The organism is Terrabacter sp. 01T434, assembly GCF_056398545.1.
The window spans coordinates 391,296-1,095,618 of the sequence record NZ_JBFTPP010000001.1; the positions used below are offsets into that span (position 1 = coordinate 391,296).

General features: G+C 71.2%; 644 protein-coding genes, 7 tRNA genes, 3 pseudogenes and 1 riboswitch (1 of these 655 running past the window's edge). Of the genes and pseudogenes, 425 read left to right on the forward strand and 229 right to left on the reverse strand.

Annotated elements, in window-relative coordinates; all coding sequences use genetic code 11:
• The 5 genes from AC1DIW_RS01925 to AC1DIW_RS01945 form a co-directional block, all read left to right on the forward strand.
• Nucleotides 1-177: the 3' end of a histidine phosphatase family protein gene (locus AC1DIW_RS01925; protein ID WP_478106266.1), read on the forward strand. The gene continues 363 nt to the left of window position 1, outside the view; only the last 177 of its 540 coding nucleotides appear in the window; the start codon falls outside the window, past its left edge; the stop codon is at nucleotides 175-177.
• Between the two features lie 67 nt (nucleotides 178-244).
• On the forward strand, nucleotides 245-1,330 hold the full coding sequence (ychF, locus tag AC1DIW_RS01930) for a redox-regulated ATPase YchF (protein ID WP_442280000.1): 1,086 nt from the start codon (nucleotides 245-247) through the stop codon (nucleotides 1,328-1,330).
• A 135-nt stretch (nucleotides 1,331-1,465) separates the two neighbouring features.
• On the forward strand, nucleotides 1,466-2,566 hold the full coding sequence (locus AC1DIW_RS01935) for a lactonase family protein (RefSeq protein ID WP_478106267.1): 1,101 nt from the start codon (nucleotides 1,466-1,468) through the stop codon (nucleotides 2,564-2,566).
• 143 nt (nucleotides 2,567-2,709) lie between these two features.
• On the forward strand, nucleotides 2,710-3,387 hold the full coding sequence (locus AC1DIW_RS01940; RefSeq protein ID WP_442279998.1) for a response regulator transcription factor: 678 nt from the start codon (nucleotides 2,710-2,712) through the stop codon (nucleotides 3,385-3,387).
• Nucleotides 3,384-4,493, forward strand: coding sequence for a sensor histidine kinase (locus AC1DIW_RS01945; RefSeq protein ID WP_442279997.1), 1,110 nt, complete (start codon nucleotides 3,384-3,386; stop codon nucleotides 4,491-4,493). The genes AC1DIW_RS01940 and AC1DIW_RS01945 overlap by 4 nt, the downstream gene beginning before the upstream one ends.
• 74 nt (nucleotides 4,494-4,567) lie before the next feature.
• Here AC1DIW_RS01945 and AC1DIW_RS01950 read toward each other — a convergent pair whose 3' ends face one another.
• Complete coding sequence (locus AC1DIW_RS01950) at nucleotides 4,568-4,771, reverse strand: cold-shock protein (protein ID WP_009777120.1); 204 nt, start codon at nucleotides 4,769-4,771, stop codon at nucleotides 4,568-4,570.
• A gap of 319 nt (nucleotides 4,772-5,090) precedes the next feature.
• Here AC1DIW_RS01950 and AC1DIW_RS01955 point away from each other — a divergent pair, with 319 nt between their 5' ends.
• Nucleotides 5,091-7,148, forward strand: coding sequence for a fibronectin type III domain-containing protein (locus tag AC1DIW_RS01955; RefSeq protein ID WP_478106268.1), 2,058 nt, complete (start codon nucleotides 5,091-5,093; stop codon nucleotides 7,146-7,148).
• A 94-nt stretch (nucleotides 7,149-7,242) separates the two neighbouring features.
• Nucleotides 7,243-7,833, forward strand: a complete 591-nt coding sequence (locus AC1DIW_RS01960) for a carboxymuconolactone decarboxylase family protein (RefSeq protein ID WP_478106269.1) — start codon at nucleotides 7,243-7,245, stop codon at nucleotides 7,831-7,833.
• A gap of 65 nt (nucleotides 7,834-7,898) precedes the next feature.
• On the opposite strand, the gene AC1DIW_RS01965 is transcribed toward AC1DIW_RS01960, so the two are convergent.
• Nucleotides 7,899-8,129, reverse strand: a complete 231-nt coding sequence (locus AC1DIW_RS01965) for a hypothetical protein (protein WP_442279994.1) — start codon at nucleotides 8,127-8,129, stop codon at nucleotides 7,899-7,901.
• A gap of 172 nt (nucleotides 8,130-8,301) precedes the next feature.
• Complete coding sequence (locus AC1DIW_RS01970) at nucleotides 8,302-9,066, reverse strand: DUF5995 family protein (protein WP_478106270.1); 765 nt, start codon at nucleotides 9,064-9,066, stop codon at nucleotides 8,302-8,304.
• Nucleotides 9,067-9,177: 111 nt separating this feature from the next.
• On the opposite strand from AC1DIW_RS01970, the gene AC1DIW_RS01975 reads away from it, so the two are divergent.
• On the forward strand, nucleotides 9,178-9,777 hold the full coding sequence (locus AC1DIW_RS01975) for a hypothetical protein (RefSeq protein ID WP_442279992.1): 600 nt from the start codon (nucleotides 9,178-9,180) through the stop codon (nucleotides 9,775-9,777).
• Nucleotides 9,778-9,783: 6 nt separating this feature from the next.
• Nucleotides 9,784-10,635, forward strand: a complete 852-nt coding sequence (locus tag AC1DIW_RS01980) for a hypothetical protein (RefSeq protein ID WP_442279991.1) — start codon at nucleotides 9,784-9,786, stop codon at nucleotides 10,633-10,635.
• 294 nt (nucleotides 10,636-10,929) lie between these two features.
• On the opposite strand, the gene AC1DIW_RS01985 is transcribed toward AC1DIW_RS01980, so the two are convergent.
• Nucleotides 10,930-11,766: a class I SAM-dependent methyltransferase gene (locus AC1DIW_RS01985; protein WP_478106271.1), complete on the reverse strand. Its 837-nt coding sequence runs from the start codon at nucleotides 11,764-11,766 to the stop codon at nucleotides 10,930-10,932.
• A gap of 191 nt (nucleotides 11,767-11,957) precedes the next feature.
• On the opposite strand from AC1DIW_RS01985, the gene AC1DIW_RS01990 reads away from it, so the two are divergent.
• Nucleotides 11,958-12,644 carry a winged helix-turn-helix transcriptional regulator gene (locus AC1DIW_RS01990; RefSeq protein WP_478106272.1) on the forward strand — a complete coding sequence of 229 codons (687 nt, stop codon included), beginning with the start codon at nucleotides 11,958-11,960 and terminating at the stop codon, nucleotides 12,642-12,644.
• A 51-nt stretch (nucleotides 12,645-12,695) separates the two neighbouring features.
• Here the strand turns inward: AC1DIW_RS01990 and AC1DIW_RS01995 are convergent, their stop codons facing one another.
• From AC1DIW_RS01995 to AC1DIW_RS02030, 8 genes are all read right to left on the reverse strand, one after another.
• Nucleotides 12,696-13,814, reverse strand: a complete 1,119-nt coding sequence (locus tag AC1DIW_RS01995; RefSeq protein WP_442279988.1) for an ABC transporter ATP-binding protein — start codon at nucleotides 13,812-13,814, stop codon at nucleotides 12,696-12,698.
• A gap of 67 nt (nucleotides 13,815-13,881) precedes the next feature.
• The gene (locus tag AC1DIW_RS02000; RefSeq protein WP_442279987.1) at nucleotides 13,882-15,021 is read right to left on the reverse strand and encodes an ABC transporter ATP-binding protein; all 1,140 of its coding nucleotides are present in this window, start codon (nucleotides 15,019-15,021) and stop codon (nucleotides 13,882-13,884) included.
• Nucleotides 15,018-16,019, reverse strand: coding sequence for an ABC transporter permease (locus AC1DIW_RS02005; RefSeq protein ID WP_442279986.1), 1,002 nt, complete (start codon nucleotides 16,017-16,019; stop codon nucleotides 15,018-15,020). Before AC1DIW_RS02005 ends, AC1DIW_RS02000 begins: the two co-directional genes overlap by 4 nt.
• Before the next feature lie 126 nt (nucleotides 16,020-16,145).
• Nucleotides 16,146-17,924: an ABC transporter substrate-binding protein gene (locus AC1DIW_RS02010; RefSeq protein WP_478106273.1), complete on the reverse strand. Its 1,779-nt coding sequence runs from the start codon at nucleotides 17,922-17,924 to the stop codon at nucleotides 16,146-16,148.
• A 51-nt stretch (nucleotides 17,925-17,975) separates the two neighbouring features.
• On the reverse strand, nucleotides 17,976-18,968 hold the full coding sequence (locus AC1DIW_RS02015; protein ID WP_442279984.1) for an ABC transporter permease: 993 nt from the start codon (nucleotides 18,966-18,968) through the stop codon (nucleotides 17,976-17,978).
• 255 nt (nucleotides 18,969-19,223) lie between these two features.
• Nucleotides 19,224-20,237 (reverse strand): hemolysin family protein, encoded by a 1,014-nt coding sequence (locus tag AC1DIW_RS02020; protein ID WP_478106274.1) that lies wholly within the window; start codon nucleotides 20,235-20,237, stop codon nucleotides 19,224-19,226.
• Entirely contained in the window at nucleotides 20,234-21,730 is a 1,497-nt protein-coding gene (locus tag AC1DIW_RS02025; protein WP_478106275.1) for a hemolysin family protein, read from the reverse strand. The genes AC1DIW_RS02020 and AC1DIW_RS02025 overlap by 4 nt, the downstream gene beginning before the upstream one ends.
• Before the next feature lie 161 nt (nucleotides 21,731-21,891).
• Complete coding sequence (locus tag AC1DIW_RS02030; protein ID WP_478106276.1) at nucleotides 21,892-22,200, reverse strand: 4a-hydroxytetrahydrobiopterin dehydratase; 309 nt, start codon at nucleotides 22,198-22,200, stop codon at nucleotides 21,892-21,894.
• Nucleotides 22,201-22,272: 72 nt separating this feature from the next.
• Between AC1DIW_RS02030 and AC1DIW_RS02035 the strand changes: the two genes are divergently transcribed.
• The 5 genes from AC1DIW_RS02035 to AC1DIW_RS02055 all read left to right on the forward strand — a co-directional run bounded on the left by AC1DIW_RS02035 (nucleotide 22,273) and on the right by AC1DIW_RS02055 (nucleotide 29,523).
• Nucleotides 22,273-22,713 carry a (deoxy)nucleoside triphosphate pyrophosphohydrolase gene (locus AC1DIW_RS02035; RefSeq protein ID WP_442279980.1) on the forward strand — a complete coding sequence of 147 codons (441 nt, stop codon included), beginning with the start codon at nucleotides 22,273-22,275 and terminating at the stop codon, nucleotides 22,711-22,713.
• Nucleotides 22,714-22,810: 97 nt separating this feature from the next.
• Complete coding sequence (gene typA / locus AC1DIW_RS02040) at nucleotides 22,811-24,709, forward strand: translational GTPase TypA (protein ID WP_478106277.1); 1,899 nt, start codon at nucleotides 22,811-22,813, stop codon at nucleotides 24,707-24,709.
• A 28-nt stretch (nucleotides 24,710-24,737) separates the two neighbouring features.
• Nucleotides 24,738-26,501: an ABC transporter substrate-binding protein gene (locus AC1DIW_RS02045; RefSeq protein ID WP_478106278.1), complete on the forward strand. Its 1,764-nt coding sequence runs from the start codon at nucleotides 24,738-24,740 to the stop codon at nucleotides 26,499-26,501.
• Between the two features lie 27 nt (nucleotides 26,502-26,528).
• The gene (gene mshB / locus AC1DIW_RS02050) at nucleotides 26,529-27,461 is read left to right on the forward strand and encodes an N-acetyl-1-D-myo-inositol-2-amino-2-deoxy-alpha-D-glucopyranoside deacetylase (protein ID WP_478106279.1); all 933 of its coding nucleotides are present in this window, start codon (nucleotides 26,529-26,531) and stop codon (nucleotides 27,459-27,461) included.
• A gap of 301 nt (nucleotides 27,462-27,762) precedes the next feature.
• Entirely contained in the window at nucleotides 27,763-29,523 is a 1,761-nt protein-coding gene (locus tag AC1DIW_RS02055) for a VanW family protein (protein WP_478106280.1), read from the forward strand.
• A 78-nt stretch (nucleotides 29,524-29,601) separates the two neighbouring features.
• Here AC1DIW_RS02055 and AC1DIW_RS02060 read toward each other — a convergent pair whose 3' ends face one another.
• Nucleotides 29,602-30,747, reverse strand: a complete 1,146-nt coding sequence (locus AC1DIW_RS02060) for a GNAT family N-acetyltransferase (RefSeq protein ID WP_478106281.1) — start codon at nucleotides 30,745-30,747, stop codon at nucleotides 29,602-29,604.
• A 65-nt stretch (nucleotides 30,748-30,812) separates the two neighbouring features.
• Here AC1DIW_RS02060 and fdxA point away from each other — a divergent pair, with 65 nt between their 5' ends.
• The 3 genes from fdxA to AC1DIW_RS02075 all read left to right on the forward strand — a co-directional run bounded on the left by fdxA (nucleotide 30,813) and on the right by AC1DIW_RS02075 (nucleotide 33,703).
• The gene (gene fdxA / locus AC1DIW_RS02065) at nucleotides 30,813-31,139 is read left to right on the forward strand and encodes a ferredoxin (RefSeq protein WP_478106702.1); all 327 of its coding nucleotides are present in this window, start codon (nucleotides 30,813-30,815) and stop codon (nucleotides 31,137-31,139) included.
• A 2-nt stretch (nucleotides 31,140-31,141) separates the two neighbouring features.
• On the forward strand, nucleotides 31,142-32,278 hold the full coding sequence (gene dapC / locus AC1DIW_RS02070; protein ID WP_478106282.1) for a succinyldiaminopimelate transaminase: 1,137 nt from the start codon (nucleotides 31,142-31,144) through the stop codon (nucleotides 32,276-32,278).
• Nucleotides 32,279-32,422: 144 nt separating this feature from the next.
• Entirely contained in the window at nucleotides 32,423-33,703 is a 1,281-nt protein-coding gene (locus tag AC1DIW_RS02075) for a citrate synthase (RefSeq protein WP_442279973.1), read from the forward strand.
• Nucleotides 33,704-33,827: 124 nt separating this feature from the next.
• Here AC1DIW_RS02075 and AC1DIW_RS02080 read toward each other — a convergent pair whose 3' ends face one another.
• Nucleotides 33,828-34,700 carry a hypothetical protein gene (locus tag AC1DIW_RS02080; RefSeq protein WP_442279972.1) on the reverse strand — a complete coding sequence of 291 codons (873 nt, stop codon included), beginning with the start codon at nucleotides 34,698-34,700 and terminating at the stop codon, nucleotides 33,828-33,830.
• A 112-nt stretch (nucleotides 34,701-34,812) separates the two neighbouring features.
• Nucleotides 34,813-35,745: a 2,3,4,5-tetrahydropyridine-2,6-dicarboxylate N-succinyltransferase gene (gene dapD / locus AC1DIW_RS02085; RefSeq protein WP_478106283.1), complete on the reverse strand. Its 933-nt coding sequence runs from the start codon at nucleotides 35,743-35,745 to the stop codon at nucleotides 34,813-34,815.
• 106 nt (nucleotides 35,746-35,851) lie between these two features.
• Here dapD and dapE point away from each other — a divergent pair, with 106 nt between their 5' ends.
• The 5 genes from dapE (at nucleotide 35,852) to AC1DIW_RS02110 (ending at nucleotide 40,588) form a co-directional block, all read left to right on the forward strand.
• Nucleotides 35,852-36,976, forward strand: coding sequence for a succinyl-diaminopimelate desuccinylase (gene dapE / locus AC1DIW_RS02090; protein ID WP_478106284.1), 1,125 nt, complete (start codon nucleotides 35,852-35,854; stop codon nucleotides 36,974-36,976).
• A gap of 22 nt (nucleotides 36,977-36,998) precedes the next feature.
• Nucleotides 36,999-37,772, forward strand: coding sequence for an LOG family protein (locus AC1DIW_RS02095; protein WP_442279969.1), 774 nt, complete (start codon nucleotides 36,999-37,001; stop codon nucleotides 37,770-37,772).
• On the forward strand, nucleotides 37,769-38,149 hold the full coding sequence (locus tag AC1DIW_RS02100; RefSeq protein WP_478106285.1) for a cell division protein DivIVA: 381 nt from the start codon (nucleotides 37,769-37,771) through the stop codon (nucleotides 38,147-38,149). Before AC1DIW_RS02095 ends, AC1DIW_RS02100 begins: the two co-directional genes overlap by 4 nt.
• Entirely contained in the window at nucleotides 38,146-39,360 is a 1,215-nt protein-coding gene (locus AC1DIW_RS02105) for a hypothetical protein (RefSeq protein ID WP_478106286.1), read from the forward strand. The genes AC1DIW_RS02100 and AC1DIW_RS02105 overlap by 4 nt, the downstream gene beginning before the upstream one ends.
• A gap of 253 nt (nucleotides 39,361-39,613) precedes the next feature.
• Complete coding sequence (locus AC1DIW_RS02110; protein ID WP_478106287.1) at nucleotides 39,614-40,588, forward strand: type IV toxin-antitoxin system AbiEi family antitoxin domain-containing protein; 975 nt, start codon at nucleotides 39,614-39,616, stop codon at nucleotides 40,586-40,588.
• 138 nt (nucleotides 40,589-40,726) lie between these two features.
• Here AC1DIW_RS02110 and AC1DIW_RS02115 read toward each other — a convergent pair whose 3' ends face one another.
• Nucleotides 40,727-41,539 (reverse strand): enoyl-CoA hydratase/isomerase family protein, encoded by an 813-nt coding sequence (locus AC1DIW_RS02115; RefSeq protein ID WP_478106288.1) that lies wholly within the window; start codon nucleotides 41,537-41,539, stop codon nucleotides 40,727-40,729.
• Nucleotides 41,540-41,690: 151 nt separating this feature from the next.
• Between AC1DIW_RS02115 and AC1DIW_RS02120 the strand changes: the two genes are divergently transcribed.
• Nucleotides 41,691-41,864 (forward strand): DUF3117 domain-containing protein, encoded by a 174-nt coding sequence (locus AC1DIW_RS02120; RefSeq protein ID WP_013493416.1) that lies wholly within the window; start codon nucleotides 41,691-41,693, stop codon nucleotides 41,862-41,864.
• Between the two features lie 111 nt (nucleotides 41,865-41,975).
• Here AC1DIW_RS02120 and AC1DIW_RS02125 read toward each other — a convergent pair whose 3' ends face one another.
• A complete protein-coding gene (locus AC1DIW_RS02125) occupies nucleotides 41,976-42,599 on the reverse strand; it encodes an O-methyltransferase (RefSeq protein ID WP_442279964.1) in 624 nt (207 codons plus the stop codon).
• Nucleotides 42,600-42,672: 73 nt separating this feature from the next.
• On the opposite strand from AC1DIW_RS02125, the gene AC1DIW_RS02130 reads away from it, so the two are divergent.
• The 7 genes from AC1DIW_RS02130 (at nucleotide 42,673) to AC1DIW_RS02160 (ending at nucleotide 50,441) form a co-directional block, all read left to right on the forward strand.
• Nucleotides 42,673-43,131, forward strand: a complete 459-nt coding sequence (locus tag AC1DIW_RS02130; protein ID WP_478106289.1) for a hypothetical protein — start codon at nucleotides 42,673-42,675, stop codon at nucleotides 43,129-43,131.
• Nucleotides 43,132-43,283: 152 nt separating this feature from the next.
• Complete coding sequence (gene sigE / locus AC1DIW_RS02135; RefSeq protein ID WP_442279962.1) at nucleotides 43,284-43,931, forward strand: RNA polymerase sigma factor SigE; 648 nt, start codon at nucleotides 43,284-43,286, stop codon at nucleotides 43,929-43,931.
• 18 nt (nucleotides 43,932-43,949) lie between these two features.
• Nucleotides 43,950-44,651 (forward strand): anti-sigma factor family protein, encoded by a 702-nt coding sequence (locus tag AC1DIW_RS02140; protein ID WP_478106290.1) that lies wholly within the window; start codon nucleotides 43,950-43,952, stop codon nucleotides 44,649-44,651.
• A complete protein-coding gene (locus AC1DIW_RS02145) occupies nucleotides 44,648-46,306 on the forward strand; it encodes a S1C family serine protease (protein ID WP_478106291.1) in 1,659 nt (552 codons plus the stop codon). The genes AC1DIW_RS02140 and AC1DIW_RS02145 overlap by 4 nt, the downstream gene beginning before the upstream one ends.
• A gap of 66 nt (nucleotides 46,307-46,372) precedes the next feature.
• Nucleotides 46,373-46,729 carry a twin-arginine translocase TatA/TatE family subunit gene (locus AC1DIW_RS02150; protein WP_478106292.1) on the forward strand — a complete coding sequence of 119 codons (357 nt, stop codon included), beginning with the start codon at nucleotides 46,373-46,375 and terminating at the stop codon, nucleotides 46,727-46,729.
• Between the two features lie 53 nt (nucleotides 46,730-46,782).
• Entirely contained in the window at nucleotides 46,783-48,615 is a 1,833-nt protein-coding gene (locus AC1DIW_RS02155; RefSeq protein WP_478106293.1) for an ABC transporter ATP-binding protein, read from the forward strand.
• Complete coding sequence (locus AC1DIW_RS02160) at nucleotides 48,612-50,441, forward strand: ABC transporter ATP-binding protein (RefSeq protein WP_442279957.1); 1,830 nt, start codon at nucleotides 48,612-48,614, stop codon at nucleotides 50,439-50,441. Before AC1DIW_RS02155 ends, AC1DIW_RS02160 begins: the two co-directional genes overlap by 4 nt.
• Before the next feature lie 62 nt (nucleotides 50,442-50,503).
• Here AC1DIW_RS02160 and AC1DIW_RS02165 read toward each other — a convergent pair whose 3' ends face one another.
• From AC1DIW_RS02165 to AC1DIW_RS02180, 4 genes are all read right to left on the reverse strand, one after another.
• Nucleotides 50,504-51,643: an Mrp/NBP35 family ATP-binding protein gene (locus AC1DIW_RS02165; protein ID WP_478106294.1), complete on the reverse strand. Its 1,140-nt coding sequence runs from the start codon at nucleotides 51,641-51,643 to the stop codon at nucleotides 50,504-50,506.
• 63 nt (nucleotides 51,644-51,706) lie between these two features.
• Complete coding sequence (locus tag AC1DIW_RS02170; protein ID WP_442279955.1) at nucleotides 51,707-52,258, reverse strand: DUF1003 domain-containing protein; 552 nt, start codon at nucleotides 52,256-52,258, stop codon at nucleotides 51,707-51,709.
• Nucleotides 52,255-53,562: a magnesium transporter MgtE N-terminal domain-containing protein gene (locus AC1DIW_RS02175; RefSeq protein WP_478106295.1), complete on the reverse strand. Its 1,308-nt coding sequence runs from the start codon at nucleotides 53,560-53,562 to the stop codon at nucleotides 52,255-52,257. The genes AC1DIW_RS02170 and AC1DIW_RS02175 overlap by 4 nt, the downstream gene beginning before the upstream one ends.
• Before the next feature lie 17 nt (nucleotides 53,563-53,579).
• The gene (locus tag AC1DIW_RS02180) at nucleotides 53,580-54,233 is read right to left on the reverse strand and encodes a hypothetical protein (protein ID WP_442279953.1); all 654 of its coding nucleotides are present in this window, start codon (nucleotides 54,231-54,233) and stop codon (nucleotides 53,580-53,582) included.
• A gap of 89 nt (nucleotides 54,234-54,322) precedes the next feature.
• Here AC1DIW_RS02180 and AC1DIW_RS02185 point away from each other — a divergent pair, with 89 nt between their 5' ends.
• Together AC1DIW_RS02185 and AC1DIW_RS02190 are read left to right on the forward strand one after the other, a co-directional pair.
• Nucleotides 54,323-55,438 (forward strand): HpcH/HpaI aldolase/citrate lyase family protein, encoded by a 1,116-nt coding sequence (locus AC1DIW_RS02185; RefSeq protein WP_442279952.1) that lies wholly within the window; start codon nucleotides 54,323-54,325, stop codon nucleotides 55,436-55,438.
• The gene (locus AC1DIW_RS02190; protein WP_478106296.1) at nucleotides 55,435-56,313 is read left to right on the forward strand and encodes an HpcH/HpaI aldolase/citrate lyase family protein; all 879 of its coding nucleotides are present in this window, start codon (nucleotides 55,435-55,437) and stop codon (nucleotides 56,311-56,313) included. Before AC1DIW_RS02185 ends, AC1DIW_RS02190 begins: the two co-directional genes overlap by 4 nt.
• 56 nt (nucleotides 56,314-56,369) lie before the next feature.
• Here AC1DIW_RS02190 and AC1DIW_RS02195 read toward each other — a convergent pair whose 3' ends face one another.
• Nucleotides 56,370-57,158 carry an alpha/beta hydrolase-fold protein gene (locus AC1DIW_RS02195; RefSeq protein WP_478106297.1) on the reverse strand — a complete coding sequence of 263 codons (789 nt, stop codon included), beginning with the start codon at nucleotides 57,156-57,158 and terminating at the stop codon, nucleotides 56,370-56,372.
• Between the two features lie 83 nt (nucleotides 57,159-57,241).
• On the opposite strand from AC1DIW_RS02195, the gene AC1DIW_RS02200 reads away from it, so the two are divergent.
• The 3 genes from AC1DIW_RS02200 (at nucleotide 57,242) to AC1DIW_RS02210 (ending at nucleotide 60,178) form a co-directional block, all read left to right on the forward strand.
• Complete coding sequence (locus AC1DIW_RS02200) at nucleotides 57,242-57,592, forward strand: hypothetical protein (RefSeq protein WP_478106298.1); 351 nt, start codon at nucleotides 57,242-57,244, stop codon at nucleotides 57,590-57,592.
• Between the two features lie 363 nt (nucleotides 57,593-57,955).
• Nucleotides 57,956-59,365 (forward strand): proline--tRNA ligase, encoded by a 1,410-nt coding sequence (gene proS, locus AC1DIW_RS02205; RefSeq protein ID WP_478106299.1) that lies wholly within the window; start codon nucleotides 57,956-57,958, stop codon nucleotides 59,363-59,365.
• A gap of 132 nt (nucleotides 59,366-59,497) precedes the next feature.
• Complete coding sequence (locus AC1DIW_RS02210; RefSeq protein WP_478106300.1) at nucleotides 59,498-60,178, forward strand: nitroreductase family protein; 681 nt, start codon at nucleotides 59,498-59,500, stop codon at nucleotides 60,176-60,178.
• A 121-nt stretch (nucleotides 60,179-60,299) separates the two neighbouring features.
• Here AC1DIW_RS02210 and AC1DIW_RS02215 read toward each other — a convergent pair whose 3' ends face one another.
• Nucleotides 60,300-61,082 carry a serine protein kinase RIO gene (locus AC1DIW_RS02215; protein ID WP_478106301.1) on the reverse strand — a complete coding sequence of 261 codons (783 nt, stop codon included), beginning with the start codon at nucleotides 61,080-61,082 and terminating at the stop codon, nucleotides 60,300-60,302.
• A 384-nt stretch (nucleotides 61,083-61,466) separates the two neighbouring features.
• Between AC1DIW_RS02215 and AC1DIW_RS02220 the strand changes: the two genes are divergently transcribed.
• The 4 genes from AC1DIW_RS02220 to AC1DIW_RS02235 all read left to right on the forward strand — a co-directional run bounded on the left by AC1DIW_RS02220 (nucleotide 61,467) and on the right by AC1DIW_RS02235 (nucleotide 67,717).
• Complete coding sequence (locus tag AC1DIW_RS02220) at nucleotides 61,467-64,793, forward strand: CHAT domain-containing protein (RefSeq protein WP_478106302.1); 3,327 nt, start codon at nucleotides 61,467-61,469, stop codon at nucleotides 64,791-64,793.
• Between the two features lie 62 nt (nucleotides 64,794-64,855).
• Nucleotides 64,856-65,731, forward strand: a complete 876-nt coding sequence (locus AC1DIW_RS02225; protein WP_478106303.1) for a caspase family protein — start codon at nucleotides 64,856-64,858, stop codon at nucleotides 65,729-65,731.
• A 148-nt stretch (nucleotides 65,732-65,879) separates the two neighbouring features.
• A complete protein-coding gene (locus tag AC1DIW_RS02230; RefSeq protein WP_478106304.1) occupies nucleotides 65,880-67,079 on the forward strand; it encodes an acyl-CoA dehydrogenase family protein in 1,200 nt (399 codons plus the stop codon).
• A gap of 41 nt (nucleotides 67,080-67,120) precedes the next feature.
• Entirely contained in the window at nucleotides 67,121-67,717 is a 597-nt protein-coding gene (locus AC1DIW_RS02235; RefSeq protein WP_478106305.1) for a YflT domain-containing protein, read from the forward strand.
• Nucleotides 67,718-67,763: 46 nt separating this feature from the next.
• Here the strand turns inward: AC1DIW_RS02235 and AC1DIW_RS02240 are convergent, their stop codons facing one another.
• Nucleotides 67,764-69,314, reverse strand: coding sequence for an aminopeptidase P family protein (locus AC1DIW_RS02240; protein WP_478106306.1), 1,551 nt, complete (start codon nucleotides 69,312-69,314; stop codon nucleotides 67,764-67,766).
• Between the two features lie 110 nt (nucleotides 69,315-69,424).
• Here AC1DIW_RS02240 and AC1DIW_RS02245 point away from each other — a divergent pair, with 110 nt between their 5' ends.
• The 12 genes from AC1DIW_RS02245 to AC1DIW_RS02300 all read left to right on the forward strand — a co-directional run bounded on the left by AC1DIW_RS02245 (nucleotide 69,425) and on the right by AC1DIW_RS02300 (nucleotide 82,840).
• Nucleotides 69,425-70,978, forward strand: coding sequence for a threonine/serine exporter family protein (locus AC1DIW_RS02245; RefSeq protein ID WP_478106307.1), 1,554 nt, complete (start codon nucleotides 69,425-69,427; stop codon nucleotides 70,976-70,978).
• A gap of 104 nt (nucleotides 70,979-71,082) precedes the next feature.
• Nucleotides 71,083-71,625 carry a MaoC family dehydratase gene (locus AC1DIW_RS02250; RefSeq protein ID WP_442279939.1) on the forward strand — a complete coding sequence of 181 codons (543 nt, stop codon included), beginning with the start codon at nucleotides 71,083-71,085 and terminating at the stop codon, nucleotides 71,623-71,625.
• Nucleotides 71,626-71,791: 166 nt separating this feature from the next.
• Nucleotides 71,792-72,697 (forward strand): PHP domain-containing protein, encoded by a 906-nt coding sequence (locus tag AC1DIW_RS02255; protein ID WP_478106308.1) that lies wholly within the window; start codon nucleotides 71,792-71,794, stop codon nucleotides 72,695-72,697.
• Nucleotides 72,698-72,805: 108 nt separating this feature from the next.
• Nucleotides 72,806-74,056 (forward strand): acetyl-CoA acetyltransferase, encoded by a 1,251-nt coding sequence (locus AC1DIW_RS02260; protein ID WP_478106309.1) that lies wholly within the window; start codon nucleotides 72,806-72,808, stop codon nucleotides 74,054-74,056.
• Between the two features lie 33 nt (nucleotides 74,057-74,089).
• Nucleotides 74,090-75,607 (forward strand): carotenoid oxygenase family protein, encoded by a 1,518-nt coding sequence (locus tag AC1DIW_RS02265; RefSeq protein WP_478106310.1) that lies wholly within the window; start codon nucleotides 74,090-74,092, stop codon nucleotides 75,605-75,607.
• The gene (locus tag AC1DIW_RS02270; protein ID WP_442279935.1) at nucleotides 75,591-76,595 is read left to right on the forward strand and encodes a winged helix-turn-helix transcriptional regulator; all 1,005 of its coding nucleotides are present in this window, start codon (nucleotides 75,591-75,593) and stop codon (nucleotides 76,593-76,595) included. Before AC1DIW_RS02265 ends, AC1DIW_RS02270 begins: the two co-directional genes overlap by 17 nt.
• 6 nt (nucleotides 76,596-76,601) lie before the next feature.
• The gene (locus AC1DIW_RS02275; protein WP_478106311.1) at nucleotides 76,602-78,326 is read left to right on the forward strand and encodes a class I adenylate-forming enzyme family protein; all 1,725 of its coding nucleotides are present in this window, start codon (nucleotides 76,602-76,604) and stop codon (nucleotides 78,324-78,326) included.
• Entirely contained in the window at nucleotides 78,323-79,303 is a 981-nt protein-coding gene (locus tag AC1DIW_RS02280; protein ID WP_478106312.1) for an NAD(P)H-dependent flavin oxidoreductase, read from the forward strand. Before AC1DIW_RS02275 ends, AC1DIW_RS02280 begins: the two co-directional genes overlap by 4 nt.
• Nucleotides 79,304-79,312: 9 nt before the next feature.
• Nucleotides 79,313-80,197: a RecB family exonuclease gene (locus AC1DIW_RS02285; protein ID WP_442279932.1), complete on the forward strand. Its 885-nt coding sequence runs from the start codon at nucleotides 79,313-79,315 to the stop codon at nucleotides 80,195-80,197.
• Nucleotides 80,190-80,831 carry a maleylpyruvate isomerase N-terminal domain-containing protein gene (locus AC1DIW_RS02290; protein ID WP_442279931.1) on the forward strand — a complete coding sequence of 214 codons (642 nt, stop codon included), beginning with the start codon at nucleotides 80,190-80,192 and terminating at the stop codon, nucleotides 80,829-80,831. The genes AC1DIW_RS02285 and AC1DIW_RS02290 overlap by 8 nt, the downstream gene beginning before the upstream one ends.
• Before the next feature lie 25 nt (nucleotides 80,832-80,856).
• Nucleotides 80,857-81,690, forward strand: a complete 834-nt coding sequence (locus AC1DIW_RS02295) for a ParA family protein (protein WP_478106313.1) — start codon at nucleotides 80,857-80,859, stop codon at nucleotides 81,688-81,690.
• Nucleotides 81,691-81,793: 103 nt separating this feature from the next.
• Nucleotides 81,794-82,840, forward strand: a complete 1,047-nt coding sequence (locus tag AC1DIW_RS02300) for an NAD(P)-dependent alcohol dehydrogenase (RefSeq protein WP_442279929.1) — start codon at nucleotides 81,794-81,796, stop codon at nucleotides 82,838-82,840.
• A 227-nt stretch (nucleotides 82,841-83,067) separates the two neighbouring features.
• On the opposite strand, the gene AC1DIW_RS02305 is transcribed toward AC1DIW_RS02300, so the two are convergent.
• Together AC1DIW_RS02305 and AC1DIW_RS02310 are read right to left on the reverse strand one after the other, a co-directional pair.
• Nucleotides 83,068-83,640: a pyridoxamine 5'-phosphate oxidase family protein gene (locus tag AC1DIW_RS02305; protein ID WP_478106314.1), complete on the reverse strand. Its 573-nt coding sequence runs from the start codon at nucleotides 83,638-83,640 to the stop codon at nucleotides 83,068-83,070.
• Between the two features lie 188 nt (nucleotides 83,641-83,828).
• Nucleotides 83,829-85,598 (reverse strand): DEAD/DEAH box helicase, encoded by a 1,770-nt coding sequence (locus AC1DIW_RS02310; RefSeq protein WP_478106315.1) that lies wholly within the window; start codon nucleotides 85,596-85,598, stop codon nucleotides 83,829-83,831.
• 237 nt (nucleotides 85,599-85,835) lie between these two features.
• Here AC1DIW_RS02310 and AC1DIW_RS02315 point away from each other — a divergent pair, with 237 nt between their 5' ends.
• On the forward strand, nucleotides 85,836-86,552 hold the full coding sequence (locus AC1DIW_RS02315) for a ferritin-like fold-containing protein (RefSeq protein ID WP_442280023.1): 717 nt from the start codon (nucleotides 85,836-85,838) through the stop codon (nucleotides 86,550-86,552).
• 54 nt (nucleotides 86,553-86,606) lie between these two features.
• Here AC1DIW_RS02315 and AC1DIW_RS02320 read toward each other — a convergent pair whose 3' ends face one another.
• The 4 genes from AC1DIW_RS02320 to AC1DIW_RS02335 all read right to left on the reverse strand — a co-directional run bounded on the left by AC1DIW_RS02320 (nucleotide 86,607) and on the right by AC1DIW_RS02335 (nucleotide 88,554).
• Nucleotides 86,607-86,879 (reverse strand): GlsB/YeaQ/YmgE family stress response membrane protein, encoded by a 273-nt coding sequence (locus AC1DIW_RS02320; RefSeq protein WP_442280024.1) that lies wholly within the window; start codon nucleotides 86,877-86,879, stop codon nucleotides 86,607-86,609.
• A gap of 192 nt (nucleotides 86,880-87,071) precedes the next feature.
• The gene (locus AC1DIW_RS02325; protein WP_442280025.1) at nucleotides 87,072-87,344 is read right to left on the reverse strand and encodes a GlsB/YeaQ/YmgE family stress response membrane protein; all 273 of its coding nucleotides are present in this window, start codon (nucleotides 87,342-87,344) and stop codon (nucleotides 87,072-87,074) included.
• A 242-nt stretch (nucleotides 87,345-87,586) separates the two neighbouring features.
• Nucleotides 87,587-87,808 carry a DUF3107 domain-containing protein gene (locus AC1DIW_RS02330; protein ID WP_478106316.1) on the reverse strand — a complete coding sequence of 74 codons (222 nt, stop codon included), beginning with the start codon at nucleotides 87,806-87,808 and terminating at the stop codon, nucleotides 87,587-87,589.
• A gap of 56 nt (nucleotides 87,809-87,864) precedes the next feature.
• Nucleotides 87,865-88,554 (reverse strand): TetR/AcrR family transcriptional regulator, encoded by a 690-nt coding sequence (locus AC1DIW_RS02335; protein ID WP_442280027.1) that lies wholly within the window; start codon nucleotides 88,552-88,554, stop codon nucleotides 87,865-87,867.
• Between the two features lie 101 nt (nucleotides 88,555-88,655).
• Between AC1DIW_RS02335 and moeB the strand changes: the two genes are divergently transcribed.
• Nucleotides 88,656-89,834: a molybdopterin-synthase adenylyltransferase MoeB gene (moeB, locus tag AC1DIW_RS02340; RefSeq protein WP_478106317.1), complete on the forward strand. Its 1,179-nt coding sequence runs from the start codon at nucleotides 88,656-88,658 to the stop codon at nucleotides 89,832-89,834.
• A gap of 9 nt (nucleotides 89,835-89,843) precedes the next feature.
• Nucleotides 89,844-90,590 (forward strand): MGMT family protein, encoded by a 747-nt coding sequence (locus tag AC1DIW_RS02345; RefSeq protein WP_478106318.1) that lies wholly within the window; start codon nucleotides 89,844-89,846, stop codon nucleotides 90,588-90,590.
• A gap of 49 nt (nucleotides 90,591-90,639) precedes the next feature.
• On the opposite strand, the gene AC1DIW_RS02350 is transcribed toward AC1DIW_RS02345, so the two are convergent.
• A complete protein-coding gene (locus AC1DIW_RS02350; protein WP_478106319.1) occupies nucleotides 90,640-92,364 on the reverse strand; it encodes an alkaline phosphatase family protein in 1,725 nt (574 codons plus the stop codon).
• A gap of 303 nt (nucleotides 92,365-92,667) precedes the next feature.
• Here AC1DIW_RS02350 and AC1DIW_RS02355 point away from each other — a divergent pair, with 303 nt between their 5' ends.
• Genes AC1DIW_RS02355 through AC1DIW_RS02365 form a run of 3 tightly spaced genes read left to right on the forward strand, consistent with a single transcriptional unit; the run spans nucleotide 92,668 to nucleotide 97,819 of the window.
• Nucleotides 92,668-93,633, forward strand: a complete 966-nt coding sequence (locus AC1DIW_RS02355) for an ATP-binding cassette domain-containing protein (protein ID WP_478106320.1) — start codon at nucleotides 92,668-92,670, stop codon at nucleotides 93,631-93,633.
• On the forward strand, nucleotides 93,630-95,024 hold the full coding sequence (locus tag AC1DIW_RS02360; RefSeq protein ID WP_478106321.1) for an ABC transporter permease: 1,395 nt from the start codon (nucleotides 93,630-93,632) through the stop codon (nucleotides 95,022-95,024). Before AC1DIW_RS02355 ends, AC1DIW_RS02360 begins: the two co-directional genes overlap by 4 nt.
• A 2-nt stretch (nucleotides 95,025-95,026) precedes the next feature.
• A complete protein-coding gene (locus AC1DIW_RS02365) occupies nucleotides 95,027-97,819 on the forward strand; it encodes a bifunctional YncE family protein/alkaline phosphatase family protein (protein ID WP_478106322.1) in 2,793 nt (930 codons plus the stop codon).
• Between the two features lie 66 nt (nucleotides 97,820-97,885).
• On the opposite strand, the gene AC1DIW_RS02370 is transcribed toward AC1DIW_RS02365, so the two are convergent.
• Nucleotides 97,886-99,205, reverse strand: a complete 1,320-nt coding sequence (locus AC1DIW_RS02370) for an FUSC family protein (protein WP_478106323.1) — start codon at nucleotides 99,203-99,205, stop codon at nucleotides 97,886-97,888.
• A 166-nt stretch (nucleotides 99,206-99,371) separates the two neighbouring features.
• On the opposite strand from AC1DIW_RS02370, the gene AC1DIW_RS02375 reads away from it, so the two are divergent.
• The 7 genes from AC1DIW_RS02375 (at nucleotide 99,372) to AC1DIW_RS02405 (ending at nucleotide 111,529) form a co-directional block, all read left to right on the forward strand.
• Nucleotides 99,372-99,800: a Fur family transcriptional regulator gene (locus AC1DIW_RS02375; protein ID WP_442280035.1), complete on the forward strand. Its 429-nt coding sequence runs from the start codon at nucleotides 99,372-99,374 to the stop codon at nucleotides 99,798-99,800.
• Between the two features lie 79 nt (nucleotides 99,801-99,879).
• Nucleotides 99,880-102,063, forward strand: a complete 2,184-nt coding sequence (gene katG / locus AC1DIW_RS02380; protein WP_478106703.1) for a catalase/peroxidase HPI — start codon at nucleotides 99,880-99,882, stop codon at nucleotides 102,061-102,063.
• A gap of 186 nt (nucleotides 102,064-102,249) precedes the next feature.
• Complete coding sequence (locus AC1DIW_RS02385; RefSeq protein ID WP_478106324.1) at nucleotides 102,250-102,768, forward strand: NUDIX hydrolase; 519 nt, start codon at nucleotides 102,250-102,252, stop codon at nucleotides 102,766-102,768.
• A gap of 123 nt (nucleotides 102,769-102,891) precedes the next feature.
• Nucleotides 102,892-106,122 (forward strand): ATP-dependent helicase, encoded by a 3,231-nt coding sequence (locus AC1DIW_RS02390; RefSeq protein WP_478106325.1) that lies wholly within the window; start codon nucleotides 102,892-102,894, stop codon nucleotides 106,120-106,122.
• On the forward strand, nucleotides 106,119-109,565 hold the full coding sequence (locus tag AC1DIW_RS02395) for an ATP-dependent helicase (RefSeq protein ID WP_478106326.1): 3,447 nt from the start codon (nucleotides 106,119-106,121) through the stop codon (nucleotides 109,563-109,565). Before AC1DIW_RS02390 ends, AC1DIW_RS02395 begins: the two co-directional genes overlap by 4 nt.
• 183 nt (nucleotides 109,566-109,748) lie before the next feature.
• Nucleotides 109,749-110,699, forward strand: a complete 951-nt coding sequence (locus tag AC1DIW_RS02400) for an ATP-binding cassette domain-containing protein (RefSeq protein ID WP_442280039.1) — start codon at nucleotides 109,749-109,751, stop codon at nucleotides 110,697-110,699.
• Nucleotides 110,696-111,529: an ABC transporter permease gene (locus AC1DIW_RS02405; RefSeq protein ID WP_478106327.1), complete on the forward strand. Its 834-nt coding sequence runs from the start codon at nucleotides 110,696-110,698 to the stop codon at nucleotides 111,527-111,529. The genes AC1DIW_RS02400 and AC1DIW_RS02405 overlap by 4 nt, the downstream gene beginning before the upstream one ends.
• A gap of 134 nt (nucleotides 111,530-111,663) precedes the next feature.
• Here the strand turns inward: AC1DIW_RS02405 and AC1DIW_RS02410 are convergent, their stop codons facing one another.
• A complete protein-coding gene (locus AC1DIW_RS02410) occupies nucleotides 111,664-113,127 on the reverse strand; it encodes a phosphotransferase (protein WP_478106328.1) in 1,464 nt (487 codons plus the stop codon).
• 119 nt (nucleotides 113,128-113,246) lie between these two features.
• On the opposite strand from AC1DIW_RS02410, the gene nudC reads away from it, so the two are divergent.
• Nucleotides 113,247-114,257, forward strand: a complete 1,011-nt coding sequence (nudC, locus tag AC1DIW_RS02415; RefSeq protein ID WP_478106329.1) for an NAD(+) diphosphatase — start codon at nucleotides 113,247-113,249, stop codon at nucleotides 114,255-114,257.
• 16 nt (nucleotides 114,258-114,273) lie between these two features.
• On the opposite strand, the gene AC1DIW_RS02420 is transcribed toward nudC, so the two are convergent.
• Entirely contained in the window at nucleotides 114,274-114,543 is a 270-nt protein-coding gene (locus AC1DIW_RS02420; protein WP_442280043.1) for a mycoredoxin, read from the reverse strand.
• Between the two features lie 83 nt (nucleotides 114,544-114,626).
• On the opposite strand from AC1DIW_RS02420, the gene ppk2 reads away from it, so the two are divergent.
• From ppk2 to AC1DIW_RS02450, 6 genes are all read left to right on the forward strand, one after another.
• A complete protein-coding gene (gene ppk2, locus AC1DIW_RS02425) occupies nucleotides 114,627-115,466 on the forward strand; it encodes a polyphosphate kinase 2 (RefSeq protein ID WP_478106330.1) in 840 nt (279 codons plus the stop codon).
• 14 nt (nucleotides 115,467-115,480) lie between these two features.
• Nucleotides 115,481-117,613 (forward strand): ATP-dependent DNA helicase UvrD2, encoded by a 2,133-nt coding sequence (locus AC1DIW_RS02430; RefSeq protein ID WP_478106331.1) that lies wholly within the window; start codon nucleotides 115,481-115,483, stop codon nucleotides 117,611-117,613.
• Nucleotides 117,614-117,729: 116 nt separating this feature from the next.
• On the forward strand, nucleotides 117,730-118,020 hold the full coding sequence (locus tag AC1DIW_RS02435; protein WP_478106332.1) for a hypothetical protein: 291 nt from the start codon (nucleotides 117,730-117,732) through the stop codon (nucleotides 118,018-118,020).
• Between the two features lie 287 nt (nucleotides 118,021-118,307).
• Nucleotides 118,308-118,595, forward strand: a complete 288-nt coding sequence (locus AC1DIW_RS02440; protein ID WP_442280047.1) for a WhiB family transcriptional regulator — start codon at nucleotides 118,308-118,310, stop codon at nucleotides 118,593-118,595.
• A 71-nt stretch (nucleotides 118,596-118,666) separates the two neighbouring features.
• The gene (locus tag AC1DIW_RS02445) at nucleotides 118,667-118,801 is read left to right on the forward strand and encodes a hypothetical protein (protein ID WP_442280048.1); all 135 of its coding nucleotides are present in this window, start codon (nucleotides 118,667-118,669) and stop codon (nucleotides 118,799-118,801) included.
• A gap of 213 nt (nucleotides 118,802-119,014) precedes the next feature.
• Nucleotides 119,015-119,221, forward strand: coding sequence for a hypothetical protein (locus AC1DIW_RS02450; protein ID WP_478106333.1), 207 nt, complete (start codon nucleotides 119,015-119,017; stop codon nucleotides 119,219-119,221).
• A 21-nt stretch (nucleotides 119,222-119,242) separates the two neighbouring features.
• Here AC1DIW_RS02450 and AC1DIW_RS02455 read toward each other — a convergent pair whose 3' ends face one another.
• The 3 genes from AC1DIW_RS02455 to AC1DIW_RS02465 all read right to left on the reverse strand — a co-directional run bounded on the left by AC1DIW_RS02455 (nucleotide 119,243) and on the right by AC1DIW_RS02465 (nucleotide 122,058).
• Nucleotides 119,243-120,574, reverse strand: coding sequence for an ABC1 kinase family protein (locus tag AC1DIW_RS02455; protein WP_442280050.1), 1,332 nt, complete (start codon nucleotides 120,572-120,574; stop codon nucleotides 119,243-119,245).
• A gap of 168 nt (nucleotides 120,575-120,742) precedes the next feature.
• Complete coding sequence (locus AC1DIW_RS02460) at nucleotides 120,743-121,705, reverse strand: hypothetical protein (RefSeq protein ID WP_478106334.1); 963 nt, start codon at nucleotides 121,703-121,705, stop codon at nucleotides 120,743-120,745.
• 191 nt (nucleotides 121,706-121,896) lie between these two features.
• Entirely contained in the window at nucleotides 121,897-122,058 is a 162-nt protein-coding gene (locus tag AC1DIW_RS02465; protein WP_020143053.1) for a DUF5679 domain-containing protein, read from the reverse strand.
• Nucleotides 122,059-122,247: 189 nt separating this feature from the next.
• On the opposite strand from AC1DIW_RS02465, the gene AC1DIW_RS02470 reads away from it, so the two are divergent.
• Nucleotides 122,248-122,799, forward strand: coding sequence for a M48 family metallopeptidase (locus AC1DIW_RS02470; RefSeq protein WP_442280052.1), 552 nt, complete (start codon nucleotides 122,248-122,250; stop codon nucleotides 122,797-122,799).
• A 72-nt stretch (nucleotides 122,800-122,871) separates the two neighbouring features.
• Here AC1DIW_RS02470 and AC1DIW_RS02475 read toward each other — a convergent pair whose 3' ends face one another.
• Together AC1DIW_RS02475 and AC1DIW_RS02480 are read right to left on the reverse strand one after the other, a co-directional pair.
• Entirely contained in the window at nucleotides 122,872-123,483 is a 612-nt protein-coding gene (locus tag AC1DIW_RS02475; RefSeq protein WP_478106335.1) for an NUDIX hydrolase, read from the reverse strand.
• Nucleotides 123,480-125,291 carry a zinc-dependent metalloprotease gene (locus AC1DIW_RS02480; RefSeq protein WP_442280054.1) on the reverse strand — a complete coding sequence of 604 codons (1,812 nt, stop codon included), beginning with the start codon at nucleotides 125,289-125,291 and terminating at the stop codon, nucleotides 123,480-123,482. The genes AC1DIW_RS02475 and AC1DIW_RS02480 overlap by 4 nt, the downstream gene beginning before the upstream one ends.
• Nucleotides 125,292-125,444: 153 nt before the next feature.
• Between AC1DIW_RS02480 and AC1DIW_RS02485 the strand changes: the two genes are divergently transcribed.
• Complete coding sequence (locus AC1DIW_RS02485; protein ID WP_442280055.1) at nucleotides 125,445-125,918, forward strand: molybdenum cofactor biosynthesis protein MoaE; 474 nt, start codon at nucleotides 125,445-125,447, stop codon at nucleotides 125,916-125,918.
• 14 nt (nucleotides 125,919-125,932) lie between these two features.
• Nucleotides 125,933-127,054: a YlbL family protein gene (locus AC1DIW_RS02490; RefSeq protein WP_442280056.1), complete on the forward strand. Its 1,122-nt coding sequence runs from the start codon at nucleotides 125,933-125,935 to the stop codon at nucleotides 127,052-127,054.
• Nucleotides 127,055-127,057: 3 nt separating this feature from the next.
• On the opposite strand, the gene AC1DIW_RS02495 is transcribed toward AC1DIW_RS02490, so the two are convergent.
• Nucleotides 127,058-127,588: a PPA1309 family protein gene (locus AC1DIW_RS02495; RefSeq protein ID WP_442280057.1), complete on the reverse strand. Its 531-nt coding sequence runs from the start codon at nucleotides 127,586-127,588 to the stop codon at nucleotides 127,058-127,060.
• Between the two features lie 185 nt (nucleotides 127,589-127,773).
• On the opposite strand from AC1DIW_RS02495, the gene AC1DIW_RS02500 reads away from it, so the two are divergent.
• The 4 genes from AC1DIW_RS02500 (at nucleotide 127,774) to AC1DIW_RS02515 (ending at nucleotide 133,343) form a co-directional block, all read left to right on the forward strand.
• On the forward strand, nucleotides 127,774-130,788 hold the full coding sequence (locus AC1DIW_RS02500; RefSeq protein ID WP_478106336.1) for a UPF0182 family membrane protein: 3,015 nt from the start codon (nucleotides 127,774-127,776) through the stop codon (nucleotides 130,786-130,788).
• A gap of 144 nt (nucleotides 130,789-130,932) precedes the next feature.
• Nucleotides 130,933-131,006, forward strand: a tRNA-Met gene (locus tag AC1DIW_RS02505).
• A gap of 460 nt (nucleotides 131,007-131,466) precedes the next feature.
• Complete coding sequence (locus AC1DIW_RS02510) at nucleotides 131,467-132,702, forward strand: hypothetical protein (protein ID WP_478106337.1); 1,236 nt, start codon at nucleotides 131,467-131,469, stop codon at nucleotides 132,700-132,702.
• 137 nt (nucleotides 132,703-132,839) lie between these two features.
• A complete protein-coding gene (locus tag AC1DIW_RS02515) occupies nucleotides 132,840-133,343 on the forward strand; it encodes a hypothetical protein (RefSeq protein WP_478106338.1) in 504 nt (167 codons plus the stop codon).
• A gap of 24 nt (nucleotides 133,344-133,367) precedes the next feature.
• Here the strand turns inward: AC1DIW_RS02515 and AC1DIW_RS02520 are convergent, their stop codons facing one another.
• Nucleotides 133,368-135,626: a glycogen debranching N-terminal domain-containing protein gene (locus tag AC1DIW_RS02520; protein WP_478106339.1), complete on the reverse strand. Its 2,259-nt coding sequence runs from the start codon at nucleotides 135,624-135,626 to the stop codon at nucleotides 133,368-133,370.
• A gap of 200 nt (nucleotides 135,627-135,826) precedes the next feature.
• On the opposite strand from AC1DIW_RS02520, the gene AC1DIW_RS02525 reads away from it, so the two are divergent.
• The 4 genes from AC1DIW_RS02525 (at nucleotide 135,827) to AC1DIW_RS02540 (ending at nucleotide 140,222) form a co-directional block, all read left to right on the forward strand.
• Nucleotides 135,827-136,837, forward strand: coding sequence for a substrate-binding domain-containing protein (locus AC1DIW_RS02525; protein ID WP_478106340.1), 1,011 nt, complete (start codon nucleotides 135,827-135,829; stop codon nucleotides 136,835-136,837).
• A 1-nt stretch (nucleotide 136,838) separates the two neighbouring features.
• Nucleotides 136,839-138,098 carry a sugar ABC transporter substrate-binding protein gene (locus AC1DIW_RS02530; protein ID WP_442280063.1) on the forward strand — a complete coding sequence of 420 codons (1,260 nt, stop codon included), beginning with the start codon at nucleotides 136,839-136,841 and terminating at the stop codon, nucleotides 138,096-138,098.
• An 82-nt stretch (nucleotides 138,099-138,180) separates the two neighbouring features.
• Nucleotides 138,181-139,365 carry a carbohydrate ABC transporter permease gene (locus AC1DIW_RS02535; RefSeq protein WP_478106341.1) on the forward strand — a complete coding sequence of 395 codons (1,185 nt, stop codon included), beginning with the start codon at nucleotides 138,181-138,183 and terminating at the stop codon, nucleotides 139,363-139,365.
• Nucleotides 139,362-140,222, forward strand: a complete 861-nt coding sequence (locus AC1DIW_RS02540; RefSeq protein WP_478106342.1) for a carbohydrate ABC transporter permease — start codon at nucleotides 139,362-139,364, stop codon at nucleotides 140,220-140,222. The genes AC1DIW_RS02535 and AC1DIW_RS02540 overlap by 4 nt, the downstream gene beginning before the upstream one ends.
• A gap of 102 nt (nucleotides 140,223-140,324) precedes the next feature.
• Here the strand turns inward: AC1DIW_RS02540 and AC1DIW_RS02545 are convergent, their stop codons facing one another.
• Complete coding sequence (locus tag AC1DIW_RS02545) at nucleotides 140,325-140,873, reverse strand: DUF1990 family protein (protein WP_478106343.1); 549 nt, start codon at nucleotides 140,871-140,873, stop codon at nucleotides 140,325-140,327.
• 53 nt (nucleotides 140,874-140,926) lie between these two features.
• Here AC1DIW_RS02545 and AC1DIW_RS02550 point away from each other — a divergent pair, with 53 nt between their 5' ends.
• Nucleotides 140,927-141,745 (forward strand): hypothetical protein, encoded by an 819-nt coding sequence (locus AC1DIW_RS02550; protein ID WP_478106344.1) that lies wholly within the window; start codon nucleotides 140,927-140,929, stop codon nucleotides 141,743-141,745.
• Between the two features lie 30 nt (nucleotides 141,746-141,775).
• Here the strand turns inward: AC1DIW_RS02550 and AC1DIW_RS02555 are convergent, their stop codons facing one another.
• Complete coding sequence (locus AC1DIW_RS02555; protein WP_478106345.1) at nucleotides 141,776-143,476, reverse strand: aminotransferase class V-fold PLP-dependent enzyme; 1,701 nt, start codon at nucleotides 143,474-143,476, stop codon at nucleotides 141,776-141,778.
• A 92-nt stretch (nucleotides 143,477-143,568) separates the two neighbouring features.
• The gene (locus tag AC1DIW_RS02560; RefSeq protein WP_442280069.1) at nucleotides 143,569-143,931 is read right to left on the reverse strand and encodes a hypothetical protein; all 363 of its coding nucleotides are present in this window, start codon (nucleotides 143,929-143,931) and stop codon (nucleotides 143,569-143,571) included.
• A gap of 121 nt (nucleotides 143,932-144,052) precedes the next feature.
• Here AC1DIW_RS02560 and AC1DIW_RS02565 point away from each other — a divergent pair, with 121 nt between their 5' ends.
• Nucleotides 144,053-145,351, forward strand: a complete 1,299-nt coding sequence (locus tag AC1DIW_RS02565; protein WP_478106346.1) for a M16 family metallopeptidase — start codon at nucleotides 144,053-144,055, stop codon at nucleotides 145,349-145,351.
• Entirely contained in the window at nucleotides 145,348-146,736 is a 1,389-nt protein-coding gene (locus AC1DIW_RS02570) for a M16 family metallopeptidase (RefSeq protein WP_478106347.1), read from the forward strand. Before AC1DIW_RS02565 ends, AC1DIW_RS02570 begins: the two co-directional genes overlap by 4 nt.
• Nucleotides 146,737-146,753: 17 nt before the next feature.
• Here the strand turns inward: AC1DIW_RS02570 and AC1DIW_RS02575 are convergent, their stop codons facing one another.
• From AC1DIW_RS02575 to AC1DIW_RS02595, 5 genes are all read right to left on the reverse strand, one after another.
• The gene (locus AC1DIW_RS02575) at nucleotides 146,754-147,362 is read right to left on the reverse strand and encodes a GNAT family N-acetyltransferase (protein WP_478106348.1); all 609 of its coding nucleotides are present in this window, start codon (nucleotides 147,360-147,362) and stop codon (nucleotides 146,754-146,756) included.
• Between the two features lie 55 nt (nucleotides 147,363-147,417).
• Entirely contained in the window at nucleotides 147,418-148,209 is a 792-nt protein-coding gene (gene hisN, locus AC1DIW_RS02580; RefSeq protein WP_442280073.1) for a histidinol-phosphatase, read from the reverse strand.
• A 65-nt stretch (nucleotides 148,210-148,274) separates the two neighbouring features.
• On the reverse strand, nucleotides 148,275-149,321 hold the full coding sequence (gene rsgA, locus AC1DIW_RS02585; RefSeq protein WP_478106349.1) for a ribosome small subunit-dependent GTPase A: 1,047 nt from the start codon (nucleotides 149,319-149,321) through the stop codon (nucleotides 148,275-148,277).
• On the reverse strand, nucleotides 149,318-150,676 hold the full coding sequence (gene aroA / locus AC1DIW_RS02590; protein ID WP_478106350.1) for a 3-phosphoshikimate 1-carboxyvinyltransferase: 1,359 nt from the start codon (nucleotides 150,674-150,676) through the stop codon (nucleotides 149,318-149,320). The genes rsgA and aroA overlap by 4 nt, the downstream gene beginning before the upstream one ends.
• Nucleotides 150,677-150,713: 37 nt before the next feature.
• Nucleotides 150,714-151,244, reverse strand: a complete 531-nt coding sequence (locus AC1DIW_RS02595) for a DoxX family membrane protein (RefSeq protein WP_478106351.1) — start codon at nucleotides 151,242-151,244, stop codon at nucleotides 150,714-150,716.
• A 146-nt stretch (nucleotides 151,245-151,390) separates the two neighbouring features.
• Between AC1DIW_RS02595 and AC1DIW_RS02600 the strand changes: the two genes are divergently transcribed.
• Genes AC1DIW_RS02600 through rsrA form a run of 4 tightly spaced genes read left to right on the forward strand, consistent with a single transcriptional unit; the run spans nucleotide 151,391 to nucleotide 153,976 of the window.
• Entirely contained in the window at nucleotides 151,391-152,245 is an 855-nt protein-coding gene (locus AC1DIW_RS02600) for an SOS response-associated peptidase (protein ID WP_478106704.1), read from the forward strand.
• A complete protein-coding gene (locus AC1DIW_RS02605) occupies nucleotides 152,245-152,883 on the forward strand; it encodes an alpha/beta hydrolase family protein (RefSeq protein WP_478106705.1) in 639 nt (212 codons plus the stop codon). The genes AC1DIW_RS02600 and AC1DIW_RS02605 overlap by 1 nt, the downstream gene beginning before the upstream one ends.
• Nucleotides 152,884-152,900: 17 nt before the next feature.
• Nucleotides 152,901-153,680 (forward strand): sigma-70 family RNA polymerase sigma factor, encoded by a 780-nt coding sequence (locus AC1DIW_RS02610; RefSeq protein WP_478106352.1) that lies wholly within the window; start codon nucleotides 152,901-152,903, stop codon nucleotides 153,678-153,680.
• On the forward strand, nucleotides 153,677-153,976 hold the full coding sequence (rsrA, locus tag AC1DIW_RS02615) for a mycothiol system anti-sigma-R factor (protein ID WP_442280078.1): 300 nt from the start codon (nucleotides 153,677-153,679) through the stop codon (nucleotides 153,974-153,976). Before AC1DIW_RS02610 ends, rsrA begins: the two co-directional genes overlap by 4 nt.
• Nucleotides 153,977-154,081: 105 nt before the next feature.
• Here rsrA and AC1DIW_RS02620 read toward each other — a convergent pair whose 3' ends face one another.
• Nucleotides 154,082-154,156: a 50S ribosomal protein bL37 gene (locus AC1DIW_RS02620; protein WP_369791897.1), complete on the reverse strand. Its 75-nt coding sequence runs from the start codon at nucleotides 154,154-154,156 to the stop codon at nucleotides 154,082-154,084.
• A gap of 456 nt (nucleotides 154,157-154,612) precedes the next feature.
• On the opposite strand from AC1DIW_RS02620, the gene AC1DIW_RS02625 reads away from it, so the two are divergent.
• From AC1DIW_RS02625 to AC1DIW_RS02635, 3 genes are all read left to right on the forward strand, one after another.
• Nucleotides 154,613-155,926, forward strand: coding sequence for an HD-GYP domain-containing protein (locus AC1DIW_RS02625; protein WP_442280079.1), 1,314 nt, complete (start codon nucleotides 154,613-154,615; stop codon nucleotides 155,924-155,926).
• Complete coding sequence (locus tag AC1DIW_RS02630; protein ID WP_478106353.1) at nucleotides 155,923-157,209, forward strand: HD-GYP domain-containing protein; 1,287 nt, start codon at nucleotides 155,923-155,925, stop codon at nucleotides 157,207-157,209. The genes AC1DIW_RS02625 and AC1DIW_RS02630 overlap by 4 nt, the downstream gene beginning before the upstream one ends.
• Nucleotides 157,210-157,381: 172 nt before the next feature.
• Nucleotides 157,382-158,554, forward strand: coding sequence for an NAD(P)-dependent malic enzyme (locus AC1DIW_RS02635; RefSeq protein ID WP_478106354.1), 1,173 nt, complete (start codon nucleotides 157,382-157,384; stop codon nucleotides 158,552-158,554).
• On the opposite strand, the gene AC1DIW_RS02640 is transcribed toward AC1DIW_RS02635, so the two are convergent.
• The 3 genes from AC1DIW_RS02640 to AC1DIW_RS02650 are packed head-to-tail and all read right to left on the reverse strand — an operon-like array spanning nucleotide 158,551 to nucleotide 160,602.
• Nucleotides 158,551-159,162, reverse strand: coding sequence for an energy-coupling factor transporter transmembrane component T family protein (locus AC1DIW_RS02640; RefSeq protein WP_442280082.1), 612 nt, complete (start codon nucleotides 159,160-159,162; stop codon nucleotides 158,551-158,553). The two genes, AC1DIW_RS02635 and AC1DIW_RS02640, sit on opposite strands and share 4 nt — an antisense overlap.
• A gap of 44 nt (nucleotides 159,163-159,206) precedes the next feature.
• A complete protein-coding gene (locus tag AC1DIW_RS02645; protein WP_442280083.1) occupies nucleotides 159,207-159,917 on the reverse strand; it encodes an energy-coupling factor ABC transporter ATP-binding protein in 711 nt (236 codons plus the stop codon).
• Nucleotides 159,918-159,924: 7 nt separating this feature from the next.
• The gene (locus tag AC1DIW_RS02650; RefSeq protein ID WP_478106355.1) at nucleotides 159,925-160,602 is read right to left on the reverse strand and encodes a biotin transporter BioY; all 678 of its coding nucleotides are present in this window, start codon (nucleotides 160,600-160,602) and stop codon (nucleotides 159,925-159,927) included.
• A 52-nt stretch (nucleotides 160,603-160,654) separates the two neighbouring features.
• Between AC1DIW_RS02650 and AC1DIW_RS02655 the strand changes: the two genes are divergently transcribed.
• On the forward strand, nucleotides 160,655-161,626 hold the full coding sequence (locus AC1DIW_RS02655) for a zinc-binding dehydrogenase (RefSeq protein ID WP_478106356.1): 972 nt from the start codon (nucleotides 160,655-160,657) through the stop codon (nucleotides 161,624-161,626).
• 13 nt (nucleotides 161,627-161,639) lie between these two features.
• Here AC1DIW_RS02655 and AC1DIW_RS02660 read toward each other — a convergent pair whose 3' ends face one another.
• Both AC1DIW_RS02660 and cofD read right to left on the reverse strand, forming a co-directional pair.
• Nucleotides 161,640-162,698 carry a coenzyme F420-0:L-glutamate ligase gene (locus tag AC1DIW_RS02660; RefSeq protein ID WP_478106357.1) on the reverse strand — a complete coding sequence of 353 codons (1,059 nt, stop codon included), beginning with the start codon at nucleotides 162,696-162,698 and terminating at the stop codon, nucleotides 161,640-161,642.
• Complete coding sequence (gene cofD / locus AC1DIW_RS02665; RefSeq protein WP_478106358.1) at nucleotides 162,695-163,690, reverse strand: 2-phospho-L-lactate transferase; 996 nt, start codon at nucleotides 163,688-163,690, stop codon at nucleotides 162,695-162,697. Before cofD ends, AC1DIW_RS02660 begins: the two co-directional genes overlap by 4 nt.
• 243 nt (nucleotides 163,691-163,933) lie before the next feature.
• Here cofD and AC1DIW_RS02670 point away from each other — a divergent pair, with 243 nt between their 5' ends.
• The 3 genes from AC1DIW_RS02670 to AC1DIW_RS02680 all read left to right on the forward strand — a co-directional run bounded on the left by AC1DIW_RS02670 (nucleotide 163,934) and on the right by AC1DIW_RS02680 (nucleotide 168,970).
• Complete coding sequence (locus AC1DIW_RS02670) at nucleotides 163,934-164,200, forward strand: WhiB family transcriptional regulator (protein WP_442280088.1); 267 nt, start codon at nucleotides 163,934-163,936, stop codon at nucleotides 164,198-164,200.
• Nucleotides 164,201-164,318: 118 nt separating this feature from the next.
• Nucleotides 164,319-167,507 carry a glycosyltransferase family 2 protein gene (locus AC1DIW_RS02675; RefSeq protein ID WP_478106359.1) on the forward strand — a complete coding sequence of 1,063 codons (3,189 nt, stop codon included), beginning with the start codon at nucleotides 164,319-164,321 and terminating at the stop codon, nucleotides 167,505-167,507.
• Nucleotides 167,504-168,970, forward strand: coding sequence for a DUF5719 family protein (locus AC1DIW_RS02680; protein WP_478106360.1), 1,467 nt, complete (start codon nucleotides 167,504-167,506; stop codon nucleotides 168,968-168,970). Before AC1DIW_RS02675 ends, AC1DIW_RS02680 begins: the two co-directional genes overlap by 4 nt.
• A gap of 12 nt (nucleotides 168,971-168,982) precedes the next feature.
• Here AC1DIW_RS02680 and map read toward each other — a convergent pair whose 3' ends face one another.
• Complete coding sequence (map, locus tag AC1DIW_RS02685; protein ID WP_478106361.1) at nucleotides 168,983-169,759, reverse strand: type I methionyl aminopeptidase; 777 nt, start codon at nucleotides 169,757-169,759, stop codon at nucleotides 168,983-168,985.
• 63 nt (nucleotides 169,760-169,822) lie between these two features.
• On the opposite strand from map, the gene AC1DIW_RS02690 reads away from it, so the two are divergent.
• Nucleotides 169,823-170,125, forward strand: coding sequence for a helix-turn-helix domain-containing protein (locus AC1DIW_RS02690; protein ID WP_442280092.1), 303 nt, complete (start codon nucleotides 169,823-169,825; stop codon nucleotides 170,123-170,125).
• Nucleotides 170,126-170,197: 72 nt separating this feature from the next.
• Here AC1DIW_RS02690 and AC1DIW_RS02695 read toward each other — a convergent pair whose 3' ends face one another.
• The gene (locus AC1DIW_RS02695; RefSeq protein WP_478106362.1) at nucleotides 170,198-170,632 is read right to left on the reverse strand and encodes a metallopeptidase family protein; all 435 of its coding nucleotides are present in this window, start codon (nucleotides 170,630-170,632) and stop codon (nucleotides 170,198-170,200) included.
• A gap of 126 nt (nucleotides 170,633-170,758) precedes the next feature.
• On the opposite strand from AC1DIW_RS02695, the gene AC1DIW_RS02700 reads away from it, so the two are divergent.
• From AC1DIW_RS02700 to ahcY, 7 genes are all read left to right on the forward strand, one after another.
• Nucleotides 170,759-171,175, forward strand: a complete 417-nt coding sequence (locus AC1DIW_RS02700; protein ID WP_478106363.1) for a DUF3499 domain-containing protein — start codon at nucleotides 170,759-170,761, stop codon at nucleotides 171,173-171,175.
• An 8-nt stretch (nucleotides 171,176-171,183) separates the two neighbouring features.
• Nucleotides 171,184-172,683 carry a phosphomannomutase/phosphoglucomutase gene (locus AC1DIW_RS02705; protein ID WP_478106364.1) on the forward strand — a complete coding sequence of 500 codons (1,500 nt, stop codon included), beginning with the start codon at nucleotides 171,184-171,186 and terminating at the stop codon, nucleotides 172,681-172,683.
• The gene (locus tag AC1DIW_RS02710) at nucleotides 172,680-172,889 is read left to right on the forward strand and encodes a Trm112 family protein (protein ID WP_442280096.1); all 210 of its coding nucleotides are present in this window, start codon (nucleotides 172,680-172,682) and stop codon (nucleotides 172,887-172,889) included. The genes AC1DIW_RS02705 and AC1DIW_RS02710 overlap by 4 nt, the downstream gene beginning before the upstream one ends.
• A gap of 5 nt (nucleotides 172,890-172,894) precedes the next feature.
• Nucleotides 172,895-174,043 carry an SIS domain-containing protein gene (locus AC1DIW_RS02715; RefSeq protein WP_478106365.1) on the forward strand — a complete coding sequence of 383 codons (1,149 nt, stop codon included), beginning with the start codon at nucleotides 172,895-172,897 and terminating at the stop codon, nucleotides 174,041-174,043.
• A gap of 95 nt (nucleotides 174,044-174,138) precedes the next feature.
• Entirely contained in the window at nucleotides 174,139-175,530 is a 1,392-nt protein-coding gene (locus AC1DIW_RS02720) for a mycothione reductase (protein WP_478106366.1), read from the forward strand.
• Between the two features lie 42 nt (nucleotides 175,531-175,572).
• On the forward strand, nucleotides 175,573-176,514 hold the full coding sequence (locus AC1DIW_RS02725) for a DUF808 domain-containing protein (protein ID WP_478106367.1): 942 nt from the start codon (nucleotides 175,573-175,575) through the stop codon (nucleotides 176,512-176,514).
• A 632-nt stretch (nucleotides 176,515-177,146) separates the two neighbouring features.
• Nucleotides 177,147-178,583 carry an adenosylhomocysteinase gene (gene ahcY, locus AC1DIW_RS02730; protein WP_478106368.1) on the forward strand — a complete coding sequence of 479 codons (1,437 nt, stop codon included), beginning with the start codon at nucleotides 177,147-177,149 and terminating at the stop codon, nucleotides 178,581-178,583.
• Nucleotides 178,584-178,670: 87 nt separating this feature from the next.
• Here the strand turns inward: ahcY and AC1DIW_RS02735 are convergent, their stop codons facing one another.
• Nucleotides 178,671-180,047 carry a hypothetical protein gene (locus tag AC1DIW_RS02735; RefSeq protein ID WP_478106369.1) on the reverse strand — a complete coding sequence of 459 codons (1,377 nt, stop codon included), beginning with the start codon at nucleotides 180,045-180,047 and terminating at the stop codon, nucleotides 178,671-178,673.
• A 223-nt stretch (nucleotides 180,048-180,270) separates the two neighbouring features.
• Nucleotides 180,271-180,717, reverse strand: coding sequence for a hypothetical protein (locus AC1DIW_RS02740; protein WP_478106370.1), 447 nt, complete (start codon nucleotides 180,715-180,717; stop codon nucleotides 180,271-180,273).
• On the opposite strand from AC1DIW_RS02740, the gene AC1DIW_RS02745 reads away from it, so the two are divergent.
• From AC1DIW_RS02745 to secA, 9 genes are all read left to right on the forward strand, one after another.
• Nucleotides 180,716-180,898 (forward strand): hypothetical protein, encoded by a 183-nt coding sequence (locus tag AC1DIW_RS02745; RefSeq protein WP_478106371.1) that lies wholly within the window; start codon nucleotides 180,716-180,718, stop codon nucleotides 180,896-180,898. The genes AC1DIW_RS02740 and AC1DIW_RS02745 overlap by 2 nt on opposite strands.
• 218 nt (nucleotides 180,899-181,116) lie before the next feature.
• Nucleotides 181,117-181,794, forward strand: a complete 678-nt coding sequence (gene mtrA, locus AC1DIW_RS02750) for an MtrAB system response regulator MtrA (protein WP_442280103.1) — start codon at nucleotides 181,117-181,119, stop codon at nucleotides 181,792-181,794.
• A 1-nt stretch (nucleotide 181,795) separates the two neighbouring features.
• A complete protein-coding gene (gene mtrB / locus AC1DIW_RS02755) occupies nucleotides 181,796-183,535 on the forward strand; it encodes an MtrAB system histidine kinase MtrB (RefSeq protein ID WP_478106372.1) in 1,740 nt (579 codons plus the stop codon).
• Complete coding sequence (locus AC1DIW_RS02760) at nucleotides 183,532-185,325, forward strand: LpqB family beta-propeller domain-containing protein (RefSeq protein ID WP_478106373.1); 1,794 nt, start codon at nucleotides 183,532-183,534, stop codon at nucleotides 185,323-185,325. Before mtrB ends, AC1DIW_RS02760 begins: the two co-directional genes overlap by 4 nt.
• A gap of 152 nt (nucleotides 185,326-185,477) precedes the next feature.
• A complete protein-coding gene (locus tag AC1DIW_RS02765; RefSeq protein WP_478106374.1) occupies nucleotides 185,478-186,338 on the forward strand; it encodes a ComF family protein in 861 nt (286 codons plus the stop codon).
• A gap of 270 nt (nucleotides 186,339-186,608) precedes the next feature.
• A complete protein-coding gene (hpf, locus tag AC1DIW_RS02770; protein WP_442280107.1) occupies nucleotides 186,609-187,259 on the forward strand; it encodes a ribosome hibernation-promoting factor, HPF/YfiA family in 651 nt (216 codons plus the stop codon).
• 133 nt (nucleotides 187,260-187,392) lie between these two features.
• A complete protein-coding gene (locus tag AC1DIW_RS02775; protein ID WP_442280108.1) occupies nucleotides 187,393-188,082 on the forward strand; it encodes a response regulator in 690 nt (229 codons plus the stop codon).
• On the forward strand, nucleotides 188,079-189,317 hold the full coding sequence (locus tag AC1DIW_RS02780; RefSeq protein ID WP_478106375.1) for a winged helix-turn-helix domain-containing protein: 1,239 nt from the start codon (nucleotides 188,079-188,081) through the stop codon (nucleotides 189,315-189,317). Before AC1DIW_RS02775 ends, AC1DIW_RS02780 begins: the two co-directional genes overlap by 4 nt.
• 200 nt (nucleotides 189,318-189,517) lie before the next feature.
• Nucleotides 189,518-192,349 (forward strand): preprotein translocase subunit SecA, encoded by a 2,832-nt coding sequence (gene secA, locus AC1DIW_RS02785; RefSeq protein WP_478106376.1) that lies wholly within the window; start codon nucleotides 189,518-189,520, stop codon nucleotides 192,347-192,349.
• A gap of 142 nt (nucleotides 192,350-192,491) precedes the next feature.
• Here the strand turns inward: secA and AC1DIW_RS02790 are convergent, their stop codons facing one another.
• Both AC1DIW_RS02790 and AC1DIW_RS02795 read right to left on the reverse strand, forming a co-directional pair.
• Nucleotides 192,492-193,034 (reverse strand): Rv3235 family protein, encoded by a 543-nt coding sequence (locus tag AC1DIW_RS02790; RefSeq protein ID WP_442280111.1) that lies wholly within the window; start codon nucleotides 193,032-193,034, stop codon nucleotides 192,492-192,494.
• Nucleotides 193,031-194,041: a LysM peptidoglycan-binding domain-containing protein gene (locus tag AC1DIW_RS02795; protein WP_478106377.1), complete on the reverse strand. Its 1,011-nt coding sequence runs from the start codon at nucleotides 194,039-194,041 to the stop codon at nucleotides 193,031-193,033. Before AC1DIW_RS02795 ends, AC1DIW_RS02790 begins: the two co-directional genes overlap by 4 nt.
• 99 nt (nucleotides 194,042-194,140) lie before the next feature.
• On the opposite strand from AC1DIW_RS02795, the gene AC1DIW_RS02800 reads away from it, so the two are divergent.
• Nucleotides 194,141-194,686, forward strand: coding sequence for a hypothetical protein (locus tag AC1DIW_RS02800; protein ID WP_478106378.1), 546 nt, complete (start codon nucleotides 194,141-194,143; stop codon nucleotides 194,684-194,686).
• 36 nt (nucleotides 194,687-194,722) lie between these two features.
• Here AC1DIW_RS02800 and AC1DIW_RS02805 read toward each other — a convergent pair whose 3' ends face one another.
• A complete protein-coding gene (locus AC1DIW_RS02805; protein WP_442280114.1) occupies nucleotides 194,723-194,950 on the reverse strand; it encodes a helix-turn-helix domain-containing protein in 228 nt (75 codons plus the stop codon).
• Between the two features lie 191 nt (nucleotides 194,951-195,141).
• On the opposite strand from AC1DIW_RS02805, the gene AC1DIW_RS02810 reads away from it, so the two are divergent.
• Entirely contained in the window at nucleotides 195,142-195,807 is a 666-nt protein-coding gene (locus AC1DIW_RS02810) for a CpaB family protein (RefSeq protein WP_478106379.1), read from the forward strand.
• A complete protein-coding gene (locus AC1DIW_RS02815) occupies nucleotides 195,804-197,297 on the forward strand; it encodes a CpaE/TadZ family protein (RefSeq protein ID WP_478106380.1) in 1,494 nt (497 codons plus the stop codon). The genes AC1DIW_RS02810 and AC1DIW_RS02815 overlap by 4 nt, the downstream gene beginning before the upstream one ends.
• Nucleotides 197,298-197,330: 33 nt before the next feature.
• Here the strand turns inward: AC1DIW_RS02815 and AC1DIW_RS02820 are convergent, their stop codons facing one another.
• Complete coding sequence (locus tag AC1DIW_RS02820) at nucleotides 197,331-198,665, reverse strand: hypothetical protein (protein ID WP_478106381.1); 1,335 nt, start codon at nucleotides 198,663-198,665, stop codon at nucleotides 197,331-197,333.
• Nucleotides 198,666-198,667: 2 nt separating this feature from the next.
• Entirely contained in the window at nucleotides 198,668-199,054 is a 387-nt protein-coding gene (locus AC1DIW_RS02825; RefSeq protein ID WP_478106382.1) for a hypothetical protein, read from the reverse strand.
• A 40-nt stretch (nucleotides 199,055-199,094) separates the two neighbouring features.
• On the opposite strand from AC1DIW_RS02825, the gene AC1DIW_RS02830 reads away from it, so the two are divergent.
• The 8 genes from AC1DIW_RS02830 to pruA all read left to right on the forward strand — a co-directional run bounded on the left by AC1DIW_RS02830 (nucleotide 199,095) and on the right by pruA (nucleotide 206,334).
• Nucleotides 199,095-200,516 (forward strand): WS/DGAT/MGAT family O-acyltransferase, encoded by a 1,422-nt coding sequence (locus AC1DIW_RS02830; RefSeq protein ID WP_478106383.1) that lies wholly within the window; start codon nucleotides 199,095-199,097, stop codon nucleotides 200,514-200,516.
• On the forward strand, nucleotides 200,516-200,956 hold the full coding sequence (locus AC1DIW_RS02835) for a DUF6912 family protein (RefSeq protein ID WP_478106384.1): 441 nt from the start codon (nucleotides 200,516-200,518) through the stop codon (nucleotides 200,954-200,956). The genes AC1DIW_RS02830 and AC1DIW_RS02835 overlap by 1 nt, the downstream gene beginning before the upstream one ends.
• 13 nt (nucleotides 200,957-200,969) lie before the next feature.
• A complete protein-coding gene (locus AC1DIW_RS02840) occupies nucleotides 200,970-201,488 on the forward strand; it encodes an NUDIX hydrolase (RefSeq protein ID WP_478106385.1) in 519 nt (172 codons plus the stop codon).
• Between the two features lie 50 nt (nucleotides 201,489-201,538).
• On the forward strand, nucleotides 201,539-202,150 hold the full coding sequence (locus AC1DIW_RS02845) for a TetR/AcrR family transcriptional regulator (RefSeq protein WP_478106386.1): 612 nt from the start codon (nucleotides 201,539-201,541) through the stop codon (nucleotides 202,148-202,150).
• A 350-nt stretch (nucleotides 202,151-202,500) separates the two neighbouring features.
• Nucleotides 202,501-203,250 (forward strand): alpha/beta hydrolase, encoded by a 750-nt coding sequence (locus tag AC1DIW_RS02850; RefSeq protein ID WP_478106387.1) that lies wholly within the window; start codon nucleotides 202,501-202,503, stop codon nucleotides 203,248-203,250.
• A 60-nt stretch (nucleotides 203,251-203,310) separates the two neighbouring features.
• Entirely contained in the window at nucleotides 203,311-204,024 is a 714-nt protein-coding gene (locus AC1DIW_RS02855) for an SGNH/GDSL hydrolase family protein (protein ID WP_478106388.1), read from the forward strand.
• 158 nt (nucleotides 204,025-204,182) lie between these two features.
• Nucleotides 204,183-204,581 carry a DUF4870 domain-containing protein gene (locus AC1DIW_RS02860; protein WP_478106389.1) on the forward strand — a complete coding sequence of 133 codons (399 nt, stop codon included), beginning with the start codon at nucleotides 204,183-204,185 and terminating at the stop codon, nucleotides 204,579-204,581.
• Nucleotides 204,582-204,705: 124 nt separating this feature from the next.
• A complete protein-coding gene (gene pruA, locus AC1DIW_RS02865; RefSeq protein ID WP_478106390.1) occupies nucleotides 204,706-206,334 on the forward strand; it encodes an L-glutamate gamma-semialdehyde dehydrogenase in 1,629 nt (542 codons plus the stop codon).
• 106 nt (nucleotides 206,335-206,440) lie between these two features.
• On the opposite strand, the gene AC1DIW_RS02870 is transcribed toward pruA, so the two are convergent.
• The 3 genes from AC1DIW_RS02870 to AC1DIW_RS02880 form a co-directional block, all read right to left on the reverse strand.
• On the reverse strand, nucleotides 206,441-206,938 hold the full coding sequence (locus AC1DIW_RS02870) for a DUF2505 domain-containing protein (protein ID WP_442280127.1): 498 nt from the start codon (nucleotides 206,936-206,938) through the stop codon (nucleotides 206,441-206,443).
• A gap of 67 nt (nucleotides 206,939-207,005) precedes the next feature.
• Entirely contained in the window at nucleotides 207,006-207,497 is a 492-nt protein-coding gene (locus AC1DIW_RS02875) for a hypothetical protein (RefSeq protein ID WP_478106391.1), read from the reverse strand.
• Nucleotides 207,494-207,799: a hypothetical protein gene (locus tag AC1DIW_RS02880; protein ID WP_478106392.1), complete on the reverse strand. Its 306-nt coding sequence runs from the start codon at nucleotides 207,797-207,799 to the stop codon at nucleotides 207,494-207,496. The genes AC1DIW_RS02875 and AC1DIW_RS02880 overlap by 4 nt, the downstream gene beginning before the upstream one ends.
• A gap of 213 nt (nucleotides 207,800-208,012) precedes the next feature.
• Here AC1DIW_RS02880 and AC1DIW_RS02885 point away from each other — a divergent pair, with 213 nt between their 5' ends.
• Together AC1DIW_RS02885 and AC1DIW_RS02890 are read left to right on the forward strand one after the other, a co-directional pair.
• Nucleotides 208,013-213,115 carry an NAD-glutamate dehydrogenase gene (locus tag AC1DIW_RS02885; protein ID WP_478106393.1) on the forward strand — a complete coding sequence of 1,701 codons (5,103 nt, stop codon included), beginning with the start codon at nucleotides 208,013-208,015 and terminating at the stop codon, nucleotides 213,113-213,115.
• 67 nt (nucleotides 213,116-213,182) lie between these two features.
• On the forward strand, nucleotides 213,183-214,670 hold the full coding sequence (locus AC1DIW_RS02890) for a sensor histidine kinase (protein WP_442280131.1): 1,488 nt from the start codon (nucleotides 213,183-213,185) through the stop codon (nucleotides 214,668-214,670).
• A 131-nt stretch (nucleotides 214,671-214,801) separates the two neighbouring features.
• Here the strand turns inward: AC1DIW_RS02890 and AC1DIW_RS02895 are convergent, their stop codons facing one another.
• The gene (locus AC1DIW_RS02895; protein ID WP_442280132.1) at nucleotides 214,802-215,050 is read right to left on the reverse strand and encodes a WhiB family transcriptional regulator; all 249 of its coding nucleotides are present in this window, start codon (nucleotides 215,048-215,050) and stop codon (nucleotides 214,802-214,804) included.
• A 346-nt stretch (nucleotides 215,051-215,396) separates the two neighbouring features.
• On the opposite strand from AC1DIW_RS02895, the gene AC1DIW_RS02900 reads away from it, so the two are divergent.
• The gene (locus AC1DIW_RS02900; RefSeq protein WP_478106394.1) at nucleotides 215,397-215,861 is read left to right on the forward strand and encodes a hypothetical protein; all 465 of its coding nucleotides are present in this window, start codon (nucleotides 215,397-215,399) and stop codon (nucleotides 215,859-215,861) included.
• 26 nt (nucleotides 215,862-215,887) lie between these two features.
• On the opposite strand, the gene AC1DIW_RS02905 is transcribed toward AC1DIW_RS02900, so the two are convergent.
• The 6 genes from AC1DIW_RS02905 to AC1DIW_RS02930 all read right to left on the reverse strand — a co-directional run bounded on the left by AC1DIW_RS02905 (nucleotide 215,888) and on the right by AC1DIW_RS02930 (nucleotide 224,823).
• On the reverse strand, nucleotides 215,888-217,582 hold the full coding sequence (locus AC1DIW_RS02905; protein WP_478106395.1) for a SulP family inorganic anion transporter: 1,695 nt from the start codon (nucleotides 217,580-217,582) through the stop codon (nucleotides 215,888-215,890).
• Between the two features lie 155 nt (nucleotides 217,583-217,737).
• Nucleotides 217,738-218,586 (reverse strand): GDSL-type esterase/lipase family protein, encoded by an 849-nt coding sequence (locus AC1DIW_RS02910; protein WP_442280135.1) that lies wholly within the window; start codon nucleotides 218,584-218,586, stop codon nucleotides 217,738-217,740.
• A gap of 4 nt (nucleotides 218,587-218,590) precedes the next feature.
• The gene (locus AC1DIW_RS02915) at nucleotides 218,591-218,767 is read right to left on the reverse strand and encodes a DUF6104 family protein (protein ID WP_442280136.1); all 177 of its coding nucleotides are present in this window, start codon (nucleotides 218,765-218,767) and stop codon (nucleotides 218,591-218,593) included.
• A 161-nt stretch (nucleotides 218,768-218,928) separates the two neighbouring features.
• Nucleotides 218,929-222,831: a multifunctional oxoglutarate decarboxylase/oxoglutarate dehydrogenase thiamine pyrophosphate-binding subunit/dihydrolipoyllysine-residue succinyltransferase subunit gene (locus AC1DIW_RS02920; protein WP_478106396.1), complete on the reverse strand. Its 3,903-nt coding sequence runs from the start codon at nucleotides 222,829-222,831 to the stop codon at nucleotides 218,929-218,931.
• 145 nt (nucleotides 222,832-222,976) lie between these two features.
• Nucleotides 222,977-223,780 carry an ABC transporter permease gene (locus AC1DIW_RS02925; RefSeq protein WP_478106397.1) on the reverse strand — a complete coding sequence of 268 codons (804 nt, stop codon included), beginning with the start codon at nucleotides 223,778-223,780 and terminating at the stop codon, nucleotides 222,977-222,979.
• The gene (locus tag AC1DIW_RS02930; protein ID WP_442280139.1) at nucleotides 223,777-224,823 is read right to left on the reverse strand and encodes an ABC transporter ATP-binding protein; all 1,047 of its coding nucleotides are present in this window, start codon (nucleotides 224,821-224,823) and stop codon (nucleotides 223,777-223,779) included. The genes AC1DIW_RS02925 and AC1DIW_RS02930 overlap by 4 nt, the downstream gene beginning before the upstream one ends.
• Nucleotides 224,824-225,022: 199 nt before the next feature.
• Between AC1DIW_RS02930 and AC1DIW_RS02935 the strand changes: the two genes are divergently transcribed.
• A complete protein-coding gene (locus tag AC1DIW_RS02935) occupies nucleotides 225,023-226,438 on the forward strand; it encodes a hemolysin family protein (RefSeq protein WP_442280140.1) in 1,416 nt (471 codons plus the stop codon).
• Nucleotides 226,435-227,472, forward strand: a complete 1,038-nt coding sequence (locus tag AC1DIW_RS02940; RefSeq protein WP_478106398.1) for a hemolysin family protein — start codon at nucleotides 226,435-226,437, stop codon at nucleotides 227,470-227,472. The genes AC1DIW_RS02935 and AC1DIW_RS02940 overlap by 4 nt, the downstream gene beginning before the upstream one ends.
• Before the next feature lie 63 nt (nucleotides 227,473-227,535).
• Here AC1DIW_RS02940 and AC1DIW_RS02945 read toward each other — a convergent pair whose 3' ends face one another.
• Together AC1DIW_RS02945 and AC1DIW_RS02950 are read right to left on the reverse strand one after the other, a co-directional pair.
• Nucleotides 227,536-228,153 carry an ASCH domain-containing protein gene (locus AC1DIW_RS02945; protein WP_478106399.1) on the reverse strand — a complete coding sequence of 206 codons (618 nt, stop codon included), beginning with the start codon at nucleotides 228,151-228,153 and terminating at the stop codon, nucleotides 227,536-227,538.
• A 97-nt stretch (nucleotides 228,154-228,250) separates the two neighbouring features.
• Nucleotides 228,251-228,322 (reverse strand) — tRNA-Arg (locus AC1DIW_RS02950).
• 160 nt (nucleotides 228,323-228,482) lie between these two features.
• Between AC1DIW_RS02950 and AC1DIW_RS02955 the strand changes: the two genes are divergently transcribed.
• The 13 genes from AC1DIW_RS02955 (at nucleotide 228,483) to prmC (ending at nucleotide 244,139) form a co-directional block, all read left to right on the forward strand.
• Entirely contained in the window at nucleotides 228,483-229,277 is a 795-nt protein-coding gene (locus AC1DIW_RS02955; protein WP_478106400.1) for a DALR anticodon-binding domain-containing protein, read from the forward strand.
• A 2-nt stretch (nucleotides 229,278-229,279) separates the two neighbouring features.
• Nucleotides 229,280-230,698 (forward strand): diaminopimelate decarboxylase, encoded by a 1,419-nt coding sequence (gene lysA / locus AC1DIW_RS02960; protein ID WP_478106401.1) that lies wholly within the window; start codon nucleotides 229,280-229,282, stop codon nucleotides 230,696-230,698.
• 84 nt (nucleotides 230,699-230,782) lie between these two features.
• Nucleotides 230,783-232,099 (forward strand): homoserine dehydrogenase, encoded by a 1,317-nt coding sequence (locus AC1DIW_RS02965; RefSeq protein ID WP_478106402.1) that lies wholly within the window; start codon nucleotides 230,783-230,785, stop codon nucleotides 232,097-232,099.
• Nucleotides 232,099-233,193 carry a threonine synthase gene (gene thrC / locus AC1DIW_RS02970; protein ID WP_442280483.1) on the forward strand — a complete coding sequence of 365 codons (1,095 nt, stop codon included), beginning with the start codon at nucleotides 232,099-232,101 and terminating at the stop codon, nucleotides 233,191-233,193. Before AC1DIW_RS02965 ends, thrC begins: the two co-directional genes overlap by 1 nt.
• A 4-nt stretch (nucleotides 233,194-233,197) precedes the next feature.
• Entirely contained in the window at nucleotides 233,198-234,175 is a 978-nt protein-coding gene (locus AC1DIW_RS02975; RefSeq protein ID WP_478106403.1) for a homoserine kinase, read from the forward strand.
• A gap of 283 nt (nucleotides 234,176-234,458) precedes the next feature.
• The gene (rho, locus tag AC1DIW_RS02980) at nucleotides 234,459-236,582 is read left to right on the forward strand and encodes a transcription termination factor Rho (protein ID WP_478106404.1); all 2,124 of its coding nucleotides are present in this window, start codon (nucleotides 234,459-234,461) and stop codon (nucleotides 236,580-236,582) included.
• Between the two features lie 166 nt (nucleotides 236,583-236,748).
• Nucleotides 236,749-237,102: a response regulator transcription factor gene (locus AC1DIW_RS02985; protein ID WP_442280485.1), complete on the forward strand. Its 354-nt coding sequence runs from the start codon at nucleotides 236,749-236,751 to the stop codon at nucleotides 237,100-237,102.
• A gap of 13 nt (nucleotides 237,103-237,115) precedes the next feature.
• A complete protein-coding gene (locus AC1DIW_RS02990; RefSeq protein WP_478106405.1) occupies nucleotides 237,116-238,174 on the forward strand; it encodes a HEAT repeat domain-containing protein in 1,059 nt (352 codons plus the stop codon).
• On the forward strand, nucleotides 238,171-239,619 hold the full coding sequence (locus AC1DIW_RS02995; RefSeq protein WP_478106406.1) for a glycosyltransferase family 2 protein: 1,449 nt from the start codon (nucleotides 238,171-238,173) through the stop codon (nucleotides 239,617-239,619). The genes AC1DIW_RS02990 and AC1DIW_RS02995 overlap by 4 nt, the downstream gene beginning before the upstream one ends.
• Entirely contained in the window at nucleotides 239,616-241,697 is a 2,082-nt protein-coding gene (locus AC1DIW_RS03000; RefSeq protein WP_478106407.1) for a sensor histidine kinase, read from the forward strand. The genes AC1DIW_RS02995 and AC1DIW_RS03000 overlap by 4 nt, the downstream gene beginning before the upstream one ends.
• A gap of 170 nt (nucleotides 241,698-241,867) precedes the next feature.
• Nucleotides 241,868-242,083, forward strand: a complete 216-nt coding sequence (rpmE, locus tag AC1DIW_RS03005; protein ID WP_442280557.1) for a 50S ribosomal protein L31 — start codon at nucleotides 241,868-241,870, stop codon at nucleotides 242,081-242,083.
• 98 nt (nucleotides 242,084-242,181) lie between these two features.
• Nucleotides 242,182-243,270 carry a peptide chain release factor 1 gene (gene prfA, locus AC1DIW_RS03010; RefSeq protein WP_442280489.1) on the forward strand — a complete coding sequence of 363 codons (1,089 nt, stop codon included), beginning with the start codon at nucleotides 242,182-242,184 and terminating at the stop codon, nucleotides 243,268-243,270.
• The gene (gene prmC / locus AC1DIW_RS03015; protein WP_478106408.1) at nucleotides 243,267-244,139 is read left to right on the forward strand and encodes a peptide chain release factor N(5)-glutamine methyltransferase; all 873 of its coding nucleotides are present in this window, start codon (nucleotides 243,267-243,269) and stop codon (nucleotides 244,137-244,139) included. Before prfA ends, prmC begins: the two co-directional genes overlap by 4 nt.
• A gap of 36 nt (nucleotides 244,140-244,175) precedes the next feature.
• On the opposite strand, the gene AC1DIW_RS03020 is transcribed toward prmC, so the two are convergent.
• Nucleotides 244,176-244,766: a TetR/AcrR family transcriptional regulator gene (locus tag AC1DIW_RS03020; protein WP_478106409.1), complete on the reverse strand. Its 591-nt coding sequence runs from the start codon at nucleotides 244,764-244,766 to the stop codon at nucleotides 244,176-244,178.
• 136 nt (nucleotides 244,767-244,902) lie between these two features.
• Between AC1DIW_RS03020 and AC1DIW_RS03025 the strand changes: the two genes are divergently transcribed.
• The 17 genes from AC1DIW_RS03025 (at nucleotide 244,903) to AC1DIW_RS03105 (ending at nucleotide 260,152) form a co-directional block, all read left to right on the forward strand.
• Nucleotides 244,903-245,580, forward strand: coding sequence for an NADPH-dependent F420 reductase (locus AC1DIW_RS03025; RefSeq protein ID WP_478106410.1), 678 nt, complete (start codon nucleotides 244,903-244,905; stop codon nucleotides 245,578-245,580).
• Between the two features lies 1 nt (nucleotide 245,581).
• The gene (locus AC1DIW_RS03030; RefSeq protein ID WP_478106411.1) at nucleotides 245,582-246,460 is read left to right on the forward strand and encodes an SDR family oxidoreductase; all 879 of its coding nucleotides are present in this window, start codon (nucleotides 245,582-245,584) and stop codon (nucleotides 246,458-246,460) included.
• A gap of 65 nt (nucleotides 246,461-246,525) precedes the next feature.
• Nucleotides 246,526-247,350 carry an L-threonylcarbamoyladenylate synthase gene (locus AC1DIW_RS03035; protein WP_478106412.1) on the forward strand — a complete coding sequence of 275 codons (825 nt, stop codon included), beginning with the start codon at nucleotides 246,526-246,528 and terminating at the stop codon, nucleotides 247,348-247,350.
• Between the two features lie 48 nt (nucleotides 247,351-247,398).
• Nucleotides 247,399-248,676 (forward strand): serine hydroxymethyltransferase, encoded by a 1,278-nt coding sequence (locus tag AC1DIW_RS03040; RefSeq protein ID WP_442280495.1) that lies wholly within the window; start codon nucleotides 247,399-247,401, stop codon nucleotides 248,674-248,676.
• A 44-nt stretch (nucleotides 248,677-248,720) separates the two neighbouring features.
• Nucleotides 248,721-249,818 carry a glycosyltransferase family 4 protein gene (locus AC1DIW_RS03045; protein WP_478106413.1) on the forward strand — a complete coding sequence of 366 codons (1,098 nt, stop codon included), beginning with the start codon at nucleotides 248,721-248,723 and terminating at the stop codon, nucleotides 249,816-249,818.
• A gap of 143 nt (nucleotides 249,819-249,961) precedes the next feature.
• Complete coding sequence (locus tag AC1DIW_RS03050) at nucleotides 249,962-250,435, forward strand: Cg1360 family ATP-synthase-associated protein (RefSeq protein ID WP_442280497.1); 474 nt, start codon at nucleotides 249,962-249,964, stop codon at nucleotides 250,433-250,435.
• 14 nt (nucleotides 250,436-250,449) lie between these two features.
• Nucleotides 250,450-250,743 carry an AtpZ/AtpI family protein gene (locus AC1DIW_RS03055; RefSeq protein ID WP_478106414.1) on the forward strand — a complete coding sequence of 98 codons (294 nt, stop codon included), beginning with the start codon at nucleotides 250,450-250,452 and terminating at the stop codon, nucleotides 250,741-250,743.
• Nucleotides 250,744-250,894: 151 nt separating this feature from the next.
• Nucleotides 250,895-251,677 carry a F0F1 ATP synthase subunit A gene (gene atpB / locus AC1DIW_RS03060; protein WP_442280499.1) on the forward strand — a complete coding sequence of 261 codons (783 nt, stop codon included), beginning with the start codon at nucleotides 250,895-250,897 and terminating at the stop codon, nucleotides 251,675-251,677.
• 127 nt (nucleotides 251,678-251,804) lie between these two features.
• Entirely contained in the window at nucleotides 251,805-252,014 is a 210-nt protein-coding gene (atpE, locus tag AC1DIW_RS03065) for an ATP synthase F0 subunit C (RefSeq protein ID WP_020142944.1), read from the forward strand.
• A gap of 56 nt (nucleotides 252,015-252,070) precedes the next feature.
• On the forward strand, nucleotides 252,071-252,649 hold the full coding sequence (locus AC1DIW_RS03070; protein WP_442280500.1) for a F0F1 ATP synthase subunit B: 579 nt from the start codon (nucleotides 252,071-252,073) through the stop codon (nucleotides 252,647-252,649).
• Entirely contained in the window at nucleotides 252,649-253,461 is an 813-nt protein-coding gene (locus AC1DIW_RS03075) for a F0F1 ATP synthase subunit delta (protein ID WP_442280501.1), read from the forward strand. The genes AC1DIW_RS03070 and AC1DIW_RS03075 overlap by 1 nt, the downstream gene beginning before the upstream one ends.
• 73 nt (nucleotides 253,462-253,534) lie before the next feature.
• Nucleotides 253,535-255,166, forward strand: coding sequence for a F0F1 ATP synthase subunit alpha (gene atpA / locus AC1DIW_RS03080; RefSeq protein WP_442280502.1), 1,632 nt, complete (start codon nucleotides 253,535-253,537; stop codon nucleotides 255,164-255,166).
• Between the two features lie 150 nt (nucleotides 255,167-255,316).
• The gene (locus AC1DIW_RS03085) at nucleotides 255,317-256,255 is read left to right on the forward strand and encodes a F0F1 ATP synthase subunit gamma (protein WP_442280503.1); all 939 of its coding nucleotides are present in this window, start codon (nucleotides 255,317-255,319) and stop codon (nucleotides 256,253-256,255) included.
• Nucleotides 256,256-256,285: 30 nt separating this feature from the next.
• Entirely contained in the window at nucleotides 256,286-257,746 is a 1,461-nt protein-coding gene (atpD, locus tag AC1DIW_RS03090; RefSeq protein WP_442280504.1) for a F0F1 ATP synthase subunit beta, read from the forward strand.
• 128 nt (nucleotides 257,747-257,874) lie between these two features.
• Complete coding sequence (locus AC1DIW_RS03095; RefSeq protein WP_478106415.1) at nucleotides 257,875-259,305, forward strand: NAD(P)/FAD-dependent oxidoreductase; 1,431 nt, start codon at nucleotides 257,875-257,877, stop codon at nucleotides 259,303-259,305.
• Between the two features lie 126 nt (nucleotides 259,306-259,431).
• On the forward strand, nucleotides 259,432-259,707 hold the full coding sequence (locus AC1DIW_RS03100) for a F0F1 ATP synthase subunit epsilon (RefSeq protein ID WP_344255666.1): 276 nt from the start codon (nucleotides 259,432-259,434) through the stop codon (nucleotides 259,705-259,707).
• Nucleotides 259,708-259,714: 7 nt separating this feature from the next.
• Entirely contained in the window at nucleotides 259,715-260,152 is a 438-nt protein-coding gene (locus tag AC1DIW_RS03105; protein ID WP_478106416.1) for a DUF2550 domain-containing protein, read from the forward strand.
• An 80-nt stretch (nucleotides 260,153-260,232) separates the two neighbouring features.
• On the opposite strand, the gene AC1DIW_RS03110 is transcribed toward AC1DIW_RS03105, so the two are convergent.
• A complete protein-coding gene (locus AC1DIW_RS03110) occupies nucleotides 260,233-260,877 on the reverse strand; it encodes a cob(I)yrinic acid a,c-diamide adenosyltransferase (RefSeq protein ID WP_478106417.1) in 645 nt (214 codons plus the stop codon).
• Between the two features lie 66 nt (nucleotides 260,878-260,943).
• On the opposite strand from AC1DIW_RS03110, the gene murA reads away from it, so the two are divergent.
• From murA to AC1DIW_RS03130, 4 genes are all read left to right on the forward strand, one after another.
• Nucleotides 260,944-262,230: a UDP-N-acetylglucosamine 1-carboxyvinyltransferase gene (gene murA, locus AC1DIW_RS03115; RefSeq protein WP_478106418.1), complete on the forward strand. Its 1,287-nt coding sequence runs from the start codon at nucleotides 260,944-260,946 to the stop codon at nucleotides 262,228-262,230.
• A 194-nt stretch (nucleotides 262,231-262,424) separates the two neighbouring features.
• Nucleotides 262,425-262,793 carry an STAS domain-containing protein gene (locus AC1DIW_RS03120; protein ID WP_442280509.1) on the forward strand — a complete coding sequence of 123 codons (369 nt, stop codon included), beginning with the start codon at nucleotides 262,425-262,427 and terminating at the stop codon, nucleotides 262,791-262,793.
• 103 nt (nucleotides 262,794-262,896) lie between these two features.
• Nucleotides 262,897-264,915: a protein meaA gene (locus AC1DIW_RS03125; RefSeq protein ID WP_478106706.1), complete on the forward strand. Its 2,019-nt coding sequence runs from the start codon at nucleotides 262,897-262,899 to the stop codon at nucleotides 264,913-264,915.
• Nucleotides 264,916-264,935: 20 nt separating this feature from the next.
• Nucleotides 264,936-265,283 carry a hypothetical protein gene (locus AC1DIW_RS03130; protein WP_442280510.1) on the forward strand — a complete coding sequence of 116 codons (348 nt, stop codon included), beginning with the start codon at nucleotides 264,936-264,938 and terminating at the stop codon, nucleotides 265,281-265,283.
• Nucleotides 265,284-265,340: 57 nt separating this feature from the next.
• On the opposite strand, the gene nucS is transcribed toward AC1DIW_RS03130, so the two are convergent.
• On the reverse strand, nucleotides 265,341-266,036 hold the full coding sequence (gene nucS / locus AC1DIW_RS03135) for an endonuclease NucS (RefSeq protein WP_478106419.1): 696 nt from the start codon (nucleotides 266,034-266,036) through the stop codon (nucleotides 265,341-265,343).
• An 85-nt stretch (nucleotides 266,037-266,121) separates the two neighbouring features.
• Here nucS and AC1DIW_RS03140 point away from each other — a divergent pair, with 85 nt between their 5' ends.
• On the forward strand, nucleotides 266,122-267,900 hold the full coding sequence (locus tag AC1DIW_RS03140) for a 3-hydroxyacyl-CoA dehydrogenase family protein (protein WP_478106420.1): 1,779 nt from the start codon (nucleotides 266,122-266,124) through the stop codon (nucleotides 267,898-267,900).
• Between the two features lie 16 nt (nucleotides 267,901-267,916).
• Nucleotides 267,917-268,225, forward strand: coding sequence for a hypothetical protein (locus AC1DIW_RS03145; protein ID WP_442280513.1), 309 nt, complete (start codon nucleotides 267,917-267,919; stop codon nucleotides 268,223-268,225).
• 12 nt (nucleotides 268,226-268,237) lie between these two features.
• Here AC1DIW_RS03145 and AC1DIW_RS03150 read toward each other — a convergent pair whose 3' ends face one another.
• Entirely contained in the window at nucleotides 268,238-268,816 is a 579-nt protein-coding gene (locus tag AC1DIW_RS03150; protein WP_478106421.1) for a TetR/AcrR family transcriptional regulator, read from the reverse strand.
• Between the two features lie 114 nt (nucleotides 268,817-268,930).
• Here AC1DIW_RS03150 and AC1DIW_RS03155 point away from each other — a divergent pair, with 114 nt between their 5' ends.
• Nucleotides 268,931-269,845 carry an NAD(P)-dependent oxidoreductase gene (locus tag AC1DIW_RS03155; protein ID WP_478106422.1) on the forward strand — a complete coding sequence of 305 codons (915 nt, stop codon included), beginning with the start codon at nucleotides 268,931-268,933 and terminating at the stop codon, nucleotides 269,843-269,845.
• 25 nt (nucleotides 269,846-269,870) lie between these two features.
• Here AC1DIW_RS03155 and AC1DIW_RS03160 read toward each other — a convergent pair whose 3' ends face one another.
• Entirely contained in the window at nucleotides 269,871-270,377 is a 507-nt protein-coding gene (locus tag AC1DIW_RS03160) for a DinB family protein (protein WP_478106423.1), read from the reverse strand.
• Nucleotides 270,378-270,436: 59 nt separating this feature from the next.
• The gene (locus AC1DIW_RS03165; RefSeq protein WP_478106424.1) at nucleotides 270,437-271,834 is read right to left on the reverse strand and encodes an AI-2E family transporter; all 1,398 of its coding nucleotides are present in this window, start codon (nucleotides 271,832-271,834) and stop codon (nucleotides 270,437-270,439) included.
• A gap of 170 nt (nucleotides 271,835-272,004) precedes the next feature.
• On the opposite strand from AC1DIW_RS03165, the gene AC1DIW_RS03170 reads away from it, so the two are divergent.
• Nucleotides 272,005-273,351, forward strand: coding sequence for a phosphoribosyltransferase family protein (locus AC1DIW_RS03170; protein WP_478106425.1), 1,347 nt, complete (start codon nucleotides 272,005-272,007; stop codon nucleotides 273,349-273,351).
• Here the strand turns inward: AC1DIW_RS03170 and ccrA are convergent.
• Nucleotides 273,329-274,669, reverse strand: coding sequence for a crotonyl-CoA carboxylase/reductase (ccrA, locus tag AC1DIW_RS03175; protein ID WP_442280519.1), 1,341 nt, complete (start codon nucleotides 274,667-274,669; stop codon nucleotides 273,329-273,331). The two genes, AC1DIW_RS03170 and ccrA, sit on opposite strands and share 23 nt — an antisense overlap.
• A 207-nt stretch (nucleotides 274,670-274,876) precedes the next feature.
• Between ccrA and AC1DIW_RS03180 the strand changes: the two genes are divergently transcribed.
• Entirely contained in the window at nucleotides 274,877-275,530 is a 654-nt protein-coding gene (locus AC1DIW_RS03180) for a DUF998 domain-containing protein (protein ID WP_478106426.1), read from the forward strand.
• On the opposite strand, the gene AC1DIW_RS03185 is transcribed toward AC1DIW_RS03180, so the two are convergent.
• Nucleotides 275,458-276,273 (reverse strand): polysaccharide deacetylase family protein, encoded by an 816-nt coding sequence (locus tag AC1DIW_RS03185; RefSeq protein WP_478106427.1) that lies wholly within the window; start codon nucleotides 276,271-276,273, stop codon nucleotides 275,458-275,460. The genes AC1DIW_RS03180 and AC1DIW_RS03185 overlap by 73 nt on opposite strands.
• A 114-nt stretch (nucleotides 276,274-276,387) precedes the next feature.
• Between AC1DIW_RS03185 and AC1DIW_RS03190 the strand changes: the two genes are divergently transcribed.
• A complete protein-coding gene (locus AC1DIW_RS03190; RefSeq protein ID WP_478106428.1) occupies nucleotides 276,388-277,641 on the forward strand; it encodes a glycoside hydrolase family 15 in 1,254 nt (417 codons plus the stop codon).
• Here the strand turns inward: AC1DIW_RS03190 and mce are convergent.
• Nucleotides 277,621-278,064: a methylmalonyl-CoA epimerase gene (gene mce, locus AC1DIW_RS03195; protein ID WP_478106429.1), complete on the reverse strand. Its 444-nt coding sequence runs from the start codon at nucleotides 278,062-278,064 to the stop codon at nucleotides 277,621-277,623. The genes AC1DIW_RS03190 and mce overlap by 21 nt on opposite strands.
• A 138-nt stretch (nucleotides 278,065-278,202) precedes the next feature.
• Between mce and AC1DIW_RS03200 the strand changes: the two genes are divergently transcribed.
• The 6 genes from AC1DIW_RS03200 (at nucleotide 278,203) to AC1DIW_RS03225 (ending at nucleotide 283,457) form a co-directional block, all read left to right on the forward strand.
• Nucleotides 278,203-279,408 (forward strand): acetyl-CoA C-acetyltransferase, encoded by a 1,206-nt coding sequence (locus AC1DIW_RS03200; RefSeq protein ID WP_442280524.1) that lies wholly within the window; start codon nucleotides 278,203-278,205, stop codon nucleotides 279,406-279,408.
• 20 nt (nucleotides 279,409-279,428) lie between these two features.
• Entirely contained in the window at nucleotides 279,429-280,394 is a 966-nt protein-coding gene (gene meaB, locus AC1DIW_RS03205) for a methylmalonyl Co-A mutase-associated GTPase MeaB (RefSeq protein WP_478106430.1), read from the forward strand.
• 100 nt (nucleotides 280,395-280,494) lie between these two features.
• Nucleotides 280,495-280,809, forward strand: a complete 315-nt coding sequence (locus AC1DIW_RS03210; protein WP_442280526.1) for a thiamine-binding protein — start codon at nucleotides 280,495-280,497, stop codon at nucleotides 280,807-280,809.
• 81 nt (nucleotides 280,810-280,890) lie between these two features.
• The gene (locus AC1DIW_RS03215; protein WP_478106707.1) at nucleotides 280,891-281,304 is read left to right on the forward strand and encodes an N-acetyltransferase family protein; all 414 of its coding nucleotides are present in this window, start codon (nucleotides 280,891-280,893) and stop codon (nucleotides 281,302-281,304) included.
• 213 nt (nucleotides 281,305-281,517) lie between these two features.
• On the forward strand, nucleotides 281,518-282,498 hold the full coding sequence (locus tag AC1DIW_RS03220) for a hypothetical protein (RefSeq protein ID WP_478106431.1): 981 nt from the start codon (nucleotides 281,518-281,520) through the stop codon (nucleotides 282,496-282,498).
• A 14-nt stretch (nucleotides 282,499-282,512) separates the two neighbouring features.
• A complete protein-coding gene (locus AC1DIW_RS03225) occupies nucleotides 282,513-283,457 on the forward strand; it encodes a co-chaperone YbbN (RefSeq protein ID WP_478106432.1) in 945 nt (314 codons plus the stop codon).
• A 96-nt stretch (nucleotides 283,458-283,553) separates the two neighbouring features.
• Here the strand turns inward: AC1DIW_RS03225 and AC1DIW_RS03230 are convergent, their stop codons facing one another.
• The 6 genes from AC1DIW_RS03230 to AC1DIW_RS03255 are packed head-to-tail and all read right to left on the reverse strand — an operon-like array spanning nucleotide 283,554 to nucleotide 293,122.
• Nucleotides 283,554-284,051 carry a hypothetical protein gene (locus AC1DIW_RS03230; protein WP_478106433.1) on the reverse strand — a complete coding sequence of 166 codons (498 nt, stop codon included), beginning with the start codon at nucleotides 284,049-284,051 and terminating at the stop codon, nucleotides 283,554-283,556.
• Nucleotides 284,048-285,694 carry a phosphoglucomutase (alpha-D-glucose-1,6-bisphosphate-dependent) gene (gene pgm / locus AC1DIW_RS03235; protein ID WP_478106434.1) on the reverse strand — a complete coding sequence of 549 codons (1,647 nt, stop codon included), beginning with the start codon at nucleotides 285,692-285,694 and terminating at the stop codon, nucleotides 284,048-284,050. The genes AC1DIW_RS03230 and pgm overlap by 4 nt, the downstream gene beginning before the upstream one ends.
• Nucleotides 285,691-287,970 carry a 1,4-alpha-glucan branching protein GlgB gene (gene glgB / locus AC1DIW_RS03240; RefSeq protein ID WP_478106435.1) on the reverse strand — a complete coding sequence of 760 codons (2,280 nt, stop codon included), beginning with the start codon at nucleotides 287,968-287,970 and terminating at the stop codon, nucleotides 285,691-285,693. Before glgB ends, pgm begins: the two co-directional genes overlap by 4 nt.
• Nucleotides 287,967-289,394: a maltokinase N-terminal cap-like domain-containing protein gene (locus AC1DIW_RS03245; protein ID WP_478106436.1), complete on the reverse strand. Its 1,428-nt coding sequence runs from the start codon at nucleotides 289,392-289,394 to the stop codon at nucleotides 287,967-287,969. Before AC1DIW_RS03245 ends, glgB begins: the two co-directional genes overlap by 4 nt.
• Nucleotides 289,394-291,100 (reverse strand): maltose alpha-D-glucosyltransferase, encoded by a 1,707-nt coding sequence (gene treS, locus AC1DIW_RS03250; RefSeq protein ID WP_442280534.1) that lies wholly within the window; start codon nucleotides 291,098-291,100, stop codon nucleotides 289,394-289,396. The genes AC1DIW_RS03245 and treS overlap by 1 nt, the downstream gene beginning before the upstream one ends.
• 3 nt (nucleotides 291,101-291,103) lie before the next feature.
• On the reverse strand, nucleotides 291,104-293,122 hold the full coding sequence (locus AC1DIW_RS03255) for an alpha-1,4-glucan--maltose-1-phosphate maltosyltransferase (RefSeq protein WP_442280559.1): 2,019 nt from the start codon (nucleotides 293,120-293,122) through the stop codon (nucleotides 291,104-291,106).
• Nucleotides 293,123-293,433: 311 nt separating this feature from the next.
• Between AC1DIW_RS03255 and glgP the strand changes: the two genes are divergently transcribed.
• The gene (gene glgP / locus AC1DIW_RS03260; protein WP_478106437.1) at nucleotides 293,434-296,022 is read left to right on the forward strand and encodes an alpha-glucan family phosphorylase; all 2,589 of its coding nucleotides are present in this window, start codon (nucleotides 293,434-293,436) and stop codon (nucleotides 296,020-296,022) included.
• A gap of 69 nt (nucleotides 296,023-296,091) precedes the next feature.
• On the opposite strand, the gene glgX is transcribed toward glgP, so the two are convergent.
• Entirely contained in the window at nucleotides 296,092-298,233 is a 2,142-nt protein-coding gene (glgX, locus tag AC1DIW_RS03265; RefSeq protein WP_478106438.1) for a glycogen debranching protein GlgX, read from the reverse strand.
• A 77-nt stretch (nucleotides 298,234-298,310) separates the two neighbouring features.
• Between glgX and AC1DIW_RS03270 the strand changes: the two genes are divergently transcribed.
• The 3 genes from AC1DIW_RS03270 to AC1DIW_RS03280 are packed head-to-tail and all read left to right on the forward strand — an operon-like array spanning nucleotide 298,311 to nucleotide 299,946.
• The gene (locus AC1DIW_RS03270) at nucleotides 298,311-298,835 is read left to right on the forward strand and encodes a YbjN domain-containing protein (protein WP_442280537.1); all 525 of its coding nucleotides are present in this window, start codon (nucleotides 298,311-298,313) and stop codon (nucleotides 298,833-298,835) included.
• On the forward strand, nucleotides 298,835-299,614 hold the full coding sequence (locus AC1DIW_RS03275) for an enoyl-CoA hydratase/isomerase family protein (RefSeq protein WP_478106439.1): 780 nt from the start codon (nucleotides 298,835-298,837) through the stop codon (nucleotides 299,612-299,614). Before AC1DIW_RS03270 ends, AC1DIW_RS03275 begins: the two co-directional genes overlap by 1 nt.
• 5 nt (nucleotides 299,615-299,619) lie before the next feature.
• Nucleotides 299,620-299,946 (forward strand): hypothetical protein, encoded by a 327-nt coding sequence (locus tag AC1DIW_RS03280; RefSeq protein WP_478106440.1) that lies wholly within the window; start codon nucleotides 299,620-299,622, stop codon nucleotides 299,944-299,946.
• Nucleotides 299,947-300,018: 72 nt separating this feature from the next.
• On the opposite strand, the gene AC1DIW_RS03285 is transcribed toward AC1DIW_RS03280, so the two are convergent.
• Nucleotides 300,019-300,813: an SDR family oxidoreductase gene (locus AC1DIW_RS03285; protein WP_478106441.1), complete on the reverse strand. Its 795-nt coding sequence runs from the start codon at nucleotides 300,811-300,813 to the stop codon at nucleotides 300,019-300,021.
• 228 nt (nucleotides 300,814-301,041) lie between these two features.
• Between AC1DIW_RS03285 and AC1DIW_RS03290 the strand changes: the two genes are divergently transcribed.
• Both AC1DIW_RS03290 and AC1DIW_RS03295 read left to right on the forward strand, forming a co-directional pair.
• Nucleotides 301,042-301,833 carry an electron transfer flavoprotein subunit beta/FixA family protein gene (locus tag AC1DIW_RS03290; RefSeq protein ID WP_478106442.1) on the forward strand — a complete coding sequence of 264 codons (792 nt, stop codon included), beginning with the start codon at nucleotides 301,042-301,044 and terminating at the stop codon, nucleotides 301,831-301,833.
• Nucleotides 301,834-301,866: 33 nt separating this feature from the next.
• Nucleotides 301,867-302,832 carry an electron transfer flavoprotein subunit alpha/FixB family protein gene (locus AC1DIW_RS03295; RefSeq protein ID WP_478106443.1) on the forward strand — a complete coding sequence of 322 codons (966 nt, stop codon included), beginning with the start codon at nucleotides 301,867-301,869 and terminating at the stop codon, nucleotides 302,830-302,832.
• A gap of 87 nt (nucleotides 302,833-302,919) precedes the next feature.
• On the opposite strand, the gene AC1DIW_RS03300 is transcribed toward AC1DIW_RS03295, so the two are convergent.
• Nucleotides 302,920-303,393, reverse strand: a complete 474-nt coding sequence (locus AC1DIW_RS03300; protein WP_478106444.1) for a hypothetical protein — start codon at nucleotides 303,391-303,393, stop codon at nucleotides 302,920-302,922.
• 118 nt (nucleotides 303,394-303,511) lie between these two features.
• Here AC1DIW_RS03300 and AC1DIW_RS03305 point away from each other — a divergent pair, with 118 nt between their 5' ends.
• Together AC1DIW_RS03305 and mnmA are read left to right on the forward strand one after the other, a co-directional pair.
• Entirely contained in the window at nucleotides 303,512-304,702 is a 1,191-nt protein-coding gene (locus AC1DIW_RS03305; RefSeq protein WP_478106445.1) for a cysteine desulfurase family protein, read from the forward strand.
• On the forward strand, nucleotides 304,699-305,880 hold the full coding sequence (mnmA, locus tag AC1DIW_RS03310) for a tRNA 2-thiouridine(34) synthase MnmA (protein WP_478106446.1): 1,182 nt from the start codon (nucleotides 304,699-304,701) through the stop codon (nucleotides 305,878-305,880). The genes AC1DIW_RS03305 and mnmA overlap by 4 nt, the downstream gene beginning before the upstream one ends.
• Here mnmA and AC1DIW_RS03315 read toward each other — a convergent pair.
• Complete coding sequence (locus AC1DIW_RS03315; protein WP_478106447.1) at nucleotides 305,855-306,760, reverse strand: GNAT family N-acetyltransferase; 906 nt, start codon at nucleotides 306,758-306,760, stop codon at nucleotides 305,855-305,857. The two genes, mnmA and AC1DIW_RS03315, sit on opposite strands and share 26 nt — an antisense overlap.
• Before the next feature lie 69 nt (nucleotides 306,761-306,829).
• Here AC1DIW_RS03315 and AC1DIW_RS03320 point away from each other — a divergent pair, with 69 nt between their 5' ends.
• Nucleotides 306,830-307,810 carry a uroporphyrinogen decarboxylase/cobalamine-independent methonine synthase family protein gene (locus tag AC1DIW_RS03320; protein ID WP_478106448.1) on the forward strand — a complete coding sequence of 327 codons (981 nt, stop codon included), beginning with the start codon at nucleotides 306,830-306,832 and terminating at the stop codon, nucleotides 307,808-307,810.
• 80 nt (nucleotides 307,811-307,890) lie between these two features.
• On the opposite strand, the gene AC1DIW_RS03325 is transcribed toward AC1DIW_RS03320, so the two are convergent.
• On the reverse strand, nucleotides 307,891-309,123 hold the full coding sequence (locus AC1DIW_RS03325) for a L,D-transpeptidase (RefSeq protein ID WP_478106449.1): 1,233 nt from the start codon (nucleotides 309,121-309,123) through the stop codon (nucleotides 307,891-307,893).
• 158 nt (nucleotides 309,124-309,281) lie between these two features.
• On the reverse strand, nucleotides 309,282-310,793 hold the full coding sequence (locus AC1DIW_RS03330) for a long-chain-fatty-acid--CoA ligase (RefSeq protein ID WP_478106450.1): 1,512 nt from the start codon (nucleotides 310,791-310,793) through the stop codon (nucleotides 309,282-309,284).
• Nucleotides 310,794-310,938: 145 nt separating this feature from the next.
• On the opposite strand from AC1DIW_RS03330, the gene ligA reads away from it, so the two are divergent.
• The 7 genes from ligA (at nucleotide 310,939) to AC1DIW_RS03365 (ending at nucleotide 318,629) form a co-directional block, all read left to right on the forward strand.
• Entirely contained in the window at nucleotides 310,939-313,086 is a 2,148-nt protein-coding gene (gene ligA / locus AC1DIW_RS03335) for an NAD-dependent DNA ligase LigA (protein WP_478106451.1), read from the forward strand.
• 241 nt (nucleotides 313,087-313,327) lie between these two features.
• Nucleotides 313,328-314,092: an ABC transporter ATP-binding protein gene (locus AC1DIW_RS03340; RefSeq protein ID WP_478106452.1), complete on the forward strand. Its 765-nt coding sequence runs from the start codon at nucleotides 313,328-313,330 to the stop codon at nucleotides 314,090-314,092.
• 58 nt (nucleotides 314,093-314,150) lie between these two features.
• A complete protein-coding gene (locus AC1DIW_RS03345; RefSeq protein WP_478106453.1) occupies nucleotides 314,151-314,843 on the forward strand; it encodes an ABC transporter ATP-binding protein in 693 nt (230 codons plus the stop codon).
• Between the two features lie 85 nt (nucleotides 314,844-314,928).
• A complete protein-coding gene (locus tag AC1DIW_RS03350; RefSeq protein ID WP_442280553.1) occupies nucleotides 314,929-316,173 on the forward strand; it encodes an ABC transporter substrate-binding protein in 1,245 nt (414 codons plus the stop codon).
• Nucleotides 316,174-316,295: 122 nt separating this feature from the next.
• Nucleotides 316,296-317,165: a branched-chain amino acid ABC transporter permease gene (locus AC1DIW_RS03355; RefSeq protein ID WP_478106454.1), complete on the forward strand. Its 870-nt coding sequence runs from the start codon at nucleotides 316,296-316,298 to the stop codon at nucleotides 317,163-317,165.
• A complete protein-coding gene (locus AC1DIW_RS03360) occupies nucleotides 317,162-318,181 on the forward strand; it encodes a branched-chain amino acid ABC transporter permease (RefSeq protein WP_478106455.1) in 1,020 nt (339 codons plus the stop codon). Before AC1DIW_RS03355 ends, AC1DIW_RS03360 begins: the two co-directional genes overlap by 4 nt.
• Before the next feature lie 157 nt (nucleotides 318,182-318,338).
• Complete coding sequence (locus AC1DIW_RS03365) at nucleotides 318,339-318,629, forward strand: hypothetical protein (protein WP_478106456.1); 291 nt, start codon at nucleotides 318,339-318,341, stop codon at nucleotides 318,627-318,629.
• A 54-nt stretch (nucleotides 318,630-318,683) separates the two neighbouring features.
• Here the strand turns inward: AC1DIW_RS03365 and AC1DIW_RS03370 are convergent, their stop codons facing one another.
• Complete coding sequence (locus tag AC1DIW_RS03370; RefSeq protein ID WP_478106457.1) at nucleotides 318,684-319,100, reverse strand: hypothetical protein; 417 nt, start codon at nucleotides 319,098-319,100, stop codon at nucleotides 318,684-318,686.
• 753 nt (nucleotides 319,101-319,853) lie between these two features.
• Nucleotides 319,854-320,411, reverse strand: coding sequence for a hypothetical protein (locus AC1DIW_RS03375; protein WP_478106458.1), 558 nt, complete (start codon nucleotides 320,409-320,411; stop codon nucleotides 319,854-319,856).
• 179 nt (nucleotides 320,412-320,590) lie between these two features.
• Between AC1DIW_RS03375 and gatC the strand changes: the two genes are divergently transcribed.
• From gatC to gatB, 3 genes are all read left to right on the forward strand, one after another.
• Complete coding sequence (gene gatC / locus AC1DIW_RS03380) at nucleotides 320,591-320,887, forward strand: Asp-tRNA(Asn)/Glu-tRNA(Gln) amidotransferase subunit GatC (protein WP_478106459.1); 297 nt, start codon at nucleotides 320,591-320,593, stop codon at nucleotides 320,885-320,887.
• A 120-nt stretch (nucleotides 320,888-321,007) separates the two neighbouring features.
• Nucleotides 321,008-322,537 carry an Asp-tRNA(Asn)/Glu-tRNA(Gln) amidotransferase subunit GatA gene (gene gatA, locus AC1DIW_RS03385; RefSeq protein ID WP_442279109.1) on the forward strand — a complete coding sequence of 510 codons (1,530 nt, stop codon included), beginning with the start codon at nucleotides 321,008-321,010 and terminating at the stop codon, nucleotides 322,535-322,537.
• A gap of 1 nt (nucleotide 322,538) precedes the next feature.
• Nucleotides 322,539-324,086 carry an Asp-tRNA(Asn)/Glu-tRNA(Gln) amidotransferase subunit GatB gene (gene gatB / locus AC1DIW_RS03390; protein ID WP_442278838.1) on the forward strand — a complete coding sequence of 516 codons (1,548 nt, stop codon included), beginning with the start codon at nucleotides 322,539-322,541 and terminating at the stop codon, nucleotides 324,084-324,086.
• A gap of 192 nt (nucleotides 324,087-324,278) precedes the next feature.
• Here the strand turns inward: gatB and AC1DIW_RS03395 are convergent, their stop codons facing one another.
• The 3 genes from AC1DIW_RS03395 to AC1DIW_RS03405 form a co-directional block, all read right to left on the reverse strand.
• On the reverse strand, nucleotides 324,279-324,965 hold the full coding sequence (locus AC1DIW_RS03395; RefSeq protein WP_442278839.1) for a DUF937 domain-containing protein: 687 nt from the start codon (nucleotides 324,963-324,965) through the stop codon (nucleotides 324,279-324,281).
• Between the two features lie 108 nt (nucleotides 324,966-325,073).
• Nucleotides 325,074-326,036, reverse strand: coding sequence for a PQQ-dependent sugar dehydrogenase (locus AC1DIW_RS03400; RefSeq protein ID WP_478106460.1), 963 nt, complete (start codon nucleotides 326,034-326,036; stop codon nucleotides 325,074-325,076).
• A gap of 321 nt (nucleotides 326,037-326,357) precedes the next feature.
• Nucleotides 326,358-327,017, reverse strand: a complete 660-nt coding sequence (locus AC1DIW_RS03405; protein WP_478106708.1) for an MOSC domain-containing protein — start codon at nucleotides 327,015-327,017, stop codon at nucleotides 326,358-326,360.
• A 74-nt stretch (nucleotides 327,018-327,091) separates the two neighbouring features.
• Between AC1DIW_RS03405 and AC1DIW_RS03410 the strand changes: the two genes are divergently transcribed.
• Genes AC1DIW_RS03410 through AC1DIW_RS03420 form a run of 3 tightly spaced genes read left to right on the forward strand, consistent with a single transcriptional unit; the run spans nucleotide 327,092 to nucleotide 329,459 of the window.
• Nucleotides 327,092-328,048, forward strand: coding sequence for a 2-hydroxyacid dehydrogenase (locus AC1DIW_RS03410; RefSeq protein ID WP_478106461.1), 957 nt, complete (start codon nucleotides 327,092-327,094; stop codon nucleotides 328,046-328,048).
• 14 nt (nucleotides 328,049-328,062) lie between these two features.
• Nucleotides 328,063-329,145 carry a WD40/YVTN/BNR-like repeat-containing protein gene (locus AC1DIW_RS03415; protein WP_478106462.1) on the forward strand — a complete coding sequence of 361 codons (1,083 nt, stop codon included), beginning with the start codon at nucleotides 328,063-328,065 and terminating at the stop codon, nucleotides 329,143-329,145.
• A 17-nt stretch (nucleotides 329,146-329,162) separates the two neighbouring features.
• The gene (locus AC1DIW_RS03420; protein ID WP_478106463.1) at nucleotides 329,163-329,459 is read left to right on the forward strand and encodes a MoaD/ThiS family protein; all 297 of its coding nucleotides are present in this window, start codon (nucleotides 329,163-329,165) and stop codon (nucleotides 329,457-329,459) included.
• 12 nt (nucleotides 329,460-329,471) lie between these two features.
• On the opposite strand, the gene AC1DIW_RS03425 is transcribed toward AC1DIW_RS03420, so the two are convergent.
• Nucleotides 329,472-330,086, reverse strand: a complete 615-nt coding sequence (locus AC1DIW_RS03425) for a TetR/AcrR family transcriptional regulator (protein WP_478106464.1) — start codon at nucleotides 330,084-330,086, stop codon at nucleotides 329,472-329,474.
• 58 nt (nucleotides 330,087-330,144) lie between these two features.
• Here AC1DIW_RS03425 and AC1DIW_RS03430 point away from each other — a divergent pair, with 58 nt between their 5' ends.
• From AC1DIW_RS03430 to ilvD, 4 genes are all read left to right on the forward strand, one after another.
• On the forward strand, nucleotides 330,145-330,828 hold the full coding sequence (locus AC1DIW_RS03430) for a hypothetical protein (protein WP_478106465.1): 684 nt from the start codon (nucleotides 330,145-330,147) through the stop codon (nucleotides 330,826-330,828).
• A complete protein-coding gene (locus tag AC1DIW_RS03435; protein WP_478106466.1) occupies nucleotides 330,825-332,888 on the forward strand; it encodes a YhgE/Pip domain-containing protein in 2,064 nt (687 codons plus the stop codon). The genes AC1DIW_RS03430 and AC1DIW_RS03435 overlap by 4 nt, the downstream gene beginning before the upstream one ends.
• Nucleotides 332,889-332,932: 44 nt before the next feature.
• Nucleotides 332,933-333,466 carry a SixA phosphatase family protein gene (locus tag AC1DIW_RS03440; RefSeq protein WP_478106467.1) on the forward strand — a complete coding sequence of 178 codons (534 nt, stop codon included), beginning with the start codon at nucleotides 332,933-332,935 and terminating at the stop codon, nucleotides 333,464-333,466.
• A 69-nt stretch (nucleotides 333,467-333,535) separates the two neighbouring features.
• Nucleotides 333,536-335,236 carry a dihydroxy-acid dehydratase gene (gene ilvD / locus AC1DIW_RS03445; protein WP_442278848.1) on the forward strand — a complete coding sequence of 567 codons (1,701 nt, stop codon included), beginning with the start codon at nucleotides 333,536-333,538 and terminating at the stop codon, nucleotides 335,234-335,236.
• A 12-nt stretch (nucleotides 335,237-335,248) separates the two neighbouring features.
• On the opposite strand, the gene AC1DIW_RS03450 is transcribed toward ilvD, so the two are convergent.
• Nucleotides 335,249-336,082 (reverse strand): helix-turn-helix domain-containing protein, encoded by an 834-nt coding sequence (locus AC1DIW_RS03450; RefSeq protein WP_478106468.1) that lies wholly within the window; start codon nucleotides 336,080-336,082, stop codon nucleotides 335,249-335,251.
• A 128-nt stretch (nucleotides 336,083-336,210) separates the two neighbouring features.
• Here AC1DIW_RS03450 and AC1DIW_RS03455 point away from each other — a divergent pair, with 128 nt between their 5' ends.
• Nucleotides 336,211-337,038: a phytanoyl-CoA dioxygenase family protein gene (locus tag AC1DIW_RS03455; protein ID WP_478106469.1), complete on the forward strand. Its 828-nt coding sequence runs from the start codon at nucleotides 336,211-336,213 to the stop codon at nucleotides 337,036-337,038.
• 5 nt (nucleotides 337,039-337,043) lie between these two features.
• Here AC1DIW_RS03455 and AC1DIW_RS03460 read toward each other — a convergent pair whose 3' ends face one another.
• Nucleotides 337,044-337,469, reverse strand: coding sequence for an SRPBCC family protein (locus AC1DIW_RS03460; RefSeq protein WP_478106470.1), 426 nt, complete (start codon nucleotides 337,467-337,469; stop codon nucleotides 337,044-337,046).
• Between the two features lie 9 nt (nucleotides 337,470-337,478).
• The gene (locus tag AC1DIW_RS03465; protein ID WP_478106471.1) at nucleotides 337,479-338,444 is read right to left on the reverse strand and encodes a GNAT family N-acetyltransferase; all 966 of its coding nucleotides are present in this window, start codon (nucleotides 338,442-338,444) and stop codon (nucleotides 337,479-337,481) included.
• 303 nt (nucleotides 338,445-338,747) lie between these two features.
• On the opposite strand from AC1DIW_RS03465, the gene AC1DIW_RS03470 reads away from it, so the two are divergent.
• The 3 genes from AC1DIW_RS03470 to ilvC all read left to right on the forward strand — a co-directional run bounded on the left by AC1DIW_RS03470 (nucleotide 338,748) and on the right by ilvC (nucleotide 342,215).
• Nucleotides 338,748-340,607: an acetolactate synthase large subunit gene (locus tag AC1DIW_RS03470; RefSeq protein WP_478106472.1), complete on the forward strand. Its 1,860-nt coding sequence runs from the start codon at nucleotides 338,748-338,750 to the stop codon at nucleotides 340,605-340,607.
• A 2-nt stretch (nucleotides 340,608-340,609) separates the two neighbouring features.
• Nucleotides 340,610-341,122, forward strand: a complete 513-nt coding sequence (gene ilvN, locus AC1DIW_RS03475) for an acetolactate synthase small subunit (RefSeq protein WP_442278854.1) — start codon at nucleotides 340,610-340,612, stop codon at nucleotides 341,120-341,122.
• A 64-nt stretch (nucleotides 341,123-341,186) separates the two neighbouring features.
• A complete protein-coding gene (ilvC, locus tag AC1DIW_RS03480; RefSeq protein WP_478106473.1) occupies nucleotides 341,187-342,215 on the forward strand; it encodes a ketol-acid reductoisomerase in 1,029 nt (342 codons plus the stop codon).
• 74 nt (nucleotides 342,216-342,289) lie between these two features.
• Here the strand turns inward: ilvC and AC1DIW_RS03485 are convergent, their stop codons facing one another.
• On the reverse strand, nucleotides 342,290-343,054 hold the full coding sequence (locus AC1DIW_RS03485) for an SDR family oxidoreductase (RefSeq protein WP_478106474.1): 765 nt from the start codon (nucleotides 343,052-343,054) through the stop codon (nucleotides 342,290-342,292).
• Between the two features lie 183 nt (nucleotides 343,055-343,237).
• Here AC1DIW_RS03485 and serA point away from each other — a divergent pair, with 183 nt between their 5' ends.
• The 3 genes and pseudogenes from serA to AC1DIW_RS03500 all read left to right on the forward strand — a co-directional run bounded on the left by serA (nucleotide 343,238) and on the right by AC1DIW_RS03500 (nucleotide 345,921).
• Nucleotides 343,238-344,821, forward strand: a complete 1,584-nt coding sequence (gene serA, locus AC1DIW_RS03490) for a phosphoglycerate dehydrogenase (RefSeq protein ID WP_478106475.1) — start codon at nucleotides 343,238-343,240, stop codon at nucleotides 344,819-344,821.
• A 142-nt stretch (nucleotides 344,822-344,963) separates the two neighbouring features.
• Nucleotides 344,964-345,317: pseudogene (locus AC1DIW_RS03495) on the forward strand (ATP-binding cassette domain-containing protein); the annotation flags it as partial.
• A 172-nt stretch (nucleotides 345,318-345,489) separates the two neighbouring features.
• On the forward strand, nucleotides 345,490-345,921 hold the full coding sequence (locus AC1DIW_RS03500; protein WP_478106715.1) for a hypothetical protein: 432 nt from the start codon (nucleotides 345,490-345,492) through the stop codon (nucleotides 345,919-345,921).
• 2 nt (nucleotides 345,922-345,923) lie between these two features.
• Here AC1DIW_RS03500 and AC1DIW_RS03505 read toward each other — a convergent pair whose 3' ends face one another.
• Nucleotides 345,924-347,219 (reverse strand): AI-2E family transporter, encoded by a 1,296-nt coding sequence (locus AC1DIW_RS03505; RefSeq protein WP_478106476.1) that lies wholly within the window; start codon nucleotides 347,217-347,219, stop codon nucleotides 345,924-345,926.
• A gap of 303 nt (nucleotides 347,220-347,522) precedes the next feature.
• On the opposite strand from AC1DIW_RS03505, the gene AC1DIW_RS03510 reads away from it, so the two are divergent.
• The 11 genes from AC1DIW_RS03510 (at nucleotide 347,523) to cimA (ending at nucleotide 359,722) form a co-directional block, all read left to right on the forward strand.
• Entirely contained in the window at nucleotides 347,523-347,603 is an 81-nt protein-coding gene (locus tag AC1DIW_RS03510; RefSeq protein ID WP_081633825.1) for a 3-isopropylmalate dehydrogenase, read from the forward strand.
• Between the two features lie 111 nt (nucleotides 347,604-347,714).
• A complete protein-coding gene (locus tag AC1DIW_RS03515) occupies nucleotides 347,715-348,779 on the forward strand; it encodes a 3-isopropylmalate dehydrogenase (RefSeq protein ID WP_478106477.1) in 1,065 nt (354 codons plus the stop codon).
• Between the two features lie 173 nt (nucleotides 348,780-348,952).
• Nucleotides 348,953-350,050, forward strand: coding sequence for a branched-chain amino acid aminotransferase (locus AC1DIW_RS03520; protein ID WP_478106478.1), 1,098 nt, complete (start codon nucleotides 348,953-348,955; stop codon nucleotides 350,048-350,050).
• A 13-nt stretch (nucleotides 350,051-350,063) separates the two neighbouring features.
• A complete protein-coding gene (locus AC1DIW_RS03525; protein WP_478106479.1) occupies nucleotides 350,064-350,918 on the forward strand; it encodes an HAD family hydrolase in 855 nt (284 codons plus the stop codon).
• 101 nt (nucleotides 350,919-351,019) lie between these two features.
• A complete protein-coding gene (locus tag AC1DIW_RS03530) occupies nucleotides 351,020-352,552 on the forward strand; it encodes an amino acid permease (protein WP_478106480.1) in 1,533 nt (510 codons plus the stop codon).
• Between the two features lies 1 nt (nucleotide 352,553).
• Nucleotides 352,554-353,306 carry a FadR/GntR family transcriptional regulator gene (locus AC1DIW_RS03535; RefSeq protein WP_478106481.1) on the forward strand — a complete coding sequence of 251 codons (753 nt, stop codon included), beginning with the start codon at nucleotides 352,554-352,556 and terminating at the stop codon, nucleotides 353,304-353,306.
• 9 nt (nucleotides 353,307-353,315) lie between these two features.
• Entirely contained in the window at nucleotides 353,316-354,683 is a 1,368-nt protein-coding gene (locus AC1DIW_RS03540) for a glutamine synthetase family protein (protein ID WP_478106482.1), read from the forward strand.
• A gap of 94 nt (nucleotides 354,684-354,777) precedes the next feature.
• Complete coding sequence (locus tag AC1DIW_RS03545) at nucleotides 354,778-356,160, forward strand: aldehyde dehydrogenase family protein (RefSeq protein ID WP_478106483.1); 1,383 nt, start codon at nucleotides 354,778-354,780, stop codon at nucleotides 356,158-356,160.
• 50 nt (nucleotides 356,161-356,210) lie between these two features.
• Nucleotides 356,211-356,978 (forward strand): 3-oxoacyl-ACP reductase, encoded by a 768-nt coding sequence (locus AC1DIW_RS03550; RefSeq protein ID WP_478106484.1) that lies wholly within the window; start codon nucleotides 356,211-356,213, stop codon nucleotides 356,976-356,978.
• A gap of 51 nt (nucleotides 356,979-357,029) precedes the next feature.
• Nucleotides 357,030-357,755 carry a gamma-glutamyl-gamma-aminobutyrate hydrolase family protein gene (locus AC1DIW_RS03555; protein WP_478106485.1) on the forward strand — a complete coding sequence of 242 codons (726 nt, stop codon included), beginning with the start codon at nucleotides 357,030-357,032 and terminating at the stop codon, nucleotides 357,753-357,755.
• A 386-nt stretch (nucleotides 357,756-358,141) separates the two neighbouring features.
• Nucleotides 358,142-359,722, forward strand: a complete 1,581-nt coding sequence (gene cimA, locus AC1DIW_RS03560) for a citramalate synthase (protein WP_478106486.1) — start codon at nucleotides 358,142-358,144, stop codon at nucleotides 359,720-359,722.
• Here the strand turns inward: cimA and bioD are convergent.
• The 4 genes from bioD to bioB are packed head-to-tail and all read right to left on the reverse strand — an operon-like array spanning nucleotide 359,701 to nucleotide 364,102.
• A complete protein-coding gene (gene bioD / locus AC1DIW_RS03565; RefSeq protein ID WP_478106487.1) occupies nucleotides 359,701-360,405 on the reverse strand; it encodes a dethiobiotin synthase in 705 nt (234 codons plus the stop codon). The genes cimA and bioD overlap by 22 nt on opposite strands.
• Nucleotides 360,398-361,696, reverse strand: a complete 1,299-nt coding sequence (locus tag AC1DIW_RS03570) for an 8-amino-7-oxononanoate synthase (RefSeq protein ID WP_478106488.1) — start codon at nucleotides 361,694-361,696, stop codon at nucleotides 360,398-360,400. The genes bioD and AC1DIW_RS03570 overlap by 8 nt, the downstream gene beginning before the upstream one ends.
• Entirely contained in the window at nucleotides 361,693-363,033 is a 1,341-nt protein-coding gene (bioA, locus tag AC1DIW_RS03575) for an adenosylmethionine--8-amino-7-oxononanoate transaminase (protein WP_478106489.1), read from the reverse strand. Before bioA ends, AC1DIW_RS03570 begins: the two co-directional genes overlap by 4 nt.
• Nucleotides 363,026-364,102 (reverse strand): biotin synthase BioB, encoded by a 1,077-nt coding sequence (gene bioB, locus AC1DIW_RS03580; protein WP_478106490.1) that lies wholly within the window; start codon nucleotides 364,100-364,102, stop codon nucleotides 363,026-363,028. The genes bioA and bioB overlap by 8 nt, the downstream gene beginning before the upstream one ends.
• A gap of 122 nt (nucleotides 364,103-364,224) precedes the next feature.
• Here bioB and AC1DIW_RS03585 point away from each other — a divergent pair, with 122 nt between their 5' ends.
• On the forward strand, nucleotides 364,225-364,779 hold the full coding sequence (locus tag AC1DIW_RS03585) for a TetR family transcriptional regulator (RefSeq protein ID WP_478106491.1): 555 nt from the start codon (nucleotides 364,225-364,227) through the stop codon (nucleotides 364,777-364,779).
• Between the two features lie 269 nt (nucleotides 364,780-365,048).
• Here the strand turns inward: AC1DIW_RS03585 and AC1DIW_RS03590 are convergent.
• The 3 genes and pseudogenes from AC1DIW_RS03590 to AC1DIW_RS03600 all read right to left on the reverse strand — a co-directional run.
• Nucleotides 365,049-365,351, reverse strand: a pseudogene (locus AC1DIW_RS03590) (3-methyladenine DNA glycosylase); the annotation flags it as partial.
• A 155-nt stretch (nucleotides 365,352-365,506) separates the two neighbouring features.
• A complete protein-coding gene (locus tag AC1DIW_RS03595; RefSeq protein WP_478106492.1) occupies nucleotides 365,507-365,923 on the reverse strand; it encodes an ester cyclase in 417 nt (138 codons plus the stop codon).
• Nucleotides 365,924-366,094: 171 nt separating this feature from the next.
• Nucleotides 366,095-366,979: a 3-methyladenine DNA glycosylase gene (locus AC1DIW_RS03600; RefSeq protein WP_478106493.1), complete on the reverse strand. Its 885-nt coding sequence runs from the start codon at nucleotides 366,977-366,979 to the stop codon at nucleotides 366,095-366,097.
• Nucleotides 366,980-367,085: 106 nt separating this feature from the next.
• Here AC1DIW_RS03600 and AC1DIW_RS03605 point away from each other — a divergent pair, with 106 nt between their 5' ends.
• From AC1DIW_RS03605 to AC1DIW_RS03645, 9 genes are all read left to right on the forward strand, one after another.
• Entirely contained in the window at nucleotides 367,086-368,621 is a 1,536-nt protein-coding gene (locus AC1DIW_RS03605) for a phospholipase D-like domain-containing protein (RefSeq protein WP_478106494.1), read from the forward strand.
• 49 nt (nucleotides 368,622-368,670) lie between these two features.
• On the forward strand, nucleotides 368,671-369,450 hold the full coding sequence (locus tag AC1DIW_RS03610) for a fumarylacetoacetate hydrolase family protein (RefSeq protein ID WP_478106495.1): 780 nt from the start codon (nucleotides 368,671-368,673) through the stop codon (nucleotides 369,448-369,450).
• Nucleotides 369,451-369,478: 28 nt separating this feature from the next.
• Nucleotides 369,479-369,658: a hypothetical protein gene (locus tag AC1DIW_RS03615; protein ID WP_442278877.1), complete on the forward strand. Its 180-nt coding sequence runs from the start codon at nucleotides 369,479-369,481 to the stop codon at nucleotides 369,656-369,658.
• Nucleotides 369,659-369,740: 82 nt separating this feature from the next.
• On the forward strand, nucleotides 369,741-371,366 hold the full coding sequence (gene gltX, locus AC1DIW_RS03620; RefSeq protein WP_478106496.1) for a glutamate--tRNA ligase: 1,626 nt from the start codon (nucleotides 369,741-369,743) through the stop codon (nucleotides 371,364-371,366).
• A gap of 10 nt (nucleotides 371,367-371,376) precedes the next feature.
• Entirely contained in the window at nucleotides 371,377-372,021 is a 645-nt protein-coding gene (locus tag AC1DIW_RS03625; protein ID WP_478106497.1) for a GNAT family N-acetyltransferase, read from the forward strand.
• Nucleotides 372,018-372,770, forward strand: coding sequence for an HAD family hydrolase (locus AC1DIW_RS03630; RefSeq protein ID WP_478106498.1), 753 nt, complete (start codon nucleotides 372,018-372,020; stop codon nucleotides 372,768-372,770). The genes AC1DIW_RS03625 and AC1DIW_RS03630 overlap by 4 nt, the downstream gene beginning before the upstream one ends.
• A 57-nt stretch (nucleotides 372,771-372,827) precedes the next feature.
• Nucleotides 372,828-372,899 (forward strand) — tRNA-Gln (locus tag AC1DIW_RS03635).
• Between the two features lie 91 nt (nucleotides 372,900-372,990).
• A tRNA-Glu gene (locus tag AC1DIW_RS03640) sits at nucleotides 372,991-373,063 on the forward strand.
• 134 nt (nucleotides 373,064-373,197) lie between these two features.
• Nucleotides 373,198-374,925: an alpha/beta hydrolase gene (locus tag AC1DIW_RS03645; protein ID WP_478106499.1), complete on the forward strand. Its 1,728-nt coding sequence runs from the start codon at nucleotides 373,198-373,200 to the stop codon at nucleotides 374,923-374,925.
• Here the strand turns inward: AC1DIW_RS03645 and AC1DIW_RS03650 are convergent.
• The 4 genes from AC1DIW_RS03650 to AC1DIW_RS03665 form a co-directional block, all read right to left on the reverse strand.
• Nucleotides 374,910-377,075, reverse strand: coding sequence for a bifunctional lysylphosphatidylglycerol flippase/synthetase MprF (locus AC1DIW_RS03650; protein ID WP_478106500.1), 2,166 nt, complete (start codon nucleotides 377,073-377,075; stop codon nucleotides 374,910-374,912). The genes AC1DIW_RS03645 and AC1DIW_RS03650 overlap by 16 nt on opposite strands.
• Nucleotides 377,076-377,172: 97 nt before the next feature.
• Entirely contained in the window at nucleotides 377,173-378,180 is a 1,008-nt protein-coding gene (fgd, locus tag AC1DIW_RS03655; RefSeq protein WP_478106501.1) for a glucose-6-phosphate dehydrogenase (coenzyme-F420), read from the reverse strand.
• A 64-nt stretch (nucleotides 378,181-378,244) separates the two neighbouring features.
• Complete coding sequence (locus AC1DIW_RS03660) at nucleotides 378,245-379,210, reverse strand: L,D-transpeptidase family protein (protein WP_478106502.1); 966 nt, start codon at nucleotides 379,208-379,210, stop codon at nucleotides 378,245-378,247.
• Between the two features lie 147 nt (nucleotides 379,211-379,357).
• Entirely contained in the window at nucleotides 379,358-380,110 is a 753-nt protein-coding gene (locus tag AC1DIW_RS03665; RefSeq protein ID WP_020142814.1) for an IclR family transcriptional regulator, read from the reverse strand.
• A gap of 152 nt (nucleotides 380,111-380,262) precedes the next feature.
• Between AC1DIW_RS03665 and leuC the strand changes: the two genes are divergently transcribed.
• The 3 genes from leuC to AC1DIW_RS03680 all read left to right on the forward strand — a co-directional run bounded on the left by leuC (nucleotide 380,263) and on the right by AC1DIW_RS03680 (nucleotide 383,404).
• Nucleotides 380,263-381,708, forward strand: a complete 1,446-nt coding sequence (gene leuC, locus AC1DIW_RS03670; RefSeq protein WP_478106503.1) for a 3-isopropylmalate dehydratase large subunit — start codon at nucleotides 380,263-380,265, stop codon at nucleotides 381,706-381,708.
• A 3-nt stretch (nucleotides 381,709-381,711) separates the two neighbouring features.
• A complete protein-coding gene (gene leuD, locus AC1DIW_RS03675) occupies nucleotides 381,712-382,305 on the forward strand; it encodes a 3-isopropylmalate dehydratase small subunit (RefSeq protein ID WP_442278886.1) in 594 nt (197 codons plus the stop codon).
• Nucleotides 382,306-382,591: 286 nt separating this feature from the next.
• On the forward strand, nucleotides 382,592-383,404 hold the full coding sequence (locus tag AC1DIW_RS03680) for an HU family DNA-binding protein (RefSeq protein ID WP_478106504.1): 813 nt from the start codon (nucleotides 382,592-382,594) through the stop codon (nucleotides 383,402-383,404).
• Nucleotides 383,405-383,483: 79 nt separating this feature from the next.
• Here the strand turns inward: AC1DIW_RS03680 and cofC are convergent, their stop codons facing one another.
• Nucleotides 383,484-384,344: a 2-phospho-L-lactate guanylyltransferase gene (gene cofC, locus AC1DIW_RS03685; protein WP_478106505.1), complete on the reverse strand. Its 861-nt coding sequence runs from the start codon at nucleotides 384,342-384,344 to the stop codon at nucleotides 383,484-383,486.
• On the opposite strand from cofC, the gene AC1DIW_RS03690 reads away from it, so the two are divergent.
• From AC1DIW_RS03690 to AC1DIW_RS03700, 3 genes are read left to right on the forward strand one after another with little or no spacing between them, the layout of a single operon-like run.
• A complete protein-coding gene (locus tag AC1DIW_RS03690) occupies nucleotides 384,343-384,480 on the forward strand; it encodes a hypothetical protein (protein WP_478106506.1) in 138 nt (45 codons plus the stop codon). The genes cofC and AC1DIW_RS03690 overlap by 2 nt on opposite strands.
• Nucleotides 384,477-385,277: a lysophospholipid acyltransferase family protein gene (locus tag AC1DIW_RS03695; RefSeq protein WP_442278889.1), complete on the forward strand. Its 801-nt coding sequence runs from the start codon at nucleotides 384,477-384,479 to the stop codon at nucleotides 385,275-385,277. Before AC1DIW_RS03690 ends, AC1DIW_RS03695 begins: the two co-directional genes overlap by 4 nt.
• Complete coding sequence (locus AC1DIW_RS03700) at nucleotides 385,274-386,272, forward strand: NAD(P)H-dependent glycerol-3-phosphate dehydrogenase (protein ID WP_442278890.1); 999 nt, start codon at nucleotides 385,274-385,276, stop codon at nucleotides 386,270-386,272. Before AC1DIW_RS03695 ends, AC1DIW_RS03700 begins: the two co-directional genes overlap by 4 nt.
• Nucleotides 386,273-386,454: 182 nt before the next feature.
• On the opposite strand, the gene AC1DIW_RS03705 is transcribed toward AC1DIW_RS03700, so the two are convergent.
• Complete coding sequence (locus AC1DIW_RS03705; RefSeq protein ID WP_478106507.1) at nucleotides 386,455-387,060, reverse strand: phosphatase PAP2 family protein; 606 nt, start codon at nucleotides 387,058-387,060, stop codon at nucleotides 386,455-386,457.
• Between the two features lie 84 nt (nucleotides 387,061-387,144).
• Nucleotides 387,145-388,215, reverse strand: a complete 1,071-nt coding sequence (locus tag AC1DIW_RS03710) for a trans-sulfuration enzyme family protein (protein ID WP_478106709.1) — start codon at nucleotides 388,213-388,215, stop codon at nucleotides 387,145-387,147.
• 76 nt (nucleotides 388,216-388,291) lie between these two features.
• Here AC1DIW_RS03710 and AC1DIW_RS03715 point away from each other — a divergent pair, with 76 nt between their 5' ends.
• Complete coding sequence (locus AC1DIW_RS03715; protein WP_478106508.1) at nucleotides 388,292-389,431, forward strand: D-alanine--D-alanine ligase family protein; 1,140 nt, start codon at nucleotides 388,292-388,294, stop codon at nucleotides 389,429-389,431.
• Nucleotides 389,432-389,464: 33 nt separating this feature from the next.
• Here AC1DIW_RS03715 and AC1DIW_RS03720 read toward each other — a convergent pair whose 3' ends face one another.
• Both AC1DIW_RS03720 and AC1DIW_RS03725 read right to left on the reverse strand, forming a co-directional pair.
• The gene (locus tag AC1DIW_RS03720; protein WP_442278893.1) at nucleotides 389,465-389,830 is read right to left on the reverse strand and encodes a hypothetical protein; all 366 of its coding nucleotides are present in this window, start codon (nucleotides 389,828-389,830) and stop codon (nucleotides 389,465-389,467) included.
• Between the two features lie 91 nt (nucleotides 389,831-389,921).
• Nucleotides 389,922-390,155, reverse strand: a complete 234-nt coding sequence (locus tag AC1DIW_RS03725; RefSeq protein ID WP_142177321.1) for an Lrp/AsnC ligand binding domain-containing protein — start codon at nucleotides 390,153-390,155, stop codon at nucleotides 389,922-389,924.
• 218 nt (nucleotides 390,156-390,373) lie between these two features.
• Between AC1DIW_RS03725 and thiL the strand changes: the two genes are divergently transcribed.
• Nucleotides 390,374-391,342, forward strand: a complete 969-nt coding sequence (gene thiL / locus AC1DIW_RS03730) for a thiamine-phosphate kinase (RefSeq protein WP_478106710.1) — start codon at nucleotides 390,374-390,376, stop codon at nucleotides 391,340-391,342.
• Between the two features lie 172 nt (nucleotides 391,343-391,514).
• Here thiL and rpmB read toward each other — a convergent pair whose 3' ends face one another.
• Together rpmB and AC1DIW_RS03740 are read right to left on the reverse strand one after the other, a co-directional pair.
• Complete coding sequence (gene rpmB / locus AC1DIW_RS03735; protein WP_020142801.1) at nucleotides 391,515-391,703, reverse strand: 50S ribosomal protein L28; 189 nt, start codon at nucleotides 391,701-391,703, stop codon at nucleotides 391,515-391,517.
• Nucleotides 391,704-391,871: 168 nt separating this feature from the next.
• Nucleotides 391,872-392,648, reverse strand: a complete 777-nt coding sequence (locus AC1DIW_RS03740) for a fructosamine kinase family protein (protein WP_478106509.1) — start codon at nucleotides 392,646-392,648, stop codon at nucleotides 391,872-391,874.
• Nucleotides 392,649-392,789: 141 nt separating this feature from the next.
• On the opposite strand from AC1DIW_RS03740, the gene AC1DIW_RS03745 reads away from it, so the two are divergent.
• From AC1DIW_RS03745 to mutM, 8 genes are all read left to right on the forward strand, one after another.
• Nucleotides 392,790-394,586 carry a DAK2 domain-containing protein gene (locus AC1DIW_RS03745; protein ID WP_478106510.1) on the forward strand — a complete coding sequence of 599 codons (1,797 nt, stop codon included), beginning with the start codon at nucleotides 392,790-392,792 and terminating at the stop codon, nucleotides 394,584-394,586.
• A gap of 1 nt (nucleotide 394,587) precedes the next feature.
• A complete protein-coding gene (locus AC1DIW_RS03750; protein ID WP_478106511.1) occupies nucleotides 394,588-396,849 on the forward strand; it encodes an ATP-dependent DNA helicase RecG in 2,262 nt (753 codons plus the stop codon).
• Between the two features lies 1 nt (nucleotide 396,850).
• Complete coding sequence (gene rsmD / locus AC1DIW_RS03755) at nucleotides 396,851-397,432, forward strand: 16S rRNA (guanine(966)-N(2))-methyltransferase RsmD (protein WP_442278897.1); 582 nt, start codon at nucleotides 396,851-396,853, stop codon at nucleotides 397,430-397,432.
• Between the two features lie 41 nt (nucleotides 397,433-397,473).
• Complete coding sequence (gene coaD, locus AC1DIW_RS03760) at nucleotides 397,474-397,962, forward strand: pantetheine-phosphate adenylyltransferase (RefSeq protein ID WP_478106512.1); 489 nt, start codon at nucleotides 397,474-397,476, stop codon at nucleotides 397,960-397,962.
• A gap of 89 nt (nucleotides 397,963-398,051) precedes the next feature.
• The gene (locus tag AC1DIW_RS03765; RefSeq protein ID WP_478106513.1) at nucleotides 398,052-398,627 is read left to right on the forward strand and encodes a YceD family protein; all 576 of its coding nucleotides are present in this window, start codon (nucleotides 398,052-398,054) and stop codon (nucleotides 398,625-398,627) included.
• A 1-nt stretch (nucleotide 398,628) separates the two neighbouring features.
• On the forward strand, nucleotides 398,629-398,823 hold the full coding sequence (rpmF, locus tag AC1DIW_RS03770; protein WP_030146690.1) for a 50S ribosomal protein L32: 195 nt from the start codon (nucleotides 398,629-398,631) through the stop codon (nucleotides 398,821-398,823).
• Between the two features lie 19 nt (nucleotides 398,824-398,842).
• Nucleotides 398,843-399,622 (forward strand): ribonuclease III, encoded by a 780-nt coding sequence (gene rnc / locus AC1DIW_RS03775; RefSeq protein WP_442278900.1) that lies wholly within the window; start codon nucleotides 398,843-398,845, stop codon nucleotides 399,620-399,622.
• Between the two features lie 6 nt (nucleotides 399,623-399,628).
• On the forward strand, nucleotides 399,629-400,489 hold the full coding sequence (gene mutM / locus AC1DIW_RS03780) for a bifunctional DNA-formamidopyrimidine glycosylase/DNA-(apurinic or apyrimidinic site) lyase (RefSeq protein ID WP_442278901.1): 861 nt from the start codon (nucleotides 399,629-399,631) through the stop codon (nucleotides 400,487-400,489).
• Between the two features lie 49 nt (nucleotides 400,490-400,538).
• On the opposite strand, the gene AC1DIW_RS03785 is transcribed toward mutM, so the two are convergent.
• Genes AC1DIW_RS03785 through AC1DIW_RS03795 form a run of 3 tightly spaced genes read right to left on the reverse strand, consistent with a single transcriptional unit; the run spans nucleotide 400,539 to nucleotide 403,980 of the window.
• A complete protein-coding gene (locus tag AC1DIW_RS03785) occupies nucleotides 400,539-400,871 on the reverse strand; it encodes a hypothetical protein (protein ID WP_442278902.1) in 333 nt (110 codons plus the stop codon).
• A gap of 13 nt (nucleotides 400,872-400,884) precedes the next feature.
• The gene (locus tag AC1DIW_RS03790) at nucleotides 400,885-402,645 is read right to left on the reverse strand and encodes a sodium:solute symporter family protein (RefSeq protein WP_478106514.1); all 1,761 of its coding nucleotides are present in this window, start codon (nucleotides 402,643-402,645) and stop codon (nucleotides 400,885-400,887) included.
• A gap of 60 nt (nucleotides 402,646-402,705) precedes the next feature.
• Nucleotides 402,706-403,980: an NAD(P)/FAD-dependent oxidoreductase gene (locus AC1DIW_RS03795; RefSeq protein ID WP_478106515.1), complete on the reverse strand. Its 1,275-nt coding sequence runs from the start codon at nucleotides 403,978-403,980 to the stop codon at nucleotides 402,706-402,708.
• Between the two features lie 23 nt (nucleotides 403,981-404,003).
• Between AC1DIW_RS03795 and AC1DIW_RS03800 the strand changes: the two genes are divergently transcribed.
• The 3 genes from AC1DIW_RS03800 to AC1DIW_RS03810 all read left to right on the forward strand — a co-directional run bounded on the left by AC1DIW_RS03800 (nucleotide 404,004) and on the right by AC1DIW_RS03810 (nucleotide 408,170).
• Nucleotides 404,004-405,299, forward strand: coding sequence for a hydroxyacid-oxoacid transhydrogenase (locus tag AC1DIW_RS03800; protein ID WP_478106516.1), 1,296 nt, complete (start codon nucleotides 404,004-404,006; stop codon nucleotides 405,297-405,299).
• A gap of 91 nt (nucleotides 405,300-405,390) precedes the next feature.
• Nucleotides 405,391-407,316: a M3 family metallopeptidase gene (locus tag AC1DIW_RS03805; RefSeq protein WP_478106517.1), complete on the forward strand. Its 1,926-nt coding sequence runs from the start codon at nucleotides 405,391-405,393 to the stop codon at nucleotides 407,314-407,316.
• An 11-nt stretch (nucleotides 407,317-407,327) separates the two neighbouring features.
• A complete protein-coding gene (locus AC1DIW_RS03810) occupies nucleotides 407,328-408,170 on the forward strand; it encodes an MOSC domain-containing protein (protein ID WP_478106518.1) in 843 nt (280 codons plus the stop codon).
• A gap of 25 nt (nucleotides 408,171-408,195) precedes the next feature.
• Here AC1DIW_RS03810 and AC1DIW_RS03815 read toward each other — a convergent pair whose 3' ends face one another.
• Nucleotides 408,196-410,220 carry an acyltransferase family protein gene (locus AC1DIW_RS03815; RefSeq protein ID WP_478106519.1) on the reverse strand — a complete coding sequence of 675 codons (2,025 nt, stop codon included), beginning with the start codon at nucleotides 410,218-410,220 and terminating at the stop codon, nucleotides 408,196-408,198.
• Nucleotides 410,221-410,327: 107 nt separating this feature from the next.
• Between AC1DIW_RS03815 and AC1DIW_RS03820 the strand changes: the two genes are divergently transcribed.
• A complete protein-coding gene (locus AC1DIW_RS03820) occupies nucleotides 410,328-410,642 on the forward strand; it encodes an acylphosphatase (protein WP_442278909.1) in 315 nt (104 codons plus the stop codon).
• An 18-nt stretch (nucleotides 410,643-410,660) separates the two neighbouring features.
• On the forward strand, nucleotides 410,661-410,963 hold the full coding sequence (locus tag AC1DIW_RS03825) for a chorismate mutase (RefSeq protein WP_442278910.1): 303 nt from the start codon (nucleotides 410,661-410,663) through the stop codon (nucleotides 410,961-410,963).
• Nucleotides 410,964-410,986: 23 nt separating this feature from the next.
• Here AC1DIW_RS03825 and AC1DIW_RS03830 read toward each other — a convergent pair whose 3' ends face one another.
• On the reverse strand, nucleotides 410,987-411,646 hold the full coding sequence (locus tag AC1DIW_RS03830; protein WP_478106520.1) for an MSMEG_1061 family FMN-dependent PPOX-type flavoprotein: 660 nt from the start codon (nucleotides 411,644-411,646) through the stop codon (nucleotides 410,987-410,989).
• A gap of 114 nt (nucleotides 411,647-411,760) precedes the next feature.
• On the opposite strand from AC1DIW_RS03830, the gene smc reads away from it, so the two are divergent.
• The 6 genes from smc to AC1DIW_RS03860 all read left to right on the forward strand — a co-directional run bounded on the left by smc (nucleotide 411,761) and on the right by AC1DIW_RS03860 (nucleotide 421,484).
• Nucleotides 411,761-415,339, forward strand: coding sequence for a chromosome segregation protein SMC (smc, locus tag AC1DIW_RS03835; RefSeq protein ID WP_478106521.1), 3,579 nt, complete (start codon nucleotides 411,761-411,763; stop codon nucleotides 415,337-415,339).
• A gap of 144 nt (nucleotides 415,340-415,483) precedes the next feature.
• Nucleotides 415,484-415,666, forward strand: a complete 183-nt coding sequence (locus tag AC1DIW_RS03840) for a hypothetical protein (RefSeq protein WP_442278913.1) — start codon at nucleotides 415,484-415,486, stop codon at nucleotides 415,664-415,666.
• 133 nt (nucleotides 415,667-415,799) lie between these two features.
• Nucleotides 415,800-417,014, forward strand: a complete 1,215-nt coding sequence (gene ftsY, locus AC1DIW_RS03845; RefSeq protein ID WP_442278914.1) for a signal recognition particle-docking protein FtsY — start codon at nucleotides 415,800-415,802, stop codon at nucleotides 417,012-417,014.
• 224 nt (nucleotides 417,015-417,238) lie between these two features.
• On the forward strand, nucleotides 417,239-418,705 hold the full coding sequence (locus AC1DIW_RS03850; protein WP_478106522.1) for an ammonium transporter: 1,467 nt from the start codon (nucleotides 417,239-417,241) through the stop codon (nucleotides 418,703-418,705).
• On the forward strand, nucleotides 418,702-419,040 hold the full coding sequence (locus AC1DIW_RS03855; protein WP_442278916.1) for a P-II family nitrogen regulator: 339 nt from the start codon (nucleotides 418,702-418,704) through the stop codon (nucleotides 419,038-419,040). Before AC1DIW_RS03850 ends, AC1DIW_RS03855 begins: the two co-directional genes overlap by 4 nt.
• Before the next feature lie 80 nt (nucleotides 419,041-419,120).
• Nucleotides 419,121-421,484, forward strand: a complete 2,364-nt coding sequence (locus AC1DIW_RS03860; protein WP_478106523.1) for a [protein-PII] uridylyltransferase — start codon at nucleotides 419,121-419,123, stop codon at nucleotides 421,482-421,484.
• 105 nt (nucleotides 421,485-421,589) lie between these two features.
• On the opposite strand, the gene AC1DIW_RS03865 is transcribed toward AC1DIW_RS03860, so the two are convergent.
• Nucleotides 421,590-421,991 (reverse strand): NUDIX hydrolase, encoded by a 402-nt coding sequence (locus AC1DIW_RS03865; RefSeq protein ID WP_478106524.1) that lies wholly within the window; start codon nucleotides 421,989-421,991, stop codon nucleotides 421,590-421,592.
• Nucleotides 421,992-422,086: 95 nt separating this feature from the next.
• Here AC1DIW_RS03865 and ffh point away from each other — a divergent pair, with 95 nt between their 5' ends.
• The 9 genes from ffh (at nucleotide 422,087) to trmD (ending at nucleotide 430,552) form a co-directional block, all read left to right on the forward strand.
• Nucleotides 422,087-423,733, forward strand: coding sequence for a signal recognition particle protein (ffh, locus tag AC1DIW_RS03870; RefSeq protein WP_442278919.1), 1,647 nt, complete (start codon nucleotides 422,087-422,089; stop codon nucleotides 423,731-423,733).
• Between the two features lie 117 nt (nucleotides 423,734-423,850).
• Nucleotides 423,851-424,825, forward strand: a complete 975-nt coding sequence (locus AC1DIW_RS03875; protein ID WP_478106525.1) for a S1C family serine protease — start codon at nucleotides 423,851-423,853, stop codon at nucleotides 424,823-424,825.
• A 33-nt stretch (nucleotides 424,826-424,858) separates the two neighbouring features.
• Nucleotides 424,859-425,722: an alpha/beta fold hydrolase gene (locus tag AC1DIW_RS03880; RefSeq protein ID WP_478106526.1), complete on the forward strand. Its 864-nt coding sequence runs from the start codon at nucleotides 424,859-424,861 to the stop codon at nucleotides 425,720-425,722.
• Between the two features lie 10 nt (nucleotides 425,723-425,732).
• Nucleotides 425,733-426,821: an amidohydrolase family protein gene (locus AC1DIW_RS03885; protein ID WP_478106527.1), complete on the forward strand. Its 1,089-nt coding sequence runs from the start codon at nucleotides 425,733-425,735 to the stop codon at nucleotides 426,819-426,821.
• A complete protein-coding gene (locus AC1DIW_RS03890) occupies nucleotides 426,811-427,749 on the forward strand; it encodes a GNAT family N-acetyltransferase (RefSeq protein WP_478106528.1) in 939 nt (312 codons plus the stop codon). Before AC1DIW_RS03885 ends, AC1DIW_RS03890 begins: the two co-directional genes overlap by 11 nt.
• 191 nt (nucleotides 427,750-427,940) lie before the next feature.
• Nucleotides 427,941-428,417 carry a 30S ribosomal protein S16 gene (gene rpsP / locus AC1DIW_RS03895; protein WP_478106529.1) on the forward strand — a complete coding sequence of 159 codons (477 nt, stop codon included), beginning with the start codon at nucleotides 427,941-427,943 and terminating at the stop codon, nucleotides 428,415-428,417.
• Between the two features lie 2 nt (nucleotides 428,418-428,419).
• Nucleotides 428,420-428,662, forward strand: coding sequence for an RNA-binding protein (locus AC1DIW_RS03900; protein ID WP_030146663.1), 243 nt, complete (start codon nucleotides 428,420-428,422; stop codon nucleotides 428,660-428,662).
• A gap of 127 nt (nucleotides 428,663-428,789) precedes the next feature.
• The gene (rimM, locus tag AC1DIW_RS03905; RefSeq protein WP_478106530.1) at nucleotides 428,790-429,317 is read left to right on the forward strand and encodes a ribosome maturation factor RimM; all 528 of its coding nucleotides are present in this window, start codon (nucleotides 428,790-428,792) and stop codon (nucleotides 429,315-429,317) included.
• 41 nt (nucleotides 429,318-429,358) lie between these two features.
• Nucleotides 429,359-430,552 (forward strand): tRNA (guanosine(37)-N1)-methyltransferase TrmD, encoded by a 1,194-nt coding sequence (trmD, locus tag AC1DIW_RS03910; RefSeq protein ID WP_478106531.1) that lies wholly within the window; start codon nucleotides 429,359-429,361, stop codon nucleotides 430,550-430,552.
• Nucleotides 430,553-430,564: 12 nt separating this feature from the next.
• Here the strand turns inward: trmD and AC1DIW_RS03915 are convergent, their stop codons facing one another.
• Nucleotides 430,565-431,323 (reverse strand): ABC transporter permease, encoded by a 759-nt coding sequence (locus AC1DIW_RS03915; protein ID WP_478106532.1) that lies wholly within the window; start codon nucleotides 431,321-431,323, stop codon nucleotides 430,565-430,567.
• A gap of 230 nt (nucleotides 431,324-431,553) precedes the next feature.
• Between AC1DIW_RS03915 and rplS the strand changes: the two genes are divergently transcribed.
• The 9 genes from rplS (at nucleotide 431,554) to AC1DIW_RS03960 (ending at nucleotide 438,981) form a co-directional block, all read left to right on the forward strand.
• Nucleotides 431,554-431,928, forward strand: coding sequence for a 50S ribosomal protein L19 (gene rplS, locus AC1DIW_RS03920; RefSeq protein WP_026863786.1), 375 nt, complete (start codon nucleotides 431,554-431,556; stop codon nucleotides 431,926-431,928).
• 42 nt (nucleotides 431,929-431,970) lie between these two features.
• Nucleotides 431,971-432,741 (forward strand): signal peptidase I, encoded by a 771-nt coding sequence (gene lepB / locus AC1DIW_RS03925; RefSeq protein WP_478106533.1) that lies wholly within the window; start codon nucleotides 431,971-431,973, stop codon nucleotides 432,739-432,741.
• A complete protein-coding gene (gene lepB / locus AC1DIW_RS03930; RefSeq protein ID WP_478106534.1) occupies nucleotides 432,741-433,628 on the forward strand; it encodes a signal peptidase I in 888 nt (295 codons plus the stop codon). Before lepB (AC1DIW_RS03925) ends, lepB (AC1DIW_RS03930) begins: the two co-directional genes overlap by 1 nt.
• 17 nt (nucleotides 433,629-433,645) lie before the next feature.
• Entirely contained in the window at nucleotides 433,646-434,416 is a 771-nt protein-coding gene (locus AC1DIW_RS03935; protein ID WP_478106535.1) for a ribonuclease HII, read from the forward strand.
• Nucleotides 434,413-434,733, forward strand: a complete 321-nt coding sequence (locus AC1DIW_RS03940) for a DUF2469 domain-containing protein (RefSeq protein ID WP_030146655.1) — start codon at nucleotides 434,413-434,415, stop codon at nucleotides 434,731-434,733. The genes AC1DIW_RS03935 and AC1DIW_RS03940 overlap by 4 nt, the downstream gene beginning before the upstream one ends.
• A gap of 146 nt (nucleotides 434,734-434,879) precedes the next feature.
• Entirely contained in the window at nucleotides 434,880-435,245 is a 366-nt protein-coding gene (locus tag AC1DIW_RS03945; protein ID WP_442278930.1) for a YraN family protein, read from the forward strand.
• Complete coding sequence (locus AC1DIW_RS03950) at nucleotides 435,245-436,801, forward strand: YifB family Mg chelatase-like AAA ATPase (protein WP_478106536.1); 1,557 nt, start codon at nucleotides 435,245-435,247, stop codon at nucleotides 436,799-436,801. Before AC1DIW_RS03945 ends, AC1DIW_RS03950 begins: the two co-directional genes overlap by 1 nt.
• A 66-nt stretch (nucleotides 436,802-436,867) precedes the next feature.
• Complete coding sequence (gene dprA / locus AC1DIW_RS03955; RefSeq protein WP_478106537.1) at nucleotides 436,868-437,974, forward strand: DNA-processing protein DprA; 1,107 nt, start codon at nucleotides 436,868-436,870, stop codon at nucleotides 437,972-437,974.
• Between the two features lie 56 nt (nucleotides 437,975-438,030).
• Nucleotides 438,031-438,981, forward strand: coding sequence for a tyrosine recombinase XerC (locus tag AC1DIW_RS03960; RefSeq protein WP_478106538.1), 951 nt, complete (start codon nucleotides 438,031-438,033; stop codon nucleotides 438,979-438,981).
• Between the two features lie 19 nt (nucleotides 438,982-439,000).
• Here the strand turns inward: AC1DIW_RS03960 and AC1DIW_RS03965 are convergent, their stop codons facing one another.
• From AC1DIW_RS03965 to AC1DIW_RS03975, 3 genes are all read right to left on the reverse strand, one after another.
• Complete coding sequence (locus tag AC1DIW_RS03965; protein WP_478106539.1) at nucleotides 439,001-439,543, reverse strand: murein hydrolase activator EnvC family protein; 543 nt, start codon at nucleotides 439,541-439,543, stop codon at nucleotides 439,001-439,003.
• Nucleotides 439,544-439,706: 163 nt separating this feature from the next.
• On the reverse strand, nucleotides 439,707-440,888 hold the full coding sequence (locus AC1DIW_RS03970) for a pyridoxal phosphate-dependent aminotransferase (RefSeq protein WP_478106540.1): 1,182 nt from the start codon (nucleotides 440,886-440,888) through the stop codon (nucleotides 439,707-439,709).
• Nucleotides 440,889-440,940: 52 nt separating this feature from the next.
• Entirely contained in the window at nucleotides 440,941-442,857 is a 1,917-nt protein-coding gene (locus AC1DIW_RS03975) for a DUF6541 family protein (RefSeq protein WP_478106541.1), read from the reverse strand.
• A 287-nt stretch (nucleotides 442,858-443,144) separates the two neighbouring features.
• Here AC1DIW_RS03975 and rpsB point away from each other — a divergent pair, with 287 nt between their 5' ends.
• From rpsB to AC1DIW_RS04045, 14 genes are all read left to right on the forward strand, one after another.
• Complete coding sequence (rpsB, locus tag AC1DIW_RS03980; RefSeq protein ID WP_442278937.1) at nucleotides 443,145-444,092, forward strand: 30S ribosomal protein S2; 948 nt, start codon at nucleotides 443,145-443,147, stop codon at nucleotides 444,090-444,092.
• 72 nt (nucleotides 444,093-444,164) lie between these two features.
• Entirely contained in the window at nucleotides 444,165-444,995 is an 831-nt protein-coding gene (gene tsf / locus AC1DIW_RS03985) for a translation elongation factor Ts (protein ID WP_442278938.1), read from the forward strand.
• 153 nt (nucleotides 444,996-445,148) lie between these two features.
• Entirely contained in the window at nucleotides 445,149-445,763 is a 615-nt protein-coding gene (locus AC1DIW_RS03990) for an antibiotic biosynthesis monooxygenase (RefSeq protein WP_478106542.1), read from the forward strand.
• 111 nt (nucleotides 445,764-445,874) lie between these two features.
• Nucleotides 445,875-447,122, forward strand: coding sequence for a type III sulfide quinone reductase, selenoprotein subtype (gene sqr, locus AC1DIW_RS03995; protein WP_478106543.1), 1,248 nt, complete (start codon nucleotides 445,875-445,877; stop codon nucleotides 447,120-447,122).
• A 21-nt stretch (nucleotides 447,123-447,143) separates the two neighbouring features.
• Nucleotides 447,144-447,458 carry a TusE/DsrC/DsvC family sulfur relay protein gene (locus AC1DIW_RS04000; protein ID WP_478106544.1) on the forward strand — a complete coding sequence of 105 codons (315 nt, stop codon included), beginning with the start codon at nucleotides 447,144-447,146 and terminating at the stop codon, nucleotides 447,456-447,458.
• A complete protein-coding gene (locus AC1DIW_RS04005; protein ID WP_442278942.1) occupies nucleotides 447,458-447,985 on the forward strand; it encodes a DsrE/DsrF/DrsH-like family protein in 528 nt (175 codons plus the stop codon). Before AC1DIW_RS04000 ends, AC1DIW_RS04005 begins: the two co-directional genes overlap by 1 nt.
• Before the next feature lie 84 nt (nucleotides 447,986-448,069).
• A complete protein-coding gene (locus AC1DIW_RS04010; RefSeq protein WP_478106545.1) occupies nucleotides 448,070-448,816 on the forward strand; it encodes a response regulator in 747 nt (248 codons plus the stop codon).
• Nucleotides 448,813-451,494, forward strand: coding sequence for a DUF4153 domain-containing protein (locus AC1DIW_RS04015; RefSeq protein ID WP_478106546.1), 2,682 nt, complete (start codon nucleotides 448,813-448,815; stop codon nucleotides 451,492-451,494). The genes AC1DIW_RS04010 and AC1DIW_RS04015 overlap by 4 nt, the downstream gene beginning before the upstream one ends.
• Nucleotides 451,495-451,513: 19 nt before the next feature.
• On the forward strand, nucleotides 451,514-452,641 hold the full coding sequence (locus tag AC1DIW_RS04020) for an aminotransferase class V-fold PLP-dependent enzyme (protein WP_478106547.1): 1,128 nt from the start codon (nucleotides 451,514-451,516) through the stop codon (nucleotides 452,639-452,641).
• Nucleotides 452,642-452,724: 83 nt separating this feature from the next.
• Entirely contained in the window at nucleotides 452,725-453,453 is a 729-nt protein-coding gene (pyrH, locus tag AC1DIW_RS04025; protein ID WP_442278946.1) for a UMP kinase, read from the forward strand.
• A gap of 87 nt (nucleotides 453,454-453,540) precedes the next feature.
• Nucleotides 453,541-454,098: a ribosome recycling factor gene (gene frr, locus AC1DIW_RS04030; protein WP_442278947.1), complete on the forward strand. Its 558-nt coding sequence runs from the start codon at nucleotides 453,541-453,543 to the stop codon at nucleotides 454,096-454,098.
• 47 nt (nucleotides 454,099-454,145) lie between these two features.
• Nucleotides 454,146-455,084, forward strand: a complete 939-nt coding sequence (locus tag AC1DIW_RS04035) for a phosphatidate cytidylyltransferase (protein ID WP_442278948.1) — start codon at nucleotides 454,146-454,148, stop codon at nucleotides 455,082-455,084.
• A 61-nt stretch (nucleotides 455,085-455,145) separates the two neighbouring features.
• Complete coding sequence (gene rlmN, locus AC1DIW_RS04040; RefSeq protein WP_442278949.1) at nucleotides 455,146-456,345, forward strand: dual-specificity RNA methyltransferase RlmN; 1,200 nt, start codon at nucleotides 455,146-455,148, stop codon at nucleotides 456,343-456,345.
• A gap of 84 nt (nucleotides 456,346-456,429) precedes the next feature.
• Nucleotides 456,430-457,578 carry a N(5)-(carboxyethyl)ornithine synthase gene (locus AC1DIW_RS04045; RefSeq protein ID WP_478106548.1) on the forward strand — a complete coding sequence of 383 codons (1,149 nt, stop codon included), beginning with the start codon at nucleotides 456,430-456,432 and terminating at the stop codon, nucleotides 457,576-457,578.
• Between the two features lie 14 nt (nucleotides 457,579-457,592).
• On the opposite strand, the gene AC1DIW_RS04050 is transcribed toward AC1DIW_RS04045, so the two are convergent.
• Nucleotides 457,593-458,597, reverse strand: coding sequence for a GlxA family transcriptional regulator (locus tag AC1DIW_RS04050; RefSeq protein ID WP_478106549.1), 1,005 nt, complete (start codon nucleotides 458,595-458,597; stop codon nucleotides 457,593-457,595).
• A 71-nt stretch (nucleotides 458,598-458,668) separates the two neighbouring features.
• Here AC1DIW_RS04050 and AC1DIW_RS04055 point away from each other — a divergent pair, with 71 nt between their 5' ends.
• A complete protein-coding gene (locus AC1DIW_RS04055) occupies nucleotides 458,669-460,036 on the forward strand; it encodes an MFS transporter (protein ID WP_478106550.1) in 1,368 nt (455 codons plus the stop codon).
• A 4-nt stretch (nucleotides 460,037-460,040) separates the two neighbouring features.
• Nucleotides 460,041-461,954: a propionyl-CoA synthetase gene (locus AC1DIW_RS04060; protein ID WP_478106551.1), complete on the forward strand. Its 1,914-nt coding sequence runs from the start codon at nucleotides 460,041-460,043 to the stop codon at nucleotides 461,952-461,954.
• A gap of 82 nt (nucleotides 461,955-462,036) precedes the next feature.
• Here the strand turns inward: AC1DIW_RS04060 and AC1DIW_RS04065 are convergent, their stop codons facing one another.
• On the reverse strand, nucleotides 462,037-463,146 hold the full coding sequence (locus AC1DIW_RS04065) for an LOG family protein (RefSeq protein ID WP_442278954.1): 1,110 nt from the start codon (nucleotides 463,144-463,146) through the stop codon (nucleotides 462,037-462,039).
• An 82-nt stretch (nucleotides 463,147-463,228) separates the two neighbouring features.
• Here AC1DIW_RS04065 and AC1DIW_RS04070 point away from each other — a divergent pair, with 82 nt between their 5' ends.
• The gene (locus tag AC1DIW_RS04070) at nucleotides 463,229-464,167 is read left to right on the forward strand and encodes an AEC family transporter (protein ID WP_442278955.1); all 939 of its coding nucleotides are present in this window, start codon (nucleotides 463,229-463,231) and stop codon (nucleotides 464,165-464,167) included.
• 89 nt (nucleotides 464,168-464,256) lie between these two features.
• On the opposite strand, the gene AC1DIW_RS04075 is transcribed toward AC1DIW_RS04070, so the two are convergent.
• Entirely contained in the window at nucleotides 464,257-464,982 is a 726-nt protein-coding gene (locus tag AC1DIW_RS04075) for a hypothetical protein (RefSeq protein ID WP_478106552.1), read from the reverse strand.
• A gap of 245 nt (nucleotides 464,983-465,227) precedes the next feature.
• Between AC1DIW_RS04075 and AC1DIW_RS04080 the strand changes: the two genes are divergently transcribed.
• Nucleotides 465,228-466,148 (forward strand): DUF1996 domain-containing protein, encoded by a 921-nt coding sequence (locus tag AC1DIW_RS04080; RefSeq protein WP_442278957.1) that lies wholly within the window; start codon nucleotides 465,228-465,230, stop codon nucleotides 466,146-466,148.
• 11 nt (nucleotides 466,149-466,159) lie between these two features.
• On the opposite strand, the gene AC1DIW_RS04085 is transcribed toward AC1DIW_RS04080, so the two are convergent.
• Together AC1DIW_RS04085 and AC1DIW_RS04090 are read right to left on the reverse strand one after the other, a co-directional pair.
• Nucleotides 466,160-467,599 (reverse strand): aspartate aminotransferase family protein, encoded by a 1,440-nt coding sequence (locus tag AC1DIW_RS04085; protein ID WP_442278958.1) that lies wholly within the window; start codon nucleotides 467,597-467,599, stop codon nucleotides 466,160-466,162.
• The gene (locus AC1DIW_RS04090) at nucleotides 467,596-468,108 is read right to left on the reverse strand and encodes an Lrp/AsnC family transcriptional regulator (protein ID WP_442278959.1); all 513 of its coding nucleotides are present in this window, start codon (nucleotides 468,106-468,108) and stop codon (nucleotides 467,596-467,598) included. Before AC1DIW_RS04090 ends, AC1DIW_RS04085 begins: the two co-directional genes overlap by 4 nt.
• A gap of 113 nt (nucleotides 468,109-468,221) precedes the next feature.
• On the opposite strand from AC1DIW_RS04090, the gene AC1DIW_RS04095 reads away from it, so the two are divergent.
• From AC1DIW_RS04095 to AC1DIW_RS04130, 8 genes are all read left to right on the forward strand, one after another.
• Nucleotides 468,222-469,670, forward strand: a complete 1,449-nt coding sequence (locus tag AC1DIW_RS04095; RefSeq protein ID WP_478106553.1) for a gamma-aminobutyraldehyde dehydrogenase — start codon at nucleotides 468,222-468,224, stop codon at nucleotides 469,668-469,670.
• A 100-nt stretch (nucleotides 469,671-469,770) separates the two neighbouring features.
• The gene (locus AC1DIW_RS04100; RefSeq protein ID WP_478106554.1) at nucleotides 469,771-471,012 is read left to right on the forward strand and encodes a polyamine ABC transporter substrate-binding protein; all 1,242 of its coding nucleotides are present in this window, start codon (nucleotides 469,771-469,773) and stop codon (nucleotides 471,010-471,012) included.
• Nucleotides 471,012-472,148 carry an ABC transporter ATP-binding protein gene (locus AC1DIW_RS04105; RefSeq protein WP_478106555.1) on the forward strand — a complete coding sequence of 379 codons (1,137 nt, stop codon included), beginning with the start codon at nucleotides 471,012-471,014 and terminating at the stop codon, nucleotides 472,146-472,148. Before AC1DIW_RS04100 ends, AC1DIW_RS04105 begins: the two co-directional genes overlap by 1 nt.
• Nucleotides 472,145-473,065 (forward strand): ABC transporter permease, encoded by a 921-nt coding sequence (locus AC1DIW_RS04110; protein ID WP_442278963.1) that lies wholly within the window; start codon nucleotides 472,145-472,147, stop codon nucleotides 473,063-473,065. The genes AC1DIW_RS04105 and AC1DIW_RS04110 overlap by 4 nt, the downstream gene beginning before the upstream one ends.
• A 35-nt stretch (nucleotides 473,066-473,100) precedes the next feature.
• Nucleotides 473,101-473,874 (forward strand): ABC transporter permease, encoded by a 774-nt coding sequence (locus AC1DIW_RS04115; RefSeq protein ID WP_442279113.1) that lies wholly within the window; start codon nucleotides 473,101-473,103, stop codon nucleotides 473,872-473,874.
• Nucleotides 473,875-473,893: 19 nt separating this feature from the next.
• The gene (locus AC1DIW_RS04120; protein ID WP_478106556.1) at nucleotides 473,894-475,141 is read left to right on the forward strand and encodes a saccharopine dehydrogenase family protein; all 1,248 of its coding nucleotides are present in this window, start codon (nucleotides 473,894-473,896) and stop codon (nucleotides 475,139-475,141) included.
• 58 nt (nucleotides 475,142-475,199) lie between these two features.
• Nucleotides 475,200-476,669: an NAD-dependent succinate-semialdehyde dehydrogenase gene (locus AC1DIW_RS04125; protein ID WP_478106557.1), complete on the forward strand. Its 1,470-nt coding sequence runs from the start codon at nucleotides 475,200-475,202 to the stop codon at nucleotides 476,667-476,669.
• A 57-nt stretch (nucleotides 476,670-476,726) separates the two neighbouring features.
• On the forward strand, nucleotides 476,727-477,743 hold the full coding sequence (locus tag AC1DIW_RS04130; RefSeq protein ID WP_478106558.1) for a DnaB-like helicase C-terminal domain-containing protein: 1,017 nt from the start codon (nucleotides 476,727-476,729) through the stop codon (nucleotides 477,741-477,743).
• Nucleotides 477,744-477,809: 66 nt separating this feature from the next.
• Here the strand turns inward: AC1DIW_RS04130 and AC1DIW_RS04135 are convergent, their stop codons facing one another.
• From AC1DIW_RS04135 to AC1DIW_RS04145, 3 genes are read right to left on the reverse strand one after another with little or no spacing between them, the layout of a single operon-like run.
• Nucleotides 477,810-478,178, reverse strand: coding sequence for a GYD domain-containing protein (locus AC1DIW_RS04135; protein ID WP_478106559.1), 369 nt, complete (start codon nucleotides 478,176-478,178; stop codon nucleotides 477,810-477,812).
• Between the two features lie 60 nt (nucleotides 478,179-478,238).
• Nucleotides 478,239-478,586, reverse strand: a complete 348-nt coding sequence (locus tag AC1DIW_RS04140; RefSeq protein WP_442278968.1) for a barstar family protein — start codon at nucleotides 478,584-478,586, stop codon at nucleotides 478,239-478,241.
• Nucleotides 478,583-479,041 (reverse strand): guanyl-specific ribonuclease, encoded by a 459-nt coding sequence (locus tag AC1DIW_RS04145; protein ID WP_478106560.1) that lies wholly within the window; start codon nucleotides 479,039-479,041, stop codon nucleotides 478,583-478,585. The genes AC1DIW_RS04140 and AC1DIW_RS04145 overlap by 4 nt, the downstream gene beginning before the upstream one ends.
• Nucleotides 479,042-479,144: 103 nt before the next feature.
• Here AC1DIW_RS04145 and AC1DIW_RS04150 point away from each other — a divergent pair, with 103 nt between their 5' ends.
• Together AC1DIW_RS04150 and dxr are read left to right on the forward strand one after the other, a co-directional pair.
• Nucleotides 479,145-479,666, forward strand: coding sequence for a pyridoxamine 5'-phosphate oxidase family protein (locus AC1DIW_RS04150; RefSeq protein WP_478106561.1), 522 nt, complete (start codon nucleotides 479,145-479,147; stop codon nucleotides 479,664-479,666).
• Nucleotides 479,667-479,699: 33 nt separating this feature from the next.
• A complete protein-coding gene (gene dxr / locus AC1DIW_RS04155) occupies nucleotides 479,700-480,899 on the forward strand; it encodes a 1-deoxy-D-xylulose-5-phosphate reductoisomerase (protein WP_442278971.1) in 1,200 nt (399 codons plus the stop codon).
• A gap of 67 nt (nucleotides 480,900-480,966) precedes the next feature.
• Here the strand turns inward: dxr and AC1DIW_RS04160 are convergent, their stop codons facing one another.
• Complete coding sequence (locus AC1DIW_RS04160) at nucleotides 480,967-481,884, reverse strand: hypothetical protein (RefSeq protein ID WP_478106562.1); 918 nt, start codon at nucleotides 481,882-481,884, stop codon at nucleotides 480,967-480,969.
• Between the two features lie 175 nt (nucleotides 481,885-482,059).
• Between AC1DIW_RS04160 and AC1DIW_RS04165 the strand changes: the two genes are divergently transcribed.
• From AC1DIW_RS04165 to AC1DIW_RS04185, 5 genes are all read left to right on the forward strand, one after another.
• Nucleotides 482,060-483,406, forward strand: a complete 1,347-nt coding sequence (locus AC1DIW_RS04165; protein ID WP_478106563.1) for a M50 family metallopeptidase — start codon at nucleotides 482,060-482,062, stop codon at nucleotides 483,404-483,406.
• Nucleotides 483,407-483,466: 60 nt separating this feature from the next.
• Nucleotides 483,467-484,627: a flavodoxin-dependent (E)-4-hydroxy-3-methylbut-2-enyl-diphosphate synthase gene (ispG, locus tag AC1DIW_RS04170; protein ID WP_478106564.1), complete on the forward strand. Its 1,161-nt coding sequence runs from the start codon at nucleotides 483,467-483,469 to the stop codon at nucleotides 484,625-484,627.
• 1 nt (nucleotide 484,628) lies between these two features.
• Entirely contained in the window at nucleotides 484,629-485,306 is a 678-nt protein-coding gene (locus AC1DIW_RS04175; RefSeq protein WP_478106565.1) for a nucleoside/nucleotide kinase family protein, read from the forward strand.
• A 113-nt stretch (nucleotides 485,307-485,419) separates the two neighbouring features.
• Nucleotides 485,420-486,286, forward strand: a complete 867-nt coding sequence (locus AC1DIW_RS04180) for a GNAT family N-acetyltransferase (protein ID WP_442278976.1) — start codon at nucleotides 485,420-485,422, stop codon at nucleotides 486,284-486,286.
• A 24-nt stretch (nucleotides 486,287-486,310) separates the two neighbouring features.
• Nucleotides 486,311-486,721 (forward strand): DoxX family protein, encoded by a 411-nt coding sequence (locus AC1DIW_RS04185; protein ID WP_478106566.1) that lies wholly within the window; start codon nucleotides 486,311-486,313, stop codon nucleotides 486,719-486,721.
• A gap of 4 nt (nucleotides 486,722-486,725) precedes the next feature.
• Here the strand turns inward: AC1DIW_RS04185 and AC1DIW_RS04190 are convergent, their stop codons facing one another.
• The 5 genes from AC1DIW_RS04190 to mmsA all read right to left on the reverse strand — a co-directional run bounded on the left by AC1DIW_RS04190 (nucleotide 486,726) and on the right by mmsA (nucleotide 492,721).
• Nucleotides 486,726-487,574, reverse strand: a complete 849-nt coding sequence (locus AC1DIW_RS04190) for a GNAT family N-acetyltransferase (protein ID WP_478106567.1) — start codon at nucleotides 487,572-487,574, stop codon at nucleotides 486,726-486,728.
• A 63-nt stretch (nucleotides 487,575-487,637) separates the two neighbouring features.
• Entirely contained in the window at nucleotides 487,638-488,441 is an 804-nt protein-coding gene (locus AC1DIW_RS04195; protein ID WP_478106568.1) for a methyltransferase domain-containing protein, read from the reverse strand.
• Nucleotides 488,442-488,596: 155 nt separating this feature from the next.
• On the reverse strand, nucleotides 488,597-489,700 hold the full coding sequence (locus AC1DIW_RS04200) for a substrate-binding domain-containing protein (RefSeq protein ID WP_442278980.1): 1,104 nt from the start codon (nucleotides 489,698-489,700) through the stop codon (nucleotides 488,597-488,599).
• A gap of 118 nt (nucleotides 489,701-489,818) precedes the next feature.
• Entirely contained in the window at nucleotides 489,819-491,120 is a 1,302-nt protein-coding gene (gene mmsB / locus AC1DIW_RS04205) for a multiple monosaccharide ABC transporter permease (protein WP_442278981.1), read from the reverse strand.
• A 53-nt stretch (nucleotides 491,121-491,173) separates the two neighbouring features.
• Nucleotides 491,174-492,721, reverse strand: a complete 1,548-nt coding sequence (gene mmsA / locus AC1DIW_RS04210; protein ID WP_442279114.1) for a multiple monosaccharide ABC transporter ATP-binding protein — start codon at nucleotides 492,719-492,721, stop codon at nucleotides 491,174-491,176.
• 408 nt (nucleotides 492,722-493,129) lie between these two features.
• Here mmsA and AC1DIW_RS04215 point away from each other — a divergent pair, with 408 nt between their 5' ends.
• From AC1DIW_RS04215 to AC1DIW_RS04245, 7 genes are all read left to right on the forward strand, one after another.
• The gene (locus tag AC1DIW_RS04215) at nucleotides 493,130-494,908 is read left to right on the forward strand and encodes a proline--tRNA ligase (protein WP_478106569.1); all 1,779 of its coding nucleotides are present in this window, start codon (nucleotides 493,130-493,132) and stop codon (nucleotides 494,906-494,908) included.
• Complete coding sequence (locus tag AC1DIW_RS04220; protein WP_478106570.1) at nucleotides 494,905-495,702, forward strand: HAD family hydrolase; 798 nt, start codon at nucleotides 494,905-494,907, stop codon at nucleotides 495,700-495,702. The genes AC1DIW_RS04215 and AC1DIW_RS04220 overlap by 4 nt, the downstream gene beginning before the upstream one ends.
• Nucleotides 495,699-496,481: a TSUP family transporter gene (locus AC1DIW_RS04225; protein WP_478106571.1), complete on the forward strand. Its 783-nt coding sequence runs from the start codon at nucleotides 495,699-495,701 to the stop codon at nucleotides 496,479-496,481. The genes AC1DIW_RS04220 and AC1DIW_RS04225 overlap by 4 nt, the downstream gene beginning before the upstream one ends.
• A 122-nt stretch (nucleotides 496,482-496,603) precedes the next feature.
• Nucleotides 496,604-498,025, forward strand: a complete 1,422-nt coding sequence (locus tag AC1DIW_RS04230; RefSeq protein ID WP_478106572.1) for a ferredoxin reductase family protein — start codon at nucleotides 496,604-496,606, stop codon at nucleotides 498,023-498,025.
• Nucleotides 498,026-498,085: 60 nt separating this feature from the next.
• Nucleotides 498,086-498,673, forward strand: coding sequence for an FMN-binding protein (locus AC1DIW_RS04235; protein ID WP_478106573.1), 588 nt, complete (start codon nucleotides 498,086-498,088; stop codon nucleotides 498,671-498,673).
• Between the two features lie 35 nt (nucleotides 498,674-498,708).
• Nucleotides 498,709-499,500: an FAD:protein FMN transferase gene (locus AC1DIW_RS04240; RefSeq protein ID WP_478106574.1), complete on the forward strand. Its 792-nt coding sequence runs from the start codon at nucleotides 498,709-498,711 to the stop codon at nucleotides 499,498-499,500.
• Between the two features lie 366 nt (nucleotides 499,501-499,866).
• Nucleotides 499,867-500,280 carry a hypothetical protein gene (locus tag AC1DIW_RS04245; protein WP_442278988.1) on the forward strand — a complete coding sequence of 138 codons (414 nt, stop codon included), beginning with the start codon at nucleotides 499,867-499,869 and terminating at the stop codon, nucleotides 500,278-500,280.
• A 29-nt stretch (nucleotides 500,281-500,309) separates the two neighbouring features.
• Here the strand turns inward: AC1DIW_RS04245 and AC1DIW_RS04250 are convergent, their stop codons facing one another.
• Both AC1DIW_RS04250 and AC1DIW_RS04255 read right to left on the reverse strand, forming a co-directional pair.
• On the reverse strand, nucleotides 500,310-501,131 hold the full coding sequence (locus tag AC1DIW_RS04250; RefSeq protein WP_478106575.1) for a response regulator transcription factor: 822 nt from the start codon (nucleotides 501,129-501,131) through the stop codon (nucleotides 500,310-500,312).
• Nucleotides 501,132-501,216: 85 nt separating this feature from the next.
• Nucleotides 501,217-503,187: a thioredoxin domain-containing protein gene (locus tag AC1DIW_RS04255; RefSeq protein ID WP_478106576.1), complete on the reverse strand. Its 1,971-nt coding sequence runs from the start codon at nucleotides 503,185-503,187 to the stop codon at nucleotides 501,217-501,219.
• Nucleotides 503,188-503,277: 90 nt separating this feature from the next.
• Here AC1DIW_RS04255 and AC1DIW_RS04260 point away from each other — a divergent pair, with 90 nt between their 5' ends.
• A complete protein-coding gene (locus AC1DIW_RS04260; protein WP_478106577.1) occupies nucleotides 503,278-503,901 on the forward strand; it encodes a sulfocyanin-like copper-binding protein in 624 nt (207 codons plus the stop codon).
• 8 nt (nucleotides 503,902-503,909) lie between these two features.
• On the opposite strand, the gene AC1DIW_RS04265 is transcribed toward AC1DIW_RS04260, so the two are convergent.
• The 3 genes from AC1DIW_RS04265 to AC1DIW_RS04275 all read right to left on the reverse strand — a co-directional run bounded on the left by AC1DIW_RS04265 (nucleotide 503,910) and on the right by AC1DIW_RS04275 (nucleotide 507,385).
• Nucleotides 503,910-505,298, reverse strand: coding sequence for an MATE family efflux transporter (locus AC1DIW_RS04265; protein WP_478106578.1), 1,389 nt, complete (start codon nucleotides 505,296-505,298; stop codon nucleotides 503,910-503,912).
• Nucleotides 505,299-505,412: 114 nt separating this feature from the next.
• Complete coding sequence (locus AC1DIW_RS04270) at nucleotides 505,413-506,381, reverse strand: aminoglycoside phosphotransferase family protein (protein WP_442278994.1); 969 nt, start codon at nucleotides 506,379-506,381, stop codon at nucleotides 505,413-505,415.
• Complete coding sequence (locus AC1DIW_RS04275) at nucleotides 506,378-507,385, reverse strand: hypothetical protein (RefSeq protein WP_478106579.1); 1,008 nt, start codon at nucleotides 507,383-507,385, stop codon at nucleotides 506,378-506,380. Before AC1DIW_RS04275 ends, AC1DIW_RS04270 begins: the two co-directional genes overlap by 4 nt.
• Nucleotides 507,386-507,517: 132 nt before the next feature.
• Between AC1DIW_RS04275 and AC1DIW_RS04280 the strand changes: the two genes are divergently transcribed.
• The 8 genes from AC1DIW_RS04280 (at nucleotide 507,518) to rodA (ending at nucleotide 516,599) form a co-directional block, all read left to right on the forward strand.
• Nucleotides 507,518-508,162: a ribosome maturation factor RimP gene (locus tag AC1DIW_RS04280; protein WP_478106580.1), complete on the forward strand. Its 645-nt coding sequence runs from the start codon at nucleotides 507,518-507,520 to the stop codon at nucleotides 508,160-508,162.
• Nucleotides 508,162-509,217 (forward strand): transcription termination factor NusA, encoded by a 1,056-nt coding sequence (gene nusA, locus AC1DIW_RS04285; protein WP_442278997.1) that lies wholly within the window; start codon nucleotides 508,162-508,164, stop codon nucleotides 509,215-509,217. The genes AC1DIW_RS04280 and nusA overlap by 1 nt, the downstream gene beginning before the upstream one ends.
• Before the next feature lie 104 nt (nucleotides 509,218-509,321).
• The gene (locus AC1DIW_RS04290; RefSeq protein WP_478106581.1) at nucleotides 509,322-509,582 is read left to right on the forward strand and encodes a YlxR family protein; all 261 of its coding nucleotides are present in this window, start codon (nucleotides 509,322-509,324) and stop codon (nucleotides 509,580-509,582) included.
• 179 nt (nucleotides 509,583-509,761) lie between these two features.
• Nucleotides 509,762-512,692: a translation initiation factor IF-2 gene (gene infB, locus AC1DIW_RS04295; protein ID WP_478106582.1), complete on the forward strand. Its 2,931-nt coding sequence runs from the start codon at nucleotides 509,762-509,764 to the stop codon at nucleotides 512,690-512,692.
• Nucleotides 512,693-512,879: 187 nt separating this feature from the next.
• Nucleotides 512,880-513,398: a 30S ribosome-binding factor RbfA gene (gene rbfA, locus AC1DIW_RS04300; protein ID WP_478106583.1), complete on the forward strand. Its 519-nt coding sequence runs from the start codon at nucleotides 512,880-512,882 to the stop codon at nucleotides 513,396-513,398.
• Entirely contained in the window at nucleotides 513,395-514,345 is a 951-nt protein-coding gene (gene truB, locus AC1DIW_RS04305) for a tRNA pseudouridine(55) synthase TruB (protein WP_478106584.1), read from the forward strand. The genes rbfA and truB overlap by 4 nt, the downstream gene beginning before the upstream one ends.
• A gap of 56 nt (nucleotides 514,346-514,401) precedes the next feature.
• Nucleotides 514,402-515,373, forward strand: coding sequence for a bifunctional riboflavin kinase/FAD synthetase (locus tag AC1DIW_RS04310; RefSeq protein WP_442279002.1), 972 nt, complete (start codon nucleotides 514,402-514,404; stop codon nucleotides 515,371-515,373).
• A complete protein-coding gene (gene rodA / locus AC1DIW_RS04315; RefSeq protein WP_478106585.1) occupies nucleotides 515,337-516,599 on the forward strand; it encodes a rod shape-determining protein RodA in 1,263 nt (420 codons plus the stop codon). The genes AC1DIW_RS04310 and rodA overlap by 37 nt, the downstream gene beginning before the upstream one ends.
• A 142-nt stretch (nucleotides 516,600-516,741) precedes the next feature.
• Here rodA and AC1DIW_RS04320 read toward each other — a convergent pair whose 3' ends face one another.
• Complete coding sequence (locus tag AC1DIW_RS04320) at nucleotides 516,742-518,454, reverse strand: HNH endonuclease signature motif containing protein (protein ID WP_478106586.1); 1,713 nt, start codon at nucleotides 518,452-518,454, stop codon at nucleotides 516,742-516,744.
• A gap of 273 nt (nucleotides 518,455-518,727) precedes the next feature.
• On the opposite strand from AC1DIW_RS04320, the gene AC1DIW_RS04325 reads away from it, so the two are divergent.
• Nucleotides 518,728-520,668 (forward strand): AMP-dependent synthetase/ligase, encoded by a 1,941-nt coding sequence (locus AC1DIW_RS04325; RefSeq protein WP_478106587.1) that lies wholly within the window; start codon nucleotides 518,728-518,730, stop codon nucleotides 520,666-520,668.
• Here the strand turns inward: AC1DIW_RS04325 and AC1DIW_RS04330 are convergent.
• Complete coding sequence (locus AC1DIW_RS04330; protein WP_478106588.1) at nucleotides 520,604-521,770, reverse strand: MBL fold metallo-hydrolase; 1,167 nt, start codon at nucleotides 521,768-521,770, stop codon at nucleotides 520,604-520,606. The two genes, AC1DIW_RS04325 and AC1DIW_RS04330, sit on opposite strands and share 65 nt — an antisense overlap.
• A 116-nt stretch (nucleotides 521,771-521,886) precedes the next feature.
• Here AC1DIW_RS04330 and AC1DIW_RS04335 point away from each other — a divergent pair, with 116 nt between their 5' ends.
• Entirely contained in the window at nucleotides 521,887-523,878 is a 1,992-nt protein-coding gene (locus AC1DIW_RS04335) for a TIGR03960 family B12-binding radical SAM protein (RefSeq protein ID WP_478106589.1), read from the forward strand.
• Nucleotides 523,879-523,938: 60 nt separating this feature from the next.
• Here AC1DIW_RS04335 and AC1DIW_RS04340 read toward each other — a convergent pair whose 3' ends face one another.
• On the reverse strand, nucleotides 523,939-524,472 hold the full coding sequence (locus AC1DIW_RS04340; protein WP_442279008.1) for an NUDIX hydrolase family protein: 534 nt from the start codon (nucleotides 524,470-524,472) through the stop codon (nucleotides 523,939-523,941).
• A gap of 335 nt (nucleotides 524,473-524,807) precedes the next feature.
• Here AC1DIW_RS04340 and ileS point away from each other — a divergent pair, with 335 nt between their 5' ends.
• The 11 genes from ileS (at nucleotide 524,808) to AC1DIW_RS04395 (ending at nucleotide 537,087) form a co-directional block, all read left to right on the forward strand.
• Entirely contained in the window at nucleotides 524,808-528,101 is a 3,294-nt protein-coding gene (gene ileS / locus AC1DIW_RS04345; RefSeq protein WP_478106590.1) for an isoleucine--tRNA ligase, read from the forward strand.
• 38 nt (nucleotides 528,102-528,139) lie between these two features.
• Nucleotides 528,140-528,700 (forward strand): GNAT family N-acetyltransferase, encoded by a 561-nt coding sequence (locus AC1DIW_RS04350; RefSeq protein ID WP_442279010.1) that lies wholly within the window; start codon nucleotides 528,140-528,142, stop codon nucleotides 528,698-528,700.
• The gene (locus AC1DIW_RS04355; RefSeq protein ID WP_442279011.1) at nucleotides 528,697-530,088 is read left to right on the forward strand and encodes a bifunctional folylpolyglutamate synthase/dihydrofolate synthase; all 1,392 of its coding nucleotides are present in this window, start codon (nucleotides 528,697-528,699) and stop codon (nucleotides 530,086-530,088) included. Before AC1DIW_RS04350 ends, AC1DIW_RS04355 begins: the two co-directional genes overlap by 4 nt.
• A gap of 37 nt (nucleotides 530,089-530,125) precedes the next feature.
• A complete protein-coding gene (locus tag AC1DIW_RS04360; protein WP_442279012.1) occupies nucleotides 530,126-530,572 on the forward strand; it encodes a hypothetical protein in 447 nt (148 codons plus the stop codon).
• 42 nt (nucleotides 530,573-530,614) lie between these two features.
• A complete protein-coding gene (locus AC1DIW_RS04365; protein ID WP_442279013.1) occupies nucleotides 530,615-531,034 on the forward strand; it encodes a DUF4233 domain-containing protein in 420 nt (139 codons plus the stop codon).
• The gene (ndk, locus tag AC1DIW_RS04370; protein WP_478106591.1) at nucleotides 531,031-531,459 is read left to right on the forward strand and encodes a nucleoside-diphosphate kinase; all 429 of its coding nucleotides are present in this window, start codon (nucleotides 531,031-531,033) and stop codon (nucleotides 531,457-531,459) included. Before AC1DIW_RS04365 ends, ndk begins: the two co-directional genes overlap by 4 nt.
• 18 nt (nucleotides 531,460-531,477) lie before the next feature.
• Nucleotides 531,478-532,512, forward strand: coding sequence for a rod shape-determining protein MreB (gene mreB / locus AC1DIW_RS04375; protein ID WP_478106592.1), 1,035 nt, complete (start codon nucleotides 531,478-531,480; stop codon nucleotides 532,510-532,512).
• A 4-nt stretch (nucleotides 532,513-532,516) separates the two neighbouring features.
• Nucleotides 532,517-533,362, forward strand: a complete 846-nt coding sequence (mreC, locus tag AC1DIW_RS04380; protein ID WP_478106593.1) for a rod shape-determining protein MreC — start codon at nucleotides 532,517-532,519, stop codon at nucleotides 533,360-533,362.
• Nucleotides 533,359-533,859, forward strand: a complete 501-nt coding sequence (locus AC1DIW_RS04385) for a rod shape-determining protein MreD (protein ID WP_478106594.1) — start codon at nucleotides 533,359-533,361, stop codon at nucleotides 533,857-533,859. The genes mreC and AC1DIW_RS04385 overlap by 4 nt, the downstream gene beginning before the upstream one ends.
• Nucleotides 533,856-535,865, forward strand: a complete 2,010-nt coding sequence (mrdA, locus tag AC1DIW_RS04390) for a penicillin-binding protein 2 (RefSeq protein WP_478106595.1) — start codon at nucleotides 533,856-533,858, stop codon at nucleotides 535,863-535,865. The genes AC1DIW_RS04385 and mrdA overlap by 4 nt, the downstream gene beginning before the upstream one ends.
• Before the next feature lie 85 nt (nucleotides 535,866-535,950).
• Complete coding sequence (locus tag AC1DIW_RS04395) at nucleotides 535,951-537,087, forward strand: FUSC family protein (RefSeq protein WP_478106596.1); 1,137 nt, start codon at nucleotides 535,951-535,953, stop codon at nucleotides 537,085-537,087.
• A 108-nt stretch (nucleotides 537,088-537,195) separates the two neighbouring features.
• Here AC1DIW_RS04395 and mctP read toward each other — a convergent pair whose 3' ends face one another.
• A complete protein-coding gene (mctP, locus tag AC1DIW_RS04400; RefSeq protein ID WP_478106597.1) occupies nucleotides 537,196-538,869 on the reverse strand; it encodes a monocarboxylate uptake permease MctP in 1,674 nt (557 codons plus the stop codon).
• Entirely contained in the window at nucleotides 538,866-539,171 is a 306-nt protein-coding gene (locus AC1DIW_RS04405; RefSeq protein ID WP_442279021.1) for a DUF3311 domain-containing protein, read from the reverse strand. The genes mctP and AC1DIW_RS04405 overlap by 4 nt, the downstream gene beginning before the upstream one ends.
• 174 nt (nucleotides 539,172-539,345) lie before the next feature.
• On the opposite strand from AC1DIW_RS04405, the gene lpdA reads away from it, so the two are divergent.
• On the forward strand, nucleotides 539,346-540,743 hold the full coding sequence (gene lpdA, locus AC1DIW_RS04410) for a dihydrolipoyl dehydrogenase (RefSeq protein WP_478106598.1): 1,398 nt from the start codon (nucleotides 539,346-539,348) through the stop codon (nucleotides 540,741-540,743).
• Between the two features lie 82 nt (nucleotides 540,744-540,825).
• Here the strand turns inward: lpdA and AC1DIW_RS04415 are convergent, their stop codons facing one another.
• The gene (locus tag AC1DIW_RS04415; RefSeq protein WP_442279023.1) at nucleotides 540,826-540,984 is read right to left on the reverse strand and encodes a DUF6131 family protein; all 159 of its coding nucleotides are present in this window, start codon (nucleotides 540,982-540,984) and stop codon (nucleotides 540,826-540,828) included.
• A gap of 242 nt (nucleotides 540,985-541,226) precedes the next feature.
• Between AC1DIW_RS04415 and rpsO the strand changes: the two genes are divergently transcribed.
• Together rpsO and AC1DIW_RS04425 are read left to right on the forward strand one after the other, a co-directional pair.
• Nucleotides 541,227-541,496 (forward strand): 30S ribosomal protein S15, encoded by a 270-nt coding sequence (gene rpsO / locus AC1DIW_RS04420; protein ID WP_030146552.1) that lies wholly within the window; start codon nucleotides 541,227-541,229, stop codon nucleotides 541,494-541,496.
• 168 nt (nucleotides 541,497-541,664) lie between these two features.
• Nucleotides 541,665-543,917, forward strand: a complete 2,253-nt coding sequence (locus AC1DIW_RS04425; protein ID WP_478106599.1) for a polyribonucleotide nucleotidyltransferase — start codon at nucleotides 541,665-541,667, stop codon at nucleotides 543,915-543,917.
• Nucleotides 543,918-543,987: 70 nt separating this feature from the next.
• Here the strand turns inward: AC1DIW_RS04425 and AC1DIW_RS04430 are convergent, their stop codons facing one another.
• The 4 genes from AC1DIW_RS04430 to AC1DIW_RS04445 all read right to left on the reverse strand — a co-directional run bounded on the left by AC1DIW_RS04430 (nucleotide 543,988) and on the right by AC1DIW_RS04445 (nucleotide 548,855).
• A complete protein-coding gene (locus AC1DIW_RS04430) occupies nucleotides 543,988-545,019 on the reverse strand; it encodes a cytochrome c oxidase assembly protein (RefSeq protein WP_478106600.1) in 1,032 nt (343 codons plus the stop codon).
• Between the two features lie 43 nt (nucleotides 545,020-545,062).
• Nucleotides 545,063-546,334, reverse strand: a complete 1,272-nt coding sequence (locus AC1DIW_RS04435; protein ID WP_478106601.1) for a YncE family protein — start codon at nucleotides 546,332-546,334, stop codon at nucleotides 545,063-545,065.
• Nucleotides 546,331-546,942: a polysaccharide deacetylase family protein gene (locus AC1DIW_RS04440; RefSeq protein ID WP_478106602.1), complete on the reverse strand. Its 612-nt coding sequence runs from the start codon at nucleotides 546,940-546,942 to the stop codon at nucleotides 546,331-546,333. Before AC1DIW_RS04440 ends, AC1DIW_RS04435 begins: the two co-directional genes overlap by 4 nt.
• A 302-nt stretch (nucleotides 546,943-547,244) precedes the next feature.
• Nucleotides 547,245-548,855, reverse strand: a complete 1,611-nt coding sequence (locus AC1DIW_RS04445; RefSeq protein WP_478106711.1) for an FG-GAP repeat domain-containing protein — start codon at nucleotides 548,853-548,855, stop codon at nucleotides 547,245-547,247.
• A 140-nt stretch (nucleotides 548,856-548,995) separates the two neighbouring features.
• On the opposite strand from AC1DIW_RS04445, the gene dapB reads away from it, so the two are divergent.
• Nucleotides 548,996-549,784, forward strand: a complete 789-nt coding sequence (gene dapB / locus AC1DIW_RS04450; protein ID WP_478106603.1) for a 4-hydroxy-tetrahydrodipicolinate reductase — start codon at nucleotides 548,996-548,998, stop codon at nucleotides 549,782-549,784.
• A 28-nt stretch (nucleotides 549,785-549,812) separates the two neighbouring features.
• Complete coding sequence (gene trhO / locus AC1DIW_RS04455; RefSeq protein WP_478106604.1) at nucleotides 549,813-550,676, forward strand: oxygen-dependent tRNA uridine(34) hydroxylase TrhO; 864 nt, start codon at nucleotides 549,813-549,815, stop codon at nucleotides 550,674-550,676.
• A gap of 28 nt (nucleotides 550,677-550,704) precedes the next feature.
• On the opposite strand, the gene AC1DIW_RS04460 is transcribed toward trhO, so the two are convergent.
• From AC1DIW_RS04460 to AC1DIW_RS04475, 4 genes are read right to left on the reverse strand one after another with little or no spacing between them, the layout of a single operon-like run.
• Nucleotides 550,705-551,061 carry an MmcQ/YjbR family DNA-binding protein gene (locus AC1DIW_RS04460; RefSeq protein WP_478106605.1) on the reverse strand — a complete coding sequence of 119 codons (357 nt, stop codon included), beginning with the start codon at nucleotides 551,059-551,061 and terminating at the stop codon, nucleotides 550,705-550,707.
• Nucleotides 551,062-551,065: 4 nt separating this feature from the next.
• Complete coding sequence (locus AC1DIW_RS04465) at nucleotides 551,066-551,380, reverse strand: AzlD domain-containing protein (protein WP_478106606.1); 315 nt, start codon at nucleotides 551,378-551,380, stop codon at nucleotides 551,066-551,068.
• The gene (locus tag AC1DIW_RS04470; protein ID WP_478106607.1) at nucleotides 551,377-552,081 is read right to left on the reverse strand and encodes an AzlC family ABC transporter permease; all 705 of its coding nucleotides are present in this window, start codon (nucleotides 552,079-552,081) and stop codon (nucleotides 551,377-551,379) included. Before AC1DIW_RS04470 ends, AC1DIW_RS04465 begins: the two co-directional genes overlap by 4 nt.
• Nucleotides 552,078-552,737: an N-acetyltransferase family protein gene (locus tag AC1DIW_RS04475; protein ID WP_478106608.1), complete on the reverse strand. Its 660-nt coding sequence runs from the start codon at nucleotides 552,735-552,737 to the stop codon at nucleotides 552,078-552,080. The genes AC1DIW_RS04470 and AC1DIW_RS04475 overlap by 4 nt, the downstream gene beginning before the upstream one ends.
• A 92-nt stretch (nucleotides 552,738-552,829) precedes the next feature.
• On the opposite strand from AC1DIW_RS04475, the gene paaA reads away from it, so the two are divergent.
• From paaA to paaE, 5 genes are read left to right on the forward strand one after another with little or no spacing between them, the layout of a single operon-like run.
• Complete coding sequence (gene paaA / locus AC1DIW_RS04480; RefSeq protein WP_478106609.1) at nucleotides 552,830-553,876, forward strand: 1,2-phenylacetyl-CoA epoxidase subunit PaaA; 1,047 nt, start codon at nucleotides 552,830-552,832, stop codon at nucleotides 553,874-553,876.
• Nucleotides 553,873-554,235, forward strand: coding sequence for a 1,2-phenylacetyl-CoA epoxidase subunit PaaB (gene paaB, locus AC1DIW_RS04485; protein WP_478106610.1), 363 nt, complete (start codon nucleotides 553,873-553,875; stop codon nucleotides 554,233-554,235). The genes paaA and paaB overlap by 4 nt, the downstream gene beginning before the upstream one ends.
• Nucleotides 554,232-555,083 (forward strand): 1,2-phenylacetyl-CoA epoxidase subunit PaaC, encoded by an 852-nt coding sequence (gene paaC / locus AC1DIW_RS04490; RefSeq protein WP_478106611.1) that lies wholly within the window; start codon nucleotides 554,232-554,234, stop codon nucleotides 555,081-555,083. The genes paaB and paaC overlap by 4 nt, the downstream gene beginning before the upstream one ends.
• On the forward strand, nucleotides 555,077-555,589 hold the full coding sequence (paaD, locus tag AC1DIW_RS04495; protein ID WP_442279037.1) for a 1,2-phenylacetyl-CoA epoxidase subunit PaaD: 513 nt from the start codon (nucleotides 555,077-555,079) through the stop codon (nucleotides 555,587-555,589). The genes paaC and paaD overlap by 7 nt, the downstream gene beginning before the upstream one ends.
• Nucleotides 555,590-556,744: a 1,2-phenylacetyl-CoA epoxidase subunit PaaE gene (paaE, locus tag AC1DIW_RS04500; protein ID WP_478106612.1), complete on the forward strand. Its 1,155-nt coding sequence runs from the start codon at nucleotides 555,590-555,592 to the stop codon at nucleotides 556,742-556,744.
• A gap of 71 nt (nucleotides 556,745-556,815) precedes the next feature.
• Here paaE and AC1DIW_RS04505 read toward each other — a convergent pair whose 3' ends face one another.
• Nucleotides 556,816-557,796 carry a type IV toxin-antitoxin system AbiEi family antitoxin domain-containing protein gene (locus AC1DIW_RS04505; protein WP_478106613.1) on the reverse strand — a complete coding sequence of 327 codons (981 nt, stop codon included), beginning with the start codon at nucleotides 557,794-557,796 and terminating at the stop codon, nucleotides 556,816-556,818.
• 172 nt (nucleotides 557,797-557,968) lie between these two features.
• Here AC1DIW_RS04505 and AC1DIW_RS04510 point away from each other — a divergent pair, with 172 nt between their 5' ends.
• The 5 genes from AC1DIW_RS04510 (at nucleotide 557,969) to AC1DIW_RS04530 (ending at nucleotide 563,236) form a co-directional block, all read left to right on the forward strand.
• Entirely contained in the window at nucleotides 557,969-558,784 is an 816-nt protein-coding gene (locus tag AC1DIW_RS04510; RefSeq protein ID WP_442279040.1) for a thymidylate synthase, read from the forward strand.
• Between the two features lie 28 nt (nucleotides 558,785-558,812).
• Nucleotides 558,813-559,292 (forward strand): dihydrofolate reductase, encoded by a 480-nt coding sequence (locus tag AC1DIW_RS04515; protein WP_442279041.1) that lies wholly within the window; start codon nucleotides 558,813-558,815, stop codon nucleotides 559,290-559,292.
• A gap of 203 nt (nucleotides 559,293-559,495) precedes the next feature.
• Entirely contained in the window at nucleotides 559,496-560,398 is a 903-nt protein-coding gene (gene dapA / locus AC1DIW_RS04520) for a 4-hydroxy-tetrahydrodipicolinate synthase (protein ID WP_478106614.1), read from the forward strand.
• Between the two features lie 65 nt (nucleotides 560,399-560,463).
• On the forward strand, nucleotides 560,464-562,149 hold the full coding sequence (locus AC1DIW_RS04525; RefSeq protein ID WP_478106615.1) for a ribonuclease J: 1,686 nt from the start codon (nucleotides 560,464-560,466) through the stop codon (nucleotides 562,147-562,149).
• A 1-nt stretch (nucleotide 562,150) separates the two neighbouring features.
• Complete coding sequence (locus AC1DIW_RS04530) at nucleotides 562,151-563,236, forward strand: endonuclease/exonuclease/phosphatase family protein (protein ID WP_478106616.1); 1,086 nt, start codon at nucleotides 562,151-562,153, stop codon at nucleotides 563,234-563,236.
• Between the two features lie 49 nt (nucleotides 563,237-563,285).
• Here AC1DIW_RS04530 and AC1DIW_RS04535 read toward each other — a convergent pair whose 3' ends face one another.
• Nucleotides 563,286-564,707: an aminotransferase class V-fold PLP-dependent enzyme gene (locus tag AC1DIW_RS04535; RefSeq protein WP_478106617.1), complete on the reverse strand. Its 1,422-nt coding sequence runs from the start codon at nucleotides 564,705-564,707 to the stop codon at nucleotides 563,286-563,288.
• Between the two features lie 36 nt (nucleotides 564,708-564,743).
• A riboswitch (SAM riboswitch) is annotated at nucleotides 564,744-564,869 on the reverse strand.
• A gap of 212 nt (nucleotides 564,870-565,081) precedes the next feature.
• Between AC1DIW_RS04535 and AC1DIW_RS04540 the strand changes: the two genes are divergently transcribed.
• Nucleotides 565,082-568,015, forward strand: coding sequence for an FtsK/SpoIIIE family DNA translocase (locus AC1DIW_RS04540; RefSeq protein ID WP_478106618.1), 2,934 nt, complete (start codon nucleotides 565,082-565,084; stop codon nucleotides 568,013-568,015).
• 290 nt (nucleotides 568,016-568,305) lie between these two features.
• On the opposite strand, the gene AC1DIW_RS04545 is transcribed toward AC1DIW_RS04540, so the two are convergent.
• From AC1DIW_RS04545 to kdpF, 6 genes are read right to left on the reverse strand one after another with little or no spacing between them, the layout of a single operon-like run.
• Complete coding sequence (locus tag AC1DIW_RS04545; protein ID WP_442279047.1) at nucleotides 568,306-568,983, reverse strand: response regulator; 678 nt, start codon at nucleotides 568,981-568,983, stop codon at nucleotides 568,306-568,308.
• Nucleotides 568,980-571,616, reverse strand: a complete 2,637-nt coding sequence (locus tag AC1DIW_RS04550; RefSeq protein WP_478106619.1) for a DUF4118 domain-containing protein — start codon at nucleotides 571,614-571,616, stop codon at nucleotides 568,980-568,982. The genes AC1DIW_RS04545 and AC1DIW_RS04550 overlap by 4 nt, the downstream gene beginning before the upstream one ends.
• A gap of 17 nt (nucleotides 571,617-571,633) precedes the next feature.
• Nucleotides 571,634-572,215, reverse strand: a complete 582-nt coding sequence (gene kdpC, locus AC1DIW_RS04555) for a potassium-transporting ATPase subunit KdpC (RefSeq protein ID WP_442279049.1) — start codon at nucleotides 572,213-572,215, stop codon at nucleotides 571,634-571,636.
• 5 nt (nucleotides 572,216-572,220) lie between these two features.
• Complete coding sequence (kdpB, locus tag AC1DIW_RS04560) at nucleotides 572,221-574,371, reverse strand: potassium-transporting ATPase subunit KdpB (RefSeq protein ID WP_478106620.1); 2,151 nt, start codon at nucleotides 574,369-574,371, stop codon at nucleotides 572,221-572,223.
• Nucleotides 574,368-576,014, reverse strand: coding sequence for a potassium-transporting ATPase subunit KdpA (gene kdpA, locus AC1DIW_RS04565; protein ID WP_478106621.1), 1,647 nt, complete (start codon nucleotides 576,012-576,014; stop codon nucleotides 574,368-574,370). The genes kdpB and kdpA overlap by 4 nt, the downstream gene beginning before the upstream one ends.
• Entirely contained in the window at nucleotides 576,014-576,100 is an 87-nt protein-coding gene (gene kdpF, locus AC1DIW_RS04570; protein WP_442279116.1) for a K(+)-transporting ATPase subunit F, read from the reverse strand. Before kdpF ends, kdpA begins: the two co-directional genes overlap by 1 nt.
• A gap of 102 nt (nucleotides 576,101-576,202) precedes the next feature.
• On the opposite strand from kdpF, the gene AC1DIW_RS04575 reads away from it, so the two are divergent.
• The gene (locus AC1DIW_RS04575) at nucleotides 576,203-576,946 is read left to right on the forward strand and encodes an ion channel (RefSeq protein WP_442279052.1); all 744 of its coding nucleotides are present in this window, start codon (nucleotides 576,203-576,205) and stop codon (nucleotides 576,944-576,946) included.
• A 45-nt stretch (nucleotides 576,947-576,991) separates the two neighbouring features.
• Here the strand turns inward: AC1DIW_RS04575 and AC1DIW_RS04580 are convergent, their stop codons facing one another.
• Nucleotides 576,992-578,212: a dipeptidase gene (locus AC1DIW_RS04580; RefSeq protein ID WP_478106622.1), complete on the reverse strand. Its 1,221-nt coding sequence runs from the start codon at nucleotides 578,210-578,212 to the stop codon at nucleotides 576,992-576,994.
• A 28-nt stretch (nucleotides 578,213-578,240) separates the two neighbouring features.
• Here AC1DIW_RS04580 and rimO point away from each other — a divergent pair, with 28 nt between their 5' ends.
• From rimO to AC1DIW_RS04610, 6 genes are read left to right on the forward strand one after another with little or no spacing between them, the layout of a single operon-like run.
• A complete protein-coding gene (gene rimO / locus AC1DIW_RS04585) occupies nucleotides 578,241-579,716 on the forward strand; it encodes a 30S ribosomal protein S12 methylthiotransferase RimO (protein WP_478106623.1) in 1,476 nt (491 codons plus the stop codon).
• Nucleotides 579,713-580,411 carry a CDP-diacylglycerol--glycerol-3-phosphate 3-phosphatidyltransferase gene (pgsA, locus tag AC1DIW_RS04590; RefSeq protein WP_442279055.1) on the forward strand — a complete coding sequence of 233 codons (699 nt, stop codon included), beginning with the start codon at nucleotides 579,713-579,715 and terminating at the stop codon, nucleotides 580,409-580,411. The genes rimO and pgsA overlap by 4 nt, the downstream gene beginning before the upstream one ends.
• Nucleotide 580,412: 1 nt before the next feature.
• Entirely contained in the window at nucleotides 580,413-580,997 is a 585-nt protein-coding gene (locus AC1DIW_RS04595; RefSeq protein ID WP_478106624.1) for a CinA family protein, read from the forward strand.
• A 10-nt stretch (nucleotides 580,998-581,007) separates the two neighbouring features.
• Nucleotides 581,008-581,310 carry a helix-turn-helix domain-containing protein gene (locus AC1DIW_RS04600; RefSeq protein WP_442279057.1) on the forward strand — a complete coding sequence of 101 codons (303 nt, stop codon included), beginning with the start codon at nucleotides 581,008-581,010 and terminating at the stop codon, nucleotides 581,308-581,310.
• Nucleotides 581,311-581,327: 17 nt separating this feature from the next.
• Nucleotides 581,328-582,203 (forward strand): serine hydrolase, encoded by an 876-nt coding sequence (locus AC1DIW_RS04605; RefSeq protein WP_478106625.1) that lies wholly within the window; start codon nucleotides 581,328-581,330, stop codon nucleotides 582,201-582,203.
• A complete protein-coding gene (locus AC1DIW_RS04610; RefSeq protein WP_478106626.1) occupies nucleotides 582,200-583,306 on the forward strand; it encodes a dipeptide epimerase in 1,107 nt (368 codons plus the stop codon). The genes AC1DIW_RS04605 and AC1DIW_RS04610 overlap by 4 nt, the downstream gene beginning before the upstream one ends.
• Nucleotides 583,307-583,366: 60 nt before the next feature.
• Here AC1DIW_RS04610 and AC1DIW_RS04615 read toward each other — a convergent pair whose 3' ends face one another.
• On the reverse strand, nucleotides 583,367-584,968 hold the full coding sequence (locus AC1DIW_RS04615) for a DUF3352 domain-containing protein (RefSeq protein ID WP_478106627.1): 1,602 nt from the start codon (nucleotides 584,966-584,968) through the stop codon (nucleotides 583,367-583,369).
• 155 nt (nucleotides 584,969-585,123) lie between these two features.
• Between AC1DIW_RS04615 and AC1DIW_RS04620 the strand changes: the two genes are divergently transcribed.
• From AC1DIW_RS04620 to AC1DIW_RS04630, 3 genes are all read left to right on the forward strand, one after another.
• On the forward strand, nucleotides 585,124-585,381 hold the full coding sequence (locus AC1DIW_RS04620; RefSeq protein WP_478106628.1) for a DUF3046 domain-containing protein: 258 nt from the start codon (nucleotides 585,124-585,126) through the stop codon (nucleotides 585,379-585,381).
• 231 nt (nucleotides 585,382-585,612) lie between these two features.
• Nucleotides 585,613-586,662: a recombinase RecA gene (gene recA, locus AC1DIW_RS04625; RefSeq protein ID WP_442279062.1), complete on the forward strand. Its 1,050-nt coding sequence runs from the start codon at nucleotides 585,613-585,615 to the stop codon at nucleotides 586,660-586,662.
• A 344-nt stretch (nucleotides 586,663-587,006) separates the two neighbouring features.
• Nucleotides 587,007-587,441: a regulatory protein RecX gene (locus tag AC1DIW_RS04630; RefSeq protein ID WP_478106629.1), complete on the forward strand. Its 435-nt coding sequence runs from the start codon at nucleotides 587,007-587,009 to the stop codon at nucleotides 587,439-587,441.
• A 100-nt stretch (nucleotides 587,442-587,541) separates the two neighbouring features.
• On the opposite strand, the gene AC1DIW_RS04635 is transcribed toward AC1DIW_RS04630, so the two are convergent.
• Nucleotides 587,542-588,147 (reverse strand): YceI family protein, encoded by a 606-nt coding sequence (locus tag AC1DIW_RS04635; protein ID WP_478106630.1) that lies wholly within the window; start codon nucleotides 588,145-588,147, stop codon nucleotides 587,542-587,544.
• Nucleotides 588,148-588,308: 161 nt separating this feature from the next.
• Here AC1DIW_RS04635 and miaB point away from each other — a divergent pair, with 161 nt between their 5' ends.
• The 4 genes from miaB to dapF are packed head-to-tail and all read left to right on the forward strand — an operon-like array spanning nucleotide 588,309 to nucleotide 592,417.
• Entirely contained in the window at nucleotides 588,309-589,883 is a 1,575-nt protein-coding gene (gene miaB / locus AC1DIW_RS04640) for a tRNA (N6-isopentenyl adenosine(37)-C2)-methylthiotransferase MiaB (protein ID WP_478106631.1), read from the forward strand.
• 42 nt (nucleotides 589,884-589,925) lie between these two features.
• Nucleotides 589,926-590,549 (forward strand): peptide deformylase, encoded by a 624-nt coding sequence (def, locus tag AC1DIW_RS04645; RefSeq protein WP_478106632.1) that lies wholly within the window; start codon nucleotides 589,926-589,928, stop codon nucleotides 590,547-590,549.
• Nucleotides 590,550-590,598: 49 nt separating this feature from the next.
• Nucleotides 590,599-591,564: a tRNA (adenosine(37)-N6)-dimethylallyltransferase MiaA gene (gene miaA, locus AC1DIW_RS04650; protein WP_478106633.1), complete on the forward strand. Its 966-nt coding sequence runs from the start codon at nucleotides 590,599-590,601 to the stop codon at nucleotides 591,562-591,564.
• A gap of 1 nt (nucleotide 591,565) precedes the next feature.
• Nucleotides 591,566-592,417, forward strand: a complete 852-nt coding sequence (dapF, locus tag AC1DIW_RS04655) for a diaminopimelate epimerase (protein WP_478106634.1) — start codon at nucleotides 591,566-591,568, stop codon at nucleotides 592,415-592,417.
• A gap of 89 nt (nucleotides 592,418-592,506) precedes the next feature.
• Here dapF and AC1DIW_RS04660 read toward each other — a convergent pair whose 3' ends face one another.
• A complete protein-coding gene (locus AC1DIW_RS04660) occupies nucleotides 592,507-593,118 on the reverse strand; it encodes a class I SAM-dependent methyltransferase (RefSeq protein ID WP_478106635.1) in 612 nt (203 codons plus the stop codon).
• A 123-nt stretch (nucleotides 593,119-593,241) separates the two neighbouring features.
• Between AC1DIW_RS04660 and hflX the strand changes: the two genes are divergently transcribed.
• The 3 genes from hflX to AC1DIW_RS04675 all read left to right on the forward strand — a co-directional run bounded on the left by hflX (nucleotide 593,242) and on the right by AC1DIW_RS04675 (nucleotide 596,056).
• The gene (gene hflX, locus AC1DIW_RS04665) at nucleotides 593,242-594,747 is read left to right on the forward strand and encodes a GTPase HflX (protein ID WP_442279069.1); all 1,506 of its coding nucleotides are present in this window, start codon (nucleotides 593,242-593,244) and stop codon (nucleotides 594,745-594,747) included.
• An 86-nt stretch (nucleotides 594,748-594,833) separates the two neighbouring features.
• Nucleotides 594,834-594,989: a hypothetical protein gene (locus AC1DIW_RS04670; RefSeq protein WP_442279070.1), complete on the forward strand. Its 156-nt coding sequence runs from the start codon at nucleotides 594,834-594,836 to the stop codon at nucleotides 594,987-594,989.
• Nucleotides 594,986-596,056 (forward strand): GNAT family N-acetyltransferase, encoded by a 1,071-nt coding sequence (locus tag AC1DIW_RS04675; RefSeq protein ID WP_478106636.1) that lies wholly within the window; start codon nucleotides 594,986-594,988, stop codon nucleotides 596,054-596,056. Before AC1DIW_RS04670 ends, AC1DIW_RS04675 begins: the two co-directional genes overlap by 4 nt.
• 67 nt (nucleotides 596,057-596,123) lie before the next feature.
• Here the strand turns inward: AC1DIW_RS04675 and AC1DIW_RS04680 are convergent, their stop codons facing one another.
• A complete protein-coding gene (locus AC1DIW_RS04680; protein ID WP_442279072.1) occupies nucleotides 596,124-597,827 on the reverse strand; it encodes a formate--tetrahydrofolate ligase in 1,704 nt (567 codons plus the stop codon).
• A 154-nt stretch (nucleotides 597,828-597,981) separates the two neighbouring features.
• Here AC1DIW_RS04680 and AC1DIW_RS04685 point away from each other — a divergent pair, with 154 nt between their 5' ends.
• A complete protein-coding gene (locus AC1DIW_RS04685) occupies nucleotides 597,982-600,222 on the forward strand; it encodes an ATP-dependent DNA helicase (RefSeq protein WP_478106637.1) in 2,241 nt (746 codons plus the stop codon).
• A 128-nt stretch (nucleotides 600,223-600,350) separates the two neighbouring features.
• Here the strand turns inward: AC1DIW_RS04685 and AC1DIW_RS04690 are convergent, their stop codons facing one another.
• Nucleotides 600,351-601,340, reverse strand: coding sequence for a prohibitin family protein (locus AC1DIW_RS04690; RefSeq protein ID WP_442279118.1), 990 nt, complete (start codon nucleotides 601,338-601,340; stop codon nucleotides 600,351-600,353).
• 64 nt (nucleotides 601,341-601,404) lie between these two features.
• Between AC1DIW_RS04690 and holA the strand changes: the two genes are divergently transcribed.
• Together holA and rpsT are read left to right on the forward strand one after the other, a co-directional pair.
• Nucleotides 601,405-602,364 carry a DNA polymerase III subunit delta gene (gene holA, locus AC1DIW_RS04695; RefSeq protein WP_442279074.1) on the forward strand — a complete coding sequence of 320 codons (960 nt, stop codon included), beginning with the start codon at nucleotides 601,405-601,407 and terminating at the stop codon, nucleotides 602,362-602,364.
• Between the two features lie 226 nt (nucleotides 602,365-602,590).
• Nucleotides 602,591-602,851, forward strand: coding sequence for a 30S ribosomal protein S20 (gene rpsT / locus AC1DIW_RS04700; RefSeq protein WP_478085219.1), 261 nt, complete (start codon nucleotides 602,591-602,593; stop codon nucleotides 602,849-602,851).
• A gap of 29 nt (nucleotides 602,852-602,880) precedes the next feature.
• On the opposite strand, the gene AC1DIW_RS04705 is transcribed toward rpsT, so the two are convergent.
• Entirely contained in the window at nucleotides 602,881-603,474 is a 594-nt protein-coding gene (locus tag AC1DIW_RS04705) for a type II toxin-antitoxin system PemK/MazF family toxin (protein WP_478106638.1), read from the reverse strand.
• A gap of 137 nt (nucleotides 603,475-603,611) precedes the next feature.
• On the opposite strand from AC1DIW_RS04705, the gene AC1DIW_RS04710 reads away from it, so the two are divergent.
• Nucleotides 603,612-604,850: an MFS transporter gene (locus AC1DIW_RS04710; RefSeq protein ID WP_478106639.1), complete on the forward strand. Its 1,239-nt coding sequence runs from the start codon at nucleotides 603,612-603,614 to the stop codon at nucleotides 604,848-604,850.
• Between the two features lie 36 nt (nucleotides 604,851-604,886).
• Here AC1DIW_RS04710 and AC1DIW_RS04715 read toward each other — a convergent pair whose 3' ends face one another.
• On the reverse strand, nucleotides 604,887-605,960 hold the full coding sequence (locus tag AC1DIW_RS04715) for a M48 family metallopeptidase (protein WP_478106640.1): 1,074 nt from the start codon (nucleotides 605,958-605,960) through the stop codon (nucleotides 604,887-604,889).
• A 209-nt stretch (nucleotides 605,961-606,169) separates the two neighbouring features.
• Here AC1DIW_RS04715 and lepA point away from each other — a divergent pair, with 209 nt between their 5' ends.
• Nucleotides 606,170-608,014 carry a translation elongation factor 4 gene (gene lepA / locus AC1DIW_RS04720; protein WP_442279079.1) on the forward strand — a complete coding sequence of 615 codons (1,845 nt, stop codon included), beginning with the start codon at nucleotides 606,170-606,172 and terminating at the stop codon, nucleotides 608,012-608,014.
• Between the two features lie 138 nt (nucleotides 608,015-608,152).
• Here lepA and AC1DIW_RS04725 read toward each other — a convergent pair whose 3' ends face one another.
• A complete protein-coding gene (locus AC1DIW_RS04725) occupies nucleotides 608,153-608,974 on the reverse strand; it encodes a tyrosine-protein phosphatase (RefSeq protein WP_478106641.1) in 822 nt (273 codons plus the stop codon).
• A 96-nt stretch (nucleotides 608,975-609,070) separates the two neighbouring features.
• Here AC1DIW_RS04725 and AC1DIW_RS04730 point away from each other — a divergent pair, with 96 nt between their 5' ends.
• Nucleotides 609,071-610,342, forward strand: coding sequence for an MFS transporter (locus AC1DIW_RS04730; RefSeq protein ID WP_478106642.1), 1,272 nt, complete (start codon nucleotides 609,071-609,073; stop codon nucleotides 610,340-610,342).
• A 39-nt stretch (nucleotides 610,343-610,381) separates the two neighbouring features.
• Here AC1DIW_RS04730 and AC1DIW_RS04735 read toward each other — a convergent pair whose 3' ends face one another.
• Entirely contained in the window at nucleotides 610,382-611,104 is a 723-nt protein-coding gene (locus tag AC1DIW_RS04735) for a peptidylprolyl isomerase (RefSeq protein ID WP_478106643.1), read from the reverse strand.
• Between the two features lie 55 nt (nucleotides 611,105-611,159).
• On the opposite strand from AC1DIW_RS04735, the gene hemW reads away from it, so the two are divergent.
• Nucleotides 611,160-612,395, forward strand: coding sequence for a radical SAM family heme chaperone HemW (hemW, locus tag AC1DIW_RS04740; protein ID WP_478106644.1), 1,236 nt, complete (start codon nucleotides 611,160-611,162; stop codon nucleotides 612,393-612,395).
• A gap of 23 nt (nucleotides 612,396-612,418) precedes the next feature.
• Nucleotides 612,419-613,873, forward strand: a complete 1,455-nt coding sequence (locus tag AC1DIW_RS04745; protein WP_478106645.1) for an aldehyde dehydrogenase family protein — start codon at nucleotides 612,419-612,421, stop codon at nucleotides 613,871-613,873.
• Nucleotides 613,874-613,892: 19 nt separating this feature from the next.
• Here AC1DIW_RS04745 and AC1DIW_RS04750 read toward each other — a convergent pair whose 3' ends face one another.
• Nucleotides 613,893-614,777 (reverse strand): DUF3097 domain-containing protein, encoded by an 885-nt coding sequence (locus tag AC1DIW_RS04750; protein WP_478106646.1) that lies wholly within the window; start codon nucleotides 614,775-614,777, stop codon nucleotides 613,893-613,895.
• Nucleotides 614,778-615,017: 240 nt separating this feature from the next.
• Between AC1DIW_RS04750 and hrcA the strand changes: the two genes are divergently transcribed.
• The 3 genes from hrcA to AC1DIW_RS04765 all read left to right on the forward strand — a co-directional run bounded on the left by hrcA (nucleotide 615,018) and on the right by AC1DIW_RS04765 (nucleotide 618,036).
• Entirely contained in the window at nucleotides 615,018-616,061 is a 1,044-nt protein-coding gene (gene hrcA / locus AC1DIW_RS04755) for a heat-inducible transcriptional repressor HrcA (RefSeq protein ID WP_442279088.1), read from the forward strand.
• 79 nt (nucleotides 616,062-616,140) lie between these two features.
• Entirely contained in the window at nucleotides 616,141-617,274 is a 1,134-nt protein-coding gene (gene dnaJ / locus AC1DIW_RS04760; RefSeq protein ID WP_442279089.1) for a molecular chaperone DnaJ, read from the forward strand.
• Between the two features lie 18 nt (nucleotides 617,275-617,292).
• Nucleotides 617,293-618,036 (forward strand): 16S rRNA (uracil(1498)-N(3))-methyltransferase, encoded by a 744-nt coding sequence (locus AC1DIW_RS04765; RefSeq protein ID WP_478106647.1) that lies wholly within the window; start codon nucleotides 617,293-617,295, stop codon nucleotides 618,034-618,036.
• Nucleotides 618,037-618,093: 57 nt separating this feature from the next.
• Here the strand turns inward: AC1DIW_RS04765 and AC1DIW_RS04770 are convergent, their stop codons facing one another.
• Entirely contained in the window at nucleotides 618,094-619,305 is a 1,212-nt protein-coding gene (locus AC1DIW_RS04770; RefSeq protein WP_478106648.1) for a Gmad2 immunoglobulin-like domain-containing protein, read from the reverse strand.
• Nucleotides 619,302-619,910: a SigE family RNA polymerase sigma factor gene (locus tag AC1DIW_RS04775; protein ID WP_442279091.1), complete on the reverse strand. Its 609-nt coding sequence runs from the start codon at nucleotides 619,908-619,910 to the stop codon at nucleotides 619,302-619,304. Before AC1DIW_RS04775 ends, AC1DIW_RS04770 begins: the two co-directional genes overlap by 4 nt.
• A gap of 102 nt (nucleotides 619,911-620,012) precedes the next feature.
• Here AC1DIW_RS04775 and AC1DIW_RS04780 point away from each other — a divergent pair, with 102 nt between their 5' ends.
• The 12 genes from AC1DIW_RS04780 (at nucleotide 620,013) to larC (ending at nucleotide 632,726) form a co-directional block, all read left to right on the forward strand.
• A complete protein-coding gene (locus AC1DIW_RS04780) occupies nucleotides 620,013-620,372 on the forward strand; it encodes a histidine triad nucleotide-binding protein (RefSeq protein WP_442279092.1) in 360 nt (119 codons plus the stop codon).
• Nucleotides 620,369-621,895, forward strand: coding sequence for a S10 family peptidase (locus AC1DIW_RS04785; RefSeq protein WP_442279093.1), 1,527 nt, complete (start codon nucleotides 620,369-620,371; stop codon nucleotides 621,893-621,895). Before AC1DIW_RS04780 ends, AC1DIW_RS04785 begins: the two co-directional genes overlap by 4 nt.
• 13 nt (nucleotides 621,896-621,908) lie before the next feature.
• Nucleotides 621,909-623,069, forward strand: coding sequence for a PhoH family protein (locus AC1DIW_RS04790; protein WP_442279094.1), 1,161 nt, complete (start codon nucleotides 621,909-621,911; stop codon nucleotides 623,067-623,069).
• Nucleotides 623,066-623,533 (forward strand): rRNA maturation RNase YbeY, encoded by a 468-nt coding sequence (gene ybeY / locus AC1DIW_RS04795; protein WP_442279095.1) that lies wholly within the window; start codon nucleotides 623,066-623,068, stop codon nucleotides 623,531-623,533. Before AC1DIW_RS04790 ends, ybeY begins: the two co-directional genes overlap by 4 nt.
• A gap of 19 nt (nucleotides 623,534-623,552) precedes the next feature.
• A complete protein-coding gene (locus AC1DIW_RS04800; RefSeq protein WP_442279096.1) occupies nucleotides 623,553-624,866 on the forward strand; it encodes a hemolysin family protein in 1,314 nt (437 codons plus the stop codon).
• A 19-nt stretch (nucleotides 624,867-624,885) separates the two neighbouring features.
• Nucleotides 624,886-625,815 carry a GTPase Era gene (gene era / locus AC1DIW_RS04805; protein ID WP_478106712.1) on the forward strand — a complete coding sequence of 310 codons (930 nt, stop codon included), beginning with the start codon at nucleotides 624,886-624,888 and terminating at the stop codon, nucleotides 625,813-625,815.
• 64 nt (nucleotides 625,816-625,879) lie between these two features.
• Entirely contained in the window at nucleotides 625,880-626,245 is a 366-nt protein-coding gene (locus AC1DIW_RS04810; protein WP_442279097.1) for a VOC family protein, read from the forward strand.
• Nucleotides 626,246-626,284: 39 nt separating this feature from the next.
• On the forward strand, nucleotides 626,285-626,428 hold the full coding sequence (locus AC1DIW_RS04815; RefSeq protein WP_442279098.1) for a hypothetical protein: 144 nt from the start codon (nucleotides 626,285-626,287) through the stop codon (nucleotides 626,426-626,428).
• Nucleotides 626,425-627,801, forward strand: a complete 1,377-nt coding sequence (locus AC1DIW_RS04820; RefSeq protein ID WP_478106649.1) for a hypothetical protein — start codon at nucleotides 626,425-626,427, stop codon at nucleotides 627,799-627,801. The genes AC1DIW_RS04815 and AC1DIW_RS04820 overlap by 4 nt, the downstream gene beginning before the upstream one ends.
• Before the next feature lie 198 nt (nucleotides 627,802-627,999).
• Nucleotides 628,000-629,742 carry a 2-isopropylmalate synthase gene (gene leuA, locus AC1DIW_RS04825; RefSeq protein ID WP_442279100.1) on the forward strand — a complete coding sequence of 581 codons (1,743 nt, stop codon included), beginning with the start codon at nucleotides 628,000-628,002 and terminating at the stop codon, nucleotides 629,740-629,742.
• Nucleotides 629,743-629,769: 27 nt separating this feature from the next.
• Nucleotides 629,770-631,389 (forward strand): glycosyltransferase family protein, encoded by a 1,620-nt coding sequence (locus tag AC1DIW_RS04830; protein WP_478106650.1) that lies wholly within the window; start codon nucleotides 629,770-629,772, stop codon nucleotides 631,387-631,389.
• Nucleotides 631,390-631,436: 47 nt separating this feature from the next.
• Nucleotides 631,437-632,726, forward strand: a complete 1,290-nt coding sequence (gene larC, locus AC1DIW_RS04835) for a nickel pincer cofactor biosynthesis protein LarC (protein ID WP_478106651.1) — start codon at nucleotides 631,437-631,439, stop codon at nucleotides 632,724-632,726.
• Nucleotides 632,727-632,751: 25 nt separating this feature from the next.
• On the opposite strand, the gene AC1DIW_RS04840 is transcribed toward larC, so the two are convergent.
• The 8 genes from AC1DIW_RS04840 to AC1DIW_RS04875 form a co-directional block, all read right to left on the reverse strand.
• Nucleotides 632,752-633,783 (reverse strand): Gfo/Idh/MocA family protein, encoded by a 1,032-nt coding sequence (locus AC1DIW_RS04840; RefSeq protein ID WP_478106652.1) that lies wholly within the window; start codon nucleotides 633,781-633,783, stop codon nucleotides 632,752-632,754.
• Entirely contained in the window at nucleotides 633,780-634,835 is a 1,056-nt protein-coding gene (locus AC1DIW_RS04845; protein WP_442279104.1) for a Gfo/Idh/MocA family protein, read from the reverse strand. Before AC1DIW_RS04845 ends, AC1DIW_RS04840 begins: the two co-directional genes overlap by 4 nt.
• Nucleotides 634,832-635,659, reverse strand: a complete 828-nt coding sequence (locus tag AC1DIW_RS04850) for a sugar phosphate isomerase/epimerase family protein (protein ID WP_478106653.1) — start codon at nucleotides 635,657-635,659, stop codon at nucleotides 634,832-634,834. Before AC1DIW_RS04850 ends, AC1DIW_RS04845 begins: the two co-directional genes overlap by 4 nt.
• A gap of 24 nt (nucleotides 635,660-635,683) precedes the next feature.
• Nucleotides 635,684-636,388 (reverse strand): nickel pincer cofactor biosynthesis protein LarB, encoded by a 705-nt coding sequence (gene larB / locus AC1DIW_RS04855; RefSeq protein ID WP_478106654.1) that lies wholly within the window; start codon nucleotides 636,386-636,388, stop codon nucleotides 635,684-635,686.
• On the reverse strand, nucleotides 636,381-637,319 hold the full coding sequence (gene larE / locus AC1DIW_RS04860; protein WP_478106655.1) for an ATP-dependent sacrificial sulfur transferase LarE: 939 nt from the start codon (nucleotides 637,317-637,319) through the stop codon (nucleotides 636,381-636,383). The genes larB and larE overlap by 8 nt, the downstream gene beginning before the upstream one ends.
• A complete protein-coding gene (gene gndA / locus AC1DIW_RS04865) occupies nucleotides 637,316-638,707 on the reverse strand; it encodes an NADP-dependent phosphogluconate dehydrogenase (RefSeq protein WP_478106713.1) in 1,392 nt (463 codons plus the stop codon). The genes larE and gndA overlap by 4 nt, the downstream gene beginning before the upstream one ends.
• 202 nt (nucleotides 638,708-638,909) lie before the next feature.
• Nucleotides 638,910-640,691 carry a beta-glucuronidase gene (gene uidA, locus AC1DIW_RS04870; protein ID WP_478106656.1) on the reverse strand — a complete coding sequence of 594 codons (1,782 nt, stop codon included), beginning with the start codon at nucleotides 640,689-640,691 and terminating at the stop codon, nucleotides 638,910-638,912.
• Between the two features lie 271 nt (nucleotides 640,692-640,962).
• Complete coding sequence (locus tag AC1DIW_RS04875) at nucleotides 640,963-641,934, reverse strand: hypothetical protein (RefSeq protein WP_478106657.1); 972 nt, start codon at nucleotides 641,932-641,934, stop codon at nucleotides 640,963-640,965.
• 327 nt (nucleotides 641,935-642,261) lie between these two features.
• Between AC1DIW_RS04875 and AC1DIW_RS04880 the strand changes: the two genes are divergently transcribed.
• A complete protein-coding gene (locus tag AC1DIW_RS04880) occupies nucleotides 642,262-643,332 on the forward strand; it encodes a LacI family DNA-binding transcriptional regulator (protein ID WP_478106658.1) in 1,071 nt (356 codons plus the stop codon).
• Here the strand turns inward: AC1DIW_RS04880 and AC1DIW_RS04885 are convergent.
• Nucleotides 643,236-644,582: a lactate racemase domain-containing protein gene (locus tag AC1DIW_RS04885; RefSeq protein ID WP_478106659.1), complete on the reverse strand. Its 1,347-nt coding sequence runs from the start codon at nucleotides 644,580-644,582 to the stop codon at nucleotides 643,236-643,238. The genes AC1DIW_RS04880 and AC1DIW_RS04885 overlap by 97 nt on opposite strands.
• Before the next feature lie 99 nt (nucleotides 644,583-644,681).
• Here AC1DIW_RS04885 and uxaC point away from each other — a divergent pair, with 99 nt between their 5' ends.
• From uxaC to AC1DIW_RS04905, 4 genes are read left to right on the forward strand one after another with little or no spacing between them, the layout of a single operon-like run.
• Nucleotides 644,682-646,109 carry a glucuronate isomerase gene (gene uxaC, locus AC1DIW_RS04890; RefSeq protein ID WP_478106660.1) on the forward strand — a complete coding sequence of 476 codons (1,428 nt, stop codon included), beginning with the start codon at nucleotides 644,682-644,684 and terminating at the stop codon, nucleotides 646,107-646,109.
• On the forward strand, nucleotides 646,106-647,545 hold the full coding sequence (locus AC1DIW_RS04895; RefSeq protein ID WP_478106661.1) for a mannitol dehydrogenase family protein: 1,440 nt from the start codon (nucleotides 646,106-646,108) through the stop codon (nucleotides 647,543-647,545). Before uxaC ends, AC1DIW_RS04895 begins: the two co-directional genes overlap by 4 nt.
• A complete protein-coding gene (locus AC1DIW_RS04900) occupies nucleotides 647,542-649,215 on the forward strand; it encodes a gluconokinase (RefSeq protein ID WP_478106662.1) in 1,674 nt (557 codons plus the stop codon). Before AC1DIW_RS04895 ends, AC1DIW_RS04900 begins: the two co-directional genes overlap by 4 nt.
• Nucleotides 649,216-649,263: 48 nt before the next feature.
• Nucleotides 649,264-650,745: a glycoside-pentoside-hexuronide (GPH):cation symporter gene (locus AC1DIW_RS04905; RefSeq protein WP_478106663.1), complete on the forward strand. Its 1,482-nt coding sequence runs from the start codon at nucleotides 649,264-649,266 to the stop codon at nucleotides 650,743-650,745.
• Between the two features lie 107 nt (nucleotides 650,746-650,852).
• Here AC1DIW_RS04905 and AC1DIW_RS04910 read toward each other — a convergent pair whose 3' ends face one another.
• Nucleotides 650,853-651,671: a maleylpyruvate isomerase family mycothiol-dependent enzyme gene (locus AC1DIW_RS04910; protein WP_478106664.1), complete on the reverse strand. Its 819-nt coding sequence runs from the start codon at nucleotides 651,669-651,671 to the stop codon at nucleotides 650,853-650,855.
• 14 nt (nucleotides 651,672-651,685) lie between these two features.
• Nucleotides 651,686-652,336: an alpha-ketoglutarate-dependent dioxygenase AlkB gene (locus AC1DIW_RS04915; RefSeq protein WP_478106665.1), complete on the reverse strand. Its 651-nt coding sequence runs from the start codon at nucleotides 652,334-652,336 to the stop codon at nucleotides 651,686-651,688.
• Nucleotides 652,337-652,459: 123 nt separating this feature from the next.
• Between AC1DIW_RS04915 and recO the strand changes: the two genes are divergently transcribed.
• Entirely contained in the window at nucleotides 652,460-653,188 is a 729-nt protein-coding gene (gene recO / locus AC1DIW_RS04920) for a DNA repair protein RecO (protein ID WP_478106666.1), read from the forward strand.
• Between the two features lie 56 nt (nucleotides 653,189-653,244).
• Nucleotides 653,245-654,018 (forward strand): isoprenyl transferase, encoded by a 774-nt coding sequence (locus tag AC1DIW_RS04925; RefSeq protein WP_442280928.1) that lies wholly within the window; start codon nucleotides 653,245-653,247, stop codon nucleotides 654,016-654,018.
• Between the two features lie 46 nt (nucleotides 654,019-654,064).
• Here AC1DIW_RS04925 and AC1DIW_RS04930 read toward each other — a convergent pair whose 3' ends face one another.
• The 5 genes from AC1DIW_RS04930 to AC1DIW_RS04950 all read right to left on the reverse strand — a co-directional run bounded on the left by AC1DIW_RS04930 (nucleotide 654,065) and on the right by AC1DIW_RS04950 (nucleotide 657,684).
• Entirely contained in the window at nucleotides 654,065-654,484 is a 420-nt protein-coding gene (locus tag AC1DIW_RS04930; RefSeq protein WP_442280929.1) for a Fur family transcriptional regulator, read from the reverse strand.
• On the reverse strand, nucleotides 654,481-655,527 hold the full coding sequence (locus AC1DIW_RS04935; RefSeq protein ID WP_478106667.1) for a metal ABC transporter permease: 1,047 nt from the start codon (nucleotides 655,525-655,527) through the stop codon (nucleotides 654,481-654,483). The genes AC1DIW_RS04930 and AC1DIW_RS04935 overlap by 4 nt, the downstream gene beginning before the upstream one ends.
• The gene (locus AC1DIW_RS04940) at nucleotides 655,524-656,369 is read right to left on the reverse strand and encodes a metal ABC transporter ATP-binding protein (RefSeq protein ID WP_442280931.1); all 846 of its coding nucleotides are present in this window, start codon (nucleotides 656,367-656,369) and stop codon (nucleotides 655,524-655,526) included. Before AC1DIW_RS04940 ends, AC1DIW_RS04935 begins: the two co-directional genes overlap by 4 nt.
• The gene (locus AC1DIW_RS04945) at nucleotides 656,366-657,331 is read right to left on the reverse strand and encodes a metal ABC transporter substrate-binding protein (RefSeq protein ID WP_478106668.1); all 966 of its coding nucleotides are present in this window, start codon (nucleotides 657,329-657,331) and stop codon (nucleotides 656,366-656,368) included. The genes AC1DIW_RS04940 and AC1DIW_RS04945 overlap by 4 nt, the downstream gene beginning before the upstream one ends.
• Before the next feature lie 62 nt (nucleotides 657,332-657,393).
• Entirely contained in the window at nucleotides 657,394-657,684 is a 291-nt protein-coding gene (locus AC1DIW_RS04950) for a DUF6703 family protein (RefSeq protein WP_442280933.1), read from the reverse strand.
• 78 nt (nucleotides 657,685-657,762) lie between these two features.
• Here AC1DIW_RS04950 and AC1DIW_RS04955 point away from each other — a divergent pair, with 78 nt between their 5' ends.
• Nucleotides 657,763-659,157: a glycine--tRNA ligase gene (locus tag AC1DIW_RS04955; RefSeq protein ID WP_478106669.1), complete on the forward strand. Its 1,395-nt coding sequence runs from the start codon at nucleotides 657,763-657,765 to the stop codon at nucleotides 659,155-659,157.
• 172 nt (nucleotides 659,158-659,329) lie between these two features.
• On the opposite strand, the gene AC1DIW_RS04960 is transcribed toward AC1DIW_RS04955, so the two are convergent.
• Nucleotides 659,330-660,169, reverse strand: coding sequence for a sulfurtransferase (locus AC1DIW_RS04960; RefSeq protein WP_478106670.1), 840 nt, complete (start codon nucleotides 660,167-660,169; stop codon nucleotides 659,330-659,332).
• A gap of 25 nt (nucleotides 660,170-660,194) precedes the next feature.
• Here AC1DIW_RS04960 and AC1DIW_RS04965 point away from each other — a divergent pair, with 25 nt between their 5' ends.
• Both AC1DIW_RS04965 and dusB read left to right on the forward strand, forming a co-directional pair.
• A complete protein-coding gene (locus AC1DIW_RS04965; protein ID WP_442280936.1) occupies nucleotides 660,195-660,923 on the forward strand; it encodes an alpha/beta fold hydrolase in 729 nt (242 codons plus the stop codon).
• 30 nt (nucleotides 660,924-660,953) lie between these two features.
• The gene (gene dusB, locus AC1DIW_RS04970; protein WP_442280987.1) at nucleotides 660,954-662,162 is read left to right on the forward strand and encodes a tRNA dihydrouridine synthase DusB; all 1,209 of its coding nucleotides are present in this window, start codon (nucleotides 660,954-660,956) and stop codon (nucleotides 662,160-662,162) included.
• 3 nt (nucleotides 662,163-662,165) lie between these two features.
• On the opposite strand, the gene AC1DIW_RS04975 is transcribed toward dusB, so the two are convergent.
• Complete coding sequence (locus tag AC1DIW_RS04975) at nucleotides 662,166-662,867, reverse strand: hypothetical protein (RefSeq protein WP_478106671.1); 702 nt, start codon at nucleotides 662,865-662,867, stop codon at nucleotides 662,166-662,168.
• A 45-nt stretch (nucleotides 662,868-662,912) separates the two neighbouring features.
• On the opposite strand from AC1DIW_RS04975, the gene AC1DIW_RS04980 reads away from it, so the two are divergent.
• The gene (locus AC1DIW_RS04980; RefSeq protein ID WP_478106672.1) at nucleotides 662,913-663,551 is read left to right on the forward strand and encodes a YdeI/OmpD-associated family protein; all 639 of its coding nucleotides are present in this window, start codon (nucleotides 662,913-662,915) and stop codon (nucleotides 663,549-663,551) included.
• A gap of 24 nt (nucleotides 663,552-663,575) precedes the next feature.
• Here AC1DIW_RS04980 and AC1DIW_RS04985 read toward each other — a convergent pair whose 3' ends face one another.
• Nucleotides 663,576-663,707 carry a hypothetical protein gene (locus AC1DIW_RS04985; RefSeq protein ID WP_020142547.1) on the reverse strand — a complete coding sequence of 44 codons (132 nt, stop codon included), beginning with the start codon at nucleotides 663,705-663,707 and terminating at the stop codon, nucleotides 663,576-663,578.
• A gap of 101 nt (nucleotides 663,708-663,808) precedes the next feature.
• Here AC1DIW_RS04985 and AC1DIW_RS04990 point away from each other — a divergent pair, with 101 nt between their 5' ends.
• The 4 genes from AC1DIW_RS04990 to AC1DIW_RS05005 all read left to right on the forward strand — a co-directional run bounded on the left by AC1DIW_RS04990 (nucleotide 663,809) and on the right by AC1DIW_RS05005 (nucleotide 667,758).
• Entirely contained in the window at nucleotides 663,809-665,038 is a 1,230-nt protein-coding gene (locus tag AC1DIW_RS04990; RefSeq protein ID WP_478106673.1) for a deoxyguanosinetriphosphate triphosphohydrolase, read from the forward strand.
• 51 nt (nucleotides 665,039-665,089) lie between these two features.
• Nucleotides 665,090-667,060 carry a DNA primase gene (dnaG, locus tag AC1DIW_RS04995; RefSeq protein ID WP_478106674.1) on the forward strand — a complete coding sequence of 657 codons (1,971 nt, stop codon included), beginning with the start codon at nucleotides 665,090-665,092 and terminating at the stop codon, nucleotides 667,058-667,060.
• The gene (locus tag AC1DIW_RS05000; RefSeq protein WP_478106675.1) at nucleotides 667,060-667,578 is read left to right on the forward strand and encodes a hypothetical protein; all 519 of its coding nucleotides are present in this window, start codon (nucleotides 667,060-667,062) and stop codon (nucleotides 667,576-667,578) included. The genes dnaG and AC1DIW_RS05000 overlap by 1 nt, the downstream gene beginning before the upstream one ends.
• A gap of 107 nt (nucleotides 667,579-667,685) precedes the next feature.
• Nucleotides 667,686-667,758 (forward strand) — tRNA-Asn (locus tag AC1DIW_RS05005).
• A gap of 86 nt (nucleotides 667,759-667,844) precedes the next feature.
• Here AC1DIW_RS05005 and AC1DIW_RS05010 read toward each other — a convergent pair.
• From AC1DIW_RS05010 to AC1DIW_RS05030, 5 genes are all read right to left on the reverse strand, one after another.
• Entirely contained in the window at nucleotides 667,845-668,774 is a 930-nt protein-coding gene (locus AC1DIW_RS05010; protein ID WP_442280942.1) for an amino acid ABC transporter permease, read from the reverse strand.
• A complete protein-coding gene (locus AC1DIW_RS05015; protein WP_478106676.1) occupies nucleotides 668,771-669,448 on the reverse strand; it encodes an amino acid ABC transporter permease in 678 nt (225 codons plus the stop codon). Before AC1DIW_RS05015 ends, AC1DIW_RS05010 begins: the two co-directional genes overlap by 4 nt.
• Nucleotides 669,449-669,537: 89 nt before the next feature.
• Nucleotides 669,538-670,371 carry a glutamate ABC transporter substrate-binding protein gene (locus AC1DIW_RS05020; protein ID WP_442280944.1) on the reverse strand — a complete coding sequence of 278 codons (834 nt, stop codon included), beginning with the start codon at nucleotides 670,369-670,371 and terminating at the stop codon, nucleotides 669,538-669,540.
• 85 nt (nucleotides 670,372-670,456) lie between these two features.
• Nucleotides 670,457-671,185, reverse strand: a complete 729-nt coding sequence (locus AC1DIW_RS05025) for an amino acid ABC transporter ATP-binding protein (RefSeq protein WP_442280988.1) — start codon at nucleotides 671,183-671,185, stop codon at nucleotides 670,457-670,459.
• Between the two features lie 235 nt (nucleotides 671,186-671,420).
• Nucleotides 671,421-672,749, reverse strand: coding sequence for a M23 family metallopeptidase (locus AC1DIW_RS05030; protein ID WP_478106714.1), 1,329 nt, complete (start codon nucleotides 672,747-672,749; stop codon nucleotides 671,421-671,423).
• 431 nt (nucleotides 672,750-673,180) lie between these two features.
• On the opposite strand from AC1DIW_RS05030, the gene AC1DIW_RS05035 reads away from it, so the two are divergent.
• Together AC1DIW_RS05035 and AC1DIW_RS05040 are read left to right on the forward strand one after the other, a co-directional pair.
• Nucleotides 673,181-674,593, forward strand: coding sequence for an MFS transporter (locus AC1DIW_RS05035; RefSeq protein ID WP_478106677.1), 1,413 nt, complete (start codon nucleotides 673,181-673,183; stop codon nucleotides 674,591-674,593).
• A gap of 80 nt (nucleotides 674,594-674,673) precedes the next feature.
• Nucleotides 674,674-675,624: an alpha/beta fold hydrolase gene (locus AC1DIW_RS05040; protein ID WP_478106678.1), complete on the forward strand. Its 951-nt coding sequence runs from the start codon at nucleotides 674,674-674,676 to the stop codon at nucleotides 675,622-675,624.
• Nucleotides 675,625-675,685: 61 nt separating this feature from the next.
• On the opposite strand, the gene AC1DIW_RS05045 is transcribed toward AC1DIW_RS05040, so the two are convergent.
• Entirely contained in the window at nucleotides 675,686-677,506 is a 1,821-nt protein-coding gene (locus tag AC1DIW_RS05045; protein ID WP_478106679.1) for an AMP-dependent synthetase/ligase, read from the reverse strand.
• On the reverse strand, nucleotides 677,490-678,908 hold the full coding sequence (locus AC1DIW_RS05050; RefSeq protein WP_478106680.1) for a wax ester/triacylglycerol synthase family O-acyltransferase: 1,419 nt from the start codon (nucleotides 678,906-678,908) through the stop codon (nucleotides 677,490-677,492). The genes AC1DIW_RS05045 and AC1DIW_RS05050 overlap by 17 nt, the downstream gene beginning before the upstream one ends.
• Nucleotides 678,909-679,147: 239 nt before the next feature.
• Between AC1DIW_RS05050 and AC1DIW_RS05055 the strand changes: the two genes are divergently transcribed.
• Nucleotides 679,148-679,450 (forward strand): hypothetical protein, encoded by a 303-nt coding sequence (locus AC1DIW_RS05055; protein ID WP_478106681.1) that lies wholly within the window; start codon nucleotides 679,148-679,150, stop codon nucleotides 679,448-679,450.
• Nucleotides 679,451-680,041: 591 nt separating this feature from the next.
• The gene (locus AC1DIW_RS05060; RefSeq protein ID WP_478106682.1) at nucleotides 680,042-680,749 is read left to right on the forward strand and encodes a hypothetical protein; all 708 of its coding nucleotides are present in this window, start codon (nucleotides 680,042-680,044) and stop codon (nucleotides 680,747-680,749) included.
• Nucleotides 680,750-680,950: 201 nt separating this feature from the next.
• On the opposite strand, the gene AC1DIW_RS05065 is transcribed toward AC1DIW_RS05060, so the two are convergent.
• Entirely contained in the window at nucleotides 680,951-681,082 is a 132-nt protein-coding gene (locus tag AC1DIW_RS05065; RefSeq protein ID WP_478106683.1) for a hypothetical protein, read from the reverse strand.
• A gap of 636 nt (nucleotides 681,083-681,718) precedes the next feature.
• On the opposite strand from AC1DIW_RS05065, the gene AC1DIW_RS05070 reads away from it, so the two are divergent.
• Together AC1DIW_RS05070 and AC1DIW_RS05075 are read left to right on the forward strand one after the other, a co-directional pair.
• Complete coding sequence (locus AC1DIW_RS05070) at nucleotides 681,719-682,483, forward strand: Ltp family lipoprotein (protein ID WP_478106684.1); 765 nt, start codon at nucleotides 681,719-681,721, stop codon at nucleotides 682,481-682,483.
• Between the two features lie 158 nt (nucleotides 682,484-682,641).
• The gene (locus AC1DIW_RS05075) at nucleotides 682,642-682,968 is read left to right on the forward strand and encodes a tyrosine-type recombinase/integrase (protein WP_442280952.1); all 327 of its coding nucleotides are present in this window, start codon (nucleotides 682,642-682,644) and stop codon (nucleotides 682,966-682,968) included.
• Between the two features lie 155 nt (nucleotides 682,969-683,123).
• Here AC1DIW_RS05075 and AC1DIW_RS05080 read toward each other — a convergent pair.
• Nucleotides 683,124-683,200 (reverse strand) — tRNA-Ile (locus AC1DIW_RS05080).
• Nucleotides 683,201-683,343: 143 nt separating this feature from the next.
• Between AC1DIW_RS05080 and AC1DIW_RS05085 the strand changes: the two genes are divergently transcribed.
• The 3 genes from AC1DIW_RS05085 (at nucleotide 683,344) to AC1DIW_RS05095 (ending at nucleotide 685,338) form a co-directional block, all read left to right on the forward strand.
• Nucleotides 683,344-683,685, forward strand: a complete 342-nt coding sequence (locus AC1DIW_RS05085) for a bifunctional 3-phenylpropionate/cinnamic acid dioxygenase ferredoxin subunit (RefSeq protein WP_442280953.1) — start codon at nucleotides 683,344-683,346, stop codon at nucleotides 683,683-683,685.
• A gap of 194 nt (nucleotides 683,686-683,879) precedes the next feature.
• Entirely contained in the window at nucleotides 683,880-684,395 is a 516-nt protein-coding gene (locus AC1DIW_RS05090) for a DUF3145 domain-containing protein (protein WP_442280954.1), read from the forward strand.
• Nucleotides 684,396-684,549: 154 nt separating this feature from the next.
• On the forward strand, nucleotides 684,550-685,338 hold the full coding sequence (locus AC1DIW_RS05095) for an LLM class flavin-dependent oxidoreductase (RefSeq protein ID WP_478106685.1): 789 nt from the start codon (nucleotides 684,550-684,552) through the stop codon (nucleotides 685,336-685,338).
• 130 nt (nucleotides 685,339-685,468) lie between these two features.
• Here the strand turns inward: AC1DIW_RS05095 and fabF are convergent, their stop codons facing one another.
• The 11 genes and pseudogenes from fabF to aceE form a co-directional block, all read right to left on the reverse strand.
• The gene (fabF, locus tag AC1DIW_RS05100) at nucleotides 685,469-686,719 is read right to left on the reverse strand and encodes a beta-ketoacyl-ACP synthase II (RefSeq protein WP_442280990.1); all 1,251 of its coding nucleotides are present in this window, start codon (nucleotides 686,717-686,719) and stop codon (nucleotides 685,469-685,471) included.
• Nucleotides 686,720-686,811: 92 nt separating this feature from the next.
• Nucleotides 686,812-686,907: pseudogene (locus tag AC1DIW_RS05105) on the reverse strand (acyl carrier protein); the annotation flags it as partial.
• 101 nt (nucleotides 686,908-687,008) lie between these two features.
• Nucleotides 687,009-688,064: a beta-ketoacyl-ACP synthase III gene (locus AC1DIW_RS05110; RefSeq protein ID WP_478106686.1), complete on the reverse strand. Its 1,056-nt coding sequence runs from the start codon at nucleotides 688,062-688,064 to the stop codon at nucleotides 687,009-687,011.
• Between the two features lie 137 nt (nucleotides 688,065-688,201).
• Nucleotides 688,202-689,134, reverse strand: a complete 933-nt coding sequence (locus AC1DIW_RS05115) for an ACP S-malonyltransferase (RefSeq protein WP_478106687.1) — start codon at nucleotides 689,132-689,134, stop codon at nucleotides 688,202-688,204.
• Between the two features lie 46 nt (nucleotides 689,135-689,180).
• The gene (locus tag AC1DIW_RS05120) at nucleotides 689,181-690,446 is read right to left on the reverse strand and encodes a PucR family transcriptional regulator (protein ID WP_442280958.1); all 1,266 of its coding nucleotides are present in this window, start codon (nucleotides 690,444-690,446) and stop codon (nucleotides 689,181-689,183) included.
• 91 nt (nucleotides 690,447-690,537) lie between these two features.
• Nucleotides 690,538-691,245: a class I SAM-dependent methyltransferase gene (locus AC1DIW_RS05125; protein ID WP_478106688.1), complete on the reverse strand. Its 708-nt coding sequence runs from the start codon at nucleotides 691,243-691,245 to the stop codon at nucleotides 690,538-690,540.
• 9 nt (nucleotides 691,246-691,254) lie between these two features.
• A complete protein-coding gene (locus AC1DIW_RS05130) occupies nucleotides 691,255-692,451 on the reverse strand; it encodes an ABC transporter permease (protein ID WP_478106689.1) in 1,197 nt (398 codons plus the stop codon).
• Complete coding sequence (locus tag AC1DIW_RS05135) at nucleotides 692,448-693,395, reverse strand: ABC transporter ATP-binding protein (RefSeq protein ID WP_478106690.1); 948 nt, start codon at nucleotides 693,393-693,395, stop codon at nucleotides 692,448-692,450. Before AC1DIW_RS05135 ends, AC1DIW_RS05130 begins: the two co-directional genes overlap by 4 nt.
• 97 nt (nucleotides 693,396-693,492) lie before the next feature.
• A complete protein-coding gene (locus tag AC1DIW_RS05140) occupies nucleotides 693,493-693,957 on the reverse strand; it encodes an SRPBCC family protein (RefSeq protein ID WP_442280962.1) in 465 nt (154 codons plus the stop codon).
• 37 nt (nucleotides 693,958-693,994) lie between these two features.
• Nucleotides 693,995-695,419 (reverse strand): argininosuccinate synthase, encoded by a 1,425-nt coding sequence (gene argG, locus AC1DIW_RS05145; protein WP_442280963.1) that lies wholly within the window; start codon nucleotides 695,417-695,419, stop codon nucleotides 693,995-693,997.
• 155 nt (nucleotides 695,420-695,574) lie between these two features.
• Nucleotides 695,575-698,346 (reverse strand): pyruvate dehydrogenase (acetyl-transferring), homodimeric type, encoded by a 2,772-nt coding sequence (gene aceE, locus AC1DIW_RS05150; RefSeq protein ID WP_478106691.1) that lies wholly within the window; start codon nucleotides 698,344-698,346, stop codon nucleotides 695,575-695,577.
• Between the two features lie 273 nt (nucleotides 698,347-698,619).
• On the opposite strand from aceE, the gene AC1DIW_RS05155 reads away from it, so the two are divergent.
• From AC1DIW_RS05155 to AC1DIW_RS05190, 8 genes are all read left to right on the forward strand, one after another.
• On the forward strand, nucleotides 698,620-699,036 hold the full coding sequence (locus AC1DIW_RS05155; protein ID WP_478106692.1) for a DUF3052 domain-containing protein: 417 nt from the start codon (nucleotides 698,620-698,622) through the stop codon (nucleotides 699,034-699,036).
• 108 nt (nucleotides 699,037-699,144) lie between these two features.
• Complete coding sequence (locus AC1DIW_RS05160; RefSeq protein ID WP_442280966.1) at nucleotides 699,145-699,672, forward strand: peroxiredoxin; 528 nt, start codon at nucleotides 699,145-699,147, stop codon at nucleotides 699,670-699,672.
• Between the two features lie 34 nt (nucleotides 699,673-699,706).
• Nucleotides 699,707-699,779, forward strand: a tRNA-Val gene (locus tag AC1DIW_RS05165).
• Between the two features lies 1 nt (nucleotide 699,780).
• A complete protein-coding gene (locus AC1DIW_RS05170; protein WP_442280967.1) occupies nucleotides 699,781-700,671 on the forward strand; it encodes a Nif3-like dinuclear metal center hexameric protein in 891 nt (296 codons plus the stop codon).
• Nucleotides 700,599-701,408, forward strand: a complete 810-nt coding sequence (locus AC1DIW_RS05175) for a zinc ribbon domain-containing protein (protein ID WP_442280968.1) — start codon at nucleotides 700,599-700,601, stop codon at nucleotides 701,406-701,408. The genes AC1DIW_RS05170 and AC1DIW_RS05175 overlap by 73 nt, the downstream gene beginning before the upstream one ends.
• A gap of 7 nt (nucleotides 701,409-701,415) precedes the next feature.
• A complete protein-coding gene (locus tag AC1DIW_RS05180; protein WP_478106693.1) occupies nucleotides 701,416-702,411 on the forward strand; it encodes a reverse transcriptase-like protein in 996 nt (331 codons plus the stop codon).
• A gap of 24 nt (nucleotides 702,412-702,435) precedes the next feature.
• A complete protein-coding gene (locus tag AC1DIW_RS05185; RefSeq protein ID WP_478106694.1) occupies nucleotides 702,436-702,849 on the forward strand; it encodes a rhodanese-like domain-containing protein in 414 nt (137 codons plus the stop codon).
• Nucleotides 702,846-704,027: an O-succinylhomoserine sulfhydrylase gene (locus AC1DIW_RS05190; RefSeq protein ID WP_478106695.1), complete on the forward strand. Its 1,182-nt coding sequence runs from the start codon at nucleotides 702,846-702,848 to the stop codon at nucleotides 704,025-704,027. Before AC1DIW_RS05185 ends, AC1DIW_RS05190 begins: the two co-directional genes overlap by 4 nt.
• Nucleotides 704,028-704,323: the final 296 nt, after the last annotated feature.

The window sequence follows — 704,323 nt, forward strand, 5'->3', positions numbered from 1 at the left end:
GCGACGGCGTCCTTCCTCGACGACGTGCGGCGTGACCATGACGGGGAGCGGTTGCTCGTCATCGCGCACTCGGCCAACCGATGGGCGCTGCAGCACCTGCTCGACGGCACGCCGCTCGAGCAGCTCGTCAGCGCGCCGTTCGGGTGGCAGCCCGGCTGGGAGTGGACGCTCACCTGAGCGCCCGGTGCCGGCATACGCCCTCGTGGTCGGCACCACGCAGGATCGCCACTAAACTCTTGTCCTCGTGGCACTCACCATCGGAATCGTCGGTCTCCCCAACGTCGGCAAGTCGACGCTCTTCAACGCGCTGACCAAGAACAACGTGCTCGCCGCGAACTACCCGTTCGCGACGATCGAGCCCAACGTCGGCGTCGTCCCGCTGCCGGACGCGCGCCTGGGCGCGCTCGCCGAGATCTTCTCCTCCGAGAAGATCCTGCCCGCCACGGTGAGCTTCGTCGACATCGCCGGCATCGTCCGCGGCGCCTCGGAGGGGGAGGGCCTCGGCAACAAGTTCCTCGCCAACATCCGTGAGGCCGACGCGATCTGCCAGGTCGTGCGTGCCTTCGAGGACGGCGACGTCGTGCACGTCGACGGCAAGGTCAGCCCCGCGAGCGACATCGAGACGATCCACACCGAGCTCATCCTCGCCGACCTGCAGACCCTCGAGAAGGCCGTGCCGCGTCTCGAGAAGGAGGCCCGGGTCAACAAGGACAAGAAGGCGGCCGTCGACCTCGCGCTCGCCGCGCAGAAGGTCCTCGAGGCGGGCGACACGTTGTATGCCGCGGGGCCGGCCGCCGGGGTCGACCTCGCCGAGGCCAAGCAGCTGGGACTGCTGACGACCAAGCCCTTCATCTACGTCTTCAACCTCGACGAGGAGCAGCTCGCCGACACCGAGCTGCAGGCCTCGCTGCGCGAGCTCGCAGCGCCGGCCGACGCGGTCTTCCTCAACGCCAAGCTCGAGATGGACCTCATGGAGATGGAGCCCGACGAGGCTCTCGAGCTGCTCCAGAGCTTCGGCGCCGAGGAGTCGGGGCTCGACCAGCTCGCCCGGACAGGCTTCCACACGCTCGGCCTGCAGACCTACCTCACGGCCGGTCCCAAGGAGTCGCGCGCCTGGACGATCGGCAAGGGCTGGACCGCCCCGATGGCCGCCGGTGTCATCCACACCGACTTCCAGCGCGGCTTCATCAAGGCCGAGATCGTCAGCTTCGAGGACCTCGTCGCGGCGGGGAACATGAACGCCGCCAAGGCGGCCGGCAAGGTCCGCATCGAGGGCAAGGACTACGTCATGGCCGACGGCGACGTCGTGGAGTTCCGCTTCAACGTGTAGAGCCGCAGGTAGAGCCTGATCAGTGGAGCAGGGTCGTTCTTACAGGCCTCTTACGAGCGGCGAGAGCACGGAGTGCCGGCCAGCGGACGGCGGTTGACTGGGACAACCCCAACCGCTACTCGAAAGGCACGGCTCATGAACACCACCCGCACATCGATCCTCGCGGCAGCCACCGCCGCGGCGGCTGCCGCGATGCTCGTCGGCGCAGCGGGCACCGCGCCCGCCGCCGTCCAAGCAACCGGGTCTCGGGCCGTCGTCGGGCACGTCTACGAGGCGACCAACGCGTCGGGGAACAATGCCGTCGCCGTCTTCGACCGCTACCGGGATGGCTCCCTGCACCCAGCCGGGACCGTCGCCACCGGTGGCGCCGGTGCCGGTGCATCGCTGCACTCCCAAGGAGGTCTCGTCCGTGACGGCCGAATCCTCTTCGTGGTCAACGCCGGTGACGACTCGGTGTCTGCTCTGGCGTCAACCGAGCACGGCCTCGTCCTGCGCGACCGGATCAGCTCCGGCGGCGATTTGCCGGTGAGCGTCACCGTCCGGGACGGGGTGGGCTACGTGCTCAACCAGGGCAACGACACCATCAACGGGTTCCGCTACGACGCAAGCGGGCACCTGAGCCGGTTGTCCGAATCCACTCGGCACCTGACGCCCAATCCCGCAGGTGGCACCACCGACGCGGCGCAGGTCTCGTTCACCCCCGACGGGCGCTCGCTCGTGGTGACCGAGAAGGCGGCCAACCGCATCGAGACGTTCGGCGTCGTCGGTGGCTCCGCCGGGCACGCGCGACCGCACGCCTCAGCAGGCACGACGCCGTACGGGTTCGACTTCGACCGGCGCGGGAGGGCCATCGTGTCGGAAGCTGTCACAGGGTCCGTCTCGTCCTACCGCGTTCGACCGTTCGGCGTGATCACCAGTGCCCTGCCGGACACGCAGCTGGCCGCCTGCTGGGTGGTCGTCGCCGGTGATCTGGCCTACGTCGTCAATGCTGCGAGTCCGTCGATCTCCTCGTACCGCATCGCCCCCGACGGCTCGCTCACGCTCGAGGCGGCAGTCGCCGCCACCACCGGTGCCGGCCCGACCGACGCTGCCGTCTCGCCCGACGGGAGGACCCTGTCGGTGCGACTCGGGGACGGGTCGGTGTCCTCGTTCGCCATCGGCGGCCACGGGCAGCTCACCCCCGCCGGAACCGCTGCCGGCACCGCATACGGCCCGGCCGGCCTCACCGCCGACTGACCGTTCGTCCGCGTCAGCAGGGTGTCCGCTCCACGAGCGGGCACCCTGCCCGGCACCCCGGAAGGCCCGAGCGGGCCCACCCTCGCAGCACTAACCTTTGAAGATGCCGGTCGGCAGTTCCCCTGCGGTGCAAGGAGCTGAGCGTGGCTGAGGTGCTCGTCGTCGACGACGACCAGACGGTGCGCGAGGTCGTCGTGTCCTACCTTCGGGCCGGCGGGCACGAGGTCACCGCGGTGGGCAACGGTGAGGCCGCGCTGTCGGCGATGCAGCGCCGTCGCGCCGACCTCGTGGTTCTCGACCTGATGCTGCCCGGGGTCGGTGGCCTCGAGGTGTGCCGGCGGCTGCGGGAGAGCACCGACGTGCCGATCATCATGCTCACCGCCCTGGGGTCCGAGTCCGACCGCCTGGTGGGGCTGCGGCTCGGGGCGGACGACTACGTCACCAAGCCGTTCAGTCCGCGCGAGCTGGCACTGCGGGTGGATTCGGTCCTGCGCAGGGTGCAGATGGGCAACATGCGCGGGGCGCGCGTGAGCGACGGCACGCTCGTGGTCGACCCCACCGCGCACGTCGTGACACGGGACGGGCAACCCCTTCCCCTGACGGTGCGCGAGTTCGACCTGCTGCACTTCCTCGTGTCCCATGCTGGTGAGGTCTGGACGCGCGAGGATCTGTTGCGCGAGGTCTGGGGGTGGTCCTTCGGTGACCAGTCGACCGTCACGGTCCACGTCCGGCGACTGCGCGAGAAGGTCGAGGCCGACCCGACGCGGCCGACGCGGTTGCTGACCGTCTGGGGGGTCGGCTACCGATGGGAGCCGTCGTGACGCACGACCAGCTCGTCATCGTCCTCATCGCGGGCGGCTGGTCCCTGGCGATCGGGCTGATCGGCGCGCTGGTCGGGTGGCGCACGAGGCGCGCGCCGATCCAGTGGTCGGCATGGCTCATCGCCGCCGTCGCGATCGGCGGAGTCGTGGCCGGGGTGGTCGGCACGGCGCAGGCGATGTTCCTGTCCCGGCACGACCTCGCCGTCATCGTCCTCGTGTGCGCCGTCTCGGGAGCGGTGTCGATGGCGTTCTCCCTGCTGTTGGCCCGGACGCTCGTGAGCTCGACCCTCCGGTTGCGGGCCATGGCCGCCGAGCTCGGAGCCGGGGAAGTCGTCATGCCGACGGGTGCCGAACCGCGCGAGATCCGGGCGGTTGGTGACGAGCTGGCCCGGAGCGGCGACCTGCTGCGCGCTGCCCAGGCGCGCGAACGTCAGCTCGAGCAGTCACGGCGCGAGCTCGTGGCGTGGGTGTCGCACGACCTCCGGACACCGTTGGCCGGACTGCGCGCGATGGCCGAGGCGCTCGAGGACGGCCTGGCCCCCGATCCTGCCCGGTACCACCACCAGATGCTCAAACAGGCCGACCGCATGACGGCCATGGTCGACGACCTGTTCGAGCTGTCCCGGATCCACGCCGGCACTCTCAACCTCTGCGTACAGCCGTTGGCGCTGCGCGACGTCGTGAGCGAGTGCATCGCCGGTGCGAGCCCGGTCGCCGCTGCCGGGCGCGTCGTCATCGACGGCGAGGTCGGCCCGGATCTCGAGGTGCGCGCCGACCCCGACGCCCTGTCGCGGGTGGTGGGCAACCTCGTGATGAACGCGATCCGGCACACGCCCGCCGACGGTGCGATCCTCGTGGAAGGGCGCCGGGACGGCGCCGCCATCGAGCTCAGCGTCACGGACGCGTGCGGAGGAATCCACCCGGACGAGCTCGAGCGCGTGTTCGACGTGGCCTGGCGAGGCAGCTCAGCCCGAACCCCGGAGACCGGGACCGGCGCGGGGCTGGGACTGGCGATCGTCCGGGGCCTCGTCGAGGCGCACCGCGGGACCGTGAGCGTGAGCAACCACGGGCCCGGGTGCAGGTTCCTCGTGCGGCTGCCGGCCTGACGCCAAACGCGAAACCCCCGACCGGATGGTCGGGGGTTTCGCTCGGGACCGAAGTCACCGGAGGTGTCTTGGGGTCAGATGCCCTTGACCTTCTCGGCCTGGGGGCCCTTGGGGCCCTGCGTGACGTCGAACTCGACCTTCTGGCCCTCCTGCAGCTCGCGGTAGCCGCCGCTCTCGATGGCCGAGTAGTGAACGAAGACATCGGCGCCGCCGCCGTCCTGCTCAATGAAGCCGAAGCCCTTTTCGCTGTTGAACCACTTCACGGTGCCTGTTGCCACTGGTGTTGCCTCTTCTTGTCAGCGAGGCCTCCCGTGTGGAGACCTCAGGCTGCCGATGGTCACGACGAGCGCGACACGCGAACCTTCGCGCGGTGGCTCAGTCGAGCCGAGTCCGTTCGTACGTGGACTCGGACGGCAACCGGGACTGACGGTAGCAGCCGCCGGCGTCTTTGCCCCGGTCAACCGCGTTATGGGACAACGCCATGACCAGCGATATGGGAAGAGCGTGGGGCATCTGGCGGTTTTGCGTACCAGCGACGGACCCCGCCCTAGCCTTGTCGCATTCGGGTCCAGGGTCGTCTCCCTCAAGGAGCGCAGAATGTTTGCTCGCGTAGCTGTTGTCCGGTCAGCCTTTGCCGGTGTCGTGGCTGTTGCGCTGGCGGTGGTGGCAGCAGCGGCGGCGCAGGCCGTCGTGCCGACCGCCCCGGCCCAGACCTGGGGGGTGGACGGCAGGGTGTCGGCCATCCTGCCCCTCCCCAGCGGCAGGGTGGTCGTCGGTGGGTCGTTCACGGCCGTGGTCGACAGCGTCGGGAACACCCAGTTCGCTGCCACCAACGTCGCCCTCTTCGATCCGGCCACCGGTCAGTTCGACTCAACCTGGCGCCCCAGCGTCAACGGTTCGGTGAACGCGCTGGCAACGGATGGCAGCAGGCTGTTCCTCGGCGGCACGTTCAGCAAGGTCGGTGGCGTCAACCGGGACAAGCTGGCTGCCGTCACGCTGAGCAGCGGCGCGCTCGAGCCCGGCTGGGTGGGCCCCAAGCTCGACGGCCCGGTCGACGTCATGCGGCTCAGCGCCGGCGCGCTCTTCGTTGGCGGCAACTGGAACACCGTCACGTCGGGCACCACGACGTATGCCCAGGCGAAGGTGGCGAAGGTCAGCGCCTCGACCGGTGCCTTCGACACGGCGTTCCGGCCGACCGCCAACCCGACCCCGAGCGACGTCCCTCCGAGCGGGCGGGTCTGGGCGCTTCTCGTGCTGAACAACGGCAACGTCGTGCTCGGCGGGGACTTCGGGGACATCAACGGTGTGGCATCCACACGGCGAATCGCCGTCGTCGATCCCAGCACCGGCACCCCGGTTCGAGGCTTCCTGTCCAAGCCCAACAACGGCACCAGCACGGCGACCATCCTTGACCTCGCCACCGACGGCACCACGATCTACGAGGCCGTCGCGGGCAGCGGGGGCGCCTGCACCGCGGTCGACGCGGCCACCGGTGCCGTCCGATGGACGTGGCACTCCAACGGGAACATGCAGTCGGTCCGAGTCGTCGGCACCACCGTCTACTGCGGCGGGCACTTCGGCGGAACCGCCTCGTTCGGCGACCAGACGCGCAACAAGATCGCCGCCGTCGACGCAGGGACGGGAGCCATCCTGCCGTGGGCCCCCGTCATCAACAGTGCCCTCGGGGTCTGGTCCATGGGATCCGACGCCACTCGGCTCTACCTCGGCGGCGACTTCACCAAGGCCGGCGGCGTGGCGCAGCAGCACTTCGCCATGTGGATCGACACCGCGTCGACGTCCGTCCCGGGAGCACCCGTGCTCAGCGGGACCGCGGGCGACGGCGTCGTGTACCTGAGCTGGCAACCTCCCTCGAGCGACGGGGGATCGACGATCCTTCGGTACAAGATCTGGCGCAAGCTGGCGAGCGCGACGACGTATCCCAACGCGGCGCTGGCCACCGTCTCCAGCGGGACGATCTACACCGACACGACAGTGACCAACGCAACCGCCTACTCGTACAAGGTGCTCGCCGTCAACGGTGTCGGTAGCGGCCCCTACAGCAACGAGCTCACGGTGACACCGGGGGCCACCGCCCCGGCGGCCCCGTCTGCGCCCTCGGCCCTGACCGCGACGTTGGACAGCTCGGGGGTCACGCTCAGCTGGACGGCGCCGACATCGCCCGGCAACCCCGCTCTCACGAGGTACGACGTCTACCGTGGCACGACATCGGGGCAACGCAGCCTCCTGGCCAGTGTGCCGGCAGGCACCACCACGTTCGGTGATGCCCTGCCCCCGTCAGGCACGACCTACTTCTATGCCGTGAGAGCGGTCAACACCGTCGGCTCCAGTCCCGACTCCAACGAGGTGAGCGCCGACAGCTCCTTGGTGGGTGCGCCGACCCAGCCCACCTTGAGTGCCACGACCGGGACCGCGAGCATCAACCTGTCATGGGTCGCGGGAGGCGGTGGCGGAGCTGCGGACAAGTGGATCATCCTGCGCGACAACGTCCAGCTCGCCCGGGTCACCGACCCCAACGCCAGGACCTACAGCGACACCACCGTCGTCTCGGGCACGACGTACACCTACAAGGTCAGGGCGGTGAACTCGGTCGGGAGCAGCCCCAACTCCAACCCGGTCACGGTGACGGCGCCCTAGCGTGGGCAGGCCCGGACGCCTGGTCAGGCCGACGGACGCCAGGGCTGGTGGTGGGGCTCTTCCCAGCCCATCGCATCACGGTGAGAATGGGGAGGTGTTCATCACACCCGTGAGCGAGGACGATGCTGCAGGCGACCTCGCCGAGTACTACCGCACCCAACGTGCCGCGTGGGGCTTCCTGCCCAACTACGCCGCAGCGTTCTCGACCCGCCCCGACGTGGCGCAGGCCTGGAACGCGCTCAACGCGACGATCCGCGACGGCATGAACCGGCGCCGCTTCGAGATCGCCACCATCGCTGCCGCCCGTGCGGTCCGGTCGACGTACTGCACCGCGGCCCATTCGAAGTTCTTGAGGGACGTCTGCGCCGACGAGACCACGATGCGCTCCATCACCGAGCACCCCGACGGAGCGGCACTCGACCTCCAGGACCGCGCCGTCTACCAGTTCGCGGCGAAGGTTGCCGCGGACGCGTCCTCGGTCGGTGCGGACGACGTCGAACGCCTGCGGACCGTCGGACTCACCGACGAAGAGATCGCCGATGTCGTGTTCGCCGCCTCAGCTCGCTGCTTCTTCACTGCCGTCCTCGACGGGCTCGGCGCCCAGCTCGACGTCCAGACCGCGGAGACGTTCCCGGAGGCCCTGCTGAGCTCCATGGTCGTCGGCCGACCCGTCGCAGAACCGTGAGCAGCCGACGTCACGGATCCTGACGCCCTGACGCGACCGGGTCGGGGGCCGTGCTGAGCCTGCACCTACGCCTCGTGCGGGTAGTCCTCGTCGTCCGCACCGGCCACCAGCTCGCGCTGCTCGAGCCGGTCCGCCTCGTCGGCCTCGTCGGCCTGGTCCGCAAGGGCCCCAGGGCCGGTGTCGGCGACGTCGACGATGGCCTCCTGGTCGGAGGGCGGTGGCGGGTCGACCGGGGCCTGCTGCTCGAGCCGGTCCGCCTCCGGGACCTCGTCGTGGCTGGGGTGCTGTGCGGTCACGGTCGTTCCTCCTCCGTCGCCGGCTGGTGCGCCCCGCTGCCGCCGTGGGCGCTCGCGGAGCCGCTGTGCCTTCGAACCCTGTGGTGCCAGCATCCCACGAGCCGTGCGTGAGGCCAGCGGAGACAAGGTCAGGTGTCACGCGTCGTCACCGGCCGCGAGCGCAGGTCGGGACTCAGCCCTCCGGGGGCAGCACGACGCCGAAACCCGCGATCGCCAACCGGAGCAGCACCTGACCCGGCGCGAGCAGGTCGGCGATGCGAGCGGCACTCAGCACCTCCAGCTCGGCGAGCCGGACGGCATACGCCTCCGGGTCGACGACGCGGGCCCGCTGGAGCTCCATGGTGTTGTGCCACACCTTCGTGCGGGCCTCGCGCAGGAACCGCGTCGACGCCGCACGGTTGAGCGGCGTCAGCACCCGGTCGAGCACGCTCTTGGCACTCTGGGCGCTCAGCTCGTCGTCCTCTGCCGCGACTCGGGCGGCGAGGACCCCGTCGATGCGCTCGTGGTCGCGCCGCCGTCTGTCGAGCAGGACCGGGTCGGTGAAGTCCGCGTCGCTGATGACACCGAGCAGAGCCTGCGGCAGGTCGTAGTTGATGTGGGCGTTGATGCCGAGGAGCACCTGCCTCAAGGGCGGCAGGGTCGGGGGAGCGTCGAAGGCGAGACGCCAGGGCCGGGGCGCCCGATGCCGCGGGTCGCCCGCGAGGTCGGCCTCGAGCGCGTCGAGGTAGAGGTCGGCGAAGACGACGTCCCAGGCCTCCACCCAGCCCGGGTCCTCGAACGCGGCGGCCTCGAGGGCCTCGGCGACCGCCCGCGTCGTGCGCTGGTAGGTGGCGAGGAAGGTGCGCCGCGCCGCCAGCTCCCGGGGCATCGCCGAGAGGGTCGCGGTCATCCGGGTGAGGACGTCGTCGATGGTCCGCCCGCCCACGGCCTCGGTCATCGCGTTCTCCTCACGCAAGCCGTCCCTCGCTCCTATTCTGGAGCGAGAGTCGCACGGCGTCAGTCGAATCCGGACGTCGTCGCGCGGGGCGCTCCTGGTCGAGGAGGCCGGATGAGAGCACGGACGCCTGGACCGAGGTCCTTCGATGCCGTGGCTGTCGGACGGCGCGAGACGAACGCGTGGGTGGCCTACTACCGGCACGAGTGGGTGATGTTCCTGCGCGCCTCGGTCGGGATGGTGGCGGCCGGTTTCGGCATGAACCGTCGCGACACGCTCCGCGGGGCTTGGCTCGTCCTGCGCGCCAACCAGGCGTGGGCACCCTTCCCGGACAACGACCCTGACCGCGCACGCGAGCTGATGCGAGAGTTCTATGCGCTCGTTGCGAGCAGCAGCGGGCTCGACCTCGATCCCACCCGGGCGGCGGAGCTCGAGGTCGAGTGGTGGCGCGTGCACCGCGCGCACCAGCACGACGACGACGTGACGACCGAGGATCTGGTGGGTGCGCTCAGCGCCCTCTACGCCTACGTCTACGCCGTCGACCCGCAACGTGTCCGACTTGCTGCGACGAGGCGTGTCGAGGCCATGGACCTGTCGGACGCCTGGGTTCGGCGCGGCTGCTCGATGTCGGATCCGCTGCTGTCCCGAGAGCGCCGGGCGCTCGTCGCGTCGTATGCCGCGCTGCTCGACGCCGTCGACCGGTCGAGGACGTGAGCGTCCGTGACACCGGCCGCCTCGCCGTCCCCGTCCGCGGCCCTGGCCCAGCGTGACGACCGGGTCCTGCCCGCCACGCGGGCCCTCGCCGTCGTGCTCGTGCCGATCCTTCTCACGGCCTTCGTCATCCTCTACGGGTTCCCGGCCGACACCGGCCGCCTCTTCGCCTGGACCATCAGACCGGACCTGACCCCGATGGTGCTCGCTTCCGCCTACCTTGGCGGTGCGTGGTTCTTCATCCGGGTCGTGCGTGAGCGGCGGTGGGCCCGGCTGAGCGCGGGGCTGGTCTCGGTCACCCTCTTCGCCGCCCTGCTCGGCGTCGCCACGGTGATCCACTGGGACCGCTTCAACCACGGCCATGTCGCCTTCTGGCTCTGGGCCGGGCTCTACTTCACGGCCCCGTTCCTCGTGCTCGCCGTCTGGGTCGCCAACCAGCGCGTGGCCGCGCCCCCACACCCGGACGAACTGCGCATCGGCCGGGTGGCCCGTGTCGTCGTCGCGGCCGGTTCCGGGCTGGCGCTCGTGCAGGGACTCGTCATGTTCGCGGTCCCGTCGGTGGTCATCCCCGTGTGGCCCTGGCTGCTGACCCCGTTGACGGCCCGCGTGGTCGGTGCGGTCTTCTGCCTGGGCAGCGCCGGTCTCGTCGTGCTCCGCGACAGTCGGTGGGTGCGCCTGAGGCTCATGGTCGAGGTCGAGGTGATCATGCTGACCTTGATGCTCGTCGGCGCGGTGCGGGCGCGCACCGACCTCTACACCGACCGCCCCCTGACCTGGCTGATGCTCGGTGGCTTCGTCGCCACGCTCGCGGCCTCACTGTGGCTCTGGCGCGCCATGGCGACGCGCGCTGAGGCCGGCTGAGTCACCTCGAACCGCAGGACACCGCCGAGCTCCCCGAGGCGAGTGGTGACGCGGTCGCGCGCTACCTCCGCGGACGCGACGACGACCAGACCGGCCGCTGACGATCGAAAGGGCATTCCGTCCGCCCGGCGGCCCCGCCGAACGCGGACGGATCGCTCTCTCGATCACGTCCGGACTCCCCCATCCCAATCGAAAGAGCATTCCGTCCGCCCGGCGGCCCCGCCGAACGCGGACGGATCGCTCTCTCGATCAGGTAAGGAGTCCCCTCGCGCGATCGAAAGCGCTGCGGTGACGTCAGGCCGTCCGCCGTGCGGTGACGAGGAGGTACTCCCAGCCCATCCGTCCGTCGGCATCGAGGTGACCGCGGGCCAGGTCGGCCAGGGCCGTGTCGAGGGCGGCGACCTCGTCAGGGTCGTCGGCGATGCCACGGTAGGTGGCGATCGTCGGACCGTAGGTGCGCTTGAAGAAGTCGCGGAAGTCCTCCGGACGGTCGAAATGCACTGGGAGCGAGCGCTTCTCGGCCGTGAAGCCCTCGACGCGGTCGCGGAGCAGGTCGCGTACGTGCGCCTCGTCGCCCCACAGCGGCGGGGGCTGGGCGCCGGGAGGCGGCGGCGCGGCATACGGCTTCATCGCCGCGAACATCTGCCCGATGAATCCCCCTGGGGTCCAGCTGGCGAGCCCGACGGTGGCCCCTGGGCGTGCGACGCGGACGAGCTCGTCCGCTGCCGCCTCGTGGTGCGGTGCGAACATGACGCCCACGCTCGACATGACGACGTCGAAGGATGCGTCGGCGAAGGGCAGGGCCTCGGCGTCGCCCTGCTGCCAGTCCACCGTGACCCCGGCGTCGGCGGCCAGTCGCCGCCCCACGTCGAGGAGCGCGGGCGAGAGGTCACAGGCGACGACGCGCGCCCCGGCACGTGCGGCCGGGATCGAGGCGTTGCCCGTGCCGGCGGCGACATCGAGGGCGTCCTGGCCCGCCGTCACCCGGCAGGCGTCGACGAGGACCCGCCCCAGCTCCGGGATGATCTCCCGGGCCACGGCGGCGTAGTCGCCGAGTGCCCACATGGCGGCATGCCGGGTCTTGAGTACAGCGTCGGCGGTGGTCTCCGGCGTCTGGGTGTGCGTGGTCATGCTGGTTCCCTCCATCGGTGGCGGGCCACGGTCTGGCCCGGAGGCCCACTGGGCCGTCCGTCTCCAGATTCCGCCGCCGCGGCTGCCGTCTCCAGTACACGTCGTGGACTGATGCGGTCCAGATCCGGGACCGATACTGGACGGTGTGGCGCGGCTCAGGACGGCTGCGACCGCCCGACCGGAGGTGGGACATGGGACGACACGATCCCGGCGCAGGCCAGTACTGCCCGATCTCGCGCGCGCTGGACGTCGTGGGGGAGCGGTGGTCGCTGCTCATCCTGCGCGACATGATGACCGGCACGACGCGGTTCAACGACCTCGCGCGTGGCCTGCCGGGTCTCTCGCGCACGCTGCTGACCAAGCGCCTGCGCCATCTCGAGCGCTTCGGCGTCGTCGGGCGCTCGGGAGCGCAGTACGTGCTGACCCCCTCGGGGCGGGCCCTCGAGCCGGTCGTCTTCGGCCTGGCGCAGTGGGGCGCCGAGTGGACGTTCGGCGACCCTCTGCCGGACGAGCTCGACGCGCAGCTGCTCGTCTGGTGGATGCACAGCCGTGTCGACACCTCAGGCCTCGTCGGCGAGCGTCACGTGCTCCACCTGCGTTTCGCCGACGACGCACGCCGCTTCTGGATCGTCGTCGAGCACGGCACCCCGTCGGTCTGCATGAGCGACCCGGGGTTCCCGGTGGACGTGACGATCAGCAGCGACGTCGCCTCGTTGTATGCCGTGTGGCTGGGCCGTCTGCCGCTGCCGGCGGCGCTCCGGTCTGGCCGTGTGCACGTCGAGGGACCCACGACGATGACCCGCCGGCTCGACGAGGTGCTGCAGCTGAGCCCGGTGGCCCCGTTCGTCGCCGCCGCGAGGCGGGCGGCCACGGTCTGACCCCTGCCAGGCCGCCCGGCCGGGCGGCCTGGCGGCCGGGCGGTCAGGCGGTCAGGCGGGAGAGTCCCCGCCCTCTCCCGAGGTGTCCAGGTCGGGCGTGACGGGAGCTCCGGCCGCAGCGGCAGGGGCTGACGGGGCGGCCGGGGGAGCGTCGACGTTCTCGGGGAAGTGGCAGGCGACCTGGTGCAGCGGCGCGAGCTCGACGAGCGGCGGCTCCTGCGTCTTGCAGATCTCCTGGGCCTTCCAGCAGCGGGTGTGGAAGCGGCAGGCCGGCGGCGGGTTGACCGGGCTCGGCACGTCGCCCTCGAGGCGGATCCGCTCGCGCTTGGTCCGGCGCTGCGTGTCGGGGACCGGCACGGCCGACAGCAGAGCCGTCGTGTACGGGTGCATCGGCCGGATGTAGAGCTCGTCGCGGTCGGCGACCTCGACGAGCTTGCCGAGATACATCACGGCGACGCGGTCGGACATGTGGCGCACCACCGACAGGTCGTGCGCGATGACGACGTAGGTCAGGCCGAACTCGTCCTGGAGGTCCTCCAGGAGGTTGATGACCTGGGCCTGGATCGACACGTCGAGGGCCGAGACCGGCTCATCGGCGATGATCAGCTTGGGCTTGAGCGCGAGGGACCGGGCGATGCCGATGCGCTGGCGCTGGCCGCCCGAGAACTCGTGGGGGTAGCGGTTGTAGTGCTCGGGGTTGAGCCCGACCAGCTCGAGCAGCTCCTGGACGGTGGCCTTGACGCCCTTCTCGGGCTTGATGCCCTGCAGGTGGAAAGGCGCCCCGACGATCGTGCCGACCGTGTGACGGGGGTTGAGCGAGCCGTAGGGGTCCTGGAAGATCATCTGGACGTCCCGACGCAGCGGACGCAGCTTGCCCGCCGACCAGTGCGTGATGTCCTCGCCTTCGAGCAGGATCGTGCCGGCGGTGGGCTCGAGCAGGCGCGTCAGCATGCGGCCCGTCGTCGTCTTGCCGCAGCCCGACTCGCCGACGAGCGACAGCGTCTCGCCTCGCGCGACGTTGAAGGTCAGGCCGTCGACGGCCTGCACCGCGCCGACCTGGCGCTGGAGCAGGCCCCGGCGGATGGGAAAGTGCTTCGTCAGGTCGGTGACCTGCAGCAGCGACTCGCCCGCCTGCTTCGACGCGGTCGGCTTGACGTGGGTGGTGGTCACGATGGGACTCCTGTGCTGAGGTCTCGCGGCGCTCGACCGGGCGCGGTGGGGACGGACGGTGCGGGCATCACAGCGTCGGCTTGATGTCGTTCTCCCAGATGGTGGTTCGCTCCTCGCGGGTGAGGTGGCACGCGGAGTAGTGCCCCGGGTGCGTCTGGGCGAAGGGCGGCCGCTCGGTCTGGCTGAGGCCTCCGGTGCGGTCGGCATACGCGCAGCGCGGGTGGAAGGGGCACCCCGGCGGCACGTTGATAAGGCTGGGCGGGGCACCCTTGATCGGGCGCAGTCGCTCGGTGCGGACGCGGTCGAGGCGCGGCATCGAGCTGAGCAGACCCCACGTGTAGGGGTGCTGGGGACGGGTGAAGACGTCGTCCGCGGTGGAGTACTCGACCGCGCGACCGGCATACATCACCATGATGTCGTCGGAGAGCTCGGCGACGACCCCGAGGTCGTGCGTGATGAGGATGACGGCCGAGTTGAACTCCGACTGCAGGTCGCGGATGAGGTCGAGGATCTGCGCCTGCACGGTGACGTCGAGCGCGGTCGTCGGCTCGTCGGCGATCAGCAGGTCGGGGTCGCACGACAGTGCCATGGCGATCATCGCGCGCTGACGCATGCCGCCCGAGAACTGGTGGGGGTAGTCGTCGACACGGCTGGACGGCTGGGGGATGCCGACGCGGCCGAGCATGTCGATGGCGTGCTTCTTCGCGACCGAGGCGCTCACCTGGTTGTGGATCCGGTAGGCCTCGATGATCTGGTGACCCACCGTGTAGAAGGGGTGCATCGCCGAGAGCGGGTCCTGGAAGATCATCGCCATCCGCTTGCCGCGCAGCTCGCGCACCTGCTCGGGCTTGGCGCCGATGAGCTCGGTGCCGTCCAGCTTGACCGAGCCGGTCATGCGAACCGTGCCGGGTTTGTGCAGGCCCATGATCGACATGCTCGTGACGCTCTTGCCGGATCCGGACTCGCCGACGATCCCCAGCGTCTTGCCGCGTGCGACGTCGAACGAGATGCCGTCGACGGACTTGACGATGCCGTCGTCGGTGGGGAAGTGCACGCGCAGGTCACGCACCGACAGGAACGCGTCCGGAGCTGGCGCGCCGAGGCCCCCGATGCCGTCGAGCGCGTTCGCCGGCCGGGCGGCGCCCTTGGCCCCGCGGCGGGGCTGGTCGTCCGGCCGGCTGGTCGTGTCGTTGGTGGACTGGCTCATGAGGTACGCACCCTTGGGTCGACGACGGCGTAGAGGAGGTCAACGACGAGGTTGGCCACGATGATGAAGCCGGCACCGAGGATCGTCACCCCGAGGACCTTGGGCAGGTCGTTGTTGGCCACGGCGTCGACGGCGTACTTGCCGATGCCGTTGAGCGAGAACGTCGATTCGGTGAGGATGGCGCCGCCGAGCAGCAGGCCGAGGTCGAGGCCGAAGATCGTGAGGATCGGGGTCAGCGCCGCACGCAGTCCGTGGCGGACGACGACGTCCCGCTCCTTGAGCCCCTTGGCGCGCGCGGTGCGGATGTAGTCCTCGTTCATCGTCTCCAGCATGCCCGCGCGGGTCAGTCGCGCGTAGGCGGCGGCGTAGAGGAAGGACAGCGTGATCCACGGCAGGAGCAGGTCGTAGGCCCACTTGGCGGGGTTCTCCTGGAACGGGGTGTAGGACCCGCCCTGCGCGGTCCAGCCGAGGCCGTAGCTGAAGATCGACAGGGCCAGCAGACCCGTGAAGAAGATCGGCAGGGAGACGCCCGCCAGCGCGACGCCCATCGCGGTGCGGTCGAGCGGACTGCCACGTTTGAGCGCCGAGACGACGCCGGTGGCCACGCCGCCGAAGAGCCACAGGACCGCGGCGCCGGCGGCGAGCGACAGCGTGACGGGCAGGCGGTCCAGCAGGTCGGGCAGCACGGGGTTCTGCGTGATGAAGGAGTAGCCCAGGCAGGGCGCGGGGCAGGACTCGACCGATGCGCCGGTGTTGTACTCCGACCCGACGACGAGGCCCTTGGCGAAGCGGCCGTACTGGACCCAGATCGGGTCGGTGAAGCCGAGCCGTACGGCTGCGGCGTGGATCTGCTCCTGGCCGGCGCTCTTGCCGACGTAGCGCGAGGCGAGGTCGTCGGCGGTTGCACCAGCGATTCGCGGGAGCAGGAAGAAGATGGCGAAGGTGATGGCGCTCACGACGAAGAGCAGCACGATGGCGCTGATCAAACGCCGAATCATGTACGTCAGCAAGGGATTCGGCCGGACGCGGTGGCGGTGGGACGAACATCGTCCCGCCGCCACCGGTCTGCGCCTTCACCTACTTTCGGGTGGGTTGGGGCAGGGTGCGGCGAACTGCTGGTGGTGCTACTGCTTGACGCCCATGGCGGCGTAGTCGTACATCGTGAAGCCGTCGTTGACGAAGACGTTGGTGATCGTGTCGGGACGGAAGAGCAGGCCCTTCGACCAGACACCCGGGATCACCGCAGCGGCCTCCATGACGGACTTGTCGACGTTGCCCCAGATGGCCTCACGCTTCGTGATGTCGTTCTCGGCCATGGCCTGGTCGATGCCCGCGTCCACCGCCGGCACCTTGATACCGAGGTTGGTGTTGCCGGACGGGCGGATGACCCGGCTGTCGACGATCTGCGAGAGGAAGCCGAAGCCGTCGGGCCAGTCAGCACCCCAGCCGTAGACGATGATGCCGAGCTTGTTGGCCTTGGCGTAGTCGGGCTTGCCGGCGTAGAGCTTCGTGTAGTCAGCCGTCGGGTAGGCCTTGATGTTGAGCTTGATCCCGACCTTGGCGAGCGACTGCTGCAGCGACTCGGCGGTCGCCTTCTCCTTCGGGCGCTCCGCGCGGTAGGAGATGTTGGTCTCGAAGCCGTTCGGCTGGCCGCACTTGGCGAGCTCGGCCTTGGCAGCGTCGGGGTCGCCCTGCGGCTTCGCCTTGAAGTTGTAGAGGTCGAAGTCGGCGTGACCCGGCACGCTCGGCGGCATGAGGCTGGTCGCGATCGCGCCACCGGTGTTGCCACCGTAGGCCCGCTGGTAGCCGGTCTTGTCATAGGCCAGCACGACGGCCTTGCGGCAGTCGATGTTGTCGAGCGGCGCGACGTCGCTGTTGAGGACCGAGAACCACGTGCGCGCGGCCTGGGCGTTGTCGGTCTTCGCCTTGAGGGTCGGGTCGGCGAGGATCTTGCCCTGCGACTCGGCCTGCACACCGGTGCCGGCGATGTCGACGTCGAGGCCGCCACTCTGGAGCCGGTTGTCGACGTCTGCGGCGTTGAGACCGAGCTCGACCGTCAGTTTGTCCGGCAGGGCCTTGCGACCAGACTCGGGGTCCGTCGCGGGGTCGTAGTTGGGGTTGCGGTCGAGCTCCATGTTCTTGCCCTGTGAGTAGGACACGAACTTGTACGGACCGCTCGAGACGACGTGCTCCTTGTACTTCGTGCCGGTGTCCTTGGCCGCCGGAACGGGAGCCGTGGCGGGCAGCTGCGCGAAGTAGTCGAAGCCGGAGAAGCCCGTCTTCAGCTTGAAGACGATCGTCTTGGCGTCGGGCGTCTCGATGGACTTCAAGTCGTCGAGGTTCTTGTCCTTGTAGACCGAGTAGCCGGCGGGGATGTCGGCGAGGAAGTCGTTGAAGTACGTCGGGCCGTTGGGGAACGTGTCCTTGTCGAGCTGGCGCGCGACGGCGTACTTGATGTCCTTGCTCGTGATCGGGGAGCCGTCCTCGTACTTGAGGCCGTCACGCAGGGTGTAGGTCCACGTCTTGTTGCCGTCGCTGGGCTTGCCGAGGCTCGTGGCGAGGTCGGGCACGAGCTTGGCGCCCTCTGCTCCGGGGGCCGCCTTGAAGACGACGAGGGTGCGAGCGTAGTTGCGCAAGAAGTTCCACGAGAGGCCGTAGTACGTGTCACCAGGGTCGACGGAGTCCCAGTCGCCGGCCATCCCGAAGCGGAGCGTCCCGCCCTTCTTGTCGGAGGCGTTGTAGATCTTGCCGATCGCCGCGTCCGCCGTTGGTGCGGCAGAACCACCGCCGCCCCCGGTTCCGTTCGAGCCGTTGGAGCCATTGCTGGCGCTTCCGCCACAGGCGGAGAGTCCCAAGGCCAGAGCGGCCGCGGCTGCGACCGCCATCATGCGGGTGTTCTTCATGGGTGAATGCGCTCCTTGCTTTCGGTCGAGCGAGACAGCAGGTCGCGGAGGTTACCGAGACCGTGGGTCGAGGGCGTCACGCAGACCGTCCCCGAAGAGGTTGAAGGCCAGCACCGTCACGAAGATGGCCAGGCCCGCCGGCAGCATGAACCAGGGGTCGATCTGGTACCACTTCGCGGCGTCCGCCAGCATGCCGCCCCAGGTGGCGCGTGGGGCCTGCACGCCGACACCGAGATACGACAGGGCCGCCTCGAAGAGGATGTTGCTCGGGATGAGCAGAGTCGCGTAGACGAGGATCGGCGCGACGAGGTTGGGCAGCAGGTCCTTGCGCAGGACGTAGGGCGCCTTGGCCCCCATGATGCGGGAGGCGTCGATGAACTCGCGCTCGCGCAGCGACAGGGTCTGGCCGCGGACGATGCGGCCGATGTAGGGCCAGTTGAAGAAGCCGATGATGAAGACGATGACGGCGATGCGCAGGGTGTCGCCCGACAGGCCGAAGGAGTTGTCCGGGATGACGCCGACGAGGGCGAGGGCGAAGACGATCAGCGGGAAGGCCAGGAAGATGTCCATCAGGCGGCTGATCGTCGCGTCGACGGCTCCGCCGAAGAAGCCCGCGACGACGCCCATGACGGTCCCGATGACGACCGAGAGCAGGGTCGCGAGGAACGCGATGAGCAGCGAGATCTGCGAGCCGTAGAGGATGCGACTGAACAGGTCCCGCCCGTTGACCGGCTCGAGACCGAAGAGGAAGTCCCGGGAGACGCCGCCGAAGGGTGCCGTGGGGACCTGGAGGTCCGGGTCGATGAGGTCCTGGTGGAACTCGTTCGGTGGGTGGCCCAGCACGTTGACGATGAGGGGCGACAGGATCGCGACCACTACAAGGAACACCACGAAGAACCCGCCCGCGAGCGCGATCTTGTCGCGCTTGAGGCGTGCCCAGGCGATCTGGCCGAGCGAACGCCCCTCGATCCGCTTCTCGCCCTCGAGCACTGCCTCTGGTGCCACTGACGCGGCTCCGGGCTCGGTCTCCAGTGGAGTGCTCATGGGTGCCGTCACCTCCGGGTCATGATTCGTGCCGGAGACCGGGTCGGCCCTCCAACATGCTTCGCAGCAGCCGCAACCTATCGCCCCCATGACTGCGCGCCCCATCATTCAGCGGCATGTCACGCTCAGCAACCGACTTGGCCGAATCGTGACGCGGTGGAGATCTTTCGGCGTCCTGCCCCGCGGGACCGGAAGATCGCCCGCACCGGACATTCCTCCCAGCAGGCGTTCAGGCACGGCCCCCGGGGGCTGTGGCTACGCGTCCGTCTCGTCGTCGAACCGACCGAGGACGCGCTCGAGCAGGTCTTCCATCGTCACGAGCCCGACCGGCGTGGAGCCGTCGTCCACGAGGACGAGCTGGGCGTGCTGGGCCCGCATCACCGACACGGCGTCGAGCAGGGAGAGCCCCGCGTCGACGTGGACCACCGGCGTCGTGACGGTCGTGACAGGGGCTGCGGGGGCGGCACGCACGATGTCGCGGACGTGGGCGATGCCCACAGCGTCGTCTCCCTCTCGGACGACGAGCCTGGAGCGGCCGCTGTCTCGCGAGACGGCCTCCGCCTCGGCGCAGGTGGTGGTCGTGGCGACCGCGACGAACGCCTCGACCGGGACGACGACATCGGTCAGCGGGGTCGTGTCGAGGTCGATGGCGCCAGCGAGCACCCGGTGCTCCGGCTCGGCCAGCAGGCCGTGGTCCTTGGAGCTGGCAATGAGCAGCTGGAGCTCCTTGGGACCGTGGACCTGGCCGAGCTCGTCCTGCGGTGTGACGCCGACGAGGCGAAGGCAGCCGTTCGCCATGGCGTTGAGCAGGCTGAGCGCAGGGCGCATGACCCACGCGAACCCGCGGAACGGCAGCGCCAGCAGCACCGCCGACCGCTCGGGGTGGGCGATGGCCCACGACTTCGGGGCCATCTCGCCGACGACCATGTGCAGGAACACGACGATCGCCACGGCCAGCACGACCGAGACGACGTATGCCGCCGCGTCCGGGATGCGGACGAAGGTGAACACCGGCGTGAGCAGCTCGGCCACGGCGGGCTTGGCCAGGGACCCGAGGCCCAGCGTGCAGAGCGTGATGCCGAGCTGCGCGCCGGCCAGCATGAGCGACAGCTCGCGACTGCCGCGCACGGCAGCCCGTGCCGCCACGCTGCCGCGCTCGGCGAGGACCTCGAGGCGGTGCCGCTTGCTGGCCACGAGGGCGAACTCCGCAGCGACGAAGAAGGCGTTGAGGACGAGGAGCAGGAGGGAGACCAGCAGGGCGGTGGTCATCGGCCGGCCTCCGTCCCGGCGTCTGCCGCGCGGTCGGTGTCGAGCGCCTGGAGATCCGACATGAGGTCGAGCACCTCGACGCGCACCGACGACGGGACGTGCCGCTCCACGGCCTCGACGGTGAGGCGCACCGACACCGGCAGGTGCCGGCTCTCGGGCTCGTGGTGGTGCTCGCGCGCGTCGACGGGTTCGCCCGGGAGGGACTCGCCCTTGCTGTCATCATGGTCGCCGGGGTGACGGTCCGGCGCGGCCTCGCGGCGCGCCACGAGGTGCACCTCGTCACCGACGAGGGCGGTGCGCCCGAGGTCCGCGAGGATGAGCCCGCTGATCGTCGAGTACTCGTCGCTGCTCTCGAGTCGCAGGTCGGTGGCGGTGTCGAGCTCGTCGAGCCGCAGGTGGCCGGGCACGCTCCAGGTGTCAGGGGAGGTTTCGACGACGCCGGGCTCGGGCCCGTCGTCCTCGTCGAGGATCTCACCGACGACCTCCTCGGCGATGTCCTCGAAGGTGACGATGCCGGCGAAGCCGCCGTGCTCGTCCACGACGACGGCGAGCTGCCGGTGGTCGGCCCGGATCTGCTCGAGGACGCGGGGGAGCGGAGCGCTCGTCGGCACGACGGTCGGGTCGGACACGACCGAACCGACCGTGGTCGTCGCGCGGCGGTCCGGTTCGACCGCGAGCACCTCGGCGATACCTGCGACACCGACGATGTCGTCGCCGTCGCGGCCGGTCACCGGGAAACGCGACCAGCCGCTGTCGAGCAGGCCGACGAGGTCGGAGACCATGGCGTCCGCGTGGACCGTCGTCACGCGCACGCGCGGCGTCATGACGTCTCCGGCGTCGAGCTCGCGGAAGCGCAGCCCACCCTCGAGGACGTCGGACAGGTCGTCGTCGAGCAGGCCGCCGGCGTGCGACTCGTCGATGAGGCGGGTCAGGTCCTCGGCCGTGGCGCCCTGCTCGAGCTCCTCCACCGGTTCGATGCCGACCGTGCGCAGCAGGGTCGTCGACGCCCGGTCGAAGAGGCGCACGAGAGGTCCGGCGAGCCTCAGGTACACGAGGGTCGAGCGGCTCAGCGACCGGGCGAGCGGCACGGTGCGCGCGATGGCGAGGTTCTTGGGCGCGAGCTCCCCGAAGACCATCTGCACGACGGTCGAGAAGACGAGGACCGCGGTGACCGAGAGGCTGAGGCGGGCGGCATACGACATCGAGGGGTCGAGCAGCTCGGCGATCCCGACCCCGACGAGGGGCTCGGAGACGTAACCGACGAGCAGGGCGGTCACCGTGATCCCGAACTGTGCGGCGGACAGGGTGAAGGACAGCTGCGACGTGACGCGGAGGGCGCGCTGGGCGGAGGCGTCACCGTCGTCGGCAAGCTGCCGCAGGGCGTTCCGGTCGACGGCGACGTAGGCGAACTCCTGGGCCACGAAGTAGCCCGTCGCCGCCGTCAGCGCGAGGATCAGCACGATCCCGAGGCCGATGCCCAGGGCGGTGCTCATGCGGTCACCACCCGGGTGGGCAGGCGGTGGGTCAGGGGTGGCCGGACAGGGTCCGGCCAGGGACTATGGCCCTCCCGGGACTCGGCGCGCGAGTCGGAGCGTGAGCGGGATCGCATGAGGCGATCCTAAGTTACGGGTGGGACCCGTCCTTCCGCGCGACGTCAGGTGGTCGCGGCGGCGCCCTTCCGGGCGGCCTCCTGGCTGATCTGGTGCGCGAGCTCGACGTCGAGCTGGGTGAGGCCACCCTCGGAGTGCGTCGAGAGGGCGAAGGCGACGGTGCGCCACCGGATGTCGATGTCGGGATGGTGGTCCATCGCCTCGGCCGCGGCCGCCACCTCCTGGACGAGCGCGATCCCGGTGAGGAACGCAGGAGCCTCGAAGGAGGCCCGGATGGTGTCGCCGTCACGCGTCCAGTCGGGCAGGTCGCCCAGCTGGCGCTCGATCTCCTCGTCGGTCAGCCGTCGTGTCATGCAGTCCAGTAAACGCCCGCCGTGCCCGCCCGGCCCGTCCGGACGCCCCGCTGTGGCACCATCGGGGGCGCCATGAGCAGCACAGACCTCCGCCCGCACCCGGTCCGCCTCGTCGTGGGGGCCGCCGTCGTCGACGACCTGGAGTGGCCGACCCGGCTCCTGGCGGCGCGGCGCACCGAGCCCTCGGCCCTCGCCGGCGGCTGGGAGCTGCCCGGCGGCAAGGTCGACGACGGCGAGTCGCCCCTCTCCGCCCTGCACCGGGAGCTGTTCGAGGAGCTGGGGGTGCGCGTGCGCCTCGGCGCGCACGTGCCCGGCCCCCAGCCGGGTGCGACGTGGCCCCTGGGCGATCGGTACGAGATGCTGGTGTGGATGGCGGAGGTCGTCGAGGGGACGCCCGAGCCCCTCGAGGACCACGACGAGCTGCGCTGGCTGGGGCTCGAGGAGCTGCGCTCCGTCGCGTGGCTGCCCGCCGACCTGCCCATCGTGGAGACGCTCGCGGCGATGCTGCGGTGACGCCCGGCTCGGGAGTCGACCGCCCGTGTGCACCCACGACGAACACCCACGACGACGTGGTCCGAACCACCCTCCAAACCCTGAGAGACTGTTCCTCATGCCCATGAAGACCCGCGCGGACATCCGCAACGTCGCCATCGTCGCCCACGTCGACCACGGCAAGACCACCCTCGTCGACAAGATGCTCTGGCAGTCCGGCGCGTTCGGCGAGCACCAGCACGTCGACGAGCGCGCGATGGACTCCGGTGACCTCGAGCGCGAGAAGGGCATCACGATCCTCGCGAAGAACACCGCGGTGCACTACACCGGCAAGGCCGCCCAGGACCGCGGCCTGACCGAGGGCGTCACCATCAACATCATCGACACCCCCGGCCACGCCGACTTCGGTGGCGAGGTCGAGCGCGGCCTGTCGATGGTCGACGGCGTCGTCCTGCTCGTCGATGCGTCCGAGGGCCCGCTGCCCCAGACCCGTTTCGTGCTGCGCAAGGCGCTCGCCGCGAAGATGCCGGTCATCCTCTGCATCAACAAGGTCGATCGCCCCGACTCGCGCATCGCCGAGGTCGTGGACGAGGCGTACGAGCTCTTCATGGACCTCGACGCCACCGAGGAGCAGATCGACTTCCCGATCGTCTACGCGTCGGCCAAGGCCGGCCGTGCCTCGACGGAGCGCCCCGACAACGGCGGCCTCCCGGAGGGCGAGGACCTCGAGGCCCTCTTCCAGACGATCCTCGAGACCATCCCCGCGCCGACCTACGACGACGAGGCGCCCCTCCAGGCCCACGTCACCAACCTCGACGCCTCCAACTTCCTCGGCCGCCTCGCCTTGCTCCGTGTCTTCAACGGCACGATCAAGAAGGGCCAGCAGGTCATGTGGTGCCGTCACGACGGCTCGCAGCAGCGCGTGAAGATCACCGAGCTGCTCATGACCGAGGCCCTCGAGCGCAAGCCCGCCGAGGAGGCCCGCCCCGGCGACATCATCGCCGTGGCCGGCATCCCCGAGATCACCATCGGCGAGACCCTCGCCGACCCGGAAAACCCGGTCCCGCTGCCGCTCATCACGGTCGACGAGCCGGCCATCTCCATGACGATCGGCACCAACACGAGCCCGATGGTCGGCCAGGTCCGCGGCTCCAAGGTCACGGCCCGCATGGTCAAGGACCGCCTCGACAAGGAGCTCATCGGCAACGTGTCGCTGCGCATCCTCAACACCGAGCGGCCGGACGCGTGGGAGGTCCAGGGCCGTGGCGAGCTGGCCCTCGCCATCCTCGTCGAGCAGATGCGCCGCGAGGGCTACGAGCTGACCGTGGGCAAGCCGCAGGTCGTGACGCGTGAGGTCGACGGCAAGGTCCACGAGCCGGTCGAGCGCCTGACGATCGACACCCCCGAGGAGTTCCTCGGCGCGATCACGCAGATCATGGCCGCCCGCAAGGGCCGCATGGAGCAGATGACCAACCACGGCACCGGCTGGATCCGCATGGAGTTCCTCGTGCCGAGCCGTGGCCTCATCGGCTTCCGCACCGAGTTCCTCACCGAGACCCGGGGCACGGGCATCGCCCACCACGTCTTCGAGGACTACGAGCCGTGGTTCGGCGCCATCACGACCCGCACGAGCGGTTCGCTCGTCTCCGACCGCAAGGGCGTCGTCACCTCCTACGCCATGGTCAACCTCCAGGAGCGCGGCACGCTGTTCGTCGAGCCGACGACCGAGGTCTACGAGGGCATGATCGTCGGCGAGAACTCCCGCGCCGACGACATGGACGTCAACATCACCAAGGAGAAGAAGCTCACCAACGTGCGGGCCTCCTCCTCGGACAACTTCGAGAAGATCGTTCCGCCCCGCAAGCTCAGCCTCGAGCAGAGCCTCGAGTTCTGCCGCGAGGACGAGTGCGTCGAGGTGACGCCCGAGTCGGTCCGCATCCGCAAGGTCGTCCTCGACGCCGGTGAGCGCGCCCGCACCGCGTCCCGCGCGCGTTCGGCGGCGAAGGCCGAGGGCTGACCGAGCGGTGCCTGTCGGAGGGCGAGGCGTGGTCCGTGGGCTGACCAGGTCGGTCGTCGCCGGGTGCGGCGCTGCCCTCCTGGCGGCGGCCGCAGCCGCGTGCACGGGCTCGGTCGAGTCCGGCGGCACGCAGGCGACGCTGGGCGACGCCCCGTCGGGGTCGAACGGGGACGCCCAGCGCGGCGGCTCCCTGCAGGTGCTGGTCGCGGGCACGGTCGCGACGTGGGACCCGCAGCTGATGTACGTCGGGCCGGAGGCGTTCTTCGCCCAACGCACCTTCGCCCGCGGCCTCACGGCATACGGCACGGGGGCCCACCAGCGCGACATCCAGGGCGACCTGGCCACCGACGCCGGCACGCCGAGCGACGGCGCCCGGACGTGGGCGTTCACCCTGCGTCCGGGCCTGACGTGGCAGGACGGCTCGCCGATCACGTGCGGCGACGTGCGCCACGGCGTGGCGCGCACCTTCGACCGGCGCACGCACATCGGCGGGACGAACTACGCGAGCTTCCTGCTCGACATCCCGACGCACGTCACCCCCGAGGGCCTCGAGAAGCCGGTCTACGCCGGCCCCTCGGACAAGGCGCACGAGGCGGACTTCGAGCGAGCCGTCTCGTGCAACGGCCGCACCATCACCTTCCGGCTGCGGGACTCCGAGCCCGACTTCCCGCGCATCGTGGCGCTCCCGGAGTTCGCACCGCGCAAGGCGTCCGCCGACACCACGAGCGACAAGGCGTCGTATGCCGTCATGTCGAGCGGGCCCTACCGGCTCGAGGAGCCGTGGGTGGTCGGTCAGGGCGGCACCTTCGTGCGCAACGAGCACTGGGACCCACGCACCGACCCCATCCGCCAGGCCTATCCCGACGAGATCCACGTGTCCTCGGGGCTCGGGGAGACCGCCGTCATCCAGCGACTGCTCAACCAGCAGGACGACGACGCCTACGCCGTCTCGTGGGTGCAGGCCAGCCCCACGCTGCGCAACCAGGCGGGGACCGGGCTGCAGGCACGGCTGACGTTCCCCTACACGGGCAACGTCGACTACCTCGCCGTCAACATGCGCAGCAAGGTCATGGCGGACCCGGCCGTGCGCAAGGCCCTCGAGCTGTCGACGAACCGCGCGACGTACGTGACCGCCACGGGTGGTGAGGGCGCCGGGACGCCGGCGTGGTCGATCCTGTCGCCGACCGTCGACCCCACGTCGGTGACGCCACCTCCGGGCGCCCGTGTCGAGGGCGACCCCGAGGGGGCCCGCCGGATCCTCGAGCGGGCGGGGGTGAAGCTGCCCGTCCCGCTGCGCGTCGTCTACGCCCGCTCGGTGCTCGGCGACAAGGCGTATGCCGCCCTGGCCGCCGGGTGGGAGCGCGCGGGCTTCGACGTGCAGCTCACGGGCGTGCCGCCCGAGGAGTACTACGAGACGATCGAGAAGCCGACGTCGGTCGCCTCCTACGACGTCTTCCGCGGCGTGTGGACGCCCGACTGGCCCTCCGCCGGTGGTGTCCTGCCCGCGCTGTTCGACTCGCGCATCAACATCGACTCGTCAGGCCCCGGTCAGGACGTCGGCTACTTCAGCAGCGACGCCGTCAACGCCCTCATCGACAAGGCCGACGCCACCGCCGATCCTGCCGCCCGCGCGAAGGTGTGGGAGCAGGCGGACGCCGCGGTGCGCGGAGCGGGCGGCTACATCGCCCTCTCGGCGACCAAGGCTCTCTACCTGCACGGCTCGGGCGTCCAGTCCTACGAGGACCACCCGGTCGGCGGGATCGTCGACCTCGCCACGGTGGCCGTGCGCTGACCATCCCCGATCCGAGAGGCCCCCACTGTGCCGCGACTGCTCTTCGTCCACGCCCACCCCGACGACGAGACGCTGACGTGCGGCGTGTCGATGGCGCACCACGTCGCTCGCGGTGACGAGGTCCACGTCCTCACCTGCACCCTGGGCGAGGAGGGCGAGGTCATCCCTCCCGGACTCGCCCACCTCGAGGGTGACCCGGACGACCGTCTCGCCCCGTACCGCCACGGCGAGCTGACCCGTGCGCTGTGCCGCGTCGGCGCGGTCAGGCACGTGCTCGGCGAGGACCCCGGGACGGGCCGGCTCTCCCGCTACCGCGACTCGGGCATGGTGGGCTCGCCGGCCGCGGCACGACCCGAGGCGTTTGCCGCCGCGGACCTCGACGTGGCGGGCGGTCTCGTCGCCGACGTCATGCGCGAGGCGCGGCCCGACGTCGTCGTGACCTACGACGCGCACGGCGGCTACGGCCACCCCGACCACGTCCAGACCCACCGCGTCACGCGGCGGGCGCTCGAGCTGCTCGACGACACGGACCGCCCGGGCCGCGTCTTCGAGATCCTCACCCCGATCGGCTGGGCGCGGGAGGACCGGGCCTGGCTGCGCGGCGCCGACCCGGAGCGGCTCGACACCTCCGCGTGGTGGGCCGAGCAGGAGCTGGGAGCGGACCGGCCGGCGGCGCCGAGCCTCGTCGTCCCGGCGACCGACGACCCGTTCCCGCCGTCGGTCGTCGACGACGGCCGTGTCACCCACGCCGTCGTCGACGGGCCGGCGCGCGCAGTCCAGAACGATGCCCTGCGCGCCCACGCGACGCAGGTCATCGTCGCGAGCGAGGACGTGCACGCCCTGTCCAACCTCGTGGCGGCGCGGACCACGGGCCGGGAGGGCTTCCGTCGCGTCGACCCGCTGACCTGGGAGACGCTCGGAGGAGCCGTCGAGCCCGGCGAAGCCGGCCTGCTCGCCTGACCCAATCGAAAGAGCAATCCGTCCACTCAGCCGGCTACGAGCCCTGCGCACCTGACGATCGAAAGAGCAATCCGTCCGCTCTGCAAGCCCGCGAGCCGGGTTGCAGAGCGGACGGATTGCTCTTTCGATCGGACTGGGGGCGCTCGGTCAGTCTCGGGCCCGTGGGCCCGCGCGGACGCGGAACAAGCGACCTCCAGTGCCCTTCAGTGTCGCGGCGCACCGGTGGCAGGACGGCTAGACGTTCGACCATGGCGATTCGGGGGTCACCTCTCGGGTTTGGTGACCGGCTGGCGTTACCGTCGTGCCACTCGATGTCCCCTTGCCCGGAGAGCCGATGGCCGACGACTGGTACGACGACACGCGCCCGGAGCGGCGCTCGACGCTGCTGCGCCTCTTCGTCGCTGCCGTCGTCCTCGGCGGAGGCTATGCCGGCCTGTGCGTGTGGTCCTCGGAGCACGTCCCGGCGACGGTGTCGGTGGGTGGCATCCAGATCGGCGGCATGACCCCCGAATCCGCCCGAGCAGCCATCGCGCGGGGCTCGCGCTCGTTGGTCGCGACGCCGATCGCGCTCGACGTGCCCGGGCGCGACAGTCCGGTGCAGGTGGTGCCGAGCGACGCCGGGCTCACCGTCGACGCCGACCGCTCGATCGACGGGCTCACCGGCTTCACTCTCGACCCCCGCGTGGTCTGGGGCCGGCTCACGGGCTCGGTCCGGGCGCCGTTGCTGACGAGCACGGACGACGACGCGCTGACCGCGTACCTCGACCGGATCGCGCCCACGGTGGCCGTGGCACCCGTCGAGGGCCGCGTGACGTTCCCGGGAGGTGCCGTAGCGGTCGACATGCCGGTCCCGGGGCACACCCTGGACGTGGCCGCGACGAAGATGGCCCTCCGCAGGGCCTTCCCCGACTCGACCCAGGCCACGGCGGTCCTCCGTGAGGCTCCACCGCGGGTGAGCAGCGAGATGGTCGAGCAGGTCGCGTCCGAGTTCGGCAGCACGGCGATGTCCGCGCCGCTGACCCTGGTGTCCGGTGCCAAGCGGGTCCAGCTCCCCCCGACCGAGTTCGCTCCGTACGTGTCAGTCGTCCCCGACGACTCGGGCCGTCTGGCGCCACGTTTCGACGAGGCCGCCCTCGCTCGGTTGGTGGCCAGCAAGCTGCCCGTGACGACGCGCGCTGCCAGCAGTGCACGCTGGGAGTTCGAGGCGGGCAACGGCAAACCCCGCCTCGTCCCGTCGGTCGATGGTCTCGCCGTCGACGAGGACGCGTTGGCCAAACGGGCTGTCGCCGCCATCTCCGGCACGAACCGGACGGTGGACGTGAGCGCCTCCGCGGCCCGGCCGCCGTTCACGACGGAGGACGCCCAGGAGGCGGGCGTCACCGATCTCGTCGTCGACTTCCTCTCACCGTTCCCCACGAACGACGCCACCCGCACGAACAACCTCGTCGTGGCTGCCAAGCGCATCAACGGCACGTACGTCCCGCCCGGAGGGACCTTCAGCCTCAACGGGATCCTCGGCGAACGCACCGAGGACAAGGGGTATGCCGACGGCACCGTCATCATCGACGGTCGCCTGACCCGTGGCACCGGCGGCGGCATCAGCCAGGTCTCGACGGTCGTCTACAACCTCGCCTACTTCGCCGGGGTGGACTTCCTCGAGTTCAGCCCACACGCGTTCTTCATCCCGCGCTACCCGGAGGGTCGGGAGGCCACGGTCTACTGGCCCACGATCGACAACAAGTGGAAGAACGACACCCCCCACGGGATGCTCCTGCAGACCTGGGTCGAGGGCGGCAACGTCCACGGGAGGGTGTGGAGCACCAAGACGTGGGACATCGCATCGGTCAAGGGTCCTCGTCGAAATGTCACGCCGCCCAAGACCATTCGCAACGACACCCTGAAGTGCTACCCGCAAGAGGCCAATCCGGGCTTCGACGTGACCGTGACCCGACAGTGGCGGCGTCCCGGGTCGAGCGCGCTCGTCAAGAGCGAGCCCGTGACGACGCACTACGTTCCCGAGGACCACATCATCTGCACGAACCCGCAGGCGACTCCGCCCTGACGCGGGGGCCACGACCGGCCACGGCCGGCCACGACCGGCCACGACCGGCCACGGCCGGCCACGACCGGTCAGCGCCGGTCAGGCGGACGGACGGGTGAGGTAGGTGTACTCGTGGTGCACGCCGAACCCGAGTCCCTCCCAGAACGCCACGCCATCGGTGTTGTCTGCCGAGACCTGCAGGTAGATCGCCGGCATGTTGTTCTCGCGCGCCACCATGGCGACGGCCGAGACGAGCGTCGTCGCGAGTCCCTTGCGCCGGTGGTCGGGGTGCACCCAGAGGCCGAAGATGCCGGCCCAGCCCGGATGGATCGCCATGCGGGCCACGGCGACGACGCGGTTGCTGTCCGGGTCGTTCACCGACAGGAAGAGCTGCCCGTCGCTGCCCGTGAGGACGGCCTCCGTGGCGCCCGGCACGATCGAGCGCTGTTCGGCGTAGGCCTGGAGCCAGTCCATCTTCAGCTCGGCGTCGGCGACGACCGGGGCCGAGGCCTCGGTGAGGGGCGGGACCGCGGCGGACAGGCCCGTCATGATCACCACCCGCTGCCAGTCGTCGCGACCGCCGCCGACGGCATAGCCCCGGTCCAGCAGTGCGGCGGCAACGGGCAGCTCCTCGACGACGAACCCGCGCTCGCCGTGCACCTGGAAGACCGGCGGGCGGCCGCGGTCGGAGTACCACTTCTCGACGAAGTCGATGGCCTTGTCGAGGGGCAGGCTCGGGTCGCCGACGACGAGCGCCGAGTTGGCGCGCCCGGTGAATCCCTCCGAGGCGCGCAGCACCCAGTCGCCGAGGCCGCCGCGGTCGAGGGCCTGCCAGCCCTTGGCCATGAGCTTCTCGAGGTCGTCGGCCGAGATGCGCTCGTGGGCGCGACCAGGACGGCTCGCCGGCGGCGGCACGTCCTTGGCGGCGATGACGTCGGCACGGATGAGCTTGACCCGTTCCGTCTTCGTGTCGATGACGAGGAAGTCCTCGTTGCGGGCCACCAGCTCGCCGAGGAAGTCGGTCGCGCCGGCCTCTGCGCCCTCAGCCAGTCGGTAGCGCACGACGACACGGCTCCCCACGGTCAGCGCAGCGCTGAGCCGGTGCCCGACGGTGTCGGTGAGCTCGCCGGCGTCCTCGAGGGGCCGGCCTCGGGAGCTGGTCTCGGAAGAGCTCTCGGACGAGCTCTCGGTGCCCGAATTCGGGTTGGTCTCATCGGTGGGGCCGTCGGTGGGCTCGCCGTTCATGTCCGGCATACTAGGCGGTGCAGCATCCGCTCCCGAACGCCTCACAGCAGGAGGTCCGCACCCCCATGACCTACGTCATCGCCCAGCCTTGCGTCGACCTCAAGGACCGTGCCTGCATCGAGGAGTGTCCGGTCGACTGCATCTACGAGGGCAAGCGCTCGCTCTACATCCACCCCGACGAGTGCGTCGACTGCGGTGCGTGCGAGCCCGTCTGCCCCGTCGAGGCGATCTACTACGAGGACGACGTCCCCGAGCAGTGGGCCGACTACTACAACGCCAACGTCGAGTTCTTCAACGACCTCGGCAGCCCCGGCGGTGCCGCCAAGCTCGGTGTCATCGACAAGGACCACCCCATCATCGAGGCGCTGCCGCCGCAGGAACACGACGAGTGACCGTGCCCGTCGTGCCCGGCGCGCCCGTGCGCGGGCTCGACCTTCCGGACTTTCCCTGGGACTCGCTCGCGCCGTACAAGGCGCGAGCGGTCGCGCATCCGGAGGGCATCGTCGACCTGTCGGTCGGCACCCCCGTCGACCCGACGCCCGAGGTCGTATGCCGTGCGCTGGCCGATGCGGCCGACGCACCGGGCTACCCGCTGACGGTCGGCACCGTCGACCTGCGTGCCGCGATCTGCGAGTGGTTCGAGCGCCGCCGCGGGGTGGCCGGGCTGACGGCCGACGCCGTCCTGCCGACGATCGGCAGCAAGGAGCTCGTCGCGTGGCTGCCGACGCTGCTCGGCCTCCGCGCCGGTGACGTCGTCGGCATCCCGGCCGTCGCCTACCCGACCTACGACATCGGGGCGCGCATCGCCGGTGCGACGAGCGTCGTCGCCCAGTCGCTGACGAGTCTCGGCCCGCTCACCGCTGCGACGACGCCAAAACTGTTGTGGCTCAACAGTCCCGGCAATCCCAACGGGCAGGTGCTGGGTGTCGAGCACCTCCGCAAGGTCGTCTCGTGGGCGCGTCAGCACGGCGTGGTCGTCGCGAGCGACGAGTGCTACGCCGAGCTCGACTGGCGCGAGGGGCAGGTCGGCACGGCGACGCCGAGCATCCTGCACCCCGACGTCTGCGACGGCGACCACACGGGCCTGCTCTCGGTCTACTCCCTCTCCAAGCAGTCCAACCTCGCCGGCTACCGCGCGGCGTTCGTGGCCGGGGATCCCGCGATCATCGGGACGATCCTCGAGGTGCGCAAGCACGCCGGCATGATCATGCCCACACCCGTCCAGCACGCCATGGCGGTCGCCCTGCGCGACGACACCCACGTGCAGGCGCAGCGGACGGCATACGCCAGGCGGCGTGAGCTGCTGCTGGCCGCGGTCGCCCGTGCGGGACTTCGGGTCGACCACTCCGAAGCCGGGCTCTACCTCTGGGCCACACGCGAGGAGGACTGCTGGGCAACGGTTTCCGAGCTCGCCGAGCGCGGGATCCTCGTCGCGCCCGGCTCGTTCTACGGAGCGGCCGGGAGCCGACATGTCCGGATCGCCCTCACGGCGACCGACGAGCGCGTCGCCGCCGCCTGCTCCCGGCTCTGACGGCCGGCCTCCGGCGCCGATCGGCCGCATCCCCGGGCGGTGGTGCGGAACAGGCCTGTTTTCTCCGTCGACCCGACGCTGGGGTAACGTCGCTCGCGGATACGTCCGGCGAGTTGGGCCGGAGTTACAAGAGGCGGAGGAACAGTGACGAAGGCAGTGGACGCGACACTCAGGGTCGCAGACAAGGAACTCACGTTCCCGGGCGTCGGCGCGGTCGACGGCAACGACGGGCTCGGTGTTGGCTCGTTGCTCAAGGAGACCGGCCTCGTCACCTACGACGTCGGGTTCGTCAACACCGCGTCGTGCAAGAGCGCCATCACCTACATCGACGGTGACGAGGGCATCCTGCGCTACCGCGGCTACCCGATCGCCGAGCTGGCCGAGAAGTCGACGTTCGTCGAGGTCTCCTACCTGCTCATCTACGGCGAGCTGCCGACTCCCGAGGAGCTGACGCGCTTCGAGGACTCCATCCGTCGGCACACGATGCTGCACGAGGACCTCCGCGCGTTCTTCAACGGCTTCCCGCGCGACGCGCACCCGATGCCCGTGCTCAGCTCGGCGGTCTCGGCGCTCGGCACGTTCTACCAGGACAGCCTCGACCCCTTCGACCAGGAGCAGGTCGAGATCTCGACCGTCCGCCTCCTCGCCAAGCTGCCGACCATCGCGGCCATGGCGCACAAGAAGAGCGTCGGCCAGCCCTACATGTACCCCGACAACTCGCTGTCGTTCGTCGAGAACTTCCTGCGGATGACGTTCGGCTACCCCGTCGAGCCCTACGAGGTCGACCCGACCGTCGCCAAGGCCCTCGACCTGCTCTTCATCCTGCACGCCGACCACGAGCAGAACTGCTCGACCTCGACGGTGCGTCTCGTCGGCTCGGCCCACGCGAACCTCTTCAACTCGGTCTCGGCCGGCATCCACGCCCTGTCCGGCCCGCTGCACGGCGGCGCCAACCAGGCGGTCCTCGAGATGCTCGGCAAGCTCCATGAGTCGGGCGACGACCCGAAGAAGTTCATGGAGAAGGTCAAGAACAAGGAGGACGGTGTCCGCCTCATGGGCTTCGGGCACCGCGTCTACAAGAACTACGACCCGCGCGCGGCCATCATCAAGAAGGCCGCCGACGACATCCTCGAGAAGCTCGGCCAGAACGACCCGCTGCTCGAGATCGCCAAGGGCCTCGAGGAGATCGCGCTGGCCGACGACTACTTCGTCGAGCGCAAGCTCTACCCGAACGTCGACTTCTACACCGGCCTCATCTACAAGGCCATGGGCTTCGAGTCGAAGATGTTCACCGTGCTCTTCGCCATCGGTCGCCTCCCGGGCTGGATCGCCCAGTGGCGCGAGATGATGACCGACCCCGAGACGAAGATCGGCCGCCCGCGCCAGATCTACACCGGCGAGCCCGAGCGGTCCTACCCCGCCTGAGCCGACTGGCTCGCACCACGTCGCCCGGACTCCGGCCCGTCCCGCACCAGCGGGGCGGGCCGGACGCGTTTCCCCGCGGGGTGAAGGGTGGGGCGCGGTCGGGCCCGGTCGTATGCCGTCCGTCTCAGCCGAGGTTGATCGTGACCGTCGTGCCGTCCGCTCCGGACGACCACCCGTCGTCGCCCGCCGAGCGGGTCCACGCGCGCTCGCCGATGGCAACCTTCGTGGCGCCGTAGAGGTCGGCGCGCGCCACCGCCCACTGGGCGACGGCCCACGCCGTCGTCGTGTCACGGGCGGTCACGGTCAGGTAGCGCTCGCCGGGGCGGACCGAGGTCACGCCCATCTGCTCGGCCAGATCGCTCGCGACGCGCTGAGGGGTCACGCTCGTCTTCACCGCGTCGAGCCGGCACTTGAGGCCGGCGGGGGAGTGGCCGGTCAGGTTCGAGGCGAGAATGCGGCCCTGCCCCTCGTGGTCACGGTAGGCCTCGGGGTAACCACTCTTCTGGACCCGCTGGGCGATCTTCGTGATGTCGGCCGTCTCGTAGCCCGGGTACTTCACCAGCGCGTCGTAGAAGGCGTTCGTCGCGTGCACGGGGTCGAGGATCTGCTCCGCCGTGCCCCAGCCCTGGCTCGGCCGCTGCTGGAAGAGTCCGAGGGAGTCGCGGTCGCCGTAGCGCAGGTTGCGGATCTTCGACTCCTGGAACGCCGTCGTGATGGCGATGGTCGCAGCGCGCGGTGGCATGCCGCGCTTGACCGACAGGGCTGCGATGAGCGCGGCGTTGCCGGTCTGCTCGGGGTCGAACGTCTCGGTGCTCCCCGCGGCAGTGATCGTGCACTTCGGACTGGCGACGCTCTGGATCAGGTACCGGGCACCGAACCAGCCGGCCGTGACGACGACGGCCAGCACGAGCAGCGCCGTGAGCCGGCGGCGTCGGCGTTGTGCTGCGGATCGTGGCCGGGAGTCGGCGAGGGTCGGGCCCGGTCGTTTGGTCGGCATGGGGTCTGGTCCTCAAGTGGTCCGGCTGCGGTCTGAACCGGGTCGGTCGGGGCAGGCGTTGGTGTCAGGCGGGGCGGGGTCGGTAGGTCGGTGTGCTTCCGTGTCAGCGGGTTCAGTCGTTGTCGTGGAGCGCGGCGTTCAGGGTGATGCCGGTGCCCTTGCGGTCGCGGGCCTCGACCGCACCGGTCACGCTGTTGCGGATGAAGAGCACGTTGCTCGACCCCGACAGCTCCTTGGCCTTGACCACGGTGCCGTCGGGCAGCGTCACCTTGGTGCCGGCCGTCACGTAGAGCCCGGCCTCGACGACGCAGTCGTCGCCGAGTGCGATGCCGATGCCACCGTTGGCACCGACCAGACAACGCTCGCCGATGCTGACGCGTTCCGTGCCGCCGCCCGACAGGGTGCCCATGATCGAGGCGCCGGCCCCGATGTCGGACCCGTCGCCGACGATTACGCCCTGCACGATGCGGCCCTCGACCATCGAGGTGCCGAGGGTGCCGGCGTTGAAGTTGCAGAAGCCCTCGTGCATGACCGTGGTGCCGGCGGACAGGTGCGCCCCCAGGCGCACGCGGTCGGCGTCGGCGATGCGCACGCCCTGGGGCACCACGAAGTCGGTCATCCGCGGGAACTTGTCGACGCCGTAGACCGCGACGTGCTGGCCACGGGCGCGCAGCCGCATCCGGGTCTGCTCGAAGCCGTCGACGGGGCAGGCGCCGGCGCTCGTCCAGACGATGTTGGGCAGTGCACCGAAGACGCCGTCGAGGTTGATCGTGTTGGGCCTGACGAGGCAGTGCGAGAGCAGGTGCAGGCGCAGGTAGGCGTCGGGTGCATCGGCCGGCGGAGCATCGAGGTCGATCTCGACCAGACGGACCTCGGTGCGCACGCGGCGTGCCTCGTCGGTGCCGACGAGTGCGTCCAGCCCCTCAGGGACGGCCGCGTCGGCGGGACGCTCACCGACCGCCGGCTGGGGGAACCACGTGTCGAGCACCTGCCCGTCGTCCGTGATCGTCGTCAGTCCGTGACCCCATGCGTTGCGCTCCGACATGGCCGCAAGGATATGGGGCTGCGGGGCGGCCGTGAAACGGCGACCCGCGGCGCGGACGCCCTTGCTGCAGCACTTCCCCGGGTCCCCTGCGGATAACCTTCCGCGTATGCCGTCGACCAGCCCCGCCGCCGACCCGACCACCGCGCCCGCTTCACGCGATGCCCGTGGTGCCGTCCTCGACCTCTCCGCCGACGTCACGTCGCTCACCGCGGCCGTCTGCGACATCGAGTCGGTCAGCCAGGACGAGGCGCCCCTCGCCGCCGCCATCGAGGCGGCCCTCCGGCCGCTGGCCCACCTCGAGGTGACCCGCGACGGCAACACGGTCGTCGCCCGGACCTCGCTCGGCCGCGACGAACGCGTCGTCCTGGCCGGGCACATCGACACCGTTCCCCTGACGTCGGTGCCCAACCTGCCCACCCGCCGCGCCGACGGCGAGCTGTGGGGGCGCGGCACCGTCGACATGAAGGGCGGCGTCGGCGTCATGCTGCGCATCGCCGCCCAGGTCACCGAGCCCAGCCGTGACCTCACCTTCCTCTTCTACGAGTGCGAGGAGATCGACGCGAGCTTCAACGGCCTCGCCCGCGTCGCCGACACCTCGCCCGAACTCGTGGCCGGCGACTTCGCGGTGCTGCTCGAGCCCACCAACGGCGCCATCGAGGGTGGCTGCAAGGGCACCCTCCGCGTCGAGATCGTCACCAAGGGCGTCGCTGCCCACTCGGCCCGGCCGTGGAAGGGCCACAACGCCATCCACGACGCCGGCCCCGTCCTGACGCGCCTGGCCGCCTACGAGGCCGAGACCATCACCGTCGACGGCCTCGACTACCACGAGGCGCTGCAGGCCGTCGGGATCAGCGGCGGCATCGCCGGCAACGTCATCCCCGACCGGTGCACCGTCACGGTCAACTACCGCTACGCGCCGGACAAGAACACCGAAGAGGCCTTCGCGCACGTGCGCCAGGTCTTCGAGGGCTTCGACGTGACGTTGAGCGACGCCGCCGACGGCGCCCGCCCGGGCCTGCACCTGCCCGCCGCCAAGGCCTTCATCGACGCGCTCGGTGTCACCGTCAACCCCAAGGAGGGGTGGACCGACGTCGCGCGCTTCTCGGCGCTGGGCATCCCGGCCGTCAACTTCGGTCCCGGCGACCCCAACCTCGCGCACATGGACGACGAGCGCTGCCCCGTCGAGCAGTACGTCGAGGCCGAGGCCGCCCTGCTGCGCTGGCTCGGCTGACCTCTCCGCATAGGGTGGCGCTGTGACCGACCACCAGCCTGCACCCGTCACACCAGGGAGTCCGTCCGAGAACCGGCGCCAGACCGGCCCGGTGATGCTGCGCCGTCAGAAGGTGCCCCGGACGACGACCGACCAGCGACTGCTCGAGGCGCGCCAGCCCAACGAGTGGTTGCACGCCGATCCCTGGCGGGTCATGCGCATCCAGTCGGAGTTCGTCGAAGGCTTCGGCACCCTGTCCGAGCTCGGGCTCGCGGCCGCCGTGTTCGGCTCCGCGCGCACGCAACGCGACGACCCGGCATACGCCATCGGGGTAGAGGTCGGCCGCCTGCTCGCCGAGGCGGGGTATGCCGTCATCACCGGCGGCGGTCCGGGCGCGATGGAGGCGGCGAACAAGGGCGCCTTCGAGGCGAGGGGGACGTCGGTCGGGCTCGGCATCGAGCTGCCCTTCGAGACCGGGCTCAACGAGTACGTCGACCTCGGCATCAACTTCCGCTACTTCTTCGCCCGCAAGGTCATGTTCCTCAAGTACTCCCGCGGCTTCATCGTGCTGCCGGGCGGGTTCGGCACCCTCGACGAGCTCTTCGAGGCGGTCACCCTCGCGCAGACGCAGAAGGTCACCGAGTTCCCGATCGTGCTCATGGGCGTCGCCTACTGGCAGGGCCTGATCGACTGGATGCGCGACACGGTGCTCGGCAACGGGATGATCAGCCCGTCCGACCTCGACCGGATCATCCTCACCGACGACCCGCACGAGGCCGTCCGGGCGATCCGCACCTACGAGGAGCCCCGCGCGTGAAGTGGTTCATCCTCGTCGTCGGGATCGTCGTCCTGTGCTTCGTCGTCGCCCTCGTCCTCGGCCTCGCCGGCGGTGGCCTCGGGCGGGGCACCACGAGCCTGAGCCACGAGCCGCTGCCCGACGAGCCGATCCGCGACGCCGACTTCGACGACCTCGTCTTCGACGTGGGTGTCCGCGGCTACCGGATGAGCCAGGTCGACGGGGTTGTCGACCGCCTCCGGCGCGAGCTGCGTGAGAAGGACGCGGAGATCGCGGTGCTGAGAGGTGACGAGGCAGCGGTCGCATCGGACGAGGCCGCCGATCCCGCCGAACCTGTTGAGCCCGGCGAACCGCTCGGGCAGTCCGATCCGACGGTCGGCCGCGAACGCACCACATGACCGAGGCGCTCGCCCTGCGGCCCCGCCGCGTCTTCGTCGGCTGGGTGCTCGCGGTCTACGCGCTGGCCCGGGTCGTCACCACGACGATCCTGCTGATCGTCATGCAGCACCAGGCGCCGTCCGGCATGACCGGCGGGGACGACGTGCCCGTGTCGTACTTCCCGTTCACCGCGCTCTGGGACGGCCAGTGGTACCAGACCATCGCGCAGCACGGCTATCCCTCCACGCTCCCCACGAGCGAGGGCGGGGCCGTCCAGCAGAACGCGTGGGCGTTCTACCCGCTCTTCCCCCTGATGGCTCGGGCCGGCATGGCGGTGACCGGGCTCGACTTCCCCGCCGTGGGGTCGACGATCGCGCTGGTGTGCGGCGCTGGCGCGGCCGTGCTCATGGGTCTGCTCCTGCGCGAGCGCATCGGCGACCCCGCGGCCTACCTCGTCGTGGCGCTGTGGGCGAGCTTCCCGGCGTCGGTGACGCTGCAGCTGGCCTACACCGAGTCGCTGGCGATGCTGCTGCTCGTGGGCTACCTCTACGCCCTGGCCCGGGAGCGCTGGCTCGTCGCGACCGTCGTGGCCCTGCTCGTGGGCCTCTCGAGACCGATCGCCGTGCCGCTGGGGCTGGTGACGCTCGTCGTGGTCGTCCTGCGCTGGCGCGCGCGCCGCGAGCGGCCCCTCACGGCGGGCACGTATGCCGCCATGCTCGCCGCGCTCGTCGGTTGCGGTGTCGCCGGGCTGCTGTGGCCCGCGATCGCGTGGTGGCGCACCGGGGTCCGGTCGGCCTACACCGACACCATGGCCACGTGGCGCGGATCGGGGACCGTCGAACCGTTCACGCCCTGGGTCGGGATGTCGACGTACGTCTTCGGCGACACGTGGGGCCCGGTGATGCTCTTCGTCGTGCCGCTGGTCCTCGTGGCGATGGTCGCCGGCCCGTGGGCTCGCAATCTTCGCGCCGACCTGCGCACGTGGACGCTGGCCTATCCGGCGTATCTCGCGGCCGTGCTGGACCCGTTCACGAGCATCTTCCGCTACCTCATCCCGCTCTTCCCGCTCCTCGTCGTCGGGCTCGGGGCCGGTTGGGCCGACCGTCGCGGCAACACGTGGAGGCGCTTGCTGTGGCGCTTCGTGCCGCTCCTGGTGCTCTGCATCGTCGGCCAGTACTACTGGACCGACATCCTCTGGCGCTTCATCCCCCCGAGCGACTACCCGCCGTGACCCAACCGGTCGCAGCACCGGTGGCACCCGAATCCGCCGGGTAGCGACGATCCGCAGACTGTCTGCCGGGGTCGTCCTGCGTCTGGGCGCGCCAGGACCCCTCGAGGTGCAGGACCATGGGGCAGACGACGAGCCGAGCGCCCCGCTGCGTCCCCGTTCCCGGGCGTCCACACCTCTTCGGCGTCTCGGGCACTTGTCCACAACGGGGACCTCCGGCCACGTCGGTGACGGAGCGGCCAGTCAGCCTGAGGCCATGCACCTACCGGACCCCGTACTTGCGCTCGCTCGGTCCCAGCACGGCGTCGTCACCCGTCGCCAGCTGCTCGAGGCCGGCGTGACACGCGACACGCTGCGGTGGCGCGTCGGGCGCGACTGGCGGTTGTTGCTTCCCGGCGTCTACGCCTTGCAGACCGGCTTGCCGACCCAACACCAACGACTCGTCGCTGCCCTGCTGTCCGGCGGGGACGGAGCCTGGCTGGCGGGCATGACGGCAGGGGCCCTGCACGGGCTCAGGTCGTGCTCGGTCGGTCCGCCCGTCCGCGTGCTGGTTCCCGCGCCCCGCAGATCACGTCGGATCGCGTGGGTCGACATCCGGAGCACCACGCTGACGGGCGAGCCCGTCCTCGAGCGCGACGGGCTGCGTGTCGGTTGCCTGGCGCGAGCGGTCGTCGACGCGGCGGCTGAGACCCCGGACGAGCGGACGGCCCGTGCGATGGTGATCGAGGCAGTGCAACGTCGCCTCGTGCGGCTCGACGACCTCGAGCACTGGGTCGACGCCCGGGGTCGTTCGGGAGCCGTCCGCCTACGGCACATGCTGGCCGAGGTGGCGGCCGGCGCGTGGTCGGTGCCCGAGTCCGACCTGCTTGCACTGATCCGTACCTCGCCCAGCCTTCCGTGCCCACTGGCGAATCCTGTGCTCACCGGGCCCGCAGGAGAAGAGCTGACCTCGCCCGACGTGTGGTTCGACGACGTCGGCATGGCGGTGATGGTGCAATCGCGTGAGTTCCACTCCGACGGCCTCGACTGGGACGTCACCGTCGAGCAGGGCTCCGACCTGTCGGCGGCACGGGTCGTGGTGGTCGGCGTGACACCTGCGGCCTTGGCCCGTGACCCGAGCGCCCAGCTGCGCCGGATCGAGCGCGCCCACGCCGGTGCCCGACGGTCCGGCACGCGCGCCCCGGTGACGGCCACACCGCGCCCGACCCTGCCGATCATGCGGGTGGGCTGAGGTGCGTCCATTCGTACGACGGATCGTCCTGCGTCCGGTGGCGCCAGGCCCCCACCAGACGCAGCACCATGCGCAGGTTCATCTGTCCGGCCGCGGACCACTCGGCACCCGACGCGCCGGGCCCGAGCTCCGGTGGGATCAGGCGCCGGTGTAGGTGGGCTCCTCCTTGGCGAGGAAGGCGTCGACGGCGGCCCGGTGGTCGCTGCTGCCACCCGTGAGCGCCATGAGCTCGGCCTCGTTGGCCAGCGCATCGGCCAGGTCGGCGCTCGCCGAGTAGGCCACGGCGCGCCGGATCGAGCCGTACGCCAGGGTTGGCCCGTCGGCGAGGGTCCGGGCCAGCTCGAGCACGGCGCTCTCCAGCTCGTCGTCGGGAACCACCTTGGTAACGAGCCCGAGCGCCAGGGCCTCGGCGGCCGGCACCGTGCGCGGGAGCAGCAGCAGCTCCTTGGCGCGAGCCGTCCCGACGAGCCGGGGCAGCGTCCACGACGCACCGGAGTCGCACGAGAGTGCGATGCCCGCGAACGAGGTGTTGAGGCCGGCTCGTTCCGACGCGATCCGGAAGTCGCAGGCGAGCGCGAAGCTCATCCCGGCCCCCGCCGCCACGCCGTTGAGCGCCGCGACGACCGGCTTGTTCATCGTCGACAGCGCGGTGACGATCGGGTTGTAGTGGTCGGTCACCGTCGTCGCGAGCGTCGAGGTCGGGTCACCGAGGCTGCGCACGTGCTCCTTGAGGTCCTGCCCGACGCAGAAGGCGCGACCGGTGCCGATGAGCACGACGCACCGGACAGCAGGGTCCTCGCCGACCTCCCGCAGCGCCGCCACCAGGGCGTCCTTGAGGGCGTTGTCGAGGCTGTTCATCGCCTCGGCACGGTTGAGCCGGAGCCACGCGATGCCGTCGGCGACCTCGACGAGCAGCGGTCCGGTGGCGGGGGAGTCGGGCGTCTGCGTCATGGGCGCCACTCTGTCCCAATCCGTCCGGCGGTGGAAGCACGGCTGGCCCGGAGAGCGCCGACGTGCCCTCTCTCACATCCCCAATTAGGTCTCGCAAACGAGACACGGAATAATGGTGCCAAAGACCGAGGATTCCTAGGGAAGGGGAACCATGGCAGCAATGAAGCCGAGGACCGGCGATGGCCCGCTCGAGGTCGTCAAGGAGGGCCGCGGCATCGTGTTGCGGATGCCCCTTGAGGGTGGCGGGCGTCTCGTCGTCGAGATGACCCCCGACGAGGCTGCAGCTCTGCGTGACGCGATCCAGGGTTGTGACGGCGTCAACTGACCCTTCCGCCTGATCCAGCTTCGACGGCCCCTGACCTCACGGTCGGGGGCCGTCTCGCATCCCCGCGCGGTGGTCAGGTATGCCGGGTGGCGCGCCACCCGGCATACGCGGTCAACGCTTGACGGCGACGAGAAGGCCCTCGCCGACGGGAAGCAGCGAGACGGTGAACTGGTCGTGGTCGCGGATGGTGCGGCCGACCTCGCGCAGCGTGCGGGTCTCGGCGTCGCGGTTGGCGGGGTCGGACTCCTTGTCGGACCACGTCATGGCGAGGGTGCCGCCGCGGCGCAGCAGCCGCGTGGCCTGCGCGAGGTAGTCGGGGTAGGCCTGCTTGTCCGCGTCGACGAAGACGAGGTCGTAGGCCCCGTCGGTCATGCGGGGGAGCACCTCGAGCGCGCGCCCGGCGATGACGCGGGTGCGCTGGTGGGCGATCCCGGCCGCGCCGAAGGCCTCGCGTGCTGCCCGCTGGTGCTCGGTCTCGAGGTCGATGGTCGTGAGGATGCCGTCGGCGGGCATGCCGCCGAGCAGCCACAGGCCCGACGCCCCCGCGCCCGTGCCGATCTCCATGACGGCCTTGGCCCCGGTCGCGGCGGCGAGCATCTGGAGGGCGGCACCCACGCCGTTTCCCACGGCGGGTGCTCCCAGCTCGTCGCCGCGGTGGATGGCCTCCTCGACCTGCTCGCTCGGGGTGACGAACTCCTCGGCGTGCGACCACGCGGCGACCTTCTGGGTGCTCATGTTCGTCACCCTACTGTGACGTGATGGGGCCAGTTCGCCACCCCGGCCCCCGATCCGGGCCAGAATCGGGGTCATGGACGAACAGGACCTGCCGATCCCCGAGCACCGCCGTCCGCACGGCGTGGACGATGCCACCGTCGAGGCTCTCGGCAAGCTGTCCGAGGCGTTCGAGGTCGTCGAGGACGCGCGCGGCCGCCTCTACGGCTTCCACCGGCTGACGGGGACCGCCGACCTCGCCCTCGGAGATGCCGTCGAGCTCTTCCGCAAGGCCGGTCACGAGGCCCTGGCCGACCAGCTCCAGACCGAGCTCGTCGGCCGGAACGTCATCCAGGGGCGGTGGACCTTCCAGATCGTCGAGGAGTACGACGACGACTACTACGCGACGTTCAAGCGTCTCGAGGCGTCGGCGCGCGACCAGCTCGTGGGCGGCCGGCGTCACCTCTTCGAGGCGGAGATGAAGGAGGACCGGCGCACGCACGGTCTCGCGCACCACGAGGCGGTCCCGCACGACGGCGGTGAGCAGGCCCCGTGACAAAGGCCTGTCCCGCCCACAGCGGAACCACAGGTTCCGGCTGGCGGCAGGACAGGTCGATCCGAGACGATGAGTGGGAACGAATCCCCTCCTGACGGCGTTCAAGTCGTTGACCCCCTGCGTGAAAGGCCCAGCCCCCAGTGAGCACCCCCGTGACGTCCACCTCTCCCACCTCGGTGGAGCAGGCCGACTCGACGTGGACTCCTCCGACGTGGGAGGAGATCGTCGAGCAGCACTCGGCTCGCGTCTACCGGCTGGCCTACCGCCTCACGGGCAACCCGCACGACGCCGAGGACCTGACGCATGACGTCTTCGTCCGCGTCTTCCGGTCGCTCCACTCCTACCAGCCCGGCACGTTCGAGGGCTGGCTGCACCGCATCACGACGAACGTCTTCCTCGACAAGATGCGCCGCAAGCAGCGGATCCGCTTCGACTCCCTCCCCGAGGATGCCGCCGGCCGACTGCCGAGCAGCGACAAGGGGCCCGAGCAGACCTACCACGACGCCCGGTTCGACGACGACGTGCAGCGCGCGCTCGACGCGCTCGCGCCGGAGTTCCGCGCAGCCGTCGTGCTGTGCGACATCGAGGGCCTCTCCTACGAGGAGATCAGCGCGACGCTGGGCGTCAAGCTCGGCACGGTGCGCTCCCGCATCCACCGCGGACGCGCCCAGCTGCGCGAGGCCCTCGCGCACCGCGCACCCGAGGTGGCTGCTGCCGCCCGTCCCGCCAAGCCCGGGTCGCGGGCCGCGCGCGCCGGTCTGCGTCTCCCCGGCCGCCGCGTCGCCGCGAGCTCGCGGTGAGGCCGTGGAGGTGATGTCGTGACGCCGCACCTCAAGGGACACGTCCGGGCGTACGTCGACCGCGCCCTGCCCCCGGCGATGCTGCACCTCTACGACAAGCACCTCGTCTGCTGCACCGTCTGCCGTGCGGCAGCCGACCAGGAGCGTCGCATCGTCGCCGCGCTGCGGTCGGACACCGGCGTCCCGATGAGCCTGCGGACCTCGCTCATGGGTCTTGCCGCAGCAGTACCGCCCGACGCGCGGCCGGTCCCGGGAGCCTCCGACGGGCCACGCGTGCCCCTGGCGCCGTCCGGCTTGCGTATGCCGTCCGTGCCCTCCTACGACCCCGTGCCCACGGTGCGCCCGACCGCCCCGGCCCTGCACCGCTCGCCGATGCGCGCCGCCGTCGTCGCCTCGATCGCCGCCGGTGCCTCGGTGGCGGCGGCCTGGGGCCTGGCCATCTCGCCGGTTCCCGGCTCACGCCCCGCGTCGGTCCGCGGGCCGGTGGCGAGCTTCGGCGCCAGCCACGTGAGCGCCGTGAGCTTCGGCGGCTCCGTGCTTCCCGGTGAGGGGGTCGCGCCGGCCGCGCGGGACGCACAGCCCTCGAACGGGATCGGTGTCGGCAGTGTCCCCACCTGGGTGGTCTCGACCCGCTCGTCGATCCGTGCGCTGGGCACGGCGTCGGGTGTCGTGGCCCCGGTTCGGATGAACACCTTCCGTTCGGCACAATCAGGTCCATGAGCGACGAGTCGAGGACGCCGGACCCCGAGCCGACGGCAGTTCCCGAGTCGACGGGGCCGCCCGAGCGGACGGGCCCCATCGAGGTCGCCGACTCGGCGCCGCCCACCGACCCGGGTGCGGCCCCGCAGCGCTCTGAGTCCTACCGGGAACCGGAGACGGAGCACACCGGCATCATCGACCTCCACGACACGCGCGCCATCCCCTCGGGCGCCGGGTCGGCGTCGTCCCGGGACGACGCATGGTTCGACGTCTTCGGCGGTGAGCACCCCACGGAGGGAGCGGGTGTCCCTGCGCGGGCCGACTCCTCGTGGGGCAGCGACCGGGCCGACGCCGCGGCCGAGCAGGCCCACCGGTCGGCCTACGCGCCGCCGGTCGCGGCCCCCGTTCCGTCGTCCGCTCCTGCTGACACGTCGGGTGCCGGGCCTGCGAGCCCGACCGACCCGGGCGCGGACGCGCAGGCGGGGGGCGACCACCCGGCATACGTCGGCCCCGTGCCCCACGCTCCCGCGGGCGAGCCGGGCCCAGACGCTGGATCCGTGCCACCCGGCGGCGTCCCGCTCACCGATGCTCCCGGCGCGCCTCGGCGCGGCCGCGGCAGGCTGGCCGCGCTCGTGGTCGGCCTGTGCCTGCTCTCCGGGGTCATCGGCGGCGTCGCCGGTCAGCTCGCGCAGGACCGCATCCACCTCGCCGGCACGACGCTGCCTGAACCCGGGCCCGGCGCCACGCAGCGCCCCGCAGGTTCGGTCGCCAACATCGCAGCCGTGGCGCTGCCCAGCATCGTCACGATCAAGGTCGACGCCGGCAGCGAGGGGTCGGCGACGGGCTCCGGCTTCGTCATCGACGGCAAGGGGCACGTGCTCACCAACAACCATGTCGTCGAGCCCGGCGTCAACGGTGACATCCAGATCGTGCTGAGCAACGGCGACACGGAGAAGGCCACCATCGTGGGGCGTGACGCGAGCTACGACCTCGCGGTCCTGAAGATCCAGCGCACCGACCTCACGCCGTTGCAGCTGGGACAGTCCGACAAGGTCGTCGTCGGTGACCAGGTCATCGCCATCGGAGCACCACTGGGGCTCGACCAGACGGTCACGACGGGCATCGTCAGCGCGCTGAACCGCCCGGTGACGCCCGGTGAGGGCAGCGAGGCCTCCTTCATCAACGCCATCCAGACCGACGCCGCGATCAACCCCGGCAACTCCGGCGGCCCGCTGCTCGACATGTCCGGCAAGGTCATCGGCGTCAACAGCGCCATCGCCCGCGTCCCCGGCACGACCGGCTCCACCGGGGGCAGCATCGGCCTCGGCTTCGCCATCCCGAGCGACCAGGCGCGGCGCACCGCCGACCAGCTCATCGCGACGGGCAAGGCCACGCACCCGGTGATCGGCGTCAAGCTCGACCGCACCTTCTCCGGGGACGGCGCCCAGGTCGTCGACAGCCCGGACGCCGTGACCTCCGGGGGGCCCGCGGCGAAGGCCGGCGTCCAGGCGGGCGACGTCATCGTCGGCTTCGAGGGCAAGCGCATCCGCACCCCCGACCAGCTCATCGTCTCGATCCGGGCGCGGGCCGTCGGCGACACGGTGAGCCTCAAGGTCCAGCGGGACGGCAAGGAGCTCGACCTGCAGATGACGCTCGAGGCCGACCCGGCCAAGTAGCTGTCAGGCAGGTCCCGGCTCGTGACCGTAGGATGACGCAGCCGGCATGCATGGAAGCGAGGAACTGTGTTCGACATCAACGGGTGGGAGCTGCTCCTGCTCGGTCTGTTCGCGATCCTCATCCTGGGTCCGGAACGGCTGCCCGAGTATGCCGCGAAGTTCGGCAAGTTCGTCCGCCAGGCGCGCAGCATGGCCGACCGCGCCAGACAGCAGCTCAAGGACGAGATGGGTCCGGAGTTCTCCGACGTCGACTGGCGGGCCTACGACCCCCGGCAGTACGACCCCCGCAAGATCGTGCGCGACGCGCTCGCCTCACCGCCCGACGAGGACTACGAGCCGTCTCCGGCCGTGGACAAGCCCGTGAGCACGCCCCGCGGTCACGACCCGTCGATCCCGACCCCCTGGGACAGCGAAGCGACCTGAATCTCTGACCCAGAGGCATCACTGTCGGACCGCAGGGTTATCGTCACTGCTTGATGCCTGCCGATCCCGCCTCCCAACCGCCTGCCTCCGTCCGTTCGCTGTGGCGCCTACGGGGCTACCTCCGACCCCACCGCTGGGCCCTCACCGTCATGTTCGCCGTGTCGCTCGCGGGCGTCGGGCTCTCCATCGCGATCCCGCTCGTGACCCGGGCGATCATCGACGGGCCCATCACGCGGCACGAGCTGGCCCCCGTGTTGCCGCTCGGTCTCCTCGCACTAGGGCTCGGCGTCCTCGAGGCGGTGCTCATCTTCGTGCGCCGGTGGGTCCAGTCCAACGCGGTCCTCGGTCTCGAGACGGACCTGCGCCGCGACCTCTACCAGCGCCTGCAGGCGCTGCCGATGAGCTTCCACACCCGGTGGCAGTCAGGCCAGCTGCTGTCGCGGGTCACGACGGACCTGTCCGCGATCCGCCGCTTCAGCGGCTTCGGCCTGCTCTTCCTCGTCGTCAACATCCTGCAGGTCCTCGTCGTCACGATCGTCCTGCTGACGATGTACTGGCCACTCGGTCTCGTCGTCGCTGCGACGGCCGCGCCGATCGTCTGGCTCTCGATGCGCTTCGAGAAGGCCTACGTCGTCGTGTCGCGCCGAGTCCAGGACCAGCAGGGCGACCTCGCGACCCAGGCCGAGGAGGGCGCGGTCGGCATCCGGGTGATCAAGTCGTTCGGCCGCAGCGACCACGTGGCACGGCGCTACGACGAGGCAGCGCTCGAGCTGCGTGCGACCAGCCTCGACAAGGTCCGGTTGTCGGCGCGGTTCTGGACCTTCCTCGAGGTCATCCCCAACCTCGCCGTCGTCGTCGTGCTCCTGCTCGGGGCCATCGGCGTCGGCCAGGGCGCCCTGACGCCCGGCGAGCTCGTCGCGTTCATCACCCTCCTGCTCTCGCTGGTGTGGCCGGTCTCGTCGCTCGGCGTCATCCTCGCCATGGCGCAGGAGGCCATGACCGCCGCCGCGCGGGTTCTCGAGATCTTCGACACCGAGCCCGACATCGTCGCCGGTGACCGGCAGGTCAGAGTGCCGCGTGGCCACCTGCGCTTCGAGCACGTCGACTTCGCCTTCCCCGACGCCCCCGACCAGCCGGTGCTGCGTGACGTCAACCTCGACGTGCCGCCGGGCGAGACGCTGGCCCTCGTCGGCGCCACCGGTTCCGGCAAGACGGCGCTCACCGCGCTCGTGCCGCGGCTGTTCGACGTCACCCGCGGCCGCGTCACGATCGACGGTGTCGACGTGCGTGACCTCGAGCTCGTCGCCCTGCGCAGTCTCGTGGCAACCGCCTTCGAGGAACCGACGCTGTTCTCGATGAGTGCCCGGGAGAACGTGACCCTCGGCCGTTCCGACGCGGCGGAGGACGACGTGCTCGCGGCCCTCGAGATCGCCCAGGCAGGCTTCGTCCACGACCTGCCGTGGGGTCTCGACACCCGCATCGGCGAGCAGGGCATGTCGCTCTCCGGCGGACAGCGCCAGCGGCTGGCGCTCGCCCGGGCCGTGCTGGCACGACCGGCCGTCCTCGTGCTCGACGACACGTTGTCGGCCCTCGACGTGCACACCGAGAAGCTCGTGGAGGAGGCCCTGTCGAACGTCCTGTCCGAGACCACCGGCCTCGTCGTGGCCCATCGCGCTTCGACCGTGCTCCTCGCGGACCGCGTGGCGCTGCTCGAGCACGGGACCATCACGCACATCGGCACCCACCGCGACCTGCTCGAGCGTGTGCCGGCCTACCGCGACCTGCTCGCCGCCGACGGTGCCGACCCAGCCGATGGTGCCGACCCCGCCGACCCCACCGATCCCGCCGATCCCGCCGCGCCGGCCGCCGAGGAGGTCCGCGCATGAGCTCCACCACGCAGCAGTGGCGCGGCGTCGCGGCCGACGACATCGAGGGCGACCTGACGGCAGAGACCTCGGCCCGCCTGGCCGGCCGCTCCCGACGGCTCCTGCGGGAGGTGCTGCGTCCCTGGCGGCGCGCCCTCTGGTGGCTCATGGTCGTGGTGGTCGTGGAGAACGCCGCTCGGCTGTCCATCCCGTACCTCGTCAAGGAGGGCATCGACACCGGCATCCCACCGATCCGGGAATCCGGCGACCTCGGGCCGCTGCTGCTCGTCGTCGGCCTCGTGCTTGCCGCGACGGTGATCCAGGCGGTCGCCCGCAACCTCTTCCTGGTGCGGTCCGGCGTGATCGGGCAGGACATCCTCCTGTCGATACGCCGACGCATCTTCCGACACTTCCAGGTGCTCAGCCCGGCCTTCCACGACCGCTACACCTCCGGTCGGGTGATCTCCCGTCAGACCTCCGACGTCGATGCCATCTACGAGATGCTCGAGTCGGGTTTCGACGGCCTCGTCACGGCGGCCCTGACGCTCGTCGGCACCTCGGTGCTGCTGCTCGTGCTCGACGTCAAGCTCGGCCTCGTCGCTCTGCTGTGCGGACCCGCCCTCGTGCTGCTGACCAACTGGTTCCGCAAGGAGTCGGCCAAGAGCTACCGGTCCACGCGCGAGAAGGTCGCACTCGTCATCGTCCACTTCGTCGAGTCGATGAACGGCATCCGGGCCGTGCAGGCCTTCCGTAGGGAGCCCCGCAACCAGGCGATCTTCGACGACGTCAACGACCAGTACCGCCGCGCCAACCTGGTGGCGTTCCGTCTCGTGGCCTGGTTCATGCCCGGCATCCGCCTGATCGGCAACGTCACGATCGCCGCCGTCCTGCTCTACGGCGGCTACCTCGCCTACCACGGCGAGGTCACGGTCGGTGTGCTCGCGGCCTTCCTGCTGTACCTGCGCCAGTTCTTCGAACCGATGATGGAGATCTCGCAGTTCTACAACACCTTCCAGTCCGCGTCGGCCGCCCTGGAGAAGCTCTCCGGGGTGCTCGAAGAGGTGTCCGACGTCCCCGAGCCCAGTGACCCCGTGCCCCTCGGCGCCCCCCGCGGAGAGCTGCGATTCGACGGGGTCCGGTTCGCCTACGTCGAAGGTGCGCCCGTGCTGCCCGACCTGGACCTCACGGTTCCCGCGGGGCAGACCGTCGCGCTCGTCGGCACGACGGGGGCTGGCAAGACCACCATCGCCAAGCTGGCGACACGGTTCTACGACCCGACCGCGGGAGCGGTGCTCCTCGACGGCGTCGACCTGCGCCGGATCGCCTCCGACGACCTGCGCCGCGCGGTCGTGATGGTGACGCAGGAGAACTACCTCTTCAGCGGCACCGTGGCCGACAACATCCGGTTCGGACGTCCGGACGCCACCGACGAGCAGGTCGAGTCGGCCGCCAGGTCCCTCGGTGCGCACGAGTTCATCGCTGCGCTGCCCCAGGGCTATGACACTCCGGTCTCCAACCGGGGCGGCCTGCTGAGCGCAGGGCAACGACAGCTCGTCGCGTTCGCGCGTGCCTTCCTCGCGGACCCGGCGGTGCTCATCCTCGACGAGGCGACGTCATCGCTCGACATCCCGTCGGAGCGGCTCGTGCAGCAGGCGCTCGGGACCATCCTCGCCGGACGAACCGCGGTCGTCATCGCACACCGCCTCTCGACGGTCGAGAACGCCGACCGCGTCCTCGTGCTCGAGCACGGCCGCATCGTCGAGGACGGTGCGCCGAGCGAGCTCGTGGCCGCAGGGGCCGGTCGCTACTCCGACCTGCACCGTGCCTGGGTGGACTCGCTGGCCTGACTCGCCCCCAGCAATCGAAAGAGCAGTTCGTCCGACGCGACGAACTGCTCTTTCGATCGAGGTCAGCGGCCGGCGGGGGTGAGTCCGAGTGAACGGCCGGCGAGTCCGCGGGCGCGTGACCCCAGGCTGCGCGCGATGCCGCGCAGCGCCACGGCAGCGGCGGTGTCGGGCGCCCCCAGCACGACCGGGGTGCCGGCGTCGCCACCCTCGCGCAGGCGCGTGTCGAGCGGGATCTGGCCGAGCAGCTCCACCGGGGCGCCGATGCTCCTGGTCAGCGAGTCGGCGACCGCTTGGCCGCCCCCGGACCCGAAGATCTCCTGACGGGTCCCGTCGGGCAGCTCGAGCCAGCTCATGTTCTCGATGACGCCGACGACGCGCTGGTGCGTCTGCAGGGCGATCGAACCGGCCCGCTCGGCGACCTCGGCGGCGGCCTGCTGCGGCGTCGTGACGACGAGGATCTCCGCCGTCGGGATGAGCTGCGCGACGGAGATCGCGATGTCACCGGTGCCGGGCGGCAGGTCGAGCAGCAGCACGTCGAGGTCGCCCCAGAAGACGTCGCCGAGGAACTGCTGGAGGGCGCGGTGCAGCATCGGGCCACGCCACACGACGGGCTGGTTGCCCGGGACGAACATGCCGATCGAGATGACCTTCACGTCGTGGCTGATGGGCGGCAGGATCATGTCGTCGACCTGCGTCGGGCGCTGCTCGACCCCGAGCATCCGCGGCACGGAGAAGCCGTAGACGTCGGCGTCGACGACGCCCACGCGCAGTCCCTGCTCCGCCATCGCGGCGGCGAGGTTGACGGTCACGGACGACTTGCCGACGCCGCCCTTGCCGGACGCGACGGCATACACCCGCGTGAGGCTGTTGGGCTTGGCGAAGGGGATCTCCTTCTCGGGAGCCCCGCCACGCAGCTGCGATCGGAGCTCCGCACGCTGCTCGTCGCTCATGACGTCGAGCTCGACCTCGACCGACGTGACGCCGTCGAGCGCCAGGAGGGCGTTGCTCGAGTCCTTGGTCAGGGTCTCCTTCATCGGGCAGCCCGAGACGGTCAGGAAGATCGCGAGGTCGACCTTGCCCGCCTCGTCGATCTCGACCGACTTGACCATGCCGAGCTCGGTGATCGGCTTGCGGATCTCGGGATCGTTGACCTTCGACAGCGCCGTGAGCAGGGCATCACGGCTCGGCAGTGCGACAGACATGTGTTCCATCGTATGCGTCGTGTCGAGGCTCCCGGACCACGGCCGGGGTGCGCTCGCTCACGGTCAGGTCCGGTCGCCGGCCCCGTCGTCGGGTCCGCGGACGATGGCGCGGTCCTCGAGCTCGTCGAGGAGGTTGCGCAGCTCCGAGCGCACGAAGTCGCGGGTCGCCTGTTCGCGCAGGGCAATGCGCAGGGAGGCCACCTCTCGCGTGAGGAACTCGGTGTCGGCCAGGTTGCGCTCGTCGCGGGCGCGGTCCTGCTCGAGGGCCACACGGTCGCGGTCGGCCTGGCGGTTCTGGGCGAGGAGGATGAGGGGCGCGGCATACGACGCCTGGAGGCTCAGCATGAGCGTGAGGAAGATGAAGGGGAACTCGTCGAAGCGCAGCCCGACGGGCGCGAGGACGTTCCAGAGGATCCACGCGGCGACGAAGACCGTCATGCCGATGAGGAAGCCGGCGGTCCCCATCAGTCGCGCGAACTGCTCCGAGAGGACCCCGAAGGCCTCCTGCGAGAACGTCATTCTCGGCAGGACCCGGGCGCGCTGCTCCTGGGGCTGGTCGAGCTTGTCGCCGCGCACGGCTCGGGTGCCGGTGCGCCGGTCGGCGCGTTCGCTCACGGGCCCACCTCGATCTCGTGCCGCTCTTCACGCCAGTCCTCCGGGAGGATGTGGTCGAGCACGTCGTCGACCGTCACCGCACCGATGAGCCGCCCGTCCTCGTCGACGACAGGCAGCGAGACGAGGTTGTAGGTGGCGAGGGTGCGGGTCACCTTCTCGAGGGAGTCGCTCGCGCCCACCGGCTCGATCTCCTTGTCGATGATCGACCCGATCGCGGCGTGCGGGGGCTCACGGAGCAGCCGCTGGATGTGCACCAGTCCGAGGTAGCGGCCGGTCGGCGCCTCGAGGGGCGGACGGCAGACGTAGACCATGGAGGCGAGGGCGGGCGCGAGCTCCTCGCGCCGCACCGTCGCGAGGGCCTCGGCGATGGTCGCCTCGGGGCCGAGGATGACCGGCTCGGTCGTCATCATGCCGCCGGCGGTGTTCTCGTCGTAGGCGAGCAGGCGTCGCAGCGGCGCGGCCTCGTCGGGCTCCATGAGCTGGAGCAGCTGCTCGGCCTGCTCGGGCGGCAGGTCGGCGAGCAGGTCGGCGGCGTCGTCGGGCTCCATCGCTTCGAGCACGTCGGCCGCCCGGGCGTTGGCGAGGCCGGCGAGGATCTCGACCTGGTCGTCCTCGGGCAGCTCCTCCAGGACGTCTGCGAGGCGCTCGTCGTCGAGCGCAGCCGCGACCTCGGCGCGCCGCTTGGGGTTGAGGTCGTGGATGACCTCGGCGAGGTCGGCGACCTTGAGGTCGTCGTAGGTCTCGAGCAGGCGTTCGGCGCTCTGGGCGCCCAGCTGCTCGTGCAGCCCCACGACGTCACGGATGTCGACGAGCATCGTCTTGCCCGAGCGGCGGCGGGTGAGGCGCGACATCGCCTTGGAGGCCGACGACACGCCGGTTGCGGCCTGCCGAACGAAGACCTTGACGCCGAGCCAGTCGCGCCGCGGTCCCTGCTCGATCGCGAGGTCCTCGACGAGCGCCGCGGAGAATCCGGCCTCGACCGCCTCTGGAGCGGTGACCGTCACGGTGCGGTCGAAGAGCTCGGCCGCGACGAGGACCTCGTTCGTGCGCTGCTCGAAGCGACGCATGTTGACGAGGCCGGTCGTGATGACGGCGCCGGCGTCGATCGAGGTCACGCGGGTCATCGGGACGAAGACGCGACGGCGGCCCGGCACCTCGACGACGAGGCCGATGACGCGGGGTTCGGGCCGGTTCACCGAGAACATCACCACGACGTCGCGGACGCGCCCGACCTGGTCACCGAGCGGGTCGAAGACGCTCAGTCCGGTCAGGCGCGCGACGAAGACGCGGGTGCTCGCACTCATGGGGCAAGGCTATGGGGTCAACGTCCACGCCGACGGGCGCCACGTCGCTGGCGCTTCTTGCGCAGCTTGGCCCGCTCCTTCGCGGCGCGCCGGGCGGCCTTGGCCTTGGCGCGGGCGCGCTTGCGGTCGGCCTTCGCCTCGCCGCGACCACGCCAGTGCCAGGGGCGCCACGACGTCGTCGTCGCGGCGGTGCGCGCGGGCGGCTCGCGATGGTCGTGGGCGGAATACGCCTCCGGCGACTCGAGCGGGTCGCCGAAGGGCACCAGCGCGGCGACGGTGCACTCGGCGGCCCACCGGGTCAGCGAGTCGTCGACCGAGTTGAGCCGCGAGGCGCGGAGCAGTTCGGTGGCGCGCTGCCACTCGGGCGTGCTCGGCTCGAGGACGTGCACGTGGGCGCGCACCGTGAGCAGGCGCCCACCGGTGTCCTTGCTGCGCAGGATCACCCGGACCTCCGGGGGAAGCCAGGGGAGGGGCTGCTCACCCGGCCCGCTGACGACGAGGGCGGCCCCGTCGTCCCACACGTGCCACGCGGGCCACGTGCGGTCCCCGTCCACCTCGATCCAGAGCAGGCCCGACTTCGTCATCGCCTCGCCGAGCAGGGCGGCGGCGAGCGCAGCGGAGGCGTCGGGGTGCTCGGGGACGGCCCCCTGTTCGGTCGCACGCTCGGTCACACCGCCACCCTAGTGATCCCGGCCTCACCGGTGGCACGCGTGACTGTCGTCATAACGTGGACCGGCCGGCCGTTGCTACGTTGGCGCGCATGCGCAGCGCCAAGGACTTCTTCCGACCGCTCGCGTTGGGGGCGCCGACGCCCCTGACGCAGGTGCCCGCCCGCCCGTCCCGGGTCATCCACTTCTTCGATCCGAGCAACCCGAAGATGGCAGCGAAGGTGCCCGACCTCGTCGGCACCGTCGACGTGCTGCTCGGCAACCTCGAGGACGCCGTCAAGGCCGACCGCAAGGAGGCCGCGCGGGCAGGGCTCGTCGAGATCGCGAAGGCGACCGACTTCGGTGAGAACACCCAGCTGTGGACGCGCATCAACGCGCTCGACAGCCCGTGGGCGCTCGATGACCTGACGACGCTCGTCACCGAGATCGGCGACAAGCTCGACGTCGTCATGGTGCCCAAGGTGCAGGGCGCCGAGGACATCCACTACGTCGACCGCCTCCTCGCCCAGCTCGAGGCCAGGGCAGGGCTCACCCGGCCGATCCTCGTCCACGCGATCCTCGAGACGGCGCGCGGGATGGTCAACGTCGAGGAGATCTGCGGCGCCTCGCCTCGCATGCAGGGTCTCTCGCTCGGTCCGGCCGACCTCGCCGCCGACCGACGGATGAAGACCACCCGGGTCGGCGGGGGACATCCGGGCTACCTCGTGCGGACCGACCCGGTCGACGGCGACATCTCCGGTTCGAGGGCCACCGCGCAGCAGGACCTCTGGCACTACACGATCGCCCGCATGGTCGACGCGTGCGCGATGCACGGGATCTACCCGTACTACGGCCCCTTCGGTGACATCAAGGACGTCGTGGCCTGCGAGGACCAGTTCCGCAACGCCTTCCTCCTCGGCTGCGTCGGCACGTGGTCGCTGCACCCGGTCCAGATCGAGATCGCCAAGCGCGTCTTCAGCCCGTCCGCCGAGGACGTCGCGCACGCCCGCCGGGTCGTCGCGGCCATGGGCGACGGCACCGGCGCCGTCATGCTCGACGGCAAGATGGAGGACGACGCCAGCTTCAAGCAGTGCCTTGTCATCGTCGAGCTCGCGGAGCGACTCTCGCAGACCGACCCGGAGCTCGCCGAGCTGTATGCCGACGCACGGGGGGCCACGCCCCCCGTGGGCCCCCCGACAGCTCCCGCAGCCCAGGAAGGTGCGCGATGACGCAGCAGACGGCATACCGCCCCCGCCGCTCGGTGCTCTACATGCCGAGCTCCAACGAGCGCGCCCTCGAGAAGGCGAAGACGCTCCCGGTCGACGCCCTCATCCTCGATCTCGAGGACGCCGTCGCTCCTGATGCGAAGGATGCCGCACGCGAGAACGCTTGCGTCGCAGCTCGATCCGGCGACTACGGTCGACGCGAACTGACGATCCGCGTCAACGGTCTCGGCTCGCATTGGCACGACGCCGACCTCGCTGCCGCAGCGACGGCAGCGCCGGACGCGGTCGTCGTGCCGAAGGTGAACTCGGCCGAGGAGGTGCGCGCGCTCGTTGCGGCGATGGAGGCTGCCGGGGCGCCCGCGCACACGCGCCTGTGGGCCATGGTCGAGACACCGGTCGCCGTGCTCCACGCCGAGGAGATCGCCCGGGCCTCCGACCGGCTCGCCTGCCTCGTGCTGGGCACCAACGACCTCTACAAGGAGCTCGGCGCCACCTTCGCCCCGGGGCGGGCCGCGATCCAGACCTCGCTCCAGCTGGCGATCCTCGCGGCCCGTGCTGCAGGGGTGGCTGTCGTCGACGGCGTCTACAACGACGTCAAGGACAGCGACGGCTTCCTCGATGAGGCGCGCCAGGGCCGCGAGCTGGGCTTCGACGGCAAGACCCTGATCCACCCGGGGCAGGTCGAGGCGGCCAACGAGGTCTTCGCCCCGAGCGAGGCCCAGGTCGAGGACGCGCGGGCCGTGATCGACGCCTTCGAGACGGCCCAGGCGCAGGGGCGCGGCGTCGCGACCCTGAACGGCCGGCTCATCGAGAACCTCCACGTCGACACGGCGAAGAAGGTGCTTGCGACGGCGGAGGCGATCGCTGCCCTGTCCTGACCGACCGACTGTCGACCGGCGCCGCGGAGGTGGCGCCTGGACGCGGGACGCGGCACTCAGAGGCGTGCGGCCGCCCAGGCCATCTCCGCCGCGACGTTGCCGCTCCAGAAGTCGTCGTCGTGGCCGCCGTCCGGGAAGTGGGCCTCCACCCCTGGCAGCTGCCGGGCCAACGCGCGGTTCGCCGCGATGAAGGGATCCGAGGTGCCGCAGTCGAGGCGGACCGGGATGCCCGCGAACCGGGACAAGCGGTTGAAGATCGAGTGCCGGTCGAAGTCGGAGCGCCCGTCGTAGGCCGCTGCCGGCGTCTGGCTGCCCTTCAACCACAGCGCCGCGCTTGCCGCGACGACCCCGCTGACCCGCGACCGGCCGAGGTCGCTCGCGAGCAGGAGGGCGCCGAACCCGCCCATCGACCAGCCGAGGAAGGTGACCCGCGAGGTGGGAGACAGTCCCGACGCGGACAGGGCCAAGGGCACGAGCTCTTCGCGGACCATGGCGCCGGTGTCGCTGCCGTCGCGCCGCGCGTGCCAGTACGTGTCGCCGCCGTCGACGGAGACGAGCGCCATCCGCGAGGTCTCGACGGCGTCGGCGAAGCCGAGGTTGAAAGCGTCGTCCGCTGACCCGCCGAAGCCGTGCAGGGCGACGACGAGGCCGCGCGGATGCCCGGAACGCGGCACCGCCATCCGCCAGCGCGGCGCGTCGAGACCGAAGCGGTCCGACAGGACGCCGTCGGTGAGGACGGGCCCGCTCGCGGAGGAGCAGCCGGTGACGGTCGACACGAGGGTCGTCGCGGCGACAGCCGCTCCGAGCATCACCGTGCGCCGTGACGGACCGCTTCCGGTGGGCATGGCGGGAGCGTAGCCCCGGACGCGGGACGATCGGGCGAAGCGGCTCGCGGGATCGGTGCGCCGCGCTCGCGCGTTGAGCAGTCATGAGCCGGGACCCGCGGGAGGACGAGAGCGGGCTCGGCCCACCAGCGCTGGACGGGCCACGTCGCAGACTCTCCCGACGTCGCGTGCTGTCGCTGGGCGCCGTCGGCGCGGTCGCCGCCGGGGCGTATGCCGTGTCGCGCGGGCCCGCACTGTCGTCCCTCCCACAGCTCTCCGGTCTGGACGAGCCGAGCCCGCCGGAGCGGCACCTCGATCCGCAACCGGTGGACTTCCGCGGCCTCCAGGCGCGGCAGCGCATCGGGTCCGCCGTCACGTCGGTCTGGCACCCGATGAGATCCGGTCGTACGGCGCCTGGCCCTCTACTGGCGCACCGCGGCAGGACTGCACCGTGAGTTCGCCGACGTGCTGACCTATCTCTTCGACGCCGCACACGGCAACCACATCCACGTCGACATCGGCCGGTTCGGGCCGGAACAGCCTCGCCTCATCCGCCGGTCCCACGCCCAGGTGCAGGCGGTCCAGGCCATCTGCCGCAACGTCTGGGGTCGCCGACGTCGAGGTCACCGGCGACTTCGACGACGTGACCCGAGACGCCACCACAGGCATACTCGAGCAGGCCGGTGGGCCGGGCGAGCTCGCCGACTCGCGTGAGGCGTGGCAGGCGTTTCTCGTCGCCACCATGGAGCACGCCTAGCCATGCTGCCGAGCGTTTAACGGCGCGCGGCGGGCTCCACACCGACCCTAGGATCGACGCCATGGCCAAGACCGTGCTCACGCCCCAGTCCGTGGACTTCCCCCGCTGGTACCAGGACGTCGTCGCCAAGGCGGAGCTCGCCGACAACGGGCCGGTGCGCGGGACGATGGTCATCAGGCCGTACGGCTACTCCATCTGGGAGCGGATGCAGGCCGACATGGACCGCCGCATCAAGGAGGCCGGCGCGCGCAACGCCTACTTCCCCCTGTTCATCCCGGAGTCCTACCTGAGCCGCGAGGCCGAGCACGTCGAGGGCTTCAGTCCCGAGCTCGCCGTCGTGACGCACGCGGGCGGCAAGGAGCTCGAGGAGAAGGTCGTCGTGCGACCGACCTCCGAGACCGTCATCGGCGAGTACATGGCCAAGTGGACGCAGAGCTACCGGGACCTGCCGCTCCTGCTCAATCAGTGGGCCAACGTCGTGCGGTGGGAGCTGCGCCCGCGAATCTTCTTGCGCACCAGCGAGTTCCTCTGGCAGGAGGGGCACACGGCGCACGCGACCGAGGAGGACGCGCGTCGCTACGCGAAGCGGATCCACGAGGAGGTCTACGCGACCTTCATGCGCGAGATGCTCGCGTTGCCAGTCGTGCTCGGCCGCAAGACCGCCCGTGAGCGCTTCGCCGGTGCGACGAACACCCTTGCCCTGGAAGCGATGATGCGGGACGGCAAGGCCCTGCAGATGGGGACGAGCCACGAGCTCGGACAGAACTTCGCGCGGGCCTTCGACATCGACTACCTCTCCGAGGAGGGCCGGCAGGAGACGTGCTGGACGACGTCGTGGGGCACGTCCACCCGCATGCTCGGCGGCCTCATCATGGGTCACGGCGACGACCAGGGACTGCGCCTGCCCCCGCGCCTCGCACCGGTGCAGGTCCTCGTCATGGTGGTCAAGGACGGCGAAGGAGTCGTGGAGGCCGCGCGCCAGGTCGTCGCCGACCTCGTCGCTCGCGGGGTCCGCGCCGAGCTCGACACCCGCGTCGACACGCCGTTCGGTCGTCGTGCGGTCGACGCCGAGCTCAAGGGCATCCCCGTCCGCGTCGAGGTGGGACCCCGCGATCTCGCCGACGCCTCCGTCACCGTGGCTCGCCGGATCGCCGGCGGCAAGTCGTCGGTACCGCTGCGAGCCGTCGTCGACGTGGTGACAGGCGCGCTCGAGGAGGACCACGACGCGATGTATGCCGCCGCGTTGGCCCACCGGGATGCCCACACCGCCGCCGTCGCCACCGAGGGGGAAGCCGCCGAGGCGGGCCAGACCGGCTGGGCGACGATCCCGTGGTCCACCCTCGGTCCGGAGGGTGAGGCGCGGCTCGCAGAGTCGGCGGTCACCGTGCGGTGCCTGACGATGCCCGACGGCTCGGTGCCCCTCTCGGAGCACGACGACGGGGTTCTCGCGGTCGTCGGACGCGCCTACTGAGTCTGGCAATCGAAAGAGCGATCCGTCCGGGCGCGCGTGCGGACGGATCGCTCTTTCGATTGTGGGGAGCGGGGACGTGGCGTTGCCGACACCGGTCGGCGGGAAGAGACGTGGGTCAGGCATGGTTGTGGTGTGCGTGAGGACGGTGAGCGCGACGTGACGGACGAGACGAAACTCGCTGGACGGCATACGCCCCCAGCGGTGGCCGCGCAGCCGGAGATCCTCACGCCGCTGCTGCGCGACCGCGAGAGCGTCATGGTCTACGACCGCTCGCACGTGCTCGGACCCGATGCGCTGCGCGCCATCCTCGAGGCGGCGCGCTGGTCGCCCTCGGCCGGCAACTCGCAGCCGTGGGGCTTCATCGTCGGCTTGCGCGGTGACGACACACACGCAGGCATGGTCGACGTCCTGTCGTCGGCCAACCAGGCGTGGGCGCCGTCGGCATCCGCGATCATCCTCACGCTGCACCAGGTCGCGACCGACGAGGACCACGAGATCTCCTACAGCGACTACGCGATGTTCGACCTCGGGCAGGCCGTCGCCCACATCACGGTGCAGGCACGCTCGATGGGCCTGCAGGTGCGTCAATTCGGCGGCTTCGACCACCGGGCCGCGACCGAGCGGTTCGCGGTGCCGCCACACTGGGTCGTCACGACCGGGATCGCGCTCGGGCTTCCCGCCGGTCCCGACGACGACACCGAGATGCCGGCGTGGGTGCGCACCCGGGCCAGGCTGCCCCGCTCACGGCTGCCGCTCGAGGCGTTCGTGCACTCGGGGAAGTTCGGCCACCCGGCAGACTTCCTCACCGACTGACGCCCGGTCGACGGACAGGGATGGAGGCCACCCCACGAACGGGTGGCCTCCACCTGACCTGTGGGCTCTTCAGCGTGACCCGACGTGACTCCGCGTGCCTGCGCGGGACGGCAGGCCGTCGTCACCAGCGGGACGTCGCCGCCGCCATGAGGTCACCGAAGAGCAGTCCCTCGTCAACCGCGTACCCACGACGAGCGAACCAGTCACACATGTTGTGGGTGTCGCGTTCGAGGAACTCGGGCCCGTGCGGGTTGCCGATGACGTCGACGACCTGCGGCCAGTCGATGAGGACGAGCCGCGCCTGCTCACCCTCGCCCTCGAGGAGCACGTTGTAGGGCGAGAGGTCACCGTGCGCCCAGCCGAGCTCGGCGAGCCGGAGCATCGCCTCGCGCAGCTGCTCGAAGAGCACCGGCAGCAGGTCGGCGTGGGGTCGCACCTGTGCGAGGCGTGGTGCAGCTTGTCCGTCGGAGGTGCCGATGAACTCCATCAGCATCTCGTCGTCGGTCATCTGCACGGGATAGGGCACGGGCAGCCCCTCGTCCCAGAGGCGCACGAGCGTCTGGAACTCGGCGAAGGCCCAGAGCCCGCTGATCAGCTCCTTGCCGAACGAGGTGCGGGTGCGCATGGCCCGCATCTCACGCGACTTCCGCACCCGCCGCCCCTCGAGGTAGCCCGAGTCGCGGTGGAACATGCGGTGCTTGCTCGACCGGTAGCGCTTGCCGGCCATGAGCACGTCCCGGTCGGGCGAGCCCGGCACCCACCGGCGCACCAGGTGGACGTCGGCCTCCTTGCCCGTCTTGAGGACCCCGAGGTCGGCATCGACCGCGCCGAGGTCGGTGATGACCCAGTCGGGCCGGGGCTTCGGGCCGTGGGTCGGCCCCGTCCCAGCTCGACCACCGCTCACCCTCGGGCGGGCCGTCGGGGCCGGTGTCGACCGAGTACTGCTCTTCCTCGAGGCCAAGGACGGTCCGGCTGGTCAGCCGGGAGCCGAGGACCTCGAGGTCGTCACCGTGAAATGCATTGAAAGACAAGAGAACTCCAAGGAAGAAGAAGAATCGTGGGCAGGCATGCCCGGAGCCGTGATCGACATGTCACCCTCCTTGGGTCGGTGCGTCGGTCGTCCACCGTCGCGGTCGTGTCCGAGCGTGACGCACTCGCCACGGGCGGTGCAACACATTTATCCGTCCCGTCGCGACCGTTTGGCGCAATCCGTGTCACCGGGGCGCCCAGCGGCTCTACCGTGACGAGGAGGTGCACGTCTCGAGTTCGTCTCGGAGGGAGCCCAGGTATGCCGTCCGCGTCCTTCGGCGGGGGATCGGTGCGCGTGCGCGCGCCCCGTGGGTATGACGCGTCAGCCGCCTCGGATCGCGCGGACCGCGACCTCCCCGGTGGTGGGGTTGGGGCGGCCCAGCGGGCGGCGTTGGTCGAGGCACTGCGTTCCGGCGACTTCGTGGTCATCGAACGAATCGACCTGACACCACAGCGGGGTCGCGATCTTGACGGCCGTGCGCCGGATGACCGGCGCGGCACGGTGACGCTCGACGTCGACGTCCCGGCCGGTCACGACGCGGTCGTCCTGCTCGAGCGCGACGGCCTCTACTCCTGGCACCTGCCCCTCGGCGCCGCCGAGCGCACGCGGTCGATCGATCCCGGGCCGCGAACCGTGTCCTTCGAGCTCTCGGTCCAGCCCGAGCGCCCCCGCCGTCCACCACCGCGTTCCCGCGCGCTCGGCGCCCCCTCGGCAGATGCCGACCGAGGGCTGCTCGGGGACCTCGCGCACGGCGCCCTCCAGGCCATCGTGCTCCGCTTCGCCGCACCGGTCGTCGTGGGCAAGGTCGTCGAGCACCTCGAGTCGGGCGTGCGCACCGGGCTCGTCCACGTCACGGGCGGGACGCTCGACGCGTGGAGACCGGTGGACACGCTGGCGGACGTCGGGCTCCCCACCGGCCGTGCGGCGCGCATCCTCCTGCTCGTCCACGGCACGTTCTCGTCGACGACCGGGGGCTTCGGGGCGCTGGCCGTCACGCCCGGGGCCGGGGGCTTCGTCGACACCCTCGTGTCTGCGTACGACGCCGTCCTCGGCTTCGACCACCGCACCCTCAGCGTCGACCCCGAACGCAACGCACGTGACCTGCTCGCGCTCCTCGAGCCCCACGACGGCGAGCTCGTCATCGACGTCATCACCCACAGCCGCGGCGGGCTGGTGACGCGGTCCTTCGTCGAGTCGGTGCTGCCCGGCTCGGGCCTCCGGGCTTCAGTGGACTCGATCGTCTTCGTGGCCGCCACCAACGGCGGCACCCACCTCGCCGACCCAGATCGCTGGCACGATCTCGTGGACCTCTACACGAACCTCGTCATGGTGACCGCGGCCGCCCTGTCGCTCGTGCCCGGCGGCACTCCGTTCGCGGCAGTCGTCAGCGGGGTCGTGCGCGGTGTCGGCTCCCTCGTGAAGTACCTCGTGTCGTATGCCGCGGGCGACGACGGCGTGCCCGGCCTGGCCGCGATGACGCCCGGCGGCCCCTTCGTGACGAACCTCAATCGCGACCAGCCCGGGCAGCCCCGACCGGGGACGAACTGGCACGTGGTGACGTCCGACTTCCACGTCTCCCTCTTCGACGACCACCACAACCCACCGGAGTTTCCCCGCGAGCTCGCGATCAAGCTCGCGGAGGGCTTCGTCGACGGGATCTTCCACGGGCACAACGACCTCGTCGTCGACACCGACTCGATGTCGGCGATCGGGCTCCCCGTGGGTGGCTTCGTCCGGGACACGTTCGCGCTCGGCACCAACGACCTCGTCTACCACGTGAACTACTTCTCCCAGCTGTCGGTCATCGGGGCGATCTCGCAGTGGCTCCCACTCGGGCTCGGAGCCTCCGACCCGGAGGCGCACGTGCCCGAGTGGATGACCGCTGGGCCCGTTCTCGACCACGGCGACGAGACCGGCGAGACCGGCGAGACCGGCGAGACCGGCGAGGTCGGCGGGGACCGCGGCCTGGAGATGGCTGACGCGCCGGTGCGCCGGCCGCCGTCACCCCCGCCACTATCACCACCATCACCACCATCACCACCACCACCACCGTCACGGCCGGCCATGGTCGAGCCGCCCACGACAGCGGCCGAGCTCGCCGCCGAGATGCCTTCGACGGTGACACCGGGCTCGGAGTTCACGGTGCGGGTGCGCCTCGCCCGCCAGGGGCTTGCCCCGACCGAGGGCACGGTCCATGCGGCGCAGACCGTCCACCTCGACGCCGAGCGTCCGGCCAGCGTGCAGGTCTACGCCAAGGACAACGTCCAGGTCCTCGAGACGGACGCCAAGGTCTTCGGGCTGCCTGCGGGGGACTGGGCCAGTGAGCTGACCTTCCGGGCGCGTGCCCTCGCGGCCGGGCCGGTGCGCGTGTCGATCGTGCTTCGCCAGGGCTGGGTGCCCGTCGCCACGCTGACCCTCGAGTCGACCGCAGCAGCAGCCGGTCTGGCCGCGCCCGTGCCGGTCACAGCTGCCGTGCACACCGGCATCGACGCACCGGAGCTCGACGGCCTGCCGTGCCTCGACATCGTCGAGGGTCGACGCGTCACGGGGGAGCGGGTCTACAGCTACGCGCTGCGGCTCGTGCCGGGGGAGCCCGAGCGCATCTTCGAGTCGGCCCCGATCATGGGCCGCGACGAGTTCGTGCGCGACCGGATCGCCGAGGTCGAGCGCGTCATCAAGGATCCCGATCTCACGCCGCGCCAACGGATGTCGCAGCTGCAGAACACCGGCACCATGTTGTTCGACCAGTTCTTCCCGGAGGACATGCAGGCCTACCTCTGGGAGCACCGGGACCTCGTGCACGACCTCATCGTCTACACCGACGAGCCGTTCGTCCCGTGGGAGCTCGTGCACCTCAAGCCGGCCCGTGGCAAGCGCGGCACCACCCCACGGTTCCTCGCCTCCGGCGGCCTCGTCCGCTGGCAGCTCGGCAGCTTCCCACCCCAGCACGTACGCGTGCGCCGAGGGCATGCGCGCTCCATCTGCCCGGTCTACGCCGACCCGATGTTCAAGAACGACGTCGGGGCCGTCGAGGCCGGCTTCCTCCGGGACCGGTTCGGCGCCAAGGCCGTGAGGGCCACCCCGACGGGCGTCGGACGACTCCTGCGCGGCGGGGGGTTCGACCTGCTCCACTTCTCGGGCCACGGGGCGGCACGTTCCGACGACATCGCCGAGGCGAAGGTGCTGCTCCAGGGGCAGCGGCGGGGCCGCACGGTGCGCCAGCAGTACCTCAGCGCGACCGACGTCTCCGAGAACCTCGACTGGACCGGACCCGACCGGATCGGCCCGCTCGTCGTCCTCAACGCGTGCCAGACCGGCCGCTCCGGCGAGCTCTTCACGACGGTCGGTGGCTTCGCCAAGGCGTTCCTCGACGCCGGCGCCTCGGCGTTCGTCTCGTGCCTGTGGTCGGTCCAGGAGGAGCCGGCACGCCTCTTCGTCCAGACGTTCTACGAGGAGCTGCTCCGGGGCACCCCGATGTCCCGGGCGAGCGCCCTCGCCCGGGCGGCGGCCCGGGACGCGGACGACCCGACGTGGCTCGCCTACGTCGTGTACGCGAGACCGGACGCCGTTCTCGAAACGGTGTGAAGCGGCATACGCCCCAGTCGAACCCGCTCACCCGAGGGGTTCTCGAGATGGAAGGAACGACCATGGCACGCAGGGCTCTGTGCGTGGGGATCAACGAGTTCGAGTCGTTGCCGCAGACGAGCTGGCTCGCCGGCTGCGTCAACGACGCCAACGACATCGCCAAGGCCCTGCGGCAGATCGGCTTCGCCGGGCGGGCCACGACGGTGCTCACCGACTCCGCCGCGACCAAGAGCGCCGTCATGACGGCCCTGACGAAGCTCGTCGACACCGCGAAGGCGGGTGACCACATCGTCTTCACCCTCTCGAGCCACGGCACCCAGGTGCCCAACGAGCCCGGCGGCGACTTCGAGCCCGACGACCTCGACGAGGCCTTCGCCTGCTACGACATCCGCCAGAAGGGCGACCAGTGGGACCGCGACACCGTCATCGTCGACGACGAGCTGCACGACCTCCTGGCCCGCGTTCCGGCCGGCGTCCTGTTTGAGGCGCTGCTCGACACGTGCCACAGCGGCACCGGCCTGAAGGACCTCGAGGAGATCATGCAGGCACAGCTCCTGGGTCGGAAGCCGCGGTTCCTGCCGCCGCCGACGCGCAAGGGCCTGGACCAGACGAGGGCGCTGCGGGCCCTCGCCCCCACGGGCCGTCCCGACCGCAGGGCGCTCGTCGAGCTGACCAAGAGCCGGTCGACCGCATCGAAGCCCGTGCTGTTCGCCGCGTGCAAGTCCGGGCAGACCGCCTCGGACGCGACGTTCGGGGGCCGCTCGAACGGCGCGTTCACCTACCTCTTCCTCAAGGCGCTCAAGGACCAGCCTGCCGCGACGCGCGCCGACCTGCTGCGCGCGGTCACGGTCGGTCTCAAGGACGGCGACTTCAGCCAGCGTTCGACGCTCGAGGGCCCGGTCAAGTGCAAGAAGGTCGGCTTCGGGCAGCCCTGGTAGCCGCGGCTCGGGCACAGCCGCCCTCCGGCCGGTGACCGACGACACAGGTGTCGACCCTCACATGCCGGGGCGGTGACCGCCATCCCGGCGCGACGGCATACTCGATCGCAGTTGACCGAGAGCCCAGACGCAAGGTGGCGATTCGAGCATGTCCCGACTGCAGCAGACCGACGGCCTCACCGAGGAGCAGAACGAGCTGGTCAAGCTCGTCCGTGAGTTCGTCGACGAGCAGATCCTCCCCGTCGCCACCGAGCTCGAGCACCGGGACGAGTACCCGCAGGCCATCGTCGACGGCATGAAGGAGATGGGGATCTTCGGCCTGATGATCCCCGAGGAGTACGGCGGCCTCGGCGAGTCGCTCCTGACGTACGCGCTGTGCGTCGAGGAGATCGCGCGCGGCTGGATGAGTGTCAGCGGCATCATCAACACCCACTTCATCGTCGCCTACCTGGTGCTCCAGCACGGCACCGAGGAGCAGAAGCAGCACTACCTGCCGAAGATGGCGACCGGCGAGATCCGTGGCGCGTTCTCGATGAGCGAGCCGGGCTGTGGCTCGGACGTCTCCGCCATCAAGACGAAGGCCGTGCGTGGCGACGACGGCGAGTGGTCGATCACCGGTCAGAAGATGTGGCTGACCAACGGCGGCTCGGCCAACCTCGTCGCGGTCCTCGTCAAGACCGACACCGGCGCGGACTCGGTCTACCGCAACATGACGACGTTCCTCGTCGACAAGGAGTCGGGCTTCGGAGAGACCGCACAGGGCGTCACCGTGCCGGGCAAGATCGACAAGATGGGTTACAAGGGCGTCGACACGACCGAGCTCATCCTCGACGGCCACCGCACGACCGACGCGCAGATCCTCGGGGGTGAACCGGGCAAGGGCTTCTACCAGATGATGGATGGCGTCGAGGTGGGCCGGGTCAACGTCGCCGCCCGCGGATGCGGTGTCGCGAGAAGGGCGTTCGAGCTCGGCGTCTCCTACGCCCAGCAGCGCGAGACGTTCGGCAAGAAGATCGTCGAGCACCAGGCGGTGCTCTTCCGGCTCGCCGACATGGCCGTCAAGGTCGAGGCCGCCCACGAGATGATGGTCAAGGCCGCCCGCAAGAAGGACTCCGGGGAGCGCAACGACCTCGAGGCGGGCATGGCGAAGTACCTTGCGTCGGAGTACTGCTCGCAGGTCGTCGAGGACAGCTTCCGGATCCACGGCGGCTACGGCTACTCCAAGGAGTACGAGATCGAGCGGCTCTACCGTGAGGCGCCGATGCTGCTCATCGGCGAGGGCACGGCCGACATCCAGCGGATGATCATCGGCCGTCGGCTCGTGGAGGACTACAAGCTCAAGGCCTGAGTGTCCGTCTCCGTCGCGGCGAGGGATGCGAGGATGGAGACATGAGTCTGCAACCGAAGGGTCCGGGGGGACGTCAGGGCTTCGCGACGCTCTCCTTGGAGTACCCCATGTCGCTCGGGGTGTTCGAGAAGTACGTCGATGCGCAGAAGGCCGTCGACACGCTGTCGGACAACCAGTTCCCGGTCGAGAACTGCCTCATCGTCGGCACCGACCTCAAGCAGATGGAGCGGGTGACGGCCCGCCTCACGTGGGGCCGCGTCGCCCTCGGCGGCCTGCTCTCCGGCGTGTGGCTCGGCCTCTTCGTGGGCCTGATCCTCTCGCTGTTCTCGCGCCCCTCCAACCCGATGACCCTGCTGCTCTCCACCGCCGTCTACGGCGCGGTCTTCGGGCTCATCTGGTCGCTCGTCGGCTATGCCTTCACCCGCGGCGCTCGTGACTTCTCGTCGGTGAGCCAGGTCGTCGCCACACGCTACGAGGTCTTCTGCGAGCACAAGTTCGCGCAGCAGGGTCGCCAGATCCTCGCCCAGGCGGGCATCCCGGTCAGCCACTCCGGCTTCGGCAGCGCGACGCCGCCGGCGCCGCCGACGCCTCCGGCGGCCGACCCGGGCCAGAGCGGCCCACCCCCGCCCGCCGTCTGACACCCACCCTCTGGACGGCAACACACCCGCGGAGGGGCGCTGACGGTCAGGGGCGCGCGGCCCAGATGCCGGCGATCCACTGCTCGACCTCGTCGGCGCTGCGCGGCATCGCGGCCGAGAGGTTCTCGCAGCCGTCGTCGGTGATGAGGACGTCGTCCTCGATGCGCACCCCGTTGCCGCGGAGCTCGACCGGGACGAGCTCGTCGTCCGCCTTGAAGTAGAGCCCCGGCTCGACGGTGATGACCATGCCCGGCTTCAGCTCGGCGTCGGAGTACTCCTCACGGGTCGCGAGCGCGCAGTCGTGGACGTCGATGCCCAGGTGGTGGCTCGTGCCGTGCACCATCCAGCGGCGGTGGTACTGCCCGTGGTCGGGGTCGAGCGTGCCCTCGACGTCGACGCCCTCGGGCAGCAGGCCCCACTCGTGCAGGTGCTCGGCGATGACGCGGATGGCGGCGGCGTGCACGTCGCTGAACTTGTTGCCCGGCTTGCAGGCGGCGATGCCGGCCTCCTGGGCGGCGTACACGGCGTCGTAGATCTTGCGCTGCGCCTCGGTGAAGGTGCCGCTCACCGGCAGGGTGCGCGTGATGTCGGCGGTGAAGAGGGAGTCGACCTCGACCCCGGCGTCGAGCAGGAGCAGGTCGCCGTCCTTGATGTCACCGGTGTTCTTGATCCAGTGCAGGGTGTTGGCGTGGTTGCCGCTGGCGCAGATCGAGTCGTAGCCGACGCCGTTGCCGTGGTGGCGGGCGTGCAAGCCGAAGATCCCCTCGACCCAGCGCTCGCCGCGCCCGCGACGAACCGCCTCGGGCAGGTCGGCGATGACGGCGTCGAAGCCCTGGTGGGTGCCGGCAACGGCGTCGCGCATCTGCCCGACCTCCCACTCGTCCTTGACGAAGCGAAGCTTCGAGAGGAAGGCGGCGAGCTGCTCGTCGGCCTCCCGCTGGTGGTCGAGGCGGGTCTCGGCCTCGGCCGCCTCCTGCGCCTCGGCCGTTGCGGCGCGGGCCTTGTCGACGCGGGCCGCCACCTCGGCATCGGCGTCGCGCACGACGCGGATCGTGACCTCGCCCGCGTCCTTCCCGACGGCCTCACCGAACTCGTCGATGTGGCGGGCGGTGAGACCGAGCTCGGACTCGATGTCGGCCAGGGTTGGACGGGCCCCGACCCAGAACTCGCCGTAGCGCGAGTCGCCGAAGAACTCCTCGGTGTCGCGGTCGGCGAGGGGGCGGAAGTAGAGGACGGCCTCGTGCCCTGCCGGGCTGCCGTCGGCCGCGTCGCCGGCGGACCGCACCGGCTCGAGGACGAGCACCGCGTCGGGCTCGCGGTCGCTGCCGAGGCCCGTGAGGTGGGCGAAGGCGCTGTGCGGCCGGAAGACGTAGTCGCAGTCGTTGCTGCGCACCTTGAGGCCACCGGCCGGGACGACCAGGCGCTCACCGGGGAAGGCGGCACTGACGGCGTCGCGTCGACGGGCTGCGTGGTCGGCGACCTGCGCCCGAGGGGTCACCTCGGTGCCGCGGGGCGCCCACCCACTCGCGACGAAGGCCCGGAACTCGTCGGTCGTCGGGCGCTTGCGGCTCGGAGAGGTCTGCTGCTCTTCACTCATCACCCGGCCATGGTGCCACGAAGGGCAGGCGCTGCCGAACCAGGTTTCGACGGGGCGGGGCACCCCGGTGGGGTACCACCCCACCGGAGCAGGTGGCATACGGTCTGTGGGTGGCCAGCACCGACCGAACCGCCCGGCCGACCACCGCCTACCGCAGCCTGCCCTCGTTGAGGGCGGGCACCCGGCGCGCCATGAGGCCGAGCGGGCCGCCGACCGACGAGATCCCGATCTGGACGACCCCCGACGGGGTCGACTCGGTGACGGCCCAGGCCGTCATCGACCTCGCGATGCGCGCCGGGGTCGCGATGATCGCCACCGGCGCGGCAGCCGCCGATGTCACGGCGACGGTGCTGACCCTGACCAAGGCGTACGGCCTCAGCTCGGTCCACGTCGACGTCACCTACACCTCGGTCACCGTCTCCTACCACCGCGGCCCGAACGCCGACCCGATCACCGTGATGCGCATCGTCCGCTTCCGCGTGCAGGACTACACGCGGCTCGAGCGACTGCGCAGCCTCATCGTCGACCTCTCGCAGGACCCGGTGTCGGTCGACGAGGCCCGGGTGCGCTTCGACGCGGTCATCACGGCACCGCACCCCTACCGCCGCTGGCTCGTCACCGTCGCCGGGGGCGCGCTGGCCGCGGGCGCCGCGGGCCTCGTCGGCGCGGGGCCGTTCATCATCCTGCTCAGCTTCCTCACCGCGACCGTCGTCGGCAGGGTGTTGGCGTGGCTCACGGGCGCGGGCGTCGCGGCCTTCTTCGCCCAGTGCGTCGGCGCGGCGATCCCGACCGCCGTTGCGACTCTCCTCGTCGTGGCCCAGTCGGCCGGCCTCACCTTCGTCGGCGACGTGTCGCCCTCGCTCGTCGTGGCCTCCGGCATCGTGCTGCTGCTGGCCGGGCTCTCGGTCGTCGGAGCTGCGGAGGACGCCCTGGGGGGCTACTACGTCACGGCCGGGGCCCGCGGCTTCGAGGTCATCGTGCTCTCGCTCGGCATCGCCGTCGGCATCTCGAGCGTCCTGTCGCTCGGCAAGCGGCTCCACTACCCGATCGCGATCACCTCGCAGACGCTGCTCAGCGACAACCTGGTCGTGCAGGTCGTCTGCGCGGTCATCATCTCCGTCGCCTTCGCGGTGCTCTCCTACTCGAGCGGCACCGCAGTCGTCGTGGCCGGTTTCGCGGGCGGTTTCGGCTGGGTCGTGCTCGCCCTGGCCGAGCGGACCCTCGAGCTCGGAGCCGTGACCGCCTCGGCCACCGCCGCCCTCGTCATCGGTTTCGCGGCGCGCCTCGTCGCCCGCTGGCTCACCATCTCGGCGCTCGCGGTGACGACGGCTGCGATCGTGCCGCTCCTGCCGGGACGGATGGCCTACGAGGGCATCTCGCAGCTCGTCACCAACCCGGACGGCAACGGGTTCGCGGTGGGCATCCCGATCCTGGTGCAGGCCTTCGGTCTGGGTCTGGGGCTGGCCGCCGGGGTCTCGCTCGGCACCTACTTCGCCGGGCTGCTCGTCGCCAAGCGCCAAGGCGTGCGTCCCCGTCCGGCAGCCGGGGCGACCCTGCCCACCGACCCCGACCCGATGGCGACCGGCAGCACTGCGCCCGTGCTCTCCGAGACGAGCGACCTGCCTGTCGTCCCCGACGACGCCCAGCGCGCGGAGCAACCGTGAGCAAGCACACGGCATACGACCATGGGCGTATGCCGTGTGCTCGGGCAGGCTGGTAGCCGCTCGTCCCAGCGGGGCCGGGTGATCACTCTCGACGAGGAGCGGGCATGCAGTTCGGACGCAGCTACGAGGAGTTCGAGGTCGGTGCGGTCTACCGGCACTGGCCCGGGAAGACGGTCACGGAGTACGACGACCACCTCTTCTGCCTGCTGACGATGAACCACCACCCGCTGCACCTCGACACGCACTACGCCGCCGGCTCGACGCAGTTCGGGCAGAACGTCGTCGTCGGCAACTACGTCTACTCGCTCCTGCTCGGCATGTCGGTGCCGGACGTCTCGGGCAAGGCCATCGCCAACCTCGAGATCGAGTCGCTGCGGCACGTCGCCCCGACCTTCCACGGCGACACGATCTACGGCGAGACGACCGTGCTCGACAAGTGGGAGTCGACGTCGAAGGACGACCGGGGCGTCGTGCACGTCGAGACGATCGGCTACAAGCAGGACGGCACCGTGGTGTGCATCTTCCGCCGCAAGGTGATGGTGCCCAAGGACAACTACCTCGAGGCGCGCGGCGGCGAGCAGCCAGGTCGACCGGTGCCGGTGCCCGACAGGAACTGGCCCGGCCCGAGCACTGCCTCGCAGACCTGAGCCTCGGGCGTCGCGGCCCTCCGCGTCGCCCGAACCCCGATCGAAAGAGCAGTTCGTCCGGACGAACTGCTCTTTCGATCGGGTGGTCCACCCGCGCGGTTGCCTGTTGGCGGGTGTGTTGCGGGGCAGCGACGACTGCGTGGCCTCCCGCCCCTACGCTGGGGGCGTGACACCGACCGGGACCGCGCACGGGGCGCGCACGCATCCGGTCATCGACCTGCACGCGCACTCGACGGCGAGCGACGGCACCGAGACTCCTGCCGAGCTCGTCGCGGCAGCGGCCGAGGCGGGGGTCGACGTGCTGGCCATCACCGACCACGACACCGTCGCGGGATGGGACGAGGCGGCCAAGGCGGCCGGCGTCCGCGGCGTCACCCTGGTGCGCGGCATCGAGATCTCGTGCGCGTGGCGGCACTCGTCGATCCATCTGCTCGGCTACCTCACCGACGCCGACGACGGGCCGCTGGCGCTGGAGCTCGAACGGGCCAGGGAGTCCCGGTCGACACGGCTGGAGCGGATGGTCGCGCTCATGGCGGCGGACGGCATACCCCTCGGGTACGACGAGGTGCTCGCCCAGGTGGGCCCCGGCGCGACCCCGGGGCGCCCCCACATCGCGGACGCCCTCATCGCCAACGGCACGATCGAGCACCGGGACGAGGCGTTCGAGTCCTGGCTCGGCAACGACTCGCCCTACTACGTCGGCCACTACGCGCCGGACCCCGTCCGGGCGGTCGAGCTCGTTCGGTCCGCCGGCGGCGTGCCAGTGATCGCGCACCCGTTCACCCGGACCCGAACGGGGGTCCTGGACGACGCGCTCATCGAGCGGATGCGCGACGCGGGCCTCGTCGGGCTCGAGGCCTACCACCGCGACCACGGCCCCGAGGAGGTCGCGCGGGCCACGGCGCTCGCCGGCCGGCTCGGACTGCTGCTCACGGGGGCGAGCGACTACCACGGCGCGGGCAAGCGCAACCGGCTCGCCGAGAACACCACGGCCCCGGAGGTGTTCGAGGCGCTCGAGGCCGCCTCGACCGGGGTCACCGAGGTCCTGAGGTCGGGGACCTCGTCGCCCTGACCGCGAATCGGTCCGGTCACCCCCGTGAGTCACTCTGCTTGCCGTAGTACCGTGCTGGGAAAGGGCAAGGCTGGGCACCGACGGGCGGCGTCGGGAGCGGAGGCGGACATGACGGCCGGCAGCCCGAGCGCGTCCCCGACGGGGGTCTGGGTGCTCGGTGGGTTCCAGACGGACTTCGCGCGCAACCTGACCCGTGAGGGGCGTGACGTCTCGGATCTCGTGGGCGAGGTCGTCGACGGCACCCTCGAGGCGAGCCACGTCGCCGCGACCGACGTCGACGTCATCCACGTCGGCAACGCCTTCGGCCAGCTCTTCACCGGTCAGGGGCACCTCGGCGCCATGCCCGCGACCGTCCGTGCCGACCTGTGGGGCCTGCCGGCCACCCGACACGAGGCCGCCTGCGCGTCGGGCGGTGTCGCCCTCCTGGCCGCCATGGCGGACCTGCGCGCCGACCACTACGGCTGCGCCCTCGTGCTCGGGGTCGAGCTCGAGAAGACGGTGCCCGGCGACGAGGCCGCGGCGCACCTCGGCGCAGCGGCCTGGGTGGGCCACGACGGCGAGGGCGCGCGTTTCATGTGGCCGCACGTCTTCAGCGCGATCGCCGACGAGTACGACCGGCGCCACGGCCTCGATGACGCCCACCTGCGCGCCATCGCGGCGCTCAACCTCGCCAACGCCCGACGCAACCCGAACGCCCAGACCCGCGGTTGGGACGTCCCCGACCTCGCCGGAGCGCAGGCGACCGACGACGCCCTCAACCCGGTCGTCGAGGGCCGCCTCCGCCGCTACGACTGCAGCCAGGTCACCGACGGCGCCGCCGGTGCGGTACTCGTCTCCGACGCGTGGCTGCGCGACCACCCGAAGCGCCGACCCGTCGCCAGCATCGAGGGCTGGGGCCACCGGACCGTGGGCCTCGGGTTGCGCCAGAAGCTCGAGCGCGACCGGGACGAGCTCTACGTCCTGCCGCACGTGCGCCGGGCTGTCACCGACGCCTTCGACCGGGCCCACGTCACGCTCGAGGACCTCGACGGTTTCGAGGTGCACGACTGCTTCACGCCGACCGAGTACCTCGCGATCGACCACATCGGTCTCACCGGGCCGGGCGAGTCCTGGAAGGCCGTCGAGGACGGCTCGATCTCGCCCGGCGGCCGCCTGCCGATCAATCCGAGCGGCGGCCTCATCGGTGGTGGGCACCCGGTGGGGGCGAGCGGCATACGCATGCTCCTCGATGCGACCAAACAGGTCAGCGGGACCGCCGGCGACTACCAGGTCGAGGGTGCGCGCACGTTCGGCACGCTCAACTTCGGTGGCAGCACCGCCACCACAGTCAGCCTCGTCGTCGGCGCGGTCGATGACTGATCGCGGAAACCACTGTGCGGCAAGGAGATCCGAATGGATGTAGAGATCGTCGGTCGGATGCTCTCGACCCTTCCCGCGGACGACGACCACCCTTACCGCACGGGTCCGTGGCAGCCGCAGACGACCGAGTGGCGGGCGGACGACCTCGACGTCGTCGAGGGGGAGGTGCCTGCCGACCTCGACGGCGTCTACCTGCGCAACACCGAGAACCCGGTCCACCCGTCGCTCAAGCACTACCACCCGTTCGACGGTGACGGCATGATCCACGTCGTCGGCTTCCGCGACGGGAAGGCCTTCTACCGCAACCGTTTCGTGCGCACCGACGGGCTGCTCGCCGAGCAGGAGGCGGGGCAGTCCCTGTGGGCCGGGCTCGCCGAGCCGCCCTACCTCGCCTTGCGCGAGGACGGCTGGGGTGCCCGGCGGCAGATGAAGGACGCGTCGTCGACCGACGTCATCGTGCACCGTGGCACGGCGCTGACGAGCTTCTACCAGTGCGGGGACCTCTACCGGCTCGACCCGCTGTCGGCCGAGACGCTCGGCAAGGCGACGTGGAACGGCCGGTTCCCCTTCGACTGGGGCGTCTCCGCGCACCCGAAGGTCGACGACCGCACCGGTGAGCTGCTCTTCTTCAACTACAGCAAGGAGGCGCCGTACATGCACTACGGCGTCGTCGACGAGGCCGACGACCTCGTCCACTACGTCGACGTGCCGCTGCCCGGACCGCGACTGCCCCACGACATGGCCTTCACCGAGAACTACGTCGTCCTGAACGACTTCCCGCTCTTCTGGGAGCCCGAGGCGCTCGCGAAGGGCGCGCACGTCGCGCGCTTCCACCGCGACATGCCGAGCCGCTTCGCCGTCATCCCACGGCGCGGGCAGACGAGCGACATCCGGTGGTTCGAGGCCGACCCGACCTACGTCCTGCACTTCGTCAACGCCTACGAGGAGGGCGACACCATCGTGCTCGACGGCTTCTTCCAGGGCGACCCGGAGCCCCAGGACAACGGCATGGGCAACCGGTGGGAGCGGGCCTTCCGCTTCCTCGCGCTCGACCGCATGCAGGCCCGTCTGCACCGCTGGCGGCTCGACCTGCGCACCGGCCTCGTCAAGGAGGAGCAGCTCTCCGACAGCATCACCGAGTTCGGCATGATGAACGGCGCCTACACGGGCGGGAAGTACCGCTACGCGTACGCTGCCACGGGCAAGCCCGCCTGGTTCCTCTTCGACGGCCTCGTCAAGCACGACCTCCAGACGGGCCTGGAGGAGCGGTACTCGTTCGGCGACAACGTCTTCGGCAGCGAGACCGCGATGGCGCCACGGGTAGGGAGCACCAGCGAGGACGACGGCTACCTCGTGACGCTGACGACCGACATGAACGACGACGCGTCGTACTGCGTGGTGTTCGACGCAGCGCGGGTCTCGGACGGTCCGGTCTGCCGGCTCCGGCTGCCGGAGCGGATCTCGAGCGGCACCCACTCGACGTGGGCGCCCGGATCCGAGCTTCGGCGATGGAGCACGGCGGAGACGGCAGCGGATGCGATCGCTCTCTGAACCGGTCGTCGACGACGCCGGCCCCGGCTCCGTCCCCACCGCGCTCCAACCCGGTTCGACGAATGCTGTCGGACGTATGCTCGGCCTGCTCGGCGACGAGTGGACCCTCCTCATCCTCCAGCGAGCACTGCGGGGGACGACGCGCTACGGCCAGTTCCTCGACGAGGTCGCCATCTCCAACGCGGTGCTCTCCGCGCGCCTGGCGACGATGGAGCATGAGGGGCTGCTCCGCCGCGTCGTCTACCAGGACCGTCCGGTCCGGGCCGAGTACGTCCTCACCTCGCGAGGTCGTGGCCTCTGGCCCGTCACGATCGCGATCTGGGACTGGGAGCGCCGGTGGGTCCCGCGGCACGCCCAGACGCTCCCCGCGATGCGGCACCGGCTGTGCGGGCAGGACTTCGCCCCGGTCCTGACCTGCAGGACGTGCCGCGAGGCCGTTCACTCCAGCGACGTGCATGCCGAGTGGGGGCCGAGCGGGTCCTGGGAGCGGTCCGTGCCGGAGTCGACGACCCGACGCCGGTCCGACCTGCGAGCCGACCGGTCCGCTGCGGGCCTCTTCCCCGAGACGATGTCCATCTTCGGCAACCGGTGGTCCTCGGCCCTCATCGGCGCCTCCCTGCGGGGGCTCACCCGCTTCGGCGACTTCGTGGACGCCCTGGGCGCGCCCCCCAGTCTCGTCGCCGAACGGTTGCGGGCGTTCTGCGACATCGGGGTGCTCGAGGCCCGGGGACGTCGCGGGCGCGGGCGCGTCGGGCGGGCGGAGTACCACCTCACCGAGAAGGGACACGCCTTCTACCCCGTCGTCGCGGTCGCCATCGACTGGGCGCAGCACTGGTATGCCGCCGCGGAGGGGCCGGCGCTCGTCCAGCAGCACGTGCCGTGCGGGGCGCCGCTCGTCGTGGCGCTCGCCTGCGACCAGTGCTCGACCGTCCTCCACGGCAGCGACATCGAGATCGTCCCGCGGTCGGCCCGTCGAGCGGACCGGTAGCCGGCCATGGCTGACACACGGGGACTGCACCCGGCCGAGAAGGTCGCCGACTACCGCGCCAGGGGGTGGTGGGGCGAGCAGACGCTCGACGGGATCTTCGCCGACCAGGTGGCCGCCCGCGGTGACGCGCTCGCCGTCGTCGACCCGGCCAACCGCGAGGCGCTGCTCGGGTCGCCGCCGCGCCGGCTGACCTGGCACGAGCTGGACGACGAGGTCACCTCCCTCGCCGCCCGCCTCCTGTCGCTCGGTCTGGGTCGCGGCGACGTGCTCGGGGTCCAGCTCCCCAACGCCGTCGAGCTCGTCGAGGTCTACCTCGCGGCGTGGCGGCTGGGGGTCGTCGTGTCACCGTTGCCCGTGCAGCTGCGCGAGCGCGAGGTGGCCACGATGTGCGCCCGAGCCGACGTGACGGCATACCTCAGCTGTGGGCGTTTCGGGGACCGTGCGCTGGCGGCCGATGCCGCCACGGCGCTCGCCGAGGTGGACTCGGTGCGCGCCGTCGTCGCGTACGGCCCCGAGGTGGAGAGTGCGGACGTGCCGATCGGCGTCCGCGTGTGGCATCCGGGGCCGGCCACCGCGGGCGACCGCGAGGCGGTGGAGGCGTATGCCGCGGACGACCCGAACGAGGCCAACGACGCGGTGACGATCTGCTGGACCTCGGGCACCGAGAGCGCGCCAAAGGGCGTGCCGCGCTGCCACATGGACTGGCTGGCCGTCGGCATCGCGACGACCGAGGCGCCGCAGGTCACGACCGACGACGTGCTGCTCAACCCGTTCCCGATGATCAACATGGCCGGCATCAGCGGGATGTTCCTGCCATGGCTGCTCACCGGGTGCGTCCTGGTGCAGCACCACCCCTTCGACCTGCCGACGTTCCTCGGGCAGGTCGCCGTGGAGCGCGCCACCTACACGTGCGCCCCGCCGGCGCTGCTCTGGATGCTGCTCGGCAACGAGGACCTCATGGCGACGGTCGACGTCAGCAGCCTCACGCGGATCGGTTCCGGCTCGGCTCCGCTGCAGCCGGCGATGGTGCGCGGCTGGCAGGAGCGCCACGGGATCAGCGTCATCAACTTCTTCGGGTCCAACGAGGGGGTCGGGCTGCTGTCGAGTCCGGTCGACTTCCCCGACCCCGACGTGCGGGCGCAGTTCTTCCCGCGGTTCGGCGCCCCCGGGGTCACGTGGTCGACGCGGGCCGGGGAGTGGACCGACACCCGGCTCGTCGACATCGTGACGGGCGAGGACGTGACGGTGCCCGGGCACGCGGGCGAGCTGCACATCAGCGGTCCGAGCGTCTTCGCGGGCTACCTCCACGGCGACGAGCTGCCCAGCCCCTTCGACGACCGTGGCTACCTGCGCACGGGCGACCTCTTCGAGATCGCGGGCGACCAGGGACAGTACCTCCGCTACCTCGACCGGGCGCGGGACCAGGTCATCCGCGGCGGCATGAACATCGCGCCGGCCGAGCTCGAGGGCCTCATCGGCGACCATCCAGCGGTGGCGGACGTCGCCGTCATCGGCGACCCCGACGAGCGGCTGGGGGAGCGCGTCGCAGCGGTCGTCGTCCTGCGTGCGGGGGCGTCCCTGACGCTCGACGAGCTCGTGGCCTGGCTGCGCGAGCGGAGCATCGCGTCGTTCAAGCTCCCGGAACGGCTCGAGGTGCGTGACGAGCTGCCGCGCAATGCCGTCGGCAAGGTGCTCAAGAGGACGCTGCGCCGGGGCGGGGCCCCGGGGTGACGCCGGGCGAGCTGCTGCGATCGCTGCGGCTGCCGATCGTCGCAGCGCCCATGTTCCTCGTGTCGGGGCCCGAGCTCGTCGTCGCCGCGGCCCGGGCCGGCATCCTCGGCGCGTTCCCGACGCAGAACTGCCGGACGCCGGAGCAGCTCGACGAGTGGCTGGGGTCCATCGCCTCGGGGGCGGGCACCGCGCCCTGGGCGGTCAACCTCATCACCCACCGGAGCAACACCAGGCTCGCCGACGACCTGGCCCTCGTGGCGGCGCACCGGCCGCCCGTCGTCATCACCGCCCTGGGCTCTCCCCGCCCCGTCATGGACGCGGTCAAGGGCTACGGCGGACTCGTCGTGGCCGACGTCATCGACCTCGTCCTCGCCCGCAAGGCGATCGACGCGGGAGTCGACGGGCTCGCCTGCATCAGTGCGGGGGCGGGAGGACACACCGGCCACCTGTCGCCCTTCGCCTTCGTGTCGGCCGTGCGCGACCTCTTCGACGGCCTCGTCACCGTGGGCGGTGGCATCGCGAACGGTGCCGGTGTCGCGGGCGCCGTGGCCGCCGGAGCCGACCTCGTCTACATGGGCACGCGGTTCCTGGCCACGACGGAGAGCCGGGCGGCCGAGGGTTACAAGCAGATGGTCGTCGACCACGGTCCTGACGACCTCGTCGTCAGTGACGGCATCACCGGTGCGGACGCGTCGTGGCTGCGCCCGAGCCTGAGCGCCCACGGCCTCGACCCCGACGACCTCGCCGGAGGCAGGGTGCCCAGCTATGACGTGGGCCAGTCCGAGGCCAAGCGCTGGTCGCAGCTGTGGGCGGCGGGGCAAGGCCTCCAGAGCATTCGCTCCGTGGCTCCCGTGGGCGAGGTCGTAGCCGAGCTCGAACGCGAGTTCCACACGGCTGCAGACCGGCTCGCGGTCGTTGCCCGCCCACGGCGCTGGGGTGGGGATGTCGTCGGACGTGGTGTCGGCCCCGCGTCGTAGGGTATCGGCGTGACGACCGGACCCGCGGAGCAGACGACGTTCGCCGGCATGCCCACACCGCTCTACTCCGGCTCGCCGTCGCGGTTGCTCGCGTGGCTCGACTGCCCGCGTCGCTACCGCATGCAGTACCTCGACCGTCCGCGGCCGCAGGCCCGCCCGCAGCGCGCCCACACCTCGGTCGGCATCGCGACCCACAACGTGCTGCGCGACTTCTGGGACCTGCCGGCCGGCCACCGCACGCCTGCGGGCGTGGCCGAGCTCGTCCGGACGTCGTGGATCGACGTCGGCTTCCGCGACCCCGAGCAGTCCGCCGCCTGGCGGCTGCGGGTGCGTGACGCGGTCACCGACTACCTCCGCGTCAGCGACCGCGACAACCAGCCTGTCGGCATCGAGCGGAGCGTGTCGCTCAAGACCGACGAGGTCGCCATCACCGGCCGTATCGACCGCCTCGACGACCGCGAGGGCGAGCTCGTCGTGGTCGACTACAAGACGGGGCGCCAGGTCCCCACCGACGACGACGCGCGCACGTCGCTGCCGCTGGCGTTGTATGCCGTCGCGGCCGCCCGCATGTTCCGTCGCCCCTGTCACCGGGTCGAGCTGCACCACGTGCCGTCGGGCACCGTCGCCGCGCACGAACACACCGACGAATCGCTGGCCCGCAAGATCGCCGAGGCCGAGTCGATCGCCTCCGACCTGCGCCGGGCCGACGCGGACTTCAAGGAGGTTGGCGTCGAGTCGACCCGGTTCGAGCCGCGCACCTCGGCGATCTGCTCGTGGTGCGACTTCCGGGCGCACTGCCCCGAGGGCCAGCAGATGGGCCCGGAGAAGTCCGACTGGGCCGGCCTCGAGCCTGCCGGCTACGACACCACCCCGACGGAGCGCGACCGTGCCTGACCTCGACCTCCGGCCGGCATTTCTGGCCGCGACCGACCACGTCATCTCCGTCCTGTCGCGCGACGACGTCGCCGCGGCCTGGTACCAGCCCAGCGCTCTGCCCGAGTGGGACGTCGGGGGACTCGTCGCCCACCTCGCGAGCCAGCCGCTCATCGCGCTCGACCTGCTGCGCGGCGAGCCGTCTCCCGAGGCGATCGCCCTCGACGAGCACTACGCGCGGTCAGCGTGGGTCTGGGGCGCCCTCGACGACGACGTCAACGTCTCGATTCGCTCCGGCAGCGACGCACAGGCCGAGGCCGGCCGCGACCCGCTCCTGGAAGCGGTCGTGGCCGCGCGTGCGGCCCTGCCCGACGTGCTCGCGGACCAGCACCCCGACCGGGCGGTGCTCATCCCGTGGACGGGGTGGGCGTTGCGCCGCGACGACTTCCTCACCGGCCGGATGATGGAGATCGTCGTGCACGGGGAGGACGTCGCCGCCAGTGTGGGTTTCACGTCGCCGCCGTTGCCCGACGACGTGCTCAGCCCCGTGGTCGCCCTGCTGACCCGACTCGCCGTGCGCCGGCACGGTCAGGGGGCGGTCGTGTCGGCTCTGTCACGTGCCGAGCGTGCCCCGCGGACGATCGCGGCGTTCTGAGCGCCCGACCTGACACACTGGCCGCATGCCGCCCCGCACTCCCACGAGCGACCGCTCCACCGCCACGCGCCACAGCGCGAGACGCACCACTCGTGACAGCGGCCCCACGACGATCGCCCTGGCGAACCAGAAGGGCGGGGTCGCCAAGACGACCTCCGTCGCGAGCATCGGTGCAGCGCTCGCCGAGCTCGGTCGGCGCGTCCTGCTCGTCGACCTCGACCCGCAGGCGTGTCTGACCTTCTCCCTCGGTGTCGACCCCGACACCGTCGAGAGCTCGATCCACGACGTCCTCACCGGCCGCGCCGAGGTCGGGGACGTCGTCGTCACGTGCGAGGAGGGCGTCGACCTCGTGCCCTCGACCATCGACCTCGCCGGTGCCGAAGCCATGCTCCTTCCGCGACCCGGTCGCGAGTACGTCCTGCGGTCGGCCCTCGAAGGCCTCGACACGGCATACGACGTCGTGCTGCTCGACTGCTCGCCGAGCCTCGGGGTGCTGACGCTCAATGCCCTCACGGCCGCCGACGCGCTGATCATCCCGATGCCGTGCGAGATGCTCAGCCACCGCGGCGTGGGGCAGCTGCTCGACACCGTCGCCGACGTGCAGAAGATCCTCAACCGCGACCTCGAGGTGTGGGGCATCCTGCCCACCCTCTTCGACGGCCGCAGCAACCACGCGCGTGAGGTGCTCGCCGACGTGGGGGAGCGCTACGACCTTCCCGTCCTCGAGCCGCCGATCCCCAAGACGGTGCGCTTCGCCGAGGCCCCGGCGGTCGGTCGCTCGATCCTCGCGACGGCTCGCACGTCGAAGGGTGCCCAGGCCTACCGCGACGTCGCCACGTCGCTGCTGGCGAGGCTGTGACCGAGTCGCACACGTTCGAGCGGACCCGTGGGCGGGGAATGAATCGGGGTGAGGCTGCGCTGGACCGAAGAGCGTCGCCACCCACCACGAAGGAGACACCCTCTTGATTTCCACCCCCGCCCTGGTCGCACCGAGCGCCGGAGCCGCCTTCGAGGCCCGGACCGTCGAGCACCGCGACCTTCGTGACGACGACGTCCTCATCGACGTCAAGTTCGCCGGCATCTGCCACAGCGACATCCACCAGGTCCGCGAGGAGTGGGGGAGCGCCATCTTCCCCATGGTCCCGGGCCACGAGATCGCCGGTGTCGTCTCGGCCGTCGGTGACGGCGTCACGAAGTACAAGGTCGGCGACCGTGTCGGCGTCGGCTGCATGGTCGACTCGTGCGGCGAGTGCGAGTTCTGCAAGGACGGCGAGGAGCAGTTCTGCTCCAAGGGCGCCGTCATGACCTACAACGGCAAGGGCTACGACGGCGAGCCGACCAAGGGCGGCTACGCCCAGCAGGTCGTCGTCTCGGAGCGTTTCGCGGTCGGCATCCCCGACGGCATCGAGCTCGACGTCGCCGCGCCGCTGCTGTGCGCCGGCATCACCGTCTGGTCGCCGCTCAAGCGCTGGGGCGCCGGCCCGGGCAAGAAGGTCGCCGTCATCGGTCTCGGCGGCCTCGGCCACATGGCCGTCAAGCTCGCCGCGGCCATGGGCGCCGAGGTCAGCGTGCTGAGCCGCAGCGACGCCAAGAAGGAGGACGGTCTCGCGCTCGGCGCGACGGCCTACCACGCCACCGGTGACGAGGGTGTGCTGGGGAGCCTCAAGGGCAGTTTCGACATCATCATCAACACCGTGAGCGCGGACCTGCCCATGCAGACCTACATCGGCCTGCTGCGCCCGCTCGGCGTCATCGCGAACGTCGGCCTGCCCGCCGGCAACTACGACTTCGCCCCCGGCGCCGTCGTCGGCGGCAGCCGTGTCGTCGCGGGCTCCAACATCGGCGGGATTCCCGCGACCGCCGAGATGCTCGCCTTCTGCGCCGAGCACGGCATCGGTGCGACGATCGAGAAGATCTCGGCCGGCGAGGTCGACGCCGCCTACGACCGTGTCGTGGCCGGTGACGTGCGCTACCGCTTCGTCATCGACACCGCGACGATCAACGCCTGACCATCGTCTGACGTGCGCCCGTCGTGGGCGTATGCGTTCGGCCGGGTCCTTCGGGACCCGGCCGTTCGTGTCCCCGGGGCCCGGTGCGGCCTCGGCTCGTCGCCGTGGCGCGTCGCCGGGTCCGCCGGGCCGATCGGCCGGATCGAGTGCCCGGAACCGGCCGTGGAGCAGGTTCGGTGGGTTCGCCCCGGCCGGTTGGACCGCGCCCTCGCCGGCAGGACGGTCCGTCAGCGTGGGACGTCAGGGGTCCGCGCGGCGTGGTCGAGGGCGGGGAGGCCGTCGATCGAGGTTGCGTTCTTCGACGCTCGATAGGTCGCCAGCCCGTCCTCGCCGCGGTTGTCCGCCCACCGGGTCAGCAGGTCGCGGTCACCGTCGTGCGTCATCAGGGGGACGGCATACCCGCACGAGTCGGAAACCCTCTGCACGTCGACCACGACGATGCCCCGGGCGCCGGGGTGCTCAGCGAAACACCCACGGTACGAGGCGAACTCGGCGTCGTGGAGGTCGACGTAACGACCCGTCCCATGCAGCCGCACGATGTTGGGCGCCCCTTCGAAAGCGCAGAACATGACGGTGATGCCACCGTTCTCGCGCAGGTGGGCAACGGTCTCGGAGCCGCTCCCGGTGAGGTCGAGGTAGGCCACGGAGTGCTCGTCGAGGACCGCGAACGTGCCGTCGAGACCCTTGGGGGAGACGTTGACGTGCCCGTCGGGTGACAGCGGGGCCGTCGCGACGAAGAACAGGGGCTGGGCCTCGATGAACGAGCGCAGTCGTCCGTTGATGCCGTCATGGAGCTTCATGGGCCGTCCTCCTCGGTGCCGCGTCTCCGGCCAGCCTAGGAGCGCGGGGCACGGGCGCCACGGACCCGCCCGCAGCGTGGACGTTCCGGACGCGCGAAGGCCCGGGCCGGACACCGTGTGGTGTCGCCCGGCCCGGGCCTGTCACGTGCTGGGTGCGGTGTCGGGCGCTCCCGCCCGACACCGCGAGGTCACTCGGTCGCGCTCGTGGCGGGAGCCGACTCGGTCCGACCGGCACCGCCACGCCCCGAGCCGCCACGGCGGCGTCGGCGCGGCGGGCGCGAGCCGCCCTCGGCGTCCGAGCTGCCCTCGGCCGGAGGCGTCGACCGGTTGCTCTCGTCGCCACCGGTCGCGGCGACGGCACCAGCTGCTGCAGCCCCGGCGCCGCGCGTGCGGCGGCGGTTGCGGCTGCGGCGGGGACGGCCCTCGCCGCCCTCCTCCGACACCGACGAATCGGCCGGCTCCGCGTCCTCACGGCCGCGCTGGGGCGAGCGCGCGTGACCGCGGTCGCCACCACGCTCACCTCGCCCGCCGCGACCGGCACCGGCACCGGCGCCGTACTTGCCGTGCCGCTTGCCCGTCTCACCGAGGTCCTCGATCTCCTCGGCCTCGAGGCCGGCCAGCTTCTGCTGCGAACGGCGCAGCCGGCCCTTGGCGTCGGTGGGGATGTCGAGGTCGGAGTAGAGGTGGTCGGAGCTGGAGTAGGTCTCCTGGGGCTCGGGGATGCCGAGGTCGAGCGTCTTGTTGATGAGCGCCCAGCGGTGCAGGTCGTCCCAGTCGACGAACGTCACCGCGACACCGGTGTTGCCGGCACGAGCCGTGCGCCCGATGCGGTGCAGGTAGGTCTTCTCGTCCTCGGGGCACTGGTAGTTGATGACGTGCGTGACGTTCTCGACGTCGATGCCGCGCGCAGCGACGTCGGTGGCGACGAGGATGTCGACCTTGCCGTTGCGGAACGCGCGGAGGGCCTGCTCGCGGGCGCCCTGGCCGAGGTCGCCGTGGATCGCGGCGGCCGCGAAACCGCGCTCGACGAGCTCGTCGGCGACCTTGGCCGCGGTGCGCTTCGTGCGGCTGAAGATGATCGTCAGGCCGCGGCCGTTGGCCTGCAGCATGCGCGAGAGCATCTCGACCTTGTCCATGGCGTGCGCGCGGTAGACGAACTGCTCGACCGCCTTGACGGTGTGGGCGTTCTCGTTCTCGTCACCCATCGCACGGATGTGCGTCGGCTGGGACATGTATCGGCGGGCGAGAGCCACGATGGCGCCCGGCATGGTGGCCGAGAAGAGCATCGTCTGGCGCGAGGCCGGCGTCAGCGACATGAGCGTCTCGACGTCGGGCAGGAAGCCGAGGTCGAGCATCTCGTCGGCCTCGTCGAGCACGACGGTGCGCGCCTGCGACAGGTCGAGGTGGCCCTGCTTGGCGAGGTCGATGAGACGACCGGGGGTGCCGACGACGACCTCCACGCCGGTCTTGAGGGCCTCGACCTGGGGCTCGTAGGCACGGCCGCCGTAGACGGTGAGCACACGGACGCCGCGCTTGCGGCCCGCGCGCTCGAGGTCGCTCGCGACCTGCACCGCGAGCTCACGCGTCGGCGCGACGGCGAGGGCCTGCGGCTTGCCGGGACGGGCGAGCGACTCGAAGGCCTCCTCGCCGGGCGGCACGACGCGGTTGAGGATCGGCACGCCGAAGCCGAGGGTCTTGCCCGTGCCGGTCTTGGCCTGGCCGATGATGTCGTGGCCGCCGAGGGCGACCGGCAGCGTCATGGCCTGGATGGGGAAGGGCGTGACGATCCCGTGCTCGGCGAGCGAGGCGACGATGTCGGGGTGGACGTCGAAGTCCGCGAAGGTGAGTTCGGGGGCGACCGTCTCGGCAGCCGTCTCGGCGACCGTCTCGGTGACGGTGGTCTCGGGCGCGTCCGTGGCGACCCCCGCGTCGGCGGGGATCTCGTGGGGCTGGGTCATGGGCATCTCTCGATCGGCACGAGCACCCCGCCTGTGCGGGAGCTCAGTGGCGCGTGACGGGCCGATCGGAGACTGTCAGGGACGGTGGGTGGCTCTCGCGTGGTGCGGGCTCCACCGGTGCGTGACGTCCGCGCGCACCACCTGGGCAAACCATCGGGCCGACCGGGCACCGAGTTGTCCGGCCCAGTCTACCGGCATGCGGGCAGAACGCCCGAACTCCATCACTAGATTGGGCCCATGAGTGAGGACGCGAAGCCCCAGACCACCGAGGACAGCCTGGGCGAACCGGGCGACGAGGCCGGCTACCTCGCGGCCGTCACCGACCTGCTCGGCGCGCTGGCCTACGGCGAGCTACGCGCCTTCAGCCAGCTGGCCAAGGACGCCGAGCTCGCGCCCACGCTGCGTCACAAGTCGGCGCTGGCCATGCTGGCCGCCCATGAGCTGAAGAACTACTCGGTCCTCACCGAGCGACTCCGGTCGCTCGGCGTGGAGCCGGAGACGGCGATGGAGCCCTTCGTTCCCGCCGTCGACGCCTTCCACGAGCGCACGAGCGCCTCGGACTGGCTCGAGGGCCTCGTCAAGGCCTACGTCGGTGAGGGAATCGCGCAGGACTTCTACCGCGAGATCTCGCGCTACGTCGACGAGGACACCCGCTCGCTCGTCGTCAGCGTCCTCGAGGACACGGGCCAGGCCGAGTTCGCCGTCACGGTCGTGCGGGAGGCCATCGCCGCCGATCCGCGCCTCGCGGGCCGGCTGGCGCTCTGGGGCCGTCGCCTGGTGGGTGAGGCCCTCACCCAGGCACAGCGCGTCGGCGTCGAGCGCGACGCTCTCGCAAGCATTCTCGTCGGGGCGCCCGGTCGCCCCGGCGCCGACCTCGCCGAGCTCGGGCGCATGTTCGCACGGCTCACGGACGAGCACTCCCGCCGCATGGAGCGCCTCGGCCTGTCGGCCTGAGCGGGCATGCAAAAGGGCCCGACCGGTTGGTCGGGCCCTTCCGCGACGATCAGGTCAGGCGTTGACCTGCTTGTGGCTGATGCGGCCGTAGACGACGATGAGGATCGCCGCGACGATCGCGCCGAGGATCAGCGGGATCCACGCGATGCCGCCGGACTGGTTGGAGTAGCCCAGCTGGCGCACGATGAGGGTCACGATGACGTTGGCGACGATGCCGATGACGATCGTCATCACCAGGGAGATGTTCTGCTTGCCGGGGAGGATGAGACGGCCCAGGGCGCCGATAATGGCACCCACGATGATGGCCGCGATGATGGTTCCGATCATGTGACTCTCCTTCTGGCCACCTCTAGGGCGACCGGTTGGTCCGCGAGGGGAGCGGACAACACATGCGACGAGATCAATGTCTCACCGCAAGGGGCTGGTGTGGTGGATGTGACGCCTGCCATTTCCGCGGGATTGCGGTGGGTCGACGGCGAAGGTGGCGAGATGGCCCGAATCGGCCCCTCACCTGCGGTCTCAACGCGTCTGGCGGCTGCCGGAGAGCATGCCGTAGCCCACGATGAGCGCGGCTGCGACGAGGACACCGATGAGGCCGGAGATCCAGTCGATCCCCAGGGTGTCGCTGACACCGGTGGCCTTGTAGTAGATGAACGCGCCGATGAGCGACCCGATGGCGCCGAGGACGACGGTGGGCAGAACGCCCAGGTCCTGCCTGCCGGGCAGCACCAGTCGGGCGAGCGGTCCCACGATCGCGCCCGCGACGAGGGCGGCAAGGATGGTTCCGATCACGGTTGCGCCTCCTCCTTCGAACCCGCTCGGCGGCGGTGACGAGCCGGCGGTTCCCGGCCCTTCCTCCACCCTGTACCCGTCCGGCGGCCACGAGCCACACCGGACCGCCCCGGGACACCGCCGGGACAAGACGAAGGCCGCCGACCCGTTCCGGTCGGCGGCCTTCTTCACTGCCTGGATCTCAGTCGTCACCACACGGTGACGGACGTGACCTCTTGCAGCACAACTGTTCTCGTATGCGTTCAGTGCGCGCCGAACCCGACGCCCGCCTTGCGCTCGGCACCCGTCGTCACGTAACCGATCGACGCGGACGGGACGATGACCCGTCCGCCCTTGTCGTCGGTCAGCTCGAGGACGTCTGACCCGAGCGCTGCCTTGACGGCGGCGTGGATCTCTTCGGACGACTGCGTCGTCTCGAAGGTGATCTCGCGCGCCACGTTCTGCACGCCGATGCGGACCTCCACGTCAAACCTGCTTTCTCCGTTCTGGTGGACACGGTCGACCGCGTCCTGTCGTCACCTTAACCAGCGGGCGTGCCGACGGATTCCCTTGCCGCGCCGCCGGGCCTGTCGCCCTCGCTCTTGTCGTCGGCGCGCCCGACGAGGGGGAAGGCGCCGAAGCCGCGGCGGATCAGGGCCGCCGTGATCCGGACGGCGGTCTCCTTGGAGACCTCCGCCTCGTGCGTCAGCCAGTGCCGGGCCGAGGTCTGGGCCAGGCCGACGAAGGCCACGCCGACGAGCACGGCCTCCTGCTGGTCCATCGAGGTCTCACTCCGGATGATCTCGGCCATCGCCTCGGCGCACGTGAGGTCGATCTGGTCGAGGCGCCTGCGCACCTCGGGCTCGTTGGCGAGGTCGGACTCGAAGATGAGGCGGAAGGCCGCGCCCTCCTGGCCGACGAAGTCGAAGTAGGCCCGCGTCATCGTGTTGATGCGCGCCTTGTTGTCCGAGAGGGCGAGCGCGTCGCGGACGAGCTGCTCCAGCTCTCCCGTGTGCTGGTCGATGAGCGCGAGGTAGAGCTCGAGCTTGCCGGGGAAGTGCTGGTAGAGCACCGGCTTGGACACCCCGGCGCGGCCGGCGATGTCGTCCATCGCGGCGGCGTGGTAGCCGTTCTCGACGAACACCCCCAGGGCGGCGTCGAGGAGCTGGGCGCGCCGCTCCGACCTGGGCAGCCGCTGCCCGCGTCCCGGCGGGGTCGTCTCGTCAACCATGCGGATCCTCTGTGCGTGTGGGCGCGTTGCTCGTCGTCCTCGCCGTCCACCCCCGCGGACGACCGTGTCCGTCTCACCATACCGAGCAGTACGGTGAGGGCATGTCGACGGATCCGCTGGTCAAGACGGGTCGGGCACTCAGCACGGCCGAGACGACGAGATACGCCCGACATGTGCTGCTGCCCGAGGTCGGCCGCGACGGGCAGGAACGGCTCAAGGCCGCTCGCGTGCTCGTCGTCGGTGCCGGCGGGCTCGGCTCGCCGGCCCTGCTCTACCTCGCTGCTGCGGGCGTCGGCACGATCGGTGTCGTCGACGCCGACGTCGTCGACCTCACGAACCTGCACCGTCAGGTCATCCACTCCGACGCCGACATCGGCCGCCCCAAGACGGAGTCCGCCGAGGCGGCCGTGCACCGGGCCAACCCGCACGTCACGGTCGAGCGCCACGACGTCGCGCTCGACTCGTCCAACGCGCTCGAGATCATCGGGCGCTACGACCTCGTCGTCGACGGCACCGACAACTTCCCGACCCGCTACCTCGTCAACGACGCGTGCGTCATGCTCGGCAGACCGCACGTCTGGGGCTCGATCCTGCGCTTCGACGGGCAGGTCTCGGTGTGGTGGGCAGGCCACGGACCCTGCTACCGCTGCGTCTTCCCCGAGCCGCCCCCGCCGGGGTCGGTGCCGAGCTGCGCCGAGGGAGGGGTGCTGGGCGTGCTGTGCGCGGCCATCGGCTCGGTCCAGTCGACCGAGGCGATCAAGCTGCTCCTCGGCATCGGAGAGCCGCTGACCGGTCGGCTGCTGGTCCATGACGCGCTGCGGCAGACCTGGGACACCCTGACCGTCCGCGCCGACCCGGACTGCCCCGTGTGCGGGACCGACCCGAGCGTCACCGAGCTCATCGACTACGTCGAGTTCTGCGGGGTGCCCGGCGCCGCAGCACCCGACGAGGACGAGCTTCCGACGGTGACGGTGCACGAGATGGCCGGCGAGCTCGCGTCCGATGAGCCGCCGCTGCTCGTCGACGTTCGCGGCACCGAGGAGCGAGCCATCGCCAGCATCCCGGGGGCAGTCGCGATCCACCTCGACCTCTTCCGCTCTGGTGAGGCGTTCGACGAGCTGCCCACGGACAGAAGGGTTCTCATCCTCTGCAAGGTCGGCGGACGATCGGCCGAGGCGACGCGGCTCGCGCTGCGCGCGGGGCTCACCGACGTGGCGAACGTCGAGGGCGGCATACTCGCCTATCTTCGGGAGATCGACCCGAGCCAACCCGAGTACTGAGGGGCCCCCGTGCCGCTGGAGGACCACGCCGAGCGCGTGCTCGATCTCGTCGCGACGATCCCCGAGGGGAGGGTGCTGGCCTACGGCGACATCGCCCGACGTCTCGGCGGGATGGGGCCGCGCACGGTCGGGACCGTGATGAGCCGTTACGGCTCAGACGTGCCGTGGTGGCGCGTCATCCGATCCGACGGTCGGCCCCCGCAGGGCCTCGAGGACGAGGCGCTCGGGCACTGGCGTGCCGAGGGGACGCCCATGGTGGGTGGTCTGGTCGACGGGGGCCGCGCAGACATGGCGCGGGCGAGATGGGACTTCGGGGGAGCGGTTGCCGGTTCCGGTGTGGTCGACGGCGCCGGCCCGCGGGGAGGTCTGCACCACGTCGAGATCTGGGTCGAGGACATCGCCGCGGCGGGGCGTGAGTGGGGCTGGCTGCTCGGTCGCCTCGGCTACCACCTGGGCGATGACTGGGGGCACGGCCAGGCGTGGGAGCTGGGCTCGCTCTACGTCGTCGTGGAGTCCGGGCCCGACGTCGTGCGGGGTCGGCACGAGCGGAGACGCCCGGGGCTCAACCACCTTGCCTTCCATGGCGGTTCGCGAGCAGAGGTCGACGCGCTCGTCGATGCGTGTGCCGAGGGCGGGTGGACGCTGATGTTCGCCGACGCGCACCCGTATGCCGGGGGCCCGAGTCACTACGCCGCGTACCTCGAGAGCGGCGAGGGCTTCGAGGTCGAGCTCGTCGCCACGGTCGCGCCCGGATGAAGGCCCGGCTGGCGTGAGCGCGTCAGCCGGGCCGTCGACGGCTCTCCGGTCAGAGCTTCGGCAGCGTCCTCGTGTGCTCGATCCGCACGGCCTGCAGCGCCCGGGGGTCGAGGCCCAGCAGCCTCAGGATCGTGGGCGCGATCTGGGTGGTCTGGACCGGGGTGGTGTCGACCGCGTGGCGGGGAGCGCCGGCACCGGAGACGACCAGGGCGACGTCACGGTCGTCAGGGGCGTCGCCGCCGTGCTCTGCGATCTTCTTGACGTTGCCGGTGTAGACGACGCCGTACTGCGCGATCCCGACGAGGTCGGGGGCGTGGCTGTCACCCCGGGGGGCGCCCATCAAGGTGTCGGCAGCCGAGCCGGTGTAGACCTTGGTCAGGCCCGAGGAATCCACGGTGGTGGAGTGGACGCCCTTGGGGTCGCCGGCCTTGTTCGCCGGGGCGGTGTGCGAGAGCAGGTATGCCTTGGCGAAGGCGAGCGCGGCCGGGCTGCGGTCCGAGAGCCACATGAGCATGCCGTCGTCGTCGACCGTGAAGGTCACGAGGGGCTCTGCGCCCGGGTGGGCGGCCTTCCACGCCGCGTTGATGCTGTCGACGATCTTGCCGTCGTCGACGCGACGCAAGGCGCTGAGGTCGGTCGGTGACTGGCCGTGCTTGGCGGACAGGATGATCGACGTGCTCGAGTCGAGACCGCGCTCGTGGATCTCGTTGCGCATGGCGCCGACCTGGGCATCGACGTAGTCCAGGGCTCGGGTGAGCAGCGGGCCCGGGGTCCCGTCCGCGTTGTAGCCGCCGGCGAGGCCGTCCGAGGTCGGCAGCTTCTCGGCCGTCGACACCGTCTGGAAGTTCATGCCGAAGACCGCCGGGGTGCCCACCGGGTGGGTGCCGGAGTGGTCCTTGCCGGCGATCTCGTTGAGGACGGCTGCGACCTTGGTGCTGTCGTACTCCTGCGTCAGTGCGTTGTCCGTCGACCAGTCGTCACCGGCGGCGTCGGCGACGCCGTTGATCTCGGGGGTGAAGAGGTCCTGGACGCCGGTTCCCGACGGACCCCCGAGGATCTCGTATGCCGGGTGCTTGTCCGACCACGCCGTGCGCAGCCCGTGGGCGCGCGCGACCTCGAAGACGGTGTTCACCTTGAGGTCGTCGTGCGGGTAGAGCGGGGTGCACGTGGCGGGGTTCACCGGGAGGGCCGCGGGGTCGATGAGGGCCTGCGGCGTCGGGGTCATCTTGAGGATGGCCTTGGTGATCGCAGCCGAGTTCGCGAGCGTCTGCGCGAGCGTGTTCGTCGGGATGCTCGTGAGCGCCGGATCGCCGATCTTCTGGCCGGCATCGAGGGTGATCGGGTTCTGCGACTTGTCGATCGCCTCGGTCCACGGCACCTCGGTGCCGGGTGCAGCCGTCGTGCAGTCGACGGTGCCGGGGGCGAGCAGGGCATGGTTGTACGTGTCGTCGTAGTACACGTTCGTGGCGCCGGGGCCGCCGCCCGTCAGCTGAGCGACCATGCCCGGGAAGGAGTCCGACGGGAAGGTCGCCCGTGCGTGCGTGTACGCGGTGCCGCCCGCGACGAGCGAGGCCAGCGCGGAGCGCGGATGCTTCACGACGTAGCGGGCCAGGTCGCCTTGGTGCAGGCCGTCCACCGACAGCAGGAGCACGTGCTTGGCGTGCCCCCCGTCGATGTGTGTGGAAGCGGTCGCACTGGCGGTGGCGAGAGTGGCACCGAGCCCGAGAGCGCCGATGCTGAGGCCGGCGGTCAGGGCGATGGAACGACGGTTCATGTTTCCTCCTCGGGGTGTCCACGGTGGACACCAGACGGGTCTATCAATGCTGGGTGCCGGCTCTGGAAACCCCTCGTGAACAAAGGTCTTCGCTGTTTCGTCGCTGATGCACGTCCACGTTCCCCATCGGGTGAGTGGTCCGGCGTGGCGTCGGTGACGGACTTGCTGACCATGGCCGGGACCCGCCGAGAGGTTTCGGCTTTTGGGGTAAAGGTGAGGTTTGCCCAGGGTTCAGACTCCCGCCGCCTTCGAACCCTCCGGCCTCCCTAGCGTCGAGCCGGTTCGACGATCTGGAGGGAAAGCATGGGCAGCTCGCTCGCGGTCCGGTCTCGGGGCACGACCAAGTACTTCGGCGACGTCGTCGCCCTCGACGGCGTGGACCTCGACATCCCGAGGGGCGAGATCCACGGCCTGGTGGGGCCGAACGGGGCCGGGAAGACCACCTTCCTGGCCCTGCTGCTCGGCCTCTCCGTCGCCGACGAGGGCAGCCTCGAGATCCTGGGCGCGCCGGTCGACCGGGTGCTCGGGGTGGCCGAGGGCGTGGGCGGTTTCGTCGACGGACCCGGTCTCTACCCCACGCTGACCGCCCGGCAGAACCTCGTCGCGCTCGCGAGGCTGCGTGGCCACGGGTCCGAGCGTGGCGCCGAGGTCGACCACGCCCTGGAGCAGGTCGGCCTCCTCGACGTGGCCGACGACCGGGTGCGCGGCTTCTCCTTGGGCATGCGGCAGCGGCTCGGCCTGGCGGCTGCTCTGCTGACCAAGCCGCGCCTGCTGGTGCTCGACGAGCCGTCCAACGGCCTCGACCCGGCAGCCAAGCGGCATGTCAACCGGGTTCTCGCCGACCTGGCCGCTCAGGGCGCAGCAGTCGTGGTCTCGAGCCACCAGATGGACGACCTCGCAGCGCTCTGCTCCGCGGTCACGCTCCTGGCGCACGGGCGCATCGTGTTCTCCGGGCCGGTGGCGAAGCTCGCTGCCGAGAGCGGACGGCTCGACTACCGGGTGCTCACCTCCGACGCGGACACCACCCGTCGGGTCATCGCGGGGCACCCGGCGCTCGAGCTGGTCCCCGCACACACACGTCTCCGGCTCGGGGAGGACGCCGTCGTCGTGCGCGGTCCGGTCAGCGCGGTCGACGACCTCGTCGTCCGGCTCGTCGGCGCGCGCGTCGCGGTCCGCGAGCTCGGTCCCGTGGTCCCACCTCTCGAGGCAGCCTTCCTCGCACTCACCGGCGCCTCCGACGTCCTCGCGACGCAGGGGGCTGCCCGATGAGCACGGCGACCGCGAGGCCGCCGGCAGCGGCTTCCGAGGCCGAGCCGGCGGAGATCGCTCGCGTGACGCGACCCGCCGGCCTCGGGCCCAGCGTGCGCTTCGAGCTGCTCAAGCTGCTAGCCCAATGGCGTGTGCGGATCGTCCTCGTCGCCTGCTGGGTCGCACCGGCCGGCTTCATCTTCGCCGCCAGTGGACAGAGCTCGCTGCCGAGCGACACCGTGTTCGGACGGTGGATGTTCGCCACCGGGTGGGCAGCCTCCCTCGTGGTGCTCAGCTTCGCCTGCACCTGGGCGCTCCCGCTGCTGACCTCCCTCGTGGCCGGCGACGTCTTCGCTGCCGAGGACCGCCTGGGGACGTGGCGCCACCTCGTCATGGCGGTGCGCTCGCCACGTCGCATCTTCGTCGCCAAGGCGCTCGCCAGCACCGCCGTGATCCTGGCGATGGAGGTCGGTCTTGCCGTCTCCAGCATCGGCGGCGGTCTTGCCGTGATGGGCAACCGGGATCTCGTCGGGCTGGACGGACAGCTCATCGACACGAGCCATAGCGCGCGGCTCGTGGTGCTCGCCTGGGCCTGCACGGTGGTCGCCTCGCTCGCCTTCTCGGCCGTGGGTCTGCTCGGGTCGGTCGCGCTGGGCCGCTCGCCGATGGGACTGCTCGTGCCGGCGGTTCTCGCCTTCGTGCTGCAGGCAGCCCAGCTGCTGCCCATGCCTGCGGTCGTCCGTCTCGCCCTGCCCAGCCAAGGATTCCTTGCCTGGCGGGGCCTGTTCAGCGATCCGACCCAGACGAGGCCGGTAATCATCGGCCTGGTCGTCAGCAGCGCCTGGGCCCTTGTCGCGACGGCTCTGGCATACCTCTTCTTCGTGCGGCGCGACTTCACCGACGTCGCGTACGACGGGTCGGGGAGGCGGTCCGTGGTCCTCGGGGTCCTCCCCGTGGCCGCCCTGGCGGCCGTGAGCGTCGCTGTCGTCGCGGTGGCGACGCCCGCGAGCGGCTCCGGGATCGACCGGGCCAAGGTCGAGCAGTCGCTGGCGAGGTCGTTCGCGCACCTCTACCGTCTGCAGTCCCGCGAGCTCCAGCGCCCGGACGTGACCGAGGAGCAGCTGCACACCAGCGCGTCCTGCTTCCGGGCCGGGTCGCCCGGCGACGACGAGGGAGCGGGCAACGACTGGCGGTGTGCCGTGTCGTGGCACATCCCCGGTGCCACGGCCGTCGGAACGGCCCTCTACCAGCTCGACGTCGCCGCCGAAGGGCGCTACGTCGCCGACGGTGACGGGCCCAAGGAGGTGAACGGCTACTTCCAGGTGCGGACCCCGAGTGGGGACGCAGCCAACCCCCTGTGGCAGATCGACAGCCTCGTCGACCTGTCGTCACGCAGTTCCTCGAAAGGATGATCATGCAGGTCACTCGCCACCGACGCTCCGGCTCCGAACCGGCTCCTGAGCGCCGTCGCACCACCCGCAGGATCCGTGTCGCCGCGGCCGGTACCGCGGCCCTCACCATCGTCGGTGGTGGCATCGCCACCGCCGCCACCGGGGCCTTCGGCAACCACACCGTCGGCACGCAGTACGCCAACGGGCTCCAGATCTCCGACAACCAGGTGATCAAGCCCATCGGCGACCGGATCATGACCCAGTACGGCAAGTTCATGGGCTCGACGGTCAGCGCCGACGGCCGCTTCCTCGCCGCGAGCAGCGCCGACAAGAAGGTCGTCCTCCAGGTCTTCGACCTCGCCGCCAACAAGCTGATCTACCGCGTCGGCAAGGCCGCCGGCGTCGACCAGACCCTCTCGGACGGCAGCGTCGGCCAGGAGGGCCCGACCTACTCGCCCGACGGCAAGTTCCTCTGGTTGTCCCAGCAGGACGCCCTGACCCGGTTCCCGGTCAACGCCGACGGCACCCTGGGCACTGCCACGCGCTTCCCGCTCCCGCAGGTCGACGGCCACTCAGCCCTTCCCGGCAAGTCGGTCTACTCGTCCGACGGGTCGACGCTCTACGTCGCGGTCAACGGCCAGAACACCGTCGTGGCCATCGACCCGGCGACCGGCACGGTCAAGCAGACCTGGAAGGTCGGCATCGCACCGAGGCACCTGACATTCGTCGGCGGCAAGCTCTACGTCAGCAACGAGGGTGGCCGCCACGCCAAGCCGGGCGAGCCCACGATCAACTCCTACGGCACCGACGTCCCGGCCGACCCCTACCTCGGCGCCTCGACGACGGGCACCGTCAGCGTCATCGACACCGCGGCTCCGTCCAGAGGCGTCAGGTCGATCGACGTCGGACTGCACCCGACCGCGCTGTATGCCGCGGGCAACGCCCTCTTCGTCGCCAACACCAACAGCGACACGGTGTCGGTCGTCGACACCCGCAAGGACGCCGTCGTCCAGACCATCGCGACGCAGCCGTGGCCCAAGGCCAAGGTGGGCTACGAGCCCACCGGCATCGCGCTGACCAAGGACGGGCATCTTCTGGTCACCCTCGGCCGGGCGAACGCGGTCGCCGTCTACCGCTACGCCGGGACGCCGCAGGCGCCGGTCAGCCACGTCGGCCTGCTGCCGACGGACTACTACCCCTCCGACGTGGCCACGGTCGGCAACCGGGTTGTCGTCACCAACACTCGCGGCATCGACGCCCGCGGTCCGGCCATCACGACGAACAAGGGCTACGGCGTCCCCGTCGTCAGCGGGCACGACACGCACAGCACGACCGCGTCCCTGACGAGCTTCACGATGCCCAGCGACAAGGAGATCAGCCGCTACACCGCGACCGTCTTCGCCCAGAACGACTGGGGCCACAACGACGTCAAGCAGGCCGAGGGCCACCGGGCCAAGGCGGTGCCCGTGCCCGTGCGGCTCGGGGACCCGTCGACGATCAAGCACGTCTTCATGATCGTCAAGGAGAACCGGACCTACGACCAGGTCTACGGCGACGACAGCCGTGGCAACGGCGATCCCTCGCTCGTGCAGTTCGGGCAGAAGGTCACCCCCAACCAGCACGCCCTGGCCAAGCAGTTCGGCCTCTACGACAACCTCTACGACATCGGCACCAACTCCGCCGAGGGCCACAACTGGATCATGCAGGGTGACAACCCGGAGTACACGGAGTCCAGTGCCGGTGAGTACGTGCGCAGCTATGACACCGAGGACGACGCCCTCGGCCACCAGCGCTCCGGGTTCCTCTGGACCGCAGTCCAGTCCGCGGGCAAGACGGCGCGCAACTACGGCGAGTTCACCCAGTTCCTGACCAAGCCGGACGGCGCGACGTGGCAGAAGTACTACTGCACCGCCAAGCAGGTCGAAGCCGGCGGCGACCCCAGCCTCCTGACGGACCCGTCCGTCAAGACGGACACCCAGTCGCCGATCCCGTCGCTCAACACGATCACCGAGCACGACTACCCGAAGTTCGACGTCAACATCCCCGACATCTACCGCTTCCAGCTCTGGAAGCAGCACTTCGAGAAGGACGGGCCGGCGAACTTCAACATGCTCTGGCTCTCCAGCGACCACACCGGAGGGGCGCCGGACGCCAGGGCTCAGGTCGCCGACGGTGACCTCGCTGTAGGCAAGGTCGTCGACGAGATCTCGCACAGCAAGTACTGGAAGGACTCGGCCATCTTCGTGGTGGAGGACGACAGCCAGGACGGCGCGGACCACGTCGACGGACACCGTGCGCCGGTGCAGGTCATCAGCCCCTGGGCCCAGCACGGCAAGGTCAACAGCACCTACTACTCGCAGATCAACATGGTGCGCACCATCGAGCAGATCCTCGGCGCTCAGCCGCTGAACCAGAAGCTCGCCGCGGCGACGCCGATGTTCGACGCGTTCCAGTCCAAGCCCGACCTGACGCCCTTCACCACGCTGCCGAACCAGATCCCGCTCACCGAGCAGGTCACCCCTGCGCCGGCGTGCGGTCAGGACACCACGCCGGCGGCGAGCGGCGCTGCGGCGCAGTCGAGCCCGGCCACCGTGCCGACGTCCGAGAAGGCCGTCGCGGCGCAGTGGGAGGCCTGGCGTGTCAAGCAGGGCTTCAACGGCAGCAACCCGTCCCCTGACACCGCGAGCCCCGAGCTGATGAACCGGTTCACGTGGTACCAGGCGCACAACTGGGCCGCCCCCTACCCGGGCGACTCGACGATCTACACGCCGTCGCAGGTCCCGGGCGGCTACATCCCCAGCGCTGACGCGCAGTGACCCCCAGCCAGGGGTAGCCGAGCGTGCGGGCCGGTCGACGGAGGTCGGCCGGCTCGCACGCCATTCTCATCGCCCGTCACGTGGGCGCCTTCGCCCCACGCGACCTCGCTGGAGGCCGCGCGGGTAGGGCCGGTCGGGGTGGGGGAGGACGTCGTCGACGATCCTCGGCAGCTGGGCCAGCCGGCGCCGCTGCTGCTGCTCCTTCCACTGCTGGTACACCCGGGCACGGTCCTCGAGGTTGAGTCGTGACAGCACCTGCTCCACGGCGGCCAGGATGGAACCGCGCAGCAGCCACGACGAGGTGTCCTCACGGGCACGCACGAGAATGAGCTCGGTGAGGATGGCCTGGGTCTCCCGAAGGATGTCGAGGCTCTGCGCCAACGCATCCTCGGTGTCCTCCTCGCGGCCCTCGGACTCGGCGATGACGAGGCCGCCGAACGCGCGCAGGCAGTCGGCGGTGTCGTGCAGGACGACCGCGAACGCCGAGCGCAGCTCGTCACCGTAGGGGTCCTCAGGCGCTGATTCGGCGGGCAGCTCGGCGAGCAGCAAGGTGAAGAGGGCACGGATGGCCAGCAGGCAGTGCTCGAAGGTGTCGAGGGCCGAGGCCAGCACGGGCTCGACATCGACGGTGCCGAGGGCCCGTGGGTTGAACCGTCGGCTGTCCTTGAGATGGCCGATCGTCTCGGTGGCCCGGGCGACCTCGCGGTTCGCCGAGCGGACCCTGTCGATCCACTCCCCGACCTGCTCGCGGGTCACCGGGCCCGCCTCGAGGGCCTCACCCGCGGCATCGAGGGCAGAGGCCGCGGCCTCGACCACGCGGAGCAGCGCCTGCCTCGCCGCCCCCGTCGGCATGGCCGGTGGGTAGACGATGCTGAAGGCGATCCCGACCGCGGCACCGATCAGGGTGTTGACGATCCGGGTCTCCGCGGCGATGTCGTGGTTGCTGACGCCGAGGATGAGCATTGCGCTGATGGGGGTCTCGAGGGCCTGGTCGCCGAGGCGCAGCACCTTGGCCAGCAGCAGGGACGCGGCGATGGCCGCGGCGAGGCTCCACCAGGTGAGCCCGCTCCAGGTCGACAGCAGCGTGGCCACGAGGATTCCCGAGAGCACCGCGCCGACCCGGACGGCCCCCATCTTGATCGTCGAGAAGGCCGTGGCCTGCACGACCAGCAGGGCCGTCAGGGGGCCGGTCAGGTCAGGGGTGCCGGGAGTGACCACCTGGGAGAGCACGTAGGCCGCCACCGCGGCCGCCGTGAGCCGGAAGATCGTCACCAGTGTGGGTCGCACGCGACGCGGCACGTCTCGCCACCGCGCGGGGTGGCTCGGCCAGACCCACGTGATCAGACGGTTCCACGGGGTCGCCCCGGAGCTGTTCTCTGGTGACATGCGCCGCCCTCGGGTGTGCGATGTGGTCACGGTCTCGCCGGGTCGGGCGAACCCTGCGCGCCACCCGCATCGTACGAGACGCAGGCCAGCACCTGCGGGAGCCAGCGGCGCGGGGAGTCCACCGAGAAGACTTGATTGTTTCCAGAAAGCGGGACAGACTCGGACCATGTCCGGTGCCGACCTCGAGGAGCAGCTGCGCGAGTCGGGGCTGCGTGTCACGCGTCAACGTCTCGCCGTGCTCACGGTGCTGCACGACCACCCGCACACCGACACCGACACGGTGATCCGGCGGGTCCGGGAGGTCGCGGGGGACGTGTCGCACCAGGCCGTGTACGACGTCCTGCGAGCCCTCACCGAGGTCGGCCTCGTGCGTCGGATCCAGCCGACCGGCTCCGTGGCCCGCTACGAGGTCCGCGTCGGCGACAACCACCACCACGTCGTCTGCCGCTCGTGTGCCGCGATCGCCGACGTCGACTGCGCCGTCGGAGCGGCCCCCTGCCTCACGGCATCCGCCGACCACGGATTCCTCATCGACCAGGCCGAGGTGACGTACTGGGGACTGTGTCCCGCATGCGCCGCGGCGGCCGCTTCCTGAATGCCCATCCCGAAGAAGAGAAGGACGTCCCGTGTCTGAGCAGCAGCACACCGCCAAGCCTGACGCCGAAGTCGGCGAGATGAACGAGCCGGAGGCCGCCAAGTGCCCCGTGCCCCACGACCGCGCCACGCGACCCGGCGGGACGAGCAACGAGGAGTGGTGGCCGAACCGCCTCAACCTCAAGGTGCTGGCCAAGAACCCTGCCGTCGCAAACCCGCTCGGTGACGACTTCGACTACGCCGCGGCCTTCAACAGCCTCGACCTGGCCGCCGTCAAGGCCGACATCGCGGCCGTGCTCACCGACTCGCAGGACTGGTGGCCGGCAGACTTCGGGCACTACGGCCCGTTCATGATCCGCATGGCCTGGCACAGCGCCGGCACCTACCGCGTGCACGACGGCCGCGGAGGTGCGGGCGCCGGACAGCAGCGTTTCGCGCCGCTCAACTCCTGGCCTGACAACGGCAACCTCGACAAGGCCCGGCGCCTGTTGTGGCCGGTCAAGAAGAAGTACGGCCAGAAGCTCTCGTGGGCCGACCTCATCGTCCTCACCGGCAACGTCGCCCTCGAGTCGATGGGCTTCAAGACGTTCGGCTTCGGCGGCGGACGCGCGGACGTCTGGGAGCCGGACGACGACGTGTACTGGGGCTCGGAGGCCGAGTGGCTCGGCGACGAGCGCTACACCGGGGACCGGGACCTCGAGAGCCCGCTCGCAGCCGTCCAGATGGGCCTCATCTACGTCAACCCCGAGGGCCCCAACGGCACCCCCGACCCGCTCTCCTCGGCCCGTGACATCCGCGAGACGTTCGGCCGGATGGCGATGAACGACGAGGAGACCGTGGCCCTCATCGCCGGCGGCCACACCTTCGGCAAGACCCACGGTGCCGCCGACCCGCTGAAGTACGTCGGCAAGGAGCCCGAGGGAGCCCCGCTCGAGGAGCAGGGTCTCGGCTGGAAGCAGTCCTTCGGCACGGGGAAGCTCCAGGACGTCATCACCTCGGGCCTCGAGGTCACGTGGACCCCGACGCCGACGCAGTGGGACAACACCTTCTTCGACGTCCTCTTCGGCCACGAGTGGGAGCTCTCCCACAGCCCGGCCGGCGCGAACCAGTGGGTGGCCAAGGACGCCGAGGCGACCATCCCGGCCCCAAACGCCGACGGCGAGAAGCGACTGCCCACGATGCTGACGACCGACCTGGCACTGCGGGTCGACCCGGCATACGAGAAGATCTCGCGACGCTTCCACGAGAACCCGGCGGAGTTCGCCGACGCGTTCGCGCGCGCGTGGTTCAAGCTGACCCACCGCGACATGGGCCCCCTCGAGCGCTACCTCGGTCCCGAGGTGCCCCAGGAGGAGCTCCTCTGGCAGGACCCGCTGCCCGCCGCCTCGGGCGAGCCGGTCAGCGCGGAGGACGTCGCCACGCTGAAGCAGGCCATCGCCGACGCCGACCTGACCGTCACGCAGCTCGTCAAGGCGGCCTGGGCGTCCGCCTCGACGTTCCGCAGCAGCGACAAGCGCGGCGGCGCCAACGGTGCCCGCGTGCGCCTCGAGCCGCAGAGCGGCTGGGACGTCAACGACCCCGCCGAGCTCGCCACGACCCTGCGGGCGCTCGAGGGCATCCAGGCCGACTTCAACGGCCGCGGTGGCTCGACCGTCTCGCTCGCCGACCTCATCGTCCTCGGCGGCAACGTCGCGGTCGAGCAGGCTGCTGCCGCAGCCGGATTCACGGTCGAGGTGCCCTTCCGCCCCGGCCGCGTCGACGCCTCGCAGGAGCAGACCGATGTCGAGTCGTTCGGCTACCTCGAGCCGAAGCACGACGGCTTCCGCAACTACCTCGGCAAGTCCGGGCGCGTCCCGGCCGAGTACCTCCTCGTCGACCGCGCCAACCTGCTCGGGCTGTCGGCACCGCAGATGACGGTCCTCGTGGGCGGTCTGCGCGTCCTCGGCGCCAACACCGGAGGCTCGACGACAGGCGTGTTCACCGACCGTGTCGGCACGCTGAGCAACGACTTCTTCGTCAACCTGCTCGAGCTCGGCACCACGTGGACCGCTGCGAACGAGGGCGCCGACACGTTCACCGCGACCAACGCCGCCGGCGAGCAGACGTGGACCGGCAGCCGCGTCGACCTGCTCTTCGGGTCCAACTCCGAGCTGCGCGCCCTCGCCGAGGTCTACGCCAGCGACGACGCGGCCGAGAAGTTCGTCCACGACTTCGTCGCGGCCTGGTCGCACGTCATGGAGGCCGACCGCTTCGACGTGAAGTGATCGGCTGACGCACGCAGTGGGCCCGGGATGGCGTATGCCGTCCCGGGCCCTTCGCGTGCGGGTGCGGATCGGTCCGCACCGTCGACGGAGACACCCGATCCGATGAGTGACCGCTGAACCCGCGTCGCTCGCGCCGCGGGCCGTGACCGGCTTGCGGCCGGCCGCTGACGGCCCGATCATCTGGGCATGAACGAGACGCCTGGCGCAGCGAGGCGCAGACATGCGGTCCGGGCGGTCATCCTGGACGACGATGACCGTGTCCTGCTGTGCCGCTTCAGCTTCCCGCATCCAGCCGTACCGGCGGACGCCACGGTCGTGTGGGCCGCCCCCGGCGGCGGCATCGAGCCCGGTGAGCTGCCGCTGGCGGCACTGCGCCGGGAGCTGCACGAGGAGACGGGGCTCGTCCTCGACGCCGACCCGACCCATGTCTGGCACCAGGAGGTCGCCGCTCCGGGCCAGGCGGACGGCTACGACGGGCTGGTCAACGACTACTTCCTCGTCCGCACCGCGCGCTTCGACCCGCGCGGCGCGCTGTCCGACGCCGACCTCGCCGTCGAGCACATCACCGGGATGCGATGGTGGCGGCTCGCAGACATCGCCGGTTACGACGGAACCGACCTGTTCTCGCCCCGGGACCTCGCGACACCGCTGGCGGCGCTGATCGCCGGTGACCTCCCGGGCACGCCGGTGATGCTCGGCCTGTGATCTCCCGGTCCTGACAGGTCCGCTGTCGTGGTCCGGCAGCACGGGACGCGGGCGCGTGAGGGGGCACACGGCATACGCGATCGCCTCGAGCGCGGTGTCGGTCGGGCGTGATGGAATCCTCCGGTGGTCATCCTCCGTCGCGCTCCTGCCCTCGCCCCCGTGCGGGTGCGGCTCGACGACCGCCAGCAGGCCGCTCTCGACTCGTCCGCACGCGTGCTCCGCGTCCTCGGCGGGCCCGGGACCGGCAAGTCGACCCTCGCGGTCGAGCTCGTCGTCGACGCCGTCCGACAGCAGGGGCTGCGCGCCGACTCGTGCCTCGTCCTGACGTCGAGCCGCAGCGCTGCAGCCGCGCTGCGCCAGCAGGTCACCGCGCGCCTGGGCGGCACGTCGACGGAGTCCCTCGCGCGCACCTGGCAGGCGTTCGGCTTCGGCGTGCTGCGCGCCGAGGCGGCCCTGCGCGGCGAACCACCGCCTCGCCTGCTCAACGGCCCGGAGCAGGACGTCATCCTGCATGACCTGCTCGCCGGGCACGCCTCCGGAGAGGTGACGGGGCCGGAGTGGCCCCACGAGCTCCGGGAGGCCCTGACGACCCGCGGCTTCCGCAACGAGCTGCGCGACCTGCTCATGCGGTCGGTCGAGCTCGGGCAGGGGCCCGACGACCTGACACGGCTCGCCGTCGAGCACGACCGGCCCGAGTGGGCAGCGGCGGCGCATGTGCTGCGGGAGTACGACCAGGTCACCTCGTTCACCCGGCACGGGTCCTACGACCCCGCCTGGGTGCTGACGGCCGCCGCCGAGCTGCTCGACGAGGACCCGTCGGCCCTCGACCGCCTCCACGAGCGCATCCGTCTCGTCGTGGTCGACGAGGCCCAGGAGCTGACCTCCGCCGCGGCCCGGTTGCTTCGCGTCGTGGCCCGTCCCGGTGGGCCGCGGGTCGTCCTCATCGGCGACCCCGACGTCGCCGTCCAGACCTTCCGCGGCGCCGACCCGCGGTTCCTCGCCGACGGGTGGACCGACCTCGCCGGCTCCGGGCGCGACCCGCGCTTCGTCGGCGGCCTCTTCGACCTGCTCGACGACCGCGACGAGGGCGAGACCGTCGTCCTGGACCGCACGCACCGGTTCGGGGCAGCCATGGCCGGAGTGGCCGACCGGGTGTCCCGCCGCATCGGGGCTCTCGGCGGCGGGGAGCAGCGACGGATGACGCCGGCGACGGATGATCCGGCACGCGGCACCGTCGAGGTGGCGCTGCTGCGGTCGGCCGCGCAGGAGACGGCGCACGTCGCGGCCCTGCTGCGACGCGCCCACCTCGTCGAGGGCGTGCCGTGGACCGACATGGCCGTCGTCGTCCGCGGTTCTGGGCGTGCCGACACGATGCGCCGGCTCCTCGGTCAGGCCGGGGTGCCGGTCGAGGCCGGCAGCGCGGAGGCCCCGGTGCGCGACGAGAGCGCGGTCAGACCACTCCTGCACCTGCTCGAGGAGAGCATCGAGATCGCGCGTGCCGACCATCGCGGCGAGTCCCACACCATCGACCCGGTCAGGGCGGCCGACCTGGTCCTCTCGCCGGTCGGCGGGTCCGACACCGTCGGACTGCGGCGGCTTCGGAGACTCCTGCGACAGGACGAGCTCGCCGCTGGTGGTGGACGGTCCAGCGACGAGCTGCTGGCCGAGCTGCTCCAGTCGCCGCCGCGGGCCCGGACGCTCGGGTCGACCGCGCGACCTGCCGAGCGCATCGCGACGGCGCTGGCCGCGGGTGCCGCTGCTGCGCGGGTGGACGACGACGGCCGCTGGGCCCGCGGGGTCACGGCCGAGTCCGTGCTCTGGGCCCTCTGGCAGGGTGCCGGGGTCGCCGAAGGCTGGCGCCGGCAGGCGCTCTCCGGCGGGGCGTCGGGCGAGCGCGCGGACCGCGACCTGGACGCGGTGCTCGCGCTCTTCGACGCTGCGGGGGCCTTCGTGGACCGGCTGCCCACCGCCGGACCCGACACCTTCCTCGAGCACATCCAGGGGCAGGACGTCCCCGGCGACACGTTGCTCGTCGGCGCACAGTCGGGCGGTCGCGTCGCGCTGCTGACGCCGCAGACCGCTGCCGGCCGACAGTGGCGCATCGTCGTCGTCGCCGGCGTCCAGGAGGGCGTCTGGCCCGACCTGCGCCTGCGCGGTTCCGTCCTCGGCTCCGAGGACCTCGTCGACGTCGTGGCGCAGCGACCCCTCGGCTTCCGGGCCGCGCAGGCCGCCGTGCGCTACGACGAGACGCGTCTCTTCCTCGTCGCCGTCACCCGGGCCACCGAGCGCCTTCTCGTCACCGCAGTCGGCAACGAGGACGAGCAGCCCTCCGTCTACCTCGACCTCGTCGATCCACCGGCGACGACCCGGCTCGCCGACGAGGTGCGCCCGCACTCCGAGGTCGCCCGCACGATGACCCTGCCGGGACTCGTCGGAGAGCTCCGCCGCGAGGCGGTGGACCCGGATCCGGCCGTCGCCGAGCCGGCCCTCAACCTGCTCGCCGTGGCGGCCCGTGAAGGGGTGCGCGGCGCCGACCCGAGGTCGTGGTGGGCGCTGCGGTCGGTCACGAGCGAGCGCCCGGTGCGCCGGCCCGACGAGCCCGTTCCCGTGTCTCCGTCGAAGGTCACCTACTTCTCCGAGTGCGGGTTGCGCTGGTTCCTCACCTCGGTCGGGGGTGAAGGGGTTTCCCTCGGCGCCGCGTCGGTCGGCACGTTCGTCCACGACATCGTCGCCGAGCTGCCCGATGCGCCTCTCGTCGAGCTGAAGCGCGAGGTCGACGAGCGCTGGGGCAGGCTCGGGCTCAAGCCGGGATGGGTCACCGACCGCACCCACCAGGAGGCGCACGACATGGTGGCCCGGTTCGCGGCCTACCGCGACGGGGCCGAGCGGGAGTGGGAGCGTGTCGGCATCGAGACCGGCTTCCGGGTCGAGGTCGGTCGGGCCGTCGTGGCCGGCCGCGTCGACCGCATCGAACGTGACGCCGAGGGGCGGCTGCGCATCGTCGACCTCAAGACCGGCAAGTCCAAGCCGACCAAGGCCGAGCTCGCCGAGCACGGACAGCTCGGCGCCTACCAGGTGGCCGTCGAGGAGGGCGGCTTCCCCGACCTCGGTGAGCGCAGCGCCGGGGCCGCGCTCGTCTTCATCGGCAAGGGCGGCCTGTCGGGACTCAAGCCGAGCGTGCTGCCGCAACCGCCGCTCGCCGGCAGCACCGACCCGACGTGGGCGCGGACCCTGGTCGAGGAGACCGCAGAGGGGATGGGCGCGGGGGAGTTCCGTGCCTCCCAGGGCAAGGCGTGCGAGACCTGCCCGGTGCGATCCTCGTGCCCGGTCCAGCCCGAGGGGGACGCGCTGTGACGACCATCGAGGCCTCGAACGCGACCGGCCGCGCGACGGCGGTGCAGCACAGCGCGCTCGACATCGCCACGGCGCTCGAGATGCCGCCGCCCACTGCTGAGCAGTCCGCCGTCATCGAGGCCGGCGCCCGCCCCCTGCTCGTCGTCGCGGGCGCCGGCTCGGGCAAGACCGAGACGATGGCCGCGCGCGTCGTGTGGCTCGTCGCCAACGGCCTCGTCGACCCCGACCAGGTGCTCGGCCTCACCTTCACCCGCAAGGCCGCGGCCGAGCTCTCCCAGCGCATCGCCAAGCGACTGCGCGGTCTCGAGCGTGCGGGCATCTGGACGCCGCCCGCTGACGACGGCACGGGCGCAGAGGTGCTCGGCGGCACCCCGACCGTCTCGACCTACCATGCGTATGCTGGCCGTCTCGTCCGCGAGCACGCGCTCCGCGTGGGCATCGAGCCGGAGTTCCGCATCCTCACCGAGGCCGGCGCCTGGCAGCTCGCCGCCGAGGCGGTGTCCCGGTGGGACGGCCCGATGGACGACGTCGTCAAGAGCGAGGCCACCGTCATCCAGGCCGTCATGGCGCTCGCCGGTGAGATGGCCGAGCACGTACGCACCCCGGGCGAGGTCATGGAGCACCTCGATGCCGTACTCGCCCGACTGGACGCGCTGCCCGACGGCGAGGGCCGCGGTTCGCTCACGGCCGCCCGCGACGCCGTGGCCGTGCTGCGCGAGCGGCGCACGGTTCTGCCCATCGTCGAGGCGTTCCTCGCCCTCAAGCGCGAGCGCGAGTCCCTCGACTTCGCCGACCAGATGGCCATCGCGGCGCGTCTGACCCGCTCGATCCCGGCCGTCGGAGAGACCGAGCGACAGCGGTTCCGGGCCGTGCTGCTCGACGAGTTCCAGGACACCTCCGAGGCCCAGCTCGAGCTGCTGCGCTCGCTCTTCCACCACCCCGGAGTCGCACTGACGGCGGTCGGCGACCCGAACCAGTCGATCTACGGGTGGCGCGGAGCGAGCGCGACGACGCTGCTGCGCTTCCCCTCCGAGTTCGCGGGCGATGCAGGCCCTGCCGACGTGCTCCCGCTCTCGACGAGCTGGCGCAACGACTCCCTCATCCTCGACGCGGCCAACACCGTCGCGGCGCCGCTCGCGACCGAGCACGTGCAACCGCTCAGGCCTCGCCCCGGCGCCGGTGTCGGCTCGATCGAGGTGGCCCGGCTGGAGACCGCGGAGGAGGAGGCCGACCACCTGGCCGGCTGGATCGCCTCGCACTGGTTCAGCCCCAGTGGGCGCCGCACCGGCCGCAGCGCCGCGGTGCTGTGCCGTCGGCGCTCGACCTTCCCGCTGGTCCTCGAGGCGCTGCGGCGCCGCCAGCTCCCCGTCGAGGTCGTCGGGCTGGGCGGCCTGCTCGTGACCCCCGAGGTCAGCGACCTCGTGTCAGCGCTCTGGGTCGTGCAGGACCCGACCCGGGGTGACCAGCTGATGCGCCTGCTCACCGGTCCTGTCGTGCGCCTCGGGGCGGCCGACCTCGCCGGGCTGTGGGCCTGGGCGCGCGAGCTGCACTCCAGGACCCCCCGCCCGGGAGCGGTGCCGACCGCTCCCGACGCGTCGGCGGTGCCGGAGCCGACGCCGTCGACCATGACGGAGCAGGCGGTCGACGCCCCGACGGCATCAGGCGCCGCCGATCCGGCCGCCGACCGCCGCGGGTCCGACCTCGCGGCCGACAGCGCCGACACGGCCACGCTCGTCGAGGCCCTCGACGAGCTGCCCCGGGCCGGGTGGACCGCCCGAGACGGCGCCCGGATCAGCGACGAGGCCCTCGGCCGCCTGCACGACCTCGGTGACGTCGTGCGGCGCCTGCGCCGCCTCACCGCGCTGCCGCTCGTCGACCTCGTCGCCGAGGCCGAGGTCGCGATCGGGCTCGACATCGAGGTGCTCTCGCGTCCCGAGCACACCGCGTCGACGGCGCGAGTGCACCTCGACGCCTTCGCCGACGTCGCCGCCCGCTACGCCACCACTGCCGATCGCCCCACGCTCTCCGGCTTCCTCAGCTGGCTCGACGCCGCGCGCGACCAGGAGCGCGGACTCGATGCCGGGCACGCCGAGTCCGACGCGGACGCCGTGCAGGTGCTCACCGTCCACGCCGCCAAGGGACTCGAGTGGGACGTGGTCGCCGTCCCCACCCTCGTCGAGGGCGTCTTCCCCGCCCACGGCGCGACCGCGGTGTCGCCCGTCGCGGACAGCGACCCCACGGCATACGCCTGCTCCGGCGACGTCAAGGACAAGGGCTGGCTCGTGGGGCTCGACTCGCTGCCCTACGACCTGCGCGGTGACCGGGCGGGCCTGCCGCACCTGGACTGGCGCGGAGTCCCGGACCGCAGGACGCTGAGCGCCGCCATCGATGCGTTCGTCCTCGAGGGCGGCCGCCACGCCGTCGCCGAGGAGCGACGCCTCGCCTACGTCGCGCTGACGCGGGCGCGATCCTCGATGCTGCTGACCACACACCTGTGGGGAGCTGCGAAGAAGACGCTGTCGGTGCCGTCCCGCTTCCTGACCGAGGTCGAGGACTCCCTCCCGGATGCCGTCGTGCGCACGGTCTGGGTTCCCGCACCCGAGCCCGTCGTGGACGACAAGGGCAAGGCGGCGGCACCGACCAACCCGCACCTCGCCGTCCCGGTCTCGCAGCTGTGGCCGCACGACCCGATGGGTGCCCGACGCGCCGCCCTCATCGACGTCCACCGTCGCATCATCTCGCTGGCCGAGGCCGGGCCCACTGTGCCGCAAGGAGATCCGCGGGTGGACGACCTGCGCATCCTCCTCGCGGAGCAGGCGGCACGGCGATCGAGGGGTGAGCCGGTCGTCGACGTCCCACGTCACCTCTCGGCCTCAGCGGTCGTGTCGTTGGCCCGTGACGCCGAGGCCTTCGCGATGTCCCTCCGCCGTCCGATGCCGAGCCCGCCGGCGGTCGCCGCCCGCCAGGGCACCGCCTTCCACGCCTGGATCGAGGAGCACTACTCCCGCGCCGCGTTCGTCGACCTGCTCGACCTGCCCGGCAGCGCCGATGAGGGCGCTGCCGACGACGGCGATCTCGACTCCATGAAGGAGCGTTTTCTCGCCAGCGAGTGGGCCGATCGCATCCCCGAGGAGATCGAGATGTCGATCGAGACGATCATCGACGGCATCGCGGTTCGAGGTCGTGTGGATGCCGTGTTCCCCCGCGACGACGGGGGGTGGACGGTCGTCGACTGGAAGACCGGTGCCCGGCCCACCGGGCGAGATGCCGCCGTCCGTGCCCTCCAGCTCGGGGCGTATGCCGTCGCCTTCGCCCGGCTGCGCGATGTCGACCCGTCGCTCGTCGACGCGGCGTTCTACTACGCGGGGGAGGGCGTCACCGTCCGTCCCGACCTCCCGGGCGAGGCGGCGCTCGTCGACCTCCTGCGCACCCTTCCCGACTAGGGACCTACGCGGGCGCCTTCGGTCCGCGCGGCCACAGTCTGCGCACAGGTGGATCAGGCACCCTGCGGGGGCCTGCCGGTTCGGTGGGCACTCTGCCGTGCGGGACCAGTCAGCGTGAGCATCAGGAAGCTCCTCGGATGCCTGGTCCTTCGGTCCACCAACCTGACGACGAAAGAGCTACCCATGATCGAGGCCCTGGGTCTCACGAAGCGCTACGGCCAGAAAACCGCCGTCGACGACCTCACCTTCACTGTGAAGCCAGGGGTGGTCACCGGGTTCCTGGGCCCCAACGGCGCCGGCAAGTCCACGACGATGCGCATGATTCTGGGACTGGACGCTCCCACCGCGGGCACTGTCCGCGTGAACGGGAAGGCGTACCGCGAGCACACCGCCCCGCTGCACGAAGTGGGCGCCCTGCTGGAGGCGCGGTCGGTCCACACGGGCCGCAGCGCGTTCAACCACCTGCTGGCCCTGGCCCAGACCGCCGGCATCTCTCGGGGCCGGGTCGACGAGGTGGTCGACCTGGTCGGCCTGCGCGAGGTCGCCAAGAAGCGGGCCGGGGGCTTCTCGCTCGGGATGGGGCAGCGGCTCGGCATCGCCTCGGCCCTGCTGGGTGACCCGCAGACCGTCATCCTCGACGAGCCGGTCAACGGTCTCGACCCCGACGGCATCCGCTGGATCCGCAACCTGCTCAAGTCGTTGGCCGCCGAAGGGCGCACCGTGTTCGTCTCCTCGCACCTGATGAGCGAGATGGCCCAGACCGCCGAGCACCTCATCGTCGTCGGACGAGGGAAGCTGATCGCGAACACCAGTGTCCAGGAATTCATCGCGAGCTCCTCGGGCAACCGGGTGCGGGTCCGCACGACCGACCCTCACGCGCTTGCGACGGTACTCGCCGGGCCAAACGTGACCGTCGAGAGCACCGGCGGCGACGCGCTGGAGGTGAGCGGGCTGAGCACCGACCAGATCGGTCTCGCGGCCGGCGGCGCCGGTATCACCCTGCTCGAGCTGTCCGCCCAGCAGACCTCGCTGGAGGAGGCCTTCATGGACCTGACCAAGGACGCCGTCGAGTACCACGGCGCCACGACCACCGAGGGCGGCAGCGCTCTCGAGACCGCCGGAGCGAACCGATGAGCACTGCAACCACGAGCAGCACCGCGCTGCGTCCACGCACGTCGCCTCAGAAGAAGGTCACCCAGGCGCGGGTTGTCCTGTCGGAGTGGACCAAGCTGCGTTCCCTTCGCTCGACCATCTTCTCCATGCTCGCCGCGGTCGTCTTCATCGTCGGGCTCTCCATCCTCGTGCCGTCCGTGACCGTCGCGCACTGGCCGCCACACAATCCTCGTGAGGCGGCCGGCTTCGACCCCACCTCGCGCAGCCTGGCCGGCATCTTCCTCGCACAGCTGGCCATCGGCGTCCTGGGTGTCCTGCTCATCACCGGTGAGTACGCAACCGGGATGATCCGGGCGACCCTTGCGGCCGTCCCGTCCCGTCTGCCCGTGCTGTGGGCCAAGGCCGCGGTCTTCGCCGCCGTGACGCTGGTGCTGACCGTCCCGTCGGTGCTCGGCGCGTTCCTGATCGGGCAGTCGATCCTGGGGGCCAAGCACCTGCAGGCCGGGTTGGGTGACCCGGGCGTGCTGCGTGCCGTGCTCGGGGCCGCGTTGTACCTGACCGTGGTCGGCCTGCTAGGCCTGGGCCTCGGCGCCCTGCTGCGCAACACCGCCGGCGGCATCTCCGCCCTGTTCGGCGTGCTGTTCGTCCTCCCGATCATCGTGCGCTTCCTGCCCGCGTCGTGGGCCGACCCGATCGACAAGTACCTGCCCAGCACGGTCGGGGAGGGCATCACCCACGTGCACGCCGACCCGGCCGCGTTGGCTCCGTGGGCCGGCTTCGCTCTCTTCTGCGGGTATGCCGCCGTCATCCTGGGCCTGGCCGCGATCCGCCTGCGGCGGCGCGACGCCTGACCACCTATGCCCACGGTGACGGCGAGGAGCGCGATCCTCCCGCGCAGTCGCTGGCCCGGCAAGCCTTCGGCGCGACCCTCGGGCTGATCGGCGACCGCGTCAACCGGGAACCGGTGTCGCACGGGCGTGCGTGTTCAGCCAGGGGGTTGATGGGCGTGATCGGGCTTGGGGACCGGCACGAAGTCGGAGGCGCCCTCGTGGAGGTCGAGCACTCCGTCCGCGTCCTCGGGCAGCGCCTCGACCTCGTCGATCTCGAATGGTGACGCGTCAGGGTCCGCCGCGACGACAGGGACGGGTTGCGAGTCCTCGAGGTCCGGGTCGTCGGTGTCGGTCACGGGCAACGCCGACTCGGCGCCGGCGCGTGTCGGCGCGGGGTCCGGCGTCGTCGTCCCCGACGGGTCGGTGTGGGCATCTGGCGGCGCGGCGGCAGATGCCTCCCCGGTATTGCCCTCGTCACCGCCCGCACGCCGGTCGTCCACGAGGTCCGTCATCGAGATGGCCTGGGTCTCGCCGAGCATCGGGAAGGGCGCGTGCGGCTGGGTGGCGTCCCACTCGGGTTCGGGTCGCTCAGCCCGCTGGCGGGCGGGGTCCTCGCGATCGAGCACGGGGGTGGCCTGCTCACGGGCCTGTCTGGTGCGCTCGCTGCGCTCGGCGTCCTCCCGGGCGTGACGGCGGTCGGCCGCCTCGACACGGGCGTCGAGAGTCCGCAGCTGCTCGGCGGTGCGCTCGACGACGTCCAGCCGTCCCGAGGAGAGGGCGTGCAGCAGGGCCCGGAGGGGCGTCATCTCGGCTGCGAGGCGGGCGCGCCGCACGAGGTGGACGTCCGGCCGTTCGATGCGGGAGGCGGCGTAGGCCTCGAGGACGGCGTCGAGCGTCGCCGGCGGGGCGACACTGGCGAGCTCGGCGAAGTCGTCGGCCGGGTCGCCGACGCGGCTCTCCTCCCACGCCAGGACTCCGCGGATGTGGCCGGTCGACGAGTCGCTGTCGTCGTCGAACGACGCGAGGACGTTCTGGCCGGTGAACGTGCCGTGGACCGCGCTCGGGGCGAAGCGCCACAGCGAGACGTCCTCGAGCGCGTGCTCCCAGCGGGTGAGCAGGCCGGTCGGCACGTGCCCCGTGGCGGCGGCACGGTCGAGCTCGGAGAGCTGGCGTCGGCGGTGCGCCTCGGCGTCGTACGACGGGCGACCGGCCTCCTCGAACAGCAGGTGCTCCACGTTGTGGATGTGCGCGAGCGTGCGGCCGACCTCGACCGTCAGGGGCCCCGGCGTGAGAGCGGCGAAGTCCAGCGGGCGGCCAGGGACGCGCAGGTACACGGTGGCCCGCCCCTCGGGCACCGGAGCGAAGCCCCGCACCATCGGCATGGCCACGTCGAGCCGACGCCCCAGCAGCCCGGAGAGCGCGGAGATGTCATCGAGCATCGCCCCCGCGGCGGCGGTGCACGGCGCCTTGACGACCCACCGGCGGTCCTGGCTGTCCTGCACGTAGGCGATCTCGAAGAGGTCGCCCGGCTCGCCCGGCACACCCTCCACCGTCACCGGATCGAGGCCCGGCACGGCCGAGCTCGCCAGGGCGGCGAGGAAGAGGGGGCTGCGTGTCACGACACCACCGTAGGTCGTACGACGCGCCCAGCGTGGGAGGCGAGGCGCGCCGTCGTCCGTTCGGCCCGCGGCGCTCGGCCCCTACAGGGTGACGCGAGCGCGCCCTCTAGGGTGGCCGTGTGGCACTGACCGACGAGACCCTGGCCGATCTGGCGCTCTCGCGCAGCGCGCTGGGCCGGGTGGCGCTCGAGCGCCGTCGTCCCGACATCCTCACCGAGCTGCTCGACGACCCTCGCACCCGAGTCGCCGAGATCCGGGGCGACCGGATGCGCGTGGCACCGTCGCGCGACGGGCGCGACGGGCGCGACGGGCGCGACGGCGCCACCGGCGACGGCCGTCTCCAGCTCGCGCTCCGCGCCCCCGAGGCCGCGGACCACGCCGGCCTGGGACTGCACCTGGGGCGCGACGCGGACGGCACGGCATACGTCGGCGTCGTGACCCGTGAGGTCGGCAGCGGTCCGGCAGACGGCGCGAGCGACCCGGCGGCCGATGGTTGGCTCACCCTGCGGCAGGCCGGGGAGGCCCTCGCGCCGCGCGACGCCGGGGTGTTCACGACCGCCCTGGCCCTGGCGAACTGGCACGCCACCCACCGCTTCTGCCCGCGTTGCGGCGCGCCCACGGAACCCACCCAGGCGGGCTGGGTGCGGCGGTGCGAGCGGGAGGGCAGCGAGCACTACCCACGCACCGACCCTGCTGTCATCATGTCGGTCGTCGACCCGGACGACCGTCTGCTGCTCGGTCGTGGTGCGCACTGGCCGGAGGGGCGGTTCTCGGTGCTCGCCGGCTTCGTCGAGCCGGGGGAGGCGTTCGAGGCCGCGGTCGCCCGCGAGGTCGCCGAGGAGGTCGGCGTCACCGTGGACGGGGCTCGCTACCTGGGCAACCAGCCCTGGCCGTTCCCGTCGTCGGTGATGATCGGCTTCGCCGCCACGACCCGGGAGACGGAGCTGACCATCGACCCCGTCGAGATGGCCGAGGCACGCTGGGTGACGCGCGATGAGTACCGTGACCTGCTGCTGAGCGACACGATCCGCACCCCGAGTGGCATCTCGATCGCCAAGCGGATCATCGAGCACTGGCTGGGCCAGACGGTCGAGTCCGTGCTGCCGCCCGGACGTGCGGGAGGGTTCTGAAGCCGCGAGGGGTTCGTCAGCCGGCGAGGCGGGAACGCACCTCCGCGAGCGACGGGTTGGTCGCGGCCGATCCGTCGGGGAAGACGACCGTCGGGACGGTGCGGTTGCCGCCGTTGACGCGCTCGACGAAGTCGACGTGCTCGGGGTTGGCCTCGAGGTCGATCTCGGTGAACGGCACGCCCTCGCGGGTCAGCTGGCCCTTGAGGCGCGTGCAGTAGCCGCACCACGTCGTCGTGAACATCGTGATCGAGCCCTCGTCGGGCCTGACCTGGCTGGTGTCTGGCATCGGTTCCTCTGTCGTCCTGTGCGCGGGGTGTCGCCTTGGGGACGGGGGCCACGGGCGTCGTCCCTCGGTGCAAGGATGACCCCATGGCCAAACGCCGTGCAAAACGACCCCGGAGGATGGACCTCGACGTCTACGAGACCGAGGTCCGTCGCCTGCAGGCGGAGCTCGTCGCGTTCCAGGAGTGGGTGCGCGCCACCGGTCAGCGTGTCGTCGTCGTCTTCGAGGGTCGCGACGCCGCCGGCAAGGGATCGGCGATCAAGCGGATCACCGAGTACCTCAGCCCGCGCGTCGCCCGCATCGCGGCGCTCCCGGCACCGACCGACCGCGAGAAGTCGCAGTGGTACTTCCAGCGCTACATCGCCCACCTGCCCGCCGCGGGCGAGATCGTGCTGTTCGACCGGTCCTGGTACAACCGTGCCGGCGTCGAGCGCGTCATGGGCTTCTGCACCGACGCGCAGTACTCCCGCTTCCTCGAGCAGGCGCCCGTCTTCGAGCAGATGCTCGTCGACGACGGCATCATCCTGCGCAAGTACTGGTTCAGCGTCTCCGACGTCGAGCAGGAGCGCCGCTTCCGCTCCCGCGCCAAGGACCCCATGCGCCAGTGGAAGCTCTCGCCGATGGACCTCGAGTCGATCACCCGGTGGGAGGACTACTCCGAGGCGAAGGACATCATGATGGCCGAGACGAGCACCGACCATGCGCCGTGGCACGTCGTCGAGTCCGAGGACAAGCGCCGCTCGCGGGTCAACGTCATGCACCACCTGCTCAGCTCCATCCCGCATGCCGACGTGGCCCCCGACGTACCCCGCGTCCCGAAGCGCCCGGCCCCGCGCGGTTACGAGCGCCCGCCGCAGCACGAGCAGAACTATGTGCCGGACCACGCCGCGCGCGTGCTGGCCACCTCGAAGGGTGATCACTCCTGAGCGCAGTACCCGCAGTGCCCACTGCCGACCAGATCCTCGACGGGCTCGACCCCGAGCAGCGCGAGGTCGCGATGGCCCCGCCGGGACCCTTGTGCATCCTGGCGGGCGCCGGCACGGGCAAGACCCGCGCCATCACCCACCGCATCGCGTATGCCGTCCACTCGGGCGCCCAGCAGCCGCAGCGCGTGCTCGCGCTCACCTTCACGGCGCGCGCCGCCGGTGAGATGCGCACGCGCCTGCGCGGCCTCGGGGTGCAGGGCGTCCAGGCGCGCACCTTCCACGCAGCCGCACTGCGCCAGCTCCACTTCTTCTGGCCGCAGGCGATCGGCGGCGCGGCCCCCGAGGTGATGAGCCACAAGGCGGCGGCCGTCGCCGAGGCGGCGAGCCGCCTGCGCATGCAGTTCGACCGCACCACCGTGCGCGACCTCGCCGCGGAGATCGAGTGGGCCAAGGTCAACCTGCTGACCCCGCAGTCGTACGCCGCCCGCGCCCGTGAGCAGCGCCGTGAGCCACCCGGCCTCGACCTCACGGCCATGGCGAGGCTCTTCGAGGCCTACGAGGACGTCAAGCAGCGGCGTGGGGTCATCGACTTCGAGGACGTCCTGCTCCTCACCGTCGGCATCCTCGACGAGCGCGAGGACATCGCCCGCACCGTGCGGGGGCAGTACCGCCAGTTCGTCGTCGACGAGTACCAGGACGTCAACGACCTGCAGCAGCGGCTGCTCGACCAGTGGCTGGGGGAGCGCAAGGACCTCTGCGTCGTCGGTGACCCTGCCCAGACCATCTACTCGTTCACCGGAGCCAGCCCCCGACACCTCGTCGGCTTCCCCCAGCGCTTCCCGGGGGCCCAGGTCGTGCGGCTCGTCCGCAACTACCGGTCGACGCCGCAGATCGTCGGTCTCGCCAACACGATCGTCGCCTCGGGCACGCAGGCGGCCCGCGAGGGCGCGGTGCGCCTGCTCGCGCAGTCCGAGCCCGGTCCCGCTCCCGAGCTGACGAGCCATCCCGACGACCCGGCCGAGGCCGCCGCCGTCGCGGAGCGCATCCGGGCACTCGTGTCCGGTGGTCATCCCGCCGCCGAGATCGCGATCCTCTTCCGCACCAACGCCCAGTCCGAGGCCTTCGAGTCGGCCCTGACCGACGCGGGCGTGCCCTACCTCGTGCGTGGCGGTGACCGCTTCTTCGCGCGCAAGGAGGTGCGTGACGCGATCCTGCTGCTGCGCGGTGCTGCTCGCAGCGACGACGGCGACAAGCCGCTCGGCGAGATCGCGCGCGACGTCATCACCGGGGCCGGCTGGTCGCACGAGCCGCCGTCGGGCGGTGGGGCGACCCGTGAGCGCTGGGAGTCGTTGACCGCCCTCGCCACGCTGGCCGACGACATCGCCGTGGCAGCACCCGAGGCGCGGCTGCCCGAGCTCGTCGCCGAGCTCGACCGTCGCGCAGCCGAGCAGCACGCCCCGGCCGTCCAGGGGGTGACGTTGGCCAGCCTGCACGCAGCGAAGGGACTCGAGTGGGACACCGTCTTCCTCGTCGGCGCCTCTGACGGTCTCATGCCGATCTCGATGGCCGACGGTCCCGATGCCATCGAGGAGGAGCGCCGGTTGCTCTACGTCGGGCTCACCCGGGCGCGCAAGCAGCTGTTCCTGTCGTGGTCCGGCGCTCGCACACCGGGCGCCCGCGCCACGCGGCGCGTCTCGCGCTTCCTCGCTCCGGCCTCCGACATCCTCGGTCAGGGCGCTCGCAGCGAGGCCCGCTCCGGTGGGTCCAAGCGGTCCGCTCCCAAGGTGGCGCGCCTCGCCCACTGCCGCGGATGCGGCGCCGAGCTGGTCTCTGCCGCGCAACGCAAGACCGGCCGCTGCGACGACTGCCCGCCCACCTACGACGAGGCGACGTTCGAGCGGCTGCGCGAGTGGCGGCTGGCCGTCGCGCGCGAGGCGAGCGTGCCGGCATACGTCGTCTTCACCGACGCGACGCTCACCGCGATCGCCGAGAGCGCGCCGTCCGACGAAGGCGGGCTCTCGCTCATCAGCGGGGTCGGCGCGCGCAAGATCGAGCAGTACGGCAGCGACGTCTTAGCGATCCTCGCCGGTGCGGACCCGCAAGAACTGATCGAAAGCCGTTCTGCGGCAAAGGAATCCGCCGAATAGCGGCGCTCCGCAAAAATAAGTTCCCAAAACTTCGTTAAATCAGTTGTTCGCCAGCGAGGCGCACGCGTACCCTTGACGAAGTCAAGCCCAGTGGTCTCGGTGGCCAGCTGGGGCCCGTGAGCAGAAGTGAGGAGGTCGGCCTGATGGACAACACCACGATGACGATGAACGCAGTCTCCTGCGTCCTTTCCGTGCGTCTGCGGCCGACCACCGGCCAGGTCCGCCTTGCGGCCACTCTCGCTCCGGAGCAGGGGACCACTGTGTCCGTCGCCGCCTTCATGGGTGGCCGTGTCGCCGACTTCCGCGCCCCGGTCCAGGGAGACGTCTCGGTCACGGGCCGCACGTCCGCCCCCGCCTACAAGATCCCCGATGTCGTTCGCTCCCGCTCTGGGAGGCCCCCGGTCTGACCAGACCCGAAGCCTCACCTCCAGGCCGCGAACCCGACATCACCGGGTCCGCGGCCTTCGTGTTTCTCCGGGCAGGTTCCCGGCCGATCGCCGCTCCACATGCACGAACCGACACCGCCAGATGAGCACCCGACCGGGTGCCTGACAGATCAGGGACACAGATGACTCCCCGGATGCCGAGCAACAGGACCGAGACGTGCACCACCGGTGCGGGCCTTCGGACCAGACCAGACACGAGTGAGCAGGGGCGCTCCACCACGGGTGCCCAGGAGACGGAGGTGAGAACGATGCAGCTGACCGAACTGATCGACATGCGAGCCGAGGCCGAGCAGGTCGGCGAGACCATTCCGTGTCGCGACTACGACGCGGAGCTCTGGTTCGCCGAGCGACCCGAGGACGTCGAGTTCGCCAAGACGCTCTGCGGGCTCTGCCCTGCACGCGTCCAGTGCCTTGCCGGCGCGCTCGAGCGCCAGGAGCCGTGGGGCGTCTGGGGTGGGCAGCTGCTCGTCCAGGGCGCCGTCGTGGCTCGCAAGCGACCCCGCGGCCGTCCGCGCAAGCACCCCGTGGCCGCCTGAGCCTGCGTGAGCACGCATGTCCCAGACGCCGATCCCAGCAGACCACCCTTTTCACAGACCAGGAGAACGTCATGAACCAGCTCGAGATGCTGGCTCGCGACCGGATCAACCAGCGCAGTCAGCGCCAGGAACGCAGCGGCATCCGTCGCAGCGCCCGGCTGATCGCCGAGGAGATCCGCGCCAGTCGACGCCACAGCACGAAGTGAACGACCGCGCCACGAAGCGCGTTGCAGGACAACTGAATCGAGTGAGCGAGCCGCGGGTGACGCGCACGTCACCCGCGGTTTCGCATGTCGAGGGGCGAACGCCCCTCAGCTGAACGGCCTCTCCGCGCCCCCTCTGAATCACGCGCGATCCGCGTGGCACCACGTCTGGCCCCCGGATCGGCGGATACTCGAGAGAGGAGAAGGGAGAAGCCCATGGACGCTTCTACCGGCACGTCGGCTCAGGGCCAGCAGCTCGTCTGCTCCAGCTGCGGCGCGACGCCGCCGACCGATGAGCAGGCCGCGGCCCGGCTCTCGTGGAGTCGAGGCTCTGACGGTGGGCGCACGACCTGGACGTGCCAGCGCTGCAGCCGCGAGAACCTGCGCTCGATCGAGGGCAAGCTCGACCCCGTCTGGTGGTGACGGGCCGCGACCGCCGGTGGGTCAGCCGGCGTCGGCGACCGGCGGCAGATCGGCGCCGGGAAGCAGCTCGTCGACGATGGCCCGTCCGTGGACGGTGCCGCCGAGCTGGCTGAGCACGCCGATGCCCCCACCCCAGACGCGGTGGATCAGGAGGTACTCGGGCGGCAGGTTGAGCTTGTACGCGACGGCGTAGTTGGGCTGTCGCGGGTCGTTGATGTGGGCGAAGACCCCCCGGAGCCAGTCCCGGCTGAAGGTGAAGGTGTCGGTGCGGAAGGGCGCCATGAAGGGCTCGAGGTAGTCGAGCAGCCGCTGCGGGTCGAGGTCGATGCGCTCCTTGACGAAACCGATCTCCCGCAGGCCCGCGAGCACGTCCTCGGCGCTGCCCTCGAGGCCGGTGGTCAGCAGCGGCCCGATCTCCGGTGGCATACCGTCGGGGAGCCGGTTGACGGCGCCGAAGTCGATGACGCCCAAGCGCCCATCGGGAGTGATGCGAAAGTTGCCTGGGTGGGGGTCGGCGTGCAGCAGGCCGGCGCGCGCCGGTCCGGCCAGCAGGAAGCGCAGGTAGAGCTGCGAGGCGGTGTCACGCTGCTCCTGGGTGCCCTCGGCGATGATCCGCGAGAGCGGCAGGCCCTCGAGCCACTCCGACACGATGACGTGCTCGCGGCCCTCGACGACGTGCGGCACGGCGAAGTCGGGGTCGCCGTCGAAGGCCGCGGCGAAGGTCGCCTGCGACTCGGCCTCGAGGCGGTAGTCGAGCTCCTCGGCCATCCGGTCACGCAGCTCGTCGAGGATCGGGCCCAGCTCGATGCCAGGGACCCAGCTGGCGGCGACCTTGGCCACCCGGCTGATCTGTCGGATGTCGCTCATCAGGGCGGCGCCGGCGCCGGGGTACTGGATCTTCACCGCGACGTCCCGGCCGTCCTTCCAGACGGCGCGATGGACCTGTCCGATCGAGGCAGAGGCCACCGGGTGGTCGTCGAACGAGGTGAACTTGCTGCGCCAGCGGGTGCCGAGGTCGGCACGGAGCACTCCGTGCACCGACGTGGTCGGCATCGGGGGCGCGCTGTCCTGGAGCTTGGTCAGCATCGCGCGATAGTGCACGGCGAGGTCCTCGGGCAGGGCCGCCTCGAAGATCGAGAGGGCCTGCCCGAACTTCATCGCGCCGCCCTTGAGCTCCCCGAGCACCTGGAAGAGCTGCTGGGCCGTGCGTGCCTGCAGCTCCGCCGCCACGATCTCGGCCGGCCGGCCCCCGAGGCGCTTGCCGAGGCCGAGGGCAGTGCGGCCGGCGAAGCCGAGCGGCACCGAGGCGAGCTTGGCCGAGCGCACGACGGCCTTGCGGGGCAGATCGGTCACGGCGGCACCTCCTCGGGCGGTTCGGCAGGTCTCAGGTGGGCCCGAGCCCGCTGCCACGGCGGTGACACGACTCCATCGCCAGGCGGCGGGTCGGCGCCCACGCTCGACTCTATGTGTACCCGCCGGCGCACGTTCACCTGACCTTCTGTACAGCCTTCGGTGTGCCGGTCACGCCCCGCGCTGCAGCGATCCGTCCAGGGAGCGGCAGTCGGTCGCTGGGCCCCCGGCGACTCCGGTCGTCGCCGTGCGAGCGGGATGCTCGGTGCAGAGCGGATGGGGCGGCCAGCGCCGGTGGTCCATCCGGGGCCAGGGGAGGCTGACCTCGACGGAGACGCCCGGCGGGGAGGGGTGGCCCTCGAGGACGCCCATGGCCAGCAGCGTCACGGTGCCGACGACGAGGTGCGCCAGTCCCGGGCTCAGCGCGTCGTGCAGGCCTTCGGGTGGGCCCGTCAGTGCGAGGGTGCGACCGGGTGCGGCCTGGCTCATCACGGCCGGCCAGGCTTCGTCGCGGTCGGCGCGGTGGCGTTCCAGGCACCACAGGCACGGCGCGCCGGGGGAGGCGTCGACGAGGGGCCCGACGAGGGTTCGCGGGCCGGCCGGGGCCACCGGCAGATGGGGCACGCCGTGTCGCAGCCAGAGCTGTCCACGACGTGGGTCGACCACCGGTGACCCGACGAGGACCACGAGGTCGGGTCGTGGTCGCAGCGGTGACGCCACGGCCCTGTCGACGGCAGCGCGACCGTGCACGACGGTCGTGCCCGTCTGCGCCAGCGCGTCCGCGATGCCGGAGGCCACCTCACCGCAGCCATCGACGACGACGCGTCCCGTCCCGTCGGGCCCCGAGCCGGGGACGGGCGGCGTGCGGTCGGTGAGCAGGCCCAGGTCGGTTGTCAGCTCGAGGAGGGCCCGCCACCGCGCCGGTGCGATCCCGGCCTCTGCCGCCACCAAGTCGGTCGATTCGAGGGGGAGCGCACCGTCGAGGCGGGCGAGCAGCTCGACCTCGGCGCCGGTGATCCCGGTGACGACAGGGCCGCCGGGCAGCACACCGAACTGGACCTCGCCGGGTCGTCGTACCAAGGGCCGGAGCCAGGCGGGCAGGCGCGGGTGGGGCGGGACGGCAGCTGCGGACATCGGACCTCCAGACCCGGTGGCGCCACCAACGGCCGCCACCCTCGGTCGTCAGGCTCGCAGCCGCCCCGGTCCGCGCGTGGGCGTCGTCCACAGCCGGAGTGCACGAGACCTGTCCGGGGACGTGCGAAAGGGCGGGACCGTGTGGTCCCGCCCCCTCGATGTGCGGCGTCAGTGACGCCGCCGTGACCTGGTCAGGCCTTGCCCAGAATGCGGTTCAGGTTGGTACCGCAGACGGGGCACTGTCCCTTGGCCATGCGGCGACCGTTGTCGGAAACGACAACCTTGCCCTCGGCCTCGCGCTTCTCCTTGCACTTCACGCAGTAGAACTCGCCCTTGTAGGTCTCGTCAGCCATTGGTGTCTCCTTGTAGATGGCACCCATCCGACGGGTGCCTCGACTCGTTCAACCCTAAGGCACGCTGAGCACGAATTCATGCTCATCCCCGCTTGGCGCGCCCGTGCGGGGTGCGGTATGACGCGCGAGCGCGGCCGTGTCGGGCGCGCGCTGCGGACCGTTGTCCCCACCCTGACCTACCCTGCCCTCATGACGACGGTGCGACGCGAGGTGGTGCACACGGTCGTCGACGGCGTGACCGTCGAGGTCCGACGCAGCGCCAAGCGTCGCCGCACCGTCTCCGCCTACCGCCAGGAGGGGCGGCTCGTGGTCCTCGTCCCGGCCCGGATGAGCCGCGCCGAGGAGGGGGAGTGGGTGCGCACCATGGTGGCCCGTGTCGCCGCCTCCGAGCAGCGCCGCCAGCGCAGCGACGGCGACCTCGAGCAGCGTGCGCTCGCCCTGTCCCGCGAGCACCTCGGTGGTCGGGCCGTGCCCGCGAGCGTGCGCTGGGTGTCCAACCAGAACTCCAGATGGGGCTCGTGCACCCCCGCGGAGGGCTCGATTCGCTTGTCCGACAAGCTCCGTGGCATGCCGGGGTGGGTCGTGGACTACGTCCTGCTCCACGAGCTCGCGCATCTGTTGCAGCCGGGGCACGGACCGGAGTTCTGGGAGCTGCTGCGCGGCTATCCCCGTCTCGAGCGGGCTCGCGGCTACCTCCAGGGTGTCTCCGCGGCCGCGGGTCTCGACCTCAGCGACGAGTGAACGCGACCGCCCGCGCCACCTGACGGCATACGACCACGTATGCCGTCACGCCGCGCCCATCCGTCCGCGCGGTCAGCGGGGGAGCCGGCGCCGGGCGGCGTCGACGAGCGGTCGCAGGTCGTCACCGGTGCCTTCGGGAAGGGCGTCGACCGGCCACCACCGCACGTCGATCGACTCGGCGCTGACGGCGGACGCGGCAGACCGTGCTGACACGGCCGCGAACCTGATGTCGAGGTGCTCGCGGCAGCGGCCGAAGTCGCCGGAGAGGACATGGCGATCGAGCTGGACGATCGTCGGAAGCACCGAGATATCGGATATGCCCGACTCCTCCCGGGCCTCCCGCCGCGCGGCGTGCCACACCGACGCGTCGCCCGGCTCGAAGTGGCCGCCGAACTGGAACCACTCGCGCGCCCGACGGTGCAGCGTGAGCAGGGCCGAGTCGCCCTCCTCGTCGAGCACGATGACGCTGCCGGTGAGGTGAGCCGGAGGGCCGGCCTTGCTCAGGGCGTCGGGGTGCGCGAGCAGGTGCTCGAGGAAGTCGAGGCGCAGTCGTTCCTGCTGGTCGTCGGGCGCCTCCCACGACTGCAGCCGGGCGACGGCGTCGGCGTGCAGGCGCTGCCACCCGGCTGCGTCGGCGTCCGAGGACCCCGACCCACCGAACGGGATCGAGCTCGAGCCCGTCACCGGGTGGGGCCTGCGTCGCCGTCGTCGCCGGACTGCTGCTCGTCGTCGTCGGAGCGGTCGTCGTGGACCGCTGAGCCGGGCGCCGTGCCTCGCTCGCGGTCAGCCTCCTCGAGGATGCCCTGCAGCACGGAGTCGAGGTCGTCGCCCAGCCCGGCACCGACGGCCTCGGGGGCGCCCACCACCCCGGCAGCACCCTCACCGGTGGCGCGCTCGACGTAGCCGATGAGGTCGTCGAGGTCGGCCGAGGTGGGAGCGAGGTCAGGGTGGGCCCAGCGACCGTCGCGCAGGGTGGCTCCGCCGGCGCTCTCGAGCGCGGCCCAGAGGTTCGCGGCGTCGCGGAGCCGGCGCGGACGCAGCTCGAGACCGACGAGCCCGGCGAAGGTCTTCTGCGCCGCGCCGCCGACGCGCCGGCGGCGGATCGTCTCGGCCAGGGCCGCCGACTGCGGCAGGTGCTGGGCCGTCGTGCGGTCGGTCACGTGGTCGACCCAGCCCTCGGCCAGGGCGAGGAGGGTCTCGAGGCGCTCGAGCGCGGCACGCTGGGCCGCCGTGGGCTGGGGCCGGAAGAGGTTGCCCTGCAGCGCCGAGCGCAGGGCTTCGGGGTCGGACGGGTCGATCGTCGACAGCGCGGACTCGATGGCCTCGGTGTCGATGGTGATGTTGCGGGCGTAGTCCGACACCGCCGACAGCAGCTGGGGCCCGAGCCACGGCACCTCGGAGAAGAGCCGGACCCGCGCAGCCTCGCGCACGGCCAGGTAGAGGCGCACCTGCGCGACGTCGATCTCGAGGGACTCGGCGAGCTGTGCGACGTTGCCGGGAAGCAGGGCGACGACACCGGGCTCGGTGAGCGGCAGGCCCACCTCGGTCCCGCTCACGACCTCCGTCGCCAGCGTGCCGACGGCCTGCCCGAGCTGGGCCGAGAACATCTGTCGGCTGAGGTTGCCGAGCATCGGCGCCCACTGCTCGACCATCTCCCGGGGGTCGAAGCCCTCGGGCAGACCCCCGGGCAGCGCTTCGCCGAACGCCTCGGGGCCCAGCTCTCCGACCTGCTTGCGCATGGCGTCGGACGTCGCGGCCGTGACGCCGTCGGAGACCGGCTCGATGAGCTCGAACCACCGCGGCATCGTCGCCTCGACCCACTCGGCGCGGCTGAGACCCGTCGCGCGCCAGACGGGAGAGGCCAGCGTGGTCTGCTCGTCGAGCCACAAGGTCGCGACGGAGACGGCGTCGGCGACCGCGCGGGCGGCCGCCTCGTCGTGGACGTCGTTGCCCTCGACGGTCATCACATGACGGCGGGCGACCTCGGTGGCCATGTCACGTGATCCGGTCGGCGACTCCTGAGCCGCCATGAAGGTTCCGAGCTGAGCCCGCATCGCGGCCTGTGTCGCAGGGTCGGTCGGGTCGACTCCCATGCTCTTCATGACCTCGGCGAGCTCGGGGTTGTCGGCGGCCTCGCCCAACACCCTCTCCAGCATCGCGCCGAGGTCGGAGGGGTCCATCCCGCCGAGGTCGGGCAGCCCCGGGAAACCCCCGCCCGGCCCGCCGCCGAAACCGGCGCCGAAGCCGGCAGGGCTCGAGCCGCTGCCGGGCGAGCCGGCGCCGGGACGGTTCAGGGGCAGCCCGAACGGGGACTCGCCGCGCGCCCGGCCCTCGTCGCCGGAGCCCGGGTGGTCGTTGGCTGCGCCCTGCTGGTCGGGGCCGGCCTGCTCCTCGCCGGGCGCGTCACCAGACAGGTCACGGGGAACCTCTCCGCCCTCGTCGTCCTTGTCGTCGCTGCGGTTGTCGTCACCGCGTCCACGGTCGTCGGCCATGCCTGCTCATCCCCAACTCGAACGGATCTCCTGCCGGCCGTGTGGCCGCACATCAAGACAACCACGGATGGACCCGGTTGGTTCCCCTGGATCAGGGCCCGACGGGGCGGCCGTGACACGTGGGCGTCGGCGGTGCAGCATACGATTGCGGGCGTGACGGTCACCCTTGTCGAGATCCGTGAGACACCCCTGTCTGTCGACGAGGTGCTCGCGAGCGTCTCCTCACCCCGGGCCGGTGGCGTGTGCCTGTTCGTCGGGACCGTCCGCGACCACGACGGGCCTGCGCCCGCCGACGTCGACGAGCCGGTCGACCAGCCGGTCGACCAGCCGGGCGACAAGACAGTGGCCGCCCTCGACTACTCCGCACACCCGCAGGCCGCCGAGGTGGCCCGCGCGCTCGCGGACCGCCTGGCGCACGACGGGCGCGCCGTCCGGCTCGCGGTCGTCCACCGGGTCGGCCACCTCGAGGTGGGCGACATCGCCGTCGTCGTCGGAGTCAGCGCGGAGCACCGCGGGGAGGCGTTCGACGTCTGCCGCGAGCTCATCGACGAGTTCAAGGCCACGATCCCGATCTGGAAGCACCAGCGCTTCGCCGACGGCGCCGACGAGTGGGTCGGGCTGCCGTGAGGACGATCAAGCGCGTGCCGGAGCAGCCCGCCGGCACCGACCTGCCGACGCGCGCCCAGGTGGCGGAGGGGGAGGACCTCGGCAAGCTGACGCGCGGCAACAAGGCCCTGCTCGCCGCCTTCTTCCTCTTCCTCGTCGTCGTGGTGCTCGGCTCCGTCATCCACCTGCCGTATGCCGTCATGAGCCCCGGGCCGACGCAGAACACCCTGGGCACCTCGGCCAACGGCAAGGGCACACCGATCATCACCATCTCGGGCCTGCCGACCTACCCCACCGACGGGGCCCTGCGCTTCACGACGGTGCGGGTCGAGGGCGGGCCGGGCTACCCCGTCAACGCGTGGGACGTCCTGCGGGCGTGGGTCGACCCGGCGCAGGAGGTCCTCCCGGTCGACCAGGTCTTCGACCCGCAGGTCACGCAGCAGCAGGTCTCCGAGGAGAACACCTTCCAGATGCAGGGCTCCCAGGAGGAGGCCACCGCGGTCGCGCTGCGCGCGCTCGGCAAGCCCGTCCCGACCCACATCGCCGTCATCGGACTGACGGCGGCCTCCAAGGCCAAGGGGCTGCTCGAGGCCAACGACCGGCTCGAGCGCATCGACGGCCAGCCGCTCCCCACGACCCAGGCCGTCCGCGACGTGCTCCAGAAGAAGAAGCCCGGCGAGACGGTGTCCATCACCGTCACCCGCAAGGGCAAGGAGCAGACCGTCGTCGTGCCGACCGTGGCGGGCCAGGGGGGCAAGACGGCCCTCGGCGTCCTGCTCGGCCTCAGCCACGACTTCCCGGGCAAGATCACCATCGACGCCGGATCGATCGGGGGGCCCTCCGCGGGGCTGATGTTCTCGCTCGGCATCTACGACAAGCTGACTCCCGGCCCCCTGGCCGGGGGGCGCCAGATCGCCGGCACCGGCACCATCGACGACCAGGGCCAGGTGGGGCCCATCGGCGGCATCCGGCAGAAGCTCGCCGGCGCCCGCGCCGACGGCGCGCAGTACTTCCTCGCCCCGGCCGACAACTGCGACGAGGTGGTCGGGCACGTGCCCGACGGCCTCGACGTCTTCAAGGTCGGCACCTTCGCAGAGGCCCGCACCGCCGTCGAGGAGATCGCCCGGGGCCAGACGGCCTCGCTGCCGCGCTGCTGAGGCTCAGTCCTCGAAGCTCGCCTTGAGGGCCTCGACGAGCCCGGGGGCGATGTCCTTGCCGGTCGCGACGGCGTCATCTGAGTCATGGTCGCGCTGGCGCAGCAGGCAGATCGACGCGCCGTCGCGCAGGACGGCCACCACGAGGCGGACGTCCTTGCGGTCCGGATGGGCCGCGAGGTGGTCGACGGCGTCCTCGCCGCGAGCCGGCAGCTCGCGCTCGGCCTCCGGCGGCACGACCATGCGCTCGATCGCAAAGGCGCAGCCGTCCACCTCGTCCGGCCACGCGAGCCGCCCGAGCAGGGTCTCGAGGGAGCTCGTCGTCGGCAGGCCCTCCTGCTCGATGGCGGTCAGGGCTCCTTCGGCGAGGTCGGAGGGCCCCATCTGCTCGCGCAGCTGCGGCTCACGCTGGAGCAGGTCGGCCGTGCGCACCAGCGCGAAGAGGCGGGCCGGCTGGTCCCAGCCCGCGGCGGCGACGTGGCGCTCGGTATCGAGGGCGGCGATGGCGAGGGGGTCGATGACGGGCTGCGAGTTCACGTGCCCATGCTGCCGTATGCCGCGAGCAGGGTCCGTGCGGACCCGCGCGTTCCCGTCCGGTCACGTTGCGGTATCACGCGGTGGGTGCCGCTGGACCGCGGGTTATGGTTGCCGCAGGCGGCCGGAGGAGGTCGCCCACGGGTCCGCTCGACCACCCGCCCGCCCCAGCACCCAAGGCACTCCACGTGAGCGACAGCAACTTCGGCCCCCCGCCGGGCAACTCCCACAACGACGACTCCGGCGCGCCCAAGCGTCCCGGCGCGGCCACGCTGCCGCCGACCCGACGTCCGCTCGTCACGGCGCTCGTCGTGACGGCCGTCCTGCTCGTGGTCATCGCCCTCGCGGCGCAGTTCTGGACCGAGGTGCTGTGGTACCAGTCGGTCGGCTTTGCGGGGGTCTTCACGACCCAGCTCGTCACGAAGATCCTGCTCGGTCTGGTCGGGGGTCTGCTGACGGCGGCGATGGTCTGGTCGAGCATCCACTTCGCCTACCGGAACCGTCCGATCTACGCCCCGTCGCCCGAGACGCAGGCCATGGACCACTACCGCGAGCTCGTCGAGCCGATGCGCCGCACCGCCACGGTCGCGGCGCCGCTCGCCGTCGGTCTCTTCGCGGGCCTCTCGGCGGCGACCCAGTGGGACACCTTCCTGCTGTGGCGCAACGGCAGCCCCTTCGGCACGACGGACCCCGAGTTCAAGCTCGACATCGGCTTCTTCGTCTTCGACCTGCCGTGGATCAACTTCGTCGTCGCGTTCCTGACGATGATCCTCGTCATCGGTTTCATCACGGCCGCGTTCACCCACTACCTCTACGGCGGCATCGTCGCCGGGTCCAAGATGCGCTCGACCCAGGCCGCTCGCGTGCACCTGTCGGTCATCGCGGCGGTCCTGGTCCTCGTGCGGGCCGTGGCCTTCTGGATCGACCGCTACAACCTCGCGACCGCAGAGTCGACGAAGATCACCGGCATCCAGTACACCGAGTCGCACGCGATCATCCCGACGAAGGGCATCCTGGCGGTCGCCGCCGTGATGTGCGCCATCATGTTCCTGACGACGATCTGGACCCGCTCCTGGCGCCTCCCGCTCGTCGGTGTCGCCGTCCTCGCCGTCCTCGTCGTCGCGGTCGGCGGCATCTACCCGGCGCTCGTGCAGTCCCTCAAGGTGCGCCCGTCGGAGAAGTCCCTCGAGGTCCCGTACATCCAGCGCAACATCAACGCGACGCGCGATGCGTACGGGCTGTCCGCCATGGACGTCAACCCCTACGACACGAAGACCGTGGCCGCACCCGGCCAGCTGCGCGGCGACGCGGCGACCGTCCCGGGCATCCGGCTCATCGACCCGAACATCGTGAGCCCGACGTTCAAGCAGCTCGAGGCGAGCAAGGGCTACTACCAGTTCGCCGACGTGCTCGACGTCGACCGCTACCAGATCGACGGCAAGTCCCAGGACACCGTCATCGCCGCCCGCGAGCTCGACCTGAACGGTGTGCCGGACGCGCAGCGCAACTGGCTCAACGACCACACCGTCTACACCCACGGCTACGGCGTCGTCGCCGCCAAGGGCAACACCCGTGAGCCCGACGGGCGCCCGACGTTCATCGAGTCGCAGATCGGTACGACGGGCGCGCTCGGGAAGTACCAGCCCCGCATCTACTTCGGTGAGAGCTCGCCGGAGTACTCCGTCGTCGGCGGCAACAAGCAGGAGTTCGACTACCCGGACCCGAACGGCACCGGGCAGATCAGCTACACCTACGCCGGCACGGGCGGCGTGCAGCTCGACGCGCTCAAGCGTCTTGCGTATGCCGTGAAGTACCGCGAGGTCAACTTCCTCCTCTCCGACGCGGTGACCAACGACTCGCGCGTCCTCGACCACCGCACGCCGCGCGAGCGGGTGCAGCGGGTCGCGCCGTGGCTGACCCTCGACGGCAACGCCTACCCCGCCGTCGTCGACGGCCGGGTGCAGTGGATCCTCGACGGCTACACGACGTCGGCGAGCTATCCCTACTCCGAGAACACGACCCTCGACATGGCCACCGAGGACGCCGTCACGAGCACCCGCACGGCCGTGCGCGCCGTGCAGGCCGGCCAGGTCAACTACGTGCGCAACTCGGTCAAGGCCACCGTCGACGCCTACGACGGCACCGTGGCGCTCTACCAGTGGGACGAGCAGGACCCCGTGCTCAAGGCCTGGATGTCGATCTTCCCCGGAACCGTGAAGCCGCTCAGCGACATCAAGGGCTCGCTCATGGCGCACCTGCGCTACCCCGAGGACCTCTTCAAGGTGCAGCGCAAGCTGCTGGAGAAATACCACGACACGCAAGCGAGCTCGTTCTACGGCGGCCAAAACTTCTGGCGCGTGCCCGACGACCCGACGCAGCCGGCCGACGCCCTCATGCAGCCGCCCTACTACCTCTCGCTCGCCATGCCCGACCAGTCGAAGCCGGCGTTCTCGCTGACGTCGACGTTCATGCCGACCGGTGACCGCAACGTGCTGTCGGGCTTCCTCGCCGTCGACGGCGACGCCGGGAGCCAGACCGGCAAGAAGTCGCCGGACTACGGCAAGCTGCGTCTGCTCGAGACGACGGGCGGCACGGTCAACGGGCCGGGGCAGGTCTACAACGACATGCGCACCTCGACGGTCACCTCCAACGACGCGTCGCTCGGCCGCCAGCTGACGCTGGCGCAGTTCATCTCGACGACCTCGTCGACGGGTGCCAGCGTCATCTTCGGCAACCAGCTGACGCTGCCTGTCGGCGGGGGGCTGCTCTACGTCCAACCGATCTACGTCCAGGCGCGATCGACGGGCTCGGGCACCTACCCGCGACTGTCGGCCGTCGCGGTCGCCTTCGGCGACAAGATCGCCTGGGCTGGCTCGCTCGACGCGGCGCTCAACGACCTCTTCGGCGGCTCGTCGGGCGCGCAGGCCGGCGACACCGGGACGACGCCGACGCCGACCCCGGTGCCGGGTGGCACACCGACGCCGACACCGTCGGGCACTGCGACGCCGCCTCCGGCGGGCAGCGCGGACTCCGCGGCGCTGTCCAAGGCGCTCAAGGACGCCCAGGCTGCCTACGTCAAGGGGGAGGCGGCTCTGCGCAAGGGCGACTTCGCGGCATACGGCCAGGCGCAGGCCGAGCTCAAGGACGCTCTCCAGCGGGCCGTCGACGCCTCGCCGCAGGCCAAGGCGACCGCCAAGCCCTGACCGGCTCAACATCCGAAGGCACTGTGGCAGCATGCGAATCACCCGCTGCCACAGTGCCTTTCGGCTTCTTGTGGCCTGGCTCGCTGCACCGCGCCACCTCGATTTGGTCTTGCAGGAGGTTTCGCGTAACGTTGCTCTTGCCGACGCGGGGTGGAGCAGCTCGGTAGCTCGCCGGGCTCATAACCCGGAGGTCGCAGGTTCAAATCCTGCCCCCGCTACTACGCAACATTGCGACTGTAGTGTTCAACGAAAGCCCTCCAGGTTCGCCTGGGGGGCTTTCGTCATCTGGTGGATTCGCGGACAGCGGTCGGGTGGCGCCACGAAGATCGATCCATGCCTCGCAACATCACGCGACCGAAACGCGTGCTCCCGTCGTCGCGCACCGTGGTCCTGGTGTGCCTTCTGGCAGCGGGGCCAGTCGTGGCCGCTTGCGACGGGGCAGGGACTGCAGCGCCTGTCGGCCCGTTCGCCCGCACCGTGTCCACGTCGGTCAAGGCGTCGGGGGCACGCCCGTCGACGTCGGCAGCGACGCCTTCAACGTCTACTGCTCGACCGTCGGCGTCTGCTGCCGCCCCCGTCGCCGCACGCGACATCTCACCGGTCCCCGTCATCCCGTCGGCACGCGTCCAAGCCCTGTTGGGGCACCTGCCGCTGACCCGGGACCGGTGCTCGACGAGAGTGCGGACGCCGGACGTCGAGGCAGCATGGCAGGCGCTCTTCGGGCATCGGGAGCGCACCGACCTGACGGTGGAGGAGCTGGCCGGCCGCGTCGAGGCGGCCGCGGCGGCCGTGACCCGGTTCCGGTCCGAGCACAACTTCATGCGGCTACCCCTCGCGGACTACGAAACCCTCGAGAGGGACGCCCTCGGCCCGCGGGCACTGCCGCTGGGCCGGTACGAGTCGTTCGCCGCCACGCTCCTGGCGGGCAGCGGGGCACGCGCGCTGTACTCGGTGCCACGCCCGACCGCGACGCCCGACCCGCAGCTCGGACTCGCCCAGGACATCGTGTGGAACGAGACACGGCCCGTGCAGGAGAAGAAGGTCGGCGACAACAAAGTGGTCCGCGCGACGATGCTCAACTCGCTCCGCCAGCTCTCGGTGACCCCACCGGACGAGCTGACGCGCTCCATCATCGCGTTCGTCGGGATCAACGCGCCCGACCAGGCCGGGAGCACGACCGGACCGAACGCCCTCGTTCTGGTGGACGTCGTCAAGGGGGCCGCCGACACGGACCCGGTGTACGCATACGTCGGGCACGGCCCCGATGGGGAGGTGGTCGCGCACGAGTTCGCCCACCTGATGAGCTGGCGGGTGTGCGGCGGGATGCTCGACGCCCAGGGGAACTGGGTCGACCCGCTCTTCACGTCGCTGGTGCCCGGGTTCACCTTCTCTGCGCAGGCGGAGGCGACGCTTCTACAGGTCGGGGTCTATCGCGGGTGGACCTCGTGGGAGATCCCGCAGAGCGCACCGGTCGCAGTCGCTCGGCCCTACGGCGCGCGCAACCCGGAGGAGGCGCAGGCGGTGCTCAACGGTGAGCTGCTCATGGACAGCCGTTTCGTGGGACGGCTCTACACGGACGCCCCGGGCGCTGACCTCGACGCGGTCAAGGTCCAGCTCGCCGTGTGGATGGCGCGACTGGCCAAGTCCCGGCCGGAGTCGTACGCGTACTACCGGCTCACCGCGGACCTGGCCCGGCTGCGTGCCACGCTTCGTCAGCGGCTCGAGCCCTTCGAGGTGCGGGCCGCCGAGCTCACCGGCCGGGTGGACACGATCTACACGTCGACGAACCCCGCCGTCCTCGCTCTGCGCCGCGGCGGGATGACGCGACTCAAGCAGGCTGAGGATGTCGCGACGATGGCGTTGACCGGGCTGCCGCAATATCCGGCCAGTGCCTTCAGCCAGTTCCGCGACTGAGGAGCCGCTGGAGGGACCCGGAGAGATCCGGGCCCTTCGTCGTGTCTGGCCCGAAGCACTGGCGCGATGCCGTTCCCTCGCGGCAGTCTTGGCCCCTAGGCTCCACGACCGGTGGAGCGCGACGAGGGGCCGACACCATGGCGGAGACGGTCAGGGAGCGGGCCGCGCGCCTCATCGCGCAGGGCAACCCGGCGGGTCTGCTCTACGGCGCCATCCTCGCCGGCGCCGTCATGAGCGCCACGGCGAACCACGTCCCGTCGACGGCTCGGGTCCTCGTCGCGGCGGTCTTCGTGCTCGTCGTCTACTGGCTGGCCGACATCTACGTGCGGGCCTTCTCCGAGCCGTTTCACGCCGGGCGGTCACCGTTGCCGAAGCGTCTGGTCGCTGCGGCACGTCACGAGTCCCGCGTGCTGGTCGGTGGTGTGCCTGCCCTGGCGCTGGTGATCGTGGCCTCACTGTTCGGCGCCGACACCGCCCTCGCGGTCAACCTCGCACTGTGGCTCACCGTCGCCGAGCTCGGGACGGTGGGCTACTTGTCGGCCCGCTATGTCGGGTCGAGCCCACGGACCGCCTTCGGGGAGTCGCTCGCCGCAGGGCTCCTCGGGGTCGTCATGGTGGCGGCCAAGACCTTCCTGCACTGAGGCGGCGCGCTGAGCCGGCGTCGGTCAGCCGCCGCCGATCAGTGCGCCGCGCGAGGCGTCGTCCGGAAGATCGTCCGGCAGGTCGAGGGTGAAGTCCGACGGCAGCCCCTCGACGGTCACGTCGCCGGACGTGTCCACCGTGACGGAAATGGTGGCCTCGCCGACGCGCAGGCCCTTCACCGTCAAGGCACCGAACGGCTGAGGCGACGGCGGTCGCACCTGCACACGGCGACCCGGCACGTCGACCGTGATCCCGAGCGCCACGGTGAGCATCGCAACGGCCGACGCGGCCGCCCACGCCTGGGGGCGACAGGATGCTGGGTACGGGGCCCACTGTCCGAGCGTCGCCGAGTCGGCGAAGAGCTCGGGGAGCCGGTAGTCGAACGCCTCCCCGACGTCCAGCAGCTTGCCCACGACCACGGCGGCTTGGGCGGTATGGCCCTCCCGTGCCATGCCCCAGGCACAGATGGCGGTGTCGTGGACCCACACCGATCCCGTGTGGTAACCGATGGGGTTGAAACCGCCGTTGTCGGTCGCCAGCGTGGCGATGCCGAAGTCACCGAGCATCGTCGAGCCCACGAGCGTGTCGGTGACCTGCTTGGCCTCGCTCGTCGTGAGCGCTCCGGTGCCCAGGGCATGGCCCATGTTGGACCCGACACCGTCGACCGGACGGGCCGTGCCGTCGATGGCCATCGCGAGGTAGCGCTCGTCGGGCGGTCCGACCCAGAACCGCGACCGGATGCGCTGTTGGAGCACGTCGGCCCACTGCTCGAGCTCCACCGCCCGTGCCAGGTCTGACGGGTTCGAGGGCTCCGACCTGTTCCCGTTCGACGCAGGTACGTCCATGCTGTGGTCACCGAGCGCCCGCAGAAGTGCAGCGGCGCCGACGGCCGCCTCGACGGCATACGCCTGCGCTTCGATGAGCGCGATGGGGGAGACCGCGATCGACCCGTCCCGGAACCGCATGGAGTCGCCCGAGTCCTTCCACCCCTGGTTGGCCAGGCCGTGGCCGCTCTCGTCGACGTACTTGATGAAGCCGTCCTCGTCGGGCGTGGCGAGGTCGGTCAGCCAGGACGTCGCCGCGCGCAGGTGCGGGAGGAGGGAGCGCACCTCGTCGATGTCCATGCCCCAGCGCCACGCGTCGTGCAGCAGGCAGATCCACAGAGCTGTGGCGTCCACCGTGCCCCAGTAGACCGGGGGCAGGCTGAAGTCCACGGACACGTCCTCGTATGCCGTGCGGCGCAGCTCGTGGGCGATCTTGCCCGGCGCTTCCGCCGTGTCGGCATCGCGCTTCGTGCCCTGACGGCGGGCGAGGGCTCGGAGCGTGCCGGAGGCGAGCGTCGTTCCCAGAGGCAGCATCATCCTCGCCGTCCAGAGCGAGTCGCGGCCGAAAAGCGTGAGGTACCAAGGGGTTCCGGCAGCAGCGAACACGTCGCGGTTGTCGGCGGGATCCCTCAGCAGCAGGCTGCGGAGGTCGGCCATCGACGCCTCCAGCAGCTTGCCGAGGCGCGGGTCGCTCGCGTCGACCTGGAGGCTCTCCGGCCAGTCGACGGCGTCCGAGCCGCTGTCGGCCGGGAAGTGGCTCTCGCGTCGGCGCTCGGTCTGCACCTCGACCTCGACCTCGCTCTCGGTCCCGGGAGCGATCGAGAGGGCGAAGGTGGCCAGCACGCCGTCCGGGCCGACATCGAGGTGGTCCGGGGCGGGGGAGAAGGTCACGCGAACCGACTGCGCCTCGCTCTGCCAGTGAGCGGCCGCGCCCTGGCCGACGGCCGGGCTCGCCCCGTCCCCGTGCCCCGGGTGGGCCTCGAGCAGCTCGCCGCTCGCGACGCCGGCCTTGACCGGGCCGATGTCCGCGCCGTCGCCACCGAGCCTGATCACGAGCGGGGCATCGACGACCCGGGAGGCTCTGGAGGCCACGGAGATTCGTTCGCGAAGGGTGCCGCCGGCCACGCGGCGGCGGCGGTGCAGCTCGACGGTGGGGTCCGGGCCGGGGTCACCGAGACCGCGGGCCGAGGTGAAGAACTCGCTGCGCGGGCCGCGGCTGGAGTGCGCCACCTTCACGAGCTGCGCCGCTCCGAGGCTCACGGTGAAGTGGGAGACGGACCGCTGGTCGTCGACGAAGAAGCCGTGTGCTCCGCGTCCCCGCATCGACCCGTCCGTCTCGCTGAGGGCCGTGCCGTTGCCGTCGACGCAGATGGCCAGGTCGTGCAGCCAGGGCTGTTGGCCCACCGGCGCCGTCGTCGGTTCTGCGCTCGCGGCGCCGTCCGTGCGGTGCGTGGTCATGGGCCCTCCAGCTCGTGCTCGTGCCTGCGACGTGTTCTGCGGAAGCGACGCGCCCTCTTGACACGGCCGCACGGGGAGCACAGTATCCGGATGGCCATAAATACGTTTAAATCGCCACGGTTTGAACGTTCCACTTCGGAGAGACGGCGTCAAGGGTGACTTCGAGTTCTTCTGCCACGCGGCGGACGACGATCAACGATGTGGCACGCGCCGCGTCGGTCTCCCGCCAGACCGTGAGCAACGTCGTCAACGCACCGGAGCGCGTCGCCGCCGACACGCTGGCCCGGGTCCAGGCGCAGATCGAGATCCTCGGCTTCCGCCCCAACCGAGCGGCTCAGTCGCTCAAGCAGGAGCGGGCCGGCGCCTGGGGCCTGGAGCTGAACTCCGCGGGCTTCGGACGGCTCGGCTCGATCATCGACACCTTCCTCATCGAGCTGACGGGGGGAGCCTCCGTCCGGGGATCGCACATCGTGCCCTTCACGGCGCCGGACCCCACCGAGCCGATCCCGTCCTACGAGCGGCTCGTCGCCAGTCGGGTCGCGGACGGCTTCGTGCTCCCCGACACCCGCCGCAACGACCCGCGACCCGGCTGGCTCGACGCCCACCACGTGCCGTATGCCGCGTTCGGTCGCGTGTGGGACGACCCGAGCATCACCTCCTGGGTCGACGTGGACGGTGCGTCGGGTATCGAGGCGGCCGTGCACCATCTCGCGGCGCAGGGCTACAAGAAGATCGGCTACCTCGGTTGGCCGCAGGGCTCTCCCGTCGGTGACGACCGTCGCTCCGGCTGGGCACGGGCCACCGCGGAGCTCGGCCTGGCGCACCCGGGGTGGCAGGCGACGAGCCCGCAGGCGCTGGAGTCCGCGTCCCGCGCCGCGGCCGGGCTTCTCGATGTCCTCGGACCTGGTGCCGCGATCGTGTGCGCCTCCGACGCGCTGGCCCTGGGTGTCTGGCGCGTCCTCGTCGAACGCCGGCTGTCGCCGGGCGTCGACGTCGGCATCGTGTGCTTCGACGACACGGACATCGCGCACGCGCTCGACCTCAGCAGCCTCCACCAGCCCCTCGACCGCGTTGCCGACCGCGTGCTCCACATGCTCGCAACCGGTTCCGACTCCCGCGATCCCGCGGGTGGTCTCCTCCTCACCCCCGAGCTCGTCGTCAGATCCAGCTCGAAACCTGCGGGCGACCGCATGACACGGAAAGAGAAGTGACATGAGAGCACCCAGCACGCGAGGTGCAGCCGCACTCGCGCTCGCAGCCACCGGCGCGCTCGTCCTGAGCGCCTGCGGCGGAGGCGGATTCAGTGGCAGCAGCAACAACGCGCCGCAGAGCACCGGCAAGGGCCCGGTCAAGCTGACGATCATGATCGGCAGCTCCGGCGATGCGGAGACCACGGCGGTCAAGAAGGCGGCCGACGCCTGGGCGAAGAAGTCCGGGAACCAGGTCGAGGTCATCGCCGCGGCAGACCTCGGGCAGCAGCTCGGTCAGGCCTTCGCGTCGACGACCCCGCCCGACGTCTTCTACACCGACGCCTCCAAGGTCGGCACCTTCGCCAAGGCGGGCAATCTCTACGCCTACGGCGACCAGGTGAAGGATGCCGGGTTCCTGCCGGCCCTCGTGCAGACCTTCACCTACGACAACAAGTTCTACTGCGCGCCCAAGGACTACTCGACCCTGGCCCTCGAGATCAACACCGACCTCTGGACCAAGGCCGGGCTCACCGACGCGGACATCCCCAAGGACTGGGCGGGCCTCGAGGCGGTCGCCAAGAAGCTGACGTCCGGGAAGGTGACGGGCCTCGTCCTCGGCAACGACATCAACCGCAGCGGAGCCTTCATCAAGCAGGCCGGCGGCTGGATCGTCTCGCCCGACGGCAAGACGATGACGGCCGACAGCGCGCCCGCGAAGGCGGGTCTGGCGCAGGTCCAGAAGATGATGAAGGAAGGCGTCCTGAAGTTCAGCTCCGACACCTCACCGGCCACCGGCTGGGGCGGCGAGGCGCTGGGCAAGGGTGTTGCCGCGATGACCATCGAGGGCAACTGGATCAGCGGCGCCAAGAAGGACTACCCGAACCTCAAGTACAAGGTCGTGGAGCTCCCCGCAGGACCGGCCGGCAAGGGCACCCTGCTGTTCAGCAACTGCTGGGGCATCGCCGCCAAGTCGCCGAACCAGGGGCAGGCGGTCGACCTGGTGAAGTCGCTCATCACGACGGACCAGCAGATGGCCTTCGCCGACGCCTTCGGCGTCATGCCCTCCACCGAGGAAGGGGCCAAGGCCTTCGCGGCCAAGTACCCCGAGTCGCAGGCCTTCGTCGCCGGTGGGCAGTATGCCCAGGGCCCGGTCAACCTGCCCGGCTTCGACGAGGTGATGGCCAAGTTCAATTCCGAGCTGGCCACCATGGGCAAGGGCGGCGACCCGAACGCGTGGCTCGCGGAGCTGCAGAAGAACGGCACGGCGGCGCTCGCCGGCTGATCCCCCCGTGTGGCGTCCGTCCGCCGCCCACCCGACGGGCGGACGCCACCCCATCGCGTCACTGATCCCACAGGAGGGCACCATGGCCCGCATCGACGACGAGCGTCCGGTCGAGGACCTCGTCACTCCCGCGGGGGCGCGGGCAGGCCAGGTGGCCTCGGCCTCGGCCGGCGTTCCGACCGGTCAGGCCGGCGTGCCGGGCGCTCGTCGCAGCCGCATCCGTGGCGGCATACGCGGTCGTGAGGGCACTGCGGGATGGATCTTCGTGGCCCCGATGATCATCATCCTCGGGCTCTTCCTCGTCATCCCCATCGGCATGGCGCTGTGGGTGAGCTTCACCAACTGGCAGGGCAACACCAACCCCTTCGCGGTCGGTCAGGGCACCGACGTCGTCGGTCTGAAGAACTACACCGACCTCTTCGCCCGGGACGGGCTGACCCGCGACAACTTCATGCAGTCCATCGGCAACACCTTCTACTACGTGCTGCTCGTCGTTCCGCTGCAGACCGTCCTCGCGCTCGGACTCGCCTTGCTCGTCAACAACTCGATGCTCAAGGGCCGCAGCTTCTTCCGCACCGCGTTCTACTTTCCATCGGTGACCAGCTCGATCGCGATCGCGACGGTCTTCCTGTTCCTCTTCTCCAACACCGGCGCCGTCAACGCGTTCCTCAGCTTCTTCGGGATCGACGGGCCGCAGTGGTTCAGCGACAGCCGGGGACTGCTGCACCTGGCATTCAACGCCGTCGGGGTGGACAACCCCGGATGGGCGCAGGGCCAGGTCCTCGGCCGCAGCATCTGGGACTGGCTGTCGGGCCCGTCCGTCGCGATGTTCGTCATCATCTTCCTCGTCATCTGGACGACGTCGGGCACCTTCATGCTGATGTTCATCGCGGCGCTGCAGGACCTTCCCGTCGAGATCGACGAGGCGGCCGCCCTGGACGGCACCACCGGGTGGCAGAAGCTCCGGCACGTGACGCTGCCGATGATCAAGCCGGCGCTCTTCCTCGTCATCACGCTCGGGCTGATCGGGACGTGGCAGGTCTTCGACCAGATCTACGTCATGGGCAAGGGCGCTCCGGCGGGGACGACGCTGAGCCCCGCGTTCCTGTCGTACCAGCAGAGCTTCGGCAACTTCCGCTACGGCTCGGGGGCGGCCATGGCCTTCATCGTCTTCCTCATCATCATCGTCCTCACGCGTGTCCAGCGACACGTGCTCACCGACAAGGACGAACGCAAGCCCCTCTTCGGACTCGGAGGCCGCAAGTGAACGCCCGCACGTCCAACCCCGTGAAGACGATCGTGCTGTACGCGGCGCTGCTGGCCTTCGCCGTCCTGTTCATCTACCCCTTCCTCATCCAGATCTCGACGTCGTTCAAGACCGACCCCGACGCGGCCAACAACCCGCTGTCGCTGGTACCCAACCCGTTCACCGCGCAGGTGTGGCAGCGGATCTTCGGCCAGACCGGCGACGCGTCGGTGCCGGTCACCACGTGGGTGCGGAACTCGGTCCTCATCACCATCGTCGTCACGGCGGCCCGGGTCTTCCTCGACTCGCTGGCCGGCTACGCGCTGTCGCGGCTGGACTTCCGCGGTCGCAAGGCCGTCTTCGCCGGTCTGCTCGCGGTGATGGCGGTCCCGGGCGTGGCCCTGCTCATCCCCAAGTTCCTCATGGTCAACTACCTCGGTATCTACGACACGTACACCGCCATGATCCTGCCCCTCGTCGTCGACGCCGCGGGCGTCTTCATCATGAAGCAGTTCTTCGACTCCGTGCCGGTGTCGATCGAGGAGGCCGCCCGCATGGACGGCGCGAGCATCTTCCGGACCTTCTGGTCCGTGGTGCTGCCCATGGCGAAGCCGGCCCTGATCACCCTGACCATCCTGTCCTTCCAAGGGTCCTGGAACGAGTTCTCCCACTTCCTCGTGGTGACCAGGGGCACCCCGGAACACCAGACGCTCGTCACCGGTCTGGCGAGCATGACGAGCGGCCAGCTGGGCGCCGGCACGCAATACCCGCTCAAGCTCGGCACCGCCTTGCTCACGACGATCCCCGTCGCACTCCTCTTCTTCGCCCTGCAGCGCTACTTCATCCGTGGCGCCAACGAGGGAGGCGTCAAGGGTTGAGCATGGCCCCGCGGCCCCGCGGCCCCGCGGCCCAGCGGCCCAGCGGCCCAGCGGCCCAGCGGCCCAGCGGCCCAGTGCCGCAGGTGGATCCGGGATCGCTGGTCACACCAGCGATCGCAGCGACCGCACGTAGCGGTCGGTGATGCGCTGCTGGACGATCCGCCCGACGGGCCCAGCGACTCGGGTCAGCATGCCGCCCGGGCGCGAGAAGGCCCGCACCGTGAAGGTCACGACGTCGTCGTCGCCGATCGACACGATGAAGGACTCCTCGCCCGACTCGGGATGTCCGGGCAGCGTCCCGTAGGCGAAGCCGCGACGGCGCGGCTCGTCGAGGACGGCGACGACGCGTACCGGTGCCCGAAGGGACAACGGCCCGAGGCCCATCCGCAGGTCTGCGACCGCGGCAGCGCGGACCTGCGGGCTCGACGGGAGCACCCGCAGACCGGCCCTGCGGTGCACGGCCCATCCGAGCAACGCCACGGCGGATCGCTCGAGGTCGTCGGCCCCCCGACCGATGACGGCCAGACGCCGCAGGTGGTGGTAGCCGGCGGGCAGGCCCTCAACGCCCAGCGTCGCACCCACCTCCGCATAGGTGAGCGGCGCGCGCGTGAGGTCGGCGAGCCGCTCGCCGTCGAGCAGCTGCGCGTCCATGCGCCCACCATGCCCGATCGTGATGGCCCGCGGCGGCTGCCATGCTCGTGCTCATGGTCCGATCGGTCGCCCCGTCTCCGCCGTCGTCAGGAGCCGCGACGACGCGGGGTCGCGCCATGTGGGTCTGGTGCTGGAGCGATGCCGGGTCGGTCGTCCGGTTCGCCCGGACCCATGCAGTGGGCACGCTGTTCGTCGCGGTGCCCGCCGACCTGACGACGAGCCCGAGCCTGACGAGGGTGCACGCCCTCGTGACGCAGGCCCGGTCTGCAGGTCTGCACGTCGACGCCCTCGGCGGCGACCCCGGCTGGGTCGACGACCCGACGTGGGCGGTCGACCGCTGGCTCCGACCGGCCGTCGCGACAGGGCTGTTCACCGGACTGCACGTCGATGTCGAACCGTGGACGACGGCCGCCTGGACCACGCGACGGTCGACGACGATCTCCGCGTACCTCACGCTGCTCGACCGGCTCGGGTCCGCGAGCGGCACCCTCCCGCTCGAGATCGACATCCCTTTCTGGTTCGACCGGATCACGGCACGTGAGCGGTCGATGCTCGACCGGGAGGCGATGAGCCGGGTCTCGGCGGTGACGCTCATGGCCTACCGCGACACCGCGGTCGGCACGGACGGCACCCTCGACGTCGCCGCGGCCGGGCTCGCCGCGGCCGCCGACCAGGGAAGACCGGCCCGCATCGGCCAGGAGACGACGCGGCTCGGGCTCGACCCGACCGAGGTCAAGCAGACCTTCCACGGCCATACCCTGACGCGGATGAACGACCAGCTCGCACAGGTGGATTCGGGAGCCAGCGCATACGAGACGTATGCGGGGGTCGCCATCCACGACTACACAGGGTTTGCCGCCATGACTCCGTGACGGATGCGGAGCACGGCTGAAGGGCGTCGCTCAGCGAGGCAGGCTGCGAATGGGAAGCTCGAACCACCGCAGGTGGTCGAAGTCCACGTTGACGTGGGCCTCGTCGCACGGCTCGGACGACGCCGCGGCGAGGATCGCGCGCGCGTCGGCCAGGTGTCGGGCGAGCGCGTCCTCGCCGGCCCGCTCGTGCTGCGCAGGGTAGGTGAGGTGGCCGTGCTCGAAGCTCACCTGGTGCAGTCGCAGGGGAGGCTCGACCGGACCGTCGTGGTGCTTCCACAGACCCGTCGCCGGCTCGAAGACGTAGTCGCCGAGCAGGCGCCACCCGTCACGGGCCACGAGCCGGACCGCCTCGATGACGTAGTCGGCGACGACGTCGGAGATGAAGTAGTTGAAGTTGACGCGCACCCAGCCGGGCTTGATTCCCTCACAGCCGCGCCCGATCTCGCGCTCGAACTCGTGGGAGCGCTCGAGGTCGATGCCGAGCAGGTAGTGGCCGTAGGGGCCGGCGCACGAACAGCCGCCGCGGGCCTGGATGCCGAAGAGGTCGTTGAGGACGGCGACGACGAAGTTGTGGTGCAGGTAGCGCTCGCCCTGGCCGCGGACGACGAACGACACGATCGACAGCCGCTCGGCGTCGAGGTTGCCCAGGATCTCGATGCCTGGCTCGTCCCGCCAGGCCGCCACGGCGCGCTGGAGGAAGTGGTCCTCCCGGGCGCGGATCGTCGGCGTGCCGACCGCCTGCTTGAGCTTGAAGACGAGACCCGCGCGGATCGCCTCGATGATGGCAGGCGTACCGCCCTCCTCGCGGTGGGCGGGATCGGTCAGGTAGGCGTGGTCGTCGGGGTTGACGTACGCGACGGTGCCGCCACCGGGCACGTCGGGCACCCGGTTGGTCATGAGCTCGCGGCGCACGACGAGGACACCGGGCGTGCTCGGGCCACCGATGAACTTGTGGGGGCTGAGGAACACCGCGTCCTTGTATGCCGCGGGGTCGGCCACTCCGGGTCCGCCACGGCCGTACATCTCGATGTCGACGTAGGGCGCCGCAGCGGCGTAGTCCCAGAAGGCGAGGGCGCCGTGCTCGTGCAGGAGGGAGGAGATCGCGTCGGTGTCGGTGACGATGCCCGTGACGTTGCTCGCGGCCGAGAAGGAGCCGATGAGGAGGGGGCGCTCGGCGTGCTCGACGAGGCGCCGCCGCAGCACCGTGATGTCCACGTGGCCGTCGAGGTCCTGCGGGATGACGACGACGTCGGCCACGCACTCACGCCACATGACCTCGTTGGAGTGGTGCTCATAGGGGCCGATGAAGACGACCGGGCGCTGGTCGGCGGGGACCAGGTCGCTGGCGTGCCAACGGTCCTCGAAGTTCGACGGGATGCGCAGTCCGAGGATGCCCACGAGCTTGTCGATGGCCCCGGTGCAGCCCGAGCCGGCGAAGACGACCACCGTCTCGTCGTCACCGCCGACGGCGTCACGGATGGTGCGACGGGCGTCCTCGCGCAGCCGGGTCGTCTGCAGGCCGGTGCCCGAGCTCTCGGTGTGGGTGTTGGCGTAGCGGGGGAGCACCTCGTCGCGGATGAAGTCCTCGATGAAGGTCAGGCCGCGACCCGAGGCGGTGTAGTCGGCGTAGGTGACCCGCCGCGGGCCGTAGGGCCCGTGCATCACCTGGTCCTCGCCGATGACCCCGGCGCGGATGGTGGCGAGAAGGTCGGTCTCCGCAGCTGCCTCCATGACACCGATCATAGCGGCTGGTGATGCTAATGCCAAAGAGCATAACCAAGTGTTAGGTCATATCCCGCCGATGCGGGGGGCAGGTCCGGCTCCTACTTGGGGTCGGCCACGCAGATGACCGTGCCGGTACCGCCCGAGGAGTCGGCGCTCGTGAAGGCGCCCCGGGCGCCGTGCGCCGAGCAGAGGCGAAGAGCGGCGGCCTCCTCGGTGGACACGTCCTTCTCGATGTAGGAGACGCTGCCGAGCGAGGTCGAGTCCTTGCAGTCGACCTTCTTGAAGTCGTCGGAGCCGACGGCCGCGACGCACTGACCGGTCTGGATGCCGTGGGTGCCGTCGTCGGCGGTGAAGGCACGGAAGAGGAAGAACGCGAGCATCGCCAGGAGGGGAACCGCATAAGGCTTGAGGCGCGAGAGGCGACCGCCCGGAGCGGCAGTGCGGTCGGGGCGGTCGGTCATGGGTGAGTGGCTCCTGACGGGTCGGTGGCGGGTGCGCCGAGCGCATTCTCCACGAAGGTCCGGCCTTGCGGGCGTTCGACGGCCCGTCATCTTCGCGCTCGCGTCGCATAGGGTCGAGCCCGTGACAGCCATCTCCTATCCACTCGCCGAGCGCACGCTCGCCAACGGCCTGCGTGTCATCGTCAGCGAGGACCACACGGTGCCCAACGTCGCGGTGAACCTCTGGGTCGGAGTCGGCTCCCGCCACGAGACGCCAGGTCGCACCGGGTTCGCCCACCTCTTCGAGCACCTGATGTTCCAGGGCAGCCGCAACGTCGCCTCCGGCGAGCACTTCTCGGCCCTGATGGACGAGGGAGCCCGGCTCAACGCGACGACGTGGTTCGACCGCACCAACTACTTCGAGACCGTGCCGACCGGCGCCCTCGAGCTCGCCCTGTGGCTCGAGGCCGACCGCCACGGCCACCTGCTCGACGCGCTGACGCAGGAGAACCTCGACAACCAGCGGGACGTCGTCAAGGAGGAGAAGCGCCAGCGCTACGACAACGTGCCCTACGGGTCGGCCCTCATCGACATCTACGCCACCGTCTTCCCTGAGGACCACCCGTACCACCACCCGACGATCGGGTCGATGGAGGACCTCGACGCCGCCACGCTCGAGGACGTCCACGCCTTCTTCCGGGCGCACTACGGACCCAACAACACCGTCCTCACCCTCGTCGGGGACGTCACCCCGGAGGAGGGCTTCGCCGCCGCCGAGAAGTACTTCGGACCCCTGCCGGCCATCGAGCTGAGCTGCCGTGCTCGACACCCGCAGCTGCCGCCGCTGGCCGAGCCCGTGCGGCTCGACCGGGTCGGTGACGTGCCCAACGACCGGATCTACGTCTCGTTCCGGCTTCCCGTCGACACCACTCCCGAGTACCTCGCCTGCCAGGTCGCCGTCGACGTCCTCGGCGGCCTCGCGAGCTCGCGGCTCGTGCGTCGTCTCGTCCGCACCGACGAGACGGCCGTGGCCGTGGGCGGCTGGACGATGGGCCTCGTCGACGGTTCCGGTCTGGGCACCATCACCGTGGACGTGTCCGCCGGCGCCGACGTCGACGAGGTCGAGTCCGCCGTGTGCGAGGAGATCCGTCGCTTCGTCGAGGAGGGGCCGGATGCCGCGGAGCTGGAGTCCGTCATCGCGGACACGGAGCGTTCGTGGCTCAGCGCCCTCGCCAGCATCGAGGAACGCGCCGACCACATCAGCCACCACGCGCTGCTGACGGGCGACCCGGCATACGTCAACACGTTCGTCGAGCGCATCCGCTCCGTGGCCGCCGAGCAGGCGCGCCTCGCCGCGGCGACCTGGCTCGACCCCGAGGCCCGGGCCGTCGTCCGCTACCTCACCGACCCGACGTCCCAGGACCCCGAGGAGGCCTCATGACCGCCGTCGCCCGCCCCGTCGTCGTCCCACCCGAGCCGTGGGAGTTCCCCGAAGGCAGCACCTACGACCTGCCCAACGGCCTGCGCCTGCTCACCTACGACGTCCCGGGGCAGTACGTCGTGTCGGTCCGGATCGGTGTGCCCGTGTCGTTGCGCGACGAGCCGCGGGAGCGTGAGGGCGTCGCCTCGATCATGGCGCGCACCCTCGACGAGGGCACGGAGAACCACACCGCCGAGGAGTTCGCGCGGCTGCTCGAGCGCAAGGGCGTGAGCTTCGGTGCGGGCATGGCGGACGCGGGCCTGTCCATCGACCTCGATGTCGTCAAGGGCAACCTCGAGCCGGCGCTGGACCTGCTGCGCCAGATCCTCACCGAGCCGACCTTCCCGCAGACCGAGGTCGCCCGCCAGGTCCGCACCCGGATCGCGGAGATCGAGCAGGAGCGCTCGAACGCCGCACACCGGGCCGGGCTCGAGTTCGTCCGCACCTTCTACGCGCCGGAGGACCGGTCGTCCCGACCCACCGGCGGCACCCGCGAGACGGTGTCGTCCATCACCCGCGAGGACGTGGCGGCCTTCCATGCCGAGCACGTCGTCGCTGCGGGCGTGACCCTCGTCGTCGCCGGCGACCTCCGAGGCCTCGACGTGCCGGTGCTCGTCGAGTCGGCTCTGGGCCGCTGGGCGAAGGGCCCCCGCCATCGGGAGCGCCACCTCCAGCACGCCGCCGCCCTCGCACCCGACCGGGGGCGCATCGTGCTCGTGTCGCGACCGGGTTCCGTGCAGACCGAGCTCGTCATCGGAGCGCCTGGTCCGGACCGGTCCGTCGAGGGCGGTTGGGCGCCCTACCCCGTGCTCGGCTTCGTCCTCGGCGGTTCGCCGAACGCCCGCATCGACGCGGTCCTTCGCGAGGAGAAGGGCTACACGTACGGCATCCGCTCGAGCTTCCGTCCCCGTCGCCGCGGTGGCGTGTTCCTCACCTCGGGCTCGGTGCGGGCGGACTCGACCGCGGAGTCGCTGCGGCTATTGGTCGAGATCCTCGACGGCGGCCGAGATGGCTTCACCGACAAGGAGATCCGCTCGGGCGTGGACTTCATCTCCAAGACCGCGCCGGGTCGCTACGCCACGGCCGACGCCATCGCCGACGAAGCCGTCAGCATGGCACTCGACGGTCGCACGACGGCCTTCACCACGGCCAACCTGCGTGACCTCGCGACGGTCGACCGCAGCCGTGTCGACGCGGCCTACGCGCGGTTTGCCGATGGCGCAGGCATCGGAGCTGGCGCTCCGGGCGCCGGGTGGACCATCGTCATGGTCGGGGACGCCACGGCGCAGCTCGACGCGATCAAGGCCCTCGACCTGGGCGAGGTCACCGTCGTCACGGACGCCTGAGCCGGCACGGGGGCCGACTAGGGGCGTGGGTCGAGGGCGCGCTCCATCACGTAGTCGTCCTCGTAGACACCGCCGACGAGGAACCGCTTGGTGCCGACGCGCTCGAAGCCGCTCTTGCCGTAGAAGCGCTGGGCGCGCTCGTTCTGCTGGTTGACGCCCAGCCAGACGCCGGCGGCGCCGGTCGCTCGCGCCCACTCCAGGGCCCGGGCCATGAGGAGCGCGGCCGCGCCCGTGCCGTGGGCCTGTGGCAGCACGTAGATCTTCGACAGCTCGACCGTCGGCCGGAGCCGGATCGTGGCCCGCACGTCGTCGTCCGACGGCTCGCCGCGGACGAGCATGGCGTAGCCCAGCACGGTCCCCCCGGTCTCGGCCAGGAGGACCTGCCGGGTGGGGTCGGCGACGTAGTCGGCGAAGCGCTCGGGGGAGAGGACCTCGTCGACGAACGCCTCGACCCGGTCCCGGGTCATCGACGGTGGGCACGCGAGCTCGAACGTCGCGGCCGCGACGGCGGCGACCGGAGAGACGTCCGCCGCGCCGGCAGGGCGGACCGTCGCTCTGGAGACAGGGACGGAGACAGGGACGGAGACGGGGACAGAGGCAGTGCTGTCGGTGGGTCCGGTGCTCATGCCGAAAGGCTAGGCCTGGCACGGTACCCCGCCCAGTGCCGACCACCCAGCGGTCTCAGGCCGGCGACGTGCCGATGCGTGAGAGCACCTCGTCGTGCAGCAGGCCGTTGGTCGCGAGCGCGTTGCCGCTCCAGCAGCCGTCCCGCCCGTCGAGGCCGGTGAAGCGGCCGCCGGCCTCCTCGACGATCGCGACGAGCGCCGCCATGTCGTGGACGGCGAGCTCGGGCTCGGCCGCGATGTCGGCGGCACCCTCGGCGACGAGCATGTAGGACCAGAAGTCACCGTAGGCGCGCGTGCGCCAGCAGTCGTCCATGAGGTCGAGGAAGTCGTCACGTCGCCCGCGCACGCGCCAGCCGGCCAGTGAGGAGTACGACAGGGACGCGTCGCCGAGCCTGCCGACCTGCGACACGGAGATGCGTCGGGCCGACGACAGCGAGCGGCCGGTCCAGGCGCCGGAGCCGGTCGCCGCCCACCAGCGACGCTGCAGGGCTGGCGCCGCGACGAGGCCGAGCACGGGCACGTTGTCGACGACGAGGCCGATGAGCGTGGCCCACACGGGCACTCCACGCACGAAGTTCTTCGTGCCGTCGATCGGGTCGATGATCCAGCGGCGGGGACCGTGACCGGTCGTCTCGAACTCCTCACCCTCCACGGCGTCGCGTGGTCGGGTGCGCTTGAGCTGGTGCCGGACGAGCTCCTCGGCCGCGCGGTCGGCGTCGGTGACGGGCGTGAGGTCCGGCTTGCTCTCCACGACGAGATCGGCTGCGCGGAAGCGTGCCATCGTCACCCGCTCGACGGCATCCGCCAGGACGTGGGCCAGACGGAGGTCATCGTCGTAGGAGGTCACCGGGTCAACCTAGCGGCATCGGCCCGAGCGGGGGAGCGCGGCCCGAGGGCGTATGCCGCTGCCCCTCAGTGATCCTCGGTCGTGCTCCGGCTGCTGAGCAGGCGACGCAACGACTCCAGCCGTGAGGCGCCGGCGGGCCCGGCGTGGCCCTCGGCGACCCAGGCGTCGAGCGCGCACTCCTCCTCGTCGTGGGTGCACCCGCGAGGGCAGCCTTCCGTGCCCGCTGCGAGGTCGGGGAAGTGGTCGATGATCCGGTCGACGTCGATGTGGGCCAGTCCGAACGAGCGGATGCCGGGCGTGTCGATGACCCAGCCGTCGTCCGAACCGTCGGCGCCGCGCAGGCGCAGCGCCACGGCATTCGTCGACGTGTGTCGGCCACGGCCGGTCGTGTCGTTGACGATGCCCGTCGCCCGCAGGGCTCCCGGCACGAGGCCGTTGACGAGCGTGCTCTTGCCGACGCCGGAGTGGCCCACGAGGACGGAGACCTTGCCGGAGAGCTTGGCGCGCAGGGCGTCCAGTCCGGAGAAGTTTCCGTCCTTCCACGAGGTCACGACGTGCTCGACCTCGAGCGGCGTGTAGTTGGCGAGGAACTCGGTGGGGTCCACGAGGTCGGCCTTGGTCAGGGCGAGCAGCGGCACGAGGTCGGCGTCGTAGGCCGCGACGAGGCACCGGTCGACCATCCGTGGACGGGGCTCCGGGTCGGCGAGCGCCGTGACGATGACGAGCTGGTCGGCGTTGGCGACGATGATGCGCTCGTAGGGGTCGGTGTCGTCGGCCGTGCGGCGCAGCACCGAGCGGCGCTCCTCGATGCGCACGATGCGCGCCAGGGCGTCCGGTCCGCCCGCGAGGTCGCCGACGAGAGCGACGTCGTCTCCGACCACGACGCGGGTGCGGCCGATCTCGCGGGCCTTCATCGCCGTGACGACACGCTCGGGTTCCTTCTTGCCGAGCGAGCCCTTGGGGATCAGGCACGTGTAGCGACCGCGGTCGACGCCGATGACCATGGCGACGACCGCGTCGACGTGGGCGGGGCGTTCCTTCGTTCGGGGCCTGGACCCCTTGCGGCTCGGACGGACCCGGATGTCACCCTCGTCGAGGTCCCGCCAGCTCATCGCGCCCGCACCGCCGGGCCGGAGCGGTCGAGCATGCCCTGCCACAGCCCCACGAAGTCGGGGAGGGTCTTGCGCGTCGTCCCGATGTCCTCGACGTGCACGCCCGGCACGCGCAGTCCGATGATCGCCCCGGCGGTGGCCATCCGGTGGTCGTGGTAGCTGCGGAAACGCCCGCCGTGCAAGGGCGCCGGCGCGATGCGCAGGCCGTCCTCGGTCTCGGCCACCTGCGCGCCGAGGCCGCTGAGCTCCGCGGTGAGTGCCGCGAGCCGGTCCGTCTCGTGTCCACGGATGTGCGCGACACCCCGGATCCACGTCGGAGTCGACGCGAGAGCGGCGAGAGCTGCGACCGTGGGTGTCAGCTCGGCCGCATCGTGCAGGTCGATGTCGATGCCGACGAGCTCCCCACTGCCGATGACGGTGAGCCCAGCGCGGTCGAGCCGCACGTCGGCGCCCATCGTGTCGAGGATCTCGCGGAGGAGGTCACCGGCCTGGGTGGTGTGCTGCGGCCACCCCGGTACGCGGACCGTGCCGCCCGCGACGAGGGCCGCGCCGACGAAGGGCCCGGCGTTGGAGAGGTCCGGCTCGACCGACACGTCGAGGGCGTTGATCTCGGACGGCTCGACGCGCCACCTGTTGGGCTCGCTGTCGTCGACGATCGCGCCGGCGTCGCGGAGGGTCTCGACCGTCATCAGGATGTGGGGCTCGCTCGGCACGGGCTTGCCGTCGTGGTGCACGGTGACGCCCTCGTCGTAGCGGGCTCCGGCGAGCAGGAGGGCGGAGATGAACTGCGAGGACGCCGACGCGTCCATCGTCACGTCACCGCCGGTCACGCGACCCCGACCGTTGACCGTCACCGGCAGGTGTCCGGCGTCGTCGTCGAGGTCGGCCCCGAGCACCCGCAGTGCGCTGATGACGGGCCCCATGGGGCGCACCCGTGCCTGCGGGTCGCCGTCGAGCCGGACCGGCCCATCGGCCAGGGCCGCCACCGCCGGCAGGAACCGCATGACGGTGCCGGCCAGTCCGCAGTCGATGCTGACGTCACCGGTCAACGTCTCGGGTGGGGTGACCACCCAGTCTGGGACCTCGCCGGCCACGGACTCGCCCTCCGCGGCGACGTCGTCGATGCGCACCCCCAGGGAGCGCAGCGCGTCGGCCATCAGCAACGTGTCGCGCGACCGCAGCGGCGCTCGCAGCCTTGAGCGCTCGGTCGCCAGTGCTGCCAGGACGAGGTAGCGGTTCGTCAGGGACTTGCTCCCGGGGAGCACCACCGTGGCATCGAGCGGACCGCGAGCGACCGGGGCCGCCCAGTCCGGCTCCGCCGTCAGGATGGCGCGGTCAGGGGGGCCAGTCGTCACGGACGTCGGGCGAGGGGATGGTTCTGCGGGACTCAAGTCAGCTCACGACGTCCTGGGCTCGGCGGGCCAGCAGACGGGCCTCGCGCTTGGCGGTCCGCTGGGCGTGGCGGGCTTCGCGACGGGTCGTCTTCGTGGCGTGCTGGGCGCGCCACGCGAGGCCCGGGCGCCCCTCCGTGTCGACGGCTGCGAGGAGCAGACCGCCCAGCAGGCCGACGTTCTTGAGGAAGAGGCTGCGGCTCTGTGCCTTGCGCGCGGGGTCGGTCTCCTCCCAGAACGCGTGCTCGATGGCCGTGGTCGGGACGATGGACGCCGCGAGCACGGTCGAGGCCAGACGCGGCATACGCCCCGTTGCGAGGAGGAGGCCACCGCCCAGCAGCGCCGCGCCGTTGACCCGGACGAAGAGGTCGGGATCCTTCGCGGCGACCTCGACCCCGGGGACCTGGTCGGGCACCTTCTGGAGCAGGTGGGCGGCCTGGTCGGTGCGCGCTGCGGGGTTGCGCAGCGCTTCCACGCCGGCGGCGACGAAGACGGACGCGAGCAGCGGACGGGCGAGACGGCGGACGATCATGCGATTTCCTCCTCTGGCCGCAGAGCGCCGGAGCGCGTCGTGGCCATCGTGGACGTGTGGGCACCTACGGTATCGACATACCCGCAGCACACGGGACGACGCCCACGCCCGTCCGCTCGAGGTCGCCCCGGCATACGCTGTGGCTCATGTGTGGGAGGTATGCCGCGAGCGCGCGGCCCGACGAGCTCATCGAGGCCTTCGACGTCGAGCAGGACCACACTGGAGAGCCCTCGCGCAGCGTGCTCAAGAACCCCCAGACCCCGTCCCCCGGAGAGCCCGACTGGAACATGGCGCCGTCCAAGCAGGCGCCCGTCGTCCTGACGCGCCGGCCACGGAGCGAGGACGCGAGCGACGACCACGGCGGGGAGGCCCACCCGCTCCGCCAGCTCCGTCTCCTCACCTGGGGGCTCGTGCCGGCCTGGTCCAAGGACGTCAAGATGGGTCTGCGCATGACCAACGCCCGCGCCGAGTCGGTCCTCGGCAAGGGCGCCTTCGCCAAGGCCGCGCTCTCGCGGCGGTGCATCGTCCCGGCGGAGGGCTGGTACGAGTGGCAGGTGTCTCCGACCGCCCTCGACTCCAAGGGCAAGCCGCGCAAGCAACCCTTCTTCATCCACCGGGCCGACGGGGCTCCCGTCGCGTTCGCAGGTCTCTACGAGTTCTGGCGCGACAGGGAGCTGCCCGACGGCGACCCTGGCGCGTGGCTCACGACGTTCACCATCATCACGACCGCGGCCGATCCCGGCATGGACCGCATCCACGACCGCCAGCCCCTCGTCCTCGAGCCCGAACAGTGGGAGCAGTGGCTCGACCCCGACGAGAAGGACCCCGCCTACGTCCAGGAGGTCCTCGGCTTCGCCGCACCCGGTCGCTTCGAGGCGCACCCCGTGAGTCGCGCCGTCGGCGCGACGCGCAACAACGGACCCGCCCTCGTCGAGCCCGTCCCCGAGTCCGAGCTCGAGGGCGTCGTCGACCCCATGACGGGCGAGGTGGTCGGCGCGTGATGGCCCCGATCCGGGTGTCGGTCCGCGAGATCGAGACGCCGGGCGGCCCCGGACGCGCCCACGTCCAGCGCCCGCCCGGCGCGCGCGGCACCGTCGTCCTCGGGCACGGCGCCGGGGGAGGCCTCGGCGCGATCGACCTCGCCCTCGCTCGTGAGGTGCTGGTCGGGGCGGGATGGGCCGTCGTGCTCGTCGAGCAGCCGTGGCTCGTGGCGGGGCGCAAGGTGGCCGGGCGACCACCGACCCTCGACGCCGCCTGGGTGCCCATCGTCGAGGCGCTCGTCACCGGCCGGGGACGGCTGCCGAGACCGCTCGTCGTCGGGGGCCGCAGTGCCGGGGCGCGGGTCGCGTGCCGCACGGCCGGGCCGCTCGAGGCCGACGCGGCGCTCCTGCTCAGCTTCCCCCTCCACCTGCCCGGGCAACCCGACCGGCTCCGTGCCCACGAGCTCGCCCTGGCGCCCGATCCGTCGTGGGTCGTGCAGGGCACGCGCGACGCCTTCGGCACCCCGGACGAGGTCCGCCCTCACCTGCCCCGTGGGACCGAGCTCCTCGAGGTGCCCGGCGCCCACAGCTTCCCCAAGAGCTCACGCAGCGCCCTCACCGAGGCGCTCACGAGGATCGCGGGAATGCTCCCCGGCTAGGTGTCGTTGCAGGGAGCATGGTCACCTGCCCCACCCGTGCGCCCGAGAGCAGCACGACCGCTGCCTCCGTGCGCGGTCTGCTCGCACAGCCCACCGGTCTAGGCTGGGAGGCGATGGCAAAGGACAAGAAGACCGATTCGAGCGCCGCCCTGCGGCTCGCGGACCCCGAGGACCTCGCCCGCGCCGACGCGAGCGTCGACGTGGCCAGCGAGAGTGAGACCCAGCGGCGGGCGCGCTTCGAGCGTGAGGCGATGCCGCTGCTCGACCAGCTCTACAGCGCCGCGCTGCGCACGACACGCAACCCGAGCGACGCCGAGGACCTCGTCCAGGAGACGTTCGCGAAGGCATACGCCGCGTTCCACCAGTACAAGCCGGGGACCAACCTCAAGGCGTGGATGTACCGCATCCTCACCAACACCTACATCAACAGCTACCGCAAGAAGCAGCGGCAGCCCCTCGAGTCGGACGCGGCGCAGATCGAGGACTACCAGCTGGCGCGGGCCGAGTCGCACACGTCGGTGGGCCTGCGCTCCGCCGAGGCGGAGGCGCTCGACCACCTCCCGGACAGCGACGTCAAGCGCGCCCTCCAGGCGATCCCCGAGGAGTTCCGTCTCGCGGTGTACTTCGCCGACGTCGAGGGCTACTCCTACAAGGAGATCGCCGAGATCATGGACACGCCCATCGGCACCGTCATGAGCCGTCTGCACCGCGGCCGGCGCCAGCTGCGAGAGCTGCTCTCGGAGTATGCCGCCGAGCGCGGTTTCGTCGCCGCAGGCACGGAAGGAGGCCAGTCATGAGTGACCAGACGACGGACAGGCCCGACCCGTCGGGGGGTGCGGGGACGCACACCGACTGCTCCGAGGCCCTGCTGCGCGTCTACGAGTACCTCGACGGCGAGCTCGGCCCCGACGAGGTGGCGAAGATCCAGGCCCACCTCGACGAGTGCGGCCCGTGCCTCAAGGAATACGACCTCGACACGACCCTCAAGTCGCTCATCAAGCGGTCCTGCGAGTCCGAGCAGGCCCCGGAGGCGCTGCGCCTGACGATCATGTCGCGCATCTCCATGACCGTCATCCAGGTCGACCGCGGCTGAAAGACCTGGTGCTCGTCACCGGCAGAACGGTTCGGGCAGCACGACCTCGGAAACGACGAAGGCCCGCCCCGAACTGATCGGGTGCGGGCCTTTGACGTCTGCGGCTCAGGCGTTGGGCTTGCGGCCGTGGTTGGCGGCGTTGCCCTTGCGGGAGCGGCGCTTGCGGGCGCGCTTGCTCATCGTCGGCTCTCCTTGGTCCTGCGGATGCTTCGCACCCGACGGGCACGAAGCCCCGATTCTTCCACACGGGCCCTCAACCGCCCAATTCGGAGACAGGGTTGCGTCCCCGACCGTAAAATCTTGGTATAGATCCGTCCGAAACGCGCCGGATGTACTTCCGTGCGCTCGCGCGGTTTGAGATTGTGGGGTAGAGGGAAACCTCAGTTGTTCTGTGCTGCCGCGAGCAACGCCCCTCCATGGCGCACGCATCCGGAACATCGACGCTATCTAGGAGCCCCCAATGTTCGCTGCCCTGCTGTCCGCCCTTGCCTCCAACGACTTCATGACCCGAGCGATGGCATCGCTCGCCAACACCTGGACGTGGGGCCCCTGAGGCACCCTGCTCTTGTCGCACCAGTTCGGTCCCGCTTCCCACCGCGGTTGCGGGACCGATCTGTTGTGTCTTACCTGTAGTCCGTGAAAGACACACCCGCCCAGCGAGCCTCGTCGCCCCGGCTGCTCTGCTACGTCGCCCTCGTCTGCGTCGTGTCAGTCGTCCTCGGGGTGCTGGCCTGGGCCTACGGCCGCCACCCTGAGGCCGGTCCGCTCCTGCTGCTGTCGGCCATGGGTGTGCTGAGCTACACCCTCCGCGAGCCCACAGTCACCTCGCGCATAGGCTTCTCGTTCCTGTCGATCATCCTGCTCGCCTCAGGAGCGATCCTCGGCCCCTTCGGCGCGTGGCTCGTCGGGCTCGCGTCACAGAGCATCGAGCGTGAGTCCCGCATGAGGTGGTACCACCGTGCCTTCAACATCGCGATGAACGGCCTCATCGGTGTGGCCGGCGCCATGGCCTACATCCTGTGCGGGGGCGTCGCGTCGCTCCAGTCGGTCAGCGGCTTCCCCGACCTGGTCAGGCAAGTGGGGCTGCCGCTCATCGTCGCCGACGTGGTCCAGTGCCTGACCAACGCGTTCCTCGTGGCCGGCGCCGTGACCTTCGACCAGCAGGTCCCGTTCTGGGTCTTCGTCCGCCGCATCCTCGTCAGCTCCGGGGTCGCCTACATCGGCTACGGCGTCATCGGGTTCCTCTTCGTCATCCTCTGGTACCCCGCCGGGCTCGGCGCGTTCAGTGCGTTCCTCGTCATGGCGCCCCTGCTCGCGGCCCGGTGGGCCTTCGTCCAGTTCGGTGAGGAGCTGCGCTCCCACGAACGGGTCGTCGAGACGCTCGTCACCGCGCTGGGCACCAAGGAGCCGGCCGCGGTCGAGCGGAGCGCCCGGGTCGCCCAGCTGGCCGAGTGGACGGCTGAGGAGCTCGGTCTGGGGCCCCGACAGATCGCCACCGTCCGCTACACGGCCACGCTCCACGAGGTGGGCCATCTCGGGGTGCCCGCGCGGCTGCTGAGACGGTCCCCTGAAGCCATCAGCGCGGCGGAGCGTCGCGCCATCGACCGGCACTGCGTCGCGGGAGCCCGCATGATCGAGGGCATCGACTTCCTCGAGGACGCCCGTTCCGGCATTCGTCACCAGCACGAGCGATTCGACGGCGGCGGTAGTCCCGACGGCCTCGCGGGGCAGGAGATCCCGGTCGCCGCCCGCATCGTGGCCGTGGCGGCTGCGGTGGAGGCCCTGATGCCGGGACCGGTGGACGTGACACTCCCGGCGCGCGTCGTCGATGCTGCACGCCTGCTCCGCTCTGATCCCGGTCGTTTCGACCCGGCGGTCGGGGCGGCGACGATCGAGGCCCTCGGGAAGCACGGCTGGCCCAGTGGTGTGGGCACCGGGGTGGCAACGTGAACGGCACCCTTCGTCGCGAGCCGGTCGCGCTGCTGGTCGGCCTCCTGGGCCTGGTGACGACCGCCCTGCTCACCCTGGTCGATCGCGACCTCCCCGAGGGCGGCGACGTCGGGGTCGTCTCCGTCTTCGCCCTCATGATCGTGCTGGGGGAGTGGTTCCGGCTGTCCGCTCCTGGCTTCCGTGGCTCGGCGCCCATCGCCACGGCCGCGGCGTTCGGTCTCGCCCTGACCACGGAGGTGCCGGCCGGGCACTTCGTCGGCTACGGGGCCGCCTTCGTCCTGGCCGTCACCGCCGTCGCCATGGTGATCGCCACGGCCACCCGGGTGCTGGCCGGGCGGGAGGTCAGTCTCGTCGAGACCACGGGCCGCTTCGTGGCCACTGCCGTCGTGACGGTCGTCTATCGCAACGTCTACCTGGGCCAGTCGCCCGGCACCGAGGCGCCCTCAGACGCGCTCCCGCCGTGGCAGCGGGCCGCCCTGATGCTCGGCATCTCGGTCCTTGCCCTCGTCGCGGACACGCTCTTCACCTCGGTGCTCCGCGCCCTGTCCGCGACCGCCAACCTCCGGCGCACGTTCGTCGAGGAGGTCCGCTCGTCGTTCGCGATGTCGATGGCGGTCGCCGTCACCGGGGTGCTCATCGCGCTCGCAGCCCCGCCCATGGGGATCGCGTCGGTGCCGCTCTTCCTCATGCCGCTCGTCCTCACCCTCTTCGCGTTCCGCCGTTACGTCAGCATCCGGGCCACCTACCTCCAGAGCGTCCGCACCCTCTCGCGGCTGACGGACGTAGCGGGCTACACCCCGGCGGGCCACTCCGAGCGGGTGGCTGCCCTCTCGGTCCGGGTCGGGCGCGAGCTCGGGCTCTCCGAGCGCGAGCTGCTCGACCTCGAGTACGCCGCCCTGCTGCACGACATCGGTCAGGTCGCCCTCGTCGAGCCGATCCCGGGCGGCGCCACGGTCCTCGCGGCACCGGCCGACCAGCGCCGCATCGAGGCCGACACGGTGGCGATCGTCCGCGAGACCGGTGTCTTCGACGGGGCAGCCCGGATCCTGGAGCACCAGACCACGCCCTACCGCCAGGTGCGCGAGCTCGGCGAGGAGATCCCGCTGACGAGCCGCATCGTCAAGGTCGTCAACGCCTACGAGGACCTCACGGCCGGTGCGCGCAGCGCACGGGCGCGAGAGGCCGCCGTCGAACGCATCTACCTCGGTCTGGGCTACGAGTACGACCCGCGCGTCGTCGATGCGCTGCTCACGTCGATCGGCAACGGGTCAGCCCAGGCCTGAGAGAGCCGTCACACCGCCGCGTCACCCCTTGGGTGGTGGCCGCTGGCGTGCCATCATGGCCACTTCGGGCAACCCCCGTCGCGAGAACGAGCATGCAGGCCAGACCCCCGGCGCTGTTCCACCAGTGAGGGCGCCTGCCCTCATCGTCTTCTGCGAACGAGGTGCTTCCAGCATGAGTGCGTTGCCCATCACCCGGCTCTTCGACCCGAGCGACCCGGTGTTCCGGGTCCACGAGGGCGGGAAGCTCGGGGTGCACGCCACGTCGGCCCTCCGGGACGCCGACGATCTCTCCCTCCTCTACACCCCTGGTGTCGCCCAGGTCTCCCGGGCCATAGCGGCCGACCCCGCGCTGGCCACGGTCTACACGAGCCGTCGCAACACGGTCGCCGTCGTCAGCGACGGCACCGCGGTCCTCGGCCTGGGGGACGTGGGTCCACTCGCCGCCATGCCGGTCATGGAGGGCAAGGCGGTGCTCTTCAAGCACTTCGCCGACGTCGACGCCGTGCCCCTCTGCATGGAGACCGGCAGCGTCGAGGAGATCGTCGACGCGGTGGTGCGGATCGCCCCGACCTACGGCGGCATCAACCTCGAGGACATCTCGGCTCCGCGCTGCTTCGAGATCGAGCGTCGGCTCCAGGCCCGTCTCGACATCCCGGTCTTCCACGACGACCAGCACGGGACGGCGATCGTTGCGCTCGCTGCCCTGCTGGGCGCCGTGCGGGTCGTCGGCAAGGACCTCGCGGACCTCACCGTCGTGGTGTCGGGGGCGGGGGCTGCCGGCGTCGCAGTGAGCCGCATCCTCGTCGCGGCCGGGGTGGGCGATGTCGTCGTCGTCGACTCGCGCGGCGTGCTCGGACCGGACCGCGAGGACCTCGTCGCGCACAAGCGGGAGCTGCGAGATCTCACGAACCGGCGTGGGGTCACCGGCACGATCGGTGACGCCCTCTCCGCCGCCGACGTCCTCATCGGCGTCTCCGGCGGCACGGTGCTCGAGCGCGACCTCATGCGGATGGCTCCGCGAGCCATCATCTTCGCCCTCGCGAACCCCGACCCCGAGGTGCACCCGGAGGTGGCTGCCAGCTTCGCCGAGGTGGTGGCGACCGGCCGCTCGGACTTCCCGAACCAGATCAACAACGTGCTCGCCTTCCCCGGGATCTTCCGTGGCGCCCTGGACTCGGGCGCGCGCCGGATCACCGAGGAGATGAAGCTCGCAGCCGCGTATGCCATCGCCGGGCTCGTCGACGAGCCGACCGCCGACCGGATCGTGCCGAGCGTCTTCGACGAGCGGGTGGCGCCGGCCGTGGCCGCCGCGGTGGCGGGCCAGGTCGCCGAGACCGCGCGCTAACCCGGCCGGGCGCTCCCGGTCCGACCCGGGCCGGGAGCGTCGTCACCGGGGTCGGTGAGCCCCCGCGCCGCCAGCGCCTCGCCGGTGGAGCGCGCGAACGCCACGACATGCACGACCGTCGGCACGACCACGGCTCGCGGGTTCCGGTCGAGGCCGCGGGCGCGGGCCGACTCGCGCACGCTCGAGAACGAGCCGGCCACCCAGGGCACCGAACGCACGACGACACCGAGCGTCAGTGCCACGACCTCGGGGTCGACGACACGGCGGAGCGGCCGCGCAGCGCGCACCGCGCCGTCGAGCAGGTCGGTGACCGGCGTCGTGGCGGTGAGGATCCCGGCCGCGACGAACGCGTTGACGATGCCGAGGACGACGCGAACGGCATACGCCAGGTCGTGGGACCACCACTGGAAGGCCAGGAGGAGGACGAGGACCGGCAGCAGGCCGCGCATCGAGCGCAGCAGGCGGCGTGCGGGCAGCCGGGTCACGACCACGACCCCTGCGAGCGCGGCCGTGACGAGCGCCAGGGGCCACACCGACGCAGCGACCCATGGCAGGACCCCGACGGCGAGGACGCCGGCGAGCTTGGCCCACAAAGGCATTCGGTGCACGACGGAGGCGCCTGGGACGTGGGCGGTGAACAGTCCCGGCTCTCTCACGGCTCGTCGACCAGTCGGACGTAGCGCTCCACGGCCGCTGCAGGGTCACCGTCGAAGACGACCTGTCCCTCGTCGACGACGAGGGTGCGCTCGGAGGCTGCGGCGAGGTCGAGGTCATGGGTCGCGAGAACGACGGTCTGGGGCAGGGCGTCGAGCAGCGCGTGCAGGCGGAGGGTGTTGCGGCGGTCGAGGAGGGTGGTCGGCTCGTCGAGCACCAGCAGGTCCGGGTCGGTCGCGAGGACGACGGCGAGGGCCATCAGCTGGCGCTCACCCCCGGACAGGTCGTAGACGCTCTGGTCGGCGAGGTGGGTCAGCCCGAAGCGCTCGAGCACCTGCTCGGCCGCGGCTCGACGATCGCTGCGTGACCGGTGCAGGCGCCGGAGCGAGAGCTCGACGTCCTCCCGGCCCGTCGGCATGACGAGCTGCGAGATCGGGTCGGTGAAGGCGAACGCCACGTGTCGGCGCACCCGTGCCCCGTCGCGCACCGTGTCGAGGCCGTCCACGGTGACCGCACCCGCGCTGGGGGACACGAGGCCGTTGAGCAGGCGGAGCAGGGTCGACTTGCCGGACCCGTTGGCGCCGATGACGGTGACCCGACGCTGTGTCAGGACGAGGTCCACGGGACCGAGGATGCGACGCGTCCGTCGGTCCGGGGAGCCGTCCACCGGCACGGTGACCGTGGCCCCGTCGAGCCGTACCTCCGTCACTGAGGGATCACGCGCGCGGGCGCAGGAGCACGTCCGAGAAGGCGCGGTGCACGGCGACCGCGGCCACGACCGCGACGACGTCCTTGACCAGGTCTCCGGGCAGGAAGGGCAGGTCGGCGCTCACCGCGGCCGAGAGCGGCAGCCGGAGGTTGACCATGAGTCCCACGATGCCGAGCGCGTGGACGACGACGACGGTGGTGGCGAACGACGCGACGAGCAACAGGGGCACCCAGAGCGCCTGGCGTGCCCGCCGGACGACCACCCGCGCCGCGAGCCCGACGACGAGGGCCGCCACGACGAACGACACGAGGTATCCGGCCGTCGGCCCGCTCAGCACCTGCAGGCCGGACTGGCCGCGGCTGAAGACGGGCAGCCCGACGAAGCCCAGGAGCAGGTACTGCAGGACCGCGAGGCCGCCGCGGAACGGGCCGAGCACGAGGCCGGTGAGCATCACGGCCAGGGTCTGCAGGGTGATCGGCACGCCGACCCCGCCGAGCGGGACACCGGGCACGATTGCAGCCGCCACGAGCAGCGCCGTGAAGACGGCCACGAGGGCCACCGACTGCGCATCGACGCCTCGACCAGCCGGACGGTCCGGGACGGACGACGAGGTCTCGGGTGCACGGCCGCGGGGCGCCGCAGGTCCCGGCTGTGCTGGGCTGCGCACGGGCGTGTTGTCTGTCACGGGCAGGACCCTACCGGTGTCCACGGCGGTCACCGGTCACTATGGTGCTGGGATGCTCGCTGCCTACGCCGTCAGTCAGTCCGCCGCCGACCCGCTCTCGGGCCTCGTCGTAGGTGAGCGGCCCGACCCGCAGGCCCGGCCGGGCTGGACCGTGGTCGACCTGCGCGCGGCCGCGCTCAACCACCACGACGTGTGGTCCCTGCGTGGGGTGGGCCTGGCGCAGGATCGGCTGCCGATGATCCTCGGGTGCGACGGAGCCGGGGTGGACGCCGACGGCAACGAGGTCATCGTCCACGCCGTCGTCCCCTCGGACGGCTGGCGGGGCGACGAGACCCTGGACCCGCGCCGCACGCTCCTGTCGGAGCTTCACGACGGGACGCTCGCCGAGAAGGTCCTCGTGCCCACCGGCAACGTCGTGCCCAAGCCCGAGACGCTGTCGTGGGAGACGGCCGCGTGCCTCTCGACGGCGTGGCTCACGGCATACCGCATGCTCTTCACCAACTCCGGCGTGCAGCCGGGCGGCACCGTGCTCGTCCAGGGTGCCGGTGGTGGCGTGGCCACCGCGCTCATCCAGCTCGGCTCGGCTGCGGGCTACCGGATGTGGGCCACCTCCCGCGACGAGGCGCGGGGCCGACGCGCGCTCGAGATCGGCGCCGACCGCGTCTTCGGCTCGGGTGAGCGCCTGCCCGACCGCGTCGACGCCGTCATGGAGACCGTCGGCGCCGCCACCTGGTCGCACTCGGTCAACTCCCTGCGCCCCGGCGGCACCATCGTCATCTCGGGTGCCACGTCGGGCGACGCCCCGGCCAAGGCCGAGCTGACGAAGATCTTCTTCAAGCAGCTGCGCGTCGTCGGGTCGACGATGGGCACCCGCGAGGAGCTGGCGCAGCTGGCTCGCCTCGTCGAGCAGCGCGGCATCGAGCCGGTGGTCGACTCGGTCATGCCGCTCGCCGATGCCCGCGACGGCTTCGCCCGGATGGTCGACGGTGACGTCTTCGGCAAGGTCGTCTTCACCATCGGCTGACGCCGCCCGGACGTCAGCTGGAGTGCGCTCCCGAGATGCGGACGACCACTGAGAGCCCGTCGGCCGACGGGCTCTCGGCCGCGCCGACCAGCCATTCGCACCACAGGGCGGTGCACAGCCGGGAGACGAGCTGCCCCAGCTCGTAGGGGCTGTCGGCGCCGAGGGTGACGGAGAGACGCCCCACATCGGCGGTGCCTGCCTCGACACCGTGCAGCGCGGCGCGCACCGCCCGCGACACCGCGTCGAGGCGGCTGTCGCCGGCGGCCGGCGCCACGCCGACTGCCACCGCCGACGGGCTGCCCGGTTCGATGCCCAGCGCCGCTCGCACGGCCTCGACCCGGCCGTAGCCGAACCAGTCGCCGGGCCCCGTGCGCACGAGGTCGCGTCCGCGTGGGTGCCTCTCGAGGGGCTCGTCGACGAGGACCTCCAGGACGCCGCGGAGCACCGCGGCTGGCACCGCCGCCACCTTGCCCTTGGCCAGGTCTGCCGCCGCTGCGATCTCGTCGGCGACCGCGCGCGTGGTCACCTCGAGCGGCTTGCCGTCGGCGTCGGTGCCCCCGCGCAGGTCGTCGACGACACGCAGACCGTGCGCCCCCAGCGCGAAGTCGATCTGACCCACCCGCCAGGCGCGGCCCGCGGTGTCGCTGAGCACGACACCCAACCGCACGCCGTGCCGGGCCACCAGGGCGTCGTGGAGCTGCTCGCAGATCCCGTCGGGGTCGTGGGGGAGGAGCAGCCACCCGCCGCGCTCTCCGGTGTTGGATCCGTCCACGCCGGCCGCCGCCATGATCGGGCCCGCCTTGGCTCGCACGATGCGCGTGACCCCGGCTCCCACCGAACGCTCGGCCACGACGTACTCGGTCTCACCGCGCACGACACGGTCCTTGTCGGGGTCGTGCGTGACGAGGCCGAGGGCCTTGCTCGCGACCTTGCTCGAGACGACGAGGACGTCGCCGTCGGCCAGACGCACCCCGGCGTGGTCGAGCCCGACCTGCACGACGTCGGCCAGGTCGTCGCCCTCGCGGACCTCGGGTATGCCGGTCAGCGGCGTGATCGTGATGGGCCCGGTCACGCCGGTGCTCGCTCCGCCCGCAGTCGCAGACCGAGGTCCAGCGCGGCGCCGGCCATCTCGGCCGCCGCGTCCACGGAGCTCATGAGGAGCGGACGACGGACCACCTCGAGACGGCCCCCGCCCGGCATCGGGTCGTCCTCGTCGACGAGCCAGCCGTCGAGGAAGTCGGAGTAGAGCCCGGCGACAGCGGCGCTCGTCTCGTCGACTCCGATGGTGCGCAGGCACACGTCCGCGTGTCCACGGACCGGTCGGCCGCCGACCAGGGGTGAGACCCCGACCACGGGGGCGCGAGTGCCGCGCAGGGCGTCCCTGACGCCCGGCACGCCGAGGATGATGCCGATCGAGACGACGGGGTTGCTCGGCGGCAGGATGACGACATCGGCCTCACGGATCGCGTCGAGCACCCCGGGGGCGGGCGCCGCCCGGTCGAGGCCCGCCACGACGAACCTCTCCGCGGGAAGCTCGGCCCGGTGCCTCACCCACCACTCCTGGAAGTGGATCGCGCGCTGCTCGCCCTCCTGCTCGACGACCACGTGGGTCTCGACGGGAGTGTCGGTCATCGGCAGGAGGCGGACACCGAGGTCTCCGAGCCCCCAGCGGGCGGAGAGCCGGTCGATGACGGCGCTCAGCGGCATACCCTGCCCGAGCAGCTGCGAGCGGTAGACGTGGGTGCCGAAGTCCTTGTCGCCGAGCGTGAACCACTGGGGCTCGGCGCCGAGCGCGGCGAGCTCCTCGGCGAGGTGGTGCGACTCGTCGGCCCGACCCCAGCCCTGGCCCTCGTGGATGCCGCCACCGAGGGTGTAGAGCAGGGTGTCGATGTCGGGACAGACCCGGAGCCCGAAGAGGGTGATGTCGTCGCCGGTGTTGCCGATCACCGTCAGGTGCACCGGATCGGAATCCGGCGACAGGAGCTGGGTCTGTCGGACGTGGTGGAGCAGGCCGCGGAGGAACCGGGCGCCGCCGACTCCACCCGCCAGAGCGGTGATGCGCATGCCCCGATCCTCTCAGCAGGCCGTCCCGGGCCGGTCGCGCGGGGTGGGTCCGGCGCTTCGAACCTGCAAATATCACCCGCGGGCTTGACGTGAGGCATATGACACGCATGTAATTCCATTGTTGTGATCGGTCGGGGACGTGGTTCTGGAACGAATGGACGTAATTGTCCGAAACCTCCAGAGAGCGGGCTCGCTCGGTGCGACAGTGCTGACACACAGTGCAGTCAGGGTCGAGGAGGGGTCATGCACGATTTGATGGTGGTTTGGTCGAACACGGGCGAGCAGGAGGGTGAGCTCTCCTGGCAGGAGCGCTCGCTGTGCGCCCAGACCGATCCGGAGGCGTTCTTCCCCGAGAAGGGCGGATCCACGCGCGAGGCCAAGAAGGTCTGCGTCGGATGCGAGGTGCGCTCGGAGTGCCTCGAGTACGCCCTGTCCAACGACGAGCGCTTCGGCATCTGGGGCGGACTGTCGGAGCGGGAGCGCCGCAAGCTGAAGAAGCGCGCGGTCTGATCGTGAGGTTCGAACCCGGCCCCTCGCAGGTGTCCGGGTGAAGGTAGCCACTGTGCCCGAAGCGCTTGCCGAAGACCTGAGCACCCCCGCCACCGCGGGGAGTGCGTCGTCTGCGTCGTTGTCCGCCCCTCCCTCCACGGGGCAACGGCCGAACGCGACCGTCGAGGCGATCGTCGTCGTGCACAACGGAGCCACGTGGCTGGCGCAGTGTCTCGACGGCCTCGCCGCCCAGACGCTGCCGCCGGCGCGGCTCATCATCGTCGACGTCGCGAGCAGCGACTCGTCGAACGCCATCGCCCACGCCCACACCGGCGTTCGCCGGGCGATCGAGTCCGTCGAGGTCATCCGCCTGGACGCCCGCGTGGCGATCGGCCGGGCCATCGAGCGCGGCATCGAGGCGCTGCCCGTGCCGGCGGACGCATCGTCGAGCTGGGTCTGGGTCCTCCATGACGACACGGTGCCCCGGGCCAACGCCCTCGCCCAGCTGCTCCAGGCCGGGCTGCGGTCCAAGTCCGTCGGGGTCGCCGGGCCCAAGCTCGTCAGCTGGGAGGACCCGCGGCAGCTCGTCGAGATGGGCATCCAGATCACGCGCACGGGACGCCGGCTCGGCTCGTCGGTCCGCGGCGAGGCCGACCAGGGCCAGTACGACACGCGCGCAGACGTCCTCGCCGTGAGCACGAGCGGCATGCTCGTGCGGCGCTCCGTCCACGACGACATCGGCGGTTTCGACCCCGTGTTCGTCGACCACGGGGCCGATCTCGACTTCGGCTGGCGGGCCCAGCTCGCGGGCCACCGCGTCATCGTCGTCCCGGGCGCCGTCGTGCGCGACGCGTCCGCGAGCCTCGAGGGGCGCCGACCCGGCGCCCCGGCCCCGCGCGAGCTCGAGCGCCGCGGCCGCCGGGCCGCCCGTCAGGTCACGTTGGCCCGGTGCTCGCCGCTCGCCGCCCCCTTCCTCGCCATCTGGATGGCGTTCTCGGCGATCGTCGCCTCCGTCACGCTGCTCGTGGCCAAGCGTCCCCGTCAGGCCTGGCGCGAGCTGACCGACGTGACCGCCCTGCTGCACCCGTTCGCGACGTTCGGCGCCCGCTGGCGCGGACGACGGACGAAACGTCTCCGCCGTGACCACCTCGGGACGCTCTTCGTCGCCCCCTTGGTCGCCGCTCGGACCACGATCGACCACATCCAGGACGCGATCACCCCGGAGCGCACCCGCGCGCGGCGCGAAGCGGCGGCGACCATCGAGACCGGCCCCGTCGCAGACGAGTCGGAGTCGCTGGACCACCTCCCGGCCTCCCTGCCTCGTCGCGTCGTCACCCACCCCGGCTTCCTCGCCATCGCCGCCGTCCTCGCCGCCACCGTGGCGGCGTGGCGTGGCACGATCCGCGCCGGCGCGCTGTCGCCCACGAACGCCGGTGTCGCCGGTGGCGAGCTGCGTCCCGTGACCACCGACTCGTCGGGACTGTGGCACGCGTTCCGCGACGCCTGGCACGGTGCGGGGCTCGGCACGGGAGCCGAGTCCGGTCCCCACCTCGCGGTGCTCTCGGCACTCACCTGGCTGGCCGAGCGCGTCCCCGGTCTCGCCGAGAGCCGGTCGAGCGCGGGCGTCACCATCGCCTGGCTGCTCTTCCTCACGCCCGCGCTCGCGGCGTGGTCCACCTACCTCGCGGCCCGCGTCGTCACCTCCTCACGGGTGGCCCGGGCCCTGGCCGCGCTCGCGTGGGGGACTGCCGGCGTGGCTGCGTCCGGGCTGGCCCAGGGCCGGGTGAGCGTGGCGGTCGTTCACGTGCTGCTGCCCTTCGTCCTTGCCGGGTTCTGCCTCGCGGCCCGTCGCGACGGCACCTTCACGGCCACCTTCGCGACGGCTCTCGCCACCGCCGTGCTCGGCGCCTTCGCGCCGCCGCTGCTCGCCCTGTCAGTCGTCGCGGCGCTGCTGATGCTCGTCCTGGCGCCGGGACTGCGACGGGCGCGAGCGCTCGTCCTGCTCACCGTCCCCGTTGCCCTCCTCGGTCCGTGGATGGCGCGCTTCGTGACCGACCCACGCCTGCTCCTGTCCGGACCCGGGCTCGTCGCGACCTCCGCCGACCGCAGCCCGTGGGGCGTGCTCACCCACGTGCTCGGTGACACCGGCGGCACCACGTGGGCCGCCTGGCTCGGGGCTCCGCTCGTCGTGCTCGGCGTCATCGGACTCGCGACGCGCGGGCGCTCTCGCGCCGAGTCCGTGGGCATGGCGGTCGGCGCGCTGCTGGCCGTCGGTGGGCTCGCCGGCGCGCTCGTCTCGGACCACCTCGTCCTCGGCTCGGCCGAGACCGGCGTGGGCCAGTCCGCCCCTGCACACCTCTGGGCGGGCCTCGGCGTGCAGCTGTGGTGGGCGGGCCTGCTCGTCGGCGTCCTGGCGGGCAGCCGTGCCGTGCTCGCCTCGTTGGGTCGCCCCGGCCGCCGGTGGGGCTTCGCCGCCGCGGTGGTCGCTGCGGCTCTCGCGGTTCTGCCGGTCCTCGCAGCCGCCACCGTGTGGGGGGTCCAGGGGATCGGCCGCACGCTGTCGGTCGGCCAGGCCACCCTGCCGGCCATCGCCGTCGAGCAGGGCGGCGGACCGCTCGGCAACCGTCTGCTGCTGCTGCGGCCCTCCGATGACGTCGTCGACTTCGTCCTCGCCGGGCAGGAGCCGGGTGAGCCCATGCGCGACCTCGACCACGCCCCTGACGCCGACGACGCCGCCCTCGTCGCCGCCGTCGCCAACATCGTCGGAGGCCGGGGCGCCGACTCGCTCGACTCCAAGGCGCTGGCCCGTCTCGGCATCGGTTTCGTCCAGGTGCGTGCGACGGCCGACTCCGCGCTCGCTCGGCGCCTGGACTCCTCGCAGGGCCTGAGCCGCCTCGGCTCGAGCCAGCTCGGCATCCTCTGGAAGGTCCAGCCGCTACCGGCTGCCCCCGGTGTCGAGGCGGCCACGTCGCCGTCCCGGGCCCGGCTCGTCGACGCCGACGGCGCGTTGCTGCAGGTCGTGCCCACGGTGGGGCCGCACGCCGCGGTCGACACGACGATCCGGGCCGGCGCCGCCCCTCGCCTCGTCGTCCTGGCCGAGCCCAACGAGTGGTCGCGACAGGCGCTCGTGACCTTCGACGGCCGTCAGCTCGAGCCCGTGGCCGGCGCAGCTCAACCGACGTATGCCGTGCCGACCACCGCGGGCGCTCTCCAGATCGACCTCGCGGCCGCTCAGCCGTGGTGGCGCCTGGGTCAGGCGGTGCTGCTCGCGTTCGTCGTGTTCATGGCCGTGCCCTTCGGCAACCGACGCTCGAGGAGGCGCACATGAGGAACGTGTCCGGCATCGTCCGGGCCGCAGCCGTGGCCGTGGTCGCCGCCGGCCTCGCGGTCGGCGCGACCCGGGTGAGCGGATCGGTGCAGCTGGCGACCCCGGGCGAACGCGTCGGCCTGCCCGAGTCGTCCAGCGTGCTCGTCGACGCCGCCTCGCTCGTGTGCCCCGGCCAGCAGCGCCTCGGCGCCACCGGCCTGCGCGACGTCCGGGGCACCGTCACGGTCGCTGCTGCGTCCCCGGACGCCGGGGTCGTCGCAGGCGCGCCTGGCAGCGGCCCGGGCAGCGTCCAGCTCCTCGGTGGACCGTCGTCGACGGGTCTGGCCCAGACCGCCGACCGTGGCGCGGTCGTCTCCGCCGGGGTGAGTGCCGCCGACGTCGTCGTCGCCAGGGCGAGCGGCATCCTGTCTCCCGGCCTCGTGGCCACCCAGGTGTGGCGACACACCGGTGACGACGACCGCGGCCTCACCGTGACGCCGTGCCAGCTGCCGTCGTCCGACGTGTGGCTCGTCGGGGGCGGGAGCGGGCCGTCGCGCACCGAGCGCATCATCGTCAGCAACCCCGGCGCGAATGCCGTCTCCGTCTCCTTCGAGGTCCTCGGGAGCTCCGGCCGCATCGACGCCGCAGCCGGTCGCGATGTCTCCATCCCGCCGCTGTCCCGCGAGGTCGTCTCGCTCGACGCCATCGCCCCCGACGAGGGTTACCCCGTCGTCCATGTCACCGCCACCGGTGGAGTCGTGTCAGCGGTGCTGGACGACCAGTGGATCCTCGGCGCCACGGGGCGTGGCATCGACGATGCGACCCGGGCCGCTTCCCCGGGCACCGACCTCGTCGTGCCCGGTGTCGAGACGGGCGGTGCGACGTCCCTGCGCCTGGCCAATCCCGGCGACACCGAGGCACTGGCCCAGGTGCGGCTGCTCACCGACAAGGGTGCGGTGCAGCCCGACAACCTCAGGGCGGTCCGCGTTCCGGCCGGCTCGACGCTCGACGTCCCGCTGCCCGCCAACCGCGCGGCCATGGGCCTCGGCATCCGCTCCGACCAGCCTCTCGTCGCGGCGGCCTGGGCCGAGCGTCGTGCGACCACCGCGGACCGGATGGGCGACTTCGCCTGGACGCCGGCAACGCCCGCCCTCCGGGGCGTGGCCGGAGTCCTCCTGCCCGGGCTGAAGGGAACGACGAAACGCCTTCTGCTGACAGGGGGTCCGGCGCCCGCCAGCGCCCAGGTGCGCCTCGGGACCGGGGGTGGGGCGAAGCTCTCGACCGTTGCCGTGCCGGCCGACTCGACCGTGGCCGTCGCCGTGGGAGACGCCGACGCGGTCTGGGTCAGCCCGACAGCCGGGTCGGTCCGAGCTGCCGTCTCGGTCGCCGGTGTCGACGGAGGAGTGCCGTTCTTCTCGGTGGCCTCGCTCACCGACGCGCCGGTCCGAGCCCTGTCGGTCCCGGTCCGTCAGGTGCGCAACTGAGCGACTCGATCATCAGGCGGAGGTGGGCAGCGTCAGGATCTCCGCACCGTCCTCGGTGATGGCGACGGTGTGCTCGCTGTGGGCCGTCAGGCAACCGGTCGCGCTCCGCAGCGTCCACCCGTCCGCGTCGGTGACGAGCTCCGCGGTGTCCGCCATGACCCACGGCTCGAGGGCGAGCAGCAGGCCCGGTCGCAGCCGGTACCCACGGCCGGGACGGCCCGTGTTGGAGACGTGCGGGTCCTGGTGCATCGTCGAGCCGACACCGTGACCGCCGAACTCGGTGTTGATGGCGTAGCCCGCCGCTGAGAGGACCTCGCCGATGGCGTGCGAGACGTCCCCGAGGTGGGCGCCCGGCCCGGCGGCGGCGATCCCGGCTGCGAGCGCCCGTTCTGTCGCGTCGATCATCTCGATGCTCCCCGGAGGTCGCGACTCGCCGACGACGAAGCTGAGCGCGGAGTCCGCGACGACGCCGCAGTGCGAGACGGCCAGGTCGAGCGACAGCAGGTCGCCGTCGGCCAGGACGTAGTCGCGGGGCAGGCCGTGGAGCACGGCGTCGTTGACCGACGTGCAGATGTAGTGGCCGAACGGCCCACGGCCGAAGGACGGTGCGTAGTCGACGTAGCAGGACTGGGCGCCAGCCTCCTCGATCATCTCCCTGGCCCACCGGTCGATCTCGAGCAGGCTCGTCCCGACCGTGCTGCGGCTCCGCAGCGTCTGCAGGGTGTCCGCGACGACGGCGCCCGCCTCGCGGGCCCGGTCCAGCTCGGCCGGGGTCAGGATCTCGATCATGCGGACCTCTCTCGTCCAATAACTATCCCGGCAATGTTATCCCGGTCGGCTAGGATTCGTTGCATGGTCAGGTTGCCCCTCACCCCTGCTGAGCTGGCGCGCGGACAGCGTCTCGGCGCCCTCCTGCGTCGCGCTCGGGGCGAGCGGTCGATGCTCGAGACGGCCCTTGAGGCGCATGTCTCACCCGAGACCCTGCGCAAGATCGAGTCGGGCCGGGTCGCCACGCCGGCGTTCCCGACCATCGCGGCGATCGCCGACGTCCTCGGCCTCTCCCTCGACGCGGTGTGGGCCGAGGTCAACCATTCCGGCCCCGGTGCCGAGAGCGACGGTGCGCGCCGGTCGCGCGTCAGCGACCTCGCCTCGTAGCCGGGGCCGACGCTCGACCGGCGACCGCCCCGACTGCTCCCACCGGGGGTCAGCCGCGGCCGGCCGCCCCCGTCACTCCCCGAAGCCGGGGTCCAGCTCCTCGGGGGCCACGCCGAGCAGGCCGGCCACCTGTTCGGTCACGATGTCGGCGACCAGTGCGGCGACGTCGCGACGGTCGGTGACCCGCGTCTCGACGGGCCGCCTGTAGACGACGATGCGCGCCGCGCGGGCGCTCGTCGCCGGGAAGAGCCGGCCGAGCGGGACCTCCCGGTGGTCCCACGGCGCCGGGCCGCGGGGCACGTCCTCGACCGCGAACTCGACTGCGGGGAAGGCTCGCCCGCACGTCGCCTCGAGCCGAGCGGCGGCATCGAGGACGAAGTCGTCGAACTCGTCACGGCGCGAGACCATGGCCGGGACCGGTGGCCACGCCAGTGGCCCGCGGCGGCCCCGTCCGTGACGGTCGCGTCGCCGACGACGCCCGGGAGTGCGGGGCGAGGCGGTGTCCACGACCCCACTGTAGATCGGCGGGCACGGCTCACGTCGCCGCCACGGCCGGCATACGCCCCCGTGATCTCACGCTCGGACGGCGTGGTGATTCGTCCTCTCGGTGAGGGCGGGCTAGAGTCCCGGATCGTGGGTCTGACACGTGGTTGCTCGAAGACGGGATGTGCGCGTCCAGCCGTCGCGACCCTGACCTACGCGTATGCAGACCGCGCCGTCGTCGTGGGCCCGCTCGCGACCTACGCCGAGCCGCACACCTATGACCTCTGTCTCGAGCACGCCGAGCGCATGACGGCGCCCCGCGGCTGGGAGGTCGTGCGCGTCGGTGGCGAGTTCCCCGAGCCCGCCCTCGCAGCCGACGACCTCGTCGCCCTGGCCGATGCGGTGCGCGAGGCCGGCCGCCCGCGCACCAACCGCCCGGCCGAGCCCCACACGACGGCCCGCACGACGCCCCGCACGACGCCCCGCGGCCAGGCGAGCGCCGAGGCCGACTCCGGCGCCGTGGAGTCCGGGCGCCGGGGACACCTGCGCATCCTCAGGGACTCCTGACCACTAGGGTGTTCCGCGTGCCCCACCTCGCAGACTTCGTCAAGGCCTACGACGTGCGCGGACTCGTGCCGGAGCAGCTGTCGCCCGAGGTGGCCCACGCCATCGGCGCCGCGTTCGCCGAGGTCGTCGCCGTCCCTGACGGTTCCGACGGCGTCGTCATCGGCCACGACATGCGTCCCAGCTCGCTCGAGCTCTCGGCGGCCTTCGCCGCCGGCGTGACCTCGCGAGGCGTCGACGTCACCGTGATCGGACTCTGTTCCACCGACGGGCTCTACTACGCCAGCGGCGCGCTCGACCTGCCCGGCGCGATGTTCACAGCGAGCCACAACCCTGCGCAGTACAACGGCATCAAGCTGTGCCGCTCCGCGGCGCGTCCGGTCGGCCAGGACTCCGGCCTCGCCGAGATCCGTGACCTCGCGCAGTGGATGCTCGGAGGCGGCTCGGGCCTGGCCCGTCCTGCCGGGGGTCCCGGGTCGGTGACGACCCGCGACCTGCTCGGTGACTATGCCTCCTTCCTGCGCGGCCTCGTCGACCTCTCGGGCTCGCGCCCGCTCAAGGTCGTCGTCGACGCCGGCAACGGCATGGGCGGCCACACCGTCCCCGCCGTGCTCGGGACGGGCGCGGGCCTGCCCCAGCTGCCCCTGGAGATCGTGCCGCTCTACTTCGAGCTCGACGGCACGTTCCCCAACCACGAGGCCAACCCGCTCGACCCCGCCAACCTCGTCGACCTGCAGGCAGCCGTCCGCGAGCACGGCGCCGACATCGGACTCGCCTTCGACGGGGACGCAGACCGCTGCTTCGTCGTCGACGCCGACGGTGAGCCCGTCTCCCCGAGCGCCGTGACGGGTCTCGTCGCCGTGCGCGAGATCAACCGGGCTCGCGCCGGCGGCGACACCACCGTGTCCATCGTGCACAACGTCATCTCGAGTGCCGCGGTCCGCGAGATCGTGCTCGAGGCCGACGCGACGCCGGTGCGCACCCGAGTCGGTCATTCGTTCATCAAGGCCGAGATGGCCCGGGCCGGCGCCGTCTTCGGCGGTGAGCACTCGGCCCACTACTACTTCCGCGACTTCTGGTTCGCCGACACCGGGATGCTCGCGGCCATGCACGTGCTCGCTGCCCTCGGCGAGCAGGACGCCCCGCTGTCCGAGCTCTGTGCCGCGTACGAGCGCTATGTCGCCTCGGGCGAGATCAACTCGACGGTGACCGACCAGGCTGCGGTCGTGGAGCAGGTTCGGGCCTGGGCCCAGGTGCGCGGGGCCACCACCGACGAGCTCGACGGGCTCACCGTCAGCAGCCCCCAGGGACAGCGGCCGATGTGGTGGTTCAACGTGCGGGCCTCCAACACGGAGCCGCTGCTGCGGCTCAACGTCGAGGCCGCCGACCGTGACACCATGCAGGACGTGCGCGACGAGCTGCTCGCCCTGATCCGGTCGGGCGCCGCCGGCGCCGACGCACCCGACGAGGGCGGTCCCGCCACCGCCCAGGACGCAGGAGACGCTTCGTGAACCAGAGTCAGCCGACCATCGAGCCGTGGCTGCGCGGCATCATCCGGTGCCCGCAGTGCAAGGGTGAGGTCATCGACGCGGTCGCCACCGAGGAGGCTGGTGCCGCAGTCACCGAGCTGCGGTGCCCCACCTGCCAGCTCGCCTACCCCGTCGAGGGCGGCGTACCCGTCCTCCTCGTCGACCTCGCCCGACGCACCGACGGCTGAGCCCGGTGGGCGCCGTGTTCGACGAGGCCCGCCTCGATGACGAGGGCGCCCTGGCGTCCCTCGACTCCGCCGAGACGCTCCGCGCCCTCGCCGGGGCCGGGGCGCAGGTGCGGCGCACGATGTCCGCCGCGGGAGAGGCCGGTCTCGACCGGCTGCGGGACGTCGAGCCACGCGGCGTCGTCGTCGCAGCCGCAGGCGGCTCCGGTGCTGTGGCCGACCTCTTCGAGGCCGTCTCGCGTGGCGCTGCCGCGCTGCCGGTCCAGAGCTGCTCGTCCGGTTCCCTGCCGGGGTGGGTGGGCGCTCTCGACGTCGTGATCGCCGTGTCCCAGTCCGGTCGCGCTGCGGGCACCCTCGTCCTCGCCGCCGAGGCGGCACGGCGCGGCGCGTTCCTCGTCACGGTCGGCGCCGCGGACTCTCCGCTCGCCGACGTGTGCGCGCGGTCCCACGGCGTGCACGTGCCGATCGCCGTCAGCGGGGCCTCGTCGCGGACGTCGGTGTGGGCACAGGCCACGCCGGCGCTGCTCGCCGCCGATGCCATGGGCATCGCCTCCGTCAGCCACGAGACGTTGTCGGAGCTCGCCGACCTCCTCGACCGCACGGCCACGGACGCGCGGCCGTCGTCCGAGTCGTTCGTCAACCCGGCGAAGATCCTCGCGACCGAGCTCGCCGAGTCGACCCCGATCGTCCTCGGCGAAGGCCCGTTCGGCGACGTCACCGCTCGCCGGGCCGCCGCGATGTTCGGTCGCACCGGTCGGGTGCCCGTCGCCCACGGCTGCCTGCCGGACGCCGCGAGCCAGATCGTCGCCTGCTTCGACGGGCCGTTGTCTCCCGGCCAGTCGGGCGGCGGCGGCAGTGACGACATCTTCGCCGACCCGTTCCTCGACGGCCCCAGCCGGGCACCGCTGCGGCTCATCATGCTGCGCGACACCTCGCCCGGCGACGGGCACGGCCTGGCCGACACTGTCGTCTCCGTCGCCGAGGACGCCGGCGTCCGGGTGTCGCTCGTCGACGCGCCCGCGGCCGACCCGCTGCTCCGCCTCGCCCACCACGTGTCGCTGACCGACTTCGCCGCGACCTACCTGGCGCTCGGTTTCGGCTTCGACCCGGCCACCTCACCCCACGTCCGCCTGCTGCGGGGCTTCCGCGGGGACTGACCGCTCGGGTCCACCGAGGGCGTATGCCGCCCAGCGGGCTGCCCGGCGCCATGCCGTTTCGGGGACGGCGGGCCGCCGCCACGTAGGCTGCCCCGGTGACGCAGCACTTCGACCTGGCCATCATCGGCAGCGGATCGGGCAACTCGCTCGTGACGCCGGACTTCGACGACAAGCGCGTCGCCATCATCGAGGGCGGCACGTTCGGCGGGACCTGCCTCAACGTCGGCTGCATCCCGACGAAGATGTTCGTCTACGCCGCGGACATGGCGCGTGACGTGCGCGAGGCCGGTCGCTACGGCGTCGACGCGACGCTCGAGGGCGTGCGCTGGACCGACGTGCGCGACCGCGTCTTCGGACGCATCGACCCCATCTCGGACGGTGGCCGGCGCTACCGCGTCGACGGGCCGAACACCACGGCATACCTCGGCCACGCGCGTTTCACCGGAGACCGCATGCTCACGGTCGCCCTCGGCGACGGCCGCGAGGAGTCGCTGACGGCCGACCAGGTGGTCGTCGCCGCCGGCGCCCACCCCGTCGTGCCCGACGTCGTCACCGAGTCCGGGGTGCCCTTCCACACCTCCGACACCGTGATGCGCATCGACGAACTGCCCGAGCGGCTCGCGATCATCGGGGGCGGCTTCATCGCCGCCGAGATGGCCCACGTCTTCGCCTCGTTCGGCGTGCACGTGACGGTCCTGGCGCGATCGTCGGTCCTGCTGCGGCACCTCGACACCGAGATCGCCCAGCGTTTCACCGACCTCGCCCGCGAGCAGTGGGACGTGCGCACCGGCACGAACGTCGTGCGTGTCGAGCCCGGCACCGGGGGAGCGGGGGTGCGACTCCACCTCGACAGCACCGCGGTCGTCGACGCCAACCTGCTGCTCGTCGCGACCGGCCGACAGCCCAACACGGCCGACCTCGGCGCCGACGCCGCCGGCCTTCGCCTGCTCGACGACGGACGGATCGAGGTCGACGACCACGGTCGCACGAGCGCCCCCGGGGTCTGGGCGCTCGGTGACGTGAGCGCTCCCTACCAGCTCAAGCACGTCGCCAACGCGGAGGCGCGGACCATCGCGCACAACCTCGCGCACCCCGACGACCTGCGCCGGCTGCCGCTCGAGCACGTGCCCTCGGGGGTCTTCAGCCACCCCCAGATCGCCACCGTCGGGCTGACCGAGCAGGAGTGCGTCGAGCAGGGACGCGCCCACGTGACGTATGTCCAGGCGTTCGGGGACACGGCATACGGCTGGGCCATGGAGGACACGACGAGCGTGTGCAAGCTCATCGCCGACCCGACGACCGGGCTGCTCCTCGGCGCCCACCTCATGGGACCGCAGGCCACCTCGCTCATCCAGCCGCTCGTGCAGGGGATGGCGTTCGGCACGACGGTCCACGACCTGGCCCGTGGGCAGTACTGGATCCACCCGGCGCTCGCCGAGGTCGTCGAGAACGCCCTGCTCGGACTGAAGGTCGACGGCCCGGTCTGAGCGCGTTCCCAGCCGACTCCCAGACCACCCTAGGATGACGCCATGGCAGGCGGACTCGTAGCCCTACTCGACGACGTCGCGGCACTCGTGAAGCTCGCGGCGGCGTCCGTCGACGACGTGGGCGCCGCCGCGGCGAGGGCGAGCGTCAAGGCGACCGGTGTCGTGGTCGACGACACGGCCGTGACGCCGCGCTACGTGCAGGGCCTGGCGCCCGAGCGCGAGCTGCCGATCATCAAGAAGATCGCGCTCGGCTCGCTGCGCAACAAGCTGCTCATCATCCTCCCGGTCATCATGCTGCTCAGCCAGTTCGTGCCGTGGCTTCTGACCCCGATCCTCATGGTCGGCGGTGCCTACCTCGCCTACGAGGGCGCCGAGAAGGTCTGGGAGATCGTCTCGGGCCACCGTGAGCAGGAGGCCGAGGTCGGCGAGGTCGACGAGAACGCCGTCGTCACGGGCGCCATCCGCACCGACTTCATCCTGTCGGCGGAGATCATGGTCATCGCACTCAACGAGGTCGACACCGAGCCGTTCCTCTCGCGCCTCATCATCCTCGTCATCGTCGCCCTGCTCATCACGGCGCTCGTCTACGGCGTCGTCGGGCTCATCGTCAAGATGGACGACGTCGGCCTGCACCTGGCCGGGCGCGACTCCGGCGCGGCGCAGCGCGTCGGACGTGGCCTCGTCAAGGGGATGCCGAAGCTGCTGTCGGTGCTGTCAACCGTCGGCATCGCCGCCATGCTCTGGGTCGGTGGCCACATCCTGCTCGTCGGGGTCGACGAGCTCGGCTGGCACGCGCTCTACGACCTCGTCCACCACCTCGAGGAGGGCGTGGCCGGGGTCGCGGGCATCGGCGGCTTTCTCACGTGGGTCGTCAACACCCTCGCCTCGGCGCTCATCGGCCTCGTCGTCGGCGGGCTGGTCGTCGCCGTCCTGCACGTCATCCCGCGCAGGACGAAGCACGACGAAGGCGCGGCCACGCACTGACCCGCACCGCTGGAGCCGGCCACGTGGCGTATGCCGTGTGCTGACCTCTCCTGCAGTCGCCGGGGGAGGCCGCGGGGTCGGGTCGCCCACCGGCCACGCCCGTCACAAGTCCGCCGGGGCGGATTAGGTGTGGCGGTCTGGGCCCGGCGACTGCAACTAGTCCGCCGGGGCGGAGTAGGTGCGGCGGTTTCGGGTCCGGCCACTGCCACAACTCCGCCGGGGCGGATTAGGTGTGGCGGTTTCGGGTCTGGAGACTGCCACAACTCCGCCGGGGCGGATTAGGTGTGGCGGTTTCGGGTCTGGAGACTGCGACAACTCCGCCGGGGCGGATTAGGTGTGGCGGTTTCGGGCCTGGAGACTGCGACAACTCCGCCGGGGCGGATTAGGTGTGGCGGTTTCGGGCCTGGTGACTGCGACAAGTCCGCCTCCGGCCGGGTCGGTGCGCCGAGACGAGGTGTGCGCTCAGACCCCGGGGAGTGGCGGGCGTGGCGGCGCAGGTTCGACACGGCAGTCGAGGTCGGGGCCCCGGCGCCGCTAGACTGGGCGACTGCCGGCGTGGGTGATGACCCGCCAGATGAGCCCAGAGGGGCGCGCCGGGTCTGCACACCGACGATCAAAGGAAACGATCACTCATGTCCTTCGACTACAAGGTTGCCGACCTGAGCCTCGCCGAGGCCGGCCGACACCAGCTCCGACTGGCCGAGCACGAGATGCCCGGCCTCATGGCGATCCGCGAGGAGTACGCCGCGGCCCAGCCCCTCAAGGGCGCCCGCATCGCCGGCTCGCTGCACATGACCGTCCAGACGGCCGTGCTCATCGAGACCCTCACCGCGCTCGGTGCCGAGGTCCGCTGGGCGTCCTGCAACATCTACTCGACCCAGGACGAGGCCGCCGCCGCCGTCGTCGTCGGCCCGAAGGGCTCCGCCGACGACCTCCAGGGCGTGCCCGTCTTCGCCTGGAAGGGCGAGACCCTCCCCGAGTACTGGTGGTGCACCGACCAGATCCTCACCTGGCCCGGCGGCGAGGGCCCGAACATGATCCTCGACGACGGCGGCGACGCCACGATGCTCGTCCACAAGGGCCGCGAGTGGGAGCAGGCCGGCCAGGTGCCGCTCACCACCGAGGAGGACTCCGAGGAGTTCGGTGTCTTCAAGGAGCTCGTGCGCCAGACGCTGGCCACCGACCCGCAGAAGTGGACGACGGTCGCCGCCGGCATCAAGGGCGTCACCGAGGAGACCACGACCGGTGTCCACCGCCTCTACCAGCTGGCCGAGGCCGGCGAGCTGCTCTTCCCGGCCATCAACGTCAACGACGCGGTGACCAAGAGCAAGTTCGACAACACCTACGGCTGCCGCCACTCGCTCATCGACGGCCTCAACCGCGCCACCGACGTCCTCATCGGCGGCAAGGTCGCCGTCGTCGCGGGTTACGGCGACGTGGGCAAGGGCTGCGCCGAGTCGCTCCGCGGCCAGGGCGCCCGCGTCATCGTCACCGAGATCGACCCGATCTGCGCGCTGCAGGCCGCGATGGAGGGCTTCCAGGTCGCCCGCCTCGAGGACGTCGTCGAGACCGCCGACATCTTCATCACGACGACCGGCTGCTACGACGTCATCACCGCCGAGCACATGACGAAGATGAAGAACAAGGCGATCGTGGCCAACATCGGCCACTTCGACAACGAGATCGACATGGCCGGCCTCGCCCGCGTCCCCGGCATCCAGAAGACCGAGATCAAGCCGCAGGTCCACGAGTGGACGTTCACCTCGGGCAGCTCGATCATCGTGCTCTCGGAGGGTCGCCTGATGAACCTCGGCAACGCCACCGGCCACCCGAGCTTCGTCATGAGCAACAGCTTCAGCAACCAGACGATCGCCCAGATCGAGCTCTTCACGAAGACGGGCGACTACGAGAAGCAGGTCTACACGCTGCCGAAGCACCTCGACGAGAAGGTCGCGCGCCTGCACCTCGACGCCCTCGGCGTCCGGCTCACGGAGCTGACCAAGGGGCAGGCCGAGTACCTCGGCGTCGACGTCGCCGGCCCGTACAAGCCGGAGCACTACCGCTACTGAGCGGACCCGGACGGGCTGAGCCCGCGCCACGAGAACGTATGCCGTCCCCCTCGCGAGGGGGACGGCATACGTCCGTCTCGGGTGACCTCAGCCGGTCGCGGCGGACGACCGGAGCAGCACGTAGGTCGAGCCGCGGGCGGCCACGGTCCAGTGGGCCTGCTGGACCATCGCCTCGACGACCGGCTGGTCCTTGGTCAGCAGCGCGTAGGTGCACCGGGTCCGCTGCAGATAGGCCTGCCAACCCGGCGCGGCTCGTTCGAAGTCGATGTGGTCCTTGACGTGGCCGGTGGCGTAGACCTCGACGCGCCCGTCGATGGTGGGGCGCACGTTCGGGTGGCGCCAGATGAGCCAGCCCCCGACGCCGTAGTCGTTGCACACGACGGTGTCCCGAGGCAGGGCTGCGAGGCGAGCGTCGAGGTCATTCGCCCCCCACGTCGGGACCGCGGCCTTGGTCGGCAGGATGAGGGCCGCGATGACGAGGCCAAGCGTCGTGAGGCCCAGGGTCAGCGATACCTCCCGCCGGCTCATCGGCTCGCGGTCGGGAGGGAGCAGCGCCTGGATGGTCGCCGCCGCGACGGGAGCGATGACGGCGGCGCCGACGGCGACCGTGCGGCTGTAGAGCAGGGCCAGGCCGATCGCCAGACCTGTCAGCAGGATGGCGGTCCAACGCGCGCGGTGCCGGGCCCGCGCCCAAACGAGCAAAACTGTGCTGGCGAGGACGAGGAAGGCTAGGAAGCCGGGTTGCCGCAGCGACGGGGGCATCCACTCCTCGATGTACTGCGTCGTCTCATTGACGGCGAACGGCGACAACAACAGCGCCGGCCCGGTGGGCGTGACCGCCGCCACCACCAACGAGCCGAGCGGCACGAGGGCGAGGCGCAGCAGCTCGCGTCTGGACACCGACCTCTCGAGCGCCATCCCGAGCATCGCGACAACACCGATGACGACGCCGAAGAACCACATGCCGTGCGCGCAGGCCCAGAGCCATGTCACAGGAATCAGCCACCAACGCGGACGGCCGTCGACGTCTGACCGAAGCCAGGCGGCGGTGAACGCCACAGCGAAAGCGAACGAGAGCAGTTGGGGGCGGAGCGACAGGCTCTGACTCATCGCAACAAGGGCGACGGAGGTCACGGCGGCGGAGGCGAGGAGCGAGGCCCGCGGCCTCGTGGCGCGCCACAGGGTGAGGCCGATGGCTGCGCCGCCGAGGGGGAGCAGCCAAGCGACGCCGGGCAGCCCCAGCACCTGCTGCATGAAACTCATGAGCAGCTCGGGGAGCCACTCGTGCAACCGCCACGGCTGGGTGGACATCGTGCTCCACGGGTCGGGGCCGTTGAAGGTCCACGTCTCGCGCAGACGGTCTCCTGCCGCGACGTGCCAGAACGTGTCGGGGTCGCTGACCGGCCGCGCGAGCTGCACGACCGCGACCAGCACGACGAGTCCGGGCAGCGCCTGACGCACCACGAGGGGGAGTGGGCCACGGCGTTCGAGTCGTGGTGCCGGTTCGCTGTCGCCGTCGGAGGCGATTCCGGGAGCCACGGCAGGGGTGGGGCCGGATGCCCTGTCCAGCTCTGGGGCAGGAATGGCTTTCCGCGTGTCGGTCGTCACCGCCCGATCATCCCCGCTGACTCGGGACGGCGGGGGCTTTTGGGTGGATTTGCGGCCGTTCCGGCCCGAGTGCCGCGTCTCAGCTGGCCTGCGCCGCAGCGATCGCCAGGGCGCGCACCGTGCGAGGATCGGGGGTGCCCACCGACCTTCCGTCTGGCAGGACCGACATGAAGAAGCTCCTGACCGGTGCCTTGGCACTGGCGCTGTCCGTCTCGCTCGCTGCCTGCTCGAAGGCCGTCGACCAGGCAGCGCCGCCGAGCACTCCGGCCGCCTCGACGTCGAGCGCGACCACCCCGAGCGGCACGTCGAGCGACACGCCGACGGGCACCGGCACCGGCACGAGCACCGCCGGCGCGACGGCGGGGCCGGTCGACCAGTCCACGCCGGAGGCTGCGATGACGTCGTGGCTCGGCGCCATGGTGGCCGGTGACGGCAACGCGGTCTGCGCGCTCATGGCCACGAAGGGCAAGGCCATCTCGAGCATCCCCGGCGCCGCCGCGACGTGTGGCAGGACGATCTCGCCCATGCTCGACCAGATCAAGGATCTCGGCGCCGCCTTCAAGGGCCTCAAGATCACCGGAGCCACCGTCAACGGCGACACCGCCTCCTTCGAGAGCGTCACGACCGAGCCGGCCCTCGCCGCCGACGTGGTCTCCAGCTTCAAGGCCGTCAGGATCGGCGGCAAGTGGTACGTCACGCAGGGCTGACGGTGCGCGGCTGACCCGTCTCGGCCACCTGTCTGCTCCGCCGTCCGCGCCCGACCACGTATGCCGGGTGGCGCGTCCCCGGGACGCGCGCGGACGGCATACGTCCTCCGGCGTGTCCCCGCGGGGACCGAAGAGCGTCAGCAGGCGGTCAGGCGTGTGTGATGATTTGGTCAGGACGTACGGGACGCGGGATCCGCGGTTCCGGGGAGGAGTGTGTCGTGAAGGGTCGGGTACTGGTCGTCGACGACGATCTCGCACTCGCCGAGATGCTCGGGATCGTGCTACGCAACGAGGGGCTCGACGTCACGCACGTGGCCGACGGCTCAGAGGCAGTTGGCGCGTTCCGTGAGTCGCGGCCCGACCTCGTGCTGCTCGACGTCATGCTCCCCGGTCTCGACGGCATGGAGGTGTGCCGCCGCATCCGCGCCGAGAGCGGTGTGCCGATCGTCATGCTGACCGCGCGCACCGACACCGTCGATGTCGTCGTCGGGCTCGAGTCGGGAGCCGACGACTACGTCGTCAAGCCGTTCAAGCCGCAGGAGCTCATCGCCCGCGTCCGCGCCCGGCTCCGTCGTGGTGACGAGCCGGCGCCCGAGCGGCTGTCGATCGGGGACCTCGACATCGACGTGGCGGGGCACTCGGTGAAGCGGAACGGCGAGTCCCTCTCGCTGACGCCGCTCGAGTTCGACCTGCTCGTCGCCCTGGCGCGCAAGCCCTGGCAGGTCTTCACCCGGGAGGTGCTGCTCGAGCAGGTCTGGGGCTACCGCCACGCCGGTGACACCCGGCTCGTCAACGTCCACGTCCAGCGGCTGCGCTCGAAGATCGAGCACGACCCCGAACGGCCCGAGATCGTCGTGACCGTGCGCGGGGTCGGCTACAAGGCGGGCCCCTCCTGACATGACGGAGCGCGCGGCCCGGAACGGACCCGCGGGCCTGGCCACGCGGGTCGGTTCGGTGCTGCGCGGCGCGTGGCGCCGGGTCCTGCACCTGTGGCGGGCCTCGCTCGGCTTCCGCGTCGTCATCGTGACGATGCTGCTCGGCATCCTCGTGCTCACCGCCGTCGGCACCTACCTCTACGGCTCGATCGCCCAGGGTCTCGTCGACAGCCGCCAGCGCATCGCCGCGGAGGACAGCCTGCGCGACGCCACCGACGCCCAGGGCCAGTTCGACTCCACCGACCAGACCGACACGCAGGACAAGCTGACCCAGTTCGCCACGACGCTGATCAAGTCCTACCGGCGCGACGCCGGCAACGAGACGCGCTACGTCGTGCTGACCCGGTTCGACGACAACCCGTCGCCGTTCATCGTCGGGCCGATCGAGAGCGGCAGCGTCGGGGTGCGCTTCATCCCTGACGAGCTGCGCCAGCAGGTCGCGGCACAGCCCGACCGGCAGCATCTCCAGGTCGCGACCATCGACGAGGGCGGCGACACCATCTCCGCCGTCATCGTCGGGCAGACGGTGGTCCTGCCCGTCGCCGGCAACTACGGCCTCTACTTCATCTACCCGATGGACCGCGAGCGCGAGATCATCAGCTTCATCGGGCAGACGTTCCTCTTCGGCGGGGCGGCCCTCATCCTGCTCATCGGCGCCATCGCCTTCGTCGTGACGCGCCTCGTCGCCGACCCGGTCCGGCGTGCGGCTGCCGTCGCGGAGCGCTTCGCCGAGGGCAACCTCAACGAGCGCATGCGGGCCAAGGGCGAGGACGACCTCGCCCGGCTCGGCACCTCCTTCAACGGCATGGCGGCCTCGATCCAGCAGCAGATCGCGCAGCTCGAGAACCTCTCGCGCGTCCAGCAACGCTTCGTCTCCGACGTCTCGCACGAGCTGCGCACCCCGCTGACGACGATCCGGATGGCAGGCGACCTCATCCACGACTCGCGCGGTGACTTCGAGCCCACGGTGGCGCGCTCGGCCGAGCTGCTGCGCGGCGAGCTCGACCGCTTCGAGTCCCTCCTCAGCGACCTGCTGGAGATCTCCCGGTTCGACGCGGGGGCGGCGGTGCTCGAGGTCGAGGCCAGCGACCTGCGTGCGTGCGTCGAGCGAGCCGTCGACGCCCACCGCACCCTCGCCGCCCGCAAGGGCACCCAGCTGGTCGTCAACGCGCCCTCGACCCCCGTCGTCGCCGACATGGACTCGCGGCGCATCGAACGCATCCTGCGCAACCTGGTCTCCAACGCCATCGAGCACGGCGAGGGCAAGCCGATCGAGATCACGATCGGCTCCAACGACAGCGCGGTCGCCGTGACGGTGCGCGACCACGGGGTCGGGCTCCGCCCCGGGGAGGCGGCCCTCGTCTTCACCCGCTTCTGGAGGGCCGACCCGGCCCGCGCCCGGACGACCGGCGGCACGGGCCTCGGGCTCGCCATCGCGCTCGAGGACGCGCGCCTGCACGCCGGGCGGCTCGAGGCCTGGGGCGCGCGCGGTGAGGGGTCGTGCTTCCGCCTCACCCTGCCGCGTCGGGCCGACGCGACGATCACCAGCTCACCGCTGCCGCTCAGCCCGCTCGCTGCCGAGGCGGCTCGCCTCCGTGGAGGCGGCGACGACTCGGGCAGCGACGAGCCATCCGGCCCGGTCCAGCCCGCCGACGACGACACGCTGCGCCTGCGCCGCATCGTCGTGGAGCGCGCACCGTGAGAGGCCGCCGCTTCGCAGGGCTGCTCCTCGTCGCGTCCACGGTGCTCGCCGCCTGCGGCGGCTTGCCGAGCACCGGCCCGGTCGTCGAGGGACGCGCCCTGGGCGAGGTCCTCAACGAGCCCGTCCGGGTCGTGGCCGTCGGACCCGTCGACGGTGCCAGCCAGGAGGCAGTGGTTCGAGGGTTCCTGCGCGCCGGCGAGGACATCGACGAGACCCATGCCACGGGCCGATTGTTCCTCGCGCCGCAGTCGGTGGACCTCTGGCGATGGTCGAGCGAGGACGTCGTGGTCTACGACGGGGATCTCACGGTCAAGCAGCTCCCCGGTGACGCCGTCGAGGTGAGTGCGGCCGGCATGGCCCGGCTGACGCCCGACGGACGCTACATCGAGCAGCCACCGGGGACTCGCGAGAAGGTCGTCTTCGGCCTGACCAAGGTCGGCGGCGAGTGGCGGGTCGAGCTGCCTCCGGGCGGGTTCGGGCTGTGGCTCGACAACGACCAGTTCAACCGGGTCTTCGTCAAGCGGTTCATCTACTACGTCGCCCCCAACGACCGGGACCTCGTCCCGGACCCGCGCTGGTTCCCGATCGGGACCCGTCTGGCCACGACCCTGGCCCGCGCCCAGCTCAGCTCAGTGCCCCCGCACCTGGCTGGCGCGGTCACCAGTGGGGTGCCGACGGGGACGCGCCTGGCGGTCAACGCCGTCCCGGTCACCGGCGGCAGGGCCTTGGTCAACCTCAGCAGCGAGGCGCTCTCCGCCGACCCCGCCGCCCGCGCGGCGATGTGGGCACAGCTGACGAAGACGCTGGGCCAGGTCGCCTCGGTCGGGTCGGTGTCGCTGGCTGTCGACAACACCCAGCTCGAGCTGCCGGGTGGCGTGACGTCGGTGGAGTCCGCCTCGGACCTCGGCTACGACGTCGCCGCCACCGCGGTCTTCGACACCGCCCTGCTGCGCGACGGCGATGCCATCCGGCGCTTCGACCCCCGCTACGTCCCCGACACGCAGGCGTCGAAGCGACCGGACCTCAAACCCAAGGACGGGGACATCGCCCGTGTCCCCGACACGTGGGGCAGTCTCGCGCTCTCCGTCGACGGCAAGCAGGTCGCGGCCGTGTCGGCGGACCGCCGCGACCTCTCGATCTGGCGGGCCACGGAGCCGACCAGGCCGGTCCCGTCGTTCGCCACGTCGCTGACGCAACCGACGTTCGACGCGAACGGCTACCTCTGGATCGCCGGTTCCGACGACCGGGGCAACGACCGCGTCTACGTCCTCGACTCCGTCTCGAGCGACCCCAAGTCCGCGCCGAAGCCGATCAGGACACCGTGGCTCGGCAACCGTCGCATCACGGCGCTCGCCGTCGCGGCGGACGGCGCCCGCGTGCTCGTCGTGACCACCGACCGCTCGGGGGGTGACGCGCAGCTCGGCCTCAGCGGGATCGTCCGGGCCACGAACAGCGAGCCCGAGGCCCTGTCGCCGCCGCTGCGCCAGGCCCAGTCGCTGACCCGCATCCAGGACGTCACGTGGCTGGACCCGGCGAACTACGCAGTCCTCGGCCAGGTGGGGGCGAGCGACGCCGTGCGCCCCTGGCTGGCCACGCTCGGTGCGGGCGTCGACGGGACCGCTCCGGGGATCGGTCGCCTCAACGCGGTCCCGGGCGCCGTGAGCATCACGACCGTCGGCGGACCCCGTGGCATCCTCATCGTCACGAGCGACCACCGCGTGCTGGCGCGAGCCGGGTCCAACTGGCCGCAGATCGAGCGGGGCAGCGACGTGCTCGTGCCGGGAGGCTGACCCGGGCCTGGTTGGTCAGGGCGGCGTGGTCCAGAGAGAGCGATCCAGCGGCTTGCGGTTCCGGGTCCACATCCCCCCGCGGCGACACGCCGTCGTCCCCAGACCCTGCGAACCGTCTCACGTCTCCACGTCCGATGCTGTCTGGTGGTCTCGTGGCTGGGCGTGGCGCGACCGGACCCACCGATCCGCGGAGGCGTCGTGACGTCGGGAGCGGCGTCGGGCGGGCCCTGTCGCGGCTGAGGGGCAGCGCCCTCGTCGACCTCGTCCTGCCCCGTGAGTGCGGCGGGTGCCTCCGCCCCGGCGCGGACTGGTGCGCGCGGTGCCAACGGGCGCTGCCGGGATTGGCCTTCGAGGCACCGGCCCGGGGCCTGCTGCAGCCGGGTGCGGCCCGGGCGACCGTGCAGGGGGCTGCGGTGGTCGAGCACGGCGGCGGCCCCTGGGTCGTGCCGCACCCGGCACCGGCCGGCATGCCGCCGGTGCACGCCTGGGGGATCTACGCCGACCCGCTCCGGGCTGCCGTGTCGGCATGGAAGGACGTGGGCCGGCGCGACCTCGAAGCCGTCCTGGCACCCCTGCTCGCCGCGTCCGTGGACGGCGCCCTCAGGGGCGCGGGCTGGGCCGACGGAGTGGTCGTCGTCGTCCCTGCACCGTCGTCGCGACGCGCCGTGCGCGAGCGCGGCGACACGCCGATGGCCGCACTCTGCCGCGCAGCCGTCGCGGAGCTCACGGATCGAGGCGGACCGGTCCTCAGAGTGGCGCCGGCACTCCGCCACGTGCGCCGGGTGGAGGACCAGTCCGGCTTGGGAACGGCTGAGCGGCGCGGCAACCTCTCCGGCGCCCTCTCGGTGATCCCGTTGTGGCACAGCGTGATCGGCGGACGCCGAATCCTGCTGGTCGATGACGTCGTGACGACGGGTGCGACGTTCGCCGAAGGCGCCAGAGCCCTGCGAGCCGCCGGTTCGGGCCCTGTCGTGGGTGCCTCGATGGCGGCCACCCAGCGCACTCGTGGCTGAAGACGCGACCTGTGGACCGGCCCTGCGGGTGCGGCGCGGATTGTTCCGGTCTGAGGGCGTTGCACGCCTTCCAGTGGACGCGCGGCGCAAGTAGGGTCGGGTCATGGACCCCGTCCCACGGGGTGCGGCCGTCCGGCCGTCGACCCGGGACGAGATCAACAGGAAGAGGTGGTGCCTGGATGACCGGTGGGCCCGGTCCAAGGTGACCAGAGGCCCAAAACCACTCTCACTGCACCGCACGAAGAAGACGTGCGCGATCAAGGAGGAACCGTGGAGATCGTCGTCACTGGACGTCACGTCCAGATCCCCGACCGATTCCGTGAGCAGCTCGACGAGCGACTGGCCAAGGTGCCCGCGCTCGCCCCCAAGGTGCATCGCATCGACGTCGTCGTCACCCACGAGCGGGTTGCCCGCGGGTCCGAGAAGGTCGAGATCACGTGCCATGCGAAGGGGCCTGTGATCCGGGCGGAGGCTTGTCTCGATGACAAGTTCGCCGCGCTCGACATGGCTGTCGACAAGCTCATGGACCGCCTCAGGCGGGTGCACGACAAGCGCAAGGTCAGTCGCGGACGACGGATCCCGGAGTCGGTCGCGCACGCGACCGCCCGCATCGACTCCCTGGCGGACGGGACGGCGCTGGCCGGCTCCGACGCCGACACCCGCGACGACCGGGTCGATGACCTCGAGCGTTTCGGTGCACTCGGCAACTCGCCCATCGAGGTCCGCGAGAAGATCCACACGGCAGCGCCCATGACCCTCGAGGACGCCGTGAACGAGATGGAGCTCGTCGGGCACGACTTCTTCCTCTTCCACGACGCGGACACGGACCGCCCGAGCGTGGTGTACCGGCGACGCGGCTGGAGCTACGGGGTCCTGCATCTTGAGACCGACGTGGACGCCGACGTAGCGGCCACGGGCTGAACCGCGACTCCCTGCACGCCGACACGTCGGGGCGTCCCCTTTTGAGGGGGCGCCCCGACCGGTCTTCACGTCCGAGTCGCGGCCACGCGGATCCGACGGGCGGTGTGACGGTGGTGTGCGCCAAGATGGGGGCGTGAACCCGCCGACAACCGACGTCATCCGTGTCCTCATCGTCGACGACCACGCGCTCTACCGCAGGGGCCTGCAGACCGTCCTCGCGGTCGAGGAGGGCATCGAGATCGTCGGCGAGGCAGCGGACGGGGTGGAGGCGGTCGACCGGGCCGAGGAGATCGTTCCCGACGTCATCGTCATGGACGTCGGCATGCCCAAGCGCGGGGGCATCGAGGCCTGCCGGGTCATCAAGCAGCGCGTGCCCTCGGCCCGCATCCTGATGCTGACGAGCTCCGAGGACGAGGCGAACCTCTTCGAGGCGGTGCGCGCGGGGGCCAACGGCTACCTCCTCAAGGACGTGCCTCCCGAGGAGGTCGCGGCCGGGATCCGCAGCGTCTTCCACGGCCAGTCCCTGCTCTCGCCGTCGATGGCCTCCAAGCTGCTCGAGGAGTTCAAGCAGATCAGCCAGCGCGATACCGCCCCGGCCCCGGTGTCCGGACTGGAGCTGCCGCGCCTGACCGACCGTGAGCTCGAGATCCTCAAGCTCGTCGCCCGCGGCCGGCTCAACCGGGAGATCGCGGGGGAGCTGTTCATCTCCGAGAACACCGTGCGCAACCACATCCGCAACATCCTCGACAAGCTCCAGATGCACTCGCGCATGGAGGCAGCGATGTATGCCGTCCGCCAGCGGCTCATCGACCCCGGCGAATGAGCGCCGCCACCCGCAGCCTCACGCGAGGGCAGGCCCGACGCGTCGCCATCGCCGCCCAGGGCTTCCTCGACCCGCGTCCCGCACCCTTCGCCGCGACGATGCGCCACGTCCAGCGCGTCGTCGACCGGGTCGGTGTCGTGCAGATCGACAGCGTCAACGTGCTCGCCCGCAGCCAGTACCTCCCGTTCTTCTCCCGGCTCGGGCCCTACGACACGGCGCTGCTCGACCGGGCCCGTGACCGGGCGCCCCGTCGCCTCGTCGAGTACTGGGCGCACGAGGCGAGTCTCGTGCCGCCCTCGACCTGGCCGCTGCTCGACTTCCGGATGCGCGCCGCCGCCGAGAAGGCTTGGGGCGGGATGCGGCGCATCCTCGAGGAGCGCCCCGACTACGTCGATCTGGTCCGAGCCGAGGTCGAGGCCCGCGGCCCGATGACGGCACGTGAGGTGGAGGTCGCCCTCGCCCACGACCAGCCCCGCCGCACCGACCACTGGGGCTGGAACTGGTCCGAGGTCAAGCAGGCACTCGAGTACCTCTTCTGGGCCGGGCAGATCAGCTCGGTCGGGCGCACCACTGCGTTCGAGCGTCGGTATGCCGCCCTCGCGACCACCGCGCCGCCGCCGCTGCGTGAGGCCTGGACCGAGCGTCCCGGCGCGGAGGCCGACCCGGAGCGTTTCGTCGAGCTCGTCCGCATCGCGGCCCGGGCGCACGGCGTCGGCACCGAGCTCTGCCTGGCCGACTACTTCCGGATCAGGCGCGAGGACGCCCGCCCGGCCATCGCGCGCCTCGTCGCAGACGGTGAGCTCATCCCGGTCACCGTGCCCGGGTGGAAGCCGGCCTGGCTGCACGCGGAGGCCCGGCTGCCCCGACGCGTCCACGCCGAGGCGCTGCTCAGCCCCTTCGACTCGCTGGTCTGGCAGCGCGAGCGCATCCGCGCGCTCTGGGACTTCCACTACCGCATCGAGATCTACACCCCCGCCGAGAAGCGCGTGCACGGCTACTACGTGCTGCCCTTCCTCCACGGCGACGCCCTCGTGGCGCGCTGCGACCTCAAGGCCGACCGGGCCGCGGGCGTGCTCCGATGCCATCGGGTCACGTGGGAGCCCCAGGCGCCCGCCGAGGCGCGCCCGGCACTGCTCGCCAACCTCGAGTCCATGGCGAGCTGGCTCGGACTCGGCCGCGTCGACCTCGCCGGCGATGCCGCCCTCGACCTCGCCGGGACGATGGTCAGCCGCTGAGCGTGCCCCGAGCACCCGGCATACGCCCTCGGGTGGCGCCAGACCCCTGTCCGAACGGCATCGGAACCGGACCACGCGCCGGTGCGTTGGTCGTTGTGTCCGCAAGGCGGCTAGCCTAGGCGGGTCCCGTGACCCATCACGGGCGATGGAGCCCGCCCACCGGGCGCGTCCACACGTTCAGTCGGGAGTGAGATCACCAGATGGCCGTCATCGAGAAGCTGCTTCGCGCCGGCGAGGGCCGGACCCTGAAGAAGCTCCAGGGCATCGCCAAGCAGGTCAACGCCCTCGAGGCCGACTTCGAGAAGCTGTCCGACGAGGAGCTGCGCGACGAGACCAAGGGTTTCCGCGAGCGTCTCGACAACGGCGAGACGCTCGACATGCTCCTGCCGGAAGCCTTCGCCGCCGTGCGTGAGGCGAGCAAGCGCACGCTGGGCAAGCGCCACTTCGACGTGCAGCTCATGGGCGGCGCCGCGTTGCACCAGGGCAACGTCGCCGAGATGAAGACCGGTGAGGGCAAGACCCTCGTCGCGACGCTCCCGAGCTACCTCAACGCCCTGTCGGGCAAGGGCGTCCACGTCATCACGGTCAACGACTTCCTCGCCGAGTACCAGTCCGAGCTCATGGGCCGCGTCCACCGAGCCCTCGGCATGGAGACCGGCTGCATCCTCAGCCAGATGACGCCCGAGCAGCGGCGCGCCGAGTACGCCAAGGACATCACGTACGGCACGAACAACGAGTTCGGCTTCGACTACCTCCGCGACAACATGGCGTGGGACCCCGCCGAGCTCGTCCAGCGCGGCCACAACTTCTGCATCGTCGACGAGGTCGACTCGATCCTCATCGACGAGGCGCGCACGCCGCTCATCATCTCCGGCCCGGCCGACCTCGCGACGAAGTGGTACGTCGAGTTCGCCCGCATCGCGGCCCGCCTCAATCGCGGCGAGGACGGACGCGGCGACTACGAGGTCGACGAGAAGAAGCGCACCGTCGGCGTCCTCGAGTCCGGCATCGCACGCGTCGAGGACCTCCTCGGCATCGACAACCTCTACGACACGGTCAACACGCCGCTCATCGGCTACCTCAACAACTCCATCAAGGCCAAGGAGCTGTTCAAGAAGGACAAGGACTACGTCGTCATGAACGGCGAGATCCTCATCGTCGACGAGCACACCGGTCGCATGCTGCCCGGCCGTCGCTACAACGAGGGCATGCACCAGGCGATCGAGGCGAAGGAGGGCGTCGAGATCAAGAACGAGAACCAGACGCTCGCCACGATCACCCTGCAGAACTACTTCCGCATGTACGACAAGCTCTCCGGAATGACGGGCACCGCCCAGACCGAGGCGGCGGAGCTCAACTCCATCTACAAGCTCGGCGTCATCCCGATCCCGACGAACCGTCCGATGATCCGCAAGGACCAGGCCGACCTCGTCTACCGAACCGAGGTCGCCAAGTACGACGCCGTCGTCGACGACATCGCGGAGAAGCACGCCGTCGGCCAGCCCGTCCTCGTCGGCACCGTGTCGGTCGAGAAGAGCGAGTACCTCTCCCAGCAGCTGAAGAAGCGCGGGATCAAGCACGAGGTGCTCAACGCCAAGCAGCACGAGCGCGAGGCCGCCATCGTCGCCGACGCCGGTCGCAAGGGCGCCGTGACCGTCGCGACCAACATGGCCGGTCGCGGCACCGACATCATGCTCGGCGGCAACTCCGAGTTCCGGGCCGTCGCGGAGCTAAAGCGTCGCGGGCTCGACCCGCACGAGACGCCGGAGGAGTACGAAGCCGCGTGGGACGAGGCGCTCGCCAAGGCCGAGCGCGACGTGGCGGCCGAGCACGAGGAGGTCACCGAGCTGGGCGGGCTCTACGTCCTGGGCACCGAGCGGCACGAGTCGCGCCGTATCGACAACCAGCTGCGAGGCCGCTCCGGTCGTCAGGGTGACCCGGGGGAGTCCCGCTTCTACCTCTCGCTCAACGACGACCTGATGCGCCTGTTCAACGCCGGTCTCGTCGACCGCTTCATGCAGACCGCCGGCATGGAGGACCACGTGCCGATCGAGAGCAAGATGGTGACGAACTCGATCCAGAAGGCCCAGGGCTCGGTCGAGGCGCAGAACTACGAGATCCGCAAGAACGTCCTCAAGTACGACGACGTCATGAACCGCCAGCGCCAGGTCATCTACGACGAGCGCCGTGCCGTGCTCATGGGCGAGGACCTGCACGAGCAGCTGCGCATGTTCGTCAACGACGTCGTCGGCTCCTACGTCGACGCCGCGACCGCCGACGGCTTCGCCGCCGACTGGGACCTCGAGAAGCTCTGGGACGCGATGCGCCAGGTCTACCCCGTCTCGCTCACCGTCGAGGAGGTCGAGGACATGGCTGGCGGGCGGCAGGCCATCACGGCCGAGCTCCTGCGCGAGCAGCTGATGTCCGACGCCCACCGTGCATACGACCAGCGCGAGGAGGCCCTCGGCTCGGGCACGATGCGCGAGGTCGAGCGTCGTGTCGTCCTGTCGGTCCTCGACCGCAAGTGGCGCGAGCACCTCTACGAGATGGACTACCTCCAGGAGGGCATCGGCCTGCGCGCCATGGCCCAGCGTGACCCCCTCATCGAGTACCAGCGTGAGGGCTTCCAGCTCTTCGAGGCGATGATGGAGGCGATCAAGGAGGAGTCGGTCAGCCACCTCTTCTCGGTCGAGGTGCAGGTCCCGGAGCCGGCGGCGGCTCCCGTCGGCGCCGCGCCGATGTCGGTCGGTGACCTCGTGGGTGGCCTCGCCGACCACGCCCACGTGGCCGACGACACGACGGGCGCAGCGGCGGGCGGCGAGGAGGACGAGGCCGTGGCGGCCGGGCGTCGACCGTTCGGGTCTGGCGTCCGCGTGTCCGGCGTGGACCTCGACACTGACGGCCAGCGCTCCGGTGGGTTGCGGTACACCGCCCCCGGCGAGGACGGCCGGGCGGTGGAGTCCGGCGACCAGCAGACGGTGGAGCGCAAGGCCGACCGCCGCGGCAAGAAGGTCAAGCGCAAGCGCCGCTGATCCACGTTCTTCCCGCACAGCGCGGGGCAGACGGCCCGGGCACCTACAGGGTGCCCGGGCCGCCGTTCGTGTCCGACAGGGAGCGTATGCCGGGTGGGCCGCCGACACCACGGGATGGCGCGCCCCGGCCTCGGCGCCACGGTCAGCCGATCGTGAGGGCGGTGACGAGCCAGCGGCCGTCGAGGCCTTCGAGCCGGAGTGCCAGGGCCCGGACGCGGCCGTGCGAGACGACGACCGCGCAGGCCTCGACGATCCCGTCGGCGGGCTCGCACACCCGAACTCGGCGCACGATCGCAGGTCGTCGTGGTCCGGGGGTCCGGCGGCGACCCGCGACCATGGCCTGGCGGGCGATGACCGAGTAGATGGTCGGGGCGGTGTGCCGGATGAGCTGCGGCGCCGGTCGCTGCCCCGAGACCACCTCGATGATGGCCTGTGCGAGGCGAGCCACCAGCGGCGCCGGTTCGGGCAGCTGGCTCGAGCGGGTGGGCTGGCGACCGAAGTCCTCGTCGTCGCGGGCGCCGAGGAAGTCGAGGGCGAGGGCGTCCTGGGCGTAGGGCAGTTCGCCGTGCCACGCCTCGTCGGCGCTGATGACCCGTGGCGCGGTCTGGGGGATGCGCCGCACGGTGAAGCCGGCCGGCGCGGGGGTGGTCGACAGGGCGGCTGTTGCCGCGGTGGCTCGCGTCATCGCGGGGCTCCTTGCTGGGCGGGCGCGCTCGTGAGGGTGCCGGCAGGCGTCCCGAGGCCAGGCGCGGAGGGGAGCGCCGCGGTCGCTGGGAAGGTCGCCGGCGGCGGTCGCAGCAGCTGTCCCGGCGTGAGCCGGTCGGGGTCGTCGCCCACGACGGCACGGTTCGCGGCATACCACCGTGGCCACTCCCAGGCGACCTCGGTGTCGGTGGCGCCCGGTCCCAGGTGTCGAGCCGCGATGGACCACAAGGAGTCGCCGCGGCGAACAGCTACGAGGTCGTGGGTCGCCGACGTCGGTCTGGGTGCCGGCGCCAGCAGTCGGGGGAGGTCGGTGTCGTGGACCGGTGGAGGAGCCGTCGGGACGTAGCCCGGGCCGGCAGGCGTCGAGGGGACTGCGGGCTCGACGAAGGGCGCGGGGGTGGCACCCTGCCCTCGGTCGACCGTCGGGGCGAAGCCGGGCGTCGGTTCGGTCGGTGCGAACCCCGGCGCCAGGTCGTTCGGCCTCGCGCTGCCGCCCGCCGGGACCCCGGGGTCCGTGGTTCGGGCGACCGGACCGGATCCGGCGACCGACACGGGAGTCGGCGGCAGGGCCAGTGAGCCGACCGAGGCCCCCAGCGTCAGGGCCAGGATCTTGCGCACCGCCAGCGGCGTGATGCGGTCCCCGACACTCGCAGCCGCGCGCCCGGCGGCTCCGGGCAGCAGCGCGGCCACCGCAAGCAGGGAGCCGAGCGCGAGCCAGGCTGCCAGCAGCACACCGACCCACCCGAGGAGCAGGAGCAGGACGTCGTCAGGACGGGCGGCCGCCGGGAGGGGCGCGCCCTGTCGGACGACGGTCATCAGCAGGGCCATGGCCGCGACGGCGACGCCGACGCCGACCAGGCCGCCCACGAGCTCCCGGAAGGTCGTCCCCGGACCGGCCCCCGCGCCCGGCCGGCGCCGGCGGTGTTCGTGCCGGGCTCGTGCTGGCCGCGACCCGGCGCGGATGGTTGATGCTGATCCCCTGTACATGCCTTCATTGAATGTCGTTTGCTTGCGTTTGGTCAAGTATGGTTTTGGTGAAGGGACATCGGGTGGCGCCCGATGCTTCGGCGAGGGAGGGTGGAGCGCATGCGGTGGGACCGACTCTTCGACGATCTCGAGGCGCAGCTGGCTCTCGACGACGTCCGTGAGCTCGAGGCAGAGGTCGCCGACCGCACCCGGCGGGAGCGAGCGCTGCTCGACGTGCACACCCGCCTGCTCGCCAACGTCGGGTCAGCACACGTCGGTCTGCGCCTGCCGGCACGCGTGGTCGCCGGCTGCCTCGTGGACGTGGGCCCCGACTGGGCGCTCGTCGAGACCGCACCGGGCCGCCCCGTCCTGGTGGCGCTCGCCGCGGTCCGGGCCGTGTCCGGGGTCGGTCCGGGAGCGCGCACTCCGTCGGTCGTGGCCCGACGGTTCGGCCTGGGGGCGGCCCTGCGCGCCGTCAGCAGGGACCGGGCGGTGGTGGAGGTGGCCGACGTCGACGGTCAGGGGGTGACCGGAACCATCGACGTCGTCGGCGCCGACCACCTCGAGCTCGCCGAGCACGCCTCCGACGAGGTCCGGCGCACGGCGAACGTCACCGGCCGGCTCCTGGTGCCGTTCTGGTCACTCGGGTCGGTCCGCCGTCTCTAGGTGCACGACCGTTCAGCCCGGGCACCCGGCCCGACCTCACTCCTCGCCGGTGCCGCCGAAGGGGTGGGCCTGTACGAAGGACTTCGTCTCGGCATACATCCGCTGGATGTAGCTCTCGAGCTCGGTGGCCTCGACGCGCCACTGGCCCCGTCCGCCGATCTTGATGGCCGGCAGCTCCCCGGAACGCACCAGCGCGTAGGCCTGCGCCGAGGAGATGTTGAGGATCTCCGACACCTCGGCGAGCTGCAGGAACCGCTGGGCCACCTTGACTCCTTCTCTGTCACCGCCTCGTCGACGGACGTCATCATCCTAGAGACCCGCCGCAACTGGCTCGCCCGTTGTCCCCACCTGTGCACGCTCGACGAGCGTTTCGCCCCCACGTGCTGCAAGATGTTGCCGCGTCGCCCGGTGTCTGCATCGAGGCGCACATCCGCCTACGGACCACAGGGGGTCCCATGACCGAGCTGGCCAGTCCCAGCGCCAAACGCTTGCAGCGACCGTCCTGGCGGGACAGCCGCCTCGTCGTGGGGCTGCTCCTCGTCGTCGTCGCCGCGACCCTCGGAGCCAAGGCCGTCGCCAGCGCCGACGACCGGGTGCCGGTGTGGGTGGCCGCGAGCAACCTCGTTGCGGGTGACAAGGTCGAGGAGGCGTCCTTCGCCCGTGCCGACGTGCGCCTCGCCGACGGCATGAACGGCTACCTCGCCGCCGACGCGCCGCCCCCGACGGGCTCGTTCATGCTCCGCGACGTGCGTGCTGGCGAGCTGGTGCCCGCCTCGGCCGTCGGTGGCGCCGACAGCGTCGACGTGCAGCGGGTGACCGTGCGGGCCGACGCCATGTCGACGACGGGACTGGCCCGTGGCAGCCGCGTCGACGTCTTCGTCACGCCGAAGACGTCGACCCAGAGCGACGCTGCCACGACGACGCGCACGAAGAAGGTCCTCGAGTCCGCTGCTGTGGCGGCGGTGCTGACGAGCACCGGTGGCTTCGGCTCGGGCTCGATGACCTCGGTGCAGATCTACGTCCCCTCCGACAAGGTGCAGCCGCTCGTCGAGGCGGTGGACGCCGACGCGAAGCTCACCCTGGTGCCGGCGGTGGGGGCGGCTGTCGGCGGCGGAGCATGACCGAGGTCCTGACCGCCCTCAGCCACCAGTGGGAGTCGGCGGTGGCCACGACCCTCGAGGGTGTGCGCGGGGTGACGGTGAGCCGGCGCTGCGCCGACGTCTCCGAGCTGTTGTCGGTGGCCGAGGCGGGTCTGGGCGACACCGCCGTCGTCTCCTCCGACCTGCGCGGGCTCGACCTGGCTGTCGTGAACCGCTTGCGGGCCAACCGGATCCGCGTCATCGGCGTCCACCCCGCCGACGACGAGGGCGCCGAGCGGAGGTTGCGCCAGCTCACCGTGACGACCACCCTGCCGGTCGACGCGGATGCCGGCCGGTGGACGACGTCTCTCGAGGAGGGTCCCAGCGCCGTCGACGAGCTCGGGGCTGCGCTCCAGGCGTCCGGACCGTCGGAGCCGTCCGAGCCGGGCGCCAAGGGGGCAATCGGGTCACGGGGGGACCTGCGGGCCCTTGGGGACGGCCGCGAGGCTGCCGATCCCGGCCCGGGATGGCTCCCCGCCGGTGCGGGTGACCGACCCTCGCCCGGCGATGGCGACGGGGCTGCCGATGCTGCCCGGCCCGTAGAGGGTGTCGGCGGCGAGAGCCCTGCGGCGGGCTCACGTCGCGGCCCGGCCCGGGCGCCCGTCGTCGCCGTGTGGGGACCCACCGGCGCCCCCGGGCGCACGACGATCGCGACGACGCTGGCCGCGGAGGTCGCGCGCCGTGGCATCGAGGTGCTGCTCATCGATGCGGACACCTACGGCGGCTGTGTGGCGCAGACCCTGGGGCTGCTCGACGAGGCGCCCGGGATCGCCGCCGCCTGCCGCGCGGCCGACCAGGGTCTGCTCGACCTGCCCGCCCTCTCGCGCATCGCGCCCACGGTCGTCCCCGGCCTGCGGGTGCTGACCGGCCTGCCCAAGGCCGAGCGCTGGCCCGAGGTCCGCGCGGCCGCCCTCGAGCGGGTGCTCGAGCTGAGCCGGTCGCTGGTGCAGGTCGTCGTGATCGACTGCGGCTTCTGCCTCGAGGACGACGAGGAGCTGAGCTATGACACCGTCGCTCCGCGCCGCAACGAGGCGACGCTGACCTCCCTCGCGGCGTCCGACCACGTCGTGGCCGTCAGTGGAGCCGACCCGGTGGCGCTCCAACGATTCGTCCGGGGCCTGCAGGAGCTCGGCACCGTCCCGTCAGGAGAGCCGGCGCCGGTCGTCAACCGGGTCCGCAGCGTCGCCGTCGGGTCCAGGCCGGAGTCGCGCATCGCCGACTCGCTCCTGCGCTTCGCCGGACTGACCTCGGTGCGCTTCGTGCCCGACGATCCCGGAGCGCTCGACGGGGCCCTCCTCGCCGGGCGCTCGCTCGTCGAGCACGCACCTGACTCCCCGGTCATCGATGCCGTCGCCGGCCTCGCCACCGCGCTGCTCCCGTGGACCGTCCCTGCCGGGCAGGGCCGTGACCGCCGCGAACGGCGGGGCCGCAGACTCTCGCGTCGCGGGTCCTCGGCCGTCGCCGGGGCCTGAGAGCGACGTCGGAGCCTGAGCGCGACGTCGGGGTCAGGGGGAGAAGAGGATCGTCAGGCCGCCCAGGGTGTAGACGATCATGACGGCCATGACCGGCACCTGACCGACCACGGCGGCGCGGCGGTCGAGCACCGTGATCGCGCGCTCGTGGGCGGCGAGGACGCCCAGGAGGTGACCGAGGACGATGCTCACCGCCTGGATCGTCGCGACGAGTGTCGGCTGGATGAGCAGGTCGCTCGGGGCGAGGTCGGCGGTGCCGAGCAGGTCCGCGCCGGTTCCGAGCGGGTCGGTCAACAGGCGCCACGCGTACTGGCCCTGGTAGACCCACAGCGACCAGTAGTGCGCGACGAGGTAACCCCCGGCGATCGGGATCAGCGACGGCGCGATGTCGCTGACGAAGGAGAAGGAGTGGGAGAAGGGCTCGCCGGAGAGTCGGACGGACACCGCCGAGGCCATCCACAGCGTCCCGGCCACCAGCCCGAAGAAGGCGAGCAGCGTCGCCGTCTTGAGCAGCGACGAGGGGATGGGCGAGGTCTGCACGAAGGTCGCCCATGACAGGTTCGCCGAGAAGCCGTCGTATGCCGTGCCGCCGAGCATGACGGCAACCGTGGGCACGAGCCCACGCTGGCCTCGCAGGCCGTTGACGCCGTGCAGCGGAGTGCGAAGCACCCACCGGCCGTCGCGACGCCGCCCGAGGGGCGAGAGCAGGCCGAGCAGGCGGGACCACACCTCGAAGGGGTCGGCCTGGTCGAACCACGTGCGGCCGAAGACGGCGGCACCGAGCAGCGACACGGCGAAGAAGCCGGCCACGAGGAACTGGAGGAAGCCCAGGGACGTGTTCTCCTCGGCGACGAGCTCGACCCACGTGAAGGTGCCGAGCCCGACCGCGGCCGGCCACAGGCCCCAGCGGTAGCGCAGCGCCGCGATGTCCGGTGGGACGCGGGCGAGCCGGAGCAGGCCGGCGTGCAGCGCCCGAAGCGGGTTGATGACGCGCCACACGGGCCCGAGGAGCATCGAGGAGAAGGCGAGACCGACCCAGAGCCACACGTAGACGACGTGCGGCACCGGGTTGCGCGCCGAGTCGGGGCCGAGGACGAGCGCGGCGAGCGTCCACACGGTGAGGACGGCCGCGAGCGTGCGGGCCACGACGCGGAGCCAGTGTGAGTCGAGCACGGCGGCGATCGGGTCCGGCAGCAGCCAGCCGTCGGTGTCGCGCAGACGCGGCTCGCGCCACAGCGTGCCGATGGCGACGAACGAGATGACCAGGGCCGCGACGGCCGCGATGACGAGGGCCGTGAACGGCAGCGGCAGGTCGCTGCGGCTGCCGACGCCGTGGGCCGGGGCGACCGCAGGAGCGAGGAGGGCCACGGTCAGCGGACGGCGACCGTGAGCAGCGTCAGGGCCGGGTCGTGCGTCTCGATCTCGTAGGAGCCGGCCTCCTTGCCGGTCAGCCTCAACGTCGTCGGCACGCCGGCCTTGAGGGACTCCTCGACGTCGAAACCGTGGGCGTGCAGCTCGTCGCCGTGGTCGCTCGTCACGACGAGCTCGAGCGTCGAGCCGAGCGGGAGGTCGACCTGCGCCGGGGCAGGTGTCACGGTCGTCCCCGTGATCGTCACCGCGAGGCGCTTGACGCTGCCGGTCGAGGTGACGCCGGAGGCGCCACCGGGCCCTGCTTGCGGGGCGGCGGAGGAGCAGGCGCCCGCGCCGGCGAGGGCGAGGGCGCACGCGGCATACGGAACGGCACGAAACGCACGCATGGCCCCGATCCTAGGCAGGGCGGTCTGGCAGAGTGTGACCATGTCTGACCGCCTGACCTCGCTCGACGCGTCGTTCCTCTACCTCGAGGAGTCGACCACGGCGATGCACGTCGGGTCGGTCATGGTGTTCCAGCCGCCGCGCGAAGGCTTCGACTACGACCAGCTCGTCCGGATCATCGAGAGCCGCATCGGGGCGATCCCGCGCTTCCGGCAGAAGGTCCTCGACGTCCCGGGCCGCATCGCCAACCCGGTGTGGGTCGACGACGAGGCATTCGACCTGGGCTACCACGTGCGCCGGGCGGGCCTGCCGCGTCCGGGCAGCGACCGGCAGCTGCAGGACTTCGTCGCCCGGGTCCAGCCGCGCAAGCTCGACCGCACCCGTCCGCTGTGGGAGGTCTACCTCGTCGAGGGCCTGCACGACGGCCGGTTCGCGATCGTCACCAAGACGCACCACGCCCTCATCGACGGCGTCAACGCCCTGGACATCGCCCACGTCATCGTCGACGCCGTCAAGGGTGAGGACCTCGACGACGTCGTGGCGCCGTGGGAGCCGAGCCGGGCGCCGTCACCCGTCGAGCTGCTCACGGGCGCCGTCGTCGACGCGGTGCGGCGTCCGACCCAGGTCCTCGACCTGGTCCGTGGAGGACTCAACGACGCCCTCAACGTCGGGTTGCGTGCCGCGGAGTCCGCCGGTCAGGTGCTCTCCACGGTGGCGCGCACGGCCGCCCGCCCGGCTCCCGACTCGCCCCTCAACGCCGAGATCGGCTCGGCCCGCCGGTGGGTCATGATCGCGACCGACCTCGACGACTACCGCCTCGTCCGCAAGCGCCTGGCCCGCGGGGCGTACGCCGAGGACGTGACGATCAACGACGTCGTCCTCGCGACGATCGCCGGCGGCTTCCGCACGTGGCTGCTCGGCCGTGGCGAGCCCGTGAGCCCGCACACCTCGGTGCGCGCCATGGTGCCCGTGAGCATCTACGGCGACGACCCCGCGGGGATGTACGCCAACCAGGTGATGGCGTGCGTCGTCAACCTCCCCGTCGGTGAGCCGGGGGCCTCGATGCGGCTGCACCAGATCGCCTTTGCCATGCGACAGCAGATGGAGGGCGGCCAGGCCGTCGGTGCCACGTCGCTGGCCAACCTCGCCGGGTTCGCGCCGCCGACCCTGCACGCCCTCGGCGCCCGGCTCGGCTCGGCGATGTCGCGCCGGCTCTACAACGTCATGATCACCAACGTGCCCGGCCCGCAGACCCCGCTCTACGCCGGCGACGCCGAGATGATCTCGACCTATCCCGTCACGCCGCTGGCCAAGGGGCAGGCACTCTCCATCGGCATCACGTCCTACAACGGGGGCGTCTACTTCGGCCTCAACGCCGACCGCGACGCGATGCCCGACGTCGACGTCCTCGGCCAGTGCATCGTCGAGTCGCTCGCCGAGCTGGCCAGCGGGAGGGAATCCTGATGCCGGTCGTGCGCGTCTACGTGCCGCTGGGTCGCACGGGCCTGGACGAGCTCGCCACCACGGGGTCGCTCGCTGCCGGTCCCGGCACCCCACGCACCGCGTATGCCGTGACGTCGGGGCTCGAGAAGGCCGCGCCGGGCCTCGACGTCGAGGACCTCGAGTACGCCGCCTTCAGCGATGCCGTCGAGGCTGCGGTCCGCCTGCGGTCGGCGCGCTCCGACCGCCGGGTCGTCGCGGCCGCGGACGCCGATCCCTCGTGGGTGTCGCCGAGCGACGGCGTGCCCGTGTCGAAGGTCGTGCTCACCGCACCGGTGCCGCTCTCACGGGTGGCTTCCTTCCACGTCGACGACGAGGTGACCGGCGGCGTCGACGAGGAGGCCGACGAGCTGCTCTGGTACGACGTGACCGAGCTCGACGACGTGCGATCCTTCTTCGGCTGAGAGCGGGCCCGACATGGCCGCGGACGAGGTGGTCGCCCTCTACGACGAGGCCGGCGAGGTGGTGGGGTCGGCACCGCGGTCGGTCATGCGGGCCCGCAACCTGCGCCACGCGGCGTCGTCGATCGTCGTGCGGGACCCGTTCGGCCGGATCTACCTGCACCGCCGAACGGAGACCAAGGACGTCTATCCGGGTCTGCTCGACTTCGCGGCCGGCGGCGTCGTCCTGGCGGGGGAGGACCCCGCCGCCGGCGCGGTGCGCGAGGTCGAGGAGGAGCTCGGCGTCGTCGGGGTCCCGCTCGAGCCGCTCGGTGTGGCGGACTACGCCGACGAGCACACGAGCTACCGAGCGGTGCGCTTCGTCGTCACGTGGGAGGGGCCGATCCGGTGGCAGCCCGAGGAGGTGTCGTGGGGCGAGTGGGTCACGCTCGAAGAGCTCGTGCGGCGCCTCGACGAGGAGGCCGAGACCCTGGTGCCCGACAGCGTCGCCGTGTGGTCGAAGACGCTGCGGTCGTGGCACGCGGACGGGGCCTGACGGGCGCCTGCCTTGTCCGACTCTTGTCACGACCGAACGATCGTGCTTTTATGGTCGACATGGGCAAGGGCGAGAGCACGAAGGTCGCGATCCTCGACGAGGCGACCGAGCTCGCCTCGCTCGTCGGGCTCGGTGGTCTGACGATCGGCACCCTGGCCGCGGCGACGAAGCTGAGCAAGAGCGGCCTCTACGCCCACTTCGCCTCGAAGGAGGCGTTGCAGGTGCAGGTGCTCCAGCACGCCCGTGACAAGTTCACCGACGTCGTCCTGCGGCCGACGGTGGCGGCGCCCCGGGGGGAGCCCCGGGTCCGTGCGTTCTTCGACCGCTGGATCACATGGCAGTCCACCGCGTTCGGCGGGGGGTGCATCTTCGTCGACGCGGCAAGTGAGTTCGACGACCAGGAGGGCCCCGTCCGTGACGCGCTCGTCCGCGCCGAGCGCGACAAGCTCGAGTCCCTGACCCTCATCGTCGGCACCGCTGTGAGCGAAGGTCACTTCCGCGACGACGTGGACCCCGAGCAGTTCGCCTACGAGCTCGAGGGCATCGTGCTCGCCCACCACCACGCCCGTCGGCTGATGCGCGACGGCACGGCCGAGGAGCGTGCACGCCGGGCGTTCGACCGGCTCGTCGACGACTGTCACCCCGCCGCGCTGTCGGCCTGACCCACGGCCTCGAGCGCGGATCGACCGTCGCCACCCACTCTGTGCACCAAGCTCACCCAGCCAGTCCCCACCCGCCCACCGCCGATGCAGGAGTTGTCATGGCACGGTTCTCATCACAGAAAAGCACGATCGTTCGGACTCTTAGCCGCAAGGCGTTCCAAGCCCTGGACCCCGTCTCGCCCGGCGTCGTCGCGCGTGTGGCCGAGGATCGCTGGTTCCGTCTGCCCGCGGCGCGCACCCGGGCCCTCGTGCCCGGCGCTGGCGTGGCTGTCCGGGAGTTGCTCGGATCGCCGTTCGACGTTCGGCTCCGCGGCCGCGCTGTCCGAGGATGGGCATGGGGCGAGGGACCGGTGGTCTACCTCGTGCACGGCTGGGGCGGGACGCTCGAGCAGCTGACGCCGCTCGTCGGGCCACTGCTCGACCGCGGGATGCAGGTGATCGCCTTCGACGGTCTCAGCCACGGCCGCTCGGACCCGGGCGTCCACGGTCCGGCTTCGAGTGACGCTGTCGAGCTCGGCCGGTCGCTCGACGCCGTCGCGACGCGCTTCGGCCCGGCGAGAGCCGTCGTCGCGCACTCGATGGGCGCCCTGAGCGCGCTCCTGGCGATCCGCGACGGCTGGCTCGCGGCCGAGCGTCTCGTGCTCGTCGCCCCGCCGAGCGGCATACCCGACCTGCTTGCCAGGCTGAGGAGCGAGCTGGGCCTGGGGGAGCGGACCATGCGACGACTGGTCGAGCGCGTCCGTGTCCGCACCGGCTACGTCCCCGACGAGCTCGACCTCGTGACGATCGCGTCCACCCTCGCGGAGCACGAGCGGCCGGAGCTGCTCATCGTCCACGACCTGCTCGACCGCGAGGTGCCGCACGGACCGTCCCGGCGTCTGCGGAGGTCCTGGCCGGGGGCCCAGCTGGTGTCGACGACCGGGCTGGGTCATCGGCGGGTGCTCGCCGACGCCGCGGTCGGGGGAGCGGTGGCACGGTTCGTCGACCGACTGCCCGTGGAGCCGAGCCTCCATGGCGAGGATCGACCGCAGCCCTTGACGTCAGAGGCAGGGTCCGACGAGGCCGTCGGCGGTGCCGGGTACCGCGCCGGGGCGGCCTGACCGTCCCACGTGCTGGTCCAGGGGACTCGCAGCCGGGCGATCCCTTGTTACGTTGCGCGGATGGACTTCACCGCTGACGAGTACGCCGCCCGCGATGCCGACCGCCTCCGGGAGATCCTCTCGGGGCCGCCTGTCACCTGGGTGTTCCTCGGCGACAGCATCACGCAGGGGGTCACCCACACGCACGGACACCGCGGCTACGTCGAGCACTTCGCCGAGCGCGTCCGCGGTGAGCTCGGACGACGCGGTGACACCGTCGTCAACTCCGGCGTGTCCGGCGCGACGACCGAGGACCTCCTGCCGGAGTTCCATTGGCGCGCAGGACGGTTCGCGCCCGATGTCGTCTTCGTGATGTTCGGCACCAACGACATGCTGGCCGGTGAGGACGGGGTCCGGGGCTTCCGTTACCGCCTCGACCAGATCGTCCAGCGCTCGCGCGACGTCGGCGCCACGGTCGTGCTCCAGACGCCCCCGGCGGTGCTCGAGGACGGTGGTCGCGGGCCCGGCCTCGTCGCCCTCTACGCCGAGGCGGTGCGCGAGGTCGGCCGCGATCTCGGTGTCCTCGTCGTCGACCACGCCGCCGCGTGGGACGCCGCTGCGACCGAGTCCGGTGACGACGTCGCCCCCGGCGGGTGGCTCGACGACACGTTCCACCCCGGCGCGCGTGGTCACCACGAGCTGACGCTCACGCTCCTGTCGGCGCTCGGCATCGCCGACGCGGACAGCCCCGTCTGCTCGCTCCAGGTCGACGACGCCGTGGGCGCCCGCGCCTGACGAACGGCCCACGAGGCGGCATACGACCCCCCGCCCCGTGGCGTGGCACGCCCCTGGCCCCGCCTCGGCTCCGGTCGTCTGGGGTCAGGGACCGGTCAGGGTCGGATCAGGGTGCTCCCCGGCAGCGCAGGAGACCCCGGACGCGCGACGATGGCGTCATGACACAACCGATCCCGAACCCGTACGGCCAGTCCCTCACACCGTCGAGCGAGGAACGCACGTGGGCCATCCTCGGCCACCTCGCCGCCATCGTCGCCGCCGTCATCTCCGTGGGCTGGCTCAGCTTCGTGGGCCCGCTGCTCATCTGGGCGATCTACAAGGACCGCAGCGCGTTCGTGCGCCAGGCCGCCGCAGGGTCCTTCAACTTCAACCTGGCCGTCTGGGCCGCCATCATCGTCGGCTGGGTCATGTTCTTCACCGTGATCCTCATCCCGGTCGCCATCATCGTGTGGATCGTCGCCGTCGTGGCAGGGCTGTGGTTCCACATCCGGGCCGCCCTGGCCGCCAACCGCGGTGAGTCCTTCCGCTACCCCTGGGGCATCCCGGTCCTGCACTGACGGCGTCAGCGGGACTGACGGGCACTGCGGTCGGCATGGAACGATGGGGTGGCTCCGCCCACSAGGCGGAGCCACCCCACCCGCCCCCATCGGGCGACCACCGTGCCAACCGCAGGAGAACTTGATGGACGCCGTGACCCACGTGCCCGCCCCGGCCAACGAGCCGGTGCTCGACTACGCGCCGGGCTCGCCCGAGCGAGCCGCGCTCGAGGTCGCCCTCGCCGAGCTGGGCGGGGCCCAGACCGAGCTACCGCACACGATCAACGGTGAGCGTGTCATCGGCACCGGCCGCCGGATCGCGGTCCGCCAGCCGCACGCCCACCGCAAGGTGCTGGGCACGATGCGCAACGCCACCGTCAAGGAGGGTCGCGCCGCCGTCGAGGCGGCCAAGGCCGCCGCCCCGATGTGGCGCGAGCTGTCCTTCGACGACCGCGCCGCCATCCTGCTCAAGGCTGCCGAGCTGCTCTCGGGACCGTGGCGCGCCCGCCTCAACGCAGCGACGATGCTCGGCCAGAGCAAGACGGCCTACCAGGCCGAGATCGACGCCGCGTGCGAGCTCATCGACTTCTGGCGGATCAACGTCCACTTCGCCCGGCAGATCCTCGAGCAGCAGCCCCCGCTCAACGCCAAGGGCATCTGGAACCGCTCGGACTACCGCTCGCTCGAGGGCTTCGTCTACGCGATCACGCCGTTCAACTTCACCGCCATCGCCGGCAACCTGCCGACCGCCCCGGCCCTCATGGGCAACACCGTCGTGTGGAAGCCGAGCCCGACGCAGCAGCTCGCGGCCCAGCTGACGATGGAGCTGCTCGAGGAGGCCGGCATGCCGCCCGGCGTCATCAACATGGTGACCGGCGACGGCATCAACGTCAGCAAGGCCGCCCTCGCCGACGAGGACCTCGCCGGCATCCACTTCACCGGCTCGACGCCGACGTTCAAGCACCTGTGGCACGAGGTGGGCACGAACCTCGAGCGCTACCGCACCTACCCGCGTCTCGTCGGCGAGACCGGCGGCAAGGACTTCATCCTCGCCCACCCGAGCGCCGACCCGGCCGTCCTGCGCACCGCGATGATCCGCGGCGCCTTCGAGTTCCAGGGCCAGAAGTGCTCGGCCGCCTCGCGTGCCTACGTGCCCGCCTCGGTCTGGAAGCAGATCAAGGGCGACCTCGTCGACATCACCAACTCCCTGACGCAAGGGGACGTGACCGACCTGTCGAACTTCATGGGCGCGGTCATCGACGACCGCGCCTTCGCCAAGCACAAGGACGCGATCGACCGGGCGCATGCGAGCCGTGGCATCGACGTCGTCGCGGGCGGCACCTACGACGACTCCGTCGGCTACTTCGTGCGCCCCACCGTCCTCGAGATCAAGGACGCGGCGGACGAGTCGTTCCGCACCGAGTACTTCGGGCCGATCCTGTCGGTGCACGTCTTCCCCGACGCGCAGTACGACACGGTGCTCGACCAGATGGAGCGCTTCGCGCCCTACGGTCTGACCGGCTCCATCGTCGCCCAGGACCGTCGGGTCATCGCCGACGCGACGAAGCGCCTGCGCTTCGCCGCCGGCAACTTCTACATCAACGACAAGCCGACCGGTGCGGTCGTCGGCCAGCAGCCCTTCGGTGGGGGCCGTGCCTCCGGCACCAACGACAAGGCCGGCGCCGCGCAGAACCTGCTCCGCTGGACGAGTGTCCGCTCCATCAAGGAGACGTTCGTCCCGCCGACCAACCACGCCTACCCGCACATGGGCTGAGTCCCCGAGGGCGTATGCCGCTGGGCCCGTCTCCGTCAGGAGGCGGGCCCAGCGTCGTGTCGGCGTGCGCCGCGAGGGGCGCGGCCCGGTGGGTCAGCCGCGTGGGTCAGGCCCGCTCGGACAGCCAGGCGTTACCGGTGCGCTGCTCGCTGCGGATCGCGTCGACGACGGCCGGGGCCGCAGCCTTCTCGACCTTGCCGCCGAAGAGCGGGATCGAGGCCTTGAGGTCGCCGTCGATGGTGATCTGCGTGCCGCTGCCCGCTGCCGCGAGTCGGACCGCCCCGCGCATGGCGACCGGGGCGCCGGCCACCTCGACCGTGAGGCTGCCCGAGCGCGACCCGTCGGCAGTGGCTGCGCCCCAGTCGTAGGTCTCCGTCACCGACAGGTTGGGGCCCACGATGGACTTCGCGAAGTCCGGCAAGTCGTCGGCAGGCAGGTCGCGCTTCGTGACGACGCGGGCGCCGTCGCCGGCGGGGCTGACCGAGGCCTCGTGGCGCTGCGCGCCGGCCTCGACGCACTTGCGCTCCTGGAAGGAACGGTCGGTGACCATGGCGTAGACGGTCTCGGGCGGGGCGGCATACGTGATCGTCTCGGAGATCTTCATGGCCGACACGCTATTGCACCGCGACCTGCACGATCAGGAGGTGTCCGCCGGCCGGGTCGGCGTCCGCTCAGGGGCCGGAGCGGGCTCGGTCAGACAGGGCTGCCAGCCTCGTTCCGGACGTCTCCAGCTCGCGGCGCAGCCGGGCGAGCTCGCGCGAGCGCCCGGCGGTCACGCGGTTGAGCAGCTCCTGGAGGCGCTCGCGTTCGGCCAGCCTCTCGGCGGGCTCGACCCGGCTCGGGCCCGAGCGCTCGACGACGAGCTGTCCGTCGATGACGAGGTCGCAGCGCGTGAGCGCCGGCTCGAGGGCGCGGACACGGGCTGTCGACTCCACGGCGGTGGTGGTCCACGACTGGAGCAGGGCTCCGACGAGGTCGAGCTCGGTGGCGGCACGTGTCACGAGGTCGCGCTCGCGTCCGGTGGGGTCTGGCGAGCCGGTGCGTCCCACGCGCCTCGCGGCCGCGTCGAGGTCGACGACGAGGTCGGCCAGCCGGGCCGCTTGCGTGCGCAGGGCGCCACCGAGAGCCGAGGTCGACCCGGCGTCCCCGGCCGAGAGGCTCACCGCGGACCACCCGCCCGGGTGGCCGATCCCCGTGTGCCCGAGACGAACCCGTCGTCGTCCGCGGAGTGGCTGCGCATCGATCCGAGCTCGAGGAGACGTTCCTCGAGCGCCTCCGACAGGGCCCGCAGGGTGTCGGCCGCCTGCTCGACCCACGCGTCGAGGGCACGCTGCGTGGGCAGGTCGCCGAGGTCGGGCAGGTGCGTCAGGAGGTCGTCGGACATCGTCCGCGTCGTGGAGCGGGCGGTCACCAGCGCCCGGAGGGTCGCTGGGTCCGCAGCGCCCGCCGGGCTCCCCTCGGTCATGGCACCACTCTAGGGACTGTGCCCTCCGTCACCTCGGAGTTCTCCACCGGGAGCCGGCCCCGTGTCCGGCGGGCCGGTTCTGGCGCACGGTCGGTCGGGGATAGGCTCACATCGTGAGATGCGGGGCACAGCGACGTGTCGCCGCACGGGCCGCACGGTGAGGAATCCGACTACCGCATGTCAGCGTCACTCGAACAGTCTCGAATCGACGTCATGAAGGCCGCAGCCGCGGCCGTGGCGCCTCCGCCTCGACGGGGACGGGGCCGATCCGGCGGGAACGGCCCCGGCGACATGGAGGAGTTCCTCCGCGCCTACTACCGTCTCGTCGCGACCGAGGACCTGCTGGCTCGCCCGGCGCGTGAGCTCGCGACGATCGCCACCGAGCATCGTGCCTTCGCCCAGCAGCGTCCGGTCGGCACCTTCAACGTGCGGGTCTTCAACCCGACGGCCGAGGACGAGGGGTGGTCGACGAGCCACTCCGTCGTGCAGATCGTCGTCGACGACATGCCCTTCCTCGTCGACTCCGTCGTGGCGGCCCTGGGCGGCTTCGACCGGGGCGTGCACCTCATCGTCCACCCGCAGATGACGGTGGCCCGCGACATCACCGGAGCGCTCCGGTCGGTCGTCACCGACGGGTCCACCACGGTCCAGTCGAGCTCGGTGGGGCTCGTCCGCGAGTCCTGGATGCACCTCGAGATCGACCGGCTGCCGGGCGACGCGCTGCCCGATGTCGAGGCCCACGTGCGCCACGTCCTCGAGAACGTCCGCGACTCGGTCGAGGACTGGCCCAAGATGCGGGCCCACGCGCTCACCATCGCGAGCGAGCTGCGTTCGGCGACACCGCCCGGCACCGACCCGCACCATGCGCGGGAGGCCGGCCGCTTCCTCGAGTGGCTCGCCCACAACAACTTCACCTTCCTCGGCTACCGGGAGTACTCCCTCACGCACGAGGACGGCAAGGACGTCTCGCGACAGGTCCCCGGCACGGGGCTCGGCCTGCTGCGCTACGACCGGCCTTCTGCCGGAAAGGGACTGGTGCTCACGCCGGCTGCCAGCCGGGCCGCTCGCGACTCCACCATCCTCATCATCACCAAGGCCAACTCGCGCGCGACGGTCCACCGCGACGTCTACCTCGACTACATCTCGATCAAGCGGTTCGACGCCCGCGGTGAGTGCGTGGGCGAGCAGCGCTTCCTCGGCCTCTACGCCTCGGCGGCCTACAACGACACGATCCACGACATCCCGCTGCTCGACGTGCGCGCCCAGGAGGTGCTCCGCCTGACCGGCCTCAGCGCCGACAGCCACTCGGGCAAGGACATCCTCCAGATCCTCGAGACCTACCCGCGCGACGAGCTCTTCCAGACGAGCTCGGCGCAGCTCGCCGAGATCGCGACGAGCGTGCTGCACCTGCAGGAGCGCCGCAAGACCAAGCTCTTCCTGCGCCGCGACGAGTTCGGCCGTTTCGTCTCGTGCCTCGTCTACCTCCCGCGCGACCGCTACAACACGACCGTGCGGCTGCGCATCGAGGCCATCCTGCTCGAGGCCTTCGGCGGCGAGAACATCGACAACACGACGCGCGTCAGCGAGTCCACGCTCGCCCGCCTGCACTTCGTCGTGCGTATGCCGACGGGCGCCGACATCCCCGACGTGGACGAGGCGGCCCTCGAGCAGCGCGTCATCGACGCGACCCGCACCTGGGACGAGGACCTCTCCGACGCGCTCGGCGAGGCGCGGGGCCTCGAGGGAGCGGCGCGGACGATGGCGGCCTACGCGAAGGCCCTGCCCGAGGCGTACAAGGAGGACTTCGACATCGCGACGGCGGTCGACGACCTCGACCGCATCGACGCGCTGGGCGAGGGCGACCGCACGACCGGGCTGCACCTCTACGACGATCCCGCGTCCGACGACCCGCGCGAGCGGCGCTTCAAGCTCTACCGACGCGCCGACCTGTCACTGACCCAGGTGCTGCCCCTCTTCACGCACCTCGGCGTCGAGGTCACCGACGAACGCCCCTACGAGGTGCCCGGTCCCGACGGTCGCACCCTGCACATCTTCGACTTCGGCCTGTGTGCCGACGCGCAGACGTGGGGCTCCGGTGACGCTGCCCTCGCGAGCGACGTCCGTGAGCGCTTCGAGGAGGCCTTCCGCGCAGTCTGGGACGGCCGTGCCGAGTCCGACGGCTTCAACGCCCTCGTGCTCGCGGCCGGGCTCACCTGGCGCCAGGTCGTCATCCTGCGCACCGTCGCGAAGTACCTCCGCCAGACCGGCTCGACCTTCTCGCAGGACTACGTCGAGTCGGCCCTCGCCGCCAACACCGGGATCGCCCGCAGCCTCGTCGAGCTCTTCGAGGCGCGCTTCGACCCCGACGCGTTCCCCGACACCGCCGCGGGCCGCGACAAGCGAGCGTCGCGCCAGAAGCACATCGTCACGGGCCTCAAGGAGGCGCTCGACGACGTCGCGAGTTTGGACCACGACCGCATCGTCCGAGGGCTGCTCGGCGTCATCCAGGCGAGCCTGCGCACGAACTTCTACCAGCCCGACGAGAACGGCCACGACAAGGCGTACGTCTCGCTCAAGCTCAACCCCAAGAAGGTGCCCGACCTGCCGGCGCCGCGACCGATGTACGAGATCTGGGTCTACAGCCCCCGCGTCGAGGGCGTGCACCTTCGGTTCGGCAAGGTCGCCCGCGGTGGCCTGCGCTGGTCCGACCGGCGCGAGGACTTCCGCACCGAGGTCCTCGGGCTCGTCAAGGCCCAGATGGTCAAGAACGCCGTCATCGTGCCGACGGGCAGCAAGGGCGGCTTCTACGCCAAGCAGCTGCCCGACCCGGCCGTCGACCGCGCCGCCTGGATGGACGAGGGCATCGCGTCCTACAAGCTCTTCATCTCCGGGCTCCTCGACCTCACCGACAACCTCGTGTCGGGCCACGCCGTCCCGCCCAACCGGGTCGTGCGCCACGACGAGGACGACACGTACCTCGTCGTCGCCGCGGACAAGGGCACGGCGAAGTTCTCCGACATCGCCAACGGCCTGTCGAGCGACTACGGCTTCTGGCTCGACGACGCCTTCGCGTCCGGCGGCTCGGCCGGCTACGACCACAAGGGCATGGGCATCACCGCCCGCGGCGCCTGGGAGTCGGTCAAGCGCCACTTCCGCGAGCTCGGTCTCGACACGCAGACCCAGGAGTTCACGGTCGTCGGCGTCGGGGACATGAGCGGCGACGTCTTCGGCAATGGCATGCTCCTGTCCGAGCACATCCGCCTCGTCGCGGCCTTCGACCACCGCCACATCTTCGTCGACCCCACCCCCGACGCTGCCACGTCGTATGCCGAGCGCCGGCGGATGTTCGACCTGCCGGGGTCGTCCTGGGCCGACTACGACGAGACGCTCATCAGCCAGGGCGGTGGCATCTTCCCGCGGTCGGCCAAGTCCGTCCCCGTCAGCCCCCAGATGGTCGCGGCCCTCGGCCTGCGCGCCGGCACGAAGTCGATGACGCCTGCCGACCTGATGAAGGCGATCCTCCTCGCCCCGGTCGACCTGCTCTGGAACGGCGGCATCGGCACCTACGTCAAGGCCGCCGGCGAGACCAACTCCGAGATCGGCGACCGCGCCAACGACTCCATCCGCGTCAACGGCAGGGACCTGCGCTGCAAGGTCGTCGGCGAGGGCGGCAACCTCGGGGCGAGCCAGCTCGGCCGGATCGAGGCGGCGCTCGCGGGCGTGCGCATCAACACCGACGCCATCGACAACAGCGCCGGCGTCGACACCTCCGACCACGAGGTCAACATCAAGATCCTGCTCACCGAGCTGACCCGCTCGGGCGAGTTGACGACGAAGCGCCGCAACGCCCTCCTCGCCTCGATGACCGACGAGGTCGCCGAGCAGGTGCTGCGCGACAACTACGAGCAGAACGTCCTGCTCGGCAACGCGCGCGCGCAGCAGCACGGGATGCTCGGCGTCCACGAGCGGCTCATCCAGTTCCTCGAGGCTGAGGGTGACCTCGACCGCTCGCTCGAGTTCCTTCCGAGCGACGCCGAGATCGCGCGCCGTCAGAAGGAAGGACTCGGGCTGACCTCGCCGGAGTTCTCGGTGCTCGTCGCCTACGCGAAGCTCTTCCTCAAGAACCAGCTCATCACGACGTCGCTGCCCGACGACCCCTGGTTCGCGGCGACACTGGCCGAGTACTTCCCGAAGCCGTTGCGCACCAAGTACGCCGCCGAGATCGCGGCGCACCCGCTGCGTCGGGAGATCATCACCAACGCCGTGGCGAACTCGATGGTCAACCGTGGCGGCATCACCTTCGCATACCGGGCCGGCGAGGAGACGGGCGCGTCCCCCGAACAGGTCGCCCGCGCGTACGTCGTCTGTCGTGAGGTGTTCGACCTCGCCGGCTTCGTGCGCCGCGTGGAGGCCACCGACAACGTCGTCAGCACCGCGGCGCAGACGGCGCTCTACCTGGAGTTCCGTCGGCTCATCGACCGCTCGGTGCGCTGGTTCCTCACTTCACGTCCCGCCTCGCTCGACATCGCGGCAGAGGTGGCGCGCTTCCGCCCCGGCATCGAGGCGTTCTCCGGTCGCATCGGTGAGCTGCTCCAGGGCAGCGAGCGGACCCGTCTGCAGCGCCGTGCCCGAGAGCTCGAGGGCAAGGGTGTCCCCGAGGAGCTGTCGCTCGGGGCGGCGTCCCTGCTCGACCTCTACTCCTTGCTCGACTGCATCGAGATCGCGGAGGACACGGGGGAGAAGCTCGACGACGTCGTCGGGGTCTACTTCCTGACCTCCGAGACGTTCTCGATCGATGCGATGCTGACGCGGGTCACGATGCTGCCCCGCGACGACCGGTGGGACGCCATGGCCCGCGGCGCGCTGCGCGACGACCTCTATGCGGTGCTCGAGACCCTGACGCGCTCGGTGCTCGAGGTCAGCAACGCACGCCACGACGCCGCGACCCGGCTCGCCGAGTGGTCCGACCTCAACGCCGACGCGCTCGGTCGGGCGAAGGGGGCGCTCGGGGGGATCGAGCGGATGAGCCACGCCGGCATCGCCGCACTCTCGGTCGCCCTGCGCACGCTGCGTACCGTGACGAAGCCGGCGGCCTCCGGCCTGGCGTCCCCGGTCGAGGTGGCATCGGCCACCGGCGACGAGGCTCCCATGACGAAGGCCGCCGCGAAGAAGAAGGCGCCGGCCACGGCCGGGACGCCGACGAAGGCTGCGGCCGCGAAGTCGGCAACCCGGAAGGCGGCGCCCCGGAAGGCGACCACGAAGGTGGCAACCAAGAAGGCGCCATCGAAGAAGGCGGCGCCCAAGAAGTCGGCCTAGACGTCCACCCGCCGTCCGGCCCGGGGTGCGGGCCGGACGCCGCGGTGTGGCTCACTAGGCTCGAGGCGTGGCAACCCTGAGCGAGCTCCTCCGCGGGCGCACGACCCTGCCCGACCACGACGTGGAGTGGCTGCACCTGCTCGTCGGTGACTGGCAGCTCGTCGCCGACCTCTCGTTCGCCGACCTCGTCCTGTGGGTCCGGTCCACCAGCGAGCAATGGGAAGCCGTCGCCCACGTCCGCCCGACGACCGGCCAGCTCGTCTTCGTCGACGACCAGGTCGGCCGGGTGGCGGATCCCGGGCGCACGCGCGACCTGCTCGACGAGGCCGCCGCCGAGCAGCGCATCCTGCGCGTGCGTCAGGTCGTCGTGCCCCATGAGCAGGGCCCGGACCAGGCGGTTCGCGAGGAGTACATCCCGGTGGTTCGCGGTGGCCACGTCGTCGCGGTGATGACGCGTCACACCAACCTGTGGACAACCCGCACGCCGAGTCGTCTGGAGCTGACCTACCTCGCCACGGCCGATGCCCTCTGCCGGATGGTGACGGGGGGGGAGTACCCGCACGGGGGAGCCCCGACGGGTCTGCGCCGTGGTGCGCCGCGCGTCGGTGACGGCGTCATCCGCCTCGATGTCGACGGGATCGTGACGTACGCGAGCCCGAATGCCGTCTCGGCCCTCCACCGCCTCGGGCACCTCGGTGAGGTGGTGGGGGCGAGCCTGGCGCAGATCGTCACCGACAACCTCCGCGAGTCCTTCCCGGTCGACGAGGGGCTGCCGCTCGTCGTGACCGGTCGCCAACCCTGGCGCACCGAGGTCGTCGCAGCCGGGACCACCGTCTCGATGCGGGCGATCCCCCTCACGGAGGCCGGCCAGCGGTTCGGCGCCATCGTGCTGCTGCGTGACGTCGGCGAGCTGCGGCGTCGTGAGCGCGAGCTCCTGACCAAGGACGCGACGATCCGCGAGATCCACCACCGCGTCAAGAACAACCTCCAGTCGGTGGCTGCCCTGCTGCGCCTGCAGTCACGTCGGCTTCCCGACGGCGAGGCCAAGGCTGCGCTCGCCGAGGCCGAGCGCCGGGTCGGGACGATCGCCATGGTCCACGACCAGCTGAGCCAGGGCTTCGACGAGACCGTCGACTTCGACACGATCGCACAGCGTGGGCTCAATGCCGTCGTCGAGGTCTCGGCCAACGGGGCCCCGGTCCACACCGTCACGCAGGGCTCGTTCGGGAGGCTGCGGGCCGAGGACGCGACGTCTCTCGCGATGATCATGAGCGAGCTCGTCCAGAACGCCATCGAGCACGGTCTCGGCGCCGCCGGGGGAGAGGTCCGGATCGGCATCGAGCGCGCGGCGGACGACCGGGGTCAGCCGACGGTCGTCGTCTCGGTCGAGGACGACGGCAAGGGCATCGACCCGGCCCGCCGGCCGGGCTCGGGACTGGGGACCCAGATCGTCCAGTCGCTCGTCGGCGACCTCCAGGGCCGCATCACGTGGGAGCCCGTCGTCCCGCACGGCACCCGGGCCCGGTTCACCGCGCGACTGCGCCCCATCAGCTGACGCGGTGCCGGACGGCCCCCACCCAAGGGCAACCAGACGGCATACGCGGGCACCCAAAAGCCCGGCGACCGTGACGGTCACCGGGCTCGCGGACGGTGGTCGAGCGGGGCCTCTGGGGCCTCGTTAGGGGCTCAGCCGGCGCGACGGGCCCGCGCGTTGCGGCGCTTCAGGGCTCGGCGTTCGTCCTCGGAGAGGCCGCCCCACACGCCGGCATCCTGGCCGGTCTCGAGGGCCCACTTGAGGCAGGTGTCGATGACCGAACAGGTCCGGCACACAGCCTTCGCCTCCTCGATCTGCAGGATGGCCGGGCCGGTGTTCCCGATGGGGAAGAACAGCTCCGGATCGGCCTCCAGGCAGGCAGCGCGGTCGCGCCAATCCATGTGGCGTGCTCCTTCATGTATGTCGGTTCGGCACCGACGTCCGGGTGTCGGTCGCGGTGCATGTGCTCGGGGCGCCAGCGTCGTTGTCGGAGCCAAGTCATGGTGTCGTCAGGTCACAGGGGATGACTCCCTGACCAACGGAAACGCGCACGAAGATGTTCCGTACGCGTTGCGGGCCATGATCCAGTGTGACCAGCAACCATGTCCGTGTTCAACGCCTAGGCCGCGGATCACACCAAGGATTGAGTCTATCGGCAGTCGGCTCCCAGTTCCATACCTCAGGGCCGCGGGTGGCGCCGAACCCCGGCCCAGACGCCCCTCGCGGCGCGATCGATAGGCTGAGGACGTGACCGAATCGACGTCCCCGGCAAGCACCGTGCGCGGATCCCACCGTGCGGCAGGGCTGCTCACGCTGGTCGAGGCCGTGGCCGTCCTGGGCTTCGCCCTCTTCTACGTCTACGAGATGGTGACGGGCGCCACAGACGACCTGGCCCGTGCAGCCACCTCCGGCGTGCTCATCCTCGTCTTCGGCCTCGGACTGCTCGCCCTGGCTCGGGGCTGGGCGCGTGCGGCGGACTGGCCGCGGACCCCCACGGTGCTCTGGAACGCGCTCCTGCTGCCCGTGGCGTGGTCGCTGCACGAGTCCGACCGCACCCCGCTCGCGCTCGCGGTGGGAGTCATCGCGGTGGCGAGCATCGCCGCTGCCGTGTCAGCTCCCGGCCGCCGTGGCCACGGGGACGGCAGTGGGGACAGCAGTGGGGACGGCAGTGGGGACGGAGACGGTCGTCACGGGGGAGGGGCTCCCGCCTGATCCGGGGACGGCTGCCCCCGAGGCGGTCACCCGGCCGCCTCCGCGCCCCTGGCCGAGCGGAAGGCGTCCACGGCATCCTCCACGGAGTCGAAGACGACATTCGCCGGGAGCTCGTCCAGCACGCCGAGGGTCGACAAGGTCGCGCGCAGGTTCGGGTCCGCCGCGGCCAGGGCGAAGGTCGCGCCGCGGGTCTGGACGAACTTCACCAGGTCCCTGAGGGCGGCCCCGGCGGAGAAGTCGACGTCCGGGATCGACGAGCAGTCCAGGATCAACCACCACACCGGATCGGGCGCACTCGAGATGAGCTTCTGCACGTTCTCGGAGAACTGGTTCGCGTTGGCGTAGAACAGATCCGCGTCGAAGCGGAACACGAGGAGGCCGGGTGAGCTCTGCATGCCGGGCTCGGCGCGCGCATACGTCTCCTTGCCGTCCCGGGTGACACTGACCACGAACTGGTGGGGCCGGTACTGGCGCCGGACCATCTCGACGAGAGACAGCACGACGGCGAGGACGATGCCCTGCTCCACGCCGACGGCGAAGACGGTGACGGCGGTGATGACCGCAACGTAGAACTCGCTGCGTCGGGCGGCCCAGACGCGGCGGAGACCGGCTACGTCGACGAGGTCGACGCCGATGAGGAAGACGATGGCCCCCAGCACCGCTTTGGGCATGTCGGTGAGGGCACCGGTGAGGAAGAGCAGGACTACGAGGACGACGACCGCCATCGTCATGTTGGCGACCTGCGACTTGCCGTGCTGGCCGTCGAGGATCTGGGTCTTGGTGGGGCTCCCGTTGACGACGAAGGTGCCGGTGAGGCCCGCCGCGACGTTCGCGCCGCTCAGCCCGACGAGGTCCTGGTTGACGTCGACTTGCTCGCCGTGCCGCGACGCGAAGCTCCGCGACGTGGCCGCGCTCTGGGCGATGATGAGCACGAAGCATGAGAAGGCAACCCCTGCGAGAACGGGGATGTCGGACCAGCCGACGCCCTGGGGCAGCCCGATCGGCGGGAAGCCACCCTGAACGGTCCCGACGACCGCCACCCCGTGAGTGGACATCTGCAGCGACGCCGACACGATGATCGACAGCACCACGGCCACGATGGCGCCCGGCACCGCCCGTGCGAACCTCCTGAATCCCAGGATCAGCGCCAGGGTGCCGATCGCGAACGCGAGGGTCGGCAGGCTCGTTCCGCCGAGATGGGTCAGCGTGTACCACTGCTGCTCGAACCAGTTCCCGCTGCCCTTCGAGATGCCCAGCATGTCCGGGATCTGTCCGGTGAACACCTGGATGCCGACGCCGGTGAGGAAGCCGATGAGCACCGACGCGGACAGGAAGTCTCCCAGGAACCCCAGGCGCAGCAGCCGGGCGAGGAGGAGGAGCGCTCCGCAGACGAGCGCCGTGAGGGACGTCAGGGCCAGCCACTGCGGTGTGTCAGGTACCAGACCGGCGATCCCCATCGCGGCCAGGCCCGAGGCGAGGATCGCAGCCGTCGCCGAGTCGGCTCCGACCACCAGGAGCCTCGAGGAGCCCAGCAGGGCGAAGGCCAGGGCGGGGAACAGGATCGTGTAGAGACCGGTGACCACGGGCACCCGGGCGATGGACGTGTAGCCCATCGTCTCCGGGATCGCGACGGCAGCCAGTGTCACGCCGGCCAGGACGTCGGACCGGAGCCACGTCATCCGGTACGCGCGCAGCGCCGGAGGTACGGGGATCACCGCCATCGGCACCGCCTTCATCGTCGGCGGCAGTCTGCCCAGAACCAGTAGGCATCGTGGCAGCACGGAGAGTCGCCACCCGTGGAGGGTGAAGTGCGAGGTGTCCTCATGACCGCGGACGCCTCAGCCGAGGTGGCGGCGGGCGGCCGAGCCGGACGGCGTCAGCTGAGGGAGAGCCAGTCGTTCCAGCCGTTGTGGAGCACGAGCCAGGCGATGAGGCCGTAGCCCGCCTGTCCCGGGTGCGCCCGGTCGGGGCTCGCCGCGAGGTCGGCCATCCACTGGTCATGGGTGGCCAGCGGGCGGTAGCAGTCGACATAGGTGATGCCCCGGCGTGAGCAGACGTCGGCCTGCGCCTCGGCCAAGGCCTCGATCTTGCGGTTCATCTCGGCGTCGAGGGTCGGTGTCAGCCCGACGACGAAGACGCCGATGCCCGCGTTGGTCGCCTCGTCGAGGACGTTGGCGAGGTTGAGCCGCGAGCGGGCCATCGTCATGCCCGTCAGCACGTCGTTGGTGCCCACGCTGAGCACGAGGCGGCGCTCCGAGCGCCCCTTCCAGCGAGGGTGGCACTCGGCGCCCCACCGCGCCACGACGTCGCCGGACGTGTCGCCGCGGACCCCGAGGTTGTAGGCCGTCAGGTCGAGGTCGGGGTGCTGCGTGCGGGCGACCACACGACCGACCCAGCCCAAGCCCTTGGGGTCGCCGTAGCCGGCCGTCAAGGAGCCGCCGATGAAGACCATGCCGACGTCGCGGACGCCCTCGGCGACCGTGAACTCGGCACTGGGCGTGTAGTAGGGGTCGTCCGCCGCGGCCGCGGACGTCGGTCCGTGCGAGGCAGTGGCAGGCGCACCCGGCGCCGCCGGCTCGGGAGCGGGTGCACCGGCATACCGCGCCGGGTTGTCGGTGGTGAACCGGGTGTGGGACGACGGGTAGGCCGGCCCCACGCCGTAGGGCTCCCTCGGCGCGTCGGTGTCCGTGTCGGCGGTGTCGCCTCGGTCGCTGCGGTCGCTCACGTGCTCAGTCCTCGTCGTCGTCCAGTCGGGCGAGCCACGTCGCGAGTCGCTCGACCGGCACCTCGAACTCGGGGTTGAGGTCGACGAACGTGCGCAGCTGCTCGGCAAGCCACTCGATGGTGACCTGCTCCTCGCCGCGCCGGGTCGCCAGCTCCTCGATGCCCCTGTCGGTGAAGTACACCTTGGGAGGCTATCGCGTGCAGGGGCGGGGCTTGCGCAGGCGGGCCGAGGACGTCGGTCCGATCTGGTCGGGGGAGACCGTCGCGGGCGTATGCCCTCAGCTGGGGATGCAGCGAGGGACCCCGCCGACGTGGCGGGGTCCCTCGCTGCACCGGCGCCGGCTCAGCGGCCGAAGGCGCGCTCCATCAGCTCGGCCTGCTCGACGGCGTGCTTCTTCGAGGAGCCGGTGGCGGGCGATGCCGCCGCCTTGCGGGCCACGACGCGCCACGGCCGGGTCTCGCCGAGGTCGCAGAGGTCCTCGTGGAGCCACTGGGCCATGAGCGGCCACGCGCCCTGGTTGCGGGGCTCGTCCTGGACCCAGACCAGCTCGGCGCCGGGGTAGCTCGAGGCCGCGTCGACGATCTCCTTCTCCGGGATCGGGTAGAGCTGCTCGACGCGGATGACGGCGGTCGAGGTGTCGCCGCGCTTCTCCCGCTCGGCGTCGAGCTCGTGGACGATCTTGCCGCTGGCGAAGAGCACCCGCGTGACGTCCTTCGTGACGCCGTCGTGGTCGGCGAGGACCGGCTGGAAGCCGCCCTGCGTGAAGGCCTCGACCGGGCTGGCCGCCGCCTTGCTGCGCAGCATCGACTTCGGGGTGAAGACGACGAGCGGCGTGCGCGGACGGGCGTAGGCCTGGCGGCGCAGCAGGTGGAAGTAGCTCGCCGCGGTCGACGGGTACGCGACCGTCATGTTGTTCTCGGCGCACAGCTGCAGGTAGCGCTCGATGCGGGCCGAGCTGTGGTCGGGCCCCTGCCCCTCGTAGCCGTGCGGCAGGAGCAGCACGACCGAGCTGCGCTGGCCCCACTTCTGCTCGGAGCTGGAGATGAACTCGTCGACGATCGTCTGTGCGCCGTTGCCGAAGTCGCCGAACTGGGCCTCCCACAGCACGAGGGCGTCGGGGCGCTCGACGGAGTAGCCGTACTCGAAGCCCATGGCGGCGTACTCCGACAGGAGCGAGTCGTAGACCCAGAAACGGGCCTGGCCCTCGCCGAGGTAGAGCAGCGGCGTCCACTCCTCGGCGTTGTTCTTGTCGATGAGGACCGCGTGGCGCTGGACGAACGTGCCGCGGCGGCTGTCCTGACCGGCGAGCCGGATCGGGGTGCCCTCCTTGAGCAGCGTCCCGAAGGCGAGCAGCTCGGCCATCGGCCAGTCGATGCCACCCTCGTGGACCATCTGGGCGCGCTTGTCCATGAGCTGCTTGAGCTTCGGGTGGATCGTGAAGCCCTCGGGCGGGCTCACGAACGTCTCGCCGATGTGGACGATCTCGCTGGCCGGGACGCCCGTCTCGGTGGCCGAACGGACCGGCGCGACGTCGTCCTGGACCTGCGCCGTCGGGCGCTCGAGACCGGCGTTGTCGGGAGCGTCGGAGTCGCGGTCACCGGCCGGGGCCGAGGCGCCGGCGGCCTGCGCCTTCTTGGCCTCGCGCGTCTCGACGAAGACCCGCTCCAGCTGCTGCTGGTAGTCCCGCAGCGCGGCTTCGGCGTCCTCGACGCTGATGTCGCCGCGGCCGATGAGCGACTCGGTGTAGAGCTTGCGGACGGAGCGCTTGGCCTCGATGAGGTTGTACATCAGCGGCTGCGTCATCGACGGGTCGTCGCCCTCGTTGTGACCGCGGCGGCGGTAGCACACCATGTCGATGACGACGTCCTTGTTGAACTCCTGGCGGAACTCGTAGGCCAGCTCGGCCACGCGCACGCAGGCCTCGGGGTCGTCGCCGTTGACGTGGAAGATCGGCGCCTGGATCATCCGCGCGACGTCGGTCGAGTACACCGAGGAGCGCGAGCTGCTCGGGGACGTCGTGAAGCCGACCTGGTTGTTGATGACGACGTGGATGGTGCCGCCCGTGCGGTAGCCGCGCAGCTGGGAGAGGTTGAGCGTCTCGGCCACGACGCCCTGACCCGCGAAGGCCGCGTCGCCGTGCATGAGCACGGGGAGCACGGTGAACGACTCGCCGCCGAGGTTGAGTCGGTCCTGCTTGGCGCGGACGATGCCCTCGAGCACGGGGTTGACGGCCTCGAGGTGCGAGGGGTTGGCGGCGAGGTAGACCTTCGTCTTGCTGCCGTCCTCGGAGACGAACTCGCCCTCGGTGCCGAGGTGGTACTTCACGTCACCGGAGCCCTGCACCGACTTGGGGTCCTGGGTGCCCTCGAACTCACGGAAGATCTGGCCGTAGGACTTGCCGGCGATGTTGGCCAGGACGTTGAGGCGACCACGGTGCGGCATGCCGATGCAGACCTCGTCGAGGTTCTCGCTCGCGGCGCGGCACAGGATGCGGTCGAGGAGCGCGATGACGGACTCGCCGCCCTCGAGCGAGAAGCGCTTCTGCCCGACGAACTTCGTCTGCAGGAACGTCTCGAAGGCCTCGGCGGCGTTGAGGCGGCGCATGATCCGCATCTGCTCGTCGCGGTTGGCCTTCTCATAGGGCCGCTCGACCTTGTTCTGGATCCACTTGCGCTGGTCGGGGTCCTGGATGTGCATGTACTCGATGCCGACGGTGCGGCAGTACGAGTCGCGCAGGATGCCGAGGATCTTGCGGAGCTTGAGGAACGGGTAGCCGCCGAAGCCGCCGGTGGCGAAGGTGCGGTCGAGGTCCCACAGCGTCAGGCCGTGCGTGGTGACATCGAGGTCGTGGTGACGGCGCTGCTTGTACTCCAGCGGGTCCGTGTCGGCCATGAGGTGGCCGCGGACGCGGTAGGCGTGGATGAGCTCCTGGACGCGCGCCACCTTGTTGATGTCGTCGTCGTGCGAGGAGTCGATGTCCTGGATCCAGCGGACCGGCTCGTACGGGATGCGCAGCGACTCGAAGATCTCGTCGTAGAAGCGGTTGTCGCCGAGGAGGAGCTGGTGGATGATCCGCAGGAAGTCGCCGCTCTGGGCACCCTGGATGATCCGGTGGTCGTAGGTCGAGGTGAGCGTGAGGATCTTGCTCACGGCGTTCTTGTTGAGCGTCTCGTTGCTCGCGCCCTGCCACTCGGCGGGGTAGTCGAGGGCGCCGACGCCGATGATGGCTCCCTGGCCCTTCATGAGGCGGGGGACCGAGTGGACGGTGCCGATGCCGCCGGGGTTGGTCAGCGAGATCGTCGTGCCCTGGAAGTCCTCGACCGTGAGCTTGTTGGCGCGGGCCTTGCGCACGATGTCCTCGTAGGCGGTCCAGAAGTGGACGAAGTCCATCTCCTCGGCCGACTTGATCGAGGGGACGACGAGGGTGCGGCTGCCATCGTCCTTCTGCAGGTCGATGGCGAGGCCGAAGTTGACGTGGGCTGGCCGGACGAGAGCGGGCTTGCCGTCCTTCTCGGTGAAGCCGTTGTTCATCTCCGGCATGAGGGCCAGGGCCTTGACCATGGCGTAGCCGATGAGGTGCGTGAAGCTGACCTTGCCGCCACGCGAGCGGGCCAGGTGGTTGTTGACGACGACGCGGTTGTCGATGAGCAGCTTGGCCGGGACGGCGCGCACGCTCGTCGCGGTCGGAACGGTGAGCGAGACCTCCATGTTGGCGACGACGCGTGAGGGCGCGCCGCGCAGGGGAGTCACGATGTCCTCGCTGACCGGGCCCGTGCCCTTGACGGCGGGGATGTCGCGCGGCTTCGGCGTCTCGGCCGTGGGCTCGCCCTTGGGTTCGGCCTTCGCCTCGGCTGGCTTGGCCGCGGGGGTGGCCTTGGCCGTGGGGGCCGCCTTGGCCGTGGGGGCCGCCTTGGCCGCGGGGGTGGCCTTGGGTGCCGCCTTGGCCTCGGGTGCCTTCGTGGTGCTGGCGCGGGTGGCCGCAGCCGAACCGTTGGTCGAGCCGTTCGCCGACCCGGTGCCGGCGGGAGCGCTCGCGGTCTGCGTCCGCGTCGCCGTCGCGGTCGCCGTGCGGCTCGGGGCCGCGCTCGTGTCGGCCTCACCCGGCCGGTAGTCCTCGAAGAACCCCCACCAGGCCTTGTCGACCGATGTCTTGTCCGTCAGGAACTGCTGGTAGAGCTCGTCGACGAGCCATTCGTTCGGCCCGAATGCTGCAATCGGGTCACCGGACGTGGACTGATCGGACACGGCGAATGCGCCTCTTTCGTTTGGCTCGGGTGCGTCGTTGCCTATACAGGGGTCAAGCCTAGCCCCGAGTGTCGCGATACCGGACGGCGGCACGGTTGTCGAGCCCGCGGTTCGACGAGGCTTTCGTCACGTCGCCCGGGCCCGGTCAGGTGATGTCGGAGCGCAGCGTCCGCCACGTCCCGAGACCGGCCATCACGGCGGCATACGCCATGAGCACGAGGGCGCCGGCCCACCAGGACAGCTGGTCGACCGGCTGCCCGTTGAAGCCCCCGCTCGAGGACTCGAGCATGGCGCTGGTGGCGCGGCTCGGCAGGTAGGGCGAGATGCTCTTGCCCCAGTCGGTCAGGGCGAGGACGAGGCCGAGCACCGGCTCGACGATCCACGCCACCGCGACCGAGATGAGCAGTGCCGCGACCTGGTTGGGGATGAGGATGCCGGCCCCGAGGCCGATGAGCGCCCAGAGGCCGAGGACGAGCAGGGAGAGGGCGAGCGTGCGCCAGATCGAGGTGTCGGCGAACGGGGCGATGCCCTTGGAGGTCAGCACCAACGTGCCCGCGCCGACGGCGCCGGCGAGGGAGAGCAGGCCGTAGAGCACCCCGATCGCGAGAAGCGAGATGACCTTGGCGGCCATGACGCGACCGCGCCGCGGGATCGCGAGGAAGGTCGCGGTGATCGTCTGGTGGCGGTACTCCGAGCCGATCGTGAGCACGCCGATGGACAGCGTCAGCAGGTAGCCGACCTGCAGGCCGCCGGTGAAGACCGCCTTGGCTATGGCCGCGTCGGTGCGCGGCGCGGCCGCGGCCTGCGGCCCCTGCACGACGTCGCTCGTGAAGACGAACGCGAAGAGGACGGCGAACGCCGCACCGCTGAGGAGCACGGCGATCGCCATGCCCCACCAGAGACGCGTGGTGAAGAGCTTGCGGAGCTCGGCTCGCACCGCCGCGGTCATCGGAGGTCTCCTTCGCGCTCGGGGTCGCCCGCGGGCGGGGTGGGCTCGGCGAGCAGGGCGGGGTCGATCGGCGGTCCGCTCGGAGGCGGCAGGTCGGCCGGGACGCGGCCCGACGGGCGAGCATCGAGGTTGCGGTTGCGGTGCTCCTCGCTCTCGGTGAGGTTGAAGAAGAGCTCCTCGAGGTGTGTCTGCTCCGTGCGCAGCTCGTGGATCGCGACGTCGCTGGCATGGGCAACGTCGCCGACGACCGCGAGGTCCTCGGTCGTGACCCGCAGGCCCTGCCCGCTCGGCGTCACGGTGAGGCCGCGGTCGCGCAAGGCCTGGGAGAGCCGGTCCGGGTCCGACGTGCGGACGTAGGCCGTGGGCTCGCCGCGCAGCTCTTCGACGGTGCCCTGGGCGACCCGCCGACCGTTGGCGATGATGACGACGTCGTCGACCGTCTGCTCGACCTCGGACAGCATGTGGCTGGAGATGAGCAGCGTCCGGCCCTCGTCGGCGAGGTGGCGCAGGAAGCCGCGCAGCCAGCGGATGCCCTCCGGGTCGAGGCCGTTGGCCGGCTCGTCGAGGATGATGACGCGAGGATCGCCGAGGAGGGCGCCGGCGAGGCCCAGCCGCTGTCGCATGCCCATCGAGTAGCCGCCGGCCCGCTGGCGAGCGGCGGCGGGGATGCCGACGAGCTCGAGCAGCTCGTCGACACGCGAGTCCGGCACCCCGGCCACCGCGGCCTGGACGCGCAGGTGGTTGCGTCCGGTGCGTCCCGGGTGGAAGTTCGTCGCCTCGAGTGCCGACCCCACGACGGTGAGCGGGTTGGGGATCTCGGCGTAGCGGTGGCCGTCGATGGTCGCCGTGCCGTCCGTGGCACGCACGAGACCGAGCAGCATGCGCAGGGTCGTCGTCTTGCCGCTGCCGTTCGGTCCGAGGAACCCGGTGATCCGACCCGGCTCCACCTCGAAGTCGAGGTGGTCGACGGCGGTGAAGGAACCGAACCGCTTGGTCAGACCGCGCACCGCGATGCGCCCGGTGAACTCCGGTCGTCCGTGCACCAGCCTGCTCCCTCCGTCGGCCTGCGCGAGCGCCGCGGGCCCCCGCCGTGATGGGCCCAACTCAACCACACGGCATACCTCGTCCCCGCGGAGGCGGAGCCGGACGATCCGGTCCGCCTGCCCCCTGCCGCGCTCCATATAGTGGGCGCACCATGACCTTCCTTCGCGACCGGCTCCCGGATGGACGGGCGGTTCTCCGGTGACCGAGTGGCTCCTCGTCCTCGGCGCCGTGCTGCTCACCGCGGGCACCGCGCTCTTCGTCGCCGCCGAGTTCTCCCTCGTGGCGCTCGACCGACCCACGGTCCAGAGAGCCATCGACGAGGGTGACTCCCGCGCCCGGGTCGTGCTCCAGTCGCTCAAGCAGCTCTCGACGCAGCTCTCGGCGGCGCAGGTCGGCATCACGATCACGACCCTCGTCGTCGGCTACCTCGCGCAGCCGTCCATCGGGGCGCTCCTCTCGGGTCCGCTGGCCGGGCTGGGGCTCTCCGCCGGTGCGGCCGAGGCGGTGTCGAGCTCCCTGGCCCTGCTGCTCGCGACGATCTTCTCGATGATCTTCGGTGAGCTGCTGCCGCAGTTCCTCGGCATCTCCGCGCCGCTCCCGACGGCGAAGGTCGTGGCGTTGCCCGTCCGCGTCTTCGCCGTGGTCGCCAAGCCGCTCATCATCGTGCTCAACGGCTCGGCCAACGCCTTCCTGCGTGGGCTGGGCATCGAGCCGCAGGAGGAGCTGTCGGGGGCGCGCACGCCCCAGGAGCTCGCGAGCCTCGTCCAGCGCTCGGCCGAGGCGGGCACCCTCGACATCACGACCGCACGCATGCTGACCCGCTCGCTCGGCTTCGGCGAGCGCACGGCGGACGACGTCATGACGCCGCGCGTGCGCTGCACCGGCATCCACCGCGACGAGTCCGCTGACGACGTGCTGCGGCTCTCACGGCGCACCGGCCACTCGCGCTTCCCGGTCCTCGGCGAGGACTGGGACGACGTCGACGGGGTCGTCCACGTCAAGAAGGCCATGGCCGTCCCGCACGAGCGGCGCAAGGACGTGCCGGTGTCGGCGCTGATGTCCGACCGCCTCGTCGTGCCCGAGACGATCCGCCTCGACCCGCTGCTGCGCGAGCTGCGCGAGGGGGGCTTCCAGATGGCCGTCGTCGTCGACGAGTACGGCGGCACGTCGGGCATCGTCACGCTCGAGGACGTCGTCGAGGAGATCGTCGGCGAGGTCTCCGACGAGCACGACCGCAGCCGCCAGGGGGGCCGTGAGCTCATCGACGGCTCGTGGACGGTGCCCGGGCTCTGGCGCCCCGACGAGGTGCGCGACGCCTTCGACGCCGACGTGCCCGACGGGTCGACCTACGAGACCATGGGCGGCTTCGTCATGACGAGCCTGGGTCGCGTACCCGTCGTCGGCGACGTCGTGCGGGTGCCCGGCTGGCGCATCAACGTCGTCGGCATGGAGGGTCGCCGGGTCGACCGCCTCCGTTTCGTCCCGGACCCCGAGTCCGCGCCGCAGGACGGCAGCGGGCACCACCGCGTCAGCGACAGCGGCCCCGCCCAGAACGGAGCCGCCGGACCCACCGGGCGTATGCCGTCCGCCGGGGGATCGGGGGACCCGTCGTGAGCGGTCCCTGGGTCTACCTCGTCTCGGTGCTCCTCCTCCTGGGCAACGCCTTCTTCGTCGGCGCGGAGTTCGCGGCCATGGCGGTGCGGCGCTCGACGCTCGAGCCGCTCGCCGACGCCGGGAGCAAGCGCGCCCAGTCGTGCCTGCTCGCGCTCGAGCGCCTCGGGTCGATGCTCGCGACCGCGCAGCTCGGCATCACGGTGTGCTCGGTCGGGCTCGGCGCGCTCGCCGAGGCCGCCCTGCACCACCTCTTCGAGCCGATCTTCGCCCAGTGGGGGCTGTCCGACGCGTGGGCGAGCGGTGTGGCCCTCGCGCTGGCGCTGCTCGTCGTGTCCTACCTGCACGTCGTCGTCGGCGAGATGATCCCCAAGAACCTCGCCATCGCCGGACCCGATCGCGCGGCCCTCGTCCTCGTGCCGCCGCTCTTCTTCATCGCGAGCGCCCTGCGCCCGATCATCCGGGCGATGGAAGGGGTCGCGAAGGCCCTCGTGCGTCTCTTCCGGGTCGAGCCGAAGGACGAGATCACCTCGGCGTTCACGGTCGAGGAGGTGGCCCACATCGTCGGCGAGTCGAGACGGGAGGGGCTCATCGAGGAGGAGCGCCACGGCCTGGTCGCCAAGACGCTCGAGTTCTCCGACAAGCGGGCTCGCGAGGTCGCGGTCGACGTGCGCTCCCTGACGACGGTCGAGCTCGGGGCGACTCCGGCCGACATCGAGCGCCTCGTCGCGAAGCAGGGGTTCTCGCGGTACCCGGTCCGCGACGCCGCTGGTGAGATCGCCGGCTACCTCCACCTCAAGGACATCCTCTACGCCGACGACGAGCGGCACGAGCAGCCCATCCCGCCCAAGCGCGTGCGCCGGCTCGCCACCGTGCGCGAGGACGACGACGTCGAGGACGTGCTCGCGACCATGCAGCTGACGGGCGCCCACCTCGCGCGCGTCATCGACGGAGATGGGGTCGTGACGGGCGTCGTCTTCCTCGAGGACGTCCTCGAGGAGCTCGTCGGCGAGGTCACCGACACGACTCAGCGCTGACCCGACGCTGACCTGACGCTGACCCTGCGCTGAACGGCGTCCCCCGCGGGGTAGCCCCGCCCGTCAGTCGTCGGCGCGCCCGAGCCAGTCGAGGTATGCCGTGCCGCGCGGTGAGAGCTCGTAGCCGACGTCGTGGCTGATGGTCAGGCCCAAGGCCTTGAGCTTGCGGATGTCGACCTTCATCGGGAGCAGCTCGACGCCGCGCAGGGCCGCGAGCTCCTTGGACACGACCCGAGGGTTCTCGCGGATCCACTCGAGGATCTCGCGCGTCCACGGACCTGTTGCTCGGGCGTCCAGCCGACCGAGCCGGGTCGCGATGTCGCGCATGCTCTCGTCGTCGGGGAGGCTCTCGCGCAAGGCGATCCGCGGGTCCTCACCAGCCCAGCTGAGCCTGATGCGATAGACCGTGTCGCCGCCCCGGCCGCCGCGGGCCGAGGGCTGGCGCTCCCTCGGCGTCAGGAACTTCTGGAGCGTGGCGAGGTCCTTGAGGCCGGCCCTCCTCGCGTCGCCCTCTGTGAGGCGGTCGGGGTCGCGGACCCGACTGACGCCGTCGAACCGGACGAGGCCGGCAGGGGTCAGCTGCAGGCCGCCGACCTTGACCCGCGGGGCGTCCCAGCGTCGAAAGGCCTGCGTGACCCTGCCGGCTCGGATGGCCTCGGCGACGGGCTTGGAGATCAGCACGACCTCATCGTGGCACGCGCGGATGGTGGCCGGGGGAGACGCCGAGGGGCGGTCGGCCGGCGCTCTCACGCTGGCGGACCGCCCCTCGGCGTCACAGTGCCCCCGGCAGGATTCGAACCTGCGCTCCCGCCTCCGGAGGGCGGTGCTCTATCCCCTGAGCTACGGGGGCGGCTCGCACTTTCGTGCGCTCGGTGAGATTAGCAGGGCCCGGCCGGGAACGCTGCATGCCCCCCGCGGTCAGGGAGCAGCTGCGGCGACGGCCGCCTGAACGGTCGAGGCGCGTCCGGGAGCCTGGCGAGGCGGGCTCGTCCGCCTCGTAGACTCACCGCATGACGCCGGACCAGCTGTGCGCCCTTCTCGAGGAGGTGGCCGCGCAGGCGGCCCGCACCGGCGACCTGCCCGACGAGGCGGAGGCGGGCCCTCCAGCGGGGCTGGTCTTCCGGCCCGCCGAGACCCGTGCCGCCGGCGTCGTCGCCGACTGGGTGACGCCCGTGGCGCAGCGCTGGGCTCCCCGGTTGGACCTCGGCCCCCGGGACCTCGCTCGCGTCCTGGCCCAGGGGCTGACGCTCCAGAAGCCGGTGGCGGCCGTCGAGGTCGCGCCGAGCGGCCTCATCGCCCTCACCCTCGAGGACTCGGCCCGCTCCGAGATCGTCGCTCGTGTCATCGAGGACCAGGACCACTACGCCCTCGGCGCCGGTGCGCAGCACGACGAGATCGTCGAGGCCCCCGGGAGCCGCCCCGCGGACGACCCCGTCCGCGGGGCCCAGCTCTCGCACGCCCGCCTGTGCCGGATCATCCGCAACGCCGAGGCCGCAGGGGTGGATCGCCGCCCGTCGGCGCGCCTCGCCGAGCTGACCCACGTCGGCGAGCGCCAGCTCCTCGTCGCCCTCGCAGACCTCCCTCAACGCCTCGAGAGGCATGCCGGCGACGAGGTCCAGCAACGTCGCGCCGTGACCGACCTCGCTGCGCTCGCCGACGCCTGGGACCACCCGGTACGACCGCTCGCCGTGGGGGCCCACCCCGCGCCGATCCACGGCGCTCGGCTCCTGCTCGCCGACGCCGTCCGGATCGTCTTGCGCAATGGACTGACGCGTCTCGGCGCGGCGGCCCCGGAGAGGATGTAGCCATGCGCGCACACGAAGCAGGAGCGCTGCACGCGGAGGGCTATCGCGGCCCCGCGTGGCTCCAGACCCCGGCCGACGTCAACACTCTCGTACCGGCACTCTGGGCGTCGTCCGTAGGACGGGGGAGCGACGGCGTCCTCACGGTCGGTGGGGTGAGCGTCACCGAGCTGGCACGTGACTTCGGCACGCCGGCATACGTCATCGACGAGGACGACTTCCGTTCGCGCGCAAGGGAGTTCAAGCAGACGTATGCCGAGGTGTTCGAGGGCCTGTCGGGTGGCGCCGACGTCTTCTATGCGGGGAAGGCCTTCCTGTGCACCGAGGTCGCACGGTGGGTCCATGACGAGGGCCTGCACCTCGACGTGTGCACCGGCGGCGAGCTCGCCGTGGCCAAGCGCGCCGGCGTCCCCGGCGACCGGATCGGCCTGCACGGCAACAACAAGAGCGTCGCCGAGATCCGCGATGCCCTCGACTACGGCGTCAGCCGCATCGTCGTCGACTCCTTCGACGAGATCGAGCGCGTCGCCACGGTCGCCGCCGAGCTCGGTGTCGTCGCGCCCGTCCTCGTCCGTGTCACCGTGGGGGTCGAGGCCCACACGCACGAGTTCATCGCGACGGCGCACGAGGACCAGAAGTTCGGGCTGTCGTTGTCCGGCGGGCACGCCTTCGAGGCCGCGCGCCGGATCCTCGCCAAGCCCGAGACGCTGCGCTTGCTCGGACTGCACAGCCACATCGGGTCGCAGATCTTCGACACCGCCGGCTTCGAGGTGTCTGCCCGGCGCATCATCGGCCTCCACACGCAGATCGCACGCGAGCTGGGCGTCGAGCTCCCCGAGCTCGACCTCGGAGGCGGCTTCGGCATCGCCTACACCACCGAGCACGACCCGATGCCGCCGAAGAACCTCGCCGCCGGCATGGCCGAGATCATCGAGCGCGAGTGCCGCGCCGACGCCGTGGCCGTGCCCCGCATCTCGATCGAGCCCGGCCGGGCCATCGCGGGCCCCAGCACGTTCACCCTCTACGAGGTGGGCACCGTCAAGCCGGTCGAGCTCGACGGCGGCGCCCAGCGCCTCTACGTCTCGGTCGACGGCGGCATGAGCGACAACGTCCGCACGGCCCTGTACGACGCCAACTACTCGTGCACGCTCGCGAGCCGGGCGTCCACCGCGGACCCGGTGCTCGCCCGCGTCGTGGGCAAGCACTGCGAGAGCGGCGACATCGTCGTCAAGGACGAGTTCCTCCCCGGCGACGTCGGCGCCGGCGACCTCGTCGCCGTCCCGGGCACGGGCGCCTACTGCCGGTCCCTCTCGAGCCAGTACAACCACACGCCGCGGCCACCGGTGGTCGCCGTCCGGGACGGGGTGGCCCGCGTCATCGTCCGGCGCGAGACCATCGACGACCTGCTCGCCCTCGACGTCTGATGGGCCTGCAGATCCTGCGCCGCCGATGTCCGGATCGCGAAACAATGACCGTCCGGCACGCGGACAGACGGCAGGATTGCCGCCGTGGACAGCGCCGTGAGTGACCCCCAGCCGTTGCGCGTCGCCCTGCTCGGGGCGGGTGTCGTGGGCGGAGCCGTGGCGCGCCTGCTCGTCGAGCACGCCGACGACATGGCAGCGCGCGTCGGCGCCCCCCTCGAGATCGTCGGCATCGCGGTGCGGCGCGCCGGCCGGGACCGGGCCGCGCTCGGCGTCGACCCGGCGTTGTTCACGACGGACGCCGAGGAGCTCGTCACGCGGGCGGACATCGTCGTCGAGGTCATCGGTGGCATCGAGCCGGCCCGGTCGCTCATCCTGCGGGCCATCGAGCACGGGGCGTCCGTCGTCACGGCCAACAAGGCCCTCCTCGCCGAGGACGGCCCCGCCCTCTACGACGCGGCTGCCCGTCACGGCGTCGACCTCTACTACGAGGCCGCGGTCGCCGGCGCCATCCCGCTGCTGAGGCCGCTGCGTGAGTCCCTGGCCGGGGACGAGGTGCGCAAGGTCCTCGGCATCGTCAACGGCACGACGAACTACGTCCTCGACAAGATGGACACGACGGGCGCCGGTTTCGCCGACGCAGTCGAGCAGGCCCAGGCGCTCGGCTACGCCGAGGCCGACCCGACCGCCGACGTCGAGGGCTTCGACGCGGCCGCCAAGGCCGCCATCCTCGCCTCGCTCGCCTTCCACACCCGGGTCTCGGGCACCGACGTCTATCGCGAGGGCATCACCGAGGTGTCGGCCGCCGACGTCGCTGCCGCCCGCGAGATGGACGCGGTCGTCAAGCTCCTCGCGATCTGCGAGCGCAGCGACAAGGGCGTCAGCGTCCGCGTGCACCCGGCGATGATTCCGCGCTCCCACCCGCTGGCCGGGGTCCGGGAGGCCTTCAACGCCGTCTTCGTCGAGGCCGACGCCGCCGGTGAGCTGATGTTCTACGGCAAGGGTGCCGGCGGTGACCCGACGGCCTCCGCGGTCCTCGGTGACCTCGTCGCGGTCGCCCGCCACCGCGTCGGCGGCGGGCTCGGTCCGGGGGAGTCGAGCTACGCCGACCTGCCCGTCCTCACGATGGGTGACGCGCAGACGAGGTACCACATCAGCCTCGACGTCGAGGACCGCTCGGGTGTGCTCGCCCAGGTGGCGGCGGCCTTCGCCGACCACGACGTGTCCATCGAGACCGTGCGCCAGCAGCTCGTCCCCGCTGGTGACGGCGAAGGCGCCCGGGCCAACCTCATCATCGTCACGCACACCGCCAGCGACGAGGCCCTCTCGTCCACGGTCGAGCGACTGCGCACGCTCGACGTCGTCCGTGGCGTCAACTCCGTGATGCGCGTGGAAGGTTCGTGATGGCCCACCAGTGGCGCGGAGTCATCCGCGAGTACGCCGACCGCCTCCCGATGCTCGAGGGTGCGCCCGTCGTCACGCTCCACGAGGGCGGTACCCCGCTCATCCATGCCGAGAAGCTCTCCGAGCGCGTCGGCGCCGAGGTCCACCTGAAGTACGAAGGCCTCAACCCCACGTGCTCGTTCAAGGACCGCGGCATGACGACCGCGATCAGCGTCGCCGCCCGCAAGGGTGCGAAGGCCGTCATCTGCGCGAGCACGGGCAACACGAGCGCGTCGGCGGCGGCATACGCCACGAAGGCCGGCATGACGTGCGGCGTCCTCGTCCCCGAGGGCAAGATCGCGATGGGCAAGCTGAGCCAGGCGATCGCCCACGGCGCGACGCTCCTGCAGGTCGACGGCAACTTCGACGACTGCCTGACCCTCGCGCGCAAGCTGGCCGAGGCCTACCCCGTCGAGCTGGTCAACTCGGTCAACCCGGCCCGCATCGAGGGTCAGAAGACGGCGAGCTTCGAGGTCGTCGACGCGCTCGGTGACGCGCCCGACATCCACTGCCTGCCTGTCGGGAACGCCGGCAACATCACCGCCTACTGGCGCGGCTACCGCGAGTACTCCGCCGACCCGGCGGTCAGCCACCAGCCCGGCCCGGCCACGCACCTGCCGAGGATGTGGGGTTTCCAGGCGGCCGGCGCGGCGCCGATCGTCCTCGGCCATCCCGTCGACCACCCCGAGACGATCGCCACCGCCATCCGGATCGGCAACCCCGCGTCGTGGGAGCAGGCCGTCGCCGCCCGGGACGAGTCCGGTGGCCGCATCGACGCCGTGACCGACGAGCAGATCCTCGACGCCCACCGTTACCTCTCCTCGCAGGAGGGGGTGTTCGTCGAGCCCGGCTCGGCCGCCTCCGTCGCGGGGCTGCTCGCGAGCCACGCAGCCGGCCTGGTGCCGCCCGGGGCACGCATCGTCTGCACCGTCACCGGCCACGGACTCAAGGACCCGCAGTGGGCCCTGCGCACCGCCGACGGGAACGAGGTCGTGCCGACCCGGGTCTCCGTCGACGCGTACTCCGCGGCCCAGGCGCTCGGCCTCGAGGGCTGACCGCGTGAGCCGGGTTCCGGCGGGCCGCTCCGTCCGCCTGCGCGTGCCCGCGAGCAGCGCCAACCTCGGACCCGGCTTCGACTCGATCGGGCTGGCCCTCGGCCTGTGGGACGACTACGTGGTCAGCACGTGCGAGCGCCCCGGACTCGTCATCGAGGTCAGTGGGGAGGGCGCCCAGGACGTGCCCACCGACGAGCGGCACCTCGTGTACGCGACGATGCTGCACACGTGGGGCGTCCTCGGCGTCGAACCGCCGACGGGTCTCCGCCTCGAAGCCGTGAACGGCGTCCCGCACGGCCGTGGCCTAGGCTCCTCTGCGACCGCCATCGTCGCGGGCGTCGTTGCCGCCCAAGCTCTCTCGTTCGGCGTGCTCGAGAGTGCGTATGCCGCGTGGCCGGCTCCCGGTGTCGCCGTCCCCGTCGATCTCGACCTGGCTACGCACCTGGCGAGTGAGCTCGAAGGGCATCCCGACAACGCGTCGGCGAGCGTGCTGGGTGGCCTCACGGTCAGCTGGATGCCTGACGGCACCGGGCTCGATCGCGGCGAGCGCACCGTGACGGCGCGCATCGAGCCGCACCCCGACGTCGACGTGGTCGTCTTCGTCCCGGAGACACAGCTGGCGACCCGCACCGCCCGCGCCGTCCTGCCCGCGCTGGTCCCGCTGGCGGCGGCGGCCGCCGGCGCCGGACGAGCGGCCCTGCTCGTCCACGCGCTGACGGCCGATCCCGGGCACCTGCACGCCGCGACCCGTGACTGGCTCCACCAGGAGGCGCGGCGACCTTCCTACCCCGCCACGATGGAGCTCGTCGACCTGTTGCGCTCGCAGGGGCATGCCGCGGTCGTGTCTGGGGCCGGTCCGAGCGTCCTCGTCCTCACCACCCGCGAGGCCGCCGCGGATGTGCAGGCGGGGCACCTCGCACCCCACTGGGAACGGCTGACCCCCACCGTGCCGCCGCACGGCGCCACGGTGCACGTTCGCTGAACACACGCCCGACCACGACCTCAGCGGCGCCTACCCGCCAGCCGGCGGTCCCCGAGTGGTACCCTGAGCGTGCACCACAGGCCGCGACAACGCAGGCTGGTGCACCACCCCCACACTGAGGCGATCTTCTGTGCCTCTCGGCGCGTTCTGCGCCGTCGTGGATCTCAGACGGCCAGGTCATCTGGTCCAAGTCCGGCCCGCTGGAGTCTCCCGGGCCGCAAACGAGGGGGAAGGATCCTTCGTGTCAGAAACAACCACCCGTCCACTCTCTGGCCTGTCGGCCATGAAGCTGGACGAGCTCAAGGGCGTCGCGTCGTCGATGGGAATCACCGGGACGACGAAGATGCGCAAGAGCGACCTCGTCGAGGCGATCAAGGCCCGTCAGGCCGGCGGCTCGTCGGCGACCGGCGCTCCGACGGCTTCGGCCGCTCCGACGGGGGCGACGGAGTCCGCGGGCTCCGCCGAGACCCCTGCTGCCCCTCCGGCGACGCGAGCCCGCGCAACGCGCCGGGTCAGCCGGCCGGCGGGCTCCGCTGCGACGGCTGAGCCGTCCGCAGAGGCACCGGCTGCCGCGACCGTCCCGGACCAGCAGCGCAACGAGGACCACAACGAGGACCGCAACGAGCGCAAGCCGGAGCGCGACGAGGCGACGGCCGAGGGCTCAGCCCCGCGATCCGAGCGTGCCCCGAGGGGCTCTCGGGAGGCGCGGGCAGCGCGTGCCGACGCGCAGAACGCACCGTCCGCCGAGCGCGTCGAGGCGGCCGAGGAGCGGGGCTCCGACACCGACGACCGCGCCGGCCGACAGCGTGACCGGGCTCAGCAGGGTGACCGTCAGCAGGGCGACCGTCAGCAGGGTGACCGTCAGCAGGGCGACCGCGAGCAGCGCTCCGACCGTCAGCAGAGCGACCGTCAGCAGGGCGACCGCGAGCAGCGCACCGAACGCCAGCAGGGTGATCGTCAGCAGGGTGGCCGCAACGACCGGCAGAACGACCGGCAGCAGTCGCGCCAGCAGCAGGACCGCCAGCAGGACCGTCAGCAGGACCGCCAGCAGCAGGACCGTCAGCAGCAGGACCGTCAGCAGCAGGACCATGCAAACGACCACGGTCGTGGCCAGCAGTCCCCGTACGACGACGACGGTGGCAGCCGCCGCAGCCGCAACCGCCAGCGCAGCCGGGACCGCAAGCGCGGGCGCGGCCGCGAGGGTGGCCAGGACTGGAACGACTCGGAGCTGCAGGTGGGCGACGACGACGTCCTGGTTCCCGTGGGCGGCATCCTCGACGTCCTCGACAACTACGCGTTCGTCCGCACGTCCGGCTACCTGCCCGGCCCCAACGACGTCTACGTGCCGCTCGGGATCGTCAAGAAGAACGGGCTGCGCAAGGGCGACGCCGTGACCGGCGCCGTCAAGGCGCTGCGCGAGGGCGAGCAGCCCTCGGGAAGCGTCGGCCGCCAGAAGTTCAACGCGCTCGTGCGCCTGGACACGGTCAACGGTCAGACCTCCGAGGAGGCGGTCAAGCGCGTCGAGTTCGGCAAGCTGACCCCGCTCTATCCCCAGGAGCGACTGCGGCTCGAGACCGAGCCCCACGTGCTCACGACGCGCATCATCGACCTCGTGGCCCCGATCGGCAAGGGTCAGCGCGGCCTCATCGTGGCCCCGGCCAAGGCCGGCAAGACGATGATCATGCAGACCCTCGCCAACGCGATCACGACGAACAACCCCGAGTGCCACCTCATGGTCGTCCTCGTCGACGAGCGTCCCGAGGAGGTCACCGACATGCAGCGCGCGGTCAAGGGTGAGGTCATCGCCTCGACCTTCGACCGGCCGGCCGAGGACCACACGACCGTCGCGGAGCTCGCCATCGAGCGGGCCAAGCGTCTCGTCGAGCTGGGTCACGACGTCGTCGTGCTGCTCGACTCGATCACCAAGCTGGGCCGCGCCTACAACCTCTCGGCCCCCGCGAGCGGCCGCATCCTCTCGGGCGGTGTCGACTCGGCCGCGCTCTACCCGCCGAAGAAGTTCTTCGGCGCCGCGCGCAACATCGAGAACGGCGGCTCGCTGACGATCCTCGCCACGGCGCTCGTCGAGACGGGCTCGAAGATGGACGAGGTGATCTTCGAGGAGTTCAAGGGCACCGGCAACATGGAGCTGCGCCTGAACCGCGAGCTCGCCAACCGCCGCATCTTCCCGGCGGTCGACATCAACAGCTCCGGCACCCGTCGCGAGGAGATCCTCCTCGCGAGCGAGGAGCTGAAGATCATGTGGAAGCTGCGTCGGGTCCTCGGCGGCCTCGATGCGCAGCAGGCCATCGAGCTGCTCATCGACCGTCTCAAGAAGACGCGGACGAACTACGAGTTCCTCACGCAGGTCCAGGCGACGAGCGGGTCCAGGCTCGGCGACGAGTCCTGACCGATCGCTGGAAAGGGGGCGGCGCCACCGGGCGCCGTCCCCTTTCGGCGTTTCAGTCGGCATTGCACGGAAATGTCCATAAAGTAGGGCTGCCCACCCGATCGTCACCTGGAGTGCCATGTCTGCGCCTGCCGGCGGCCCTGATGCCAGCCCCGTCCGTATCCTCGTGGCAGACGATGACGCAGACATCCGAGACCTAGTCGAGTTCAAGCTGACCCAAGCGGGGTATGCCGTCGAGGCCGTTCCGGACGGGGTCAGCGCCTGGGAGGCCTTCGAGGCCAGCCCGCCGCAGCTGGCGGTGCTCGACGTCATGATGCCCGGGCTCTCGGGTATCGACGTCCTCCGCAAGATCCGCGAGAGCGAGTTCGGGGCGGTGCCCGTCCTCCTGCTCAGTGCCAAGTCGCGGGACTCCGACGTCGACACCGGCTTCGCGGTCGGCGCGGACGACTACGTCATCAAGCCGTTCAGCCCCAGGGAGCTGCTGCACCGGGTCAACGGCATGCTCGCCAGGGCGCGATGAGCGCCGGGGTCCCGTGATCATCGGGTCGACCCTTCTGGTCGGCGCCACGGTGGTCGTCCTCGGCGCTTGCCTGCTCCTCGTCCTGCTGGTCGTCGCCGTCCGTGCACGTCGGCACGCGCGCCTCCAGCGCGAGGCGGTGTTGCTCTCACCGCTTCGAACGCCGTTGATCACGGTGGCCTCGGGCGAGGACGACGACGGCTCTGCCGCCGACGAGCTGCGCCAGGCGACCGGTGTGACCCGTGACGTGCTCGACCGCAACGTCGTCGCGATGCTCAGCAAGATCCGTGGCGTGCCCGCCGACCAGCTCGTCCAGGTGCTCGAGGACCACGGCGCCGTCGAGCTGGCGGCGGTCGAGCTGACGAGCCGCTCGACGGTGAAGCGGGCGCGCGCGGCCCAGCTGCTGGGCCTGGCTCGCGCCGGGCATGCCGTCCCGCTCCTCGTCGAGGCGCTCGGGGACGAGGCGGTGGAGGTCCGCAACAGTGCGGCATACGCCCTCGGCCTCATCGGTGACCCCGTGGCGGCGGGTCCCGTGCTGGCGGCGATCGGCGCGCCCGAGCGTGGACTGCCTGCGGCGACGGCCGCCGAGGCCCTGCAGTCGATGGGCGTCGGCATCTCGGACGTGCTGCGTGGCGGGATGGCTGACGCCAATGCCCGCACCCGCATGGTCGCCGCCCACCTCAGCGCCGAGCGCAGCTTCACCCGGGGGCTGCCCGAGCTGCGGCAGCTGCTCGACCACGACCCCGACCTCACGGTGCGCGAGACGAGCGCCACCGCCATCGGGCGTCTGGGTCGCGGCGAGGACGTCGACATCCTCGTGCGCCACACCGCCGAGACGGAGCCGCTCGCGCTGCGCCGCGCCTGTGTGGTCGCGTTGGGCGAGCTCGGTGAGACCCGCGCGGTCCCAGCCCTGACCGCGCTCCTCGACGACTCCGACCCGCGTCTGGCCGAGCTCGCCGCGACTGCGCTGCTGGCCATGGGCCCCGACGGCACTGCCGCCCTGGTGGGCCACGAGGACGACCCGGCCGTGCGCACCGCGCGGCTGCTCGTCAGCCTCCAGAAGGCGTCGGCATGACCTGGGAACCGATCACCTCGGGCTTGCGGTCCTTCGTCGTGTGGAGCATGGACGTCACGGCCGTGCCGATCATCCTCTACTTCATCCTCATCAACACCTCCCTCCTCGTGATCATCGGGCTGGCCTACCTCGAGTTCCAGGCGCAGCAGCGCCGGCGGTCGACGGCCGTGGTCTGGCAGGGAGCCGGCCTGGCGCCAGGGGTGTCCCTGCTCGTGCCGGCCTACAACGAGGAGGCCGGCATCGTCATGGCGGTCAAGTCCTTCCTCACGCTGCGCTACCCACGGCACGAGGTCGTCGTCGTCGACGACGGAAGCACCGACGCGACCTTCGACCGCCTCGAGCAGGCCTTCGACCTCGTCCAGGTGCCCCGTGAGCTGCCGCACGAGATCCCGATCCGGGCGAAGGTCCTCGGCATCTTCGTCCCGCGTGACGGCCGCACCAGGCTCGTCGTGGTCCGCAAGGAGAACTCCGGTCGCTCCGAGGCGATCAACGTGGCCATCAACGCCGCGAGCGAGCCCCTCGTCGCGATGATCGACGGCGACTCGATCCTCGAGCCCGACGGCCTGCTGCACGTGACCCGTCCCTTCGCGGACGACCCGACGCGCATGGTCGCCACCGGTGGGGCCATCCGCCCGGTCAACGGCAGCCGGGTCGTCTCGGGCCGCATCGTGCGCGTCGAGATGCCGCCGACCTGGATCCCTCGGATCCAGCTCGTCGAGTACCTCCGTGCCTTCCTGCTGGGGCGCACCGGGTGGTCCCGCCTCGGTGGCCTCATCCTCATCAGCGGCGCCTTCGGTCTCTTCCGCCGCGACGTCGTCGTCGAGGTCGGCGGCCTCGACCCCAACAGCATCGGCGAGGACTTCGAGCTCGTCATGCGGATCCACAAGAAGCTGCTCGACGAGGGCCGCGACTACCGCATCGAGTTCGTGCCCGAGCCGGTTTCGTGGACGGAGGTGCCGGTGACGGCCAAGGTGCTGCGCAACCAGCGGCGTCGCTGGCACCGGGGCCTCTGGGAGACCCTGTGGGCCTACCGGTCGATGCTCTTCCGCCCGAAGTACGGCCGCATCGGCTGGCTCGCGCTGCCCTACTACTGGCTCTTCGAGCTCATCGCGCCGCTGCTCGAGCTGTTCGGCATCCTCATCGTCCCGCTCGCCCTGCTGCTCGGCGTCGTCAACGTCCCCTTCGCGATCCTCTTCCTCGTGCTCGCCTACGGGTATGCCGTGCTCGTGACCCTGGCGGCGATGGTCGTCGACGAGTGGGCCTTCCACAAGCACGACCGGTGGCGGGCCATCTGGCAGACCATCGCCGCATCGGTCCTCGAGAACATCGGCTACCGCCAGGCCACCGTGTGGTGGCGTCTCGAGGGGTGGTGGTCCAGCCTGCGCGGGAAGAAGCACGTCTGGGGTGTCATGACCAGGACCGGCTTCGACGAGGACCCGGCGTGACGAGCGCGCTGCCCGGGGTCTCGAGGCGCTCGGTCGGCAGTCACATCCGGCGGCTCGTCGCCATCCTCGTCATCCTCGTGCCGGTCGGCGCGATCATCTCCGTCGCGACGATCCACTCCCAGGGCGCGGCCGTCCGGGTGCTCACCCTGGCCCTCGGACCCGCACGCGAGGCCAACAGCACGATCCTGCTCGACATGACCCGTGCCGAGGGGGCGTGGCAGCAGGCGGCCGCCGGGGTCCCCTCCGCGCTCGACCCGCTGACGGTCCAGCCCGCCGTCGCCGCGGAGCTGGACCACCTCGCCGCGGCCACCCGAAGCGAGGAGCTGCCGAGCGCCGACCAGGCCCGCTACGCGACCCTCGTCTCCGAGGAGCGGGCGGCGGTCTCCGACTGGTTCGTCGCGGTCCGGCAGTCCCTGCAGGGAGTCTCCGCCGGCACGACTGCGACCGCGTCCGACCGGGCCCGGGCGTCGGCGGCCTACGCCCGCTTCCGCACGACCAACGAGTCGCTGGGCTCGAGCATCCAGACCAAGCGTGACGCGGCCCGCGTCGACTCGCGCGAGGCCACGACCATCACGTCCGGCGTCATCGTCGCCGTCGCCATCGCGGTAATGCTCGTGCTCGTCGCCGCGGGCTTCGGGATGGATCGTGCCGTCGGGCGCCCGCTCGCGCGGCTCCGGGAGGTGGTGCGTCGCCAGGCGGAGGACGACGTCATCTCGATGGCCAACCAGGAGGAGGGCGCCTTCGAGGTCCGGATGCTCGCGCGTGACTTCAACGACCTCACCCGCGCCAACGCCCGTCTCGTCGACCAGCAGGCGGCCGTCCTCGAGATGCAGGAGCTCGTCCTCGACGTGGGCCGGACCGTTCGCTCGGCCAGCGACGTCCACGAGGCGCTCCAGCGCGTCACGACCAAGCTCGGCGCCGGTCTCGGCGCCGACCGGGTGCTGCTCTACACCCTGGCCGACGACGGCCAGACGGTCGAGGACCGCCTCCAGTGGCACACCGAGGACCTTCCCGACCTGCCGCCGCTGCCGCGGTCCCTGGCCCAGCAGGTGGGCGCCGTCAACGACGAGCTGCGTCGCGATGCCGGCTTCTTCGACATCGGTGACCTGCTGGCGCACCAGGCCTACGACGACGAGAGGGCCCGCGCCTTCCACCGGGCGACCGGGACCCGGAGCCTGCTCATGCTGCCCGTCGGCACCGGCGGCCGCGGCCTCGGCATCCTGTCGATCATGATGGTCGGCGCCCCGAGACGCTGGCACCGCCACGAGATCCAGGCGGCCCAGCAGTGCTGCGCCATCGCCGCCCAGTCGATCGTGGCGCTGCGGCTGTCGCAGATGCAGGACGAGCAGGTGCGTCGGCTCACCGAGCTCGACCGGCAGAAGACCGACTTCATGGCGACGGTCAGTCACGAGCTGCGCACCCCGCTGACCTCGATCAGCGGCTACCTCGAGCTGCTCGTCGACGGCGACTTCGGCGACGTCACCGACGGGCAGCACGTGGCCCTCGACATCATCGGCCGCAACGCGACCCGCCTGCGCGGCCTCATCGAGGACCTCCTCGTGCTCAACAAGATCGAGATCAGCGGTCTGCAGGCGGTCTCCGAGGAGGTGGCCGTCCGCGACCTGCTGCGCACCGTCACCGAGACCATGAAGCCGGTCGCGGCCAAAGGTGGGGTGCACCTCGTCTGCGACGACAGCCCCGACGACCTCGTCGTCAGGGTCGACCGGGGGCAGGTCGAGCGGGCACTGATCAACCTCGGCTCGAACGCCGTGAAGTTCACGCAGGAAGGTGGGCAGGTGTTGCTGTCGGCCGAGCGCTCGGGCGACTCGACGATCATCTCGGTGCACGACACCGGTATCGGCATCCCGGCCGCCGACCTCGCGCGCCTGTCCGAGCGGTTCTTCCGCGCGGGGAACGCGACGGCCGCCGCCATCCCCGGCACCGGCCTCGGTCTCGCCATCGTGCGTGCCATCGTCGAGGGTCACGGCGGCGAGCTCGTCATCGCCTCGGTCGAGGGGGAGGGGACGACGATGCAGGTCGTGCTGCCCGTCGCCCAGCCCGCCACCGTGCGAGCCTGACGAAGGCGCCCTGACGCGCACGGGGCGGGGAATGCCAGGGCCACCTCGCGCGTTTGGGAGGAGGTGCGCCTTTCTGGCACACTCTTCCTTTGGACCGGTTCACGGCCGAGCGACCCACCACGGTGGCCAGCGACGACTCCGACCCGGCCGACTACCTCGAGGAGACAATCTTGAAGAAGGACCTTCACCCCGACTACGTGGACACCACGGTCACCTGCACCTGTGGCAACACGTTCACCACCCGCAGCACCGAGACATCCGGCAAGATCGCTGCCGACGTGTGCTCGCAGTGCCACCCGTTCTACACGGGCAAGCAGAAGATCCTCGACACCGGTGGCCGCGTGGCCCGGTTCGAGGCCCGTTACGGCAAGAAGGCCGCGAAGTAGGTCTCCCGCACGCCGGCTCCCACGACTTCGGTCGCCGGGGGCCGGCGTTCGTCGTATCCGTCCGTCTCCCCGTACGTCCCTGAGCCGAAGGGCCTGCCGTGCTCGAATCCGTCCAGTCGATCCTCGACGAGTACGCCGAGCTCGAGCAGCAGCTCGCCGACCCGGCCGTCCACGGGGACCAGGACCTCGTGCGCACGCTGAACAAGCGGTATGCCGCCCTGGCCCCGACCGTCGCCGCCGCGCGGGAGTGGACGGCGGCCGGTGACGACCTCGCCGCCGCCCGTGAGCTCGCGGCCGACGACGAGTCCTTCGCCGCCGAGGTGCCCTCCCTCGAGGTCCGCCTCGCCGAGGCGGAGCAGCACCTGCGCCGGATGCTCGTGCCCCGCGACCCCGACGACGACCGCGACGTCATCCTCGAGGTCAAGGCGGGCGAGGGCGGCGACGAGTCGGCGCTCTTCGCCGGCGACCTGCTGCGGATGTACCTCCGCTACGCCGAGCAGCGTGGCTGGCGCACCGCCATCGAGGACGCCACCGAGAGCGACCTCGGCGGCTACAAGGACGTGCGGGTCTCCGTGCGCGCCAAGGGTTCTCCCGGCCTGGGCGAGGGACCGTGGGCCCGTCTGAAGTACGAGGGGGGCGTGCACCGGGTGCAACGCGTGCCCGTCACCGAGAGCCAGGGGCGCATCCACACCTCGGCCGCGGGCGTGCTCGTCATGCCCGAGGCCGAGGAGGTCGAGGTGACCATCGACCCGAACGACCTGCGCATCGACGTCTACCGCAGCAGTGGCCCCGGAGGCCAGAGCGTCAACACGACCGACTCCGCCGTGCGCATCACCCACCTGCCGACCGGGCTCGTCGTCTCGTGCCAGAACGAGAAGTCGCAGCTGCAGAACAAGGAGGCGGCGATGCGCGTCCTGCGGGCGCGCCTGCACCAGCTCGCGCAGGACGAGGCCGACGCCGAGGCGAGCGCCGCACGGCGGTCTCAGGTGCGCACCGTCGACCGCTCCGAGCGCATCCGCACCTACAACTTCCCGGAGAACCGCATCTCCGACCACCGCACCGGCTACAAGTCCTACAACCTCGACTCCGTCCTCGACGGCGACCTCGACCCGGTGGTCCAGTCCGCCCTCGACGCCGACGAGGCCGCGAAGCTCGCGGCCCTCGGCCACGACGGGCCGCGCGCGTGACCGACCTGCGTGACGGCGTCCGTGCGGCGACCGCGCGCCTGCGCGACGCCGGCGTCGCCTCCGCCGACGTCGACGCCGTCGAGCTCGCCGCCCATGTGCTCGGCGTCGAGGCCTCCGAGGTCCGTCGCCTCATGGTGCTCGGCGGCCGCACGCTCCCGGGGGCGTATGCCGTCCTCGTCGACGAGCGGGCCGCCCGGGTGCCGCTGCAGCACCTCACGGGGCGGGCCCACTTCCGCAGGCTGACGCTGTCGGTCGGTCCAGGCGTCTTCGTGCCCCGGCCGGAGACCGAGGTGCTCGTCGACCTGGCCCTCGTCGAGGTCGACCGGGTCCAGTCGCTCGACCGGCCGCAGCCGGTCCGGGTCGTCGACCTGTGCTCAGGGTCCGGCGCGATCGCTCTCTCGGTCAAGGACGAGAGGCCGGACACCGAGGTGCGCGGACTCGAGCTGTCGCCCGACGCCTACGCCTGGGCGGTTGCCAACCGCGACCGGCTCGGTCTCGACGTCGACCTCGTGCAGGGAGACGCGACGCGGCCCTGCTTCGAGGACTGGACGAACGCTGTCGACGTCGTGACGATCAACCCGCCCTACATCCCTGTCGGTGCCGTGCCCCTGGACCCCGAGGTGCGCGACCACGACCCCGAGCTCGCCCTCTACGGCGGCAGCGAGGACGGGTTGGGCATCCCGCTCGCCGTCGCGAAGGTGGCCGCTGGACTGCTGCGCCCCGGCGGGTTGGTGCTGATCGAGCACGCCGACTCCCAGGGCGAGAGCCTCCCGGCCCGGCTCGGGCGCACGGGGGAGTGGGTCGAGGTCAGCGACCACCTCGACCTCGGTGGTCGCCCGCGCGTCACCCGGGCCAGTCGCGCAGGCTGAGGTCTCTGCCTCGAGGCTCCGGCGGGCGCACGTGCCTCAGACGGAGCCGCCGGTGGCAGCCGACACCAGGGCGGCGGCGCAGTCCCGGGCGACGTTCGGGGCCTCCGGGCTGGCGTCCAGCGAACCGCTCGCGAGCCCGCCGTCGAGCAGCAGGGTCAGTGACCGGGCGAGGGTCTCGGGGTCCGGCGCACCGGCCTGCTCCGCGAGCTCATGCACCCAGCCGAGCACGGCTGCCTTGTGCGCCACCGTCCGGTCGTGGACCGGGGTGCCCGGCTGCGACTCGGCTGCGGCGTTGATGAAGGCACAGCCGCGGTAGCCCTCGCGCCGGCACGCCGTGCCGAGTGCGTCGAAGAGGCCGACCAGCTGCGCGGCGGGGGCCTCGCCCGCAGCGCGCGCCGCCTCCCGGAGCTGGCCGGTCCAGACGCCGTCGACCTTGTCGAGGTAGGCGACGACGAGATCGTCCTTGGCGGGGAAGTGCTTGTAGAACGTCGCCTTGGCCACGCCCGACTGGGCGATGATGAGATCGACCCCGACGGCGCGGATGCCCCGGGCGTAGAACAGGGCGAAGGCGGCGTCGAGGATCCGCTCGCGTGCGGCACTGGGGCGGGTCGGCGTGGCGGTGGACATCAAGCTCCTCAGGTGGTGCGGCGGCGGCGTCCTGAGCACATTCTTGCATATAGACAGACCTGTCTGTTACTTTCTGGACGTAGAGTAGACAATCCTGTCTGCCTCGCCCACTTGGACCAGCACGCAGGAGACCCTCATGAAGATCGCAGTCCTCGGCACCGGCACGGTCGGCCGGACCGTCGCCGCCCGCCTGTTCGGCCTCGGCCACGAGGTCACCATCGGCACCCGAGACCCGCAGGCCACCCTCGCCCGCACCGAGCACGACGGCATGGGCAACCCGCCCTACGCGGACTGGGCGGCGGACCACGCAGGGGTGTCCCTCGCCACCTTCGCCGATGCGGCAGCAGCGGCGGAGCTCGTCGTCAACGCCACGAGCGGGCACGGCGCGCTGCCGGCCCTCGAGGCGGCCGGCGCGGACAACCTGGCCGACAAGATCGTCCTCGACATCTCGAACCCGCTCGACTTCTCGAACGGCTTCCCGCCCACCCTCTTCGTCAAGGACACCGACTCCCTCGGCGAGCAGGTGCAGCGGGCCTTCCCGCAGGCCCGTGTCGTCAAGACGCTCAACACGCTCACGGCCGAGCTCATGGTCCACCCGAAGAACCTCGGGCAGGAGTCCTCCGTCTTCGTGTCCGGCGACGACGCGGAGGCCAAGGCCACCGTCACCGAGCTGCTGGAGTCGTTCGGCCACACCGACGTCATCGACCTCGGGGACATCAGCACGGCGCGCGGCACCGAGATGCTGCTGCCCGTGTGGCTGCGCCTGATGGGCGCCTTCGGCACGGCAGCGTTCAACTTCAAGATCGTCCGCTGACATGGGCACCCCGACGACCGGCCCGGTGGCTGGCCCGATGGCCGGCCGGACCGTTCTGGTCACCGGGGCGACCGGTGGGATCGGCCTGGCCACGGCCAGGCGTCTGGCCGGTCTCGGGGCCCGGGTCGGGCTCGTCGGGCGCGACGAGGCGCGCGCTGCCGCCGTGGCGGGGCGGCTGCGCGACGGCGGCGCAGAGGTCGACGTCTTCCTCGCCGACCTCTCGTCGCAGCGGGACGTCCGTGCGCTCGCGGGCCAGGTGCTCGCGGCATACGCCCGTCTGGACGTCCTCGTCAACAACGTGGGCGGCTACTGGGCCACCCGGCACGAGACCGTCGACGGGCTCGAGCGCACCTTCGCCGTCGACCACCTGGCCCCGTTCCTGCTCACCAACCTCCTGCTCGACCGGCTGCGGCCCAGCGCCCCGGCGCGCGTCGTCACGGTCTCGTCCGGTGCGCACGCCATGGGTCGGATCGACCTCGACGACCTGCAGGGAGCGCAGGGGTACAACGGCCAGCGTGCCTACAACCAGTCCAAGCTCGCCAACGTCATGTTCACCTACGAGCTGGCGCGCCGGCTCGAGGGTTCTGGGGTCACGGCCAACGCCCTGCACCCCGGGGTGGTCCGGACCGCCTTCGGGCAGGAGGACTCCGGCCGGTGGATGCGGCTCGTGCTCCCCGCGGTCCGGCCGTTCATGAAGAGCCCCGAGCGAGGTGCGGACACCTCGGTCCTGCTCGCCTCGTCGCCGGAGCTGGAGCTCGTCTCCGGCCGCTACTTCGCGGGTGGCAAGGTCAAGCGGTCGTCGCGGGCCTCCTACGACACGGACGTGGCGGCACGGCTGTGGCGCATCTCGGCCGAGCTCGTCGGCGTCGATCCGTCCTGACGCCCCTCGAAGCCTGTCCGACGGCCCCGTCCGTCGCCCAAGACGACGCCAGTAGGCTCTGGCCCGTGAGCGAGCGCTACGACTGCACCGATCCCGACGGTCGCGCCGAAGGCATCCCGGCCGCGGCCGCGGCCGTCCGACGCGGCGAGATCGTCGTCCTGCCGACCGACACGGTCTACGGGATCGGCTGTGACGCCTTCGACGCCACCGCCGTCGCCTCCGTCCTCGCCGCCAAGGGACGCGGGCGCGACATGCCGCCACCCGTGCTCATCCCGACCGCGCGCACCGCCCAGGGGCTCGCGACGCAGGTGCCGGACTACGCGCAGCGGCTCATGGAGAGGTTCTGGCCCGGGCCGCTGACCGTCGTGCTCAAGGCCCAGACGTCACTGCACTGGGACCTCGGGGAGACGAACGGCACCGTCGCCCTGCGCGTCCCGGACCACGAGATCACCCTCGAGCTGCTCGGGGACATAGGCCCGATGGCCGTCACGAGCGCCAACACGACGGGCGACCCGGCAGCCCGCACCGTCGACGAGGCGGTCGGCATGCTCGGGGAGTCGGTCGGGGTCTACCTCGACGGTGGTCCGGTCGACGGGGGTCAGCCCTCGACGATCGTCGACTGCACCGGAGAGACCCCGGTGACGCTCCGACTCGGTGTCATCAGCCAGGCCGAGCTCGACGAGGCGCTCGTGCCGGAGCCCGTGCTCGAGGCACCCGCACCCGACGTGGTGCCCGACACGCAGCCCGGCCCGGAGGTCGACACCCCGCCCGACCCGGAGGTCGACACAGCGCCCGACGCCGAGGCCGGCGACGCGACCCACACGCTGGGGGAGTGGCGCGACGTGTCCACCACCGAAGGTCCGTACGGCGGTTCCAGCACGACGCAATAGAGTTGGCTCGCGCTCGCGCCCCACTCCCGACCCACCCGGAGAACTTCCATGGCTGACGACACGTTCTACGGCTCCGACTTCGGTGCCCTGCAGTCCTTCGACCCCGACATCGCGGGGGTGCTGCTGTCCGAGCTCGACCGCATCCGCGGCGGTCTGCAGCTCATCGCGAGCGAGAACCTCAGCTCGCCGGCCGTGCTGACGGCGCTGGGGTCGACGCTGTCCAACAAGTACGCCGAGGGCTACCCCGGCCGTCGCTACTACGGCGGCTGTTCCGAGGTCGACAAGGCCGAGACCATCGCGATCGAGCGGGCCAAGGCGCTCTTCGGCGCCGACCACGCCAACGTCCAGGCCCACTCGGGTGCGAGCGCCAACCAGGCCGTCTACGGCGCCTTCATGTCGCCCGGCGACACGATCCTCGCCATGGCTCTGCCCATGGGCGGCCACCTCACGCACGGCACGAAGGTCTCCTTCTCCGGCAAGTGGTTCAACGCCGTCCACTACGGCGTCGACAAGCAGACCGAGGACATCGACTACGACCAGGTGGAGGCGCTCGCCCGCGAGCACCGCCCGAAGGTCATCTGTGCCGGCGGCTCCGCCATCCCGCGGCTCATCGACTTCCAGCGCTTCCGGGCCATCGCCGACGAGGTCGGCGCGATCCTCTGGGTCGACGCGGCCCACTTCATCGGCCTCGTCGCCGGCAAGGCCATCCCGTCGCCGGTGCCGTACGCCGACGTCGTGACCTTCACGACCCACAAGGTGCTGCGCGGCCCGCGCTCCGGCGCCCTCGTGTGCAAGGCCGAGCACGCCGCCGCCATGGACAAGGCGATCTTCCCGATGATGCAGGGCGGCCCGCAGATGCACACCATCGCGGCCAAGGCGGTCAACTTCAAGGAGGCCGCCACCCCCGAGTACGCGCAGTACGCGAAGGACGTCATCGCCAACAGCCAGCAGCTCGCGGCGAGCCTGTTCGAGATGGGCATCCGGCCGACGACCGGGGGCACCGACACCCACCTGTCGCTCCTCGACCTGCAGGGCGTCGGCGTCACCGGCAAGGAGGCCGAGGAGCGGGCCGACGCGGCCGGCATCGTGCTCAACAAGAACGCCATCCCGTTCGACCCGCAGAAGCCCAACATCGCCTCCGGCATCCGCGTGGGCACGCCGTCGGTCACCACCCAGGGCATGGGCCTGGAGGAGATGAAGCAGATCGCCCTGCTCATCCACCAGGCCGTCACCACGGGTGACGCCGACCCGGACCACGCGGTCAGCAAGCAGGTGCGTGCCGAGGTCACCGATCTCGTGACGCGCTTTCCGGCATACCCTCGCTGAGTCAGCCCACTCGCCAGCGTCGGCGTCCGAGCGAAGGTCGGTAGGTGCACGAGTACGTCCTCGTCCTCATCGTGGCCGCTGCGGTCACGTACCTCGCCACACCCTTCGTGCGCAGCGTCGCCGTCGCGACGGGCGCGTTCACGGCCGTCCGTGAGCGGGACGTCCACAAGACGCCCATCCCGCGGCTCGGGGGAGTGGGCATCTACATCGGCTTCGTGGCCGCGGCCCTCGTGGCGCGCGCGCTGCCCTACCTCGGCACGCTCTTCTCCGACCGGCGCATCCTCGGGGTCATCGCTGCGGGCGGCATCGTCTGCCTGCTCGGTGCCTTCGACGACATCCGCGAGCTCGACTGGCTGACCAAGCTGGCCGGGCAGATGCTCGCCGCGGGTCTGATGGCCTATACCGGCGTGCAGCTGCTCTCACTGCCGATCTTCGGCACGACGATCCTGCCGACCCCGGTGCTGGTGCTCTTCACGGTGCTCGTCGTCATCGCGTCCACGAACGCCGTCAACTTCATCGACGGCCTCGACGGGCTCGCCGCCGGCGTCGTCGGCATAGCGGCGTTCGCCTTCTTCATCTACAGCTACCTCGTGTCCCGCTCCTTCGTGCCGGCCAACGTGTTCTCGACGTCCACGTTCATCTGCGCCGCGCTCGTCGGGTGCTGCGCCGGGTTCCTGCCGCACAACTTCCATCCCGCCCGGCTCTTCATGGGCGACTCCGGGGCGCTGACCCTGGGACTTCTCCTGTCGGCGGCGACCATCACCCTGACGGGCAACGTCGATCCCGGACAGATCAGCGACAACGCGGTGTCGGCAGCATTCCTGCCGATCCTCGTGCCGCTGGCCGTCCTGCTGCTGCCGTTCCTCGACATGGTGCTCGCCGTCGTCCGCCGCACCCGGGCGGGCCAGCGCCCGTGGCAGCCCGACGCGATGCATCTGCACCACCGCATGCTGCGCATCGGCCACGGCCACCGCCGGGCCGTGCTCATCCTCTACCTCTGGGCCGCCATCGTGGCCCTCGGTTCGGTGTCCTTCGTCATCTGGGACGGACCCCGTCCCGTCGCGGTCGTGGGGGTGGCCGCCGCGATGGGTGTCGTGCTCACCGTGTGGCTGCCGCGGTGGAGGCCTTCCGAACGCTTGTGATAGCATTCACAAGCGCCTGAGGGGAGTCTGAGAAGACCGTCGCAGGCGCCCGATCTCCTTCTGAACAGAGCCGATCCGAACCAGGTCCGGACCTGCTCCCGCCCCGCCCGCACCACGCCTCTCGACGCACCAGGCAGGTTTCCTTGAGCGCCACACCGGCACGCGACGCATCCCAGTCGGATGCCTTCGCGCAGCTCCTCCGGGGCTCACTGCTCCCGACGGCCGCTGCCGGTCTCGTCTGCGTCGTCGTCGGGTTGTTCTCGAGCCCCAAGGCCGCGTGGTCCGCAGCGCTCGGCGCCGCCATCGTCATCTTCTTCTTCAGCCTGACGCTCCTCGTCATGAAGCGCACGGCCGACCTGCCGCCGACGACGACCATGATGATCGTCATGGCCACCTACACCTTCAAGGTGCTGGTGCTCGGCATCGTCATGTTCGCCCTGCGCGACGTCACGTGGGCCTCCGGCTACGCGATCGGGGTGTCCGTCACCGTCTGCGCCGTCGTGTGGCTCTTCTTCGAGATGCGCGCCTACAAGCGACTGCGGATCTTCGCGTACGACCCCGACGGCGCCGCCTCGCTGGACGCGAAGCCCGACCGGGAGCCGCGTGATGAGCCGTGAGACCGGAGGTGGACATGACCACACCCTCGACGCCCGAGCCCGACGAGCCCACTCGGGCGACCGAGCCCGCCCAGCCGAGCGAGCCCTCGGAGGCGGACAAGGCGGAAGAGCTGCGCGCGTTCAACATCCGCGAGCAGGACTCCGCCTGGCGAGCGGTCGCCTACCTGCTGACCGGACCCTTGATCTACGGGGGACTCGGGGCCATCGCGGACCACCTGCTGGGGACGTCGTGGCTCGTCGGGGCGGGGATCGTCGGTGGGATGGCCCTGTCGCTCTACCTCATCTGGTTCCGATACGGTACCCATTGAGCCAGCCCGCGAGCCTGACAGCCCTCGTGCCGCCCACCGGCGCACCACCCGCTGACCCGCGCACCTGCGGATCCACGCACCCGAGCACCGAACCCCCACCGCTGACGTCCGTCGTCAGCCCAAGCGCCCAGAACCTACCAAGGAGCAACCCGTGAGCATCGTGGCCGCCGCCCCGACGGACTACACCGCCCCCGGCGTGGGGGAGTTCTGGCAGCCCCTCTTCGGCACTGACGGCCCTTGGGCGATCACCCGCCCGATGCTGCTCATGGCCCTCTCGCTGATCCTCATCGCGGCCTGGCTGCTGATCACGACCCGCAAGCGGGCCCTCGTCCCGAGCCGGGGGCAGATGGGAACCGAGGCCGTCTACGGCCTGGTCCGCAACGGCGTCGCCAAGGACCTCATCGGCAGCCACGAGTTCATGCGGTTCGTGCCGCTGCTCTTCACGATGTTCGTGCTGATCCTCGGCAACAACCTCTTCGGCGTCATCCCGCCCATGAGCTACCCGACGATGAGCCGCATCGGCTTCCCGATCGCCCTGGCCCTGATCGTCTGGATCGTCTTCCACGTCGTCGGCATGAAGAAGCACGGCTTCATCGGCTACTGGAAGTCACTCGTCCCCTCGGGCCTGCCCAAGGGCATGATCGTCCCGATCTTCTTCCTCGAGCTGATCACCGACCTCTTCACGCGTCCGGTCACGCTCGCGCTGCGACTCTTCGGCAACATGTTCGCCGGCCACATCCTCATGGTGCTGTTCATCACCGGCGGCTGGTACATGCTGACCTCCGGCGGCATCCTCGTCATCGCCGGTGGCGTCACCTGGATCTTCGCCTTCGTGATGACGCTCTTCGAGATCCTCGTCGAGTTCCTGCAGGCCTACGTCTTCACGCTGCTCGCCGCGCTCTACATCGCCGGTGCCGTCGCCGACGAGCACTGAGCCCCCGCGCGCCCGGCGCGCACCACGACTGCACGACTGCACCACCCGCACGAGCACCACCAACCAGCTTCGCCCCCGCCCGTCTGGTAACCGCCAGCCGGACAAGACAAGAAGGAATGGATTACACATGACTGGCAACATCGCCATCCTCGGTTACGGCCTCTCCGCCATCGGCCCCGGTATCGGTGTCGGTCTGATCTTCGCCGCCTACATCAACGGCGTCGCCCGTCAGCCCGAGGCCCGCGGCATGCTGCAGCCGATCGCCTTCCTGGGCATGGCCATCACCGAGGCGCTCGCCATCTTCGGTATCGCTCTCGCGTTCGTCTTCAAGGGCTGACGCCCCCTCCCGGGGCAGCTCGAAGCACCGTTCGTCATTCTCTCTAGGAGACCCGCATGCAAGCAGTGACCGTGACCGCCGAGGGCGGCGAAGGCGGCTTCTGGGCCACCGCGGCACCGATCATCCCGCACCCGCTGGAGTTCTTCTTCGGCCTCGCGTGCTTCGCGATCCTCTACTTCATCGTGGCCAAGGCGGTCGTGCCGCGGCTCGAGCAGATCTATGCCGAGCGCACCGCTGCCATCGAGGGTGGGATGAACAAGGCGGAGGAGGCCCAGGCCCAGGCCCAGGCCGCGCTCGAGCAGTACCAGGCCCAGCTCGTCGAGGCCCGCTCCGAGGCCGCCCGCATCCGTGAGGACGCCAAGGCCCAGGGTGCGCAGATCATCGCCGAGATGCGTGAGCACGCGGCTTCCGAGGCCGCGCGCATCACCGAGACCGCGCACAAGCAGATCGACGCCGAGCGCCAGCAGGCGGTCGTGTCGCTCCGCGCGGACGTGGGCCGCATCTCCACCGACCTCGCGAGCCGCATCGTCGGCGAGTCGCTGCACGACGAGACCCGTCAGAAGGGCATCGTCGAGCGCTTCCTCGCCGAGCTCGAGTCGGGCGACGTCGTCCGTGAGAAGGTCGGGGACCGCTGATGCAGGGATCCTCACGCGCAGCAGCGGCCGCGAGCCGCGATGCGTTCACCGGTGCGCTTGCCGCCGGTGCCGACCGCTCACGGTTGGCCGAGGAGCTCTTCGCGGTCGTCGGACTCCTCGACGGCAGCACGGCCCTGCGCCGTGCTGCGGCCGACACCTCACGTGAGGGCGCGGACAAGGCGCAGCTCGCCGAGCGGCTCTTCGCGGGCAAGGTGAGCGCCGAGACGCTCGTCGTCCTCAAGGGCGTCTTCACGCAGCGGTGGACCTCCGAGCGTGACCTCACCGACACGATCGAGGCGTATGCCGTCGAGGCCGTCATCGCCCAGGCCGAGGCCGAGGGGCGTGCCGACCAGGTCGAGGACGAGCTCTTCCGCTTCGAGCGGATCGTCGCGGCCGACGCCGGACTGCGCTCTGCGCTGACCGACACGCAGGCTTCCGACGACCGGCGCACCGCGCTCGTCGAGTCGCTGTTGCGCGACAAGGTCGCCCCGGAGACCCTCGGGCTCGTCCGCCAGGCCGTGCGCGCCCCGCGGGGTCGCCGGTTCGACCGGACGGTCGAGGGCTACCTCGACACGGCCTCGCACCGCCGCCAGCAGCAGACGGCCACCGTCACCTCGGCCGTGCCGCTCTCCGACGAGGACCGCCGCCGGCTCGCCGCCGGCCTCGCCACCGTCTACGGCGGCACGGTCCACGTCAACACCGTCGTGGACCCCCGGGTCATGGGCGGGGTCAAGGTCGAGATCGGTGACGAGGTCATCGACGGCACCGTCATCCGCAAGCTCGACGCGGCGCGCCGCGCCATGGGTGCCTGAGGCACCGCCCACCCACCAGCTGTGAACAACCACCGGCCCGTCATGCGGGTCGAAACCGAGGAGAAGATCTGACATGACGGAGCTTTCGATCCGTCCGGAGGAGATCCGCGACGCACTGGACTCGTTCGTCCAGTCCTACGAGCCCGGCACGGCCTCCCGCGAAGAGGTCGGCCGCGTCACCGACGCCGGTGACGGCATCGCTCACGTCGAGGGTCTTCCCTCGGCCATGACCAACGAGCTGCTCCAGTTCGAGGACGGCACGCTCGGCCTCGCCCTGAACCTCGACGTCCACGAGATCGGCGTCGTCGTCCTCGGTGACTTCGCCGGCATCGAGGAGGGCCAGGTCGTCAAGCGTACGGGCGAGGTCCTCTCGGTCCCGGTCGGCGACGACTTCCTCGGTCGCGTCGTCGACCCGCTCGGCAACCCGATCGACGGTCTCGGCGAGATCAAGGCCGAGCAGCGTCGTGCCCTCGAGCTGCAGGCGCCCACGGTCGTCCAGCGCAAGTCGGTGCACGAGCCGCTGCAGACCGGCATCAAGTCCGTCGACGCCATGACGCCGATCGGGCGCGGCCAGCGCCAGCTCATCATCGGCGACCGCCAGACCGGCAAGACGACGGTCGCGATCGACACGATCATCAACCAGAAGCGCAACTGGGAGTCCGGCGACCCCGACGCCCAGGTCCGCTGCATCTACGTCGCCATCGGCCAGAAGGGCTCGACCATCGCGTCGGTCCGCAGCACCCTGGCCGAGGCCGGTGCGCTGGAGTACACCACGATCGTCGCCTCGCCGGCGTCTGACTCGGCCGGCTTCAAGTACCTCGCGCCCTACACCGGCTCGGCCATCGGCCAGCACTGGATGTACCAGGGCAAGCACGTGCTCATCGTCTTCGACGACCTGAGCAAGCAGGCCGAGGCCTACCGCGCCGTGTCACTGCTGCTGCGCCGCCCGCCGGGCCGCGAGGCCTACCCGGGCGACGTCTTCTACCTGCACTCGCGGCTCCTCGAGCGTTGCGCGAAGCTCTCCGACGACCTCGGCCACGGCTCCATGACGGGTCTGCCGATCATCGAGACCAAGGCCGGCGACGTCTCGGCGTACATCCCGACCAACGTCATCTCGATCACGGACGGCCAGATCTACCTCCAGGCCGACCTGTTCAACGCCAACGTGCGTCCGGCCATCGACGTGGGTGTGTCGGTCTCCCGAGTCGGCGGTGCCGCGCAGATCAAGGCGATGAAGTCGGTCGCCGGGCGACTCAAGCTCGACCTCGCGCAGTTCCGCGCCATGGAGGCGTTCGCCATGTTCGCCTCCGACCTCGACCCCGCCTCGCGAGCCCAGCTCGCCCGTGGTGCGCGCCTCGTCGAGCTGCTCAAGCAGCCGCAGAGCTCGCCGTACCCCGTCGAGGAGCAGGTCGTCTCGATCTGGACCGGCACCACCGGCAAGCTCGACGACATCGCCGTCGAGGACGTCCGCAACTTCGAGCAGGAGCTGCTCGAGACGCTGCGCCGCGACGGCTCGATCCTCCAGACGATCCGCGAGACCCTCAAGCTCGACGAGGACACCGAGACGGCCCTGACGAAGGTCGTCGACGACGTCAAGTCGACCTTCCGCGGCACCGGTCGCGACGGCCTCGAGGCCGGCAACGAGGAGTTCGACGAGATCGCCGACGACCAGATCACCCAGGCAAAGATCGTCAAGCAGAAGTAAACGCTCGGGGGGGCTGCGCCCCCCGAGTGCCCCCCGAATGCCCGCGTGGCTCGGAGGGTGCTCGGGGGCGTGGCTGCCCACACGGCATACGCGATGTCGTGACCCTGCAGGTAACCACAGACTTTCATCAGACCAAGAGAGGCGGAGCACATGGGAGCGCAGATGCGGATCTACCGCCAGCGCATCAAGTCCGTCAACTCCATCAAGAAGATCACCAACGCGATGGAGCTGATCGCCGCCGCACGCGTCGTCAAGGCTCGCCAGCGGGCGACCGAGGCGATGCCGTACACGACCGCACTGACGCGCGCCGTGTCCGCCGTGGCGACGAACACGAACGAGGACCACCCGTTGACGACGGCGAAGGAGACCGCGAAGCGGGCCGGCGTCGTCATCATCACGGCGGACCGCGGACTTGCCGGTGCCTACTCCGTCGCGGCGATCAAGGAGAGCGCGGAGCTCATCTCCAAGCTGACCGCCGAGGGCAAGGAGGTCGTGCCCTACCTCGTCGGTCGCAAGGCCGTGAGCTACTACAAGTTCCGCAAGCGCGACTACGCCGCCGAGTGGACCGGCTTCTCGGACGCACCGACGTTCGAGAACGCCAAGGAGATCGCCGACCGCATCACGGCCGACTTCCTCAAGGACACCGAGGAGGGTGGCAACGACGAGATCCACGTCGTCTTCACGCGCTTCCGCTCGATGGTCCGACAGGACCCGCACGTGCTGCGCCTGCTTCCCCTCGAGGTCGTCGAGGCCGACGAGGCCGGCGACGACGAGGGGCTCGACCTCAGCGTGCACCACTACGAAGAGGGCCAGATCCCGCCCGAGTACTCCTTCGAGCCGAACGCCTCCGAGGTGCTCGACCTGCTCCTGCCTAAGTACGTCCGCAACCGCATCTTCACCGCGCTGCTCAGCTCGGCGGCCTCCGAGCTCGCCGCCCGCCAGCGGGCGATGAAGTCAGCCACCGACAACGCGACCGAGCTCATCAAGAAGTACGAGCGCCTCGCGAACCAGGCACGTCAGGCCGGCATCACCCAAGAGATCAGCGAAATCGTGGGCGGCGCGAACGCCCTCGCCGACGCCAAGAAGTAACCCGCCCAGAAGGTAAGGAAGTCAACAACCATGACTGCAACCGTCAGTGACACCGGCTGGACGGCCCCGCCCGCGGGCGGCGTCGGCCGCGTCTCGCGGATCATCGGCCCGGTCGTCGACGTGGAGTTCCCCGTCGAGGCCATGCCCGAGCAGTACAACCTGCTCACGACCGAGGTGACCCTCGCCGGGGAGACCAAGCGCCTCAACCTCGAGGTCGCCCAGCACATCGGCGACAACATGGTGCGCGCCATCTCGCTCCAGCCGACCGACGGCCTCGTGCGGGGTTCGGCCGTGCAGGACACCGGTGGCCCGATCACCGTCCCCGTGGGCGACGTGACGCTCGGCAAGGTGTTCAACACCACCGGTGAGTGCATGAACCTCAAGGAGGGCGAGACCCTCGAGGTCAAGGAGCGCTGGGGCATCCACCGCAAGGCTCCGGCCTTCGACCAGCTCGAGTCCAAGACCACGATGTTCGAGACGGGTATCAAGGTCATCGACCTGATGACCCCGTACGTCCAGGGTGGCAAGATCGGCCTCTTCGGTGGTGCCGGTGTCGGCAAGACGGTGCTCATCCAGGAGATGATCGCCCGTGTCGCCCGTGACCACGGTGGTGTGTCGGTGTTCGCCGGCGTCGGTGAGCGCACCCGTGAGGGCAACGACCTCATGGTCGAGATGGAGGAGGCGGGCGTCCTCGGACAGACCGCCCTCGTGTTCGGCCAGATGGACGAGCCGCCGGGCACGCGTCTGCGTGTCGCCCTGTCGGCGCTGACGATGGCGGAGTACTTCCGCGACGTCCAGAAGCAGGACGTGCTCCTCTTCATCGACAACATCTTCCGCTTCACGCAGGCCGGCTCGGAGGTCTCGACCCTCCTCGGCCGTATGCCGTCCGCCGTGGGTTACCAGCCCACCCTGGCAGACGAGATGGGCACGCTCCAGGAGCGCATCACGTCGACCCGCGGTCACTCGATCACCTCGATGCAGGCGATCTACGTGCCGGCCGACGACTACACCGACCCGGCCCCGGCCACGACGTTCGCGCACCTCGACGCGACGACCGAGCTCTCGCGTGACATCGCGTCGATGGGTATCTACCCCGCCGTCGACCCACTGTCCTCGACCTCGCGAATCCTCGACCCGCGGTACGTCGCCCAGGACCACTACAGCACCGCGGTGCGGATCCGGTCGATCCTCCAGCGCAACAAGGAGCTGCAGGACATCATCGCGATCCTCGGTATCGACGAGCTCTCCGAAGAGGACAAGATCCTCGTCAACCGCGCCCGTCGCATCCAGCGCTTCCTGTCGCAGAACACCTACGTCGCCAAGCAGTTCACCGGCATCGAGGGCTCGACCGTGCCCCTGAAGGACACCATCGAGGCGTTCACGAAGATCGCTGACGGCGAGTACGACCACGTCGCCGAGCAGGCGTTCTTCATGTGCGGTGGCCTCGACGACGTCGAGCGCCAGTGGGCGGAGATCCAGAAGAACCTCTGAGGTCCGCACCGCTCTGCCGCCACTGTGACCGAGCAGACATGAGCCAGCGCCGGTGTCCCGAAAGGGATGCCGGCGCTGTCGTGTTGTAGGAGTTGACGAGTACCGTCGAGCAGCGAGGAGCCGCCGTCATGAACCAGCCCATCCAGCCCACCCAGCCGACCTCGGCACGTCATCGTGTCGTGGTGATCGGATCGGGCTTCGGGGGACTGTTCAGCACGCAGAAGCTGAAGGGGGCCGACGTCGACGTGACCCTGATCGCACGCACGACCCACCACCTCTTCCAGCCGTTGCTCTACCAGGTGGCGACCGGCATCCTCTCCGAGGGTGAGATCGCCCCGGCGACGCGCGAGGTGCTGCACCGTCAGCGCAACGCCAAGGTGCTGCTCGGCGACGTGACGCAGATCGACCTCGCGGCGCGCACGGTGACGCACAACGCCGTCGGGCGCGAGACCGTCACGCCCTACGACTCGCTCATCGTCGCCGCCGGCGCCGGCCAGTCCTGGTTCGGCCACGACGAGTTCGCGCGGCACGCCCCCGGCATGAAGTCGATCGACGACGCCCTCGAGCTGCGTGGCCGCATCTTCGGTTCGTTCGAGCTCGCCGAGCTCGCGTCCAGCCAGGCCGAGATCGACCGGCTCATGACGTTCGTCGTCGTCGGCGCGGGCCCGACCGGCGTCGAGATGGCGGGTCAGATCTCCGAGCTGGCCCGGCGCACCCTCAAGCGAGACTTCCGGCGCATCGACCCCACGAAGGCGCGCATCATCCTGCTCGACGCCGCGCCGGCGGTGCTCGGCTCGTTCGGGGAGAAGCTCGGCGACCGGGCCGTCAAGCGCCTGACCGACATGGGGGTCGAGGTGCGCCTCGGCGCCAAGGTCGTCGACGTCGACTCCACCGGCATCGAGGTGGAGCTCGGTGACGGTGGGCGCGAGCGCATCGAGTCCGTCTGCAAGGTGTGGGCGGCAGGCGTCAGCGCCTCGCCGCTCGGTCGCCAGCTCGCCGACCAGACGGGCGCCCGGCTCGACCGGGCCGGTCGCATCGAGGTGCAGGACGACCTCACCCTCCCGGGCCACCCCGAGGTCCACGTCGTCGGCGACATGATGGCCCTGAAGGGACTGCCCGGCGTCGCGCAGGTCGCCATCCAGGGTGGGCGCTACGCCGCGGAGCAGATCGTGCGCGGGCTCGAGGGGCGAGAGCCGCAAGGGCCGTTCACGTACTTCGACAAGGGCTCGATGGCGACGATCTCGCGGTTCTCGGCCGTGGCGTCGGTAGGGAAGGCGCAGTTCAGCGGGTTCTTCGCCTGGATCCTCTGGCTGGCGGTCCACCTCGTCTACATCATCGGCTTCAAGAACCGCATCACGACGCTGTTGCACTGGGTCGTCACCTTCATCGGTCGGGGCCGCTCGGAGCGTGTGGTCACCGAGCAGCAGGTGTTCGCCAGACAGGCGATCTCCGACCTCGGCTCGGACTTCAGCCCGGAGCTCCCGCGCCTCGCGAAGGACCGGCAGCGGGAGCAGCCGGGCGCGGACGAGCCGGCGACGGATGCGTCCACGATCGACTGACCGCAGCCGATCGCGACCCCCGGCTCCTGCCCGGGGAGCTGGCCGAGGGCATACGCCTCCCGCGCGTCAGGAGCACCGGCGCGGAGGCACTAAACTGCAGTACACACCCCATGATCCGGAGGAAACGTGAGTTCGCTCAAGGTTGAGATGGTTGCCGCCGACCGCAAGGTCTGGGAGGGCGAGGCCAAGTTCGTACGCGCTCGGTCCATCTCGGGCGAGCTGGGCATCCTGCCCGGCCATGCGCCGCTGCTCGGCGTCCTCGTCGAGGGTGAGGTCGCCATCGAGTCGCTCGAGGGCGAGCGTCGCACCGTGACGGTGGACGGCGGGTTCCTCTCGGTCGACTCCGACGTGGTGACGATCGTGGCCGAGCACGTCGACGCCTCGTCACTGCAAACGAACTGAGCTTCGCGTGCCGTCCGCTCTCGTCTCCACCGAGGTCGTGGTCGGCACGCTGGTGGTGGTCGCGGTGGTCGTCCTTGCGACGACCTTCCTCCGTCGTCGCTACATCGCCAAGGGCCTGCCCCTCACCTTGTGCGGCATGCGCCGGTCGCAGTCCGACCGCTGGCGCCTGGGGCTCATCAGGTTCGGCGACAACGCCCTCGAGTGGTACTCCCTCGGGGGCGTCTCCGTGCGTCCGAAGCACCGCTGGCTGCGCCAGCGCCTCCTGCTCGACGTCCCCGAGCTGCTGCGCGGCGGCGACTCGATCCCGTTGCTCCCGGGCGCGAGTCGGGTGCCGTGCAGCGACGGCGACAGCGACTTCGAGCTGGCGCTGCAGGGTCCTGCCTACACCGCGCTGCGGTCGTGGCAGGAGGCCTCGCCTCCCGGCTACAACGTCAACGTCGCCTGACGCCGTGGACGGGGGCCCCGACGTCTCCAGATCGGGCGCGAGAGTCTGGCCGCCGTGTGCCGTATGCCGCGTCCGCCGGGTCAGTGTCGCTTGGCGCGCTCGGGCTTCTCGACCCTGCCGCCGCCGGGCTGCCACAGCACGTCGCCGCCGATGCGCTTGTTGGCGATGCGGGCCAGGATGAACAGCAGGTCGGACAGGCGGTTGAGGTACTTCGCCGTCAGCACGTTGACACCACCGACCGCGCGGGCATCGGTGCCCTCGGCGGCCGGTGCGGTGCCGTGCTGGTCGACGGCCGCCCACGCGGACCGCTCGGCCCGCCGCACGATGGTCGTCGCGAGGTGCAGGTACGCCGAGCCGGGCGTGCCGCCGGGCAGGATGAACGAGCGCAGCTTCTCGACCTGGTCGAGGTAGTGGTCGCAGTCCTTCTCGAGGTCGTCGATCCACGGCTGCTCGACGCGGAGCGGGGGGTAGTCGTAGCTGTGGCGCAACGGGGTCGACAGGTCGGCCCCGACGTCGAAGAGCTCGTTCTGCACCCGCTGCAGGGTGGCCGTCACCTCGTCCGGCAGGTCGCCGCAGGCCACTGCGATGCCGATGGCGGCGTTGGCCTCGTTGGAGTCGGCGTACGCGTGCAACCGGGCGTCGTTCTTGCTGACCCGTGAGAAGTCGCCGAGGCTCGTCGTGCCGTCGTCGCCGGTGCGCGTGTAGATCCTCGTCAGGTTGACCATGGGCCCACTCTCTCACCCTCCCCGCGGAGTCCAGCGGCCGCCCGGGACCCCGCTAGGGTTCAGTGGGTGAGAGAGCGATTCCGCGTCGTCGGTGGCGCCAACCTCGTGGGCGAGGTGGCCGTGGTGGGCGCCAAGAACAGTGCCCTCAAGCTGATGGCCGTGGCCCTGCTGGCCGTCGGACGGACCACCTTGACGAACGTGCCGGCCATCGCCGACGTGACGATCATGGCGGAGCTCCTGCGGCGCCTCGGCGTGGACGTCGACTACGACGCCGCAGCCGGCACCGTGGTGCTCGACGTGCCCGAACGCGTCGGTCACCGCGCGGACTACGAGCTCGTGCGTGCGCTTCGCGCCTCCATCTCGGTGCTCGGGCCGCTCCTGGCGCGGATGGGGGAGGCCGATGTAGCCGTTCCGGGAGGGGACGCCATCGGCTCCCGCGGGCTCGACCTGCACGCGGCGGGTCTCGAGGCCCTCGGCGCCGAGGTGCACGTGACCCACGGTTACCTCGTCGCCACCGCGCCCCAGGGGCTGAAGGGCGCGGACATCCGCCTCGACTTCCCGAGCGTGGGTGCGACCGAGAACATCCTCACCGCGGCCGTGCTGGCGCGCGGCACGACGAGGATCGACAACGTCGCCAAGGAGCCCGAGATCGTCGACATCGCCGAGATGCTCGTGTCGATGGGGGCGTGCATCGAGGGAGCCGGCACGTCCCGCATCGTCGTCCACGGTGTCGAGGCGCTCGCTCCGACCGAGCACGCCGTCGTCTCCGACCGCATCGCGGCCGGCACCTGGGCCTTCGCCGCCGCGACGACCCGCGGCGACATCGAGGTGGTGGGCGGAGTTGCCGACCACCTGCGCGCACCTCTGGGGGCGCTCGAGGGCGCGGGCTGCCACGTCGAGGTCACCGAGCGCGGCTTCCGGATCTCGGCGCTCGAGCGCCGGCCGCGGGCCTTCGACGTCGCGACGCTGCCCTACCCGGGCTTCCCGACCGACCTGCAGCCCTTCGCCCTGTCCTACAACGCCGTCGCCGACGGGTCGGCCATGATCACGGAGAACCTGTTCGAGGCGCGTTTCCGCACCGTCCAGGAGCTCGCGCGACTCGGGGCCGACACCCAGGTCGACGGCCACCACGTCATGACGCACGGCGTGCCGATCCTGTCCGGGGCTCCGGTCGAGAGCAGTGACATCCGCTCCGGGGCGGCGCTCGTGATCGCGGGCCTCGTGGCCGAGGGCGACACCCTCGTCAGCGGCGTGCACCACATCGATCGCGGCTACCCGCGCTTCGAGGAGGCGCTGCGCACCCTCGGCGCCGAGGTCGTGCGCGAGCCTGACGACGAGTTCCGCCTCCACTAGGCGGCCTCGGCATCCCGACAGTCGGCGGGGCTGGCGTGTCCGCTTTGTCGGGAGTGTTGGGACGCCTCCGCGCCATCGTCACGATGTTCGTTTCCCGGACGTATTTTCTTGACCAGTTCTTGACTCCGAAGAGCAACGTTTTCGTCGGCTGAGGCGTCATCATTGGTGACGGCACAGCGTTGAGAGGGGTCCAGATGACGCTGAACACCCACCGTAGGGGTCCGGTCCGAGTGCTCGACGCGCCTGACGGCCACGATGTCATCATCGAGGGGCGTCTCGACGTCCACACGGTGCCAGACATCCGCGACGCGATCCACGCCGTCATCAACCAGGGTCCGGGCGAGCTGCGTCTGCATCTCGGCGGCGCCGAGATCGGCGACGCGACGGGGCTCGGGGTCATCGTGCACCTCCATCGGCGGGCCACGAGAGCCGAGCGTCGGCTGCTGCTCGTCGACGCGAGCGACCGCACGACGCGCCTGCTGCGCGGGTGCCGTCTCGAGCGCATCCTCGCCCCGCGCCACCCGGCGTCGGCGGGCGAGACTGTGGCGCCTCTCACCGCCTGAGCGCCTGCCCACGGCGAGACGCCGCCGCTACCGTCGAGCCATGTCTTCGACGGAGAGCACACAGTCCCCGCCTGCCCGGGTGACGCCCGACCGTCCCTGGGTCATGCGCACGTATGCCGGCCACTCGAGCGCCGCTGCGAGCAACGCGCTCTACCGCCGCAACCTCGCGAAGGGCCAGACGGGCCTGTCGGTCGCCTTCGACCTGCCGACCCAGACCGGCTACGACCCGGACCACGTGCTCTCCCGGGGTGAGGTGGGCAAGGTCGGCGTGCCGATCAGCCACATCGGCGACATGGCAGCACTCTTCGCGGACATCCCGCTGCGCGAGATGAACACCTCGATGACGATCAACGCGACGGCCATGTGGCTCCTGGCGCTCTACCAGGTCGCCGCAGAGCGCCAGGCCGAGGCCGCCGGGGAGGACCCGGCCGAGTGGGTGCACGCCCTGGCCGGGACGACGCAGAACGACATCATCAAGGAGTACCTCTCGCGCGGGACGTACGTCTTCCCGCCAGCTCCCTCCCTGCGCCTCATCACCGACATGGTCGCCTACACGGTGCGCGAGATCCCGAAGTGGAACCCGATCAACATCTGCAGCTACCACCTGCAGGAGGCCGGGGCCACGCCGGTGCAGGAGATCGCCTACGCCATGTCCACGGCGGTCGCGGTCCTCGACGCCGTGCGCGACTCGGGGCAGGTGCCACCGGAGGAGTTCCCGAGCGTGGTGGCCCGGATCTCCTTCTTCGTCAACGCCGGCGTCCGGTTCGTCGAGGAGATGTGCAAGATGCGCGCCTTCGTCGAGCTCTGGGACGAGCTGACCCGTGAGCGCTACGGCGTGACCGAGGCCAAGGCGCGGCGCTTCCGCTACGGCGTCCAGGTCAACAGCCTGGGCCTGACCGAGGCCCAGCCCGAGAACAACGTCCAGCGCATCGTCCTCGAGATGCTCGGCGTGACGCTCTCGAAGGACGCGCGGGCACGGGCCATCCAGCTGCCTGCCTGGAACGAGGCGCTCGGCCTGCCCCGGCCGTGGGACCAGCAGTGGAGCCTGCGCATGCAGCAGGTGCTCGCCTACGAGTCCGACCTGCTCGAGTACGACGACCTCTTCTCGGGGTCGGTCGTCGTCGAGGGCAAGGTCGCCGAGCTCGTCGCGGGTGCCAAGGCCGAGATGGCGCGCGTCGAGGAGATGGGCGGTGCGGTCGCCGCCGTCGAGTCCGGCTACATGAAGTCCGCGCTCGTGGCCTCGCACGCCGAGCGTCGTCGCCGGATCGAGGCGGGCGAGGCCGTCGTCGTCGGTCTCAACAAGTTCGAGACGACCGAGCCCAACCCGCTGACCGCCGACCTCGACACGGCCATCCAGACGGTCGACGCCGACGTGGAGCGGCAGGCGTCCGAGGCCGTACGCCGGTGGCGTGAGACGCGCGACGCCGACCCCGAGCGCCGGGCGCGGGCGTCGGCCGCGATGACGCGGCTCCGCGCCGACGCCGCCTCCGATGCCAACCTCATGGCGGCCTCGCTCGAGTGCGCCCGCGCCGACGTCACGACGGGGGAGTGGGCCGCGGCCCTGCGCGAGCAGTTCGGCGAGTACCGCGCACCCACCGGCGTCTCCGGCTCGGTGGGCGTCGGTTCGAGCGAGCCGGGCGGCGCCCTCTCCCACGTCCGTGAGCTCGTCGCACGCACCGGGGAGGAGCTGGGGGAGAAGCTGCGCATCCTCGTCGGCAAGCCCGGGCTCGACGGCCACAGCAACGGCGCCGAGCAGGTGGCCGTGCGCGCCCGCGACGCCGGTTTCGAGGTGGTCTACCAGGGCATCCGTCTCACGCCCGAGCAGATCGTCGCGGCCGCGGTGGCCGAGGACGTCCACCTCGTCGGGATCTCGATCCTCAGCGGCTCGCACATGGAGCTCGTGCCCGAGGTGCTCCGCGGCCTGCGCGAGGCGGGCGCCGATGACGTCCCCGTGATCGTCGGCGGCATCATCCCCGAGTCTGACGCCACGGCGCTGCGGGCGGCCGGGGTCGCGATGGTCTTCACGCCCAAGGACTTCGGCCTCAACGACATCATGGGCGAGCTGGTCGGTGTGATCCGCACCGCGCGTGGTCTCGCGCCGCTCGAGCCCGCGCCCGCCTGAGCAGGCGTAGCGTCGCAGGTATGAGCGACCTGCAGTGCGCCGCGCGCCTCGTCGTCGTCAACCCGCCGGGCCTCACGGACGTCGCGTGGCTCGCGTCGGCCGTCCACCTCGAGAAGATCCAGGCGGTGTATGCCGCCGACGACGTCCCCGACACGGGCCCCGTCGAGTCGCTCGCCGACGACCTCGGGGTCCCCTCCCACCTCGGTCACGGTGACCTGCACGACGGCTCTCCGGGGCTCGAGGAGCTCGTCGACCGGCACCGGGGCGAGACGGTCGTCGTCGTGCGCGGTGGCGACGACACGGACCCCGTCCTGCTGCTCGTCGACGCGGACGGCACCACCCGGCAGCCGATCGAGGGCCTGTCCTGACGCGTCACCCGGTCGTGGCCGCCCGCGCCGGGCACACGGCATACGCCCGTGACGGGCTCAGAAGAGGCGTGACTCCGCGTCGTCGATGCCCTTGAGAGCGTCGTAGTCGAGGACGACGCAGCGGATGCCGCGGTCCTCGGCGAGGGTGCGCGCCTGCGGCTTGATCTGCTGTGCGGCGAAGACGCCGGTCACGGGCGCGAGGTGCGGGTCGCGGTTCATCAGCTCGAGGTAGCGGGTCAGCTGCTCGACGCCGTCGATCTCTCCGCGGCGCTTGATCTCGACCGCGACGCTGGTGCCGCCCGAGTCCTTGGCGAGGATGTCGACCGGGCCGATGGCGGTCATGTACTCGCGCCGGACGAGCGACCAGCCGTGGCCGAGTGTGTGGATGTGCTCGGCGAGGAGCTTCTGCAGGTGCGCCTCGACGCCGTCCTTGACGAGGCCGGGGTCGATGCCCAGCTCGTGCGCCGAGTCGTGGAGCACCTCGTGGATGTGCACGGTCAGGCGGTCCTCGCTCTTGGCGTGCTGGACGCGCCAGACGGCGACGACCCCCTCGGCGGCCTGGCCCTCGTCGGGTTCGGCCTCGGCCATGGTGCAGGGCGGCGACATCCAGTTGAGCGGCTTGTAGGAGCCGCCGTCACTGTGGACGAGCACCGAGCCGTCGGCCTTGACGACGAGCAGGCGGGTCGCGAGCGGGAGGTGGGCCGTGAGGCGCCCGTCGTAGTCGACGCTGCACCGGGCTATGACGAGACGCACCGGTCCACCCTAGAGGAGGTCGCGTGGGGAGCGTCACGCCCCGGGCGGGTGTGGGCGGCGCACACCCTCTGCGAGACTTTCGCCCATGGCTCGAGAGTTCACCAAGGTCGGCGTCATCGGACTCGGCACCATGGGTGCCGGCATCGTCGAGGTCTTCGCGCGCAACGGCATCGACGTCGTCGCGGTCGAGGTCAGCGACGAGGCGGTAGAGAAGGGCCGGGGCGTGCTCCAGCACTCGACCGACCGCGCCGTCTCCCGCGGCAAGCTGGGCGCCGAGGACCAGGCGGGCCTCCACGCCCGGGTGCAGTTCACGAGCGACATGGCCGACCTCAAGGAGTGCCAGCTCGTCGTCGAGGCCGTGCCCGAGCACCTCGACCTCAAGAAGGACATCTTCGCCAAGCTGGACGCGATCGTCTCCGACGACGCGATCCTCGCGACCAACACGAGCTCGCTGCCCGTCACCGAGATCGCGGTCGCGACGATCAACCCCAAGCGCGTCGTCGGCATGCACTTCTTCAACCCCGCTCCCGTGCTCCAGTTCGTCGAGGTCATCAAGACCGTCATCACCAGCGACGAGATCTTCGAGGAGGTCAAGGCGCTCGCCGAGCGGCTCGGCAAGAAGCCCGTCATCGTCGGCGACAAGGCCGGCTTCATCGCCAACGCCCTGCTCTTCGGCTACCTCAACCACGCCGTCGCGATGTTCGAGAGCAAGTACGCGACGCGCGAGGACATCGACGCCGCGATGAAGCTCGGCTGCGGCTATCCCATGGGCCCGCTCGCGCTGATGGACCTCATCGGGCTCGACACCGCCTACGAGATCCTCGACACGATGTACAAGCAGGGCCGCGACCGGCTGCACGCGCCGAGCCCGATCATCAAGCAGATGGTCAGTGCCGGCCTGAGGGGCCGCAAGAGCGGTCGCGGCTTCTACACGTATGCCGCCCCGGGCAGCTCGGCGGTCGTCGACGACGCCCTGACCCCTCGGGCGCAGGACGGCGCCCACGTGGCAACGCGTCCGATCCGCACGGTGGGCGTGGTCGGGTCGGGCACGATGGCGACCGGGATGGTCGAGGTCTTCGCCAAGGCGGGCCTCGACGTGATCTTCGTGGCGCGCAGCGAAGCCAAGGTCGAGGCCGTGCGCACCGCCCTCGCCAAGAGCCTCGAGAAGGCGGTCCAGCGCGGCAAGGCCACCGAGGAGGGGCGCGACGCGGCGCTCGCCCGGGTGCGCGGCACGACGCGCCTCGAGGACCTCGCTCAGGTCGACCTCGTCGTCGAGGCCGTCGTCGAGGACCTGAAGGTCAAGCGCGCCCTCTTCGAGAACCTCGACGAGATCTGCCGCCCCGGGGCCATCCTCGCCACGACGACGAGCTCGCTGCCCGTCGTCGAGTGCGCGGCCGCGACGAAGCGCCCTCAGGACGTCATCGGCATGCACTTCTTCAACCCGGCCCAGGTGATGAAGCTCGTCGAGGTCGTGCACACGGTCTCGACGGCGGACGACGTGGTGGCCACCGTGCAGGCCCTGTGCGAGACGGTCGGCAAGCACCCCGTGACGTGCGGCGACCGCGCCGGCTTCATCGTCAACGCCCTGCTCTTCCCCTACCTCAACGACGCCGTCAAGATGCTCGAGGCCAACTACTCGACGGCCGATGACATCGACACCGCGATGAAGACCGGCTGCGGCCTGCCGATGGGCCCCTTCGAGCTGCTCGACGTCGTCGGTCTCGACGTGTCACTCGCCATCGAGCGCGAGCTCTACCTCGAGTTCCGCGAGCGCGGCTACGCGCCCGCCCCGCTGCTCGAGCACCTCGTCACGGCCGGCTACCTCGGGCGCAAGACGGGGCGCGGCTTCCGCACCTACGCCTGACACCTACCCTTGGGGCATGCCCTCGCGTCGTCGTCCCAGCAAGCACGCGCGTGAGCACGTGCCGCTCGACGTGACACGGATCCAGGGCGGCTCCACGCGGGAGGAGTCGTATGCCGGCACGCGCTGGACCGTGCGCTCCGTCAGCGGGGCGTCCGCCACGCGTGACTACCTGTGCCCGGGGTGCCAGCAGGACATCCCGCCCGGACTGCCGCACGTCGTCGTGTGGCCCGCCGAGGGCGTGGGCGGCCTCGGGGACCGGCGCCACTGGCACACGGGCTGCTGGCAGCGCCGCGACGCCCGGCCGCCGGGCAACTCCTACCGCTGAGGTCGGGCGGGCTCAGGCGTCGAGGAGCGGTGCGAGCTCGCGGGCGACGAGGCGCAGCGGAGCGGTGTCGTGCTGCGCCCGGGCGAGGACGAGGGTCCCTTCGAGCGCGCACAGCATGAGGGTCGAGAGGGTCTCGGCGCGCCGTCGGGTCCGACCCATCGTCACGAGCGCCTCGGTGATCGGCCGGCGCCACGTCTCCAGGGCAGCCGAGGCCGCCTGTCGGACGGCCGGGTTCGTGTCGGCGCAGTCGACGACGGCGCCGGCGACCGGGCAGCCGCGCTCGAAGTCGCGGGCGTGCAGCTCCGCCGCCCAGTCGTCGAGCATGGCGGTGAAGAGCCGGCTGGGGGAGGGGCGGCGCATGCCCGAGAGGTGCCGGACGACACGCTCGGCGGCCCACGAGCCGGACCACTCGAGCGCCTCGGCGACGAGCTGGTCCTTGCCGCCGGGGAAGTAGTGCTGGAGCGAGCCGCGGGGCGCCCCCGCCTCGGCGACGACGTGACGCAGCCCGGTGGCGGTGACGCCCGCCCGTCGCAGCTGCTGCGCCGTCTCGTAGACGAGGCGTTCGCGGTGTCCGACCGGTCCGTCCGACATCGGCGGCCTCCTGGTTCTGCGTCGACGGCTTTCCCTGAACTATGACATGTGTCATGATCCGAGAGCGACTATGACAGTCGTCATAATCGCCGGAAGGGCAGTGAGGAGGACGTCATGGGACGAGTGGGCTTCATCGGTCTCGGCATCATGGGTGGTCCCATGGCCACGAACCTCCTGCGGGCGGGGACCCAACTGTCCGTGTGGAACCGGTCACCCGACGCGGCGGCGCGGCTGGCACGGCATGGCGCGCGAGTCCTGGACTCGCCGGCGGCCGTCTTCGCCGAGTGTGACGTCGTGCTGCTGATGCTCGCCGACCAGTTCGCCGTGGACACCGTGCTCCGGCGCGGCACGCCCGAGCTCGACGCCATGGTGAGCGGCCGGACCGTCGTCGCCCTCGGCACCACGTCCCCGACCTTCTCGGCGGGTCTCGAGCGCGACGTCGTAGCTGCCGGCGGCCGCTACGTCGAGGCACCCGTGTCCGGCTCCCGGGTGCCCGCGGAGCGTGGCGAGCTCGTGGGCCTCGTCGCCGGTGCCGAGGAGGCGGTCGAGCAGGTGATGCCGCTCCTGCGGGGGATGTGCCGGACGGTGGTGCGCTGCGGACCCGTGCCGGCCGGCCTCGGCACCAAGCTCGCCGTCAACCTCTACCTCTGCACCATGGTCGCCGGGCTCGCGGAGGCCTACCACCTCGCGGCCGCCCTCGACCTCGATCTGACCGCCTTCCAGCAGGTCCTGGACTCCGGGCCGATGGCGAGCGCCGTCTCGACCCTGAAGCTCGCCAAGCTGCTCGCGCGGGACTTCGACGCGCAGGCCGCCGTCCGGGACGTCCACACCAACACCCGGCTCGTGGCCGAGGCGGCGCGCTCAGCCGGCGCGGCGAGCCCGTTGCTCGACGTGACCCGTGAGCTCTTCCGGGCGACGGAGGACTCCGGGGCCGGGGCTCTCGACATGGTCGCCGTCGTGACCGCCCTGGAGCACCGCGACGGGATCGCCCGGACACGGCAGGCTGCCCCGGTGCGCCACGGCAGCTGACGGGGACCGGGTGCCCCGGCTCGCGCTAGCCCGCGGGTCGGGCCGCGAGCACCTGCTCCCGCAGGATGTCGGCGTGCCCGCAGTGCTGGGCGAGCTCGCGCAGCACGTGGAAGTAGACCCAGCGCAGCGGCAGCGGACCCCGGCGGTTGCCCTGCAGCAGGTCGTCGAGCCCGAGCCCGGCCGTGGCCGCGCGCGAGGCATCGCACGCCTCTCGGTGCGCCTGCTGCACCGAGGCCACCGTGTCGCCGTCGTCGAGGACGAACGACTCGTCCGGGGTGGCCGGGATGCCGATCTCGGCTCGCGACCGACAGCTCACCGCCTCGTCGAACCACACCTTCTCGACGAACGTCGCGTGCTTGACCAGGCCGAGCAGCGTCGTCGCCGAGGGCACGAGCGACCGACGGGCCTCCTGCTCGGTGAGCCCGTCGAGCGAGTCGCGCAGGGCCGTCCGGTGCTCGTCGAGGAAGACCTCGAGCTGTACGCGGGCCGGCTGGTCGATGACGTCCTCGGCGAACGTCGGGGGCAGCGTCATGGAGGAGAGCCTGCCACGACGGCCCGAGGCGCGCGCGTCACGGGGGCGACGGCGTACGACTAGTGCCGTCGCTGGCGCGGGACGAGCACCTCCTCGTAGAGCAGCAGGGCGCCCGCGGCGAAGGGGATCGCCAGGAGCGCGCCGAGGATGCCGAGGAGCGCCCCGCCGGCGAGGGCGGCGACGACGGTGACGGCGCCCGGCACGGCCACCGTCCGCTGCATGATGCGCGGCATGACGGCGTAGTTCTCGATCTGCTGGTAGACGATGAAGTAGATGATGACGATGAGCGCCTTCTTGGGCTCGTCGAAGAACGCCACGATCGCGACGACGGACGCGCCGAGGGTCGCACCGACCATCGGCACCAGCCCGAGGAAGCCCACCGCGACGGCGAGCACGGCGGCGAACTTGAGGCCGATGAGGCTCATCATGATCCACGCGCAGAACGCGTTGATGGCCGCGACGGCCACCTGGCCGATGGCATACGCCCCGACCCGGCGCATGACCTCCTCGGCGAGGGAGATGGTGCGTGGTCGCCGGCTCGCCGGGACGACGGCGTAGGCCGCCTGCTTGACGGCCGGGAACGAGGCGAGGAAGTAGAGGGTCAGGACGAGGACGGTCAGGGCGCTGAAGACGCCGGTCGCGATGAGCTTGCCGGCGTCGAGGACGCCGCCGAAGACCCCGGCCCACAGGTTGCCGTCGGCGACCCGCTTGTTGACCTCCTCCTGGATGCGCTGGACGAGGTGGTAGCGGTGGTCGACGTCCTGCACCCACGGGTTGGCCAGGAGGTTGTCGAACATCCGGGGTGCGTTCGTCGTGAGCTCGCTGCCCTGCTCGACGACAGGTGGGATGACGACCCACCCGACGAGCGTGAAGACCGCGAGGACGCCGAGGAAGACGATCGTCACGGCCCAGCCCCGGCGCAGGTTTCGGCGGGTCAGGGCCTCGACGAGCGGGTTGAGCGTGAGCGTCAGGAAGAAGGAGATGACGAGCAGCGTGATGACGGTGCCCAGACGACCGACGGACTGGACGACGGCGTAGGCAGTGAGCACGCCGACGGCGCCGACGAAGCCGACGTAGAACGGCGACTGCCGGTTGAACGGCGTGCCGCTGGGGCCGAAGTCACGGCGCTTGTCCTTGCCCTTTCTGCCGTCGTCACGGCTGGGGGCGCCGGGCCCGGGCGGCGCCGGGGGCGCGGCATCCGCTGGGGGCGGCGCGGGCGGCGCGGGCGGCGCGGGCGACGCGGGCGACGCGGCGACTTCCTCGCCCGACGGCCCCGGGGCGAAGGGCAGGGTGCTCGCGATGAGGTCGGGCTCGGGTGCCCGGTCGCCGGACGCGGCGGGCTCGTCGTACTGCGCCCGCGAGGCCGGCGCGCCGAAGCCGAGGTCACGAGCCCGGAACTCGTCCATCCGGGCGCGCTGGGTGCGGCGGTAGCGCGCCCAGCGTCCCCAGATGCTCACGGTCGCGAGCCTACGTCAGGTGCTGCCGCGCGACCCTTCGGGACCAAGGTCTCTGACCCGGGGCTCGGCCTTCGGGCCACGATGGTGGGAGACACGCGTAGCCGGCGGATGGCTGTGCCGTGGTGCGACCTGCGCTTCCGCCGCTCGGTGTCCGAGCCAGGGAGGTCACCATGCTCGTGTTCGAGGACCGGCTCGACGCGGGCCGGCACCTGGTCGGGAAGCTGGACTTCCTCCGCGGTGAGGACGTCGTCGTGCTGGGGCTGCCCCGAGGAGGCGTGCCCGTCGCGGCTGTCGTCGCCGAAGCGCTCCGGGCCCCCCTCGACGTGATCGTCGTGCGCAAGCTCGGTGTGCCCTTCCAGCCGGAGCTCGCCATGGGCGCCATCGGAGAAGGCGGGCTGAGGGTCGTCGACCGCGCCATGGTGGCGCGTGCCCGGGTCACCGGCGACGAGCTCGAGGCCGTCGAAGGCCGCGAGCGCGCAGTCCTCGACGCCCGGGTCGAGCGCTTGCGGCGCGGGCGGCCCCGCGTCGACCTGCGCGGCCGGGTGGCCGTCGTCGTCGACGACGGTATCGCGACGGGATCGACGGCACGGGTGGCCTGCCTCGTGGCCAGGCAGCTCGGGGCCAGACGCGTCGTCCTGGCCGTCCCGGTCGCCCCGGCGGACACCCTGGCGCACCTGCCCGAGGCTGAGAGGGTCGTGTGCGTGTCGGCGCCGAGGTACTTCAGGGCCGTGGGGGCGCACTACGAGGACTTCTCGCCGACGACCGACGACGAGGTCGTCGCGCTGCTGGAGCAGGCCGACCGCCGGTTCCGCCTGCCCGATGCGGTCGGGAGCTCGGACGGGGACACCGACGAGGACGTCGTCATCCCGGCGGGTCGAGTGGCGATCGAGGGACACCTGCGGGTGCCGCAGGGCGCCTCGGGCGTCGTCGTGTTCGCCCACGGCAGCGGCAGCAGCCGGCACAGCCCCCGCAGCCGCTACGTCGCGGACGTGCTCCACGCCGCCGGTCTCGGCACGCTGCTGCTCGACCTGCTGACCCCCGAGGAGGAGCACGACCGTCGCAAGGTGTTCGACATCCCGCTCCTGGCCGGTCGCCTCGGGTTCGCGACCGGCTGGCTGGGCACCCGGCACGACACCGCGGCGTGCCGGGTGGGGTACTTCGGGGCGAGCACCGGCGCCGGCGCAGCGTTGTGGGCCGCTGCCGAGCCCGACGCCCCGGTGGCGGCCGTGGTGTCCCGTGGTGGTCGCCCCGACCTCGCCGCCCCGCGCCTGAAGGACGTCCGCGTCCCGACGCTGCTCGTCGTCGGGGGCGCGGACGATGTGGTGCTCGAGCTCAACCGGCAGGCGCGGGAGGACCTGTCGGGGTGCACCAGCGAGCTGGCCGTGGTTCCCGGCGCGACCCACCTCTTCGAGGAGCCCGGCACCCTCGCGCAGGCCGCGCTGCTGGCCCGCGACTGGTTCGTGCGCCACCTGGCCGAGGGCCGGGCCGGGGAGGCTACTGGTCGGCGAAGCGGTTGATCGCCGACTCGAAGCCGGCGCGCTTCCCGGGGTCGGTGACCCCGAGGCCGGGCTCGGGGGAGAGCGTCAGCACGCCGACCTTGCCCTGGTGGGCGTTCCGGTGGACGTCGAGTGTCGCCTGCCCGACCTCGTCGAGCGAGTACGTCTTGCTCAGGGTCGGGTGGATCAGGCCGCGGTTGACCAGCTCGTTGGCCTCCCACGCCTCGCGGTAGTTCGCGAAGTGCGAGCTGACGATGCGCTTGAGGTTCATCCAGAGGTAGCGGTTGTCGTACTCGTGCATGTAGCCCGACGTCGACGCGCACGTGACGATGGTGCCGCCCTTGCGCGCGACGTAGACGCTGGCGCCGAACGTCTCCCTGCCGGGGTGCTCGAAGACGATGTCGACGTCGTAGCCGCCGGTCAGCTCGCGGATCTTCTTGCCGAGGCGCTGCCACTCGCGCGGATTCTGCTCGGTGCCCTCGTCGTTCCAGAAGCGGTAGCCCTCGGCGTTGCGGTCGATGATGAGCTCGGCTCCCATGGCGCGGCAGATCTGCGCCTTCTCGGGTGAGGAGACCACGCAGATCGGGGTGGCGCCGCCGGCGAGGGCCATCTGAGTGGCGTAGGAGCCCAGGCCGCCGGACGCGCCCCAGATGAGCACCCGGTCGCCGAGCTTCATCGCGGCACCGTTCTTGGAGATGAGCTGCCGGTAGGCCGTGCTGTTGACGAGGCCGGGCGAGGCCGCCTCCTCCCAGGTCAGGTGGCCGGGCTTGGGCATCAGCTGGTTGGCCTTGACGATCGCGAGCTCGGCGAGGCCGCCGAAGTTCGTCTCGAAGCCCCAGATGCGCTGCTGCGGGTCGAGCATCGTGTCGTTGTGGCCCTCGGCGTCCTCGAGCTCGACCGAGAGGCAGTGGGCGACGACCTCGGTGCCCGGCTTCCACTTGGTGACGCCGGGGCCGGTGCGCAGGATGACGCCGGCGAGGTCGGATCCGACGACGTGGTAGGGCAGGTCGTGGCGCTTGGAGAACTCCGACATGCGGCCGTAGCGCTCGAGGAAGCCGAAGGTCGAGACGGGCTCGAAGATCGAGGTCCACACGGTGTTGTAGTTGATGGCGCTGGCCATGACGGCGACGAGCGCCTCGCCGGGGGCGAGCTCCGGCACCGGTACCTCGTCGATGTGCAGCGACTTGCGCGGGTCCTTGTCGCGCGTGGCGAGCCCCTCGAACATGCCGACCTCGTCCTTGTGGACGGTCGCCCCGCGGTACGTCGCGGGGATCTCGATGTTCGCGTAGGTCTCCTGGGTGCGGTCGCCGGAGAGGATGGCGTCGCGGATGGCCTGCATGTGAAGGTCCTTACGTCGCAGCGTCATTGGTGGGTCGAGACCGTGTCGAACCGGTGTCGAACCAGCGCGGTGTGCCCCCGAACGTAGCGAGACGTGACCCGCCGGTAGCCCGTTCTGAGACGGCCACCACAGGTGACCTGGGTCACGAGGATCGTTCAGGGGGTCGGCGGGGTGGGGCGGCGCGCGGTTGCCGGGTACCGTCGGCGCGTGCGACGACTCACGGCGGGGCTGGGGTGCTGGCTGGTGCAGCCGGCCTACGTGCTCGTCGAGCTGCTCGTGGCGGCCGGTGCCTCGGCGGCATACTCCCTGCGCGACGACACGGTCAGTGCGCTCGGGATGGCGGCCTGCTCGCCCGGGCACGCCGGGTCGGCCCTCGACGTGTGCTCGCCCGGGCACGGGCTGATGAACGCCGCGTTCATCGCCTTCGGTCTGCTGCGTGCGGGGGGTGCCGCGCTCCTCCGGCCCAAGCTCGGTGGGCAGGCGTGGGGAGCGGCCGCCACCTGGCTCTGGGTCATCTCAGGGCTCACGGCCGCCGCCGTCGGTCTCGCGCCTGTCGACCGGCAGCCGGGCTGGCACGTCGTCGCAGCCCTGCCCGTCTTCGTGCTCCAGCCGCTCGCCGTCGTGGCCACCGCGGGGGCCCTGCGGAGGTCAGCTGCCCTGCCACCCGGTGTCTGGGTCGCCGGACAGGTCGTCGGAGCCGTGACCCTCGCCGCTGCGGCTGCGTTCGGTGCGCGCCTCGGTGGCCCGACGTGGGTCGGCGGCCTCGAGCGTCTTGCTCTCTGGCCGGCCTACGTGTGGCTCGGCGTCGTGGCGCTGGCCCTGCTGGTCGCCAGCAGGTCGGAGACCGTGGCGAACGTGTAGCCGTCGTCGCGCAGCCGGCGGATGATCGCCGGCAGCCGGTCGATGGTGACGAGCCGGTCGTCCGAGCCCGTGTCGTGCGCGAGCACGATGGAGCCCGGGCGAACCTGCGATGCCATGTCGTCGACGATGCCGTCCGGCCGACCCGCCACGAGGTCCTCGCGCGCCTGGGCCGACCACAGCACGCTCGTCAGCCCGGCCTCGGTGGCGGCCAGGAGGGCGGCCCCACCGAGGTGGCCGTAGGGCGGCCGGAAGAGGGTGGGAGCGATCCCGTACGTCTTCTTCATGAGCTGGGTCGTGCGCTCGATCTCGTCCCGGCAGCGCGACCAGTCGTAGCGCCCGAGGTCAGGGTGGTCGAAGGTGTGGTTGGCCAGCTCGTGGCGTCCGACGCTGCCGCGGTGCAGGTCACCGTGGTCGCGGACGTTCCGTCCGAGGCAGAAGAAGGTGGCCGGCACGTCCTCGGCCTCGAGGGCCTCGAGCACGCGCGGGGTCCAGTCGGGGTGCGGCCCGTCGTCGAAGGTCAACGCGACCCGGCGCCGGTCGCCCGGGCCGCTCCAGATGACGGATGCCCCGGCTGCGGACGGTGGGGACCGGTCCGGCCGGACCGCGCTGACGGGACTGCCGTAGAAGGGCAGCGGGGTGGACTCGTCGAGGTGCTCCTTCACCCGCACCGCTCCCACCGCTCCGGCAGCCCCCACGGCCGCCCCGGCCGCCGCGGTCAGGGCCTGACGGCGTGTCACCTCCATGGCAGCCGATGCTACGTGGAGGGCGTCTCGATCCTGCGCCGAGCGGGCCCGGCGCGTGCCACACTGGCGCCCTCTAGGGCGGTGAGGTCGAGCCGGGAACGAGGGGAGGTGCACGTGCGACGTGCCGTGCTGGGCGCCGTCGCTGCCGTGGTGACGGCGGGCCTCGGCCTCGTCCCGCTGCTCGTCGAGCACGACCTTCCCCTCCCGGTCCTGCGCAACGACGCGACCTGGCGCACGAGCTCCGTGCTCGGCCCGGCGACGCTGGGCGGCCGGCTCATCGACCCCCTGGCGGAGAACATCTGGCTCGCCGACGGGACGGTGCCGGCCGCGGGTGCGCGCACCCGGGCCACGGCGCAGGCCCTGCGTGACCTCCGTGGTCTGACCCAGCCCAACGGTGCGGTCGCGGCCGGGCCCGACGGACCCTGGGCCTACGCGTGGCCGAGGGACTCCGCCTTCGTCGCCGCGGCCTACGCAGAGACCGGACACGTCGCCGACGCCCGACGCGTGCTCGGCTTCCTCTCCCGCGTCCAGCGCGCCGACGGCGGTTTCGAGGCCCGCTACCGGCTCGACGGGTCCGGTCCGCCGGACGACCGTCCTCGCCAGAGCGACGGCGCCGGATGGGTGCTCTGGTCCCTCGAGCGGGTCCGCACGGCCGGGACGGGACGGACCCTTCCCGCCGAGCTGCGGGCGCTGCGGGACCGGGCCTTCGGCTTCGTCATGGCCCAGACGGCTGCAGGCACGCGGCTTCCGGAGGTATCACCGGACTACTGGGAGGTCTCGGAGCGCGAGGTGACCCTCGGGACCGCGGCCCCGCTCGCGGCCGGGCTCGAGGCCGCCGCTGCCACGTACGTCGCCGAGGGGGATGTGCACCGGGCCGACCGGGCGAGTCGAGCGGCCCGCGCCCTGCGGTCGCTGATCCGCGCGCAGTTCGGCCCCGACTACCAGCGGCACGGGCACTCCGGAGGGCTCGATGCCGGAGTCGCGATGCTCATGCCACCTTTCGCCGTCGTCGGCGACGAGGCCGCCGAGCGTGCCTGGGAGCGCTACCCCGTCCTCGCCCAGCGCGAGGCGGGAGGTCTGGCTCCCGGCGTCGAGTGGAAGAGCGACGGCGTCTCGTGGACCCCGGAGACCGCGATGGTCGCCTACACGGCCGCTGCCTCCGGTCATCCCCTGGTCGCCGAGCACTGGATGACGTGGCTCGACCGCCACTGCACGACGTGGGGCAGCCTCCCCGAGAAGGTCCTCCCGGACGGGCGCCCCGCCGGGCCGGCACCTCTCGCCTGGACCGCGGCCCTCGTCGTGCTGACCGAGACGGAGCTCGCCGCCCAGCGCTCCGGTGTCGAGGCGTCAGTGCCCGGCGTGGCCTGACGGCTCGACGAGCTCGACGAGGACGCCACCGGCGTCCTTGGGGTGGATGAAGTTGACGCGGCTGTCGCTCGTGCCGCGCTTCGGGGTGTCGTAGAGCAGGCGCAGGCCACGCTCGCGCAGCGTCGCGCACACGGCGTCGATGTCGGCCACGCGGTAGGCGAGCTGCTGGATGCCGGGCCCGCTGCGGCCCAAGAACTTCGCGATCGTCGACTCGGGGGAGAGCGGCGCCAGCAGCTGGATGCACGAGCCGGACTCGCCGACGCCCATCATCGCCTCGCGCACGCCCTGCTCCTCGTTGGTCTCCTGGTGGAGCATCGCCATGCCGTACGTCTCCTCGTAGAACACGATGGCCGCGTCGAGGTCGGGCACCGCGATGCCGACGTGGTCGATGTGGGTGAAGAGGGGCTCGGGAGTGGCGCTCATGGTCCCAACGTAGGGCGGCGTGACGGCATACGGAGTGCGTATGCCGTGTGCGCTTGGTCATGCTCGGCGAGGGCCCCACGAGGGCCCGGACTACAGTTTGTCGGGACATCCCCAACGACGTCGGAAGAGGCCTCACCCATGACTGCTGACCGTCCCACCTCCGTGATCGTCGCCGGTGCCCGGACCCCCATGGGTCGGCTGCTCGGCTCGCTCAAGGACTTCTCCGGGTCGGACCTCGGTGGCATCGCCATCAAGGGCGCTCTCGAGAAGGCGGGCCTCGCCCCGGAGCAGGTCGAGTACGTCATCATGGGTCAGGTGCTGCAGGCCGGCGCGGGCCAGATCCCGGCCCGCCAGGCCGCGCACGCCGCCGGCATCCCGATGACCGTCCCGGCCCTGACGATCAACAAGGTCTGCCTCTCGGGCATCAACGCCATCGCCATGGCCGACCAGCTGATCCGCGCCGGCGAGCTCGACGTCGTCGTCGCCGGAGGCCAGGAGTCGATGACGAACGCGCCTCACCTCATGACGAAGTCGCGCGAGGGCTACAAGTACGGCGACGTGACGATGCGCGACCACATGGCCTTCGACGGCCTGTGGGACGCCTTCACCGACCAGGCCATGGGTCTGCTCACCGAGCAGGCCAACACGGGGGAGCAGGCCTTCACGCGCGAGGAGCAGGACGAGTTCTCGGCCCGCAGCCACCAGCTCGCCGCCAAGGCGTGGAAGGACGGCCTCTTCGACGACGAGGTCGTGCCGGTGAGCATCCCGCAGCGCAAGGGCGACCCCGTCGTCTTCAAGAACGACGAGGGCATCCGCGCCGACACGACGGCGGCCTCCCTCTCGGGCCTGCGTCCGGCCTTCAGCAAGGACGGCACGATCACGGCGGGCTCCGCCTCGCAGATCTCCGACGGTGCCGCCGCGGTCGTCGTCATGAGCAGGGCGAAGGCCGAGGAGCTGGGCCTGACGTGGCTCGCCGAGATCGGTGCGCACGGCATGGTGGCCGGACCCGACTCGACGCTCCAGCAGCAGCCGGCGCGTGCCATCGCCCGCGCCTGCGAGAGGGAGGGCATCACGCCCGCCGACCTCGACCTCGTGGAGATCAACGAGGCCTTCGCGGCTGTCGGTCTCGCCTCCGCCAAGGAGCTCGGCATCGACGTCGACAAGGTCAACGTCAACGGCGGCGCCATCGCGCTCGGCCACCCCATCGGCATGTCCGGCGCCCGCATCGCCCTGCACCTCGCGCTCGAGCTGAAGCGCCGCGGTGGCGGTGTCGGTGCCGCCGCGCTGTGCGGTGGCGGCGGTCAGGGCGACGCCCTCATCGTCCGCGTCCCCGCCTCGGCCTGAGCAGCCGGGGTCCGCGCCGCGTGGCACGCCGATCCGTCGACGTCCCCGCCCTGGTCGAGTCGGCCAGGGCGGGTTCGCCGCGTGCCGTGGCGCGTCTCATCTCGCTCGTCGAGGACGGTCACGAGTCGCTCCGAACGGTGATGGCCGCACTCGCGCCGCACGCGGGCAACGCCTACGTCATCGGGCTGACCGGCTCTCCGGGAGTGGGCAAGTCGACGACGACGACGGCTCTCGTCGGGGCGTTCCGCGAGCGGGGGCTGCGGGTCGGGGTGCTTGCCGTCGACCCCAGCTCGCCCTTCTCGGGCGGCGCGCTCCTGGGCGACCGCATCCGTATGCAGGACCACGCCCTCGACCCCGAGGTCTACATCCGGTCGATGGCGTCACGTGGACACCTCGGCGGCCTGTCCTTCACGACGCCGCAGGCGATCCGCGTGCTCGACGCGGCCGGGTGCGACGTCGTGCTCGTCGAGACCGTCGGCGTGGGCCAGTCCGAGGTGGAGGTCGCCGGCCTCGCCGACACCTCGGTCGTGCTCCTCGCGCCCGGTATGGGCGACGGCATCCAGGCGGCCAAGGCCGGCATCCTCGAGATCGGCGACGTCTTCGTCGTCAACAAGGCCGACCGTGACGGCGCCGACGCGACCGTGCGCGACCTGCGTCACATGATCTCCCTCGGCGACCGCACCGAGCCCGGCCTGTGGCGGCCACCGGTCGTCAAGACCGTTGCGGCCCAGAAGACCGGGACCGACGAGGTGATGGAGGCGCTCGACAAGCACCGGGCGTTCATCGAGGAGAACGGCGAGCTCATCCGCCGCCGCGAACGCCGCGCCGCCGTCGAGATCGAGACGATCGCGCTCGCAGCACTGCGCTCGCGGTTCGACCACCTCGGAGGTCACCACGGGGTGATGGCACTGGCCCGCGAGGTGGTCGCCGGTCGCACCGACCCGTACGCTGCCGCCGGCCGCCTCCTCGCGCAGCTCGGCTCCTGACCCGACGCGGACTGCGCCCGAGGACGGGGTGGGCCCTCGGAGGGCGGCGCAGGCGAAGGGTGGTCGCGCGGCGGCGTTCACGGCGGCATACGGTGAGGGCATGCTGATCGCCTTCTCCGTCGCACCCACCGTCGCGGCCGACGACACCGGGTCGGTGTCGGACGCCGTCGCCCGAGCCATCCGTGTCGTGCGCGACTCCGGCCTGCCGCACCGCACCGACGCGATGTTCACGACGATCGAGGGGGAGTGGGACGAGTGCATGGGGGTCGTCAAGCAGTGCTGCGACGTGCTGGCGCAGACCTCGCCGCGTGTCGGGCTCGTGCTCAAGGCAGACATCCGCCCCGGTTGGACGGGTGAGCTCGACGGCAAGCTCGAGCGACTCGAGGACGCGCTGGACCGTCAGCAGGATGACTGAGGGCGGCTGGGGCCTCAGGCCGCTCGGGCTCGAGGACTGCGACGAGCTGGGGCGCGTGCACATGGCGATCTGGCGCGACGCATACGCCGGCTTGATGCCCGCCGACTACCTGGCCGGGCTGAGCGACGAAGGTGTGCGGACAACTGGCGTGAACCGACCGCCGAGCCTGCGGGCGCGGCCGGACGCACGCTCGTCGTCGTGGGTCCCGACGGTCACCTCGCCGGCTTCGGCAGCGCCGGCCCGAGCCGCGACGAGGACGCCCCCACCGAGTGGGAGCTGTATGCCGTCAACCTGGTGCCGCAGGCCCGCGGCACCGGCGTCGCCGACCGCCTCCTCGACGAGCTGGTCGGGGACCGCGCGGCCACGTTGTGGGTCGTCGAGGGCAACGCCCGGGCCAGGTCCTTCTACGCCCGTCGCGGGTTCGTCGACGAGGGCGGGCGCGACGCGCATCCGGCCACCGGGACACCGGAGATCAGGCTGGTCCGTCGCGTCTGAGGGCGCATCGTCACGAACGAGGCAGTCCGGGCATTCGCGACGTGCGACCGGCGTGACCCGTCTGACACGGATCCCGCTCCTGGATGTGTCCTGACTGCCCGAAATGCCCTCAGCGGGGCCCGTCGCCGATTGGGAACCCGTAGCCTCCGTGCGTATCGTGGGTCGCGGTCGGCCGTGCTCGACCTGTCCCCTGAGTCACTGAAAGGCTTCTCCATGCCCCGCGCCGCGATCCGTCGACGTGCTCTTGCCGCCGCGCTCGCCAGTGCTGCCATGCTCTCCGCCTGCACCAGCAGCTCCGGCGACGCCGGCGCCCCGAAGACCCCTGCCGTCGCTCCCGACGCCGCCCAGACCACGGCGGCCACGGCGGTGGGTGCCCTTGCGACGTCGTCGCTCGATGCCACCGCGGCAGGGGCCGCTGCCAGGGAGAAGGCCTTCGTCGGGGCGGCGCTCCAGTCGGCCAACGCCTACGCCAAGACGCTGCCGGGTCGCACGGCTGCGGACAAGGCCGCCGGCGAGCTCTCGACGACGGGCGTCAAGGTGCTCGCCATCTCGCGTGGTGGGGATGCTCCGCAGCAGGTGCTGGCGCAGACGACGCTGAAGAAGACCGGGGCCGCCGTTCTCGTGCTGCTCGTCGGCGGCCAGGTCGGTGCACCGTTCAAGGCGGCCGCCGTCACGCCGATGCTCCCGGAGGCCAAGCTCGACGCCCTCGATGCGACGACCGACGGGTCTGCCGCCGTGGGCGACGGTGCAGGCCTCAGCGCGAAGCCCGACGACGTCGTGGCTGCCTTCGCCGCCTCCGTGAAGTACCCGAAGCCGACCGCGACCAAGATGCTCGCCGACGACCCGTTGTCGCAGCAGCTGCGCCAGTCGGCCGCCGCCCAGTCGCAGGCCCTCAACAACCAGGGCGCGTTCACCCAGGAGCACGACCCCAAGGGCATCATCGGCGGACTGCGGCTCAAGGACGGCAAGGGAGCCATCGTCTTCGCCCACCTCGTGCGCAGCGACGCGATCGCCATGCGCGCGCCCGTCAAGCTGACGCCCGCCAAGGACCTCACGCTCCTGACCGGTATCAAGCAGATCACGACCGAGGCCAGCCTGACCTCCAACGAGATCATCGCCATCGTCATCCCCGCATCGGGACCGGCGCGAATCGTCGCCGCATCCGACCAGCTCGTCGCCGGCTCGGGTCGGTGAGACAGGATTGATCTATGAGTCACCAGCCATTCACCGCAGCAGCACTGCGCGGTGCCGTCGACCTGTCATCGCTCAAGCGTCCGGCCCAGCCGGCTGGCCCCGCCTCCGGCGCGGCCTCCACCTCCGCGGACGGTGCCGGCCTCGTCATCGAGGGCACTGACGCCACGATCCGTGACGTCATCGCGGCGTCCGATCGGCACCCCGTCGTCATGGTGCTGTGGTCGCCACGGCTCCAGGAGTCGGCCGACTTCGTCGCGTCCTTCGGCGCGGTCGCCCGTCGCTACGCGGGCCGCTTCCAGCTCGTGACCGTCGACGTCGATGCCAACCCCACGATCCTGCAGGCCTTCCAGGTGCAGGCCGTGCCGGTGAGCTTCGCGTTCGTGCAGAGCCAGCCGGTGCCGCTCTTCGAGGGTGTCCAGCCCGAGGCTCAGATCACGGCGATCATCGACCAGGTGCTGGCGCTCGCGGCGCAGCACGGCGTCACGGGCACCGTCGCGACCGGCGACGTCGCTGCCGAGGCCGACGAGGTCGAGCAGGAGCAGCCCCTGCCGCCCCTGCACCAGAAGGCCTTCGACGCCATCGAGTCCGGCGACCTCGACGGTGCCGCAGCGGCGTACCGCGAGGCGCTGGCGCAGAGCCCCGCCGACACCGACGCCAAGCTGGGGCTCGCCCAGGTGGGTCTCCTGCAGCGCACCCAGGGGGTCGACCTCCAGACGGCCCGGGCCGCCGCCGCGGCCGCGCCGACCGACGTCGACGCGCAGATCCTCGTCGCCGACCTCGACCTGCTCGGTGGGCACGTCGAGGACGCCTTCCTGCGGCTCATCGACACCGTCCGGGTCACGGCCGACGCCGACCGCAACACAGTCCGTGAGCACCTCGTCGAGCTCTTCGAGGTCGTGGGCGTGACGGACGAGCGCGTCGTCCGGGCCCGCAAGTCCCTCATGAGCGCCCTCTTCTGACCGCTAACCCCTGATCGAAAGAGCATTCCGTCCGCCCCGAGGCGGACGGAATGCTCTTTCGATTGTCGTGGGGGGTGGGGCGGGGGCGGGTGGGAGTCAGGCGGGCGGAGTCGTGAGCACACGTGACTCGTCGAGGTGCGCCACGACGTCCTCGGCGACGCCCTCGACGTCGGACCCGACGTCGGTGCCCTCGACCCAGAGGCCCCATCGCGGCGTGGCCGGGTCGGCCTCGTCGGCCACGACGACCACGTGCACCGGTTCGGGCTCGACCAGGTCGAGGAAGTCCTCGAGCCGGTCGCCGAGCGCGTCCTCGGCGACGACCGCGTCGAAGCCCTCGAGCTGGTAGGTCTCCGCCACCGACAGGGCGGCTGACCAGCGCAGCAGCCGCATCCGCAGCTGTTCCGAGGTCGGCGGTTCGTCCCACCCTGCCGCGTCACCGGCCGTGACCGCCAGCTCGAGCGCCGTCCCGTCGACGAGGACGGCCCGGCCGAGCCGTGTGGCCACCGCGGACGCGAGGGCGGCCCGGGCTTGCGCCCGGGCCGCCGTCACGAGCAGGAGGCGCCCCCGCGGACCGGACTCGTCGGAACTGCTCATCCGCCCAGAGCGGCCGACACGACGTCCTTGGCCTCGGCCTGCACGCGGGCCAGGTGCTCGGCGCCCCGGAAGGACTCGGCGTAGATCTTGTAGACGTCCTCGGTGCCGGACGGGCGCGCCGCGAACCACGCGCTCTCGGTCGTCACCTTGAGACCGCCGATCTTGGCACCGTTGCCCGGGGCCTCGGTGAGCTTGCCCGTGATCGGCTCTCCCGCAAGGGTTTCGGCGGTGACGTCATCGGGGGAGAGCGCGCCGAGCTTGGTCTTCTCCTCGCGCGACGCCGCGGCGTCGATCCTGGCGTATGCCGGGTCGCCGTGTCGGGCGGTCAGCTCGGCGTAGTGCTGGCTGGGTGTCCGGCCGGTGGCTGCGAGGATCTCCGAGGCGAGCAGGGCGAGCAGGATCCCGTCCTTGTCGGTCGACCAGACCGTGCCGTCCTGGCGCAGGAAGCTGGCTCCGGCCGACTCCTCGCCGCCGAAGCCCACGGAGCCGTCGAGCAGTCCGGGCACGAACCACTTGAAGCCCACCGGGACCTCGAGCAGCGTGCGCCCGAGGTCGCCGGCCACGCGGTCGATCATCGACGACGACACGAGGGTCTTGCCGATGGCGGTCGCAGCGGGCCACTTCGGGCGGGCCCCACCGTAGAGGTACTGGATCGCAACGGCGAGGTAGTGGTTGGGGTTCATCAGGCCCTCGTCGGGCGTGACGATCCCGTGCCGGTCGGCGTCGGCGTCGTTGCCCGTCGAGATGTCGTAGGCGTCCTTGGCGTGGATGAGCGAGGCCATGGCCGAGGGGGAGCTGCAGTCCATGCGGATCTTGCCGTCCCAGTCGAGCGTCATGAACGCCCACTGCGGGTCGACGCGCGGGTTGACGACCGTCAGGTCCAGTCCGTGCCGCTCGCCGATCTCGCCCCAGTAGGCGACCGACGCACCGCCGAGCGGGTCGGCGCCGATGCGCACCCCGGCCTCGCGGATGCGGGCGAGGTCGACGACGTGGGGCAGGTCGTCGACGTAGGTCCCGAGGAAGTCGTACGAGCCGGCCTCCGTGCGGGCCTTGTCGAACGCGACGCGCTTGACGTCCTTGAGACCCTGCCGGATGAGCTCGTTGGCGCGGGCGGCGATGACGGACGTCGCGTCGGTGTCGGCCGGGCCACCGTGGGGCGGGTTGTACTTGAACCCGCCGTCGGCGGGTGGGTTGTGCGACGGCGTCACGACGATGCCGTCAGCCAGTCCCGTTGCACCGGGTGCCTTTCCGCGGTTGGCGCGGAGGATCGCGTGCGAGACGGCCGGGGTCGGCGTGAAGCCGTCACGGTCGTCGACGAGCACCCGCACCCCGTTGGCGACGAGCACCTCGAGGGCCGAGCGCCACGCCGGCTCGGACAGGCCGTGCGTGTCGCGGCCGATGAAGAGCGGTCCGTCGAAGCCCTGCGAGACGCGGTAGTCGACGATGGCCTGCGTCGTGGCGAGGATGTGGTCCTCGTTGAACGCCGTGCGCAGGCTGGACCCTCGGTGCCCCGACGTGCCGAAGGCGACCTGCTGGTCGGGGTCGTCGACGTCCGGGTGGCGGTCGTAGTAGGCGCCGATGAGGGCGTCGACGTCGACGAGGTCCTCGGCCTGGGCCGGCTGACCGGAGCGCGGATGGCTCATGACGGGTCTCCGTTCGTGCTCGTGACGGCAGGTTCGCTGGCGTCGGACGTCACCGCGATCCTCGGCGCCTGTGGCTCGTCGACGGGGACGAGCCACACGGTCGACAGGCGCGGCACGGTGAGGTCGACGGCATACGGCTGGTCGTGCCAGCTCTCCTCCCGGGTCTCGACCACGAGACCGGCGCTGCTCGGGGCGTCGGGGTGGTAGCCGGCGGTGTCGAGCACGACCGTCCACCTCCCGCCCCGGGGCAGACCGATCCGGTAGGACTGCTGCGTCTCACCGCTGAAGTTCATGACGCAGGCGACGACCGGCGCGTCGGTCGACCGGTCACCCTTGCCGAAGCGCAGCCACGAGAACGTGTTGTGGGCGGCGTCGTCGGCCTCGAGCCACTCGAAGCCCGAGCGGTCGGCGTCGAGCTCCCACAGGGCGCGGTGGGTGCGGTAGATTCCGTTGAGGTCCTTGACGAGGTTGTGGACGCGGTAGTGCAGCGGCTGCTCGAGCAGCCACCAGTCGAGGCTGCGACCCTCGGACCACTCGGACTCCTGGCCGAACTCGCACCCCATGAAGAGCAGCTGCTTGCCGGGATGGCACCAGAGGTAGGCCAGGAACGCGCGGAGCGTCGCCACCTGCTCCTCGCGCGAGCCGCGCGACTTGCGCAGCAACGAGCCCTTGCCGTGGACGACCTCGTCGTGGCTGATGGGCAGCACGAAGTTCTCGTCGAAGGCGTACATGAGCGAGAACGTCAGCTTGCCGTGGTGGTACTTGCGATAGATGGGCTCCTCGCCGAGGTACTTCAGCGAGTCGTTCATCCAGCCCATGTTCCACTTGAAGCCGAAGCCGAGACCGCCCTCGTTGGTCGGCTTCGTGACGCCCGGCCACGTCGTCGACTCCTCGGCGATCGTGACGATCCCGCCGACCCGCTTGTAGGCGGTGCCGTTCGTCTCCTTGAGCAGCTCGACGGCCTCGAGGTTCTCGCGCCCGCCGTCCTTGTTGGGCACCCAGGCCCCGGCGTCGCGGGCGTAGTCGAGGTAGAGCATCGAGGCCACGCCGTCGACGCGGAGGCCGTCGAGGTGGAACTCCTCGAGCCAGTAGATGGCGTTGGCGACGAGGAAGTTGCGCACCTCGGGCCGGCCGTAGTCGAAGATGTTGGAGCCCCACTCGGGGTGCCACCCCTTGCGGGGGTCCGGGTGCTCGTAGAGCGGCAGGCCGTCGAAGCGGGCGAGCGCCCACTCGTCGGTGGCGAAGTGACCGGGCACCCAGTCGAGCAGGACCCCGATGCCGGCCCGGTGCAGCTCGTCGACGAGGAAGCGGAAGTCGTCGGGGCGGCCCCAGCGCGAGCTCGGGGCGTAGTAGCCGGTCACGTGGTAGCCCCACGACGGGACGTACGGGTGTTCCATGACGGGCAGGAACTCGACGTGCGTGAAGCCGAGGTCGCGCACGTAGTTGACGAGGTGCTCGGCGAGACCGCGGTAGCCGAGCTCCTGGCGCCACGAGCCGAGGTGGACCTCGTAGATGCTCATCGGCCCCTGGTGGGCGTTGCTCGTGCGGCGGCGCTCCATCCAGTCGTCGTCGCGCCAGTCGTAGTGGGTCTCGGTGACGATGGCAGCCTGCTTCGGCGCGACCTCCGTCATGCGCGCCATGGGGTCGCTCTTGAGCCTCACGAGCTCGTCGGGACCGCGGACGGCGAACTGGTAGTTCATCCCCTCCCTGGCGCCGGGCAGGAAGAGCTCCCAGATGCCGCTCTCGCCGAGGGCGCGCATCGGGTGGGACCGGCGGTCCCAGTCGTTGAAGTCGCCGATGACGTGGACCGCCTTGGCGCGCGGCGCCCAGACGGCGAAGGACACGCCCCAGACGTCGCCGAGCGGTCCCGGGTAGTGCCGCACGTGCGCCCCGAGGACGGTCCACAGCTGCTCGTGACGACCCTCGTTGATGAGGTGCCGGTCGATCTCGCCGAGGGTCGGTGCGAAACGGTACGGGTCGTCCTGCTCGTGCTCGACGCCGTCGCCGTACTCGACGAGCAGGCGGTAGTCGTGCGTCGTCGTGAAGTCCGGCGAGGTCATCGACCAGATGCCGTCACGCACGTGCTGCAGGTCGACCCGCTCGCCCGAGTCGAGCCGGGCGCCGACCCGGGTGGCGTACGGACGGTAGGCGGTGATGGTGAGACCACCCGGGCCGACGTGGTGGCCGAGCAGGTCGTGCGGCTGGCCGTTGCGGCCGTGGAGGAACGCGGTGATGGCGGCGTCGTCCAAGGAGGGGCCGTGGGTGGCAGTGGTCATGACGTGCTCTCCTCGGTGGTGAGCCGCTCGACGGCGCCGAGCGGGATCGGCAGCCACGAGGGCCGGTTGCGGGCCTCGTAGACGACCTCGTAGAGCGCCTTGTCGAGCTCGAGCGCCCGGGTCAGGGCCTGGGCATCGGCATCGGGTGCGCCCGCGACGGAGGCGTAGCCGTCGACGAAGGCCGTCCGGCAGGCGGCCGCCCAGGTGGTCGCGTCGACGGGGGACTCGGCCAACGCCACGGAGCCCGCGGCATAGTCGAACGACCGCAGCATCCCGGCGACGTCACGCGCCGTGAGATCAGGCTGTACGCGTTCGGCGAGCGGGCGCAGCGGCTCGCCCTCGAAGTCGAGGGCCACCCAGCCCCGCTCGGGCACGTCGAGCACCTGACCGAGGTGGTAGTCGCCGTGGATCCGTTGCAGCGGTGGCCAGCTCACGTCGCGGACCGACGCGACGAAGCGGTCGACGGCCGGGGCGCAGGACGCGAGCTCGGGCACGAGCGCCACGGCCGCGGCATACCGCTGGCGCATCGAGGCGACGAGCGCCTCGCGGGCCTCCGGAGTGACCTCGTGGGTTCCCAGCGAGTGCGCGAGGGCGCCGTGGATCTGGGCGGTGACGACGCCGAGGTCGCGGGCCCGGGCGGTGAAGTCCGAGCCGGACGCGGCGGCGACGAGCGCCACCCGCCAGGCGTCCTCGACCCCCGGGATGAACTCCTGGGCGAAGGCCAGGTGTCCCTCCATCGGGGACCCGTCGGCGGGGGAGTCCCACGCACCGGAGAGGTGGCCGATGGCCATGGGCACGCGGTCGGAGCCCTCGGCGGTCAGGGCGGACTGCACGACGACGTCGGGGTTCTCGCCGTCCTGCAGGGTGCGGAAGACCTTGACGATGACCGGCTCGGCCGGGCCTCCGCCGGGAGCCGTCATGCGACAGATGATCGAGGTGTTGGACTGCTCGCCGGTCAGCACCGCGGCCGAGGACACGGACCCGTGGACGCGGCCCGTCGAGGACCCGGTCGCCACGGCGTTGTTGCCCACGGAGGCCTGGGCCACGTCGGAGACGCCCGCTCCGAGGATCGTCGCCATGAGCTCGCTGACGTAGACGGGGTCGTGCGGGCCGTCGTAGACCCAGCGCGTGCCGAGCACGCTGTGCTCCATCGTGCCGAGCAGCGCGTGCTCGCCACCCCCCAGCGGTGCGGGGCGGTAGGTGAGCGGGACCTGGTAGACGACCGCCGGGCTGACCGCCTCGTCGGCGAGCAGCAGCGTCTCGCAGCCGACCTCGCCCTCGGGGTCCTCGAACCGGAAGCCGCCCACGCGCCGCAGCTGGGGGATGTGTCCCTTGCCGTGGTACCACCGCTGGTGCGGCATCCAGTCGGTGACCATCTCGGTCTTGGTCGGCACGATGGTGGCGTCCTTGTGAACGATGGCCATCAGCCGTGGTCCTCCCCGCCCCGCACGCGGAGCCAGAAGAAGTCGCGGGAGCCGAGCGTCAGCGTGACCCGGCCGTCGCCGGCCACCCACGGGAAGCCGCTGCCGCCGAAGAGGTCGATGAGCTCGCGGCCCGCCAGGTGCTCGGGCAGCTGGATCGTCGCGGCCTGCGGGCGGCTCGAGAGGTTGTTGACGCAGAGCACCGCCTCGCCGGGCTCGTTGCCGTCGGGCTCGATCGTGCGGGTGAAGGCCAGGATCGCCTCGTTGTCGGCCTCGACCACGGTGAAGTCGCCGAGCCCGAACACGGGGTGGCGACCCCGGATCTGGAGCATGCCCCGGATCCAGTGCAGCAGCGATGCCGAGTGGGCCATCTGCGCCTCGACGTTGATGTTGTTGTAGTGGTAGACGAGGCTGCTGATGACCGGCAGGTAGAGCTTGCCCGGGTCGACGCTGGAGAAGCCGGCGTTGCGGTCGGGCGTCCACTGCATCGGGGTGCGCACGGCGTCGCGGTCGGTGAGCCAGATGTTGTCGCCCATGCCGATCTCGTCGCCGTAGTAGAGGCACGGTGACCCCGGCAGCGACAGGATGAGCGCGTGGATGAGCTCGATCTCGGGACGTGAGTTGTCGAGCAGGGGCGCGAGCCGGCGACGGATGCCGACGTTGGCGCGCATCCGGGGGTCCGGTGCGTACCAGCCGTACATCGCGGCCCGCTCCTCGGGCGTCACCATTTCGAGGGTCAGCTCGTCGTGGTTGCGCAGGAAGGTGCCCCACTGCGTGCCCGACGGGATGGCAGGGGTGTCCGCGAGCACGTCGATGATCGGGGCCGCCTTCTCCTCGCGCAGGGAGTAGTAGAGCCGCGGCATGACGGGGAAGTGGAAGCACATCTGGCACTCCGGCGCCTCCTCGGAGCCGAAGTAGTCGACGACCTCGGCCGGCGGCTGGTTGGCTTCCGCGAGCAGGATGCGACCGGGGTACTCGGTGTCGACCATGGCGCGCAGCCTCGCGAGGAACTCGTGCGTCTTCGGCAGGTTCTCGCAGTTGGTGCCCTCCTCCTCGAAGAGGTAGGGGACCGCGTCGAGGCGGAAGCCGTCGATGCCGAGGTCCATCCAGAAGCGCACGATGTCGAACATCGCCTCCTGCACGGCCTCGTTCTCGAAGTTGAGGTCGGGCTGGTGGCTGAAGAAGCGGTGCCAGAAGAACTGCCGGCGGACCGGGTCGAAGGTCCAGTTCGACACCTCGGTGTCGACGAAGATGATGCGCGCGTCGTCGTAGCCGTCGTCGGTGTCGGACCAGACGTAGAAGTCGCCGTAGGGCCCGTCGGGCTCGGCGCGGCTCGCCTGGAACCACGGGTGCTGGTCGCTCGTGTGGTTCATGACGAAGTCGGTGACGATGCGGATGCCGCGGGCGTGGGCCTGCGAGACGAGCTCGGTGAACTCCGGGAGCGTGCCGAACTCGGGGAGCACCGCCTTGTAGTCGGCGATGTCGTAGCCACCGTCGCGCAGCGGTGACGCGTAGAACGGTGGGAGCCAGAGGCAGTCGACCCCGAGCCACTGGAGGTAGTCGAGCCGGTTGATCAGTCCGGTGAAGTCACCGGCGCCGGAGCCCTTCGAGTCGGCGAAGGCGCGGACGAGCACCTCGTAGAAGACCGCCTTCTTGAACCACTGGGGGTCGTGCTTCAGGCCGGGCTGGGACAGGTTGAGGCCCTGCATCTGTCAGTGGCTCCTCACGTGGATGATGTGGACGGGCTCGGAGTCGGGCCCCAGGCGGACGAAGTTGTCCTGGCGCCACTCCCACGTCTGGTTCGTGATGTGGTCGTGCGCCTCGAAGGTCGACCACGTAGCCATACCCAGAGCCCCCATGTCGAGGTGCACCCACGTCTCACGGGTCGCGTGCGGGTCGAGGTTGGCGATGACGAGGACGGTGTCGCGCTCACCCGTGGCCCGGTCGACGACCCGGGACTTGCTGAAGACCATGATGTTCTCGTCGTCGGCCGCATGGAACCGCAGGTTGCGCAGCCACCTCAGGGCGGGGTGCCATTCGCGGATGTCGTTGAGACGCTTGAGGTACCAGGCGAGGGATCGGCTCTCGAGGGGGCCGCCCGGTTCGTAGAGGTACCACTGACGGTCCTTGTACTCGTACTTCTCGTTGTCGATCTGCTCCTCGGCGCCCGGGCGTGCCACGTGCTCCATCAGCTCGTAGCCGGCGTAGATCCCGTAGGTCGGCGACATGGTGGCCGCGACGGCCGCGCGCAGCTTCCACGCGGTCGGTCCGCCGTACTGCATGTACGGCGTGAGGATGTCGTGCGTCGTCGGCCAGAACGACGGGCGCATGTAGGCCGACCCGGTGGTCTCGCCCGCGAGCTCGCGGCCGTACTCCTCGAGCTCCCACTTCTCGTTGCGCCACGCGTAGTAGGTGTAGCTCTGCTGGAAGCCGGCCTTGGCGAGCTCGTGCATCATCGCCGGCTTGGTGAACGCCTCGGACAGCCAGACCGTGTCGGGGTGCGTCAGCGCGACGTCGGCGATCAGCCACTGCCAGAAGGCGACCGGCTTCGTGTGGGGGTTGTCGACGCGGAAGATGCGCACGCCGTGGTCGAGCCACACCTGGATGACCCGTCGCACCTCTGCGTAAGCCGTGGCGGGGTCGTTGTCGAAGTTGAGCGGAAAGATGTCCTGGTACTTCTTCGGCGGGTTCTCGGCGTAGGCGATGGAGCCGTCGGCCCGCGTCGTGAAGAGCGAGGGGTGCGTCTGCACCCACGGGTGGTCGGGTGAGGCCTGCAGCGCGATGTCGAGGGCGACCTCGAGCCCGGCGCGACCTGCCTCGGCGACGAAGTGGTCGAAGTCCTCGAAGGTGCCGAGGTCGGGGTGGATGGCGTCGTGCCCGCCGTCGGGCGAGCCGATGGCGTAAGGGGATCCCGGATCGCCGGGCTGGGCGTTGAGGGAGTTGTTGCGCCCCTTGCGGGCGGTCGTGCCGATCGGGTGGATCGGCGTCAGGTAGACGACGTCGAAACCCATGTCGGCGATCGCGGGCAGCCGCTCGGCCGCGGACCGGAGGGTGCCGGAGACCCACTCGCCCGTCGTCTCGTCGCGGTGCGCGCCCTCGGACCGGGGGAAGATCTCGTACCAGGCGCCGTAGAGCGCCCGCTCGCGCTCGACGAGCAGGGAGTATGCCGGTGACGCCGACACGAACTCGCGCAGCGGCACGAGCGCGGCGAGTCCCAGGATCTCGGGGGAGGTGGCTGCGCCGAAGCGGTGCGCGGCGGGGGACCGGTTGTCGCCGAGCGCGACGACGCCCTTGTCGATCTCGGACGCGTCGACGCCCAGACCCCGCACGGACGCGGCGAAGCGCTGGAGCACGCGGACGCCCTCGGCGCACATGAGGTCCTCGTCTACCCCGGCGGCGATCTTGATGCCGGCGTCGTGCACCCAGGTCGCGAAGGGGTCGGACCAGCCCTCGACGCGGTAGGTCCACCAGCCCTCGCGGTCGGCGACGACGGTGGTGGACCACTCGGAGAGGCCCGGGTTGTCGCTGTGCATCGCGAAGTAGTGGTCGGTGCCGTCGGGGTCGGTGAGCACGGCCGTCGCGTTGACGGCGTCGTGGCCCTCGCGGAAGACCTTGGCCCGGACCGTGAACTCCTCGCCGACGACCGACTTGGCCGGGCGCGTGCCGCCGTCGACGACCGGGCGGACGTCGCTCACGGGGATGCGTCCCATCGGGAGCGCGCCACCCGGCATACCCTCGACGGTCGGTGGGGTGCTCACGGGGTGTTCGGGGGCCAGGTGGACGGCTCCGGACGCGGTGTCGTCGACGAACGCGGCGTCTGCGGTCGGGGTGGCATCGTCGCGCCGCGCTGCCTGGGGAGGGGCGGCGGTGCGCACGCGGTCGGGCTTGCTCGGACGCTGCTTCTTCGCTGGGCCAGTCACGGAATCGACCGTATCGAAGTTGCAGCGTTTGGCCCACGAGGCGGTGCGGGTCGGTCCGGTGGGTGAAACGCGCCTGCAAGGGTTGCAAGAACCCAACATGGCGACCCCTATGCTGTCCCCTTGTGAAGGCCATCCGCCGCTTCAGCGTCCGCACCGTCCTGCCCAACCGTCTCGAGGGACTCGGCGTCCTCGCGAGCAACCTGCGCTGGTCCTGGCACCCGCCGACCCGCGACCTGTTCGAGAGCATCAGTCCCCGCAAGTGGGCGCAGGCGGGTGAGGACCCCGTCAAGCTGCTCTCGCGGCTGTCCTCCGACGAGCTCGCCGCCCTCGAGGCCGACGACGACTTCGTCGCGCGCGTCGTGGCCGCCAACGAGGACCTGCACCACTACCTCACCGACGAGGCCTGGTACCAGTCGTGGAGCCGCGACCAGGAGGCTGCCGGCAGGGCTGCCCCCGCCGCGATCGCCTACTTCAGCCCCGAGTTCGGCATCACGTCCGTGCTGCCGCAGTACTCCGGCGGCCTCGGCATCCTCGCCGGCGACCACCTTAAGTCGGCGTCCGACCTCGGCGTGCCGATCGTCGGTGTCGGCCTCTTCTACAAGACCGGCTACTTCAAGCAGTCCCTCAACCGGGACGGCTGGCAGGTCGAGACCTACCCCGTGCTCGATCCCGACGGGCTTCCCCTGTCGCTGCTGCGCGAGGAGGACGGCACCCCGGCCGTCGTCACCGTCAGCCTCCCGGCTGGCCGGGAGCTGCACGCCCACGTCTGGAAGGCGCAGGTCGGCCGGGTGCCCCTGCTGCTCCTCGACTCCGACGTCGCCGACAACGACGAGCAGACCCGCAAGGTCACCGAGTCGCTCTACGGCGGCGGCGGTGACACCCGCCTCGAGCAGGAGCTGCTCCTCGGTATCGGCGGCGTGCGCGCCCTCCGGCTGTGGTCGCGCCTGTCCGGCAGCCCCACGCCGGAGGTCTACCACACGAATGAGGGCCACGCCGGCTTCCTCGGCGTCGAGCGCATCACCGAGCTCGTCCGCGACCACGGCCTGACCTTCGACGACGCCCTCGAGGCCGTCCGCGCGGCAACGGTCTTCACGACGCACACGCCCGTCCCGGCCGGTATCGACCGTTTCGACGCCGCCAAGATCAACCTCTTCTTCGGCGGGGCGAACGCCATCCCCGGGGTCCCGGTCGAGCGGCTGCTGGCGCTCGGCGCCGAGGACTACGACGGTGGTCAGCCGGGCATCTTCAACATGGCCGTCATGGGCCTGCGCCTCGCGCAGCGCGCCAACGGCGTCTCGCAGCTCCACGGTGTCGTCAGCCGGGAGATGTTCGACGGCCTGTGGCCGGGCTTCGACGACGTCGAGGTCCCGATCTCCAGCATCACCAACGGTGTCCACGCGCCGACCTGGGTCGACCGGGCCGTCTACGACGTCGCTCGCAAGTACCTCGGCACCACCGACATCGCCAGCCAGGACGACTGGGAGCGCATCGACGAGGTGCCGGCCGACGCGGTCTGGTCGACGAAGCGCGAGATGCGGGAGAAGCTCGTCACCGACGTCCGGCGCCGCGTCAAGTCCTCGTGGCACAAGCGTGGTGCGAGCGACGCCGAGCTCGGGTGGGTCGACGACGTGCTCGACCCGGACGTCCTGACGATCGGCTTCGCCCGCAGGGTGCCGACGTACAAGCGCCTCACCCTGATGCTGCGCGACCCGGAGCGGCTCAAGCGCCTCCTGCTCCACCCGGAGCGTCCGGTGCAGCTCGTCATCGCCGGCAAGTCCCACCCCGCCGACGAGACCGGCAAGCGCCTCATCCAGGAGATGGTCCGCTTCGCCGACGACCCCGAGGTGCGCCACCGCATCGTCTTCCTGCCGAACTACGACATCGCCATGGCCCAGCACCTCTACCCGGGCTGCGACGTCTGGCTCAACAACCCGCTGCGCCCCTTCGAGGCGTGCGGCACGTCGGGCATGAAGGCCGCCCTCAACGGCGGTCTCAACCTCTCCATCCTGGACGGCTGGTGGGACGAGTGGTTCGACGGCCGCAACGGCTGGGCCATCCCGACCGCGGACGGTGTCGAGGACGCCGACCGGCGTGACGACATCGAGGCCTCCGCGCTCTACGACCTCATCGAGAACGACGTCGCCGCGAAGTTCTACGACCGCGACGCCGCGGGCCTGCCGCAGGGCTGGATCGACATGATGACCCACACCCTCAAGACGCTAGGCCCGAAGGTGCTCGCGAGCCGGATGGTGCAGGACTACACCGAGCAGCTCTACAGCCCCGCGGCCGGTGCCGGACGCTCGGTCGCAGCAGCGGAGTTCGCCGGTGCCAAGGACCTCGCCGCCTTCAAGGCGAAGATCCGCACGGCGTGGCCGAAGGTCAAGGTCGAGCACGTCGAGCCCTCGGGCGTGTCGGACTCGCCGCAGGTCGGCGACGTGCTCGACCTGCGCGCCTACGTGTCGCTCGACGGCCTGACCCCCGACGACGTCGAGGTGCAGCTCGTCCACGGCCACGTCAACGACGTCGACGAGCTGTGGGGCGTGGAAGTCGCCCCGCTCGCCCTCGTCGAGTCCTACGACGACGACCGCCACCAGTTCGCCGGCTCCCAGAAGCTCCGACGCACCGGCTCGTTCGGCTACAGCGTGCGCGTGGTGCCCAAGCACCCGGGACTTGCCGGACCTGCCGAGCTGGGACTGGCACGCAACGCCTGACCCTCCAGCCTGACGTGAAGAGCCCGGACCCCCGAGCGGGGTCTGGGCTCTCTCACATCCGCCGTCGAGCTAGGTCCTGGTCGAGCTCCAGACGCGCATCGATGCCGCAGCCATCGACACGAAGTCGCCCGCTGGGACGGAATCGCTTGGGGGAGTGGGGCGCTCGTCAGCACTGTCCCAAAGGAGCGCGTATGCCGTCACGCCCGGCGCCGCTGGGAGCGTGACGTCGACGGCGCCCGCCGAACCGTTGACGACGATGAGCACCGACTGCTCGGAGGTCGCGGCCCCGTTGTAGAGACCCTGCAGCACGGCGACCGCGGGTCCGTCCCAGTGCTCGCCCATCGGCTCACCGTCGGCCCTGAACCACGCGAGGTCGGTCGAGCCGTCGGGCTGGACCCTCCGGCCGGAGAAGAACGCCCGCTGCCGAAGGACGGCGTGGTCGCGACGCAGACGCGCGAGGTGGCGCGTGGTCTCGAGCAGGTCCTCCTGCCACGGGTCGAGGTCCCACGACGTCCAGCTGATCTCGTTGTCCTGGGCGTACGGGTTGTTGTTTCCGCGCTGGCTGCGGCCGATCTCGTCACCGGCGCCCAGCATCGGCACACCGGTGGACAGCAGCAGCGTCCCCAGCAGGTTGCGCATCGACCGGCGTCGGGCGGCGGCGATGTCGGGGTCGTCCGTGCGCCCCTCGACGCCGTGGTTCCACGACCGGTTGTCGTTGGACCCGTCCGTCCCGCTGTGACCGTTGGCCCCGTTGTGCTTCGTGTCGTACACCGTGAGGTCGGCCAGCGTGAACCCGTCGTGGGCGGTGACGAAGTTGACCGAGGCGATGGTGCCGCGGTCGTGCCGGTCGAAGAGGTCCTGCGACCCGGCGAGCCGGGTGGCCAGCTCACGGACGCCGTGGCCGACGCCGCCCGACGCGGAAGCGGCCAGGTCGCGCAGCCAGAAGGTGCGAGTCGCGTCCCGGTAGCGGTCGTTCCACTCGGAGAACGGCGGGGGGAACTGCCCGGTGCGCCAGCCGTGCAGACCGAGGTCCCACGGCTCGGCGATGAGCTTCGCGCGTGACAGGCACGGGTCGGTGCGCAGCGCCACGAGGAAGGGGTGGTCGCTGTCGTAGCCGTCGTCCTTGCCGCGGCCCAGCGCGACGGCGAGGTCGAAGCGGAAGCCGTCGACGTGGCACTCCTGCACCCAGTAGCGCAACGAGTCGAGGACCATCCGCGCCACGACGGGGTGCGTCAGGTCGAGGGTGTTGCCGCATCCGGTGACGTCGATGTCGCGACCGCGACCGTCGAGGCGGTAGTAGGCGCGCTGGTCGAGCCCTCGCCACGACAGGGTCATGTGCTCCCGGGAGTTCTCCGCCGTGTGGTTGTAGACGACGTCGAGCAGCACCTCGATGCCGGCGGCGTGCAGGTCCTTGACCATCGTCTTGAACTCGTCGAGGGCGCCCTGCGGGTCCGGCGTCGACGCGTACGCCGCGTGCGGCGCGAAGAAGCCGAGCGTGTTGTAGCCCCAGTGGTTCGTCAGCCCGCGCAGCACGAGGTCCGGCTCGTGCGTGAAGGTGTGTACCGGCAGCAGCTCGACGGCCGTGACACCCAGCTCGAGGAGGTGGTCGACGAACGCGGGATGGGCGAGGCCGGCATACGTCCCGCGGAGCTCCTCCGGGACGCCGGGATGCAGCTTCGTGGCGTTCTTGACGTGCACCTCGTAGATCAGCGACTCCGTGAGGGAGCGCCTCGGGAACTCGTCTGCGCCCCAGTCGAACTCGTCCTCGACGATGACGCAACGTGGCATGTGTGGCGCGGAGTCGCGGTCGTCGCGCACCGAGAGGTCGCCGCGGAGGTCGGGACCGACGCGATGGGCGTAGAGGGCGCGGTCGAGGTGCACGCCGCCCTCGATGGCGCGGGCGTAGGGGTCGAGGAGCAGCTTCGCGGGGTTGTGCAGCAGCGACCGGTCCGGGTCCCAGTCCCCGTCGACGCGGAAGGCGTAGCGCTGGCCGGCCGCGACACCGGGCACGGTGTCGAACCACGTCCCGTGGGCGCGGTGACGCAGCGGCACCCGCCGTTCCGTCGTCGTGCCGTCGGCGGCCGGGTCGAAGAGGCAGACCTCGACGGAGCGGGCGTGGCCTGCGTAGACGGAGAACTGCGCCCCCTCGGCGGTCAGCCGGACCCCGAGCTCCGGAGGCAGGTCGGGCGTCGCGGGCGGAGGCGGGCACATGTGTCCGAGCGTAGGGGTGGTCCGCCCCATCTCCGGGTCGGATCGACCTCGCCGCGCGGGCTCGTTACGGTTGACGCATGACCGATCCGACTTCGCTGCCCAACTTCATGCCGAGCGCCCCCGACGCCGGCCCCACCGCGAGCCCCAACGGCGCCTCCGCCAGCGACGCACCGGTGCGCGACCGCATCCTCGAGGTCCTGAAGGGCCTCGGCATCGAGGCGAGCGTCGACGGCGACGGCGACCTCGAGTTCGCCATCGTCGACGACCAGGGCACGAGCACCACCCTGTTCGCCCGGGTCGCCGAGGGCGACCTGGCCCTCGTCCGCTTCTTCGGCCAGTGGCAGCTCGCCGAGCCCGTCTCGGCGGACCGCAACGAGCGCCTGGCCCGCTGCAACGACCTGACGATGCAGCTCAACATCGTCAAGCTCTCGCTCGTCCAGGAGAGCCTCGTCGTCTCCGCCGAGCACGTCATCACCCCGAACGCCGACCTCGACATCCTCGTGCCGCTGTCGGTCAACCACATCCTCCAGAGCGTGGGCTTCTTCTTCCAGTCCTGGCTGCCCATGGACGACGCGCCCTCCGGCACGCCCGGCGACGCCTGATGGGCGAGTTCGTCCGGCTCGAGGTCGAGGACGGCGTCGGCACGATCCGCCTCGACCGGCCGAAGATGAACGCCCTCAACGTCCAGGTGCAGGAGGAGATCCGGGAGGCTGCGGCCGAGGCCACCGCGCGCACCGACGTCAAGGCCGTCATCGTCTACGGCGGTGAGCGCGTCTTCGCTGCCGGGGCGGACATCAAGGAGATGCAGGCGATGTCGTACACCGACATGGTCGAGCGCTCCGGTCCGCTCATGAGCTCGATCAGCGCGGTCGCCCGAATCCCCAAGCCGGTCATCGCCGCGATCACCGGCTACGCCCTCGGCGGCGGGTGCGAGCTCGCCCTCGCCTGCGACTTCCGCGTCGTCGCGGACGACGCCAAGCTCGGCCAGCCGGAGATCCTCCTCGGCATCATCCCGGGCGCCGGCGGCACCCAGCGCCTGTCGCGCCTCGTCGGTGCCTCGCGCGCCAAGGAGATCATCTTCAGCGGTCGTTTCGTCGACGCCCGGGAGGCGCTCGCGATCGGACTCGCCGACAAGGTCGTGCCGGCCGCCGACGTCTACACGGCGTCGCGCGAGTGGGCGTCCACCTTCGTCGGAGCGGCGTCGTATGCCGTCCGCGCCGCCAAGGAGGCCATCGACCGTGGTCTCGAGGTCGACCTCGAGACCGGTCTCGAGATCGAGCGGATGCTCTTCGCCTCGCTCTTCGCGACGAAGGACCGCGAGATCGGCATGACCTCGTTCGTCGAGCAGGGACCGGGCAAGGCCCAGTTCGAAGGTCGCTGAGCCCCGTGATCCAGCCGCTGGACGTCCTCGTGTTCTACTCGCCCGTCGAGTCGACCGAGGACGTCCTCGCGGCAGTCTTCGCCGCGGGCGCAGGTGCCGTCGGCGACTACACCGAGTGCGCCTGGCTGGTCGAGGGATCAGGACGGTTCCGCCCCGGGCCCGGCGCAGACCCTGCGATCGGGATCGTCGGCGATCTCGAGCGCCTGCCCGAGCACCGGGTCGAGGTGACCCTCCCGCGCAGCGGCCGCGCGCGTGTCGTCGCGGCGCTCCGAGCGGCGCACCCCTACGAGGAGCCGGCCTTCCACGTCATCGAGACCGCCGACCCAGCCTGACCCGACCGGACCTGAGCTGACCTAACGAGATCTGGCGCCATCGGCCTGTCAGCGTCAACGCCGCCGTTCGGGTCACGAGGTCTTGAAGCCACCGTTGCTGTGGAGCAGCTGGCCGTTGATCCAGCCGCCGGCCTCGGAGAAGAGGAACCGCACGAGGTCCGCGGTGTCGCTCGGGGTGCCCAGCCGGCCGGCCGGGGTCTCGGCCACGCCGAGGGCGCGGATCCGGTCGTCCATCCACCCGGTGTCGATCGGCCCCGGGTTGATCACGTTGGCGCGCAGGCCGCGGTCGGCGAGCTCGAGCGCCGCCGCGATGACGATGCGGTCCAGCGCGCCCTTGCTCGAGCCGTAGGGCAGGTTGTGTGCCGTGTGGTCGCTCGTCAGGGCCACGACGTGGGCCGCCGCCGGGCCGCCCGGTGCCTGCACCGGGAGCCGCTCGGCGAAGGCGCGGATGAGCAGCCACGAGGCCCGGGCGTTGACGGCGTAGTGCCGGTCCCAGCTCTCGAGCGAGGTCGAGAGGATCCCGCTGTCGACCGACTCGCAGTGCGACATGAGCAGACCCGTGACCGGACCGAGCCGGTCGGTGGCAGCGGCGACGAGCGCTTCCGGCGTCGACGGGTCGGCGAGGTCGCCGGGCAGCAGCTCGACGCGGCTGCCGAGCGCACGGCACTCCTCGGCGACGGCGGCGGGGTCGTCCTCGCCGCGCTCGTAGCCGAGGCGTTCGTCGTAGGGCTGCCAGTGGCCGAGGGCGAGGTCCCAGCCGTCGGCGGCCAGCCCGAGGGCGAGCTCGGCGCCGATCGAGCGCCGCCTCCCGACCCCGGTGACGAGGGCGACGCGGGATGGAGCGGGACGGTGGGGGGCGTGGGACATGGGCCCCATCCTCTGCACTGGGCGCGCTTGCGGACAAACGGTTTGTGGTTTCCATGGGTGCCCCGTCGCGTCGCGGACGGCATACGCCCTCGTTGGGCTGGTGGCGAGCGTCACGCCTGACGCGTGCGGATTGGGCGGGCGCTCGATGAGAGGATGAACGGCAGTGCCGGAGCGACCTCCGGCAGCTCCATGAGCACCACCCCCAGCAACGGAAGAGGACGTTCACCCATGAACATCGTCGTCTGTGTCAAGTACGTGCCGGACGCCCAGGCCGAGCGCACGTTCAACGCATCTGACAACACGACCGACCGCGAGAACGTCGACGGCCTGCTGTCGGAGCTCGACGAGTACGCCGTCGAGGAGGCCTTGAAGATCGTCGAGGCCGGCGATGGCGAGGTGACCGTGCTGACGGTCGGCCCCGACGCCGCTGCCGACGCCATCAAGAAGGCCCTGCAGATGGGCGCCCACAAGGGTGTGCACGTCAACGACGACGCCATCCACGGGTCCGACGCCATCGCGACCTCGCTCGTGCTCGCCGAGGCCGTCAAGAAGATCGGCGCTGACACGGCTGTCGACCTCGTCGTCACCGGCATGGCCTCGACCGACGGCACCATGGGCGTCGTCCCGGCGATGCTCGCCGAGCGACTGGGCCTGCCCGCCGTGACGTTCGCGTCCGAGCTGACCGTCGAGGGGAGCACCGCCACGATCCGTCGCGACGGCGACGCCTCGACGCAGACCATCACCGCCACGCTGCCGGCCCTCGTGTCGGTCACCGACCAGATCAACGAGCCGCGCTACCCCTCGTTCAAGGGGATCATGGCGGCGAAGAAGAAGCCCGTCGAGCAGTGGAGCCTCGCCGACCTCGGCGTCGACGCCTCGCAGGTCGGCCTCGACGCCGCGTGGACGAAGGTCGAGTCCTTCGCCGCCCGCCCGCCGCGCAGCCAGGGCGAGATCGTCGCCGACGAGGGCGACGGCGGCAGCAAGCTCGCCGCCTTCCTGTCCGAGCGCAAGTTCGTCTGACCTGCCCACCAGCCAGCAAAGGAGAACCGCACCATGGCTGAAGTACTCGTGCTCGTCGACCACGTCGAGGGCAAGGTTCGCAAGACCACGGCCGAGCTGCTGACGATCGCGCGCCGGCTCGGTGAGCCGTCCGCCGTCTTCGTCGGCACCGGCTTCGACGCCGCCAAGGAGACCCTCGCCCGCTTCGGCGCCGAGAAGGTCTACCGCGTCGAGTCGCCCGACGTGCTCGGGCACCTCGTCGTCCCCCAGGCCGAGCTGCTCGCGCAGCTCGTCGCCGACAAGGCGCCGGCCGCCGTGCTCGTGCCCTCCTCCCCGGAGGGCAAGGAGATCGCCGCCCGCCTCGCCGTCAAGACCGAGTCGGGCCTGATCACCGACGCCGTCGACGTCCAGGCTGCCGATGGTGGCGTCGCGACGACGCAGTCCGTCTTCGCCGGCTCGTACACCGTGTCGGCGACGGTCACCAAGGGCACGCCCATCGTCGCCGTCAAGCCCAACTCGGCCACCCCCGAGGAGGTCGCCGGTGCGGCCAGTCACATGACCGACGAGGTGCTCGACTTCACCCCGTCCGACGCCGCCAAGGGCGCGAAGATCACCGAGTCCCAGCCCAAGCAGGCCACCGGCCGCCCCGAGCTGACCGAGGCCGCCATCGTGGTCTCGGGTGGCCGCGGCACCGCCGGCGACTTCTCCAAGGTCGAGGACTTCGCCGACTCGCTCGGCGCCGCCGTGGGTGCGAGCCGTGCCGCCGTCGACGCCGGGTGGTACCCCCACACCTCGCAGGTCGGCCAGACCGGCAAGCAGGTGAGCCCGCAGCTCTACGTCGCGTGCGGTATCTCCGGTGCCATCCAGCACCGCGCCGGCATGCAGACGAGCAAGACCATCGTGGCCGTCAACAAGGACAACGAGGCCCCGATCTTCGAGCTCGTCGACTTCGGCGTCGTGGGCGACCTCTTCACCGTCCTCCCGCAGGCGACCGAGGCGATCAAGGCCGCCAAGGACTGACCGCCGTCGTGCCACCGCACGGCTGAAGCTGACACATCGAGAGGCCACGGACCGGGACCGGTCCGTGGCCTCTCCACGTGTGTGACGTCAGGCCGCCTCGGGGTCGAGGTCGAGCCGGGCCGTCAGGCGGGCCCAGCTCTCGAGGCGCTCGCGGTTGAGGGCGTATGCCGTCCGCCCCGTCCCGAAGGTCCACCACGCCCCGCGCAGCGCCTCCGACGGCAGCCGGACGGGCCGTGACCCCGGACGGTTCCACTCGAGCCGGCCGGCTGACGACACGCGCCGCACCTCGCGGCGGTCGACGGTCGTGGTGGCGAGCGTGTTGTGGACGCGCAGGCTCTTCGTCCCGAGCTCGATCCGCGCCGACCACGCCCGCCAACCGAGGGCGACCGCGACGGCCAGGCACACGGCATACGTGATCGCCGGGGGGAGCGAGGGCGCGAGACGGACGAGCAGACGGGCGACGAAGTAGCCGACGACCGGGCAGGCGAGGGCCGAGACAGCGCGGTGGGCCGCGGGCGCACGGAGCCGGCTGTCGCCGGTGCTCTCCTGGCTGCCACCCATGGGGCCGATCATAAGACAGGCAGGCCCCACGGCGGAGAGGGCGCCGGTGGGCCCGTCACGGAGCGCTCTCGCTCCGCAGCGGTCCGGGCGGCGCGCGGTGGCGTCCTAGAATCGTCAGGTGACTGCCTATCTCGACCATGCGGCGACGACGCCGATGCTCCCTGCCGCTCTCGCGGCGATGACGGAGCAGCTCGCGGTCGTGGGCAACCCCTCCTCCCTGCACCGCACCGGGCGAGCCGCCCGACGCGCCGTCGAGGAGTCACGCGAGAAGATCGCCCGCTGCCTCGGCGCCCGTCCCTCCGAGGTCGTCTTCACCTCGGGTGGTACGGAGTCCGACAACCTCGCGGTGAAGGGCACCTACTGGGCGCGCCGCGACCTCGACCCCGCCCGGGTGCGTCTCCTCGTCGGTGCCACCGAGCACCACGCCGTCCTCGACTGCGTCGACTTCCTCGTCGCCCACGAGGGTGCCAAGGTCACCTGGCTCGAGTGCACCGCCGACGGTGTCGTCGAGCCCGCGACGGTCCGGGCCGCGATCGAGTCCGACCCCGACTCCGTCGCCCTCGTGTCGGTGATGTGGGCCAACAACGAGGTCGGCGCCGTGCAGGACGTCCGCGCGCTCGCCGACGTCGCCCACGAGTTCGGCGTGCCCCTGCACACCGACGCGGTGCAGGCCGCCGGGCACGTGCCCGTGGACTTCGCCGCCAGTGGCGCGGACCTCATGTCGGTGACCGCGCACAAGCTCGGCGGTCCGATGGGCATCGGCGCCCTCGTCGTACGGCGGGGCGCGGCGCTCGTCCCGCTCACCCACGGTGGCGGGCAGGAACGACAGGTCCGCTCCGGCACCCTCGACACCCCGGCCATCGTCGGCTTCGCTGCCGCCCTCGTCGAGGCGACCGCGTCGATGGACGCCGAGGCGGCCCGCCTGGTGGCCCTGCGCGACGACCTCATCGACCGGGCCATGGCGATCGCACCCGACATCAGGCCGTCCGGGGTGTGGCACCGCGGCGACGGAGCGACCCGGCTCCCGGGCAACGTGCACCTGCTCGTGCCCGGTTGTGACGGTGACTCCCTGCTCTACCTCCTCGACGCAGCCGGCGTCTCGTGCTCCACGGGGTCGGCGTGCCAGGCAGGCGTGCCGCAGCCGAGCCACGTCCTGCTCGCCATGGGCGTCGCGGAGAGCGATGCGCGAGGTGCGCTGCGCGTGACGCTCGGCCACACGTCGACCCGCGCCGATGCCGACGCGTTCATCGCGGCGTTGCCCGCCGCCATCGAGCGCGCCCGGCGCGCGCGGGAGGCGACCGCGTCGTGAGGGTCGTCGCTGCCATGAGCGGAGGCGTCGACTCGGCGGTCGCCGCGGCCCGCATGCTCGATGCCGGGCACGAGGTCGTCGGCGTGCACCTCGCCCTGAGCCAGAGCGCCGCGACCCTGCGGGAGTCAGCCCGGGGCTGCTGCACCATCGAGGACGCGGGCGACGCGCGACGCGTGGCCGACGTGCTCGGGATCCCCTTCTACGTCTGGGACATGGCGGCCCGCTTCACGCGCGACGTCGTCGACGACTTCCGGGCCGAGTACGCCGCGGGTCGAACCCCCAACCCGTGCCTGCGCTGCAACGAGAAGATCAAGTTCGCCGCCCTGCTCGACAAGGCGGTCGCCCTCGGCTTCGATGCGGTGGCCACGGGCCACTACGCCCAGGTCGTCGAGACGACCGATGGCGACGGGGGAGTGCGGCGCGAGCTGCATCGCGCCGTCGACACCGCCAAGGACCAGAGCTACGTCCTCGGCGTGCTCGACGCCGAGCAGCTCGCCCGTTCCTTCTTCCCGCTCGGCGACACGACGAAGCCGCAGATCCGCGAGGAGGCGGCGGAGCGTGGCTTCTACATCGCGAGGAAGCCGGACAGTCACGACATCTGCTTCATCCCCGACGGCGACACCCGGGGTTGGCTGACGCGGCAGCTCGGGGCGGCGCCCGGCGACATCGTCGACACCAGGGGTGACATCGTCGGGCACCACGAGGGAGCCTTCGCCTACACCGTCGGACAGCGACGTGGGCTCGGGCTCTCCCGGCCTGCTCCGGACGGGGAGCCGCGCTACGTCGTCGAGGTCCGGCCCGAGACCAACCAGGTCGTCGTCGGTGCCGCCGACCTGCTCGGCGTCAACGCCATCACCGGCCAGCACGCCCGGTGGTGTGGTCCGGCGCCCGAGGGCGTCGTCCGGGTGGGCGCCCAGGTGCGCGCACACGGTGAGGAGCACGCCGCGACGGCCTGGGCCGACGGCGACCGCGTCGAGGTGCGACTCGACGCTCGGATCCGAGGAGTGGCTCCCGGACAGTCGGTCGTGCTCTACGACGGCACGCGCGTCGTGGGGTCGGCGACCATCGCGGCGTCCCGCCTGGAGCGCACCGGCGAGTCCGGCACCTCCGAGTCCGGCACCTCCGAGTCCGGCACCTCCGAGCCCGGTGCGGTCAGCGCAGGGACCGGCTCCACGTGACCGTGCGGGCCTGTGGCCGGAAGCCCATCGAGCGGTAGAGCCGCTGGGGGCCGGGATAGCCGTCGTCTCCGCGCGGGCTCACCTGCGCCACCTGGGCTCCCACCTCCGCGAGCCGGTGCAGGGCCGCCAGCGTCACCGCACCGGCCAGGCCCCGGCCGCGGTGTGCGGGCACGCAGCCGACCGGCTCGACGAGCCCCACGCCGTGGGCGTCGTCGAGCCAGACGAGGGCCGAGGCCACCATCTCGCCGTTCGCATCGACGGCGACCCAGTCGAGGTCCGGACGGTACGGCCAGGCGCCCATGACCTGACGGTAGGCCTGCTCGTCGACCTTCGACGGCCCGACGTCGGACCAGGAGGCGGCGTGCACGGCGGCCCGCTCACGGGCCTCGTGCGGCTCGACGTGGCGCAGGCGGTAGCCCGGGACGCTCGGCACCGCAGGAAGATCGACGAGGTCGAGGGCGTGGTGGGTGAAGAACGGCTCGTCGGGCTGTGGCGCGAATCCTGCTGCGCCGAGGGCCTGTTCGGCGACATCGCCCTCCATGACGAGAGTTGACTGCGTCTCGGCGTCGCTCACCTCCTCGAACCACTCGATGACCTCCTCGGCGACGTCGGGCCGAGCCGGGTCGACCTGCAGCTCCAGCCAGTCAGGCGCCTCCGCCCACCCGAATCCGAGCGTCTCGCCCGCCTCGGTCCACACGGCGACGGCCTCACCGTCGTCCAGTGCAGCGGGGTCGACCGGGCGGTAGTACCGGCTCCAGGCGAGCTGCCCCGGATGGAAGCGGCTCGTCGGCGACCACAGCCGCGAGGCGAGGTCCTGCATGGCGCGGAGGTCGTCGGGGCCGGTGAAGTCGCGGCGTCTCAGGTCGTGGGGTCGCACCATCGCCACGCTACTGCTCGCCCGATGCCGAGCGGGTGCGAGGACGCCGCGGGTGCGGCCTAGGCTGGCGCAGTGACTCTCGCTACCGGCATCGGCTCCTGGCCCGGCACCTCCGTGCGTGACGCGCTGGCACAGGTGCGCGAGCTCCTCGACGGTCAGCTGCCCTACCTGCCCGAGCTGCCGAGCCGCGGCCCGGGCGCCGACATGATCGGTCGCACCGCGGGCCTGCTCGTCGAGCTGCCGGTGGACCTCCAGCCGATCGGCTGGAGGCTCGTCGACCGGCCCGGGCGCGACGCCTCACGCACCGGGGCGCTGATGCGCGAGGACCTGGACGAGCTCGCCGAGGCGTTCGACGGCCATGTGGGACCGCTCAAGCTCCAGGTCGTCGGGCCGTGGACCCTCGCTGCGAACGTGTGGCTCTCGCGCGGCGAGCGCGTCATCGTCGACGAGGGCGCCTGCCGTGACCTCGTCGCGTCGCTCGCCGAGGGCGTACGCCTGCACGTCGCAGCCGTCCGGAGCCTCGTCCCGGGGGCAGAGGTCGTGCTGCAGGTGGATGAACCGAGCCTGCCGACCGTCCTGGCCGGCCGGCTCCCGACGTCGTCGGGCTTCGGCCGGCTGCCGAGCCTGGACCCGCAGGTGGCTGCGGCCGGACTCACGACCGTGCTCGGCGCCCACGGCGGGGACACCGTCGTGCACTGCTGTGCGGCGGCCCCGCCACTCGCGCTCCTGCGTGGGACCGGTCCGACCGCCCTGTCGCTCGACACCTCGCTGCTCCGCCCGCGCGAGTGGGAGGGCGTGGCGGTGGCGGTGGAGGACGGCATACGCCTTCATGCCGGTGCGGTGCCCACCGACGGTGGCCGCACCCGCCCTCAGGACCTCTCCGCTTCCCTCGTCGGGGCCTGGACCCGCACCGGCCTACCGCTGCGCTCGCTCGCCGACGTCGTGGTCACGCCCGCGTGCGGTCTGGCCGCCGCGTCGCCCGAGGTCGCGCGAGCGGTGCAGCGCGCCGCGGTCGAGACCGCCCGCGAGCTCGAGGAGCGCAGCGTCGATTGAGGCTGCCGCCGAGTACGTCACCGGGGACGTGAGAGGCCGGTCACCAGAAGGTGACCGGCCTCTTCAGGTGCTGAGCGATCTCAGAGCGCGGAGCCCGCGGTCCACGTCGCCCAGCTGAGGTTCCAGTCGGCGTAGCCGTTGCCCATGGTCATGGGCCGGGCCGTGCCGGTGGTCTCCACGACGTCGCCGATCATGACGTTGCTGTAGAGCCAGCCGGCGTCGGGCTCGCTCATGCCGGTGCAGCCGTGGCTGACGTTGCGGTGGCCCTGGTCGGCCACGGACCACGGAGCGCTGTGGAGGAACTCCCCGGAGTTCGTGACCCGCATGGCGTACTTGACCAGGGTGTCCGCGTAGTAGTTCGGGTCATCCTTCTTCAGCCCGATGGTCTCGGCCTTCATCGTGATGTTGGTCTGCTTGTCCATGATGACCTTGACACCCGAGCGCGTGATGAAGCCGGGACGACCGCCCGTGACGGGGATGCGCTTGGCCAGCTTCCCGTTGATCATCACGTCCATCTGGTCGGTCGTGAGGTTGACCTTGGCGACGAGCGAGCGGCCGATCGTGAAGTCCGACGTCTGGCTCAGCTGGCCGTAGCGTCCGCCACCTGCGGGCACGCCGTTGAGGTCGGCCTCGACGTGGACCTTGCTACCGGCCTTCCAGTACGTCTTGGGGCGCCAGTGCGCCTCGCGGGAGCTGAGCCAGTACCAGGAGCCTGCCTGCGCGGGCGTCGCCGTCACCGACATGTGCTTCTCGAAGGTCGCCTTGTCGACGACGGGCAGGTCGAAGCGCACGACGACCGGCATGCCGATGCCGACGGTGCCGCCGTCACGCGGCGAGACCGCGACGTCCACCTGGTCGTCCAGGGTGAGGTTCGCGGTGTGGAACGTCTTGGTCGTCTGCGTGGTCTTGCCGTCGGCGTCCGTGGCCTCCATCGTCAGGGTGTACGTGACGCCCGGCTCGAGGAGGTCACCTGCGGTCCAGGTGCCGCCCTTGAGCGTGCCGTCGACCGAGATGCGGTTGCCCTTCTTGCTCGTGTAGAAGAGCCAGGCCTTCGTCAGGGTGCCCTTCTGCGCCGAGGCCGTGACGCGCGTGTCGACAGCGACATCCTCCGCGTCGGCGGCTGGCGTGCTCGTGAAGACGACCGGGTCGGTGGTCGGAGTGGGGGCCTGCGACTGCGTCGCACCGGACACGTCGGACGCCGAGCTCCCGGGCTTGGCCTGGTCAGCCGGTGCGGTCGCACTGCAGGCTGTGACGCCGAGCACGGCCAGGGCGGCCATCCCCGAGACCACGGCGGAACGGAAGCTCGACTTCACGCGTGATTACCCTTCGCAGACGAGACGCCACCCGTTCCGGGGCGGGACGGGGTGCGACACGTCGATAGTGACTCCGACCCAGTGTCACCGATCGGGCTCAATACGCCAAAACCAACGGCGAGTGCAACCGCCGCGCGTGTCGCCGCTGCGGGTCGTCGTCAGGAGGCCTCCTGGGCGCGGACGTCGCGGCGCAGGATCTTGCCGGTCGGACCCTTGGGCAGTTCGTCGAGGCTCCAGATCCGGCGGGGGTACTTGTAGGCGGCGAGGCGCTCCTTGACGTAGGTCTGGACCTCCTCGAGCGTCGCGGTCGAGCCGGGACGGAGCACCACCGCGGCCCCGACCTCCTCGCCCATGAGCTCGTCGGGCACGCCCACGACGGCGGCCTCGAGCACGTCGGGGTGCGTGTACAGCACCTCCTCGACCTCGCGCGGGTAGACGTTCATGCCGCCGCGGATGATCATGTCCTTCTTGCGGTCGACGATCGTGAAGTAGCCCTCTTCGTCCACGGTCGCGAGGTCGCCGGACCGGAACCACCCGTCGGGGATGGCCTCCTTCGTGGCCTCGGGGCGGTTCCAGTAGCCCTTCATGATGTTCTCGCCGCGGATCGCGATCTCGCCGATCTCGCCGGCGGGGGTGTCGTTGCCCTCCAGGTCGACGAGCTTCATCTCGCAGCCCGGGATGGCGCGGCCGATGGTGCCGGGCTTGGTCGGCTTGTCGGGCATGTTGAAGGAGGCAACGGGTGAGGTCTCGGACAGGCCGTAGCCCTCGAGGATCTGGCACCCGAACTTCTCCTCGAAGGCCCTCATGACCTGTGCCGGCATGGCCGAGCCACCGGACGCGCACGTGCGCAGGCTGCCCGTGTCGGCCTGGTCGGCGTTCGGGTGGTGGAGGATCGCGGCATACATCGTGGGAACGCCCTGGAAGATCGTCACGTGGTCGCGCCCGAACATCTCGATGGCCTTGGCCGGGTCGAAGCGGGGGAGCAGCGTCAGGGTGCATCCGCGCTGGACCGAGGTGTTGAGCCCGCAGGTGAGGCCGAAGACGTGGAAGAGGGGCAGGCAGCCCATGATGACGTCGTCCTCGCTGATCTCCATGATGTCGGCCGCGGTGCGCTCGGCGTTGCGGTGGAGGTTGAAGTGCGTCAGCTCGGCGCCCTTGGGCTTGCCGGTCGTGCCGCTCGTGTAGAGGATGACCGCCGTGTCGTCGTCGGCGCGCTCGACCGGCTCGAGGACGGGGGCGGCCGCCGACTCGGAGGCGTCGAACTGGCCGTCGGCCGGGCCCATCGGTCCGCACACGACGAGCCGCGTGCCGGTCTCGGCAGCCGCCTTGCCGGCCTCGTCGGCGAAGTCGGGCCACACGAAGCTGAAGCGGGCGCCGCTGTCCTCGTAGAAGTACTGGATCTCCCCGGACTTCAGCAGCGGGTTCATCGGGACGACCACGCCGCCGGCGAGCAGCGTGCCGTAGAAGGCGACGGGGTATGCCGGCACGTTGGGGAGGATGAGCGACACCCGGTCGCCGGGCTCGAGTCCTGCCGCCCGCAGCCGGCCGGCCACCGCTGCCGCCGCGCGGTGCAGCGCGGACCACGACAGCTCGACCTGGTCGAGCTTGATGCCCACCTTGTCGGGGACGCGGGCCGCGGTGGCGGCGAGGTTGGTCGCGAGGTTGGTCATCTCTGCTCCTTCGCAGGGGGCGGGCGCTCGATCTCGCGCCCATTGTTACCGCTGGGTCGGCCGGTGAACAGACCAGGTGCGCCCGACGCCATGTGACGAGTGTCATCGACCGGGCTTCGTCGGGACCGGCTGGCAGGATGAGCGCGTGAGCGAGAGCACCGGCCCCACGGCTGTCACCGACGACGTCCCGACCGAGTCCCACCAGGAGTGGGCCGACCTCGCCGAGCAGGCCGCCACGGCCCAGTTCGCCTACCACGTCAAGGACGCGCCGACGATCAGCGACGGCGAGTACGACGCCATCATCCGGCGCCTCAACACGCTCGAGGAGCAGTACCCCTCGCTCCGCACGCCCGAGAGCCCGACCCAGAACGTCGGTGGCGCCTCGTTCGCGACCGGCTTCGAGACGGTCGACCACGTCGAGCGCATGCTGAGCCTCGACAACGCCTTCTCCTTCGAGGAGCTGCAGACCTGGGCCGAGCGCGTCGAGCGCGAGGTCGGCTCCGGCGCCCACTACCTCACCGAGCTCAAGATCGACGGACTGGCCATCAACCTGCTCTACGAGAAGGGTCGCCTCGTGCGGGCGCTGACGCGAGGCGACGGGCGCACCGGCGAGGACGTGACCAACAACGTGCGCACCATCGAGGGCGTCCCCGAGCGGCTGTCCGGGAATGACGTGCCGGCTCTGGTCGAGGTCCGCGGCGAGGTCTTCTTCCCGACCGCCGCCTTCGCCGACCTCAACGCCAGCCTCGTCGAAGCGGGCAAGGCGCCCTTCGCCAACCCCCGCAACGCGGCCGCCGGCTCGCTGCGCCAGAAGGACCCCAAGGTGACGGCCAGCCGCCCGCTGCGCATGCTCGTGCACGGCATCGGCGCCCGCCGCGGCTTCGACGTCGAGCGCCAGAGCGAGGCGTATGCCGCCCTGCGCGCCTGGGGGCTGCCCACCTCCGACGAGGTGCGCGTGCTCGACGACGTCGCGGCCGTCGAGAAGTTCGTGAGCTACCACGGGGAGCACCGTCACGACCGTGCCCACGAGATCGACGGCATCGTCGTCAAGGTCGACGAGGTCCCGCTCCAGCGCCAGCTCGGCGCGACGTCGCGGGCGCCGCGCTGGGCCATCGCCTTCAAGTACCCGCCCGAAGAGGTCAACACCAAGCTCCTCGACATCCGCGTCAACGTCGGCCGCACCGGCCGGGTCACCCCCTACGGCGTCATGGAGCCCATCGTCGTCGCCGGCTCGACCGTCGAGCAGGCGACGCTGCACAACGCCTACGAGGTCGAGCGCAAGGGGGTTCTCATCGGTGACACCGTCGTGCTGCGCAAGGCCGGTGACGTCATCCCCGAGATCGTCGGGCCCGTCGTCGACCTGCGCGACGGCACCGAGCGCGCCTTCGTCATGCCGACCGAGTGCCCCGCGTGCGGCACGCCACTCGCTCCCGAGAAGGAGGGCGACAAGGACATCCGCTGTCCCAACAGCCGCTCGTGCCCGAGCCAGCTGCGCGAGCGGGTCTTCGCCCTCGCCGCGCGCGGTGGGCTCGACATCGAGGCCCTCGGCTGGGAGGGCTCCATCGCCCTGCTCGAGTCCGGCATCATCACCGACGAGGGCGACCTCTTCGCGCCGCCCGAGGACAGCCCGCACGCGGGGGAGTACGGCATCACCCGCGAGAAGCTCACGCGGGTCCCGCTCTACACGCGAGCCGCGAAGAAGACCGATCCCCCCGAGCGCGTCGTCGACGGACGTGTCCTGTCAGCGGGTGGAGTCACGCTGCTGGCCGAGCTCGAGAAGGCCAAGACGCAGCCGTTGTGGCGGGTCGTCGTGGCCCTGTCGATCCGCCACGTCGGGCCCACCGCCGCCCGGGCGCTCGCGACCCACTTCGGTTCGATGGAGGCGATCCGGGCCGCCTCGACCGAGGAGCTCGCGCAGGCCGAGGGGGTCGGGGGCGTCATCGCCGAGGCCGTGACCGACTGGTTCGCGGTCGACTGGCACCAGGAGATCGTCCGCAAGTGGGCCGACGCGGGCGTCCGCATGGCCGACGAGGTCGATGAGTCCGTGGAGCGCACGCTCGAGGGCAAGACCGTCGTCGTCACGGGATCGCTCGAGGGCTTCTCCCGCGACGAGACGAAGGAGGCCATCATCAGCCGCGGCGGCAAGGCGTCGGGCTCGGTGTCGAAGAAGACGGACTACGTCGTCATCGGGGCCAACGCCGGGTCCAAGGCCGCCAAGGCCGAGGAGCTGGGCCTGACGATCCTCGACGAGGACGGCTTCCGGCGTCTCCTCGAGACGGGCTCGCCCGACTGACCCTCCCGATCGGCTGACGGGCTGAACGGGTCGGTCCACGTACCGACCGGCGGCGACGGTGGGCGGTCTCGTGCTCATGTGTGCCGACCCCACAGAAGCCACTCAGGTGTGTGGATCGCCACCGTCTTTTCGCCGGGCCGTCCTCCTAGGCTTTGCCGAAGTTTCCCGGAGTCGATGCCCTCGGTCGCGCCTGACCGTCACGACCCGACACCCCGCTCAGCCGAGCGCGACGCACGAGGAGGTGCAGGTCTTGACGGGTACCCCGTTGCTCGAGACCAGGGCCCTGACCAAGGAGTTCCGTGGCTTCCGCGCCGTCTCGGGGGTCGACCTGTCGGTCGCCAGCGGCACGGTCCACGCCCTCGTCGGACCCAACGGAGCGGGCAAGACCACGCTCTTCAACCTGCTCACCGGCTTCCTCTCGCCGACGTCCGGAACCGTCCTGTTCGACGGCCAGGACATCACCGGTCGGGCCCCCGAGCAGATCGCGCCGCTCGGCATCGCGCGCTCCTTCCAGATCACGAGCCTCTTCGAGGCGATGACGCTGCGCGAGCACCTCGAGCTCGCCCTCGCCAGCCCGACCGGCATGGGCAAGCAGTGGTGGCGCTCGGTCACCCGCATGGCGACGTTCAAGGACCGCGCCATGGAGCTGCTCGAGCAGGTCGGGCTCGCGGACCGCGCCGGGGCGCCCGCCTCGTCACTCGCATACGGCCAGAAGCGCGCGCTCGAGCTCGCCATCGCGATGGCGCTCGACCCCAAGCTGCTGCTCCTCGACGAGCCGACGGCGGGGATGGGCATCGAGGACGTCGACCGGACCATCGCCCTCGTCAAGCAGCTCGCGGCGGGCCGCACCGTCGTCTTCGTCGACCACAACATGCACGTCGTCGGATCGCTCGCCGACCGCGTCACCGTGCTCCAGTCGGGGCAGGTGCTCGCGGAGGGACCCTACGAGCAGGTGCGCGCTGACGAGCGGGTCATCACGGCATACCTCGGAGCAGCCCATGAGTGACAAAGCCAGCGTGACAATCGCTGTCACGAATTCCATTGAGGGACAGTCGTCCCCGCGCATGCTCGAGGTGTCCGCGCTCTCGGCCTGGTACGGCGAGGCGCGCGTGCTCACCGACGTCAGCATCGACGTCGCTCCCGGTGAGGTGGTCACCCTGGTCGGCCGCAACGGCGCCGGCAAGACGACCCTGCTGCGCTCGGTCATGGGGCTGCACCGCCAGACCGAGGGCGCCATCACCTTCGACGGCAGCGACCTGGCCAAGCGCTCGGCCGACGCCCGCGCCCGCGCCGGCATCGGCTGGGTGCCCGACGACCGCGGCATCTACGCGAGCCTCACCGTCGCCGAGAACCTGATGCTGCCGCCCGTTGTCCACCCGGACGCGTGGCCGCTCGAGCGCGTCTACGAGTTCTTCCCGGTGCTGCACGAACGCCGCGACTTCTCCGGCACCAAGCTGTCGGGGGGCGAGCAGCAGATGCTCGCCATGGCCCGGGTCCTGCGGATGGGCTCCCGCCTCCTGCTGCTCGACGAGCCGAGCGAGGGCCTGGCCCCCGTCATCGTCCAGCGCATCGGCGAGATCATCCGCGAGATCAAGGGCCACGGGGTCGGCGTGCTCCTCGTCGAGCAGAACGTCAAGTTCGCCTCGACGGTCGCCGACAGGCACTACCTGCTCGCGCAGGGAGAGGTCGTCGAACACCTCGGCAACGACGACTTCCGGGCACGCGAGGGCGAGCTGCTCAGCTACCTCGGCATGTAGGCCCGGCAGCGCGGCCGGACTTCCGCGCGCACGACAAGCACACGTCACCCACCCCGTTCCACCTCGTCATCAACCAGGAGCAGACATGCGTAGCAGGACAGTCCAGGGCACCATCGCGATCGCGGCGACCGCGACGCTCGCGCTCGCCGCGTGCGGCGGGGCCGGCGGCCCCCAGTCGGGCGGCTCGAGCAAGCTCTCCGACGACAAGGTCGTCATCGGTCTGCTCAACGACCAGTCGGGGGTCTACAAGGACGTCTCCGGTCCCAACTCGGCCGCGGCCATCCAGCTCGCGATCGACGACTACAAGAAGAAGTACGGCGACAAGGCGGTGGCCAAGGACATCGAGATCGTCCAGGCCGACCACCAGAACAAGGCCGACATCGCCAACTCCAAGGCCCAGGAGATGTACGACCGCCAGAAGGCCGACGTCATCCTCGACGTGCCCAACTCCGCGGCAGCGCTCGCCGTCGCCACCCAGGCCCAGGCCAAGAAGAAGCTCTACATCAACATCGGCGCGGGCACGACCGCGCTCACCGGCGCCAAGTGCAACAAGTACACCTTCCACTGGGCCTACAACACCGCCGTCCTGGCGCGCGGCACGGCCAGCGCCGTCACCAAGGCCGGCGGCACGTCGTGGAACATCGTCTACCCCGACTACGCCTTCGGCCAGGACATGAACAAGTCCTTCACGAAGGAGATCACGGCCGCTGGCGGCACGGTCGGGCAGTCGATCGCCTCGCCGTTCCCGAGCGACAACTTCGCCACCTTCATCACCAAGGCGGGCGAGGGCAACCCGAAGGTCATCGGCTCGATGCACGCCGGCGGTGACCTCATCAACTTCGTCAAGCAGTTCAACCAGAGCCCGCTCCGGGGCAAGGTCACCCTCGCCGTCGGCCTCATGTTCATCACCGACATCCACACGCTCGGCGTCGACCAGTTCGCCGGCACCCAGTTCACCGACCCGTGGTACTGGAACTTCGACGCGCAGAACAAGGCGTGGGCCGACCGCTTCCAGGCCAAGACCAACACGCGCCCCTCGTTCGTCCACGCCGCCAACTACTCGGCCGCGCTCAACTACCTCGAGGCCGTCCAGGCGGCCGGGACGGACAGCACCGACGCCGTCATCTCCCAGCTCGAGGGCAAGAAGATCAACGATCTCTTCCTGCGCAACGGCGAGGTTCGCAAGGCCGACCACGCGGTGATCCACGACGTCTACCTGGCGAAGGTCAAGTCGTCGGCGTCGCAGGACTGGGACTTCGAGGACATCGTCAAGACCATCCCGGCGGCCGAGGCCTACGGCGAGCCGAACCCCGCCTGCCAGATGAGCTGACCTGCCCGCGGGTATGCCGCCCGGTGGCGTCCACGAGGACGCACCGGACGGCATACCAGCGCAGAGCTCCCGCTCCAGTCAGGGGCGTGCCCGCACCGATCGACCGCGAACGAGCGAGAGACATGAGCGAATTCATCCAGTACACCCTCCAGGGGCTCGCCGCCGGCGGCTTCTACGCGCTGTCCGCGCTCGGGCTCGCCGTGATCTTCGGCGTCCTCGGGGTCGTCAACTTCTCCCACGGTGCCTGCTACATGCTCGGCGCCGTCCTCTCCGCCGTACTGCTCGGTGAGCTGCACATCGGCTTCTGGCCGGCGCTCGTCGTCGTGCCGATCCTCATGTTCGGCTTCGGCGTGCTCATGGAGCGGCTGCTCGTGCGCTGGCTCCTCGCGCTCGACCCGATGTACAACTTCCTGCTGACCTTCGGGCTCACGCTGGTTCTCGTCGAGGCTGTCAAGCAGCGCTACGGCGTCTCCGGTCTGCCGTACGAGGTGCCGGCCGGTCTCGGTGGCCAGGTCAACGTCGGCAGCGTCAACCTCTCGACGTACGCGATCTTCGCGTGCCTCTTCTCCGTCGTCGTCTGCGTGGCCGTCGGGCTGCTCCTGACGAGGACGCGGATCGGCATGATCGTGCGCGCCTCGACCGAGGCGCCCGAGCGCACGCGAGCACTCGGCATCAACGTCGGCCGGTGGGTGACGCCCGTCTTCGGCTTCGGCATCGCCCTCGCGGGCCTCGCGGGCGTCCTGGCCGCCCCCACCCGTGCGATCACCGCCGAGATGGGCAGCAACTTCATCATCATCCTCTTCGCCGTCGTCGTCATCGGCGGCCTCGGCTCCATCCTCGGCGCGGTCGTCGCCGGCTTCCTCGTGGGCCTCGTCGAGGCCTACGGCGTGGCCTACGCCCCCGCCTACGCCCAGATCGTCATCTTCGTCCTGATGGCGCTCGTTGTCCTCGTCCGGCCCTCGGGCCTCTTCGGACGGGAGGAGGTCGCATGAGCGAGCAGATGACCGCCAAGGTCGACGTCGACCTGGCCCAGCCCTCGATCCTCTCGCGCCGCAACCCGCTGCGCTACGTCCTGCTCCTGGCCGGGCTCGCCGTGCTCGTGATGCTGCCGTACTGGATCTACCCGCCCGTCGCGATGGACATCCTGTGCTGGGGCCTCTTCGCCATCAGCGTCGACCTGCTCCTCGGCTTCACCGGGCTGCTCAGCTTCGGGCACGCCGCGTTCTGGGGCGGCTCGGCGTACTGCACCGGCCTCATCGCCACCCACTGGGGCGTGCCGTTCCCGGTCGCGGTGCTGGGCGGCGCCGTCTTCTCGATGCTCATCGCGTGGCCGATCGGCTACCTCTCGGTGCGGCGCACGGGCATCTACTTCGCCATGATCACCCTCGCCTTCGCGCAGATGCTCTACTTCGTCGCCAACCAGGCCCGCGACCTCACCGGTGGCGAGAACGGCCTGCAGGGCATCCCAAGGAACTTCTTCGGCATCGAGTCCGTCGAGACCGACCCGTTCTACTTCTACTACGTCGGCGCCGTGCTGATCCTGCTCGACATCCTGGTGGCCTGGCGCGTCGTCAACTCGCCCTTCGGCCGGGTGCTGACGGCCGTACGCGACAACCCGGCGCGCGCTCGCGCCCTCGGGTACGACGTCGAGCGCTACAAGATCACGGCGTTCATCATCTCGGCGGGTCTCGCAGGTCTCGCCGGCGGCGTCTTCGCGGTGAGCCACCAGTTCGCCTCGCTCCAGGAGCTGATGTGGACGACGTCGGGCAAGGTCGTGCTCATCACGGTGCTCGGCGGCATCGGCACCCTCTGGGGCGGCCTCGTCGGTGCCGGCGTCGTCGTGACCCTCGAGGACTACCTCGCTAGCTCGGGTTTCGAGGGCATCGGCCTGATCACCGGCACGATCTTCGTGCTCATCGTCCTGCTCTTCCGGCACGGCATCTGGGGGACGGGACGCAACGTCCTGCGCCGCTATGTCCTCGACCGGCGTCGCACGACCCGGGAGTGAGCAGACGGTCGTTCCTTCGGCACACCTGCTGGCGTCGACTCGACACAGGACCGATCTCGCATCCGAGGAGCGAGTCCCCGATCACCCTCTCAGGGTGACGCCGGCCTCGCCGTCCGGGCGAGAGCGTTGGAGGTGACATCGAGGAGAGGATCAGGCCATGGGATGCCTGTTCGTGCTGCTGGCCGGCGTGTTCCCGCGACTGGCCCTGCTCATCGTCTGGATCGCCCGACCGGCCATGGTCAACGCCGCCTTCACTTCGTGGATCTGGCCGCTGCTCGGTCTGCTCTTCCTGCCGTTCGCGACCCTGATGTACGTCATCCTCTGGCGGGCCGGTGGCCTGAGCGGCTGGGACTGGTTCTGGGTTGCCATCGCCGCGCTGCTCGACCTGAGCCACTGGGGCGCCGGCGCGGCCCAGCGCCGCGCGTCGACCTCGGCCACCACCGCGTAGCCGTGGTGTCCAGCCAGGAGGACAACCCGGCTGGGCAGCACGGCATGGCGCGGTTCAGGACAGTGGCTCTCCGGCGATGACGATGGCGCAACCCACCAGGCCGGGAAGGGTGAGCAGTGCCCACTGCCCGAGCGTGGACCGGTCCGAGACCAGGTTGCCCTGGAAGGTCCAGGCCCAGCCCGCCGCAAGCACCGCAAGCAGGATCGCGCTGGCCAGGGCCAGCGGACGTTGTCCGGGCCTGCGCCGCAGGACGGTGACGGCGGTCGCGGCGAAGAGTCCGGCTCCGGCGATGGTCGCGGGGCCCGCGAGCAGTCCCCAGTCGACGATCCGCTGCTTCAACTCCGTGTCACCGCCCTCCCAGAGGCTCCCGAGGAACATCATCGCGATCACGGGCAGCGCGGCCAGCAGGAGCACGGCCTGCAGAATGTGCAGCAGACCCGCGACGTAGGACAACGACCGCCTGCTGGCCACCGCGTTGCCGTCGCCATGAGCTCTTTCGCCTGGCATGTGCACCCCCCGTGGACAGGTTGCCCCAACTGAGGCCCATCGGTGGCGTAACGGAGCAAGACCACAGAAACCGCTTCGGACTGGCGAGCTTCTCGGCCCTGCGTAGATGTTCTGGCTGTTGACCTCCTGTGGTGACGCTCAGGGGCTGACCTGTCAGCCCGCTGGCGATCGCGGCGCAACGGTTGTCGGGACTCCGGCGTCAGAAGTGACATGACAGCGCTTCACGTCTGGGCCGGCTCGCGGCTGGTCTGGGCCCCGGTCGCCATGTGTGCCGGATGCAGCGCTCCGTCCCGAGCTGCCCCGCCCAGCCCGCATCGGCCGCCCACCCGGGCGGCCGACTGCGACGACCTGCCCGCGCTCGGCGGGACCCGGGCTTCCTGCTCGGCAGCGACTGGTCAGGGGAACACCACGACTTCGGGGACACGGTCGTGGTCTACGGCTGCGTCTCGACGTCGCTGGGCGGACGCGTGTCACTGCTGACGACCGGGACCGGCGTCCAGAGACGCCCCGCCGTCGTCTCGTTCGACGGTCGGGCAGCGGCATCTTCGCGCTTCGAGTCACCGTCTCCAAAGATGCGTCGGGGGGAGTGCTGATACAGCAGAACGGCGGTGGTGGTGGGGCCGATCTTCCTGGACCGCTGGTGGCCGTCGAAGGCGACGGCTGGCGCTTCGTCCCTCACGCGGTGTGACGAGTTCGTGTCCGACCGCCGACCCGGCGTCAGGGGGTGAGGATGCGGCGGCCGAGCCGACCGACGACGAGCCACGCGACCGCGCCGAGCCCCCAGTTGGTGAGGGCGTTCTTGACGACGGCGCCGTCGCCGGTGAACTGCTTGACACCCGCGGTGCGGCTGAAGACGCCGAGGTCGGCCCAGTCCGCAGCACGCAGGACGGCCTCCACGAGCGCGTTGCGCGTGTTGGCCTCGAGCACGACGAGCACGGCCCCGAGCAGGAGGGCCGTCGCCGCGATGAGGCAGGCGAACCACACGAGCTGGCCCAGCAGCGTGCGCAGCCGCGCGACGCCGGCACCCGTGAGGCTGACCGCCCTGCGCGCGCCGGCGCGCACGTCGAGGGAGCGACGCGCCGGGACAGCCTCCGCCTTGGCGGTCGCCCGGTCCGTGGGAGACGCCGAGGTCGGGTTGTCCGGCACGGGGCTGGACGGTGCGGACGGAGGCGTCGCCGGTGGTGGCGTGGTCGTCGGCGCGGCGGTCGTCGTGGTTGGTGTCGCGGTGTCCGCAGGCTCGGGCGTCGCGGTGGTCGGGCTGGCCGGGCTCGTCATCGAGGGGTCTCCTTGGGCTGTTCGTGGATCCGGTGTGGTCAACGAGCGACCCCGGCCGCAGGACACGCCCGCACCTGCGTGAGTTCACCCCGCGGTCCACCGTGGGCCGGCCGGCGGGCCGCCCCGAGCACCCGGATGCGTGGTCCGCGCCCGAGGGAGCGCCCCATAGACTGGCCCGCATGTCATCCCTCTCCCGCGACGACGTAGCCCACCTGGCCGGCCTCGCCCGCATCGAGCTCTCCGACGCCGAGCTCGACCGCATGGTGGGTGAGCTCGGGGTCATCCTCGAGTCCGTGGCCAAGGTCCAGCAGGCCCCCACCGACGGCGTCGCCCCGATGTCGCACCCGATGCCGCTGACCAACGTGACCCGCCCCGACGTGGTGCGCCCGAGCCTCGGCGCCGAAGCCGTCCTCGCCGAAGCACCAGAGGCCGAGCAGCAGCGCTTCTCGGTGCCGCGCATCCTCGACGAGGACTGAGCGCTCCCACGCAGCCCGCGTATGCCGTGTCGCCCAGCACCCGGCATACGCCCCGCCCGTCACGGGCACCCACGAGACCTGTTGTCGCAGCTACGAACCGAAGGCACTGACGTGACCGACCTGCCAACCGACCTGACGAGGGCCACGGCCGCCGACCTGGCCGACGCCCTCGCGAGCAAGACCATCAGCTCCGTCGAGGTGACCCAGGCGCACCTCGACCGGATCGCCGCCGTCGACGGCCAGGTGCACTCCTACCTCCACGTCGACACCGACGGCGCCCTCGCCCAGGCGCGCGCGGTCGACGAGCGACGCCAGGCGGGCGAGAGCCTCGGCGCCCTCGCCGGCGTGCCGATCGCGGTCAAGGACGTCATGACGACGAAGGGCGTGCCGACGACGTGCGGCAGCCGGATCCTCGAGGGCTGGATCCCGCCGTACGACGCGACCGTCGTCACGAAGCTGCGCGACGCCGGTCTGCCGATCCTCGGCAAGACGAACATGGACGAGTTCGCGATGGGCTCCTCGACCGAGCACTCGGCGTACGGCCCGTCGCACAACCCGTGGGACCTCGACCGGATCCCCGGCGGCTCGGGCGGTGGCTCGAGCTCGGTGCTCGCCTCGTTCCAGGCGCCGCTCGCGACCGGGACCGACACCGGTGGCTCGATCCGCCAGCCCGCGGCGGTCACGGCCACCGTCGGCACGAAGCCGACCTACGGCGGCGTCTCGCGCTACGGCCTCGTCGCCCTCGCCAGCTCGCTGGACCAGGCCGGCCCCTGCGGTCGCACCGTGCTCGACACCGCGCTGCTCCACGCCGTGATGGGCGGCCACGACCCGATGGACTCGACGTCCATCGACGCACCCGTCCCGGCGGTCGTCGAGGCGGCCCGCGCCGCCGACGTGCGCGGCATGCGGATCGGTGTCGTCAAGGAGCTCGGCGGCGAGGGCTACCAGCCGGGAGTGCGCGCCCGCTTCGACGAGTCCGTCGCCCTGCTCGAGGAGCTCGGCGCCGAGGTCGTCGAGGTCAGCTGTCCGAACTTCGACTACGCCCTCGCGGCCTACTACCTCATCCTCCCGAGCGAGGCCTCGAGCAACCTCGCCAAGTTCGACGCGATGCGCTACGGCCTGCGCGTGCTGCCCGAGGGTGTCGACGCCCCGAGCGCCGAGCAGGTCATGGCGGCCACGCGTGACGCCGGCTTCGGCGACGAGGTCAAGCGCCGCATCATCCTCGGGACGTATGCGCTGAGCTCCGGCTACTACGACGCGTACTACGGCTCGGCGCAGAAGGTCCGCGCGCTCATCGCCCAGGACTTCGACGCGGCATACGACAAGGTCGACGTGCTCGTCAGCCCGACGGCGCCGACCACGGCGTTCAAGCTCGGCGACAAGCTCGAGGACCCGATGGCGATGTACCTCAACGACATCGCCACGATCCCGGCCAACCTCGCCGGCGTGCCCGGCATGTCGATCCCGTCCGGCCTCGCCGACGAGGACGGCCTGCCCGCCGGCATCCAGATCCTCGCGCCCGCGATGAAGGACGAGCGGCTCTACTCCGTGGGCGCGGCCCTCGAAGCCGCCCTCGTCGACCGCTGGGGCGGTCCGATCCTCGACCGCGCGCCCGCGCTGGGCGGCGCTGCTGCTGTGAAGGGAGCCTGACATGACCACCGTCGCGACCGACGCCGTCATGGACTACGACGAGGCCATGGCGAAGTTCGACCCGGTCATGGGCCTCGAGGTCCACGTCGAGCTGCACACGGCGACCAAGATGTTCTGCGGCTGCCCGACCGAGTTCGGCGCGGAGCCGAACTCGCAGGTCTGCCCGGTGTGTCTGGGCCTGCCGGGCGCGCTGCCCGTCGTCAACGAGAAGGCCGTCGAGTCGGCCATCCGCATCGGCCTCGCGCTGAACTGCGAGATCGCCGAGTGGTGCCGCTTCGCCCGGAAGAACTACTTCTACCCGGACATGCCGAAGAACTTCCAGACGTCGCAGTACGACGAGCCCATCGCCTTCGAGGGACACCTCGACGTCGAGCTCGAGGACGGCACTGTGTACCGCGTCGAGATCGAGCGCGCGCACATGGAGGAGGACACCGGCAAGTCGCTGCACATCGGTGGCGCGACGGGCCGCATCCACGGGGCCGACCACTCGCTCGTCGACTACAACCGCGCCGGCATCCCGCTCATCGAGATCGTCACCAAGCCGATGGTCGGCGCGGGGGAGCGGGCGCCCGAGGTCGCCAAGGCCTACGTCTCGGCGCTGCGCGACCTGCTGCGCGCCCTCGACGTCAGCGACGTCAAGATGGAGCAGGGCTCGATGCGCTGCGACGCGAACGTCTCGCTGCGCCCGCGCGTCGGTGCCCCGCTGGACGAGGCCCAGCTCGCCGTGCCGCTCGGCACCCGCACCGAGACGAAGAACGTCAACTCGCTCCGCTCCGTCGAGCGGGCGGTGCGCTACGAGATCTCGCGCCACGCGGCGATCCTCGACGGCGGCGGCTCGATCCTGCAGGAGACGCGTCACTGGCACGAGGACACCGGCATCACGACGTCGGGCCGCGTCAAGTCCGACGCCGAGGACTACCGCTACTTCCCGGAGCCCGACCTCGTGCCCGTCGCGCCGACTCGCGAGACCGTCGAGGCACTGCGGGGCACCCTGCCCGAGAACCCCGCTGCGCGTCGCAAGCGGCTCCAGTCCGACTGGGGCTACAGCGATCTCGAGATGCGTGACGTCGTCAACGCCGGCGCGGTCGAGCTCATCGAGGAGACGGTGGCGGCCGGTGCCAGCGCCGCCGCCGCGAAGAAGTGGTGGCTCGGTGAGCCCTCGCGGCGGGCCAACGCAGAGGGCCAGGACATCGTCACGTATGCCGCCGGGCTGGGCCTGACGCCCGCCCACATCGCCGAGCTAGACGGGCTCGTCGCCGCCGGACGGCTCAACGACTCGATGGCCCGCCAGGTCCTCGACGGCGTGCTTGCCGGCGAGGGAACCCCGACGGCGGTTGCCGACGCCCGCGGGCTCGAGCTCGTCCAGGACGACGGTGCCCTCGAGGCTGCCGTCGACAAGGTCATCGAGGCCAACCCCGCCGTGGCGGACAAGATCCGCGACGGCAAGGTCCAGGCGGCGGGTGCGCTCATCGGCCAGGTGATGAAGGAGATGAAGGGTCAGGCCGACGCCGGCAAGGCCCGCGAGCTCATCCTCGCCAAGCTCCAGTAACCCCCGCCGCCGCCCCCAACCGTCGAAAGGCCACGTTCGGCCGCTTCCCAACCGTCGAAAGGCCACGTTCGGCCGCTTCGCCCATGTCGAGAGGCCACTTCTGGTCACAGGAAGTGACCTCTCGACGGGCGCAGGGCGGCCATTCGTGGCCTCTCGACGGTTGGGGTTGAGGGGGAGGGGGAAAGGGAGGGGTCAGCGCTTGCCGTTGCCGAGAAGGCCACCGAGCAGGCCGCCGAGGATGTCGCCGGCCCCACCGCTGTCGCCCGACGAGCCGGCACCCCCGCCGAGCACCTGGCCGAGGATGTCCTGCAGCGGGCCACTCCCGCCCGATGCCGCGCCCGTCGGGGTCGCGCTGCCCGGAGCCTGGACCGGTCCACTGTCGGCGCCCGCACCGCCCGGGAAGAGCGGGCCGGCGTCGGCGGAGCCCGCCCCCGCACCGGCACCTGCCCCATCGGTCGAACCCGGGCCACCGCCGAGCATGCCGCCGAGGCCGCCCTGACCCATCTTCTTCGCGAGCCAGGACATGACGATCGGCGCCAGGAGCGGCAGCAGCTTCTGCACGAGGCTCCCGGACGTGCCGCCCAGGCCACCGAGCCGGCCCACGACCTGGTCGGTGTTGCCACCGAAGATGTTGCCCACGATGGCACGACCATCCTGCTCGTCGACGTCGCCCAGGCTGTTGACGGGCCCCTGGTGGTCCGACAGTGCTGCCAGCAGCGAGTCGGCTCCCGCCGGGTCCGAGGCGTTGGCCTGGAGTCCACCCAGGAGCGCAGGCAGGGCGTGCTCCGCCGCCTGGCGGACCTCGTCGCTGCCAACCCCGAGCTGGCCCGCCAGCTGGTCGATCGGAACCTGGTCGAGGATCTCGTCGTACGAACCCATCTGGTGCCCCTCTGATCGTGGGCGGCGCTGGCGCCGTCCCTGCCCGTCAGGCTAGTCACGTCGTGCGTGGGCAGCAGCGCCAGGCGCGGTGCACGCCCACGGCCAGGGTCAGCCGGCCTTGGTCCCGACGGCGGAGAGGGGCAGCGAGAGCAGTCGGTCGGCGCGGTCGTTGTTGCTCGTCGTGATCCAGACCCTGTTGCCGACGAAGCGGATGTCGCGGATGCGGCCGTAGGCCCCTTGCAGGTGGCGAGTCGGCGTGCCCGCCGAGCCGTCGGGGTTGAGGGGCACGCGCCACACCGATTGACCGCGCAGCGCGGCCAGGTAGACGGCGTCGTCGGGGCCGACGACGATGCCGCTCGGTGACATCACCGACGTCGGCCACTCGGCAACCGGGTCGACGTACTCCGGGTTGCCGGCTCGGCCCTCCACCTCGGGCCAGCCGTAGTTCTTGCCGGGCTCGATGAGGTTGAGCTCGTCATACGTGTCCTGACCGAACTCGCTGGCCCACAGGCGTTTCCGGCTGTCCCAGGCAAGGCCTTGGACGTTGCGGTGACCGTAGGACCAGATGGGCGACCCGCCGAAGGGGTTGCCCGGAGCAGGATCGCCGTCGGTGGTGATGCGCAGGATCTTGCCGCCGAGCGACCCGAGGTTCTGCGACAGGGAGGTGTCGCCGGCCTCGCCCGTACCGACGTACAGGTAGCCGTCGGGCCCGAAGGCGATACGGCCGCCGTTGTGGTTCCGGCCGCGGGGGATGCCCGAGAGGATGACGACCGGTTCGCCGATGGTGCCGTCGCGCCATGGCACTGCCGCGATGCGGTTGTCGCTCTCGGTCGAGTAGTACGCGTAGAGCACGGGGTCGGCGTCGAAGTCGCTCGGGACAGCGAGCCCGAGGAGGCCACCCTCTCCTTCCGTGCGGGTGATGGGAAGGCGTCCGGCGACGGTGGCCTCGCCCCCGGTGCCGGGCTTGGGCACGTGCAGGATGCGGCCGGTGTTTCGCTCGCTGACCAGGGCGCTCCCGTCGGGCAGCACCGCCACCGACCACGCGATGTCGACGCCACCGAGCAGGCTCACCGGCGGGGCCGAGTCGGCAACGGGCGGAGGGGCTGTCGTGGTGGCCCTCGCCGTGCCGGTGCCGGTGCCGGAGCCGGACGCCGTGGCCGGGCTCCGCGCCGCGGTGCCCTGTGTGGTCGGGCTACGTGTGGTCGGGCTACCTGTGGTCGGGCTCTGCGTGGTCGCGATCCCGGTACCCGGCGGGGGAGCGGCGGGCTCGCCCGCCGAGCACGCGGCTCCGGCCATAGAGACGGCGACGCCCACCACGAGGGCGCGCCCGAATGACCGGGACGGGTGCGGCATACCTCATTGTGTCCCACGGGACGAGGGGACCGCTGTGGCTCAACCCTCGCGACGCGAGAGGGTGTCGACGAGCCCGGCCTGGACGTCGGGGTGCACGACGTCCGCGTCCACCACCCGCCGCGCGGCGGCGAGGTCGCCACCGAAGGCCCGGAAGAGCAGGAGGAGGTCGATGTCGTGGCCGGGTCGCTCGACCTCGATCGTCGCGCCGGTGTGCACGACGCCCGGAGTGACGACCGAGAGGTAGGCGCCGGTGCGCCCCGCCTCGGTGAACCGCCGCACCCACCGGGGCTCGCCCATGTGCGCTGCGAACGTCTGGCACGGGATGCGGGGGACCTCGACGCGCAGCACGACGTCCCCGATCCGCCAGAGCTCGCCGACGAGAGCATGGGTCGCCTCGACGCCCCTCGTCGTGATGTTCTCGCCGAATCCTCCTGAGGGGACGGGCCTCCCGATCTGCTGCTCCCAGAACTCCTGGTCCTCGCGCGCGTAGGCGTAGACAGCTTGCAGCTCACCGCCGTGGTGCTTGGGGTTGCCGATCTCGTCACCGACGACCCCGCTGCCGAGCCCTCCGCGCTTGGGTCCCGGGTCGCGCACCTCGAACATGTCGACGGGCTGCTTGTCGATGGCGGTCGGGCGCCCGCCTCCGCTCGGGACGGCGCGTCGACCCGAGCTGAGGGCCAGGACGTGGGGCTGGGGCATCACCGCGCGAGCCTAACCCGCACGGGCGCGGCCGGCTCCCGCGTTTTCGCGCAGTCTTCGTTAGCGTGATCGACATGGCTGCCGATCCACTTGTCGTGTCCGTCCCCGACCCCGAGTTCGTCGACGCGCTCGCCGACCTCGAGGGCGTCGACGCCGTCGTCTGGGACATGGAGCAGCCGCACCCCCGCGGCAGCGAGATCCGCTTGGCCGTCGTGCCCTACATGACGCAGGTGAGCCTCGCCGGCGTCACGCCGGGCCTCGAAGCGCTCGAGGTCGTCCAGCTGCAGAGCGCCGGCTACGAGCAGTACGTCGCCGAGCTGCCCGACGGAGTGAACCTGTGCAACGCGGCAGGAGTCCACGATGCGTCCACGGCCGAGCTGGCCCTCACGCTGACCTTGTCCTCCATCCGTGGCATCCCCGACTTCATTGTCTCGCAAGGGCGCTCGTACTGGGAGCCACTGCGGTTGCGCTCGGCGCTCGCCGACAGCCGCGTCCTCGTCGTGGGATACGGCCAGATCGGCCGTGCGGTCGCCCGCCGGTTCGCGCCCTTCGAGGTGGCCCTGACGGCGGTCGCCTCGCGGGCGAGGTCCGGCGATGAGCTCGTGCCGCACGTGCACGGCATCGACGACCTGCCCGACCTGCTGCCGGAGCACGACGTCGTCGTCGTGATCGTGCCGCTCACCGATGCGACGCGCGGACTCTTCGATGCCACGATGCTCGGTCGTATGCCGGATGGCGCGCTGCTCGTCAACGTCGCCCGTGGGCCGGTGGTCGACACCGAGGCCCTCGTCGCCGAGTGTGCCTCCGGGCGCCTGCGGGCGGCACTGGACGTCACCGATCCCGAGCCCCTTCCGGAGGGTCACCCGCTGTGGACGACCCCGGGCGTCCTCATCACCCCGCACGTCGGAGGTGCGACCCGGGCGATGCGGCCCCGCGCCCTCGCGCTGGTGCGCCGGCAGGTGCAGGCCATGCTGTCCGGTGAGCCGGTCGACAACGTCGTCGCCGGGCCCTTGTCTGCATCCCACGCATAGTGGACACTGTCAACATGACCGAGACCATCGTCGCCATCGGCACGCGCAAGGGACTCTGGATCGCACGCAGCACCGATCGTCGGGAGTGGGTCCTCGAGGGTCCGCACTTCCTCATGAGCGAGGTCGCGTCCGTTGCCGTCGACACGCGCCAGGGTCGAGCGTCGGTGCTCGCGGGCGTCAAGTCGTGGCACTGGGGGCCGACGGTCCAGGCGAGCACCGACGGCGGGCGCACGTGGACCGAGAGCGCCGAGCGGGCACTGTCGTTCCCGAGTGACACGGACACAGCGCTCGAGCGCGTCTGGCAGCTGACGCCCGACCCCAATGACGCCGACGTCGTGTGGGCCGGCGTCGAGCCGCATGCCCTTTTCCGCAGCACCGACCGGGGTGAGCGCTACGAGCTCGTGCGTGGCTTGTGGGACCACCCGCACCGCCCGAACTGGGAGCCCGGGTTCGGCGGCGGAGCCGTCCACACCATCCTCCCGGAGCCCGGGCGTCCGGAGCACCTCCTCGTCGCCATGAGCACCGGGGGCGTCTACCGCTCGCTCGACGGCGGCGAGACGTGGGCGCCGAGCAACCCCGGCATCAGAGCCGGTTTCATGCCCGACGACGAGTACCCGGAGTACGGCCAGTGCGTGCACAAGGTCGCTCGCGGTCAGGGTGACGGCGAGCTCTTCGCCCAGAACCACAACGGTGTCTACCGGTCCGGTGACAACGGACAGACGTGGGAGTCCATCGCCGAGGGCCTGCCCACCGACTTCGGGTTCACCGTCCTCGCCCACCCACGTCGGGCGGGCGTGGTGTGGGTCGTGCCGGTCGCAGACGCCGGCGAGCGCATCCCACCGGACGCCCAGCTGCAGGTGCAGCGTTCCGACGACGCGGGCGCGACGTGGCGCCAGCAGGCGAACGGCCTGCCCGGCCACAGCTACACGTGCGTCCTGCGCGACGCGGCATCCCTGGACGAGGCCGACCCGGTCGGGGTCTACCTCGGCACCCGCAACGGTGACGTCTTCGCGTCGGCCGACGAGGGTGAGTCGTTCCAGCGCATCGCCACCCAGCTGCCCGACGTCCTCGTCGTGCGCGCCGCCCAGCTCAACTGAACCGCAAGGGATTCCGTATGCCGCCAGCCCCTGTCCGCGTCATCCTGCCCGGCATGTTGCGCGACCTCGTGGGAGGCGTCGCGGAGATCGAGGTCGAGTCGCCCTCCGAGGCGCAGACCGTTGCCGCCCTGCTCGACCGCGCGTTCTCCGAGCACCGGATCCTCGACGGCAAGGTGCGTGACGAGCGCGGTCAGATCCGTCGCCATGTCAAGGTGTTCGTCAACGGCGAGGACGCGACGCGCGGCGAGGGCGTGCGGACCCCCGTGCCGGCTGGTGCACGGGTGCACATCATCAACGCGGTGTCCGGCGGCTGACGGTCTGCAGCGTCAGGGGTCGACCCCGAGCAGGATCGGCAGGACGGTGCGCTCGAGCTCGCCGACGGAGAGCGAGCTCGGCTCGACGAGGCGCTGGGTCATCGACCCCTGCGCGAGTGAGATCGCCGCGAGCACGAAGAGCTCGGTGGGGATCGGGAGCCTCAGCCCCTGGCGAGCGACGGCTTCGTCGACCACCGTCACGAGCTCGTCCCTGACGCGGCGCTGCTGGGCTGCCCAGGCCCGGCGGGCGTTCGCGTCGCGGATGGCGTGCAGGGTGAACTCCGTCGTCAGCACGAGCCAGCGTTCCTTGCTGCGGCTGTCGTCGGCCAGCGCCGCGAAGACGTCGCGCAGGACCTCCTCGGCGGTCGCGTGCTCGCGCTTGCTGGCCCGGCGGATGCGTTCGACGAGCTTCTCGGCATGGCGCTGCGACAGCTCGAGGACGAGGTCGTCCTTGGAGGAGAAGTTCGAGTAGAAGGCCCCGCGGGTGAAGCCGGCGCGCTCGCAGATGTCCTCGACCGTGGCGCCGTGGAACCCCCGCTCGGCGAAGACCTCGCTCGCCGCCTCCAGGACCCGCTCCCGGGTCGCCTGGCGTCGGGCGCTGATCCGGGGCTCGGCCGTCGTGGTCATGACGACAGGATACGTTGCCGAATTGAATACACACCTGTATTCGATGCATACTCGTATCGTGAATGAAGTTGAAGCAGACCGCCGGTTCGGACCGGACCTGCCCACCGTCGTCGTCGACGACGTCAGCGTCGCCGGCACCCACGAGCCCTTCGTCGAGCACGTCGCCTTCACCGCGCCCTCCCGCGAGGTCACCGTGGTCGCGACCGACCCCGGCATCCCCCAGATCGCCCTCGCGCTGGCCGTCGGCGGCCGTGTCGAGCTGCTCCGGGGCCGGATCAGCATCGGCGGGGTCTCGGACCTGGACGACCTGCAGCTGCTCACCAGGCTCGTCGACGTCGCCGACGTGACTGCGCCGGAGGACAGCATCGCCGTCAGGGCGGTCGTGCAGGAGGAGCTGGCGCTGGCCGAGAGGCCGGCGACGCGAGCGGCCGTGGCGGCCTTCCTCGCAGCGCACGACCTGTCCGACCGAGCGGGTCGGCCGTGGGAGCAGCTGCCGGCAGGGGTCCGCACGAGCCTGCTGCTGGAGCTCGGCGCCATGCACCCGCGGGTGCGCGTCCTGGTCCTCGCCGGTCCGGAACGCCATGGCGGCGACCATGCCGTGTGGTTCGAGACGTGCCGCCGCCTGGCGGCGTCCGGACTCGTCGTCATCGTCCTCACCACGGCCGCAGCCGCTGCGGCGCTGCCGGCGGCCGTCGAGTCCGCGACCGTGGTCGAGCTCTCCGAGAAGGAGCTCTCGGCATGAACCCGGTCCGTCTGGCAGTCGCCGAGCTGCGCCGCCTCACCGCCTCGCGGCTGGCGCGGCTGGCACTCGCTGCGCTTGTCCTCATCCCCACGCTCTACGGCGGTCTCTACCTCTACGCCAACCACGACCCGTACGGCGCCTTCCCGCAGGTGCCCGCCGCCGTCGTCAGCGACGACACCGGCACGACCCTGACCACGGGGGAGAAGCTGCAGGTGGGTGGCCAGGTGGCCGACCACCTCGTCCAGTCGAAGTCGTTCGACTGGCACCGCGTGTCGCACGCCGAGGCGATGAGCGGCGTCGACGACGGAACGTACGCCTTCGCCGTCATCCTGCCGCGGACGTTCTCGGCCGACCTCGCCTCGACCGCCGAGTTCACCCCGCGCCAGGCCACCGTGGCGCTGGAGACCAACGATGCGAACAACTACATGACCTCGATGATCGGCAACCAGGTCATCAAGCAGGTGTCCGCGTCCGTGGCGAGTGAGGTCAGCCAGACGGCGGCGAGCAAGCTGCTGCTCGGGTTCAGCCAGGTGCACGACCAGCTCGTCAAGGCCGTGGACGGCTCCGAGCAGCTGCGGGCCGGTGCTGCGAAGGCCGGTTCCGGCGCCCACCAGCTCGCGACGGGCGCCACGAGTCTCGCCGGCGGCCTGCACGATCTCGCGTCCGGCGCCAAGCGACTCGACACCGGCATCGGCCAGGCAGCCTCCGGCGCCGACAACCTCGAGGCCGGCGCTGCACAGCTCGCGTCGGGGCTGGGCACGCTCCAGGCGCGCACGGCGACGCTGCCGTCCCAGACCGACCAGCTGGCCGACGGGGCCGAGCAGGTCGCGGCCGGGAACCGAGCCGTCGCCGGCTACGGCAGCCAGGCCGCGACGGCCTCCGCCGACCTCCGCAAGCGCATCACCGCCGACCGCGCCACGTTCCTCGCCGACCTGCGCGCCCACGGCCTCACCGACGCCCAGCTCTCGGTCGTCGAGTCGCGCCTCGACGCCATCGACGGCTACGTCGGCACGGCGGACGCGACGATCCAGTCGGCCTCCCGTGACCTCACGCGTCTGTCGACCGGAGCCGACCAGGTGGCCACCGGCGCCAGGTCGCTCGCGAACGCCACCCCGGCCCTGACCGACGGCATCGCGCAGGCGCACTCCGGGGCGGTGCAGGTGCGCGACGGCGCAGCATCCCTTGCCGGCGGCCTCGACACCCTCAAGAAGGGGTCCGCCCAGCTCTCGAGCGGTGCGGCTCGAGCGGCATCGGGAGGCGACACCCTGGCCTCGGGCGCGACGTCGCTCGCGTCGGGTGTCGACGCGCTGACCAAGGGCGCCACCGACCTGCACGCCGGGCTCGTCAAGGGTCGCGACTCCGTGCCCGACCCCAGTGACGCCCAGCGCAAGGCGATGGCGCAGACGATCGGCAACCCCGTCGGGGTGTCCAACGGGTCGCTGTCGTCGGCCGGCTCCTACGGCGCCGGCCTGGCTCCTCTCTTCATGAGCCTGGCGCTGTGGATCGGCGCCTACGTGCTCTTCCTCTTCGTCCGGCCGCTGTCGCCGCGAGCCCTCGCGACGAGCCAACGCTCGGTCCGAACGGCTCTCGGCGGTTGGCTCGCACCGACGCTGGTCGGGCTCGTCCAGGTCGCGGCACTCGTGCTCGTCGTCGGGCGCGGCGTCGACATCCGGATCGCCCATCCGGTGCTCGCGTTCCTCTTCCTGTGCTTCACCTCGATGACGTTCGTGGCGATCCTGCACGCGCTGGCGGCGCGCCTCGGTGCGGTCGGCAAGTTCCTCGGACTCGTCTTCATGGTCGTCCAGCTCGTCAGCGCGGGCGGCACGTTCCCGTGGCAGACGCTCCCCGCGCCGCTGCAGGCCGTGCACCACGTCGTGCCGATGAGTCATGCCGTCGACGGCCTGCGACGGCTGCTCTACGGCGCCGATCTCGGACCGGTGACCGGCTCGGTCGGCGTCCTCGCCGCGTACCTGCTCGCCGCGCTCGCAGTGTCGACCGTCGCTGCACGCCGGTCGAGGATGTGGACGCCGAAGCGGATCAAGCCGGCCCTGGAGCTGTGACCCCGGGCTGACAAGGGGGCCCAGCGGGGAGCATGCTCGGAACCATGAGCAGCGCCGCGAGAGAGAAGACCCTCGTCCTGATGCGCCACGCCAAGGCCGAGGAGGGTCTGGGCAAGGCCGACCACGACCGCGAGCTCGCACCCCGTGGCCGGCGGGACGCGAAAGCCGCTGGGAAATGGCTGCACGAGCAGGGGCTGGTGCCCGACCTCGTCATCTGCTCGACCGCGCAGCGCACGCGTCAGACGTGGGAGGAGGCCTGCCGCGGCGGCGCCCACAGCGAGTTCGTCGAGTACCGCCGCAGCGTCTACCTCGGAGGTTCGGAGCAGACCCTCGAGACGGTGCGCGAGGACGCCGGTGACACCGCGACCGTCCTCGTCGTGGGGCACAACCCGACCATGGCGCAGCTCACGAGCATGCTCACCGACGGGGAGGGATCGCTCGAGGCGCACGAGGCCCTGGGCCGGGGGTTCGTGACCGGCGGACTGGCGGTGCTGTCCTACGCGGGGGACTGGACCGACATCGACCTCGGCACATGCGCGCTGAGGCGCTTCCACGTCAGTCGCGGGGCGCGGGACTGAGCTCGCTCGTCAGGATCATGCTGTGAGATGCGGTGTCCACCCAGCGGACACGGTCCTATGCTGCAGGGCATGACGCAGACGCCTGACATCAAGCCCCGCAGCCGCGACGTCACCGACGGTCTCGAGAAGACCGCCGCGCGGGGGATGCTCCGGGCCGTGGGCCTCGGCGACGACGACTGGGTCAAGCCACAGATCGGCGTCGCGAGCTCGTGGAACGAGATCACGCCGTGCAACCTCTCGCTCGACCGGCTCGCCAAGGCCGTCAAGGACGGCGTCCACGCGGGCGGCGGCTACCCGCTCGAGTTCGGCACGATCTCCGTCTCGGACGGGATCTCGATGGGACACGAGGGGATGCACTTCAGCCTCGTCTCGCGCGAGATCATCGCCGACTCCGTCGAGACCGTCATGAACGCCGAGCGACTCGACGGCTCAGTGCTGCTCGCCGGTTGCGACAAGTCGCTGCCGGGCATGCTCATGGCCGCCGCGCGCCTCGACCTGGCCTCCGTCTTCCTGTATGCCGGCACGATCCTCCCGGGTGTCGCCAAGCTGTCCGACGGCACGGAGAAGGAGGTCACGATCATCGACGCCTTCGAGGCCGTCGGGGCGTGCAACGCCGGTCTCATGTCGCGCGAGGACGTCGACGCCATCGAGCGCGCCATCTGCCCGGGTGAGGGCGCCTGTGGCGGCTTCTACACCGCCAACACGATGGCCGCCGTCGCCGAGGCGATCGGCATGTCGATCCCGGGTTCGGCCGCGCCGCCCGCGACCGACCGCCGCCGCGACATGTATGCCCGCAAGTCGGGCGAGGCCGTCGTCGAGCTGCTCCGACGCGGCATCACGGCGCGCGACATCATGACCAAGCCTGCCTTCGAGAACGCCATCGCCGTCGTCATGGCCTTCGGCGGCTCGACCAACGCCGTGCTCCACCTGCTCGCCATCGCGCACGAGGCCGATGTCGACCTGACGATCGAGGACTTCCGTCGCATCGGCGCCAAGGTGCCGCACCTGGCCGACGTCAAGCCGTTCGGCAGCTTCGTCATGAAGGACATCGACCACATCGGCGGCATCCCCGTCGTCATGAAGACGCTGCTCGAGGCGGGACTGCTCGACGGGGACTGCCTCACCGTGACCGGCAAGACGATGGCCGAGAACCTCGACGAGATCAACCCGCCGCACATCGACGGCCGAGTCATCCGCGAGATGGCCCGGCCGATCCACAAGACGGGTGGCCTGACGATCCTCACCGGCTCACTCGCGCCCGAGGGTGCGGTCGTGAAGTCGGCCGGTTTCGACGAGTCCGTCTTCGAGGGCACCGCCCGCGTCTTCAACGGCGAGCGCGCCGCCATGGACGCCGTCGAGCAGGGCTCCCTGAAGAAGAACGACGTCGTCGTCATCCGGTACGAGGGGCCCAAGGGTGGCCCCGGCATGCGCGAGATGCTCGCCGTCACCGGCGCGATCAAGGGCGCCGGGCTCGGCAAGGACGTCCTGCTCCTCACCGACGGTCGCTTCTCCGGTGGCACGACCGGACTGTGCGTCGGTCACGTCGCGCCGGAGGCCGTCGACGAGGGGCCCATCGCCTTCGTCCGAGACGGTGACACGATCCGCCTCGACGTGGCGAGCGGCACGCTCGACGTGCTCGTCGACGACGAGGAGATGGAGCGCCGCCGCGCCGAGGGCATCACGCACCCGGAGCCGAAGTACACCCGGGGCGTCCTCGCGAAGTACCGCAAGCTCGTCGGCAGCGCGAGCGGCGGGGCCGTCTGCGGCTGACGCCGGTCAGGCTCAGCGCCCCGCGTCCCTGTAGGCGCGGGGCGTGAGACCCGTGGCCTCCCGGAAACGCCTGATGAGGTGCCGCTCGTCGGTGAACCCGGTGGTGGCGGCGATGTCGCGCACGCTGAGCCCGGTGTGCACGAGCATCTCGGTGGCGGCGGAGAGCCGCCGGGCCGCCCGGTGCGCGTACGGGCCGGTTCCGGTCTCGGCCCGGAACCGCCGCCGCCACGTCTCGTAGGGCAGCCCGACCTCGGCCGCCACCGAGGACAGCTCGAGGGTCTCGGCGAGGTCGCCCTCGAGAAGCTCGACCGAACGCGCGAGCCAACCGGCGTCGGCGACGGGACCGCGTCGCCGCTGGTGGTCGACGAGCTCTCGCGCCTGGAGCAGGGCTGCGAGCAGGTCGAGCGCCTCGGCGTCGCGCGCGTCGAGGGTGGCGGGTCGCGGCCGGTCGAACGCGGCGAAGCGGGCGGCCCACCGGCGCACCGGCAGGCCGTGCACGAGCGGGCGGTCGGGGGAGAGGGCGCCGGTGCGGCCGGCACAGTCGAAGACCGCGCCGTCGAACACGACGAAGTGCTCGTCCCAGCCGCCGGGGTCTGCGCCGTACCAGTGCGGGTGGCCCGGGTGGACGACGACGAGCGTGCCCGCGCCGATGGGCTCGTCATGACGGGCGTCGCGGTAGCGACCAGTGCCGGACGTGAGGAAGGTGAGACCCCACGTCGGGTGCCGTCGGGTCGTCCCCACCGGCAGCCCGCTCCCTGCCGTGATGCGGGCCGCGATGAGGACCCGACCGAGGCGTCCGGCTGCCGGCCGCGGTCCGGCCTCAGGCGTCGACGGGGTATCGCTCACGCCCACATCAAACCAGAACGTACCCCGGTGACCATGCGGTCCGGGGCACCCTCATGACGCGTCTGGTGGGCTGCACCCATCCGACGGCCACTCCGGTCGTGGATGATCCGCGAAGGATGGTCTGCATCATGCCCACTGAAACGCTTCCCGAGCTCACCACGGCATACCCCATCGACGACGAGCAGGTGGCGGCCTACCGGGCCCAGGGCTTCCTCCGGCTCTCGGGAGTGGCGGACGCCGTCGACGCGGCGGCCTACCGCGGCCCCATCGCCGCGGCGGTCGAGCGGCTCAGCACCGAGACCCGGCCGCTCGCCGAGCGTGACAGCTACGGGATGGCGTTCCTGCAGGTGATGAACCTCTGGCGCCACGACGAGAGCGTGGCCCGCTTCGTCATGGCGTCCCGATTCGCCGACATGGCCGCGAGGCTGCTCGGCGTCCCGCGGGTGCGGCTCTACCACGACCAGGCGCTGTTCAAGGAGCCTGGCGGCGGCTACACCCCGTGGCACCAGGACGCAATGTACTGGCCGCTCGACGGCACGCGGTGCCTCACGATGTGGATGCCACTCGTCGACATCACGCCGGCCCACGGTGGGCTCGCCTTCGCGACCGGCAGCCACGTCGACGGGCCGCTCAGCGACATCGGGATCTCCGACGCCTCCGAGGAGCACTTCGACCGGCTGGTCGCGGAGGGCGGCCTCGTCGTCGACGAGCCGGTCGCGATGCGTGCCGGTGACGCCTCGTTCCACTCGGGATGGACGGTGCACAAGGCGCTCGGCAACACCTCGGCGCAGATGCGCGAGGTCATGACGGTCATCTGGTTCGCCGACGGGCTCACCGTGCTCGAGCCGGCCAACTCCGCCCAGGCGAACGACCTCGCGACGTGGCTGCCCGGCCTCGCCCCGGGTGACGTCGCTGCGTCACCGGCCAACCCGGCGCTCGGCGCAGCCTCGGGCTGAGACCTCTAGCCCTCGGTGGACTCGGCTCGCGCCTTGAGCCCGGCGGCCTCCAGGGCGAGGTAGCGGTCGGTGAGGGACCGGTAGCCGCGCCCGACGAGCGAGCCGACCCAGCCCGACTGGGTGATCGAGAGGGTGGCCCGGCAGGTGCCCGGCCCGGTCGCCTCGACGGTGTGCCGGCCGGTCGTCCGCCTTCCGGGAGAGCTGGCCTCCCACGTGAAGTCGCGCCCCTCGGTCAGGTCGGTGACGGTCCAGACCGTGGTCGGGATGCGCGGCTGGTCGATGCGCGCCCGCGCCCCCACCCGGAGCTCGCCGTCGAGCAGCGTGACCGCGCGCACCGATGCGGTCCACTCGGGCCACTGCTCCACGTCGCGCAGGATCGCCCATGCCCGCGCGACCGGGGCCTCGATGTCGATGCTCGCGTGCTGCTCCACGACGCCTCCTCAGGCCTGCGCGGCCACCGGCTCCGGCGTGACGTCCGCCGCCCAGTGGCGCCACACCGACGTGACCTGCATCCCGACCTTCTCATAGAGACCGAGCGCGCCGGTGCGGGAGTCGGTCGAGAGCTCCGACCGGTCCCCACCATGTGCGCGGGCCACCTCGAAGGCGTCCACGAGCAAGGCGCGGGCCAGCCCCTTACCGCGCTCGTCGCGTCGCACCGCAAGCTTGTCGACGTAGGCGCAGTCGCTCGAGACGACGACGAAGGCCATGCCGACGACCTGGTCATCGCGGTCGACCATGAGGCGCAGCTGCCACGGCTGGTAGCCGGGCCGCCGCGACACGTTCGCCGACCACTCCTCGAAGGTCGCGCGCTCGCGGTCGGACCACTCGAGGAAGGCGTCCTCGTTGACGGTCCACGTCGCTCGCAGATCGCCCTCGTCGCGCGGCTCGCGGATGACGTATCCCTCGGGAACGGGTTGAGGCTCGATCGCCTGCCCGGCGGGCACCTGGAGGACCCACGAGGTCCAGAGCGTGCGGTAACCGAGGGAGGCGAGCAGCCGCTCGGCAGGGGAGTCGCCGGGGACGGGCTGGCCCACGAGCGTGTCACCGTCCCGCGCGGCGACGGCCCGGGTCCAGTGCGACAGGGCCGTCCCGATGCCGCGTCCCCGGTAGTCCGGGTCGACGGCGGCGTCGGCCCAGCGGCCCTTGTAGACCTCGGCGTACGCGACGAGGCGCTCACCGTGGAGGACGCCCACCGACTGCGACGCGAGGTCGAACGCGGGGCGCTGCCAGTCGCCGACGATGTCGGCCTCCTCGATGAGCACGTCGCCGACGTCGTGCTGCTCGCAGTCGGCCACGAGTGCCGTGACGGCGGCCGCGTCGCTGCTCATCAGGGGGCGGGTGCTGAGACCATCGGTGTCGCCGGGCAGCACGAGCGGGACGGGCAGCGGGGTGCCGACTGTGATCATGGCGGCCAGTGTCCCGAGCGGGCCGGCGCGCGGACAACCGACTTTCCACCCGAACGTCGCCAGTGACAGTACGTGAGACTCCGAGGTCACATGTTGAGACGCACGAGACGGCCGATTGACACTTCTTGGCCTGGGTAGCACGGTGGTCACGTGGCCAGACTCCTCGTACTTCCCTAGCGCGCCGACCAGCTCGAACGGTCAGCGCGCTCCCTTCCGTCCCACCGCGGGACCGAAGGGTTTTTTTGTGGGTGGAGCCGGCCCGAACCGGCAGGACAACGATGTGCTCGAGACAAGGAAGAGATCGTGAGCGACACGACGAAGCAGGCGCCCTCGCCCGCTGACGTGGCCTCCCTGGCCCGTCCCCGACCCACGGCAGAGCCGCAGCCCGCAGGGGCCGTCACTGCGGCCCGCGAGGTCACCGGGGCCCAGTCGCTCGTACTCTCCCTCGAGGCCATCGGCTGTGACACGGTCTTCGGCATCCCGGGCGGCGCGATCCTCCCGGCCTACGACCCGATGCTCGACTCGAAGAAGGTGCGCCACATCCTCGTGCGCCACGAGCAGGGCGCCGGCCATGCGGCCGAGGGGTACGCCTCGGCGACCGGCAAGGTCGGCGTGTGCATGGCCACGTCGGGCCCTGGCGCGACGAACCTCGTGACACCGCTCGCCGACGCGCACATGGACTCCGTCCCGCTCGTCGCCATCACGGGACAGGTCGCCAGCGCGGCCATCGGCACCGACGCCTTCCAAGAGGCCGACATCCGCGGCATCACGATGCCGATCACCAAGCACAACTACCTCGTGACCGACCCGGCGAAGATCCCGCAAGCCATCGCCGAGGCGTTCCACGTCGCGAGCACCGGTCGCCCCGGCCCGGTCCTCGTGGACATCAGCAAGGACGCCCTCCAGGCGAGGACGACGTTCAGCTGGCCGCCGCAGATCGACCTGCCGGGCTACCGACCGGTCCTGCGCCCGCACGGCAAGCAGATCCGCGAGGCCTCCCGGCTCATGGCCGCGGCCAAGCAGCCGATCCTCTACGTCGGCGGCGGGGTCGTCCGGGCCCACGCGAGCGAGGCGTTGCGCCGCCTCGTGGAGCTGACCGGCATCCCCGTCGTGACCACGCTCATGGCGCGGGGCACCGTGCCCGACAGCGAGCCGCTCAACCTCGGCATGCCCGGCATGCACGGCACCGTGGCCGCCGTCACCGGCCTGCAGAAGTCCGACCTCATCATCGCGCTCGGGGCCCGCTTCGACGACCGCGTCACGGGCCAGCTCTCGACGTTCGCCCCGCACGCCAAGGTGATCCATGCCGACATCGACCCCGCCGAGATCTCCAAGAACCGCATCGCCGACGTCCCGATCGTCGGTGACGTGGGCGAGGTCATCCAGGACCTCATCGAGCAGGTGAGGCTCGACCGGGCGGCCAGCGAGGCAGACGCCGGCGGCTGGGACTATGCCGCCTGGCGCGAGCGCGTCGCCGAGTGGAAGCAGACCTTCCCGCTGGGCTACACCGACAGCGAGGACGGAACGCTCTCGCCGCAGTACGTCATCGAGCGCATCGGCGCGCTGACCGGCCCCGAGGGCACCTACGTCGCGGGCGTCGGGCAGCACCAGATGTGGGCCGCCCAGTTCGTGCAGTACGAACGCCCCAATGCGTGGATCAACTCGGGGGGTCTTGGCACGATGGGCTTCTCGGTCCCGGCGGCCATGGGCGCCAAGGTCGCCGAGCCCGAGCGCACCGTCTGGGCCATCGACGGCGACGGCTGCTTCCAGATGACGAACCAGGAGCTCGCGACCTGCGTCATCAACAACATCCCGATCAAGGTCGCGATCATCAACAACAGCTCGCTCGGCATGGTGCGCCAGTGGCAGACGCTCTTCTACAACGAGCGCTACTCCAACACCAACCTGCAGCCGCTCGAGCAGCGCGTGCCCGACTTCGTCAAGCTCGCGGACGCCTACGGCTGCCTCGGGCTGCGCGCCGAGACGCCCGAGGAGGTCGACGCCGTCATCAGGCAGGCGCTCGAGACGAACGACCGCCCGGTCGTCATCGACTTCATCGTGCACCGGGACGCCATGGTGTGGCCCATGGTGCCGGCGGGCGTCAGCAACGACATGATCCAGGCCGCACGCCACGAGGCGCCGGTCTGGGAGCGGGAGGACTGAGCATGAGCAAGCACACCCTGTCGGTGCTCGTCGAGGACAAGCCCGGCGTCCTGACCCGCGTGGCGGCGCTCTTCTCGCGCCGGGGCTTCAACATCAACTCCCTCGCCGTCGGCCCGACCGAGCTGCCGGAGATCTCGCGCATCACGGTCGTCGTCGAGGTCGAGGGCACCGCCCTGGAGCAGGTGACGAAGCAGCTCAACAAGCTCATCGAGGTGCTCAAGGTCGTCGAGCTCGAGGCGCACGCGTCGGTCCAGCGCGAGATCCTGCTCGTCAAGGTCCGCGCCGACGCAGCGACCCGCAGCCAGGTCATCGACACGATCCAGCTCTTCAAGGCCAAGGTCGTCGACGTCACGACCGACGCGATCGTCATCGAGGCAACCGGCACCTCGGACAAGCTCCGCGCCCTCCTCGACGTGCTCGAGCCGTTCGGCATCAAGGAGCTCGTCCAGTCCGGCCTGGTCGCCGTCGGCCGCGGCTCGAGGTCCATCACCGACCGGAACCTCCGCAGCGCCTGAGCGACTCCCGGCCTCACCGTCCCACCCAGACCACCGCACACCGCAACCGAAGGAGAAGGCCACCATGGCCGAGATGTTCTACGACGACGACGCCGACCTGTCGATCATCCAGGGCAAGAAGGTCGCCGTCATCGGCTACGGCAGCCAGGGCCACGCCCACGCGCTCAACCTGCGCGACTCCGGCGTCGACGTCCGCGTCGGCCTCGCCGAGGGCAGCAAGAGCAGGGCCAAGGCCGAGGCCGAGGGCCTGACGGTGACGTCGGTCGCCGACGCCGTCAAGGAGGCCGACCTCGTCGTCATCCTCACGCCCGACCAGGTGCAGCGGACCGTCTACGCGAACGACATCCAGCCGAACCTCAAGGAGGGTGCCGCCCTGCTCTTCGGCCACGGCTTCAACATCCGTTTCGGCTACATCAAGCCCGAGCCCGACGCCGACGTCCTCATGGTCGCCCCCAAGGGGCCCGGCCACATCGTGCGCCGCGAGTTCGTCGACGGCCGTGGGGTGCCCGTGCTCCTCGCCGTCGAGCAAGACGCCTCAGGCGCGGCGTGGGACCTGGCCAAGGCCTACGGCAAGGCGATCGGTGGTCTCCGTGCCGGCGGCATCAAGACGACCTTCACGGAGGAGACCGAGACGGACCTCTTCGGTGAGCAGGCCGTCCTCTGCGGTGGTGCGAGCCAGCTCGTCATGTACGGCTTCGAGACCCTCGTCGAGGCGGGCTACCAGCCCGAGGTCGCCTACTTCGAGTGCCTCCACGAGCTCAAGCTCATCGTCGACCTCATGATCGAGGGCGGCATCGCCAAGCAGCGCTGGTCGGTCTCCGACACGGCGGAGTACGGCGACTACGTCTCCGGACCGCGCGTCATCGACCCGCACGTCAAGGAGAACATGAAGGCCGTCCTCGGCGACATCCAGAACGGCACCTTCGCCAAGCGCTTCATCGACGACCAGGACGCCGGTGCGCCGGAGTTCAAGTCCTTGCGCGAGAAGGGTGCCCAGCACCCGATCGAGGCCACCGGCCGCGAGCTGCGGGGGCTCATGGCATGGGTCAAGCAGACCGACTCCGACTACGTCGAGGGCAGCGCCGCGCGCTGACTCGTCCCTGCGGTCCGACGGCCGGCGTCCCGTTCGTGGGGGCGCCGGCCGCTCGCGTATGCCGTGGGGCCCCTTCAGCGCCCCGTCAGCCGTTCGGGCTGGGTGGCCAGCCAGTCGGCGAACGACCGGCCGCCCAGGTCGGCCGTGCCGGTGGCCGGGACGTTGCGGCTCTCGGAGATCGCCCGCATGAGGCGGCCGAGCGGCGGGACCCGGACGACACGAGGCGCCGAGGCGCGGCGATGGGCGCGCACCAGCCTCGCCACCTCGCCGATCGGCAGCACGTCGGGGCCGGCGACGTCCGGCGCCCGGACGTATCCCGTCGGCCGGGGCCCTGCCGCGACGTCGACGAGACGACGAGCCACGAAGTCGGTGTCGACCGGCTGGAAGGCCATGTCGCCGATCGTCACGGTGAACGGGCCGACACTCAACCTTCTGGCGAAGAACGCTGTGAGGGAGTGGAACTGGGTGGCTCGCAGGACGGTGGCCGGGCCACCGGCCGCGTCGATGCTCTGCTCGGCGCGCAGCTTGCGGCGGTAGTAGGTCATCGGGTGCTGGTCGATCCCGACGATCGAGATGTGCACGAGGTGGACGTCGTGGGCGGCTGCCGCGTCAGCCAGGCGGCGGGTGGCGTAGACCGTCACCGTGTCACCCCGGGACGGATCATCGGCGCAGTGCACGACGGTGTCGGCACCGAGGAGGGCATCCTCGAGTCCCTCGCCCGTCGTGAGGTCCACGCCGGTCCGGCGGCTGGCCGGCACCACGTCATGGCCACGAGCCGTGGCCTCGCGGACGACTCGCGACCCCAGGTCGCCCGCCCCTCCCGTCACGACGATGCGCATGGTCCAGAGTGTCCTGTGGTCCTGCTGGAGCGCAACGATCCTCCTGCCCGTCGCGGATCCGGCCCGGTGGTCGCTCCGTGATTCTCGGAGGCCGAGCCCCTAGACTCGCCGACGGCACGCCGAGGTGCCTCCGACGGCCCGCGCCCGGCACGCGCGGCCTCGCCCCTCCGGAAGGGACCCCTTGTGAGCAGACCTGTCGTCCTCATCGCTGAAGAGCTGTCACCCGCCACGATCGAGGCACTGGGACCAGACTTCGAGGTCCGTTCGGTCGACGGGGCCGACCGCGACGAGCTCCTTCGGGCTCTCGCCGACGTCGACGCGATCCTCATCCGCTCGGCCACGAAGATGGACGCCGAGGCGATCGCCGCGGCGAAGCAGCTCAAGGTCATCGCCCGCGCCGGTGTCGGGCTCGACAACGTCGACGTCCAGTCGGCCACCCGCGCCGGCATCATGGTCGTCAACGCACCGACCTCGAACATCACCTCGGCCGCCGAGCTCGCCGTGGGCCTGCTCCTCGCCACCGCCCGCAACATCGCCCCGGCCAACCAGGCCCTCAAGGCCGGGGCGTGGAAGCGCAGCAAGTACTCCGGTGTCGAGCTGCTCGACAAGACCGTCGGCGTCGTCGGTCTCGGCCGCATCGGCGCGCTCGTCGCCGAGCGGCTCAAGGGGTTCGGCATGAGGATCCTCGCCTACGACCCCTACGCCTCGCCCGCCAAGGCCGGCCAGCTCGGTGCCCATCTCGTCGGGCTCGACGAGCTGCTCGCCCAGTCCGACTTCATCACGATTCACCTGCCGAAGACGCCCGAGACCATCGGCCTCATCGGCGAGGAGGCGCTGTCCAAGGTCAAGCCGTCGGTGCGGATCGTCAACGCCGCTCGTGGCGGCATCGTCGACGAGGCCGCCCTCGCGCGCGCCATCGCCGAGGGTCGTGTCGCCGGCGCCGGCATCGACGTCTTCGCGTCCGAGCCGACCACCGAGTCGCCGCTCTTCGAGCACGAGTCCGTCGTCGTGACCCCCCACCTGGGCGCGTCGACCGAAGAGGCCCAGGAGAAGGCCGGCATCGCCGTCGCCAGGTCGGTGCGCCTCGCCCTCGGGGGCGAGCTCGTCCCCGATGCCGTCAACGTCTCCAGCGGCTTCATCGCCGAGGAGGTCCGCCCCGGGATCCCGCTGGTGGAGAAGCTCGGCCGCATCTTCACGGCCGTCGCCGGCACCGTGCCGGCCCAGCTCGACGTCGACGTCCGCGGCGAGATCACGGCCCATGACGTCAGCGTGTGGAAGCTCGTCGCCCTCAAGGGGCTGTTCACGGACGTCGTCGAGGATCCCGTCACCTACGTCAACGCGCCGGTCCTGGCCGAGCAGCGGGGCTGCGTCGTGCGTCTCGTGACCGACCCGGACTCCGGGGACTTCCGCAACGTCACGACGCTGCGCGGCACGCTCGCCGACGGCACGGTCGTCTCGGTCTCGGGCACGCTCACCGGCCCGAAGAGGGTCGAGAAGCTCGTGGGGGTCAACGGTTACGACCTCGAGGTCCCGCTCTCCGAGCACATGCTCGTCTTCGAGTACTCCGACCGCCCCGGCGTCATCGGCGGGGTCGGCCGCATCCTCGGCGACGCCGGCATCAACATCGGCGGCATGCAGGTCTCGCGGCAGGACGACCGCGCCATCGGCGTGCTCAACGTCGACAGCGCCGTCCCCGCCGCCCTGGCGGCCGAGCTCTCCGAGGTCGTCGAGGCCAAGACCTTCTCGGTCGTCGACCTGCACGACTGAGCCGTCGGCGCGGACGCGCCACGCGGCATACGCGATGGCTTCAGGTCTTTCGGCCCTGTCGCGACGCCGTCCCGACGGCGACGGTGGAGGGGGCTACCTCGGGCCCAACGGCGCCGGCAAGACGACGATGTTGCGGATCATCATGGGACTCACCAGGGCCACAGCGGGCCGCGTCGAGCTGGCCGGGCTCAATGCCTGGGCGCGCCGGGACGAGCTGCACCGGAGGGTCGGCTACGTCCCGGGAGACGTCTCGCTCTACCCGCGGCTCGCCGGGCAGGACCACGTCGACTACGTCGGTCACCTCCACCGGATCGGGCGGCCTGCCGGCGCCGGAACGCTGGCGGAGCGGCTCGACCTCGACCTGCGCAAGCTGGCTCGCCAGCTCTCCCGCGGCAACCGGCAGAAGCGGGCCCTCCTGCTCGCGCTCATGATCCGACCCGAGCTGCTCGTGCTCGACGAGCCGTCGAGCGGTCTCGATCCGCTCGTGCAACGGGAGTTCCACGCCCTCCTCTCGGAGCACGTGGCGCGGGGCGGCACGGTGCTGCTCAGCTCGCACGTCCTCAGCGAGGTCGAGCGGGTCGCGACCCGGATCGGGGTGCTGAGCGCCGGCCGGGTGGTGGCGGTCGAACAGCTGGACGCCCTGCGTGGTCGTCGACAAGGCGCTAGCCATGGTGGTGGGAACCCTGGGGCTGTCGGCACTGCTCGGCCTTGCCCTCGTGGCCGAGGGAGCGCTGGTCGGCATGGACCTCCCCGCCGGCAACGTCGCCGCCGCCATGCTCCACCTGGCCCTGCTCGGTCTCGTGTTCGGCGCGCTCGCCCTGGCCATCGGGGCCGGGACGGGTCGGCTCGGGCTGAGCCGGGCCGTGCCGGTCTTCGTGGCCGTGGTGGCCTACGTCGTCAACGGCCTCGGCGGGCTCGTCGACTGGCTGGCTCCGGTGCAGAAGCTGTCACCTTCTACCAGTACGGCGCCCACGACCCGCTGCGGAACGGTGTGTCGTGGCCGGCGGTCGGCGTCGCCGTCGGCACGGTGGTCCTGCTCGTGGCCGTGGCAGCTCTCGGCTTCGACCGCCGCGACGTCACCGCTTGATGTCACCGCTTGATGTCACCGCTTGACGTCAGGGGAGTCGTGCGGTTCGCCCGTCGTCCGGGTGGTCGTCACGGTCGTCGTCCGGTCTGCGGGTTCCGGAGCCATCTCGTCGGCCAGGTCGTCGGACAGCGGCTCCTCGTCGTCGACGGGCTCGAGGCTGGCGAGCTCGGGAACGAGCTCGTGGCGCTTGCTGAAGGTGTCGATGATGGCGAGCGCGACGGCGGCGATGGGGATGCCGATGAGCGCACCGATGGGGCCGAAGAGCGCGGCCCCCGCGATGACGGACCCGAGCGCCACCGCCGGGTGCACGTCCATGGTGCGTCGGCTGATGCGCGGGGTGAAGACGTAGTTCTCGAGCTGCTGGTAGACCGTCGCGAACACGGCGATCCACAGGGCGTTGATCGGCTTGTCGAGCAGCGCGAAGAGCGCCGGCAGGGCCACCCCGATGTAGGTGCCGATGGTCGGGATGAACTGGCCGACGATGCCGGCGAAGATGCCGAGCGGGAGCCAGAACGGCACGTCGATCAACCAGAAGAAGGCCACGTGGAAGACCGCTGACACCGAGGCAAGCACGAGCTTCGACACGACGTAGCCGCCGGTCTTCTCGACCGAGATCGTCCAGACGGTGATGAAGACCCGCTGGTAGCGCTGGGGGAGCCAGGAGCCGATCGTCTGACGCAGCCGCGGGCTGTCGGCGGAGAGGTAGTAGGCGAAGACCCCAATCGTCAGGGCGTCGAAGATGAAGGTGAAGAGCGATCCGAAGATGCCGACGATGCCGCCGCCGTACTTGCCCGCGAGCTCGCCGAGCTTGTCCGGGGTCAGGCTGAGAGCCGACTGGATCTGCGCGAGGTCGAAGCTCGTGTGGAAGGTCGAGTTGACCCAGTTGATCGCCGAGGTCACCGCGCCGGGCAGCTGCGTCCCGAGCTGGGAGAGCTGCGAGATGAAGACCTGGCCGAAGAGCTCGCCGAGGCCCACGAAGAGCAGGAGCAGGCCGAGCATCGTCAACCCGGTCGCGAGACCACGCTTCATGCCCCGGCCACTGAGCCAGAGGACGACCGGTTCCATGGCGATCGAGACGAGCCACGCGAGCAGGAGCAGGAAGAGGAAGCTGCTCATGGCCTGGAACGCCCATGTGGCCACGGACAGCAGGACGACGGCCGCGAGCACGGTGAACGTCACGCGACGGGCGTTGCCGGGCGTGATCGCGATCCAGCGGGCCTCGTTGTCGAACGGCACCCCGGGCACGGCGTGGCTGATGTGCCGCTGGTGCGGTGGAGAGCTGGGGTGATCCTGGTGGTGGTCGGCGCTCACGCGCCGAGCCTACGGCCAGCGGTCTCCCGAGCGGGGGATGCGGATCACGGAGGGCGGCGTCGTCTGGCCGAATGCCGGACACCGTGTCTCACGTTCTGGAAACCCCCTGTACCGCTGGGGAGGCCGGCGTACCGTGAAATGCATGACGCGGCAGGTCGTACTCATTCTCCGCCGCGGCGAGTCCAGGTAGTCAGCACTCTCGCCGCGGAGATCCCGCGCACCCCTCGTGCTGACCGGTTCGCCCACCAGGGCTGGAGCCACCTGAGACCACCATCCGCAATGAGACCGAAAGACGTGATCACCATGAGCGAAGACGCCAAGGCAGCCCGCCAGGCCCTGCAGGAGTCGATGGACCTGCGCGACCAGGGTCACACCGAGGACTGAGTCCCGAGCGACCGCTGACGAAGGCCCCGCCCACCCGGGCGGGGCCTTCGTCGTGCGTTCACGAAATGAGACGCTGAGTCCACATCACAAGACGGGTCCTAGGCTGGCGGCATGGCACAGACGCAGGTCAAGGACGCGTACTCGATCGCGGTCATCGGCGGCGACGGCATCGGACCCGAGGTGGTCGCAGAGGGCCTCAAGGTCCTCGAGGCGGTCACCGCTGACGGCGGCCCGACCTTCACGACGACCGACTACGACCTCGGCGCCCGGCGCTGGCACGCCACCGGCGAGACGCTCCCGGACACCGTTCTCGACGAGCTGCGCGGCCACGACGCGATCCTCCTCGGCGCCATCGGCGACCCGAGCGTCCCGAGCGGCGTGCTCGAGCGGGGAGTCCTGCTGCCCCTGCGCTTCGCCCTCGACCACTACGTCAACCTGCGCCCGGCCAAGCTCTTCCCCGGAGTGGCGAGCCCGCTTGACGTCGCCCGGGTGGCACCCGACGGCATCGACTTCGTCGTCGTCCGCGAGGGCACCGAGGGCCCCTACACCGGCAACGGCGGAGCCCTGCGCGTCGGCACGCCACAGGAGATCGCGACCGAGGTCAGCGTCAACACGCGCTACGGCGTCGAGCGCGTCGTCCGCGACTCCTTCGCCCGCGCCCAGGCCCGGCCTCGCAAGCACCTGACCCTCGTGCACAAGCACAACGTGCTCACGTATGCCGGCCACCTCTGGCGCCGCACGGTCGAGCAGGTCGGTGCCGAGTTCCCCGACGTCGAGACCGCCTACCAGCACGTCGACGCAGCGACGATCTTCATGGCCACCGACCCCGGCCGCTTCGACGTCATCGTCACCGACAACCTCTTCGGCGACATCCTGACCGACATCGCTGCGGCCATCGCCGGCGGCATCGGCCTCGCGGCGTCGGGCAACATCAACCCGGCCCGCACGACGCCGAGCATGTTCGAGCCCGTCCACGGGTCGGCTCCTGACATCGCCGGCCAGTCCAAGGCCGACCCGACCGCGGCGATCCTCTCGGTCGGCATGCTGCTCGCCCACCTCGGCCTCGACAAGGAGGCAGCGCGCGTCGACGACGCCGTGGCCGCAGACCTGGCCGAGCGCGGCGACGCCGTCCGCAGCACCACCGCCGTCGGTGACGCCGTGGCCTCCCGACTCTGACGACGCGCCCCTGCAGGCGAGCTCGCCGGGCACCCGGTCACGTATGCCGTGTAGCCGGGGGTGACGGCATACGCCCGCTCCCGCGAGCGCGGGTCCCCGGCTTCTCCGTCTCACGATGTGGGCGATAGCCTGACAACCGGATCACCGCTGATTTTGCCCCTGGAGGTTTTGTCATGACCCAGCTGTCCTTCGAGGTCACGCGCCGCGACGAGGTCACCTCGCCCGAGCGCATCGCCGAGATCCTCGAGAACCCCGGTTTCGGCAAGACCTTCACCGACCACATGGTCGTCGCGACGTGGACGGCCGACGGTGGCTGGGCCGACGCACAGGTCAAGCCGTACGGCCCCTTCCAGCTCGACCCGGCGGCGGCGGTGCTCCACTACGCCCAGGAGATCTTCGAGGGCATGAAGGCCTACCGTCACGCCGACGGCTCGATCTGGACCTTCCGCCCCGAGGCCAATGCGGCCCGCTTCGCCCGGTCGGCCCGTCGCCTCGCGCTGCCCGAGCTCCCCGAGGCCGACTTCATCGAGTCGCTGCGCCAGCTCGTCTCCGTCGACCAGGCCTGGGTGCCGGCGGGTGATGCGGGGGAGAAGAGCCTCTACCTGCGCCCCTTCATGTTCGCGTCCGAGGCCTTCCTCGGCGTGCGTCCGGCCCAGCGGGTCACCTACTCCGTCATCGCCTCCCCAGCCGGTGCCTACTTCTCCGGCGGACTCAAGCCCGTCACGTTGTGGATCTCGACCGACTACGCGCGTGCGGGCGAGGGCGGCACCGGCGCCGCCAAGTGCGGTGGCAACTACGCCAGCTCGCTCGCGGGCCAGCTCGAGGGCATCGAGCACGGCTGCGACCAGGCCGTCTTCCTCGACTCCTCGACGCACACCTACATCGAGGAGCTCGGGGGCATGAACCTCTTCCTCGTCACCAAGGACGGACGCATCATCACGCCCGAGCTCACCGGGACGATCCTCGAGGGGGTCACGCGCAGCTCCATCCTCGAGATCGCCAAGGAGCAGGGACTCGAGCCCGAGGAGCGCCGCATCCCGATCGAGGAGTGGAAGGAGGGCGCTGCGAACGGCGACATCGTCGAGATCTTCGCGTGCGGTACCGCCGCCGTCGTCACCCCGGTCGGCGAGCTGCGCTGGGCCGGCGGCTCGGTCGACCACCGCCGCGACGGTCACGAGGACCGCTACGCCGAGGCGATCCGCGCCCGGCTCCTCGACATCCAGTACGGCCGCGCCGAGGACTCGCGCGGCTGGCTCACCCGCCTCGTCTGACGGGCCGTCGCCGATGGGGCCCGTGACCGGATGGGCGCAGCCCGGGTCGGCAGTCGGAGACATCGCCCCGCCCCGGCTCGTCGCGTCCGACCTCGACGGCACCCTGCTGCGCACGGACGGCTCGCTGTCCGGGCGCACGGCCGCGGCCTGGTCCGCCGCGGCGCACGCGGGCATCGAGACGGTCCTCGTCACGGCCCGGCCGCCGCGCTGGCTGCACGATCTGGAGCGGGTCGTCGGGCCGCGCGGCACGGCGATCTGCGGCAACGGCGCGTTCGTCTACGAGGTGGCCGCCCACCGGGTCCTCGAGACGCACTGCTTCGACAGTGGCGTCGTCGAGGACGTCGTCGCCGACCTGCGTCGCGCCGTGCCGTCGGTCACGTTCGCGGCCGAGCGGGCCAGTGGTCCCTTCGTGGCCGACGGCTACCCGGACCCGCACCGCGACCGGGGCGCCGAGCGGTCGGTGCGCGGGTCCTGGCGCGAGGTCGCTGCCGAGCCGGTCGGCAAGCTGCTCGCGCTCGCTCCTGACCTGCCCGTCGAGGAGTTCCTGTCCATCGTCGAGGAGGTCGTCGGCGACCGTGGCCACCTGCACTTCTCCGGCGCGCACGGCCTGGCGGAGATCAATGCGCCCGGGGTGACCAAGGCCGCCGGCCTGGAACGGTGGGCCACGGGACTCGGCATCGACGCCGCGCACGTCTGGGCCTTCGGCGACATGCCCAACGACCTGCCGATGCTCGAGTGGGCCGGAGTCGGCTGGGCGGTGGCCAACGGTCACGAACGGGTGCGCCGCGCTGCGGACCGGCTGTGCCCGCCCAACGACGACGACGGGGTTGCGCACGTCCTCGAGGCGGTCCTCGCTCAAAAGGTTTGATCCAGAACCATTGACGACGTTCGTCGTGCGGGTACAGGATGCCTCACATCATGGTGGAGCAACGAACAATGGTTCGTTGCACGATGTTTGCGAGGTAGTGCATGAGCGTTCCTCCGTCCCCTGAAATCGCCACCGGCACCTCCGGTGCCGCCACCGACGAGGCCATGCTGGCCGAGCTCGGCTACAAGCAGGAGCTCCATCGAGGGATGAGTGGCTTCTCCAACTTCGCCGTCTCGTTCTCGATCATCTCGGTCCTAGCCGGCTGCATCACCAGCTACGCGATCGCCATGAACGCCGGTGGCCCGATCGCCATCTCCATCGGCTGGCCCCTCGTCGGCGCGTTCGTCCTGCTCGTGGCCCTTGCGATGGCCGAGATCTGCTCCGTCTACCCGACCGCGGGTGGGCTCTACTTCTGGGCAGGGCGCCTGGCCCGGCGCAACAAGCGGGTGTGGGCCTGGTACGTCGGGTGGTTCAACTTCCTCGGCGAGGTGGCCGTGACCGCCGCGATCGACTTCGGCGCAGCGGTGACGTGGATGGCGCTGCTCAGCCTCGTCACCGGTCTCGAGGTCACCGCGGTGTCGACGTTCGTGGCCTTCCTCGTCATCATCGGGCTGCACGGGCTGCTCAACACCTTTGGCGTCAACCTCGTCAAGCTGCTCTCCAACGTCAGCGCCTGGTGGCACCTCGTGGGCGTGGCGATCATCGTGGCGGTCCTCGCCTTCGTGCCGGACCACCACCAGAGCCTCTCGTGGACGTTCTTCCACTTCGAGAACCGCACCGGCTGGGACGCGCCGTTCTACGCCTTCCTCATCGGCCTGCTCATGGCGCAGTACACCTACACGGGCTTCGACGCCTCGGCGCACGTCGCCGAAGAGACGATCAACGCCTCCACGGAGGCACCGAAGGGTCTCGTCCGCAGCGTGTGGGTCTCGATCCTCGCCGGCTGGGTGCTCCTTGTCGCGGTGACGGCCGCGATCCAGGACTACGACGCGGCCCTGGGCACCGACATCGGTCTGCCACCCGCCCAGATCTTCATCGACGCCGCAGGGCGCTCGCTCGGGATCTTCCTGCTCTTCATCGCCGCCGTCGCCCAGTTCTTCTGCGGCATGGCCTCGGTGACGGCCAACTCGCGGATGTCCTACGCCTTCTCGCGCGACAACGCACTGCCCGGCTCGCGGTGGTGGTCCCAGGTGAACCCGCGCACGGGGACGCCGACGAACTCCATCTGGCTGTGCGTCGTCTGCTCGGTCGTGCTGACCGCTCCGGCACTCTTCTCGACGACCGCGTACCTCGCCGTCACGTCCATCGCAGTCATCGGTCTCTACATCGCCTACGTCGTCCCGGTCTTCCTCAGGCGGACGAATCCCGAGTTCCGTCCCGGGACGTGGAACCTCGGTCGGTGGAGCGCCCCCATCGGATGGGTGGCGGTCACCTGGGTCGGCTTCATCGTCATCCTCTTCATGCTCCCGCCGGCCAGTCCGATCACCGTCAACACGTTCAACTACGCGCCGATCGCGGTGCTGGCCGTCCTCGTCTTCTCGACGGTGACCTGGTTCGCGGGTGGCCGGGTCCACTTCATGCGTGACGTCCCGAAGGGGCACGAGACGAAGCCGGCCACGGAGATCTTCGGCTGACATGGATGCGGTCGGGGGTGGGCGCGACCTCGCGCTCACGGCGTTGCCGGACGCCGTGCTGCGGCCGACGTCCGGCAACGCGTTCGAGAACACCGTCGAGCAGCTCGCCCGGGCGATCCGCCTCGGGGTGCTGGCCGACGGCGAGCAGCTGCCGCCCGAGCGTGACCTCGCGGCGCGCCTCGGCGTCAGCCGCAACACGTTGCGCGAGGCCATCGCCGCGCTCCGCGACTCGGGCCTCGTCACGACGAGACGGGGGCGTGGCGGCGGCACGACGGTCACGTATGCCGCCGAGATCCCTGCGTCGTCGCGTGGCGTCACGGGCACGTTCGTCCGCAGCGGTGCGGCGATGCTCGACGCCCTGGCCTTCCGTCGCGTCGTCGAGCCGGGCGCAGCGTGGTTGGCAGCGAACCAGCCGCTGGCCGGCGACCAGCGGGCCTGGCTCACGGGGTGCCTGCGCGAGGTCGAGGACGCCTCCGACGCGGCGGCGCACCGGGTCGCGGACTCGCGGCTGCACCTCGCGATCGCGACGCTCTCGGGCTCGCCGATGCTCGTCGACGCCGTGACGCGTGCCCAGGCCGCGCTGCACGACATGCTCACGGCCATCCCGGTCCTGCGGCGCAACATCGAGCACTCCGACACCCAGCACGAGCAGGTCGTCGCCGCCATCCTCGGCGGCGACGCGGACCGGGCGCGGGCGGTGATGGAGGAGCACTGCGACGCGACCTCCGCGCTGCTGCGTGGCCTCATCGGATAGGAAGAGGACATGGCGAAACCATCACCCCTGACCGTCGACCAGCTGCGTGCGGAGATCGAGGCGGGCGACATCGACACCGTCGTCGTCGCGTTCACCGACATGCAGGGTCGCCTGCAGGGCAAGCGACTGCACGGCCACTACTTCCTCGACCACGTCCTCGAGGACGGCACGGAGGGCTGCAACTACCTGCTCGCCGTCGACGTCGACATGAACACCGTCGACGGCTACGCGATCTCCTCGTGGGAGCGTGGCTACGGCGACATGTTCTTCGACCTCGACCTCGACACGCTGCGCCGCACCCCGGGCAGCCGGCACTCGGCCACCGTGCAGTGCGACCTCACCTGGCTCGACGGGAGCGGGACGGTCAAGCAGTCGCCGCGGTCGGTGCTCAAGGCCCAGGTGGACCGGGCGGCCGGCCTCGGGATGGTTGCGCACTGCGGCACCGAGCTCGAGTTCATCGTCTTCCAGGAGTCGTACGAGCAGGCCTGGGACGCGGGCTACACGGGCCTCACGCCGGCGAACCGCTACAACGTGGACTACTCCATCCTCGGGGGGGACCGCGTCGAGCCGCTGCTGCGCGAGATCCGCAACGAGATGTACGGCGCCGGCGCGGTCGTCGAGAGCGCCAAGGGCGAGTGCAACCTCGGGCAGCACGAGATCGGCTTCCTGTTCGACGAGGCGGTGCGCACGTGCGACAACCACGTCGTGTACCGCAATGCGGCCAAGGAGATCGCGGCCCACCACGGCCAGTCCCTCACCTTCATGGCGAAGTTCGACCAGCGCGAGGGCAGCTCGTGCCACATCCACCTGTCGTTGCGCGGCCTCGACGGCGAACCCGTCTTCGTCGACGCCGACCGCGAGCACGGGCACAGCACGATGTTCGAGCACTTCCTCGCCGGCATCCTCGCCACCCAGCGAGAGCTGACGTACTTCTACGCGCCGAACATCAACTCCTACAAGCGTTTTGCCTCGGCGAGCTTCGCTCCGACGACGGTCGCATGGGGTCGGGACAACCGCACGTGCGCGCTCCGCGTCGTCGGTCACGGCGCCGGGCTCCGGGTCGAGAACCGCATCGGCGGTGGCGACCTCAACCCCTACCTCGCCGTGGCCGCCATGCTCGCCGGCGGCCTCCACGGCATCGAGAACGAGCTCCCGCTCGAGCCGGCCCTCGACGGCAACGCCTACACCTCCGACAAGCCCCACGTGCCCTCGACGCTCCAAGAGGCGCGGGACCTGCTCGCCGGCTCGGCCGTCGCTCGAGCGGCCTTCGGCGACGAGGTCGTCGACCACTACGTCAACGCGGCCGACGTCGAGATCACGGCCTTCAACGCCGCGGTCACCGACTGGGAGCGCAAGAGAGGATTCGAACGACTGTGACCCGCCCCCAAGCCGCCCCGCCCCACCCCGGTTCGATGTATCTCCGCGGCCCAGGGGCCGCGCAGATACATCGAACGAGGGAGAGGGGCGAGGCATGACCACCGCCAGCCAGACGCACGACGTCATCAACCCGGCGACCGAGGAGGTCGTCGCGACGGTGCCACTCGCCTCCCTCGAGCAGGCCGACGAGGCGATCGCCCGAGCGAGAGCGGCCGCCTCGGGGTGGGCCGCCGTCGCCCCCGCGGACCGCGCGCTGCTGTTGCGGCGCTTCTCCGACCTCGTCGGTGAGCACCAGGAGGAGCTCGCACTGCTCGAGGTCGCGAACGCCGGGCACACGATCGGCAACGCCCGGTGGGAGGCGGGCAACGTCCGCGACGTGCTCGCCTACTACTCGGGGGCGCCCGAGCGGAACTTCGGACGACAGATCCCGGTCGCCGGCGGCATCGACGTCACGTTCCGGGAGCCGCTGGGGGTCGTAGGCATCATCGTGCCGTGGAACTTCCCGATGCCGATCGCCGGATGGGGGTTCGGTCCCGCGCTCGCCGCCGGCAACACCGTGGTGCTCAAGCCCGCCGAGCTGACGCCGCTGACAGCGCTTCGGCTCGGTGACCTCGCCCTCGAGGCCGGCATCCCCGAGGGCGTCTTCACCGTGGTGCCGGGCCAGGGTGCCGTCGTGGGGGAACGGTTCGTCACGCACCCCGACGTGCGCAAGGTCTGCTTCACCGGCTCGACGGCCGTCGGACAGCGCATCATGCGGGGCGCGGCCGAACAGGTCAAGCGGATCACCCTCGAGCTCGGCGGCAAGAGCGCCAACATCGTCTTTGCCGACTCCGACCTCGAGCTCGCCGCCGCGCGGGCCCCCTACGGCGTCTTCGACAACGCCGGCCAGGACTGCTGCGCCCGCAGCCGGATCCTCGTGCAGCGCAGCGTGTTCGAGAAGTTCATGGAGCACTTCGAGACGGCTGTGCGCGGCGTCGTCGTCACCGATCCGCGTGACGAGGCAGCCGAGATGGGTCCGCTCATCAGCGCCGGTCAGCGCCACACCGTGCGCTCCTTCGTCGAGGACGCCGCCGAGGACGTCGACGTCGCGTTCCGCGGGGAGGCCCCGGACGGCAGCGGCTACTGGTACCCCGCGACCGTGGTCCTGCCACGTTCCACGAGCGACCGGGTCTGGCAGGAGGAGGTCTTCGGGCCCGTTGTCGCGGTCATGCCGTTCGACGACGAGGCCGACGCGATCGCCAAGGCCAACGACACGGCATACGGCCTCTCCGGGTCGATCTGGACGCGCGACATCGGTCGCGGCCTGCGCGTCGCACGCGGCGTCGAGGCGGGCAACCTGTCGGTCAACTCGCACAGCAGCGTCCGCTACTCGACACCCTTCGGCGGGTTCAAGCAGAGCGGCATCGGACGCGAGCTCGGGCCCGACGCCCTCGAGTCCTTCACCGAGGTCAAGAACGTCTTCATCTCGACCGACTGACGGTTACTACACACCGGACACGTAATTCACTGGGCTGGAAGGAAATCCACATGGCAGGCAGACTCGACGGCAAGGTCGCGGTCATCACGGGCGGATGCTCGGGCATCGGTCTCGCGACGGTGCGGCGGTTCGCCGAGGAGGGCGCGAAGGTCGTCATCGGCGACCTCGACGAGGCGAACGGCAGCCGCATCGCCGACGAGGTCGCAGGCACCTTCGTGCGCGTCGACGTCGTGAGCAAGGAGGACGTCGACACGCTCTTCCGCACGGCGAAGGAGACCTACGGCGCGGTCGACATCGCCTTCAACAACGCCGGGATCAGCCCGCCGGAGGACGACTCCATCCTCGACACCGACCTCGATGCCTGGCGCAAGGTGCAGGAGGTCAACCTCACCTCGGTCTACCTGTGCTGCAAGGCAGCCCTGCCCTACATGCTTGAGCAGGGCAAGGGCTCGATCATCAACACGGCATCGTTCGTCGCCGTCATGGGCGCGGCCACGTCGCAGATCTCCTACAGCGCGAGCAAGGGCGGGGTCCTCTCGATGTCCCGCGAGCTCGGAGTCCAGTTCGCCCGTCAGGGTGTCCGCGTCAACGCGCTGTGCCCGGGACCGGTCAACACGCCGCTGCTCCAGGAGCTCTTCGCCAAGGACGAGGAGCGGGCCGCGCGCCGCCTCGTCCATGTCCCGATGGGGCGTTTCGGGGAGCCGGACGAGATGGCCAATGCCGTGCTCTTCCTCGCCTCCGACGAGTCGAGCTTCATCACGGCCTCGACGTTCCTCGTCGACGGCGGCATCTCGGGCGCCTACGTCACCCCGCTCTGAGGCTGGTAGGAGGAGGCTGGGTAGGACGCTGGGCAACGGCAGGAGGTCGGCATGGCTCGCCCCGTCATCGGGATCACCGCCTACATCGAGCGGGCGTCGTGGGGGAACTGGGTGGACGTGCCCGGGGCCCTCGTGCCGCACCGCTACGTCCGGCAGGTCGAGGAAGCCGGCGGGATCGCGGTGGTGATCCCCCCGCGTCCGGACGCCGACGACGGGACCGCCCTCGAGATCGTCGACCGCCTGGACGGCGTCATCCTCGCCGGTGGGGTCGACGTGGCGCCCGAGCTCTACGCCGACGAGCGCCACGCCTCGGTGCAGGCGTCGAGGCCCGACCGGGACTCGACCGAGATCGCCATCGCGCGGGCGACAGCCGGGACCGACGTGCCGGTCCTCGGGATCTGCCGAGGCATGCAGGTCATGGCGGTCGCGGCAGGCGGTCTGCTCGAACAGCACCTGCCCGACCGCGTCGGCCACCACGAACACTCGCCCGCGCCGGCGACGTACGGCAGCCACCCGGTGCGTACCGTGGCCGGGACGCGCCTCGCCGGCATCCTGGGTGAGGAGGCCGAGGTGCCGAGCTACCACCACCAGTCGGTGCTGACCCACCCGGGCTACGCGGCGTCGGCGTGGGCCGACGACGGCACGCTCGAGGCGATGGAGGACCCGGATGCCTTCTTCCGCCTCGCGGTCCAGTGGCACCCCGAGGTCGGCACCGACCCGCGCCTCTTCAGGGCGCTCGTCGAGGCGGCCGTGAGCCGGCGTCGGCGACCGTCGTGACGCCGGCTCAGGCTCCCTGATGTGCCTTGGCGTATGCCGTGTGGGCACCGCGCCGTCGTCAGCATGGGGCCGCGACGCCGGGTCCACGATCCGGACGTGGTGTTTCGCCGGGGTTTCGCGAGCCCTACCGTGAGCGTGTGATGAAGCGACCCGTGCCCACCGGCACCCTCATTATCGAGTAGCGCGACGAGCACCCCTCGTCGCGCAGACCTCCCAACCCTTGGGGGGTCTTTTTGTTTCCCGAACCACCCCGACGGAGACACCGCGAAGGCCACCACCCCGGCTGACGCGATCACGAGAAGAGACCGGGACGCCACCCACACCCGCGTCGGCCGACCTGCAACAGGTGGTCGGCCGAACCCCCGAGATCAAGGACAATGAAGGTCATGGAAGCGCTGCACGTCTACGACACCACCCTGCGCGACGGCGCCCAGCAGGAGGGACTCAACCTCTCGGTGTCGGACAAGCTCGCCATCGCCGGGCTGCTCGACGATCTCGGGGTCGACTTCATCGAGGGCGGGTGGCCCGGGGCCAACCCGAAGGACACCGAGTTCTTCGAGCGCGCCCGGACCGAGCTCGACCTGCGCCACGCGACCCTCGCCGCCTTCGGGGCCACCCGTCGGGCCGGCGGGGTCGCGTCGCAGGACCCCCTCGTCCAGGCGCTCGTGGACTCGCAGGCGTCCGTGGTGTGCCTCGTCGCGAAGTCGCACACCGGACACGTCGAGCGGGCGTTGCGCACCACGCTCGAGGAGAACCTCGCGATGGTCCGTGACACGGTCGGGCACCTCGTCGGCCACGGGCGCCGCGTCTTCGTCGACTGTGAGCACTTCTTCGACGGCTGGCGCCTCGACCGCGACTACGCCCTGTCCGTCGTCCGCACCGCCCACGAGGCCGGGGCCGAGGTCGTCGTGCTCTGCGACACCAACGGCGGCATGCTGCCGCACCAGGTCGAGGAGGTCGTCGCCGACGTCCTCGCCTCGACGGGCGCCCGGGTGGGAGCGCACTGCCACAACGACACCGGCTGCGCGGCCGCCAACTCCGTCGCCGCCGTGCGGGCCGGGGCCACCCACGTGCAGGGCACCGTCAACGGCTACGGCGAGCGCACCGGCAACGCCGACCTCATCACGGTCGCGGCCAACCTGCAGTTCAAGCTGGGGCTGCACGCGATGGAGCCGGACGCCTTCCGCCGGGCCATGCACATCGCCCACGCCATCAGCGAGGTCACCAACGTCCCGGCCTACAGCCGCCAGCCGTACGTCGGCGCGAGCGCCTTCGCGCACAAGGCCGGGCTGCACGCGAGCGCCCTCAAGGTCGACCCCGACCTCTACCAGCACATGGACCCGGCCCTCGTCGGCAACGGCATGCGCACCCTGGTCTCCGACATGGCGGGCCGCGCGAGCATCGAGCTCAAGGCGCGCGAGGCCGGTCTCGACCTGTCCGACCGCCCCGACGTCGTCGCCTCCGTGCTCGCCGAGGTCAAGGCCCTCGAGCTGCGCGGCTGGACCTTCGACGCCGCCGACGCCACCGTCGAGCTGATGCTCCGCGAGGCGCTCGAGCCCGGCTGCACCGACTACTTCGAGGTCGAGTCGTGGCGGGTCATCACGGACTCGTCGGGAGAGGGCGACGCCACCTCGGAGGCCACGGTCAAGCTGCGCGCCGACGGCGCACGCCTCATCGCCACCGGTGAGGGCAATGGCCCGGTCAACGCCCTCGACCACGCGCTGCGTGAGGCCCTGACCCGGGCCTATCCCGAGATGGAGAAGATCGAGCTCATCGACTTCAAGGTGCGCATCCTCGACGCGTCGCACGGCACCGACGCCGTGACGCGCGTGCTCATCGAGACCTCGGACGGCGAGACGTCGTGGGACACCATCGGTGTCGCCGGCTCGATCCTCGCCGCGTCGTGGCGGGCCCTCACCGACGGCATCGTGCACGGCCTGCTCCGTCAGGGCGTCCCGAGGCGCTGAACGAGTCCTGGCAGCCACGCGGGAGCGCTCGTCCGGAACGTCGAGACAGGCAGGGTCGGCGCGCCCCGTGGGATCGCGCCGAGGAGTCCCTCGGGCAGCGCCTCGAACTCGTCGCGGTTGGTCCGCTCGATGACGTCCGGGTCGTCCGGCCATGAACCGATGACGATGCCGAGTTGTCGGATCCCTCTGTGCGACAAGGCCTCTCGCGTCAGCATCGTGTGGTTCAGGGTGCCGAGCGTGCTCCGGACGACGACGAGCACCCCACTGTCGGGAAGCGCGGAAGCGAGGTCGGCCAGGGTCTCACCGGCGTCCGTCAGCTCGACGAGCAGCCCTCCCGCACCTTCGACGACGACGAGGTCGTGGCATACGGCCAGCGCAGCGACGCGACCCACGTGGTCCTCCAGAGTGGGCAGCCCGGCACCCTCGAGACGCGCCGCCGGTCGCGGCGCCATGGGCGCCCTCAGGCGCACCCCCTCGACCGTCGCCGCACGCGTGAGCCGTTCGACCTCGGCCATGTCGCCGGGCTCGCCCGGTGCCACGCCCGTCTGCGTGGGTTTGTATGCCGTCACGCGCAGTCCCGCGGCCAGGGCCGACGCGACGACCGCCGCCGTGACGGCCGTCTTGCCCACGTCGGTGTCGGTGCCCGTGACCAGGACCACCGGGGGCAGCCGCGACTCACTCATCGTCGCCGTGGGGTGAGGCGGCGCCGAGGGGCGACGGAGGCACCGGTCCCTGCGGCCCCTCGACGGCCGCGACCGACGGGAGGCCACGGGCGGGGGAGGGAGCGTCCCCTGCCCGTGGCCCCTCGACGGTATCGGGACGGCGGGGCGCTCCGTGCAGGGCGGCAACGCGAGCGACGAGCCGCGCGGCCTGGGAGAGGTCCTCACCGTCGAGGTCGGCGCGCGCCGTGACCCGGAGCCGCGACACGCCGTCGGGCACGCTGGGCGGCCGGAAGCAGCCCACGAGGACCCCGTGGGCGCGCAGCTCGAGCGCTGCGGCGACGGCGCTGTCGGGCGACGGCATGGGGAGTGACTGCACCGCCCCGGCCGCCTGCTCGATCCCGCAGATCGCCGCGATGGTGCCGGCGTTGGCACGCACTGCCGCGGCGAGCGTCGCGTCGCCAGCGACGATGTCCGCGGCCATGCACGCGGCGGCGGCTGCGGCGGGCGCGAGGCCCGTGTCGAAGATGAAGCTCCGCGCGGTGTTGACGAGGTGGTCGCGCACCGCGGTCGATCCGAGCACGGCGCCGCCTTGCGAGCCAAGGGCTTTCGACAGCGTCACGGTGACGACGAGGTCGCGGGCACCAGCCAGGCCGAGCTCGTGGACGAGGCCGCGCCCGTGCCCGGCCACCCCGATGCCGTGCGCCTCGTCGACGACGAGGAGCGCGCCATGGCGGTGGCAGACCTCGACGAGGTCGCCCAGGGGAGCGGCATCGCCGAGGACGGAGTAGATCGACTCGACGGCGACGACCACCCTCCGGTCGGGCCGGGCGGCCAGCTCTCCGTCGAGGGCTGCAGGGTCGTTGTGGGCGAAGGTGGCATACGGTGCCCGCGCCATGCGGGCGGCGTCGTGCAGGGACGCATGGGCGTGGGCGTCGAGGAGGATCTCCGCCCCACGACCACTGAACGCGGTCAGCACGCCCAGGTTGGCGGCATACCCGGTCGAGAAGGCCAGGCCGCTCGGCTGCCCGGCCAGCCGGCAGAGGGCGGCCTCGAGGTCCCGGTGCACTGGCAGCGTCCCGGTGACGAGACGGCTGGCGGTCGCGGAGGCGCCGTAGCGGTCGAGGGCCTCGTGAGCCGCCCCCACGACACGCTCGTCCCGTGCGAGGCCGAGGTAGTCGTTCGAGGCGAGGTCGAGGGGGTCGCGTGGTCCGTGGCGCGGACCACCAAGGCGCAGGACGGCGTCGAAGCGCTCCACGCCCTGAGCGGCCCGGAGGTCGGACCGCTCCGCCAGCCAGGCGTCCCAGTCGCTCATCCGTGCACCTCGGCCACCGCGCCGACGATCGCCTCGGCGACGAGCCGCACGTCCTCGTCGGTGCAGACGTAGGGAGGCATGGTGTAGACGAGGTTCCGGAACGGTCGCACCCAGACGCCGCGCCGCAGGGCTGCGCGCGTGACCGGGACGACGTCGACCGGTGACGTGAGCTGCACGACTCCGACGGCACCCAGGGTGCGCACCTCGAGGACCTGGGGGAGGTCGGCTGCCGGAGCGAGGTGTTCGGCGAGCAGGCGACCGACCCTGGGGACGTGCTCCTTCCACGTGCTGTCGACGAGCTCCACGGAGGCGTTCGCGACTGCACAGGCGAGCGGGTTGGCCATGAAGGTGGGTCCGTGGAGGAGGGCCCGGAACTCCGATCGGGTAATGGCCTCGCCGACCTCGCGTGTCATGAGTACCGCTGCGAGAGAGAGGTATCCGCCCGTCAGGGCCTTCCCGACGCACATGACGTCTGGGGTGACGTCCGCCCACTCGGAGGCGAACATCCGGCCAGTGCGGGCGAAACCGGTCGCGATCTCGTCGACGACCAGAAGGAGCCCGTGCTCGTCGGCCACGTCGCGCAGGACCCGGAGGCAGTCGGGGTGGTAGACGTGCATGCCGCCCGCACCCTGGAGCACCGGCTCGACCACGACAGCGGCGAGCTCGTCGCTGTGCGTCGCCGCGAGGGCGCGCACCTCTGCGGCCCAGATCTCGAGGGCCGAGCGGTCCGTCTCCCAGTGCTCGTCGCCGGTCGAGGTGGTCACCTGGCGCGCCGCGGGCGGGCGTGGGGCGAAGACCTGGCGGGCCAGGACGCCCGGGAAGGCCGAGTGCATCCCGTCCACGGGATCGCACACGCTCATCGCGGCGAACGTGTCACCGTGGTAGCCGCCTCGCACCGTGAGGAAGCGCTGTCGCTTCGGTCGTCCGCGTGCCGCCTGGTACTGGAGCGACAGCTTGAGGGCGACCTCGACCGAAACCGAGCCGGAGTCGGCGAAGAAGACATGGGCCATCGGTCCCGGGGACATCGCCGTGAGGCGCTCGGCGAGCCGGACGGCGGGCTCGTGGGTCAAGCCGCCGAACATGACGTGGCTGAACCGGCCGAGCTGCTCGTGGGCCGCCGCGTCGAGGACGGGGTTGCCGTAGCCGTGGACCGCGCACCACCACGAGGCCATCGCGTCGACGGCCTCGAACCGCTCGCCCTCCGGCGACGTGAGGCTCAGCCGGACGCCCGAAGCACCCTCGACGGCATACGGCTCAGGGCCGTCGAGGGGTGCGTACGGGTGCCAGACGAGGCCGCGGTCGCGGGCGCCGAGCGGCGAACCCTTCGGGTCAGGCATTGGCGGGGAGGCCGGTTCCGGCCCCGCGTCGGCGCTTGGCGGGGTCGTGCGTGGAGACGGCCTCCGGCCTCGGACCGGTTGCCCGGTCTTCGGCGCCGAGGACGACGAAGCCGTTGTCCCGGATCAGCTCCAGGTCGGACTCCGCCGCCTGGCCCTCGGACGTGAGGTAGTCGCCGAGGAAGATCGAGTTCGCGACGTGGAGGGCGAGCCCCTGCAGTGATCGCAGATGCATCTCGCGGCCTCCGGCGATGCGGATCTCCTTGTCGGGACAGATGATTCGCGCCATGGTGAGGATGCGCAGGCAGCGCCCGGGCGTGAGGTCCCACGTCCCCTCGAGGGGGGTGCCGTCGAAGGGCATCAGGAAGTTCACGGGGATCGAGTCCGAGCCCAGGTCACGCAGGGCGAGCAGTGCCTCGACGAGCTGCTCGTCGGTCTCGCCCAGCCCGGCGATGAGGCCCGAGCACGGCGAGAGGCCGGCGTCCTTGGCCTTGGTGACGGTCTCGACCCGGTCCGCGTAGGTGTGGCTCGTGACGATCTCCTCGTGGTGGGACTCGGCGGTGTTGAGATTGTGGTTGTACGCGTCGACACCGGCCGCGCGCAGCCGCTCGGCCTGCCCGTCCTTGAGCAGGCCGAGGCACGCGCACACCTCGACGTCCGGGTGCTCCTGCTTGAGCGTGCCGACCATGCCGGCCACCCGTTCGACGTCGCGGTCGGTGGGTCCGCGGCCGCTCGAGACCATGCAGATGCGGGTGGCGCCGCCACGGAGCCCGGCAGCAGCCTGCTCGACGGCTTCGTCCGGCTTCAGCCACGTGTACCTGAGGATGTCGGCCTGCGAGCCCAGCCGCTGGGAGCAGTAGTGGCAGTCCTCGGGGCACAGTCCCGACTTCAGGTTGACGAGGTAGTTGACCTTGACGGTGTTGCCGAAGTGCTTGCGGCGCAAGCGGGCCGCTGCGGCGACGGCTGCGAGCAGCTCGTCGTCGGTGACGCGCAGGACGTCGAGGGCGTCGTCGGCGGTGGCCGGTGTCCCGGCGAGGACGGCATCGGCGAGGTCGTCGAAGCGGCGGGTCATGCGGGCTCCTTGCGCTCGGCGTTGAACGGTGTTCAACTTGAACGGTGTTCAGTATGCCGAGTCGGTAGGCTCGGCTGTCAACGCGGGTCCACCGGGACCGTGCGCCGAAGTCGGGGGAGCGCGTGGCACTCAGCCGTGAGCAGGTCGTCACGACCGCCGTCGACCTCCTGCGCCGCTACGGTCTCGCAGACCTCTCGATGCGGCGGCTGGCCCGCGAGCTCGGGGTCGCGCCCGGGGCCCTCTACTGGCACGTGGCGAACAAGCAGGAGCTGCTGGTCGAGGTGGCTGACGTCCTGCTCGCCGAGATCCCCGTCCCGCCACCCGACCGGCCGCCGGCAGAGGCGCTCGTCGGCGTGGCGGTGGCCGTCCGTGACGCCCTCGTGCAGGTCCCCGACGGTGCCGACGTCGTCGGCCTCGCGTATGCCGTGGAGCCAGGCGCCGCGCGCCCGCTCCGAGACCTCGCCCGACTCGTCCACGACGCCGGGGCGCCGGCGTCCGAGCGGGACGAGGTGGCGGCCCTCATCGTGCACCACATCCTCGGGTCCGTTGCCGGACAGCAGGATCGGGCACTCGCCGCATCTGTCGACCTCGACCTTCCCGCCCCCGACGCCACGACGGAGTCAAAGGCGTTCGAGGTCGGTCTAGCGGTCATCGTCCGCGGGCTCTTGGTCCGCTGACCATCCCGGACGTGCAAGTGCTGGGCGGTTCAGGCCCCGCCCAGCACCACCCCTGAGGGCGGAGGTTTGTCGGCGCGCGTGCCTGGACCTTCGCCGACACCTTCCAGAGTGACGGCCCTGCCGGGTTGATACAGGGGAATGGAGGTTTCTCCGGCCGCACCGCGCGGCAACGGGGGTGCCTCCACACGTGACCAGCAGGCGGAATGTTGCGGAGAGACGACCCGGTCGGCCTCCACAGAGGCGCAGGTGGCGGCTTGTCGTGGCCGGGGTCAGTCAGGTGCGGCGGTCAGGCACAGCGCCGCGTCGACCGCGTCGACGGCGTCGACGAGACGCGCACGCAGCGCCTGCCCGCGGGCGGAGAAGCCGCGCTGCGCGGCGGCATACGCGGCCTTGCCCTCCGGGGTCTCGATGCAGACCGGCTCGTAGCCGAGCTCGCGCAGGTCGTACGGCGCCGCGCGCATGTCGAGCGTCCGAATGTCGCGCGCCAGCTCGAAGCAGTCCAGGACGAGGTCGCTCGAGACGGCAGGGACGAGCTTGTGCGCCCACTTGTAGAGGTCCATCCTGGCGTGCATCTAGGAGGCACAACTGAGGGAAGTACACGACCCCTCATGCCGATGAGAGCGCGACGGTTCGGCTCCAGATTGACCGCGCCAAGTCCATCCGCGGCTGACCACGGCAACGGTCGGCGGCCCGAATAGGAACGCGAGCCGAACAGAAACACGCGCAACTAGGCGTGTGGCCACGCGCCCATCTGCGCCATTGCGCCGGCCATGTCCATGACCCCCCAGTGAGCGACGCATTGGTCACCTCGGAACTGCAGGATGTCGATGGCGCTAATGTCGACCGGGTTCCCGCTCGCTGGCACCCCCATAAAGTCGCCGGTGTGGGTGCCGACGAACGAGACCCGTGCGACTACCTTGTCGCCCTCCTGGAGCAGGTCGTGAACGTCCACGTGGAAGTCGGTGAGGGCCGTGTGCATCATTTTGAACAGCTGCCGAGGCGTGTCCCGGGTGTTGTCCATCCCGGGGAGCCCCTCATGTTCGATGAAGTCCTTTGCCATGTACTTGTCGACGGCTTCATCGACGTCTCCGCCAGCGGCTATGGCTCTGAACATCTCCTGCGTTACTGCCTTGTAGTCGGACATCGCGCCCTCCACTCGCCACCGGCGCCTGGGTTGGCGGGTCCGGCGATTTGACGCTAGCACCTGCAGGACCGCACGGGCAGGTCGTTCAAGCCATTGCTGGGCCCTCGGACTCCAGTGCCCAACGGCGAAGCGAATGACCATGACCCAACGCCCGGATCTGCCGCGTTGCGATCAAGTCACGTCTCGGGCGATTTGCAAGATGTAGTCGCAGGCAGCGATCAAGCGCTCCCGCAGCACCTGGCCGCGTTCGGCAAACGCCCGCTGCTCGGTGACGTAGACGGCCTTGCCAGCAGCAGTCTCGATGGGCACTGGTTCGTAGCCGAGGCCGCGCAGGTCGTACGGGGATGCACGCATGTCCAAAGACCGGATGTCGCGGGCCAGCTCGAAGCAATCCATCAGTAGTCCGCTGGAGATGGCGGGCACCAATTTGACTCCTACGCGACCGTAGAGGTCCATCCCGGCGTGGAGGCACCCCGGCTGCTCGAGCGCCGTCTGGCTCTCCCGGGTCGGTTTCAGGGCGTTGAGCGGTGCTGCCTCGGGCGTGAAGAAGCGGTGGGCGTCGAAGTGCGAGCAGGCGATCTGGTGGCTGTCGACGACCGCGTCGGTGCCCGAGGCGCCCAGGCGCAGCGGCCAGCCCGAGTGACGGACGTCGGACGGGTCGAGGCGATAGACCATGGCCCACTCGTGCAGCCCGAAGCAGCCGAACCGTGCCGGCCGTTCGGCTGTACGCACCAGCAGCTCGCGGACGAAGCGCAACGTGTCTCCGCGCGCGCTGCTGAAGGCCTGGACGTCGACGCTGACGACGTCCCCGTCGACGGCGTAGAAGCGCCACCCGGCGTGTGGGGACCCGGCCGCTCCGGCGAGACCCGTTCCCACCCCCGGGTGCCAGCGCCGCAGCTGAGCCGGCTTGAAGGAGTAGTAGGTGAAGAGGAAGTCCTCGACCGGGTGCTTGCGGTGGTCGCGACGGCGGGCGAGGTGCGCCGCAGTGGCGGAGTCGACGCGCGCCTCGTGCGCCGCCGCCCGTTCCCGCCACTCCGGCTCGCCCAGGATCTCCACCCGACGAGGGTAGGCGAGGCGCCAGGTCGGCAGGCAATCGTGCGGCGCGCGACCCGCGAGGTCGCCCTCGGCCCGCTGGGCCACCCCACGGCATACGCTCGGTCCCGTGCTTCCCGCCGACTGGTACCTGACCGCCGACGAGCGGGGCAATCCCTCGACCCGGCTCGACCGACGCCATCCCGACGGACGGTCCTGGACCGAGGGCAACCTCGTGACGCCGCTCGTGCACGGGAAGGCCTACTTCGCGGCGCTCGGAGAGCGCGTCTCGCGGATGCGAGAGGGCGACCTGCTGCTCTTCGTCGACTGGCGCGGCGACCCCGACCAGCGCCTGACGGGCGAGCGCGGCAGCGAGGTCGCTGCGCTCTTCGCCGACGCAGCACGTCGCGGCGTCGACGTCCGCGGCCTGGTCTGGCGCTCCCACTGGGACCGCCTGGCGTTCTCGGCCGGCGAGAACCGTCACCTCGGCGAGGACATCAACGCGGCCGGCGGCGAGTGCGTGCTCGACATGCGGGTGCGGCTCGGCGGCTCGCACCACCAGAAGTTCGTGGTCCTGCGACACCCCGGCCGGCCCGAGCTCGACATCGCGTTCCTCGGCGGGATCGACCTGTGCCACAGCCGCCGCGACGACTCCAGCCACGCCGGCGACCCGCAACCACAGACCATGGCGAAGGTCTACGGCCCCCGGCCCCCGTGGCACGACGTCCAGCTCGCCCTCACCGGCCCGGTCGTGGGGGACGTCGAGACCGTCTTCCGCGAGCGCTGGGAGGACCCCCAGGCGCTCAGCCGCTCGCCCATCCGCTGGGCCGGCGACGCCATCCGCCGCGACCAGGCCCCTCGTCGCCCGCTGCCCCCGCAGCAGCCCGATCCGGCGCCGACGGGTCCGCACCCGGTCCAGCTGCTGCGCACCTACGGTCGCCGCCTCGGTGGCTATCCCTTCGCGCCGCGCGGCGAGAGGAGTGTCGCCCGTGCCTACACCAAGGCGTTCGCGAACGCGCGACGCCTGATCTACCTCGAGGACCAGTACCTCTGGTCCTCCGAGGTGAGCGCACTGCTCGTGGCGGCGCTGCGACGGTCACCTGACCTCCGTCTCGTCGCGGTCCTCCCGCACCAGCCGGACCAGGACGGGGCCGTGAGCTACGCCCCGAACCTCGTGAGCCGTGCCCGACTGCTCGACGAGCTGCACGCCGCCGCGCCCGGTCGGGTCGCCGTCTACGGGATCGAGAACGCGGACGGGACGCCCGTCTACGTCCACGCCAAGGTCTGCGTCGTCGACGACGAGTGGGTCACGGTGGGCTCGGACAACTTCAACCGGCGCTCGTGGACGCACGACTCCGAGGTGTCCGCCGCGGTCGTGCACCCGGACTTCGCCCGCAGCCTGCGGCACGAGCTCGCCCGGGAGCACCTCGACACCGAGGCCGACGTGCCCCTCGAGGACCACTTCGGGGCGTATGCCGCCAGTGCCGAAGCGCTCGCGGCGTGGCACCGGGCGCCCGGTGCCGTCCCACGGCCGCCCGGGCGCCTCCGGCCGCTGGACAGTCCCGAGCAGAGCCGGCTGACCCGGCTGTGGGCCGGCCCGCTCTACCGCCTCGTCTACGACCCGGACGGCCGACCGCTGGACCTGCGGCTGCGACGGACCTTCTGACAGGGAACCGCCGCCCGACCCGGGGTGGCTCTCGTCGTAGGGTGGGCGCGTGCGCATCGCGAGGTACACGACCGGGGACGACCCGGCATACGGCATCGTCCAGGGCGACCCCGGCAGCGAGGTGATCACGCCGCTGGCCGGCGACCCGCTCTACATCGGCCTCCAGCCGAGCGGGCAGCCGCCCGTCATGCTCGAGGACGCGCGCCTGCTCGCACCGGTCATCCCGCGCTCCAAGATCGTCGCGATCGGCAAGAACTACGCCGACCACGCCAGGGAGATGGGCGGCGAGGCCCCGGCCGAGCCGATGATGTTCTTCAAGCCGAACACCGCCGTCGTCGGCCCGTTCGACCCCGTCGTGCTGCCGGCCGGCAGCGAGGAGATCTCCTACGAGGGAGAGCTCGCCGTCGTCATCAAGACGATCACCAAGGGTGTCAAGGCCGAGAACGCCGCCGAGTGCATCTACGGCTACACCATCGCCAACGACGTCACGGCGCGTGACTGGCAGCGCACCGACGGTCAGTGGGCGCGTGCCAAGGGCTTCGACACGAGCTGCCCGCTCGGCCCATGGGTGGAGACCGAGCTCGACGCCGCCGACCTCTCGATCCGCACGACGCTCGACGGCGACGTGAAGCAGGACGGCACGACGGCCGACATGATCCACGACATCGCCACCATCATCGAGTACGCCTCGGCGGCCTTCACGCTGCTGCCCGGTGACGTCATCCTCACGGGCACCCCGGCCGGCGTCGGGCTCGTCGGGGCCGGCCAGCAGGTCACCGTCGAGATCGCCGGCATCGGCTCGCTGACCAACACGTTTGTCAGGCGCTGACGGGGCCGCACCATTTAGGGTCGTGGCCATGAGCAACGACGACCTGAGCCCGAAGACCTCTCCGGAAACCGAGCAGCCCACGGCCGAGACCGGTTACGCCGGTCGCCACGCGCGTCCGGGGAAGCCTGACCAGGGTCCCGACGAGGACGCCACCTACGACGCACGGCACGACGACATCGACGGCCCTCCCGGAGCGGTCGGGGCCTGACCGGTCCGCAGACCCACCTCGTGCAGAGACGACGTCGCCGCGTCCCGGGCGCGTCGACGCGCCCACTAGGCTGGGTCGCACCATGAGCGACAACAGCACCAGCACCGGTATGCCGTCTTCCCCCGCCAGCGACGCCCCCGACCTGCTCGAGCAGGTCGAGGTCCGCACCGAGCAGGTCGGCCGCGTCTCGACCTCCGACGGCTCCGGCCCGGTGCGGACGCGTGTCGCGCCGTCACCGACCGGTGACCCGCACGTCGGCACGGCCTACATGTCGCTCTTCAACCTCGCCTTCACGCGGCAGCAGGGCGGCCAGTTCGTCCTGCGCGTCGAGGACACCGACCGTGCGCGCTTCCGCGAGGACAGCGAGGCGCAGCTCTACGACACCCTCGCGTGGCTCGGGCTGCACTGGGACGAGGGCCCGGACCTCGGTGGGCCCTTCGCGCCGTACCGCCAGTCCGAGCGCCTCGACACCTACCGGCCCTACGTCGAGCGCCTCATCGAGGACGGCCACGCCTACCACTGCTGGTGCTCCACCGAGCGCCTCGCGCAGATGCGTGAGGTCCAGCAGAAGACGAAGCAGCCCACCGGCTACGACCGCCTCTGCGTCGGCAAGAGCCGCGAGGAGCGCGCCGCGCTGCCCGGCTTCAGCGAGACGCCCGTGGTGCGCATGCTCGTGCCCGACGACGTGCCGCTCGTCTTCGACGACGTCATCCGCGGCAAGGTGTCGGCCCCGCGGCCCGACGACCAGGTCATCCTCAAGGCCGACGGATTCCCCACGTACCACCTCGCCGTCGTCGTCGACGACCATCTGATGGGCATCACCCACGTCGTGCGCGGCGAGGAGTGGATCAGCTCGACGCCGAAGCACATCCTGCTCTACCGCTGGCTCGGGATCGACGCGCCGAAGTTCGCGCACATGCCGCTGCTGCGCAACACCGACAAGTCCAAGATCTCCAAGCGCAAGAACCCCGCCGCGCGTCTGACCTGGTTCCGCGAGCAGGGCTACCTGCCCGAGGCTCTCGTGAACTTCCTTGCGCTGCTTGCCTATCCGCCGCAGCAGGACGCCGAGGGCGCCGACGTCGAGGTCTTCACCTTCGACGACTTCAGCCGCACCTTCGACTGGGCCAAGGTCAACCCGATCGGCCCGATCTTCGACCTCAAGAAGCTCGACTGGCTCAACGGCGTCTACATCCGCTCGCTCGACGTGGGCGAGTTCGCGAGCCGGCTGCTGCCCTACCTCGTCGCCGAGGACGTCCTCGGCGAGACGCAGTCGCTCGGTGAGCTGGCCCGTCTCAAGGCGGTGGCTGAGCTCATCCAGACGCGGATGGCCCACCTGACCGAGGCGCCGGCGCTCGTGCGCCCGTTCTTCGTCGGCGACGACCAGCTCGTCATCGACGAGGACGCCCGTGCGCAGCTCAAGGATGACGCCCCTGCGGTCCTCGATGCGGCCCTGAAGGTGCTCGGCGACATCGACGACCACGGCGCCGGCGTCCTGGGCACCGGGAGCGCCTGGAACGCCGCGGGGATCGAGGAGGCACTGCGTGCCGCGATCGTCGACGGTCTCGGCATCAAGCCGCGATTCGCCTTCGGCCCGCTGCGCACCGCTGTCTCGGGCGCACGCATCTCGCCACCGCTCTTCGAGTCGATGGAGATCCTCGGCAAGACCTCGACCCTGAGTCGTCTCCGGTCGCTGCGCGACTCGCTCTGAGGCAGGCCGGGTGGAGGGCTGGTCCTGGCCGTTGCACGGCATCCGTCTGCGCACGGCCGACCTCGACCTGCAGGTCATGACCGAGGCCGACCTCCCGAGCCTCTGCGCCCTCCTGCCGGACGACCTCCCGATGAACCCGCACGCGACGACGTATGCCGGTCTCGACGACCGCGCGAATCGCCGGGCGGTCCTCGTGCAGGGCTACTGGCGCGCCCTGGGCCTGTGGTCGCCCGACGACTGGGCGCTGCCCTTCGTCGTGCGATCGGGAGGCGAGGTCGTGGGCGCCCAGTGGCTCGAGGGGCCGGACTGGCGCGCCGACCGCACCGCCGACTCCTCGTCGTGGCTCGTCGCCCCGGCACGGGGGAGAGGCCTGGGCAAGCAGATGCGGGCCGCCGTGCTCGCGCTGGCCTTCGGCCCGCTACGGGCCGACGCGGCGGTCAGCTCGGCCGTCGTCGACAACGGGCCGTCGCTCGGCGTCTCGCGGGCCCTCGGCTACCGCGACACGCACCACTCGGTCCTCGAGCACTCGGGGGAGACGCTGCAGCACGTGCGTCTCGAGCGTGCCGCGTGGGAGCGGTCGGGCCAGGCCCACGACGTCGTCATCGCCGGGGTCTCACCGGCCCTTCCCCTCTTCGGCATCGAGGGGGACGGATGAGCACCGTGCCCCTGCCGGCCGCGCTGGACGGCGCGCACGCGCTCCTGCTCGACGTCGACGACACGATCGTCGACACGCAGGAGGCGATGGTGGTGGCCGGCACCGAGGCCGCGGCCGCGATCTGGCCGCACCGGGCCGCGGAGCACCGAGCCATGGCTCAGCGCTACTACGACGACCCCGAGCGGTGGTTCCCGCGGTACGCCTCCGGTGACGTCGCCTTCGAGGCGATGCGTGCCGGACGGCTGACCGAGGTCGCCACGGCCTTCGGTCTCGAGATCCCGAGCGGGGCCCACCGCGCCTTCGAGGAGGCGTATGCGCCGGCCTTCCGCGGTGCCCAACGGCTCTTCCCCGACGTGCCCGACCTCCTGGCCGCAGCCGAGGGCGAGGGCTTGCCGGTCGCGCTGCTGACCAACTCGGCCCACGCGCCGACCCGGGTCAAGCTCGAGGCCCTCGACCTCATCGAGCGGTTCGACGTCGTCGTGACGACCGACACGCTCGGGTTCGGCAAGCCCGACCCTCGCGTCTACCTCGAGGCGTGCCGACTCCTGGCTGCCGAGCCCGGGCGGGTGGTCTGCATCGGCGACAACGTCGAGTGGGACGTCCTCGGTGCGGAGGCGGCCGGACTGCGTGCCGTGTGGCTCGACCGTACGGGCCGCGGGACGACCCATCCAGTCACGTCCGTGCGTGGACTGGACGAGGTCGCCGCGGTGCTCGACCGCCGATTTGGGCCACCGCGCACGGACCGGTAGTATTCCCATTCGGTTCACCCCGTACCGGCCGCGAGGCTGGCTTGGAGTGAAACCCCTTGGGGTATGGTGTAATTGGCAACACTACGGTTTCTGGTTCCGTCATTCTAGGTTCGAGTCCTGGTACCCCAGCTCTGGTCCATGGCAACGTGGGCCGATTCGGAGAAATCCACCCTTCACGGTAAGGTTTCTTCTCGTGCCGAGCTCGCTCGGCACCGCTCACGGCCCCGTTGTGTAGCGGCCTAGCACGCCGCCCTCTCAAGGCGGTAGCGCGGGTTCGAATCCCGTCGGGGCTACGTGATGCTCGAGAGAGCGACAGAAGACCCCGGTCCACACGGACCGGGGTCTTCTGCCATCTCCGGGGTGCTCCCTGTCGGCGCGGCCTATGCTGGCGCTCGTCATTGGCCACGCCGAGCAAGGAGCAGACGCCATGACCGCACGGACCGTCGCCTTCCCTCCGACGGTGGTGCAGCGGCGTCGCTCGTGGCGGCCGGCCCTCGGCGCCCCGCGCCACGTCCTCGACACGACGTTCTCGGGCGTCGGCCTCACCATGGCGGCCTGGTTCTTCGCGCTCTCCCTGCTGCCGTCGCTCCTGCCTCGCGCAGCGCTGGTGCAGGGGATCGTCTCGGGCGTCACCGTCATGATCGGCTACGGCATCGGAGCGGGCACCCAGGCCCTCTGGCGCTACCTCGGGATCCCCGGAGTGCCGGGTCGTGCCCGACGGGTCCTCGTGGCGATCTTCGTCGGGCTGGGCCTGTGGGCGGCAGTCTTCACCGGTTGGCGGCTGGTCGGCTGGCAGAACGAGATCCGGACGCTCTACGGCATGGAGCCTGCCTCACCCACCGTCTGGCCCGTCATCCTCGGTCTCACCGCGCTGCTGGCCGTGCTCATCCTCGTCGTCGCCCGAGGTGCGCGCCTGCTCTTCCGCACGGTCTTCCGGTGGCTCGGGCGTCGGCTGCCCCGCCGCGTCGCGGCCGTCGTCGGCTCGGCCGTGCTCCTCGCGGTCATCTGGTCACTGCTCACCGGCGTCCTCGTCAACGGCTTCTTCGCCGTCGCCAACAACATCTTCGCGCCGCGCGACACGCTCGTCGCCGAGGACATGAACCGGCCTCAGGTGCCGCAGCGCTCGGGCAGCCCGCAGTCGTTGTCGAGCTGGGAGCTGCTCGGGCGGCAGGGCCGCTACTTCGTCGGTGGCGGCCCGTCGGTGGCCGAGCTCAACGCCGCGAACGGTGGCGGCGCCAAGGAGCCGATCCGCGTCTACGCCGGACTGCGTTCCGCCGACACGGTGCAGGGACGGGCGAACCTCGTGCTGGCGGAGCTGAAGCGCACCGGCGCCTTCGACCGCAAGCTCCTCGTCGTCGCGACGACGACCGGCACCGGCTTCCTCGAACAGAACGGCACCGACCCGCTCGAGTTCCTCTGGAACGGCGACACCGCCATCGCGGGGGTGCAGTACTCCTACCTCCCGTCGTGGATCTCGCTGCTCGCCGACCAGGACGCCGTGCGTGAGACGTCACGCGTCGTCTTCGACACGGTGCACCAGTACTGGTCGACGCTGCCCGCGTCGAGCCGGCCCAAGCTCTACCTCTACGGGCTCTCCCTCGGCTCGCTCGGGGTCGAGAGCATCCTCAGCTCCGTCAACGTCATCAACGAGCCGATCGACGGCGCGCTCATGTCCGGACCGCCGTTCGTCAACGAGATGCACGCCCGGCTCACCGCGGGACGCCAGCCCGACAGCCCGGCATACCTCCCCGTCTACGAGCAGGGCCGCACGGCCCGCTTCACCGCCGAGCAGGACGGGCTGGAGCGCGGGGGCCAGGACTGGGGACCGACCCGACTCGTCTACCTGCAGCACGCCAGTGACCCCATCGTCTTCTTCTCGCCGAGTCTGGCGTTCTCCTCGCCCGAGTGGCTCAAGGACGGGGAGCGGGGTCCGGACGTGTCGGCCCGGATGGGGTGGTTTCCCCTCGTGACGATGTGGCAGGTCCTGCTCGACCTGCCGGGCGCCGGCAGCATCCCGATGGGCTACGGCCACCTCTACTCCGCCAAGGCCAACCTCGAGTCCTGGGTTGGGGTGACGGACCCGCCCGACTGGACGCCCGAGAAGACGGCCGCCCTGGCGTCCCTGCTCGCGAAGCGGCCCTACAAGGACACGTGATCCTCGTCCCTGCGGGACTGGAGCCCCGCCCGGACCAGGTCCCGCAGGGACGCGTCGGGCAGGTAGGCGGACGTCAGGGCCAGGCCGACCCGGGGCAGCGCCGCCTCGTCGGAGAAGACCAGGTGGACCGGTTCGTGCCGCGGACGGAACTTCCGCTTGAAGCTCTCGAGCGAGCGGAAGCCGTAGAGCGGCTCCAAGGCCTCGCCGAGCTGGTCGAGGAGGCGCTCGAGCGCGGCCCGCTCCGCCGTGCCGCCGCCCGAGTGGGCCAGCGGGGCACCCGAGAGGGAGACGAAGGCGGCCCCCTGCTCACGGAACGACAGGCAGGCGCTCGCGATGAGGAACTCGGTCACGGGCCCGAAACCGTCGGGGAGGCGACGCATGACGTCCAGGGTCCAGCCGGTGACGGTGCCGCCGGCCGAGTACACGGGCAACCACGACGTCACGCCGTGGACCGTCACGTCGGCGTCGAGGGCCAACCCGACCACCGTGTCGGGGTCGAGGGCCTCGTCGACGCCACCCAGCGTGAAGCCCATCTCCGGCAGGCCCTTGTCGGAGACCCACAGCTCCGAGATGGCACGGGCCTGCGAGAGCAGCCCGCGCGGCATCTCGGCCAGGCGTCCCTCCCGATAGGTGATCCCGTCCTTCGCGGCACGGTTGAGGGCGGTGCGCACGCTCTGCCACGACTTGCCCTTGAACTCCAGACCGGGCAGGTCGATGATCGCCTCCTCGGCGACGAGCACGTCGCGCCGGCCGTGCCTCCGTCCCCAGTCCGCGACCTCCTGCGTGACCGAGAAGAAGCACACCTCGAGGCCGTGCGTCTCCTCCTCGTCGACGAACGCCTGGATCACGGCAGCGCGTGTGTCCGCGTCGGCCGCGACCGGGTCACCGAGAGCGATGGCGGTGCCTCGGTGCACCTGGAAGGCGACGTAGCCGAGCGGTGCACCGTCGGGGTCGCGGTGGATGAACCAGTGGTTGTCGGGCCACGTGCCCATCCACGACATCGTGGACCCGCCGTGGGTCTTGAGCAGGCCGATCGCCGTGCCACGGTCGCCGGCCCCGGTGGCGAGCTCGGCGCGGCGTCGGCGCCCCGAGCGCGCCTGGAAGGCCGAGCGTCCGAGCACGAGCACGGCGAGCTGCACCGCGGTGATCCCGAGGCTGACGACGAGCTCAGGCAGGGACGACACGGCGTTCCCGCCGGCGTTGAGCTGTTCGGGGGCGACGACCTCGACCACGATGAGCAGGGCCTGGGCCACGAAGGAGAGCGCGGCGATCCCTCCCGCGAGGAACCACACCCGTCGGGAGCCGCGTCGCAGGCCGTTGGCGAGCAGGAGCGAGATGCCCGCGCTGACGAGGACGCCCAGCGCGTCCGTGTCGTCGGTCGACGCCCCGAGCGGCCCGTCGGACGGCGTGAAGTAGAGCAGGATCTGCACCACCGCGCTGGTCACGTAGAACGCGGATGACACGACGCGCCACTCGTGCCGGCTGAAACGAGGAGGGGCCAGTGACGGCCTGCTGCCGAGCAGGAGCGGTCCGAGGGCCAGGCCGCCCATGACGGCGATCGCGTGCTCGAGGTCCCAGAGCAGCCCGACGTAGAGCAGCGCGATGACGGCATACAGGGCGAGGACGGCACGGACGCGCCCGCGCCAGGGTGGTCGGAGCGTGACGCTCGCGGCGGCCGCCGCACCCAGGACCCCCGCGCTGAAGCCGACGTCGAGCACGGCGGCCGTCCGGTCCGCCCAGGGCCAGCCGTCGTCCGACAGCACCAGCAGGACGAGCGAGGCGCCGAGCACTCCGAGAAGGTGGCAGGCGACGGCCGCGATCGCGACCCTCCGGCTGCCGAGGCGCATCTCGGACCAGCCCAGGAGCAGGAGCGCTCCGCCGGCGATCGGGAGGTACTGCGCCGGCACGAGCGCGAAGAACGCCCCGCTCACCGGCGTCCACCAGCGCCCCTCCTGCAGGGCGGGGAGGCCGTAGGCGACGGTGTGGAGCAGCTCGCGGTCCTTCAGCGGCGACCACAGCGACTGCGTCGCGACGCCCAGGACGACCATGGCCGACACCACGGCGACGGTGAAGGGCACCTGCCGAACCAGACGGGACAACCGGGCGACCGGCGTCTCGTTCGCGGCTTCGTCGATGACCCCTGCCGCCATCCCTCCCGCCCCTACGCGTCGGTGGTCGACCACACCCCTGACCTGGATGCTAGTGGCCCGGCGTCCGCAGCGGCCCGGGTTGCGCGAAGGCCAGGCGTCAGGTCAGCTCACGCAGACCCGGCAGCACGTCGGCGGAGAACTGCTCGAGGAACCGTGCCTGGTCGTGTCCCGGCGCGTGGAAGACGACATGGTTGAAGCCCCAGTCGACGTACTGTCGCACCGCGTCGACCGCCGCGGCGGGGTCGCTCGTGACGATCCAGCGCTTGGCGATCTCCTCGTCGGACAGCTCGTCGGCGAGCCGCTCCATCTCGACCGGGTCGTCGACACCGTGCTTCTGCTCGGCCGTGAGCGACAGGGGGGCCCAGAAGCGCACGTTGTGCAGGGCCTGCTCGGGATCCCGGTCGTAGGACAGCTTGATCTCGATCATCCGGTCGAGGTCGTCGCGGGTGCGCCCCGACTTGGCCAGGCCCTCGTCGACGGCGGGTAGCAGCTTGTCCTCGTAGAGCTCGCGACCCTTCCCGGAGGTGCAGATGAACCCGTCACCCGACCGGCCGGCATACCTCGCCACGAGCGGTCCGCCCGCGGCGACGTAGACGGGGATGGGCTGCTCCGGGCGGTCGTAGACCGTCGCCGCATGGGTCCGGTAGTAGTCGCCGTCGAAGTCGACTCGCTCCTCGGTCCACAGCCTGCGCATCAGCGTCACTGCCTCGCGCAGCCGCGCGAACCGCTCCTTGAACTCGGGCCACGGTGAGCCTGCGGCGCCGACAGCGACCTCGTTGAGCGCCTCTCCGGTGCCGATGCCGAGCACGACGCGGCCCGGGTTGAGGGCGCCGAGCGTGCCGAATGCCTGCGCCACGACGGCCGGGTTGTAGCGGAAGGTCGGCGTCATGACCGACGTGCCGAGCTGGATGCGCTCGGTGCGCTCGCCGACGGCCGCGAGCCAGCTCACCGCGAACGGCGCGTGCCCCTGCTGGTGGCGCCAGGGTTGGAAGTGGTCGGAGATGAAGACCGAGTCGAGCCCGACCTGCTCGGCCTGCGCGGCATACGTGACGAGGTCGCGTGGGCCGAACTGCTCCGCGGACGCCTTCCAACCAACCTTGAGCACACTGACTCCTTCGGGCCGTGGGGGAGTGGTCCCGCCAGCCTACGGCCGGGCCCTCGGCAGTCCGTCACCAGTGGACGACGACCTTGTCGCCGATGCGCACCTCGTTGTACAGCTGGATCAGCAGCGGCTTGTCGCGCACGTTGATGCAGCCGTGCGACGCCCCCGCGTAGCCGAGCCGTGCGAAGTTCGAGGAGTAGTGGACCGCCTGCCCGCCGGAGAAGAACATGGAGTACGGCATGGGCGTGTGGTAGAGGTTCGAGATGACGTCGACCTGCTTGTGGTAGACGGGGAAGACGCCTTCGCGGGTGGGCAGCTCGTCGCTGCCGAAGCGGACGTCGAAGCCGTACTGCGGCACGCCGTCGACGACCCAGGTGAGCATCTTCGTCGTCTTGCTGACGCACATGACCCGACCCGTCATGCAGCGTTCGTCGAGGTCCCACGCGATGGTCTCGGGCTTGGGCTGCGCCGGCTTCGGCACGACGTTGGCGAGCTCGTCGCCGGTGGGCGCGTGCGTCATGGAGACGAGCTTGTCCCAGGTCTGCTCGTCGACGGTGCCGGTGGTCGCGAGACCGCGCTTGGCCTGGAAGCCGTGCACCGCGGTGGTGGTCGTCGACCCGTAGCGGTCGTCGACGTCGCCCTGGAACCAGGCGATCTGACGCAGCCGGGCCTGCAGGGAACGCACCTTGGGGCCCGTGTCACCGGGGCGCAGCACGATCACGGGCGCAGCCACGGGCTTCGGCGGAGCCGGGGGTTTGGTCGTGGCGATGGGGCCAGGCGTCGCGGGCGGCATGGTGACCGGTGGTGTCGTGGGCGGTGGGGACGTCGGCACCTCGGTGGGGGCCTCGCTCGTCGTCATCGCGGGAGTGCCGGTGCCGGTTGAACTGGTCGCGCCGACGTGCGTGGGGGTGGCGCCGACGTTCTGGTCGGGGGTGCAGGCCGTCGTCGCGACGACCATCGCGATGGCGCCGGCGAGGGCGAGGGCCCGGCGCACCCCGGCTGCGGTGCGGAACGGTGAGCTGGCTGCCTGCATCGTGACCCCTTGTCTGAAACGCGACGGTGCCGTGCGTCGTTGCACTGCACTGAGAGTGACGCGACGTGCCGGTCAATGGTTGTCCGGGCGGGGGTGCTGATACAGATCGTGACCGATCCGTTGTGTGGCGGCCGTCAAGCCGTGCGGTCAGGCGTTGTGCTGCTGCTGTTGCTGCTGCTGCATCGCGTGGTGGCGGCGCAGCACCTCCGTCAGCTTGTTGGCGCCGGCGACGACCGTGGCGGCGTGGAGGCGGCCGGGCTGGCGGGACAGGCGCTCGATCGGCCCCGAGATGGACACGGCCGCGACGACGCGCCCCGACGGTCCGCGCACGGGGGCAGACACCGACGCGACGCCAGCCTCACGCTCGGCGACGCTCTGGGCCCAGCCCCGTCGCCGGACCCCGGACAGTGCCGTGGCCGTGAACGCCGCGCCCTGCAGGCCCCGGTGCAGGCGGTCGGGCTCCTCCCAGGCCAACAGCACCTGCGCGGCAGATCCCGCGAGCATCGACAGCGTCGCGCCGACGGGGATCGAGTCACGCAGGCCGACGGGCCGTTCCGCCGCGGCGACGCAGATGCGCTGGTCGCCCTGGCGGCGGAAGAGCTGGGCGCTCTCGTTCGTGTGGTCCCGCAGGGCGCCGAGGACCGGACCAGCTGCTGCGAGCAGGCGGTCCTCGCCGGCCGCGGAGGCCAGCTCGCCGAGGCGCGGGCCGAGCACGAAGCGTCCCTGCATGTCACGCGAGACGAGGCGGTGGTGCTCGAGGGCCACCGCCAGGCGGTGGGCCGTCGGTCGGGCGAGTCCGGTGGCGCCGACGAGCTGGGCGAGCGTGGCCGGGCCGGCCTCGAGGGCGCCGAGCACGGTAGCGGCCTTGTCGAGAACGCCGACTCCTGAAGAGTTGTCCATGCACTGATATTGACGTCTCAGGCACTGAGACGTCAATCCATGGCACGCACAAAGGGTTCAGTCTTGCCGAAGAGCGATGTCGCGACCGGGTCCTCGATGGCGCGCGCGCTCGAGCACCGGAACGTCGCCGCGGAGGGAAGTCAGAGGAAGCCATGGCAGGGACACTGGCCGAGAAGGTCTGGGACGCACACGTCGTACGTCGCGCCGAGGGGGAGCCCGATCTCCTCTACATCGACCTCCATCTGCTCCACGAGGTGACGAGCCCGCAGGCGTTCGACGGGCTCCGTCTCGCCGGCCGCCCCGTCCGGCGCCCGGACCTGACGCTCGCGACCGAGGACCACAACGTCCCCACGACGCCCGGTCCCATCACCGACCCCGTGTCGAAGGTCCAGGTCGAGACCCTGCGCCGCAACTGCGAGGAGTTCGGCGTCCGTCTCTATCCGATGGGCGACGCCGACCAGGGCATCGTCCACGTCGTCGGCCCGCAGCTCGGCCTGACGCAGCCGGGCATGACCGTGGTCTGCGGCGACAGCCACACCTCCACCCACGGCGCCTTCGGGGCACTCGCCTTCGGCATCGGCACCTCCGAGGTGGAGCACGTGCTCGCCACGCAGACGCTGCCGCTCAAGCCCTTCCGCACGCTCGCCGTCAACGTGCGGGGCGCCGTCCCCGATGGTGTCACGGCCAAGGACATCGTCCTGGCCGTCATCGCCAAGATCGGCACCGGCGGGGGCCAGGGCTACGTCATCGAGTACCGAGGCGAGGCCATCGAGGCCCTGTCGATGGAAGCCCGGATGACCGTCTGCAACATGTCCATCGAGGCCGGGGCGCGCGCCGGGATGATCGCGCCCGACCAGACGACCTTCGACTACCTCCAGGGCCGTCCGCACGCGCCGACGGGCACCGACTGGGACGCTGCGGTCGCCGAGTGGACCGCGCTGCGCAGCGACGACGACGCCGTCTTCGACGCCGAGGTCGACCTCGAGGCAGCCGAGCTGACTCCCTTCGTCACGTGGGGCACCAACCCCGGACAGGGCCTGCCGCTCTCGGCCGCAGTGCCGGATCCCGAGGAGTTCGCCGACGAGAGCGACCGCCTCGCCGCCGCGAACGCCCTGGCCTACATGGGCCTCGAGCCCGGAACGCCGCTGCGGGACATCAAGGTCGACACCGTCTTCGTCGGCTCCTGCACCAATGGCCGCATCGAGGACCTGCGCGCTGCCGCCGCCGTCGTGCAGGGCCACCGCGTCGCGGACGGCGTGCGCATGCTCGTCGTGCCCGGGTCGGCGAAGGTACGCCTGCAGGCCGAGTCCGAGGGCCTCGACAAGGTCTTCACGGCAGCCGGCGCCGAATGGCGCCTTCCCGGCTGCTCGATGTGCCTCGGCATGAACCCGGACACGCTCGCCCCCGGTGAACGCAGCGCATCGACGTCCAACCGCAACTTCGAGGGTCGCCAGGGCAAGGGCGGCCGAACCCACCTCGTCAGCCCGCTCGTCGCAGCCGCCACCGCCGTCCGCGGCACGCTGTCGAGCCCCGCCGACCTCGACGACCGACCCCAGTCGCCGGGCGAGCTGGCGTCCGCGACGACCGGAGAGGCCTGAGCCATGGAGAAGTTCGAGACCCACACGGGTGTCGGCGTCCCGCTGCGCCGCAGCAACGTCGACACCGACCAGATCATCCCCGCGGAGTACCTCAAGCGCGTGACGCGCACCGGCTTCGAGGACGGCCTCTTCGCCGCCTGGCGCAAGGACGAGTCCTTCGTCCTCAACAACCCGGTGTATGCCGACGGCTCGGTTCTCGTCGCCGGCCCTGACTTCGGCACGGGCTCGAGCCGAGAGCACGCCGTGTGGGCCCTGATGAACTGGGGTTTCCGGGTCGTCATCAGCTCGCGCTTCGCCGACATCTTCCGCGGCAACAGCGGCAAGCAGGGACTGCTCACCGCGATCGTGGCGCAGGACGACGTCGAGCTGATCTGGAAGTACCTCGAGAACAACCCCGGTGCCGAGATCACGGTCGACCTCGTCGCCCGGACGGTCCACGCCGGAGAGATCGTGGCGCCCTTCGAGATCGACGACTACACCCGCTGGCGGCTGCTCGAGGGCCTCGACGACATCGGCCTCACCCTGCGACACGAGGATCTTGTCGCTGATTTCGAGGCGCGCCGCCCGAACCACAAACCGGTGACCAGCCCCGCCTGACGAGCCTCCGGCGGGCCGGCGTCGCTGGCCAGAAGATGGAACGGATTCCTTTGCCTTGCAAAGGGATCCGTTCTCATATCCGGAGAAGTCGGTGATGTTTCGAGGGTGCCGTGTTCGCCACGGGACCTGCCCGAAACTCGTCAAAGTCCTTGCGACACAACGAAAAACCCATCGGAGGGTGATGGACGTGCTCCCCGAGTCGGCCTAACGTCAGGAGGTAGCCGGACCGGTTCCGGACTCACATCGTCGGGTCGCCTGACACCGACAGTCCTCTGGAGGGGAAGACGTGAACAAGGCAGAACTGATCGACGCGCTCGAGGCGAAGCTCGGGAGCAAGAAGGTCGCATCCGACGCGCTGGAGGCGTTCCTCGACGTCGTCATCCGGGAGGTCGCGAGGGGTGGCAAGGTCGGGATCACCGGTTTCGGCACCTTCGAGCGCGCCGACCGCGCCGCGCGCACCGGCCGCAACCCGAAGACCGGGGCGACGGTGAAGATCAAGAAGACCCGCGTCCCCAAGTTCCGCTCGGGCACGAACTTCAAGGAGGTCGTCTCCGGCGCCAAGAAGCTCTCCAAGACCGAGTCGGCCGCATCGCGGGCCTCCGCCGGGTCCACGGCCGTCGCGGCGCCGGCCAAGAAGACGACGGCCAGGAAGACTGCCACCAAGGCCGCCCCGGCCAAGGCCGCAGCGAAGCGGACGACGGCGACGTCCAAGGCCGCGACGTCGAAGGCCGCGACGTCGAAGGCCGCTGCGACGAAGGCCGCTCCGGCCAAGCGCGCGACCGCGACCAAGGCTGCAGCGTCCGGGACGACGGCTCGCAAGACGACGACGAAGGCGGCCACGGCCTCACGCGCCGCCACCACGAAGGCTGCGCCGGCCAAGGCGACCGCCAAGCGGACGACGGCGACGTCGAAGGCAGCGACGGCCTCGCGCGCCGCCACCACGAAGGCTGCGCCGGCCAAGCGCGCCACGACGACCAAGGCGGTTACGGCCGGCGCCGCCAAGACGGCAGCGACGACCAAGGCCGCCGCGTCCAGGACGGCCGCTGCGAAGAAGACGACGGCTCGCAAGACCACCGCGAAGAAGACCGCCTCCAGGTGACGACAGCCCGGCGCCCGAGCTCGGCCGCCGGTGAGTGCGACGTGGGCCCGGCCGTCTGACGGTCGGGCCCTCGTGCCTGTCAGCGGATGGCTTGCCCCGGACCGACCCCGACGATGTGAAGGGCGACCACGAGGTCGTCGACGACCTCGACCGTGAGCCGCTGGCCGAGACGCAGCAGCCGGAGGCCGCTCGACTCGAAGGCCGATGCCTCGAACGCCAGCTCGACGCCGTCGTCCCGCAGCACGCTGCCGGTGTGGGTCTCGGGATCGAAGCGGTGGACCGTGGCCTGCATGCTCCTGATCCAACCAGATGCTCGGTGCTGCAGGACGGCTCGTGTGGCCGGGCCGAGGCCCAGGCGTCGCGCGTCTGACAGGCTCCGGGCGTCGTCGACGTCGGTGCGCAGGCGCGGGAGCGGCAGCTCGAGGCGCACCGCACCGTCGGCCTCGTGGCGCGAGGCGCTGCCGGCGCCGAAGCGAGGGGTGAAGTCGCGGCCGCAGCGCAGCACCGTGCCCGTCCCGTCCGCGTCCGGCACGAACGACTCACGGTGCTGCCCCGCGGCCTCGAGGGCCAGTCGCAGGGAGTCGCCGTCGAGCGCGGGGAGGTCTCCGAGCAGGGCGGCCACGGGCACGCCGGGCCCGGCTGCACGCATACCGGCGCAGATGGCGTCGTTGAGGCCCGTGCCCGGGTCGGGCACGACGTGTACCCCACGCGCCCGCCAGGCGGTGGACAGGCCCTCGTCGCTGCTGACGAGGACCAGGCGACCGGGGGCGACCGCCTGCACGGCGGCCGAGAGCGTGTCGGTGGCGATCGCAGCACTGAGGTCGGGGCGGTCCGAGCCGACCGCTCGGGCCAGGCGGGACTTCCCGTGGCTCGTGTCCTTGACGGGGACCACGACGTGCCAGCGGGTGGGCCGGCCGGTCGGAGGGTACGGCGGGGACATGGGGGAGGAGGTCGACATGCTGGCGATATCGTCCCACTCGCCGCGCTGCTGCTCGACACCGCGCCGCGAGGTGGACAAGATGAAGGCCAGCCACGTCGACCGGCGTGTGCACGACGAGAAGGACGTGACAACGTGACTGCCGGCGCACGCAAGAGGCGGCTGCCCTGGGCCTACCGGTCCGTGGCGTTCGTGCTCCGGCCCCTGTTGATGCGGGTGACGAAGCGCGACTGGCGCGGCCTCGAGAACATCCCGGCCGAAGGCGGGTTCGTCGTGTCGACCAACCACATCTCCTACGTCGACCCGATCGTCTTCGCCCACTTCATGTTCGACAGCGGCCGCGAAGCGTACTTCCTCGGCAAGGACAGCCTCTTCGCGATCCCGGTCGTCGGGTGGCTGCTGAAGAAGTGTGGCCAGATCCCGGTGTACCGGAACTCGGTCGCCGCCACCGACTCCTACCGCGCCGCGGTCGACGGCGTGCGCGCCGGCAAGGCGCTGGGCATCTTCCCCGAGGGCACCATCACGCGCGACCCCGACCTGTGGCCGATGCGTGGCAAGACCGGCGCCGCCCGGGTCGCGCTCGAGACGCGCTGCCCGCTGATCCCGGTGGCGCAGTGGGGTGCACAGGAGATCCTGTCCCCGTACGGCCACCGGCCCTCGCTCTTCCCGCGCAAGACGATGATGATGTATGCCGGTCCGCCCGTGGACCTGTCGGACCTCTACGGTCGACCCCTCGACGCGTTGGTCCTTCGCGAGGCGACCGACCGGCTCATGGACCGCATCACCGACCTGCTCGAGGTGCTCCGTGACGAGAAGCGCCCCACCGAGCGGTTCGACCCGCGCACCCACGGTGTCCCCGAGATCGGGAACCCCTTGAAGCACGATGAGATTGGGCGCCACCGGCGATCGAAGGACTCGGACGGGAAGCACTCGTGACGCGGGTCGCCGTCCTGGGCAGCGGCAACTGGGGCACCGCGTTCGCGATGATCCTGGCGGACGCCGGCTGTGACGTCACCATGTGGGCCCGCCGGCGGGAGGTCGCTGACGCCGTCAACGCCGGGCGCAACGACGCCTACCTGCCGGAGCTCGAGCTGCCGGCGAGGGTCCGCGCCACGGTGGACACCGGCGAGGCGCTCGAGCAGGCCGACGTCGTCGTGCTCGCCGTGCCCTCGCAGACCCTGCGGGACAACCTGACCCAGTGGGGCCACGCGATCCCCGCGGGCGTGCCGGTCGTCTCCCTGATGAAGGGGGTCGAGCTCGGCACGACGATGCGCATGAGTGAGGTCATCGCGGAGGCGGGGAACGTCGAGCAGGACCGCGTCGTGGTCGTGTCGGGGCCCAACCTCGCCACGGAGATCGCCCGTCGGCAGCCGGCGGCCGCCGTCGTCGCGTGCCGCGACATGGCCACGGCCGAACGGGTGGCCGCCGCGTGCGCGACGCCGTGGTTCCGGCCCTACACCGACACCGACGTCACGGGTGCCGAGGTCTGTGGTGCGACGAAGAACGTCGTGGCCCTCGCCTCCGGCATGGCCGAGGGCATGGGTTTCGGTGACAACACGAAGGCCACGATCATCACGCGCGGGCTGGCCGAGACGACTCGCCTCGGTCTGGCGCTCGGCGCCGACCCGCAGACGTTCATGGGGCTCGCCGGCGTCGGCGACCTCATCGCGACATGCATGTCCCCGCTCTCGCGCAACCACAGCTTCGGTGTGCGACTCGGGCGCGGCCTGACCGTCGCGGAGGCGACTGCCGAGCTGCGCACGACGACCGAGGGGGTCAAGTCGTGCGAGTCGATCCTCACCCTCGCCGAGCAGCACGACGTCGAGATGCCGATCTGCGAGCAGGTGGTCGCCGTCATCCGCGACGGACACCCGGCCAGCGAGGTGGGACCGCGCCTCATGTCCCGTGACCTCAAGGCCGAGAAGCGCTGAGCCCGTAGTCCGGTCCGCCTTGCCGTCAGCTCGGACGCTGCCGGCCGGCACCCGCCGGATGCCGACGGACGACCGTTGCTGCACGGCATACGTCCTCGGCCGGTGTGTCGGCCGGCGTGTCGGGACGGTTCAGTGACCAACGGTCGTCGGCCGGCGCGGCACGCGCCCAAAGGGCGGGGTTCTCACGCCTCCTGGGCGTCGGGTGCGAGCACGCGGTCCACGACGGGCAGCGAACGCGCGCGGTGCACCAGCCAGGTCAGCGGCCGGCGGAGCAGCAGCCAACCGAGACCGGCGACCGCGGCACCGAGCAGCAGCCCGGCCACGACGTCGTGGGGGTAGTGCGCGCCGACGTAGACCCGGGTGGCGGCCATGAGCAGCGCTGCGACGACCGCGACGGCTCCCAGCCGCTTCGACACGATGAAGAGCCCGACGGCGGCGGCTCCCGCCATCGCCGCGTGGTCAGAGGGGCAGGACCAGTCCGTGGTCCGGTCGATGAGCACGAGCGCCGCCGGGTGCGCGGCATACGGCCTGACCTCGGCCACCGCGGCAGCGACGGGCACGTTCACGGCGACGGCGAGCAGGGTCCCGAGTCCTGCCCAGATCGCCGCGGCGAGCAGCCGGTCAGTGTCCCCGCGTCGCCGCCAGACACCCACGAGGATCAGCGCCGCGAACACGACGAGGCCGTACTTCGCGTAGGCCACGGCCGGCGCATGCAACCACGTCGAGGTGCGCGCGAAGTCGTTGACGCGCAGGAACAGGGCGGTGCTGAGGTCGAGCAGGTTGCTCACGGAACGGATCCTTCAGATGGGAGGCGACGACGACGCAGGGTCGCTGCGGCACGCCCACTCTCCCGGACGATTCTGAGGAGAATCTCAGAGACCGACTGAGGCGGCGTCCAGGGCCCGGGCGAGGTCGGCCCAGAGGTCGTCGACGTGCTCGATGCCGACGGAGAGGCGCAGCAGGTTGACCGGCACCTGCTCGGACTCCGAGGGGTGGCGACGGCGGCGTTCGACCTGGGACTCCACGCCCCCGAGGCTCGTCGAGTGCAGCCAGAGCCGAGTGGCGGCACACACCCGTTCCGCTGCCTCGGCGTCGCCCGCGACGTCGATCGACAGGATGGCGCCGGCCCCCGGGTACCGGACCCGCGCCACGGACGGGTGGGCCGCGAGCCGTCGGGCCAGCTCGGCGGCGGTGGCGCTGGCCCGCTCGAACCGCACCGAGAGCGTGCGCAGCCCGCGGAGGGCGAGGAAGACCTCCATCGGCCCCGCGATCGCCCCGTGCAGGGTGCGGTGGCGACGCAGGCGCTCGCCGATCTCACGGCCCCGGTCCGTGTCGGCCACGACGGTCGCACCGAGCACGACGTCGCTGTGTCCTGAGAGGTATTTCGTCACCGAGTGCACGACGACGTCGGCACCGAGCGACAGCGGTCGGCACAGCAGCGGCGTCGAGAGCGTGTTGTCGACGACGCTCGTCACCCCGAGCTCACGCGCGCGGGCGAGCACGACGTCGAGCTCCGTGACGTCCATGAGCGGGTTCGTGGGCGACTCGAGCCACAGCAGGTCGGCCGACTCGAGGGCGTCGCGGAACCCGGCCGTGTCGGTGGCGTGAACGCGTACGACGGTGCCGCCGGCCGCCTCGTGGGCGGCGAGCAGGTCGCCGGTCCCGTTGTACGTCGTGTCGGGCGCGACGACCGTGCCCCCGGAGGGGACGAGCGACAGCGCTGCCGAGATGGCTCCCATCCCAGAGGCGTGCACGAGCGCGCGACCGCCCTCGAGGCCTCCGAGGGCCTCCTCGAAGGCGTTCCACGTGGGGTTGCCTGACCGGGCGTAGTTGACGGAGCCGTCGGCGGCATACGTGGAGGTGAGCTCCACGGGCACGTTCACGGAAGCACCCGGGGAGCGCTCCGGGCGACCGGACGCCACGAGGAACGTCTCGACCTGCATCTGCTGCGAATCCTCATCCCTGACCACGCCGTCAGCGTACGAGGGGGTCCGGAAGGTCGGGATAGAGTCTCGTCTGATGACCACGGACCAGCCCCAGCCCGAACAGCCGAGCCGCCGCCCCCGCGTCGCCATCGTCTTCGGAGGACGTTCCTCGGAGCACGCCGTCTCCTGCGCCACCGCAGCAGGGGTGCTCCGGGCGATCGACCGGAGCAAGTACGACGTCGTGCCGATCGGCATCTCCCGCGACGGCCAGTGGGTCCTCGCCGCTGACGACCCGAGCCGCTTCGAGCTGACGGCGAGCCGCACGCCCGAGGTCGAGCCGAGTGCCGCGCACGTCGTCCTGCCGCTGTCGACGCGTGAGAACGCGCTCACCGTCCTCGAGGCGGGTCGGCCGCCCCGGGAGCTCGGGCAGGTCGACGTCGTCTTCCCGCTGCTGCACGGCCCCTTCGGTGAGGACGGCACGCTCCAGGGCTTCCTCGAGCTCTCGGACGTCCGCTACGTCGGCTCCGGGGTCTTCGCCTCGTCAGCGGGCATGGACAAGCACTACATGAAGGTGGTCTTCGCCGGGCACGGCCTCCCGGTCGGGCCGTATGCCGTCATCACCGACCGCGCGTGGCGCACCGACCGGGCGGCAGCCATGGACGCCTGCGCCGGCCTGCGCTACCCGCTCTTCGTCAAGCCGGCGCGGGCCGGCTCGTCCATGGGGATCACCCGTGTCGACGATCCTGCCGGGCTCGAGGCCGCGATCGAGGTCGCGCGCGAGCACGACCCGAAGGTCCTCGTCGAGGAAGGCATCGCCGGGCGCGAGATCGAGTGCGCGGTGCTCGAGGGCCACGGCACGTCCGGACCGCGCACGTCCGAGGTGGGCGAGATCGCCATCCACGACAACCACGCCTTCTACGACTTCGAGGCGAAGTACCTCGCCGAGGCCGACGTCGACCTCAGCTGTCCGGCCGACGTGCCGGAGGAGGTCGCCAAGGAGGTGCGGCGCCTCGCCGCCGAGGCCTTCGAGTCGCTGGGGTGCGAGGGGCTCGCGCGCGTCGACTGCTTCTACACCGACGACGGCCGTGTCGTCATCAACGAGATCAACACGATGCCGGGCTTCACCCCGCACTCGATGTACCCCCGGATGTGGGCGGCCTCGGGCCTGGAGTACCCCGACCTCATCGACGAGCTCGTGTCGCTCGCCCTGGAGCGCCGCACCGGCCTGCGCTGACGGCCTCGTCGCCCGGCCACACGGCATACGCCCTCAGGAGCAGTGCCGGCCGTTCGCGGGCAGGGACCTCGCGACGGCCGTGAACGCCGGCAGGAGCAGGGGCACGGCTCCGTAGGACCCCGGCGCGAGCACCTCGATCGCGGGGTCGCGGCCGTAGGTCGTGGCAGCCGAGCCGTCGGTGAGCTGCCGCACGACCCAGTCGACCCCGTCGACGGTGACGCAGTCCTGCGTCGTCGGAGCGAGCGGGTCGAGTCCGCAGCGCGCGATGATGGCCGGATCGCCCCACGCCGCCACCGACCGGTCGTCGGGCTGCGTGGCGACGCGGGGGTGGCCGCTGACGTCGCCCGGCCAGGCAGCGGACGAGCACACCGGCGCCGACGCCTGCGGCGCGAGTGCCACCTCCGGTGCGCGCGTGCACGCGGACAGCACGACGGCGGCGCCGATCAGCGCCGCCGTCGTGAAGGACGTGCGTCCGGTCAGGGGGCCGGCCTCAGACGTGGACGACCGTGCAGGTCAGGGTCCGCGTGATGCCCGGGACGTCCTGGAGCTTCGCGATGACGAGACGACCGAGGTCGTCGACGTTGGAGGCCTCGACGCGGGCGATGACGTCGTAGGGACCCGTCACGTCCTCGGCGAGAGTCACGCCGGAGATCCCGGCGATCGCCTCCGCCACGGTCGCGGCCTTGCCGACTTCGGTCTGGATCAGGATGTAGGCCTGGACCACGTGTCACCTCACTGTGTGTCGATCGTTGGACGGTCGAGCACGGGCACGGTGCCACGGCACGACCGGTCGGAACGGCAGGCCTCAGTGTGACTGCGGCCGTGCCCTGACGCTACCTTGCCATGGGGCCTCACGTCCCCTGGAAACCGGGCCCCCGAGGGTCCTCCATCGAAAGGGTGTGTGATCCCGTGCCGAACGTCGACCGGCTCCAGCGAGGGCCGATGATGACGGGCGGCACACCGCTGCGCTCGCTGGACGAGGACCAGCTGCTCGCACGCATCCTGCCGGGATTCCCGGCGGGCGACGACCTCCTCGTACCGCCCGGCGACGACGCTGCCGTGCTGGTCGGCTCGGAGCGCATCATCGCCACGACCGACACCGTGGTCTTGGGCCGCGACTGGCTGGACGCGTGGTCGTCGGGGGCCGACATCGGTCACAAGGTCGTGGCGCAGAACCTCGCCGACGTCGCGGCGATGGGCGGACGTCCGACCGGTGTCCTCGTCACCCTCGTCGCCGACCCCGAGCTCTCCCTCGAGTGGGTGCTCGACCACGTGCGGGGTCTGGCCGAGGCGTGCCGGGCAGCCGGGGTGGCGGTGCTCGGCGGCGACCTGTCGTCGGCGCCCACCGGGGTCGTCATGGTCTCGGTCACCGCCCTCGGCCGACTCGCGGGTGACCCGGTGCTCCGATCGGGCGCGCGGGCCGGTGACGTCCTCGCGGTGCACGGGTCGCTCGGTCTCGCCGACGCCGGCCTGCGGCTGCTGAAGGCCGAGGCGGTCGACCGGCTCCCGCTCGCGGTCGAGCGCCAGCGACGTCCGGCACCGCCGCTCGCCGCCGGGCCAGAGGCGTCCGCCGCTGGTGCGACGGCCATGCTCGACGTCAGCGACGGGCTGCTGCGCGACGGTGGGCGCATCGCTCGGGCGAGCCACGTCGTCATCGACCTCGACCTGCAGGCGCTCGCGGGCGACGTCGACGCCCTGGCCGGAGCGGTCGGGGCCGAGGCGGCGCTCGACTGCGTGCTCGCCGGCGGCGAGGAGCACTCGCTGCTCGCGACCTTCCCGGAGGACGCGCTGCCGGACGGATGGCGGGTGGTCGGGTCCGTCCGGGCGCCCGGGGAGGACGAGCCTGCCGGCATCCTCGTGGACGGCCGCCACGTCAGCCACACCGGGTGGGACCACTTCCGCAACGGCTGACCCGCGGTCGGGGCCGCTGCGTTCCCGATCGCGTATGCCGCGTGCCCGGTCCGTCGGTCACCGCCGCCGGCAGGTGGGGGAGGAGCGCACGACGAGCGGGAGGACGCGCCGGGCAAGAGGAAAGGCCGGCCCCCGTTGTGGGGACCGACCTCTCAACGTTGGTGAGGGACGTTCAGCGAACGACCTTGCCCGCCTTGAGGCAGGAGGTGCAGACGTTGAGTCGCTTCGGCGTCACACCGTCCACCAGCGTCCGAACGCGCTGGATGTTGGGGTTCCAGCGGCGCTTGGTGCGGCGGTGCGAGTGCGAGATGTTGTGACCGAAGCTCGGTCCCTTGCCGCAGACGTCGCAGTTGGCAGCCACGGGTATCTCCTGAAGTTCGATGTTGACGAAATGCTGAGCTCCACCACCGGATCGGGTCGACGCACACGAGGGCGCGCGTCACCCCGAAGTGCACGGGGGGAACCGGTAAAGAGTAGCCGACGAGTCGCTCGGACGACAAAACGGCGCCGCAGGCGGGCGCACCGCCCCTCACGCGAAGGCGCGGGCGGCCTCGACGAGCTGGACGGCATACGCGGGGCCGTGCGACGACGCGTGCACGGCGAGAGGGTGCAGCTGGTGGAGCCCGACGAGGTCGCGCCAGCCGGCGTCGAGCCCGGCGGCCTCCTCGTAGGCGGCCGCGACGCGGTCGAGGCCCGGGCAGCCGAAGAGGGCCAGCATCGCGAGGTCGGTGAGTCCGTGCCCGCCGTGGGCGGCCGGGTCGATGAGGACGGCGCCGTCCGGGGTGAAGAGGACGTTGCCCGACCACAGGTCGCCGTGGATGCGCGCAGGCGGTCGGTCGTCGTCGAAGTCCCCGGCCGTCAGACGGTCGCAGACCCGGTCGACGGCGCGGGCGCCGGCCTCGTCGAGGTGCCCGCGGTCGAGTGCCCGACGCACGAACGGGCGCACCCGCTGCTCCGCGTAGAACAGGCCCCACGACGGAGTCGGCTCGTTGGTCTGCGGCTGCCGTCCGATCCAGGCGTCACCGGCCCAGCCGGGCGGTGGGGACCCGAAAGCCGTGGCGCCCGCGCCGTGGGTGACGGCGAGGCCCCGCCCGAGTGCCTCTGCGGCCTCGGCGGTGGGGCGGGCGGGTCGAAGGCGTGTCAGCTCGATGTGGTCGGTGCCCACGCCGCAGACCTCGACGACTCGTGCGCCACCGTTGGGCTCTGCCTGCGCGAGCCACCGCAGGCCGGCAGCCTCGGCCTCGAAGAAGCCGGAGGGGGCGTCGGACCACGACTTGCGGTGGCGGGCGGGGGAGGGACTCGACACGGTGACCACGCTAGCTGCCTCCGTCCGGGCCGGAGCGGTGCATGCGACCGTCCGAGCGAGGCGCTAGCCTGCCGAGATCGGCGAGCCCGCTACCCGTCCGATGTCCAGACGCCAGGTCACGCACGACGAGCAGGAGGTCCGATGTCCGGCGCCACGCCGCCGCCCGACGGGCCCCTGACCTCGCTCGACCTCGTCGCCGTGCGCCGCTGGGCGGTTCTGACGCGTTCGCTGTTCGCCGCCCGACGGGTCGAGATCGACGCCATGAACGTCTTTCCCGTGCCCGACGGCGACACGGGCACGAACCTCTACCTCACCTTCGACGGGGCGGTCGAGCGCACCCTGGCCACCGCCGACGTCACCACCGCCGACGAGCTGCTGTCGGTCTTCGCCAAGCACCTGCTGTGGACCGCTCGGGGCAACTCCGGGGTCATCCTCAGCCAGCTGGCCCGCGGCCTGGCCGAGGGCTGTGCGGGTGCCGCCCGGATCGACGGCCGCATCCTGGCTGCTGGACTGCGCCACGCCGAGGTGCGCGCGCGTCAAGCCGTGACCGACCCCAAGGAGGGGACCATCCTCACCGTCGCCAGCGCGATGGCAGAGGCCGCCGAGCGTGCTGCCCACCAGATCGCCCAGCACGCCGGGGGATCACCGACCTCGTATGCCGCCCACGACGTGAGTCGTGTCCCCCCGTCCGGTGGTGACTCGGCCGACCACGCTGCCGTGAGCGTGCACGACGTCGCGTTGGCGGCGGTCGAGGCCTCGCGGGAGGCGCTCGCACGCACCCCGGAGCAGCTCGCGGTGCTCGCGCGCGCCGGCGTCGTCGACGCCGGCGGCGCGGGACTCGTCGTGCTGCTCGAGTGTCTCGAGCGCGTCTGCGCCGGACAGCGTGCGCGCTCGGGGGCCGACGACTCGGACCGTCGCTTCCGGCGTCGTCCCGACCTGCCTGGTGCTGCCCACGACGTCCACCCGAGCGCGGCTTCCGACGAGGAGGGCATGCCCGAGTACGAGGTGATGTACTTCCTCGCCGACTCCGACGACGCGGCGGTGGACGTCCTGCGCAGCCGCCTCGTGCAGCTCGGTGACTCCGTGCTCGTGGTCGGTGGGGACGGCGAGTGGAACGTCCATGCGCACGTCGACGACGCCGGCGCGGCCGTCGAGGCCGGCATCGAGGCGGGGCGGCCGCATCGTGTGCGCATCACGCGCCTCGCGGGAGCCCACGGCCTCGGCCGCAGGGTCGAACCGTCCGAGGGACGCACCGGGTCGCCGCGCTCGGGTGCCGCGATCGTGGCCTGCGCGGCCGGCGTCGGCCTCGAAGGCCTCTTCGAGGATGCCGGTGCGGTCGTCGTGCGCTCCGGCCCCGGCCGGAGAGCCTCCACCGGCGGACTCATCAGCGCGATCCGCGAGCAGCACGCCCGGGGCGCGTCGGGCGTCGTCGTCCTGCCCAACGACGGCGACACGCTCCTCGCCGCGGCGGCAGCAGTGCGCGCGGTCGCCGACGACGGCATCGAGGCGCACCTCGTCCACGTGCGCACCGCCGTCCAGGGCATCGCCGCGCTCGCCGTCTTCGAGCCGGCCGCCGCCGCCTCGGCCAACGTCCTGGCGATGCAGGCAGCCGCGTCGGCCACCCGGCACGGCGCGGTCACCGTCGCCAACCGGGCGGCGCTCACGAGCGGTGGCCCGTGCCAGGCGGGCGACGTCCTCGGGGTCGTCGACGGCGACGTCGTCATCGTCGGTTCCGACCAGCTCGACGTGACCCGCGAGGTCGTCCGGCGGCTCCTCGCGAGCGGAGGCGAGCTCGTCACCGTGGTTGCCGGCATCGACGCGCCGGACGGCCTCTTGCCTGCCGTCGCCGACGAGGCCCGCCGCGACCAGCACGGCATCGAGGTGTCGCTCATCGACGGTGGACAGGCCGTCTATCCCGTGCTGCTGGGGGTGGAGTGAGGTGCCCGTGCTCACCGAGGACTCGCCGCTGACCAAGCTCGTCAAGAAGAACGAGGCCGAGCAGCTCGCCCGCACCAAGGGCCTGCTGAGCGTGGCCGACCTCTTCGAGTTCGTGCCGAGGCGCTACGTCCGACCCGGCCAGCTGACCGACCTCTCGTCGCTGCACGTCGGCGAGGACGTCCTCGTCGTGGCCGAGGTCAAGAAGGCGACGACCCGGTCCATGCGCAACCGTCGGGGCAAGATGCTGACGGTCGCCATCGGCGACGACCTCGGCAACGAGCTCGACGTGACCTTCTTCAGTGCCTACGGCCACGAGGGCAAGCTCCAGCCGGGTGCGCGCGGCTTCTTCGTCGGGCAGATCGGCGCCTACGGTCGTCGCCTGCAGCTGACGCACCCGGAGTACGAGCTCTTCGACGACGAGGAGGCGGGGGAGGCCGCGGTCGAGTGGTACCGCACGCACCGCGTGCCGGTCTACTCCACGACGGGCAAGCTCAACTCATTGCGGCTGCGCAAACTCGTCCACGCCGCGCTCGACACGGTCGACCGCATCCGTGAGCCCGTCCCCGACGACGTACGCGTGGCGCGCGGCCTCGTCGACCGTGCCGTCGCGCTCGAACTCGTCCACCGCCCGGCCGTCGACGACCAGCCCGCCCGGGGCCTCGACCGGCTCAAGTTCGACGAGGCCTTCGTGCTCCAAACGATCCTCGCCCAGCGCCGCAAGGCCGCTGAGTCCGAGCTCGCGACGCCAAGGCCACCACGCCCGGGAGGCCTGCTCGCGGCCTTCGACGCCCGGCTGCCTTTCGAGCTGACGGGGGGACAGCGCGAGATCGGCGAGGTCCTGGCGACCGAGCTCGCGTCCGAGCGACCGATGCACCGGCTGCTGCAGGGGGAGGTCGGCTCGGGCAAGACGGTCGTCGCCCTGCGGGCGATGCTGGCCGCCATCGACGCCGGCGGCCAGGCCGCGCTGCTCGCCCCGACCGAGGTGCTGGCCGCCCAGCACCACCGGTCGATCACGGCCATGCTCGGCGACCTCGCGCAGGGCGGGATGCTCGGCGGCTCCGAGTTCGGCACCACCGTGGCCCTGCTCACCGGCAGCCAGAACGCCGCAGCGCGCAAGCGCTCCCTCCTCGAGGCCGCGTCGGGCGGGGCCGGCATCGTCGTGGGGACCCACGCCCTGATCCAGAAGCACGTCCAGTTCGCCGACCTCGCGCTCGTCGTCGTCGACGAGCAGCACCGGTTCGGTGTCGAGCAGCGGGACGCGCTGCGCGAGAAGGGCATCCGTCCTCCCCACGTGCTCGTCATGACCGCGACGCCGATCCCGCGCACCGTGGCCATGACCGTCTTCGGCGACATGGAGACCTCCACGCTGCGCGAGCTGCCCCGCGGACGTTCGCCCATCGCGACGCACGTCGTCGACGCCGACAAGCCCGGCTGGGTCGACCGCACGTGGCAGCGCGTGGCCGAGGAGGTCGCCAAGGGGCACCAGGCCTACGTCGTGTGTCCCCGCATCGGTGACGTCGACGACGAGCCGGGCTCGGCGCCGGCGCTCTCCCGGGACACGTCCGACGAGGACGCCGGCTGGGACGCGCACTGGGACGGCGACGACGAGGCGGGGCCGGACGGCGAGCCGGACGCGCCAGCGAAGGAGCTCACCGGCGTCTACGCGATGCTCAGCACCCTGCGCGCCACCCCGGCCCTCGAGGGTGTGCGCATCGGTGTGCTGCACGGCCGTCTCGACCCCGACGCCAAGGACGCCACGATGCGCGCCTTCTCCGCGGGCGAGATCGACGTGCTCATTGCGACGACCGTCATCGAGGTCGGCGTCGACGTGCCGAACGCCTCGGTCATGGTCGTCGTCGACGCCGACCGTTTCGGCATCTCCCAGCTGCACCAGCTCCGCGGCCGCGTCGGTCGTGGTGCGGTGCCCGGCCTCTGCCTGCTCATGACCCAGGGCGCGGGGGAGCGGGCGGCCGAGCGCCTCGACCAGGTCGCTGCGACGACCGACGGGTTCGAGCTCGCCCGGGCCGATCTGCTGCTGCGCCGCGAGGGCGACGTTCTCGGCGCACGACAGAGCGGACGGGGCAACTCGGTCCGGCACCTGCGCCTCGGCCGCCTCGAGGACGAGCAGATCATCGCCGACGCCCGCGAGGACGCCTTCGCCCTCGTCGACCGTGATCCCGAGCTGCGTGAGCACCCGGCGCTCGCCGCAGCCGTGGCGATGCGGCTCGACGAGGACCAGGCCGTATGGCTCGAGCGAGGCTGAGATGACGCGCATCATCAGCGGTGTCGCCGGTGGACGGCGTCTGCAGACACCCCCGGGGTCATCGACCCGACCGACGTCGGACCGGGTGAGGGAGGCCCTCTTCAGCCGCCTCGAGCATCGCGGGCTGCTCGAGGGCGCCCAGGTCCTCGACCTCTACGCCGGCTCCGGCGCCCTCGGGCTCGAGGCGGCCAGCCGCGGGGCCGCGCTGGTGCTGCTCGTCGAGTCGGACCGGAAGGCCGCGAAGGTCATCCACAGCAACGTCGGTGTCGTGGGCCACCCCGGGGTCCGGGTCCTCGCCGACACCGTCGAGCGAGCGGTTGCCGCGGGTCCACCCGCCGGCGTCCGCATGGACCTCGTGCTGCTCGACCCGCCCTACGACGTGACCGAGGACGCCCTCGCCGCGGTGCTGGCGGCCCTGGTCGAGCGCCAGTGGCTCGCCCCGGACGCGTTCGTCGTCGTCGAGCGCTCCAGCCGGTCCCCGCAGCCCACCTGGCCGGACGGACTCGAGCTCTCGGGCGAGAAGCGCTACGGCGAGACCGCGGTGTGGTTCGCCGAGCCGACCCCGGGCGACGTCGTGGCGTGAGGCTCCCGCGACGGCGACGAACCGGACGGTAGGTTGGGCGCGTGACGAGCGAAGCGCGCCGCTGTGTGTGTCCCGGCTCCTACGACCCGATCACCAACGGTCACGTCGACGTGGTGACCCGGGCCAGCAGGCTGTTCGACGAGGTCGTGGTGGCGATCCTGCACAACCCGGGCAAACAGGGCACGTTCGGCATCGAGGAGCGCACCGCCCTCATCGAGCAGTCCGTCGGCCACCTGCCCAACGTGCGCATCGGCGCCTGGGCGGAGACGCTGGTCGTCGACGTCTGTCGGGAGGTCGGTGCGGCGACGATGGTCAAGGGGCTGCGCGGCGGCACCGACTTCTCCTACGAGCTGCCCATGGCGAACATGAACCGTCACCTCACCGGCGTCGAGACGCTCTTCCTCGCTGCCGACCCGACGCTGGCCCACGTCTCCAGCTCGCTCGTCAAGGAGGTCGTGCGCTACGGCGGGGACGTCTCCGGCCTCGTCCCGGACCCGGTGCTCGCGGCCCTGAGCGGGCGTCTCGTCTGATTTGGGCGCACGGCGCCCCTCTAGTAGCCTTGGAGGTCGGTCCACGTCCGTCTTGGCGCGGACCGAATCCTCTACTGTGCGCAGGAGCCATGGACCGTCCTGATCCCCGTTCTTCTCTGGTGCTCGACACCAGGGAGCTGGTTCGGCGACCCGGGACGATGCTCGAGCTCTCGCGCACGGTCACGTTGCCCGACGACCTCGGAACCGACATCATCTCGATCACATCCGGCCAGCCGGTCGCGGTCGAGGTGCGGATGGAGTCCGTCGTCGAAGGTGTCCTCGTGACGGGTTCGGTCAGTGCCACGGCGACCGGCGCGTGCGTGCGGTGCCTGGATCCTCTCGAGCTCGCTGTCGAGGGGCGCTTTCAGGAGCTGTTCGCCTACGCCGACCGGGCGGCGCACCACCACGAGGTGGGAGCCGACTCGGACGAGGACGAGGTGCACGAGCTGGTCGGTGACCTCATCGACCTCGAGCCCGTGCTCCGGGACGCTGTCGTGCCGACGCTGCCGTTCCAACCGGTGTGCCGGCCTGACTGCCCGGGGTTGTGTTCCGAGTGTGGGATGCACCTCGCGGAAGACCCGGACCATCATCATGAAGTGATCGACCCGAGGTGGTCGTCCCTCAGTGGACTGCTGAGCGACGACCCGCAAGAGAAGAGGAACTGACGTGGCTGTCCCGAAGCGGAAGATGTCGCGCTCCAACACCCGTTCGCGTCGTGCGAACTGGAAGGCAACGCCGACGACGCTCACCACGTGCCCGCAGTGCGGTGCGGCGACCCAGCCGCACATCGCGTGCCCCTCGTGTGGCACGTACAAGGGCCGTCACTACGCCGTTGCCGAGCGCACCGAGCACCAGGCCTGATCACACCGTGAGCAGCCCCATGAGCGACCTTGGCGCTGGGGGTGTTCCGGCGGTGCCGCAGCGGCCCGTCGATGCTCTGATCGCCCACCTCCGTGAGGTGGTCGGCCGGGACATCGACGAGCCGCTGCTGCTGCGTTCCCTGACGCACCGCTCGTACGCCTACGAGAACGGTGGCCTGCCCAACAACGAGCGTCTCGAGTTCCTCGGTGACTCCGTGCTGGGTCTCGTCGTCACCGAGTCGCTCTACCGCGAGCACCCGGACCTGGCCGAGGGGCAGCTGGCCAAGCTGCGCGCGGCCGTCGTCAACATGCGCGCGCTCGCCGACGTCGCCCGGATGTTCGACCTCGGGCAGTACGTCATGCTCGGCAAGGGCGAGGAGGCGACCGGCGGCCGCGACAAGGCCTCGATCCTGGCCGACACCCTCGAGGCGCTCATCGGCACCGTGTTCCTCTCGACGGACATCGACTTCGCCGCGCGCTTCGTGCACCACCACTTCGACCCCCTCATCGAGGAGGCCGCCACGCTCGGGGCCGGACTCGACTGGAAGACGAGCCTGCAGGAGATGGCGGCCGGCTCGGCGCTCGGGTCCCCGGAGTACCGCGTCGGTGAGCAGGGGCCGGACCACGAGAAGGAGTTCCACGCCCGCGTCGTCGTCGGCGAGGAGGTCCTCGGCGAGGGTCACGGCCGGTCGAAGAAGGAGGCCGAGCAGAAGGCGGCCAAGGAGGCCTGGCACACGCTCGACGACCGTCGGGGCACGTCCGGACCCGCGGCCGACACCGCGGGCCCCAGCCCGACCTGACGCCTCGTGCCGGAGCTGCCCGAGGTCGAGGTCGTGCGCCGTGGTCTCGAGGACCACGTCGTGGGTCGCCACGTCACTCGCGCTCGGATCACGGGGGTGCGGGTGGCCCGTCGCCACGACGCCGGTCCCGACGACCTCTCCGCACGGCTTCACGACGTGACCGTCACCGCGGCCTCGCGTCGCGGGAAGTACCTCTGGCTCGCCCTCGACGGCGAGGACGCCCTCATCGTCCACCTGGGGATGAGCGGGCAGATGCTCGTCGAGCCGGCTGACGCGCCGCTGGAGAAGCACTGCCACGCCCGTTTCGACTTCGCCGACGACGGCCCGCAGCTGAGGTTCGTCGACCAGCGCACGTTCGGCGGTCTGGCCCTGTCACCGCTGCGGCCCGACGGCATCCCGGAGTCGGTTGCGCACATCGCGCCCGACCCCTTCGAGCCGGCCTACGACCAGGCCGCCGTCGTGCGCCGGATGAAGCAGCGCGACAGCGCCGTCAAGCGGGCCCTGCTCGACCAGACCCTCGTGTCGGGCATCGGCAACATCTACGCAGACGAGGCTCTCTGGCGCGCCCAGGTGCACGGCGAGCGCCTCTGCTCGTCCCTGACCAAGCCGGCGCTCGCCAGGATCCTCGACCACGCCCGGGACGTCATGGCGGAGGCGCTCGGCCACGGCGGCACGAGCTTCGACGCGCTCTACGTCAACGTCAACGGGGCGAGCGGCTACTTCGACCGCTCGCTCCACGCATACGGACGCGCGGGCACCCCGTGCGACCGGTGCGGTGCCATCATGCGCCGCGAGCAGTTCATGAACCGCTCCTCGTTCTCCTGCCCCGTCTGTCAGCCGCGCCCGAGACGCCGCAGCCCGTCCTGACCGTCTGGGACGGGGGACGGGCTGCGAGGTCGCGAGGGCTGCGGGTGGGTCAGTGGCCGGTCGGCCGACGCTTCGGAGCCGGTCGTGAGGGGTCGTCGTCGACGGGCTCGACGTGCGCGGGGACGACGATCGGCTTGATCCTCGCCCACACGATGAAGAACGCACTGATGACGAGCAGGACGATGCCGGCGTAGAGGTTGGCGTTGACGTTGCCCGTGCGGTCGTAGGCCTTGTCCCCGAAGATCCCGAGCAGCGTCAGGATCACGCCGTAGAGGCCGAGCAGGGCGCCGATGAAGTTGCGGATGTCGAAGGCGCCGGCCGTGTGCTTCTGGCCGCGCTTCCCGCCGGCGGCAGAGGAGTCGAGATCGTGGGAGTCACTCATGTCGGAGCTCCTGTCAGAACAAGAAGTTGAGGATGATGACCATGCCGAGCGAGATGCCGGCGAGGGGCAGCGTGCGGCGGAACCACGGCAGCTTGCGCTCCTCCGGGTCCACGAGGTCCTCCCGTGGCGTCTCGGAGTAGACGAGGCCGCGCAGCGAGCCGGCCGGCTTGGGCTCGGTCACGAGGGACACGACGACACTCAGCGCGATGTCGACGACGAAGGCCGCGGAGGCTGCGACGAACGCGGCGCCCTGGCCCTTCAGTGGGATGACCCCGAGGCTGAGGGTCCCGAACGCGTCCTCGCTGAGGAAGGCGACGAGCACGGCCGAGAGCGTTCCGGCCGAGAGGCCGACCCAGCCGGCGGTTGCGGTCATCCGCTTCCAGAACATGCCGAGGATGAACGTCGCGAAGAGCGGGGCGTTGAAGAACCCGAAGAGCGTCTGGAGGTAGTCCATGATGTTGCTGAACGAGCTCGCCACGATCGCCGTGAAGATCGCGATGACCGTCGCACCCACCGTTGCGAGACGCCCGATGCGCAGGTAGTAGTCGTCGCTGTGGTCCTTGCGGATGTAGCGCTGCCACAGGTCGTAGCTGAAGACGGTGTTGAAGGCCGAGATGTTGGCGGCCATGCCGGCCATGAACGCGGCGAGCAGGCCGGCGATCGCGACGCCGAGCAGGCCGTTGGGCAGGATGTCGCGCATCAGCAGCAGCAGGGAGTCGTTGTACTTGACGCCCTCGCCGGACGCGCCGCCGGGGGGCGTGCCACCGGCCTTGAGCTGGCCGATCTCCTTGACGAGGACGGCGGCGATCATGCCCGGCACGATGACGATGAAGGGCACGAACATCTTGGGGAAGGACCCGATGATGGGCGTCTTGCGCGCCGCCGAGATCGAGTTGGACGCCATGGCGCGCTGGACCTCGACGAAGTTCGTCGTCCAGTAGCCGAAGGACAGCACGAAGCCCAGGCCGAACACGATGCCGACCACCGACCAGAACGGTGAGTCGAAGCCGGAGAGCGCCTGGCCCGGCCACGAGTGGAGCTGCTGTTCGGCGGAGGGGACCTTCGCGGCCACCGCGGCGGGTGTGGATGCGAACTCGGTGATCTTGTCCTTGAGGCCCTGCACGCCGCCCACGCGGTTCAGGCCGATGAGGGTCAGCGGCAGCAGCGCGGCGACGATGACGAAGAACTGGAGCACCTCGTTGTAGATCGCCGCGGAGAGGCCGCCGAGCGTGATGTAGGACAGCACGATGGCGGCCGCGACGAGCAGCGTCACCCACAGCGGCCAGCCGAGCAGCGCATGCACGATCGAGCCGAGCAGGTAGAGGTTGACGCCGGCGATGAGCAGCTGTGCGAAGGCGAAGCTGATCGCGTTGACGAGGTGGGCGCCCGTGCCGAAACGGCGGAACATGAACTCGGGGACCGAGCGCACCTTGGAGCCGTAGTAGAAGGGCATCATCACGACGCCGAGGAAGAGCATGGCGGGGATGGCCCCCACCCAGAAGTAGTGCACGGCCGAGATGCCGAGCTGGGCCCCGTTGGCCGACATGCCCATGATCTCGACGGCACCGAGGTTCGCCGAGATGAAGGCGAGGCCGGTGACCCAGGCCGGGAGCGACCGCCCGGAGAGGAAGAAGTCGATCGAGTCGGACACCGATCGCCGTGCCATGACCCCGATGCCGAGGACGAAGACGAAGTAGAGGGCGATGATGACGTAGTCGACGGGATTGGCGTTGATCAGGGTGCCTGCGGTGGGCAGACCCGCCAGAGCGTGCATGCGATCAGTCCCTTCGTTGGGCGACGACCCACGCTAGCGCAGGCTCCGGCGCCGGGCGCGTCAGGGCGAGCGGGTGTCTCGTCCCCTCGTGATGAGCCGCTTGAGCGGGACGGAGGATTCCGCCGCGGAATCGGCCGGAATCGTCATACCCTTCTCGAGCGCCCTCTTCACGGCGAGGTAGTCCGTCGGGCTCCCCACCGACTCGATGGCGATGAGCAACCCGTCCCGGTAGCTGAGGAGCGAGAACCGCTCTGCCGCAGGATCGCCGCGAACGACGGTGTGGTCGGCGCCGTGGGGTAGGCCGGCGATCTGCAGCCGCAGGTCACCCTGGTCGCTCCAGAACCACGGCACGGACGCGTATGCCGCCGGGCGCCCCGTGAGCGTCGCTGCCGCAGCGCGTGCCTGGTCGGTGGCGTGTGCCACGCTCTCGAGCCGGGTCGGTCCGACCAGCCCCCGGGCGAAGGGGTTGGGTCCGACGGCGCAGTCGCCGGCCGCGACGGTGATCCCGTCCGAGGTGCGGGCGTGCTCGTCGACGACGATCCCGCGCGGGTCGACCGTCAGCCCGAGCTGGGCGGCGAGGTCGGTGCGCGGGTCGACGCCGACGCCGACGACCACGACGTCGGCATCCAGCACGGAGCCGTCGGCCAGCGCGACCCCCACCGCGTGCCCGTCCTCGCCGATGAGGCCGACAGCGCTGGCGCCCAGCAGGACCCGCGTGCCGCGGCGCTCGTGCGCGGCCCGGACCGTGTCGGACAGCAGCGGAGTGACCGAGCGGCCGAGAAGGCGGTCGCTCGCCTCGAGGACGGTCACGGCGGCGCCGAGGGCGCGGGCGCTCGCGGCGATCTCGAGCCCGATGAAGCCACCCCCCACGACGACGACCTCGCGGGCGACCCGGAGCCGCGGCGCCAACCGGTCGGCGTCGGTCAGGGTGCGCACCGAGTGGACGCGCTCGAGGTCGGCGCCGTCGAGGGGAAGCGTGCGGTTGACCGCGCCCGTCGTCAGGGCGAGGCGGTCGAACTCGAGCGCGCGGCCGGAGCCGGTGACGGCGCGTCCGCCCCGGGCATCACGCTCGATCGTCGTCACGGCGTCGCCGGTGACGAGCTCGACGCCGAGGTCGGCGAACCAGGCGGCGTCATGAAAGACGAGTGAGGCGCGGTCGTGCTCGCCGCGCAGGTAGCTCTTCGACAGCGGGGGGCGCTCGTAGGGCGCTTCGGGCTCGTCACCGACGAGGGCGATGGGCGCGGTGTCCCCGAGCTCGCGCAGGGCCGTGACGAGCGAGATGCCGGCTTGGCCGGCGCCGACGACGAGCGTCCCGGCGGTCTCGTCTGTGGCCATGGGTGCCACCCTAGGGTGGGCGCATGACGTGGTCACCAGCCAACCCCGAGTCCGTCTTCACCTACGGAGCTCCACAGCTGAAGTTCGGCGCCGGCGCCGCCGACGAGATCGGGCACGACCTCGGGGCGCTCGGCGTGCACCGGGTCCTCGTCGTCACCGACGCCGGTGTGCTGGCGACCGGGTGGCCCGAACGGGTGGCCGAGGGCATCCGGGGGTTCGGCATCGAGGCCGTCGTCCACGACTCGGCGCACGTCGAGCCGACGGACGCCAGCCTGCAGGTCGCGGTCGACCGGGCCCGCGCCGACGGACCCTTCGACGGTTACGTGGCGGTCGGCGGCGGTTCGGCCATCGACACGGCGAAGGCGGTCGACCTGCTGCTCAGCGACGGCGGAGACCTCATGGACTACGTCAACGCACCGGTGGGCGAGGGGCGGGCTCCCACGCAGCCGCTCGCGCCCCTCGTCGCGGTGCCGACGACGACGGGCACCGGCGCCGAGAGCACGACCATCTGCGTGCTCGACGTCCTCGCGCTCAAGGTCAAGACGGGCATCAGTCATGTCCGGCTCCGTCCCAGCCTGGCGGTCGTCGACCCGCGCCTGACGGCCACGCAACCCGCGGGGGTCACGGCAAGCGCCGGGATGGACATCCTGTGCCACGCCCTCGAGAGCTGGACGGCGCGCCCGTTCACCAGCTACGAGCGCAAGCAGCCTGGCGAGCGCGTGCCGTACTGCGGCAGCAACCCGATCTCCGACATGTGGTCCGAACGCTCGATGTCGCTGCTGGCCAAGGCCTTCCGCACCGCCGTGCGAGACGGCGGCGACGAGGCCGCCCGCGGCGACATGGCCCTCGCGGCGACGTTCGCGGGGCTCGGGTTCGGCAACGCCGGCGTCCACGTGCCGCACGCCAACGCCTACCCCATCGCCGGTCGGGTTCGCGACTTCCACCCGGACGGCTACCCGCGGGACGAGCCGATGGTGCCGCACGGCATGGCCGTCGCGCTGACCGCACCCGAAGCATTCCGTTGGACGTTCGAGTCCGACCCGGAGCGCCATCTGGCCGCTGCCCGCCTGCTCGACCCCGGCCACGGAGATCGCTGGGACTCCGACTCGCGCGATGTGCTGCCCGGCGTCCTCGTCGACCTGATGCGCGACATCGGACTGCCCAACGGCCTGCACGCCGTCGGCTACGGCGAGCACGACGTCGACGACCTCGTCGACGGGTCGCTCAAGCAGCAGCGGCTGCTCGCGACGAGTCCTCGCGAGGTCGGCCCCGACGACCTCGTCGGGATCATGACCCGCTCGCTGCAGCTCTGGGACTAGCGAAGGCAACCACGCGGGTTTTTCGGGGGAACACGGGGGCGCAGGCCGGTAGCGGCCGTGAGCTCCCGTGCGTCGGCATACAGTGCCGTCTGTGACGACCGAGCCGACCCACCTGCCCCTTCCCCTCGAGAGCGACTGGCTCGACTGGGTCGGTGCCCGCGGCGAGCAGCAGCTCGCGCTGGCCCGGTCCCTCGTCGAGGGCCTGCGCAGCGACCCGCCGAAGGAGCCGCTCGAGGTCCTGCGGGTCTGGAACGACGCGCAGACGGCACTGTCCAACGCCGCCTCGGTCGGCTCGCTCTTCTCCGAGGTCCACCCGGACGGTGCGGTGCGCGAGCGTGCCGAGTCGGTGGCGCAGCAGGTGCAGAAGCTCGACACCGACCTCGGCCTCGACACCGGGTTGTATGCCGTCCTCGCCGGCCTCGACGCGAGCGGCCTCGACGCCGACGCGACGCGGGTCCTCGAGCGCACCCTGCGCGACTTCCGCCGCTCGGGCGTCGACCAGGACGAGGCGACGCGCGACCGGCTGCGCGAGCTGAGCGAGCGCGCCATCCTGCTGAGCCAGGAGTTCAGCAAGAACATCCGCGAGAACGTCCGGAGCATCCGCGTCACCCCCGACCGCCTGGCCGGGCTGCCCCAGGACTGGGTCGACGCGCACTCCGTCGACGACGAGGGGCTCGTCACGGTGACCACCGACTACCCCGACGTCGTGCCGTTCCGCACCTTCGCGCGGGACGCGCAGGCACGCCGCGACCTCGTCACCGAGTTCCTCACCATCGCCTGGCCCGCTAACGACCGCGTGCTCCAGGAGATCTTCGCCGTCCGTCGCGAGCACGCCGCGCTGCTGGGCTACGCGTCGTGGGCCGACTACGACGCCGAGGTCAAGATGATCGGCAGCGGCAAGGCCATCGGCGAGTTCATCGACCGCATCGCCGAGCTGTCGACGGCGAGCGCCGAGCGCGACAAGGCGGTGCTGCTCGAACGGTTGCGGCAGGACCGCCCCGAGGCCACCGACATCGACGGCGCCGACACCTCCTACTACGCCGAGCTCGTCCGCAAGGAGCAGCTGGCGGTCGACGCCCAGCAGGTCCGCACGTACTTCCCGTTCGAGTCGGTCCGCCAGGGCCTGCTCGACGTGACGGGACGTCTCTTCGGGCTCGAGTGGTCACCGGTCCCGCGCGAGGACGCCCGCACGTGGCACGAGGAGGTCGCGACCTACGACGTGTCGTTCTCGGGCGAGCGCATCGGCCGCATCCACCTCGACCTGCACCCGCGCGAGGGCAAGTACAAGCACGCGGCCCAGTTCGACCTCGTCCGTGGCGTCGCCGGCACGCAGCTGGCCGAGGGCGTGCTCGTGTGCAACTTCAACCGCGGCCTGCTGGAGCACGACGAGGTCGTCACGCTCTTCCACGAGTTCGGTCACCTCGTGCACCACGTCCTGGCCGGCCGGACCGAGTGGGTCCGGTTCTCGGGGGTCGCGACCGAGTGGGACTTCGTCGAGGCGCCGAGCCAGATGCTCGAGGAGTGGGCCTGGGACGCCGACGTCCTCGCCACCTTCGCCCGCAACGCCGACGGCGAGGTCATCCCGGCCGAGCTCGTCGAGGCGATGCGCCGGGCCGACGACTTCGGCAAGGGCTACGACGCCCGCACCCAGATGTTCTACGCCGCGCTGTCCTACGACTTCCACGTGCAGGAGAGCGACGACCTCACGGCCCGCCTGCGCGAGCTGATGGACCGCTACTCCGTCTTCCCGTACCTGCCGGGCACGCACATGCAGTGCCACTTCGGGCACCTCGACGGCTACAGCTCGGCCTACTACACCTACATGTGGTCGCTCGTCATCGCCAAGGACATGTTCTCGGCCTTCGACCGCGGTGACCTCTTCGACCCCGAGATCGCCGGTGCCTACCGGGACAAGGTGCTCGTGCAGGGCGGCCGACGCGACGCCGCGGACCTCGTCGAGGACTTCCTCGGCCGGCCCTACACCTTCGACGCGTATGCCGCCTGGCTCGCCGAGTGACCCCGCGCGGGATGGAGGGGGTGCACGTCACGTCGCTGACGGCATACCCCGTCAAGTCGCTCGGCGGGGTGAGCCTCGACGCGGCGGTCGTGGAGGCGCAAGGGCTGCGGGGTGACCGTCGGTGGGCGGTCGTCGACCCTGACGGCACCAAGGTCACCGCCCGCGAGGAGCACGCCCTGCTCGGGCTGCGGGCCGAGTCGCTCGACGGTGGGGGAGTGCGCCTGCTCGCCCCCGGCGCGGACCCGCTCGAGGTGGCACCGCCCCGCGACGCCGCACCCGTGCCGGTGCGGTTCTCCGGGCAGGACCGCGCTCGACCTGCTGCTCCCGGCGCCGACGGGTGGCTGACCGAACGGGCGGGGCGTCCGCTGCGCCTGGTGTGGCAGGACGACGCGACGCACCGCCCGATCCGACCTGACCTGGGCGGCGTCGAGGGCGACCGCAACTCGCTCTCGGACGCCGCGCCCGTCCACGTCACGTCGGAGTCGTCGCTGGCGCGCCTCAACGACTGGGTGCTCGAGACGGCCCTCGAGCGAGGTGAGGAGCCCCGGGATCCCCTGTCGCACCAGCGGTTCCGGCCCAACGTCGTCGTGGCCGGCGGCGCGCCCTTCGCCGAGGACCAGTGGTCGTCGGTGCGCATCGGCAACGTGCCGTTCCGCACGACGATGGTGTGTGACCGCTGCGTCATGACGACGATCGACAGCGACGACCTGCGCTCCGGCAAGGAGCCGATCCGCACCCTGGCTCGGCACCGGAAGTGGGACGGCGCCACGTGGTTCGGCATCAGGCTCACGCCCGTGCTGCCGCTCGACCCCGGCGCGACCCTCCGCGTGGGCGACCCGGTGATCGCCGGCTGAGGTTACGACCGGGCGCCGGCGGCGCTCACGGGATCGGGAGCTCCTTGAGCACGACCGTCTTGCCGGTGTTCCTCGCGGAGAGGTCGGCCATCGCCTGACGCACCGTCTTGGAGAAGAGGTGGGCGCCCCTGATCGTGGGGTGGATGCGGTCGGACTGGACCTGGTCCGGGTGGGCGCGGATGGCATCCGCCCAGTCGGCGACGACGACGTTGGGGCGGCCTCGAGCGACGAGCTCGAGCGTGGCGTTGTCGGTGTCGACGCGTGCGAAGGGGGCCATGATGTTGACGAGGACGACCATGCGGTCGGGGCCGAGGGTGTCGAGCACCTTCTTGACGGCGTCCTCGTCGACCCCGGCGTTCGTGCCGAAGGCGAGGATGACCGCGCGCCGGTTGCCGACGCCGCGGTCCGCGACCTCCCTGAGCCCGTCGGACCACCGACGGTTGGACTTCGCGTCGATCCGGATGCCGGGGAAGTAGTAGCGCAGGGCCTGCAGGCTGCCGACCATGATCGAGTCGCCGTAGGCGTCGATCTCGCCTCCGCTCGGCATCGTGAACGAGGCGTTCGCGGCCGACGCGGTCCCCGACGGCGGGCCGCCCGTGGTCTTCGCCGGAAACGGTGTGCTCGTCGCCGCTGGTGCGGCGCCCGCCGGTGCGGCCGGCGTCGGCGTCGCGTCTGCCGCCGCCTCGTTCTCGGCGAGCATCCTGGCGGTCTCACTCTGGTCGGGAGCCGTGACGACGATGACGGCGGTCACGACGGCCAGGACGGCGACGACCGCGCCGAGGCCTCGCTTGCCGCGGAGGGTCAGTCCCGACACGCCCCGGCGCAGGCTCGACGCCACCCCTCGGAAGCCGAGGGTCCGGAACGGGGTCTCGACGAAGCGGAAGGTCAGGTCGGCGAGCGCGAGCGTCACGAGCACGCACCACAGGCGGGTCAGCAGGTGCGAGGTCGTGCCCGGGGCGGACGGGTTGTCGAGGGCCACGAGGAGGATGACGGGCCAGTGCCAGAGGTAGATCGAGTAGGACCTGGCCCCGACCCACGACGCGGCGGGATGGCGCATGACCCGCCGGACCGGGGTCACACCGTTCGCCCGGGTCATGCCGTCGGGGCGCCGCTCGACCAGACCCATGACGAGGACGGCTGTCGCCAACGACGCCGCCACGATGCCGCCGCGGAAGGTCAGCGTCGACTGCTCGTCGAGGAAGGCCATCTCGGCGAGCAGGATCCCGAGAGCGAGGGGCACGGCATACGACCCGAACCGCCCCCAGCGCGACGGCGCCACCCACGACGCCAGGCGCGGACTCGCCCAGGCGAACGCGAGCGCCGCGCCGGCCATGAGCCCCATGACGTGCGTGTCGGTGCCGTAGTAGACGCGCGTCGCGTCGGTGCCGGGCGTGAAGAGCGCGGCCATGAGCAGCGAGGAGGCCGCGCCGACGGCGACCGCCACGGCCACCCGCATCCGGCTCGACACCGCCAGCAGCGCGAGGGTCAGGAGGGGCCAGAGCAGGTAGAACTGCTCCTCGACCGCCAGGGACCAGAAGTTCATGAAGAGCTGCGGTGCGGTCTGGTCGAAGTAGCTCGTGCCCGCAGTGATCTCGAGCCAGTTCGTCGAGAAGGTGAGGGCGCCGAGCATCTGGCGTCCCACGTCGACGAGGAGGTCCTGGCTGACACCGCGGGCGATGAGGACGCTCGTGACGACGCAGAGGACGAGCGCGGGAAGCAGACGACGCGCGCGGCGGACCCAGAACTGCGACAAGGCGATCCGGCCGCTGCGGTGGTGCTCGCGCAGCAGGAGCGTCGTGATGAGGAAGCCCGAGACCACGAAGAAGACGTCGACCCCGAGGAAACCGCCGGGCAGCCACGACGCGTTGAGGTGGTAGACGAGGACACCGACGATGGCGAGGGCCCGCAGCCCGTCGAGGCCCTCGATGCGCTCCCCGTGTCCCGCCGGGGTCTGCTCCGGGCGAGCACGCCCCGATCGCGGGATGGCCCCCGTGGCCGTCTGGGCGGTCCGGCTCGTGCCGGCCGCCCGTGAAATCGCCGACGTCGTCACGTCGCTCCTTCCGTGGGCCTCGGTGGGTGGAGCCGCCGCTGTGCCTGCCGCGAGCATAGTGACGGGTGGTGCTGACGCTGCGACGCCACGCGGCATACCGTGTCGGGGTGGACGAGGGAGCGAACGAGGCGGCGCGCCCGCCGGTCAGGGTCACGATGTTCGTGCGTGGCACCGTGCAGGGCGTCGGCTTCCGGTGGTGGACGCGCGCACGCGCGCTCGAGCTCGGTCTCGTCGGGCACGCCCGCAACACCACTGACGGACGCGTGGAGATCGTGGCCCAGGGAAGCCCGGAGGCCGTCGACGCCCTCGAGGCCCTGCTGCGCGAGAGCCCGTCGACGACCAGACGGCCCGGACACGTCGAGGGCGTCGTCGCGCAGCCCGGCGTTCCGAGGGACGGGATCGCCGGATTCGCGGAGCGCTGAGCCGCCTAGGCTGGCGGCGTGAGCGACGTGCCCGAGGTTCCCGCAGAGCTCGCCCGGCTGCGCAGCAGCATCGACAACATCGATGCAGCGCTCGTCCACCTGCTGGCGGAGCGCTTCAAGTGCACCCAGCAGGTCGGCCGGCTCAAGGCCGAGCAGCACCTGCCCGCCGCCGACCCGCAGCGCGAGGAGCGGCAGATCGCGCGGCTGCGGTCGCTCGCCGACAGCGCCGGCCTCGACCCGGTGTTCGCCGAGGCGTTCCTGAACTTCATCATCGCCGAGGTCATCCACCACCACGAGCGCATCGCGAACGGCAACGCGTAACCCCTGCCCCCACCGGGGACGCCTCAGTAGAGGGTCGCGTCCTGCCGCTCGTCGAGGGCCGCGTCGTAGGCCGCGACCTCGGCGTCGGTCGTGAAGCCCCCGGCCTCACGCGTCATCGTCCCCGCGGTGGGCAGCGTGCTCGGGTCGACGCGGGACTCGTTGGCCCACAGCCGACTCCGCTTGACCGCGCGGGCGCACTGGAAGTAGATGCGCTCGACCGTGACGACGAGCACGGAAGTCGGCCGGACACCCCTGACCTCGTGTCGTGCCAGCTCGTCGGGGTCCGTGGAGATGACCGCCGAGCCGCGCACGCGCAGCTCCTCACCGAGGCCCGGGACGAGGAACAGCAGGCCCACCCGCGGGTCGGCGATGACGTTGCGCAGCGTGTCGAGCCGGTGGTTGCCGCGCCGGTCCGGGATGACGAGGGTGCGCTCGTCGCGCACGACGACGAATCCGGGCAGGTCGCCGCGTGGTGACTGGTCGAGACCGCCGTCGCCGACCGTGGCGATGACGACGAACGGCGCCGCCGCGATGATCCGGGCGTGGCTCGGGGTGATCGTCGGGGACTCCTTGGCGAGGCTGTTCGGCGCCGGTGTGCCGGGGTAGACCTCGAGCAGCCCCTCGATCGAGGTGACCCGGTGCGCGTCGTCGGCAGGCTGGTGTCGGTGCTCGTCGGCGTCCACCCGTCCACGGTATGCCGTTCGCACCCGCCAGGCGCTCGCCTCCCCGGGGCAGCGACCGCTGGCTAGTACGCTGACCGGGATCGCTGGCCGGCTGGACAAAGGATTTCTCGGGTCGTGTACGTCAAGAGCCTCACCCTGAAGGGCTTCAAGTCCTTCGCCTCGGCGACCCACATGCGTCTCGAGCCCGGCATCACCTGCATCGTGGGCCCCAACGGGTCCGGCAAGAGCAACGTCGTGGACGCGCTCGCCTGGGTCATGGGCGAGCAGGGTGCCAAGTCGCTGCGCGGCGGGAAGATGGAGGACGTCATCTTCGCCGGCACGTCGGGCCGCGCCCCGCTCGGCCGGGCCGAGGTGGCCCTGACGATCGACAACACCGACGGCGCGCTCCCGATCGACTACACCGAGGTGACGATCGCCCGGACGATGTTCCGCAACGGCGGGTCCGAGTACGCCATCAACGGCACCCCGTGCCGGCTGCTCGACGTGCAGGAGCTGCTCTCCGACAGCGGCATCGGGCGCGAGATGCACGTCATCGTCGGCCAGGGCCAGCTCGACACCGTCCTGCGCGCAACCCCCGAGGAGCGCCGCGGTTTCATCGAGGAGGCCGCGGGCGTCCTCAAGCACCGCAAGCGCAAGGAGCGCGCGCTGCGCAAGCTCGACACCATGGAGGCCAACCTCACCCGCGTGCAGGACCTCACCGGCGAGATCCGCCGCCAGCTCGGCCCGCTCGGTCGCCAGGCCGAGACGGCTCGCAAGGCCGCCGTCATCCAGACCGACGCCCGCGACGCCCGGCTGCGCCTCCTCGCCGACGACCTCGTCCAGCTGACCTCGACGCTCGAGCAGGAGGTCGCCGACGAGTCGGCCCTCATCGAGCGCCGGTCGGAGGTCGAGGAGTCCATCGGCGACCTCGCGCACCGGCTGTCGACGCTCGAGGAGGCCGCCGAGGCCGCCCGCCCGGCCCTGACCCGGGCGCAGGACGAGTACGTCTCGCTCGGCCGCCTCGTCGAGCGGATGGCGTCGACGCGGTCGCTCGCCGCCGAGCGGGTGCGCCTGCTCAGCGAGGACGACGAGCCGGAGGCCCCCGGTCAGAGCAGGGACCCGGAGCAGCTGCGCGTCCAGGCCGCCGAGGTCCGCGAGCAGGAGGCGTTCCTCCTCGAGGAGATCGCCGAGGCCAAGGCCGCCCTCGAAGAGGCGGTCATGAATCGCACCGACGCCGAGCGCGGCCACGCCGAGGAGACCGCTCGACTGCAGCGAGAGGCCCGCGCCGCCGCCGACCGCCGCGAGGGCCTTGCCAAGCTCGGCGGCCAGGTCGGCGCCAAGGCCTCGCGCATCGAGGCCCGCGAGGCCGAGGTCGGGCGCCTGCGGAGCACCATCGAGGCCGCCCAGGCCCGCGCTGCCGAGGCGGAGCACGAGTTCTCCCGACTCGAATCCAGCGTCGCCCAGGACGAAGAGGGCGAGGAGGGGCTCGACACCGCCTACGAGGAGGCCGCCGCGCGCCTCGAGGCCGCCGAGGCCGAGCTCGCCCGGTGGAAGGAGGCCGAGGCCACCGCGGAGCGCGCGCGCACCACGGCCGCCGCCCGGGTCGAGGCGCTCGGCCTCAGTCTGAGCCGCAAGGACGGCGCGGCAGCGCTGCTCGCCGCCGCCGACGAGGGCCACGAGATCCTCGGGTCGGTCGCCTCGCTCGTCACGGTCGAGCCCGGTCTGGAGAATGCCGTCGCCGCCGCTCTCGGATCCGCCGCCGAAGCGCTCGCCGTCGGCTCGCTCGATGCCGCTGCCGCGGCCCTCGACGCCCTCCGCGACGGCGACAACGGGCGGGCCAGCCTCCTCGTGGCCGAGTCTGCGACGCACGTCGACCGGGCGTCGTGGCCCAGCCTGTCGGGTGAGGCCCGCTGGGCCCGGGACGTCGTCGAGTGCCCGGAGTCCGTGCGTCCCGCTGTCGAGCAGGTGCTGGACCGCGTGGCTCTCGTGCCGGACGGCTCGGCGGCCCGGGAGGTCGTCCGCACCCATCCCGGCGTCACCGCCGTGACTCGCGGCGGCGACGTCTATGCCCCGGGCACGGTGCGAGGCGGCAGCACGACTGCTCCGAGCCTGCTCGAGCTGCAGGCCGCGCTCGACGACGCCCAGGACGCCATGGCCCGGGCCACCCGCGAGGGTGAGGAGGCCCGCTTCCGCGTCGTGGGCGCCGAGGCGACGTGCGCCGAGCTCACCGACGCGGTCGAGGCCGCGCTCGAGCGGCTCAACGAGAGCGACGCCCGGATGGCCGCGATCGCCGAGAAGCTCGGCTCGCTCGGGCAGACCCTGCGGTCCGCGCGGTCCGAGGTCGAGCGCACCGAGAAGGCCATCGCCGACGCCATGACGGCCCTCGAGGCCGACCAGACCGAGCACGCAGCCCTCCTCGAACGACTCGAGGCCGCGAGCGGCGAGGGCGACTTCGCCGACGAGCCGTCGACGGAGGAGCGCGACCGCCTCGAGGCCGTGGCCCGTGAGGCCCGCGCGGCCGAGACCGAGCTGCGTCTCGCGCTGCGCACCCGTGAGGAGCGCTCACGTGCCCTCAAGGACCGCGCCGATGCGCTCGAGCGCAGTGCTCGCCACGAGGAGGAGACCCGCCGGCGGCTCGCGGAGAAGCGAGCGCGTCGGCAGCGTGAGGCCGCGGTCGCCGACGCCGTGCGCATCGCGGCGACGTGGGCGCACACGCTGCTCGCCGAGTCGGCCGAGCAGGCGGGGCACGCCCGTGCGGCAGGCGAGGCCGAACGCACCGAGCGTGACGCCGAGCTCGCCGTCGTGCGGCGTGACATCTCGGTCCTGCAGGCCGAGTTGCGTGAGCTGACCGACTCCGTGCACCGCGACGAGGTGGCCCGCACCCAGCAGCGCCTGCGCATCGAGCAGCTCGAGACCAAGGCGGTCGAGGAGCTCGGCGTCGCGCCCGCCGACCTCGTCGAGGAGTACGGCCCGCACCAGCTCGTCCCGACGGTGCCCGACCCCGACGCGGATCCCGATGCGCCACAGCCCGATCCCGTCCCGTTCGTGCGTGAGGCCCAGGAGAAGCGGTTGCGCCAGGCCGAGCGCAAGCTGAACGCACTGGGGCGCATCAACCCCCTCGCCCTGGAGGAGTTCACCGCCCTCGAGGAGCGTCACAAATTCCTCACGGAGCAGCTCGAGGACCTCAAGAACTCCAAGCGGGACCTGCTGGACATCGTCAGGGAGGTCGACGAGCGCGTCGAGCGCGTGTTCGCCGAGGCCTTCGAGGACACCGCGGTCCAGTTCGAGCGGGTCTTCCAGCGGCTCTTCCCCGGCGGTGAGGGACGGCTCGTCCTCACCGACCCGTCGAACATGCTGACCACGGGCCTCGAGGTCGAGGCCCGGCCGCCGGGCAAGAAGATCAAGCGGCTGTCGCTGCTCTCCGGTGGCGAGCGCTCGCTCGTCGCCGTCGCGCTGCTCGTCGCGATCTTCAAGGCTCGCCCCTCGCCGTTCTACATCATGGACGAGGTCGAGGCCGCGCTCGACGATGCCAACCTCGGCCGACTCATCACCCTCTTCGAGGAGCTGCGCGACAGCTCCCAGCTCATCGTCATCACCCACCAGAAGAAGACGATGGAGATCGCCGACGCCCTCTACGGCGTCAGCATGCGCGGCGACGGCGTCACGACGGTCGTGTCCCAGCGCCTGCGCGACGTCGCCGACCGCTCGGCCTGAGGCACCCGGCATACGCCCCGATCGCGCGTCTACCGCGGTCGGGCGCCGGGCCCCGTGGCCGGGGGTTTCGGCGGGTCAGGAGTTTGCCAAATCGTCACCCCGCGATATTTGCGCCACAGGAGTCACATGCGTCACTCTTGTCACATGGTTTTCTTGGTCCTCTCGATGCTCGTCGTCACCGTGCTCGGTGTGGCGGTCGTCGGCGTCGTGGCGGTGCCCGCGCACCGTGGCGGCCGCGACCTGCTCACCGCCAAGGGGGAAGGGGTCGCACGCTCGGCACGCCGCCGCGCCGGCACCCTCGGTCGCCCGCGCGCCCGCACCCACTAGGCCGCGTCAGACCGCCTGCCCACCACACTCAGCCACCGGCACACGCCGGTGGCTGATCGGCGTTCGGACAGGCTGTCGCCGCCCCGGGGGACGACCTCGAGGGCGCACGGAGGGCCCCTGCGACCGTGGTTGGATGGCTGACGTGGACACAGTCTTGATCTACGTCATCATCGGCGTCGCCATCATCCTCGGGGCCGTCGGCTACGGCATCAGCCTCCTGCGCGGGCGCGGCCGCACCCTCGAGCGCCAGGCGCCGCCGGCACGCCCGGGCCTGCCCACCGAGGACCTCGACCGCCGACCACCCGCGGGCTCCCCAGGCTCGACGGACACCGTCGCGCCGCCCGAGACGCCCGGTGCACCCGCCCGGGTCGAGGTCGAGGAGCCGGTCGCACCGACGGCTCCCGAGCCCACGCTCGAGCGGCCCGAGTCCGCCCGCGGCCGGCTGCAGCGACTGCGGGCGCGTCTGGCCCGGTCCAACTCCTCGATCGGGCAGGGCCTGCTCGCCCTGCTCTCGCGCGGCAAGCTCGACGAGGAGGCGTGGGAGGAGGTCGAGGACACCCTCATCTCCTCCGACCTCGGCGTCGAGGCGACCATGGAGCTCGTCGACTCGCTGCGCACGCGCGTCAAGGTCGACGGAACCACCGACGAGGCCACCGTCCGCGGCTGGCTCCGCGAAGACCTGCTCGCGCTCGTCCAGCCCGACATGGACCGTCGCATCGCGAGCAGCCGTGTCGGCGAGCGGCCCGCCGTCATCCTCGTCGTGGGTGTCAACGGCACCGGCAAGACGACGACCGTCGGCAAGCTCGCCCGCGTCCTCGTGGCCGAGGACCGCGAGGTCCTCCTCGGGGCGGCCGACACCTTCCGCGCGGCGGCGGCGGATCAGCTCGAGACGTGGGGCGCCCGTGTCGGGGTCGCCACCGTGCGGTCCGAGAAGGACGGTGCCGACCCGGCCGCCGTTGCCTTCGACGCCGTCAAGGCCGGCATCGAGGAGGAGGTCGACGTCGTCATCATCGACACGGCCGGCCGCCTCCACAACAAGGTCGGCCTCATGGACGAGCTCGGCAAGGTCAAGCGCGTCATCGAGAAGCAGAGCGAGATCGACGAGGTCCTGCTCGTCCTCGACGCCACGACGGGCCAGAACGGCCTCCAGCAGGCCAAGGTCTTCTCCGAGGCCGTCGACGTCACGGGCATCGTCCTGACCAAGCTCGACGGCACCGCCAAGGGCGGCATCGTCGTCGCGGTGCAGCGACAGCTGGGCGTCCCGGTCAAGCTCGTCGGCCTCGGTGAGGGACCGGACGACCTGGCGCCGTTCGACCCCGAGGCCTTCGTCGACGCCATCGTCATGTAGCCAGCCCCCGACCCCTCGCGTATGCCGCCCGGCCCGGCCGGGCGGCATACGTGCGTCCCGGGGTGGTCGGGCAGCATGGGGCTGTCCGTGGGGTGGGCGGGAGAGTCCACGATCCGGACGGCCACGGCGGGTGAAACCATCCGCTAACACCGCTCCGGCGTTGTTGACACGGCTGTAACAAACGGCGTGCTCGGACGACATCCGACCCGTCCATCGTTCTCGCCATGAGCGCACTTACCTTCGTGACGGCGGACAAGCCGTTCACCGACAGCGGGAACACCGCGTGGGTCCTCGCAGCAGCCGCCCTGGTGCTGTTCATGACCCCCGGTCTCGCCCTCTTCTACGGCGGCATGGTTCGCACCAAGAGCGTCCTCAACATGATGATGATGTCGTTCATCACCATGGGAACGGTCGGCACGGCGTGGATCCTCTGGGGCTACAGCGAGACGTTCGGCAACGACGTCGGCGGCGGCCTCATCGGCAATCCCTTCGAACACTTCGGGCTCAAGGGCGTGCTCGGTGCCATCTACGGCTACGTACCGGCTGCCGCGGGCACGCCAGCGGCAGGCGGCATCCCCGGCGGTGCCTTCGTCGCCTTCCAGGTCGTCTTCGCGATCATCGCCGTGGCTCTCGTCTCGGGTGCGATCGCCGACCGGGCCAGGTTCGTCACGTGGACCGTCTTCACGGTGATCTGGGCGACGCTCGTCTACTTCCCGGCAGCCCACTGGGTCTTCGCCTTCAACGGCTTCGCGGCCGAGACGGGTGGCTGGATCGCCAACAAGGCCGACGGACTCTTCCTCGGTGGCCTCGGCGCCTACGACTTCGCGGGCGGCACGGCCATCCACATCAACGCCGGTGTTGCGGGCCTCGCCCTGGCGATCCTGCTCCGCAAGCGGGTCGGGTGGCCCAAGGAGCCGATGCGTCCGCACAACCTGACCCTGGTCATGATCGGTGCCGGCATCCTGTGGTTCGGCTGGTTCGGCTTCAACGCAGGCTCGGCCCTCAGCGCAGGCACGCTGGCCTCGGGCGTCTGGGTCAACACCCTCGGTGCCACCTGCACGGCCATGCTCGGCTGGCTCATCACGGAGAAGATCCGCGACGGCCACGCCACCTCGCTCGGCGCGGCCTCCGGTGTCGTCGCCGGCCTCGTCGCCATCACCCCGGCGTGCGCCACCGTCTCGCCGTGGGGCGCCCTCGTCGTCGGTCTCGCGGCCGGTGTGGGCTGTGCCCTCGCCGTCGGCCTCAAGTTCCGTTTCGGCTTCGACGACAGCCTCGACGTGGTCGGCGTGCACCTCGTCGGCGGCCTCATGGGCACCCTGCTCATCGGCTTCCTCGCCGACGCGACCAACAGCCCGACCGGCACGGCCGGCCTCACGATGAACGACGGTCTCTTCTTCGGCGGGGGCTTCGGACAGCTCTGGGCCCAGACCCTGGGGGCCGTAGCGGTGCTGATCTACTCCTTCGTGGTGACCTTCGCCATCGGCTGGGTCCTGCACAAGACCATGGGCTTCACCATCTCCGAAGAGGAGGAGGTCAGCGGTATCGACCTGCTGGAGCACGCGGAGACCGCGTACGACCTCGGCTCGTTCACGGGTGGCAGCCGTAGCCTGCCCACCTCGGGCATCGTGGCCGAACGAACCCGACAGCCCGTCGCCGACGAGCCGTCCTCCAAGGAAGGGGCATCCGCGTGAAGCTCATCACCGCCATCATCAAGCCGCACCAGCTCGACGAGGTCAAGGAGGCCCTGGAGGCCTTCGGGGTGGCCGGCATGACCATCAGCGAGGCCAGCGGCTACGGACGCCAGCGCGGCCACAGCGAGGTCTACCGCGGCGCCGAGTACACCGTCGACTTCGTGCCGAAGGTGCGGCTCGAGGTCCTCGTCGACGACATCGACGCCCCGGACGTCCTCGACGTGATCCTTAAGGCCGCGCAGACCGGTCGCATCGGTGACGGCAAGATCTGGTCCGTCCCGGTCGAGGAGGTGGTGCGCGTCCGCACCGGCGAGCGGGGCGTCGACGCCCTCTGAGCGCCGACGGACCGCTCCACAGCACGACGAGCACCAGAGACACCCGCAACACCAAACCCAAGGGGACGGCGAGACCTGACATGACGGATGTGACCTCACGACGTCTGGACCTCGCCGGCACCCGGACCTTCGCGACGCCCGGCGCGGGCCAGACCCGCCGCCGGGCGCTCGCGGAGTTCGGGTTCGGATGGCTCCAGGAGCTGTGGCGCGAGGCGTGCTCCGGGCGCCGGCACGAAGGTGTCGCGCTCGCTGCCGTCGGCTCGCTGGCCCGCAGCGACGGCGGACCGCTCAGCGACTACGACCTGGTGCTGGTGCACCACCCCCGCGGCCTCTCCGGCAAGGAGGTCGGCGCCTTCGCCGACAAGCTCTGGTATCCCATCTGGGACGCCGGGGTGCGCCTCGACCACAGCGTCCGCACGGTCGCCGAATGCCGCGCCGTCGCCTCCGACGACCTGTCCGCGGCGGTCGGGCTGCTCGACCTGACCCACGTGGCCGGTGACGCCGACGTCGTCAACGCGGCCCGCTCCACGGTGGCGCACGACTGGCGGGCCAACGCCCGCACCCGTCTCGGCGAGATGCAGGAGTCCGTGGTCCAGCGACACGCCCGCCAGGGCGACCTCGCGCACCTCATCGAGCCCGACCTCAAGGAGGCCCACGGCGGCCTGCGGGACATGTCGGTGCTGCGGGCCCTCACGGCCGCGTGGCTCACCGACCGCCCGCACGGTGAGGTCGACGAGGCCTACGAACGCATCCTCGACGTCCGCGACGCCATCCACGTCGTCACCGGGCGCGGCCGGGACCGGTTGACGCGCGACGACCAGGACGCGTGCGCGGCGCTGCTCGGCTACACCGACGCCGACGACCTGCTCACCGACCTGTCGACGTCGGCACGCACCATCGCGTATGCCGTCGACGGCACCCTGCGCCGCGCCATGCAGTCCCAGCGCGCCCGCACGCTGCGCGTCGGTCCCCGCCGCCCGCAGCTGGCGCCGCTCGGCTACGGCCTCTACCGGCACGACGGGGAGGCGGTTCTCGGACCGTCGGCCGACCTGTCGTCCGACCCGATCACCCCGCTGCGGGCCGCTGTCGTGGCCGCGCGTGGCGGGATACCCCTGTCGCCGACGACACTGAAGAACCTCGCCGCCACCGCACCCTCGCTGCCCGAGCCGTGGCCCGAGGTGGCCCGCAACCTCTTTGCGGACCTGCTCGCGTCGGGGCCCGGGCTCGTCACCGTGTGGGAGGGGCTCGACCTCGCCGGCGTCGTCGAGCGGTGGATCCCTGAGTGGCAGGCGGTGCGCAGCCGCCCGCAGCGCAACGCCGTGCACCGGCACACCGTCGACCGGCACCTCATCGAGACCGTCGTGGCGGCGAGCGGCATGGTCCGCGACGTCGCGCGGCCCGACCTGCTCATGCTCGCGGCGGTGCTCCACGACATCGGCAAGGTGCCGGGCTCGCAGGACCACTCCGTGACCGGGGCCGGGCTCGCCGACTCGGTGCTCCGGCGGATGGGTGTCACCGACGCCGACCGCGGGACCGTCGTGCGCCTGGTCCGGGAGCATCTCACCCTCGTCGAGCTGGCCACCCGTCGCGACCCCGAGGACCCGGCGACGATCATCGCGCTCTCGGACGCCGTCCACGGCTCGGCCACGACCCTCGACCTCCTGCGCGCCCTCACCGAGGCCGACGCGTCCGCCGCCGGGCCCAAGGCCTGGAGCGACTGGCGGGCCGGCCTCGTCCAGCGCCTCTACCAGGCCTGCCGTTCGGCACTCATCGCCCACACCCCAGGAGAGGGGCCTCTCGTCGTGGAACCGATCGAGACCCTGGCGCTCGGGGGCGACGCCCTCGACCGCATCGCGTCCGGAGAGCCCTACGTCACCGTGTCATCCCTCGGTGGCGCCCACCGCATCGACATCATCGACCGCGACCGCGCCGGCCTCTTCGCCGACGCGGCCGGCCTGCTCGCCGCGCACGGCTTCGTCGTGCGCTCGGCCATCGTCCGCACCATCGACGGCGTCGCCGTCAACGAGTGGTGGGTCGACTCGCCCTCCGGCGAGACCCCGCTTCCCGGGGTGATCGGCCGCGACCTCATGCGGGTCGCGAAGGGCGACCGCGCGCCGCTGGGCAAGCTGCAGCGACGCAAGTCCTCGGGGGTCCGAAGCCCCGGCTCGGGGTCGGTCGACTCGACGCGGGCCATGGTCATCAGCAGCGCGTCCGACACCGCGACGGTCATCGAGGTGCGCGCCACCGACCGCCCGGGACTGCTGCAGGACATCGGCATCACGCTCGCCCGGGCGTCGTTGTCGGTGCGCTCCGCCCACATCGCCACGTATGCCGGCCAGACCCTCGATACGTTCTACGTGACCGAGTTCGGTGGTGGGCAGCTGGCGCCCGCCCGGGCCGCGCAGGCGGTCGCGATGATCATCGACACCTGCGACGCCGACTGAGCAGCCGCCGCCTCCTCCTCGCCACCTCCCAGGCGGTTCGAGGTATCTGCGCGGTCCGGGGGCCGCGCAGATACCTCGAACCGGGGGAGGGGAGGGTGCAGGGCCTCAGTCGAGCAGGTCGGCCTCGTGCAGGTGGGCGAGGACGAGCCGGTCGACGGCGGACACCCGGTCGCCGTCCCCGGCCGTCAGCCACGCGATCTCCTCGATCTCCCGCGACGGCACGAACGTGCCCGTGTGGAGGGCGGTGTAGCAGGTGAGGCGCACGAGGAGGCCGTCCGTACGCGCGTCGGCGAGCGCCTCGAACGTGCCGACGTGCCTGGCCGTCGCAGCATCAACCGTGACCGCCAGCTCCTCGTCGAGCTCGCGGACCAGCGTCTCCACGTCGCTCTCGCCCGGCTCGCGCTTGCCGCCGGGCAGGTAGAACCGCTCGCGGCCGGCGTTGCGGGCCACGAGCAGGCGCCGCTCGTCCAGGTGGATCCACGCGATCTTGTCGATGAGGTCAGCCATCCGACCAACGTAACCTCCGCGCGCCACCGCGGCTCACGGCATACCTCCTCGGACGTCGGGTCGGACCCACGCGCCGGAGCGGATAACCTTGCCCGGTGTTTGCATCCCTGTCTGACCGCCTGACCGCGACGTTCAAGAACCTCCGCGGCAAGGGCCGGCTCACGGAGTCCGACGTCAACGCGACGATCCGCGACATCCGCCTCGCCCTGCTCGACGCCGACGTCGCCCTGCCCGTCGTCAAGCGGTTCACCAGCTCGGTGCGCGAGCGGGCCCTCGGCGCCGAGGTCAGCCAGGCGCTCAACCCGGCCCAGCAGGTCGTCAAGATCGTGCAGGAGGAGCTCGTCGCGATCCTCGGCGGGCAGACGCGCACCATCCGCTTCGCCAAGCAGCCGCCGACGGTCATCATGCTGGCCGGCCTCCAGGGCTCGGGCAAGACGACCTTCGCCGGCAAGCTCGGCAAGTGGCTCAAGAGCCAGGGGCACACGCCGCTCCTCGTCGCGGCCGACCTCCAGCGCCCGAACGCCGTGACCCAGCTCGAGGTCGTCGGCGAGCGAGCCGGCATCCCCGTCTTCGCGCCCGAGCGGGGCAACATGGGCGGCCACGACGCCGTGCTCGACTCCGGCGAGGGCACCCGCTCGTTCGGTGACCCCGTCCACGTCTCCCGGATGGGTATCGAGCAGGCTCGCGCCAAGCAGTACGACGTCGTCATCGTCGACACCGCAGGCCGCCTCGCCGTCGACGCCAACCTCATGCAGCAGGCCTCCGACATCCGCACGGCCATCGCGCCCGACGAGGTCCTCTTCGTCCTCGACGCCATGATCGGCCAGGCTGCCGTCGAGACCGCCCAGGCGTTCCACGAGGGCGTCGCCTTCACCGGTGTCGTCCTGTCCAAGCTCGACGGCGACGCCCGTGGTGGTGCCGCCCTGTCGGTCGCCGAGCTCACCGGCGAGCCGATCATGTTCGCCTCGACGGGTGAGAAGGTCACCGACATCGAGGTGTTCCACCCCGACCGCATGGCCAGCCGCATCCTCGACATGGGTGACGTGCTGACCCTCATCGAGCAGGCCGAGAAGGCGTTCGACAAGCGCCAGGCCGACGAGATGGCGCGTAAGTTCCTCGCCGAGGAGGACTTCACCTTCGAGGACTTCCTCCAGCAGATGAACGCCATCAAGAAGATGGGCTCGCTCAAGTCGATGCTCAAGATGATGCCGGGCATGCAGGGGATGCGCGACCAGCTCGACGCCTTCGACGACCGCGAGTTCGACCGCGTCGAGGCGATGGTCCGCTCGATGACCCCGTTCGAGCGCACCCACCCCAAGCAGATCAACGGCTCGCGCCGCGCCCGCATCGCCAAGGGCTCGGGCGTCACCGTCACCGAGGTCAACCAGCTGCTCGAGCGCTTCGGCCAGGCCCAGAAGATGATGAAGTCGATGGCCCGCGGGGGCGGTGGCGGCCTCCCGGGCATGCCCGGCATCCCCGGTGCCGGCAAGCGCGGCAAGCAGGCCCCGCAGCGCAAGAAGAGCAAGAGCGGCAACCCCGCCAAGCGCGCCGCCGAGGAGCGGGCCGCCGCGGAGAAGGCCGCCTCGGGGCGTGCCGCCTCCGCCGCGAGCGCGTTCGGGGCTCCGGGCGCGGGCGATGCGGGCGGCCCCGACCGTGCGGCCGACGACGCCGACCCGATGGCCGGTTTCGACCCGTCGAGCCTGCCCAAGGGCTTCGAGAAGTTCCTCGGCGGAGGCCGCTGACCGTTCCGGCCCCACACCTCCGGCATCCCGTCTCACCGCGGGAATGCCGGTCGTGACCTTCGCGCTGACCACTCTGGGGCCACGGGACGTGGGTGTCCGGGTCCGCGAGGAGGGGTGATGGCGCGCTTCGAGATGACGGCGGCCGCTGACCCGGGCGACGGCGACGGCCTCGACGCGTACTCGCGCGCGGTGAGCACCGTGGCCGCCCGGCTCACGCCGCTCGTCGCGAGCCTCCGGGTCAGCCGACCGGTCCGGGGCGGCGCCGTCGAGGGCGGAGGCTCCGCAGTGACGCTGACCGCGGACGGCCTGCTCCTGACCAACGCCCACGTCGTGCACGGCGTCGACCACGGCACCGCGAACTTCTCCGACGGCCGGTCCGTTCCGGTCCACCTCGTCGGCGCGGACCCGCTCTCGGACCTCGCCGTCGTGCGCGCCGAGGAAGCACTCACGTCCCCGCCGGAGTTCGGCGACGCCGACCGGCTCAGGGTCGGGCAGGTCGTCGTCGCCATCGGCAACCCGCTCGGGCTCGAGGGCAGTGTCACCGCGGGCGTCGTCAGCGCGCTCGGTCGCTCGCTGCCGACCCGGTCCGGCAGGGCCTCCCGCTTCGTCGAGGACGTCATCCAGACCGACGCACTTCTTAACCCGGGCAACTCCGGCGGCGCGCTGGCCGACTCACGGGCCCGCGTCGTCGGCATCAACACGGCGGTCGCCGGGATCGGGCTCGGTCTCGCGGTGCCCATCAACGCGACGACCCGACGGATCATCGAGGCCCTCGTCGAGGACGGGCATGTCCGCCGCGCCTACCTCGGACTCGTCACCGTCCCGGTGCCGGTGACCGACGAGGTCGCGGCCCGACTGGGCCGGCGCACCGCGCTGCGCATCGCTGAGGTCGTGCCGGACCGCCCGGCTGAGCACGCCGGCCTGATCCGGGGCGATGTCGTCGTCGCCGCGGACGGCAGACCGCTGTCCGACGCACAGTCGCTCCAGCGGATCCTGCTGGACGAGGCGATCGGGCGCCCGATCGAGGTCACCGTCCTCCGGGGAGCTGCACTCGTCGACGTCCGCGCCGTGCCGCGGCTGCTGCGCGGGTGACGGAGAGGGACAGGCGGCCTACGCTCAGGGGTCGTGGTCACCACCGACGGGCGCTCCCGGGTGCGGATGCCGGACGGGCGGCGCCTCGACGTGTGGCAGGGCGGAGACCCGCTCGGCACACCGCTCGTCTTCTTCCACGGCACGCCGGGCGGCCGGCTGCAGGCCGCGCTCGGCGACGGCGCGGCCTCACGCGCCGGGGTGCGGCTGCTCGCGTTCTCACGCCCCGGCTACGGCGGGTCGACAGACGCCCGCACCACCCTGGCGTCGGTGGGCCGGGACACCGGCACGGTCGCCGACGTACTCGGGCTCGACGCGTTCGCCGTGCTCGGTGTCTCCGGGGGAGGGCCGTATGCCGTCGCGGCGGCAGCCGTCCTGCCGCACCGGTTGCGCGTGGTCGGGGTCGTCGCCGGCATCGGGCCGCTGCTCGCGCTCGACCCTGCCGCTGCCGAGGACCCCGCGGTCCGTGCGGCACTCGCCGGAGACGTCGACACGGCCATCGACCTCCAGGACGCCGCGATGACGGATGGCGCCGGGGAGAGCGGGCCGGGTGGTCGCACCCCTTGTGCACCGGCGGTGTGCGTCGGCGGCTTCGTCTCTCCCGAGATCCTCGAGCCCTGGACCGCGAGCGGCCGCCCCGGCGTGCCGTCCTACCGCGGCGTGTCGCGCGACGCGCTCGCCTTCACCTCGGGCTGGGACGTCGCCCTCGACGACGTCCGCGCGCCGGTCCACCTCTGGTACGGCGACCGCGACCGCACGGTGGGGCTCGAGCACGGCCAGTGGCTGCACGCGCACCTGCCGACGTCGCGGCTCGTCGTCCGCGAGGGCGCCGGACACCTCGCGACGCTCATGGCGCACTTGGCCGAGGTCCTCACGGATCTGGCGCGCGACGGAGGTTAGGGTCGGTGCCATGAGTGCACCGGTGCTCCACGTCCGCGGTCGGGTGCTCGTCGGTCCCGACGACGTCGTCGACGAGCTGTGGGTCATCGGGGGGCGCGTCTCGTTCACGCCGCCGACCGACCGGACCGACGTGCAGACGCTCGAGGGCTGGGTGCTCCCCGGGCTCGTGGACGCCCACTGCCACGTCGGTCTCGGGCCCCACGGCGGCGTGCCGCGCGACGAGGCCGAGCAGCAGGCGATCACCGACCGCGACCGCGGCACGCTCCTCATCCGCGACGCCGGCCAGCCGGGCGACACCCACTGGGTCGACGACCGTGACGACCTGCCCAAGATCATCCGCGCCGGCCGGCACATCGCCCGCACGCGGCGCTACATCCGCAACTTCGCCCACGAGGTCGAGGAGGACGAGCTCGTCCGCCACGTCCGTCTCGAGGCGCACCGCGGTGACGGGTGGGTCAAGCTCGTCGGTGACTGGATCGACCGCGATGTCGGCGACCTCGCGCCCAGCTTTTCGCGCCAGGCGGTCGCCGACGCGATCGCGGCCGCCCACGAGGAGGGCGTGCGCGTCACGGCCCACTGCTTCGGCGAGGAGTCGCTGCGCGACCTCGCGGCCGCCGGCATCGACTGCATCGAGCACGCGACCGGCCTGCGCGAGGACTCCATCGACACCTTCGCCGCGCAGGGCATCGCCATCGTGCCGACCCTCGTCAACATCGCGCAGTTCCCCGACCTCGCCGAGCCGGCCAAGGCGAAGTTTCCCGACTACCACCGCCACATGCTCGACCTGCACGAACGGCGCTACGCCACGGTCGGCGCGGCGCACGAGGCCGGCGTGCCGATCTACGTGGGCACCGACGCCGGCGGGAGCCTCCCGCACGGCCTCGTCGCCCAGGAGATGGTCGAGCTGACCAAGGCAGGGCTGACCAACGCCGAGGTGGTCGCCGCAGCGACGTGGGGCGCTCGCGAGTGGCTCGGGCGTCCCGGCATCGTCGAGGGCGAGGACGCCGACCTCGTCGTCTACGCCGCCGACCCCCGCGCCGACGTCACCGTCGTCGCCGACCCGCTGGGTGTCGTCCTGCGAGGTCGCGTTGTCGTCTGAGCACGCCCGCGAGCCGGACGCCGACGAGCCACCGTTCACCGCGACGGGCGACCGCGTCGAGGTGCGGCCACCCACCCCGGCCGACATCCCGGCCTACACCGCCGCCGTCACCCTCTCGGCGCGGCGCCTCGCCGACTTCGCCATGCCCGACCCGCACAACCTGCCGGTCGTCATCGCCAACCAGTCGCCGACCTACCGCACCTTCATGGTGCACGCGCTCGACGCCGAGGGCTCGCACGGGCTCGTCGGGCGCGTCAACGTCGCCAACGTGGTCGGCGGGTCGTTCCGCAACGCCACCGTCGGCTACGACTCCTACGACCCGTATGCCGGCCGTGGCCTCTTCGCCGAGGGGCTGCGCCTCGTGCTCGACCTGCTCTTCGCCGACCCGCCCCGGGGGATGGGGCTGCACCGCGTCGAAGCCAACATCCAGCCGGCCAACCACCGATCCGCAGGGCTCGCCCGCTCGATCGGTTTCGTGCACGAGGGCTACTCCCGCCACTTCCTGCACCTGCCCGGCGTCGACGGACGCCGCGACTGGCGCGACCACGAGCGCTTCACGATGCTCTCCACCGACTGGCCGTCCGTGCCCTACCGCGCCCAGGGCCACCGCCGGGTCGCCTGTGTCGTGGACGGGCCCCGCGTCCCCGGCTACGGCGGGACCAGCCTCGCTGCCGCCGTCGCCGCGGAGCTCGGGGTGCCGCTCTTCTCGTCGACCGTCGTCCCGGACCCGGCCACTGTCTTCGAGCTGCTCCGTGTGTCTCCCGTCGGCGGGGTCCTCGAGTGCCGGCTGCACGGTCCGGAGCTGCGGACGGGTCTCGCCCGCGCCGGCTTCGAGCCCTCCCGGGTGCCAGTCATCGAGGGCGGCGCCGACGTCGCCCGACGGGACGTCGTCCGCCACGCCCTGGCGGTGCGTGCCGCCCACGCGTGAGTGCGCAGGCGGCATACGCACGTCGTCGCCGGGCCCGTGTCCGGAGCACCCTCTCCGGTCTGGCAGAATGGAGGGCTGTACCCGTCCGGCCCCCTCTCGGCTGGACCGGACGCCTACACACCGAGCGTCGGCACCCCGGCTGAACCCAGTCGGTCTCGCCGCGCTCACTACTGGTTGAGGAGACCGCCACCATGGCAGTCAAGATCCGTCTGAAGCGCATGGGCAAGATCCGTGCACCGTACTACCGCGTCGTCGTCATGGACTCGCGCACCAAGCGTGACGGCCGTGCCATCGAGGAGATCGGCAAGTACCACCCCACCGAGCAGCCGTCGCTCATCGAGATCGACATCGAGCGCGCCCACTACTGGCTCGGCCAGGGTGCGCAGCCGACCGAGGCCGTGGCGGCGCTCATCAAGATCGTCGACGGGGGCAAGCTCCAGACCAAGGAGCCGAAGACCCCGAAGAAGGACCTCTACGAGGCCGCAGTCGCCGCCGCCGGTGGCAAGAACGACGCCGGCACCGACGGCCCGACGCCGCGCAAGAAGGCCGCGAAGAAGGCCGAGCCGAAGGCTGACGAGGCCAAGGCTGACGAGGCCAAGGCCGACGAGAAGGCCACCGAGGCTCCGGCCGAGGCCGCTGCCGACGACACCGCGAAGGCCGAGGCCTGAGCATGCTCGAGGAGGCGCTCGAGCACCTCGTCAAGGGCATCGTCGACCACGACGAGGACGTCGTCGTGCGCCGCAAGGAGCTGCGCCGCGGAGAGCTGCTCGAGGTCCGGGTCCACCCCGACGACCTCGGCCGCGTCATCGGCCGCTCCGGCCGCACGGCGAGCGCGCTGCGCACCGTCGTCGGCGCCCTCGCGGGCAACAACAACGTGCGCGTCGACATCGTCGACACCGACCGCGCACGCTGAGCGCCGACGACTCCACCCGAGTCACCGAGAGGGGCGCCCCGGATCTGCCGGGGCGCCCCTCTCGCGTTCTCGCACGGGCCTGCGCCAGTGGTCTCCTGCCGTCGCCAGAACTGAGAGGATTCGGCCCATGAACGTCGTGCTCGCCCGCATCGGCAAACCCCACGGTCTGCTGGGAGAGGTGACCGTCCAGCTGCACACCGACGACCCGGAGACGCGGTTCGCCATCGGCACCGTCGTCGCGACCGAGGCCGAGCCGGGATCCGGCGTCCCGACGGCGCTGACCATCGCGTCGACGCGGGTGCACCGCGGCATCTGGCTGCTCACCTTCGAGGAGATCCCGGACCGTACCGGCGCCGAGAGCCTGCGTGGCACGCGCCTCGTGCTGCCCGAGTCCGACCCCCAGGCCGAGGACGAGGCCTACTACGAGGAGGACCTCGTCGGTCTCGAGGTGCGCGACATGAACGGCGAGACGGTCGGCACCGTGAGCGGGCTCGAGATCGGGCCGGCACAGGACCGCCTCGTCGTCACGCTCACCGACGGGGTCACGGCATACGTCCCGTTCGTCAAGCGCATCGTGCCCGTCGTCGCCGACGACCACGTCGTCGTCGACCCGCCGGCCGGTCTCTTCGACCTCTACCGCGAGGGCGCCGAGTGACCTTGCCCGAGCAGCCGCCGACACCTCGCGCTCTTCCGGCCATGCGTGTCGACGTCGTCTCCATCTTCCCGGACTACCTCGCCCCCCTCGACCTCTCGCTCATCGGCAAGGCGCGCGAGGACGGGCTGCTCGACGTCCGCGTCCACGACCTGCGCGACTTCACCCACGACCGCCACCGCACCGTCGACGACACCCCGTACGGCGGGGGAGCGGGCATGGTCATGAAGCCGCAGCCGTGGTCCGAGGCGCTCGACCACGTTCTGGCGCAGGACAACCCAGAGGGCCTGAAGCCGCGGCTCGTCGTCCCCGGCCCCGGCGGCCAGCCGTTCACGCAGGCGCTCGCGCGCGAGCTCGCGCAGGAGCCGTGGCTGGCCTTCGCCTGCGGCCGCTACGAGGGCATCGACGAGCGCGTCTACGACCACGCGCGTGAGGACCTCGGTCTCGAGGTCTCGGTCGTCAGCCTCGGCGACTACGTCCTCAACGGCGGCGAGGTGGCCGTGCTCGCCATGGTCGAGGCGGTCGGCCGGCTCGTCCCCGGCGTCATCGGCAACGCCGAGTCCCTCGTGGAGGAGTCGCACGAGGACGGTCTGCTCGAGTACCCCATCTACACCAAGCCCAGCTCGTGGAACGGCCGGGAGGTCCCGCCGGTGCTCCTGTCCGGCAACCACGGCGCCATCGCGGCCTGGCGCCACGAGCAGCGGCTCGCGCGCACCGCCGCACGCCGGCCCGACCTGCTCCACGCCTCCCACGGAGCCGTGGCGGACCAGGACGTCGACATCCGCGCCGCGACGCCGGGGGACGTGCCCGAGCTCGCCGTCCTCATGCGCGCCTGCTGGGTGCAGGAGGCGGTCGTCAACGACACCCTCGACATCCCCGCGCTCCACGAGAGCCTCGACGACGTCCGGGCCAGCCTCGACACGACGCAGACGTGGGTGGCCCGCAGCGGCGGCCGCCTCGTCGGCGCGGTGCGGACGTCCCGGCCGTCGGCCCCCGGTGACGACTGGTTCATCGGGCGTCTCTGCGTCGTCCCGGACCTCCAGGGTCGCGGACTCGGCCGCCGTCTGCTCGAGCACGCCGAGTCGACGGCACCGGACGGCATACGCACGTTCACGCTCCACACGGGCGCCCACAGCGCCGAGAACCTGCGGATGTACAAGAAGGCGGGCTACCGCCTCGTCGACTCGGAAGCTCCCATCCCCGGGGCGGTCACCCTCGTCAAGCGCCGGCGCGGCTGACCGGCGCGACCGTCACGACACGAGGGCGAGCCCGAGGTCGTCCGGCAGCAGCAGGCGCCGGCGGATCAGGGCGGCCTGCACCCCGGCGGTGATCGACTGCGTCGCCATGATCGCGAAGAGGACGAGCACCTGGGCGGTCGCGGCCTGGACCGCGCTGCCCCCGCCGAGCATGACGCCGATGAAGGCCCCCGGGAGCGTGACGATGCCGGACGTGCGCACCTGGTCGAGGCTCGGGACGATCCCCTCGGGCACCCGTCTCGCGATGATCTCGTCGATGGCCTGGCTCGAGGTGAGCCCGAGCGACAGTGACGCCTCGTACTGCCCGTGCTCCTCGCGCAGGGCCGCGAACGTGCGCCGCCCGACGAGCGTGTGCACGGTCATGGTGTTGCCGATGACGATGCCCGCGACGGGGATGACCGCGATCCCGGTCAGCGGCACCGACCCCGTGGCCAGCACGATGGCCACCACCGGCACGACGCCGCAGGCCATCGCGGCGGCGGCCCAGGGCCAGGTGCGGGGAGCGCCCACCCGCTTGGACGTCGTGGCGACGGCGGTGGCGAACATCGCGCCCACCGCGAGGAACGACCACCACAACGAGCCGACCACGGCGGTGATGACGAGCGCCACGAGCGACAGCTGCACGACCGCCCGGGCGCCGGCGACCGCTGACTGCCGCTCGAGGCCGATGCCGCTGACCCGGTTGGCGACCACGGTCACGGCGAGGAGGATGGCGAGGCAGAGATAGACGGGCCAGCCGGGGGAGACGCTCACGGGCCCACGCTAGGGCACGGGCGCCCCCGAGCCGCGACCTCCGATTTCTGGTATGCCGGGTGCTCTGGCAGACTTGCTCCTTGCGTCCGGCACACGACGGCCCCTGCCACAGGGGGAGTCGGGTCACCACCCAGCACCACCGAGCAGCACCGGTGACTCGACGCGGCCCGACGGACGCGTCCACATCTTTGTGACGAGGTGGCCTGTGGCACCCAGGAAAGCGAAGCATCATGCACACGTTTGACGAGATCAACGCCGCATCGCTGCGCTCGGACGTTCCCGAGTTCCGCGCCGGCGACACCCTCAAGGTCCACGTCAAGGTCATCGAGGGCACGCGCTCGCGTGTCCAGGTGTTCCAGGGCGTCGTCATCCGTCGCCACGGTGGCGGCATCGGCGAGACCTTCACCGTCCGCAAGATCTCCTTCGGTGTCGGCGTCGAGCGCACCTTCCCGGTGCACACCCCGGTCATCGACAAGATCGAGGTCGTCACCCGCGGTGACGTCCGTCGCGCGAAGCTCTACTACCTCCGTGGTCTGCGCGGCAAGGCCGCCAAGATCCGCGAGAAGCGCGACAGCATCCCCGCCAAGACCGGCGCGAAGAGCTGACGACCTGCTGACGCGGTCGTCCTTCTAGGCACGAGAGGCGCGGTGGACCCCGAGCGGGCCGTCCGGAAGACATCCGGGACGCCCCCCGAAACGGGGTCGACCGCGCCTTCCTCGCGTCCGGGGGGACCCGCGGCGCCGACGTCGCACGCCGGGCGGTCACGGGCGTATGCCGCCGCGCGCCGGCGCCGGTGGCTGCTCGGGCCCGCGCTGCTGGTGCTCGCGGTCGTGCTGCTCCGCGCCTTCCTCGTGACGCCGTTCGGCATCCCCAGCGCGTCGATGCAGGACACGCTGCTCGTCGGCGACCGCATCCTCGTCAGCCGCACGACCTCCCCGGCGGACCTGCACCGCGGCGACATCATCGTCTTCGACGCGTCCCGGGCCTTCCACGTCCCAGCCCCCGAGCGGGGGGTCCTCCAGACGCTCGTGGCCGCCGTCCAGAGCCTGGCCGGTCAGGGGCAGCCGACGGACTACGTCAAGCGGGTCATCGGCCTGCCCGGCGACCACGTGCGGTGCTGCGCGCCCGACGGACGCCTGGAGATCAACGGGGTCGCCGTCACCGAGCCGTACATCGCGGCGGGCCAGAAACCGAGCGAGCTGACCTTCGACGTGACCCTGCCCGCGGACCGCTTCTGGGTCATGGGAGACAACCGGGGCTCCTCCGCCGACTCACGCGCCCACCTCGGCGACCCGGGTGGCGGCATGGTGCCGGGTGACGACGTGGTCGGCAAGGTTTGGGTGCGATACTGGCCGCTCGATCGGCTCGGACCGGTCGACGCAGCACCAATTGCCCCCGTCCCACGAAATGGTGAGTGATGTCGCAGTACACCGGACGCCCCGAAGACCCGACCCGAGGGCGCACTGCTGACGACACCGACGACCTCGACGACGACTACGACGACGACTACGACGAGCCTCGCAGCTTCGGGGCGACGATCCTCGCCGGCCTCAAGGAGCTCGTCATCGTCGTCGTCCTCGCGATGGCGCTCTCCTTCGTGGTCAAGACGTGGCTCTTCCAGGCGTTCTACATCCCGTCCGGCTCGATGGAGAACACCCTCGTCAAGGACGACCGCGTCATCGTCAGCAAGCTGACGCCGGGCCCCTTCGACCTCAAGCGTGGCGACGTCGTCGTCTTCGAGGACCCGGGCGTGCCGAGCCCCTGGCTCGGCGGACTCAGCGAGACGCACAGCACCGTCGGTGGGCCGTTCCACGACGCGCTCGTCTTCGTCGGGCTGCTCCCTGAGGACTCGGAGAACCACCTCATCAAGCGCGTCATCGGCCTGCCCGGCGACCACGTCCAGGCCGACGGCGACACCGGCAAGATCAAGGTCAACGGCGTCGAGATCACCGAGCCCTACGTCAAGCCGGGCGACTTCCCCAGCGAGGGCAAGAAGTTCGACATCACCGTTCCCGCCGATCGCATCTGGGTCATGGGCGACCACCGCAGCGACTCGTCCGACAGCCGCTGGCACGACGACGGGACCGGGGCCACGGGCTCGGTGCCCATGGACAAGGTCGTCGGCCGCGCCCTCTTCGTCGTCTGGCCGATCGACCACGTGACGTGGCTCGGCGTGCCGGAGCGCACCTTCTCGCAGGTCCCGACGGCCACCACTCCGTCGACGAAGCCCGCGCCGAAGTCCACGGTCAACCCGAGCCAGGGCGCCACGCCGAGCGTGTCGGCGACGAAGGCCGCGGCCGGCTGATCGGCGCAACCCGCACCATGGCACGTCCTGCACCCTCCAAGAAACCGTCGCTCCGGGTCGAGCGCGCCCTGCAGCGCTCCGGACACCGTCTGCTCGCCGGCATGGACGAGGTCGGCCGGGGCGCGCTCGCCGGCCCGGTCAGTGTCGGCGTCGTCGTCATCGACGAGACCGTGCGGTCGGCGCCGATCGGGGTCAAGGACTCCAAGCTGCTCACCGAGCGGGCCCGCACGGTGCTCGTGCCGCGCATCGAACGGTGGGCCGTCGCCCACGCGGTCGGCCACGCGGGCGCCGACGAGATCGACGAGATCGGCATCATGGCGGCGCTGCGCCTGGCCGGCCTGCGCGCCCTCGGCGGACTCGGTCTCGTGCCCGACCTCGTCATCCTCGACGGCAACCACGACTGGCTCACGGCACCGACCGAGATGGGGCTCTTCGCGTTCGCCGACGACTCGGGCCCGACGACCCCGCCGGTCACCACCATGATCAAGGCCGACCTCAAGTGCTCGTCGGTCGCCGCCGCGAGCGTGCTGGCCAAGGTGGAGCGGGACCAGATGATGGTGGCCCTCTCGAGCGACCACCCGGCATACGGCTGGTCGCTCAACAAGGGCTACTCCGCACCCGAGCACATGGACGCCCTGGTGCGCCACGGGCCGTGCGAGCTGCACCGACGCTCGTGGCGCCTGCCCGGCGTGTACTCGACGGAGCCTGTCGAGGTGTTGAATGAGGGCACGGAGACGTTCGCTCCGGAGCCCGCCACGGCAGATCAGACAGGGACGGCGATCAGGTGAGTTCGGAAGATCTCGAGAAGTACGAGACCGAGATGGAGCTCCAGCTCTACAAGGAGTACCGCGACGTCGTCGGCCTCTTCACCCACGTCGTCGAGACGGAGCGCCGCTTCTACCTCGCGAACTCGGTCGACGTGAAGGTGCGCAGCGACGGCGGCGAGGTCTTCTTCGACGTGACGATGGCCGACGCGTGGGTCTGGGACATCTACCGCCCGGCGCGCTTCGTCAAGAACGTCCGCGTCGTGACGTTCAAGGACGTCAACGTCGAGGAGCTGCCCAAGCCCGACATCAAGCTCCCCGAGAGCGGCGACTTCTCCTGACGCGGTGACGCGCACGGCGACTCGCGCCACGAGGCTCGGGTCGGCTGACGTCCCTTTGTCCACACCCCCTCACCGACGACGTATGCCGTCCACAGCCCGGCGCTGACGGGTGTCCTCCCCGGACGGTCGCCGGGAGGGTGGTCGGCATGGACCTCTCCAGCCGCGCCCTCGGCGACTACGGCGAACGCCTCGCCTGCCGCTACCTGCTCGCGCAGGGACTGACGATCCTCGACCGCAACTGGCGGTGCGTGCGGGGCGAGATCGACGTCGTCGCGGTCGACGGCCGTGAGCTCGTCGTCTGCGAGGTCAAGACCCGCACGACGGAGGCCTACGGCGCACCCTTCGAGGCGGTGACGCGGAGCAAGCAGCGCCGGCTGCGGCGGCTGGCCGGGCTCTGGCGCGACGACCACGCCGACCTCGCGCGCGGTCTCGCCCTGCGCATCGACGTCATCTCCATCCTGCGCCCGCCCTCCGGTCGGGCACACCTCGAGCACCTACGGGCGGTGTGCTGATGGGACTCGGGCGCACGAGGTCGGTCGGGCTGCGCGGGGTGCACGGATTCGTCGTCGACGTCGAGGCGCACGTGACCCCAGGGTTGCCGGGCTTCGCGATCAGCGGCCTGGGCGACTCGGCCGTCAAGCAGTCCTCCGACCGGATCAAGGCCGCAGCCGCGCTCATCGAGAAGATGCCGGTGAGCCAGCGCCGCGTCACCGTCAACCTGTCCCCGGCGGGGGAGCGCAAGGTCGGCACCGGCTTCGACCTCGGCATCTTCATCGCCGTCGCCGCCGCCATGGATCTCGTGCCGGTCGGCGTCGTGCGCGACGTCGTCCACATCGGCGAGGTCGGTCTCGACGGCACCGTGCGTCCGGTGCCAGGGGTGCTGCCGCTCGTGCGAGCGGCGTCCCTCGTGGGGGTGCGACACGTCGTGGTCCCGGTCGCCAACGCGGGGGAGGCCCGCCTCGTGTCCGGCGTGCGGGTGCACCCGGTGGCCGACGTCACGGAGCTCGTCCGGCGCTACGCCGCCCTCGGGAAGGGACGTGGCGTGGCGGAGGTGCCGGTGCCCCGGGTCGCCCCACCGCCACCGGAGCCGGTGCGCGACCTGAGCGAGGTCGTCGGCCAGGCGGACGCCAAGCTCGCGCTCGAGATCTCGGCTGCCGGAGGTCACCACCTGCTGCTCGCGGGTCCGCCGGGTGCCGGCAAGACGATGCTGGCCGAGCGGCTGCCCGGACTGCTGCCGGCGCTCGGTGAGGCCGAGTCGATGGAGGTCACGGCGATCCACTCGGTGCTCGGAGCGCTCGGGCCGGGGCAGGATGCGCGGCTCATCACCCGGCCTCCCTTCGTCGCTCCGCACCACGGCGCGTCGCAGGCCGCGGTCATCGGCGGCGGCAGCGGGCGCATCCGCCCCGGTGCGATCACCCAGGCCCATCACGGGGTCCTCTTCCTCGACGAGACGCCGGAGTTCGACAAGGGCGTTCTCCAGGCGCTGCGCACGCCGCTCGAGAGCGGGTCGGTCTCGATCGCCCGGGCTCAGGAGACGGTCACCTTCCCGGCTCGCTTCCAGCTCGTCATGGCGGCCAACCCGTGCCCGTGCGGCCACGGGTGGGGCAAGGGCCTCGACTGCACGTGCACCCCGCTCATGCGTCGCGCCTACTTCGGCAAGCTGAGCGGCCCGTTGCTCGACCGCGTCGACCTGCAGGTCCACGTGCAGCCTCCCGGGCTCTCGCTGGCGGGCGCGGCGCCGGGGGAGCCCACAGCCTCGGTGGCCGCGCGGGTGGCCGCCGCCCGCACCGCGCAGGGGGAGCGGTGGCGCGAGGCGCTGGAGCGGCGGGGAGGGGTGAACGCGGACGTGCCGGGTTCGGTGCTGCGGGCTCGCCCGTGGCGGCTGCCGAGCAGCGCCACGACCACGCTCGACCGTGCGCTCGAGAGCGGGGCCCTCAGCCTGCGCGGCTACGACCGCACGTTGCGGTGCGCGTGGACCATCGCCGACGTCCTGGGGCTCCAACGTCCCGGACGAGAGCAGGTCGACCTGGCCATGTCGCTGCGACACCGGGCCGGGGTGGCCGCATGAGCACCCGACGACGGAGCCGGCCCGTGGCCGACGGTCGTCCCACGAACGTCCTGCAGGGGGTGGACGGTGGACGCTGACCGGTTCGCGCGGGCAGCGCTGTCGCGACTCGCGGAGCCGTGCGACAAGGAGGTGCCCGGTCTGGTCGAGCAGCTGGGCGCCGTCGAGACCGTCGCGCGCATCCGCGCCGGGCGCGGCACCATGGCACGCTTCGCCGCGAGGCTCGCGGTGCTCGACACCGACCGTGACCTCGACATCGCGGCGAAGGTCGGGGCCAGGGTCGTCGTCCCCGGCGACGACGAGTGGCCCGAGCGGCTCGGACAGGTCGCCGTCCCGCCCTACTGCCTCTGGGTGCGCGGTCCGCTCGACCTCGCCGAGACCGTCGAGCGATCCGTGGCGGTCGTCGGCTCACGCTCCGCCACGGCGTACGGCGAGCAGGTGGCCGCCGACATCGCCGCCGGACTGTGCCAGCGGGGGTGGGCCGTCGTGTCGGGGGCGGCCTTCGGCATCGACGGCAGTGCCCACCGAGGCGCCCTGGCCGTCGACGGTGCCACGGTCGCGGTGCTGGCGGGCGGGGTGGAGCGGCCCTACCCCCCGGGGCACGCCACCCTCATCTCACGGATCGCCCGTGACGGGCTCGTGGTGTCGGAGGTGGCTCCCGGTTCGGCCCCGATGAAGTCGAGGTTCCTGGCGCGCAACCGCCTCATCGCCGGGATGACCCGCGGCACGGTCGTCGTCGAGGCCGACCTGCGATCCGGCTCACGCAACACCGTCAAACACGCGATCGAGGCCGGACGACCGGTCGGGGCCGTTCCCGGCCCGGTCACGTCGATGACCTCGTCCGGCTGCCACCAGGAGATCCGTGACGCGCGGGCGGTCCTCGTCACGAGTGCCGAAGAGGTCGTCGACCTCGTGGGCGACCTCGGCGACGACGCGTGCGAGCCGGGCCGAGGCCCCGTGCTCCCCGAGGACGACCTACCGCCGCTCGACGCGTCGGTCCTCGAGGTCGTGCCGTTCCGCTCCGGGCTCACCCTGGACGTGATCGTCCGTCAGGTGGCGCAGGCGCCGCTCCTGGTCCGGGCGGCGCTGGGACGCCTCGAGCGGCTCGGCCTCGTCACCGAGTCCGCCGGGACGTGGCGCAAACGGCCCCGACGCCATCAGCTCCCACTCGGCTGAAGGACATCCGGGGGAGGGGGCTTGCCAAGCGTGGGGCGCTTTGCGATGGTGCGGGAGTGACGGATGTGGCGCAGGCCGGACGACCGACCGATCGGGCGGTGCCCGAGCGGTATGCCGAGCTGCTCCATGCGTACTCCCGCCACCTCGGCGCCGAGCGTGGCAGATCGGACCACACCCGCCGCGCCTACCTCGGGGACGTCCGCCACCTGCTGACCTTCGCGGTGGACCGCGGCATCGGCGAGATCGCCGACCTGCGCATCGGTGACCTCCGGGCGTGGCTGGGCGTCCAGGCCGACGCCGGTGCGGCCCGGGCGACGATCGCTCGCCGGGCGGCCTCGGCCCGGACCTTCCTGCGCTGGGCCGAGCACACCGGGCGCATCCCGACCGATCCGTCCCTCCGCCTGGTGGCACCGAAGCGACTCGCCAGCCTCCCGGGGGTGCTGCGCCAGGGGGAGGCGACCGAGATGCTCGACCTCGCCGCCACCCGCGCCGACGACGAGGACCCGATCCATGTCCGCGACCGCGCGATGCTCGAGCTGCTCTATGCCAGTGGCATCCGCGTCGGCGAGCTCGCGGCGCTGGACATCGACGACGTGGACCTGGCGCAGGGCGTGGTGCGCGTGATGGGCAAGGGGGCCAAGGAGCGGATCGTGCCCTTCGGTGCCCCGGCGGCGGGCGCCATCGAGGCCTGGCTCGCTGTCCGGCCGCGACTCGTCGGCGAGCACTCCGGCCCGGCGCTCTTCCTCGGACGGCGTGGTCGCCGCGTGGACGCGCGGCAGGTGCGGTCCGTCGTGCACGAGCTGCTCTCGCACCTGCCCGACGCTCCTGACCTCGGTCCGCACGGCCTGCGGCACAGTGCGGCCACCCACCTGCTCGAGGGAGGTGCGGACCTTCGCATGGTCCAGGAGATCCTCGGCCACGCCAGTCTCGCGACGACCCAGATCTACACGCACGTGTCCGTCGACCGCCTGCGCCGCAGCTACGAGCAGGCGCATCCCCGAGCCTGAGCGCCGACCCGCCGCGGTCTCACGGGAGCGGGAGGAGGATGACCCGCGCTCGACCCACGAAGGTCAGCGGGTCGAGGTAGGTCTCGCCCCGCAGCACGCCCCAGTGCAGGCAGGTTCGGGGAGCGCAGTGGCCGGGTGTCGACGTCACCTGTCCGATGGCGTCTCCTCGTGTGACGAACGTGCCGACGGACCGGGCTGCGGCGACGGGTTCGAAAGTGCTTCTCAGACCCCCGTCGTGCAGGACGACGACCACGGCTCGCCCCGCGATGACCCCCGTCCACGAGACCCGTCCGTCGGTCGGTGCCAGGACAAGCTGCCCGACCGACGCGGCCAGATCCACTCCGCGGTGGCCGGACGTCCACGCCCGGGCGGCTGGGTCGAACCGGCGCGCGACCTCGGGCTCCGGGTCGAGGGGCCATGACCACCCGCCAGCCGGTGGCGCGGGGGCGACCCGACGGTCACTGGCAGGGCCAGGACCCGCGGACGTGGACGCGACGGCGCTCGCACTCGTCAGGGTGACGGTGGCAAGGACGGCGCCCAGCAGTGCTGACCCGATCGACATGCCGCCATGCTGGTCGAGCCTGATGGTGCTGCGCGTCAGGGCGGGTCACCTGTGGACGGGCGCGCGTCTGCCTGCGGGGGTGTGGACGACGACCGTCACGTGGTGGTGGTGTTGCGGCGTGGCCCCGAGTGGGGCCGGGCGGCCACTCGGGTGGCGGTGGGGTTCACCCGGCGGAGACGTGGGGCGGCCTGCCTGCAGCGGCGAGGCGGTGGCTGGCTTCGAGCAGGATCTCGTCCCTCTTGCAGAAGGCGAACCGGACCAACGTGGGTGCCGCAGCCTCGTCGTCGTGGAAGACCGAGACCGGTACCCCCACCACGCCGGCGATGTCCGGCAGCCGCCGCGCGAACTCGAGCCCGTCGACGGCCCCGAGGGGTGCGGCGTCGGCGATGACGAAGTAGGTGCCCGACGGGCGGGCCACCTGCAGGCCCGACGCCTCGAGGGCCGTGCACAGCAGATCGCGCTTGGCCTGCAGCGAGGCGCGGATCCCGGCATACACCTCGTCGCCGAGCCCGAGAGCCAGCGCGACGGCCGGCTGGAAGGGCCCCGACGCGACGTAGGTGAGGAACTGCTTGACGGTGCGCGCGGCTGTGACCGCCTCGGCCGGACCCGAGAGCCAACCGACCTTCCAGCCCGTGGCCGAGAACGTCTTGCCCGCCGAGCTGATCGTGATGGTGCGGTCGAACATCCCCGGCAGCGTCGCCATCGGCACGTGCCGGGCGTCGTCGAAGACGAGGTGCTCGTAGACCTCGTCGGTGACGACCCACGCGTCGTGCTCCCGCGCCAGGTCGGCGACGAGCTCCAGCTCGGCCCGCGTGAAGACCTTCCCCGTCGGGTTGTGCGGCGTGTTGAGCAGGACGAGGCGCGTGCGCGGCGAGAAGGCCGCCCGCAGCGAGGCCTCGTCGACCGCGAAGTCGGGGAACCTCAGGACCGACGTGCGGCGGGTCGCGCCGGCGAGGGCGATCGTGGCGGCATACGAGTCGTAGTAGGGCTCGAAGGTCACCACCTCGTCGCCGGGCTCGCACAGCGCGAGGACCACCGCCGCGATCGCCTCGGTGGCCCCCGCGGTGACGAGGACCTGTGACCCGGGGTCGAGGGTGAGGCCGTAAAACCGCTGCTGGTGCGCGGCCACCGCCTCGAGCAGCTCGGGCACGCCGGGGCCGGGTGGGTACTGGTTGCGACCCGAGTCGATGGCGGCCTTCGCCGCCTCGAGCATCTCGCGGGGCCCGTCGGTGTCGGGGAATCCCTGGCCGAGGTTGATGGCGCCGGTCCGGGTCGCGAGCGCCGACATCTCGGCGAAGATCGTGGTTCCGAACGGCTGCATGCGCGAGATCAACGGCGAGCTCATGGCCCGAGCGTAGCCACGGCCGCGACATCCGCAGCGTGGCCCGCCTCGTCGCTCAGGACGAGGGGGCGCCACCCAGCCCGCAGCCGGTGACCCGGTAGAGCGTGTAGTCGCCGTCGGTCCGAACCGGCTCGACGCCGTCGACCTTCGCGAGGTTCTTCAGCCCCGAGGAGCGCTCGGGCACGTCGAGCCAGTAGACGTGGGGCGAGTCGATCGCCCACCGGACGTCGTGCCGAGCCATCGCAGCGCACACGTCAGGCCGGTGTGCCATGTCGTCGAACCCCGTCCCGATGATGATCCCGTCGCCCGCGGCGGGGATCGGGATGGTGCGGTAGAGCGTGTTCGTGCCGAAGAGCGCCCACATGAGCGGGGAGCCGTTCTCCGGTCGACCGACCACTCCCTGACCGGCCGGCACGAGGGCGGCGAGCCGGCGCAGCGAGTCCTGCGCCTCGAAGGAGAGGATCACCTTGTCGGGGTCGGCCGGTCGGAAGAAGCCGGCGAGCACGGTGTTGCGGGTGCCGCCGTTGACTCCGAGCGTGAGCAGCGGGATGACGAGCACCGCCAGGAGGGCGGTCACGACGTGCCGAGCGCCCAGCAGCGGCACCTTGCGCAGCAGCGCGCGCACCGCGGGCGCGGACGCCGCGACGAGGACGACGCCGGGCACGGCCGCGAGGGAGGCCAGGCGCACCTTGTCGTTGTACCAGTAGCCCGTGACGAGCGAGGTCCACGAGCTCGTCGAGGAGGCCGCGAGGGCGTAGAGCGCGACGCAGGCCACCCACATCGCGACCACGGGCAGGGCGGCGCGTGCGCGCAGCACGATCCAGCCGATGCCGAGGGCGATGAGCACGACGAGGCCCCACAGCACCTGCGAGATCTGGAGCTGGCCCCCGACGACCTCGACGAGCGCCGTCCAGACGGAGACCCGGTCCTTCCACTCGTAGGACTGGGTCGAGGCCAGCAGGCTCGACACGGACGGGGCGGCGACGAGGGCGGCGGCGCCGACGACGACGACGATCGCCAGGTCCCTCGCGACGGTCCACCAGGACACGTGTCGCAGCAGGCCCGCCCGCACGCGGGCCGTGACGAACCAGACGAGGGCGAAGAGGACGAGCGCGACGAGGGCGTTGGGCTGGATGAGGGCCAGGCCGAGCATCGCCACCGCGAAGCCGAGCCACTGGGCGATGCGCCCGGAGCGGGCGGCCTGGAGCATGAGGGCGAGCGCTCCCGGGGTCAGGGCCGTCGCCATGAGGTTGGGCCACAGCACGCCCCAGCCGAGCAGGAGCGTCGGGAAGGAGATGAAGGCCGCGGAGGCGAACCCCCCGGCATACGTGACGAGGCGCGAGGTGCCGAGCGCGTGGCGCACGAGCGCCACGCAGCCGATCGGCCACACGACGGCGGCGAGCACGACGGTCGCGACATTGGTCCCCGGTAGCACGTCGGCCCAGCCGGGCAGCAGGCTCGTGGCGACCCAGGAGTGGAAGCCGGTGGGATAGAGCGTCGGGTTGCCGATGGAGAAGTCGCCGCTGGCGAGGAACGTCTTGATGCGGCTGAGGTGGAAGACGACGTCGGGCGAGTCGACGAGCTCGTCCGGGCGGCCGATCGCGGGCAGGATCGTCGCCAGCGCCAGCACGATCCCGATGGCGACCGCGATGACCGCGTCGGGACGTGGTCGACCGAGCAGACGACGTGCCGGGCGCAGCTCGGCGTCGTGGTGGCCGAACACTCGCATCCCGAGCCACGCGGCGGCGACCGTCCCCGCCGTCACGACGACGAGCGGGAGCAGTCCCCAGCGCACGCCGAGCCGTGCGGCGAGCGTCGCGTAGCCGGCCACGAGCCCCGTCGACACGGCAGGGGAGACGGCGAGCGCCTCGAGGCCGCGCGTGCCGAAGGCGCGCACGACGAGCCAGCCCGGCAGGAAGAGCACGAGCAGGAGGACCCCGAAGGTCGGGACCGTCTCCACCCACTGCGCCATGCGGGTCATTGTGTCGGGTCACGACGATTTCTCCACCACCCGGGTCAGGACGTACGATGGCCTGCGGTCCCGTGTGCTCGTCACACGGACCGCAAATTCGCGCGTCTTCTGCCGGTCCGTCGGACCGGGTCACACCACGGCAGTCCCCACCGCACGCGGCGGGGCGGGGTGGGTCAGGCGCCAGGAGTGAGGTCGTATGCCGCCCGTCGGCTCACGTGCTCCACGTGAGCTCCCGAGCGTCCACGCCCCACGTACAACTGACAACACGACACAAGGGAGAACACGGCATGGCCGTCGTCACCATGCGCCAGCTCCTCGAGAGCGGCGTCCACTTCGGGCACCAGACCCGTCGCTGGAACCCCAAGATGAAGCGCTTCATCATGACCGAGCGCAATGGCATCTACATCATCGACCTGCAGCAGTCGCTGACGTACATCAACAACGCGTACGAGTTCGTCAAGGAGACCGTCGCCCACGGCGGCAGCATCCTCTTCGTCGGCACGAAGAAGCAGGCCCAGGAGCCCATCGCCGAGCAGGCGACGCGCGTCGGCATGCCCTACGTCAACCACCGCTGGCTCGGTGGCATGCTCACCAACTTCCAGACGATCTCCAAGCGCCTGACGCGCCTCAAGGAGCTCGAGGAGCTGAACTTCGACGACGTGGCCGGTTCGGGCTACACGAAGAAGGAGCTGCTCATCCTCAAGCGCGAGATGATCAAGCTCGAGCGCACCCTGGGCGGCATCCGCACGATGGCCAAGGTCCCCTCGGCCGTGTGGATCGTCGACACGAAGAAGGAGCACCTCGCCGTCGACGAGGCCCGCAAGCTCGGCCTGCCGGTCATCGCGATCCTCGACACGAACTGCGACCCCGACGAGGTCGACTACAAGATCCCCGGTAACGACGACGCGATCCGTTCCGTCACGCTGCTGACGCGGGTCATCGCCGACGCCGTCGCCGAGGGTCTCGTCCAGCGCTCGTCCGGCAAGTCCGGTGGCGACGCGCAGGCCGAGGAGCCGCTGGCCGAGTGGGAGCGCGAGCTCTACGCCGACGCCGCGGCCGCCACGACGCAGGCGCCGGCCGGTGCCGCCGAGATCGACGCCGCCGAGGCCGCTGCCGAGGCGCCGGTCGAGACCCCCGTCGAGACGCCGGCCCCCGAGGTTGCCGCCGAGATCGCGGTCGATGCCCCCGCTGAGGCCCCGGCCGCTGACGCGACGGCCGGTGCCGAGAAGGCCTGACGGTCTCTCGCACCAGCCCGACCCAGCTGACACACGAGTCAATCTCCACTGACGAAAAGAGCGATACAGAGCATGGCGAACTACACCGCCGCTGACATCAAGGCGCTGCGCGAGCAGACGGGCGCCGGCATGATGGACGTCAAGAAGGCGCTCGACGAGGCCGACGGCGACCGCGCCAAGGCCGTCGAGATCCTTCGCGTCAAGGGCCTCAAGGGCGTCACGAAGCGTGAGGGCCGCTCGGCCTCCAACGGTCTCGTGGCGGCCTCGGCCACCGACGGCGTCGGCACCCTCGTCGAGGTCAACTGCGAGACCGACTTCGTCGCCAAGGGCGAGAAGTTCATCGCCCTCGCCGACCAGGTCCTCACGCAGGCCGTCGCCGCCGGCGCGACCGACGCGGACTCGCTCCTCGCGAGCACGCTCGAGGACGGCAAGTCCGTCAAGGAGCTGCTCGACGAGGCCAACGCCACCATCGGCGAGAAGATCGAGGTCCGTCGCGTGGCGCGCCTCGAGGGCGACAAGGTCGTGTCCTACCTCCACAAGACGAGCCCCGACCTGCCTGCGCAGATCGGTGTCCTCGTCGCGCTCGAGGGTGGCGACGAGGCCGTGGGCCGCGACGTCGCGATGCACATCGCGGCGTTCAGCCCGACCGTGCTGACGCGTGACGAGGTCCCGGCCGAGACGGTCGAGAACGAGCGTCGCGTCGCCGAGGCCACGGCCAAGGAGGAGGGCAAGCCGGAGGCCGCCCTTCCCCGCATCATCGAGGGTCGCGTCAACGGCTTCTTCAAGGAGAACGTCCTGCTCGAGCAGGCCTTCGCCAAGGATGCCAAGAAGACCGTCGGCAAGGTGCTCGAGGAGGGCGGCGCCACGGCGACGTCCTTCGCGCGCTTCCGCGTCGGCCAGTGAGGTCCTGACCTCCCTCGTGTCACCGCACCACGCGTAGCGCAGAACCCGCGCATCACGACGACGTATGCCGGTCGCCCCCTCGGGGCGGCCGGCATCGTTGCGTCCCGGGCCCCCGCCGGCCCGTCGCGGGACGCGTCCCCCAGGAGGAGCACCATGAGCGCCCACACCGACATCCATGGCGGCACCCACACCGGCGCCGCTGCCGCGGCCGCGGACGACGGCCCGCTGACCGTCTCGATCACCCGGCGGGTGGCGGTGGAGGACGAGGTGCTCATGCAGGCATGGGTGCATGCCGGCACGTCGATGGCGGAGCGGTTCGAGGGCTTCCTCGGTGCCGGCTGGGTGCGCTCGGGCAGCGAGGACTGGCACATGCTCTACCGCTTCGACTCGCGTGAGCACCTCGACGCCTGGGAGCGCTCGCCCGAGCGGATCCGCTGGCTGCGCTCGGCAGCCGACCTGGTCGAGCACCGTCGCACGGAGTACCGCACCGGCATCGAGGGCTGGTTCGACGAGCCGACGTCTTCGTCGGTGTACGAGCAGGGCCCGCCCGTGCAGCCGGCGCCACCCCGCTGGAAGCAGGCCAGCGTGATCTGGATCGCCTTCTTCCCGACGAGCCTCACCCTGACCTACCTGCTGTCGCCGTTCAGCGCGGGCTGGCCGGTGGTGGTCCGCGTCCTCGTGACGACCCTGCTCGCGACGCCGTGGATGACGTACGTCCTGCTGCCTTTCGTGACGAGGCTCTTCGGTCGGTGGCTCAAGGCCGCCTGACGCCCAGATGGGCCGGATGCCCCTGTGAGGCAAGCCTTTGTCTCACAGGTCACAGCTGAGGTGTCTCGTCGCTCACAGCGCCGCAGATACCCATGGGGGTACCGTCGAAGCATGACCACCACCATGAGGTCCCTCGTGGTGCTGGGAGCGGGCACGGCCGGCACCATGGTCGCGAACAAGCTGAGGCACCGCCTCCCCACCAGCGAGTGGCGCATCACCGTCGTCGACAAGGACGACATCCACGACTACCAGCCCGGCTACCTCTTCCTGCCCTTCGGACTCATCGAGCCCGAACAGGTCAGACGCAGCCGCCATGCCCTCATCACCGACGGCGTCGAGCTCGTCCTCGGTGACGTCGACCTTGTCGACCCCCGGGCCCGAGAGGTCTCTCTCGTCGACGGGCGGGCCTTGGGCTACGACGAGCTCGTCATCGCGTCCGGTACGACGCCCCGGCCCGACCAGACGCCTGGCATGCTCGGACCGGAATGGCACCGCAGCGTCGGCGAGTTCTACACCTACGAGGGCGCGATGGCGCTCCGCGAGTCGCTCGACGCCTTCTCCGGTGGCCGTCTCGTCGTCCACGTCACGGAGATGCCGATCAAGTGCCCCGTGGCGCCACTGGAGTTCACGTTCCTCGTCGACGACCACCTGCGCCGCCGGGGGCTGCGTGACCGCACCGAGATCGTCTTCGTCACGCCGCTGGACGGCGCCTTCACCAAGCCCGTGGCCAGCCGCGAGCTCGGCCACCTGCTCGCCGACAAGGGCATCACGGTCGAGACCGACTTCATGGTCGAACACGTCGACCAGGAGCGGCGCGTCCTCGTCTCCTACGACGAGCGCGAGGTCGCCTACGACCAGCTCGTCACGATCCCGCTCAACATGGGCGCCGACTTCGTCGCCCGTTCGGGTCTCGGCGACGAGCTGAACTACGTCCCGGTGGACAAGCACACGATGCTCTCGACCGAGCACCCGTCCATCTTCGTCCTCGGTGACGCGAGCAACATCCCGACCTCGAAGGCCGGTTCCGTGGCGCACTTCTCGGTCGAGGTGTTCGTGGACAACTTCCTCGAGTACGCCCGTGGCGAGCAGATGACCCACTCCTTCGACGGGCACGCCAACTGCTTCGTCGAGTCCGGTGGTGGCAAGGCGATGCTGCTCGACTTCAACTACGACACCGAGCCCCTGACCGGCACGTTCCCGCTGCCGCACCTCGGCCCGATGACCCTGCTCAAGGAGTCGCGCGCGAACCACCTCGGCAAGCTCGCGTTCCGCCACATCTACTGGAACCTCCTGCTCCCCGGACGACCTCTCGGCCTGCCCGCGCAGATGTCGATGGCGGGGAAGGTCCCCGCCGCCTGAGCTCAGACAAGGAGCGCCACCATGCCCACCACGACGATCGCCGGCCATGCCGTCGAGGTCAACGACGAGGGCTTCCTCACGCGTCCGGACCAGTGGTCCGACGACCTCGCGGCCGAGCTGGCCCGGCTCATCGGGATCGAGCTGACCGACGGCCACTGGAAGCTCGTCCACTTCCTGCGCGACGACTTCGCGCACCAGGGGGAGACCGCCACCCTTCGCCGCGTCAGCACGCAGACCGGCACCCCCATCAAGGCCCTCTTCGACCTCTTCCCGGGCAAGCCCGCCAAGAAGATGGCCTACGTCGCGGGCCTGCCCAAGCCGAAGGGATGTGTGTGATGACCACCGAGACCGCACCGACCGCCACCACGGCCCCGTTCGTGCCGACCTTCGACGCGCCCGATTCGCAGGGCCGCAAGCTCGCGATCATCTGCAGCAAGGGCAACCTCGACATGGCCTACCCGGGCCTCATCCTCGCCAACGCGGCGCTCGGTGAAGGGGTCGAGACGCACCTGTTCTTCACCTTCTGGGGCTTCGACATGATCAACAAGAAGACCTCGGGCGAGCTGAAGTTCACGATGCTCGGCAACACCGCCACACACATGCCCCAGGGCTTGGGCGGCATCCCCGGGATGACGCACCTCGCGACCTCGCAGATGAAGAAGGCCATCGCCGACCTCGACGTCCCCGAGGTGCCGGAGTTCCTCGACCAGATCGTCGCCTCGGGTGGCCACCTGTGGGCGTGCCGGATGTCTGCGGACATGCAGCACCTGACGGAGACGGACCTCCGCGACGACGTCGAGGGCATCATCTCGGCCTCGGACTTCATCGAGCTGACCGAGGGGGCGCAGCTGCTCTTCATCTGAGCCGCTGTCCGGCCCGCTCCACCTTCACACGATCTCCACACGTCGCACCCGCGCCGCCCGCGTGGCCGCTCCTAGGCTCGGGGCATGAACCAGGGGTATGCCGCATCGCCACCCGACGTCGCCGCGCCGACGCTGCTTGTCGTCGAGGATGACCCGACGATCAACCAGGCTGTCACGGATCGCCTTGTGGCAGAAGGCTTCCGAGTCGTCCAGGCGTTCGACGGGCCGGGTGCGGTCGCCGCCCATGGTGAGCATGCGCCCGACCTCGTGGTCCTCGACCTCATGCTGCCCGGCTTCGACGGGCTCGAGGTCTGCCGTCGCATCCAGGGCGACCGCCCGGTGCCCGTGCTCATGCTCACCGCGCGGGCCGACGAGACCGACCTGCTGGTCGGTCTGGGGGTCGGCGCCGACGACTACGTGACCAAGCCGTTCCGGATGCGTGAGGTCGTCGCCCGGGGCCGGGCGCTGCTGCGCCGCGTGGACCGGGCGCGCCAGCTCGCCGCGGAACAGCCGCCGGTGGTCGCCGTCGGAGACCTCACCGTCGACCGGGGATCGCGCCGGGTCACGACCCGGGGGAGCGAGGTCCACCTGACACCGCTCGAGTTCGACCTGCTGCTGGCCCTCGCCGCCGAGCCGGGCGCGGTGCGTGGCCGCGACGAGCTGATGCGCGAGGTGTGGGGGTGGGCCGACGCCGGCGGCACCCGCACGCTCGACAGCCACGTGAAGTCCCTGCGCGCCAAGGTCGGGGCCGCCCGCGTGCGCACCGTGCACGGCGTCGGCTACGCGCTCGAAGCCGGCCCGACCGCCGCCGACGCCACCGACGCACCGTGAACGCCGACCGGCCCCTCGACGGCATCCGCTCGATCAAGGCCAAGCTCGGCCTGCTCGTCGCGGCCAGCATCGTGGTCGCCTCGCTCGTGTCGGTCATCGGCGACCGCGCCGACGTGCTGGGCTGGTTCAGCCTGCCCGTGACGATCGCCGCGGCGCTCGGGGTCACCCAGTGGCTGGCCCGCGGGATGACCTCCCCGCTGCGCGAGATGACGGCTGCGGCGTCGCGGATGGCGACGGGCGACTACTCCCGCAGGGTCACGGCGACGTCGGCCGACGAGGTGGGGGTGCTCGGCCAGGCCTTCAACACGATGGCGGCCGATCTCGCCGGCGCCGACCAGCAGCGGCGGCAGCTCGTGGCGACCGTCTCCCACGAGCTGCGGACCCCGCTCGCCGCACAGCAGGCGCTGCTCGAGAACCTCGTCGACGGGGTGGTGCGTCCTGACGACGCCGTGCTGCGGACCGCTCTGGCGCAGGCCGAACGGCTCGGGACCCTCGTCGGTGACCTGCTCGACCTCAGCCGCGTCGACGGCGGCCGCGCGCCCCTCGACCTCGCCGCGGTCGACGTCCGGGCCCTCGTCGAGCGCGCCGTGGCGGAGGCCGGCGTGTCCCGGCGCGGCACCGTCCACGTCGTCGACGTCCCGGCCGACCTGCACGTCACCGCGGACGCGGCCCGTCTCGAGCAGGTCCTCGCCAACCTGCTCGACAACGCCGACCGGCACAGCCCGTCCGGGGGGCGCGTGACCGTGAGCGCCGGCCCGGACGGTCCGGACCACTGGTGGCTCATGGTCGCCGACGAGGGCAGCGGCATCCCGGCCGAGCACGTCCAGCACGTCTTCGACCGCTTCGGCTCCGGCGACGACGCGGGCGGTGGCACGGGCATCGGGCTGGCCATCGCCAGCTGGGTCTGCGAGCTGCACGGCGGGTCCATCGCCGCCGTGACCCCGCCCGTGGGGGAGCAGGGCGCCCGGATCCGGGCCGTCCTCCCACGGACCCCCGCGCCCGCGCCCCCGTATGCCGTCGAGCGACCCACAGACACCCCCGCCGACACCCCCACCGACACACCCACCGACACCCCGGTGGGCGTCCGCACCGAGGAGACCACCGTGCCCGCACCCGTCCCTGCCGCAGCAGGACCCAGTCCCGTCCCCGCGCAGGGGAGCCCGGGCGCGTCGGCCGGCCCCACGGCATACACCCCCGTCCCGCTCGGTGCGCCCAGGCCGGTCATCGACTCGCTCTTCGGTGACCTCTGGCCGGAGCGAGGACTCGCGCCCCAGGTGAGGCTGCTGCTCACGTGCCTGGGCGTCGGCCTCCTCTCGGCGGTCGTGCTGCCCTACCGCTCGTTCGGTGTCGCGCTCTTCGGCGTGCTCGTCGTCGGCGGCGTCGTCCTCTGGCGCACCACGAGCCGCCGAGGGCGGTGGACGGTCCTCAGCAGCGTCCTGTGCGTCGCGCTCGCCTCGCTCTGCGTGCTGCGGGCGGCCGAGTGGTTGACGGTCATGGCCGTCATGCTCGGAGTCGCGGTGCTGACGACGGCGCTCACCGACGCCAAGGGTCTGCTCGCGCTCCTGGCCGGACTGGCGTCCTGGCCTCTCGCGGCCGTGCGCGGGCTGCCCCTGCTCGGGCGGACCGTCGCCGTGACGAGCCGGATCAGCGTCGTCTGGCCGGTCGTGCGCACCGCGGCGGTCTCGCTCGTCGCCCTGGTCGTCTTCGGGGGACTCTTCGCCTCGGGCGACGCGGTCTTCGGGTCGTGGACGCAGGCGCTCGTGCCCCACCTCGCGTGGGACAGCCTGACCCTCCGCGTCTTCGTCGGGTTCGTCATGGGGGGCGCCCTGCTCGCCGCGGGCTACGTCGCCCTCAACCCGCCGCGCGTCGAGCGTGTGGCGGTGCCGCAGGGGCGTCCGGTCGCGCGACTGTGGGAGTGGGCCGTCCCGGTCGGTCTCGTCGTGGCACTCTTCCTCGCCTTCGTCGTGGCCCAGGCGGCTGCCCTCTTCGGCGGCCACGAGTACGTCCAGCGGACGACCGGCCTGACGTATGCCGACTACGTGCACCAGGGCTTCGGCCAGCTGACCGCCGCCACGGTCCTCACCCTGGCCACCGTCGCGCTGGCCGTGCGCAAGGCGCCGCGGTCGACGGCACGTGAGCGGCTCGTCCTGCGCGTCACGCTCGGCACGCTCTGCGGTCTGACCCTCGTCGTCGTCGCGTCGGCGCTGCACCGGATGGACCTCTACCAGCAGGCCTACGGCTTCACCCTGCTGCGGGTCCTCGTCGACGCCGTCGAGCTCTGGCTCGGGCTGCTCGTCGTCCTCGTCCTCGTGGCCGGAGTGCGGCTCTCCGGGTGGTGGCTGCCGCGCGCAGCGCTGGTCTCGGCCGCCGCCCTCGTGCTCGTCGGAGGTCTTGCGAACCCCGAGGCGTGGGTGGCGCAGCGCAACATCGACCGCTACGTCGCGACGGGCAGGCTCGATGCCTCCTACCTCGTGACACTCGGCGACGACGCCCTGCCGACGATCATGACGGGGCTGCCCGCAGAGGTCTCGGCGTGCATCGCCGGTGCGCGTCCGGACGACGCGCCGAGCGACGTCCTCGAGTGGAACCTCGGTCGCAGCCGGGCGGCGGCCGTGCGACCTCCGACCGCGGTGTTCGGCGCGTCCTCGCCGTCGTGCCTGTCGAGGTATGACTCCTGAGGTGCGGCAGGATGGCCGGGTGCGTCACGACATCGCCGAGCTGTTCGAGCTCGACCCGGCCCTGACCCACCTCAACCACGGTGCGTTCGGGGCGGTGCCGCGCTCGGTCCGCGAGGCCCAGGACCGGGCCCGCACCCGCATCGAAGGAGCCCCGATGCGGGCCTTCCGGGACGAGTTGCCGGCGGCCCTCGCCGCCGCGCGCGGGTCGGCGGCCGCCTTCCTCGAGGTGCCGGCGGACTCGACCGCCCTGGTGCGCAACGTCACCGAGGCCGTCGGGGTGGTGCTGCAGGGCCTGGGCCTCGGTCCCGGGGACGAGGTCGTCGTCAGCAACCACGGCTACCTCACGGCCGGCTGGTCCGTCGAGGCCCGCGGTGGCACGCTGCGTAGCGCGGACTTCGACGTCGAGAGCGACCCGGACACCGTGGCCGCGGCCTTCGCCGACGCGGTGACCGATCGCACGCGCCTGGTCGTGATCGACCACATCACGTCGCCGACCGCTCTCGTCCTGCCCGTCGCGCAGGTCGCCGCGGCCGTGGCGCCGGTGCCGGTCCTCGTCGACGCGGCGCACGTTCCCGGCAGCCTGCCCGGGGTCGACGTCGAGGCGCTCGGTGTCGCGTTCTGGGCCGGCAACCTGCACAAGTGGGCCTACACGCCGCGAGCTGCGGCCGCGCTGTGGGTCGCGCCCGAGCACCGTGAGGCGATGCGGCCCCTCGTCACCTCCTGGAGCCACGGACTGCCCTTTCCCGAGCGCTTCGACCTGCAGGGCACCGTCGACCACTCCGCGTGGGTCGCGGTGCCGGACGGTCTGGCCGCCTGGCACGCCTTCGGCGGGTGGGAGCAGGTCCAGCGCAGCGCGGACCTCCTCCTCCGCGGGGCGAAGCTCGTCCGGGACGCGCTCGGGACCCCGAGCCCGCACGGCGGCATACCGTCGGCTCCCTGCCTGCGGCTCGTCGGGCTGCCCGACGGCGTCGCGACGACGACGGAGGACGCCGAGGCGCTGTGGCAGCGGCTGTACGCCGCCGGCTTCGTCGTGCCGCCGGTCGCCTTCGGCGGGCGGGGATACCTCCGTCTTGCCGCGGCCCCCTACAACGACGAGGACGACTACGCGCGCCTCGCGGCCGCGCTGTCCGGGGTCCTCACCCCCTGAGCCACCTCGATGCGGCCGATGACCTCGGGATGTGGAAAGATCGACCGACCCCCGGAACGCTGCCCTCGAGGAGGCCCTGCGCCATGACCGACGCCCAGACGACCCCCTTCCACCGGGTTCTTCTCAAGCTCTCCGGCGAGGTGTTCGGCGGTGGCCGCATCGGCCTCGACCCGGCCGTCGTGTCCGGCATCGCCAAGCAGATCGCCGACGCGGTGCGCGGCGGTGTCGAGGTCGCCGTCGTCATCGGCGGCGGCAACTTCTTCCGTGGCGCCGAGCTCCAGCAGCGAGGCATGGACCGCACGCGTGCCGACTACATGGGCATGCTCGGCACCGTCATGAACTGCCTCGCGCTGCAGGACTTCCTCGAGAAGGAGGGCATCGAGACGCGGGTGCAGTCCGCGATCGCGATGCAGCAGGTCGCCGAGCCCTACATCCCGCGCCGGGCCATCCGCCACCTCGAGAAGGGCCGTGTCGTCATCTTCGGCGCCGGTGCCGGCATGCCGTTCTTCTCCACCGACACGGTCAGCGCGCAGCGCGCCCTCGAGATCAAGTGCGACGCCGTGCTCATCGCCAAGAACGGCGTCGACGGCGTCTACGACGCAGACCCGCGCACCAACCCCGAGGCCAAGAAGCTCGAGACGATCACCTTCCAGGACGCCATCGTCGAGGGCCTCAAGGTCGTCGATGCGGCGGCCTTCAGCCTGTGCATGGAGAACAAGCTGCCCATGGTCGTCTTCGGCATGGAGGGCGCGGGAAACATCACGCGGGCCCTGCTCGGTGAGAAGATCGGCACGCTGGTCACCAACGCCTGAGCCCGGCCGCCGCGCCCGGTCGCGTGACCACGCGAGCAGCGCCGCACCGCATACGACCACGAACGAGGGACGAGGAACCGAAGACCCATGATCGAAGAGACGATGTTCGAGGCCGAGGAGAAGATGGACAAGGCCGTCGAGGTCCTCAAGGAGGACTTCGCGGGCATCCGTACCGGCCGCGCCAACCCGGGACTGTTCAACAAGCTCACCGTCGAGTACTACGGCGCGCCGACCCCGCTCCAGCAGCTGGCCTCGTTCCAGAACCCCGAGCCGCGCACCATCCTCGTCATCCCGTTCGACAAGTCGGCGATGCACGAGATCGAGCGTGCCATCCGTGACTCCGACCTCGGCGTCAACCCGAGCAGCGACGGCAACCAGATCCGCTGCGTCATGCCGGAGCTGACCGAGGAGCGCCGCCGCGAGTACATCAAGCTCGCCAACCACAAGGCCGAGGAGGCGCGCGTCTCCGTGCGCAACATCCGTCGCAAGGCCAAGACCGACCTCGACAAGCTCGTCAAGGACGGCGAGGTCGGCGAGGACGACGGGACGCGCGCCGAGAAGGAGCTCGACGGGCTCACGAAGAAGCACACCGACCTCGTCGACGTGCTCGTCAAGGCCAAGGAGGCCGAGCTGCTCGAGGTGTGACCTCGGTGCTCGACCCGATGATGACGACTGACTCCCCGTCGGAACCCGTGGAGCCCACACCCACGGCGCAGGCCGACGACGGCGGGGGCGGGCCCCTCGAGCCCGTCCCGTACGACCCGGAGCTCGACGAGCTCGCGGGGGTCCCCGCCGAGCAGGTCCTCGAGAAGAAGCAGAGCCGCGCCGGCCGCAACCTCCCCGCCGCCATCGGGGTCGGACTCGGACTGGGCGTCCTCATCGTCGCCACGCTGCTCCTCAAGGAGGAGTCCTTCCTCGCGCTCGTCGCGGTTGCCGTGGGGATCGGCATCTGGGAGCTGCGCGGTGCCCTGCGCAACGCGGGCGTCGAGGCGCCCCTCGTCCCTCCGCTCGTCGGCTTGGTCGCGATGCTCTGGGCCGCCTACGTGCACGGGCCGGCCGCGCTGGTGGTGGCTTGGTCCCTGACGTGCCTCGCCGTGGTGCTCTGGCGAGGCGCCGGCCGCCTCGACGGCGCCGGGCGGGACGTCCTCGGTGGCATCTTCGTCTCGACCTACCCGACGTTCCTCGTCGGCTTCGCGGCGCTGCTCCTCGCGCCCGAGGACGGCGTCGGCCGGATGTTCGTCTTCCTCATCACGACGGTGTGCAGCGACGTCGGCGGATACGCCGCGGGCGTGCTCTTCGGCAAGCACCCGATGGCCCCGAGCATCAGCCCCAAGAAGTCGTGGGAGGGGTTCGCCGGCTCGGTCGTGTTCTGCATCGTCGGTGGCTCGCTCACGGTCCACCTCCTGCTCGACCGCTCGTGGGTCATCGGCGTCGCGCTCGGCGTCGGCGTGGCTGTCGCCGCCACGGTGGGCGACCTCATGGAGTCGCTGATCAAGCGCGACCTCGGCATCAAGGACATGTCCAACGTCCTGCCGGGCCACGGCGGCATCATGGACCGCCTCGACTCCCTCGTCGTCGTCGCCCCGATCGTGTGGGCCGTGCTGACGCTGCTCGCGGCCAAGCCGGCCTGACGGCATACGCCCTCAGGTCGTGACGGGGCGTTTTGACTCCACCTGAGACACTGGAGGGGAGATGACCGATACCCCAGCCCCCGCCACAGAGGGCGCGCCCGTGGCGCTGCCCGAGCCGACGACCTCCCGGCCCGAACCCGGGCAGCTGACCTTCACCGCGCCCCGCCGTGGCAAGCCGCCGCGGCACCTGGCCGACCTCACCCCCGCCGAGCGCAAGGAAGCCGTGGAGGCCCTGGGTCACAAGGGGTTTCGGGCCAAGCAGCTGTCGACGCACTATTTCGAGCGGCTGGAGGTCGATCCCGAGCAGATGACCGACCTGCCCAAGGCCGTGCGGTCCGAGCTCGTCACGGGGCTCCTGCCGACGCTGCTGACGCCCATCGTCCAGCGCGTCGCCGACGACGGCCAGACGATGAAGTACGCATGGCGCCTGCACGACGGCGCGATCGTCGAGTCCGTGCTCATGCGCTACCCGAAGCGCGTCACCATCTGCATCTCGAGCCAGGCCGGGTGCGGGATGAACTGCCCGTTCTGCGCCACCGGCCAGGCGGGCCTGACCCGCAACATGTCGGCTGGCGAGATCGTCGAGCAGGTCGTGTGGGCCGCCCGGGCGCTGCGACGCGGCGAGCTCGCCGGTGGGGGAGACGAGGACCGCGAGGCGCCGCTGCGCGTCAGCAACGTCGTCTTCATGGGCATGGGCGAGGCCCTCGCCAACTACAAGGCCTCGATCGGTGCGATCCGCCGCCTCACGGACCCCACGCCCGACGGTCTCGGCATCTCGGCCCGTGGCATCACGATGTCGACGGTCGGGCTCGTGCCGGGCATCGACAAGCTCACGGCCGAGGGCATCCCGGTGACGCTCGCGCTGTCGCTGCACGCGCCCGACGACGAGCTGCGCAACGAGCTCGTGCCGATCAACACCCGGTGGTCGGTCGACGAGGCGCTCGACGCGGCGCACCGTTACTACGAGGCCACGGGTCGACGCGTGTCGATCGAGTACGCCCTGATCCGCGACATCAACGACCAGGGCTGGCGCGCGGACCTGCTGGGCGAGAAGCTCAACCGGCGGGGGCGTGGCTGGGTCCACGTCAACCCCATCCCGCTCAACCCGACGCCCGGCTCGAAGTGGACGGCGTCACGGCCCGGCGTCGAGCAGAACTTCGTCGAGCGCCTGCGGGCCCACGGCATCCCGACGACCATCCGCGACACACGGGGCCAGGACATCGACGGGGCGTGTGGCCAGCTCGCCGCGGCAACCGCCTGACCCGCGTACGCTGGCGTCGTCGGGCTCGATCCTGGTGAGGAGTCGCCGGGCAGGGCAGGTGGCGGCCCACCAGGAGGTACGCGCATGGTCCAGTTCAGCGTCGGCGTCATGGCCCGGTCGCTCAAGGAGAACGAGCACCGGCTGCCGTTGCACCCCCGGCACGTCCACCGCATCCCCGAGCTGCTGAGGCCGGGCATCTTCCTCGAGCACGGCTACGGCCAGCGCTTCGGCGTGGCCGACGACCAGCTCGAACGCTACGTCGGCGGCTTCCGCAGCCGCGAGGAGCTCGTGGCGGAGTGCGACGTCATCCTCGCGCCCAAACCGCTGCTCAGCGACATCTCCGCCCTCCGGGTGGGGCAGGTGTTCTTGGGCTGGCCGCACTGCGTGCAGGACGCCGACCTCACCCAGGTCGCGATCGACCGGCAGCTGACGCTCATCGCGTTCGAGGCGATGAACCACTGGAACCGGGACGGCTCGTTCAACCTGCACGTCTTCCACAAGAACAACGAGCTCGCAGGCTACTGCTCGGTGCTGCACGCCTTCCAGATCGCCGGGATCTCCGGCGACTACGGTCCGCACCGTCGAGCCGTCGTCATCGGGTTCGGCGCCACCGCCCGTGGAGCCGTCACGGCCCTCAACGCGCTGGGCATCGGCGAGGTCGACGTGCTCACGCACCGGCAGAGGGCCGCCGTCGCGGCACCCATCCACTCGGCCACGATCGTGCACTTCGACACCGACGACACCACGGCGCACGCCAGCCACGCGGTGACGGACGACGGACCGGTCGCGCTCGAGGAGTACCTCACCGAGCACGACATCGTCGTCAACTGCGTGCTGCAGGACACCGACGCCCCGCTGACGTTCATGACCGAGGACGACCTCAAACGCATGAGGCCCGGAAGCCTCGTCATCGACGTGTCGTGCGACGAGGGGATGGGTTTCAGCTGGGCCAGGCCCACCAGCTTCGCCGATCCGGCATTCGTCGTCGGCGACCACGTGCTCTACTACGCCGTCGACCACAGTCCGTCCTACCTCTGGGATGCCGCGACCTGGGAGATCAGCGAGGCGCTGCTGCCCTTCCTGCCGACCGTCATGGCGGGCCCGGAGGCGTGGGAGGTCAACCCGACGATCCGCCGCGCCATCGAGATCCGCGGCGGCGTGGTCCAGAACCCCGCGATCCTCTCGTTCCAGGGCCGCTCGCCCCTGCACCCGCACCTGCCACTGGCGACCTGACGGGCGGGCCAGCCTCAGGCCGGCTCGGCGCGGTAGGTCCGGCGATACGCCAGGGGCGACAGGCCCACCGACCCGGCGAGGTGCTGGCGCAGCGACGCGCTGCTGCCGAATCCAGCGGCGGCAGCGACACGGTCGACGGGCAGGTCGCTCGTCTCGAGCAGGTGGCGGGCCCGGTCGACGCGAGCCCGTGACAGCCAGGTGCCCGCGGTCTCGCCGGTCTCCTCCCGGAAGCGCCGGGTGAAGGTGCGCACGCTCGTGCCCGCATGACGGGCCATGTCCGACAAGCTGATCGGTTCGTCAAGGTGCTCCAGCACCCAGGCCCGCGTCGCACCGGTGCCGTCGTCGGACTCGTCGGGCACGGGGCGGTCGATGAACTGGGCCTGGCCGCCGGCTCGCCACGGCGCGACGACCGCGCCCCGGGCGACGCGGTTGGCGGCCTCGGTGCCGAGGTCCGAGCGCAGCACGTGGAGCAGCAGGTCGATGCCGGCGGCGTTTCCGGCGGAGGTGAGCACGTCGCCGTGGTCGACGTAGAGCACGTCGGGGTTGAGCACCACGTCCGGGAAGTGCCGGCGGAAGGTGTCGACGTGGCACCAGTGCGTCGTCGCCTCGCGCCCGTCGAGCTTGCCGAGGGCGGCAAGGACGAAGGCGCCGGTGCAGATGGAGAGCCAGCGGGCATCAGGACGGGCCGTCGCGGCGAGGCGGCGCAGCTCCTCGGGGAGCACGCCGGTCTCGATGATGTCGCCGTTGATGCCGGGGACGACGATGGTGTCCGCGTGGGCGAGCTCGGTGTTCGGGTGCGTCGGCAGGACGGCATACCCCGCCGAGGTCGTCACGGGCCCGTCGTCGAGCGTCACGAGGCGCACGTCGTAGGGCGGAGCCGCTCCCGTGGGAGGTCCGGGCCAGCCGGGGTCGAGCGCGCCCGCGCGCAGGAAGCGGTGGGGGAGCCCGATCTCGAACGCGATGGCGGTGTCGAGGGCCAGGACGACGACGAGGTGAGGACGCCCTGCGGCATGTCTCATGGCCAGATTCTTGCACATGATGTCCGTCTGGCCACTCGTTTGCCGGGTCGCGTATGCCACAGTCTTGACCCGTGAGCATCACCGACCGACACTCCGCCGCCGACGACACCGTCCAGGGCCCGCCGTTGCCCTCTGCCGGGCCGCGTCGCATCCACCCCGCGTGGTGGGTCGCGGTCGTCACCTTCCTGACCATCATCGGGGCGGCGGGCTTCCGGTCCACGCCGGGCGTGCTCATGACGCCGCTGCACGACGAGTTCGGCTGGCCGATGGGTGTGATCGGTGGTGCGGTCTCGGTCAACCTCGTGCTCTTCGGGCTCGCGGCGCCGTTCTCCGCGGCCCTCATGGAGCGGCTCGGCATCCAGCGCGTCATCGCCGTGGCACTCGTCCTCGTCAGCGTCGGGTCGCTCCTGCCGATCTGGATGACGCAGTCGTGGCAGCTCGTGCTGTGCTGGGGGATCGTCGTCGGGATGGGCACCGGCGCCATGTCGATGGGACTGGTGGCGACCGTCACGGGTCGCTGGTTCGTCGCCCGCCGCGGACTCGTGACCGGCATCCTCACCGCCGCCGGCGCCACCGGTCAGCTCGTCTTCCTGCCCTTCCTCGCCTGGCTCGCCGCGCACCACGGGTGGCGCCGTGCGGCCATCGCCACCTCGGCCGCAGCGCTGACCGTCGTCCCGCTCGTGCTGTGGAAGCTGCACGACCACCCCAGCGTCCTCGGCATCACGGCCTACGGCGCGCCCGCCGGCACGCCCGTGGCGCGGCCGCCGCGGCCGACGGGCCACCCCGCCCGCCTCGCGGTCGACACCCTGCGCCACGCCGCCCGCACCAAGGTCTTCTGGCTCCTCGCCGGCAGCTTCGCCGTGTGCGGCGCGTCGACGAACGGCCTTGTCGGCACCCACTTCATCCCCGCCGCCCACGACCACGGCATGCCGACGACGACCGCGGCCGGGCTGCTCGCGCTCGTCGGCGTCTTCGACGTCGTCGGCACCATCTTCTCGGGCTGGCTCACCGACCGGGTCGACCCGCGGATCCTGCTCGCTGCGTACTACTCCCTCCGCGCGGGGTCGCTCTTCCTGCTGCCGTCGCTCTTCAGCGACTCGATGCACGTCAACATGCTGGCCTTCGTGCTCTTCTACGGTCTCGACTGGGTCGCCACGGTGCCCCCGACGATCGCCCTGTGCCGCAGCGCCTACGGCGAGAAGGCCCCGATCGTCTTCGGCTGGGTCTTCGCCTCGCACCAGCTCGGGGCGGCGACCGCGGCACTCGGCGCCGGGCTCGTGCGCGACCACCTGGGTGCCTACACCCTCGCCTGGTACGTCGCCGGGGCCCTGTGCCTCGCGGCCGCCGTGATGTGCGTCGCGATCACGACCGCTCGTCTGTCAGATGCGTCACCTCGGCGCACGGACTCTGGCGCGGAGGCCGCACCGGCGGCACAGTGAGGCCATGAGCGATGGCGCTGCGACGGCATACCAAAGCATCTACGACGCCAGCCTGCGCGACCCGGAAGGGTTCTGGCGCACGGCTGCCGAGGGCATCGACTGGGTGACGCCGCCGACGCGGATCCTCGACGACTCACGGCCGCCGTTCTACCGGTGGTACCCCGACGCCGAGCTCAACGTGTGCTTCAACGCCGTCGACCGCCACGTCGCCGCGGGCCGTGGCGAGCAGGCGGCGATCCACTACGACTCACCCGTGACCGGCACCAAGAGCACGATGACGTATGCCGTCCTCCTGGAGCGGGTGCGCGCCGTGGCCGGCGGCCTGCGCGGGCTCGGGGTCAGCAAGGGCGACCGGGTCGTCATCTACATGCCGATGGTCCCGGAGGCCGTCATCGCCATGCTGGCCTGCGCCCGCATCGGTGCCATCCACTCCGTGGTGTTCGGTGGTTTCGCGCCGCAGGAGCTTGCCGCGCGCATCGACGACGCGGCCCCCAAGGTCGTGCTGTCGGCGTCGTGCGGCGTCGAGCCGAGCCGGGTCGTGCCCTACAAGCCGTTCCTCGACGAGGCCATCCGGCGCTCGGAGCACCAGCCGGAGCACTGCGTCGTGCTCCAGCGCGAGCAGCAGGCCGCCGAGCTCGGCGAGCGCGACATCGACTGGGCCGAGTTCGAGTCCGGCGACGCCGCCCGCGAGGGCAGCGAGTGTGTCACGGTCGCGGCGACGGACCCGCTCTACATCCTCTACACGTCCGGCACGACGGGGAAGCCCAAGGGGATCTACCGCGACAGCGGCGGCTACGCCGTGGCGCTGCGGTGGTCGATGGCCAACCTCTACGACGTCGCGCCCGGCGAGACGATGTTCACCGCGAGCGACGTCGGCTGGGTCGTCGGTCACTCCTACATCGTCTATGCGCCGTTGCTCACCGGGGCGACGACCGTCCTCTACGAGGGCAAGCCGGTCGGCACTCCCGACGCCGGCACGTTCTGGCGCGTCATCGAGGAGTACGGCGCCGTCTGCCTCTTCACCGCGCCGACGGCCTTTCGCGCCATCAAGAAGGACGACTCGACGGCGTCCAAGGTGGCCGACCACGATCTCTCGGGCTTCCGGGCCCTCTTCCTCGCGGGGGAGCGCCTCGACCCCGACACCTACGAGTGGGCCTCGGCGGCCCTCGGCAAGCCGGTCATCGACAACTGGTGGCAGACCGAGACCGGATGGCCGATCGCCGCCAACCCCAAGGGGATCGGGCTCCTGCCGATCAAGCCGGGGTCGCCGACCGTCGCGGTTCCGGGCTATGACGTGCAGGTCCTCGACGGCACGGGTGAGCCGGTCGACCCGGGGGTCGAGGGGGCGATCTGCATCAAGCTGCCGATGCCGCCCGGCACGCTGCCGACCCTCTGGGGCGACGACGACCGCTACGTCAGCTCCTACCTCTCGGCCTACCCCGGCTACTACCTGACCGGCGACGGCGGCTACGTCGACGAGGACGGCTACCTCTACGTCATGGGCCGCACCGATGACGTGCTCAACGTCGCCGGTCACCGGCTCTCCACCGGGTCGCTGGAGGCGGCGCTGGCCGGGCACGAGGCCGTGGCGGAGTGTGCCGTCATCGGCGTCCACGACGACCTCAAGGGCCAGGTGCCCCGTGCCCTCGTCGTGCTCAAGTCGGGCATCGACGGCGACGCGGACGGCGACCGGATCAGGCGAGAGCTCGTCGCCCGGGTCCGCTCCGAGGTCGGCGCGGTCGCAGCCTTGCGCCAGGTCGACATCGTGGCCGGGCTGCCCAAGACGCGCTCCGGCAAGATCCTGCGCAAGACGATGCGTGAGATGGCCGACGGCAAGAGCCCGTCGGTGCCGGCCACGATCGAGGACGCCTCGGTGCTCGACACCCTCGCGCCGGTGCTGCGCGGCCCCACCGCGTGACCCCTGCACCCTGATCGAGAGAGCGATCCGTCCGGCCGGATCGCTCTCTCGATCAAGGGAGGGATACGGAGTACTCCGCGGGTCAGCGAGGCGCGAGGAGGGGGAGGACCTCGTCGATCGAGTCGACGAGGTGGATCGCCTCCGACATGGGGCGGCCCGCGGCGAGGGCCTGCAGAGCCGTCCAGACGGGCACGCGCTCGGTCCAGTGGGGGCGGCCGACGAGCACGAGCGGGGGCAGCGGGGCATCGTCCGGCGCGTAGTAGAGGGGGGTCGCCGCCTGGAAGACCTCCTGCACCGTCCCGGCGGCGCCGTCGAGCACGACGATCCCGGCGTTCGACCGGGCGAGCAGGCCCTCCTCGCGGATCGCGTTGGAGAAGTACTTGGCGATGACGTCGCAGAAGACGTTCGGCGGCTCGTGACCGTAGAACCAGGTCGGGATGCCGAGGGAGCGGGCCGACGGACCGAGCGTCTCCGAGGGTGCCTGGGGCTCGTCGCCGACGACGACGTCTCGTGCCGCCAGCGCTGTCGCAGCCCACGGCGTGATGTCGGGCCGGAAGCCCGGCACGCCGACGATGCGGCCGACGGTCTCCTCGACGGCCGCCGTGCTCCGGCACAGGGCACCGAGGTTGGCCGCCTCCATCGCCCCGGGGCCGCCACCCGTCGCGACGAGATGCCCCTCCTCCGCGAGAGCGTGCCCGAGGCCGGCGGCGGCAGCGTAGGCGGGGGAGTCCCGTTGCAGCGCATGCCCGCCCATGATCCCGACCACCGATCGACCCTGCACGAACTCGTCGAGCTCGTCGGTCACCGAGTCGTCGTGGATGGCGCGCACGAGGGTGCAGTAGGCATCGGTGCGCAGCCGGGCGTCGACGAACCAGGCGTACGCACGGGCGTCGGGGGTGGCGGCATACCCGCCTTCGAGGCCGGCGTAGAGGTCGGACGGGAAGTAGAGCCCGCGCCACGGGTCGACCGGGGCATCGGCCACACCGGGGAAGAGGATCGCGCCACGCACGAGGAGCAGCTCGGCGACGGGAACGGGCACGGTGCCTCCGAGGACGACGAGACCGGTGAGATCCCCATGGGCCGCCAGGCGCTCGCCGTAGGAGGTGAGGTCCAGGTCCTGGAGGCGCAGGCCGCGCAACGGTCCGGCGGAGTCGAGGTGGTCGTCCAGCTCGTCCAGCGTCTCGATCTCCATGCGTCCCATCCTGCCTCGCCCGGAATGCCGAGGAGCGGACCCGCGACTCGGCGTGTGCGCCGGCGCTGCAAGGATCAGCGTCATGGTCGGCGTGCTGGAGGGCTTCGCGACGATCGCGATCATCGTCGCGGTCGGGTGGCTGCTCGCCGACCGTCGCGTGCTCGACGACTCGGCGCAGGTCACCCTCTCGCGGCTCGCCTTCCACGTCGCCTCGCCGGCGCTGCTGCTCACCGTCATGCAGCGCACGTCGCTCGACGCGGTGCTGTCGGCGAACCTCGTGACGTCACTCATCAGCTTCGCCCTGGTCATCGGCATCTACCTGCTCGTGGCCCGGTTCCGTTGGGCGGGAGGCACGCTCGGGTCACGACTCATCGGAAGCCTCTCTGCGGCCTACGTCAATGCCGGCAACCTCGGCATCCCCATCGCGCTCTACGTCCTGGGTGACGTCGCGTGGGTCGCGCCGACACTCCTCATGCAGCTGCTCATCATCACGCCCGTCTACATGGCGCTCTTCGACAGCGACGCGCGTGGCGAGCGACCCACTCTCGGTCGCAGCGTGCGCCGGATGTTCAGCAACCCGATCACCCTGGGCGCGGTCGCGGGCCTGCTGATCGCGGTCTTCGACATCCACCTGCCGCGCGTCGTCGCGGCGCCCATCGACCTGCTCGGGGCGATGGCCGTGCCCTCGATGCTCGTCGCGTTCGGCATCTCGCTGCGGCGCGGCCCGCGGCCGGCAGCCGGCCGATCCGCCGAGCACGTGTGGACGATCGTCGTCCTCAAGACCCTGCTCATGCCTGCGATCGCGCTCGGGGTGGGGCTCGCGCTCGGCCTTCGTGGTCAGGCCCTCTTCGCCGTCGTCGTGACGGCCGCCCTCCCCACGGCGCAGAACATCTTCACGTATGCCGTCCGCTACCGCCGCGAGGTCAACCTCGCCCGCGACGTCATCTTCGTCAGCACGTTCGCGTCGGTCCCCGTCATCCTCGGCATCGCGGCGCTGTTCCACTGGCTCGCCGGCGTCTGACACCACGCCGGCGCCCGGTTCCGCGGCCACCCGTCAGCGGGGGGCCGCGCGAACCGAACGCCGCTCGCCGATCCGTGCTGCGGATTCAGTCAGAAGCCACCGAAGTCGCCACCACCGAAGTCGCCACCGAAGTCACCGCCTCCGAAGTCACCACCACCGAAGTCGGAGCCTCCGCCGACGTCGCCGACGTCGGAGCCCGCAGTGTCGCCCGCGGCGTCGACGCTGCCGTCGCCCCCGGCGTCGCCCCCGCCCCCGTCCCCGTCGCCCGAGTCAGCGGAGTCGCCGGAGTCGCCGTTGGCGTCCCCGGCCTCGTGGGCCTCGGGCGAGGAGTCGTAGCCACCGAGCATCATGTCCGCCAGGGCCGAGCCCACGACGACACCCGCAATGGTCCCGAGCATCGAGCCGGCGATGATGCCGCCCATCCCCATGCCGCCCCCGCCACGGCCGCCACCGAAGGCGCCCTGGAGGTAGCCGGGCCGGGAGATCTCGGCGCGGGTGGCGCTGCGAGCAAGGTCGGCCGGCTGGTCGCTGCGCGGCCGCTCACTCGCCGGGAGGTCGTCCGTGAGGCGCTGGAGCACCATCTGGCGCTGCTCGGGGGTGAGTTTCGCGAAGGCCTCGGCGTGGACCTTCTCGATGTCCTCGGGGTCGGCGGTGCGCAGGAGGTACGTGTAGCGGGCGATGGCGCGCTCGTCCTCGGTGGAGGCGCCTCCTCGGGGCGACGGGACGGCATAGGGCTCGCCGGTGGGCGGCGGCGGTTGCTGGGGGCGCTGCTGTTGCAACGGCTCTCGGCCCAGCAGCTTGTCGAGGAATCCCATGTCTTCTCCTTGGGTCGGTGGTGCGTCGGCGTCGCACTCATCACACCTACCCCAACGAACGCGTCGTCCGAGCGTTCCGGAGGTCGGTCGCGTCGTGGCCGCGGAGTGCTGCGAGTGGCAGACGGCAGCCATGATCTTCGACACACTTAGGGTTGCATCGGGCCGAACAAGAACGGCTGATCGCGACGCGGAAGAGCGGTGGCGCCGAGACCACTCCGGTCCGGCGAGAGCGAAGGGTGGGGGACATGCACAGGCGAAGGAAGATCCTCGTGGCGCTCCTGTCGGCCCCGGGTGTGGTGGTGGCGATGCTGCTGCCTTCCAGCCCGGCGTCGGCGCTGGGGAAGGTGGGGTGCGACGCGTCCGGGCAGCCGACGGTGTCGGTCGCTTCGTACGACCCGATCGTCAATCACAACGGCACGGGTTCGGCGCACGAGCACCAGCTGTTCGGGAACATCGCGTGGTTCTCCCTGCCCAACCCGAACGCGGCGAACTACGCGGATCTGGTGGGGCGGGCGAACAACTGCCGGAAGGTGCTGGGGCTGTCGAACTCGGCGGACTCTGCGGGCTACTGGACACCGACGCTGCGGTACGTCTCGGGGCCGCAGGCCGGACAGCTGGTGCCGGCGCAGCAGTTCACGGCGTACTACCGAGCGGCGTCGGGTGACCAGTTCGGTCCGGCTCGGGCGATCCCGGCGGACACGCGGCTGATCGGGACCGAGTACAACTGGACGTGCGGGCAGAACTCGGGGAGACGATCCGCGCCGGTGCTGAGCATCCCGGACTGCTCGGGTCTGCCGGGAACGCCGGGGCGGACGCTGACGGCGCACATCGACTTCCCGTCGTGCTGGGACGGGGTACTGCCGAGCCACCCGGCGAGCCAGTCCGGTGACACGAGGGACAACGCGCACTACGCGTACCGGGTGGGACAGTCGTGCCCCGCGGGGTTCCCGGTCGGTGTGACGGAGCTGCGGGAGACGGTTCAGTTCGCGTACGCGGGGACGGGCGCTGACGTGGCGCTCTCGTCGGACGCTGCGATGGGCACGAGCGACGGTCGGTCGATGCACGCCGACTTCTGGCAGACGTGGTCGCAGAAGGACTTCGAGGCCTTCGTGCAGACGTGCGTCGTGGACCACCGGGCCTACTCGCGGGCGGCGTGCCAGCCCTGACATGACTCAGGTCAGAGGTGGTTCTCGGCCTCCGTGAGCACCGAACGCAGGCGGGACTCGATGTCGTCGAACTGCTCCGGGCCCATGATGAGCGGCGGCGCGAGCTGGATGACGGGGTCGCCGCGGTCGTCGGCGCGGCAGTAGAGGCCGGCGTCGAAGAGCGCCTTGGAGAGGAACCCGCGCAGCAACCGCTCGGACTCGGCGTCGTTGAAGGTCTCGCGGGTCGCCTTGTCCTTGACGAGCTCGATGCCGTAGAAGTAGCCCGCTCCGCGGACGTCGCCGACCAGCGGGAGGTCGAGCAGCTTGTCGAGCGTGGCCTTGAAGATCGGGGCGTTCGTCTTGACCCGGTCGTTGAGGCCCTCGCGCTCGAAGATGTCGAGGTTGGCCATGGCGACCGCGGCCGAGACCGGGTGGCCACCGAAGGTGTAGCCGTGCGGGAAGTACGTCGTGCCCGACTTGAACGGCTCGAAGAGCCGGTCGCTCGCGATCATCGCGCCGATGGGGGAGTAGCCGCTCGTCATGCCCTTGGCGCAGGTGATGATGTCGGGCACGTAGCCGAAGTCGTCGCAGGCGAACATCGAGCCGATGCGGCCGAAGCTGCAGATCACCTCGTCGGACACGAGCAGCACGTCGTACTCGTCGCAGATCTCGCGGACGCGCTCGAAGTAGCCGGCGGGTGGCGGGAAGCAGCCACCGGAGTTCTGCACCGGCTCGAGGAAGACGGCCGCGACGGTGTCGGGCCCCTCGAACTCGATGGCCTCGGCGATGCGGTCCGCGGCCCAGCGGCCGAAGGCCTTCTCGTCGCCCTGGAGGTGCTCGGGGGCGCGGTACAGGTTCGTGTTGGGCACCTTGTGCGCACCGGGCACGAGCGGCTCGAACATCTCCTTGGCCGCCGGGATGCCCGTGATCGACAGGGCGCCCTGGGGCGTGCCGTGGTAGGCGACGTTGCGGGAGATGACCTTGTGCTTCGTCGGCTTGCCGGTCAGCTTGAAGTACTGCTTGGCCAGCTTCCAGGCGGTCTCGACCGCCTCGCCGCCGCCGGTCGTGAAGAAGACGCGGTTGAGGTCGCCGGGAGCGTGGGATGCGAGCCGCTCGGCCAGCTCGATGGCCTTGGGGTGGGCATAGCTCCACAGCGGGAAGAAGGCGAGCTCCTTGGCCTGCTTGGCCGCCGCCTCGGCGAGCTCCTCGCGCCCGTGGCCGACCTGGACGACGAAGAGGCCGGCGAGACCGTCGATGTACTCGTTGCCGCGGTCGTCCCAGATCTTCCAGCCCTGGCCCTTGGTGATGATCGGGACCGTGTGGCCCAGGCCGCCTTCGGTCCGGTCCTCGAAGACCGAGTGGCGCGTGAAGTGCATCCAGAGGTGGTCGCGCGCGGCCTCTGAGTGGAGGGTGCCGGCAGGCGTGCGGTGGTCCGAGGTCGGTTCCCAGATCTCGTTCGGGTTGATGCTCATCGTGTACCCCAGTTGTAGAGCTGTTTGTTGAGTTTCAGGTAGACGAACGTCTCGGTGGCCGTGACGCCCGGAAGGGGGCGAATGCGACTCGTGAGCAGCTCGAGCAGGTGGGAGTCGTTCTCGCAGACGACCTCGGCGAGCACGTCGAAGCTCCCGGCCGTGGTCACGACGTAGGAGACCTCGTCCATCTTCGTCAGCGCGTCGGCCACCGCCGTCATGTCTCCCGACACCCGCAGCCCGACCATCGCCTGGCGCTGGAACCCGACCTGCAGCGGGTCCGTCACCGCGACGATCTGCATGACGTCGGCGTCGAGCAGGCGCTGGACGCGTTGGCGCACCGCAGCCTCGGAGAGGCCGACCTCCTGCGCGATGGACGCGTACGACTTGCGCCCGTCGTGCTGCAGGAGCTCGATGATGGTCTTGCTCACGTCGTCGAGGTTGACCGAGGGTTTCTTGGCTGCGTTGCCCCCGGAGCCGGCCGTGTTGGCCACGCCGCGGATGGTCGTCATGCGCCGATACTGACCTGTGGAACGCACTGTTGGCAAGTCTTCGGGCAACTGATTCCGAAGAATTCTCTCGACAAGTCTTCACGATTGCGAAGGTATGCGTCTAGCATTCCCGCATGACTTCGCAGCCACGCCAGCTCCGCAACTTCATCAGTGGGCAGTACGTCGACCCCGCCGGCGACACGACCCTCGACATCGTCGACCCGTCGACCGCTCGTGTCGTGGCCACGGCTCCCGTCAGCGGGCAGGCCGACGTCGACCGGGCGTATGCCGCCGCGTCCTCGGCGTTCGAGACGTGGGGTGACACGACCCCCGGGGAGCGCCAGGCGGCACTGCTGAAGTTCGCGGACGCCATCGAGGCCCGCGCCGAGGACTTCGTCCGCCTCGAGGGTGAGAACACCGGCAAGCCGCACGCGCTGACCCGGAGCGAGGAGATCCCTCCGATGCTCGACCAGCTGCGCTTCTTCGCCGGTGCCGCGCGGGTGCTCGAGGGCAAGTCCGCGGGGGAGTACATGAAGGGGCACACCTCGTTCGTGCGTCGTGAGCCGATCGGGGTCGTCGGCCAGGTGACGCCGTGGAACTACCCGATGATGATGGCGATGTGGAAGATCGCCCCGGCGCTCGCCGCGGGAAACACCATCGTCCTCAAGCCGTCCGACACGACGCCCGAGACGACGCTGCTCCTCGCCGAGCTCGCCTCGGAGTTCCTGCCCGAGGGCACCTTCAACGTCATCACCGGCGACCGCGAGACCGGACGCATGCTCGTCGAGCACCCGACGCCGGCGCTCGTGGCGATCACCGGCTCGGTCCGCGCCGGCATGCAGGTGGCCGAGAGCGCGTCGCGCGACGTCAAGCGCGTGCACCTCGAGCTCGGGGGCAAGGCGCCGGTCATCGTCTTCGACGACGCGGACATCGAGGCCGCCGTCGAGGGCATCGCGGGAGCCGGCTACTTCAACGCCGGCCAGGACTGCACGGCCGCAACGCGTGTGCTGGCGGGTCCTCGGGTCCACGACGACTTCGTCGCCGCGCTCGCTGACTACGCCCGGACCTCGGTCAAGGTCGGGATGCCGCACGAGGAGGACGCGAGCCTCGGCCCGGTCAACAACGCCAACCAGATGGCGCACGTCTCCGGCTTCATCGACCGGCTGCCCGACCACGCGCGCGTGGCCGCCGGAGGCTCGCGGGTCAACACGCTCGGCGACGGCTTCTTCTTCGAGCCGACCGTGCTGGCCGGGCTCCGCCAGGACGACGAGCACATCCAGAGCGAGATCTTCGGCCCGGTCATCACGGTGCAGCAGTTCACCGACGAGGCGGAGGCGCTCGCCTGGGCCAACGGGGTGCAGTACGGCCTCGCCTCGAGCGTCTGGACCAGGGACTTCTGCAGGGCGATGCGGATGAGCAAGAGGCTCGACTTCGGCTGCGTCTGGATCAACACGCACATCCCGATCGTTGCAGAGATGCCGCACGGGGGATTCAAGCACAGCGGCTACGGCAAGGACCTGTCCATGTACGGGCTCGAGGACTACACCCGCATCAAGCACGTCATGGCCAACATCGAGTCCTGAACGGGACACCACAGGGGAAGCAGCACGGACGGACAGGGACGTCCGGACGCCCGGCCCACTCGGACCGGGTGCGTTCACCAGCACGTGAAGGAGAGAAGGCGTGAACAGCCGTCGCCCCCCCTCGGATCCCGGCATCCGAGCCCTGGCCTCCCTGGCCGCCTCATCCGGACTCTCACGACGCGGGCTCCTCGGGGGCGGCGCTGCCGGACTCGCTGCCCTGGGCCTGTCCGCGTGCGCGCCGCCGGTGCCACCGAGTGCAGGCGCCGGTGCCGCACCGACACTGACCCTGCCCAAGGACGTCTCCGACACCGAGAAGATCGTCAAGTTCGCGAACTGGACGGCATACCTCGACTACGACGACAAGACGAAGACCTACCCCACCCTCGAGGCGTTCCAGAAGCTGACCGGCATCACGGCCACGTACTCGGAGGACATCGAGGACAACGACTCGTACGCGACCAAGATCGGGCCGCAGCTGCAGGCGAAGCAGGACATCGACCGCGACATCTTCGTCTTCACGGACTGGATGGCCAACCGGATGATCCAGCAGGGCTTCGTCCAGCCCCTCGAGCTGATCCGCATGCACAACGCCCCCAACCTCCGGCCCATCCTGCAGGAGGTCTCCTTCGACCCGGGCCGCAACCACTCGCTGACGTGGCAGAGCGGGTTCGCCGGCATCGGCTACCACAAGGGCAAGGTCGGACGGGAGCTCAAGACGCTCGACGACCTCTGGGCCCCCGACCTCAAGGGCAAGATCACGGCCCTGTCGGAGTTCCGCGACACCGTCGGGCTCATCATGCTCTGGCAGGGCGTCGACATCGCGCAGAACTTCACCGAGGCGCAGTTCCAGAAGGGTGTCGACGAGGTCTCGAAGCAGCTGGCCAACGGACAGATCCGCCGGATCAAGGGCAACTCGTACCTGCAGGACCTCACGAGCGGCAACGCGATCGCGGGCATCGTCTGGAGCGGTGACATCGCCCAGCTCCAGACGAACACCAAGGACGACAACTGGACGTTCGTGCTGCCCGAGTCCAAGGGCACGCTCTGGAGCGACAACATGATGGTCCCCATCACCTCGCGCCACCGTCGCAACGCCCAGCGGCTCATGGACTACTACTACGACCCGCTCGTGGCCGCGAAGGTCGCCGCGTACGTCGCGTACATCTGCCCGGTCCAGGGTGCCCAGGAGCAGATGAAGAAGGTCGACCCGACCCTTGTCGACGACCCGATGATCTTCCCGACCGAGGAGTACCTCAGGGCCGAGACCCGCAGCTTCCGGGCCCTGTCACCGGCGGAGGACCAGAAGTTCTCCCAGATCTGGAGCACGGCGGTGGGCAACTGATGGCCACGAACACGCGCGAGGCGCACGGCGACCTCGTCCTCGAGAACGTCACCAAGGAGTTCTCCGACTTCACGGCGGTCGACGACCTGTCGCTCGTCGTGCCGCGCGGCTCGTTCTTCGCCTTGCTGGGGCCGTCCGGCTGCGGTAAGACGACGACGCTGCGCATGGTCGCCGGACTCGAGCAGCCCACGGCCGGAAGGGTGCTCATCGGAGAGACCGACCTCACCGGCACGCGCCCGCACGAGCGTCCCGTCAACACGGTCTTCCAGAGCTACGCGCTCTTCCCCCACCTGACCGTCCGCGAGAACGTCGCCTTCGGGCCCAAGCGCCGCAAGGCCCCCGACGCGATGCGCCTGGCCGACGACGCGCTCGAGCTCGTCCAGCTCTCGCACCTCGCCGGCCGCAAACCGATGCAGCTCTCCGGAGGCCAGCAACAGCGTGTGGCACTTGCTCGCGCCGTCGTCAACCAGCCGGAGGTGCTCCTGCTCGACGAGCCCCTCGGTGCCCTCGACCTCAAGCTGCGCCGCCAGATGCAGGTGGAGCTCAAGCGGATCCAGAGCGAGGTCGGATTGACCTTCATCCACGTGACGCACGACCAGGAGGAGGCCATGACCATGGCCGACACCGTCGCCGTCATGAACCGTGGCCGGATCGAGCAGATGGGGCCGCCCGAGCGGCTCTACGACCTGCCCCGGACCGTCTTCGTGGCCAACTTCGTCGGCCAGTCCAACCTCGGAGTCGGACGGATCCTCGGCACCGACGGTGACTTCATCATGGCCGAGGTCAGCGACACGAAGGTTCGGATCCCCAAGCAGCGCACGCAGATCCATGACGGCGAGGTGATGTTCGGCGTGCGTCCGGAGAAGGTCCGGATCCACGAGTCCCAGCCCGACGGCACCGGCAACGACGTGCGGGCCAAGGTCACCGACGTGTCCTTCAGCGGTGTCGCCACGCAGTACCTCGTCACCGTCCCGAGCGGCGGCAACTGGACCGTCTACGAACAGAACCTCGACGTCGACCCGATCAGCCTGCGCCCGGGTGACGACGTGTGGCTGTCGTGGGACCCGACGCATGCCTTCGGCGTCCCCGTCGACGAGGACGGCCGCAAGGCCGCACTCGCGGAGGCCGGGGCATGACGACCGCCATCGCCGCGAGCGCACGCGAGGCGGGCGACCCGCAGCTGACGCCGCCCCGCCGCGGCGGGAAGCGCCGCAGGTGGACGCCGTACCTCCTTCTGGTGCCCGGGCTGCTCTGGCTGACGCTCTTCTTCATCGTCCCGCTCGTCCAGCTCGGCTCGGCGAGCCTGCAGTCCCAGTGGCCCGGCGCTCCGGGCTACTACTACCGCGACGTCAACGTGGGCAACTACGTCGAGGCCCTCAGGACGTACGGCGTGCACTTCCTCCGCTCGCTGCTCTACGCGGGCACGGCCACGGTGCTCTGCTTCGTCATCGCGTTCCCGCTCGCCTACGCGATGGCGTTCAAGGCCGGCCGCTGGCGGAACGTCATGCTCATCCTCGTCGTCGCGCCGTTCTTCACCTCGTTCATCCTGCGCACCATTGCCTGGCGCCAGATCCTCGCCGACGAGGGCCCGCTCGCGCGCACCCTCAACGCCCTGCACCTGCTCCCCGGCGGACACATCACCGAGACCTGGGTCGCGGTCGTCGCCGGGCTGACCTACAACTTCCTGCCCTTCATGGTGCTGCCGATCTACACCAGCCTCGAGCGCGCCGACCCGCGCCTGCTCGAAGCCGGTCGTGACCTCTATGCGGACCGGTTCACGACGCTGCGCACCGTGACGATCCCGCTCGCGGCCCCGGGCATCCTGGCCGGCACCCTGCTGACCTTCATCCCCGCCGCGGGCGACTACGTCAACGCCGAGCTGCTCGGTTCGGACACGAGCACCAAGATGGTCGGCAACGTCATCAACAGCCAGTTCTTCACGGTGCTGGGAGGCTATCCGACCGCAGCGGCGCTCTCGATCAGCCTGATGATCCTCATCCTCGTGCTCGTCCTCGGGTACGTCCGCCGCTTCGGGACGGAGGAGGTCCTGTGAGCCGTGCCCGTGCCTGGGTCAGCGAGAACATCGCGATGATCATCGCCGTCTGTGTGCTCGTCTACCTGTTCCTGCCCGTCTTCTACACGTTCGTCTTCTCCTTCAACAACTACCGCCGGTCCAACATCACGTGGAACCCGGAAGGCAGCCCGACGCTCAAGCACTGGGCCAACCCGTGTGGTGCGCCCGGAGTCTGCCCGGCGCTCGTCGAGAGCATCAAGATCGGGACGATCGCCACCCTCGTGGCCACGATCCTCGGCACGCTCATCGCGTTCGCGCTGGTCCGCTACTCCTTCCGTGGCCGCGGCTCGACGAACATCCTCGTGTTCCTCCCGATGGCCACCCCAGAGGTGGTGCTGGGCGCGAGCCTGCTGACGATCTTCATCCAGGGATTCCGCATGGACCTCGGCTTCTGGACGGTCGTCATCGCGCACATCATGTTCTGCATCAGCTTCGTCGTGGTCACCGTCAAGGCGCGGCTGCAGAGCCTCGACCCACGCCTGGAAGAGGCTGCCTCGGACCTCTATGCCAACCCGCGGACGACGTTCCTGCGGATCACCTTCCCGCTGGCGCTCCCGGGCATCGTCGCGGCGGCCCTGCTGTCGTTCTCGCTCTCCTTCGACGACTTCATCATCACCAACTTCGTCTCCGGCAACGAGACGACGTTCCCGAAGTTCGTCTACGTCTCCTACACCCGCGGCATCCCGGCCCAGGCCAACGTCATCGGGTTCTCGATGTTCCTCATCGCCGTCCTCTGCGTCATCGCTGCCCAGGTCATCGGCAGTCGACGTCGCGGGGCGTCGGCCTGACCCCCTGGAGTGAGCTGCCTTGCGCGTCCTCATGATCGGCTCCGGTGGAGTCGGTGACGCCGCCGCGCGCATCGCGGCCGAGCGTGCCTTCTTCGACACCTGGGTCGTCGCCGACTACGACGTGGCGCGGGCCGAGCGCACCGTCGCTGCCGTGGCCGTGCGACATCCGGCAGACACCCGGTTCGTGGCGGCCCAGGTCGATGCCTCATCGGCCGAGGCCGTGACGAGACTGGCCCGGGAGCATGCCGCCACCCACGTCTTCAACGCCGTCGACCCGAAGTTCAACATGCCGATCTTCAATGGCGCCAAGGCTGCCGGGGCCGACTATCTCGACATGGCGATGAGCCTGTCCCAGCGCCACCCCGAGCGACCCTTCGAGCAGGTCGGCGTCATGCTCGGGGACGAGCAGTTCGCGGTGGCAGGGGAGTGGGAGGCCGACGGCCGCCTGGCGCTCGTCGGCATCGGCGTCGAGCCAGGCCTCTCCGACGTGTTCGCCCGGTATGCCGCCGACCACCTCTTCGACGAGATCGACGAGCTGGGCACGCGGGACGGCGCGAACCTCGCGGTGCACGACGACGAGGGCAACGAGGTCTTCGCGCCGAGCTTCTCGATGTGGACGACGATCGAGGAGTGCCTCAACCCTCCCGTCGTCTGGGAGAAGGACCGTGGCTGGTTCACGACCGCGCCCTTCAGCGAGCCGGAGGTCTTCGACTTCCCGGAGGGCATCGGGCCGGTCGAGTGCGTCAACGTCGAGCACGAGGAGGTGCTCCTCATGCCGCGCTGGGTCGACGCCAAGCGGGTCACCTTCAAGTACGGCCTCGGGGACGAGTTCATCACCATCCTCAAGGTGCTGAACACCCTCGGTCTCGACCAGACCTCGCCGATCACCGTCAAGGGTGTGCAGGTCTCGCCACGTGACGTCGTGGCCGCTGCGCTACCGGACCCGGCGACCATCGGGCCCCGGATGACCGGCAAGACGTGCGCCGGCCTCTTCGTCACCGGCACGGGCAAGGACGGCCGGCCGCGTCGCACGTACCTCTACCACGTCGTCGACAACGCCGAGACGATGGCGGCCTATGGCGCGCAGTGCGTGGTGTGGCAGACGGCGGTCAACCCCGTGGTCGCGCTCGAGCTGCTTGCCCGGGGCACGTGGAGTGGCGCGGGTGTGCTCGGCCCCGAGGCCTTCGACGCCCTCCCGTTCCTCGACCTGCTGGCCGCCGACAAGCCCGCGGGCTACGGCTCCCCGTGGGGCATCGACGAGCGCTGACGGGGCGCCCGCCACGGGCCGCCGACGACGACCACCAGGAGAGGAATAGGGTTCAGGCATGGCAGCGGTGACGCAGAAGTCAGTGATCGACGCGGTCCCGAAGGGCCTGCTCATCGGAGGGCAGTGGCGCGACGGCAGCGACGGCGAGACGATCGCCGTCGACGACCCGTCGACCGGGAAGGTCCTCACCCATGTCGCCGCGGCGTCCGTCGCCGACGGTCGCGCCGCGCTCGACGCCGCCGTGGCGGCACAGAGCGACTGGGCCCGGACGGCGCCGCGCGAGCGCGGCGAGCTGCTGCGGACGGCATACGAGAAGATCACCGAGCGTGCCGACGAGTTCGCGATGCTCATGACCCTCGAGATGGGCAAGACGCTCGCGGAGAGCCGCGGCGAGGTCGCCTACGGCGCCGAGTTCTTCCGGTGGTTCTCCGAGGAGGCCGTGCGCATCTCGGGCCGCTGGTCGACCGCCCCCAACGGCGCGACCCGACTCATGACGATGAAGCAGCCCGTCGGCCCGACGCTGATGATCACCCCCTGGAACTTCCCGCTCGCGATGGGCACGCGCAAGATCGGCCCTGCCATCGCCGCTGGCTGCACCATGGTCGTCAAGCCGGCCAGCCAGACGCCGCTGACGATGCTCGCCCTCGCTGAGCTGCTCCGCGAATGCGGGCTGCCCGACGGCGTCCTCAACATCGTCATGACGACGCACGGCACGACCGGAGACGTCATGGAGCCGCTCATCCGCGACCCGCGCCTGCGCAAGCTGACCTTCACCGGCTCGACCCCGGTCGGGCGATCGCTCATGGAGCAGGCCTCGCAGGGGATCCTGCGCGTGTCGATGGAGCTCGGCGGCAACGCGCCGTTCCTCGTCTTCGAGGACGCCGACGTCGACCAGGCCGTCGAGGGCGCGATGCTCGCCAAGATGCGCAACATGGGCGAGGCGTGCACCGCCGCCAACCGCTTCTACGTCCACGAGTCGCTCGCCGACGAGTTCAGCGCCGAGCTGGCCCGCCGGATGGGCGCGCTCACCCTCGGCAAGGGCACCAAGGACGGCGTCGACGTCGGCCCCCTCGTCGACGAGAAGGCCCGCGACAAGGTCTCGGCGCTCGTCGACGACGCGGTCTCCAAGGGCGCGAAGGTCCTCGTGGGCGGCAAGGCGCCCGACGGCGCCGGCTGGTTCTACGAGCCGACCGTGCTCGCGGACGTGCCCAACGACGCCGACATGGCCCGCGAGGAGATCTTCGGCCCGGTCGCACCGGTCACGACGTTCCGCACCGACGCCGAGGCGATCCGCCTCGCCAACGACACCGAGTACGGCCTCGTCGCGTACCTCTTCACCAAGGACCTCTCGCGTGCCATCACGATGAGCGAGGCCCTCGAGTACGGCATGGTCGGTGTCAACCAGGGCATCGTCTCCAACCCGGCGGCGCCCTTCGGCGGGGTCAAGGCGTCCGGTGTAGGGCGCGAGGGCGGCTTCGAGGGCATCGACGAGTACCTCGAGACGAAGTACGTCGGAATCGCCCTCTGACGCTGGACATTCGCTGATCCGGCCCAGCGCGGGGGTGCGTTGTGGTGCAATCTGCGCATGGTCACTCCAACCGGTCCTCGTGACGCGGGAACCCTGCGTCCGCTCGACGCCCTGCTCAACGAGACGGACGACGTCCTGCGCCGCGGCCTCCCTGCCGGGGCGCGCGTGTGGTCGACCGGCTTCCCGGCTCTCGACACCCTCCTGACGGGCGGCTTCCGTTCCGGTGAGCTCGTCCTGCTCGGCGGTCCGGCCGGGCACGGCAAGACGACGCTCGGTGTGCAGATGGCGCGTAACGTCGTCGCCGCCGGTGGGAGCGCCCTTGTCTTCTCCTATGAGCACGACAGCCACACCCTGCTGGAGCGGCTCATCTCGATGGAGGCCGCCGAGGGCGACCCGGGCGAGGTGGCCGGAGTCATCGACGTGCGTCTCGCGCTGGAGAACGCCGTGGACGCCGGATCGCTCGACGGGGTCCTCGGCAGCCTGAGCGGCGGCGCGCGAGCCCAAGCCGCGCTCGTCGGATACGGCGACCGGCTCCAGATCCACGAGTCGTCCGGGGCGACGACGACGCTCGAGCAGGTCTGGGCCACCGTCGACCGCGTCACGAAGGCGACGGGACAGGCGCCCTTCGTGCTGCTCGACTACATCCAGAAGCTGCCCGTCGACCGCGCCGAGGAGAGCGACCGGATCACTGCGGCTGCCGAGGGCCTCAAGGACCTCGCGCTCTCGGCCCGCGTGCCCGTCCTGGCGATCTCGGCCGCCGACAAGGCGGCCCACGCCGTCGGGCACCGGATGCGCACCCACGACCTGCGCGGGTCGTCGGCGCTGGCCTACGAGGCCGACGTCGTCCTCATCGTCAACGACAAGGTCGACGTCGTCTCGCGGGAGCACCTCGTCTACGACCTCGGCAACATCCAGCGCTTCCGCGGCTGGTCAGTGGTCAGCGTCGAGAAGAACCGTCACGGCAAGGCTCACGTCGAGCTCGAGTTCGCCAAGGACTTCGAGCACGGCCGCTTCCACACGGCGGGACAGGAGATCGCCGAGCGGCTCATCGACGACCGCGTCTTCGTCTCCTGAGGCCCACTCCCGACGGCGTATGCCGTCCCGCCGAGAGGGCGTGCCCCGCGGTCTCGCGGGCGGACGTCACCTGCCAGGGGCGGTGTAGCTGACCTGCTGCTTCGAGGCGGCGTCGACGTCCTCGGGGCTGATCAGGACGACGGTCCGGACATGCGCCAGACCAGTGGAGTTGACGGCCAGAGCCACCGCGGCAGCGGCCTTGTTGTCGGGCAGCTCGCAGAGGGTGTAGACGTCGTCCTCGCCGAAGGCGAAGTCGAACGTCACCATGCGGCCACCCGCATCGGCGGCTGCCTTCTCGATCACTGCCGCCCGGGCAGAGCCGCCCTTGGCCAGGACACCCTGGACCCCGGCGCTGTCGTAGCGGGCGTATGTACATGTAACGGGGCATTGCGCTCTCCCTCGTTGCCGATTCGGGTAGGAGAGCCACGCTTGCACAGCGCTGTCGCTCGCGCCTCCGGCAAAAGGGCTAGCCCGGCGGCTCCGTGGGTGCCGGGGTCACCGGGTCACCACGGTGATGAGGAGGTCGTCGCGCTCGTCGGCGACCTGCTCGAGGATCTCGACGACCGTGTCGAAGGCGTCGCGGTCGCGCTCGCGCAGGGCGGCCGCGTGGTCCCAGACGAGCTCGATCGGCACCCCCCGTGGGGCGTCGAGGTCGCGCAGGGCGTCCACGAGGGCATCCCAGTTGCGCCCGAACCAGTCGGGCAGCTCGAGGTCCGTCGCGAAGGCGTCGAGCACACCCGCCTTGTCGTCGCCGCCCGAGACGATGCGCACGTCGTGACCCAGCCAGCGCAGCTGTGCGATGTGGTCGTCGGGCTCGCTGTGCGTGCCGAGGAACGTCGTCACGTGCCCTCCCTGATCCGGCTGAACGATGCGTAGTGGTCGTCGGTCCAGTACTTCTCGCCGCTGCTGCCCGTGATGATGCGGCGGGCACCGCGGTCGTCCGATCCCGGTGTCACGACGGTGAACTCGCGGTAGTAGCCGCGGGCGTGCAGCGGTAGCAGGCGTTCCCGGTTGTCGAAGACCTGGTTGTCGCTGCGCGGGTAGGGAAAAGGCCCGCCGGCGCGGATCAGTGCCAACGTGTCGAGGGCCTGCGGGGGGAGTGCCGACTCGGCGACCCACGCACGCCTCGAGTCCGGGTCGGTGCCCAGAGGGCCGAGCGTGTAGGTGGCGCTGGCCACCGCTCCTTGTCCCGCAGACGTGGACGGGGCCTGCGTGGCGCGGACGACGACCCAGGCGAGCACGACGACGGCCACGGCGAGCACACCGAGCAGGACCTGACGCGAGCCGAGCGACTTCACCTCGCCATCATGCCCGAAGGGGTGACGGCGCGAGTCCCCTGACTGCTCCACTGCACTGGGCGGACCCGGGTCGAACGTCGGCAGCCGGCGCTAGCGTCGGAGGATGCTGGAGACACCGGAGGAGACAGCTGTCCTGCAGGCCCTGCTCGATGCCTCGCACGCGAGGTCGACGGGGCACCTGCGCAGCATCATCGACGACGACCGCACCCTCACCGCCGAGCAGCTCGTCGCTCTGCTGACCGGCATGAAGGTGCTCGCGGTCGCCACGGTCACGGCGGCGGGGGAGCCGCGCATCAGCGCCCTCGACGGACACTTCCTCCACGGAACGTGGACGTTCGGCACGTCGGGCGACTCCGCCAAGGCGCGACACCTCGCCGCGCGGCCCGCGGTCAGCGTCGCCCACATCGACGGCGAGGACCTCGCGCTCTTCAGCCACGGCCACGCCGAGCTCATCGCGCCGGGACCCGAGCGCGACGAGGTGGATGCCCACTGGACCGCCCACTACGGCAGCAGCCCGTACTCGTGGGGCGACGACATCCGCATGTACCGCCTCCGCATGACGTGGGCCGTCGCCTACGCCTTCAAGCGCGACGAGCTGCTCCGGGCACGAGGAGTGACCACCTGACCGCCGAGTGGGAGCCTGCGCGAGAATGCCGGGGTGACTGACACCCCGACGCGCCTTCGCCGTATCGTCCTGCTCGGCTCCACCGGTTCGATCGGGACGCAGGCCCTCGACCTCGTCCACCGCAACCGTGACCGCTTCGAGGTCGTCGGTCTGTCGGCCGGCGCCAACGTCCAGCTCGTCGCCGAGCAGGCCGTGGCGCTGCGGGTGCCCGTCGTCGCGGTGGCGAGCGGGACGCAGGAGGACCTGGCGCGAGCGGTCGCGGCCGCGGCAGACGCGGCGGGCGTGACGGCATACGACCCCGAGCTACTCGTCGGCCCGGGCGCGAGCACGACCCTCGCAGCGCGCGAGTCGGACGTCGTCGTCAACGGCATCACCGGCGCCATCGGCCTCGAGCCGACGCTCGCCGCGCTGCGCGCCGGCACCGCGCTGGCGCTCGCCAACAAGGAGTCGCTCATCATCGGCGGCCCGCTCGTCAAGGCGATCGCGGCGCCCGGCCAGATCGTGCCCGTCGACAGCGAGCACTCGGCGATCGCCCAGTGCCTGCGCGGCGGTCGCGCGGCGGAGGTGCGCCGCCTGGTCGTCACCGCGAGCGGTGGTCCGTTCCGGGGACGCTCACGCGCCGAGCTGGCCGACGTGACGCCCGAGCAGGCCCTCGCGCACCCGAACTTCGCGATGGGCCGCGTCATCACGACGAACTCGGCCACCCTCGTCAACAAGGGGCTCGAGGTCATCGAGGCGCACCTGCTCTTCGACATCCCCTTCGAGCGCATCGACGTCGTCGTGCACCCGCAGCAGATGATCCACTCGATGGTCGAGTTCGTCGACGGCTCGACCATCGCCCAGGCCGGTCCGCCGCGGATGCTCGTGCCGATCGCGCTGGGGATGAGCTGGCCCGAGCGGCTCGCCGACGCGGACGTGCCGGTCGACTGGACCCGGGCGCAGTCGTGGGACTTCGAGCCGCTCGACGACGAGGCCTTCCCGGCGGTCGCGTTGGCCCGCCGGGTGGGCGAGGCGGGTGGCACGTGGCCGGCCGTCTACAACGCCGCCAACGAGGTTGCGGTCGATGCGTTCCACGACGGCCGCATCGGCTTCGTCGACATCGTCGACACCGTCGCCGAGGTCGTGAAGGCGTATGCCGCCGAGCCGGCCTCGCACGTCACCGACCTCACGCTCGACGACGTCCTCGCGGCCGACACCTGGGCTCGGCGGGCTGCCGCCGCGCGCACCTCCTGACGGTTCGATGTATTTCCGAGGCCCAGGGGCCTCGGAAATACATCGAACCGGCGGTCCGGAGAGCCGCTCACGCGGCGCGACGGTGGACGAGACCGCGCTCGACCTGGTCGAGGAAGCGGTCGGTCTCGAGGCGGAGGCCGATGATGTCGATCCGCAGCACACGGTCGCCCGAGAGAGTGACGTCGTTCTGCCTCAGGTTGTCGAAGGCCACGGCCGTGCCCCAGCGGTGCTGGGCCCCGTCGATCTCGACCACGAGGTCGTAGCCGTCCCAGGCGACATCGAGGTAGATGCGGCCCCCCGGCGTCTGGCGCACGACCTGGCGCGACGGCTCCGGGAGGCCGCGAGATCGACATAGCCGGGCGAAGTCGAGCTCTCCGAGGCTTTGCACACCGAAGGCGATGTCACGCACGACCGCCCTGACGAAGGCGCGGCGGGTGCGGCCGCGGACGACGCGTTGCGCGGCGGCGAGCCGAGCAGGAGTCGTCAGCCTCTGCTGCACGGTCATGAGGAGAACCAGGGCAGCCTGTCGGTCCGACCTCGCCCAGTGAGCGGCCCGGACCGCCGCCACCTCGGAGGAGGTCCGAGGCAGGCCGCCAGGGGTGAGCTCGCCGGACACCCGGCGGATGACCTTGTGCACCGTGACCCCTGGGAGCCGATCGGCGTTGTGGTTGTGGACGGCCGACACGTGGATGTCGTCGTCCTCGAAGCCGGCGAGTCCGGCGTGCTGCAGCGCCGTCACGCCGTCGACCGCGGCGATGGTGGTGCCCGTCTCGAAGACGGCGGTCCATCGCCGAGCCACGACGCCGAGCGGGCCGTTGTGCACGGCCACCGTCTGGCGCCCGTGCAGACGCCACCGTCCGCCTTCGACCTCGCAGCGGACGTCGTGTCGAGTGACCCCGGCCGCCGCGAGCATTGCCCTCGAGACGACTCCGTCCGCGGGCTCGGCGAGCTCGAGGGCCAGGCGGCGACGTGCGATTCTCTCCACCAGCCCACCATGCGGGTGGTCACTGCGGCGAGTGGCGGGGTCGTGCCCGGCGGTGGACAACCGAGGCCTGTGGCCAAGGGCTGTGGATCCACCCCGTTCGATGTATCTGCGCGGCACAGGGGCCGCATAGATACATCGAATCGGCTTCACAGGGACGGGGTGTGACAATGAACGGGTGCTGTTCTTCCTAGGGGTCCTGGTCGTCGTCGTCGGCGTGGCGCTCAGCATCGCCCTCCACGAGATCGGCCACCTCGTGCCGGCCAAGAAGTTCGGGGTCAAGGTGACCCAGTACATGGTCGGCTTCGGGCCCACGGTCTGGTCACGCCGGCGCGGTGAGACCGAGTACGGCATCAAGGCGATCCCGCTCGGGGGCTACGTCCGCATGATCGGGATGCTCCCGCCGCGCCCCGGTGACAAGCCCGGCGAGCTGCGCACCCTCTCGACCGGCCGGTTCAGCCAGATGGTCGACCAGGCCCGCGCCGACTCCATGGAGGAGGTCCAGCCCGGCGACGAGGACCGCGTCTTCTACAAGCTGCATCCTGCGAAGAAGGTCGTCATCATGCTCGGCGGCCCGGTCATGAACCTCGTCATCGCAGCGGTGCTCCTGACCGGCGTCATCACCATCTACGGTCTGCCGCAGGTCGCCCCCAAGGTCGGGCTCCTGTCGTCCTGCGTGCCGACGGCAGCGCCCACCCTCCAGGTGCCGCAGCCGCAGTGCAAGCCCGGGGACCCCGTCGCACCGGCCAAGGCGGCGGGACTGCAGGAACGCGACCGGATCGTCTCCGTCGACGGCCGCCCCGTGACCTCGTGGGACCAGGTCACCGCCGCGATCCGCGACAGCAAGGGCAAGACGATGGCGTGGGTCGTCCAGCGTGGTGACCAGCAGGTGCGGATCTCGATCACGCCGGCCGTCATCGAACGCGCCACCTACGACGACCAGGGCAACCCGATCGCCAAGGACGGCAAGCTCGTCCTGGCGTCGATGGGTTTCGCCGGCCTCACGCCCGGCCAGGAGCTCGTCCGGACCCCGATCATCCAGGCGCCCAAGTTCGTCTGGGACCGCCTCGTCGACACGGCATCGATCATCGTCAAGATCCCGCAGAAGATGGCCGGCGTCGTGCAGGCCGCCTTCGGGTCCGAGGCGCGCGACCCCAACGGCCCCATCTCCGTCGTCGGCGTCGGCCGCATCGGCGGTGAGGTCGCCGCGCTCGACATCCCGGCCGACGAGGGTGGCAACTGGGTGAAGCTCGCGCAGCTGATCCTGCTCATCGCCTCGCTCAACCTCGCCCTCTTCGTCTTCAACCTCGTGCCGCTGCTCCCGCTCGACGGCGGGCACGTGGCGGGGGCGATCTGGGAGTCGATCAAGAAGGGCTGGGCACGCCTGCGCCACCGCCCCGACCCCGGCTTCGTCGACGTCGCCAAGGGCCTGCCGATCGCCTACGGCATGAGCCTCGTGCTCATCACCATGTCGGTGCTGCTCATCTACGCCGACATCGTCAAGCCGATCAAGCTCTTCGGCTGACGCGGAAGCTTCCCGGGGGTGCTCGGGGGCGGAGCCCCCGAGGGCGGTCATAATGGCGGGATGAGCGTCTCCCTCGGTATGCCGCCCCTGCCCCCGCCGGTCCTCGCGCCCCGTCGCCAGACCCGTCAGATCCACGTGGGCAAGGTCGGCGTCGGCAGCGACTTCCCGGTCTCGGTCCAGTCGATGACGACGACCCCGACGACCGACATCAACGCGACCCTCCAGCAGATCGCCGAGCTCACGGCCAGCGGCTGCGACATCGTGCGCGTCGCCTGCCCGAGCCAGGACGACGCCGACGCGCTGCCCGCGATCGCGCGGAAGAGCCAGATCCCCGTCATCGCCGACATCCACTTCCAGCCGAAGTACGTCTACGCCGCCATCGAGGCCGGCTGCGCAGCGGTGCGCGTCAACCCCGGCAACATCCGCCAGTTCGACGACCAGGTCAAGCAGATCGCGCGCGAGGCCAAGGACGCCGGCGTCTCCATCCGCATCGGCGTCAACGCCGGCAGCCTCGACAAGCGGATCATGGAGAAGTACGGCAAGGCGACCCCCGAGGCGCTCGTCGAGTCGGCCGTCTGGGAGGCGAGCCTCTTCGAGGAGCACGACTTCCACGACTTCAAGATCTCGGTCAAGCACAACGACCCCGTCGTCATGGTGCGCGCCTACGAGCTGCTCGCCGAGCGCGGCGACTGGCCCCTGCACCTCGGTGTCACCGAGGCCGGCCCTGCCTTCCAGGGCACCATCAAGTCGGCGACCGCCTTCGGCGCGCTGCTCTCCCGCGGCATCGGCGACACGATCCGCGTCTCGCTGTCGGCCCCTCCCGTCGAGGAGGTCAAGGTCGGCATCCAGATCCTGCAGAGCCTCAACCTGCGACCGCGCAAGCTCGAGATCGTCTCGTGCCCGTCGTGCGGCCGCGCCCAGGTTGACGTCTACACGCTCGCCGACCAGGTGACCGCCGGCCTCGAGGGGATGACCGTGCCGCTGCGCGTGGCCGTCATGGGTTGCGTCGTCAACGGTCCCGGCGAGGCACGCGAGGCCGACCTCGGCGTCGCGTCCGGCAACGGCAAGGGCCAGATCTTCGTCAAGGGCGAGGTCATCAAGACCGTGCCCGAGGCGCAGATCGTCGAGACCCTCATCGAGGAGGCCATGCGCCTCGCCGAGGAGATGGGCGAGCCCGTGGACGAGGACTCGGCCGGAGCCCCCAGCGTCAGCGTCAGCTGACGTGCGGACCCCCGTCCCCGCGACGGTGAGGTATGCCGTCCTGGGGGACCTCGCGGACCGCGTCCTCGCGCTCCGGCCGGGTGAGCGCGTCGCCGTGGCCGTCGACGGCTTCGACGGGGCCGGCAAGACCGTGCTGGCCGACCAGCTCGCCGAGGTGATCGGCGCCGTGGCCGGCTCGCGCGACGTCGTGCGCGTCTCGATCGACGGGTTCCACCGGCCGAAGGCCGAGCGCATCGCCCGCGGCCGTGGACCCGAGACCTTCTACGAGGACTCCTACGACTACGCCGCGTTCCGCCGGGCGGTCGTCGACCCGTTCCGACGAGGCGAGCCCGTGACGCCTGCCGTCAACGACGTGGATGCCGATCTGCCGGTGCACCCGGCCCCGGTCGCCGTCGCGGCGGACACGGTGCTGCTCGTGGACGGGATCTTCCTGCAGCGACCCGAGCTCGCCGACGTGTGGGACGCGACGGTGTGGCTCGACGTGCCCTTCGAGGTGTCGGTGCCCCGAGGCAACGAGCGCTTCCCCGGCGACCACGACCCGCATCCCGAGGCGGAGGCGAACCGCCGCTACGTCGACGGCCAGCGGCTCTACCTCGCCGCGGCCGACCCGCGGACCCGAGCCACCTGGGTCCTCGACAACACCGACCTCGACCGGCCGGTCCTGCACCCCACCAGCTGACTCGATCGACAGAGCAGTTCATCCAACGCGAGCTGCTGGCTCGATCGGGCGAGGGGCGGTCCCCGGGCGGGCTGTGACGCGTTCGTGGGGCGCGCCGGGGTGACACCCGGGCCGTGGGCAGGCAGTCTGGGGAGGTGCTCCGCCAACGCCTTCCCGTGCGGCCCCTGTCCGGGGCCGACCACGACGCTGCCCTCGAGGTGTGCGCGCGTGACCGCGTGGCCAATGCCTTCGTGGCGGCGCGCATCGTCGAGGGCTCGCTCCGCAGCTCTCCCGGGTCACTCCTGGGCCATTGGAGCGACGGTGAGCTGCGTGGTCTCGTGTGGGTCAGCGCCAACGTCGTGCCGGTCGAGCTCGACCAGGACGGCGTGGCGGCTGTGGCGGCGCGGATCATCCGGATGCGCCGCCAGTGCGCCTCGATCTTCGGCCCGAGCGGGCAGGTCATCGGCCTGTGGGACCGCCTCGGCCCCACGTGGGGTCCTGTCCGTGCCATCCGCGCGCACCAGCCGCTGTTGACCACCCGCGACATGCCGTCGAGCCTCGGCCTCCCGCTCGATCCCGACGTGCGCCCCGCGCGCCTCGACGAGGTCGACCTCGTGCTGCCCGCCGCCGCCAGCATGTTCACCGAGGAGATCGGCTACCCGCCGTACTTCGGCTCCGACCGCAGCTATCGGGCGAGCATCGCCGCGCTCATCCGGGCGGGCCACACGTTCGTCAGGGTCGAGGACGGCGAGGTCGTCTTCAAGGCCGACGTCGGCTCGCTCGCCCTCGGCTGCGCCCAGGTGCAGGGGGTGTGGCTGCACCCACGCCTGCGGGGACGGGGCCTCTCGGTGCCGGCCATGGCGAGCGTCGTCGAGCAGGTGCTGTCGAGCATGGCCGACGAGGTCTCGCTCTACGTCAACGACTTCAACGCCGCGGCGCGCGCCACCTACGCCCGCTGCGGCTTCCACGAGGTCGGGGCCTTCACCACGGTCCTGCTCTAGCGCCGACGCCCCTAGGGTGAGGTCATGAAGACCGCGACGAACGCACCGCTCGGCAAGGACGCCATCGCCCTGGCCGGCCTCTTCCTCACGTCGGGGACGATGCACTTCGTCAAGCCCGCGCCGTTCGAGGCGATGGTGCCGAAGCAGCTGCCGTCGCGCAGGACGCTGGTATATGCGTCGGGCGCACTCGAGATCGCCTGTGCCGTGGGGCTCTTCCTTCCACGCACCCGGCGTGTGGCGGGTCTGGCCTCGGCTGCCCTGCTCGTCGCCGTCTTCCCGGCGAACGTCACGATGACGGGCCAGGCGAAGCGTCGGTTCGACCGCGACCCGGAGGATCCGAAGAGGCAGGGTTATCTCGCGGCGACCGTCGCGCGGTTGCCGCTGCAGTGGCCGATGATCCGCACGGCGCTGCGTGCCGGCGGCGTCCTGCGCTGAGACGTCAGGCGTCGAACCTGATGCTGATGCTGTCACCGATGCGGCGGTATCCCATCGCCTGGTAGATGGCGTTGGACGTCGGGTTGGCCAGGTCGGTGTAGAGCATGCACGCCTCACCCGCGTCGAGGCGCGCGGTGCTGAGCGCCGCGACGACCCCGCTCGCGTAGCCGTGTCCGCGCAGGTCCGGTGGGGTCCACACGCCGGAGATGCGTGTGACACCTCCGTTCGCGGGGGAGGCGTACGCCATCGACACCGGTCGGCCGTCGTCCTCCCAGAGTCCGACCCGACCGTCGGCGAGGTGCTGTGTCAGGGGTGACGCGGCACGCCCGCCGCCCTCGATGGCGTCCACGAACTGCTGGTGCCAGCGATGGACGAGCGGTGCGTCCGCGTCGGTGGCGGCCCGGAAGGAGCCGCTGACCTCGAAGGCCAGGCGTGGTCTCGTCGGCAGGTCGAAGCGCCCCACCTCCATGGAGACCGTCGACGTCGCGCCCGTGAGTGCGGCCCACTCGTCCGCGAAGGCCTCGGCCGCTGTTTGCTGCCCGCCCACACCGGGGAGGCTGCCGCCCGCATCGGCGAGCAGCGCGGCGAGGTCACGCGCCTGGTCAGCGGTGGCCAGCGCGATGTGCAGCGGGTGGGGCGGCGTGTGCATGAAGGCGGCGACGACCTCACCCGACGCGTCCGCGCCCGTCCACCAGCGCGGCTCGACGTAGCGGCTGGGATCGGTGACGAGGGCCTGCGTCACGCTCGCGATGACGCTGAGCGCCTCCGGCTCACGCTCCACGAGGGTCGCGAAGCGCGCCTGTGCCTCGGCGGGGTCGGCGACCAGGGTGAAGGCGCATGAGGATCGCGGCATGGGGCCACTCTGGCAAAACCGCAGCGCACCTCGCGAACCGTTTCCCGGCCCGAGGCCGCGGAGTCAGACGTGGGCGATCACCTCGGCGTGGGTCATCGCGAACCACGCGTCGGGGTGCGTCGACCACGCCTGCCAGTCAGCGCTGATGGCCGCCAGGTCGTCGGGCGTCACGAGCCCGCGCTCGAGCGCCTGCGTCGCGAAGGTCGACTCGAGCGCGCGGCGGGCCCAGGTGCCACCCCACCACGCGCACTGCTCCGGCGTCGCATAGGTCCACAGCGAGGCGGACGGCTCGAGTCGGGTCAGCCCCGCGGCGTGTGACCAGGCGACGAGGTGGCGCCCTGCATCGGGCTCGGCATGGTTGAGGCGAGCGAGGCGTCGGTAGACCCCGAGCCACCGGGTCATCCCCTCGGACGCCGGGTGCCACACCATCGACGCGTAGTCGACGTCGCGCACGGCTACCAGACCACCGGGACGTGCCACACGCGCCATCTCGCGAAGGGCGCCGACGGGGTCGGTGAGGTGCTGGAGCACCTGGTGGGCGTGGACGACGTCGAAGGAGGCGTCGGCATACGGAAGGTCCCTGACGTCGGCCAGGTCGAACTGCGTGCGCGCGTCACCGCGTGCGGCCGCGTTGCGGCGCGCGTGCTCGAGCGGGCCCTCGACGTTCTCGGTGCCCGTGACGGCGCCCGTCGGCGCGACCGCCTCTGCGAGGTCGAGGGTGATGGTGCCGGGCCCGCAGCCCACGTCGAGGACGCGCATCCCGTCTCGCAGCCGGGGGAGCAGGTAGGCGGCCGAGTCCGCCGCAGTTCGCGCGCCGTGCGCCGAGAGGACGCTCGCGTGGTGCCCGTGGAGGTAGACGTCCGCCATGGCGCGACGCTACGCCCTCGGCACTCGGTGGGGGGCGGCTGTCCGGGTCCGCGAGGTCGACGCGAGGTCGACGCGGGGACGGACGTGGGGACGACGAAGGCCCGCCCCGGACGGGGCGGGCCTTCACCGTGGTGCGGTGACCGTGCTGTGTCAGCTCACTTGGTGAGCGGGGCCAGCGTCGGGTCGTTCGCGTAGGCCTCGGCCGCGTTCTCCTTGGTCACGATGACCGGCGGGAGGAGGTTGGCCGGGACGACCTTGACACCGTTGTTGTAGGACTTGGTGTCGTTGACGGTCGGCTTCTGCCCCTTCTGCAGGGCGGAGACCATGGCGATGGTCTCCTTGACGAGGTTGCGCGTGTCCTTGTTGATCGTGGAGTACTGCTCACCCGCCATGATCGACTTGACCGACTCGACCTCGGAGTCCTGACCGGTGACGATCGGCGTCGGCTTGCCGGCCGCCTTCACCGACGTGAGGATCGCGCGGGCCAGCGTGTCGTTGGGCGACAGCACGCCGTCGAGGGGAGCGCTCGTGTAGCTCGCCGCGAGAAGCGTGTCCATGCGCTTCTGCGCGTTCTCGGCCTTCCAGCCCTGCGTGACGACCTGGTTGAAGTCCTTCTGGCCGGAGACGACCTTCAGGGTGCCGTCGTCGATCTTCGGCTTGAGCACCTTCATGGCGCCGTCGAAGAACACCTGGGCGTTCGCGTCGTCGGGCGAGCCGGCGAAGAGCTCGATGTTGTACGGGCCGTTGGGCTTCTTCTTGGCCATGCCGTCGAGCAGGGCCTGGCCCTGCAGCTCGCCGACCTTGAAGTTGTCGTAGGCCACGTAGTAGTCGACGGCGGGCGTGTTCTTCACGAGGCGGTCGTAGGCGATGACCGTGGCGCCGGCGTCCTTCGCGGCCTTGAGCTGGGACCCCAGCTGCGAGCCGTCGATGGCACCGACGACGATGACCTTGGCGCCCTTGGTGACCATCGCCGAGATCTGGTTCTGCTGCTCCGACACGCCACCGTTGGCGAACTGCACGTCGCCCTGGAAGCCGGCCGCGGACAGGCCGTCCTTGAACAGCTGCTCGGCGAGCACCCAGTTCTCCGACGTCTTCTGCGGCAGCGCGACGCCGATGACCGCGTTGGCGGGGAAGCCCGCGGCAGCGGATCCTCCGTTGGACGCGCCCGGCGTCGTGCCGGTGTCGCTGTTCCGACCGCAACCGGTCAGAACAAGGGCGGCCACAGCCGTGACGCCCAGCACCTTGGTGAAGGTACGCATGTGCTCTCTTTCCTCTCATCGCGTCCAAGCGGAGCGCGGATCCTGCTCGGTCTCGGGCGGCGCCCTGACCGGGTTTGTGGGGTGGTCCGTGGGGTGATGGTGCGGCCGAGCCGTCCGCTCAGCTGGACTGGCGGATGGTCTCGGAGACCGGACTGGTCTCCGTGGCCGCGGAGGGTGGCGGCAGCGGCGAGGAGTCTTCGTCGTCGCCGCCGGACCGTCGGAAGCTCGTGGTCAGCAAGCCGAGGATCGACACGCGGCCCGCCGACTTGTTGTAGACGTCGAAGGCGACGGCGACGAGCAGCACGAGGCCCTTGATCATCTGGGTTGCGTCGGCGCCGATGCCCTTGAGCTGCAACCCGTTGTTGAGCACGGCCATGACGAGGCCTCCGACGATCGAGCCGACCACGGTGCCGACACCGCCGGTGACGGCGGCGCCACCGATGAAGACGGCCGCGATGGCGTCGAGCTCCCAGCCGACGCCGTCAGACGGGCCCGAGGCGGTCGAGCGTGCGACGAAGATCATGCCGGCGAGGGCCGCCAGGATCGACATGTTCATCATGACGAGGAAGCTGACCTTCTTGCTCTTCACGCCGGAGAGCTCGGCCGCGTGGCGGTTGCCGCCGACGGCGTAGATGTGCCGGCCGATGACGGTGCGGTTGGAGATGAAGCCGTAGAGCAGCACGAGCACTGCGAGGATGATCCCGGAGATGGGGAACGACGTGCCCGCACGACCCGAGCCGAAGAGCAGGGTCGCACCGATGATCGCGGCGCAGATGAGCCCGAGGCGCACCCACATGATCCACGCGTCCTCGACCTCGGCGCCGAGCTTGACGAGGGCGCGACGGCTGCGCACGGCACCGACGACGATGCCCACGGCGAGCACCACCCCGATGAGCACGGTCAGGTTGTTGTAGCCGGTGTTGGGTCCGACCTCGGGGAGGTAGCCGGCGCCCATGACCTGGAAGTCGTCCGGGACCGGCACCGAGTTGGACTTGCCGACGTACTGGTTGGCACCGCGGAAGAGGAGCATCCCCGACAGCGTGACGATGAAGGCGGGGATGCCGACGTAGGCCGTCCACATCCCGTGCCACGCCCCGACGAGCGCGCCGAGGGCCAGCCCGAACAGGATGCCCATCCACCAGCTGAGTCCCCAGTCACGCATCGCGATGGCGACGCAGATGCCGACGAACGCCGCGACGGAGCCGACGGAGAGGTCGATGTGACCGGCGATGATGACGAGCACCATGCCGATGGCGAGCACGAGGATGTAGGAGTTCTGCTGGAAGATGTTGATGACGTTGTCCGGTGTGAGCGTCAGCCCGCCGGTCCAGATCTGGAAGAAGATGATCAGCGCCACGAGGGCGAAGATCATGCCGAGCTGACGGGTGTCGCCACCGAAGATCTTCTTGACCTTGTCCATGGGTGCAGTCCTGGCTGTGTCGAAGGTGGATGGGGGAGGTGTCGGGGCGCCGCTCACGCGCTCTCGCGCGTGGGCGTGGTCTCCTGGGAGCCGCCATGGGTGCGGCGGGTCATGAGGCGCATCAGCGACTCCTGGTCCGCCTCCTCGCGGGAGAGCACACCCGTGACCGCGCCCTCGGCGATCGTGTAGATCCGGTCGGACAGGCCGATCAGCTCGGGGAGCTCGGACGAGACGAGGATGACGCCCTTGCCCTCCGAGGCCATGCGCTGGATGATCCCGTAGATCTCGAACTTGGCGCCGACGTCGATGCCGCGCGTCGGCTCGTCGAGGATGAGCAGGTCGGGCTCGGTGAAGAGCCACTTCGCGAGCACGACCTTCTGCTGGTTGCCGCCGGAGAGCTTTGCGACCCCTTCGTCCACGGTGGGAGCCTTGGTGCGCAGCGACTTGCGGTAGGCCTCGGCGTAGTTGTACTCCTCGCGCTCGTCGACGACGAAGCCGCGGGTGATGCGTTGCAGACGGGCCGAGACCGTGGTGCGCTTGATGTCGTCGAGGAGGTTGAGACCCAGGGTCTTGCGGTCCTCCGTGACGTAGGCGAGGCCGGCGTCGATGGCGTCGGAGACGGACCGGAGCCGAACCTGCTTGCCGTCCTTGACGATGGTGCCCTCGACGTAGGTGCCGTAGGAGCGGCCGAAGAGGCTGCGCATCAGCTCGGTGCGCCCGGCGCCCATGAGACCGGCGAAGCCGACGATCTCGCCACGACGGACGAAGAAGTCGCTGTGCTTGGCCACGAGGCGGTCCGGGACGCTCGGGTGGCGCACCGTCCAGTTCTTCACCTCGAAGAAGACCTCACCGATCTCGGGGGTGTGGTCGGGGAAGCGCGACTCGAGGTCCCGACCGACCATCCCGCGGATGATGCGGTTCTCGTCGACGCCGTCCTCCTTGACGCGCAGCGTCTCGATCGACTTGCCGTCGCGGATGATGGTGATGGAGTCGGCGATCTGCTCGATCTCGTTGAGCTTGTGGCTGATCATGATGCAGGTCACGCCCTTGGAGCGCAGACCGGCGATGAGGTCGAGCAGGTGCTGGGAGTCACCCTCGTTGAGGGCGGCGGTCGGCTCGTCGAGGATGAGCAGCTTGACGTCCTTGGACAGCGCCTTGGCGATCTCGACGAGCTGCTGCTTGCCGACGCCGATGTCGCGGATCTTCGTGTCGGGCCCCTCGTCGAGGCCCACGCGAGCGAGCAGCTCGCGCGCCTTGGCCCGAGTGGCGAGCCAGTCGATCACGCCGCCCTTGGCCGCCTCGTTGCCGAGGAAGATGTTCTCGGCGATCGACATCTCCGGGATGAGCGCGAGCTCCTGGTGGATGATGACGATGCCGGCGTGCTCGCTGTCGCGGATGTTGTTGAACTCGCAGAGCCGGCCCTCGAAGTGGATCTCACCGTCGTAGGAGCCCGCCGGGTGGACGCCCGAGAGCACCTTCATCAAGGTGGACTTGCCGGCGCCGTTCTCCCCGCAGATGGCGTGGACCTCTCCGCGGCGCACTGCCATCGACACGTTCGAGAGCGCCTTGACGCCCGGGAACTCCTTGGTGATGTCGCGCATCTCGAGGATGACGCTGCCGGGCGGGGCGGCGGGGTCGGCCGCTGCGCCCGTCGCGTCGGCGCTCGATGATCCAGGAGCCGGGATGGAGGGGGTGCTCATCTGGTCGTCAACACTCCTTTGTGGTTTTCGTCAGGCGCACGCGCCTGTCCCGATTGTTCCGTACGGTTCGTGCTCACGTGGCGGAACACCGCGGCGTGTGGTCACAAGGACGTCACGATCTCCGGACACGCTCTGGGTGGCGTCCGGCAGGGTCACTGAACCGCCGCCCGGTTCGTCGGTCAAGTGCGTGACCGCATCCTGTCCGGTCCGGACAGGATGCGGACAAGCCGGGCGCCGACGGCTCACCCCCAGCGGCCGATATCCTGCCAAGGTTCCGCACCCAAGTACTGAGCCCACACGAGGAGACCCGTGGTCCTGCACATGTCGTCCCTGTTCCTGCGAACCCTTCGCGAGGACCCGGCGGACGCAGAGGTCCCGAGCCACCGCCTCCTCGTCCGCGCCGGCTACGTCCGCCGCGTGAGCCCGGGTGTCTACACGTGGCTGCCCCTCGGCCTGCGTGTCCTGCGCAACGTCGAGAGGATCGTCCGCGAGGAGATGGACGCCATCGGCGCCCAGGAGCTGCTCTTCCCGGCGCTGCTGCCCAAGGAGCCCTTCGAGGCGAGTGGCCGCTGGACCGAGTACGGCGACAACATCTTCCGACTCCAGGACCGCAAGGGCGCCGACCACCTGCTCGGCCCGACCCACGAGGAGATGTTCACCCTCACGGTCAAGGACCTCTACAGCTCCTACAAGGACCTGCCGCTCTCGATCTACCAGATCCAGACGAAGTACCGCGACGAGGCGCGCCCCCGTGCGGGCGTGCTGCGCGGCCGTGAGTTCGTCATGAAGGACAGCTACTCCTTCGACATCGACGCTGCCGGGCTCGACAAGAGCTACCAGCTGCACCGCGAGGCCTACGTCCGCATCTTCGACCGGCTCGGCTTCCACTACGTCATCGTCGAGGCGATGGCCGGCGCCATGGGCGGGAGCAAGAGCGAGGAGTTCCTCGCCACGGCCGAGGTCGGCGAGGACACCTACGTCCACTGCACGAGCTGCGGGTATGCCGCCAACGTCGAGGCGGTACGCGTGCCCGCGCCCGACGCCGTCGGCTGGGACGGCGTCCCTGTGGCGCACGCCGAGGACACCCCCGGCACCCCGACGATCGAGACGCTCGTCGCCCACCTCAACGAGCGCTTCCCGCGCGAGGACCGTCCCTGGGCGGCCGGCGACACGCTCAAGAACGTCGTCGTGACCCTGGTGAATCCCGACGGCACGCGCGAGCCGCTCGCCATCGGCGTGCCCGGGGACCGCGAGGTCGACGAGAAGCGACTCGGCGCACAGGTCGAGCCGGCCGAGGTCGAGGCGTTCACCGAGGCCGACTTCGCCGCCAACCAGGCCCTCGTCAAGGGCTACATCGGCCCCGGCGCGCTCGGGCTGGAGGGCACGAGCGGCATCCGCTACCTGCTCGACCCCCGTGTTGCGGAGGGCACCCGGTGGGTGACCGGTGCCGATGTCGCCGGGCAGCACGTCATCGACCTCGTCGCGGGCCGCGACTTCACGGCCGACGGCACCATCGAGGCCGCCGAGGTGCGGGCGGGTGACCCCTGCCCGAACTGCGACCACACGCTCTCGACGGCGCGCGGCATCGAGATGGGCCACGTCTTCCAGCTCGGCACGAAGTACGCGGAGGCGCTCGACCTCAAGGTGCTCGACCAGAACGGCAAGCTCGTCACGGTCGTCATGGGGTCCTACGGCGTCGGCGTCTCGCGGGCGGTGGCCTGCGTCGTCGAGGGCAACCACGACGAGTCCGGCATCATCTGGCCGCGCGAGCTCGCGCCCGCCGACGTCCACATCGTCGCCGCGGGCAAGGACGAGGCGCTCTTCGTCAAGGCCGAGGAGATCGCCCGTGAGCTCGAGGTGCAGGGGCTCACCGTCATCGTCGACGACCGCAAGGGCGTCAGCCCCGGCGTCAAGTTCAAGGACTCCGAGCTCATCGGCGTCCCGACGATCCTCGTCATCGGTCGCGGCCTGGCCGAGGGCAAGGTCGAGATCAAGGACCGCCGGACCGGCGAGCGCCGCGAGGTCGCCGTCGACGACGCCGTCGCGGCGCTCACCGCCGAGGTCACAGCCGAGGTCGAGCGCTCGTGACCGCACCGGAGCGACCCGTCCAGGCGGTGATCTTCGACTGGGGCGGCACCCTGACCCCGTGGCACGAGGTCGACGTGCCGCAGCAGTGGCGCGTCTACGCGCGCACCGTGCACGGGCTGGCCGTCGATGACCCGAACATGCCCCTGGACGAGCTGGCCGAGGCCGACTCGCTCGCCCTGCGCATCCACGAGGCGGAGGACCGGGCGTGGCGCCGGGGCCGCGATAGCCACCAGAGCGCCTCGCTCGCCGCCATCCTGGCCGAGGCTGGCGTCGACCCCGAGCACGACCGGCATCACCTGGCGCTCGCGGCATACCAACGCTTCTGGGAGCCCCACACCCACACCGACCCACAGGTGCGTCCACTCTGGGAGACCCTGCAGCGCATGGACATTCGGGTCGGAGTGCTGTCCAACACGATCTGGAGCCGCGCCTACCATCGTGAGGTGTTCGCGCGCGACGGGGTCCTGGACCTGCTCGACGCCGACGTCTACTCGTCCGAGATCCACGTCGTCAAGCCGCACCCGGACGCCTTCCGCGCGGCCTGCGACGCCGTGGGTGTGGCGCCCGAGCGCAGTGTCTATGTCGGCGACCGCCTCTTCGAGGACATCCACGGTCCGCACCAGGTCGGCATGCGCGCCGTCCTCGTGCCGCACTCCGACATCCCGGCTGGTCAGCGCATGCCCGTCGAGGCCGCGCCGGACGCGGTCGCCCACGAGCTGCTCGACGTCGTGGACATCGTCGCCCGGTGGAACGAGGGCACCGACGACTCCGAGCCGTACGGCGCCGGGGCGTGAGCGACCCGACCCTGACCACCCTCGCCTTCCTCGCAGCGGCAGCGTTCGTCGCCGGCTGGATCGACGCCGTCGTCGGCGGAGGAGGCCTGGTCCAGCTGCCAGCGCTGCTGGTCGGGCTGCCGGGGGCGTCGCCGGCGCAGCTGCTCGCGACGAACAAGTTCGGCTCGATCTTCGGCACCGCCACGAGCTCGGTGACCTTCTACCGACGCGTGCGCCCCGACCTGCGCACGGCCCTGCCGATGGCGGCCGTCGCCTACGTCGGGTCGATCGGGGGAGCCCTCATCGGGCTGCACATCCCCAAGTCGGCGTTCAACCCGATCATCCTCGTGCTGCTCGTGCTCGTCGGGAGCTACACGCTCTTCAAGCCCGACCTCGGCAAGGAATCCATCCGGCGGTTCCACGGCGCTCGGCACACGGTGCTCGCGATGCTGACTGGCTTCGTCATCGGCGGCTACGACGGCGCGCTCGGCCCCGGAACGGGCAGCTTCCTCGTCTTCGCCCTCGTCGGCCTGCTCGGCTACAACTTCCTCCAGGCGAGCGCCAAGGCCAAGATCGCGAACTTCGCGACGAACCTCGGCGCTCTCACGGTCTTCCTGCCCATGGGTCTCGTCCTCTTCAAGGTCGGGCTCGTCATCGCATCGGCCAACCTGCTCGGGGGCTACGCGGGCGCCCGGACCGCCGTGGCGAAGGGGAGCGGCTTCGTGCGTGCGGTGTTCGTGGCGATCGTCAGTGCATTCATCCTCAAGATCGGCGGCAGCCTCCTCGGCTGGTGGCCGTGACCCGATCGGTCGAGGGGCCGCTCACCGTCCAGCTGGTCGGGCGCACGGGACGCCGAGCGCTCACACCAGTGCCATCCCCGTGACACAGCACACACACAGGGTCACGGCCCAACCTGAGTGCCATGACCTCACTCGCCCTCCCCGAGAGCCGTGATCTCTCGGTGCCGGCCTCGTCGCAGCAACACGCCGTCGCCCCGACGCCCCGGTGGTGGAGGGACGCCTCCGCCGGCTTCGCCTGGGGCGCCACGCTGTTCGTCGTCGCCCTCTGGGTCGCTGGTGGTGGCCTGACCGCCTTCGGCTCGCTCGGCGAGGGAGTCACGAACGTCGGCCGCCTCACGGGCCTGGTCGCCTCGGTGCTCATGCTCCTGCAGGTCCTGCTCATGGCGCGCGTCCCGTTCGTCGAGCAGGCCTGGGGTCAGGACGAGCTCGCTCGGGTGCACCGGCTCGTCGGATTCACGTCGTTCAACCTCATGGTCGCCCACATCGTCCTCACGACCATCGGCTACAGCGCCGGCACCGACCTCGGCGTCATCGCCACCTTCGTCGACCAGGTGCTGCACTCTCCGGGCATGCTCCTCGCCCTCGCGGGGGCCGTCGCGCTCGTCATGGTGGTCGTCACCTCGGTGAAGAAGGCGCGTTCGAAGCTGCGCTACGAGTCGTGGCACCTGTTGCACCTCTACGCCTACCTCGGCGCCGGCCTCGCGCTGCCGCACCAGCTCTGGACCGGTCAGGACTTCAAGGCGAACCTCGCCGCCACTGTCTTCTGGTGGGGCCTCTATGCCCTTGCGCTCGTCGCGGTCCTCGTCTACCGGGTCGCCCTGCCGCTCATCCGCTCGAGCCGCCACCGGCTGGTCGTCTCCGAGGTCGTCGCCGAGTCGCCGACCGTGACGTCGGTGGTCATGACGGGGCATCGCCTCGACCGGCTGCCGGTCCGCGCCGGTCAGTTCTTCCAGTGGCGCTTCCTCGACGGGCCGGGCTGGACGCGCGGCAACCCGTACTCCCTCTCGGCGGCCCCCGACGGCCGCTCGCTCCGGATCACGGCCGAGGGGGTGGGGGCCTCGAGCGCGCGCCTCGCGACGCTCCGTCCCGGCACCAAGGTCCTCGTCGAGGGGCCGTACGGCCGGTTGCACGCAGGGGTCCGCACCAGCGACAAGGCGGTGCTCATCGGTGCCGGCATCGGCATCACGCCGCTCCGCGCCATCCTCGAGGAGCTGCCCGCCTCACCCGACGGCGTCGTCGTCATCTACCGGGTCGGCCGCCAGTCCGACATCGTCCTCGCCGACGAGCTGTTGGATCTCGCTCGCGCCAAGGGTGGCCGTGTCGTCGCCGTCGTCGGCCACCGCAACCGCGAGCGCGTCAGCTGGCTGCCCGTCGAGTCGCGGCACCTCACCGACGTCGAGGCGTTGAGGCGGATCGTCCCCGACATCGCCGAGCGCGACGTCTACGTCTGCGGCAACCCTGCCTGGATGGACACCGTCATCGCCGCAGCCCACGAGGCAGGTGTGCCGCACGGCGCCGTCCATTCCGAACGTTTCTCCTACTGACTCCGCGCGGCCTGCGCGCACGCCCGCACCGCCCTTCTCACCGACCGGAATCGAGCCACCATGCGACGCATCGTCATCTGGGCCATGAGCACCCTGACCGTGCTCGTCCTCCTCTTCAGCTACAACACGTCCCGCAGCTCGTCCGCCATCGTGGCGGCCGAGACCCGGACGGTGACAGCGACCAGCAAGACCTCAGGCAGCACGGGTTCCGCGTCGGGATCGTCCTCCGCCTCCGCAACCGACTCGTCGGGCCAGCAGCCCAACCCGGCCGCCACCACCGACTCGGGGACCACCTCGAAGACCACCGCGGGCGGCTCCTCGGGGTCCTCCGGATCGTCCGGTTCGGCAGGTTCGTCCAACACGCCGTCGGCAGCGACCACCTATGCCGGTGACGCCGTCATGACCCGCTACGGCAACGTCCAGGTCCAGATCACGGTCAAGGACGGCAAGATCACCGCAGCCGACGTGCTGCAGGTCCCGTGGAACGACCGTCGCGACCAGATGATCAACTCGTCAGCCGTCCCGGTCTACAACCAGGAGGCCGTCAGCGCGCAGTCGGCGCAGATCGACGTCGTGTCCGGGGCCACGTACACGTGGGACGGCTACACGCAGTCCCTGCAGTCCGCCATCGACCGGGCCCACCTGTGAGGCACCCGGGAGAACCGGCGACCAAGGAGCGAACCGTGAGCCGACCCGACACCCCGGCCGACCAGCCCGGGGCCACACCTGCTCCGGCCCGGCGCGCGTGGGTCGAGCAGATCATGGGGATGCCGATCTCCATCCACCTGCGCGGCGAGGACGTCGACCGGTTCGAGGCTCAGGAGGCCGTGGCCGACGCCTTCCGGATCCTTCGCGAGATGGACTCGATCTTCTCGACCTACCGGCACGACTCGGACCTCATGCGGTTGCGGCGCCAAGAGGTCCAGCTGTCGCAGTGCAGCCCCCTCGTGGACCAGGCGCTGCGCATCGGACAGGAGGCTGAGGTCCTCACCCGCGGGGCCTTCACGACCCTCCTGCCGACGGGAGACTGCGACCTCGCCTTCGACCCGACCGGCCTCGTCAAGGGATGGGCGGTCGACCGTGCCTCGGTGCCGTTGCTGGCGCTCGAACGGATCTCCTTCTGCATCAACGCCGGTGGCGACATCCTCATCGGTGCGCACCCGGCCATGCCTGCAACCGGCGCAGACGCGATCGTGTGGCGCGTCGGCATCGAGGACCCGCTCGACCGGCAACGGGTGGCCCGCACCCTGACGCTGGTGCGCGGGGCTGTGGCGACGTCCGGTACGGCTGCCCGGGGCGCGCACCTCTACGACCCGCAGTCGCGAGAGCTCGTCGGCCGCACGGGGTCCGTGACCGTGACCGGACCGACCCTGCTGTGGGCGGACATCTGGGCGACGGCACTCTTCGTCGGTACGGACCGCACGAGGCAGGCCTTCGCCGCGAGTGCGCCCGACTACGTGGCGACAGCTCTCTGACCGGCCTTGCGGCTTTCTTGCGGAAACCAAGCGCGGCACGGCCTTCGGCCCTTGCAGTTGGCGCGGCAGAGTCGTCCTCACCAGCAGGACCGGTCGGGGGACCGGCTGCTGACACAGAGACCTTCGGGCGAGTGCCCGCCGACCGGGGAGAGGACGCCATGACCACCAGCACCAGCACTGACCCTGCAGTGACGGTGCGCGGTCGCGGTGCCCTGTCCGGTCGGCGGGTCAACTCGAGGACTCAGGTGGGGGTAGGGAGCCGGAACGGGGCGGGCCGCCTGGTGGGAGGCCGGTCCGCCCCGATCCAGTCCCGTCGTTCCCGGGCCCGTGTCAGCCCGCAGGCGCCGTGCGTCGTCGGCAGCTGTTGTGGCTGCTGAGCAGGTCGTGGGTCCGGTCTTCCCCGGGCTCACGGTCGAGGAGCTCGACCCCACCGCGCTGAGGCGGCTCGCCTGCGAGCTCGAGAGCGACGCTCTCGCCCGATCCATCGCGCAGACCTACCTGCGGATGCTCGACGCCCGGCTCACGCGCGCCGCCGACGCCCTCGAGTGCTGCGACGAGGTCGCGGCCATGGACGTCCTGCTCAGCCTGCGCGTCTCGTCGGCCACCGTCGGTCTCGTCCGGCTCGAGTCGGCCGTGCGCTGGGTCATCGACGCGGTGCGTCGCGGCGAGCCGGAGGTGGCTCGCGAGCGTGGCTCGTCCATGCTGGGTCTCGCGACGGGTGCGCGTCACGCGCTCCGGTCGCACCTCGAGCACACCGTCCCCGCGGCAGCCCCGGTCTGAAGGGTCTGCGCACCGGGAGGGGCCCGGGCTCAGAACCCGTCGGGCTCTTCCATCCGGTAGCCCACGCCTCGAACGGTGCGGATCGGGGCTCGCATGCCGTCGGGCCCGAGACGGCTCAGCTTGCGACGGAGGTTGCCGACGTGCACCTCGACGAGGTGCTCCTCCGACCATCCCGGTCCCCAGAGGCTGTCGAGCAGCACCGCACGGGACCACACCCGGCGCGGCGCGCCGAGCAGGGTCGTGAGCAGGTCGAACTCGGTGCGGGTGAGGTCAGCCTCCCGGCCGTCGACCGTGACGACGCGACCGTCCGGGTCGACCGCGATACGGCCGTGGCGCACGAGCGCGAGCCCCTCCTCGGCCGGCGGTGCCTCTGCCGTCGCGACCGATCCGGGTGATGTGGGCTGCGAGCCCTGGGCGGCGACACCACCGTGAGCGCTCGACCCGTTGGAGGCCGTCGGGGCGCCGTTGGAGACCGGAGTCCGCGGACGTCGGAACATCGCGTTGACCCGAGCCTGCAGCTCGCGCGGGCTGAACGGCTTGGTGAGGTAGTCGTCGGCGCCGATCTCCAGCCCCATGAGGCGGTCGATCTCGTCGGTGCGCGCGCTGATCATGACGACGTAGGCCTGGCTCACGTCTCGCACCCGACGGCACACCTCGATCCCGTCGAGGTCCGGCAGGCCGAGGTCGAGCGTGACGAGGTCCGGGGCGGTCGCGACGACGAGATCGAGACCGGCCTGGCCCGACGCAGCGGTCGACACCGCGAAGCCCTGCATGGTCAGGCTGTGGGTGATGAGTTCGCGGATGTCGTCGTCGTCCTCGACGACGACTGCGGTGCGTGCTGAGCCCATCATGAGTTGATTCTTGCAGAATGCGTGGGTTTGGCCCGTCAGTTCCGGTTATTGGGCGGTTCGCGGGCCAGGAGGGCGAGGACGCCCGTCACCGCAGCTGCTCGACCAAGGCCGACGGGTCGGCGGTCGGCAGCTCGCAGACCATCCCCCGGCAGACGTAGGCCGCAGGCTTGCCGTCCACGAGCGGGCGTCCGGCGAGCAGTGGGATTCCCGGTGCGTCCGGCTCTCCGTGGACGACGACGAGTCCGGGACTGGGGGAGCGCCGGGCCGTCTGCGCGAGCTCCCGGGCGGCCGGACCCGACCCGACGACCGCGACCTGGAGCGGACCGGCGACGAGTGCTTCGGCGACGGCGAGCGACCACCCCCCGAAGCGCGGCTCGCGGACGGCCAGTCCGAGGCCGGCGGCTGTGGCCCGGGCGCCGGCGTCCAGTGCTCCTGCCTCGCCCGTCACCGCGCCGAGCGTCACGAGGGCCGCTGCGAGAGCGGACTGCCCGGCCGGCTCCGCGTTGTCGGCGGCGCTGCGCGGGCGCAGGTAGAGCGGCTCTGCATGTTCGGCAGTGTCGTGGAACCCGCCGTCCTCGGCCGCGAAGTCGCGGGCAGCGCGCAGGATGTCGCGGGCCGCGTCGAGCCAGCGCCGCTCCCCGGTGGCCTGGTGCAGCACGAGCAGTCCCTCGGCGAGGTTGCCGTGGTCGTCGGCGACGGCCCGAGCCGTGCCGACCTCTCCGAGGCGCGAAGCCCGTCGCAGCTCGCCGTCGACGACGTGGACGTCGAGGACGTGGGCGGCACACCGCCCGGCCGCCGCGACCCACTCCGGCCGGTCGAACGTGGCGCCGGCGCCCGACAGTGCGGCGACGGCGAGACCGTTCCACGACGTGACCACCTTGTCGTCCCGGCCGGGCTGCGGTCGTTGCGCACGAGCGACGAGGAGGCGCCGGCGGACGTCGTCCAACCACGCGCGATCGGAGGGTTCGACGGGAAGCTGCAGCGTCGACGCGCCGTGCTCGAAGGTCCCGGTCTCCGTGACGCCGAGCACCTCCGCCGCAGCGGAGCCCTCGTCGTCGCCGAGGACCTCTCGAAGCTGCCCGCGCGTCCACGCGTACGTCAGCCCCTCGACGCCATCGGCGTCGGCGTCGAGGGACGACGCGAAACCGCCGCGTTCGGTGCCGAGGTCGCGCAGCAGGAAGGCCGCCGTCTCGTGGGCGATGCGTGCGGCGAGCGGGTCGCGAGTGACCTTCCACCACGTCGTGTAGGCGCGAAGGAGCAGGGCGTTGTCGTAGAGCATCTTCTCGAAGTGCGGCACGACCCAGCCGGCGTCGACGGCGTAGCGGGCGAAGCCACCGGCGAGCTGGTCGTACATGCCGCTGCGGGCCATCGCCTCGAGAGTGCGGGAGGCCATGTCGAGGGCGGAGGGGTCACCGGTACGGGCATGGTGACGCAGCAGGAACTCGAGCACCATCGACGGCGGGAACTTCGGCGCACCCCCGAAACCGCCTGCGACACGGTCGAACTGGCGCGCCAGCAGGCCAACCGCGCTGTCGAGAGCGCCGGGCTCGACGGCATACGGCGTCGGCGCCTGGAGTGCGTCGGCGAGGCTCGTCGCGACGTGCGCACCGGACGCACGGACCTCGTCCTCGCGGGTGCGCCAGGCCTCGTCGAGCGCGGCCAGGACGCGCAGGAAGTGGTCGCGAGGGAAGTACGTGCCGCAGAAGAACGGCTCGCCGTCAGGGGTGAGGAAGACCGTCATCGGCCAACCGCCGTGGCCGGTCGTCGCGGTCACGGCCGACATGTAGGCGGCGTCGATGTCGGGACGCTCCTCGCGGTCGACCTTGACCGAGACGAAACGGTCGTTGAGCACGGCGGCGACGGTCTCGTCCTCGAACGACTCGTGCGCCATGACGTGGCACCAGTGGCACGCTGCGTAACCGACCGAGAGCAGCACCGGAACGTTGCGGCGACGAGCCTCGGCGAAGGCCTCCTCGCCCCACTCCTGCCAGTGGACCGGGTTGTCGCGGTGCTGCAGCAGGTACGGGCTCGTGGCGGATCGCAGTCGGTTGGACATGCCCCCACTCTCGCGCACTCGCGCCGGAGTGCTGGGTCTGCTCGGTCACACCCGCCCGTGCTCGATACCCCCCGGGGTTATCGTCGAGCCATGGCCAGGTGTCGTCGCCGCAGTGCTCGTCTCCGGCTCGGAGTCACGGTCGCAGCCGTCGGTGCGCTGCTCGCCGCCTGCTCCAGCGGCACGGTGACGACGACCCCGATGGGCGGCTCGGGCGGGGTCATGGGAGGCCTGCGGGCCGCGTCGACACCGGGTGTCGGCATGGCGGCGCCCCTGTCCTGCCACGCCCCGACCGACCTCCCCGGGAAGCGGGTGACCGTGCGTCTGGTCGACATGGGGATGTCGCGGATGATGGGAGGCGTCGCTCCGATGGGCGCTCCGATGCTCCTCACCGTCGATCCCGCGACCCTGCCCACCGGTCAGGTCGGCCTCGTCGTCGAGAACGCCGGCTGGCGCACCCACGAGGTCGTCATCCTCCCGCTGGCGCCTGGAGTGGCCGCCGGGCAACGGGTGCCCGGGTCGGACGGCACGGTGGACGAGACGGGGAGCCTGGGCGAGGCGTCCGGCACGTGCGCCGCGGGCGCGGGTGACGGCATCGCCTCGGGCGCCGTCGGCTGGGTCACCCTGACCCTGGCGCCGGGCCACTACGAGCTCGTGTGCAACCTGCAGAACCACTACGCGAACGGGATGCGCCAGGAGCTCGTGGTGACCGGCTGAGGCCGCGCTCAGGCAGCAGCGCCGACGAGCCGGTTCCAGCGAACGCGCTTGGCCCGCCAGGAGAAGATCGCCAGCTTGGCCAGCTCCTCGAGGATGCGTGCGACGAAGATGCCGACGTAACCGAGTGGGGTGTGCAGCCCGAGGAGCACGGCGAGCGGCAACCCGATCGCGAAGGCGCCGACCACGTCGCCCATGATGACGCCGCGGACGTCGTTGGCGCTGGGCAGGACGCCGGCGCCGACGATCATGTTGCGCACCTTGACCACCTGGAAGGCGGCGTTGATGAGGATGCCGACGCCCGCCATGGTCCGCACGTCGCGACCGGCCTCGCCGAACAGCACGTCGAGGAGCAGGACCGAGGCGGCGAAGAGCACCCCGAAGACGGCGGCCGTCCCGATCCCGGCACGCATGAGCCGCCGCACCCAGGCCATCGCGTCGTCGACGTCGCCGCGACCGACCGAGCGGCCGACGAGAGTCGTCGTCGCGCTCATCAGACCGATGCTGCCGACGATGAAGACGCCCTCGAGGGTCGTGACGATCTGGGCCGCCGCGAGGGCCTCGTCGCCGAGCTTCTGGAAGACGACGTTGTACAGGAACGTCCCGACGGTCCAGAACAGCTCGGTGACGCCGAGGGGGACGGCCAGCACGAAGAGCGGCACGACGACGGCCCGCCACTGCCGCACGCTGTCGGGCAGGCTCCAGCCGACGACGCCCCGCCGGCCGAAGGCCATCCACAGCAGGATGAGCGCCTTGGCGACCGCGGTGACGAGGGTGGCCCAGCCGGCGCCGGCGACGCCGAGCGACGGCAGCGGCCCGAGTCCGACGACGAGGGAGTAGGCGATCGCCGAGTTCGCGACGACGGTCACCATCGTCGCGATCATCGGGCTGGTGGGCTGACCGGCCGAGCGCAGCACGCCCGACAGGATCGCGCTGAGCATGACGGGCAGCGTCGCCAGCACGGTGAGGCGCAGGTAGTCGGTCCCTGCCGCCGCGACCGAGGGGGAGGCCCCGACCAGCGACATGAGGTGGTCGGCGAAGAGCCACGGCACGACCGAGACGACGATCCCGAGGCCCACGGCGACGAGCAGCGCTGCCGTGACGGTGTGGTCGAGGTCGCCGCGCCGACCGGCGCCGTGGGCGCGGGCCACGAGGATGCTCACCGAGGTGCCGAGACACCCCAGGGTCACCGCGAGGATGAAGGTGAGGCTGTTGGAGAAGCCCACCGCGGCGATCGCGGTGGCACCCAGGCTGCCGACGACGATCTGGTTGACGAAGTTCAGCACGAGCATCAGGACGAACTCCATGCTCACCGGCACGGCGATGCGCGCGATCTCGCGGGCCGGCGTCGACGGCGCCGACCGACGGTCGCGGGAGATGGGCATGGCAAGGGGAGGCATGCGAGTGCCTTTCGACAACGAGGTGGGGGAGCCCGACAAGGTTAAGGGTTCAAGCACCCGCGGTCGAAACGATTTGATCCGGGGTGTCGCGAAGGGGACGGCACCCCTGACACGTCAGTCGTTCATCGCCTTGATGATCGTCACGGCGAGACTGATCCGGTCGTGCGCCCACGCCTCGTCGGCCGGCCCGTCGGACAGCCTCCCGGCGGCCTCGAGCGCGTTGTCGGCCTCGCGGACGATCGTCCACGCCCGGGCCCGCCCCTCGTCGAGGCCGGCGCGTTCGCAGATGATCTCGAGCCGCCGTCGCAGCGACCACCTCACCTCCGAACCGGTGCCGAGCTCGTCGGCGCGGTTCCACAGGGCCGGAGCCACCTCGAAGGCCGGGTCGCCCACCATCGGCTTGGGGTCGATGGCGAGCCAGGGGGAGCGGTAGGCGGCGAGCACGTTCGTGTAGTGCAGGTCGGTGTGCAGCAGGCGGTCCTCGGTCGACGCCCGCTCGGCGAGCTCGCCGGCGAGGGACGCCGCCTGGTCGAGGTAGCGCCGCGGCAGGACCGCCGGAGCCGCCCGCAGCTCCTCCGCCTGCCGGAGGGCGTATGCCGCGAGGCTGGGAACGCGGGGATGGGCCGGTCGCTCGAGCCGCGCCAGCAGGTCGCCGATGACGGTGCACGCGTCGTCGATGTCGACCCGGCTCAGGTCGCGGGTGTGCAGCCGCTCGAGCAGCAGGGCGAACCGCGAGGGGTCGGCCCGCACGAGGCGCACCGCCCCGTGACCGTTCCACGTCTGCAGCGCGAGGTGCTCAGTGGCGGCCTCCGGGTGCGGCCAGGTGATCTTGAGGATGCCCTCACCGCTCACCCCGACGAGGTCGCGGCCGGTGCCGAGCAGGCGGACCGGGATGGCGACGGCACACACGCCGCTCGAGCTGCGGCCGATGGGCTCGAGCTCCCACTCCGCGAGCAGGTCCCGGATGAGGCCCGGCAGGGCGTCGATCCAGTCGTCGCCCGACTCGTAGCCGTCGGGCTCGTAGCTGCTGACGGCGTGCGCGAAGTGCGCGGGGATGAGGTCGTACATCGGGTCGTAGCTCATCGTTTCGCTCCAGGGAAGGCGGTCAGGGGCACGTGCCAGTCCACGGCGAGTGCCTGGAGGTGCGCGCTCCAGCGCGCGACGTCCTCGAGGGTGGCTGCATCGGGACCGGAGCCCGCGAGCTCGGTCCCGGCCTCCACCGCCGACGAGAGGGTCTGGGCCGCGAGCCGTCGGGCGGCGTCCGGGGTGGTCACCGGGTAGGGCAGGGCCCACCCGGCAGGCGTCGTCGAGCTCGAACCCGAGACCGCGACCTCGAGCCGCACGAGCGCGGCGAGCGTCCGCTCGGCGGCCCGGCGCTGCTCACCCGCGCTCTGGGCGGCGACCACCTCGAAGGCATAGACGAGCGGCTGGGTGCGCGCGACGATCGCGGGCCTGGCGCTGCTGGGCGAGGCCGTCGCGACGTCGCGACCCAGCAGCACCGCCGCTGCCAGCTGCTGGGACCAGGCGGCGGCCAGCAGCTCGCGGGTGCTCGCAACGGCGGTGGTCAGGGTGGCCCAGTCAGCGGGTCCGAGCGAGTCGAGCACGGCGGCCAGTGCCAGGGGGGTCCGCACGGGGGCGTCCGGCGACGAGGTGCTCCCCGAGCCCGTCGGTGCGGGCGTCCCCGTAGACGCGTGTGTCGACGGGGACGGCCCCGCAGCGACCGCGGCATCGATGACGCTGGTCGGTACGCCGGCGTTCGTCAGCCGACCGCGGAGCACGCGCAGCTGGTCCTGGCTCACCGTGCGCAGTCGCTGGACCAGGGCCGTCTCCTTCCCGCCAGCGAGGACCGAGGTCTCGGCCTCGACGACGCGGTCCAGGGCGCCCACGGCCCGGAGGAGCAGCGCCTCGTCGGGCGCAGGTCGTCGTGTCGGCACCGGCGGCGGAGGTGGCGGGACGTCGATGCGCAAGCCGTGGTCGACGAGCACGGCGACGGCGGCGGCGCCCAGCCCGAGCGCGAAGAGACGGCGCGGCGGACGACCCATACGGTCCGTCACCCGTGCCCCGAGCCCACGGGTGTCGCCGTCCATGCCGAGATCTTCGCACGCAGGCGGCGGTCGGCGACCACCCGCCGGCGCCGATAGAGTGGTGGGCACGCGGTTGCTCGTCCCCCCTCGGGGCGTCGGCTCCGGACATTCGAGAAGAGCAGGAGGCGTCGACTGATGAGCACGGCCCAGGAGATCAGAGCGACCCTCGAGCCGGTGCTCACGCCCCTCGGGCTCGTCGTCGAGGACGTCTCCGTCTCTCCCGCAGGCAAGCGGCGCCTCGTGCGAGTGCTCGTCGACTCCGACATCAGCAGCCTCGACGTCGCCGACACGTCGAGCACCGTCCCCCCGTTGTCGCTCGACGCGGTCGCGGACGCGACCCGCGCGGTGAGCGACGAGCTCGATGCCAGTGACGTCATGGGCGCGGCGCCCTACGTCCTCGAGGTCTCCTCGCCGGGGGTGGGTCGACCGCTCGCCTCCCGCGACCAGCTCCGCCGCCAGGTGGGTCGCCTCGTCGAGGTCGTCCACCAGGGTGGCACCGACACGGGACGGCTCACCGAGGTGGGCTCGGACGCCATCACCCTCGAGATCCCGGCCACGAAGAAGACCGCCGCACGAACCGTGACCCTCGACCTCGATACCGTGCAGCGCGGCACCGTGCAGGTCGAGTTCACCCGGCCCGGAGCCGCAGACGCCCCCGAGGCCGCCGGCGACGACACCCCTGAAGACACCTCCGAAGAGATCTTCGAAGACCTCCCTGACGACAGCCTTGCCGACCTCGACGACCCGGACGAGACGTCCGCCCTGGAAAAGGACCACTGATGGACATCGACCTCGCAGCCCTGCGCGCCCTCGAACGAGAACGCGACATCAGCCTCGACGTGCTCATCCCGGCCATCGAGCAGGCGCTGCTCGTGGCCTACCACCGCACCGACGGCAGCCAGCGCATCGCCCGCGTCGAGCTCGACCGCAAGACCGGTCACGTCATCGTGTGGGCGCGCGAGGAGGGTGACCTGCTCCCGGTGACCGAGGAGGGGGAGCGCCCCCAGCGCGGCGAGCCCGGTCCCGAGTTCGACGACACCCCAGTGGGCTTCGGCCGCATCGCCGCCTCGACGGCCCGCCAGGTCATCGTCCAGCGGCTGCGCGACCTCGAGGACGAGGCGATCCTCGGAGACTTCAAGGGTCGCGAGGGCGACGTCATCTCGGGCATCATCCAGCAGAGCCAGGACCCCCGGAACGTCCTCGTCGACTTCGGCACGGTCGAGGGCATCCTGCCCCTCGCCGAGCAGGTGCCGGGCGAGCGCTACGTCCACGGCGAGCGGCTGCGGTGCTTCGTCGTCAGCGTCAAGCGGGGGCCGAAGGGCCCGCAGGTCGGCCTCAGCCGCACCCACCCCAACCTGGTGCGCACCCTGTTCAAGTTCGAGGTGCCCGAGATCGCCGACGGCACGGTCGAGATCGCGGCCCTCGCCCGAGAGGCCGGCCACCGCACCAAGATCGCGGTCCACAGCAAGGTCGCCGGGGTCAACGCCAAGGGCGCGTGCATCGGCCCGATGGGCGCTCGCGTGCGTGCGGTCATGACCGAGCTGCGCGGAGAGAAGATCGACATCGTCGACTACGCCGACGACCCGGCGACGTTCGTCGCGGCCGCGCTGTCCCCGGCCCGGGTGCAGTCGGTCGAGATCGTCGACGCGGCGGCCCGGACGGCCCGCGTCGTCGTGCCCGACTACCAGCTCAGCCTCGCGATCGGCAAGGAGGGGCAGAACGCCCGCCTCGCCGCCAAGCTGACCGGGTGGCGGATCGACATCCGTCCCGACACCGACGCGGGTGCAGGCCCCGCCTCCCGCCGCGGCGTCGAGGCCGCCACCGAGGACCGCTGAGCGCAGTGGTGGCGGCACCCCGTGGAGCGGGGAGCCGCCCGGACGCGGTAGACTTGTCTGTGGCCGACCGGACTGGACTCCGTGCTGAGCCGTCCCGCACCTGTGTGGGATGTCGAGGAACGGATAGCTGGTCGGCACTGCTGCGAGTGGTCGCGGCGACGGACGGAGACGGCAGGGGCACCCCCCCGGTCACGCTCTGCCCCGACCTTCGACACCGGATGCCGGGACGCGGTGCATGGTTGCACCCGACCCCCGGCTGCTTCGAGCTGGCAGTGCGCCGCAAGGCGTTCGGACGTGCCCTGCGCCTGCAGGTGGCGGTCGACGTGAGCGCGGTGGCACGACACCTCGGGCTCCAGCACGAGTAGCACGCACCGGTGCAGCCTCCAGACGGGGTTGCACCAGATCAGTCAGAGATCAGTCAACGAACCACAAGGCGGGTTGAAACGCTATGAGCACCCGATGAGTACTCAGCGATGAGCAAGCCCCAGCAATAACCCACGGTTCGGCCACTTCCTGTTCAGGCCGGACCAGGAACAGGAGAGATGTGGCTAAGGTCCGGGTCTACGAGCTCGCCAAGGAGCTCGGAGTCGAGAGCAAGACACTGCTCGCGCACTTGAAGAGCCAGGGAGAGTTCGTCCGGTCGGCATCGTCGACCATCGAGCCCCCCGTCGTCCGCAAGATCATCGAGACCTTCCCTCGGGAAGGCTCCTCCGGCGGCGACAAGAAGCCGGCGGCCCCCAAGGCCGCCCCCACCGGCGCGGTTCCCAGCGCGCCCCAGAAGGCTGCTCCGGCGCCGTCGGCCCCCGCGCCGGCCGCTCCCGCAGCCGCTGCGCCGTCGGCCCCTGCGCCGGCTGCTCCTGCAGCACCTGCCGCTCGCGAGGCCGCTCCGGCGCCCGCCAAGGCAGCTCCTGCACCCGCCGCCCCGGCCCCGAAGGCCCCGGCACCGGCCGCACCGGCTCCCGCCGCGCCTTCCGCGCCTGCGGCGTCGGCTCCTGCCCGGGTGCAGTCCAGTCGTGACGAAGGCAAGCAGACCTCCGGCGTCCCGGCCTCCCCGCGACCGGCTCCCCGCCCGGGTCAGCCGCGTCCGGGCAACAACCCCTTCGCGCCGAGCCAGGGCATGGGCCAGTCCCGTCCGCCGCGTCCCGGTGGCGACGCCGGCCCGCGTCCGGGCAACAACCCGTTCAGCCCCAGCCAGGGCATGCCCCGTCCGCAGCAGCGTCCGGGCGGCCAGGGTGGTCCGGGCGGGCAGCGTCCCGGTGCTCCCGGCGGCGCCCCGCGCCCCGGTGCCGCCGCTGGCGGCCGTCCCGGTGCACCCGGTGGCGCCCCGCGTCCCGGTGGTACGCGTCCCAGCCCCGGCATGATGCCGGAGCGCAGCACCGTCGGCCGACCGGGCCAGCGCCCGGCCGGTGGCCCCGGCCGTGGTGGCCCTGGTGGCGGCGGCGGCCGCGGCGGCTTCGGCGGTGGCCCCGGTGGCGCCCCCGGTGGTCCCGCCCGCGGTGGTTTCGGTGGTCCCCGCGGTGGCGGTGCTGGTCGTGGCTCGACGGCTGGTGCCTTCGGACGCGGCGGCGGTCGCCCCGTGCGAGGCCGCAAGTCCAAGCGCGCGAAGCGCCAGGAGTTCGAGCAGATGCAGGCCCCGAGCCTGGGTGGCGTCACCGTCCCCCGTGGTGACGGCAAGACGACCATCCGTGTGCGTCGCGGCTCCTCGCTGACCGACTTCGCCGACAAGATCAACGCCAACCCCGCGTCGCTCGTCACCGTGCTCTTCCACCTCGGTGAGATGGCCACGGCGACGCAGTCGCTCGACGAGGACACCTTCAAGGTGCTCGGCGCCGAGCTCGGCTACGACATCCAGGTCGTCTCCCCGGAGGAGGAGGAGAAGGAGCTCTTCGACTCCTTCAACATCGACCTCGAGACCGGTATCGAGGGCGAGGAGGACGAGGACCTCGAGGCCCGTCCCCCGGTCGTCACGGTCGTGGGTCACGTCGACCACGGAAAGACCCGCCTCCTCGACGCGATCCGCAACGAGGACGTCGTCGCAGGCGAGGCCGGTGGCATCACCCAGCACATCGGTGCCTACCAGGTCCACCGCGAGCACGAGGGCGTGGAGCGCGCGATCACCTTCATCGACACCCCGGGTCACGAGGCGTTCACCGCCATGCGTGCCCGTGGTGCCAAGGTGACCGACATCGCGATCCTCGTCGTCGCCGCCGACGACGGCGTCATGCCGCAGACCATCGAGGCGCTCAACCACATGCAGGCCGCCGACGTGCCGATCGTCGTCGCCGTCAACAAGATCGACGTCGAGGGTGCCAACCCGGCCAAGGTGCGCCAGCAGCTGACCGAGTACAACCTCGTCGCCGAGGAGTACGGCGGCGAGACGATGTTCGTCGACGTCTCGGCCCGTCAGGGTCAGAACATCGACGGTCTCCTCGAGGCGGTCCTCCTCACGGCGGACGCGGCCCTCGACCTCCGGGCCAACCCGGACAAGGAGGCTCGCGGTGTCGCCATCGAGGCCAACCTCGACCGTGGCCGCGGTGCCACGGCCACGGTTCTCGTCCAGACCGGAACGCTGCATGTCGGTGACTCCATCGTCGCCGGCTCGGCCTACGGTCGCGTTCGCGCCATGCTCGACGAGCACGGCCAGAACGTCGACGAGGCGGGTCCGTCCCGCCCGGTGCAGGTGCTCGGACTCAGCTCGGTGCCGCGCGCCGGCGACACGTTCGTCGTGGCGCCCGACGACCGCACGGCCCGCCAGATCGCCGAGCGGCGTGAGGCAGCCGACCGCCAGGCCGTGCTCGCCAAGTCCCGCAAGCGCATCTCGCTCGAGGACCTCAACGAGGCCCTCGCGGCGGGCAAGGTCGAGACCCTCAACCTCATCCTCAAGGGTGACGTGTCGGGCTCGGTCGAGGCGCTCGAGGACGCGCTGCTCAAGATCGACGTCGGCGACGACGTGGACCTGCGCATCATCGACCGCGGTGTCGGCGCGATCACGATGAACAACATTAACCTCGCGATGGCCTCCAACGCGGTCATCATCGGCTACAACGTCCGGGCCGAGGGCCAGAACGCCGACTACGCCGAGCGCGAGGGCGTCGAGATCCGCTACTACTCGGTGATCTACCAGGCCATCGACGAGGTCGAGGCGGCGCTCAAGGGCATGCTCAAGCCGGAGTTCGAAGAGGTCGAGCTCGGCACGGCCGAGATCCGCGAGATCTTCCGTTCGAGCAAGTTCGGCAACATCGCCGGATCGATCGTGCGCAGCGGCGAGATCAAGCGTGGCTCCAAGGCCCGCATCACCCGCAACGGTGTCGTCGTGTCCGAGAACGTCGAGGTGGCCGGTCTGCGCCGCTTCAAGGACGACGTCACGGAGGTCCGCGACGGCTTCGAGTGCGGTATCAACCTCGGGTCGTACAACGACCTGCAGCTCGGTGACCTCATCGCCACCTACGAGATGCGCGAGAAGCCGCGCGCCTGAGCGCGGTTGGACCGACGGCGCCGGCCCCCACGGGGGTCGGCGCCGTCGCCGTCCGCAGGGGTCCCCACCCGACCTGCGGACGCCGGGCCGGGTATGCCGTGTGCGCCCGCCCCACTACTAGGGTGGTCACCACGTCGGCCCGGCTCGGACCGGACCGACCGCACGACACACGAAAGCAGAGGTAGTCATGGCTGACCCCGCCCGCGCCCGCAAGATCGCCGACCGGATCAAGGTCATCGTCGCCGAGTACCTCGAGTTCCGGCTCAAGGACGAACGCCTCGGGTTCGTCACCATCACCGACGCCCGCGTCACGGGCGACCTGCAGCAGGCGTCGGTCTTCTACACCGTCTTCGGCAGCAACGAGGACCGTCAGGCCACCGCCGACGTGCTCGAGGCCAACAAGGGCCGCATCCGCTCGGCGGTCGGCAAGGGCATCGGGATCCGCCTCACGCCGTCGATCGAGTTCATCGCCGACGCGCTGCCCGAGGGGGCGGCGCACCTCGAGGACCTCGTGGCGCAGACGCGCGCCCGTGACGAGGAGCTGGCCCGGGCCGCGGCGAACGCCAAGCCCGCGGGCGAGGCCGACCCGTACCGCAAGCCCGTCGACCGCTCCGAGGGCAGCGACGACGCCGACAGCGCCCAGGACGACGCCGAGGACAACTCCGAGGACAACGCCGAGGTGGACGCGGACGTCGACGCGCGATGACGGAGCGCTCGAGTGGCCTGCTCGTCATCGACAAGCCGGCCGGCTGGACGAGCCATGACGTCGTGGCTCGGGCGCGCCGCCTGTGTGGGACGCGCCGCGTCGGCCACGCCGGCACGCTCGACCCGATGGCGACGGGGGTGCTGGTGCTCGGCGTCGAGCGGGGCACCAAGCTCTTGACCTTCCTCGTGGGCTGCGACAAGTCGTATGCCGCGACGATCCGCCTGGGCATGGCGACCCTCACCGACGACGCCGAGGGGGAGACGACCGAGGCGCGCGGCGTCGATGACGTGCCGGCGCTGGAGGCCGCCCTGCCGGCCGCCATTGCGGCACTCACCGGTGACATCGAGCAGGTGCCGAGCGCCGTCAGCGCGATCAAGGTCAAGGGCGTGCGCAGCTACACGCGCGTGCGCCAGGGCGACGCGGTGGACCTCCCGGCGCGCCCGGTGACGGTGAGCCGGTTCGACGTCCTCTCGGTGCGTCCGGGCACCGCGACGCCCGAGGTCGGTCCCGCCATCGACGTCGTCGACGTCGTGGTCGAGCTCGACGTGTCGTCGGGCACCTACGTGCGCGCCCTCGCTCGCGACCTCGGCGCCGCCCTCGGCGTCGGGGGGCACCTGACCGCGCTCCGACGCACGCGCGTGGGCCGGTTCGGGATCGGCGACGCCGCGTCGCTCGACGACCTCACGGCCACGTCCGAGGCGGACGGGTCGGACGGCATACCCCTGATCCCGATCGCGGAGGCGGCTCGGGCGCAGCTGCCCGTGCACGAGGTCTCGACGGAGGAGGCCACCGCGCTCGGCTACGGTCAGCGCATCCCGAGCGTCGTGGCGGGCGCAGCTGCCGTCGCTGCCATCGACCCCCACGGACGCCTGGTGGCCGTGCTCGACGAGACGCGGTCGACGGCGCGCGCCAAGGTGGTCTTCGCCGCGTCCGGGGCGGGGGTCTGAGCCACGTGCCCGAGCCCTCGGACGTCCGCTCCTGCGCGCCCACTACAGTGGTCGCCGTGCAGCGCTGGTACGGACTCGACGACATCCCGGCCGACCTCGGGCCCACCGTCGTCACCCTCGGAAACTTCGACGGGGTGCACCGCGGGCACCGCGAGGTCCTGACGCGCGTCGTGCGCGAGGCCGCCCAGCGGGACGCCCTTCCCGTCGCCGTGACCTTCGAACCGCACCCGATCGCGGTCCTCTACCCCGACCGGGCGCCGGCGGCGGTCATGTCGCTCGACCAGCGTCTCGACGCCCTCGACTCGGTGGGCCTCGCGGCGGTCCTCGTCCTCGAGTTCACCCGTGAGTTCGCCCAGCAGACGCCGGAGGAGTTCGTCCACGGCACCTTCGTCGAGGCCTTGGGGGCGTGCGCAGTCGTCGTCGGCAAGGACACCCGTTTCGGCGTGCGCAACTCCGGCGACGTCGACACCCTGCGGGAGCTGGGGGCCACGCACGGCTTCGAGGTCATCGCTCTCGAGGACATCGGCGAGGGGGCCAGCGATGGTGCTCGCTGGAGCTCGACGCAGCTGCGGGCGGAGCTGCTCGCCGGCAACACTGACCACGCCGCCCAGATCCTTGGCCGTCCGCACCGCGTCACCGGCACCGTCGTGCACGGGGACCACCGCGGCCGTGAGCTCGGCTACCCGACGGCGAATCTCTCCCAGGACCACGAAGGTCTCGTGCCCGCCGACGGGGTGTATGCCGGGTGGCTCGTCCGCCTCGACCTCGACGAGGGTGCCCCGGACCGCGCCCTGCCGGCCGCCGTGTCGGTCGGGTCCAACCCGACGTTCGACGGCCACCAGCGCCGGGTCGAGGCCTACGTCCTCGACCGCACCGACCTCGACCTCTACGGTGAGCGCGTCGCGGTGGAGTTCGTCTCGCACCTGCGGCCCACCCTGAAGTTCGAGACGATCGACGCGCTGGTGGAGCAGATGGCGCAGGACGTGGCGCGGTGTCGCGAGATCCTGTCGGCGATCGTCCCGTCCTAGCGCGCCCCCTCCCGCGGCCCGCTCGCGTCGTGGGGCGCCCCGGCGCCGCCCGCGGCGGGCGTCGCGTCCGATCGTCGTGGGTGCAGCTCGACCTCGGCCTGCTCATCGGGGCGCTCGGGCTCTCCGTCGTCGGCGTCGTGCTCGTCTGGTCGGCCACCCGGGCGGCGTCCGGTGGCACGGCGGCGCTCAAGCAGCTCGTGGCGCTCTGCGTCGGCCTGGCCTGTGCAGCGGCCGTGACCCGCCTCGACGTGCGAACGGTGCGCGCGGCGGCCCCGGTCGGGTACGTGCTCGCCGTCCTCGGCCTCGCGGCCGTCGTCTCACCGCTCGGGTCGACCGTCAACGGGTCCCGGTCCTGGATCCGGGTGCCGGGCGGCATGAGCCTGCAGCCGTCGGAGCTGATGAAGGTGGCTCTCGCCGTCGGACTCGCCATGCTCCTCGCGGAGCGTGCCGAGCGTGGGCTGCGCCAGCGGCACCGCGACGTCGTGCTCGCGTGGGTCGCGGCCGGCATACCCATCGTGCTGGTCCTGGCCCAGCCCGACCTCGGCTCGGCGCTGGTGCTCGTGGCCGTGGCGGTCGTCATCATCGCTGCAGCCGGGGCACCGGGGCTGTGGACGGCGGCGGTGCTCGTGGCGGGGGCCGGGGCCGTGGCGGCGGCCTTCCTCACGCCGGTGCTCTCGGGCTACCAGCGCAACCGGCTGCGGGCCTTCCTCGACCCGTCGCTCGATCCGCAGGGCATCGGCTACCAGACCCGTCAGGTGCGCATCGCCATCGGTTCCGGCGGCCTCGGCGGCCAAGGCCTCTTCGAGGGGCGCCAGACCCAGGGCGGGTTCATCCCGTTCCAGGAGACCGACTTCGTCTTCTCCGTCGCGGGGGAGGAGCTCGGCTTCCTCGGCGCCGCCGGGATCGTCGTGCTGATCGCCTTCATCGTCGTGCGCTGCATCGTCGTGGCGCGCCGGGCGGACGCGTTCGGCCGGCTCGTCGCGATCGGCGTCGCCGTGTGGATGGGCGTGCAGGCGTTCGAGAACATCGGGATGAACCTCGGGCTCATGCCCGTCACCGGCCTCCCGCTGCCGTTCGTGTCGAGCGGAGGGTCCTCGCTCATCGCCTCGTGGGTCGCCGTCGGCCTCGTCGGCAACGTCGCGTCGGGGTCGCACCGGGACGGGCGCGCGCGCTCGGGCACGATGTCCACCCCGGCCATCCGGACCCGGGGAAGGCTCCACGGCTAGGCCGGGTCTCCCCGCTCTCGTGGCCAGGTGATGGGCGAAGCCCGCATGACGCCGAGCGCGATCCCGGTGTCATGGCCGGTGCCACGGCCGGTGCCACGGCCGGTGCCACGGCCGGTGCCACGGCCGGTGCCACGGCCCGGTGTCACGGCCCGGGGTCGGCACAGGGGACGGCGCTTCGACGGGCCGCGGGATCCAGGTCTCCCGTCGGGTGGCCTCGGCTGCGCCAGTCACGTCTCCACTGCTGCCAGGTGTGCCAGCTGACGCGGGCGCCGGTGACGGTTGCGGTGAGGCCGTGACGGTGGACGTGGAGGTGGTGGCGCCGGCAGAGCAGTGCGAGGTTCTCGAGGCTGGTGGGGCCGCCGTCGATCCAGTGGGTGACGTGGTGCGCGTCGGTCCAGGCCGCGGGCACGGTGCAGCCGGGGAAGCTGCAGCCCTTGTCGCGCAGGACCAGTGCGGTGCGGATGGCGGGGGTGACGAGCCGGTGGCGGCGTCCGACGTCGAGCGGTTCGCCCTGTGTGCCGAGGACGGCGGCGATCAGCGAGGCGTCGCAGGCGAGCCGGCGCACGGTCGTCGGGGAGAGCACATCGCCCGAGGCCGACACCCCGAACAGCGCCCCGGGACCGCATTCAGGACCCGATTCGGGACGTGACCCTGGGGCTGCCCCGGATCGACGGCCGCACCCGGCGGAGCCGACGCCCGGCGTGCGGTCGGATGCGGTGAGTGTGCGGGCGAGCGTGTCGTAGTCGATGGTCACGACGATCTTGGCCTTGTCGGTGCTCGGCTGCTCGCCGGGGGCGGCCACGCCGCGGCCGATGATCTCGACGAGGGCATCGAGCCGGCGCTGGTGCGCCGGGCGGGGGTCGGGCTCGATCGTGGCGCCGGTGTCCTCGTCGACCAGCGGTCGTGGCGCTGCGAGGGGGTCGATGGCGCCCTGGACGATCGCGGCGTTCTCTGGGTCGAGCACGCCCTTGAGGTTGACCATGCCGGTCCTGTTGGGTCGGGAGAACCAGAGGCCGCGGGCGCCGCGGCGAGCGTCGTCGAGCTCGTCGAGGTCCTTGGGCGGCCGAAGCTGGTCGGCGTGCAGCCGGCAGGCGCGGGCCAGCTCCTCCGGACGCAGCTTCGCCGCCTGCCCGATGAGGTGCTCCAGGGCGTGGTGCAGCTCGCTCGGGTCGGCCACCGGGTCGAGACGCTGACCGAGGTCAATGATCTGGGCGGCGTTGCCCGCCGGGACCGAGCCGGCGAGCACGTCGACAACCAGCGCCTGGTGCAGCGCGCGTCGCGCGGCGGCCGTCGCGTCGTCGAACGGGCTCGGCGCCTGCCCGGCGGCGGCAGCCCGGGCGACCGTCACGACCGACCTGGCCGTGGCCACGGTCAGCGACGGGTCGAGCGAGCGGAGCCAGTCGATGCGGGACAGACCATCGGGCGAGTCGACGCCGCGGGCCTCGAGCTCGGTGACGACCCGCACCAGCAGCAGGTCACGGGCCTGCGACAGCCGGGCGAGGACCCCGACGGTGTCGAGCAGGTCACCCTCGCGGCAGAACGCCAACGGCGCCTGCCACGCCCGGGCGATCTGGCTGGCGACGTCCAGGCTCGACGACAGCCGGGCATCGACGTTCTCCCACACGACCCCGTCCGCGTCCACCGCCGTCGCGAGCGGTGCCGGCTCGGACCACACGTGCTCCGTCTCCCCCTCCCCGACACCGGCACGACCCCCACCATCACCGAGACCATGACCGGCACGGACGGACGCCGCCCACGCCGCATCCGCCACCCCGCCAGCCGCGCGCTGCCGCGCCTCGAGATCACTCAGGCGTGACCTGAGCTCCTCGAGCGTGATGGCGGTGCCGGCTTCCATGAGAGAACGCTACGGCCGACCACCGACACCGCTCGGACCCCAATCCGCTCTGTCCACAGCCGGATCCAGACACCGGCCCCTTCACCACCCAGCTGTGGACGACGCCCGCCTGGCCGAGCCGGACGGCCTACGCCCACGAAGTTACCGGCGGTCACGGTTCGATGTGGAAGCCGACGAATACGTGACTGTCAGGCGGATTGTTGACAGGATCCGGGCATGGCGGCAGCCCGCAGACGCCGATGACGGGCAGCCGAGCGACGAAGGAGTCCACACATGCCCCTCCAGGCACTCGCCGACCGGCACGTCGACCAGAGCATCCTCGACGGGCGCGCTCCCAGCGTGGGCGCGCTCTTCCGCAGCCGGGTCCGGGCGACGCCTGACGCTGCCGCCTACCTCCACTTCGCGGACGGTTCGAGCGAGCTCACCACCCTGACGTGGGGGCAGACCCACGAGATCGTCGAGCAGTGGGCCGCCGGACTCATCAGCCTCGGGGTGCAGCTCGAGGACCGCGTCGCCATCGCTTCGACGACCCGGGTCGAGTGGATCCTGGCCGACCTCGCCGTCATCTGCGCCGGTGGCGCGACGACGACCGTCTACCCGACGACGATCGCCGAGGACGTCGCCTACATCCTGGACGACTCTGGCAGTGGCATCGTCTTCGCCGAGAACGAGGAGCAGGTCGCCAAGCTCCAGGCCGTGCGGTCCGAGATCCCCGGCGTGCGGCAGGTCATCGCGCTGACCGGCCCGGGCAGCGACGACGGCTGGGTCATCACGACCGACCAGCTCGCCGAGCGCGGACGGGAGTGGCTGGCCGCCACGCCCGACCTCGTGGACTCGCGCATCGACCAGCTCGGACCCGAGTCCCTGGCCGTCGTCATCTACACGTCCGGCACGACGGGCCGCCCCAAGGGCGTGCGGCTGGTGCACGACAGCGTCGTCTACGAGGGCGCCGTCATCGACGCCATCGGCACCTTCACCAGGGACGACCTCCAGTTCCTCTGGCTGCCGCTCTCGCACGTCTTCGGCAAGATGCTCGTCGCCACGGGGCTGCAGATCGGCTTCCCGACAGCCGTCGACGGCCGCGTCGACAGGATCGTCGAGAACATGGCGGTCATCAAGCCGACCTTCATGGCCGGTCCGCCGCGCATCTTCGAGAAGGCGCACGGGCGCATCGCGCTGATGTTCGCAGGGGAGACGGGTGTCAAGAAGAAGCTCATCGACTGGGCGCTCGCGGTCGGCGGCGAGATGCGCGACGTGCGTGCCCGTGGTGACGAGCCCTCAGCGGGACTGCGCCGCAAGCACGTCCTCGCGACGAGGCTCGTGCTGAACAAGGTGCAGGAGCGCTTCGGCGGGCGGGTCCGTTTCATGATCAGCGGGTCCGCCCCGCTCAACGCCGACGTCGCGCGCTGGTTCGGCTCGGTCGGCCTGCTCGTCCAGGAGGGCTACGGCCTGACCGAGACGTCGTCCGGCACGACCGTCAACGCCCCCGACCACGGCTCGTACCAGTACGGCTCGGTCGGCTGGCCGCTGCCGGGCACCGAGGTGCGCATCGCGGAGGAGGACGGCGAGATCCTCGTCAAGGGCCCAGGCGTCATGCGCGGCTACCACAACAACGCCGAGGCGACGGCTGAGGTGCTCACCGAGGACGGCTGGTTCCACACCGGCGACATCGGCCGCGTCGACGAGCGTGGCTTCCTCTACGTCACCGACCGCAAGAAGGACCTCTTCAAGACCTCGGGCGGGAAGTACGTGGCTCCGGCCGAGATCGAGGCGCGCTTCAAGGGCCTGTGCCCGTTCGTCAGCCAGTTCCTCGTGCACGGCGCCGGCCACAACTACGCGACGGCGCTCGTGACGCTCGATCCCGACGCGGTGGCCGGTTGGGCGGCGACGGTGGGGCTGGCCGGCAAGCCGTACGCCGAGGTCGTGGCCTCGCCACAGGCGCACGCGCTGGTCCAGCGCTACGTCGACCAGCTCAACGAGGGTCTCAACCGCTGGGAGACGATCAAGAAGTTCACCATCCTCGACCAGGACCTCACCGTCGAGGCGGGGGACCTCACTCCGAAGCATGAAGCTGCGCCGCAAGGCCGTGACCGAGAAGCACCGCGCCGAGCTCGACGCGATGTACGACGGCGTCTGACGCCTCGCGGGCTCAGCGCCGCGCCGGGAGGTCGAGGACGATCCCGGCGTCGGCGTGCGCGGGGTCGGGGAAGGTGACGTGGTAGCCGTGCTGCGCGACGAGACGCGGGTCGGCCCACCGCTCGGTGCGCGGGGTGCGGTAGTTGAAGCGCAGCGTCGGGCCGGCCGGGGCGTCGAGCACGACGCGCGCCATCGCGGCATCGTCGGGGTGGTGGAAGACGTCGCCGTTGGTGGAGACGAGGTAGTGGCTGGCCGGCGCGGCGGCGAGCAGCGCCGCCACGACGTTGGCCTGGCTGCCGTGGTGGGGCAGCTTGACCGCATCGACGGAGAGGTTCTGCAGCCCCCGCGCCCGGGCCACGCCGTGCAGTCCCGCGGCGAGCACGTTGCCGTAGGCGTCGGCCCCGAGCACGATGCTCGCGCCGCGGCGCTCGAGGAGCAGCGCGATGCTGCTGCCGTTGGGCACCGATGAGTCCGAGGGGGTCCGTTCGCCGGCGAGGTGGGGGAGGTCGTCGAGCGGTCCGAGCACGTCTGCCGGCGGCGCGAGGCCGCGGTCGCGGGGCTGCAGCGCGTCGTGCAGGCTCGACGACCAGGAATCCGCGAGCCGGGCGAGGCCTCCGGTCGTGGGGGAGAGCACGGTGATCGTGGGCCCGTCGGGCACCGTGACCGAGATGACGCCGCCGGTGGCGCCGGTGGCGCCGCTGGCGCCGGGGGCGCCGGGGGCTGCTGTCTCGACGGGCCCGCCGCCGAAGGCGGCGTTCCACGGCAGGGCGTGGCCAGGAGGCTTGGCCCCGAGATTGCCGGAGGGTGGGCCGAGCAGGGCGGTGACGAGGCTCTCGCCCTGCTCGATGCTGCGGGCCCGTCCGGGGGCGCTCGCGGACAAGTGCGTGCGCCCGTTGAACCAGAAGTCCCCGACGTCGGCCGCGAGGTCGCTCGAGAGGAACGCGAGCATGCCGCCGATGTGGTCGTTGTCGATGTGGGTGATCACCGCGACGTCGATGTGGCGGTCGGCAGGGTCGAGGCGACGCAGCCGCGCCTCGAGGAGCGGCCAGGTGTCGGGCGGCCCCCCGTCGACGAGCATCCGCCACGTCGGACCCGCGGGGCGCGGGCACTCGACGATGAGGCAGTCGCCCAGCCGCGCGGGCAGCACCTCCACGTGGATCGCCGTCGGCTCCGTGGTCACCCTTGCCTCCTCCGCCTCAGGGTAGGGCGGACAGCCCTTGGGCGTCCGGTGCTTGAGGCAGGGTGCGCCGTTCGCCCACGTTTCGGCGTCCGGCAGCGCGCACGTACCATGGTCCAATGCCCGGAGAGTCACTGTTCAACGCCCTCGAGCCCCTGCTGGAGCGGGTCAACAAGCCCATCCAGTACGTCGGCGGCGAGCTCAACTCCACGGTCAAGGACTGGAACGTCGGCGGCCACGGTCCCGACGGCACGGAGCTGACCACGCGATGGGCGCTGATGTACCCCGACGCGTACGAGGTGGGTGTGCCCAACCAGGGCGTCATGATCCTCTACGAGGTCCTCAACGAGCGTCCCGACGCCCTCGCCGAGCGCACGTATGCCGTGTGGCCCGACATGGAGGCCCAGCTGCGCGAGGCGGGCCTGCCGCAGTTCACGGTCGACGCCCACCGCTCGGTGCGCGACTTCGACCTCTTCGGCCTCAGCTTCTCGACGGAGCTGGGCTACACCAACATGCTCACCGCGCTCGACCTCGCCGGCATCCCGCTCCACTCGGTGGACCGCGACGTCGACGACCCGATCGTCATCGCCGGCGGTCACGCGGCCTTCAACCCCGAGCCGATCGCCTCCTTCATCGACGCTGCCATCGTCGGTGACGGCGAGCAGGCCGTGCTGGCGGTCACGGACATCGTCGGGGAGTGGAAGGCCGAGGGTCGTCCCGGCGGTCGCCGCGAGGTCCTGCTGCGCCTGGCCCGCACCGGCGGCGTGTACGTCCCGGCGTTCTACGACGTGAGCTACCTCCCCGACGGACGCATCCAGCGGGTCGCGCCGAGCTCGGACGCCCCCGGCGTGCCGTGGCGCGTGTCCAAGCACACCGTCATGGACCTCGACGCGTGGCCCTACCCGAAGCAGCCGCTCGTCCCGCTCGCCGAGTCGGTGCACGAGCGCATGTCGGTCGAGATCTTCCGCGGCTGCACCCGCGGCTGCCGCTTCTGCCAGGCCGGCATGATCACCCGGCCGGTGCGGGAGCGGTCCATCACCGGCATCGGCGAGATGGTCGAGCGCGGTCTCGCGGCGACGGGTTTCGAGGAGGTCGGCCTGCTCTCGCTGTCGTCCGCCGACCACTCGGAGATCGCCGACCTCACCAAGGGCCTGGCCGACCGCTACGAGGGCACGCAGACGGGGCTGTCGCTCCCGTCGACCCGCGTCGACGCCTTCAACATCGACCTCGCCAACGAGCTGACCCGCAACGGGCGCCGGTCTGGCCTGACGTTCGCGCCCGAGGGCGGGTCCGAGCGCATCCGCAAGGTGATCAACAAGATGGTGTCCGAGGAGGACCTCATCTCGACCGTGGCCGCGGCCTACGGCGCCGGCTGGCGCCAGGTCAAGCTCTACTTCATGTGCGGGCTGCCCACCGAGACCGACGAGGACGTGCTCCAGATCGCCGAGCTCGCCAAGCGCGTCATCGAGACGGGACGCCAGGTTTCCGGCCGCCGTGACATCCGCTGCACCGTGTCGATCGGTGGCTTCGTGCCCAAGCCGCACACGCCGTTCCAGTGGGCCTCGCAGCTCGGCGTCGAGGAGACCGACGCCCGCCTCGCCAAGCTCCGTGACGCCATCCGCGCCGACAAGCGCTATGGCTCGTCCATCGGGTTCCGCTACCACGACGGGCAGCCCGGCATCGTCGAGGGCCTGCTGTCACGCGGCGACCGCCGCGTCGGCAAGGTCATCGAGGCCGTGTGGCGCGACGGTGGTCGCTTCGACGGGTGGAGCGAGCACTTCTCCTACGAGCGGTGGATGCGCTGCGCCGACGAGGCGTTCGCCGACGTCCCGGTCGACCTCGCCTGGTACACCACGCGCGAGCGCGGCGAGTCCGAGGTGCTGCCCTGGGACCACCTCGACTCCGGCCTCGACAAGGACTGGCTGTGGGAGGACTGGCAGGACGCCCTCGACGAGACCGAGGTCGACGACTGCCGCTGGACCCCCTGCTTCGACTGCGGCGTCTGCCCGCAGATGGGCACCGAGATCGAGATCGGCCCGACCGGCAAGACGTTGCTGCCCCTGACCGTCCTGGGTTCGGGCCGTCAGGAGCTCCTCGAGCACCAGCACTGACACGGGCACTCGCTCAGAAGTCCCTGAGCGAGTGCCGTGCGGGCGGTGGCCCGCTGACGTTCAGACGGGGAAGCCGACGTGCGCGAGGGCCTGCCGCACGAGGACGCCGTGGGAGCCGGACATCTCGCCCCGGACCGCGATCGACGCGGCCTCCTCGGGGGTCACCCAGGACAGGTCGAGGGCGTCCTGCTGAGGCCGGCAGTCGCCCGTGACCGCGACGACGAAGGCCATCGAGACGGCGTGCTGGCGAGGGTCGTGGAAGGGAGTGACGCCAGGCGTCGGGAAGAACTCGGCGACCGTGAACGGCTGCGGCGACAACGGGATCCGGGGGAGCGCCATCGGGCCGAGGTCGCTCTCGACGTGGCGCACGAGGGCGTCGCGGATGCGCTCGTGGTAGAGCACTCGGCCGCCGACGACCTCCTGACCGATGCCGCCGTCGCTGTCGGCCCGCAGCAGCAGCCCGACATGGGTGACGACGCCGCGGTCGTCGACCCGGACCGGGATCGCGTGCACGTAGAGGATCGGCAGCCGGTCCCGGGCGTTGTCGAGGTCCTCGCGGCTCAGCCATGCACCTGTCGTGTCCACTTCGGTCATGACGTCATCCTGCCAAACGCGGCCCGCGGCCTCGGGCCCGGTCTCAGCAGGCCGGCATATCCGGTCGATCAGGCTAGACTGGCGCGCACAGGCGTTCGAGCCGTCATCAGCGGCGAGCCTCCGGAAGAACAGGGCGCAAGCCCCCACTAGACCCGGACGGGTGGGCCCGTCACAGCCTTCGACAAGAGCGGCCGTATGCCGTCTGCCCGAGAGGGTGGGAGCGTGCGGCAAGCGGGGTGGTACCGCGGCAGACTCCGGCAGGAGACGTCGTCCTCGTGGCACGGACGAGTGACCAGACGAGCGACCAACAGACGCGAACGCAGGAGACCACGAGCATGACCTACCCCCGGGTCACCACGAACGACGACGCCGACCAGCCCGCGACCGGCTCCGGCGTCCCGTCCAACCCGCGCTTCCCCGAGATCGAGCAGCGCGTCCTGAAGTACTGGGCCGAGGACGGCACGTTCCTCGCGTCGGTCGAGGGCCGCGAGGCCGGGACCGACGGCGACAACGAGTTCGTCTTCTACGACGGGCCGCCGTTCGCCAACGGCCTGCCGCACTACGGCCACCTGCTCACCGGTTACGTCAAGGACATCGTCCCGCGCTACCAGACGATGCGCGGCAAGCGCGTCGAGCGCCGCTTCGGCTGGGACACCCACGGCCTGCCCGCCGAGCTCGAGGCGCAGCGCCAGCTCGGCCTCAAGACCAAGCAGGACATCGTCGAGCTCGGCATCGACCGGTTCAACGACGCGTGCCGCAGCTCGGTGCTGAAGTACACCGGCGAGTGGCGCGACTACGTGACGCGCCAGGCCCGCTGGGTCGACTTCGACCACGACTACAAGACGCTCGAGCCCGACTACATGGAGTCGGTCATCTGGGCGTTCAAGCAGCTCCACGACAAGGGCCTCGTCTACGAGGGCTTCCGCGTGCTGCCGTACTGCTGGAACGACCAGACGCCGCTGTCCAACCACGAGCTGCGCATGGACGACGACGTCTACAAGATGCGCCAGGACCCGGCCGTCACCATCGGCCTGCGCCTCGAGACCGGCGAGCTCGCGCTCGTCTGGACGACGACGCCGTGGACCCTGCCGGCCAACCTCGGCATCATGGTCGGCCCTGACATCGACTACGTCGTCGTCGAGTCCGACGTCACCGGCACGACGGAGCGCTACGTCATCGGCGAAGCCCGCCTCGCGGCATACGCCAAGGACCTCTTCGGCCCGGACGTCGACCGGGCCACGCTCGACGAGCGGATCGTCCAGCGGCTCAAGGGCGCCGACCTGATCGGCCGTGCCTTCACGCCTCCGTTCTCGTACTACCGGGGGCACGAGCGCGCGCACTTCGTCTTCCCGGCCGACTTCGTCACCACCGAGGACGGCACCGGGCTCGTGCACACGGCCGGTGCCTTCGGTGAGGAGGACAAGATCGTCACCGACGCGGCCGGCATCGAGCCGGTCATCCCCGTCGGCCCCGACGGCCGGTTCCTCTGGCCGGTCACCGACTACGAGGGCATGCACGTCTTCGACGCGAACGCCCACATCATCGACCACCTCAAGGCGGCCACCCGCGGCGAGGGCGAGACCGGCTCGGTCACGGCAGGCACGGTGCTCCTGCGCCGTGAGACCTACGACCACAGCTACCCGCACTGCTGGCGCTGCCGCGAGCCCCTCATCTACATGGCGGTTTCGTCGTGGTTCGTCGAGGTGACGAAGATCAAGGAGCGGATGCTCGAGCTCAACCAGGAGATCGAGTGGACCCCCTCGCACATCAAGGACGGCCAGTTCGGCAAGTGGCTCGCCAACGCCCGCGACTGGTCCATCTCGCGAAACCGCTTCTGGGGCAGCCCGATCCCCGTCTGGAAGTCCGACAACCCGGAGTTCCCGCGCGTCGACGTCTACGGCTCGTTCGAGGAGCTCGAGCGTGACTTCGGTGTCGAGGTCACCGATCTGCACCGCCCCTTCATCGACAATCTGACGCGCCCGAACCCGGACGACCCTTCGGGGAGGTCCACGATGCGCCGGGTCGAGGACGTCCTCGACGTCTGGTTCGACTCTGGATCCATGAGCTTCGCGCAGGTGCACTACCCGTTCGAGAACGCCGACTGGTTCGAGCACCACTTCCCGGGCGACTTCATCGTCGAGTACATCGGCCAGACGCGCGGCTGGTTCTACACGATGCACATCCTCGCCACGGCGCTCTTCGACCGGCCTGCCTTCAAGACGTGCGTCAGCCACGGGATCGTGCTCGGCTCCGACGGCCAGAAGATGAGCAAGTCGCTGCGCAACTACCCCGACGTGAGCGAGGTCTTCGACCGCGACGGCGCCGACGCCATGCGCTGGTTCCTCATGAGCAGCCCGATCCTGCGCGGCGGCAACCTCGTCGTCACCGAGCAGGGCATCCGCGACGGCGTGCGCCAGGTGATGATCCCGCTGTGGAACGCCTGGTCCTTCTTCGCGCTGTACGCCAACACCGCGCGCGGCGGCGAGGGCTACGAGGCGAAGCGCTCGACGGCCTCGACCGACGTCCTCGACCGCTACCTGCTCGCCAAGCTGCGCGAGTTCGTCGGCGACATGACCGAACAGCTCGACGCCTACGAGATCGCCGCCGCGTGCGACACCATGCGCGGCTTCCTGGACGTGCTGACGAACTGGTACATCCGCCGCTCGCGGGACCGGTTCTGGGGCGGCGAGAGCGACGGGTCGCTCGCGGCGTTCGACACGCTGTGGACGGCCCTCGAGACCGTCACGCGCGCCACGGCACCCCTGCTGCCGCTCGTCACCGAGGAGATCTGGCGCGGGCTGACGGGGGAGCGGTCGGTGCACCTCGCCGACTACCCGACGGTCGACGACCTGCCGGCCGACCACGAGCTCGTCGTCGCGATGGACCGGGCGCGCGAGATCTGCTCGACGGCGTCCAGCCTGCGCAAGGCCCGGGGCCTGCGGGCCCGCCTGCCGCTCGCCGAGCTGACCGTCGTGGCTCCCGAGCCGGCGAGGCTCGAGCCGTTCCGCGGGATCATCCAGGACGAGCTCAACGTCAAGGCGTTGACCCTCGTCGAGCTCGCTTCGGCGAGCGAGTCCGACTTCGGGGTCAGCCAGCGCCTCACCGTCAACGCGCGCGCGGCCGGGCCTCGGTTGGGCAAGGACGTCCAGCGCGCCATCAAGGGCAGCAAGTCGGGCGACTGGAGCGTCGACGCCGACGGCACCGTCACCGCCGGCGGTCTCGCGCTCGTCGAGGGGGAGTACGCCCTCGAGACCGTCGTCGCCGGCGACGCCGCCGAGGCCGGTGCCACGGCGATGCTGCCCTCGGGAGGCTTCGTCGTCCTCGACACGGCCGTGACGCCCGCCCTGGCTTCCGAGGGCCTGGCTCGCGACCTCGTCCGCGCCGTCCAGCAGGCCCGTCGCGACACCGGGCTGCACGTCAGCGACCGCATCAGCCTGACCGTCCTCGGTGGGGCTGAGGTGTTCGAGGCGACGGTCACCCACCGCGACCTCATCGTCGGCGAGACGCTCGCGACGCAGTTCGCCGCCGCCGGACGCGACCACGCGCTGGCCGGCAGACTGCCGGGCACGCCGACCGACGTCGTCGTCGGCGACAACCACCCGGCGACGATCCTGGTGGTCAAGCGATGATCGCCGCCAACCGCGGGCACGAGCTGGAGGACGCTGACGTGAGCACGACCCCCGACCCCCATGGCAGCGCCTTGGGGACTGCGACCGACGGCGCCGCCGCAGACGGCGTCATCATCCGAGGTGCCGTGGGCGACGACCTGACGGGAGTGCTGTCCGTCGGACACCGGACGTGGCTCGCGACCTACGAACCCATCGCGGGTCCGGAGTACGTCGCGATGGGCCTCGCGAAATGGTGGACGAGCGACGTCGTCACCGACTCGATCCGCAAGGGGCGCACCCTCGTGGCCGTCGAGGAGGACGACGTCGTCGGCGTGGCGACGTTCGGCCCGCAGGACGACGCCTTCGTGCTGTGGAAGCTCTACGTCCTGCCCGGCCACCACGGGCAGGGGATCGGTTCTCGCCTGCTGGACGCCGTCGTCGAACGGGCGCTCGAGAGCGAGCACCCGCGCATCACGCTGTCCTACCTCGAGGGCAACCAGCAGGCGGCGCGTTTCTACGTCAGGCACGGGTTCGCCGAGACCCACCGCGAGAGGCCGGGTTCCGGGCTTCCGGAGAGTGTGTGGATGGTCCGCGAGCTGAACGGCGGGGCGTCGTCATGAGCGGCCGCCCGGATGCCGCATCCCTCGAGGCGGCCCGCAACCTCGAGGAGATGAAGCGGATGCGCGAGATCGAGGAGGAGATCCTGGCCCGCGCCCCCGAGAACGACATCGGCCCGTCGCTCGACCGCATCCGCGCGGTCATGGAGCTCGCCGGCGACCCGCAGCGGACCTACCCATCGATCCACCTCACCGGCACCAACGGCAAGACGTCGACGAGCCGGATGATCGACGCGATCCTGCGCGAGAGCGGCCTGTCCACGGGACGCTTCACCTCGCCGCACCTGCACGACATCCGTGAACGGATCACGTTGTCGGGCAAGCCGATCCCGCGCGAGAAGTTCATCGCCGCCTACGACGAGGTCGCGCCGCTCATCGAGCTCGTCGATGCCCGGTCCCTCGAGTCCGGCGGCCGCCGGATGAACTTCTTCGAGGTGCTGGTCGCGCTCGCCTACGCCGCCTTCGCCGACGCCCCGGTCGACGTCGCGATCATCGAGGTCGGCCTCGGCGGCTCGTGGGACGCGACCAACGTCATCGACGCCCAGGTCGCCGTCGTCACCCCGGTCGACCTCGACCACACCCACCTGCTCGGCGACGACGTCGTCTCCATCGCGGAGGAGAAGAGCGGCATCATCAAGGCCGACTCGGTCACCGTGTCCGGTGTCCAGGACGAGGACGTCGCCCGCGTGCTCATCGACCGCGTGGAGGAGGTCGGTGGATCACGGATCGTCTTCGAGGGCAACGACTTCGGCGTCCTCGCCCGCGAGGTCGCCATCGGCGGGCAGCAGGTCTCGATCCGCGGCCTCGCGGGGGAGTATGCCGACCTCTTCCTCCCGCTCCACGGCGCGCACCAGGCGAGCAACCTCGCCACCGCCGTGGCGGCCGTCGAGTCCTTCATCGGTGGCGGCGAGCAGCGCATCGAGCCCGAGGTGCTGACCGCGGCGGCCGCGGCGATGACCTCGCCCGGACGCCTCGAGATCGTCCGACGCTCACCGACCGTCCTCGTCGACGCGGCCCACAACCCGCACGGCGCCCGCTCGCTCGTGACGGCGCTCGAGGAGGCCTTCGCGTTCACCCGACTGGTCGGCCTCGTCGGCATCGTCGCCGACAAGGACGCAGCCGGCATGCTGGAGGTGCTCGAGCCCGCCCTCGACCACATCGTCGTCACCCGTTCCTCGTCGCCGCGCGCCATGCGGCCCGAGGACCTCGGCAAGCTCGCCGTCGAGCTCTTCGGCGAGTCCCGGGTGACCGTCGTCCGGGACCTGCCCGACGCCCTCGAGCAGGCCGTGACCCTCGCCGAGGCCGACGGCATGGGTGGCGGCGTCATCGCCACCGGGTCGGTCATCACGGCCGGCGAGGTGCGCCTGCTGCTCGGCCACACCGACGTCTGAACCTGACCGCCCCTCGCCCCGACCTAGGCTGGCACCCATGCACCCCTTGGTGAAGCTCGTCGTCCTCCTCGTCCTCGTCGGCGTGGCGGTCGTCGTCTGGGGTCGGGTCATGGGCCGCAAGGATCCCGACCGGGAGCTCGTCGGCCTCACCGACACCGTTCGTGCCAGGGTGAGCCGCGAGATCAGCGCCGGGCACAAGCTCAACGCGATCAAGATCTACCGTGAGGCCACCGGGGCTCCGCTCGCCGACGCCAAGCGCGCCGTCGACGGTTGGTTCGTCCCGGGTCGTGGCCCGGGCGTGCGTGACGCGGCGGCGTCGTACACCGACGGCCGTCTCACCGACGAGGCCCGCGCCAGGATCAGTGAGCTGATCCTGGCCGGGCGGCGCGAGGACGCGATGAGCCTCTATGCCGAGGCGACCGGAGCCAGCGACTCGGAGGCGCGGGCCATCATCCGCACCTGGGACACCGCACAGAACTACTGAGCCACACCGCACACCACCAGACAGCCGAGGCGACCCCCTTCCATGCGCTCGATCATCTTCCACGGCCAGACCGGCAAGTTCACCTTCCGCATGCTCGCGACGGTGCTCGGCGGCCAGTCCATCTGCATCCTGCTCGGCGCCCTCGTGGCGCGGGCGATCGCGGCGACCGACGGTGGCGACGCGTCGAGCACGGCCTACCTCGTCGTCGGCCTCGGTCTCGGCGCCCTGTGCATCGTGGCTGCAGGACTCATGCGTCGTCCCTGGGGCGTGACGCTGGGCTGGGTGGTGCAGGCGCTCACCCTGCTCAGCGCCCTCGTCGTGCCGATGATGCTCGTCGTCGGGCTCTTCTTCCTCGCCCTGTGGGTCACCTGCCTCGTCAAGGGCGCCCAGGTCGACGCCGAGATGGCGCGGCGCCGAGCGGCGGCGGGCGAGGGAGACCCGGCCGATAGGGTGGACGGGTGACCATCGAACGCTCCCTCGTCCTCGTCAAGCCCGACGGATTCCAGCGCGGCCTCACCGGTGAGGTGCTGCGGCGCATCGAAAGCAAGGGCTACCAGCTCTTGGCCCTCTCCGTGCTGACGCCCACTCGCGAGCAGCTCGCGGCCCACTACGCCGAGCACGAGGGCAAGCCGTTCTACGAGCCCCTCGTCGAGTTCATGAGCTCGGGTCCCGTCGCGGCCGTCGTCGTCGAGGGCCAGGACTGCGTCAAGGGCTTCCGCAGCCTCGCCGGCGCCACCAACCCGACCGACGCGGCTCCCGGCACCATCCGTGGCGACCTCGGGCGCGACTGGGGCACCAAGGTGCAGCAGAACATCGTGCACGGCTCCGACTCCCACGAGTCCGCCACACGCGAGATCGGCATCTGGTTCCCCGATCTCGCGGGCTGATCAGGGCACAATCTGGACATGACCTCCCGATCGTGGCTGCGCCCCCTGGGGCGTGACCTCGCGATCGACCTCGGCACCGCGAACACCCTCATTCACGTGCGTGGGCGCGGGGTCGTCATCGAGGAGCCGTCGGTCGTCGCCGTCGAGGTCGGCAGCGGACGGCTGGTCGCCGCGGGGAGCCGCGCCAAGGAGATGCTCGGCCGCGCGCCGGGGACCATCCGCGCCGTTCGCCCCTTGCGCGACGGCGTCGTCTCCGACGCCGACGAGACCGAGCGCATGCTGCGGTGGTTCATCGACCAGGTGCGCACGTCGCGGCTCGTCCGCCCGCGCATGGTGCTCTGCGTCCCGAGCGAGGTCACCGGCGTCGAGCGTCGCGCCCTGGAGGACGCCGCCACCCGGTGCGGTGCGCGTCGCGTCTACATGATCGAGGAGCCGATGGCCGCCGCCATCGGTGCGGGGCTGCCGGTCTACGAGACGGCCGCGAGCATGGTGGTCGACATCGGCGGCGGCACGACCGACGTCGCGGTCATCAGCCTCGGGGGCATCGTCACGTCGAGCTCGCTGCGCATCGCGGGCGACGAGATCGACGAGGCCCTCGTCAGCCACGTCAAGAGCGAGTACTCCCTCCTGCTCGGAGAGCGCAGCGCCGAGGACATCAAGGTCGCGGTCGGCTCGGTCTTCCCGCTCCGCGAGGAGCTGACGACCCGACTGCGCGGGCGCGACCTCGTGACCGGACTGCCCAAGACGGTGCAGGTGAGCTCGGCCGAGGTGCGCCGGGCCATCGAGACACCGGTGCTCCAGATCATCGAGCTCGTCCGGGCCACGCTCGACGTCTGCCCACCCGAGCTCGCCGGCGACATCCTCGACCGCGGCATCACCCTGACCGGAGGCGGAGCGCTCCTGCGTGGCCTCGACGAACGGATGCGCCACGAGCTCGGCGTGCCCGTCCAGGTCGCCGACGACCCGCTGCGCGCCGTCGCGCGTGGGGCCGGCCGCTGCGTCGACGACTTCGACAGCCTCGAGCGCGTCCTCGTCGGGGACCACCGCCTCTAGCCGCATGCAGCCCACCCTCCGCCGCCGTCTCCTCGTCGTCCTCGCGTCGCTGACCCTCGCGCTCCTCGTCTCGGACCTCGCCGGCTCGGGGGTCGCAGACGGTGTGCGCCGGGCCGGAGGCCTCGTGCTCGGTCCCGTCCAGCGCGCCCTGGCTGGGGCCCCGCGTGACGAGCTCGCTGCGGTCGAGGTCGAGAACACCAGGCTGCGCGCCGTCACCGCGGAGCAGCAGCACCGCCTCGACGAGCTGGCCCGTCTCGACGAGCTGCTCGGGTCCAGCGTCACCAAGGGCCGCTCGCTGATCCCGGCGCGTGTCGTCGCCACCGACCTCAGCCCGCTCGGAGGGCGCAGCGTCACCATCGACGTCGGGTCACGCGACGGCATCCGCGCGGACTCGACGGTCGTCGCGGCGGACGGTCTCGTCGGTCGGGTCGTGGCGGTGTCGCCCTGGACGAGCGACGTCCAGGTGCTGGGCAGCGCCGGCTCGGTGGTTGCCGTGCGCGTCGGACCCGCCGGCACGCTCGGCACGGTGTCGCCGTCAGCCCCGGGCGACTCCGAGTCGCGTCCCCGCGGCTCGCTCCGGCTGTCGAGCGTCGTCCCGTCGACCCCCGTCGTCGGTGACGTCGTGCGCACCCTCGGCAGCATCGACGAGACCCCGTATGCCGCCGGCATCGTCGTGGGGACCGTGACGGCCGTCGACCCCGACCGGGGGCAGCTGACCCGCAGCGCGACGGTGCGCCCCGCGGTCGACCCGGACGCGATCGACGTCGTCGCCGTCCTGGTGCCATCCGCACGGAGCACGCCGAGAGCGGCCACCCGTGCCACGCAAGCCTCGACGGGCACCCCACGATGAGGCCGACGCTGCTGGGAGTGCTGCGGACGGCATACGTCCTCGTCACGGCCCTCGTCGTGGCGACGTTGCTGCCCCGTCTCGGCGTGCCGCCGCGGTGGGTGCCGGACCTCGTGCTCGTCGGGGTCGTCGCGACGGCGGCACTCCGCGGCCCCGTCCACGGCGCCCTCGTGGGACTGCTCGCCGGCTGGGTCGTCCAGCTGGTCCCGCCGGTCGGGAGCCCGCTCGGGCTCACCCCCCTCGTGATGATGGTCGCCGGACTCGTCGCCGGCTCCTTCCGCCGCACGTCCTCCCGCTCCCGACTGCGCGCCCCGGTCGCGCTGCTCGCTGCGGCCGCCGTCGTGCTCGTCGGCCGCCTCGGGTCCGCCGTGCTGGCCGAGGGTGGCGTCGAGCCCGCCGACGACCTGTGGCGGCTCGTGGCGACGGTGGCCGTGGGTGGCCTGCTGCTGCCGCCCCTCCTCGCGCTCGATCGGGCCCTGGTGCGCCGGAGACTCGGATGAGCGCGCGTCCCCGGCGCTCCCGAGTCGGGGTCGTCGGCGTGGTCCTCGTCCTGCTCGTCACACTCTTCGGGCTGCTGCTGGGTCGGCTGGGTCAGCTCCAGCTCGTCCAGGGTCCTGACCTCGCCCGGGCCGCCGTCACCGTCAACACCCGGACGGTGACGGAGCACGCGCTGCGCGGTCGCATCCTCGACCGCCTCGGGGCGCCCTTCGTCGAGAACACCTTCGACACCGTCGTCACGGTGCAGCGCTCGGTGCTCGTCGACTCCCGCGACGGCGGCCGCGACCTCGTGACCCGGGTCGCCGCAGTGCTCGGCCTGCCGTTCGAGCGGCTGTGGGGCAAGACGATGCTGTGCGGGACCAAGGGCGCTCCGGCCGCGCCCGCCTGCTTCAACGGCTCGCCCTACGTGCCCATCCCGGTGGCGATCGGCGTCGACGCCCGTCGGGCCCTGACCCTGCTCGAGCAGCCGGAGAAGTTCCCCGGCGTCGGCGTCACCGCCGAGCCCGCTCGCGCCTACCCCCGACCCGACGGTGCCCTCGCGTCGCACCTGCTCGGCTGGGTCGCCCGGGCCGGCGCCGACGACGTGACGCGTGGCCAGGGACGCATCGACGCGGAGGACGCCGTCGGCAGGTCGGGTCTCGAGGAGCAGTACGACTCGGTGCTGCGCGGCTCGAACGGCAGCACGGTCGTCGCCATCGACCCGCGCGGGATCGTCACGGGCACCGTCAGCTCGACCCCGGCCGTGCCCGGGCGTGACGTCGTCACCCACCTCGACGCCCGGCTGCAGGCGCGCACGGAGGCCGCTCTCGTCCGGGCCGTCGCCGCGGCCCGGGCCGACCACCTGCGCGCGGACACCGCCGCCGCGGTCGTCCTCGATGTCACCAACGGCGCCGTCGTGGCCGCCGCGAGCTACCCCTCCTACGACCCGTCCGTCTTCGCCGGCGGCATCACCGCCCCCGACCTTGCGCGCCTGACCGACGAGCGGGCCAGCACGCCGCTCCGGTCCCGGCTCACCGCCGAGACCTTCCCGCCCGCGTCGACGTTCAAGGTGATCTCGGTGCCTGCGGCCGTCAACGCCGGGGCGGACCTCACGGGGACCTTCGACTGCTCGCCGAACGTCTCGGTCGGCGGTCGCGTCTTCAACAACTACGAGTCGCGCGGCTACGGCCCCATCGACCTGCACAAGGCCCTCGTCGTCTCGTGCGACACGGTCTTCTACCGCCTCGCGTATGCCGCGTGGCTGGCGCAGGGCGGTCTCACGGCCCCCGTGACGGCCGCAGACCCCTTCGTCGCGATGGCGAAGGCCTTCGGGCTCGGCCGGCGCACCGGCGTCGACCTGCCCGGCGAGGCGGCCGGTCGCGTCCCCGACCGCGCGTGGAAGGAGCAGTACTGGCTCGCGACCCGGGCGCAGACGTGCAAGCGGGCGAGCACCGGCTATCCCGAGGTCGCGCGCACCGACAAGGCTCGGTCCGACTACCTCACGCGGCTCGCGTCCGAGAACTGCACGGCGGGCTACCAGTACCGCGCCGGTGACGCCGTGAACTTCTCCATCGGGCAGGGCGACACGGCCGTGACGATCCTGCAGATGGCAGGCGTCTACGCCGCGATAGCCAACGGCGGCACGCTGTGGCAGCCGCAGGTGGCGGCCGGCTACCGGACGCCGGCCGGGGCGACGACGGCGATCCCGCCGAGGCGGGTCGCCACGGTGCCTCTGCGACCCGACGTGCTGGCCTACGTCCGCTCGGCCCTCGGCGACGTGACGCGCCCCGGTGGCTCGGCCGGTACGGCCTTCAAGGGCTTCCCGCAGGACCGCTACCCGCTCGCCGGCAAGACGGGTACCGGCGAGGTGTTCGGCAAGCAGGCCACCGCGTGGTTCGCGGGCTACGGGCCGACGACGAAGCCGAAGTACGCCGTCGTGGTCGTCGTCGGGCAGGGCGGCTCCGGTTCGAAGGTCGCGGCCCCTGCCGTGCGACAGATCTTCGATGCCATCCTTGCCCTGGGCCTCTAGCCCGCACGACGGCACGACGTGCACGACCCGCACGACCTGCACGACTCCCGTCCGACCGGGGCGGGACCTGACGAGAGGTGCGTCCGTGGACGACTACCTGAGGAGCGACGCCCCGGTCGTCGAGGCCCTCGACCGCGCCTGGGACCACAGCCGACTCAGCGTCCGCACCCGGTTCGAGCGGCTGCGGTCACGGATCTTCCTCATCGTCCAGTGCGCCGTGGCGGCGGGTGTCGGCTGGTGGGTCGCGACCGACGTGTTCCACCACCCGTCGCCCTTCTTCGCCCCGATCGTGGCCGTCGTCTGCCTCGGCATGTCCTACGGGCAGCGGCTGCGGCGGGTCTTCGAGGTCGCCATCGGGGTGGCGGTCGGCGTCTTCACGGCGGATGTGTTCGTGCACGTCGCGGGCAGCGGTCCGTGGCAGATCTCGGCCGTCGTCCTCGTCTCGATGGCGATCGCGACCCTCCTCGACGGCAGCCCGGTCATCGTCACCCAGTCAGCGGTGCAGGGCATCGTCATCGCGGCGCTGGTCGCGACTCCCGGCCAGGCCTTCGGTCGCTGGACCGACGCGCTCATCGGTGGCGGCGTCGCCCTGGTCGCGGCGACCGTCGTGCCCCAGGCGCCGCTGCGGCGCCCCCGGGTCGCGGCCGCCGAGGCGGTGCGCAAGATCGGAGAGCTGCTCCGGCGCGCGGCGGCGAGTGCCCATGACGGGGACGTCGAGGGGGCTGCGGAAGTGCTCGCCTCGGCCCGCGGGACCGAGTCGCTGCTGCGCGAGCTGAGGTCGGCGGCGGACGAGGGCCTGTCGGTCATCACGTCGTCGCCGTTCAAGCGGCACCACAAGCCGGGTGTGCGCAAGATGGTCGACCTCGTGGAGCCCCTCGACCGGGCGATGCGCAGCACGCGGGTGCTCGTGCGCCGCGTCACCGTGGCGGTCGGACGCGGCGAGTCCCTGCCGCCCGGCTACGAGGCGCTCCTGCTCGAGCTCGCGGCCGCCACGGACGTCATCGCGCGGGCCCTGTCGGAGAACGCCTCGCCCGAGATCGGCCGGCCGGCGCTGCTGCTGGTCGCGGCGGCGACGGGGGAGGTGCCGCGCACCCCGAGCCTCGCGACCGAGACCATCCTGGCCCAGATCCGGTCGACGGTGGTGGACCTGCTCCAGGTGACCGGGCTCGACGTCGACCAGGCCACCGCCGCCCTCCCGCCCGAACGTCCTCGCTCCTCGTGACCCACACCCCACCCGGGGCCGCCTCGTCATCCCCGGTCGGGCGGGTCGGGGACGCGCGCAGGGCCGGGTCCGTGCGGACCCGGCCCTGCGCATACGTGCTCTGACCCGTCAGGCGGACGGCGTCAGCTCGTGCGGACCGACCTCGATCTTCTCGACCTTGGGGTCGCCGGCGTCGGCGAAGTAGTCGGCGGGGATCGTCTCGTCCTGGCCCTCGGGCGCCTTCAGGGCGCGCAGGACGAGGGTCAGCACCGCGGCCACCACGACGTTGAACGCGAAGGCCGTCACCGCGATGTAGCCGAGCTGGCCGACCACCGGCATGTTGGCCACGGACCCCGCGAAGGGTGCACCGGTCGCCTTGTTCGTCACGTTGTACGCAGCCAGCGTGCCGTACACCATGCCGACCGCCCAGCCGGCGAGCAGCGCCCACCGGTGGAACCACCGCGTGTAGAGGTAGAACACCAGCGCCGGGAACGTCTGGAGGATCCAGATGCCGCCGAGGAGCTGGAAGTTGATCGCGTTGCTCTTGTCGAGCGTCAGCACGAAGATCAGCGCGAACGCCTTGACGACGAGCGAGGTGAGCTTGCTGACCTTGGCCTCCTGCTGCACCGTCGCGTCGGGCTTGAGCCACGCCTTGTAGATGTTGCGCGTGAACGTGTTGGCCGCGGCGATCGACATGATCGCCGCCGGCACGAGCGCACCGATGGCGATGGCAGCGAAGGCGACTCCGGCGAACCACGACGGGAACATGTCCTCGAACAGCTGCGGGATGACGAGCTGTCCGTTGACCTTGCCGTCGAGGCCGACCGGCTTGGTGCCGGCGGCGATCGCGACCCAGCCCAGCAGGGCCAGCAGGCCGAGCAGGAAGGAGTATGCCGGGAGGATCGCGGCGTTCTTGCGGATCGTGTTGCGGCCCTTGGCCGACAGCGTCGCCGTGACCGAGTGGGGGTACATGAACAGCGCCATCGCCGAGCCGAGGGCCAGGGTCGCGTAGGCCCAGTAGGCCTTCGGTCCGGGGATGAAGACGTTGGGGTTGCCCGTCGCCGCGTTGGTCGTCGTCTTCATCTTCTGCTCGGCGGAGTCGAAGACGTGCCCCCAGCCGCCGACCTTCGAGGGCAGGTAGATCACGGCGACGATGATGACGATGTAGATGAGGATGTCCTTGACGAACGCGATGAGCGCCGGCGCGCGCAGGCCCGAGGTGTAGGTGTAGAGCGCGAGGACGAGGAACGCGACGAAGAGCGGCAGGTCCTTGGCGACCCAGTTGCCGCTACTGCCGACGCCGGCGACCTCGAGTACGGCCTGGATGCCGACGAGCTGCAGCGCGATGTAGGGCATCGTCGCGAGGAAGCCGGTGACCGCGACGGCCAGGGACAGGCCGCGCGAGCCGGACCGCCCGTGGACGAAGTCGGCCGGCGTCACGTAGCCGTGGCGGTGCGAGACGGACCACAGGCGCGACATGAAGATGAAGATGATCGGGTAGAGGATGATCGTGTAGGGCACGGCGAAGAAGCCGTTGACGGCGCCGAAGGCCCACATCGCGGCGGGCACCGCGACGAACGTGTAGGCCGTGTAGAGGTCGCCGCCGAGCAGGAACCACGTCACCCAGGTGCCGAAGGAGCGCCCACCGAGGCCCCATTCCTCCAGGCTCTCCATGCTCTCGGGGCGCCGCCAGCGCGCGGCCCAGAAGCCGGCGCCGGCCACGACGACGAAGAAGAAGATGAGGACGGCGAGCGCGACGCCGTTGACGCCACCCGTGTCGGCGGCCGGTGCGATGGCGGTCATCGGGTGCCGTCCTCTCGGGACGCGTCGTCGTCGAGGAAGGCATCACCCTCGGGGTTCATCGGCACGTGCGGACGCGCCTTGAGGACGAGGCGGTAGGCCGTGTAGGTCAGGGCCGAGCAGATGATGACCCACAGGAACTGGTACCAGATGAAGAAGGGAAAGCCGGCGAGACGCGGCTCGTCCTTGGCGTAGGTGCCCACGAGCATCAGGGCGACGATGGGAATGACGAGGAGCACAGCGGCCAGGGCCAGCAGGCCCTTGTTCGCCGGCGGCGCCTGGTGGCGGTGCGGAGTGGTACTCACGCGGGTGACCTCCGTTGGTCGGGCCGGAAGAGTTCGGCCGTGCGTCGCGGAAACTTACTCTTGCGGCGGCCTCCCAGGTGGTCTGCGACACAGCAAGTTGCCAAGGTCTGTGCAGATCGTGATGTGCGGGCGGGCGCGGTCCGGACGTCTCGGGCGCACGGATAGGGTGTCGCCATGGCTGATTTCGATGTCGTTGTGCTCGGTGCCGGTCCTGGTGGCTACGTCGCGGCGATCCGCGCGTCGCAGCTCGGCAAGAAGGTCGCCGTCGTGGAGAAGCAGTACTGGGGCGGCGTCTGCCTCAACGTCGGCTGCATCCCGAGCAAGGCGCTGCTGAAGAACGCCGAGCTCGCGCACACCCTGACGCACGAGAAGGCGAAGTACGGCATCGAGGGTGACGCGACCATGTCGTTCGGCCCGACGCATGCCCGCAGCCGCAAGGTGTCCGAGGGCATCGTCAAGGGCGTCCACTTCCTCATGAAGAAGAACAAGATCGAGGAGATCGACGGCTGGGGCACGCTGACCTCGGCGTCGTCGATGGACGTCGCTCTCAACTCCGGTGAGAAGCGCTCGATCACCTTCGACAACCTCATCCTCGCGACCGGCTCGGTCACCCGCATGATCCCGGGCGTCGAGGTCAGCAAGAACGTCGTCACCTATGAGGAGCAGATCCTCGACCCGGAGCTGCCCGGCTCGATCATCATCGCCGGCTCCGGCGCCATCGGCGTCGAGTTCGCCTACGTCATGAAGAACTTCGGCGTCGACGTGACGATCGTCGAGTTCCTCGACCGGATGGTGCCCACCGAGGATGCCGACGTGTCCAAGGAGCTGCTCAAGCACTACAAGAAGCTCGGCGTCAAGGTCATGCTCGGCACGAAGGTCGAGTCCGTCGAGGACACCGGCTCGGGCGTACGTGTCACGGTGAGCCCCGCAGCCGGCGGCGACCAGCAGGTCCTCGAGGCCGACCGCCTCCTCTCGGCGATCGGCTTCGCGCCGCGCACCGAGGGCTTCGGCCTCGAGTCGACCGGTGTCGAGCTGACCGAGCGTGGCGCGATCGCCATCGACGAGTTCGGCCGCACCAACGTGCCGAACGTCTACGCGATCGGTGACGTCACCGCCAAGCTCATGCTCGCCCACGTCGCCGAGGCGATGGGCATCGTCGCGGCCGAGACGATCGCCGGAGTCGAGACGATGGCCATCGACTTCCGCTTCATCCCGCGGGCGACCTACTGCCAGCCCCAGATCGGCTCGATGGGCCTGTCCGAGGCGCAGGCTCGCGAGGCCGGTCACGATGTCAAGACGGCGACCTTCCCCTTCTCGGCCAACGGCAAGGCGATGGGGCTCGGCGAGCCCGTGGGCTTCGTCAAGGTCATCGCCGATGCCGAGCACAACGAGATCCTCGGCGCTGCGCTGATCGGTCCGGACGTCACGGAGCTGCTCCCGGTCCTCAACCTCGCGCAGACCTGGGACCTCACCGCCGACGAGGTGTCGCGCACCGTCTTCGCGCACCCGACGCTCGGCGAGGCGGTCAAGGAAGCCGTCCACGGCATCGCCGGACACATGATCAACTTCTGAGCACCGGCTCCCGAGCCGACACAGCAGGACGCCCCCGCGGATTCCGCGGGGGCGTCCTGCACTTGCCGGTTGCTGCGACCGATCAGTACCAGTGCTTCCGGCCGCCGATGGCACGACCCGTCGCGCCGAGCACGAAGAGCACGATGCCAACGACCAGGATGATGGCGCCGATGGTCACAAGGATGCTGAGGGACTTCACCAGAAGTCCGATGATCAGCAAGATGAGTCCGAGAACGATCATGGTGTCGCTTAGCTCCTTCAAGATGGTTTCCCCGAGCAACGCATCTCATACCCACGCTGGGGCCGTCCCCGAACGTCGCAATGGTCACGAAACGGTCACGCACCCCGGTCGGGTCGATTAGGGGCCGCGCGTGGCGCGCTGTTACCCTTGGAGACGCCGTTGACCGGCCGCGGATCGATAGCGCCCAGGTGGACATGCCCTGGAGCACCGCGCAACGAGAATGAGAAGGAGTCGGTTCATCCATGCCTTTGGACGCTGACGTGAAGAAGCAGATCATGACCGAGTACGCCACGGTCGAGGGCGACACCGGCTCTCCCGAGGTCCAGATCGCGATGCTGACGCAGCGCATCAAGGACCTGACCGAGCACTCTCGGGCCCACAAGCACGACCACCACAGCCGTCGTGGTCTCCTCCTGCTGGTCGGCCGCCGCAAGCGCATGCTGCGCTACCTCGAGGCGACCGACATCGAGCGCTACCGTTCGCTGATCAAGCGACTCGGCCTGCGTCGATGAGTTCGTGACGAAAGGCGGTCACCGCGTCCTGCGGAGACCGCCTTTCGTCGTAGGTGCAGGCGTCCGACGTCCGTCGGTACCGCACCAGGGCCAGCCGGCCCGAAGAAGGAACCCCGCACACAACGACGATGTGCGTGGCACATGAGAAAAAAGAAAGCGAGGGCCCACATGGAGGGTCCAGACATCACCTTCGCCGAAGCCGTCATCGACAACGGCTCCTTCGGCACCCGCACCGTCCGCTTCGAGACGGGACGCCTGGCCAAGCAGGCCGGCGGCGCCGTCGCGGCGTACCTCGACGACGACACGATGCTGTTGTCCACCACGTCCGCCGGCAAGCAGCCCAAGGACCAGTTCGACTTCTTCCCGCTGACGGTCGACGTCGAAGAGCGCATGTATGCCATCGGCAAGATCCCCGGGAGCTTCTTCCGTCGTGAGGGTCGTCCCTCGACTGAGGCCGTGCTCACCTGCCGCCTCATCGACCGGCCGCTGCGCCCGACCTTCAAGAAGGGTCTGCGCAACGAGGTCCAGGTCGTCATCTCGGTGTTCTCCCTGAACCCCGACCACCAGTACGACGTGCTCGCGATCAACGCCGCGTCGGCCTCGACCCAGATCTCCGGTCTGCCGTTCTCCGGCCCCGTCGGTGGCGTGCGTGTCGCGCTCATCGACGGCCAGTGGGTCGCGTTCCCCAACTTCTCCGACGCCGAGCGCTCGGTGTTCGACATGGTCGTCGCCGGTCGCGTCGTCAAGCACACCGACGGCAGCGACGACGTCGCGATCATGATGGTCGAGGCCGAGTCGACCGAGTCGACGTGGGACCTCGTCAAGACCGAGGGCAAGCAGGCCCCGACCGAAGAGGTCGTCGCCGAAGGCCTCGAGGCCTCCAAGAAGTTCATCAAGGTGCTGTGCGAGGCCCAGGCCGAGCTCGCCGCCAAGGCTGCGAAGCCGGTGCAGGACTTCCCGATCTTCCTGGACTACCAGGACGACGTGTATGCCGCTGTCGAGGCCGCCGCGGCCGGTGACACCGCCGCAGCGCTGACCATCGCCGGCAAGTCCGAGCGCGAGAGCCGGCTCGACGAGGTCAAGGACGCCGTCAAGGTGCAGCTGGCCGAGCAGTTCGCCGGGCGCGAGAAGGAGATCTCCGCAGCCTTCCGCTCCGTGCAGAAGAAGCTCATCCGCGAGCGCATCCTGCGCGACAAGGTCCGCATCGACGGCCGTGGCCTCGCCGACATCCGCGCCCTGGGCGCCGAGGTCGAGGTGCTTCCGCGCGTACACGGCTCAGCGATCTTCGAGCGTGGCGAGACCCAGATCATGGGTGTCACGACGCTCAACATGCTCAAGATGGAGCAGCAGCTCGACACGCTGAGCCCCGTCACGCGCAAGCGCTACATGCACAACTACAACTTCCCGCCCTACAGCACCGGTGAGACCGGCCGCGTCGGGTCGCCGAAGCGCCGCGAGATCGGTCACGGCGCGCTCGCCGAGCGGGCCCTCATGCCGGTCCTGCCGACGCGCGAGGAGTTCCCGTACGCGATCCGTCAGGTGTCCGAGGCGCTCAGCTCCAACGGCTCGACGTCGATGGGTTCGGTCTGTGCCTCGACCCTCTCGCTGCTCAACGCCGGTGTGCCGCTGCGCGCCCCGGTCGCCGGCATCGCGATGGGCCTCGTGTCCGACACGGTCGACGGTGAGACGCGGTACGCCGCCCTGACCGACATCCTCGGTGCCGAGGACGCCTTCGGCGACATGGACTTCAAGGTCGCCGGTACCAAGGAGTTCGTCACGGCCATCCAGCTCGACACGAAGCTCGACGGCATTCCCGCCTCGGTCCTCGCCGGCGCGCTGACCCAGGCCCGCGACGCGCGTCTGCACATCCTCGACGTCATGGCCGAGGCCATCGACGTGCCCGACGAGATGAGCCCGTACGCCCCGCGCATCATCACGGTGAAGGTCCCCGTCGACAAGATCGGTGAGGTCATCGGCCCGAAGGGCAAGATGATCAACCAGATCCAGGACGACACGGGCGCCGACATCTCGATCGAGGACGACGGCACGGTGTTCATCGGTGCGGTCGACGGCCCCTCGGCCGAGGCGGCCCGCGCGGCGGTCAACGCCATCGCCAACCCGACGATGCCCGAGGTCGGGGAGCGCTTCCTGGGCACGGTCGTCAAGACGACGACCTTCGGCGCCTTCGTCTCGCTGCTGCCCGGCAAGGACGGTCTGCTGCACATCTCCGAGGTGCGCAAGCTCGTCGGTGGCAAGCGGATCGACAACGTCGACGACGTCGTCAAGATCGGCCAGAAGATCCAGGTCGAGCTCAAGGAGATCGACCCGCGCGGCAAGCTCAGCCTCGCGGCGGTCCTCCCCGAGGGTGACAGCGGCGACTCTGCGGCGGAGGCTCCGTCCACGGAGTCCGCTGACGCCTGAGCGACCTTCCGGTCACGATCGGCCCGTCACCCCAAAGGGGGTGGCGGGCCGTTCGCGTGTCCAGCGGGCGTCACGGGGTCGCGTCGTCGTCCACCCCGGAGCCCGTCCCCGAGGTGGACCGGCGGTAGCGCCCGGCCAGCCGCGGGTCCTGCTCCCACCACAGGCCGGAGCCGCCCGTGTCCGGGGACGCCGGCGTGGCCGCGCCGACCCCGCCGGTTGGGGAGGTCTCGTGGTGCGGCTGGACCGTCGCTGCCCGGGCATTCTCGTCCTCGAGGAGGTCGGAGGCGCGAGCGTCCCGCTCGTCGCTTCGCACCCACTCGAGGAAGACGGCAGCGATGACCGGCAGCCCCACCGACTCGGCCACGGCGAGCAGGGCGCCGCCACCCAGTCGCTGGTCGAGCAGCGGGTCCAGGCCGCTGACACCACTGGAGAAGCCGGGGTAGCCGGGGGAGAGCAGCGTCGTGGCAGTCATCACCACGATGCCGGGCACGGCGTCCAGCAGGCCGTCCACGAAGGCGAGGAAGGTGCGGACCGGTGGCGTGGCCCAGGCGGGCAGCAGGTCGTCGGCGAGCAGGGGCACGACGAAGATCAGCCCCGTGCCGAGGAGGACGAGGTCGAGCACGACGCCGGCGGCCGGCGAGGTGACGGAGCGGACGAACACCGGCGTCACGAAGACGAGGAGCAGCGTGCCGGTCGCGAGCAGGGTGCTCACCGCCGGGAAGGTGAGCACCCGGGCGACCCGCCCGTGGAGGACCCGCAGCAGGACGTGGTCCCCGTCAGGGTGCAGGCGCTGAAGCACGCCGACGGGGTCGCCGAGGGCGAGGCCGATCGGCGTCACCGTCGCCAGCACCCCGACCCGGAGGGCACCGAGCCAGAAGACGTCCGCCCGGAACACCGCCGGCGCACCGCAGGTGGCGTACGCGAGGGTGCCGACGCCGAGGACGGCGTAGAGGACGATGCGCCCCGCCGCCGGTCGCGAACCGGCACTGGCGGCGCGTCGCAAAAGAAGGGCGTAGGGCACCACCGCAAGCAGGCACAGCGCCAGACCCTCGGGGTCGGCGGTCCACGCCGTGAGCAGGTCGCTCGGGGTGAAGGTGCTCACCGCTGGTGGCGCCGCCCGACCTGTGGTGGGAGCGCGGCCGCCGTCATCGCGTGTTCCCCGTGTGGCCGAGCGAGAAACGGCCGGGTTGCGGCCAGACCAGCAGCCCGTGGGGGCCCGCGTCGGTGGGGATCCGCGCGATGAGGTGGCCGTCGCGCGTGTCGATGACGTAGACCTCCGCGCTGTAGCGTCCGCTCAGCCACAGCTGTGAGCCGTCAGCGGTGACCCCGCCCATGTCGGGAGTGGCGTGGCCCGGCAGCTTCCACGTCGTCGCGGGTCGGTCGGTCGCGGCGTCGAAGACGGTGATCGATCCCTCGTCGCGGTTGGAGACGAAGAGGCGGCGCGCATCCCGGGAGGGGTAGATGCCGTGGGCGCCCATGCCGGTCTGCACGAAGTGGTCGTAGGTGAAGGTGGCCGAGTTGATGAACCACACGCCGTTGCGCAGCATGTCGGCCACCATGAACCATCGGCCGTCCGGCGTCAGCCGCACGTCCTGCGGCATCGCCGTGGCGCCCTTGGCGAGCTCGTTTCGCGGACCACCCATGGGGCTGTTGGGGGGCGTCGCGCCCGGCGTCTTCACCTGGTTGAGGTCGATGACCTTCTCCACGTGCGTGGCCGCCGCGTCGACGACGACGAGACGGCCGCTGAACTCGCAGCTGGCGACGAACGTCTTGAGGTCGGCGGTGAAGTCGGCGTGGTTGACGCCCGCGCAGGTCGGCACGGCCAGCGACCGCACGAGCTTCATCGTGTGCGCGTCGCGCACGTCGATGGCCCGGAACCGCGAGGCCATGACGAGGGCGTACTTGCCGTCGGGGGTGAAGTAGAGGTTGTAGGGGTCGCGGACCGCGACCGGCCGGCCGACCTCTCCGGTGGCCGGATCGATGGGGGTGAGGGCATCGCCCTTGTCGGAGTTGACCCAGAGGCGGGTCATGTCCCAGCTGGGCACGACGTGCTCGGGCGAGCTCGGGACCCGGACGTGCTTGATGACGCGCCGCGTGTCGGGATCGATCACCTCGAGCGTTCCCGCCACCTGGTTCGGCACGTAGACCAGCCGTTTGGCGTGCAGCGCCGCGCCGGTGAGCGCGTTGGCGCCGGCGTGCGCGTAGGGCCCCTCGGGCGCCTCCGTCGTCGTGGCGGACCGCTGCTGGGCCCCACTCGTCGGGGTGGTGGTGGGCGTGACGGGACTGGACGTCCGGATGACCGAGGTCTGGGCCTCCGTGCCCGTCTGCGGGCTCGTGCACCCGCTGGCCGCGACGGAGAGCAGGGCGGCAGCGCCCACCACGAGAAAGAGGGAGCGGCCCGCTCGTGCCCCGGTCATGCGGCCAGCCTCGTCATGGTGACGGCATGGAGGCCGCGTGAGGCAAGACCGGCGAGGATGGTCGGCAGGGCCTGGATCGTCCCGGGGTGCCCCAGGTGCAGGCTGACGATGGATCCGGCGCGCACGGCGTCGAGCGTTCGCGCCGCGACGGCGGCGGAGCCCGGGTCCTGGTAGTCCGCGGGGTCGACGTCGAAGGAGATGCAGCGCGCGTAGCCGCTGGCACGGGCGGCCGCCCTGATCGTGGGCGTCGAGGTGGGCGTGCCCGAGGGACGGAACAGGTAGGGGGAGGACCCGTCGATCGCGGCGACGGCCTTCGCGCCCTTCTCGATCTCGGCCGTGGCCGCTGCCGCCGACAGCCGGGGGAGGGTCTGGTGCGACCAGGTGTGGTTGCCGAGGTCATGGCCTGCAGCCACGATGGCGCGACCGAGCTCCGGGTGATCCGAGAGCCACGTGCCCACGGCGAAGACCGTCACGTGGGCACCGTGATCGCTGAGGATCTGGAGCGCGAGATGCGTCAGCGCCGGGTCGCCCGCACCGTGGAAGGTCAGCGCCACGGCCGGGACCGACGAGCTGCCCTGCCGGATGTCGTCGCCCGGCGTGCGCAGCACAGCGGGAACCGAAGACGCCTGCGCCGGCGAGCTGGTCGGTGCCGACGTCCCGGGCTTGGGAGCCGAGGACGGGGCGGGGGCCGCAGGGCTGCCCGCAGTCGCGGACGAGGAGGGCTCCGGTCCATCGACCTCGGAACCGTTCGTCGAGCAGGCAGCGAGGCCGAGGCCGACCGCGGAGGCCAGACCGCCGCCGATCAGCGCCCGGCGACCGACAACATGAGACTCTTCAGACACCAGGGCATCATGGCCCAACGCGCTGAAGGTCGGCTGGGACCACGCCGTGCGGCCCCCGCGTTCGCGGGTCACAGGATCGCCGTCGCGATGTTCCACCCGGTGCTGACCAGGGACCGAGGACCCCAGCCGCCGGAACCGTTCCCCGGGTAGAGCCACAGCTGGCCGGACCCGTCGCGCCCCAGGAGGTCGGCAGCCCGGTCGCCGGTGAGGTCACCGGCGCCGACGATCGCCGTCATGACGTTCCAGCCCGATCCGACCCGGACCCGGGGTAAGAAGCCGCCGGAACCGTTCCCCGGGTAGAGCCACAGGTAGCCCGTCGAGCTCTCCCTCGCGAGGAGGTCGGCGCGACCGTCGCCGGTGAGGTCGCCGGGTCCGACGATCGCGCTCATGACGTTCCACCCGCGGCCGACGACCACAGGGGTGCGCCACCCGCCGGTGCCGGTCCCGGCGTAGAGGTAGAGGTTGCCGTCGCTCGTGCGACGCGCGAGGAGGTCGGCTCGCTGGTCCCCGGTGAAGTCACCGGGACCCACCACGGCGTTGAAGATGTTCCACCCACGACCCACCAGGACAGGCGGCAGGTTCCACCCTCCCGTGCCGTTCCCCTTGTAGAGCAGCAGGTCCCCGGTGGAGGTGACGCGGGCGACGACGTCGAGGGCGCCGTCACCGTTGAGGTCGCCGGCGGTGTCGATGAGGTTGAAGGCGTCCCAGCCCCTCCCGATCTCCACGCTGAGCGCGAGGGAGCCTCGACCGTCGCCGGCGTAGAGCCGCAGCGAACCCGAGCTCCAGCGGGCGAGCACGTCATTGCGCCAGTCCCCGTTGAAGTCGGCCGTGCTGTTGGAGAGCGAGGACGACGGCATCGGCAAGGACGTGAAGGCGTTGGTGCCGCACGTGCGGTCGTAGTCGCGCGTCGCGTCCCACCACTGGGACAGGTACACCGTTCCGCCGGAGAAACTTGCCTGGGTGCATCGGTCGAGCGCCTCGGTCGGGTAGTCGAGGCTGCCCGCAGTAGCCCAGACCGGCACGCCGGGGAGCCACCAGTCGCCCGTGACCGCCTGCCAGCCCGCCGCGTAGGAGTAGACGCCGTAGGCGTAGCCGGCCTCCCGCAGGCCGCGCATGAGGCCTTCGATGACGTACCGGTTATCGAGGCGCTGGGCAGCCGCGGTCGAGGGCCACGGCTGGGCGGGTCGCGGCTCGACGTCGACCCACACCACCGGCGGACGCCAGCCGACCTTCGCGAGGGAGCCGACGGCATACCTCGCCTCGGCGTAGCCGACGTTGGAGAGCTGGGCCGCGCGCGTCGTCGGGCGCCAGGGGCCGCTCGAGCCGTAGGCCGTCAGCTGGGCGGAGGTGGGGAAGCCGGCCATCGTGTAGGCCTGGGCGGCCTTGGACCGGTCACGGAACCACGTGACCTGGCTGGCGAGGCAAGGGTTCTCGGTGAAGGGCAGGCCCTTCGTCAGGCCGACGACGACGAACTGCGTCGACTCCGGCGGCATCGGCGCGCCGTATCCGCCGACCGCGGTCGGGCACTGCGGCCACGACACGTCGTTGCCGAAGAGGACCGCGGCCTGTGCGCCCGGTGCCACCCAGAGCCCCAGCGTCAGCCCGACGGCCATCAGGGGGACCAGGGCCAGACAGCGAAGCCGGCCCGGGATGCCGACGGTGGGCAGGCGCACGAACATGCGGATCACTTCCTCGGTCCCTTCCAGTGTGCGTCGGACTCCTCACTCCCCGTGGGGGAGTGTGACGCGCGAGTCCGTATGCCGTGTGCCAGGCCGGGTGCCCCACCTCCGGGGCCGAGTCGGCTCGTTAGGCTGGCCGGGTGAGCGACTCGACACCCCAGCCGTCCCGCGACACCAAGGTCGCCGTCATCGGAGCGAACGGCCGGATGGGGTCCGAGGCGGTGCGAGCCGTCGAGAGCGCTCCTGGCCTGTCCCTCGTCGGCGCCTACGGTTCCGGGGACGACCTCGGCGACCTCGGTGGGGCGGAGGTCGCGGTCGAGCTGACCGTCCCCGGCGCCTCCCCGGCCAACGTCGCCCACTGCGTCGAGCGGGGCGTCCACGCCGTCGTCGGCACCACCGGGTGGAACGACGCGCGGCTCGAGACCCTCCGCGCACAGCTCGCCGACGCACCTCCCGCTGCGACCGGCGCCGGGGTCGGAGTCCTCATCGCGCCGAACTTCGCCATCGGGGCGCTGCTCATGATGTCGTTCGCTGCCAAGGCCGCACCCTTCTTCGAGTCGGTGGAGGTCATCGAGCTGCACCACCCGGACAAGGTGGACGCCCCCTCCGGCACGGCCGCGCGCACCGCGGCGATGATCGGGCAGGCCCGGACCGCGGCCGGCTGCACACCTCCGCCGGACGCGACGACGCACGACCCCGACGGCGCCCGCGGCGCCCGGGTGGACGGCATACCCGTGCACTCCGTGAGGTTGCGGGGGCTCACGGCCCACCAGGAGGTGCTGCTCGGCAACGCGGGGGAGCTGCTGACGCTGCGACACGACTCGTGCGACCGGGTCAGCTTCATGCCGGGCGTCATCGCCGCGGTGCGCGCCGTGGGAGACCACCCCGGCCTGACCGTCGGGCTCGAGCACTACCTCGGACTGGCCTGAGCCGGTTCGAGCACCAGTCGAGTCTGCCGTGGCCATCCCGAAGGTCGTCCTCTTCTATGCGTTCCGTCCGCTCGCCGACCCCGAGGCTTTGCGCCTGTGGCAGCGCGACCTCTGCGAGGGCCTGGGCCTGCGCGGCCGGATCCTGCTGTCCGCACACGGGATCAACGCCACGGTCGGCGGCGACGTGGCGGTCCTCAAGACCTACGTCCGCAAGACGCGGGAGTATGCGCCGTTCCATGACATCGACGTGAAGTGGAGTGACGGGAGCCGGCTGGACGACCGGGGCCGCAGCCTGGACTTCCCGCGGCTGGTCGTCAAAGTCCGTGAGGAGCTCGTGTCGTTCGGGGTCCCCGACGAGGTCGTCGTGGACGCGCAGGGCGTCGTCGGTGGCGGCACCCGGCTGCGCCCCGAGGAGCTCGACGCGCTCGTCGCCGAGCGCGGTGACGAGGTGGTGCTCTTCGACGGACGCAACGCCGTCGAGGCACAGGTCGGGCGATTCCGGGGCGCAGTCGTGCCGGACATCCGGCGCACGAGCGACTTCGTCCGCGAGCTGGACGCGGGTCGCTGGGACGAGCTCAAGGGCCGTCCGGTCGTCACCTACTGCACGGGCGGCATCCGGTGCGAGGTGCTGACGAGCCTCATGCGCTCACGTGGCTTCGACGAGGTCTACCAGCTCGACGGGGGCATCGTGCGCTACGGCGAGGAGCGGGGAGACCGTGGGCTCTGGGAGGGTCACCTCTACGTCTTCGACGAGCGGATGACCGTGGGCTTCAGCGACGATGCCGTCCACCGGGCCGCCTGCCACGTCTGCGGCGCGCCGACGAGTCGCCTGCACAACCGCGAGGACCTGCCGGGGCGGCCGCTCCAGCCGGTGTGCGACGCCCACGCGTGAGCGTGAGCGTCGGCAGGGGTCGGAGCGCTCAGTCGTCGAGCAGCTCGGCCGGGGCGCGCATCCGCCAGGCGTCCGTGACGAGCTCGGCGAGCCGGTCGGTGTCGACCTGCTCGAGACGGAGCATGACGAGCGGGGCGCCGTCGTAGGCGGGCGTCGTGAAGAAGCGCTCCGGCTCCCCGAGCACGAGGGCCTGCTTCTCGGCCTCGTCGCCGACGTAGAGCACCGCGATGTCGGTGCGGATGACCCGTCGCTGCCCCGGGCGCCGCTCGGGCCAGGACCACACGAAGCCCTTGTTGCCGACCCGGAAGTCGAAGCCGTCGCTGGCCATCTCCTCGACCCCGGGCAGCGCCAGGGCCAGGCGACGGACGTCGTCGGCGTCGGCCATCGGCTCAGGCCCAGCCCAGGGCCCGCAGCACGGCTGCGGTGGCGGCGCCCAACGCGACGACGACGATGAACGGCGCACGCAGCAGGAGCGCCACCACCGCGACCGCCACGGCGACGGCGCGGGCATCGAGCACGAGGGCGCCGCCCGCCCCGGTGAACGCCTGGGTGGCGACCAGTGCGGCCAGCAGCGCGATGGGCAGCGCGCCCGTGATCCGCCGCACGCGCGGGGCGTCGAGCAGGTGAGCAGGCACGAGGTGGCCGGCGAGCTTGAGCGCGAAGGCGATGCCGGCGGCGAGCAGCAGGGAGGTCCACAGGCTCACGGCGCCTCCCTCCGCGGCGTCCGCCAGGCCAGGAGCGAGGCGGCTGCCGCCGCGACGACGGGAATGCCGGGCGGCATCGTCGGCGACAGCACGACCGCCACGACGGCGCCCACGACGGCGATGGCGACCGCGTCCCGGTTGCGCAGTCGCGGCCACAGCAGGGCGGTGAACGCGGCACAGGCCGCGGCATCGAGTCCGTAGGTGCGCGGGTCGCCGATGAGGTTGCCGATGAGGGCCCCGGCGAGGGTGGTGAGGTTCCACAGAGCGAATACCGTCAGGCCGGTGACCCAGAAGCCGAGGCGGGAGGTGCGCGCGTCGTCCTGGGCCACGGCCACGGCGGTGGACTCGTCGATGGTCAGATGGGCCGCGGCAACCCGGCGTGGCCCGCGTGCCCCGAGCAGGTGCGTCAGCTCCAGGGCGTAGAGGCCGTTGCGGATGCCGAGCATCGAGGACGCCGCGATCGCCGCCGGCGCAGCGTGCAGCCCGTTGGCGATGATGCCGACGAAGGCGAACTGCGAGCCGCCGGTGAACATCAGCAGCGACAGCGCCATCGCCTGCCACGTGTCCAGCCCGGCAGCGACGGCGAGCGCCCCGAAGCTGATGCCGTAGGCGCCGGTCGCGACGCCCACCGACAGCGCCTGGCGCACGACGGTGCGCCGTGCCCCCGGGTCAGCGGTGCCGAAGTCTGCCGCCGCGGTCACGCCCGCTCCAGGTCCTCGCCGTCCACGCCGTCCCCGCCGTCCCCGCCGTCCTCGGCGTCGACAACGGCCGCCGACAGGCGGATCTCACCGGTGGTGCCACCGTCCTGCGCCACCACTCGCTCGCGGTGCGCGCCGTCTGCCACCATGCCGGCGGCGGTGAGGAAGCCCCGCGTGGAGTCGTCGCTGGCCAGCACCCACGCGGCGAGCTCGGACCGGCCACGGGCGCGCGTCGTGTCGACGACCGCGTGCAGCAACCGTGAGCCGTGCCCCTGGCGCCGCGCTTCGGGGTGCACCCCGAGCACGAGCAGCTCGGCCGTGCCGGGATCGGCGTCGGCGTCGTTGGAGGCGCCGACCGCCGCGAACCCGACGACCTGCTCGCCCGCGCAGGCGACGAGCAGCACGCCGTCGCCGGACTGCGCGCCCTCGAGCGTCGCGCGCCAGGCGTTCCCGAAGGCCCGCGGCTCGAACGTCGCGAGGACCTCGGGTGCGAGCGTGGCGGCATACGCCTCCCGGAAGACGACGGCCTGCACCAGCCCCACGGCGGGGGCGTCCGAGACGCGGGCGACCCGGACCGACGCGTCGGCGACGGGCCCGCGCTCGTGCCCGTGGTCGTGCCCGTGGTCGTGCTGATGTCCATTCGCGTGCTCGTGTGCCACACCGGCATCCTCTCAGGCGAGGACGGGCCCGTTGTCCGCCCCGGCCCACCCCGGCTTTGGACGCCCCCCGTCCCATCTCGCATACTGGACTCATGTATGGCAACGACGTCATCGACCCGAACGAACCGCTGAACGCGGCCGAGACCGACGCCTATGACGCGTCGGCGGTGCACGAGGACCAGCGAGACACGGTCGGGAACGACTTCGACGCCCTCATCGCAGCCGATCAGCGCATCGAACCGCGCGATGCGATGCCCGACACGTACCGCGAGACCCTGATCCGCCAGATCGCCCAGCACGCGCACTCCGAGATCATCGGCATGCAGCCCGAGGGCAACTGGATCACCCGCGCCCCGTCGCTGCGCCGCAAGGCGATCCTCATCGCCAAGGTCCAGGACGAGGCCGGGCACGGGCTCTACCTCTACTCGGCCGCCGAGACGCTCGGCATCGACCGGCAGGAGCTGCTCGACCGACTGCACAGCGGCCAGCAGAAGTACTCCTCGATCTTCAACTACCCGACGCTGACGTGGGCCGACTGCGGCGCCATCGGCTGGCTCGTCGACGGCGCGGCGATCATGAACCAGGTGCCGCTCTGCCGGTGCTCCTACGGCCCCTACGCCCGCGCCATGATCCGGGTCTGCAAGGAGGAGTCCTTCCACCAGCGGCAGGGCTTCGAGATCCTCTGGAACCTCATGCGCGGCACCGAGGCCCAGCAGGCGATGGCCCAGGACGCTGCCAACCGGTGGTGGTGGCCCGCGCTCGCGATGTTCGGCCCGCCCGACACCGGCGAGGCTGCCACCAAGGGTGGTCACACCGAACAGTCGATGGCGTGGGGCATCAAGCGCTTCAGCAACGACGACCTGCGCCAGAAGTTCGTCGACATGATGGTCCCGCAGGCCGAGAAGCTCGGCATCGTCCTGCCCGACCCCCAGCTGCGCTGGAACGAGGAGCGCGGCCACTACGACTTCGGCGAGATCGACTGGGACGAGTTCTGGCAGGTGCTGCGCGGTGACGGCCCCTGCAACGCCGAGCGCATCGAGCACCGCCGCCGCGCCCACGACGAGGGCGCCTGGGTCCGCGAGGCGGCCAACGCGTACGCCGCCAAGCACCCCGCCAAGCACGAGGAGAGTGCCGCGTGAGCGGAGTCGACACCACGCCGACGAGTGCGACGACCCCGGCGCCGCCGGCGACGCCGGCGCCGGACGTGACACCGTCCGAGCGCAGCTGGCCGCTGTGGGAGGTCTTCGTGCGCGGGAAGCGCGGACTGTCGCACGTGCACGTGGGGTCCCTCCACGCGCCGGACGCCGAGCTCGCCCTGCGCAACGCCCGCGACGTCTACACCCGGCGCCAGGAGGGCGTCTCGATCTGGGTCGTCAAGGCCGACGACGTCACCGCGAGCAGTCCGTCCGAGAAGGACTCGTTCTTCGACCCGGCCGGCGACAAGATCTACCGGCACCCGACGTTCTACGACGTGCCCGAGGATGTCGAGTACCTATGAGCGACCATGTGACCGAGGCTGCGACCTCCGCCTCGGAGTCCGCGCAGCGCGAGCCCCTGCCGGGCGCCGCCGAGAACACCGGCGCCGACCCCGGCTCGAAGCCGTATGCCGGCTACCTCCTCGGCCTCGCCGACGACGCGATGGTCTACGCCCAGCGTCTGGGCGAGTGGATGACGAATGCCCCGCAGATCGAGGAGGACATGGCGCTCGGCAACATCGCGCTCGACCTTCTGGGCCAGGCGCGCGGCCTCTACCCCTACGTCGGCTCGATCGACGGTACCGGGCGCGGCGAGGACGACTTCGCCATGCTGCGCGACGAGCGCGAGTGGCACAACGTCCACCTCGTCGAGCAGGAGCGCGGCGACTTCGCCGACGAGATGGCCCGGTTGCTGTGGTTCTCGGCCTACCAGGTCGAGCTCCACACGGCCCTGACCGGATCGACCGACGACGTCGTCGCGGGCGTCTCGGGCAAGGCGCTCAAGGAGGTGCGCTACCACCTCGACCACGCCTCGCTCTGGGTCGTGCGCCTCGGTGACGGGACCGAGGAGTCCTCCCGCCGCATGCAGGCCGCCCTCGACCGCGTGCTGCCCTACCTCGCGGAGCTCTTCGACGACGACGAAGCGTCGGTGCTCGCCGCACGTCTCGGCGCCGGCGTGCTGCCCTCGACCCTGCACCAGGCTGTCGTCGACCGGGTCGCGCGCGTCGTCGAGCAGGCGACCCTGACGCTGCCCGACGGGTCACGGTGGCGCTCGCGGGGCGGCCGTGCCGGCATCCACTCGCGGCCCATGGGATACCTCCTCGCCGAGATGCAGCACATCGCGCGCTCCCACCCCGGCGCGACGTGGTGAGTGTCGTGGCGGCGGAATCTGCTGTCGCACAGGTGATCTCGCGCATCCCGGACCCCGAGGTGCCGGTCATCAGCATCGCCGACCTGGGCATCCTCCGGTCGGTCGACGTCGACGAGCAAGCGCACACGGTCGTGGTGACGATCACCCCCACCTACAGCGGATGCCCCGCCATGGAGGCCATCGCGTCCCGCATCGTCTTCGAGTCCGCTCGCCAGGGGTATGCGGCCGACGTGCACACCCAGCTGTCGCCGGCGTGGACGACCGACTGGATGAGCGACGAGGGCCGAGCAGCTCTGCAGCGGTTCGGGATCGCCCCGCCCGGGCCGGTGCCGACGGGCGAGGCGCACGGCCCGGTCGCCGTGACCCTCAGCCGTCACGTCGTCGCGTGCCCACACTGCGGGTCCACCGACACCTCCGAGATCGCCCACTTCGGTTCGACCGCCTGCAAGGCCCTGCGCCGGTGCAACGCGTGCCTCGAGCCCTTCGACGAGTTCAAGGCCATCTGAATGACCGACGTCACCACCCCGGCCGCGGCCGAGCTCTCTTCGACCACGCCGACCGCCGCCGCCGCGCGCCACCGGGCGCGCTTCCATCCCCTCGCCGTCTCCTCGGTCGAGCGGTTGACGGAGGACGCGGTCGCCGTGACCTTCGCCGTGCCGGGGGAGCTCGTCGACGAGTTCGCGTTCGAGCCCGGGCAGCACCTGACGCTCCGCGCGACGATCAACGGCGAGGACGTGCGACAGTCCTACTCGATCTGCCAGTCACGTCGCGCCGACCCCGCCGGGCGTCGACTCCGGGTCGCCGCCGCGCGCGTGCCCGAGGGCCGGATGTCGAACTGGCTCAACGACGTCGTCTCGCCCGGCGACGTCGTCGAGGTCATGACCCCGCAGGGTTCCTTCACGTGCGCGACCCGGGCGGACGGCATACGCCATCACGTCGCGATCGCCGCCGGCTCCGGGATCACGCCGGTGCTCTCGCTGCTGACGAGCGCCCTGGAGGACGAGCCCGGTTCGCGCGCGACGCTGCTCTTCGGCAACCGGCGCACGAGCTCGATCATGTTCCTCGAGGAGCTCGAGGACCTCAAGAACCGCTTCCCCGGCCGCTTCCACCTGATCAACGTGCTGTCGCGCGAGGCCCAGGACGTCGAGCTCTTCCACGGTCGGCTCGACACCGAGCGCCTCGCGACGATCTTCGGCTCGCTCCTGCCGGTCGGGTCGGTCGACGAGTGGTACCTCTGCGGACCGTTCGGCATGGTCACCGGTGCGGAGGCGTTGCTGACGGGACGCGGCGTCGACCCGCGCCACATCCACCACGAGATCTTCCACGTCGCCGACGGGACCGAACCGAAGCGCAAGGTCGTCGTCGACGCCGGCGCGCCGCCCGAGGCCACGGTCACCGTCAACCTCGACGGGCGCACGACGGTCATCCCGATGCCGAGCCGCGAGGAGACGATCCTCGACGCGACCCTGCGGGCCCGGCCCGATGCGCCCTTCTCGTGCACCAACGGCGTGTGTGGCACCTGCCGCGCGCGACTCGTGTCGGGTGAGGTGCGGATGGACCGCAACTACGCGCTGGAGCCCGAGGAGGTGGCTGCCGGCATCGTGCTCGCCTGCCAGAGCCACCCGGTCACCGACGCGGTCAGCCTCGACTACGACGCCTGACGCCGGGTCTCACCAGCGCTGTGTGCACTAATCGGCGTCCTGGCCCCGACCGGTGCACACACGACGGTGAGTCACGCCGCCTTCCGCCCCACGATCGTGCAGTCTCGCCGCCTGCACGGCACGACTGATCCCGTCCAGCCGCGGGCACGCAGCAGCTCGCCGAGCTCCGCCGCCAGGTCACACGGAGTCACGGCGACGTCGGACCAGAACGCCCGGACCGTCAACAGGCCATGTCGCGCCGACTTCCGGTCTCGTATACCGTCGGGGTCGCGGACCCGGGCGCCCCACCCCTCGTGCCCGAGCCTGCCGTCCACCTCGAGCACGAGCTGCTCGGCGAGGTAGAGGTTGTCGCACCGCCTGCGCTCGCCGAGGTGGTACTGACGCAGCGCCGTCGGTAGTCCGTGGGCCCGCTCGACATCGCGGATGAAGCGCACCTCCGCCGGGCTCTCGGCTCCCGCGCCGACGTCGGCGAGGCACTCGCGGAGCAGGGCCCGATGCGTCTGGTCGGGGCGTTCCTGTAGGGCCGCCGCGAGACGGGCTTCGTCAGTGAGCCGACGCTGGCAGGCGAGCGTCGCGAGACCGAGCACCCGGTCGAGGGGCGTCCGCATGCCGAGGTCGAGGACGGTGTGCGGGACGGTGGTGCGGTGGGGCCACGCCCAGTCGTCGACCCGGTCGGCGAATCGCCTCGACCGCGTGACCTGGATGCCGGCACGGGTGCTCGCCCTCCGCCCGGCCGGCACCACCACGTGGACCGCGTCCGGCTCGCGCCGTTCCAAACCCCACGCCAAGGCCGCGCTGGGTCCGGCAAGCGCCACCGGGGTCCCGACGAAGAGCAGCGCTGCGACAGCGCGGACCTCCCAGTCGTCGCGACCCGGCAGCGTCAGGTAGACCCCCGGATGGGGCGCGGCCCAGCGGCCGGAGGTCACCGCCCAGCGGATGGCCTCGTCGCTGATGCCGGCGCGGTGCGCCTGAACCCGGGTGAGCAGACCCGCCTGACCGCCAACCTGGGCGCGTAGCCGCGGCAACTGCTCCAGGACCCGGTCGGCGCGCATGTGCCCAGCGTGCCGAGGTTGGCGTGCGAACGGCCCCAGTCATCCACACCGGAGACTCCGGGGGAGGCGCTGTGTGCACCAGTCGTTGCCAGGACCCCGATCTCTGCACACAGCGTCGAAGCGCCGGGCGCGCTCCGACGCGGCGTCACTTAGCGGGGTTAGGCTGCGGACCGTGCGGCAGTATCTCGACCTCCTCGACCACGTCCTGACCCACGGCCAGGAGAAGTCCGACCGGACCGGCACCGGCACCCTGAGCGTGTTCGGCCACCAGATGCGCTTCGACCTCGCAGACGGCTTCCCGGCGATGACGACGAAGAAGCTGCACCTGCGCTCGATCATCGGTGAGCTGCTCTGGTTCCTCCGCGGCGACACCAACGTGCGCTGGCTCCAGGAGCGCGGCATCTCGATCTGGGACGAGTGGGCCGACCCCGTCACCGGCGACCTGGGCCCCATCTACGGCTACCAGTGGCGGTCGTGGCCCACCCCCGACGGCCGCCGCGTCGACCAGATCGCCAAGGTCATCGAGCAGATCCGGACCAACCCCGACAGCCGGCGCCTCATCGTCTCGGCGTGGAACGTCGCCGACGTCGACGACATGGCCCTGCCGCCCTGCCACACGATGTTCCAGTTCTACGTCTCGCCGCCCGGGTCCGACGGTCGCCGGCGCCTCTCGTGCCAGCTCTACCAGCGCAGCGCCGACATCTTCCTCGGCGTGCCCTTCAACATCGCGAGCTACGCCCTGCTGACGCAGATGGTCGCCCAGCTGACCGACCTCGAGCCCGGGGAGTTCGTGCACACCCTCGGCGACGCGCACCTCTACCTCAACCACCTCGACCAGGCGCGGCTGCAGCTGACCCGCACGCCGCACCCGCTGCCGACGATGCGCATCACGCCCGGCAAGACGAACATCGACGACTTCGACCTCGACGACTTCGAGCTCGTCGACTACGTCGCCGAGCCGGGCATCAAGGCACCCATCGCCGTCTGAACCGCGTCCGTCTGGGAGCCTTGGCGCCATGACGACTGCCTGGCCGAACGTGACCATGATCGCCGCCGTCGGGCGCAACGGGGTCATCGGGGACGGCCTGACCATGCCGTGGCACCTCTCGGAGGACCTCAAGTTCTTCAAGCGCACGACGATGGGCCACCCGATGGTCATGGGCCGGCGCACCTTCGACTCGATGGGCGCGCTGCCCGGTAGGCGCAGCATCGTCGTGACCAGGCAGCGTGACTGGGCCGCGCCCGGCGTCGAGGTCGCGCACTCGCTCGACGATGCGCTCGAGCTCGTCGCCGACGCCGAGCAGGTCTTCGTCGTCGGCGGGGGAGAGGTCTACCGCCAGGCGATGGCGTATGCCGCCCGCCTCCTCGTGACCGAGGTCGACCAGTCCCCGGACGGTTCCGTCACCTTCCCGCAGATCGACCCCGCCCACTGGACCGAGACGGCGCGCGACGAGCACCCCGGCTTCGCCTGGGTCACCTACGAGCGGCGCCGCTGACACGGCATACGCACGCTGCCCCAAAAAACATCGGTCCGGGCTGTAACGCCCGTCGACCGCCCGCGATGGAGGGGGTGGCGAGGCACTACTCGGACCCCCGAGCGAGTAGTGCCTCGCCTCTTGTATGCCCGTGACCGGCACGCTGGCGCGCCCGACGTGGGCGCGGCGCCGAGCGCGGAGGCCCGGGCGCTAACCTTGGGCGCATGCCTGACGCACCCGCCCTCGGACGTGTCCTCTCGGCGATCGTCACGCCCATGCGGCCTGACGGTTCGATCGACTTCGACGCCGCCCAGCGGGTCGCGACGCACCTCGTCGACTCGGGGCACGACGGCCTCGTCGTCTCGGGCACGACCGGTGAGTCGCCCACGACGTCGGCGGACGAGAAGGACGAGCTGCTCCGCGCCGTCATCGGTGCTGTCGGGGACCGCTGCGTCATCATCGCCGGCGCCGGCAGCAACGACACCGCCAAGAGCATCGAGTCGGTGCGCCTGGCCCAGAAGGCCGGCGCGGACGCTGTCCTGGCCGTCACGCCGTACTACAACAAACCACCGCAGGCCGGGCTCGTCGCCCACTTCACGGCGCTCGCCGACGCCAGCGACCTGCCCGTCATGGTCTACGACATCCCGGGCCGCTCGGGCATCGCCATCGCCCGCGAGACCTACCTGCGCATCGCCGAGCACGACCGCATCACCGCGGTCAAGGACGCCCGCGGCGACCTCTGGTTCGCCGGCGAGATGATGCAGGAGACCGGCCTCGACTGGTACTCCGGCGACGACGCGATGAACCTCGCGCACTTCGTCAACGGCGCCGTCGGTTTCGTCGGCGTCACCTCCCAGGTCGCGCCCGGCGCCTACCGCGAGATGGCCGACGCCGTCGTCGCGGGGCGCTGGGACGATGCCCGCGCGGTGCACCGTCGCCTCGTCCCGCTCGTCAATGCCGTCATGAACGTCACCCAGGGCGCGATCATGGCCAAGGCGGGCCTGGCCGCCCAGGGACTCATCGACTCTCCGGCCGTGCGGCTGCCGCTCGTGCCCGCGGACGAGGTGCAGACCAGGCTCGTGCGCGAGGCGATCGCCGCGGTCCCGGCGCCCCCGGCGGTCGGGTGACCGCCCCATGACCTCCGACCGGAGCCCTCGACGGCCCGGCAGCACCACCGAATGACAGGACACCTGTGAGCCATCCGCACCCCGAGCTGACCACGCCCCCAGCCCTCCCCGACAACGGCCTGCGGGTCGTCGCACTCGGTGGGCTCGGCGAGGTCGGACGCAACATGGCCGTGCTCGAGACGAAGGGCAAGCTCCTCGTCATCGACTGCGGCGTGCTCTTCCCCGAGGACCACCACCCCGGTGTCGACCTCATCCTCCCGGACTTCAGCTACATCGCCGACCGGCTCGACGACATCGTGGCCATCGTCCTCACGCACGGCCACGAGGACCACATCGGCGCGGTGCCCTACCTGCTCAAGCTCAAGGGCGACATCCCGATCATCGGCTCCACGCTGACCCTCGCCCTCATCGAGGCCAAGCTCAAGGAGCACCGCATCCGGCCCTACACCATGGCCGTGAAGGAGGGGCAGCGCGAGAAGCTCGGCGTCTTCGACCTCGAGTTCGTCGCCGTCAACCACTCGATCCCCGACGCGCTCGCCGTCTTCGTGCGCACCGAGGCCGGCACCCTGCTGCACACCGGCGACTTCAAGATGGACCAGCTGCCCCTGGACGGACGCCTGACCGACCTCCGCGCCTTCGCCCGGCTCGGCGAGGAGGGCGTCGACCTCTTCCTCACCGACTCGACGAACGCCGACGTCCCCGGCTTCACGACGCCCGAGCTCGAGATCGCGCCCGCCATCGACAAGGTCTTCCGCCACGCCGAGCGCCGGATCATCGTCGCGTGCTTCAGCAGCCACGTGCACCGCGTCCAGCAGGTGCTCGACGCGGCCGAGAAGGCCGGCCGCAAGGTGGCCATGGTGGGGCGCTCGATGGTGCGCAACATGGGCATCGCGGCCGAGCTCGGCTACCTCAGGGTGCCCGACGGCATCCTCGTCGACATCAAGAAGATCGACAGCCTGCGCGACGACGAGCTCGTCCTCATCTGCACCGGCTCCCAGGGCGAGCCGATGGCCGCCCTGTCGCGGATGGCCAACCGCGAGCACCGCATCGACGTCGGCCCCGGCGACACGGTGCTGCTGGCGAGCAGCCTCATCCCCGGCAACGAGAACGCCGTCTACCGCATCATCAACGGCCTGATGCGCCTCGGCGCCACCGTCGTGCACAAGGGCAACGCCAAGGTGCACGTCTCCGGCCACGCCAGCGCCGGCGAGCTGCTCTACTGCTACAACATCGTCAAGCCGCGCAACGTGCTCCCGGTCCACGGCGAGTGGCGGCACATGTACGCCAACGCCCAGCTCGCCATCGCCTCCGGCGTCCACGAGGACAACGTCGTGCTGGCCGAGGACGGCGTCGTGGTCGACCTCGTCGACGGACAGGCGTCGGTCGTCGGTGTCGTCGAGTGCGGCTACGTCTACGTCGACGGCAGCAGCGTGGGCGGCGCCGACGAGGCCCTGCTCAAGGACCGCCGCATCCTGCGCGACGAGGGCTTCATCACCTGTGTCGTCGTGCTCGACGCGGCCACCGGCAAGATCGCGAGCGGCCCGGAGATCACGGCCCGCGGGTTCGTCGAGGACGACGAGGTCTTCCAGCAGGTCATCCCCAAGGTCGAGCGGGCCATCGAGGAGGCCGTCGCCAAGGGGGTCCGGGACGACCAGCAGCTCCAGCAGGTCATCCGCCGCGCGGTCGGCTCCTGGGTCGGGGGCAAGATCCGCCGCCGCCCGATGATCATCCCGGTCGTGCTGCAGGCCTGAGGTGACGGTGCAGGAGGTCGACGGGGGGACCGCACGCGCCGACGCGCACCGCGCGGACCGCGCCCCACAGGGCGACACGCCGGGCTCCTCGCGCGGCGGCCGGCACGAGTTCCCCGGCCGCCGGGGTCGTCGGCTCTGGCTCGACGTCGTCATCGGGGTCCTGCTGCTCGTGCTCGTCGCGGTCGGGGCGTTGCGCTGGTACGACTCGACGGCATACCTCGTCGTCGTGCTCCAGACGGCAGGGCCGTTCGTCGTCGTCGGCCTGGGACTGCTCGCCGTCGCGACCCTGGTGCTGCGCCGGTGGCGGATGCTGATCCCGGTCGTCGTCGCGTTCGTCGTCGCTGCGACGGTCGCGGCGCCCGCCTTCCGGGCGACCTCCTCCCCGAAGGCCAGCCGCGACCTCACGGTCATGTCGGCGAACACGTGGATCGGTTCCGCCAACGCCGGGCAGCTCATGGACGCCGTGCGGTTCCACGACGTCGACGTCCTCGTCGTCACGGAGGCGACGCCCGCGATCATGCGACGGCTCGACGCCGAGGGTGCGAGCGACTACTTCACCCATCGCGAGGGGATCGCGCGGGCCAGCACGTTCACCGGGACGATGATCCTGTCGCGCTACCCGCTCTCGATGCGCAACCCCGGCACCGACGCGACGGTCGAGGCCACGCAGAGCGTGCAGCCCGAGGTCGACGTCACGGCGCCGGAGGGCACGGTGCGGCTCAAGGTCGCGCACCCCACGGCGCCGCTCCAGGGCGACACCGCCCAGTGGCGCGCGGGGCTGAGCGCTCTCCAGGCGTGGAAGGAGCACCTCGCCGGCGACCAGCCTGTCGTCATGGCGGGCGACTTCAACGCGAGCTTCGGTCACCCCGGTTTCCGTGACCTTGCGGAGGGACTCGACGACGCCCAGCGCACCGACGGTCAGGGCTGGGTGCGCACCTGGCCCTTCGCGGGCAACCGGTTGCCGCCGTTCGTGCAGCTCGACCACCTGCTGAGCCGGCGCCTGACGGTCGTCGCGGCCGGTCAGGTGGCGTTCAACCGGGCCGACCACGCGGCCGTGTGGGCGAGCTACCACCTGCCGGCGCGCTGACGCGCTGACGCGCTGACGCGCGACATGGGGCAGGAGCACCCGCCGGGGGTCACCAGGGACGGGCGACCTCGACGTCGCGCGGGTCGGTGCCCTCGACCGTCCAGCTGCCACCGGTGCGGGTCCACACCGCGTCGGTGCCGTGCTCGACCAGCCGGGCGACGGCGGCGACGAGCCGCTCGACGCCCTCGCGGGTGCTGCCGAGGCCGATGCTCGCGCGGACGGCCGTGGCCGGGCGCTCGCCCCACGGGTCCTCGAGGAGCTCGTCGACGAGCAGGTGGGCGCAGAACTTGCCGTCGCGCACGCCGATGCCGTGCTCGACGGAGAGCACCTGCGAGACGAGGGAGGAGTCCCAGCCCTCGACGGTGAAGGCCACGACGCCGACGCGGTCGCTGTCGTCGCCGAAGATCGAGAGGACCTCGACACCGGCCACCTCGTCGAGCCCGGTGCGCAGCCGGTCAAGCAGGCGGGACTCGTGCTCCTCGATGGCCTCGCGGTGGCGGGCGATGGTCGAGCACGCCGCCGCGAGGGCGATCGCGCCGAGGACGTTGGGGCTGCCGCCCTCGTGGCGCGCCGGGCCGGTCGCCCAGGTCGTGCCGTCCTCGGTCACCGACCGGGTCGCGCCACCGCCGAGCAGGTAGGGGTGCCCGGCGTCGAGCCAGTCGGCGCGCCCGGCGAGCACCCCCGCGCCGTAGGGGGCATACGTCTTGTGGCCCGAGAACGCGACGTAGTCGGCGTCCCACGCGGCGAGGTCGATGGTGCGGTGCGCCGACAGCTGGGCCGCGTCGACGGCGATCCGGGCACCGTGCCCGTGGGCGAGGGCGGCGAGACGCTCGACGGGCCACACCTCGCCGGTGACGTTGGACGCCGCGGCGACGACGACGAGGCGGTGGCGCGACGGGTGGTCCGTCAACGCCTCCTCGAGCAGGAGGTGCGCGTCCTCGACGGTCTGCGGGACGGGGAGGCGCACCGTGCGGAAGCGCCCCCACGGCAGCAGCGTCGAGTGGTGCTCGGTGCCGAAGACGAAGACCGTCGTGCGACTCGGCAGCGCCTTGCTGAGCAGCGCCCACGAGTCCGTCGTCGAGCGGGTGAAGACGACCGAGTCGCTCTCCCGGGCGCCGACGAACGCCGCGACCTCCTCGCGGGCCTGCTCGTACCACGCGCTCGTCAGCCGTGAGGCGAAGCCCGCGCCGCGGTGCACGGAGGAGTAGGTCTCGAGCGCGCGGTCGACGGCCGCCTTGACCGTCTCGAGCGCGGGCGTCGAGGCGGCGTGGTCGAGGTTGGCGTATGCCGCGTCGCCGTGGAGCGTCGGGACGCGCAGCCCCGCGCCGACGACGGTGGGCAGCGTGCGCGCCTCGGGCACGACGTGCAGCGCACGGCTGCGCACGACCGGTGCCGACGTCCCGCCACAGGGCGAGGACGCCGGGTGAGCGGCGGGGTGGGAAGAGGGACGGGTCGAGGACAGGACCGACATGCCAGTGCTCCTGGGTCATGGGACCCACCCGGTGCGGGTCCGCGCTTGCCGACCTCGATCGCACGTTCGGACCGAGGGTGGCCTGGTCGTCACCCGGAGCACCCCACCGCGGAGGAGGGTTGCTGGCCAGCGAGCCGGGGCTTGTCACTGGCACTCATGACCTGGCAAGGACGATAGGGGCCGCACCAGCCGTCTGTCCACCAGTCGGTACCGGGATGTCGCGATCTGAGACGACATCCGAGGCGCGGCCGGGCGGCGACCCACGCGAGCCACGCACTCGGCATACGGAAGCTCTCCTCGAACCCCGCAGACCGGCCACCGCTGTTGCGCGTGTGACGCGTGAGTTCAGCAGCGCGTTGACGTACGGTGCCACCATGGCGTCACGTCCGTCCAGCAGCCAGCGCTCGAGCACCACCGCGGCCACACGCGCCAAGGGGTCCTCGGGCGGTGCCACGTCGCGCCCGCCCGCAGCCCGCTCGACCCGGCCCGCGCAGCGCAAGCCCGCCGCCCGCAAACCGGCCGCCAAGGCCGCGTCCAAGGCCCGGGGCGGTGGCCTGCCCTTCCCGCTCGGCGCGATGCGCAACACGTGGATGGGCGTCTCGCACCTGGCCGGGGGAGCGGTGCGTCGCGTGGGCCACAGCGCCGCGGACCTCGAGCCGGAGCACCGCCGCGACGGCATCGGCTTCGCCCTCATCGCGCTGGCCGTCGTCGTCGCCGCCCGCGAGTGGTGGGGCGTCTCCGGCACCTTCGGCGACGTCGTGCACGCGGTCTTCGCCGGCACCTTCGGTCGCGTCGCGTATGCCGTGCCGCTCGTCCTGATCGCCCTCGGCCTGCGCATGCTGCGCGCCCCCCAGGACGACGCCGCCACCAACCGCGTCGTCGTCGGCACCATCGCGCTGACCTTCGCTGCGTGCGGCCTGTCGCACCTCGCCGACGGCATCCCCAACCCGCCCGACGGCGCCGACGGCATGCGTGCCGCCGGCGGCATCCTCGGCTTCCTCGCGTCGAGCCCGCTCGCCGCGGCCGTCTCCACCTACGGTGCGGTCGTCCTGCTCATCATGCTCGGCCTCTTCGGCCTGCTCGTCGTCACGGCCACCCCGGTCAACATGATCCCGACCCGGATGCGTCAGCTCCGGGCCCTCGTCATCGACCGGGGCCACGAGGACGACCAGCACGACGACGCCGACGACGCCCCGGCGGCCGCCGTCAAGCGCGCCCGCCGCAAGCCCGTGGACCTGTCCGAGCGCGACGGCGACGAGGCCTTCCGCCAGGCAGCCCAGAAGGCCCTCGAGGACGAGGGCGCCACGGGGCCGCGCCCCGGCGAGAAGCGCGCGACCCCGCCCGGCCTGCTGGCGCCGCGCCCCGGCGGCGAGATGAGCGGCGACAAGGGCCGCGAGAAGGTCATCGACGCGACGGACCCGAAGACCCTCGGCGCCCCCGACACGAGCAAGATCGGCCCCAAGGCCGAGCTCATCCCGCCGCCCATGTCGGAGCTGCCGGCGCGGGTCGAGCAGCTGAGCCTCGGCGGCGACATCACCTACCGGTTGCCCGACCCGGCGATGCTGACGCCAGGCCCGGCGCACAAGACGCGCAGCGAGACCAACGACCGTGTCGTCGAGTCCCTGACCAACGTCTTCGACCAGTTCGACATCGACGCCGCCGTCACGGGCTTCACGCGCGGCCCGACGGTCACGCGCTACGAGGTCGAGCTCGGCTCAGGTACCAAGGTCGAGCGCGTCACAGCCCTGTCGAAGAACATCGCGTATGCCGTCGCCTCGGCCGACGTCCGCATCCTCAGCCCGATCCCCGGCAAGTCCGCCATCGGGATCGAGATCCCCAACCTCGACCGCGAGAACGTCTCGCTCGGCGACGTGCTGCGCAGCCACACGGCGCGCGGCAACGAGCACCCGATGGTCATGGGTGTGGGCAAGGACGTCGAGGGCGCCTACGTCATCGCCAACCTCGCGAAGATGCCGCACCTGCTCGTCGCCGGAGCCACGGGCTCCGGAAAGTCGAGCTTCGTCAACTCGATGATCACCTCGATCCTCATGCGCGCCACGCCTGAAGAGGTGCGCCTCATCCTCGTGGACCCGAAGCGCGTCGAGCTCACGGCATACGAAGGCATCCCGCACCTCATCACGCCGATCATCACGAACCCGAAGAAGGCGGCCGAGGCGCTCGCCTGGGTCGTCAAGGAGATGGACCAGCGCTACGACGACCTCGCGGCGTTCGGGTTCAAGCACGTCGACGACTTCAACAAGGCGGTCCGCGCGGGCAAGGTCAAGCCGCTGCCGGGGTCCGAGCGCCAGATCACGACCTACCCCTACCTGCTCGTCGTCGTCGACGAGCTCGCCGACCTCATGATGGTCGCCCCGCGCGACGTCGAGGAGTCGGTCGTGCGCATCACGCAGCTCGCGCGAGCCGCCGGCATTCACCTCGTCCTCGCGACGCAACGCCCCTCGGTCGACGTCGTCACCGGCCTGATCAAGGCCAACGTGCCCTCGCGCATGGCGTTCGCGACCTCGTCCCTGGCGGACTCCCGCGTCGTGCTCGACCAGCCCGGCGCCGAGAAGCTCATCGGCCAGGGTGACGCGCTCTTCCTGCCGATGGGCGCGAGCAAGCCGATGCGTGTGCAGGGCGCGTGGGTCAACGAGTCCGAGATCCACGAGGTCGTCAAGTTCGTCACGACCCAGCTCAAGCCCAACTACGTCGAGAACGTCACCGTCGCGGCACCCAAGAAGCAGATCGACGACGACATCGGCGACGACCTCGACGTGCTGCTCCAGGCCACCGAGCTCGTCGTCACGACGCAGTTCGGCTCGACGTCGATGCTCCAGCGCAAGCTGCGCGTCGGCTTCGCCAAGGCCGGCCGCCTCATGGACCTGCTCGAGTCGCGCGGGGTGGTGGGGCCGAGCGAGGGCTCCAAGGCCCGTGACGTGCTCGTGCGCCCGGACGACCTCGAGCAGACGCTCGCGCTGCTGCGCGGCGACGACGTGCCGCACCCCAACGAGCCCGTCGACATCGACGACTTCATCGAGCCCGCCGAGCCGTATGCCGCCCCGCCCGTCGACGTGGAACCCCCGGAGGTCTCGGCGCAGTATGCCGACGACGCCGAGCCGGACGCTGCGCCCCAGCGGACGGCCGCCATCGTCGCCCAGCGCGGCGAACAGCGCCTCGACGACGAGACGACGGCGGTGCCCACGGCCCGGTGGACCCCGGGCGACATGACGCGCACGGTCGACGAGGACGACGAGGAGTCCGAGGACGCCTGGAACCTCACCGACCGCGGCGGCCGCGAGCGCTACTGACCCGCACCCTTCAACCGTCGAGAGGCCACGAATGGTCGCCTCCCAACGGTCGAGGGGCCACGAATGGTCGCCTCCCAACCGTTGGCGACTCGCCCGATGTGGCGCGGATCAGCCGTGACGAGGCGGCCACACGTGGCCTCTCGACGTGGGCAAGGCGGCCACACGTGGCCTCTCGACGGGGGCGAAGCGGCCACATGTGGCCTCTCGACGTGGGCAAGGCGGCCACACGTGGCCTCTCGACGGGGGCGAAGCGGCCACATGTGGCCTCTCGACGGTCGGGGTTGAGTGGGTCAGGGGTTGAAGCGGTAGCCGAGGCCGGGCTCGGTGAGCAGGTGGCGCGGGCTGGCCGGGTCGGGCTCGAGCTTGCGGCGCAGCTGGTTGGCGTAGACGCGGAGGTAGTTCGACTCTCGCCCGTAGGACGGACCCCAGACGGCGCGGAGCAGGTCCTGCTGTTGGACGAGGTGCCCGGGCTCCCGGCACAGCGCCTCGAGCAGGCGCCACTCCGTCGGCGTGAGCCGGACGTCCTCACCGGCGACCGTCGCGCGCCGCTCGGCGAAGTCGAGGGTGAAGTGGCCGGTGACGACCGGCGCGAGGTGCCGACCGAGGTCGCTGCCGCGCCGCACCGCAGCCCGCACCCGGGCCAGCAGCTCCTCGACACCGAAGGGCTTCGTCACGTAGTCGTCGGCACCGAGGTCGAGGGCCTCGATCTTGTCGTCGGACTCGTGGCGGGCAGACAGGACGATGACGGGCACGACCGACGCGGCGCGGATGCGGCGCAGCACCTCGGTGCCGTCGAGGTCGGGCAGCCCGAGGTCGAGGATGACGACGTCGGGCGCGTCCTCGGCCACCGACTGCACCGCGGTGCGGCCGTCAGAGGCGGTCACGACCTCGTTGCCGTGCGCCCGCAGGGCGATCGACAGCGTGCGCTGCAGCCGTGGGTCGTCGTCGACGACGAGTACTCGGGTCACGTCTCCTCCTCCTGAGCGGCCTGGGGGGCAGGCGCGAGCGGCAGCTCGATGAGCATGGTGAGGCCACCTCCCGGGGTGTCCTCGGCCACGAGGGAGCCCCCCATGACGTTCATGAGTCCGCGGGCCACGGCCAGCCCGAGGCCGAGTCCGTCGCCCTGCGGAGCGTCACCGGCCCGCTGGAAGGCAGCGAAGATCCGCTCCTTGTCGGCATCACCGACCCCAGGGCCCCGGTCGATGACGCGCAGCTGCACCGTGTCTGCGATGCGCCCCGCCGTGAGGCGCACCTCGGCGTCGCCGCTGTGCCTCAGGGCGTTCTCGACGACATTGGCGAGCACCCGGTCGAGCAGGCCGAGGTCAGCGCGGACCAGGGGCAGGTCCGCCTCGAGGTCGACCTCGACGCGGTCCGGCTCGGACGTCGTGCGCACCGTGGAGACGACGGCATCGAGCACGTCGACGGAGTGGTGGTGGGGGCGCACCGCCCCCGTCTCCAGCCGGGAGAGGTCGAGGAGGTTACCGATGAGGGCGTCGAGGCGATCGGCGCTCTCCTCGATCGACTCGAGCAGCTCGGCCTCGTCCTCCGGAGTCAGGTCGAGGCCGGACTGACGCAGGGTGGACACGCCGGCCTTGATGCTCGAGAGCGGAGTGCGTAGGTCGTGCGAGACGGCGGCGAGCAGGGTCGTGCGGGCGGCGTTGTCGCGGGCCAGTCCGGCGGCCTCGCGTGCGGCTCGAACGAGCTGTTCGCGTCCGTGCAGGATGGCGGCGTGGGCCGCGTAGGCACCGACGACGCGCTGGTCCTCGGCAGCAACGGGCGGTCCGTCGAGCAGCAGGTGCACGCCGTCGTCGACGGTGACATCGAGCGCCCACGTCGTCGCGGCCGGCACGGTGCTGCCAGCCGGCAGGAGCGGGTCCGTCGAGGCGACGACCGTCGACGGCCGGTCCTCGCCCGACTCGGTGAGAACGGCGGACCGCATCCCGAGGTCGTCCCGAGCGTGCTCGAGCAGTGCCGGCAGGGGGCGGGGCTCGGCCAGCAGGTCACGGCTCATCGCCGCGAGGGCCGCCGACTCGCGCTCTGCCGAGATCGCCTGCTCGGTCCGTCGGGCGGCGACGTTGACGACCGAGGAGACCGCCATCGCCACCAGGACGAAGACGGCGAGCGCCAGCGCGTTCGGTGCGTCGCTGATGGTCAGGGTGCCCCGGGGCTCGGTGAAGAACCAGTTGACGACGAGCGAGCCGACGACGGCGCAGAAGAGCGCGGGCCAGATGCCGCCGACGAGGGCACAGGCCACGGTCAGTGCGAGGTAGAGCAGCAGGTCCAGCGACAGGGTGTGGCCCCCGCGCGTCGCGACGAGCGCCGCGGTCATGGCCACGAGGGCGACGACGGCCAGCAGCAGCCCGCCGAGGACACGACGTCTGGGCAGGCCGGCGGCTCGTGCGCTGCGGCGACCGACCTTTGAGCCCTCGTGCGGGACGAGGTGGACGTCGATGTCGCCGGAGCGGTCCGCGACCTCGGAGGCGATGCTCGGTCGCAGGATCTGCTGCCAACGGCTGCGGCGGCTGACCCCGACGACGATCTGCGTGGCGTTGACGCCACGGGCATGGTCGAGGATCGCCTCGGCCACGTCGGGGCCCGAGACGTTCTGGAACTCGGCGCCGAGGTCGCCCGCCAGCCTGCGGAGGCGCGCGAGCGCTGCCGGGTCGGTGGAGGCCAGGCCTTCTGCCGACTGGACGTGGCAGGCGATGAGGTCGCCGCCGGCTGCCCGGGTCGCGATGCGGGCGCCGCGCCGGAGCAGCGTCTCGCTGCCGGCGCCCCCGGTCAGCGCGACGACGATCCGCTCGCGGGCCGGCCACTGGTCGCTGATGCCCTGGTCGGCCCGGTAGCGCTCGAGGGCCTCGTCGACGCGGTCGGCGAGCCACAGGAGCGCGATCTCGCGCAGGGCCGAGAGGTTGCCGACGCGGAAGTAGTTGGCCAGGGCGGCGTCGACCTGGTCGGGTCCGTAGATGTTGCCGTGCGCCATCCGGCGGCGCAGGGCCTCGGGTGACATGTCGACGACCTGGACCTGGTCCGCCCGCCGCACGACCTCGTCGGGCACCGTCTCGTGCTGCCGTATGCCGGTGATCGACTCGACGACGTCGTTGAGCGACTCGAGGTGCTGGATGTTCACCGTCGAGATGACGTCGATGCCCGCCTCGAGGATCTGCTCGACGTCCTGCCAGCGCTTCTCGTGTCGCCCCACAGGGTGGACGTCGCCCTCCTCGCCCGCGGCGGACCCGTCGCCGAGCCCGTCGCCGAGCCCGTCGCCGAGCCCGTCGCCGAGCCCGTCGCCGAGCCCGGTGGCCTCGGGCACGTTCGTGTGAGCGAGCTCGTCGACGAGCACCACGTGGGGACGGCGGGCCAGGACCGCGTCGACGTCGAGCTCGGTCAGGGTGGTTCCGCGGTAGGTCACCTGGCGACGCCGCAGCACCTCGAGGCCGTCGAGCAGCGCAGCGGTGTGCGGCCGTCCGTGCGTCTCGACGTAGCCCACGACGACGTCGGTGCCACGGTCGAGGCGACGGTGGGCCTCATCGAGCATCGCGACGGTCTTGCCCACTCCCGGCGCCGCACCGAGGTAGATCCGCAGCGAGCCTCGCCCCATGTCGCGATCCTCTCAGGTCATCCGTGGCCGGGCGCCGTCAGGCGCTCCAAGGCGAGGTTGAGCTCGAGGACGTTGACGCGTGGCTCGCCGAGGAACCCGCCGACCCGGTCCTGGGTGTGCGCCGCCACGAGCGCCCGCACGCGGGCGACGTCGAGTCCGCGGGCCGCGGCGACGCGCGCAACCTGGGCGGCGGCATACGCGGGGGAGATGTGCGGGTCGAGCCCGCTGGCGGAGGCCGTCAGGGCATCGGCCGGTGAGGAGGCCGGGTCGAGTCCGGCGGCAGCCGCCCGCTTGGCGACCTCGGCACCGAGCGCGGAGCCGGAGAGGTTCGAACCCCCGCTCGTGTCGCCCGAGTAGCTGCTGGCAGACGGGCGGCCCCAGAACCACTGGGCGCCCGTCCACTGCTGCCCGACGAGGGACGACCCGGCGACCGTGCCGTCGACGGTGACGAGCGAACCGGCGGACTGGTCAGGAGCGACGACTCGCCCCACGCCCCAGACGACGGCTGGGTAGAGCAGGCCGAAGAGGACGGTGAAGACGAGCATGGCGCGCAGGCCGGCCCGGGACTGCTTGACGAACGTGTTCAGGGTGCTGGTCACGGGGATCACATCATTCCGGGGAGGTGGCTCACGACGAGGTCGATCAGCTTGATCCCGATGAACGGGGCCATGATGCCGCCCAGGCCGTAGACGAGGATGTTGCGCCGAAGGAGCTCCGTGCTGCCGATCGCGCGATAACGAACACCTTTCAGCGACAAGGGAATCAGCGCGATGATGATGAGCGCGTTGAAGATGACTGCCGAGACGATCGCCGATCTCGGCGAGGCGAGGCCCATGATGTTCAGCGCGTCGAGGCCGGGGAAGAGGACGACGAACATCGCCGGGATGATGGCGAAGTACTTCGCGATGTCGTTGGCGATCGAGAAGGTCGTCAGGGCTCCGCGGGTGATGAGCAGCTGCTTCCCGATGGAGACGATGTCGATGAGCTTGGTCGGGTCGGAGTCGAGGTCGACCATGTTGGCCGCCTCCTTGGCCGCCGACGTGCCGGTGTTCATCGCGACGCCCACGTCGCTCTGCGCCAGCGCCGGTGCGTCGTTCGTGCCGTCCCCGGTCATGGCGATGAGCCGGCCCCCGTGCTGCTCCCGCTTGATGAGCGCCATCTTGTCCTCCGGTGTCGCCTCCGCGAGGAAGTCGTCGACCCCGGCCTCGGCCGCGATCGACCTGGCGGTCAACGGGTTGTCGCCCGTGACCATCACGGTCTTGATGCCCATGGCGCGCAGCTGCGCGAAGCGTTCCTTCATGCCCGGCTTGACGACGTCCTTGAGGTGGATGACGCCGAGCACGCGAGGCGGTCGGCCCTGCTCCCGCACCGCGACGGCGAGCGGGGTGCCACCGGAGCTCGCGATGCCGTCGACCTCGGTGAGCACGCCGCTCGGCATCTCGCCGCCGAGGCCCGTCACCCACCGGGCGACCGAGTCTGCCGCGCCCTTGCGGTAGGCCGTGCCGTCGGGCAGGTCGGCGCCCGACATCCGGGTCGCGGCACTGAACTCGACGAAGGTGGCTCCGGCCCGGGGCAGCCGGTCGAGCGCCTCTCGCGACGGCGCGTCGAGCGCCGACGCGGCCAGCTCGACGATGGAGCGTCCCTCCGGGGTCTCGTCCGCGAGTGACGAGACGTATGCCGCCCGGGTGACCCCGCCGTTGTCGAGCCCCGGGGCGGCCAGGAGCTCGGTCGCCCGACGGTTGCCGAACGTGATGGTGCCGGTCTTGTCGAGCAGCAGCGTCGACACGTCGCCGGCGGCCTCGACGGCGCGGCCGGACATGGCGAGCACGTTGTGCTGCACGAGGCGGTCCATTCCGGCGATGCCGATCGCCGACAGCAGCGCACCGATGGTCGTCGGGATCAGGCAGACGAGCAGGGCGACGAGCACGACCGGCGACTGCGCCTGGCCTGAGTAGATCGCCATCGGCTGCATCGCCATGACGGCCAGCAGGAAGATGATCGTCAGCACGGTGAGCAGGATCGTGAGCGCGATCTCGTTGGGGGTCTTCTGACGCGAGGCGCCTTCGACGAGGGCGATCATCCGGTCGATGAAGGTCTCACCGGGCTTGGTCGTGATGCGCACGGTGATCCCGTCGGACAGGACGGTCGTACCCCCGGTGACCGCGCTTCGGTCACCGCCGGACTCGCGGATGACCGGGGCGGACTCGCCGGTGATGGCCGACTCGTCGACGGTGGCCATGCCCTCGACGACGTCGCCGTCGCCGGGAATGACCTCGTTCGGTCGGACCACGACGAGGTCGCCGATCGCGAGGTCCGACGCTGCGACGGTCTCGAGGGAACCATCGGGGAGTCGACGCTGGGCCGTGGTGGTCTTCCGGGTGGCGCGCAACGTGGCCGCCTGTGCCTTGCCACGGCCCTCGGCGACGGCCTCGGCCATGTTGGCGAAGAGGACCGTGGCCCAGAGCCAGACGGCGACGGCCCAGGCGAACCACGAGGGGTCGACGACAGCCTGGACGGTCGTGACCACCGAGCCGACCCACACGACGAACATGACCGGGCTGCGCCAGACGTGACGATGGTCGAGCTTGGCGACGGCCTGGGGAAAGGTCGTGACGAGCTGCCGCGCGAGCTGCGCGTACGTCGTGCTCGACCGGCCGGGCCGGATGAGGGCCTCGCGGCCAGCGCGTGCGGGCCGGGACGCCGGCTCGCTGCCGGGCGTGGTGCGTGACGACTTCGTCGTCGACGAGGGGGTCATGAGAGTGCCTCCGCGAGGGGACCGAGGGCCAGGGCCGGGAAGAAGGTGAGACCGCCGACGATGACGGCCACCCCGACGAACAAGCCGATGAAGGTGGGGGTGTGGGTGGGGAGCGTGCCGGCGGTGATCGGTCGGCGACGTTGTGCCACAAGGGAGCCGGCCAGGGCGAGCACGAAGACGATGGGGGCGAACCGGCCCAGGAACATGCACAGCGCCAGCGTGAGGTTGGTGTAGGGAGTGTCGGCGGAGAACCCGGCGAAGGCGCTGCCGTTGTTGTTCGCCGCGGACGTGTAGGCGTACATGACCTCGGTGAGGCCGTGCGGACCCGTGGCGAGCATCTGTGACGACACGAGAGGCGCCACCATCCCGATACCGGTGAAGGCGAGGACGAGGGTCGGCATGACGAGGACGGCGAGGGCGGTCAGGGTGATCTCGCGACGCCCGATCTGCTTGCCGACCAGCTCGGGGGTGCGCCCGACCATGAGACCGGCGAGGAACACCGTGAGGACGGCCACGAGCAGCGCGCTGTAGAGGCCCGTGCCGACGCCACCCGGCGACAGCTCGCCGAGCATCATGTTGAACAGCGCGCCACCGCCCCCGAGCGCCGAGAAGCTCTCGTGCATCGAGTTGACGGCCCCGGTCGACGTGGCCGTCGTGCTCGTCGCGAAGAGCGCCGAGGGCCACACGCCGAAGCGGAGCTCCTTGCCCTCCATCCCGGCCAGCGGGCCGGACGCTGCGTGCACCTCCGACCACGTGACCACGCTGAGCATGAGGACCCAGAGGGTCGCCATGAAGCCGAGGACCGTCCAGCCCTGGCGGCGGTCGCCGACCATGACGCCGTAGGTGCGCGGCAGCGAGAACGGGATGACGAGGAGCAGGAAGATCTCGACGAGGTTGGTGAACGCGTTGGGGTTCTCGAAGGGGTGCGCCGAGTTGGCGTTGAAGTAGCCACCACCGTTGGTGCCGAGCTCCTTGATCGCCTCCTGCGAGGCGACGAGGCCGCCCTGGATCACCTGGTGCCCGCCCGAGAGCGTCGTGACCGTCGTCGGTTCGGTGAGGTTCTGGATGACGCCACCGAGCAGCAGCACGACCGCGCCGACGAGGGCGATCGGTACGATCACACGGAACAGTCCGCGCACGAGGTCGACCCAGAAGTTGCCGAGCGCCGCGCCGCTCGAGCGCACGAGGCCGCGCACGAGGGCAACCGCCACGGCCAGGCCGACGGCCGGGGAGACGAAGTTCTGGACGGTCAGGCCCACGGTCTGCACGAACGGCGACGTCCCGGCCTCACCGGCATACGACTGCCAGTTGGTGTTCGTCACGAACGAGACGGCCGTGTTGACCGCCGTGTCCACGTTCATCGCGGCGCCGCGAGCGAGTGGCAGCACGCTCTGGAGCACGAGGACGAGGAACAGCAGCACGACCCCGACGACGGAGAAGGCGACGACGGCGACGGCGTAGGTGGTCCAGCGCTGTTCCGAGGTGGGATCCACCCGAACGAGACGGTAGACGAGCCGCTCACCCCGCCAGTGCCTCTCATCGGTGAAGACCTTCGCCATCCAGTTGCCGAGCGGCACGTGGACGATCGCCAGGGCTGCCACCAGGACGGCGATCGTGAGCAGCCCGCTGACGGTGTCGCTCATCAGAAGCGATCCGCGTGGAGGAGGACGTGGACGAGGTAGACGAGCAGAGCGAGCGCCACGAGGCCCAGGAGGATGTTGGTGACCATGCCTCGTTCCTACGCCGCGGGCGGTCCCGGTCCCGGGGCGTTTGACCCGGTGCTGACGCCTCTTGACGCGTTCTTGACGGGGTCGCCACTAGAGTCCGGGACGTGAGTGCGTCGCTGGAGCTCTGGCCGTCATCGCCCCGTCGTGCGGGGCCGCCGTCCCGGCTGGACCGCCTGCGCCGCAAGGTTTCCGAGCTGCCGTGCGCGATGCTGCTCTTCGCTCAGCTGGCGGCGCTCGTGGCCTACCCGTTTGTCGAGACCAGGGCGGGTGACGTCCGTGAGACCGGTCGCGCCATCTTCGGCCTCATCGGCCTGCTCGTGCTCTTCCTCGCCGTGCGCGCCGTGCGCGCGACACCGGCCCTGACGTGGGTGGCCGTGCTCCTCGGCGGGCCGGTCGTCCTGCTGACGGTCGCGGAGGCGGTCTGGGCCGACAACACGACGGTCGCCCTCTGGAGCGCGCTGCTGCACGCGCTCTTCTACTTCTACACGGGCTACGGGTTGCTGCGGTACATGTTCGCCGACAACTGGGTGACCCGCGACGAGCTCTATGCCACCGGGGCGACGTTCACCGTCGTGGCGTGGGGCTTCGCCTACCTCTACGTCGCCGTGCAGATGCTGTGGCCGCACTCGTTCACGATCTACGGCGAGGGCGCGCCCGGCACGCGCACGTGGTTCGAGCTGCTCTACCTCTCGATCACGACGATGACCTCCACCGGCCTGTCCGACATCATCGCCGTCGAGCCGCACGCCCGCGCCTTCGTGCTGCTGCAGCAGATCGCCGGCATGCTCTACGTCGCGCTCGTCGTCGCGCGCCTCGTCGGCCTGACCATCGCCCGCTTCCGCCAGTAGGTCGCGCCGGTCTCCGAGGACGTATGCCGTGTGCCCGGGTCGCGCTCAGGCCGTGACGTCGAGCTCGGCGAACGTCCTGAGGCTGGGGGAGCGGGTGGTCCGGAGGTCGCGGGCGACGGCCTCGACGTCGCGCATGACGCGCAGCGTGTTGCCGCGGACGAGCTGCGCGACGTCGGCCTCGGACCACGACCGCTCGAGGAGCGCGGCGACGAGCCGGGGGTAGCCGCTGACGTCCTCGAGCCCGACGGGGAAGGTGTCGGTGCCGTCGTAGTCGCCGCCGATGCCGATGTGGTCGATGCCGGCGACCTCGCGCACGTGCTCGAGGTGGGCGACGACCTGCTCGATCGTCGCGTCGGGCTTCGGGTGCTGGTGCCGCCACGTGGCGGTGAACCGGCCGAAGGCCTCCCAGTCGCGGGCCTCGACACCGACCTCGGCGGCCGCCGCGGCCGCCTCGACACGCCAGGCGGCGGTCGCCGGTGAGACGAACTCCGGCACGAAGGTCACCATGCACACGCCGCCGTTGCGGGGCAGGGCGGCGAGGATGTCGTCGGGCACGTTGCGCGGGGTGTCGCACAGGGCGAGCGCCGAGGAGTGGCTGAAGATGACCGGGGCCTCGGTCGTCTCGAGCGCGGCCCGCATGGTCGTGGCGGCGACGTGGCTGAGGTCGACCATCATCCCGAGACGGTTCATCTCCCGCACGACCTCGCGGCCGAACTCGCTGAGGCCACCGACGACAGGCACGTCGGTGGCCGAGTCGGCCCACGGCGTGTTGTCGTTGTGCGTCAGCGTCAGGTAGCGCACGCCGAGCACGTGCAGCAGCCGCAGGGTGCCCAGCGAGCAGCCGATCGAGTGGCCTCCCTCGGCGCCGAGCAGCGAGGCGATCCGTCCCGTCGCGGTGGCCTGCTCCACCTCGTCGGCGGTCCCGGCGAGGACCAGCCGGTCGGCATACGCCCCGATCATGCGGTGGACCGCGTCGACCTGCTCGAGCGTGGCGGTCACGGCCGAGTCGCCCTGCAGCGTGCTCGGCACGAAGACCGACCAGAACTGCGCGCCGACCCCACCCTCGGTGAGGCGAGGCAGGTCGGTCTGCGTCGTCGTGAGGCGGCCGGAGATGTCGAGGGCCTCGAAGTCGTAGCCGGTCTGCTCGCGGGCCTCCCACGGGAGGTCGTTGTGCCCGTCGACGAGGGGGTGGGCCCGGAGCAGGTCGCGTGCCCGCATGAGGAGTTCGTCGTGGCCGTGGGGGGCGGTTCCGAGCATGTCGGCCATTGAACACCCCGGCATCTAGAGTGGACGCATGACCCCTCCCCACCCGAGCGCCGACAAGAGCGTCGCACTCGTCACCCTCGGGTGCACGCGCAACGAGGTCGACTCCGAGGAGCTGGCCGGACGGCTGCTCGCCGGAGGATGGCGCCTCGTCGACGACGCATCGGAGGCGGACGTCGCGGTCGTCAACACGTGCGGCTTCGTCGAGCAGGCCAAGAAGGACTCCATCGACGCGCTGCTCGAGGCCTCCGACCTCAAGGGCGACGGCGGCCGCACGCAGAAGGTCGTCGCGGTCGGCTGCCTCGCCGAGCGCTACGGCAAGGAGCTCGCCGACCAGCTGCCCGAGGCCGACGCCGTGCTCGGCTTCGACTCGTACCGCGACATGAGCTCGCACCTGCAGACGATCCTTGCCGGTGGCCACGTCGAGAGCCACACGCCGGGCGACCGTCGCACCCTGCTGCCGCTCACGCCAGCCAAGCGCCAGGACGGCGCCGCGGACGTCGCGTTGCCCGGGCACGGCGACGCGCGCCCCGACCTCGCCGACGACGACGTCCCCACACCCGCCTCGGGCCCCCGGGTCATCCGCGCCCGGCTCGACGGGCGGCCCTGGGCACCGCTGAAGATCGCGTCCGGCTGCGACCGCCGCTGCTCGTTCTGCGCGATCCCGATGTTCCGGGGCGCCTTCCTCTCCCGCCGCCCCGCCGACGTCGTCGCCGAGGGGCGCTGGCTCGCCCAGCAGGGCGTCAAGGAGCTCTTCCTCGTCTCGGAGAACTCGACGAGCTACGGCAAGGACCTCGGAGACCTGGCCCTGCTCGAGAAGCTGCTCCCCGAGCTGACGGCGATCGAGGGCATCGAACGCGTCCGCGTCTCCTACCTCCAGCCCGCCGAGATCCGGCCCGGGCTGCTGCGCGCCATGGCCGACGTCCCCGGCGTCGTGCCCTACTACGACATCTCCTTCCAGCACGCGTCCGAGCCGCTCCTGCGCTCGATGCGGCGCTTCGGCTCGCGCGAGGCCTTCCTCGACCTGCTGGCGCGCGTGCGGGCCGACGCCCCGCACGCCGGGATCCGCTGCAACGTCATCGTCGGCTTCCCCGGCGAGACCGAGGCCGACCTCGCCGAGCTCGAGGCCTTCCTCACCGAGGCGCGCCTCGACGTCGTCGGCGTCTTCGGCTACTCCGACGAGGACGGCACCGAGGCCGAGGGGTATGCCGGCCACCTGGCCCCCGAGGTCGTCGCCGAGCGGCTCGACCGCTTCACCCGCCTCGTCGAGGAGCTCAACGCCCAGCGGGCCGAGGAGCGCATCGGTGAGCGCGTCGTCGTCCTCGTCGAGGAGATCGACGACGAGGACGGCTCCGTCATCGGCCGGGCCGACTTCCAGGGTCCCGACGTCGACGGCGTCACCATCGTGCGCGTCCCGGAGGGTGCCCCGGCACCCCAGGTCGGCGACCTCGTGCCGGCCGTCGTCGTCGGCACCGAGGGGATCGACCTCGTCGCGGAGCCGCGATGACGCCGCAGACCTTCCACCGGGGGGAGGGGCCCGCGCCCCGGCCCACCGACTGGAACCTGCCCAACGCGCTGACGGTGCTGCGCTTCCTGCTCGTGCCCGTCTACGCCGCGCTGCTCTTCCAGGACGGCGGCCACCAGCCGTGGTGGCGTTTCTGGGCGTGGGCGGTCTTCGTCCTCGCCGCGGTCACTGACGGCATCGACGGCAAGATCGCGCGGCAGCGCGGCGAGATCACCAACTTCGGCAAGGTCGCCGACCCCATCGCCGACAAGGCCCTGACCGGCACGGCGTTCATCGGCCTGTCGCTGCTCGGTGTCGTGTGGTGGTGGGTGACCGTCGTCATCCTCGTGCGCGAGATCGGCATCACCGTCCTGCGCTTCGTCGTGATCCGCCACGGCGTCATGCCGGCCGGGCGCGGCGGCAAGCTCAAGACGATGCTCCAGACCCTGTCGCTCGGCGCCCTCACCTTCCCGCTCTGGGTCCTGCCGCTCGGCGACGCGTGGCTCCTCGTCGCGTACGTCGTGCTCGGTGCGGCTCTCGTCATGACGGTGCTCAGCGGCATCGACTACGTCTTCAAGGCAGCCCGGCTGCGCGAGACGAGCGAGCGCACGAGGACTCGACGGGCCGCCCGCGCCGCCCAGCGCGAGGCACGGCCGCAGTCCGACGCGCCGCCCGAGCGGACGGCTCAGCGGGACTGACGTGGGCGACGGTTCCGGAACGCCGGGCGCGCTCCTCGTGGCTGCACTGACCGAGGCCGGCCAGACGCTGGCGTGCGCCGAGTCGCTGACGGCTGGGCTCGTCGCCGCCACCGTGGCCGACACGCCAGGGGCCTCTGCGGTGCTGCTCGGTGGAGTCGTGGCGTATGCCGCCGCGGTCAAGACGTTCCTCCTGGATGTGCCCGCCGACCTCGTCGCGCGGGTCGGCACGGTCGATCCCGCCGTCGCCGTCGCGATGGCCGAGGGCGTACGCCGTCGGCTGGGGTCGACATGGGGGCTGGCGACGACCGGTGTGGCCGGTCCGGGACCCTCCGAGGGCAAACCCGCGGGCACCGTGCACGTGGCCGTGGCGGGACCGTCGGGAACAGCGACGCGCGCGCTCGAGTTGAAAGGGACCAGGGCCGAGATCCGGTCGGCGACCGTCGACGCGGTGCTCCGGCTCGCGGTGCAGGAGACCGGCGCCACGCGCCGAACACCTGCGCCGCCGTGGGACCCTCGGGGTACGGTAGGGCTGTCGGGTCACCCCGGTGGTGACCCCGCACCCGACACCGCCACACCAGCGACCTGAGGAGGACGGCATGACGACACTGTTGCGACGCGAGCTCGGTGACGTCCTGCGCGAGCGCCGCCGCGCCCAGGGCCGCACGCTCCGTGAGGTGTCCGCCACGGCCTCGGTCTCCCTGGGCTATCTCAGCGAGGTGGAGCGCGGCGAGAAGGAAGCGTCCTCGGAGCTGCTCGCCTCGATCTGCGGCGCACTCGCCCTGCCGCTCTCGCAGGTGCTCATCGACGTGTCCAACCGGATGGCCGAGAGTGAGGGTCTCGCTCCGACCGTCACGCTCCCTGTCGCGTCGGACGACGTGGTGTCCGCCTCCGCCGCCTGATCGTCTACCGTGCTGGGGTGCTCAGCCCCTTCTCGGACCTCGACTCACGCCTCGCCCTCGCTACCACCAGGCACGCCTCGCCGCCCTCACAGCCCGCCGTCCTGTCGGTGTGGCTCGGTGACCTCGACGGTCGCCCCCGCTACGAGCACGACGCGCTCGCCCCCCACTACGCCGCGTCCACGATGAAGCTCCCTCTCGTCATCGCCGCCTATCGTCGGGTCGTGCGCGGCGAGCTCGACCTCGACACGCCGGTCCGGGTCTCCGGCACCTTCCCGTCGGTGCACGACGGGTCGCCCTTCGACCTCGACGAGTCGGACGACCAGGACCCCGTGACGTGGGCAGCGCTCGGCGAAACGCGTACGCTCGCCGAGCTCGCCGAGCAGGCCATCACCCGCTCGAGCAACATCGCGACCAATCTCCTGCTCGACGTCGTCGGCCTCGGCGAGGTCGCGGACGTGCTCCGCATCGTCGGCTGCTCGCCGGCAATGATCGTGGGGCGCGGCATCGAGGACGCGGCCGCCCGCACGGCGGGCATCACGAACACTGTGACCGCCGCCGACCTCGGGCTCGTCATGGCCGCCGTCGGACGCCGCGAGCCGACCCTCGGCGGCGACCAGGTGCTGGCCCCCGTCGAGGCGATGCTGGCCCGCCAGGTGCACGTCGACCAGGTGCCCGCAGGGCTGCCGCCGGGCACGCCGACGGCGAGCAAGTCCGGCTGGATCCCCGGCGTCTCGCACGACGTGGCGCTGGTGCGTCCCCCTGGCGAGGAGCCGTTCGTCCTCGCCGTGTGCACCACCGTCGACCTCGACGAGACCGCGGCCGCCGCCTTCGTCGCCGACATCGCCAGGGACGTCTGGCGGGCTGAGCACCCGGTGGGGGAGGAGCAGCCGTGACGACCATCCAGCGGGTGACGACGACGACCGTGTCCGTGCCGCTGCACACGCCGTTCGTCACCGCGCTGCGCCGCACCGAGACGACCGACACCGTGGTCGTGACCATCACCGACAGCGACGGCCGCGCCGGCTGGGGCGAGGCGCCGCAGGTGTGGCAGGTGACCGGGGAGTCCCTCGCGAGCGCCACTGCCTGCATCGAGGCGATGCTCGCTCCGGTCGTCACCGGGCGGAGGCTCGACGACCGGGACGACCTCGCCGCCGCGGCATCGACCGTCCAGCGCGCCGTGGCCCGCAACTTCGGTGCCAAGGCGGCGGTCGATGCGGCCCTGCACGACCTCGTCGCCCAGGCGGAGGGGGCGTCGGTCGCCGCGGTCCTCGCGGCCCGGCCGGACGGCATACGCGATGTGCTGACCACCGACGTCACCCTGTCGGCAGGTGCGGCTGACGCCCTCGCCGACACCGCCCGCGCACGGGTGGCCGAGGGCTTCCGCACCCTGAAGATGAAGGTGGGCACCGACGCCGGCACGGACGTGCAGCGTGTCGCAGCGGTCCGGGCTGCCGTCGGGCCCGACGTCGCCATCCGCCTCGACGCCAACCAGGGCTGGTCCCGTGAGGAGGCGGTCCACGTCATCCGGGCGCTCGAGGTCGCCGACCTCGGGGTCGAGTTCGTCGAGCAGCCGGTCGTAGCCGACGACGTCGAGGGTCTCGCCTGGGTGCGCGAGCGTGTCGGCCTGCCGGTCATGGCCGACGAGTCCTGCTTCGGGCCTTTCGATCTCGAACGGATCATCCGGCTGGAGGCGGCCGATCTCGTCAACGTCAAGCTCGCCAAGTGCGGGTCTCTCACGGTCGGCCGGGACATGCTGCGTCGCGCCCATGACGCAGGCCTGCGCACCATCGTCGGCTCGATGATGGAGAGCCACGTCGGGGTGGGAGCCGCGGCCGCGCTCGTCGCCGCCGAGCCCACGACCGAGGTTAGCGACCTCGATGCCGCCTGGTGGTCGGTGCGTTCGCCCGTGGACGGCGGAATCGCCTACGCCGGCAAGCAGATTCGCGTGCCCACGTCGAAGGGCTTCGGGATCACGGGTTTCGCAGCGCCCGCTTGACCCGTCGCTGCACGACGAAGGGCCCCGCCGTAGCGGGGCCCTTCGTCGTGCAGGAGGAGGTCAGTTGCCCACGACACGGAGCGTGAAGGTGCCCTCACCGTTGCCCGTGGTCGAGGAGTTGACGCCGACTGCGCGCAGGGACTCGAGGAACGTCTTCGCCTCGCCGTCCACCTGTCCCTTGGTCAGCGTGTAGACCTTGTCGAGATCGACGAAGAGCGTGACGTTGGAGCTGCTGACGTCGCCCACGGCCAGCTTGAAGGCGTCGCTGTCCCCGAGCTTGCCGCCGGACTTGAGGTCGTCGGCGTAGCCGGGCGTGGTGGCCACGAAGACCTTGTCGCCGTCGACCTTGTGCGTCAGCATGTCGCTGGGCGCGCCGGAGGCGTCCATGAGACGGCCGACGAGCTCGTCGGCGCGCTTGGCATCACTGGAGACGACCTTGGCGCCGATGGTCGGGACCTCCGACGTGAAGTCCTGGTCGGGCATCGCAATGGTGAAGGACCGGCCGAGGAGGACCTTGAGGTCGTCCGGGAGCTTGACGTCGAGCTGCTGCTCGACCTGGCCGATGGGGTCGGACGCGCCGTCGGCTGCAGCGAGGCTCTCGATCTGCTTCTTGACGGCGGGCCACGCGCCGTCGAGCATCTGGTCGGCGCCCGAGATGTTGAGGGCTCCCAGCGTGTTGGCCGGGAGGGACGCGATCTCGGCACCGCCGCCCTTGACCGACTTGGTCCCGTCGGCGCCGCGCACGATGCCGGCCATCTCGACGTAGTCGGCGTCGAAGCGCAGCGCAGCAGCGAACCTGCCCTTGGCGCCGGCCGTGGTGACGGCGCTCAGGCCCGCCGTCCCACCCAGCTTCTGGATCTCGCCGAGGCCTCGGCCCATGTCGAACCAGGCCGACATGATGCCCTGCTCGCCCAGCGCACCCATGTCCTGAGTGAAGGTGGCGTTCTGGGCCAGCGAGCCCTTGTCGACCGCGGCCAGGGTGGCGTCTCCGACACCTGACGGCGTGACGATGGCGTAGCCGTCCTTCATGCGCAGGTCGGTGTCACCGCTCTTGTCGCACGCGAACAGCTTGGTCAGCGTGTCCTTGGCCGCGGCTTCGTCCTTGACCTGGATCGCGACGGCGACGTTCGGGGACTTCTCGGAGCCGCCGGGTCGGATGGCTGCACCGACGCGGTCCCCGAGCCAGGGCGCGATGTCCTTGTCGTAGTCGAACTTCGCGACGCAGTCGTTGGTGGAGTTCTTGGAGGCCATCTCCCAGAGCTTCTTGCGAGGGTCGTCGCTCCCCAGGGTGTCCTTGACCTGGGGGAGCTTGCCCAGGAAGCGCACCGCGGCGATCTTCTGGCCGGCGGAGGGGTCGATGTCGAGTCGGAGGTAGGCGTACGCGTCGCCGGGCAGCACGTCGGCGGGCTGGGAGCCGCCACCGCTCAGGCTCTGGAAGGCGAACGCGCCGGCGCCGCCGAGGACGAGCGCCGTCGCGACGCCGCCGATGAGCAGACCGGTCCGCTTGCGGCCACCGGCGGCCTTCGGCTGCGGGTCGTCGGCAAGGGCGACCCCGCCGGGGACGGTCCCGGCCGCCGTACCTGCCGATGTGCCGGCTGCTCCGGCCGTCGGGTAGGTGTAGGGCTGGTCGGGTTGGTTCGTCCCATGGGTGGGCTCGGTCACGGTCTGCTCCCCTGAAGTGTCGGTGGGCCCGCGGCGTCGCGCGGGACGGCAGGACAATACCGTCCGAGCCGGACATTCGTCGCCGGTTGTGGTAACGGTCCGACGACGGTTTCGGCGCGGAACGGCTCCCGCCGCGCGAGTGGCAGACTGCTGTGGTGCGGATCAGCCATTTCTGGACCTTGATGGACGACGAGTTCGGCGCGGCGTATGCCGGGTCGCTCGCCCGCGACCACGTGCTGGGCGCGCTCGGCAATCGCACCGTCGTGCAGGCCCTCGCCGACGGCGAGGCCCCGCGGGCCGTCTGGGAGGCGCTGTGCACCGACATGGACGTGCCGCCCGAGCGTCGACTCGGCCGGGACACCCGAGTCGCTCGTGGGGCGCAGGGCGGTCAGGCCGGGCAGACGCGCCGCTGACGGGTCGCCGAGGAGCGCTTCCCGGCGTGTCGTGATGACTTCGAACACCTGTTCGGTAATGTTCTCCACAGGTCCTGCGCCACCACCCGCATCGTCCACAGGCCGTCTCGTGGTCCACCTGATGTCGGCGCCGGCACCTAGCGTCTGACCCGACAGCGAATCTCTCAGGACGAGCAGTCGCCCGGGTCGAAGGTAGACGACCGCAGCGCAGACGGCAGATAGGTGACCGACATGGCATCGGTGCAGGCAAAGGACAAGGACAAGGCCCTCTCCTCGGTGATGGGCCAGATCGAGAAGAGCTACGGCAAGGGCGCAGTCATGCGTCTCGGCGACGACATCCGTCCGCCGATCGAGGTCATCCCGACCGGGTCGATCGCGCTCGACGTCGCGCTCGGCATCGGCGGACTGCCCCGTGGCCGTGTCGTCGAGATCTACGGTCCGGAATCCTCGGGCAAGACCACGGTCGCCCTCCACGCGGTCGCCAACGCGCAGAAGGCGGGTGGGATCGCGGCGTTCATCGACGCGGAGCACGCGCTCGACCCCGACTACGCGAAGAAGCTCGGCGTGGACACGGACGCGCTGCTCGTGTCGCAGCCAGACACGGGCGAGCAGGCACTCGAGATCGCCGACATGCTGATCCGTTCCGGCGCCATCGACATCATCGTCATCGACTCGGTCGCGGCCCTGGTGCCCCGTGCCGAGATCGAGGGCGAGATGGGTGACAGCCACGTCGGTCTGCAGGCGCGACTCATGAGCCAGGCGCTGCGCAAGCTGACGGGGGCCCTCAACAACACGGGCACCACCGCGATCTTCATCAACCAGCTCCGCGAGAAGATCGGCGTCATGTTCGGCTCGCCGGAGACGACGACCGGTGGCAAGGCGCTGAAGTTCTACGCCTCGGTCCGCTTGGACGTGCGTCGCATCGAGACCCTCAAGGACGGCACCGAGCCGGTCGGCAACCGCACCCGCGTCAAGGTTGTCAAGAACAAGGTCTCGCCGCCGTTCAAGCAGGCCGAGTTCGACATCCTCTACGGCCACGGCATCTCCCGTGAGGGCGGCCTCATCGACATGGGTGTCGAGCACGGCTTCGTCCGCAAGGCCGGCGCCTGGTACACCTACGAGGGCGACCAGCTCGGTCAGGGCAAGGAGAATGCCCGCAACTTCCTCAAGGACAACCCCGACCTGGCCGACGAGATCGAGAAGAAGGTCAAGGAGAAGCTCGGTGTCGGGCCGCGCGTCGACCAGCCCGCCGAGGTCTCGGACGTGCCTGTCGACTTCTGATCGTGGGTCCCTCCGAACCGGAGACCGCGCAGGACCGTCTGGCCCGCGCCGCGGCCGCCCTGGCTGAGGCCGAGGGTGTTGCCGGGGTGCGGGCCGACAGCCCGCCCCGGGCTGTCCCGGTGCGCGAGAGCGGCGCGGGACGTTCCGACGGTCCAGCTCGGCCAGGTCGGCCAGGTCGGCCAGGTCGGCCAGGTGGTCGGCGTGGGCAGCCGCGGTCTGGATGGGGCTCGGACGATGCGGGGGAGCGGCCCGACTGGGCGCCTCCGCCGGACGATACCGAGACGCTCGTCCCCGATGCTGACGCCGAGTCCGTCGCGCGTGCCATCGTCCTGCGGCAGCTGAGCATGGCTCCGCGGAGCCGATCCCAGCTCGAGCGGAAGCTGCGCCAGCGCGGGTGTGACGACGAGGTCGCGGCCAAGGTGCTCGACCGGATGACCGAGATCGGACTCGTCGACGACGAGGCGTACGCCCAGATGCTGGTCCGCTCGAAGCAGTCGGACAAGGGGCTGGCGCGGCGCGCTCTCGCCCACGAGCTGCGCAAGCAGGGCATCGACCAGGAGATCGCCGACGACGCGCTGGGCCAGGTCGGGGCCGGTGACGAACGCGTGCGGGCCGAACAGCTCGTCGCCAAGAAGCTGCGCTCCATGCGTGGCCTGACCCCTGAGGTCCAGACCCGCCGCCTGGCCGGACTGCTCGCCCGCAAGGGCTACTCGGGTGAGGTCGCCTGGCCCATCATCCGGGACGCCGTCGACGGCCTGCCCGAGCACCGACGCGACTGACATCTCCGGCCCGTGGGCGCCGGGACACCGCGAGGGGGTGAGGACCGAATCGGTCCTCACCCCCTCGCGGTGATGCTGTCGTGCTGTCGTGCGGTGCTGCTCAGACCTCGGCAGGCACGTTGGCGATCGCCGAGATGTCGAACTCGAGCTTGACCTTCTCGCTCACGAGGACGCCGCCGGTCTCGAGGGCCGCGTTGAAGGAGAGGTTCCAGTCGGTGCGGTCGATGGTGACCTCACCCTCGAAGCCGACCCGGGTGTTGCCGAACGGGTCCTTGGCCGAGCCGGTCTCCTCGAAGGGAACCGTGACCGACTTGGTGACGCCGTTGATGGTGAGGTCGCCGGTGATGGCCCACTCGGCGCCGTCGCGCTCGACATCGGTCGAGACGAAGGTGATCTGCGGGTAGTTGGCGATGTCGAAGAAGTCGGGGGTCTTCAGGTGGCCGTCGCGCTGCTCGTTGCCGGTCGTGACGCTGGCGGCCTCGATGGTCACGGTGACCGACGAGTTGGCCGGGTTGGCGGTGTCGACGTGGGCGGAGCCCTGGAACTGGTCGAAGTTGCCCCGGACCTTCGTCACCATTGCGTGACGGGCGGAGAAGCCGATTCGCGTGTGGCTCGGGTCGAGCGTGTAGTCGCCGGAGATGTTCTCGACGGCGACCGAGGGGGTCTCGGCGACGGTCTCGGTCTTGGTGCGGTTGAACAGGCCCATGATGTGTCCTTCGGAGTAGTTATTGAATCTTCAACAACCATGGTGCTCCAAAGTTGTTGAACTGTCAAGCACTGGATTCAACGAGGCCACCCCTCCGGCTATTCCCCGACCGGGGAGCGCGGCCGTCGGCAGCCGCCGCACGACGTACCCTTGTCGATGCCATGACAACGCAGAACTTCACTCCCGCGCCCGTCGCGACCGCGCCCATCACCCCGGGCGGCTCGCCCCGGACCTACGACGTGCGCACGCACGGCTGCCAGATGAACGTCCATGACAGCGAACGCCTGGCCGGCCTGCTCGAGACGGCCGGCTACGTCGACCTCGCCAGCCTGCCGGCCGGGGAGCGTCCCGAGGTCGCCGACGTCGTGGTCTTCAACACGTGCGCGGTGCGCGAGAACGCCGACAACAAGCTGTACGGCAACCTCGGACAGCTGCGCCCGGCGAAGCAGAAGAACCCCGACATGCAGATTGCCGTCGGCGGCTGCATGGCCCAGAAGGACCGCGGCGCCATCGTCCAGCGCGCGCCGTGGGTCGACGTCGTCTTCGGCACCCACAACATCGGCTCCCTGCCGGCCCTGCTCGACCGGGCCGCCCACAACAAGCGCGCGGAGGTCGAGATCCTCGAGAGCCTCGAGGTCTTTCCCTCCACGCTGCCGACGCGACGCGACTCTGCCTACAGCGCCTGGGTGTCCATCTCGGTCGGCTGCAACAACACGTGCACGTTCTGCATCGTGCCGAGCCTGCGCGGCAAGGAGCAGGACCGCCGCCCCGGAGAGATCCTCGCCGAGATCGAGGCGCTCGTGGCACAGGGTGTCGTCGAGGTGACGCTCCTGGGCCAGAACGTCAACACCTACGGCGTCGAGTTCGGCGACCGGCTCGCCTTCGGCAAGCTGCTCCGGGCGTGCGGCGAGATCGAGGGACTCGAGCGGGTGCGCTTCACCAGCCCACACCCGGCGGCCTTCACCGAGGACGTCATCCTCGCCATGGCCGAGACGCCGAACGTCATGCCGAGCCTGCACATGCCGCTGCAGTCCGGCTCGGACAAGGTGCTCAAGGACATGCGCCGCTCCTACCGCAGCACGAAGTTCCTCGGGATCATCGACAACGTCCGCAAGCACATCCCGGACGCCGCGATCACGACCGACATCATCGTCGGCTTCCCCGGCGAGACGGAGGAGGACTTCCAGGGCACGCTCGAGGTCGTGCGCGAGTCCCGCTTCTCCAGCGCCTTCACCTTCCAGTACTCCATCCGCCCCGGCACCCCCGCGGCGACGATGGACCACCAGGTCCCCAAGCAGGTCGTCCAGGAGCGGTTCGAACGGCTCATCGCCCTCCAGGAGGAGGTCAGCTGGGCCGGCAACCGAGCTGTCGAGGGTCGTGAGGTCGAGGTCCTCGTCACCCCGTCGGAGGGGCGCAAGGACGCCGAGACCAAGCGCCTGTCGGGACGGGCCCGCGACAACCGGCTCGTCCACTTCGCCGTGCCCGAGGGTGGCGAGGTGCCGAGGCCGGGTGACATGGTCACCGTGCAGGTCACCTACGGCGCGCCGCACCACCTCGTCGCCGACTCGGGCCTCGAGGGCGGGACGTATGCCGTCCGCCGGACTCGGGGCGGCGACGCCTGGGCTGCGCTCCAGGACGTCCCCCAGGGCACCGGCAAGCCGGGCGTCAGTCTGGGGATGCCGTCGATCGGCAAACCGGCCGCAGCACCGACGGCACCGGGCTGCGCTGTCGTCTGAGCCGATTCGGGCCGAGGCGACGCCTCGTGCTTGACTTGGCGCATGAGCGTGCGCCCCATCGTCATCACCGGCGAGCCCGTCCTCCATCGGGCTGCAGCCCTCGTCACGGACTTCGACGACGATCTCCGCACCCTCGTCGAGGACATGTACGAGACCAACGTCGCAGCCAACGGTGTGGGCCTCGCGGCGCCTCAGATCGGTGTCGGGCTGCGCGTCTTCATCTGGAAGATGGCCAACGACGACGGGGTCCCCGAGCAGGGGCACGTCATCAACCCGACGCTCACCACCTCGAGGATCCCGCAGGAGCGGCCGAACCCCGACGAGGAGACCGAGGGCTGCCTGTCCGTGCCCGGCGAGGCCTTCCCCCTCAAGCGTGCCGATCGGGCGCACGTCATCGGCTTCGACGTCGACGGGAACCGGGTCGAGTTCGACGCGACGGGCTGGTTCGCCCGCTGCATGCAGCACGAGTACGACCACCTCAACGGCACGCTCTACGTCGACCGCCTCGACGATCGGCAGGCCAAGAAGGCCCGCAAGGCGGTCAAGCGCAACGGCTGGGGGAAGCCCGGCAACTCCTGGCACCCCGGCGTCGACCGCGACCCCTTCGGCCACGACGAGGACGACGTCGAGCATGCCGGCGAGCACTCCGACGAGCTCATCGGCTGATTGCGCGCCATCGTCGTGAAGGGCAAGACCTTCAGCGGTCCGGTGGACCGTGGCGCCTGACCGGGAGACCTCCGACGCCGAGCCGATCGTCGCGGTCGTGGGTCCGACCGCCACGGGCAAGTCCGACCTCGCTCTCGACCTGGCCGAGCGACTCGGGGGAGAGGTCGTCAACGCCGACGCCATGCAGTTCTACCGCGGCATGGACATCGGCACGGCCAAGCTGCCCCCTACCGAGCGGCGGGGTGTCCGGCACCACCAGCTCGACGTCCTCGACGTGACCGAGGAGGCCAGCGTCGCGGGCTACCAGGTCGCCGCGAGGGCCGACATCGCTGCCATCCGGGGCCGCGGCCATCGCCCCCTGCTCGTCGGTGGCTCGGGCCTCTACGTGCGGGCGGCCCTCGACCGGCTCGAGATCCCCCCGACCGACGCCGAGGTGCGCACCCGCCTCGAAACGGAGTCCGAGGTCGTCGGCGGCGACGCCCTCCACGCGCGGCTGCGCGGCCTGGATCCGCGGTCTGCCGCGTCGATCCTGCCCGGCAACCTCCGTCGTGTCATCCGGGCGTTGGAGGTCATCGAGCTGACGGGCAGGCCCTTCAGTGCGACGATGCCCAAACGCGAGTTCGTCTCTCCCGCAGTCGTTCTCGGGTTGCGATTGGACCGCGAGGTCCTCGTCGAGCGGATCGACCGACGGGTCGAGCGCATGTGGGAGAACGGGTTGCGGGCAGAGACCGAGACCCTGCTCGGAGCCGGCCTGCGTCACGGCGTCACCGCCAGCCGTGCCATCGGCTACAGCCAGGCCATCGCCGTCCTCGACGGTGACCTCGACGAGACCACGGCGCGGCGCGACACCGCCCAGGCGACGCGCCGCTACGCCCGGCGGCAGGAGTCGTGGTTTCGCCCCGATCCGCGCATCGTCTGGCTCGACGCGGCCTCGCCCGACCTGCTCGACCGCGCGCTCACGGCGGTTCGCGAGGCAGATGCTCGGGTGCGACACGGCATGGCGGAGAATGCCTGACATGACGCGTTTCACCAAGGGCCACGGCACCGAGAACGACTTCGTCCTCGTCCCTGACCTCGAGGGCTCTCTCGAGCTCACCCCCGCCCAGGTGCAGCGCATCGCCGACCGGCATGCCGGGATCGGCGCGGACGGCGTCATCCGGGTCGTGCGCACGGCGCTCTCCACCGACGAGACGGTGCGGGCGCAGTCGCGCGACGCCGAGTGGTTCATGGACTACCGCAACGCCGACGGCTCCCTCGCCGAGATGTGCGGCAACGGGACCCGCGTCTTCGCCGCGTACCTGCGGCGCGAGGGGCTGGCCTTCGGCTCGACCTTCACCATCGCCACCCGCGCCGGTGTGAAGACGGTCCGGGTCGTCGACGAGGGGTATGCCGTGGACCTCGGTCCGTGGCGGCTCGTCGACGAGGAGGGTGCGCGACGCGACGGCTTCGACGTCATGGTGCGCCCGCGCCACGGCAAACCGGTGCCGGCGCTGTCGCTCGACCTCGGCAACCCGCACGCCGTCGTCATGCTGCCCGAGGGCATCACCCTCGAGAACCTCGACCTCGGTGAGGCGCCCGAGCTGCACCCCGAGCCGGCCGACGGGTCCAACGTCGAGTTCGTCCGCGCCGTGGGGCCGGGGCACATCGCGATGCGCGTCCACGAGCGCGGCGTCGGCGAGACCCGCTCGTGCGGCACCGGTGCTGCGGCGGCAGCCCTGGCCACGCGCTTCTGGTCCGGCGTCGAGGACCTCAGCCCGTGGACCGTCGACGTGCCGGGCGGACGCCTGACCGTCACGCCTCTGCCCGGTCAGCGGGTCGAGCTCGCGGGGCCGGCCGTCCTCGTCGCCGACGGAGACTTCCCGCTCTGAACCCTGTCGTGACGCGTCCCGACGGGTCGAGGTGATTCCCCGTGGCCGGCCCGGCGGCATACCTCGACCCGGGCCGGGAGCGGACCGGCTCAAGCGCGGCGGACCTCGAGGATGCGGAACGCCTTGGCGGACGACAGGCGCGTGCACGTCAGTCCCCAGTCCTGCGCGTTGACCCATTTCTGCAGCGAGTCGGAGCCCAGGTGCTTCTGCACGACGAGGTGGCCCACGCCGTCGTCGGCCAGGCGCGGGAGCCAGTGCTCGAGGAGGGCGTGCAGGGCCGCCTTGCCCACGTGGATCGGCGGGTTGGACCAGATCGTCGCGAACCGCAGATCGGCCGGGACCTCGTCCGGCTCGCAGAAGGTCGCATTGTCGACGCCCGCCGCTCCGGCGTTGGCCCGGGCGAGGTCGAGCGAGCGGCGGTTGACGTCGACACCCCAGACGCGTGCGGCAGGGGAGCGCAGCGCCAGGGTGATCGCGATCGGCCCCCAGCCGCAGCCGAGGTCGAGCAGGTCGCCGGTCGGGCTGGGGTCGGGTGCGCCGGCCAGCAGCACGGACGTGCCCGGGTCGAGGCGGTCGGGGGAGTACACGCCACGAGCGGTGCTCAGCGTGAACCGGCGCCCCTCGAGGGTGACCTCGATGGTGCGGCGCTCCTCCGGGGTGGCCGGCTCTGCGGTGAAGTAGTGGTCGGTCGGCTCGCTCATCAGGGGTCACGGTATCGGCCGCGGCCGCAGGCCTCCACGACGAGCACGTCAGGGGTGGGTAAGCAGGTCTTGGGCACAAACGAGTGGCTCGTGGCGTTGGACCAGTGGAACCATAGGGAGAACATGACGAGCAACCACACCCAGCACACCGATGACCGAGCCCACGCTGCGGAGCGTGAGCGTGACCTCTTCGCCACCCGCGCCGACGCGCTGGCCGAGGACGCCCACGAGACCGACGACACGGCATACCCCCTCTACGACGGCGATCAGCTCGACCGTGAGGAGCGCGCCGCGCTCCGACGCGTCCAAGGCCTGTCGACCGAGCTCGAAGACATCACCGAGGTCGAGTACCGCCAGCTCCGCCTCGAGCGGGTCGTGCTGGCCGGCGTCTGGACCGAGGGGACCGCCGACGACGCCGAGAACTCCATCCGCGAGCTCGCGGCCCTCGCCGAGACGGCAGGTTCGACCGTGCTCGAGGGTGTCGTGCAGCGTCGTCAGCGGCCCGACCCCGCCACCTGGCTGGGCAAGGGCAAGGCGCTCGAGCTGCGCGACATCGTCGTCCAGGAGGGAGCCGACACCGTCATCTGCGACGGCGAGCTCGCCCCGAGCCAACGGCGCGCGCTCGAGGACGTCGTCAAGGTCAAGGTCATCGACCGCACCGCCCTCATCCTCGACATCTTCGCCCAGCACGCCAAGAGCCGCGAGGGCCGCGCGCAGGTCGAGCTGGCCCAGCTGCAGTACCTCCTGCCCCGCCTGCGTGGCTGGGGTGAGTCGATGTCCCGTCAGGCCGGTGGCCGTGTCGCCGGGGGTGAGGGCATCGGTTCGCGTGGACCCGGTGAGACGAAGATCGAGCTCGATCGCCGCCGGATCAACACGAAGATCGCCAAGCTCCGCCGCGACATCAAGGACATGAAGACGAGCCGCGACACGCGGCGCCACTCGCGTCGCGCCGGCGGCGTCCCGTCGGTCGCCATCGCCGGCTACACCAACGCCGGCAAGAGCTCGCTGCTCAACCGCCTCACCGGCGCCGGCGTGCTCGTCGAGAACCAGCTCTTCGCGACCCTCGACCCGACCGTACGTCGGACCGAGACCGCGGACGGCCGCGTCTACACGCTCGCCGACACGGTCGGCTTCGTGCGCAGCCTGCCGCACCAGCTCGTCGAGGCGTTCCGCTCGACCCTCGAGGAGGTCGGTGACTCCGACCTGCTGCTGCACGTCGTCGACGGCTCGCACCCCGACCCCGAGGGGCAGATCTCAGCGGTCCGCGAGGTGCTCGCGGAGGTCGGCGGCGACCAGATCAAGGAGATCATCGTCGTCAACAAGGCCGACATCGCCGACCCGGAGGTGCTCGACCGGATCCGGCGCCACGAGCGGCACTGCGTCACGGTCTCGGCCCGCACCGGCGCCGGTCTCGCCGAGCTGCGCGCCCTCATCGACGACGAGCTGCCGAAGCCCGACATCGAGGTCGAGGTGCTCGTGCCGTACGACCGCGGCGACCTCATCTCGCGCCTGCACGAGGAGGGCGAGATCCTCGAGAGCGAGCACGTGGCCGAGGGGACCCGCCTGCGCGCCAAGGTCACGCCGACCATGGAGCCGGACCTCGCGGCATACGCCGTCGTCGCCAGCTGACAGCGATCGCTCGAAGGGCCCCCTCCGTGGGGCCCTTCGGCATGTCGGGCTCCGGGCTGTCAGGGCTCTCGGGGAGGATGGGCGGCATGGCCCTCGAGATCCCGTGCCCCTACTGCGGCACCCAGATGTATGCCGAGCAGGCTCACAACCGCTGCCCGAAGTGCCGCTACATCGAGCCCTGCTGTGACGGCGCGCCCCTGGCCGCCTGTGAGACGCGCGCGCCCGAGCGACAGGTGCCGTGAACGCTCCGGCCGGCGAAGGCTCCGTCTGGCTGACGACCGAGCGGCTCGCGCTGCGGCGACCTCGCCCCGAGGACCTCGACGACTACGTGCGCGTGCACAACGACCCACGGACGTATGCGCACGCGCCGTCGAGCATGCCGAGCCCGGAGCAGTGCCGCGAGCGACTCGCGGCCGACCTCGTCGACTGGCAGCAGGACGAGCTGGGGTATGCCGTCGTCGTCGACCGCGCGTCGGGTGACGTCATCGGGTGGGCCGGTTTGCGGCACAAGGAGTCCGACCACGAGAGCCTCAACCTCTACTACCGGCTCGAGCACGACCGTCTCGGTGCCGGACTCGGGCGGGAGATCTCTCGTGCGGTCGTCGCCTGGGCGGTCGAGCACCGTCCCGAGGCCCTGGTGACGGCGATGGTCGACGAGGTCAACGCCGCCTCGCTGCGCACCGCGTCGTCCGCAGGACTGGTGCGGGTGGGCATGCGGCCCATGAGGGACGATCCGGACGGCACGCCGATGGCGTACTTCGAGGCGCCCCGCGTCGAGCCGGTGCCCACCGGGGCCGTCGACGACGCGCTGCGTGACGCAGTCGTCGACCTGTGGGGCCGGGTCAACGACGCCGGCGGCGCGGTCGGCTTCCTTCCCGGCGCGGCGCGCCGCGACGTGGCCGCGGCCCTCGACCGCCATCTCGAGGACGTCCGTGACGAGCGCTCCCTGCTGTGCGTGCTGAGGGACCCCGACGGCAAGGTCAGTGGGCTCGGCCTCTGGGAGCACTCACGTGGGTTCCCGTACGCCCATGTGGCGGGGCTGAAGCGGCTGATGGTCGAGCCGACGGCGCAGGGACGCAACCTCGGGCGCATCCTCCTCGGCGGCATGGTCGGCATCGCGCGGCGCGAGCTGCCGTGGGTCGAGCTGCTGCGCCTCGACTACCGCGGCGGTCTCGGCCTCGGCGGCTTCTACGGGCGCGCCGGCTGGACCGAGGTCGGCCGCGTGCCGCGCGGTCTGCGCCTCAGCGCGACCGACTACCGCGACGACGTCGCCATGGCCCGCCGCGTCGACGGATGTCCTCTCGGGTGATTCCCGGGCTGATCCCGGGCCGTTCACAGCGCTGTCCACGGGGCAGTCGGGGCGGAACCGCGACCTCTCAGGAGAGGCCCGTGACCCGGCCGTCCTCGGTGATGTCGATGCGCTCCGCGTTGGGGGAGCTCGGCAGCCCCGGCATCGTGCGCATGTCCCCGCAGATCGCGTAGACGTAGCCGGCGCCCACCGCCGCGCGCACCTCGCGCACCGGCATCCGCCACCCGCGCGGGGCACCGCGCAGGGTGGGGTCCGAGGAGATGGACAGGTGCGTCTTGGCGATGACGACGGGCAGGCCGCCGTAGCCCAGCCGCTCGTAGTCCTTGAGTGCTCGCGCTGCCGCGGGGCTCACGTCGATGCCGTCGGCGCCGTAGACCTGGGTGGCGATGGCCTCGATCTTCTGCTCGAGCGGCAGGTCGAGGGGATAGAGGAACTCGAAGGCGGTCGGCTCGTGCGCGGCTTCGACGACGACCTGCGCGAGCTCCAGCGCGCCGGCCCCGCCCTCGGCCACGTGGCGGGTCACGGCAGAGCGGACCCCGAGGCTGTTGCAGAAGCGCCGGATGACGGCGTGCTCTGAGTCGTGGTCGTCGGGGAAGGCGTTGATCGCGACGACGGGCTGCACGCCGAACCGCCGGACGATCTCGATGTGCTTGCGCAGGTTGGGGAGCCCGGCCTCGACGTCCTTGGGGCTCTCCTTGAGCATGCCCGCGGGAAGGGGCTTGCCGGCTCGGACGGCATACCGCCCCGAGTGGGTCTTCAGGGCGCGGACGGTGGCCACGACGACCGCGACATCCGGCTTGAGCCCGCTGACCCGGCACTTGACGTCGAAGAAGCGCTCGGCGCCCATGTCGGCCCCGAAGCCCGCCTCGGTGATGGCGTAGTCGCTGCCGCGCATGGCGATGAGGTCGGCGGTGACGGACGACGTCCCGGTGGCGATGTTGCCGAACGGTCCGCAGTGGATGATGGCCGGTCCGCCTTCGAGCGTCTGGAGCAGGTTGGGCTTGAGGGCGTCCTCGAGGATGGCCGTCATGGCCCCTGCGGCGTGCAGGTCCTCCGCGGTGACGCTCTTGCCCTCGGTCGTGTAGCCGACGACGATCCGGCCAAGCCGTTCGCGCAGGTCGTGCAACGAGGTGGCGAGGGTGAGCAGCACCATGACCTCGCTCGCGGCGGTGATGTCGAAGCCGGTCTCGCGCGCCAGCCCGTCCTGTCGCGCCCCGAGCCCGATGACGACGTTGCGCAGCGCACGGTCGTTGACGTCGAGCACGCGCCGCCACGTGATGTTGCGGACGTCGATGCCGAGCTCGTTGCCGTGGTGCAGGTGGTTGTCGATCATCGCCGCGAGCAGGTTGTGGGCGGACGTGACGGCGTGGAAGTCGCCGGTGAGGTGGAGGTTGAGCCGCTCCATCGGGACGACCTGGCTGTAGCCGCCACCGGCCGCACCGCCCTTGATCCCGAACGTCGGTCCCATCGACGGCTGACGCAGCGCGACGACCGCCCGCTGGCCGAGGCGGTGCAGTGCCTGCGCGAGCCCGACCGAGGTCGTGGTCTTGCCCTCGCCGAGCGGCGTCGGTGTCACCGCCGTGACGACGACGTACCTGGCCGTATGCGTCGGCGCGGGCTCGTCGAGGACCGCGAGGTCGATCTTGGCGACGCCGCGGCCGTACGGCTCGAGGTGCTCGTCACGGACGCCGAGGTCGGCGGCGACGTCGGCGATCGGACGCAGGGTCGCTGCGTTGGCGATGTCGAGGTCGGTGGGCAGGGGTGCGCTCATGGTCCGATCCAACTCCCGGCGCCGGTGCCGCGCACCGGAATCGCCGAGCCCCTCCAGTGAGCTCGGTCCCACGAGGGCCGGGCATCGGCGCACCGGTCCACAGGTTGGGGCCCACGGCGGCGGTGCCCACGTGCGTCGGCACTACGCTGACCCAATGCCCCAACCCCCCGCGCTCGACGACCTCCTCCACGCCGCGGTGTCGGGAGTCGGTGGCGCGGAGCGGCCGGGACAGGTCGAGATGGCCAAGGCCGTCGCGCACGCCATCGACGACGGGGAGCACCTGCTCGTCCAGGCCGGCACCGGCACCGGCAAATCGCTGGCCTACCTCGTGCCGGCGGTCGCCCACGCCTTCGAGGCGGGCAAGCCTGCCGTCGTGGCGACCGCGACGCTCGCCCTGCAGGCGCAGATCGTCGACCGGGACATGCCGCGCGTCGCCGACGCGCTCGCGCCGGTCTTGGGGCGCCGCCCCACGTACGCCCTCGTCAAGGGCCGCCGCAACTACGTGTGCCTCAACAAGCTCGAGGGCGGCTTCCCCGACGACGAGGACGGCCTGCTCTCGGTCGGGCAGGTCGACGCCTCGGTCGGCCGACTCGGCCAGGAGGTCGTCCGGCTGCGTGAGTGGGCGTCCACCACCGACTCCGGCGACCGTGACGAGCTCGTCCCGGGCGTGTCCGAGCGCGCCTGGCGTCAGGTGTCGGTCTCGGCCCACGAGTGCATGGGCGGCAAGTGCCCGCTCGTCGCCGAGTGCTTCGTCGAGCGTGCCCGCGAGGCGGCCAAGGACGTCGACGTCATCGTCACCAACCACTCCTTCATGGCCATCGACTCGTTCGAGGGGCGGCAGATGCTGCCCGAGCACGACGTGCTCGTCGTCGACGAGGCCCACGAGCTCGTCGACCGCGTCACGGCCACGATCACCGACGAGCTCACCGGCACCATGGTCATGACCGCCGCCAAGAAGGCCGGCCGGATGTCGGAGAACACCGCGGCCCTCGACGAGGCGGGGGAGATGCTCGCCCAGGCGCTCGAGCCGCTCGAGGAGGGGCGGATGCTCGGCATCCCGGACTCCGTCGGCCTCGCCCTCGCGCGGGTGCGCGACACCGCACGCACGGTCCAGAGCGACCTCAAGCCGCCGCCCGGGCAGGAGGCCGACGGCGCTCGGCAGATCGCCCGTGCGGCGGTCGACGAGGTGCACGAGAACGCCGAGCGCATCCTCGAGGAGCGCGAGCTCGACGTCGTGTGGCTGAACCGCGACCAGCGCCGGGGTCCCGTCCTGCGCGTCGCGCCGATGAGCGTCGCCATGCTCGTGCGCGACAAGGTCTTCGAGGAGCGCACGGTCGTGCTCACGTCGGCGACGCTCGAGCTCGGCGGCACGTTCGACTCCGTCGCCGGCACGATCGGCCTGCGCGGCGAGGGAGCTCCGAAGTGGCAGGGCCTCGACGTCGGTAGCCCCTTCGACTACCCCAAGCAGGCCATCGCCTACGTCGCTGCCCACCTGCCGCCGCCCGGCCGCGACGGCGCCGGTGACGACACCCTCGACGAGATCGAGCAGCTCGTGCGCGCCGCCGGCGGCCGCACGCTGGGTCTCTTCTCGTCGATGCGCGCCGCGCAGACCGCCGCCGAGGTCATGCGTGCCCGCTTCGGTGACGACATCCCGGTCCTGTGCCAGGGCGAGGACCAGATCACGACGCTCGTGCGCCAGTTCGCCCGCGACCCGCGCACCTGCCTCTTCGGCACCCTCACCCTGTGGCAGGGTGTCGACGTGCCCGGCTCGTCGTGCCAGCTCGTCATCATCGACCGCATCCCCTTCCCGCGGCCCGACGACCCGTTGGCGTCGGCGCGGTCGCAGGCCATCGCGCGGATGGGTGGCAACGGCTTCATGGCCGTGTCGGCCACCCACGCCGCGCTCCGGCTCGCGCAGGGTGCCGGCCGTCTCGTGCGCCGGGCCGACGACCGCGGCGTCGTGGCCTTCCTCGACTCCCGGATGATGACGGCGAGGTATGCCGGGTTCCTCCAGCGCTCGCTGCCCCCCTTCTACCCGACCACCGACAAGCAGATGGTGCTCGCCGCACTCGCACGCCTCGACGCGATGGCTCCGCCGCCGGTCGCCGTCGAGGAGCCCGCGCTGCGCTCCCTCACCGGTGCCCGGGCCGACGCCGACGGCACGGAGCACCCGAGGCCGGTCGCCGTGCCACCGCCGGCTCCGGTCTCGTCGCGCAGCGCCGTCACGTCCGGACACGCCTGGACCGACGAGCAGGACGAGGAGCTGCGCGACGCCGCCGACGCCGGCATGCAGCTCGACGAGCTCGTCGACCACTTCGAGCTGCCGGAGGAGACCATCGCCGCGCGGGTCGAGCAGCTCGGGCTCACCATCGCGTCGGGCGCGCTCTTCGACTGACGCGCCCCACGGCATACGCGATCACCCCAGCGACCGCACCCCTCGCCCCGCAACACACCCGGTAACGGTCAACCACTCGGTGCTGCAACCGGATGGTCTGCCCGGTACCGGGTGTGTTGCGCTCGGAGTCAGGGGGTCTTCGAGGTGGCCGCGGGCGGCGTGGGCAGCTGCAGCAGGTTCGAGGTCCCCTGTGGCACGACGATGAGCGAGTCGCCGTGCTCCTTGAGCATGTCGATGTACTTGCTCATGAGGACCTGCTCGTTGAGCCGGTTCTGGCACTTCTCGGACGGCACCGGCACGACCTTCACGGCCTTGACGTCCTTGCCGTTGATGACCTCGTTGACCTGCGTCGAGGTCGCTCCGCAGCGGATGATCTGGTCGGCGTCGGACGTGGCCTGTGCCTCGGTCTTGGTGATCTCGGCCTTCGCGAGTGCCGTCTGCAGGTCGGCCTTGGCCGCCTCGGCGTTGGCGAGCGAGCTCTGCACCTTGTCGTAGTTGGCCTGGACGCTCTGGTCGAGCGTGATGGCCCTCGGGTCGACCTGCTCCACCGTGACGCCGACCTCGCCGAGGCGCTTCTCGAGGCCTTCGGTGATCCGCAGCGCGAGCTGGGCGCGTGACTGGCGGACCGTCGCGGCCGTGAACGTGGTCGGCGCGTCGCGGGTCACCGACGAGACACCGGGCAGCACCGCACGCGAGATGAACGACTCCTGGTCGGGGTACTGCCGCACGATCTCGGAGAGCTTGCCCGGGTTGAGCGAGTAGCGGATGGTCACGTCGTACGCGACCGTCGCGTTGTCGCTCGTGACCGTCGAGATCCGGCCCCCGCCCTCGTCGAGCGCGATGGTCTGGTTGCGGATGTCGAAGCGGATGAGGTCCTGCCACGGGGCCTTGAGGTGGATGCCGGTGGCGCTGATCGCCTCGTCACCCACCGTGCCGAAGGTCTTGGTCACCGCGGCCTCGCCCGCGTCGAGGCGGTAGTACGAGGCGCTGGCGACGAGGAACAGCGCGAGCCCGAACGGGATCGCGGCGTAGCGGCTCAGCTTCTTGGGGTGGTCCTTGAGCCGGAGCAGGACGAAGCCGGCGGCGGCGAGCACGATGGCGAGGACGAGGGCGAACATGACCTTCACTTCCACAGGGGACGGGGCGGGCCGGCTGTCGGGCCCGCATGGCAGAGTTGACGCCATGACCGACCCGGCCGTTCCGCCCTTCGTGCTCGTGACCGGACCGGAGGGCGTGCTGGTCGAGCGCGCCGTCGCCGGGGTGCTCGTCGCCGGCAAGGAGGCCGACGTCGAGGTCATCCGCATCGACCCTGCGACCTACGAGTCCGGGGCCCTGCAGATGCATGCCAGCCCGTCCCTGTTCGGCGGCGCCAAGACCATCGTCGTGCGCGACCTGCACGAGTCGTCGGACGAGCTCCAGCTCGACCTGCTCTCGCTCCTCGCGGCGCCCGACCCCGACCTCGGTCTCGTCGTCGCCCACGGTGGGGGCATGAAGGGCAAGAAGGTCCTCGACACCATGAAGAAGGCCGGCGCCCGGGTCATCGAGTGCCCGGCCATCAAGACCGACCGCGACAAGACCGACTTCGTCATGAAGGAGTTCGCGGCCGCCCGGCGCAAGATCACGAGCGAAGGGGTGCGCGCCCTGGTCGAGGCCGTCGGCAAGGACGTGCGAGAGCTCGCCGCGGCCTGCTCGCAGCTCGTCTCCGACACCGAGGGCACGATCGACGACGCCGTCGTCGACACCTACCACGGGGGCAAGGTGGAGGCCACGGGCTTCCGGGTCGCCGACGCGACGGTGGCGGGCCAGTCGGGAGAGGCCCTGCGCCTGCTCCGTCACGCCATCGCCACCGGCGTCGACCCCGTGCCCATCGTGGCCGTCATCGCCTCCCAGCTGCGCCAGCTCATCAAGGTCGGCGCCGCCGGGCGAGGCAGCTCCGCCCAGCTGGCCAAGAGCCTCGGCATGGCTCCGTGGCAGGTCGACAAGGCACGTCGGGCCGTCGGTCACTGGAGCGCCGACGGCCTCGCCGTCGCGGTCCAGGCCGTCGCCGCTGCCGACTTCGAGGTCAAGGGCGGCGGACGCGACCCCGTGTATGCCGTGGAGCGGGCGATCCTGACCATCGCCCGTGCCCGCGCCGCGCGCTGAGTCGCACCCCCACGGAGTGGCCCGACGACCGCGCGGGACGGCATGCTCCCGGTTTGGTCGTGCGCACCGGCCGCTGGTAACTTTGACCCTTGCGTGCGCGCTCAGGTCGTGCGCGCACGTCTGCAGCATCCAGAGCTGCTCACGCAGGGTGTCCCCACGCCCGGTCCCGAGCAGCTTTGCCGCCCTCTAACGGCAACCATCCGACCGAACGAAAGAAACCATCAACGTGGCAAACATCAAGTCGCAGCTCAAGCGCATCAAGACGAACGCGACGCGCACCGAGCGCAACAAGGCCGTCAAGAGCGAGCTTCGCACGTGGGTCCGCAAGGTCCGTGAGGCCACCGCCTCCGGCGACAAGGACGCCGCTGCCGACGCCCTCAAGACCGCCTCGAAGAAGCTCGACAAGGCTGTCAGCAAGGGTGTCATCCACCAGAACCAGGCCGCCAACAAGAAGTCGGCGCTGGCGAAGAAGGTCGCGTCGCTCTGACGCACCACCCTTTCGCGTGAGCGGGCCCGTCACCTCGTGGTGACGGGCCCGCTCTGCGTCCGGAGGGGGTCAGGGAGCCTCAGCCCGCGTGCAGGGGCGCGTGCCGCAGCGACAACCTGGTCGTAGCGCTCGCGGGGGAGCACGGCACCCTCGCGGCGCACCCCGTCGGGGTCCACCCGGACCAGGCGGTTGACCCGCACCTCGCTGGGACGACCACGGCCGTCCCAGGCGCCGGTGCCGATGTCGACCCACTCGCGGCCCGAGCGTCGCTCCTGCTGCTCGTCCCGGTCGTGGTCCTTGCTCGTCAGGGGCAGCGCCACGAGCCAGTCGCCGTCGCGCCCGACGACGAGCACGGGGCGGTCCTTGCCCTGGCTGTGGTCCTCCTCGTAGGGCACCCACGTCCAGACGATCTCGCCCGGGTCCGGCCGGCCATCCGGCCGTGGCGCGTACGTCGTGTCGGGCAGCCGCGTCGCGTCACCGGGATAGGCCGCGCCCGGGTGGGCGACCGACCGCCCGGCCGGTGGGTTGCTCGGCGGGATGGTCAGTCGGGCGCGGGTGGGGGAGGAGGCGCCGCGCACGATGCCACGGAGTCGGCCGAGGAGACGCTCGAAGGTGCTGGACATGGGAATCACCGTAGCCGCGCCGCCGTTACCGTTGGGGTCCGAGACCGGGTCGACGGCGATCCGCACCACGCCACCTGCCACCACGCCGGTGCCACCACCGTGGCCGCCGATCGAACGACCCAACCCGGAGAACCTCTGTGAGCCCCGCCAGACGCCGCACGACCCTCGCCATCCTCGCGCTCGCCGTGGGAGGTTTCGCCATCGGCACCACCGAGTTCGTGACGATGGGCCTGCTGCCGCAGATCGCCGAGGGCACCGGTGTCGACATCGCCACGGCAGGCCACTACGTCTCGGCCTACGCGCTCGGCGTCGTCGTCGGGGCACCGCTCATCGCCGTCGCCGCGGCCAAGGTCCCGCGCAAGGGACTGCTCATGGGCCTGATGGGCTTCTTCGCCGTCGCGCACCTCGCCATCCTCGCGGCGGACAGCTACCCCACCGTCATGGCGGCTCGGTTCCTCGCCGGCCTGCCGCACGGTGCCTTCTTCGGGATCGGCTCGGTCGTGGCTGCCTCCCTCGTGTCCCACCACCGCCGCACCGCCGCGGTGGCGGCCATCCTCGGCGGCCTCGGGGTCGCGAACGTCGTCGGGGTGCCTGTCGCGACGCTGCTGGGCCAGCGGTTCTCCTGGCACCTGCCCTACGTCCTCGTCGGCGCCATCGCGGCCCTGACCGTCGTGGCCATCGCGATCTTCCTGCCGCACCAGCCGCCGAGCGGCGAGGAGTCCATGCGGTCCGAGATGCAGGCCCTGCGCCGCGTCCAGGTATGGCTCGCCCTGCTCGTCGGCGTCGTCGGGTTCGGCGGCATGTTCGCGATGTACTCCTTCATCACGCCGACCATGACCGAGCTCGCCGGCCTGGACGAGCGCTACATCCCGTGGGTGCTGGCGGCATACGGCATCGGCATGGTCGTGGGGATGGTGCTGAGCGGGCGGATCGCCAACCGGGTCGGGGTGCTCAAGGGCATCATCGGCGCCCTCGGCCTCGTCGCCGTGCTCCTGGCCCTCTTCGGCTGGGCGGCGCACACCCTCTGGCTCGCCGTCGTCATGGTCTTCGTCCTGGGCCTGCTGCCCTCGATCGTCGTGCCGCTGCTCCAGACCCGCCTGATGGACGTCGCGCACGAGGGGCAGTCGCTCGCCGCAGCCCTCAACCACTCGACGCTCAACACGGCGAACGCGCTCGGTGCCTGGCTCGGCTCGATGGTGCTGGCCGCCGGGTGGGGCTACGGCGCGCCGAGCCTCGTCGGTGCCGGTCTGGCCGTGCTCGGGGTCGGGGTCGCGGTGCTCTCGGCGGTGCTCGAGCGTCGGTCGCGCGTCGTCGCGCACGGCTCCGACCGTCCGGTCGACCGGGCTGCTGTCGGCGCCGAGACCACCAACGCCTGACCTGAGAACGTCGGGCGACCCGCGGGCGCGACGCGGTCACTCGACTGACCGAGGCTCCCACCGTTCGTCGTCGTGACGTCCACCGTGCGCCGCTGTGCTCGACACGGCGCCGACCGGAGCCGCGTCCGGCGCGAGAGAGTCGGGTGGCCCCTGCTGGATCGCGGGGGCGTCCTCCGGGAGGGGCGTCGGGGCGAAACCAACCATGGCGGGCAGGGCGTACGCCCCCGGCGCGGCCGGCCGGCCCCAGAGCCACGGCTCCTTCGGACGCCAGAGCAGGCGGCCGGGACGGCGCCGGTCGCGCAGCGCGTGGATGCGCCACAGCAGCACCGGGTGGCTCGCGACGGCGTTGGTGACCCAGACGAAGAAACCCGGCTCGGTGACGGCACGGTCTGCCATCGCGTCCACGTCGACCGAGCGGCCGAGGTACTTGCCCCCGGCGAGGGTCGCCATGGCGGAGCGCGCACCCTGCGGCGCGAGCGCATGGCCGTAGTTGTCGGCGGTGAACTCCTGCGCCCGGTTCAGGGTCGAGCCGATGAGGGGGATCCACTGCGACGCGAACGTCCCGAGGACGCGCCAGTAGCTGACGTGCCCGGCGGCAATGTGCCCGACCTCGTGGGCGATGACGAAGCGCAGCGCGTCGGGCTCCCTCGCCGCGCCGCCGACCTCGAGCAGGTCACTGTTGATGAACACGAACCGGCGGAAGCCGTGTCCCGAGGCGGCGGCGTTGAGGACGCCGTTGCCGAGCACGACGTACGCGTCGGGGACGTAGGACAGGCCGGACCGGGCGGCCGCGTCGACGAGCATCGCATAGGCCTCGGGGAACTGCTCCGGAGCCAGCTTGATCCCGGAGAGCCGCTGCTGGGCCCACAGCTGTCCGCGCGCGAACCAGACGAGCAGCGGGGCGAAGATCAGCGCGAGGGCGTAGACGTCCGGGGTGCGCTGCTCGTCGATGGCGAGCGACACCTCGGAGAAGGCCGCGACGAGGAGCAGCACCGACGTCACGATGGCGACGACGAGCGTCACGATCTCGCGCGGGTGCCGCACGTAGCGGCGCAGCGGCAGGTGCGAGCCGGGGGCCACGGGCAGGACCTGCATCGGTTGGGCGCGCATGGCGGCCATTGTGCGTCACCGGGGCGCCCCGATGCGGAGGCAGGCCGGGGAGGCGTGAGCACCGGCACCCCAAAGCATGGGAGACTGTGCTGGTTGCGGCGGCGGCCCCGAGCGAGTCGAGTGACTCGAGCGCTGCCGACGCCGCTCACCCACCGACCAGCACCATCCCCGTCACCCTGACTCTGCGAGGTTCGTCCCACGTGTCGCCCATGGCCCGCTCCGCGTTGGCACCCAACGCAACGCCGCCGGACCTGATCCGCAACTTCTGCATCATCGCGCACATCGACCACGGCAAGTCCACGCTGGCCGACCGCATGCTGCAGCTGACCGGCGTCGTCGACTCGCGCGCGATGCGCGCGCAGTACCTCGACCGCATGGACATCGAGCGCGAGCGCGGCATCACGATCAAGAGCCAGGCCGTGCGCATGCCGTGGGAGCTCGACGGCACGACGTACGCCCTCAACATGATCGACACCCCGGGGCACGTCGACTTCACCTACGAGGTGTCCCGCTCGCTCGCGGCGTGCGAGGGCGCCGTGCTCCTCGTCGACGCAGCGCAGGGCATCGAGGCGCAGACCCTCGCGAACCTCTACCTCGCGATGGAGAACGACCTGACCATCGTGCCGGTGCTCAACAAGATCGACCTGCCGGCGGCCCAGCCGGAGAAGTACGCCGAGGAGCTGGCCAAGCTCATCGGGTGCGAGCCCGAGGACTGCCTCAAGGTGTCGGGCAAGACCGGCGCGGGCGTCGAGCCGCTGCTCGACACGATCGTGCGCGACCTGCCGGCCCCGGTCGGCGACCCCGCCGCGCCGGCCCGCGCGATGATCTTCGACTCCGTCTACGACACCTACCGCGGCGTCGTCACCTACGTCCGCGTCGTCGACGGCAACCTCAGCCCTCGCGAGAAGATCGTCATGATGTCGACGCGGGCGACCCACGAGCTGCTCGAGATCGGCGTCATCAGCCCCGAGCCGGTGCCTTCGAAGGGTCTCGGGGTCGGCGAGGTCGGCTACCTCATCACCGGCGTCAAGGACGTGCGCCAGTCGCGTGTCGGCGACACGGTGACCAACGCGAGCAAGCCCGCGACCAAGGACCTCGGCGGCTACCGGGACCCCAAGCCGATGGTCTTCTCCGGCCTCTATCCCATCGACGGGTCGGACTATCCCGACCTGCGCGACGCCCTCGACAAGCTCAAGCTCAACGACGCCGCGCTGGTCTACGAGCCCGAGACGTCGGCCGCCCTCGGCTTCGGTTTCCGCGTCGGCTTCCTCGGTCTGCTCCACCTCGAGATCGTGCGCGAGCGCCTCGAGCGCGAGTTCGGCCTCGACCTCATCTCGACGCAGCCCAACGTCGTCTACGACGTGACGATGGACGACGGCAAGGCCGTCCACGTCACCAACCCGAGCGAGTACCCCGACGGCAAGATCCGGGAGGTGAGCGAGCCGATCGTGCGCGCCACGATCCTCGCGCCGTCGGAGTTCGTCGGGGCGATCATGGAGCTCTGCCAGCAGAAGCGCGGCAACCTCCGGGGCATGGACTACCTCTCCGAGGACCGGGTCGAGATGCGCTACACGTTGCCGCTCGCCGAGATCGTCTTCGACTTCTTCGACCAGCTGAAGTCGCGCACCCGCGGCTACGCCTCGCTCGACTACGAGCCCGACGGGGAGCAGGTGGCCGACCTCGTCAAGGTGGAGATCCTCCTCCAGGGCGAGACGGTCGACGCGTTCTCGGCCATCGTCCACAAGGACAAGGCCTACGCCTACGGCGTCATGATGGCGAGCAAGCTCAAGGACCTCATCCCGCGCCAGCAGTTCGAGGTCCCGATCCAGGCCGCCATCGGCTCGCGCATCATCGCGCGCGAGAACATCCGCGCCATCCGCAAGGACGTGCTGGCCAAGTGCTACGGCGGCGACATCAGCCGCAAGCGCAAGCTCCTCGAGAAGCAGAAGGAGGGCAAGAAGCGCATGAAGATGGTCGGTCGGGTCGAGGTGCCGCAGGAAGCCTTCGTCGCCGCGCTCTCGAGCGACTCCGACCCGGGCAAGTCGAAGAAGTAGCCCCCACCGCCGTCGCCGCGAGTCGTACCGTGGTGGCGTGGAGCCGACCACACCGCTGGGAGCTTCGGCACCCACTCCGGCTGACGGCATACGACCACTGGCGGCACGGGGCGCCTGGTCGAGGGTCGGCGCGGTGGCTCAGGCCCCGAGGAGCTTGTGCCGCATGCGGTCGGTGTCGGCGGCGGTCCAGCCCTGGGCGCGGAGCCAGCCGTGGACGCCGCCGTGTCGCTCGTCGAGCGCGCCGAGGAGCAGGCGCATCGTGTCGGTCGTCGGTGACTGCTGCGCCACCGTCTTGTCCTCGAGGTTGCGCGCGTAGGCCGGGCGGGAGCGCAGGCGGTCCATGATGGCCGACACCCGCTGCGCCGATGCCGCGAAGTCGGCGATGACGAGCTCGTCGGGCACGTCGACGACCTTGAGCGCGAGGCCGACGACGGTGCCCGTGCGGTCCTTGCCGGCGGCGCAGTGGACGACCGCGGCCCCCTCGCTCGAGGCGATGGCGTCGAGCGCGGCGACGACGGAGTCGGGGCGGCTGGCGAGGTAGCTGAGGTAGTGCTCCGACCAGAACCGGTCGTGGGCGCGGTCCTGGTCGGGATCGCGCCTCGCGGCCGTGAGCTCGCGCCGCTCGTCCGTCTCCCACGGCAGGGCCCGCTCGGCGGCCGGGATGCCCGACTCGTCGGTGTCCTCGCGGTAGAGGGTGTGGTGGTGGTGCGTGACGCCGGCGACGGCACGGAGGGGGCCGTCGCCCTCCTTGGCCAGCTCGACATGGGTGCGCAGGTCGACGATGTCGGTGACGCCGTAGCGGGTCACGAGCGTGTCGACGGCCTCGGGGGAGAGGTCCTGGAGGTTGTCGGAGCGCAGCAGCCGGCGGGGCCGGACCGTGTCGCCGTCGGCCGTCACCATGCCGCCGAGGTCACGCATGTTGACGACGCCGTCGAGCTCGATCCAGTTCGGGAGGTACACCCCTGCAGCGTAGGCGACGGGAGAAACGACATGGCGCGATAGGCCTACCGTCAGATATCTTGATGTCGAGAGAGTTGCTGACGAGGAAGAGGACCCGTGATCTCGAGCACGACCCCACCGCAGGCGCCGCCGACCCCACCCCTGACGCGTCGCGGCATCCCGGTGGACCGCGACCTGCGCATCCTCGCCCTGGGCTCGTTCGCCAACCGGTTCGGCGCCGGCGCCGTCCTGACGACGAGCGCGCTCTACTTCACCCGGCAGGTCGGCTTCAGCGCCACCGAGGTCGCCCTCGCGATGTCGGTCTCGGCGGTCGTGGGCATCGTCGTGCAGGTGCCCGCCGGCCACCTCGGCGACACCCGAGGCCCGCGACGGGTGCTCACGGCCTTCATGGCCGGGGCGGCCCTCTTCAGCGCGCCGCCGGTTCTCGCCACGACCCCCTGGGCGCTCGCGCTCCTGCTCGGCGTGCTCGCGTTCTTCGAGCGGGGCGCGGGAGCCGTCAACCAGGGCGTCATCGCCCAGCTCGCCACCGGTGGGCGCGGGGTGCTCTTCAAGGCCTACCTGCGTGCCGTCACCAACACCGCCCTCGGGCTGGGCTCGGTCTTCGGCGGCGCGGCCCTCGTCATCGACGAGCGATGGGCCTACGTCACCGTCTTCGTCCTCAACGCCGTCTTCACCGGGTTCGCCGCGTGGAACTCGACCCGACTGCCCGACATCGCACCGCACGCACGCGCGGCCGGCGAGCCGAGACTCGCCGTCGTCCGGGACTGGCCCTTCGTCGTCATCACCGTCATCACCGGGCTCTTCTCCCTCCACTTCTTCGTAATGGAGCTCGGCCTGGCGCTCTACGTCTCCGCCCACACCGCCGCCCCCACCGTCATGGTGGCGATCCTGCTCATCGTCAACACCGCGGCCGTCGCCCTCTTCCAGGTGCGGCTGTCCCGTCGCGCCGACTCCGTCGAGGCCGGTGCCCGGGCCCTCGTGCGAGGGGCGTGGTGGATCGCGGCCGGTTTCGCCGTCGTCGCGCTGGCCGACCGGGGCACCAGGTGGTTCGCCGTCGCCATCCTCGTCGTCGGGTCCCTCGTCCACGTCGTCGGCGAGATGATCGGGTCGGGAGGCCAGTGGGGCCTGCAGATGGGACTCGCGCCGCACGAGCGGCAGGGTCAGTACCAAGGCTTCGCCGGCCTCGGGTTCAGCGTGCTCGCCGTCGTCGCGCCCCCGGTCGTCACCTACCTCTGCGTCGGCCTCGGTGAGACCGGCTGGTTCGTCCTGGCCGCCTTCATGGTCGTCATCGCGCTCGTCTCGGTCCCGGCAGCGCGCTGGGCCCTGGCGTCGCGGGCTCGCTACGGGGTCACGACGCACTCGGGCTGACCCGGCTGCCTCCCGGCCCCCTCACCACGGCTCGAGGTGTCACAGGCGATGCACGTCGACGCTGAGCACGCTGACGGACAGGAACGGTGGGCCGTCCGACCTGAAGTCCTCACCGCCCCCGCTGACGATGTGTTGCACGACGTCCAGCCCCGAGTCGACGTGCCCGATGAGGGAGTAGACGGGTGACCCCGGGGCGACCGTGAAGTCGTGGTGGACGACGAAGAACTCGCCGGCGGTGCCGAGGAAGCCGTCGCCGCGGGCCATCCCGACGTCGCCGACGCGGTAGGTCTGGTCAGCCGGGACGTTCTCCAGCGGCAGGTCGTAACCCGGTTCGGCCGTGCTGCGCCCGCTCGGGTCCCCGCACTGGAGGAACGCCGTGGGTGCCGGTGGCGTGGTGAGCCGGTGGCAGACGCTGTCGGTCCAGTAGCCGGCCCGGGCCAGAGCGATGAACGAGGCGACGCTCCTCGGCGCGCGCTGCCCGTCGAGCCGCAGCGTCACGTCCCCGCACGTCGTGTGCAGGACGGCCCTCCAGTCCGAGCCGGCCGCCACGGACGCGGGCGGTGCGGTCGTGAACCTGGGGAAGGTCGCGCGTGGGGTCGGCGGGGACGCGCACGTCACGGCGACGGTGGGCGCCTGCGTGGGTCCGGCCAGCCGCTGCTGGTGGGTCAGCACGATCACGGACGCACCAACGGCGAGGCACAGCAGGGCCGTGCCCACGAGGAGCCACACGGTCCTGCGGCGCGCCGGCTGCGCATCCGCCATGAGGGCAGCGTACGACGTGGACCAGGCAGGGCTCCCGGGCTGGGAGAATGGAGGTATGCCGCCCTCCGCCCTCCCCGACGGCGACCCCGCTCCCAGCACGGGTGAGCTGCCCCCCGCGGCGCTCTCCGACCTGGCGTCGACCGATCTCGGCGTCTACGTCCATGTCCCGTTCTGCACGGTGCGCTGCGGCTACTGCGACTTCAACACCTACACCCTGACCGAGCTCGGCGGTCCCGGTGCCACCATCGGCATCGACACGTACGCCGACGCCGCCATCCGCGAGCTCGACCTCGCCCGCTCGGTTCTGGGCCGCGAAGCGCCAGCTGTGTCAACGGTTTTCGTCGGTGGTGGCACTCCCACCATGCTGAGGTCGGGCGATCTCGTGGCGGTGCTGGCCGGCATACGCGAGCGGTTCGGGCTGGCGCCCGACGCGGAGGTGACGACCGAGGCGAACCCGGACTCCGTGACACCCGACTCGCTGCGTGAGCTCGCCGACGGCGGCTTCACCCGCGTCTCGGTGGGCATGCAGTCGGCCGTGCCCCACGTGCTCCACACCCTCGAACGCACGCACGACCCCGACAACGTCGCGCGCGCCGTCGCGGCCACCCGGGCGGCCGGCATGCAGGTCAGCGTCGACCTCATCTACGGCACGCCGGGGGAGTCCCTGGAGGACTGGCGGCGCAGCCTCGAGGCGGCCGTCGCGCTCGAGCCCGACCACGTCTCCGCCTACGCCCTCGTCGTCGAGGAGGGCACGAAGCTGGCCGCCCAGGTGCGGCGCGGCGTCGTGCCCGCACCGGAGGACGACGACGAGGCCGACAAGTACGAGCTCGCAGACGAGCTGCTGTCGGCTGCCGGCTTCGGGTGGTACGAGGTGAGCAACTGGGCTCGCTCCGAGCAGCACCGCTGCCGCCACAACGTCGCGTACTGGGCCGGGACGAACTGGTGGGGCGTCGGTCCGGGCGCCCACAGCCACGTCGGCGGCGTGCGCTGGTGGAACGTCAAGCACCCGAGTGCGTATGCGGCTCGGCTCGGTGCGGGGGAGTCGCCCGCGCACGCGCGCGAGACCCTCACCGCGGACCAGCGCTACGACGAACGTGTGCTGCTCGGCACACGGCTCGTCGAGGGGCTCCCCGTCCAGGATCTGCGAGGATCGGGACGCACCGCCGTGGCCGGCCTCATCGCCGACGGTCTGCTCGACGGCACCGCCGCCCTGCGGGACTCCCGTCTCGTCCTGACCCGGCGTGGCCGACTGCTCGCCGACACCGTGGTGCACCGGCTCCTCGCCGACTGAGGGGCCACGACGAAGGAGGCCCCATGACGGAGACGGTGCGCGAGACCCGAGCAGCCGGGACCCCGGCGGAGGTGGTGGCGCGCGCGCGAGCCGCCTTCGACAGCGGGACCACCAAGCCCAGGCCGTGGCGGGTGGCGCAGCTGCGGGCCCTGCGCACGCTGCTCGTCGAGCACGAGCTCGAGGTCGCCGAGGCCCTGCACGCCGACCTCGGCAAGAGCGCCACGGAGGCGTGGATCACCGAGACCGGCTTCGTCGTCAGGGAGATCGACCACACGCTGCGCCACCTGCGCGCGTGGACGGCTCCGCGGCGCGTGCCCGTGCCACTCTCCCTGGCCCCCGGCCGGGCCAGGGTGGTGCGCGAGCCGCTCGGGGTCGTCCTCGTGATCGCGCCGTGGAACTACCCCGTGCAGCTGTGCCTGGCCCCGCTGCTCGGGGCCCTGGCCGCCGGCAACGCCGTCGTCGTCAAGCCGAGCGAGATCGCTCCGGCCACGTCACGGCTGCTCGCACGCCTCGTCCCGCGCTACCTCGACCGGTCGGCCGTCCACGTCGTCGAGGGCGGCGTCCCCGAGACCACCTCCCTGCTCGCCGAGCGCTTCGACCACATCTTCTACACCGGCAACGGCGCCGTCGGACGGATCGTCCTCGAGGCCGCGGCGCGCCACCTGACGCCCGTGACGCTGGAGCTGGGCGGCAAGTCGCCGGCCTACGTCGCCGACGACGCCGACCTCGCGGTGACGGCGCAGCGGCTCGTGTGGGGCAAGTTCACCAACGCGGGGCAGACCTGCGTGGCACCGGACTACGTCCTCGCGTCGCGCGCGACCCTCGAGGCGCTCAAACCGCTTCTCGCACAAGGGATCCGGTCGGCGTTCGGCGAGGACCCGTCTCAATCCACGGAGTACGGCCGCATCGTCAGCGAACGGCACTTCGAGCGGCTCACGGGGATGGTGGACCACGACCGCGTCGTGACGGGCGGTCGCTCGGACGCGTCCAGTCGTTACCTCGAGCCGACGGTCGTCGAGGTCGACGACCCGGACCATCCGGAGCAGCTCGTCATGCGCGACGAGATCTTCGGGCCCGTGCTGCCGCTCGTCGAGGTCGACGACCTCGATGCCGCGATCGCCTTCGTCAACGGGCGGGAGAAGCCGCTGGCGCTCTACGTCTTCACCTCCTCCAGCCGGGTGCGGCAGCGCTTCACGCGCGACACCTCCTCGGGTGCGCTCGCGTTCAACGTCCCGCTGGCCCACCTGGCCGTGCCCGGCCTGCCGTTCGGCGGGGTGGGTGCGAGCGGGATGGGCGCCTACCACGGTGAGCACTCGGTGGAGCTGTTCTCGCACGCCAAGTCCGTGCTGGCGATGCCCACGCGGCCCGACACGACGGTCTGGGTCCGGCCGCCGTTCACGGCCCTGAAGCAGCAGGTCATCGCCCGCGTCGCCGTCCCCGGCCGCCGACGCCGCAGCCCTGCGCCGCCGCCCGGATGACCTGAGGGGCCGGTGCTGCTCAGGCTGCGGGCTCGGTCACGAAGTCGATGAGCTCCTCGACGCTGGCGAGAAGGGTCGGCTCGAGGTCCGCGTAGGAGCGCACCGTCCCGAGGATGCGCTTCCACGCTCGGGCGATGTCGGCCTGGCTCGCGTGCGCCCACCCGAGCTCGGCGCAGATGCCGTGCTTCCACGAGGTGCCCCGCGGGATGACCGGCCACTGCTGCCAGCCGAGGCGCTCGGGGCGCACGGACTGCCACACGTCGACGTAGGGGTGGCCGAGGATCTTGACGTGCCGGGAGAGGCCGGGCAACGCCCGCGCCTGCTCGACGATGCGCGCCTCCTTCGTGCCCGGCACGAGGTGGTCGACGAGGACACCGAGCCGACGCCCGGGGCCGGGCTCGAACTCGGCGATGATGCCGGCGAGGTCGTCCACGCCGTCCATGAGCTCGACGACGACGCCCTCGACGCGCAGGTCGTCGCCCCACACCTTCTCGACGAGCTCGGCGTCGTGCCGCCCCTCGACGTAGATGCGCGAGCCGCTCGCCACCCTGGCGCGGGCGCCTTCGACCGCCACGGAGCCGCTCGCGGTTCGCGAGGCGGCGCGCCGTGCGTCGGCGAGGGCGGTCGCCGCAGCAGCCTGCGGCGGGGTGAGCGTCACTGGGGCCCCGTCGACGAGGAACCCGGGCCCGAGCGGGAACGCCTTGGTCCGTCCGCGACGGTCCTCGAGGTGCACGACGTGCATGCCGCCCGCCTTCTCGACGCGGACGACGGCGCCGACCCAGCCCGTCTCGACGTCCTCGACGACGAGGTCTGGCTCGGCGGGGATCGGGGTCGACCGGCCGCGCCTCGGGGCACGCCAGTCACCGCTGAGCACGTCGGATCCGTAGCGATCGTTGGGGGACACGACAAGCGAGGGTATGCCGCGGGCGTGCGACCGCGCGGACGCCACGCGGTGGCCGGCTGAGGCGCCGGGGTGACGCGGCTCGCACAGGAGGTGGGCACGGCACCCGGGTCCCGCCTACGGTGGGATGAAGTCGGAGATCGGCGGGGACACGACGTAGACTTGGCACTCGTCGATCGAGAGTGCCAGACCGGCGCAGACTGACGTGAGCCACACCCGTGCCAGACCCGTGAAGGAGGGACGATGAGCGAGGACCGAAGGTTGATGGTGTTGCGCGCGATCGTGCAGGACTACGTCCAGACCTCCGAGCCGGTCGGGAGCAAGGCGCTCGTCGAGCGCCACCACCTCGGGGTCAGCGCGGCTACGGTGCGCAACGACATGGCCCTCCTCGAGGAGGAGGGCCTCATCCATGCCCCCCACACCTCGGCGGGCCGGGTGCCGACCGACGCGGGCTACCGCGTCTTCGTCGACCGTCTCAGCGCCGTCAAGCCCCTCGGGTCGGGGGAGCGGCGGGCCATCGGCCAGTTCCTCCAGGGCGCCGTGGACCTCGACGACGTCGTCGACCGCACGGTGCGTCTGCTCGCGAGCCTGACGCGTCAGGTCGCGGTCGTCCAGTACCCGTCACTGACCCGGTCGACGGTGCGTCACATCGAGCTCGTCCCGATGGGCTCGTCGCACCTGATGATCGTCCTCATCGTCAACACCGGCCGTGTCGAGCAGCGCGTCGTCGACACCGGACGCGTCCTGTCGGACGCGACCGGTGAGGCCCTGGTCGCCTCCATCCGGTCACGCATCAACGAGGTCGCGGCGGGCGTCCCGTTCACCGTCGCCGCGACCCGGCTGCGACGCCTCGTGGGCGACGCCGACGATGCCGACCGCGCCGCCGTCGAGGCCGTCGTCTCCGCTCTCGGGGACGCCCTCGTCGAGGAGCGCGAGGAGCGCGTCGTCCTCGCCGGGCAGGCGAACCTCGCCCGGGCGGGCGCGGACTTCCCCCGCAGCATCGGACCGATCCTCGAGGCCCTCGAGGAGCACGTCACCCTGCTGCGCCTGCTCGGCCAGCTCACCGACGACCCCGAGCTCGTGTCGGTGCGCATCGGCTCCGAGAACCCCGTGACCGGCCTCCAGTCCACCTCGCTCGTGTCGATGGGCTACGGCTCCGGCTCCGAACGGGTGGCGAGCCTCGGGGTCCTCGGCCCGACCCGCATGGACTACCCCACGACGATGGCATCCGTCCGGGCCGTCGCCCGCTACGTGTCCGAGATCCTCGACGAGAACCAGGCCACCTGACCAGCACCACCTCGGCCAGTCCGCCGGTGCAGCGCCGCGCCGGAAACCGAAAGCACCACGTACCAAAAGGAATCCCAGCTTGAACGACTACTACGCCGTCCTCGGTGTCTCGCGCGACGCGAGCCAGGAGGAGATCAAGAAGGCCTACCGTCGACTCGCCCGCAAGCTCCACCCGGACGTGAACCCCGGTGCAGAGGCCGAGGAGGAGTTCAAGCGCGTCTCGCAGGCCTACGATGTGCTCTCCGACCCGCAGAAGCGCCAGTCCTTCGACATGGGCGCCGACCCGTTCGCCACGGGCGGCGGCGCCGGCTTCGGTGCCGGACAGGGCTTCTCGTTCAGCGACGTCATGGACGCCTTCTTCGGCGCGGGTGCCCAGGCCGGCACCCGCGGCCCGCGCTCGCGCGTCCAGCGCGGACAGGACGCCCTGGTGCGTCTGGACATCGACCTCTCCAAGGCGGTCTTCGGCTCCGAGGAGGAGCTGACCCTCGACACCGCAGTGGGCTGCACCCGCTGTGACGGGGACGGCGCCGAGCCCGGCACCGGACGCCAGACCTGTCCGATCTGCAAGGGCGCCGGCGAGGTCCAGCAGATCCAGCGCAGCTTCCTCGGCCAGGTCATGACCTCCCGCCCGTGCGTCAACTGCCAGGGCTTCGGCTCGACCCTCACCGACCCGTGCCACGACTGCTCGGGTGACGGCCGCGTGCGCACCCGCCGCTCGCTCAAGCTCAAGGTGCCGGCCGGTGTCGACACCGGCACGCGCATCCAGCTCACCGGTGAGGGGGAGGTGGGACCGGGCAACGGACCCAACGCCGACCTCTACGTCGAGATCCGCGTCGTCAACCACGACACCTACACCCGCCGTGGCGACGACCTGCACTGCAGCGTGGAGCTGCCCATGGCCGCGGCCGCGCTCGGCACGAGCTTCAAGCTGTCGACCTTCGACGGCATGCAGGACCTCGAGATCAAGGCCGGCACGCAGAGCGGTGACGTGCTCACCCTCCGCGGACTCGGCGTGACCCACCTGCGTCACGGTGGCCGCGGCGACCTGCTCGTCCACGCGACCGTGCAGACCCCGACCCGACTCACCGAGGAGCAGGAGGAGCTGCTCCGCCAGTTCGCGGCCCTCCGCGGCGAGGAGAGCCCTCAGGGACGGCTGACGCCGGCCAACAAGGGCCTGTTCGGCAAGCTGCGTGACGCCTTCAAGGAGAAGTGACCCCCACGTGAGCGCCCGGTGACCCACCAGCTCTTCCTCGGCGACCCGTCGGCGGTCGCCGAGGCCGTCGCCGGGTCGTCGCTGCTCCTCGACGGCGACGAGGGGCGTCACGCTGCGGCCGTCGTGCGACTGCGCCCGGGCGAGCGTTACTTCGTCGCCGACGGAGCGGGTCGCCGCGTCCTGCTCGAGGCGACGGACGTCGACCGGGCGTGGGTGCGAGGCCAGGTCCTCGACGTCACCGACGAGCCCGAGCCCCAGCCACGGCTCGTCCTGGTGCAGGCCCTCGCGAAGGGCGACCGCGACGAGCAGGCGATCGAGGCGGCGACCGAGCTCGGCGTCGACGAGGTGGTCCCGTGGCAGGCGGAGCGCTCCGTCGTCGTCTGGCGGGGCGACCGTGCGGCCAAGTCCCTCGCCAAGTGGCTCGCCGTCGTGTCCCGGGCGACCAAGCAGTCCCGCCGGGCGCGTATGCCGTCGACGTCCCCCGTGGTCGGTCTGGCTCCGCTCGTGGCGCGGGTGGCGGAGTCGGCGTGCACGCTCGTGCTCCACGAGGACGCCACCGAGCCGCTGGCGACGGTGGACCTGCCGGAGTCGGGCGACGTGCTCGTCGTGGTGGGGCCAGAGGGCGGGATCACCGACCGCGAGATCGAGGCGCTCACCGCCGCGGGGGCCCACGCCGTGCGCCTGGGGTCGACGATCCTGCGCGCGTCGTCAGCCGGTCCCGCGGCCCTCGCGGTCCTCAGCGCGCGCACCCGCTGGGCCTGACGGCATACGCCCGCCTCTCCTCGACCACGAGGCAGGGCGCGACGGTCGGTGCGCGGGTCAGCGCGCCGTGAAGGGGATGCGTTGCTCTGCCACCGTGGAGCCGTCGTTGGCGCTGGCTTCGAAGACGCGCAGCACGTAGGCGCCTGCCGTCAGCGACTGCTTCGTCGGGAAGGTGTACGAACCCCGGGCGGGGGCGCCCTGGGAGGCGGTGGTGAAGCCACTGTCGACGACCTTCCCGTCGCGCAGGAGCTGCCACTGGACGTTCGCCTCGAAGGTGCTGGCGACACCCGAGACGGTGAGGGGGGCGCCGGCCTTGACGACCGAACCCCGCCCCGGCTCGTCGACCCAGATCGGAGCGACCTGGCCGAGCACCTCGATCGGGTCGCTGGGCCGGGTGTAGGACGTCGACGCCGCGTGACCGGGCGAGACGTCGGCGCTGCCGTCGGCGAGCTCGAAGCGGACGGGCAGCGCGGAGCCGAGCGCCGCCTGCACCGTCCACACGAGCTGCTCCGCGGCGAGCGGAGTGGCATCCCGCGTGCCCGAGGAGAGGCGCACCGTGATGGAGGCGTCCCCGGCCGTCACCGACTCGGCGGTGACGCCGGTCCAGGCGGAGTGGTAGGAGCTGCCGGCCGGTGCCGGCCCCATGGCCAGCCGCAACGCGGCCACCGCGTTGCCCGACGGGACCGAGGGAGACGGGAGCCCGGCGGCGACGAACTCCCGGAAGAGCCGGATCTGGCCACTCCCCGCCGCGACCGGACCGAGGTAGTAGACGGGCACGCTCGCGGTCGTCGCAGCCGGCGGCGGGCCGCCCGTCGTCGCGGTCGGGGCGGGCGTGGTCGGCTGGGCCGCGGTCTGCGTCGGGACGCTCGACCGTCCGCTCGACGGGGTTGCGGACGACGCGCCGGGCGTCGGCGTCCCCACGGCGGTCGGCGTCGCGGCGACCGGCGGCGTCTGTGCCGGAGGACGGTTGACCGCCCACACCGTGCCGGTCACCAGCACGGCGGTCGCGGCCGCGGCAGCAGGCAGGATCCAGCGGTGGTGTCGGCTGCCGGAGCCCGACGAACGCGCCACGCTCGACGCCACGAAGCCGGTCCCGGTGCCGGCGTGACCCTCGTCGAGGATGGCGCCGAGCCGGTCGGTGGGCGTGATGGCGTTCGCCTCGTCCTCGAGCGAGCGGCGCAGCCGGTCCTCGACGAGGCGCAGGCCTGCGCCGTCGACGAACGGGTGGTCGGCGGGCGTCTCGCCGGGTCGCGACGGGTCGGTGTTCATGACAGCTCCAGGGGGTCGATGGTGCGGCGCAGGGCCGTCAGGCCACGGTGGGCGTGGGTCTTGACGGCGCCGGGGGAGATCTCGAGAGCGTGGGCGATCTGGGCTTCGGAGAGGTCGGAGTAGTAGCGCAGCACCAGCACCTCGCGCTGGCGCGACGGGAGGGCCCGCAGGGCGTCCATGACGGCGTGGCGCTCGGCCGAGTGCAGGACGTGCGTCTCGGCGCTCCCGTGGCTGCCCCGTCCCGGGGCGTCGGCCGCCGCCGCCTCCCGGAGGTTCTGGCGGTCGACGACGACGGCGTGCCGCTGCACGGACCTGCAGCCGTTCACGACGGAGGTCTGGAGGTAGCCGACGACACGTCCGCCGTCCCGGATCGAGGCCCAGCTGCGATGGGTCGCCACGAACGCGTCCTGCACGACGTCCTCGGCGGCGAGCTGGTCGCGCAGCAGGAGCCACGCGAGGCGCACGAGCCGGTGCCAGTGGGCCCGGTAGAGCTCGGTGATGGCCACGTCGGGGTCGGTGGGCAGCTCGGCCCCGACGTTCGGTTCGTTCGGGGCGCGGTCAGCGGCCCCCGAGGCCCCGGGGTCACTGAGCTGGCCGGACGGCATACCCAACGCTCTCACGGACAAATGACGCGCACCGCACCTCCATGGTTGACACGTCGACGTGGCAATCGTGCGGACCGTCCACGACGTGCCTAGGGTGCACTCATGACCTCGCAGACCCCGAGTGACTGCCTCTTCTGCAAGATCGTCGCCGGGGAGATCCCGTCCGACCGCGTCGCCGAGAGCGACCGGTCCATCGCCTTCCGCGACATCAACCCCGCGGCGCCGATCCACGTCCTCGTCGTGCCGAGGCGCCACGAGCCGACCGTCGGTGCGCTGGCGGCCGCATCGGGTGACGACCTCGCCGACGTCTTCCGCCTCGCCGCGCGCGTGGCCGAGGAGGAGGGCGTCGCCGACGCGCACCGGATGATCGTCAACACCGGCAGCGACGCCGGGCAGACGATCTTCCATGCGCACGTGCACCTCCTCGCGGGCGCGACCTTCACCGAGCGGGGGATGGTGTGAGCTCGGAACGCCCCACGGGCGACGACAAGCCGGCCACGACGGGGTCGGCCGCAGACGCCAAGGACACCGACGGCGAGGCGAAGCCGGTCGACCCCGTCGACGACCTCGTCACCACCCACCACACCCTCAAGGTCGGCCGCCGCACGCTGGGCTACACCGCGACGACCGGTCGCGTCGTGCTGCGCGAGGAGGAGCACAAGGACGGCACCTTCGGCGGGCACAAGGCCCGCGCCGAGCTGTCGATGACGAGCTACGTCCTCGACGACGCGGACGCCCGCACGCGGCCGGTCACCTTCGCCTTCAACGGCGGTCCCGGCAGCTCCAGCGTCTGGCTGCACCTGGGCCTGCTCGGCCCGCGCCGCGTCGTCAGCGGCGACGTCGGAGCCCTTCAGCCGCCCCCGTACGACCTCGTCGACAACCCGGAGTCGCTCCTCGCCGTCAGCGACCTCGTCTTCATCGACCCGATGTCGACGGGCTACTCGCGCGCCGTCGAGGGCGGCAAGCCGGGGGAGTACCACGGCTACCAGAAGGACGTCGAGTCCGTCGCCGAGCTGATCCGCCTCTGGACCTCTCGCAACGGTCGCTGGATGTCGCCGAAGTTCGTCGCAGGCGAGTCCTACGGCACCCTGCGCGGTGCGGCGCTGGCCGAGCACCTCCAGTCCCGCTACGGCATGTACCTCAACGGCCTCGTGCTCATCAGCAGCGTGCTCGACCTCAGCTCGGTCGACTTCGAGAACCAGCGCAACGACCGGGCCCACGCGCTCTACCTGCCGACGTATGCCGCCGTGGCCCACTACCACGGCAAGCACGGCCGGCGGTCGCTGCAGTCCGTCCTCGACGAGGCCCAGGAGTATGCCGCCCGCGACTACCCGTGGGTGCTCTCCCGGGGCAACCGCCTCACCAGGCGCGAGCGTGCCGAGGCCGTGGCGACGCTGGCCCGGCTCTCCGGCCTGACCGAGGACTACGTCGACCGGGCCGACCTGCGCATCGAGCACTGGCGCTTCTTCACCGAGCTGCTCCGCGACGACCGGCTGTCCGTGGGCCGGCTCGACGCCCGGTTCACGGGTCCGGCGGCGGCCGCCATCGCCGAGAACATGGACGCCGACCCGTCCCACGACGCCATCACCGGCCCCTACTCCGCGGCCTGGAACCACTACGTCCGTGACGAGCTCGGCTACGGCAGCGACCTGCACTACGAGCAGATCTCGCGCCTCGTGCACCCGTGGTCGTTCCATGACTTCGAGGGACGGCCCGTCGACGTGTCGCCCAAGCTCGAGCGCGCCATGCGCCAGAACCCGCACCTCAAGGTGCACATCGCGTACGGCTACTACGACGGTGCGACGCCGCACTTCGCGGCCGAGGACGTCGTGGCCCACCTGCAGCTGCCCGCCGACCGGCTCGCGAACATCGAGCACGCCTACTACGAGGCGGGTCACATGATGTACGTCCACGAGCCCTCCCGCGTCCAGCAGAGCAGGGACCTCGCCCAATTCGTGGTGAGGAGCTCGGGCCGCGCCACGTAGACTCGTCCCCACGATGAATGACGCGCAACCTCGACCATCCGAGACCGACAGCCCTGACGGCACCCAACACGCCGCAGGCGGCAAGACCGGGGGCGACGCCCCGGTGCTGACGCGGCAGATCCCGCCGCCGATCGAGATGGTGACCCTGCTCGGCGCCCGGGACGAGCTGCTCCGCACCATGGAGCGCCAGTTCCCGCTCGTCGACACGCACGTGCGCGGCAACGAGATGACGTTCGCCGGCCCCGCAGGCGAGCTCGAGATCATCGACTCGTTGCTCGACGAGCTGCTCGTCATCGTCGAGACCGGACAGCCGCTCAACCGCGACGCCGTCGAGCGCTCCATCTCGATGCTGCGGAGCCAGACCATCGAGCGTCCCGCCGACGTGCTGACGATGAACATCGTCAGCAGCCGTGGTCGCACGATCAGGCCCAAGACGCTCAACCAGAAGCGTTACGTCGACGCCATCGACCAGCACACGATCGTCTTCGGCATCGGTCCTGCGGGCACCGGCAAGACCTACCTCGCGATGGCCAAGGCCGTGGCAGCGCTGCAGGCCAAGCAGGTCAACCGGATCATCCTCACGCGTCCGGCCGTCGAGGCCGGCGAGCGACTGGGCTTCCTGCCCGGCACGCTCAACGACAAGATCGACCCCTACCTCCGGCCCCTCTACGACGCCCTGCACGACATGGTCTCGCCCGAGACGATCCCCAAGCTCATGGCGTCGGGCACCATCGAGGTCGCGCCGCTGGCCTACATGCGAGGACGTTCGCTCAACGACGCGTTCATCATCCTCGACGAGGCGCAGAACACCTCGAGCGAGCAGATGAAGATGTTCCTCACCCGCCTGGGCTTCGGCTCCAAGATGGTCGTGACGGGCGACATCACGCAGGTCGACCTGCCCGGCGGCACCCGCTCCGGCCTCAAGATCGTGCGTGACATCCTCGGCGACGTCGAGGACATCCACTTCGCCGAGCTGACGTCGCACGACGTCGTCCGGCACCGACTGGTCAGCGCCATCGTCGATGCCTACGAGCGCGACGACGCCCGTGGCCAGAAGCGCGCTCGTCGCCAGGGCAAGGACCCGGCAGGCGGGGCCACCGGGCCGCGACGCGCGGCCGGACGGCATACGCCCTCGGTGGACGCGACGCCCGACACGCAGGAGGACCTCGCGTGAGCATCGACGTGCTCAACGAGACCGACGCCGACGTCGACGAGCTCGAGCTGCTCGCCTGCGCCTCCTACGTCATGGAGCAGATGCGCGTGCACCCGCAGGCGGACCTCTGCATCAAGCTCGTCGACGAGGACGCCATGGAGGTCCTCCACGTGCAGTGGATGGACCTGCCCGGGCCGACCGACGTCATGAGCTTCCCGATGGACGAGCTGCGGCCCGGCCGGGAGGGGCAGGAGCCCGACGAGGGCACCCTCGGCGACATCGTGCTCTGCCCGTCCGTCGCGACGAAGCAGGCCCTCGAGGCGGGTCACGCGCCGATCGAGGAGATGCTGCTGCTCACCACGCACGGCATCCTGCACCTGCTCGGCTACGACCACGCCGAGCCGGACGAGGAACGCGAGATGTTCGAGCTGCAACGGCAGCTGCTCCTGACGTTCCTCGCCACGCGCAACCGCCCGAGCGCCTGACCGCGGACGAGAGACCGAGATGTTCCCGCAGTTTGCGCTCCCGGCGCTCGTCAGCATCGTCGTCGCGTTCCTGCTCTCGGCCGCCGAGGCCGCGATCTTCCGCATGTCGCGCGTGCGGGCGCAGGAGCTCTTCGACGAGGGCCGCTCTGGCGCCAGGTCGCTCATGACCGTGGTCGGCGACTCGCCGCCGTACCTGTCGGTGATCGCGTTCCTGCGTGTCGTCGCCGAGGCCACCGCCGCGGTCCTCGTCACCCTGGCCGTCGCCGGGGAGGTCCAGTCGACGTGGAGCCGCGCCCTCATCAGCATCGCGATCATGGCCGTCGTGTCGTTCGTCGTCGTCGGCGTCTCCCCGCGCACGCTCGGACGGCAGAACTACGACACGGTGGCCCTGTGGAGCGCGCCCTTCGCTGTCGGGCTGCGTCGCGTGCTCGGCCCCCTCGCCAAGCTCCTCGTCGTCCTCGGCAACGCGGTCACGCCGGGCAAGGGCTACACCGACGGGCCGTTCCAGACCGAGTCCGAGCTGCGCGACCTCGTCGACATGGCCGGCGACTCGGACGTCATCGAGGCCGACGAGCGCGAGATGATCCACTCCGTCTTCGAGCTCGGCGACACCCTCGCCCGAGCGGTCATGGTCCCGCGCACCGACATGGTCGTGCTCGACGCGGACAAGACGCTGCGCAGCGCGATGTCGCTCTTCCTCCGGTCCGGCTTCTCGCGGATCCCCGTCGTCGGCGAGGACAGCGACGACGTGCGCGGGCTGCTCTACTTCAAGGATGTCGCCCGCCGGCTCAACGCCGCCCCCGAGGACGGTCGGCACCCCGCCACCGAGGTGATGCGGCCCATGCACTTCGTGCCCGAGAGCAAGCCGGTCGACGACCTGCTGCGCGAGATGCAGCGCGACCAGAACCATTTCGCCATCGTCGTCGACGAGTACGGCGGCACCGCCGGGCTCATCACCATCGAGGACATCATCGAGGAGATCGTCGGCGAGATCGCCGACGAGCACGACCGTGAGGCACCCGGCGTCGAGCAGCTCGAGGACGGCACCCTCCGGGTCCCGGCCTCGATGGACATCGACGACCTGGCCGAGCTCTTCGACGTCACCATCGACGAGGAGGACGTCGACACCGTCGGCGGCCTCCTGACGAAGGTCATCGGGCGCGTCCCGATCGTCGGCTCGTCCGGTACGGTCGCTGGGCTGGAGCTCACGGCTGAGCGCATGGCCGGACGCCGCCACCGGGTCGCGTCGGTCATCGTGCACCGCGCGCCGGTGCCGGAGGACGACGCCGCACACATCGAGACGGAGGACGCCCATGGCCACTCAGGACGCTGACCCGACACGCGGCGACGGCATGGGGCACGGAGGTCGGTCGGAGGACTACCGCGCCGGATTCGCCTGTCTCGTGGGCCGGCCCAACGCCGGCAAGTCGACGCTGACCAACGCCCTCGTCGGACAGAAGGTCGCGATCACGAGCTCGAAACCGCAGACGACGCGGCACACGATCCGCGGCGTCGCCACGACTCCTTCGGCGCAGGTGATCCTCGTCGACACCCCGGGGCTGCACAAGCCCCGGACGCTGCTCGGGCAGCGGCTCAACGACCTCGTCCGCGAGACGCTCCTCGAGGTCGACGTCATCGGCTTCTGCCTGCCGGCCGACCAGCGCATCGGGCCGGGCGACACCTTCATCGCCAACGAGCTCACGGAGCTGCGCTCGCTGCGGCGCCGCCCGGTCGTCGCCATCGCCACCAAGGCCGACGCCGTCGACCGCGAGCGGCTCGCCGAGCACCTCATCGCCATCGACCAGCTGGGGGAGTGGGACGCGATCATCCCGTGCTCGGCCGTGTCGGGGAGCCAGGTCGAGGAGGTGCGGGACGTCCTCGCGTCCTTCCTGCCGCGGTCGCCCCAGCTCTACCCCGACGGCGTGCTCACCGACGAGCCGGAGATGGTGATGATCGCCGAGCTCGTCCGTGAGGCAGCCCTCGAGGGTGTGCGCGACGAGCTGCCGCACTCCCTGGCCGTCGTCGTCGAGGAGATGGTGCCGCGCGAGGGGCGACCGGAGGACAAGCCGCTGCTCGACGTCCGGGTCAACGTCTTCGTGGAACGCCCGAGCCAGAAGGCGATCGTCATCGGACGCGGGGGCTCCCGGCTGCGTGAGGTCGGCACGAACGCGCGCCGGGGCATCGAGGCGCTCCTCGGCCAGAAGATCTACCTCGACCTGCACGTCAAGGTGGCCAAGGACTGGCAGCGCGACCCCAAGCAGCTGCAGCGCCTGGGCTTCTGACGGGTCCTTGACCAGCGACCAGAGAGCTCGCGCTGGCAGGTTCGCCGCCCAGTAGGGTGCCTCGGTGAGCAGCCCGATCCAGAGCCGCGTCGGCCAGGTCTTCATCCCCGTCCGCGACATGGCGACCGCCGTGCCCTGGTATGCCGCCGTGCTCGGCTTCGAGCCCGGGGTCGCCTCCCACGAGGGCACCATCTACGACATCCCCACCGACGGCGAGACCCGGCTCGCGCTCGACGCGAACCGGCCCGCGTTCGACGCGTCGGGACCGCCGCGCTTCTTCCTCTGGACCGAGGACCTGGCGGCGGCGGTCGGCCACCTGCGGGACCTGGGTGTCACGATCACCTCCGACGTCGAGGACATCGGGAGCGTCCGCTTCGTCCAGTTCACCGACCCCGACGGGAACCTCCTCATGGTCTGCCAGCGCGCCTGACGTCTTCCACCGTCCTAGACTCCCGAGAAGGAGGCGGACATGTCGGAGACTGCTGCACACGACCACGAGCTGGAGGTCCTCGAGGAGGACCAGACGGTACCCCCGCGGCCCGAGGAACAGATCGCCGACGTCCGCGAGGACACCGCCGACGCCGACTCGCCCGACACCACGACGGCCCCGTGACAGGCGACCCGTGGGGTCGCGACGAGCCGCCGGCCGTAGCCGACGTCGACCTGCTGCCGCTGCCGCCGGCTCTGGCGGAGATCGAGGCAATGCTCGACAACGGTGAGGACCGGGTGCTCGCCCCCGGGGAGCGACACCTCCTCCCGGGGGTCGCAGACCTGCCCGAGGTGGCGGGCATGGCAGACGAGGGGTGGGAGCCCCTGCCCATCGGGTTCGCCGGCTGGGAGTGGGCGTTGCTCCCGGCGGTCTGGCCGCGCGAGCACCGACGGTGGGTGCGCGACCGGATGCCGAGGTTCGGGCTGATGTCCTGCGGCGACGACGAGACGCGGCTCGGTCCCGAGGCGGGGCGCGACACCCACCAGCAATGGCTGCTCGCCCGAATGGCCCGCTCCGTCGACCTTCCGCCGCCACCCCGCGAACGCATCTGGCTCCTGCGCTCTCCTTGGCCGTCCCTGCCGCTGTCGAGCCTGCTGCTGCTCATCGGACAGCACCGGGATCGGAAGGGGTTCGGCTGGGACGCCCTGGCCAACATGCGGGCGGCAGAGGACGTCCTGTCGCACACCGAGGACGAGGCCTGGGCGTCGTGGAACGGTCGGCAGGCCGACGCCGCGCGCGCCTGGCACGCGGAAGCGGCTCAGGACCCCCATGTCGGGCACTGGGTTCGCCTGGGGCTGGGCCCTGCCCATCTCCGCGCCCTGATCGCACCCCTGTCCGAGTGCGGGGCCGGGCTGACGCCCCTCCAGGCGCGGGAGTGGAGTGAGATCGTTTCCATGTCGGAGGCTCCGGGGGACGAGGTCGTGAGTCGTATCGTCGCGTGGCGACGGATCGGACTGCCGCCTGAGGCGCCGGTGGAGCGGCTTGCCGCCGTGCTCATCCAGCGGACACCTGTCGAGGTCACCCCTTGGCTCGAGGCAGGCCTCACCGTGGCCGATGTGGCCGTCTGGGAGGCCGAGGACCTGCCGCGGGCCGTGCGCTGGCGCGACGCGGGCTTCGGAGCCCGGGAGGCGAGGGAGCTCGTGCTGGCGGATCCGACCCTGACCCCCGAGGAGGCCCGCGGGTTCGTGGTCGCTGGTATCGAGCCGCACGCCCGGCAGCGGTGGGTTGCCGCCGGATTCTCGTCGGGTGAGGCACGGGCCTGGACCGACCTCGACATCGTCGCCTCGGAGGCCCGCGTGTGGCGTGCGGTCGGCCAGGGGCCTGACGAGGCCCGAACCCAGAGGGCATCGGGGGGCGGTGCATTGCCGACGGGCGTCGAGGTCGGATGGGCGGGTTTCGGATCGGGCCGCGAGGACGTCAACTACGGCGTGACTGATCCGCCCGGCACCCGTGGCAGCATCGCGACCGAGCGTCCAGAGGGCTTCGAGATCCGCTGACGAGACGGTCGTCTCATCATCCGGGCAGCGGTCCCGAGGGGTGGACGTGACCCGAGCACCCGGCATACGGTGAAGTCGTGCGAGCGGTGAGCCTCCTCCTTCTCTGCCGCGACGAGGCCTGATCCCGGCCCTCCTCGTCGCGGAGTTTCCCGTGTCCGGCCGGACACCGAGCGAAACGCAGACGAAGAGAGTGCAGCGATGATCCACCCCCAGCAGACGTCGGGAATGCCGTTCCAGAAGTACGTCCCGTTCCACGAGCAGATCCCCTTCGAGCTCCCGGACCGCACGTGGCCGACGAAGCGCATCGAGCAGGCCCCGCGCTGGTGCGCCGTCGACCTGCGTGACGGCAACCAGGCCCTCATCGACCCGATGAACTCCGAGCGCAAGCTGCGCATGTTCCAGCTGCTCGTGAAGATGGGCTATAAGGAGATCGAGGTCGGCTTCCCGTCCGCGAGCCAGACCGACTACGACTTCTGTCGCGAGCTCATCGAGGGTGGCCACATCCCCGACGACGTGACGATCCAGGTGCTGACGCAGTGTCGCGACCACCTCATCGAGCGCACCTACGACGCGATCCGGGGCAGCAAGCAGGCCATCGTCCACTTCTACAACTCGACGTCGGCGCTGCAGCGCAAGGTCGTCTTCGGGCTCGACCAGGACGGCATCATCGACATCGCCGTCCAGGCGGCGCGCCTGTGCAAGAAGCTCGAGGAGACCATCCCGGACACGACGATCTACTACGAGTACTCGCCCGAGTCCTACACCGGCACCGAGCTCGACTTCGCGATGCGGATCTGCAACGCCGTCGTCGACGTCATCGACCCGACGCCGGACCACAAGATCATCGTCAACCTGCCGGCGACCGTCGAGATGGCGACACCCAACGTCTACGCCGACTCCATCGAGTGGATGGTCCGTCACCTCGAGCGCCGTGAGTCCATCGTCGTGAGCCTCCACCCGCACAACGACCGGGGCACGGGCGTGGCCGCCGCGGAGCTCGGCTACCTCGCCGGCGCGGACCGCATCGAGGGCTGCCTCTTCGGCAACGGGGAGCGCACCGGCAACGTCTGCCTGGTCACGCTCGGGATGAACCTCTTCAGCCAGGGCATCGACCCGCAGATCGACTTCAGCGACATCGACGAGGTGCGCCGCACCGTCGAGTACTGCAACCAGCTGCCGGTGGGCGAGCGACACCCCTACGGCGGCGACCTCGTCTTCACCGCCTTCTCCGGCTCGCACCAGGACGCCATCAAGAAGGGGTTCGAGGCGATGGCGGCCGAGGCCAAGGAGAAGGGCACGAGCATCGACGACCTCGTCTGGGGTGTGCCCTATCTCCCGATCGACCCGCACGACATGGGCCGGTCGTACGAGGCCGTCGTCCGGGTCAACAGCCAGTCCGGCAAGGGCGGCGTCGCCTACATCATGAAGACCGAGCACCAGATGGACCTGCCGCGCCGGCTGCAGATCGAGTTCTCCGGTGTCGTCCAGCGCGGCGTCGACCAGGACGGTGGCGAGGTCGCTCCCGCCGAGCTGTGGGGCCGGTTCCAGGACGAGTACCTGCCGGACCCGGCACGCCCGTGGGGCCGCTTCGAGCTCGTCAACGTCGTCACCGACTCGACCGTCGACGGAGCCAGCACGATCGAGGCCACGGTGCGCGACGGCGGCGAGTCCCGGACGATCACCGGGACGGGCAACGGCCCGATCGCGGCCTTCGTCGATGCACTGGCGACGGTCGAGGGCACCCCGGACGTGCGTGTCCTCGACTACGCCGAGCACGCCCTGTCCGCTGGTGGCGACGCCCGCGCTGCGGCATACGTCGAGTGTGCCGTCGGCGAGCGTGTCCTCTGGGGCGTCGGTGTCGACCCGTCGATCGTCACCGCGTCCATCAAGGCCATCGTGTCGGCGGTCAACCGGGCCGAGAGGGACGCCCCGGTCGCCTGACCCGGCGCTGTGCTAGCCTCCCCGCCCATGGAGCGACGGGTCGGACTTGGCCTGCAGCGCCTGGTCGGGGTCCTTCTCGTCGTCGTCGCCGTGGGGACGCTCGTCACTCCACGACTGCCCAACATCACCTATCACTGGTGGGTGGTGGCTCCCACGGCGGCGGTCGCGCTCCTGTTGGCCACCCGCCTCCGGGTGCCGCGGCGTGTGCTCGGCCGCCACGTTCCCCTGGGCGTCGCGATGGGTGGTGGCGTCGTGAGCATGGTGCTGGGCCAGTTGCTGCGCTACGGCTACGGGTGGGACGCGGGCTACATCAACAGCATCGCGCGCACGGTCCAGCTCGGCCGCCCTCTGGTGCAGGGGGTCTACGACTACCTGTCGCTCTATCCCAACAACGTCCCTCTCATCGCCATCGAGCGGGCCGGGGCGGCCGTCGGTGCCGGGCTCGGCCTGTCCGCGAACGCCGTGCTCATCACCCTCAACGGGCTCTGCGTGGGCGTGACGCTGTATGCCGTGCACGCCCTCGTCGTGCGCGTGGCAGGACGGGGCGCCGCCCTCGTCGCGCAGCTGCTCGTCCTGGGGCTGGTCGGCCTCTCCCCGTGGGTCAGCGTGGTCTACACCGACCTCTATGCCATGCCCTTCACCGTGGGGGCGCTGGCTTTGGTCGTCGCTGCATGGCAGCAGCCGTGGGGAGCTCGTGCAGCCGTGCTCGGGATCCTCGGCGTCGCATCGGCCGCGGCTGCCTATGTCATCAAGACGACACCCGTCGTGCTCGTCGTGGGCATCGTCGGCTGTCTGCTGCTGTCGGCAGCGGCGTCCGCGCCCGACCCGGAGGTCGGGCAGGACCGCCGTCGACGCAACAGGCAGCGGGCCGGCGCCGTCGCGGGCGCGGTTGCCGCGCTCGCCGTCTTCCTCGGGGCGAGCGCGGTCCTCACCGGTGCAGCCGGGGTCGCCTCGGGCGTCGACCTGTCGCGCGTGCGCGAGGGAGCGTCGCCGCCACTGCTGTGGTGGGTGGCCAACGGCATGGACGTGAAGGTCGACCGCGGCAACGGGCACGTCAGCTACGGCTCCTACAGCCAGCCCATGGTCGACGCGATCGAAGGGCGCGACCAGGCGCAGATGCGCGACTACTCGCGCAGCTACATCGAGACCCGCTGGCAGGAGCGCGGCCTGCCCGGCACGATCGGCTTCTACGCGGACAAGGCCGTGTGGAACTGGGGAGACGGCATGTTCTGGGCCTGGGGTGAGGGGCTGGACGCGAGGCCGGGCGTCTATCGCGGCCGAGGGCCGGTGACCACCGCTCTCGCCGAGGTCAACGGTCTGCACGGGACGCTCTACCCGCTCCGGGCGGATCTCACCCAGGGACTCTGGCTGGCGCTCCTGCTCGGGGCGGGGGTGGGGCTCCTGCGAGCGCCCTTCCGGCGAGACGTGCTCCTGCTCGCCCTGTCGGTCCTGGGCATCGGCCTGTTCACCCTGCTCTTCCAGGGACGATCCCGCTACCTCTTCGTCTTCCTGCCGGTCGTCGTTGCCCTCGCAGCGGCCGTCCGTCCGAACCTGCCCCTCGTCGGCGGGACCGGATGGCGCCGCGGGACCGGGCGGCACCGCGGGACCAGTCGGCACCGCGCGCTCAGGGCGGCCCGGCTGCCCTGACGCGGGCGTGGCTCACACCGGCGTGACCCGTCGCCTACGGTGAGGGGATGAGCTCGAGGAACGGTCGCGCCGGGGTCGACGTGTGGTTGGACGTGTCCGCCGGGGTCGCCGGGGACATGCTCCTCGGCGCGCTCGTCGACGCGGGTGCCTCACTGGCTGTTGCGCAGACCGCCGTCGACTCCGTGATCCCGGGGACCGTGCGGCTCGTGACGCACGAGACGGAGCGGGCCGGCATGCGCGCCCTCAAGGTCGAGGTCGAGCTGCTCGCGCCGGACCAACACCACCGGCCCTGGTCCGAGATCCGGGACCGGCTGCGCGACGCCGACCTCGACGACACGGTGCGCCAGTGGTCGCACGCAGCCTTCGAGCGGTTGGCGGTCGCCGAGTCACGGGTGCACGGCAAACGCATCGACGACGTCCACTTCCACGAGGTCGGGGCCTGGGACTCCATCGCGGACGTCGTCGGCAGCTGCGCGGCGCTCGTCGACCTCGGGGCGCGCACCGTGACGGCCGGCCGGTTGTCGTTGGGGTCGGGCTCGGTCCGCGCCGCGCACGGCCGCGTGCCCGTGCCGGTCCCCGCCGTCCTGGAGCTGTGCCGTGGCTGGGACGTGACCTCGGGCGGTGACGGTGAGCTCGCGACGCCGACGGGTGTGGCGCTCGTGACGGCCCTCGTGCAGCGCCAGGCGGGACTGCCGGCCATGACCGTCATCTCGGTCGGCGTCGGCGCCGGGACCAAGGAGCACCCGGACCGCCCCAACGTCGTGCGTGTCGTCGTCGGACGACCCCTGGCACCCACCGAGAGTGCGGCTGCCCCGGTCGCCGGCGGGAGACTCGACGCCGGCGACAACGTCCCCGAACAGCTGTGCGTGCTGGAGGCCAACGTCGACGACCTCGACCCCCGCCTGTGGCCGACCGTGGTCGACGCCCTGCTGGCGGCGGGCGCCCGAGACGCGTGGACCACCCCGATCACCATGAAGCGCGGCCGGCCGGCCCAGCTGCTGTCCGTCCTCGCGGCTCCGGGCCACGTGGTGGCGCTCCGGGACCTCGTGTTCGCCTCGACGAGCACCATCGGCGTGCGCGTCACCGACGTCACCCGCTGGGCACTCGACCGCGGCTGGACCGACGTCGACGTCGCAGGTCAGCGCGTCGGTATCAAGGTGGCCCACCGGCAAGGTCGGATCGTCAACGCGGCCGCGGAGTTCCGTGACGTCGAGGCTGCCGCCGCGGGCCTCCGGCTCCCGGTGCGCGAGGTGCTCGACGCCGCTGAGGCGGCCGCTGCGGCAGAGGGTCTGGCCCGCGGTGCTCGCGTGCCGGAGGGGCTGCGCCCGACGCCGTGAGGTCGTGCCGTCGCCGCCACCTCACTCAGGGTCTGGGACCCAGCAGGTCGGCCGACTGGTCATACACCGCGGTGATGATCTTCAGGCTCTCGAGTGCCTCAGCGGGGCCGATCGAGAAGGGGGTGCCAGCGCGGACGTGTCGGTAGAAGTCGTCGATGAGGTCCCGGTGGGAGGCACCCCAGTAGGCCTTCTCGCCGTGACCGATCCCTGTCTCCCGAATGGTGTCGACGCGACCGTCGGCGTGTTCGACCCGGACGTCGGTGTCCAGCTTGACGATGCCGCGTTCGGCGATCAGCTCCAGGGTGACCGGGGCGTTGGCGACGTAGCCGTTGCTGGCATGGAACAACGACCGGCGGCCCCCGGCGTGGCCGAGCTGGAGGGCGGCGGTGTCCTCCACCTCGATGGTGTCGGACAGCGCGACCCGAGTCGCCACGCCGCGCACCGTGGTCACCTCACCGAGGAACCACTGCAGGAGGTCCAGGGTGTGGATCGCCTGGTTGATGAGCACCCCGCCGCCGCTCTCGGACCACCGACCGCGCCACGGGCGACTCGCGTAGTAGGACTCGTCGCGGAACCACGTGACCGCCGCGCGGCCGCCGAGGAGGGCCCCCAGGGTGCCTCCCTCGAGCAGGTCGCGGATCGCCAGGATCGTGGGGTTGAAACGGTTCTGGAAGCACACCCCGAGGGTGGCGGTGCTGGACCTCGCGGCCCGCACCAGGGCCTCACCGTCCGCGACCGTCGTGGCCACAGGCTTCTCGAGCAGGACGTGCACCCCGCGGCGCAGGCTCTCGATGGCCATCGCGGCGTGGAGGTGGTGGGGCGTGCAGATGTGCACGACGTCGGGCTGCGCCTCATCGAGCATCCGGGTCAGGTCCGGGTAGCCGGGCACCCCGCGATCGGCGACGACCGCGGCCACCGCGGCCTCATCCGTGTCTGCCACCGCAACGAGGACCGCGTCAGGGTTGGCGCTGATGGCGTCCAGGTGCTGCGACGCGATGGACCCGCAGCCGACCAGCCCGACGCGCAACGTGGCCGCCTCTATCGGTCGATGGGTCACAGCCGCACCGGACGGCCGGTGGTGGCGGACTCGTAGAGGCCCAGGATGACGGCGAGCGAGGTCCGGGCGTCGGACGTGCTGACGCGGGGAGCGCCTCCCGTGGTGACCGCGGCGATGAAGTCGGCGAGCTGCAGCCGGTGGGCATGGCCGAAGCTGAGCTCGTCCGGACCGATCTGGTGGGCGGCCGTGACCTGGTTGCCACCCGTCATGCTCGACATCCCGATCTCCGTGGCCGCGCCCACCGTCTCGTGGAGGTAGACGAGCTGGTCGTCGGAGACGACGGCTGAGCCCTTGGTGCCGTAGACCGACAGCCGGGCGTCCAGCCCGGGGTAGGCGGCGGTGGTGCCGTGGATCATGCCGAGCGCGCCGCTTTCGAACCGGAGCACCGCGACCGCGGTGTCCTCGACCTCGATGTGTTCGTGCGCCAGGCAGGCGGTGTAGGCGAACACCTCCACCGGAGTGCCGACCATGGTGAGCATGAGGTTGATGGTGTGCACGGTCTGGTTCATGACGGCTCCGCCGCCGTCGAGCGCCCACGTGCCGCGCCACTCGCCGGAGTCGTAGTAGCTCTGCCCTCGCCACCAGGCGTGGGAGGCGATCGCGGAGGTGATCGAGCCCAGCGTCCCGTCGGTCACCGCCTGCAGGACCGTCTCGGTGGAGCGGTCGAAGCGGTGCTGCGAGATCACCGTGGCCTTCCTGCCGGACCGGGCCTCGGCGTGGATGATGCGGTCCGCAGCAGCCAGGCTGACGTCGATCGGCTTCTCGATGACGACGTGCTTGCCGGCGTCCAGCGCCGCGACCGCGACATCTGCGTGCAGACCGCTGGGGGTGCACACGGTGACGGCGTCGATGTCGTCGCGAGACAGCAGCGCCGTCAGGTCGTCGGTGTGCTCGGCGCCATGCTGCTCGGCCAGGGCGAGCGCCTTGGGGCGGTCGACGTCGACGACGGCGACGAGCTCGGCGGTCTCGGGCAGCTCGGCGAGGGCGGCCGCGTGCACCGCGCCGATCATGCCGGCACCGATGACCGCGAACCGGACTCTCTTGCCGCTCATACGTATTCGATCCCTTCGCTGTCCAGCAGCGCCGTGAAGGTCTTCGTCGCGTGGGCGAAGAGGTCGGCACCGGTGAAGCCGCCCAAGCTGTGGGTGCTGCCCAGGTGTGGCTCCATGGAGAAGAACCCATCGAAGCCGTCGGCCCGCAGCGCGCGGATCGTCCGGCGCACCTCGCCGTCGCCCTCACCGGCCGGCACGACCTCGCCGGTGGCTGCGAGCGCGTCCTTGATCTGGATGTAGGCCAGGTGCGGCCGCAGCCGGTCGTAGCCCTCGGTGAACGGGCGAACGCCGCACTGAACGTAGTTGGCGGCGTCCCACGCGAGCTTGAACTGCGGCGAGTCCACCGATTCGACGAGGTCCAGGACGCGGTCTGGGACGTCGCCGTAGATGTCCTTCTCGTTCTCGTGCAGCAGCACCACGTCGTGGCCGGCCGCGGCGTCGACCAAGGCGCGCATCCGGCGGATCACCTCGTCGCGGTGGTCCGCTGGCGCCTCGTCGTCGCGCAGGAAGAACGAGAACAACCGGATGTAGGGCGCGCTGAGCCGCTCAGCCACCGTCAGTGCCCGGTCCATCCGCCGCAGGTGCGCCTCGAAGTCGTCCTCGATGTCGATCTTGCCGATGGGTGAGCCGATCGACGACACCGAGATGGAGTATGCGGCCAGGACGCTCTCGACCTCGCTCAGCTGCTCGTCGGACAAGTCCAGGACGTTGACGTCCCACGCGCTGCGCAGCTCGATGTGGGTGATGTCGAGCTCTCTGAGCACCTGACACTGTGTGGCCAGGTCAGGGTCGATCTCGTCGGCGAATCCGGACAGGGTCCACACGTGGGGCTGCTCCTTCGATGGTGGTCAGGGGGCGGCGATCTGCGCGGCGAGGTGGCCGGCGCCGTAGCCGTTGTCGATGTTGACGACGCCGACCCCGGGGGAGCACGCGTTGAGCATCGCCAGCAGGGGAGCGAGCCCCCCGAATGCCGCACCGTAGCCGACGGACGTGGGCACGGCGACGACCGGGGAGGCGGCGAGCCCCGCGACGACGCTCGGAAGGGCCCCGTCCATGCCGGCGACCACGACGATGACCCGCGCACGGTCGATGAGGTCGCGGCGGGCGAGGACTCGGTGCAGTCCGGCCACGCCGACGTCGACGACGAGCTCGGTCTCGCGGCCGAGGAAGCGTGCCGTCAGCACTGCCTCGCGCGCGACGGGCAGGTCGGACGTGCCGGCACAGAAGACGGCGACGAGGCCGCCGCTGGGGGCCGGAGGGTCCGGCGGCCAGGCGAGAAGCCGGGCTGTCTTGTCGTGCAAGGCATTCGGCAGGATGTCGAGCACTGCTTCGGCGTGCTCGACGCCCGCCCGGGTGAAGAGAACGGCACCAGACGTGGTCCCGTCGGCGGCGGCGTCACGAAGCCGCTCGGCGATGGTGCGCACCTGCTCCGGTGTCTTGCCCTCGCAGTAGATCGCCTCGGGATACCCGCGGCGCGCCCTTCGCCCGAGGTCGAGCTCGGCCACCTCGAAGGGGTCGGTTGCACCGACGCTGCTGCCTCCCGCGTCAGCCACCGGTGACCTGGACGAGCGGCAGGGTGAAGGCGCCGGACTGGATGCCGGCGACGTCGACGGCGACGAACGTGAAACCCGCCGCCCGCCCGGCCTCGTGCACGGCGGTGCGGACGGGCGCGGACATCGCGCGTTCGAGGTCGGGGTCGGGAAGCTCGATCCGGGCAACCTGCCCGTGGTGGCGCACCCGGCAGTCGACAAAGCCCAAGGCCCGCACGGCCGCTTCGAGCTGCTCGACCTGGGCGAGCTTGGCGGGGTCGACCCTGGAGAAGTGCGGGATGCGGGAGGCCAGGCACGGAGCAGCAGGCTTGTCGGCGTTGGGGAGTCCGAGCGCTCGGGCCAGCGCGCGCACGTCCGACTTGGTCAGGCCGGCGTCGGCGAGCGGCCGGAGCACCCCGTGCTCGGTGGCCGCCCGGGAGCCGGGGCGGTCGGGCCGGCGCGCGTCGTCGGCGTTCTCGCCGTACGCGACGGCAGCGAGCTCGTGCGCGGCCGCGACGTCGTCGGAGATCCGCGTGAAGAGCTCGTCCTTGCAGTGGAAGCAGCGGTCGGGTCCGTTGGCCCGGTAGGCCGGGTTGTCGCCCTCGTGCGTGGGGACCTCGACGATCGGGGCGCCGATGTGGGCGGCGACGTCGTGGGCGCCACGACGCTCGTCGGCCGCCAGGCTGGGGGAGACGCCGATGACGGCGACGACCCGGGCCGGTCCGAGCGCGCGCACCGCGAGGGCGAGCAGGAGGCCTGAGTCGACGCCACCCGAGAAGGCGACGCCGAGCCGGCCGGTTCGGGACGGCATACCTCGGCGGATGTGGTCCGCGACGAGGTCCGCGTGGCGCCGGAGGTGCGGGGGGAGGCCGTCGTTGCCCTCCACCGGCCACGCGTCCCTGGGACCCGGCGTCATCGGTCCGGTCTCGTCGATCTGCGTCGATGGGTCGGTCACGGCGCGGCGACCTCGCTCCGGTCGCCCGACCACAGCGTGTGGAAGACACCCGCGCGGTCGGTGCGGCCGTAGGTGTGGGCGCCGAAGTTGTCGCGCAGCCCCTGCACGAGCGCGGCCGGCAGACGCTCGGCCCGCACGGTGTCGTAGTAGGCGAGGGCGCTCGAGAAGCCGGGCACGGGTACGCCCGCAGTCACTCCGAGCGCGACGACGCGTCGCCACGCGTCCTGACGGTCCGCGAGCCCGGAGGCGATGCTCGGGGCGACCAGGAGGGTGGCGAGCCTGCCGGCGGCGTACTCGTCGCTGATCTGGGCCAGGAGGCGCGCGCGGATGATGCAGCCGCCGCGCCAGATGCGGGCCACGGTCGCGATGTCGACGTCCCAGCCGTACTCGTCGCTGGCCTTGCGGATCTGCTCGAGCCCCTGGGCGTAGGCCACCACCTTGGACGACCAGAGCGCGTCACGGACGTCGTCGACGAAGCGCTGCTGATCGTCAACGGAGACAGCGCGATCCGGCCCGACGAGCACACCGCGGGCGGCGTCACGCACGGCGGTGTCACCGGACCCGGACCGGGCGAAGACCGACTCGGCGATCGTCGACACGGGCACGCCGAGCTCGAGTGCCGTCTGCACGGTCCAACGGCCGGTGCCCTTCTGCTCGGCCGCGTCGACGATGACGTCGACAAGGGAGCCGCCGGTGCCCGCGTCGACCTGGTCGAGCACCTCCGCCGTGATCTCGATGAGGAAGGAGTCGAGCTCGCCGGTGTTCCACTCCCTGAAGACGCCGGCCGCCTCGGCCGCCGTCAACCCGGCCGCCGAGAGGAGGTCGTAGGCCTCGGCGATGAACTGCATGTCGGCGTACTCGATGCCGTTGTGGACCATCTTGACGAAGTGACCCGCGCCGTCCGGGCCCATCCAGGCGCAGCACGGCTCGCCGTCGACCTGCGCGGCGATGGACTCGAGGATCGGGCCGAGGGCGGCATACGACTCCTTGGAGCCGCCGGGCATGATCGACGGCCCCTCGAGCGCGCCGACCTCGCCGCCCGAGATGCCGGTGCCGACGAAGTGCAGGCCGTGCTCGCGCAGCCGCGCCTCGCGTCGGCGGGTGTCCTCGAAGTGGGCGTTGCCTCCGTCGACGACGATGTCGCCCTCCTCGAGCAGCGGCACGAGCTCGTCGATGACCGCGTCGGTGGGACCGCCCGCCTTGACCATGACGATGATCCGTCGAGGGCGTTCGAGGGAGGCCACGAAGTCGGCGGTGGACTCGGAGGGCACGAAGGTGCCCTCGGAGCCGTGCTCTTCGATGAGTGCGCGGGTCTTGGCGTTGGTGCGGTTGTGGACGGCGACGGTGTGGCCGTGGCGGGCGAGGTTGCGGGCGAGGTTGCTGCCCATGACGGCGAGGCCGGTCACACCGATGGTGGCGAGGTCAGACACGAGGACTCCTTGAGTGGGGAGGACACGACCGTATGCCGTGTGGCCCGGGGCGGGAAGGGCGCGGTCGCGACGGCGCTGTCACGGCCGCGCCCCGAGGCTCGGGGCGACGCCGGCACCCGGCGGGCAGCGGCGCCCGAGGTCTTCAGCACGCCCGAGGTCTTCAGGCGTCCTTGCGCCAACGGCGACGGAGCGCGAAGGCGGCGGCCTTGGGTTTGCGGTCGCGGGTGAAGGCACCCTTCTTGTTCCCGTCGACCCGCATGATGCCGGAGGTCGTCGCGAAGTCGGCGAAGTTCCACACGTGCTCGCCGACCACGGCGTCGCACGCGTCGAAGACCCGGTGGTTCATGTCGAGGTAGTCGACCTGGTACTCCTCGCTCCATGGCTGCGGGGTGAGCGAGTGGTTGCCGGCCAGGGTGTCCGCGCCGTACTCGGTGACGATGATCGGCTTGCCCTCGGACGCCCAGCCCTCGAGCTCGGCGGTCCACGCGATCTCGGCGCTGGCGAGGTCACCGGTGTTGACGTACCAGCCGTAGTAGCGGTTGAGCATGAGCACGTCGGCGAACTGGGAGACGCGGCACGCGCCGTGGGGAGCGAGCATGACGTTGACGAAGCCGACGGGGCGCGTCGGGTCGGCGTCGCGGGCGACGTCGAAGAGCGGACGGAAGTAGTCCTCGGAGGCCTCGGTGTCGGATTCCGGCTCGTTGGCGATCGACCACAGCACGACGCTCGGGTGGTTCTTGTCGCGCGCGATGAGCTCACGGATCGCCTGGGCGTGGACCTCGCGGGAGCTCTCGTTGATCGTCTCGGGGGAGAAGGTCGTGTAGCCCTGGCCGCCGAAGATGCCGCCGCCGAGGCCCATGTTGAGGCCGACGGCTGCGGTCTCGTCGATGATGACGATGCCGTGGCGGTCCGCGTGGTCGAGGACGTCCTCGGAGTAGGGGTAGTGCGACGTGCGGAAAGAGTTGGCGCCGACCCAGTCGAGCAGCTCGAAGTCCTGGACGAGGTGGGCGGGGCTGTGCGCCTTGCCGATCGTCGCGTGGTCCTCGTGCATGCCGAATCCCTTGAAGTAGAAGGGATCGTTGTTGATGAGGAACTCGGTGCCGCGGACCTCGACCGTGCGGATCCCGACGGACTGGTGGTAGCTGTCGAGGACGACGTCCGAGTCGTCGACGAGCTGGACCTCGAGGTCGTAGAGGTAGCCGTGCCCCGGCGCCCAGAGGTGGACGTCGTCGACGGAGAGGGATCCGCTGGAGCCGGTGCCCGTCGCGACCACGCGCCCCGCGGCGTCGCGCAGGACGACCCGGACCTCGAGGCCGTCGGAGTCGGCGGTCGCCACCGCGTAGTCCACCGAACCCACGGTGCCGGTGAAGCCGGTGACGACCGTGATGTCCTCGACGCGGGCCTGGGGTGTGGCAGCGAGCCAGACCGAGCGGTGGATGCCGGCGAAGTTGAAGAAGTCGTGCCAGTAGCGCTGGGCCCTGCCGCCCGCCGTGTCCTCGATGACACCCGGTGGGATCGACTGGAAGCTCAGCGTGTTGTTGACGAGCGCCGTGATGCGCACCTCCTCGCCCGGCGTGACGAACTCCGTGACGTCGGCCTCGAATGGGGTGTAGCCACCCTCGTGACTGACGACCTCGTGGTCACCGACCCAGACGGTGGCGCGGTGCGTGGCCGACTCGAAGTGGAGGACGATGCGCTCACCGGCCCAACCACGCGGGACGTGGACGGTGCGTTGGTACCAGATGTCGCCGAAGTAGTCGCGGACCGCGGCGTCAGCCGTCAGGTCGTTGAAGCTCGCCGGCACGGCCATGTCGCGCGGGGCGGGGAGGGCGTCGCGGAACCACCCGGCGTCGCGCCCGGTGGAGTCACCGTCGAGCTGGAACGACCAGATGCCGTCGAGGCGCTTGGTCTCGCGGGTGGAGGTGTCCTGGGGGCGCAGCATGGTGGGGCCTTTCGTGAGCGGTGGGGCGTTGCTCCATTGAGTCACCGCCCCGCCGTCCAGCGCGAGCGATTGCCACCAGTTGCCACGACCCATCCAAAGACCAATCCGTCCGCCCGCCCGCCCCCTGATCGAAAGAGCAATCCGTCCGCCCACCTCCCCGATCGAAAGAGCGATCCGTCCGCCCACCTCCCCGATCGAAAGAGCGATCCGTCCGCGCGCAGCCGTGTGTATGCCGTGTCGCCCCCCTTGATCGAAAGAGCAATCCGTCCGGTCACCGGCCCCGCGCGCGCAGTCGCCGGGCGCGGATCTCGGCGAGCTCGAGCATTCGCGTGCTGAAGAACCGCGGATGGATCGCGTTCAGGTCCAAGGATGCCGGCGGTTGTCCCAGCTTGTCCGCCACCTGCAGGACCAGGTCAATCCGAGACTGGTCCATGTTGATGTGGTCGTTCCATACGGGCACAACAGCCCAATCGTGGTCGCAGAACCCGGCGAAGCGCACCTCGTCCTGCGCGCGCTGCTCGTCGCTGTCGTGGAACTCCCGTCCTTGGTACTCCAGCAGGAGGCGTTGCTTCTTCCAGCGCATGTCCGGCCGACCGAGCCAGAGCCGACCCGGTCCGTAGATCGGTTTGTTGAGCTCGGGCTCGGGCAGGCACGCCCGGACGAGGACGAGTCTGGTTCGCGTCTCGCCCGGAGACTCCGAGCCCACCCGGATCCACTCGAGGGCCTCGAGGAGCGTGAGTTTGCCTCGCGGGGCGACTCGAGCGTCGAGCGCTTCACGCAGCGGTTCGACCGAGCCCAGCGCGTTCGCGACGGCATCACCCATGATCACGAGATCGTCGAGTCCGAGGGGAAACCCGGGAGCGATGAGCTCTCCTATGTCGACCCAGGTATCCGCGAGGTTAGTCACCGGCACGCCGCACACGTCGACGACATCCCGGCTGGAGAGCCCGCGGTGCCCGACGACGCCGCGGCGGCGCACGGCCCCGTCCCGCGCGTCGCGCATGACGTGAATCGAGTGGTCATCATCGACTGACATCGGCAGCGGAAGTCCATGGAGGCGGGCAGCGCTGAGATGCGAGAAGGCGTGGCACTCGACGACGAGGGAGATCGCGGCACATCGGTGTGCCAAGGACTCGAGCGCGTTCGCGGTCCACACGCCCCGGACGGGTGCCTCGAGGTTGAGCCGGTGCACCTGGTGCCTGGTCAGCCCCCACACCGTGGCCATGGCCGACGTGAACGGCATGCGGCCGAGCGGATCTGGGAGCGACGGATGCATCGTCCGATGGTGGCGCACCCGTCGGGAGTTGCGCGGTGACGACGACCGGGCCTGTGGACAACCGGTGCTTCGACCCGACCAGGTCACACGGCATACGCCCACGGAAGCGGACGGATTGCTCTCTCGATCGGGAAGGGCGGACGGATTGCTCTCTCGATTGGGGAAGTGGGCAGGCGGATGGCTCTCTCGATCGGGAAGGGGGCGGACGGAATGCTCTCTCGATTGGGGAAGTGGGCAGGCGGACGGATTGCTCTTTCGATTGTGGGTGGGGGCGTGGCTCCATAGATTGGCGGGATGGAGCGACGGCCGACGATCTACGACGTGGCCGAGGCTGCGGGGGTCGCGGCGTCGACGGTGTCGCGGGCGTTTGCGCGCCCGGGCCGCGTCAACGCCGAGACGGCGGCACGGATCTTCGCCGCCGCGGAGGCTCTCGGCTACCGCACGACCTCCCTGCCCGGCCTCGTCCCGAGCCGGACCAGGACGCTCGCCCTCGTCGTCACCGACATCACCAACCCCTTCTACGGCGACATCATCCGCGGAGCGCACGAGGCCGCCGGCGAGCTCGGCTACACCCTCCTGCTCTCGCACACCCAGGAGGACGCCCAGCTCGAGCGGGAGTGGACCGAGCGGGAGCTGCGGGCCGTCGAGGGCGTGCTGCTGACGAGCTCCCGGATGTCGGACCAGGCGATCCGGATGATGGCCAAGCAGAAACCGGTCATCGTCCTCAACCGTCGGCTGCCCGAGGTGCCGAGCATCCTCGTCGACAACGCCCGCGGCGTCCGACGTGCGGTCGAGCACCTGACCGAGCTCGGCCACGACTCGATCACCTACGTCGCCGGTCCCGAGTCGAGCTGGACCGACGGTGTCCGCTGGCAGGCCCTGCGCGAGGCGACCTACGAGCTCGACATCCGCGTGCGCCGGGTCGGCCCGTGCAACAGCCCCACGGTGCAGGCAGGTTTCGGGCGCGCGAGCGAGATCGCGGCCCAGGGGGCCACAGCCGTCATCGCCTACAACGACGTCGTCGCCATCGGCGTCCTCAAGGGCCTGCTCCGTCTCGGGCTACGCGTCCCGGACGACGTGAGCATCGTCGGTTTCGACAACACGCTCCTCGCCGAGATCACCGAGCCGGAGCTGACCACGGTCGCAGCACCGTTGCACGCGATGGGCGCCACCGGGGTCAGGAACCTCGTCGCCATGGCCGGCGGCGCGGTGCCGAGCCGTGAGCCCATCGTCATGCCGGTGCGACTCGTCGTGCGCCGCTCGACGGGTCAGCGCAGCCGGAAGAGGACCTCGCCGGCGTTCGGCACGACGAACGCCCCGCCCTCCGCCTCGGCGGCGACGTCGATGGAGGCAGGGTCGGCGTAGCCGAGGTTGGCGGCACGGCATACGTCCTCGGGAATCTGGGTCGCGAGCGTGACCCGCACCCGCAGGCGCTCCTCGCCCGTCTCGGCGTCGTAGGTGCCGGCACCGCGCAGGTGGGTCGAGTGCGCGAGCGTGCCCCAGTGGATGTGCTTGAACCGGTCCCACTGCTTCACGAAGTAGTCGCGACAGTGGTAGCCGATCTCGTTGATCTCGGGGTGGCTCGTCGAGATCTCGGTGATGTGCGGGGCGTAGATGACGACCTCGCCGCCGTCGGCCACGGCAGGCTCGAGCTTGTAGAAGCCCTTGGCCCCCGTCCAGATGTCCTCGTACATCTCCGGGATGATCGAGATGACGCGGTCGACGGGCTCGTCGAGATACGTGACATGGGTGGCCGCGCAGACCTCCGCCGCGTTGGCCCACGACGAGATCGTGTCGCCGAACGAGATGGAGTGCAGGTCAAGCGAGCCGGACTCGCCGACGACGCACAGGGCCAGCTTCTCGGCCGGCACGAGTGAGGCGCCCTCGTTGATGAGGGCCCGGACCGGGGTGATGTCCGTCGTGCCGATGATCTCGGCCGACGTGATGAGCGCTCCGATCCAGTGCGAGACGTCGATGATGTCCTGGCCCGCGACACCGGGGAAGAAGTACTTGTTGCCCCCGGAGATGCCGACGACCTCGTGCGGCAGCACCGGCCCGACGACGAGCGCGACGTCGTGCTCGACCACGGCACGGTTGAGCAGCACCGGCACATCCATCGACAGCCGTCCCTCGGACAGCTCGGACAGGCGGGCCGCCGGGATCGTGCCGAGGTCGGCGAAGGTCGAGGGCTCCCACCACTCGTGGTTGAGCACGGTCATGCCGGGATACGTCGCCTCGAGCGCGCCCTCCTCGTAGCCGAGGTGGGTGGCGAGGGCGGCGGCCGACATCGGCTGGTGCGTGCCGAGCGCGATGAGCGTGGTCATCCGGCTGACCCGCCCGTGCAGCGCTCGGTGCACGGCGCCGACGAGGAGCGGGAGGGGGCAGGAGCGGGTGCCGTCGGGGACGACGATGCAGACGCTCTTCCCGTCGAGGTCGACGCCGCGGAGCTGCTCCTCGATGAACGCCGTGACCGCCTCGGGTGCGAGGACACCCTCGGTGCCACCCAGCCGAACGGCGCGACGCGCGGCCTGCGCCGGTGTCTCGTCGGCGGACGGGCTCGGGCCGGGGGCGGTCGCGGGAGTGATCGCCGGGGTGGTCGCGGGGGCGGTGGTCATGGCCCCACTCTCGCCCCGGCCGCCGCGCGCGGACAAGGGCTCCCGGCAACTCGTGGCAACTCATGGGCACCCGCGCGGCGCCGGAGCACGATGGCATGCATGACGACCGTCGCACCCTCCAGGCCACTCGCCCTCGACCCCGATCGCCTCCTGCCGGTGGACCCCGGGACCCGGGAGATCGCCCGTCGTCTGTATGCCGCCGTGGCCGACCTGCCGATCATCTCGCCGCACGGCCACGTCCCCCCGGCCTGGCTCGCGCAGGACACCGCCTTCACCGACCCGACGAGCCTGCTCCTCGCGCCGGACCACTACGTCTTCCGGCTGCTGCACGCGCAGGGCGTCCCGCTCAGCGACCTCGGGGTGGGTGGTCGGCCGCTGACTGCGGACCAGTCCCGTCGCGCGTGGCGCCTCCTCGCCGAGAACTGGAAGTCCTTCCGCGGCACGCCCAGCCGGTTCTGGATGGACAGCGTGCTCGCGGACGTCTTCGGCGTCACCGAGCGGCTGGCGCCGGAGAGCGCCGACGGGATCTTCGACCGCATCGCCGAGGCCATCGCGGATCCGGGGTTCCGCCCGCGGGCACTCATGGACCGGTTCGGCATCGAGGTCCTCGCGACGACGGACGACCCCGTGGACGACCTCCGCGACCACCGCACCCTGCGGGACGACACGAGCTTCACCCCACGCGTCGTCCCGACGTTCCGCCCGGACCGCTACCTCGAGCCGTCCCGCGCCGGCTTCGCGGACCTCATGACCGACCTGGCGCGTGCCAGCTCGGTCGACACGGGCAGCTACGCGGGCTACCTCGCCGCGCTGGAGGACCGACGCCGGTTCTTCAAGGCCAACGGAGCGGTGTCGAGCGACCACAGCCACGTCGACGTCGTCACGCTCAGCCTCGACGAGCAGGAGGCTGCGCGGATCTACGACGCGGCCCTGCGCGGCGTCGTGAGCCCGAGCGAGGCCACCGCCTTCCGACGTCACATGCTCGTCGAGATGGCGCGCATGGCCACCGAGGACGGACTCGTCATGACGTTGCACCCGGGCGTCCACCGCAACCACCACACGCCGACCCTCGAGCGCTTCGGCCCGGACACCGGGCACGACATCCCGACCACCGTCGAGTTCACCCGCGGACTCCAGCCCCTGCTCGACCGCTTCGGCACGGCCGAGGGGTTCCACCTCATCCTCTTCACCCTCGACGAGACCGTGTTCTCTCGGGAGATCGCGCCCCTCGCCGGCTTCTACCCGAGCGTCTACGCAGGCGCGCCGTGGTGGTTCCTCGACGCTCCCGAGGCGGTGCGCCGCTTCCGCGGTGCGGTCACGGAGACCGCGGGCTTCTACCGGACATCGGGCTTCATCGACGACACCCGCGCCTTCCTCTCCATCCCGGCGCGCCACGACATGTCGCGGCGCCTCGACAGCGGCTACCTGGCCCAGCTCGTCGCCGAGCACCGGCTCGACGAGGACGAGGCGCTGGAGACGGCCGTGGACCTCGTCACGACGATCCCCCGGAAGGCGTTCAAGCTGTGACCACCGAAAAGACGACCACACGGGCGTATGCCGCCACCGACGTCCCGAGCCCGCGCGGCGAACTCCGTCGCCTGACGCGAACGACGGACGGCAGGGCCGCTGCGCCGGTGCGCGTCATCCATCTCGGTGTCGGCAACTTCTTCCGGGCCCACGCCGCCTGGTACACCGAGCACGCGAATGACGCGGACGAGTGGGGGATCGCGGCCTTCACCGGTCGCTCGCCTGACATCGCCGAGAGCCTGGCGCGACAGGATGGTCTCTACACGCTCCTCGTCCGTGGGCCAGGCGGGGCGCGCCCCGAGGTCGTCTCCAGCCTCAGCGCCGTGCACCCCTCGGACGCGCTCGACGCCCTGCGCGGGTACTTCGCCGACGCGGCCGTGGCAGTCGTCACGAGCACCGTCACCGAGGCCGGCTACCGCCGCGACGCCTCCGGCGGCCTGGACGTCGGTGCTGATGAGGTCAGCGCCGACATCGCTGCGCTGCAAGCGGATCCGCTGACCGGCGTCGTCACGACAACCCCGGGCAAGCTCGTGGCAGGCCTGCTGGCTCGACGTGCAGCAGGGGCCGGGCCCCTCGCCATCGTGCCGAACGACAACGTGCCGGAGAACGGTGCCATGGTCGCCCGCGTCGTCGGGGACCTCGCCGCGCTCGTCGACGACACGCTCACCACGTGGATCGACGCGAACGTCTCCTTCGTGACGACGATGGTCGACCGCATCACGCCGCGGTCGACCGCCGAGGACCGCGCCGAGGTCGCGAGACAGACTGGGGTCGATGACCCCGAGACGGTGCCCACCGAGCCGTTCTCGGAGTGGGTGCTGGCCGGGGCGTTCCCGGCAGGTCGCCCCGCCTGGGAGTCGGCCGGCGCGACGTTCGTCGAGGACGTGCGGCCGTTCGAGACCCGGAAGCTGTGGCTGCTCAACGGGTCCCACTCCCTCCTGGCGTATGCCGGGTCGCTCCGCGGGCACGAGACCGTGGCCGACGCCATCGCCGACCCCCTCGTCCGCTCGTGGGTCGAGGAGTGGTGGGACGCCGCTGCGCCCCACCTCGACCTGCCCGCGGTCGACGTGTCCGACTATCGCCAGGCCCTCCTCGACCGCTACCGCAACCCGCACATCCGCCACCTGCTGGCCCAGATCGCCGCCGACGGGTCGCAGAAGGTGCCGATCCGTGCGGTGCCCGTCATCCGGGCCGAGCTCGACGAAGGCCGCGTGGCAGCGGGTGCGACGCGCATCGTCGCCGCCTGGGTGGCCCATCTCCGCGGTCACGGCGCCCCCGTCACCGACGCGGCTGCCGACGACGTCGTCCCGCTCGCCCAGGGCGAACCGGGCGCGGCGGTGCGGGCCGTGCTCGCCCACCTCGGCATCCAGTCCGAGACCGTGGCGTCGACCGTGGATGATCAGCTGGCAGACCTCCTTGCCCGGGCCTGCACATGACCGCGGCGCCGGTCGTCATCGGGCTCGACATCGGGACGACCGCGGCCAAGGTCGTCGCCTTCGAGGTCCTCGAGTCGCGCCCGGCCGGCTCGACGGCGCCGGAGACGCAGAGCCGTGGCCGGCGGTGGAGCGCTGAGCACGAGTACCCCCTCATCCGGCCCAGATCCGGCTGGCGCGTCCAGGATCCGGCGGCGGTCATCGAAGCCACCCTGAGGTCGGTCGCCGAGGTCGTGACCGCACTCGACGGAGCGCCGGTGCTGGCATTGTCGGTGAGCACGGCGATGCATGGACTCATCGGTCTGGACGACCAGCTGCGGCCGCTCACGCCCCTCGTGACCTGGGCCGACGCCCGCGCCCGAGACATCGCGCGCGAGCTCCGCGCCCTGCCCGTCGCTGCCGAGCTCCATCGCCGGAGCGGCACCCCGGTCCACTCCATGTCGCCGCTGACGAAGCTGCGGTGGTTCGCCCAGCACGAGCCCGAGCTCACGCGCTCGGCCCGGGCATGGGTGGGTCTCAAGGACTTCGTCCTGCTCGCCCTCACGGGTCGGCTCGTCACGGAGCTGTCGTCCGCGAGCGGGAGCGGCCTGCTCTCGATCCTCGACCGGACGTGGGACCCGGAGGCCGTCGAGATCGCGGGGATCCGCCGCACGCAGCTGCCCGACGTCCTGCCGACGACGGCACACCTTCCGCTCTCGGAGGCGGCGGCGCGCCGCGTCGGCCTGCCGCCCGGCACACCGGTCGTGCTCGGTGCCGGCGACGGACCGCTGGGCAAACTCGGGACCGGGGCGATCCGTCCCGGTGTCGCCGGGTTGTCCCTCGGCACGAGCGGTGCCCTGCGCCTCGTCGTCGACGGTCCGCGGAGTGACCCGTCCGGACGCCTCTTCTGCTACGCGCTCGCCGATGACACCTGGGTCGTCGGCACGCCGATCAGCAACGGGGGCGCCGTCGTCCGGTGGGCCGGGTCGGTCTTCGCCGCTGACCGTCCGGACACCCCGATGGAGTATGCGGGTCCACCCGTCGACGACGCCCACGTCCTCGCACTCGCGGCCGAGGTCGGGCCGGGGAGTGAAGGCCTCGTCATGCTGCCGTTCCTGCTCGCCGAGCGCGGCCCGCTCTGGGACGCCGACGTCCGAGGGGCGTTCCTCGGGATCCGCCAGCACCACACCCGGGGGCACTTCGTCCGAGCCGCCGTCGAGGGCGTCGCCTTCCAGCTCGCGACCATCCTCGACGGTCTCGAGAGCGTCGAGCCCGTCACGTCGATCCGCGCCACCGGCGGCGCCTTCCGCAGCGCGCTGTGGCGAGAGGTCCTCGCCGGCGTGCTCGGCAGGCCGCTGACCGTGACTGCCGGGGCGGAGGGTTCCGCCCTCGGTGCAGCTGCCCTCGGACTGAGGGCGATCGGCGCCAGTGGGTCTCTGGAGAGCGCGCTGTCGAGCCTCGCCCCGCACCTGCTCGAGCACCGGCCCGACCACGACGACACGATCGTGGCGTCGCCGGCCAGCGCGGCTGCATACGACCTCGCCCGCGTCTCGGCGGCGCAACGGCTGCGCGACCTGGCGGCAGCAGCGGACCTCCTGGCTGGACCGGGCCGCCCAGTGGAGGACAACCGGCGGCAACCGACCGGCAACAAGCGGCAACTCGTTGTCGGCCCGGACCTCCGGGGCCTTCACTAGAGCATCGCCTCAACTGAGATGTACTGGCCCACAAAGGAGTTCGGCCCCATGAGCACCATCACCAAGGAGCAGGTCGCTCAGTCGTTCGTCGACGAGCGCCTCCCCAAACGATCGATCGTCGGCTACGGCTTCGGTGACTTCGCCAACAATCTGGCGTTCACCCTGAGCACGTCCTTCCTGCTCTACTACTACACCGACGTCGCCGGGCTCTCGGCCGCAGCCGTCGCGACGATGTTCTTCGTCGTCCGGCTCTGGGACGCCTTCGCCGACATGTTCGCCGGTCGTCTCGTCGACCGCACGATGACGCGCATGGGCAAGTTCCGCCCGTTCATCCTCTTCGGGGCCGTGCCCCTCCTCTTCCTGAGCTACCTGACCTTCCACGTCCCCAGCTCGCTCGACGACAGCGCGAAGCTGCTCTACGCCTACGTGACGTACGCCGTCCTCGGTCTCGTGTACTCGCTCGTCAACATCCCGTACGGCTCACTCGCCTCGGCGATGACGCAGTCGGTCAAGGAACGGGCCAAGCTCGTGTCGTCGCGCTTCTTCGGCGGCGCGGTCGGCGGCATCGTGCTCACCTACATCATCGCCCCGAAGATCTCGAGCCTGAAGGGCGAGAAGAAGGCCATCAGCGCCGCGGAGTACCAGGAGAAGGTCCAGGCGATCTTCACGCAGACCACGCTGCTGTTCATCGTCATCGGCTCGCTGGCCTACCTCATCACGTGGTACTTCTGCCGCGAGAAGGTCGTCCGGACGACGCCGCGCGTCTCGCTCCGGGAGACGTGGGACACCCTCCGGGGCAACAAGCCGCTCGGCTACCTGTGCGCCTCGAGCTTCTTCTACCTCATCGGTCTCTTCGCCGTGGGCGGCGCCTCGGCCTACTACGCCCAGTACGTCATGGGTGACATCAAGTGGCTCGGCCCGATCACCCTGGTCAACAGCGGCATCTCCATCGTCGCCGCGCCCTTCATCCCCAAGCTCGTCGACCGCTTCGGCAAGAAGGCGCTCTTCCAGTGGTGCGGTGTCTTCACCGTGGTGGGTGGCCTCTCGCTCTTCTTCACGCCGGCCGGTGCCGCCGCTCCCGCACTGATCTTCTTGGGCATCAAGGGAATCGGTGCCGCCCTCATCAACACCGTGATGTTCGGCCTCGAGGCAGACACGGTCGAGTACGGCGAGTGGAAGTCCGGCACGCGCTCCGAGGGTGCGACCTACGCCGTCTTCTCCTTCACCCGCAAGATCACCCAGTCGATCGGCGGCGCGGTGGGTGCTGCGGCCCTGGCCTTCGGTGGATACCTCTCCGCCACGGCTGCGGTGCCCAACCCGGTCCAGCCGGACTCCGCGATCGGTGCGATCCGCTTCACCATCGGCCTGCTGCCCGCCATCGTCGCGCTCATCGCCATGGCGATCTTCTGGAAATACCCGCTCACCGACGAGCGGTTCCGCGAGGTGCGCAACGAGACGGAGTACCGCAAGCGTCAGCAGGGCCACCTGATCGCCCCCGACGGACACGTCATCGAGGTCCCGAAGGGCTGACGGCGACGAGGGACGCGAACGGCGCTGGGTGCATCGTCAGGGGGATGCACCCAGCGCCGTCGCACGTGTCAGCGCCAGGGCGTCGGTGGGTCGCTGTGTCGCAGGTGTCAGTCGATGGCGTCGGAGAGCACGGCGTCGACGGACGCCAAGGCCGCTGCGTCGCCGTCACGGACGATCTCGCCCTCGGTCGGGCGGTTCCACAGCCAGCAGTCGATGTCGGCAGCGGACCCGCTGATCTCGGCGGTCGCGGCGGGGTCGGGTCCGTCGCTGACGAGGAAGCGCTGCACGTCGATCTCCCGGCCGTTCCAGGTGCCGGTGATCCGCACGGGGGTCACCGTCCACGAGTGCATGGCATCGACGGTGGCGATCGTCACCGGGGCCGAGACGGGGACGTGCGTGAGGTCCGGGTCGGGCTCGTGACCCCGCATGACGCGTAGCGCCTCGTCGATGCCGTCGGCGGCCAGGCGACAGTCGAGGGGCGTGCGATCATCGGCGGTGAGCTCGGCGTCGACCCGGTGGATCATCGCCTCGTGCGCCTGGCGACGGCGGATGTAGCCAGCGCTCTGGTCGTCGTCGTACCACATCCACAGCGGCGTCTCGGGCGGCAGGTCGCTCAGCACCCGGTGCAGTCGCTCGCTCGAGCGGTCGAAGAAGGCGAGCAGTCCCGCTCGGTCGCTCGGCCGCTCCTCGCGCGTCGCGTTCATCGCGTCGAGGTCGGCCGGGTCGGTGAGTCCGCGCTCGGCGATCTCGCCCCAGAACCACTGCACCTCGCCGAGGTGCCAGAGCAGGTCGTCGGCGTCCCAGTCGGGACACGTGGGCACGCTCGCGCCGACGGGTGCGGTCGCCAGGACCTCCCGGAAGCGCGCCGAGTCGGCCGCGAGGTGGTCGAGGAAGGGTAGGGGGCCACCTGAGCGGCTGGTCGGCATGGAAAGGTCTCCTGTCAGCGGACGCCGGCTACACGGAACTGCACGGAGATGCGCGGTCCCATCGGCTCGGACGTCTTCGGGACCGCATGGTCCCACGTCCGCTGGCACGAACCGCCCATCACGACGAGGTCACCATGCCCGAGGGGGTAGCGCAAGCTCTTTGTCGTCGAGCCGGGGATGGCGCCGCCGTCCCGTGGTCGCAGGGCCAGCGTGCGGGCGGACCCCAGCGAGAGGATCGCGATCATCGTGTCGCTGTCGCGAGAGCGTCCGATGCGGTCGCCGTGCCAGGCCACGCTGTCACGGCCGTCGCGGTAGAGACACAGGCCCGCGGTGACGAACGGCTCGCCGAGCTCGGGCGCGTAGTGGCGGCTCAGCGCCTCGCGCGCCTCGACGAGCATCGGATGGGGGAGGGGCTCGTCGGCGCCGTAGAACTTCGTCAGCCGGGGGACGTCGACGACGGAGTCGTACATCTGGCGCCGCTCGGCGTGCCAGGGCACGTCGCGCAGCAGGGCCGTGAAGAGCTCGTCACCGGCAGCGAGCCAGCCCGGTCGGACATCGACCCACGCGCCATGACCCAGGTGGTGGCGGGTCAGCCCCGTGCCGACGTCGCGCAGGGTCATCGCGTCGGTGAGGTCGAGGAGCGAACCCTGGAGAGAGAGGTCCATGGCCCCACGATAACCCATGGAGTCGAACGGGTGTTCGACTGACGCGGTCGACTCTCGACGGACCGGCGCGCGCACCGGCGCGTGCGGTGCTGCCGCCGCTCCGCCGAGGGGGAGAATAGGCCCATGCCCCTCTACCGTGACGAGGCGATCGTCCTGCGCACCCACAAGCTGGGCGAGGCCGACCGCATCATCACGATGCTGACCCGCACCCGCGGACGGGTGCGTGCGGTGGCCAAGGGGGTACGGCGCACGAAGTCGCGCTTCGGTTCGCGGCTCGAGCCCGGCATGGTCATCGACGTGCAGTGCTACGAGGGCCGCAACCTCGACACCGTGACCCAGGTGGAGACGCTCGCGCCCTACGGTGACGCCATCGCCCGCGACTACACGGCCTACACGTGCGCGACCTCGATGCTCGAGACCGCACTCCAGCTCACCGAGGAGCACGAGCCGCAGACCCAGCAGTACCTCCTGCTGGCCGGCGCGCTGCGTTCGCTGGCCGAGCGGGCCCACGACCCCGGACTCGTGCTCGACGCGTACCTCCTGCGCTCGCTCGCCGTCGCCGGGTGGGCGCCGAGCTTCGTCGACTGCGCGAAGTGCGGCGCGCCGGGTCCGCACCGGGCGTTCAACGTGCAGGCCGGCGGCGCGGTGTGTTCCGTATGCCGTCCGCCCGGCTCGAGCGCCCCCGCCCCCGAGACCTTCGAGCTGCTCGCGTCACTGCTGACCGGTGACTGGGGTGTCGCCGATGCGAGCGACGACCGGCACCGACGCCAGGGCAACGGCATGGTCTCCGCGTTCCTCCAGTGGCACATCGAACGAGGACTGCGCTCGCTGCGCCTCGTGGAGCGTGCCTGAGTCGCACCAGACAGCCTGAGCCGCAAGCGAACCCGATCCCGATCGACCGGAGACCCATGTACGCCAAGCCTTTCCCTCATCCGTCCGGTGCAACGCCGCCGACCATCCGGGCCGACCTCCTGCCGAAGCACGTCGCGATCGTCATGGACGGCAATGGTCGCTGGGCCAACGCGCGGGGCCTGCCGCGGACCAAGGGGCACGAGGCGGGGGAGGCGTCGTTGCTCGACGTCGTGGCCGGCGCGATCGACGTCGGCGTGACGCACCTGTCGGCCTACGCCTTCTCGACGGAGAACTGGCGACGGTCGCCCGAGGAGGTCCGCTTCCTCATGGGCTTCAACCGCGACGTCATCCGCCGACGCCGCGACCAGCTCCACGAGTGGGGCGTCCGGATGCGCTGGGTCGGCCGGGCGCCACGACTGTGGCGGTCGGTCATCAAGGAGCTGGAGATCGCGCAGGAGCTGACGCAGCACAACACCGGTCTGACCCTCTACTTCTGCGTCAACTACGGAGGCCGCGCCGAGATCGCCGACGCCGTGCAGCGAATCGCCCACGACGTCAAGGCTGGTCGCCTCCGTCCGGGGTCGGTCGACGAGAAGACGATCAAGCGCTACCTCGACGAGCCGACGATGCCCGACGTCGACCTCTTCGTGCGCAGCTCGGGTGAGCAGCGCACGAGCAACTTCCTCCTCTGGCAGTCTGCCTACGCGGAGATGGTCTTCCAGAACCAGCTCTGGCCGGACTACGACCGCCGCGACCTGTGGGCGGCCATCGAGGAGTACGTCGCGCGCGATCGCCGGTACGGCGGAGCCGTCGACACCCCCACCACGTAGACGACGCGTGGCACTGGGCACTCGACGGGAGAGCCAGGTCGAGTGCTCACGTGCCCACGGCGCTGCAGTCGGCGCACGTGCCGAAGATCTCCAGCGTGTGCGTCACTCCGGTGAAGCCGTGGTCGGTCGCGACCTTGTCGGCCCACTTCTCGACGGCCGGGCCCTCCACCTCGACGGTGCGCCCGCACGCCCGGCACACGAGGTGGTGGTGGTGGTGCGTCGAGCAGGCCCGGTACACGGCCTCCCCGTCATCGGTGCGCAGCACGTCGACCGTGCCGGCCTCGACCATCGACTGCAGTGTGCGGTAGACGGTGGCCAGGCCGACGCCTGCCCCGGCCTCCCGGAGCCGGGCGTGCACGGTCTGTGCCGAGGTGAAGTCGTCGGACCTCTCGAGCAGGTCGGCGACGGCGACCTGTTGCCGCGTGGGCTTCCTCGAGGCCGCAGGGGATTCGCTGCCGGTCGTCATGGTTTCGATCCTGTCGTCGGGCCGGGCCTCGTGCCTGCGGGTTCAGCTCTCGCGTCCCCGGGTGCCGGGTGGTCGTGGTGCACGCCGTGCTCGTCGTAGTGCCCCTCGTGGGCGGCGTGCAGATGCCCGTCGTGGACGTAGTCGACATGGTCCCCGTGGGTGACGGCCGGGTGGCCGCACTCCACCCCGTGCTCGTGCGCGTGGGTCTCGGCGACCTCGTGGCGCCGGCTGCCCGTCCGGGCGACGACGCTCGTGACGACGGCCGTCACGACGAAGAGCCCCACGGCGAGCAGCACGATGGTGCCGCCCGAGGGGGTGTCGAGGGGATAGGAGAGGGCGACCCCGCCGACGGAGGAGACGAGACCGAAGGCGATGGCCCACCGCAGCCCACTGCTGAACGACCGCGCGAAGAGCTGGCTGGCGGCGTTGGGCACGATCATGAGTGCACTGATGAGCAGCAGGCCGACCACACGCATCGCGACCACGACGGTGGTGGCGGTGAGGACGGCGAGCACGATGTTGAGCGGCAGCACCGGGATGCCGACCGCGCGGGCGTACTCCTCGTCGTTCGCGACGGCGAAGAGACGCGGGCGCAGGGCCCAGGTCGTCGCGGCGATGAGCACGGCGAGCCCGGCGAAGACGTAGAGGTCGCTGCGCTGCGTCGTGAGGATGGAGCCGAAGAGGTACTTCATCAGGTTGGCGGGCGTGCCGTCGGGCGACTTGCTGATGATGACGACGCCGGCCGCGATGCCGCCGTAGAAGATGACCGCGAGAGCCACGTCACCGTTCGTGCGCCCCCGGGTGCGGAGCAGCTCGATGACGACGGCGGCGACGACGGCAGCGACGAGGGCAGTGAGCACGGGCGCCGCGCCCGTGACGAGGCCGATGGCGACACCGGCCAGGGCCACGTGTCCCATCCCGTCACCGATGAGGGAGAGCCGTCGTTGGACGAGGAAGATCCCGACCATCGGGGCGACGGTGCCGACGAGCAGTGCGGCTATCAGGGCCCGCTGCATGAAGTCGACGGTGAGCAGGTCGATCACGGTCGGCCTCCGTCCGGGTGGGTGACGTCGAGGGGGCCCGGGCCCAGGGACGGGCGGTGGCCGTCGAGCTCGAGGTCGTGGTGGTGGCTGTCGTGGTCGTGGTGGACGCGATCGCGCGCGTGGGCGTACTCCTGTGGTGTCCCGTCGAAACGGATGCGTCCGCCGTCGATGACGACGATGCGCGTCAGCAGACGTTCGAGGGCACCGAGCTCGTGCGTGACGATCACCATCGTGACGTCGCGCTCGACGAGCCGTGCGAGGACGTCGGCCAGGACGTGCTGGTTGGCGGCGTCGACGCCCGCGGTGGGCTCGTCCATGATGAGCACGTCCGGTTGCCCTGCGAGGGCTCGGGCGATGAGCACGCGGCGCTGCTGGCCGCCCGAGAGGGTGCTGACCTCGGTGGCGGCCCGGTCGGCGAGGCCGACGACCTCGAGCGAGCGGGCGACGATCTGCCGGTCGGTGGCGTGCAACCGACCGAGCCAGCCGATGCGCGACAGCCGCCCGGTCGACACGATCTCCTCGGCCGTGGCCCTGACGGAGGCCGAGAGCGTATGCCGTTGGGGCACGTAGCCGAGGCGGGCGCGGTCGTGGAACTCGTTGCTGTCCACCCCGAAGAGGGTGACGGTGCCCGCCACCCGCTCGTTGAGGCCGAGCACGCCCTTCATCAGGGTGGACTTGCCCGAGCCGTTCGGCCCGACGATCGCCACGATCTCGCCGCTGTGGATCGTGAGGTCGACGTCGGTCAGGACGGCACGGTCGCCGTAGCCGAAGGCCGCGCCGCGCAGGGTCACGACGGCATCGGCGTCGTCCGGCTCGATGGGCACCAGCCGCGCGGCTCTCATGAGCAGCCCTGTCCGTCGCGCAGCGCCACCAGGTTGCTGCGCATGACCTCGAAGTAGTCCCGGCCGACCGATGCGGACGTGATGCCCTCGATGGGGTCGAGCGTCGCGACCTTCGCTCCCGTCGACCCGGCCACGGTCTGGGCAAAGTGTGGCTCCACGAGAGTCTCCTGGTAGATCGTCGTCACGCCGCTGGACGACACGAGGTCGGCGACGGCCTTTAGGGCGGATGCGCTCGGCTCGGCCTCGGGAGAGACGCCGGTGATGCCGTGCTGCTGGAAGCCGTAGCGGGCGGCCAGGTAGCCGAACGCCGCGTGGCTGGTGACGAGCTGCTTGGTCCGGCACTGTTCGAGCCCGCGCCGCATCTCGTCGTCGAGCTCGGACAGCTTCTCGACGAAGACTGCGGTGTTCTTCGTGTAGGTCGCTGCGTGCTGGGGATCGTCCTTCACCAGGCGCGCACTGATGGCCTCGGCCACGGCGGCATACCGCGAGGGGTCGAGCCAGAAGTGGGGGTCGCTGCCCGAGTGACCATGGTCGTCGTGCTGCGGGTCGGTCTCGCCTGCGTGCCCGGACTCCTCGGCGAGGGTGAGAGTCAGCTTGGCCGCGTCGGCGACGTCGAGGACCTTGGCCGGGTCGACGAGCCCTACGGCCTCGTCGACGGCCGGCTGGAACCCGTCGGCGTAGACGACGAGTCGCGCCTTGGTCATGCCGCCGATGTCCTGCGGCGAGAGCTCGAGGTCGTGCGGCTCGGCGCCTGGCTTGGTGAGGACCGAGACCGGGACAGCACCGCCGGTGATCTGCTGCGTCGCGAACTGGATCGGGTAGAACGAGGTGACGACCACGTCCTCTGCCGCCGAGGTGCCGCCGTTCGCGCCGGACCCGCAGGCAGCAGCCGCAAGGACGAGCGTCGTCGCCGCGGCCAGGGCAGGAAGGAGCCTGCGCAGGGGCGGCGGAACGGGGGGCATGCGCTCATCCTCACCCAAAGTGAGAATGATTGTCAAAACCGTTCTCGTCCGGAGACGAGGGGTCAGCCCGCGGGGACGATCCGAACGACGGCGACGGCGACCGCGAGCACGAGCACGGCGATGCGCATGAGGCGCTCGGGCAGGGTGAGCCGTTGCCACGTGAGGAAGAGCAGCCAGCCGACGAAGGCCGACACGACGAGGAAGGCGATGCCGCCCCACGGCCGCGGGGCGAAGACGCCGACGGCGAGCAGGACGATGAGCGCGCCGAGGGCGACGGGGCGCGGGACGGCGTTGAGACGCTCGACCCACGGGGCCGACGCATGCTCGAGACGGGAACGGAAGCTCAGGGCCACGTGACGAGCCTAGGGGACGCGACGGCATACCCCGGACGCGTGGCAAACCACTGGCGCCGGCCCGATAACCTGTGCGGCATGGCCAAGCAGACATCCACCGTGGACACCGTCGTCAGCCTCTGCAAGCGCAGGGGCTTCGTCTTCCCGAGCGGCGAGATCTACGGAGGCACGCGTTCGGCCTGGGACTACGGCCCGCTCGGTGTCGAGCTCAAGGAGAACATCCGCCGGCAGTGGTGGAAGGCCATGGTCACGAGCCGCGACGACGTCGTCGGACTCGACTCCTCGATCATCCTCCCGCGCGAGACGTGGGTCGCCTCGGGCCACGTCGGCACGTTCACCGACCCGCTCGTCGAGTGCCTCAACTGCCACAAGCGCCGCCGCCAGGACCACCTGCAGGAGGCGCTCGCGGAGAAGAAGGGCATCGCCGACCCCGACTCGATCCCGATGACCGACATCGTGTGCCCCGACTGCGGCACCAAGGGCCGGTGGACCGAGCCCCGCGACTTCCAGATGATGCTCAAGACCTACCTCGGCGTCATCGAGGACGAGTCCGGCCTGCACTACCTGCGCCCCGAGACGGCCCAGGGCATCTTCGTCAACTTCAACAACGTCATGCAGGCCTCGCGCAAGAAGCCGCCGTTCGGCATCGCCCAGACGGGCAAGAGCTTCCGCAACGAGATCACCCCCGGCAACTTCATCTTCCGCACGCGCGAGTTCGAGCAGATGGAGATGGAGTTCTTCGTCAAGCCCGGCGACGACGCAGAGTGGCACCAGTACTGGATCGACGAGCGCACCCGCTGGTACACCGACCTCGGCATCAACCCCGACAACCTGCGCCACTACGAGCACGCGCCCGAGAAGCTGTCGCACTACTCGACGCGCACCGTCGACATCGAGTACCGCTTCCGGTTCGCGGGGTCGGAGTGGGGCGAGCTCGAGGGCATCGCCAACCGCACGGACTTCGACCTGTCGACGCACTCGAAGCACTCCGGTACCGACCTGCACTTCTTCGACCAGACGACCGGCGAGAAGTACACGCCGTACGTCATCGAACCGGCGGCCGGTCTGTCGCGCTCGCTCATGACGTTCCTCGTCGACGCCTACGCCGAGGACGAGGCGCCCAACACCAAGGGCGGTGTCGACAAGCGCGTCGTGCTGCGCCTCGACCCGCGCCTCGCCCCGGTCAAGGCCGCCGTGCTGCCGCTCTCGCGCAACGCCGACCTCTCGCCGAAGGCGCGTGACCTCGCCGCGCAGCTGCGCCGCCACTGGAACATCGACTTCGACGACGCCGGGGCCATCGGCAAGCGCTACCGTCGTCAGGACGAGATCGGCACGCCGTTCTGCATCACGGTCGACTTCGACACGCTCGAGGACCACGCCGTCACGATCCGCGAGCGCGACACCATGGCGCAGGAGCGCATCGCGCTGGACCAGGTCGAGGGCTACCTCGCCCAGCGCCTCGTCGGCTGCTGACAGCCTCCTCGCAGTCCCGTTGAGTATGCCGTCCGCCCACCTGGGCGGGCGGCATACGCTCATGACCTGCTCCGTTTTGGGGAGCAGGATCCGATAGGCGAGCTCCCGGACAGATCCGGCCGGGCCTCGGAAGCTGCTCCGTTTTGGGGAGCAGGTTGCGAGGGGCAGCGGGTCAGCCGGGCTGCGGCCCGGTCGCGACCGGGCGCGACGGGTCACGGATCCACTCGCTCCACGAACCGGGGTAGAGCACCGAGTCGACGCCGAGCACGGCCAGCGCGAGCATCTCGTGGGCCGCGGTGACGCCGGACCCGCAGTAGACGCCGACGGGCCCGGCCTGGGCGTCCCTGCCGACCGTCACTCGCTTCCAGACCTCCGCGAGGTCGCGCCGCAACGTGCCGTCCTCGGCGAGCCAGGCTGCTGTGGGGCTGTTGACCGCCCCCGGGACGTGGCCGGCGACGGGGTCGATCGGCTCGGTCTCGCCGGCGTAGCGCTCGGGCGCGCGGGCGTCGAGGAGCAGGCCGTCGCGCGCCAGCCGTGCCGCGCCCGCAGCATCGAGCGTCGGCAGTTGCCCCGGACGCACCTCGAAGTCGCCGTGCCGGTCGGCGGCATCCTCGGTCGAGACGGGCAGTCTGGCGGCGACCCAGGCGGCATACCCGCCGTCGAGCACGCGCACGTCCGGGACCCCGGCCCAGCGCAGCACCCACCAGGCCCGCGCGGCGGCATACGACTCCCGACCGTCGTAGGCGACGACGCGGCTGTGCTCGGTGATGCCGCAGCGACGCAGCCAACGCTCGAGGACGGCCGGCTCGGGCAGCGGGTGCCGCCCGCCGTCGCCGGGGGGAGCGGCCAGCTCGGTGTCCAGGTCGACGAAGAACGCGCCCGGCACGTGGCCGGCGTCGTAATCCTCCCGACCCGCGGGGGAGTTCGCCGTCGTCAGCGCCCAGCGGACGTCGAGCACGACGACGTCCTCGATCTCGTGGGCGAGCTCCGCGGCGGTGATGAGGTGGGTCACCGGGCCATCGTGGCATCCTCGCCGTGTGCGTGCTCACCTGGTCCTCGTGCACGGGTCGCGCCTGTCGAGCGCCCAGTGGGCACCGCAGGTCCCGCTCCTGCGTGACGAGGTCGACCTGACGCTGGTCGACCTCCCCGGTCACGGGCGGCGCGCCGAGGAGGAGTTCACCCTCGCCCGCTGCGTCGAGGTCATCGACGAAGCCGTTCGCGCCGTCCCGGCCGGCACCCCGGTCGTGCTCGTCGGCCACTCCCTGGGCGGCTACGCCGCGATGGCGTATGCCGCAGCCCACCAGGATGCCCTCGCCGGGCTCGTCCTCGCGGGCGCGAGCGCCACCCCCACCGGCCCCGGCGCCGCGCTGTACCGCGGGGTGGCGGCACTGACCGACTGGCTCGGGCCCGAGCGCATGACCCGGATCAACGACCGCGTCCTGCGCCGGCTCTACCCGGCCGAGCGCATCGACCCGGTCATCGCCGGCGGCTACTACTTCGACCAGACCCCCGCCGCATGGCGCGAGGTCATGACGCACTGCCGGCCGTCGATGCTGCACGCGGTGCGCTGCCCCGTGCTGCTGCTCAACGGGCAGTTCGACCAGTTCCGCGTCGGTGCCCGGGCCTACCTGCGCGCCTGTCCCGGCGCCCGTGCCGAGATCGTCAGGCGGGCGAGCCACTTCGCCAACCTCGACCAGCCGGAGGCCTTCGCCCAGGCGGTCCTGCGCTTCGCGCAGCGGGTCGTCGATTCGGCGCCTCGGGCCTGATCGGGGACAATCGGGTCCGTGACCGACGTGATGAGCCCTCCCGTCCAGGAGACCGGAGCCGTGCTGCCCCCGCTGCACATCGGTCGTCACGTCATCGAGTCGCCGGTCGTCCTCGCCCCGATGGCCGGCATCACGAACCGCGCCTTCCGGCGGCTGTGCCGTGAGTACGGCAACGAGGGCACCGCGATCGGCGGCGCCAGCGGCTCGACGAGCCTCTACGTCAGCGAGATGATCACCTCGCGCGCGCTCGTCGAGCGCACTCCCGAGTCGATGCGCCTCATCGAGCACGACCCCGACGAGAACCCCCGCTCCATCCAGCTCTACAGCGTCGACCCGGCGACGGCACGGGCGGCCGCGCGGATGCTCGTCACCGAGGACCGCGCCGACCACATCGACCTCAACTTCGGCTGCCCCGTGCCCAAGGTCACCCGCAAGGGCGGCGGCTCGGCCCTGCCGTGGAAGAAGGACCTCTTCAAGGCCATCGTCGGCGCCGTCGTCGAGGAGGGTGCCAGGCGCGACATCCCCGTCACCGTCAAGATGCGCAAGGGCATCGACGACGAGCACCTCACCTTCCTCGACGCCGGCCTGGCCGCCGAGGCGGAGGGTGTCGCCGCGGTCGCGCTGCACGGCCGGACCGCGGCGCAGGCCTACTCCGGCACCGCCGACTGGAGCGCCATCCGGATGCTCAAGGAGACCGTGACGAGCATCCCCGTCCTCGGCAACGGGGACATCTGGTCCGCGGAAGACGCCCTGCGCATGGTCCGCGAGACCGGCTGCGACGGCGTCGTCGTCGGCCGAGGCTGCCTCGGGCGCCCGTGGCTCTTCACCGACCTCGCGGCAGCCTTCGCCGGCACCTCGGCGCGGGTGACGCCGACCCTCGGGGAGGTCGCCGACACGCTTCGGACGCACACGGCATACCTCAGCGACTTCTACGGCGAGGAGGAGCGCGCCTGCCGAGACATCCGCAAGCACATCGCCTGGTACCTCAAGGGATTCCCCGCGGGGTCGACCATCCGCAACTCGCTCGCGCTCGTCGACTCGATGGCGGCGCTGGACGCGCTGCTCGCCTCTCTCGACCCTGACGAGCCCTGGCCCGGCGAGGCCGCGGAGGGCCAGCGCGGACGCGCCGGGTCATCCCGAACCGTGGCGCTGCCCGACCGCTGGCTCGAGTCGCGCGAGCTGTCCGAGGAGCACCGCCGCACCATCGCCGAGGCGGAGCTGTCGGTCAGCGGCGGCTGAGGCTCACTTCAGCCAGACGTTGAGCGGCCCGATCCGCTCGCACCCGGCCGCGACCGCGGCGTCGACGCTCGCACCGGCCTCCCACCCCACCAGGGGTATGCCGCCCGCGACCTCGCGCGCGGCCGCTGCGCCCGCAGCCCACGCCCTCTCCACGTCCCCGTCGCGGGAGAAGAGGTTGCCGAGCCCGGCGACCTCGCCCGTGACGTTGACGATGGCGCCCGCGACGACCGGGGACGCCGGGTCGTCGGACGCCCGGGTGCCGAGGACGTGGACGCCCGGTTCGCCAAGCAGCGACGGGCGCAGGATGGCCTCCGCGTCCGGGTCGCTCGCCCACGCGCGCACCCAGTCGGCCATCTCGCGAAGGGTCGTGAACCGCTGCCACGCGCTGCCCGTCCCCGGAGTCGGCACCGAGGGGTCGAGCCACACCCACTCGCCCACGACGATGCGAGCGAAGTCCTCCATCGACAGGTCCAGGCGGGCCCACGAGTCCTTGACCGAGCAGCCGTCCGAGTCGTCCACCCGTGCCAGCACGTCGTACTCCCCGGCCTCGGGAGAGAGGGTCACGGCGTCGGGGTAGTAGGGGGGTGTGCGCGTCGACGCGGTCCAGGCCACCTCATCGGTCGTGCACGAGACCCCGTGCGAGCGCGCCACGGCGTCACACCAGAGGGCGTTGTTGCGGGCGGCGAGGGCGATGCGATCGGTCACGTCGTCGATCCTCCCAGCGTCGGCGGTCACTGGCAGGATCGGGTCATGCGTGAGGGTGGTTCCGCGGAGCGGCCGGCGATCTTCTTCGACGACGCCGAGGACTTCCGGGCCTGGCTCGAGGCCAACCATGAGAGCGCCACCGAGCTGTGGATGGGCCTCCACAAGAAGCACGTCGAGGACCGGGGGCTCCAGTGGGCTGAGGCCGTGCGCGAGGCGCTGTGCTTCGGCTGGATCGACTCCATGTCCCAGCGCATCGACGAGGACGCCGTGCGCCAGCGGTGGACGCCGCGCAAGCCGGGCAGCAACTGGAGCACGGTCAACATCAACGCCGTGGCCGAGCTCACGGCGGCAGGGCGGATGCGTCCTGCCGGGCTGGCCGCGTTCGCCAGGCGGCGTGAGGACCGCTCGGGCGTCTACGCCTACGAGAACCGCGAGCGCACCTGGCCCGACCACTACGAGGCGATGCTGCGCGCCGACGAGCGCGCGTCGGCCTTTTGGGACGGGGCCACGCCGTCCTACCGCAAGGTCGCGACGAACTGGGTGCTGACGGCCAAGCAGGAGGCGACACGCGACAAGCGCATGGCCGAGCTCGTCGAGGACTGCGCCAACCTGCGCCTCATCAGGATGCAGCGCTACGGCACCGAGCCGGCCTGGGTGCGGCGCATGCAGACCGAGCTCGGCTGAGCCGACGTCAGGGTCGGATGAGGGTCAGCGCTTGGCCTTCGGGGGAATGATCTCGGTGTGGTCCTTGGCCGCGGACTTGGCGTGCTTGTCGGCACGCTTCTCCTTGAGCGATCTGGCCTTCGTGGACATGTGGGACTTCGGTGACTTGTCGCCCATGGCGCGCTCCTGAGGTTGGAAGCCTGAGCGGCTCCATGACTCAGTATGCGCCCAGGGTGCGGTGCCACGGTGGCCTGCGTCTTGCCGCATAGAGTTCCGATGTGGGCTACGAGGTGCGGGACCGGGAGCGCTGGGTCGCGGAGGACCCTGCGCAGAAACGGGCCGACCGCGACGACTTCGCCCGCGACCGGGCGCGGGTGGTCCACTCGTCCTCCCTGCGCCGCCTCGCCGCCAAGACCCAGGTCCTCGCGCCGGGCCACGACGACTTCGTCCGCAACCGCCTGACGCACTCGCTCGAGGTCGCGCAGATCGGGCGCGAGTTCGGCGCAGCCCTCGGCTGCAACGCGGACGTCGTCGACACCGCGTGCCTGGCCCACGACCTCGGCCACCCACCGTTCGGGCACAACGGAGAGACCGTCCTCGACGAGATCGCTTCTGGCATCGGCGGATTCGAGGGCAACGCGCAGACCCTGCGCCTGCTCACCCGACTCGAGGCCAAGCGCGCGCACCCCGACGGCACGTCCGCCGGACTCAACCTGACGAGGGCGAGTCTCGACGCGACGACGAAGTACCCGTGGGGGCGCGGCGACGGGCCGGACGGGACGCGGAAGTTCGGCGTCTACCCCTCCGACCAGCCCGTCTTCGACTGGATCCGCGAGAGTGCCGAACCGCGAGCCCGGTGCCTCGAGGCCGAGGTCATGGACTGGTCCGACGACGTCGCCTACTCCGTCCACGACGTCGAGGACGCCATCGCCTCGGGCTGGATCGACCCGCGCGTGCTCCACTCCCGCGACATGGCCGACGTCATCGACGTCGCGGGTCGCACCTACGCCCCCGACCTCGGGGCCGACGCGCTGGGGGGCGCGCTGGAACGCGTCCTCGCCTCGGGCGCGGTGCCCACGGCATATGACGGCTCACGGGGTGACCTCGCCCGCCTCAAGGACATGACGAGCCGGCTCATCGGGCACTTCGTCCTCGTCGTCGAGCAGGCCACGCGCGAACGGCACGGCCCGGGGGAGCTGTGCCGATTCGAGGCCGACCTCGTCGTGCCCGACGACACGCGCGCCGAGTGCGCGGTCCTCAAGGCCCTGGCCAACCACTTCGTGATGACCACCGACGAGCGGCTCGCGGTCATGGCGGGCCAGCGGGACGTCGTGCGTGCCGTCGTCGAGGCGTATGCCGTCCAGCCCGAGGAGCGCCTCGACGTGGCCTTCCGCGCCGACCACGCCGCGGCTGCCGACGACGGCGAGCGGCTCCGGGTCGTCGTCGACCAGGTGGCCTCGCTGACCGACGTGCGGGCCCTCGCCCTCCACAGCCAGTGGTGCCGGTGACGAGTCCCAGCTGGGCGAGCACCTAGAATCACGGGCAGCGACAGGAGGCAGATGGCGGGGTTGATCAACAGCGAGGACATCGCGGCGGTCAAGGCGCGGTCGTCCATCGAGGACGTCGTGCGCGAGCACGTGACGCTGCGCTCCGCCGGTCCGGGGTCGCTCAAGGGCCTGTGTCCCTTCCACGACGAGAAGACGCCGTCCTTCAACATCCGTCCCGCCGTCGGCGCCTGGCACTGTTTCGGCTGCGGTGAGGGCGGGGACGTCATCTCCTTCATCCAGAAGGTCGACCATCTCAGCTTCTCCGAGGCCGTGGAGCGGCTGGCCTCCAAGCTCGGGATGGAGCTGCGCTACGAGGACGGCGCGCGACCGCGCGAGGAGGGGCTCGGGCGGCGCAGCCGCCTCATCGAGGCGCACCGGGTCGCCGAGGAGTACTACACCGAGATGCTCCTCGGCAGCCAAGCCGCTCGCACCGCGCGGGACTTCCTCCGCGCCCGCGACTTCAACAGCGAGCACGTCAAGCAGTTCGGCATCGGCTTCGCCCCGCGCGGCGGCGAGGACCTCGTACGGCACCTGCGCGCCAAGGGTTTCACCGACGACGAGCTCGTCACCGGGGGCATCGCGGGCCGTGGCTCGCGCGGGCTCTACGACCGCTTCCGGGGCCGGCTCGTCTGGCCGATCCGTGAGATCACGGGCGACACCGTCGGCTTCGGGGCGCGCCGGATCTTCGACGACGACCGCATCGAGGCGAAGTACCTCAACACCTCCGAGACACCGATCTACAAGAAGTCGACCGTCCTCTACGGCCTCGACCTCGCGAAGAAGAAGATCTCCCAGGGCCGGCAGGCCGTCGTCGTCGAGGGCTACACCGACGTCATGGCCTGCCACCTCGCCGGGGTCGAGACCGCGGTCGCCACGTGCGGCACGGCGTTCGGTGCCGACCACATCAAGACCCTGCGGCGCCTGATGCGCGATGAGGCCGGCCTCGCGCCGGCCAAGGTGATCTTCACCTTCGACGGCGATGCCGCCGGGCAGAAGGCCGCGATGCGGGCCTTCGCCGACGACGAGAAGTGGACCTCCCAGTCCTTCGTCGCCGTCGAGAAGTCGGGCAAGGACCCGTGCGAGCTGCGCCAGGCCGGCGGTGACCCGGCGGTGCAGGCGCTGATCGAGGACGCCGTGCCGATGTTCGAGTTCGCGGTGCGCACGACGATCAAGCGCTTCGACGTCGCGACGGCGGAGGGACGCATCCAGGCCGTCCGCGCCGTGGCGCCCATCATCGCCTCCATCCGCGACCAGTCGCTCCGCCCCGAGTACACCCGCGAGGTCTCCGGCATGCTCGGGCTCGACGTCGAGCAGGTCGCGACCGAGGTCTCCCGGGCGGGCAAGATCAAGGTCGAGGAGGACGCTCGCGCCGACCGCAACGGCGGTGACGCCCGGAGCGGTCGGGACGGCCGTGGCGGTCGTGGCGGTCGTGACGGTCGCGACGACGGCGAGCCGAGCGCGGCGGAGACCGCCGGGGTCATGCCGGTACCCGACCGGCGCGACCCCGTGGTGCACGCCGAGCGGCAGCTGCTCCAGGTGCTGCTCCAGTTCCCCGCGGTCTTCAAGCCCGGCGCCATCGACCTGCTGACGCCCGACGCCTTCTCGGCCCCGGCACACCGTGCGGTCTTCGACGGCATCCGCATCGCCCACCACACCGGTGACAAGGCCAACGCCCGGGCGTGGACGTCAGCCGTCACCGAGGCTGCTCCCGCGCCCGTCGCGGGCTTCGTCAGCGAGCTCGCCGTGGACACGCTGCCCACGCGGATGGACCCCAACACCGGGCTGCCGACGTCGCGCTACGTCGACGAGCTCTTCGCCCGGGTGCGCACCATCGCCCTGACGCGCCGGATCGCCGACGCGATGAGCGAGATGCGCCGTCTCGACCACGCGGAGACCCCGGCACCCGACCGCACCCGCGAGCTCGGCATGCAGCTGCAGACCCTCCAGCGCGAGCTGGCGACGATCAAGGCGGGAATGGGCTGATGGCACTCTTCGAGCGGCGGCGCCGACCGGCGCTGCCTGCGGATGTTCGGGCGGCCGTGCCGCTCGAGAGCGGGGAGCGGCTGCTCGCTTGGGCGCGTGACGAGGTGAGCGGCGCGCACGTCGTCGCGACCACCCACCACCTGGCCCTCGTCGACGCCGGCGGTGGTCTCGTCTGGAGCCGCCCGTGGCACGAGGCGGAGTCCGGCACCTGGCAGGGGGAGTCGTCCGAGCTCACGGTGACGTGGGTCGACCGCGGCGCGCCGGAGCGGTGGCGACTGACGGAGCCCTCACTCCTCCAGCAGGCCTTGCGCGAGCGGCTCCAGGCCAGCGTCGTGCTCGCCGACGAGTTCCGCACCGCAGGGCGCCGCACGGTGCGCGTCGTGATCCGTCAGGACCTCGCCAGCGGCGACCTGCTCGAGCAGACCATCCCGGGCAAGGGGGCCGACCTCAGCGACCCGCTGGTGGCCCGTGAGGCGGCGCAACGGATGGCCCGTCTGCGCTCCGAGGTGGGTCGGTGACAACCGTCGCCGCCGGGTCTGCGTCGACCCGGGAGCCGGCCGACGGGGAGCTCGCGACCCCGATTTAGTGCTGGCCCAGTCCCTTTGCTATGGTTTCCCAGCAGCATTCCCCTGTAGCTCAATTGGCAGAGCAGCCGGCTGTTAACCGGCAGGTTATTGGTTCGAGTCCAATCGGGGGAGCCCAAGAAAGGGGCCCGTCACCAGTGGTGACGGGGCCCCTTTCCGTATGCCCTCGCGCTGAGTGGGAGGACGTCTGCGGCTTTCGGTCAGCGGCTCGCCGCGTCGCCGGTGTAGACGCCTGTGCCGCCGATGCCGTCGGTGGGGGTGTCCACCGTGCCGGCGCCCGTGACACCGGTCGCGGGGCCGCCCCGGCGACGACCACGGCCGCGGCGGTTGAGGCGGCGCTCGACCCGGCCGGCGACGACCGTTAGGCCGTAGTTCAGCAGGATGAAGATGACCGCGACGAGGATGTAGGCCGCGATCGTGTTGCTGTAGGCCGTGCCGATGTCCTTGGCCGCCTGGAGCAGCTCCGGGTAGAGCACGGCGGTGCCGAGGGCGCTGTCCTTGAGGATCACGACCAGCTGGCCCACCAGGGCCGGCAGCATTGCTGTCAGAGCCTGCGGCAGCTGGATGGAGCGAAGCGTCTGGCCCTGCGTCAGGCCGATCGAGAGACCCGCCTCAGCCTGTCCCTTGGGCAGCCCGAAGACCCCGGACCGGACCAGCTCCGCGATGACGGAGCCGTTGTAGAGCGTCAGACCCGTCACGACGGCGGCGAGCGGGTTGAGGTCGTTGGTGAAGACGCCGTTGTCGGAGTAGTAGCGGTAGGTGAAGTACATCATCAGCAGCACCGGGACCGAACGGAAGAACTCGACGACGACACCGCATACCCAGCGCACCGCTCGCACGGGCGAGAGGCGACCGAGACCGAAGACGAGCCCGAAGGCGATCGCGAGCACGATGGAGATCGCGGAGGCGATGAGCGTGTGGATCAGGCCCGGGATGAGGTAGGCGGTCCACACGTCGGCCGTGAAGAGTGAGGTCCACATCGAGGGCTCGAGCTGACCCTGCGCGGCGAACTTCCACAGGACGAGCGCGACCCCGCCCGCAGCAAGGATGAACCCGACGACGGTCAGGATCGCGTGGCGACGCCGGGCCCGTGGCCCGGGCGCGTCGAAGAGGACGTTCTGGGCACTCATCGCTTCACCGCCAGGCGCCGCGACAGGGACGTGAACAGCATCCCGACAGGCAGCGTCAGGATGACGAAGCCCATCGCGAAGATGAGGAAGACACCGAGGCTCGCCGTCTCGTTCTCGATGATCTCGCTCATCAGCAGCGAGGCCTCGGCGACGCCGATGACGGACGCGACCGTGGTGTTCTTCGTCAGGGCGATCAGCACCGAGCCGAGCGGCGCGATGGATCCTCGGAAAGCCTGGGGGAGGATCACCTCGCGCAGGCTCTGCGTGAACGTCAGCCCGATCGACCGAGCGGCCTCGGCCTGCCCGACCGGCACGGTGTTGACACCGCTGCGCAGTGCCTCGCAGACGAAGGCGGCGTGGTAGACGGAGAGCCCGACGATCGCCCAGCGGACGTTGTTGTCGACGATCGACGTCGGGGACTTCGGGTCGGCCAGGTTGATCTGCAGGATGTAGAGCACACCCAGTGAGCAGAAGACGAGGATGAGGGTCAACGGCGTGTTGCGCACCGTGTTGACGTAGAAGGTGCCCAGGCGGCGCAGGATCGCGATGGGAGACACCCGCATCACGGCGAGGACCGTGCCGATCACCAAAGCCCCGATCGCGGAGAAGATGGTGAGCCTGATGGTCATCCAGAACGCGCCGAAGATCGCGTACTTGTCGAAGAGGTCGAGCACTGCGCCCCTTTTCGCGGGTGATTGACACCGTTACCGGGTCGTGCGATCACCCTCGGTGACCGCACGACCCGATGAGCCGGCTGGGGTGGTCAGGAACAGGCAGCCGGCGTCGGCGGGTTGCCGGGGCCCGGCTTGTAGTTGGCCGGTCCCAGGTTGTTCGCGATGGCCTTGTCGAGCGAGCCGTCGCTCTGCATCTTCTTGATCGCGTCGGTGATCTTCTGGCAGAGGGCCGTGTCGCCCTTCTTGAGGCCGATGCCGTAGTTCTCGGTCGAGAACGGCTTGCCGACGAGCTTGAACTTGCCCTTGTTCTCGGGCTGCGCGGCGAAGCCGGCGAGGATCGCGTCGTCCGTCGTCAGGGCGTCGACGCCCCCGGTGGCCAGCGCCGGCAGGCACTCGGAGTAGGTGGCGAACTCCTGCAGCTGCACGGTCTGGGCGAACTTGTCCTTGACCTTCTGCGCGGACGTCGAGCCCTTGACCGAGCAGAGCTTCTTGCCGTTGAGGCTGTCGGGACCGGTGATGGAGGTGTCGTCGGCGCGGACGAGGAGGTCCTGGCCGGCCACGAAGTAGGGGCCCGCGAAGGAGACCTTCTCCTTGCGCTTGTCGGTGATGGAGTACGTCGCGACGATGAACTTGACCTGACCCGTCGAGATGAGGTCCTCGCGCTGCGCGCTCGGGGCCTGGACCCACGTGATCTTGTCCTCGGGGGTGCCGAGCTCCTTGGCGACGTACTTGGCGACGTCGATGTCCATGCCGGTGTAGTCCGTGCCCTTCTTGAGGCCGAGGCCGGGCTGGTCGAACTTGATGCCGATCTTGATGCCGTCGGCGCCTCCGCTGCCGCTCCCGCTGTTGCCGGAGCCGCACGCGGCGAGCGTGAGCGCCAACGTCGCAGCCGCCGCAACGGCTCCGAGTCGTCGTGCCTTCATGTGAGTTCCTCCTGAGTGGTTGCAGCGGCGCGGTGCGCGCCGCTCCCTGTCGTTCGCCGTAGCTGGTTCAGATGGTTCAGCTGGTTCAGTGGGTGAGGATCTTGCCGAGGAAGTCCTTGGCGCGGTCGCTCCTGGGGTTGGTGAAGAACTCCTGGGGCGTGCCCACCTCGACGATCTGGCCGTCGGCCATGAAGACGACACGGTCGGCCGCCTTGCGGGCGAAGCCCATCTCGTGGGTCACGACGATCATCGTCATGCCCTCCTTGGCCAGGCCCACCATGACGTCGAGGACCTCGTTGACCATCTCCGGGTCGAGCGCCGACGTCGGCTCGTCGAAGAGCATGACCTTCGGTCCCATGGCCAGGGACCGGGCGATGGCGACGCGCTGCTGCTGGCCGCCGGAGAGCTGCGCGGGGTACTTGTCGGCCTGCGCCTCGACGCCCACGCGCTTGAGCAGCGCAGTCGCCTGCTGGTCGGCGTCGGACTTCGACTTCTTGCGCACCTTGATCGGCCCGAGCGTCACGTTCTCGCGAATCGTCTTGTGGGCGAAGAGGTTGAAGGACTGGAAGACCATCCCCACGTCGGCGCGCAGCTGTGCGAGCGGCTTGCCCTCCTCGGGGAGCGCCTTGCCGTCGATCGAGATGGTGCCGGACTCGATCGTCTCGAGCCGGTTGATGGCACGGCACAGCGTCGACTTGCCCGAGCCGGACGGTCCGAGGACGACGACCACCTCGCCCTTGCCGACCGTGAGGTTGATGTCGCGCAGAACGTGCAGCTCGCCGAAGTGCTTGTTCACCCCGTCGATGACGACCATGGGGTCACGAGGCGTGTCCGGGGTGCGGTCGCTCGGCGCCGCGGTGTCGGGTTTCACGTCGTCCATCCGGGAAACCTATCGGCTCCGGCGGCCGGCAAGCACACTCCGCGCCGAGCGTGCCCGAATCGTGAGGCGTCCGTCCGGGACACCACGAGCCGGCGGGGAGTGTCAGGAAATCAACATATCGGGCGCGCCTGCCCGAGGGGTGGCCATCTCGGTCAGGCGCAGCGCGCGGCTAGCTCGCAGTCAGGGAAGTCGTGCCGGAGCCCGCGGACGAGCTGCTCGATGGGCTCGATGGAGCGGCTGACGGTGTGGTCGGTGCATCGGTCGTGGTCGTGGTCGTGGTCGTGGTGGTGGTCGTGCCGGTCGCCGGATCGGTCGTCGTGCTCGGCGGCGTCGTCGTGGTCGGCGGGACGCTCGTGGTCGGCGGATCGGTCGTGGTCGGCGGCACCGACGTCGTGGTCGGCGGGACCGTCGTGGTGGTCGGCGGGACCGTCGTGGTGGTCGGTGACGGCGCGGTGCTGGTGGGGGTGGGCGTCGACGTGGTCGGACCGGGCGTACTGGTCGTCGTCGATGGTGTCGCCGTCGTCGGCGTGCCGCTGGGCGTCGTCGGTCCGGACGTGGTCGGTGTCGTGGTCGGCGGCCGGCCGCCCGTGCTGGTGGGCCCCGAGGGGATCACGCTGGCGTCGGTGATCGGGACGTCGCCGTCGGCCACGGTGTCGACGAGACGGCTGGCCGGGTCGAACACGAGGTGCGGCACGGCGGCATACGGCACGGAAGCTGCGTCTGAAGGCGGGAAGCCGAGGTACGGGGCGGGGTCGACATAGCGATCGTTGACGATGACGTCGAAGTGCAGGTGGCAGCCGGTCGACCAGCCGGTCGTGCCGCTGAGGCCGATGACCTGCCCCTGCTTGACGACCTGGCCCTCCGTGACGAGGAACGCGGACTGGTGACCGTAGGCGGTCTTCAGTGTCGGGCTGTGCTGGATGATCGTGCGTCCGCCCCACGAGGCGGAGACCCGGGCATAGACCACGACCCCGTCCGCCGCCGCGCGGATCGGGGTGCCGCACGCCGCGGCGAGGTCGATGCCGGTGTGGAACATCGGTCGGCCGAGCAGCGGGTGGATGCGCGGGCCGAAGGGCGAGGTCTCGCCGCCGGGCACGGGGTGGATGAAGAGCGGCCGCCCGATGATCGGGGCCGCGATGGCCTCCGCCGTCGCCGGGGCGAGGCTGATCGAGGGGAACATGAAGAGGCCGCCCCCGATCCCGGCCGTGAACGCAGAGCCTGCAGGGGCGGTCGCGGCGGCGTCGGTGACGTCGGTGACCGCGGTGACGTCGAGCGTCGAGAGCTCGGCTCGTGCCCGGTCCACGGCATCAACGGCCTCCTGCACCGCGGTGGAGGACCCGGCTGCCAGCACGACGGACGCGACCGGTGCCGCCGGGCCGGTGCCGCCGAGGAAGGGCAGCAGCGCGAAGAGCACCAAGATGGCGGCAAAGGGCACGAAACGGCCCTTGACCCGGATGCTCACGACGCGTGGAGCGGTGCGCTCGCCGGCGTCTGTCACCGTCAACTCAGCCCCCCTCGAGCCACTTCTGGTCTCACCGTCGACACTCCTGGGCAAGGTGTCCCCCGACACCGGAGCCCGGACCGACTCGCGCCTCGACGCGCCGGTAGCGTCCACCATAGGTCGGCGGGTTGCGGGCCGGGTCGTTCCGGCAAAACCCGAGGCGACCCGTTGCGGCAATCTTGCGCAAACCCCGGCATTTCGGGACTGCCGATCTTGCAGCCCGCGGGGCACTGTTGTCAGTGCGGGGGAGGAAGACCGACCGAACAGTGGGGACAGGTCGGAGTAGAACCGGTCGGGGGATGACCGGGGTGGGAGTCTGCCGGGGGAGTCGGCGGAACCCGCCCCGGCCAGCGGCACCGGGCCCGTGGGCCGCGCCGAAGGACGACGGACCGGCCCCGACCAGGGCCGGGCGCCCCTAGGCTGAGGGCGTGAACCCGGGGGAACCCCCGCCCGAGCCTGACGACGTCGCGGACGGTCCCACGCCGTCCTTCGCGGAGCTCAAGGTGCTGCTCGCGTTCCGGCCCTTCCGCAACCTGTTCCTGGCCGGGACCTTCTCCAGCTTCGGGGACTGGCTGGCGCTGCTCGGCACGACGGCGCTCGCGGCCGAGCTCGCCCGCGGCGGGGTGGGCGAGTACCTCGCCGTCTCGGGCGTCTTCATCCTGCGCATCGCGCCGGCCGTGCTCCTCGGCCCGCTGGCCGGTGTCGTCGCCGACCGGCTCGACCGGCGCCGCACGATGATCACCGGCGACCTCCTGCGCGGTGCGCTCTTCGTGTCCATCGCGCTCGTCGGGACCCTCTGGTGGATGTACGTCGCGATCGTGGTGATCGAGTGCATCTCGCTCTTCTGGAACCCCGCCAAGGACGCGACAGTGCCCAACCTCGTGCCCCCGGAGCGGCTCGAGATGGCCAACCAGCTGGGACTCGTCGGCAGCTACGGCACCGCGCCGGCCGCGGCCCTCGTCTTCTCGGGGCTGTCGCTGTTCAGTGAGCCCCTGCAGTCCCTGGTCCCCGGCCTCGACCCGGAGGGCGTCCTCCTCGCGCTGTACGTCAACGCCGCGACCTTCCTGGCCAGCGCGTGGATCGTCTGGCGGCTCACGTTCCCGCCCAGGGCGGCGACCGCGACCCTGGCGGGGGAGTCCATCTACCGCACCGTCGCCGACGGCCTGCTCGTCGTGCGGGAGCGGCCCTTCGTCCGGGGGCTCATCGCCGGCATGCTCGGCGCCTTCGCCGGCGGTGGGCTCGTCGTCGGACTCGCGACGCGCTTCGTCGAGGACATGGGCGCCGGCTCGCCCGGCTACGGCATGCTCTTCGTCGCCGTCTTCACCGGCATGGCAGGCGGCATCATCGTGGGGCCGCGCCTGCTCGCCGGGCTGTCCCGGCCGCGGATCTTCAGTGCGGCCCTGACGAGCTCGGGCCTGCTGCTGCTCGCCCTCGCCCTCGTGCCGACCCTGCTGCTCGCGCTGCCCCTCGCGACGGTGCTCGGCGCCCTCATCGGCGTCGGATGGGTGGTCGGCTACACGTTGCTCGGACTCACCGTCGAGGACGAGGTCCGCGGCCGCACCTTCGCGCTGGTCCAGTCGCTCAACGGCGTCGTGCTCGTCCTCGTCCTCGCCGTGGCGCCGCTCCTCGCGGCGGCCTTCGATGCCGTGCTGTCCCTCCCGCGCACCGTCACCGTCGGGGCGCTGGACCTCAGCTACACGGGCGCCACGGTGACCTACCTGCTGGCCGGGATCGCGATGTCGACCGCCGGGGTGGGGGCATGGCGGGCGATGAACGACCAGCCGGGCGTCTCCCTCGTGAGCGAGTACCGCCTGGTTCGGCGGCGGCGCCGCGCGACCTGACCTCAGACCGCACTGCCGTCGCGTCCATCACATGCGGGCGTCCGGCAGCCACAGCTGTCCGGTCCGGCGAGAATGGGAGCGTGGCCGCGTGGCAGCATGACCTCCTCCCCGAGCCGCCCAGCCCGCCCCCGACGGCGAGGTGGGCACACCTCGACGGCCCGGTGCACTACGTCGACTACGGCGGACCGGAGGGCGGGCCGCTCCTGCTGCTCGTGCACGGTCTCGGCGGTTCCGTCCTCAACTGGGCCGCGGTCGCGCCGACGCTCGCCGAGACGTGCCGGGTCCTGGCGATCGACCTGGTCGGCTTCGGTCGCACGCAGCCGTTGGGGCGCTCGCCGCACATCGACGCCAACCGCGACCTCCTGGCGCGCTTCGTCGACGAGGTCGTCGGCCACCCGGTCATCCTGGTCGGGAACTCGATGGGTGGCCTGCTCGCCATGCTCCTCGCCGACGCCCGCCCCGACCTCGTGAGCGGGCTGGTGCTCGTCGACCCCGCAGTGCCTGTGGGTCCGACGGCTCGCCCCGACCCCCTCGTCACCGTCATGTTCGGGGCGTATGCCGTCCCCGCCGTCGCGCGCGGCTTCCTGGCCCGCCGGCGCTCGCTGCTGTCCGCCGAAGGACAGGCCATGGCCGTGCTCCGGCTCTGCTGCGTCGACACGACGCGGGTGCCGGCGCACGTCGTGCAGCAGCACCTCGAGCTCGCCCGGGAGCGTCAGGACTACCCGGACGTCGACGCCGAGCTCATCGTGGCGGGGCGCTCGCTGATCCTCGTCCTCGCTCGCCGTCGCTGGCTATACGCGCTGATGGAGCGCATCACCGTCCCCGTGCTGCTCCTCCACGGGGCGAGGGACCGGCTCGTCCCCGTCGCCGCGGCGCGAGCGGTGGCGAAACGGAACCCGGAATGGCGCTTCGAGGTCGCTGAGGACGTCGGGCACGTGCCCCAGCTCGAGGCGCCGGGCTGGACCATCGACCGGATCCGTGACTGGCTGGTCGACGAGGGCGCGGTCGCCGTGCTTGCGGCACGGCCCTGAGACTGCCGATCCCGGCACTCACGTGCTCACGTGCTCACGGCACTCACGGCACTCACGGCACTCACGGCGTCCGGGCGACCTGGCCCGCGTAGAGGCGGTCGATCTCGGCGGCATACCGCTCGACGACCACCGCGCGCTTCACCTTGAGCGTCGGCGTGAGCAGACCGGACGCGACGGTGAAGGCCTCCGACAGGACGACGAAGCGCTTGATGCCCTCCGCGTGCGACACAGCGGCGTTCGCGTCGTCCACGGCCGACTGGAGCGCGGCCACCAGCTCGGGGTCCTCGCGGAGGTCCTCGACCGGGGCCTGGTCAGGATGGCCGTGCTCCGCCCGCCACTGCGGCAGCACCTCCGCGTCGAGGGTGAGCAGCGCCGCGACGTACGGGCGACGGTCGCCCACGACGACGCACTGGTCGACCAGCCAGTGGGCACGGAGCCGGTCCTCGAGCACGGCCGGGGCGACGTTCTTGCCGCCGGCCGTCACGATGAGGTCCTTCTTGCGGCCGGTGATCGTCAGGTAGCCGTCGGAGTCGAGCGCGCCGAGGTCACCCGTTCGGAACCACCCGTCGGCGTCGAAGGCCGCTCGCGTGGCCTCGTCGTTGTGCCAGTAGCCCTCGAAGACGACGCCGCCCTTGATGAGGACCTCGCCGTCGTTCGCGATGCGCACGGCGCACCCGGGCACCGGTCGACCCACCGTCCCGATGCGCTGCTGTCCCGGCAGGTTGAGCGTGACGCCGGCGCACGTCTCGGTCAGGCCGTAGCCCTCGAGGGGATTGACGCCGACACCGCGGAAGAAGTGGCCGAGGCGCGTCCCCAACGGGGCCCCGCCGCTGGCGATGAAGTCCACCCGTCCACCGATCGCCGCGCGGAGGCGACCGTAGACGAGGCGGTCGAACAGTGCGTGACGCAGCCTCAGGAGGCGCCCGGGGCCGCCGTGGTCCAGCGACTCGCTGAAGTCGCGGGCCGTGGTCTCGGCCAGGTCGAAGATCCAGCCCTTGCCGTCCGACGCCGCGCGGTGCTTCGCCGTGTTGTAGATCTTCTCGAAGACATAGGGCACGGCGAGGACGACCGACGGCTGGAAGTCCTCGAGCAGGGCGGCGGCCTGCTTGGCGTCGCTGCTGTGGGCGAGGTGCACCCGGTTGTGCACGGCGCACAGCTGGATGGACCGCGCCAGGATGTGGGCGACGGGGATGAAGAGCAGCGTCCTGCTGCGGTCGTTGAAGACGAGCTCCGTGACGTTGTGGCCGGCCAGGACGTTTCGGATCTGGGACAGCAGGTTGGCGTGGGTGATCGCGCAGCCCTTGGGGCGCCCGGTCGTCCCGGACGTGTAGATGATCGTGGCCAGCGACGCGCTCGTCCGTGAGGTGCGCCGGGTCTCGACCTCGGATGGCTCGAGGCCGCGACCTGACGCGGCGAGCGTGTCGAGGTCGGCAGAGTCGAAGCCCCACACCTGCCGGAGGTCGCTCAGGCTGTCTCGAACGGACGCGACGGTGTCGGCGAGGGCCGCGGTCGCGACGAACACCCCAGACGCGCCCGAGTCGCGCAGGATCCACTCCACCTGCCCCGCGGACGACGTCTCGTAGATCGGCACGGTGACCCCGCCAGCGGTCCAGATGGCGAAGTCGCAGACCATCCACTCGAAGCTCGTTCCCGCGAAGATCGCGACCCGGTCGCCCGGGGCGAGGCCCCAGGCCATCAGGCCGCCCGCGAGCTCGGTCACCTGCTCCGCGAGCTGCGCGTGGGTGACCGGCAGCCAGCGTCCACCGACCCGGCGCGAGTAGCCGACCTCGGAGCCGTGCAGCCGCGCGTTGGTCACGACGTCGTCCGTCAGGGTGTCGTGCAGGGCGGGGGTGTAGCAGGCCGGCTCAGCTGTTTCGTGCATGACGCGCCTCGGAACGGTTCGTGGGCGGGGTGAGGGAGACGAGCTCGGTGATCGACTGCTCGATCCCGTCGGAGAGCACGGCGAGGTCGGGGATGGAATCGCGGTCACCGGTGACGCCCCAAGCCAGCCCCCCGGCATACGACGCGATGCCGATCGTGACCCGCAGCTCGGCCCCGAGCGGGATGTAGGGGTAGAGGTCGGTCATCCGGCGCCCCAGCAGGTAGAGCGGTGTCCGCGGCCCGGGGACGTTCGTCGTCACTGTGCTGAAGGTCCGCTGGGGGCTGTGCGCCCACGTCTTGACGCCGAGGGCGAGCAGGCTTCCGGGCAGCAGGTCGGCCGCTCCCAGGAGGGCGTCGACGCCGAGCGCGGTCCCGCTGTTCTTCAGCGCGTCCAGCTGAGTGGTGATGGCATGGAGCCGGTCGAGCGGGTCGTCCAGGCCGATCGGCAGGTCTGCGAAGACGGCGGACACCCGGTTGCCGAGCGTGCCGTGCTCGTCGGCGTGGCGGGTCGAGACGGGCACCATCGTGCGCAGGCTCCGGCCGTCGACCAGCCGGCCCCTGGAGAGCAGGAGCGACCGGAAGCCGCCGGCGACGGCCGCGAGCACGACGTCGTTGACGGTCCCGCCGTGATGGTTCTTCACCGCCTTGACCGCGTCGAGGTCGGCGCGCACCCACCGCCAGTCGCGACGGGGGCCGATCGGGCCGTTGAGCCCGAGCTCGAGGTGCGCGAGCTGCTCGCCGAGGTGGGCCATGCCGACGACCTCCGCCACGCTCGTCGCGAGCGCCTGGGGTCGCAGCGCCCTGGCCAACCGGTCGACCGCCCGGAGCGGGCTCGACGCCAGCTCGACCATGGCGTCCAGCGCCAGCCGAGCCTCCGTCGGCTCGGGCGCGGGCCGCCACGGCGGCGGTGGCGCCTCACGGGGATGGCGGGGCGTGCGGGGGGTCGGCGACAGCAGCACGCTGATGATGTCGCTCCCGGAGATGCCGTCGATCATCGCGTGGTGGTTGGTGTTGACGAGGGCGAAGCGTCCGTCCCGGAGCCCCGTCACGAGCCAGGTGTGCCACAGCGGACGGCGGAGGTCGAGCGGTTGGGAGATGAGACGTACGGCCAGCCGTCGCAGCGCGTCGTCCGTGCCCGGCGGACGCAGCCGTCGGTGTCCCACGTGGTCGTGCAGCCGGAACTTCGGGTCGTCGACCCAGATCGGCAGCGCCAGCCCCAGCGGCACCGACCGCACGTGCTGGCGGTAGCGCGGGAACTGAGGAAGGAGTGCCTCGATGGCGCGGCGCACCTCAGCGTGAGTGGGGGCGGGCCCTTCGAAGACGAGGGCGGATCCGACGTTGAGCTGTTGCACGTCACGTTCGAGGTGCAGGAAGGACGCGTCGAGGGGACTGAGCCGCTGCATACTCGCAGTCTGTGCCGGAGGGCGGGTTCCCCACACCGGCCATTGGTCCCGGCGCTCGGCCTTTTGCCGGGTCATTCGTGCCGGTTGGCGACGAACGACGCCAGACGTCCCGCGCGGTCGACTGGTTTGTCCGTCGACGCGTCCTGGGCGCGCGCGTAGCGTCGAGATAGACCCCGCCGAGACCTCTCCCGGACCGCCCCGCTGGGCCGGGGCCGATCCCAAGAAGGGAGTGCAACGGTATGAGCTATGGCGTCGTCCACCAGTTCAAGGGTGGCACCAAGGATCAGTACGAGGCCTCGATCGCGGCAGTTCACCCCAGCGACGGGAGCCTGCCGGCCGGGCAGATCTTCCATGCCGCGGGGCCGTCTGCCGACGGCTGGACCATCATGGCCATCCACGAGAGCAAGGAGAGCTGGGAGACCTTCCGGGACGGGATCCTGATGCCTCGGATGCAGGCAGGCATCGACGGCGGCTTCGCCGAACCTCCGCAGGAGACGGGCTTCGAGGTCGTCAACGAGGTCACGGCGCCGGCCCCTGCCTAACCGCACGCGGCCACAGCTGACAGGCGACGAGTGGCCCCTTGGCGGGACCGCTCGTCGCCAGTGCGAGCTCGGTGCGCGTCGCCTCGACCTATGCGTGGGGTGGCTCACGCCGCAGCGAGTGCTCCCGGGCTTCAGCCGAGCTGCTCCCTCTGTCGTCCACTGGGCGCAGGTGGACGCAGCTCTGGTTCGAGAGGCGTGCACCGGATGCTCGGCATGAGAAGGCGAGAATGAGCCTGACGTGGCTCTGGCCGCGAATTGCTCTTTGAGCAAAGGCCGGTGAGCTGCAGTGATGCGTTCTGCTTGGTGCGTTTTAGCGTGATCACGGCGCCCTTAGGGTCGCTGGTCGAGTTCATGAAGCGGCTGTGGACGGCCTCGCGCCCGGCCGTCGCACCCGGGCGTGGCAATTACCTGACCGATTTGGTGTCTTGCCACCCAATCCTCACGCGGATACGTTGAATGGACAGTCAAAATTGGCTGCCAGGGGGTCGCAATTCTCTTCTGAGGCGACTTGTGCGATTCGGCCTTATTAGGTCTTTAGGGCGTTGCGTGCGCTAATCAGCGCGGCTCAACAAGCGATGTCGTGGACTGTATGTGTCCATCTCTTTGGCCCGCTCGACCTCCCGAATTCCAAAAACCCTTCAAGGGAGAGAAATGCGCAAAACATACGTGATTGCCGCCGCCAGTGCTGCCCCTCTGGTTCTGGCCCTCGCTGGTGCCTCCGGGAGCCAGGCCGTCGCGGCCACCCAAACCAGTCACGACTCCTCCGTCTTCTCGACGATGCTGACCCCGGTCCCCACCAACCACGTGAATGCCAGTGGTACCGCGTCCGTTCGTCTTGACGGCGACACCGCGTGGGTCACGGTCAAGGTCAAAGGCCTGATCGTCGCTCCGCACGCCATGCACATCCACTACAAGGGCGAAGGCGAATGCCCCCAGGCCGACGACGCCACCAAGCACAACGGGCACCTGGCCATGAGCACCACCGACGGCCTCGACGACTACGGGCCGATCGGCACCTCGCTGACCACCCGAGGCGACACCAGCCCCGCCAGCGCCCTGGCCATCTCCCGATTCCCGCAGGTCGGCACCTACACCTACACGCGCAGCATCGAGCTGACCCATGACGTCGCCATGGCGGTCCGGCAGAACAACGCCGTCATCGTTGTCCATGGCATCGACTACAACCACAACAACAAGTACGACAACGTGCTCGGCGTCAGCGACCTGACCTCCACCCTGCCAATGGAAGCCACCGCCCCCGCGATCTGCGGCGCCCTCACCAAGGCCAGCGACCGCTGAACCGCATCCATGATTGACTGACGCGGCTATCCCCGGGGATCTCGTTCTGACGGATCCCGGATATTCCACCTTGCCCCGCAAGGACGAGAACAGATGCATCTGTGTGGTCCGTCGAGATGAGTTGAAGCAATCCGCTATCGCAGATTCGCGCCAGCTTGGGCGAAAGACGCCGCCGTGTTCTTGAGAATGTAGTTCGCGCGCTCACGCTCGGTCACCCGACGCGTGGGCGCACGCATCTCCAATCGTCGCCTCCCCGTGCTCCTCCAGCCTGTCGCGGTAGTGCTGGGCCGCTCGAATGCGGGTCGCGTCGTCGAACGTCTTCGCTGCAGGCATGAGAATGGTCCTACGTGCTAGATCAGCAACGTCCGCGAGGCGCAGATGGTTCACATCGGTCAGGAGGACATGCTCGAGTGCTCCACCTCGGCCTCGTCAATGTGCTCATGACCCAGACACTTCACGAGCGGCGGGGTGCGTGCGGTGCCGACGAACTCGGCAGCACCTCGAGCACCGGGCGACCGGGGTACGGCATGCGCCCACCCTACGGTGCGCATCCCTAACTCGAACACTAGTCCCAGAGTGGCCAGATGGCAGGCGGCTCGGCAGGGGGCACGAGCACCCCATGCTGTCGGTCGCCATCCCATAGGCACTGCTGAGTGAGCGGGACCCGCGATGCGCCAGGCCCGCACCCCGGCATCGTCACCCCTTGGGAGCAGCGGGAGGGGCAGTGGTTCGCTTTGATGGCCTAATACCTCGATGCGGATGGTGTGCTTGCTCAACAGTGGCTCGTGGCGGAGCGGCTTACGCCAGTCAGCCAGATGACGCGCCCGTGATATTGGCCGGGTGCAGCCACTGTCAACACGCGAATCACATCCGACGGCATCCGACATTCCGTGGAAACTGCCCCTATGCGACCAACTGTTCTGCACAATCGCTCTGCACCACCCACAAGCTGAGACAGGGACATCATCAATGAGCGACAACTCGACTACCTCCTACTACAACGCCCTGCCCCCGCAGGGTGAACCGCTAACCCCCGACCCAACCCCCGCCCCGAAAAAGATGAGCAAGGGCAAGAAGTGGGCCATAGGTGTCGGCGCGCTCTTCGCTCTCGGCCTCATCGGCAACTTGGGGAGCAAGGCCCCGACGGTTGACCCGACAGCCGTGTCTGTCGCCGTCCCCCAGTCGACGACCACGGTCGCGGGCGCAACCCCCACGCTCAATCCGTCCGTCCAGGCATCGCTGGACAAGGCCGCTGCCGACAAGGCCGCGGCAGACAAAGCCGCGGCAGACAAGGCAGCAGCGGACAAAGCCGCTGCCGACAAGGCCGCCGCGGACAAAGCTGCCGCAGACGCCGCAGCCGCGAAGAAGGCAGCAGATGCCCAGGCAGCCGCCGAGAAGGCAGCCGCCGACAAGGCCGCAGCGGAGAAAGCAGCAGCCGACGCGATGTCCAACGGGCAGCAGCAGGCGGTCGCCAAGGCCGAGTCGTATATCGAGATGACCGCGTTCTCCAGAAGCGGTCTGATCAAGCAGTTGCAGTTCGAGGAGTTCTCCCAGGCCGACGCGACGTTCGCTGTCGACCACATTACGGTTGACTGGAATGCGCAGGCCGCTGAGAAGGCCAAGTCCTACCTCGAAATGTCCCCCTTCTCACGCAACGGTCTGATCAAGCAGCTGCAGTTCGAGGGCTTCACAAGTGCGCAGGCCACCCACGGGGTCAATGCCGCAGGGCTTTGAACATCTAGGTTCTCGAACGAACATCCGGGCTCTCAAAAACCGCGGAGGCAGACAGGCCTGGCCGGGCGTGGACGGGGTAAGTCGTCCGCCCCGGCTCGCAGTTATCGCTTCCGCCATGGCTGAACCTTTTGCGTCGGCGGCAGGTCGTCGCCGAGAGCGTGACCGAGGTCGGTGGCCGGCTCGTCTGGTCCACTCCGAAGACGCACCGGACGCGGACGGTGCCTTTCCCGCCGTCGCTCGGGCCGGGCATCGAGGCCCTGTGCGTCGGCAAAGGGCCGGATGACCTGCTGTTCACCGCGCCGGGTGGGGGAGCGGTCCGTCTGGGGAACTGGCGTCATCGAGTGTTCAACCCGGCATGCCGAGAAGCTGGCCTCGTCAACGTCAAACCTCACGACCTGCGTCACACGGCGGCCTCCCTTGCGATCGCAGCGGGGGCGAACGTGAAGGCTGTGCAGCAGATGCTGGGGCACGGTCGGCAGCGATGACGCTCGACGTGTACGCCGGTCTCTTCGGTGACGACCTGGACGCCGTGGCTCTGGCTCTCGACGGGCTTGTGCCCCAGATGTGCCCCCGCGACCCTGGAGGCATCAAAGGAGGGGCGGTCTCATGCCGCAGACTCGAGTTGAACTGCGCAAACGTGTGGTGGGGCAGCAGGGGCTTGAACCCTGGACCGACGGATTATGAGTCCGCTGCTCTGACCGGCTGAGCTACTGCCCCGGGACCGTCGCGAGCCGTGCAGGCCGTCGAGGTCGATCGGAGTCTAGCGAGCCGCTGCCGATGGTCGGGAGGCGGTTCCGGCGGTCGCCCCGCGACACTCTAGGCTCGCCCTGTCCCAGGCCCCCGCACGTGAGGAACAGGAAATGAGTGACGGCATCCGCGTGGCAGCGGTCGACGACGTAGAGCCCGGCGAGGCGCTCGTGCTCGACACGGCGGTCACGGCGACGCCCGAGCCGATCTCCTTGTTCCGCGACGACGACGGCACGTACTACGCCCTCGACGACACCTGCTCCCACGAGGACGCCTCCCTCGCCGAAGGCTGGATCGAGGCGGGTGAGGTCGAGTGCCCGCTGCACGCGACGCGCTTCTGCCTGCGCGACGGCAAGCCGATGTGCCTCCCGGCCACCAAGCCGGTCAGGACCCATCGAGTCGAGATCCGTGACGGCGAGGTCTATCTCTTCCCCGGTGTCGCTGCGAGCGCCTGACGTGTCACCGGTTCAACCTTAGGACGAAAGTGGACATATCGGCACCTGAGATTGCTGGTGCCCCTGCGCCCCATGGTGCACAATGGGCGAGTGCTCGATGCCGAGCATGCTCCACCCGCATCACCGAGACAGTTCGCCGCACCACGAAGTAGCAGGCGTTGGGGAAGACGTCCCTGCAACTTCAGGAGGTTCGGATGGCTGTCGCGATGTCGCGCACCCAGACAGGCGGGGTTCTGTTCGTACACGGAGCCCCAGCCGCGCTGTGCCCGCACATCACGTGGGCGATCGAGGCCGTCCTCGACCAGCGGGTGACCCTCGACTGGATCCCTCAGCCGGCTGCGCCCCGGATGATGCGCACCGAGCTGACCTGGACCGGCGCCCCCGGCACGGGTGCCGAACTGGCCAGTGCCCTGCGCGGCTGGGACGGGCTGCGCTACGAGGTGACCGAGGACCCGTCCCCGGGCTGCGACGGGGCACGCTGGTCCTACACGCCCCGCCTCGGCATCCACCACACCATGACGTCTGCCTCCGGTGACGCCGTCGTGCAGGAGGACCGCCTCCGCGAGGCGATCATGCGCACGCGCGGCGACGCCGACGCGCTCCAGGACGAGATCGACCTGCTGCTCGGCGTCCCGTGGGACGAGGAGCTCGAGGTGTTCCGCTACGCGGGAGACGGTGCTTCCGTGCGCTGGCTGCACAAGGTCGGCTGACCACCCCAGCGCTCGTCCGCCCCGCCCTCCAGCGTGGCGAGCGGGACGTGACGAGGGCCCGGGCGGTTCGTGCGCCCGGGCCCTCCTCGCGGCGACCTCGTCCGGCGCCCAGGGAGGACTCCTCACGGGGCCGAGGATCGGCATGATCGGGGGCATGAGTACACGCCGCGGGCTCTTCGTCGCCCCCTTCGACGCCCTTGCCGACCCTCGAGTCCTCGCAGACCTCGCCGTCAGGGCCGAAAACTCGGGCTGGGACGGCTTCTTCGTCTGGGACCACCTCAAGTACGGCGACCGGGTCTCCGAGATCGCCGACGTGTGGACGTGTTGCGCAGCCATCGCGATGCGAACGGAGACGATGCTGCTCGGCCCGATGGTGACCCCGCTGGCGCGACGCCGACCGCAGGTGCTGGCCCGGCAGGCTGCGAGCCTGGCGGTGCTCTCGAGTGGTCGGTTCGTGCTCGGGTTGGGGCTCGGCGACGACTGGGTGGGCGAGTTCACGACCTTCGGTGACCAGCCGGACCCGCGGGTGCGCGCTGCCATGCTCGACGAGGGGCTGCATCTCCTGACCGGCTTGCTGTCGGGTGGTCACGTCGATCACCGGGGCGCCTACTACACCGCTCGCGACGTGCAGTTCCAGCCCGCGGCCGCGGTGCCCATCTGGCTGGCCGGACGATTCGGCAACCGGGCGCCACTGCGTCGAGCTGCGAACTACGACGGGTTCTTCGTCATCGACGTGGAACAGCCCGACGATCTCGCCCGGGTGACGTCAGACCTCGCGTCCCACTCTCCCGCCGCAGGTTTTGACCTCGTGGTGGACATCCGCCCCTCGCAGGATCCCGCTCCGTGGATCGACCACGGTGCGTCCTGGGTCCTGACGCGCCTGGGACCGTTCGATCTCGACGTGGCGCAGGTTCGCGCGATCATCGAGGCGGGACCCGGCTGAAGCGTGCCCAACCCTGCGGTACCGAGGTGACGCCCCAGCGTGGAAGGTCGCACCCCSCCGAAGGGGTGCGACCTTCCAGGCTGCGGAGAGGCTGCTCCGCCCCTGCAGCGGAGGCAGCCGGAGCCGAGACTCAGATGCTGCGGATCGCCAGGGCGACGTTGTGGCCGCCGAAGCCGAACGAGTTGTTGAGGGCCGCGATGTCGCCGTCGGGGAGCTTCTGGTGCTCGCCGGTGACGACGTTGAGCGCGATCTCGGGGTCCTGGTCGTCGAGGTTGATCGTCGCCGGTACGAGCCGGTTGTAGATCGACTGGATCGTGATGACCGCCTCGAGGGCTCCGGCCGCGCCGAGCAGGTGCCCGGTCATCGACTTCGTCGCCGTGACCGACAGGTTGCCGGTGTGGTCGCCGAAGGCGCGCTTGATCGCGTTGTACTCCGCGACGTCGCCGACGGGGGTCGAGGTGGCGTGCGCGTTGATGTGGATGATGTCGGTCGGTGACAGGTCGGCGCGCTCGACGGCATACAGCATCGCGCGGGACGCGCCCGAGCCGTTGGGCTCGGGGGCCGTGATGTGGTGTGCGTCGGCCGACATGCCGACGCTCGCGAGCTCGGCGTAGATGCGGGCGCCACGGGCGCGGGCGTGCTCCTCCGACTCGAGGACGATGACGGCGGCGCCCTCACCGAGCACGAAGCCGTCACGGCCCGTGTCATACGGCCGCGACGCCTTCTCGGGCTCGTCGTTGCGGGTCGAGAGCGCCTGCATCGCGGCGAAGCCGGCGATCGGCAGCGGGTGGACCGCCGCCTCGGTGCCGCCGGCGACGACGACGTCGGCGCGGCCGGTGCGGATCATGTCGATGGCATAGCCCATGCTCTCGGCGCCGGAGGCACAGGCGCTGACCGTCGTGTGCGCGCCGGCGCGGGCGCCGAGGTCGAGCGAGACGGCCGCGGCGGGCCCGTTGGGCATCAGCATCGGCACCGCGAGCGGGTAGACGCGCCGGGGCCCCTTCTCCTTCAGCACGTCCCACTGGTCGAGCAGGGTCCACACGCCACCGATGCCGGAACCGATGGCGGCGCCGAGGCGCTCGGGCTCGATCTCGGGGGAGCCGGCGTCGGCCCACGCCTCACGGGCGGCGATGAGGGCGTACTGGCTCGACGGGTCGAGGCGACGGGTCTCGACCTTGGTGAGGACCTCGCCGGGCTTCGTGGCGATCGTCGCTGCGAAGGTGACCGGGAGCTCGTACTTGGCGACCCAGTCGAAGTCCATCGGGCGGGCGCCGGACCGGCCGGCGAGCAAGGCCTCCCACGTCTCAGTGGCGGTTCCGCCCAGGGGCGTGGTGGCTCCGAGACCGGTGACCACGACGCGTCGGTCGCGATTGGACGTCATGGTGACGTGCTCCTCTGAGTCGAGTGAGGTGGAGTGGTGCGAGGGGTGGAGCGGGTGGGGGTGGAGCGGGTGGGGGTGGAGCGGTGGGGGGCCGACTTGTCCATCTCGACGGACGCGGTGTCGAGACCGGTCTCCTCGTTGACGATCTCGGCAAGACCCTCGAGGATCTCCTGCTCGGACTGAGCCATCTGTCTACTCCTTGGTGTGTGGTGCCTGGTGGTTGTCGTTCCGTGGCCCGAATGACCCGTCGGGACCCGCGGGAGTGCTGGACTGCCCGTGTCGGGCGTGCTCAGGGCAGCACGACGACCTGCGCGGCATACACCAGGCCGGCGCCGAAGCCGATCTGGAGAGCGAGGCCGCCGCTGGGGATCTCCTTCTCGGCGAGCATCCGTGTCGTCGCGATGGGGATGGAGGCCGCCGAGGTGTTGGCCGTCGTCACGATGTCGCGAGCGACGGGGATGTCGGCGGGCAGCTTGAGCTGCTTGACCATCGCGTCGATGATGCGGATGTTCGCCTGGTGCGGAATGAAGGCGTCGAGGTCGTCGGCCTTGATGCCGGCCTTGTCGATGGCCTGCTGGGCGACGGGGGCCATGCCCCAGACGGCCCAGCGGAAGACCGTCTGGCCGGCCATGCCGATCGCTGGCCACACGTTCTTGTCGGCCTGCGCGGACTGCCAGGACTCGCGCACGTCGGTCCAGGCCTGCTTCTGGCTGATGGCGTCGCGCTGCGTGCCGTCGGAGCCCCACACCGTGGGGCCGATGCCCGGGGTGTCGCTCGGGCCGATGACGCACGCGCCAGCCCCGTCGCCGAAGATGAAGGCGCTGCCGCGGTCGTACGGGTCGGTGAAGTCGCTCAGCTTCTCGACGCCGACGACGAGGACGTAGTCGGCCGATCCGCCCTTGACCATGTCGCTGGCCATGGCCACGCCGTAGCAGTAGCCGGCGCACGCCGCCGAGATGTCGAGGGCGGGCGCGGTCGAGCCGAGCCGGGACGCGAGCTCGGGCGCCGCGGCGGGCGTCTGGTACGGGTGCGTCACGGTGGCGACGAGTACGAAGCCGATCTGCTCCGGTGCGACGCCCGCCTGCTCGAGGGCCTGGCGGGAGGCCGCCTCGGCCATGTCGATGACGCTCTCGTCGTCGGCGGCGAAGTGGCGGCTGATGATGCCGGACCGCTCACGGATCCACTCGTCGCTCGAGTCGATCTTGTCGACGATCTCGGAGTTCATGACGACGCGGGCCGGGCGGTAGGCGCCGACGCCCATGATCCGCGAGTGGCGCGGCGCGCCGTTGTCGACGAGGGTGCCGGTGCCCTTGGGCGTCGGCGCGGTGGCGCTGGGGGATGTCACGTGAGGCCTTCTCGAGGGTGAGGGTTCAGGTGGGTCGTGGATCGGCGCTGGAGGGGTCCGGGGACGGGGTGGCCGTCGGACGGGGACCTCTCCATGAGCCTGCCCCTTGTCGGGGTGGTGCGCTAGTCAAGGATCCGTCACGAGCCTGTGTGGGCTGCGATGAGGGTCCGGGCCGCCTCGAGGTCGTCGGGGGTCTTGACGGCGAGGGTCTCGACACCGGGCATGGCCCGCTTGGCGAGGCCGACGAGGGTGCCGGCGGGAGCGAGCTCGACGAGGCCGGTGACGCCGAGCGCGAGCATCGTCTCCATGCAGCGGTCCCAGCGCACCGGGTTGCTGACCTGTCGGACGAGGCGGTCGAGCGCGTCGGGGCCGTCGGCCACCGTGGCACCGTCGGCGTTGGAGAGCAGCCGGAGCGCCGGGGCGGCGGGCGTGACCTCGCGGGCGGCCGCGGCGAGGGCCTCGACGGCGGGGGACATGTGCTGGGTGTGGAAGGCGCCGGCGACCTGCAGGGGGATGACCCGTGCCTTGGCCGGGGGGGCTGCGCGCAGGGCCTCGACCTGCTCGAGGGTGCCGGCCGCTACGATCTGTCCGGCGCCGTTGACGTTGGCGGGCGTGAGGCCTTGGGCCTCGAGCGCATCCAGGACCTCGTCCGGATCGCCGCCCAGCACCGCTGCCATCCCCGTCGGGGTGACCGCGCTGGCCTGCGCCATGGCGCGGCCTCGGGTGGCGACGAGAGAGATGGCCTGCTCGTCCGTCAGGACTCCGGCGAGGGCGGTGGCCGTGAGCTCGCCCACCGAGTGTCCGGCGAGAACGGCGCCGGTACCGGCGAGGTCGCTGCGGGTCGGGAAGAGGGCCGAGGCGGTGACGAGTCCGGCCGCGACGATGAGCGGCTGGGCGACGGCGGTGTCCTTGATCGTGTCGGCGTCGGACTCGGTGCCGTGCGCGACGAGGTCGTGTCCGGCCGCCTGGCCCAGGGCGGTCAGCTGTTCGCGCACCCCGTCGAGCTCGAGCCAGGGGGTGAGGAAGCCGGGAGTCTGGGAGCCCTGTCCGGGGCACACGATCGCTAGCACGTGCTCCACCTTTCCCGGTTACCGGTCAGGACCCCGCCACCGAATGTCACGAAGTCGCGGAGGATACTTTGGAGGTTTCCTCTAAAAGCAGGGACGCAGCCGAGCCGACCGCCGTCGGAGTGCTGGCGGTCGAGGGGGCGGGTGTCGCGGCAAGGCGACCCAGGGCCAGAGCGATGCGCACGGTCCAGGCCTCGCGCGGTGACGTGAGGTCGTAGCCCGTCACGTCGGAGATGCGTCCCAGCCGGTAACGCACCGTGTTGGGGTGCACGAAGAGCGCCCGCGCGCTGGCCTCGAGCGAGCCTCCGGTCTCGAGGTAGGCCGTGGCCGTCTGCAGCAGTGGGGCGTGACTCGCGCGAGCCAGTGGCCGGTGGATCCGGTCGACGAGGATGCGCCGGGCCGGCGGGTCGCCGGCAAGTGCCCGTTCGGGCAGCACGACGTCGGACTCGAACACGCGCGGCGCGTCGGGCCAGGCGGCGGCGGCCACGAGCCCGCTCAGCGCCGCTCGGGCTGAGCGGCCCGCGGCGAAGAGGTGCGGCACCGTGGGCCCGAGCACGATGGGCCCCGGTCCGAAGCAGCCGGCGACGGACTCGACGACCCGCGCCGCCTCTCGCGTGCCGCCGAGGATGGCGATCAGGCGCGACCGCTGCACGATCGCCAGCGCTTCGACGCCGTGCTGGCGAACGGACCGGCGGAGGTCGTCCACGGCCGGGACCGCGCCACCAGGCACTGCCGGCGTGCTGCCCACGACGAAGGTCACGTCGGCGACGTCGCCCCAGCCCAGGGCGCTCGCCCGCGACTGCATCGAGTCGTCGGCCTCGCCGCGGAGGACGGCGTCCACGACGAGAGCCTCGAGGCGGGCGTCCCACGCGCCACGGGCTTCCGCGGCACCGGCATACACCTCAGCGGCAGCGAAGGCGATCTCGCGCGAGAAGCGCAGCACGGACTCACGCAGTAGCTGCTCGTCGCCGGGACCCGCGAGGCTCTCGACGCGCGACTCGACGACGTCGACGACGGTGCGCACGAGGTCGAGGGTCTGGCGCAGGCTCACCGACCGGGTCAGCTCCTGGGGGGCGTTGGCGAAGATCGAGATCGCCGACGGCGGGTGGCTCTCCTCCTGGTGGAACCACGCGATGAACTGCGAGATGCCGGCCTGCGCGACGAGTCCGACCTGCGAGCGCTCCTCGGCGGAGAGGTCGCGGTACCACCCCAGGTGCTCCTCCATGCGCTGCGACGCGAGCGTCGACAGCTCGCCGGAGCTGCGCTCCACGGCGCGCGAGGTGGCCGCACTCGGGTGCTGCCGCGGTCCGCTCACGGTGCCAGCCTAGGACGATCCGCGTCGCGATTTTGTATGCCGTTCACAAACCGCCCGCAGGCACGTGCGGTCCTCGGGTCGTGCCGCGAGGTCAGCGGGCCGTGAGGACCGCGGTGTGGCCGGCATACGACCTCGGCCCGTCGAAGTGCGGGAGGGACCCCGCGAGACCGGGGGAGAACGTCGCGAGGTAGGCGCAGGCCGCCTCGTGGTCGGCGAAGGTCGCACGCGTCTCGATGTCGCGCCGGGCGACGTGCTCGAAGTGCCTGCCGAGGATCTCGGCCGCGTTCTCCGACGTGAACTGGGTGACGAGCGGCTCACCGCCGGCGTCGCGGAGCAGGTCGGCGAGGTGCTCACTCCCGTTGGTCGCGACGTGCAGCGTGCCACCGTCGCGCAGGACCCGGCGCACCTCGCCCAGCGCGCCGTCGAGGTCCGGCACGTGGTAGAGCATCCAGGCGGCGGCGGCGCCGTCGAAAGAGCCGTCGGCGAAGGGCAGGTCGTCGGCGGGTGCCACCTCGGCGGTGACGCCGAGTGCGCGCGTGGCCTCGACCATGGCGGGGGAGAGGTCGGTCGCGACGTAGTCGACGTTCGGCGCCTCGTCGAGGACGGAACGAGCGAACTGGCCCGTGCCGCAACCGACCTCGATCAGCCGCCGGGGCTGGGTGGACACGACGAGGGTCCGGAGGACCTCGACGGGCGACACGCCTTCGGGCCCGGGCCCCCAGACGCTGCGGCGGGTCTGGAGGCGGTCGACACTCGCATACTGCTGGCCGACGAGGCCCCGGTCCGTCATCTCGCGCATCGATGGACCCTATCGGCGCGGCAGACGGTCGGGCGTCCGGCCGCGCCGGAACAGCTCGCGCAGGCGGACGCGGTGCCCGGTGACGACGAGGGCCCGGCGGTAGACCGTCGAGGCGAGCCAGACGCACCCGAGCCCGGTCAGGGCCGTGAGGCCGAGGGCCAGCAGCAGCTGGTAGACCGGCACCTCACCGGAGGCCCACCGGATCGGCATCGTCAGCGGTGCGGTCAGGGGGAACAGCGACACGGCGACGCTCAGCGTCGATCCCGGATTGCCCATGACGACGGTGACCCCGAGCAGATAGCCCGCGATGATGAGCGCGGTCACCGGCAGGACTGCGGTCCCTGCCTCGGTCACCTTGTCCACGAGCGCCCCTCCGGCGGCGTAGAGGAAGGCGAAGAGCATGAAGCCGAGGATGAACCACGTGATCGCGAGAGCCAGGTCGGGAGCGGCCATCGCCGGCAGCCAGGTGGACCCGGTCATCGATGCGCCGACGAGCAGCGGCACGGACAGGACGAGCAGCTGGATCGTCGCGACGGTCGCGACCGCGAGGACCGTGCCGACGAGGATCTGACTGGGGCGAAGGACGGCCAGCAGGACCTCCGAGATGCGGCTCGCCTTCTCCGTCGCGACCGTCGTCGAGATGATCTGACCACTGAAGAGCAGCGCCAGGTAGAGCACGAGGCCCACCGCGAAGCCCACGCCGGCGCGGCCCGTGTCCTGCACGGGCGCGACGAACACCTGCTCGGGAGGGTGCACGGAGTCGAGCTGCGCCACCTGCCCGGCGGTCAGGCCGAAGCTGGTCAGCAGGCGGCGTGTCTCGATCCGGACCAGCGACTGCGCGACGACGCCGGGGAACGCGCCGGCCGTTCGCTCGGCGACGTACATCCGGTCCCCGGCGAGGCCGACCGTCGCCTCACCGTGCTGGACCGCGGACCTGACCCCGGCGTCGTCGGTCCGCACGACGTACGTCGTCCGGACGCCGGTGGCCTTGGCCGCCGCGTCCAGGGACGTGATGAGCGCGGCGGGCGCCGGACCGACCGTCGCCAGGGTGTAGGTCGTCGGTCCAGCGGTGACGAGCTTGGGCACGACCACGGCGCCGATGGACAGCAGCAGCATCAGGGCCGTCACGATCTTGAAGGTCCTCGAGCGCAGCTGCTCCCGCAGGCCGCGGCCGAGGACGAGTGCCATCCCGTGCCGCCAGCTCATCTCGGCCTCCCCTCGAGCGCGGCCGCGGCCGCCGACGCGTCCGGCGCGTCGGACGGACCCACCGACTCCAGGAACAGCTGGGAGAGCGAGGGCAGGTCGAGCCCGAAGTCGTCCACGCGTCCGGCGGCTCGCGCGCCGTCGAGCACGCTCAGCGGGTCGGTGCCCCGGGGGATCGCGATCCGCACCTCGTCGGCCTCCTCGCTCACGACGGTGGCGCCGGGGAACCGGGCCAGCCACCGCCGGTCAGGTGCGTGGACGTTGAGTCGCAGCTGCACGCCGGTCGACGCGGCCCGGAGGCTCACGAGCGGGCCACGTAGGACGATCCGCCCCTCGTTGACCATGAGGATGTCCTCGCACAGGTTCTGCACCAGGTCCAGCTGGTGGCTGGAGAAGAGGACGGTGCAGCCGGACCGGGCTCGCTCACGCAGGCTCTGGGACAGCTCGGCCACCGCCACCGGGTCCAGTCCCGCGAACGGTTCGTCGAGCACGATCACCTCCGGCTCGTGGACGAGGGCCGTGGCGAGCTGGAGCCGCTGCTGCAGACCGCCCGAGAGCTTGTCCGTGCGCTGGTCCCAGCGTTCCGCCATCCCGAGCTCGGCGAGCAGGCGGCGGGCCCGCGCGACCGCCTCCGCGCGGGAGAGCCCGTGCAGCCGGCCGAAATAGACGACCTGGTCGCCGACCTGCATCCCCGGGTACAGGCCACGCTCCTGCGGCATGTAGCCCCAGTGCTGTCTGGCCACGCTGTCGACCGCGACCCCGTGGAGACGCACCTCGCCCCGATCCGGGGTGAGCACGCCGAGCAGGATCCGCATCAGCGTGGTCTTACCGGCCCCGTTCGGTCCGAGCAGCCCCGTGAGGACGCCGGGGGTGATCTCGAAGCTGACGCCGTCGAGCGCCACGCGGTCGCCGTAGGAGTACGCGACGTCGCGGACCTCCATGGCCATGCATCCACGCTAGCGCCGCGAGGGCCCGGCCGTGACGGCCTGCGGGAAACGGGTCCGTCGGTGCCGAACTCCGCGGCGGCGCGGTCGAGCTCGTCGCTCAGCCAGCGACCGCCGAGGCGAGGTTGCCGAGGCTGTCCTCGAGCTGGTTCTTCTCGACGAGCGGGAAGCTGACCTTCTGGAGGATCTCCTTGTCCGTGACGTGACTCCAGTCGTACGTCAGGGACACGAGAGTCGAGTTCGGGCCCTCGGGCGTCAGCTCCCACATCCATTCCCAGCCTGGCGGCGGGGTGTCGGCCGGGGCGGTCTTCCAGGCGAGCAGGGCGTTGTGCGAGTAGCCCGAGACGGTGTTGTCTGTCTGGTACTCGCCGCCCATGTGGTCGCCGGCCATGTTCATCCGGAAGACGTCGCCGACCTGCTTGATCCGTTCGGCCTTCTCGTCGGAACGCACGAACCCGGAGCCGTCGAGCTCGACGTGCCGCTTCGGATTGCTGAGCACGTCGAAGATGTCGGCGGCCGAGGCGTCGATGTTCCGCTGGACGGTGATCTTTTGCGAATCGGTCATGCCGGGTCCCTACCCGCTGGGACCCGGCGCCTCTCGCTCAGTCGGTGCCGAACTCCATGGCGGCGCGGTCGAGCGCGTCGTCCTGCTCGTCGACGCCCACCGCGGCGGGGTTCGCCGAGATGGCAGCCGCGCCGCCGGGCGTGAGCTCGCCCACGAGCTCGTGGGCGTCGGGGCCGAGGAGGCCCTGGGCGGCATACAGCTCGAGCTTGGCGCGCGAGTCGGCGATGTCGAGGTTGCGCATCGTCAGCTGCCCGATCCGGTCGACGGGGCCGAACGCGGCGTCCTCGGTGCGCTCCATGGAGAGCTTCTCGGGGTGGTAGCTGAAGGCGGGACCGGCCGTGTTGACGATCGACCAGTCGTCCCCGCGCCGCAGCCGGATCGTGACCTCGCCGGTCACGGCCGAGGCGATCCAGCGCTGGAGCGACTCACGCACCATGAGCGACTGCGGGTCGAGCCAGCGACCTTCGTAGAGAAGGCGGCCCAGCTTGCGGCCCTCGGCGTGGTAGTTGGCGATCGTGTCCTCGTTGTGGATCGCGTTGAGCAGACGCTCGTAGGTGATGTGGAGCAGCGCCATTGCCGGGGCCTCGTAGATGCCGCGCGACTTCGCCTCGATGATGCGGTTCTCGATCTGGTCGCTCATGCCGAGCCCATGACGGCCACCGATGCGGTTGGCGGCGTCGACGAGAGCGACGGCGTCGGCATACTCCTCGCCGTTGATGGCGACGGGGCGCCCACGCTCCCAGCGCACCGTGACGTCCTCGGTCTCGATCGCGACCGAGGGGTCCCAGAACTTGACGCCCATGATCGGCTCGACGACCTCCATGGACTCGCTGAGGAACTCGAGGGTCTTCGCCTCGTGCGTGGCGCCCCAGATGTTCGCGTCGGTGGAGTAGGCCTTCTCGGCGGATGCCCGGTAGGGCAGGTCGCGGGCGGTCAGCCACTCCGACATCTCGTGGCGGCCGCCGAGCTCGGTGACGAAGTCGGCGTCGAGCCACGGCTTGTAGATGCGCAGCTGCGGGTTGGCCAGCAGGCCGTAGCGGTAGAACCGCTCGATGTCGTTGCCCTTGAAGGTGGAGCCGTCGCCCCAGATCGAGACGCCGTCCTCCTGCATGGCGCGCACGAGCAGCGTGCCGGTGACGACGCGGCCGAGCGGCGTGGTGTTGAAGTACGTCTTGCCGCCGCTGCGGATGTGGAAGGCGCCACACGCGATGGCCGAGAGGCCCTCCTCGACGAGCGCCGTCTTGCAGTCGACGAGGCGGCTGATGTCCGCGCCGTACTGGCCGGCCCGGCCGGGGACCGAGTCGATGTCGGGCTCGTCGTACTGCCCGAGGTCGGCCGTGTAGGTGCACGGCACGGCGCCCTTCTCGCGCATCCAGGCAACAGCAACAGAGGTGTCGAGACCGCCGGAGAAGGCGATGCCGACACGCTCACCGACAGGGAGCGACGTGAGGACCTTGGACATGGATGTAAGTATATGCACAGCCGCGCATACCTATCCAATCGTGTATGCCGTGCCCCTCCTACCGATCGAAAGAGCAATCCGTCCGCACCAGGTCGTGCGCAGACGCGCACCCGGGCGGACGGATTGCTCTCTCGATCATCGGGGGTGGCGGGCGGTCAGCTCTCACCGCCCGCGTTGCCGGACGTGCCGGCCGTGACGTCGTCGAGCTGGTACTTCTCGGCCGCACGACGCGGGACGTCGGCGTCGACCTTGCCCTCCTTGGCGAGCAGCTGCAGCGTCCGCACCGCGACCGAGGGGCCGTCGATGTGGAAGAAGCGGCGCGCCGCGGGCCGGGTGTCGGAGAAGCCGAAACCGTCGGCGCCGAGCGTGGCGTACGTGCCCGGCACCCACTCGCGGATCTGGTCCTGGACCGCGCGCATGTAGTCGGAGACCGCGACGACCGGGCCCTCCGTGCCCTCGAGGCACTGCGTGACCCACGGCTTGATCGGCGGGCCGTCGGGGGAGAGGAACTCCTGCTCGGCGGCGGCCAGGCCGTCACGACGCAGCTCGTTCCACGAGGTCACCGACCACACGTCGGCGGCCACGCCCCAGTCGTCGGCGAGCAGCTGCTGCGCCTCGAGCGCCCACGGCACCCCGACACCGGAACCGAGGATCTGCGCCCGCGGGGCCTCGTGCGTCCAGCCCTCGGTGTCGGCCGGCGAGATCCGGTGCATGCCGCGCAGGATGCCCTCGACATCGACGTCGTCGGGCTCCTTGGGCTGCTGGATCGGCTCGTTGTAGACGGTGAGGTAGTAGATGACGTTCGACTCCTCGGGCGTCTTGCCCTCGCCGTACATCCGCTTGAGGCCGTCCTGCACGATGTGCGCGATCTCGTAGCCGTACGCCGGGTCGTAGTGCACGACGGCGGGGTTGGTCGCGGCCAGCAGCGGGCTGTGTCCGTCGGCGTGCTGCAGGCCCTCGCCCGTCAGCGTCGTGCGACCGGCCGTGGCGCCGATGAGGAAACCACGCGTCATCTGGTCGGCAGCGGCCCAGATCGAGTCGCCGGTGCGCTGGAAGCCGAACATCGAGTAGAAGACGTAGATCGGGATCATCGGCTTGCCGTGCGTCGCGTACGACGTGCCCGCCGCCGTGAACGCCGCGAGCGAGCCGGCCTCGTTGATGCCGAGGTGGAGGATCTGGCCGCTGACGTTCTCTCGGTAGGCGAGCATCAGCTCGGCGTCGACCGGCGTGTAGTTCTGCCCGTTGGGGTTGTAGATCTTGATCGTCGGGAAGAACGCGTCCATGCCGAACGTGCGCGCCTCGTCGGGGATGATCGGCACGATGCGAGGGCCGAACTCCTTGTCGCGCAGCAGGTCCTTGAGCAGACGGACGAACGCCATCGTCGTGGCGACCTCCTGCTTGCCCGAGCCCTTCTTGACCTGGGTGTACGCCTCGTCGCCGGGCAGCTTGACCGGCTCGAAGTCGACGCGGCGGCTCGGCAGCGTGCCGCCGAGCTTCTGGCGGCGGTCGACGGAGTACTTGATGACCTCGCTGTCGGCACCCGGGTGGTAGTAGGGCGGCTGGTAGGGGTTGGCCTCGAGCTGCTCGTCGGTGATCGGGATGCGCAGGCTGTCGCGGAAGGCCTTGAGGTCATCCAGCGTCATCTTCTTCATCTGGTGCGTGGCGTTGCGGCCCGCGAAGTGCGAGCCGAGGCTGTAGCCCTTGATGGTCTTGGCGAGGATGACGGTGGGCTGGCCGGTGTGCTCACGCGCCGCCTTGTAGGCCGCGTAGACCTTGCGGTAGTCGTGGCCGCCGCGCTTGAGGTCCCACCAGACCTGGTCGTCGGTCCAGTTCTCGACCATCTTTGCGGTGCGCGGGTCGCGCCCGAAGAAGTGGTCGCGGACGTACTTGCCGTCGTTGGCGCGGAAGGTCTGGTAGTCGCCGTCGCTCGTGGTGTTCATGACGTGCACGAGCGCACCGTCGCGGTCGGCCGCCAGCAGCGGGTCCCAGCCACGACCCCAGACGACCTTGATGACGTTCCAGCCGGCGCCGCGGAAGAACGCCTCGAGCTCCTGGATGATCTTGCCGTTGCCGCGCACCGGGCCGTCGAGCCGCTGCAGGTTGCAGTTGATGACGAAGTTGAGGTTGTCGAGCTCCTCGTTGGCCGCGAGCTGGAGCAGGCCACGCGACTCGGGCTCGTCCATCTCGCCGTCGCCGAGGAACGCCCAGACGTCCTGCTGGCTCGTGTCCTTGATGCCGCGGTTGTGGAGGTACTTGTTGAACTGCGCCTGGTAGATCGCGTTCATCGGGCCGATGCCCATCGACACCGTCGGGAACTCCCAGTAGTTGGGGAGCAGCCGCGGGTGCGGGTAGGACGGGACGGCCTCGACCTTGCCGTCGACGAGGTGGCTCTTCTCCTGGCGGAAGCCGTCGAGCTGCGCCTCGGTCAGGTGGCCCTCGAGGAAGCTGCGGGCGTACATGCCGGGGGAGGCGTGGCCCTGGAAGTAGACCTGGTCGCCGCCGCCGGGGTGGTCCTTGCCGCGGAAGAAGTGGTTCATGCCCACCTCGTAGAGCGTCGCGGCCGACGCGTACGTGGAGATGTGGCCGCCGACACCGATGCCGGGCCGCTGGGCGCGGTGCACCATGACCGCCGCGTTCCAGCGGATGTAGCGGCGCATCTCGCGCTCAACGTCCTCGTCGCCGGGGAACCACGGCTCGCGCTCGGGCGGGATCGTGTTGATGTAGTCGGTCGCCGTGAGGGACGGGACGCCGACCTGCTGCTGGCGCGCGCGCTCGATGAGCTTGAGCATGATGTAGCGCGCCCGCGTCCGGCCCTGCTCGTCGAGGACGGCATCGAGGGAGTCGATCCACTCCTGCGTCTCGTCCGGGTCGATGTCCGGGAGCTGACTGGGGATGCCGTTGAGGATCGGTCCGGCCTCGGATGCCACGTCGTGGGTCCTTTCTCGTCGCGAGGCGGCGCCCGCGGCCGGTCGGCCACGGCGCTGCGCCCTCCCATCCTCTACCCAACCGTGGGGACCGTCACAACCGGGTCCGTCTGCTGGGGAGCGGTGGTATGCCGTCCGCTCCCTGGGCGCGTCGGGCGCGGCGTGGGCGTTGTCCCCGACGGAGGCCGCCTTGCGCGATAGCGTCGGACCCGGTGCACTGATGTCGTGGCACCTACGCCAAGACACGGACGACCACGATCGAGAGGACCGGTGACAGTGAGCGAGACCGCGGGAGCGGCGTCCTTCAGCAAGCTCGGATTTGCCAAGGGGCAGGTCATCCAGGAGTTCGGCTATGACGACGACGTCGACAACGACCTGCGGTTCGGGCTCGAGGACGTCATCGGGACCGAGCTCGAGGACGAGGACTTCAACGACGGGGCGGACGGGGTGCTGCTCTGGTACCGCGACGGGGACGACGACCTCGTCGATCTCATGGTCGACGGGCTGACGAAGCTCTTCGACCAGGGCTTCATCGTGCTGCTGACGCCCAAGGCCGGACGCCCCGGCCACGTCGATGCCAGTGTCGTCGAGGAGGCCGCCTCGACGGCGGGCCTGACGACCGGCGGCCAGGTCAACGTCGCAACCGAGTGGGCGGCGACGCGCCTCATGCCGCCCAAGGGGCCGCGCCGCTGACCGACGCCCCTGCGCCGGGCCGGCCGTTTGCGTGCCTGTGCGTGCGTTCGCCCGCACCGCTGTCGAGGGTGGCGCGCGCACCGAGGTCGTGGTGCCACACTTGCCGCCATGACGAACGCGCACCCGGCCGAGTCGCCGGTCCAGGTGTCCGCCCCGCTGGGGGTCGGCGACCTGGCCCCCGACTTCACCCTCGTGGACCAGTACGGCGTCGACGTCAGCCTGTCGGCGGTGCGTGGCCTCAAGAACGCCGTCGTCGTCTTCTACCCGGCCGCGTTCTCCGGGATCTGCAGGGGGGAGCTGCGCGAGATCCGCGACGGGCTCGAGGACTTCCAGGACGGTGACATCCAGGTCTTCACGATCTCGTGCGACTCCATGTACACGCTGCGCGCGTGGGCCGACGCCGAGGGGCACTTCTTCCCGCTGTTGTCGGACTTCTGGCCGCACGGCGAGGTGGCGAGGCGCTACGGCGTGCTTGACGACGAGGACGGCTTCGCGCTCCGCGGGACCTTCCTCATCGACCGTTCAGGCCGCATCGTGTGGACCGAGGTGCGCGGCATCGGTCAGGGCCGCGACTTCAGGGCCTACCGCGAGGCGCTGGCGACGCTCCGCGCGAGCCAGCCTGATGCCGTAGGCTGACCGCCGCCTGCCGGTGACACCGACCGGCGCCCCAGGGCCTGTAGCTCAGTAGGTAGAGCACCGCGTTTACACCGCGGGTGTCGTCGGTTCGAGCCCGGCCGGGCCCACGTGGACGATCCTGCTCCCGACCTCAGCCTCCGTGACGCCGTTGCGGCGCTGGAGTCGCTCTACCCCCTCCAGAGCGCGGCGGAGTGGGACCGTGTCGGCCTCGTGACGGGCGACCTCGACCAGCCCGTACGCCGCATCCTCTTCGCCCTCGACCCGACGCTGGACGTCATCGACGAGGCGCGCACGTGGGGAGCCGACCTGCTCGTCACGCACCACCCCCTGCTGCTGCGCGGCGTCCACTCGGTGGCGACCACGTCGGCCAAGGGCGCGTCGGTGACCGCGCTGGTGCGGGCCCAGATCGCGCTGTGGGTCGGGCACACGAACGCCGACGTCGCCGACCCCGGCGTCTCGACGGTGCTGGCCGACGCCCTCGGCCTCGCCGACCAGCGCCCCCTGTCCCGCGAAGGGGAGAACGCCATCGGCCGGGTCGGGGTGCTCGCCGCGCCCGTCAGCCTGGCGGACTTCGCCGACGTCGTGGCCACGGCCCTGCCGGCGACGGCCGGCGGCATACGGGTCAGTGGCGACCCGGGTGCCGAGGTGCGCACGGTCGCGGTCATGGGCGGTTCGGGTGACGACCGGTTCGACGACGTGCGTGCCAGCGGCGCCGACGTCTTCGTCACCGCCGACCTCCGTCACCACCCGGTCCTCGAGGCTCGCGAGGAGGCGCGGGGCGGCCGGCCGTTCCTCGTCGACGCGGGCCACTGGGCCACCGAGTCGCTGTGGCTGGCGAGCGCCCGCGAGCGGCTGCTGTCGGCGCTGGACCACGTCCCCGGAGCCACTAGGGTCGAGACCAGAGTCTCAACCATCCGCACCGAACCGTGGACGTTCGTCGTCGGTGCGAACGCCGCGCGGGCCGACCGCGCGGCTCCCGATCCCGGAGGTGTGTCCTGAAAGCCGACCCGTCCCGCCAGTGGCGCCTGCTCGACCTGCAGGCCATCGACTCGCGTCTGGACCAGATCACGCACGCCAAGGCCACGCTGCCCCAGACCCCTGCCGTCGAGGCGGCCCGGCGCGAGCTTGGTGCGCTCGAGACGGACATCGTCAACGCCCGCACGGCGGCCGGTGACGTCCAGCGTGAGCTGACGAAGTCGGACCAGGACGTCCAGCTCGTCCGCGACCGTGCCGCCCGCAACCAGTCGCGGCTCGACGCGGGCCAGGGCAGCGCCAAGGACCTCCAGGCCCTCCAGCACGAGCTGGCGTCCCTCGCCCGGCGCCAGGCCGAGCTCGAGGAGGTCGAGCTCGAGGTCATGGAGCGGTCCGAGGCGCTGACCGCGCGCGTCACCGAGCTCGAGGCGCGACGGGCCGAGCTGGTCGCGCGCGTCGCGGACCTCGAGGCAGAGCGCGACGCCGCCGTCACGAAGCTCGACGCCGAGGCTGAGGAGGTCGCCTCCGGACGAGCGAACATCGTCGCCGGCGTCGGCGAGGAGCTCATCGCGCTGTACGAGAAGATCCGTGCCAGCAGCGGCGGCCTGGCCGCAGCCGAGCTGCGCCACCGCCGGTGCGGCGGCTGCCGGCTCGAGCTCGGCAACGTCGACCTCTCCCGCATCCGCAACGCCCCCGAGGACGAGGTCGTCCGGTGTGAGGAGTGCCGCCGCATCATGATCCGTACGGGCGAGTCCGGTCTGTGAGCGGTTGGTGAAGGCGGCGTCCCACGGATCGGGCCGCCGGCTCGTCATCGAGGCCGACGGCGGGTCCCGGGGAAACCCGGGTGTCGCCGGCTACGGCGCCCTCGTCCGTGACCCCTCGACCGGCCGCGTCCTCGTCGAGCTCGCCGAGCCCCTGGGCAAGGCCAGCAACAACGTGGCGGAGTACTCCGGCCTGCTCGCCGGGCTGCGCGCCGTGCTCGACCTCGACCCCGGTGCCACGGTGCGCGTCAAGATGGACTCCAAGCTCGTCGTCGAGCAGATGTCGGGCCGGTGGAAGATCAAGCACGAGGACATGCGCCGCCTCGCGCTCGAGGCACGTGACCTGTGCGCGGAGATCTCCGACGCCGGTGGCAGCGTCGACTTCGAGTGGATCCCGCGCGAGAAGAACAAGGACGCCGACGCGCTGAGCAACGACGCCATGGACGGCAAGAGCGTCCACCGGGTCCTGACGGACGAGAAGGCAGACGTTCCGGGCTCGGAGGTCGAGTCGGGCTCGACTGTCCCAGCAGCCGATTCGCGGGCGACCTCGCCACGGGCGGGTGTGCGCCCGCTGCGGCTGCTCCTCGTGCAGGCTCCGCTCGACAGCCACGCCACGCCACGCATCGTCGCCGCCGTGCGACGTCTCGTCGACTCGGCGAGCGTCGTCGGCGCCGACGACGCCGCGACCGCGCGAGTCGCGAAGGACCTCGCCGTCGCCCTCGACGCGGACGTCACGACGTCCGCGTCCTGGTCCGGCCAGGCACCGGGCGAGGGGGCCGACGTGACGGTGCAGGCGGCATACCGCTCGCTCGCCTCACGGGGAGGCACCGTCGTCGCGGTGACGAGCCGCAGGGGAGTGCTCTCGGTGCTCAGCGACGTGCTCGGCACCCCGGTCGAGCGCTTCTGGGCGCTGGCCACGGCTCCCGGCAGCCTCACCGCGGTCGAGGTCTGGGAGGACGGGTCGGCGTCGGTGGCTTTCACCAATCGGACGGACCATCTCGCCTGACGGACGCTGTGCGATATTCGGGCCATGAGCTATGCCGGTGACGTGACCCCCGAGCAGGCCTGGACGGTCCTGCGCGACGAGCCCGGTGCGGTGCTCGTCGACGTGCGCACGAGGGCGGAGTGGTCCTACGTCGGGCTGCCCGACCTCAGCGCAGCCGGCAAGGACGTCGTTCTCGTCGAGTGGCAGACCTATCCCGACGGCGCCGTCAACGCGCGCTTCACCGCGGAGCTCGAGGCCGCGGGCGTCGCCAAGGACGCATCCGTCTACTTCCTGTGCCGCTCCGGTGTGCGCTCCGTGGCTGCGGCCGAGGCCGCGACCCGCCATGGCTGGGCCCGGTCGCACAACGTCCTCGACGGTTTCGAGGGACCGCACGACGAGCAGCGCCACCGGTCGGTGTCGGGCTGGAAGGTCGCGGGTCTGCCGTGGGTCCAGGGATGAGCGGCGCGGCCCAGGGCTGGCGTCCCGACACCCTCGCGGTACGAGCAGGACTGTCCCGCAGCGGGTTCGAGGAGACCAGCGAGGCGATCTACCTGACGTCGGGGTTCGTCTACGAGACCGCCGAGGACGCCGAGGCGGCCTTCAAGGGTGACGTCGACCGGTTCGTCTACTCGCGCTACGGCAACCCCACCGTCACGATGTTCGAGGAGCGGCTGCGCCAGATCGAGGGCGCCGAGGCATGCTTCGCCACCGGGTCCGGCATGTCCGCGGTCTTCGTGGCGCTGGCTGCCCTGCTCGGTCAGGGCGACCGCGTCGTCTCGTCGCGGGCGCTCTTCGGCTCGTGCTTCGTCATCCTCGACGAGATCCTGCCCCGGTGGGGGGTCGAGACCGTCTTCGTCGACGGCGCCGACCTCGACCAGTGGCGCGAGGCGCTCTCGGAGCCGACGACCGCCGTCTTCTTCGAGACGCCGAGCAACCCGATGCAGGAGCTCGTCGACATCGCGGCCGTGACCGAGCTGGCCCACGCCGCCGGGGCGAAGGTCGTCGTCGACAACGTCTTCGGCACGCCCGTCTTCTCCAAGCCGCTCGACCTCGGTGCCGACATCGTCGTCTACTCGGCGACGAAGCACATCGACGGTCAGGGCCGCACCCTCGGCGGCGCCGTGCTCGGCCCGAAGGAGTTCATCGACGGGCCGGTGCAGAACCTCATGCGCCACACCGGGCCGTCGATGTCGCCGTTCAACGCGTGGGTGCTCCTCAAGGGGCTCGAGACGCTGTCGCTGCGCGTCGAGCGGATGGCCGACAGCGCTCTCGAGGTGGCGCGGTTCCTCGAGTCGCACCCGAGGGTCACGCGCGTCGTGCACCCCTTCCTCGAGTCGCACCCGCAGCACGAGCTCGCCAAGCGCCAGATGAGCGCCGCCGGCACCGTCGTCACCTTCGAGCTCGACGGCGGCAAGGACGAGGCCTTCGCGCTGATGAACGCGCTGGACGTCATCGACATCTCCAACAACCTCGGCGACTCGAAGTCGCTCATCACGCACCCCGCGACGACGACGCACCGCCGTCTCGCTCCCGAGGCGCGGGCGGCGGTCGGCATCACCGACGGCGTGCTCCGGGTCTCCGTGGGCCTGGAGGACGTCCGCGACCTCATCGACGACCTCCGCCGCGCCCTCACCTGACCCAGCCGTACGCATACGACAGTGGGGCGTCGACAAGTGGGCACTCGATGGTCGAGTGCTCGGTTCCCGACGGATGGGGCGTAGCCAGTTGGGCCCTCGAGTGGCGGGGACGGGGGCGGTCTCAAGTCGTCTGCGCAACGGTGAGTTGTTCGTTGAGCCTAACGGCGGGGGTGTGGAAGCCGAGGGTGGCTCGGGGTCGGGTGTTGAGCAGGTGTTCGACGTGGGCGACGCGTTCGTCGGTGACGGTGGTGAAGTCGATGCCTTTGGGGAAGAACTCGCGGATCAGGCCGTTGGTG

Excerpts from the sequence above, each read along its gene's own strand:
- AC1DIW_RS01935 (WP_478106267.1), top strand. The coding sequence starts at position 1,466 with ATGAACACCACCCGCACATCGATCCTCGCGGCAGCCACCGCCGCGGCG.
- AC1DIW_RS01955 (WP_478106268.1), top strand. The coding sequence starts at position 5,091 with ATGTTTGCTCGCGTAGCTGTTGTCCGGTCAGCCTTTGCCGGTGTCGTG.
- AC1DIW_RS01970 (WP_478106270.1), bottom strand. The coding sequence starts at position 9,066 with ATGACCGAGGCCGTGGGCGGGCGGACCATCGACGACGTCCTCACCCGG.
- AC1DIW_RS01975 (WP_442279992.1), top strand. The coding sequence starts at position 9,178 with ATGAGAGCACGGACGCCTGGACCGAGGTCCTTCGATGCCGTGGCTGTC.
- AC1DIW_RS01985 (WP_478106271.1), bottom strand. The coding sequence starts at position 11,766 with ATGACCACGCACACCCAGACGCCGGAGACCACCGCCGACGCTGTACTC.
- AC1DIW_RS01990 (WP_478106272.1), top strand. The coding sequence starts at position 11,958 with ATGGGACGACACGATCCCGGCGCAGGCCAGTACTGCCCGATCTCGCGC.
- AC1DIW_RS02000 (WP_442279987.1), bottom strand. The coding sequence starts at position 15,021 with ATGAGCCAGTCCACCAACGACACGACCAGCCGGCCGGACGACCAGCCC.
- AC1DIW_RS02005 (WP_442279986.1), bottom strand. The coding sequence starts at position 16,019 with ATGATTCGGCGTTTGATCAGCGCCATCGTGCTGCTCTTCGTCGTGAGC.
- AC1DIW_RS02010 (WP_478106273.1), bottom strand. The coding sequence starts at position 17,924 with ATGAAGAACACCCGCATGATGGCGGTCGCAGCCGCGGCCGCTCTGGCC.
- AC1DIW_RS02015 (WP_442279984.1), bottom strand. The coding sequence starts at position 18,968 with ATGAGCACTCCACTGGAGACCGAGCCCGGAGCCGCGTCAGTGGCACCA.
- AC1DIW_RS02020 (WP_478106274.1), bottom strand. The coding sequence starts at position 20,237 with ATGACCACCGCCCTGCTGGTCTCCCTCCTGCTCCTCGTCCTCAACGCC.
- AC1DIW_RS02025 (WP_478106275.1), bottom strand. The coding sequence starts at position 21,730 with ATGAGCACCGCCCTGGGCATCGGCCTCGGGATCGTGCTGATCCTCGCG.
- AC1DIW_RS02030 (WP_478106276.1), bottom strand. The coding sequence starts at position 22,200 with ATGACACGACGGCTGACCGACGAGGAGATCGAGCGCCAGCTGGGCGAC.
- AC1DIW_RS02035 (WP_442279980.1), top strand. The coding sequence starts at position 22,273 with ATGAGCAGCACAGACCTCCGCCCGCACCCGGTCCGCCTCGTCGTGGGG.
- typA (WP_478106277.1), top strand. The coding sequence starts at position 22,811 with ATGCCCATGAAGACCCGCGCGGACATCCGCAACGTCGCCATCGTCGCC.
- AC1DIW_RS02060 (WP_478106281.1), bottom strand. The coding sequence starts at position 30,747 with ATGAACGGCGAGCCCACCGACGGCCCCACCGATGAGACCAACCCGAAT.
- fdxA (WP_478106702.1), top strand. The coding sequence starts at position 30,813 with ATGACCTACGTCATCGCCCAGCCTTGCGTCGACCTCAAGGACCGTGCC.
- AC1DIW_RS02080 (WP_442279972.1), bottom strand. The coding sequence starts at position 34,700 with ATGCCGACCAAACGACCGGGCCCGACCCTCGCCGACTCCCGGCCACGA.
- dapD (WP_478106283.1), bottom strand. The coding sequence starts at position 35,745 with ATGTCGGAGCGCAACGCATGGGGTCACGGACTGACGACGATCACGGAC.
- dapE (WP_478106284.1), top strand. The coding sequence starts at position 35,852 with ATGCCGTCGACCAGCCCCGCCGCCGACCCGACCACCGCGCCCGCTTCA.
- AC1DIW_RS02105 (WP_478106286.1), top strand. The coding sequence starts at position 38,146 with ATGACCGAGGCGCTCGCCCTGCGGCCCCGCCGCGTCTTCGTCGGCTGG.
- AC1DIW_RS02110 (WP_478106287.1), top strand. The coding sequence starts at position 39,614 with ATGCACCTACCGGACCCCGTACTTGCGCTCGCTCGGTCCCAGCACGGC.
- AC1DIW_RS02115 (WP_478106288.1), bottom strand. The coding sequence starts at position 41,539 with ATGACGCAGACGCCCGACTCCCCCGCCACCGGACCGCTGCTCGTCGAG.
- AC1DIW_RS02120 (WP_013493416.1), top strand. The coding sequence starts at position 41,691 with ATGGCAGCAATGAAGCCGAGGACCGGCGATGGCCCGCTCGAGGTCGTC.
- AC1DIW_RS02125 (WP_442279964.1), bottom strand. The coding sequence starts at position 42,599 with ATGAGCACCCAGAAGGTCGCCGCGTGGTCGCACGCCGAGGAGTTCGTC.
- AC1DIW_RS02130 (WP_478106289.1), top strand. The coding sequence starts at position 42,673 with ATGGACGAACAGGACCTGCCGATCCCCGAGCACCGCCGTCCGCACGGC.
- AC1DIW_RS02145 (WP_478106291.1), top strand. The coding sequence starts at position 44,648 with ATGAGCGACGAGTCGAGGACGCCGGACCCCGAGCCGACGGCAGTTCCC.
- AC1DIW_RS02155 (WP_478106293.1), top strand. The coding sequence starts at position 46,783 with ATGCCTGCCGATCCCGCCTCCCAACCGCCTGCCTCCGTCCGTTCGCTG.
- AC1DIW_RS02160 (WP_442279957.1), top strand. The coding sequence starts at position 48,612 with ATGAGCTCCACCACGCAGCAGTGGCGCGGCGTCGCGGCCGACGACATC.
- AC1DIW_RS02165 (WP_478106294.1), bottom strand. The coding sequence starts at position 51,643 with ATGTCTGTCGCACTGCCGAGCCGTGATGCCCTGCTCACGGCGCTGTCG.
- AC1DIW_RS02175 (WP_478106295.1), bottom strand. The coding sequence starts at position 53,562 with ATGAGTGCGAGCACCCGCGTCTTCGTCGCGCGCCTGACCGGACTGAGC.
- AC1DIW_RS02185 (WP_442279952.1), top strand. The coding sequence starts at position 54,323 with ATGCGCAGCGCCAAGGACTTCTTCCGACCGCTCGCGTTGGGGGCGCCG.
- AC1DIW_RS02190 (WP_478106296.1), top strand. The coding sequence starts at position 55,435 with ATGACGCAGCAGACGGCATACCGCCCCCGCCGCTCGGTGCTCTACATG.
- AC1DIW_RS02195 (WP_478106297.1), bottom strand. The coding sequence starts at position 57,158 with ATGCCCACCGGAAGCGGTCCGTCACGGCGCACGGTGATGCTCGGAGCG.
- AC1DIW_RS02200 (WP_478106298.1), top strand. The coding sequence starts at position 57,242 with ATGAGCCGGGACCCGCGGGAGGACGAGAGCGGGCTCGGCCCACCAGCG.
- proS (WP_478106299.1), top strand. The coding sequence starts at position 57,956 with ATGGCCAAGACCGTGCTCACGCCCCAGTCCGTGGACTTCCCCCGCTGG.
- AC1DIW_RS02220 (WP_478106302.1), top strand. The coding sequence starts at position 61,467 with ATGCCGTCCGCGTCCTTCGGCGGGGGATCGGTGCGCGTGCGCGCGCCC.
- AC1DIW_RS02225 (WP_478106303.1), top strand. The coding sequence starts at position 64,856 with ATGGCACGCAGGGCTCTGTGCGTGGGGATCAACGAGTTCGAGTCGTTG.
- AC1DIW_RS02230 (WP_478106304.1), top strand. The coding sequence starts at position 65,880 with ATGTCCCGACTGCAGCAGACCGACGGCCTCACCGAGGAGCAGAACGAG.
- AC1DIW_RS02235 (WP_478106305.1), top strand. The coding sequence starts at position 67,121 with ATGAGTCTGCAACCGAAGGGTCCGGGGGGACGTCAGGGCTTCGCGACG.
- AC1DIW_RS02240 (WP_478106306.1), bottom strand. The coding sequence starts at position 69,314 with ATGAGTGAAGAGCAGCAGACCTCTCCGAGCCGCAAGCGCCCGACGACC.
- AC1DIW_RS02250 (WP_442279939.1), top strand. The coding sequence starts at position 71,083 with ATGCAGTTCGGACGCAGCTACGAGGAGTTCGAGGTCGGTGCGGTCTAC.
- AC1DIW_RS02260 (WP_478106309.1), top strand. The coding sequence starts at position 72,806 with ATGACGGCCGGCAGCCCGAGCGCGTCCCCGACGGGGGTCTGGGTGCTC.
- AC1DIW_RS02265 (WP_478106310.1), top strand. The coding sequence starts at position 74,090 with ATGGATGTAGAGATCGTCGGTCGGATGCTCTCGACCCTTCCCGCGGAC.
- AC1DIW_RS02270 (WP_442279935.1), top strand. The coding sequence starts at position 75,591 with ATGCGATCGCTCTCTGAACCGGTCGTCGACGACGCCGGCCCCGGCTCC.
- AC1DIW_RS02275 (WP_478106311.1), top strand. The coding sequence starts at position 76,602 with ATGGCTGACACACGGGGACTGCACCCGGCCGAGAAGGTCGCCGACTAC.
- AC1DIW_RS02295 (WP_478106313.1), top strand. The coding sequence starts at position 80,857 with ATGCCGCCCCGCACTCCCACGAGCGACCGCTCCACCGCCACGCGCCAC.
- AC1DIW_RS02305 (WP_478106314.1), bottom strand. The coding sequence starts at position 83,640 with ATGAAGCTCCATGACGGCATCAACGGACGACTGCGCTCGTTCATCGAG.
- AC1DIW_RS02310 (WP_478106315.1), bottom strand. The coding sequence starts at position 85,598 with ATGACCCAGCCCCACGAGATCCCCGCCGACGCGGGGGTCGCCACGGAC.
- AC1DIW_RS02315 (WP_442280023.1), top strand. The coding sequence starts at position 85,836 with ATGAGTGAGGACGCGAAGCCCCAGACCACCGAGGACAGCCTGGGCGAA.
- AC1DIW_RS02320 (WP_442280024.1), bottom strand. The coding sequence starts at position 86,879 with ATGATCGGAACCATCATCGCGGCCATCATCGTGGGTGCCATTATCGGC.
- AC1DIW_RS02335 (WP_442280027.1), bottom strand. The coding sequence starts at position 88,554 with ATGGTTGACGAGACGACCCCGCCGGGACGCGGGCAGCGGCTGCCCAGG.
- moeB (WP_478106317.1), top strand. The coding sequence starts at position 88,656 with ATGTCGACGGATCCGCTGGTCAAGACGGGTCGGGCACTCAGCACGGCC.
- AC1DIW_RS02350 (WP_478106319.1), bottom strand. The coding sequence starts at position 92,364 with ATGAACCGTCGTTCCATCGCCCTGACCGCCGGCCTCAGCATCGGCGCT.
- AC1DIW_RS02355 (WP_478106320.1), top strand. The coding sequence starts at position 92,668 with ATGGGCAGCTCGCTCGCGGTCCGGTCTCGGGGCACGACCAAGTACTTC.
- AC1DIW_RS02360 (WP_478106321.1), top strand. The coding sequence starts at position 93,630 with ATGAGCACGGCGACCGCGAGGCCGCCGGCAGCGGCTTCCGAGGCCGAG.
- AC1DIW_RS02365 (WP_478106322.1), top strand. The coding sequence starts at position 95,027 with ATGCAGGTCACTCGCCACCGACGCTCCGGCTCCGAACCGGCTCCTGAG.
- AC1DIW_RS02370 (WP_478106323.1), bottom strand. The coding sequence starts at position 99,205 with ATGTCACCAGAGAACAGCTCCGGGGCGACCCCGTGGAACCGTCTGATC.
- AC1DIW_RS02375 (WP_442280035.1), top strand. The coding sequence starts at position 99,372 with ATGTCCGGTGCCGACCTCGAGGAGCAGCTGCGCGAGTCGGGGCTGCGT.
- katG (WP_478106703.1), top strand. The coding sequence starts at position 99,880 with ATGAACGAGCCGGAGGCCGCCAAGTGCCCCGTGCCCCACGACCGCGCC.
- AC1DIW_RS02385 (WP_478106324.1), top strand. The coding sequence starts at position 102,250 with ATGAACGAGACGCCTGGCGCAGCGAGGCGCAGACATGCGGTCCGGGCG.
- AC1DIW_RS02400 (WP_442280039.1), top strand. The coding sequence starts at position 109,749 with ATGATCGAGGCCCTGGGTCTCACGAAGCGCTACGGCCAGAAAACCGCC.
- AC1DIW_RS02405 (WP_478106327.1), top strand. The coding sequence starts at position 110,696 with ATGAGCACTGCAACCACGAGCAGCACCGCGCTGCGTCCACGCACGTCG.
- AC1DIW_RS02420 (WP_442280043.1), bottom strand. The coding sequence starts at position 114,543 with ATGCCAGACACCAGCCAGGTCAGGCCCGACGAGGGCTCGATCACGATG.
- ppk2 (WP_478106330.1), top strand. The coding sequence starts at position 114,627 with ATGGCCAAACGCCGTGCAAAACGACCCCGGAGGATGGACCTCGACGTC.
- AC1DIW_RS02440 (WP_442280047.1), top strand. The coding sequence starts at position 118,308 with ATGCAGCTGACCGAACTGATCGACATGCGAGCCGAGGCCGAGCAGGTC.
- AC1DIW_RS02445 (WP_442280048.1), top strand. The coding sequence starts at position 118,667 with ATGAACCAGCTCGAGATGCTGGCTCGCGACCGGATCAACCAGCGCAGT.
- AC1DIW_RS02450 (WP_478106333.1), top strand. The coding sequence starts at position 119,015 with ATGGACGCTTCTACCGGCACGTCGGCTCAGGGCCAGCAGCTCGTCTGC.
- AC1DIW_RS02460 (WP_478106334.1), bottom strand. The coding sequence starts at position 121,705 with ATGTCCGCAGCTGCCGTCCCGCCCCACCCGCGCCTGCCCGCCTGGCTC.
- AC1DIW_RS02465 (WP_020143053.1), bottom strand. The coding sequence starts at position 122,058 with ATGGCTGACGAGACCTACAAGGGCGAGTTCTACTGCGTGAAGTGCAAG.
- AC1DIW_RS02470 (WP_442280052.1), top strand. The coding sequence starts at position 122,248 with ATGACGACGGTGCGACGCGAGGTGGTGCACACGGTCGTCGACGGCGTG.
- AC1DIW_RS02480 (WP_442280054.1), bottom strand. The coding sequence starts at position 125,291 with ATGGCCGACGACCGTGGACGCGGTGACGACAACCGCAGCGACGACAAG.
- AC1DIW_RS02515 (WP_478106338.1), top strand. The coding sequence starts at position 132,840 with ATGGCGGAGACGGTCAGGGAGCGGGCCGCGCGCCTCATCGCGCAGGGC.
- AC1DIW_RS02520 (WP_478106339.1), bottom strand. The coding sequence starts at position 135,626 with ATGACCACGCACCGCACGGACGGCGCCGCGAGCGCAGAACCGACGACG.
- AC1DIW_RS02530 (WP_442280063.1), top strand. The coding sequence starts at position 136,839 with ATGAGAGCACCCAGCACGCGAGGTGCAGCCGCACTCGCGCTCGCAGCC.
- AC1DIW_RS02535 (WP_478106341.1), top strand. The coding sequence starts at position 138,181 with ATGGCCCGCATCGACGACGAGCGTCCGGTCGAGGACCTCGTCACTCCC.
- AC1DIW_RS02545 (WP_478106343.1), bottom strand. The coding sequence starts at position 140,873 with ATGGACGCGCAGCTGCTCGACGGCGAGCGGCTCGCCGACCTCACGCGC.
- AC1DIW_RS02550 (WP_478106344.1), top strand. The coding sequence starts at position 140,927 with ATGGTCCGATCGGTCGCCCCGTCTCCGCCGTCGTCAGGAGCCGCGACG.
- AC1DIW_RS02555 (WP_478106345.1), bottom strand. The coding sequence starts at position 143,476 with ATGGAGGCAGCTGCGGAGACCGACCTTCTCGCCACCATCCGCGCCGGG.
- AC1DIW_RS02560 (WP_442280069.1), bottom strand. The coding sequence starts at position 143,931 with ATGACCGACCGCCCCGACCGCACTGCCGCTCCGGGCGGTCGCCTCTCG.
- AC1DIW_RS02570 (WP_478106347.1), top strand. The coding sequence starts at position 145,348 with ATGACCGCCGTCGCCCGCCCCGTCGTCGTCCCACCCGAGCCGTGGGAG.
- AC1DIW_RS02575 (WP_478106348.1), bottom strand. The coding sequence starts at position 147,362 with ATGAGCACCGGACCCACCGACAGCACTGCCTCTGTCCCCGTCTCCGTC.
- rsgA (WP_478106349.1), bottom strand. The coding sequence starts at position 149,321 with ATGAGCTGGCGGGACCTCGACGAGGGTGACATCCGGGTCCGTCCGAGC.
- AC1DIW_RS02595 (WP_478106351.1), bottom strand. The coding sequence starts at position 151,244 with ATGATCGTCCGCCGTCTCGCCCGTCCGCTGCTCGCGTCCGTCTTCGTC.
- AC1DIW_RS02600 (WP_478106704.1), top strand. The coding sequence starts at position 151,391 with ATGTGTGGGAGGTATGCCGCGAGCGCGCGGCCCGACGAGCTCATCGAG.
- AC1DIW_RS02605 (WP_478106705.1), top strand. The coding sequence starts at position 152,245 with ATGGCCCCGATCCGGGTGTCGGTCCGCGAGATCGAGACGCCGGGCGGC.
- AC1DIW_RS02610 (WP_478106352.1), top strand. The coding sequence starts at position 152,901 with ATGGTCACCTGCCCCACCCGTGCGCCCGAGAGCAGCACGACCGCTGCC.
- rsrA (WP_442280078.1), top strand. The coding sequence starts at position 153,677 with ATGAGTGACCAGACGACGGACAGGCCCGACCCGTCGGGGGGTGCGGGG.
- AC1DIW_RS02635 (WP_478106354.1), top strand. The coding sequence starts at position 157,382 with ATGAGTGCGTTGCCCATCACCCGGCTCTTCGACCCGAGCGACCCGGTG.
- AC1DIW_RS02655 (WP_478106356.1), top strand. The coding sequence starts at position 160,655 with ATGCTCGCTGCCTACGCCGTCAGTCAGTCCGCCGCCGACCCGCTCTCG.
- cofD (WP_478106358.1), bottom strand. The coding sequence starts at position 163,690 with ATGCGCATCACCGCTCTGGCGGGTGGAGTCGGCGGCGCCCGGTTCCTC.
- AC1DIW_RS02670 (WP_442280088.1), top strand. The coding sequence starts at position 163,934 with ATGCACGATTTGATGGTGGTTTGGTCGAACACGGGCGAGCAGGAGGGT.
- AC1DIW_RS02680 (WP_478106360.1), top strand. The coding sequence starts at position 167,504 with ATGAGGAACGTGTCCGGCATCGTCCGGGCCGCAGCCGTGGCCGTGGTC.
- map (WP_478106361.1), bottom strand. The coding sequence starts at position 169,759 with ATGATCGAGATCCTGACCCCGGCCGAGCTGGACCGGGCCCGCGAGGCG.
- AC1DIW_RS02690 (WP_442280092.1), top strand. The coding sequence starts at position 169,823 with ATGGTCAGGTTGCCCCTCACCCCTGCTGAGCTGGCGCGCGGACAGCGT.
- AC1DIW_RS02725 (WP_478106367.1), top strand. The coding sequence starts at position 175,573 with ATGGCAGGCGGACTCGTAGCCCTACTCGACGACGTCGCGGCACTCGTG.
- ahcY (WP_478106368.1), top strand. The coding sequence starts at position 177,147 with ATGTCCTTCGACTACAAGGTTGCCGACCTGAGCCTCGCCGAGGCCGGC.
- AC1DIW_RS02745 (WP_478106371.1), top strand. The coding sequence starts at position 180,716 with ATGCTCGACCAGATCAAGGATCTCGGCGCCGCCTTCAAGGGCCTCAAG.
- AC1DIW_RS02740 (WP_478106370.1), bottom strand. The coding sequence starts at position 180,717 with ATGGGCGAGATCGTCCTGCCACACGTCGCGGCGGCGCCGGGGATGCTC.
- mtrB (WP_478106372.1), top strand. The coding sequence starts at position 181,796 with ATGACGGAGCGCGCGGCCCGGAACGGACCCGCGGGCCTGGCCACGCGG.
- AC1DIW_RS02780 (WP_478106375.1), top strand. The coding sequence starts at position 188,079 with ATGAGCGCCGCCACCCGCAGCCTCACGCGAGGGCAGGCCCGACGCGTC.
- secA (WP_478106376.1), top strand. The coding sequence starts at position 189,518 with ATGGCCGTCATCGAGAAGCTGCTTCGCGCCGGCGAGGGCCGGACCCTG.
- AC1DIW_RS02790 (WP_442280111.1), bottom strand. The coding sequence starts at position 193,034 with ATGACGCGAGCCACCGCGGCAACAGCCGCCCTGTCGACCACCCCCGCG.
- AC1DIW_RS02795 (WP_478106377.1), bottom strand. The coding sequence starts at position 194,041 with ATGTACAGGGGATCAGCATCAACCATCCGCGCCGGGTCGCGGCCAGCA.
- AC1DIW_RS02800 (WP_478106378.1), top strand. The coding sequence starts at position 194,141 with ATGCGGTGGGACCGACTCTTCGACGATCTCGAGGCGCAGCTGGCTCTC.
- AC1DIW_RS02810 (WP_478106379.1), top strand. The coding sequence starts at position 195,142 with ATGACCGAGCTGGCCAGTCCCAGCGCCAAACGCTTGCAGCGACCGTCC.
- AC1DIW_RS02815 (WP_478106380.1), top strand. The coding sequence starts at position 195,804 with ATGACCGAGGTCCTGACCGCCCTCAGCCACCAGTGGGAGTCGGCGGTG.
- AC1DIW_RS02825 (WP_478106382.1), bottom strand. The coding sequence starts at position 199,054 with ATGCGTGCGTTTCGTGCCGTTCCGTATGCCGCGTGCGCCCTCGCCCTC.
- AC1DIW_RS02830 (WP_478106383.1), top strand. The coding sequence starts at position 199,095 with ATGTCTGACCGCCTGACCTCGCTCGACGCGTCGTTCCTCTACCTCGAG.
- AC1DIW_RS02835 (WP_478106384.1), top strand. The coding sequence starts at position 200,516 with ATGCCGGTCGTGCGCGTCTACGTGCCGCTGGGTCGCACGGGCCTGGAC.
- AC1DIW_RS02840 (WP_478106385.1), top strand. The coding sequence starts at position 200,970 with ATGGCCGCGGACGAGGTGGTCGCCCTCTACGACGAGGCCGGCGAGGTG.
- AC1DIW_RS02845 (WP_478106386.1), top strand. The coding sequence starts at position 201,539 with ATGGTCGACATGGGCAAGGGCGAGAGCACGAAGGTCGCGATCCTCGAC.
- AC1DIW_RS02855 (WP_478106388.1), top strand. The coding sequence starts at position 203,311 with ATGGACTTCACCGCTGACGAGTACGCCGCCCGCGATGCCGACCGCCTC.
- AC1DIW_RS02860 (WP_478106389.1), top strand. The coding sequence starts at position 204,183 with ATGACACAACCGATCCCGAACCCGTACGGCCAGTCCCTCACACCGTCG.
- pruA (WP_478106390.1), top strand. The coding sequence starts at position 204,706 with ATGGACGCCGTGACCCACGTGCCCGCCCCGGCCAACGAGCCGGTGCTC.
- AC1DIW_RS02870 (WP_442280127.1), bottom strand. The coding sequence starts at position 206,938 with ATGAAGATCTCCGAGACGATCACGTATGCCGCCCCGCCCGAGACCGTC.
- AC1DIW_RS02880 (WP_478106392.1), bottom strand. The coding sequence starts at position 207,799 with ATGACCGAGGGGAGCCCGGCGGGCGCTGCGGACCCAGCGACCCTCCGG.
- AC1DIW_RS02885 (WP_478106393.1), top strand. The coding sequence starts at position 208,013 with ATGAAGGCCGCAGCCGCGGCCGTGGCGCCTCCGCCTCGACGGGGACGG.
- AC1DIW_RS02895 (WP_442280132.1), bottom strand. The coding sequence starts at position 215,050 with ATGGATTGGCGCGACCGCGCTGCCTGCCTGGAGGCCGATCCGGAGCTG.
- AC1DIW_RS02905 (WP_478106395.1), bottom strand. The coding sequence starts at position 217,582 with ATGGCGGTGATCCCCGTACCTCCGGCGCTGCGCGCGTACCGGATGACG.
- AC1DIW_RS02925 (WP_478106397.1), bottom strand. The coding sequence starts at position 223,780 with ATGACCGCGGCGGTGCGAGCCGAGCTCCGCAAGCTCTTCACCACGCGT.
- AC1DIW_RS02955 (WP_478106400.1), top strand. The coding sequence starts at position 228,483 with ATGACGCCGGACCAGCTGTGCGCCCTTCTCGAGGAGGTGGCCGCGCAG.
- lysA (WP_478106401.1), top strand. The coding sequence starts at position 229,280 with ATGCGCGCACACGAAGCAGGAGCGCTGCACGCGGAGGGCTATCGCGGC.
- thrC (WP_442280483.1), top strand. The coding sequence starts at position 232,099 with ATGGCCCACCAGTGGCGCGGAGTCATCCGCGAGTACGCCGACCGCCTC.
- rho (WP_478106404.1), top strand. The coding sequence starts at position 234,459 with ATGAAGCTGGACGAGCTCAAGGGCGTCGCGTCGTCGATGGGAATCACC.
- AC1DIW_RS02995 (WP_478106406.1), top strand. The coding sequence starts at position 238,171 with ATGACCTGGGAACCGATCACCTCGGGCTTGCGGTCCTTCGTCGTGTGG.
- AC1DIW_RS03020 (WP_478106409.1), bottom strand. The coding sequence starts at position 244,766 with ATGTCCACCGCCACGCCGACCCGCCCCAGTGCCGCACGCGAGCGGATC.
- AC1DIW_RS03025 (WP_478106410.1), top strand. The coding sequence starts at position 244,903 with ATGAAGATCGCAGTCCTCGGCACCGGCACGGTCGGCCGGACCGTCGCC.
- AC1DIW_RS03030 (WP_478106411.1), top strand. The coding sequence starts at position 245,582 with ATGGGCACCCCGACGACCGGCCCGGTGGCTGGCCCGATGGCCGGCCGG.
- AC1DIW_RS03040 (WP_442280495.1), top strand. The coding sequence starts at position 247,399 with ATGGCTGACGACACGTTCTACGGCTCCGACTTCGGTGCCCTGCAGTCC.
- AC1DIW_RS03055 (WP_478106414.1), top strand. The coding sequence starts at position 250,450 with ATGACCACACCCTCGACGCCCGAGCCCGACGAGCCCACTCGGGCGACC.
- atpE (WP_020142944.1), top strand. The coding sequence starts at position 251,805 with ATGACTGGCAACATCGCCATCCTCGGTTACGGCCTCTCCGCCATCGGC.
- AC1DIW_RS03070 (WP_442280500.1), top strand. The coding sequence starts at position 252,071 with ATGCAAGCAGTGACCGTGACCGCCGAGGGCGGCGAAGGCGGCTTCTGG.
- AC1DIW_RS03075 (WP_442280501.1), top strand. The coding sequence starts at position 252,649 with ATGCAGGGATCCTCACGCGCAGCAGCGGCCGCGAGCCGCGATGCGTTC.
- atpA (WP_442280502.1), top strand. The coding sequence starts at position 253,535 with ATGACGGAGCTTTCGATCCGTCCGGAGGAGATCCGCGACGCACTGGAC.
- AC1DIW_RS03085 (WP_442280503.1), top strand. The coding sequence starts at position 255,317 with ATGGGAGCGCAGATGCGGATCTACCGCCAGCGCATCAAGTCCGTCAAC.
- atpD (WP_442280504.1), top strand. The coding sequence starts at position 256,286 with ATGACTGCAACCGTCAGTGACACCGGCTGGACGGCCCCGCCCGCGGGC.
- AC1DIW_RS03095 (WP_478106415.1), top strand. The coding sequence starts at position 257,875 with ATGAACCAGCCCATCCAGCCCACCCAGCCGACCTCGGCACGTCATCGT.
- AC1DIW_RS03110 (WP_478106417.1), bottom strand. The coding sequence starts at position 260,877 with ATGGTCAACCTGACGAGGATCTACACGCGCACCGGCGACGACGGCACG.
- AC1DIW_RS03120 (WP_442280509.1), top strand. The coding sequence starts at position 262,425 with ATGACGCTGAACACCCACCGTAGGGGTCCGGTCCGAGTGCTCGACGCG.
- AC1DIW_RS03125 (WP_478106706.1), top strand. The coding sequence starts at position 262,897 with ATGCGCACGTATGCCGGCCACTCGAGCGCCGCTGCGAGCAACGCGCTC.
- AC1DIW_RS03130 (WP_442280510.1), top strand. The coding sequence starts at position 264,936 with ATGAGCGACCTGCAGTGCGCCGCGCGCCTCGTCGTCGTCAACCCGCCG.
- AC1DIW_RS03140 (WP_478106420.1), top strand. The coding sequence starts at position 266,122 with ATGGCTCGAGAGTTCACCAAGGTCGGCGTCATCGGACTCGGCACCATG.
- AC1DIW_RS03145 (WP_442280513.1), top strand. The coding sequence starts at position 267,917 with ATGCCCTCGCGTCGTCGTCCCAGCAAGCACGCGCGTGAGCACGTGCCG.
- AC1DIW_RS03150 (WP_478106421.1), bottom strand. The coding sequence starts at position 268,816 with ATGTCGGACGGACCGGTCGGACACCGCGAACGCCTCGTCTACGAGACG.
- AC1DIW_RS03155 (WP_478106422.1), top strand. The coding sequence starts at position 268,931 with ATGGGACGAGTGGGCTTCATCGGTCTCGGCATCATGGGTGGTCCCATG.
- AC1DIW_RS03160 (WP_478106423.1), bottom strand. The coding sequence starts at position 270,377 with ATGACGCTGCCCCCGACGTTCGCCGAGGACGTCATCGACCAGCCGGCC.
- AC1DIW_RS03170 (WP_478106425.1), top strand. The coding sequence starts at position 272,005 with ATGCTCGTGTTCGAGGACCGGCTCGACGCGGGCCGGCACCTGGTCGGG.
- ccrA (WP_442280519.1), bottom strand. The coding sequence starts at position 274,669 with ATGCAGGCCATCCGCGACGCCATCCTCTCCGGCGACCGCACCCAGGAG.
- AC1DIW_RS03185 (WP_478106427.1), bottom strand. The coding sequence starts at position 276,273 with ATGGAGGTGACACGCCGTCAGGCCCTGACCGCGGCGGCCGGGGCGGCC.
- mce (WP_478106429.1), bottom strand. The coding sequence starts at position 278,064 with ATGAGCGCCACTCCCGAGCCCCTCTTCACCCACATCGACCACGTCGGC.
- AC1DIW_RS03200 (WP_442280524.1), top strand. The coding sequence starts at position 278,203 with ATGACTGCTGACCGTCCCACCTCCGTGATCGTCGCCGGTGCCCGGACC.
- AC1DIW_RS03210 (WP_442280526.1), top strand. The coding sequence starts at position 280,495 with ATGCTGATCGCCTTCTCCGTCGCACCCACCGTCGCGGCCGACGACACC.
- AC1DIW_RS03220 (WP_478106431.1), top strand. The coding sequence starts at position 281,518 with ATGCCCCGCGCCGCGATCCGTCGACGTGCTCTTGCCGCCGCGCTCGCC.
- AC1DIW_RS03225 (WP_478106432.1), top strand. The coding sequence starts at position 282,513 with ATGAGTCACCAGCCATTCACCGCAGCAGCACTGCGCGGTGCCGTCGAC.
- AC1DIW_RS03230 (WP_478106433.1), bottom strand. The coding sequence starts at position 284,051 with ATGAGCAGTTCCGACGAGTCCGGTCCGCGGGGGCGCCTCCTGCTCGTG.
- pgm (WP_478106434.1), bottom strand. The coding sequence starts at position 285,694 with ATGAGCCATCCGCGCTCCGGTCAGCCGGCCCAGGCCGAGGACCTCGTC.
- glgB (WP_478106435.1), bottom strand. The coding sequence starts at position 287,970 with ATGACCACTGCCACCCACGGCCCCTCCTTGGACGACGCCGCCATCACC.
- AC1DIW_RS03245 (WP_478106436.1), bottom strand. The coding sequence starts at position 289,394 with ATGGCCATCGTTCACAAGGACGCCACCATCGTGCCGACCAAGACCGAG.
- treS (WP_442280534.1), bottom strand. The coding sequence starts at position 291,100 with ATGCAGGGCCTCAACCTGTCCCAGCCCGGCCTGAAGCACGACCCCCAG.
- AC1DIW_RS03255 (WP_442280559.1), bottom strand. The coding sequence starts at position 293,122 with ATGCCGGGTGGCGCGCTCCCGATGGGACGCATCCCCGTGAGCGACGTC.
- glgX (WP_478106438.1), bottom strand. The coding sequence starts at position 298,233 with ATGTGCCCGCCTCCGCCCGCGACGCCCGACCTGCCTCCGGAGCTCGGG.
- AC1DIW_RS03270 (WP_442280537.1), top strand. The coding sequence starts at position 298,311 with ATGACCGATCCGACTTCGCTGCCCAACTTCATGCCGAGCGCCCCCGAC.
- AC1DIW_RS03275 (WP_478106439.1), top strand. The coding sequence starts at position 298,835 with ATGGGCGAGTTCGTCCGGCTCGAGGTCGAGGACGGCGTCGGCACGATC.
- AC1DIW_RS03285 (WP_478106441.1), bottom strand. The coding sequence starts at position 300,813 with ATGTCCCACGCCCCCCACCGTCCCGCTCCATCCCGCGTCGCCCTCGTC.
- AC1DIW_RS03290 (WP_478106442.1), top strand. The coding sequence starts at position 301,042 with ATGAACATCGTCGTCTGTGTCAAGTACGTGCCGGACGCCCAGGCCGAG.
- AC1DIW_RS03295 (WP_478106443.1), top strand. The coding sequence starts at position 301,867 with ATGGCTGAAGTACTCGTGCTCGTCGACCACGTCGAGGGCAAGGTTCGC.
- AC1DIW_RS03300 (WP_478106444.1), bottom strand. The coding sequence starts at position 303,393 with ATGGGTGGCAGCCAGGAGAGCACCGGCGACAGCCGGCTCCGTGCGCCC.
- AC1DIW_RS03315 (WP_478106447.1), bottom strand. The coding sequence starts at position 306,760 with ATGGTGCGACCCCACGACCTGAGACGCCGCGACTTCACCGGCCCCGAC.
- AC1DIW_RS03330 (WP_478106450.1), bottom strand. The coding sequence starts at position 310,793 with ATGACCAACCTCGCGACCAACCTCGCCGCCACCGCGGCCCGCGTCCCC.
- AC1DIW_RS03345 (WP_478106453.1), top strand. The coding sequence starts at position 314,151 with ATGCTCGAGGTGTCCGCGCTCTCGGCCTGGTACGGCGAGGCGCGCGTG.
- AC1DIW_RS03350 (WP_442280553.1), top strand. The coding sequence starts at position 314,929 with ATGCGTAGCAGGACAGTCCAGGGCACCATCGCGATCGCGGCGACCGCG.
- AC1DIW_RS03355 (WP_478106454.1), top strand. The coding sequence starts at position 316,296 with ATGAGCGAATTCATCCAGTACACCCTCCAGGGGCTCGCCGCCGGCGGC.
- AC1DIW_RS03360 (WP_478106455.1), top strand. The coding sequence starts at position 317,162 with ATGAGCGAGCAGATGACCGCCAAGGTCGACGTCGACCTGGCCCAGCCC.
- AC1DIW_RS03365 (WP_478106456.1), top strand. The coding sequence starts at position 318,339 with ATGGGATGCCTGTTCGTGCTGCTGGCCGGCGTGTTCCCGCGACTGGCC.
- AC1DIW_RS03375 (WP_478106458.1), bottom strand. The coding sequence starts at position 320,411 with ATGACGAGCCCGGCCAGCCCGACCACCGCGACGCCCGAGCCTGCGGAC.
- gatC (WP_478106459.1), top strand. The coding sequence starts at position 320,591 with ATGTCATCCCTCTCCCGCGACGACGTAGCCCACCTGGCCGGCCTCGCC.
- gatB (WP_442278838.1), top strand. The coding sequence starts at position 322,539 with ATGACCACCGTCGCGACCGACGCCGTCATGGACTACGACGAGGCCATG.
- AC1DIW_RS03395 (WP_442278839.1), bottom strand. The coding sequence starts at position 324,965 with ATGGGTTCGTACGACGAGATCCTCGACCAGGTTCCGATCGACCAGCTG.
- AC1DIW_RS03405 (WP_478106708.1), bottom strand. The coding sequence starts at position 327,017 with ATGCCCCAGCCCCACGTCCTGGCCCTCAGCTCGGGTCGACGCGCCGTC.
- AC1DIW_RS03410 (WP_478106461.1), top strand. The coding sequence starts at position 327,092 with ATGGCTGCCGATCCACTTGTCGTGTCCGTCCCCGACCCCGAGTTCGTC.
- AC1DIW_RS03415 (WP_478106462.1), top strand. The coding sequence starts at position 328,063 with ATGACCGAGACCATCGTCGCCATCGGCACGCGCAAGGGACTCTGGATC.
- AC1DIW_RS03420 (WP_478106463.1), top strand. The coding sequence starts at position 329,163 with ATGCCGCCAGCCCCTGTCCGCGTCATCCTGCCCGGCATGTTGCGCGAC.
- AC1DIW_RS03425 (WP_478106464.1), bottom strand. The coding sequence starts at position 330,086 with ATGACCACGACGGCCGAGCCCCGGATCAGCGCCCGACGCCAGGCGACC.
- AC1DIW_RS03435 (WP_478106466.1), top strand. The coding sequence starts at position 330,825 with ATGAACCCGGTCCGTCTGGCAGTCGCCGAGCTGCGCCGCCTCACCGCC.
- AC1DIW_RS03440 (WP_478106467.1), top strand. The coding sequence starts at position 332,933 with ATGAGCAGCGCCGCGAGAGAGAAGACCCTCGTCCTGATGCGCCACGCC.
- ilvD (WP_442278848.1), top strand. The coding sequence starts at position 333,536 with ATGACGCAGACGCCTGACATCAAGCCCCGCAGCCGCGACGTCACCGAC.
- AC1DIW_RS03455 (WP_478106469.1), top strand. The coding sequence starts at position 336,211 with ATGCCCACTGAAACGCTTCCCGAGCTCACCACGGCATACCCCATCGAC.
- AC1DIW_RS03465 (WP_478106471.1), bottom strand. The coding sequence starts at position 338,444 with ATGATCACAGTCGGCACCCCGCTGCCCGTCCCGCTCGTGCTGCCCGGC.
- ilvN (WP_442278854.1), top strand. The coding sequence starts at position 340,610 with ATGAGCAAGCACACCCTGTCGGTGCTCGTCGAGGACAAGCCCGGCGTC.
- ilvC (WP_478106473.1), top strand. The coding sequence starts at position 341,187 with ATGGCCGAGATGTTCTACGACGACGACGCCGACCTGTCGATCATCCAG.
- AC1DIW_RS03485 (WP_478106474.1), bottom strand. The coding sequence starts at position 343,054 with ATGCGCATCGTCGTGACGGGAGGGGCGGGCGACCTGGGGTCGCGAGTC.
- AC1DIW_RS03500 (WP_478106715.1), top strand. The coding sequence starts at position 345,490 with ATGGTGGTGGGAACCCTGGGGCTGTCGGCACTGCTCGGCCTTGCCCTC.
- AC1DIW_RS03510 (WP_081633825.1), top strand. The coding sequence starts at position 347,523 with ATGAGCGAAGACGCCAAGGCAGCCCGCCAGGCCCTGCAGGAGTCGATG.
- AC1DIW_RS03515 (WP_478106477.1), top strand. The coding sequence starts at position 347,715 with ATGGCACAGACGCAGGTCAAGGACGCGTACTCGATCGCGGTCATCGGC.
- AC1DIW_RS03520 (WP_478106478.1), top strand. The coding sequence starts at position 348,953 with ATGACCCAGCTGTCCTTCGAGGTCACGCGCCGCGACGAGGTCACCTCG.
- AC1DIW_RS03525 (WP_478106479.1), top strand. The coding sequence starts at position 350,064 with ATGGGGCCCGTGACCGGATGGGCGCAGCCCGGGTCGGCAGTCGGAGAC.
- AC1DIW_RS03530 (WP_478106480.1), top strand. The coding sequence starts at position 351,020 with ATGAGCGTTCCTCCGTCCCCTGAAATCGCCACCGGCACCTCCGGTGCC.
- AC1DIW_RS03535 (WP_478106481.1), top strand. The coding sequence starts at position 352,554 with ATGGATGCGGTCGGGGGTGGGCGCGACCTCGCGCTCACGGCGTTGCCG.
- AC1DIW_RS03540 (WP_478106482.1), top strand. The coding sequence starts at position 353,316 with ATGGCGAAACCATCACCCCTGACCGTCGACCAGCTGCGTGCGGAGATC.
- AC1DIW_RS03545 (WP_478106483.1), top strand. The coding sequence starts at position 354,778 with ATGACCACCGCCAGCCAGACGCACGACGTCATCAACCCGGCGACCGAG.
- AC1DIW_RS03550 (WP_478106484.1), top strand. The coding sequence starts at position 356,211 with ATGGCAGGCAGACTCGACGGCAAGGTCGCGGTCATCACGGGCGGATGC.
- AC1DIW_RS03555 (WP_478106485.1), top strand. The coding sequence starts at position 357,030 with ATGGCTCGCCCCGTCATCGGGATCACCGCCTACATCGAGCGGGCGTCG.
- cimA (WP_478106486.1), top strand. The coding sequence starts at position 358,142 with ATGGAAGCGCTGCACGTCTACGACACCACCCTGCGCGACGGCGCCCAG.
- bioD (WP_478106487.1), bottom strand. The coding sequence starts at position 360,405 with ATGAGTGAGTCGCGGCTGCCCCCGGTGGTCCTGGTCACGGGCACCGAC.
- AC1DIW_RS03570 (WP_478106488.1), bottom strand. The coding sequence starts at position 361,696 with ATGAGCGACTGGGACGCCTGGCTGGCGGAGCGGTCCGACCTCCGGGCC.
- bioA (WP_478106489.1), bottom strand. The coding sequence starts at position 363,033 with ATGCCTGACCCGAAGGGTTCGCCGCTCGGCGCCCGCGACCGCGGCCTC.
- bioB (WP_478106490.1), bottom strand. The coding sequence starts at position 364,102 with ATGACCCGCCGCTTCGACGACCTCGCCGATGCCGTCCTCGCCGGGACA.
- AC1DIW_RS03595 (WP_478106492.1), bottom strand. The coding sequence starts at position 365,923 with ATGTCCGACTACAAGGCAGTAACGCAGGAGATGTTCAGAGCCATAGCC.
- AC1DIW_RS03615 (WP_442278877.1), top strand. The coding sequence starts at position 369,479 with ATGAGCAACGACGACCTGAGCCCGAAGACCTCTCCGGAAACCGAGCAG.
- gltX (WP_478106496.1), top strand. The coding sequence starts at position 369,741 with ATGAGCGACAACAGCACCAGCACCGGTATGCCGTCTTCCCCCGCCAGC.
- AC1DIW_RS03630 (WP_478106498.1), top strand. The coding sequence starts at position 372,018 with ATGAGCACCGTGCCCCTGCCGGCCGCGCTGGACGGCGCGCACGCGCTC.
- AC1DIW_RS03645 (WP_478106499.1), top strand. The coding sequence starts at position 373,198 with ATGACCGCACGGACCGTCGCCTTCCCTCCGACGGTGGTGCAGCGGCGT.
- AC1DIW_RS03650 (WP_478106500.1), bottom strand. The coding sequence starts at position 377,075 with ATGGCGGCAGGGGTCATCGACGAAGCCGCGAACGAGACGCCGGTCGCC.
- AC1DIW_RS03660 (WP_478106502.1), bottom strand. The coding sequence starts at position 379,210 with ATGCAGGCAGCCAGCTCACCGTTCCGCACCGCAGCCGGGGTGCGCCGG.
- AC1DIW_RS03665 (WP_020142814.1), bottom strand. The coding sequence starts at position 380,110 with ATGGACAACTCTTCAGGAGTCGGCGTTCTCGACAAGGCCGCTACCGTG.
- leuC (WP_478106503.1), top strand. The coding sequence starts at position 380,263 with ATGGCAGGGACACTGGCCGAGAAGGTCTGGGACGCACACGTCGTACGT.
- leuD (WP_442278886.1), top strand. The coding sequence starts at position 381,712 with ATGGAGAAGTTCGAGACCCACACGGGTGTCGGCGTCCCGCTGCGCCGC.
- AC1DIW_RS03690 (WP_478106506.1), top strand. The coding sequence starts at position 384,343 with ATGGGGGAGGAGGTCGACATGCTGGCGATATCGTCCCACTCGCCGCGC.
- cofC (WP_478106505.1), bottom strand. The coding sequence starts at position 384,344 with ATGTCCCCGCCGTACCCTCCGACCGGCCGGCCCACCCGCTGGCACGTC.
- AC1DIW_RS03710 (WP_478106709.1), bottom strand. The coding sequence starts at position 388,215 with ATGCAGGTCGAGACGTTCCTCGTGGCGTCCGGTCGCCCGGAGCGCTCC.
- AC1DIW_RS03715 (WP_478106508.1), top strand. The coding sequence starts at position 388,292 with ATGACCACGGACCAGCCCCAGCCCGAACAGCCGAGCCGCCGCCCCCGC.
- thiL (WP_478106710.1), top strand. The coding sequence starts at position 390,374 with ATGATGACGGGCGGCACACCGCTGCGCTCGCTGGACGAGGACCAGCTG.
- AC1DIW_RS03745 (WP_478106510.1), top strand. The coding sequence starts at position 392,790 with ATGTCCGGCGCCACGCCGCCGCCCGACGGGCCCCTGACCTCGCTCGAC.
- rsmD (WP_442278897.1), top strand. The coding sequence starts at position 396,851 with ATGACGCGCATCATCAGCGGTGTCGCCGGTGGACGGCGTCTGCAGACA.
- AC1DIW_RS03765 (WP_478106513.1), top strand. The coding sequence starts at position 398,052 with ATGGACCGTCCTGATCCCCGTTCTTCTCTGGTGCTCGACACCAGGGAG.
- rnc (WP_442278900.1), top strand. The coding sequence starts at position 398,843 with ATGAGCGACCTTGGCGCTGGGGGTGTTCCGGCGGTGCCGCAGCGGCCC.
- AC1DIW_RS03785 (WP_442278902.1), bottom strand. The coding sequence starts at position 400,871 with ATGAGTGACTCCCACGATCTCGACTCCTCTGCCGCCGGCGGGAAGCGC.
- AC1DIW_RS03790 (WP_478106514.1), bottom strand. The coding sequence starts at position 402,645 with ATGCACGCTCTGGCGGGTCTGCCCACCGCAGGCACCCTGATCAACGCC.
- AC1DIW_RS03795 (WP_478106515.1), bottom strand. The coding sequence starts at position 403,980 with ATGGCCACAGACGAGACCGCCGGGACGCTCGTCGTCGGCGCCGGCCAA.
- AC1DIW_RS03800 (WP_478106516.1), top strand. The coding sequence starts at position 404,004 with ATGACGTGGTCACCAGCCAACCCCGAGTCCGTCTTCACCTACGGAGCT.
- AC1DIW_RS03810 (WP_478106518.1), top strand. The coding sequence starts at position 407,328 with ATGGAGGGGGTGCACGTCACGTCGCTGACGGCATACCCCGTCAAGTCG.
- AC1DIW_RS03840 (WP_442278913.1), top strand. The coding sequence starts at position 415,484 with ATGGTTTTCTTGGTCCTCTCGATGCTCGTCGTCACCGTGCTCGGTGTG.
- ftsY (WP_442278914.1), top strand. The coding sequence starts at position 415,800 with ATGGCTGACGTGGACACAGTCTTGATCTACGTCATCATCGGCGTCGCC.
- AC1DIW_RS03850 (WP_478106522.1), top strand. The coding sequence starts at position 417,239 with ATGAGCGCACTTACCTTCGTGACGGCGGACAAGCCGTTCACCGACAGC.
- AC1DIW_RS03860 (WP_478106523.1), top strand. The coding sequence starts at position 419,121 with ATGACGGATGTGACCTCACGACGTCTGGACCTCGCCGGCACCCGGACC.
- AC1DIW_RS03865 (WP_478106524.1), bottom strand. The coding sequence starts at position 421,991 with ATGGCTGACCTCATCGACAAGATCGCGTGGATCCACCTGGACGAGCGG.
- AC1DIW_RS03875 (WP_478106525.1), top strand. The coding sequence starts at position 423,851 with ATGGCGCGCTTCGAGATGACGGCGGCCGCTGACCCGGGCGACGGCGAC.
- AC1DIW_RS03885 (WP_478106527.1), top strand. The coding sequence starts at position 425,733 with ATGAGTGCACCGGTGCTCCACGTCCGCGGTCGGGTGCTCGTCGGTCCC.
- rpsP (WP_478106529.1), top strand. The coding sequence starts at position 427,941 with ATGGCAGTCAAGATCCGTCTGAAGCGCATGGGCAAGATCCGTGCACCG.
- AC1DIW_RS03900 (WP_030146663.1), top strand. The coding sequence starts at position 428,420 with ATGCTCGAGGAGGCGCTCGAGCACCTCGTCAAGGGCATCGTCGACCAC.
- rimM (WP_478106530.1), top strand. The coding sequence starts at position 428,790 with ATGAACGTCGTGCTCGCCCGCATCGGCAAACCCCACGGTCTGCTGGGA.
- trmD (WP_478106531.1), top strand. The coding sequence starts at position 429,359 with ATGCGTGTCGACGTCGTCTCCATCTTCCCGGACTACCTCGCCCCCCTC.
- rplS (WP_026863786.1), top strand. The coding sequence starts at position 431,554 with ATGCACACGTTTGACGAGATCAACGCCGCATCGCTGCGCTCGGACGTT.
- lepB (WP_478106534.1), top strand. The coding sequence starts at position 432,741 with ATGTCGCAGTACACCGGACGCCCCGAAGACCCGACCCGAGGGCGCACT.
- AC1DIW_RS03935 (WP_478106535.1), top strand. The coding sequence starts at position 433,646 with ATGGCACGTCCTGCACCCTCCAAGAAACCGTCGCTCCGGGTCGAGCGC.
- AC1DIW_RS03945 (WP_442278930.1), top strand. The coding sequence starts at position 434,880 with ATGGACCTCTCCAGCCGCGCCCTCGGCGACTACGGCGAACGCCTCGCC.
- AC1DIW_RS03950 (WP_478106536.1), top strand. The coding sequence starts at position 435,245 with ATGGGACTCGGGCGCACGAGGTCGGTCGGGCTGCGCGGGGTGCACGGA.
- AC1DIW_RS03965 (WP_478106539.1), bottom strand. The coding sequence starts at position 439,543 with ATGTCGATCGGGTCAGCACTGCTGGGCGCCGTCCTTGCCACCGTCACC.
- AC1DIW_RS03970 (WP_478106540.1), bottom strand. The coding sequence starts at position 440,888 with ATGAGCTCGCCGTTGATCTCGCGCATGCAGCCGTTCGGAACCACGATC.
- AC1DIW_RS03975 (WP_478106541.1), bottom strand. The coding sequence starts at position 442,857 with ATGGCGCAGTGGGTGGAGACGGTCCCGACCTTCGGGGTCCTCCTGCTC.
- rpsB (WP_442278937.1), top strand. The coding sequence starts at position 443,145 with ATGGCCGTCGTCACCATGCGCCAGCTCCTCGAGAGCGGCGTCCACTTC.
- tsf (WP_442278938.1), top strand. The coding sequence starts at position 444,165 with ATGGCGAACTACACCGCCGCTGACATCAAGGCGCTGCGCGAGCAGACG.
- AC1DIW_RS03990 (WP_478106542.1), top strand. The coding sequence starts at position 445,149 with ATGAGCGCCCACACCGACATCCATGGCGGCACCCACACCGGCGCCGCT.
- sqr (WP_478106543.1), top strand. The coding sequence starts at position 445,875 with ATGACCACCACCATGAGGTCCCTCGTGGTGCTGGGAGCGGGCACGGCC.
- AC1DIW_RS04000 (WP_478106544.1), top strand. The coding sequence starts at position 447,144 with ATGCCCACCACGACGATCGCCGGCCATGCCGTCGAGGTCAACGACGAG.
- AC1DIW_RS04005 (WP_442278942.1), top strand. The coding sequence starts at position 447,458 with ATGACCACCGAGACCGCACCGACCGCCACCACGGCCCCGTTCGTGCCG.
- AC1DIW_RS04010 (WP_478106545.1), top strand. The coding sequence starts at position 448,070 with ATGAACCAGGGGTATGCCGCATCGCCACCCGACGTCGCCGCGCCGACG.
- pyrH (WP_442278946.1), top strand. The coding sequence starts at position 452,725 with ATGACCGACGCCCAGACGACCCCCTTCCACCGGGTTCTTCTCAAGCTC.
- frr (WP_442278947.1), top strand. The coding sequence starts at position 453,541 with ATGATCGAAGAGACGATGTTCGAGGCCGAGGAGAAGATGGACAAGGCC.
- rlmN (WP_442278949.1), top strand. The coding sequence starts at position 455,146 with ATGACCGATACCCCAGCCCCCGCCACAGAGGGCGCGCCCGTGGCGCTG.
- AC1DIW_RS04045 (WP_478106548.1), top strand. The coding sequence starts at position 456,430 with ATGGTCCAGTTCAGCGTCGGCGTCATGGCCCGGTCGCTCAAGGAGAAC.
- AC1DIW_RS04050 (WP_478106549.1), bottom strand. The coding sequence starts at position 458,597 with ATGAGACATGCCGCAGGGCGTCCTCACCTCGTCGTCGTCCTGGCCCTC.
- AC1DIW_RS04060 (WP_478106551.1), top strand. The coding sequence starts at position 460,041 with ATGAGCGATGGCGCTGCGACGGCATACCAAAGCATCTACGACGCCAGC.
- AC1DIW_RS04065 (WP_442278954.1), bottom strand. The coding sequence starts at position 463,146 with ATGGAGATCGAGACGCTGGACGAGCTGGACGACCACCTCGACTCCGCC.
- AC1DIW_RS04070 (WP_442278955.1), top strand. The coding sequence starts at position 463,229 with ATGGTCGGCGTGCTGGAGGGCTTCGCGACGATCGCGATCATCGTCGCG.
- AC1DIW_RS04075 (WP_478106552.1), bottom strand. The coding sequence starts at position 464,982 with ATGGGATTCCTCGACAAGCTGCTGGGCCGAGAGCCGTTGCAACAGCAG.
- AC1DIW_RS04080 (WP_442278957.1), top strand. The coding sequence starts at position 465,228 with ATGCACAGGCGAAGGAAGATCCTCGTGGCGCTCCTGTCGGCCCCGGGT.
- AC1DIW_RS04085 (WP_442278958.1), bottom strand. The coding sequence starts at position 467,599 with ATGAGCATCAACCCGAACGAGATCTGGGAACCGACCTCGGACCACCGC.
- AC1DIW_RS04090 (WP_442278959.1), bottom strand. The coding sequence starts at position 468,108 with ATGACGACCATCCGCGGCGTGGCCAACACGGCCGGCTCCGGGGGCAAC.
- AC1DIW_RS04095 (WP_478106553.1), top strand. The coding sequence starts at position 468,222 with ATGACTTCGCAGCCACGCCAGCTCCGCAACTTCATCAGTGGGCAGTAC.
- AC1DIW_RS04105 (WP_478106555.1), top strand. The coding sequence starts at position 471,012 with ATGGCCACGAACACGCGCGAGGCGCACGGCGACCTCGTCCTCGAGAAC.
- AC1DIW_RS04110 (WP_442278963.1), top strand. The coding sequence starts at position 472,145 with ATGACGACCGCCATCGCCGCGAGCGCACGCGAGGCGGGCGACCCGCAG.
- AC1DIW_RS04115 (WP_442279113.1), top strand. The coding sequence starts at position 473,101 with ATGATCATCGCCGTCTGTGTGCTCGTCTACCTGTTCCTGCCCGTCTTC.
- AC1DIW_RS04125 (WP_478106557.1), top strand. The coding sequence starts at position 475,200 with ATGGCAGCGGTGACGCAGAAGTCAGTGATCGACGCGGTCCCGAAGGGC.
- AC1DIW_RS04130 (WP_478106558.1), top strand. The coding sequence starts at position 476,727 with ATGGTCACTCCAACCGGTCCTCGTGACGCGGGAACCCTGCGTCCGCTC.
- AC1DIW_RS04150 (WP_478106561.1), top strand. The coding sequence starts at position 479,145 with ATGCTGGAGACACCGGAGGAGACAGCTGTCCTGCAGGCCCTGCTCGAT.
- ispG (WP_478106564.1), top strand. The coding sequence starts at position 483,467 with ATGAGCGTCTCCCTCGGTATGCCGCCCCTGCCCCCGCCGGTCCTCGCG.
- AC1DIW_RS04185 (WP_478106566.1), top strand. The coding sequence starts at position 486,311 with ATGAAGACCGCGACGAACGCACCGCTCGGCAAGGACGCCATCGCCCTG.
- AC1DIW_RS04190 (WP_478106567.1), bottom strand. The coding sequence starts at position 487,574 with ATGCCGCGATCCTCATGCGCCTTCACCCTGGTCGCCGACCCCGCCGAG.
- AC1DIW_RS04195 (WP_478106568.1), bottom strand. The coding sequence starts at position 488,441 with ATGGCGGACGTCTACCTCCACGGGCACCACGCGAGCGTCCTCTCGGCG.
- AC1DIW_RS04200 (WP_442278980.1), bottom strand. The coding sequence starts at position 489,700 with ATGCGTACCTTCACCAAGGTGCTGGGCGTCACGGCTGTGGCCGCCCTT.
- mmsB (WP_442278981.1), bottom strand. The coding sequence starts at position 491,120 with ATGGACAAGGTCAAGAAGATCTTCGGTGGCGACACCCGTCAGCTCGGC.
- mmsA (WP_442279114.1), bottom strand. The coding sequence starts at position 492,721 with ATGCGCGACATCACCAAGGAGTTCCCGGGCGTCAAGGCGCTCTCGAAC.
- AC1DIW_RS04230 (WP_478106572.1), top strand. The coding sequence starts at position 496,604 with ATGACCTCACTCGCCCTCCCCGAGAGCCGTGATCTCTCGGTGCCGGCC.
- AC1DIW_RS04235 (WP_478106573.1), top strand. The coding sequence starts at position 498,086 with ATGCGACGCATCGTCATCTGGGCCATGAGCACCCTGACCGTGCTCGTC.
- AC1DIW_RS04250 (WP_478106575.1), bottom strand. The coding sequence starts at position 501,131 with ATGATGGGCTCAGCACGCACCGCAGTCGTCGTCGAGGACGACGACGAC.
- AC1DIW_RS04255 (WP_478106576.1), bottom strand. The coding sequence starts at position 503,187 with ATGTCCAACCGACTGCGATCCGCCACGAGCCCGTACCTGCTGCAGCAC.
- AC1DIW_RS04260 (WP_478106577.1), top strand. The coding sequence starts at position 503,278 with ATGGCCAGGTGTCGTCGCCGCAGTGCTCGTCTCCGGCTCGGAGTCACG.
- AC1DIW_RS04265 (WP_478106578.1), bottom strand. The coding sequence starts at position 505,298 with ATGCCTCCCCTTGCCATGCCCATCTCCCGCGACCGTCGGTCGGCGCCG.
- AC1DIW_RS04270 (WP_442278994.1), bottom strand. The coding sequence starts at position 506,381 with ATGAGCTACGACCCGATGTACGACCTCATCCCCGCGCACTTCGCGCAC.
- AC1DIW_RS04275 (WP_478106579.1), bottom strand. The coding sequence starts at position 507,385 with ATGGACGGCGACACCCGTGGGCTCGGGGCACGGGTGACGGACCGTATG.
- AC1DIW_RS04280 (WP_478106580.1), top strand. The coding sequence starts at position 507,518 with ATGAGCACGGCCCAGGAGATCAGAGCGACCCTCGAGCCGGTGCTCACG.
- nusA (WP_442278997.1), top strand. The coding sequence starts at position 508,162 with ATGGACATCGACCTCGCAGCCCTGCGCGCCCTCGAACGAGAACGCGAC.
- rbfA (WP_478106583.1), top strand. The coding sequence starts at position 512,880 with ATGGCTGACCCCGCCCGCGCCCGCAAGATCGCCGACCGGATCAAGGTC.
- truB (WP_478106584.1), top strand. The coding sequence starts at position 513,395 with ATGACGGAGCGCTCGAGTGGCCTGCTCGTCATCGACAAGCCGGCCGGC.
- AC1DIW_RS04320 (WP_478106586.1), bottom strand. The coding sequence starts at position 518,454 with ATGGAAGCCGGCACCGCCATCACGCTCGAGGAGCTCAGGTCACGCCTG.
- AC1DIW_RS04325 (WP_478106587.1), top strand. The coding sequence starts at position 518,728 with ATGCCCCTCCAGGCACTCGCCGACCGGCACGTCGACCAGAGCATCCTC.
- AC1DIW_RS04335 (WP_478106589.1), top strand. The coding sequence starts at position 521,887 with ATGCCCGGAGAGTCACTGTTCAACGCCCTCGAGCCCCTGCTGGAGCGG.
- AC1DIW_RS04340 (WP_442279008.1), bottom strand. The coding sequence starts at position 524,472 with ATGACCGAAGTGGACACGACAGGTGCATGGCTGAGCCGCGAGGACCTC.
- ileS (WP_478106590.1), top strand. The coding sequence starts at position 524,808 with ATGACCTACCCCCGGGTCACCACGAACGACGACGCCGACCAGCCCGCG.
- AC1DIW_RS04355 (WP_442279011.1), top strand. The coding sequence starts at position 528,697 with ATGAGCGGCCGCCCGGATGCCGCATCCCTCGAGGCGGCCCGCAACCTC.
- AC1DIW_RS04360 (WP_442279012.1), top strand. The coding sequence starts at position 530,126 with ATGCACCCCTTGGTGAAGCTCGTCGTCCTCCTCGTCCTCGTCGGCGTG.
- AC1DIW_RS04365 (WP_442279013.1), top strand. The coding sequence starts at position 530,615 with ATGCGCTCGATCATCTTCCACGGCCAGACCGGCAAGTTCACCTTCCGC.
- mreB (WP_478106592.1), top strand. The coding sequence starts at position 531,478 with ATGACCTCCCGATCGTGGCTGCGCCCCCTGGGGCGTGACCTCGCGATC.
- mreC (WP_478106593.1), top strand. The coding sequence starts at position 532,517 with ATGCAGCCCACCCTCCGCCGCCGTCTCCTCGTCGTCCTCGCGTCGCTG.
- AC1DIW_RS04385 (WP_478106594.1), top strand. The coding sequence starts at position 533,359 with ATGAGGCCGACGCTGCTGGGAGTGCTGCGGACGGCATACGTCCTCGTC.
- mrdA (WP_478106595.1), top strand. The coding sequence starts at position 533,856 with ATGAGCGCGCGTCCCCGGCGCTCCCGAGTCGGGGTCGTCGGCGTGGTC.
- mctP (WP_478106597.1), bottom strand. The coding sequence starts at position 538,869 with ATGACCGCCATCGCACCGGCCGCCGACACGGGTGGCGTCAACGGCGTC.
- lpdA (WP_478106598.1), top strand. The coding sequence starts at position 539,346 with ATGGCTGATTTCGATGTCGTTGTGCTCGGTGCCGGTCCTGGTGGCTAC.
- AC1DIW_RS04415 (WP_442279023.1), bottom strand. The coding sequence starts at position 540,984 with ATGATCGTTCTCGGACTCATCTTGCTGATCATCGGACTTCTGGTGAAG.
- rpsO (WP_030146552.1), top strand. The coding sequence starts at position 541,227 with ATGCCTTTGGACGCTGACGTGAAGAAGCAGATCATGACCGAGTACGCC.
- AC1DIW_RS04425 (WP_478106599.1), top strand. The coding sequence starts at position 541,665 with ATGGAGGGTCCAGACATCACCTTCGCCGAAGCCGTCATCGACAACGGC.
- AC1DIW_RS04435 (WP_478106601.1), bottom strand. The coding sequence starts at position 546,334 with ATGACCGGGGCACGAGCGGGCCGCTCCCTCTTTCTCGTGGTGGGCGCT.
- AC1DIW_RS04445 (WP_478106711.1), bottom strand. The coding sequence starts at position 548,855 with ATGTTCGTGCGCCTGCCCACCGTCGGCATCCCGGGCCGGCTTCGCTGT.
- AC1DIW_RS04460 (WP_478106605.1), bottom strand. The coding sequence starts at position 551,061 with ATGGCCGACGCCGACGACGTCCGTCGCCTGGCCCTGGCGCTGCCCGGG.
- paaA (WP_478106609.1), top strand. The coding sequence starts at position 552,830 with ATGTATGGCAACGACGTCATCGACCCGAACGAACCGCTGAACGCGGCC.
- paaC (WP_478106611.1), top strand. The coding sequence starts at position 554,232 with ATGAGCGACCATGTGACCGAGGCTGCGACCTCCGCCTCGGAGTCCGCG.
- paaE (WP_478106612.1), top strand. The coding sequence starts at position 555,590 with ATGACCGACGTCACCACCCCGGCCGCGGCCGAGCTCTCTTCGACCACG.
- AC1DIW_RS04505 (WP_478106613.1), bottom strand. The coding sequence starts at position 557,796 with ATGCGCGCCGACCGGGTCCTGGAGCAGTTGCCGCGGCTACGCGCCCAG.
- AC1DIW_RS04515 (WP_442279041.1), top strand. The coding sequence starts at position 558,813 with ATGACGACTGCCTGGCCGAACGTGACCATGATCGCCGCCGTCGGGCGC.
- dapA (WP_478106614.1), top strand. The coding sequence starts at position 559,496 with ATGCCTGACGCACCCGCCCTCGGACGTGTCCTCTCGGCGATCGTCACG.
- AC1DIW_RS04535 (WP_478106617.1), bottom strand. The coding sequence starts at position 564,707 with ATGTCGGTCCTGTCCTCGACCCGTCCCTCTTCCCACCCCGCCGCTCAC.
- AC1DIW_RS04540 (WP_478106618.1), top strand. The coding sequence starts at position 565,082 with ATGGCGTCACGTCCGTCCAGCAGCCAGCGCTCGAGCACCACCGCGGCC.
- AC1DIW_RS04550 (WP_478106619.1), bottom strand. The coding sequence starts at position 571,616 with ATGGGGCGAGGCTCGCTGCGGATCTACCTCGGTGCGGCGCCGGGAGTG.
- kdpB (WP_478106620.1), bottom strand. The coding sequence starts at position 574,371 with ATGACCCCCTCGTCGACGACGAAGTCGTCACGCACCACGCCCGGCAGC.
- kdpA (WP_478106621.1), bottom strand. The coding sequence starts at position 576,014 with ATGAGCGACACCGTCAGCGGGCTGCTCACGATCGCCGTCCTGGTGGCA.
- kdpF (WP_442279116.1), bottom strand. The coding sequence starts at position 576,100 with ATGGTCACCAACATCCTCCTGGGCCTCGTGGCGCTCGCTCTGCTCGTC.
- AC1DIW_RS04580 (WP_478106622.1), bottom strand. The coding sequence starts at position 578,212 with ATGGCCGACATGCTCGGAACCGCCCCCCACGGCCACGACGAACTCCTC.
- rimO (WP_478106623.1), top strand. The coding sequence starts at position 578,241 with ATGACCCCTCCCCACCCGAGCGCCGACAAGAGCGTCGCACTCGTCACC.
- pgsA (WP_442279055.1), top strand. The coding sequence starts at position 579,713 with ATGACGCCGCAGACCTTCCACCGGGGGGAGGGGCCCGCGCCCCGGCCC.
- AC1DIW_RS04600 (WP_442279057.1), top strand. The coding sequence starts at position 581,008 with ATGACGACACTGTTGCGACGCGAGCTCGGTGACGTCCTGCGCGAGCGC.
- recA (WP_442279062.1), top strand. The coding sequence starts at position 585,613 with ATGGCATCGGTGCAGGCAAAGGACAAGGACAAGGCCCTCTCCTCGGTG.
- AC1DIW_RS04630 (WP_478106629.1), top strand. The coding sequence starts at position 587,007 with ATGGCTCCGCGGAGCCGATCCCAGCTCGAGCGGAAGCTGCGCCAGCGC.
- AC1DIW_RS04635 (WP_478106630.1), bottom strand. The coding sequence starts at position 588,147 with ATGGGCCTGTTCAACCGCACCAAGACCGAGACCGTCGCCGAGACCCCC.
- miaB (WP_478106631.1), top strand. The coding sequence starts at position 588,309 with ATGACAACGCAGAACTTCACTCCCGCGCCCGTCGCGACCGCGCCCATC.
- def (WP_478106632.1), top strand. The coding sequence starts at position 589,926 with ATGAGCGTGCGCCCCATCGTCATCACCGGCGAGCCCGTCCTCCATCGG.
- dapF (WP_478106634.1), top strand. The coding sequence starts at position 591,566 with ATGACGCGTTTCACCAAGGGCCACGGCACCGAGAACGACTTCGTCCTC.
- AC1DIW_RS04660 (WP_478106635.1), bottom strand. The coding sequence starts at position 593,118 with ATGAGCGAGCCGACCGACCACTACTTCACCGCAGAGCCGGCCACCCCG.
- hflX (WP_442279069.1), top strand. The coding sequence starts at position 593,242 with ATGACGAGCAACCACACCCAGCACACCGATGACCGAGCCCACGCTGCG.
- AC1DIW_RS04670 (WP_442279070.1), top strand. The coding sequence starts at position 594,834 with ATGGCCCTCGAGATCCCGTGCCCCTACTGCGGCACCCAGATGTATGCC.
- AC1DIW_RS04680 (WP_442279072.1), bottom strand. The coding sequence starts at position 597,827 with ATGAGCGCACCCCTGCCCACCGACCTCGACATCGCCAACGCAGCGACC.
- AC1DIW_RS04685 (WP_478106637.1), top strand. The coding sequence starts at position 597,982 with ATGCCCCAACCCCCCGCGCTCGACGACCTCCTCCACGCCGCGGTGTCG.
- AC1DIW_RS04690 (WP_442279118.1), bottom strand. The coding sequence starts at position 601,340 with ATGTTCGCCCTCGTCCTCGCCATCGTGCTCGCCGCCGCCGGCTTCGTC.
- holA (WP_442279074.1), top strand. The coding sequence starts at position 601,405 with ATGACCGACCCGGCCGTTCCGCCCTTCGTGCTCGTGACCGGACCGGAG.
- AC1DIW_RS04705 (WP_478106638.1), bottom strand. The coding sequence starts at position 603,474 with ATGTCCAGCACCTTCGAGCGTCTCCTCGGCCGACTCCGTGGCATCGTG.
- AC1DIW_RS04715 (WP_478106640.1), bottom strand. The coding sequence starts at position 605,960 with ATGCGCGCCCAACCGATGCAGGTCCTGCCCGTGGCCCCCGGCTCGCAC.
- lepA (WP_442279079.1), top strand. The coding sequence starts at position 606,170 with ATGGCCCGCTCCGCGTTGGCACCCAACGCAACGCCGCCGGACCTGATC.
- AC1DIW_RS04735 (WP_478106643.1), bottom strand. The coding sequence starts at position 611,104 with ATGGCGGATGCGCAGCCGGCGCGCCGCAGGACCGTGTGGCTCCTCGTG.
- hemW (WP_478106644.1), top strand. The coding sequence starts at position 611,160 with ATGCCGCCCTCCGCCCTCCCCGACGGCGACCCCGCTCCCAGCACGGGT.
- AC1DIW_RS04745 (WP_478106645.1), top strand. The coding sequence starts at position 612,419 with ATGACGGAGACGGTGCGCGAGACCCGAGCAGCCGGGACCCCGGCGGAG.
- hrcA (WP_442279088.1), top strand. The coding sequence starts at position 615,018 with ATGAGCGAGGACCGAAGGTTGATGGTGTTGCGCGCGATCGTGCAGGAC.
- AC1DIW_RS04770 (WP_478106648.1), bottom strand. The coding sequence starts at position 619,305 with ATGAACACCGACCCGTCGCGACCCGGCGAGACGCCCGCCGACCACCCG.
- AC1DIW_RS04775 (WP_442279091.1), bottom strand. The coding sequence starts at position 619,910 with ATGCCGTCCGGCCAGCTCAGTGACCCCGGGGCCTCGGGGGCCGCTGAC.
- AC1DIW_RS04780 (WP_442279092.1), top strand. The coding sequence starts at position 620,013 with ATGACCTCGCAGACCCCGAGTGACTGCCTCTTCTGCAAGATCGTCGCC.
- AC1DIW_RS04790 (WP_442279094.1), top strand. The coding sequence starts at position 621,909 with ATGAATGACGCGCAACCTCGACCATCCGAGACCGACAGCCCTGACGGC.
- AC1DIW_RS04800 (WP_442279096.1), top strand. The coding sequence starts at position 623,553 with ATGTTCCCGCAGTTTGCGCTCCCGGCGCTCGTCAGCATCGTCGTCGCG.
- era (WP_478106712.1), top strand. The coding sequence starts at position 624,886 with ATGGGGCACGGAGGTCGGTCGGAGGACTACCGCGCCGGATTCGCCTGT.
- AC1DIW_RS04815 (WP_442279098.1), top strand. The coding sequence starts at position 626,285 with ATGTCGGAGACTGCTGCACACGACCACGAGCTGGAGGTCCTCGAGGAG.
- leuA (WP_442279100.1), top strand. The coding sequence starts at position 628,000 with ATGATCCACCCCCAGCAGACGTCGGGAATGCCGTTCCAGAAGTACGTC.
- AC1DIW_RS04830 (WP_478106650.1), top strand. The coding sequence starts at position 629,770 with ATGGAGCGACGGGTCGGACTTGGCCTGCAGCGCCTGGTCGGGGTCCTT.
- larC (WP_478106651.1), top strand. The coding sequence starts at position 631,437 with ATGAGCTCGAGGAACGGTCGCGCCGGGGTCGACGTGTGGTTGGACGTG.
- AC1DIW_RS04845 (WP_442279104.1), bottom strand. The coding sequence starts at position 634,835 with ATGAGCGGCAAGAGAGTCCGGTTCGCGGTCATCGGTGCCGGCATGATC.
- gndA (WP_478106713.1), bottom strand. The coding sequence starts at position 638,707 with ATGGGCAGCAACCTCGCCCGCAACCTCGCCCGCCACGGCCACACCGTC.
- uidA (WP_478106656.1), bottom strand. The coding sequence starts at position 640,691 with ATGCTGCGCCCCCAGGACACCTCCACCCGCGAGACCAAGCGCCTCGAC.
- AC1DIW_RS04875 (WP_478106657.1), bottom strand. The coding sequence starts at position 641,934 with ATGCCGTTCACGTCGGCCATGGCCACGGTGTGGGGGCTGACCAGGCAC.
- AC1DIW_RS04880 (WP_478106658.1), top strand. The coding sequence starts at position 642,262 with ATGGAGCGACGGCCGACGATCTACGACGTGGCCGAGGCTGCGGGGGTC.
- AC1DIW_RS04885 (WP_478106659.1), bottom strand. The coding sequence starts at position 644,582 with ATGACCACCGCCCCCGCGACCACCCCGGCGATCACTCCCGCGACCGCC.
- uxaC (WP_478106660.1), top strand. The coding sequence starts at position 644,682 with ATGACGACCGTCGCACCCTCCAGGCCACTCGCCCTCGACCCCGATCGC.
- AC1DIW_RS04900 (WP_478106662.1), top strand. The coding sequence starts at position 647,542 with ATGACCGCGGCGCCGGTCGTCATCGGGCTCGACATCGGGACGACCGCG.
- AC1DIW_RS04905 (WP_478106663.1), top strand. The coding sequence starts at position 649,264 with ATGAGCACCATCACCAAGGAGCAGGTCGCTCAGTCGTTCGTCGACGAG.
- AC1DIW_RS04910 (WP_478106664.1), bottom strand. The coding sequence starts at position 651,671 with ATGCCGACCAGCCGCTCAGGTGGCCCCCTACCCTTCCTCGACCACCTC.
- AC1DIW_RS04915 (WP_478106665.1), bottom strand. The coding sequence starts at position 652,336 with ATGGACCTCTCTCTCCAGGGTTCGCTCCTCGACCTCACCGACGCGATG.
- recO (WP_478106666.1), top strand. The coding sequence starts at position 652,460 with ATGCCCCTCTACCGTGACGAGGCGATCGTCCTGCGCACCCACAAGCTG.
- AC1DIW_RS04925 (WP_442280928.1), top strand. The coding sequence starts at position 653,245 with ATGTACGCCAAGCCTTTCCCTCATCCGTCCGGTGCAACGCCGCCGACC.
- AC1DIW_RS04930 (WP_442280929.1), bottom strand. The coding sequence starts at position 654,484 with ATGACGACCGGCAGCGAATCCCCTGCGGCCTCGAGGAAGCCCACGCGG.
- AC1DIW_RS04940 (WP_442280931.1), bottom strand. The coding sequence starts at position 656,369 with ATGAGAGCCGCGCGGCTGGTGCCCATCGAGCCGGACGACGCCGATGCC.
- AC1DIW_RS04945 (WP_478106668.1), bottom strand. The coding sequence starts at position 657,331 with ATGCCCCCCGTTCCGCCGCCCCTGCGCAGGCTCCTTCCTGCCCTGGCC.
- AC1DIW_RS04955 (WP_478106669.1), top strand. The coding sequence starts at position 657,763 with ATGGCCAAGCAGACATCCACCGTGGACACCGTCGTCAGCCTCTGCAAG.
- dusB (WP_442280987.1), top strand. The coding sequence starts at position 660,954 with ATGAGCCCTCCCGTCCAGGAGACCGGAGCCGTGCTGCCCCCGCTGCAC.
- AC1DIW_RS04980 (WP_478106672.1), top strand. The coding sequence starts at position 662,913 with ATGCGTGAGGGTGGTTCCGCGGAGCGGCCGGCGATCTTCTTCGACGAC.
- AC1DIW_RS04985 (WP_020142547.1), bottom strand. The coding sequence starts at position 663,707 with ATGGGCGACAAGTCACCGAAGTCCCACATGTCCACGAAGGCCAGATCG.
- dnaG (WP_478106674.1), top strand. The coding sequence starts at position 665,090 with ATGGCGGGGTTGATCAACAGCGAGGACATCGCGGCGGTCAAGGCGCGG.
- AC1DIW_RS05000 (WP_478106675.1), top strand. The coding sequence starts at position 667,060 with ATGGCACTCTTCGAGCGGCGGCGCCGACCGGCGCTGCCTGCGGATGTT.
- AC1DIW_RS05010 (WP_442280942.1), bottom strand. The coding sequence starts at position 668,774 with ATGAGTGCCCAGAACGTCCTCTTCGACGCGCCCGGGCCACGGGCCCGG.
- AC1DIW_RS05020 (WP_442280944.1), bottom strand. The coding sequence starts at position 670,371 with ATGAAGGCACGACGACTCGGAGCCGTTGCGGCGGCTGCGACGTTGGCG.
- AC1DIW_RS05025 (WP_442280988.1), bottom strand. The coding sequence starts at position 671,185 with ATGGTCGTCATCGACGGGGTGAACAAGCACTTCGGCGAGCTGCACGTT.
- AC1DIW_RS05045 (WP_478106679.1), bottom strand. The coding sequence starts at position 677,506 with ATGCACGAAACAGCTGAGCCGGCCTGCTACACCCCCGCCCTGCACGAC.
- AC1DIW_RS05050 (WP_478106680.1), bottom strand. The coding sequence starts at position 678,908 with ATGCAGCGGCTCAGTCCCCTCGACGCGTCCTTCCTGCACCTCGAACGT.
- AC1DIW_RS05055 (WP_478106681.1), top strand. The coding sequence starts at position 679,148 with ATGAGCTATGGCGTCGTCCACCAGTTCAAGGGTGGCACCAAGGATCAG.
- AC1DIW_RS05065 (WP_478106683.1), bottom strand. The coding sequence starts at position 681,082 with ATGCCTGCAGCGAAGACGTTCGACGACGCGACCCGCATTCGAGCGGCC.
- AC1DIW_RS05070 (WP_478106684.1), top strand. The coding sequence starts at position 681,719 with ATGAGCGACAACTCGACTACCTCCTACTACAACGCCCTGCCCCCGCAG.
- AC1DIW_RS05085 (WP_442280953.1), top strand. The coding sequence starts at position 683,344 with ATGAGTGACGGCATCCGCGTGGCAGCGGTCGACGACGTAGAGCCCGGC.
- AC1DIW_RS05090 (WP_442280954.1), top strand. The coding sequence starts at position 683,880 with ATGGCTGTCGCGATGTCGCGCACCCAGACAGGCGGGGTTCTGTTCGTA.
- AC1DIW_RS05095 (WP_478106685.1), top strand. The coding sequence starts at position 684,550 with ATGAGTACACGCCGCGGGCTCTTCGTCGCCCCCTTCGACGCCCTTGCC.
- fabF (WP_442280990.1), bottom strand. The coding sequence starts at position 686,719 with ATGACGTCCAATCGCGACCGACGCGTCGTGGTCACCGGTCTCGGAGCC.
- AC1DIW_RS05125 (WP_478106688.1), bottom strand. The coding sequence starts at position 691,245 with ATGCGCGAGATGACGGACCGGGGCCTCGTCGGCCAGCAGTATGCGAGT.
- AC1DIW_RS05130 (WP_478106689.1), bottom strand. The coding sequence starts at position 692,451 with ATGAGCTGGCGGCACGGGATGGCACTCGTCCTCGGCCGCGGCCTGCGG.
- AC1DIW_RS05135 (WP_478106690.1), bottom strand. The coding sequence starts at position 693,395 with ATGGCCATGGAGGTCCGCGACGTCGCGTACTCCTACGGCGACCGCGTG.
- AC1DIW_RS05140 (WP_442280962.1), bottom strand. The coding sequence starts at position 693,957 with ATGACCGATTCGCAAAAGATCACCGTCCAGCGGAACATCGACGCCTCG.
- argG (WP_442280963.1), bottom strand. The coding sequence starts at position 695,419 with ATGTCCAAGGTCCTCACGTCGCTCCCTGTCGGTGAGCGTGTCGGCATC.
- AC1DIW_RS05160 (WP_442280966.1), top strand. The coding sequence starts at position 699,145 with ATGACGAACGCGCACCCGGCCGAGTCGCCGGTCCAGGTGTCCGCCCCG.
- AC1DIW_RS05185 (WP_478106694.1), top strand. The coding sequence starts at position 702,436 with ATGAGCTATGCCGGTGACGTGACCCCCGAGCAGGCCTGGACGGTCCTG.
- AC1DIW_RS05190 (WP_478106695.1), top strand. The coding sequence starts at position 702,846 with ATGAGCGGCGCGGCCCAGGGCTGGCGTCCCGACACCCTCGCGGTACGA.